The 916,827-nt window shown below is 71.8% G+C and carries 803 protein-coding genes, 11 tRNA genes, 7 pseudogenes and 2 riboswitches (2 of these 823 running past the window's edge); of the genes and pseudogenes, 350 read left to right on the top strand and 471 right to left on the bottom strand.

Annotated elements, in window-relative coordinates:
- The 6 genes from mltG (ACR68M_RS29980) to ACR68M_RS29955 form a co-directional block, all read right to left on the bottom strand.
- Positions 1–1,808, bottom strand: partial view of an endolytic transglycosylase MltG gene (mltG, locus tag ACR68M_RS29980; protein ID WP_441247278.1) — the 5' portion only. 100 nt of this gene lie to the left of the window's left edge; 1,808 of the gene's 1,908 nt are visible here — the first part of the coding sequence; its start codon is at positions 1,806–1,808; its stop codon lies beyond the left edge, outside the window.
- A gap of 112 nt (positions 1,809–1,920) precedes the next feature.
- Complete coding sequence (gene mltG / locus ACR68M_RS29975) at positions 1,921–3,102, bottom strand: endolytic transglycosylase MltG (protein ID WP_441247277.1); 1,182 nt, start codon at positions 3,100–3,102, stop codon at positions 1,921–1,923.
- 87 nt (positions 3,103–3,189) lie between these two features.
- A complete protein-coding gene (gene ruvX, locus ACR68M_RS29970) occupies positions 3,190–3,672 on the bottom strand; it encodes a Holliday junction resolvase RuvX (RefSeq protein ID WP_441247276.1) in 483 nt (160 codons plus the stop codon).
- Positions 3,672–6,341, bottom strand: a complete 2,670-nt coding sequence (alaS, locus tag ACR68M_RS29965; RefSeq protein WP_441247275.1) for an alanine--tRNA ligase — start codon at positions 6,339–6,341, stop codon at positions 3,672–3,674. The genes ruvX and alaS overlap by 1 nt, the downstream gene beginning before the upstream one ends.
- Positions 6,341–6,763 carry a DUF6167 family protein gene (locus tag ACR68M_RS29960; RefSeq protein WP_441247274.1) on the bottom strand — a complete coding sequence of 141 codons (423 nt, stop codon included), beginning with the start codon at positions 6,761–6,763 and terminating at the stop codon, positions 6,341–6,343. Before ACR68M_RS29960 ends, alaS begins: the two co-directional genes overlap by 1 nt.
- 2 nt (positions 6,764–6,765) lie before the next feature.
- Positions 6,766–7,242, bottom strand: coding sequence for a DUF948 domain-containing protein (locus tag ACR68M_RS29955; RefSeq protein WP_441247273.1), 477 nt, complete (start codon positions 7,240–7,242; stop codon positions 6,766–6,768).
- Between the two features lie 204 nt (positions 7,243–7,446).
- Between ACR68M_RS29955 and ACR68M_RS29950 the strand changes: the two genes are divergently transcribed.
- Positions 7,447–9,528, top strand: a complete 2,082-nt coding sequence (locus ACR68M_RS29950; protein WP_441247272.1) for an ATP-binding protein — start codon at positions 7,447–7,449, stop codon at positions 9,526–9,528.
- A 79-nt stretch (positions 9,529–9,607) separates the two neighbouring features.
- Here the strand turns inward: ACR68M_RS29950 and rpsD are convergent, their stop codons facing one another.
- Positions 9,608–10,222, bottom strand: a complete 615-nt coding sequence (gene rpsD / locus ACR68M_RS29945; RefSeq protein WP_441247271.1) for a 30S ribosomal protein S4 — start codon at positions 10,220–10,222, stop codon at positions 9,608–9,610.
- A 328-nt stretch (positions 10,223–10,550) separates the two neighbouring features.
- Positions 10,551–11,897, bottom strand: a complete 1,347-nt coding sequence (locus tag ACR68M_RS29940) for a replication-associated recombination protein A (protein WP_441247270.1) — start codon at positions 11,895–11,897, stop codon at positions 10,551–10,553.
- Between the two features lie 126 nt (positions 11,898–12,023).
- Here ACR68M_RS29940 and ACR68M_RS29935 point away from each other — a divergent pair, with 126 nt between their 5' ends.
- Complete coding sequence (locus tag ACR68M_RS29935) at positions 12,024–12,524, top strand: VOC family protein (RefSeq protein WP_441247269.1); 501 nt, start codon at positions 12,024–12,026, stop codon at positions 12,522–12,524.
- Between the two features lie 11 nt (positions 12,525–12,535).
- Here the strand turns inward: ACR68M_RS29935 and ACR68M_RS29930 are convergent, their stop codons facing one another.
- The 6 genes from ACR68M_RS29930 to ACR68M_RS29905 form a co-directional block, all read right to left on the bottom strand.
- The gene (locus ACR68M_RS29930; RefSeq protein ID WP_441247268.1) at positions 12,536–13,141 is read right to left on the bottom strand and encodes a hypothetical protein; all 606 of its coding nucleotides are present in this window, start codon (positions 13,139–13,141) and stop codon (positions 12,536–12,538) included.
- Between the two features lie 112 nt (positions 13,142–13,253).
- Complete coding sequence (ppk2, locus tag ACR68M_RS29925; protein ID WP_441251752.1) at positions 13,254–14,069, bottom strand: polyphosphate kinase 2; 816 nt, start codon at positions 14,067–14,069, stop codon at positions 13,254–13,256.
- A gap of 65 nt (positions 14,070–14,134) precedes the next feature.
- Complete coding sequence (locus ACR68M_RS29920) at positions 14,135–14,635, bottom strand: GNAT family N-acetyltransferase (RefSeq protein WP_441247267.1); 501 nt, start codon at positions 14,633–14,635, stop codon at positions 14,135–14,137.
- 97 nt (positions 14,636–14,732) lie between these two features.
- Positions 14,733–16,532 (bottom strand): aspartate--tRNA ligase, encoded by a 1,800-nt coding sequence (gene aspS / locus ACR68M_RS29915; protein ID WP_441247266.1) that lies wholly within the window; start codon positions 16,530–16,532, stop codon positions 14,733–14,735.
- A complete protein-coding gene (gene hisS, locus ACR68M_RS29910; RefSeq protein WP_441247265.1) occupies positions 16,529–17,791 on the bottom strand; it encodes a histidine--tRNA ligase in 1,263 nt (420 codons plus the stop codon). The genes aspS and hisS overlap by 4 nt, the downstream gene beginning before the upstream one ends.
- A gap of 11 nt (positions 17,792–17,802) precedes the next feature.
- Positions 17,803–18,510 carry an MBL fold metallo-hydrolase gene (locus ACR68M_RS29905; RefSeq protein ID WP_441247264.1) on the bottom strand — a complete coding sequence of 236 codons (708 nt, stop codon included), beginning with the start codon at positions 18,508–18,510 and terminating at the stop codon, positions 17,803–17,805.
- 245 nt (positions 18,511–18,755) lie between these two features.
- On the opposite strand from ACR68M_RS29905, the gene ACR68M_RS29900 reads away from it, so the two are divergent.
- Together ACR68M_RS29900 and ACR68M_RS29895 are read left to right on the top strand one after the other, a co-directional pair.
- Entirely contained in the window at positions 18,756–19,562 is an 807-nt protein-coding gene (locus ACR68M_RS29900) for a peptidylprolyl isomerase (protein ID WP_441247263.1), read from the top strand.
- A gap of 249 nt (positions 19,563–19,811) precedes the next feature.
- Positions 19,812–21,041, top strand: a complete 1,230-nt coding sequence (locus ACR68M_RS29895) for a DUF349 domain-containing protein (RefSeq protein ID WP_441247262.1) — start codon at positions 19,812–19,814, stop codon at positions 21,039–21,041.
- Between the two features lie 61 nt (positions 21,042–21,102).
- Here the strand turns inward: ACR68M_RS29895 and ACR68M_RS29890 are convergent, their stop codons facing one another.
- The 18 genes from ACR68M_RS29890 to pgsA all read right to left on the bottom strand — a co-directional run bounded on the left by ACR68M_RS29890 (position 21,103) and on the right by pgsA (position 39,986).
- Entirely contained in the window at positions 21,103–21,948 is an 846-nt protein-coding gene (locus tag ACR68M_RS29890; protein WP_441247261.1) for a hypothetical protein, read from the bottom strand.
- Between the two features lie 151 nt (positions 21,949–22,099).
- Complete coding sequence (locus ACR68M_RS29885; protein ID WP_441251751.1) at positions 22,100–24,466, bottom strand: RelA/SpoT family protein; 2,367 nt, start codon at positions 24,464–24,466, stop codon at positions 22,100–22,102.
- 230 nt (positions 24,467–24,696) lie between these two features.
- Positions 24,697–25,236: an adenine phosphoribosyltransferase gene (locus tag ACR68M_RS29880; protein WP_441247260.1), complete on the bottom strand. Its 540-nt coding sequence runs from the start codon at positions 25,234–25,236 to the stop codon at positions 24,697–24,699.
- Between the two features lie 24 nt (positions 25,237–25,260).
- Entirely contained in the window at positions 25,261–26,373 is a 1,113-nt protein-coding gene (secF, locus tag ACR68M_RS29875; protein ID WP_441247259.1) for a protein translocase subunit SecF, read from the bottom strand.
- A 4-nt stretch (positions 26,374–26,377) separates the two neighbouring features.
- Positions 26,378–28,165, bottom strand: coding sequence for a protein translocase subunit SecD (secD, locus tag ACR68M_RS29870; RefSeq protein ID WP_441247258.1), 1,788 nt, complete (start codon positions 28,163–28,165; stop codon positions 26,378–26,380).
- Between the two features lie 147 nt (positions 28,166–28,312).
- Positions 28,313–28,741 (bottom strand): preprotein translocase subunit YajC, encoded by a 429-nt coding sequence (gene yajC / locus ACR68M_RS29865; RefSeq protein WP_441247257.1) that lies wholly within the window; start codon positions 28,739–28,741, stop codon positions 28,313–28,315.
- A 165-nt stretch (positions 28,742–28,906) separates the two neighbouring features.
- Positions 28,907–30,013, bottom strand: coding sequence for a Holliday junction branch migration DNA helicase RuvB (gene ruvB, locus ACR68M_RS29860; RefSeq protein WP_441247256.1), 1,107 nt, complete (start codon positions 30,011–30,013; stop codon positions 28,907–28,909).
- Between the two features lie 41 nt (positions 30,014–30,054).
- A complete protein-coding gene (ruvA, locus tag ACR68M_RS29855) occupies positions 30,055–30,666 on the bottom strand; it encodes a Holliday junction branch migration protein RuvA (protein ID WP_441247255.1) in 612 nt (203 codons plus the stop codon).
- The gene (gene ruvC / locus ACR68M_RS29850) at positions 30,663–31,205 is read right to left on the bottom strand and encodes a crossover junction endodeoxyribonuclease RuvC (RefSeq protein WP_441247254.1); all 543 of its coding nucleotides are present in this window, start codon (positions 31,203–31,205) and stop codon (positions 30,663–30,665) included. Before ruvC ends, ruvA begins: the two co-directional genes overlap by 4 nt.
- Positions 31,206–31,350: 145 nt before the next feature.
- Complete coding sequence (locus ACR68M_RS29845; RefSeq protein ID WP_441247253.1) at positions 31,351–32,106, bottom strand: YebC/PmpR family DNA-binding transcriptional regulator; 756 nt, start codon at positions 32,104–32,106, stop codon at positions 31,351–31,353.
- 78 nt (positions 32,107–32,184) lie between these two features.
- Positions 32,185–32,802 (bottom strand): pyridoxal 5'-phosphate synthase glutaminase subunit PdxT, encoded by a 618-nt coding sequence (gene pdxT / locus ACR68M_RS29840; RefSeq protein WP_441247252.1) that lies wholly within the window; start codon positions 32,800–32,802, stop codon positions 32,185–32,187.
- 99 nt (positions 32,803–32,901) lie between these two features.
- Complete coding sequence (pdxS, locus tag ACR68M_RS29835) at positions 32,902–33,813, bottom strand: pyridoxal 5'-phosphate synthase lyase subunit PdxS (protein ID WP_441247251.1); 912 nt, start codon at positions 33,811–33,813, stop codon at positions 32,902–32,904.
- 122 nt (positions 33,814–33,935) lie between these two features.
- Entirely contained in the window at positions 33,936–34,481 is a 546-nt protein-coding gene (locus tag ACR68M_RS29830; protein ID WP_441247250.1) for a hypothetical protein, read from the bottom strand.
- A gap of 11 nt (positions 34,482–34,492) precedes the next feature.
- Positions 34,493–34,855 carry a 5-carboxymethyl-2-hydroxymuconate Delta-isomerase gene (locus ACR68M_RS29825; RefSeq protein WP_441247249.1) on the bottom strand — a complete coding sequence of 121 codons (363 nt, stop codon included), beginning with the start codon at positions 34,853–34,855 and terminating at the stop codon, positions 34,493–34,495.
- A gap of 79 nt (positions 34,856–34,934) precedes the next feature.
- Complete coding sequence (locus ACR68M_RS29820; protein WP_441247248.1) at positions 34,935–37,130, bottom strand: MMPL family transporter; 2,196 nt, start codon at positions 37,128–37,130, stop codon at positions 34,935–34,937.
- A gap of 83 nt (positions 37,131–37,213) precedes the next feature.
- Complete coding sequence (locus ACR68M_RS29815; protein ID WP_441247247.1) at positions 37,214–38,395, bottom strand: glycosyltransferase family 4 protein; 1,182 nt, start codon at positions 38,393–38,395, stop codon at positions 37,214–37,216.
- Positions 38,392–39,342, bottom strand: coding sequence for a phosphatidylinositol mannoside acyltransferase (locus tag ACR68M_RS29810; protein WP_441247246.1), 951 nt, complete (start codon positions 39,340–39,342; stop codon positions 38,392–38,394). The genes ACR68M_RS29815 and ACR68M_RS29810 overlap by 4 nt, the downstream gene beginning before the upstream one ends.
- On the bottom strand, positions 39,339–39,986 hold the full coding sequence (gene pgsA / locus ACR68M_RS29805; RefSeq protein ID WP_441247245.1) for a phosphatidylinositol phosphate synthase: 648 nt from the start codon (positions 39,984–39,986) through the stop codon (positions 39,339–39,341). The genes ACR68M_RS29810 and pgsA overlap by 4 nt, the downstream gene beginning before the upstream one ends.
- A 238-nt stretch (positions 39,987–40,224) precedes the next feature.
- Between pgsA and ACR68M_RS29800 the strand changes: the two genes are divergently transcribed.
- On the top strand, positions 40,225–42,288 hold the full coding sequence (locus ACR68M_RS29800) for an elongation factor G-like protein EF-G2 (protein WP_441247244.1): 2,064 nt from the start codon (positions 40,225–40,227) through the stop codon (positions 42,286–42,288).
- Positions 42,289–42,391: 103 nt separating this feature from the next.
- Here ACR68M_RS29800 and ACR68M_RS29795 read toward each other — a convergent pair whose 3' ends face one another.
- Entirely contained in the window at positions 42,392–42,811 is a 420-nt protein-coding gene (locus ACR68M_RS29795; protein WP_441247243.1) for a thiol-disulfide oxidoreductase DCC family protein, read from the bottom strand.
- Between the two features lie 195 nt (positions 42,812–43,006).
- Here ACR68M_RS29795 and ACR68M_RS29790 point away from each other — a divergent pair, with 195 nt between their 5' ends.
- The gene (locus ACR68M_RS29790) at positions 43,007–44,653 is read left to right on the top strand and encodes a hypothetical protein (RefSeq protein ID WP_441247242.1); all 1,647 of its coding nucleotides are present in this window, start codon (positions 43,007–43,009) and stop codon (positions 44,651–44,653) included.
- A 66-nt stretch (positions 44,654–44,719) separates the two neighbouring features.
- Here the strand turns inward: ACR68M_RS29790 and ACR68M_RS29785 are convergent, their stop codons facing one another.
- Complete coding sequence (locus tag ACR68M_RS29785; RefSeq protein ID WP_441247241.1) at positions 44,720–45,280, bottom strand: HIT family protein; 561 nt, start codon at positions 45,278–45,280, stop codon at positions 44,720–44,722.
- A gap of 73 nt (positions 45,281–45,353) precedes the next feature.
- Positions 45,354–47,330, bottom strand: a complete 1,977-nt coding sequence (gene thrS / locus ACR68M_RS29780) for a threonine--tRNA ligase (RefSeq protein ID WP_441247240.1) — start codon at positions 47,328–47,330, stop codon at positions 45,354–45,356.
- A 352-nt stretch (positions 47,331–47,682) separates the two neighbouring features.
- On the opposite strand from thrS, the gene ACR68M_RS29775 reads away from it, so the two are divergent.
- Positions 47,683–48,447: a 3'-5' exonuclease gene (locus ACR68M_RS29775; RefSeq protein WP_441251750.1), complete on the top strand. Its 765-nt coding sequence runs from the start codon at positions 47,683–47,685 to the stop codon at positions 48,445–48,447.
- Positions 48,448–48,502: 55 nt separating this feature from the next.
- On the opposite strand, the gene ACR68M_RS29770 is transcribed toward ACR68M_RS29775, so the two are convergent.
- A tRNA-Val gene (locus ACR68M_RS29770) sits at positions 48,503–48,574 on the bottom strand.
- A 235-nt stretch (positions 48,575–48,809) separates the two neighbouring features.
- Positions 48,810–48,881: transfer RNA gene (locus tag ACR68M_RS29765), tRNA-Val, on the bottom strand.
- Between the two features lie 460 nt (positions 48,882–49,341).
- On the opposite strand from ACR68M_RS29765, the gene ACR68M_RS29760 reads away from it, so the two are divergent.
- From ACR68M_RS29760 to ACR68M_RS29750, 3 genes are all read left to right on the top strand, one after another.
- Positions 49,342–49,755, top strand: coding sequence for an SsgA family sporulation/cell division regulator (locus tag ACR68M_RS29760; RefSeq protein ID WP_030056266.1), 414 nt, complete (start codon positions 49,342–49,344; stop codon positions 49,753–49,755).
- 326 nt (positions 49,756–50,081) lie between these two features.
- Positions 50,082–50,678 carry a CGNR zinc finger domain-containing protein gene (locus ACR68M_RS29755; RefSeq protein WP_441247239.1) on the top strand — a complete coding sequence of 199 codons (597 nt, stop codon included), beginning with the start codon at positions 50,082–50,084 and terminating at the stop codon, positions 50,676–50,678.
- 28 nt (positions 50,679–50,706) lie between these two features.
- Positions 50,707–51,198 (top strand): DsbA family protein, encoded by a 492-nt coding sequence (locus ACR68M_RS29750; protein ID WP_441247238.1) that lies wholly within the window; start codon positions 50,707–50,709, stop codon positions 51,196–51,198.
- 61 nt (positions 51,199–51,259) lie between these two features.
- Here ACR68M_RS29750 and ACR68M_RS29745 read toward each other — a convergent pair whose 3' ends face one another.
- The 3 genes from ACR68M_RS29745 to ACR68M_RS29735 all read right to left on the bottom strand — a co-directional run bounded on the left by ACR68M_RS29745 (position 51,260) and on the right by ACR68M_RS29735 (position 54,043).
- The gene (locus ACR68M_RS29745) at positions 51,260–52,099 is read right to left on the bottom strand and encodes a GNAT family N-acetyltransferase (protein WP_441247237.1); all 840 of its coding nucleotides are present in this window, start codon (positions 52,097–52,099) and stop codon (positions 51,260–51,262) included.
- A 72-nt stretch (positions 52,100–52,171) separates the two neighbouring features.
- Positions 52,172–52,987, bottom strand: coding sequence for an aminotransferase class IV (locus ACR68M_RS29740; RefSeq protein ID WP_441247236.1), 816 nt, complete (start codon positions 52,985–52,987; stop codon positions 52,172–52,174).
- Positions 52,988–53,026: 39 nt separating this feature from the next.
- On the bottom strand, positions 53,027–54,043 hold the full coding sequence (locus tag ACR68M_RS29735) for a chorismate-binding protein (RefSeq protein WP_441251749.1): 1,017 nt from the start codon (positions 54,041–54,043) through the stop codon (positions 53,027–53,029).
- Between the two features lie 312 nt (positions 54,044–54,355).
- Between ACR68M_RS29735 and ACR68M_RS29730 the strand changes: the two genes are divergently transcribed.
- The 6 genes from ACR68M_RS29730 to ACR68M_RS29705 all read left to right on the top strand — a co-directional run bounded on the left by ACR68M_RS29730 (position 54,356) and on the right by ACR68M_RS29705 (position 55,003).
- Positions 54,356–54,428 (top strand) — tRNA-Gly (locus tag ACR68M_RS29730).
- 39 nt (positions 54,429–54,467) lie between these two features.
- Positions 54,468–54,541, top strand: a tRNA-Cys gene (locus ACR68M_RS29725).
- Positions 54,542–54,574: 33 nt separating this feature from the next.
- A tRNA-Val gene (locus tag ACR68M_RS29720) sits at positions 54,575–54,646 on the top strand.
- A 54-nt stretch (positions 54,647–54,700) separates the two neighbouring features.
- Positions 54,701–54,772, top strand: a tRNA-Val gene (locus tag ACR68M_RS29715).
- Positions 54,773–54,826: 54 nt separating this feature from the next.
- Positions 54,827–54,898, top strand: a tRNA-Val gene (locus ACR68M_RS29710).
- A gap of 30 nt (positions 54,899–54,928) precedes the next feature.
- Positions 54,929–55,003, top strand: a tRNA-Val gene (locus tag ACR68M_RS29705).
- Positions 55,004–55,229: 226 nt separating this feature from the next.
- Here ACR68M_RS29705 and ACR68M_RS29700 read toward each other — a convergent pair.
- Positions 55,230–55,400 (bottom strand): hypothetical protein, encoded by a 171-nt coding sequence (locus ACR68M_RS29700; RefSeq protein WP_441247235.1) that lies wholly within the window; start codon positions 55,398–55,400, stop codon positions 55,230–55,232.
- A 455-nt stretch (positions 55,401–55,855) separates the two neighbouring features.
- Here ACR68M_RS29700 and ACR68M_RS29695 point away from each other — a divergent pair.
- The 3 genes and pseudogenes from ACR68M_RS29695 to lepB form a co-directional block, all read left to right on the top strand.
- A pseudogene (locus ACR68M_RS29695) lies at positions 55,856–56,974 on the top strand (serine/threonine-protein kinase); the annotation flags it as partial.
- 173 nt (positions 56,975–57,147) lie between these two features.
- Positions 57,148–57,558 (top strand): hypothetical protein, encoded by a 411-nt coding sequence (locus tag ACR68M_RS29690; protein ID WP_441247234.1) that lies wholly within the window; start codon positions 57,148–57,150, stop codon positions 57,556–57,558.
- A gap of 113 nt (positions 57,559–57,671) precedes the next feature.
- Complete coding sequence (lepB, locus tag ACR68M_RS29685; protein ID WP_441247233.1) at positions 57,672–58,358, top strand: signal peptidase I; 687 nt, start codon at positions 57,672–57,674, stop codon at positions 58,356–58,358.
- A gap of 29 nt (positions 58,359–58,387) precedes the next feature.
- Here lepB and ACR68M_RS29680 read toward each other — a convergent pair whose 3' ends face one another.
- Positions 58,388–59,197 carry an NAD(P)-dependent oxidoreductase gene (locus ACR68M_RS29680; RefSeq protein WP_441247232.1) on the bottom strand — a complete coding sequence of 270 codons (810 nt, stop codon included), beginning with the start codon at positions 59,195–59,197 and terminating at the stop codon, positions 58,388–58,390.
- 58 nt (positions 59,198–59,255) lie between these two features.
- Between ACR68M_RS29680 and ACR68M_RS29675 the strand changes: the two genes are divergently transcribed.
- Positions 59,256–60,206: a LysR family transcriptional regulator gene (locus ACR68M_RS29675; RefSeq protein ID WP_441247231.1), complete on the top strand. Its 951-nt coding sequence runs from the start codon at positions 59,256–59,258 to the stop codon at positions 60,204–60,206.
- Here the strand turns inward: ACR68M_RS29675 and ACR68M_RS29670 are convergent.
- From ACR68M_RS29670 to argC, 17 genes are all read right to left on the bottom strand, one after another.
- Positions 60,179–60,991 carry a TrmH family RNA methyltransferase gene (locus ACR68M_RS29670; RefSeq protein ID WP_441247230.1) on the bottom strand — a complete coding sequence of 271 codons (813 nt, stop codon included), beginning with the start codon at positions 60,989–60,991 and terminating at the stop codon, positions 60,179–60,181. The genes ACR68M_RS29675 and ACR68M_RS29670 overlap by 28 nt on opposite strands.
- A gap of 55 nt (positions 60,992–61,046) precedes the next feature.
- Entirely contained in the window at positions 61,047–62,282 is a 1,236-nt protein-coding gene (cobA, locus tag ACR68M_RS29665; protein WP_441247229.1) for a uroporphyrinogen-III C-methyltransferase, read from the bottom strand.
- Positions 62,283–62,447: 165 nt separating this feature from the next.
- Positions 62,448–65,828, bottom strand: coding sequence for a nicotinate-nucleotide--dimethylbenzimidazole phosphoribosyltransferase (cobT, locus tag ACR68M_RS29660; RefSeq protein WP_441247228.1), 3,381 nt, complete (start codon positions 65,826–65,828; stop codon positions 62,448–62,450).
- Between the two features lie 451 nt (positions 65,829–66,279).
- Positions 66,280–67,539, bottom strand: a complete 1,260-nt coding sequence (gene cbiE / locus ACR68M_RS29655) for a precorrin-6y C5,15-methyltransferase (decarboxylating) subunit CbiE (RefSeq protein ID WP_441247227.1) — start codon at positions 67,537–67,539, stop codon at positions 66,280–66,282.
- Positions 67,540–67,654: 115 nt separating this feature from the next.
- Positions 67,655–68,281 (bottom strand): GNAT family N-acetyltransferase, encoded by a 627-nt coding sequence (locus tag ACR68M_RS29650; protein WP_441247226.1) that lies wholly within the window; start codon positions 68,279–68,281, stop codon positions 67,655–67,657.
- A 199-nt stretch (positions 68,282–68,480) separates the two neighbouring features.
- Positions 68,481–69,311: a MetQ/NlpA family ABC transporter substrate-binding protein gene (locus ACR68M_RS29645; protein ID WP_441247225.1), complete on the bottom strand. Its 831-nt coding sequence runs from the start codon at positions 69,309–69,311 to the stop codon at positions 68,481–68,483.
- An 83-nt stretch (positions 69,312–69,394) separates the two neighbouring features.
- Entirely contained in the window at positions 69,395–70,132 is a 738-nt protein-coding gene (locus ACR68M_RS29640; protein WP_441247224.1) for a methionine ABC transporter permease, read from the bottom strand.
- Positions 70,129–71,151, bottom strand: a complete 1,023-nt coding sequence (locus ACR68M_RS29635; protein WP_441247223.1) for a methionine ABC transporter ATP-binding protein — start codon at positions 71,149–71,151, stop codon at positions 70,129–70,131. Before ACR68M_RS29635 ends, ACR68M_RS29640 begins: the two co-directional genes overlap by 4 nt.
- A 474-nt stretch (positions 71,152–71,625) precedes the next feature.
- Complete coding sequence (locus ACR68M_RS29630; protein ID WP_441247222.1) at positions 71,626–72,126, bottom strand: GNAT family N-acetyltransferase; 501 nt, start codon at positions 72,124–72,126, stop codon at positions 71,626–71,628.
- A gap of 273 nt (positions 72,127–72,399) precedes the next feature.
- Positions 72,400–72,660: an RNA polymerase sigma factor gene (locus tag ACR68M_RS29625; RefSeq protein ID WP_441247221.1), complete on the bottom strand. Its 261-nt coding sequence runs from the start codon at positions 72,658–72,660 to the stop codon at positions 72,400–72,402.
- 69 nt (positions 72,661–72,729) lie between these two features.
- Positions 72,730–74,154 (bottom strand): argininosuccinate lyase, encoded by a 1,425-nt coding sequence (gene argH, locus ACR68M_RS29620; RefSeq protein WP_441247220.1) that lies wholly within the window; start codon positions 74,152–74,154, stop codon positions 72,730–72,732.
- A gap of 82 nt (positions 74,155–74,236) precedes the next feature.
- Positions 74,237–75,430, bottom strand: a complete 1,194-nt coding sequence (locus tag ACR68M_RS29615; RefSeq protein ID WP_441247219.1) for an argininosuccinate synthase — start codon at positions 75,428–75,430, stop codon at positions 74,237–74,239.
- 114 nt (positions 75,431–75,544) lie between these two features.
- Positions 75,545–76,093, bottom strand: coding sequence for an arginine repressor (locus ACR68M_RS29610; protein WP_441247218.1), 549 nt, complete (start codon positions 76,091–76,093; stop codon positions 75,545–75,547).
- Positions 76,094–76,111: 18 nt separating this feature from the next.
- The gene (locus tag ACR68M_RS29605) at positions 76,112–77,371 is read right to left on the bottom strand and encodes an acetylornithine transaminase (protein WP_441247217.1); all 1,260 of its coding nucleotides are present in this window, start codon (positions 77,369–77,371) and stop codon (positions 76,112–76,114) included.
- Positions 77,368–78,342: an acetylglutamate kinase gene (gene argB / locus ACR68M_RS29600; RefSeq protein ID WP_441247216.1), complete on the bottom strand. Its 975-nt coding sequence runs from the start codon at positions 78,340–78,342 to the stop codon at positions 77,368–77,370. The genes ACR68M_RS29605 and argB overlap by 4 nt, the downstream gene beginning before the upstream one ends.
- Entirely contained in the window at positions 78,317–79,468 is a 1,152-nt protein-coding gene (gene argJ / locus ACR68M_RS29595) for a bifunctional glutamate N-acetyltransferase/amino-acid acetyltransferase ArgJ (protein WP_441251748.1), read from the bottom strand. Before argJ ends, argB begins: the two co-directional genes overlap by 26 nt.
- Before the next feature lie 41 nt (positions 79,469–79,509).
- On the bottom strand, positions 79,510–80,538 hold the full coding sequence (gene argC / locus ACR68M_RS29590; RefSeq protein ID WP_441247215.1) for an N-acetyl-gamma-glutamyl-phosphate reductase: 1,029 nt from the start codon (positions 80,536–80,538) through the stop codon (positions 79,510–79,512).
- Between the two features lie 84 nt (positions 80,539–80,622).
- Here argC and ACR68M_RS29585 point away from each other — a divergent pair, with 84 nt between their 5' ends.
- Both ACR68M_RS29585 and ACR68M_RS29580 read left to right on the top strand, forming a co-directional pair.
- A complete protein-coding gene (locus ACR68M_RS29585; protein WP_441247214.1) occupies positions 80,623–81,909 on the top strand; it encodes a hypothetical protein in 1,287 nt (428 codons plus the stop codon).
- A 306-nt stretch (positions 81,910–82,215) separates the two neighbouring features.
- Positions 82,216–82,743, top strand: coding sequence for a GNAT family N-acetyltransferase (locus ACR68M_RS29580; RefSeq protein ID WP_441247213.1), 528 nt, complete (start codon positions 82,216–82,218; stop codon positions 82,741–82,743).
- A 258-nt stretch (positions 82,744–83,001) separates the two neighbouring features.
- Here ACR68M_RS29580 and ACR68M_RS29575 read toward each other — a convergent pair whose 3' ends face one another.
- On the bottom strand, positions 83,002–83,790 hold the full coding sequence (locus tag ACR68M_RS29575; protein ID WP_441247212.1) for a hypothetical protein: 789 nt from the start codon (positions 83,788–83,790) through the stop codon (positions 83,002–83,004).
- Positions 83,791–83,932: 142 nt separating this feature from the next.
- Here ACR68M_RS29575 and ACR68M_RS29570 point away from each other — a divergent pair, with 142 nt between their 5' ends.
- The 3 genes from ACR68M_RS29570 (at position 83,933) to ACR68M_RS29560 (ending at position 87,655) form a co-directional block, all read left to right on the top strand.
- Positions 83,933–85,444 (top strand): methyltransferase domain-containing protein, encoded by a 1,512-nt coding sequence (locus ACR68M_RS29570; RefSeq protein WP_441247211.1) that lies wholly within the window; start codon positions 83,933–83,935, stop codon positions 85,442–85,444.
- Positions 85,445–85,480: 36 nt separating this feature from the next.
- Positions 85,481–86,764 carry a cytochrome P450 gene (locus tag ACR68M_RS29565; RefSeq protein WP_441247210.1) on the top strand — a complete coding sequence of 428 codons (1,284 nt, stop codon included), beginning with the start codon at positions 85,481–85,483 and terminating at the stop codon, positions 86,762–86,764.
- A gap of 396 nt (positions 86,765–87,160) precedes the next feature.
- Complete coding sequence (locus ACR68M_RS29560; protein ID WP_441247209.1) at positions 87,161–87,655, top strand: HAD family hydrolase; 495 nt, start codon at positions 87,161–87,163, stop codon at positions 87,653–87,655.
- Between the two features lie 71 nt (positions 87,656–87,726).
- On the opposite strand, the gene ACR68M_RS29555 is transcribed toward ACR68M_RS29560, so the two are convergent.
- The 4 genes from ACR68M_RS29555 to ACR68M_RS29540 form a co-directional block, all read right to left on the bottom strand.
- Positions 87,727–88,443: a G1 family glutamic endopeptidase gene (locus tag ACR68M_RS29555; RefSeq protein WP_441247208.1), complete on the bottom strand. Its 717-nt coding sequence runs from the start codon at positions 88,441–88,443 to the stop codon at positions 87,727–87,729.
- A gap of 168 nt (positions 88,444–88,611) precedes the next feature.
- Entirely contained in the window at positions 88,612–89,205 is a 594-nt protein-coding gene (locus ACR68M_RS29550; RefSeq protein WP_441247207.1) for an AAA family ATPase, read from the bottom strand.
- Complete coding sequence (locus tag ACR68M_RS29545; RefSeq protein ID WP_441247206.1) at positions 89,202–89,726, bottom strand: AAA family ATPase; 525 nt, start codon at positions 89,724–89,726, stop codon at positions 89,202–89,204. The genes ACR68M_RS29550 and ACR68M_RS29545 overlap by 4 nt, the downstream gene beginning before the upstream one ends.
- A 32-nt stretch (positions 89,727–89,758) precedes the next feature.
- A complete protein-coding gene (locus ACR68M_RS29540) occupies positions 89,759–90,700 on the bottom strand; it encodes a LysR family transcriptional regulator (protein ID WP_441247205.1) in 942 nt (313 codons plus the stop codon).
- 134 nt (positions 90,701–90,834) lie between these two features.
- Here ACR68M_RS29540 and ACR68M_RS29535 point away from each other — a divergent pair, with 134 nt between their 5' ends.
- The 3 genes from ACR68M_RS29535 (at position 90,835) to ACR68M_RS29525 (ending at position 93,127) form a co-directional block, all read left to right on the top strand.
- Positions 90,835–92,103 (top strand): MFS transporter, encoded by a 1,269-nt coding sequence (locus tag ACR68M_RS29535; RefSeq protein ID WP_441247204.1) that lies wholly within the window; start codon positions 90,835–90,837, stop codon positions 92,101–92,103.
- A complete protein-coding gene (locus tag ACR68M_RS29530; RefSeq protein WP_441247203.1) occupies positions 92,100–93,017 on the top strand; it encodes an aminoglycoside phosphotransferase family protein in 918 nt (305 codons plus the stop codon). The genes ACR68M_RS29535 and ACR68M_RS29530 overlap by 4 nt, the downstream gene beginning before the upstream one ends.
- 35 nt (positions 93,018–93,052) lie before the next feature.
- Positions 93,053–93,127: transfer RNA gene (locus ACR68M_RS29525), tRNA-OTHER, on the top strand.
- A gap of 23 nt (positions 93,128–93,150) precedes the next feature.
- On the opposite strand, the gene ACR68M_RS29520 is transcribed toward ACR68M_RS29525, so the two are convergent.
- Entirely contained in the window at positions 93,151–93,819 is a 669-nt protein-coding gene (locus ACR68M_RS29520; RefSeq protein WP_441247202.1) for a hypothetical protein, read from the bottom strand.
- Between the two features lie 175 nt (positions 93,820–93,994).
- Between ACR68M_RS29520 and ACR68M_RS29515 the strand changes: the two genes are divergently transcribed.
- Both ACR68M_RS29515 and ACR68M_RS29510 read left to right on the top strand, forming a co-directional pair.
- Positions 93,995–95,206, top strand: coding sequence for a sensor histidine kinase (locus tag ACR68M_RS29515; RefSeq protein WP_441247201.1), 1,212 nt, complete (start codon positions 93,995–93,997; stop codon positions 95,204–95,206).
- A complete protein-coding gene (locus ACR68M_RS29510; RefSeq protein ID WP_441247200.1) occupies positions 95,203–95,844 on the top strand; it encodes a response regulator in 642 nt (213 codons plus the stop codon). Before ACR68M_RS29515 ends, ACR68M_RS29510 begins: the two co-directional genes overlap by 4 nt.
- A 101-nt stretch (positions 95,845–95,945) precedes the next feature.
- Here the strand turns inward: ACR68M_RS29510 and ACR68M_RS29505 are convergent, their stop codons facing one another.
- From ACR68M_RS29505 to ACR68M_RS29485, 5 genes are all read right to left on the bottom strand, one after another.
- Positions 95,946–96,839 (bottom strand): hypothetical protein, encoded by an 894-nt coding sequence (locus ACR68M_RS29505; protein ID WP_441247199.1) that lies wholly within the window; start codon positions 96,837–96,839, stop codon positions 95,946–95,948.
- A gap of 151 nt (positions 96,840–96,990) precedes the next feature.
- Positions 96,991–97,668 carry a response regulator gene (locus ACR68M_RS29500; RefSeq protein WP_441247198.1) on the bottom strand — a complete coding sequence of 226 codons (678 nt, stop codon included), beginning with the start codon at positions 97,666–97,668 and terminating at the stop codon, positions 96,991–96,993.
- On the bottom strand, positions 97,665–98,948 hold the full coding sequence (locus ACR68M_RS29495; RefSeq protein WP_441247197.1) for a sensor histidine kinase: 1,284 nt from the start codon (positions 98,946–98,948) through the stop codon (positions 97,665–97,667). Before ACR68M_RS29495 ends, ACR68M_RS29500 begins: the two co-directional genes overlap by 4 nt.
- 1 nt (position 98,949) lies before the next feature.
- Positions 98,950–100,182, bottom strand: a complete 1,233-nt coding sequence (locus ACR68M_RS29490; RefSeq protein WP_441247196.1) for an acyltransferase family protein — start codon at positions 100,180–100,182, stop codon at positions 98,950–98,952.
- Positions 100,175–101,215 carry an alpha/beta hydrolase gene (locus ACR68M_RS29485; protein WP_441247195.1) on the bottom strand — a complete coding sequence of 347 codons (1,041 nt, stop codon included), beginning with the start codon at positions 101,213–101,215 and terminating at the stop codon, positions 100,175–100,177. Before ACR68M_RS29485 ends, ACR68M_RS29490 begins: the two co-directional genes overlap by 8 nt.
- 228 nt (positions 101,216–101,443) lie before the next feature.
- Here ACR68M_RS29485 and ACR68M_RS29480 point away from each other — a divergent pair, with 228 nt between their 5' ends.
- Complete coding sequence (locus tag ACR68M_RS29480; RefSeq protein ID WP_441247194.1) at positions 101,444–102,142, top strand: VOC family protein; 699 nt, start codon at positions 101,444–101,446, stop codon at positions 102,140–102,142.
- A gap of 11 nt (positions 102,143–102,153) precedes the next feature.
- Here the strand turns inward: ACR68M_RS29480 and ACR68M_RS29475 are convergent, their stop codons facing one another.
- Positions 102,154–102,660, bottom strand: a complete 507-nt coding sequence (locus ACR68M_RS29475) for a MarR family winged helix-turn-helix transcriptional regulator (RefSeq protein ID WP_441247193.1) — start codon at positions 102,658–102,660, stop codon at positions 102,154–102,156.
- 121 nt (positions 102,661–102,781) lie between these two features.
- Between ACR68M_RS29475 and ACR68M_RS29470 the strand changes: the two genes are divergently transcribed.
- The 3 genes from ACR68M_RS29470 to ACR68M_RS29460 all read left to right on the top strand — a co-directional run bounded on the left by ACR68M_RS29470 (position 102,782) and on the right by ACR68M_RS29460 (position 105,466).
- Positions 102,782–103,624, top strand: a complete 843-nt coding sequence (locus ACR68M_RS29470; protein WP_441247192.1) for an NAD(P)H-binding protein — start codon at positions 102,782–102,784, stop codon at positions 103,622–103,624.
- 36 nt (positions 103,625–103,660) lie between these two features.
- A complete protein-coding gene (locus ACR68M_RS29465; RefSeq protein ID WP_441247191.1) occupies positions 103,661–104,140 on the top strand; it encodes a MarR family winged helix-turn-helix transcriptional regulator in 480 nt (159 codons plus the stop codon).
- 102 nt (positions 104,141–104,242) lie between these two features.
- The gene (locus ACR68M_RS29460; protein WP_441247190.1) at positions 104,243–105,466 is read left to right on the top strand and encodes a beta-ketoacyl-[acyl-carrier-protein] synthase family protein; all 1,224 of its coding nucleotides are present in this window, start codon (positions 104,243–104,245) and stop codon (positions 105,464–105,466) included.
- A 30-nt stretch (positions 105,467–105,496) separates the two neighbouring features.
- Here the strand turns inward: ACR68M_RS29460 and ACR68M_RS29455 are convergent, their stop codons facing one another.
- The gene (locus tag ACR68M_RS29455; RefSeq protein WP_441251747.1) at positions 105,497–105,856 is read right to left on the bottom strand and encodes a RidA family protein; all 360 of its coding nucleotides are present in this window, start codon (positions 105,854–105,856) and stop codon (positions 105,497–105,499) included.
- Positions 105,857–106,002: 146 nt separating this feature from the next.
- Here ACR68M_RS29455 and ACR68M_RS29450 point away from each other — a divergent pair, with 146 nt between their 5' ends.
- Both ACR68M_RS29450 and ACR68M_RS29445 read left to right on the top strand, forming a co-directional pair.
- Positions 106,003–106,638 (top strand): HAD-IA family hydrolase, encoded by a 636-nt coding sequence (locus tag ACR68M_RS29450; RefSeq protein WP_441247189.1) that lies wholly within the window; start codon positions 106,003–106,005, stop codon positions 106,636–106,638.
- A gap of 20 nt (positions 106,639–106,658) precedes the next feature.
- Positions 106,659–107,162 carry a GNAT family N-acetyltransferase gene (locus ACR68M_RS29445; protein ID WP_441247188.1) on the top strand — a complete coding sequence of 168 codons (504 nt, stop codon included), beginning with the start codon at positions 106,659–106,661 and terminating at the stop codon, positions 107,160–107,162.
- Between the two features lie 16 nt (positions 107,163–107,178).
- On the opposite strand, the gene ACR68M_RS29440 is transcribed toward ACR68M_RS29445, so the two are convergent.
- The 3 genes from ACR68M_RS29440 to ACR68M_RS29430 form a co-directional block, all read right to left on the bottom strand.
- Positions 107,179–108,321, bottom strand: a complete 1,143-nt coding sequence (locus ACR68M_RS29440; protein WP_441247187.1) for a methyltransferase — start codon at positions 108,319–108,321, stop codon at positions 107,179–107,181.
- A gap of 57 nt (positions 108,322–108,378) precedes the next feature.
- The gene (locus tag ACR68M_RS29435) at positions 108,379–109,641 is read right to left on the bottom strand and encodes an APC family permease (RefSeq protein WP_441247186.1); all 1,263 of its coding nucleotides are present in this window, start codon (positions 109,639–109,641) and stop codon (positions 108,379–108,381) included.
- Positions 109,642–109,726: 85 nt separating this feature from the next.
- Positions 109,727–110,569, bottom strand: coding sequence for a class I SAM-dependent methyltransferase (locus tag ACR68M_RS29430; RefSeq protein ID WP_441247185.1), 843 nt, complete (start codon positions 110,567–110,569; stop codon positions 109,727–109,729).
- A 310-nt stretch (positions 110,570–110,879) separates the two neighbouring features.
- On the opposite strand from ACR68M_RS29430, the gene ACR68M_RS29425 reads away from it, so the two are divergent.
- The 3 genes from ACR68M_RS29425 to ACR68M_RS29415 are packed head-to-tail and all read left to right on the top strand — an operon-like array spanning position 110,880 to position 113,539.
- Entirely contained in the window at positions 110,880–112,073 is a 1,194-nt protein-coding gene (locus ACR68M_RS29425) for an NAD(P)/FAD-dependent oxidoreductase (protein ID WP_441247184.1), read from the top strand.
- Positions 112,070–112,996, top strand: coding sequence for an RNA polymerase sigma-70 factor (locus ACR68M_RS29420; RefSeq protein ID WP_441247183.1), 927 nt, complete (start codon positions 112,070–112,072; stop codon positions 112,994–112,996). Before ACR68M_RS29425 ends, ACR68M_RS29420 begins: the two co-directional genes overlap by 4 nt.
- A gap of 27 nt (positions 112,997–113,023) precedes the next feature.
- Entirely contained in the window at positions 113,024–113,539 is a 516-nt protein-coding gene (locus ACR68M_RS29415) for a GNAT family N-acetyltransferase (RefSeq protein WP_441247182.1), read from the top strand.
- Positions 113,540–113,575: 36 nt separating this feature from the next.
- On the opposite strand, the gene ACR68M_RS29410 is transcribed toward ACR68M_RS29415, so the two are convergent.
- Positions 113,576–114,148 carry an O-methyltransferase gene (locus tag ACR68M_RS29410; protein ID WP_441247181.1) on the bottom strand — a complete coding sequence of 191 codons (573 nt, stop codon included), beginning with the start codon at positions 114,146–114,148 and terminating at the stop codon, positions 113,576–113,578.
- A 29-nt stretch (positions 114,149–114,177) separates the two neighbouring features.
- Positions 114,178–114,759 (bottom strand): chloramphenicol phosphotransferase CPT family protein, encoded by a 582-nt coding sequence (locus ACR68M_RS29405; RefSeq protein ID WP_441247180.1) that lies wholly within the window; start codon positions 114,757–114,759, stop codon positions 114,178–114,180.
- A gap of 98 nt (positions 114,760–114,857) precedes the next feature.
- Here ACR68M_RS29405 and ACR68M_RS29400 point away from each other — a divergent pair, with 98 nt between their 5' ends.
- Positions 114,858–115,724, top strand: a complete 867-nt coding sequence (locus tag ACR68M_RS29400; protein WP_441247179.1) for an arylamine N-acetyltransferase family protein — start codon at positions 114,858–114,860, stop codon at positions 115,722–115,724.
- A 3-nt stretch (positions 115,725–115,727) separates the two neighbouring features.
- Here the strand turns inward: ACR68M_RS29400 and ACR68M_RS29395 are convergent, their stop codons facing one another.
- From ACR68M_RS29395 to ACR68M_RS29385, 3 genes are all read right to left on the bottom strand, one after another.
- Complete coding sequence (locus ACR68M_RS29395) at positions 115,728–116,846, bottom strand: TIGR03364 family FAD-dependent oxidoreductase (RefSeq protein ID WP_441247178.1); 1,119 nt, start codon at positions 116,844–116,846, stop codon at positions 115,728–115,730.
- A gap of 121 nt (positions 116,847–116,967) precedes the next feature.
- The gene (locus ACR68M_RS29390) at positions 116,968–117,684 is read right to left on the bottom strand and encodes a response regulator (protein WP_441247177.1); all 717 of its coding nucleotides are present in this window, start codon (positions 117,682–117,684) and stop codon (positions 116,968–116,970) included.
- Positions 117,681–118,904: a sensor histidine kinase gene (locus ACR68M_RS29385; RefSeq protein ID WP_441247176.1), complete on the bottom strand. Its 1,224-nt coding sequence runs from the start codon at positions 118,902–118,904 to the stop codon at positions 117,681–117,683. The genes ACR68M_RS29390 and ACR68M_RS29385 overlap by 4 nt, the downstream gene beginning before the upstream one ends.
- A gap of 137 nt (positions 118,905–119,041) precedes the next feature.
- Here ACR68M_RS29385 and ACR68M_RS29380 point away from each other — a divergent pair, with 137 nt between their 5' ends.
- A complete protein-coding gene (locus tag ACR68M_RS29380; RefSeq protein WP_441247175.1) occupies positions 119,042–119,440 on the top strand; it encodes a DUF4190 domain-containing protein in 399 nt (132 codons plus the stop codon).
- Positions 119,441–119,471: 31 nt separating this feature from the next.
- Here ACR68M_RS29380 and ACR68M_RS29375 read toward each other — a convergent pair whose 3' ends face one another.
- From ACR68M_RS29375 to ACR68M_RS29365, 3 genes are read right to left on the bottom strand one after another with little or no spacing between them, the layout of a single operon-like run.
- Entirely contained in the window at positions 119,472–119,783 is a 312-nt protein-coding gene (locus tag ACR68M_RS29375) for a TfoX/Sxy family protein (protein WP_441247174.1), read from the bottom strand.
- Positions 119,780–120,127, bottom strand: a complete 348-nt coding sequence (locus ACR68M_RS29370; RefSeq protein ID WP_441247173.1) for a nuclear transport factor 2 family protein — start codon at positions 120,125–120,127, stop codon at positions 119,780–119,782. Before ACR68M_RS29370 ends, ACR68M_RS29375 begins: the two co-directional genes overlap by 4 nt.
- Entirely contained in the window at positions 120,120–120,719 is a 600-nt protein-coding gene (locus ACR68M_RS29365) for a TetR/AcrR family transcriptional regulator (RefSeq protein ID WP_441247172.1), read from the bottom strand. The genes ACR68M_RS29370 and ACR68M_RS29365 overlap by 8 nt, the downstream gene beginning before the upstream one ends.
- Positions 120,720–120,838: 119 nt before the next feature.
- Between ACR68M_RS29365 and ACR68M_RS29360 the strand changes: the two genes are divergently transcribed.
- Both ACR68M_RS29360 and ACR68M_RS29355 read left to right on the top strand, forming a co-directional pair.
- Complete coding sequence (locus ACR68M_RS29360; RefSeq protein ID WP_441247171.1) at positions 120,839–121,735, top strand: polysaccharide deacetylase family protein; 897 nt, start codon at positions 120,839–120,841, stop codon at positions 121,733–121,735.
- Between the two features lie 41 nt (positions 121,736–121,776).
- Positions 121,777–122,772 (top strand): ketopantoate reductase family protein, encoded by a 996-nt coding sequence (locus tag ACR68M_RS29355; RefSeq protein WP_441247170.1) that lies wholly within the window; start codon positions 121,777–121,779, stop codon positions 122,770–122,772.
- A gap of 21 nt (positions 122,773–122,793) precedes the next feature.
- Here ACR68M_RS29355 and ACR68M_RS29350 read toward each other — a convergent pair whose 3' ends face one another.
- Positions 122,794–123,612, bottom strand: a complete 819-nt coding sequence (locus tag ACR68M_RS29350; RefSeq protein ID WP_441247169.1) for an SDR family NAD(P)-dependent oxidoreductase — start codon at positions 123,610–123,612, stop codon at positions 122,794–122,796.
- 237 nt (positions 123,613–123,849) lie between these two features.
- Between ACR68M_RS29350 and ACR68M_RS29345 the strand changes: the two genes are divergently transcribed.
- Both ACR68M_RS29345 and ACR68M_RS29340 read left to right on the top strand, forming a co-directional pair.
- The gene (locus ACR68M_RS29345) at positions 123,850–124,719 is read left to right on the top strand and encodes a 3-hydroxybutyryl-CoA dehydrogenase (protein WP_441247168.1); all 870 of its coding nucleotides are present in this window, start codon (positions 123,850–123,852) and stop codon (positions 124,717–124,719) included.
- 247 nt (positions 124,720–124,966) lie between these two features.
- Positions 124,967–126,358, top strand: a complete 1,392-nt coding sequence (locus ACR68M_RS29340; protein WP_441247167.1) for a condensation domain-containing protein — start codon at positions 124,967–124,969, stop codon at positions 126,356–126,358.
- Between the two features lie 21 nt (positions 126,359–126,379).
- On the opposite strand, the gene ACR68M_RS29335 is transcribed toward ACR68M_RS29340, so the two are convergent.
- A complete protein-coding gene (locus ACR68M_RS29335; RefSeq protein ID WP_441247166.1) occupies positions 126,380–126,685 on the bottom strand; it encodes a cupin domain-containing protein in 306 nt (101 codons plus the stop codon).
- 419 nt (positions 126,686–127,104) lie between these two features.
- On the opposite strand from ACR68M_RS29335, the gene ACR68M_RS29330 reads away from it, so the two are divergent.
- The gene (locus ACR68M_RS29330) at positions 127,105–128,100 is read left to right on the top strand and encodes a phospholipase D-like domain-containing protein (protein WP_441247165.1); all 996 of its coding nucleotides are present in this window, start codon (positions 127,105–127,107) and stop codon (positions 128,098–128,100) included.
- 49 nt (positions 128,101–128,149) lie between these two features.
- Here ACR68M_RS29330 and ACR68M_RS29325 read toward each other — a convergent pair whose 3' ends face one another.
- The 11 genes and pseudogenes from ACR68M_RS29325 to infC form a co-directional block, all read right to left on the bottom strand.
- Complete coding sequence (locus ACR68M_RS29325) at positions 128,150–128,986, bottom strand: chitosanase (protein WP_441247164.1); 837 nt, start codon at positions 128,984–128,986, stop codon at positions 128,150–128,152.
- A 157-nt stretch (positions 128,987–129,143) separates the two neighbouring features.
- Positions 129,144–130,121, bottom strand: a complete 978-nt coding sequence (locus tag ACR68M_RS29320; protein WP_441247163.1) for a hypothetical protein — start codon at positions 130,119–130,121, stop codon at positions 129,144–129,146.
- Positions 130,118–130,954 (bottom strand): annotated as a pseudogene (locus ACR68M_RS29315) (ATP-binding cassette domain-containing protein); the annotation flags it as partial. The pseudogene ACR68M_RS29315 and the gene ACR68M_RS29320, both read right to left, overlap by 4 nt.
- A gap of 92 nt (positions 130,955–131,046) precedes the next feature.
- A complete protein-coding gene (locus tag ACR68M_RS29310; protein WP_441247162.1) occupies positions 131,047–131,478 on the bottom strand; it encodes a GntR family transcriptional regulator in 432 nt (143 codons plus the stop codon).
- 102 nt (positions 131,479–131,580) lie between these two features.
- Positions 131,581–134,076: a phenylalanine--tRNA ligase subunit beta gene (pheT, locus tag ACR68M_RS29305; protein WP_441247161.1), complete on the bottom strand. Its 2,496-nt coding sequence runs from the start codon at positions 134,074–134,076 to the stop codon at positions 131,581–131,583.
- Positions 134,076–135,197 (bottom strand): phenylalanine--tRNA ligase subunit alpha, encoded by a 1,122-nt coding sequence (gene pheS, locus ACR68M_RS29300; RefSeq protein WP_441247160.1) that lies wholly within the window; start codon positions 135,195–135,197, stop codon positions 134,076–134,078. Before pheS ends, pheT begins: the two co-directional genes overlap by 1 nt.
- A 237-nt stretch (positions 135,198–135,434) precedes the next feature.
- Positions 135,435–136,538, bottom strand: coding sequence for an ATP-binding protein (locus ACR68M_RS29295; RefSeq protein WP_441247159.1), 1,104 nt, complete (start codon positions 136,536–136,538; stop codon positions 135,435–135,437).
- Positions 136,539–136,598: 60 nt separating this feature from the next.
- A complete protein-coding gene (locus ACR68M_RS29290) occupies positions 136,599–137,474 on the bottom strand; it encodes a TrmH family RNA methyltransferase (protein WP_441247158.1) in 876 nt (291 codons plus the stop codon).
- 113 nt (positions 137,475–137,587) lie between these two features.
- Entirely contained in the window at positions 137,588–137,980 is a 393-nt protein-coding gene (rplT, locus tag ACR68M_RS29285; RefSeq protein WP_441247157.1) for a 50S ribosomal protein L20, read from the bottom strand.
- Positions 137,981–138,086: 106 nt separating this feature from the next.
- Entirely contained in the window at positions 138,087–138,281 is a 195-nt protein-coding gene (rpmI, locus tag ACR68M_RS29280; RefSeq protein WP_441247156.1) for a 50S ribosomal protein L35, read from the bottom strand.
- Positions 138,282–138,421: 140 nt separating this feature from the next.
- Positions 138,422–139,201 (bottom strand): translation initiation factor IF-3, encoded by a 780-nt coding sequence (gene infC, locus ACR68M_RS29275; protein WP_441251746.1) that lies wholly within the window; start codon positions 139,199–139,201, stop codon positions 138,422–138,424.
- Between the two features lie 439 nt (positions 139,202–139,640).
- Between infC and ACR68M_RS29270 the strand changes: the two genes are divergently transcribed.
- Positions 139,641–140,012 (top strand): DUF1844 domain-containing protein, encoded by a 372-nt coding sequence (locus ACR68M_RS29270; protein WP_441247155.1) that lies wholly within the window; start codon positions 139,641–139,643, stop codon positions 140,010–140,012.
- 116 nt (positions 140,013–140,128) lie between these two features.
- Here ACR68M_RS29270 and ACR68M_RS29265 read toward each other — a convergent pair whose 3' ends face one another.
- A complete protein-coding gene (locus ACR68M_RS29265; protein ID WP_441247154.1) occupies positions 140,129–140,830 on the bottom strand; it encodes an SseB family protein in 702 nt (233 codons plus the stop codon).
- Between the two features lie 83 nt (positions 140,831–140,913).
- On the opposite strand from ACR68M_RS29265, the gene ACR68M_RS29260 reads away from it, so the two are divergent.
- Both ACR68M_RS29260 and ACR68M_RS29255 read left to right on the top strand, forming a co-directional pair.
- Positions 140,914–142,113 carry an amino acid deaminase/aldolase gene (locus ACR68M_RS29260; protein WP_441247153.1) on the top strand — a complete coding sequence of 400 codons (1,200 nt, stop codon included), beginning with the start codon at positions 140,914–140,916 and terminating at the stop codon, positions 142,111–142,113.
- Positions 142,114–142,176: 63 nt separating this feature from the next.
- Positions 142,177–142,551 carry a hypothetical protein gene (locus ACR68M_RS29255; protein WP_441247152.1) on the top strand — a complete coding sequence of 125 codons (375 nt, stop codon included), beginning with the start codon at positions 142,177–142,179 and terminating at the stop codon, positions 142,549–142,551.
- A gap of 63 nt (positions 142,552–142,614) precedes the next feature.
- Here ACR68M_RS29255 and ACR68M_RS29250 read toward each other — a convergent pair whose 3' ends face one another.
- Together ACR68M_RS29250 and ACR68M_RS29245 are read right to left on the bottom strand one after the other, a co-directional pair.
- Entirely contained in the window at positions 142,615–143,685 is a 1,071-nt protein-coding gene (locus ACR68M_RS29250; protein WP_441247151.1) for a DUF2510 domain-containing protein, read from the bottom strand.
- A 100-nt stretch (positions 143,686–143,785) separates the two neighbouring features.
- A complete protein-coding gene (locus tag ACR68M_RS29245) occupies positions 143,786–144,343 on the bottom strand; it encodes an SDR family NAD(P)-dependent oxidoreductase (RefSeq protein ID WP_441247150.1) in 558 nt (185 codons plus the stop codon).
- A 131-nt stretch (positions 144,344–144,474) separates the two neighbouring features.
- Here ACR68M_RS29245 and ACR68M_RS29240 point away from each other — a divergent pair, with 131 nt between their 5' ends.
- The 6 genes from ACR68M_RS29240 to ACR68M_RS29215 all read left to right on the top strand — a co-directional run bounded on the left by ACR68M_RS29240 (position 144,475) and on the right by ACR68M_RS29215 (position 151,539).
- Positions 144,475–145,263: a gamma-glutamyl-gamma-aminobutyrate hydrolase family protein gene (locus ACR68M_RS29240; RefSeq protein ID WP_441247149.1), complete on the top strand. Its 789-nt coding sequence runs from the start codon at positions 144,475–144,477 to the stop codon at positions 145,261–145,263.
- Between the two features lie 19 nt (positions 145,264–145,282).
- Complete coding sequence (locus ACR68M_RS29235; protein ID WP_441247148.1) at positions 145,283–146,341, top strand: cation diffusion facilitator family transporter; 1,059 nt, start codon at positions 145,283–145,285, stop codon at positions 146,339–146,341.
- 44 nt (positions 146,342–146,385) lie between these two features.
- Positions 146,386–147,291, top strand: a complete 906-nt coding sequence (locus ACR68M_RS29230; RefSeq protein ID WP_441251745.1) for a 5'-3' exonuclease — start codon at positions 146,386–146,388, stop codon at positions 147,289–147,291.
- Positions 147,292–147,382: 91 nt separating this feature from the next.
- Positions 147,383–147,682 (top strand): YciI family protein, encoded by a 300-nt coding sequence (locus ACR68M_RS29225; RefSeq protein WP_441247147.1) that lies wholly within the window; start codon positions 147,383–147,385, stop codon positions 147,680–147,682.
- A gap of 117 nt (positions 147,683–147,799) precedes the next feature.
- Positions 147,800–150,295 (top strand): SCO7613 C-terminal domain-containing membrane protein, encoded by a 2,496-nt coding sequence (locus ACR68M_RS29220; RefSeq protein WP_441247146.1) that lies wholly within the window; start codon positions 147,800–147,802, stop codon positions 150,293–150,295.
- Positions 150,296–150,519: 224 nt separating this feature from the next.
- Positions 150,520–151,539, top strand: coding sequence for a sphingomyelin phosphodiesterase (locus tag ACR68M_RS29215; RefSeq protein ID WP_441247145.1), 1,020 nt, complete (start codon positions 150,520–150,522; stop codon positions 151,537–151,539).
- Positions 151,540–151,608: 69 nt separating this feature from the next.
- On the opposite strand, the gene ACR68M_RS29210 is transcribed toward ACR68M_RS29215, so the two are convergent.
- On the bottom strand, positions 151,609–154,473 hold the full coding sequence (locus ACR68M_RS29210) for a DEAD/DEAH box helicase (protein WP_441247144.1): 2,865 nt from the start codon (positions 154,471–154,473) through the stop codon (positions 151,609–151,611).
- A gap of 382 nt (positions 154,474–154,855) precedes the next feature.
- Between ACR68M_RS29210 and ACR68M_RS29205 the strand changes: the two genes are divergently transcribed.
- Together ACR68M_RS29205 and ACR68M_RS29200 are read left to right on the top strand one after the other, a co-directional pair.
- Positions 154,856–155,230: a hypothetical protein gene (locus tag ACR68M_RS29205; RefSeq protein ID WP_441247143.1), complete on the top strand. Its 375-nt coding sequence runs from the start codon at positions 154,856–154,858 to the stop codon at positions 155,228–155,230.
- Positions 155,231–155,274: 44 nt separating this feature from the next.
- Positions 155,275–155,613 carry an ArsR/SmtB family transcription factor gene (locus tag ACR68M_RS29200; RefSeq protein WP_441247142.1) on the top strand — a complete coding sequence of 113 codons (339 nt, stop codon included), beginning with the start codon at positions 155,275–155,277 and terminating at the stop codon, positions 155,611–155,613.
- A 47-nt stretch (positions 155,614–155,660) separates the two neighbouring features.
- Here the strand turns inward: ACR68M_RS29200 and ACR68M_RS29195 are convergent, their stop codons facing one another.
- Positions 155,661–156,887 carry an aminotransferase class V-fold PLP-dependent enzyme gene (locus ACR68M_RS29195; protein ID WP_441247141.1) on the bottom strand — a complete coding sequence of 409 codons (1,227 nt, stop codon included), beginning with the start codon at positions 156,885–156,887 and terminating at the stop codon, positions 155,661–155,663.
- Between the two features lie 85 nt (positions 156,888–156,972).
- Between ACR68M_RS29195 and ACR68M_RS29190 the strand changes: the two genes are divergently transcribed.
- Both ACR68M_RS29190 and ACR68M_RS29185 read left to right on the top strand, forming a co-directional pair.
- Entirely contained in the window at positions 156,973–159,045 is a 2,073-nt protein-coding gene (locus ACR68M_RS29190) for a prolyl oligopeptidase family serine peptidase (RefSeq protein ID WP_441247140.1), read from the top strand.
- 141 nt (positions 159,046–159,186) lie between these two features.
- On the top strand, positions 159,187–161,547 hold the full coding sequence (locus ACR68M_RS29185; protein ID WP_441251744.1) for an immune inhibitor A domain-containing protein: 2,361 nt from the start codon (positions 159,187–159,189) through the stop codon (positions 161,545–161,547).
- Between the two features lie 58 nt (positions 161,548–161,605).
- Here ACR68M_RS29185 and ACR68M_RS29180 read toward each other — a convergent pair whose 3' ends face one another.
- Both ACR68M_RS29180 and ACR68M_RS29175 read right to left on the bottom strand, forming a co-directional pair.
- Positions 161,606–162,088: a hypothetical protein gene (locus ACR68M_RS29180; protein ID WP_441247139.1), complete on the bottom strand. Its 483-nt coding sequence runs from the start codon at positions 162,086–162,088 to the stop codon at positions 161,606–161,608.
- A 2-nt stretch (positions 162,089–162,090) separates the two neighbouring features.
- On the bottom strand, positions 162,091–162,558 hold the full coding sequence (locus ACR68M_RS29175) for a MarR family winged helix-turn-helix transcriptional regulator (protein WP_441247138.1): 468 nt from the start codon (positions 162,556–162,558) through the stop codon (positions 162,091–162,093).
- A 210-nt stretch (positions 162,559–162,768) separates the two neighbouring features.
- Between ACR68M_RS29175 and ACR68M_RS29170 the strand changes: the two genes are divergently transcribed.
- Entirely contained in the window at positions 162,769–164,133 is a 1,365-nt protein-coding gene (locus ACR68M_RS29170) for a serine hydrolase domain-containing protein (protein WP_441247137.1), read from the top strand.
- A gap of 88 nt (positions 164,134–164,221) precedes the next feature.
- Here the strand turns inward: ACR68M_RS29170 and ACR68M_RS29165 are convergent, their stop codons facing one another.
- Positions 164,222–164,824: a hypothetical protein gene (locus ACR68M_RS29165; protein WP_441247136.1), complete on the bottom strand. Its 603-nt coding sequence runs from the start codon at positions 164,822–164,824 to the stop codon at positions 164,222–164,224.
- Positions 164,825–164,851: 27 nt separating this feature from the next.
- Positions 164,852–165,505 carry a TetR/AcrR family transcriptional regulator gene (locus ACR68M_RS29160; RefSeq protein WP_441247135.1) on the bottom strand — a complete coding sequence of 218 codons (654 nt, stop codon included), beginning with the start codon at positions 165,503–165,505 and terminating at the stop codon, positions 164,852–164,854.
- A 114-nt stretch (positions 165,506–165,619) separates the two neighbouring features.
- Here ACR68M_RS29160 and ACR68M_RS29155 point away from each other — a divergent pair, with 114 nt between their 5' ends.
- From ACR68M_RS29155 to ACR68M_RS29140, 4 genes are all read left to right on the top strand, one after another.
- Positions 165,620–167,074: an FAD-dependent monooxygenase gene (locus tag ACR68M_RS29155; RefSeq protein ID WP_441247134.1), complete on the top strand. Its 1,455-nt coding sequence runs from the start codon at positions 165,620–165,622 to the stop codon at positions 167,072–167,074.
- Positions 167,075–167,133: 59 nt separating this feature from the next.
- Positions 167,134–167,496 carry a DUF1304 domain-containing protein gene (locus ACR68M_RS29150; protein ID WP_441247133.1) on the top strand — a complete coding sequence of 121 codons (363 nt, stop codon included), beginning with the start codon at positions 167,134–167,136 and terminating at the stop codon, positions 167,494–167,496.
- Complete coding sequence (locus ACR68M_RS29145) at positions 167,493–168,056, top strand: TetR/AcrR family transcriptional regulator (RefSeq protein WP_441247132.1); 564 nt, start codon at positions 167,493–167,495, stop codon at positions 168,054–168,056. Before ACR68M_RS29150 ends, ACR68M_RS29145 begins: the two co-directional genes overlap by 4 nt.
- Positions 168,057–168,178: 122 nt before the next feature.
- Complete coding sequence (locus ACR68M_RS29140; RefSeq protein ID WP_441247131.1) at positions 168,179–168,871, top strand: ester cyclase; 693 nt, start codon at positions 168,179–168,181, stop codon at positions 168,869–168,871.
- 39 nt (positions 168,872–168,910) lie between these two features.
- On the opposite strand, the gene ACR68M_RS29135 is transcribed toward ACR68M_RS29140, so the two are convergent.
- Entirely contained in the window at positions 168,911–169,333 is a 423-nt protein-coding gene (locus ACR68M_RS29135) for a tautomerase family protein (protein WP_441247130.1), read from the bottom strand.
- Between the two features lie 28 nt (positions 169,334–169,361).
- A complete protein-coding gene (locus tag ACR68M_RS29130; protein WP_441247129.1) occupies positions 169,362–170,063 on the bottom strand; it encodes an SDR family oxidoreductase in 702 nt (233 codons plus the stop codon).
- Positions 170,064–170,180: 117 nt separating this feature from the next.
- Between ACR68M_RS29130 and ACR68M_RS29125 the strand changes: the two genes are divergently transcribed.
- A complete protein-coding gene (locus ACR68M_RS29125) occupies positions 170,181–170,759 on the top strand; it encodes a TetR/AcrR family transcriptional regulator (RefSeq protein ID WP_441247128.1) in 579 nt (192 codons plus the stop codon).
- A gap of 33 nt (positions 170,760–170,792) precedes the next feature.
- Here the strand turns inward: ACR68M_RS29125 and ACR68M_RS29120 are convergent, their stop codons facing one another.
- Entirely contained in the window at positions 170,793–171,236 is a 444-nt protein-coding gene (locus ACR68M_RS29120; protein ID WP_441247127.1) for a MarR family winged helix-turn-helix transcriptional regulator, read from the bottom strand.
- 150 nt (positions 171,237–171,386) lie between these two features.
- Here ACR68M_RS29120 and ACR68M_RS29115 point away from each other — a divergent pair, with 150 nt between their 5' ends.
- From ACR68M_RS29115 to ACR68M_RS29105, 3 genes and pseudogenes are all read left to right on the top strand, one after another.
- On the top strand, positions 171,387–172,868 hold the full coding sequence (locus ACR68M_RS29115) for an MFS transporter (protein WP_441247126.1): 1,482 nt from the start codon (positions 171,387–171,389) through the stop codon (positions 172,866–172,868).
- 29 nt (positions 172,869–172,897) lie between these two features.
- Positions 172,898–173,584: pseudogene (locus ACR68M_RS29110) on the top strand (type 1 glutamine amidotransferase domain-containing protein); the annotation flags it as partial.
- Positions 173,576–174,895, top strand: coding sequence for an aldehyde dehydrogenase family protein (locus ACR68M_RS29105; RefSeq protein ID WP_441251743.1), 1,320 nt, complete (start codon positions 173,576–173,578; stop codon positions 174,893–174,895). The pseudogene ACR68M_RS29110 and the gene ACR68M_RS29105, both read left to right, overlap by 9 nt.
- 65 nt (positions 174,896–174,960) lie before the next feature.
- On the opposite strand, the gene ACR68M_RS29100 is transcribed toward ACR68M_RS29105, so the two are convergent.
- From ACR68M_RS29100 to ACR68M_RS29070, 7 genes are all read right to left on the bottom strand, one after another.
- Positions 174,961–176,775, bottom strand: a complete 1,815-nt coding sequence (locus tag ACR68M_RS29100) for a glycoside hydrolase family 36 protein (protein ID WP_441247125.1) — start codon at positions 176,773–176,775, stop codon at positions 174,961–174,963.
- A gap of 146 nt (positions 176,776–176,921) precedes the next feature.
- Positions 176,922–179,294 carry a collagenase gene (locus tag ACR68M_RS29095; protein WP_441247124.1) on the bottom strand — a complete coding sequence of 791 codons (2,373 nt, stop codon included), beginning with the start codon at positions 179,292–179,294 and terminating at the stop codon, positions 176,922–176,924.
- Positions 179,295–179,421: 127 nt separating this feature from the next.
- On the bottom strand, positions 179,422–180,420 hold the full coding sequence (locus ACR68M_RS29090; protein WP_441247123.1) for an ABC transporter ATP-binding protein: 999 nt from the start codon (positions 180,418–180,420) through the stop codon (positions 179,422–179,424).
- Positions 180,417–181,394, bottom strand: a complete 978-nt coding sequence (locus tag ACR68M_RS29085) for an ABC transporter ATP-binding protein (RefSeq protein WP_441247122.1) — start codon at positions 181,392–181,394, stop codon at positions 180,417–180,419. Before ACR68M_RS29085 ends, ACR68M_RS29090 begins: the two co-directional genes overlap by 4 nt.
- The gene (locus tag ACR68M_RS29080) at positions 181,391–182,380 is read right to left on the bottom strand and encodes an ABC transporter permease (protein ID WP_441247121.1); all 990 of its coding nucleotides are present in this window, start codon (positions 182,378–182,380) and stop codon (positions 181,391–181,393) included. The genes ACR68M_RS29085 and ACR68M_RS29080 overlap by 4 nt, the downstream gene beginning before the upstream one ends.
- Positions 182,377–183,372 (bottom strand): ABC transporter permease, encoded by a 996-nt coding sequence (locus ACR68M_RS29075; protein ID WP_441247120.1) that lies wholly within the window; start codon positions 183,370–183,372, stop codon positions 182,377–182,379. Before ACR68M_RS29075 ends, ACR68M_RS29080 begins: the two co-directional genes overlap by 4 nt.
- A 46-nt stretch (positions 183,373–183,418) precedes the next feature.
- Positions 183,419–185,161, bottom strand: a complete 1,743-nt coding sequence (locus ACR68M_RS29070) for an ABC transporter substrate-binding protein (RefSeq protein WP_441247119.1) — start codon at positions 185,159–185,161, stop codon at positions 183,419–183,421.
- Between the two features lie 325 nt (positions 185,162–185,486).
- Between ACR68M_RS29070 and ACR68M_RS29065 the strand changes: the two genes are divergently transcribed.
- Positions 185,487–186,902, top strand: coding sequence for an aminopeptidase P family protein (locus ACR68M_RS29065; RefSeq protein WP_441251742.1), 1,416 nt, complete (start codon positions 185,487–185,489; stop codon positions 186,900–186,902).
- Between the two features lie 39 nt (positions 186,903–186,941).
- Here the strand turns inward: ACR68M_RS29065 and ACR68M_RS29060 are convergent, their stop codons facing one another.
- On the bottom strand, positions 186,942–188,036 hold the full coding sequence (locus tag ACR68M_RS29060) for a nitronate monooxygenase (RefSeq protein ID WP_441247118.1): 1,095 nt from the start codon (positions 188,034–188,036) through the stop codon (positions 186,942–186,944).
- Positions 188,037–188,113: 77 nt separating this feature from the next.
- The gene (locus ACR68M_RS29055) at positions 188,114–188,686 is read right to left on the bottom strand and encodes a hypothetical protein (protein ID WP_441247117.1); all 573 of its coding nucleotides are present in this window, start codon (positions 188,684–188,686) and stop codon (positions 188,114–188,116) included.
- A 115-nt stretch (positions 188,687–188,801) separates the two neighbouring features.
- Here ACR68M_RS29055 and ACR68M_RS29050 point away from each other — a divergent pair, with 115 nt between their 5' ends.
- Both ACR68M_RS29050 and ACR68M_RS29045 read left to right on the top strand, forming a co-directional pair.
- A complete protein-coding gene (locus ACR68M_RS29050) occupies positions 188,802–189,308 on the top strand; it encodes a GNAT family N-acetyltransferase (protein ID WP_441247116.1) in 507 nt (168 codons plus the stop codon).
- 169 nt (positions 189,309–189,477) lie between these two features.
- Positions 189,478–189,684, top strand: coding sequence for a cold-shock protein (locus ACR68M_RS29045; protein WP_441247115.1), 207 nt, complete (start codon positions 189,478–189,480; stop codon positions 189,682–189,684).
- A gap of 65 nt (positions 189,685–189,749) precedes the next feature.
- Here ACR68M_RS29045 and ACR68M_RS29040 read toward each other — a convergent pair whose 3' ends face one another.
- The 4 genes from ACR68M_RS29040 to ACR68M_RS29025 all read right to left on the bottom strand — a co-directional run bounded on the left by ACR68M_RS29040 (position 189,750) and on the right by ACR68M_RS29025 (position 192,719).
- On the bottom strand, positions 189,750–190,451 hold the full coding sequence (locus ACR68M_RS29040) for an anti-sigma factor family protein (protein WP_441247114.1): 702 nt from the start codon (positions 190,449–190,451) through the stop codon (positions 189,750–189,752).
- Positions 190,448–191,008 carry a sigma-70 family RNA polymerase sigma factor gene (locus ACR68M_RS29035; RefSeq protein WP_441247113.1) on the bottom strand — a complete coding sequence of 187 codons (561 nt, stop codon included), beginning with the start codon at positions 191,006–191,008 and terminating at the stop codon, positions 190,448–190,450. Before ACR68M_RS29035 ends, ACR68M_RS29040 begins: the two co-directional genes overlap by 4 nt.
- 79 nt (positions 191,009–191,087) lie before the next feature.
- Positions 191,088–192,101, bottom strand: coding sequence for a DUF1996 domain-containing protein (locus ACR68M_RS29030; protein ID WP_441247112.1), 1,014 nt, complete (start codon positions 192,099–192,101; stop codon positions 191,088–191,090).
- Positions 192,102–192,173: 72 nt separating this feature from the next.
- Entirely contained in the window at positions 192,174–192,719 is a 546-nt protein-coding gene (locus ACR68M_RS29025) for a hypothetical protein (protein WP_441247111.1), read from the bottom strand.
- A gap of 291 nt (positions 192,720–193,010) precedes the next feature.
- Between ACR68M_RS29025 and ACR68M_RS29020 the strand changes: the two genes are divergently transcribed.
- Complete coding sequence (locus tag ACR68M_RS29020) at positions 193,011–193,937, top strand: hypothetical protein (protein ID WP_441247110.1); 927 nt, start codon at positions 193,011–193,013, stop codon at positions 193,935–193,937.
- A gap of 88 nt (positions 193,938–194,025) precedes the next feature.
- Here ACR68M_RS29020 and ACR68M_RS29015 read toward each other — a convergent pair whose 3' ends face one another.
- The 3 genes from ACR68M_RS29015 to ACR68M_RS29005 all read right to left on the bottom strand — a co-directional run bounded on the left by ACR68M_RS29015 (position 194,026) and on the right by ACR68M_RS29005 (position 197,372).
- On the bottom strand, positions 194,026–195,489 hold the full coding sequence (locus ACR68M_RS29015; RefSeq protein ID WP_441247109.1) for a right-handed parallel beta-helix repeat-containing protein: 1,464 nt from the start codon (positions 195,487–195,489) through the stop codon (positions 194,026–194,028).
- 72 nt (positions 195,490–195,561) lie between these two features.
- Positions 195,562–196,194 carry a response regulator gene (locus ACR68M_RS29010; protein WP_441247108.1) on the bottom strand — a complete coding sequence of 211 codons (633 nt, stop codon included), beginning with the start codon at positions 196,192–196,194 and terminating at the stop codon, positions 195,562–195,564.
- Entirely contained in the window at positions 196,191–197,372 is a 1,182-nt protein-coding gene (locus ACR68M_RS29005; protein ID WP_441247107.1) for a sensor histidine kinase, read from the bottom strand. Before ACR68M_RS29005 ends, ACR68M_RS29010 begins: the two co-directional genes overlap by 4 nt.
- Positions 197,373–197,547: 175 nt before the next feature.
- Between ACR68M_RS29005 and ACR68M_RS29000 the strand changes: the two genes are divergently transcribed.
- Both ACR68M_RS29000 and ACR68M_RS28995 read left to right on the top strand, forming a co-directional pair.
- On the top strand, positions 197,548–198,621 hold the full coding sequence (locus ACR68M_RS29000; RefSeq protein ID WP_441247106.1) for an ABC transporter permease: 1,074 nt from the start codon (positions 197,548–197,550) through the stop codon (positions 198,619–198,621).
- The gene (locus ACR68M_RS28995) at positions 198,618–199,319 is read left to right on the top strand and encodes an ABC transporter ATP-binding protein (protein WP_441247105.1); all 702 of its coding nucleotides are present in this window, start codon (positions 198,618–198,620) and stop codon (positions 199,317–199,319) included. Before ACR68M_RS29000 ends, ACR68M_RS28995 begins: the two co-directional genes overlap by 4 nt.
- A 95-nt stretch (positions 199,320–199,414) precedes the next feature.
- On the opposite strand, the gene ACR68M_RS28990 is transcribed toward ACR68M_RS28995, so the two are convergent.
- Positions 199,415–201,763 carry a trypsin-like serine protease gene (locus tag ACR68M_RS28990; protein ID WP_441247104.1) on the bottom strand — a complete coding sequence of 783 codons (2,349 nt, stop codon included), beginning with the start codon at positions 201,761–201,763 and terminating at the stop codon, positions 199,415–199,417.
- Between the two features lie 454 nt (positions 201,764–202,217).
- On the opposite strand from ACR68M_RS28990, the gene ACR68M_RS28985 reads away from it, so the two are divergent.
- On the top strand, positions 202,218–206,291 hold the full coding sequence (locus tag ACR68M_RS28985) for a polymorphic toxin type 27 domain-containing protein (protein WP_441247103.1): 4,074 nt from the start codon (positions 202,218–202,220) through the stop codon (positions 206,289–206,291).
- A gap of 52 nt (positions 206,292–206,343) precedes the next feature.
- Here the strand turns inward: ACR68M_RS28985 and ACR68M_RS28980 are convergent, their stop codons facing one another.
- The 26 genes from ACR68M_RS28980 to arc form a co-directional block, all read right to left on the bottom strand.
- Entirely contained in the window at positions 206,344–206,706 is a 363-nt protein-coding gene (locus ACR68M_RS28980; protein WP_441247102.1) for a DUF6193 family natural product biosynthesis protein, read from the bottom strand.
- A gap of 21 nt (positions 206,707–206,727) precedes the next feature.
- Complete coding sequence (locus ACR68M_RS28975; protein WP_441247101.1) at positions 206,728–207,192, bottom strand: DUF3761 domain-containing protein; 465 nt, start codon at positions 207,190–207,192, stop codon at positions 206,728–206,730.
- A gap of 154 nt (positions 207,193–207,346) precedes the next feature.
- Complete coding sequence (locus tag ACR68M_RS28970; protein ID WP_441247100.1) at positions 207,347–208,057, bottom strand: GntR family transcriptional regulator; 711 nt, start codon at positions 208,055–208,057, stop codon at positions 207,347–207,349.
- Between the two features lie 54 nt (positions 208,058–208,111).
- Positions 208,112–209,053, bottom strand: a complete 942-nt coding sequence (locus ACR68M_RS28965; RefSeq protein ID WP_441247099.1) for an ornithine cyclodeaminase family protein — start codon at positions 209,051–209,053, stop codon at positions 208,112–208,114.
- Positions 209,053–210,084, bottom strand: coding sequence for a proline racemase family protein (locus ACR68M_RS28960; RefSeq protein WP_441247098.1), 1,032 nt, complete (start codon positions 210,082–210,084; stop codon positions 209,053–209,055). The genes ACR68M_RS28965 and ACR68M_RS28960 overlap by 1 nt, the downstream gene beginning before the upstream one ends.
- Positions 210,081–211,460 (bottom strand): aldehyde dehydrogenase family protein, encoded by a 1,380-nt coding sequence (locus ACR68M_RS28955; RefSeq protein WP_441247097.1) that lies wholly within the window; start codon positions 211,458–211,460, stop codon positions 210,081–210,083. Before ACR68M_RS28955 ends, ACR68M_RS28960 begins: the two co-directional genes overlap by 4 nt.
- 42 nt (positions 211,461–211,502) lie before the next feature.
- Positions 211,503–212,504 carry a proline racemase family protein gene (locus tag ACR68M_RS28950; RefSeq protein ID WP_441247096.1) on the bottom strand — a complete coding sequence of 334 codons (1,002 nt, stop codon included), beginning with the start codon at positions 212,502–212,504 and terminating at the stop codon, positions 211,503–211,505.
- An 81-nt stretch (positions 212,505–212,585) separates the two neighbouring features.
- Positions 212,586–213,449, bottom strand: coding sequence for a dihydrodipicolinate synthase family protein (locus ACR68M_RS28945; protein ID WP_441251741.1), 864 nt, complete (start codon positions 213,447–213,449; stop codon positions 212,586–212,588).
- 130 nt (positions 213,450–213,579) lie between these two features.
- Positions 213,580–214,977 (bottom strand): FAD-dependent oxidoreductase, encoded by a 1,398-nt coding sequence (locus tag ACR68M_RS28940; protein WP_441247095.1) that lies wholly within the window; start codon positions 214,975–214,977, stop codon positions 213,580–213,582.
- On the bottom strand, positions 214,958–215,275 hold the full coding sequence (locus ACR68M_RS28935; protein WP_441247094.1) for a (2Fe-2S)-binding protein: 318 nt from the start codon (positions 215,273–215,275) through the stop codon (positions 214,958–214,960). The genes ACR68M_RS28940 and ACR68M_RS28935 overlap by 20 nt, the downstream gene beginning before the upstream one ends.
- Positions 215,275–216,429, bottom strand: a complete 1,155-nt coding sequence (locus ACR68M_RS28930; RefSeq protein WP_441247093.1) for an NAD(P)/FAD-dependent oxidoreductase — start codon at positions 216,427–216,429, stop codon at positions 215,275–215,277. The genes ACR68M_RS28935 and ACR68M_RS28930 overlap by 1 nt, the downstream gene beginning before the upstream one ends.
- Positions 216,430–216,553: 124 nt before the next feature.
- Positions 216,554–217,486, bottom strand: a complete 933-nt coding sequence (gene tatC, locus ACR68M_RS28925; protein ID WP_441247092.1) for a twin-arginine translocase subunit TatC — start codon at positions 217,484–217,486, stop codon at positions 216,554–216,556.
- Between the two features lie 66 nt (positions 217,487–217,552).
- Entirely contained in the window at positions 217,553–217,819 is a 267-nt protein-coding gene (gene tatA / locus ACR68M_RS28920; RefSeq protein ID WP_441247091.1) for a Sec-independent protein translocase subunit TatA, read from the bottom strand.
- Positions 217,820–217,931: 112 nt separating this feature from the next.
- Complete coding sequence (locus tag ACR68M_RS28915; protein ID WP_441247090.1) at positions 217,932–218,105, bottom strand: hypothetical protein; 174 nt, start codon at positions 218,103–218,105, stop codon at positions 217,932–217,934.
- Positions 218,106–218,109: 4 nt separating this feature from the next.
- Positions 218,110–218,340 (bottom strand): hypothetical protein, encoded by a 231-nt coding sequence (locus ACR68M_RS28910; RefSeq protein ID WP_441247089.1) that lies wholly within the window; start codon positions 218,338–218,340, stop codon positions 218,110–218,112.
- A gap of 3 nt (positions 218,341–218,343) precedes the next feature.
- A complete protein-coding gene (locus ACR68M_RS28905; protein WP_441247088.1) occupies positions 218,344–219,297 on the bottom strand; it encodes a helix-turn-helix transcriptional regulator in 954 nt (317 codons plus the stop codon).
- The gene (locus ACR68M_RS28900) at positions 219,294–220,274 is read right to left on the bottom strand and encodes a helix-turn-helix transcriptional regulator (RefSeq protein ID WP_441247087.1); all 981 of its coding nucleotides are present in this window, start codon (positions 220,272–220,274) and stop codon (positions 219,294–219,296) included. The genes ACR68M_RS28905 and ACR68M_RS28900 overlap by 4 nt, the downstream gene beginning before the upstream one ends.
- 169 nt (positions 220,275–220,443) lie before the next feature.
- A complete protein-coding gene (locus ACR68M_RS28895; RefSeq protein WP_441247086.1) occupies positions 220,444–220,842 on the bottom strand; it encodes an FKBP-type peptidyl-prolyl cis-trans isomerase in 399 nt (132 codons plus the stop codon).
- A gap of 87 nt (positions 220,843–220,929) precedes the next feature.
- A complete protein-coding gene (locus ACR68M_RS28890; protein ID WP_441247085.1) occupies positions 220,930–222,237 on the bottom strand; it encodes an FKBP-type peptidyl-prolyl cis-trans isomerase in 1,308 nt (435 codons plus the stop codon).
- A 117-nt stretch (positions 222,238–222,354) separates the two neighbouring features.
- Complete coding sequence (locus tag ACR68M_RS28885; protein ID WP_441247084.1) at positions 222,355–223,347, bottom strand: FKBP-type peptidyl-prolyl cis-trans isomerase; 993 nt, start codon at positions 223,345–223,347, stop codon at positions 222,355–222,357.
- A gap of 149 nt (positions 223,348–223,496) precedes the next feature.
- Positions 223,497–224,858 (bottom strand): Pup--protein ligase, encoded by a 1,362-nt coding sequence (gene pafA / locus ACR68M_RS28880; RefSeq protein ID WP_441247083.1) that lies wholly within the window; start codon positions 224,856–224,858, stop codon positions 223,497–223,499.
- Between the two features lie 142 nt (positions 224,859–225,000).
- On the bottom strand, positions 225,001–225,783 hold the full coding sequence (gene prcA, locus ACR68M_RS28875) for a proteasome subunit alpha (RefSeq protein ID WP_441247082.1): 783 nt from the start codon (positions 225,781–225,783) through the stop codon (positions 225,001–225,003).
- Positions 225,784–225,820: 37 nt separating this feature from the next.
- A complete protein-coding gene (prcB, locus tag ACR68M_RS28870) occupies positions 225,821–226,663 on the bottom strand; it encodes a proteasome subunit beta (protein ID WP_441247081.1) in 843 nt (280 codons plus the stop codon).
- A gap of 219 nt (positions 226,664–226,882) precedes the next feature.
- Positions 226,883–227,101, bottom strand: a complete 219-nt coding sequence (locus ACR68M_RS28865) for a ubiquitin-like protein Pup (RefSeq protein WP_441247080.1) — start codon at positions 227,099–227,101, stop codon at positions 226,883–226,885.
- A 226-nt stretch (positions 227,102–227,327) separates the two neighbouring features.
- Positions 227,328–228,839 carry a depupylase/deamidase Dop gene (gene dop / locus ACR68M_RS28860; protein WP_441247079.1) on the bottom strand — a complete coding sequence of 504 codons (1,512 nt, stop codon included), beginning with the start codon at positions 228,837–228,839 and terminating at the stop codon, positions 227,328–227,330.
- 159 nt (positions 228,840–228,998) lie between these two features.
- The gene (gene arc / locus ACR68M_RS28855; RefSeq protein ID WP_441247078.1) at positions 228,999–230,765 is read right to left on the bottom strand and encodes a proteasome ATPase; all 1,767 of its coding nucleotides are present in this window, start codon (positions 230,763–230,765) and stop codon (positions 228,999–229,001) included.
- 303 nt (positions 230,766–231,068) lie between these two features.
- Between arc and ACR68M_RS28850 the strand changes: the two genes are divergently transcribed.
- Positions 231,069–231,359, top strand: a complete 291-nt coding sequence (locus ACR68M_RS28850; RefSeq protein ID WP_441247077.1) for a ferredoxin — start codon at positions 231,069–231,071, stop codon at positions 231,357–231,359.
- A 24-nt stretch (positions 231,360–231,383) separates the two neighbouring features.
- Here the strand turns inward: ACR68M_RS28850 and ACR68M_RS28845 are convergent, their stop codons facing one another.
- The 3 genes from ACR68M_RS28845 to ACR68M_RS28835 all read right to left on the bottom strand — a co-directional run bounded on the left by ACR68M_RS28845 (position 231,384) and on the right by ACR68M_RS28835 (position 234,277).
- A complete protein-coding gene (locus tag ACR68M_RS28845; protein WP_441247076.1) occupies positions 231,384–231,947 on the bottom strand; it encodes a hypothetical protein in 564 nt (187 codons plus the stop codon).
- Between the two features lie 149 nt (positions 231,948–232,096).
- Positions 232,097–233,038 (bottom strand): tRNA (adenine-N1)-methyltransferase, encoded by a 942-nt coding sequence (locus tag ACR68M_RS28840; protein ID WP_441247075.1) that lies wholly within the window; start codon positions 233,036–233,038, stop codon positions 232,097–232,099.
- Positions 233,039–233,077: 39 nt separating this feature from the next.
- Complete coding sequence (locus ACR68M_RS28835; RefSeq protein ID WP_441247074.1) at positions 233,078–234,277, bottom strand: site-2 protease family protein; 1,200 nt, start codon at positions 234,275–234,277, stop codon at positions 233,078–233,080.
- 155 nt (positions 234,278–234,432) lie between these two features.
- On the opposite strand from ACR68M_RS28835, the gene ACR68M_RS28830 reads away from it, so the two are divergent.
- Together ACR68M_RS28830 and ACR68M_RS28825 are read left to right on the top strand one after the other, a co-directional pair.
- A complete protein-coding gene (locus tag ACR68M_RS28830; protein WP_441247073.1) occupies positions 234,433–235,302 on the top strand; it encodes a RecB family exonuclease in 870 nt (289 codons plus the stop codon).
- Positions 235,303–235,974, top strand: coding sequence for a response regulator (locus ACR68M_RS28825; RefSeq protein ID WP_441247072.1), 672 nt, complete (start codon positions 235,303–235,305; stop codon positions 235,972–235,974). It abuts the gene before it with no gap.
- A 77-nt stretch (positions 235,975–236,051) separates the two neighbouring features.
- Here ACR68M_RS28825 and ACR68M_RS28820 read toward each other — a convergent pair whose 3' ends face one another.
- From ACR68M_RS28820 to metH, 3 genes are all read right to left on the bottom strand, one after another.
- Positions 236,052–237,662, bottom strand: a complete 1,611-nt coding sequence (locus tag ACR68M_RS28820) for an ABC transporter substrate-binding protein (RefSeq protein WP_441247071.1) — start codon at positions 237,660–237,662, stop codon at positions 236,052–236,054.
- A gap of 307 nt (positions 237,663–237,969) precedes the next feature.
- On the bottom strand, positions 237,970–238,674 hold the full coding sequence (locus tag ACR68M_RS28815) for an HAD family hydrolase (protein WP_441247070.1): 705 nt from the start codon (positions 238,672–238,674) through the stop codon (positions 237,970–237,972).
- A 137-nt stretch (positions 238,675–238,811) separates the two neighbouring features.
- Positions 238,812–242,315 carry a methionine synthase gene (gene metH / locus ACR68M_RS28810; protein ID WP_441247069.1) on the bottom strand — a complete coding sequence of 1,168 codons (3,504 nt, stop codon included), beginning with the start codon at positions 242,313–242,315 and terminating at the stop codon, positions 238,812–238,814.
- A gap of 215 nt (positions 242,316–242,530) precedes the next feature.
- Here metH and ACR68M_RS28805 point away from each other — a divergent pair, with 215 nt between their 5' ends.
- A complete protein-coding gene (locus tag ACR68M_RS28805; protein ID WP_441247068.1) occupies positions 242,531–243,520 on the top strand; it encodes a hypothetical protein in 990 nt (329 codons plus the stop codon).
- A gap of 13 nt (positions 243,521–243,533) precedes the next feature.
- Here the strand turns inward: ACR68M_RS28805 and ACR68M_RS28800 are convergent, their stop codons facing one another.
- Entirely contained in the window at positions 243,534–245,357 is a 1,824-nt protein-coding gene (locus ACR68M_RS28800; RefSeq protein WP_441247067.1) for a carbohydrate-binding module family 20 domain-containing protein, read from the bottom strand.
- Between the two features lie 196 nt (positions 245,358–245,553).
- On the opposite strand from ACR68M_RS28800, the gene ACR68M_RS28795 reads away from it, so the two are divergent.
- Together ACR68M_RS28795 and ACR68M_RS28790 are read left to right on the top strand one after the other, a co-directional pair.
- Positions 245,554–246,357, top strand: a complete 804-nt coding sequence (locus ACR68M_RS28795) for an SGNH/GDSL hydrolase family protein (RefSeq protein ID WP_441247066.1) — start codon at positions 245,554–245,556, stop codon at positions 246,355–246,357.
- Positions 246,358–246,484: 127 nt separating this feature from the next.
- Complete coding sequence (locus ACR68M_RS28790; RefSeq protein ID WP_441247065.1) at positions 246,485–247,465, top strand: PAC2 family protein; 981 nt, start codon at positions 246,485–246,487, stop codon at positions 247,463–247,465.
- Positions 247,466–247,523: 58 nt separating this feature from the next.
- Here the strand turns inward: ACR68M_RS28790 and gap are convergent, their stop codons facing one another.
- Both gap and ACR68M_RS28780 read right to left on the bottom strand, forming a co-directional pair.
- Positions 247,524–248,531 carry a type I glyceraldehyde-3-phosphate dehydrogenase gene (gene gap, locus ACR68M_RS28785; protein WP_441247064.1) on the bottom strand — a complete coding sequence of 336 codons (1,008 nt, stop codon included), beginning with the start codon at positions 248,529–248,531 and terminating at the stop codon, positions 247,524–247,526.
- A 59-nt stretch (positions 248,532–248,590) separates the two neighbouring features.
- Complete coding sequence (locus ACR68M_RS28780) at positions 248,591–249,529, bottom strand: DMT family transporter (RefSeq protein ID WP_441247063.1); 939 nt, start codon at positions 249,527–249,529, stop codon at positions 248,591–248,593.
- Between the two features lie 112 nt (positions 249,530–249,641).
- On the opposite strand from ACR68M_RS28780, the gene ACR68M_RS28775 reads away from it, so the two are divergent.
- Positions 249,642–250,184: a CGNR zinc finger domain-containing protein gene (locus tag ACR68M_RS28775; protein WP_441247062.1), complete on the top strand. Its 543-nt coding sequence runs from the start codon at positions 249,642–249,644 to the stop codon at positions 250,182–250,184.
- Positions 250,185–250,196: 12 nt separating this feature from the next.
- Here the strand turns inward: ACR68M_RS28775 and ACR68M_RS28770 are convergent, their stop codons facing one another.
- The 5 genes from ACR68M_RS28770 to ACR68M_RS28750 form a co-directional block, all read right to left on the bottom strand.
- Positions 250,197–250,598 carry a cupin domain-containing protein gene (locus tag ACR68M_RS28770; RefSeq protein WP_441247061.1) on the bottom strand — a complete coding sequence of 134 codons (402 nt, stop codon included), beginning with the start codon at positions 250,596–250,598 and terminating at the stop codon, positions 250,197–250,199.
- Positions 250,599–250,800: 202 nt separating this feature from the next.
- On the bottom strand, positions 250,801–252,030 hold the full coding sequence (mshC, locus tag ACR68M_RS28765; RefSeq protein WP_441247060.1) for a cysteine--1-D-myo-inosityl 2-amino-2-deoxy-alpha-D-glucopyranoside ligase: 1,230 nt from the start codon (positions 252,028–252,030) through the stop codon (positions 250,801–250,803).
- Positions 252,031–252,174: 144 nt separating this feature from the next.
- A complete protein-coding gene (locus tag ACR68M_RS28760) occupies positions 252,175–253,047 on the bottom strand; it encodes an SCO1664 family protein (RefSeq protein ID WP_441247059.1) in 873 nt (290 codons plus the stop codon).
- Complete coding sequence (locus ACR68M_RS28755; RefSeq protein WP_441247058.1) at positions 253,017–253,595, bottom strand: DUF3090 domain-containing protein; 579 nt, start codon at positions 253,593–253,595, stop codon at positions 253,017–253,019. Before ACR68M_RS28755 ends, ACR68M_RS28760 begins: the two co-directional genes overlap by 31 nt.
- 133 nt (positions 253,596–253,728) lie before the next feature.
- Complete coding sequence (locus ACR68M_RS28750; protein ID WP_441247057.1) at positions 253,729–254,436, bottom strand: histidine phosphatase family protein; 708 nt, start codon at positions 254,434–254,436, stop codon at positions 253,729–253,731.
- Positions 254,437–254,589: 153 nt separating this feature from the next.
- Here ACR68M_RS28750 and corA point away from each other — a divergent pair, with 153 nt between their 5' ends.
- Entirely contained in the window at positions 254,590–255,570 is a 981-nt protein-coding gene (corA, locus tag ACR68M_RS28745; protein ID WP_441247056.1) for a magnesium/cobalt transporter CorA, read from the top strand.
- A gap of 23 nt (positions 255,571–255,593) precedes the next feature.
- Here the strand turns inward: corA and ACR68M_RS28740 are convergent, their stop codons facing one another.
- Together ACR68M_RS28740 and ACR68M_RS28735 are read right to left on the bottom strand one after the other, a co-directional pair.
- Positions 255,594–256,328, bottom strand: coding sequence for a hypothetical protein (locus ACR68M_RS28740; RefSeq protein WP_441247055.1), 735 nt, complete (start codon positions 256,326–256,328; stop codon positions 255,594–255,596).
- A 279-nt stretch (positions 256,329–256,607) separates the two neighbouring features.
- On the bottom strand, positions 256,608–257,186 hold the full coding sequence (locus tag ACR68M_RS28735) for a hypothetical protein (RefSeq protein WP_441247054.1): 579 nt from the start codon (positions 257,184–257,186) through the stop codon (positions 256,608–256,610).
- Between the two features lie 401 nt (positions 257,187–257,587).
- On the opposite strand from ACR68M_RS28735, the gene ACR68M_RS28730 reads away from it, so the two are divergent.
- Entirely contained in the window at positions 257,588–259,522 is a 1,935-nt protein-coding gene (locus ACR68M_RS28730; RefSeq protein ID WP_441247053.1) for a PIG-L family deacetylase, read from the top strand.
- Between the two features lie 141 nt (positions 259,523–259,663).
- On the opposite strand, the gene ACR68M_RS28725 is transcribed toward ACR68M_RS28730, so the two are convergent.
- On the bottom strand, positions 259,664–260,782 hold the full coding sequence (locus tag ACR68M_RS28725; protein ID WP_441247052.1) for a hypothetical protein: 1,119 nt from the start codon (positions 260,780–260,782) through the stop codon (positions 259,664–259,666).
- 487 nt (positions 260,783–261,269) lie between these two features.
- Between ACR68M_RS28725 and ACR68M_RS28720 the strand changes: the two genes are divergently transcribed.
- The 3 genes from ACR68M_RS28720 (at position 261,270) to ACR68M_RS28710 (ending at position 264,756) form a co-directional block, all read left to right on the top strand.
- Positions 261,270–261,938 carry a Crp/Fnr family transcriptional regulator gene (locus ACR68M_RS28720; RefSeq protein ID WP_441247051.1) on the top strand — a complete coding sequence of 223 codons (669 nt, stop codon included), beginning with the start codon at positions 261,270–261,272 and terminating at the stop codon, positions 261,936–261,938.
- 152 nt (positions 261,939–262,090) lie between these two features.
- The gene (locus ACR68M_RS28715; protein ID WP_441247050.1) at positions 262,091–264,490 is read left to right on the top strand and encodes an ATP-binding protein; all 2,400 of its coding nucleotides are present in this window, start codon (positions 262,091–262,093) and stop codon (positions 264,488–264,490) included.
- Positions 264,491–264,513: 23 nt separating this feature from the next.
- A complete protein-coding gene (locus ACR68M_RS28710; RefSeq protein ID WP_441247049.1) occupies positions 264,514–264,756 on the top strand; it encodes a hypothetical protein in 243 nt (80 codons plus the stop codon).
- 13 nt (positions 264,757–264,769) lie between these two features.
- Here ACR68M_RS28710 and ACR68M_RS28705 read toward each other — a convergent pair whose 3' ends face one another.
- Both ACR68M_RS28705 and ACR68M_RS28700 read right to left on the bottom strand, forming a co-directional pair.
- Positions 264,770–265,468 (bottom strand): aminoglycoside phosphotransferase, encoded by a 699-nt coding sequence (locus ACR68M_RS28705; protein ID WP_441247048.1) that lies wholly within the window; start codon positions 265,466–265,468, stop codon positions 264,770–264,772.
- 178 nt (positions 265,469–265,646) lie between these two features.
- Complete coding sequence (locus tag ACR68M_RS28700) at positions 265,647–266,123, bottom strand: hypothetical protein (RefSeq protein ID WP_441247047.1); 477 nt, start codon at positions 266,121–266,123, stop codon at positions 265,647–265,649.
- A 171-nt stretch (positions 266,124–266,294) separates the two neighbouring features.
- Between ACR68M_RS28700 and ACR68M_RS28695 the strand changes: the two genes are divergently transcribed.
- Complete coding sequence (locus tag ACR68M_RS28695) at positions 266,295–267,104, top strand: helix-turn-helix domain-containing protein (RefSeq protein WP_441247046.1); 810 nt, start codon at positions 266,295–266,297, stop codon at positions 267,102–267,104.
- A gap of 607 nt (positions 267,105–267,711) precedes the next feature.
- Here the strand turns inward: ACR68M_RS28695 and ACR68M_RS28690 are convergent.
- The 5 genes from ACR68M_RS28690 to ACR68M_RS28670 all read right to left on the bottom strand — a co-directional run bounded on the left by ACR68M_RS28690 (position 267,712) and on the right by ACR68M_RS28670 (position 271,118).
- Positions 267,712–267,885, bottom strand: a complete 174-nt coding sequence (locus ACR68M_RS28690; RefSeq protein ID WP_441247045.1) for a hypothetical protein — start codon at positions 267,883–267,885, stop codon at positions 267,712–267,714.
- A 529-nt stretch (positions 267,886–268,414) separates the two neighbouring features.
- Positions 268,415–269,263, bottom strand: a complete 849-nt coding sequence (locus tag ACR68M_RS28685) for a helix-turn-helix domain-containing protein (RefSeq protein WP_441247044.1) — start codon at positions 269,261–269,263, stop codon at positions 268,415–268,417.
- Between the two features lie 20 nt (positions 269,264–269,283).
- Complete coding sequence (locus tag ACR68M_RS28680; RefSeq protein ID WP_441247043.1) at positions 269,284–269,808, bottom strand: DUF6879 family protein; 525 nt, start codon at positions 269,806–269,808, stop codon at positions 269,284–269,286.
- A gap of 613 nt (positions 269,809–270,421) precedes the next feature.
- Positions 270,422–270,802 (bottom strand): hypothetical protein, encoded by a 381-nt coding sequence (locus ACR68M_RS28675; protein ID WP_441247042.1) that lies wholly within the window; start codon positions 270,800–270,802, stop codon positions 270,422–270,424.
- Positions 270,803–270,968: 166 nt separating this feature from the next.
- On the bottom strand, positions 270,969–271,118 hold the full coding sequence (locus ACR68M_RS28670) for a hypothetical protein (protein ID WP_441247041.1): 150 nt from the start codon (positions 271,116–271,118) through the stop codon (positions 270,969–270,971).
- 153 nt (positions 271,119–271,271) lie between these two features.
- On the opposite strand from ACR68M_RS28670, the gene ACR68M_RS28665 reads away from it, so the two are divergent.
- On the top strand, positions 271,272–271,562 hold the full coding sequence (locus tag ACR68M_RS28665) for a hypothetical protein (RefSeq protein ID WP_441247040.1): 291 nt from the start codon (positions 271,272–271,274) through the stop codon (positions 271,560–271,562).
- Between the two features lie 30 nt (positions 271,563–271,592).
- Complete coding sequence (locus ACR68M_RS28660) at positions 271,593–271,898, top strand: hypothetical protein (RefSeq protein ID WP_441247039.1); 306 nt, start codon at positions 271,593–271,595, stop codon at positions 271,896–271,898.
- A 158-nt stretch (positions 271,899–272,056) separates the two neighbouring features.
- On the opposite strand, the gene ACR68M_RS28655 is transcribed toward ACR68M_RS28660, so the two are convergent.
- The 7 genes from ACR68M_RS28655 to ACR68M_RS28625 form a co-directional block, all read right to left on the bottom strand.
- Positions 272,057–272,377 carry a hypothetical protein gene (locus tag ACR68M_RS28655; RefSeq protein WP_441247038.1) on the bottom strand — a complete coding sequence of 107 codons (321 nt, stop codon included), beginning with the start codon at positions 272,375–272,377 and terminating at the stop codon, positions 272,057–272,059.
- Positions 272,374–272,838 (bottom strand): hypothetical protein, encoded by a 465-nt coding sequence (locus ACR68M_RS28650; protein ID WP_441247037.1) that lies wholly within the window; start codon positions 272,836–272,838, stop codon positions 272,374–272,376. Before ACR68M_RS28650 ends, ACR68M_RS28655 begins: the two co-directional genes overlap by 4 nt.
- Positions 272,839–272,982: 144 nt before the next feature.
- A complete protein-coding gene (locus tag ACR68M_RS28645) occupies positions 272,983–273,861 on the bottom strand; it encodes a P22 phage major capsid protein family protein (protein ID WP_441247036.1) in 879 nt (292 codons plus the stop codon).
- Between the two features lie 71 nt (positions 273,862–273,932).
- Complete coding sequence (locus ACR68M_RS28640) at positions 273,933–274,265, bottom strand: helix-turn-helix domain-containing protein (protein ID WP_441247035.1); 333 nt, start codon at positions 274,263–274,265, stop codon at positions 273,933–273,935.
- A gap of 11 nt (positions 274,266–274,276) precedes the next feature.
- Complete coding sequence (locus tag ACR68M_RS28635; RefSeq protein WP_441247034.1) at positions 274,277–274,903, bottom strand: HNH endonuclease; 627 nt, start codon at positions 274,901–274,903, stop codon at positions 274,277–274,279.
- A 703-nt stretch (positions 274,904–275,606) separates the two neighbouring features.
- Complete coding sequence (locus ACR68M_RS28630; protein WP_441247033.1) at positions 275,607–277,181, bottom strand: recombinase family protein; 1,575 nt, start codon at positions 277,179–277,181, stop codon at positions 275,607–275,609.
- A gap of 78 nt (positions 277,182–277,259) precedes the next feature.
- Entirely contained in the window at positions 277,260–278,312 is a 1,053-nt protein-coding gene (locus tag ACR68M_RS28625; RefSeq protein ID WP_441247032.1) for an LLM class F420-dependent oxidoreductase, read from the bottom strand.
- 237 nt (positions 278,313–278,549) lie between these two features.
- Here ACR68M_RS28625 and ACR68M_RS28620 point away from each other — a divergent pair, with 237 nt between their 5' ends.
- Positions 278,550–279,530 (top strand): aldo/keto reductase, encoded by a 981-nt coding sequence (locus tag ACR68M_RS28620; RefSeq protein WP_441247031.1) that lies wholly within the window; start codon positions 278,550–278,552, stop codon positions 279,528–279,530.
- A 9-nt stretch (positions 279,531–279,539) separates the two neighbouring features.
- Positions 279,540–281,738 (top strand): ATP-binding domain-containing protein, encoded by a 2,199-nt coding sequence (locus tag ACR68M_RS28615; RefSeq protein WP_441247030.1) that lies wholly within the window; start codon positions 279,540–279,542, stop codon positions 281,736–281,738.
- A 92-nt stretch (positions 281,739–281,830) separates the two neighbouring features.
- Here the strand turns inward: ACR68M_RS28615 and ACR68M_RS28610 are convergent, their stop codons facing one another.
- Complete coding sequence (locus ACR68M_RS28610) at positions 281,831–282,448, bottom strand: hypothetical protein (RefSeq protein ID WP_441247029.1); 618 nt, start codon at positions 282,446–282,448, stop codon at positions 281,831–281,833.
- A gap of 384 nt (positions 282,449–282,832) precedes the next feature.
- Between ACR68M_RS28610 and ACR68M_RS28605 the strand changes: the two genes are divergently transcribed.
- Positions 282,833–282,988, top strand: coding sequence for a DUF5703 family protein (locus ACR68M_RS28605; protein WP_441251740.1), 156 nt, complete (start codon positions 282,833–282,835; stop codon positions 282,986–282,988).
- Between the two features lie 98 nt (positions 282,989–283,086).
- On the opposite strand, the gene ACR68M_RS28600 is transcribed toward ACR68M_RS28605, so the two are convergent.
- The 3 genes from ACR68M_RS28600 to ACR68M_RS28590 all read right to left on the bottom strand — a co-directional run bounded on the left by ACR68M_RS28600 (position 283,087) and on the right by ACR68M_RS28590 (position 286,198).
- Positions 283,087–284,130, bottom strand: a complete 1,044-nt coding sequence (locus ACR68M_RS28600; RefSeq protein ID WP_441247028.1) for a chaplin — start codon at positions 284,128–284,130, stop codon at positions 283,087–283,089.
- 220 nt (positions 284,131–284,350) lie between these two features.
- On the bottom strand, positions 284,351–284,590 hold the full coding sequence (locus ACR68M_RS28595; protein ID WP_441247027.1) for a chaplin: 240 nt from the start codon (positions 284,588–284,590) through the stop codon (positions 284,351–284,353).
- A 270-nt stretch (positions 284,591–284,860) separates the two neighbouring features.
- Entirely contained in the window at positions 284,861–286,198 is a 1,338-nt protein-coding gene (locus tag ACR68M_RS28590) for a M20/M25/M40 family metallo-hydrolase (protein ID WP_441247026.1), read from the bottom strand.
- Between the two features lie 245 nt (positions 286,199–286,443).
- On the opposite strand from ACR68M_RS28590, the gene ACR68M_RS28585 reads away from it, so the two are divergent.
- A tRNA-Leu gene (locus ACR68M_RS28585) sits at positions 286,444–286,531 on the top strand.
- Positions 286,532–286,548: 17 nt separating this feature from the next.
- Here ACR68M_RS28585 and ACR68M_RS28580 read toward each other — a convergent pair.
- Positions 286,549–287,559, bottom strand: coding sequence for a hypothetical protein (locus tag ACR68M_RS28580; RefSeq protein WP_441247025.1), 1,011 nt, complete (start codon positions 287,557–287,559; stop codon positions 286,549–286,551).
- Between the two features lie 5 nt (positions 287,560–287,564).
- Complete coding sequence (locus ACR68M_RS28575) at positions 287,565–288,011, bottom strand: helix-turn-helix domain-containing protein (protein WP_441247024.1); 447 nt, start codon at positions 288,009–288,011, stop codon at positions 287,565–287,567.
- A gap of 119 nt (positions 288,012–288,130) precedes the next feature.
- Between ACR68M_RS28575 and ACR68M_RS28570 the strand changes: the two genes are divergently transcribed.
- The 4 genes from ACR68M_RS28570 (at position 288,131) to ACR68M_RS28555 (ending at position 290,791) form a co-directional block, all read left to right on the top strand.
- Positions 288,131–288,718, top strand: a complete 588-nt coding sequence (locus ACR68M_RS28570; protein ID WP_441247023.1) for a hypothetical protein — start codon at positions 288,131–288,133, stop codon at positions 288,716–288,718.
- Positions 288,715–289,704 carry a hypothetical protein gene (locus tag ACR68M_RS28565; protein WP_441247022.1) on the top strand — a complete coding sequence of 330 codons (990 nt, stop codon included), beginning with the start codon at positions 288,715–288,717 and terminating at the stop codon, positions 289,702–289,704. The genes ACR68M_RS28570 and ACR68M_RS28565 overlap by 4 nt, the downstream gene beginning before the upstream one ends.
- The gene (locus ACR68M_RS28560; protein WP_441247021.1) at positions 289,704–290,051 is read left to right on the top strand and encodes a hypothetical protein; all 348 of its coding nucleotides are present in this window, start codon (positions 289,704–289,706) and stop codon (positions 290,049–290,051) included. Before ACR68M_RS28565 ends, ACR68M_RS28560 begins: the two co-directional genes overlap by 1 nt.
- Positions 290,052–290,149: 98 nt before the next feature.
- Positions 290,150–290,791, top strand: a complete 642-nt coding sequence (locus tag ACR68M_RS28555) for a hypothetical protein (RefSeq protein ID WP_441247020.1) — start codon at positions 290,150–290,152, stop codon at positions 290,789–290,791.
- A gap of 402 nt (positions 290,792–291,193) precedes the next feature.
- On the opposite strand, the gene ACR68M_RS28550 is transcribed toward ACR68M_RS28555, so the two are convergent.
- The 5 genes from ACR68M_RS28550 to ACR68M_RS28530 form a co-directional block, all read right to left on the bottom strand.
- On the bottom strand, positions 291,194–291,613 hold the full coding sequence (locus ACR68M_RS28550) for a hypothetical protein (protein WP_441247019.1): 420 nt from the start codon (positions 291,611–291,613) through the stop codon (positions 291,194–291,196).
- A 71-nt stretch (positions 291,614–291,684) separates the two neighbouring features.
- Complete coding sequence (locus ACR68M_RS28545) at positions 291,685–292,056, bottom strand: hypothetical protein (RefSeq protein WP_441247018.1); 372 nt, start codon at positions 292,054–292,056, stop codon at positions 291,685–291,687.
- Positions 292,057–292,847: 791 nt separating this feature from the next.
- Positions 292,848–293,651 carry an ABC transporter permease gene (locus ACR68M_RS28540; protein WP_441247017.1) on the bottom strand — a complete coding sequence of 268 codons (804 nt, stop codon included), beginning with the start codon at positions 293,649–293,651 and terminating at the stop codon, positions 292,848–292,850.
- On the bottom strand, positions 293,648–295,153 hold the full coding sequence (locus ACR68M_RS28535; protein WP_441247016.1) for an ABC transporter permease subunit: 1,506 nt from the start codon (positions 295,151–295,153) through the stop codon (positions 293,648–293,650). The genes ACR68M_RS28540 and ACR68M_RS28535 overlap by 4 nt, the downstream gene beginning before the upstream one ends.
- Positions 295,150–296,091, bottom strand: coding sequence for an ATP-binding cassette domain-containing protein (locus tag ACR68M_RS28530; RefSeq protein ID WP_441247015.1), 942 nt, complete (start codon positions 296,089–296,091; stop codon positions 295,150–295,152). Before ACR68M_RS28530 ends, ACR68M_RS28535 begins: the two co-directional genes overlap by 4 nt.
- 163 nt (positions 296,092–296,254) lie before the next feature.
- Between ACR68M_RS28530 and ACR68M_RS28525 the strand changes: the two genes are divergently transcribed.
- Together ACR68M_RS28525 and ACR68M_RS28520 are read left to right on the top strand one after the other, a co-directional pair.
- Entirely contained in the window at positions 296,255–297,439 is a 1,185-nt protein-coding gene (locus tag ACR68M_RS28525; protein WP_441247014.1) for a sensor histidine kinase, read from the top strand.
- Positions 297,436–298,104 carry a response regulator transcription factor gene (locus ACR68M_RS28520; protein WP_441247013.1) on the top strand — a complete coding sequence of 223 codons (669 nt, stop codon included), beginning with the start codon at positions 297,436–297,438 and terminating at the stop codon, positions 298,102–298,104. The genes ACR68M_RS28525 and ACR68M_RS28520 overlap by 4 nt, the downstream gene beginning before the upstream one ends.
- 129 nt (positions 298,105–298,233) lie before the next feature.
- On the opposite strand, the gene ACR68M_RS28515 is transcribed toward ACR68M_RS28520, so the two are convergent.
- Together ACR68M_RS28515 and ACR68M_RS28510 are read right to left on the bottom strand one after the other, a co-directional pair.
- Positions 298,234–298,983: a sulfite exporter TauE/SafE family protein gene (locus ACR68M_RS28515; protein ID WP_441247012.1), complete on the bottom strand. Its 750-nt coding sequence runs from the start codon at positions 298,981–298,983 to the stop codon at positions 298,234–298,236.
- Between the two features lie 28 nt (positions 298,984–299,011).
- Positions 299,012–299,242 (bottom strand): hypothetical protein, encoded by a 231-nt coding sequence (locus tag ACR68M_RS28510; RefSeq protein WP_441247011.1) that lies wholly within the window; start codon positions 299,240–299,242, stop codon positions 299,012–299,014.
- Positions 299,243–299,458: 216 nt separating this feature from the next.
- Here ACR68M_RS28510 and ACR68M_RS28505 point away from each other — a divergent pair, with 216 nt between their 5' ends.
- The 3 genes from ACR68M_RS28505 to ACR68M_RS28495 all read left to right on the top strand — a co-directional run bounded on the left by ACR68M_RS28505 (position 299,459) and on the right by ACR68M_RS28495 (position 302,176).
- Complete coding sequence (locus ACR68M_RS28505) at positions 299,459–300,172, top strand: DUF4352 domain-containing protein (RefSeq protein ID WP_441247010.1); 714 nt, start codon at positions 299,459–299,461, stop codon at positions 300,170–300,172.
- Positions 300,169–300,567, top strand: coding sequence for a hypothetical protein (locus tag ACR68M_RS28500; RefSeq protein WP_441247009.1), 399 nt, complete (start codon positions 300,169–300,171; stop codon positions 300,565–300,567). The genes ACR68M_RS28505 and ACR68M_RS28500 overlap by 4 nt, the downstream gene beginning before the upstream one ends.
- 82 nt (positions 300,568–300,649) lie before the next feature.
- On the top strand, positions 300,650–302,176 hold the full coding sequence (locus ACR68M_RS28495) for an FMN-binding glutamate synthase family protein (protein ID WP_441247008.1): 1,527 nt from the start codon (positions 300,650–300,652) through the stop codon (positions 302,174–302,176).
- Positions 302,177–302,178: 2 nt separating this feature from the next.
- Here the strand turns inward: ACR68M_RS28495 and ACR68M_RS28490 are convergent, their stop codons facing one another.
- On the bottom strand, positions 302,179–303,426 hold the full coding sequence (locus ACR68M_RS28490; protein ID WP_441247007.1) for a PucR family transcriptional regulator: 1,248 nt from the start codon (positions 303,424–303,426) through the stop codon (positions 302,179–302,181).
- 159 nt (positions 303,427–303,585) lie between these two features.
- Here ACR68M_RS28490 and ACR68M_RS28485 point away from each other — a divergent pair, with 159 nt between their 5' ends.
- A complete protein-coding gene (locus ACR68M_RS28485; RefSeq protein ID WP_441247006.1) occupies positions 303,586–304,956 on the top strand; it encodes a lipase family protein in 1,371 nt (456 codons plus the stop codon).
- 52 nt (positions 304,957–305,008) lie between these two features.
- Here the strand turns inward: ACR68M_RS28485 and ACR68M_RS28480 are convergent, their stop codons facing one another.
- From ACR68M_RS28480 to ACR68M_RS28470, 3 genes are all read right to left on the bottom strand, one after another.
- Complete coding sequence (locus ACR68M_RS28480) at positions 305,009–305,881, bottom strand: ArsR/SmtB family transcription factor (RefSeq protein ID WP_441247005.1); 873 nt, start codon at positions 305,879–305,881, stop codon at positions 305,009–305,011.
- A gap of 371 nt (positions 305,882–306,252) precedes the next feature.
- Positions 306,253–309,105, bottom strand: coding sequence for an ATP-binding protein (locus ACR68M_RS28475; protein WP_441247004.1), 2,853 nt, complete (start codon positions 309,103–309,105; stop codon positions 306,253–306,255).
- A gap of 115 nt (positions 309,106–309,220) precedes the next feature.
- A complete protein-coding gene (locus ACR68M_RS28470; RefSeq protein WP_441247003.1) occupies positions 309,221–310,192 on the bottom strand; it encodes a helix-turn-helix domain-containing protein in 972 nt (323 codons plus the stop codon).
- A gap of 311 nt (positions 310,193–310,503) precedes the next feature.
- On the opposite strand from ACR68M_RS28470, the gene ACR68M_RS28465 reads away from it, so the two are divergent.
- The 3 genes from ACR68M_RS28465 (at position 310,504) to ACR68M_RS28455 (ending at position 314,232) form a co-directional block, all read left to right on the top strand.
- The gene (locus ACR68M_RS28465) at positions 310,504–311,721 is read left to right on the top strand and encodes a DUF4185 domain-containing protein (RefSeq protein WP_441247002.1); all 1,218 of its coding nucleotides are present in this window, start codon (positions 310,504–310,506) and stop codon (positions 311,719–311,721) included.
- An 86-nt stretch (positions 311,722–311,807) separates the two neighbouring features.
- A complete protein-coding gene (locus ACR68M_RS28460) occupies positions 311,808–312,818 on the top strand; it encodes an LGFP repeat-containing protein (protein WP_441247001.1) in 1,011 nt (336 codons plus the stop codon).
- Positions 312,819–312,969: 151 nt separating this feature from the next.
- A complete protein-coding gene (locus ACR68M_RS28455) occupies positions 312,970–314,232 on the top strand; it encodes an IS256 family transposase (protein ID WP_441247000.1) in 1,263 nt (420 codons plus the stop codon).
- 122 nt (positions 314,233–314,354) lie between these two features.
- On the opposite strand, the gene ACR68M_RS28450 is transcribed toward ACR68M_RS28455, so the two are convergent.
- Positions 314,355–316,820, bottom strand: a complete 2,466-nt coding sequence (locus tag ACR68M_RS28450) for an RICIN domain-containing protein (protein ID WP_441246999.1) — start codon at positions 316,818–316,820, stop codon at positions 314,355–314,357.
- Positions 316,821–317,042: 222 nt separating this feature from the next.
- On the opposite strand from ACR68M_RS28450, the gene ACR68M_RS28445 reads away from it, so the two are divergent.
- Positions 317,043–317,843 carry a DeoR/GlpR family DNA-binding transcription regulator gene (locus ACR68M_RS28445; RefSeq protein WP_441246998.1) on the top strand — a complete coding sequence of 267 codons (801 nt, stop codon included), beginning with the start codon at positions 317,043–317,045 and terminating at the stop codon, positions 317,841–317,843.
- Between the two features lie 40 nt (positions 317,844–317,883).
- Here the strand turns inward: ACR68M_RS28445 and ACR68M_RS28440 are convergent, their stop codons facing one another.
- Both ACR68M_RS28440 and ACR68M_RS28435 read right to left on the bottom strand, forming a co-directional pair.
- Entirely contained in the window at positions 317,884–318,705 is an 822-nt protein-coding gene (locus ACR68M_RS28440; RefSeq protein ID WP_441246997.1) for a helix-turn-helix domain-containing protein, read from the bottom strand.
- Positions 318,706–318,710: 5 nt separating this feature from the next.
- Positions 318,711–320,012 (bottom strand): ROK family protein, encoded by a 1,302-nt coding sequence (locus ACR68M_RS28435; protein WP_441246996.1) that lies wholly within the window; start codon positions 320,010–320,012, stop codon positions 318,711–318,713.
- 216 nt (positions 320,013–320,228) lie between these two features.
- Here ACR68M_RS28435 and ACR68M_RS28430 point away from each other — a divergent pair, with 216 nt between their 5' ends.
- The 11 genes from ACR68M_RS28430 to ACR68M_RS28380 all read left to right on the top strand — a co-directional run bounded on the left by ACR68M_RS28430 (position 320,229) and on the right by ACR68M_RS28380 (position 334,162).
- The gene (locus tag ACR68M_RS28430; protein WP_441246995.1) at positions 320,229–321,539 is read left to right on the top strand and encodes an ABC transporter substrate-binding protein; all 1,311 of its coding nucleotides are present in this window, start codon (positions 320,229–320,231) and stop codon (positions 321,537–321,539) included.
- Between the two features lie 7 nt (positions 321,540–321,546).
- Complete coding sequence (locus ACR68M_RS28425) at positions 321,547–322,509, top strand: carbohydrate ABC transporter permease (RefSeq protein ID WP_441246994.1); 963 nt, start codon at positions 321,547–321,549, stop codon at positions 322,507–322,509.
- Positions 322,510–322,549: 40 nt separating this feature from the next.
- On the top strand, positions 322,550–323,395 hold the full coding sequence (locus ACR68M_RS28420; RefSeq protein ID WP_441246993.1) for a carbohydrate ABC transporter permease: 846 nt from the start codon (positions 322,550–322,552) through the stop codon (positions 323,393–323,395).
- Positions 323,392–325,293, top strand: a complete 1,902-nt coding sequence (locus tag ACR68M_RS28415; RefSeq protein ID WP_441246992.1) for a DUF5107 domain-containing protein — start codon at positions 323,392–323,394, stop codon at positions 325,291–325,293. The genes ACR68M_RS28420 and ACR68M_RS28415 overlap by 4 nt, the downstream gene beginning before the upstream one ends.
- Before the next feature lie 261 nt (positions 325,294–325,554).
- Entirely contained in the window at positions 325,555–327,750 is a 2,196-nt protein-coding gene (locus ACR68M_RS28410) for a glycoside hydrolase domain-containing protein (protein WP_441246991.1), read from the top strand.
- Between the two features lie 14 nt (positions 327,751–327,764).
- Positions 327,765–328,106 (top strand): hypothetical protein, encoded by a 342-nt coding sequence (locus ACR68M_RS28405; protein ID WP_441246990.1) that lies wholly within the window; start codon positions 327,765–327,767, stop codon positions 328,104–328,106.
- Positions 328,107–328,128: 22 nt separating this feature from the next.
- A complete protein-coding gene (locus ACR68M_RS28400; RefSeq protein ID WP_441251739.1) occupies positions 328,129–328,773 on the top strand; it encodes a hypothetical protein in 645 nt (214 codons plus the stop codon).
- A 377-nt stretch (positions 328,774–329,150) separates the two neighbouring features.
- Complete coding sequence (locus ACR68M_RS28395; RefSeq protein WP_441246989.1) at positions 329,151–330,947, top strand: ABC transporter substrate-binding protein; 1,797 nt, start codon at positions 329,151–329,153, stop codon at positions 330,945–330,947.
- A gap of 122 nt (positions 330,948–331,069) precedes the next feature.
- Positions 331,070–332,107 carry a hypothetical protein gene (locus tag ACR68M_RS28390; RefSeq protein WP_441246988.1) on the top strand — a complete coding sequence of 346 codons (1,038 nt, stop codon included), beginning with the start codon at positions 331,070–331,072 and terminating at the stop codon, positions 332,105–332,107.
- Positions 332,108–332,134: 27 nt separating this feature from the next.
- Positions 332,135–333,754 carry an alpha/beta hydrolase gene (locus ACR68M_RS28385; RefSeq protein ID WP_441246987.1) on the top strand — a complete coding sequence of 540 codons (1,620 nt, stop codon included), beginning with the start codon at positions 332,135–332,137 and terminating at the stop codon, positions 333,752–333,754.
- A 51-nt stretch (positions 333,755–333,805) separates the two neighbouring features.
- On the top strand, positions 333,806–334,162 hold the full coding sequence (locus ACR68M_RS28380) for a zinc ribbon domain-containing protein YjdM (protein WP_441246986.1): 357 nt from the start codon (positions 333,806–333,808) through the stop codon (positions 334,160–334,162).
- Here ACR68M_RS28380 and ACR68M_RS28375 read toward each other — a convergent pair.
- From ACR68M_RS28375 to cysK, 7 genes are all read right to left on the bottom strand, one after another.
- Positions 334,134–334,880, bottom strand: a complete 747-nt coding sequence (locus tag ACR68M_RS28375; protein ID WP_441246985.1) for a beta-glucanase — start codon at positions 334,878–334,880, stop codon at positions 334,134–334,136. The two genes, ACR68M_RS28380 and ACR68M_RS28375, sit on opposite strands and share 29 nt — an antisense overlap.
- Before the next feature lie 135 nt (positions 334,881–335,015).
- Positions 335,016–336,278 (bottom strand): ATP-grasp domain-containing protein, encoded by a 1,263-nt coding sequence (locus ACR68M_RS28370; protein ID WP_441246984.1) that lies wholly within the window; start codon positions 336,276–336,278, stop codon positions 335,016–335,018.
- A gap of 1 nt (position 336,279) precedes the next feature.
- On the bottom strand, positions 336,280–337,062 hold the full coding sequence (locus ACR68M_RS28365) for a hypothetical protein (RefSeq protein WP_441246983.1): 783 nt from the start codon (positions 337,060–337,062) through the stop codon (positions 336,280–336,282).
- Positions 337,059–339,548 carry an ATP-grasp domain-containing protein gene (locus ACR68M_RS28360; RefSeq protein ID WP_441246982.1) on the bottom strand — a complete coding sequence of 830 codons (2,490 nt, stop codon included), beginning with the start codon at positions 339,546–339,548 and terminating at the stop codon, positions 337,059–337,061. Before ACR68M_RS28360 ends, ACR68M_RS28365 begins: the two co-directional genes overlap by 4 nt.
- A complete protein-coding gene (locus ACR68M_RS28355; protein ID WP_441246981.1) occupies positions 339,541–340,179 on the bottom strand; it encodes a serine O-acetyltransferase in 639 nt (212 codons plus the stop codon). The genes ACR68M_RS28360 and ACR68M_RS28355 overlap by 8 nt, the downstream gene beginning before the upstream one ends.
- Positions 340,176–341,441 carry an MFS transporter gene (locus ACR68M_RS28350; RefSeq protein WP_441246980.1) on the bottom strand — a complete coding sequence of 422 codons (1,266 nt, stop codon included), beginning with the start codon at positions 341,439–341,441 and terminating at the stop codon, positions 340,176–340,178. The genes ACR68M_RS28355 and ACR68M_RS28350 overlap by 4 nt, the downstream gene beginning before the upstream one ends.
- Positions 341,438–342,382: a cysteine synthase A gene (gene cysK / locus ACR68M_RS28345; protein ID WP_441246979.1), complete on the bottom strand. Its 945-nt coding sequence runs from the start codon at positions 342,380–342,382 to the stop codon at positions 341,438–341,440. Before cysK ends, ACR68M_RS28350 begins: the two co-directional genes overlap by 4 nt.
- A gap of 342 nt (positions 342,383–342,724) precedes the next feature.
- Between cysK and ACR68M_RS28340 the strand changes: the two genes are divergently transcribed.
- The 3 genes from ACR68M_RS28340 (at position 342,725) to ACR68M_RS28330 (ending at position 347,922) form a co-directional block, all read left to right on the top strand.
- Complete coding sequence (locus tag ACR68M_RS28340) at positions 342,725–346,825, top strand: amino acid adenylation domain-containing protein (RefSeq protein ID WP_441246978.1); 4,101 nt, start codon at positions 342,725–342,727, stop codon at positions 346,823–346,825.
- Positions 346,826–346,887: 62 nt separating this feature from the next.
- Positions 346,888–347,559 carry a TRM11 family SAM-dependent methyltransferase gene (locus ACR68M_RS28335; RefSeq protein ID WP_441246977.1) on the top strand — a complete coding sequence of 224 codons (672 nt, stop codon included), beginning with the start codon at positions 346,888–346,890 and terminating at the stop codon, positions 347,557–347,559.
- 30 nt (positions 347,560–347,589) lie between these two features.
- Positions 347,590–347,922 (top strand): hypothetical protein, encoded by a 333-nt coding sequence (locus tag ACR68M_RS28330; RefSeq protein WP_441246976.1) that lies wholly within the window; start codon positions 347,590–347,592, stop codon positions 347,920–347,922.
- Here the strand turns inward: ACR68M_RS28330 and ACR68M_RS28325 are convergent.
- Positions 347,919–348,689, bottom strand: coding sequence for a DeoR/GlpR family DNA-binding transcription regulator (locus tag ACR68M_RS28325; RefSeq protein ID WP_441246975.1), 771 nt, complete (start codon positions 348,687–348,689; stop codon positions 347,919–347,921). The genes ACR68M_RS28330 and ACR68M_RS28325 overlap by 4 nt on opposite strands.
- 20 nt (positions 348,690–348,709) lie before the next feature.
- Positions 348,710–350,374, bottom strand: a complete 1,665-nt coding sequence (locus tag ACR68M_RS28320; protein WP_441251738.1) for a ricin-type beta-trefoil lectin domain protein — start codon at positions 350,372–350,374, stop codon at positions 348,710–348,712.
- On the opposite strand from ACR68M_RS28320, the gene ACR68M_RS28315 reads away from it, so the two are divergent.
- The 3 genes from ACR68M_RS28315 to ACR68M_RS28305 all read left to right on the top strand — a co-directional run bounded on the left by ACR68M_RS28315 (position 350,286) and on the right by ACR68M_RS28305 (position 352,546).
- The gene (locus ACR68M_RS28315) at positions 350,286–350,504 is read left to right on the top strand and encodes a hypothetical protein (RefSeq protein ID WP_441251811.1); all 219 of its coding nucleotides are present in this window, start codon (positions 350,286–350,288) and stop codon (positions 350,502–350,504) included. The genes ACR68M_RS28320 and ACR68M_RS28315 overlap by 89 nt on opposite strands.
- Before the next feature lie 286 nt (positions 350,505–350,790).
- A complete protein-coding gene (locus ACR68M_RS28310) occupies positions 350,791–351,726 on the top strand; it encodes a 1-phosphofructokinase family hexose kinase (RefSeq protein WP_441246974.1) in 936 nt (311 codons plus the stop codon).
- Positions 351,704–352,546, top strand: a complete 843-nt coding sequence (locus tag ACR68M_RS28305) for a class II fructose-bisphosphate aldolase (RefSeq protein WP_441246973.1) — start codon at positions 351,704–351,706, stop codon at positions 352,544–352,546. The genes ACR68M_RS28310 and ACR68M_RS28305 overlap by 23 nt, the downstream gene beginning before the upstream one ends.
- Positions 352,547–352,878: 332 nt before the next feature.
- On the opposite strand, the gene ACR68M_RS28300 is transcribed toward ACR68M_RS28305, so the two are convergent.
- From ACR68M_RS28300 to ACR68M_RS28290, 3 genes are all read right to left on the bottom strand, one after another.
- Positions 352,879–353,484 carry a hypothetical protein gene (locus ACR68M_RS28300; protein ID WP_441246972.1) on the bottom strand — a complete coding sequence of 202 codons (606 nt, stop codon included), beginning with the start codon at positions 353,482–353,484 and terminating at the stop codon, positions 352,879–352,881.
- Positions 353,485–353,630: 146 nt separating this feature from the next.
- Positions 353,631–355,790, bottom strand: coding sequence for a hypothetical protein (locus tag ACR68M_RS28295; RefSeq protein WP_441246971.1), 2,160 nt, complete (start codon positions 355,788–355,790; stop codon positions 353,631–353,633).
- Complete coding sequence (locus tag ACR68M_RS28290) at positions 355,787–356,221, bottom strand: hypothetical protein (protein ID WP_441246970.1); 435 nt, start codon at positions 356,219–356,221, stop codon at positions 355,787–355,789. The genes ACR68M_RS28295 and ACR68M_RS28290 overlap by 4 nt, the downstream gene beginning before the upstream one ends.
- 911 nt (positions 356,222–357,132) lie before the next feature.
- On the opposite strand from ACR68M_RS28290, the gene ACR68M_RS28285 reads away from it, so the two are divergent.
- Both ACR68M_RS28285 and ACR68M_RS28280 read left to right on the top strand, forming a co-directional pair.
- Positions 357,133–357,441 carry a transposase gene (locus tag ACR68M_RS28285; RefSeq protein WP_441246969.1) on the top strand — a complete coding sequence of 103 codons (309 nt, stop codon included), beginning with the start codon at positions 357,133–357,135 and terminating at the stop codon, positions 357,439–357,441.
- Positions 357,438–358,310, top strand: coding sequence for an IS3 family transposase (locus tag ACR68M_RS28280; RefSeq protein ID WP_441246968.1), 873 nt, complete (start codon positions 357,438–357,440; stop codon positions 358,308–358,310). Before ACR68M_RS28285 ends, ACR68M_RS28280 begins: the two co-directional genes overlap by 4 nt.
- A gap of 88 nt (positions 358,311–358,398) precedes the next feature.
- On the opposite strand, the gene ACR68M_RS28275 is transcribed toward ACR68M_RS28280, so the two are convergent.
- The 3 genes from ACR68M_RS28275 to ACR68M_RS28265 form a co-directional block, all read right to left on the bottom strand.
- Positions 358,399–359,643, bottom strand: a complete 1,245-nt coding sequence (locus ACR68M_RS28275; protein ID WP_441246967.1) for a tyrosine-type recombinase/integrase — start codon at positions 359,641–359,643, stop codon at positions 358,399–358,401.
- Positions 359,644–359,653: 10 nt separating this feature from the next.
- The gene (locus ACR68M_RS28270) at positions 359,654–359,959 is read right to left on the bottom strand and encodes a helix-turn-helix domain-containing protein (protein WP_441246966.1); all 306 of its coding nucleotides are present in this window, start codon (positions 359,957–359,959) and stop codon (positions 359,654–359,656) included.
- 334 nt (positions 359,960–360,293) lie between these two features.
- Complete coding sequence (locus ACR68M_RS28265; RefSeq protein ID WP_441246965.1) at positions 360,294–360,866, bottom strand: helix-turn-helix domain-containing protein; 573 nt, start codon at positions 360,864–360,866, stop codon at positions 360,294–360,296.
- 358 nt (positions 360,867–361,224) lie between these two features.
- Between ACR68M_RS28265 and ACR68M_RS28260 the strand changes: the two genes are divergently transcribed.
- Complete coding sequence (locus tag ACR68M_RS28260) at positions 361,225–362,634, top strand: DnaB-like helicase N-terminal domain-containing protein (RefSeq protein ID WP_441251737.1); 1,410 nt, start codon at positions 361,225–361,227, stop codon at positions 362,632–362,634.
- 908 nt (positions 362,635–363,542) lie between these two features.
- Here the strand turns inward: ACR68M_RS28260 and ACR68M_RS28255 are convergent.
- Positions 363,543–364,535 carry a tetratricopeptide repeat protein gene (locus tag ACR68M_RS28255; RefSeq protein WP_441246964.1) on the bottom strand — a complete coding sequence of 331 codons (993 nt, stop codon included), beginning with the start codon at positions 364,533–364,535 and terminating at the stop codon, positions 363,543–363,545.
- 509 nt (positions 364,536–365,044) lie between these two features.
- On the opposite strand from ACR68M_RS28255, the gene ACR68M_RS28250 reads away from it, so the two are divergent.
- The 3 genes from ACR68M_RS28250 to ACR68M_RS28240 all read left to right on the top strand — a co-directional run bounded on the left by ACR68M_RS28250 (position 365,045) and on the right by ACR68M_RS28240 (position 366,562).
- Positions 365,045–365,209, top strand: a complete 165-nt coding sequence (locus ACR68M_RS28250) for a hypothetical protein (RefSeq protein ID WP_441246963.1) — start codon at positions 365,045–365,047, stop codon at positions 365,207–365,209.
- 86 nt (positions 365,210–365,295) lie between these two features.
- Positions 365,296–365,499, top strand: coding sequence for a hypothetical protein (locus ACR68M_RS28245; protein WP_441246962.1), 204 nt, complete (start codon positions 365,296–365,298; stop codon positions 365,497–365,499).
- Positions 365,500–365,524: 25 nt separating this feature from the next.
- A complete protein-coding gene (locus ACR68M_RS28240; protein ID WP_441246961.1) occupies positions 365,525–366,562 on the top strand; it encodes an NAD-dependent epimerase/dehydratase family protein in 1,038 nt (345 codons plus the stop codon).
- On the opposite strand, the gene ACR68M_RS28235 is transcribed toward ACR68M_RS28240, so the two are convergent.
- On the bottom strand, positions 366,559–367,389 hold the full coding sequence (locus ACR68M_RS28235; protein ID WP_441251736.1) for a glycosyltransferase family 2 protein: 831 nt from the start codon (positions 367,387–367,389) through the stop codon (positions 366,559–366,561). The two genes, ACR68M_RS28240 and ACR68M_RS28235, sit on opposite strands and share 4 nt — an antisense overlap.
- Before the next feature lie 226 nt (positions 367,390–367,615).
- Here ACR68M_RS28235 and ACR68M_RS28230 point away from each other — a divergent pair, with 226 nt between their 5' ends.
- From ACR68M_RS28230 to ACR68M_RS28220, 3 genes are all read left to right on the top strand, one after another.
- Complete coding sequence (locus ACR68M_RS28230) at positions 367,616–368,212, top strand: hypothetical protein (protein WP_441246960.1); 597 nt, start codon at positions 367,616–367,618, stop codon at positions 368,210–368,212.
- 10 nt (positions 368,213–368,222) lie between these two features.
- A complete protein-coding gene (locus tag ACR68M_RS28225; RefSeq protein WP_441246959.1) occupies positions 368,223–369,560 on the top strand; it encodes a hypothetical protein in 1,338 nt (445 codons plus the stop codon).
- 149 nt (positions 369,561–369,709) lie between these two features.
- Positions 369,710–374,068 (top strand): hypothetical protein, encoded by a 4,359-nt coding sequence (locus ACR68M_RS28220; RefSeq protein ID WP_441246958.1) that lies wholly within the window; start codon positions 369,710–369,712, stop codon positions 374,066–374,068.
- 681 nt (positions 374,069–374,749) lie between these two features.
- On the opposite strand, the gene ACR68M_RS28215 is transcribed toward ACR68M_RS28220, so the two are convergent.
- From ACR68M_RS28215 to ACR68M_RS28200, 4 genes are all read right to left on the bottom strand, one after another.
- On the bottom strand, positions 374,750–375,028 hold the full coding sequence (locus tag ACR68M_RS28215) for a type II toxin-antitoxin system RelE family toxin (protein ID WP_441246957.1): 279 nt from the start codon (positions 375,026–375,028) through the stop codon (positions 374,750–374,752).
- Between the two features lie 5 nt (positions 375,029–375,033).
- Complete coding sequence (locus ACR68M_RS28210; RefSeq protein WP_441246956.1) at positions 375,034–375,315, bottom strand: type II toxin-antitoxin system Phd/YefM family antitoxin; 282 nt, start codon at positions 375,313–375,315, stop codon at positions 375,034–375,036.
- Positions 375,316–375,784: 469 nt separating this feature from the next.
- Positions 375,785–376,435, bottom strand: a complete 651-nt coding sequence (locus tag ACR68M_RS28205; RefSeq protein ID WP_441246955.1) for a TetR/AcrR family transcriptional regulator — start codon at positions 376,433–376,435, stop codon at positions 375,785–375,787.
- Positions 376,436–376,514: 79 nt separating this feature from the next.
- Positions 376,515–378,005, bottom strand: a complete 1,491-nt coding sequence (locus ACR68M_RS28200; RefSeq protein WP_441246954.1) for an MFS transporter — start codon at positions 378,003–378,005, stop codon at positions 376,515–376,517.
- A gap of 924 nt (positions 378,006–378,929) precedes the next feature.
- On the opposite strand from ACR68M_RS28200, the gene ACR68M_RS28195 reads away from it, so the two are divergent.
- Complete coding sequence (locus tag ACR68M_RS28195) at positions 378,930–379,208, top strand: hypothetical protein (RefSeq protein WP_441246953.1); 279 nt, start codon at positions 378,930–378,932, stop codon at positions 379,206–379,208.
- 2 nt (positions 379,209–379,210) lie between these two features.
- Here the strand turns inward: ACR68M_RS28195 and ACR68M_RS28190 are convergent, their stop codons facing one another.
- Positions 379,211–379,537 carry a hypothetical protein gene (locus ACR68M_RS28190; RefSeq protein WP_441246952.1) on the bottom strand — a complete coding sequence of 109 codons (327 nt, stop codon included), beginning with the start codon at positions 379,535–379,537 and terminating at the stop codon, positions 379,211–379,213.
- 357 nt (positions 379,538–379,894) lie between these two features.
- Between ACR68M_RS28190 and ACR68M_RS28185 the strand changes: the two genes are divergently transcribed.
- The 3 genes from ACR68M_RS28185 (at position 379,895) to ACR68M_RS28175 (ending at position 382,618) form a co-directional block, all read left to right on the top strand.
- Positions 379,895–380,845 carry a hypothetical protein gene (locus ACR68M_RS28185; protein WP_441246951.1) on the top strand — a complete coding sequence of 317 codons (951 nt, stop codon included), beginning with the start codon at positions 379,895–379,897 and terminating at the stop codon, positions 380,843–380,845.
- A 62-nt stretch (positions 380,846–380,907) separates the two neighbouring features.
- Positions 380,908–382,065 (top strand): IS701 family transposase, encoded by a 1,158-nt coding sequence (locus ACR68M_RS28180; protein WP_441246950.1) that lies wholly within the window; start codon positions 380,908–380,910, stop codon positions 382,063–382,065.
- A 214-nt stretch (positions 382,066–382,279) separates the two neighbouring features.
- The gene (locus ACR68M_RS28175) at positions 382,280–382,618 is read left to right on the top strand and encodes a hypothetical protein (RefSeq protein ID WP_441246949.1); all 339 of its coding nucleotides are present in this window, start codon (positions 382,280–382,282) and stop codon (positions 382,616–382,618) included.
- A 91-nt stretch (positions 382,619–382,709) separates the two neighbouring features.
- Here the strand turns inward: ACR68M_RS28175 and ACR68M_RS28170 are convergent, their stop codons facing one another.
- Positions 382,710–383,207: a winged helix-turn-helix transcriptional regulator gene (locus ACR68M_RS28170; protein ID WP_441246948.1), complete on the bottom strand. Its 498-nt coding sequence runs from the start codon at positions 383,205–383,207 to the stop codon at positions 382,710–382,712.
- 101 nt (positions 383,208–383,308) lie between these two features.
- Between ACR68M_RS28170 and ACR68M_RS28165 the strand changes: the two genes are divergently transcribed.
- Positions 383,309–383,953 carry a dihydrofolate reductase family protein gene (locus ACR68M_RS28165; protein WP_441246947.1) on the top strand — a complete coding sequence of 215 codons (645 nt, stop codon included), beginning with the start codon at positions 383,309–383,311 and terminating at the stop codon, positions 383,951–383,953.
- Between the two features lie 33 nt (positions 383,954–383,986).
- Here the strand turns inward: ACR68M_RS28165 and ACR68M_RS28160 are convergent, their stop codons facing one another.
- The 3 genes from ACR68M_RS28160 to ACR68M_RS28150 form a co-directional block, all read right to left on the bottom strand.
- Complete coding sequence (locus ACR68M_RS28160) at positions 383,987–384,649, bottom strand: response regulator (protein WP_441246946.1); 663 nt, start codon at positions 384,647–384,649, stop codon at positions 383,987–383,989.
- Complete coding sequence (locus ACR68M_RS28155) at positions 384,646–385,824, bottom strand: sensor histidine kinase (RefSeq protein WP_441246945.1); 1,179 nt, start codon at positions 385,822–385,824, stop codon at positions 384,646–384,648. Before ACR68M_RS28155 ends, ACR68M_RS28160 begins: the two co-directional genes overlap by 4 nt.
- A 95-nt stretch (positions 385,825–385,919) precedes the next feature.
- Positions 385,920–386,615 (bottom strand): hypothetical protein, encoded by a 696-nt coding sequence (locus ACR68M_RS28150; protein WP_441246944.1) that lies wholly within the window; start codon positions 386,613–386,615, stop codon positions 385,920–385,922.
- A gap of 236 nt (positions 386,616–386,851) precedes the next feature.
- Here ACR68M_RS28150 and ACR68M_RS28145 point away from each other — a divergent pair, with 236 nt between their 5' ends.
- The 4 genes and pseudogenes from ACR68M_RS28145 (at position 386,852) to ACR68M_RS28130 (ending at position 388,947) form a co-directional block, all read left to right on the top strand.
- Positions 386,852–387,403, top strand: coding sequence for a DUF2269 domain-containing protein (locus ACR68M_RS28145; RefSeq protein ID WP_441246943.1), 552 nt, complete (start codon positions 386,852–386,854; stop codon positions 387,401–387,403).
- Positions 387,404–387,478: 75 nt separating this feature from the next.
- Positions 387,479–388,047, top strand: a pseudogene (locus tag ACR68M_RS28140) (glycosyltransferase family 2 protein).
- Positions 388,048–388,249: 202 nt separating this feature from the next.
- A complete protein-coding gene (locus ACR68M_RS28135; RefSeq protein ID WP_441246942.1) occupies positions 388,250–388,528 on the top strand; it encodes a CopG family transcriptional regulator in 279 nt (92 codons plus the stop codon).
- Positions 388,525–388,947: a PIN domain-containing protein gene (locus ACR68M_RS28130; RefSeq protein WP_441246941.1), complete on the top strand. Its 423-nt coding sequence runs from the start codon at positions 388,525–388,527 to the stop codon at positions 388,945–388,947. The genes ACR68M_RS28135 and ACR68M_RS28130 overlap by 4 nt, the downstream gene beginning before the upstream one ends.
- A gap of 75 nt (positions 388,948–389,022) precedes the next feature.
- On the opposite strand, the gene ACR68M_RS28125 is transcribed toward ACR68M_RS28130, so the two are convergent.
- From ACR68M_RS28125 to ACR68M_RS28110, 4 genes are all read right to left on the bottom strand, one after another.
- A complete protein-coding gene (locus ACR68M_RS28125; RefSeq protein ID WP_441246940.1) occupies positions 389,023–389,484 on the bottom strand; it encodes an SRPBCC family protein in 462 nt (153 codons plus the stop codon).
- 714 nt (positions 389,485–390,198) lie between these two features.
- Positions 390,199–390,750 carry a hypothetical protein gene (locus tag ACR68M_RS28120; RefSeq protein WP_441246939.1) on the bottom strand — a complete coding sequence of 184 codons (552 nt, stop codon included), beginning with the start codon at positions 390,748–390,750 and terminating at the stop codon, positions 390,199–390,201.
- A gap of 207 nt (positions 390,751–390,957) precedes the next feature.
- A complete protein-coding gene (locus tag ACR68M_RS28115; protein ID WP_441246938.1) occupies positions 390,958–391,323 on the bottom strand; it encodes a darcynin family protein in 366 nt (121 codons plus the stop codon).
- 28 nt (positions 391,324–391,351) lie between these two features.
- Positions 391,352–392,251 carry an NAD(P)H-binding protein gene (locus ACR68M_RS28110; RefSeq protein WP_441246937.1) on the bottom strand — a complete coding sequence of 300 codons (900 nt, stop codon included), beginning with the start codon at positions 392,249–392,251 and terminating at the stop codon, positions 391,352–391,354.
- Between the two features lie 104 nt (positions 392,252–392,355).
- On the opposite strand from ACR68M_RS28110, the gene ACR68M_RS28105 reads away from it, so the two are divergent.
- Together ACR68M_RS28105 and ACR68M_RS28100 are read left to right on the top strand one after the other, a co-directional pair.
- A complete protein-coding gene (locus ACR68M_RS28105; protein ID WP_441246936.1) occupies positions 392,356–393,342 on the top strand; it encodes a LysR family transcriptional regulator in 987 nt (328 codons plus the stop codon).
- Between the two features lie 59 nt (positions 393,343–393,401).
- Positions 393,402–394,574, top strand: coding sequence for an alpha/beta hydrolase family protein (locus ACR68M_RS28100; protein WP_441246935.1), 1,173 nt, complete (start codon positions 393,402–393,404; stop codon positions 394,572–394,574).
- Between the two features lie 7 nt (positions 394,575–394,581).
- Here ACR68M_RS28100 and ACR68M_RS28095 read toward each other — a convergent pair whose 3' ends face one another.
- The 3 genes from ACR68M_RS28095 to ACR68M_RS28085 all read right to left on the bottom strand — a co-directional run bounded on the left by ACR68M_RS28095 (position 394,582) and on the right by ACR68M_RS28085 (position 396,887).
- A complete protein-coding gene (locus ACR68M_RS28095) occupies positions 394,582–395,238 on the bottom strand; it encodes a response regulator (RefSeq protein ID WP_441246934.1) in 657 nt (218 codons plus the stop codon).
- Positions 395,235–396,326 (bottom strand): sensor histidine kinase, encoded by a 1,092-nt coding sequence (locus tag ACR68M_RS28090; protein ID WP_441246933.1) that lies wholly within the window; start codon positions 396,324–396,326, stop codon positions 395,235–395,237. The genes ACR68M_RS28095 and ACR68M_RS28090 overlap by 4 nt, the downstream gene beginning before the upstream one ends.
- Positions 396,327–396,494: 168 nt before the next feature.
- Complete coding sequence (locus ACR68M_RS28085; RefSeq protein ID WP_441246932.1) at positions 396,495–396,887, bottom strand: DUF4345 domain-containing protein; 393 nt, start codon at positions 396,885–396,887, stop codon at positions 396,495–396,497.
- A gap of 227 nt (positions 396,888–397,114) precedes the next feature.
- Between ACR68M_RS28085 and ACR68M_RS28080 the strand changes: the two genes are divergently transcribed.
- Positions 397,115–398,335, top strand: coding sequence for a serine hydrolase domain-containing protein (locus ACR68M_RS28080; RefSeq protein ID WP_441246931.1), 1,221 nt, complete (start codon positions 397,115–397,117; stop codon positions 398,333–398,335).
- Positions 398,336–398,352: 17 nt separating this feature from the next.
- On the opposite strand, the gene ACR68M_RS28075 is transcribed toward ACR68M_RS28080, so the two are convergent.
- The 3 genes from ACR68M_RS28075 to ACR68M_RS28065 all read right to left on the bottom strand — a co-directional run bounded on the left by ACR68M_RS28075 (position 398,353) and on the right by ACR68M_RS28065 (position 401,440).
- Positions 398,353–399,186, bottom strand: coding sequence for a carbohydrate ABC transporter permease (locus ACR68M_RS28075; RefSeq protein ID WP_441246930.1), 834 nt, complete (start codon positions 399,184–399,186; stop codon positions 398,353–398,355).
- Positions 399,186–400,088: a carbohydrate ABC transporter permease gene (locus tag ACR68M_RS28070; RefSeq protein ID WP_441246929.1), complete on the bottom strand. Its 903-nt coding sequence runs from the start codon at positions 400,086–400,088 to the stop codon at positions 399,186–399,188. The genes ACR68M_RS28075 and ACR68M_RS28070 overlap by 1 nt, the downstream gene beginning before the upstream one ends.
- A gap of 83 nt (positions 400,089–400,171) precedes the next feature.
- The gene (locus tag ACR68M_RS28065) at positions 400,172–401,440 is read right to left on the bottom strand and encodes an extracellular solute-binding protein (RefSeq protein ID WP_441246928.1); all 1,269 of its coding nucleotides are present in this window, start codon (positions 401,438–401,440) and stop codon (positions 400,172–400,174) included.
- A gap of 331 nt (positions 401,441–401,771) precedes the next feature.
- On the opposite strand from ACR68M_RS28065, the gene ACR68M_RS28060 reads away from it, so the two are divergent.
- Together ACR68M_RS28060 and ACR68M_RS28055 are read left to right on the top strand one after the other, a co-directional pair.
- A complete protein-coding gene (locus ACR68M_RS28060; RefSeq protein ID WP_441246927.1) occupies positions 401,772–402,701 on the top strand; it encodes an SIS domain-containing protein in 930 nt (309 codons plus the stop codon).
- 33 nt (positions 402,702–402,734) lie between these two features.
- Positions 402,735–403,736 carry an ROK family protein gene (locus ACR68M_RS28055; protein WP_441246926.1) on the top strand — a complete coding sequence of 334 codons (1,002 nt, stop codon included), beginning with the start codon at positions 402,735–402,737 and terminating at the stop codon, positions 403,734–403,736.
- Here the strand turns inward: ACR68M_RS28055 and ACR68M_RS28050 are convergent.
- Positions 403,724–404,797 carry an inosamine-phosphate amidinotransferase 1 gene (locus tag ACR68M_RS28050; protein ID WP_441246925.1) on the bottom strand — a complete coding sequence of 358 codons (1,074 nt, stop codon included), beginning with the start codon at positions 404,795–404,797 and terminating at the stop codon, positions 403,724–403,726. The two genes, ACR68M_RS28055 and ACR68M_RS28050, sit on opposite strands and share 13 nt — an antisense overlap.
- Positions 404,798–404,987: 190 nt before the next feature.
- The gene (locus ACR68M_RS28045) at positions 404,988–406,679 is read right to left on the bottom strand and encodes an ATP-binding protein (protein ID WP_441246924.1); all 1,692 of its coding nucleotides are present in this window, start codon (positions 406,677–406,679) and stop codon (positions 404,988–404,990) included.
- 206 nt (positions 406,680–406,885) lie between these two features.
- Between ACR68M_RS28045 and ACR68M_RS28040 the strand changes: the two genes are divergently transcribed.
- Both ACR68M_RS28040 and ACR68M_RS28035 read left to right on the top strand, forming a co-directional pair.
- Positions 406,886–407,791, top strand: coding sequence for an HpcH/HpaI aldolase/citrate lyase family protein (locus ACR68M_RS28040; protein ID WP_441246923.1), 906 nt, complete (start codon positions 406,886–406,888; stop codon positions 407,789–407,791).
- Positions 407,788–409,008: an 8-amino-7-oxononanoate synthase family protein gene (locus ACR68M_RS28035; RefSeq protein WP_441246922.1), complete on the top strand. Its 1,221-nt coding sequence runs from the start codon at positions 407,788–407,790 to the stop codon at positions 409,006–409,008. Before ACR68M_RS28040 ends, ACR68M_RS28035 begins: the two co-directional genes overlap by 4 nt.
- Positions 409,009–409,030: 22 nt before the next feature.
- Here the strand turns inward: ACR68M_RS28035 and ACR68M_RS28030 are convergent, their stop codons facing one another.
- From ACR68M_RS28030 to ACR68M_RS28015, 4 genes are all read right to left on the bottom strand, one after another.
- A complete protein-coding gene (locus tag ACR68M_RS28030; protein WP_441246921.1) occupies positions 409,031–409,999 on the bottom strand; it encodes a quinone oxidoreductase family protein in 969 nt (322 codons plus the stop codon).
- Between the two features lie 5 nt (positions 410,000–410,004).
- Positions 410,005–411,330, bottom strand: coding sequence for a peptide ligase PGM1-related protein (locus ACR68M_RS28025; protein WP_441246920.1), 1,326 nt, complete (start codon positions 411,328–411,330; stop codon positions 410,005–410,007).
- Between the two features lie 447 nt (positions 411,331–411,777).
- Positions 411,778–412,674, bottom strand: a complete 897-nt coding sequence (locus ACR68M_RS28020) for a hypothetical protein (RefSeq protein WP_441246919.1) — start codon at positions 412,672–412,674, stop codon at positions 411,778–411,780.
- On the bottom strand, positions 412,671–416,324 hold the full coding sequence (locus tag ACR68M_RS28015) for a colicin E3/pyocin S6 family cytotoxin (RefSeq protein WP_441246918.1): 3,654 nt from the start codon (positions 416,322–416,324) through the stop codon (positions 412,671–412,673). Before ACR68M_RS28015 ends, ACR68M_RS28020 begins: the two co-directional genes overlap by 4 nt.
- 334 nt (positions 416,325–416,658) lie before the next feature.
- Between ACR68M_RS28015 and ACR68M_RS28010 the strand changes: the two genes are divergently transcribed.
- The 6 genes and pseudogenes from ACR68M_RS28010 to ACR68M_RS27985 all read left to right on the top strand — a co-directional run bounded on the left by ACR68M_RS28010 (position 416,659) and on the right by ACR68M_RS27985 (position 421,111).
- On the top strand, positions 416,659–417,153 hold the full coding sequence (locus ACR68M_RS28010; protein WP_441246917.1) for a hypothetical protein: 495 nt from the start codon (positions 416,659–416,661) through the stop codon (positions 417,151–417,153).
- Positions 417,154–417,211: 58 nt separating this feature from the next.
- Positions 417,212–419,101, top strand: coding sequence for a S1 family peptidase (locus tag ACR68M_RS28005; RefSeq protein WP_441246916.1), 1,890 nt, complete (start codon positions 417,212–417,214; stop codon positions 419,099–419,101).
- Between the two features lie 216 nt (positions 419,102–419,317).
- Positions 419,318–419,626: an AfsR/SARP family transcriptional regulator gene (locus ACR68M_RS28000; RefSeq protein WP_441246915.1), complete on the top strand. Its 309-nt coding sequence runs from the start codon at positions 419,318–419,320 to the stop codon at positions 419,624–419,626.
- Positions 419,620–420,171 carry a hypothetical protein gene (locus ACR68M_RS27995; protein WP_441246914.1) on the top strand — a complete coding sequence of 184 codons (552 nt, stop codon included), beginning with the start codon at positions 419,620–419,622 and terminating at the stop codon, positions 420,169–420,171. The genes ACR68M_RS28000 and ACR68M_RS27995 overlap by 7 nt, the downstream gene beginning before the upstream one ends.
- 61 nt (positions 420,172–420,232) lie before the next feature.
- Positions 420,233–420,664: pseudogene (locus ACR68M_RS27990) on the top strand (HD domain-containing protein); the annotation flags it as partial.
- Entirely contained in the window at positions 420,650–421,111 is a 462-nt protein-coding gene (locus ACR68M_RS27985) for a DUF6508 domain-containing protein (protein ID WP_441251735.1), read from the top strand. The pseudogene ACR68M_RS27990 and the gene ACR68M_RS27985, both read left to right, overlap by 15 nt.
- A gap of 35 nt (positions 421,112–421,146) precedes the next feature.
- Here ACR68M_RS27985 and ACR68M_RS27980 read toward each other — a convergent pair whose 3' ends face one another.
- From ACR68M_RS27980 to ACR68M_RS27965, 4 genes are all read right to left on the bottom strand, one after another.
- Positions 421,147–421,653: a mycothiol transferase gene (locus tag ACR68M_RS27980; protein WP_441246913.1), complete on the bottom strand. Its 507-nt coding sequence runs from the start codon at positions 421,651–421,653 to the stop codon at positions 421,147–421,149.
- Between the two features lie 76 nt (positions 421,654–421,729).
- The gene (locus ACR68M_RS27975; protein ID WP_441246912.1) at positions 421,730–422,659 is read right to left on the bottom strand and encodes a M56 family metallopeptidase; all 930 of its coding nucleotides are present in this window, start codon (positions 422,657–422,659) and stop codon (positions 421,730–421,732) included.
- A 3-nt stretch (positions 422,660–422,662) separates the two neighbouring features.
- Positions 422,663–423,088 (bottom strand): BlaI/MecI/CopY family transcriptional regulator, encoded by a 426-nt coding sequence (locus ACR68M_RS27970; protein WP_441246911.1) that lies wholly within the window; start codon positions 423,086–423,088, stop codon positions 422,663–422,665.
- 96 nt (positions 423,089–423,184) lie between these two features.
- On the bottom strand, positions 423,185–424,030 hold the full coding sequence (locus tag ACR68M_RS27965; protein ID WP_441246910.1) for an SDR family NAD(P)-dependent oxidoreductase: 846 nt from the start codon (positions 424,028–424,030) through the stop codon (positions 423,185–423,187).
- Between the two features lie 121 nt (positions 424,031–424,151).
- Between ACR68M_RS27965 and ACR68M_RS27960 the strand changes: the two genes are divergently transcribed.
- From ACR68M_RS27960 to ACR68M_RS27945, 4 genes are all read left to right on the top strand, one after another.
- Entirely contained in the window at positions 424,152–424,619 is a 468-nt protein-coding gene (locus ACR68M_RS27960) for a MarR family winged helix-turn-helix transcriptional regulator (RefSeq protein ID WP_441246909.1), read from the top strand.
- 206 nt (positions 424,620–424,825) lie between these two features.
- Positions 424,826–426,271, top strand: a complete 1,446-nt coding sequence (locus ACR68M_RS27955) for a DUF4331 domain-containing protein (protein WP_441246908.1) — start codon at positions 424,826–424,828, stop codon at positions 426,269–426,271.
- Positions 426,272–426,383: 112 nt separating this feature from the next.
- Positions 426,384–427,688, top strand: coding sequence for a tetratricopeptide repeat protein (locus ACR68M_RS27950; protein WP_441246907.1), 1,305 nt, complete (start codon positions 426,384–426,386; stop codon positions 427,686–427,688).
- Positions 427,685–429,406: a nickel/cobalt transporter gene (locus ACR68M_RS27945; RefSeq protein WP_441246906.1), complete on the top strand. Its 1,722-nt coding sequence runs from the start codon at positions 427,685–427,687 to the stop codon at positions 429,404–429,406. Before ACR68M_RS27950 ends, ACR68M_RS27945 begins: the two co-directional genes overlap by 4 nt.
- A gap of 9 nt (positions 429,407–429,415) precedes the next feature.
- Here the strand turns inward: ACR68M_RS27945 and ACR68M_RS27940 are convergent, their stop codons facing one another.
- The 7 genes from ACR68M_RS27940 to ACR68M_RS27910 all read right to left on the bottom strand — a co-directional run bounded on the left by ACR68M_RS27940 (position 429,416) and on the right by ACR68M_RS27910 (position 441,599).
- Entirely contained in the window at positions 429,416–430,645 is a 1,230-nt protein-coding gene (locus ACR68M_RS27940) for a cytochrome P450 (protein ID WP_441246905.1), read from the bottom strand.
- Entirely contained in the window at positions 430,642–431,466 is an 825-nt protein-coding gene (locus tag ACR68M_RS27935) for an alpha/beta fold hydrolase (protein ID WP_441246904.1), read from the bottom strand. The genes ACR68M_RS27940 and ACR68M_RS27935 overlap by 4 nt, the downstream gene beginning before the upstream one ends.
- On the bottom strand, positions 431,463–432,251 hold the full coding sequence (locus ACR68M_RS27930) for a hypothetical protein (protein WP_441246903.1): 789 nt from the start codon (positions 432,249–432,251) through the stop codon (positions 431,463–431,465). Before ACR68M_RS27930 ends, ACR68M_RS27935 begins: the two co-directional genes overlap by 4 nt.
- Positions 432,248–432,676, bottom strand: coding sequence for a nuclear transport factor 2 family protein (locus ACR68M_RS27925; RefSeq protein ID WP_441246902.1), 429 nt, complete (start codon positions 432,674–432,676; stop codon positions 432,248–432,250). Before ACR68M_RS27925 ends, ACR68M_RS27930 begins: the two co-directional genes overlap by 4 nt.
- Positions 432,673–433,923 carry an FAD-dependent monooxygenase gene (locus tag ACR68M_RS27920; protein WP_441246901.1) on the bottom strand — a complete coding sequence of 417 codons (1,251 nt, stop codon included), beginning with the start codon at positions 433,921–433,923 and terminating at the stop codon, positions 432,673–432,675. The genes ACR68M_RS27925 and ACR68M_RS27920 overlap by 4 nt, the downstream gene beginning before the upstream one ends.
- Positions 433,920–441,104: an amino acid adenylation domain-containing protein gene (locus ACR68M_RS27915; protein WP_441246900.1), complete on the bottom strand. Its 7,185-nt coding sequence runs from the start codon at positions 441,102–441,104 to the stop codon at positions 433,920–433,922. The genes ACR68M_RS27920 and ACR68M_RS27915 overlap by 4 nt, the downstream gene beginning before the upstream one ends.
- Before the next feature lie 144 nt (positions 441,105–441,248).
- The gene (locus ACR68M_RS27910) at positions 441,249–441,599 is read right to left on the bottom strand and encodes a DoxX family protein (protein ID WP_441246899.1); all 351 of its coding nucleotides are present in this window, start codon (positions 441,597–441,599) and stop codon (positions 441,249–441,251) included.
- Between the two features lie 121 nt (positions 441,600–441,720).
- Between ACR68M_RS27910 and ACR68M_RS27905 the strand changes: the two genes are divergently transcribed.
- Positions 441,721–442,104, top strand: coding sequence for a winged helix-turn-helix transcriptional regulator (locus ACR68M_RS27905; protein WP_441246898.1), 384 nt, complete (start codon positions 441,721–441,723; stop codon positions 442,102–442,104).
- Positions 442,105–442,147: 43 nt separating this feature from the next.
- Here ACR68M_RS27905 and ACR68M_RS27900 read toward each other — a convergent pair whose 3' ends face one another.
- A complete protein-coding gene (locus ACR68M_RS27900) occupies positions 442,148–443,122 on the bottom strand; it encodes a LysR family transcriptional regulator (RefSeq protein WP_441246897.1) in 975 nt (324 codons plus the stop codon).
- Between the two features lie 130 nt (positions 443,123–443,252).
- On the opposite strand from ACR68M_RS27900, the gene ACR68M_RS27895 reads away from it, so the two are divergent.
- Together ACR68M_RS27895 and ACR68M_RS27890 are read left to right on the top strand one after the other, a co-directional pair.
- Positions 443,253–444,170, top strand: coding sequence for a zinc-binding dehydrogenase (locus tag ACR68M_RS27895; protein ID WP_441246896.1), 918 nt, complete (start codon positions 443,253–443,255; stop codon positions 444,168–444,170).
- A 35-nt stretch (positions 444,171–444,205) separates the two neighbouring features.
- A complete protein-coding gene (locus ACR68M_RS27890) occupies positions 444,206–444,658 on the top strand; it encodes a nuclear transport factor 2 family protein (protein WP_441246895.1) in 453 nt (150 codons plus the stop codon).
- On the opposite strand, the gene ACR68M_RS27885 is transcribed toward ACR68M_RS27890, so the two are convergent.
- Positions 444,648–445,742 carry an NAD(P)-dependent oxidoreductase gene (locus ACR68M_RS27885; RefSeq protein WP_441246894.1) on the bottom strand — a complete coding sequence of 365 codons (1,095 nt, stop codon included), beginning with the start codon at positions 445,740–445,742 and terminating at the stop codon, positions 444,648–444,650. The genes ACR68M_RS27890 and ACR68M_RS27885 overlap by 11 nt on opposite strands.
- 247 nt (positions 445,743–445,989) lie before the next feature.
- Between ACR68M_RS27885 and ACR68M_RS27880 the strand changes: the two genes are divergently transcribed.
- The 4 genes from ACR68M_RS27880 to ACR68M_RS27865 all read left to right on the top strand — a co-directional run bounded on the left by ACR68M_RS27880 (position 445,990) and on the right by ACR68M_RS27865 (position 449,135).
- Positions 445,990–446,772 carry a VOC family protein gene (locus ACR68M_RS27880; RefSeq protein WP_441246893.1) on the top strand — a complete coding sequence of 261 codons (783 nt, stop codon included), beginning with the start codon at positions 445,990–445,992 and terminating at the stop codon, positions 446,770–446,772.
- A gap of 264 nt (positions 446,773–447,036) precedes the next feature.
- Positions 447,037–447,825 (top strand): putative protein N(5)-glutamine methyltransferase, encoded by a 789-nt coding sequence (locus ACR68M_RS27875; RefSeq protein ID WP_441246892.1) that lies wholly within the window; start codon positions 447,037–447,039, stop codon positions 447,823–447,825.
- Between the two features lie 78 nt (positions 447,826–447,903).
- Positions 447,904–448,536: a hypothetical protein gene (locus ACR68M_RS27870; RefSeq protein WP_441246891.1), complete on the top strand. Its 633-nt coding sequence runs from the start codon at positions 447,904–447,906 to the stop codon at positions 448,534–448,536.
- Positions 448,530–449,135, top strand: a complete 606-nt coding sequence (locus tag ACR68M_RS27865) for an AAA family ATPase (RefSeq protein WP_441246890.1) — start codon at positions 448,530–448,532, stop codon at positions 449,133–449,135. Before ACR68M_RS27870 ends, ACR68M_RS27865 begins: the two co-directional genes overlap by 7 nt.
- A gap of 31 nt (positions 449,136–449,166) precedes the next feature.
- On the opposite strand, the gene qhpG is transcribed toward ACR68M_RS27865, so the two are convergent.
- The 5 genes from qhpG to ACR68M_RS27840 are packed head-to-tail and all read right to left on the bottom strand — an operon-like array spanning position 449,167 to position 455,911.
- On the bottom strand, positions 449,167–450,639 hold the full coding sequence (qhpG, locus tag ACR68M_RS27860; RefSeq protein ID WP_441246889.1) for a flavin-dependent monooxygenase QhpG: 1,473 nt from the start codon (positions 450,637–450,639) through the stop codon (positions 449,167–449,169).
- Complete coding sequence (locus tag ACR68M_RS27855; RefSeq protein WP_441251734.1) at positions 450,636–452,099, bottom strand: radical SAM protein; 1,464 nt, start codon at positions 452,097–452,099, stop codon at positions 450,636–450,638. The genes qhpG and ACR68M_RS27855 overlap by 4 nt, the downstream gene beginning before the upstream one ends.
- A gap of 10 nt (positions 452,100–452,109) precedes the next feature.
- Complete coding sequence (locus ACR68M_RS27850; RefSeq protein ID WP_441246888.1) at positions 452,110–452,973, bottom strand: hypothetical protein; 864 nt, start codon at positions 452,971–452,973, stop codon at positions 452,110–452,112.
- The gene (locus ACR68M_RS27845; RefSeq protein WP_441246887.1) at positions 452,970–454,409 is read right to left on the bottom strand and encodes a hypothetical protein; all 1,440 of its coding nucleotides are present in this window, start codon (positions 454,407–454,409) and stop codon (positions 452,970–452,972) included. The genes ACR68M_RS27850 and ACR68M_RS27845 overlap by 4 nt, the downstream gene beginning before the upstream one ends.
- Positions 454,406–455,911: a ferritin-like domain-containing protein gene (locus ACR68M_RS27840; RefSeq protein ID WP_441246886.1), complete on the bottom strand. Its 1,506-nt coding sequence runs from the start codon at positions 455,909–455,911 to the stop codon at positions 454,406–454,408. Before ACR68M_RS27840 ends, ACR68M_RS27845 begins: the two co-directional genes overlap by 4 nt.
- Before the next feature lie 465 nt (positions 455,912–456,376).
- On the opposite strand from ACR68M_RS27840, the gene ACR68M_RS27835 reads away from it, so the two are divergent.
- Positions 456,377–457,489 carry a glycosyltransferase gene (locus tag ACR68M_RS27835; protein WP_441246885.1) on the top strand — a complete coding sequence of 371 codons (1,113 nt, stop codon included), beginning with the start codon at positions 456,377–456,379 and terminating at the stop codon, positions 457,487–457,489.
- A 64-nt stretch (positions 457,490–457,553) separates the two neighbouring features.
- Here the strand turns inward: ACR68M_RS27835 and ACR68M_RS27830 are convergent, their stop codons facing one another.
- Both ACR68M_RS27830 and ACR68M_RS27825 read right to left on the bottom strand, forming a co-directional pair.
- On the bottom strand, positions 457,554–458,831 hold the full coding sequence (locus tag ACR68M_RS27830; RefSeq protein WP_441246884.1) for an aspartate aminotransferase family protein: 1,278 nt from the start codon (positions 458,829–458,831) through the stop codon (positions 457,554–457,556).
- A gap of 147 nt (positions 458,832–458,978) precedes the next feature.
- Complete coding sequence (locus ACR68M_RS27825; protein ID WP_441246883.1) at positions 458,979–460,121, bottom strand: hypothetical protein; 1,143 nt, start codon at positions 460,119–460,121, stop codon at positions 458,979–458,981.
- Between the two features lie 127 nt (positions 460,122–460,248).
- Between ACR68M_RS27825 and ACR68M_RS27820 the strand changes: the two genes are divergently transcribed.
- The 5 genes from ACR68M_RS27820 (at position 460,249) to ACR68M_RS27800 (ending at position 467,858) form a co-directional block, all read left to right on the top strand.
- A complete protein-coding gene (locus ACR68M_RS27820) occupies positions 460,249–460,755 on the top strand; it encodes an NUDIX hydrolase (RefSeq protein WP_441246882.1) in 507 nt (168 codons plus the stop codon).
- A 237-nt stretch (positions 460,756–460,992) separates the two neighbouring features.
- Complete coding sequence (locus tag ACR68M_RS27815) at positions 460,993–462,156, top strand: glycosyltransferase (RefSeq protein ID WP_441246881.1); 1,164 nt, start codon at positions 460,993–460,995, stop codon at positions 462,154–462,156.
- A gap of 52 nt (positions 462,157–462,208) precedes the next feature.
- Positions 462,209–464,017 carry a DUF4082 domain-containing protein gene (locus ACR68M_RS27810; protein WP_441246880.1) on the top strand — a complete coding sequence of 603 codons (1,809 nt, stop codon included), beginning with the start codon at positions 462,209–462,211 and terminating at the stop codon, positions 464,015–464,017.
- Positions 464,018–464,289: 272 nt separating this feature from the next.
- Positions 464,290–466,263 carry a glycoside hydrolase family 6 protein gene (locus ACR68M_RS27805; RefSeq protein ID WP_441246879.1) on the top strand — a complete coding sequence of 658 codons (1,974 nt, stop codon included), beginning with the start codon at positions 464,290–464,292 and terminating at the stop codon, positions 466,261–466,263.
- A gap of 74 nt (positions 466,264–466,337) precedes the next feature.
- Positions 466,338–467,858 (top strand): cellulase family glycosylhydrolase, encoded by a 1,521-nt coding sequence (locus ACR68M_RS27800; protein ID WP_441246878.1) that lies wholly within the window; start codon positions 466,338–466,340, stop codon positions 467,856–467,858.
- A 77-nt stretch (positions 467,859–467,935) separates the two neighbouring features.
- On the opposite strand, the gene ACR68M_RS27795 is transcribed toward ACR68M_RS27800, so the two are convergent.
- Positions 467,936–469,018, bottom strand: coding sequence for a LacI family DNA-binding transcriptional regulator (locus ACR68M_RS27795; RefSeq protein WP_441246877.1), 1,083 nt, complete (start codon positions 469,016–469,018; stop codon positions 467,936–467,938).
- 231 nt (positions 469,019–469,249) lie between these two features.
- On the opposite strand from ACR68M_RS27795, the gene ACR68M_RS27790 reads away from it, so the two are divergent.
- The 4 genes from ACR68M_RS27790 to ACR68M_RS27775 all read left to right on the top strand — a co-directional run bounded on the left by ACR68M_RS27790 (position 469,250) and on the right by ACR68M_RS27775 (position 474,120).
- Positions 469,250–470,605 (top strand): ABC transporter substrate-binding protein, encoded by a 1,356-nt coding sequence (locus tag ACR68M_RS27790; RefSeq protein WP_441246876.1) that lies wholly within the window; start codon positions 469,250–469,252, stop codon positions 470,603–470,605.
- A 74-nt stretch (positions 470,606–470,679) separates the two neighbouring features.
- A complete protein-coding gene (locus tag ACR68M_RS27785; RefSeq protein ID WP_441246875.1) occupies positions 470,680–471,630 on the top strand; it encodes a carbohydrate ABC transporter permease in 951 nt (316 codons plus the stop codon).
- Between the two features lie 14 nt (positions 471,631–471,644).
- On the top strand, positions 471,645–472,562 hold the full coding sequence (locus ACR68M_RS27780; RefSeq protein ID WP_441246874.1) for a carbohydrate ABC transporter permease: 918 nt from the start codon (positions 471,645–471,647) through the stop codon (positions 472,560–472,562).
- 73 nt (positions 472,563–472,635) lie between these two features.
- The gene (locus tag ACR68M_RS27775; protein ID WP_441246873.1) at positions 472,636–474,120 is read left to right on the top strand and encodes a glycoside hydrolase family 1 protein; all 1,485 of its coding nucleotides are present in this window, start codon (positions 472,636–472,638) and stop codon (positions 474,118–474,120) included.
- Between the two features lie 72 nt (positions 474,121–474,192).
- Here ACR68M_RS27775 and ACR68M_RS27770 read toward each other — a convergent pair whose 3' ends face one another.
- The gene (locus ACR68M_RS27770; protein ID WP_441246872.1) at positions 474,193–474,993 is read right to left on the bottom strand and encodes a WecB/TagA/CpsF family glycosyltransferase; all 801 of its coding nucleotides are present in this window, start codon (positions 474,991–474,993) and stop codon (positions 474,193–474,195) included.
- Positions 474,990–475,658 (bottom strand): hypothetical protein, encoded by a 669-nt coding sequence (locus ACR68M_RS27765; protein ID WP_441246871.1) that lies wholly within the window; start codon positions 475,656–475,658, stop codon positions 474,990–474,992. Before ACR68M_RS27765 ends, ACR68M_RS27770 begins: the two co-directional genes overlap by 4 nt.
- Positions 475,659–475,847: 189 nt before the next feature.
- On the opposite strand from ACR68M_RS27765, the gene ACR68M_RS27760 reads away from it, so the two are divergent.
- The 4 genes from ACR68M_RS27760 to ACR68M_RS27745 are packed head-to-tail and all read left to right on the top strand — an operon-like array spanning position 475,848 to position 480,192.
- Positions 475,848–476,546 (top strand): chain length determinant protein, encoded by a 699-nt coding sequence (locus tag ACR68M_RS27760; protein WP_441246870.1) that lies wholly within the window; start codon positions 475,848–475,850, stop codon positions 476,544–476,546.
- Positions 476,547–476,552: 6 nt separating this feature from the next.
- On the top strand, positions 476,553–477,959 hold the full coding sequence (locus tag ACR68M_RS27755) for an O-antigen ligase family protein (RefSeq protein ID WP_441246869.1): 1,407 nt from the start codon (positions 476,553–476,555) through the stop codon (positions 477,957–477,959).
- Positions 477,956–479,425: an oligosaccharide flippase family protein gene (locus ACR68M_RS27750; protein WP_441246868.1), complete on the top strand. Its 1,470-nt coding sequence runs from the start codon at positions 477,956–477,958 to the stop codon at positions 479,423–479,425. Before ACR68M_RS27755 ends, ACR68M_RS27750 begins: the two co-directional genes overlap by 4 nt.
- A complete protein-coding gene (locus tag ACR68M_RS27745) occupies positions 479,422–480,192 on the top strand; it encodes a glycosyltransferase family 2 protein (RefSeq protein ID WP_441246867.1) in 771 nt (256 codons plus the stop codon). The genes ACR68M_RS27750 and ACR68M_RS27745 overlap by 4 nt, the downstream gene beginning before the upstream one ends.
- Here ACR68M_RS27745 and ACR68M_RS27740 read toward each other — a convergent pair.
- From ACR68M_RS27740 to ACR68M_RS27715, 6 genes are all read right to left on the bottom strand, one after another.
- Positions 480,174–481,184, bottom strand: a complete 1,011-nt coding sequence (locus ACR68M_RS27740) for a class I SAM-dependent methyltransferase (RefSeq protein ID WP_441246866.1) — start codon at positions 481,182–481,184, stop codon at positions 480,174–480,176. The two genes, ACR68M_RS27745 and ACR68M_RS27740, sit on opposite strands and share 19 nt — an antisense overlap.
- A gap of 30 nt (positions 481,185–481,214) precedes the next feature.
- Positions 481,215–482,261 (bottom strand): glycosyltransferase family 2 protein, encoded by a 1,047-nt coding sequence (locus ACR68M_RS27735; protein WP_441246865.1) that lies wholly within the window; start codon positions 482,259–482,261, stop codon positions 481,215–481,217.
- A 96-nt stretch (positions 482,262–482,357) separates the two neighbouring features.
- Positions 482,358–485,720: a DUF4082 domain-containing protein gene (locus tag ACR68M_RS27730; RefSeq protein WP_441246864.1), complete on the bottom strand. Its 3,363-nt coding sequence runs from the start codon at positions 485,718–485,720 to the stop codon at positions 482,358–482,360.
- A gap of 106 nt (positions 485,721–485,826) precedes the next feature.
- Positions 485,827–486,531, bottom strand: coding sequence for an acetyltransferase (locus ACR68M_RS27725; protein WP_441246863.1), 705 nt, complete (start codon positions 486,529–486,531; stop codon positions 485,827–485,829).
- Positions 486,525–487,574: a Gfo/Idh/MocA family protein gene (locus tag ACR68M_RS27720; RefSeq protein ID WP_441246862.1), complete on the bottom strand. Its 1,050-nt coding sequence runs from the start codon at positions 487,572–487,574 to the stop codon at positions 486,525–486,527. Before ACR68M_RS27720 ends, ACR68M_RS27725 begins: the two co-directional genes overlap by 7 nt.
- Before the next feature lie 56 nt (positions 487,575–487,630).
- On the bottom strand, positions 487,631–489,010 hold the full coding sequence (locus tag ACR68M_RS27715; RefSeq protein WP_441246861.1) for a sugar transferase: 1,380 nt from the start codon (positions 489,008–489,010) through the stop codon (positions 487,631–487,633).
- Between the two features lie 403 nt (positions 489,011–489,413).
- On the opposite strand from ACR68M_RS27715, the gene ACR68M_RS27710 reads away from it, so the two are divergent.
- From ACR68M_RS27710 to ACR68M_RS27700, 3 genes are read left to right on the top strand one after another with little or no spacing between them, the layout of a single operon-like run.
- Complete coding sequence (locus tag ACR68M_RS27710) at positions 489,414–490,331, top strand: glycosyltransferase (protein ID WP_441246860.1); 918 nt, start codon at positions 489,414–489,416, stop codon at positions 490,329–490,331.
- Between the two features lie 2 nt (positions 490,332–490,333).
- Complete coding sequence (locus tag ACR68M_RS27705; RefSeq protein ID WP_441246859.1) at positions 490,334–491,566, top strand: MFS transporter; 1,233 nt, start codon at positions 490,334–490,336, stop codon at positions 491,564–491,566.
- Positions 491,563–492,597, top strand: a complete 1,035-nt coding sequence (locus ACR68M_RS27700; RefSeq protein ID WP_441246858.1) for a hypothetical protein — start codon at positions 491,563–491,565, stop codon at positions 492,595–492,597. Before ACR68M_RS27705 ends, ACR68M_RS27700 begins: the two co-directional genes overlap by 4 nt.
- Here ACR68M_RS27700 and ligD read toward each other — a convergent pair.
- Positions 492,594–493,490: a non-homologous end-joining DNA ligase gene (gene ligD, locus ACR68M_RS27695; protein ID WP_441246857.1), complete on the bottom strand. Its 897-nt coding sequence runs from the start codon at positions 493,488–493,490 to the stop codon at positions 492,594–492,596. The genes ACR68M_RS27700 and ligD overlap by 4 nt on opposite strands.
- 4 nt (positions 493,491–493,494) lie before the next feature.
- Positions 493,495–494,502, bottom strand: a complete 1,008-nt coding sequence (locus tag ACR68M_RS27690) for a PHP domain-containing protein (RefSeq protein ID WP_441246856.1) — start codon at positions 494,500–494,502, stop codon at positions 493,495–493,497.
- Between the two features lie 112 nt (positions 494,503–494,614).
- Between ACR68M_RS27690 and ACR68M_RS27685 the strand changes: the two genes are divergently transcribed.
- Positions 494,615–494,896 carry a DUF6158 family protein gene (locus ACR68M_RS27685; RefSeq protein ID WP_441246855.1) on the top strand — a complete coding sequence of 94 codons (282 nt, stop codon included), beginning with the start codon at positions 494,615–494,617 and terminating at the stop codon, positions 494,894–494,896.
- 50 nt (positions 494,897–494,946) lie between these two features.
- Complete coding sequence (locus ACR68M_RS27680) at positions 494,947–496,359, top strand: NADP-dependent succinic semialdehyde dehydrogenase (protein WP_441246854.1); 1,413 nt, start codon at positions 494,947–494,949, stop codon at positions 496,357–496,359.
- Between the two features lie 9 nt (positions 496,360–496,368).
- Here the strand turns inward: ACR68M_RS27680 and ku are convergent, their stop codons facing one another.
- Positions 496,369–497,331: a non-homologous end joining protein Ku gene (gene ku / locus ACR68M_RS27675; protein WP_441246853.1), complete on the bottom strand. Its 963-nt coding sequence runs from the start codon at positions 497,329–497,331 to the stop codon at positions 496,369–496,371.
- Between the two features lie 133 nt (positions 497,332–497,464).
- Between ku and ACR68M_RS27670 the strand changes: the two genes are divergently transcribed.
- From ACR68M_RS27670 to ACR68M_RS27630, 9 genes are all read left to right on the top strand, one after another.
- Positions 497,465–498,511 (top strand): GlxA family transcriptional regulator, encoded by a 1,047-nt coding sequence (locus tag ACR68M_RS27670; protein ID WP_441246852.1) that lies wholly within the window; start codon positions 497,465–497,467, stop codon positions 498,509–498,511.
- 3 nt (positions 498,512–498,514) lie between these two features.
- The gene (locus ACR68M_RS27665) at positions 498,515–498,760 is read left to right on the top strand and encodes a hypothetical protein (protein ID WP_441246851.1); all 246 of its coding nucleotides are present in this window, start codon (positions 498,515–498,517) and stop codon (positions 498,758–498,760) included.
- A 285-nt stretch (positions 498,761–499,045) separates the two neighbouring features.
- Positions 499,046–499,594 (top strand): COG4315 family predicted lipoprotein, encoded by a 549-nt coding sequence (locus ACR68M_RS27660; protein WP_441246850.1) that lies wholly within the window; start codon positions 499,046–499,048, stop codon positions 499,592–499,594.
- 334 nt (positions 499,595–499,928) lie between these two features.
- Positions 499,929–501,587, top strand: coding sequence for an APC family permease (locus ACR68M_RS27655; protein WP_441246849.1), 1,659 nt, complete (start codon positions 499,929–499,931; stop codon positions 501,585–501,587).
- 155 nt (positions 501,588–501,742) lie between these two features.
- Positions 501,743–503,200, top strand: coding sequence for a catalase (locus ACR68M_RS27650; RefSeq protein ID WP_441246848.1), 1,458 nt, complete (start codon positions 501,743–501,745; stop codon positions 503,198–503,200).
- 140 nt (positions 503,201–503,340) lie between these two features.
- Positions 503,341–504,372 carry a phosphotransferase family protein gene (locus ACR68M_RS27645; RefSeq protein WP_441246847.1) on the top strand — a complete coding sequence of 344 codons (1,032 nt, stop codon included), beginning with the start codon at positions 503,341–503,343 and terminating at the stop codon, positions 504,370–504,372.
- Between the two features lie 2 nt (positions 504,373–504,374).
- A complete protein-coding gene (locus ACR68M_RS27640) occupies positions 504,375–505,601 on the top strand; it encodes an acyl-CoA dehydrogenase family protein (RefSeq protein WP_441246846.1) in 1,227 nt (408 codons plus the stop codon).
- Between the two features lies 1 nt (position 505,602).
- Positions 505,603–506,781 carry an acyl-CoA dehydrogenase family protein gene (locus ACR68M_RS27635; protein ID WP_441246845.1) on the top strand — a complete coding sequence of 393 codons (1,179 nt, stop codon included), beginning with the start codon at positions 505,603–505,605 and terminating at the stop codon, positions 506,779–506,781.
- Positions 506,778–507,911 carry an acyl-CoA dehydrogenase family protein gene (locus tag ACR68M_RS27630; RefSeq protein WP_441246844.1) on the top strand — a complete coding sequence of 378 codons (1,134 nt, stop codon included), beginning with the start codon at positions 506,778–506,780 and terminating at the stop codon, positions 507,909–507,911. Before ACR68M_RS27635 ends, ACR68M_RS27630 begins: the two co-directional genes overlap by 4 nt.
- Before the next feature lie 201 nt (positions 507,912–508,112).
- Here ACR68M_RS27630 and ACR68M_RS27625 read toward each other — a convergent pair whose 3' ends face one another.
- From ACR68M_RS27625 to ACR68M_RS27610, 4 genes are all read right to left on the bottom strand, one after another.
- Entirely contained in the window at positions 508,113–509,987 is a 1,875-nt protein-coding gene (locus tag ACR68M_RS27625) for a BTAD domain-containing putative transcriptional regulator (RefSeq protein WP_441246843.1), read from the bottom strand.
- Between the two features lie 193 nt (positions 509,988–510,180).
- On the bottom strand, positions 510,181–511,131 hold the full coding sequence (locus ACR68M_RS27620; RefSeq protein ID WP_441246842.1) for an NADPH:quinone oxidoreductase family protein: 951 nt from the start codon (positions 511,129–511,131) through the stop codon (positions 510,181–510,183).
- Positions 511,128–511,916 carry an SDR family NAD(P)-dependent oxidoreductase gene (locus ACR68M_RS27615; RefSeq protein ID WP_441246841.1) on the bottom strand — a complete coding sequence of 263 codons (789 nt, stop codon included), beginning with the start codon at positions 511,914–511,916 and terminating at the stop codon, positions 511,128–511,130. Before ACR68M_RS27615 ends, ACR68M_RS27620 begins: the two co-directional genes overlap by 4 nt.
- Positions 511,913–512,668 (bottom strand): SDR family oxidoreductase, encoded by a 756-nt coding sequence (locus tag ACR68M_RS27610; protein ID WP_441246840.1) that lies wholly within the window; start codon positions 512,666–512,668, stop codon positions 511,913–511,915. Before ACR68M_RS27610 ends, ACR68M_RS27615 begins: the two co-directional genes overlap by 4 nt.
- Before the next feature lie 171 nt (positions 512,669–512,839).
- Here ACR68M_RS27610 and ACR68M_RS27605 point away from each other — a divergent pair, with 171 nt between their 5' ends.
- Positions 512,840–513,475, top strand: a complete 636-nt coding sequence (locus ACR68M_RS27605) for a TetR/AcrR family transcriptional regulator (protein WP_441246839.1) — start codon at positions 512,840–512,842, stop codon at positions 513,473–513,475.
- An 18-nt stretch (positions 513,476–513,493) separates the two neighbouring features.
- Here ACR68M_RS27605 and ACR68M_RS27600 read toward each other — a convergent pair whose 3' ends face one another.
- Positions 513,494–514,258 (bottom strand): VOC family protein, encoded by a 765-nt coding sequence (locus tag ACR68M_RS27600; RefSeq protein ID WP_441246838.1) that lies wholly within the window; start codon positions 514,256–514,258, stop codon positions 513,494–513,496.
- 300 nt (positions 514,259–514,558) lie between these two features.
- Here ACR68M_RS27600 and ACR68M_RS27595 point away from each other — a divergent pair, with 300 nt between their 5' ends.
- Positions 514,559–515,758 carry an NAD(P)/FAD-dependent oxidoreductase gene (locus tag ACR68M_RS27595; protein WP_441246837.1) on the top strand — a complete coding sequence of 400 codons (1,200 nt, stop codon included), beginning with the start codon at positions 514,559–514,561 and terminating at the stop codon, positions 515,756–515,758.
- Positions 515,759–515,770: 12 nt separating this feature from the next.
- On the opposite strand, the gene ACR68M_RS27590 is transcribed toward ACR68M_RS27595, so the two are convergent.
- Together ACR68M_RS27590 and ACR68M_RS27585 are read right to left on the bottom strand one after the other, a co-directional pair.
- Positions 515,771–516,424: a hypothetical protein gene (locus ACR68M_RS27590; RefSeq protein WP_441246836.1), complete on the bottom strand. Its 654-nt coding sequence runs from the start codon at positions 516,422–516,424 to the stop codon at positions 515,771–515,773.
- Positions 516,425–516,529: 105 nt separating this feature from the next.
- Positions 516,530–517,108 carry an SMI1/KNR4 family protein gene (locus ACR68M_RS27585; protein ID WP_441246835.1) on the bottom strand — a complete coding sequence of 193 codons (579 nt, stop codon included), beginning with the start codon at positions 517,106–517,108 and terminating at the stop codon, positions 516,530–516,532.
- Between the two features lie 127 nt (positions 517,109–517,235).
- Positions 517,236–517,321, top strand: a riboswitch (ZMP/ZTP riboswitch).
- Positions 517,322–517,352: 31 nt separating this feature from the next.
- Between ACR68M_RS27585 and ACR68M_RS27580 the strand changes: the two genes are divergently transcribed.
- Together ACR68M_RS27580 and ACR68M_RS27575 are read left to right on the top strand one after the other, a co-directional pair.
- A complete protein-coding gene (locus ACR68M_RS27580; RefSeq protein WP_441251733.1) occupies positions 517,353–518,204 on the top strand; it encodes a bifunctional 5,10-methylenetetrahydrofolate dehydrogenase/5,10-methenyltetrahydrofolate cyclohydrolase in 852 nt (283 codons plus the stop codon).
- A 44-nt stretch (positions 518,205–518,248) separates the two neighbouring features.
- A complete protein-coding gene (locus tag ACR68M_RS27575) occupies positions 518,249–518,731 on the top strand; it encodes a protein-tyrosine phosphatase family protein (RefSeq protein WP_441246834.1) in 483 nt (160 codons plus the stop codon).
- 430 nt (positions 518,732–519,161) lie between these two features.
- Here ACR68M_RS27575 and ACR68M_RS27570 read toward each other — a convergent pair whose 3' ends face one another.
- Genes ACR68M_RS27570 through ACR68M_RS27560 form a run of 3 tightly spaced genes read right to left on the bottom strand, consistent with a single transcriptional unit; the run spans position 519,162 to position 520,625 of the window.
- A complete protein-coding gene (locus ACR68M_RS27570) occupies positions 519,162–520,094 on the bottom strand; it encodes an aminoglycoside phosphotransferase family protein (RefSeq protein ID WP_441246833.1) in 933 nt (310 codons plus the stop codon).
- A gap of 56 nt (positions 520,095–520,150) precedes the next feature.
- Positions 520,151–520,423 carry a DUF1876 domain-containing protein gene (locus ACR68M_RS27565; RefSeq protein ID WP_441246832.1) on the bottom strand — a complete coding sequence of 91 codons (273 nt, stop codon included), beginning with the start codon at positions 520,421–520,423 and terminating at the stop codon, positions 520,151–520,153.
- A 31-nt stretch (positions 520,424–520,454) separates the two neighbouring features.
- The gene (locus ACR68M_RS27560; protein ID WP_441246831.1) at positions 520,455–520,625 is read right to left on the bottom strand and encodes a hypothetical protein; all 171 of its coding nucleotides are present in this window, start codon (positions 520,623–520,625) and stop codon (positions 520,455–520,457) included.
- A 128-nt stretch (positions 520,626–520,753) separates the two neighbouring features.
- Here ACR68M_RS27560 and ACR68M_RS27555 point away from each other — a divergent pair, with 128 nt between their 5' ends.
- The 3 genes from ACR68M_RS27555 to ACR68M_RS27545 all read left to right on the top strand — a co-directional run bounded on the left by ACR68M_RS27555 (position 520,754) and on the right by ACR68M_RS27545 (position 522,616).
- Positions 520,754–521,617, top strand: coding sequence for a YndJ family protein (locus tag ACR68M_RS27555; RefSeq protein WP_441246830.1), 864 nt, complete (start codon positions 520,754–520,756; stop codon positions 521,615–521,617).
- Positions 521,614–522,129 (top strand): DUF1990 family protein, encoded by a 516-nt coding sequence (locus tag ACR68M_RS27550; RefSeq protein WP_441246829.1) that lies wholly within the window; start codon positions 521,614–521,616, stop codon positions 522,127–522,129. The genes ACR68M_RS27555 and ACR68M_RS27550 overlap by 4 nt, the downstream gene beginning before the upstream one ends.
- Before the next feature lie 118 nt (positions 522,130–522,247).
- Positions 522,248–522,616, top strand: coding sequence for a cupin domain-containing protein (locus tag ACR68M_RS27545; RefSeq protein WP_441246828.1), 369 nt, complete (start codon positions 522,248–522,250; stop codon positions 522,614–522,616).
- A gap of 25 nt (positions 522,617–522,641) precedes the next feature.
- On the opposite strand, the gene ACR68M_RS27540 is transcribed toward ACR68M_RS27545, so the two are convergent.
- Genes ACR68M_RS27540 through ACR68M_RS27530 form a run of 3 tightly spaced genes read right to left on the bottom strand, consistent with a single transcriptional unit; the run spans position 522,642 to position 524,604 of the window.
- Positions 522,642–523,367: an anti-sigma factor family protein gene (locus tag ACR68M_RS27540; protein WP_441246827.1), complete on the bottom strand. Its 726-nt coding sequence runs from the start codon at positions 523,365–523,367 to the stop codon at positions 522,642–522,644.
- On the bottom strand, positions 523,364–523,945 hold the full coding sequence (locus ACR68M_RS27535) for a sigma-70 family RNA polymerase sigma factor (protein ID WP_441246826.1): 582 nt from the start codon (positions 523,943–523,945) through the stop codon (positions 523,364–523,366). The genes ACR68M_RS27540 and ACR68M_RS27535 overlap by 4 nt, the downstream gene beginning before the upstream one ends.
- Before the next feature lie 50 nt (positions 523,946–523,995).
- Positions 523,996–524,604 (bottom strand): COG4315 family predicted lipoprotein, encoded by a 609-nt coding sequence (locus tag ACR68M_RS27530; RefSeq protein ID WP_441246825.1) that lies wholly within the window; start codon positions 524,602–524,604, stop codon positions 523,996–523,998.
- Between the two features lie 200 nt (positions 524,605–524,804).
- Between ACR68M_RS27530 and ACR68M_RS27525 the strand changes: the two genes are divergently transcribed.
- Positions 524,805–525,188 (top strand): thioredoxin family protein, encoded by a 384-nt coding sequence (locus ACR68M_RS27525; protein ID WP_441246824.1) that lies wholly within the window; start codon positions 524,805–524,807, stop codon positions 525,186–525,188.
- Positions 525,189–525,255: 67 nt separating this feature from the next.
- Here the strand turns inward: ACR68M_RS27525 and ACR68M_RS27520 are convergent, their stop codons facing one another.
- Positions 525,256–525,873 carry a TetR/AcrR family transcriptional regulator gene (locus ACR68M_RS27520; RefSeq protein ID WP_441246823.1) on the bottom strand — a complete coding sequence of 206 codons (618 nt, stop codon included), beginning with the start codon at positions 525,871–525,873 and terminating at the stop codon, positions 525,256–525,258.
- Positions 525,874–526,037: 164 nt separating this feature from the next.
- Here ACR68M_RS27520 and ACR68M_RS27515 point away from each other — a divergent pair, with 164 nt between their 5' ends.
- The 5 genes from ACR68M_RS27515 to ACR68M_RS27495 all read left to right on the top strand — a co-directional run bounded on the left by ACR68M_RS27515 (position 526,038) and on the right by ACR68M_RS27495 (position 532,947).
- The gene (locus ACR68M_RS27515) at positions 526,038–527,939 is read left to right on the top strand and encodes an ABC transporter ATP-binding protein (protein WP_441251732.1); all 1,902 of its coding nucleotides are present in this window, start codon (positions 526,038–526,040) and stop codon (positions 527,937–527,939) included.
- Positions 527,940–528,147: 208 nt separating this feature from the next.
- Positions 528,148–529,662, top strand: a complete 1,515-nt coding sequence (locus tag ACR68M_RS27510) for an APC family permease (RefSeq protein ID WP_441246822.1) — start codon at positions 528,148–528,150, stop codon at positions 529,660–529,662.
- Positions 529,663–529,776: 114 nt separating this feature from the next.
- The gene (locus tag ACR68M_RS27505) at positions 529,777–531,192 is read left to right on the top strand and encodes a dihydrolipoyl dehydrogenase family protein (RefSeq protein WP_441246821.1); all 1,416 of its coding nucleotides are present in this window, start codon (positions 529,777–529,779) and stop codon (positions 531,190–531,192) included.
- A 95-nt stretch (positions 531,193–531,287) separates the two neighbouring features.
- Positions 531,288–532,376: a WD40/YVTN/BNR-like repeat-containing protein gene (locus tag ACR68M_RS27500; RefSeq protein WP_441246820.1), complete on the top strand. Its 1,089-nt coding sequence runs from the start codon at positions 531,288–531,290 to the stop codon at positions 532,374–532,376.
- Between the two features lie 151 nt (positions 532,377–532,527).
- Positions 532,528–532,947 carry a TOBE domain-containing protein gene (locus ACR68M_RS27495; RefSeq protein ID WP_441246819.1) on the top strand — a complete coding sequence of 140 codons (420 nt, stop codon included), beginning with the start codon at positions 532,528–532,530 and terminating at the stop codon, positions 532,945–532,947.
- Positions 532,948–533,007: 60 nt separating this feature from the next.
- Here ACR68M_RS27495 and ACR68M_RS27490 read toward each other — a convergent pair whose 3' ends face one another.
- Positions 533,008–533,457 carry a molybdopterin-dependent oxidoreductase gene (locus ACR68M_RS27490; RefSeq protein WP_441246818.1) on the bottom strand — a complete coding sequence of 150 codons (450 nt, stop codon included), beginning with the start codon at positions 533,455–533,457 and terminating at the stop codon, positions 533,008–533,010.
- A gap of 338 nt (positions 533,458–533,795) precedes the next feature.
- Here ACR68M_RS27490 and ACR68M_RS27485 point away from each other — a divergent pair, with 338 nt between their 5' ends.
- Positions 533,796–535,382 (top strand): PucR family transcriptional regulator, encoded by a 1,587-nt coding sequence (locus ACR68M_RS27485; RefSeq protein WP_441246817.1) that lies wholly within the window; start codon positions 533,796–533,798, stop codon positions 535,380–535,382.
- A gap of 26 nt (positions 535,383–535,408) precedes the next feature.
- On the opposite strand, the gene ACR68M_RS27480 is transcribed toward ACR68M_RS27485, so the two are convergent.
- From ACR68M_RS27480 to ACR68M_RS27470, 3 genes are all read right to left on the bottom strand, one after another.
- Positions 535,409–535,840 (bottom strand): GNAT family N-acetyltransferase, encoded by a 432-nt coding sequence (locus ACR68M_RS27480; RefSeq protein WP_441246816.1) that lies wholly within the window; start codon positions 535,838–535,840, stop codon positions 535,409–535,411.
- A 62-nt stretch (positions 535,841–535,902) separates the two neighbouring features.
- On the bottom strand, positions 535,903–536,367 hold the full coding sequence (locus ACR68M_RS27475; RefSeq protein WP_441246815.1) for a MarR family winged helix-turn-helix transcriptional regulator: 465 nt from the start codon (positions 536,365–536,367) through the stop codon (positions 535,903–535,905).
- 91 nt (positions 536,368–536,458) lie between these two features.
- Complete coding sequence (locus tag ACR68M_RS27470) at positions 536,459–536,809, bottom strand: hypothetical protein (RefSeq protein ID WP_441246814.1); 351 nt, start codon at positions 536,807–536,809, stop codon at positions 536,459–536,461.
- 218 nt (positions 536,810–537,027) lie between these two features.
- On the opposite strand from ACR68M_RS27470, the gene ACR68M_RS27465 reads away from it, so the two are divergent.
- Both ACR68M_RS27465 and ACR68M_RS27460 read left to right on the top strand, forming a co-directional pair.
- Entirely contained in the window at positions 537,028–538,560 is a 1,533-nt protein-coding gene (locus tag ACR68M_RS27465) for an AMP-binding protein (RefSeq protein ID WP_441246813.1), read from the top strand.
- 22 nt (positions 538,561–538,582) lie between these two features.
- Positions 538,583–539,353 (top strand): TIGR03084 family metal-binding protein, encoded by a 771-nt coding sequence (locus ACR68M_RS27460; RefSeq protein WP_441246812.1) that lies wholly within the window; start codon positions 538,583–538,585, stop codon positions 539,351–539,353.
- A gap of 46 nt (positions 539,354–539,399) precedes the next feature.
- Here ACR68M_RS27460 and ACR68M_RS27455 read toward each other — a convergent pair whose 3' ends face one another.
- From ACR68M_RS27455 to ACR68M_RS27440, 4 genes are all read right to left on the bottom strand, one after another.
- Positions 539,400–542,594, bottom strand: coding sequence for an error-prone DNA polymerase (locus tag ACR68M_RS27455; RefSeq protein ID WP_441246811.1), 3,195 nt, complete (start codon positions 542,592–542,594; stop codon positions 539,400–539,402).
- Positions 542,595–542,656: 62 nt separating this feature from the next.
- A complete protein-coding gene (locus ACR68M_RS27450; protein ID WP_441246810.1) occupies positions 542,657–544,273 on the bottom strand; it encodes a DNA polymerase Y family protein in 1,617 nt (538 codons plus the stop codon).
- 18 nt (positions 544,274–544,291) lie between these two features.
- Positions 544,292–544,984 (bottom strand): hypothetical protein, encoded by a 693-nt coding sequence (locus ACR68M_RS27445; protein ID WP_441246809.1) that lies wholly within the window; start codon positions 544,982–544,984, stop codon positions 544,292–544,294.
- A gap of 62 nt (positions 544,985–545,046) precedes the next feature.
- A complete protein-coding gene (locus ACR68M_RS27440; protein ID WP_441246808.1) occupies positions 545,047–545,883 on the bottom strand; it encodes an alpha/beta fold hydrolase in 837 nt (278 codons plus the stop codon).
- A gap of 169 nt (positions 545,884–546,052) precedes the next feature.
- On the opposite strand from ACR68M_RS27440, the gene ACR68M_RS27435 reads away from it, so the two are divergent.
- Positions 546,053–547,006 carry an SRPBCC domain-containing protein gene (locus ACR68M_RS27435; protein ID WP_441246807.1) on the top strand — a complete coding sequence of 318 codons (954 nt, stop codon included), beginning with the start codon at positions 546,053–546,055 and terminating at the stop codon, positions 547,004–547,006.
- 75 nt (positions 547,007–547,081) lie between these two features.
- Here ACR68M_RS27435 and ACR68M_RS27430 read toward each other — a convergent pair whose 3' ends face one another.
- Positions 547,082–547,528, bottom strand: a complete 447-nt coding sequence (locus ACR68M_RS27430) for a hypothetical protein (protein WP_441246806.1) — start codon at positions 547,526–547,528, stop codon at positions 547,082–547,084.
- A 60-nt stretch (positions 547,529–547,588) separates the two neighbouring features.
- Positions 547,589–548,413 (bottom strand): DUF1906 domain-containing protein, encoded by an 825-nt coding sequence (locus tag ACR68M_RS27425; RefSeq protein ID WP_441246805.1) that lies wholly within the window; start codon positions 548,411–548,413, stop codon positions 547,589–547,591.
- Between the two features lie 162 nt (positions 548,414–548,575).
- Between ACR68M_RS27425 and ACR68M_RS27420 the strand changes: the two genes are divergently transcribed.
- The 4 genes from ACR68M_RS27420 (at position 548,576) to ACR68M_RS27405 (ending at position 553,512) form a co-directional block, all read left to right on the top strand.
- Positions 548,576–549,769 (top strand): glycoside hydrolase family 3 N-terminal domain-containing protein, encoded by a 1,194-nt coding sequence (locus tag ACR68M_RS27420; RefSeq protein ID WP_441246804.1) that lies wholly within the window; start codon positions 548,576–548,578, stop codon positions 549,767–549,769.
- Between the two features lie 82 nt (positions 549,770–549,851).
- On the top strand, positions 549,852–550,742 hold the full coding sequence (locus ACR68M_RS27415; RefSeq protein WP_441246803.1) for an oxygenase MpaB family protein: 891 nt from the start codon (positions 549,852–549,854) through the stop codon (positions 550,740–550,742).
- A complete protein-coding gene (locus ACR68M_RS27410; RefSeq protein WP_441246802.1) occupies positions 550,739–552,442 on the top strand; it encodes an AMP-binding protein in 1,704 nt (567 codons plus the stop codon). The genes ACR68M_RS27415 and ACR68M_RS27410 overlap by 4 nt, the downstream gene beginning before the upstream one ends.
- Positions 552,443–552,492: 50 nt before the next feature.
- A complete protein-coding gene (locus ACR68M_RS27405; protein ID WP_441246801.1) occupies positions 552,493–553,512 on the top strand; it encodes an isopenicillin N synthase family dioxygenase in 1,020 nt (339 codons plus the stop codon).
- Positions 553,513–553,525: 13 nt separating this feature from the next.
- Here ACR68M_RS27405 and ACR68M_RS27400 read toward each other — a convergent pair whose 3' ends face one another.
- The 3 genes from ACR68M_RS27400 to ACR68M_RS27390 all read right to left on the bottom strand — a co-directional run bounded on the left by ACR68M_RS27400 (position 553,526) and on the right by ACR68M_RS27390 (position 555,605).
- Entirely contained in the window at positions 553,526–553,690 is a 165-nt protein-coding gene (locus tag ACR68M_RS27400) for a DUF6126 family protein (protein WP_441246800.1), read from the bottom strand.
- Between the two features lie 54 nt (positions 553,691–553,744).
- Positions 553,745–554,491 carry an MBL fold metallo-hydrolase gene (locus ACR68M_RS27395; RefSeq protein WP_441246799.1) on the bottom strand — a complete coding sequence of 249 codons (747 nt, stop codon included), beginning with the start codon at positions 554,489–554,491 and terminating at the stop codon, positions 553,745–553,747.
- 103 nt (positions 554,492–554,594) lie between these two features.
- Complete coding sequence (locus ACR68M_RS27390; protein ID WP_441246798.1) at positions 554,595–555,605, bottom strand: GlxA family transcriptional regulator; 1,011 nt, start codon at positions 555,603–555,605, stop codon at positions 554,595–554,597.
- A 145-nt stretch (positions 555,606–555,750) separates the two neighbouring features.
- Between ACR68M_RS27390 and ACR68M_RS27385 the strand changes: the two genes are divergently transcribed.
- Positions 555,751–557,430 carry a translation initiation factor 2 gene (locus tag ACR68M_RS27385; protein WP_441246797.1) on the top strand — a complete coding sequence of 560 codons (1,680 nt, stop codon included), beginning with the start codon at positions 555,751–555,753 and terminating at the stop codon, positions 557,428–557,430.
- Here the strand turns inward: ACR68M_RS27385 and ACR68M_RS27380 are convergent.
- On the bottom strand, positions 557,418–559,547 hold the full coding sequence (locus ACR68M_RS27380; RefSeq protein ID WP_441246796.1) for an NB-ARC domain-containing protein: 2,130 nt from the start codon (positions 559,545–559,547) through the stop codon (positions 557,418–557,420). The two genes, ACR68M_RS27385 and ACR68M_RS27380, sit on opposite strands and share 13 nt — an antisense overlap.
- Before the next feature lie 164 nt (positions 559,548–559,711).
- On the opposite strand from ACR68M_RS27380, the gene ACR68M_RS27375 reads away from it, so the two are divergent.
- A complete protein-coding gene (locus ACR68M_RS27375; protein ID WP_441246795.1) occupies positions 559,712–560,425 on the top strand; it encodes a MerR family transcriptional regulator in 714 nt (237 codons plus the stop codon).
- A gap of 252 nt (positions 560,426–560,677) precedes the next feature.
- On the opposite strand, the gene ACR68M_RS27370 is transcribed toward ACR68M_RS27375, so the two are convergent.
- From ACR68M_RS27370 to ACR68M_RS27350, 5 genes are all read right to left on the bottom strand, one after another.
- Complete coding sequence (locus ACR68M_RS27370; protein WP_441246794.1) at positions 560,678–561,832, bottom strand: N(5)-(carboxyethyl)ornithine synthase; 1,155 nt, start codon at positions 561,830–561,832, stop codon at positions 560,678–560,680.
- Between the two features lie 191 nt (positions 561,833–562,023).
- Entirely contained in the window at positions 562,024–564,198 is a 2,175-nt protein-coding gene (locus ACR68M_RS27365; RefSeq protein ID WP_441246793.1) for a 3-hydroxyacyl-CoA dehydrogenase NAD-binding domain-containing protein, read from the bottom strand.
- Between the two features lie 50 nt (positions 564,199–564,248).
- On the bottom strand, positions 564,249–565,463 hold the full coding sequence (locus ACR68M_RS27360; protein ID WP_441246792.1) for an acetyl-CoA C-acetyltransferase: 1,215 nt from the start codon (positions 565,461–565,463) through the stop codon (positions 564,249–564,251).
- 34 nt (positions 565,464–565,497) lie between these two features.
- Complete coding sequence (locus tag ACR68M_RS27355) at positions 565,498–566,640, bottom strand: acyl-CoA dehydrogenase family protein (protein WP_441246791.1); 1,143 nt, start codon at positions 566,638–566,640, stop codon at positions 565,498–565,500.
- 12 nt (positions 566,641–566,652) lie between these two features.
- Entirely contained in the window at positions 566,653–567,768 is a 1,116-nt protein-coding gene (locus ACR68M_RS27350; RefSeq protein WP_441246790.1) for a CaiB/BaiF CoA transferase family protein, read from the bottom strand.
- A 203-nt stretch (positions 567,769–567,971) separates the two neighbouring features.
- Here ACR68M_RS27350 and ACR68M_RS27345 point away from each other — a divergent pair, with 203 nt between their 5' ends.
- The 4 genes from ACR68M_RS27345 to ACR68M_RS27330 all read left to right on the top strand — a co-directional run bounded on the left by ACR68M_RS27345 (position 567,972) and on the right by ACR68M_RS27330 (position 571,533).
- Positions 567,972–568,952 (top strand): hypothetical protein, encoded by a 981-nt coding sequence (locus tag ACR68M_RS27345; RefSeq protein ID WP_441246789.1) that lies wholly within the window; start codon positions 567,972–567,974, stop codon positions 568,950–568,952.
- The gene (locus ACR68M_RS27340; RefSeq protein ID WP_441246788.1) at positions 568,949–570,169 is read left to right on the top strand and encodes a sensor histidine kinase; all 1,221 of its coding nucleotides are present in this window, start codon (positions 568,949–568,951) and stop codon (positions 570,167–570,169) included. Before ACR68M_RS27345 ends, ACR68M_RS27340 begins: the two co-directional genes overlap by 4 nt.
- The gene (locus ACR68M_RS27335) at positions 570,166–570,813 is read left to right on the top strand and encodes a response regulator (RefSeq protein WP_441246787.1); all 648 of its coding nucleotides are present in this window, start codon (positions 570,166–570,168) and stop codon (positions 570,811–570,813) included. The genes ACR68M_RS27340 and ACR68M_RS27335 overlap by 4 nt, the downstream gene beginning before the upstream one ends.
- A gap of 72 nt (positions 570,814–570,885) precedes the next feature.
- Entirely contained in the window at positions 570,886–571,533 is a 648-nt protein-coding gene (locus ACR68M_RS27330) for a Pr6Pr family membrane protein (protein WP_441246786.1), read from the top strand.
- Positions 571,534–571,576: 43 nt separating this feature from the next.
- Here ACR68M_RS27330 and ACR68M_RS27325 read toward each other — a convergent pair whose 3' ends face one another.
- The 3 genes from ACR68M_RS27325 to ACR68M_RS27315 all read right to left on the bottom strand — a co-directional run bounded on the left by ACR68M_RS27325 (position 571,577) and on the right by ACR68M_RS27315 (position 573,846).
- Complete coding sequence (locus ACR68M_RS27325) at positions 571,577–571,948, bottom strand: toxin Doc (RefSeq protein ID WP_441246785.1); 372 nt, start codon at positions 571,946–571,948, stop codon at positions 571,577–571,579.
- Positions 571,948–572,175 carry a hypothetical protein gene (locus ACR68M_RS27320; RefSeq protein WP_441246784.1) on the bottom strand — a complete coding sequence of 76 codons (228 nt, stop codon included), beginning with the start codon at positions 572,173–572,175 and terminating at the stop codon, positions 571,948–571,950. The genes ACR68M_RS27325 and ACR68M_RS27320 overlap by 1 nt, the downstream gene beginning before the upstream one ends.
- Positions 572,176–572,238: 63 nt before the next feature.
- Positions 572,239–573,846 (bottom strand): ABC-F family ATP-binding cassette domain-containing protein, encoded by a 1,608-nt coding sequence (locus ACR68M_RS27315; RefSeq protein ID WP_441246783.1) that lies wholly within the window; start codon positions 573,844–573,846, stop codon positions 572,239–572,241.
- 306 nt (positions 573,847–574,152) lie between these two features.
- Here ACR68M_RS27315 and ACR68M_RS27310 point away from each other — a divergent pair, with 306 nt between their 5' ends.
- From ACR68M_RS27310 to ACR68M_RS27300, 3 genes are all read left to right on the top strand, one after another.
- The gene (locus tag ACR68M_RS27310) at positions 574,153–575,793 is read left to right on the top strand and encodes an ABC-F family ATP-binding cassette domain-containing protein (protein ID WP_441246782.1); all 1,641 of its coding nucleotides are present in this window, start codon (positions 574,153–574,155) and stop codon (positions 575,791–575,793) included.
- Positions 575,794–575,880: 87 nt separating this feature from the next.
- Positions 575,881–576,555 carry a nitroreductase family protein gene (locus ACR68M_RS27305; protein WP_441246781.1) on the top strand — a complete coding sequence of 225 codons (675 nt, stop codon included), beginning with the start codon at positions 575,881–575,883 and terminating at the stop codon, positions 576,553–576,555.
- Positions 576,556–576,618: 63 nt separating this feature from the next.
- Positions 576,619–577,194, top strand: coding sequence for a GNAT family N-acetyltransferase (locus tag ACR68M_RS27300; protein ID WP_441246780.1), 576 nt, complete (start codon positions 576,619–576,621; stop codon positions 577,192–577,194).
- 46 nt (positions 577,195–577,240) lie between these two features.
- On the opposite strand, the gene ACR68M_RS27295 is transcribed toward ACR68M_RS27300, so the two are convergent.
- Entirely contained in the window at positions 577,241–578,197 is a 957-nt protein-coding gene (locus ACR68M_RS27295) for an aldo/keto reductase (protein ID WP_441246779.1), read from the bottom strand.
- Between the two features lie 309 nt (positions 578,198–578,506).
- Here ACR68M_RS27295 and ACR68M_RS27290 point away from each other — a divergent pair, with 309 nt between their 5' ends.
- Positions 578,507–580,027 carry a carbohydrate binding domain-containing protein gene (locus tag ACR68M_RS27290; RefSeq protein ID WP_441246778.1) on the top strand — a complete coding sequence of 507 codons (1,521 nt, stop codon included), beginning with the start codon at positions 578,507–578,509 and terminating at the stop codon, positions 580,025–580,027.
- Between the two features lie 55 nt (positions 580,028–580,082).
- Here the strand turns inward: ACR68M_RS27290 and ACR68M_RS27285 are convergent, their stop codons facing one another.
- A complete protein-coding gene (locus tag ACR68M_RS27285) occupies positions 580,083–580,706 on the bottom strand; it encodes a LysE family translocator (protein WP_441246777.1) in 624 nt (207 codons plus the stop codon).
- A 48-nt stretch (positions 580,707–580,754) separates the two neighbouring features.
- On the bottom strand, positions 580,755–582,410 hold the full coding sequence (locus ACR68M_RS27280) for a carboxylesterase/lipase family protein (RefSeq protein WP_441246776.1): 1,656 nt from the start codon (positions 582,408–582,410) through the stop codon (positions 580,755–580,757).
- Between the two features lie 130 nt (positions 582,411–582,540).
- Between ACR68M_RS27280 and ACR68M_RS27275 the strand changes: the two genes are divergently transcribed.
- On the top strand, positions 582,541–583,104 hold the full coding sequence (locus tag ACR68M_RS27275; protein ID WP_441246775.1) for an NUDIX hydrolase: 564 nt from the start codon (positions 582,541–582,543) through the stop codon (positions 583,102–583,104).
- A gap of 35 nt (positions 583,105–583,139) precedes the next feature.
- Here ACR68M_RS27275 and ACR68M_RS27270 read toward each other — a convergent pair whose 3' ends face one another.
- Complete coding sequence (locus tag ACR68M_RS27270) at positions 583,140–585,446, bottom strand: Tex family protein (protein WP_441251731.1); 2,307 nt, start codon at positions 585,444–585,446, stop codon at positions 583,140–583,142.
- Positions 585,447–585,635: 189 nt separating this feature from the next.
- Between ACR68M_RS27270 and ACR68M_RS27265 the strand changes: the two genes are divergently transcribed.
- The gene (locus ACR68M_RS27265) at positions 585,636–586,994 is read left to right on the top strand and encodes a glycosyltransferase 87 family protein (protein ID WP_441246774.1); all 1,359 of its coding nucleotides are present in this window, start codon (positions 585,636–585,638) and stop codon (positions 586,992–586,994) included.
- A 10-nt stretch (positions 586,995–587,004) separates the two neighbouring features.
- On the opposite strand, the gene ACR68M_RS27260 is transcribed toward ACR68M_RS27265, so the two are convergent.
- Positions 587,005–588,612 (bottom strand): alkaline phosphatase family protein, encoded by a 1,608-nt coding sequence (locus ACR68M_RS27260; RefSeq protein ID WP_441246773.1) that lies wholly within the window; start codon positions 588,610–588,612, stop codon positions 587,005–587,007.
- Positions 588,613–588,776: 164 nt separating this feature from the next.
- Here ACR68M_RS27260 and ACR68M_RS27255 point away from each other — a divergent pair, with 164 nt between their 5' ends.
- Positions 588,777–589,163 carry a PPOX class F420-dependent oxidoreductase gene (locus tag ACR68M_RS27255; protein WP_441246772.1) on the top strand — a complete coding sequence of 129 codons (387 nt, stop codon included), beginning with the start codon at positions 588,777–588,779 and terminating at the stop codon, positions 589,161–589,163.
- Between the two features lie 16 nt (positions 589,164–589,179).
- Here ACR68M_RS27255 and ACR68M_RS27250 read toward each other — a convergent pair whose 3' ends face one another.
- Positions 589,180–590,022, bottom strand: coding sequence for a MerR family transcriptional regulator (locus tag ACR68M_RS27250; RefSeq protein ID WP_441246771.1), 843 nt, complete (start codon positions 590,020–590,022; stop codon positions 589,180–589,182).
- A 68-nt stretch (positions 590,023–590,090) separates the two neighbouring features.
- Positions 590,091–590,888, bottom strand: coding sequence for an SGNH/GDSL hydrolase family protein (locus ACR68M_RS27245; RefSeq protein ID WP_441246770.1), 798 nt, complete (start codon positions 590,886–590,888; stop codon positions 590,091–590,093).
- Positions 590,889–590,999: 111 nt separating this feature from the next.
- Between ACR68M_RS27245 and ACR68M_RS27240 the strand changes: the two genes are divergently transcribed.
- Positions 591,000–591,662 (top strand): phosphotransferase, encoded by a 663-nt coding sequence (locus ACR68M_RS27240; protein ID WP_441246769.1) that lies wholly within the window; start codon positions 591,000–591,002, stop codon positions 591,660–591,662.
- Between the two features lie 49 nt (positions 591,663–591,711).
- A complete protein-coding gene (locus ACR68M_RS27235; protein WP_441246768.1) occupies positions 591,712–592,542 on the top strand; it encodes a GNAT family N-acetyltransferase in 831 nt (276 codons plus the stop codon).
- A 4-nt stretch (positions 592,543–592,546) separates the two neighbouring features.
- Here the strand turns inward: ACR68M_RS27235 and ACR68M_RS27230 are convergent, their stop codons facing one another.
- Together ACR68M_RS27230 and ACR68M_RS27225 are read right to left on the bottom strand one after the other, a co-directional pair.
- Positions 592,547–593,260 (bottom strand): dienelactone hydrolase family protein, encoded by a 714-nt coding sequence (locus ACR68M_RS27230; RefSeq protein WP_441246767.1) that lies wholly within the window; start codon positions 593,258–593,260, stop codon positions 592,547–592,549.
- Positions 593,261–593,324: 64 nt separating this feature from the next.
- A pseudogene (locus ACR68M_RS27225) lies at positions 593,325–593,723 on the bottom strand (winged helix-turn-helix transcriptional regulator); the annotation flags it as partial.
- A gap of 97 nt (positions 593,724–593,820) precedes the next feature.
- Between ACR68M_RS27225 and ACR68M_RS27220 the strand changes: the two are divergent.
- From ACR68M_RS27220 to ACR68M_RS27210, 3 genes are all read left to right on the top strand, one after another.
- Positions 593,821–595,032, top strand: coding sequence for a pyridoxal phosphate-dependent aminotransferase (locus ACR68M_RS27220; RefSeq protein ID WP_441246766.1), 1,212 nt, complete (start codon positions 593,821–593,823; stop codon positions 595,030–595,032).
- A gap of 45 nt (positions 595,033–595,077) precedes the next feature.
- Positions 595,078–595,689 (top strand): hypothetical protein, encoded by a 612-nt coding sequence (locus ACR68M_RS27215; protein WP_441246765.1) that lies wholly within the window; start codon positions 595,078–595,080, stop codon positions 595,687–595,689.
- 90 nt (positions 595,690–595,779) lie between these two features.
- Positions 595,780–596,913 (top strand): hypothetical protein, encoded by a 1,134-nt coding sequence (locus tag ACR68M_RS27210; protein WP_441246764.1) that lies wholly within the window; start codon positions 595,780–595,782, stop codon positions 596,911–596,913.
- Positions 596,914–596,923: 10 nt separating this feature from the next.
- Here the strand turns inward: ACR68M_RS27210 and ACR68M_RS27205 are convergent, their stop codons facing one another.
- The 3 genes from ACR68M_RS27205 to ACR68M_RS27195 form a co-directional block, all read right to left on the bottom strand.
- Positions 596,924–597,586 carry a maltokinase N-terminal cap-like domain-containing protein gene (locus tag ACR68M_RS27205; RefSeq protein WP_441246763.1) on the bottom strand — a complete coding sequence of 221 codons (663 nt, stop codon included), beginning with the start codon at positions 597,584–597,586 and terminating at the stop codon, positions 596,924–596,926.
- A 61-nt stretch (positions 597,587–597,647) separates the two neighbouring features.
- The gene (locus tag ACR68M_RS27200) at positions 597,648–598,208 is read right to left on the bottom strand and encodes a hypothetical protein (RefSeq protein WP_441246762.1); all 561 of its coding nucleotides are present in this window, start codon (positions 598,206–598,208) and stop codon (positions 597,648–597,650) included.
- An 87-nt stretch (positions 598,209–598,295) separates the two neighbouring features.
- Positions 598,296–599,036, bottom strand: a complete 741-nt coding sequence (locus tag ACR68M_RS27195) for a hypothetical protein (RefSeq protein WP_441246761.1) — start codon at positions 599,034–599,036, stop codon at positions 598,296–598,298.
- Positions 599,037–599,256: 220 nt separating this feature from the next.
- On the opposite strand from ACR68M_RS27195, the gene ACR68M_RS27190 reads away from it, so the two are divergent.
- A complete protein-coding gene (locus ACR68M_RS27190) occupies positions 599,257–600,141 on the top strand; it encodes a S1 family peptidase (RefSeq protein WP_441246760.1) in 885 nt (294 codons plus the stop codon).
- A gap of 62 nt (positions 600,142–600,203) precedes the next feature.
- Here the strand turns inward: ACR68M_RS27190 and ACR68M_RS27185 are convergent, their stop codons facing one another.
- From ACR68M_RS27185 to ACR68M_RS27175, 3 genes are all read right to left on the bottom strand, one after another.
- On the bottom strand, positions 600,204–601,070 hold the full coding sequence (locus tag ACR68M_RS27185; protein ID WP_441246759.1) for a GNAT family N-acetyltransferase: 867 nt from the start codon (positions 601,068–601,070) through the stop codon (positions 600,204–600,206).
- Between the two features lie 94 nt (positions 601,071–601,164).
- Positions 601,165–601,503 carry a YnfA family protein gene (locus ACR68M_RS27180; RefSeq protein ID WP_441246758.1) on the bottom strand — a complete coding sequence of 113 codons (339 nt, stop codon included), beginning with the start codon at positions 601,501–601,503 and terminating at the stop codon, positions 601,165–601,167.
- 76 nt (positions 601,504–601,579) lie between these two features.
- Positions 601,580–603,208, bottom strand: coding sequence for a purple acid phosphatase family protein (locus ACR68M_RS27175; RefSeq protein ID WP_441246757.1), 1,629 nt, complete (start codon positions 603,206–603,208; stop codon positions 601,580–601,582).
- Positions 603,209–603,420: 212 nt separating this feature from the next.
- Here ACR68M_RS27175 and ACR68M_RS27170 point away from each other — a divergent pair, with 212 nt between their 5' ends.
- Positions 603,421–603,894, top strand: coding sequence for a Dps family protein (locus tag ACR68M_RS27170; RefSeq protein ID WP_441246756.1), 474 nt, complete (start codon positions 603,421–603,423; stop codon positions 603,892–603,894).
- On the opposite strand, the gene ACR68M_RS27165 is transcribed toward ACR68M_RS27170, so the two are convergent.
- From ACR68M_RS27165 to ACR68M_RS27155, 3 genes are all read right to left on the bottom strand, one after another.
- On the bottom strand, positions 603,891–604,673 hold the full coding sequence (locus ACR68M_RS27165; RefSeq protein ID WP_441246755.1) for an aminotransferase class IV: 783 nt from the start codon (positions 604,671–604,673) through the stop codon (positions 603,891–603,893). The two genes, ACR68M_RS27170 and ACR68M_RS27165, sit on opposite strands and share 4 nt — an antisense overlap.
- Before the next feature lie 133 nt (positions 604,674–604,806).
- Complete coding sequence (locus tag ACR68M_RS27160; protein WP_441246754.1) at positions 604,807–605,211, bottom strand: (2Fe-2S) ferredoxin domain-containing protein; 405 nt, start codon at positions 605,209–605,211, stop codon at positions 604,807–604,809.
- Positions 605,212–605,289: 78 nt separating this feature from the next.
- On the bottom strand, positions 605,290–606,945 hold the full coding sequence (locus tag ACR68M_RS27155; RefSeq protein ID WP_441246753.1) for an FAD-binding dehydrogenase: 1,656 nt from the start codon (positions 606,943–606,945) through the stop codon (positions 605,290–605,292).
- Positions 606,946–607,191: 246 nt separating this feature from the next.
- On the opposite strand from ACR68M_RS27155, the gene ACR68M_RS27150 reads away from it, so the two are divergent.
- Positions 607,192–608,118 carry an SGNH/GDSL hydrolase family protein gene (locus ACR68M_RS27150; RefSeq protein WP_441246752.1) on the top strand — a complete coding sequence of 309 codons (927 nt, stop codon included), beginning with the start codon at positions 607,192–607,194 and terminating at the stop codon, positions 608,116–608,118.
- A gap of 111 nt (positions 608,119–608,229) precedes the next feature.
- On the opposite strand, the gene ACR68M_RS27145 is transcribed toward ACR68M_RS27150, so the two are convergent.
- Positions 608,230–610,608, bottom strand: coding sequence for an endonuclease/exonuclease/phosphatase family protein (locus ACR68M_RS27145; protein ID WP_441251730.1), 2,379 nt, complete (start codon positions 610,606–610,608; stop codon positions 608,230–608,232).
- Between the two features lie 491 nt (positions 610,609–611,099).
- Here ACR68M_RS27145 and ACR68M_RS27140 point away from each other — a divergent pair, with 491 nt between their 5' ends.
- Positions 611,100–613,166, top strand: a complete 2,067-nt coding sequence (locus ACR68M_RS27140; protein ID WP_441251729.1) for an NPCBM/NEW2 domain-containing protein — start codon at positions 611,100–611,102, stop codon at positions 613,164–613,166.
- Between the two features lie 70 nt (positions 613,167–613,236).
- Here ACR68M_RS27140 and ACR68M_RS27135 read toward each other — a convergent pair whose 3' ends face one another.
- Positions 613,237–613,449 carry a cold-shock protein gene (locus ACR68M_RS27135; protein ID WP_441246751.1) on the bottom strand — a complete coding sequence of 71 codons (213 nt, stop codon included), beginning with the start codon at positions 613,447–613,449 and terminating at the stop codon, positions 613,237–613,239.
- Positions 613,450–613,546: 97 nt separating this feature from the next.
- Positions 613,547–614,671: a HoxN/HupN/NixA family nickel/cobalt transporter gene (locus ACR68M_RS27130; protein WP_441246750.1), complete on the bottom strand. Its 1,125-nt coding sequence runs from the start codon at positions 614,669–614,671 to the stop codon at positions 613,547–613,549.
- 235 nt (positions 614,672–614,906) lie between these two features.
- Here ACR68M_RS27130 and ACR68M_RS27125 point away from each other — a divergent pair, with 235 nt between their 5' ends.
- Genes ACR68M_RS27125 through ACR68M_RS27115 form a run of 3 tightly spaced genes read left to right on the top strand, consistent with a single transcriptional unit; the run spans position 614,907 to position 619,610 of the window.
- A complete protein-coding gene (locus ACR68M_RS27125; RefSeq protein WP_441246749.1) occupies positions 614,907–616,394 on the top strand; it encodes a peptide MFS transporter in 1,488 nt (495 codons plus the stop codon).
- A gap of 52 nt (positions 616,395–616,446) precedes the next feature.
- Complete coding sequence (locus tag ACR68M_RS27120) at positions 616,447–618,477, top strand: CocE/NonD family hydrolase (RefSeq protein WP_441246748.1); 2,031 nt, start codon at positions 616,447–616,449, stop codon at positions 618,475–618,477.
- Positions 618,478–618,500: 23 nt separating this feature from the next.
- Positions 618,501–619,610, top strand: coding sequence for an alpha/beta hydrolase (locus ACR68M_RS27115; RefSeq protein ID WP_441246747.1), 1,110 nt, complete (start codon positions 618,501–618,503; stop codon positions 619,608–619,610).
- A 5-nt stretch (positions 619,611–619,615) separates the two neighbouring features.
- On the opposite strand, the gene ACR68M_RS27110 is transcribed toward ACR68M_RS27115, so the two are convergent.
- Positions 619,616–620,086: an NUDIX domain-containing protein gene (locus tag ACR68M_RS27110; protein WP_441246746.1), complete on the bottom strand. Its 471-nt coding sequence runs from the start codon at positions 620,084–620,086 to the stop codon at positions 619,616–619,618.
- A gap of 214 nt (positions 620,087–620,300) precedes the next feature.
- On the opposite strand from ACR68M_RS27110, the gene ACR68M_RS27105 reads away from it, so the two are divergent.
- The 3 genes from ACR68M_RS27105 (at position 620,301) to ACR68M_RS27095 (ending at position 623,666) form a co-directional block, all read left to right on the top strand.
- Positions 620,301–621,098, top strand: a complete 798-nt coding sequence (locus ACR68M_RS27105; protein WP_441246745.1) for an N-acetyltransferase family protein — start codon at positions 620,301–620,303, stop codon at positions 621,096–621,098.
- Positions 621,099–621,135: 37 nt separating this feature from the next.
- Entirely contained in the window at positions 621,136–621,357 is a 222-nt protein-coding gene (gene infA, locus ACR68M_RS27100) for a translation initiation factor IF-1 (RefSeq protein WP_441246744.1), read from the top strand.
- An 86-nt stretch (positions 621,358–621,443) separates the two neighbouring features.
- Positions 621,444–623,666 carry an ArnT family glycosyltransferase gene (locus tag ACR68M_RS27095; protein WP_441246743.1) on the top strand — a complete coding sequence of 741 codons (2,223 nt, stop codon included), beginning with the start codon at positions 621,444–621,446 and terminating at the stop codon, positions 623,664–623,666.
- 163 nt (positions 623,667–623,829) lie between these two features.
- Here ACR68M_RS27095 and ACR68M_RS27090 read toward each other — a convergent pair whose 3' ends face one another.
- Both ACR68M_RS27090 and moaA read right to left on the bottom strand, forming a co-directional pair.
- Entirely contained in the window at positions 623,830–624,573 is a 744-nt protein-coding gene (locus ACR68M_RS27090) for an HNH endonuclease family protein (protein ID WP_441246742.1), read from the bottom strand.
- Positions 624,574–624,663: 90 nt separating this feature from the next.
- Complete coding sequence (gene moaA, locus ACR68M_RS27085; RefSeq protein ID WP_441246741.1) at positions 624,664–625,674, bottom strand: GTP 3',8-cyclase MoaA; 1,011 nt, start codon at positions 625,672–625,674, stop codon at positions 624,664–624,666.
- Positions 625,675–625,805: 131 nt separating this feature from the next.
- Between moaA and ACR68M_RS27080 the strand changes: the two genes are divergently transcribed.
- From ACR68M_RS27080 to ACR68M_RS27055, 6 genes are all read left to right on the top strand, one after another.
- The gene (locus ACR68M_RS27080; protein ID WP_441246740.1) at positions 625,806–626,444 is read left to right on the top strand and encodes a nucleotidyltransferase family protein; all 639 of its coding nucleotides are present in this window, start codon (positions 625,806–625,808) and stop codon (positions 626,442–626,444) included.
- An 86-nt stretch (positions 626,445–626,530) separates the two neighbouring features.
- Positions 626,531–627,370, top strand: a complete 840-nt coding sequence (locus tag ACR68M_RS27075; protein ID WP_441246739.1) for a hypothetical protein — start codon at positions 626,531–626,533, stop codon at positions 627,368–627,370.
- Positions 627,371–627,546: 176 nt separating this feature from the next.
- Positions 627,547–628,356, top strand: a complete 810-nt coding sequence (locus ACR68M_RS27070) for a hypothetical protein (RefSeq protein WP_441246738.1) — start codon at positions 627,547–627,549, stop codon at positions 628,354–628,356.
- A gap of 108 nt (positions 628,357–628,464) precedes the next feature.
- Positions 628,465–629,295 (top strand): iron-sulfur protein, encoded by an 831-nt coding sequence (locus tag ACR68M_RS27065; protein WP_441246737.1) that lies wholly within the window; start codon positions 628,465–628,467, stop codon positions 629,293–629,295.
- A 23-nt stretch (positions 629,296–629,318) separates the two neighbouring features.
- The gene (locus ACR68M_RS27060; RefSeq protein ID WP_441246736.1) at positions 629,319–629,861 is read left to right on the top strand and encodes a GNAT family N-acetyltransferase; all 543 of its coding nucleotides are present in this window, start codon (positions 629,319–629,321) and stop codon (positions 629,859–629,861) included.
- Between the two features lie 149 nt (positions 629,862–630,010).
- Positions 630,011–631,012 (top strand): DUF2637 domain-containing protein, encoded by a 1,002-nt coding sequence (locus ACR68M_RS27055; RefSeq protein ID WP_441246735.1) that lies wholly within the window; start codon positions 630,011–630,013, stop codon positions 631,010–631,012.
- A gap of 9 nt (positions 631,013–631,021) precedes the next feature.
- Here the strand turns inward: ACR68M_RS27055 and ACR68M_RS27050 are convergent, their stop codons facing one another.
- Together ACR68M_RS27050 and ACR68M_RS27045 are read right to left on the bottom strand one after the other, a co-directional pair.
- Positions 631,022–633,277 (bottom strand): SpoIIE family protein phosphatase, encoded by a 2,256-nt coding sequence (locus tag ACR68M_RS27050; RefSeq protein ID WP_441246734.1) that lies wholly within the window; start codon positions 633,275–633,277, stop codon positions 631,022–631,024.
- Positions 633,278–633,597: 320 nt separating this feature from the next.
- Positions 633,598–634,086: an ATP-binding protein gene (locus ACR68M_RS27045; RefSeq protein ID WP_441251728.1), complete on the bottom strand. Its 489-nt coding sequence runs from the start codon at positions 634,084–634,086 to the stop codon at positions 633,598–633,600.
- A gap of 363 nt (positions 634,087–634,449) precedes the next feature.
- Between ACR68M_RS27045 and ACR68M_RS27040 the strand changes: the two genes are divergently transcribed.
- Complete coding sequence (locus tag ACR68M_RS27040; RefSeq protein WP_441246733.1) at positions 634,450–635,925, top strand: hypothetical protein; 1,476 nt, start codon at positions 634,450–634,452, stop codon at positions 635,923–635,925.
- 86 nt (positions 635,926–636,011) lie between these two features.
- Here the strand turns inward: ACR68M_RS27040 and ACR68M_RS27035 are convergent, their stop codons facing one another.
- From ACR68M_RS27035 to ACR68M_RS27025, 3 genes are all read right to left on the bottom strand, one after another.
- Complete coding sequence (locus ACR68M_RS27035; protein ID WP_441246732.1) at positions 636,012–636,740, bottom strand: carbonic anhydrase; 729 nt, start codon at positions 636,738–636,740, stop codon at positions 636,012–636,014.
- A gap of 83 nt (positions 636,741–636,823) precedes the next feature.
- Positions 636,824–637,282 (bottom strand): MarR family winged helix-turn-helix transcriptional regulator, encoded by a 459-nt coding sequence (locus ACR68M_RS27030; protein WP_441246731.1) that lies wholly within the window; start codon positions 637,280–637,282, stop codon positions 636,824–636,826.
- Positions 637,283–637,337: 55 nt separating this feature from the next.
- A complete protein-coding gene (locus ACR68M_RS27025) occupies positions 637,338–638,315 on the bottom strand; it encodes a quinone oxidoreductase family protein (RefSeq protein ID WP_441246730.1) in 978 nt (325 codons plus the stop codon).
- 231 nt (positions 638,316–638,546) lie between these two features.
- On the opposite strand from ACR68M_RS27025, the gene ACR68M_RS27020 reads away from it, so the two are divergent.
- The 4 genes from ACR68M_RS27020 to ACR68M_RS27005 are packed head-to-tail and all read left to right on the top strand — an operon-like array spanning position 638,547 to position 642,713.
- Entirely contained in the window at positions 638,547–639,257 is a 711-nt protein-coding gene (locus tag ACR68M_RS27020; protein WP_441246729.1) for an urease subunit gamma, read from the top strand.
- Complete coding sequence (locus ACR68M_RS27015; protein WP_441246728.1) at positions 639,254–640,978, top strand: urease subunit alpha; 1,725 nt, start codon at positions 639,254–639,256, stop codon at positions 640,976–640,978. The genes ACR68M_RS27020 and ACR68M_RS27015 overlap by 4 nt, the downstream gene beginning before the upstream one ends.
- A 31-nt stretch (positions 640,979–641,009) precedes the next feature.
- A complete protein-coding gene (locus ACR68M_RS27010) occupies positions 641,010–642,053 on the top strand; it encodes an agmatine deiminase family protein (RefSeq protein WP_441246727.1) in 1,044 nt (347 codons plus the stop codon).
- A 39-nt stretch (positions 642,054–642,092) separates the two neighbouring features.
- The gene (locus tag ACR68M_RS27005; RefSeq protein ID WP_441246726.1) at positions 642,093–642,713 is read left to right on the top strand and encodes a TetR/AcrR family transcriptional regulator; all 621 of its coding nucleotides are present in this window, start codon (positions 642,093–642,095) and stop codon (positions 642,711–642,713) included.
- 8 nt (positions 642,714–642,721) lie between these two features.
- Here the strand turns inward: ACR68M_RS27005 and ACR68M_RS27000 are convergent, their stop codons facing one another.
- A complete protein-coding gene (locus tag ACR68M_RS27000) occupies positions 642,722–644,017 on the bottom strand; it encodes a protein phosphatase 2C domain-containing protein (RefSeq protein WP_441246725.1) in 1,296 nt (431 codons plus the stop codon).
- Between the two features lie 239 nt (positions 644,018–644,256).
- On the opposite strand from ACR68M_RS27000, the gene ACR68M_RS26995 reads away from it, so the two are divergent.
- From ACR68M_RS26995 to ACR68M_RS26985, 3 genes are all read left to right on the top strand, one after another.
- Positions 644,257–644,766, top strand: coding sequence for a hypothetical protein (locus tag ACR68M_RS26995; RefSeq protein WP_441246724.1), 510 nt, complete (start codon positions 644,257–644,259; stop codon positions 644,764–644,766).
- Positions 644,767–644,857: 91 nt separating this feature from the next.
- The gene (locus tag ACR68M_RS26990; protein WP_441246723.1) at positions 644,858–645,520 is read left to right on the top strand and encodes a DUF3105 domain-containing protein; all 663 of its coding nucleotides are present in this window, start codon (positions 644,858–644,860) and stop codon (positions 645,518–645,520) included.
- Positions 645,505–646,182 carry a DUF305 domain-containing protein gene (locus ACR68M_RS26985; protein WP_441246722.1) on the top strand — a complete coding sequence of 226 codons (678 nt, stop codon included), beginning with the start codon at positions 645,505–645,507 and terminating at the stop codon, positions 646,180–646,182. The genes ACR68M_RS26990 and ACR68M_RS26985 overlap by 16 nt, the downstream gene beginning before the upstream one ends.
- Before the next feature lie 50 nt (positions 646,183–646,232).
- Here the strand turns inward: ACR68M_RS26985 and ACR68M_RS26980 are convergent, their stop codons facing one another.
- Entirely contained in the window at positions 646,233–647,642 is a 1,410-nt protein-coding gene (locus ACR68M_RS26980; RefSeq protein ID WP_441246721.1) for an MFS transporter, read from the bottom strand.
- A 135-nt stretch (positions 647,643–647,777) separates the two neighbouring features.
- On the opposite strand from ACR68M_RS26980, the gene ACR68M_RS26975 reads away from it, so the two are divergent.
- A complete protein-coding gene (locus tag ACR68M_RS26975; protein WP_441246720.1) occupies positions 647,778–648,386 on the top strand; it encodes a MarR family winged helix-turn-helix transcriptional regulator in 609 nt (202 codons plus the stop codon).
- Here ACR68M_RS26975 and ACR68M_RS26970 read toward each other — a convergent pair.
- From ACR68M_RS26970 to ACR68M_RS26955, 4 genes are all read right to left on the bottom strand, one after another.
- Positions 648,372–648,899: a methylated-DNA--[protein]-cysteine S-methyltransferase gene (locus ACR68M_RS26970; RefSeq protein ID WP_441246719.1), complete on the bottom strand. Its 528-nt coding sequence runs from the start codon at positions 648,897–648,899 to the stop codon at positions 648,372–648,374. The genes ACR68M_RS26975 and ACR68M_RS26970 overlap by 15 nt on opposite strands.
- Complete coding sequence (locus tag ACR68M_RS26965; protein ID WP_441246718.1) at positions 648,896–650,518, bottom strand: AlkA N-terminal domain-containing protein; 1,623 nt, start codon at positions 650,516–650,518, stop codon at positions 648,896–648,898. Before ACR68M_RS26965 ends, ACR68M_RS26970 begins: the two co-directional genes overlap by 4 nt.
- Before the next feature lie 87 nt (positions 650,519–650,605).
- Positions 650,606–651,697: a ribosome small subunit-dependent GTPase A gene (gene rsgA / locus ACR68M_RS26960; RefSeq protein ID WP_441246717.1), complete on the bottom strand. Its 1,092-nt coding sequence runs from the start codon at positions 651,695–651,697 to the stop codon at positions 650,606–650,608.
- Between the two features lie 297 nt (positions 651,698–651,994).
- Positions 651,995–653,215 carry a YihY/virulence factor BrkB family protein gene (locus tag ACR68M_RS26955; protein WP_441246716.1) on the bottom strand — a complete coding sequence of 407 codons (1,221 nt, stop codon included), beginning with the start codon at positions 653,213–653,215 and terminating at the stop codon, positions 651,995–651,997.
- Between the two features lie 339 nt (positions 653,216–653,554).
- Here ACR68M_RS26955 and ACR68M_RS26950 point away from each other — a divergent pair, with 339 nt between their 5' ends.
- The 11 genes from ACR68M_RS26950 (at position 653,555) to ACR68M_RS26900 (ending at position 663,416) form a co-directional block, all read left to right on the top strand.
- Entirely contained in the window at positions 653,555–653,638 is an 84-nt protein-coding gene (locus tag ACR68M_RS26950; RefSeq protein ID WP_441251727.1) for a putative leader peptide, read from the top strand.
- Between the two features lie 200 nt (positions 653,639–653,838).
- The gene (locus ACR68M_RS26945; RefSeq protein WP_441246715.1) at positions 653,839–655,563 is read left to right on the top strand and encodes a nitrite/sulfite reductase; all 1,725 of its coding nucleotides are present in this window, start codon (positions 653,839–653,841) and stop codon (positions 655,561–655,563) included.
- Positions 655,560–655,754, top strand: coding sequence for a hypothetical protein (locus tag ACR68M_RS26940; protein ID WP_441246714.1), 195 nt, complete (start codon positions 655,560–655,562; stop codon positions 655,752–655,754). The genes ACR68M_RS26945 and ACR68M_RS26940 overlap by 4 nt, the downstream gene beginning before the upstream one ends.
- Complete coding sequence (locus ACR68M_RS26935; RefSeq protein WP_441246713.1) at positions 655,738–656,436, top strand: phosphoadenylyl-sulfate reductase; 699 nt, start codon at positions 655,738–655,740, stop codon at positions 656,434–656,436. Before ACR68M_RS26940 ends, ACR68M_RS26935 begins: the two co-directional genes overlap by 17 nt.
- Positions 656,437–656,495: 59 nt before the next feature.
- Complete coding sequence (gene cysC / locus ACR68M_RS26930) at positions 656,496–657,080, top strand: adenylyl-sulfate kinase (protein ID WP_441246712.1); 585 nt, start codon at positions 656,496–656,498, stop codon at positions 657,078–657,080.
- A complete protein-coding gene (gene cysD, locus ACR68M_RS26925) occupies positions 657,077–658,027 on the top strand; it encodes a sulfate adenylyltransferase subunit CysD (RefSeq protein WP_441246711.1) in 951 nt (316 codons plus the stop codon). The genes cysC and cysD overlap by 4 nt, the downstream gene beginning before the upstream one ends.
- A gap of 1 nt (position 658,028) precedes the next feature.
- On the top strand, positions 658,029–659,375 hold the full coding sequence (locus ACR68M_RS26920) for a sulfate adenylyltransferase subunit 1 (protein WP_441246710.1): 1,347 nt from the start codon (positions 658,029–658,031) through the stop codon (positions 659,373–659,375).
- Between the two features lie 253 nt (positions 659,376–659,628).
- Positions 659,629–660,774 carry an aliphatic sulfonate ABC transporter substrate-binding protein gene (locus ACR68M_RS26915; RefSeq protein WP_441246709.1) on the top strand — a complete coding sequence of 382 codons (1,146 nt, stop codon included), beginning with the start codon at positions 659,629–659,631 and terminating at the stop codon, positions 660,772–660,774.
- A gap of 157 nt (positions 660,775–660,931) precedes the next feature.
- Complete coding sequence (locus tag ACR68M_RS26910) at positions 660,932–661,735, top strand: ABC transporter ATP-binding protein (RefSeq protein WP_441246708.1); 804 nt, start codon at positions 660,932–660,934, stop codon at positions 661,733–661,735.
- Positions 661,722–662,618, top strand: a complete 897-nt coding sequence (locus ACR68M_RS26905; protein ID WP_441246707.1) for an ABC transporter permease — start codon at positions 661,722–661,724, stop codon at positions 662,616–662,618. The genes ACR68M_RS26910 and ACR68M_RS26905 overlap by 14 nt, the downstream gene beginning before the upstream one ends.
- A 9-nt stretch (positions 662,619–662,627) precedes the next feature.
- Entirely contained in the window at positions 662,628–663,416 is a 789-nt protein-coding gene (locus ACR68M_RS26900) for a sirohydrochlorin chelatase (protein WP_441246706.1), read from the top strand.
- A 7-nt stretch (positions 663,417–663,423) separates the two neighbouring features.
- On the opposite strand, the gene ACR68M_RS26895 is transcribed toward ACR68M_RS26900, so the two are convergent.
- The 3 genes from ACR68M_RS26895 to ACR68M_RS26885 form a co-directional block, all read right to left on the bottom strand.
- Complete coding sequence (locus ACR68M_RS26895) at positions 663,424–663,798, bottom strand: hypothetical protein (protein WP_441246705.1); 375 nt, start codon at positions 663,796–663,798, stop codon at positions 663,424–663,426.
- Positions 663,799–663,808: 10 nt separating this feature from the next.
- Positions 663,809–664,417, bottom strand: a complete 609-nt coding sequence (locus tag ACR68M_RS26890) for a response regulator (RefSeq protein WP_441251726.1) — start codon at positions 664,415–664,417, stop codon at positions 663,809–663,811.
- Between the two features lie 77 nt (positions 664,418–664,494).
- The gene (locus ACR68M_RS26885) at positions 664,495–665,307 is read right to left on the bottom strand and encodes a sensor histidine kinase (RefSeq protein WP_441246704.1); all 813 of its coding nucleotides are present in this window, start codon (positions 665,305–665,307) and stop codon (positions 664,495–664,497) included.
- A 151-nt stretch (positions 665,308–665,458) separates the two neighbouring features.
- Here ACR68M_RS26885 and ACR68M_RS26880 point away from each other — a divergent pair, with 151 nt between their 5' ends.
- Together ACR68M_RS26880 and ACR68M_RS26875 are read left to right on the top strand one after the other, a co-directional pair.
- Positions 665,459–666,250, top strand: coding sequence for an ATP-binding cassette domain-containing protein (locus tag ACR68M_RS26880; RefSeq protein WP_441246703.1), 792 nt, complete (start codon positions 665,459–665,461; stop codon positions 666,248–666,250).
- Positions 666,247–668,559 (top strand): FtsX-like permease family protein, encoded by a 2,313-nt coding sequence (locus ACR68M_RS26875; RefSeq protein ID WP_441246702.1) that lies wholly within the window; start codon positions 666,247–666,249, stop codon positions 668,557–668,559. The genes ACR68M_RS26880 and ACR68M_RS26875 overlap by 4 nt, the downstream gene beginning before the upstream one ends.
- 23 nt (positions 668,560–668,582) lie before the next feature.
- On the opposite strand, the gene ACR68M_RS26870 is transcribed toward ACR68M_RS26875, so the two are convergent.
- The 6 genes from ACR68M_RS26870 to ACR68M_RS26845 all read right to left on the bottom strand — a co-directional run bounded on the left by ACR68M_RS26870 (position 668,583) and on the right by ACR68M_RS26845 (position 675,275).
- Complete coding sequence (locus tag ACR68M_RS26870) at positions 668,583–669,188, bottom strand: hypothetical protein (RefSeq protein ID WP_441246701.1); 606 nt, start codon at positions 669,186–669,188, stop codon at positions 668,583–668,585.
- 79 nt (positions 669,189–669,267) lie between these two features.
- Positions 669,268–670,158, bottom strand: coding sequence for a WXG100 family type VII secretion target (locus ACR68M_RS26865; protein ID WP_441246700.1), 891 nt, complete (start codon positions 670,156–670,158; stop codon positions 669,268–669,270).
- On the bottom strand, positions 670,155–670,481 hold the full coding sequence (locus tag ACR68M_RS26860; RefSeq protein ID WP_441246699.1) for a hypothetical protein: 327 nt from the start codon (positions 670,479–670,481) through the stop codon (positions 670,155–670,157). Before ACR68M_RS26860 ends, ACR68M_RS26865 begins: the two co-directional genes overlap by 4 nt.
- A 173-nt stretch (positions 670,482–670,654) precedes the next feature.
- Positions 670,655–672,394 carry a DEAD/DEAH box helicase gene (locus ACR68M_RS26855; RefSeq protein ID WP_441246698.1) on the bottom strand — a complete coding sequence of 580 codons (1,740 nt, stop codon included), beginning with the start codon at positions 672,392–672,394 and terminating at the stop codon, positions 670,655–670,657.
- Positions 672,395–672,598: 204 nt separating this feature from the next.
- On the bottom strand, positions 672,599–672,802 hold the full coding sequence (locus ACR68M_RS26850) for a cold-shock protein (RefSeq protein ID WP_441246697.1): 204 nt from the start codon (positions 672,800–672,802) through the stop codon (positions 672,599–672,601).
- Positions 672,803–673,103: 301 nt separating this feature from the next.
- The gene (locus ACR68M_RS26845; protein ID WP_441246696.1) at positions 673,104–675,275 is read right to left on the bottom strand and encodes an MMPL family transporter; all 2,172 of its coding nucleotides are present in this window, start codon (positions 675,273–675,275) and stop codon (positions 673,104–673,106) included.
- A 379-nt stretch (positions 675,276–675,654) separates the two neighbouring features.
- Between ACR68M_RS26845 and ACR68M_RS26840 the strand changes: the two genes are divergently transcribed.
- From ACR68M_RS26840 to ACR68M_RS26830, 3 genes are all read left to right on the top strand, one after another.
- Positions 675,655–676,995: a serine hydrolase domain-containing protein gene (locus ACR68M_RS26840; protein ID WP_441246695.1), complete on the top strand. Its 1,341-nt coding sequence runs from the start codon at positions 675,655–675,657 to the stop codon at positions 676,993–676,995.
- Positions 676,996–677,051: 56 nt separating this feature from the next.
- Positions 677,052–677,933, top strand: a complete 882-nt coding sequence (locus tag ACR68M_RS26835; protein WP_441251725.1) for a phosphotransferase enzyme family protein — start codon at positions 677,052–677,054, stop codon at positions 677,931–677,933.
- Between the two features lie 163 nt (positions 677,934–678,096).
- Positions 678,097–679,098 carry a polysaccharide deacetylase family protein gene (locus tag ACR68M_RS26830; protein WP_441246694.1) on the top strand — a complete coding sequence of 334 codons (1,002 nt, stop codon included), beginning with the start codon at positions 678,097–678,099 and terminating at the stop codon, positions 679,096–679,098.
- 175 nt (positions 679,099–679,273) lie between these two features.
- Here ACR68M_RS26830 and ACR68M_RS26825 read toward each other — a convergent pair whose 3' ends face one another.
- From ACR68M_RS26825 to ACR68M_RS26810, 4 genes are all read right to left on the bottom strand, one after another.
- Entirely contained in the window at positions 679,274–679,975 is a 702-nt protein-coding gene (locus tag ACR68M_RS26825) for an exonuclease domain-containing protein (protein ID WP_441246693.1), read from the bottom strand.
- Between the two features lie 128 nt (positions 679,976–680,103).
- Positions 680,104–681,432, bottom strand: a complete 1,329-nt coding sequence (gene efeB, locus ACR68M_RS26820; protein ID WP_441246692.1) for an iron uptake transporter deferrochelatase/peroxidase subunit — start codon at positions 681,430–681,432, stop codon at positions 680,104–680,106.
- Entirely contained in the window at positions 681,432–683,501 is a 2,070-nt protein-coding gene (gene efeU, locus ACR68M_RS26815; protein WP_441246691.1) for an iron uptake transporter permease EfeU, read from the bottom strand. Before efeU ends, efeB begins: the two co-directional genes overlap by 1 nt.
- Before the next feature lie 235 nt (positions 683,502–683,736).
- Positions 683,737–684,984, bottom strand: coding sequence for an SAV2148 family HEPN domain-containing protein (locus ACR68M_RS26810; protein WP_441246690.1), 1,248 nt, complete (start codon positions 684,982–684,984; stop codon positions 683,737–683,739).
- Positions 684,985–685,393: 409 nt separating this feature from the next.
- Here ACR68M_RS26810 and glgX point away from each other — a divergent pair, with 409 nt between their 5' ends.
- The 4 genes from glgX (at position 685,394) to treZ (ending at position 692,419) form a co-directional block, all read left to right on the top strand.
- Complete coding sequence (gene glgX, locus ACR68M_RS26805) at positions 685,394–687,502, top strand: glycogen debranching protein GlgX (RefSeq protein WP_441246689.1); 2,109 nt, start codon at positions 685,394–685,396, stop codon at positions 687,500–687,502.
- A gap of 61 nt (positions 687,503–687,563) precedes the next feature.
- On the top strand, positions 687,564–688,142 hold the full coding sequence (locus ACR68M_RS26800) for a Uma2 family endonuclease (RefSeq protein WP_441246688.1): 579 nt from the start codon (positions 687,564–687,566) through the stop codon (positions 688,140–688,142).
- Positions 688,143–688,238: 96 nt separating this feature from the next.
- The gene (gene treY / locus ACR68M_RS26795; RefSeq protein WP_441246687.1) at positions 688,239–690,623 is read left to right on the top strand and encodes a malto-oligosyltrehalose synthase; all 2,385 of its coding nucleotides are present in this window, start codon (positions 688,239–688,241) and stop codon (positions 690,621–690,623) included.
- Positions 690,620–692,419: a malto-oligosyltrehalose trehalohydrolase gene (gene treZ / locus ACR68M_RS26790; RefSeq protein WP_441246686.1), complete on the top strand. Its 1,800-nt coding sequence runs from the start codon at positions 690,620–690,622 to the stop codon at positions 692,417–692,419. Before treY ends, treZ begins: the two co-directional genes overlap by 4 nt.
- Here treZ and ACR68M_RS26785 read toward each other — a convergent pair.
- Both ACR68M_RS26785 and ACR68M_RS26780 read right to left on the bottom strand, forming a co-directional pair.
- Positions 692,400–693,293 carry a transketolase family protein gene (locus ACR68M_RS26785; protein WP_441246685.1) on the bottom strand — a complete coding sequence of 298 codons (894 nt, stop codon included), beginning with the start codon at positions 693,291–693,293 and terminating at the stop codon, positions 692,400–692,402. The genes treZ and ACR68M_RS26785 overlap by 20 nt on opposite strands.
- Before the next feature lie 29 nt (positions 693,294–693,322).
- The gene (locus tag ACR68M_RS26780) at positions 693,323–694,027 is read right to left on the bottom strand and encodes a transketolase (RefSeq protein WP_441246684.1); all 705 of its coding nucleotides are present in this window, start codon (positions 694,025–694,027) and stop codon (positions 693,323–693,325) included.
- Between the two features lie 54 nt (positions 694,028–694,081).
- On the opposite strand from ACR68M_RS26780, the gene soxR reads away from it, so the two are divergent.
- The 4 genes from soxR (at position 694,082) to ACR68M_RS26760 (ending at position 698,254) form a co-directional block, all read left to right on the top strand.
- On the top strand, positions 694,082–694,531 hold the full coding sequence (soxR, locus tag ACR68M_RS26775; protein ID WP_441246683.1) for a redox-sensitive transcriptional activator SoxR: 450 nt from the start codon (positions 694,082–694,084) through the stop codon (positions 694,529–694,531).
- Between the two features lie 82 nt (positions 694,532–694,613).
- The gene (locus ACR68M_RS26770; protein ID WP_441246682.1) at positions 694,614–695,465 is read left to right on the top strand and encodes an SAM-dependent methyltransferase; all 852 of its coding nucleotides are present in this window, start codon (positions 694,614–694,616) and stop codon (positions 695,463–695,465) included.
- Positions 695,466–695,639: 174 nt separating this feature from the next.
- A complete protein-coding gene (locus ACR68M_RS26765; protein WP_441246681.1) occupies positions 695,640–697,832 on the top strand; it encodes a hypothetical protein in 2,193 nt (730 codons plus the stop codon).
- Positions 697,833–697,861: 29 nt separating this feature from the next.
- Complete coding sequence (locus ACR68M_RS26760; RefSeq protein WP_441246680.1) at positions 697,862–698,254, top strand: DUF5955 family protein; 393 nt, start codon at positions 697,862–697,864, stop codon at positions 698,252–698,254.
- 6 nt (positions 698,255–698,260) lie between these two features.
- Here the strand turns inward: ACR68M_RS26760 and coaE are convergent, their stop codons facing one another.
- The gene (coaE, locus tag ACR68M_RS26755) at positions 698,261–698,875 is read right to left on the bottom strand and encodes a dephospho-CoA kinase (protein WP_441246679.1); all 615 of its coding nucleotides are present in this window, start codon (positions 698,873–698,875) and stop codon (positions 698,261–698,263) included.
- A gap of 216 nt (positions 698,876–699,091) precedes the next feature.
- Here coaE and ACR68M_RS26750 point away from each other — a divergent pair, with 216 nt between their 5' ends.
- On the top strand, positions 699,092–699,976 hold the full coding sequence (locus tag ACR68M_RS26750; RefSeq protein WP_441246678.1) for an alkaline phosphatase family protein: 885 nt from the start codon (positions 699,092–699,094) through the stop codon (positions 699,974–699,976).
- Positions 699,977–699,985: 9 nt separating this feature from the next.
- Here the strand turns inward: ACR68M_RS26750 and ACR68M_RS26745 are convergent, their stop codons facing one another.
- Complete coding sequence (locus ACR68M_RS26745; protein ID WP_441246677.1) at positions 699,986–700,624, bottom strand: MBL fold metallo-hydrolase; 639 nt, start codon at positions 700,622–700,624, stop codon at positions 699,986–699,988.
- Between the two features lie 62 nt (positions 700,625–700,686).
- Between ACR68M_RS26745 and ACR68M_RS26740 the strand changes: the two genes are divergently transcribed.
- A complete protein-coding gene (locus ACR68M_RS26740; RefSeq protein WP_441246676.1) occupies positions 700,687–701,103 on the top strand; it encodes a MarR family winged helix-turn-helix transcriptional regulator in 417 nt (138 codons plus the stop codon).
- A 113-nt stretch (positions 701,104–701,216) separates the two neighbouring features.
- A complete protein-coding gene (locus ACR68M_RS26735; RefSeq protein WP_441246675.1) occupies positions 701,217–701,363 on the top strand; it encodes a hypothetical protein in 147 nt (48 codons plus the stop codon).
- 68 nt (positions 701,364–701,431) lie between these two features.
- Here the strand turns inward: ACR68M_RS26735 and ACR68M_RS26730 are convergent, their stop codons facing one another.
- Together ACR68M_RS26730 and rpsA are read right to left on the bottom strand one after the other, a co-directional pair.
- Positions 701,432–703,555: an MMPL family transporter gene (locus ACR68M_RS26730; RefSeq protein ID WP_441246674.1), complete on the bottom strand. Its 2,124-nt coding sequence runs from the start codon at positions 703,553–703,555 to the stop codon at positions 701,432–701,434.
- 317 nt (positions 703,556–703,872) lie between these two features.
- Positions 703,873–705,363, bottom strand: a complete 1,491-nt coding sequence (rpsA, locus tag ACR68M_RS26725; RefSeq protein WP_441246673.1) for a 30S ribosomal protein S1 — start codon at positions 705,361–705,363, stop codon at positions 703,873–703,875.
- Positions 705,364–705,714: 351 nt separating this feature from the next.
- Between rpsA and ACR68M_RS26720 the strand changes: the two genes are divergently transcribed.
- On the top strand, positions 705,715–706,563 hold the full coding sequence (locus ACR68M_RS26720) for a class I SAM-dependent methyltransferase (protein ID WP_441246672.1): 849 nt from the start codon (positions 705,715–705,717) through the stop codon (positions 706,561–706,563).
- 44 nt (positions 706,564–706,607) lie between these two features.
- Complete coding sequence (hrpB, locus tag ACR68M_RS26715; RefSeq protein WP_441246671.1) at positions 706,608–709,124, top strand: ATP-dependent helicase HrpB; 2,517 nt, start codon at positions 706,608–706,610, stop codon at positions 709,122–709,124.
- Between the two features lie 31 nt (positions 709,125–709,155).
- Here the strand turns inward: hrpB and ACR68M_RS26710 are convergent, their stop codons facing one another.
- Positions 709,156–709,689: a hypothetical protein gene (locus tag ACR68M_RS26710; protein WP_441246670.1), complete on the bottom strand. Its 534-nt coding sequence runs from the start codon at positions 709,687–709,689 to the stop codon at positions 709,156–709,158.
- 72 nt (positions 709,690–709,761) lie between these two features.
- Positions 709,762–712,470, bottom strand: coding sequence for a DNA polymerase I (gene polA, locus ACR68M_RS26705; RefSeq protein ID WP_441251724.1), 2,709 nt, complete (start codon positions 712,468–712,470; stop codon positions 709,762–709,764).
- Between the two features lie 190 nt (positions 712,471–712,660).
- Between polA and ACR68M_RS26700 the strand changes: the two genes are divergently transcribed.
- The 7 genes from ACR68M_RS26700 to ACR68M_RS26670 all read left to right on the top strand — a co-directional run bounded on the left by ACR68M_RS26700 (position 712,661) and on the right by ACR68M_RS26670 (position 719,693).
- A complete protein-coding gene (locus ACR68M_RS26700; RefSeq protein WP_441246669.1) occupies positions 712,661–713,113 on the top strand; it encodes a PaaI family thioesterase in 453 nt (150 codons plus the stop codon).
- A 117-nt stretch (positions 713,114–713,230) separates the two neighbouring features.
- Positions 713,231–713,800 (top strand): Tat pathway signal sequence domain protein, encoded by a 570-nt coding sequence (locus tag ACR68M_RS26695; RefSeq protein ID WP_441246668.1) that lies wholly within the window; start codon positions 713,231–713,233, stop codon positions 713,798–713,800.
- Positions 713,801–714,127: 327 nt separating this feature from the next.
- On the top strand, positions 714,128–715,360 hold the full coding sequence (locus tag ACR68M_RS26690; RefSeq protein ID WP_441246667.1) for an ABC transporter substrate-binding protein: 1,233 nt from the start codon (positions 714,128–714,130) through the stop codon (positions 715,358–715,360).
- A 109-nt stretch (positions 715,361–715,469) separates the two neighbouring features.
- Positions 715,470–716,399: a branched-chain amino acid ABC transporter permease gene (locus tag ACR68M_RS26685; protein WP_441246666.1), complete on the top strand. Its 930-nt coding sequence runs from the start codon at positions 715,470–715,472 to the stop codon at positions 716,397–716,399.
- 5 nt (positions 716,400–716,404) lie between these two features.
- The gene (locus tag ACR68M_RS26680) at positions 716,405–718,150 is read left to right on the top strand and encodes a branched-chain amino acid ABC transporter permease (protein WP_441246665.1); all 1,746 of its coding nucleotides are present in this window, start codon (positions 716,405–716,407) and stop codon (positions 718,148–718,150) included.
- An 8-nt stretch (positions 718,151–718,158) separates the two neighbouring features.
- Positions 718,159–718,980 (top strand): ABC transporter ATP-binding protein, encoded by an 822-nt coding sequence (locus ACR68M_RS26675; RefSeq protein WP_441246664.1) that lies wholly within the window; start codon positions 718,159–718,161, stop codon positions 718,978–718,980.
- The gene (locus ACR68M_RS26670; protein ID WP_441246663.1) at positions 718,977–719,693 is read left to right on the top strand and encodes an ABC transporter ATP-binding protein; all 717 of its coding nucleotides are present in this window, start codon (positions 718,977–718,979) and stop codon (positions 719,691–719,693) included. The genes ACR68M_RS26675 and ACR68M_RS26670 overlap by 4 nt, the downstream gene beginning before the upstream one ends.
- Before the next feature lie 62 nt (positions 719,694–719,755).
- Here ACR68M_RS26670 and ACR68M_RS26665 read toward each other — a convergent pair whose 3' ends face one another.
- Entirely contained in the window at positions 719,756–720,424 is a 669-nt protein-coding gene (locus ACR68M_RS26665) for an ANTAR domain-containing response regulator (RefSeq protein ID WP_441246662.1), read from the bottom strand.
- Positions 720,425–720,524: 100 nt separating this feature from the next.
- Here ACR68M_RS26665 and ACR68M_RS26660 point away from each other — a divergent pair.
- Both ACR68M_RS26660 and ACR68M_RS26655 read left to right on the top strand, forming a co-directional pair.
- A tRNA-Leu gene (locus ACR68M_RS26660) sits at positions 720,525–720,598 on the top strand.
- A 53-nt stretch (positions 720,599–720,651) separates the two neighbouring features.
- A complete protein-coding gene (locus ACR68M_RS26655; protein WP_441246661.1) occupies positions 720,652–721,479 on the top strand; it encodes a transcriptional regulator in 828 nt (275 codons plus the stop codon).
- Between the two features lie 52 nt (positions 721,480–721,531).
- Here ACR68M_RS26655 and pyk read toward each other — a convergent pair whose 3' ends face one another.
- Together pyk and ACR68M_RS26645 are read right to left on the bottom strand one after the other, a co-directional pair.
- A complete protein-coding gene (pyk, locus tag ACR68M_RS26650) occupies positions 721,532–722,962 on the bottom strand; it encodes a pyruvate kinase (RefSeq protein WP_441246660.1) in 1,431 nt (476 codons plus the stop codon).
- A gap of 246 nt (positions 722,963–723,208) precedes the next feature.
- Positions 723,209–726,211, bottom strand: coding sequence for an AAA family ATPase (locus ACR68M_RS26645; protein ID WP_441246659.1), 3,003 nt, complete (start codon positions 726,209–726,211; stop codon positions 723,209–723,211).
- 322 nt (positions 726,212–726,533) lie between these two features.
- On the opposite strand from ACR68M_RS26645, the gene ACR68M_RS26640 reads away from it, so the two are divergent.
- From ACR68M_RS26640 to ACR68M_RS26630, 3 genes are all read left to right on the top strand, one after another.
- A complete protein-coding gene (locus ACR68M_RS26640) occupies positions 726,534–727,193 on the top strand; it encodes a helix-turn-helix transcriptional regulator (RefSeq protein WP_441246658.1) in 660 nt (219 codons plus the stop codon).
- Positions 727,194–727,378: 185 nt separating this feature from the next.
- Positions 727,379–729,217, top strand: coding sequence for a bifunctional metallophosphatase/5'-nucleotidase (locus ACR68M_RS26635; protein ID WP_441246657.1), 1,839 nt, complete (start codon positions 727,379–727,381; stop codon positions 729,215–729,217).
- A gap of 79 nt (positions 729,218–729,296) precedes the next feature.
- The gene (locus ACR68M_RS26630; RefSeq protein WP_441246656.1) at positions 729,297–730,205 is read left to right on the top strand and encodes a hypothetical protein; all 909 of its coding nucleotides are present in this window, start codon (positions 729,297–729,299) and stop codon (positions 730,203–730,205) included.
- On the opposite strand, the gene ACR68M_RS26625 is transcribed toward ACR68M_RS26630, so the two are convergent.
- A complete protein-coding gene (locus ACR68M_RS26625) occupies positions 730,186–731,397 on the bottom strand; it encodes an MFS transporter (RefSeq protein WP_441246655.1) in 1,212 nt (403 codons plus the stop codon). The two genes, ACR68M_RS26630 and ACR68M_RS26625, sit on opposite strands and share 20 nt — an antisense overlap.
- 89 nt (positions 731,398–731,486) lie before the next feature.
- Here ACR68M_RS26625 and ACR68M_RS26620 point away from each other — a divergent pair, with 89 nt between their 5' ends.
- Positions 731,487–732,470 carry a helix-turn-helix domain-containing protein gene (locus ACR68M_RS26620; protein WP_441246654.1) on the top strand — a complete coding sequence of 328 codons (984 nt, stop codon included), beginning with the start codon at positions 731,487–731,489 and terminating at the stop codon, positions 732,468–732,470.
- Positions 732,471–732,485: 15 nt separating this feature from the next.
- Here ACR68M_RS26620 and ACR68M_RS26615 read toward each other — a convergent pair whose 3' ends face one another.
- Positions 732,486–732,881, bottom strand: coding sequence for a nuclear transport factor 2 family protein (locus tag ACR68M_RS26615; RefSeq protein WP_441246653.1), 396 nt, complete (start codon positions 732,879–732,881; stop codon positions 732,486–732,488).
- 96 nt (positions 732,882–732,977) lie between these two features.
- On the opposite strand from ACR68M_RS26615, the gene ACR68M_RS26610 reads away from it, so the two are divergent.
- Positions 732,978–733,430: a MarR family winged helix-turn-helix transcriptional regulator gene (locus ACR68M_RS26610; protein WP_441246652.1), complete on the top strand. Its 453-nt coding sequence runs from the start codon at positions 732,978–732,980 to the stop codon at positions 733,428–733,430.
- Between the two features lie 55 nt (positions 733,431–733,485).
- Here the strand turns inward: ACR68M_RS26610 and ACR68M_RS26605 are convergent, their stop codons facing one another.
- From ACR68M_RS26605 to ACR68M_RS26515, 19 genes are all read right to left on the bottom strand, one after another.
- On the bottom strand, positions 733,486–734,943 hold the full coding sequence (locus ACR68M_RS26605; protein WP_441246651.1) for an aldehyde dehydrogenase family protein: 1,458 nt from the start codon (positions 734,941–734,943) through the stop codon (positions 733,486–733,488).
- A 67-nt stretch (positions 734,944–735,010) separates the two neighbouring features.
- Positions 735,011–735,880, bottom strand: a complete 870-nt coding sequence (locus tag ACR68M_RS26600; RefSeq protein WP_441246650.1) for a helix-turn-helix domain-containing protein — start codon at positions 735,878–735,880, stop codon at positions 735,011–735,013.
- Positions 735,881–736,161: 281 nt separating this feature from the next.
- Complete coding sequence (locus tag ACR68M_RS26595) at positions 736,162–737,622, bottom strand: glutamate synthase subunit beta (RefSeq protein WP_441246649.1); 1,461 nt, start codon at positions 737,620–737,622, stop codon at positions 736,162–736,164.
- A complete protein-coding gene (gene gltB, locus ACR68M_RS26590) occupies positions 737,615–742,201 on the bottom strand; it encodes a glutamate synthase large subunit (protein WP_441251723.1) in 4,587 nt (1,528 codons plus the stop codon). Before gltB ends, ACR68M_RS26595 begins: the two co-directional genes overlap by 8 nt.
- A 499-nt stretch (positions 742,202–742,700) precedes the next feature.
- Positions 742,701–743,432, bottom strand: a complete 732-nt coding sequence (locus tag ACR68M_RS26585; RefSeq protein WP_441251722.1) for a VIT1/CCC1 transporter family protein — start codon at positions 743,430–743,432, stop codon at positions 742,701–742,703.
- Positions 743,433–743,649: 217 nt separating this feature from the next.
- The gene (gene lgt, locus ACR68M_RS26580; protein ID WP_441246648.1) at positions 743,650–744,588 is read right to left on the bottom strand and encodes a prolipoprotein diacylglyceryl transferase; all 939 of its coding nucleotides are present in this window, start codon (positions 744,586–744,588) and stop codon (positions 743,650–743,652) included.
- A 72-nt stretch (positions 744,589–744,660) separates the two neighbouring features.
- On the bottom strand, positions 744,661–745,518 hold the full coding sequence (locus ACR68M_RS26575) for a DsbA family protein (RefSeq protein ID WP_441246647.1): 858 nt from the start codon (positions 745,516–745,518) through the stop codon (positions 744,661–744,663).
- Positions 745,519–745,577: 59 nt separating this feature from the next.
- Positions 745,578–746,087 carry a MauE/DoxX family redox-associated membrane protein gene (locus ACR68M_RS26570; RefSeq protein WP_441246646.1) on the bottom strand — a complete coding sequence of 170 codons (510 nt, stop codon included), beginning with the start codon at positions 746,085–746,087 and terminating at the stop codon, positions 745,578–745,580.
- 162 nt (positions 746,088–746,249) lie between these two features.
- Positions 746,250–746,507, bottom strand: coding sequence for a hypothetical protein (locus ACR68M_RS26565; RefSeq protein WP_441246645.1), 258 nt, complete (start codon positions 746,505–746,507; stop codon positions 746,250–746,252).
- Between the two features lie 228 nt (positions 746,508–746,735).
- Complete coding sequence (trpA, locus tag ACR68M_RS26560; protein WP_441246644.1) at positions 746,736–747,545, bottom strand: tryptophan synthase subunit alpha; 810 nt, start codon at positions 747,543–747,545, stop codon at positions 746,736–746,738.
- A gap of 2 nt (positions 747,546–747,547) precedes the next feature.
- On the bottom strand, positions 747,548–748,798 hold the full coding sequence (trpB, locus tag ACR68M_RS26555; RefSeq protein ID WP_441246643.1) for a tryptophan synthase subunit beta: 1,251 nt from the start codon (positions 748,796–748,798) through the stop codon (positions 747,548–747,550).
- Positions 748,799–748,854: 56 nt separating this feature from the next.
- Positions 748,855–749,004, bottom strand: a complete 150-nt coding sequence (gene trpM, locus ACR68M_RS26550) for a tryptophan biosynthesis modulator TrpM (RefSeq protein WP_441246642.1) — start codon at positions 749,002–749,004, stop codon at positions 748,855–748,857.
- Positions 749,005–749,013: 9 nt separating this feature from the next.
- A complete protein-coding gene (gene trpC, locus ACR68M_RS26545) occupies positions 749,014–749,826 on the bottom strand; it encodes an indole-3-glycerol phosphate synthase TrpC (protein WP_441246641.1) in 813 nt (270 codons plus the stop codon).
- Positions 749,827–750,039: 213 nt separating this feature from the next.
- Complete coding sequence (locus ACR68M_RS26540; protein ID WP_441246640.1) at positions 750,040–750,483, bottom strand: DUF2752 domain-containing protein; 444 nt, start codon at positions 750,481–750,483, stop codon at positions 750,040–750,042.
- Between the two features lie 186 nt (positions 750,484–750,669).
- Positions 750,670–750,918: an HGxxPAAW family protein gene (locus ACR68M_RS26535; protein WP_441246639.1), complete on the bottom strand. Its 249-nt coding sequence runs from the start codon at positions 750,916–750,918 to the stop codon at positions 750,670–750,672.
- Positions 750,919–751,032: 114 nt separating this feature from the next.
- A complete protein-coding gene (locus ACR68M_RS26530) occupies positions 751,033–751,635 on the bottom strand; it encodes a TIGR02234 family membrane protein (protein ID WP_441246638.1) in 603 nt (200 codons plus the stop codon).
- A gap of 69 nt (positions 751,636–751,704) precedes the next feature.
- Positions 751,705–753,207, bottom strand: coding sequence for an anthranilate synthase component I (locus ACR68M_RS26525; protein ID WP_441246637.1), 1,503 nt, complete (start codon positions 753,205–753,207; stop codon positions 751,705–751,707).
- Positions 753,208–753,263: 56 nt separating this feature from the next.
- The gene (hisI, locus tag ACR68M_RS26520) at positions 753,264–753,644 is read right to left on the bottom strand and encodes a phosphoribosyl-AMP cyclohydrolase (protein ID WP_441246636.1); all 381 of its coding nucleotides are present in this window, start codon (positions 753,642–753,644) and stop codon (positions 753,264–753,266) included.
- Positions 753,645–753,679: 35 nt separating this feature from the next.
- On the bottom strand, positions 753,680–754,162 hold the full coding sequence (locus ACR68M_RS26515; RefSeq protein ID WP_441246635.1) for a hypothetical protein: 483 nt from the start codon (positions 754,160–754,162) through the stop codon (positions 753,680–753,682).
- A 135-nt stretch (positions 754,163–754,297) separates the two neighbouring features.
- Here ACR68M_RS26515 and ACR68M_RS26510 point away from each other — a divergent pair, with 135 nt between their 5' ends.
- Positions 754,298–754,840: a hypothetical protein gene (locus tag ACR68M_RS26510; protein WP_441246634.1), complete on the top strand. Its 543-nt coding sequence runs from the start codon at positions 754,298–754,300 to the stop codon at positions 754,838–754,840.
- Between the two features lie 28 nt (positions 754,841–754,868).
- The gene (locus ACR68M_RS26505; protein ID WP_441246633.1) at positions 754,869–755,504 is read left to right on the top strand and encodes a TIGR03085 family metal-binding protein; all 636 of its coding nucleotides are present in this window, start codon (positions 754,869–754,871) and stop codon (positions 755,502–755,504) included.
- Positions 755,505–755,524: 20 nt separating this feature from the next.
- Here the strand turns inward: ACR68M_RS26505 and hisF are convergent, their stop codons facing one another.
- The 8 genes from hisF to hisD are packed head-to-tail and all read right to left on the bottom strand — an operon-like array spanning position 755,525 to position 761,392.
- Positions 755,525–756,295 (bottom strand): imidazole glycerol phosphate synthase subunit HisF, encoded by a 771-nt coding sequence (gene hisF / locus ACR68M_RS26500; protein WP_441246632.1) that lies wholly within the window; start codon positions 756,293–756,295, stop codon positions 755,525–755,527.
- On the bottom strand, positions 756,292–756,741 hold the full coding sequence (locus ACR68M_RS26495; RefSeq protein ID WP_441246631.1) for a RidA family protein: 450 nt from the start codon (positions 756,739–756,741) through the stop codon (positions 756,292–756,294). Before ACR68M_RS26495 ends, hisF begins: the two co-directional genes overlap by 4 nt.
- Complete coding sequence (gene priA, locus ACR68M_RS26490; protein ID WP_441246630.1) at positions 756,738–757,460, bottom strand: bifunctional 1-(5-phosphoribosyl)-5-((5-phosphoribosylamino)methylideneamino)imidazole-4-carboxamide isomerase/phosphoribosylanthranilate isomerase PriA; 723 nt, start codon at positions 757,458–757,460, stop codon at positions 756,738–756,740. Before priA ends, ACR68M_RS26495 begins: the two co-directional genes overlap by 4 nt.
- 19 nt (positions 757,461–757,479) lie before the next feature.
- Complete coding sequence (gene hisH / locus ACR68M_RS26485; protein WP_441246629.1) at positions 757,480–758,115, bottom strand: imidazole glycerol phosphate synthase subunit HisH; 636 nt, start codon at positions 758,113–758,115, stop codon at positions 757,480–757,482.
- 42 nt (positions 758,116–758,157) lie between these two features.
- On the bottom strand, positions 758,158–758,310 hold the full coding sequence (locus ACR68M_RS26480; RefSeq protein WP_441246628.1) for a hypothetical protein: 153 nt from the start codon (positions 758,308–758,310) through the stop codon (positions 758,158–758,160).
- The gene (gene hisB, locus ACR68M_RS26475; protein WP_441246627.1) at positions 758,307–758,900 is read right to left on the bottom strand and encodes an imidazoleglycerol-phosphate dehydratase HisB; all 594 of its coding nucleotides are present in this window, start codon (positions 758,898–758,900) and stop codon (positions 758,307–758,309) included. Before hisB ends, ACR68M_RS26480 begins: the two co-directional genes overlap by 4 nt.
- A gap of 6 nt (positions 758,901–758,906) precedes the next feature.
- Positions 758,907–760,058: a histidinol-phosphate transaminase gene (locus ACR68M_RS26470; protein ID WP_441246626.1), complete on the bottom strand. Its 1,152-nt coding sequence runs from the start codon at positions 760,056–760,058 to the stop codon at positions 758,907–758,909.
- On the bottom strand, positions 760,055–761,392 hold the full coding sequence (gene hisD, locus ACR68M_RS26465; RefSeq protein WP_441246625.1) for a histidinol dehydrogenase: 1,338 nt from the start codon (positions 761,390–761,392) through the stop codon (positions 760,055–760,057). The genes ACR68M_RS26470 and hisD overlap by 4 nt, the downstream gene beginning before the upstream one ends.
- Before the next feature lie 152 nt (positions 761,393–761,544).
- Between hisD and ACR68M_RS26460 the strand changes: the two genes are divergently transcribed.
- The 3 genes from ACR68M_RS26460 to ybaK all read left to right on the top strand — a co-directional run bounded on the left by ACR68M_RS26460 (position 761,545) and on the right by ybaK (position 764,456).
- A complete protein-coding gene (locus tag ACR68M_RS26460; RefSeq protein ID WP_441246624.1) occupies positions 761,545–763,119 on the top strand; it encodes an oxidoreductase in 1,575 nt (524 codons plus the stop codon).
- 51 nt (positions 763,120–763,170) lie between these two features.
- Positions 763,171–763,899 carry an LON peptidase substrate-binding domain-containing protein gene (locus ACR68M_RS26455; RefSeq protein WP_441246623.1) on the top strand — a complete coding sequence of 243 codons (729 nt, stop codon included), beginning with the start codon at positions 763,171–763,173 and terminating at the stop codon, positions 763,897–763,899.
- Between the two features lie 65 nt (positions 763,900–763,964).
- Positions 763,965–764,456, top strand: a complete 492-nt coding sequence (ybaK, locus tag ACR68M_RS26450) for a Cys-tRNA(Pro) deacylase (RefSeq protein ID WP_441246622.1) — start codon at positions 763,965–763,967, stop codon at positions 764,454–764,456.
- 27 nt (positions 764,457–764,483) lie between these two features.
- On the opposite strand, the gene ACR68M_RS26445 is transcribed toward ybaK, so the two are convergent.
- Both ACR68M_RS26445 and mycP read right to left on the bottom strand, forming a co-directional pair.
- The gene (locus ACR68M_RS26445) at positions 764,484–764,996 is read right to left on the bottom strand and encodes a hypothetical protein (RefSeq protein WP_441246621.1); all 513 of its coding nucleotides are present in this window, start codon (positions 764,994–764,996) and stop codon (positions 764,484–764,486) included.
- The gene (mycP, locus tag ACR68M_RS26440) at positions 764,993–766,180 is read right to left on the bottom strand and encodes a type VII secretion-associated serine protease mycosin (RefSeq protein ID WP_441246620.1); all 1,188 of its coding nucleotides are present in this window, start codon (positions 766,178–766,180) and stop codon (positions 764,993–764,995) included. Before mycP ends, ACR68M_RS26445 begins: the two co-directional genes overlap by 4 nt.
- 535 nt (positions 766,181–766,715) lie before the next feature.
- Between mycP and ACR68M_RS26435 the strand changes: the two genes are divergently transcribed.
- The 3 genes from ACR68M_RS26435 to ACR68M_RS26425 all read left to right on the top strand — a co-directional run bounded on the left by ACR68M_RS26435 (position 766,716) and on the right by ACR68M_RS26425 (position 779,845).
- Complete coding sequence (locus ACR68M_RS26435) at positions 766,716–778,826, top strand: LamG-like jellyroll fold domain-containing protein (protein ID WP_441246619.1); 12,111 nt, start codon at positions 766,716–766,718, stop codon at positions 778,824–778,826.
- Positions 778,827–778,853: 27 nt separating this feature from the next.
- A complete protein-coding gene (locus ACR68M_RS26430; protein ID WP_441246618.1) occupies positions 778,854–779,246 on the top strand; it encodes a hypothetical protein in 393 nt (130 codons plus the stop codon).
- Positions 779,247–779,377: 131 nt separating this feature from the next.
- On the top strand, positions 779,378–779,845 hold the full coding sequence (locus tag ACR68M_RS26425) for a hypothetical protein (RefSeq protein WP_441246617.1): 468 nt from the start codon (positions 779,378–779,380) through the stop codon (positions 779,843–779,845).
- A 283-nt stretch (positions 779,846–780,128) separates the two neighbouring features.
- On the opposite strand, the gene ACR68M_RS26420 is transcribed toward ACR68M_RS26425, so the two are convergent.
- From ACR68M_RS26420 to ACR68M_RS26405, 4 genes are all read right to left on the bottom strand, one after another.
- Complete coding sequence (locus tag ACR68M_RS26420) at positions 780,129–780,782, bottom strand: hypothetical protein (protein ID WP_441246616.1); 654 nt, start codon at positions 780,780–780,782, stop codon at positions 780,129–780,131.
- Positions 780,783–780,840: 58 nt separating this feature from the next.
- Positions 780,841–781,653: an ABC transporter permease gene (locus ACR68M_RS26415; protein WP_441246615.1), complete on the bottom strand. Its 813-nt coding sequence runs from the start codon at positions 781,651–781,653 to the stop codon at positions 780,841–780,843.
- Positions 781,650–782,663: an ABC transporter ATP-binding protein gene (locus tag ACR68M_RS26410; RefSeq protein ID WP_441246614.1), complete on the bottom strand. Its 1,014-nt coding sequence runs from the start codon at positions 782,661–782,663 to the stop codon at positions 781,650–781,652. The genes ACR68M_RS26415 and ACR68M_RS26410 overlap by 4 nt, the downstream gene beginning before the upstream one ends.
- A 68-nt stretch (positions 782,664–782,731) precedes the next feature.
- Positions 782,732–783,904, bottom strand: coding sequence for an NYN domain-containing protein (locus tag ACR68M_RS26405; RefSeq protein ID WP_441246613.1), 1,173 nt, complete (start codon positions 783,902–783,904; stop codon positions 782,732–782,734).
- Positions 783,905–784,129: 225 nt separating this feature from the next.
- On the opposite strand from ACR68M_RS26405, the gene ACR68M_RS26400 reads away from it, so the two are divergent.
- The gene (locus ACR68M_RS26400) at positions 784,130–784,885 is read left to right on the top strand and encodes a hypothetical protein (protein WP_441246612.1); all 756 of its coding nucleotides are present in this window, start codon (positions 784,130–784,132) and stop codon (positions 784,883–784,885) included.
- Positions 784,886–784,980: 95 nt separating this feature from the next.
- Here the strand turns inward: ACR68M_RS26400 and ACR68M_RS26395 are convergent, their stop codons facing one another.
- Both ACR68M_RS26395 and ACR68M_RS26390 read right to left on the bottom strand, forming a co-directional pair.
- On the bottom strand, positions 784,981–786,009 hold the full coding sequence (locus ACR68M_RS26395; RefSeq protein WP_441246611.1) for an aspartate-semialdehyde dehydrogenase: 1,029 nt from the start codon (positions 786,007–786,009) through the stop codon (positions 784,981–784,983).
- Between the two features lie 105 nt (positions 786,010–786,114).
- Entirely contained in the window at positions 786,115–787,008 is an 894-nt protein-coding gene (locus ACR68M_RS26390) for a dihydrodipicolinate synthase family protein (protein ID WP_441246610.1), read from the bottom strand.
- Positions 787,009–787,080: 72 nt separating this feature from the next.
- Here ACR68M_RS26390 and ACR68M_RS26385 point away from each other — a divergent pair, with 72 nt between their 5' ends.
- The 6 genes from ACR68M_RS26385 to ACR68M_RS26360 all read left to right on the top strand — a co-directional run bounded on the left by ACR68M_RS26385 (position 787,081) and on the right by ACR68M_RS26360 (position 796,480).
- On the top strand, positions 787,081–787,983 hold the full coding sequence (locus ACR68M_RS26385; RefSeq protein WP_441246609.1) for a LysR substrate-binding domain-containing protein: 903 nt from the start codon (positions 787,081–787,083) through the stop codon (positions 787,981–787,983).
- 104 nt (positions 787,984–788,087) lie between these two features.
- Positions 788,088–788,603, top strand: a complete 516-nt coding sequence (locus ACR68M_RS26380; protein ID WP_441246608.1) for a SigE family RNA polymerase sigma factor — start codon at positions 788,088–788,090, stop codon at positions 788,601–788,603.
- 45 nt (positions 788,604–788,648) lie between these two features.
- Positions 788,649–789,200, top strand: coding sequence for a hypothetical protein (locus tag ACR68M_RS26375; RefSeq protein ID WP_441246607.1), 552 nt, complete (start codon positions 788,649–788,651; stop codon positions 789,198–789,200).
- A gap of 119 nt (positions 789,201–789,319) precedes the next feature.
- A complete protein-coding gene (locus ACR68M_RS26370; protein ID WP_441246606.1) occupies positions 789,320–791,686 on the top strand; it encodes a protein kinase domain-containing protein in 2,367 nt (788 codons plus the stop codon).
- Positions 791,687–791,801: 115 nt separating this feature from the next.
- On the top strand, positions 791,802–795,350 hold the full coding sequence (gene dnaE, locus ACR68M_RS26365) for a DNA polymerase III subunit alpha (RefSeq protein ID WP_441246605.1): 3,549 nt from the start codon (positions 791,802–791,804) through the stop codon (positions 795,348–795,350).
- A 44-nt stretch (positions 795,351–795,394) separates the two neighbouring features.
- Positions 795,395–796,480, top strand: coding sequence for a DNA glycosylase AlkZ-like family protein (locus ACR68M_RS26360; protein ID WP_441246604.1), 1,086 nt, complete (start codon positions 795,395–795,397; stop codon positions 796,478–796,480).
- 18 nt (positions 796,481–796,498) lie between these two features.
- Here ACR68M_RS26360 and ACR68M_RS26355 read toward each other — a convergent pair whose 3' ends face one another.
- Both ACR68M_RS26355 and ACR68M_RS26350 read right to left on the bottom strand, forming a co-directional pair.
- Positions 796,499–796,885, bottom strand: coding sequence for a DUF3052 domain-containing protein (locus ACR68M_RS26355; protein ID WP_441246603.1), 387 nt, complete (start codon positions 796,883–796,885; stop codon positions 796,499–796,501).
- 6 nt (positions 796,886–796,891) lie between these two features.
- On the bottom strand, positions 796,892–797,527 hold the full coding sequence (locus ACR68M_RS26350) for a dienelactone hydrolase family protein (RefSeq protein WP_441246602.1): 636 nt from the start codon (positions 797,525–797,527) through the stop codon (positions 796,892–796,894).
- A 129-nt stretch (positions 797,528–797,656) separates the two neighbouring features.
- On the opposite strand from ACR68M_RS26350, the gene ACR68M_RS26345 reads away from it, so the two are divergent.
- The 3 genes from ACR68M_RS26345 to ACR68M_RS26335 all read left to right on the top strand — a co-directional run bounded on the left by ACR68M_RS26345 (position 797,657) and on the right by ACR68M_RS26335 (position 805,125).
- Entirely contained in the window at positions 797,657–799,072 is a 1,416-nt protein-coding gene (locus tag ACR68M_RS26345) for a lipase family alpha/beta hydrolase (RefSeq protein WP_441246601.1), read from the top strand.
- Positions 799,069–804,381 (top strand): hypothetical protein, encoded by a 5,313-nt coding sequence (locus ACR68M_RS26340; protein ID WP_441246600.1) that lies wholly within the window; start codon positions 799,069–799,071, stop codon positions 804,379–804,381. Before ACR68M_RS26345 ends, ACR68M_RS26340 begins: the two co-directional genes overlap by 4 nt.
- A 255-nt stretch (positions 804,382–804,636) precedes the next feature.
- Complete coding sequence (locus ACR68M_RS26335) at positions 804,637–805,125, top strand: hypothetical protein (RefSeq protein WP_441246599.1); 489 nt, start codon at positions 804,637–804,639, stop codon at positions 805,123–805,125.
- Here the strand turns inward: ACR68M_RS26335 and ACR68M_RS26330 are convergent.
- The 3 genes and pseudogenes from ACR68M_RS26330 to ACR68M_RS26320 form a co-directional block, all read right to left on the bottom strand.
- Positions 805,068–805,273 (bottom strand): annotated as a pseudogene (locus ACR68M_RS26330) (IS21 family transposase); the annotation flags it as partial. The gene ACR68M_RS26335 and the pseudogene ACR68M_RS26330 overlap by 58 nt on opposite strands.
- Positions 805,274–805,447: 174 nt before the next feature.
- On the bottom strand, positions 805,448–806,503 hold the full coding sequence (locus tag ACR68M_RS26325) for a pentapeptide repeat-containing protein (protein ID WP_441246598.1): 1,056 nt from the start codon (positions 806,501–806,503) through the stop codon (positions 805,448–805,450).
- Positions 806,504–806,589: 86 nt separating this feature from the next.
- Positions 806,590–807,231 carry a TetR/AcrR family transcriptional regulator gene (locus ACR68M_RS26320; RefSeq protein ID WP_441246597.1) on the bottom strand — a complete coding sequence of 214 codons (642 nt, stop codon included), beginning with the start codon at positions 807,229–807,231 and terminating at the stop codon, positions 806,590–806,592.
- 156 nt (positions 807,232–807,387) lie between these two features.
- Here ACR68M_RS26320 and ACR68M_RS26315 point away from each other — a divergent pair, with 156 nt between their 5' ends.
- The 3 genes from ACR68M_RS26315 to ACR68M_RS26305 are packed head-to-tail and all read left to right on the top strand — an operon-like array spanning position 807,388 to position 808,836.
- On the top strand, positions 807,388–807,939 hold the full coding sequence (locus ACR68M_RS26315) for a dihydrofolate reductase family protein (protein WP_441246596.1): 552 nt from the start codon (positions 807,388–807,390) through the stop codon (positions 807,937–807,939).
- Complete coding sequence (locus ACR68M_RS26310; RefSeq protein ID WP_441246595.1) at positions 807,936–808,631, top strand: DUF998 domain-containing protein; 696 nt, start codon at positions 807,936–807,938, stop codon at positions 808,629–808,631. The genes ACR68M_RS26315 and ACR68M_RS26310 overlap by 4 nt, the downstream gene beginning before the upstream one ends.
- A gap of 1 nt (position 808,632) precedes the next feature.
- Complete coding sequence (locus ACR68M_RS26305; RefSeq protein ID WP_441246594.1) at positions 808,633–808,836, top strand: DUF4287 domain-containing protein; 204 nt, start codon at positions 808,633–808,635, stop codon at positions 808,834–808,836.
- Between the two features lie 6 nt (positions 808,837–808,842).
- Here ACR68M_RS26305 and ACR68M_RS26300 read toward each other — a convergent pair whose 3' ends face one another.
- The 3 genes from ACR68M_RS26300 to ACR68M_RS26290 all read right to left on the bottom strand — a co-directional run bounded on the left by ACR68M_RS26300 (position 808,843) and on the right by ACR68M_RS26290 (position 813,832).
- On the bottom strand, positions 808,843–809,706 hold the full coding sequence (locus ACR68M_RS26300; protein ID WP_441246593.1) for an ABC transporter permease: 864 nt from the start codon (positions 809,704–809,706) through the stop codon (positions 808,843–808,845).
- A complete protein-coding gene (locus ACR68M_RS26295; protein WP_441246592.1) occupies positions 809,703–812,405 on the bottom strand; it encodes an alpha/beta fold hydrolase in 2,703 nt (900 codons plus the stop codon). The genes ACR68M_RS26300 and ACR68M_RS26295 overlap by 4 nt, the downstream gene beginning before the upstream one ends.
- Before the next feature lie 77 nt (positions 812,406–812,482).
- A complete protein-coding gene (locus ACR68M_RS26290) occupies positions 812,483–813,832 on the bottom strand; it encodes a hypothetical protein (protein WP_441246591.1) in 1,350 nt (449 codons plus the stop codon).
- A gap of 261 nt (positions 813,833–814,093) precedes the next feature.
- Here ACR68M_RS26290 and ACR68M_RS26285 point away from each other — a divergent pair, with 261 nt between their 5' ends.
- On the top strand, positions 814,094–814,468 hold the full coding sequence (locus ACR68M_RS26285; RefSeq protein WP_441246590.1) for a VOC family protein: 375 nt from the start codon (positions 814,094–814,096) through the stop codon (positions 814,466–814,468).
- A 44-nt stretch (positions 814,469–814,512) separates the two neighbouring features.
- On the opposite strand, the gene ACR68M_RS26280 is transcribed toward ACR68M_RS26285, so the two are convergent.
- Positions 814,513–814,941 (bottom strand): ester cyclase, encoded by a 429-nt coding sequence (locus ACR68M_RS26280; RefSeq protein ID WP_441246589.1) that lies wholly within the window; start codon positions 814,939–814,941, stop codon positions 814,513–814,515.
- Between the two features lie 111 nt (positions 814,942–815,052).
- Here ACR68M_RS26280 and ACR68M_RS26275 point away from each other — a divergent pair, with 111 nt between their 5' ends.
- From ACR68M_RS26275 to ACR68M_RS26265, 3 genes are read left to right on the top strand one after another with little or no spacing between them, the layout of a single operon-like run.
- Positions 815,053–815,688: a TetR/AcrR family transcriptional regulator C-terminal domain-containing protein gene (locus tag ACR68M_RS26275; RefSeq protein ID WP_441246588.1), complete on the top strand. Its 636-nt coding sequence runs from the start codon at positions 815,053–815,055 to the stop codon at positions 815,686–815,688.
- A 32-nt stretch (positions 815,689–815,720) separates the two neighbouring features.
- Positions 815,721–816,443 (top strand): MBL fold metallo-hydrolase, encoded by a 723-nt coding sequence (locus ACR68M_RS26270; RefSeq protein WP_441246587.1) that lies wholly within the window; start codon positions 815,721–815,723, stop codon positions 816,441–816,443.
- A gap of 51 nt (positions 816,444–816,494) precedes the next feature.
- Positions 816,495–817,556, top strand: a complete 1,062-nt coding sequence (locus ACR68M_RS26265) for a mechanosensitive ion channel family protein (RefSeq protein WP_441246586.1) — start codon at positions 816,495–816,497, stop codon at positions 817,554–817,556.
- A gap of 96 nt (positions 817,557–817,652) precedes the next feature.
- Here ACR68M_RS26265 and ACR68M_RS26260 read toward each other — a convergent pair whose 3' ends face one another.
- The 18 genes from ACR68M_RS26260 to ACR68M_RS26175 form a co-directional block, all read right to left on the bottom strand.
- The gene (locus ACR68M_RS26260) at positions 817,653–817,967 is read right to left on the bottom strand and encodes a hypothetical protein (RefSeq protein WP_441246585.1); all 315 of its coding nucleotides are present in this window, start codon (positions 817,965–817,967) and stop codon (positions 817,653–817,655) included.
- Positions 817,964–818,941, bottom strand: a complete 978-nt coding sequence (locus ACR68M_RS26255) for an SUKH-3 domain-containing protein (protein ID WP_441246584.1) — start codon at positions 818,939–818,941, stop codon at positions 817,964–817,966. The genes ACR68M_RS26260 and ACR68M_RS26255 overlap by 4 nt, the downstream gene beginning before the upstream one ends.
- Entirely contained in the window at positions 818,938–819,843 is a 906-nt protein-coding gene (locus ACR68M_RS26250) for a YwqJ-related putative deaminase (RefSeq protein ID WP_441246583.1), read from the bottom strand. The genes ACR68M_RS26255 and ACR68M_RS26250 overlap by 4 nt, the downstream gene beginning before the upstream one ends.
- 98 nt (positions 819,844–819,941) lie before the next feature.
- On the bottom strand, positions 819,942–828,785 hold the full coding sequence (locus ACR68M_RS26245) for a toxin glutamine deamidase domain-containing protein (protein ID WP_441246582.1): 8,844 nt from the start codon (positions 828,783–828,785) through the stop codon (positions 819,942–819,944).
- A gap of 6 nt (positions 828,786–828,791) precedes the next feature.
- Positions 828,792–830,324 carry a hypothetical protein gene (locus ACR68M_RS26240; RefSeq protein WP_441246581.1) on the bottom strand — a complete coding sequence of 511 codons (1,533 nt, stop codon included), beginning with the start codon at positions 830,322–830,324 and terminating at the stop codon, positions 828,792–828,794.
- A 59-nt stretch (positions 830,325–830,383) separates the two neighbouring features.
- The gene (locus tag ACR68M_RS26235; protein ID WP_441246580.1) at positions 830,384–832,387 is read right to left on the bottom strand and encodes a hypothetical protein; all 2,004 of its coding nucleotides are present in this window, start codon (positions 832,385–832,387) and stop codon (positions 830,384–830,386) included.
- A gap of 124 nt (positions 832,388–832,511) precedes the next feature.
- Positions 832,512–833,060, bottom strand: a complete 549-nt coding sequence (locus tag ACR68M_RS26230) for a hypothetical protein (RefSeq protein ID WP_441246579.1) — start codon at positions 833,058–833,060, stop codon at positions 832,512–832,514.
- Positions 833,061–833,128: 68 nt separating this feature from the next.
- Positions 833,129–835,351: a hypothetical protein gene (locus ACR68M_RS26225; protein WP_441246578.1), complete on the bottom strand. Its 2,223-nt coding sequence runs from the start codon at positions 835,349–835,351 to the stop codon at positions 833,129–833,131.
- A 435-nt stretch (positions 835,352–835,786) separates the two neighbouring features.
- Entirely contained in the window at positions 835,787–845,701 is a 9,915-nt protein-coding gene (locus ACR68M_RS26220; protein WP_441246577.1) for a gamma-glutamyl-gamma-aminobutyrate hydrolase family protein, read from the bottom strand.
- Between the two features lie 6 nt (positions 845,702–845,707).
- Complete coding sequence (locus ACR68M_RS26215; protein WP_441246576.1) at positions 845,708–846,478, bottom strand: hypothetical protein; 771 nt, start codon at positions 846,476–846,478, stop codon at positions 845,708–845,710.
- 56 nt (positions 846,479–846,534) lie between these two features.
- Positions 846,535–848,856 carry a hypothetical protein gene (locus ACR68M_RS26210; protein ID WP_441246575.1) on the bottom strand — a complete coding sequence of 774 codons (2,322 nt, stop codon included), beginning with the start codon at positions 848,854–848,856 and terminating at the stop codon, positions 846,535–846,537.
- A 30-nt stretch (positions 848,857–848,886) separates the two neighbouring features.
- Complete coding sequence (locus ACR68M_RS26205; RefSeq protein ID WP_441246574.1) at positions 848,887–849,444, bottom strand: hypothetical protein; 558 nt, start codon at positions 849,442–849,444, stop codon at positions 848,887–848,889.
- A gap of 158 nt (positions 849,445–849,602) precedes the next feature.
- On the bottom strand, positions 849,603–851,828 hold the full coding sequence (locus ACR68M_RS26200; protein WP_441246573.1) for a WD40 repeat domain-containing protein: 2,226 nt from the start codon (positions 851,826–851,828) through the stop codon (positions 849,603–849,605).
- Between the two features lie 184 nt (positions 851,829–852,012).
- On the bottom strand, positions 852,013–852,582 hold the full coding sequence (locus tag ACR68M_RS26195; protein ID WP_441246572.1) for a GNAT family N-acetyltransferase: 570 nt from the start codon (positions 852,580–852,582) through the stop codon (positions 852,013–852,015).
- A gap of 7 nt (positions 852,583–852,589) precedes the next feature.
- Positions 852,590–853,054, bottom strand: coding sequence for a GNAT family N-acetyltransferase (locus ACR68M_RS26190; RefSeq protein ID WP_441246571.1), 465 nt, complete (start codon positions 853,052–853,054; stop codon positions 852,590–852,592).
- Position 853,055: 1 nt separating this feature from the next.
- Positions 853,056–853,994, bottom strand: coding sequence for an RluA family pseudouridine synthase (locus tag ACR68M_RS26185; protein ID WP_441246570.1), 939 nt, complete (start codon positions 853,992–853,994; stop codon positions 853,056–853,058).
- 34 nt (positions 853,995–854,028) lie between these two features.
- Positions 854,029–854,580, bottom strand: coding sequence for a signal peptidase II (gene lspA, locus ACR68M_RS26180; protein WP_441246569.1), 552 nt, complete (start codon positions 854,578–854,580; stop codon positions 854,029–854,031).
- A gap of 184 nt (positions 854,581–854,764) precedes the next feature.
- Positions 854,765–855,271, bottom strand: a complete 507-nt coding sequence (locus tag ACR68M_RS26175) for a TraR/DksA family transcriptional regulator (protein ID WP_441246568.1) — start codon at positions 855,269–855,271, stop codon at positions 854,765–854,767.
- A 599-nt stretch (positions 855,272–855,870) separates the two neighbouring features.
- Between ACR68M_RS26175 and ileS the strand changes: the two genes are divergently transcribed.
- The 3 genes from ileS (at position 855,871) to ACR68M_RS26160 (ending at position 860,641) form a co-directional block, all read left to right on the top strand.
- Positions 855,871–858,999, top strand: coding sequence for an isoleucine--tRNA ligase (gene ileS, locus ACR68M_RS26170; protein WP_441246567.1), 3,129 nt, complete (start codon positions 855,871–855,873; stop codon positions 858,997–858,999).
- A gap of 75 nt (positions 859,000–859,074) precedes the next feature.
- Positions 859,075–859,497 (top strand): ester cyclase, encoded by a 423-nt coding sequence (locus tag ACR68M_RS26165; protein WP_441246566.1) that lies wholly within the window; start codon positions 859,075–859,077, stop codon positions 859,495–859,497.
- Between the two features lie 19 nt (positions 859,498–859,516).
- Complete coding sequence (locus ACR68M_RS26160) at positions 859,517–860,641, top strand: LuxR C-terminal-related transcriptional regulator (RefSeq protein WP_441246565.1); 1,125 nt, start codon at positions 859,517–859,519, stop codon at positions 860,639–860,641.
- A 75-nt stretch (positions 860,642–860,716) separates the two neighbouring features.
- Here the strand turns inward: ACR68M_RS26160 and ACR68M_RS26155 are convergent, their stop codons facing one another.
- From ACR68M_RS26155 to rsmH, 16 genes are all read right to left on the bottom strand, one after another.
- Positions 860,717–862,138 (bottom strand): DivIVA domain-containing protein, encoded by a 1,422-nt coding sequence (locus ACR68M_RS26155; protein WP_441246564.1) that lies wholly within the window; start codon positions 862,136–862,138, stop codon positions 860,717–860,719.
- Between the two features lie 49 nt (positions 862,139–862,187).
- The gene (locus ACR68M_RS26150) at positions 862,188–862,478 is read right to left on the bottom strand and encodes a YggT family protein (protein WP_441246563.1); all 291 of its coding nucleotides are present in this window, start codon (positions 862,476–862,478) and stop codon (positions 862,188–862,190) included.
- 81 nt (positions 862,479–862,559) lie between these two features.
- A complete protein-coding gene (locus tag ACR68M_RS26145) occupies positions 862,560–863,159 on the bottom strand; it encodes a cell division protein SepF (RefSeq protein WP_441246562.1) in 600 nt (199 codons plus the stop codon).
- Between the two features lie 192 nt (positions 863,160–863,351).
- Positions 863,352–864,140 (bottom strand): YggS family pyridoxal phosphate-dependent enzyme, encoded by a 789-nt coding sequence (locus tag ACR68M_RS26140; RefSeq protein WP_441246561.1) that lies wholly within the window; start codon positions 864,138–864,140, stop codon positions 863,352–863,354.
- Between the two features lie 5 nt (positions 864,141–864,145).
- On the bottom strand, positions 864,146–864,871 hold the full coding sequence (gene pgeF, locus ACR68M_RS26135; RefSeq protein WP_441246560.1) for a peptidoglycan editing factor PgeF: 726 nt from the start codon (positions 864,869–864,871) through the stop codon (positions 864,146–864,148).
- A gap of 11 nt (positions 864,872–864,882) precedes the next feature.
- A complete protein-coding gene (ftsZ, locus tag ACR68M_RS26130; RefSeq protein ID WP_441246559.1) occupies positions 864,883–866,073 on the bottom strand; it encodes a cell division protein FtsZ in 1,191 nt (396 codons plus the stop codon).
- Positions 866,074–866,450: 377 nt separating this feature from the next.
- On the bottom strand, positions 866,451–867,227 hold the full coding sequence (locus ACR68M_RS26125) for a cell division protein FtsQ/DivIB (RefSeq protein ID WP_441246558.1): 777 nt from the start codon (positions 867,225–867,227) through the stop codon (positions 866,451–866,453).
- Positions 867,220–868,326: an undecaprenyldiphospho-muramoylpentapeptide beta-N-acetylglucosaminyltransferase gene (murG, locus tag ACR68M_RS26120; RefSeq protein WP_441246557.1), complete on the bottom strand. Its 1,107-nt coding sequence runs from the start codon at positions 868,324–868,326 to the stop codon at positions 867,220–867,222. The genes ACR68M_RS26125 and murG overlap by 8 nt, the downstream gene beginning before the upstream one ends.
- A 6-nt stretch (positions 868,327–868,332) precedes the next feature.
- On the bottom strand, positions 868,333–869,664 hold the full coding sequence (gene ftsW / locus ACR68M_RS26115) for a putative lipid II flippase FtsW (RefSeq protein WP_441246556.1): 1,332 nt from the start codon (positions 869,662–869,664) through the stop codon (positions 868,333–868,335).
- 155 nt (positions 869,665–869,819) lie between these two features.
- Positions 869,820–871,256 carry a UDP-N-acetylmuramoyl-L-alanine--D-glutamate ligase gene (gene murD, locus ACR68M_RS26110; protein WP_441246555.1) on the bottom strand — a complete coding sequence of 479 codons (1,437 nt, stop codon included), beginning with the start codon at positions 871,254–871,256 and terminating at the stop codon, positions 869,820–869,822.
- Positions 871,253–872,314, bottom strand: coding sequence for a phospho-N-acetylmuramoyl-pentapeptide-transferase (mraY, locus tag ACR68M_RS26105; RefSeq protein ID WP_441246554.1), 1,062 nt, complete (start codon positions 872,312–872,314; stop codon positions 871,253–871,255). Before mraY ends, murD begins: the two co-directional genes overlap by 4 nt.
- On the bottom strand, positions 872,314–873,732 hold the full coding sequence (locus ACR68M_RS26100) for a UDP-N-acetylmuramoyl-tripeptide--D-alanyl-D-alanine ligase (RefSeq protein ID WP_441246553.1): 1,419 nt from the start codon (positions 873,730–873,732) through the stop codon (positions 872,314–872,316). The genes mraY and ACR68M_RS26100 overlap by 1 nt, the downstream gene beginning before the upstream one ends.
- Entirely contained in the window at positions 873,729–875,342 is a 1,614-nt protein-coding gene (locus ACR68M_RS26095; protein ID WP_441246552.1) for a UDP-N-acetylmuramoyl-L-alanyl-D-glutamate--2,6-diaminopimelate ligase, read from the bottom strand. The genes ACR68M_RS26100 and ACR68M_RS26095 overlap by 4 nt, the downstream gene beginning before the upstream one ends.
- 29 nt (positions 875,343–875,371) lie before the next feature.
- Positions 875,372–877,405 carry a peptidoglycan D,D-transpeptidase FtsI family protein gene (locus tag ACR68M_RS26090; protein ID WP_441246551.1) on the bottom strand — a complete coding sequence of 678 codons (2,034 nt, stop codon included), beginning with the start codon at positions 877,403–877,405 and terminating at the stop codon, positions 875,372–875,374.
- Positions 877,402–877,968, bottom strand: coding sequence for a cell division protein FtsL (locus ACR68M_RS26085; RefSeq protein WP_441246550.1), 567 nt, complete (start codon positions 877,966–877,968; stop codon positions 877,402–877,404). Before ACR68M_RS26085 ends, ACR68M_RS26090 begins: the two co-directional genes overlap by 4 nt.
- 72 nt (positions 877,969–878,040) lie before the next feature.
- Positions 878,041–879,015 carry a 16S rRNA (cytosine(1402)-N(4))-methyltransferase RsmH gene (gene rsmH / locus ACR68M_RS26080; protein WP_441246549.1) on the bottom strand — a complete coding sequence of 325 codons (975 nt, stop codon included), beginning with the start codon at positions 879,013–879,015 and terminating at the stop codon, positions 878,041–878,043.
- A 535-nt stretch (positions 879,016–879,550) separates the two neighbouring features.
- On the opposite strand from rsmH, the gene ACR68M_RS26075 reads away from it, so the two are divergent.
- The 5 genes from ACR68M_RS26075 (at position 879,551) to ACR68M_RS26055 (ending at position 886,649) form a co-directional block, all read left to right on the top strand.
- A complete protein-coding gene (locus ACR68M_RS26075) occupies positions 879,551–880,120 on the top strand; it encodes a beta-class carbonic anhydrase (protein WP_441246548.1) in 570 nt (189 codons plus the stop codon).
- Positions 880,121–880,336: 216 nt separating this feature from the next.
- A complete protein-coding gene (locus ACR68M_RS26070; RefSeq protein ID WP_441246547.1) occupies positions 880,337–881,347 on the top strand; it encodes an AAA family ATPase in 1,011 nt (336 codons plus the stop codon).
- 1 nt (position 881,348) lies between these two features.
- Positions 881,349–882,689, top strand: coding sequence for a DUF58 domain-containing protein (locus ACR68M_RS26065; RefSeq protein WP_441246546.1), 1,341 nt, complete (start codon positions 881,349–881,351; stop codon positions 882,687–882,689).
- Entirely contained in the window at positions 882,686–885,085 is a 2,400-nt protein-coding gene (locus ACR68M_RS26060) for a transglutaminase family protein (RefSeq protein WP_441246545.1), read from the top strand. Before ACR68M_RS26065 ends, ACR68M_RS26060 begins: the two co-directional genes overlap by 4 nt.
- Positions 885,086–885,167: 82 nt before the next feature.
- On the top strand, positions 885,168–886,649 hold the full coding sequence (locus tag ACR68M_RS26055) for a glycosyltransferase family 39 protein (RefSeq protein ID WP_441246544.1): 1,482 nt from the start codon (positions 885,168–885,170) through the stop codon (positions 886,647–886,649).
- Positions 886,650–886,760: 111 nt separating this feature from the next.
- Here ACR68M_RS26055 and ACR68M_RS26050 read toward each other — a convergent pair whose 3' ends face one another.
- The 3 genes from ACR68M_RS26050 to ACR68M_RS26040 form a co-directional block, all read right to left on the bottom strand.
- On the bottom strand, positions 886,761–887,144 hold the full coding sequence (locus ACR68M_RS26050; protein ID WP_441246543.1) for a DUF3040 domain-containing protein: 384 nt from the start codon (positions 887,142–887,144) through the stop codon (positions 886,761–886,763).
- 240 nt (positions 887,145–887,384) lie between these two features.
- Complete coding sequence (locus ACR68M_RS26045) at positions 887,385–888,137, bottom strand: methyltransferase domain-containing protein (RefSeq protein WP_441246542.1); 753 nt, start codon at positions 888,135–888,137, stop codon at positions 887,385–887,387.
- Between the two features lie 74 nt (positions 888,138–888,211).
- The gene (locus tag ACR68M_RS26040; RefSeq protein ID WP_441246541.1) at positions 888,212–888,703 is read right to left on the bottom strand and encodes an SAV_6107 family HEPN domain-containing protein; all 492 of its coding nucleotides are present in this window, start codon (positions 888,701–888,703) and stop codon (positions 888,212–888,214) included.
- 244 nt (positions 888,704–888,947) lie between these two features.
- Between ACR68M_RS26040 and ACR68M_RS26035 the strand changes: the two genes are divergently transcribed.
- The gene (locus ACR68M_RS26035) at positions 888,948–890,393 is read left to right on the top strand and encodes a phytoene desaturase family protein (RefSeq protein WP_441246540.1); all 1,446 of its coding nucleotides are present in this window, start codon (positions 888,948–888,950) and stop codon (positions 890,391–890,393) included.
- 30 nt (positions 890,394–890,423) lie between these two features.
- On the opposite strand, the gene ACR68M_RS26030 is transcribed toward ACR68M_RS26035, so the two are convergent.
- On the bottom strand, positions 890,424–890,738 hold the full coding sequence (locus tag ACR68M_RS26030; protein WP_441246539.1) for a tetratricopeptide repeat protein: 315 nt from the start codon (positions 890,736–890,738) through the stop codon (positions 890,424–890,426).
- Between the two features lie 110 nt (positions 890,739–890,848).
- Here ACR68M_RS26030 and ACR68M_RS26025 point away from each other — a divergent pair, with 110 nt between their 5' ends.
- Positions 890,849–891,124, top strand: coding sequence for a DUF2630 family protein (locus ACR68M_RS26025; protein WP_441251721.1), 276 nt, complete (start codon positions 890,849–890,851; stop codon positions 891,122–891,124).
- Positions 891,125–891,143: 19 nt separating this feature from the next.
- Here ACR68M_RS26025 and ACR68M_RS26020 read toward each other — a convergent pair whose 3' ends face one another.
- Positions 891,144–891,869, bottom strand: coding sequence for a hypothetical protein (locus ACR68M_RS26020; protein WP_441246538.1), 726 nt, complete (start codon positions 891,867–891,869; stop codon positions 891,144–891,146).
- Between the two features lie 94 nt (positions 891,870–891,963).
- Positions 891,964–892,878 (bottom strand): methylenetetrahydrofolate reductase [NAD(P)H], encoded by a 915-nt coding sequence (metF, locus tag ACR68M_RS26015; protein WP_441246537.1) that lies wholly within the window; start codon positions 892,876–892,878, stop codon positions 891,964–891,966.
- 152 nt (positions 892,879–893,030) lie between these two features.
- On the opposite strand from metF, the gene ACR68M_RS26010 reads away from it, so the two are divergent.
- A complete protein-coding gene (locus ACR68M_RS26010; RefSeq protein WP_441246536.1) occupies positions 893,031–894,137 on the top strand; it encodes a polyprenyl synthetase family protein in 1,107 nt (368 codons plus the stop codon).
- Between the two features lie 108 nt (positions 894,138–894,245).
- Here the strand turns inward: ACR68M_RS26010 and thiE are convergent, their stop codons facing one another.
- Genes thiE through ACR68M_RS25995 form a run of 3 tightly spaced genes read right to left on the bottom strand, consistent with a single transcriptional unit; the run spans position 894,246 to position 896,428 of the window.
- Positions 894,246–894,908, bottom strand: coding sequence for a thiamine phosphate synthase (thiE, locus tag ACR68M_RS26005; RefSeq protein WP_441246535.1), 663 nt, complete (start codon positions 894,906–894,908; stop codon positions 894,246–894,248).
- Complete coding sequence (locus tag ACR68M_RS26000) at positions 894,908–895,270, bottom strand: Rv2175c family DNA-binding protein (protein ID WP_441246534.1); 363 nt, start codon at positions 895,268–895,270, stop codon at positions 894,908–894,910. Before ACR68M_RS26000 ends, thiE begins: the two co-directional genes overlap by 1 nt.
- 36 nt (positions 895,271–895,306) lie before the next feature.
- A complete protein-coding gene (locus ACR68M_RS25995; RefSeq protein ID WP_441251720.1) occupies positions 895,307–896,428 on the bottom strand; it encodes an NAD(P)/FAD-dependent oxidoreductase in 1,122 nt (373 codons plus the stop codon).
- A gap of 188 nt (positions 896,429–896,616) precedes the next feature.
- Positions 896,617–896,729, top strand: a riboswitch (TPP riboswitch).
- Here ACR68M_RS25995 and thiO point away from each other — a divergent pair.
- From thiO to ACR68M_RS25955, 8 genes are all read left to right on the top strand, one after another.
- The gene (thiO, locus tag ACR68M_RS25990) at positions 896,724–897,881 is read left to right on the top strand and encodes a glycine oxidase ThiO (RefSeq protein WP_441246533.1); all 1,158 of its coding nucleotides are present in this window, start codon (positions 896,724–896,726) and stop codon (positions 897,879–897,881) included. It overlaps the preceding riboswitch by 6 nt.
- 5 nt (positions 897,882–897,886) lie before the next feature.
- The gene (gene thiS / locus ACR68M_RS25985) at positions 897,887–898,087 is read left to right on the top strand and encodes a sulfur carrier protein ThiS (RefSeq protein ID WP_441251719.1); all 201 of its coding nucleotides are present in this window, start codon (positions 897,887–897,889) and stop codon (positions 898,085–898,087) included.
- A gap of 4 nt (positions 898,088–898,091) precedes the next feature.
- On the top strand, positions 898,092–898,889 hold the full coding sequence (locus tag ACR68M_RS25980; protein WP_441246532.1) for a thiazole synthase: 798 nt from the start codon (positions 898,092–898,094) through the stop codon (positions 898,887–898,889).
- 143 nt (positions 898,890–899,032) lie between these two features.
- Entirely contained in the window at positions 899,033–899,674 is a 642-nt protein-coding gene (locus tag ACR68M_RS25975) for an RDD family protein (protein ID WP_441246531.1), read from the top strand.
- 41 nt (positions 899,675–899,715) lie between these two features.
- Positions 899,716–901,440, top strand: coding sequence for a Stk1 family PASTA domain-containing Ser/Thr kinase (gene pknB, locus ACR68M_RS25970; RefSeq protein ID WP_441246530.1), 1,725 nt, complete (start codon positions 899,716–899,718; stop codon positions 901,438–901,440).
- Between the two features lie 135 nt (positions 901,441–901,575).
- Complete coding sequence (locus tag ACR68M_RS25965) at positions 901,576–902,736, top strand: WXG100 family type VII secretion target (RefSeq protein WP_441246529.1); 1,161 nt, start codon at positions 901,576–901,578, stop codon at positions 902,734–902,736.
- Between the two features lie 16 nt (positions 902,737–902,752).
- The gene (locus tag ACR68M_RS25960; protein ID WP_441246528.1) at positions 902,753–903,019 is read left to right on the top strand and encodes a hypothetical protein; all 267 of its coding nucleotides are present in this window, start codon (positions 902,753–902,755) and stop codon (positions 903,017–903,019) included.
- Positions 903,016–903,600, top strand: a complete 585-nt coding sequence (locus ACR68M_RS25955) for a hypothetical protein (RefSeq protein ID WP_441246527.1) — start codon at positions 903,016–903,018, stop codon at positions 903,598–903,600. Before ACR68M_RS25960 ends, ACR68M_RS25955 begins: the two co-directional genes overlap by 4 nt.
- Positions 903,601–903,610: 10 nt before the next feature.
- Here ACR68M_RS25955 and ACR68M_RS25950 read toward each other — a convergent pair whose 3' ends face one another.
- A complete protein-coding gene (locus ACR68M_RS25950) occupies positions 903,611–904,240 on the bottom strand; it encodes a sulfite oxidase-like oxidoreductase (protein WP_441246526.1) in 630 nt (209 codons plus the stop codon).
- A 210-nt stretch (positions 904,241–904,450) separates the two neighbouring features.
- On the opposite strand from ACR68M_RS25950, the gene bfr reads away from it, so the two are divergent.
- On the top strand, positions 904,451–904,930 hold the full coding sequence (gene bfr, locus ACR68M_RS25945; protein WP_441251718.1) for a bacterioferritin: 480 nt from the start codon (positions 904,451–904,453) through the stop codon (positions 904,928–904,930).
- A 15-nt stretch (positions 904,931–904,945) separates the two neighbouring features.
- Here bfr and ACR68M_RS25940 read toward each other — a convergent pair whose 3' ends face one another.
- A complete protein-coding gene (locus ACR68M_RS25940; protein WP_441251717.1) occupies positions 904,946–905,182 on the bottom strand; it encodes a (2Fe-2S)-binding protein in 237 nt (78 codons plus the stop codon).
- 167 nt (positions 905,183–905,349) lie between these two features.
- A complete protein-coding gene (locus ACR68M_RS25935) occupies positions 905,350–906,699 on the bottom strand; it encodes a class II 3-deoxy-7-phosphoheptulonate synthase (RefSeq protein WP_441246525.1) in 1,350 nt (449 codons plus the stop codon).
- A 302-nt stretch (positions 906,700–907,001) separates the two neighbouring features.
- On the opposite strand from ACR68M_RS25935, the gene ACR68M_RS25930 reads away from it, so the two are divergent.
- Positions 907,002–908,933: an anthranilate synthase family protein gene (locus tag ACR68M_RS25930; protein ID WP_441246524.1), complete on the top strand. Its 1,932-nt coding sequence runs from the start codon at positions 907,002–907,004 to the stop codon at positions 908,931–908,933.
- Between the two features lie 17 nt (positions 908,934–908,950).
- Here ACR68M_RS25930 and ACR68M_RS25925 read toward each other — a convergent pair whose 3' ends face one another.
- The 3 genes from ACR68M_RS25925 to ACR68M_RS25915 are packed head-to-tail and all read right to left on the bottom strand — an operon-like array spanning position 908,951 to position 911,569.
- The gene (locus ACR68M_RS25925) at positions 908,951–909,598 is read right to left on the bottom strand and encodes a response regulator (protein WP_441246523.1); all 648 of its coding nucleotides are present in this window, start codon (positions 909,596–909,598) and stop codon (positions 908,951–908,953) included.
- A complete protein-coding gene (gene macS, locus ACR68M_RS25920; protein WP_441246522.1) occupies positions 909,598–910,746 on the bottom strand; it encodes a MacS family sensor histidine kinase in 1,149 nt (382 codons plus the stop codon). Before macS ends, ACR68M_RS25925 begins: the two co-directional genes overlap by 1 nt.
- A gap of 7 nt (positions 910,747–910,753) precedes the next feature.
- The gene (locus ACR68M_RS25915) at positions 910,754–911,569 is read right to left on the bottom strand and encodes a lysophospholipid acyltransferase family protein (protein WP_441251716.1); all 816 of its coding nucleotides are present in this window, start codon (positions 911,567–911,569) and stop codon (positions 910,754–910,756) included.
- A 189-nt stretch (positions 911,570–911,758) separates the two neighbouring features.
- Here ACR68M_RS25915 and ACR68M_RS25910 point away from each other — a divergent pair, with 189 nt between their 5' ends.
- Both ACR68M_RS25910 and ACR68M_RS25905 read left to right on the top strand, forming a co-directional pair.
- A complete protein-coding gene (locus ACR68M_RS25910) occupies positions 911,759–912,544 on the top strand; it encodes an alpha/beta hydrolase (protein ID WP_441246521.1) in 786 nt (261 codons plus the stop codon).
- 30 nt (positions 912,545–912,574) lie between these two features.
- Complete coding sequence (locus ACR68M_RS25905) at positions 912,575–913,150, top strand: hypothetical protein (RefSeq protein ID WP_441246520.1); 576 nt, start codon at positions 912,575–912,577, stop codon at positions 913,148–913,150.
- 26 nt (positions 913,151–913,176) lie between these two features.
- Here ACR68M_RS25905 and ACR68M_RS25900 read toward each other — a convergent pair whose 3' ends face one another.
- The 5 genes from ACR68M_RS25900 to ACR68M_RS25880 form a co-directional block, all read right to left on the bottom strand.
- Positions 913,177–914,316, bottom strand: a complete 1,140-nt coding sequence (locus ACR68M_RS25900) for a low temperature requirement protein A (RefSeq protein WP_441246519.1) — start codon at positions 914,314–914,316, stop codon at positions 913,177–913,179.
- Positions 914,317–914,380: 64 nt separating this feature from the next.
- Positions 914,381–915,073: an endonuclease/exonuclease/phosphatase family protein gene (locus tag ACR68M_RS25895; protein ID WP_441246518.1), complete on the bottom strand. Its 693-nt coding sequence runs from the start codon at positions 915,071–915,073 to the stop codon at positions 914,381–914,383.
- A gap of 128 nt (positions 915,074–915,201) precedes the next feature.
- On the bottom strand, positions 915,202–916,143 hold the full coding sequence (locus tag ACR68M_RS25890) for an ROK family glucokinase (RefSeq protein WP_441246517.1): 942 nt from the start codon (positions 916,141–916,143) through the stop codon (positions 915,202–915,204).
- A 195-nt stretch (positions 916,144–916,338) separates the two neighbouring features.
- Positions 916,339–916,593, bottom strand: coding sequence for a DUF5304 family protein (locus ACR68M_RS25885; protein ID WP_441246516.1), 255 nt, complete (start codon positions 916,591–916,593; stop codon positions 916,339–916,341).
- 106 nt (positions 916,594–916,699) lie between these two features.
- Positions 916,700–916,827 carry the 3' portion of an ArsA-related P-loop ATPase gene (locus ACR68M_RS25880; RefSeq protein ID WP_441246515.1) on the bottom strand. Its footprint extends 1,033 nt past the window's final position, so 128 of the gene's 1,161 nt are visible here — the last part of the coding sequence; its start codon lies off the right edge, out of view; the stop codon is at positions 916,700–916,702.

The raw sequence follows: 916,827 nt of genomic DNA, 5'->3' as shown, positions 1-916,827 counted from the left end.
TCCGTCGGCGAGAGCGCCACGAAGTAGACCCAGTCACCCGCCGTCGGGTTGAGCACCGCGCTGATCGCCTCGTCACCCGGGTTGGAGATCGGGGTCGGCGGCAGGCCCTTGCTGACGTACGTGTTGTACGGGCTCTTGTCACCCTCCTTCTCCGCCTTGGTGAAGTTGGTGCGGCCGAGCTTGTACTGGAGCGTGGTGTCCAGCTGGAGCTTGCCCTGCGTCGCGTTGGTCTTCAGGCGGTTGTAGAGCACCCGGGCGATCTTGCCGAAGTCCTGGTCGTTGTTGCCCTCGGCCTGGAGGATGCTCGCCTCGGTGATCACCTCGTAGCCGTTGGCGAGACCGACCTTCTGGGCGTTCTCGTCGAGCTTGAGGTCCGCGTAGTGCTGAACGGCCGTGGAGACCATCTGCTTGAGCAGCGCCTCGGGCTTCATCCCGTCGGTGATCGAGTACCGGGCGGGGAAGAGGAAACCCTCCAGGTTGTTCTGCGCGTACGCGGGCAGGCCGAGCGTCGCCGCCTGGTCCTTGGCGGCCTGGGCGGTGGTGCCCTTGTTGAGCTTCAGCTTGGCGTCGATGATCGTGTAGATGTCGACGGCCTTCTTGCCCTCGGGGATGACGAGGGCGTTGCCGCCGTTCGACTCGACCAGCTGCGTGACGGCGGCCTCGGCCGACATCTGGTGGTGCATGGTGTAGGCACCGGGCTGGATCGTGTTCGCCTTGGGGTTGTTGTTGAACGCGTTGCGGAAGGCGATCACGCTCTTGACGACGTCCGACTCCTTCAGCGTCGCGCCCATCATGTCGCCCGAGGAGCCGGACTTGATCTGGATCTGCACGGACCCGCTGCCGTCGCCCTTGTAGTCCGGCGGCGGGCCGAAGTGCGCCTGGTAGAAGCCGTAGCCCCAGTAGCCCGCGCCGCCCAGACCACCGAGCAGCACCAGCGCGACCGCCAGACACCCACCGCTCGCCCGGCGGCCCGCGGACTTGCCCTTCTCCTTGCTCTTGCGCTCGGCGTCCCGCGAGGGCTCCTGCTCCTCGCCACCGAAGAACGACTCGCGCTCCGGCTCGACGAAGTCCTCGGCGGGCTCCTCCTCCCAGAGCTCCGGCTCGGGCTCGACGACCCGGGGGTTCTCCAGCGCGGCGGCCTCGGCCTCCCAGTCGATCCCGTCCGGGCCGGGGCCGGGCTGCGGCGCCTGCGGCTGGCCCGGCTGCTGGCTCTGCGGCTGACTCTGCTGCTGGCTCTGCGGCTGACTCTGCTGCTGGCCGGGGACACGCGGCTGCTGCCCGAACCGCTGCCCCTGCGGGGCCTGCGGCATCTGCGGCTGCTGCCCGAACTGCTGCGGCTGGCCCGGCTGCTGGGGCTGCGGCTGGCCCTGCGGCTGGCCCTGCTGCTGCCAGCCGCCCTGCTGCGGCGCTTGCTGCTGGGCGTACGGATTCTGCACGTACTGCTGACCCTGCTGCTGCCCCTGCTGGGGGAAGCCCTGCTGCGGCTGCTGCTGGTGGGACTGCTGCGGCTGAGCCTGCTGCTGCCACATCTGCGCCTGCTGCTGGGCCTGTTGCTGTGCCTGCTGCTGGGCGTACGGGTCCTGCACGTACTGACCCTGCTGCTGCCAGTTCTGCTGCTGGTGCTGCTGGCCGTACGGGTCCTGGACGAACTGACCCTGCTGGTACTGGGCCTGCTGTTGGGCCTGCTGCTGTTGCTGCCAGGCCGCCTGCTGCTGGGCAGCCTCGTCGGGCGTACCGCCGTAGCCGGGGTCGCCTGGGTGCCATGGCCGTGAGCCCTGGGGGCTGTAGCCCCCACCCAGATCAGTCATCGAACCCCTTAAACCGACGGAAGACTGCCGTCTCGAACCGGCGTGCTAGCGCGACGCCCGGAGGGAGACGTTACCGTACCGCAGCGGAGCCCCCGGCCCGGTCGACTGGGCGTTAATGGCCGCTGGCGCTGGGTGATTGTCGATTCTGGGCCTGGTAGGCGTTGAACTCGGCGACGTTCTTCTGCTGCTGGTCGAGGCTGTCGGTGAAGCGGGTGTCACCCGGCCGTACGGTCACGAAGTAGAGCCAGTCACCGTCCGCGGGGTGGGCGGCGGCCCGCAGGGCGTCGCGGCCCGGGTTGGCGATCGGGGTCGGCGGCAGGCCGGGGTGGAGATAGGTGTTGAACGGGGAGTCGAGCTTGGTGTCCGTCACCGTCGTGGTCAGTGACGAGCGGCCGAGCACGTAGTTGATGGAGGAGTCGAACTGGAGCGGCATCTGCCTGCCCAGCCGGTTGTAGATGACACGGGCGACCTTCGCCATGTCCTCCGGGTTGTCGGCCTCGCCCTGGAGCAGGCTGGCGATGGTGACCAGCCCGTACGGCGTCTGCCCGTTGCCGCCCGCCAGCAGGTCCACACCCTCCGCGCCGAAGACCTTGCCGCTCTCCTGCACCATCTGCTGGAGCAGGGTGAGCGCATTGGTCTCCCCGGTCACGGGGTAGGTGGAGGGGAAGAGGTAGCCCTCGGCGTTGCCGCCGGTCGCGTCCGGCAGGCCCAGGTCGGCGATGTGCTGCTGGGCGGCGGCGAGGGCGCTGCCCGCCGGGAGGCCGAGCTTCTGGTCGATCGCCGCGTAGATCTGGGCCGAGCGCCAGCCCTCGGGGATGGTCAGCGCGTTGGCGTTGGTCGGGTCGAGCAGCACGTTCAGCGCCGAGGCGGCGGACATGCCCTTGCGCAGCCCGTACACGCCCGGCTGGATGCGGGTGCCCGCGACGCTCCTGGCCGCCGCCTCGGTGAAGGCCCGGGTGCTGGCCACCACGCCCTCCTTCTGGAGGGCCTGCCCGATCTGGGTCAGGGTGGCGCCCTGCACCACCGAGACCTGGGCGGTGCCTGACCCGGAGCCGGCGAAGTCGGCGGCCTTCTCGGGGCTGCCGGGCCAGAGCAGCAGGACGGCGAGCGCGGCGGCGCCCAGCACCCCCAGCAGCGCGGAGACGCTCAGGCAGCAGGCCAGGCCGGTGCGCAGCCGGCGCGGGTCGGGCGGCCGGATGCCGTGCGGCACCCCGGGGGGCAGGCCTTCCGGTTCGGCGAAGGGCGCGCCGAGGTGCCCGGGGGTCAGACCCGGTGTGCTGTACGGATCGGACAACGGGCCGCCCTCGACGTCAGGAAACAGGTCGGGGCCCGTGCGGACGCGTCCGCACGGGCCCCCACCCGGGAAGCTAACCCGAGCCCGTCACACCACCGGGTCGACACACTCGCCGGGTGCGCGGCCACTCACCCGTTCGGTCTCAAGGGCGCTCTGCAGGATCACCACCGCCGCCGCCTGGTCGATCACCGAGCGGCCCTTCTTGGCGTTCCGTCCGGAGGCCCGCATGCCCTGGGCCGCCGTGACGGTGGTCATCCGCTCGTCGACGAGGCGCACCGTCACCGGTGCGACCAGCGCCGCCAGCCGGCCCGCGTACGCGCGGACCTTGACGGCGGCCGGGCCCTCCTTGCCGCTGAGCGAGCGCGGGAGGCCGACGACGACCTCGATCGCGTCGTACTCCTCGACGATCTCCTTGAGCCTGGCCTGCGAGCGGCCGCCCGCCGGGACGGTCTCCACCGGCGTCGCGATCAGCCCGTCGGGGTCGCAGGACGCGACCCCGATCCGGGCGTCACCGACGTCGACGGCGATCCGGCGCCCCCGGCGGAAGACCTTCTCGGGCTGCTCGTACATCAGGCGGAACGCTCCGCGACCAGCGCGCGGACGGCGGCCACGGCCTCGTCCACGGCACCGGCGTTGGTGCCACCGCCCTGGGCGACGTCGTCCTTGCCGCCACCGCCGCCGCCGAGCGTCTTCGCGGCGACGCGGACGAGCTCACCGGCCTTGATGCCACGGGTGCGGGCGTCCTCGTTGGTGGCGATGACGGTGAGCGGGCGGTCGTTCGCCACAGTGAAGGCGGCGACCACGGCCGGGCGGGAGCCCAGCCGGGCCCGGACGTCGAGGACGAGCTTGCGCAGGTCGTCGGCGCCGGTGCCGTCCGGCACCCGGGCGGCGACCACCGCGATGCCGTTGACGTCCTCGGCGCCGGAGGCCAGACCGGCGGAGGCGGCGAGCACCTTCTCCGCGCGGAAGCGCTCGATCTCCTTCTCGGCGTCCTTGAGCTTGGCGAGCATGCCCGAGATCTTCTCCGGCAGCTCCTCCGGACGGCCCTTGACCAGCTCGGTGAGCTGGGCGACGACCGTGTGCTCCTTGGCGAGGAAGTTGTACGCGTCCACGCCGACCAGGGCCTCGACGCGGCGCACCCCGGCGCCGATCGAGGACTCGCCGAGCAGCTTCACCAGGCCCAGCTGGGCGGTGTTGCCGACGTGCGTACCGCCGCACAGCTCCTTGGAGAAGTCGCCGATGGTGACGACGCGCACGGCGTCGCCGTACTTCTCGCCGAACATCGCGATGGCGCCGGCCTTGCGGGCCTGGTCCATCGTCATCACCTCGGCGGTGACGTCCAGCTCGCGGGCCAGCACCTCGTTGATCTTCTGCTCGACGTCGACCAGCACCGAGCCGGGCACGGCCGTCGGGGAGCCGAAGTCGAAGCGGAAGCGGCCGGGGGCGTTCTCGGACCCGGCCTGGGCGGCGGTGGGGCCGAGCGCGTCGCGCAGCGCCTGGTGGGTCAGGTGGGTGGCCGAGTGCGCGCGGGAGACGGCGCGGCGGCGCTCCAGGTCGAGCTGCGAGTACGCGGCCGAGCCGACGACGACCTCGCCGACCAGCACCGTGCCCTTGTGCACGATGACGCCGGGCACCGGCTGCTGCACGTCCCGGACCTCGACCACGGCGCCCGAGTCGAGCTTGATCCGGCCGTGGTCGGCGAGCTGGCCGCCGCCCTCGGCGTAGAAGGGGGTGCGGTCGAGGACCAGCTCGATGTCGTCGCCCTCGTGCGCGGCCGGGGCCGGGACACCGTCGACGAGCAGGCCGACGACCGTCGCCTCGCCGGAGGTGTCCTGGTAGCCGGTGAAGACGGTGGCACCGGCGGAGTCGGCGACGGCGCGGTAGGCGGAGACGTCGGCGTGGCCGTGCTTCTTGGACTTGGCGTCGGCCTTGGCGCGGTCGCGCTGCTCCTTCATGAGGCGGCGGAAGCCGTCCTCGTCCACCGACAGGCCCTGCTCGGCGGCCATCTCCAGCGTCAGGTCGATCGGGAAGCCGAAGGTGTCGTGCAACTGGAAGGCCTTGTCACCGGCCAGCACGGCCGAGCCGGACTGCTTGGTCTCGGCGACGGCGGTGTCCAGGATCGTGGTGCCGCTGCGCAGCGTCTGGAGGAAGGAGGCCTCCTCGGCGACGATGACCGTCCCGATCCGCCGACGCTCGGTGGCCAGCTCCGGGTACTGCGGGGCCATCGCGTCGATGGTGACGTCGACCAGGGACTGCGCGACCGCCTCGGTGGCGCCGAGCAGGCGCATGTTGCGGATGGCGCGGCGCAGGATGCGGCGCAGCACGTAGCCGCGGCCCTCGTTGCCGGGGGTGACGCCGTCGGCGACCAGCATCACGGAGGTGCGGATGTGGTCGGCGACGACGCGCAGCGAGACGTCCGACTTGGTGTCCGCGCCGTAGGTGTGGCCGGTGAGGGCGGCGGCGCGGTCGAGGATCAGGCGGGTGGTGTCGATCTCGAAGAGGTTGTCGACGCCCTGGAGGATGCAGGCGAGGCGCTCCAGGCCGAGGCCGGTGTCGATGTTCTGGTTCGGCAGGTCGCCCAGGATCGGGAAGTCGTCCTTGCCGGAGCCGGCGCCGCGCTCGTACTGCATGAAGACCAGGTTCCAGATCTCCATGTAGCGCTCGCCGTTGACGGCCGGGCCGCCCTCCTCGCCGTAGGCGGGGCCGCGGTCGTAGTTGATCTCCGAGCACGGGCCGCAGGGGCCGGGGACGCCCATCGACCAGAAGTTGTCGGCCTTGCCCAGGCGCTGGATGCGCTCGGCGGGCACGCCGATCTTCTCGCGCCAGATCGTCTCGGCCTCGTCGTCGTCCTGGTAGACGGTGATCCAGAGCTTCTCGGGCTCCAGGCCGTAGCCGCCGTCGGCGACGGAGGTGGTCAGCAGCTCCCACGCATAGGAGATCGCCCCCTCCTTGAAGTAGTCGCCGAAGGAGAAGTTGCCGCACATCTGGAAGAAGGTGCCGTGCCGGGTGGTCTTGCCGACCTCTTCGATGTCCGGCGTGCGGACGCACTTCTGCACGCTGGTGGCGCGGCTGAAGGTGGGCTTGACCTCGCCCAGGAAGTACGGCTTGAACGGCACCATGCCCGCGTTGACCAGCAGCAGGGTGGGGTCGTCGGCGACCACAGACGCCGACGGGACGACGGTGTGTCCGCGCTCCTCGAAGAAGCGCAGCCAGCGGCGGCGGATCTCAGCCGACTCCATCACAGGTCCTTCCGATTGGGGGTGCCCCCGGGCAGCTCGTCGAGCCGACGGGGCGTGGTTTCGATGCTTCTGGTACCCCTGGGGGTACGGGCTGGAGGCAGGGCGGCGGCGGGTGCTCCCGGCGCCGCCGAGATAGCTCGGTACTCGCCCCCGTCGCGCCGCAGAGCTCGACGCGGCCGGGGCTCGACGACGGCGGTGCCGTCCAGCCCGAGGTCGGCACGGAGCTGCTCCTCGCGCTCGGTCATCCCGGCGCGGACGTCGGCGGCGAAGCGCTTGGCGGCGTCGCCCAGGTGCAGCGCGCCGCGCGCGGCGGTGCCGGAGAGGCTGTCGGGGGTGAGCCGCTGCACGGCGTCGTTGGCCTTGTTCATGGCCCAGACGGTGGCGCCGGCGCCGACCGCCATCCAGAAGATGCGTCGCACCATGGTCAGCCCCTCACAGCTCGGCGGACGCGGCCGAGCAGCCCGCCGCGCGGGGCGGTCGCCGCGCGGACCTCGGCCCGGATCAGCCGCGCCAGCTCCTCGCGCTCGCCCGGCTGCTGCGGGAGCGTCAGCCCGGACTGCTGCTTGCTGACGGCCTTGCGGACGCCGTAGCTGAAGGCGGCGACCTTGACCAGCGGGCCGCCGAGGGTGGCGGCGACGGTGGAGGAGAGCGCGTTGGCGTTCGCGGCGGCGTCCTGGACGTTGGCGGTGATCTCGTCGACCCGCTCCAGCTGCTCGTTGGCGCTGCGGACGGCGGCGCCCGCGTCGGCCAGCAGCGGCACGGCCTGTTCGGTGACGGCGGCGACCAGCACGGTCGCCTCGCGCAGCACCTTCGAGAGCCGGACGAGCACCACGGCGAGCAGCGTGACCAGGACCGCCCAGAACACGGCGACCAACAGGCCGGCCAGCTCTCCCACGGACACCTTGCGCGCTCCCTCGCCTTGCCACGTATCTCTTGCGCCTCAGAGGGGAACCCTACCGCGACGACGTGGTGTTTCCCGACCCGATATCCCCGCCGGGCGCGGTCGGCGCGCGTAACCTACCGGCCGGTCACCTCGTTGGAACGCCTGCTACGCACAGGCCCAGGGGCACGGCGGGCACCGTGCATCGACGAAACCGGGGGGACCTTGAACGGCGAGCAGCAGTGCACCGAGGCGGCGACGGCAGCGGCAGCCGCACCGAGGCTCCCCGCCGAACTGACCAGCTTCGTCGGCCGCACCTCCGAACTCGCCTCACTGGCACGCCTGTTGACAGCCTCCCGGCTGGTCACCGTGACCGGCCCCGGCGGCGTCGGCAAGACCCGGCTGGCGCTGCGGGCGGCCGCCGAGGCCGAGACCGCCGGAGCCTTCCCGGACGGCGTCAGGCTGGTCGAGGTCTCCGCCGTCCAGTACGGCCTGCTGCTCGGCCACGCCGTGCAGGAGGCGCTGCGGCTCACCGACAGCACCGCCCGGCCGCCGCTGGACGTGCTGACCGAGCGTCTGGCCGACCGGCAGCTGCTGATCGTCCTCGACGGCTGCGAGCACCTCGTCGAGGCCTGCGCCGAACTGACGGACGCACTGCTCCGGGCCGCGCCCGGAGTCCGGGTGCTGGCGACCAGCCGGGAGTCGCTGCAGGCCGCCGGGGAACACCTGCTGCCCGTCACCCCGCTGCCCGTCCCGGAGGCCGTCGAGCTCTTCACCGACCGGGCGACGGCCGTCCTGCCCGACTTCGAGCCCGCGCAGCGCGCCCCGGAGATCGAACTGCTCTGCCGCCGCCTGGACGGCATCCCGCTCGCCGTCGAGCTCGCGGCCGGGCGGCTGCGCTCGCTCTCCGTCGAGCAGATCACCCTCCGGCTGGACGACCGCTTCCAGCTGCTCACCGGCGGCGCCCGCACCGTCCCCTTACGGCACCAGACGCTGCGCACGACCATCGGCTGGAGTCACGAACTCTGCACGCCGCAGGAACGATTGCTCTGGGCCCGGCTCTCCGTCTTCGCCGGCGTCTTCGACCTGGAGGCCGTCGAGTACGTCTGCGCCGGCGACGGCCTGGCCGCCGACCAGGTGCTGGAGGTGATCGGCGAGCTGGTCGGCAAGTCCGTGGTGCTGCGCGAGGCCGACGGCCCGGCCGTCCGCTTCCGACTGCTCGACACCCTGCGCGACTATGGCGCCCAGTGGCTGCGCGCCACCGGCGAGGAGTACCGGATGCGCGCCCGGCACCGCGACTGGTACCTCGGCTTCGCCACCTGGGGCGAGGTCGAGTGGTTCGGGCCCCGGCAGGCCGAGACGGCCGAACGCACCCGGCTCGCCCACACCAACCTCCGGGCCGCCCTGGAGTACTGCCTCGCCGAGCCCGGCGAGGAGCAGCTCGCCCTCCAACTCGCAGGCACGCTCTGGTACTTCTGGGTCGGCTCGGGCCACCTCGGCGAAGGCAGGCACTGGCTCGACCGGGCCCTCGCGCTCGCCCCCGAACCCACCCGGGCCAGGGCCAAGGCCCTCTGGGTCACCGGCTACATGGCGACCCTCCAGGGCGATCTCCGCCGGGCCCGCCCCGCCCTCGCCGAGTGCCGCCGCCAGGCCGTGACCACCGGCGACGACCGGGCCCTGGCGTACGCGGTGCACCGGCAGGGCTGCGCCGCCCTGATCGGTGACGACCCGGCCAGGGCCGCCGCGCTCTTCGAGGAGGCCCTGGAGTACTACGACCGGATCGGCGAGCTCAACAGCAACGTCCTGATGGCCATGTTCGAACTCGGCATCGCCTGCCTCTTCCAGGGCGACACCGACAACGGCCTGCGCTGGCTGGAGCGCACCCGGGAGATCTGCGAGGAGCACGGCGAGCAGTGGGCCTACGCCTACGCCCTGTACGCCACCGCCTACTCCAAGTGGCTGGCCGGTGAGCTGCGCCCGGCCCGCGCCTTCGCCCGCGAGTGCGTGAGGCTCAACCATCTCTTCCGCGACCTGCTCGGCATCGTCCTCGCGATGGACGTCCTCGCCCTGCTGCGCACCGAGGGCCCCGACGCCGACCTGGTCGAGGCCCGCGTCCTCCAGGGCGCCGCGCACCGCCTCTGGCAGGCGGTCGGCACCCCGTTCTTCGGCTCCCGCACCTTCAACGGCCCGCACCGCGAGTGCGAGTCCCGCGCCCGAGCCGGCCTCACCGAGGCCGAGTTCACCGCCGCCTTCGAGCTCGGTTCGAGCCTCGAACTCGACGCCGCCGTCGAACGCGCCCTGGGGTGAGCGGGGTTTTCCGGGGGAACGCACGAGCCCCCGCCGCCTTCGAGAAGGCTGCGGGGGCTCGCTGGGTACTGCTCGCGGGTCAGCGCGAGTAGTACTCGACGACCAGCTGCTCGTCGCAGATCACGGGGATCTCACGACGCTGCGGGGCGCGGTCCAGGCGGAAGGCCAGGGCCTTGAGGTTGACCTCGAGGTACTTCGGGGTCTGGCCCTCGCCCGCGTAGCCGCCCTCACGAGCGACCTGGAACGGGACCTTCTCCTTGCTGCGCTCGCGCACAGTGACGACGAAGCCCGGCTTCATCTGGAACGACGGCTTGTTGACCTTGCCGCCGTTGACCTCGATGTGGCCGTGGACGACCATCTGACGGGCCTGGTAGATCGTGCGGGCGATGCCCGAACGCAGGACCATCGCGTCGAGACGCGTCTCGAGCTCGGCGATGAGAGCCTCACCCGTCTTGCCCTCGACCTTCTTGGCGCGGTCGAAGGCGCGAGCCATCTGCTTCTCGCTCAGGTCGTACTGGGCGCGCAGACGCTGCTTCTCGGTCAGACGGACCTTGTAGTCAGAGTTCTGCTTGCGGCCACGGCCGTGCTGGCCGGGCGGGTACGGACGCGCCTCGAAGTACTTGACGGACTTCGGGGTCAGCGGAATGCCCAGGGCACGGGCAATCTTGACCTTGGGGCGCTTCTGGTTCGCCATGAACCAAACCTCTCTTACGTGTGAATACGGCTTCACCAGGTGTTGACGGAGGTCGCTCCTCGCGACCCGGAGAAAAACCACCCCAGGGGGTGATCAGCCGCTCTCCGGGGCCGGGCACTACCGTGCTTGCACACGCGCCGCCCATCGTCACAGCTGTGGGATGGACTGCCCGCGACACCGAAAACGGTGCGCAACGCTCCTGGAGACCCCCACGGAGGGGAGTCTCGGGCCAGTGCCCCGCTGGTGCGGCCGGTCAGTGGGTTCTCACCCGCTGCCGTCCCGGGACTTGGCACTCCGACCGAGTATACCCGCCGTTCACCGGCCCCTCTCACTGCCCTTCGAGCCGGCCCCTCGTCCACTCGACGATGTCGGCGTAGCGGGCCTCGCCGCCGTGCCGGGTCGGCTGGTAGTAGGCCTTGCCGTGCACCTCGTCCGGCGCGTACTGCTGCGCGGCGATGCCCTCCGGCAGGTCGTGCGGGTACTGGTACCCCTTGCCGTGGCCGAGCTTGGCCGCGCCGCCGTAGTGCCCGTCCCGCAGGTGCGGGGGCACGGCGCCGGCCAGGCCCTGCCGTACGTCGGCCAGGGCGGCGTCGATGGCGAGGTACGCGGCGTTGGACTTCGGCGCCAGCGCGAGCGCGATGGCGGCCTGGGAGAGGATGATCCGGGCCTCGGGGAAGCCGATCAGGGCGACCGCCTGGGCCGCAGCGACGGCCGTCGACAGGGCGGTCGGGTCGGCGAGGCCGACGTCCTCGCTGGCGGAGATCATCAGGCGGCGGGCGATGAAGCGCGGGTCCTCCCCCGCCTCGATCATCCGGGCCAGGTAGTGCAGGGTGGCGTCGACGTCACTGCCCCGGATCGACTTGATCAGGGCGCTCGCCACGTCGTAGTGCTGGTCGCCGTCCTTGTCGTAGCGGACGGCGGCCTGGTTGACGGCCGTCTCGGTGGTGGCCAGCGTGATGGCCGCCTCGCCCTTCTCGATCGCCGCCCCGGCCGCCGCCTCCAGCGTGGTCAGCGAACGCCGGGCGTCCCCGCCGGCCAGCCGGACGAGGTGGTCCTCCGCCTCCTGGGTCAGCTCCAGCGCGCCGCCGAGCCCGCGCTCGTCGGCCACGGCGCGGCGCAGCAGGGTGCGGACGTCCTCGTCGGTCAGCGACTCCAGGGTGAGCAGCAGCGAGCGGGAGAGCAGCGGAGAGATCACCGAGAAGTACGGGTTCTCGGTGGTGGCGGCGATCAGGGTGACCCAGCGGTTCTCGACGGCCGGCAGCAACGAGTCCTGCTGGGCCTTGGAGAAGCGGTGGATCTCGTCCAGGAAGAGGACGGTCTCCTTGCCGCTCATGCCGACGGCGCGGCGGGCGCCCTCGATCACGGCGCGCACCTCCTTGACCCCGGCGGTGATCGCGGAGAGCTCGACGAACCGGCCCTCGACGCCCTGGCTGATCACGTGCGCGAGCGTGGTCTTGCCCGTGCCGGGCGGCCCCCAGAGGATCACCGAGCTGGTCGCGGCCCTGCCCTTGGAGCCCGCGACCAGGCGGCGCAGCGGCGAGCCCTCCTTGAGCAGCTGCCGCTGCCCGGCGACCTCGTCCAGTGTGCGGGGGCGCATCCGCACGGCCAGTGGGGCTCGGCCGGGCTCCTGGGCCTGGCGGTCCTCGGCGGCGGCGGTGAAGAGGTCGGGTTCCACGCCTTGAAGGGTATTGCAGTGGGCCGACAGCGCTGCCCGACCCCGGGGACCCGACCCCAGTAGTTCGAATTTGAACCGGATTGGCGTACGCTGGCACCCGTCGTCACAACCAGGGAGCTGAGCACCATGTCCGTCCGCCGTCTCAACCACGCGGTGCTGTGGATCCGCGAGGTCGACCGCTCGGTCGAGTTCTACACCGACGTCTTCGGCTTCCAGGTCGATCACCTGATCCCCGGCCGCGCCGCCTTCCTCAGTGCGCCCGGCAGCGCCAACGACCACGACCTCGGCCTCTTCGCCATCGGCGCCGACGCCCCCGGCCCCCAGCAGGGCCGGGTCGGCCTCTACCACCTGGCCTGGGAGGTCGGCACCCTCGGCGAGCTCGCCGCCGTCGGCAGCAAGCTCGCCGAGCGCGGCGCGCTGGTCGGCTCCACCGACCACCTGGTCTCGAAGTCCTTCTACGCCAAGGACCCGGACGGCAACGAGTTCGAGCTGATGTGGCGCGTCCCCCGCGAGGACTGGCCCGCCGCCGACTCCGACGCCCGCCCCGGGCCGCTCGACCTCCCCGCCTCCCTCGACCGCTGGGGCCCCGACTTGGCCACCGGCGCGGCGGCGGGCTCGGCCACCTGAGGAAGCCCGACCTAGGCAGGCCGGTCGAGCAGGGCGACGTCGAACTCCTCCAGGGCCCGCACCCGGACCCCTGCCGCGGCCGAGGCCTTGGCCCGGAGTTCGGCCTGCGGGCCACGGGAGGCCTCGAGCGCCGCGCGGTCGCGGAAGATCGCGCCGACGCTGCCCTGCCCCCGCTCGCGGTCGATCAGCAGCGCCCCGCCGTCGAACCCGTCGATCGCCTCCAGGCCCGGCATCGCGGTCTGCTCCACGGCGGTCACCAGCCGGTCCGCCGCCGCCGGGTCGAACTCGATCCGGACGAGCCGGAACCCGCCGCCCGCCGGCGCGCCGCCGCGCCGGGCCACCGCGGCCTCCCAGACGTCGACCGTCACGGTGCCGGCGAAGACGTCGAGCAGCGCGTCCCGCCGCCCGGTCAGGCCGGTGAAGCTGTCCCGCTCGGCCTGCCGCGTCTCCCACCAGGAGCCGAGCATGATCTTGCCGAGCTCCCGGTCCGTGAAGATGCTGAACCCCCGGTACCCGGGCTGCGTCGCCAGCAGCCCGACCCCCTCGGCCCTCAGACCGTCGACGGTCCTGTCGACCAGCGCCGGGTCACCCGTCAGGTAAATGGTGCGGACGTACATCAGAAAACCTCCGTCCTGGCCCACCACGGGACGGATCGTCGGCGCCCGCCCCGCCACCTTCCATCCGACGCCCGATCCCACCCCCCGGCAACCCGGCAACCCGGCCGTCGCCCTAGAGCTCCGAGGCGTGGTCCGGCACGTACTTCTGCAGATCCCTCGGCGGGCGCTGGTAGCCGGTGGACGGGGGGCGGGGCGGGAGTTCGACGGCGGGCTTGGTGATGTCGCGGTACGGGAGGGTGGAGAGGAGGTGGGCGATCATGTTGATCCGGGCCCGGCGCTTGTCGTCGCTCTCGACCACGTTCCAGGGGGATTCGGGCAGGTCGGTGTGGACGAACATCTCGTCCTTCGCCCGTGAGTAGTCCTCCCAGCGGCTGATCGACTCGGTGTCCATCGGGGAGAGCTTCCACTGCCGCATCGGGTCCTCCAGCCGGGCCCGGAAGCGCCGTTCCTGCTCCGTGTCGCTGACGGAGAACCAGTACTTGCGCAGCTGGATCCCGGCCTCGATCAGCATCCGCTCGAAGGTCGGGCACTGGTGCAGGAACTGCTGGTACTCGACCGGCGTGCAGAAGCCCATCACCCGCTCGACCCCGGCGCGGTTGTACCAGCTGCGGTCGAAGAGCACGATCTCCCCGGCCGCGGGCAGCTGCTCGACGTACCGCTGGAAGTACCACTGCCCGCGCTGACGCTCCGTCGGCGCGGGCAGCGCCGCGATCCGGGCGATGCGCGGGTTGAGGTACTCGGTGACGCGCTTGATCGCGCCGCCCTTGCCCGCCGCGTCGCGCCCCTCGAAGACCACCACCAGCCGGATGCCCTCGGCCCGCACCCACTCCTGGGTCTTGACCAGCTCGCTCTGCAACCGCAGCAGCTCCCGCTCGTACGCCTTCTTGCGGAGCCGCCCCGCCTCAGCCGCTCTGCCCTCTGCCGCCACTGTGCCCTCCGTCTGCCGGATGGTGATGATCACTCACGCTACGACCGGGAGGAGCTGACCGCAGGTCAGACCGCGCCGAACGGCTCGGGGTAGCGGCAGGCTCCTCGCGGCGCGCCGTCGTAGGCGTTGAGCGGGAGGGCCTGGAGGTACTCCTCCGGGTACGGCGCGGAGATGCCGTGCTCGAAGGCGGGGGCGAAGCCGAAGCGGGCGTAGTAGCGCGGATCGCCGAGCACCACCACCAGCCGCTCCCCCGCCTCGTCGGCGGCAGCCAGCGCGGCCCGGACGACCAGCGCCCCGACGCCCTTGCGCTGGCACTCGGGTGCGACGCCGACGGGCGCGAGAGCCAGCGCCCAGCCGTCGCCGACCTGGAGCCGGGTCAGCAGGGCGTGCCCGACGACCAGACCGCTCTCCTCGACCGCGACGACCGAGAGGCCCGGCAGCCAGGCCGGGTCACGGCGCAGCGCGTCGACGAGATCCGCCTCCTCGGGGCCGGGGAAGGCCGCCATGTGCACCCGTCTGGTGGCGGGGGCGTCCTCGGGGAGTTCGACTCTGGTGATCACGCTCATCGGTGTCCTTCTCAGTCACACGCCGTTGTGGGACGGGCCCCGTCCGGTGCACGTGTGCACCGGACGGGGCCCTGAAGGTGAATCGGCTGACGAACCGTCAGGCCTGCTTGTCGGTCTCCGGCTTCTCCGACTTGCCCTCTTCGCGGACCTTCGGCTTGCTGTCGACACCGGCCTCGCGGCGCTGGGCCGGCGTGATCGGGGTCGGGGCGCCGGTGAGCGGGTCACCGCCGGTGGACGTCTTCGGGAAGGCGATGACGTCGCGGATCGTGTCGTACCCGCCGAGCAGGGTGACGACACGGTCCAGGCCGAGGGCGATGCCGCCGTGCGGCGGGGGGCCGTAGTTGAAGGCGTCGAGCAGGAAGCCGAACTGCGACTGCGCCTCCTCCTCGCTGAGGCCGATCGCGTCGAACGCCCGCTTCTGCACCTCGCGCTGGTGGATACGGATCGAACCGCCGCCCAGCTCGGAGCCGTTGAGCACCAGGTCGTACGCGTTGGAGAGCGCGCTGCCCGGGTCGGTGTCGAAGGTCGCGAGCGACTCGGCGGTCGGGGCGGTGAAGGGGTGGTGCACGGCGTGCCAGCCCTGGAACTCGCCCTTGTCGTCCTCGATCGGCTCGAACATCGGGAAGTCGACGACCCAGAGGAAGGCCCACTGCGACTCGTCGATCAGCTCGCAGCGCTTGCCGATCTCCAGACGCGCGGCGCCGAGCAGCTCCTGCGAGGCGGTCTTCTTGCCCGCCGCGAAGAAGATCGCGTCACCGTTCTTGGCACCGGCGGCGGCGGCGAGGCCGGCCAGGTGCTCCTCGTTCAGGTTCTTGGCGACCGGGCCGCGCAGCTCACCGGTCTCGGCGTCGATGACGACGTAGGCGAGGCCGCGGGCGCCGCGCGCCTTGGCCCAGTCCTGCCAGGCGTCGAGCTGCTTGCGCGGCTGCGAGGCCCCGCCCGGCATCACCACGGCGCCGACGTACGGCGCCTGGAAGACCCGGAACTCGGTGCCCTTGAAGTACTCGGTGAGGTCGGTGAGCTCCTGGCCGAAGCGGACGTCCGGCTTGTCGGAGCCGTAGCGCGACATCGCGTCGGCGTAGGACATCCGCGGCAGCGGGCTGGGCAGCTCGTAGCCGTGCACCTCGCGCCAGACCCGGGAGACGATCTTCTCGCCGAGCGCCAGGATGTCCTCCTGGTCGACGAACGAGGCCTCGACGTCGAGCTGGGTGAACTCCGGCTGGCGGTCGGCGCGGAAGTCCTCGTCGCGGAAGCAGCGGGCGATCTGGTAGTACCGCTCCATGCCGGCCACCATCAGCAGCTGCTTGAAGAGCTGCGGCGACTGCGGCAGGGCGTACCAGTGGCCCGGCTGGAGGCGGACCGGGACGAGGAAGTCGCGGGCGCCCTCGGGGGTGGAGCGGGTGAGGTACGGCGTCTCGATGTCGAGGTAGTCGTTCTCCTCCATCACCGTGCGGATGATGTTGTTGACCTTGGAGCGCAGGCGCAGCGCGCGGGCCGGGCCCTCACGACGCAGGTCCAGGTAACGGTAGCGCAGCCGGACCTCCTCGTTGACGGTGCCAGGCTCGTACTCGGCGACCTGGAAGGGCAGCGCGGCGGCCTCGGAGAGCACCTCCAGCTCGGTGACGACGAGCTCGACGGCGCCGGTGGCGATGTCGGGGTTCTCGTTCCCGGCCGGGCGGACGCGGACGTCGCCGGTGACCTTGACGCAGTACTCGGACCGGAGGTCGCCGATCGCCTCCAGGTCGCGGGCCACGATCTGCACGGTGCCGGAGGCGTCGCGCAGGTCGATGAAGGCCACGCCGCCGTGGTCGCGGCGGCGGGCGACCCAGCCGGCCAGGGTGACGGTCGTACCGGCGTGCTCCGCGCGGAGCGTGCCCGCGTCGTGCGTGCGGATCACAGCTGCTTCTCCTTCAGGGTGGTGACAAGTGCTTCGAGGGCGACGGGGGTCTGCTCGCCGGTGGTCAGGTCCTTGAGCTGGACGACGCCTTCGGCGAGGTCGCGGTCGCCCGCGACGAGGGCGAAGCGGGCACCGGACCGGTCGGCGGACTTCATGGCGTTCTTGATGCCCTTGACCCCGAACGCGAGATCGGTGGCGACACCGGCCCGGCGCAGCTCGACGACCTTGGCGAACAGGACGTTCTTGGCCTCCTCGCCGAGCGCGACGGCGTAGACCGAGGTGGTGGCGGGCAGGTCGAGGACGATGCCCTCGGCCTCCATCGCGAGGTAGGTGCGGTCGACACCGAGGCCCCAGCCGACGGACGGCAGCGCGGGGCCGCCGAGCATCTCGGAGAGGCCGTCGTACCGGCCGCCGCCGCCGATCGCGGACTGCGCGCCGAGGCCGTCGTGCACGAACTCGAAGGTGGTGCGGGTGTAGTAGTCCAGCCCGCGCACCAGCTTGGGGTCGTCGACGAAGACGACACCGGCGTGGTTGAGCAGCTCGCGCACCTGTTCGTCGTACGCCTTGCAGTCCTCGCAGAGGTAGTCGCGCAGCTTGGGAGCGTCGGTCAGCTGGGCCTGCACGGCCTCGCGCTTGTCGTCCAGGACGCGCAGCGGGTTGATCTCGGCGCGGCGGCGGGTTTCGTCGTCCAGGTCGAGCCCGGCCAGGAACTCGACGAGCGCGGCGCGGTAGACCGGGCGGCACTGCTTGTCGCCGAGGCTGTTGAGCAGCAGGCGGTAGTCGCGCAGCCCGAGCGAGCGGAAGGCGTCGTCGGCCAGGATGATCAGCTCGGCGTCGAGCGCCGGGTCCTCCGCGCCGATCGCCTCGGCGCCGATCTGGGCGAACTGGCGGTAGCGGCCCTTCTGGGCCCGCTCGTAGCGGTAGAAGGAGCCCGAGTACCAGAGCTTGACGGGCAGGTTGCCGGTCTTGTGCAGGTTGGCCTGGAGCGCGGCGCGGACGACCGAGGCGGTGCCCTCGGGCCGCAGCGCGAGCTCGTCGCCGCCCTTGGTGGTGAGGTTGTACATCTCCTTCGAGACGATGTCGGTGGACTCACCGACGCCGCGCGAGAAGAGCTTGACGTCCTCGAAGACCGGGGTCTCGATGTAGCCGTAACCGGAGCGGCGCAGCGGGGCGCCGAGGCGCTCGCGGATCGCCAGGAAGGTCGCGGAGCTCGGCGGCAGCAGGTCGTAGGTGCCCTTGGGGGCGGTGAAGGTGCTCAACTTCTCTTCCGTCACATTCCTCGTCGCGGGAAGGCCGGTGCGCCGAACGCACCCGCCGCCTGCTGGAGGTAGGGGTTGGTGGCGCGCTCACGGCCGATGGTGGTCTGGCCGCCGTGTCCGGAGAGGACGACGGTGGCATCGTCGAGGGGCAGGCAGACCCGGGCCAGCGAGGCCATCATCGCCTCGCTGTCGCCGCCCGGGAGGTCCGTGCGCCCGATGGAGCCGGCGAAGAGCAGGTCGCCCGAGAAGAACACCGGAGGGATGTCGTTCCGGGTGGGCGTCCTGAAGGTCACCGACCCCCTGGTATGGCCGGGCGCGTGGTCGACGGTGAACTCCAGGCCGGCCAGCTCCAGGACGCTGCCGTCCTTCAACTCCCGGACGTCGTCGGGCTCGCCGACGGTGATGCTGCCCATCAGCTGCTGGCCGAGCGAGCGGCCGAGCGCCTTCTCCGGGTCGGCCAGCATGTAGCGGTCCTCGGGGTGGATCCAGGCCGGGATGCCCTTGGCACCGCAGACCGGCATCACCGAGGCGACGTGGTCGATGTGCCCGTGGGTGAGGACCACCGCGACGGGCTTGAGCCCGTGCTCGCGGACGAGATCCTCGACACCCTGCGTGGCCTCGTGCCCCGGGTCGACGATCACGCACTCCTCACCGGCGGCCGGTGCGACCAGGTAGCAGTTGGTGCCCCAGGCTCCGGCGGGAAATCCGGCGATGAACACGCGAGTCCTCAATCGGTCCGAGTGGCGGAAATTCTGTTCTCAGCGCAGCCTACCGGCGGTACGCCACCGGTAGCGAACCAGATACGGGTGCGCCGCCGTAGCCCGGTCCGGTGAAATCGTGACCTTCGGTTTCCACGGCTGATCTCGTACTTACACACCAAGTCCCTACACTTGGCGGCCAGCGGGGTGCGATGATCCGCATCAGCATCCACAGACGTCCAGCGCATATGTAGGAGACACAGCCGGTGGTCAACAGCGAACAGCGGCGGCGGCAGCTCGCCCGCGAGAAGTACGAGCGCCAGATGAAGAACCGGGCCGAGAACGCGCGCCGCGCGAAGCGCCGCAACGCGATCATCGGCACGTCGCTGGCGGTCGTGGTGCTCGCTGCGGGCACCGCCTTCGCGACCGGCGCCTTCAGCTCCGACAAGAAGAAGGACTCGGCCGCCGCCGCTCCCACGGCCGCGCCGACGCCGTCCGCCGCCGTGACGCCGGTCAAGGGCTGCAACCCGCCCGCCGCCGGTGCGCCGAACGGCAAGCAGTGGAAGACCGAGCCGGCGATGACGGTGGACACCAAGGCCACCTACACCGCCACGGTCGACACCAGCTGCGGCAAGGTGACGCTCTCGCTGGACGCGGCCAAGGCCCCGCACACCGTGAACTCCTTCGCCTTCCTCTCCGGCGAGCAGTACTTCGACCACGTCAAGTGCCACCGCCTCACCACCGAGGGCATTTACGTCCTGCAGTGCGGTGACCCGACGGGCAACGGCTCGGGCGGCCCCGGCTACCAGTTCCCGGACGAGAACCTGACCGGCGCGACGTACCCGGCCGGCACCGTCGCGATGGCGAACGCGGGCCCGGGGACGAACGGCAGCCAGTTCTTCCTGGTCTACAAGGACACCCAGCTGCCCCCGAACTACACCCCGTTCGGCAAGATCACCGGCGGTCTGGACATCCTCCAGAACATCGCCGCCGGCGGCGTCCAGGGCGGCACCGGCGACGGTGCCCCGAACGCCGCGGTGGTCATGAACTCGGTGACGACCACCAAGAGTTGACCCCGCCAGGCGGTCCCCACCCGGCCGGGTGGGGACCGCCGCGCGAACTCGCCCGGCCCGGATGCGGACAGCACCGGCGCTGGTCGCCTATGTTGCTGTTGTATAGGGTGCCCTGACCGTCGGCCGTCACCCTCGGCACAGAAATCGACGGCTCGGACGGCGGACTCGATCGGTCCGCCGCACATCAACTGTGGACGACGTACCGCGCACCGCCGGTCGGCGGGCGCGACGTCATGTGGAGGAGGCGCTGTGACCAGCGATCCGTGGGGCCGTGTCGACGAGCAGGGGACGGTCTACGTCAGGACGGCCGACGGCGAACGCGTCGTCGGCTCCTGGCAGGCAGGCTCGCCCGAGGAGGCCCTCGCGTACTTCGAGCGGAAGTTCGAGGGGCTGGCGGCCGAGATCGGCCTGTTGGAGCACCGCGTCCGCAAGACGGATCTGGCCGCCAAGGAGGCCCAGACCGCGCTGGAGCACCTGCGCGCCCAGGTCGTCGAGGCGCACGCGGTGGGTGACCTGGCCTCGCTGGCCAAGCGCCTGGACGCCCTGACCTCCGACATCGACTCCCGGCAGGCCGAGCGCAAGGCCGCCCGCGCCAAGGCGCAGGACGAGACCCGGGGTGCCAAGGAGAAGCTGGTCGCCGAGGCCGAGCAGCTGGCCGAGTCGACCCAGTGGCGGGAGGCCGGTGACCGGCTGCGCGCGCTGGTCGACGCCTGGAAGGCGCTGCCCCGGCTCGACCGCAAGAGCGACGACGAGCTGTGGCACCGCTTCTCGCACGCCCGCTCGGTGTTCTCCAAGCACCGCAAGGCGCACTTCGCGACCCTGGACGCCGAGCGCGACCAGGCCCGCGCGGACAAGGAGAAGCTGGTCGCCGAGGCCGAGGCGCTCTCCAGCTCGACCGAGTGGGGCGACACCGCTGCCCGCTACCGCGACCTGATGACGCAGTGGAAGTCCGCCGGGCGCGCCCAGCGGGACGCCGAGGAGGAGCTGTGGGCCCGCTTCCGCGGCGCCCAGGACGTCTTCTTCCAGGCCCGCTCCGCCGTCTTCAGCGAGCGCGACGCCGAGCAGGGCGAGAACCAGAAGCTCAAGGAGGCCCTGCTGATCGAGGCCGAGGCGATCCTCCCGATCACCGACCTCAAGGTCGCCAAGGCCGCCCTGCGGGAGGTCAACGAGCGCTGGGAGGCCATCGGCCACGTCCCGCGCGACGCCCGCCCCCGCCTGGACGCCCGCCTGAACACCGTCGAGCGGGCGATCCGCGAGGCGGAGGACGCCGAGTGGAAGCGCTCCAACCCGGAGGCCAAGGCCCGCGCGACCGGCATGACCGGTCTGCTCCAAGGCGCCGTGGACAAGCTCCAGGGCGAGCTGGACAAGGCCCGCGCGGCCGGCAACACCAGCAAGGCCGCCAAGCTGGAGACCGAGCTCGCGGGCCGTCAGGCCCTGCTCGACCAGGCCATGAAGAGCCTTGAGGAGTTCGGCGGCTGACGCTGCCTCACTCCTGTGCAGAAGGGCCCCCGGCTTCCCGCCGGGGGCCCTTCTGCGTCCGTCACACGCTCGCGGTCGGCGTCGCGCTGACTTCCTTCTGGAGCTGGTCGAGGTCGACGCTCTGGTCCGGCGAGGGCGTGGTGGTCGGCACGGGCGTGCCGAAGTCCTTGAAGTCCAGCTTGCCGGGGCTGTTGCCGGTCTTCTCCAGCCGCAGCGGGTACGGCCGGCCGCGCAGCGCGACGTACAGCGTGCCCTTCTCGTCGTTGTCGGTGCCGTTGACGGCCAGCGCCTGCTGTCCGTCGACGGTGGTCTGCGAGCCGATGCTGACCTGGCTCGGCCCGCTGACGACCTGGTCGGCGATCTGCTTGAGGTCGCAGAGCGAGGCCACGTCGGCGAAGTCCGGATTGTCGCTGGTGGTCCTCAGGTACTTGTCGCCGACCAGCTGGGCCGTCGCCGGCCCGCCGTGGGACTGCCAGAACGCCTGGTCCGGCTTGATCCAGAGCTGCGTGCCCTGCTTGACCAGCTGGAAGGAGCCCTGACCCGCCAGGCCCATGGTGCCGGAGCAGTTGGCCGCAGTGTCCATCCGGAGGTCGAGGGTGGTCTGCTGGCCGCCGTCGGTGACCTGCCCGGTGACCTTCGCCGCGCCCGCGTCCTTGAGCGCCTGCGCGGACTTGCTGACGATCTCCTTCGCCGCGAGGCCCTCCACCCCGTTCGGCGAACCGGCCGCCGACGCGGACGCCGAGCCCGACGCGGATGCTGCCGTGGATGCTGCCGTGGATGCCGAGGTGGATGCCGGACCCGAGGCGGCCGCTCTGCTCGTCCCGCCGCTGCTGCCACCGCACCCGGCGGCGGCCGACGCCACCACGGCCGCGGCCAGCAGGGCCAGGGCTGTCTGCTTGCTCTTCACGGATCTCCTCGACGCGCCAGTGTGACCGGTGGCGACAGTCTGTCTCCGTGCCGAGCGCGCCGCACCCCACGCGGGCCGAACGGGCAGTGCCCCGGTTCTCGACCGAGAACCGGGGCACCGGGGGTGACAGGCGCGGGCCTGCGCCGCTCGGCTACTTGCGGGCCGAGGTCACCCGGTAGACGTCGTACACGCCCTCGACGCCCCGGACGGCCTTGAGCACGTGGCCGAGGTGCTTCGGGTCGCCCATCTCGAAGGTGAAGCGGCTCATCGCCACCCGGTCGCGCGAGGTCTGCACGGCCGCCGAGAGGATGTTGACGTGCTGGTCGGAGAGCACCCGGGTGACGTCCGAGAGGAGGCGCGAGCGGTCCAGTGCCTCGACCTGGATGGCGACCAGGAAGACGGACGACTGCGTCGCCGCCCACTCGACCTCGATCATCCGCTCCGGCTGCTGGGTCAACGACTCGACGTTGACGCAGTCCGAGCGGTGCACCGAGACGCCGTTGCCCCGGGTGATGAAGCCGACGATCGGGTCGCCCGGCACCGGGGTGCAGCAGCGGGAGAGCTTGACCCAGACGTCCTCGACACCCTTGACGATGATGCCCGGGTCGCCCTTGGCCCGGCGGCGGGCCGCCCGGCCATCCTGCGTCGGGGTGGCCGTCTCGGCGAGGTCGTCGGTCGCGCCCTCCTCGCCGCCGAGTGCCTGCACCAGCTTCTGGACGATGTTCTGCGCCGCGACATGGCCCTCGCCGATCGCCGCGTAGAGCGAGGAGATGTCCGGGTAGCGCATCTCGTGCGCCAGCGTCACCAGCGAGTCGCCGGTCAGGATGCGCTGGATCGGCAGGCCCTGCTTGCGCATCGCCCGCGCGATGGCCTCCTTGCCCTGCTCGATCGCCTCCTCGCGGCGCTCCTTGGAGAACCACGCCTTGATCTTGTTGCGGGCCCGGGGCGACTTGACGAAGCCCAGCCAGTCCCGCGAGGGCCCGGCGTTCTCCGCCTTGGAGGTGAAGACCTCGACGGCGTCGCCGTTCTCCAGCGTCGACTCCAGCGGCACCAGCCGCCCGTTGACCCGGGCTCCTATGCAGCGGTACCCGACCTCGGTGTGCACGGCGAACGCGAAGTCGACCGGCGTCGCCCCCGCCGGGAGCGCTATGACGTCGCCCTTCGGCGTGAAGACGAAGACCTCGTTGTTGGAGAGGTCGAAGCGCAGCGACTCCAGGAACTCGCTCGGGTCCTCGGTCTCCTTCTGCCAGTCCAGCAGCTGGCGCAGCCAGGCCATCTCGTTGACGGCCCCGGCCTTGTCGTCCTTGCGGGTCTGCACGGGCGTGTCGGTGCGGACCTTCGAGGCACCGGCGACGGCGCGCTGCTTGTACTTCCAGTGCGCGGCGATGCCGTACTCGGCGCGGCGGTGCATGTCGAAGGTGCGGATCTGCAGCTCGACTGGCTTGCCACCGGGGCCGATCACCGTGGTGTGCAGCGACTGGTACATGTTGAACTTGGGCATCGCGATGTAGTCCTTGAACCGCCCCGGCACCGGGTTCCACCGCGCGTGGATGGTGCCCAGCGCCGCGTAGCAGTCGCGGACGGTGTCGACCAGGACGCGGATGCCCACCAGGTCGTAGATCTCGGCGAAGTCGCGGCCGCGCACGATCATCTTCTGGTAGACCGAGTAGTAGTGCTTCGGTCGGCCGGTGACGGCGGCGGTGATCCGGGCCCCACGCAGGTCGCCCTGGACCTGGTCGATGACGGTCGCGAGGTACTCGTCCCGCTTCGGCGCGCGCTCGGCCACCAGACGCACGATCTCGTCGTACATCTTGGGGTAGAGGATCGCGAAGGCGAGGTCCTCCAGCTCCCACTTGATGGTGTTCATGCCCAGCCGGTGCGCCAGCGGGGCGTAGATCTCCAGCGTCTCGCGGGCCTTCTTCTCCTGCTTCTCCCGCTTGAGGTAGCGCATGGTGCGCATGTTGTGCAGGCGGTCGGCCAGCTTGATCACCAGGACGCGCGGGTCCTTGGCCATCGCGACGACCATCTTGCGGACGGTCTCCGCCTGCGCGGCCTCGCCGAACTTGACCCGGTCCAGCTTGGTCACGCCGTCGACCAGCAGCGCCACGGAGTCGCCGAAGTCCTTGCGGAGCGTCTCCAGGCCGTAGTCGGTGTCCTCGACGGTGTCGTGCAGCAGCCCCGCCATCAGCGTCGCGGCGTCCATGCCCAGCTCCGCCAGGATGGTCGCGACGGCGAGCGGGTGCGTGATGTACGGGTCGCCGCTCTTGCGCTTCTGCCCCCGGTGCCACTTCTCGGCGACGGCGTACGCGCGCTCGATGTCACGCAGCAGGGCCGGGTCGGCCTTCGGGTCCTGGGCCTTGATGCTCCGGAAGAGCGGTTCGAGGACGGGGTTGAGCAGCGAGCTGCGCTGTCCGCCGAGGCGGGCCAGCCGGGCCCGCATGCCGCCGGAGGAGGAGGGGCGCGCCGGCGGCCCCGCCTGAGGCGAACCCGGACGCACCGGGGCGGCCCCCGAGGGCACGGGCCGTCTGTCGGGGCCGGCGGCCTCTGCGGTGGGCACTACCTCGTCGGGCAAGGACACTCCTCGGTACGCGAGAGGGATGAACCTTCATGGTACCTGCGACGATCGTGGCGAACTTCACGCAGGCGGCCAACCAGAAACAGGGGCGCGGGGACCTGCGCGACCGAGGCACGACGCACGTGCACAGTTGATCGCGCAGTTCCCCGCGCCCCTGTTCGGGTTGCTCTCGGCTAAACGGTGATCAGGGCTTCCAGCGGGACGTCCCCGAGGCGCTCACGGCCGGGGAGGAAGCTCAGCTCCATCAGCACAACGACGCCGGCGACCTCGGCCCCGGCCCGCCGGACGAGGTCCAGCGAGGCGGCCAGCGTGCCGCCGGTGGCGAGCACGTCGTCGACGACGAGCACGCGCTCACCCGGGGTGAACGCGTCGCACTGGACCTCGACCGTGGCAGAGCCGTACTCGAGGTCGTACGACTGGCCGTGCACCGCGCCGGGCAGCTTGCCCGCCTTGCGGACCGGCACGAAGCCGATCCCGGCGGCGAACGCCGCCGGGGCGGCGAGCACGAAACCCCGTGCCTCCAACCCGACCACCTTGGTCGCCCCGAGGGCGTTCGCCCGCTCGGCCAGCGCCCGGGTGAGGGCGGCGAACGCCTCGGCGTCGGCGAGCAGCGGGGCGATGTCCTTGAAGAGCACGCCCGGCTTCGGGTAGTCCGGTACGTCCCTGATCCTGCTGTTGAGCAGCTCGGCCAGGGCGGGGTCGGGGGAGGTCACGGGGTTCCTTGTCACATGCCGGGGTCAGTGCTTGCCGGAGGGGCGGCCCTTGCTACGGGACCGGCTGACCGGCTGGTTGCGCTGTCCGACCATACCCGCATCGACGCTGTCGTCCTCGACCGAGTCCGCGTCCTGCGGCGCCTCGGCCGCGGCCTTGGCGTCGGCGGCGCGGCGCGCGGCGACCTTCTTGGTCAGCGCGCGCATCTCCGGGGTGGCCTCCTTGAGCTGCGCGTAGAGCGGGGTCGCGACGCAGATCGAGGAGTACGCACCGGCGGCGAGGCCGATGAAGAGGGCGAGCGAGATGTCGTTCAGGGTGCCGGCGCCGAGCAGGCCGCCACCGATGAACAGCAGAGCGGCGACCGGCAGCAGCGCCACGACGGTGGTGTTGATGGACCGCACCAGCGTCTGGTTGAGGCCCAGGTTCGCGGCCTCGCTGAAGGTGTGCTTGTTCTGCTTGGTGATGTCCTTGGTGTTCTCCCGCACGGTGTCGAAGACGACGACGGTGTCGTAGAGGGAGTAACCGAGGATGGTGAGGAAGCCGATCACCGTGCCCGGGGTGACCTCGAAGCCGACCAGGGCGTAGACGCCGATGGTGATCAGGAGGTCGTGGACGAGGGAGACCAGGGCGGCCACCGCCATCCGCCACTCGAAGGCGATCGCCAGGTAGATCGTGACCAGGACCATGAAGATCAGCAGACCGGTCAGGGCCTTCTGGGAGATCTCATGACCCCAGCTGGGGCCGATCACCTGCGAGGTGATCTGCTCGTTGACCTTGTCGGCCGGGATGTTCAGGTCGGTGGCCAGCTCCTTGATCGCGGCGCTCGCCGAGACCTGCTTGTCCGTGCCGATCTGGATCTTGACGGCGCCCTTGTCCGTGGTCTGGACCCGGGCACTGCTGTCGTGGGTGATCTTGTTCGCCGCGTCCTGCGCCTGGCTGAGCGTGACGCCGGGCTTGGTGACGGTGTAGATCGAACCGCCCTTGAACTCGACGCCCAGGTGCAGGCCCATGGCGAGGCCGATGGCCGCGAGCAGGACGATCACACCGGAGAAGCTGTACCAGAGCTTGCGCCGGCCGACGAAGTCGAAGCTGACCTCGCCCTGGTAGAGGCGGTGGCCGAGATTGCCGAAACGTGACATGGCGTCAGGCCTCCTTGGCGGCGGAAGCGCTGGCGGCGGACCGGCGACGGCTGCTGCGCAGCGGCACCTTCGCGCCCAGGCGCTTGGGGTCGAGACCGGACCACGGGTGACCCTCGGAGAAGAACTTCCGGCGGGCCAGCAGGGTGATCAGCGGCTTGGTGAAGAGGAAGATCACCACGATGTCGAGCAGCGTGGTCAGGCCGAGGGTGAAGGCGAAGCCCCGCACCTTGCCGACCGTGACCAGGTAGAGCACCGCGGCACAGAGGAAGGACACGAAGTCCGAGACCAGGATGGTGCGGCGGGCGCGCGGCCAGGCGCGCTGCACGGCCGGGCGCAGCGGGGCGCCCTCGCGGACCTCGTCGCGGATGCGCTCGAAGTACACGATGAAGGAGTCGGCGGTGATACCGATCGCGACGATCGCACCGCAGACGGCGGGCAGGTTCAGCGCGAAGCCGATCGTGGCGCCGAGCAGGCACATGATGGCGTACGTGAGGGCCGCCGAGACGATCAGACCGGCGATCGAGACCAGGCCGAGGCCGCGGTAGTAGACCAGCGAGTAGAGGACCACCAGCAGCAGGCCGATCGCACCGGCGACCAGGCCGGCGTGCAGCTGGTCGCCACCGAGCTGCGGGGAGACGGTGGTGACGTCGCTCTGCACGAAGGTGAGCGGCAGGGCGCCGTAGCTCAGCACGTTGGCGAGGCTCTTGGCGTCGTCCACGCTGAAGTTGCCGGAGATCATGGCGGAGCCGCCGGTGATCGACTGGCTGACGTACGGGTGCGAGACGACCTTGCCGTCCAGCACGATCGCGAACTGGTTCGCCGGGGACTGCTGGGTGGCGAGCTTGCCCGTGGTGGTGGCGAAGTCCTTGGACCCGGCGTCGTTGAACGACAGGTCGACCTGCCAGCCACCGGCGCGCTGGGTGTCGAACCCGGCCGCCGCCTTGGTGACGTCCTTGCCGTTGACCGCGACGGGGCCGAGCGCGAACTTGTACCAGACCTTGGACTCGGCGTCGTAGCTGCAGGCCACGGCGTTCTTGTCCGGGGTGGTCTGGTGGTCCAGGCGCTGGGTCGCGTCGGAGCAGTCGAGCTTGGTGAAGTCGGCCACCAGCTCCGGCGGGACGGTGCCCTGGGTGAGCGCGGCGGAGATGTCGGCCGGGGTGGTCGGCGTGGTCGGTGCGGCCGCCGGGGCGGTCGGGGTGCCGGCCGGGGCCGAGGGGCTCGCCGTGGCGTCGGCCTTCAGGCCGTCGGTGACGGCGCGGCCCGCCGTGGTCGCACCGGCGCTGGGCGTGCCCGCGCTCGCGCTCGACGACGGGGCGCCGGCGCTCGCCGACGGCTTCGCGCTGGGCGAGCCGGAGGCGGGGGCGCTCGGGCTGGCCGCCGGGGCCTGGGGCTTCACACCGGTGGGCGCGAGCGCCAGCACCGGGCGGAAGAAGAGCTTGGCAGTCGCACCGACCTGGTCGATCGCGGACTGCTTGTCACCGCCGTTGGGGATGTTGACGATGATGGTGTTGTTGCCCTGGGTCTGCACCTCGGCCTCGGAGACGCCCAGGCCGTTGACGCGCTTCTGGATGATCGCGACAGCGGTGTCCATGTTCGTCTTGCTGACCGCGGCGGGGTCGTCAGACTTGGCGGTCAGCGTGATGCTGGTGCCACCGGCGAGGTCGATCCCGAGACGCGGCGTGGTGTGGCCCGTCCCGAACATGAGGGCGACCAAGCCGACGGTCACCGCCAGGATGAGGGCCAGGGCCCTAACCGGGTGACCATCGCGCGGGCGCGACTTGGGTGTTGCCACCTTGCTCGTTTCTCCCTGTCCATGCCGCCGTGGGCCGGGCCCCCACCCGGCTCGTGACTGGATGGGGGACGCCGACTGGGCGGCCGTGAGGTCCTGTGGGGCTTGCTGCGGCTGGGGTGCCGCGCGGCCGGGGTTTGCCCGACCGTACTACTTACCGGTCTGGGCCTCCGCGCCGGTACCGCCGTTGTCCGACTCGTCCTTCTTGTCGGCCGGGGCCTTGTCCAGGCTGAGCGGCTTCTCCTCCGACGCCGACGACTCGGAGAGCTCCGACGACTCATCCTCGGCGAGCTCGTCCTCGGTGGGACGGCCGTTGATGATCGCGTCGTACTCCTGCGGGTCGAGCACCGCGGCGATCGCACCCTTGGTGTAGTGCGCGACCACGCCCGGGGCGACCTCCAGCTCGATGGTCTCCTCGTTGACGGACTTCACCAGGGCGTACATGCCGCCGATGGTGCGCACGCCGGCGCCGGGCTCCAGCGAGGTCTGCATCTGCTGCTGCGAGGCCTGGCGCTTCTTCTGCGACCGGAACATCAGGAGGATCGCGAGAATCGGGAGGAGAAGGATGATGAGGTTCACAGCAGCCAGAGTCCTTTACGGGCCGCCCGGCAGGCGGCCTGAGGTCGTCGGCCCGTCGGGTGAGAGGGGCGGTCCGGCGGAGTCTAGGCGACCCGCACTGAACGGACAACGCCAAGCATGTCATCCTGCCGCCGAAAGTGGCGAGCCTCTGCCTGCACGGATTCGTCAGACGGTGTCCGCACCGGGTTCACGACGGAACAGCTCCGGCTGCTGCGCGGGCACCGCACCGCGGCCGGTCTGGAGCGGCGGGGTCAGCCCGAGATGCTGCCAGGCCGCGGCGGTGGCGATCCGCCCGCGCGGGGTCCGGGCGAGCAGGCCCTCGCGGACGAGGAAGGGCTCGGCGACCTCCTCCACCGTCTCCGACTCCTCCCCCACCGCGACGGCGAGCGTGGACAGCCCGACCGGGCCGCCGCCGAAGAGCTTGAGCAGCGCCGTCAGCACCGCGCGGTCCAGCCGGTCGAGCCCCCGGGCGTCGACCTCGTAGACCTCCAAGGCCTGGCGGGCGATCTGCTGGGTGACCACGCCGTCGTGCCTGACCTGCGCGTAGTCGCGGACCCGACGCAGCAGCCGGTTGGCGATGCGGGGCGTGCCGCGCGAGCGCCCGGCGATCTCGGCCGCGCCGCGCGGGTCGATCTGCACGTCCAGCAGACCGGCCGAGCGGTGCACCACCCGCTCCAGCTCGGCGGGGGCGTAGAACTCCATGTGGCCGGTGAAGCCGAAGCGGTCGCGCAGCGGCGGCGGCAGCAGCCCGGCCCGGGTGGTGGCGCCGACCAGGGTGAAGGGCGGCAGCTCCAGCGGGATGGCGGTGGCGCCGGGGCCCTTGCCGACGATCACGTCGACCCGGAAGTCCTCCATCGCCATGTAGAGCATCTCCTCGGCGGGCCGCGACATCCGGTGGATCTCGTCGAGGAAGAGCACCTCCCCCTCGGTCAGCGAGGAGAGGATCGCCGCGAGGTCACCGGCGTGCTGGATGGCCGGCCCCGAGGTGATCCGGATCGGGGCGTTCAGCTCCGCCGCGATGATCATCGACAGCGTGGTCTTGCCCAGCCCGGGAGGCCCGCTGAGCAGCACGTGGTCGGGTGCGCTCCCGCGCTTGCGGGCGGCCTGGAGCACCAGCGAGAGCTGCTCCCGCACCCGCTCCTGCCCGATGAACTCGTCCAGCAGCTTGGGCCGCAGCGCCGCCTCGACCGCCTGGTCCTCGCCGTCGGCAGACGAAGCCAGTACCTGATCGGCCCGCAGTCGGTCGGTGGGGTCGGAGTCGTACGGGCTCATCGGGACAGGCTCCTGAAACGTCGTGACCGGGTTCGTAATGGCTAGCGGGTGCGGTTCAGCGTACGCAGTGCTGCCTTGAGCAGGGCGCCGACGTCGGTGACCGGCTGGGCCTCGGCGTCCGGGGTGACGGCGGTGACCGCGTCGTCGGCCTCGCGGGGGGCGTAGCCCAGGCCGACCAGGGCGGCGTGCAACTGCTCGCTCCAGGGGGCCGGGCCTGCGGCGATCGGCTTCTGGGCGGGGACGCTGCCGTGCGGGGCGCCGAGCTTGTCCTTGTACTCCAGCAGGAGCTTCTGGGCGAGCTTGGGGCCGATCCGGGGCACGGCGGTGAGGGCCTTGGCGTCGCCCTGGGCGACGGCGCGCCGCAGCTCGTCGGGGGTGAAGACGGCGAGCATGCCGAGCGCCATCGTCGCGGCGACGCCACTGGCGGTCAGCAGGATCTCGAAGGTGGCGCGCTCGTCCTCGTCGGCGAAGCCGTAGAGGGTGAGCGAGTCCTCCTTCACGATCAACGCGGTGGTGAGGCGGGCGGGTTGGCCGATCCTCAGCTCGGCCAGGGTGCGCGGGGTGCACTTGACGAGCATGCCGACACCGCCGACCTCGACCACGGCGCTGCCGGGGGTGACGGCCGCTACGGGGCCCTGGACGAAGGCGATCACGGGCGGTACTCCTGACGGGCTGTGAGGGCTTTCTGCTGGGCGACGGCCGCGGCGAGCCGCCCCGCTGCGGAGCCGCGCCAGATGTGACAGATCGCCAGCGCGAGGGCGTCCGCCGCGTCGGCGGGCTTCGGCGGGGCGTCGAGCCGCAGCAGGCGGGTGACCATGGCGGTGACCTGGGCCTTGTCGGCCCGGCCGGAGCCGGTGACGGCGGCCTTGACCTCGCTGGGGGTGTGCAGGGTGACGGGGATGCCCCGCCGGGTGGCGCAGAGCATCGCGACGGCGCTGGCCTGCGCGGTGCCCATGACGGTGCGTACGTTGTGCTGGGCGAAGACCCGCTCGACGGCGACGAGATCGGGCTTGTGCACGTCCAGCCACTCCTCGAGGCCCTGCTCGATCAGCAGCAGCCGCTGCCCGATCTCCGCCTCGGCGGGGGTGCGGACGACGCCGACCCCGGCCATCGTCAGCGGGCGGCCGGGCGAGCCGTCGACCACGCCGACCCCGCACCTGGTCAGCCCAGGGTCCACACCCAGCACCCGCACCTTGCCGCCCCGCCTTCTCGCCCGGTCGTCCGATTCCTGCGAAGGCTACCCGCCGGGTCGGACAACCGGTGAGACGACACTGGCCCGGCGGTCCGCGGGGGACCACCGGGCCGGTGCAGCAGGCGTGTTACCTGATCAACTCGCGCTACTCGGCGTCGAGCTCGGCGCCGACCTCGTCGGAGATGTCGAAGTTGGCGAAGACGTTCTGCACGTCGTCGCTGTCCTCCAGCGCGTCGATCAGCTTGAAGATCTTGCGGGCGCCGTCCACGTCCAGCGGGATCTGCAGGTCGGCGACGAAGTTGGCGTCGGCCGAGTCGTAGTCGATCCCGGCGGCCACCAGCGCGGTGCGGACGGCCACCAGGTCGGTCGCCTCGCTCATGACCTCGAAGCTGTCGCCGAGGTCGGCGACCTCCAGCGCACCGGCCTCCAGCACCGCCATCAGCACGTCGTCCTCGGACAGTTCGCCCTTGGGGACGATGATGACGCCCTTGCGGTTGAACAGGTACGAGACCGAACCCGGGTCGGCCATGTTGCCGCCGTTGCGGGTCATCGCGACGCGGACGTCGGAGGCCGCACGGTTGCGGTTGTCGGTGAGGCACTCGATGAGCACCGCGACGCCGTTCGGGCCGTAACCCTCGTACATGATCGTCTGGTAGTCCGCGCCACCGGCCTCGGTGCCCGAGCCACGGCTGACCGCGCTGTCGATGTTCTTGTTCGGGACGGAGCTCTTCTTGGCCTTCTGGATGGCGTCGAAGAGCGTCGGGTTGCCCGCCGGGTCCGCCCCGCCGGTGCGCGCCGCCACCTCGATGTTCTTGATCATCTTGGCGAAGAGCTTGCCGCGCTTGGCATCGATCACGGCCTTCTTGTGCTTGGTGGTAGCCCACTTAGAGTGGCCGGACATCACCAGCTCCTTTACGTCGCCAAAGGGAAATGAACAGGAGAGATCTTACCGGTGTCACCGTGCCCACCGGTCACCGCATCAACGCGCGGCGTCAGCGACCATCTGCACGAAGTAGGCGTGCACCCGGTGGTCACCCGTCAGCTCGGGGTGGAAGGACGTCGCCAGCAGGTTGCCCTGGCGGACGGCGACGATCCGGCTGTCCGGGCCGTCGGCCGCGGGCAGCTCGGCCAGCACCTCGACGCCGGCGCCGACCGACTCGACCCAGGGCGCGCGGATGAAGACGCCGTGCACCGGGTCGCCGGCCAGGCCCGCGAAGTCGATCGCCGACTCGAAGGACTCGTTCTGGCGGCCGAAGGCGTTGCGGCGCACCGTCATGTCGATCCCGCCGACGGTCTCCTGGTCGGCGCGGCCGTCCAGGATCTTGTCGGCCAGCATGATCATGCCCGCGCAGGAGCCGTAGACCGGCATCCCGGCCGCGACGCGCTCACGCATCGGCGTCATCATGCCGAAGGCCAGCGAGAGCTTCGACATCGTGGTGGACTCCCCGCCGGGGATCACCAGGGCGTCGACCTCGGCCAGCTCCTCCGCGCGGCGGACGGGACGGGCGAGCGCGTCGGCCTCGGCCAGCGCTATCAGGTGCTCGCGGACGTCGCCCTGGAGGGCGAGGACACCGATGACGGGGGTACTGCTGGACACGGTTCTTACCTCTTCGGTCGTGATGCGGTGTACGCACGAGGGCCCGCCGCACCAGATCAGTGAGCGGCGGGCCGACGAGACGTTACTGCTGCTGTGTGACTACCAGCCGCGGTTGGCGTAGCGCTCGGACTCGGGCAGGGTGTCGCAGTTGATGCCGACCATGGCCTCGCCCAGGTTGCGGGAGGCGTCCGCGATGATCTTCGGGTCGTCGTAGAAGGTGGTGGCCTTCACGATGGCGGCGGCGCGCTTGGCCGGGTCGCCCGACTTGAAGATGCCGGAGCCGACGAAGACGCCCTCGGCACCGAGCTGACGCATCAGCGCGGCGTCGGCCGGGGTGGCGACACCACCGGCGGAGAACAGCACGACCGGCAGCTTGCCGAGCTCGGCGACCTCCTTGACCAGCTCGTACGGAGCGCGCAGCTCCTTGGCGGCCGCGTACAGCTCGTTGTTGTCGAAGCCGCGCAGCTTGGCGATCTCGTTCTTGATCTGGCGCAGGTGGCGGACGGCCTCGACCACGTTGCCGGTGCCGGCCTCGCCCTTGGAGCGGATCATGGCCGCGCCCTCGGCGATCCGGCGCAGCGCCTCACCGAGGTTGGTGGCGCCGCAGACGAACGGGGTGGTGAAGGCGAACTTGTCGGAGTGGTTGACCTCGTCGGCCGGGGTCAGCACCTCGGACTCGTCGATGTAGTCGACGCCGAGCGACTGCAGGATCTGCGCCTCGACGAAGTGGCCGATCCGGGACTTCGCCATGACCGGGATGGAGACCGCGGCGATGATCTCCTCGATCATGTTCGGGTCGGACATCCGGGCCACGCCGCCGTCCTTGCGGATGTCGGCGGGGACGCGCTCCAGAGCCATGACGGCGACCGCACCGGCGTCCTCGGCGATCTTCGCCTGCTCGGCGTTGACCACATCCATGATCACACCGCCCTTGAGCTGCTCGGCCATGCCGCGCTTCACGCGGGCGGTGCCGATCTGCGGCTGGTCTGCGGTGATGGGGCTGGTGGACACGTGAGACCTCACTCGAAGATGAACCAGTGCTATCGCCCTATCGTAGGCCCGAAACGGGCCCGCGCCGTGCGCCACCTAGTCCAGACCGACGTTCGACTTACGACAAACAGGCTGGAACCGGTCTAGGCGGGAGCCCCTTGGGGGGTGAGCGCCGGTGGCGGTTCGTCATCCATCTCGAATGCCAAGGGGAACGGCGCCCGCCCCGCCAGCCGGAAGTACCGCACCAGCCGGTGCTCCCGCACCGCCCGCGCGCCCCGCACCGCGTCGTTGTGGAACCGGCGGGCCATCGGCACCCGCCGGACGGCCGCCGTCAGCTCCTTGACGGCCTCCTCCCCACCGGGCGCGGCGAGCAGCGCGGCGACCTGCTCGGGCTCGGAGAAGACCGCGCGCAGTGCGAGGCTCAGCTCGCTCTCCGCCACCTCCCGGTGCTCGTCCTCCGCTTCCCGGGCCGCGTGCGAGGCCTGGTAGAGCAGGATCGAGGTGGCCGGGTCCAGCGTCGACGAGGTCGCCAGCTCCAACGCCACCGACGCCCGCCGTACGAGCTGCGCGTCCAGCGAGGCCCGCGCCGCGTCGATCCGGGCGTGCAGCCGGTCGAGCCGCCCTGCCGTCCAGCTCAGGTAGACGGCGAACAGTACGACCGCGACCGCGGCCCAGAACCAGGTAGTCACGGGGCGCTACGCTACCGCGCCGCCAGCACGGCCTTGCGGTACGAGCGGCTGTCCAGCTCCGTCACGTCGACGGCCAGGTGGAGCTCGCCGCCGGCCGGCGCGCTCGCGTGCTCCTGGAGGAGCTTCAGTACGGACTCCGTCAGCTCGGCCCGCAGTTCGATGCTCCGGCCGTCCATGATCTTGATCTCCAGGAAGACCATCAGCCGGGTCTCGTCACCGTCGCCGACGAAGCACTCCTCGATCCGCCGGAAGCGGGTCTTGCAATCGGCCACCGGCGAGCCGATCACCCGGGCCACCAGCAGGTGCAGCTCGGCGGCGAAGGCGCGCCGGTCGAGGGCCACCCCCGGGCTGCGGTCGACGGTGATCTGCGGCACGGGAAACCTCCGGCGGGGTGGGGCGGCGGGCGACGCTCAGATCCTACGACCCCCGCCCGGCACCCCCGCTGCGGGCCCGTCAGCCCTCGGGGTCGATGTGCGGGAGGGCCCGGTCGAGCCAGCCCGGGGCCCACCAGGCGTGGCGGCCCAGCAGCGTCATCACCGCCGGGACGAGCAGCAGGCGGACGACCGTCGCGTCGACCAGGACGCTGACCGCGAGCCCCAGCCCGAGCATCTTGACCACGATGTTGTCGCTCAGGACGAACGCGGCGAAGACGCTCACCATGATCAACGCCGCGCAGGTGATCACCCGGGCGGTGATCTCCAGCCCGTGCGCCACGCTGCCCCGGCTGTCCCGGGTCCGCTCCCAGGCCTCGTGCACCCGGGAGAGCAGGAAGATCTCGTAGTCCATGCTCAGGCCGAAGACGATGGCGAACATCATCATCGGCACGTAGCTCTCGATCGGCACCTTCCCCGCGACCCCCAGGGCCGGGCCGCCCCAGCCCCACTGGAAGACCGCGACCACCACGCCGTACGAGGCGGCGATCGAGAGCAGGTTGAGCGCCGCCGCCTTGACCGCGACCAGCAGCCCCCGGAAGACGATCAGGATGATCACGAAGGCCAGGCCGACCACCACCGCGATGATCAGCGGGAGGCGCGCGGAGATCAGCTCCAGGAAGTCCACCTGGGCGGCGGTCGTCCCCGTCAGGTAGGTCTTGGCGGCCGTACCGGCCACCGCCTGCGGCAGCACGTCGTCCTTGAGGTGGTTGAACAGCCGGGTCGTCCCGGCGTCCTGCGGCGCGACGGCGGAGACCGCCGTCGAGACCAGCACGTCGCCGTTGCCGGTCGGCTGCGGCGGGCTGATGCTCGCCGCCCCCGGCACCCCGGTGAGCGCCTGCTGCAGCGAGCCGGCCAGCGCCGCCCTGCTCTGGGCCGGCACCGAGCTCTGGTCGACCACGATGGTCAGCGGGCCGTTGGCGCCCGGCCCGAAACCAGCACTGACCAGGTCGTACGCCCGCCGGTCGGTGAAGCTGGTCGGGTCCGCGCCGTCACCGATGTGCCCGAGCCGGATCGAGAACAGCGGGATCGCCAGGACCCCGATCACCACCAGCCCGCCCGCCAGGAACCACCACGGTCGGCGCTCCACCCGCTGGGCGTACCGGTGCCAGCCGCCCGTGCCGCTCTCGCCCCGGGCGCCCTCCGCCACCGGCTCGCGGAGGTGGAACCGGTCGATCCGCCCGCCGACCAGGCCCAGCAGCGCCGGGACGAGGGTGAGCGCGCCGAGCACCGCCGTCACCACCGTGACGGCCGCCGCAGCGCCGAGCTTGCCGATGAAGCTCACCCGGGAGACGTACAGCCCGGCCAGCGCGACGATGACGGTGCAGCCGGAGACCAGCACCGCCCGGCCGCTGGTGGCGACCGCCCGGCCCGCCGCCACCGGCGGTGGCACGCCGTCCATGACGAGCTGGCGGTGCCGGGTGATCAGGAACAGCGCGTAGTCGATGCCGACGCCCAGCCCGATCATCGTGGCCAGCGTCGGCGACACGCTCGCGAAGGTGAAGGCGATGGCCACCAGGCTCAGGCAGCTCAGCCCGACGATCACGCTGACCAGCGCGGTGACCAGCGGCAGCCCGGCCGCGATCAGGCTGCCGAAGCCGACCAGCAGCACCACGACCGCCACCGCGAAGCCGATCGCCTCACTGCTGAAATCCCGGGTCTCGGGCCGGGCGAGCTCCCCGAGCGGCCCGCCGTACTCGACCTGGACCCCGGCCGCCCGCAGCGGCGCCACCGCGCCGTCGACCCCGGCGATGTAGGAGTGGCCGAGGGTGGCCGGGGTGACGTCGAACTTGACGGTGATGTAGCCCGTCGCGCCGTCCGCCGAGACAGCGCCGGTCGGCGGCTGCCCGGGGGCGGGCAGCGGGTTCGCCGCCGACAGCACGTGCGGCAGCTGCTGGAGCGCGGCGACGGCCTGGCCGACCTGGCTCTGGACGCCGGTCAGCGGCCCCTGCGCGTCGTGCAGGACGACCTGGGCGCCGGTGCCGCCAGCGGCGGGAGCGTTCGCCTGGAGCACCTCCCGGCCGGTGTTCGACTGCGTACCGGGGAGCGAGAAGTCGTCCGAGTAGGTCCCGCCGAACGCGTTCTGCAGCCCGTGCAGGCCGCCCAGCACCACCAGCCACAGCACGACCACCAGCACGCCGTGCCGGGCGCACCACTCCCCCAGCCGCCGCAGTGCTCCGCCAGGTGCAGCGGTGCGGGTGTCTCCTGACGAGGTCATCGGCCCTCCCGGGCTGGGCAGTCACCATCCGTGATCAGATGACGACGTTACGTGCCCGACCCCGAGGCCGCATGCGCTGGCGCTCAGTCGCGTGACAGCCCGAGCCGCTCGCGCCAGCCCACCCGCTCGTCCTCCGCGACCAGTGGGCGGCCGTCCGTGACGGTCTCGTACACCGAGAGGATCTCCGCGCCGACCGTCTCCCAGTCGAAGCGCCGGACGTGCCGCGAGGCGGCCTCCCGCAGCTCCTTCAGCCGCTCCGGGGCCGCCAGCAGCCGCACCGCCGCATCGGCCAGCGCCGCCGCGTCCTCGACCGGGAACAGCTCCCCCGCCGCGCCGCCGTCCAACACCTGGCGGAACGCGTCCAGATCGCTGGCCAGCACCGGCGCACCGGCCGACATCGCCTCGACCAGGATGATGCCGAAGCTCTCACCGCCCGTGTTCGGGGCGACGTACAGGTCGACGCTGCGCAGCAGGCGGGCCTTCTCCGCGTCGCTGACCATGCCGAGGAACTCGATCTGCTGCCGCACCTCGGGCGCCAGCCCGGCCACGGCCTCCACCTCGTCGCCCTTGCCCGCGACCAGCAGCCGCACGCCCGGCCGCTCGGCCAGGATCTTCGGCAGCGCGGCGAGCAGCGTCGGCAGGCCCTTGCGCGGCTCGTTGATCCGGCCGATGAAGCCGATCGTGCCGGGGTTGCCGGCCGCCGCACCGCCCTGCCAGCGCGGATCGGGCTCGGCGTCGGCGAAGAACCGGACGTCGACGCCGTTCGGGATGACCACCGCGTCACCGCCCAGGTGCTCGACCAGGGTGCGCCGGGCGTACTCGCTGACGGCGATCCGGGCGCTCATCTTCTCCAGGCTCGGCTGGAGGATCGGCGAGGCCGCGATCATCGCCCGCGAGCGCGGGTTCGAGGTGTGGAAGGTGCCGACCATCGGGCCGTTGGCCGCCCACGCGGCCAGCATCGACAGGCTCGGCGAGGCCGGCTCGTGCACGTGCAGGATGTCGAAGCGCCCCTCGCCCAGCCAGCGCCGGACGCGGGCCGCCGAGATGATGCCGAAGCTCAGCCGGGCCACCGAGCCGTTGTACGGCACGGCCACGGCCCGCCCGGCGGAGACGACGTACGGCGGCAGCGCCGACTCGTCCTCGGCGGGCGCCAGCACCGAGACCTCGTGCCCGAGCGCGATCAGGTGCTCGGCCAGGTCCCGGATGTGGAACTGCACCCCACCGGGGACGTCCCAGTCGTACGGGCAGACGATGCCGATCTTCACGAGGCTCCCCCTTGGCCCTGCGTCTGGCCCTGCGCCGCAGGATCGCGCGGCGGCAGATCCGCCAGCCAGAACTTCTGCAGCATGTGCCAGTCCTCCGGGTGCTCCCGGATGCCGTCGGCCCAGACGTCGGCCATCGCCTGCGTCATCGCGACGGTCTTCTCCTTCTGGTCGCCCTCCTCGGGCGGCAGCACCTCCGGGTGGATGACCCCGCGCATCACCGGGCCGTCGTACCAGAGCGTCACCGGCATCAGCGCGGCGCCGGTGCGCAGCGCCAGCGCCGCGGGCCCGGCGGGCATCCGGGTCTGCTCACCGAAGAAGTCCACCGGCAGCCCGGCCTCCGAGAGGTCGCGGTCGCCGACCAGGCAGACCAGCTTCCCCTCGCGTAGCCGCCGCGCCAGCGTGCCGATCACCGACACGCCCGAGCCGGTCAGCGGCAGCACCTCCATGCCCAGGCTCTCCCGGTACGCGACGAACCGGTCGAACAGCGACTCGGGCTTGAGCCGCTCGGCGACGGTGGTGAAGCGGTGCCCCTCGCAGGCCGCGACCCAGGCCCCGGCGGAGTCCCAGTTCGCCATGTGCGGCAGCGCTATCACCACGCCCCGGCCGGTCGCCAGCTCCGCGTTGAGGCCCTCGGCGCCCTTGACCTGGACGTTCTCGAGGATCTGCTCGGGGTTCCAGGTCTGCAGCCGGAAGGACTCCATCCAGTACCGCAGGTAGGAGCGCATCCCGGCCCGCGAGAGCTCGCGCAGCCCGGCCTCGTCCAGCTCCGGGCGGACCCGGCGCAGATTGGCCTCCAGCTGGAGCACCCGCTTGCCGCGCTTGCGCCACGCCGAGTCGGCGATCCGCTCGAACAGCCCCCGCGCGGCGGGCTCGGGCAGGTGCCGCAGCGCCGCCCAGCCGAGCGCGTACGCCGAGTCGACCAGCCGCTCCTGCACCGTGCCCGTCATGCCGTCACCTCGGTGTCCTGCGCCTCCAGCGCCTCCCGGCGGACCGTCAGGATGCGCTGCATCATCGTGATCAGGCTGCCCACGGCGACCAGCCAGAGCGCCACCGGCAGCAGCCACTCCACGTACGGCACCCCGAAGGTGTGCAGGCCCGACACCCCGGCCGCGACCAGGCTGACGACCAGCCGCTCGGCCCGCTCGACCAGCCCGTTGACCTTGCACGGCAGGCCCAGGCTCTCGGCCCGCGCCTTGGTGTACGAGACCACCTGACCGCTCGCCAGGCAGCAGATCGCCACCGCGCAGAGCAGCTCGTTGTCGCCCTTCCCGGCGTACCACATGGCCAGCCCTGCGAAGATCGCCGAGTCGGCGACGCGGTCCAGCGTGGAGTCGAGGAAGGCGCCCCACCGGCTGGAGGTGCCCGCCTGGCGGGCCATGTTGCCGTCGACCAGGTCGGAGAAGATGAAGAGGGTGATCGTGATGGTGCCCCAGAAGAACTCCCCACGGGGGAAGAACACCAGCGCACCGGCCACCGACCCGGCCGTACCGATCAGGGTGACCGCATCCGGGCTGACCCCCAGCCGCAGCAGGAACGCTGCGAACGGCGTCAGGACACGTGTGAAGAAGGCACGTGCGTACTTGTTGAGCATGGCCTTCCGGACCGCCCCGATCTTGCCTACGTCGCCCCGCGCCTCGGTGGGCGGCGGGCGGCCGGGCGGATCAGCCCGCCCGGCTGGACAATGGTATCCACGCCGCCGGTGCGCTCCGCCGCCCCACGCCAGCGTGCGGGCGCAGGCCGGTGGACGGACCCGGCCGGGCCACCACCGAACGTACTTTCCCACTCACCGCATGTAACGGCAAGCACCTCGGGGACTTCAGGAGGCAGCCATGGCGGACCGGACCAGCTCACACCCGCCCGCACCAGCCGTCCGGAACAGCTCGGACCTTCGCAACGTCGCCCTGGTCGGCCCCAGCGGCGCCGGGAAGACCACCCTCACCGAGTCCCTGGCCCTGGCCGCCGGCGCCCTCACCAGAGCCGGAACGGTCCCCGACGGCAGCACCGTCTCCGACCACGAGGAGATCGAACACCGCCAACAGCGCTCCGTGCAGCTCGCCGTCGTCCCCGTCGCACACCGCGACACCAAGATCAACCTGCTCGACACCCCTGGCTACGCCGACTTCGCCGGCGAACTCCGGGCCGGGCTGCGCGCCGCCGAGGCCGCCCTGCTGGTCGTCTCCGCCGCCGAACCGATCGGCCTGCCCGCCCTCGCCCTCTGGCGTGAGTGCCGCGCCGCCCTGCTGCCCACCGCCATCGTCCTCACCCACCTCAACGCCGCCCACGTACGCCTCGACGAGGCCTACGCCGCCTGCCAGGACGCCTTCGGCGACGGCCACCCCGACACCGTCATGCCCCTGCACCTGGCCACCCTCCGCGACGGCCACCTGCTCGGCTCGCTCGACCTGCTCACCGGCCGCCGCTACGGCGACCCCGACGAACCCCCCGCCGACGCCGACACCGCCCGCGCCCGCCTGGTCGAAGCCATCGCAGGCGAGGACGACACCCTGCTGGAGCGCTACCTGGCCGGCGAGGAGCTCGACCCCGCCTCGCTCACCGCCGCGCTGCGCCGCGAGTTCCTCCAGGGCGCCCTGCACCCCGTCCTCGCCACCACGCCGCCCGCCTCCCCCACCGGACGGCCCGGCGGCGCCGCCGAACTCCTCGACCTGATCACCAAGATCTTCCCCACACCCGCCGAACGGCAGGACGACCTCCCGCCCTGCGACCCGGAGGCCCCCGTCGCCGCCCAGGTCATCCACACCAGCGAGGACCCGTACGTCGGGCGGCTCAGCCTCGTCCGCGTCTTCTCCGGCACCGTGCGGCCCGACACCGCCCTCCACCTGCCCGGCCGGCCCGACGAACGCGTCACCGCCCTCACCACCCCCTTCGGCCACCAGCAGCGCCCGGCCGCCGCCGCGACCGCCGGCGACCTGGTCTGCCTGGCCCGGCTCGGCGCCGCCCGCACCGGCGACCCGCTCTGCGCCGGCGACCCGCTCTGCGCCGACGACCGCCTCATCGAACCCTGGGCGCAGCCCGAGGCGCTGCTGCCGATCGCCGTCGAGGCCCACAGCAAGGCCGACGAGGACAGGCTCGCCCAGAGCCTCGCCAAGCTCACCGCCCAGGACCCGGCCCTGCGGATCGAGCAGAACCCCGACACCCACCAACTCGTCCTCTGGTGCACCGGCGAGGCCCACCAGGCCGTCGTCCTCGACCGCCTGACCAGCCGGTTCGGCGTCCACGTCGACACCGTGCCCTACCGCGTCGCCCTCCGCGAGACCTTCGCCACGGCGGGCAGCGGGCACGGACGCCACGTCAAACAGTCCGGCGGACACGGCCAGTTCGCGATCTGCGACCTCACCGTCGAACCGCTGCCCGGCGGCGGCTTCGAATTCGTCGACAAGGTCGTCGGCGGCGCCGTCCCGCGCAACTTCGTCCCCTCCGTCGAGAAGGGCGTCCGCGCCCAGCTCGCCCACGGCGTCCTGGCCGGCTACCCGCTGGTCGACGTCCGCGTCACCCTCACCGACGGCAAGGCCCACTCCGTCGACTCCTCGGACGCCGCCTTCCAGACCGCAGGGCAACTCGCCCTCCGCGAAGCCGCCGCCCACGCCTCCGTCCGCCTGCTCGAACCCGTCGACGAAGTCCAGGTGCTGCTGCCCGACGAGTACCAGGGCGCCGTCCTCACCGACCTCTCCGCCCGCCGCGGCCACGTCCTCGGCACCGAACCCGGCGGCCCCGGCCTCAGCCTCGTCCGCGCCGAAGTCCCCGAACTCGAACTGACCCGCTACCCCGTCGAACTCCGCTCCCTCTCCCACGGCACCGGCCACTTCACCCGCAGCTACCTCCGCCACGCCCCCATGCCGCCCGCCCTCGCGGCGCAGTACGAGCACGCCTCCTGAGGTTGCAGCCCCCCAGGGGCGCGGGGAACTGCGCGTAACCGGGAGCAGCGGTCCGGCGCCTTCCGCATCGCGCAGTTCCCCGCGCCCCTGACCTCGTGGACGGCTAACGCATCGCGCAGGCCGGGGTGCCCCCCGGCATGCGGTGGCGGTTGCGTGCGACCAGCCGGTACAGCGCCGCCGCGACCGGCCGGACCGGCGCGAGGGTGAGCACTGCGCCCAGGTACGCCCAGGCTCCGCCCGTCCGCATCAGCAGCCGCGCGGCGGCCTGCGCGCCCGCGTACACCTCACCGCCCGGCGTCAGCCAGAGGATCTGCCGCTCGGCCCGCTCCCAGCTGACCAGCCCCCGGCCGCCCGCACGGGCGTCCAGCTCCGGGAGGTCCGCGAACTGGAACGGCACCGCCTCCCAGCCGCCGGAGGCCAGCGTCGCCCGCAGGTAACGCTCGGCGAACCGGACGGACGTCGCGCAGAAACCGCAGTCGCCGTCGAAGACCAGCACGGGATCGGAACTCTTCACCTCAGCCATACCGCCATCATGCTCCCCACCGAGCGCCCCACCTGCACCGGCACCCCCGCCGGGAGGATCAGAACGGGCCGAAAGTGGGCACCCTCCAGAAAAGGCCCGAGCCCGGCCGGATGTGACCGCTGTTCAGACGATCATCCGCGCGGCAGGGCGCCGTCACGGTAGCCTGCCGCTGACAGGGGAGGAGGGGAGAACACCGTGACCAAGCTGGACATGACCCCGGGTGCGCAGATACCCCGCACGGATGTCGGACCACAGACCGCGGTGACCCAGCTGCTCTCCTCGGTCGCCTACCGCGACCTCCCGGTGGACGAGCTGGAGAAGCTGACCGGTCTGAAGCTCAAGAAGGGCCGGTTCAACGAGCTCTTCAAGCCGAGCATCGGCGAGGCCTTCAGCCGCGCCGTCATCGACCGGACCCTGCGGCCCAAGCGCAACCCGCTGGTGCCCTCCTTCGGCACCGACACCCGGATGGTGGTCGAGCACTGCCTCGCCGCCGAGGAGCTGCGCCGGGGCCGGGACAGGCAGCTGACGCTGGTCACGCTGATCTGCGGCGTGCTCTTCCTGCCGGGCACGCTGATCTGGCTCGCCGCGTTCTACTCCCGGGCGTACTTCAAGCGGACGAGCCCGTCCTCCCGCGAGGGCTTCTTCAACATGCTGGTGATGCTGCTGGCCTTCGGCCTGGCGGCGCTGCTGGCGTGGCGGCCCCCGCTGCACGGGCTGCTCGGGATCTACTGCCGGGTGGTGATGCTGGCCCCCATCGCGGGCTGGTCCATCGCCAGGCAGATCTGCCTGCGCAGCGTGATCGACCTCCGGAACCGCTGGGGCGGCCTGATCGACGGCAGCGCGCTGGCCGCGACCGTGCCGAAGGCCGTCCCCCGGGACGACATGGACAAGCGGGCCAACGAACTCCGGGCCCAGCTGGAGCGGTTGACGGCCGAGCAGGAGACCAACATCCAGCACTACGCCGGCTCGAAGGGCGTGCTCGGGGCGGGGGTCCGCTGGGGCGTCTGGGAGGTCGCGGAGGACCTGCACCCGGCCGAGGGGCACCAGGACTTCCGGGCCTTCCACCCGTGGGACCTCACCCGGCGGATCACCGCCAAGCTCGGCGGGCTCGGCCAGAGCGAGGTCGCGAACGGCGGCATGCCGCACGTCTCGGTGCAGCAGTGGGTCGTGACGGACATCCCGGAGGGCGCGGACGAGATCGGCCGCCCGTCCGGCGCCGACATGGACGGCTACCGGATGCGCGACTTCGGCATCCAGCAGATCGCCAACCGGCAGACCCTCGGCACCGACACCCGGCACCGGCTCGCCGCCCAACTCGTGCTGCACAACGGCCAGTTGGTCTCGACCCTGCTGATCGGCGTCACCGTGCTCAGCAACACCCTGCGGGTCTCCGTCGCCGGGTACGCGCTCGGGCCGCTGCACGGGCTGTTCAGCGCCAAGCCGAAGCCGAAGGAGCAGGAGGTCGCGAAGGCCGGCAAGTTCTGGGAGACCCGGACTGTCCAGCTGCCGCTGGTCGACAACGACGAGGTCGTCCGCCAGGCCGTCCGGGCGCCGTTCATGAAGCTGCCCACCCTGCTCTCCTGGCTCGGCGGTTCGATCGCCCTGCCGGAGCCGTTCTCGCTCAGGGGCGCCTGGGCCGACCGGACGTGGGGCAGCCGCTTCAAGTCCGACGACGTCATCTACGGCGCGACCCCGGTGGTCAACGCGGTGATCGCCGCGACGGTCGAGTTCCTGCAGGAGCACGACGTCAACGTCGACCGCTTCACCCTCCGCAGCGGCATCCTGAAGGCCGAGATGCAGAGCGTCCGCCCCTTCCGCGCCGACAACTACGACGCGGGCTGAGCCCGCCCGCAGACGCCTGGGGCCCGTGCCGTCGCGGCACGGGCCCCAGCTCTGTGTCCGGTCATGTCAGCCCTGCGGCCAGGCCTCGGCGAGCATCTTCCGGGTGTCGGCGAGCAGTTGCGGCAGCACCTTGGTGTGCCCGACCACCGGCATGAAGTTGGTGTCCCCGCCCCAGCGCGGCACCACGTGCTGGTGCAGGTGCGCGGCAATCCCCGCCCCGGCGGCGGCGCCCTGGTTCATCCCGATGTTGAAGCCGTGCGCCCCGGAGGCGGCTCGCAGCGCCGTCATCGCCTTCTTGGTGAACGCGCCGAGCTCCGCCGTCTCGGCCTCGTCCAACTCCGTGTAGTCGGCCACGTGCCGGTACGGGACGACCATCAAGTGCCCGCCGTTGTACGGGTACAGGTTGAGCACCGCGTACACCGCACTCCCCCGGGCCACGACCAGCCCGTCCTCGTCGCTGAGCGACGGGATCGAGCAGAACGGACAACCGTCGTCCGGAGCCGGGCCGGTGGGCTTGTTCTCGCCCTGGATGTACGCCATCCGATGGGGGGTCCACAGGCGCCGGAATCCGTCCGGCTCCCCCACGCCCTGCTGCACTTCCGGCTCACTCGTCATGCTGATCAGCATATTCGCCGTAGGCCGCTTGCAAAGCAGTGTGGGGCAGACTCGTCGAGTCCGCCCCACACCGCACGCATCAGCGTCACACCTGGATGCGGCGCTCCACGGCGTCGATGATCTCCGCGACGGCGTCCGCGACCGGCACGCCGTTCTTCTGCTCACCGCTGCGGTAGCGGAACGACACGGCGTTGGCCGCGATGTCCTCGGCACCCGCGATCAGCATGAACGGCACCTTGGACTTCTGGGCGTTGCGGATCTTCTTCTGCATCCGGTCGTCCGAGGCGTCCACCTCGACGCGGATGCCGCGCTTCTTCAGCTCGGCCGCGACCTCCTGGAGGTACGGCACGTGCTCGTCGGTGATCGGGATGCCGACCACGGTGACGGGAGCCAGCCACGGCGGCATGGCACCGGCGTAGTGCTCCAGCAGCACCGCGAAGAACCGCTCGATCGAGCCGAACAGCGCACGGTGGATCATGACCGGGCGCTGTCGGTTGCCGTCCGCGCCCTGGAACTCCAGCTCGAACCGCTGCGGCAGCTGGAAGTCGACCTGGATGGTCGACATCTGCCAGGTGCGGCCGATCGCGTCCCGCGCCTGGACCGAGATCTTCGGGCCGTAGAAGGCCGCGCCCTCGGGGTCGAGGGTCAGCTCCAGGCCCTGCTTCTCGGCGGCGTCGGCGAGCGCCTGGGTGGCCTCCGCCCAGTCCTCGTCCGAGCCGACCGACTTCTTGGGGTCGCGGGTCGAGAGCTCCAGGTAGAAGTCGTTCAGGCCGTAGTCGCGCAGCAGGTCCAGGACGAAGGTGAGCAGCGAGTCGAGCTCGCCGGCCATCTGGTCCTTGGTGCAGTAGATGTGCGCGTCGTCCTGGGTGAAGCCCCGGGCGCGGGTCAGGCCGTGCACCACGCCGGACTTCTCGTAGCGGTAGACCGTGCCGAACTCGAAGAGCCGCAGCGGGAGTTCGCGGTAGGAGCGCCCCCGGGAGCGGAAGATCAGGTTGTGCATCGGGCAGTTCATCGGCTTGAGGTAGTAGTCGTTCTCGCCGTCGAGCTGCATGGGGGGGTACATGCCGTCGGCGTACCAGTCGAGGTGACCGGAGAGCTCGAAGAGGCTGCCCTTGGTGGCGTGCGGGGTGTAGACGAACTCGTAGCCCGACTCCTCGTGCCGCTTGCGCGAGTAGTCCTCCATGGCCCGGCGCATGACGCCGCCCTTGGGGTGGAAGACCGCGAGGCCGGAGCCGATCTCCTCGGGGATGGAGAAGAGGTCGAGCTCGCTGCCCAGCTTGCGGTGGTCACGCTTGGCGGCCTCGACCAGGAAGTCCAGGTGGGCCTTCAGCTCGTCCTTGGTCGGCCAGGCGGTGCCGTAGATGCGCTGGAGCATCGGGTTCTTCTCGCTGCCGCGCCAGTACGCACCGGCCGACCGCATGATCTTGAAGGCCGGGATCATCCGGGTGCTCGGCAGATGCGGGCCACGGCAGAGGTCGCCCCAGCACAGCTCGCCGCTCTTGGCGTCGAGGTTGTCGTAGACGGTCAGCTCGGCGCCGCCCACCTCGACGCTGGCGCCGTCCTCCGAGGAGGCGTTGCCCTTGAGTCCGATCAGCTCCAGCTTGTACGGCTCAGTGGCCAGCTCGGCGCGCGCGGCCTCGTCGGTGACGACGCGGCGGGCGAACTTCTGGCCCTTCTTGATGATCTCCTGCATCTTCTTCTCGATGGCCTTGAGGTCATCGGGGTGGAAGGGCTTCTCGACGTCGAAGTCGTAGTAGAAGCCGTCCTTGATCGGCGGGCCGATGCCGAGCTTGGCCTCCGGGAAGATCTCCTGCACGGCCTGCGCCATCACGTGCGCGGTGGAGTGCCGCAGGATGTCGAGGCCGTCCTTGCTGCTGATCTCGACCGGCTCGACCTCGTCGCCGTCCTGCACCTCGTACGCGAGGTCCTTGAGCGCACCCGCGACCCGCGCCGCGATGATCGAGCGGTCGTCGGCGAACAGATCGGCGGCCGTAGTGCCCGTGGTCACCACGCGCTCTTCCCGATCGGGTTCGCGGCTGATGATTACCCGGACGTCCGTCACCGGTCTCTCCTGACATGTGGATCAGTGTGGTGCAGCACAGCGCTGCGTTGACGATGGTACCGAGAGCGGCGCCCCGACCGTGCACCTGCTCCGGCCCCGCCGCACCGGGCTCCGGTAACCGTACGGTCACAATGCGCGACATCGCGGCGCGGGGCCCGCCACAGCGGGATTGAGGGGGCGTCAACTGCGGTATCAGACAGGCGGAAGAGCCGCGTGCGCGGCACACCGCTGGTCCTCGGTGGTGCGCCGCGCACCGCACTGCGGCAGCTGAGGGGCGGTCATGGCAGTCACTCCGGAATCCCAGCCGTTCTCCCCGTCGTCCACCGAGCCCGAGCCCCCGCCCCGGCCGCTGCTGCGGCCCTGGCCGCAGGCTCCGCTCGCGTCCTTCGACACCGAGACCACCGGTGTGGACGTCGAGCACGACCGGATCGTCTCGGCCTCGCTCGTCCTCCAGCCCGCGCCCGGCGCCGAGCCGGTGGCGATGACCTGGCTGGCCGACCCGGGCGTGCCGATACCCGACAGCGCCCGCGCGGTGCACGGGATCAGCGACGCGTACGTGCGCGCACACGGCAGGCCGCCGCGCACCGTCGTCGCCGAGATCGCCCGCGCACTGGCCGAGCAGGCTCGCGCGGGGGTGCCCCTGGTGGTGATGAACGCGCCGTACGACCTGACGCTGCTCGACCGCGAGCTGCGTCGGCACCGGGAGCAGGCGCTCGCCGACCTGCTGGACGGCGCTGAGCTGCTGGTGCTGGACCCCCGGGTGCTGGACAAGCACGTGGACCGCTACCGCAAGGGCCGTCGCACCCTCACCGACCTCTGCGCGCACTACGGCGTGGAGCTGACCGGTGCGCACGACGCCACGGCGGACGCGGTGGCCGCGATGGAGCTGACCCGCACCCTGGGCGCCCGGCACCCCGACCGGCTGGGCCGGCTCACCCCCGCCGAGCTCCAGCTGCGACAGGCCGTCTGGCACGCGGCGCAGGCCCGGGGCCTGCAGAACTGGTTCGACCGCTCGGGCACTCCGGAGCAGGTGGACTTCAGCTGGCCGCTGCGCCCGGCCCGTTGCGGCTGCGGCCGACGACTGTCGGCGGCGCACCACTGCGAGGCGGCAGCCTGAGACGCAGCTAGGCCCTGACCGAACTATCGGTCAGGGCCTAGCTGTTGCTCCAGGGTGGGCGATACTGGGATCGAACCAGTGACCCCTTCGGTGTGAACGAAGTGCTCTCCCGCTGAGCTAATCGCCCCGGTGCAACGAGAAGAAGATTAGCACCACTTGGCGGGTGGTCCGCAACTTCGTTCCCGGCGGCGTGGGCCTCCCCGGCGCCAGATCCGTTACGGGGCGCGGCAGGTGATTGCCGGTCAACTATGCCGGGCGCACATCGGGATCGACCTGACGGCCGATACCGAAGGCCGATACGGATGCCGATAAAGACATCGGGCCCCGGCCATAATTGGCCGGGGCCCGACATTGCATTCCGGTGGGCGATACTGGGATCGAACCAGTGACCCCTTCGGTGTGAACGAAGTGCTCTCCCGCTGAGCTAATCGCCCGGGTGCAGGGAAAACATTACCGCATCCCGAAGGGTGCTCCGGACACCCGGTCGGCCGAGCCCCGGGCACCCCCGCCCAGCCTCTCCCCCGACCTGCTGCCCGGCCTTCCGCCCGGCCTCCCGCCCGGTCTCCCACGAGCCCGTCCGGCCCGTCCGGTCACCGGGCGGGTGCTGACAGTGAGCGCTCCGTCCCCTCCCGTCACGACCCTCCCGTCGCGGCCGCCGCCGGGCTCCGGGCGGCCCAGGATTGTCGCTTCGTACAGTCATGCGGGGAAAGCGCCCGAGTTGCCGCGCGGGGTAAGGGCCGTGAGGCCGCCGAACTGATTCCGCAATGCGCCGGAAGGGGTACGACTCGCATCCGAATCGGGACAGACGGGTTTACACCGGGCTTTCAGGTGGGATGGTCCGTTCGCCGACGTGCGATTCCCCGAGCGCACACTGAGCGAAAGGCCCTGGCGCTTATGAACACCACGGTCAGCTGCGAGCTGCACCTGCGCCTCATCGTGTCCAGCGAGTCGTCACTGCCCGTCCCCGCGGGCCTGCGCTACGACACTGCCGACCCCTATGCCGTGCACGCGACGTTCCACACCGGTGCCGACGAGACCGTGGAGTGGGTGTTCGCCCGCGACCTCCTCGCGGAGGGGCTGCACCGACCCACCGGTACCGGCGACGTCCGGGTGTGGCCCTCGCGCAGCCACGGTCAGGGGGTGGTCTGCATCGCCCTGAGTTCTCCGGAAGGAGAAGCCCTGCTGGAGGCCCCGGCACGGGCGCTGGAGTCATTCCTCAAGCGCACCGACGCCGCCGTGCCACCAGGCACCGAACACCGTCACTTCGACCTCGACAGGGAGCTGTCCCACATCCTCGCCGAAAGCTGACCGCGCCGGCGCTGGGGCTTTCCCACTCTCCACCGCGTCCGTCCTACTCGGGGGCACGGTCGCACTCCCAGCCGCCCGCCAAGCGGCCCCGGAGCTGCCCCGGCGGCTTCCTTACGAAGCCCTCGGCCCGACGACTCACGGCAGCTGCGTGAAGGCGCCCGACACGGCGCCCGGCCCACCCTCCCCAGGGCGGCCGGGCACGGTGTCGGGCGCCTTCGTCGTGTCCGGGGGCGCCATCGGGCCGGAGATTCGGCGTCCGGTCCCGGTAGAGTCACCGGTGATGACAGATCCGGGGGCCGCGCCCCCGCCGCGCGAGGAGCCCTCACGTGCTGATCACCCATGACACCGAGTGCGCCCTGAGCATTCTGGTCGAGCTGCTCAACACCTCGCCCGAGGCGTGCGGCAGCGAACAGCTCTCCGACCTGGACGCGCTGGGTGCCTTCGTCGTGCGGCAGGAGATCAGCGAGATCGATTCGCTCACCGCCGCCGACCTCGACGCCGTGCACGCGCTCCGCAGCCAGCTCCGGGCCGTCTTCTCGGCGGACACCACCCGGCGGGCCGCAGAGTTGGTCAACTCGGTGGTGGCCGCCGCGGGCACCACGCCCCGGCTGACCAACCACGACCAGCACGACTGGCACATCCACTACTTCGCCCCGCACGCCGCACTCGGCGACCACCTGGCGGCCGAGCTGGGCATGGCGATGGCCTTCATCGTGATGGCGGGCGAGCGGGAGCGGCTGCGCCGCTGCGAGGCGCCCAGCTGTGACCGGGTCTTCGTCGACCTCTCCCGCAACCGCTCGCGCCGCTACTGCGACAGCCGGACCTGCGGCAACCGGCTGCACGTGGCCGCCTATCGAGCGCGCCGGCGCTCGGCGGTCGAGCCGGTGGCCGGGGCAGCGGTCGAGCCCGTACCGGCGGGCTGACGAGCCCGAGGGTGGAAGACTGGGCCGCATGACCGAGACCCCTCTCCCCCGTGTCGAGTTCTGGTGCGACCTCGAGTGCCCGGACTGCCGTACCGCCCTGGACGACGTACGGGCCCTGCGTGAGCGCTACGGCGACGCGCTCGACATCCAGCTGCGGCACTTCCCGCTGGAGAAGCACAAGCACGCCTACGCCGCCGCCGAGGCCACCGAGGAGGCCTTCGCGCAGGGCCGGGGCTGGGAGTACGCCGAGGCGCTGCTCGACCGGGTCGAGGTGCTCGCGCGGGACGGGCAGAAGGCGCTGATCGCGCTGGCCGCCGAGCTGGGGCTGGACGCCGAAGAGGTCGAGACCGCGCTGATCGACGGGCGGCACATGCTCGTGGTCGACGCCGACCAGGCGGAGGGCCAGGCCATCGGTGTCACCGGCACGCCCACGTACGTCGTCGGCGGGCAGCGGCTGGACGGTGGCAAGAGCCAGGACGGGCTGCGGGAGCGGATCGTCGAGCTGCTCGACCGACGCTGAGCGTCGGCGTTGGGCGTCGGCGTTGGGCGTCGGCGTTGGGCGTCGGCGTTGGGCGTCGGCGTCAGAGGGGCTTGCCGAGGATGCGGTTGGTGACGGCGTACCCGAGCGAGGTGTAGAGCGCGATGGCGACGGTGTTGCCGCTGAAGACGTTCAGGCCGAGTTCGGCGACGCCGGCCGCCAGCGACTCGCGTTCGGCGAGCAGCAGGAGGGCGCGGCCGTGTCCTTCGCCGCGGCGGGTGGGGTCGACCTCGACGGTCATCACCCAGGCGTTCCGGACGGCGATCAGCAGCGGGTCCTCGTGGACGGCCAGCCAGAGGGTGCCGACGGGGGTGCCGTCGGCGTCCAGGAGCGTCCGTAGGGCGTTGCCGGGCGTGTCCGGGCCCTGTTGGAGGACCTGGGCGTGGTCGGCGTCGGACTTGGCGCGGGCCTGCTCGTCGGTGAGGCCGGAGGCGCGCAGGTCGGCCAGGTAGGCCTTGCGGGCGGCGGCCAGCCACGTGTCGTAGTCGTCGTGGCCGATCGGACGGGCCGTCAGACCCGGGGGCAGCGGCGGGGGGCCGGCGAGGTGCTTGCCCATGTTCCGCATCCGCTCGGTGTAGCCGAGCACCTCGGCGAGGCGCAGCGCGGCGACCGACCCGGCGGGGACGTTGACGTCGACGCGGGTGCAGCCCCAGCCGCGCAGCACCTCCTCCGCCGCGAGCACGCCGACGGTGGCCCGGCCCCGGCGGCGGCCCTCGGTGACCTCCAGCTCGGTGATCTCGCCCCACCACTCCCGTCCGCGTGGGAGTGCGGTGGTGCGCAGGCCGCCGACGGGGCGGCCGTTGACGCAGATCTGCCAGCGTCGGGTGCGGGCGCCGCCGGGGGCGGACTCTTCGGGGTGTTCGGGGCGCAGGGTGGTGGTCACTCAGGCTCCTTTCCCACCTGCGGCGGGGTGAATCGGCGCGCTGGGTGAATCAGCGTGCTGGGTGAATCGGCGTCAGGGCTCCAGGGTCATCGCGCTGCGCTCGGCGAACTGGGCCATCGCCTTGAGGGTGACCGGGCCGGGGGCGGGGAGTTCGCGGTCGTCGACCCGGGAGACGGCCTGGACGTCGCGGAGGGTGGAGGTGAGGAAGATCTCGTCGGCGTGCGTCAGGACGTCGAACGGGAGGTCGGCCTCCTCCGCGCCCGTCCAGTCGATGACGAGCTGGCGGGTGATGCCGGCGAGGCAGCCGGAGTGCAGCGGCGGGGTGAGCAGTCGGCCGTCGAGGACGACGAAGACGTTGGAGCCGGTGCCCTCGCAGAGCTGCCCGGCGGTGTTGGCGAGCAGCGCCTCGGAGGCGCCGGCCTGGTGGGCGGCGGCGAGCGCGACGACGTTCTCGGCGTAGGAGGTGGTCTTCAGGCCGGCCACCGCGCTGTGCTCGTTGCGCCGCCAGGGGACGGTGCGGACGGCGGTGGTGTCCGGGCGCGGGTTGGCGGTGCCGAGCGCGACGACCAGGGTGGTGGGGGCACCGCTGCGTTCGGAGCCGAGCGGGGAGACGCCACCGGTGTAGGTGATGCGCAGCCGGCCGAGGGGCATCGGGTTGGCGTGCAGGACCTGGGTGACGGCCGTGCGGACCTGGTCGTGGTCCGGGTCGGCGAGGCCGAGACCGCGGGCGGAGCGGGTGAGGCGGTCGAGGTGGCGGGTGAGGGCGAAGACGCTGCCGTCCACGGCCTTCACCGTCTCGAAGACTCCGTCGCCGGTGGTGAGGCCGTGGTCGAGCACGGAGACGGCGGCTGCCGTGTCGTCGACCAGCGAGCCGTTGACCCAGATCATGGAACGTTCTCCTCGGTGGGGGCGGTCAGGTGGGGGCAGTCAGGTGAGGGTGGTGCCCGACGCTATCGCGACCAGGCGGGAGGCTTTGAGTTCTGTCTCCTGCCACTCCCGCTCAGGGTCGGAGCCCCAGGTGATGCCGGCGCCGGTGCCGAACCGGAGTTCGGGCTGCGGGCCGCTCCGGTCGATCCAGAACGTCCTGATGCCGACGGCGAGTTCGGCCTCGCCCCGGTCGGCGTCGACCCAGCCGACGGCTCCGCAGTAGGGGCCTCGGGGGGCGGTCTCCAGGGCTTCGATGATCCGCAGGGCGCTGGCCTTCGGCGCGCCGGTGACGGAGCCGGGCGGGAAGGTCGCGGTGAGGAGCTCGGGCCAGCCGGCGCCGTCGCGCAGGGTGCCTTCGACGGTGGAGACGAGGTGCACCAGGCCGGGGTGCTTCTCGACCACGCAGAGGTCGGGCACGGTGACGGTGCCGGTGGCGCAGACGCGGCCGAGGTCGTTGCGGACGAGGTCGACGATCATCACGTTCTCGGCGTGGTCCTTCTCCAGCAGGTCGTGCTCGGTGCGGCCGGTGCCCTTGATCGGGCCGGAGGAGACGGTGCGGCCGGAGCGGCGCAGGTAGAGCTCGGGGGAGGCGGTGGCGATCTCGATGCCGTGGTCGGGGAGTCGGATCGTCCCGGCGTAGGGGGCGGGGTTGCCGTGGGCGAGCAGCCCGGTGAGGGCGTCGATGTCGCTGCGGGCCGGGTCGGGCAGCGGTGCGGACAGCACCCGGCAGAGGTTGGCCTGGTAGACCTCGCCGGCCGCGATGTGCTCGCGGATGCGGCGTACGCCCGCGGTGTAGGCGGCCCGGTCGAGGGAGGTGTGCCAGCCGTCGGGGCTCGGGCCGAGCCAGCCCTCGGTGCGCGGCGGGGCCGGGTCGGGGCGGACGTCGTCGAAGCGGGCGCAGGTGAGACGGCCCTCGAAGTCGTGGGCGACGGCCCAGAAGCCGGACGAGTCGAGAGCGGCCGCGTCCGACGTCACCTCGCGGAGCCCCGTCGCCAGGCGGCCGCCGAAGCGGGCCATCGGTGCGGTGGGGGCGAGGGTGGTGCTGCGGCCGGACACGGGACTCCTGCGCGGATTCGGTGCTGCTCCGCGCGGTTGTGGGCGCGCGGGCGGGGGATGACTGCGGTGGCTGAAGTGTAGGTCGGAGGGGGTGCCGGGCGACGAGTGCGAGGCGCGGCGGGGTGCTCCGGCTCCCCTCCCGGGAGGGTCTCGGCGGGTGCTGTGGCGCCACGCTGCGGGAACGGAATTTGAGCTGGTCCCGGAATCCGCTAGAGTTCAACACGTCGCCGGGGAACGGAGCCGCAGGAAAGCGGTGAAGTGACCGGGAGACAGGCGGACGTGGCTCAGTTGGTAGAGCATCACCTTGCCAAGGTGAGGGTCGCGAGTTCGAATCTCGTCGTCCGCTCGACGGAGAACAGGGTAAGATCGTTCTTCGCAGTTGCCTGGTGGAGTGGCCGAGAGGCGAGGCAACGGCCTGCAAAGCCGTGTACACGGGTTCAAATCCCGTCTCCACCTCCAAGAGGTGCCCCTGGTTCGCCAGGGGCCCTCCCCGCGCGATTAGCTCAGCGGGAGAGCACTACCTTGACACGGTAGGGGTCACTGGTTCAATCCCAGTATCGCGCACACCCGGCCCCCTCGGGGGTCTTGGCATGACCGTCACTTCGGTGACGTGTGCAGGCGCGATTAGCTCAGCGGGAGAGCACTACCTTGACACGGTAGGGGTCACTGGTTCAATCCCAGTATCGCGCACACCCGGCCCCGTCAGGGGTCTTGGCATGACCGTCACTTCGGTGACGTGTGCAGGCGCGATTAGCTCAGCGGGAGAGCACTACCTTGACACGGTAGGGGTCACTGGTTCAATCCCAGTATCGCGCACTTGGTTCTCCTCGTGGGGGCCTTGGTGAGGCGCGATTAGCTCAGCGGGAGAGCACTACCTTGACACGGTAGGGGTCACTGGTTCAATCCCAGTATCGCGCACCAGAGTTGGTGGAAGGCCGTGGTCCGATCAGGACTGCGGCCTTCTGCGTTGTGGCCCTCCGCTCCTGCTGCGGGTACGCAGGCACCGGGTGCGGAAGCCCTCACCGGCTTCGCCGCACCCGGCACCTGCTGTCTGCCGAGGCACTGCCGCGCTCACCGCCGACGCCCGTCCGCGTCAGTCCAGCCGGTGTGCGAGGGCCCTCGGCCGACGCCTTCCCTTCCCCAAGGGTCAGCGCCCGATCAGATCGGCGACCGCGCGTATCTGGGCCGCCAGTTGCTCCCAGCCGAACAGCATCACCAGGAGGGCGGCGCAGGGCAGCGCGATCGCGAACGCGACGGCGGGGTGCCTGTGACCCGTCTGCCGACCGCGTCGGACTGCTCCGGTGAGCTGCGTGGCCATGGTCTTCTCCCGCCCGTTCCTGCTACTGCCTTGCTGCCGTCTGGGAGCGGCGAGCACGGACCCGTGGAACGAGCCGGTCTCTCACCGCCGGGATCAACGCTACGGGCCGGGCCGGCAGCGGTCGTCATGCCCGCGTACGGTCCCTCGGCCTCCGCTGGGATGACGCCGGGGCCCCGGGTCTACTACCCCAGGCGGAGAGAGGCTCGCGCAGATCCCCCACTGAACCCTGAGAGCACCCCTGAGGGGCTGCTCCGTGCCTGGTCAGCGGTGTCGTGGAAGTGACGGCGAGGTGTTGTTTCGGTGCATCCGACAATCCGACCGGCTCGGCGGGTGTTGCGTATCAGCACACCGCAGCACGCAGTCCGTAAGCTGTGCCGGAGCAGGATTCTGACGATGCCCCAACCGACGGGGTCTCAACCCCAGGACGACGGGCCACAGAGTGACGGGAAGCGGACATGGCGATGATGCGGCTGAGGCGTGAGGACCCCCGCATCGTCGGCCCGTACCGGCTGCACCGGCGACTCGGCGCCGGTGGGATGGGCGTGGTCTACCTCGGGTCGGACCGCCGGGGGCAGCGCGTCGCGCTCAAGCTGATCCGGGCCGAGCTGGCCGAGGACGCGGAGTTCCGTACCCGCTTCGCCCGGGAGATCGCCGCCGCCTCGAAGATCCGGGGCGGCTGCACCGCGCGCGTCGTCGGCTCCGACATCGAGGCGGACCGGCCCTGGCTCGCCACCGCCTACGTGCCCGGCCCCTCGCTGTACAAGCGGGTCGGGGACGAGGGCCCGCTGCCGTGGGCCGAGGCCGCCCGGATCGGCGCCGCGCTCGCGGACGGCCTGGTCAAGGTGCACGAGGCCGGGGTGGTGCACCGGGATCTGAAGCCCTCCAACATCCTGCTCTCCCCCAAGGGCCCCCGGATCATCGACTTCGGCATCGCCTGGTCGCGCGGCGCCAGCACCCTCACGCACGTCGGCACCGCCGTCGGCTCCCCCGGCTTCCTCGCCCCCGAGCAGGTGCGCGGCGCCGCCGTGCTGCCGGCCACCGACGTCTTCGCCTTCGGCGCCACGCTCTCGTACGCGCTCACCGGCGACTCGCCGTTCGGCTCCGGGGCGTCCTCGGAGGTGATGCTCTACCGGGTGGTGCACGAGGAGCCCGACCTCTCCGCCGTGCCGCCGCCGCTGGCTCCGCTGGTGCGGGCCTGCCTGGCCAAGGAGCCCGGCGAGCGGCCCGGCGCGGCGGCCCTGCACGAGCGGCTCAGCGAGCTGGCCGCCCGGGGCGCGGCGCTGGGCGGCTCGCGCGGGCGCGCCTCGGCCCCCGTCGCGCCCGCGGTGCGGCCGGTGCCGCCGCCGATGCCCGCCCGGCGCCCGCACGGGCAGCCCGTCACGGCCCCGATGCCCCGCCCCGATGGCGCCCAGCCGGGCACCGTGCGGGAGCGTCAGCACACACCCGCGCCCGGCCGCCCGCCGGTCGGGCGGGCGACGGGTGCCCGGCGGCGCCTGCTGCGGCAGCGCGCGGTCGTCTTCGTCACCGTCACCGTCGGGGTCGCGCTGGCCATCGCGGCCGCCCAGGGCTGCGAGAACCGCAGCCGGCAGGGCCTGCCGCCGGCCCCGGCCCGTCCACCTCTCCCTCGGTGGCCGCGCCGCCCGCCGGGCTGTCGGCGGACGGCGCGCAGTCGCCCGCCCCGCCGTTCGCCGCCGTCGCGCACGGCACCGGCGACCCGGCGCTCGGCCCCGCCACCGGCCCCTCGCCGGTGGTCGACTGGCCCAACCGCAGCTACTCCGACCCGGCCGGGGGCCCCGCCATCCGGCTCCGGGACGGCCGCTCCACCGCCGAGGGCGCCCAGATCGCGCTGAGCACCGTGCTGCCCGCCCGCTACCGGGACGCGCCCGCCGCGCTGGTGGTGCTGCGGCGCGCCGAGGGCGCCGTACCGGTGGACCTGGTCGAGCTGTTCGGCTTCAGCGGGGACACGCCCGTGCTGCTCGCCTCCCGGGCCTCGGCGGCTGATGCCGCGGCCACCGCCTCCTGGCGGCTGGAGGGCGGCGCCCTGATCCGCGACGAACGGGCCGCCCAGACCGGCACCGGGGCCTCCACCCGGTACACGGTGCGCGGTGACGGCACCCTGGACGAGTCCTGGCCGGGCGCGGCGCTGCCCAGCGGCTGAGGCGTCCTGAGACCGACCGTCCTTACGCCTCGCGAACCTTCGTCTTCCTACACTCACGGCTGAGGACTGCGCCCGCGTCGGGCCCTGGTCCCGAGAATCACGGGGGGTAGGTCGTGCGTTCCAAGGTGATGGCCTGGGCCGGGGCGAAGCGCCCTTGGTGGGCCGAGCTGCTGGTGCTGGTGAGCATGGCGCTGGTGCTCTCGCTGGGGATCAAGACCTTCGCGGTGCAGGCGTTCTCGATCCCCTCGGCGTCGATGCAGAACACCCTGCAGAAGGGAGACCGCGTCCTGGTCGACAAGTTCACGCCCTGGTTCGGGGCCCAGCCCCAGCGCGGCGAGGTCGTGGTCTTCCGCGACCCGGGCGGCTGGCTGGACGAGCGGCCGCAGAAGCCCAACGCCGTGCAGAGCGTGCTGAGCCTGGTCGGCCTGATGCCTTCGGCGGGCGAGAAGGACCTGATCAAGCGGGTGATCGCGGTCGGCGGCGACACCGTCGAGTGCCGGGTGGGCAGCCCGGTGAAGGTCAACGGCGTGCCGCTGGACGAGCCGTATATCTACCCGGGCGCCACCCCGTGCGACAACCTCCCGGTCGGGACGGTCACCGTGCCCAAGGGGAGCCTGTGGGTGATGGGTGACCACCGCGACGACTCCTGGGACTCCCGCGCCCACGTGAACCAGCCCGGCGGCGGCTTCGTCCCCGTGGGCAACGTGGTCGGCCGCGCCTTCACCGTGGCCTGGCCGATCGGCCGCTGGGCCACCCTGCCGGTGCCCGGTACCTTCGGCCAGGCCGGGCTCAGCCGGTAGGGACGGCCGCGGCGAAGACGTACGACCCGTCAGCTCCGTCCGGCCCGCAGGTGCTTGACGAGCTGCCCGAGGTCCTCGTCCGCGGCCTCGGGGAAGGCCGTCAGCCGCCCGTGCACCACCCGCGCCAGCGGCAGGTCGGCGGCGGCCGTCGCCAGGGCCACGTCCTTGGCCGCCAGCCGCACCGGGAAGTACGCCCCCCGGGCGAAGGCCCGCCCCGCCACCCCGGCGAGCGGGCCCTGGGCCATCGCCCGCGTCACCAACTCCTCGGGCAGGCCGAAGGAGTCGGCGAGCGCCATCGCCTCCCCGACCACCGCGACACCCGCGATCACCGCACCGATCAGCACCACCTTGAGCGCCGACCCGGTGCCCGTCGCGCCGCAGTGCGTCGCCGTGCCGAGCACCGCCAGCACGTCTTGCACCGCACTCGAATCGCCCCCGACCAGCAGCACCAGCTCGCCGGACGCCGCGCGGTCCACGCTGCCCATCACGGGCGAGTCGACCAGGGCCACGCCCTCGGGCAGCATCGCCGCGACCTCGGCGACACCCTGCGGACCGATCGAGGACGCCTCGATCAGCGTCACACCGGGCTGCAGCGCGGGCGCGAAAGCGCCCACCACCTCCCGTACGGCAGCCGGGTCGGCGAGCATCGTGATGACGACGTCCGCCTCCCGGACGGCCTCGGCGGGCGTCGCCGCCACCGTCGCCCCGGCCGCCGCCAGCTGCTCCGCCCGCGCGGCCGTCCTGTTCCACACCGTCAGCGGGTAGCCGGCGGCGAGAAGGCGCGCGGCCATCGGCGCACCCATGGACCCCAACCCGAGAAACGCGATCTTCTTCTCCATGGGCTCCACGGTAGGCATCGGGCCGCCATGCCACCAGCGAATGTCTAGCATGGTCGGCATGCCGGAATCGCATGATTTCTCCACCACTCTGCTGCGCGTCTTCGCCGAGGTCGCCAGGCTCGGGTCCTTCACCGAAGCGGGCCGGGCCCTGGGCTACACGCAGTCGGCGATCTCACGCCAGGTCTCCGCCCTGGAGGCCGAGGCCGGCGCCGCGCTCTTCGACCGCCTCCCGCGCGGTGTCCGCCTCACCGAGCCGGGCCGGTGCCTGTTGGGCCACGCGCAGGCCGTGCTCGAACGCCTCGAAGCAGCCCGCGGCGACCTGGCCGACCTCCGCAACCTGGTCACCGGCCGGCTCCGCGTCGGCACCTTCGCCACCGCGGCAGCCGCGCTCGTGCCCAAGGCCATAGCGGCCTTCCGGGCCACGCACCCCTCGATCGCCGTCACCCTCGAAGAGGGCCTCACCCCGCAGCTCGTCACCAAACTGACGGCCGGTGAGGCCGATGTGGCCGTCATCAGCACGACCTACGACCAGCCGCTGCTCGGGGTCGAACTGCACAAGCTCTGCGACGACTTCATGATGGTCGCCCTTCCACCGGGGCACCCGCTCGCCGGCCGGCGGCAGGTCACGCTCGCGGACTTGGCGCAGGAGGAGTGGATCGCGGGCAGCTCCCGCCCCGAGGACACCCTGATCAGCTCCTGCCTGCGGACCGGCTTCCGCCCGAGGATCGGCTTCGTCGCCCGCGACTGGATCGCCAAGCAGGGCTGCGTCGCCGCCGGGCTCGGCATCACCCTCATCCCCTCCCTCGCCGCCGACGCCGTCCGGTCCGACATCACGCTCGTCTCGCTGCACCCCGACGACATCCCCGTGCGCCGGGTCTACGCCGCCACCCCCTACGGTCCGACCCCCTCGCCCGCAGCGCTGGCCTTCCTCGGACTCCTGGGAGTCGCACCGGACGAGCGGCCCGCTCAGGCAGCCAGGGTTCAGGCAGCCCGTGGGCGGGTCGCGTAGAAGGCCACCGCCGAGGCGGCGGCCACGTTGAGGGAGTCGACGCCGGCGTCCATCGGGATGCGCACGTGGTCGTCGACCGCGGCGAGGGTCTCGGCGGCGAGGCCGTCGCCTTCCGTGCCGAAGACCAGGGCCAGCTTCTCGTCACCCCGGGCCGCGAGTTCGTCGAGGGTGATCGCCCGGTCGCTCAGACAGAGGGCCGCGGTCCTGAAGCCCGCGGAGTGCAGGCTCTCGATGCCCCCCGGCCAGGACTCCAGGCGAGTCCACGGCACCTGGAAGACAGCTCCCATCGAGACCTTCACGGACCGCCGGTAGAGCGGGTCCGCACAGCGCGGGGTGAGGAGGACGGCGCCGACACCGAGGGCGGCGGCGTTCCTGAAGGCGGCCCCCATGTTGGCATGGTCGACGATGTCCTCGAACACCGCGACGCGGCGGACCCCGGCGAGTACCTCGGCGGCCGTGGCGAGCGGCTTGCGCTCCATCGAGGCGAGCGCGCCGCGATGCACGTGGTAGCCGGTGACGGCCTCCGCGAGGCCGGGCTCGACGACGTGCACGGGGGCGTCGGCGCCCTCGATGACGTCCGCCATGACGTCCAGCCACTTCGGGGTGAGCAGCATCGACCGCATCCGGTAGCCCGCGGCGACGGCGCGGCGGATGACCTTCTCGCCCTCTGCGATGAAGAGGCCCTCGGCGGGTTCGCGGCGGCGGCGCAGCTCGACGTCGGTCAGGCCGGTGTAGTCGGCGAGGCGGGGGTCGGCGGGGTCGGTGACGGTACGTGGTTCTGACACCGGGCCACTTTATGACACCAGGCTCCGCCGACCTGGCCGGCGGAGCCTGTGGGCGTCAGTGGGCGAGGACGTTGACCACGTCGCCGATCACGATGACGGCCGGGGGCTTGATCTGTTCGGCCGTGACCACCTCGCCGACGGTGGCGAGGGTGGCGTCGACGCGCCGCTGGGCGGCGGTGGTGCCCTCCTGGACGACCGCGACCGGGGTGGTCGCGGGGCGGCCGTTCGCGATGAGCTCGGCGGCGATCGAGCCGATCTTGTCGACGGCCATCAGCAGGACGAGGGTGCCGGTCATCTGTGCGGCGGCGGCCCAGTTGACCAGCGAGCGGTCGTCGCCGGGGCCGACGTGGCCGGAGATGACGGTGAACTCGTGCGTCATGCCCCGGTGGGTGACGGGGATGCCGACGGCGGCGGGCACGCTGATCGAGCTGGAGATGCCCGGGACGACGGTGACGGGCAGCCCGGCCTCGACGCAGGCGAGCAGCTCCTCGCCGCCCCGGCCGAAGACGTACGGGTCGCCGCCCTTGAGGCGGACGACGAACTTGCCGGCCTTGGCGTGGTCGATCAACGTCTGGTTGATCGCCTCCTGGGCCATGAAGCGGCCGTACGGGATCTTGGAGGCGTCGATCACCTCGACGTGCGGCGGGAGCTCGGCGAGCAGCTCGCGCGGGGCGAGCCGGTCGGCGACGACGACGTCCGCGTCGGCGAGCAGGCGGCGGCCGCGCACGGTGATCAGGTCGGGGTCGCCGGGGCCGCCGCCGACCAGGGCGACGCCCGGGGTCCGCTCGCGGTACTGGCGGGCGGAGAGGCTGCCGTCGCGCAGGCCGTCCACGATGGCGTTGCGCAGGGCGGCGGAGTGCCGGGGGTCGCCGGTGAGGACGGCGACGGTGGCGCCGCCGTCGCGGCCGCTGGCCGGTGTCCAGGCGGTGGCGGCGGAGGCGTCGTCGCTGCGGGAGCAGAACACCCGCAGGCTCTCGGCCTCGGAGCTGACCTGGGTGTTGACGGCCGGGTCGTCGGTGGCGACCAGTACGTACCAGGTGTCCGCGAGGTCGCCGGCAGCGTAGCCGCGGCGGTGCCAGGTGAGCTCGCCCGCGTCGGCCATGGCCTGGACGGCCGGGGTCGTCTCGGGCGATATCAGGTGGAGGTCGGCGCCGGAGGCGATCAGCGCGGGCAGCCTGCGCTGGGCGACCTGGCCACCGCCGACCACCACGACGCGTCGGCCGGCCAGCAGTATCCCGACGGGGTACGGGGTCAGACCCTCGGTGCTGGGGTGGGGGTGGGGCGCGGTCATCGGCAGGGCTCCTGGTTCGGAACGGGGAGTCTTGGAGAGAGCGGGCGCTCCCCCGGCTCCGGTGTGCCCCGGGCCTGTCGGGCCGTTCGCGGCGTGGTGCGCGGACGGCCCGACAGGCCCGGGGCCCCCGATACGGGGATGGAGCCGGGAGACGTGGTCGGCGGGTCAGGCCTTCTCGGTGACCCCGGCGGAGTCGAAGGTGGCTACATCGTGCATCGCGCGGGCGGCACTCTGCACCAGCGGGAGCGCGAGCAGCGCGCCCGTACCCTCGCCGAGCCGCAGGTCGAGGTCGATCAGCGGGCGAAGGCCGATCTTGGCGAGCGCGATCTGGTGGCCGGGCTCGGCCGAGCGGTGCCCGGCGATGCAGGCGGCCAGCACCTCGGGCGCGATCGCCTTGGCGGCCAGGGCTGCCGAGCCGGCGATGACGCCGTCCAGGATGACCGGGGTGCGGAGCGAGGCCGCGCCGAGCAGGAACCCGGCGATCGCGGCGTGCTCCAGGCCGCCCACGGCGGCGAGTACGCCGATCGGGTCGGAGGGGTCGGGCTGGTGCAGGGCGAGCGCGCGGCGGACGACCTCGACCTTGCGGGCGTGCGTCTCGTCGTCGATGCCCGTGCCGCGCCCGGTCACCTCGGCCGGGTCGGCGCCGGCGAAGACGGAGACCAGCGCGGCGGAGGCGGTCGTGTTGGCGATGCCCATGTCGCCGGTGATCAGGATCTTGTTGCCCGCCGCGACCAGGTCACGGGCGGTCTCGATGCCGACCTCGATCGCCTTGAGCGCCTCCTCCCGGCTCATCGCCGGGCCCTGCGTCATGTCGTCGGTGCCCGGCTTGACCTTGCGGGGCAGCAGGCCGGTGGTGCGGCCCTGCTGGATGGCGTCCGGCAGCTCGGAGGCGACACCGACGTCGACCACGCAGACCTCGGCGCCGACCTGGGCGGCGAAGGAGTTGACCACCGCTCCCCCGGCCAGGAAGTTCGCCACCATCTGCGCGGTGACCTCCTGCGGCCACGGGGTGACGCCCTGGGCGTGCACGCCGTGGTCGCCGGCGAAGATCGCCACGCAGCCCGGCTCCGGGATCGGCGGCGGGCACTTGCGGCTGAGGCCGCTGAGCTGCGCCGCGATGATCTCCAGCATGCCGAGCGAACCGGCGGGCTTGGTCATCCGCTTCTGGCGGTCCCAGGCGTCGCCGAGCGCCTTGGCGTCGAGCGGGCGGATGGTGCGCAGCGTCTCGCTGAGCAGGTCGTGCGGCTCCTCGCCGGGCAGCGCGCGGTTGCCGTACTGCTCCTCGTGGACTACCCAGGAGAGCGGGCGCTTCTTCGCCCAGCCCTGCTGCTGGAGCTCGGGCTCGTCCGGGAAGGCGTCGACGTACCCGACGCAGAGGTAGGCGACGACGTCCAGGTGGTCGGGCAGACCGAGCTCGCGGACCATCTCCTCCTCGTCGAAGAAGCTCACCCAGCCGACGCCCAGGCCCTCGGCGCGGGCGGCCAGCCAGAGGTTCTCGACGGCCAGCGCTGCCGAGTACGGAGCCATCTGCGGCTGGGTGTGGCGGCCCAGGGTGTGGCGGCCGCCCCGGGTGCGGTCGGCGGTGACCACGATGTTGACCGGGGTCTCGAGGATCGCCTCGATCTTGATTTCCTTGAACTGCTTCGCCCGGCCCTTGGGCAGCGACTCGGCGTACGCGTCGCGCTGGCGCTCCGCCAGCTCGTGCATCCGGCGGCGGGTCTTGGCGGAGCGGATGACCACGAAGTCCCAGGGCTGGGAGTAGCCGACGCTGGGCGCGGTGTGGGCCGCCTCCAGGACGCGGATCAGCACCTCGTGCGGGATCGCGTCCGGGCGGAAGCCGTTGCGGATGTCGCGGCGCTCGCGGATCACCTGGTGGACGGCGTCGCGGCCGGCCTCGTCGTAGCCGGGGGCGGCGGTGCCGGGGTGGTCCAGGACGGGCGCGTCCTCGGCCTCCGGCGCGGGGGCTGCCTCGGTGGTGGCCTCGACGGCGGGCTGGACCTCGACCACGGTGGCCTCCTCTGCGACGGGGACGGCGACGGGCTCGGCCAGGGCTTCGGGCTGGGCTTCGGGCTGGGCCTCGGGCAGTGCTTCGGGCTGGGCCTCGACCACGGCGACGGGCTCCGGCTCGGTCGCGGGCTCGGGAGCGACGGGGGCCTCGACGACCGGGGTCGCGGGAGCCTCGGCGACCGCGAGGTCGTGCGGGGCCGGGGCGGCAAGGAAGGCCGAGGTGCTGCTGCGGCGGTGCTGGGCCTGTGCGGGGATGGCGACCGGCTCGGCCGTGTCGACGGCCACCGCGACGGCGGCGAGCGCGGGCTCGGCCTCGGCCGGTACGGCGGTGGGCTGCTCGGCCGGCGCCTGCTCGACCGCGACGGGCGCGGCCTCGACGACGACCGGCGCGACCGGGGTGACCGGCTCGGTCTGCGCGATCTGCTCGACCGGTGCGGCGGCAACGGGCTCGGCGATGTGCTCGGCAGGGTGCTCGGCGACCGGCGGGGCGGCCTCGAACGGCGCCGCCACGACGGGGGCGTCGGCCGCCGCCGGTACGGGTACGGGCACCGGCTCCATGACCGGCTGCTCGGTGCTCTGCTGCTGCACGGCCTGCGGCTCCACGATCTGCTGTTCCACGACCTGCTGTCCCACCATCTGCTGTTCGATCTGCGGCTCGGCCACCGGCGTCCGGGGCACCTGGACGACCGGCACGCCGTGCGCGGGGGTGCTGCCCAGCGGGCGCACGGCGACGGGCTCGGCCGCGCCGGACGGGCCACGGTCGGCGAGCGAGCGGACGGGGACCTGACCGGTCATCAGCGACGGGTCCGGGATGGGCGGGCCCGCGTGCAGCGGGCGGCGCTGCTGCTGAGGCGCCGTCACGGCGGCGGCGGCGGGGGCCGGGGCGGCGGCCTGCGGCTCGACCGGCAGGGGCTCCACCGGCAGCGGCTCGACCGGCGGTGCCTGCGCGGCCGGCTCGGCCACCGCGGGCGGGGCCAGCGGCGGCCAGGAAGGCTCGACGGGCGTACCGGGAACGGCATCGGCGGCGGGTGCCACCGGCTCCTCGATCGTACGCAGCGTCATGGTGTCGATCGGCTCGACCGCGAGAGCGGTGTCGAGCGGGGCGAGCGGCTCGCCCCAGGAGCCCTGCGGGCCGGGCATGAGCAGCACGTCGTCCTCGTCCTCCAGCTGGTCGGGCTGGTCGAGGAAGGTGAAGGCCTGGCGCGGCTCGGCGGGCCAGCCCTCGGCCGCCGGGTGCTGAGACGTGACCTGCTGGGAGGTGACCTGCTGGGAAGTGCCGTGCTGGGACGTGCCGTGCTGGGGCATGACCTGCTGGGCAGCCAGGTGCTGGGCGACGGGCACGCCGTGCTCCGCCCCGGGCATCGTCGGAGCGACGAAGACCACCGGGGGCACCGGCGTGACGGGGCTCACCGTGGGCATCGGAGGTACCGGCGCCGTCTGGGCCCCGGGTACGGCAGCGCCGTCCGGCCGGACGGGCATCTCGGTGCCGAGCAGGTGCTCCGGCAGTCCCTCGCTGGGGACGTGGCCGCCATCGGTCATGTCAAAGCTCCTTCCAGGCCGCTTCACGCGCCCTTGGCGACGCGATCACCGACCGCAGCGCCCACTCCGCTCGGGGCGGACCAGCTCCGGCCCGCCCGTCCACCTACCGCTTCCGCCTGCTGGCGTCCGCCGCGCGCTCCCCCGGTCGGTGCACCCACTCGGGGTGGCGCACCATCAGAGACAACGACCGCCCGACGCAACCGGCACGACCGCGCCGGACGCCTGCTGCATTCTTCCGGGCCGACCTGCGCCGCGTCGAATGCGCGCACTCCGTACCGACTGGGGTAGCACCACGTCAAAAAGGTGGTAAACGTACCGGATCGGGCACGTCCCACCGCCCGCCGGGCGTCACCAGGACGTCACACTACCGGCCTGCACCGACGGTCTCTCGAATCGGTGTCCGGATGCGACGGGGATCACCGTGCCGGGCCCGACCTCCCTGCCCCGCCGGTCAGGAAGGCTGCTCGCCCCAGAGGACGAGGCTCTGCTCCCCCGGCCCGATCGAGAGCCCGGCGACGGTGCCCCGGCCTGCGTCGAGCGGCGCGTACTGGAGGAGTGCGCCGTCCACCCGGTACCCCGCGCCGGCGATCGCCTCGCGGACGGCCTCCGCCTCGGCGAGGGTGTGCGCCACGGCGACCAGCCGCTCGGGGCGGCGCGCCAGCACGGCGCGCACCACCTCGGCGCCGCCGGATTCGACCATCACCGCGTCAGGTTCGGGCAGGCCGCCGAGCACCTCGGGCCCGACGCCGTGCACCGGCTCGATCTCGACGCCGTACCGGCGGGCGTTCACCGCGATCTGCGCGCAGGCCGAGCGGTCCGCCTCGACGGCGACGACGGCCGCGCCGAAGCGCGCCGTCTCGACGGCCAGCGCGCCGGTGCCCGCGCCCACCACCCAGACCAGGTCGCCGGGGACGGGCCCGAGCCGGGCCACCGCCAGCGCGCGGACGTGCGGGGGCAGCGCGTGCCCGGCGCCGGCCGCCGTCTGCACGCCGCGCTCCGCGCCCGCGTACGCCTCGGCGGGCAGCGCCCAGCCACGGTCCGGCCCCGGGAAGACCACCGGGCGGCCGGCCAGCCAGCCGGCCGCCTCGTCCACCGCGTGCGGCTGCCCGCCACCGCCGATCACCAGCACGACGGCGGGATCACGCCAGACCTGGTCCGGCACCCGCTCGGAGGTCAGGACGGTGACGTCCTCGTCCGGAGTGCCGAGTGCCTCGCAGACCACGAAGGTCCGGTGCACCCCACGCAGCATCAGGGCCAGCTCGCTGGGGCCCGCGTCCGCACTGGTGAGGACGGCCACCTTCGAGTACGCCCGGCAGACGTTGGCCGCCCGGCGCAGCCTGCCGCCGTGCGTGCTGACCACCTGGGCGTCCTCCCAGGGCATCCCCGCGCGGGCGAAGGCGGCAGCCACCGAGGAGACGGCGGGCAGCACCTCCAGTTCGAGCCCGTACTCGGGCCGCCGCAGCGTCCGGACGACGCCGAAGAACCCCGGGTCGCCCTCGGCGACCACCACGGCCGCCCCTCGGTGCTCGGCGATCCGACGGGCCGCCAGCTGTACGCTGCCCAGCGCGATCCGCTCGGCCCCTGCCGGGACCGGCAGCGCGGCGAGCTGGTACGGCGCGCCCGCCACCAGCGTCGCACCGGCCAGCGCGGAGCTGGCCGCCTCGGTCAGCGGAGTACCGTCCCACCCGATGACCGTGATCCGGTCAGCCATCTACCGCTGCTCTCCTCGGCTCTGCACCCCACGACACGTCAGGTGCAGAGGCTACCTGGTGCAGCCCGGCAGGCGCCGCAGCGCCGCACAGGTGTGCGCTCCCAGGGGCAACGCTTCACCAGGTGTGCGCGGCTTCCCCGCCGTGGGAGAAGGCGTGGGGGGATTCGAGGTCCTCGGGGAGGAGGCTCCAGAGGATGAGGTCGCTGCGGCTCTCCTCGCCGGCCTGGCCCCACTCGCTTCCCCGGACTATCCAGGCGCTGCGCAGCACGCCCTCGCTGATCGAGCCGACCTTCTGGGCGACCTGCTGGCCGGCGGTGTTGCCCGCCGCCGTCCGCATCTCCAGGCGGAGGAAGCCGCGGTCCTCGAAGAGCCACTGGGCGACGCCGAGCACGGCCTCGGGGGCGTAGCCCTCGCCACGGGCCCAGGGGGCGGTGATGAAGACGACCTCGGTGGAGAGCAGGCGCCAGTCGGTGCCGCGGAGCTCGACGACGCCGACCACGCGCTGGGTGAGGTGCTCGGTGACGGCGAAAACGATTCCTCGCCCCTGTATGCGGCGGGCGGGCGCGAGGAGGCGGGCCCATTCGACGGCGTGCGCCTCGGTGAAGGGCTGCGGGATCGCCGTCCAGGTGTGCACCAGCTCGTCGGCCATCATGGCGGTCAGGCTGGAGGCGTCGTCGACCTCAAGGGGGCGCAGCAGCAGCCTCTCGGTGCTGATGGCGGTCTCGGGGAAGCTCGCTGGCATGCCGTCTCTCCTCGCCGGGTCGTGGACACACCGTACGGCCCCACCCGTTCTCGGACGCGTCAGCCTATCCGAAGGGAGCCCGGCAGGTCCGGCGGCGGCACCTCGGAAGCCCCTCCCGCGTGCCGCGCCTCGTGCATACTGCCTGACCGGGCCCTCGCGGTGCTGCGGCGGGGGCCCGGTCGGAGTGCTGTACGGTCCGTCAGAACGCGGCGACGACCGAGCCCTTGAAGGTGGTGTCGATGTAGTTCTTGACCTCGGCGGAGTGCAGCAGCTGGGCGAGCTTCTGCACCCGCGGGTCGTTCTCCTTGCCCTTCTTGACGGCGAGGATGTTGGCGTACGGGTTGCCCGCGGCCTTCTCCAGCAGGATCGCGTCGGTGGCGGGCTTGAGGCCGGAGTCGAGCGCGTAGTTGCCGTTGATGACGGCGGCGTCGAGGTCGGCGAGCGAGCGGGGCAGCTGGGCGGCGTCCAGCTCCTTCCACTTCAGGTTCTTCGGGTTGCCGGTGACGTCCGCCGGGGTGGCGGCGGTGCCGACGCCGGACTTGAGGGTGATGACGTTGTTGTCGGCGAGCAGCTTGAGCGCCCGCCCCTCGTTGGTGGCGTCGTTGGGGATGCCCACGGTGGCGCCGGCGGCGAGCTCGCCGGCGTTCTTGACCTTCTTGGAGTAGAGGCCCAGCGGCTCCAGGTGCACCGTCTCGACGGAGACGATGTCGGTGCCGTGCTTCTTGTTGAAGTCCTCCAGGTACGGGACGTGCTGGAAGTAGTTGGCGTCCGCCGAGCCGTCCTGGACGGCCGTGTTGGGGGTCACGTAGTCGGTGACGACCTTCACGTTGAGCTTGAGGCCCGCCTTGTCGGCCAGGTTCTTCTGGACGTAGTCCAGGATCTGGGCGTGCGGGGTCGGGCTGGCGATGACGGTCAGCGGCGCGTCGGCGGAAGAGCCCGAGGACGAGGAGCCGCTGCTGCCGCAGGCCGTGAGGGTCAGGGCGAGACCGGCGGTGAGGAGGACGCTGGTGGACTTCAGAGCGTTACGCACGAAAAGTGCCTTTCTGCGTGGAACGGGCCTCGGGTTCGGGGCCCCGGTCTCACCGCCCGCCGGGGTGCGGGCGGGCGGCGTGGTCAGTGGGTGGAGGTGAGCTGCTCGTCGGCGGCCGGTGCGGCGCGGCGGGAGCGCAGCAGCCGGGTGGTGCCGCCGGAGTGGCCCCGGTCGGTGAGGCGGCGGACGGCGGTGTCGCCGATCAGCTGGATGACCATCACGATGACGACGAGTTCGGCGACGATGACCCACATGAAGCCGGTCTCGAAGCGCTGGTAGCCGTAGTTGACGGCGAGGGTGCCGAGGCCGCCGCCGCCGACGGTGCCGGCCATCGCGGAGAAGCCGATCAGGGCGATGACGGTGGTGGTGACGGAGGAGACCAGGGCGGGCAGCGACTCGGGGAGCAGCACCTTGCGGACTGCCGTCCAGGTGCCGCCGCCCATCGCGTGGACGGCCTCCAGCAGGCCGCCGTCGACCTCGCGGACGGCGGTCTCGACCAGCCGGGCGAAGAACGGGATGGCGCCGATGGCGAGCGGCACGCTGGCGGCCTGCCAGCCGATGGTGGTGCCGACCAGGCTCCGGGTGAAGGTCTGGAGGGCGACCATCAGGATCACGAACGGCAGCGAGCGGCCGACGTTGACGACGGTGCCGACGACGCGGTTCACCGGGACGTTCTGGAGTGCGCCGCCCTTGTCGGTGAGCACCAGCAGCAGGCCGAGCGGCAGCCCGAGCACGATGGTGGCGAGGGTCGCGACGCCGACCATCTGGAAGGTCTCGACCGTGGCGGGCTGCATCAGCGCCCACATCTCGTCCCAGGTCATGCGAGGGCTCCGTCCGCGTTCAGTACGTCCACCTGGAGGCCCTGCTCGCGCAGGAAGCCGATCGGCACCACGTTGTCCATCTGGGCGCCGGGCAGTTCGACCCGCATCCGGCCGACCATCCGGCCGGAGACGGTCTCGACGGCCGCGCCGAGGATGTTGATGTCGATCTGGTAGGTCCGGGCCAGCTGGGAGACGAACGGCTGGGCCGAGCTGTCGCCCTGGAAGGTGATCTCCAGGACGGTGTTGCCGGGGTGGCCCTGGCCGAACTCGCCGAGCGGGAAGAGCTCGCGGGCGAGCAGCGAGCCCTCGGTGGCGAGCAGGTCGGTCAGCCGGCCCGCCTCGACGACCTTGCCGCCGCGCATCAGGGCGGCGGAGTCGCAGACGGTCTTGATGACGTCCATCTCATGGGTGATCAGCAGCACGGTGAGGCCGAGCTGCTGGTTGAGGCGGCGCAGCAGGGCGAGGATCGACCGGGTGGTCTCGGGGTCGAGGGCGGAGGTCGCCTCGTCGGAGAGCAGCACCTTGGGGTCGCCGGAGAGGGCGCGGGCGATGCCGACGCGCTGCTTCTGGCCGCCGGAGAGCTGGCTCGGGTAGCTGCGGGCCTTGTCGGCGAGGCCGACCAGCTCCAGCAGTTCGGCGGCCTTGCGGCGGCGCTGGGTGCGGTCGAGGCCGGTGATCTCCAGCGGCAGTTCGACGTTCTCCTGGACGGTGCGGGAGGAGAGCAGGTTGAAGTGCTGGAAGACCATGCCGATCCGGCGGCGGGCCTCGCGCAGTTCGCGTCCGGCGCGGTGCTCGCGGCCCGGGAGTGCGCTGAGTTCGACCCCGTCCACGGTGACGGTGCCGGAGCTGGGGCGCTCCAGCATGTTCACGCAGCGGATGAGGGTGCTCTTGCCGGCGCCGCTGGTGCCGACGACGCCGTAGACCTCGCCCTCGCGGACGTGCAGGTCGACGCCGGCGAGGGCGGTGACCTCACGGCCCCGGGAGCGGTAGACCTTCGTCAGGTCCTTGGTGGTGATCACAGCTGCTTCCGATGGTCGGGGGCGGACGGCGCGGTGCCGCCGCACCGGTAGGCGGTCAGCGGCATGCCGGGCATGCCTGTGAAGGGGGGTCGGGCTCCTGCCACCACTTGATCGTCGCCGCTGGGCGGCGGGGATGCGCGTGGGCATGGCCCTTACGTGTCGTCAGGGACGACGCGGGGTGGGGGATGGCGCCGGAGTGGGCGCGAGTGCTCGCTTCGGGGCGCGAGGAGGGGAGCCTGGCTCTGCCTGGTGGGCCCTCAGCAGTGACACATTCGACAACGGCACATGCAGAGCCCGGCTGCCGGCGTGGTGCCGGTGGGGGTGCATCTCGTCGTCGCAGTCATGAGTGCAAGTTAAGCAGACGTCCGTACACGGTCCCAATCAGCAGGACCGAGTGTCCGGAATGCGGACACCATGCAGGCGCCGCAAGGGTTCTTACCTGCCCAGGGGCGCGGCACGCCCCTGGGCGGCGGATCAGGCGGTGGCTGCGAGCGGCACGTGGACGGGCTTGGCCAGGGTGACGATGCTCAGGCGGCGGCTCACCTCGCGGACGGCGGACTGCTGGTAGCCGTGGCGGGCGTAGAGGCGGAGGTTGCCGAGGCTGCGGTGGCCGGTGAAGAGCTCGAACGACGCCACGTCGGCCTCGGAGAGCAGCTGCCGCTCGACGGCGTCCAGCAGGCGGCCGCCGAGGCCGTGGCGCTGCATCCGGGGGTGGACCACCAGGCGGCCGATCCGCGCGGTGCCGTCCTCCTCGACGTGGCCCCGGACGGTGCCGACCACTTCGTCGCCGAGCCGGGCGACCAGCACGTGCCGGGCCGCCAACTCGTCCCGGAGGCTCTCCAGGGTCTGGGTCAGCGGCTCGATCGCCCAGTCCCCGTACAGCTCGGCCTCGCTCTGGTAGCCGAGGTACTGGAGCTTGAGGATCTGCTCCGCGTCCTCCTCGTTCGCCACCGAGATGATCACGCTCATGCCCATGTGCGGGGCCTCCCCATCGCTTAGTCACCGGTGCGCGTCTGAGGGTCCGCACCGGTTGCCCTGCCGAAGGTGTGCCCGGCCGGGGATCGGCCCTGACCGGGAGCAACGCAGCAACGTACCCTCGGCGGTCACCGGGGCCGGAGCTGCGCTTACGCTCAGTATCCGGCCGCCCAGGCCATCGTCAAGGGGACGTTAGCCAGCGCTCTACCCCCGCGCTGCCTGCTCTCAACCTCTTCGTGGTGAGCGTCACTCCGGCTCCGCCAGGTCGGCCGATCAGGGCTGGTGGCTGCGCAGCAGGGCCCGCAGGCAGGCGAGACAGCGCGAGCGGGTCGGGCCGATGCTGCCCCGGGGGATGCCGAGCCGGGCGGCCAGTTGGTGGTAGGTCAGTTCGGGTGACTCGGCCAGGGCGGTGAGCAGCTCCGGACAGCGTCCGGGCAGCCGGGCGAGGGCGGTCCTGACGGCGTGTCGGCGCTCGGCGGCGAGGGCTTCGTCCTCGGCGGAGGGGGCGGCGGCCGTACGGGTGACGGGGTACACACGTCTACGAACGAGCGAGGGCGCGGCAGGTGACCCTGCCGCGCCCCTGCCGCGCCCCTGATGCGGCTCTCAGCCCTGGAGCCACTCCTGCTGGGTGGCGAGGTCGGTCTTCAGCTCGGCGAGCTGGACGGCGACGGCGGAGGGGGCGGTGCCGCCCCGGCCGTTGCGGGAGGCGATGGCGCCGTGGACGCTGAGCACGGAGCGGACCTCGGGGGTGAGGTGCGTCGAGATCCCGGCGAACTGCTCGTCCGTCAGGTCGGAGAGCTCGATGCCCTGACCCTCGCAGACCTTGACGCAGGCACCCGCGACCTCGTGGGCGACGCGGAACGGCACGCCCTGCTTGACCAGCCACTCGGCGATGTCGGTGGCGAGCGAGAAGCCCGCCGGGGCCAGCTCCTCCAGCCGCTCGCGGTGGACGGTGAGGGTGGCCATCATGCCGGTGAAGGCGGGCAGCAGGACTTCGAGGGTGTCGCAGGAGTCGAAGACCGGCTCCTTGTCCTCCTGGAGGTCGCGGTTGTACGCGAGCGGGAGGGCCTTCAGGGTGGCGAGCAGGCCGGTCAGGTTGCCGATCAGGCGGCCGGACTTGCCCCGGGCCAGCTCGGCGATGTCCGGGTTCTTCTTCTGCGGCATGATCGAGGAGCCGGTGGAGAAGGCGTCGTGCAGCGTGATGAAGCCGAACTCCTTGGTGTTCCAGATGATCACCTCCTCGGCGATCCGGGAGAGGTTGATCCCGATCATCGCCGTCACGAAGGCGAACTCGGCGACGAAGTCGCGCGAGGCCGTGCCGTCGATGGAGTTGCCGACCGAGCCCCGCTCGAAGCCGAGCTCGGCGGCCACGGCCTCCGGGTCGAGCCCGAGCGAGGAGCCGGCCAGCGCGCCGGAGCCGTACGGGCTGACGGCGGTGCGGGTGTCCCACTGGCGCAGCCGCTCGGCGTCCCGGCCGATGGCCTGCACGTGGGCGAGGACGTGGTGGGCGAAGAGCACCGGCTGGGCGTGCTGGAGGTGCGTGCGGCCCGGCATGGCGGTGTCGGGGTGGGCCTCGGCGAGGCCGACCAGGGCGTGCTGGAGGTCCAGCAGCAGGCCGCCGATGATCTTCGCGTGGTCCCGCAGGTACATCCGGAACAGCGTGGCGATCTGGTCGTTGCGCGAGCGCCCGGCCCGGAGCTTGCCACCGAGGTCGGCGCCGAGCCGCTCCAGCAGGCCGCGCTCCAGGGCGGTGTGCACGTCCTCGTCCGCGACGGTGCCGGTGAAGGTGCCGGCCTCGACGTCCGCGAGCAGCTGGTCGAGCCCGCCGAGCATGCCGGTCAGCTCGTCCACGCTCAGCAGCCCGGCCTTGTGCAGCACGCGGGCGTGCGCCTTGGAGCCGGCGATGTCGTACGGCGCGAGCCGCCAGTCGAAGTGCACGGAGGCGGAGAGCTTGGCCAGCGCCTCGGAGGGGCCGTCGGCGAAGCGCGCGCCCCAGAGGCGGACGTCTGCATTCTGGTCGTTCGGCATCGCGTGGGCTCCTTTACGAGGTGGGTGGGGGTGAGCCCCGGCCGTCGGGGGGTACGGCCGGGGCTCGGTGAGAGGGTGCGGCTCAGGCGAGGTCGCGGCGGGCGGCGATCTTCGAGGACATGCCGAAGATCTCGATGAAGCCCTTGGACATCGACTGGTCGAAGGTGTCGCCGGTGTCGTACGTCGCCAGGTTGAAGTCGTACAGCGACTGGTCGGACTTGCGGCCGTTGACGACGGCGCGGCCGCCGTGCAGGACCATCCGGATGTCGCCGGTGACGCTCTGGTTGGCCTCGGCGATGAAGCCGTCGAGGGCGCGCTTGAGCGGGGAGAACCAGAGGCCGTCGTAGACCAGCTCGGCCCAACGCTGCTCGACCTGCCGCTTGTAGCGGGCCAGCTCGCGCTCGACGGTGACGTTCTCCAGGGCCTGGTGGGCGGTGATCAGGGCGATCGCGCCGGGGGCCTCGTAGATCTCGCGGGACTTGATGCCGACGAGCCGGTCCTCGACCATGTCGAGGCGGCCGATGCCCTGGGCGCCGGCCCGCTTGTTCAGCTCCTCGATGGCCTGGAGCATGGTGACCTTGCGGCCGTCGATCGCGACCGGCACGCCGGCCTCGAAGGTGATGACGACCTCGTCGGCCTCACGCGGGGTGGCCGGGTTCTGGGTGTACTCGTAGACGTCCTCGATCGGGGCGTTCCAGATGTCCTCCAGGAAGCCCGTCTCGACGGCGCGACCGAAGACGTTCTGGTCGATCGAGTACGGGTTCTTCTTGGTGGTCACGATCGGGAGGTTCTTCGCCTCGGCGAAGGCGATCGCCTTGTCCCGGGTCATCGCGTAGTCGCGGACGGGGGCGATGCACTTCAGCTCGGGGGCCAGCGACTGGATGCCGACCTCGAAGCGGACCTGGTCGTTGCCCTTGCCGGTGCAGCCGTGGGCGACGGTGGTCGCGCCGTGCTTCTTCGCGGCGGCGACCAGGTGCTTGACGATCGCCGGGCGGGACAGCGCCGAGACCAGCGGGTACTGGCCCTGGTAGAGGGCGTTCGCCTTGAGCGCCGGGAGGCAGTACTCGTCGGCGAACTCGTCACGGGCGTCCGCGACCTCGGCCTCGACGGCGCCGCAGTCGAGTGCGCGCTGACGGATGGCGTCCAGGTCCTCGCCGCCCTGGCCGACGTCGACGGCGACGGCGATGACCTCGGCGCCCGTCTCCTCGGCGATCCAGCCGATGCAGACGGACGTGTCCAGACCGCCCGAATAGGCGAGTACGACGCGCTCGGTCACGGCTTTCTCCTTCGCAAAAGTATGAACAGGATTACGGCGACAGGCATAAGTATGCACCACACCGTATGAAAATCAAAACCCCCTCAACCTGCGGGGCCTACTGCCCTACTGCTCCTATTGCGCCTTGGCCTGGGCCAGTTGCATCAGGTGGTCGGCCAGCGCCTGGCCGCCCGAGGGGTCGCGGCTGATCAGCAGGACGGTGTCGTCCCCCGCGATGGTGCCGATGATCTCGAAGACCTCGGCCTGGTCGATCGCCGAGGCCAGGAACTGGGCCGCGCCCGGCGGGGTGCGCAGCACCACGAGATTGCCGGAGGCCGTCGCCGAGACCATCAACTCCCCCGCCAGCCGGGCCATCCGGCCCTCGCTGGCGGACTCGCCCATCGGCGCGCGGGGCGTGCGGTCGCCGCCCTCGGCCGGGACGGCGTAGATCAGCGCGCCGTCCCGGTTGCGGATCTTCACCGCACCCAGCTCGTCCAGATCCCGGGAGAGGGTGGCCTGGGTGACCACGAGGCCGTCGTCGGCGAGCAGCTTGGCCAGCTGGCTCTGCGAGCGGACGGGTTGACGGGTCAACAGGTCCACGATCCGCCGGTGGCGCGCGGTGCGGGTCTGCGGCACCTGCGAGGTCGGCCCGGCGGCGGGCTGGTCGGGATGGGTTGCGGTCATATTGATAATTCTCCCGGACTACGCTCGGGGCTTCGCGTCGGGGGCACCCTGACGGGCACCCTCCCGGGCGGCATCCTGTGCGGCGTCCTGTGCGGCATCGCGGGCGCTGCGCAGGATCGCGGGCAGCGCGGCGAGGAAGCTCTCCGCCTCGGCCTCGGTCAGCACCAGCGGCGGCACCAGCCGCACCGCGTCCGGCACGGCGGCGTTCACCAGGAAGCCCGCCTGCTGCGCCGCCGCCTGCACCAGCGCCGAGACGGGCTGGGTGAGCACGATCCCGAGCAGCAGCCCGGCACCCCGGACGTGGTCGACCAGCGGGTCGCCGATCGCCTCGATGCCGCGCCGCAGCAGCTCGCCCGTCCGGCGGGTCTGCTCCAGCAGGCCCTCCTTCTCGATGGTGTCGATCACCGCGAGGGCCGCCGCCGCGACCACCGGGTTCCCGCCGAAGGTGGTGCCGTGCTGGCCCGGCTGCAGCAGCTTCGCCGCCTCGCCGTACGCGATCACGGCGCCGATCGGCAGCCCGCCGCCCAGGCCCTTGGCGAGCGTGACGACATCCGGCTCGACGCCCTCGTACGCCTGGTGGGCGAACCAGTGGCCGGTGCGGCCGATGCCGGTCTGCACCTCGTCCAGGACGAGCAGGGTGCCCGTCGCCCGGGTGATCTCGCGGGCCGCGAGCAGGTAGCCCTCGGGCAGCGGGATGGCGCCGTTCTCACCCTGGATCGGCTCCAGGAAGACGGCGGCGGTCTCGGTGGTGACGGCCGCCCGCAGAGCCTCGACGTCACCGAAGGGCACGTGGGTGACCTCGCCGGGCAGCGGGAGGAAGGGCGTCTGCTTGGCGGGCTGGGCGGTGAGCGAGAGGGCGCCCATCGTCCGGCCGTGGAAGGAGCCCTGCAGCGAGACCAGGTGGGTGCGGCCGGTCAGCCGGCTGATCTTGAAGGCGGCCTCGTTGGCCTCGGCGCCGGAGTTGCAGAAGAAGACCTGGCCGCCGCGCGGGTCGGCGGAGATCTCCAGCAGCCGCTCGGCGAGGCGGATCGTCGGCTCGGCCATGAACAGGTTGGAGATGTGGCCCAGCTCGCCGATCTGCCGTGACACGGCCTCGACCACCGCCGGGTGGGCGGTGCCGAGCGCGTTCACGGCGATGCCGCCGACCAGGTCGAGGTACTCCTTGCCGTCCGCGTCCCAGAGCCTGGCGCCCGCGCCGCGCGCCAGCGGGACGCGCGGGGTGCCGTAGTTGTTCATCAGCGTGTGCTGCCACCGCTGTGCGAGGTCGTCGTTGCTCATGCCAGCCCCCCGGTCAGGAAAGATTCGTCGTCGGGCACGACCATGGTGCCGATGCCCTCGTCGGTGAAGATCTCCAGCAGCAGCGAGTGCTGCACCCGCCCGTCCAGCACGCGGGCCGTGCCGACGCCGGAGCGGACGGCGTTCAGGCAGGCCTCCATCTTCGGCAGCATGCCGCTGGCCAGCGTCGGCAGCAGCTCCTCCAGCTCGCTCGCGCCGAGCTGGCTGATCACGTCGTCGGAGTTCGGCCAGTCGGCGAAGAGGCCCTCGACGTCGGTCAGCACGACCAGCATCTCGGCGCCCAGCGAGACCGCCAGCGCCGAGGCGGCGGTGTCGGCGTTGATGTTGTAGACATGGCCGTCGCCGCCGCGCGCGATGCTGGAGATGACGGGGATGCGGCCGTCGGCGATCAGCGCCTTCACCGCGCCCGCCTCGACGTTGACGATGTCGCCGACCAGCCCGATGTCGACCTGCTCGCCGTCCACCACGGCGTACCGCTTCACGGCCGTCATGGTGTGCGCGTCCTCGCCCGTCATGCCGACGGCGAACGGGCCGTGCTCGTTGAGCAGCCCGACCAGCTCACGCTGCACCTGGCCGGCCAGCACCATCCGGACGACGTCCATCGTCTCGGGGGTGGTCACCCGCAGGCCGTTGGTGAAGGAGGACTCCAGGCCCAACTTCGCCAGCTGCGCGCTGATCTGCGGGCCGCCGCCGTGCACCACGACGGGGTGCAGACCGGCGTAGCGCAGGAAGACCACGTCCTGGGCGAAGGCCGCCTTCAGCGACTCGTCGACCATGGCGTTGCCGCCGAACTTGATCACGATGGTCTTGCCGTGGAAGCGCTCCAGCCAGGGCAGCGCCTCGATGAGGGTGAGCGCCTTGGGCAACGCGGTGTTGTTGCGGGCCTGTTCGCCCTTGGGTGCGATCTGCACGGTCTTGGCCCCCGGATCAGGAAGAGTAGGCGCTGTTCTCATGGACGTAGTCTGCGGTGAGGTCGTTGGTCCACACCGTGGCGGCCGCCGTACCCGCGTTCAGATCGGCCGAGATCACCACCTCACGGCCCGTCATGTCGACCAGGTCGCGGTCCTCGCCGACGCTGCCGCCCTTGCAGACCCAGATGCCGTTGATCGCGACGTCCAGCTCGTCCGGGTCGAACGCGGCCTTGGTGGTGCCGATCGCGGCCAGCACCCGGCCCCAGTTCGGGTCCTCGCCGTGCAGGGCGCACTTGAGCAGGTTGTTCCGGGCGATCGTCCGGGCGACGTCGACGGCCTCCTCCTCGGTGGCGGCGCCGGTCACGTCGATCCGGATGTCCTTGCTCGCGCCCTCCGCGTCGCCGACCAGCTGACGGGCGAGATCCGCGCAGACCGTACGGACGGCCTCGGCGAACTCGGCCTGCTCCGGCACGATCCCGGAGGCGGCGGAGGAGAGCAGCAGCACGGTGTCGTTGGTCGACATGCAGCCGTCGGAGTCGACCCGGTCGAAGGTGGTGCGGGTCGCCTCGCGCAGCGCCGCGTCCAGGCCCTCGGCCTTCAGCGCGGCGTCGGTGGTGAGCACCACGAGCATGGTGGCCAGGCCCGGGGCGAGCATGCCCGCGCCCTTGGCCATGCCGCCGACCGTCCAGCCGCCGACCGTGACCTGGGCGGTCTTGTGCACGGTGTCGGTGGTCTTGATCGCGATCGCGGCGGCCGCGCCACCGGTCTCGGTGAGCGCCTGCGCGGCCTGCTCGACGCCCGGCAGCAGCAGGTCCATCGGCAGCCGCACCCCGATCAGGCCGGTGGACGCGACGGCGACCTCACCCGCACCGACCTTCAGCTCCTCGGCCACCTTCTCCGCCGTTGCGTGGGTGTCCTGGAAGCCCCCCGGGCCCGTACAGGCGTTGGCCCCACCGGAGTTGAGCACGACGGCGGCGATCTGACCGCCCTTCACCACCTGCTCGGACCAGAGCACGGGGGCAGCCTTCACCCGGTTCGCGGTGAACACGCCGGCGGCGGCCAGCGACGGACCGTCGTTGACCACCAGCGCCAGGTCGGGCAGGCCGGAGGCCTTCAGCCCGGCGGTGACGCCGGCGGCGCGGAAGCCCTTGGCCGCCGTGACGCCGATGTTCTGGTCCTGCTGCTGCTCTTGCTGCTCGGTCGGCGCAGTCATGGTGCGACTCCAGTCATGGGGAGGCCCAGCTCTTCCGGCAGGCCGAGGGCGATGTTCATGCTCTGCACCGCGCCGCCCGCGGTGCCCTTCACCAGGTTGTCGATCGCGCTGACCACGACGACCCGCCCGGCGTGCTCGTCCAGCGCGACCTGGACGAGAGCGGCGTTGGAGCCGTAGACACTGCTGGTCTGCGGCCACTGCCCCTCGGGCAGCAGACGGACGAACGGCTCGCCCGCGAAAGCCTTCTCGTACGCGGCACGGACGGCCTCGTACGTCACCCCCGGGCGCGCCTTGGCACTGCACGTCGCGAGAATGCCGCGCGGCATCGGCGCGAGCGTCGGGGTGAACGACACGATCACCCGTTCCCCGGCGACGGGGCCGAGGTTCTGCGACATCTCCGGCGTGTGGCGGTGCCCGCCACCGACGCCGTACGGGCTCATCGAGCCCATCACCTCACTGCCGAGCAGATGCGGCTTCACCGCCTTGCCCGCACCCGAGGTGCCCGAGGCCGCGACGATCACCGCCTCCGGCTCCACCAGCCGCGCGGCGTACGCCGGGAACAGCGCGAGCGTCACGGCCGTCGGGTAGCAGCCCGGTACGGCGATCCGCTTCGTCCCCGCCAACGCAGCGCGGTGGCCCGGCAGTTCGGGCATCCCGTACGGCCAGGTGCCGGCGTGCGGCGAGCCGTAGAACGCCTCCCACTCCCCCGCGTCCTTCAGCCGGAAGTCGGCCCCGCAGTCCACCACCAGCACATCCGCACCGAGCGCCTCGGCGACGGCGGCCGACTGCCCGTGCGGCAGCCCCAGGAACACCACGTCATGCCCCGCCAGCACCTCCGGCGTGGTCGCCTCCAGCACCCGGTCGGCGAGCGGCAGCAGATGCGGCTGCAACTCCCCGAACCGCACCCCGGCATTCGACCCCCCGGTCAGCGCCCCGATCTCCACCCCGGGATGCCCGAGCAGCAGGCGCAACACCTCACCACCCGCATACCCACTGGCGCCGGCGACGGCGACTCGCAATGCCATGGCGTTTCCCTCCTTCGACTTGGCATGAATATACGCACTACGGAACATTCATGCAAGGATGGCAGGAGGTCGTGGACGGTTGTCGTGACGAGGATCGCCAGTTGGCCCGACGCGATCCTTCCCGATGCGGCAGGATTCGGATCCATGATCGTCCCTACGCGTGTAGCCATGCCCGGCCAGGTGCGGAGCCTGGTAGCCCACCACCCTGCGGGCCCGCTTTACGTGACGAGTCACGGGGCCGGCATCCTCGAAACGGTTCTGAGCGCGGTGGACCTCTCGGGTGCCGTGCTGTGGCAGCGGACCTTTCCAGGCACCGGGCGTCCGCGGTCTCGTGGCTCCCGGCAGGGAGTGATGTGGCTGGCCCGGCCTGGGGACGGCGGGCCGGTGCTGGAGGAAATCGGCCCGGACGGTGAGACCGGGAGCGTCATTGCCCCTGCTTGCGACGCCGGCGAAGAGATCAGCGCCTTCGTGGTGCTGGACGACGGGTTCTGCATCTCCTGGGCCGCCGCTCCCCCTTACCAGCGCGGCAATGCCCCGTACCGCGAGCCCCGTGTAGCCAGGTACGCCCGCGACGGTCGGTGCCTGTGGTCGTCACCGATCAGTCTCGGCGCGCTCTCTCACGCAGGTGTGGTTGAGGCGGGAGTCCAGACCGACTGGGAGGTGCGCCCCAAGCGGCCGTGGACTCCGCAGGAAGTCGACGTCGATCACTGGGAACCGCTGCTGGTGTCCGGGGACAGAGTGGCCGCCAGCTTCGTGGAGGAACGCAGTGGGATCGGAGCCACCTTCTTCCTGGACCTGGCGGGCGGCGGAATCGTCGCGTCGACAAAGCCCTTGCCGACGGGCCGGAAAGCCATTGCCGGGCCGGCGGAGTTCCTGATCGGCTCGCAGGGCTACGGGGAGTTCAGCACCACACGCTACGACCGGGACGGCGCTCAGGTCGCGCGCTGGAACAGCCACGGAGCCATGCTGGTCAATGCATCCGGAGCGATTCGGGGCCCAGAGCTGGAAAACCGCCTCCCCTCTCACTCCAGGTTCCGGGAACTGACCGGCACAGGGGCGCTGGTGGACGGGCCTGCGCTGACCGGCTACTACACCTCGTACCCCGCCCTGGACTGTGCCGGCACCGCGGTGTTCTGGCGAGACGGCAGGCTCCTGGCAATCGACTCGAGCCTCGGGCAGCAGGAGTACTTCGCCACCGACGACTCCCGGAACGTCATGAGCCGGACACTGCTGCTCGACAGCGGGCAGATCGCCTTTGCGTTGGACAGTGAACTGCTGCTCTTTCAGACCCCGCTCGGCCCGCTCGCCTCCAGCGCTTGGCCCTGCGGAGACGGAAATCTTCACGGCAACCCAGTCAGGTGGACCGACTGACTTGCTCCGCAAATTGCCGCGCAGAGCGTGCCCGGCCAGCCGGAGGACTTGGCGCTTAGCCTCGCCGTTTCGGTCGAGATGAGGCCGGAAGCGGGGAGGAAATACGAAAGCGCCTTCTGAGCTGGGACGATGAACCTTGTCGAGGGGTTCTGTCGGTCCAAGTGGAAGGCACCTTCTGCGTGCACGGTATCGAGAACACGAGTTGCGCGATCGACTCGTTCCTCTGGTGGGCGTAGGGTGCGGCGGCGCGAGCACCCCTGCATAGGCTGGCCGTCTCATCCGACGCACCGCGACGAGGATCAGCCCATGCGCAGCAGCACCAGGATCCGCCTGATCGAGCCCACCGACGCCGCCCCGATAGCGGCGCATCGGGTGCGGGACTTCGAGGCTTTCCGGCCGTGGGAACCGGCCCAGCCGGCCGGCTTCTTCACCCCGGAGGGCCAGGCGGAGCGGATCGACAGGCTGTTGGCCGGATACCGGGCCGGCTCGGTCTGGCCGGGCGTGGTGCTCGCCGACGACCAGGTGATCGGGCAGGTCACCGTCGGAGGCATCCTGCCGCAGCCGCATCTGCGCCGCGGCTCCGTCGGATACTGGATCGCCAGCGTCGCCCAGAATCAGGGGCACGCCGGGCACGCCGTCGGGCTTGTACTCCGGGTGATGACGGACGAACTCGGGTTGCACCGCGCCGAGGCGTCCACCAATCTGGAGAATCTGCCGTCACAGCGGGTGCTGCGCCGCAACGGGTTCAGCCCGTACGGCGTCGCGCACTCCTCGATCTTTCTCGACGGAAGCTGGCGGGACGGGCTGCTGTGGGAGCGGGTCCTCGGCGACTAACTAACCTGCGCGTTTCGTCTGGGGGCGCGTCCGGATCATGATCGGAAACGCGAAAGTGCCTTCCCGCTGGAACGACTGGGACCCTAGACAAGCCTCATCGTCCCAGTCCAGAAGGCACTTTTCGCCAACGGCCACTGATTCCCGTCGAATACGTGTCCGGCAGTCCCGCTCATCCGGCCGGCCGCACCTCTTGCGGCGCCGTGCGCCTCTCGATGGGGTCGAACGAGGCGGGATGTGTCACCGGCCCGGTGTGCAGCGTCAGGCGTGGAGTTCGTAGAGGTGGAAGTCCATGTTGGCGCCGTGGGGCAGGCAGGGCTCGGGGGTGATGCGGCGCAGGTACCGGACGCCGGCGAAGGAGCGGGTCAGGGAGTCGTGGGCGATCTGGTCGTTGGTTTTGATGGCGATGTGGCAGGACAGGCCATCGCGGGAGCGGCGGATGTCGTCGAGGATCTCGGGCACCGGGGGTGAGGTGCGGGTGAGGTCGAGGCCGTCGGCGGTGAAGGCGGGGCCCCAGGGCGGTTCGACGACGTACGTGTCGTGGGTGCTGCGGGCGGGGAGTTGGCCGAGCAGGTGCCGGTAGTCGGTCAGCTGCAGGGTGATCGCCGAGCCGATGCGGTCGAGGTTGTTGCGGGTGGTGCCGTAGACGGCGGGATCGAGTTCGGAGGCGTGGACGGGGCGAGTGAGGCGCTGTCCGAGGTGGTAGCCGAAGTTCCCGGAGCCGCAGAACAGGTCCACGATCAGCGGGTTGTCCGGGTCGGGACCCTCGGGTTCGGTGCCGGCCTGGAGTTGGGCGAGGGCGTCGGCGACCGGTGCGGTGTAGGCGTCGATGGAGCATTCGATGACGGTGCGGCCCAGCAGGGTGATCCGCTTGGCCGCCATGTCGGGGGCGGCGATGCCGTACAAGGACAACCCGTTCGGGTCGCCGTAGATGAGTCGTCCGGCCTCGCACAGTTGCTCGTCGGTCAGGATCGTGGTGCGCAGGTCGCCAAGGAGCCGGTCGCGGAAGGCGAAGTACGCGGCATGGCCGACGTCGATGGTGCTTGTCATATGAGGTGCAACTTCCGGAATAGAAGAAAGGTTTGCCCTACGGGCCGTAACGCTTGGTACTTGATCGACTCCGCAGTGTAGTGTCTCGCCGGTGTTGTTGATCACCATCCCGAAACCCCAAGTCATGAGGAGCGCCCACACGATGACCACCGATTCCGCCACCGCCGCCACCGCCGTCACCGCCGTCACCGCCCGGCACGATGGGACGGCCGAGACGGCCGCCCGCCCCTTCGACGTGCTCGGCAAGGTGTACGAGGACACCTACGCCCACCTGCCCGAGCAACTGGCGGCGATCGACTGGCTGCTGGCCCGGCTGCCCGCACGGGCGAAGGTGCTGGACATCGGCTCCGGTACCGGGCGGCCCACCGCCGAGCGGATCGCCGCCGCCGGGCACGAGGTGACCGGCTACGACGTGTCCGCCACCATGGTCGACCTCGCCCGCGCCCAGGTACCCGCCGCGCTGTTCGAACTGGCCGACGTGCGCGCCCTGCCCGACACCCCGGGCCGGTGGGACGCGATCACGGCGTTCTTCCCGCTGCTTCAGATGCCCCGCGCGGACCTGGACACCACCCTCGTCCGGATCGCCGACTGGCTCACGCCCGGCGGGATCTTCGTGTTCTCCACGGTCCCCTTCGACGCCGAGGACGAGGAGATCCAGTGGATGGGCCAGATCATCCGCGCCACCAGCTACCCCGCCGAAACCTACGGACGACTGCTGCGCGAGGCCGGCCTCCACATCGTCCACGAGCAGCTCAGCGTCTTCCACCCCGACTTCCCCGGCATGGGCGCCGAGGAGCACCTGTTCCTCTACGCGATCAAGCCCGGCGGTCCGGCCGTGCCAGCGCACGCGCTCGTCGGCCCGTACCCGCTGCCCGAGACCTACCGAGGGCCCCACGAGCTGAACCAGCACGGCTGGCTGGGCATGGAAGCCCGCTTCGAACGCCACGACATCACCCCGGTCCTCGCCGCGCTCACCGGCAACGACAGGGTCCTCGACGTCGGCGGTGGCACCGGCGCGGTCGTCCGCGAGATCGCCGCACAGCTCGGGAAGATCACCACTATCGAGCCACACGCGGCACGCGAGGAGAGCATGCGCCCGCTGACCGCCCGAGGCGTCACCGTGCTGCCCGGATGTGCCGAACAACTGCCGGTGGGAGACGCCGAGTTCGACGCAACTCTGGCCACCTGGGTGCTGCACTACACCGACGACCCCGACCAGGCCGTCGCCGAGCTGGCCCGCGCGGTCGACCGCACCCACCCCGCAGCCAGGGTGATCATCGTCCAGGGCGCTCCCGACAACGAGCTCATCGCCCTGTGGAACCGCACCTGCGCCCCACTCATCGGCGAAGCCCAGGACCACCAGGGCCACCTCCTCGCCCAGGCCGCCCGGGTACTCGCCGAACGCGGTTTCGGCGACATCGCCTTCACCCGCGCCCGCGTCGACGTGGTCTTCCCCGAACCCGGCCCCGAGGCCAAGGCCCAGGCCGCCGCCACCGTACTGGCCGACTTCTGGAACACCGGCCACCCCCGCCTCGCGGAACTGCGGGAGGCCCTGCTGCCCACCCTGCGCGCCCACTTCGCCGACGGCGCCGACCGCTTCAACGACGACGCCGTGCTGCTCATCGCCCGCCCCACCCCCTTCGCCGACCACTGAACCCGGTTCACCCGAAAGACGGAAAGACCTGACGCCGTGACGGCCACCGAGCTGACAACCTCCCGCACCTGCGAAGCCCTGCCCGACTGTCCGGCCGTGACGCCCGGCGCCATCACCACCCACGGGGCCGGCGAACCCGGCCCCCTCTACGCCCACCTACGCGCCGACCACCCCGTCTACCACGACCCACTGCTCGACGTATGGGTCATCTCCCGACACAGCGACATCGACGCCGTCCTGCGGGACGCCGACGGCACCTTCTCCACCGCCCTCGGCTACGTCCCCCTGCACCCGCTCTGCCCCCGGGCGCAGACGATCCTCGAACACAGCGACGCCGTACCGGTCCTGTCCTCCCTGGACCCGCCGCACCACGCCCGGTTCCGCCGCCAGATGACCGCCGCCTTTCCCGCCACCGAACGCCGAGTGCAGCAACTGGACGCCCTCATGCGGGAGGAGACCCGCCGCGCAGCCCGGCAGTTCGCCGCCCGCACCACCCACACGGGGGACCTCGTCAACCACTGGGCACGCCCCCTCGCCACCGCCGCCCTCGGCCGCCTGGCCGCCATCCCGCCCCGGGACCAGCCGGCTATCACCTACCAGGCAGCCGCACTGTCAGAACTCGTCTGGGGCCGCGTCGACAACGCCAGGCAGACCGCCGCCGCCCACGCCCTGAACACCCTGTTCACCTACTGCCACACCCTCACCGAACAACGCGCCCACGCACCGGGCGAGGACCTCGTCTCCGGATGGCTCACCCACCAGGACACCGACGGCCACCGCTTCACCACCCACGAGGTCGCCTCCACCCTGATGGAAGTCCTCATCACCAACGCCGAGATCGTCCCCCGCCTCCTCACCAACACCCTCTACCGCCTCCTCGCCACCGACACCCTTCACCACCTCCACCAGGCAGACCGCCTCCACCAGGCCCTCGACGAAACCCTCCGCCACGACCCGCCCCTGGCCGGCTGGCTGCGCAACACCACCCGCGACACCCGACTGTCCGGCACACCCATCCCCGCAGGAGCCCGCCTCCTGCTCCTGCTCGCCTCAGCCGGGCGCGACGAACGCCACGACCTCACCGACGCCGACACCTACGATCCCCAGCGTCCGGATCAGCCACCCACCGTCGCCTTCGGTGCCGGTATCCACTACTGCCCCGGGGCCCCCTACACCCGCCATCTCGCCCAGCACGCCCTTGCCGCCCTCGCCGACGCCTGCCCCAGTCTCACCCTCACCGACCCGGACACCGCACACCCCGGAACCTGGCCCCGCAACACCGCACTGCGGGCCCCCCTGCATCTCAACGCCGGCTGGTAGCCCCAGCACCACAGCCCTCAAACCCTCGGACCCCGCTGACCCGGACGGCGAGAGAACCAGCCCTGTCCCGCAGTCGCTTCGTCACTCCGGTCGCGCAGCACGACGAGGTCCCGGATCGCCTCGCCGCCATTGACGCAAACTTGGGCGGGAGCAACTGGTGTACACGCAGAAAGTGCCTTCCTGCTGGAACGACGGAGACCTCAGGCAGGTCTCATCGTCCCAGCTCAGAAGACACTTTCGCGTTCCCGGCCATGATTCGGTCCCAACCCCAAGTGAAACGCGCAGGCTAATGGGGATGCCTGCCCCCGGTGCGACGGCCGGCGTGGTGCTGGCAACGCGCTGGACGCAAATTCCCCGATTCGACACGGCACCCTGGTCGATCATCGAAGCGCGGTCATGGAGACGATCGGCCAGATCGTCCAGGCCGCGCCGAACGCGACGGATCCGCCGGAGGGGCTGGTGACCTTGTGGTGGACGCTGGAGGCGCGCCACATGCGGGAGTACCTGGCCGGTGAGTGCTCCTTCGCCGAGCACCACCGTCGCAGGGTCACCAACGGGGACCCCGGGCAGCAGCGCGCCAAGCTCGCCCGCTTCAGCCTCCTCGAGTACTTCGAAGCCGTCCTGACCCCGACCGAGCTCGGTGCGGCCAAGCCCGCCGCCTACGCCGCCGCGTGCCGGTGGATGCGGACGGACCCCGCGCAGGCGGTCAACGTGGGAGACATGCTGGAGAGCGATGTGAACGCAGCCGCCCGCGCCGGGCTCACCGGCGTCTGGCTGGACCGCGGCATCGACTTCGTCACCGGTGGACCATCGCCGACGGCGGACGAGTCGGTGCTCCGGATCGAACGGCTCACCGACCTCCCCGACCAGCTACTACGCAGGAGTGCCTGACCGGCTCTCACCCCCGAACGCTCAGCCCGCCAACCGAGTTGACGGGCTGAGCGAGTGGCGCGGGGGTGCGGTTACTCCCGCAGGAACGTGTCGCTGAAGCTGGTGCCGCCGGAACCGAGCGCGCTGGTGCGGGCCTCGTAGGCGCCGTTGGACGGGTCGAGCGCGACCGGGCCGAAGGATCCGAGGGACTTGCCGTTGACGGTGGCCGAGCTGAAGTTCAGGGTGCCGAAGTTGGGGTAGGCCCCGGTCGGCGACTCGATGATGACCTCGGCGCTGGCGCGGCTCGCGGAGAGCGTCTTGCTGGTGGTGTAGGTCCAGCCCCGCGAGGAGTTGGTCAGCTTCAGGGTGTACTTGTTGCTCCCGGCGTAGGTCACCGAGGCGGTGATGACGTTGCCGGCCGCCACCGGGTACGAGCTGGTGCTCAGGTAGACGGGGGCCGCCGGGTACATCTCGTACCAGGCCTGGTGCACGGGGCTGCCGCTGGAGCAGTCGGTCGCGACCCCGGTCTGCTCCACGCTGGACGAGCCGTACCCGTCGATGCCGACCCAGGGGGCGTAGAGGTCGTTGCTGGAGTTGCAGGTCGCCTTCGCCTCGGTCCAGGTCGCCGAGACGGAGGTGAATCCGCTGCCCGTGGCGGCGTAGCCGCCCCAGTTGTAGCCGTTGGTGTTGTAGTGCAGGGGGCGGAACGACAGTCCCTGTGCGGCGGCCGCCGTGGTCGGCGCGGCGGGGACGGCGAGGGCGGTCGCCGTTGCCGCGAGGGTGACGACGCGTATCAGGAATCTGCGCATGGTGGCTCCTATGTGGGGGACGATCAGGATGCTCACGCGCCAGCCCGAGCCGTGTGGGCGGCTTCGAAGGTGGCAGTACAGGATTACCGACTGCCATGGGCATGGCAAGGGCTGTGACAGCATCAGTCGATAAGTGAACTGCCTTACCGGACAGCAGTCTTGACGACTTCACCCACGAGCGGGGCAGGACGACTGGGGGTCGAGGTCGCGCGTGGCGAACTCGACGATCCGGTCCAGGGACGGTTTCCAGCCCTGTGTGGTGTCCACCACCAGGCAGGGGACGTCGAGCGCGATCGGGGCCCATGACTCGATCGGCTGCTCGCCCTCCGCGATGCGGCGCAGGAGATCGGCGTCCGCATGAACGGCACGGGAGGGCACTTCGGCCGCCCGGCGGCTGATGCGTACGCGGGCGAGTTCAGGATCGACGACGCAGCGCACGACGCGGATGCCGGCCAGGCCTGCCAGCGGCTCCAGGCCCGGACGCCACAGGCGGTCCTGGAACGCCGTCTCCGCCACCAGGCTCGTTCCCGACTTCAGGAGCTCGCCGATGGTGCGGAAGAACTCCTCCAGCGTCTCCAGGTCCAGGTGTTCGGCGGGATCGGCACCGGCGGCGGCCATCCGCTCCTTGATCTCGTCGCGACAGACCGCCGGCCAACCGAGCGCGTCGGCCAGGGCGTGCGCCAGGGTCGTCTTGCCCGCCCCGGGCGGGCCGCTGACGGCGACCAGCGTGGGGCGTCGTGTCCCGCCGCCGGTGGAGGTCAACTCTTCACGGCCTCGGCGATCTGCTGGGCGGCCTGGGCAGGCGTGAGGTGCGTGGTGTCGACGACCTCGGCCTCGGCGTGCAGCCAGGTGCGGGCCGCCTCGGCATAGGGCTCGAGGTACTTGAGGCGGAACCAGGAGTTGGGGCCGACGACGGTGTCCCCCGCGATGCGCGCGCGCAGGGTGTCCTCGTCGGCGTGGAGCACGAAGTGCCTTACCGGGATGCCGTGTTCGGCGAGGCCCGTGCTGATCTCGCGCCAGTACTGCTCGACCAGTACGGTCATGGGCATCACCAGGGTGCCGCCGGTGTAGTCGAGCACGCGGCGGGCGGTCTCGACCACGAGCGGCCGCCACGGCGTCCAGTGCTGGAAGTTGTCCGTCTCGGGCAGCCCCGGTGTGATGTCCATGAGCGTCTCGCCGACCTTCTCGGCGTCGAACACCCGTGAATCCGGGATCAGTTGCTGGACGAGTGCGCCGGTCGTCGTCTTGCCTGCGCCGTGGGTGCCGTTGAGCCATACGATCATGGGATCGACTCTAACCCGGTGGCGGGCGGCCATCACGGGATCACCCAACTCGGCATCCAGGAACCGGCAGTGTCGTGGCCGACCGCCGTGCTGGTGGTGGCGGTGAGGTGGGCGCGGAGGGTGGCCAGCGCCGGGTGGGGGTTGTCGCGGTGCCAGAGGAGCGAGTGCGGGTAGACGGGTGTCGGGTCGGTCACCGGGATGCGGCGCAGGCCGTGGTCGGCGGGCCAGATGAGCCGGGTGTGCTCGCCCATGAAGGTGGCCAGGGCGGGGGTGTCGGCGATGGTGTCGAGGAGGGCGTCGGAGCCGAAGTTGGGGCCGGTCGCCTCGATGGTGAGGCCGAACTCGGCGACGAGCTCGTCGTAGTAGGCGGTCCACTCGGTGCCGGGCACGACACCGGGCATCCAGATCCGGTGCCCGGCGAGCTGGGCGACGGTCACCGACCGGGCGCCCGCCAGCAGATGGCCGGGGCCGGTGAGGAGTTGGAGCGGCTCGTCGAGCACCCGGACGGACTCGATGTCCTCGGGGAGGGGCCGGCCGGGCATCGCGACGGCGCGGAAGGACGCGTCGATCGCACCGGACCGGATGGCGGCGACGGCCGCCTCGATGTCGAACAGCATCACCACGTCGAGCTCGACATCGGGATGCACGCGGTGGAAGCCGCGCATCAGGCCCGACTGCGCACTGCGCGAGGTGAGTACGTCGACGCGCAGCGGACGACGGCCGGCGCGCACCGAGTCGGCCGCGCGCTCGGCGACGCGCAGGAGTTCGCGCGCGTGGGGCAGGAACGCCTGCCCGTCGATGGTGAGTTCGGCGCCGCGCGGGGTGCGGGTGAACAGCCGAACGCCGAGGTTGCGCTCCAGGGCGGCGATGCGCTTGGAGACGGCCTGCTGGGTGACCGCCAGCTCGGCGGCGGCCTCCTGGAACTGCCTCGCGTCGGCGGCGGCGACGAAGGTCCGGACGGCATCGAGATCCATACCGACACCCTATGTCTACAACTGTTGGTTGTGGCGTGGCGGCCCTGTGGTTGTTTGACCCCCGGGTGCGGCGCCGGATTTGATGCTGCTGATCGCGAATCGGTTGTGCAGGTGAGTGGCGAGGGGCGTCGGAGATGCGGAACGGGCACCGGCTGGGGCGGCGGTTCGGGTGGCTCTGGGGAGCGTACGGGACCAGCGCGCTCGGCACCTGGCTCGCCTTCGGTGCGTTCCCGCTGATCGCCATCCAGGTGCTGCACTCCGGACCGGCCGAGGTCGCCGCGCTCTCCTCCGTCGGGGCTGCGGTGGGCGCGGCCGTCGCGGTGCCGCTCGGGCCGTGGGTGGAGTTCCGCCGAAAGCGGCCGGTGCTGGTCGCGATGGACCTGGTGCGGTTCGGGGCGCTGCTGACGATCCCCGCCGCGTTCGCGCTCGGTGTGCTCACCTTCCTCCAGCTCCTGCTGGTCTCGGTCGTCGTCGCGGCGGCCGACATCACCTTCCGCGCCGCCTCCGGCGCGTACCTGAAGACACTGCTGCCGGCCCAGGACCTGCTCGTCGCCAACGCCCGGTTCGAGTCCACCGCCTGGACGACCACGATCATCGGGCCACCGCTGGGCGGCGCGGCGATCGGCCTCCTCGGCCCGGTGGCGACGGTGGTGGCCGACGCGGTCAGCTACCTGCTCTCGGCCCTGGGCATCCACGCCATGGGCGGGCCCGAGCCGCAGCCCGCGCGCCGGGAGGACGGGCGCATGCAGGCCGGGCGCATGCGGCCCGGGGGTCTGCTCGACGGCTGGCGGTACATCCTCGCCGACCGGGCGCTGCGCCCGCTGCTCGTCAACACCGCCCTGTTCAACGGCCTGGTGATGGCCGCCTCGCCACTGCTGGCCGTCCTGATGCTCGGCCGGCTCGGGTTCGCACCGTGGCAGTACGGCCTCGCCTTCGCCGTTCCCTCGGTCGGCGGGCTGCTCGGTTCGCGGCTAGCCCGGCCGCTCGTCACCCGGTTCGGGCAGCACCGCGTCCTGGTCGTGGCCGGGGCCCTGCGCGCGGTCTGGCCCGTCGGCCTGGCGTTCGTCGGGCCGGGCACCGGGGGGCTGCTGCTGGTGATGGGCGTCGAGCTCGGGCTCATCCTCTGCTGCGGGGTCTTCAACCCCGTCCACGCCACCTACCGCCTCGACCGCACTGCGACCGACCGGGCCGCCCGCACCCTGTCCGCCTGGGCGGTGACGACCAAGGCCTCGGCCGCGCTCCTGACAGCCGTCTGGGGCGTGCTGGGCAGCCTGCTCGGCCCGCGTACGGCCATCGGGCTGGCCGGCCTGCTCCTGCTCGCGACCCCGTTGCTGCTCCCCCGCCGCGCGGCGGCGCAAATCGCTGGCGGCACCGCGGCTTTGGCGGAATGCTCACAACCGTGACGATTCACGAGAACGAGATCCGGGTGGACGAGGCAGTCGTCCGGTCGCTGTTGCGGGAGCAGCGACCGGAGTGGGCCACTCTGCCCGTCTCACCCGCCGGCGCGGGCACGGACAACACGATGTACCGGCTCGGCACCGGGCTGGTCGTGCGGTTGCCGCGCACCCAGGACAACGCGCAGGCCGTACGGAAGGAACAGGCCTGGCTGCCACGGCTGGCGCCGCATCTTCCCTGTCGCATCCCGGAGCCGGTGCACGTCGGCACGCCGAGCGCCGTGTTCCCGTTCGCCTGGTCGGTGTACCGGTGGATCGACGGCGATGAGGTCGCTTTTGGGTCGGTCACCGACTGGGCTGCCTTCGGGGCCGACCTGGCAGCGGTCGTGCGGAGCCTGCACTCCGTCCCCCTGATGGGGGCCGCCCGGCGGGGCGAGCTCAGCTGGTACCGCGGCGGCGGCCTGCGGGCCTGTGACCGGTCGATCACCACGTACTTCGACGAGTGCCGGACGCTCCAGGGCCTGGACCTCGACATCAGGCGCCTTCAGCGGCTGTGGCGGAGTGCACTCGAACTGCCCGAGCCGTCGGGCCGGCAGGTGTGGCTCCACGGAGATCTCAAACCCAGCAACCTCCTGGTGCAGCAGGGGAAGCTGCACGCGGTCCTCGACTTCGGCTGCCTCTCGGTCGGCTTCCCCGACGCCGAGCACTCGACCCTGTGGGACCTGCCGCCGGAGGCGCGACAGGCGTACTGGGACGCCACCGACCTCGACGAGGTGACGTGGCTGCGCGCCCGCGCGTGGGCCGTCGCCGTCGGAGTCGCCGGGGTGTCGTACTACTGGACGACCTACCCTGCGTTCGTCAGCGAGTGCCTGTCGCGTCTTCGCGCGATCCTGGAGGCTTCCGACGAGCTGCGAGGCCGATGAGAGACCGCTGGGCGTATGATCGCGCCGGTATCGCCGCCGTGGGGTAGCTCAGTTGGAAGAGCAGCCACTGCTTGTGGCAGGCCGAGGGTTCGATGCCCCTCCCTGCGGCGGCGGTATCGCGACCGCAACTCCGTCATCGGACCGGCACGGGCGCGAGGTCTGCGGGGCGGACGGTGAACCCGCCCTCCCGCACCGGGGCGAACGGCGCCGGTGCCATGCAGGTGCCGACCTTGGCCTCCACCGGCTGGCCGTGGCTGTCCTGGTCGAAGTTGACGATGTCCCAGGAGAAGCCCAGGCGGTCCTGGCCGTGGCTGTCGAGCACGCTGATGCCGACCCGCTTGCCGATCCAGTCCTGCACCTGCGGGGAGGCGGAGGTGATCACGGCCGTCAGCGTGGCCGTCTTGTCTCCCGTCACGAGGCAGTCCACCGTCCCCTCGGCCGTCGCCGTCTCGTTCTTGGCGGCCACCCAGTGCGAGATCTTGATCGTGCCGCGAGCGTCGGTGGGCAGGCTGGGCATCTGCGGCAGCGGCTGGCTGAACGGAACGGCGTGGGCGTCGACGGTGAAGTGGATGTCGTCGTTCGGCGAGTAGGCGTAGAAGATCCGGGCCGACCCGACCACGCTCGCCACCTTCTGGGCAGCCGAAGCGGGGGTCGGTGCGGCAGCCGGAGCGGCAGCTGGTGCGGGGGTCGAGGCCGAGGCGGCGGTGTCGACCCCGGTCAGGGCTGCGGCGGTGAGAGCGGCTGCGGCGACGACCGCCCAGCGGCGAGGGGTCGAGACGGCGGTGCGGGTGGTGATGGGCATGGTGTGCTCCTCTGTCCGCCTGCATCGGCAGGCCTCGGGGTGATGAGACATAGCCTCGCCCGTGCGGCTCCGCCGCGGCCATCTGCCGATCGGCAGACTGTGGCGGCCCGACCGGACCCGCCTCTGCCGAATGGCAGAGGCGGCCGTCGGCTCGGGCTCCGTAGACTCGGCGCCTGTGGGGATCTTCAGAAGGACCGGACTGACGCGACGTCAAGAAGCGGTCGGCGTCGCCGTCGCCGCTGCGGCAGCAGCGGCTGTGACCGCCGCGCACGCCACGAGCCCGTTCGCGACCGTGCCACTGGCCGCGACGGCCGCGGTGGTGCTGTGGGGGCTCGGCTGTCTGCCGGGCTCGCGCAGCCGGATCGGGGTGCCGGCGGCGCTGGCCGGAGGTCTGTCGCTGGCGGCGACGCTGGCAGCCGCCCTGGGGGGCACGCGGCCCGCGCCGGCGGCCGGGGCCTGGAAGTTCCTGGAGGTGGCCCTGCTGCTCCTGCTGCTCTGCGCCACGGCCCGCTGGGCTCCGCGACGTCAGGCGGTGGCCGCCGGGACGACCATCGCCGGAGCGGTCGCGCTCTGGACACTGCCGTTCATCGACGACTCCCCGTTGGTCAGCATCGCCGCCTGCCTCTCCTGGGCACTACCGGTGCTGGCCGCAGCGGTCGTCGGCTGGTTCCCACGCTGGACGCAGCACCAGCGCCGCCAGGCGGTCGCCGACGCACGCCGTGAGCAACGGCTCGCCCTCGCCCGCGATCTGCACGACTACGTCGCCCATGACATCAGCGGCATGGTCGTCCAGGCGCAGGCGGCCCGGTTCGTCGCCGCGACCGACCCCGGGCAGGCCGTCGCCGCACTGATGCGGATCGAGAAGGCCGGGCTGAACGCACTGGCGTCGATGGACCGGACGGTCCAGATGCTGCACGACGCAGAGGAACCCCGTACGGCCGCACCGCTCACGCCCCTGCCGGGGCCGGAGGACCTGGCCGACCTCGTCGAGCGGTTCGCCGGTGCCGACGTCCGGCTCGACGTCGACCCGCAGGCTGCGGCGGCGCTGTCCCGCGAGGCGGGCGCGACGGCATACCGCGTGGTGGTGGAGGCGCTGACCAACGTCCGCAGACATGCCCCGGACGCCGAGCGGATAGACGTGACCGTGGAGCAGCACGACGCCGGCAGCGCCGACGGCGTTCGGGTCCGGGTGGTGAACAGCCCGGCGGGCACTGCGGCAGGGGTGCTCGGGCCTCGGAAGGGCCGGGGCGGGAGCGGACTGACGGGCCTCGGCGAGCGCGTCCGGGCACTCGGCGGGGTGTTCACCGCCGGTCCGTACGAGCGCGGGTGGCTGGTGGTCGCCGTCCTGCCCGGCCGCAACGCCGATGAGGCATCATGGGCGAAATGACGACCCGAATCCTGATCGCCGACGACCAGGACGACATCCGTAGCGGCTTCCGGCTGATCCTCGACTCGCAGCCCGACATGACCGTGATCGCCGAGGCCGCCGACGGCGTCACGGCGCTGGAGAAGGCCCGGCTGCTCAAACCGGACGTGGTGCTGGCGGACATCCGGATGCCCGGTCTCGACGGCCTGGAACTCACCCGGCAGCTCAGTGGTTCGTCGAGCCGGGTGGTCGTGGTCACCACCTTCGACCAGGACGACTACGTGCACGCGGCGTTGCAGGGCGGCGCCTGCGGGTTCCTGTTGAAGCGCTCAGGGCCGAACCTGCTGATCGAGGCCGTGCGCGCGGCGATGGCCGGGGACACCCTGATCAGCCCTCAGATCACCGTACGGCTGCTGCGGCAGCTGGCGACTCCCGCCCCGCGAGCTCCTGCCCCGAACCCACTGACCGAGCGGGAGTCGGAGATCGTCCGGCTGGTGGCCCAGGGACGGACCAACCCCGAGATCGGCACCGAACTGTTCATCTCCGCCGGGACGGTGAAGACCCACCTCGCCAACATCCAGGTGAAGCTGGCCGCACGCAACCGGGTCGGCATCGCTGCCTGGGCCTGGGAGACCGGCCAGGTCGCAGCCGTGTCGTAGGCACGCAGCTGCGGGCGGGTTCCGTCAGCCCCGGGCAGCGGAGTTGCGGGCCGCGTACCAGCCGTCCGTCATACGAGCGACTCTAGACACCCGCACCGACATCAGGCCGAGGGGGTGGTTGCCCGGGGGTGGTCGTTGCTGCGGCGGAGGAGTCCGTAGGCCCAGCGTTCGTTGAGGCCGGCCAGGAAGCCGACGCTGCCCCAGAAGAACCAGGCCTTGATCAGGGACTGATGGGCGGCCAGGGGCAGGGGGGCTGGGCCGCAGAGGCCGTCCGGGGCGGCGGGCGGGGTGAGCAGGGTGAGGATGCCGCCGTTGATGAGCAGGAAGAGGGAGGTGGCGAGGAACCAGCCGACGACGACCCGGTACCAGCCCTCCTGGCGCATGGTCTGCGCCAGGTGCACGGGGTCGGTCGGGATGTCGGGGGTCGGGCTGCCGCCGGGGCCGCGTTGGAGGAGCTGGTAGGAGTCGCGGAGCCGGATGACGACGCTGAGGACCGCGCCCATCGCACCGCCGGAGAAGCACACCAGGGCGTACAGCAGGCTCAGTTGTTCGGGGCAACCGATCGGGCTGCCGAAGAGCCGCGGCAGCGTGCGGCCCAGCGCGAGGACCACGACCAGGACGACCGGGCTGAGCAGCACGCCGAAGGCGAGGCCGGTGTTCAGCCCGCGTCCGCCGGCCAGGGCCGCGTCCGTGGCGAGCCGGTGGGCGGCTGCGTCGGCTTCGACGGTGAGGCGGTCGTCCGCCGCCGGGGCCTGGGGTTCGCGCAGGGCGCTGCGTACGGCCAGCTCCAGGGAGCGGCACACGTCCTCGCGGGTGCGTTGCTCGAAGGCCCGCTGGGCGGCGGCGTGAAGGCGTTCGGTGCGGGCGAGTTGCTGGGGTGCGGCCTGGCGCAGGCGGTCCAGCTCAGGGGCGTCCTCGGCCAGGCCGAGGGCCTCCGCCAGGGTGCTCGGCACGCTCGGGGCGGCTCCGACGAACCACTCCACGGCCCGACGCATCCGGCGCTTCAGACGCGTCTGACGTGTCTGATGTGTCTGGTGCATCCGAGCTGTCCGGTCTGCCTGCTGCTCACTCATCCGTGCCCCGCCCCCTTGGTTTCCAGGGCAGTTGTACCGCCCCTCGCCCCTCGGGGGAAATCCGGCTCCCGGCTCAGTACCCCGCCGGACGCACCAGGCCCGTCTCGTAGGCGAAGACCGCCGCCTGAGTCCGGTCGCGCAGGCCCAACTTGAGCAGGATGCGGCCGACGTGCGACTTCACGGTCTGCTCGGCGACCACCAGCTGCCCGGCGATCTCGGCGTTCGACAGCCCTTGGGCGATCAGCGAGAGGACTTCGGTCTCGCGCTCCGTCAGATCGCCGACCCGGTCCTTCAGCGGTGTCCGGACGCTGCTGGTCATCCGGGAGAACTCGGCGATCAGCCGCTTGGTGATGTTCGGTGCGAGCAGGGCCGCGCCCTCGGCCACCACCCTTACGGCCTGGGCCAGTTCGGCGGCGGAGGCGTCCTTGAGCAGGAAGCCGGAGGCACCCGCGCGCAGTGCCTCGTAGACGTACTCGTCCAGGTCGAAGGTGGTGAGGACGAGCACCTTGACGGTGGCGTCCCGGGGTTCGGTGATCCGGCGGGTCGCCTCGATGCCGCCGAGCTCGGGCATCCGGATGTCCATCAGGACGACGTCGGGGGCGAGTTCGGCGACCTTGGCGACGGCGTCGAGGCCGTCGACCGCCTGGCCGACGACCTCGATGTCCGGCTCGGCGTTGAGCAGCACCGAGAGGCCCTGGCGGACCATCATCTGGTCGTCGGCGATCAGCACGCGGATGGGCGGCGGTGTCATGAGCTGTCCTTGACTGTGGTGGCGGCCGGCTGCGTCGGCAGGATCGCGACGACTTCCCAGCCGCCTTCGGGCGTTGCCCCGGTGGCCAGTTGGCCGCCCAGCGTGCTGGCGCGCTCGCGCATGCCGAGCAAGCCGTGTCCGGCGCCGGTCGAGGGCGGGGCGGGGTGGTCCGGCGCGGAGTTTGTGACCCGGATGGTGACGCCCGTGGGGCGGTAGCCGAGTTCGACCCGGACCTCGGTGCCGGGCGCATGCCGCATCGCGTTGCTCAGCGCCTCCTGGACGATCCGAAAGGCCGACAGTTCGACGCCCGGCGGCAGACCGCCCGGCTCGCCGGTGGTGCCGACCGTGACCGCCACTCCGGCCCCGCGTACGTTGGCGATCAGCTCGCCGAGCCGTTCGAGGGTGGGTTGCGGGGCATGTCGGGCGGCGTCGGGCAGGGCGTCCTCGGAGCGCAGCACGCCGAGCACCCGGCGTAGTTCGGCGAGCGCCTCGACCGCGTTCTGGCGGATGCTCACGAGGTTCTCGGTGAGCTCCTCGGACGGGTTCTCCGCCAGGTGCCGGGCCACCTGCGCCTGGATGGAGATGACCGACATGTGGTGGGCGACGACGTCGTGCAGCTCGCGGGCGATCCGGGTGCGCTCCTCCAGCACGGTGCGGCGGGCCCGCTCCTCGGCGGTCAGCTCCTCCTGCACGACGAGCTGGCTCCGGGCCACCCGGCGGCCGCGCAACGAGGTGCCGACCACCGTGACGATGCTGAGCAGCACGATCGCCATCGGCGTGTCCTGGCGGCCCTCGTGGGTGAACTCGCAGGCCGTCCCGACCAGGATGCTGATCACCAGCACTTCCACCGCGATCCGTGGGCGGAGGTACAGCGCGACCAGGAACAGCACGGCCACCTGTACGAGCCCCCCTACACCGACCCAGGGGAGCAGGACGAAGTCACCGGTGTAGTGCGCGGACTGCGCGCCCAGGATCGTGACGCCGATGGAGACCCACCACGCGAGGACCGGCCGGGAGAACGCGAGCACGAATGCAGCCGACTGGAGGAGGGCGAGCATGGTCGCGAGCTCCGTGCTCAGCCCGAAACCACCGGTGAAGCGGCCCAGGTTGACGGCGCAGAGCACGGCCGCGCCGAGCATCTGGGCCACGACGGCCCACTGCCGCCGACCGGGCCCCCGGCGGCGCCCTTCGAGCGGCAGCGGATCGGCGGCCCCCGTCAGCAGGTCCTCGCGCAGCGTACGAGGCAACGCCCGCAGGGCCTCGCCGAGGCTGTCCGCCATGTCACTCCCCCTTCAGAAGATCTACTGTATGAGAAACCGTCAGCCGCATGCCCACAGGGGTGGGCGCCGGCCGGGCGGTCCGCTGCCCGGCCACGACCAGGCTGCGACCCCGGGAGCGGCTACGGGAGCGACTGCGGGGACGGCCCTGCTCGTAGGAGCGGAACGCGGCCCAGCAGATCAGCAGCGCCACCGCGAACACCGGCAGCCAGGCCAGCCGGGCGAGGATCCAGGCCGGGCCGTCGGGCACCGTGTGCAGGCCGGGGAGGGCGCGGCCGGTGAGCAGGCCGGTCGCGGTCGTCGCCATCATCGCGGTCTGGTGCCAGAGGAAGATCGTCATCGCGGAGAGGTTGACCAGGGCCACCACCGCCCAGGCGGTGGGCCGGGCGAGCACCCGGCGCAACGGGCCGAGCAGCAGCAGGGCACCCCCGCACTGGGCCAGACCGAAGGTGACGACGGCCAGCGTCGGCGGGTCGAGGTTGGAGATCGCCACCCCGGGCACCCCGACCATGGCGGCGGGGTAACCGGCCCACAGCACCAGCCCGGTGGTGGCGGCGGCGCCGCCGAGCAGCAGTGCCCATCCGGTCGCCCGCCCGGTCAGCCGGCCCCGGGCCCAGGCGGCGCCCAGGCAGTACGGGACCAGCCAGCCGGCCGCGACGTTCACCGAGTGGAGCCAGGCCGGGCCGCCGTACCCGAAGCAGGCCAGGTCGACGGACGCGACGACCGCGAGCGGGTAGACCGGGTGCAGCCGTGCGACCAGTGGGGTGGCCGCCGTCAGAGCTGAGAAGACCAGCAGGAACCAGAGCGGCGAGACGGCCAGCTTCACGAGCGTGTGCACGGTCTCCAGGCCGACGCCGGAGGCGACCATCGCGCCCGCCGTGACGGCCCACACGGTGAGCACGGCCGCGACCGGCCTGCTCAGCCGGGCCAGGCGCGCGCCGAGCCACTGCCCGTACGTCGTGCCCCGGGCCCGCGCTGAGGTGTAGCTCCCGACCGCTACCTGGCCGCCGACCAGGAAGAACACGGCGAGGGTCTGGAACAGCCAGGAGATCGGGGCGAGTTGGGGCATGTAGCGGAGCGGGCTGGCGCCGCGCACCGTGCCGCTCTCGACGACCAGGGCCGAGACCAGCCAGTGCCCGAGCACCACGCCGAGGATGGCCAGTGCGCGTAGCGCGTCGACGGCGCGGTCGCGGCCGGGCGGGGTGGCGGAGTCGATCCGCCGGACGAGGTCACGCATCACGGTCCTCCGAAGCGGGTGCCTGCAAGGCTGACGGGGTCTGGGAGTTCTGCGAGCTCTGCGAGTTCCGGGAAGGCGGGGAAGCCTTGGAAGGTGGGGAGACGATCCGGGCGATGGCGGCGAGGGCGACCGAGCCGGGCTTCAGGTAGTCGCTGTGACCGCCGTCGCCCGCCGCGAAGACCTGCGCGCCGAACGCCGCCGATACCGGGTCAGCCCCGAACCCGAGGGTGGCGAAGGGGAGTTGGAGCCTCAGGTGCGGCACGTCGCCGATCCAGTCGCCGGTCGCCCGACCGGCCCAGACGGTGGCTCGGGTGTGCAGGGCGGCGACACTGTCCACGCCGACCCCCGGGCTGCCGAAGAGCACGATGTCCGCGACATCGAGACCAGGGCCCCGGGCGGCGGCCTGTCCGCAGACGACCGACCCGTACGAGTGACAGAGGACGGAGAGCCGGGCCGTGGGGCGGGCTGCCCTCAACTCACCGACAAAGCCCTGGAGTTCAGGGGCCGCCTGGATGGCCCGGTCGGGCGTCACGACATCCGGGCCGACGGTGCTCGGCGTCCGGTAGCCGAGCCAGGCGACGACTGCCGCCCCACGGCCCAGCTCCTTCGACAGGGCGGCCGCACCTGCCCGGAGGCGCTCGTAGCTGTCGAGACTGGTGTCCGATCCGGGGACGAGGACGGCTATCCGCTCGGCACCGGCGAGATCGCCGAAGACCTCCACGCTGCGGCCGCCGTCCCGCCCGTCGAAGGTAAGGAACTGGCGCCCCATACCGGCCATGGCATGCAGCGCGACGGCCCGCCCCCGGTCGCCGTGGTCGGCGGCGGCCTGCTCGGCGGCTCGGATGCCGGCCCGGTTGGCGGCGTAGCGCTCCACCAGAGCCGCCGAGGTGGCGGCGGACGGGGAGTCGAAGGCCGCGACAGCCACCGGGGCGGGCGCCGGGACTGCCCCGGGGCGGGCGGCGGCGGACACCGGCAGCGCCACCGAGAGCACGACAAGGGCAGCGAGCAGAGTGCGTCGCAGGCGGGACGCCATAGGAGTGGTCCTTCCGTACCGGAGGTCTTTCGTACTTCCGGTACCGAAGTTATGGATCACACCCTGTAGTTGGCGCCCCGCCGGAGAGGGCACCTGGCGGCTAGCTCTCAGGTACTACGGGTCTTACGGGCCGGCTCGGGCCATGATGGTGCTCGCGCTCGACGCGGCGCGGCGGCATCAGCATCAGCAGTGGCAGTGGCAGTGGCAGTACGAGCAGGGGGAGTCACCATGTCGACAGAGCTGGCCGCGATTGCCGTCGAGGCTCTGGACGTGCCCGCGCTGGCGCGGTTCTGGGCGGCGGCACTGGAGCGGCGGCCGGTCGAGCACGAGGGGGCGGTCGCACTGCCGCCGCAGGACCCCTCCGGGGTCGGGCTGCTCCTCGTGCCCTCGGCCCGGCCGAAGCGCGGCAAGAACCGCGTGCACCTGGACCTCGCGGGCGACGCGGACGAGGTACGACGGCTGCTCGGCCTGGGCGCCACCCGGGCGGACATCGGGCAGGGGGCGGTGCCGTGGGAGGTGCTCACCGACCCCGAGGGCAACGAGTTCTGCGTCCTGCCGGGCGTCGACACCGGCGACCACCTTGCTGCGATCAGCCTGGACTCCGCCGACCCGCAGATCCAGGGCCCCTTCTGGGCCACCGTCACCGGCTGGACCGTCGTGGCAGAGGGCAGCTGGGGAGTCCGCCTGCGCTCACCCGCCGGGACCGGCCCGACGCTGGTGATGGGGCCGCCCGTAGCGCCGAAGCGCGGCCGCAACCGGCTTCAGCCGGTGGTCGAGGCCGCACCCGGCAGCTCCCTCGCCGCCACGGTCGCCCGCCTGACCTCCGCAGGCGCCACAGAGGTCCCAGAACTCGGAGGCACACGCCGGGAAGCCCTGTTCACCGACCCAGAGGGCAACGAGTTCCGCCTACGCGGCCCGGAGCGATAACCGGGCCCGGCTCAGCGGCGGCGGAGCGCCGCCAGCGAGTCGGAGTACTTCAGCATCAGCCGGGCGAACTCCAGGCGTTCGTCGTCGGCCCAGTCGGCGGTGATGTACTCGAAGGCCGAGCGCTGGTGACGGCGGAAGCGGGCCATCAACTCCCGGCCCTCGGGGCTGAGGTGCAGCACCGTCCGGCGGCCGTCCTGCTGGGAGGCGGCGCGGATCAGGTGACCGGCCGAGATGCAGTCGGAGACCATCCGGCTGGCCACCGAGGGGTCGACGCTCAGGTAGTCGGCCACCGCGCCGACGGTGACCTCGCCGGCATCGCCCTGCTCCGCCTCCAGCACGATGTTGAGCACCAGCGTACGGCTCAGGTCCTTCTGCGAGATCGGGTTCTCGACGTCGAGGAGCGAGGCGCGGCGCAGCTTCCCGAAGGCCGGGCCCACGGCGTCCAGCAGCTCGTCGGCCGTCCTGGGCTCGCGCTTCTCGCCGGGCCCACGCTTCGCGTCCGGTTCGTGCTTCGTCATGGGCGCCATCGTACCTAGATGACTTCCCGAAGACATGTGTTGACGTGAAAACGTGTGCATGCAAGCATGCATATGCCTGCCAATACAGAACGACGAACACAGAACCGACTGGAGTCTCCCCATGACCACTCTCATCACCGGCGCCCGTGGCAAGGTCGGCCGAGCCGTCGTCAGCCGCCTGCACAGCGCCGGAGTCGCCGTCCGGGCCGCCAGTGCCGAGCCCGCTGGGGCGGCCGTCCCGGCCGGCGTCGAGGTCGCCGAGCTGGTGCTCGACCGGCCCGAGACCTTCGAGCCGGCCCTGCGCGGCGTCCGGCAGGTCTTCCTCTACCCGCAGCCCGCCGGCATCCACGAGCTGGTGAAGGCCGCCGAGGCGGCAGGCGTCGAGCACGTCGTCCTGCTCTCCTCGTCCTCCGTGCTCGGCGCGGACGCCGAGCACGACCCGCTGGCGATCCACAGCCTCACGGTCGAGCGCGCGCTCGCCGGCTCCGGGCTCGTCCACACCTTCCTCCGCCCGGACGCCTTCGCCAGCAACGCGCTCGGCTGGGCTCATCCGATCAGCCGCTCACTGCCGGTCCAACTCGCCTACCCGGACGCCGAGATCGCGCCGATCCACCCCGAGGACATCGCCGACATCGCCGTCGAGGCCCTGACCGGCGACAGCCTCACCGGCCGCTCGGTCACCCTGACCGGCCCCGAGTCGCTCGCCTTCCGCGCGCAGCTCGCCGTGCTCGCAGGCGTGCTCGGCCGGGAGATCCCGGTCGAGCGGATCAGCCGGGCCGAGGCGGAGCGCCAGCTGGGTGCCCACCTGCCCGCACCGATGGTGACCTCGCTGCTCGACCTGTGGGAGGCCGCCGACCACGGCCCGGCCACCGTCGCGGACACCACCGAGACCCTCCTCGGGCGCCCCGCCCGCACCTTCCACCGGTGGGCCACCGAGAACGCCACCGCCTTCGCCCGCTCCTGAGCCCTTCCCGACCGCCTCGACACTCTGGAGTACGCCATGAAGCCCATCGGCTACTGGCTCAACCGCACCGACCAGGCCCTCACCGCCGCCATGGACACCGAACTCGCCGGGTCCGGCCTCACCCGGCTCGGCTGGCAGGTCCTCAACGCCGCCGGGGGCGCCCACCCCGCGACCGAGGCCGACGTCCTGACCGTGCTCGCCGCCAATGCCGACCCGGCCACCCTCGCCGCCACTGTCCGGACGCTCGCCGCCGCCGGCTGGGTGCACCGCCCGCAGCCGGACCAGCTCGCCCTGACCGAGGACGGCCGGGCCCGGCTCGCCGAGGTCTTCGTCCGGGTCGCCGCCTTCCGCGAGCTGTCGGCGGTCGGCATCTCACCCGAGGAGTACCGCACGGCCGTCTCCGTCCTGGAGCGCATGACCGGGAACCTGGAGTCCGCATACGCCGGGGACCGCCACCAGCCACTGTCGAGTCTCCACAACCAACGGACACCAGACTCAGTGGATCTTCGCAGCTGATTGCACGTCACCAGCTTGGCATAGTAGCCACCAAGACACTCGCACCCGGACGACCATCCGGGTCAGGGGTTGTTGATATACAACAAGTTAGGGGTCGACCCGGTGTATACAGACGACAGGCACGCGGTGGTGACGGGCCTCGGGGCGACGACGCCGCTGGGCGGGGACGTGCGCTCGACCTGGGACGGGATGCTGACCGGGCGGTCGGGGATCGGGCCGATCGAGGAGGAGTGGGCCGCCGCGCTGCCGGTGCGGATCGCGGGGCGGCTGGCGGTCGAGCCGACCGAGCTGCTCGACCGGGTGAAGGCCCGGCGGATGGACCGGTGCGAGCAGATCGCGCTGGTCGCCGCCCGCGAGGCGTGGGCGGACGCGGGGGCGCCCGAGGTCGATCCCGAGCGGCTGGCGGTGGTGATCGGTACGGCGACCGGCGGCGCGCTGACCATGCTGGGGCAGGACGACGTGCTGGAGACCTCCGGCGTCCGGCGGGTGTCGCCGCACACCGTGCCGATGATGATGGCGAACGGTCCGGCGGCCTGGGTCAGCATCGAACTCGGTGCCAAGGGCGGCGCCCACACCCCGGTCAGCGCCTGCGCGTCCGGGGCGGAGGCGATCGCGCTCGGCCTCGACCTGATCCGGCTCGGGCGGGCCGACGTCGTGGTGGCCGGGGGGACGGAGGCCTGCATCGGCGCGCTCCCGCTGGCCGGATTTGCCCAGGCGAAGGCCCACTCGACGCGTAACGACGCCCCGCAGCAGGCCTCCCGCCCGTTCGACGTCGACCGCGACGGCTTCGTCATCGGCGAGGGCGCCGTCGTGGTGGTGCTGGAGCGGGCCGGATTCGCCGCCGCCCGCGCGGCGCGGGCGCACGCCACGCTGGCCGGAGCCGCAGTCACCTCCGACGCCTACCACATCACCGCCGCCCAACCCGAGGGCCAGGTACGGGCGATGCGCCTCGCGCTGGCCGCCGCCGGGCTCTCACCCCGGGACATCGCGCACGTCCACGCCCACGCCACCTCCACCCAGCTGGGCGATCTGGCCGAGGCCCGGTCCGTGACCGAGGCCGTCGGCACCCACCCCTGCGTGACGGCGACCAAGTCGATGACGGGGCACCTCTTCGGCGCCGCCGGGGCCATCGGCGCACTCGCGGCGATCCTCGCCGTCCGCGACGGTGTCGTCCCCGCGACCCTGAACCTGGACACCCTCGACCCCGAGGTGCAGCTCGACGTCGTCACCGGCAAGCCCCGCTACGGCGAGCTGACGGCGGCCCTGACCAACTCCTTCGGCTTCGGCGGCCACAACGCCTCGCTGGTCTTCACCCCGGCGCCCTGAGCCGCCGCCCGGCGCCCTCCCGGCGCCGGGCTACCGAAGCACGGCCAGCGCGTCCACCTCGATCCGGCAGCCGGGGATCACCAGACCGGCCACCTGGACGGCGGAACTGGCGGGCGGCAGCTGGACATCGATGAACTCGTCGCGCACCCGGCGGAAGGCCGGGAGGTCGGCCAGGTCGGTGAGGTAGATCGACAGCTTCACCACATCGGCGAAGCCGGCGCCGGCCGCCGCCAGGGCCCGCTCCAGGTTCTGGAAGACCTGCCGGGTCTGCGCCTCGGCGTCACCCTCCCCCACCACCTTGCCGTCCGCGTCCAGCGGGAGCTGCCCGGAGACCGCGACCGTGGCGCCGGTGAACGCGACGGCGTGGCTGTACCCGTTGGCGGGGGGCATGCCGTCGGGGCGTACGAAGTGCTGCACTGGTCCTCCCAGGTGATCTGTCTGTCAGCCGGCCGTTCGAAGATCCTCCGAAGATCCTCTCAGAGGGCGCAGAGCCGTCCAACTGGCAGAGCCACCCGCATACCTGATAGTCAGACCACGTGACTCTCACCGAGAACCCCCGCGACCTGCCCTTCGACGCCGTGCTGTGCGATCTGGACGGGGTGATCCGGTTCTTCGACCACCGCGAGGTCGTCCGGCTGGAACAGGCTGCGGGGCTCGCCCCGGGCAGCACCGCCGGGGCGGCGTTCGCTCCGGGGGTCGGGATGCCGCTGGTGCTCGGGGAGTTGACCAAGCCGCAGTGGCGGTCGGCGATCGCCGACGGGCTGGCCGGGCGAGTGCCGACGCCGGAGGCGGGCCGGGCCCTGGCCGAGGCGTTTGCCGACAGCCCGAGTTGGGCCGACGGGACGGCGGTGGAGCTGCTGCGCCGGGCGCGGGCCCACGTCCCCGTCCTGCTGGTCACCAACGCCACCCGCTGGCTGGAGGACGACCTCGCCGCGCTCGGCCTGGACGACTTCGCCGCCGACGCGGTCAACAGCGCCCGCGTCGGCGCCGCCAAGCCGGACAAGCGGATCTACCAACTCGCCGCCGAGCGTGCCGGAGCGGCCCCCGACCGCTGCCTGTTCGTCGACGACCGCGCCGAGAACGTCGCCGCCGCCGTCGCCCTCGGCATGACCGGTGTCCTGCACCGCACCCCCGCCGACCTGGCCGGAGCGCTGGCGGGGCACTGGAGCTGACCCCGCGTACGCTGCCGGTCGTGGAGTACGAGATCGAGGGACTGGCCGCCGAGGACATCGACCGGGCGGAGCCGCTCTGGGCGCAGCTGCTCGCCCACCACGTCCGGGCGGCGCCGCAGTTGGCCGCTCTGGGGGCCGTCCGGACGGCCGAGGAGTCGTGGCGGATCAGGCGGGCGCAGTACGTGGAGTGGCTGGCCGACCCGCTGACGCTGGCGCTGCTGGCCCGTGGCCCGGCCGGGCCGCTCGGCTACGCCGTGGTGCGGGTGGTGGAGGCGCCCGGGTCGTGGGAGTGGGGGGACAGGGCGGGGGTGCTGGAGACGCTGACCGTCGACGAGACGGCCCGTGGCGGCGGTGTCGGCCAGGCCCTGCTGGACGCCGCACGGGCGCACGTCGCCGGGCAGGGCCTGACGGCGATGCGGGTCTCGGTGGTGGCGGGCAACGTGGGCGCCCTGCGGTTCTACCGCCGGGCGGGCGCAGTCGACTTCGTCCGGGTGCTGGTGCTCCCCGTCGGGCCGCGTCCCTGACCCCGCCCGCGCAGGGTCAGCGCCGGACGGACCGCAGGACGACGAACTTCGGGTCGCTCGCCACGAGTTCGCAGTTGCCGAAGAGGCGGCGCAGCTTGACGTGGTACCCGAGGTGGCGGTTGCCGACGACCCAGAGCTCGCCGCCGGGGCGCAGCGCGTCACGGGCACCGGTGAACATCCGCCAGGCGGTGGCGTCGGTGGTCGCCTGGTGGCTGTGGAAGGGCGGGTTGTTGAGCACCAGGTCGAGCGAGCGGGCGGGGGTGCCCGTGAGGCCGTCGCCCGCCCGGAAGGTGGCCTTCGCGGTGGCGGGGAGGTTGGCCCGGAAGGTGGCCTCGGCGGAGGCGACGGCCTGGTGGGACTCGTCGACGAAGAGCAGCTCCGCCTCGGGGTTGGCGAGCGCGGCGGCCGTACCGACGACGCCGTTGCCGCAGCCGAGGTCGGCGACCAGCTCGGGGCCGCTGCGGCGGGGCAGGTGGCGGAGCAGGAAGCGGGTGCCGATGTCGAGGCGTTCGGCGCAGAAGATCCCGGCGTGGTTGGTGACGGTCCGTCCGGAGACGACGCCGATGTCGGTGGGCAGGGCGTAGCTGCGCGGCCAGGGGCTGGGGGTGCGGGCGAGGGCCGGGTCGGGCGTGCAGAAGATCAGCCGGGCCTTCTTCGCGGCCAGCGAGGTGCGGGTCGGCCCGATCAGCCGCTCGAAGAGCTGGAGCGTCGAGGTGTGGATCTCGGTGACCATGCCGGTGCCGATCACCACGGTGCCCGGGTGGATGGCCGGGGCCAGCCGGTGCAGCTGGTCCTCCAGCAGCGCGAGGCTCTTGGGCACCCGGACGAGCAGGGTGTCGATCCGCTCGGGCGGCGGGTCCTGAGTGGTGAGCAGTTGTACGGCGTCCGGCTCGGCGGTGTTGCGGCGGAGGTTGGCGGTGGTCGCCTGCCGTCCGAGGTAGGAGTCGCTGATCTGCACCGGGCGGTGCGCGGCGAGCGCCGTGACGAGCGCTCCCCAGCGGTCGCCCAGCACGACGACGGTGCCGCTCGGTTCGGGCCCCTCGGCGAGGTGGCGCAGCAGGTACTCGTCGGCGGCGTCCCAGGCGCGGAGCTGGTCACGCGGGTCCGCAGGGTAGCGGGTGAGGTCGAATGCGCCGGTGGACGTCGTCAAACTGTTCATCGTGCCCTCAGGCTAGCCGAGAGCGCAGGAGCCGACGGACACGCCCGGCGGACGCGTTCAGCGGCGGCGGAGCCCGTACACGGCGGCGCCGGCGGCGAGCACGGCCGCGCCGGAGAGGGCGGAGGCGGCGGGGAGGGCGCAGGCGAGGGCGAGGCAGCCGGCCAGGCCGACGACCGGGACGGCGCGGGGCGGGCGGCGTTCGGCGCGGGTGAGGGTGAGGGCGGCGGCGTTGGCGATCGCGTAGTAGGCCAGCACGCCGAAGGAGGAGAAGCCGATCACGCCGCGCAGGTCGGTGGTGGCGGCGAGCAGCGCGACGACGGTGCCGACGGCGAGCTCGGCCCGGTGCGGCACCTGGAAGCGCGGGTGGACGGCGGCGAGGGCGTGGGGCAGGTGGCGGTCCCGGGCCATCGCGAGGGTGGTGCGGGAGACTCCGAGGATGAGCGCGAGCAGCGACCCGAGGGCCGCGACGGCGGCGCCGGCGTTCACCACCGGGGCGAGCCCGGGGGCGCCCGCCGCGCGGACGGCCTCGGTGAGCGGCGCGGCGGCGTGGGCGAGCCGGTCCGGGCCGAGTACGGCGAGCACCGCGACGGCGACGGCCGCGTACACGGCGAGCGTCAGACCGAGGGCGATCGGCACCGCGCGCGGGATGGTGCGCTCGGGGTCGCGGACCTCCTCGCCGAGCGTGGCGATCCGGGCGTACCCGGCGAAGGCGAAGAACAGCAGCCCGGCCGCCCGCAGGACGCCGCCGGGCCCGGTGTCGCCGCCGATCGCGAGCCGCGCGGTGTCGGCGGCTCCCCCGGCCAGACACGAGACGACGACGGCTGCGAGCACCGCGAGCACCGCGGCGACGATCGACCGGGCCAGCCAGGCGGCCTTCTGGACGCCCGCGTAGTTGACGGCTGTCAGCGCCACGACGGCCGCGACGGCGACCGCGCGGGCATGGCCGGGCCAGACGTACAGGCCGACAGTCAGGGCCATCGCCGCGCAGGAGGCGGTCTTGCCGACCACGAACCCCCACCCGGCGAGATACCCCCAGAACGCGCCGAGCCGCTCGCGGCCGTAGACGTACGTGCCGCCGGAGGCCGGGTAGCGGGCGGCCAGCCGCGCGGAGGAGGTCGCGTTGCAGTACGCGACCACGGCGGCCAGCGCCAGCCCGAGCAGCAGCCCGGATCCGGCCGCCGCAGCGGCGGGGGCCAGCGCGGAGAAGACACCCGCGCCGATCATCGCCCCGAGGCCGACCACGACGGCGTCGAACACCCCGAGCCGCCGCCGCAGGGCCGGAGCTGGTACCGGTATCTGGGTACCGCCGTGGGGGTTCATCGTCCGCCCGCTCCTCCTGCCGCGCCAATGCCGGGCGGCACCCTACCTGGCGCAGGTGTCCGCCCGGCGACGGAGGTGGTGCGCCTCAGCGGCTCCCCGCCAGGGTGAGGTGACCGCCCGCTCCGCTGACCCGGCCGGGCGGGAGGCCCAGGTAGCGGGTGGCGACACCGTCGGGGCCGAGATCATTCAGGACCGTCAGGCCGAGGGCGGCGAGCTCTGCCGCGAGCTCCTCGGGGGCGAAGTAGGTGAGCCAGGGCTCCCCGAGGGCCGCGACCCGCAGCGCCCGCGCCTCGTGGTCCGCGCGGCGCTCCGGCGGGAGGTTCTCGGGCGGGTCGCCGTAGTCGAGGACTATCCGGGCCCCGCCGGGGAGTGCGCCGACGAAGCGCAGCGTGGCGAGCACCGCGTCGCGGGACAGGTAGGGCACCACGCCGAGCCAGCTGAAGAACGACGGCCGGTCGCGGTCGAACCCGGCGGCGGCCAGCTCTTCGGCAAGCGTGGCGGTCTCGAAGTCCACCGGCACGTAGGTGAGCGAGCCCGGCGCCACGATCCCGGCCTCGGCCAGCCGTCGGCGCTTCCACTCCTGGCTCGCGGGGTGGTCGACCTCGAAGACCCGCAACCCGCCCTCGGCGTGGGGGTTGCGGTAGGCGAAGGTGTCCAGCCCGGCCCCCAGCACCACCAACTGCCGGGTGCCGTCGGCGTACGCCGCCGCGAGGCAGTCCTCGGCGAACCGGCTGCGGGCCGCCAGGAAGAGCCGCATCGGCCGTCGCTCGGGCTGCTGCCCCGCCTCCTCGGCCAGCTCCGCCGGGTCCACACCCAGCAGGCGGACGGCCAGCGGGTCGGTGAAGACCCGTCCGGCTTCGACCAGTTGGTGGACGGCTCGGTGGCGCGCGACGGCCCAGGCCGTCCGGCTCGGCTGACCGGTCTGCACGGCCGGCTCCCCTCCGCTGCTCCGCCGGGCGGGCAGCACTGCAACGCCCGGCACCGGTCCGACTTTTCGCACGCAGTCTACGGCGGCGCGGCAGGGAGGTACCAGCCCCTGCCACCGGGCCTGCGGCTTCTGCCGCCCCGTCAGTCTCCGCGCACAGCCGGTCGATCATGGTTGAATGCCGCGCGCGACCGCGCTCCCCTCGCGATGTGACGCAGGCCACATCGCACGCATGTCACGAACGGAAGGGCAGCTTGCGTCTGGTGGTCGTCCGCACAGCGGGAACGACCGGCACGAGGGAGACAGCAGAGCGATGAACACGACAGCAGCACAGCAGCACGAGGTCCTGGTCCTGGGCGCGGGCTACGCCGGGCTCTCCGCCGCGATCCAGCTCGCGGCCCGCACCAGGAAGCGCGGGAACCTGCGGGTGACGCTGGTCAACCCGTACAGCAGCTTCACCGAGCGGCTCCGCCTGCACATGACCGCCACGGGCCAGGAGACGGCCGAGATGAACATCCCGGAGCTGCTGGACGGCACCGGCGCCGACTTCGTCCGTGGCTGGGTCACCGCCGTGGACGCCGAGGCGAAGACCGTCCGGATCGACGACGACCGGGTCCTGCGGTACGACACCCTGGTCTACGGCCTGGGCAGCGTCGCGGACACCGTCGCCGTCCCCGGCGTGGACGACCACGCCTACACCCTCAACGGCCCGGAGGACGCCGCCCTCCTCTCCGACCACCTGACCCGGCTCGGCAACGGGACGGTCGTGGTCGGCGGCAGCGGCCTGACCGGCGTCGAGGCCGCCGCCGAGATCGCCGAGCGGCACCCGGAGCTCCAGGTGGTGCTGCTGGGCCGGCAGGAGCCGGGCGCGAGCATGCACCCGAAGGCCAAGGCCTACCTGGACGCGGCGCTCGCCCGGCTGGGTGTGCAGGTGCGCAGCGGCGTGGACGTGGTCAAGGTGCTGCCGGACAGCGTCGAGCTCGCGGACGGCTCCAGCGTCCCGGTCGCCGCGGTGCTGTGGACCAGCGGCACCCGCGTCTCTCCGCTGGCCGCCGCCGCGGGCCTGACCGCGGACGAGCGCGGCCGGGTGGTCACCGACGGCGCGCTGCGCTCGGTCTCCCACTCGGACGTCTACGCCGTGGGCGACGCGGCGGCGGTCCGTCAGGGCTACGGCGTGATGCACGGGACCTGCCAGAGCGGCATGCCCACCGGCGTGCACGCGGCCCTGTCGATCCTGCGGGTGCTGGCCGGCAAGGAGCCCAGGGCCTTCCGCTTCGGCTACTACCACACACCCGTCAGCCTGGGCCGGAGCGACGCCGTCGTGCAGTTCACCCACCCCGACGACAGCCCGCGCCGGATCGTGCTGACCGGCAAGCGGGCCGCGAAGTACAAGGAGACCGTCTCCGCCGCGCCGTGGGCGACCTTCGCCCGCATGAAGAGGATGCCCGCCTCGGGCGCCCTCTGGCCGCACGGCGGCCGCTACACCCGGATCAGGAGCGCCAAGTGACCCAGCCGCAGCAGCCCGGCCCCGACCAGCTCGCCTTCCAGCAGTACCGCACCCTGCTCTTCTCCGTCGCCTACCGCATCCTCGGCACCGCCGCCGACGCCGAGGACCTCGTCCAGGACGCCTGGTTCAAGTGGTCGTCGGCCGACCGCTCCCAGGTCGCCGACCCCAAGGCCTACCTGACCCGGATCATCTCCAACCTGGCGATGGAGCGGCTCCGCTCGACCCGCCACCAGCGCGAGACCTACGTCGGGCCGTGGCTGCCCGAGCCGATCCTCACCGGCCCGGACACCGCCGACGGCGTCGCCACGGCGGACTCGGTCTCCATGGCGCTGCTGGTCGTCCTGGAGACGCTGAGCCCCCTGGAGCGGGCGGTCTTCGTGCTGAAGGAGGTCTTCGCCTTCAGCCATGCGGAGATCGCGGAGGCGGTGGAACGGTCGGAGTCGGCCGTCCGGCAGGCCGCACACCGCGCCCGCGAGCACGTCCAGGCCCGTCGGCCCCGCTTCACCGCGGACCGCGCCCGCCAACGCGACGTCACCGAGCGGTTCTTCGCGGCGACGACGGGCGGCGACATCAACACCCTGATGGAGCTGCTCTCCCCGGACGTGACGCTGTGGACCGACGGCGGCGGCAAGGTCCGCCAGGCCCTCAAGCCGGTCATCGGCCTGAAGACCGTGGCCGGTTGGCTCGCCGCGCTCGGCACCGTGACCTACCAGGGCATCGAACCCGGTCAGATGCGGGCGGAGCTCACCTGGATCAACGGCGGCCCGGGGGTGGTCTTCCGTGGCCCGGACCGCGTGATCGCCACGCTGACCTTCGACTTCGATCCGGAAGGCCGCATCTCGACCATCCACAACGTGGCCAACCCGGACAAGCTCCACGCCGTCGCCGACGGCATTCGACGCGAGCTCTCCCATCCGGCCTGAGCGCGGCATTCCTGCGAAGATCAAGGAATGGAGACGACGCTGCACGGCTCGGCCGTCACGCTGCGCCCGGCGACGGCCGCCGACATCCCGGTGCTGGCCGCGATCCGGGCGACGCCGGAGGTGCTGGCCCGGTGGCGTGGCGGGCCGGATCTGGCGGCCGAGGTCGCGGAGGACCTGGCCGACACCGACACCCCGGTGCTGGCGGTCGAGTACGGCGGCCGGGTGGTCGGCGCGATCCAGTGGTACGCCGAGCCGACGCCGGACTACCGCCACGCGGGCATGGACATCTTCCTCGACCCCGCCGTGCACGGACGCGGCCTCGGCACGGACGCCGTCCGCACCCTGGCCCGGCACCTGGTCACCGACCACGGCTTCCACCGGCTGGTGATCGACCCGGCCGCCGACAACGCCGCCGCCATCCACTGCTACCGCAAGGTCGGCTTCCGCCCGGTCGGCATCATGCGCCGGTACGAGCGTGCCGCCGACGGCAGTTGGCACGACGGCCTGCTGATGGATCTACTGGCGGACGAACTGACCGGCTGAACTGACCGCCTGAGCCGACCACCTGAGCCGACTGCTTCACCGCCGTGCCGCGACGACCGCCGAACTGGTGGGCGTCGTGAGCACCTCGCTCGCCTCCAGCGCCGGGTGGGTGAGGTAGAACAGCCGGAGTTCGTCCACCTCGCCCTCGAAGCGCGGCGGCCAGTGCGGCGAGGGGGTGAAGTCGTCCAGGATCAACAGGCCACCGGGGGCGAGCAGTTCGATCACCCGCTCCGGGTCGTCGCGCTTGCCGCCGCCGTCGCAGAAGAAGACGTCGAAGGGGGCGAGCGGCTCCAACAGCCTCCAGTCGCCGGTGAGTACGCGTACCCGCTCGTCGTCCTCGAAGAGCTCGGCGGCCCGGCGGGCCAGCCCCTGGTCACGCTCGACCGTGAGCAGCCGGGCGCCCGCACCGGCGAGCCCGCTGTGCAGCCAGGCGGTGCCCACCCCCGAGCCCGTGCCACTCTCCGCGACGACTCCGGCCGGCTTCGCGGCGGCGGCCAGGGCGAGCAGCCTGCCGACCTGAGGGGTGCAGCTCTTGGTGAACCCCACCTCGGCGGCGGCGAGTTCGGCGGCCGCCACCCTGTCCGGTACGGCACGCGCTGTGCTCTCCATCGCCGCTCTCCCCCTGAGGTGCTGCTTCGCTACGCGGCCCGGCCGGCCCGCAGCCGGTCGAAGGCGGTGGGCGCGCCGGGCACCCTCGTGGCGAGGAAGTCCCTGACGGCGCGAGCGCATTCGGCGGTGCTCGCCGCTGCGGTGTCGACCTCGACATCGTAGTCGCGGTGCACGTGCACCCGGTCGTACTGGAACGCGGCGATGCCGGCCGACCGGTCACCCCGGGCGGTCTCGCGACGCTGCAACTCCTCCAGCGGGCAGTGCACACCGACCAGGACGACGTCGTGCCCGGCGAGGACGTCCAGGCAGTCGGCCAACCGCCACGGCTCGCTGAGCACGTGGTCGACCACGACGTTGTTCCCGGCCGCCGCCATGCCCGCGATGGAGCGGTGGAAGCCGCGCCGCATCCGGCCCAGGGCGAGGTCGAGCCGCTCAGGGGTGTCGAGGAGGTCCTCGCGGCGGGAGCCCATCGCGTTGAAGGCGTCCACCGAGAGGTGGAACCAGACCGAGTCGAGCGTGGCCAGCAGTTCGGCGGCGAGGCTCGACTTCCCCGAACTCGACGTGCCGTTGAGGAAGATGACCTGCCCTTGTACCTGCTCCTGTGCATCCATGCGGTAACCCCTCCGTCGTTCCGGCCTTCCATGATCGCACTGCCTGCCCTCGTTGAAAAGATCATGCTTTCGGCGGCCGCGAACGCTACTGTGCCGACGTGCAGACACCGACACTCCCCGCCGACCTGACCGACCGTTACCTCCAGCACCTCGGAGTCCCCGCTCCCGGCTCCCCCACCCTGACGGCCCTGTTCGCCCTCCACCGGGCGCACGTCACGCGGGTGCCGTTCGAGAACCTGGAGATCCAGCTCGGCGGCCCGACGACGATCGACCCGCAGGAGTCCGCCGAGCGGATCGTGCGCGGGCGCGGCGGCTACTGCTTCCACCTCAACGGCGCCTTCGCCGCCCTGCTCGAAACCCTCGGGTACGAGGTCGAACGGCACACCGGCGGCATCCAGCGCACCGCCGAGCAGCCCGCCGGGGCGAGCGGCGACCACCTCACCCTGACCGTCCGCTGCGAGGGCGAGGTCTGGCTGGTCGACGTCGGCCTCGGCCAGGGTCTGTACGAGCCCGTACCGCTGCGCGAAGGCACCTACCAGCAGGGCCTGTTCACCCTCTCGCTCGCCCCCTCGGCAGCCGAGCCCGACGGCTGGCGGCTCACGCCGGACCCGCAGTACGGCTACGTCGGCATGGACTTCCTCCCGAAGCCGGCAGCGATCGCCGACTTCACCGAGCGTCACGACTGGCTCTCCACCTCCCCCGAGTCCCCCTTCACGCCCTTCCCCTGCGCCTTCCGCCAGGACGCCACCGGCATCGACGTCCTGCGCGGCTGCGTCCTCGTCCGGGTCGACGCCGACGGCCGCCACGTCCGCGAACTCGCCAGCGCCACCGAGTGGTTCGACACCCTTCGCGACACCTACGGCCTGGACCTGCCCGCCGTCGGAGCCGCCGCACGCGAGGCGTACTGGGAGCGGATCAGCGCCGCCCACCAGGCCTGGAAGGCCATGATGGCCCGGAAGGCGTAGCACTCAGCCGACGAGTCCGTCGAAGACCTCAGGGGCGATGCCGAGTGCGGTGGTCATCCCGACCCCGGCCGTCACGGCGACCACCCGCACGCCGTCCGCCGGGGCCTCGATCAGGAAGGACTGCGCGCCGGAGCCGTAGACCCCGCGCCAGCGCTCGAGGACCGTCAGCCTCTCGACGCCCAGCAGGGCGGCGGTCTCCCGCAGTACGGCGTCGTCGAGCGCCTCGTCCTCGAAGGGGGCGGGGGTGGTGTCGTAGCTGTGGGTGTCGCCGATGGTCAGCGATCCGTCGGGGCGCTGGGTGAACATCAGGTTGAGTCCGATGCCCACCAGCTCGGGCCGCTCCCGGCCCAGCCGTTCGCGAAGCGCCGGGAGGCTCGGGCAGGCGGTGAAGCCGCCGTAGCGGGCCATCGAGAAGCCGGTCTGCACGGCCGGGTCGATGGTCACGCCGTACGGGTTCTCCACCCGCAGCATCCGCAGCACGCAGCGCTTCACCTCCGCCTTCGCCGCCAGCTCGGGGAAGTGCCGGTCGATGTCGTGCCCGGTGGCGAGGATGACCGTGCCCGCGCGCAGCTCGCCCCGGCTGGTGCGGACCAGGCCCGGTTCGACGCCGTGCGCGGTGGTCGCCCAGTGGAACCGGGCCCCGCGCGCCGCCAGGTGGCGGGCGATGGCGGGCACGCACTCGCGCGGGTCGACCCGCATGTCCTCGGGCAGCCAGGCCCCGCCGAGCACGCCCTCCCCCAGCGGCACCCGCTCCCGCGTCTCGGCCGCGCTGAGCAGCCGCACCTGACGCTCGCCGCGCACTTCGCCGAACTCGCGCAGCACCGCCAGCTCGTCCTCGGCCCTGGCCACCATCACGGTGCCCGTCCGGCGCAGCCAGAACCCGGCCTCCGCCGCCAGCTTCGCCCACCGCGAGCGCGCCGCCGTCCCGTACCGCAGCCCGTCCCCGTCCAGCCCGGTCGCGCACGCGTGGCCGAAGTTCCGTACCGACGCCCCGGTGGCCCGGTCGCCCTGCTCCACCACCGCCACCGACAGGCCGCGCTCCAGCGCCTCGTAGGCGTGCGCGAGGCCGACGATCCCCGCCCCGATGACCACCACATCGGCCGAGCCCAGCGTGTCGATCACGACTCTCCCCTTGCCTAGTTGTATGTACAACTTGCCTCAGGAGAACCTACGACCCGTCACCGGAACCTGCCGACACACTCCGAGTGAATTTGCCGTGAACTCACGGTGGGTGGCAGGCGCTTCAGCACGCCACTCCCGGGACCACCAGGCCGGATTCGTAGGCGATCACCACCGCGTGGGTCCGGTTCTGGGCGCCGAGCTTGGTCAGCACGTTGCCGACATGGGTCTTGACCGTCTCCAGGCTCACCGTGAGCGACTCCGCGATCTCCGGGTTGGAGAGGCCGGTGGCCACCAGGCGCAGCACCTCCTCCTCGCGTCCCGTCAGCGCCGCGCTCGGCAGCGCCTCGGCGGAGCCCAGCGGGCGGGCGGAGACCATCCGGCGCAGGGCCGCCGGGAAGAGGATCGCCTCGCCCGCCGCCACCACCCGCACCGCCTCCGCGATCTCGCGGACCGGCCGCCGCTTCAGGACGAACCCGCTCGCACCGGCGCTGAGCGCGGCGGTGACGTAGCCGTCGTTCTCGAAGGTGGTGATCACCACGACCTTGGGCGGTCCGGCCTGCTCGGCGAGCAGCTGCCGGGTGGCCTCGATCCCGTTGCAGCGCGGCATCCGCACGTCCATCAGGACCACGTCCGGCCGCAGCAGCCGCGCCTGCTCGACCGCCTCGACCCCGTCGGCGGCCTCCCCGACCACCGCGATGCCCGGCTGCGCCGCGAGCAACGTCCGCAGACCGCTGCGGGTCACCTCGTCGTCGTCCGCGATCAGGAGCGTCACGGGGGTGTCGGCGGGGCTGGTGGCGGGGCTGGTGGCGGCCGGTTCGCCCGTACCGGAACTGATCATGCCGGCAACCGTACCGGCAGGCGGACCGTCAACCTCCACTGCTGCGGCCCGTCCGGGCCGGCCTCGATCTCGCCGTGCAGCAGCCGCACCCGCTCGGTCAGGCCGGGCAGGCCGTGCCCGGACGTCGGGAAGGCCCCCGCCGCCCCCGCACCCGTCCCCGCCCCGGTCCGGTTGACCACACTGAGCTCCAGCACGTCCGGGGCTGCCGCCACCCGGACCTCGATCGGCCCGCCCGCCCCGTGCCGCAGCGCGTTCGTCAGGCCCTCCTGCAAGATCCGGTACGCCGCCCGGGAGAGCGTCCCCTGCACCTTCGCCAGGTCACCCGACAGCTCCGGCTCCACCACCGCCCCCGCGTGCCGCAACCGGGCCAGCAGCTCCGGCAGTTCGGCCAGCGTCCGGCTCGGCGCCGTCGCCGCCTCCTCCTCCCTCAGCACGCCCAGTACGTAGTCCAGGTCCTCCAGTGCGGCCCGGGTCGACTCCTCGATGCTGCGCAGGGCGGCCCGCGCCGCCGCCGGGTCGGCGGAGAGCACCTCGCCGGCCACCGCTGCCTGGATGGTGGCCGCCGTCAGCGTGTGCCCGATCGAGTCGTGCAACTCGTGGGCCAGCCGGTTGCGTTCGGCCAGCTGCAGCTCCCGTTCGGCGGCCAGTGCGAGCCGCTCGGCCGAGGACGGCCCCAGGAGTAGTGGCGCCGACCAGCGCAGAGCGCTCGTCACCAGCACGCACGCGGCCAGCGCCAGCAGCAGGCAGCCGAGCCCCACCACCCAGGCCCAGCCACCGGTCGGCTGGGCCGACCAGCCGAACAGGCTCACCCGCGCCTCGCCGTCGAGCCGACCCACCGGCAGGGTCAGGCCCGCGAGGAGCAGCAGCCCGATCACCAGCGCCGCCGTCCACCCCAGTGCGACGTGCAGCAGCAGCCAGAGCGAGGTCCGCCAACGGCGCGCGCCGGACGGCGCGGCCGGCGGCAGCGGCACCCTCAACGCCCGGCGGGCGCACGCGATCAGCACCCGCCGCGTGGTGCGGGCCAGGCCCACCGCGCCGACCAGCACCGCCCAGACCAGCAGGACCAGCGCGATCTGCACGCCCTCCGGGGCGGATCGCGCCGCCGCTGTCGGCAGCAGGGCGAACGGCAACAGCGGCAGGCTCGCCAGCGCGCCGGACCAGGCGAACAGCACACCCATGTACGTGGAGCCGCGTAGCAGCGGCCGGATTCCCCAGATCATGATCGTCAGTATGGCCGGGCAGCCCACCTGCGACCTCCCCCGATCGGGGGAGCACTTCTTCCCGCCGTCCGGCGATGCGCACCCGGCACCCCGGAGGCCAGGATCGTGCCGTTGACCGGTCGACGGGAGGACTCCGGATGAACACGCAAGGGACAGCGGCGCCTTGGGCAGCTGTGTACGACAACGCCGCCACCACCGGCAACGGCAGGCGACCGCCGGTCGGCCGGAACGGCCTGGCCGTGCCCGCCATGGTGCTGGGCATCACCGGCCTGAGCACGTCGATCGTCTTCATCGGCGGCCTGCTCGGCGCTGTCGGCCTGCCGCTGGGGATCGCCGCCCTGATCGGCGCCAGGCGGGGCGGCACCGGCCTGGGCAAGGCCATCATCGCCGTGGTGACGTCGTTCCTCGCGATCGTGCTGGCCGTACTGCTGGCGATCGGCCTGGTCTGGTACGCCGACCGGACGCAGAAGTGCTACCAGCCCGACAGCCTTCGGCAGTACCAGCAGTGTGTCCGCCAGCAACTCTCCGGAGCCTGACCCGAGCCGGTCGGCCGGGGGCCGCCACCGGTCAGCCGAGAGCCGCGCGGGCCAGGGCGCCGAGCGCGGCCCGGTCGTCGAGCGCCTCCACCGGGACGCTCCAGTACCGTCGCACCACCACCTCGCGCCCTGCGGCCCGGTAGCTGAACGGCACCGACCCGGCGTCCTCGTACGAGGCGCGGGCCGCGTCGTCGACGCGCAGGTAGAGGGTGTCCATCACCATCGCGAACTGGATGCCGTGGCTGCGCAGCGCCCAGCCGCCGAAGTAGCGGTGGACGGTGACCTCGCCGAGCGACGCCAGCTGGTCGGCGACGTGTTCGGCGAGGCCACGCGATCCGCTCACGCGGGGAGGAAGAACCCGGTGATGTCGGCGAGCCGGCCGTCGCGGTGGAGCGCGGTGCTCACGCCCGCCATCGCGGGCTCACCCTGCTCGCTGAGCTGGGTCCACCGTGCGAGCGACCGGTCGTGGTGCTCGTGCACCTCGTCGATGCGGAACCGGTGGCCGGGGAAGGCTCCGGCGAATCCGCCCATGTAGGCCGCCAGTTCGGTCAGCCCGCCGACCTCCGTGCCCGGGTCGCGGTAGGCGACGTCGTCGACCGCGACGGCGCCGAGCGCGGCGAGCCGCTCGCCAGGCTCGGCCGACCAGCATGCGGCGTAGTTCTCCCAGAGTTGCTGTGAGTCACTCATCACTGTCCTTCTTTCTCGGGCCGATCGACGCCAGCGCGCCGTCGGTGATCGTGTGCAGTTTCGTACGGGGCGTGCCGGCCCTGACCAGCACCAACAGGCCCTGGTAGAGCGCCAGTAGGTGGGCCGCCGACACCTCGACGTCGAGATCCGCAGAGAGCAGGCCCAGGGCGCGGGCGCGCGTCAGGGCCTCGGCGAAGCCGGACTCGATGGTCTCCAGCCCCCGGCGGACGGCGTCGGTGGTCTGCGGGAGGGTGAAGGACTCCACCGCGGTGTTGGTGAGCAGACAGCCCGGATCGGGATCGGGTCCGGTCTCGAACGCCGAGGTGAAGAACGACCGGATGCCCGCCACCGGGTCCGCCGGCTCCAGGAGATGGACCCGGACCCGGCCTTCGACCACCTGGTCGTTGTAGGCGTCCAGGGCGGCGCGGAACAGGCCGTCCTTGCTCTCGAAGACGCGGTAGAGACTGCCCGGATGCAGCCCGGTCGCCTCCTCGATGTCCCGCACGGAGGCGCCGAGATAGCCCCGGCGACGGAACAGCCGCATGGCGGAGGCCAGCACCTCCGCCTGGTCCCAGAGCTGTCTGCGGCCCATCGCCACCTCCGTAGTTGAACGATTGCTCACAAAAATAGCACGCCGGCCGCAGCAGCGACGCCGGTGACGGGCCGACCCCGAATCGCACAGGCTTTCCGCACTGTCTAGGCTGTCGGACGATGACTGTCGACCGACGCAGTGTGCTGCGCTCCACAGCCCGACTGGCCGCTCTCACTGCCGCCGGGGGGCTCGTCGCCGCCTGTGGCGACGACACCACCGGCCCGGCGCCGGGCCAGGCGTCGTTCGCCGCCAGAGCGCAGCCCTCTCACCTCAACACCGTCGGCCCCGCCGCCACCGGTGCGCCCGCCGTGGCCTCCGGGTCGCCGACCGCAGCGCCGGGCGCCGGGGCGGGCGCCTCGGCGAGCACGCAGCCGACGCCCGGTGCGCCGCCCGCCTCGCCGCCGCTCGCGGTGAACACGCCGGACGAGGTGGTGAACGGGCCCCGGGACCGCAAGCAGGTCGCGCTCACCTTCCACGGGCAGGGCGACCCGGCCCTGGCCACCGCGATACTCGCCGCCGCCGAGCAGCACGGCGCCCGGCTGACCGTCATGGTCGTCGGCAGCTGGCTGGACCAGCAGCCGGCCATGGCCCGGCGCATCCTGGACGGGGGCCACGAACTCGGCAACCACACCCAGAACCACCTCGACATCTCGACGATGACGCCCCAGCAGGCCCACGACGAGATCGCCCAGTGCGCCGAGCGCCTGCAGAAGCTCACCGGCTCGATCGGCCGCTGGTTCCGCCCGTCCGCCGCCCAGTACGCCAACGCGATGGTGCGCGAGCAGGCCAAGCTGGTCGGCTACCAGCACTGCCTCTCCTTCGACGTCGACCCGCGCGACTACACCGACCCGGGGGCGGACGTCGTGCAGCGCCGCCTGCTCAAGGCCGTCAGCGGCGGCTCGGTGGTCGCCCTGCACATGGGCCACAAGGGCACCGCCGACGCCCTCCCCGGCATCCTCGCCGGGCTGGCCGGCATGGGCCTCAGCGCGGTGACGGCCAGTCAGCTCTGCGCCTGACCCACTGTCGGCCGCCGCCGATCACGTGGAATGCTCGACCCATGCGATACATCATCATCGGTGCGGGGGCGGTCGGCGGGACGATCGGGGGCCGGCTCCTCGAGAGCGGGCACGAGGTCGTCCTCGTCGCGCGCGGCGCCCACCTGGCGGCGCTCCGGGCGGACGGTCTGACGTTCACCACGCCCGAGGGCACCCGCGCCCTCGCCGTCCCGGCCGTCGAGGGGCCGACCGCGCTGGAGCTGCGGCCGGACGACGTCCTGCTGCTCACCGTGAAGACCCAGCACGCCGAGGCGGTGCTCGCCGAGTGGGCGGCCCAGCCGGTCGCGGGCGGCGGCACCGCCGGTGAGCTGCTGCCGGTGATCTGCGCGCAGAACGGGGTGGAGAGCGAGCGCCTCGCCCTGCGGCGCTTCCGGCGGGTCTACGGGATGTGCGTCTGGCTGCCGTCCACGCACGTCGAACCGGGCCGGATCAGCGCGGCGGGCGCACCCATGACCGGCGTCCTGCACGTCGGCCGGTACCCGTCGGGGGCCGACGGGACGGCCCGGCAGATCTGCGCCGACCTGGAGAAGTCGGTCTTCCGGGCACCGCTCTCCGACGATGTGATGGCCTGGAAGTACGGAAAGCTGCTCGGCAATGTCGGCAACTCGCTGGAGGCGATCGGCGGCCCGCTGGACGGCGACCTCCGCCAGGAGCTGTACCGCAGGGTGGTCGCCGAGTACCGGGCCACCCTGGCGGCAGCGGGCATCTCCTACGTGAGCGCGGACGAGCAGCGCGCCGTCCGCGGCGATCTCGTCACCCTCCAGCCCCTCCCCGGCGTCGAACGCGGTGGCGGCTCGTCCTGGCAGAGCCTCAGCCGTGGCACGGGCACCATCGAGGCCGACTACCTCAGCGGCGAAGCCGTCCTGCTGGGCCGCCTGCACGGAATCCCGACACCCCTCAACGAAGCCCTGCAACGCCTCGCCAACACCTTCGCCCGCACCGGCCGCCCCGCAGGCAGCGTCACCGACGCCGAACTGACGGCCCTGCTCGACCTGTAGACGTGTGGACCTCCGGCGGCGCTACGCCATCGGGTCGTCCGGCCCGTACGGGCGCAGGCGGAGGGTGCGGGCGTCCGCCTCACGGATGGTGTCGGCCTCGGCGACCAGGCGTTCGAGGTTGTCCCGGCCGGCGTGGATGAACCGGCCGTGCAGACTGTCGAAGCGGCCCCGGGCGGCGTCCACCGCGACGGCCACCATGTACGGGATGCTGCCCCACTCCTTCATGTCGGCGAACATCGGCATCCCGGCCGTCATGTCGGTGGCCACGGCGCCGGGGCTGACGTCGAGGACCACGACCTGGTGGGCGGCGAGCGAGTCGGCCAGGTTGTCGGAGAGCTTGAGCAGCGCGCCCTTGGACGTCGCGTACGCGGTGTAGTCCCCGTCGGGGCGCAGCGCGAAGCCGGAGTTCAGGTTGAGCACCCGGCCGCTGCGGCGGGCGGTCATGCCCGGCAGGACGTACCGCAGCAGGTTGAACGGGCCGCGAAGGTTGGTCTCGACGACCTGCCACCACTGGTTCGGGTCGGCCTCCCAGAGCGGGCCCTCGGTGCGGTCGACCTGGCCCGCGTTGTTGACCAGCAGGTCGATCGGCCCGAGATCGCGCTCGACGGTCCGGACGGCCTCCCGGACGGCGCCCGGCCTGGTGACGTCGGCCGTCACGGCGATACCCCTGGCGCCGTGCCGGACGCACTCCCGGAGCGTCCCGATCAGCGTGCTGTGCGTACGTCCGAGCAGGCCCAGGGTCATGCCCTCGGCCGCGAGCCCGATGGCGATCTCCCGCCCGATCCCCCGACCCGCTCCGGTGACCAGCCCGACCTGCCCTGTGAGCGAACCCGTCGGCATCCGCTTCCCCTCCTCGGTTTGCTCGGCATTCTCGCCCCGGCAGCGCGCCGGACGGCGGAAACCCCCGGACGCACGTGACGCATCTCATCCGATCGGCCTATCCCCCACCGAGGTGAACCATCGTTCGCTTCGGAGTAGTACGGTCGTGCAGGCGACACTCGCGGGTACCACCCGTGCCGTGCCGTCGGCTGAGCATCTGCTGGGTCAACCCCCAGCATCACTGTGAAGGGCATCTGAGTGAGTGACATCGCGCGCGTCGGAGTGGTCGGCTGCGGACTCATGGGTTCGGGCATCGCCGAGGTCTTCGCCCGCTCCGGGCTGGACGTCCTGGTCTCCGAGGCCAGTGGCGAGGCCCTGGAGTTCGGCCGGACCCGGCTGACCAACTCCCTGGAGACGGCCGTCAGGCGCGGCAAGCTGACGGAGGAGCAGCGCGACGAGGCACTCGGCCGGATCGGCTTCACCACCGACCTCGCCGACTTCGCCGACCGCGACCTGGTGGTCGAGGCGGTCGCCGAGCGCGAGGACATCAAGGTCAAGATCTTCCAGACCCTGGACCAGGTCGTCGAGCGCCGCGACGCCATCCTGGCCTCCAATACCTCCTCCATCCCGATCGTGAAGCTGGCCTCCGCCACCTCCCGCCCGGAGCAGGTCATCGGCCTGCACTTCTTCAACCCGGCCCCGGTGCAGAAGCTGGTCGAGGTCGTCCCGACCCTCACCACCTCCGCCGACACGACCGCCCGGGTCGAGGCCTTCGCCGTCCAGGTGCTGGAGAAGGAGCCGATCCGCGCCCGCGACCGCGCCGGCTTCGTGGTCAACGCCCTGCTGGTGCCCTACCTGCTCTCCGCCGTCCGGATGTTCGAGTCGGGCGTGGCCACCGCCTCCGACATCGACAAGGGCATGGAGGCCGGCTGCGCCCACCCGATGGGCCCGCTCCGCCTCTGCGACCTGATCGGCCTGGACACCATCGTCTCCATCGCCGAGTCGATGTACGACGAATACAAGGAGCCGCTCTTCGCCGCTCCCCCGCTGCTCTCCCGCATGGTCGACGCCGGCCTGCTCGGCCGCAAGTCCGGCCGCGGCTTCTACGACTACACCGCGACCGCCTGACGCACCGCCAGACGGCCACAGCCCGGCCCGGACCTCTCGGTCCGGGCCGGGCTGCTTGTTTTCGCCACTACGGAGCCCGCCGGCCGGCCGAGCCCTGGACCGGACCGTATCCGTCGGACTGTCGGCTCGTTGGACTACATCAGTGTTGGTGTGGTGACGGGAGGAGGCCGGATCGCCGGAGGGCTCACAGCCACGTGCAACCCCTCCACCACCCTCTCTCTGCCCCGTGTGCGAATGGAGACATCCCGTGCGAATCACCGACATCCAGCGGTGCGAGGTCCGGCCCGGACTGCTAGTCGAGTGGACGCTCGATCCGGCAGCCGTCGAGGCAGCGACGGCCCTGCCGGAGGACTCCCGGCCGCCGGCCTACGTCCAGGAGTCCCACATCAGGACGGCCCGATCCGTGCGCGAGGACGGCCTGTTCGTACCGACCTGGCTCGGCACGGCATTCGACATCCCCGGCGCGGTCGATCTCGACGTACTTCAGGGCGCACTACGGAGTTGGATGCTCCGGCACGAGACGCTGCGCAGCGGCTTCCGTTGGGTCGGCGACGAGATGAGCCGGTTCACCCTCGCCGCCGAGGCCGTGTCACTGCAACGCGAAGTGGTCGGCGACTTCCCGGACGCGAACAGGCTGGTCCAGTACCTCCAGGACCGCTTCGACGTCGCGGCGGACGCGCTCAGCTGGCCGAACTTCATCTACACGGCGGTCGTCCGGGAGGACTGCACGAGCGTGTACATGGTCTTCGACCACAGCAACGTCGACTCGTACTCCATCCAACGCATCCCCGCCGAGATCCACGAGCTCTACACGGCGGGCGTCGAGGGCCGCGCGGTGGAGCAGACACCGGTCAGCAGTTACGTCGACTTCTGCGAGATCGAGCGGGCGAACGCCGACCAGATCGACGACACCCACGCGCTCGTCTCCCGCTGGCGGGAGTTCATCAACCGGTGCGACGGGAAGCTGCCGAACTTCCCGCTCGATCTCGGCCTGGAGCCCGACGGCGAACTACCCACCCAGAAGCTCATGCACGAGATGCTCGTGGACGCCGAGGCCGCCGCCGCGTTCGAGTCGTACTGCCGGCCCTTCGGCGGGAGTCTGGCCGGCATCCTGGCCGCCACGAGCCTCATCGTCCACGAGATCGGCGGGCAGTCCGTCTACCGCACGGTCGTGCCGTTCCACACCAGGGTGAAGTCCCGATGGCGCAACTCCGTGGGTTGGTACGTCGGCGGCGCCCCGGTCGAGATCCCCACCGCGCAGTCACCCGACTTCGACAGCGCCCTGGAGCTGGTGCGCACCGCGATGCGGACCAACAGGCCACTGGCCAGCATGCCCATCGCCCGGGTACTCCGCCTGCTCGGCTCGGACTTCCGTCCGACATCGCCCGACCTGTACTCGATCGTCTCGTTCGTCGATGCCCGGGGCCTCCCCGGCTCCGAACGTTGGGCCGAGCTGAAGGCGTACGGACTGGTCAGGGTCTCGTACGGCGACCAGGTATGCGTCTGGATCAACAGGCTCCACGAGGGCCTGCAGTTCGCGAGCCGCTACCCGGACACCGACATCGCGTACAAGAACATGCGGCTCTACGTCGAGCAACTGCGGGAAATCATCATCTCGGTGGCCCGGAAGGGGTCCTGAGACCAAGGCGTTGTGGTGCCGCTACTCCTCCGGAAGTTCCACGATCACCAGCGTGCCCCGGCTGCCCGGACCAACCGTGTGCACGGTTCCCGCCGCGACCATGAACAGCTCGCCCGCCCGCACCGACACCGGAGTGCCGTCCGCCACCAACTCCAGTCGGCCGTCGAGTACGAGGAGCGCCTCAGCGGCACTGTGACTCTCCTCCGCCACTGGCATCTCGTCCATGCGCAGGACCTTCACGCAGGCCGCCCCCACTCGGCCCAGTTGGAGCGAACTCCATGCCTCCGGAAGTCCGGACGCAGTCTCCATCAGGTTGATCACACTCATGGCGCACGCCTCCTGACGAACCCGGTCGTTCAAGCCGAACGGGCCCGCGCATCAAGATCAATGGATGCCTTGGAAGCTACCCGACCAGGAGCAACAAGTGGTCGACCGTTTGGCAAAGACTGCCGACGGGTGGGCCCGAGCATCTGCGCCGTGAGGACCGGTGCGACCAAGAATGCGCTCCTGGCGGCCGTGCCGGCCGGGCAGTGGCCGGTCCTGAAGCCGCAGTTGGTCCATCGTGACTACCTGTGCTCGCGAGCTCTTCATCGCCGCTCTCGCGTCCCGGAGTTGACGGGGACCGGCCGTCAAGAATTTACCTACCGGGTCTACCCGCGTAAACGGGGGCGGGGGCATCCTGGTCGGGCCTTTCGGGCGCCCGAGCGTTCGGGTCTCAACTGCCCGCCATCCTGGTGGAGTTACGCATGCCCAGAATCAATGCTGCCCGCCGTACGGCGATCGCCGCCGGTGCCCTGCTCGCCTCGGCCGGGCTGCTGGCCGGCGGGGTCGCCGCGCAGGCCGCGACCGGTACGTACTCGCTGCTCACCTTCCCGGACCAGAGCCACAGCGCCGTCGTCAGCTTCGTCAACACCGCGACCAGGTCGGTGGACGTGACGATGTACGAACTGCGTGACACCAGCGTGGTGAACGCCCTGGTGGCCCGGCAGAAGGCGGGCGTCAAGGTGCGGGTGATCCTCGACGGCCAGCACACCTCGGTCAACGGCTCGGCCTACTCGGCGCTGCGGGCCGGCGGCGCGGGCGTGACGTACTCCTCCTCGGCGTACGTCTACACGCACCAGAAGACCGTCACCGTGGACGGCGCCAAGTCGCTGATCCTGACGGGCAATCTGGACTCGGTCTACTACGCGAACGACCGTGACTTCGGCGTCTTCAACAGCGACACCAACGACGTCGCGGCGATCGAGCGGGTCTTCAACGCCGACTACGCGAAGACCGCCGTCACGCCGACCGACGGCGACGACCTGGTCTGGTCGCCGACCGACTCGCAGAGCCGCCTGCTCGCACTGATCAACGGCGCCCAGCACTCGCTGGACCTGGAGCAGTTGGAGTTCGGCGACAGCGCGCTGGTGAACGCCATCGTGGCGGCCGAGCAGCGCGGTGTGGCCGTCCGGGTGGTGGGCATGGACCCGGGCAGCTACGCGAGCTACTTCGACCAGGTGGTCGCGGCGGGCGGCTCGGTGGCGACGTACTCCTCCTCCGGCGGCCTGTACGTGCACGCGAAGGTGATCGTCGCCGACTACGGCACCGCCACCGCCAAGGTGTTCGCGGGCTCGGAGAACTTCTCCGACAACTCCCTCAACCACAACCGCGAACTCGGCCTGATCATCAGCGACTCGGGCGTCCTGACCGGCATCGAGGCGACCGTCTCGGCGGACTTCGCAGGCGGCACGGTCTACTAGCGCCGCACGCCGGAGGGGGCAGCCCAACAGCCGCCCCCTCCACTGGCGTTCAGCTGTTGATGGAGTAAGGGTCGCCGTAGACCTTCCACTTCAGCGGGGGGTTGAGGTCGAAGTTCTTGGCGTTGAGGAAGACCAGCTGCTCGGTGTCGACGCGGCTGGTGTCGCTGTGGGCCTCCTCCTTCTTCATGACGACCTTGCGGGCGTCCAGGAAGGCCTTGAGGTAGGTGGCCTCGTCGCCGCCCTGGGCGGGGGTCTTGGCCTTCTTCATCGCCGCGCTGCGGATGCCGCCGAAGCTGTCGCTGTCGGCGCCCGGCCCGTGCATGACGATGGCGTCGTAGTAGGCGAACTGGCCCAGCGCGCGCAGGCCGTCGGCCTTGGCCTGCTTGACGGCGGGGTCGAAGTACACCCGGTCGCGCTCGTCGTTCTGGGCCTGCTGGAAGACGGTGTCCTTGGCGGCGGTGGCCCAGTCCTTGGTGAAGGCGGTGCCGAGGCCGGAGTGCGAGGCGCTGCCGTTGACCTTCTTCAGGGCGGGCAGGTACTTGGCGAGGACGTTGCCGGACTTGAGGTCGGTGTAGTGCTGGACGAGGTCGAGCATGTCACCGGTGCCGGAACAGAAGCCGATGATCCCGGCGGTGTAGCCACGGCCGTCGCCGATGTCCTCGATGTACTTGTACTGGGCCTTCCAGTCGAGCGAGGAGTTCTCCGCGCTGGAGACGAGCTCCATCGCGATCTCCTTCTTGTGCGCGTCGTCGAGGCCGATGCTCGCCTTGGCGACCACACCGGCGGAGGTGGCGGCGTTGCCGACGCCCGCGGCGGCGAGGGACACGGGTATCACGGTGAGGGCAACGGCCAGGGCGAGTCGTGCCGTCCGGTGCTGCGCGTACATGGGCGCTCCGTCTTCCGTCGGGGGGCATGGAGGTGCCCTCGAAGGTGAGTTAGGAAAGTTTCCTAACTTGGCTTGGACAGATTGAAGCGCCCAACACCGCCACCCCGCAAGAGCCCTGGCCAATGTTGTCCCGTCCATGCAAAATCCGAGTGCACACTCAGGCAGCACGGCGGTTCACGAACCACACCGCCGCCGCGCAGGCCGCCACCCCGAGCACCGCCATCCAGCCGAACTCGATCAACTGGAAGGGCCAGTACCGGGATTCGGGCTGGTACAACTCGTGCAGGGCGTAGCCGTGGCTGAGCAGCCGCTCGACGTCGGAGTTCTTGTCGACGAGGTCGAAGAACGCCGAGTCGGTCATCCGGGCCCCACCCGGGTCGGTGAACCAGCTCGTCGTCACCCAGCGGATGTCCGTCCCGCTGGTCACGGCGGTGTGCACGGTGTCCGTCAGCGGCGCCCGGTAGTGGAAGCGCAGCGCCTCTGCCACGAAGACGGCCACCACCGAGCCACCGACCCCGGCCCCGACGGCGGCGACGGTGCGGCGCAGCAGCGTCCCCGCCAGCACGCCGATCCCGAAGCCGAGAAGCGTCCGCCCGGCCATGGCCGGCGCCCCCTGGGCGAAGGTCTGCGGGCTGAGGCCGCCGAACAGGCCGATCAGCGGCGCGTTCCACCAGCGCAGCACCAGGCCGAGCAGCGCCCCGAGCCCCGGCAGAGCGGTGCCGGCGAGCAGCAGCCCGCCAGCCGTCCAGCGCGTCCGGCCCGCGCCCTGAGTCCAGGCGAAGCGGTACGTCCCCGCCTCGAACTCCCTTGCCACCAGCGGCCCTCCGACAAACGCTCCGATCGCCCCGGGGAGGAAGTACAGCACCATGCCGACCGTCCGGTTCGCATTCCCGTAGTCCCGGATGAAGGGCTTCCACAGGCGTACACACGCGGGTGTGGTGTTGTTGCACCGGGCCAGCCCGGCCCTGTCGTACGCCGCGTGCTGGATCAGCCCGCTCATCAGGAAGCCGACGGCGATCAGGGCGAACACCACCGTGACGGTGAGCAGCACCGAGCGGTGGCGCCGCCAGAGCGCCCAGGCGTACCCGGGCAGGGGCAGCGGGCCCGAGACGGCGGAGGTGATAGCGAGGCTCATGACTGGAGTGCCCGTTCGTTGTCGTTCGCGGTGACGAGCGAGTGCGGCCCCGATAGCGCGCAGGCGCCGGGCTCGCGCAGGTAGGAGAGCACCAACTCCTCCAACCCGATGGGCTGTTGCTGCCATCCCGGCGGGAGCGGAAGACCGCCGGCGGCGCGGACCAGCAGCCGGGTCTGGGCCCTGGCCGCGCGCGAGCGGACCACGGGGAGCCCGGCCGCGACGGCGGCGGCCTGCGCCGTCGGGCCGGTGAGCAGGCGGTGGCCGTCGAGCAGGTCGTCCACGTCGCCCGCGACCTGCACCCTGCCCCCGGCCAGCACGATCAGGTGGTCGCAGGTCTGCTCCAGCTCGGCGACCAGGTGGGAGGAGAAGAGCACCGAGATGCCGTCCTCCGCGACGGCGGTCATCAGCACGGCCATGAACTCGTGCCGGGCGAGCGGGTCGAGTGCGGCCAGCGGCTCGTCCAGGATGAGGAGTTCGGGCCGCTTGGCGAGAGCCAGCGCGAGCGCGACCTGGGACTGCTGGCCACCGGAGAGCCTGCCGAACTTCCGCTCCAGCGGGATGCCCAGCCCGGCGAGCCGGGCGCGTGCCCCGATGTCGTCCCAGACGCGGTTGAGGCCGCGCCCCATCCTGAGCAGGTCGCCGACCGGGATGCCGGGGTAGAGCGCGGTGTGCTGGGCGACGAAGCCGATCCGCTCCAACGCGGGGGCGGAGCCGGGCCGCAGGCCGCCGAGGACGGCGATCGCCCCCTCCGTCGGCGCGGCGAGCCCGGCCGCCAGGTGCAGCAGGGTGGTCTTGCCCGCGCCGTTCGGCCCGACCAGCGCGGTCACCCGGCCCGCCGGGATGCCGAGCCGGCAGTCCCGCAGGGCCCAGGTGCGGCGGTAGCGCTTGCCCAGCCCGCCGCACTCGATCACGTGCCCGGCCCCTGTCATGCCACGTCCCCCGTGTTCCGGAGCTCGTGCAGCGCGTTCTCGAACAGCGCCGCCATCGCCCCCTCGTCCAGCCCGGCCGCCCTGGCCGCGCGCATCCACTCCACCAAGCCCTTGTGCAGGGCCAGTTGCTCCCGCAGTGGCACCACCGAAGCGGGCAGCCCCGCGACGAAAGTGCCCTGCCCGCGCTTGCCGACGGCCAGCCCCCGGTGCTCCAGCTCGCGGTACGCCTTGAGCACCGTGTTGGGGTTGATCGCCAGCCCCGCGACCACGTCCTTGACCCGGGGCAGCTGGTCGCCCTGCTTCAGGTACCCGATCCGCAGGGCCTGTTCGACCTGTTGCACGAGTTGCAGGTAGGTCGGCACCCCGGAGGCCGGGTCGAGCCGGAACTCGATCGGCGAGGGCAGCTCATCACCTTTATCTACTTCCATAGGTAAAGAGTTAAGCCGACTACTGATCACCAGTCAAACCGGGCCCGGAAACGCCGAAGGACCCCACTCCCGGCCGGGGAGTGGGGCCCTTCAAGCTAGGCGTCAGGCGCCGCGCAGCACCGCACCCGTCGCGGCAGCGGCCGCAGCCACCGCCGACTCGCGGGCCGCCGACGCCTCGTCGGCCGTCAGCGTGCGGTCGGTGGCACGGAAGCGCAGCGTGTACGCCAGCGACTTCTTGCCCTCGCCCGCCTGCTCACCGGTGAAGACGTCGAACAGCCTGATGGCCTCCAGCAGTTCACCCGCCCCGGCGCGCAGCGCGGTCTCGACCTCGGCGGCCGGCACGGCGGAGTCGACGATCAGCGCGACGTCCTGGGTGGCCACCGGGTAGGAGGACACCGCCGGGCCGCTGACCCGCTGCTCGCCGGCGGCGAAGAGCAGGTCGAGGTCGATCTCCATCGCGCTGGTGCGCTCCGGCAGGTTCAGCGACTTGATGACGCGCGGGTGCAGCTCACCGGCGTGGCCGACGACGACCTCGCCGACCAGCAGCTCGGCGCAGCGGCCCGGGTGCCACGGCTGACGCTGGGCCTGACGGATCGTCAGCTCCACGCCCGCGGAGGCGGCGACGGTGCGGGCCGCCTCGACGGCGTCCGCCCAGACCGCGCCCGCGCCCTTGCCCCACCAGCCGGACGGCAGCCGCTCGCCCGCGAGGGCGACGGCTACCCGGCGCGGCTGGTCCGGCAGCGCGGCGTCCAGCGAGGCCAGCTGCTCCTCGGTCGGACGGCGGTCGACGGGCAGGCGCGGAGCAACCTTCGACTCCGCCTTGGGGAGGAAGACGGTGCCCGACTCGAAGATCGCCAGGTCGGTGTTGCCCCGGCCGATGTTGCGCCGCAGTGCGCCGAGCAGGCCCGGCAGCAGCGTGGTGCGCAGCGCCGGCTCCTCGTCGTTCAGCGGGTTGACGAGCTTCACCGTGCGGCGGCGCTCGTCGCCCTTCTCCAGGCCGAGCGCGTCGAGCGCGGCCTCGCCGACGAAGGGGTAGTTGTTGACCTCGACGTAGCCCGCACCGGCCAGCGCGACGCCCGTGCGGCGGTGGAAGCGCTGCGCCTCGGTCAGGCCACGGCCCGGCGGCACGGTGGGCATCCGCGCGGGCACGTTGTCGTAGCCCTCCAGGCGGATGACCTCCTCCGCGAGGTCGTACGGGTCGGTGAGGTCGGGGCGCCAGGTCGGCGGGGTGACCTCCAGGATGTCGGTGCCCGCGACGGTGCAGCCGATCTCCTGGAGCCGCCGGGTGACGGTCTCCCGGCCGTAGCCAGTGCCCGCGACGCGGTCGGGGAGGTCCGCGTCGATGGCGATGGTGCGCAGCGGGTGCGGGGCCGCGATGTCGGTGACCCCGGCCTCGGCGGTGCCGCCCGCGATCAGGACCAGCAGGTCGACGGCGCGCTGCGCGGCGGCACGGGCGGCCTCCGGGTCGACGCCGCGCTCGAAGCGCTTGGACGCCTCGGAGGGCAGCTTGTGCCGCTTGGCGGCACGCGCGACGGTGACCGGGTCGAAGTGCGCGGCCTCGATGATCACCTCGGTGGTGCCGGGCCCGGCGGCCGGGTCGAGGATCTCGGTGGACGCGCCGCCCATGACACCCGCCAGGCCGATCGGCCCGGAGTTGTCGCAGATCAGCAGGTCCTCGGCGGAGAGCTTGCGCTCGACGCCGTCGAGGGTGGTGATCAGCTCGCCGTCCTGCGCGCGGCGGACCTGGATCGCGCCGTCCACGCGGCTGCGGTCGTACGCGTGCAGCGGCTGCCCGACCTCCAGCATCACGTAGTTGGTGATGTCGACGGTCAGCGAGATCGGGCGGATGCCCGACTTCTGCAGCCGGCGCTGGAGCCAGATCGGCGACTGCGCGGCCGGGTCGATGCCGGTGACCGTGCGGGCCACGAAGCGGTCGCAGCCCGCCGGGTCGGCGACCTTGACGAGGTAGCCGTAGGAGTTGGCCGGGGGCACGTCGAGCAGCGCCGGGTCGGCCAGCGGCAGCCCGTACGCGGCGGCGGCCTCGCGGGCGACGCCGCGCATCGAGAGGCAGTAGCCCCGGTCGGGGGTGACGGCGATGTCGAGCACCTCGTCGACGAGCTGCAGCAGCTCGACGGCGTCGGTGCCGGGCTCGTACTCCGGCGGGAGCACGATGATGCCGTTGTGGTCGTCACCCATGCCGAGCTCGCGGGCGGAGCAGATCATGCCGGCCGAGGTGTGGCCGTAGGTCTGCCGCGCGGCGATCGGGAACGGGCCGGGCAGGACGGCGCCGGGGAGCACCACGACGACCTTGTCGCCGACGGCGAAGTTGGTCGCGCCGCAGACGATCTCCTGCGGTTCGCCGGTGCCGTTGGCGTCGCCGACGTTGACGAAGCAGTGCCGGATCGGCTTCTTGAAGCCGGGGAGCTCCTCGATCGACAGCACCTGGCCGACGACCAGCGGGCCCTTGAGGTCGGCGTTCAGCTGCTCGACGGTCTCGACCTCGAGCCCGGCGCGGACCAGCCGGGCGGCGACGTCGCGGCCGGTCTCACCCGCCGGAAGGTCGACGTACTCGCGCAGCCAGGAGAGCGGGACGCGCATCAGATCTCCATCCCGAACGGGAGGGTGAAGCGGACGTCACCCTCGACCATGTCGCGCATGTCGGCGACGTTGTGGCGGTTCATCAGGATTCGCTCCAGGCCGAGGCCGAAGGCGAACCCGCTGTAGCGGCTCGGGTCGACGCCGCAGGCGACCAGCACCCGGGGGTTGACGACGCCGCAGCCGCCGAGCTCGATCCAGCCCTCGGAGGAGCAGGTGCGGCAGGGCTTGTCCGGGTTGCCTACGCTCTCGCCGCGGCAGACGAAGCACTGCAGGTCGATCTCGGCGCTCGGCTCGGTGAACGGGAAGTACGAGGGCCGCCAGCGCAGCTCCAGGCCGTCGCCGATCAGCTTCGAGACCAGCAGCTCGATGGTGCCCTTGAGGTCGGCGAAGGTGATGCCCTCGTCCACCGCCAGGCCCTCGACCTGCCGGAAGACGGGGGTGTGCGTCGCGTCCAGCTCGTCGGTGCGGTAGACCCGGCCGGGGCAGACGACGTAGACCGGCGGCTCGCGGTCGAGCAGCGTCCGGGCCTGCACCGGGGAGGTCTGGGTGCGCAGCACGACACCGGAGTCGGCCGAGCCGTCGGGGGCCTGCACGAAGAAGGTGTCCTGCATCGAGCGGGCCGGGTGGTCCTCGCCGAGGTTGAGGGCGTCGAAGTTGAGCCACTCCGCCTCGACCTCGGGGCCCTCCGCGACCTCGTAGCCCATGGCCACGAAGGTGTCCTCGATGCGCTCGGCGAGCGTCGTCAGCGGGTGCCGGGCACCGCGCGGCGCGCGGTCGTACGGCAGCGTGACGTCCACCGCCTCCTCGACCAGCACGCGGGCGTCCCGCTCCGCCTCCAGCTCGACCTGGCGCTTGGCGAGCGCCTGGTTGACGGCGCCACGGGCCTGGCCGATCAGCTTGCCGGCCGCCGCCTTGGCGTGCGGGGGCAGTGCGCCGATCTCACGGTTGGCGAGGGACAGGGCCGAGCGGTCGCCGGTGTGCGCGACCTTGGCCTGCTTGAGCTCGTCCAGCGTGGCGGCGGCGGCGAAGGCCGCGACGGCCTCGTCCCGGGCGCGCTCGACCTCTTCGGGCTTCAGTGCCTCGACCTCTACCGGGTCGTACGACTTGTTGGGTGCCGACATCTCTATCTTCCCGTGCTCCTGCTCGTGTGTGCTCAGGTCTTGGGCCTCGTCACTGCGGTACGCCCTGCGTGGCCGAGGGCACGGGCAGCCGATCTCCGTACCTGGAGGAAGAGCATGTCCGCGGCACCGCCGCGCAGGGCGTCGCGCAACGCCAAAGGCCGAGTGTAGTCGCAGCGCGTACACAGCCCGCCGGGCCAGGACTCCTTACAGCATGCCCCGCATGTCGTTCATGCTGTTTCACAGCATGAAGTCGGGCACTCCGGCGGGCAGGATAAATCGGAACTGGGCGCCGCCACCGGGCGCGCGCGTGATCCGGATGGTGCCGCAGTGGGCCTCGACGATGCCCTTGACGATGTAGAGGCCGAGGCCGGTGCCGCCGCGCTTGGAACCGCGCCAGAAGCGGGTGAAGACGCGCGGCATCGACTCCTCGGGGATGCCGGTGCCTTCGTCGCTCACGGTGACCGCCGTTCCTTCCATGACCTTGGGGGGAGTGCCGGGGCGCTCCCAGTCGGCGGCCTCGACCAGCTCCTTGGCGGGCGCCACCTCGATGGTGACAGTTCCCTCGCCGTGCCGCACCGCGTTTTCCAGCAGGTTGGCGAGCACCTGGTCGACCTTGTCCGGGTCGGCCCAGAGCTGGGTGAGCGGCTCGGTGATCCGGATGTCGAAGCGCTCGGCGGGGATGCCCGCGGCGACCTTGCCGTCCACGTGCCGGCGGACGGCGGCGGCGAGGTCGACGACCTGCTTGCGCAGCTCCAGCCGCCCGGCGTCGATCCGGGAGATGTCCAGCAGCTCGGCGATCAGCCGGGTCACCCGGTCGGCGTCGGCGTCGACGCTCTCCAGCATCCAGCGCTTCTGCTCGTCGGTGAAGCGCTCCCACTTGACCAGCAGGGTCTTGGTGAAGCCCTTGACGCTGGTGAGCGGCGAACGCAGCTCGTGCGCGACGGTGGCGATCAGCTCGGCGTGCCCGCGCTCGGTGCGCCGCCGGGCCTCGGTGCCGCGCAGCGCGACCACCACCCGCTCGACCGGCCCGCGCGGGGCGCTGCGGACGTACCGGGCGGAGACCAGCACCTCACGGCCGCCGGGCAGCAGCAGGTTGCGTTCGGGCTGCCCGGTGCGCACGGCGAGCCCGCCGTACGGGTCGGTCAGCTGCCACCAGCGGTGCCCGTCCAGGTCCTCCAGCGGGAGGGCCTCCTCCAGCCGGGTGCCGAGCGCCGTGGCGGCCCGGATGCCGGTGAGCCGGGCGGCGGCCGTGTTGAAGCAGACCACCTCACCTGTGCGGTCGGCGATCACCAAGCCGTCCGGCAGGTCGTCCGGGTGCCACTCGGGCCCGTTGCCGACCATGGGCGTCCTCCCCAATTACCCACCGATTACCCACCGTAAAGGTGCCCCCACTGTCCGACCCTAGCGCCCCGACCCCGGTACGCGACACCCTCCGGGCGAGCGCTGGGCACGCGCGGAGGCATAGAGGCAGACGGCGGCGGCGGTCGCCAGGTTGAGGCTCTCGGCGTGGCCGTGGATCGGGACGCGCACGACCTCGTCGGCGAGCGCCCGGGTCTCCTCCGGCAGGCCCCAGGCCTCGTTGCCGAAGACCCAGGCCCCGGGCGCGCCGAGGGTGCCCTCGTCCAGCTCCTGGTCGAGGTCGCGCTCCCCCGCGCCGTCGGCCGCGAGCACCCGCACCCCGGCCTCGCGCAGCCTGGCGACGGCCTCCTCGACCGGCACCCCGACGGCGAACGGCAGGTGGAACAGGCTCCCGACGGAGGCCCGGACGGCCTTCGGGTTGTACGGGTCCACGGAGGCGTCGGTGAGGATCACCGCGTCCGCCCCGGCCGCGTCGGCGGTCCGCAGCACGGTGCCCGCGTTCCCGGGGTCGCGGACGTGCGCGAGCACGGCGACCAGCTGCGGGCGGGCCTTGAGGATGTCCTCGAAGGGGGTGTCCAGGAAGCGGCAGAGCGCGACGATGCCCTGCGGGGTGACGGTGTCGCAGATCTCGGCGATCACCTCGTCGGTGGCCGTGAGCACCGGCAGCCCCTCGGTGAGCGCAGCCTGCACGATGTCCGGGTGCCGCTCGGCGGCCTCCACGGTGAGGTAGACCTCCACCACCACGTGCTCGTCCGACCCCGCCGGGCGCCCGTACGCGACGGCCTCCCGGACGGCCTGCGGCCCCTCGGCCAGGAAGCGGCGCTCCTTGCTGCGGTTGCTGCGCCGGGCCAGCTTGCGGGCGGCGACGACGCGGGGCGAGCGCAGGGAGGTGAGCAGGGGGGTGTCGGTGCTCTGCATGCTCTCGTTCTCTGGGGAGGTCGATCAGGTGTGCGGGCCGGGAAACACTCGGACCCGCAGACGTGAGTGCCTGCGGGTCCGAGGAAAGCTCAACTACTACTGATCCCGGAGGATCAGGCGGCGACGGCGGCCCGGGGGGCGTTGACGTCGGCCGGGAGGGCCTTCTGAGCGACCTCGACGAGCGACGCGAAGACGCCCGGGTCGTTGACGGCGAGGTCGGCCAGCATCTTGCGGTCGATCTCGACGTTCGCGATCTTCAGACCCTGCACGAAGCGGTTGTACGTGATGCCGTTGGCGCGGGCCGCAGCGTTGATGCGCTGGATCCAGAGCTGACGGAAGTCGCCCTTGCGCTTCTTGCGGTCGTTGTAGTTGTAAACGAGCGAGTGGGTGACCTGCTCCTTGGCCTTGCGGTACAGGCGCGACCGCTGGCCGCGGTAACCGCTGGCCCGCTCGAGGATGACCCGGCGCTTCTTGTGGGCGTTCACTGCCCGCTTGACGCGTGCCACTTTGTTACTCCTTGGGTTGGACCACGGACTACTTCACGTGGTCCGTCATTCGAATGGGTCGGGAAGGATCAACTGATCCCGCTGCCCGGAGGCGGCGGGAGGGGGATCACTTGCCGAGAAGCTTCTTGATCTTCTTCGCGTCGGCCGGGGCCACCACGACGGTGCCGGCCAGCTTGCGGGTCAGCGTCGAGGGCTTGTGCTCAAGGTAGTGGCGGCGACCGGCACGCTCACGCAGCACCTTGCCCGAGCCCGTGATCTTGAAGCGCTTGCTCGCGCCGCTGTGAGTCTTCTGCTTCGGCATATCGCCGTATCTCCTCGTCGGTCCGCCCTCACCCGCACGCTGCCGTGCGGGTAAGGACTGGATGGATCTCCGGTGTCCGGGGCGGGACGCCCCGGCACCGTGGTGACCGATCCACTCGGACGGCGCAAGCCTTTGCAGGCTCAGGCGTCCTGAGTGGCCTCGGCCGGCTTCTCGCCCTCGGCGTCGGCCTCGGCCGCTGCCTCGTCGGTGACCTCGGCCTCGGTGACCTCGTCGACCTCGTCGGTCTCGTCGATGTCCTCGGCGTCGGCCTCCGCCTCGGCGGCGGCGTTCTCGGCCTCGAGCGCAGCGTCGTCATCCGCAGCCTGGTCGTCCGGGCCGGCGTTACGGCCCTGACGCTCGGCCTTACGGGCGTCCGCGATCGCACGGGCCTCGGCCATGGCCTCGGTCTTCTTCTTGTGCGGGCCAAGCACCATGATCATGTTTCGGCCGTCCTGCTTGGCCGAGGACTCCACGAAGCCCAGCTCCTGGACGTCGTTCGCCAGCCGCTGCAGCAGTCGGAAGCCCAGCTCGGGGCGGGACTGCTCACGACCGCGGAACATGATCGTGATCTTGACCTTGTCACCCTGCTTGAGGAACCGGACGACGTGACCCTTCTTGGTGTCATAGTCGTGCGGGTCGATCTTCGGCCGGAGCTTCATCTCCTTGATGACCGTGTGCGCCTGGTTCTTGCGCGCCTCACGGGCCTTCATGGCCGACTCGTACTTGAACTTGCCGTAGTCCATGAGCTTGCACACCGGCGGCCGGGCGGTCGCCGCGACCTCGACCAGGTCGAGGTCGTACTCCTGCGCGAGCTCCAGCGCCTTGGCAAGCGGCACGATGCCGACCTGCTCGCCGCTGGGACCGACGAGTCGCACCTCGGGGACGCGAATCCGGTCGTTGATGCGGGGCTCGGTGCTGATGGGGCCTCCTAGGTTGCACCTTCTGCGCCACGGCCGTCGGACGACCGTGGGTAGTGGACTCGACCACTGGGCGGGGCTTCATTCGTGCTGCGCTGCCGCGTTTGGCGCCTTGCACCGCGACACGAAAAAAGCCCCGCTCATTTGCAAGCGGGGCTCCACACAACCGGGGGCGGCGCCCGGTGAGGGGCGCTGCTGGCGATCGGCAGCCTGGGCTGCTCTCGCGGACCGGAGACCCGTCGACCCTGGGGACGATCGGGTGGGAGACTTTCGCGGTTGCCCTCTCGGGCCTCCATGAGTGGAGCCTCCACTTGCTGGCCGGGCGCTCTTGTCGAGCCCCTGGCCGGTCAGTCTTGGAGCTTACGCTACCGATGCCGGTATGGAAAATGCGGGCTTGTACGCTCAACGGTGTACGTACGCCGGCACGACGGAGTGAGCCATCTTGAGCACCCAGCCCACCGACCACAACGACGACGCCGAGCTCGGCTTCGACGACTTCACCCGTGACATCGCGGAGGTCCCGGCCGTCGAGGTGATCACCACCGTCGCCGTGCACCTGATGAGCGCCGCGGCCGTCAAGTGCGGTCTCGCCGAGGGCGGCGAGGCCGACAAGGACCTCGACGAGGCCCGCAAGCTGATCACCGCCCTCGCCGGGCTGGTCACCGCCGGGGCCCCCGAGATCAGCAACTTCCACGCCGCCCCGCTGCGGGACGGCCTGAAGTCGCTGCAGCTGGCCTTCCGCGAGGCCTCGCTCGTGCCGGACGCGGTCGGCGCCGGGCCGGGCGAGAAGTTCACCGGGCCCGTCTACAGCTGAGGCCCGCCACGCGCGGACCCGCCACACACGGACACAGGGGTGCGGGGAACGGCACGAAGCGGGAGGCTGCGACTTGTCGCCTTCCGGATTCGCGCAGTTCCCCGCGCCCCTGTGCGTCAGCTCGCCAGTAGCGCGAGGTCGAGACCCCTGGTCAGCCTGACGCGGAGGATCGGGTCGGTCGCGAGGGCGGCGGCCAGGCGGCCGGCGAGTTCGCGGACGGCGGCCTCGGGGAGGTCGGTCGCGATGGCCAGGACGGCGTCGGTCTCCGTCCCCGGGCGCAGCTCGGCGCGGAGCACGGCGGGCTCGGCGGCCACCAGTGCCTGCACGGCGGCCTGCACCTCCGGGTCCTCCAGCGGCGGGAGGTAGGGGCGGTTCTCCGCCACGGCCCGCATCCGGGCGCCGGTCAGCTCGTACGTGACCGGGCCCGCCGGGTCGACCAGCAGGGAGCCGGCCTGCTCGGCGTAGGCGGCGAGTACGGCCTGCGGGGCAGCGACCGGGGCCGGGCGGGCGTCCGCTCGCCAGCGGGTCATGGTCTCCAGCGAGGTGAAGGCCGGGAGGGCGCGGCGGCCGTCGGGGGCCTCGATCACCGGGACGGCCATGTCGCTGGTCTTCTCGTGCTTCAGCCCGTTGCTGTCGATCTCGACCTCGCCGAGCAGGGCCACGATCGGGACCATCAGCCGACTGGGCGTCAGCGCCGCGAGCAGCTCGGGCTCGGCGGAGCGGTCGGCCGCCCAGGCCGCGAGGGCCCGGGTGAGCCGGGGGTCGGCGGTGCCGTCGTCGTCGGCGAAACCTGGGTTCGGGATGTTCTTGCGGTCCACCCGGCGAGCCTATGCCACCGGCCGGAGAGCGGAACGCCGTCGACCCCTACCCACGGGTAGCGGCCGTGTGGCAGTCTGCGCGCATGGCGAACCCGACAGCCTCCGACCGGGCCCGGTACGACCGGGCCACCGCGCACCTCGACGCGCCGCTGGCGATCGTCGACCTGGCGGCCTTCGACGCCAACGCGGCCGATCTCGTCCGCCGGGCGGCGGGCAAGCCCGTCCGGGTCGCGAGCAAGTCGGTGCGCTGCCGGGCCCTGCTGGAGCGGGCGTTGGCGATGGACGGCTTCGCCGGGATCATGAGTTTCACCCTCGCCGAGTCGATCTGGCTGGCCCGCGAGGGCTTCACCGACGTCCTGCTCGCCTACCCCTCCGCCGACCGGGCCGGCTTCGCCGAGCTGACGGCCGATCCGAAGCTGGCCGCGAGCGTCACCGTGCTGGTCGACGACCCGGAGCAGCTCCGGCTGATCGACGCGGCCCGCGAGGGCAGCGAGGAGATCCGGGTCTGCCTGGAGCTGGACACCGCGCTTCACCTCTTCGGGGGGCGGGTGCGCGTCGGTGCGCGCCGCTCCCCGCTGCGCACGCCCGAGGCGCTCGGCGCCCTCGCGGAGCTCGTCCAGCGCCGTCCGGGCTTCCGGGTGGTCGGGTTGATGGCGTACGAGGGGCATGTCGCCGGGGTCGGGGACAGCCTGGCCGGGCGGCCGGTGCGGTCGCGGATGATCCAGCTGATGCAGGCCAAGGCCCGGACGGAGCTGGCCGAGCGGCGGGCCGCCGTGGTGCGGCGGCTGAGGCAGGTCGCGGAGCTGGAGTTCGTCAACGGCGGCGGCACCGGCAGCGTGGAGAGCACCGTCGCGGAGCGGGCGGTGACGGAGGTCGCGGCCGGGTCCGGGCTGTACGTGCCCCGGCTGTTCGACAACTACCGCTCGTTCCAGGGGCGTCCGGCGGCGCTGTTCGCCCAGCCCGTGGTGCGGCGGCCCGGCGTCGGCGTGGTGACGGTGCTCGGCGGCGGCTACCCGGCCTCCGGCGCCGCCGGGGCGGACCGCTCCCCCGTCCCGTACCTGCCGGAGGGCCTGCGCTACGACCCGCAGGAGGGGGCCGGCGAGGTGCAGACCCCGCTGCTCGGCTCCGCCGCCGACGACCTGCTGATCGGTGACCGGGTCTGGTTCCGGCACGCCAAGGCGGGCGAGCTGTGCGAGCGCTTCGCCGAGCTGCACCTGATCGACGGCGACCAGGTGGTGGAGACCGTCCCGACCTACCGGGGCGAGGGGAAGACGTTCCTCTGACAACTGACAACGCCGTCGGCGCTGGCCTAGTCTGACGGGACGTCGAGACAGGTGGGGGTACGGATGGACGCGGAGCTGGTGACACTGGCGACGTCGGGAGCCACGACGATGGTCGGGCTGATGGCGACGGAGGTGTGGACACAGGCGCGGGGGCGGTTCGCCGCGCTCTTCGGGCGGAGCCGCGCGGCGGACGTCGAGGCGGAGCTGGAGGAGGTCCGGCTCGCCGGCGACGCCCCGGACGAGCTGGTCGCGGAGTGGGCGCCCCGGCTGCGGCGGGCCCTGGCGGCCGATGACGCCATGGTCCCGGTGCTGCGGGAGCTGCTGGCGGAGTTCGAGCCGACTGCGCGCGCCGAGGCCGGCGTGCACAACATCATCAACGGCGGGACGTTCCACGGCCCGGCGATCCAGGCCGGGAGCATCGGCAACCTGCGGCTCTGAGAGCCGACGCGGTACGCCACAGGGGGCGCGGGGCTGCTGCCCCGCGCCCCCTGTGGTCGGCCGTCAGGTCTTGGTGGTGCCGTCCGGCGAGGCGCCGGTGAAGTCGGTGATGCTCTTGACGATGCTGTCCATCTGGTCGACGGAAGGCGCCTTGGGGGCGATGTCGAAGCCGAGGTGAACGGTGATCAGCGCGGTGCTGCCCGCGTTCGGGAAGACCACGGTCTGGACGTAGCCGTCGTTGCCCTGCGGGGCGGCGACCTTCCAGCGGACCAGGTAGCCGTCGCGGCCGTCGACCTTCACGGCCTCCGACTTGAGCTCGTCGTGCGACTTGATCGCGCCGTACGAGTCCTTGGCAGCGGCCTCGATGTCCGCCAGGGCCGCCTGCTTGGCGTCGGTGCCCTTGAGCGCGCCGGTGGTCACGCCACCGAGGGAGCACTCGCCGGAGCCGACACCCGGGCAGGTGTAGCTGCCGACGCTCAGCGCGGCGAGGCCGGTGGCCGTGGTGCCGCCCGTCCAGCCCGAGGGGATCGGGATGCTGATGCCGTTGATCGCGTCGACGGCGTCCCCGGTGGTGGCACCGCCACCACCACCCTTGCCGGTGCCGCCACCACCGCCCTTGCCGCTTCCGCTGCCGCCGCCGAAGCCGTTGGAACCGCCGGAGCCGCCGGAGCCACCGGAGCCACCGCCCGAGCCGCCAGAGCTGCCCGAACCGCCACCGCCGAAGCCGGGGAAGCTGTCGTTGCCGTTGCCGTTGCCGTTGCCGCCGAGGTGCTGCTTGGCCGACCGGGGTGCGGCCTGGGCCGTCGACCGGCCGTCCATCGCCAGGTAGGTGATGCCGGAGCCGACGACCAGACCGGCCAGCGCCGCGATGGTCGCGGCGACGATCACCGGGCGGGAGACCTTGCGCCGCTTGGGCTCGGGCACGGCGTCGGCGGGGAAGGCCGAGAGCTCGGGCGGCTCGGGGTAGCGGACGGTCTGGCCGCCGCTGTCGATCACCTCGCCCTCCAGAGCGGCGCTCGGGCCGGGCCTGGTGGTGGCCGTCCAGCCGTGTCCGTCCCACCAGCGCTCGGGGCGGGGGGTGCTGACGGTGTCCTGGGGGTCCGGGTACCACCCGGCGGGAATCTGCTCGCTCACGCCAGAGAATCTAAACGCATTTGGATAAGCGCGATATCAGTACACCCGCCTATTCGCGCTTTTTCGGATGAGATTCCGGTGAGAACCCTCCATCCGCAGGTCAGAGCGCTGCGGCGGTGATCTTCCCGAGCTCCTCGTCGGCCACGAACTCACTCGCCGTGAGCAGTGCCGAGTCGTCGCCCGCCAGCAGGGCGACGGCCGCCGCAGCGAGCTCGTCCGGCCCACCGGCCCGGAGCGTGTTCACCCGGATGCCCTCCCGCGCGTACTGCCGCGCGAGTGAAACGGAGAGGGCGCCGGTCCCAGGCTCCGCGCCGGAGAGATTGATGATCGAGCCGCGACCGTGGCGACGCATGTACGCCAGCGCGAAGCGGCAGCAGACCTCGGCCGCCGAGACGTGGAAGGCGATGTCGACGCCGCCGCAGGTCTCGTACGCTTCGTCGTAGAGCGCCTCGACCATGTCGGCGTCGGCCAGGTCGGCGTGCACGAACAGACCTTTCACCGCACGGGCGATAGCCCGACCGGCGGGCTCGTCCGGGTCGGCGCAGACCACCTTCGCACCCTCGGCCGCGAGCCGCTTCGCCACCGCCGCACCGAGGCCGCTGCCCGCACCGGTGACCACCGCCACCCGGCCGGTGAGGCGCCGCGCGGTCTCGGTCATGAGCTCTCCCTCGGGTCTCGTCTGCGGCCGACCGTACGCGAGCGGCCGCCGACCTGGTGGAGAGACGCGCGGACATTCGCAATCGGCTGACATTGACGGCGACCGGCTCGGCGGCGGTGGAGAATCCGGGCATGACGACCAGGCCCGTGATCGGCATCAGCACCCACCTCACCCAAGCGGTGTGGGACCACCGGTCGGCGCAGCGCGCCGTCCTGCTGCACGAGCGCTACCCCCGGCAGGTGCAGGACGCAGGCGGAGTCGCCTTCATGCTGCCGCCGGACGCACCCGCGTACGCGCCCGAGGCGGTGGCCCGGCTCGACGGGCTGGTGATCGCGGGCGGCCCCGACGTGAACCCCGCCCTGTACGGCGCCCGGCCGCACCCGAAGACGGTGGCGAACGCGCCCGAGCGGGACCTCTGGGAGGCCGCCCTGCTGCGCTCCGCGCTGGCCGCCGGGCTGCCGCTGCTCGGGATCTGCCGGGGCATGCAGCTGCTGAACGTGGTCTGCGGCGGCTCGCTGGTGCAGCACCTGCCCGAGGCCGGGCCGCACCTGGGCAGCTCCGACGGCTACGGTCGGCACCCCGTCCGGCCGCTGCCGGGCACCCTGCTGGCCGAGCTGCTGCCGGAGGAGTCGGTGACGGTGCCGACCTACCACCACCAGGCGGTCGAGCGGCTCGGCGCCGGGCTGACCGTCTGCGCGCTGGCCGAGGACGACACGATCGAGGCGGTCAGCGGCTCCGGGTTCACCCTCGGCGTGCAGTGGCACCCCGAGCAGGGCACCGACCTGCGAGTGATGCGGGCCCTCGTACGGGCCGCCCGGGAGAGGCTTTCGGGAACGACAACGGTCACCAGTGCAGCCTTTGGATCTTCCTCCGATCTGGGGTTCACTTCCGGTGCGGGGCTGCTGAGCCCCAGCCCCTGACGTTCGGGAAAGGACGGCGATGTCCGACCACCAGCACGGCCGTCAGCACGGCCATGACCACGATCACGCGCACTCCCACGGCGGTGGGCACGGCGGCGGGCACGGCGGGCACTCGCACGGCGTGGCCGCCGACGCGGACCGCCGCTGGCTGCTCAGCGCGCTGACCCTGATCGTCGTCTTCATGGCCGGCGAGGTCGTGGTCGGCTTCGCCGCGCAGTCGCTGGCGCTGATCTCGGACGCGGCGCACATGCTCACCGACGCCGCGTCGATCGTGCTCGCGCTGATCGCCATGCGGCTCTCCGCCCGCCCGGCCCGGGGCGGTTACACGTACGGGCTGAAGCGGGCCGAGATCCTCTCCGCGCAGGCCAACGGCGTCACGCTGCTGGTGCTCTCCGCCTGGCTCGGGTACGAGGCGGTCACCCGGCTGCTGGAGCCGCCGGACGTCCAGGGCTCGCTGGTGCTGGTGACCGCACTGGTCGGGATCGTGGTCAACCTCGGGGCGACCTGGTGCATGTCGAAGGCCAACCGCACCTCGCTCAACGTCGAGGGCGCCTTCCAGCACGTGCTGACCGACCTCTACGCCTTCGTCGCGACGGCCGTCGCCGGCCTGGTCATGCTGACCACCGGATTCGCGCGGGCGGACGCCATCGCCTCGCTGATCGTGGTCGCGCTGATGCTGCGGGCCGGCATCGGTCTCGTCCGGGACTCCGGGCGGATCTTCCTGGAGGCGGCGCCCGCCGGGATCGACCCGGACGCGGTGGCCGACCGGATGGTCGCCGAGCCCGAGGTGGTCGAGATCCACGACCTGCACATCTGGGAGATCACCTCCGGCCAGCCCGCGCTCTCCGCGCACATCCTGGTCGCCCCCGGCGGCGACTGCCATGCCGTCCGTCGCGGCCTCCAGCGGCAGCTGCGCGACGACTACCGGATCACCCACGCCACCCTCCAGGTCGACCACGTCGGCGAGGACGAGGACCAGAGCCTGCTCCAGATCACCCCGGCGGCAGCGGCACTCGCCGGCGAGCACTGCGCCGACTCGCACGGCCCGGTGCACCGCAGCGGGCCGCACGAGCACTGACAGTGCGGTGCGGCATGATCTGAGACGTGACCGCACCGCGACTGATGCTTCTCGACTCCGCAAGCCTCTACTTCCGGGCGTACTTCGGTGTGCCGGACTCCCTGAAGTCACCCGACGGGCAGCCGGTGAACGCCGTGCGCGGGCTGCTCGACTTCATCACCCGGCTGGTCCATGACCACCGCCCCGACCAGCTCGTCGCCTGCATGGACGCCGACTGGCGCCCGCAGTGGCGGGTCGACCTCATCCCCACCTACAAGACGCACCGCGTCGCCGAGGCGGCCACCGAGGGCGAGGAGGAGATCCCGGACACCCTGGCCCCCCAGGTCCCGGTGATCGAGCAGGTGCTCGACGCCCTCGGCATCGCCCGGGTCGGCGTGCCCGGCTACGAGGCCGACGACGTGATCGGCACCCTGGCCACCCGGGCAGCCGGTCCGGTGCAGATCATCACCGGCGACCGTGACCTCTTCCAGCTGGTCGACGACGCGCGCGGCGTGCAGGTGCTGTACCCCCTCAAGGGTGTCGGCATGGCGCAGCTCATCGACGAGGCCGCCCTGCGCGAGAAGTACGGCGTCACCGGCACCGAGTACGCGGACATGGCCGCCCTGCGCGGCGACCCGAGCGACGGCCTGCCCGGCGTCAAGGGCATCGGCGAGAAGACCGCCACCCAACTCATCCGCGAATACGGCGACCTCCCCGGCATCCGCGCCGCCGCCGCCGACCCCCTCTCCAAGCTCACCCCGGCCCGCCGCAAGAACATCCTCGAAGCCGCCCCCTACCTCGACGTGGCCCCCACCGTCGTCCGCGTCGCCACTGACATCCCCCTCCCCGACTTCGACCCCACCCTCCCCCACGAACCCCTCGACCCCATGACCCTCGAAGACCTCGCCACCCGCTGGGGCCTCGGCACCTCCCTCACCCGCCTCCTCGACACCCTCGCAACCACCCGCTGAGAACGGAGCCGGCGGCCGTGCTCCCCGGCACGGCCCAAGGTGTCCGACGAAGCGTCAAGTTGTGGGCCAGCAGGGGCCTACCCTGGTGATCATGTTCATTCTGGAGCTCACCTACATCGCGTCCCTCGAGCGCGTCGACGCCGCCATCCCCGAGCACAACGCCTGGCTGGATGCCCACTACGCCTCGGGCGTCTTCCTCGCCTCCGGCAGGAAGGTGCCGCGCGACGGCGGCGTCATCATCGCCGTCGGCGAGGACCGGGCGAAGATCGAGGAGATCGTGCAGGGCGACCCGTTCAGCGTGGCCGGTGTCGCCGAGTACGCGATCACGGAATTCCTTGCCACCAAGACCGCTCCGGCGCTGGAGCAGTACCGCCAGGAACTCCCCGCCTGAGCCTGTCTCAGCAGCCGGCAGGCTCGGCCCAGGCGGGGCTTGTCGGCGCCGGTGCAGGACAGATCTGAGTAGCCGTACTCATGTACGGCGGGCCGCGCAGGGCTGACACTCTGAGGCATGACCACCCCAGCTCCTGCCTGCCCCGACTGCGGTGCAGCGCTCACACCCGGGCTCAACGCCCGGTGCCCGCAGTGCCGGCTGCCTCTCGCCGGGCCGGATGCCGCCGCGCTCTGGCAGGTGACGCTGGCTATGCGGTCGGCCGAGGAGTACGTCCAGGTGTTGGTCCGTGAGCGGGACGGCCTGCTCGGGCGGCTGCGGGCCGGGCGGGATCTGCCCGACCTGCCGGACCTGCCGGTGACCGAGCCATGGGCCGCGTCGGCCGTGCGCGAGGTCTCCGGCCGGTCGGCCCAGACCGTCCTGCTGGTGCTCGGCGGGCTGCTGGTCAGTGTCGCCGCGCTGGTCTTCACCGTGGTCAGCTGGGGCAGCCTCGGGCTCACCGGCCGCACGGTCGTGCTGCTCGCCCTGACCGGCTGCGCGCTCGCGCTGCCGCCCCTGCTGCGCCGTCGCGGGCTGGACGCCACCGCCGAGGCGGCGGGCGCCGTCGGCCTCGGGCTGGTGCTGCTGGACTGCCTGGCGGCCCGCGCCGCCGGACTGTTCGGGTCGGGGGTGAGCGCCCCCGGATACTGGGCGGGCGTGACGGCCGCTGTCAGCGCTGGGGCGCTGGCCTACGGCTGGGCCCTGCGGCTGCGCTTCCCGCTCGCGGCGGGCTTCCTGCTGACCGCGCTGCCAGTGCCGCTGCTGCTGGTGGCCGGTGAGGCGCGGCAGCTCCAGGCGTACGCGGCCGCCTTCGTGGGAGCGGCAGCCGTGCAGGCCCTGCTGCTGTGGGGTGCCCGGCGGACCGACTCGGTACCGGCCGGGCTGCGGCAGGCCGGCGCCGTCCTCGCCTGCGGGTGCGCCCTGCTCGGCAGCATGGTCTCGGTGACCGGCCTCGCGCTGGCCGACGGCCCGGCCGAGGCAGCCTGGGCCTGGGCGCCGCTGGGCCTGCTGGCGGTGCTCGGACTGGCCTTCGCCACCCGGTACCAGGCTGCCTCCTACGTCACGGGTGCGGCGCTGGTCCTCGCGGCGGGCGGCACGCTCAGGCCGCTGTTCGCCCCCGCCTGGGTGGCCGTCGCCTTCGAGGTGTCCGGCCTGCTGGTGCTCACCGTCGGCTGGGCGCTCCAGCGCCTCGGCCGGTCCCGGCCCGGCACCCTGAGCGGCGTCCTGCACGTCGGCGCGTGCACCCTGCCCGCTGCCGCCGTGGCCGCCTTCCCCGTCCTCGTCCGGACCGTCCTGGAGCCGCTCGGCCAGGCCCCGGGCGTCTGGGCCCGGACGGCCCAACCCGCCTGGCACTGGCAGCTCGACCCGGCCGCGTTCACCGCTCTGGCCCTGCTGGCTGGAGCTCTCGTGGTGACCGCCGCCCTGTGGGCACCCGGCGGAGCCGCGACGGCGACGAAGGCTGTGGCAGTAGCTGCCGGCGCACTCGGCGCGCTGACGCTGAGTCTGGTGCCGGTGGCCTCGGGGCTCCCGTACCGGGTGGCGGTCGCGACCGCCTTGGCGGCGGCCGCCGTCGCCGGGGTGGCCGTCCTGCGCAGGCCGGCCCAGGCAGCGCCGTGGGCCGGGGTGGGGACGGCCCTCCTGGTCGCCGTGCTGTGGGCCTCGGCCGACCGGGCCGCGGCCATCACCGTGCTCGGACTCTGCGCCGCTCTCGGCGCGGCACTGGCCCGGCGGCTCGCCGTCACCGCGCCGGGCCGGGCGGCCTTCGCAGCCGCCACCACCGTCCTCGCCCTCGGGGCGGAGGCCGCCGCCGTTACCGACACGGCAGGGCTCGGCGGGCCCGGCCCGCTGTTCGCCGTCCTCGGGGTCGCCGTCGCGACTGTCCCGGTGGCCACCCGCACCGCCGCCAACGCCGCCAACGCCACCGTCTCCCGCGCCGTCGAGGGCACCGGCTACGCACTGGCCGCCCTCGCCCTGCTGCTCACCGCGCCGTACCACGGCAGCTTCGCGCTCGCCCTGGCCGTCTGCGGCGTCGCCGCGCTCGCGGTGGCGCTGCGCGCGGACCGCCGCCCGGCCGCCCAGGCCACCGGCGCCGGTCTGCTGATCGCCTCCTCCTGGACGCGGCTGGCGCTCTGGGAGGTGCACACTCCCGAGGCGTACACCCTGACGGTGGCCGCCGCCGCGCTGACGGTGGGTCACCTGCGGCACCGGCGCGAGCCCGCCGTCTCGTCCTGGCGGACCTACGGCCCCGGCCTGGGCGCTGCCCTGCTCCCGAGCACGCTGGCGCTCTGGTCGGACGGGCACTGGCTGCGCCCGCTGCTGCTCGGCTGCGGCGCGCTGGCCGTCACCGTGGGAGGCGTGGTGCGACGTCGGCAGGCGCCCGTGGTGCTGGGCGGCGGCGCGCTCCTGCTCACCGCCCTGCACGAGCTGACCCCCACCGTCGTCCAGGTGCTCGGGCTGCTCCCCCGCTGGGCCCCGCTCGCCACCGCCGGGCTGCTGCTGCTCGCCCTCGGTGCCCGCTACGAGCGCCGCGTCCAGGACACCCGCCGTCTGCACCAGGCATTCCGCCGACTCGGCTGAACCGGGGCCGTACCGCCCGTGGACGGCGGCTGTCCGGCACAGTGACGCGGCGCTCCGTGCACCAACACCTGTCTGGCCAACCTCGGCCGGCACGGGCCGGTGCTGTATAGCCATCTTTCCGACATGAATCGTTCTCCCCCAGGTACTGCCCAGTAGACCGGTGAGTAGCTAGCCTCTCCGCTGTCATGTCCAGGGACAGTGACCCACCCTCAGGAGACCGCACCGTGCTTGCCCGTCGTACCGCCACCGCCTTCGCCGCCGCCCTGCTGCTCGGCGGCACCCTGCACACCGCCGCGGCCCAGGCCGCCACGCCCACCACCCTCTCGGTCTTCGCGTTCAACGTCGACCTCGGCACCTCCGTGGTGGACTGGTCGCAGAACGAGCAGGCCTCGCGCCGGACGCCGATCGTCGAGTCGATCATCCGTCAGCACAGCGCCGACGTCGTCGTGCTGGACGAGCTCTTCAACAACTCCTCGGTCAGCGACATCAACAGCAAGCTGGCCGACCTCTACCCGTACCGCACGCCGGTCGTCGGCGGCACCTGCTCGGGCGGCGGCTGGACCGGCATCAGCGGCAACTGCTCCAGCTCGATGTTCGTCATCAACGGCGGCACGATGATCCTCTCCAAGTACCCGATCACCGCCCAGTACGCGCACATCTTCAGCAACTCGACCTACGGCACCTGGGACTACCACGCCGACAAGGGCGCCGCGCTGGTGCAGGTCAACAAGGGCGGCGTGAAGACCTGGGTCGTCGGCACCCACCTCCAGGCCGACGAGTCCGACAAGTCCACCGACACCACCCAGGCCACCCGCCTCGGCCAGCTCGGCGAGATCAAGGACTGGACGAACGGCATCGTCGGCGCCACCGCGCCGGTGCTGATCGCGGGCGACCTCAACGTCGAGTACTTCCACGGCCAGTACCGCAACGACTACGCCAACTCGCAGGCCGCGGTGAACGGTGTGCTCGGCACCCCGGCCACCAACCCGGGCGAGGCCCGGACCACCATGGACTGCGCCGTCGCCTCCTGGTGCCAGTACATGGCGGGCGTGGAGACCTTCCCGGTCGACTACCGCGACGACCTCGACTACGTCGGCTACCTGAACGCCCCCGGCCGCCCGGTGCCGGTCGCCCTCCCGACCGTGCAGATCGACTTCGACCCGCAGGCCGGCTGGACGCAGGGTCAGCTCGACACCAAGGCCCCGAGCGACCACTACCCGGTCGAGGCGACCTTCCAGTTCTAGCCGCTCGCACCACGGCAGGGGGCGTCGGACCGACCGGTCCGACGCCCCCTGCCGTCTCCTCAGCCGGGCTCAGCCCACCGAGGAGTACGCGATGATGCCGCGCCGCAGCGCGTCCACCGCCTTGCGGGCGTTGGTCCGCAGGGCGGCGTCGTCGCCCGCAGCGTCCTGGATCTGCCCGAGCACGTCGATCAGCTGCTTCGTCCAGCGGACGAAGTCGCCGGCGGGCATGTCGGCGTCGCGCAGGACGGAGTCCAGGTTGTGGCCGAGGGCCCAGCGGTAGGCCGTCCAGGCGAAGCCGAGGTCGGGCTCGCGCTGGCCGACGCCCTCGGCGGTGGAGATCTTGTGCTGCTCCTCCAGGGCGTCGAGGTGGCCCCAGATCCGGACCATCCGGCCGAGTGCCTCCTTGGCGCCGCCCTCCGGCACCCGGGGGGCGGCCGCGTCGTCGGCCTGCCGGGCCTCGTACACCAACGCCGAGGCGCAGGCGGCGAGTTCGGCGGCGCCCAGGCCGTTCCAGACGCCCTCGCGGATGCACTCCGAGGCGAGCAGGTCGAGCTCGCCGTACAGGCGGCCGAGGCGCTTGCCGTCGGGGGTGACGGTGTCGCCCTGGAGGTAGCCGAGGTCGGTGAGCAGGCCGCAGACGCGGTCGAAGGTGCGGGAGATGGTGTTGGTGCGGGAGCGGACCTTGCGCTCCAGCAGCTCGGTGTCACGGGTGAGCCGGTGGTAGCGCTCGGCCCAGCGGGCGTGGTCCTCGCGCTCGTCGCAGCCGTGGCAGGGGTGCTGGCGCAGGGTCGCGCGCAGCCGGGAGATCTCCGGGTCGTCGGCGGCGGCCGCGCGGCCCTTGCGGAAGCGCTCGGGCTCCAGGTGGCCGGCCTTGGTGCGCAGCGCGGAGGCGAGGTCGCGGCGGGACTGCGGGCTGCGCGGGTTGAAGGACTTGGGGATCTTGACCCGGTCGACCGCCGTGACGGGGTACGGGAAGTCGATCATCGCGAGCCGCTTGACCTGCCGCTCGGCGGTGAGCACGACCGGGCGCGGCCCGTCCTGGTAGTCCGGGTGGCGGTGGGTGCGCGGTGAGCGGCTGACCGGCGGCAGGCCCGGGTCGAGGACGAGGGCGAGCCCGGCGAACTTGCCGGTGGGGACGTGGATGACGTCGCCCGGCTTGAGCTGCTCGATCGCCTCGACGGCGGCGGCCCGGCGCTGGCCGGTGCCCTCGCGGGCGAGGGCGTTCTCACGGTCCCCCAGCTCGCGGCGCAGCCGCATGTACTCCTCGAAGTCGCCGAGATGGCAGGTCATCGACTCGCGGTAGCCCTCCAGGCCCTCCTCGTTGCGCTGGACCTGCCGGGCGATGCCGACGACCGAGCGGTCGGCCTGGAACTGCGCGAAGGAGGTCTCGAGCAGCTCGCGCGAGCGGCGCCGCCCGAACTGGGAGACGAGGTTGACCGCCATGTTGTAGGACGGGCGGAAGGAGGACTTCAGCGGGTACGTGCGGGTGCCCGCGAGCCCGGCGAGCGCCTCGGGGTCGATGGCGCGCTGCCAGAGCACGACGGCGTGGCCCTCGATGTCGATGCCGCGCCGCCCGGCCCGGCCGGTGAGCTGGGTGTACTCGCCGGGGGTGATGTCGGCGTGGGTCTCGCCGTTCCACTTGACGAGCTTCTCCATGACCACCGAGCGGGCGGGCATGTTGATGCCGAGCGCCAGCGTCTCGGTCGCGAAGACCGCCTTGACCAGGCCCTTGACGAAGAGCTCCTCGACGACCTCCTTGAACCTCGGCAGCATCCCGGCGTGGTGGGCGGCGATGCCGCGCTCCAGGCCGTCCAGCCACTCGAAGTAGCCGAGGACGTGCAGGTCCTCGTCGGGGATGTCTGCGCAGCGCTCCTCGACGATCGAGCGCACCAGCGCGCGGTCGCTGTCGCGGTTGAGGCGCAGCCCGGAGCCGAGGCACTGCTGGACGGCGGCCTCGCAGCCGGCCCGGCTGAAGATGAAGGTGATGGCGGGCAGCAGGCCCTCGGCGTCGAGGCGCTCGATGACGTCGACCCGGCCGGGTGTCCAGACCCGGCTGGGGCGGCCGGTGGGCATGGAGCGGCCGCGGCCCTTGGCGTAGCGGTCGTTGCCCGCGCGCGGGTTGCCGGCCTGCTCGGAGCGGGCGAGGCGGACGAGCTCGGGGTTGACGGCCTTCGCGGGGTTGCGCGGGGCGTCCTTGGGGCGGCCGTCGCGGTCGGGGTTGGCGAAGAGGTCGTACATCCGGTTGCCGGCCATCACGTGCTGCCAGAGCGGCACCGGGCGGTGCTCGGAGACGATGACCTTGGTGCCGCCGCGGACGGTGTCGAGCCAGTCGCCGAACTCCTCGGCGTTGGAGACGGTCGCGGAGAGGGAGGCCAGCACGACGGACTCGGGGAGGTGGATGATGACCTCCTCCCAGACGGCGCCGCGGAAGCGGTCGGCGAGGTAGTGCACCTCGTCCATCACCACGTACCCGAGGCCGTCGAGGGCGCGGGAGCCCGCGTAGAGCATGTTGCGGAGCACCTCGGTGGTCATCACGACCACGGGGGCGTCGCCGTTGACGCTGTTGTCACCGGTGAGCAGGCCGACCTTGTCGGCGCCGTAGCGCTTGACGAGGTCGCCGAACTTCTGGTTCGACAGGGCCTTGATCGGCGTGGTGTAGAAGCACTTGCGGCCGCTCTGCAGGGCCAGGTGCACGGCGAACTCGCCGACGATGGTCTTGCCGGAGCCGGTGGGCGCGGCGACGAGCACGCCGCTGCCCTCCTCCAGGGCCTGGCAGGCCTCGATCTGGAAGGGGTCGAGCGGGAAGTCGTACAGCTCGCGGAAGCCGTAGAGGTGGGTGGCCTGCTCCTTGGCGCGGCGGCGGAAGGCCGCGTACGCCTCGGCCGGGCCGAGCTCCTCGGTGCCCCTGGCTTCGGTGCCCCTGTCTTCGGGCATGGCGCTGTTCATCGGCGTCACCTCTTCTTCCCGTGGGGCTGGAGCCCGTCGGGACGGGCTGCGGGTGCAGACGGCGACGCCTGCTGCTGCGGGGCCGGGCCGGAGGCCGGGGCGCAGCGGTGGTGTTTGGTGTGGTGATCGTGCATCTCAGCCAGAGGTTACCCGGCAGGACCGACATCGAATGCACCGTTTTTTCGGGGAAGGGATCAGACCTGCAGTTGCAAATGTCTTCAAATCGCGGCGGGGTGGTCGGAGTGCGCACCGAAAGGCGACTGTTGCGGTCGGTTCTGGTCATCCGTCACGCCTCGCGCGGGCCGCTCCCTACAGTCGGACCACCGAGCCCGCCCACCGGAGCAGCGGGCCCAGCGACTGGAGGATCGCGATGGCGAATCTGGAGACCACGCTCAAGGAAGCCATGACCATCGAGGGCGCGATCGGCGTCGCACTGGTCGACTACGGGAGCGGCATGGCGCTCGGCACCCTCGGCGACAGCAACGAGATCGATCTGAACATGGCAGCAGCGGGCAACACCGATCTCGTCCGGGCGAAGATGCGCACGATGGAGATGCTGGGCCAGCACGACAACGAGATCGAGGACATCCTCGTCACCCTCACCACGCAGTACCACCTGATCCGGCCGCTCACCACGCAGGGCGGGCGCGGGCTCTTCCTCTACCTCGCGCTCAACCGCACCCGGGCCAACCTGGCGATGGCCCGGCACCAGCTGAAGCGCGTCGAGGCGACGCTGGAGGTCTGACCACCGCCCGACCACCGGCCGCCGATCGGAGAGGGGCAGGACAGGTGCCGGTACCGCTGTACCAGGCGAAGGCCGAGTTCTTCCGGATGCTGGGGCACCCCGTCCGCATCCGGGTGCTGGAGTTGCTGCAGGCCGGGCCCACACCGGTCCGCGAGCTGGTCGCCGCGCTCGGGGTGGAGCCGTCCAGCCTGTCGCAGCAGCTCGCGCAGCTGCGGCGGTACGGGCTGGTGACGGCCACCCGGGAGGGTTCGACGGTGGTGTACGCCCTCGCCGGAGGGGATGTGGCCGATCTCCTGCGGACCGCCCGGCGCATCCTCACCGAGCTGCTCACCGACCAGGGGCTGCTCCTCGCCGAACTGCAGGATCACTCGACGGCCCAGTGACCCCGGGACGGCCCGGTGGCCCCGGGACAGGCCGGTGACCCCGGCCGTCAGCGCCCCAGCAGCTCGCCGATCCCGGCGGCCAGCTTCTGGTACTCCTCGGGCCGGTTGTAGACCTGCGCGCTGATCCGCAGCACCCCGCCGCCGCTCCACGGCCGGACGGCGATCCGGGTGCCGAGCCTGCGGTGCGCGGCGACCATCAGCGCCTTCGCGGTGTGCTCGCTCTCGGCGCACCCCGGGGGCAGCCGGACGGCCCGCATCGCGAGCCCCGCCATCGCCGGCAGCGGGCGCAGCCCGGCCCGCTCGACCAGCAGCCGCTGCCCGTACGCGGCGAGCGCCGCGTTGTGCGCGCGCACCCGCTCGGCACCGAGCTGCTCCAGCAGCGCGAAGCCGCTCGGGGCGGCCAGCCAGGGGGTGTAGTCCGCCGTGCCGCGCCACTCGACCCGGGCGGGGAAGCCGCGCTCGTGCTCCCAGGAGTACATCAGCGGCCGGATCAGCGGCCGCCAGGCGCCGCTGACGGCGAGCACGGCGGTGGCGCGCGGCGCGAAGGCCCACTTGTGCAGGTTGCCGACCCAGAAGTCGGCGCCGCCGGCCCGCTCGCCGAGATTGACCGGCAGCATGCCGGGCGCGTGAGCGGCGTCGACGATGGTCACCACCCCGCGTTCGGCGAGCTCGGCGAGCAGCTGCTCGCCGGCGATCTCGCGCGCGCTGGGCGAGGTGACCAGGTCGAGCACCGCGACCTTCGTCCGGGGGCCGACGGCGGCGAGCACCTGCTGGCGCACGGCCGCCTGGTCGGGGGTGTGCAGCGAGAGGCGCAGGCTGCGGACGGTGGCGCCGGTCTCGGCCGCCCGGCGCTCGGCGGCGCGGTTGACCACGCCGTAGCCGTGGTCGGTCACCAGGATCTCGTCGCCCTCGGCGAGCGGGACGGACTCCAGCACGATGGCGATGCCCTCGGTCACGTTGGTGACGAGCGCCAGCCGGTCGGGGCGGCCGCCGAGGGCGGCGGCGAGCCGGGCGCGGGCGTGCGCGACGCGGTCCGGGAGGTCGAGGAAGAAGCCGTCCGGGTCCTGCTCCTGCTCGGCGCGCAGCCGGGCCTGGACGCGCTGGACGGGCAGCGGCACGGCGCCGTACGAGCCGTGGTTGAGGTGGGCGACGGCGGAGTCCAGGGCGAAGAGCCCGTGGGTGCCGGGCAGCGGGCGCGGTGGATCCGCGCTCTGGGCGTTGCCGGGGCCGGAACTCGGGCCGGAACTCGAGGCGGAACTCGGAGCGAAATTCATGGCGAAGTCCCTACTGCGATGATGTGTGACATTTCACACTGCATACTTCTAGCCGAGATCCCCTGCTCAGGGCAACCATCGGGCCGTGACCTCTACCGACTCCTTCCTCGCCCTCAGCGCCCGCACCGGCCGCTTCGGCTACGGCGCCCCCCGCGCCGTCACCGTCTCCGACGACGGCTCCCGGCTGCTCTTCCTCCGCTCCACCGGCTCCGAGGACCCGGTCGAGCGGCTCTGGCTGCTCGACCTGGCCACCCGTCAGGAGCACCTCGTCGCCGACCCCGTCACCCTGGCACCGCACCGGACGGGCGCGCTCTCCGACCTGCCCGCCCTGGAGCGGCGGCTGCGCGAGCGGGTGCGGATCTGGGCCCTCGGCATCGGCTCGTACGCGGCCACCGCCGACTGCTCGGTCGCGGTCTTCGCCCTGGACGGCCGGGTCTTCCGCACCGACACCGTCGGCGCCGCCACCACCGAACTCCCCGTCACCGGACCCGCCTTCGACCCGCGCCCGGCACCGGACGGCTCCAGCGTCGCGTACGTCACGGGCAGCGCCCTCCACCTGACGGACCGCCAGGAGCCGCTCAGCCCGGCGGACGGCGGCGTCTGGGGCGTCGCCGAATTCGCCGCCGCCGAGGAGCTCGGCCGCTCGCGCGGCCACTGGTGGTCGCCCGACGGCGCCGCCTTGCTCGCCACCCGGATCGACGAATCCGCCCTCCCGTTGCGGCACTTCGCCGACCCGGCGCACCCCGAGCTGGCCCCCGAGAGCTTCGCCTACCCACAGGCCGGCGGCCCCAACGTGGACCTCCAGCTCTGGGTGCTCGCCCTGGACGGCCGCCGCCGCCAACTGCACTGGAACACCGCCGCCTTCCCGTACCTGTGCGCCGCCGGGTGGGAGAGCAACGGCGAGATCCTGCTCACCGTCGCCGACCGCCTCCAGCAGACCGTACTGCTGCTCACCGCCGACCCGGCCACCGGCGAGACCCGCGAACTCTCCCGCACCGTCGACGAGTACTGGATCGAGGACCTCCCCGGCACCCCGGCCCGGCTCGCCGACGGGCGGCTGCTCACCGCCGCCGACACCCCCGACGGCTCGGCGCGCGGCGTCGCGCTGGACGGCAAGATCCTCAGCGACGAGCGCCTCCAGGTCCGCCGGGTGGTCGGCCTGCTGCGCGGCCGCCTGCTGATCGAGGCGGGCGAGGGCGACCCGGCCGACCAGCACGTCTACCTGCTCGACCCGGACAGCGGCGCGGCGGAGCGGCTCAGCGAGGGCCCCGGCGTGCACTCCGCCCTGGCCGGCGGCGAGACGCTGCTGCTCACCTCCGCCGGGCCGGACGGCATCCGCCGCCGACTCCACCACGGCGGCGCGGAGTTCGCCTTCGCCGACCACGCCGCACCGCTCCCCTACCGCGTCACGCCCAAGCTCGCCCGCGTCACCGAGCTCGGCCTGCCCACCGCCGTGGTCTACCCGCGCGGCCACCGGCCCGGCCGCCGCCTGCCCGTCCTGGTCGACGTCTACGGCGGGCCCGGCTACCAGGCCGTCGCCAACGAGCCGCGCCGCTGGCAGCTCCGCCAGTGGTGGGCCGACCAGGGCTTCGCCGTCGTCACCACCGACAACCGCGGCACGCCGTTCGTCTCGCCCGACTTCACCCGGGCGATCTTCCGCCGGTTCTCCCAGGTCGCGATCGACGACCAGGTCGCCGCCCTGCGCGCACTGGCCGAGACCGAGCCTGATCTCGACCTGGGTCGGGTCGGCGTCCGGGGCTGGTCGTACGGCGGGTACTTCGCGGCGCTCGCCGTGCTGCGCCGCCCGGACGTCTTCCACGCCGCCTGCGCGGGCGCGCCGCCCACCGACTTCCGGCTCTACGACACCGCCTACACCGAGCGCTACCTCGGCCTGCCGCAGGACAACCCCGAGGGCTACGAGGCCGACTGCCTGGTCTCCGACGCCGCGAAGCTGACCCGCCCGCTGCTGCTGATCCACGGGCTGGCCGACGACAACGTGCACCCCTCGCACACCCTGCTGCTCTCCGAGGCACTCACCCGCGCCGGGCGGCCGCACAGCGTGCTGCCGCTGCCCGGCGTCAGCCACATGACCCCGGGCGGCCTGAACGAGCGGCTCGTCGAGGCGGAACTCGCCTTCCTGCGCGGCGCACTGGGCTGACCACTCTCGGCTGTCGGACTGAGCCGACCCGTCGTCGGGCCGTTTTCGGAACAGGCCCTTCCATGTGACCGATGACATGTGAAATATTACCCCCGCTCACTCGACCACCCCCGTCCCGAAAGGACCGGTCAGTTGCGCAGAATGTCCGCAGCCCTCGCGGCTGCGCTGACCACCAGTGCGATAGCGGCCAGCATGCTGGGCGCCCACGCCCAGGCCGCCACCGCAAAGCCCGGCCTCCCCGCCGCGGCCGCCCAGGACTCCACCGAGGGCCACGAGGCCCCGGAGCAGACCCAGATCCCCACCCAGGAACGACTGCGCCGGTCACTTCAGACCAAGGCCCTGGAACAGGTCAACAAGGGCGCCGTCGCCAAGACCGCCGAGGGCACCACGCCCCCCGTCGTCAAGGTCGGCAACGACTACGTCCAGCTCGCCAAGAAGCGCACGGACAAGGTCTTCGTCATCCTCGCCCAGTTCGGCAACGAGGTCGACAACTCCACGCTCTACAACGGCGTGCCCCGCTACGGCGGCACCCCCGGCCCGGCGCACAACGCGATACCCCAGCCCGACAAGAGCGACACGCACACCTTCTGGAAGAGCGACTTCAGTCGCGACTACTACCAGCAGATGTTCTTCGACGCGACGCCCGGCGCCAACTCGCTGCGCAACTTCTACCGCACCCAGTCCTCGGGCCGGTACGACGTCGACGGCACCGTCAGCGACTGGGTGACCGTCCCGTACAACGAGGCCCGTTACGGCAGCAACAAGGGCCCGCAGGGCAGCGGCGCCTGGACGCAGACCCAGGAGTTCGTCCGGGACGCCCTGAAGGCCTGGTACGACGGCGAGATCGCCAAGGGCCGCACCGTCGCCGACATCAAGGCGCAGCTGGCCCAGTACGACGTCGAGGACCGGTACGACCACCTCAAGGACGGCAACTTCAACCAGCCCGACGGCTACCTCGACAACGTGATCGTGGTGCACGCCGGCGTGGACGAGACCTGGGGCGGCGGCGCCCAGAGCTCGGACGCCCTCTGGGCGCACCGCAGCTGGGACTTCCCGGACCCGACCGGCCAGACCGGCCCGGTCGGCAACAAGATCGGTGGCGCGCCGGTCGGCGACACCGGCCTCTACGTCTACGACTACGTCCAGGCGGGCGAGAACAGCGGCGTCGGCCTCTTCTCGCACGAGTTCGGCCACAACCTGGGCCTGCCGGACCTCTACCCGCTGACGGGTGGTGACAACGGCGTCAGCTTCTGGTCGCTGATGTCCTCGGCCTCCTACCTCGGCCGGGGCCGCAACTCCACCGGCGAGTACCCGGGCGACCTGGACGCGTGGAGCAAGCTGCAGCTCGGCTGGCTCGAGTACGACGAGGCGCAGGCCGCCACCAAGTCGTCGCACACCCTCGGCGTGAGCGGCTACAACACCGACCAGGCGCAGGCCGTCCTGGTCCACCTGCCCCCGGGCAAGACCACCACCGAGCTGGCCACCCCGTACGAGGGCCAGTCGCAGTGGTGGAGCGACACCGGCGACAGCATGGACAACTCGCTGACCCGCCCGGTCGACCTGACCGGCAAGACCGGCTCGGCCGCGCTGGACACCGCCGCCTGGTGGGACGTCGAGCAGGACTACGACTTCCTGACCTTCGAGGCCTCGGCCGACAACGGCAAGACCTGGACGGCCCTCCAGGGCACCGTCGACGGCGTGCCGTACGGCAAGACCTCGTCCAACATCCCCGGCCTGACCGGTACTTCGGCTGCCTACAAGCAGATCCACGTGCCGCTCGACGCCTACCTCGGCAAGCAGATCCAGCTGCGCGTGCACGTCACCTCCGACAACAACACGCACGGCAAGGGCGTGCTCATCGACGCCCTCAAGATCACCGCCGATGGCACCCAGGTGTTCGCCGACGGCGCCGAGAACGGCAACCAGGGCTGGGCCACCAACGGCTTCCTGGTCGTCAACGGCAAGAACGCCGTCAAGGAGCACCCGCGCGCCTACCTGGTGGAGAACCGCCGCTACGTCGGCTACGGCAGCTTCCTGAAGACCGGGCCATACAACTTCGGCTACTCGGGCGTCAAGAACAAGTCGAACGTCATCGACACCTACCCGTACCAGGAGGGTGTGCTCGTCTGGCTCTGGGACACCGACTACCTGGACAACAACACCAAGGACCACCTCGGCGGCGGCCTGATCCTGCCGGTCGACGCGCACACCTCGGCGGTCCGCTTCGGTGACGGCAGCCTGGTCAACGGGCGGGCGCAGACCTACGACGCGCCGTTCTCGCTCAAGCCGACCACCGGCTTCACCCTGCACAAGGGCGGCGTGGCCACCACCATCGGCACCGAGTTCGCCGTGCCGGCCTTCAACGACCACACCGGCGTCTACCTCGACCCGGCCGACCCGCAGGTCGGGGTGAACGTCCCCGACACCAACACCAAGATCGAGGTCGTTCGCGAGACCCAGAACGGCAAGCTGACCACCATCAAGGTCGGCCCGGCGTCCTGACGTCTCTCCCGTGAGCCCTGGTCCCGCCGCATCCGGCGGGGCCGGGGCTTCCGTCTTTTCAGATCTCGACCAGTTCGGCGTCGGCCAGCTCGGCGTCGGCGCGGGCCGTGACGGTCGCCAACACCATTCCGGCGACAGCCAGTTCCTCGGCCGAGAAATCGCCGTACAGCCGCGCGGTGAGCTCGGCGACCTCGGCGCGGAGCTCGCGAGTCAGCGCACGGCCGGCCTCGGTCGCACGGAGGCGGGGCAGGTCGCCGGGGAGGGTCTCCAGCAGCCCGGCGGCCGTCAGCTCGGCGACGGTCGCCAGGGCGGCCGAGACATCGACCTTCAGCGCGCCGGTCATCCGGGCCGTGATCCGGTCACGGTCGACCGAGTCGCCGGCGCCCACGGCGGCGTCCACAGTGGCGTTCAGGGCCACCGACTGCTGGAAGGTGATGCCGACGGGGAGCAGCAGACGCTCCATCAGCGCGCGGGTGGCGTAGTGGGCCTGGCCGATGACCTGGCCGTTGACGGTGGGCGGGGGTGTGGGCGTGGTGGACATGGCTACTCCTTGACAGGGGGTTCGAGGGTGACGTCGAGCAGGGTCGCGAGTTCGCGGGAGAACGCCTCGGTGCGCTGCCCCGCCAGGCCGCCCAGTGGTGCGAGAAGCTGGTCGAGCAGGGCGTGGACGACCTCGATCGCGCGCTCGGCGGTGCTACGCCCGGCCTCGGTGAGCGCGAGCCGGACGGCCCGGGTGTCGACCGGGTCCGGCGTCCGCTCGACCAGGCCGGCGGCCTCCAGGGCGCGGGCCAGCTTCGAGACGTAGAGCGGCTCCAGGCCGGTGTGGTCGGCCAGTTGGCGCTGGCTGGGCAGAGCGCCGGACCGCTGCACCGCCAGCAGGGAGGAGAGCAGCGAGTACTGCGCGTGGGTCAGGCCGTGCGGGGCCAGCGCCCGGTCGACCGCCACCCGCCACTTCATCGACAGCCGCCAGACCTGGAAGCCCGGTGTCGGCCCGGGGGATGCTTCGCTCATGCCAGATAGAGTACATGGCTACTATCTCCATGGACAGCATTTTCGGGTCGGCCGCCGCCATGCGGTAATTCAGCGGAAGCCTGACCTGTGGCGGAGTAGGGTCGGGCGGTCCACCGAGAGCCGTCAGAGCTCAGAGCTCAGAGCTCAGAGCTCAGAGCTCAGAGCTCAGAGCTCAGAGCTCAGAATTCAGAACTCAGAACGAGGAGACAGATGGCCTTCCAGGCTGAGGAGTTGCTCCCCGAGACGCGCCGCGCCCTGCTGCACCGGCTCGCCGTCGGCCAGGCCGAGGGGCGCACCCCCTCCCTGGTGGGGGCCGTCGTCCGGGGCGGGCACACCGTCTGGGCCGAAGGCCGCAGCATGATCGAGGACCACGCACCGGACGCGGACGTGCAGTACCGGATCGGCTCGATCACCAAGACCTTCGTCGCCGTACTGGTGCTGCGCCTGCGTGACGAGGGCCTGCTGGAGCTCACCGACCGGCTGGAGCAGCACCTGCCCGGCAGCCCGGCCGGTCAGCTGACGATCGCCCAACTCCTCTCCCACACCTCGGGTCTGCCCGCCGAGACACCGGGGCCCTGGTGGGAGCGGACCCCGGGCACGCTGCGGCCCTCGCTCGCCGACGCGCTCGGCCCCGCCAAGCACCCGGCGGGCAGCCGGTTCCACTACTCCAACCCGGGCTACGCCGCGCTCGGCGCACTGGTCGCGCACCTGCGCAAGGAGCCCTGGGGCGACGCCCTGCGGCGGGAGATCCTGGAGCCGCTCGGCATGGCCCGCACGACGCTGCTGCCACAGGCCCCGCACGCCGGCGGCTTCGCGGTGCACCCCTGGGCCGACGTGATGATGCCCGAACCCCTGGAGGACACCGGGGTGATGGCACCGGCGGGCCAGCTCTGGTCCACCGCAGCCGATCTCGGCCGCTGGGCCGCCTTCCTCGCCGCCGGTGACCCGGCGGTGCTCAGCCGCGACACCCTCGCCGAGATGCGACGGCCGGCCGCCCCGCCGGAGGACGAGCAGTGGGCCTCCAGCTACGGCCTCGGCCTGCAACTCCGCTGGCAGGACGGCCGGTTGTACTACGGCCACGGCGGCTCGATGCCCGGCTTCCTGGCCTCCGTGTGGGTGAGCGAGGCGGACGGCCTGGCCGCCGTCGTCCTGACAAACACCACCTCCGGCACCCCGACCTCGACCATCGCCGCCGACCTGATCCGGATCGTCGCCGAGCGCGAACCCAACTTCCCCGAGCCCTGGCGCCCGCTGCCCGAGGCCGACCCGGAGCTGCTGGCCCTCACCGGGCCCTGGTACTGGGGCCCTTCGGCCTTCGTCCTGCACCTGCGTGGCGACCGGGACCTGGAGCTCGTCCCGCTGAACACCGGCCGGGGCGACCACTTCCGGGCCGAGCCGGACGGCACCTGGACGGGCCTGGACGGCTACTACGCCGGCGAGACCCTCCGGGTCGTCCGGCATCCGGACGGCGCGGTGAGCCACCTCGACATCGGCAGCTTCGTCCTCACCCGGACCCCGTACGACCCCACCGCGCCCGTCCCCGGCGGCGTGGACCCACGCGGGTGGCAGTTCTGACCGTCCAGTCCCGCCCTGCATCTCGGCCGGGTGCGGCGCGCCCACTCCGACGTCGACGTCCGGGTACTCAGCGCACCACACCCTGACGTCACGACGACGAGGCGTCCGCCGGACCGTCCCGTAGCTGGTCGAGTAGCAGCTCGACGGCCGCCCGCGCCTCGCCCAGCGGCGCTCCGGTGGCCTGCCGCCAGACCTTCAGCGCCTTGGTCCGCTCACCCGCCAGCGCGTGGGCGACGGCCAGCCGGGCGTACAGGGGCTGGCCCGGGATCCGGGCGGGGATCGGGCGGCCGCGCGGCTCGCCGCCACGGCCGCTGGGGTCGTGCTCGTCGAGCAGGGGGTGCAGGTGCCGGCCGGGCTCCCCGCCAGGCGCCAGGTCCAGATCCAGGCCCAACAGGCCCGGGTCGTCGATCAGTTGGCAGACGTTGTAGAGCAGCTCGTGCTGCATCCGGCGCACCACGTCGGTCAGATCGTCCGGGTCGACGCCGCACGCCAGTATCCGGTGCAGGGCGGCCGCCGTCGGATGGTCGGGCACGGCCCCGTCCGCCTGGCCCCTGAGCCAGGCCTCGATCCACGAGGGGCGGCCGTCGGTGCACCCGTCCTCGTCCACGACGAGCCCCCACAGGGCCCCGACGAACGGCTCGGGCGCACCCGGTGCGGTCTTCCGGTCGGCGTCGAGCTCGGCATCGGTCACCGGCACAGTCGACCACATCCGGCGGTCTCAGTACCCCTGCGGGGCCGCTCCCGAGGCGAGGAGGGCGAAGGCGCGTTCGGTGTCGGCGACGGCCTGGCGGTAGGCGTCGGCGAGCGGGAGGCCGGCCGAGAGACGCTGCCAGTTGTCGTGGGCGAGGGCGTTGCGGACGGCGACGTACTGGGCGGCGACCAGGCGGTCCGTCAGGTCGGGGGTGTCGTCGTGGGGGTTGTCGTCGTGGAGGGTGCCGAGGGCCTGGGCCAGGGCTTCGGTGTCGGCGGCGACGTAGGAGGCGAGGTGGGCGGAGAGACTCGGGGTCTCGTAGATCAGGCGTAGGAAGGCGAGCACCTCGGGGTGGCTGTTCAGGCCGACCGACGGGTCGTGGGCGGCCAGGCGGTCGAGGTGGTGGAGCCGGAGTGCGGCGAGCGGGGTGAGCCCGGCCGGGCGGCCTCGGACGACGCGGGCGGCCTCGCCCTGGTGGTCGGCGAACCGGTGCAGCACCAGGTCTTCCTTGCTGGCGAAGTACCGGAAGAGCGTCGGCTTGGAGACCTCGGCGCGGGCGGCGACCTCCGCGACCGAGACCCGGTCGAAGCCCTCGGCGAGGAACAGCGAGATGGCCGCGTCGGCGATCGCCTGCCGGGTGCGCTCCTTCTTCAGGGTCCGCAGACCTCCTGGCTCGTTCATGGGCCCATGCTAACCCGGACATTTTTGTTACCAAGTTGCATTTATTACCGGGTTGCTGTTTTCTGGAGGCTCCAGCCCTGGAGATCCCAGCCCGGCCGACAGAAGGAGCCAGCCATGACAGCCACGACCCAGGTACTCATCGTGGGGGCGGGCCCGACCGGGCTCACCCTGGCGTGCAGCCTCGCCCGCCAGGGCGTGCAGGTCAGGATCATCGACAAGTCGCCCGCCTTCCCGACCAGTTCACGCGGCAAGGCCCTGAACGCCCGCAGCCTGGAGGTGCTGGCCGATCTCGGGCTGGGCGAGCGGCTGCTCGCCTCCGGCACCACGCACCTGCCCTTCCGCAAGTACTTCGACGGCGCGTTCGCCGGCGACACCGAGCCGTCCGGCGGGGGGCTCGGCATCCCTCAGTGGCAGGTCGAGGGGCTGCTCCGGGAGCAGCTCGGCACGTACGGGGTGAAGGTCGAACTCGGCGTCGAGCTGGTGGAGTTCAGTCAGGACGAGAGCGGGGTGCAGGCCACCCTCGCGGACGGCGGGCGGATCGACGCCGGGTATCTGGTCGGGTGCGACGGCGGGCGCAGCCCCGTCCGCAAGGCGCTCGGGATCGGCTTCGAGGGGCGGAGCGAGCCGGAGGTGGCGATGTACTGCGGCGACGTCGAGGTGGACGGGCTGGACCGGTCGGTCTGGCACCAGTGGTTCGGGTCGGACGGGGGCGCGGTGCTGCTCTGCCCCTTCCGGGACAGCGAGAAGTGGCAGTTCCAGGCGCCGCCCGAGCGGGATGCCGACGGCGCCGAGCTGCCGCCCTCACTGGAGGGCTTCCAGCGGCTCTTCGACCGGTACGCCCAGGTGCCCGGAGTCCGGCTGCGGAACGCGACCTGGCTCTCCACCTGGCGGGTCAACGTCAGGATGGCCGACCGCTACCGGGTGGGCCGGATGCTGCTCGCCGGGGACGCCGCGCACGTCCACCCGATCGCGGGCGGGCTGGGCATGAACACCGGCATCCAGGACGCCTGGAACCTCGGCTGGAAGCTCGGGTACGTCGCCACCGGCCAGGCGGCGCCCGCCCTGCTGGACACCTACCAGGAGGAGCGCCTCCCGATCGCCGCCTGGACGCTGGATCTGACCAGCTCGGCCCTCACCGCCGTCCTCGAAGGCGCCCGCACGCCGGGCACCGGCCTGGAGGCGGCCAGGGCGCCCGGCCTGGACGGCCTGGGCGTGACGTACCGGCACGGCTCGCTCGCGGACGACCGCCTCGGCGGCCCGGCGGTACGGGCCGGGGACCGGGCGCCGGACGTGGAGCTGCCGCTCGCGGGCGCGCCCGTACGACTGTCCTCGCTGCTCGCGGGCGACCACTTCACGCTGCTCTCCTTCGGCGCTCCCGCCCCGGCGGTCGGCGGGCCGGTGCGCGCCGTCACGGTGGACACCGAGACGGCCCGCGCGGCGTACGGCGTCACCGGGGACGCCGTGGTGCTGATCCGCCCGGACCATCACGTGGCCCTGACCACCGGGGCGGCGGACGCTGCGGCGGAGGTGCGCGGGTACCTGGCGGGCCTCGGGATCGCCACGGCGTGACTTCTTGGACAGATGTCCAGCTATGATGGACACCTGTCCAAGACAAGGGAGTGGTGACGGTGGGAACGATCGCAGCCGTACTGGTCGGCCTGGTGGCCGCGCTGCACGCGTACATCCTGGTGCTGGAGATGTTCCTCTGGGAGAAGCGGCCGGGCCGCGAGCTCTCGGGCTTCGACGCCGCGATGGCGCGGGCGACGGCGCCGCTCGCGGCCAACCAGGGGCTGTACAACGGGTTCCTGGCCGCCGGGCTGGTGTGGGGCCTGGTCGCGGGTGACCCGACCGGCTTCCGGGTGCAGGTGTTCTTCCTGAGCTGCGTGGTGGTCGCGGGTCTCTACGGGGGCGCCACCGCGAACCGGCGGATCCTGGTCGCGCAGGCGCTGCCCGGGGCGCTCGCGCTGGCCGCCGTACTGGTGGCCCGATGACCAACCCCCCGGACCCTCGGGCGGCGCGGACGCGGGAGAGACTGCGGCAGGCACTGCTGGCGGAGTGCGCCGAACGGCCGCTGGCGGAGGTCGGTGTCGCCGCGCTGGTGCGGCGGGCCGGGGTGGGCCGGGCGACCTTCTACGTGCACTACGCGGACCTGGAGGCGCTGGCGGTCGACGCCTGCGCGGGCGTGGTCCGCGACGCGGTGGACGCGCTGCACGCCTGGCGCGGCGTGCCCGACCCGGAGCAGCCGCCACCGGCGCTGGTCGACTTCTTCACCGGCCTCACCCCGCACGCCACCCTCTACCGGGCCCTGCTGCGCCCCGGCGGCGGGGGCCCGCTCGGGCTCGTGCTCCACACCGACCTGCGCGAGCGCAGCCGCACCGAACGGGCGCTGGCCGGTGCGGCGGAGCCGGACGTGGTCGCCTCCGCCGTCGCCGCCGCCTTCGCCGGAGTCCTCGCCGACTGGCTGCACGGGCTGATCGACGCCTCCCCCGAGCGGACGGCCCACCTGGCCTGGCGCCTGCTCATCGCACTCCACCGCACGCCGGGCCTCTGACCTGCCGAGGGAGCACCGTTCGGGTGGGCGCCGTTGTGGTGCCGGGCGGGCGGAGGGAGGAGAGTAGAGGGTGGCACGGTCTGCGGGCGGAGCAAGCCAGGGGGTCTCATCGGGAGGTAGCGATGACCTTCGTGCAGATCGTCGAGTGCCGGACGGAGCAGCCGGACGAGCTCAACCGGCTGATGGACAGCTGGATCGAGCAGACCCAGGGCCGGCGCACGGCCACCCACGCGATGGTGGGCGCGGACCGGGCGGATGCCCGGCACATCGTGGAGATCGTCGAGTTCCCGTCCTACGAGGCGGCGATGCGCAACTCTGGTCTCCCGGAGACCGACCGGATCTTCCAGGAGCTGGTGGCGCTCTGCCAGGAGCCGCCCACCTTCACCGACCTCGATCTCGTCCGCGACGAGCAGTTCCAGAAGGAGGCGGTCCGCCGGCTGCTGATGGAGCCGCCGACGGGCGACATGTCCGCGCTGGACGAGCTGCTCGCCCCCGACTACCGGGACCACGACCCATCGATGGACGGCGACATGGTCGGCCCGGCAGCCGTCCGGCAGATGATCGAGGGCTACCGCTCGGCCTTCGACTTCACCTTCGACATCCAGAGCCAGATCGCCGAGGGCGACCAGGTCGCCACCCGGTGGATCTGGCGCGGCACGCACATCGGCGAGTTCCAGGGCGTGGCGGCCACCCACAAGCGCGTCGAGTCCGCCGGGGTGACGATCTTCCGCTTCGAGGACGGCAAGGTCAAGGACGGCTGGTGGAGTTGGGACGCCATCGCCATGATGCGCCAACTGGGGATGATGCCCGGCTGACCCGGACCCCTGCCCGTGCGCGGCTCGCCATCGAGGCGGTCAGTACGGGCTCGGGCGGTTCTCCGACGCCCAGCGCTGCTCGGCCTCGCTCTGCGGCGGGGGCGGGGCCATGCCTTCGATCATCCAGAGGTCCTGCGGCGTCTCGTCGATGTGGAACTCGCAGTACAGGCCCCGGTCCGTCGTGTGGGGCGCGAGCAGCGCGGCGAGCGCCTCCCGGGTGCGCCGACGCATGTCCGGGTCGCCGGCGTGCCGGGCGATGTGCTCGACGACGATGCGCACGGCGTCCGGTGTGGGCTCGCCGCCCACGTAGAACGAGTCGGCGCCGATCTCGTGGAAGAGCACCACGACGTAGAACTTCGGCAGCCCGAAGCGGGTGTAGAGCCCGGTGATGTCGTCGGCGAGCTGCTTCTTCTGCGGCGGGGTGTAGCTGCCGGGGGGATGGTAGACGTGCCAGAGCGGCATGGTTCTCCTCTGCGGACGGGGGGTGGATTCAGCGACGGATGGAGATGCCGAGGCCTTCGACCGGCCCGGAGAGCGCGGCCTTGACGGCGCGCGTGACGTCGTCGACGAGGATCTCGCTGTCGCCGCGCTCGACGCCGTCCAGGACGATGCGGGCGACGTCGGCGACCGCGACCTTCTCGACCGGGAGGGCCGCGACCATGTCGGTGTCCGCGAAGCCCAGGTGCACGCCGACGACCTGGGTGCCCTGGGCGGCGAGTTCGAGGCGCAGCGAGTTCGTCAGCGACCACAGGGCGGCCTTGGACGCGCCGTACGCGCCGGCCCCCGCGCCCCAGGACAGCAGCGAGTGCATGTCGACGAGGGCACCGCCGCCGCGGGCGGCGAGCACCGGCGCGAACGCCTGGGCGACCCGGAGCGGGCCGAAGACATTGGTCTCGAACGTCTCCCGGACCAGGAGCAGGTCCGCGGTGAGCAGCGGCGCCGGGTGCAGGACGCCGGCGTTGTTGAAGACGAGGTCGACGTCCTGCGCGCGCTCGGCCAGGGCGGCGACGGAGCCGTCGTCGGTGACGTCCAGGGTGAGGACCTCGACCCGCTGGTCCGGGCTCGGGGCGGGCTTGCGGGTGGTGGCGTAGACCTTCTCGGCGCCGCGCCGCAGCAGTTCCTCGACGAGTGCCCCGCCGATGCCGCGTCGGCCCCCGGTGACCAGTGCGACAGAGCCTTCGATCACGGTCATGTGCGTTCTCCTCCGCTGTAGGATGACTTTTAGATTACTATCATCATCTAAACGGGTTGCGGAAGTAGGATCCTCGAGAACGTCAGAAGGCTCAGCACGGAGAAGGGACCGCCGACCATGCCCCGAGTGTCACGAGCCGAGGCCCAGCAGCACCGGCAGGAGGTGATCGACCACACCGCCCGGCTGATCCGCGAGAAGGGCGCCGACCAGGTCAGCGTCCCCCGGGCGATGGCCGCCGCCGGGCTCACCCACGGCGGGTTCTACCGTCACTTCTCCTCGAAGGACGACCTGATCGTCCAGGCCCTCCAGGCCGCCTTCACCGAGCGCCGCGAAGCCATGGACCGGCTCGCCGAGGCCGCCCCCGCCGACCGGTCCGGCCGGGCCGAGTTCCTGACGCGCTACCTCTCCGAGCTCCACCGCGACAACCCCGCCGGCGGCTGCGCGGCCGCCGCCCTGGCCGCCGACGCCATCCGCGCCGAGCCCGGCGCCCCGATCCGCAGAGCCTTCACGGAGGGCCTGAGCGACCTCGTCGACGGCTTCCGGCAGCTCGACGGCGACGCGGCCGACCGCAGCACCGCCATCGCCGAACTGTCCACTCTCGTCGGCGCCATCCTCCTCGCCCGCGCGAGCGACGACCCGGACCTCTCCCGCGAGATCCTCACCGCGGCCCGGCAGCACCTCGACGCCGCGTCCTGACGCCGGCTCAGGCGGTCGGCTCAGGCGGTCGGCTCAGGCGGTCGGCTCAGGGAAGACCCGGGTCAGCAGGGCCTGGAAGGCGTGACGGTCCTCGTCGCTCAGCCGGTCCAGCCCGGTGAGGCCCGACAGCATGTCGGCGCGGATCCGGCGGACGGTCTCCTCGCCCTCCTCGGTCAGCAGTACGTTCTTGATCCGCCGGTCGGCCGGGGCGACCTCGCGGCGGACCAGGCCGCGTGCCTCCAGGCGGTCGACGATGCCGGTGACGTTGGAGGCGTCGCAGGCGAGCAGGTCGGCGAGGGTGCGCATGGGCCTCGGCTCGCGGAGCAGGCTGAGCGTCTTGCCCTGCATGAGGGTGAGCCCGTGCTCGGCCGCCATCGCGGCGAAGTTCCGGTAGTAGGCCGCCGCGGCCCGAGCCAGCTGGTCCATGAGCTGGACGGGGGTGGGGGCGGCCGTGGGCGGGGTGGCGGGCTGGGGCATGGGACAAGTGTAAGCCGGATTGCTTGACATCTTCAATCATCCAGGTCTACCTTCAACCTATTGCTTGATGACATCAACTATCTAAGTCTTCAAGCCTCAGGCCCGGTCCGCACCTCCGCGCGGCAGGCCATCCCCGGAAGGACCTCCCTGATGAGCCACACCCCTGCCTCCAGCCCGCCGAAACGCGGCAGCACCCCCCTGATCATGGCGCTCGGCCTGGCCGCGATGGTGGTGGCGATGGCGCAGACCCAGGTCGTCCCGATCCTCGCGCTGCTGCAGAAGCAGCTGCACACGGGCGCCGCCGGCGTCAGCTGGGTGACGACCGCCGCGCTGCTCTCGGCGGCCGTCTTCACCCCGCTGCTCGGCCGGGTCGGCGACCAGTACGGCAAGAAGCGCACGCTGCTCGCGGTGCTCGGCGTGATGGTGGTCGGCTCGGTGATCGCCGCCACCACCACCTCGCTGGCCCTCCTGATCGTCGGCCGGGTGCTCCAGGGCTCCGCGACCGCGATCTTCCCACTCGCCCTCTCGGTGATCCGTGACGAAGTGCCGCACGAGAAGCTGCACGGGGCGATGGCGCTGGTCAGCGGCACGCTGGCGTTCGGCAGCGGCCTCTCACTGGTGGCCACCGGGCTGCTCACCCAGGGCGCCCACCCCAACTACCACCTGGTCTTCTGGTTCTCCACTGCGCTGACCGTCCTCGCCCTGGCCGCCGTCGCGTTCGTCGTCCCGCACGGCGGCTCCCCCACCGGGGGCCGGATCGACATCCTGGGCGCCCTCACCCTGGCCGTCTTCCTCGTCCTGCTGCTGCTCGGCATCTCCCAGGGCCACGAGTGGGGCTGGTCCTCCGCCCGCACACTGGGCGCACTGGGCGGTTCCGTCGTGGTCGCCGCGCTCTGGGTGCTGGTCGAGCGGCGGGTGGCCAACCCGCTGGTGGACATGCGGATGTTCGTCCACCGCCAGGTGCTCTTCACCAACCTGGCCGGGCTCTTCGTCGGCTTCGCCTCCTTCGCCCAGTTCATCGGCATCTCGTACCTGGTCCAGATGCCCGGACGGCTCACCGGCTACGGCTTCACCGCCTCGGTGCTGCGGGCCTCCGTCGAGTACCTGCTGCCCAGCGCCCTGGTCGCACTGGCGGCGGCCCCGGTCGGCGGCCGGCTGGTCCGCCGGATCGGCGCCCGGTCCACCCTCGGGGTGGGCGCGCTGATCGGCGTCGCTGGCTTCGCCTGGCTCGCCTTCGGCCACGGCGCCGAGGGCTCGGTGATCGCGGCCGGCATGCTCACCGGCATCGCGATCTCCTTCGGCTACGCCGCGATGCCCGCGCTGATCGCGGCCAGCGTGCCGCTGCAGCAGACCGGCATCGCCAACGGCATCAACTCCATCTCCCGGTCGGTCGGCAGTTCGATCGCCAGCGCCGTGGTGACCTCGCTGCTCGCCTCCAAGGTGATCGACTACCCGGCGATCGGCGCGGCGCTCCCCGCCGAGAGCCAGTTCACGCTCAGCTTCGTGATAGCCGCCGTGGCGCTGCTGCTGGCCGCCGCGGTCGCCTGGGCCGGGCTCAGCAAGCACCACCGGCCGCTCGCCGCCGCCCCCGCGCCGACCAAGGCCCGCGAAGCGGCCCTGACCCACTCCTGACCGACCGTCACCCCCTCCCGGAGCACCCCATGACTTCCGTCCTCTTCGTCGTCACCGGCGCCACCCACTGGACCCTGGCCGACGGCACCGAGCACCCCACCGGCTTCTGGGCCGAGGAGCTCGCCGAGCCCCACCGGATCTTCCGTGAGGCGGGCTACGAGATCACCATCGCCACCCCCGGTGGCGCCCCCGCCACCGTCGACCGGGGCAGCCTGGCCGCCGAGGTCAACGGCGGCCAGGAGCAGGCCGACCGCCTCGCCGGCCACCTCGCCTCGATCGACGACGCACTCCGGAGCCCGGTCGAGCTGTCCAAGATCGACCCCGACGCGTACGACCTGGTCTTCTACCCGGGCGGGCACGGCCCGATGGAGGACCTCGCGGTGGACGAGGCCTCCGGCCGGATCCTCACCCGCACCCTGGATTCGGGCAAGCCGCTGGGTGTCGTCTGCCACGCTCCCGCCGCTCTGCTCGCCGCCCGCCGCGAGGACGGCAGCTGGCCGTTCGCCGGCTACCGGATGACCGGCTTCACCAACGCCGAGGAGAACGCCGTCGGGCTCGCCGCCAAGGCCAAGTGGCTGCTCCAGGACCGGCTGGTCGAGCTGGGCGCCGACTTCGCCGAGACCGCGCCGTTCACACCGCACACCGTCATCGACCGCAACCTCTACACCGGCCAGAACCCGGGCTCATCCGCCGCCCTGGCCCGTACGCTGGTCGACGCCGTCTCCACCGACCCGGCCACCGTGGTGGCGCGGCTGCGGAGCACCTTCGCCAGCGGCCGGACGCGGCCGCTCGCCTGGCGGCTCGCCCAGTTGGGCGCCCTGCGTGCGCTGCTCACCGAGCAGTCCGAGGAGTTCCTGGCGGCGCTGCGGGCCGACCTGGGCAAGAGCGCGGCCGAGGCGTACCGGGGCGAGATCGGCTTCACCGTCAACGAGCTCGACCACACGGTGGCGCACCTGGAGGAGTGGCTGGCCCCGGCGCCCGCCGCCGTGCCGGCCGCCTTCCTGCCCGCCGACGCCCACGTGGTCCGCGACCCGCTCGGCGTCGTGCTGGTCATCGCCCCGTGGAACTACCCGCTGCAGCTCGCCCTCGCCCCGCTGGTGGGCGCGCTGGCGGCGGGCAACACCGCCGTGGTCAAGCCCAGCGAGCTGACCCCGGCGACCTCCGCGGCGATGGCCCGGCTGCTGCCGCGCTACCTCGACCGGGAGGCCGTGGCCGTCGTCGAGGGCGCCGTGGCGGAGACCACCGCCCTGCTGGAGCAGCGCTTCGACCACATCTTCTACACCGGCAACGGCACGGTCGGACGGATCGTCATGGCCGCCGCCGCCAGGCACCTCACCCCGGTCACCCTGGAGCTCGGCGGCAAGAGCCCCGCGGTGGTCGAGCCCGGCGCCGACCTGGCGGTCACCGCACAGCGGATCGCCCGAGGCAAGTTCCAGAACGCCGGGCAGACCTGCGTCGCCCCCGACTACGTCCTCGCCATCGGCGACACCGCCACCGCGCTCGAAGCCGAACTGGCCACGGCGGTGGGCGCGCTGTACGGCGAGGACCCGGCGAGCAGCCCCGAGTACGGACGGATCGTCAACGAGCGCCACCACGACCGGCTCACCGCGCTGCTGGGCGACGGCCGGGTCGTCACCGGCGGCGGCCACGACCGCGCCGCCCGCTACCTCGCCCCGACCGTCCTCGCCGACGTCTCCCCCGAGGCGCCCGTGATGCAGGCGGAGATCTTCGGCCCGATCCTGCCGATCCTCACCGTGCCCGACCTCGACGCGGCGATCGCCTTCATCAACGAGCGGGACAAGCCGCTCGCCCTGTACGCCTTCACCGACTCCGAGCGGACCAAGCAGCGCCTGGCCGAGGAGACCTCCTCCGGGGGCCTCGTCTTCGGCCTGACCGTCTCCCACCTGGCCGTACCCGAGCTGCCCTTCGGCGGGGTCGGCGAGAGCGGCATGGGCCGCTACCACGGGAAGTACTCGATCGACACGTTCAGCCACACCAAGGCGGTCCTCGACAAGCCCCTGGGCTGACCCGCTGACCGGCCGGTGACCACTACGAAGGCCGCGGGCTCCGGCTCGCGGCCTTCGGCGTCGGGTCACCCTCGGCGGAGGGTCAGCAGGCCGCCCTGCGGTACGTGCAGGGCGAGTTCGCGCCCGGAGACGGTCGAGGTGGCCTCGGCGACGGTGCCGCCCTGGCAGTCCTGGACGTGCAGGGCCAGGGTGCCGGGGGGCTGGTCGAAGGTGAGGCGGACGAGGGTGTCGGGGTCGGCGTTGGCGAGCAGGAGGAGGGCCCAGTCGCCGGTGACGGGGACCGGGACGGGGGCGTAGCGGCCGTACGCGCGGCTGGTGCCGTGGCTGGACTCGACCAGGGGGTAGGCGAGTTCGGGGCGGTGCGGGCGGAAGTCGCCGCGCTGGAGCAGGGCGGTGTGCTCGCGCATGACGGAGAGCCAGAAGCGCACGGCGGCGAGCTGGGCGGGGCTCTGCCGGCCGAGGTCGACGGAGACCTGGGGGGTGGCGAAGAGCACCGACAGCAGCAGGACGGCGATCTGCTCGGGGCTCTCGCTCGGGTGCCAGGTGACGGGGTCGGCGTGCACGGCGAGCGGCCCGGCGGTGAGCCGGAGGTCGGCGGTGCGGGTGCGGTTCTCGGCGGTGTTGTGCGGGCAGTCGGTGGCCCGGACCATGGTCGCGTACGGCCAGAGGCCGGGGCCCATGTAGTCCTGGCGGTGCTCGATCAGCACCTCGGGGCGGGCCGCGCGCAGCCGGGTGTCCAGCTCGGCGAGGAGCTTCTGCACGCCCTCCGCGACGGTCTCGCAGTCGGCCTCGGGCGAGGCGGTGGTGGCCCCGGCGCGGGCGAAGGTGTCGATGAAGTCGACCTTCAGGCCGTCGGCGCCGTACTTCTCGACGGCCGAGGCGAGCCGCTCGACCTGGTGGGCGCGGACGGTCGCGCTGCGCGGGTCGAGGACGTACGTCTCCAGCTGCGGCAGGTGGGCCAGCGAGTGTTCGGCGAGGCCGAGTTCGGCGACGGCGGCGCTGCGGTCGCCGGCGAAGGGCAGCGAGTGCCAGACCAGGTATTTCAGGCCCAGCGCCCGCACCCGGGCGATGTGGTCGGCGAAGTCGGGGAAGCCGACTGGGGCGGGCTGCCAGTCGCCGGTGGTGGCGTAGGAGCGGTTGACCTCGTCGGTCTGCCAGCCGTCGTCGACGATCAGGGCGCCGAAGCCGAGCGGGGCGGCGAGCGCGGCGAGCCGCTCGACGTCGGCTGAGGTCATCGCCAGGTGCAGGGCGTACCAGGTGCAGAAGACCGGTTCGAAGGCGGCGGCCGGGACGGTCGCGGGAGTGAGCAGGGTGGCCCACCAGCTCGCCGCTCCGCGTACGGTGTCGGCGAAGTGACGACCGCTCAGATCGAGCAGCAGGCTGAGCCGGTCACCCTCGTGCTCGACCCACCAGCTGAACTCGCCGGTCTCCTCGACGGCGCCCTCGCCGATGCTGACGGGGAGCACCAGCTCGCCGACGGCGAAGGTGCACAGGGCCGCGTCGCCGGTGCCGACCAGGCTGCCGACGGGGGCGCCCTTGGGCAGCGAGGCGATTCGAGGGGCGAGCCAGGAGGGCGGCAGCCAGCGGGTGTTGGTGTTCGGCGTCCAGTGTGCGGTGGCGCCGGTGCAGGGCATCCGCCACTCCACCCGGGCCCGCACGGGCTGCCCGTCGAGGGACGGGCCGGTGGTCAACTCCAGCAGGACGACACCGGGTTCGGCCTGCGGGGTGACGGTGACCGAACTCAGCGAGGCTCCGACCGCCGTGGCCCGGACTCTCAGGCCGGGGGTGGCGAGGCCGGTCTCCACGCTACGGGCGTCCTCCGTCCGGCCGGAGGGGTGGGCGCTGCCGTCCCAGCTGAGGGGAGGCGGGGTCTGAGTCACGGGAGTGCGGCCTTTCGGTACGGGAGACGGACCCGTACGGGGCAGCTGCGGAAGCGGTAAGGACAGCTGCCCCGTACGGGGGTTGGGAGCCCGGTCGGGCGTGGCCCGCTACTGACGGTTCCCCGCCGCGCCCGACCGGGGGCTTGTCACCGGCGGAGGGGGCCCTCGCAGGTGTAGGTGGAAGTCCCGGCCGCGCCGCTGGTCCAGACGTCGACCGGGCCGAAGTAGCAGTTCATGTCGTCGAGGTTGTTGGCGACGCCCTTCGTCCGCTGGAGGACGAAGTAGTCGACGGTGCTCGACATGTCCTTGAACACCTGGTCCGGGTTACCGGAGTTGGAGAGGTTCGCGGTGATCTTTCCGGTGCAGACGAAGCGCATCGGCTTGTTGTCCCAGTCCCCGTTGTCCACGCAGTTCGGGGTGTTGTAGGTCGCCTTGGCGAAGGCGGCCTGCACCTCGGACGGGTACGCGTACTGCAGGCTCCCGTTGGCGGTGAAGGAGGTGCTGGGCACGTAGAGGGTGTCGACGGCCTTGATCTGTGCGTCCAGGAAGGCGCTGTACTGGGCCTGGAGACCGGCGTCGCGACCGACCCGGGTGCGCCAGGCGTCGAAGCCGGCCGGGTCGTCGGCCCGCTGGTAGCCGTACATCTCGCGGAGCAGCGAGGGGTGGCTCTGCCAGAGGAACTCGAAGAACGTACCGGCGTAGTTGTAGAAGTGGAAGGCCGGGGTGTCGGTGTACCTGGCGTGGATGAGCTCGTTGACCGTCATCCGGGGGATGCCTGCCGCCTCGTCCCGGGCGAGCCCGGCGATCAGCGACTTGCGGACCAGGATGCCCTGGTCGCGGGTCGCGCCGTCGAAGAACTCGGCGGTGCCCTCGTCCATCGCGGTGGTCAGGTCGTCCGCGTACCAGCGCGGGTCGCCGAAGTAACCCGGCACCGCCCAGCGGCCGTTGAGGTAGTGGGTGTACTCGTGCCGGAACAGCTCCTCCAGCGTGAGGGTGGAGTCCTGCGGCACCCGGCGCTGGTAGGTGTAGAAAGTGGAGCCGCGCTCGATGTAGATGCCACCGTTGTTGGTGTCCATGCCGGTGAGCAGCGGGTGGTAGACCTCGTAGTCGGAGCGCGAGGCGTAGAGGTGGATGTGCAGCGTGGAGTTGACGTCGCCCGCGAGCGGGACGTCGGTGCCGAGGACCCGGAAGTACTGGGTCTTGACCTCCTTGCTGGCGTAGTACATCTGGTCGACGGTGGCCCGGTCGAGGGCGGTGTGCACCTCGACGGCGCCGTTGTCGTACTTGTAGGTGTTCGGGAAGAGCTGCGCCTCGATCTTGTCGGCGCAGACGCCGTACCGGTCGCAGACGCCGTAGGTGTTGGCCCAGCCGACGAGCTTGACCCACGGGTCGGAGAAGGCGCCGAAGGTGGCCTTGGTGGTGTCGAGCAGGGTGCCGAGCTCGGCGACCACGCCGCCCTGGAGGGCGGGGATCTGGCCGAAGCGGCCGTACTCGCCCATCGCGTCGCGGGCCAGCCAGGCGTTGGCGGTGCCCTTGAGGTGACCGTAGGAGGCGAAGGCGCGGAAGGCGGCGCGGTAGTCGGCGTCGGCCGCGACGGCGTTCATGAACGCCTGGTCGCCGTTGCGGATGCCGAGGAAGTTGATGTTGAGGGCGGCCAGCCCGGCGGTGCCCCAGGCCCAGCTGCCGGAGACGGTCGTGCCGGGAGTGAACTTCGCCAGGATCTTCTTGACCAGCCCGAGGTTGTGGCTGCCCAGCCCGGTGCTGCCCGCGACGATCGCCATCTCGCGCAGGGTGGCGGCGGCGGTGTCGGTGCTGTCGAAGGCGTGCGCGCTGCCCTGGTAGGCGTTGATCGCCCGCTGGAGGGCGGCAGCGGTGGCGGCGTCCGTGACGTCGATCTCGCTGTGGTTGAAGTCGTAGTAGACGGTGGTGTGCAGGAAGGTCCACAGCTCGTAGAGGTGGCTCGCGCCGGTGCCGTCGTCGGTGGCGGCGAGCTGGGTGATCCGGTCGGCGACGGCCTGGACGTGGGCGTCGTCCATGGTGGTGGCGTACCGGGCGTCCCAGGTCCAGAGGAAGGTCTTCAGGCAGCCGTCGGCGCTGACGGCCGGGTCGGTCAGGAAGTCGGCGAGCTGGGCCGGGCCGAGGCCGGTCATCCCGTCGAGGGTGCAGGGCACTCCGGCGGCCGTGGTGCCGGTGGCGGTGGCCGGAGCCGCGAGCGCGCCGGCGGTCGGGGCCGGGGCGCCGACGCGGCCGGGCAGCAGGCCGGGGATGTGCGTGTCGCCGAGCGAGCCGCCGCCGGGGGCGGGCGCGGCACTGCCGGGCTTCGCGGTGGCGGCGCCGAGGTGGTCGACCTCGTCGTAGGCGGTGCGGTCCGGCTGGGGAGCGGTGGCAGCAGCTGGGGCGGCGGCCGTAGCCGTCACGGGTGCGGCGAAGGCCTGGGCGGTCTGGAGGGCGGGCAGCGTGAGGGAGGCTGCCAGAGCGGTGGCGATGATGACCCTGCGCGCAGTGCGGGGACGTGACACGTGTGTGCTCCGGTACGTGGGGGTGTGTGGGGGGAGTGGTTCGTCTTTCGGGCACACCCTGGACGCCGCACCGCCGCCGGTTTGGGGAGGCGGCGGCGGTACGGCGGCGGGCGCGGCCGCTGAGCGGTCACGCCTCGGGGAAGTGGCAGGCGGCCTGCCTGCTCCCTCCCACGCTGGTGATCTGCAGCAGCGGGGCTTCGGTGCGGCAGATGTCCTGGGCCTTGGCACACCTGGGGTGGAAGGTGCAGCCGCTCGGCGGGTTGGCCGGGCTCGGCGGGTCGCCGAGCAGGACGATCCGCTCACGGACGCGTTCGGCCGCCGGGTCGGGCAGCGGCACGGCCGAGAGCAGGGCCTTGGTGTAGGGATGCGCAGGCTTCCCGTACACCTCGTGCTTGTCGCCGATCTCGACGATCCGGCCGAGGTACATCACGGCGACGCGGTGGCTGATGTGCTTCACCACGGCCAGGTCGTGGGCGATGAAGACGTACGCGACGCCGAGTTCGCGTTGCAGCCGCTCCATCAGGCCGACGATCTGGGCCTGGATGGAGACGTCGAGGGCGGAGACCGGCTCGTCGGCGACGACCAGCTCGGGTCGGGTGGCGAGCGCGCGGGCGATGCCAATGCGCTGGGCCTGGCCGCCGGAGAACTGGTGCGGGTAGCGGTCCAGGTGCTCGGGGGCGAGGCCGACCAGGCCGACCAGGTCGCGGACCTCGCGGCGGATCGCCTCGGGGGCGGTGCCCTGGGCGCGCAGCGGGGCGGCGATGATCTGCTGGACGGTCTGCCTCGGGTTGAGCGAGGCGAACGGGTCCTGAAAGATCATCTGGAGCTTGCTGCGCAGCGGGCGCAGCTCGCGCTGACCGGTGCGGGTGATGTCCTTGCCCTGGAAGTCGACCTGACCGGCCGTCGGGTCGAGCAGGCGCACCAGCATCCGGCCGGTGGTGGACTTCCCGCAACCGGATTCGCCGACCAGGCCGAGGGTCTCCCCCGGCCGGACCTCGAAGCTGACGCCGTCCACGGCCTTGATGCCGGGGTGGCGGCGGAGCGTGCCGCGCGGGCCCGGGAAGGTCATCCCGAGGTCCTTGACGGTCAGCAGGGCTGTCGGCAGCGCTGTCGTCACGGCTGTCATGCGGTCACCCCATCGAGCTGGCAGGCGTTCTTGTGTCCGTCGGCGACCAGCTTCAGGAGCGGGCGCTCCCCGGTGCAGAGCGGATTCGGGTCGGCCGCGTAGACCGGGCAGCGCGGGTGGAAGGCGCAGCCGGGCGGCGGGTTGAGCAGGGAGGGGGGGCTGCCGGGGATGGAGCGCAGCGCCTCGCCGTCCTCGGCGTCGAGCCGGGGCAGCGAGTCGAGCAGGCCCCGGGTGTAGGGGTGCCGGGGGGTGCTGAAGAGGGTGTCGGCGGGGGCCTGTTCGGCGGCCGAGCCGCCGTACATCACCAGCACCTCGTCGGCGACCCGGGCGATCACCCCGAGGTCGTGGGTGATCATGATGATGCCGAGCCCGCGGTCCTGCTGGAGCTTCTTCAGCAGCTCCAGCACCTGGGCTTGGACGGTGACGTCCAGGGCCGTGGTCGGCTCGTCGGCGATGATCAGATCCGGCTCGCAGGAGAGCGCCAGGGCGATCATCGCCCGCTGGCGCATGCCGCCGGAGAACTGGTGCGGGTGCTCGTGCACCCGGCGGGCCGGCTCGGGGATGCCGACGTCGCCGAGCACCTCGACGGCGCGGGCGAGCGCGGCCTTGCGGCTCCCGCCGTGGTGCTCCCGGTACGCCTCGGCGATCTGGTCGCCGATGGTGAAGTACGGGTGCAGCGAGGTCAGCGCGTCCTGGAAGACCATCGCGATCCGCCGCCCGCGCAGCTTGCGCACGGTCTCGGCGGGGGCGCCGATCAGCTCGGTGCCGTCGAAGCGGACCGAACCGGTGACCTTGGCGGAGCGGTGCAGGCCCATGACGGCCAGTGAGGTGACGGACTTTCCGGAGCCGGACTCGCCGACGATCCCGAGCGTCTGCCCGCGCTCGACGGTGAAGTCGATGCCCTTGACGGCCTTGACGACGCCCTCGGCGGTCTTGAACTCGACCTCGAGGCCGGTGACTTCCAGAAGGCTCATGACAGCCTCGCCCTCGGGTCGATCCAGGCGTAGACGAGGTCCACGACCAGGTTGGAGCTGACGATGAAGAAGGAGGCGAGCACCGTGATGCCCATAATCACCGGCTGGTCGGCTTTGGCCAGCGAGTCGGCGAAGAGCTTGCCGACCCCGGGGAGGCTGAACAGCGACTCGGTGATCAGCGCTCCGGCCAGCAGCCCGCCGAGGTCCATGCCGAGCATGGTTGCGACGGGGGTGAGCGCCGGGCGCAGCCCGTGCTTGCCGACCACCCGGCGCTCGCGCATGCCCTTGGCGCGGGCGGTGCGGACGTACGGCTCCTCCATCGTCTCGATGACGGAGTTGCGGGTCATCCGGGCGTAGATGGCGGCGAAGGTCAGCGCCAGGGTGATCCAGGGCAGGATCAGGTTGCGCACCCAGCCGACCGGGTCCTCGGAGAAGGCGATGTACCGGGGGTAGGGCATCAGGCCGAGCACCGAGACCACCACGTACAGCAGGATCATCGCGGTGAAGTAGACCGGCAGGGCGGCGACGCCGATGGTGCCGATCATCACCGTCCGGTCGATCCAGGTGTTGCGGCGCAGTGCGGAGACCACGCCGGCCGAGAGGCCGAGGGCCAGCCAGAGCACGGCCGCGCCGACGGCGAGCGAGGCGCTGGCGGGCAGCCGGTCCATCATCAGCGACCAGACCGGCTGGGCGCTCTGGAAGGAGTACCCGAAGCAGGGGAAGCCGCAGTGCACGGCGTACTGGCCGCTGCCCATGGTCTGCCCGGCGAAGATGCCGGTGACGTAGCGGGCGAACTGGACGACCATCGGGTCGCCGAGGCCCATCTGCTGCCGGACGAGCTCGATGTGCTCGCTCGAGCAGTCCTTGCCGCAGAACTGCGCGGCCGGGTCGTTGGGCAGCAGGTAGAAGATGCTGAAGGTGAGCGCGCAGATCACCAGCAGGGTGATGGCGATGCCGAGCATCCGCCGGACGAGGAAGCCGATCACGCTGCGCCGCCCTTCGGGTCCAGGGCGTCGCGCAGGGCGTCCCCGAGCAGGGTGAAGGCCAGCACGACCAGGAAGAGGCAGGCGCTGGGGAGGATGAAGAACATCGGGTCGACCTTGTAGTAGAGCACCGAGTCGGAGATCATCTGGCCCCAGGAGGGCGTCGGCGGCCGGACTCCGACGCCGAGGAAGGTCAGCGCGGCCTCGGTCCCGATCAGGCCGGGGATCGCCAGCGTGACGTACACGATGATCGTGCCGGTGAGGTTGGGCAGGATCTCGGTGAAGAGGATCCGGCTGCTGGAGGTGCCGCAGGCGCGGGCCGCCTCGACGTACTCGCGGTGCTTGAGCGACATCGTCTGACCCCTGATCACGCGGGCGATGTAGGGCCAGCTGAAGACCCCCATGACGACGATCAGCAGCAGGATGCGGTTGACGTTCTGGGCGACGGAGAGCAGCGCGATGATGAAGATCAGGCTCGGGAAGGACATCATGACGTCCATGAAGCGGCTGATCACGGCGTCGATCCGGCCCCCGAAGTACCCGGCGGTGATGCCGAGCAGCACGCCGATCAGGGTGATCATGATGGCGGCGCTGAAGGCCACCAGCAGGCTGATCTGGGCGCCGTAGAGCAGCCGGGCGAAGATGTCGCGGCCGAGCATCGGCTCGACGCCGAGCCAGTGCTGCGGACTCATCCCGCCGAGGGTGCCCCTGGGCAGGCCGCCCAGGTACGGGTCGATGGCCTTCTTGTCGATGTCGGCCGGGCCCTTGCCGCTGATCGCGGTGAGGACCGGCGCGAGGGCGGCGGCCAGGACGAAGAAGATGATGATGCCGAGGCCCACCAGGGCCGCCTTCTGGCGGCGGAGGCGGTGCCAGGCGAGCCGCCAGGGGGAGGCGGGCGGCTGGAGCGCGGGGTCCGGCTCGGCGTGGGCGGGGGCGACGGTGCTGGCCGCCGCCCCCGCTCCCCCGGGCTCGGCCGGGAGGAGCGGGGCGGTCATGGCGTCGGTTCCTTCACACTCGACGGTGGTTCAGGCAGCCGGACGGCTACTTGACCGACTTCAGGCCGATGACGGCGTAGTCGATCTGACCGGCCCACACGGGGTGGGCGTAGGCACCGGCGATGTTGGAGCCGACCAGCAGCGGCTTCTTCTGCCAGAGCAGCGGCACGGCGGGCGACGCGTCCATGATCTTGGCGTCCAGCGCGAGCCAGGCGGTGTTGGCGGCCGCCAGGTCGGTGATCCCGGCGATCCGGTCCAGCTCGGCGTTGACGGCCGGGTCGTTGTACCGGTCGAGGTTGCCGTAGTTGTTCTTGTCGACGATCGAGCGGCCGTCGAAGATCATCGGCAGGAAGGTCCCGGCCGACGGGTAGTCGGGGCACCAGCCGCCGACGGACAGGCCGGGCTGCTTGCCCTTGTCGCCGACCACGCCGGACAGCGCCGTCGGGTCGACGGTGTTGATCTGGACGGTGACGCCGACCTTCTTCAGCGCCGCCTGGATGGCCTCGGCCTCCTGCTTGCCACCGGTGGAGGTGGCCAGCTCGGTGGAGAAGCCGTTCGGGAAGCCCGCCTCGGCGAGCAGCGTCTTGGCCTTGTCCGGGTCACCGGCCGGCTTGATCAGGAAGTGGTCGACCGGAGCGCCGTTGGTGAGCACCGGCGGCAGGTAGGTGGTGGCGATGTCGTTCAGCGCCGGGCCGCCGAGCGAGGACTGCACGGCCTCCTTGTCCACCGCGTACTGCATCGCCAGGCGCACCTTGGCGTTGTCGAACGGCGCCTTGGTGTTGTTCATGTCGAGCTTGCTGGTGCAGCCGGCGTTCTCGCTGATCAGCCGGGCCTTGACCTCGGGGTTCGTCAGCACGTCGCTCAGCTTGGCGGGCAGCAGGTCGACGTAGGAGATCGCGTTCTTGTCGTCGCCCTGGTCGGCGATCAGGCGGTCGGCGATGCCGGTGCCCTTGAGCGTCTGGTCGACGACGATCTTGTCCGGGTACGCCTTGCGGACCGGGTCGCTGGCCTGGTCCCAGAAGGTGTTGCGGACGAGCACCAGGCGCTTGCCGCGGTCGTAGGTGTCGATCTTGTACGGGCCGGAGGAGACCGGGTGGTTGCTGTAGTTGGCGCCCGTCTCCTTCGCCTTCGGCACCGGCGCGAAGGTCGGCAGCGTGACGGTGTAGCCGAACTCGGCCACCGGGCGCTTCAGGTGGAAGACGATCGTCTTGTCGTCCGGGACCTCGATCGCCTCCTTGCCCAGGCGCTCGCCCTTCAGCGGGCCCGCGTACTTCTCGGGGGCGTTGAGGTAGCGACGGGCGTAGTCCGGGCCGCCGGGCAGCTCGGGCGAGAAGGAGCGCTCGACGTTGTACTTGATGTCGTCGGCGACGATCGGCGTGCCGTCCTCGTACTTCAGACCGTCCTTCAGGTGGAAGGTCCAGGTCTTGGCGCCGTCGCTCGGGGTGCCGAGGTCGGTGGCGAGGTCCGGCTCGATCTTCAGGCCCTCGGCGCCCGGGGCCGCCTTGAAGGTCGTCAGGGTGCGGTAGAGCATCCGGACGCCGACGTCCATGACGGGCATGGTCCAGTTACGGGTCGGGTCGAGCTGGTCGAAGTCCTGGTTGGAGAGGATGGTGAGGGTGCCGCCCTTGACCGGCGTACCGCCGATGATGCCGTTGCCCTCGGTGGTGACGCCCTTGCCACCGTTCGTGTCGTCACTCGTGCTGCCGCCGGTGCTGGAGCACGCCCCGAGGCCGAGGGTCAGTGCTGCCGCGATCGCCGCCGCGAGGGCGGCGTGGGTACGCCTGGTCATGTGCAACTCCGCGGTGTGGGGCCAAGCTTCGACCCTGGTTCGCCCCGGGGCTGATCCGGGGCCGCCCAGGAGCGGCGACTGAGGTCTAGCCGCTCCAGGGGTGTGACCCGTAACATAGTAATGTGAAATTGCACTGGCAAGGGGTGAAGCAGGACGTTATCGAGCTGTGTCCGGACAGCCCCTCAACTCCCTTCCACCCCAGGGACATCAACGCAGATCAGCGGGGATGGCCAGGACAAATCGCCCACACCGCAGTCCAGGTAGAGGAGCACTCGCAGTGACCACCCCACCCAAGGCCACCGTCTACAACACCGGCAGCCACGACATGCCCGTCTCCCCCGCACTCGACGCCTTCATGGGCACCGCCTGGGCCGCCACCCCCCTCCCGGCCTCCGAGCGCGTCGACGGCTACGACGTGATGCCCGCCCGGCGCACCCGGCTCGCCGAACACTTCCCCGGCGAGCGCCTGATCGTCCCCGCCGGGCAGCTGAAGGTCCGCAGCAACGACAGCGACTTCCGCTTCCGCCCGCACAGCGCCTACGCCTGGCTCACCGGCCTCACCGGCGAGGAGCAGGTCGGCCACGTGCTCGTCGTCGAGCCGAGCGGCGAGCCCGTCCTCTACCTGCGCCCGCGCTCACCGCGCGGCGGCGGCTCGTACGGCTCCGAGTTCTACCGCGACCGCCGCTACGGCGAGTTCTGGGTCGGCCGCCGCCCCGACCTCGCCGAGGCCGCCCAGCTCACCGGGCTGCGCACCGAGCACCTGGACGACCTGGAGAAGCTGCTGACGGGCCACCAGCCCGTCACCCGGGTGCTGGTCGGCGTCGACTCCGTCGTGGACGCCGCCACCGGGCGGCCCAGCGCACAGGACTCCGAGCGCGACGCCCGGCTCGCCGCCGTGCTCTCCGAGCTGCGCCTGATCAAGGACTCCTGGGAGATCGAGCAGCTCCAGCTCTCCGTCGACCTCACCGCCGCCGGCTTCGAGGACGTCGTCCGCGCCATCCCCGCCGCCCTGCGGCACGCCCGCGGCGAGCGCTGGCTCGAGGGCGCCTTCAACCAGCGCGCCCGCGCCGAGGGCAACGGCGTCGGCTACGAGACCATCGTCGCCTCCGGCGCGCACGCCTGCGTGCTGCACTGGATCCGCAACAACGGCGCCCTCGACCCGAGCACCCTGCTGCTGCTCGACGCCGGCGTCGAGGTCGACTCCCTCTACACCGCCGACATCACCCGCACCCTGCCGCTCAGCGGCACCTTCTCCCCCGTCCAGCGCCAGGCGTACGAGCTGGTGCTCGCCGCCCAGGACGCCGGTATCGCGACCCTGCGGCCCGGCGCCAGCTTCCGCGACTTCCACCGCGCCGCGATGCGGGTGATCGCCGAGGGCCTGGCCGACTGGGGCGTCCTGCGGGTCTCCGCCGAGGAGGCGCTCCGCGAGGACAGCGGCATCTTCCGCCGCTACACCCTCTGCAGCACCGGCCACATGCTCGGCCTCGACGTCCACGACTGCGCGAAGGCCCGCGCCGAGACGTACCTCGACGGCGTCCTGGAGGAGGGCATGGTGCTCACTGTCGAGCCCGGCCTCTACCTCCAGCCCGACGACGAGACTCTCCCGGTCGAGCTGCGCGGCCTCGGCCTGCGCGTCGAGGACGACCTCGTCATCACCTCCGACGGCGCCCGGCTGATGTCCGGCGCGCTGCCGCGCGGCGTCGACGCGATCGAGGCCTGGATGGGCAACCTTCTCGGCTGACAGCGGGTCTGTACCACCGGGAGGGGCGAGTCGGCGGACTCACCCCTCCCGCTGCGCCTGCTCCCACAGCTCCCGGGTGAGCTCGGCGGCCGGCCCGGTCCGGGCCAGGCGGTGCGCGGTGCCCGCCCAGAGGTGCATCGCGGTGGCGTCCGCGCGCTTGGCGGCGGCGGCGCGCAGCGGCTGGGTGAGGTGGTGCACCTCCGGGTACGCGGCGGGGGCGTACGGGGAGTGGCGATCGGTGAAGGCGTTGCGCAGCGCGCGGGCCGGGCGGCCGGTGAAGGCTCGCGTCACCACAGTGCGGTCACCGCTGCGCGAAGCGGTAGGTGCGGCGGCGTCACTCCCGATTTCGCGCAGTTCCCCGCGCCCCTGGGGGCCGGCCGCTCGCGTAAGAGCAGCTCGGTGGGTGGCGGAGGCGCCGGATTCGTCGGTACGTAGGTAGGCCGTGCCCAGCTGGACGGCCGCTGCGCCCGCGCGCAGGGCTGCGGCGAGCGTGCGGCCGTCGCCGATGCCGCCGGCGGCGATCAGCGGGAGGTCGGTGACGCGGCGGATCTCGGCGAGCAGGTCGAGGAGCGGCGTCGTGCCGGGCTCGTCCTCGGTGCGGTGGGTGCCCCGGTGGCCGCCCGCCTCCGGGCCCTGGACGCAGAGGGCGTCCATCCCGGCCGCCAGCGCCGCGAGCGCCTCGGCGGGGGTGGTGACGGTGCCGATCTGGAAGCTCCCGGCGGCGCGCAGCGCGGCGGCCTCGTCCGGCGTCGGCAGGCCGAAGGTGTACGAGACGACGGGCACGGGGTCGGCCGTCAGCAGCGCGATCTTCGCCTCCCAGTCGTCCCGGTCCGGCCCGCTGCGCTCCGGCAGGGCGACCCCCCACTGCTCGGCCTCGGGCCGCAGCCGCTCCCGGTAGGCGTCGACGGCGGCCGCGTCCCCCGGCTCCCCGGGGACGAACAGGTTCACCCCGAACGGACGGTCCGTCAGCTTCCGTACGGCGGCGATCTGCTCCGCCGTCGCGGTGGCCGAGCGGTATCCGGCGGCCAGGAATCCGAGACCACCCGCACCGTTCACCGCCGCCACCAGCTCCGGTGTCGTGGGCCCGCCCGCCATCGGCGCGGCGACCACGGGTACGGCGAGATCGACGATCATGCTGACTCCCCTCACACGGACTGCTTCGCCTCACACCCTACGAGCAGTCACCGCACGAGCAGCCACCGGACGGTCCGTCACCAACCGGCCTGCGCCGGGCCGACCACCGCGAGGCCGACCTTCCCGGCCAACCAGTCGGCCCGCTCGATCCTGCCGCCGAAGAGGTGGACGTGGACGGTGTGGTCGGCGGAGGGCTCGTCGAGGAAGACGCCCCGGCAGTGGACGGAGATCTGGACGTCCGCGTACTTCCCCTCGCGCGGCAGGCCGAGCTCCGGGACCTCCGGCCACGGCGTGTCCCACCACTCCAGGCTGCCCGGCAAGCCGGTGTCCAGTGCGGCCAGGACGGCGGCCTCGTCGAACGCCCCGAGCTGCAGCTCCTCGACCCTGGCCTCCACCGGGTACGCGGCGCTGGGGATGTCCGCGACCGCCTCGTACCACTCGATCGGCCCGCTCGTGTCGGCCGACCTGATGCTCGCCGCCCCAGGCAGCGCCGCGAGCAGCCGGCGCAGCTGCCGTTCGTCGGCCGCCTGGCCGGACACGTTGACGGTGGCGCGGCTCAGGTCGGCGAGCGCGAGCAGCGCGCGGGCGGCCGCGAGTGCCTCGGTCAGGTCGGTGGTCCGCAGGACCGGAACGGCGCAGGAGCTTCCCATGGGGGCGAAGCCTCGCAGAACCGGGCGGCCGGTGCACCGGCATTACCGGCCCGGCCTCGGCCCGGGGCAGGATGAGCCCTCGAAGACCCGCTAAGACCCGTACCCAGGAGGCTGTGTGCCCGCCGTCGAGGCCCTGACCGTCAGCACCGAGCGGCTGGAGCTGCTGCCGCTGCGCGTCGAGCACGCCGAGGAGATGGCCGGGGTGCTCGCCGACCCTGGCCTGCACGCGTTCGTCGGCGGTGAGCCGTCGACCCCGCAGGAGCTGCGGGCCCGGTACGAACGGCAGGTCGCCGGATCGGCGGAGCCGGGCGTCTCGTGGTGCAACTGGGTCGTGCGGCTGCGCGACCGGGGGTGTCTGGTCGGGTACGTCCAGGCGACGGTGACCGGGGGGACGGCCGAGATCGCCTGGGTGGTGGGGACGCCCTGGCAGGGGTCGGGCATCGCCTCCGAGGCCGCGCGGGGGCTCGTCGGGTGGCTCGGCGGGCAAGGCGTGCGGACGGTGATCGCCCACATCCACCCCGAGCACCACGCCTCCGCCGCCGTCGCGACGGCGGCCGGGCTGGCCGCCACCGGCCTCCTGCACGACGGCGAGATCAGGTGGCGGCTCGGCACCGAAGGCTGACGGGCCAGGGGTGCCTGCCCCGCCGTTCGGGGCACACGTCCCGCCGTTCGGCGGTTCGCCGAGGGAGATCCGTCGGGCGGGTGACAAGCTGCGGAGGCCGCCGTCGAGCGATGGCGCGGCCGGTGCCGTCGAAGCGGCGCCGTGGCATGGAGTCAAAGGGATCGAACTGATGGCAACTGGTGTCGTGAAGTGGTTCAACGCGGACAAGGGCTTCGGCTTCATCACGAATGACGAGGGCGGCCCCGACTTGTTCGTCCACTTCAGCGCGATCGACTCCCCGGGCTTCAAGTCCCTCGAAGAGGGCGACCGGGTCGAGTTCGACGTCGCCCAGGGCCCCAAGGGCCCGCAGGCCGAACGCGTCCTCCGCGTCTCCTGACAGACACCCCTCGGCGCCCCCGTTCGGCAGACAACCGCCTGCCGGACGGGGGCGCCGAGGCGTGCTCACACCGGCGCCGTCACGAACGTCCGCCCCGCCTCGTTCACCACCGACACCGACGCGACGTCGGCGGGCGCGACCAACGCCGAACCATCCAGCGTCGTACCGGACTTGGCCCCCGCCGGGGAGACCAGCCAGCTGCCCGCGTCCGTCCGCGCGCCGCTCCGGCCGGTGACCACCAGATGGCACCGCTCACCCGCCGGGATGCCGGTGACCGCCGCACTCACCCGCACCCAACCGGCCGCCGGGGTCACCGTCAGTGTCAGCCGCGCACCCGTCCCCGGGTCCGAGACGGACGCCACCCGGGTGCCGGGCGGGGGTGGCGCGACCGCCGCCACCTGCGGCGCTGGCTCCGTACCGCGCCCCAGCAGGACGCCCCCGCCGAGCAGCGCCGCCGCTGCCACCGCCGCCGCCACACCCGCCACCGCCCAGCGCCGCCGCCGCCCGGCACCGCGCTCCGCGCGGACCTGCCGCAGGGTGCGCCGGAGCAGCAGGTCACCGCCCTGCGGCGGCCCGTCCACGAACAGCTCGGGCGGCACCTCGCCCAGCACCCGTTCCAACTCCTGCATCTCGGCCACCTCCTGCCGGCAGGCCGGGCAGTCGAGCAGGTGCTGCCCGACCGACGCCGCCTCCTCCGGCTCCAGCGCACCGAGGGCGTAGGCGCCGAGGAGCTCCGCGCTCTGCTCGTGCCGCTGCTCCGTGCTCATGCCACCGCCTCCTTCAGCGCCTTGGGCCTGCCCGTGTACGACTGTTTCAGCGCCCGCAGCGCGTAGTGCGCGCGGGACTTGACCGTCCCCGCGGGCACGCCGAGCTGCGCGGCGGCCTCAGCGACGGAGCTGCCCTGGAAGTAGATCGAGTGCAGCACCGCCCGATGGTCCGGGGAGAGCTGCTCCAGCGCCTCCATCATCACCATCGACTCCACGACCGTGTCGGCGTGGTCGTGCGCCACCGGCACCGTCGCCAGCGCCTCGTTCACCTCGGCGACCTCCGCCGGGCGGGCGGCCCTGGCGCGGAACCGGTCGGTGATCAGGTTCCGCTCCACCGTCAGCAGCCAACCCCGCACCGAGCCGAGGCCGTTGGTGAGCACCTCCGGGTTGCGCCAGGCGCGGATCAGCGTCTCCTGCACCACGTCCTCCGCCGCCGCCCGGTCACCGGTGAGCCGGATCGCGTACGCGAGCAGCGCGGCGCCGTGTTCCTCGTAGAGCGTCCGGATCAGTGCCTCGTCGGCTGCGCCCTGCCGGGCTCCGGATCGCGTGCCTGCCATCCGCCCTCCCTCCGTCGGGATTCCTCCGGATTTCGTCCGGGTTTCGTCATGGCAGGCACGTACGGGACGGCCCGGCGGTTCAACGGCCGTCGCCGCAGGTGCGGCCCTGGTTCAGGCAGGCCACCACCGCCTCCATCTGGCGGTCGGTCATGACGTCGACGAACAGCGCGTGGTCGGTGGCCGGGCTGTGCTGCTGCTCGGGGAAAGCGTCGAGCGCGAACTCCTCTCCCGGCGGCGGCCGGTAGCCCGCCGTCACCCGCAGCCGGGGGATCGGGAAGGTGTCGTGCGGGCAGGCGCCCGAGGCGGCCGGGAAGACCGCCTGGGCGCGGTGGCCCGGGGCATCCGTGCTTCGGCCGTCCCAGCAGCTGGGGAAGTCGAAGCTGCGGGTGAGCAGGCTCCCGGGCGGGCAGAGCGGGTAGCGGTCCGTCGTCCGGCCGGGGTGGCCGCTGCACCCCCACTCGGCGTGGCCGTCCGCCCCGCCGTCGGTGGCCGCCGTCGGGTCGCCCTCCAGCAGCCGGAGGAAGCGCGGCATCGGCACGACCTGGCTCCAGGCGTTCCCGACATACTCGACCGTCACCGACTCGGCGGTGAGGATCTCCCCGGTGTTGCCGTGCTCCCCTTCGTTCGTGTCCGGCGCAGGGCTGCGGTCGGTGCGGCGCAACACCGGCCAGAAGTAGGTGGAGCGGTCGCCGCCGACGCAGGTCGTCCCGGCGGCGACCAGGCTCGCGTCGGTGGACAGCGCGTCGGTGGAGAGGTTGCCGACGTAGTCGTGCACGTGGTGGGCGCCACCGACGTTCCCCGGCGAGATCACCATGTTGTCGGCGTTACGGTGCCCCTGCTCATTGCGCCCGCAGTCCTCACCGTACGAGCCGTACGAGCCGGTCGCGGCGTCCGGTCCGGATCGGATGGGCGGCACGGCCGGGACGGGCGGCCGCCCGACCGGAACCGCGCCGATCCGGACGTACCGGGACGGGCCGGTGGCCGTGGGCCACAGGCGTACCGAGAGGAGCGTCGCCCCCAGGACGAGGCAGAGCAGCACGCCGAGGGGGAGGACGGCGCGTCCGATGGTCCACTGATCACGGCCCGGGTTCACCCGCACCAGTCTTGTGATGTGCGGGTGCGGGGGCAAGACGGACCATCATGCGGACAGCCCGCCGGCGGCCGGTCAGTAGCCGGTCGAGTACCCACCGCTCTGCGAGGCGGCGGGAGCCTGGGCCTTCTTGCCCTCCGGCGTGCTGGCGAACCAAGTGCCGCCCACGCCCTGGCCGTTGACCTGCCCGGCGGCGCTGTCCCCGGCGAAGCGGTAGAGCGGCCAGCCGTTCAGCGTCAGCTGCCGGGTGCCGTCGGGCCGGGTCACGCTGCCGACCAGGGCCGAGCCGACGCCATCCAGGCTGACCTTGTCCTGGACGGTCGCGGGCGGCCACTTCACGGCGCAGGCGTCCGCGCAGTTGCTGGCGGACGGCTTGGCGGTGTCCTTGTCGAACCGGTAGAGCGTGCGCCCGCTGGAGTCGGTCACGATCGGGCCCAGGGTGGCGGAGTCGACGGCGACCAGCTTGAACCCGGCTGGGGCAGCCGAGGAGGACGCGGCGACCGGGGCGGCCGGGGCGGCTGCACCCGACGAGCCCGCGCTGGAGCCGCAGGCGGTGGCGGCGAGGGCGAGGGCGGCGAGACCGGAGGCGATGGCGAGGCGGCGGCCGGTGTACTTGGACATGGCGAATTCCCCCAGTGGAGAGGTGGTTTGAGGCGAGTTATGCGTCTTCGTGACGCTCGCACCATCAACACGGAGCCCGGCTCGGATGGGTTCAACAGCCCGGCGAACACCGTAGATCCTGCGTCATCAAGGCATCATGGCGGCGGAAATTACGCCCACTTGGCATAGGCACAGCAAAATCTACGTCTCGCGGACGCCACACCTATGGACGCCGACCGCCCCGGGCTGGTTGGGTAACTCGCGTTTCACCGCTCACAGTTCACCCCCCACACCCTCATCCGGGAGGAATCCGTGCGCATTCGCCCCCTCGCCGCGCTGGCCACCGCCGTGCTCGCCGCCGCCGCACTCACGGCCGGCACCCAGGCCCAGGCCGCATCCCCCGCCGCACCGGCCCACCACGGCGTCAAGCCGCTGTCCCACGCCGGAAGTTCGCAGCCGTCTGCCCGCTCCACCAACACCCTCAAGGTGGGTTCCAGCGCCACTCAGGGCGTGGTCTCCCCCACTCCGAAGGTGTACCTGGTCTTCTGGGGATCGCAGTGGTCCTCGGACCCGGCCGGGGTCGCCACCGACATGCAGAACATGTTCAAGGGCCTCTACGGCTCACAGGACACCTGGGGCACCATCCTCAGCCAGTACTGCGAGGGCGTCGCCAAGGGCACCACCACCTGCGGCACCAACGGCATCCACGTCAACCACCCGACCAGCACCCCGTTCGCGGGCGCCTGGTTCGACAACTCCGCCGCCGCGCCGGGCAGCGCGACGGCTGCCCAGATCGGGGCCGAGGCCGCCAAGGCCGCCGCACACTTCGGCAACACCACCCAGGCGCCGAACCTCAACGCCCAGTACGTGGTGCTCTCCCCGACCGGCACCCACCCGGACGGCTTCCCGAACTCCGGCTTCTGCGCCTGGCACGACAAGACCAGCTCCTCGTACGGCACCCTCGCGTACACCAACATGCCCTACATCCCGGACAACGGCGCTGGCGCCTGCACCACCTTCACCGACGGGCGGCTGCTCTCCGGCATCGAGTCGACCGAGACCCACGAGTACGCCGAGACCGTCACCGACTTCTGGCCCAGCATCGGCTGGAACGGCGGCGGCGGCGAGATCGGCGACGCCTGCGTCCAGCTCGACGCGTACGTCCCGCTCAGCACCGGCACCTTCGACCTCCAGGGCCTCTGGTCGAACAGCGCCAACAAGTGCGTGACCAAGGGCTGACACCCCGCAGGCCCGGGTGGACGGTCGCCCGTCCACCCGGGCCCTTCGCTCCAGCGTCCACCGTGGGAGCGCCGGAGAGATGCACTGGTCAGAAGATCTGATTGACCTGGTTCATCACATTGGTGGAGGCCGAATCGATCCGGATCGGTCCCAGTTTTGCCCCCGAGATGCTGTTGGAAGTGATCATTCCGTTGGGGGAGGCGCCGTAGAAGACCACGCCGTAGCCCGAGCAGTTCCTGACGGTATTGCCGGTGACGTTGGCCCCCGGCGACTCCTGGACGGATATCCCGCTGCCGACGATGACCTCACCATTCGGGTCGCCGGCCGGCGTGATGTCGGAGACCAAATTGCCGGAGATCAGGGCATCGGGGGCGAATGCCACGTGGATGCCCTCCCGCTTGGCCGCGCGCACCAGGTTGCCACTGACCACCGAGCGCCGGGCTTCCGCGAGGACAGGCGCTGTCGGATCGTCGAACTTCGCCCCCCAGACCTCGATCCCACGGTCCGAGGTGGTGTCCGTGACGATGTTGTCCGACACGATGAAGTCCCAGGCAGGCAGGGGATTGTTCTTCAGCGAGTAGTCGCGGCCGACCCGGATGCCGCCGAAGCTGTCGTGGATCCGGTTGTTGCTGACGATCACCTGGTTGATGTTGCCGACCCAGATCCCGAACTGGGTCGCGTTCCCGATCGAATTGCCGGAGATCTCCACCCGCTCGTGCGAGTGACCGGGCTCGGCGCTGTGGCAGCCGGCGAACACCGGATAGTTCTTGCCGTCCTTGCCCGCGTCGCAGTAGTTGCCGATGATGCGGATGTCGGCGCAGGTGGTGTGGTCCTCCTGCCCGACCAGGGTGTTGCCCGGCCAGCAGCTGTCTATGCAGACGGCTTCCGACACCTTGCGCCGGTTGGTACCGGTCTGGTAGCCGATGAACCGGCAGTTCTCCACCGTCGCGTTGCTGACTCCCTGCAACTTGATGGCGTGCCAGTTGGTGACGTTCCTGATCTCCAGGTCGCGCACCGTGATGTTCTTGGCATGGACGAACTGAAGGCCGTTGTAGCCTGCGGTGAGGTCCGCTTCCTCTGCGAGCGGCCCGTTGACGTCCCAGATGCCACCCTCGACGATGATGCCCCCGCGACCGTTGTATCCGGTGATGGCATCGTCGTTGCCGCCGTCGAAGTTCTTGTCACCCCGCTTCAGGCCGTTCACCAGCATGAACCGCACGTCGCCGACCCGCTGGAAGCAGGTCCACGGGCTCAGCGTCAGTCTGGTGTTGGAATAGATGCTGAGGTACTTCCCGATGGTCCAGAGGCCGGGGCCGACGATGACGTGACCGCCGCCCGCCATCCCGACAGCGTTCAGGGCGTTCTGGATCGTCGCTTCGGTCGTCCCCAGGGAGATGTCGACGTGGACGACGCTCCAAGTGGAGGCGGGGCTCGCCCCGACAGGGTAGGCGGCAGCCGACGGCGCGGTGGCGACCCCCGCCGCGATCAGGCTCGCCGTACCCGCCCCAAGACCCCCCAGGAACCCTCGCCGTCCCCAAGTTCCGTTCTGCATACTGCCCCTCCCGATGGCATGCCGCCCCGCGCGCGGGGCTGCTTGATCATGAGGACTGATCATAATGGGCCGTCAGTTCGGGCGGATCAGCCCACTGGTCAGGCCGGAGGCGATGGCGGCCGTGCGGCTGTCGACGCCGAGCTTGTCGTAGATGTGCACCAGGTGGGTCTTGACGGTGGCCTCGCTGATGAAGAGGCGCTTGGAGATCTGACGGTTGGCCAGGCCCTCGGCGAGGAGCCCGAGGATTTCGGTCTCGCGCGGCGAGAGGGTCGGGCGCCCCGCCCGGACGCGGCCGAGCAGGCGGGCCGCGACCGGCGGGGCGAGCACCGTCTCGCCGCGTGCGGCGGCCCGCACGGCGGCGGCGACCTCCTCCGGCGGGGCGTCCTTGAGCAGGTAGCCGGTCGCGCCCGCCTCCACGGCCGCCAGGATGTCGGCGTCGGTCGAGTAGGTGGTGAGGATCAGGACGGCGGGCGGGTCGGGCAGGGCGGTGATCCGCCGGGTGGCCTCGACGCCGTGCATGCCGGTGCCCATCTGGAGGTCCATCAGGACGACATCGGGCCGAGCGGGGAGAGCTTCCAGCACCCGCAGGGCCTCCGCGCCGTCGGCAGCTTCGCCGACGGCCTCCAGCTCCGGCAGGTCGTCGACCATCGCCCGCAGCCCCCGCCGGACGACCGGGTGGTCGTCCACCAGCAGCACCCGGATCACAGGGCCACCACCGCACGGGTACGCAGCGAGACCGCCACCGCCGTGCCCTCCCCCGGGGCCGACTCCACCGTCAGGCTGCCGCCGAGCGCCGCGATCCGCTCGCGCATCCCGTGCAGGCCGAAGGAGTCCGGGGAGACGGCGGCCTGCTGGTCGAAGCCCACGCCGTCGTCGTAGACGTCCAGGGTGACCTCGTCGTCCAGGTAGGTCAGCGTCACGGCGATCCGCCCGGCCCGTGCGTGCTTCACGGCGTTGGCCAGCGCCTCCTGGGTGAGCCGCAGCAGCGCGACCTCGGCCTCGACCGGCAGCGGGTAGGGGTCGCCGTCCAGGTGGAAGCCGGCCCCGGCGCCGGTGGCCAGGCGGCGCAGCGCCTCGGTCAGCGTCGCGTCGTCCAGCGCGGGCGGGGTGAGTGCCTGGACGAAGCGGCGGGCCTCGGCGAGGTTGGCGGCGGCCGTCTGCCCGACCTCCTGGAGCCGCTCCCCCGCCGTCGCCGGGTCGGTGGAGCGGGCGAGCAGCACGATGCTGGAGAGGCCCTGCGCGAGGGTGTCGTGGATCTCCCGGGCGAGCCGCTGGCGCTCTGCGAGCACCCCGGCCTCGCGCTGGGTGGCGGCGAGCTCGTCGCGGGTGCGGACGAGGTCGTCGATCAGCTGCTGGCGGGCCCGGCTCTCGCGGTAGAGCGCGGCGTAGCCGTAGGCGGTGAGCAGCGCGACGGCCGCGCCGGCCAGCGGGCCGAGCACCTTCGGGCCGGTCAGCCCGCCGTCGGTGCCCGCCTGCGCGGCGACCACGACGCCGGTGAGCGCCAGCACGGCGGGGACGGCCCAGCGGACGGGCATCAGGTGCAGGCAGACGAAGTAGAGCGGGAAGGCCAGGTAGCAGAATTCGGGGTGCTGGAGCGTCAGCCCGATCCAGAGCAGCACCACGGCGGCGAACCATGCCCCGGCCCAGAGCCGGCTGGTGCGGATCCGCTCCAGCGCGCCGCCCGCCGCGTACACGGCCCCGAGGGCGCCCGCGGTGACCAGCCCGGCCGCGCCCAGCCCGCCGTCGACCGACCCGCCGTCGACCAGGCCGCGCACGACCAGCACCACCAACAGGGTGAAGAACAGCCCGTGCAGGGCGAGGTTCATCAGCCGGAGGGCGGGGGTTTCGGCAGCATGCGCTGGTGGAGCAGCGGTACGGGTCACGCTTTCCGAGGGTACGGGGTCGCCCCGGGGCATCCGTGCGCCGCGGCATCAACCGTTCGATGGATTCTCGGGTGCATCTCCCGCAGGGGTTGACTCCCGTTCCTCTCCCTGATGGCAGCGGCGGCCCGCGCCGACAGGGTTGAGGAGTACCAACCACCGCTGGGGAAGGACCCTCGTGTTCGTCGCGCTGCGTGACATCCGGTTCGCCAAGGGGCGGTTCGCCCTGATGGGCGCGGTCGTCACCCTGATAACCACCTTGGTCGTGTTCCTCTACGGCCTGACCGGCGGGCTGGCCTCCGCCGCCTCCTCCACCGTCGCCGATCTCCCGGCCGACCGGATCGTCTTCGGCGGCCTGGCGGGCTCCGCCCCGACGGTCAACTTCTCCAACTCGGCGATCTCCCCCGCCCAGGCCGCCGCCTTCGGCTCGGCGCCGGGGGTGGAGTCGGCGCAGCCGCTGGGCATCTCGATGACCAGGCTCACGGCGAGCGACGCCGCCGCCTCGGTCAGCGTGGTCGGGGCCGACAGCTCGCTGCTGCCGCCGGTGGAGTCCGGCACCGCCCCGGCGGACGGGCAGGTCGCGGTGGGGAGCGACACCGCCGCGACGTACCACCTGAGCGTCGGCGGGCAGGTCAAGGTCGGGCCGAGCACGCTGACCGTGTCCGGGATCACCGCCGAGCGCTCGTACTCGCACGCGCCGACGGTCTGGACGACCCTGTCGACCTGGGAGCAGCTCAGCGGGCAGAGCCGGCCGACGGCGCTGGCGCTGACCACCACCTCCGGGGCGGGCCTCGGTGCGGTGGACGCCGCCCAGGGCACCGAGACGGTCTCGCTCGGCGACTCGCTGGCCGGGATCAACGGCTACTCGGCCGAGCAGGGCAGCCTGCAGATGATCCAGGGCTTCCTGTTCGCCGTCAGCGCGCTCGTCGTCGGGGCCTTCTTCACCGTCTGGACGGTGCAGCGCGGGCCGGACATCGCCGTCCTCAAGGCGGTCGGCGCGAGCAGCGCCTACCTGGTGCGGGACGCGCTGGCGCAGGCCGCCGCCGTGCTGGTCGGCGGAGCCGTGCTGGGTGGTGCGATCGGCGCGGTGGGCGGGCTGCTCGCGGCCTCCTCGGTGCCGTTCGACGTCAGCCTGCCGAGTGTCGCCGTGCCGGTCTCGGTGATGGTGCTGCTCGGTCTCCTCGGCGCGGCGCTGGCCGTCCGCCGGATCACCTCTGTCGACCCGCTGGCCGCGCTTGGAGCGAACCGTTGAACACCGCCGTACGGACCCGGACCGGCCTCGCCCTGCGTGGCGTCACCCTCACCTACCCCGACGGCGAGAGCCGCCTGACCGCGCTGGACGACGTGACCCTGGAGGTCGCGCCCGGTGAGTTCACCGCCGTCGCCGGGCCCTCGGGCTCGGGCAAGTCGAGCCTGCTGGCCGTCGCCGCGACGCTGCTGCGGCCCGACCGCGGCGAGGTGCTGATAGACGGCCAGGACGCGGGCGCGCTCAGCGCGGCGGCCCGGACAGCGCTGCGGCGGGAGCGGCTCGGGATCGTCTTCCAGCAGTCCAACCTGCTGGCCTCGCTGACGGCCGTCGAACAGCTGCTGGTGCTGGAGTCGGTCCGGGGCGGCAAGCCCCGGGAGGCCCGGGAGCGGGCCGAGCAGCTGCTCGGCTCGGTCGGGCTGGACGCCGCGAAGCAGCGCCGCCGCCCGCACCAGCTCTCCGGCGGCGAGCGCCAGCGGGTCAACATCGCCCGCGCGCTCTTCGGCAGCCCCTCCGTCCTGCTGGTGGACGAGCCGACCTCCGCCCTCGACCACGAGCGCGGCGCCCAGATCGTCGAGCTGCTGGCCGAGGTGACCCGCACCCACGGCACCGCGACGGTGATGGTCACCCACGACCGCGACCTGCTGGGCCGGGTCGACCGGGTGCTGGAGATGTCCGACGGACGGCTCAACTCCCCTGCTTGAGACGCCTGTTCCACTCGTGCGCCGTAGGAGGGACCGGCCGGACATGCCTGTGGTGCGGCACGCGAGTGCCGCACCACAGGGTCGTACGGGGTGGGTCAGCTCTTCACGAAGTAGCCGAACAGGTCGACGATCGCGTGGCTGTGGCCGAAGTGGTTGTAGAGGTCGATCCGGCTGTTGCCGACGGGGACCGTGGCGTGGTTGGAGAGGGTCTGGCCGGTCGCGAAGTTGAGGTTGCTGACGACCGGTCGGGTGATGCCGTCCGGGTAGAGGGTGAAGAAACCGCCCGCGTCGGACTGCGTGGTGGTGACGTTCAGCACAGCGGTCCCGGTGCCCCAGGGGAAGCCGGTGACGGCGACGGTCTGGTCGGGGCCGATCACGGTGTTCGGGCTCTGCCGGGTGTCCAGCAAGCGGCTGGGGCTTTGCGGGCGGTAGAGGTCGGTGCCGCTCGGGCCGTAGTAGCCGGCCAGGTCGACGACCGCGTGGGCGGTGCCGGCGAAGTTGAAGACGGTGATCTTGCCGTCCTTGCCGATCGGCACGATCGCCTGGTCGGACAGGACGGCACCGGCGCCGAAGTTGATGCTGGAGGTCGCCGGGCGGGCGGCACCGGCCGGGTACGCGGTGAAGTAGCCGCCGTTGGTGGAGCCGACGGTGGTGAGGTTCACGACGGCGGCGGTGGCGTCGGCGGGCACGCCGTTCTGGCCGGTGATCTGGACGTCGACCGTCCCGTTCGGGCCGATGGCGCCACCGCTGCTACGGGTGTCGAGCACGCGCACGGGCCCGCTCGCGGCGAACTTGCCGGGCGAGGCCGGGCTGTAGTAGCCCGCGACGTCGACGAGGGCATCGAAGTCGTTGGCGTTGGTCCACAGGTAGACCTTGCCGTCCGCGCTGACCGGTGCGGTCACCAGGTTGGCGATGACCTGCCCGGTGGTGAAGTTGATCGCCGAGGCGGTCGGCCGGGCGGCGTCGTTCGGCTCGACGGCCAGAAATCCGGCTCGTGAAGGGTTGACCACCGTGACGTTCAGGACGACGGCGGTGGCACCCTGCGGCAGCTTGAACGCGCTGGTGCCGCTCTGGCCGAGGTCGAGCACCTTCTCGCCGCCGCCCTGGTTCGGAGCCCAGGTGCGGCCACCGCTGATCCGGGTGTCCAGCACGCGGGTGGCGGTGACGGGGGTGTAGCCGGAGCGCGCGTAGATGCCGTACTGCTGGAACCAGGGCCCGAGGTCGTCCACCCGGGTGTCGTACGCCCCGACCGGCGCGCTGTCCTCCGTGCCCAGGCAGCCGTGCTGCCAGGAGCGGCTGTTGACGGCCGCCAGCTCCCAGCGGTTCGAGCCGATGCCGCGCAGGGCCGGGCCCCCGGTGGCGCCCTTGCAGACCGGGCCGCCGATGATGCCGATGCCGGAGTTCGGGAGGCCCGGCGGGGGGCTGCTGGGGAGGTCGTGCGACGGAGCGATGTCCAGACCGGTGGGGCCGACGACCCCGACGGTGGAGAAGCTCTGCTGCCGCTTGTCGTGCGCCCACGAGGTGTCGGTACGGCCGAAGCCGCCGACGTCGAGCCGCTCCCCTGCCATAGGGGCGGTGCCGGAGATCGGGATCGGCGACACGGACGGGACGGGGGCGGCGAGGCGGGCCAGCACGAGGTCACGGTCGGTGCGGGGCACCAGCTCGACGACGGCGAAGTTGGTGGGATCCGGCGGGATGCTCATCATGTTGGAGACGATGGTCGCCGTCGTCTTGTCCAGCGGAGCACCGGCCGGGACGGCGAGGCTCTGCTCGGGGGTGTCGGTGAAGCAGCTTGCGGCGGTGAGGACCCATGACGGGTCGACCAGGGTGCCGGAGCAGACCCGCTTGCCGCCGATGTCGAGCCGCGCGGTGGCCTCGAACGGGTCGGTCAGGCCTGGGAGCGTGCCGACGGGGCCCGGACCGGCGGGGCCGCCACCCGCGGAGCTGTTCGAGGTGACGTTCATTTCGAGCAGGACGGTGTCGGGCTTGCTCGCGTCGCCCTCGCCGACGCCCTTGAGCTCACCCTTGGCGACGTCGACGGTCTGCGGCACACCGTTGGACGTCAGGTTCGCCTTGATGGTGACGTCGGTCGACTCGATGCCGAAGACCTGGGGGATCGACACGGCGATGTAGCCGGTCGGCGTGACAGCGGTGAAGCAGACGGTGTTGTCCTTGGCCCCGGCCAGCCGGGTCCACACCGTGATCTGGTGCGGGTTGGCGCAGTCGGTCAGGTTGATGTGGCCGTCGCCTCGCATGACGGCGACGCCGGTCGCCTGGAGGATGTCGGCGGCATAGGGGTAGGCGCCGTCCTCGACTGCGAAAGGCGCGGTCGAATTGACCGGTGCGGTGTCGGCCACGGCAGAACTGCCATTGCCCAGAACGGTCATGGCGGCAGCTGCGGCCATGACCGCGCCTGCCAGCGACTTCCGCTTACGGGAAACCATGTGACTCTCTTCGGGTACAGGGGTGGGGGCGCGACAGGTCAACGAAAGCGCCGTAAAACGGATATAAGGCGGACATAAGGGGGAGAGCTGAGGCGTCCAACTCCGACCCCTGGCACGCCGCCTGACTGCGGGTAATATACGATGCCCATAGACCTTTAAGGAAACTCTCAGAGTACGAGAACGGCAGAACGGCCTGACGGCGGCCATCCTTTCGCCGTATCCGAAATCATTTCGGGACCGCATTTCTACAATCAGTGCCAAACGTAATTCTCCAGCCTGATCCGAGCCGCTATGATCGCCGCGCCGATAAACGGCGATAGCGACAGCGGAGAGGTGATCGGTGAGCCCGAAAGCAAGAGCAGGGCGGGGCGCTGGAGGAATTCCCGGCATTGGTGCCCTGTGTCGGGGGCTTGTTCCGCTGGCACTGATAGCGGGTCTGGTCACGGCAAGCCCGGTGGCCGCCGACCAGGCTCCCGCCCCGGCCACGCCGGTGAGCGTGCTCCCCGACACCCCCCGTGCACAGGTCATCGGCCGATGGAAATCCGGTGGCCCGGCCGTCAAGGCCGCCGCCGAATCCGCCCTCGTCGGGGGGGATACGGAAGTCCGGCATTTCCTCGATGTCGACCAGGCCGCCGGGCAGGTGCTGGACGACCGGCAGCTGGCGCTCCAGGTCATCAGCGTCGGCGGGCGCGCAGTCCGGGAGGCCGCGAAGACGGCACTCGCGGACTCGCTCGCGGGTAATCCTGCCAACCTCCGCACCTTCCTCGACAGCGGCTGGAAGCCGTTGCAGGAGCAGGACGAGCGGGTCCAGGTGGTCCAGCTCGTCACCGCGGGTGGCCGTGGGCTGAAGGAGGCGGGCCGGAAGGCTCTCGACGGCACCGAGGACGACGTCCGGGCCTTCCTCGACCGGGGCAGGTACGCGGCCCAGGAGAGCGACGACCGGGTCGCGCTGGTGCAGCTCGTCTCGGCCGGCGGCCCCACCGTGAAGTCGGCCGGCAAGGCCGCCCTGGACGGCTCGACCGAGGACATCAGCGAGTTCCTCAAGGTCGGCCAGTACGTCGCCCGCTCCCGCGACCAGGAGCATGCCACCGTCGCCGACCTGGCCGAGCAGGTCACCGAGGCCGGGGCCGAGGCCCAGCGCGAGAGCGACCAGGCCACCGAGGACGCCGCCCGAGCCACCGACGCCGCCGGGCTGGCCCGGCAGGCCGCCGAACAGGCCGCCACCGAGACGCAGGCCGCCCAGGGCGACGCGACCAGGGCGGCGGCCGCCGCCGCGCGCGCCGCCGAGGCGGGCCGCCGCGCCGCGCAGGCCGCACAGGCCGCGGTGGGCGCCGCCCAGGCCGCGACCCGATCGGCCCGGCTGGCCGCCAGCGCCGCCTCGGAGGCCTCCGCCGCCGCCGACGGCGCCCTGCAGGCCGCCTCCAGGGCGCTGAACGCCGCAGCCGCCGCCACCACGGACCGGGACAAGGCCGCGTACGCCGCCCAGGTGGTGAAGGACAACGAGCTGATCATCACCAGCGCGATGGCCGTCGCCGCCGCTGCCCGACACGCCGCCGTGGCCGCCCAGGCCGCCGACTACGCGGCCAAGGCCGCTGCCGACGCGAGCACGCAGACCACTGCCACCGCCGACGCCACCGACCAGGCCGCGACCTACGCCGACGCGGCCGGTGTCTCCTCCGACGAGGCCCGCGCGGCCGCCGCCACCACCCGGCGGCACGCTGCCGAGGCCTCGCGCGCGGCCAAGGCCGCCTCCTCGCTGGCGCACGAATCCGCCGACGCTGCCAACGAGTCGGCCGACGCGGCCGACTCCGCCGTCAAGCACGCCCAGGACGCCTCGGCCCTGGCGACGCAGGCCGTCCAGCACGCGGGCGAGGCGGCGATCGCCGCCGACCAGTCGAAGCTCCACGCGGCCGCCGCCACGGAGGCTGCCAATGCGGCGAGCGCCCGGGTCGAGAAGGCCAAGACCGTCGAGCAGTTGGCCCGCAAGACCGAGGACGAGGACCTCACCAGCCGCACCAACGCCGGCATCGAGGAGGCCAAGGACCTCAAGGCTGCTCTGGACCTGCGGCAGAGCGCCGCCGCGAAGGCGATCGACGACGCGAAGAAGCTCGACACCGACGCCGCGGCAGCGGCCGCCGAGGCCGCCCAGCCCGGTGCGGACCAGGCCACCGTCGCGGCCAAGGGCCGCCGGATGGCCCTCGCTGCCATGAAGACCCGTGGCCCGTGGAGCCAATCGGCCGCCGCGTTCGCCCTCGCCGGTGACGACCTGGCCGTCGACGCCTACGTCCGCAACCTCTGGCGTACCTCCGCCCAGCAGGACGAGCGCACCCGGCTCCTGCACCCCGTCGACGACAAGCAGTCGGCCGCCGTGGCCGCCGCCACCACAGCGGCGCTGAAGGGCGGGCCGGATCAGGTCCACGCCTTCCTCACGACCGGGCGTGACCAGGTCGCCGCCCCCGACTACCGGGTGCAGATCGTCCAGTTGGTCACCGCGGGCGGGCGCGGCGTCCAGGAGGCCGGCCGGGCCGCACTCGCCACGAACACCGTCGACGCGCTCGTCACCTTCCTGAACTCCGGCCAGTACACCGCCCGGGACGCCGACGAGCGGGTCCGAGCCGTCCAACTGCTCGGCAGCGGCGGCAAGGAGGTGCAGGCCGCCGCCCGGATCGCGCTCGAAGGGCCGCAGCAACTCCTGCACGCCTTCATCGAGTCGGGCCAGTACAAGGCGCAGCACAAGGATGCGGTCACCGCCCAGCACGTGGCGGCCGTCGAGCAGATGATCGCCGACAGCGCCGCCGTCGCGGCCACCGCCCAGCAGAACGCGGCCGAGGCCGCCCGTCAGGCGGCGCTCGCCCGCAAGGCGTCGGAGGAGGCAGACTCCTGGGCGCTGAAGGCCCAGGACTCCGCGCAGCAGGCCGCCGGTTTCGCCGCCCAGGCCGTGCAGTCCGCCACCGAGGCAAAGGCCGACGCCGACAAGGCGGCCGACGCCGCCAGGACGGCTGCCTCGGCGGAGCAGACCGCACAGCGCGCCGCCAGTTCTGCCGACCACTCGGCGGACTGGGCCACAGCCGCCGCCCAGGCAGCCCGGGGCTTCGCCGACCTGGCCGCCAAGGCCCACGACGACGCTCTGGCCGCCGCAAAGACGGCGCACAAGACCTCGGTCGACGCCGAACTCGACGCCGCCATGGCCTACGAGTCCTACATGATGAACCAGGAGGAGCAGAAGGCCTGGGAGCAGCAGTTCGACCAGCTGCTCTACGACCAGACGAAGGAGCGGCTCGACAGCTACAAGAGCTCCTTCGACACGCTGGGGGCGATCCACCTCCTGCTCGACGTCGTCGGCCTGATCCCGGTCGCGGGCGAGTTCTCCGACCTCGCCAGTTGCGGTCTGTACGCGCTGGAGAAGAACTGGGTCGACGCGGGCCTCTCGTGCGCCAGCGCCATCCCGATCGAGGGCTACGTCGCCTCGGCGGTCAAGTTCGAGAAGTGGGGCGAGAAGGGGGCCGAGCTTCTCAAGAAACTGACCCGCGACAAGCTCGGGGACGCCCCGAGCGAGCTGCCCCCGCTGGTCTGCCTGACCAGGGCCGCAGCCGCCGCAGGCAACAGCTTCCCCGCCGGGACGCGCGTCCTGATGGCCGACGGCACCACCGCACCGATCGAGCGGATCCGGATCGGCCAGCAGGTGCTGGCCGGAGACCCCGGGACGGCGAGGACCAGCGCCCGCCGGGTGGACGACACCATCGTCACCCCGGACGACCGCGACTTCACCGACCTCACCGTCACGGCGGCCGACGGCACCTCCGCCAAGGTCACCTCGACCGACCACCACCCGTACTGGTCGGCCAACCTGCACACCTGGCGCGACGCCGCCGACCTCGTACCGGGCGACTCCGTCCTGACGGCGGCGGGCCGACCGGCGCAGATCGCCGCGGTGCGGCACTGGAAGACCCTCCAGCCCGCCTACAACCTCACCGTCAACGCGCTCCACACGTACTACGTCCTCGCGGGCAGCACGCCGGTCCTGGTGCACAACAGCTCGGAGTTGGGGAAGCTGTGCGAGGACGGTGATCACATCGTGCTCGGGATCAACCCGGCGTCGGACGATCTGGCCACTGCCCTCAGCGGCGGGGCGCGCACGTTCAACGACATCAAGTACGGGAAGCCGTACGACAACACCGGTAAGCCGAAGTGGATGGTCGGCGTCGAGCAGGCGATCGAGAACGAGAACGTGACCCTCTCGGTGACCCTCGACGGAGTCAAGGACGAGGAGCTCAGCAAGGCGCTGAACACGTACACCGAGGCCCAGACGCCCGAGCGGGCCCTGGAGCTTCTCCTCGAGCGAGGGCGGCCGCTGATCGGCCCCAACTGGACGCTCGGGGCCCAGGGGGGCAACGGGACGGCCTGGGAGGTCGCGCTGCTTCGGCTGAAGGTGATCCTGGGCAAGCGCAAGTGGGAGAAGATCAACTGGTACTGGAAGGGTAAGAACTACACCACCCAGTTGACCAAGCCCGGCTGGGCCGAGGACTGACCCTCCCTGCGAGACAAGGTGCCCCGCCGGATCATCCGGCGGGGCACACTCGTCAGCCTTCCAGGGGCGACAGCAGCTCGGGGCCCCCGACGATCGCGGCGCCGCACCCCCGGGGGATGTTGCGCACCAGAAGCTCCACCGCCCCCGCCGCTGTGTCGGCCCGGCCGATCTCCGGGTCTCCCGGCGTGTTCAGCCGCAGCACCCGGAACCTGTCTCCGTCGTCCGGGAAGACCGACGGAAGGTCTTGGGACCAGGGGAAGTCCGTGCAGCGGCTGAACTGCAGCGAGCCGTGGCTCACCAGGGGGTACAAGGTCCGCAGCAACGGGTCGGCGTGCGCCGCCTCGACGAGCGCGTGGTCGACCCGGCTCTCAGGCATCGCCCTGACGGTCTGCCACTGCACCTCGACATCATTCATGCCTGAACCCTACTGACCGACCTACTTGAACCAGTACTCGACGCCGCCGTGCTTGGAGCAGGTGCCGGAGGGGGTGGCCGAGAACGACGGGGTGCCGTCCTTGCACTGGGCCATCTCCGAGTCACTGACCGGCGTCAGGCCCGCGTCCCAGCCGCAGGAGCCGACGGTGTGGTGACCGCAGGAGCCCGCCGCCTTCTGCGGTGCCTCGGAGGTCGGCGGGGCCTTGGTCGGCGCCGGGGGCTCGTGGGTGGTCGGAGCCGCAGTCCGCGAGGGCTTCGGGGCCGGAGTACTGGGGGCGGTGCTCGGCGCGGGCGGCGGGGCCGGAGTGCTAGGGGTCGTGCTCGGTACGGCGGGCGGGGGCGTCGTGACGGGCGCCTGGCTGACGGGCGGGGCCTCGGCGGGGGTGGCGGTCACCGACGGGGCGGGCGGGGCGACGGGCGGGGTCTCGGGCTGACAGGCGGTGGTCAGGAACGCCAACACGGACACTGCGGCTATCGCGAGTGTCCGTGGGCCTCTCGTCATTCGGGTCATGACCGAGCAAAATACAGATCAGCCGATCCTCATACTGACGAACGGTGAAATATCCCGAACTGTCCGTCAGATTCGCCCGTCAGATCCGGGCGTCAGATCCGTGCAGCTGTCAGCGCGTGCCGAGCCGCAGGGCCGGGCGCTCCTCGACCACCGTGTCACTGCCGTCGGCCCAGAGCGAGCGGATGTGGCCGAGGTGGCGGGCGAGGAACGCCTCGGCGGCCGCGTCGTCGCCCGTCAGCATGATGTCGAGCAGCTCCAGGTGCTCCTCCGCCGAGGAGACCAGCTCGCCGCGCTGGTCGAGGCGGTTCAGCCCGTAGAGGCGCGAGCGCTTGCGCAGGTCGCCGACGGTCTCGACCAGGCGGGCGTTGCCGGCCAGGGCAAGCAGGTCGAGGTGGAACTGCCGGTCCGACTCCAGGTACGCGATCAGGTCGTGCTTGCGGGCCGCCGCGACGATCGCCTGGGCCTGCGGGCGCAGCGCCTCCAGCTGCTCGGCGGTGGCGGTGCGGGTGACCCGGCCGACGGTCGGGACCTCGATCAGGGCGCGGATCTCGGTGTAGTCGTCGAGGTCGCGCTCGGTCAGCTCGGTGACCCGGAAGCCCTTGTTGCGGACGGCCTCGACCAGGCCCTCGCGGGCCAGGTCGAGCATCGCCTCGCGGACGGGTGTCGCGGAGACGCCGAAGTCGGCGGCCAGCGCGGGGGCCGAGTAGACGACCCCCGGGCGCAGCTCACCGGAGATGAGCGCGGCGCGCAGGGCATGGGCGACCTGGTCGCGCAGCCGCTCCTGCACGGAGATGAGGGCGCGGGGCTTGAGGTCGGCCATGGTGTTCCTCCGGGGGTCTACAGGACACCATTGTACAATGTCACGTTTCGCTAATTATGAAACATTTCCATGCATTGTGTAAAGCTCGTACTGGGCCGCCGCCACCGCGAGATCCTGCCAGGCCATCCCCACGCTCTTGAAGAACCTGGGCCGGTCGGCCGGTACAACTGCCTTGTCATTGACGATTTCTGACAGATTAGCAAGCTCGTCCGATTCGGCAATGGCCGCCTCCCCCAGCGGGATCAGCAGATCCCCGGCTTCGCGCAGCGCCGCCGAGCGGGCCTCGACGTACCGGGCGGATCGGGCCACCAGCGCACTGTCGACCTCCCGGGCCACCGGCTCGTGCGAGCCGACCGCCGCGACGGCCGCGTGGTCGGGCACCAGGCGCCCGTCGAAGAGCGGGGTCCGGGCGGTGGTGCAGCAGACCACCACGTCCGCCTGGGCGACGGCGTCCGCCGTGCCGGTGGCGGCGGTGAGACCGAGGGTACGGGCATGCGCGACGAACTCGGCGGCGGGCTCGGCCCGGCGGCCGACCACCGTCAGCCGGGTGAGCGGCAGCACGGCGCGCAGCGCGTCCAGGTGCCCGTACGCCTGCGGGCCCGCGCCGAAGATCACCAGGTGCGAGGCGCCCGGGGCGGCCAGGCGGCGCAGCGCGACGGCGGTGACCGCCGGGGTGCGCAGGGCGGTGAGCGCGGCACCGTCGTAGAGGGCGATCGGCTGGAGGGTCGGGCCGTCGAGCAGCAGGTAGCTGCCGGTGATCCGAGGCAGGCCGCGCCCGGGGTTGGCCGGAGCCACTCCGGCGATCTTGATGCCGGTGTACTCCGCCGTGGCGGCGGGCATCAGCAGCAGCTCGCCGGCGGGCACCGGCAGGTTGGTCCGGGCCGGGCAGGTCTCCGGGTCGAGCCCGTCGAGCAGGACGCGTTCGAGCGCCTCGACGGCCTGGGCCGGGTCGAGCGTCAGCTGGGCGGGGTGGAGTGCAGCGGGGTGGAGTGACATCAGAGCAGGAATCCCGTCCCCAGCATGTCGTGCGGGTCGAGCACGAAGCGGTGCTCGCCCGTGCGGTGGGCGGTGCCGGTGACCTCGGTGATCACGCCGTCCCGGTGCTCCCCGGCCAGCCGGCCCGTGAACACCGTACCGATCACCGACTCGTGGCGGAGCACGTCCCCGGCGGCGAGCCGCCCCTCGGCGGCGAGCAGGGCGAGCCGGGCGGAGGTGCCCGAGCCGCACGGCGAGCGGTCGATCTGGCCGTCGGCGAAGACGGTGACGTTGCGCTGCGACGGGCCCTCCGGGGTGTCCGGCAGGTCCTCGTGCAGGATGACGCCGTAGACGCCGGACAGGCGCGGGTCGGTGGCGTGGCGGGTCGCCGGCTCCGCCGCCAGGGCGGCCCGGATCTCCCGCGCGACGGCGGTCAGCTCGGGCAGGTCGGCCAGGCCGACGGTCAGGCCGAGGGCGGTGGCGGAGACCGAGGCGTAGCAGGCACCGGAGTGCGCGAGGTCGACGGACACCGTCCCGCGCGAGGTGGCGACGGCCAGCCCCCGGGCGCTGACGGCGGTCGGTACGTTCCGGAAGGTCACGGCGGTGGTGCGGCCCGCCTCGCGGTGCACGGCGGCGCTGACCCGGCCGGACGGGACGTCGATCCGCACCCGGGCGGTGCCGTCCTCGGGGGCGGCGACCAGGCCGGAGTCGACGGCCCACGCGCCGAGCGCGATGGTGCCGTGCCCGCACGCGGTGGAGTAGCCGTCCTTGTGCCAGAACAGCACCCCGAGGTGCGCCTCGGAGTCGTCCGGCGGCACCACGAACCCGCCGTACATCCCGGCGTGCCCGCGCGGCTCGCGGGTGAGCAGCTGCCGCACCTCGTCCAGCGGGCCGGGGCGCGGTGCGGTGGCCGTGCCGCCCGCGCCGAGCGCGATCGCACGGCGCTCGGCGACCGTGTCGCCCGCGACCGGCGGCAGCCCGGCGGTGACGATCCGGAAGGGCTCACCGGCCGCGTGGTAGTCGACCGTCTCGATCACCCGGAGACCGGTCACCGCGGGCTCCCGGCGGGGAGGATGGTGACGGTGCGGCTCGCGGTGTAGAAGTCCAGCACGGCTTGGCCCTGCTCGCGGGCGCCGTAGCTGGCCGACTTGGCGCCGCCGAAGGGCAGGTGGAAGTCGACGCCGCTGGACGGCGCGTTGACGCGGACCATGCCCGCGTCGAGGCGGTCGGCGGCGGCCAGCGCGGTGTCCAGGTCGCGGGTGTGCACCGAGGTCGCCAGGCTGTGCCGGGTGCTGTTGGCGATCGCGATCGCCTCGTCCAGGTCAGCTGCTCGCAGCAGCACCGCGACCGGGCCGAAGTACTCCTCGACGAGCAGCGGGTGCCCGGCCGGTACGTCCTCCAGCAGCGCGGGCTCGAAGTACCACCCCGGGCGCTCCGGGCGGGTGCCGCCCGTCAGGACGACCGCCCCGGCGGCGCGGGCGGAGTCGACGGCCCCGGTCAGCCGGGTCAGCGCGGCCTCGTTGATGACCGGGCCGCATGCCGTGCCGGGCTCGGCCGGGTCGCTCGCGGGGCTGCCGGCCAGTGCCTTGGCGAGCGCCTCGGCCAGCGGCTCGTACGCGTCACCGACGGCGATCACCCTGCTGGTGGCGGTGCACTTCTGCCCCGCGTACCCAGCGATGGCGGCGGCCAGGTGGGCGGCGGCCTGCGCGATGTCGGCGTCCGGCAGCACGATGGCGGCGTTCAGGCCGCCCATCTCGGCCTGCACCGGGATGCCGCGGGCCGTGGTGGTCGCGATCACGGCCTGCCCGACGGCCGTCGAACCGGTGAAGGAGACCACGTCGGCGGCCGAGACCAGCGCGTTGCCCTCCTCGGCGCCGCCCGGCAGCACGGTGAGGACGCCCTCGGGCAGGCCCGCAAGCTCGGCGATCCGCAGCGCACAGGCCGTCCCCTCGGGGGCCGGCTTGAGCACCACGGTGTTGCCGACGGCGAGCGCCGGGGCGGCCTTCCAGACCGGGATGGCGAGCGGGAAGTTCCACGGCGTGATCAGACCCGCGACGCCGTACGGGCGGCGGCGGGTGAGCAGCAGGCCCTCCCCGGCGGCGGGCTCGTGCACGGCGCCGGAGGGCGCGTACGGGGCCTGCGCGTAGTACCGCCAGATCGCGGCCGTCCGGGCGACCTCGCCCCGCGCCTCGGCGAGCGGCTTGCCGACCTCGCGGACGGTCAGCTGCGCGAGCTCCTCGGCATGCGCCTCGACCGCGTCGGCGGCCCGGCCCAACGCGGCGGCGCGGCCGGCCGCGCCCAGCTTGACCCACCCCGCCTGCGCGGCGCGGGCCCGCTCCACGGCGGCGGCCGTGCCGAACGCCCCCGGCGTCTCGACGGAGACCACCAGGTCGGACGGGTCGGCGGGGTTGTACGAGCTGATGGTCACAGCGGGACCTCCATGAGAATTGGTGAACCTTGGGGGCGGCCCTCAGAGCAGGAAACCGGCCGGGAAGGGGTCCGACGGGTCGAGGAAGTACTGGGCGGTGCCGGTGAGCCAGGCGCGGCCGGTGACGGTGGGGATCACGGCGGGGATTCCCGCGACCGTCGTCTCCTCGACCAGGCGGCCGGTGAAGGTGGTGCCGATGAAGGAGTCGTTGCGGAAGTCCTGGCCTATCGGCAGCTCGCCCCGGGCGTGCAGCTGGGCCATCCGGGCGGAGGTGCCGGTGCCGCAGGGGCTGCGGTCGAACCAGCCGGGGTGGATCGCCATCGCGTGGCGGGAGTGCTGGGCGGTCGAGCCCGGCGCCAGCAGCTGGACGTGGTGGCAGCTGTGGATGGACGGGTCCTCGGGGTGCACGGGGCGGTCGGCCGCGTTGATCGCGTCCATCAGGGCCAGCCCGGCGTCCAGGATGTCCTGCTTGCGCTCGCGCTCGAAGGGGAGCCCGAACTCGGCGAGCGGCAGGATCGCGTAGAAGTTGCCGCCGTACGCGAGGTCGTAGCCGACGGTGCCGTAGCCGGGCACCTCGATCTTGCGGTCGAGGGCGACGGAGTACGAGGGGACGTTGCGGATCGTGACGGCCTTCGCGGCCCCGTCCTCGACCTGTACGTCGGCGATGACCAGCCCGGCCGGGGTGTCCAGCCGGACGGTGGTGACGGGCTCGACGACGTCGACCATGCCGGTCTCGACCAGCACGGTGGCGACCCCGATGGTGCCGTGCCCGCACATCGGCAGCAGGCCGGAGACCTCGATGTAGAGCACGCCGAAGTCGGCGTCCGGCCGGGTCGGCGGCTGGAGGATCGCGCCGCTCATCGCGGCGTGGCCCCGGGGCTCGTACATCAGCAGGGTGCGGAAGTGGTCCAGGTGCTCCTGGAAGTGCACCCGGCGCTCGGCCATCGTCGCGCCGGGGATGACCCCGAACCCGCCGGTGACGACCCGGGTCGGCATGCCCTCGGTGTGCGAGTCGACGGCGTGGAAGACGTGACGGCTGCGCATGACTTTTCTCCCCAGGTCGGAAGGAAGGGTACGGGAGGGCCGGCTGCCCCCGCAGCCGGCCTCTGGCGGTGCACCGGGGTGTTAGACGAGACCCTCGGCGATGGCCTTCTCCGTGGCGGCGCGGACGGCCGCCTCGATCTCCGGGGAGAGCGGGAAGCGCGGCGGGCGGACGGGGCCGCCGGGGCGCCCGGCGATGTCCATCGAGAGCTTGATGGCCTGGACGAACTCCGTCTTGGAGTCCCAGCGCAGCAGGGAGTGCAGCGCCTTGTAGAGCGGCAGCGCCGTCTCCAGGTCGCCGGAGACGGCGGCGTGGAAGAGCTTGGCGGAGGCCTGGGGCAGCGCGTTCGGGTACCCGGCGATCCAGCCGACGGCGCCGGCCAGGGCCAGCTCCAGCAGGACGTCGTCGGCGCCGATCAGCAGGTCGAGGCCGGGGGCCAGCTCGGCGATCTCGTACGCCCGGCGGACGTCGCCGCTGAACTCCTTGACCGCGACGATCGAGCCGTCGCCGTGCAGCTGGGCGAGCAGCTCGGGGACGAGGTCGACCTTGGTGTCGATCGGGTTGTTGTACGCGACGATCGGCACGCCGGCCTTGGCGACCTCGCCGTAGTGGGCGCGGACGGCGGCGTGGTCGGCGCGGTAGGCGTTCGGCGGGAGCAGCAGGACGGACCCGGCACCGGCCTCGGCGGCCTGCTCGGTCCAGCGGCGGCTCTCGGCGCTGCCGTAGGCGGCGACGCCGGGCATGACGCGCGAGCCGTCACCGGCGGCCTCGACGGCCGTGGTGACCACGCGGGCGCGCTCCTCGGCGGTGAGCGTCTGGTACTCCCCGAGTGAGCCGTTGGGCACCACGCCGTCGCAGCCGGAGTCGATCAGCCAGCGGACGTGCTCGGCGTAGGCGTCGTAGTCCACCGACAGGTCCGCACGCAGCGGCAGTGTGGTGGCGACCATGATGCCGCGCCAGGGGCGGGCGGGCTCGTGGGTGGCGAGAGACACGGGGACAACTCCCTAGTAGTGAGGTGTGACATTTTATTGTAGCGAACAGGGAAGCCACAAGAGGCTCGCCCGTCCGAAGGTTCGGTCAGTCGGTCAGGTCGGCCAGCTGCCCCAGCGGCACGGGGCAGGCCAGCGGTCGGCTGTCGGCACGCGGGGTGGTCTCCCCGGCCAGGCAGGCGACGGCGGCGCCGCACATCCGGCCCTGGCACCAGCCCATCCCGGCCCGGGTGAGCAGCTTGACGGTACGGGCGTCGCTCGCGCCGAGCTCCTCCACCGCCTCACGGATCTTCCCGGCCGGGACTTCCTCGCAGCGGCAGACGTCCGTCTCCGGCCGCAGCCACTCCGTCCAGCCGGGGCCCGGCCGGTGCGCGGCGGCCATCAGCTCGGCGAACGCCCGGCGGCGGCCCTGCCGGGCCCGCAGGGCTGCGGGTACGGGGCTCCCGGCGACCGAGCGGGCCGCCAGCTCGCCCTCGGCGATCGCCAGGTCGGCGCCGCCCACCCCGCAGGTCTCGCCCGCCGCCCAGAGGCCCGGCAGGCTGGTCCGCAGCTCGGCGTCGACCTTCAGGGCGACGGTGCCGTCGGGGGTGACGCGGGTCTCGGCGCCCAGCTCGGTGGCCAGCTCGATCTGCGGCACCAGGCCGTGGCCGACCGCCACCGCGTCGCACTCGACCCGGCGCTCGGTGCCGGGCACCGGGCGCCAGTCACGGTCCAGCCGGGCGATCGTCACGGCCGTCACCCGGTCGGTGCCGTGCGCCTCGACCACCGCGCTGGAGCGCCGCAGCCGGACGCCGTGCCGCAGCAGCTTCGCCCCGTGCTCGGCGCCCTCGACCAGCTTGGCCGGGTTGGCCGCGAGGGTGGTCAGGCCCCGGGCGTAGCCGAGGTAGTCCGTCGCCTCGACCACGGCCGGGACGGCAGCCCCTGCGGTGACCAGCGAGGCGGCGGCGGCCAGCAGCAGCGGGCCGCTGCCCGCGACCACGACCCTGCGGCCCGGCAGCACCAGGCCCGCCTTGAGCATGGCCTGCGCACCGCCCGCCGTGACCACCCCGGGCAGCGTCCAGCCGGGGAAGGGCAGCTGACGCTCGTACGCGCCGGTGGCCAGCAGCACCGCGCGGGCCTGCACGACGGCCTGGCCCTCGGAGTGCAGGCGCCACAGCTCGGAGCGCTCGGCCGTCCAGACGTGGTGGCCGGTCAGGTAGTCGAGGCGGCCGACCGCCGTGTGCCGCCGGAGCCGGGCGGAGAGGCCGGCGAAGGCGGACCAGCCGTGGTGCAGCTTCTCCGGGTGCGCGGCCTTCAGGCCGGGCGCCGGGTGGCGGTAGTACTGGCCGCCGGGGCGGGGGCCCGCGTCCAGCAGGGCGCAGCGCAGGCCGAGGTCGGCGGCGGTCACGGCGGCGGCGAGCCCGGCCGGGCCCGCGCCGATCACCGCGAGGTCGTACGGCTCCGCGGCCCGGTCGAGCCCGGACGGCTCAGATGGCGAGGTCGGCACGGCCGTGGCCCTCCTGGGTGGTGACGGTGTCGCCGGGCTGCGCGGGCAGCAGGCAGGTGCGCTGGTTGGGGCGGCCGTTGACGGTGGCGAGGCAGTCGAAGCAGACGCCGATGCCGCAGAAGGCGCCGCGCGGCTTGCCGCCGACCCGGGTGGTGCGCCAGGCCATGATGTCCTGCGCCCAGAGGGCGGCGGCGATGCTCTGGCCGGGCAGGGCGGGGATCGTGCGGCCGTCGAAGTCGAAGGTGTGCGCCGTCTCGGGCTGCGCGCCGACCAGCGAGGCGGGGGTGCGAGTACTCATCAGGCGGTCCCGAAGCGGTCGGCACGGAAGGGGGTCAGGTCGAGCGCGGGCTGTGCGCCCGAGAGCTGGGCCGCGATCAGCTCGCCGGTGGCCGGGGCGAGCCCGATGCCGGCGCCCTCGTGGCCGCAGGCGTGGTAGAGGCCGGGCACCCGGGCGTCGGCGCCGATGGCGGGCAGGTGGTCCGGCAGGTAGGGGCGGAAGCCCCGGTAGGCGCGCTGCACGGCGACCTCGGCGAGGACCGGGAAGAGCGCGGCGGCCTGGGCGGCGAGCCGGTGCAGCACCTCCACGGAGAGCGTGCGGTCGAAGCCGACCCGCTCCCGGCTGGCGCCGATCAGCACCGGCCCGGCGGGGGTGCCCTCGACCACGGGGGAGGTCTGGAGGGCGGCCGAGCCACTGGCCACGTCCGCGACGTAGTCGGCGGCGTAGACCTTGTGCCTGACGATCCTCGGTAGCGGCTCGGTGACGAGGACGAAGCCGCGCCTGGGCAGCACCGGCAGTGCCACACCGGCCAGCTCGGCGACGGCGCCGCCCCACGTCCCGGCGGCGTTGACCACGGCCGGGGCGTCGAGGGTGCGCCGCTCGGTGGTGACGCCGGTGACGGCGCCGCCGGGGCCCGTGCGGACGGCGGTGACGGCCTCGCCGAGGAAGAGCTCGGCGCCGGCCCGGCGGGCGGCGCGCAGCAGGTGGGCGGCGGCCAGCGCGGGCTGCACCTGGGCGTCCTGCGGGTAGTGGAAGCCGCCGACCAGGCTGGGGGCCAGGTGCGGCTCCAGCTCGTGCAGGCGCTCCCCCGGGATCTCGGCGGCCTCGACCCCGGCCTTGCCCTGGTGGGCGGCGAAGGCGCGCAGCGCGTCCATCCCGGCTTCGCCGGAGGCGACCACCAGGCCGCCCTTGGGCTCGTACTCGGTCTGCTCGCCGATCTCCTCCGCCAGCTCGCGCCAGAGCTGGGTCGAGTACAGCGCGAGGTCCAGCTCCGGGCCGGGCTCCTTGTCGGAGACCAGCAGGTTGCCTTCACCTGCGCCGGTGGTGCCGCCCGCGACCGGACCGCGGTCGACGACGGCGACGGCCAGGCCGGCCCGGGTCGCGTAGTACGCGCAGGCGGCGCCGACGACTCCGGCGCCGATCACCACGACGTCGTGGGGGGATCTCTTGGACACGGCAGTAATATGTCACACTGCAGTCACTGTTGCCAAGAGCACGTAAAAAACGAGATCCACCACTTACGAACAAAGGGGCGCGGGGAAAATCCCCGCGCCCCTAGGACCGTGTGTGACGGGCCTGTCAGGTGATGTCGTCCATCTGCTCACGACGGGCACCCGGCACCGGCGCCGGAGCGGCCGGAGCGTCGGACGCGGTGACCGACTCGGCGGAGTCGACCTGCTCGACGCTGAGGTCCAGGTGCGAGGCCTCCTCGTCGTCGAGGTCCGCGTCCGGGTTGCGGCGGGCCCGGCGGCGGTCGTTGACCATCGCGATGGCGACGGCGATGAAGTAGAGCAGCCAGATCGGCGCGGCCAGCGCCAGCATGCTGAGCGGGTCGGTGCTCGGGGTCGCGAACGCCGCGAAGACCGTGATGCCCATGATCATGGCGCGCCACCAGCCGAGCAGCCGCTTGCCGCTGAGCACGTTGGCGAAGTTCAGCATCACCAGCAGCAGCGGGAACTCGAAGGCGCAGCCGAAGACGAGCAGCAGCCGCGTCGCGATGTCGAAGTAGTCCTCGGGCGGCAGGATCGGCGTCGTGCCGTTCGGGCTGAACGAGATCAGCACCTGCACGGTCGTCGGCAGCAGCAGGTAGGCGGTGGTCACACCGCCCAGGAAGAGCGGCACGCCGCCGGCCAGGAAGCCGAGCGCGTAGCGGCGCTCGTGGCGGTGCAGGCCCGGCGAGACGAACGCCCACAGCTGGTACAGCCAGATCGGCACGGTGGCGACCACCGCCGCCGTGAGGGCGACCTTCAGCGTCCAGGTGAACGGGGTCGTCAGACCGATGTTCGAGACCTGCGCGCACTTGCCCTTGAAGGTCTGCGCCGTGCCCGGGGTGCACTGCGGAAGCGGCTTCAGCAGGAACTTCTCGATCTCGGTGTGGAAGTACAGCGCGACGATCGTGAGCAGCACGATGGCCAGGACGGACTTCACCAACCGGCTCCGCAGCTCACGGAGATGGTCGGCGAGGGCCATCCGGCCCTCGGGGTCCTTGGACGGCTTGGACGACTTGCTCAACCCCGGTCCTCAACTCGTGCGGGGAGCTCGCCGGGTGGCGGGCTCCGGTGACGGACTGCCGTGCGCTCAGTCGCGCGGTGGCGCGTCCTGCGGCTCGGCGACGGGGCGGGCGGCCGTGCCCGGGTCACCCGGAGCGGCCTTCACCGCCTTCGGGGCCTCGGCCTGCGGCTGCGGTGCGGGCTCGGTGCCGTCCTCGTGCAGGGCCTTGACCTCGGTCTTGAGGATGCGGGCCGACTTGCCGAGGTTGCGCATCAGCTCGGGCAGCTTCTTCGCGCCGAAGAGCAGCACGGCAAAGACCACGAGCACCAGGATCGCGGTGGGCGAGATCCTCATGTGCGACCACCTTCCTCGTAGGGGAAGCACTCCCCCACTGCGGGCGATGGTAGCCCGTGCCGGTGACCACGAGGCAACCCCGGCCCACCCACTTCGTCGGCTGTGCCTCCCATCATGCTCCGGTGACGCCCTGACCGGAGCCGCGCCCGGCCTCCAGGGCCCGCACCGCCGACTCGACCTCGCGGGCGAGCCCGCGGACGTCGAGCCAGAGGCGGCAGGCCAGGGCGCCGAGCACCAGCAGGCCCGCCGTGGAGAGCAGCACCGCCGCGACGATCGTCCAGTTCACCGGTTCACCCCTCGGCCGGTACGAGCCGCATGGTGCTGACCCCGGCCCCGGTCAGCGCCGCGACGATCTTCTCACCGGCCGGCTTGCGGACGGCGGCGCCGCACTCCGGGCAGCCGAAGCTGTAGAAGGTCCGCTCCGGGGTGGCGCCGAGGGCGAGCCGGAAGGCCGGGACCGGCAGTTCGACCTTGGCCCGGCAGTCGGAGCAGTAGACCTGGAATCTGGTGCCCTCGGTCACCGCTCAGGCCCCGTCCCGGTAGCCGTCGAGCGCGGCGAGCGCGGCCGCACGGGCCTGCTCGGCCAGCTCGGCGGGTGCGACGATCCGGCCCTCGCGGCCGAGCCGCAGGGCCAGCGGGCGCAGACCGGCCGGATCGGCGCTGCGCAGCGTGATCCGCAGGCCGCCGTCCGGCAGCTCCTCGGCGCTGTCGTGGGTGTAGTACTCGGCGACCCAGCGGCCGCCGGGGCCGACCTCGACGACGACCTCGGGGTCGTCGGCGGCCGGGCTGACCAGCCCGGCGGAGAGGTCGCGGGGCTCCAGCCGGGGCGGGTCGGCGGGCTCGTCCAGGATCTTGATCTCGGCGACCCGGTCGAGCCGGAAGAGGCGGCGGTCCTCGGAGACCCGGCACCACCCCTCCAGGTAGGTGTGGCCCTCGGTGACCAGGCGGATCGGGTCGACCTCGCGCTCGGTCATGCCGCCGCGCCCGTGCGAGTAGTAGCGGAGCCAGATCAGCCGGCCCTCGCTCAGCGCGCGGTCGATGTCGGCGAAGACCTGGCCCTCGGCCTCGAAGGTCACGCCGATCCGGGCGCTGGACTCGGCGCTCTCGCCGGCCGCGTTCTCGATCTTGGTGACGGCGCGGGTGAGCGCCTGCCGGTCCCGCTCGCGCAGGCCCGGCAGCCCGGCGACGGCGCGGGCGGCGACGAGCAGGGCGGTCGCCTCGTCGGCGGCGAGGCGCAGTGGCTGCGCGACGTCGTCGACGTTGTGCCACCAGATCCGCTCGCCGTCGGTGTCGATGTCGAGCAGGTCACCGCCCCGGAAGCTTGTGCCGCACATCGGCAGCACGTTCAGGTCGTCGATCAGCTCGCGCTCGGTGATGCCGAAGGCGCGGGCGACCTCGGCGACCTCGGCGCCGGGGCGCTCGCGCAGGTAGGTGACCAGCGAGAGCATCCGCCTGGTCTGGTCGATGGCGTTGCTCATGCCCGTGCTCCCTCGATCCCCAGCCCGGCCACCGCACGCAGCCGGTCGATGACATCCGCCCGCAGGTCGTCCGGCCCGAGCACGACCAGGTCGGGCCCGAACTCGGCGAGATCGGCGCCCAGGCCGTTGCCGTACGGGATCTCCAGCTCGTCCCACTGCTCGTCGACCGAGCCGACGGCCAGCGCCTTCGTCCGCAGCGGGAAGCCGGCGCCCTTGCGCAGCCGGATCTTCGCGGTCGCGGTGGCGCCCTCACCCGCGAAGGCGGCGACGACGGCGCGTACGTCGACGTGGCCGGGCACCTCGCCGGTGAAGCGGCCCGCCCGGGAGCGGACCTTGCCGGTGATCCGGCTGAGCCGGAAGACCCGGGCGGCGGCGCGGTCGCGGTCCCAGCCGGCCAGATACCAGTGGCCGCGCCAGCACTCCAGCGCCCAGGGCTCGACGGCCCGCAGCTCGGGCGCGGCAGCCCCGGCCTTGCGGTACTCGAAGCTGACGGGGCGGCGGTCCCGGGCGGCGACGAGCAGCGGCTCGAAGGCGGCCTCCCGGGCCGGGATGCGGGGCTGGAGCGCGCTGTGCTCGGTGTCCTCGGTGAACGGCACCCCGGCGGCGCGCAGTTTCTGCAGGGCGCCGCTGGCGGCGCCGGACATCTTGGCCTGCTGCCAGACGCGGGCGGCCAGCGTCAGGGCGGCGGCCTCCTCGGCGTCCAGGGCGATCTCGGGCAGCCGGTTGCGGTCGCGGCGGGCGAGGTAGCCGACCTCGCCGTCGAGGGCGTTCTCGTCGACGTCGATGACCAGGCCGAGTTCGCGCAGGTCGTCCTTGTCCCGCTCGAACATCCGGTTGAAGGCGTCCTCGCTGCCCTGCTGCCAGGCCTCGCGGTACGCCTCGACGGACTCCCGCAGCTCCCTCTTCGAGAGCGGCCGTCTGGTGTTCATCAGGCACAGGGCGAGATTCATCAGCCGCTCCGCCTTGGCGATCGCCATCGCTGACCTTTCCGTACGACGCGTGCGCCGGACGGTCTTGATCCGGCGGACCCGACCGTACCGTTACCGGCCGTACGGGGGAAAGCTGGGGAAAGTCGAGGGCCGCACCCCGCGCTCGGCGGGGTACGGCCCTCGGGTGACGCTCAGGTGGTCGTCAGCTAGGACGGCGTCAGACGCCGAGCAGGTCCACGACGAAGACCAGGGTCGAGCCGGCCGGGATGAGCGGGCTCGGGGACTGGTTCCCGTACGCCAGGTGGGCGGGGATGACCAGCTCGCGACGGCCGCCGACCTTCATGCCCTGGACGCCCTGGTCCCAGCCCTTGATGACCCGGCCGCCGCCCAGCGGGAAGCGGAAGCTCTGGCCGCGGTTCCAGGAGGCGTCGAACTCCTCGCCGGTCTCGAAGGTGACACCGACGTAGTGGACCTCGACCATGGCACCGGACTTGGCCTCGGCGCCCTCACCCACGACGATGTCGCGGATCTGCAGCTCCTTCGGAGCCTCGCCACCCGGGAAGTCGATCTCGGGCTTCGTCTTGTCGGTCACGACAACTCTCTTCTCACTCGGCATTGTGTGCATGACTGAGCGGCAGACACCCGCACCGCCGCCCCGTCTCGGGGACCACGCTACGGGTGTCTGCCGCCCGACCTGCCTAGGCTAGCTGTCGGCCGCGCCGACACCCGCATCCAGGATGTCGATCACGAACACCAGTGTCGAATTCGCCGGGATCGGGCCCGAGGCCTGGTCCTTGTAACCGAGGGACGGCGGGATCACGAGTTCGATCCGGCTACCGATGGTCTGGCCGACGACGCCCTTGTCCCAGCCCTCGATGACGCTGCCGCCACCGGTGACGAAGCTGAAGGCCTGACCCCGGTCGAGCGAGGAGTCGAACTTCTTGCCGTCCTTGTAGAGCGCGCCGGTGTACTGGACGACGACCTTCTCGCCCGACTCGACCTTGCGGCCCTTACCGGGGATCAGCACCGCCGACTTGAGCTCGGTCGGCTCGGCCGCGCCCGGCTCCGGGGTGATGTCGGCGGCCTTCTTGCCGTTGTCCTTCACCTTGGGGAAGCCGGCCGGCGGGTCGGTCATGTCGCCGCTGACCGTCGCGTCGGGGGCGGTCGCCTGCTTGATGTCGACCACGAAGACCAGGTTGTCGGTCGCGCCGACACCCATGCCGCTGTTGCCCTGGGTACCGAAGGCGGCCGCCGGGGGCGCCACCACGAGCAGGCGGCTGCCCGCCTTGTGGCCCGTCACGACGCTGTCCAGCGCCGGGATGAGCTTGCCCGAGCCGGCCTGGTAGAGCTGCGGCTTGCCGTTGTCGTACGACCCGGCGATGTCCTTGCCGGTGGCCCAGTCCTTGGCCGCGAAGTCGACCGTCACCCAGGCGCCCTTGTCGACCTTCGGGCCGTCGCCCTCACTGATCTGCTTGACCACGAAGGAGCCGTCGGCCGCCTCCTTGGGCACCTCGATCGTCGGCTTCTTGCCGAAGTCGCCGGTGATCGTCGGCAGCACCTTGGCGCTGTCCTTGATCGGCGGCACCGGGTCGGGCGTGGGCGCGGCCGGGGTGCTCGGCGCCGCGTCCGCGGCCTTGGCCTTGGTCGAGGAGCTCGGCTTGTTCACCATGTACAGCGTGACGCCGCTGCCGACCAGCAGCAGGGCGAGCACCGTGCCGAGGATCACGCCCAGCTTCCCGGCCCCGGGCGGGTTCTCGTCGTACCCCGCCTCGGAGAAGTCCTTCTTCCGCACGGTCGACGCGAACACCTGCGGCTCGTCGTCCTTGGCGGCGTCACGCGGCTCGGCCGGGGCACCGCCCCAGCCCGCCTGCTGCTTCAGGATCGACGGTGGTACGACGATCGACTCACCATCGCCCGGCAGCGGGCCGCCGGGCCGCGAGGCGGCCGGGTCACCGGCAGCGGTGCCGTTCGCGGTGCCGGCCTCTCCCGGGCTCGACGTTTTATCAGACATGACTCCCCATCCATCCGGCCGTGCTGCGCCCTCATCCGGGGGCCCGCCGACACATAGCACAGTGCTGAGGGGCAGCAGTATGTCAGGTGAAGATGAGGGCCCGCGGCGGGCAGCATCTCAGACGGCCTCCAGGATGTCGATCACGAACACCAGCGTCGAGTTCGCGGGCACCGAGGACTGCGCCTTGTCGCCGTAGCCGAGGCCCGGCGGCACCACCAGCTCGACCCGGCTGCCGACGGTCTGGCCGACCAGTCCCTCGTCCCAGCCCTTGATCAGGCTGCCGGTGCCGACCTGGAGCGCCTGCGCGCCGCCGTGGCTCCAGGAGGAGTCGAACGGCTGGCCGTTGCTCCACAGCACTCCGGTGTACTGGACGACCAGGGTCTGGCCGGACTGCACCGGCTTGCCGTCGCCCTTCACCAGCACGAACTTCTGCAGGTCGGTGGGCGGCGCCGGCGGCCCGGCCGGGACGGTGATCGTCGGGGCTGCCTTGCCGTTGTCCTTGACCTGCGGCGAGGTCGCCGGCGGCTGGGTGATCGCCCCCGCGATGGTCGAGTCCTGCGGCACGTCCTCCATGATGTCCAGCACGAAGACCACCGTGTCCCCCGCACCGACCCCGAGGTTGCTGCTGCCCTGGCCGCCGAAGCCCGCCGCCGGGGGTGCCACCACCAGCAGCCGGCTGCCGACCTTCTTGCCCAGCACGCTCGTGTCGAAGGCGGGCACCAACTGTCCGCTGGCCGCCTGGTAGAGCTGCGGCTTCTGGCCGGAGTCGTACGAGCTGGTCAGGTCCTTGCCGGTGGTCCAGTCCTTCGCCGTGTAGTTGATCGTCACCCAGTCGTTCTTGGCGACCGCCGCGCCGTCGCCCTCGCTCACCGTGTTCACCACGAACTGCCCGCTCGGCTGCCCCGACGGGATCGTGATCGTCGCCTTGGTGCCGAAGTCGCCCGTCACGGTGGGCATCGGCGCGGCCGAGGCGACAGGCGTCGGCACCGCGACGGCCGAGGCCGAGGCCGTGCCGGAGGGCGAGGCCCCGGCCGAGGAGGACGAGCCGCTGCTGCACGCGGCCAGCAGGAGTACGGGCAGCACTGCGAGCAACCCGGCGAGACGTCGCACGGTCGGGGTTCCTAACTGTCGGTCGGTGGTGACCGTCAGCCTATGGCCCGATTCGTCCCGAGATGGGGAGGCGCAGCCGCACGGGAAGGGGGCGGTGACCGGGCATCAGCACCCGGTCACCGCCCCCGCACCGCACGGTCACACCCCGATCACATACCGGCGATCAGCTTCTCCACCCGCTCGTCCACCGAGCGGAACGGGTCCTTGCAGAGCACCGTGCGCTGCGCCTGGTCGTTCAGCTTCAGGTGCACCCAGTCGACGGTGAAGTCCCGCCGCTGCTCCTGCGCCCGGCGGATGAAGTCGCCGCGCAGCCGGGCCCGGGTGGTCTGCGGGGGCACCGACTTGGCCTCGAAGGTCTTGAGGTCGGTGGTGACCCGCTCGGCCTGGCCCTTGTTCTGGAGCAGGTAGAACAGGCCGCGGCGGCGGTGGATGTCGTGGTACGCGAGGTCGATCTGGGCCACCCTCGGGTTCGACATCGTCATGTCGTGCTTGGCCCGGTACCGCTCGATCAGCCGGTACTTCATGATCCAGTCGATCTCGGTGTCGACCTTGGAGAGGTCCTCCGTGCGGACCGCCTCCAGAGTGCGGCCCCAGAGTTCGAGCACCCGGCCGATGGTGCCCTCGTTGATTCCCTTGCGGTCGGCGAACTCCAGTGCCTTGGAGTAGTACTCCTCCTGGATGTCCAGGGCGCTGGCCTCGCGGCCGTTGGCGAGCCGCACCTGGTGGGTGCCGGTGAGGTCGTGGCTGACCTCCCGGATGGCCCGGATCGGGTTCTCCAGTGTCAGGTCACGCATCACCACCCCGGCCTCGATCAGGCGCAGCACCAGGTCGGTGGCGCCGACCTTGAGCAGGGTGGTGGTCTCCGACATGTTGGAGTCACCGACGATGACGTGCAGCCGCCGGTAGCGCTCGGCGTCGGCGTGCGGTTCGTCGCGGGTGTTGATGATCGGCCGGGAGCGGGTGGTGGCGGAGCTGACGCCCTCCCAGATGTGCTCGGCCCGCTGGCTGACGCAGAAGACCGCACCGCGCGGCGTCTGCAGCACCTTGCCGGCCCCGCAGATCAGCTGGCGCGTCACGAGGAAGGGGATCAGCACGTCGGCGAGCCGGGAGAACTCGCCGTGCCGGGCCACCAGGTAGTTCTCGTGGCAGCCGTAGGAGTTCCCGGCTGAGTCGGTGTTGTTCTTGAAGAGGTAGACGTCCCCGGCGATGCCCTCCTCGTGCAGGCGCCGTTCGGCGTCCACCAGGAGGCCTTCGAGGATGCGTTCGCCCGCCTTGTCGTGCGTCACCAGCTCCGTGACGTCATCGCACTCGGGCGTGGCGTACTCGGGGTGCGAGCCGACGTCGAGGTACAGGCGGGCACCGTTGCGCAGGAAGACATTGCTGCTGCGGCCCCAGGAAACTACTCGGCGGAAGAGGTACCTGGCCACCTCGTCAGGAGACAGACGTCGTTGTCCCCGGAACGTACACGTGACACCGTACTCGTTCTCCAGCCCGAAAATTCGGCGGTCCATGAGGCATCTTTTCTCTTTTCGGGGCCTTGCGAAACCCCATTACGAGATGTCGATCCCATCACGGCGCTCGGTCAACTCGCCGCAGACGCACGGGAATCCCGCACGGCGGCTGTTGCCTCCGTACGGGATTCACGCGACCGGGCTACTCGGCGGCGTCCGGCAGCTCGCCGACGTCCGGGTCATCGGCGGCAGCAGCCACCTCGGGGGCGTCCTCGGGGGTGTCGTCGCCTTCGAGCAGGCGGGTGAGCTGGCCGCCGAGGATGCGCTTGAACTTGCGCTTCTGGGGCCGCTGGCGGTCCAGGACGGCGACCTCGAGCTGCTCGGTGGTCAGGGTCCGCGCGGTGCCGCCGTTGGGGTCCCTGGCGAGGGCGTCGACGGCGACCTTGAGGGCCTCGGGGAGGGTCATCCCGACCCGGTGGGTCTGGCTGAGGTAGGTGCCGATGGAGTCGGCGTTGCCGCCGACCACGACGGTGTTCTGCTCGTCGACGACCGAGCCGTCCGGGGTGAGCCGGTAGATCTGGTCGTCCTCGACGCCCTTGCCGACCTCGGCCACCACGAGCTCGACCTCGTACGGCTTCTCGCCGACCGAGGAGAAGATGGTGCCGAGCGTCTGGGCGTAGACGTTGGCCAGACCGCGGGCCGTCACGTCGGCGCGGTCGTAGGAGTAGCCCCGAAGGTCGGCGTAGCGGACGCCGCCGATCCGGAGGTTCTCGAACTCGTTGTAGCGGCCGACCGCGGCGAAGGCGATCTTGTCGTAGATCTCGGAGACCTTGTGCAGCGCGCGGGAGGTGTTCTCCGCGACGAAGAGGATGCCGTCGGCGTAGGTGAGCACGACCACGCTGCGACCGCGCGCGATGCCCTTGCGGGCGTACTCCGCGCGGTCCGCCATGGCCTGCTGAGGCGAGACGTAGAACGGTGTGGACACCGGCGGTCGTCCCTTTCTCGTAGTGGAGGTGGCGGAGTCAGATGAGCGGGGCCTGCGGGCCGTTGGGCTGCTCGCGGCGCTTGTCCGTGACGGCGACGGCGATCGCGCCGACCTCGTCGTCGGACAGCCGGCGGAAGCCGCTGTCGGTGATCACCGACACGATCGGGAAGATCCTCCGGGCGAGGTCCGGGCCGCCGGTCGCCGAGTCGTCGTCGGCGGCGTCGTAGAGCGCCTGGACGACGAGCATGGCGGCCTGGTCGGCCGTCAGGCCGTCGCGGTAGAGCTTCTTCATCGAGCCCCGGGCGAAGACCGAACCGGAGCCGGTGGCGGCGAAGCCGCGCTCCTCGGAGCGCCCGCCGGTGACGTCGTAGGTGAAGATCCGGCCCCGGTCGAGGTCGAGGTCGTAGCCGGCGAACATCGGCACGACCGCCAGGCCCTGCATGGCCATCCCGAGGTTGCCCCGGATCATCGTGGTCAGGCGGTTGGCCTTGCCCTCCAGGGAGAGGACGGTGCCCTCGATCTTCTCGTAGTGCTCCAACTCCAGTTGGAAGAGCCGGACCATCTCGACGGCGAGGCCGGCGGTGCCGGCGATGCCGACGGCGCTGTACTCGTCGGCCGGGAAGACCTTCTCGATGTCCCGCTGGGCGATGACGTTGCCCATCGTCGCCCGGCGGTCGCCGGCCAGCACCACGCCGCCGTCGAAGACCGCCGAGACGATGGTGGTGCCGTGCGGCGCCTCGATCGTCATCCCTTCGGGGAGGGAGCGGCCGCCGGGCAGCAGCCCCGGCGAGTGCTGGGCCAGGAAGTCGATGAACGACGAGGACCCTGGGGTCAGGAAGGCAGCCGGTAGACGCCCGGTGCCACCAGTGTTGGCTTCCACTCGATTCCTTCCAGGTAGATCAACAGAGGATGCCCCGGACCATACCCGGTCGGCGTGGGGCCAACCTCCAGGACCGTCCGATTCTGCTCATCCAGCAGTGCTCATCCAGTAGCAGTGCTCGGCCGTAATACGATGCGTTCGCGCGCGACAACCCGTGAGGAATTGCCGCGCGCGAACGGAGCCCGTGTCAGGCCCGATTATCGGAATCGGGCATACAGGCTACTGGCCGCCCTTCTGGACAAACTGCCGCACGAAGTCCTCGGCATTCGTCTCCAGCACGTCGTCGATTTCGTCCAGCACCGCGTCGACGTCGTCACTCAGCTTTTCCTGGCGCTCCTTGAGGTCGTCGGAGTTCTGCGTCTCCGCAGCCTGCTCCTCGACCTCCTCGGAGGAGCGGTTCGCCCGCTGCTGGCCGCCACCGGTGTCCTTGCTCGCCATTTTCCTCACCCCGCTCGACTCGTCTGGCACGGTTAGGTCTGCGCTGCCGTCTGCGCCACTTCCTCAGACCCTATACAGCAGGGGCGCGAATCGCCCCCCAGTTCCAGTAGAACGCTCCGCACTCCCCTGAATGATTCCCACCCGGGGCGCATTCACCCCTGGTGATCGAAAGGTCACGGCTCGGCATCAGTCACACGGCATCAGTCACACGGCGCCGGTCACGGCATCAGCCGCCGGAGAGCACCCGCAGCAGGTCCTCCGCCGTGCGGCACCGGTCGAGCAGTTCCTTGACGTGGTTGCGGGTGCCGCGCAGCGGCTCCAAGGTCGGCACCCGCTGGAGCGAGTCCCGGCCGGGCAGATCGAAGATGACCGAGTCCCAGGAGGCCGCGGCGACGTGCTCGGCGTACTGCTCCAGGCAGCGGCCGCGGAAGTAGGCGCGGGTGTCCTCCGGGGGCTTGCCGACGGCCCTGAGGACTTCCTCCTCCGTCACCAGGCGCTCGAACCGGCCCCTGGCCACCAGGCGGTTGTAGAGGCCCTTGTCGGCCCGTACGTCGCTGTACTGGAGGTCGACCAGGTGGAGCCGGGAGTTGTCCCAGTCCAGGCCGTCGCGCTGCCGGTAGCCCTCCAGGAGCTCCTTCTTGGCGACCCAGTCGAGCTGCTTGGACAGGCTCATCGGGTCGCGCTCCAGCCGGCCCAGCACGTCCTCCCAGCGGGCCAGCACGTCGAGGGTCTGCTCGTCGGCGTCCTGGCCCCAGCGGTCCTCGACGTACTTGCGGGCCAGCTCGCAGTACTCCATCTGCAACTGCACGGCGGTGAGCTTGCGGCCGCTGCGCAGCGTGATCAGGTGCTGCAGCGACGGGTCGTGGGAGACCCGGTGCAGGGTGCGGACGGGCTGGTCGACGGCGAGGTCGACGGCGATGAAGGCGTCCTCGATCATCGCCAGCACCAGCGAGGTGGTGCCGAGCTTGAGGTAGGTGGAGATCTCCGAGAGGTTCGCGTCGCCGATGATCACGTGCAGGCGGCGGTACTTGTCCGCGTCTGCGTGCGGCTCGTCCCGGGTGTTGATGATCGGGCGCTTGAGCGTCGTCTCCAGCCCGACCTCGACCTCGAAGAAGTCGGCGCGCTGGGTGAGCTGGAAGCCGTCGGCGGAGCCGTCCTGGCCGAGCCCGACCCGGCCGGCGCCGGTGACGACCTGGCGGGAGACGAAGAACGGGGTGAGGTGGCGGACGATGTCGGCGAACGGCGTGGCCCGCTGCATCAGGTAGTTCTCGTGGGTGCCGTAGGAGGCGCCCTTGTTGTCCGTGTTGTTCTTGTACAGGTTGATCTTCTGGCCGTTCGGCAGCTCCAGCGCTCGGGCCGCCGCCTCGGCCATCACCCGCTCGCCCGCCTTGTCCCAGAGCACCGCGTCGCGCGGGTTGGTGACCTCGGGCGAGCTGTACTCGGGGTGCGCGTGGTCGACGTAGAACCGGGCGCCGTTGGTGAGGATGATGTTCGCCAGGCCGATGTCCTCGTCGGTGAGCTGGCTGGAGTCCGCCACGTCCCGCGCGAGGTCGAAGCCGCGCGCGTCGCGCAGCGGGTTCTCCTCCTCGAAGTCCCAGCGAGCCCGCCGCGCCCGGTGCATCGCCGCCGCGTACGCGTTGACGATCTGGGACGAGGTGAGCATGGCGTTGGCGTTCGGGTGTCCGGGTACGGAGATCCCGTACTCGGTCTCGATCCCCATCACGCGCCGTACGGTCATGCGGCCCTCCTTGCCCTGCGCCCGGCCCCCACCGGGCAGGGTGCTGACGTACCTATGGTGCTCCGAAGCGCGACGACCGTCCCCAGACGCGCCGTCCGGCTGCGGGGCTCGTGGCGCCGCAGCCGGACGGTGGGTGAGGACAGCTCGTACCGGTCCCTCTTACAGGTACTGCCCCGTGTTGGCGACAGTGTCGATGGAGCGGCCGGACTCGGCGCCCTGCTTCCCGGTGACGAGCGTGCGGATGAAGACGATCCGCTCGCCCTTCTTGCCGGAGATCCGGGCCCAGTCGTCCGGGTTGGTGGTGTTGGGCAGGTCCTCGTTCTCCTTGAACTCGTCCACACAGGCGGCGAGCAGGTGGGAGACCCGGAGGCCGCGCTGACCGTGGTCGAGGAAGTCCTTGATGGCCATCTTCTTCGCACGGTCGACGATGTTCTGGATCATCGCGCCGGAGTTGAAGTCCTTGAAGTACAGGACCTCCTTGTCACCGTTGGCGTAGGTGACCTCCAGGAAGCGGTTCTCCTCGGTCTCGGTGTACATCCGCTCGACGACCGCCTGGATCATCGCGTCCACCGTCGCCCCGACGGAGCTGCCGTGCTCCTTGAGGTCGTCCGGGTGGAAGGGCAGCGAGTCCTTGAGGTACTTGGAGAAGATGTCCTTCGCGGCCTCGGCGTCCGGCCGCTCGATCTTGATCTTCACGTCGAGCCGGCCGGGGCGCAGGATGGCCGGGTCGATCATGTCCTCGCGGTTCGAGGCGCCGATCACGATGACGTTCTCCAGGCCCTCCACACCGTCGATCTCGGCGAGCAGCTGCGGCACGATGGTGTTCTCCACGTCCGAGCTCACCCCCGAGCCACGGGTGCGGAAGAGCGACTCCATCTCGTCGAAGAAGACGATGACGGGGGTGCCCTCGCTCGCCTTCTCCCGGGCCCGCTGGAAGACCAGGCGGATCTGCCGCTCGGTCTCCCCGACGTACTTGTTGAGCAGCTCGGGGCCCTTGATGTTCAGGAAGTAGCTCTTGCCCTGGGGCTGGCCGGTCACCTCGGCGACCTTCTTGGCCAGCGAGTTCGCGACCGCCTTGGCGATGAGCGTCTTGCCGCAGCCGGGCGGGCCGTAGAGCAGCACACCCTTCGGCGGGCGCAGCTCGTACTCCTTGAAGAGGTCGGCGTGCAGGTACGGGAGCTCGACCGCGTCACGGATCTGCTCGATCTGGTTGGCCAGACCGCCGATCTGCCGGTAGTCGATGTCCGGCACCTCTTCGAGGACCAGGTCCTCGACCTCCGACTTGGGCACGACCTCGTAGACGTACCCCGAGCGGGGTTCGAGCAGGAGGGCGTCGCCGGAGCGCAGGGTGAGGTCGCGCAGCGGCTCGGCGAGCCGGACCACCCGCTCCTCGTCGGTGTGGCCGGTGACCAGGGCGCGTTCGCCGTCCTCCAGCACTTCCTTGAGGGTGACGATGTCACCGATGCTCTCGAAGGCCATTGCGTCCACGATGTTGAGGGCCTCGTTGAGCATCACCTCCTGCCCACGGCAGAGGTCGTCAAGATCGACGCTGGGGCTGACGTTGACGCGGAGTTTGCGGCCTCCGGTGAAGATGTCGGCGGTGCCGTCCTCGTTCTGGCTGAGGAAGGTGCCGAACCCCGCCGGGGGCTGGGCCAGCCTGTCCACCTCCTCCTTGAGGGCCACGATCTGGTCGCGGGCCTCGCGCAGGGTGGAGACGAGCCGTTCGTTCTGGGCCGTCACGCCGGCCAGGTTGGTCTGCAGCTCGGCGATGCGCTCCTCAAGAACCCTTGAGCTGCGCGGCGAGTCGGCGAGCTTGCGGCGCAGGACGGCGATCTCCTGCTCGAGGTACGAGAGCTGAGCTGCCTCGTCGGAACCACGAGCGGGCTTACCGGTGCTGCGGGTGTAGTCGTCATCGTGGGCTGCCACGGTCCTCACCTCCTCCGGGGGGAGCTGGACGCTTCCAGACCCTACCTGGGACCAGGGGTTCGTAAACCCCTAGATCAGAAAGATGGAACGGGCGTGTCCGATCTTCGCCCTTGCATGCTTCCCCTGAGTGCAGTCATACCCACCGCTCAACGCTCAAAGCGGACCAGATGTATGGTCGGTCGAGTCAATACCCGATCGTGACCGTGGAATCCGGTCGGATCGTTGTACGAATGGCAGGAATGCCCCAATCAGGGGCGTCCTGGGACAGAAACGGCAGGGGACATGTCGGCGACCGGCGGAACTGTGGCAGGCGTATCGGGCGAGGAGCTCGAGGTCTGGATCGACCAGGACCTCTGCACAGGGGACGGGATCTGCGTCCAGTACGCCCCCGAGGTCTTCGAACTCGACATCGACGGGCTCGCCTACGTGAAGGGCACCGACGACGAGCTGCGCCAACTGCCCGGCGAGACCGCGCCGGTGCCGCTGACCCTGCTTCAGGACGTGGTCGACTCGGCGAAGGACTGCCCGGGTGACTGCATCCACGTCCGGCGGGTGCGGGACTCGGTCGAGGTCTTCGGACCTGACGCCGAGTAGCCCGCGGCCCGCCGGCGCGCGGGCCTAGACGCCGGTGACGGCTGGGGCCTTGGACTTCGTCAGGTCCCAGCCGGTGCCGTTGTGGCTCCAGGTGAGGTCGAGCAGCAGGTCGGGGGCGAAACGCGGCACGTCGTCGCTGGAGTAGCCCTTGGCGCGGCCGGTGACGGTGCCGTCCGAGCGCAGCTTCAGGGCCGTGACGGTGAGTCCGTCGGCCTCGCCGAGCAGCGTCGCGCGGACGGTCGGGCCCGGCGTGAGCAGGAAGACGGCATCGCTCGGGGTGCCGTTGGGGGCCGCGCAGTGGGCGGCCACGACGGTGCTCGGCAGGCCGTCCAGCAGGGCGCTGAAGCTGAGCGCGACGGTGACCGGGAACGGGCCGCAGTCAAGGGGAAGTTGAGCCTTTGCCGGGTCCGGCGCGGCAGCCGTCGGCAGGGCTCTCGGCGTGGTGCCGGTCGGGGTCGTACGGCCTGCGGCGGGGCTCGCCGCCAGCGCGGCGGCTATGACGGCGGCACAGGCGGCGGCCACCAGGGCCCAGTGCCGGAAGCCGGGCCGGGCGTGTGCTTGGAGTTCGGGCTGGCTCGGGTCTTCCACCAGGCGGTCCTCTTCACGTCGGCGGTGTGAGCGAGCATCGTCCCACACGACGTTCGATCAGACGCACCCGGGCCACCCGAACCTGAAAGGGCGCGGGGAACTGCGCGAGGGTGTCCCCCACAGTTCTCCGCGCCCCTGGGCAGTGCAGGTTACGCAAGTTCCTCACGGGCGGCGGCACGCTCCGCGGCGCGCTCGGCGAGGCTGCGCTCGGGGGAGGCGCCCTCGTAGTCCTCGCCGTAGGAGCCCTTGGACGGGCGGCGGCGGCGCAGCGGCGGCTCGACGCCGTCCGCGAGCCGACGGGAGGTCAGCAGGAAGCCGGTGTGGCCGATCATGCGGTGGTCCGGGCGGACGGCGAGACCCTCGACGTGCCAGGTGCGGACCATCGACTCCCAGGACTGCGGCTCGGTGAACGTGCCGTGCTCCCGCAGCGCCTCGACGGTGCGCGAGAGCTGCGTGGTGGTGGCCACGTAGCAGCAGATCAGGCCGCCGGGGACGAGCGCCTTGGAGGCGACGTCCAGGCACTCCCAGGGGGCGAGCATGTCGAGGATGATGCGGTCGACCTCGGTCTCCACCAGGTTGTCCTGGAGGTCGCCGACGGTGAGCTTCCAGGCCGGGTGCGGGCTGCCGAAGTAGCGCTCGACGTTCGCCTTGGCGATGTCGGCGAAGTCCTGGCGGCGCTCGTACGAGGCGAGCAGGCCGGTGTCGCCGACGGCGCGCAGCAGGTAGGTCGAGAGGGCGCCGGAGCCGACGCCCGCCTCGATCACGCGGGCGCCCGCGAAGATGTCGGCCATCGCCAGGATCTGCCCCGCGTCCTTGGGGTAGATCACGGCTGCGCCGCGCGGCATGGAGAGGACGTAGTCGGGGAGCAAGGGGCGCAGCGCGAGATACGGGACGTTGCCCGTGGTGCGCACGACCGTGCCCTCGGGAGCGCCGATCAGCTCGTCGTGCGGGAACGCACCCTTGTGGGTGTGGAACTGCTTCCCGGTTTCGAGCGTGAACGTGTAGTGGCGGCCCTTGGGGTCGGTCAGCTGGACCTGGTCCCCGACCTTGAAGGGCCCGCGTCGGCGGGTGGCACCGGTCGGTTCGGACATGCGGACAATCCTAAGGGAAGCCGAGCACTCCACCGACCATCAGGCAGGACGCCCCGCGACGGCCGCGCTGAGGCGCTTCTCCAGGTCCACGAGGGCGAGCACCCCGTACGCCGTGCCGTCCGGGCGGAGCACCAGGTACTCGGAGGCCGGGGTGCGGCGCAGGGCGGTGAGGAGGTCCTCGCCGTCGAGGCCGAGGTCGAGCCGCAGGCCCGGTTCGAGCTGGCGGGCGAGCGCGCCGACGGCGACCCACGGGCGGCGGTGCTCGGGGACGGCGTTGACCGAGGCCTCCTTGACCAGCCCGGTGGGCTCCCCCGAGCTGTCGACGATCACCATCGCGCCGGCCTGCGCCTCGCGGGCCCGCCGCAGGGCCTCCCCGAGCGGCGTGTCGGCGGGGACCTCGACCGCCCGGCGGGCCAGCTCGCTCAGCCGCAGGGCGGGCAGGGCCTCGCGCAGCCGGGCGTTGCGCAGGCTGCCGGAGGCGCCGTTCCAGATGATCACCGCGAGCACGGCGGAGAGCACCGCGTCGATCAGGCTGTCCGTGCCGCTGCGGTCGGGGCCACTGCGGGCCGCCGAGACCATCGGCAGGCCGAACAGCACCACCAGGGCCAGCGCCCGACCCGCCCATGCTGCCGCGACGGTGCCCGCCATCGGACGGCCCGTCAGCCCCCAGACGACGGCCCGCAGCATCCGGCCGCCGTCCAGCGGCATGCCGGGCAGCAGGTTGAAGGCGGCGACCACCAGGTTGGAGACCATCAGCCCGGCCAGCAGCACCCCGGGCACCGTGGCCGGCTCGACGGCGAGCAGCGCGAGGTAGAAGAGGCCGCCGAGCACGAGCGAGAGCAGCGGCCCGACGAAGGCCAGCCAGAACTCGCGGGCCGGGGTCTCGGCCTCCTTCTCGATCTCCGAGACACCCCCGAAGAACTGGAGCTGGATGCGCCGCACCCCGAGCTTGTAGCGCAGCGCGACCAGGGTGTGGGCCAGCTCGTGGACGAGCACCGAGGCGTAGAAGGCGACGGCGAAGGAGAGCGAGACGAGGTAGCGGGTGCCGCCCAGCTCGGGCAGCACGTCGGCGAGCTGGCCGCCGAACAGCCAGGTGATCAGTGCCGCGATGACGAACCACGAGGGCGTCACGTACACCGGCACACCGAAGGGGCGGCCCATCAGGATCCCGCCGGGCCGCTCCTCGGGCTTCTTCCCGCCGGGCCCAGCCGTGGTCTGCTGCCCCCTGGTGTCGCTCACCGTGGCCCCTTTGCTCGGTTGTCCCCCGCCGTGCGCCCAAACCTACGTGATCTCACGCCCGGATCTGCGTTCCGCTCCACCCATGTCTTACCCCGCAGGAGGGCCGCGCATCAGCGGTGGGACGGCGGGCCGCAGCCGCACAGTAGGGTCGGAGCATGCAGCAGCAGAAGACCGGCCCCGCCGTGGCCACCCCGCCGACGGGGCTGTCGCCCTCCCGCGCGGGCGACTTCATGACGTGTCCCCTGCTCTACCGGCTGCGGGTGATCGACAAGCTCCCCGAGCCGCCGAGCGCGGCGGCCACCCGGGGCACCCTGGTGCACGCGGTGCTGGAGCGGCTGTTCGACAGCCCGGCCGCCGAGCGGACTCCCGAGCGCGCCCTCGGGCTGCTCCGGCCGCAGTGGGAGCGGCTGCTCGGCGAGCGGCCGCAGCTCAGCGGTCTGTTCCTGGAAGAGGGGGACGGGGACGGCGCCGCGCTGACCCGCTGGCTGCGGGACGCGGAGAAGCTGCTCGGCCAGTGGTTCAAGCTGGAGGACCCGACCCGGCTGCACCCGGTGGAGCGCGAGCTCTACGTGGAGACGGTGCTGGAGACCGGCCTGCTGCTGCGCGGCTACATCGACCGGGTCGACGTCGCGCCCTCGGGCGACGTCCGGCTGGTCGACTACAAGACCGGGCGGGCACCCTCGCGGGACTTCGAGGGCAAGGCGATGTTCCAGATGAAGTTCTACGCCCTGGTGGTGTGGCGCTGGAAGGGCGTGATCCCCAAGCGCCTCCAGCTCGTCTACCTCGGCGGTGGCGGCGACGTCGTCACGTACGACCCGGACGAGGCCGACCTGCTCGCGACCGAACGCAAGCTCCAGGCCCTCTGGGAGACGATCACCCGGGCGGTCGCCAGCGGCGACTTCCCCGCGACGAAGAACCGGCTCTGCGACTGGTGCGACCACCAGGCCAGCTGTCCCGAGTTCGGCGGCACTCCCCCGCCGTACCCGCTGCCGGTGCAGGCCACGACACTGACGAAGGAGCCGTAGGTGACGATCCGAGTGCTGCTGGTCGACGACCAGCCACTGCTGCGCACGGGTTTCAGAATGATCCTGGAGGCCGAGCACGACCTGGTGGTGGTCGGCGAGGCCGGGGACGGCCAGCAGGCGCTCGAGCAGGTCCGGGCGCTCCAGCCGGACGTGGTGCTGATGGACATCCGGATGCCCCGGATGGACGGCGTCGAGGCCACCCGCCGGATCGCCGGGCCCGGCCGGGACGGCCCGGCCAAGGTGCTCGTGCTGACCACCTTCGACCTGGACGAGTACGTCGTCGAGGCGCTGCGCGCGGGGGCCAGCGGCTTCCTGCTCAAGGACGTCCCGGCGGACGAGCTGGTGCAGGCGATCCGGGTGGTCGCCGACGGCGCCGCGATGCTCGCGCCGAGCATCACCCGCCGCCTGCTCGACATGTACGCCACCAAGCTGCCCTCCGGCGACGAGACGCCGCCGCAGGCCCTCACCGCGCTGACCGAACGCGAGCTGGAGGTGCTCAAGCTCGTCGCCCGCGGTCTGTCGAACGCCGAGGTCGCCGCCGAGCTCTTCGTCAGCGAGACGACGGTCAAGACGCACGTGGGCCACGTGCTGACCAAGCTCCAGCTCCGCGACCGGGTGCAGGCGGCCGTGTACGCCTACGAGAGCGGCCTGGTACGCCCCGGCGCGCTCTGACCTCTGACGTTGTACGGCTGAGGCCCCCATCCACCGGGATGGGGGCCTCAGCCGTACAACGTCACTTCTCGGCGCGGTTACTTCTTGGCGCGGCCGATCTCCCAGAAGCGGAGGATGCCCGAGGTGTCGACGGTGTTGCCGACCCCGGTGATGTCCTCCTTGGAGGCGTAGAACGCCTTGTTCTGGAACAGCGGCAGCAGCGGCACGGCGTCGGCCACGATGTTCTGCATCTGGCCGTAGGCGCCACCGGCGGTGCGGTCGGTCTGCTTGATGCTCTCCGGCACCAGCTGCTGACTGATCCGCGGGTCGTCCCAGCTGTTGTGGTAAACGCCGCCACCGACCACGAGCGGGGTGATGTAGTCGTCCGCGTCGACGTAGTCGGGCACCCAACGGGTCGCGTACATCTGGTACTTGTCGGCCTTCCAGCCGGCCTTGAAGGCCTCCCAGTCGGCTTCCTTCTCGACCGTGACCTGGAAGAGGCCGCCGGCCTCCAGCTCCTTCTTGATCTCGGCCATCTGCGCGTCACCGGCCCGCGCGCGGGACCAGGTCAGCGTGAGCTTGACCGGCGTCTGCACCTTGGCGCCGCTGAGGATCTTCTTGGCCTTGTTGACGTCCGGCTCGCTGTACCTGTCGAAGAAGGCGGTGTTGTGCCCGGCGATCCCGGCGGGGACGACGGAGTACAGCGGCTGGACGGAGTGCTCGAAGACGTTGCGCACCAGCGCCTGGCGGTCGAGCAGCTGGGCCGCCGCCTGGCGGACGGCCTGGTTGCCGGCGGTCTGGTCCTTGGTGTTGAACACCAGGAAGCTGACCTCGGCGCTGTCACCCTCGGTGACCTTGACGGTGCCCTTGCCCGAGACCTGGTCGTCGCTCAGCTTGGTGGCGACGGCCGGGTCGAGGCTGTTGTTGTCCGTCATGTCGATGTCGCCCTTGTCCAGGGCGGCCTTCAGTTCGTCGGCGGTGTTGAAGTAGCGCACAGCGAACTTGGTGTTCTGCATCTTCTCGTCGCCCTGGTACTGCGAGTTGGCCGAGAGCGAGATCTTGCCGGGCACGCCGCCCTTGGAGCCGGCCAGCTCGTCGATCGAGTCGATCTTGTACGGGCCGGAGCCGACCAGCTTGCTGTTGTCCAGCAGCTTGTCCGCCGGGAAGACCGTGTGGTCGACGATCGAGCCGGCCGCCGAGGCCAGCTTGGCCGGGATGACCGCGTCGGGCGTCGTCAGGTGGATGACCACCGTGTCGTCGCCCTTGGACTCGACCGACTTGATGGTCGAGAGCAGCTCGGCCGGGCCGTTCGGGTCCTTGATCTTCAGCATCCGCTGGATCGAGAAGACCACGTCGGTGGCGGTCAGCGGGTGCCCGTTGGAGAACTTCAGCCCGCTCTTGAGCGTGCAGGTGTACGTCATGGTGTCGGCGCCGGTGAAGGCGCAGTTCTGCGCGGCGTCCGGCTGCGGCACCGTCGCGCCGGCCGGGAACTTCAGCAGCGACTGGAAGGTGTTGTTCAGGACCAGCCAGGACCCGGAGTCATAGGTGCCGGCCGGGTCGAGCACCTTGGTCACGCTGGTGGTGCCCAGGGTGATCGCGCTGCCGGAGTCTCCACCGGTGACGACCTTGGTCGCCGAGGCGCAGCCCGCTGCCGTGGTGGCCACCAGTGCGGCGCAGCTGAGCACGGCCAGTCGGTTGGCTGAAGTCATGCGGAATACGTTCCTTCTCCATGCGGACCGGGGGTGCCGGTGGCTGCCGCCGGGTCTCCGCCGGGGGTGGGGCGGCGTCGGCGGGTGCGAACGGCCAGCCTTTGGGGGGACTGATCGGATGTAGCGTGCCACATCGAACACGCACGAATATCACTGCTTCGTACGCTCCGTTATGACCCGACGATCGTTCCGTCAGATCGGGCCGACGAGTTGTCTGCGAATGCCCGTTTTCTCCCCTGTCGCATGCACAGCCCGTTGCCGTCGGGCCGCAGCGCGACAGCAACCGACCGGTACAACGAGACCAATATCACACTCGGGCCGTTACCATCGCCCGCAGCAACTCAAGATCCACCTGCTCCAGCGAGCTCAGCACCGTCCGCCCCGGCCCCGGTTCGATCACCGCCACCGACGGCACGGCGATCACCGGGCAGCCCGCCGCCTCGGCCGCCAGCACGCCCGTCGGGGCGTCCTCGACCACCACGCAGCGGGCCGGCTCGGCACCCAGCCGGGCCGCCGCCACCAGGTACGGGTCCGGGTGCGGCTTCGTCCGGGCGACCTCGTCACCGGCCACCGTGAAGGCGAAGTGCTCGGCGCCCAGGCTCTGCAGCACGATGTCGATGATGTGCCGGTGCGAGGCCGAGACCAGCGCGGCCGGGATGCCGTGCGCGTTCAGGGTGTTGAGCAGCCGCTCGGCGCCCGGCATCAACGGCACGCCGTCCGCCAGCAGGTCGACGAACCGCTGGTTGATCAGCACCGTCAGCTCGGCCGGGCTGAGCGCGACCTGCGTGGTGGCGATCAGGTAGTCGATCACCCGGCTCATCGGGCCGCCGACGACATGGGCCCGGTCCTTCTCGTCCAGCCGGTGGCCCAGCTCGGCGAAGAGCGAGGCCTCCGCCTGCCACCAGAAGTCCTCGGTGTCGACCAGCGTGCCGTCCATGTCGAGCAGCACCGCCTGGAGGCCGCCGTCACCCGTCCGGTCGAGGCTGTCGGAGGGGGTCCAAATGGTCGTCATACTGCTGGGTCCTTCCCGTACGGGCTCACCCCGGGGATGACACAGGCCGGTCCGCTGGTCAGCGGACCGGCCCGTTAGGGATCATCCAGGATACGCGCATACCGCCCGAAAGAGACGAACGGAGCGCGGCCCGACGGTTACCTCGCGTTGAAGTACTTGGCTTCGGGGTGGTGGATGACGATGGCGTCGGTGGACTGCTCGGGGTGGAGCTGGAACTCCTCGGAGAGGACGACGCCGATCCGTTCGGGCTTCAGCAGGGCGGCGATCTTGGCGCGGTCCTCGAGTCCGGGGCAGGCCCCGTAGCCCAGGGAGAACCGTGCGCCCCGGTACTTGAGCGCGAACATGTCCTTCACGTCCTGCGGGTCCTCGTTGCCGAACCCGAGCTCGAAGCGGACCCGGGCGTGCCAGAACTCCGCGAGGGCTTCGGCGAGTTGCACGGACAGGCCGTGCAGCTCCAGGTAGTCGCGGTAGGCGTCGGCCGCGAACAGCTCGTTCGCGGCCTCCGAGATCCGGTTGCCCATCGTGACGACCTGAAGACCCAGCACGTCCTTCTCGCCGCTCTCCTCCGGACGGAAGAAGTCCGCCAGGCACAGCCTGCGGCCCCGGCGCTGACGCGGGAACGTGAACCTGGTCCGCTCACTGCCGTCCTCCGCATACACGATCAGGTCGTCGCCCTTGGACGCCGCCGGGTAGTACCCGTAGACCACGGCCGCCTCAAGCCAGCCCTCGGTCTGCAACCGGTCCAGCCACATCCGCAACCGCGGACGCCCCTCCGTCTCCACCAACTCCTCGTAGCTGGGGCCGCCGCTGCGGGCCGCCTTCAGACCCCACTGCCCCTTGAACAGCGCATCCTCGTCCAGCCAGGAGGAGTAGTCCGCGAACGGAATCCCCTTGACGATCCGGTCCCCCCAGAACGGCGGCTCCGGCACCCGGTTACCCACCGACACATCGGAGCGGATCTGCCCGAGGTTCTCCTCCTCCACCTCCTCGACCTCCACCTTCGCGTGCCGCCGCTGCCGCAACTCCGGCAGCACCGCACCCGGCACACCACGCTTGACCGCGATCAACGCGTCCATCAGGCGCAGTCCTTCGAAGGCGTCGCGGGCGTAGCGGACTTCGCCTTCGTAGATTTCGTGGAGGTCCTGTTCGACGTAGGCGCGGGTCAGCGCCGCGCCGCCGAGGATGACGGGGTAGTCGGCGGCGAGGTTGCGCTGGTTGAGCTCCTGGAGGTTCTCCTTCATGATCACCGTCGACTTGACGAGCAGCCCGGACATGCCGATCACGTCCGCGCGGTGCTCGACCGCCGCGTCCAGGATCGCCGAAACGGGCTGCTTGATGCCGAGGTTGACGACGGTGTAGCCGTTGTTGGAGAGAATGATGTCGACGAGGTTCTTGCCGATGTCGTGGACGTCACCCTTGACGGTGGCCAGCACGATGGTGCCCTTGCCCTCGTCGTCGGACTTCTCCATGTGCGGCTCCAGGTGCGCCACCGCCGTCTTCATCACCTCCGCCGACTGCAGGACGAACGGCAGCTGCATCTGCCCCGACCCGAACAGCTCACCCACCACCTTCATCCCCGCCAACAGGGTGGTGTTGACGATGTCCAACGCCGTACGGGTCGTGAGGGCCTCGTCCAGGTCCGCCTCCAGGCCCTTGCGCTCCCCGTCCACGATCCGGCGCTGCAGACGCTCCTCCAACGGCAGCGCCGCCAGCTCCTCCGCCTTCGACGCCGCACTGGACGCGGTGCTCACACCCTCGAACAACTGCAACAGCCTCTGCAGCGGGTCGTAACCCTCCGCCCGGCGGTCATACACCAGGTCCAGCGCCACCTCCCGCTGCTCCTGCGGGATCCGCGCGATCGGCAGGATCTTCGACGCATGCACGATCGCCGAATCCAACCCCGCCTGCACACACTCGTGCAGGAACACCGAGTTGATCACCTGACGCGCCGCCGGCGACAGCCCGAACGAAATGTTCGACAGCCCCAGCGTCGTCTGCACCTTCGGGTGGCGGGCCTTCAACTCACGGATCGCCTCGATCGTCTCGATCCCGTCGCGCCGCGACTCCTCCTGCCCCGTCCCGAGCGTGAACGCCAGACAGTCCACCAGAATCGACCCCTCGTCGATCCCGTAACCGTCGGTCAGCTCCGCGATCAGCCGCTCCGCGATCTCCACCTTCTTCGCCGCGGTACGGGCCTGCCCCTCCTCGTCGATCGTCAACGCGATCAGACCCGCACCATGCTCCCGCGCCAACGACGCGATCCGCGCGAACCGCGAATCCTCGGCGTTGCCGTCCTCGTAGTTCACCGAGTTCAGCACCGCCCGCCCACCCAGCTTCTCCAACCCCGCGCGCAGCACGTCCACCTCGGTGGAGTCCAGCACGATCGGCAAGGTGGAGGCGGTCGCCAGGCGTCCGGCGACCTCGCGCATGTCCGCGACGCCGTCCCGGCCGACATAATCGACGCACAGGTCCAGCAGGTGCGAGCCGTCCCGGATCTGGTCCCGGGCGATCTCCACACACGCCTGCCAGTCCCCCGCCAGCATCGAGTCCCGGAACTTCTTCGACCCGTTGGCGTTCGTCCGCTCACCGATCGCCAGGTAGGAGGTGTCCTGCCGGAACGGCACCGCCTGGTACAGCGACGCCGCCGACGGCTCCGGCTGCGGGGTCCGTGCGACGACCGGACGCCCCTGGACCCGCTCCACCACCGCCCGCAGGTGCTCCGGCGTCGTGCCGCAGCAACCACCGACCAGCGACAGGCCGTACTCGCGGGTGAACGTGTCATGCGCGTCCGCCAGCTCCGCCGGCGACAACGGATAATGCGCGCCGTTCTTGCCCAGCAGCGGCAGCCCCGCGTTCGGCATGCACGAGAGCCCGATCCGGGCGTTCTTGGCGAGGTAGCGCAGGTGCTCGCTCATCTCCGCCGGACCCGTCGCGCAGTTCAGCCCGATGAAGTCCACCCCGAGCGGCTCCAACGCGGTGAGGGCGGCGCCGATCTCCGAGCCGAGCAGCATCGTGCCGGTCGTCTCCACCGTCACCTGCACGAACACCGGCAGATCAAGCCCCGCCGCGGCGATCGCCCGCTTCGACCCCAGGATCGCCGCCTTCGTCTGCAACAGGTCCTGCGAGGTCTCCACGAGCAGCGCATCCGCGCCACCCGCGATCAGACCCGCCGCGTTCTCCTCGAACCCGTCCCGCAGCACCGCGTACTCCGCGTGCCCGAGCGTCGGCAGCTTCGTCCCCGGCCCGATCGACCCCAGCACCCACCGCCCACGCCCATCCACCGCGGTGAACGCATCCGCCGCCTCCCGCGCGATCCGCGCCCCCGCCTCCGACAACTCGAAGATCCGCCCCGGGATGTCGTACTCCCCCAGCGCCGCGAAGTTCGCCCCGAACGTGTTCGTCTCCACACAGTCCACGCCCACCGCGAAATACGCGTCATGCACCGACCGCACAATGTCCGGCCGCGTCACATTCAACACCTCGTTACAGCCCTCGAGCTGCTCGAAGTCCTCCATACTCGGATCCTGCGCCTGCAACATGGTGCCCATCGCACCATCAGCAACCACCACACGCGTGGCAAGCGCTTCACGCAAGGCATTCGCGCGGTCTTGAGGGGTGGACGAGGGGACGGCTGTGGCCATGGGGCGCTCCCTGAGTGCGACGGCTGTCGGCTATGCGGCCCCCGCCTTTGCGGGGCGCACCAGGTCAGGGTATCTGTACATGCCGTCACTCTCCGAGCCCGTTTCGTATCCTGGGCTATTCGGTTCACCAGGGGGGACGGTCCAGCATGCGGATGATCACTGCACGGGCGCGGGCCGCGAGGGCTCGATGGCGGGGTTGGCCCAGGTCGCGGCGGGTGACGGTGGCGGCGCTGTGCGGGCTGGTACTGCTCCTGCTGCCCGTCGCATCGGCGGCTGCCGCGCTGCGGCTCCAGTACGCGGGCGAACCCTCGGCCCAGGCCCGGACGCGCGGCCGGGACGCCGTCTGGCTCGGGCACGCCTGGGTCGACGGACGCAAGGGGGAGGCAGACTTCGCCGCGTTGACGCGACTGCTCGCCGGGACGGGCGTCCGGGACCTGTACGTGCACACCGGCCCGCTGGAGCACGACGGGTCGCTGCGCGCCTCCCGCTACCCGCAGGCGCCCGCCTTCCTGGCCCAGGCCCGGCAGGCCCTGCCGGGGGTCAGGGTGCAGGCCTGGCTGGGGGACCTGGTGGCGCCCGAGGAGGAGGGGCTGCACCTGGAGGAGCCCGCCGTCCGTGACCAGATCGCCGGCTCGGCGGCGCAGGTGCTGGCGGTCGGCTTCTCGGGAGTGCACTTCGATCTGGAGCCCGTCCGCTCGGGCTCGGCCGGCTTCCTCGCGCTGCTGGACCGGACCCACGCCGTCACCGCCCGCGCCGGGGCGCCGCTCTCCGTCGCCGCGCCGCAGATCGACCCGCTGCCCGGCCTGCACCGGGCCGGGATCGCGCTGGCCGGCCACGGGAAGTGGTGGTCACAGGCGTACTTCGCGGAGGCGGCCCGCCGGGTGGAGCAGATCGCGGTCATGTCGTACGACACCGGCATGCCGCTGGAGTCCCTCTACGGCGGGTACGTCGCGCAGCAGACCACGCTCGCGCTCGAGGCGACGCCGCCCGCCGTGGACCTGCTGATGGGCCTGCCCGCCTACTGGGAGGACACCTTCTCGCACCGGGGCTCGGCCGAGACCGTCCCGGCCGCCGTGCGTGGCGCCCGGCTCTCGCTGGGTCGCCACGCCCCCGGGCGCCACACCTTCGGGCTGGCGCTGTACGCGGACTTCTCGGCCGCGCCCGGGGACTGGACGGCGTTCCGGGACGGCTGGGCGGCGCGGTGAGGCGCCGCCGGGCCTACTTCCAGGTGTCGGTGAGGGCGAGCGGGCCGGAGGCGCCGGTGGTGAAGGTGCGGTTGGCGCCGCTCTCCCAGGTGACGGTGCCGGAGCCGTCCTTGATGAGGTACTTGTACTCGACGGTGGTGTTGGCGGGGATCGTCACCGAGCCGGTCCAGTTCGGGTAGCTCGCCGAGGAGAGCGGGACGGCGGCCGCCGGGCTCCAGCTGCCGAGCGCGGGGATCGAGCCGACCAGGTAGACGTTCTGGCCCCAGACGGTGGTCCTGTGCTCGCTGACGCTGACCTGCACCTGTCCCACGTGAGTCGGGGTCGGCGTCGGGGTCGGCGTCGGCGTCGGGCCCGCTGTGCCGGTGGCGTGGAGGGCGACCGCGTCACCGGGGTTGACGGTGACGGTGGCGTGGCCGGTGGCGTCGACCGTCACGGCCGGGCCGGTGCAGGTGCCTGCGGGGGTGGCGTCGCCGTGGATGACGTCGCAGTAACTCCCGGCGGCCAGGCCGGTGGTGAACGTCGTGGTGACGGCGCTCGCACCATTGTTGAGGGCGACCCAGGCCGCGTTGCCCCGGCTGAAGGCGATCGCGTTGCTGCCGTTGTCCCACCAGTTGGCGACCGGTTGGCCCTTGGCCGCGTTGTGCCAGCCGACCATGTTGGCGACGCCCTGGTCGCGGTCGGTGCAGACCCAGCCGCTGCCGCAGGTGGTGTTGGTGACGTACCCGGCGGAGTCGGCGGGCGGGGAGTCGTCGGGGGTGTTGAAGGTGAAGCCGGAGTACACCTGCGGAGTGCCGTAGCCCCAGGCGAGTTGGAAGATCGTGGCCAGGGTGTACTTGCTGCCGCTCTTGTAGTTCAGCGTGGAGCCGTTCCGCTCCAGGTCGTGGTTGGTCACCATGACGGCCGACTTGTCGCTCGGCTCCAGGCCCCAACTCTGGCCGAAGGTCCTGAGGTTGGCGATGCTGCCGGTGAACTGGTCCTTGAGCTTGTAGGCGTACGTGAACTCCAGCACGCTGCCGTTGCCTTCGAAGGCGCTCAGGGCCAACTGCCCGCTGCTGCCCGGGTAGACCTCCTGGTAGACGTACGGCCGCGAGCCCCAGGCGGTGTCGGTCAGCCGGGCCAGGATGTCGGCCATGTCGGCCTGGGCGATGTGCTTGGCGGCGTCGACCCGGAAGCCGTCGACGCCGTACCCGATCAGCTTGTTGAGGTAGCCCGCGATCTTCGCCCGGACGTCGTCCTTCTCGGTGTAGAGGTCGGAGAGCGAGAGCAGTTGGCACTCCTGGACCTGCTGGACGCTGTTCCAGTCGTTGATGACGTTGCCGGAGTTCGGGCAGTTGGCCGGGGTGTCGTGGAAGCTGGAGCGGTCGTACGGCACGTTGCCGTAGGTGTAGGTGGCCGGGTTGAAGCTCGCGCCGCCGTAGGAGTCGGTGCTGGTCTGGTTGGCCCCGGCGGCGTGGTTGATGACGGCGTCCGCGTAGACCTTCACGCCGGCGTTGTGACAGGCCGTCACCATCGCGGCGAACTGCGCCTCGGTGCCCATCCGGCTGTTCAGGTCGTAGGCGACGGGCTGGTAGACGTCCCACCAGGGGTGGGTGCCGTTGGTCAGGCGGATGGAGTCCTCCGGCGGGGCGACCTGGACGGCGCCGTAGCCCTTGGGGCCGAGCACGCTGGTGCACTCGGCGGCCACCGAACTCCAGTTCCACTCGAAGAGGTTGGCGATCACGTCGCCGCCGTTCGGGCTGGCAGCGGCGTGTGCGGCGGACTGCGCACCGAGCGGCAGCAGGGTGCCCGTGACCAGGGCGGCGGCGGCGAGCAGCGCGGCTCTGCGGGAAAAGGTCATGCGTCGGTCTCCCAGGGTGGTGGGGGCGTGGGGGTGGGGGTGGGGACGCCGTAGACGATCGCGCCACGGCTGGTCACCGTCAAGGGATCGCGCAACAGTTTTCAGAAATTTGCTGCAACCAATTACTGCCATCATGGCGTGTCCGTGCGACTACGATGCGTAATCACCCGACGCCACCCAGCCCCCGGAGCAGCACATGCACCACCGCCTCCTCACCGCCGCCGCAGCGACCGCCCTCGCCCTCGGCCTGACCCTGGGCGGCACCCCCGCCTCTGCCGCCACCGGCGGCTACACCGCCCTCGGCGACTCGTACGCAGCCGGGGTCGGCGGCGGCGCGTACGACCCGGCGAGCGGGGACTGCCACCGGGGCGCCCGCTCCTACCCCGCGCTGTGGGACACCGCGAACCAGCCCGGCGGCGCCTTCGACTTCGCCGCGTGCGGCGGCGCGACCACCCAGGACGTGCTGCGCGACCAGCTGCCGGGCGTGCCCGGCGGCAGCACCGCCGTCACCCTCACCGTCGGCGGCAACGACCTCGGCTTCGCCGACGTGGTCACCGGCTGCCTGCAGCCCTTCACCACCGACGCCCGCTGCGACGGCGCGCTGGACGAGGCCGACCGGCGGCTGCGCGAGGAGCTGCCCGACCGGCTGGACACGACCTACCAGGCCGTCACGGATGCCGCGCCCGGCGCCCGGATCGCCGTGACGGGCTACCCGCACCTGCTGGAGAACCCCGCCCTCTGCCCCGTCGGCACCGAGCCGAGGCGAGCCAGGATCAACGCGCTCACGGACAGGCTGGACGAGTTGATCGAGCGTCAGGCGGGCAAGCACGGCTTCCGGTTCGCCGACGCCCGCCCCGCCTTCGCCGGACACGGCGTCTGCGCGGGCGGCGGCGAGTGGATCAACCGGATCGTCCTCCTGACGCTCTGGGAGTCCTTCCACCCGACGGCGGACGGCTACCGCCTCGGTTACCTGCCGGTGGTGTCGGCCGCCCTCGCGTGACAGCCACCCTCCCGGACCGACCGGCCTTACCTGCCCAGGCATCAAAGCCCGTAGGCTGGGCAGGTAGGGACCATGGAACAAGGCGTTCCGACGAGTCAACGTCTGAGGTTCGGCAGGGAGACGCTGGGTGATCGAGCTGGAAGATGTTCCCGAGTTGATCGACCCGGTGATGGTCTGCGCCTTCGAGGGGTGGAACGACGCGGGGGACGCCGCTTCGGCGGCGGTGAGCCACCTGGACGACACCTGGGGCGGCAAGGTGTTCGCCGCCCTGGACGCCGAGGACTACTACGACTTCCAGGTCAACCGCCCGACGGTCTGGCTGGACGGCGGCGTGCGGCGGATCACCTGGCCGACGACCCGGCTCTCGGTCGTCCGGGTGACGGACCCCAAGCCCCGGGATCTGATCATCGTCCGGGGCATCGAGCCCAGCATGCGCTGGCGCTCGTTCTGCAACGAACTGCTCGGCTTCGCCCACGAGCTGGGCGCCGAGCTGGTGGTGATCCTCGGCGCGCTGCTGGGCGACACCCCGCACACCCGCCCCGTCCCGGTCAGCGGGGTGACCTCGGACGCCGCGCTGGCCCGGACGCTGGATCTGGAGGAGAGCCGGTACGAGGGCCCGACCGGCATCGTCGGCGTGCTCCAGGAGGCGTGCGCGCACGCCGGAGTCCCGGCCGTGACGCTCTGGGCGGCCGTGCCCCACTACGTCGCCCAGCCGCCGAACCCGAAGGCGACGCTGGCGCTGCTCAACAAGCTGGAGGACCTGCTCGACCTGCGCATCCCGCCGGGCGACCTGGCGGAGGACTCCCGCGCCTGGCAGATCGGCGTCGACCAGCTCGCCGCAGAGGACAGCGAGGTGGCCGAGTACGTCCAGCAGTTGGAGGAGGCCCAGGACACGGCCGAGCTGCCGGAGGCCTCCGGTGACGCCATCGCCCGGGAGTTCGAGCGCTACCTCCGCCGCCGCGACAACCTCGGCCCGACCGGCGAGAAGCCCTTCGCCGGCCACGCCACGGCAGAGCGGCCGCCGGAGCCCAAGGACGCCCCTGAGGACTCCTCCGAGGAGTCCCCTGAGGAGTCCCCTGAGGACGAAGACGGCGAGGACGAGGGATAGCCGAGGGGCGCGGGGCTCTGAGCCCCGCGCCCCTCGGCGTTCACCAGGTGCGTCGGCCTTACTTGGCGCCGACCAGCAGGGCCACGTCCACGACGCGGTGCGAGAAGCCCGACTCGTTGTCGTACCAGCCGAAGACCTTGACGTGGCGGCCGTTGCTGCTGACGGTGGTCAGCTGGGCGTCGAAGACGCAGGAGGCCGGGTCGCCGACGATGTCGCTGGAGACCAGCGGCGCCTCGACGTACTTGAGCACGCCCGCCAGCGGGCCCTTGGCCGCGTCGGCGAACAGCGCGTTGACCTCGGCGACGGTGGTCTCCCGGCCGACGTTGACGGTGAGGTCGGTGATCGAGCCGACCGGCACCGGGACGCGCAGGGCGAGGCCGGCCAGCTTGCCGTTGAGCTCGGGCAGGACGAGGCCGATGGCCTTGGCCGCACCGGTCGAGGTCGGCACCACGTTGGTGGCCGCCGCGCGGGCCCGGCGGAGGTCCTTGTGCGGGCCGTCCTGGAGGTTCTGGTCCTGGGTGTAGGCGTGCACGGTCGTCATCAGACCGTCCTCGATGCCGAGGCCGTCGTGCAGCACCTTCGCCAGCGGGGCAAGACAGTTGGTGGTGCAGGAGGCGTTGGACACGATGTGGTGCACGTCCGCGTCGTAGCGCTCGTGGTTGACGCCGTAGGCGAGGGTGATGTCCTCGTTGCTGGCGGGCGCCGAGATGAGCACCTTGCGGGCGCCGGCCTCCAGGTGGGCCTTGGCCCGGTGGGCGTCGGTGAAGATGCCGGTGGACTCGACCACCACGTCGATGCCGAGCTCGCCCCAGGGCAGCTTGGCGGGGTCGCGCTCGGCGAGCACGGCTATCCGGCGGTCGCCCACGAAGATGGCGTCACCCTCGGCGTGCACCTCGGCGTCCAGCTTGCCCATGGTGCTGTCGTAGGCGAGCAGGTGCGCCAGGGTGGCCGCGTCCGTGAGGTCGTTGACCGCCACGATCTCCAGGTCGGCACCGGTCTGGAGCACAGCGCGCAGGAAACCCCGGCCGATCCGGCCGAAACCGTTGACGGCTACCTTGATTGTCACGTCTGTTCCTCTTCGTTCGTCGTTCACACGTACGGGGAAAGGCGGCCTGGTCGTGCAGCTCAGCGGCGGACGGCGAGCACCACGCCGCAACCGCCGAGCGCCAGGCCGATGATGGCAAGAGGGTTGAGGGTCTGACCGATGACCAGCCAGCCGAGCAGCGCCGTGACGGAGGGCGTCAGGAAGAACAGCGTGCCCACCCGGCTGGCGTCCTGCTTGCGGAGCATCATGTTCAGCAGCAGGAACGTCCCGACGGAGTTGATCAGCACGATCCAGCCGAGCGCCGCGCCGAACGAGCCCCAGTCGCTGACCCGCTGATCCTCCAGCAGCAGCGAGAGCAGCCCGATCACCGGTGCACTGGCCAGGAAGTGGACGGCTGTACTGCTGCGGACGTCGGTGCCCTGGGTGAACTTCTTCTGGTACACCGTGCCGACGCTCAGCCCCAGCAGCCCGACGAAGCAGAGCAGCACGGCTGACACCGAGACGCTCAACTCCCCCGCCACCGCGAGCCCGACGCCGACCGCGCCGACGCCGAACCCCATCCACTGCCGCCGGGTGATCCGCTCGCCGAGCACCGCGCCGGCCATCAGCGCGATCAGCACCGGGTTGAAGCCCTGGACGAGCGCCACCACGCCACCGGGCAGCCCGGCCCCGATCGCGGTGTAGAAGGCGCCGAACTGCACCGCCTGCATCAGCAGGCCGACCACGACCACGTGCAGCAGCATCCGGCCACGCGGCCACGGCGAGCGCGACACCAGCGCGATCGCCGCCAGCAGCACACCCGCCAGCGCGAACCGGGCGAAGGTCAGCAGCAGCGGCGGAGCCGCGCCGGTGCCGAACACCGCCGCGACGAAGGCGCTGCTCCACAGCACCACGAACACTGCCGGTACGGCGGCCGAGGCCCATCGGGGAGCCCCGCTCGAACCGTCACCCGGAGCGGCGGCGGCAACAGCCACCGCCTCTGGCCGGTCGGCCAGTCTCACGTCGTCGCGCTCTGACACGGAAGTGATCCTCACGCTTCGGGTAACCCTCCAACGGGGTTACGTAGAGCCTAGGGACTTCGGGACGCTCACGCAACCGGTCAATATGGTTAGTGAGCGTTATGCTGATCCGATGGAATTCGTCTTCGTCAGCGGTGACCCGGCGCTGGACTTCGCCGGTACCGTCCAGCACCGGCGCAGCGAGCCCGTCGACCTGGTGACCACCCCGGACGGCCTGTCCGCCTGGGTCGCCGCCTCCGGCCTGGTCGACAACCCCGCCGCCGCCACCGCGGCCGACCTCGCCGCCGCCCTCCGGCTGCGCGAGGCCGTCTACCGGATGGCCCTCGCCGCCGCCACCGGCGCCCCGTACGACGACGCCGACCGCGAGCTGCTGAACGGCGCCGCCGCCGGGGCCCCGATCACGACCGAGCTGCTGGCCGACCGCTCCCTGCGGCACACCGGCAGCGTCCGGGCGGTGCTGGCCACGCTGGCCCGCACCGCCGTGGAGCTGCTGGCCGGCCCGTCGGCCGAGGCCGTCAAGGAGTGCGCCGGGCAGCGCTGCACCCGGCTGTACGTCGACCGGTCCCGCCGGGGCTCCCGCCGCTGGTGCGACATGTCCGTCTGCGGCAACCGGGCCAAGGCCGCGGCCTTCCGCGAGCGCCACCCCGTCCCGTAGCCGCCGCACGGGCTACGCCAGCCGGACGGGCTGCTCCCAGACCACCAGGACGAGGCAGCCCGCCGGGCTGTGCGGGGCGTGCACGCTGTCGGGCGGCATCACCAGCAGGCTGTTCTCCGGGTAGACGCCGTCCTCCGTCTCCAGCACCCCGCTGAGCACGTAGATCAGCTCGTAGCCGGGGTGGCGGTGCGAGGCCGTGGTGGCACCCGGAAGGTAGCGCACGAGGGCTGCCGAGGGGCCGTCCTGCTCCGTGGCACGGGCGGAGTAGAGCTGGTGCATCTCGATGCCCACCCGGCCGTCGGCGACGACGGGGTGGAAGTCCAGATCCAGCCGGGCGAGCACCTCGCCGGGAATCCCGGAGAACAGTACGGGCGGCAGTACGGGCGGCAGTTCGGCGAGCAGTTGCGCGGTCATGCGTTCCCTCCTCTGGCCTCGGTACGTCGGATTGGGCACGCCAAGTCTCCGACGTACCCGACCTGACGGCCCGACCCCCGCCCCGAGGCCGGGCCGACCCTGTCAGGTCGTCGACTCACCGGCCCCACACGCACCGGAGGGCACGAGCCCCTGCCTGTGGATCAGGCAGGGGCTCGCGCCCTCCGGGTGGTGCACGGTCAGGCTAGAGCGCGACCCCCAGCAGGGCGTCGACCGTACGGGAGGCCAGGCCGGGGGCGCTGATGTCCGCGCCACCGGTGGACTCCGCGAGGGCGGCCCAGCGGTCGACCGCGGCGAGCGCGGCGGGGGTGTCGAGGTCCTCGGCGAGCGCGGTGCGGACCTCGGCGAGCAGCGCCTCGGCCGACGGGCCGTCAGGGCGGGAGACGGCCGCGCGCCAGCGGGCGAGCCGCTCGACGGCGCCGTCCAGGTCGGCCTGCTGCCACCCCCAGTCACTGCGGTAGTGGTGGGCCAGCAGCGCGAGCCGGATCGCGGCCGGGTCGACGCCCTCGCGGCGCAGCGCGGAGACGAAGACCAGGTTGCCGCGCGACTTGGACATCTTGTGCCCGTCCAGCCCGACCATCCCGGCGTGCACGTAGCTGCGGGCGTAGGGGTGGACGCCGGTGGCGCTGTGGGCGTGCGCGGCGCCCATCTCGTGGTGCGGGAAGACGAGGTCGTTGCCGCCGCCCTGGATGTCGAAGGACATCCCGAGGTACTCGAGGGCGATCGCCACGCACTCGATGTGCCAGCCGGGACGGCCGTGGCCGAGCTCGGTGTCCCAGGCGGGCTCGCCGGGCCGGGCCGCCAGCCAGAGCAGGGCGTCCAGCGGGTGCTTCTTGCCCGGCCGCTCCGGGTCACCGCCGCGCTCGGCGAAGATCGACGCCATCGCCTCGCGGGTCAGCCCGGAGACCTCGCCGAAGTGCGGGTCGGCGTCGACCGAGTAGTAGATGTCGCCGTCCAGCTCGTACGCGGCGCCGCTCGCCAGCAGCTTCTTCACCAGCGGGACGATCCACGGGATGGACTCGACGGCGCCGATGTAGTGCGCGGGCGGCAGCATCCGCAGGGCGGTCATGTCCTCGCGGAAGAGCGCGGTCTCGCGCTCGGCGAGCACCGTCCAGTCCTGGCCGGTGGCGACGGCGCGCTCCAGCAGCGGGTCGTCGACGTCGGTGACGTTCTGGACGTACAGGACGTCGTGACCGGCGTCCTTCCAGACGCGCTGGACGAGGTCGAACGCATTGTAGGTGGCGGCGTGGCCCAGGTGGGTCGCGTCGTAGGGGGTGATGCCGCAGACGTAGAGCCGGGCAGTGCCGTCCTGCGGCACGACCTCCCGGATAGCGCCGGTGGCGCTGTCGTGGATTCGGAGGGGGAACCCCTGACCAGGCAGGGCGGGAACCTCGGAGGCGGGCCAGGAATGCATGAAAGTGACTCTAACCTTGGGTTGTTTTGGATGGCCAACCACCGCTTGGGATCGGCTGGAAATCGGTTTTCGACTGTGTCAGATCAGGTTCTGTGTCACACCCGTCGTACCGGTCCGTCAGACCGTTCGGACCGTTCAGACCGTTCAGACCGGTGGCCACGGGATGGACGGCCAGTCGGCCGAGGGCAGCGGGTGCCGTCGACTGTCCAGCAGTTCGGCCACCCGGGCCTGGGCGGCGCGGAGTTCGGCCTCGGTGAGGTGCGGGGCGAGCCGCCCGGCGAGCGGGCCGCCGAGCCCGGCGGCGAGCCGGCCGAGCACCTCGGCGGCCTCCTCGGTGAGCGGCTGCCCGGCCCAACCCCACAGCAGGGTGCGGAGTTTGCCGGGCACCGCGAAAGTGACGCCGTGGTCGATCCCGTACAGCCGCCCGTCGGCGGCGGCGATCCAGTGGCCGCCCTTGCGGTCGGCGTTGTTGAGCACCGCGTCCAGCACGGCCAGCCGGCGCAGCCGCTCGTCGTCCCGGTGCACCAGCAGGGCGGTGCGGCCCTCGCCGACGTCGGCGCGGACGATCGGCAGCCAGCCGGGCTCCGCGCCCTCGGGCCTCTGCAGGTCGAGCAGCTCGGGCGCCTCCTCGGCGGGCTCGACCCAGAGCTGCACCATGCCGGGCCCGTGCGGGCCCTCGCGCAGCAGCGTCGGCGGCACCAGCGCCCAGCCGGTCGCCGCCGACACCTCGTACGCGGCGACCTCGCGCCCGGCCAGCGTCCCGTCGGGGAAGTCCCAGAGCGGGCGCTCCCCCGCGACGGGCTTGTAGACGCAGGGGGCGGTGAGCCCGTCGAGCGTCACGGTGCAGTAGAGCACCGCGTTGGACGCGTCGGTGACCCGGCCGTGGACGGCCAGCTCCCCCGCGCCCAGCAGGTCGAGCGCGGCGTCCGGGTCGGCGGCGAGGGCCGCGCTGGCCGCCGGGTCCGCCAGCGGGACGGCTTCGGCGTTCAGCGCCGGTAGCCGTTCGCGCGCGGGCACAGGTGGCCCTCCGGGTCGAGCGGGAGGTTGCAGAACGGGCAGGGCTTGCGACCGGCGGCGACGAGGTCGAGCGCGCGCTTGGCGAAGACCCGGGCCATCGCGCCGGAGAGCCGCACCCGGAGCATGTCCGGGCCGTTCTCCTCGTCGGCGAAGACGTCCTCCGGCTCCTCCTCCTCGGTCTCGTCCTCCTCGGCCTCGACCACGGCCTGCGCCTCGACCACCAGGCACTCGTCCACGCTGTCCCAGGCCAGCGCCATCGTGCCGACCCGGAACTCCTGCTCCAGCGGCAGGTCGAGCGGGGCGGTGTCGACCAGCTCCGGCGGGGCGGCGACCGGGATCGTCGCGGAGCCGCCGCTGCGGCGCAGCGCCTCGTCGAGCACCTCCTCGACCCGCTCGGCGAGGGCGGCGACCTGCGCCTTCTCCAGCAGCACGCTGGTGATCCGGCCCCGGGCGCTGGCTTGCAGGAAGAACGCCCGCGCGCCGGGCTGGCCGACGGTGCCGGCCACGAACCGCTCGGGCTGGTCGTAGAAATGGACCTGACGGGGCACGCTCTCGCTCCGGGTTCTGATCGATCGTGGGCTCACTTGCCACCCTACGGCCTGGGCCACGGCCCGGGGCCGCCAGGTGTCGGCTCGCCCGTCGGGTGTCAACTCGACAGGTCAGGTTTCGATTCCCGCTGCTTCACGCGGTGCCGGTGTCGCCGCCGACGACCGCGTCGCCGCTGCTCGGCTTCTCCGGCCGCGGGGCCAGCGAGGCGAGGCTGCCGGTGTCGCCGACCCGCAGGACGAACGGGCGGTGGGGGGTGTAGCGGATCGCGGTGACGGAGCAGGGCTCGACGGAGATCCGCTGGAAGTGGTCCAGGTGGAGACCGAGGGCGTCGGCGATGATGGCCTTGATCACGTCACCGTGCGAGCAGGCGACCCAGACGGCGTCCGGCCCGTGCTCGGCGGCGATCTTCGCGTCCCACTCGCGCACCGCCTCGACCGCCCGGTGGCTCAGCTCGCGCAGCGACTCACCGCCGGGGAAGGCCGCGGCGGAGGCGTGGTCCTGGACGGTCCGCCAGAGCGGCTCCTTGGCCAGCTCACCCAGCGGGCGCCCGGTCCAGTCGCCGTAGTGGCACTCGCCGAGCCGTTCGTCCAGCGCGGGGCCGCCCAGCACGGAGCCGTCCAGCTCCGGGCGGGCGGCGAGCAGCGGGGCGAGGGTCTGGCGGCAGCGCTCCAGCGGGCTGCTCACGGCCTGCACGATCGGCACCTCCGCCAGCCGCCCGACGAGCCCGTCGGCCTGCCCGCGTCCGGTGTCGTCGAGGTCGACCCCCGGTGTCCAGCCGGCGAGGACTCCGGCCGTGTTGGCGGTGGAACGGCCGTGGCGTACGAGCAGCAGAGTCGGCATGGGGCCCAGCGTATCCGCTCATGATCGCGCTTCCCAGGGTGCTGATCGCGGCGGCGGATCGCAGTGGCCGCCCGTCGTCCGTAACCGAATCTCCCCAACACCCGCCCGCCCCGGAGTGCGGAGCCGGGCCGCGCTTCGGGAAGAATGCACGGCATGATCGTCGACAGTGCCAGCTACCAGGGCGGCCGCCGCGTACCCGGACCCGAGGACTTCTCGGACGCCCTGGCCGCTGCCCGGAAGGCCGGGGACACCTTCGTCTGGATCGGCCTCTTCGAGCCCACCACCGAGGAGCTGGACCTCGTCAGCGAGGAGTTCGGCCTCCACCCGCTCGCGGTCGAGGATGCCGTCACCGCGCACCAGCGGCCCAAGCTGGAGGAGTACCGTGACTCGCTCTTCATGGTCCTGAAGACCATCGGCCACCACCCCGACGGGCACAGCGTGAGCACCGGCGAGGTGATGCTCGTCGTCGGCGACGCGTACGTGATGACCATCCGCCACGGCGCCGACGGCGCGCTCGGCAGACTCCGCGCCGACCTGGAGCAGCAGCCCGAGCTGCTGGCGGCCGGCCCGATGGCCGTGCTGCACGCCGTCGCGGACCTGGTGGTCGACAGCTACCTCGACGTGGCGACGGCGCTGCAGAGCGACCTGGACGAGCTGGAGGCCGAGGTCTTCGCACCCGGCCGCCTGCGCGGCGGCATCGCCGAGCGGATCTACGAGTTCAAACGCCGCCTGCTCACCTTCCGCCGGGCCGCCGGGCCGCTCCAGGAGCCGCTGCTCCGGCTCACCCGCGCGACGGCCACGGACGTGCCCGAGCAGCTCAGGCCCTACCTGCGCGACGTCGGCGACCACCTCACCAAGGTGAACGAACTGGTCGACGGCCTCGACCGGCTGCTCTCCGACATCCTGAACGCCAACCTCGCCCAGGTCAGCGTCCAGCAGAACAACGACATGCGGAAGATCTCCGCCTGGGCCGCCCTCGCAGCCGTACCGACGATGATCGCCGGGATCTACGGCATGAACTTCACCGACATGCCGGAGCTCCGCCAGCCCTGGGGCTACCCCGCGGCCCTCGCCCTGATGGCCGGCGCCTGCGTCGTCCTGCACCGGGTCTTCAAGCGAAGCGGCTGGCTCTGAGAGCCCGACCTCCGTCCCTCTCGCTACTCCTCACTCTTCTGGCTTTCGGGGCGATGCGTCACGTGGACGGTCCCCACGTCCTGCATCGCGTAGATCACCGCCTGGTCCGAGGCCCGGTTGACCATGGTCGACGGGCCGGACGGCGGGCGCTGGCGCCCGGCCCTCGGCTCCACCGCCCCGGAGCCGACCAGCCAGGCCCAGGCCCGGGTGGTGAACTCCTTGTTGGTCACGGTGACTTCGCGGAAGAGCTCGGGTTCGATACCCGGGTAGCCGTGCGGCACCGTCTCCTCGTGGAAGTGCGGCGAGAGGATCACCACCGCGCAGGTGCTCTCCGGCGCCTCGGCGAGCAGCGTCCGGGCCGCAGCCGCGTCCAGCAGCCGGGCGAGCACCTCCAGCGGACGGCCCGCCGCCCGGCCTGCGCCGGCCAGCCAGAGCTCACCCGCGTGCAGGGCGATCCGGACCCGGATCCGCGTGCTCGGCCCGGCCGTCCGGTTGTGGGCACGCAGGCGGGCGGTGAGCTCGTGCACCAGCGGGTGGAGCAGGGCAGCCTTCCGCACCCCCGCCGGCGCGACGACCCGGAAGCCGTCCCCCAGGTCGTCGATCAGGCAGGCCCCCCAGTCGATCCCGCTCTGTGCGGCCGACTCGCGCAGCGCGGCGGCCAGCACGTCACGGATCCTCAGCAGGGCGGTGTTGCCGCGCCCCGCCGAGCTCTCGATGTCCACGGCCAGCACCGCGCGATAGGTCAACTCGCCGTCCATTGGTCCCCTTCGGGCCGGGCCTCGCTCCTCCCACCACTGTGCCCCGAGCGTACGCGGAGCACACCGTCCAATGACGGGATTCCCATTGAGTTGGTTCATCCTGAAGTTGCAGGTCCGGGGATGGCGTGGGTCGCTTCTGGAATGCTCGGGCTGGTCGGAGGCGTGATCCCTGGTGGGTGATCGTCTGTCAGCGGCTGACCCCGGCCGGAGCCGCGGGAGGTGTCCGGGGATCTGATCCCTGCTCGCCGCCACCGGACTCGCCACCCACTACTGCGACGCCTACCTGAGCGAACGATCTGAGCTGACCGGGGAACCGGTCGCCCTGGGCGCGGTCTGCCGCTTCGTCTGGTCAGCGTCAGCGTCGAGCACCGTGAACACACCCTGGGCCGCTGCCCGCTCCTGGGGGAGAGTGCCGGGGGTGCCGCGGAGAAGGAGGTCGTAGGCGCCCGGCTCGGCGTCGAGGGCGACGGTGGAACGGAACAGCAACTGGAGCACGCCCGACTCCTTGATACCGCCGCCGAACCAGTTCGCGACCTGCGCGGCGTAGCCGGTGCTGCATCCGGTCGGCGCGGGGCCGCTCAGCACCACGCAGCCGTCCGTGAAATCCCACAGACCCGAGTCGGCCTTCAATGACAGGACGCCGGCAGTCCTGATGTCGTCGGACTGTGGCAGGCCCTCCGGGGGAACGGTCATCGTCAGGGTGATGTCGACCGACTCACCCGGCGCCGCTGACAGCGTGGACAACATCGCGGACACGTGGTCGGTCACCAGGACAGGCTGCGCGGCACGAGCCGGCGCACTCGTTGACACGGCAACGGTCGGTACGGACGTGGCGGCAGCGGGCAGCGCGGCGAACACGAGCAGGACCGGTACTACCACGGCAGCAGCCCGCCATGGCAGGCACGCACGCCGGCGCCGAAAACCAGCGGGGGGCAGTGAGGTCATACGGGGCCTCCGGGCGAGCGGGCGGCGCACACGCGCCACGACCCCCCTCGGATATCTCACACAGTAACCAAGGCGTGACGAGAATCGGGCGACCGGCGGTGCCAGGTCCCGGCCCGTCCACCCGCACGGCTCCCAACTGCGGACCGGCACCCTGCCCCGAGAACCCCGTGGCGAAGGATGGATTTGATTGCCCGTCAATTCAATTTTCGTATGACCAAATATGCAGGAGTCGGTCCAAATGATCCGTCCAGCAGTGCGTTAGCCTCCTCTCTCCTGGCCTGGTCACGGTCGAGCTCATTCGGAGGAGACGCCCCATGGCAGTCAGTCGACGACGGTTCCTCGCTTCCTTCGCGGCCACCGCCCTCGCATTGCCCGTCCTCGCCGAGACGGCCGCGACGCGCTCGGCTGCTGCCGTGGGCGCAGCCGGACTCCTGGGCTCCGGGCCGTTGTTCATGCAGGTCGTCGCGCACGAGGACGACGACCTCCTGTTCATGAACCCGGACCTGTCCACCGCGATCGCCGGCGGCACGCCGTCCGTCACGGTCTTCGTCACTGCGGGGAACGGCACCGGTGACCCCTGCGCCTCGTACTGCTGGGACACCGAAGGCGAGCCGCTGCGCACCTGGAATCGGCAGATGGGTGCCGTCAACGCCTACTCCCGGATGGCCGGTGCGGGAGACACCGACCCGACGACCGACGAGGCCGGGCGCTGGACGGCCGAGGCATGGACGGTTGCGGGCAAGCAGGTCGAACGGTACGTCCTCAAGGGGCGGCCGGTGCACCTGATCTTCCTCAATCTGCATGACGGCCAGCTCGCCGAAGTCCAGGCAGGCGGCACCGACACCACGATCGTCCCGGTCGGCAGCCCGCTGTCCGGGCCGTCGACCTACGCGGCCGACGACGTCATCGAGGTACTGCGGCAGTTGATGGTGGCGTACCAGCCGACCGTGCTCCGGGCCCAGGACGAGAACCCCGACAGCCGCTACTCGGGCGAACACCCGGACCACCTCGCCGCCGCGGCCTTCGTCGGCGAGGCGGCCCGCCAGTACGGCGGCTCGTTGATCCAGATCAATTACCGGAATTACAACATCGGAGACTGCCCGGTGAATCTGGACCCGGCGACGGCTGGGGACAAGAACGTGTTCTTCTCCGAGTACGCCAGCCACGACCACTCGGGGCTCTTCAACGCCTCCTGGTTCTCCCGGATGTACTACCGCTGGTCGCGGGGCACCTCCTGGGTCGGGCTGAACCAGGACGGCAGGCCGCAGGTCTTCGTCGTCCGGGCCGGCTTCCTGTGGACGCAATGGCGTTGGGGGGACGGCAACTGGAGCGGCGCGCTGCGGCTGGCCGACCCTGGTGGGCGGCTGGCTCCGGGCATCGCGGTCGGCAACAACGCCGACGGCCGGCTGGAGGTCTTCGCCCGGCGTCTGACCGACCACCGCATCATCTCCCTGGCGCAGGACACCCCCAACGGCGGGTGGCGGAACACCTGGACCGACCACGGCAACCCCAACACCCAGCTCGGCGGCCAGGACCAGGTCGGTGTACCCGTGGTGGCCAACGACCAGGACGGGCGGCTGGAGATCTTCGTCAAGAACGGCGGCGGCGGCGTCAGCAGTACCTGGCAGACGGCCCCGAGTGGCGGATGGGTGGGAGCCTGGGCGGATCTGGGCGGCTCCGATGTCCAGGACCCGGTCACCGCGATCCGCAACGGTGTCGGCGCGATCGAGGTGTTCGCCAGCACCCGCACCGGGATCCTCGGCTGGTGGCAGGGAGCTCCGAACAGCACCATCTACGGCCCGGGGCTGATTCCGGGTGCCCGGCCCGCGAGCCCGCCCACGGCCGCGCTCGACCAGGACGGCCGGATCGAACTCGCCTTCCGCGAGGTCGGCACCGGCGCGATGCTGGTCAGCTACCAGACCCGGGCCGGCGGCTCCTGGGTCCAGGCCCCGGTCTCGCTAGGCGGGCACGGGGGCGTGGGCGAGCCGGCCGCTACCACCTTCCGGGGGCGGGTCGTCCTGTTCGAACGCAACCGTGGCAACGGTGTGAGCAGCACGGCCCAGAACGCCCCGAACTCCGACTACGCCGATTGGCAGGACCTCGGCGGCACCGTCCTCGACTTCCCGGCCACGATCACCGACGGCGACGGGGTCCTCCACGTGTTCGCCATCGGTACGGACGGCAGCGTCTACTACCGGACGAGCACGACAGCCACCAGCTTCGACGACTGGCAGGTCCTGCCGCTGTGACCGTCGGCGGCACGGCCACCCGGAGAAGGACTCCCACCCCGTGCGTAGTGCCCGCCACCGCGCGCCCTCAGCTCGGCCCGAGCCGCTCGCCGGGAAGGGGCGCGTCCTGACAACGCTCACCTCCCCGGCGGGGGAGTCGGCTCACCGAACGGCGCCCCGTCTGCCGCTCTGGCCGGTGCCGCTCCGGTCGGTGCAGCGGAAGTCCGCGAACGGCGGGTGCCAGAGTCCGCCGTCGCCTGCCGTGCCGCGTGGCGGCTGGTAGCTGAGCGGTTCGAAGTGCAGCCCGGCCTTCGTCTCGTTGGCCTGCCCGGTCCACAGGTCGATCCCCTGCCAGGCCTGGCCGTCCAGCACAGAGACGGTCCGGGGCTGCCCGCCGCAGGAGGTGGCCGAGATGTCGCGCCGCCCGCGCTCGGGCGGCCCGCCCGCCGCCAGGCTCACCGGAGCCGACCACGGCCCGAGTGGGCTCTCCGCCGTCATGTAACCGGTCGCAGTGCCCGTGCAGTAGCCGCAGAACGGATCGCTGTAGGTGCCGAACCAGCTGCCGGTGGCCGGTTCGTACCAGATGCCTGGCCCCTCCACCCCGTCCAGCCCGGCCAGGTACGCGGCGCCGTGCCTGGCGCTGCTGGTTCCCCAAAGGTCGATCTGCTCGACCGACAGCGTGGAGTCCGGCATGGTGCACACCACCACCAGCGAGCGGCTGGCGGTGTCGACGGCCAGCCCGAAGTCCCCGTTGCCGTAACAGGTGTACAGCGGGGGCTTGCGGTAGGAGCCGTACGGTGCTCCGGCGGTCGGCCCGCACGGCCCGGCAGGTGAATTGCACCCCATGACGTTGTACGCATTGGCCCCGATCCAGTTGTAGTCGGACGGCGAGTTGAACCAGAGCACCCACGCGCCATCGTCCGCTCCCCAGCCCGAGCGCTTGACCATACGCGGGTTGAAGCAACCCGCATTCACGCACTCGTTCTGCCAGCTCAGGCCCGAGTACGGGTCCGTCGCACCCGGGGGAAACAGCAGCTGCGGCAGCGACCACGGCCCGCCGAGGCTGGTTGCGGTGGACACCCCGAAACCGCACCAGGGCGCCCGGTCGTCCTGCCAACGGAAGCCGCAGCCGTACTCGGTGCCGTAGAGGTAGTAGGTGGAGCCGTCCTTGAGCACCATCCCGTCGTGCAGGTCGAGCGACTGGATCGTGACCGTTCCCGGTACCGCCGCCTGGGCGTCGGTGATGGGCACCACGGCCGAAAGCACGGCGAAGAATGCCATCAGCCCGACCCGGAGCCGCCGGAACAAAAATCGTTTCATCATGGAACTCGTGGACATCTGTCCATTGAACGGGGGCACCCGGAGGGGAAACCCGATTAACCCACTGGCGGGCGTGTCCGCTCAGGCGGAGACGGACTCGACGTTGTCGGCGGCCGTAGCAAAGCGGCCGGTCAGCCGTGAGCGCGCAGCCAACGAGCACGGCCCCGACCAGCCCGAGCACCGCAAACGCGACCCACGCCATCCCCGTGACCTGCAACTTCAGGATGAAATCAACTCATTCGCCCTGCCGACAGGAGGAGTTGTCGATCCGGGCAGTCAACCGGGCTTCCGGAGAGCATACTTGTCGAGCCGATGACAAAATCCGGACGGGTGACGTGACGGCCCGCAGGACACGGGAAGCGGGGCACACCAGGCTATGACTGGCAGGAGACCGAGCCAGGAGACCGGTAGACCGGAGACCGGCGGGCGGGAGCCGTACGAGGACACGGTGTGGCCTCGACCGACCCTGCTCGCGGGCCTGCCCCAGGAGGGCCGGCAGCGCCTCCTCTCGCTGGGCACCCAGGTGCACTACCCGGCCGACCGGGTACTCATCCGGGAGTCGGAGCAGACCGACTTCGTCCTGGTGCTGCTCGAAGGCGTGGTCAAGGTGACCGGCCGGACCCACGACGACCGGGACGCCCTGCTGGCCGTCCGGATGGGCGGTGACCTGGTCGGCGAACTCGCCGCCCTGGACGGCCGCCCGCGCTCCGCGACGGTCACCACCTGCGGCCCGGTGACCGCCCGCTCGGTCACCCGCGGCGAGTTCCTGGACTGCACCCGGCGCGACCCCCGGGTCGCGCAGGCCGTCAACGAGTCCGTCGTCACCAAGCTGCGCGCGGCGACCACCCACCGGCTCAACTTCACCGGCTGCGACGCCGCGACCCGCCTGGCCCGGGTGCTGCACGAGATCGCCGTGACGTACGGGGAGCCGGTCGGTGCGGGCGCCGAGATCCGCTGGCCGCTGACCCAGCCCGAGCTGGCCACCCTCTCCGGCACGGCCGAACCCACCGTGCACAAGGCCCTGCGCAGACTCCGTGAGACCGGCGTGATCTCCACCGGCTACCGCACCATCAGGGTCGAGGATCTCGCCCGGTTGAGCGTCATCGCCTTCGCGTAGCGTCACCGCCTCGCCAATTGCTGGGCCGAAGCTGTCATTTGACGGTTTGTTTACCGAACTGCGGCGCTAGCGTGGACACCTGGGGCGCCGCTCAGGCAGGCGACGCACCGAGCAGACGGGCGCGATTCTCGCGACCAGGAGAGGGACGGGCGATGCAGGAAGCGGACGGGACTCCCCCGACGGGCCGGGACACCGCCGGCCGACAGGTCGAGATCGGCGGCAACGCCATGGGCCCGGTGGTGGCCGGCGACCACAACCTGGTGGTCGACGCACAGCACGGGTCGACCGTCACCGTCCTGATGGAACGGGAGCGGCCGCACCCGGTACGCCGCCCCCGGGTCGAACTGCTGCCTCGGCCGCAGCGTGAACCGATCGGCCGGGCCGCCGAGTTGGCGGCGCTGGCGGCGGGCGTACGGGCGGGCGGCCTGGTGCAGTTGTACGGGCCGCCGGGGATCGGCACCAGCATGCTGCTCCGGCACGCGGCCCGGCACCTGCCGCCCGGCCCCGACGGGGTGCTGTACCTGAACGCCGCCGCCCGCGAGACCGGCGACCTGGCCCAGGAGGTCTTCGAGGCCTGCTACGACGCCGCCGGGTTCGCCCCTTCGGAGACCGAGCTGCGGCGCCTGATGGCCGGTGTCCGGGTGACGGTCTACCTCGACAACTCCCGTCTCGGCCGCGAGGAGTTGCTGTCTCTCGCCGACAGCGCCCGGGACGCGACCTTCGTGCTCGCAGGCAGCGAACGGTCCCTGCTCGGCACGGACGGCACGACGGTCGAGGTGAAGGGCCTGGACCGGCACGGGGGGATCGACCTGCTCGCCCAGGGCCTCGGCCGCCCGCTGCTCGACAGCGACCTCGCCGCAGCCGAAGCCCTGTGGGAGGCGGGCGAGGGCCGCCCACTGCCGCTGCTCCGCGCGGCCGGGCTGGCCGGGCTGGCCGACTTCGACCCCGACGGCCCGGCGCAGCTCCCCCAGCCCGGCCAGGTCGCCGCGCTCGTCCCGCTGCTGCTCGGCCGACTCGACCCACCGGCGGTCAAGATCCTGCACCTCCTGGCGACCCTCGGAGACGCCGAGCTCGCCCCTGCACAGATCGCGGCGGTCACCGAGGTGACCGACGCCGCCGAGATCTGCACCCGACTCGCCGGGCTCGGGCTGGTGCTGGCCGAGGGGCACGGCTACCGCTGCGCCTCGGGCACCGCCACTGCGGTCTACCAGAGCCACCCCGAGCCGTTCTCGGTCGACCAGATCTGCCGCTACTTCGCCCGCTGGGCTGGCCTGCCCGGCACGTCCCCGGCCCAGGTCGCCGACCACGGCACCGCCCTGGAGCGGGCCGCCGCGCTGGCCGAGGCGGTCGGCCGCCCGGATCTCGCCGTCCTCGTCACCCGGGCCGCCTCCCCGGTCATGGCCCGCGCACTGCGGTTCGGCTCCTGGGCCCGCCTGTTGGGCCTGGGCTGGGTCTCCGCCCGCTCGGCGGGCGACAAGCAGGCGGAGGCCTACTTCACCCACGAGGAAGGCGTTCGCAGCCTGCTGACGGGCCGTCGGGTGATGGCCGCTGTCCTGCTCGGCGAGGCCGTGACACTCTGGCACCAGCTGGGCAACACTCACGGCGCCAGCGCCGCACTCCACGCCCAGAGCTACGTACCGCCGCTCACGCCCCCTGCTGCCGCCCCTGTGCCTGCCCCTGCCCCTGCGTCTCCCGCGCCCACCGTGCACGACGGCGGCAGCAGCCTGCACACCCACGCGGCAACCACCCACGGCACGCACGCCTCGGCGGCCCACGCCACAACCACACCCGCCGCCCACGCCTCGGCGGCCCACGCCGGCACTGCCACCCCTGCCGCCCACACGGCCCACGCATCCGCAGCAACCCACACGACCGCGCACACCACCGCATACACCGCCGCACACACTTCTGCGGCCGCCCACGCCACGACCGGCCACACCGCGGCCGCTCACATGTCGAGCCTGGCCCACGGCTCGGCGGGGCACGCCGCCTCGGCCGTCCTCCCCCACGCGGCCGGGCATGCGGCTGCCCACGCCGCCGGACACGCTGCTGCCGCCGGAGCAGCCGCGGCGGGGACTGCGGGAGCCGGCGGAGCCGCCGGTGCGACCGGCGTCGCCGCCGCCGTGTCCGCCAAGGCCGCTCTGACGGCGGTGCTCGTCCTGGTCGCCGCCGCCATGGCCGTCGCGATCGGCGTCGTCCCCAAGATCCTGGACGACAGCTCCTCGGCCGACACCAAACCCACCAGCCTGGCCGGCGTCTGGGAGACCCCGGCCGGCGCGCTCCAGATCACGGCGTCGGGCAACGACACGTTCACCATGACCGACTGCGGTACGAGCATCGCCCTCACCGGCAGCGGAGGCCACAGCTACACCGGGACGTTCCCCGTGCACGACAAGGCCGCCGGCGAATGCGGCCCCTCGATCGGGCAGAGCTCCGTCACGATCGCCCTCACCCCGGACCTGTCGACGGCCAACGTGACCATGGGCCACAGCTCGGACCCGGAAATGACCTGCTACGCCTGCGGCACCTGGACCCGCCTCTCCCCGTCCTGACCCCGAAGGAGTCCCGCCACCTCATGCCGTCAACCTCAGGAGACCGCTTCACCGTACGGATCGGCGGCAACGTGGCCGGCCCCGTCGTCGTCGGCCACGACAACCAGGTCGAGGTCAACCACCCGAACCCCGAGGCCGCCCCTGCCCCTGCCCCCGAGTCTTCGACCCTCAACACCACAGCCGAAGGCCACGCCACCGCCTACTCCGTGATGAACGGCGACCTGCACGTCCACCACGACTCCCCGGAGCCCCCTCCGACCGATTAGCCCAGCGCGCCCCCTAGCCGCGCAGCCCGGCCATCCGTGCCCACCGCTCAGCTGCGTCGGTGAGCTTCACCCGCTGTGGCAACGGGTCCTCTGCGGTACGGCTCGCCCAGAACGCGTGAATGGTGGTGGCGAAGACCCCCAACCGCTCCGGGTCCGCCTCACGGTAGGCCGGGACGTGCCGGGCCACGTAGTCCGCCTGCTCCGGCGAATGCCCTGCAGCGATCAGCCGGGGCACCAGCAGAGCCGCATCAGTCCACTCCGGCCCCGGACAGGACAGCGCCCAGTCGAGAATCCGGACACCGGAACCCGTCACCAGGAGATTGAACTCACCGACATCGGTGTGGGCCATGGAACGGCCGTCCAGCACCCCCTCCCCGCCGGGAGGTACGAACCGGGCCAGCCGGTCACCGAGGGGCTTCTTTCTGACCTCCACAGGCCACGGATGACCGGACACGACGGTCAGGGCGTGGACCAATGGACGCAGGTCCGGCGAGCCGGGAGCGAAGCTTGGATACCGGCCCGCCAGCGCGCCGTACCCGTAGAGCAGCCACCCCCCACCCTCGGCCTGCCAGAGCAGCGGTGGGGCCAACGGCGCGGCAGCGGTCACCCGCGCCTCGTGCCGGTAGACCCACGCCGTAGGGCTGTCCGCCGGAGTGGCCTTGACGAACACGGAGCCGGACCGGGTGTCCAGCATGCTGGCGAAGGCGGACATGACTCCGGCCTCCGCACTCCGGGCCCTGAGAACCTGACCCGTGTGGCTCAGAACCGCCTCCCTTGCCCCGACGGGAAGTTGAGCCCATTCGGTCCGCTGCGATGACACTTGCTATTCCTTTGCCTGAACTGGGGAGCCGGTGCCCAACGACGGGGCACCGACCGAGCTTGCTTCGCGGTCAGCCCTGGTGGCCCGCGAATGGGCTGTCAGAGCAGTTGGCGTGGCACTGCGAGCAGTTCGCCAACTCGATCTCCGGCCAGAAGTCCGGTTCGAGCAGGAATCCCAACTCCGCGATCGCGTCGATGGCACGGGCCCGGAGGGCCTTGCCGCCGCCGTGCTCCTCCGGGTCCAGATAGCCCGGCTTGTGGTGCACCATCTTGCCGAGACTGGCCATGCACCAGTTCAGGTACGCCTCGGTGTTGAGCACGAAGGCGTGCCAGTAGTCGTCCACCTCCGGCGACGGACTCAGCGGTCGGTCGCTCAGGGCGCAGGCGGTCAGGAACGCCGCCATCTGACCGACGCCCAGTTCGGCGCGCTCCTCGGTCACCTCCGGGCGCTGCGCCCGAATCGTGGTGATGATCAGCGCGCGCACCTCCGGGAGGATGAGGCCACGCGGGTCCGTTCCCGCCAATGCAGGCGTGATCGTTTCGCTCATGGTGCGTACCTCCGCGCGTAGAAATGATTGACCTTGCCGCCCACGTCGGCGCCGATCGGTGATGGCTGTCCCGTCGAGAGCGCTCTGTCGCAACCGATACTGGTCCTGAGCGGCAAGCCCGCGCGACGCCGGACAGACGTCACTTCGATGACCTGACAAGGCGTCATTTCGGTGTCATTCACGGAGGATCACACCTATCGTGGGGCTCTGACGACGCCGAACGAGACCCTTCGGGCCGTGCGCCTCGGTCTGCGCTTGAGCCAGGAAGAGCTGGCCAAACGCCTACGACAGGTAGGCGACGAACAGGGCGAACCCAACGACGCCAGCAAGCGGCTGGTGCAGCGTTGGGAGAGCGGCGAAGTACGGTTCCCCCGGCCCATCTACGTCCGAGCGCTGGAAGCTGCCACAGGACGACTGGTGAACGACCTGGGGTTCGACTCCCCGGACCTACCAGCAAGGGTCACCGCAGACAGTGAGGGAGGCCACGACATGACACCCAGCAGCCCGGCGGGGCAGCCCCTACCCGCACCTACGGGGGACGATCACGGCGGCGTGTGGCTCAGTCGGTACGAGTTCTACAGCAGCAGCCGGGACCGAGCATTCACCGGGCTGCACCATGTCGTGCTCACCCAGCACGGGAACCGCATCAGCGGCCAGTCGCTCCCCGACGGCTCGTCCAACTCCGGCTCGCCCCTGACTTTCGATCTGACCATCGACCGGAACATCGACCGGAACATCGACCGGAACATCGTGGCCGGGACATGGGTCGAACAGACCGCACCGGACGGCTACTACCAAGGGGCCCGCTACCACGGGGCGGTTCAGCTCCTGGTTGATCCGACGGGCCGCCGGATGGCCGGAAAGTGGGTCGGCTTCGGGAAGGAGTTCGACGTGAACACCGGCCCGTGGGAACTTCACCTACTCGAAAAGCCCACCACTGCGGAGGCTGAGGCCGGGTACAGCACGCCGCCCGTCGAGTGATCGGCGTGCACGACGAAAGGCCCCGGCCCGTCCCGAAGTTGGGACAGGGACAGGGCCTCGGTTCGCCGTCGCGGCCATGGTGTCCAGGCTCCGGCCGTGCTGCCGAGCGGCTGAACTCCGCCCTCAGGAGTGCCTGTTGCTACGCCAGGCCGGCGAGCTCCAGGGCTTCGACGCCCGTGCGGAGGGCGGTGATCCGCTCGTCGAGGGTGAAGCCGGCCGGGGCCAGATTCGGTTATCCCCTAGAGACTACCGGGACGGCGAAAGGCCCCGTCCGTGCGCCACGGGGGACGACGCACGGACGGGGCTGGGGCCCGTACCGGCCGAACCCTTTCCACGGCGGCCGGTACGGGGGTCTAGTCGGGCGCGGGGTCCGGGTACTTCCTGTGTGCCATGGAGGGCCGGGGCTCCTGCGCCCACAGGGAGGCTGACATACCGCTGATGCGGGCAGCAGCGCCTATCTCGTTCCACGTCCAACCCTGCTCACGGGCCTTGAGCAAGGCAGCCCGCGTACGGGCCCGGAGCGCGGTCCTGCTCCGCCGTTCGGCCTTCGCCGCCCTGGCCACGGCAGCCAGCTCGGCGGGCAGGGGGTGAGGGAGTCGGGGCCCCATCACAGCACGCCCCAGCGCGACCGGCGGTTCAGGTCCGCCACCGCCGCCCGCAGACGCGCAGTGGTGCCGGACTCGGCAGGCTCCAGCGCGAGCCCGTCGGGCTCGGCCTGGTCGTCCTGGCCCGCCTCGGCCTCCGGCGACGGGGGAAGGGCTGGGCAGTCGTCATGCGGCACGCTCGCCCCCGTCCTCGGGGTCACGGAAGGTCCCCCCGCGCGTCATGTCGGTGCACTCGCCCCACTCGCGGTGCCGGTTGCGCTGACGGCCGACCCACGGGAGATCACTGCCCGCCACGGCCCAGGCGTCGAACAGCTGACAGCCGAGACACGCGCTTGTCCTGCACCCCAGGGGGTTGACGTCTGCGTGCTCGGGGACCTCCCGAACAGCGGCGGCGGGCATCGTGTCAGGCAGCATCGGACGCCCCCGCCAGCGGGCACGTACCGGAGTCAGCGTGACGCTTGCGCATCACCCGCATGTCACCCATACCCGAGGGGTTGTGCCCCGGGCCCGGCGCGGCGTACTCCGCCCGTCTGGCGTCCAGCCGGGAGCACACGGCGCACTCGACCGTACTCGGTGGGGGCTCGTTCCTAACCGCTGCACTCGCCATGTCCGCCGCTCCCGCCTGCTCGTGTGTGGCCTCCTGCACCCCGAAGGTAGGGAGCGCCGAGAGCCAACGGCTATGCGATTGCACGTCATTGCAGAATGTCACTCCAGAGCGGCAATGGCCTCGGTGATCAGCGCCCGCGCCTGCGCCCCATAGACAGCCATCCGGGACAGCTCTTGGAACGCCCGTGCGTATGTGCCGATCTCGCCGGGCGTGGTGATGACCACCCGCGCAGACAGAAGCTCCACCTGCACGCGCGCGTCGTCGAAGATAGAGAACGTCTCCATCGGCCACAGCTTCCGGCGGCCCTTGAACGGAACCACGCCAAGAGAGACGTTCGGCAGTGACATCACGGCCAGCAGGTAACCGAGTTGCCCGGCCATGCCGTCATCGTTGGCAAGCTGGTGTTGCAACACGTTCTCTTCGACCAGCAGCGCGAACCGGTGGTTGCCTTCCCGGATCACGTGAGAGCGCGCCATGCGGGCCGCTACGGCCTCCGGCACGTCGTTGGGGATGCCCCGGAACTCTGTGATGGCTTCGAGTAGGCCCGTGGCGTACGCGGGCGTCTGGAGCAGACCAGGGACCACGGTGGAGCAGTAGACACGCATGTGGCGCGTCCGCTCGTACAGCGGGGCGATTGCTTCCTGAGTCTGGCGCATCCCGGTGCGATGGATGCGCTTCCACTCGGTGTACATCGAGTCTGCCGACCGAGTAGCAGCGATCAGGTCGGCTGCCCGATCAGGCACGCCGCACGCCTCACACCATGCCCGGATATCGGCATCCGATGGCACAGTGCGGGCGTTCTCTATCCGAGAGGACTTCGACGGGTGCCAGCCGCAGAGCTGAGCAAGGTCAAGGCCGGTCAGCTCAGCATCCTTGCGGATGCCTCCCAGGCGGTCAGCAACGGCCTTCCGCGCCTCTTGGGCGCTGGAGAGCGGTGAAGCGGGCATGGTGAGGCTGTCCGGGCCTCTCAGACCGTGTAACCGGCGTGTGGGGTGGCACGCTCCCAGACAGCTTCGAAGGCAGCGGTGCACAGCGCTGCAACCGCCGGATCTTCGGTGTACTCAGGCTCAGCCGACGCACCCTCACCCGTGAAGTGGTTGAAGCGCACCAACTGGCCGTCGAACAGCCAGAAGTCATTACCCGGCAGAGCCAGGGAGGAAGTCAGACGCCGTGACAACCAACGGACCTGCTCACCCGCCTCGACAATCACGGAGGTACCGGCGTGCTCGTACTGGATGTACTCAGAGACCGGCTCGGACACGACCCGAGCACGGCGGACGGCTACGCCCCGACTGGTGCTCTCCTGGATCAGCTCAACCCATGACCGCCAGTGGTCCGACTCCGGGTCCACGTTGCGGGTACCGGTCTCACGCCATGCCCTGAGCGCTTCCGACTCTCGGGTGATCCCGTAGCTGTCCCGCAGCTCAAGATGTACCGCTGACGTCTCCGCCGCCCTCATCAAGTCGGCGACGGTGGGCACGCTCTGCGACATCACAAGCCTCTCGGATCATCGGCACCATGCGGAACGGGACACGGAAGATGCCCTCACCCTCGGGGCACCCGGACGAGTGGCCAGGGATGTGCGTCTGAGCGCAGGTGGCAACGGTCTCCCCGTCGGCCAAGTACGACTGAAACACAAGGTCTTCGGCTTCCTCGTCCACCCACACGGTAGGGCTCTCGTCGGTGTCCGTGTTGGGATCAATACCGATGAACGTTAGCTCCATAGTCTCCGCCCCTGTCGAGTCACTTGCAGTGGTGTGCATGACCATCACCCGTCGGAGTGATGGGCGTCAAGGGGTGCCGCTGGAGCCCCAGCCTCCGCATAGTCCAAGCAGCCTGACCACCCGCCAGAGTCACAGAGCGTCCACCGCCGGCCGAACAGAGAGTCACGGCGGGTGGGTACGACGAACGGCCCCGGAGCCCTCCCCAACTCGTGAGGGCTCCGGGGCCGTTGTGTCAGTCAGCGGGGTGCTCCGGCGGCGAGCCGTCGCAGTCGCACACGCCGCGCGCGTGGTCCAGCTCGGCCAGCCACCACAGGAGGTCATCGACCAGCGCGGGGGCTTCCCGCCGAGCCACGAATTCCGGGTCGGTGCGGCGGCGAGCCATCAGCGGGGCCCCCAATGCCGAGTGAGAGCAGCAGAGCGAGCGTTGTGGCCCCGCCCCTTCTCCTCGCCTTCCCGGGCAGTACGGATCGGCGAAAGAATGCGCGTCACATTGGCCCAGAGTTTCATTTCCGTCTCAATGAGAGGATGAGCTACCTTCACCCCCTGTCGCATTCCCCCGTCGATCATCTCGCCGTCACGGGCGACGATCGACCGGATCTGTCGGGCGCGGGATATAAGCGGGGCCGCCGAATTGATCGCCACCAGGTCGGCGGGGTCGAGAACTAGGCCCGGATGGTGGGCGTCGTCGTCCGGCTTGCCGGTCGGGTCCTCGTAGGCGGACCTCAGCTCCCGGATGATGGCCGGTATGTCGGTGCTGGCCACGTTGTGGCTCCTCTCTTTGTGATCTTGAAGTGGGCCACAGGGGCCCTGAGCTGGTGCTTTGCTGCCGGAAGGTGGTTTCGCTGCTGTTCGCATCGGACCTCGAATGCCATGACGCCCCGGCCGGAGAAGACGCGCGCACGGGAGTACCCCCCCACCCCTTGCGTCGTCAAGCAAGCCGATTTGAGACGTGCGCCACGTCGTTGAGTCGGCGTGCGACGCGCTCAACAAAGCGCGAACGATCAACGCCAACAGCAACTGGAAACAACGAGCCGAACGACCAGCGGTTGAAGCGCGATAAATCCGCGAGCACGCTCACGTGATCTGCGTCATGTGCGAGTCGCTGTGAATGCAGCAGCGCCAACGAATTCCGCGAACAGTCACACGAGAAGCCGCAGTGATGCATTTGCATTCCGGCCTATCGCCCCGCACGGTGGAAACACATCCCGCCGACCGCCCGAAAGGCACCGCCGTGCGTACCGCCCTCCTCGTCCTGATCGCCCCCGCCCTCCTGTTCGCCGCTGCCCACCCGTGGACCACCGGCAACTACCTCGGCGCGGGCATCCTGGCCGCCCTGGCGGGCCTGGCAGGGGTCGGCGCGGTCAAGGTGTGGCGCAAGCTCCGGCAGGCCCGCAGTGGGCAGGCTGAGCCCGTGGCCGTCAGCGGCTACGACCGCGACCGGGCCGAGCAGGCCGGGCAGCCCCCGGCCGTCGTGGTCGGCCAGTCGGCGTACGACCGCGACCGCGCCGAAGCGGCGGAGTGACCCACCCAACCCCCGGACAGGAGAGCCCCCGTGAACGTCCCCACCCCGCCCAAGCCCGAGCCCGGCCGCCGGACCCTGGCCTACCACCTGTACGACGCCCAGCCCGGGTACCTGGGGCTGACGTGGTTCACCACGGAAGGACGCCACAGCGTGACCGTGCGGTACACCGGCCCCGCCCGCGACCTGGCCGAAGACGGCGCGGTCGTCGTGGACCGCCACCCGGCGGCGGGAGGCTGGCACCTCGGCCCGTATCCGGACGTCGCCAGGGAGCGCTACGACGCCGTGCGGGCCGAGCTGTCAGCGGCGTACGCCGAGCACCGAACCACCGCAGGCTGACCCACCACCGAGAGGCCCCGTCATCCCGAGAGGGACGGCGGGGCCTCTCGCATGTCCGGGGCAGGAGGGGCCATGCAGCCGTCTCCCGGCTCCCCGGGGGCCCGACGGTGGTCTAGGCCACTGAAGGGCCAGCAGGCCGGAGGGAGGTGCACAGGGCTTCACAGCGTCCCGTCCGTGGTAGACCGCTCCGGCACCTCCGGGATCAGCTCTCGCTCGGACCAGGCGAACGGGTGCCGACGCTCGGCCAGGATGGCCGCCGCGAACTCCAGCTCCTCCGCCACCTCACGGCGGACCGGGGTCGGCGGGTAGTCGGCCAGGCGGCGGAGAGAGCGGGTCCATGCCTGGCAGGCGATCGAGCAGAACCGAACTGTGGTCGGCGACTTGGAGAGCGCCCGACGCGGGAACGCGCACCCCGGGCGGCGGCAGGACGTGCCTGGCTTGTGCGTCTCGGCCAGCGGTCGGCGCGGGCGGGTGATCACCAGGCCCCCCGCATGGCGCGGGCCGCGATGGTCGCAGCGTCCGGCCGTGGCGGCGCGTCCGGCGTCAGGCCCCCTTTGCCGAGCACGGGCCGGGGAGTGCACGCCTCGGCCAGGTTCTCGCACAGGGCGCGCAGTTCCTCACCGCTCCCCAGGTAGCGGGCAGCGGTGCGAGCAGCCTCGACAGCGAACGCGGGGAGGTCACTGTATCCAGCGATGACCATCTCACTGGCGGCCGCATTCGCGTCGTCAACTGCCTTCCACCGAAGCTCGTCGGCCTCGGTCGCGGCCTCGTGGTGCCGCCCCTCCATTGTCTCCAGGTCCGCGCGCAGATAGGCGAGTTCGGCGTCCCGGGGGTCCCCCTCGGGGGTCTCCGCCTCGGCGACGGGGTCCGGCGCGGGCGGGGTCTCCGGGTGGACGACCCCTCCGGGGATCGCCTCGGCCGGGGTGGGGGTGTCGGACATGGACGCGCCTCTCTGGCGGGGATTGGGAAGTTGGGGTGCCGGGACGTCAGAAGAGGGACCTTCGTCCCCCGGCCGGCGGGGACCAAGGTCCCTATGGGAAGGGCCCGCCCTCCGGAGTGGAGAGCGGGCCCACATCGGCGGCGGTCAGGCGGCCTTGAGCTTGAACGGGATGTACCGCTCGGCGTCCACGGTGGCGACGCCACAGAGGGTGTCCACGATCGACACGTCCGACTTCACCGAGGCGTCGAAGGAGTTCACGACCCGCACGGCGTAACCGTTGTCGGTGGCGGTGCGGCCGGTAGCTCCACCGATCGGGACCTGGGGCGAGCGCACCGCGAGGGCGAAGGCGGTCTTGTGGTAGGCCACCGCGCCGGTCAGGTACGGCGAGACGACCACGCGGAAGCCGAACAGGTCGCCCATGGTGGCGTTGCGCAGCGCTGCCGGGTCGCCAGCGGTGTTCACCTGCTGGAGGAGTTCCACGTCCAGGAGGACGTTCTGAATGTCCGGGCCGACCGCCAGGAACCGACCCTCGGCCGGGATCTCTCGGCGGGTGAAGTCGGCGGCAGCGGCGGTCAGCAGCTTGATGACATGGCCCTTGTCGCCGGGCTTCGCGGTGGGGTCGATCTCGCGGGCGTCCTTGGTGGCAGCCTTGTTGAGCGCGTCCGCGATGACGGTCTTCTCGACGTACTTCGACACGGCGTCCATCTGCGGAGCGAGTACCTGGCGGGAGTACGACTCCACGTCCAGGGTCATGTCCCGGGTGTCCAGCTTCACGGCGTCGGTGGGCTCACCGGTCAGCTTCACCTGAACCGCGCCCTCCTCGACCTTGGTGTAGACGGTCGTGCCGGAGTAGTCGGTGGCGGTCCGGCGCTTCGGGGCACGGACCCGCACGGTGTCGCCACGGCCGCCGGTGAACCCGTTCTCAGCGTCGCGCATCACGGTCTCGCCCAGCACGGACTTTGCGCGCATCATCTCCAGGGAGACGGCGACGACGGAATCAATCTCAAACTTGTTGTCAGACACGGGATGTTGCCTTTCTAGGCATGAGGAAACCCCGGACCGGCGGTCACGGGGCAGTGGGGTTGGGGTGTGGATCAGGCGGCGGGAAGCACGCCCGGCCGGTCCATGAAGAACTGACCATCGGCGAGCGACCGGCGCAGCCAGAGCAGCGGGGCCAGGTACTCGTACTCGGCGTCCGGGTTGCCCGCGCCGGAGGGGCCGCCGAAGCTCTCTTCCAGGCGGACCACATCGCGGTACGACAGGCGGAGGGCGTCGGCCCAGCGGAGCAGGTTCTCCGGGGTCGGCGACTTGTCGCCCGCCTCCCATGAGTACACGGCCGATTCGCCCACGCCAGCGTGAGCGGCCACGTGCCGGACAGACAGGTCAAGTGCCTTGCGACGGGCGGTGAGAATCGGGCTGGGGATCATGGTGATTCCTTTCAGAGGTGGAGAGTTGGCCGCTCGGCGGAAGTGCCGGGCGGTCCGGTGTCGTGGGCGGCGCGGGTGCGCGCAGCGGTGAGGCGGTCGTTCGGAGAGGTCCACTCGGAGGGGAGCGCGTGGCCCTTATCGGAGTTGCAATCACGGCACGACCAACGGCAGTTGGTGACCTCGGAGAGCCCGCCGCGCGCGATGGGCTTCAAGTGCTCGAACACCCGAGAGGCGGCGTCCAACGGGGTCGAGCAGTGCCAGCACTCGGCGTCGCCGTACTTCGCGGTCACCCCCCGTTTGACGGAGACCCGGCGGGCCCGGGTGCGCTGCACGTCCTGGCATGCCTTGCACACCCCGTCGGGGAACTCCATCAACTCCCGTCGGTAGCAACGGCGACAGGCCCGGACCGTGTCCGTACGGCCACCGTTCTGCCGAGCTTTGCGGCGTTGGTAGTCGGCGGCGTCCTTGCAACGGTCAGAGCAGTAGGCGCGGCGGGGGTCATCGTCCGCCGCGATGGTCTCGGCGCAGTCCGGGCCAGCGCATGGCCGGTCGCCCGCCTTCTCGCGGGCGAACTGGCGGGCCCGCTTGCGGTCCTCCTGGCGGCGGTGCTCCTCGTCGGCGACGCACGGCGCGCACAAGGTGGCGTTACTGCGCTTGCCAGTCGGCTTTCCGCAGATCCGGCACGGCCGTCCCCTGGCGGAGTCGGCCGCCGCACCCCGGAGACGCATCACCAGCCCGTACGCCTCCCGGCAGGCAGACCGGGCGCACGTCTCGCCACCGGCAGACGGGTGCGCCAGGCACACCACACACGGGGACCTTGATCGTTCCCCGGGAGAGGTCGGCGGTGCATTTTCGGGCATCAGCGACCCCCTTTCCGGCGTCTACGGGATGATCTTGAGCGCATGGTCGGGGTGCCCCGATCCCTTGCCAGCAACGGCAAAGGGCCCGGTCGGCGGGCCCTGACGGCCACCCCTCTTCTTGACGGAGTTGGCCCCGGGAACCACGGTCAACATCCGCCGTAAAAACTGCGACCGCCGACGGGCTGCCGGTCGCGTATCGCGTCGTCTCTACCCCGGTGTAAGCCCAGGCCAAATGTGACAGACCCCGGCGGCGGGGCCAGGGCGTCGGGGGCTCTCACACCTATAGACCGGGGTGCGTTAGGTGGTCCCGCGCCCCCATTAACGGGGGTGCGTGACACCTGTGGAGAACCCACAAGGACCAAAGCCACAGTCCCGCTCAACCCCGGGCTCCCGGCCAGGTCGCCGGCTCGGAGGGTTCCCACAAACGCCAACGGGCCGCCCGCCGGACCGAGGTCCAGGGACGGCCCGCAGGGTGGAGCGGTCAGGCAGCGTGCGCCGGAGCAGCCGCCAACACGTCGGCCAGTTCCTCCGCCGCCGGGTCTGTCGTCGTGAGCACGATGCGGGGATCTCGCTTGAGCGGGCCCCGGGCAGGAAACAACAGGACCCGGACTCCGAACTCCGCCAGGAGCTCCCGCCGTGTCACGTTGTCGCCCGCCTGCCACTCGGCGGCCACGGTTCGGCCGGTCGGCACGGTGTACCACCCGGCAGGCTTCTCCGGCGTCGCCTCCGCCGCTTTCAGCTCCTCCCCCATCCGCGCATACTCCCGTCGGAACCACTCGGCGTCGTCGGTCTCGTCGTACAGCCCCGCCGCCCGGTCGTCCCGCAGCCGCTTCCGGTCCGCCTTCAAGTCGGCGATGCGCTGGGCCACGCCGTTGCCCTGCTCCCAGACCCGCGTCATGAACTCGACCCCGCCGAACTCGGCGAGGAACCGCCGCTCCGTTAGCTCGTCCATCTCGGCAAGCGGCGCGACCGGCTGCGGGCACTCCTCCGAGCCCTTCACCCCGTCCGTACGCGCCTTGCACGCCCACGCCGGAAGGATGCCGCCCTTGTGGCTGGTCGTGCTCCTGTACAGCCTCACAGCGCAGATCCCGCAGAAGCCCCCGCCGGACAGCAACAGCTCACCCTTAGCGGCACGGGGCCCGGCTGGGGCCTTCGTGAGCTTCTTCGTCAGTGCGGCCTGAGTCGGCCGGTCCCACAGGCCCGGAGCGATCCGCACGGGGTGCCCGTCCGGGCCCAGCACAGCCTTGCCCTTGTGTGTCAGGTAGCCCAGGGAGGCATCCGAGAGACAGATGCGCTTGATCACGTTCCCCGACCAGCGACCGCCGGTCGGCTCCTTGCCGTACATAACGCGGGACCAGTCGGACGGGGACAGCACCTCGGCGCGGGTCAGCCGCGCGGCCTCGGAGTCCACAGTTACCCGGCCGGTCTCGTCGGCCAGCAGGCGGCGCGCAAACTCCCGGGCCGTGGCCGCCGAATCCGGCTCGTTCTCGGTGTGGTCCACCTTGCCGCCATGGGCAAGACGCACGTGCATGAACCCGTACGCAGGCCGACCAGCGACCTCCCCCGCTGTACGGGCCTGAACCGCACGCTCCCGGTTCCGGGTCCGGATGTTCCTGTGCTCGATCTGCGCACCGAACAGCTTCGCGTTGAACTCGATCTCTTGGCTCGGGTCGTCCAAATCCCAGAAGCCGGGGTGGTCGGCGGTGAGCAGCAGGCGACCCGCGTTGGTCTCCTTAGCGAGCCGCAGGCCCTCCAGTACGTCACGGCCAAGGCGGTCCACGGCGGACGCCGCGAGCCCGTCGTACGGTCCCCGCTGACCCTTGAGCCACGGCCCCAGCTTCGGCCGTGTGAGGGGGTCAGACGCGCCGGACACCTCCCAGTCGTCCGCCCACCCGATGATGTGCCCTCCGGCACGCTCGGCAGCGTCAAGGATCGCGTCCCGCTGCCGCGCGGGTGAGCTTGTGGCGGCCTGGACGCGGGAGAGGCGGCGGACGCCAAGCAGACAACGCCCGCAGCCGTCGTACGGCGTCACGGGCGCGTCATTGGTGCTGGTCATACTGGGCATGTCTTCCCCAGGGGGCGGGGCGGCTCGCGCCGCTGAACGGGCGAACCCGTCCCCCAGGGATGCCCGCCCTTAGGCGAGCCCGGCCAGTTCCAGCGCCTCCACACCCACGCGGAGAGCGTTGATCCTGCCTTCCAGCGAATAGTCGATTCCGCCGGGGGCGAGGGTGAGGGTGGTGACGCCTGCGTCGGCGTAGGCGTGCATGCGGTCGGCGATGCGTTCCTTGGTGCCGAGCAGGGCCGTGGAGTCGATCAGCTCGTGCGGGACGGCGGCGGCGGCACCGGCGTAGTCCTTGGCGAGGTACTTCTCCTGGATCTCGTCGGCGGCCTGCTCGTAGCCCATCCGGCGGGTGAGCTGGTTGTAGAAGTTCTTGTCCTTGCTGCCCATGCCACCGATGTAGAGGGCCGCGTAGGAGCGCTGGGTATCGGCGGCGGCCTTGACGTCCTCGCCGACGGAGATGTTGACGGTCGGGCAGAGGTCGAAGCCGTCCAGTGTCAGCCCGGCCTTGGCGCGTCCGGCGATCAGCGGGTCGATGGAGAGGGCGGCGTGCTCGGGCGCGAAGAAGATGCCGAGCCAGCCGTCGGCGATCTCGCCGGTCTGCTCGAGGTTCTTCGGGCCGATCGCGGCGATGTAGAGCGGGATGTGCTCGCGCACCGGGTGCACCGTCAGCTTGAGCGGCTTGCCCGGCCCCCCGGGCAGCGGCAGCGTCCAGTTGGCGCCGTCGTGGGTGAGCCGCTCGCGGGACATCGCCTTGCGGATGATCTCGACGTACTCCCGGGTGCGGGCCAGCGGCTTGTCGAACTTGACCCCGTACCAGCCCTCCGAGACCTGCGGCCCCGAGACGCCCAGGCCGAGCCGGAACCGGCCGCCGGAGAGCGCGTCGAGCGTCGCGGCGGTCATCGCCGTCATCGCGGGCGTACGGGCCGGGATCTGGAAGATCGCCGAGCCGACGTCGATCCGCTCGGTCTTCGCCGCGACGTAGCTGAGGACGGTCGCGGCGTCCGAACCGTACGCCTCCGCCGCCCAGCACACCGAGTAGCCGAGCCGGTCGGCCTCCTGGGCGACGGCGATGTTGTCGGCGTCCATGCCGAGTCCCCAGTAGCCGAGGTTGATACCGAGTCGCATGTGAGTGCCGAGCCTTCCGGGTCAGTCCAACAGGGGTAGTCAGCAGGCCAGCCGAGCGTAGCCGGGCCGTCGACCGTCACGCTACCGGCCGGTAAGTGTGGGCTGTGTCACGCCCCGCGGGCAGGAGAGCGGCAGGTCTGCGGGGTGGTTCGGGCGCAGGCCGCTACGCTCGGCCGACATGGGGGAGCAGTGCCTCCTGCACATCGTGCGTGATCAGCTGACGGAGGGTCTGCCCCGGTGGAAAAACGCCATCTCGGCCGGACGGGGCTACGGGTCTCCCGCCTCGGCCTCGGCACCATGACCTGGGGCCGCGACACCGACGAGCACGAGGCCGCCGAACAGCTCAAGACCTTCGTCGACGCGGGCGGCACCCTGGTGGACACCGCCGACGTCTACGCCGACGGCGGCGCCGAGTACCTGCTCTCCCGGCTGACCGACACCCTCATCCCGCGCGCCGAACTCGTCATCGCCACCAAGGCGGGCAGCGTCCCCGACGCCGACCGGCGGTTCGACACCTCCCGGGGCCGGATGCTCGCCGCCCTCGACGCCTCCCTGCACCGCCTCGGCACCGACTACGTCGACCTCTGGCAGGTCCACGCGTACGACCCCGACACCCCCACCGAGGAGACCCTGCACGCCCTCGACCTCGCCGTCGGCTCGGGCCGCGCCCGCTATGCCGGGCTGTCCAACCACAGCGGCTGGCAGCTCGCCAAGGCGGCCACCTGGCAGCGCGCCCACCACGGCCGGGTGCCGCTGGCCAGTACGCAGATGGAGTACTCGCTGCTCCAACGCGGCATCGAGCGCGAGGTGTTGCCCGCCGCCCAGGACGCCGGGCTCGGCCTGATCGCCTCCTCCCCGCTCGGCCGGGGCGTGCTCACCGGCAAGTACCGGCACGGCGTCCCGCCCGAGTCGCGCGGCGCCTCCGCCTATCTCTCCGGCTTCGTGCAGCCCTACCTCGGCGAGCGCTCCCGGCACATCGTCGACGCCCTCGCGACCGCCGCCGACGGGCTCGCCAGCAGCCCGCTCGCCGTCGCCCTGGCGTGGGTCCGCGACCGCCCCGGCGTGGCGAGCGCCCTGGTCGGCGCCCGCACCGCCGCCCAGCTGCAGTCGGCCCTGTCGGTGGAGGCGCTTACGCTTCCGGAGGAGATCCGCGGTGCGCTGGACGATGTCTCGGCACCGGCACACCGCTACCCGGACCAGGACTGGACGGAGCTGTAGGAGCAAGTGATGGGCAACGAAGCCTCGGCCGACGGGTCGGCGGACGGAACGACGGCTGACCGCACGACCGCTGACCGGGCGGCAGCCGTGGCGGCGCTGACCGCTGCCGTACGGAAGATCGAGGGGGCGGGCCGCCCGGCGGGCGAGATCCGCGTCCAGCGCAAGGCCGACCGGATCGCCGAGCAGGCCAAGGCCGAAGCGGAGGCCGAGGCGGCGGCAGAGGCAGCGGCCGCCGCAGCCCTGACCGCCGCACCCGTACAGGAGGGCGAGGAGGAGAGCGCCGTCCCCGAGGCCGCGAGCGAACCCGAGCGTGAGGTGGAGCGCGCGGTCGTGGTCGAGCAGCTCGCCCCTGCGCCCTCACGCAGGTCGCCCAAGGTCGCCGCACCCGCCCGCGCCGCCGTCCCCGTGCCCGTCCTGCTCGACGAGCAGCGGGTCGCCGCGATCCGCGCGACCACCGAGGTGCTGCACGCGGGCGGGGCACGGACGGACATCGCCGACGCCGTGGTCGCCGCGCTCGGCGAGGGCGCGGCGGAGCAGCTGCGGGCCGACCCCTGGGCACTGCTCGCGGTGCCCGGCCTGCCCGGCCTGCGGCCGGACCACGTGGACAGCTTCGCGCGCGGTCTGCTCGGCCCGGCTGCCGGGCCCGGTGACCCGCGCCGGGCCGGCGCCCTGGTGTCCTGGCTGCTGGAGCAGGCCGCGCTGCGCGGCCACACCGCGCAGGAGACCTCCGAGATCGCCGCCGGGCTGGAGAACTTCGCTGTCCCGGACGCCGCGTCCGCCCTCCAGGAGGTGGTCACGGACGGCGGGGTGATGGCCTTCCAGGAGGAGATCACCGGCCCCGGCGCCGCCACCACCACCGCCGCGGAGGACGAGGACGGGGACGACGAGCCCCCGACCCGTACGCTGCTCGCGCTGGAGCGGATCGCCCTCGCCGAGGAGAGCCTCGCGGACGGGCTCGTCCGGGTGATGTCCACCTTCGAGGTGCCGGAGACCCCCGGCCCGGCCGAGTGGGAGGCGGCAGCGGCCGCAGCCCCGTCCGCGTCGGCCGCCGCGCTGCTCCGGGCCGCCGCCGGGAACGGCCTGACCACCCACACCGGCGGCGAGGCGGCCAAGACCGAGCTCGCGGCGCTGCTGGACGCGGCCCGGGGCCTCGGGCTGCGCGCCTGGGCCGCGACCTGGACGGACCAGGGGCGTGACAGCTTCGCGGCGCTGCTCCCCGGCTCGGCCGACGCTCCGCCCACCGAGGCCACCGAGGCAGTCGGCGAGAAGCCCGTCGCCGTGCTGGCCGAGCTGCTCGCGGGCACGGCGGGCCCCGGCCACGCCGAGGACGGCTCGCTCGCGCTGGACGTCCTGGTGGTGCTGGATGCGCCGCTGCTCGACATCGAGCTGGCCGCGACCCTGCTGGAGGCACTCGCCGACGGCACCCGGCTGGTGCTCAGCGGCGACCTCGGGCAGCTCTGGTCGGCCGGGCCGGGCCGGGTCTTCGCGGATCTGGTCGCGGCGAAGGCCTGCCCGGCCGTCGCCTCCCGGACGCCCGACTTCGGCCCGATCGGCGAGCTGGTCTCCGGCATCGGCGTGGGTGAGCTCCAGCCCGTCGACGCACCGGGCAAGGAGGTGGTGATCCTCACCGCGAAGGACGGCGGCGAGGCCGTGCACCGGGCGATCCAGCTGCTGACGGACTCCATCCCGCGCGCCCTGGGCATCCCGGTCGAGCAGGTCACCCTGCTGACCCCGGGCCACGGCGGCAGCGCGGGCACCCGGGTGCTGAACGCGGCCGCCAAGGCGCGGCTCAACCCCGGTCCGGGCCGGTTCGGCGGCTTCGACCCGGGCGACCGGGTGGTGCACTCCCCCGTCCCCGGTGTCTCGCACCCCGGCCGGGTGCTGGACGGCGACGCGGCCGGCCTGCACGTCGAGCTCACCGACGGCACCCGCCTGACGCTCACGCCCGCCGAGGCCACCAAGCTGCGGCACGGCTGGGCGATGACCGTCCACCAGGCGGTCGGCCGCCGCTGGCCCGGTGTGATCGCCGTCCTCCCGGACGACGCCGCTGCGGGGCTCACCCGGCAGCTCGTCTACACGGCCTTCGGCCGGGCCGAGCGCCACCTCTCCGTGGTGCACGCGGCCGGGCAGGCGCTGCCGCAGGCCGTCGTCGGGCGTGAGGCGCAGCCCCGCACCACCCGCCTGCGCGGCATCCTCACGGAGGCGTAGCGGCCTCCGCACCGGGTCGCAGCAGCCCCGGTACAGCCTTGGGGGCGCAGATGCTCGGCATCTGCGCCCCCAAGGTCGACATTCGGCGGGGCTCAGCCCTCCGGGTCGAGGGCCTCCAGCTCGTCGTCGTAGACCTCGCTGACGTCGAAGCGGCAGATCAGCAGCTGCGGGTCGGCGCCGTCGAAGGGCTCCGGCAGCCACTCGCCGGGGTCGCTCGGCTCGGTCGCGGCCACCCAGAGCGTCGAGTCGCCCTCCTCCAACCCGAACTCCTCGCAGCGGGCCGCGATCTCGTCAGGTTCGTACTCCCCGAAGAGCACGCCGATGGCCGCGTTGACACCCCCGTCCGAACCGCCACCGGGGGTGAGCGAGCTCTCCACCCGCTCGGCCTGCGCCCGCAGGCGCTTGGGGTCGGCGACCAGGTAGTCGCGGCGGATCAGCACGCTGATCGCCTCGGGCTGGTCGGGGCCGGTGTAGCCACCGGAGCCCTCGTCCCCTGGCACTTCGAACGGAGTGACCTCGTCGTAGACCTCGTACAGGATCTGGTCGTACGCGATGGCCGCCGCGGCGAGCTCCTCGTAGGCGTTGACGACAGCGGGATCGTCGGCTTCGGCGGGTGCGGATACGGCTGCCAGGTGGCGGTCGATGGCGGCCTTGACCGCCTCGGCGGCGGCGCGTACCTCGGCGATGGTGAGCTGCGCGGCATCAGACATGGTGCTGACGCTATCTCCCCGGGGCCGCGACACGCACAGGGGTTGTCCCCTACGCCCGTGATTTCCCCGCAACTTACGCCCGGATGTCCGGTCCGCGTGGTTCTGTGCCCAGCCCCAAGGGCGCCCTGGGAGCATCACGGGCATCTCCGCCGACCCTCCGGGGTATCTCTCGGGGTGACAACAAAATTGATTGACTGTCAGCCCTGGCGGCGGCACCCTCGCTGCCGTGAGCGAAGAATCCGGCCGTCGGAGCTGCTCAGATCTGCACTGGCCCAGTTGTCGCAGGCAAGTCGTACCCTTGCCTGCACGGCGTCCCGCAGGAGGAGAATCTTGATCCCACCGAAGGTGGTCCGGCAACCGGAGTACGAGTACCAGTCGCTGCGCATGCCCCGTGGCACGTCGAGGAACGACGCCCGGCAGTTGCTCACCGACCACGCCGAGTACGGGCACTGGGAGCTGGACAGACTGCGGCTCTTCCCCGACGGCAGCCGTACGGTGCTGCTGCGGCGCCGGATCATCCGGCAGATCCGCAGCTGGTAGCTCAGCACCCGCGCCGCCGCAACGGTACGAGAGCCCGCCGGGCACGGGCCGGGTGCGGTGTGCGCCCGGCCCGCGCCCGGTCTACCGGGGTCGGCGCGTCAGCGGGCTCCGGCCCGCGAGCGGCGGTAGAGGATGCCGCCGCCGAGCATCAGCGCCATGCCTGCCGTGCCCGCGAGGCCGAGCCCTGCCGCCGAGGTGCCCGTCGAGGCCAGCTGGCCCCGGACCGCCGGGGCGGTGTCGAACGCGCGAGTGCCCTGACGGGCCTCGGAGATGCCGCCGGCCGGGCTGCCGATGGTGGTCGGAGCCGAGCCGTTGCCGGTGGTGATGCTGACCGGGGTGGTCTGGCCGGGGCCGCCGTTCCGGTCGCTGCCGGGCACTCCGGTCGTCGTCCCACCCGTCGTGTCGGTGGGCGGCGTGCTCACCGGAGGAGTACTGACCGGCGGGGTGCTGGCCGGCGGGGTGCTGGCCGGAGGCGGCGGGTTGTGCGTGCCGGGGCCGCCGGGCGTGCAGTCGTCGCCGGGGGCGGGCGCCGGGGGCGGCGGCGGGGTCTCCGAGTGCGGCGGGGAGTGCGGCGGTGCGTGCGGCGGGGTGTGAGCGGCCGCGTTGCCGCAGTTGTTGCCGAAGGCCGGGTTGCCGAGGCCGATCACGTCGACGGTGTTGCCGCAGGCGTTCACCGGGGCCGTGACGGGGGCCTGCACCTGGTTGCCGGCCGCGACTCCGGGCGAGCCGTGCGTGACTCCGGCCGCCGAGGAGCCGTAGGAGGCCGCGTCGGGATGCAGGTGCCCGGCGCCCGGGTGCCACTGCCCGGCGTCGCCGGGCAGGCCCGACGGCGGCGGGGGCTGCTGGCCCGGGTGGTGGTGACCCGGCTGGACCGGGCCGGGGGTCACGGGCATGCTCCGGACGGAGTTCCCGCAGCTGTTCCCCATCGCGGGGTTGAGCAGACCGACCACGTCGACGGTGTTGCCGCACGCGTTCACGGGGATGTCCACCGGGACCTGCACGGCGTTGCCGGAGCCGACCCCGGGCGAGTTGACGGCGCCGCCCTGGGCCTCGGCGCTCGCGTACGCGTAGCCCGCGGTGGAGGCCAGCACGCTGCCGGTGGCAACGGCGGTGAGGATGCCCCTCTTTGCGACCTGTCGCATTACTCCCCTAACTCTGATTGTCGGAAGGTGTCGGAACTCCTGACGAGGCATGTCCCGGTACACCGGCACAACGAGGCGCGCCGGGAAAGGTTGGAGCCACCGCCATTCGTTCATCCGATCGGGTGAGCAGACCGGAAATGCGCGCGCCCCCGGGCGCGGCGAACCGCCCCCGGGGGCACAGCAGTCAATCAGTGAGCCGGCAGCACGGGCCGGACAGAGATCAGACGTTCTCGCAGTGGTCCCCGAAGGCCGGGTTCAGCAGGCCGATCACGCTGATCGTGTTGCCGCAGACGTTGACCGGCACGTGCACCGGGACCTGGATCAGGTTGCCGGAGGCCACACCGGGAGAGTTGACCGCAGCACCCTCGGCCTGCGAACCGTGCGCGGCGGCGACACCGGCACCGGCGAGGGCCAGACCACCGGTGGCGGCGACAACGGCAGCAATCTTCTTGATCTTCACGGGTTCCTCCTGAGAACTTGGACTGAGAACTTGGACGATTCCGCAGCCCGTGTTCCGGACTGCAAATGGGTGAACGACGGTGTGGCAAACGGGGTACGCCGCGCTCTGCCCATTCACCCGTAACGGTGATCACCCGCACGCACAATCGACCATGTAAATCCGTGAAGTACCGTTTCTTCACGCCCTCCTGACCGGCCATCAAGTCATTCGCTCCGATCAATCGTCGGGCGTGTCCGCCGCTGCCGTGTCGGCCGGCCCGTGTCGGCCGACTCAGCTGGCGTCGATGAACCGGTCCAGCACTCGCACGCCGAACTTCAGCCCGTCCACCGGCACCCGCTCGTCCACGCCGTGGAACATCCCGGCGAAGTCCAGCTCCGGCGGCAGCTGGAGCGGCGCGAAGCCGAAGCAGCGGATGCCGAGGTCCTGGAAGGACTTGGCGTCCGTGCCGCCCGACAGGCAGTACGGCACCGCGCGGGCGATCGGGTCCTCGGCGCGCAGCGCGGACTGCATGGCCTCCACCAGGGCGCCGTCGAAGCTGGTCTCGATCGCCTTGTCCGAGTGCAGGCTCTCGCGCTTCACGCGCGGGCCGAGGATGCGATCGAGGTCGGCGAGGAACTCCTCCTCGTAGCCGGGCAGGAAGCGGCCGTCCACGTGCGCGGTGGCCTGGCCGGGGATGACGTTCACCTTGTAGCCGGCGCCGAGCATGGTCGGGGCGGCGGTGTTGCTCAGGGTGGTGCCGATCATCTTGGCGATGCCGCCGAGCACCCGGAGCGTCTCGTCCATGTTCTCCGGGTCGAGCTCGACGCCGAGCGCGTCCGACAGCTCGTCCAGGAAGGCCCGGACGGTCTTGGTGATCCGCAGCGGGAACTTGTGCCGCCCGAGCCGGGCCACCGCCTCGCACAGCTCGGTGATGGCGTTGTCGTTGTTCTCCATCGACCCGTGCCCGGCCCGGCCCTCGACCGTGAGCCGCATCCAGTGCATGCCCTTCTCGGCCGTCTCGATCAGGTAGAGCCGCACCTTGTCGTTGACCGTGAAGGAGAAGCCCCCGACCTCGCCGATCCCCTCCGAGACGCCCTCGAACAGGTCGCGGTGCTTGTCGACGAGGTACCGCGCACCGAAGGTGCCGCCGGCCTCCTCGTCCGCCAGGAAGGCCAGCACGATGTCACGCGGGGGCTTGCGCCCGGTGCGGAGCCGGTCCCGGATGACCGCCAGCGTCATCGCGTCCATGTCCTTCATGTCCACCGCGCCCCGGCCCCAGACGCAGCCGTCGGCAACCTCGCCCCCGAACGGGTCGTACGTCCAGTCGGCGGCGTTGGCCGGCACCACGTCGGTGTGCCCGTGGATCAGCAGCCCGGGGCGCGAACGGTCCTCGCCCTCGATCCGGACCACCGTCGAGGCGCGGCCCTTGGCCGACTCGATGATCTGTGGTTCGAGCCCGAACTCGGCCAGCTGCTCCGCGACGTACTCGGCGGCCTTCCGCTCCCCCGGCCCGGAACCGTCACCGTAGTTGCTGGTGTCGATCCGGATCAGGTCACGGCAGATGTCGACGACCTCCGACTCCGCCGTCACCTTCGGGGCACCCTGTCGCTCAGCCTGCGATTCGCTCACGGTCACTCCTCGTCCTGGCATCTCTGACCCGCTCGGCGCACCTCCGCGCCACCCCGGCCGGCTCGCCGGAGCCCAGCGGGCACGGTCGCGCCAATCCTCCCGCAGCCACCGCGCCGCCCCAAGGCCATTCCCGCAGATCGAAGCCCCCAGGCCCCCGTCAGGGACGGTTTTGGGACTCCAAGCCGATCTTTGCTACAGTTACTCATGTCAGCGCGGCACGGAAACGCCGCAAAGACAGACACCTAGTCCGGGTGGCGGAATGGCAGACGCGCTAGCTTGAGGTGCTAGTGCCCTTTATCGGGCGTGGGGGTTCAAGTCCCCCCTCGGACACCAGCTAAGACCCCTGTTGATCAGGGGTTTTTTGCTTTCCTGGGCAGTAGCGTGACCAACCACGTGACCAACGGCCCAGCGATTCCCCTGGTCAGACCAGGGATGAGAGCCCAATCCGGCTGGCGCTCGATGCCGCCAGCTTCTTGGCCCCCTCGGCACGACGACGGCCGTAGCGAGTCATCGTGTAACCCGGCGAGTGGTGCCGGGCATTGGCGGAGACCTCCTTCCTCGACCACCACCCAGGCGAGTTCGATGGAGCACTCGTCCCAGTTGATGAGGTCCCACATCCAGCCCAGCACCTCACTGCGACGGCACGAGGTAGCGGCGTAGGAGGTCCAGAGCGGTGCATCCCGCAGGCAGTGATGACTCAGCCCTTCGTCACAGGCCCGGTTCCCGCAGGGCTTACATATCTCCCCCAGGAAGCGAGCCGTCTCCTGGCCGTTGAGGGTCGGGAAGTCCGGCTCCGCCGCTTTGATCTGCCGCTCGGTCAGAGGGCTCGCGGTGTGCGCCGGGTTGACCTTCAGCAACCTCCGGGGCCCGGTCACCGTCTCCAGCGCCGCCGAAATGGCGTTGTGAATGTGGCGGACCGACTTCGGCCCCAATGGCTTCACCCGGTTGGTCGGGCACGGCTCGGTCTCCAGCTTCCGGTACAGGTCGTCCAACGTCTCGTCGGTCACCTCCACCACCTTCACCGAGCCGATGTGCGGCTTGATGTGCAGCCGCACCTTCGGTTCGTAGCCCCTGGTCGTCGTCTCCTCTCCCCGGTGCTTCGGCAGCCACCGGTCCATGAGCTGCGCCACGGTCATGTCCGAGCGCGCGGTCAGTTCCCCTTCGTCGTGCTCGCTGTGCCACTTGCTGAGGGCCCTATCCGCCGCCGTCTTGGTGTCGTACTCCCGGCCTATCCAGTACCGCTCTTTCTTGCCGGTCGCGGGGTTGAGATGGAGTGGGGTGCGCACGCCCCAGGTGTTGGGCCTTCCCTTGCGCGGGATCTCCACCGGAGTCCCCCCGAGCCCGTTTCCGCGCTTGGTCACCGCTGCTACTGCTCCTCTCGCCGGTTCTGCCACTCGGCGAGCAACGCGCTTGCCTTGTCGGTGAGTTGCTTTCCGTCCCACAGACCGAGCGCCTTGGCGCGCTTCACCCGCTCGGACATGGTTGCCTTGCCGATCCCGAGGCGGTCGGCAAGCTCCTGCTGCGGGGCCGTGGTCCCCGTGGCCCGCATGCGGACCAGTTCGGCGGCCAGCAGGGCATAGTCAAGATCCGTGCGGCAGCGGGTCGGCACAGGCCAGGGCGCATGGGGGCCCGGGGAAGATTCCTGAGCGAGGATTGCGCGGGCCTGAGCCTTGATCTCCGCGAACGGAATCTGCCGCAGGAGGCTGGCCGGGATGCCGTCGGTTTCCAGCGCCTCGGCCATCGTGCGCTCGATCTCTTCCTCGCTGCCTCCAATGGCCGCGCGGACGCGCCGACCACGGTCCGCATCGGCCATCCCACCGGTCGGTGCAGCCCCACCCGGGGGATCTACGATCATTGGAACGAATGGGTGTCCGAGTCGCGCTCAGATGTTCTGATTGGATGAGGCGGGGAGTCGAGGGGGAGGTACGGGGGTTGTCGATCGAGCTGCCGGGCGAACTCGTCTGGGTGATGAATCTGCTCGGGCTGAACTGGCCGGACGTGGACGAGGACGAGCTGCGGGAGTGGGCCTCTCATGTCCGGGAGTTCGCGGCGGGGCTTCAGGACGCCCATGACGGCACCCACGGCGTGATCCAGGAGCTTGCGAACAGCTACGAGGGGGCGTCCTACGAGGCGCTGGTCGAACGCTGGGGGCGGGCCTCCACGGAGCACATGACGGTGCTCATCGACTGCTGCGGAGTTCTCGCCACGGGCCTGGAGATCGCCGCGGACGGGGTGGTCGTCGCCAAGGGCGCAGTGATCGCCGAACTGGTGGCGATGGCGGCTGAGATCGCCGCCGACCAGGCAGCCGCCGTCGCCACCCTGGGCCTGGCCGAGGCTGCCAACGTGGCCATTGTCGAGGCCGGCAAGCGGATCGTGAACGCGATCCTCGACCAGATCGAGCAGGAGATCATCGGCCAGCTGGTCTCGATGGCGATCGAGCCCTTCCAAGCCGCCATCGAGCGCGCGGTCTCGGGCCTGGTCTTCGAGGGCGTCGAGTCGGCGCTGGGGGGTGGGGCATGAGTCGGCGCGGCTTCAAGGCCCACCCAGAACACCTCGGCGCGGCGAGCAAGAAGGCGCACGAGCACGCCGACCGCGTCGAACACCACTCCAAGAACCTGGACGAGAAGACACGCGGGCGGCTGCTGGGCAAGGGCAAATACGGCCAGCTCGTGGAGAAGTCCGTCCGTCCGGTGATCGAGGCGATGGTCAACGACATGGGGAAGGCGATGGCCAAGGGCCATCGCTCGATCGGCCATGGACTGGAGGTCACCAGGAAGAACCTGAACGAAGCGGAGGAGAACATCCGCCGGGGCCTCCGCGCGGATCACGGGGCGGCGAAGGACGGAATTCATCTCAAGCCGGGGCAGAACGTCCTGAAGAAAGAGGATCTGGAGGACGGATACCGCCATGCCGTCTCCACCCGCGTCGACGGGCTGCGCCAGGAGGGCCACGGCCCGCAGCGCCACCTGGATCCGACCGACCAGATGCTGAAGGACCGGCTGGGTGTCCCCACGCCGCCGCGCATGGTGGACAACCAGCTCGAATACCACCGCATGGAACACGGGTACGTGCAGACCGAGCGGAAAATCGATCCTGCGCACGGCCCCCATGGGAAGCAACTTCCGGAGCCGGATCGGTACATGGATGCCGAGGATCCGACCAGGCGACACAAGTGCGGCGCCTTCTCCACAGCCTTCAAACCGGGCGAGGACGAGGCGTTCATGCATGCCGAGCGGTACGCCAGGCAGCAGCTCGACCTGAGTGAGGATCCCCCGAGGCCGGTACGGTTCCCGCCTGGAGAGGCATGGGGGCCGGGTGACCACAGCGAGAGGTTCCGGGGCTTCTACATCGACCCGGAACGTCCGGTGACTCATGGGAACATCAACTACAAGCCGGTTGACTTCCAGGGTGCGGACCTCATTGCCGTTTACCGTCGTGACGAGCGCACAGGTGGCGTCAGGTTGGTCACCATGTACCCGGAGCCGGTCAAGGAGAGGAACAAGTGATGGAGTTCCCCCAGAGCATTCCGCACTTCTCCGACGACCGCGAGGTCGAGACGTTCTTCCGCACGATGCTCGGCCTCGAGTACATCGACGATGTTCATCTGCACCGGGAGTGGGCTAGGGGGAAGAAGCCTTCTGCGCGGCACGTCAGGGAGGCACTGGAGTACCTCCTGCGTGAGCGTCCGGCCACCTCGACCCAGTGGGCTCGGCTGACCGAGGTCAGCTTCTGGGAGGACGATCGCCTCTACGGCTACCTGCAGGGGCTCTACGACTATTTCTACGGTGATCGGGAGGATCCTCCCGTGCCGCCGGATCCGGAGGAGATCCCCCCGGAGAAGTACTGGCAGTGACAGCCTGCCCGACCCAAAGAGGAACCCCTGTGCCCACGCGCGATGAACTGCCCCCACGTACTGGCCCCTGGGCCAGCCGATTCGATTCCGAGGAGGCGTTGGTCCGGGGCGACGACGCCCTCCGGGCGGCGGCGCTGAAGAACCACGACCTGTCGCCGATCCTCCGGTTTGAGGAGGTCTACGGTCCGGACATGGTGACCCGTGCCGTGCAGGCCACCGCCATCGGGATCGACCAGGTGAACCCGTACGGGCCGGACGGGGAGATCAACTACGTCTACGGGGACTTCTACACCGGGGCACTCGTGTACGGCGTGTACCGCCCAGCCGAGGGTGTCGGTGACGCGGGTCCGGCCCGGGAGGACGAGCTGTGGAACACCACGCTCTATCCGTACCCGGGTGGTGCGGTGGACCCGACCTCGGTGCCGCTCGCGGAGCTGGGGCTCGAGGTGCCCGGAGTGGACCGGCGGTTCGTCAACTTCTGCGCGGGCATGCTCGGCGTCGAGGCCGTGGACGACCTGGGAATGCTCAAGGCGGCGTTCGACGCGGCCTGGCCGGACTACCGGGAGACGGTCCGAGCCGGCCTGCTGCACATGGCGGAGCACCGTCCCATGACGGTGCGTCAGTGGTACGAGCTGACGTACGTTCTCTTCCCCGATGAGAAGGCACTGACGGTGTATCTGGCGCAGGTGTACGCCTATCTCTTCGACGACTACCCGGCGATGCCGCTAGCGCCAAACTGAGCTCGGGCATGGCGGCCGACTGGGCCATCCCCGGCTGGCAGACGAGCAGCAGGCTCGGCAATTCTGCACGTATGCCTTCCGCGTGACCGGGGTCGACGACATCTGAAGGTCGTCCCGCAGGGAACCGATCCTGCCGTCAGGTCGATGACCTGGCCTTTCACGGGAATCCGGTCAGAGCCCTGAAAACGGCCACCTGGTGCTCGGATGTGGACCAGAGCTGCTCACCCTAGTTCCCCACCCACGATCATTCGGCGTGGAAGCGCGCACGCCGGCTACCGCTACCTCGGCGAGCTCCAGGCGGCCTGACCGCCACGTCGGCTTGGTCTGTGGAGCGTGGGGTGTGTCAAGTGCGGGCCGCGCGGTGTGGCTTGCGGCCCGCACCGACTGGTGCAGCTGTACGGGTCAGGCGATGGTGAAGTAGAAGTTGAGGTCTGCCGGGCCGCCGTTGACGGTACCGGTGAAAACGGTCACGGTGTCGGTGGCCTCGCCACAGCTGGACGACGGCTCGGTGCGCACATGCACTTCCGAACCCCACTGGGTTCCATCAGACGCGACGATGGTGGCCTGGGGAACGATCTTCTGCGGATCGACCAGCGGACTGGTGAAGGTGAGGCAGAAGACGCCAGTCCCGGCCTTGGTGACGTTCTTGATGCCCTTCGACTGAAATGTCTTGGTGTCGTTGCCGATGAGGGCTGCCACCTGGGCGTAGGGGGCGCGGGCCGGGCCGATGGTCGCCGCGTAGGCAGTGCCCACTCCGGCGGTGACGGTGACGGCGATGGCGGCTGCCAGGATCTTGGCTCGGGTGGTGGAGAACGGGTTCATCGTCGGTTGGCCTTCCGTGGGAGTCGAGGGATGCCCCGGGGCGGGCGGGCGTGGTTGTGGCGGCGAGGGGCTTACATGACGGCCAGCGTGAAGCCGCTGTCCGCCGGGGCGCTGTTCAGGTTCCAGACCCACACGGCGATGGTGTCCGCCCCGCCGCCGCAGTTGGCGTGCGCGTTGCGGGAGGCGGCGGAGCCGGCCCAGCCGGGCGTGACCTGGACGAGCGAGGTGGCGATGTCGACCAGCGGGTCGACCTGGACGCAGTACTGGCCGGTGTTGACCCGCCAGGTCTTAATGATCATCTTGCCGTCCGTGAGGTTGCCAGCGCCGTCGACGTTGGCGGCCGCCTGGGTGTACGGAGCGTCAAGCTCGACGGCGTGCGCGGCGGGGATGGCGGTGGCGCCGAGCGTGAGGGCGGCGAGCAGCGGAGCGAGGAAGCGTCGCATGTCAGTCCTTTGCGTGGGAACAGCGCGCCACCCGCAGGGGCGGGCGGGCGGCCTGCAACTGACGGGGAGCCTGCCATGAGAGTCAGTGCACGAAAGAAACGGCGGTTCACTCCAATGAGGCCGCGCCGGACCGGCACCGCCTCCTGCGCCAACGACCCCTGCGGCAGCACGGGCCAGGTCTGACAGCGCCTCAAGCGCACTCGGCCGGCCACAAGCCCACCCGCACGGATGCGGACACTCGGAGCAACGGAAGATCACTCAGTCAGCCGCCTGTCCGCGAGCGAGCAGACGCCGCGGGATAACGGCCTTGTGTACGAATAGGGTCCGGGCGTGTTGGCCTGGCGGGTTGTCTGATTGGTGCTCACCTCTCGGCGGAGCGGTCGGAGACCAGGGCGGCGACTGCCGCGTAGGTCTCGTCGAAGTACTCGCGGCGTCCGAGGTAACGCTGGAGGGTTCGCCACTGCTTGTGTTCAGCGTTGGCGTGCTCGACGCAGATGCGCTCCGATGACTGCTGATGGCGGGCCGCGTCCCAGGCGGCGATGTCTTCGGGCGGGGCGTCCTTTTTCGCGGCTCACGGTCTGTGTCCCCCTCGGACACAACGCAGGAAATGCCTGGTCAGCGCGCTGACCAGGCATTTTACTTTCAGGTACCCCGAGTTCGACGCGAGCTGAACCCCCAGCTATCGCACCTCTCTTGAGCCGCAACGCGCTGACTTGCGATTTCCGACCGCATGAAAGCCCCGTTCCAGGTCGGCCGGCGCCACCAGCAGCGCGCCCGCCTCGTCCCCGGGTTCAGGCGTCGCGCAGCCGCAGGACCGTGCCGCCGACAAGCAGCATCGTCACCGCCCAGAGGGACAGCACGCCCATGCCTGCCCAGGGGCTGATGGGAAGGTGGCGCAGGTTCGTCGTGGCCTGGATCGCCAGGCCTGCGGGCATGGGGCCGATCCGGGCCAGCAGCCGCTGCAGATGCGGGTCGGTGACGATATGGCTGAGCAACGGGAACAGGTGGAGCAGCGCCAGCACGACGCCGACCGCGACCGCCGCGTCTCGTACCGCCACGGCGACGCCCAGGGCGAGCAGGGCCACCAGCACCAGGTAGAGCACCGAGCCCGCTGCCGCGCGCAGGGTCGGGCCGTCAGCGAGGGAGAGCGGGGCGTAGCCGTGTACGGACGTGTGGCCGCTGCCCGGCAGCACCAGACGCCCGACGAGGACGGCGGCGAGCACGGCGACGCCACCGACCACGAGAACCGTCCCGCTCAGCACGGTGGCTTTCGCGGCGAGCACCGTGCCGCGCCGCGGCACCGACGCGAGCGTGGTGCGGATCAGACCGCTGCCGTACTCGTTGCCGACGAGCAGGACGGCCGTGATCGCGACCAGGGTCTGACTCACCATCACCCCGGCGAGGCTGAGCCGCACCTGGTCCTGGCCGCAGCCCACCGCGGGGCACCGGACGCTCGCGGACACCGCCGCGCCGATGGCGACCGTCACCAGCACCAGGCCGAGCAGCAGCCAGCCGTGCCCCGCCTCGGTGCGCAGCTTGGTCCACTCGGCGCGGCAGGCCCGGCGCAGCGTCGTGAGGTCGCTTCGCCCCCTCATGCGTCCCTCCGGTGCAGCAGTACGGTCGCCGCCGCAAGGGCGAGCGCGGTCCAGACGCCGAGGACGGCAAGGCCCGCCCAGGGGTGGAGCGGGAAGTAGCCCGAGGACGGCGCATAGACGGTGAGCACCTGGTCGTAGCGCGGCAGGGTCTGCTGGATGGCGAAGCCCGCCGCGGGTGTGAACCGGAGCAGCCACTCGGCCGGGCCGGGCGGCAGCATCCCGCCGAAGGCGAGCAGGTAGGGCAGCACCGTCGTCACCACCACCGCGGTGATCGCCGTGGCACTGCGCCGGAGCACGACACCGAGGGCCAGCGCGAGGACCGCCGTCGCGGCCAGCAACAGCCCTGTGCCGAGGACCGCGCGCACCTGTACCGCCGCAGGCACGGTGAGCACCGTGAAGTGCGCGGCGTGCGCGCGGAGTTCACCGAGTGGGATGCTCGCTGCGGCTGCCACCGCACCGACCGCGAACGCGACGCCCGCGACCACGGCGGACTTCCCCGCCAGCACCCGGCCACGCTGCGGCACCGCCGCGAGGGCTGTTCCGAGCAGTCCGCGACGGTACTCGGCGGTGACGAACTGCACGGCCACCACCGTCAGCACGATCAGCCCTACGAAAGTGCCGACCAGAAAGGTCTCCACCGTGAACGCCGGGCCGAGCGCGGGCCCGCCCACGACGGGGGCGATGTCACCCGCGCCGGTGACGGTGAAGCCGTCGCCGGCCGCGGTCCAGCCGCCGCCGGTGCCGGGCGTGTAACTGCCCGACGTACCGGCATCGCCACCCACCTGCATGCCCTGCCAGTTGCCGCCCGCCTGGCTCCAGGCGCCGCTGAGCGTCACCTGACCGAAGCTTCCCGTGGCCGTGGCCGGGGTGCTGCCCCCGCCACCGCTCGTCTGTACCGCTGCCGGGGCAGCGACGAACAGCCCCACCTGCACGGTTGCCGCCGCCCCGGGCAGACGGGCGGTGCCGACCTCGGTCCACCGCACGCCGTCGGTCGAGTCGTAGCCGATGACGGTCGTCCCCGAGCGAACCAACCGCAACCAGCGCGGCTCGGCGGCGGAGGGACTGCCGGGCAGTCCCTCCCGGTCGTGCGTGAAGTCGCCCTGCATCCGCACCCCGTGCGCCCCGGTGACCATCATCGCCGCGTAGGAGGAGCCACGGTCGAGGCTCTGCTTGACCAGGATCCCGGCCTTGGACCACGGGGTGACACCCGGCGTGGTCCGGCCCGGCCCGCCGCTCATGTCGGCCAGTACACCGCTCAGCGCGGTCACCGGGACGGTGATGCCGCCATCCCCGGTCAGCGTCCGGTGCACGAAGTAGCAGCTGTCGTTGACCGCCTCGCCGCCGGGGCTGACGGGGAGCGCTGCCGTGTCCCGCTGGTGCTGGTTCGAAGAGGTCGTGCCGACCAGCACGAAGAGTACGGACGCGAGCGCTGCTCCGACGGCGCCGCACCACCAGCCGCGCACAGTGCGGAACTTGGTCCATTCGGCATGCAGGGCCCTCATCGCTCGAACCCCGCTTCCGCGTCGGTGCCCCGGTACTGCACGGAGTCCTGAGTGATCGCCAGATAGGCCTCCTCCAGCGTCGCGCGGTGAGCTGCCAGTTCGGCGAAGGGCACGTTCACCGCAGTGAGCCGGGCGACAATCGCCTCGCCCGGCAACCCGGTGACCTCCAGAGCCTCCGTCCCAGCCGTCCGCACGGCGCCGCCCACGTGCGAGAGCGCCTCGGCGGCGGCGCGTGGCTCGGAGGTGCGCAGGGTCACCCGGCCCGCCGAGACCGTGGCAAGCAGCTCACGCACGCCGGTGTCGGCCACCACCCGGCCGCGCCCAACCACCACCAGGTGGTCCGCCACGTCCTCCAGCTCGCTCATCAGATGGCTGGACACCAGCACCGCCCGCCCCTCCGCGGCCAGTGACGTCAACAGCCTGCGGATCCACCGGATGCCCTCCGGGTCCAGGCCGTTGAACGGCTCATCCAGCATCAGGGCGGGCGGGTCGCCGAGCAGCGCCGCCGCGATGCCCAACCGCTGCCGCATGCCCAGTGAGAACCCGCCTGCACGGCGGCGCGCCGCACCCGCCAGTCCCACTTGCTCCAACACGTGGTCCACCCGGCGCACCGGCAACCCCTGCGAGTGCGCGAGCCACAGCAGGTGATTGCGCGCCGTCCGGCTCGGCTGCAGCGCGCTGGCATCCAGCAGTGATCCCAGCCACCGCAGCGGGCTGCGCAGGCTCCGGTACGACCGGCCGCTGACCAGCGCGCGTCCCTCGTCGGGCGCGTCCAGACCGAGTACAACCCTCATGGTCGTGGACTTGCCTGCGCCGTTCGGCCCCACGAAGCCGGTCACCCGACCGGACCGGACCGCGAACGACATCCCGTCCAGCGCCTGCGTCGCGCCGAAGCGCTTTCGCAGACCCGCCACCTCGATTCCGACATCGTCTCTCATCACTGCCGCCCGTCCTCCCGACTCGGTGTTCTGTCCCGGTCCACGGTGGGCGAACGGGCGTGGCAGGAGCGGAACGGGCGCTGTCATGTCGTTGTTAGGTCGCCTCGCCTAGCCTGATCGGGCAACCAGGCAACCAGGCGGTCGAGGAGGAGGACAGCGAGTGATGGCCGAGGATCTTCCTGCGCGGTCGCAGCGCCGTCGCAGCGTTCGCTGGCGGTTCACGGCCCTGTACGCCGGCCTCTTCACCGCTTCGGGTGCCGCCATGCTGGCAGTGGTCGGCCTGGTTGCGGGCGGATCGGTGGACGCCGTGCCCGCCCCGGGCAGCTGGAGCGGCTCCGCCCCGTCGGATGCCGGGGCGCGGATCGCGAGCCTGGAGCACCAGCTCGCCCAGGCCCGCAGTGCGCAGACACACCAACTGCTGCTGGGCTCGACCGCCGGCCTCGCCGTCATGGGCCTGCTCTCGGTTCTGCTCGGCTGGTACGCCGCCGGACGCGTACTGCGACCGCTGCGTGCGATGACCGCCGCCACCCGCCGGATCTCCGCCGACAACCTGCACGAGCGGCTCGCCATCGCGGGCCCCCACGACGAGCTCCGCAACCTCGGCGACACCATCGACGGGCTACTGGCACGCCTGGAGGGCGCGTTCACGGCCCAGCGGCGCTTCGTCGCCGACGCCTCCCACGAACTGCGCACCCCGCTCGCCACCATGCGAGCGGCGGTGGACGTGACGCTCGCCAAGCCGGGCCCCCTCCCCGAGCAGGTGCTGACGCTGGGGGGCCGGGTCCGCGCCGAACTCGACCAGGTCGACCAGCTGTTGGAGGGCCTGCTGACCCTGGCCCGCGCTCAGCACGGCGTGCTGCCCGGCGCCGAGCCAGTCCGCCTGGACGAGCTCGCCGCCACGGCCCTCGACGAACAGGCCGGCAACCTCGCAGGCCGGGGTCTGACCGCGACCAGCGCGGCCGACTCGGACGTCCGTGTGCGCGGAAGTCGGACGCTGCTGTGCCGACTGGCGGAGAACCTGGTCGCCAACGCGGTTCGGCACAATGAGCCCGGCGGCTGGCTGGACATCACCGTCCGCGCAGAGGGCGGAAGCGTCCACCTCGTCACGGAGAACGGCGGACCGGTGCTGACGGCGAATCAGGTGACCGACCTCGTGCGTCCGTTCCGCCGAATCGGTACGGAGCGGACTGGCGGCGGCGAGGGATCGGGCCTCGGGCTCGCCATCGTCGCGGCGGTCGCCGAGGCGCACGGCGGCACGCTCGATCTGCACGCCCGCGCCGAGGGCGGCCTACGGGTGACGGTCACCCTCCCGCGCGTGGCCGGCGCCGATGAGGAGGCCGCGGCATGAGGGTGCTCGTGGTGGAGGACGCTCGACCGCTCGCCGACCTCGTGGCCGAGGGCCTGCGCGATCAGGGCATGGCCGTGGACATCGCCTACGACGGCCTGGAGGCTGCCACCAAGCTGGACGCCACCCCGTACGAGGCCGTGGTGCTGGACCGAGACCTGCCGGGCATCCACGGCGACGCGCTCTGCCAGATGATCACGAGCCAGGACGAGCGCCCCATGGTCCTGATGCTGACCGCTGCGGACTCCCCGGGCGACCGCGTCGGTGGCCTGAGCCTGGGCGCCGACGACTACCTGGTCAAGCCCTTCCACTTCCCCGAACTCGTCCTCCGGCTGCGGGCCCTGGCCCGCAGGCGGCCCTACGCCCGAGCCCGGGTACTCCGCGCGGCCGGCCTCGAACTCGACCCCGTCCACCGCACCGCCACCCGGGACGGCCGCCTGCTCGACCTCTCGGTCAAGGAGTTCGAGGTACTCGCCGCCCTGCTGCGGGCCAGCCCGGCGTTCCTCAGTGCTGAGGCCCTGTTGGAGCAGGTGTGGGACGAGCACGCCGACCCGTTCACCAACACCGTCGCGGTAACCGTCAGCAGGCTCCGGCGCAAGCTCGGCAACCCGCCGGTGGTCGTCACCACGCCGACGGTCGGCTACCGGATCACCGATCCGAGCGAGTGACAGCCCGCCGGCGTGAGCCGGTTGCCGGACAGGTACAGCAACCGGACCTGAAACCGGCCCGGTAGACTCCCTGCACCGATGGCCGCACTTTGGCCGTTACGGGCCATGAGTCAACACTGACGGCCGCTTTCAGTGGTGCCTGACCCACAAGCTCACGGCGAGCCCGAGCCCGATGAGCGCGGTGGTGACCCGGGCGACGGAGGCGGGCACGCGTCTGGCCACAGCGGGTCCGACCGTGCTGCCCGTCAGGAAGCCCACGCCCATCGGGACGGCTGCCGCCCAGTCCACCGGCCAGGACAGGATGAACACGGTGCAGCAGGCCGCATCGGCGATGCCGAGCAGCATGTTCTTGAGCGCGTTGGCCTGGGAGAACCGCTGTTCGGACGCGATCATCAGCACGGTGAGGGTCACGATGCCCGCCCCCGCCCCCCAGTAGCCGTTGTATATCGCGCTGAGGCCCAGGCCGACCGGTAGCAGTCGCTTCAGGTCACCCCCGTTGCCGCGGCGGGCCAGCCACGCCGAGATCCTCGGCTGTGCGAGCAGCGCCAACGCGGCTACGGCCAGCAGGAACGGCACCAGTTGGTCGAAGGCCGCTGCCGGGGTGAGCAGCAGCAGGCCGGCGCCGAGCGCGCTGGCGAGAGCGGTCAGCGGGGCCCATCGCCACAGCCACCGCCCCTGGCCGATCAGTTCCGGCCGTCCGCCGAGCGCGGAGCCGGGCCAGTTCGCCAGGAAGGCCACCGAGTTGGTGACGTTGGCCGCCAACGGCGGGATGCCGACCGCCAGCAGTGCCGGATACGTGATCAGCGAGGCCGTGCCGCCCGCCGACCCGATCATGCCGCCGACCGCCCCCGCGACCAGAAGGAGGATCGCCCGCAGCATGTCTGACTCCTCAACTATCGTCGACACCCTACGGGTACCTCAGTTCTCCCTCGATATCCGCCCACTCCACGGTCAGGCGTCCGAGTGCCTCGTCCGCGGCGGCGTGCGCGAGGTCCGCGTCGTCCGCCACCGCGATCACGTGCACCACGCGGTCCCGGTTCGACCCGTTGGCGAAGTAGTCGCCGTCCACCTCCGGCTCCATCGCCACCTCCTCGATGCCGACGACCTCCGTAACTGCCTCGATCCCGTCCAGGCGCACCAGGCGCCCCTTGGCCGGGGTCGCCAGGAACCGGATGACGGCAGTGCGCCGTCGGGTCGGGGCCAGGTTCGAGCGGCCTGATCCGGTACCGCCTCACTCTGTGAGACGCCACGTCAGCCACCCTCCATCCCGCCGATACCATCCGGTGGCTTCAACAAACTGTAGACGGATGAGCGCATCCAGCTGCGCCACCCTCGTACCGGGAGAGAACCGCCCATGAGTGACGCCGACCAGATACCGCCGATGCCCACCAACCCACCGAAGCGGACCCAGAACCCGTGGAAGACAGCGACGCTCGCTCTGTCCGCCGCACTCCTGGCCACATCAGCCGGTCTGGTCGGCGTGCTCAGCAACGGCGACGGCAGCCTGACGGCCACCCCGGCCCCGTCGCCTTCGATCTGGGAAGACGCCCGACCCCCGGTCATCGCCCAGACCGCACAGCCGTCTTCGCCGACTCCGTCCCCGTCCCAGAGCACGGCCGCCCAGTTCAAGATCGGCGAGGAGGCTCGCAACGGCGGCGCCGTCGTCACGGTCACCAAGGTCCGTGAGGCCGACTCCCTCACCGTGGTCGATCGCGGTGAGCACCAGGATCAGAAGGCGGGCGACGGGGCGAAATACGTCATCCTGGAGACCACAGTGCTCAATGACACCAAGCAGAGCATGGACCTCACCTGCGGCCTACCCATCGCCAACGCGCTCCTGGATGACCAGGGACGCCGCTACGACACTATTCCTGACCTGTACAAGATCCAGGGCAACCCGGAGTGCAACGCCCAACTCCAGCCCGGATTCAAGGCCACGATGCAGTTCGTGTATCGAGTGCCCCGTGCCTCGAGGACGACCGCTTGGGAGTTCACCGAGTTCGACCTGAGCACCCGTCGGCAGCCGTCTCTCATCCAGCTCGACAACACCACCACGAACAACGCTTGAAGCCCCGGCCGGGCCCCCGCAGCGGTAGCAGCGGCTGGTTGAAGGTCGCGTTCTGGCTGTTCCTGTGGCCCTTTGCGATCCCGTACTACCTGTGCCGGCACCTGTACCGTTCCGCGAAGACCCGCCACCTGGCCGTGCCCGCCGCCATCGCCTGGGCCGGACTCATGGTCATCATCGCCTCCATCGGCAGTGCGACCCCGAGCCGGAGCACCGTGGACGTCTACACCGCCTGCGTCTCCTCCTCCTACCGCACCGCTTTCTCATATCGCGTCCTGACCCCGGCGGGGCCGACCTTCCCGAAGGCACCGAGACCAGTGCCGGCACCCTGGCCACGGGCTGGTCCGGGTGGCCTCCTACTATCGTTCCGCACTCTTCGGGGGACGCTGAACGCCTGATCGGCCGTGGCCGTCGCCCAACGCCACGCCCGATGCGGCTCCTCCCCACGACGGTGGAGTCGTGCATACAGGAGGAACGTTCATGCACGCCCGCAAGATCGGCGCCGTCGCCGCAACAGCACTGGCCGTAGTGGCTGCCCGTGACGTCATGCAGAAGAGGCACGCACTGCTCCGGAACTTCCCGGTGATCGGGCACGCCCGGTACCTGCTGGAGACGATCGGGCCGGAGCTGCGGCAGTACATCGTGACCTCCAACGAGGAGGAGCGCCCCTTCAGCCGTGACCAGCGCACCTGGATCTACGCGTCGGCGAAGGAGGAGAACAACTACTTCGGCTTCGGCACCGAGGTCGACGTCGAGCACGTGCAGGGGCACGCCTACCTGAAGCAGCGCACGTTCGCCGGCGCGCTGCCCGACGCGCACGACCCGCAGGCCCCGCTGCCCTCGGCCAAGGTGCTGGGCGGGCCGCGCGGGCGGGCCAAGGCGTTCCGGCCGGCGAGCGTGGTGAACATCTCCGCGATGAGCTTCGGATCGCTCTCCGGCCCGGCCATCACGGCGCTCAACAAGGGCGCGGCGCTGGCGGGCACGATGCACAACACGGGTGAGGGCGGCCTCTCGCCGTACCACCGCAACGGCGGCGACATCGTCCTGCAGATCGGCACCGGGTACTTCGGCTGCCGCAACGCGGACGGCAGCTTCAACCTCGACAAGCTCAAGGAGGTGGTCGCCGGCGCGCCGGTCAAGGCGATAGAGATCAAGCTCTCCCAGGGCGCCAAGCCTGGGCTGGGCGGCCTGCTGCCGGGCGCCAAGGTGACCCCGGAGATCGCCGAGATCCGCGGCATCCCGGCCGGCCAGGACTGCGCCTCCCCGTCGCGGCACAGCGCGTTCGACGACGTCGACTCGATGCTGGACTTCGTCGAGCTGCTGGCCGCCGAGACCGGTCTGCCGGTCGGGGTCAAGAGCGCGGTGGGAGAGATGGGCTTCTGGCAGGAGCTGGCCACGCTGATGGCGCGTGGCGACCGTGGCGTCGACTTCGTGACCGTCGACGGCGGCGAGGGCGGCACCGGCGCGGCACCACGGATCTTCGCCGACTCAGTGTCGCTGCCGTTCCGGATGGGCTTCTCCCGGGTCTACGGGACGTTCGCCGAGCTGGGGCTAACCGACGACCTGACCTTCATCGGCTCCGGCAAGCTCGGTCTGCCCGAGAACGCCGCGGTCGCCTTCGCCCTGGGCGTCGACATGATCAACGTGGGCCGTGAGGCGATGCTGTCGATCGGCTGCATCCAGGCGCAGAAGTGCCACACCGACAAGTGCCCCACCGGCATCGCCACCCAGAACCCGTGGCTGGCCCGTGGCCTCGACCCGGCCTCGAAGTCCACCCGGGCCGCCGTCTACCTGCGCACCCTGCGCAGGGAGTTGCTGAAGGTCTCGGGGGCCCTCGGGGTCGCCCACCCGGCACTCATCACGGCCGACGACGTCGAGATCATGAACGGCGACTACGAGGCCCGCACCCTGGCCGGCGTCTACGGCTACAAGGAAGGCTGGGGCGAACTCGGCCCGCACCTCGCCGACGAGATCACCGCTCTGCTCACCACCGGGCCGACCGTCTGACCTCAGGGCCGGAGGGCGGCCAGGGCGGCGTGCAGGGTCAGCAGGTCGGCTCCTCGGGCCGCGTCCAGGCCGGTGAGTTCGGTGGCCCTGCGGAGGCGGTAGTCCACGGTGTTGGGGTGGACCTGGAGCCGGGCGGCGGCGCGGCGGCGGTCGAGCGAGCAGCTGAGGAACGTGCGCAGCGTGTCGAGGAGTTCGGGCCGGGCGGCGAGCGGGGCGAGGAGCGCCGCGAGGCCGTCCCGGGCCGGGCCGGGGCGGCTCAGCTGGTACTCCACCAGCAGGTCGTCCAGCGTGTAGAGGCCCGGTCCGCGCCCGGACGCCTCGGCCACCTCGCGCACCTCGCCCGCCAGCCGGGCGGCGTCCGCGACACCGTCCGGTGCGGCGGTGGCGGCGGCGACCAGCAGCTCGGCCCCGCAGAGCCGGCCGAGCTGCTCGACCACCCGGGCCAGCCGTTCCCGGTCCGTGCTGCCCGACTCGGCAGTCGGGCGCTCGTACGGGACCAGCACGAGCCCGCCGTCCCCGGACAGCACCGAGAGCGGCTCCCCCGGCATCTGGCGCTCCAACTCGCTGCGCAGCCGCCGGAGTTTGCGGCGGGCGGCGACGGCCCTGTCCACCCCGGGCAGCAGTTCGTCCGGGTGCGGCCCGACGGCGATGCTCAGCACCAGGTAGCGGGCCGGCAGCCGGATGCCGGCCCGGTCGGCCGCGGCCTGGGGGTTGCCGCCCTCCAGCAGCCGGGAGAGCAGCGACTGCCGGGCGACCTGGTCGTCACCGAGCGCGGCCTGCCGCTCCTGGACGTACCCGCCGGCGACCGCACAGCTCACCAGTCGGAGGTAGCCGAGCAGTCGGCGCTGGACCGTCAGCACATCCGGCAGGTCGCCCGGTTCGGCGGCGGCGAGCACCTGCGCGGCGCACTCCTCGGCGCCGATGTGGAAGGCCCCGACCACGGCTTCCAGCGGCACGCCCTCGTCCGCGCGCCGCGCCGAGGACTCGCGGATGGCCGCCAGTTCGGCCTCCCCGGGGAGCTCGCCGGTGCGCAGCACCCCGATGAAGTTCCGGATGCTGCGGTCCACGGCCTTGGCGATCTCGCCGCGCAGCTGTTCGGAGGGGAGCGTGCCGTAGACCGGCAGCTGTTCGACGAGCCGGGCCCGTACGGCAGCGGCCAGAGTCGGCGTCTGCGCCAGCAGTCGGCTGTGCACCGGGACGCCGCCGAGGGTCGGCACCAGCTCGCCTTCCGCCACGTTGGGTACGGTCACAATCCACCTCCCGAATCTCTGTAACCTCACCCAAGGACGCACTCCGGTGTCGCGTCCATGATGGTTTCCAGGATGTTACCTACCAGTTGGTAACACGTCAGCCCCCACCTGCACCCACCTGCACCCCCACGCCCACCCCACTCCTGAATCGGGGGACTCATGTCCAGAACCGCCACCCGACGGGTCGCCCTCGCCATCGCCACCGCTGCGGCCCTCACCGCCGCTCCGCTGGCCGAAGCCGCCACCGGCGCGACACCGTCAACCGCCAAGGCGTCAGCTGTCGCACCGTCGGCGGCCAGGGCGAGCGATTCGTTCTACTCCTACACCGGCAGCGAGCCCCTGGCCTCGTTCGCCCCGGGCACCGTGCTGAAGACGCGCACCCTGCCGTACCACCTCGTCGGCCTGCCCACGCCGGTGACGGCGATCCAGCTGCTCTACCGCACCACCGATGCCCAGGGCCGACCGGCCGCCAACGTGACCACGGTGGTGCGCAGCCTGACCGGCGACGGCAGCAAGGCAGTGTCCTACCAGTCGTTCTACGACTCCCTCAGCCCCGAGGACGGGCCGTCCCGGGCGATCGCCGGCAACCTCTCGCTGGGCGGCGTCATCCCCAACGTCGAGGCTCTGTTCATCGTCCCGGCGCTGCTGCAGGGCTACAACGTCGTCATCCCGGACACCGAGGGGCAGCAGGCCGACTTCGCGTCCGGCCCGGAGTACGCGACGAACACGCTGGACTCGATCCGCGCGGCGACCAGGTCGGCCGAGACCGGGATGAACGCCGACACCAGGTTCGGCCTGATGGGCTACTCCGGCGGCGCCGTCGCCACCAACTGGGCGGCCGCGCTCGCACCGAGCTACGCACCCGAGGTCAACAGCAAGCTGGTCGGCTTCGCCGAGGGCGGACTGCTCGTGGACCCGGCGCACAACCTCAAGTACGTCGACGGTTCGCTCGTCTGGAACGGCGTCATCCCGATGTCGATCATCGGGGTCTCCCGCTCGTACGGCATCGACCTCAAGACCTACCTGAACAGCTACGGCCTGCAGGTGTACCAGGAGTTGGAGCACGGGTCGATCGCCAACGCGCTCGGCCACTACCCCGGGCTGAGCTGGAAGAAGATGGCGAAGCCGGAGTACGCCAACCCCGACTCGGCACCCGCCTTCCTCCAGGCGGTGAACCGGCTCAACCTCGGTTCGGCACCCAGCCCGACCGTCCCCGGATACATCGCCCAGGGCAACGGCGGCATCTTCGAGGGCACCTTCAGCAACCCCTCGGGCATCGGGACCGGTGACGGCGTCATGGTCGCCGGAGACGTCCGGGCCCTCGCCCGGCAGTACTGCGCCGTCGGCCACGACCCGATCAAGTACCAGCAGTTCGACCTGCTCAGCCACGTCGGAGTGCCCGTCGTCTGGGCGCCCCTCGCGTACGGCTGGCTGAACGACCGCTTCGCGGGCCGGACCGCCCCCTCGGACTGCGGCCACATCGCGGCGGGCAACTCGCTGGCTCCGGAGCAGCCGGCACCGACGTCCTGACGACCCGTACGCCGCGCCGAGCCGCTCCGAGCCGCACTGGGCGCTCCCGTCCTCACCGGCTCGGGGCGGCCTGCTGGCCCAGCAGCAGGACCTGGCCGAGCGGCGTCACGACGTGCTGGACCTGGCGCCCCTGCCGCTGCGTGGTGATCGCACCGGCCGTACGCAGGGCAGTGGCATGGGCGCTCGCCGAGGGTGAGGTGATGCCGAGGCGGCGGGCCAGTTCGGTGGTTGTGCACGGCGCCTGACCCACGGCTCGGAGGGCGCGGGCGCGGGCCGGGCGGATCAGGCCGGCGAGCCTGTCGGCCGTGGTGCCGGTCGTGGTGCCCGTCGTGGTGCCGGTCCGGTTGGCCGGCTGGGCGACGGTCGGGTGCCACAGCACCGACGGCCGGTGCCGGGCGAGCACGGCGCCGAGGCCGTCCTGGACGAAGAAGTTCGGGTGCAGCTCCAGGCCGTGCCCGCCCAGGTCGAAGACCCGGCGCCGGACGCCCACCTCGCACTCGAGCGCGCCCTCCTCCCGCCAGACGGCGTGCGGATGCAGCCCTGCCAGCACGGCACCGAAGCCCGCCTCGCCCGCGGTCTGAGCGCGGTGGGCGATGTCGGCCCGCAGGTGACCCCTGATGTCGGGCCAGTCCGGGGCGAGACAGGTCTCGAACAGCGCCCGAGCACCGTCGGCAACCTGCCGCAGCCGGCGCGTGTCGCCGGCGCGGAGCTCGACGACGATGCGGGGCAGGTCCGGTACTGCCTCGTAGGCGGCAAGTGCCTGCCGCAGGTCGGCCGCCGAGGTGACGAGAATCGAGTCCAGCTCGTCCGCCAGGTCTCGGTCGGTACCGGGGACTCTGGGCACCAGGAAACCCGGGATGTTGCGACAGTCGGCGTTGACCAGATCGAGCAGCGGCGCGACCGTCTGCGGCACCTGGCATCGCATCCGACGCCACCAGCGTGCACGGCGTGAACCCACACAGTCGTGGGCACCGGCCAGAGCCGTGAGCACATGTCCCATCGGAGAGATGGCGAACCGGGTCCGTGCGAGATCCGGAACGCCGAAGTTGATCGTCAGCACAGTTCCCCCATGGCCCGGACAGGCCTGCCTCCGCCTGCGGCACGAGCGGCGGGCGGACGGGCGAGCTGGCTGTCCCGGGCGAATTCACGACGAATGCGGGCCGGCGCCCCGCGCCTGGCTGCTCTCCCCGAGCAGACAGGTTGGGGCGTCACGACCATCCTGGGCGGCTGCTGCCGGTCGGCCCATGACGTGAACTTGGCGTTGGCATGGCGTTCCCGCCGTGCCGACCGGCAGGGTCAGCTGTGGCTGTCGTCGCTCTCGAGAGCGACCAACCGGGCGGCGGCCGCCTCGGTCTCGGCAGCTCCCAGGCGGCGGTAGAGGGCCACGGCTCGCCGGAGATCGGTCAGGGCCGTGTCGCGTTCGCCGGCGTGTGCGGTGCAGCGGGCGGCACCTTCGAGGGCCTTCGCCTCGTCCAGCGGACTGTTGACCTGGCAGGCGAGTTGCCGGGCCTCCCGGTACAGGGGCAGCGCCTCGCGGTACCGGGCCAGCGCCTCGCACGGCCCGGTGGTGTCGGCGGCGAGCGCGGCCATGCTGGCGAGTACCTCGGCCTCGCCCTGGCGGTCGCCGTTCTCGCGGTTGAAGCTCCGGGCCTGCTCGAACAGGTCGGCCGCGGCGGTGTAGTCACCGGTCGCGTGCCGTGCCCGGCCCAGGTCGTGCAGGGTGTTGAGCTCGCCGTAGCGCAGACCGTGCTTCCGGAAGGCCGCCAGCGCCCGCTCCAGGAGTCCGGCCGCACCCACGGTGTCCCCGGTCGCGAACCGCACCCGGCCCAGGTCCTTCAGGCAGTGCGCCTCACCGTCGCGCTTGCCGAGATCGAGATAGATCGCCAGCGCCCGCTCCAGCGCGTCGGACGCGGCCGGGTAGTGCCCGGTCGTGGCCCGCACACCGCCCAGGCTCCACAGCAGGTTGGCCTCGCCCTGACGGTTGCCGAGGTCCTGCATGATGGCCAGGGCCCGCTCCAACAGGCTCCCGGAGACCGCGTAGTCGCCGGTCGCGTGCCGCACCCGGCTCAGGTCCCACAGCACGTTGGCCTCGCCCTGGCGCTTCCCCACCGACACGAAGCCGCGCAGCGCCCGCTCCAGCGCGTCGGCCGCCGACGGGTACTCGCCACCGGCGTTCCGCGCGCGGCCCAGCCCCCACAGCGCGTTGGCCTCCCCCAGGCGGTCGCCCAGCTCCTGGTAGAGCGCCAACGACCGCTCGTGCAGACCGTGCGCGGTCCGGAACTCCCCGAGCATGTACCGGATACGGCCCACGTCCTCGAGCGCACCCGCCTCGCCGTGCCGGTGGCCGAGCTCCTGGTAGATCGCCAGCGCCCGTTCGTGCAGCTCGCACGAGGCATCGAACTCCGCGAGGGCGTGCCGCACCCGGCCCAGGTCGCCCAGGGCACCCGCCTCGGCGGCGTGGTCGCCCGACTCCCGTGCGGCCGCGGCTGCGGAGTGGTGCAGGTTGGCGGCCTGCTGCCAGGGGCCCTCCTGGAGGAGGAAGGCGGCCATCGACGCGGTGAGGGCGATCCCGCCGCCGGGCGGGGAGGCGGTGGTGGCGGCCAGCAGATTGCCCCGCTCGGCGCGCATCCAGGCCAGCGCCCTGGCCCGGTCGGACAGCCGGGGAGCAGCGGCCGGCACCGGGCCGGTCCGCGCCGGGCCGGGGTGGCTGTACTGCTCCAGGTGGTGATCCGCGTCCTGGGCACAGTGGCGGTAGTAGCCGAGCAACCGCGCCAGCGCGGCCTCGCGGTCGCGATCCTGTTCTTGGCTGGAGCCACCGAGGGCGCTGCCGGTGCCGCGCGTGCGGGCGTAGACGCCGACGAGGTCGTGGAAGCGGTAGCGGCCGGGCGTGTGCTGGGTGAGCAGGTTGTGGTCGAGCAGGGACTCCAGGAGGCGTTCGGCCGTGCGCTGGTCGGCTTCGATCAGGTTGGCGGCGGCGTACGCGTCGAAGTCCGGTCCGGGCACGAGGCCGAGCCGGCGGAACAGGTGCTGCTCGGCCTCCGGCAGGGCGGTGTAGGAGGTGTCGAAGACAGCGGTCAGGCTACGGTCCTCGTCGCTGAGTTCGTCGAGGCGGCCGCGTTCGTCGCGCAGTTGCTCGACGAGGTCCTCCACGCGCAGGGCGCGGCGGTGGCGCAACCGGGCTGCGGCGATCCGGACGGCCAGCGGCAGGTGACCGCAGAGCGCGAGAAGTTCACCGATCGCCGGGTGGTCCGCCGGGATCCGGCCGGGGCCTGCGACCTTGTGCAGCAGCGCGGCCGCCTCGACCGGGGTGAGGGTCTCCAGGGCCAGCGTGTGGGCGTCGTCCAGGCCGGTGAGGCGCCTGCGGCTGGTGACGATGACCAGGCAGCCGGGCGTCGCGGGCAGCAGCGGTCGGACTTGCGCGACGCTGACCGCGTTGTCCAGCACGATCAGAGTGCGGGTGTCCGCGAGCTGGTCGCGGTAGAACGCGGCACGCGCGCCGAGGTCCTGGGGGATCAACTGCGGTGCCACGCCGAGCGAGCTCAGGAGCCACTCCAGCGCGTCCTCGGCAGTTGCGGGTGCCAGGCCGGTGGTGTGGCCGTGCAGGTCGATGAACAGCTGCCCGTCCGGGAAGTTCCCGCGCATCCGGTGGGCAGCGTGGACGGCCAGCGCGGACTTGCCGACGCCGCCCGTCCCGTCGATCGCCGAGATCACCACCATCCCGGCGTCGCTGCCGGTGGGTGCCGCCTCGGCCAGCGCGAGCAGCCGGTCGAGCTCCGCGGAGCGACCGGTGAACAGCCTCGTGTCGGACGGAAGCTGGCAACGGAACCCGCCACGGTGCGGACTCGTCGACTCGCTCGCGGCGGACTCGGCGTTTCCGGAGCGGGCCGGGGTCCGGGAGTTCCGTGAGGCGGCGGTGGCGGCCGTGGAAGCCGTGGCGGCCGCCGTCAGCTGCTCGCGGCCGGTCGCGTCCAGCCCGAGGGCCGTGGCCAGCCAGGTCACCGAGGACAGGCGCGGTCGCCGACGCCCGGTCTCCAGCACGCTGATCGCATGCGGCGAGACCCCGGACCGCTCCGCCAGTTCCTCCTGGGTCCAGCCGGCTCGCAGCCGGTGCTCCCGCAGGAGCGCCCCGAAATCGCCAACCACGCTCATCCCCCGACTGCGGTCACGTCCTCGACGGACCGCGGCGCCATGTCCCCGCCAAGTCGTCATGACCCTAGGTGATTCCTGCTGCTCAGCGCCAGACCCCGCGAGGCCGAGCGCTCCTCTACACGGAGGGCTGACCTTGCGGCGGACGGTACCGCTCCAGGTTTCCGCGGACTTCGTCCAGGTAGGGCTGGATGGCTCGGAGTCTGGCGTCCTGCTGTTGCTGCACCACCCAGGTCGCGGTGCGGTAGGCGGCGGCGAGGTTGAGCGCCGGGTCGCCCGGGACGCCCTGGAGAGCAGGAGCGATGGCGCAGAGCATCCGGCCGAGGGCGAGGATGGAGTCCTCCGGGCTGAACGGCGGTGTCGGGACGGTGTTCTGGCGGTCGGGCGGCAGGTAGTACCTGAGCACTCGGGGCGTCCAGCGGGCGATGCCGTACTCGTCCTTGGCCGGGGCGCTCAGCAGCGGGTCGAAGCCGCTCTCCGCCTTGAGCATCGCGGCGACCAGCGCCGGGGTGATGTCGGGCTCGGGGCACATGGTGCCCGCCTCGATGATCAGCTCGCGGTAGCGGGCCGGGATGTCGGTGTCGCCGCGCAGCCACCGTGCTTCGCCCTGGAGCGGGACGCGGGCTGCGGAGTCCCCTGGCACGCAGGCGCTGAAGGCCAGGGCGAGGACGGCTGCCGCGAGCAGGCTGACGCAGCGGAGCAGGGCCGCCGACACCCGCGGACGGTCGGGCGGCCGCGACTCCGGAGCAGCCGACGCGACGTCAGGGGCTGCGGCGGCGGGGGCTGCGGTGTCAGCGGCTGCGGCTGCAGCGGTCGGCGGGGCGGTGACGAGTTGGTGTACGCGGACCCGGCGCTGCTCCCACTCCGCCGGATCGCCGCCGCACGCGGTCACGAAGGCGGCGAGCACCGCGTCGCTCGGCAGCCGGTGGCCCGCTGCGGCGGCGGCCAGGGTGGAGGCGGAGTAGTTGGTGTCTGCGGCGAGCCGGCGGTAGGGCGGGCTGCCGGCCCGGCGGCGCAGCTCGCGTAACTCGCAGGCGAAGTGCGCCAGCGGGCCTTCTCGGGAGTCGAGTTCCTGTTCCTGCCGTCCCACCTGCTGGTCCTCCCTTGTCCCTCAGGGCTGCGCGGTGGCTGCGCAGAGGGTTGTCCGGTCTTTGTCCGGCGTCTGTCCGACCAGGTCGGATGCCCGTGACGGCTCGGCGCAGGATCTGTTTGATGGAGGGCGGGCCCTCGCCCAGGACCACATCCAACCCCCTTACGAGCGTGGCGACGCCGCCTTCCGCCCGATCCGTCGTGTGCGATGGTTCACACTCCCTCGGGGCATGGGCGGCTCCCATCGTGCCCGGCCTGCCGCAGGCGGTGTCGCCAAGTTGACGTACCACCACCCTTCTGGAGGATCGATCGATGTCCACCCCTTCACAGCCCAACCGCGCTGAGCTCACCCGGCGCTCGGTGCTCCGGGCAGGCGCCGGCCTGGCGCTGGGCGCGGGCGCGCTCGGCGCCGCCACCGGCTCCGCCGTCGCCGACACCCGTACTCCCGGGGCCGGTCTCGCGCCCAGGGCGCAGACCGGTGCCGCACTGTGCGACACGCCTGGCGACTCGGCGAGCGCGCAGGGCCTGGGCTCCGGGGATCTCGGCATCCCGTACTTCCGTGAGCACGACGGCTCCTGGGGCTACGTCTTCGGCGACTCCTGGGCCAACCAGGCCCAGCGTGACCCGTACCTCGGCTCGCCGGTGATGCTCAACCAGGCGAACTTCGACAACACCGGCGGCTCGCCGATCTCGTTCACCTGGGCGATGCCGACCGGCGGCCAGGCCAACCAGATGTTCGACTACCGGCACCAGACCGACAACGGGCACGGCTGGGAGTTCAGCCGGATCCCGAACGACTGCATCGAGTTCGGCGGTCGCACCTACATCCAGTACACCTCGGTCGCGACCTGGGGCCCGCCGGCCGGCTACGACGGCTCGCTGATGTCCGGCGTCGCCTACTCCGACAACGGCGGCGTCACCTGGACGGACTACCCGTACCACTGGCCCGGCGACACCCAGGGCACCAACCAGTCGATGTACGGCATGTGGTCGTTCGCGGGCATCGACCCGGACGGCTGGCTCTACATCTTCTCCAAGCGCTGGAACGGCACGCACAACAACACGGCCGACGGCGGCGCCATCCAGCTGTTCCGGATCTGGCCGGACGACTTCCGGGCCGGCAACTTCGGTGCCCAGCAGAACTGGGCGTTCTTCAACGGCTCCTGGCAGTGGACCACCGAGGCCGCGCCGTCGATCATCCTCTCCGGCAACAACATCGGGGAGTTCTCGGTCAAGCGGATCAACGGCACCTACTGCATGAGCTACTTCGACGTGACCGACTACTCGATCTGCACCCGGACGGCGCCCCGGCCCGACGCGGTGTGGACGGCGCCCAAGCCGCAGGTCGTCGGCAACAACGCCCTCCCGCCGAGCCACTGGGGCAAGCCCCAACTCCCCTTCCTGTACGGCGGCTACATCCACCCGGGCAGCCGGAGCGCGACCTCGCTGACGCTGATCGTGTCCCAGTGGAACGGGCAGCAGGGGCAGTCGCCGTACCGGGTCCTGCAGTACGACGGCATCAACCCGTAGCCGCGCGGCCTGCCCGGCTCCGGGGGCTTGGCGCTCCCGGAGCCGGGCGGACCGTGTCCGGAAAGCCCGAGACGAGGAGATGGCGCGTGATCCGCACCGCCGTACGACGCACCACCCTGGCGGCCGTGGCCGCCGCCCTGCTGGCCGCCGGCACCGTGCCGGCCCAGGCGCAGGGCATCCCCGGCCCGTTGCAGCACCGCCTGGCGGCCGACGCCGGCTGCTTCGTCCCCCCGGACCGCGACATCGCGGTGACCCGCAAGGTCTACGAGGTGGGGCAGCGGATGAACGTGGACGACAAGGTCATGCTCGCCGGCTTCGAGACCGGCTGGGTCGAGTCCCACATGAACGACCTGAACTGCGGCGACCAGGACTCGCTCGGAGTCTTCCAGCAGCGGCCCTCACAGGGCTGGGGCTCGCCCGACCAGCTCCTGGACGTCGACTACGCGGCGGCGAAGTTCTTCCAGGTCGCCCTGCAGATGGAGCCCGGCCTGCCGGACAGCACCGCCGGGCAACTCGCCCAGGCCGTCCAGCGCTCCGCCTACCCGCTGCGCTACGACCAGGCGGAGGACACCGCCCGGGGTCAGCGCGACGAAGCGTTCCAGCCGTACGGGACGATCGGCGGCAAGTACGCCGCGATCGGCGGGGAAAGCAGCGTGCTCGGCCCGCCGGTACGCGCCGAGGAGGACTCGTCGCTGGGTGGGCGGTTCCAGCAGTTCCGGAACGGGATCATCCTCTGGCACCCCGACGAGGCCCACCCCGTCTACGGCGACATCCTCACCACCTTCTGGGCCACCGACGCCGAACGCCACTGGGGCTTCCCCACCACCGACGAAGCCGACGCCGCCCAAGCCCCCAACGGCACCCACGGCCGCTACCAGTTCTTCGAACACGGCCTCTTCCTCTGGTCACCCCCCACCGGCACCCACGAACTCCACGACGCCATCTACAACGCCTTCGCCACCGGCGGCCGCGAAGCCACCCTCGGCTACCCCACCACCGACGAAACCAACGAAGGCACCAACGGCAGAGCCCAACACTTCCAGAACGCCACCATCCACTGGACCCCCACCCAAGGCACCTGGATCACCACCAACTGACCCCGACCGGGGAGTCGGCGCGGGAGTGTCATGAATCAGGTGGACACCCTGATCAAGGGAGACACTGATGAGCTCGCTGACGGATCACCAAATCGGGTCGGTTCCTGACGGGTCGGTTTCGTCGGAGTCGGAACCTGCCGATGACTTGGGCATGGGGCCGAGGAAGAGTACGGGTGCGTCGGATGTGGTGGCTTCGGTCGCCGAGCTGGCGGCCGAGCAGGCCAGGGCCGGCGGGATGCAGTTGCTCGGTGAGGGCGGGCTGCTGCAGCAGCTGACCCGGCACCTGCTCCAGGAAGCCCTGGAAGCCGAGATGGACGAGCATCTGGCGGCCACCGTGGAGCCGGGCCGCTCGGTGCGCAAGGGCGGCAACGCGCGCAACGGCTACCGGATGAAGACCGTGATGACCGAGGCGGGCCCGGTCACACTTGAGGTCCCGCGGGACCGGGCCGGCACGTTCGAGCCGAAGGTCGTGCCCCGGCACGCGCGCCGCACCGAGGGCCTGGACAACCTCGTGGTCTCGTTGACCGCGAAGGGCCTGACCAGCGGTGAGATCGTCGCGCACCTGGCCGAGGTCTACGGAATGGCAACCAGTAAGGAGACCGTCTCCACGATCACCGACCGGGTGCTGGAGGGCATGGCCGAGTGGCGCACGCGTCCGCTCGATGCGGTCTACCCGGTGCTGTTCGTGGACGCGGTGAACATCAAGGTCCGCGACGGGCAGGTCGCCAACCGGCCCGTCTACGTGGTCCTGGGCGTGACTGCCGACGGCTACCGCGACATCCTGGGCCTGTGGACCTCCAGCGGCGGTGAGGGCGCCAAGTACTGGCAGTCCGTGCTGACCGAGATCAAGAACCGCGGCGTGAAGGACTGCCTGATCCTCATCTGCGACGGCCTGGCCGGCCTGCCCGACGCCGTCGCCCAGGTCTGGCCACAGACCGTGGTCCAGACATGCATCGTCCACCTGCTGCGGAACTCCTTCCGCTACACGTCCAAGCGGGACTGGGCGGCGGTGGCCCGCGACCTCAAGCCCGTCTACACCGCCCCGAACGAGGCCGCGGCCCTGGAGCGGTTCGCCGACTTCGCCGCCGCCTGGGAGGCGACCTACCCGGCCGTGGTGAAACTCTGGGAGAAGGCCTGGCCCGAGATGGTCCCCTTCCTCGCCTTCGACGCCGAGATCCGGAAGATCATCTGCACCACCAACGCCATCGAGAGCCTCAACTCCCGCTACCGCAGGGCCGCCGGAGCCTGCGGCCACTTCCCCAACGAGCAGGCCGCCCTCAAACGCCTCTACCTGGCCACTCTCGCCCTCGACCCCACCGGACGCGGCCGCCAACGCTGGAGCAACCGCTGGATGGCCGCCCTCAACGCCTTCGACATCGCCTTCGACGGGCGCCTGTCAGCCGGACGGGCGTAGGCCACCCGGCCCACACCCACCAGGAAGATCAACACCTAGGCCAACCGGGTGCCGTACACCTAGATCGTGATAGTCCCGTCGGCGCCCGAGGCGAGAGCTGGTCTCGCCTCGGGCGCCGGCCGTCAGTTGATCGTCCAGTGCTGGAGTGCCGATCCGGTGTCGCTCTGCTGGGCGACCAGGGCGCCGTCGGAGGTGGAGGCGGTGGTGAGCAGCAGGCCGCTCTTCCGGGAGGTGACGGTGTAGCCGCCGGTGACGGGTGTGATCAGCCAGTGTTGGTTGGCTCCGCCGGTGCAGGTCCACTGGATCACCTGGGCACCGGTGGTGGTGGAGCCGCCGCTGACATCCATGCAGAGCTTCGACTCGCCGTTGGTGATCTGGTAGCTGCCGTCGGGCTGTTGGGTGAAGACCCAGCTCTGGTTGGTGCCGCCGTTGGGCGTCCAGGTGACGAGCTGGGTGCCTGTGGCGGTGGAGTGGCCGGGGTCGTCGAGTGCCTTCCCGGCGGCGATCAGGGTGTGGGTGCCGCCCAGCGCCGGGGCCACGACCCAGGTGAAGCTGGTCGTGCCGGTGGCGGTGCCGGAGGCGGCGGTCACCGTGACGGTGCTGGTGCCCGCGACGGTGGGCGTGCCGGAGACCAGGCCCGTGGGGCTGATCGAAAGGCCGGGCGGCAGGCCGGTGGCCGAGTAGGTCAGGGGCTTGCCGGCGGAGTCGTTCGCGCTGAGCTGGAGCGAAGTGGCCGTCTGGACCTTGCCGGACTGGCTCCCGGGGTTGGCGACGGTGACGGTCTCGGGCGCGGAGCCGGTCCGGGTGAAGGTCAGGGTCTGTTCGTCGGCGGTGCGCGAGGCGCCGACGGGGTTGCCGGTGGTGTCGATCCAGTTGCGGGCGGGGGTGGTCTCGGCGAGCCGCCCGGCGGCGGCGGAGAGGCCGATCACCAGGCCGCTGTAGCGGTTGACCAGCCGGAAGCTGCCGGAGGACGTCGTGCTGGGGAGGACGAACCACTGCTGGCCGACGGTGGCGCCGCCCGGCCCGGCGGTGGTGACGGTGGGCTTGGTGCCCCAGGCGCGGTTGCCGGTGGACGAGGAGTCGACGCCCAGCAGTTGGCCGGTGGCGGAGTTGGTGATCCGGTAGGAGCCGTCGCCGTTGGCGGCGAACGTCCAGGACTCCAGGGCCGAGCCGGTGGCGGCGGCCACCGAGGTGGTGGCGGAGCCTCCGGCGGTCTGGGCGAGGACGCGGCCCGCGCCGGTGCCTATCCGGTACGCCTTGGTCAGGTCGACCGGCGGCGCGGCGGGTGCGGAGGTGCCGACGGTGACGTCGACGTACTCGCCGGAGGCGTTGTTGGCGCAGCCGAACGCGCAGTAGGAGCGGAAGCTCTTGCCGACGACGGTGGAGTTGGTCCGGTTGGCGCCGTCCAGGAACCAGCGGTACCAGGACGCGGTGTGGTAGCTGCCGGTGTCGCCGATCGGGTACCACTTCTGGGTCGCCAGGTTGTCGGTGGCGTAGAACTGCTGCGGCGCGTTGCCGCTCTGGTCGACCGCCTGCGGCTCGCCGATGTAGAGGCCCAGGTAGGCGTCGTAGCTGATGTTCATGACGAACAGCGGCGAGGTCGGCGGCACCGTGCCGGCCGCGATCTGCTGGCTCACCGTGCCGGTGTTCGCCGGGTTGTACTCGGCGGAGACGGGGGTGTAGCCGGTGGTGCTGCCCGAGTCGACCGGCACCATGTTGCTCTCCTGGCCGCCCACGCCGGGCTGGGCCCAGGCGCCGTCGTACCACTTCTGCCAGGAGCCGGGCGCCATCTTGGCGGAGATCGGGGCGCGGGCGACGTGCTCGTAGAAGGCCTTCCAACTGCCGCCCTTGTCGATCAGACGCGAGCCGTAGTAGACGTAGAAGTAGCCCGAGGCGGTGTCGACGAACAGCCGCTGGTCACCGTCGCCGTAGGAGAAGGTCTGGTTCGGGAAGGCGGCCGTGTCACCCCGGGTGGTGCTGTAGGGGGACGTGATCACGTGGCTCTTGACGGCCCATGTCCTGCCCTGGTCCGTCGACACCGTGTAGTCGATCGCGTCGAAGTGCAGCCCGTCGCCGAAGGGTTGCGGGGTGAACTCGTTGTGCACCAGCCCGTACCAGTCGCCGGTGTCCGGGTCGACCCACACCCCGGCGAGGTCGCAGTAGTTCTTCTGGGAGTAGCTCGACCCCTTCGGTGCGTTGCTCGCCTGGAGACCGGTCGGGCTGTTGTTGCACCGCCAAGTGGTGTCGTTGTTGCGGTCGTTGGCGTTGGCGGGGTTCACCGCGTCGCTGATCGCGCTCGACCGCGCGGCGCTGTCGAAGTCCGTGCCGGTGTAGAACTCCCACTCGCGCGGGTCGTTCGCGCCGTACAGCGCGGCGGACTGCTGGAAGTAGAAGGTGCCGTTCTTGTCGGTGTAGCCACTGGCGGGGGTGTCGGTCGGGTGTGCGTACGGCACCGGGGAGCCGACGCTGATCGCGTAGGTGGCGGCGCTGGGCGATGCAGCTGTCGCCGACGTGGCCGTGAGGCCGTTGAGGGCCAGCGCGGCAGCGGTGAGTATGACGGCGAAAGCCCTGCGGGGAGGGGAGGACATGGGGGACTCTCCGGTTCATCAGCTGCTGGGGGATGCGCCGGCCGGGCACTTGTCGGGCAAGTTTGGGCAGCGGGGCAGATGAAGTCAACGGACGTACCCGGGGCCGAAGATGGACTTTTGTGCGCACCTGATGCGCGATGGTGATCGAACGTGCTTGGATCAGCCCAATTAGAAGCAAGATCGGTCATAGATCCGCAGGCCACGAACTCGGAGGGCTGGAGCGTGCTCAGACAGGAACGCAGGACCCTGATCCGCCAGGCGGCGCTGCACTCCGGAGCGGTCGACGTCCGGACGCTCGTCGACCGGTTCCAGGTGTCGGCCACGACGATCCGCCGGGACCTCAGCACTCTGGCAGACGGCGGCTCGATGAGGAGGGTGCACGGCGGCGCGATCGCCCTGGCCACGCCGAGCCGATCCGGACCGGGAGACCCCCGTACGGCTCACGCCGACACCGCCGCCGCCAAGGAGGCCGTCGCCCGCTCGGCGGCCGCCCTGGTGGAGCCGGGCATGGTGGTCGGCGTGACAGCCGGCACCACCGCGCTCGCGGTGGCCCGCCACCTGATGGCGGTGCCGGAGCTCACCCTGGTGACCAACTCGCTGCCGGTGGCGGAGCTGGCGCTCGCCCGCAGCCGCGAGGGCGGCGCACGGCCGCCGGCGCTGCTGATGCTGGGCGGCTCCCCGACGCCGACCGCCGGCCTGGTCGGCCCGCTGGCCGACCAGGCGCTGCGTTCGCTCCATGTCGACGTGCTGATCACGGGCGCGTACGGGGTGACGGCCCGGGTCGGCCTGACCACGCCGGACCTGACCGAGGCACTGACCAACCAGGCCTTCATCCGCGCGGCACGCACCGTGGTCGCGGTCGCGGACCACACCAAGTGGGGTGTCGCGGGCCCCGCCAGATTCGCCGATCTCGGCGACGTGCACTGCTTCGTGACGGATGATCAGCTCGCCGTCGACGCGCAGCGAACCCTCCGGGCGCGGGTCGGGGCGCTGTGGGTGGCTCCGGTCGCCACCGGCGGGTGAACCCCGGAGACACTGGTCGGAAGGCCAGAAGGCCAGTAGGTCAGACGGCCAGGTCCGTCCGACCGGCCTCGCGGAAGGCCGCCGGTGACTGCCCCACCCGGCGCCCGAACAGGCGGCTGAAGTACGCCGGATCGTCGAAGCCGACGTCCCTGGCGACCTCCCGCACCGAGCGGTCGGTGGTCAGCAGCAGGTCCTTCGCCCGGGACAGCCGGGCCTGCACGATGTACCCCTTCGGCGTGCCACCGGTCGCCCGGCGGACCTCGCGGCGCAGCGCCTCCTCGTCCAGCCCCAGCCTGCGCGCGTGCTCGCGGATGGCGACCGGCTCGGCGGCGTGCTCGTCCAGGTACCGGACCACGCGCGACAGATCGGTGCTGACCTTGGCCGCGAGCAGCTGGGCCAGCAGCTGGTGGACGAGTGCCGAGGCCGTCACGTGCCGGTGCGGGGAGTTGGTCGAGACGACCGAGTTGAGGGTGTCGAAGGTCTGCAGCAGGGGGCGTACGTCGGGGCCGAGCCGGATCACCGGGTGGTCCCGGTCCAGAGTGCCCAGTGACTCGTGCGCGCTCGCCGCCGGGCCGTCGAAGAGGACCCAGCGCTCGGACCAGCCCTCGGGGTCGGGCTGGTACCGGTGGTAGAGGCCGGGGAAGACCACGAAGGCGGCGGGCGCCTCGACGGGGAGCCGGTCGGTGGCGTGCCGGCCCCAGGAGAACCAGCCCGCGCCACGGGTGACCATCATGAGGCCGTAGCAGTTGAGCACCCGCCCGTCGAAGTTCATCCGGTGGACGCGCTGCCAGCCCGCCCCCAGGCACACCAGCCCCAGCCGTCGGTGCTCCTCGGAGGGGGTCAGGTAGCACGAGAAGCCCATGGCCGTCAGCGGCTCTGCCGGTCGCCCGTGACCTCCGGGCGCAGCTGGGCGGTGGTGGGGTCGTGGAAGATGCCTTCGAGGGCCAGGCAGGCTCCGCCCCGGGCGGCGTTCGACAGGCCGAGGGTGGAGACGGCGACGACCACGCGTTGGGCGACTGGCCCTATCCGGCGCTGGTCGAGCAGCTGCTGCGCGGTGTCGACCAGGTAGCGGCCGAACACCGCGAAGTAGCCGCCGAGCACGATCCGGGACGGGTTCAACACGTCCACCAGGATGCCGAGTCCACGCGCCAGGTCGTCCGCGATCCCGGCCAGCGCGGCGAGGGTGCGCGGGTCGCCGCCGTCGGCGCGGGCCAGCAGTTCGCCGAGGCGTTGGGCGAGGTCGGCCGTGCGGTCGTGGACGGGGTCGGTGCGGTCGGCGGCCGCGTCCAGCAGGGCCTGCAGCCCGACGGCCATCTCCCAGCAGCCCGTCCGGCCGCAGGCGCAGGGGCGTTCGAGGCGATCCAGGTGCATGTGGCCGATCTCGGAGCCGCGCAGCAGCCGGCCGTCGGAGAGTTTGGCGCCGCCGACGCCGATGCCGCCGGTGACGTAGAGCAGTTCGCGGGTGTCGGCGTCGTCGTCGCTGTCGACATCTGCGGAGATGTACTCGGCGAGGGCGCCGGACTCGGCGTCGTTCTCGACCTGGACGGGCGGGGCGCCGGGGCCGAGCAGCGCGCGGAGTTCGGCGGCGGCCGGCACGTCCCGCCAGCCGAAGTTGGTCGCCAGCCTGACCGTGCCGGTCTCGGTGTCGACTGCGCCCTGGGTGACGAGGACGACCCCGGCGACGCCCAGGCCGCGGGCGCCGACGACGCGCAGGGCCGCTCGCACCATCACCGCGACCTCGCGCAGTGCCTCCTGCGGGCTCAGTTCGGGGATGCTGATGCCGCGTCTCTGCTCGTGGACGACGGCTCCGCTCAGGTCCAGTGCCATCACGGTGACGTGGTCCACGCCGACCTCGGCGCCAATGCCGCAGACCCTGCTGCCGTCGAGCTCCACCATCCGGTGCGGGCGGCCGACGGCGCCTGCCCGGTCGAGTTCGCCCTCGCGGACCAGGCCGCGCTGGATCAGCTCGGTGACCAGGACGGAGACGGTGGCCTTCGGCAGGCCGGCTGCGGCGGCGATCCGGGTGCGGGACTGCGCGCCGTTCTCGCGCAGCAGGCGCAGCACCACGCCGAGGTTGTTGCGGCGCGTGGAGCCCTTGTCCGCCGCGTCCGGGTAGCCCGCCATGATGCTGGCGGCGCTGGTGAGGCCGCCGCCGGGACCTTGCTGCACTGTGCCTCCTGATCGCGGGGTACTGGTGGGACATTAATTCACACACCAGTCGAACTAACAAGCCGCAGTACAGAGAGTTGGTCCGGAGTATTGACAACCCTCTCTTTAATTCACACACTAGCCGAACTAAAGCCAGGTCGAGCTGAAGCCCAGCGTGAGCTGAAGCCCGGAGTGAGCAACGGCCAGCCAGTCGCCCCCGTTGAGAGGACACCCACGATGCCCAGAACCTCGATCACCACCAGGCGAGTACTCGCCACCGCCGCCGTGACGGCACTCGCCCTCGGCGCGACCGCCTGCGGCAGCGATGCGGGCACCGGCACCGCCAAGGACGCGAAGTCCGGCGGGAGCTTCGCCTACTGGTCGATGTGGCGGGCGGACGAGCCGCAGGCCAAGGTCCTCAAGGCCGCGCTCGACCAGTTCCAGACCGACACCGGCATCAAGGTGGACGTGACCTGGACGGGCCGCGACGTCACGAAGAAGATCGGTCCGGCGATAGCCGCCGGCAAGGCCCCCGACCTGTGGGACCAGGGCGCCGACGCCGTCTACGGCGCGACCGCCCAGGCCGGCCAGGCCCTGGACCTCTCCGACGTCCTCGCCCTGGACGTGCCGGGCGAGGGCAAGAAGGTCTCCGACGTCCTGCCCGCCAAGTACCTGGACGCGCTGGCGAAGGACCCGGAGGGCAAGAACCACTACGTGATCCCGTACGAGGTCGCCTCGGCCGCCCTCTTCTACAACGCGGCCGACCCGGATCTCGCCGCCGCCATGCCCACCGCGCCGACCGGCTGGGACGGCTTCCTCAAGGTCTGCGACGCGCTGAAGGCCAAGGGCAAGGCGTGTCTGACCTCCGACGGCGAACTCGCCTGGGAGAACGGCCTCACCCTCGACTACCTGCTGTCCGCCGGCGGCGTCCACTTCGGCGCCCTGAGCGCCGACCGGACCGGCGCGAGCTGGGACGCCCCGGCCGTGCTCACCGCCGCCCGGCAGATCGAGCAGCTGGTCAAGGGCGGCTACCTGAACAGCGGCTACGACGCCACCAAGTACCCGGCGCAGGAGACCAACTGGGCCGCCGGCAAGGGCGCGTTCTACGCCGACGGCAGCTGGGTCACCGACGAGGTGGCCAAGGAGGTCCCGGCGAGCTGGAAGATGGGCGCGATGCTGCCGCCGGGCGCCACCGAGGCGGACTCGATGGTCTTCGGCTTCGCGATGCCGAAGAAGGCCAAGAACGTCGCCCAGGCGCAGAGGTTCATCGCCTACTTCCTCCAGAAGAAGACCCTCTCCGGCATCTCGACCGTCGCCGGGAACATCACCCCGCGCTCGGACATCCCGGCCCCGGCCGTGCTCGCCGACATCCAGAAGGCCCTCGACTCCGCGCCGGTCCGCCTCACCTACGACGGCGTCGCGGGCGACTACCCGACCAAGGTGTTCAACCAGAACTTCCTCGACCTGTGGCACGGCAAGACCACCGCCGACCAGTTCGTCGCGAAGATGAAGTCCGGGCAGGTCGCGTTCTGGAAGACCCAGGGCTGACCCGCCCATGAGCACCGCACTCCACGACCCACCCGCCGTGCGCCGGAGCCAGGCCCGGCCCGTGCGCCGGCCCACCGGCCTCGCCCCGCTGGAACGCCAACACCGCCGGATGTTCTGGCCGTTCGCCGCCCCCGCCCTGATCGTCTACACGGCGCTCTTCCTGGTCCCGATCGGCTACGCCGCCTGGACCAGCCTGTACCGGTGGAACGGGATGGGCGCCAAGCAGTGGCGCGGGCTGCACAACTACCAGATCCTCTTCCAGGACCCGGCCTTCCGCACCTCGCTGCTCAACACCCTGAAGATCCTCTTCGTCGGTGGGGCGATCACCTTCGCGATCAGCCTGGCGCTGACGCTGGTGCTCCGGGAGATGAAGGCCCGACTGTTCGCCAGGTCGGTGCTCTTCTTCCCCTGCCTGGTCAACGCGATGGTCTTCGGCATCGCGGCGGGCTTTCTGTTCTCCCCGGACGGCCCGGTCAACACCGTGCTGCACTGGCTGGGCATGACGACGCCACCGAAGTGGCTCTCCACCGACAACCTCTTCCCGATGATCGTCGCCACCCTGGTCTGGACGGCCACCGGCTACTACACCGCCATCATCATGGCCGCCGTCGACCAGATCCCCGACTACCTGTACGAGGCCGCCGAGTTGGACGGCGCGAACGCCTTCCAGCGCTTCCGCCACGTCACCCTGCCGCTGGCCTGGGACGTCATCTCGGTCTGCGCGGTGCTCTGGACGGTCAGCTCGGTGAAGATCTTCGAGCTGATCCTGATGTACGGCGGGAGCAACTCCAGCCAGCCGCCGGTCAGCACCTGGAACACCGCGATGTACGTGTACTCCGAGGCGTTCCCGCAGGCCTCGACCCCGCAGTTGGGCATGGCCACCGCCGCGGCCCTGGTCAGCCTGCTGATGGTCGGCCTGTTCACGCTGGCGCTGCGACGGCTGATGCGCCGCGCCGCCGTCGAGTACTGAACCAGCCCGAGAAGGGCCACCCCGAGAAAGGCACCACCCTGTGCACACCACGCGTAGATCCGCAGGGCCGGCGACGCGGATCGCCAGGGGCGTCGTCTGGGTCGTCGTCGCCGCGGACCTGCTGCTCGTCCTGTGGGTCTTCCTGACCTCGCTGCGCGGCAGCCACGACATCTTCGCCCACCCCTTCGGCCTGCCCACCCACCCCCGGCCCGGCAACTACGGCGGGGCCCTGAGCGACGGCGGCTTCGGCCGCGCCGCACTCAACAGCGTGCTGGTCGCCGGCGTCTCCTCCGTGCTGGCCGTCGCCCTGGCAGCACCGGCCGCCTACGTGCTGGCCCGGCGCCGCAGCCGCACCTCCGACGCGCTGACCATGGCGTTCGCCATGGGCCTCGGCGTCCCCGGCCAGGTGCTGATCGTGCCGCTCTTCATCGGCCTGGCCCAACTCGACCTGACGGACAGCCTGTTCGGCCTGATCCTGGTCTACGTGGGCCTGGCCATGCCGTTCACGGTCTACCTGCTGACCGGCTTCTTCAGCGGCGTACCGGCCGTACTCGAGGAGGCCGCCACCCTCGACGGGGCCGGCCCGGTGCGGACCTTCCTCCAGGTGATCGTGCCGGTCGCCCGGGGCGGGCTGATCACCGCCTTCCTGCTCCAGGTCATCGGAGCCTGGAACGAGACTCTCTTCGCCCTCGTCCTCAACCACAGCGAGGACAAGATCACCCTGCCGGTGGCGCTGGCCAACTTCGTCGCCACCGAGCAACTCAACGGAATGGACTGGGGGACCATGTTCGCCGGTGTCTGCATCATCCTCGCGCCGATGCTCGCGCTCTTCTCCTGGCTGGGCTCGCGGATCATCCAGGGCATGACGGTGGGGATCGGAAAATGAGCTCATCGCTACGCACCGGCCTCCTGAAGGTGCCGGGCGCCGCCGACCCGGCCGAAGGCATGCTCCCGATCCTGCACGGGCTCGCGGCGCGCACCGCCGACGACACCGGCGTCACCGACCCCGAGATGCGGCGCAACCTCGGCCACGGGCGCCCGCCCACCCTGCTGCCGTACACCCGGCAGGACGACTACGACCGCACCCGCACCCCGCGCGAACTGCCCACCGTCGTCCTGGAGAACGACGTCCTCACCGCGACCTTCCTGCCCGGGTACGGCGGGCGGCTCTGGTCGCTGCTGCACCGCCCGTCGGGCCGCGAACTGCTGCACCGCAACGAGATCCTGCAACCGGCGAACCTGGCGCTGCGCGACGCCTGGCTGGCCGGCGGCGTCGAGTGGAACCTCGGCACCACCGGCCACTGGCCGCTGACCTGCTCGCCGCTGCACGCCGTGCTGCTGCACGCGGCGGACGGCACGCCGGTGCTGCGGATGTACGAGTTCGAACGCATGCGGCGGCTGGTGCTCCAGATCGACGCGTGGCTGCCCGCCGGATCGCCCGTCCTGTACGTCCACGTCTCGGTCCACAACCCGGCCGAGCAGGAGACCCCGTGCTACTGGTGGTCGAACATCGCCGTGCCCGAGACCGAGAAGGTGCGGGTGGTCGGCCCGGCCGACCGTGCCTTCCACTTCGACTACACCGCCGATCTGCGGCACGTGGCCTTTCCGCACTTCGAGGGCTCCGACCGCAGCTACCCCGGCCGACTGCCGCGCGCCGCCGACTACTTCCTCGACATCCCGGACGGCGAGCGGCGGTGGATCGCCGCCCTGGACGAGACCGGCTCGGGCCTGGTCCAGACCTCCACCGACCGGCTGCGCGGCCGCAAGCTGTTCCACTGGGGGACGGCCACCGGCGGGCGGCAGTGGCAGGAGTGGCTCTCCGGCCCCGGGGCCGCCTACCTGGAGATCCAGGCCGGGCTGGCCAGGACCCAGCTGGAACACCTGCCGATGCCCGGTGGCGCGACCTGGTCGTGGGTCGAGGCGTACGGGCTGGTCGAGGCCGACCCCGAGGCGGTGCACGGGAGTTGGGACGAGGCGCGGGCTGCGGTGCGCGGGGCCCTCGACGCGCTGGTCCCCCCGGAGCAGCTGGCGGCGGCGCTGGCGTCCGTGGGCGGGTTCGGCGCGCCCGAGCAGACCCTCGTACGCGCCTCGGGCTGGGGGGCGCTGGAGGTCGAGGCAGGGGCGCTCCTCCCCTCCCCCGGCCTGCCCTTCGGGGCCTGCGGCGCCGAACAGGCGCCCTGGCTGGCCCTGTTGGCGACCGGCCGGCTCCCGGTCTGCGACCCACCGGCCGCGCCCGTCGTCGGCCCGCAGTGGCGCGCACTGCTGGAGCGGCAGGTGGCCGCCGACCCGGCGGACTGGCACGCCCTCTACCACCTGGGCCTGCTGCGGCTCGCGGACGGAGAGCCGCAGGGTGCGCAGGACGCCTGGACGCGCTCGGCCGCCGCGCACGCCACCCCGTGGGCGCTGCGCGGCCTGGCCTCCCTGTGTCCGTCGACCCGGGAGGCCGCCGAGCTGATGGCCGAAGCCCACCGACTGCTGCCCGGCCTGCGCGAGTTGACCGTCGAGACGCTGCGCGCCCTGCTGGCCGCCGGCCGCGCCGAGCAGGCGCTCGCCGTCATCGAGGCCCTGCCGGACGCCGACCGCGCGCACGGCCGGATCCGGCTGGCCCAGGCCGAGGCGGCGCTCGCCGTCGGCGACCGGGAGCTCGTCCGGCGGCTGCTCGCCGAGGGCATCCAGGTCGACGGCCTGCGGGAGGGCGAGGACTCGCTGGACGCCCTGTGGCTGGCGGTGCACCCCGACCAACCGGTGCCGCCCGCCTACGACTTCCGGATGTCCGGAAGCTGAGCCGACGGGAGGCGGCTCGGACCGGGGCCGGGGCGAGCGCCTGTGAGGGTGCGCTCGCCCCGGCTCTGCGTTCGCCCTCCGCACTCCGGTCAGGAGCGTTGACTCCGAAGATGCCGAAACGTTACCGGCCACCTGGTCGCCATGTCCGTTTTGCGCATTTGCGTGATGATCTACTCGCATTGCCAGCCCTTGACCATTCCTTTGCCAATCGGGCCGGTGATCGAATCATCCGTACATCCATTCACCTCCGGGGGACGCCTGATGGCCGACGAGATGGTGCGTCTCGCCCAGAACTTCGTCAACACGACCTACAACAACGGCGCGACGCTCGGCATCTCCAAGCTGCCCGAGGACGGCGCCACGGGTTGGACCACGATGTACGCGCTGACCCGGGCGCTCCAGTACGAGTTGGGCATCACCGCCCTGTCGAACTCGTTCGGGCCGACGACGCTCTCCACGCTCCAGGCGAAGTACCCCCGGCTGGACGACGCCGCCGCGCCGTCGAAGACGCTCTGCCGGATCGTCCAGGCCGCCCTGTACTGCAAGGGCTACGACGGCGGCGAGATCGACGGCAGCTACAACGCCCGCGTCAAGGCCGCCGTCACGAAGCTGAAGCTGCACATGGGCCTGGACGCCGCCTACCCGGGCAGCTCGCTGGAGCCGAAGGTGGTCAAGGCACTGCTCACCATGGACGCCTACGTCACCATCGGCGGCGGCACGGACTCCGTCCGGGCCATCCAGCGGTGGCTGAACAGCCGGTACGTCAACCGTCGGGACTTCTTCGTCATCCCCTGCGACGGCCACCACTCGCGGGACGTCGCCAAGTCGATGCTGTTCGCGATCCAGTACGAGATCGGCATGGCCGACGGCACCGCGAACGGCGCGTTCGGGCCCGGCACGCAGGCCGGGCTCAAGGCCCGTACGCTCTCCGTCGGCTCCGGCGGGCCGTGGGCGCAGCTGTTCACGGCGGCGATGATCCTGAACCGGCGGGCCGTCCCGTTCGGGGACTTCACCGGTGAGGTGAAGAGCGGGGTGGAGAGCTTCCAGTCGTTCGTCAAGCTCCCGGTCACCGGGCTCGGCGACTTCCAGACCTGGGCCTCGCTGCTCGTCTCCTACGGCGACCAGTCGCGGCCGGGCACGGCGTGCGACGGCGTCACGGCGGTCACCCCGGCGCGGGCGCAGGCGCTGAAGGACGCCGGGTACCAGTACGTCGGCCGATACCTCTTCAACCCCTCCAGCACCAGCCTGCCGGAGAAGCAGATCCAGCCCGGCGAGCTCGACACCATCAAGCGGTACGGGCTGCGCTGCTTCCCGATCTTCCAGACCTGGAGCAGGTCGGCCGACTACTTCAGCTACAACCAGGGCACCGCCGACGCGTTCAAGGCGATCGAGTGGGCGCAGTACCACGGCTTCAAGCCCGGGACGATCATCTACTTCGCGGTCGACTACGACGCGATGGACGGCGAGGTCACGGACTACGTCGTCCCGCACTTCCGCGGGGTGATGCGCACGGTGGGTGAGAACTCCAGCTACGGCGTGGGCGTCTACGGGCCGCGCAACGTGTGCCAGCGGGTCGCGGACGCGGGCTTCGCGGCGACGAGCTTCGTCTCGGACATGTCGAGCGGGTTCTCCGGCAACCTCGGCTACCCGATGCCGACGAACTGGGCGTTCGACCAGATCGCCACCGTCGCGGTCGGCTCGGGCACCGGCGCGATCGAGATCGACCGGAACGTCGCCTCCGGCCGCGACCTCGGCCAGGGCGACTTCGACCCGGTCTCGTACACCGACGGCGTGGACGTCGACCTCGACAAGACCGCGTACCGCGACACCATGCTCAAGGACGTCCAGAACTACCTGACCTCGATCGGTGTGCCGGAGACCGGCGGCGACGGCTGGACGGACAAGGACTGGGTCACCCTGGGCGGCATCTCCACCACCAAGGCCTACGACCTGGTGCTGAGCGCCGACTGGCTGTTCACCTCGCTGGCCCGGCAGTTGAAGCTCCGCAAGGCGCTGATCCAGGCGCCCGTGCTGTGGGAGCTGCGCAAGCTCAACGTCGGGGACGTCCTGGCGGACGACGCCGTCAAGGCCGGGCTGAAGGGCGACTCCAGCACCGGCTGGGGCCAGATCTTCGCCTGGGTGACCATCCAGGCCCGCAACCACTGCCTCCAGCAGGGCATCATCAACGGCCTGCCGCTGACCGACGCCGACGTGCGGGCGGTCTGGGACAACCTCCAGGACCCGACCTACAACATCCGGTCGGTCGCCTACCTGACGCTCTTCAACGCGCACCAGCTCGGCATCGCGCGGCCGTCCCTGACGACCGGCCCGGCCGACACGCAGGCCCTGCTGGCGCGTTACAACGGGACGGGTGAGGCGGCGCAGCAGTACGGCCGCGAACTGAACGGCCTGTACAACGTACTGGAGAACTACAACCGGCTGTCGCGTACCAAGTGAGGCGGGCCCAGGGCGTGCGAGCAGTGACAGGCAGGCGGGTGCGGGCGTGGTGGCCGGCGGTGGTGGCGAACCTGCTGCTGGGGGTTCCCGGCGTGGCGCCGGTGTGGCTGGTCTGGTACCTCGCGGTGAACTGGCCGCTGGCGGCGCTCGGCTGGACGCGGCGGGAGCCGACGGAGAACGACGGCGTGCTGCCGTGGCTCCTGCTCGGCACCCCGGTGGTCGCGCTGTACGGCCTGGCCTGGTGGCTCGCCAACCGCCCGTTGCGGCGCAGGGTCGCGGCGGCCGGGCGGCTGTACTGGCCGGTCAGCGCACTGGTGGCACTGGTGCCGACCTTCACACTCATGATCGTTCTCTGAGAAAGCATTGAAAGGCGTGCAGATGGAAGGCCTGCGGTACGAGACGACGAGGCGGGCCGTGCTGGCGGGTGCCGCCGTGGCGGGCGCCGCGGTCGCCGCGAGCGCCCTGCTGCCGGGCACGGCCTCGGCGGTGACGGCGGCGTCGGAGAGCGAGGGGCGCAAGGCCCCGGTGTCGGCGAACGGGTGGCCGGTCGAGGCGGCGGCGAACCACGTCTCGACGGTCTGGACGCGCCCGGTCGCCGGTACGGGGCTCACCGTCGAGCTCCGGATCGGCGACGTGGAGGCGATCCTGGTCTACCTGGCCCGGCGCTTCCACTACGAGGTCGAGCAGCTCCAGGTGGGTGACCTGGCCGGCTGGCGCGAGCTCGGCGCGCTCCGCGCGGACCTGCCGGAGTCGAACCTCGCGTCGGGCACCGCCGTGCGCATCCGGCCGGGGGCCGCCGCGAAGGGCGGGCTCTTCGCCTCGCAGGAGCTGGCACTGCGGGAGATCCTCGCCGCCTGCGAGGGCGTGGTGCGCTGGGGCGGCGACGACAGCCGGGTGGACGAGTCGCTCTTCTACGTCGACGCCGGCCCGGACGACGAGCGAGTACGCCGGCTCGCCGACCGGCTCCGCGCCTGGGACGCGACCCCCGGCGCGGGCGCGGGGGCCGGCCCGGACCGGAACTGACCGGTTCGCACCCCCTCGGTAGCAGCAGAGACCCCGGCGAGTCCGGGGTCTCTGCTTTATGTCCTGGGGTCTCTGCTTTTACTGGGGACATGTCAGAAGAATGGCCGAAAGTGACGTGCAGTCATGCCGTATGCACCCTCGGTTTTTTGCATATTTACGAGCCATCGGCAGGCCGCAGCGAGGGCCTCACACGCTTGACCAGTGCCGGTGGCGATTGGGAGAGTCGTGATCAGTCAACGGCGCAGGTGCATTTCGAGCCACTTCCGGGCCAACACGCGTCGTCGACAGCGGAGTTCCGCGCCTGTCCGGACCGACCGGGCATCAGCGTCGCGGGCTTGCCGCCCCCATCCTCACTCCCTCACATCAGAGGACCATCGATGACTCGCATGACCGACATGTACGGCATGTCCAGAACCAGACCGACCCTGGTGGCCGTCGCCGTGGGCTCGCTGCTCCTCGCCGGCACCGCCGCGACCGCGCAGGCCGCGACGGGCGGGCAGAGCACCGCCACCCCGTCCACGCAGGTCACCTTCGCCGACGCCACCGGTTCGACCGGCCCCGCGCAGCCGATACCCGGCGCCACCGGCGGCGGCACCCTGAACGTGCTCCAGCAGGACACCTTCGGCCACCTCGACCCCGCCCAGGTGTACGTCAACAACCAGGCGCAGCTGGCCACTCTGATCGACCGGGGCCTGACCACCTACCGCCTCGACAACTCCGGCGCCTACTCGGTCGTCGGCGACCTCGCCACCGACAGCGGCCGGATGAGCGACGGCGGCCGGACGTGGACGTACACCCTGAAGACCGGGATCAGGTGGGAGGACGGCACGCCGATCACCGCGGCCGACATCCGCCAGTCCGTCGAGCGCCTCTTCGCACCGTTCGTCACCAGCGGCCCGACCTACCTCCAGCAGTGGCTGGCCGGCACCAACGGCGCGGACTACCGCAACCTGCTGCCGGAGGGCCCGTACACCGGCAAGCACCTGCCGGATTCGGTGCTGTCGACGCCGGACGCCAGGACGATCGTGTTCCACTTCAAGAAGGCCGAGCCCGACCTGCCGTACGCGCTGGCCCTGGCCGGCTACAGCGCGGTGCCGCAGGCCAAGGACACCCAGCAGGCGTACGACACGGCGCCGGTGGCCTCCGGCCCGTACAGGATCCAGGAGTTCAAGCCGGGCGTCTCGATGACGCTCGTCCGCAACACCCAGTGGGACCCGGCCACGGACTCGGCGCGGCACCAGTACCCGGACAGGTTCCAGATCTCGTTCGGCGTCTCCAGCGTGGACTCCACCCACCGCATGATCGCCGACAGCGGCGACGACCGGACGGCCGTCTCGTTCACCAACTCGGTGGACCCGGACAGCATCGCCGGGGTCGTCGCCGACCCGCAGCAGGCCGGGCGGACGCTCGCCGGGTACCAGTCGTACGTCGCACAGGTGAACTTCAACATGAAGCGGGTCACCGACCTGCGGCTGCGCCGGGCGCTGGCCTACGCCATCCCGACCAAGGCCGTGTACGACGCCCAGGGCGGCTCCTACGGCGCCGAGTTGGCCGGGAGCTTCATCAGCCCCACCATGCCCGGCTACCGCAAGAGCGACCCGCTGGGCAAGGTCGCGCACCCCGAGGGCCAGCCGGACAAGGCCCGCCGCATCCTCAAGGACCTGCACAAGCTGGGCACGAAGATCCGCTACGCCTTCGTCGACAGCCCCGCCGGCCAGCAGTACTCGGCGGCCATCGAGGCCGCCCTCGACAAGGCCGGCTTCGACGTGGAGCGGGTCGCCATCCCCGGCCGCAACTACTACGACACCGTCGGCAGCACCACCAACACCTTCGACATGTACGGCTCGGCCTGGGGCGCGGACTGGCCCAGCGGACTGACCGTCATCCCCCCGGTCTTCGACGGCCGCACCATCGCCGACGACTCCTCCAACCACTCGATGGTGAACGACCCGCGCGTCAACCGCCGGATCGACCGGATCGAGGCCATCACCGACGAGCAGAAGGCCGCGACGGCCTGGATGTCGCTGAGCGACTACATCGCCAAGGACGTCGTCCCGGCCGTCCCGACGGTCTACTACAAGCAGATGCAGATGTTCGGCTCCCACGTGGGCGGGGCGACGTACCACCGCTTCTTCTGCAACATCGACGCGACGCGGCTCTTCGTGAAGCCGTAGCGGTACCGCACACCGCAAGGCCCGGCCGGTCTCCCCGGCCGGGCCACTTCACTGCGGCGGGGGGAGACCGGACACTTGACGGGCCCGGTCCGACGGACGGACCGCGCACGGACGGAGGCCCGGTGACCGGCGGACCGAAGCACGACGCAGCGCTCGACGAGGCCCGGCGCCTCCTCGGCACCCCGTGGCGCACCGACGCCGACGCGATCCTGGAGGGCGCCCGCCGGTTGATCGCGCTGGGGCCGCAGTACGTGGAGGAGGCCCTGCACGCGATCGGCCTGCACGTCTCGGGCAACCACCACCTCTCGTCCGGGCAGCGCATCGAGGCGGCCCGCATCCGGGCCGCCCTGGGCGGGGAGCAGGTGCGGTACGCCGCCGCCGGGCTGCGCGGCCTGGTCAACGAGTACCGGGGTTACGTCGAGGCGTGGGACAACATCGACGGCGCCTTCGCGCTCGCCGGGCTGGCACCCGAGTACGTCCCCGAGGGCGCCTGGGAGCTGCGCAGCATGATCCTCTCCAGGCATCCGGACGAGTGGGACCGCAGCTACGCGATGCGCCGCCTGGTGGACCTGACGAAGCCTCGGCTGATGCCCGAATTCCCGTACGCGCGACAGGACTTCCCCGCGTACACGCTGCTGGGGTGGGCGGCGGAGCGCTGGATCGAGGGCTGGGGGAACGTCGGCGGCAGGGCCGACCAGCCGATGTGGTTCGTCAGCACGGGCCACCGGACGGCGGGCGGGGGCACTGTCGTCGTCTCCACCTGGCGGGGGCTGGGGACGCTGCGGAACGGGACGAACGGCCCGGAGGAGGCCCGTCAGCACGCGCTCGTCGACAGCCTGGCGGGTGCGCTGGGGCTGGCTTTCCCGCGCGACGGTGTGGGCGGCCGGGCAGAGGAGGACTTCGACGAGGCGACGGCCGCCCTCCTGCCGGTGGGCCGGCACCTGCCGACCCACACGCTGACGGTGGACAACGGCCGGATCGAGTTCGAGGTCGTGCCGGTCGGCGACGCCTGGGCGGCCGTCGCGGAGCTCGGCGTGCTGGCGATCGGTGCCTACGGGCGCGGCGCCGCGCCCGACGGCCTCCAGTTGGTGACCGGCAACCCGCCGTGGCCGCAGCACCCGTCACAGCTCGATAACGTCCCGCCGGTAACGCCACAGTGACATTGCACATGTCACATCATGCAACTCATGAGAAAACTCGTCGCCCTGCTCTCCACGGCGGCCGCCGTCGCCGCCCTCGGCGGAGCCTCCGCCGCACCCGACGCCCCCACCCCCGAGGACACCGGGCAGGGGAGGCTGGTCTGGAGCTCCTGCCACGACACCACCACGCCCGCACTCCAGTGCGCACTGCTCGACGTGCCGGTGGACTACGCCGCCCCGCACGGCCGCACGATCAAGATCAAGGTCAACCGACTGCCCGCCACCGCGCCCAAGAAGCAGCAGCAGGGCCCGATCCTGCTCAACCCCGGCGGCCCCGGCGACTCCGGGCTCTGGATGCCCGGCTACATCTCCGGGCAGCTGCCGCAGGACGTCGCCTCGACCTACGACTGGATCGGCTTCGACCCGCGCGGCACCAACGGCAGTGAGCCCCATGTCGTCTGCGACGCCCACTACTTCGACGCCGAGCGGCCCGACTACCAGGTGAGCCAGGGCAGTTCGAAGGCCTGGCTGGCGAAGGCCGCCGGGTACGCCGCCAACTGCACCGCCGACTGGTCCTGGCTGCTGCCGCACATGACCACCGTCGACAACGCCCGCGACATGGACAGCATCCGGCGGGCCCTCGGCGCACCGAAGATCAACTTCTACGGCGGCTCCTGGGGCACCTCGCTGGGCTCCACGTACGGCCAGCTCTTCCCCTCGCACGTGCGGCGGATGGTGCTGGACAGCATCGTCGGCCCGAGCATCAGCTGGTACGACCACAACATCCTCCAGGACAAGGAGCACCAGCGCCGCTTCGACGCCTTCGCGGCCTGGACGGCCAAGGCCGACGCGGTCTACCACCTGGGCACCGACGCCGCCGTGGTCGAGAAGGCCTACGGCAAGGTCGAGGCCGCGCTGCGGACCAGCCCGGTGGACGCCGCCCCGGCCCCCGGGAAGATCGGGCCCGCCGAGTTCGAGGACACCTTCTACAGCGGCGGCTACAACTTCCTGCGCTGGCCCCGGATGGCGACCGTGCTCTCCGCCTATCTCACCCAGCACGACACCCGGCCGCTGAACATCGCCTACAACCGCTACGCGGCGCCGGGCGCCGACGACGGCGCCTTCCCGGCGTACAACGCGGCGCAGTGCACCGAGAACGCCTGGCCCCGGGACTGGGAGTTCTGGAAGAAGGACCAGGCCCGGGTGAACGCCGCCGCGCCCTTCTACACCTACAACAACATGTGGTACAATGCCGCCTGCATGTTCTGGCCCTACCAGGGCAACCCGGCCGGCCGCACGAAGATCACCGGCAAGGGCCTGCCGCCCGTCCTGCTCTTCCAGGCGACGGAGGACGCGGCCACCCCGTACGAGGGCGGGCTCGCCATGCACGACGCGCTGCCCGGCTCGAAGCTGGTCGTGCAGACCGGCGGCAGCTTCCACGAGATCCTCTTCCACGGCGACGCCTGCCTGGACGACACCTTCACCGCCTACCTCCGCGACGGCAGCCTCCCCAAGGGCACCGGCCGGATCGCCAGGACCTGCGCCCCCGAGGCCGAGCCCGCCCCCGTCTACGTGACCCCGCCGCCGGCCCTCACCGCGAAGGCCGCCACCCCCGCCGCTCCCCTGCCGCCCACCGACCCCGAGGCCGTCCGCGGCGTCCTGCGCTGACCGATCGACGGCCGACCGACCGGATGGCTGACCTGCCGATATTCTGGACGGATGAGCGAGAACCTGCCCCCGTGCCCGACCTGTTCCAGTGAGTACACGTACGAGATGGACGCCGTGATGGTCTGCCCGGAGTGCGGCCACGAGTGGTCCCCCGCCGAGGCCGGCGAGGCGGCGGGCGGCTCCGGCGAGCGGGTGGTCAAGGACGCGGTCGGGAACGTGCTGAGCGACGGCGACACGGTGACGGTCGTGAAGGCGCTGAAGGTCAAGGGCAGCCCGTCCGGGATCAAGGCCGGGACGAAGGTGCGCAACATCCGGCTGGTCGACGGCGTCGACGGGCACGACATCGATTGCAAGGTCGACGGGTTCGGGGCGATGCAGCTCAAGTCGAGCGTGGTGAAGAAGGCCTGAGCCGGGGGCGCCGCCGCAGCCGGGCCGGGCGTTCGACGGTGAGGCTGTGGCACGTCCAGGAGAGTTCGCCGCCGCCTGGGTCCGGCGCCGGGTGGTAGGTGCCGTCGCTGACCGAGAGGTTGACGATCAGGAAGGCGTGCCAGCCCCGGCCGACGCCCCGGCGGTCCGTGAAGACCAGCCTGCCGTCCGCGTACCAGTCGACCGAGCGGGCGCCGAGGACGGCACGGAGGGTGACGGTGCCGCCGGGGGCCACCCCGCCGGTCGGGTCGGTCCAGTAGCGGTGGCCGCCCCGGACGTGGTTCGAGAGCTCCAGCAGCGCGGGGTGGTCCGGGTGGTACTCGAAGAGGTCGATCTCGTTGCCGCCGTCGCGCCACGTCCAGACGGCCGGCCAGGCGCCCGCGCCGGCGGGCAGCGTGACACGGGCGGCCAGGATGTCGCCGGTGCGGACCTCGAACGCGTCGGGGCTGCCCTCGGTGGTGAGCAGGTCGCAGTCCCACAGCCCGCCGTCGGCGCTCGGGGTGGCGGTGAACTCGCCGTCGGGGCAGAGCCGGGTGGTCAGCCGGTCGAGCTTGTGGTCGCCCGGGTTGGTCCGCCCCGGGTAGGCGCTGGTGCGGCCCGCCGTCCACTGCCGGGCCGAGCCGAAGTCGGCGGTGAACACCACGGCGCCGCCGGGCGGCGTGGCGGAGGGCTTGCGGGCGAAGAGAGCGGGCAGTCGCATGCGGGCCTCCGGGGTGACGGCATGCTCATTGGCTACCCAGCGTGATCAGATCCATGCGAAGGACCCCCCGACCGGGTGACGGCCGAGGGGTCCTTCGCGGGGTGGTTCGAGCGGTCCTTCGTAGGTGAGCGGCCGTCAGTCGGCCACCGGCTCCAGGACCAGCCCGGCCAGGAACCACTCCTCCAGCTTGCGGAGCCGGGCCTCGCACTCGGCGCGGTCTCGGCCGGAGACCAGGGCCATCAGCAGGAAGTCCGCCGAGAACTTGGCCGCCTTCATGGTGTGGCCGGGCTGGACGAAGACCTGGTACTTCTCGATCCAGGGGAACGGCGGCGGCTCCTGCGGGATCGAGACGACCCGGCCGGGCCGCTTCATCAGCACGAGCTGACCGGACATCTGACGCGGCAGCACCTTCTCGGCGCCGATCCACTCCGGCAGCGGCAGGCCCAGCTGGGCGCGCACCCAGCTCTCGCTGGGGTCGATGCCGAACATCGTCCGGACGATGTCGCGGATGGCCGCGCCGCCGGTGCGGCAGGCGATCTCGCAGAGCACGATCTCGTCGTCGGGGGTGTGGAACGCCTCCAGGTGGAAGGCGAAGTCCGCCGGGCCGGAGAGCGCCTCGATGGTGCGCTCGGTGAACTCCAGCAGCCGGTGCGCGAGCGGGTCGTCCAGGTCCAGGGTGAGGTCGATCCGGGGGCCGGTGTCGGTGGCGAAGGAGGCCAGCGTGTACTGGTACTGGGAGGGCCAGGCCAGCGCCACCCGCCCGTCCACCACCAGGCCGTCGACGTGGCACATCGAGCCGTGCACGAAGGCCTCGACGATCAGGTTGGGCTGGTCCGGGCCGTAGAGGTCGAACTCGTCGGCCAGGTAGGCGTCGAGCTCGGCGCGCGAGTCGAGGATGCGCAGCCCGACCGAGCCGGCGCTGTCCCGTGGCTTGAGGACCACCGGGAAGCCGTGCTGCTCGGCGAAGCCGATCAGCTCCGTCGCGCACTCGACGTCCCGGTACGGGGCCACGGCCAGCCCGGCGGCGGTCACCAGGCGCTTCATCTCCGACTTGTCGCGGTACGGCAGGACGGTGTCCATCCGCTGGCCGGGCAGGCCGAGCACCTCGCGCAGCCCGGCGGCCCGTTCGAGGTCCAGCTCCTGGCAGGCGATGATGTGGCTGACGCCGTGCTCGCGGGCGAACTCCAGGACGCGGGCCTCGAGTTCGCCGCTGGTCTCGTAGCCGTCGACGGCCGCGGTGCGGCGGAAGGCACCGCCCTCCTCGGGCAGCTCCTCGGAGACCAGCGCGAGGTGCTCGCGGGAGGCGACGAGCAGCACGTCGCCGTCGTAGTCGGCGAGCCAGTCCAGGTACGGGGTGCCGGTGAGCGTCCCCCGGTGGTGCATCACAAGGACGGTCATCTCATGCCACCTCGGTCGGGTCCGGAGCCAGGCCGGCCTGGGCCCGCACCAGGGCGCGGGCGGGCCGGGCGGCCGGCTGGTAGTGGGCGCTGTGGACGGCCCACGCGCCGCTGCCGTCGCGGACGGCCGCCACCGCGCACGGGTGGCCCGGGTCGGCGGGCAGGGCCGCCAGCGCGGCGTCGGTGACGGGCAGGCCGGGGCCGTGGTGGAGTTCGCCGTCGGCGCGCGGCTCGACGGTCAGGCTGGGCACCGCCGACGGGTCGGCGGGCATCCCGCCGTCGGCGAAGGCGCGCAGCGCCGCCTCGTCCGCGAGTTCGGCGACCACCGGGCGGTCGGCGCCCCGGCGGCGGCGGACCACCAGCGGGTAGCCCCAGGCGTGCGCCCAGCGGTAGAGGTCGGTGACCCGGCGGACCCGCTCCCGGCGGACGGTCGGGACACCGGCCCGGGTGAGCAGCTCGGCCGCCTCGACCGAGTCTGCCAGCGCCACGGCCGCGTCGCGGGACTGCCCGGCCAGGCCGAGGTGGTCGCGCAGGCCGCCGGCCCGGATCTGGTCGGCCGGGTCGAGGGCGACGACGGCCGACACCCCGACGCTGCGGGCGAGTTCGAGCACGGCCGTCTCGACGGCGGCCGAGCGGGCGTACCGCTCGACGACGCGCACCTCGGCGTACCCGGGGTGGGTGACGGGGGCGCCGGTCAGCAGGGTCAGCGACCGGCCGGAGTCGGCCAGCCAGCCGGGGTACTCGGCCGCGTACCGGCCGTCCGGGTCGAGGATCGCGACGGTCATCGGGTCTCACCCTCCATCCGCACCTTCAGCACGGTGTCGATCAGCTCCTCGCAGAGCCGCACGGCGGCGTCGGTGTCGGGCGCGGTGACGGCGAGCAGGCCGAGCCGGTCCCAGTTGTCCTGCATCGGCCGGATCACCGAGCCGGGCCGGGCCGCCAGGTCGAAGGCCAGCACGCCGGGGTGGGCGCGCAGTTCGTCCACGCCGCCGATCTCGGCGATCTGGCCGGGCCGGGAGACGACGCCCCGGACGCAGCCGGCCGCGAGCGGCTTCGGGCGCTCCGCGAGCGGCTCGACCAGGCGGAACGGCCAGCCGAGCGAGTAGCGCGTCATGTCGACGCCGTAGGCGGCCAGGGTGAGCTCGGGGATGTGGTCGCCGCCGAGGCGGTTGTGGCCCTCGATGATCAGCGGGCCCCGGCTGCTGACCCGCAGTTCGGTGTGGCCGGGGCCGTCCTTGACGCCGACGGCGTCCAGGAAGGCCGCGACGGCGTCGACGATCGCCTGCTCGCCGTCCGGGGTCAGCCGGGCGGGCTGGGCGTGGCCGAGCTCGGCGAAACTCTCCTCGTGGACGAGCTTCTCGGTGATGCCGACGACGACGTGGCGGCCCTCGAAGCTGAACGACTCGATGCTGTACTCGGGCCCGTCGATGTACTGCTCCATCAGGAACTCGGCGACGGTGTAGAGCGTGCTGCCCCGGTCCATGCCGCCCCGGCGGACGGCGTCGATCCGCTGCCAGACCGCCTCGACCTGGTCCGGGCCGGAGACCTTGAAGATGCCGAAGCCGGCCGTGAGGTCGGTCGGCTTCACCACGATCGGCCAGCCGTGCGCCGTGCCGAAGGCGGTGATGCTCTCCCGGTCGGTCAGCGGCTCGGCGGCGACGGTGGGCGCGCCGACGGCGGCGAGGTGGCGGCGCATGGCGAGCTTGTCGCGCAGCAGGCGGGCGGGCTCGTAGCCGGTGCCGCCGAGGCCGAACAGGTCGTTGATCCGGCCTGCGGGCTCCAGGCCGGGCTCGGTCAGCGAGAGCGCGGCGGTGAAGTTCCAGATGGTGTACGCGGCGCGGGCCAGCGGCTCCAGCACCGCCCAGTCGGTGTAGTCGGCGACGAAGGTGACGTCGGCCAGCTCGGCCTGCTCGGCCTCGAACTTGTCCTTGTGCTGGATCAGGATCACGTTCAGCCCGAGCTGCTTGGCGATCCGGACCGGCTCGGTCTGGTGGCCGATCAGCAGCAGCGTCCGCTCCGGGACCATCGGCTGCCGGGCGGGCGTGGTGACGGCGTTGAGCAGCTCGGAGCCGGTCTCCACCCGCAGCAGCGCCTTCGCCTCGGTGGCGAGGCGCTCGGCCTCCGCCGCGTCCCTCCCCTCGACGATGACGCTGCCGTGCCGGCTGGCGGAGTGCCGGGTGTGCGGGAGCACGCCGCCGACGGCGAACGGGAACTTCACCTCGTGCACGTGCGGAAGGGCGCTGAGCTGCTCCAGGCCGTCGACCCGGGTGACCGGGCCGGGGGGGAACTGGAAGAACGAGATGGCGCCGACCCGCTCGGCGGGGGCGGCGGTGACGGTGCGTCCGGCGAGCTGCTCGAAGATCGCGCCCTCGATGTCGAAGCCGGTGGCTATCCGGATCAGCGCAGGGATGCGGTCGCCGCCGAGGCGGGCCTGCGACTCGACGATCCGGGGGCCGTCCTGGGTGAGGATCAGCTCGGTGTGCGCGGGGCCGAAGCGGTAGCCGGCCGCGTCGAGCACGGCGGCGACCAGCTCGCCGACGGCGGCGGCGTCCCCGGCGGGCAGCGGCGCGGGGAAGACGTGGCCGGTCTCCACGAAGGCCGGGGCGGGCGTCTTCTGCTTGGCGGTGATGCCGACGATCTGGTGGCGGCCGCCGTCGCTGAGCGTCTCGACGCTGTACTCGGGGCCGTCGAGGTACTCCTCGACCAGCACCTGGCCGGTGTACCCGAAGCGCTCGGTCTCGGCCTGCCAGTCGGCGAGCTCGGCCGCGTCCTGGACCAGCCGGACGGCGGTGCTGCCCTGGAGCCGGGTCGGCTTGACCACGGCGGGGTAGCCGAAGCCGGCCAGCACGGCGGTGGTCTCCTGCGGGGTGGCCGCCAGCGCGGTGCGCACCGGGGAGAGCCCGCGCTCGGCCAGCAGTGCGCGCAGCGCGGCCTTGTCGTTGAGCCGGTGGATCGCCTCCGGCGGGTTGACGGCCAGCCCGAGGGCCTGCGCCTCCTCGGCGACCGGCACCATCGTCGCCTCCTCGCCGAGGTGCAGCACGTACGCGACGTCCCTGGCGAGGGCGGTCTCCCGGACGAGGCTGCGCAGCGCCTGCTCGTCGGAGAAGTCGACGTACAGCATCTCCTCGGAGTGCTTCTCGACCTGCTCCAGGTAGGAGGCGGGTTGCAGCGTCCGGTCCCAGATGGACCAGACCCGGAAGCCGAGGGCCACGGCCTTCTCCACGAACTGGCTGTACGGCTGGACCATCAGCAGCCGGTTGTTCTCAGTCACTGCTCGGCATCCCTTCGGGGGCGGGCGTTCGTGCGGGTGTCGGGGTGGTCGTACCGGTGTCGACCTGGGCTTGCGGCGCCAGCGCCCGTGCGCCCTTGGGCACGTCGGTCATGACCAGGGCCATCGCGCCGATCAGGGCGTCGTCGCCGACGGTGATCGGCCCGAGCAGGGTGGCGGCGGCTCCGACCGTGACGCCGTTGCCCAGCCGGGGGTGGCGGCGCTCGCCGTCGACCCGGGTGCGGTCGTGCCACCAGCCGAGCGAGCCCAGGGTGACCTGGTGGAAGACGGAGACGTCGTCCCCGATGACGGCGGTCTCGCCGATCACCGTCCCGGCGCCGTGGTCGATGAAGAACCGGCGGCCGATCCGGGCCCCGGGGTGGATCTCTATCCCGCCGGTGACGACCTTGGCGAGGGTGGAGACGGCACGGGCCGAACGGTGGTGCCCGGAGCGGTACATGGCGTTGCCCACCCGGTGGGCGGCCAGCGCCAGCGCGGTCGGGTGCAGCAACGCCTCGCTGCGCCGCCGGACGGAGGGGTCGCGGGCGACGATGACGTCCAGCGTCTCCTGCACCCCGCGCAGGGTGCCGCGCAGCGTCCCGTGCAGGCGGAGCAGCGGCCCCTGCGGCGTCATACGCCGACCCCGGCCGGCTCGGCGGTGACGGCCCTGGCCTCCTGCACCTTGAACAGGTGGCGGTAGAGGTGGATCGCCCCGGCGCCGAAGAGCGCGTAGAGCAGGGCCATCGCCCAGGCGGGCGCGACCGAGCCGAGGATGACGGACAGTGACCCGACCATGTAGCCGAGCCGGACGTGCAGCCCGTACGCGGCCATGTACTTGGTGCGGGCCTCGGCGGGGACGAGGTTGGCGAGCAGCGCCTGGTTGACGGGCAGCGCGGTGATCTCGCCGAGCGTGACGACGACGGCGGCCGCGATCAGCACCCAGGCGTTGCTGCTGAGCGCCCAGACGGCGTACCCGAGGGTGAAGAGCGCGATGCCGACGACCATCCGGGCCTGCTCGCTCCAGCGGCTGAGCAGCTTGCCGACCCAGAGCGCGAAGAGCACGATCAGCAGGGTGTTGACGGCGCGCAGGATGCCCAACACCTTGACGCCGTCGACGGTCATGCTCCAGGAGCCGAAGGACAGCAGCTGCTGGACGGGGAAGTCGGAGCTGAGCCGCACGGCGAGGTACGAGGAGATCTGCACCTCGATGGACCAGACCAGCAGGGCCGCCAGCACCAGCCGCAGGAAGAGCAGGTCGCGGGCGACGGAGACGTAGCCGAGCAGGGCCGACCTGACGCCGCGCGGGTTCTCGGCGGCCTCGGCGGGGCGGGTCTCGGAGAGGGCCGTCCAGGTGACCAGGAAGATGCCGAGGGTGGAGACGGCGGCCCCGGCGAGCAGTTGGAAGAAGTACCCGCCGTAGAAGAAGCCGCCGACCAGCGAGCCGAGCATGAACGCGAGGTTCACCACCCAGTAGTTGATGGTGTAGACCGTCGCCCGGGACTCGGGGGTGGAGACGTCGATGATCATCGCCTCGTTGGCGGGCATCGCGATCCCGGCGCTGCAGGTGGCGGTCAGGTAGAGCAGGTACGTCGCCGGGCCGGAGTGCAGCAGCGGGGAGTTGACGAGGGCGAGCCCGGCGAAGGACAGGCATGCGCCGACCTCGCCGCACATCAGCACCCGGCGGCGGCCGTACACGTCGGAGAGGTGCCCGCCGACGAGGTTGCAGGAGACCGTGGCCAGGGCCACCACCAGCGTCATCAGGCCGGCGGTCGCCGCTCCGTACAGGTGGGAGAAGTGGATGACCATCAGCGGGACGAGCATGATGTCGAAGAACCGCTGGAAGAAGCCGACGGCTATCCGCAGCTTGAGGTTGCGGTGCAGCTCGCGGAAGCTCACGAGCCCTCCTCCTCCGTCGGCCACCAGCTGAGGTAGCGCTCGCCGCTGTCGGGGAAGACGGTGACGACGGTGGCACCGGTGAGGTCGCGGCGGCGGGCCAGCTCGATGCAGCCGTACGCGGCGGCGCCGGCCGAGACGCCGACCAGCAGGCCGGTGCCGGCCGCGAGGGCGCGGGTGGTCGCGGCGGCGTCCTTGTCGGAGACGGCGATCACCTCGTCGATGCAGTCGCGGTCGGTGACGGGGCTGATGAAGCCACCGTTGAGGCCGGGGATGCGGTGCGGGCCGGGGAGGCCGCCGGAGAGCAGCGCCGAGCCCTCGGGCTCGACCGCGACGACGTGCAGCGCCGGGTTCTGCTCCTTGAGGTAGTGCGCGATGCCGGTGATGGTGCCGCCGGTGCCGACCCCGGCGACCAGGACGTCGACTTTGCCGCCGGTGGCCTGCCAGATCTCGGGGCCGGTGGTCTCGTAGTGGGCGCGGACGTTGGCGGGGTTCTCGTGCTGCCGGGCGTACCAGGAGCCGGGGGTGGCCGCGTGCAGCTCCTCGGCCCGCTCGACGCAGCCGGTGAAGCCGAGCGCCGGGTCGGTGAACTCGATCTCGGCGCCGAGCATCCGCATCGTCAGGATGCGCTCGGTGGAGGCGTTCGAGGGCAGCACGATCACGCAGGGGTGGCGGCGGGCCGCCGCCAGCGCCGCGAGGGCGATGCCGGTGTTGCCGGAGGTGGCCTCGATGATCGTCGCCCCGGGCGTGAGCGCACCGGACTCCTCGGCCGCCCTGATCATCGAGAGGGCGGCCCGGTCCTTGATGCTGGAGAGCGGGTTGGCCGCCTCCAGCTTCGCCAGGACGGTGGCTGCCGACGGTACGCCGTCCAGCTGGAGCCGGAGCAGCGGGGTGTTTCCGATCAGCTCCTCGAAAGAGGTGGCCACGGCCGGTTCGTTGTTCATCGCTCTTCCCTAGGGCTGAATTCCGCTCGGCGTTCTGCTCGGCGTTCCGCTCGGCATTCCGGGCGTTCGTGAATGCATTCCAATACTCTGCCGGGCGGGGGGTGCATTCGCCACAGGCGTGATGGTTCGGGTCTGTGCACTGCGCGAAATTTCGGGGTTCATATCGGACGGATCAGGTCATTCGACCACTCTCCGAGCTGCTAAGTGATCGACCGTGCGCCGAAAGTGACGGCACTTTACCGACCCATTCGCACCTGCCAATCCCCCTTGCCAAACTCGCGGCCGAAACCCATAGTTTCCAGCGTTGTGACTATTCGAGTTCCATTTGGAAAGGAGGGTGGAGTGGAAAGTCTGGGGACACGCCTGACGGATCTGCTCGCGGAGCAGGTGCGCAGCCGCCCCGACGACGTCGCGGTGGAGTGCGGGAAGGAGATCCTGACCTACCGCGAACTCGCGGACGGCGCGGACGGTCTCGCCGTCTGTCTGCGCGGCCTCGGGGTGCGGCCGGACGACTGCGTCGGCGTCTTCCTGTACCCGTCGGTCTCGCTGCCGCTGAGCACCTGGGGGGTGCTGTCGGCCGGCGGCGCCTACCTCCCGCTCTCGCCGGACTACCCCGACGAGCGCCTGCGGTACATGGTCGAGGACTCCCGCACCTCGGTGATCCTGACCGAGGAGCCGCTCCGCGAGCGGCTGGCCGGGATCGTCCCGCCCGGCACCCGGATCGTCACCCCGGCGGACGCCGCCCGGTACGCCGGGGAGGCACCTGAGGCCGCCACCGGCCCGGGGGACCTCGCGTACGTGATCTACACCTCCGGCTCCACCGGCCGCCCCAAGGGCGTGATGATCGAGCACCGCAGCGTCGTCCACCAACTGCGCTGGCTGGCCGGGGAGTACGGCCTCGGGCCGGACACCACGGTGCTGCAGAAGACCCCGATGAGCTTCGACGCGGCGCAGTGGGAGCTGCTGGCCAACGCCTGCGGGAGTCGGATCGTGATGGGCGAGCCCGGGGTCTACCGCGACCCGGAGGGCCTGATCGACACCATCGTGCGGCACCGGGTGACGGCCCTCCAGTGCGTGCCGACGCTGCTCCAGGCCATCGTGGAGACCGACCGGCTGCACGAGTGCAGCTCGCTGACGCAGGTGTTCTGCGGCGGCGAGGCGCTGCCCCGGGTGCTGTCGGCGAAGTTCCTGGAGATCCTGCCGGGCTGCCAACTGGTCAACCTCTACGGCCCGACCGAGTGCACGATCAACTCCTCCACCCACACCGTCGACCCGGCCGAGCTGGCCCTGCTCCCCGACGGGCCGAAGGCCGTCGCGATCGGTACCCCCGTCGACGGCCTGGCCTTCCACGTGCTGGACGCCGATCGCGCGCCCGTGCCGCCCGGCGGGACGGGCGAGCTGTACATCAGCGGCGTCCAGGTCTCCCGGGGCTACCTGCACCGGCCCGATCTCACCACCGAGCGGTTCACCCCCAACCCGTACTCCGCCGACCCCGGCCACGCCGACCCCGACCATGCCGTGCTCTACCGCACCGGCGACCTCGCCTTCCAGGACGCCGACGGCCGCTACCACTTCGCCGGCCGGGTCGACCGGCAGGTCAAACTGCGCGGGTACCGGGTCGAGTTGGACGAGATCCGGCTGGCCATCGAGAGCCACGACTGGGTGAAGAACGCAGCCGTCCTGGTCAAGGACGACCCGGCGACGGGCTACCAGAACCTCATCGCCTGCATCGAACTGAGCCCGCGCGAGGCCGCGTTGATGGATCAGGGCGCGCACGGCTCGCACCACGTCTCGAAGGCCAGCCGCCTCCAGGTGCGGGCCCAGCTCTCGGCCGACGGCTGCCGCGACGCCGACGATCTGGCCGGGCGCCCGACCGTCGAACTGCCCGGCCAGGCCCCGACCACCGAGCAGCGCCGCCGGGTCTTCGAGCGCAAGACGTACCGCTTCTACGAGGGCGGCGAAGTCCGGCACGCCGACCTCGCCGAGCTGCTGGAGCGGCGCACCGAGGGCGCGGGATACCGCTGCCCGGACACCCTGAGCCTCGACGAGCTGGGCGAGACGCTGCGCTGGTTCGGCCAGTTCCCGAGCGAGGAGCGGCTGCTGCCCAAGTACGGCTACGCGTCCCCGGGTTCGCTGTACGCGACGCAGCTGTACGTGGAGACGGGCGGCACCGTCGGCCTGGCGGCCGGCTACTACTACTACCACCCGCTGCACCACCAGCTGGTGCTGATCTCGGAGCGGGCCGAGCCGCACGAGGGCGGCACCCGCTTCCACTTCGTGGGCCGTCGGCGGGCGATCGCCTCGGTCTACCGCAACAACCTCCAGGAGGTTCTGGAGATCGAGGCCGGCCACATGGTCGGCATGCTGGAGTCGGTGCTCCCCGGCCACGGGCTGGACGTCGTCCAGGGCCCGTACGACCCGACGGCGATAAAGCAGCTGGACTGCGCCGAGGAGGACTACTACCTGGGCGTCTTCGACCTGGTGCCGTACCGCTACCGGGGCGAGAAGCCGGACGTCCCGGTGGACGTCTACGTGCAGGTCCACGCCGGTGGGGTGGACGACCTGGCGGAGGGCCAGTACCGGTACCTGGACGGCGCGTTGGAGCGGATCTCGGACGATCTGGTGCTCAAGCGGCACGTCATAGCCATCAACCAGCAGGTCTACGAGCGCGCGGCGCTCGGCATCACCCTGGTGAGTACGACGGACGAGGAGTGGCGGTCCTACCTGGATCTCGGGCGCAAGCTCCAGCACCTCCAGATGAACGACTCCCGCTTCGGCTTCATGGCCTCCGGCTACAGCTCCAAGACCGGCCACGACCTGCCCGCCGCCAAGCGGATGGCGGAGGTGCTGGCCGCCACCGGCCACTGGACCGGCCCGTCGTACTTCTTCGTCGGGGGCAGGGTCAGCGAGGAGCAGCTCGCCCACGAGGGCATGTACGAGGACACCGTCCACATGCAGGGCCCGGCCGAGATGATCAAGGCCGACCTGGTCTCGCTGCTGCCCGACTACATGGTGCCCAACCGGGTAGTGGTGATGGACCGGCTGCCGCTGACCGCCAACGGGAAGATCGACATCAAGGCCCTGGAGGCCTCCCCCGAGACCGACGTCTCCCCCGCCGACCGGCCCTTCGTGAACCCCCGGACGACCACCGAGCGGCGCATCCGCGAGCTGTGGAAGGCCGCGATGAAGCAGCAGACCGTCTCCGTCGACGACGACTTCTTCGAGTCGGGCGGCAACTCGCTGATCGCGGTCGGCCTGGTCAACCGGCTGAACCGGGAGTTCGGCTGGTCACTGCCGCTCCAGGTGATCTTCGAGACCCCGACCATCGAGGGCCTGGCCCGCCGGATCGACGGCGAGCGGGCCGGCACCCCGTCCTCCCGGCTGGTGCCGCTGGGCGCCGCGACCGCCGGGCGGCCGGTGCACTGCTGGCCAGGTCTCGGCGGCTACCCGATGAACCTGCGGCTGCTGGCCCGGCGGCTGGACAACGGCCGCCCCTTCTACGGCGTCCAGGCGCACGGGATCAACGAGGGCGAGACGCCGTACGCCACCATCGAGGAGATGGCCGAGGCCGACGTGCGGGCGATCCGGGAGATCCAGCCCGAGGGCCCGTACACGCTCTGGGGCTACTCCTTCGGCGCCCGGGTGGCGTTCACCACCGCCGCACTGCTGGAGCAGGCCGGCCAGACGGTCGACCAACTGCTGCTGATCGCCCCCGGCATGCCGACCCTGCGGGCATCCGCCGCCGGTGCCAGCGGCCGGGCCTCGTTCGCGGACCCGGCGTACGTGACGATCCTGTTCTCGGTCTTCGCCGGCACCGTGACCGGCCCGGGGCTGGACGAGTGCCTGAGCGTCGCCGTCGACGAGGAGAGCTTCGTCGCGCACCTCGTCGAGCGCTACGACGGCCTGGACGAGGCGCTCGTCACCCGGGTCATCGCCATCGTCCGGCAGACGTACGAACTCACGTACAACTTCCATGAGTTGAGAACACGTCGGGTCTTGGCACCGGTGACGGTGGTCAAGGCCGCGCACGACGACTACTCGTTCATCGAGAACAGCACCGGCTACTCCGCCGAACCGCCGCTGCTGGTCGGCCTCGACGCCGACCACTACGGCATGCTCCGCGACCCCGACGTCGACGCCCTGGTCGGCGCGATCCGGCAGTCCCTCGGCGAAGGCCGCCGCCTCAATACCCCCGTCTCTGGAGAGCAGGTCACCGCCGTGCCGCACGTCAACATCAAGTACTTCCCCACCGTGATCAGCGACGAGCAGGGCGCCCGGCTGGTCGAGGCGCTCACCAAGGCGCTCCAGGAGAACCTCGGCTGCGAGGAGGGCGCCGTCTCCATCGCCCTGGAGCCGGTCGACCCGGCCGACTGGCAGGAGAAGGTCTACACCCCGGAGATCGTCGACCGCCGCGAGCTGCTCCGCAAACTCCCCAACTACTGACGCCGAAACCGCCGTTGCGCTGCACCACCCGTCCGTCTTCGATCGAAGGAACAGTGATCCACATGGCAGTTTCCAGCTGGCTGGTACTCGGCGGCGAGGACCCGGAGTACGCCCGCACCGACGCCGCCGGACAGTCCGGCCTGGTCAGTCAGTTACGGCCGCTGATCGCCGAGTTGAGCAAGCCCGGCGACCTGGTGTTCGACCCGTTCGCCGGCTGGGGCACCACGCTGGTGGCGGCCGCCGCCGAGGGCCGCCGCGGCATCGGCATCGAGGTCAACCCGGAGCGCGCCGAGCAGGCCCGGCAGTGGCTGAAGGCCTACCCCGGCCAGGAGATGCACACCGGCGACGCCCGCAAGCCCCCACTGGAGCCCGGCTCGGTGGACCTGGTGCTCTGCGACCTCCCGTACTTCGGCACCAACCTGGACACCGACGCCGTCGCCGACGGCCAGTTCTACGCCCTGCGCGAGTACGACGACTACCTGGGCGCCCTGGACGAGGCCTTCGCCGCCATCGCGGCCGTCATGCGGCCCGGCGCCCACGCCGTGATCGCTGTCCAGAACCGCCGCATCGCCGACCGCTTCGTCCCGCTCGCCTGGGACGCCGCCCGCGTCCTCGGCCGCCACCTCACCCTCGGCGACGAGCGCGTCCACCTCTACGAGCGCCCGCCGACCGGCGGCGACGACCCGATGCGGACCAACCGCTCGCACGAGTACCTGCTGATGGCCACCCGCTGAGCCGTCACTGCCGGACGACGGCCCCCGCATGTGACCACATCACATGCGGGGGCCGAAATTCGTTGCCGTTCGGGCACTCCCCCGGGACTCCCCGTACGGCCTCCCTGGAGCCCGAGCCACGCGCTGTCGGTCCGGCAGGACGGCAGCCTCGGCATCGACCGGGAAGCCACCGGGAAGCCCGGGGCCGTACTCGCCGGGCTCACCCCGGCCGAGCACTCCGTCGCGATGGCCTGGGCGCACCCCTCGACCGGCACCTGGGCGGAGGCCGCCAGCCTCGCCGGACAGCGCTCCCCGGAGGCGAACGGCGTACTGGTCCGAGTGCTCGGCGCTCCGGCCTGCACCGCCGTACTCGGGCGCGGCTAGGCCGGGATCACCCGGACGCCGGCGTCGGCGAAGGCTGCGGCCAGACCCGGGTCGACGGCGCTGTCCGTGACGAGGGTGCCGACCAGCTCCAGGCCGCAGATCCGAGCGAAGGCCCTACGGCCGAGCTTGGAGGAGTCGGCCGCGACCACGACCCGGCGGGCCCGCTCGGCGAGCAGCCGGTTGACGCCCGCCTCGCCCTCGTGGTGGCCGGTCGCGCCGTGCACGACGTCGAGCGCGTCGACGCCGAGCACGGTGACGTCCAGCGAGAGGCCGGCGAGTGACCGGTCGGCGAGCGGGCCGATCAGCTCGTACGACTGCGGGCGGGCCACCCCGGCGGGCACCACCACCCTCACCTGCGGCCGGACGGTCAGCTCGTTGGCGATGTTCAGCGCGTTGGTGACGATGGTGAGCACCCGCCCCGGCGTGGGGCGGGCGCTCAGCGCACGGGCGACCTCGGTGGTGGTGGTCCCGCCGTTCAGGCCGACCACCTCACCGGGGGCGACCAGTGCGGCGACGGCTGCGCCGATCCGCTGCTTGGCCCCGGTGTGACGGGCGGCCTTGTAGCGGAGCGGCAGGTCGTAGGAGACCCGGTGAGCGACGGCACCGCCGCGTGTCCTGGTGACCACCTGCTGGGCGGCGAGCTGGTCGAGGTCGCGGCGGATGGTGGCCACCGAGACCTCGAGCAGCTCGGCGGCCTGCTCGACCGCCAGGCGGCCGTGCGCTGCCAGCAGCTCCAACAGTGCGTTCCACCGCTCGTACTTGGACACGCGGGGTGCTCACCTTCTTGTCAGGACGTGGGCGGGGTGTCGAAGGGTGCGGTCCAGGTCTGGTTGGGCTGGTGGGTGCCGCAGGCGTAGGTGTCGACGACGGCGTTGGGGTCGGCGAAGTTGCTGCCGGTGATGTCGATGCAGGCGCCGCTGTCCTGGCGGAGCTGGCCCTGCCGGTTGTAGGTCCACCTCTGCTTGCCGTCGGCGGTGTTGCAGGTCGCCAGGGCCAGGCCGGTGGAGCTGCCGGAGATGCACAGCGCCGGGTTCTGCCGGGAGGAGATCAGGCCGTTGCTCTGGCGCTGCCACTGCTGGTTGCTGTTGCCGGTGCAGCCGTAGAGCGCGACCTTCGCACCCGGCGTGGCGCCGTAGTAGGCGTCCAGGCACAGCGCGGTCGCCTGGAAGCCGGACTGCGCAGCCTGGATCTGCCCGGTCGGGGTCGCCGTGCCGCAGCTGCCCGGGTCGACGGTGTACATCGCGGTGTCGTGGGCGGCGATGGTCGTGCTGAACGACGCCTGCACCTGCTGGTCGGTGTGCGCCCACAGGTCACGCACGGTCCGGCTGCAGGAGGTGTTGCCGAACCCGAGGTCCGCCAGGTTGACGGTGTAGGGCGTCGCGGTGGCGTTCTTGTTCAGCACCGCCACCGCACGCCTGCCGCCGGCCAGCGGCTTCACGACGACATCGATCCCCGCCGTCGCGGAGGCGTCGTTCCGGGAGGCGAGGTAGCCGCCCGCCCCCAGCGCGTCCTGGTCGACCGCGATGATGTCACTGTTCTTCAGAATGCCCAGCTGAGCCGCGTAGGCGGCCGGGTCGGCGGCCATCTTGCGCACGTCCGAGCTGATCATCAACGGCGAGCCCATCGCCGACCACAGCGCGAACTGGCTGCGCTGCTCCGCCAGGGTGAGCTGGTTGTTGTCGCCGATCAGCAGCATGTCCGCGTCGTTGCTGTTGCCGGGGCCGTTGTAGCGGGCCAGCGCCACCGCGTCGGTGAAGTTCTGGTACACCCCACCCTCGTAGTAGTCCCCGCCGTGCGGCCAGTCCCACGCCGACGCCCCGTCACCGTGCCACACCGCGATGTCCGGACTCACCCGCCACATCTGCCCCAGCGACCGCACCCAGTCCAACGAGTTGTACTTCTCCGCCACCGTCGGGCCGTACCCGGCCGGCGCCGACTCGTTGAAGAGAATCTTGCGGCCGCTGCCCGCCGTCGCCGTGCCCAACGCGTTCGCCGTCGCCGTGAACTCCGACTGCCGGTTGGTGATGCTCGTCCCGCAGTTGTCCAGCTTCAGGGAGTCGATACCCCAGTACGCCAACGAGTTCGCGTCCACCTGCTCATGACCCTGCACCCCGCCCGGCACACCCTGACAGGTGTTCACCCCCGACGTGCTGTACAGCCCCGCCTGCATCCCCAACCCGTGCAGATACGACGCGTAACCCGTCAGCTCCCAGTCGAACCCCGGCTGCGAACTCCCACCCCAACTCGCCGCACCATGCAGATACCCCGCCGACGTCCGCTGCATCCAACAGTCGTCCACCGTCAGATTGGTGTACCCCGCAGCCACCAGACCCGTGTCCGACATCGCCTTCGCCTGATCCTGCATGAACTGCTGGAACGAATACCCCGCACGCGACCCGTCCAGCCGCGCCTGCGCCGAACACGTGAACCGCGCCCAGTTGTTGAAACCCATCAACGGCTTCACACCAACCGGCGCACTGGTGTTCGCAGCAACCGGATCGGCCTGGGCCGGGGTCTGGCCGGATGACACGAGCAGGGCCGCGGACACGGCGGTCGCGGCACTGACGCCGAGCAACTTCTGACGCCACCTCATGGGGGACTCCTGGGGGGTCGAGGCGAATACTAGTGAGGGTGATCGATCCTGCTCAGAGCTGGGTAGCTTCGAGCAGCTTTGCGCAAGGTTCCATCCCGCCGGACCGCTGTCAAGGCCCCGCGCAGCCCCGACCGGCATCGGTTGGGTCACAGTCGGACGCCCAGACCTTGCGCATTAGTGCTCGAAGAGGCTATTAATCAAGCAGAAATAGTCACTCATTGCCCAATCTCGGCACCTGGAGCCCTCATGGCGCCCTGCGCGAAGGACCCGGCACGGTGATCCTCACCGTCACGCTCAACGCGGCCGTCGACGTCACCTACGAGGTGGACCGGCTGGTGCCGAACTCCTCGCACCCGGTCGGTGCCTTGCACGCCCGCGCCGGCGGGAAGGGCATCAACGTCGCCCGGGTGCTGCACACCCTCGGCACCCCCGTCACCGTCACCGGGCTCGTGGGCGGCCCCACCGGGCGGCAGCTCCGCGTCGACCTCGCAGAGAGCGGCCTGCGCGACGAACTCGTCTCCGTCGACGGCGACACCCGGCGCACGGTCACCGTGGTCTCCCGCGAGGCGGGCGACGCCACGGTGTTCAACGAGCGCGGCCCACTGATCCGCCCCGACGAGTGGGCCGACTTCACCGTCCGCTACCGCAGGCTGCTCCGGACGGCGGAGGTCGTCGTCCTCTCCGGCAGCCTCCCGCCGGGCCTGCCCCCCGACGCGTACGGCCAGCTCGTCCGGGCTGCGGCCGAGGCCGGCTGCCGTACGATCCTCGACGCCTCCGGGCCCGCGCTCCTGCACGCCCTCGACGCGGGCCCCGACATCGTCAAACCCAACGCCGCCGAGCTGCACGCCGTGACCGGCGAGCCCCGGCCGCTGCTCGCCGCCCGGAAGCTGCTCGCCCGGGGCACCCACGCGGTGGCCGCCTCACTCGGGCCCGACGGACTCTGCGCCGTCACCCCCGAGGGCACCTGGCGCGCCCGGCCACCCGAGCAGCTGACCGGCAACCCGACGGGCGCGGGCGACGCCTGCGTGGCCGCCCTCGCCCGTGGCCTCACCACCGCCGACGACTGGCCCACGCTGCTGCGCGAGGCCGTCGCCCTCTCCGCCGCCGCAGTGCTCGCCCCGCTCGCCGGCGCCTTCGACCCGCAGGCCCACCGGCGGTTCCGCACCGCCGTACTCGTGGAGGAAGTCCATGCCCCTCGTCACCAGCCGTGAGATCGTCGACCGCGCCGCACAGGAGGGCACCGGCGTCGGCGCGTTCAACGCCATCCAGCTCGAACACGTCCAGGCCGTGATCGCCGGGGCCGAGGCTGCCGACCGGCCGGTGATCCTGCAGATCAGCGAGAACGCCGTGCGCTACCACGGCGCCCTGGAGCCGATAGCCCTGGCCGCCCTCGCCGCCGCCCGCTGCGCGGCCGTCCCGGTCGCCGTCCACCTTGACCACGCCGAGTCGGCCACCCTGGTGCACGAGGCGGTGGCGCTCGGCCTCACCTCGGTCATGTTCGACGCCGCCCGCCTCCCGTACGCGGAGAACGTCACCGCCACCGCCGAGGCCGCCGCCCACTGCCACCGCCGGGGCGTCTCGGTCGAGGCCGAGCTGGGCGAGGTCGGCGGCAAGGACGGCGCCCACGCCCCCGGCGTACGCACCGACCCGGCCGAGGCCCGCGACTTCGCCGAAGCCACCGGCGTCGACGCCCTGGCCGTCGCCGTCGGCAGCTCGCACGCCATGCTCACTCGCGACGCCGCACTCGACTTCGAGCTCATCGCCCGACTCCGCGCAGCCGTCCCCGTACCGCTCGTCCTGCACGGCTCCTCCGGCGTCGGCGACGACGGCCTCGTCCAGGCGGTCCGCGCCGGCATCACCAAGGTCAATATCGGCACCCACCTCAACAAGGTCTTCACCCACGAGATCCGCACCGCCCTCACCACCCACCCCGACCTCGTCGACCCCCGCAAATACCTCACCCCGGCCCGCCAAGCCGTCACCACCGAGGTCACCCGCCTCCTCGACCTCCTGGCCACCGCCGCCGCCTGACGGGAGCACACGCTTGGAAAGCGTGTTGGGGGCAACCCCTCACGAGTTCGAATCTCGTATCCTCCGCCATGGCTGACCAGCCATAACGAAGGCCCCGACCGCTCAGCGGTTGGGGCCTTCGTCGTGCCGTGGTCTCAGTTTTGGTCTCAGTTCGGTTTTGGGGCCTCACCGGCCCCTCTTACCGGAGTCTTCGGACTCATCGCCCAGACGTGCCCCAGCGCCATCGGCCTGCAAGACAGTGCCCAGAGCCGACTGGATCCCTACACCGGTAACGCTGAGTACTGCCGAGTGGTCCCTGCCACGCTGGCTGAGCAGCAGTGTGGCACTGTGCATCATGGCCGAGCTGGGCGTTGCGCGTCACTGTGGAGAATGTGCACCAGTTGTTCCAGAAGCCCCGCAGCCCGAGCGCCGGTGTCCGGATCTTCCAAGGCGCTCAAGAGTTCGTCGACCCTGGCTGACACCAAGTCCCTCTCCTTCGGCATGAGATCTATCTCTTCACGCCGCAGTGCGGCGCGTACGCCAGCAAACGCCTTGATCACCGCAGTGGCCTTCACCTCCGGATCGCCTGTCGCGAACTGAAGGTCTGCGTACTTGTCGATCCACCAGGTCAGACCGAGAGCATCGTCAGCAAGGCGTTCACGCAGCGCGGCAAGCCGAGCGGTCTCGCGTTGCTCATCCAGCCGGATTCGGCGTTCGGTGAGTGCCTGTTGGCGGGCGTACTCCGCGGTCTCCGCGTCGAGGCTGAGCACGACCCCACCAGTGATCGTGATGCGTGGATCCACCCCGATCGGGTCCGCCAGCGCACCATTGACAGCGTCCTCCGCCTCCTCGGTCTGTAGAGGTAGAAACCTCTGGCTGACTCGCTCAGCCTCGGCACGAAGCAGTGATCGAGTGAGCGCGTGCGGGTGCAGAGGAGGAGCCCCGACGTCAGCGGGCACCGCGAATTCGTATGACACCACGGCTGTGAACCGAAGGCCACCACGCGCACTGTTCAGTACGGTCGTAAACGAGTTCGGGAAGCGGTCAACCGCAGAGGTCGCCTCGGGCCTGGGCCCTGGGCGACCTCCCCAGAGTCGGAAGCGACTCACTCGGCCGACGCACTGATGCGGGCGCGAGCGGCCATGGCGTCACGGATAGCTTGGGCATACTGGTGCCGCAGACCGCGGCGCAATTCGCTGTCACCGCCGAGGAGGTGGTTGAGGTCGTCGCCGAGGCTGTCAGCCTCTTCCTCGAAGACAACCGAAATCACCTCCTGCAGAAGGCCACCCGGGATCTTGCTCGCCTCTGCAGCGCGACACCAACTATCCAGGGCTAGCGCCGCGACCGACCGCGTTCCGCTGTTGCGCCATGCGGCGCGCCATCCGTCCATCAGGAGCTTCCGGACTGCTTCGCCCTCCGCTCCCTCATGGCTGAGCAGATCGAGCACCAAGGCGGCAACGGAGCCGACCCCGTCATCATCCGCCGTCCCTGCGGTACCAAGGTCCAGGAGACCAATGAAGGTCGTCGCGCTCGTACTCGGCGGCCTGGCGTCGCCGTCCTGCTCCGGCATCCAGTCGACAAGCGCCTTGAGCACCTGGGCGGCAAGCGTCGGCTCACCAAGCATGCCAGCCAAGGTGTCGAGGGCCGCTCGTGCCGTGGCCTCGTCAGCAGGTTGATCAAGGACGTAGCGCAGGCGGGTCAGCGCGATGTGCGGGAAGTCGCGGCCAAGCTGCCGGCCGCAGACTGCGACCACTGCGCGTTGCCGCTCACCCTTGCTCGTCCCCTTCGCCCAGTTGCGGAGCTTGTCGCGAACAGCTGCACCGATCACCGGGTGGACGGCCAGGTCGTCGAGGACATTGACCGCCAGACTCTTGCGTCCCTCCTGGGCGAGCCATTGCTCGACTAGGTCGAGGATCGTTCCCGGCCCTTCGGATTCGGCGAGCGTGGTCAAGGCGGACGCCAGGCGCTCGCGGTACGGCTCTGCGATCTCCTTGGCAGCACTGATCTGACCCAACCAGTCCTTCAGCACGGGGACAAGCTGCGGCCTTGTGTGCCACACGTGACGAAGCACTGCCCGGTCGATCCCCGGACGGTCCTGGCTGATCGAGGCTGTGCCGTTCGCCCGGAAGGCAATGTCCGCGTCGGCGCACCGGCTTTTGGCATCGGGGCCGGCCAGTGGACCGCCAGGTAAGGTCGGCCAGTTCACCTGTGACATGGCGAGGAGCCGGTCGGCGGCATCCAGCACCACCCGTGCAGGGCAGCAGTCCAGAAATGCGCCGGCGATCCGGAGCGCTCGTGGTCGGGGTGCGCCGTCCTCATCACCGCTGAACCACTGCTCGAGCACGCCTTCCCAGTTCTTGTACTCGGCTCGGGCGTTGGCGTCGTCGTGGGCAGTGGCCCGCGCGATGATGCCGGCGAGGCGTTCCGCCTCTCCCGGAGCGGTGTCCGGAGTGAGCAGATTGACGAACACGCTGTCGCTCATGCTCAGCCACTTGACCCGGTCTGCGGTGTCAGACTTTGCGAGCAGCCTGCGCTCCACGACACCGGCGGCGCTTGGCCGAATCGCAGGCACGGCAGGAACTGCTGTCCCGCTGGCGGCGTCAGCGACGGATCCCCAGGCGTCACGACTCGCGAGCACTACCAGCCAAGTGCCATCAGTCCGGGCACGGACTGCGTACTGCGCCAGCTGCTCGCGAAAGCGGTCGGACAGGAAGCCACCCTCAGTCGCGAGGTTGAGCAGGTAGCCGGTGTTGGGTTCCTCCGGGATGAGCGCAGCGTCGGGCTTCTCCCAGTCGGGAAGCAACTCGAAGAGGCGGGCATCTAGCGGCAGGCAGTCGTCCAGCAGTCGCAGTGCCTCGGTACGCCCGCCCGTTCCCCGCTCTGTCACAAGCACCAACACGTGCTGAGCGTCTCCCTGACCGTGCTCGGGCTTGAGCAGGCGCGACGCATCCGTGAACCCGCCCGGTGGCTCGAACAGATCACGTCGCAGGATGTGTTCGCGGGAGAGGGGGCGCGGGCGGAGGTACGCGAGAGCCTGGACATACTTCGTGATGTAGAGGTCCCGGCGGGCGATGTTGACGTCACCACCGATCTGATTAGCCGTCATCGCGACGCCGTTGGGATCGCCAGACTCCTGAGGCGAAGCCGCAGCGGCGGGCTCGGGCGCCTGGGCGCCTGTCGGCGGAATTGTTCCAACCTGAGTCAGGAACTGGCGGGGAGGAGCCGTCGGCTCGGCATCCGGCCCAAGCGACTCGTAGGGGTTCACGCCTTCCTCCCCCTGATCTGGTCACGTCCGACGACAGTGAAGTCCCCACCGCCAGTCTTGATGTTCTTGAACGTCTGACCACTGTTGATCACCACGCCAGCCTCTGCGGACCGCGGATCGTTCCGCAGTTCCTCGATCAGCTGCCACAGTTCAGCCTCTGCATCAGGGCTGCGCTCGGCCAAGGGCAGCAACACCTTCGCCAAACGTCCGGCGTAGAACCGTTCAGCGCCCTCCCGCTCGTCCTCAGGAAGCTCGGCAAGCTCTTGCTGAAACTCGTCGAGCCGAACCAGGATGGCCTGCTCCTCCTCGGGCGTTCCGTGCCGCTGGAACCACTGCGCACACCGTTGTCTGACGAGCCCCCACACGTCAGTACCCATCGCACCTGCAAAAGCACCAGCAGCTGTCGCGGCCAGTTCCACCGATGTCGACAACAGACCCCCCCTGAACCGAATTTCCGTTCATGCCCACCTCGCCGCCATGCCTAGACGGGCAGGCGAAGCGGGAAACAGTGAACGGGTTCCTGGACATCCCTGCCCCAGAAGTTAACGATCCCCAGTGGCAACATGCCCGCCAATCGACAGATATGGCACGCCAGTTCTACTCCAATCAAGCCATTGTCGCTCCCGGCGATCGCTGACACGGGAGCCCCGCATGGCGATGCGGCCAAGATGCGAATTCGTCCTGGCCAGGCCGACGGTCCTTCCACCGCAGCACCCATTGCGATCAATTGTTCAAAAACTGGCAGAGCATCAGGAGTCCGCGATAGTAAATCTAGGCACCCTGCTCACAGTAGCCCCGCCTGCCGCATGACACACCAAGCCTGTCATGTGACCAGCGCATTTGCCAGATCCAAGATCGCGAACAGGCCGATTCCAGAAAATGGCAGGCATCATGGAAATGGCTTCTTACTGTTCACTGACACGAGATGGAATGCCACACTGCCGATGTGAAGGTCACCACCGTGCGCTGGCTCTTGGCCCCGATCAGCAGCTGGCGCGTGCGTCGCCTCCAGCGACTACTCGCTGGAGGCTTGCCGGACGAGGCTGCATGGCAACTGGTCAGGCTCCGGTATCACTTGGATGAGATGCCCTATATCCAAGATGCCGTGAAGCGGCACACAGAGAGCGATAGCGGCTCCAAAGGATCCGACAACGAACTTGACGCATAGGCCCACGACGGGTGGACCCGGCATCGCCACAGCCAACAGCCAGGGGCACGCACTACTCGGACAGTTCCATACAGGCTGAGGTCCCCGACCACCTTGTGGCGGGGACCTGGCCCTGCCCCGCTTTGACGGACACCTGAGCTCAGGGGATTTGTGTCCCCCGGGAGGATGTCCATCATGGAGAGCATGGGGAAGAAGAAGCCTCGGCCTCGCCGGTCGTTCACGCCGGAGTTCAAGGCCGAGATCGTCGCGCTGTGCCGCCAGGGCGACCGCTCGGTCGGCCGGGTGGCCAAGGACTTCGACCTGACGGTGACGGCGGTGCGGGACTGGGTCAGGCAGGCCGAGGTCGACGCGGGCGAGCGCGACGGCCTGACCAGCGTCGAGCGCGAGGAACTGGCGGCGTTGCGCCGCGAGAACCGGCGCCTGCGCGAGGACGTCGAGATCCTCAAGCGCGCGACAATTTTCTTCGCGAAGGAGACCCGGTGAACGTGCACCCGTTCATCGAGGCGGAGAAAGAAGGCGGACACAGCGTCAAACGCGCGTGCGAGCTGCTGCAGGTCTCCAGAGCCGCCTTCTACACCCGCCGCACTGGCGCCGTTGGAGCCCGACGGGCCCGCGACCTGGAGCTCACCGGCAAGATCGCCCAGGTGCACCAGGACTCGCGCGGTACCTACGGCGCCCCGCGCGTGCACGCCGCCCTTCAGCGCGGAGGCACCGCCTGCGGACGCAAGCGCATAGCCCGGCTCATGCGCGCCGCCGGACTTGCGGGACGGTGCCCCAAACGTCGGCACATCACGACGGTCCCCGACCCGGCCGCGCCCTCGCGGCCGGACCTCATCCGGCGCGACTTCACGCCCAACCCTGCTGCCACCGACCGCCGTTGGTGCGGCGACATCACCTACATCCCCACCGATGAGGGCTGGCTCTACCTGGCCACCGTCATCGACATCGCCTCCCGCCGCGTCGTCGGCTGGGCCACCGCCGACCACCTGCGCACCGACCTGGTCGCCGACGCTCTGCGTCAGGCCTGCCACCGGCGGCGCCCGGCACGCGGGGTGGTGTTCCACTCGGATCGCGGCTGCCAGTACACCAGTCGCCAATTCGCCGACCTGGCAAGCGAGTTCGGTATTCGACTGTCGGTCGGTCGCACCGGTCAGTGCTGGGACAATGCCCTCGCGGAATCGTTCTTCGCCACCCTCAAGGGCGAGCTCATCGACCGCCGGACCTGGCCCACCCGGGCTGCCGCCCACGCCGCGATCTTCGAGTTCATCGAGTCCTGGTTCAACCTCCGCCGGCTCCACAGCAGCCTCGACTACCGCAGCCCCGCCGAATACGAAGCCCTTCAAGTAGCCTGACCACCGCACCGAACCTGTCCGTCAAAGCGGGGCAACCTCAGACCTCAGCCTGTATGGAACTGCATTGCTCCCAACTCGGACTTCGGACTCAGGCGGCGTCTTCGCCAGAGGCTTCGGGGCCGTCGGCCACGTTGCCCCAGAGCAGGCCATCGATCTTCTGGCCGACGTCATGCAGCATCGGGTCGGTGACATGCTGGTAGCGCTTGGCCATCGATGCCGAGGACCAGCCCATGATCGCCATCACGATCCGTTCCGGCACTCCGAGGAGAAGAAGGACTGTCGACGCGGTGTGGCGAGCGTCGTGCAGGCGGCCGTCGCGAATGCCGGCCTCGCGCAGGAGCCGCTTCCAGTGGTGGGAGTCGGTGCTGGGGTTGGTCGGCTCGCCGACCGGAGAGGCGAAGACGTACCCCTTGTCCACCCACAGGTCCCTGGCGTTGTCTCGCTCGCGATCCTGCTCCTCCTTGTGCTGGCGAAGGATCTTGGCGAGCTGGTTGGGCAGCGGGACCGGGCGCTTGCCCGCCCTGGACTTCGTGTCTTTGGTCTCGCGCCGGATATTGACCTTCTGGGGGCAGTAGCCAGGCGTACGTCCGCAGTGCACGCGGCACCCGTGCTCGTACTTGGGCCGCAGCCGGCCTCGCCGGACCCAGGCGATGCCCTTGTCGAAGTCGATGTCCGTCCACTGGAGGCCGAGCGCCTCTCCCTGCCGCAGGCCGAGCGAGAGGGCGAAGACCCAGCGCGCGGAGTTGCGCCGCTTGCGCGCCGTGTCGAGCAGGGTCTGGACCTGCTCGACCTCGTACGGCTCGACCTCCTCCTCGTTCAGCTTCGGCGCCTTGGCGATCGAGGCGACGTTGACCGTGAGGTGGCCTCGGCGCACAGCCTCGCCGAGGGCGACGCGGATAGTGCGGTGCGCCTGGTGAGCGGTGCCGGCAGCCTTGCCGTTGGCCCGCATCTTCTTGTACAGGCGCTCCAGGTGCTCGGGCTCCAGCTTCAGGAGCTGGTGCGCGCCCAAGCCGGGGATGAGGTGAACGCGGACCGCCACCTCGTAGCCGGAGAAGGTGTTCTCGCCGACAGTCTCCGGCACGATGTTGGTGATCCAGTGGGTGAGCCAGGTCTTGACCGTCCACTTCTGGCCGGCCTTACGGACGGTCCCGGCATCACGGTCCTTCTCCAGCTGCCGGACCTTCTTGGTGGCCTCGGCGCGGGTCTTGGCCGTGACGTGGCGACGATCCGGGGTGCCGTCGTCCTTGACGCCGACGGTGACGCGGCCGTGCCAGCGGCCGTCCTTGCCCTCGTAGATCGAGGAGGCGCCATTGGGCTGTCGAGACTTCGTCATGGATGCCCCCTCAGGCCGCGAGCGCGACAGCGGAGTTGGCAGCGCTCAGACGGTCGGCGACGTAACCGCTCAGGGCATCGGCGGGCACTCGACGCAAGCGGCCGATCGTTACGGAGGGGATCTCGCCTGAGGAAACGAGGGAGTACATCGTCGTACGGCCGATGCCCAGTCGGCGGGCAGCCTCCTCAACCGTGAGCGCGACCAGAGTGGGGTCGGCTGCAAGACCGCCCTGATCAGCAATCAGGCGGAGGAGCACACGCTCGGTGGTGCCGAGGGCGTGAGCCACTCGGGAGAGCTCCAACGGTGTTTCGGACATGGGTGTCCTATCCCGACGGCGCTTTCGGCTATGCGCCGCCGTTGTCGATGTTCCAGGGATGGGCGATTGGGTTGTTCGGGTCCGCATGGCGACCCCCGGCGTTCGTAGCGCCAAGGGGCTGCGGTGGGCATGGCTGGTCGAGGGTTCACGGGCTGGCGAAGCCCGTGTTCGGACCGGCGGGACGGGACGTTAGCCGCAGATTCCGGCCGCACCAAACCGTCGGACGCCCGGCATGATGCCGGTCATCATCGAATCGACGACGGGACTGACGTGCGGGACCAGCGGCGTGCAGCTGCTTCTTCAGGTGACCAGGGCGCACCTTCGCGCGCTCTGGCTACTTCTCGGCTCCCGGGGTGCCGAGATCCTCAGCTTCGGAGGAGCCTGGCGGGAAGTTCGGCGACCGGTAGTCGTCACCAGCCGCGTCGGCCACGACTCGGGTGATCATCACTCTGATGAGCTCTTCGAGATTCGGGTGGGCACGGCCATAGGCGTCGAGAGCGTCGCGGGCCCGGTCCATGTCCTTGCGGGCGGCAACGGACTTCTGCCAGCTCTCGGCGAACTCGGCCAGCAGCAACTTCACGTGGACGTTCGCGGCGATCTCGGGTGGTCCGACCAGGTTGTCCAGGGAGATGTCGAAGACCTTGGCGAAGCCGATGGCCTCGTCCAGGTTGACCCTGCGACGTGGTTCGCCGCTCTCGATGCGCCACACCGCCGACTGGTTCAGCGGGTAGCCGGCCTCGGTCAGACGCTCGGCGAGCGTGGCCGTACTCCACCCGCGCGCCTCGCGCTCCATCTTGATGCGCCGCGCGACGTTCTCCTCCCCCTCCAGCCGTTGTTGGCGGTCCTCATCAGCCACGGTCAACCCTCCATGCATCGTCACTAAGCCCATTTGCAATGCGTCGAGCACGACGTTAACGTGATGCAAGATGAAACGCAACTGAGCCGAACCGCATCGGCGAGCCGGGTCAGCCACCCGGCATCGCGACGAAAAAGGCCCCCAGTGCTACGAACACCGGGGGCCACAGCAGAAACCTCGAAACCGCCCATCCCTGGAACAGTCGACAACGGAGGAACCGGGTAGCCGCCCGAATCCTCCGAGTGAGGACACCGCTGTGGACAAGCCTACGGCCCCGCCGCCCGGCCAGTCAGCCCACAACCGCCGACGGGACCACCGCGCGTCGGAGCCCTACCCCGCGCCCGTCGACACCAACTCCGGGGAGCCGCCGCACAACATCGAAGCCGAACAAGCGGTCCTCGGTGCGTGCATGCTGAAGCACCAGGCGGTGGATCAAGTCCGGGGGACTCTGGACGCGGGCGACTTCTACCGGCCCGCCCACGAGACCATCTGGCGCGTGATCCTCACCCTGCGCGCCGAGGACGCCCCGACCGACCCCATCGCCCTCACCGACCACCTGCGGGGTACGGGAGATCTCTCCCGCGTCGGAGGTGCGGCCTACCTCCACACGCTGGTCGCCGTCGCTCTGCCCTCGTCAGACAGCGCCGACTACTACGCGCAGATCGTGCGCCGAGATGCCCAGCTGCGGACCCTGCATGCGACGGGCATCCGCACCGTCCACCACGCGCTGACCCCCGGCGCCGACCCGGACGAGATCCGCACGGCCGTCGAGACCGAGATCCGTGCCGAACGCGAGCGTGCCCTGGCCTCCGGCGGCAGCCGCCTGGCCCGCTACATCGTCAACGGCTGGGACTTCGTCACCAAGACCGGCGCGGACAAGGAGCCCCTGTGGGGCACCCGCGAACAGACCGCCTGGGCCTCCGGCGAAAGCCTGATGATCGTCGGCGCACCCGGCGTTGGCAAGACCACCCTCGCCCACCAGGTCGTCCTCGCCCGCCTCGGCCTGCAAGCCTCCGTGCTCGACCTGCCCGTCGCCGAGGGAGAGCGCGTGCTCTACCTGGCCATGGACCGCCCCCAGCAGATCGCCCGTGCCATGGCCCGCCGCATCACCCCCGCCGACGAGGCCCACCTGCGCGACCGGCTCGCCGTGTGGCAGGGACCGCTCCCCGCCACCCTCGACAAGGAACCCGACCTCCTCGCCGAACTCGCCGCCGCCCACCGCGCCGACACCATCGTCATCGACAGCCTCAAGGACGCGGTCAGCACCCTCGTGGACGACTCCCTGGCCGTTGCCTTCAACAACGCCCGCATGCGCGCCCTGCGCGCAGGCGTCCAGATCATGGAGCTCCACCACCAGCGCAAGGCCGCCGCCGACGCCCCACGCGGGATGCGACCCACCCTGGACCGGGTGTACGGCTCGACGTGGCTGACCGCCGGAGCGGGCAGCGTCCTGTTCATCGCCGGCGAGGCCGGCGACCCGGCGGTCACCATCCACCACCTCAATACCGTGACGGGCGAGATCGGCCCGCTGCCGGTCGTCCACGACCACCAGCGCGGAACGACCTACGTCGAGCCCACCCTCGACCCGGTCACGCTCCTGCGCGCCGCCCCGGACGGCCTGACCACCCGTGAAATGGCGACCGCCCTGACCGGCGAGGCCAACCCCGACCGCGCCGACATCGAGAAGGCCCGCCGCCACCTCGACCGCCTGGTCAAGTCCGGGCTCGCGGTCAAGACCGACGGCGCCGCCGGAGGCACTGGAGGCGGCCAGCAGGCCCGCTACCGCCCCTCCGCCCGGCACATCACCGCCGTCTCGTGACCGCCACCGCAGTGACCGGAGTGACCGGGGGCGGCGCACTGACCGCGCCCCCCCGGTCAGTCCGTCGTTCTGACCGGCTGGAGTGACCGAGGTTCCGGTCAGCCGGTCATTCCGACCGACCGAACTGACTGCTGTGACCGCACCGGCCCGCATCCCGCTGACCGTGCTGACCGGGCCTTCGGGCAGTCAGCGGACAGCACCGACCGGGCCCGCGGGGCATCCGGGTCGGCGAGCGGATCACCAGCCCCGCCAGGCACCAACGGCCGGGCGTGGACCGTTCACGGGACCGTACACGCGCCCCTGCCGCGAAGGACCCGGCGCCAACCGCTCACACTGTCCACGCGGAACGAAGAAACCGCAGGTAGAGCGATCACGGAGGCGTACACGCCGTCCACGCGACCCAGCGTTCACGCGCGAGCCCCCCTTTAGAAGGGGGCTCGCGTGTACGCCCCATCGTGAACGCCCTGTCTTTGGGCAGATTGCCGGGCTTCCACCACCTGCCGAAGCGTCCATGTCTGGCCTCCGCGAGCCCGAACTAGGAGCACTGACAGCGCACCCAGCAGACCTCGGCGAAAACAGATCACCCACAAGCCCCAGTCAGACCACCGGAAGCCGGAGCAAGTTGTGGGGTAAGCACTGCTTACCCGGACACCGCCCAGGGCGGAGCAAGTTGTGGGGTAAGGACTCCTTACCCGGCCCCGCTCCTGGCGGAGCAAGTTGTCGCATTGGACGGTCCTACGGCCCGCCCCACGCACTTGCCCTCGCCCAGGGGTGCGAGGGCAAACCTGGCGCCAAGCGCCAGTGTGTCGTGGAGGACGGCTGACGTCGACCGTGACGTGGCTGCTGACGACAGCCCCGGTCGCGGGTACCCGCGCCGGACTCACGAGCCGGGTACCCGGGACGATGCCCTATTCGAGTGCCGCAGCCCGTTCGTCCAGTTCTTCGACGCCGGGTACGTCTCGCAGGCGGTACAGGCGGGCGCGCATGTCGTGTACGGCGTCCTGGACCTTGATGGAGCGGATTCCGTCGGCGCATTCGAGGAAGTCGGTCCAGGAGGCGACTGCTCCGTCTACGTCGTCCTGGCGCAGACGCACGGTTCCCAGGTCGGCGAGGACGATCGCGCGGGTACGGCGACGGTCGAGGCCGTGGATCTCCAGCGAGTGGTGCAGGTGCTCCAACGCGCTGGTGAAGTCGCCGAGCTGGGCGAGGATCATCCCGGCTTCGTGGGCCCATCGGCCGATGCTGTAGTGCGAGGCCCAGGAATCGCCGGGGGTCCCGTTGGCACGTTCGATCGCGCTCTGGGAGGACGCGAGCGAGCTGGTGGCGGTTCGACGGTCGCCGTCGAGGGCGGCTGCGTTGGCCAGGGTGGCCTGGTAGTAGGCCAGGGCCCTGGGATCGTCGAGGTTCTTGGCCTGGTTGACGCAGTCCTCGGCTATCCGGACAGCGGTCGCCCGGAATCCGAGGTCGATGGCCTGGACTGCGAGGCCACGCAGGGCGGTCGCGGCGAGTTCGGCGTCGCCGGCCTCGGAGGCGAGGCGGTAGGAGTGCGCGTAGTACTGCTGGGCGGCGTCCTGATTGCCCTCGTCCTGAGCCATCCATCCGGCCAGGTGGACAAGTTGGGCGGTGGCAGCGAACAGCTCCCGGCCGACCTCCTCGGTCCACGTTCCGTCCAGCCAGCCGGAGACGTCCTCGTGGAGGTAGCGGACGGCCAGGTGCCGGGCGTGTCCACCGCCGAGTTCTGCTGCTGCGTCGCCGAGGGACTTGGTCATCTGCCGCACTGCGGCGACCTCGCCCCGGCCCACGTGCACCTTGCCGCCGGACCTCACTCGGACACGGCGGAGAAGGCTCTCCGGATCGGGCAGGCCCAGTGCCACGAGCGCGTACGCGCTTGAGGCAGTCACGAATCCCCGGCGATCCACCACGTCCCTCCGCCCCAGCTCGATGACTGAATCCACGGTATCGCCAGACAGCGGGTCGTCAGGATCAGTTGGCGAACCGCCATGGGTTTCTGGCAGGCGAAGGTCCAGGGCATCGATCAGGAACGGCAGCCAGTACTTCGGGACGCGCCCACCGACCTCCCAGCGGGAAACCTGGTCGCGTTTGGGCCCCTCGCCGCCCTTGCCCTCGGCAATACCCAGCTCCCGGCCCAGCCGGGGTTGTGACCAGCCCTTCTTCGCCCTCGCGACCCTGATCAGTGCTCCGATGGCCACGGCCTCCGCTGACACGGCACCCCTCCCCTGGCCGACGCTGGCCGACGAATGGCCGACAACTGGCCTACACACTGGCAGCTTCTGCTCCTGCGTGCACAGGCGTTGACTGAGAGTCAGCCGCTGGAAGGCCCAAGGCCCTCGCCCTGGGATCGTTCCCGAGCCGTGTCGCGGCCATGCCCACACACCCAGGAGGCCCTGCCATGCCCCGACACGCCGCAGCGGACCGCGACCGCGTCGGAACCGTCCTCACCGCCTCCTGGGCTGCCCTCCACATCGCCACCGCCATCCTGGAGCAGGCGGAGGCCGGCCCCGCCGTCACGGCCCCGGCCGCCACCAGCCCGGACACCGAGCCCGCCACCGCGTGACCCCAGGAATCCCGTCCTCGCCATCGATAGGAGTCCGCAATGGTCGAACCACCCCAGAAACCGACAGCGAGCGCCGAGCCGGCGACGTGAGAACCGAGAACTCCCCGGATTTCAAGCTCCCCGAGGACCGCCACCCGGGCCTGCACCTCCGGACCTTCAAGGTCGCGGCCGACGGCACCCGCTACGACGTCTCCGGAGTCGTCACCGTCGACTCGGACCCCGATGCGGCGGCCTACCACCCGTCCGCGACGTGGCCCATCTGCCAGTGCCCGAAGCACCGCAAGAACTGATCAACCACCGAGTAGAGGAGCACCCTTGTCCCTCGAACAGCTTTCAGGAAAGACCGTGCTGGTCACCGGAGCGGGCGGCCTCATCGGCAGCCGCATCACCTCCCAGCTCCGCCAGCTCGGCGCCCGCCCCGTCTCGGTGTGCAGGCTGGACGCCTACCCGCCCGAGGTCTACCGCGACCGGTTCGGCATCAACACCACCGAACCGGACTTCTTCGTCGGCGACATCGCTGACCCGGAGCTGATGAGCGAGGTGATCGCCAGCTGCGACTACGTGATCCACGCCGCCGCCCTGGCCGACGTCGCGGCCTGCACGCGCCGCCCGCTGGACGCCATCGACACCAACATCATCGGCACCCAGCGCGTGCTCGACGCCGTAGCCGCCTCGGACCAGGTGCAGAGGATGGTGTTCGTCTCCTCCGCCAGCGTCTACGGCAACGGCGTCTCGCCCCAACCCGTGCACGACCACGTGCCCGCGCAGTTCGCCGAAGGCGCGGCCGTCTCCCCGGTCTCGGTGTACGGGAACAGCAAGGTCTGGGGCGAGTACCAGACCGCCGCCGTGCTCGCCGACGCCGGCACCTCGTTCGCCATCGTGCGGTACTTCTCGGTCTACGGCGAGCCACAGGTCGTCAAGGCGAACAGCCACTCATGGGTGGTCGCCTGGTTCGCCATGCGGGCCGCGCTCGGGCTGCCGCTGCACCTCAACGGCGGCGGCCACCAGACCCGCGACCTGGTCCACGTGGACGACATCGCCACCGGCACGCTCCACGCGCTGATCGCGCCCCGCGCGCACAACGAGACCGTCAACGTCGGCACCGGAACCGGCACCTCGATCCGCCAGGTCGCCGAGCTGGTCCGCGGCCACTACCCGGGCATCCGGCTCGTCGAGACACCCATGCCGCCCGGCGATCCCGAAGGCGGATACGCCTCCGTCCAGCGGATGGAGGACGTACTGGGCTGGAGGCCGAGCATCACCGTCGATGAGGGCCTCACACGATACGTGGCCTGGCTCAGGGCCACCCCTGACGCCGTCCCCGAGTGGATGCACCAAGCCGCGGCAGCCTAGATAATCGGCGGCCGACCGAGGCGAGTCATGGTCCACACCGTGCGCCAGCGCATCGGCTTGCGACGGCCGCACGGTGTGCGCCAGCCCTCGGCGAAGCCCGCGAACCACGCCTTCAGCCCGGCCGCGTCCCGGGTGCGGGCGACGGTGAGCGCCACCCAGACCCCGAGGTAGACCGGCACCAGCAGGGCCGGCAGGTGGCGGCGGGCCAGGTAGACCCGGTTGCGGGCGTTCACCCGGTAGAAGAAGGAGTGCCGGGTCGGGCTGGTGCGCGGGTGCTGGAGCAGCAGCTCCGGGACGTACAGCACCCGCCAGTCGGCATCCAGCGCTCGCCAGGCCATGTCGGTCTCCTCGTGCGCGAAGAAGAACGCGTCCGGCCAGTCACCGACCTGCTCCAGCATCTTCGAGGACAACGCGTGGCCGCCGCCGAGGAACCCGGTCACTTCACCACCGCGCATCGGGTCGCCGGCCCGCAGCCGGGGGACGTGGCGCCGCTGGGTAAGGCCGGTCTCGTCGGCGATCCGGAAGCCGACGATGCCCAGCCGGGGGTCGGACTCGTACAGGGCGGTGATCTGAGCCAGGACGTCGTCCGCGACCAGCAGGCCGTCGTCGTCCAGGTCGATCACCACGTCCATGTCCCGCAGGTGCTCCAGTGCGACGTTCCGGCCGCCGGTCACCCCGAGGTTCTCCGCCAGCTCGACGCTCTCCACCCACGCCGGAAGCTCCGGCAGCGCGCACCCGTTGCCGACGACCACCACCTTGGCGGCCTGAACGGTCTGCATCTCCACCGAAGCCAGAAGCGCGGCCAGCTCCTTCGGCCGCGTGCCCATGGTCAGCACCGCCACGCCCAGCTTGACGCCCACCGCGCCACTTCCCTTCGAGGAACCAGAGATGACCTCACGAACGCCGAAGCTGGGTGCCGCGTCGCTCCGCGAACTCGCCGAGAATCGGAGCCTTCCCGCCCATCAGGTCATGGACCAGGACACACTCACCTGGATCGCCAGGAACCGACCCGAAGCCTCAGCCGCGGCGCCCACCCTGCCACATCCGCCCCTCATGCTGGTACCGGACATCACCTGGTTCGCGAAGCCCCAGCTCGTCGACTCCATCCACGGCATCCGGCACAACGCCCGCGTCTCACTGCTGGCCTCGCTGCTCGCCCAGGAGTACGGACTCGACCGCGATCACACCGCGGCCCTGTGCGCCGCAGCAGCAGTCCACGACTGCCGACGGCGTGACGACCGCGACGATCCTGGGCACGGCCGACGGGCAGCGGCCTGGTTCGCCGGGAACCAGGCCGCCGTAAGCAGCATGCTCGGCCGGCAACTGCCGCCGGACGTCTCGACGCAGGCCGCCCGCGCCATCAGCCTCCACGACATCCCGTACACAGCCTTCACCACCGAGCAGAACCTCGCCTACCGCCGGGCACCCCATCTGATCGACCTGCTCAAGGCGGCCGACTGCCTGGACCGCTACCGGCTCCCTCTCGCCCGCTGGTGGCCCGACCCCTCCCACCTTCGCATCGTCATCTCCGCATGGCTCCACCCCGTCGCCTTCGACCTCGTCGTCCGAAGCGAACAGGCCCGGCTCGACGGCGCCACCAACCACGGGGCACTCATCCACGCCCGCCAGATCCTCAACCCCAGGCAGTAGGAGGTCCTCCATGCACAGCGAGTGGGACAACGCCCACACCGACCACACCAGCAGCACCACTCGGCCCGGCCCCTCAGGGCTCGCCGAGACCGAAGCCGACTGGCGCCGCCAGCTCGAGCACGAGACACCCAACGGCTGGCTGCTGCGGGGCAACGCGATGACGGAGACCCTGGCCGCCGGACGTCCCATCCACCTGATGCACACCACCGTGGCCCTGGACGCGATCCGCTCCAGCGGCCACCTGTACGCCTCCACCGGTTGCCTGGTCGCGGCGCTCTACTGCGCACCCCTCGCCCCCGAACCCGCTGGCCTGCGACCCCACAACCTCGGTACCTACCTGCTGGAGACAAAGAAGCACACCCGCACCCTGGTCTTCGAGATCACCCCCGACGCCCCCGTCCCGCCCAAAGGCATCGACTACCTCCGACTGGGCGCCATCCACCTGCGGACGTACCTCGCCCACCGCAGCTTCCTCACCGACCGCGAGGACACCCAACTCCGTCGGGCAGTGCTGGACCGGCTGCAGGCGGCGGCCCCGTTCCTCGGCACCCTCCTCGCCAACGCCGCCGGAACGCCGACGCCGGAGGCCGAGTTCATCGACCGACTCGCCGCCACCGTGCCAGCCTTTCCGTTCCTGGGCTACCTCTACTTCGAGGTGCTGTCCGAGTACCTGATGCTCCGCTCCACCTCCCCTGAGACCAAGGCGTCCGCAGAGCTCGGAGAGATGAACAACCGCCTCTACAAGCGCCTGGCGTTCGGCGCTGTGCAGGGCATGGACAAGCTCTTCGACCTGTCCCGTTTCAACCCGGGACACGACCGCCTTCTCCAGCTCGTCGAGCGGATCGAGGCTGGCCTGGCGCTGGGTGCGGCCCGCTACACAAGGCGCCGCCTGTCGCACCTGTTTGCCTGCGTGGCACTCGACCCCCGTCAGGATGCGGCGTCTTTCACGTTCCGAGACGCGGACTTCGACGTCCTCACCGCGACGGCGCCGGGTCTGCTGGGGCAGCTCATCTTCCGCGAGATGCGGATCATCGACCGCTACCCGCAGCTCTACCTCGCCCTCGAACAGGCCAAAGCGCTCGAGGCGTGGGACTACTGGAACGCCGAGGGCATCCCGACGCCCTTCAACGGCACGATCCCGAAAGGCGAGATCGGGATCAACCCGGCCTACCCGCGATCCCGCTGCACCGTCTGGACCGCCGAGACCTGCGAGCGCGGCCTGCTGCATCCGGTTGAACAGCTCGATCTCACCTTCCTCCCTCGCCTCGCCGAGCTGTCCATGACCGCCATGCGAAGGGACGGGACGGGGAGGGCTGCAGGGCACCTTCAGCGGACCGCTTCGTACTGACGCCTGCGAGGGGTTGCTCTGTACAGCCGAGCTGGCGACTGTCTCGATCACAGTCTGAATCTTCCTGGCGGCGTCAGTCGGTAGTGGCAGGTAGCGTTTAGCTTCCGGGTGGTTGGGCCCGGATGTCACGGTGCTGTGCGGGGTGCTGAATGGCGATGGCAGGCGGGGCCGCGGACAAGCTCCCTAACAGGTATGAGCACTGGTGGACAGCCCTCCAGATCGGCCAGCTGTTGCGGGGCGAAGCGTCGAGCATGCGATTGGAGCCGCCGGGCGATGCGGGGGAGGGCATCGAGTTCGAGATCCAGTTCCCTGATGGGCCGTGCTGTGACCAGGTCAAGGACAGCGGCACGCGCTGGACGCTGCTGCGGCTGGCCCCGGTGCTGGAAAAGGTGGCGACGCATCTCGCTGGGGGCAAGACCGTCCGCCTGATCCTGTCCTCTGATGCTGGGGAACTGGAATCACTCTGCGAACGAGCGGTCGCTGCCCAAACGTTCGCCGAGTTCGAAGAGATCCGAACGAAGGACCAGGCCACCGAGTTCGCAGCGGTGCGTTCGAACTGGCCAAAAGCGACTGAAGAGAACGCATGGCGGTACCTGCAGCGGATCAAGGTTTGGCACCAGCCAGGTGAGAGCCTGCGCCGCGAGGTGGCACTGAGCTACTCGTTCCTTGTGCGGGACGACGCGGAGACCGTGGTCTCCCTCCTGCGGGCCTTCTGCGACGATCACCTCCACCAAGTGGTGACTGCACCTCAGATCTGGTCATACCTGGCAGAGAAGAAGGTCAAGCGCCGCTACCTCATCGGCGACGAGACCACCACGCTCGCGCTTTCCGACTCGGTCCGCCGCTTCACCCGGCATGCAGGCGAGAATCGTCCCGCGCTCGGGCTAGCGGTTCGGCCCTATACAGAGGAGCTGATGGAGCGGCTCCTGCAGCCAGACGGTCCTCAGATCGTGCTGTGCGAAGGCCGCGCCGGAATGGGCAAGTCGACGGTTGTCAGCGATGTGGTGCAGCAGCTGCATGACCGCGGCTGGTACGCGGCTGCGGTCAGAATGAGCGCAGCCAGCCCTAACGTGCAGAGCGCTGCTGCCCTTGGCCGTGTAATGGAACTCTCCGACTCCCCAGCCGTCGTACTGGCAAACGCCGCTGGTGCCCAGCCCTCGCTGCTGGTGATCGACCAGTTGGACGCAGTTAGCACCTACAGCGGTCGAATGTCCGAGGTGTACGGCGCCGTGGCCGAGATGATCGAGCAACTGCGGTACGAGCCCTCAGTCAAAGTGGTGCTGGTTGCCCGGAAGGTCGATGTCGAGGAGGACTCCCGACTGCGGGCACTGGCCGCCAGCGACCGTGTCGCGAGGCTGGTTTTGGACGAACTCACCGACGAATCGCTTCGGGCAGCCTTGGCGGAGTACGGCGCCGACCCGTCTGCCCTCAGCCCTGAGACGCTGCGCTTGCTGAAGGTCCCTCTACACCTGTCGGTTTTCAGCCGCCTCTCCGTCGACGCCCGCACAGGCACCTATCGCACCCTCCAGCAGCTGTACACGCAGTTCACGAAGGAACGCCGCAGTGCGGTGGAGCACAAACTCACCCCTGAGGCATGGCATCGGATCACCACGGCCCTCGTTCAACACCTGAGCGACCACGAGACCCTGAGCGCACCCCGCCCGCTCCTCGACCGCTTCAACCAGGCCGATGTCCAGGTCCTCGAATCCGAGGGCATCCTCGCGATGGAGACCGACGACCGCATCGGATTCTTCCACGAGTCTTATTTCGACTACCTCTTCGCCCGCGCTTTCACCGCCAGCACCACAACGCTCCACGACTTCCTCGCCGGTTCCGGGCAGGCCCTATTCCGCCGCGCCCAGACCCGGCAGATCCTGGAATACACGGAGGCGATCGACCCCAGCCGTTTCCGCGCCGATGTCCGTGATCTACTCGAATCGCATGCCATCCGCCCGCACATCAACGACGTAGTCATCACCGTACTGCGCCAACTCCAGGCCAGCTCTGCTGACTGGCAGCTGCTGGAGGATCTGGCCTGGAGCTCCTCGCCCCTGGCACCCAAGATCCGGTCCCTGCTGGGGCACCCCGTGTGGTTCGACGCCGCCGACCACGATGGTTTCTGGGAAGGCCTGCTGGCGGATCCTGCCACGGCGGCAGAGGCATTCAACTCTCTTGTCAGTGTTGTCAGCTATCGACCACAGCGGGTTTCCGCCTTGGTGCACCCCTATGCCGGTGTATCAGATGTCTGGCGTGAACGGCTGCAGCGCCTGGTCTTCTGGGCAATGAGCGCTGGCCTCGAGTCGCTCGTGACGGAACTCATCGACCGCGGGGAACTCGATGACCCCCACGGGCGTGAGGCTGGTGGCATCGCTCTTCTCAGCAACCTGCAATCCCTTACAAGCCGAGATCCGGAGAGCGCTGCTCGCATTCTGGGCGCATACCTACGTCGGACAGCGGTGCGCGCTACTCAAGACGGGCACGAGGACCCGTTCAAAGCCGGCCTCCTCACCGACTACACGCCCTCTGCCCGCGATGTGATCGCTCCATGCGCCGCAGGGGCACCGGCAGCGTTCGTCAGCGAGGTGCTCCCCTTCGTCCTCAAGATCGCCGCCGCCAAGGAAGCTCGCGGAAAAGACACTGGCCAGAGCCCCTGGGCTCACATGTATCTGGGCGCATACGACGTAGGATCCCTCCTCATCCGAGGCCTCGAACAGGCGCTCGGTGCACTTGCTGTAAGCCAACCCGGCATCGTTGATGACGCCCTGCAACAGCTCATGGCGATCAATGGGCCCGAGACCAACTACATCGTGGCCCGGGTGCACACAGCCGTCGACCGGACGGATGAGGCCGTGAGATGGCTGCTTGCTGACGACGCCCTCCGACAGGGAATCTGGGATGCCGTCCTGTGGGCCACCCGGGACATGATCAAATTCGTATCCCACCGGTGCTCAAACGACACCTTCAATTCCCTTCTCACCGCGCTCCTGCAGCTCTACCCCTCCTGGGAGCGGCGTCGCCCCGATCACCGAGGCTTTGGCTTGGGCTTGCTCGGGATTACCCAGTACCGGCTCCTGTCAGCGGTAGACCCGACCCGTCTCACGGATCTGGCGCGTCGGCGACTTGGAGAATGGGAGAGGAAGTTCGAGACCCCGGGTGTTCTGGCTCCCGCGCCGGCTTCGGAGGTGCGCGCTGTCGCACCGCCGATCAGCGATGAGGCTGCTTCGCGAATGAAGGACAGCCACTGGCTAAACGCCTTGGCTATCTACGCCAAGCCTGAGCACAACGAGCAATGGAGCACGCAAGGAGGGGCGTTCGAACTCTCGCAGACGCTGGGCCGCCGAGCAGAGCGCGAGCCTCAGCGCTTCGCTCGCATGGCCCTGACGCTCGACAGCGCCTCGCCCCTAGTCTATTTCGCTGCCATCCTCCGCGCTGTCGCGCCATCCCTGGACACAGATCACTTCACCGACCTATGCGTGCACGTCTACCAACGCGTTGGTCCTTCCAGCATCCCGGACATCTGCCGCACCATTGATTCGAACCGCACCAACACCAACCAGGCCCTTGTTGAACTCCTCGACAGGTTCTCCCAAGACCAGACGGCCGCCCACGGCTACAGCGTGACTGACGACCTGGTCACTGCAGGAATTAACACCAGTCGAGGGCAGGTCGTCTGGACGGCCGGAGCACTACTGTCACAGAGCGACCAGCACCTGTCAGCGCTCACCCAGATTCTGCGGCGCCTTGCTAGTGACCCGTCACCTGCCGTACGGGCCTGCGCGGCATTGGCGGTGCATGTCCTCCACAAGCACGACCCCAACGCGGCCCTGGACCTCGCTGACGAAGTGCTGGCCGACCCCACTGCGAACCTCTACAGCGCCCACACTGTGCGCGACCTTCTGGTCTTGGCCCTGCAACAGGACGTGGCACGCTTCAGCCACTATCTCTACGAAGCCCTGCAGCTCCCAGCGGATTCCGGCAGCAACGCCGGCCAGATCTGGGCCATCCTTGCGATCTGGGAAGTCCTCACACCAGAACTCCCCCAGACTGTCCAAGAATTGAGCGAGCCCGCACGAAGCGGCGCCGCACAGCTCTTCGCACAGTACCCGGGGCGCTCTCTCCCATGGCTTCCCCGTCTCTTCGATGACGCCGACGCTACCGTCCGCGAAAGCGCGTCAAGGGCTACAGCCAACATCGACCAACTGGACGGAACCGCTCTAAACGACTTCGTCAAGGCATTCACCCACAGCACGGCCTTCTCGAAGAACAGCAGGAACCTCCTCATCACCCTCAACCGGCAGACCGCTCGACTGCCCCAGAGCGCTCTCGAAGCATGTGAGCGAGCGGCGACACTAGACACTGACCGAGAGCTAGCCGGCCACTACGTCATCCCGCTCGTGCTGCGCCTATACCGGCAAACCAGTCGAGGCGACCGCGAACGCTGCCTGGACATCATCGACCGCTTGGCACTCACCGCAGACCTCTCGATTGTGGACGCGGCCGGCCGGTAGGCCCCCAATCCGATCAAGCTCCTCCGTACAAAGCAAGAGACTGCGCTTCACGCCTCCGCGCGCTCACCGCGGGAGCATCCCTGGTCTCAGTTTTGGTCTCATTCATTGCCGTACGTGCGGGTTCAACCTCCGCTCCAACAACCAGAGACCAGCAGGTCAGAACCTGTGCGGACCCCATCGAACACCCCCGCGCAGAATTGGAAAGCGTGTTGGGGGCAACCCCTCACGAGTTCGAATCTCGTATCCTCCGCCAGCCGATGGCCCGGACCGCACAGCGGTCCGGGCCATCGTCGTATCCATCGGCATTGCCAGGCGCACATGGATCCGCGGGAGAGGAGCCTGGGCGCCCGGCCTACTCGCGAGCTCTGCTGCCACTGGCGCCGGGAGGGCGCAGGATCCGCCGGAGTTCACGCCAGGCATGCACCACCTCGGCAGCCCTGGCCAGCACCTCGCGCGCCTGGCCCAGCAGAACGCCCAGCAGACCCAACAGCGCCGGGGCGCAGAGAACTACGTTCGCGACAAGCCTCCACATGGTCACCGCGCCAGGACTGTGCAGTGCCACTTCTCAGGTACCTGCATCCTGGTCCCCGGCAGAACCGAAGTCTTTACCACGATGGGTAAATCTGGTCGCGTGAGTAACGCACTGGCAGCACCGCTTGCCTCACAGCCGGCACGGCCGAGCTAGAGACGGCGATAGACGTCACGCCGGTTGCCGACGGCGATGACCCACACGATCAGTTGACCGTCTTCGAGCGTGTACACGATGCGGTAGTCCCCGACCCTGAGGTGCCACCGCGCGGTGTGCCCCTGGAGAGCTTTGATGTCGAACGCCGCCGTGTCCCCGTCGTCCATCCCCTTCTGAAGTTCAGTGAGGCGATGGAGGATCCGCAGAGCGTCAGGCCGGGGGATCTTGAGCATGTCGCGCTGGGCATGCGGGGTGAACCGCGTGACGTACCCCACCGGGATCAGGCGTGGTGGGCGCGGAGAAGGGCAGCCATCTCCTCGAGCGAGACGGATCCGACAGTCCCTTCGGATTCGGCCTCGTCGGCCAGCTGATTGAGCCAGGACTCCTCGGCCTGCTCCGCCAGCCGACTCAGGCGCTGGTACTCGTTGATGTCGATGACGACGGCTTCCTGCTTGCCGCGCCGGGTGATGATCGTCGGAATGTCGTCCCGGCGGGCCCGGTCGAGCACGTCCGCCAGGTGGCTGCGGACCTCAGCCATGGATGCAATCACAGGCTCACTCATGCAATCAATGTAGCAGATGTACATCTGAATGCCGTGGCAAGCCGGTCCAGACTCACAAGACAGGACCCGGCGATGCGCAACCCGCTTCCGCCGTGGTTGCAGTTCTGGTTGCATTCACCCCCGTCCAGCGCCGTCCGATACCCGAAAGACGAACCACTCCGCCGCAGGTCAGGACCTCTGCGACCACCGCCGAACGCCCGGACGGACAGTTGGAAAGCGTGTTGCGGGCAACCCCTCAGTCCCAACCGACGCTAGAACTGGATCAACGGTCGGCATTGGAGGAGCCGCGAAGGCTGGCGGGGCGGGGTCCGGAGGAGCCCCCGTCGGGCACCCGCGCGGCTGGAAGCCAAGCCCCGGAGCAGCGGGTAGTCAGCCCCGCTCCACGAGACGGAGCGCAGCGGGCGTGGCACTGCCGGATCGGCTGCAGGCCGCTGGCGAGTGTTCCAATGGAGTTGAGGGTGAGTGCGGGTCACGGGGTGTTCCACAGGCCGGTCAGCTCGGTCCAGTCGGGGGCGCGGTCGGGTTGTCGGTCCGGCGTCGAGGGGTTCTGAAGGCCGAGCAGGACGAGATCGAGGTAGCGCAGGTGGAGTTCGGTTGCGCGCTCGGCGGCCGTGGGCAGGCGGGGGCTGAGGTGGCTGAGCAGCAGGGGGAGGTCCGCCGAGCTGACGTCCGCGCGCAGGGCGCCGGAGCGGTGGGCGGCGTCGACCAGGCCGTCGAGGGCCGCCTTGAGGCGGCCGGACGCGGCGTCGATCTCCTCGGTCGCGGGGAGGCGACCGCCGATGAGGGGGAGCAGCGAGCCGGCGTCCGGGGCGGACAGCGCCGCGCGCAGGAAGGACGCCAGCGCGGTCCAGGGGTCGGCGTGCTCGGAGGCGGCGCGGCGGGCCAGGGCGGTCAGTTCGTCCATTCCCTGCATGCGCAGGGCCTGGGCGAGGTCCTCCTTGGCGGGGTAGCGCCGGTAGAGGCTGCCCATGCCCACACCGGCGCGGCGGGCGATCTCCGAGACCGGAGCGTTCCAGCCGAGTTCGGCGAAGACCTCGCGCGCCGCGCGCAGGACCCGCTCGTCGTTGCGGTCGGCTTCCTTCTGGCGTCCGCTGGGCGGTCCGGTGCGGGCGGCGCGCATGCTATTGCTCCTTCGCTTCGGCGGGCGGGCGGCGGGCGGGCGGGCGACGCCGACCCGCCGCGCGGTGCGGGGGGGCCGCTCAGTGCTGGTTGGCGGCGACCCGGTTCATGGCCAGGACGGTGGCCTCGGGCGCGGAGTCCTGGCGGTACGGGCGGATGCGCAGGGCGCCGACGAGCAGGATACCGAGGAGCCCGAGCGCGGCGGCGACCCAGAAGCTGACCGTGAAGGCCTTCTCGGCGGGGATCGGCGTGTCGTGCACGGTGAAGGTCTGGAGGAAGCCGACGGCGAGCTGGCTGCCCACGGCGCTGCCGACGGTCCGGATGACGGTGTTCAGGCCGTTGCCCGAGGCGATCTCGCGGCGCGGCACGAGGGCCGCGACCAGGTCGGCGAGCGCCGCGTACCCGTAGCCGGCGCCGAGGCCGACCAGGCAGAACCAGATGGCGATCTCCGCCGGGGAGCTGTGGAAGAGCGCGGTGAGGACGGCTCCGGCCGTCATCAGCGTCATGCAGGCGGCCAGCGGCGCCCGGGTGCCGAGGCGCCCGCGCAGCGCGTGTGCAGTGCGCCCGCCCACGACGACCAAGAGCGAGCTGGGCAGCATCAGCAGCGCTGCCTGGACGATGGTCAGGCCGCCTCCGTAGGAGGCCAGCGGGCGCAGCGCCGGCGGGAGACCGCTGGGCAGCTGCAGCAGTTCGGGGACCAGGACGTAGAAGAAGAACGGCACGACGCCGATCAGCAGGGCGGCGAGGTTGGTGACGAGCATCGGCAGGTGGGTGACGTGCCGCAGGTCGAGGATCGGGTCCGTCCGGCGTGCCGAGACCATGCCGAGCACGGCGAAGAGCGCAACGGCTGCACCGAAGAGCGACAGCACGCCGACGGAGGCCCAGCCCCACTTCGTGCCCTCGGTGATCGCCAGCAGCAGGGCGATGAGTCCGCCGGCCAGGAGCAGCGCCCCGGGCACGTCGATGCGCTTGCGGTGGCGCTCGGGGCTCTCCGGCACCCAGGCGACGACCATGAGCGTCGCGAAGGCGATGAACACGGCTTCGGCGCCGAACATCCAGCGCCAGGAGGTGTGCTGGATGATCAGCGCGCCAACGACCATCCCGACGCCCGCGCCGCCGCCGAGCATCGCGGCGGTGATGCCGAAGCTGGAGGCGATCCGCTCCTTGGGCATCGCCTCGCGGACCAGCGCCAGAGCCAGCGGGAGCGAGGCCATGGAGGCCCCTTGCAGCGCGCGCATCGCGATCAGGAAGCCGATGTTCGGGGAGGCGGCGGCGGCCAGGGTGGTCGCGAGGAAGGCCAGCAGGACGATCACGAGGAGTCGTCGGTGGCCGCACTTGTCGCCGAGCAGGCTGAGCACTGGGGTGAGGACGGCGCCTCCGAGCAGGAAGGCGGTGATCAGCCATCCGGCTGTGGCGGTGTCGGCGTGCAGGCGGTCGGCGAGCACGGACATCGCGGGGATGACCATGGTCTGCATCAGCGCGTAGGCGCCCACGGTGGCGAGCAGTGCGGCCAGCACCGCGTTGGGCCTGGCTGCGGCCTTGGCGTGGTGCCGAGTTCTGGTGTCGTCCACTGACGACGCCTCCGTTCATCTGCGGGGAGCGGCGTCGCAGCCGCACGAAGCGGGGGCGAACGCCTGGGTGTTGCCTCCACTCTATCGGAGCGGAGCGCTCCGATCCGATAATGAGACGCGCCACCACAGCCCGAGGAAGGCGTGCCAGGTCATCGATTGCCCTGGCGGAGGCGGTGGCAGCTCGGCGGTGATGCCGCGGGTGTCGCAGGTCAGACGCCATGAGCGGGGCACCTGGTCAGTTGCAGTTCCAGTTGCATTCGCCTCCGTTCAGCCGGGTCCGGAAGGCGGTCTACGAGCGGTTCCGTCGCAGGTCAGGACGGTGGCGAATTCGACCGGGCACCCGGACGGACAGTTGGAAAGCGTATTGGGGGCTACCCCTCACGAGTTCGAATCTCGTATCCTCCGCCTCTGCCCGCCAGGGCAGCTCGAAGACCTCGACCGGGAATCGGCTGGGGCCTTCGTCATCTCGTGGGTGCAGCTGTCCCGACCGCCGCCGAATTCACCCGGCCCAGTGGCCCGGGGTGGTTCAGCGCGCTGTCAGTCTGCGGTTCCACCTGGACGACCCGCGCATCGACCACGTAAACCAGTTCTATCCCGGCACGAAGATCGGCGACACCGACGTCGGAGAAACGGCCGGCGCCGAGGGAAGGACTGCGCGGGAGATCGTGGCTGATCCGCCTGGGTTGTGAAACCTGGCGCGGCCAAATGGGACAGGCTGATCGACACGACAACAACCGAGGAGGTCGGCTCCTTTCATTACCTCGGCCAGACTGAACTGCACCGACTGCTGCTCGATGACCATCAGAAGCTCGGATCGACCTGGCCAACTCGGGGCAGTTCTAGGGCGAGCCCAACGCCTACTACGGCCAGATAGCCAACTGGCACCACCGCTACGGCACCGACCTGTTCGGCAAGAACGTCCGCGTGGCCCTACGCGGCTCAGAGGTAGATGAGTCCCTGGCGACAACCCTTGAGGAGGAGCTCGAGGCTTTCTGGTACTTCAACAACGGCGTCACCGCCCCATGCCAGAGCATTGTCCAATCTGCTGCCTACGGTACCCACCACCGTGGGCGGGAAGGTCCGCCCCATGCGATCCGCAGATGGCTTGAGCGGCGGACCTCCCCGCCACTCAAGGGCCGGCCCGTGTCGGTGATGTGCTTGCGCCGGACCGCCTCGTTCAGCTCCGTGTGGACGATGCGGTAGGTCTAGTGCGCAGTACCAGGCGCGCCGTCGGCATCCTGCATCTTCGTACAGGGACGTGCGAGGTGCTCGGGTTCGAGCTTCTCAAGTCGGCGCGCGCCGAGGCTGAGTATGAGGTGATGATGCACGGCCACGCGGTAGCCGTCGATCGGGTTCCCGCCACACTGAGGTCCGCGATGTTCTCGGCCCGGTGGGGCGAGCCAGGTCGCGACGCTCCAGCGCTGACCAGCGTTGGCGGCCCCGCCCTTCTTGCGCTTGTCCTCAAGGTCACGCACAGCCTTGGTGACATCCGTGCGGGTCTTGCGGTCGACGCACCAACGTGAGGCTGCCATGAGGGAGCACATCGTGGTGCGGCCGATTCCAAGGCTTCCAGGGCCAGCCGCCATGGATTCGGCCTCGACCCCATCGATGCCGGTCGCCCGCCCGAGGACGCCAGCCGCGGGCGTCGGGCCGCCATAACTCCCACTCCACCCGGAATGATCATCCATCCGTGATCACAGTCGATCATAGTTCGACAGTTGTGACGGCATGTCACATGAAAGCAGTCACATTTTCGCAATAGTTGACTTCAAGTACTACCGGGCAGCATCGGCCTCTAACCTCGCCTCGAGGGAAGCGATACGAACGGCCGACGAACGCCTTCGATTCGCGTAGATCTCTTAGCCACGCCCTGAGAAGGAAATAGCCGCATGGCCGATGAAGTCCGCACCAGCCCGCCCGTCTACACCGAGATCACCGAAGTGACTCCCGACAAGTGCAACAGCTGGATGAGCAAGAGGACATGCAACCGCGTCCCCCTGAAGCGATCCAATGTGGACAAATTCAAGGACATTCTGCGCAATGGTCAGTACCGCACCACTCACCAGGGATTCGCGCTCGACTGGCACGGCTGCCTGATCGACGGGCAGCACCGTGCCGCCGCGATCATCGAGACCGGCGCCACGGTGACCGCCCAGGTGACATACAACCTCAACCCGGACACGTTCGCCGCGATCGACGGCGGCCGCATCCGTACCGCGGGAGACTTCGTCGCGCAGATCACCGAGATGAAGCAGGCCAACTCCAACGTGTACGCAGCTGCCCTGAAAGTCCTTGCCAACCGCAGCGCGCAGCTCCACTGGACCCGGTGGACCACCGGCCGGATGACGGCGGAGAAGCTGCAAGAACTGGTGGCCAGGTGGCCGATCGAGGAAGAGCTGATCATCCGCATGGTAGGGCGGGGAAAACAGTGTCACGCCAGCGCGACCGGGCTGACCGTCGCCTACAAGATCATCACTGAGGAGTGGCCGGAGCACGTGGCGAACTCATTCTTCGACGGCATCGGTGAAGCCAGTCAGGAGCTCGTCGGGAAGGACCCCCGGGCCCTCTATACGAACACCATGATCAACGTGAACCGCGGGGTCGTCAGCCGGGACAGCGTGCAGCAGTCGGCCCAAGCCATCAAGGCCTTCAACGCCCTCGTCACGGGCGAGTCTATCGGCACCCTGAAGAAGATGAAGTTGGGTGGCGTAAAGACCGTCATGGACCGGCGAACCGGCGAGGAGATCGAGCAGGAGTACCTCGCAGACCGGTACCCGGAGGTCGTTCCGCAGACGCTCGACATCAGTGACACATGGCTCAAGGGCGGCGGCACCGGCTGACTAGACTAGTACTGCAACGGTGCTTGCCGTGACGGTTGTCGGGTTCGCTCGTTGGGCTGTTCATGGGTGGGGACATATCCGAGGTCGATGCTCGCCGCTGGTCGGATGGGCTTGCCGGGTTGCATGAGCGGTTTGCGCACCGGTTCGCGCGGAGCGAGTCGCGGGAGTCGGCGTTGGCCTACATGCGGGGCCTGTTGGCTCCGCTGGAGCGCAAGAACGGCTGGACGGTGGCAGAGGAGGCCGGGCATGGCGGCCCGGATCGGATCCAGCGGCTGCTGAACCGTATCGACTGGGACCCGGACGCGGTGCTCGACGACGTGCGTGAGTACGTGGTCGAGCACCTGGCCGACCCGGGCGGTGTGCTGATCGTGGACGACACCGGGTTCCTGAAGAAGGGCGTGCGGTCCGCCGGGGTCCAAAGGCAGTACTCCGGCACCGCGGGCCGCACCGAGAACTGCCAGGTCGGAGTGTTCCTCGCGTACTCGAGCGGGCGGGGCCGGACCCTGATCGACCGGGCGCTCTACCTACCGAAGTCCTGGACCGACGACCGCGAGCGCTGCCGAACCGCCGGGATCGACGACGGCGTCGAGTTCGCTACCAAAGTCCAGCTTGCGAGGGCGATGGTCCGCCGAGCGATCGACGACCGGATCCCGTTCCGCTGGGTGACCGCGGACGCGGGATACGGCTACAGCAAGGGCTGGCGCTACGAGCTCGAGCAGGCCGACGTCTTCCACGTCGTGGCCACCACCCGGCACGACACCGTCGTCACCCGGCAGGCCATGGACCACCGCCTCCACGACCTGGTCGCCGATCTACCCCGGCAGAAGTGGAAGCGCCGGTCCTGCGGCGAGGGCGCCCATGGTCTGCGGATCTACGACTGGGCCCGCGTCGAGGTCCGACCGTGGCACCGGCCCGACCGCAGGCACTGGGTTCTGGCCCGCCGGAGCGCCGCCGACCCGACGAAGGTCGCCTACTACATCGCCTACGCGCCCGCCGACGCCACGCTCAACGAGCTGATCGCCGTCGCCGGCGCCCGCTGGGCGGTCGAGGAGTGCTTCCAGAGTGCGAAGGGTCAGTGCGGCCTGGACGACTACCAGGTCCGCCGTCATTCGGGCTGGTACCGGCACATCACTCTCGCCATGGCCGCCCATGCCTACCTCACCGTCATGCGGGCCCAGCACCTTGAAAAGGGGCCGGACCTGCTCGAACGTCAGACCTGATCCCACTGACCGTCCCCGAGATCCGCCGACTGATCACCGGCCTCACGCGGCCTGTCCGCCGAAGCATCGACCACGTCCTGCACTGGTCCCGATGGCGCCGCAGACGCCAGCACCAGGCCCGGACCAGCCACTACAAGCGACGAGGCCACAGCCCAAGAGCTGAAGCCTCGTCAGGACAAGCACCGTTGCAGTACTAGCCGGCGGCGGGGGGACGGTGGGCCGCTACCTGATTGCAGAGCAGGGAGGCAAGCACTTCAGCGAGACTGCGTTCGCGGGCACGGCCAGCGTCCGTGACGCTGAAGCGTCCTTCGCGGGCGAGCGGTATGTCGGTACCGACCAGGTCTTCCGCATCAACGGCCGTCGCGTCGAAGCCTTCTCCGGTATGGCCACGGATCTGTACGACCTCCTTGCGGACGGCAAGGTCGAGGAGTATCGCCGACAGGTATACGAACGCCGCATGGACTGGCCCACGTCGGAGGACATCGACCAGTGGGGTGCGGCCTCCTTCCGGCCGGACGGCACTGCCCTCGCGATACGCGTGGTGCAGGAATAGATCAGCGCTGAATCGAGACCAGCCAGAGGCTAAGGAGTCCGCCTGGCTGGAATCCCATGCGGAGCGGAGCACAGTCGGTCTCCGCCGCAGGTCAGGACACCTCCGCGAGGGCGTGCTCATAGGCCGCCCGGAGGAGTTCGGAGGGGAGCGGGCGGTCGGGGTGCGGGCGGGGGGTGCCCAGGTGCAGCTCGCGGAGTTCGTCCATCAGGTCTGCCCAGAGTGGCGGCCCGCCCTCCTCCAGTAGCCGTGCGCGGACGGTCAGTTCGGGTGTCGTCGGGCGGTGCCGCATCCCCCAGGAGCCGAGCGCGACCATGACGGGGACGGTCTGGATGCCCGCCTCGGTGAGGCTGTAGATCGCGCGCCGTCCTCGTCCGACCTCCTCCTGCGTGAGGAGACCGCCGGCGACGAGAGCCTTGAGGCGGCTGCTGAGGATGTTCGACGCGATTCCCTCCTCGGAGTGAGTGAGCAGTTCGCGGAAGTGGCGGCGCCCACCGAAGATCACGTCACGCAGGACAATGAGGCTCCACTGGTCCCCGAGTGCCTCCACCGCCGCGTTGATCGCACACCCGGACCGTGGTTCGTCCCGCACTCCTACCTCCAGTGATTGCATTCCGCTATCACCGAGTCTACGCTCGCTCTCGACAGGTGATTGCAGTTCGCAATCACTCTCTTCCAGGCTAGGAGCGCGACATGTCCCGTGTGAGAGTCCACAACTTGTCCATCTCCATCGACGGCTACGCCACTGGTGAAGGGCAGTCTCTCGACGCCCCGTTCGGCCACGCGGGCACCCGGCTCCACAAGTGGTTCTTCTCCACCCGGACGTTCCAGCAGATGCACGGCAGCCCGGACGGAAGCACCGGGGTCGAGGACGTCCTCGCCGGCGCCTGGGCGCCCGGCATCGGGGCGGAGATCATGGGCCGCAACAAGTTCGGCCCCCAGCGCGGGCCGTGGGAGGACCACGAGTGGAACGGCTGGTGGGGGCCCAACCCACCGTTCCACACCCCGGTGTTCGTCCTGACCCACCACCCCCGCCCCTCCGTGGAGATGGAGGGCGGCACCACATTCCACTTCATCGACGCCACCCCGCAAGAGGCGCTCCGCCAGGCGCGCGAGGCCGCAGGCGGCCTGGACGTGCGGATCGGCGGCGGGCCGACCACGGTCCGCGAGTTCCTCGCCGAAGACCTCGTCGACCACCTGCACGTGGTCGTCGTCCCGATCGTGCTGGGCCGCGGCGAGCGCCTGTGGGACGGGCTCGAAGGGCTCGAGGAGCGGTTCCACGTCGAGTCCGTGACGACCCCCAGTGGCGTCACCCACCTGACTTTCACCCGGCCGTAGCGCACCGCCGAACGGCGTCCCCGCCGGGTGCAGTCAGCCGAGCCAGCCTGGGCGGACCAAGCCGGATTCGTAGGCGAGGACGACCAGTTGGGCCCGGTCGCGCACGCCGAGCTTGACCATCGCGCGGCTGACGTGGGTCTTGGCGGTGAGCGGGCTGACCACCAGGCGGCGGGCGATGTCCTCGTTGGAGAGGCCGAGCCCGACCAGGGCGAGCACCTCGCGTTCGCGTTCGGTGAGTGCGTCGAGGTTGACCACGCGCGGCTCCTTCGAGCGGGCGGCGAACTCGCCGATCAGGCGGCGGGTGACCCCGGGCGAGAGCAGCGCGTCGCCGGCGGCGGCGACCCGGACCGCGCGGAGGAGCTCGCCCGGCTCGGCGTCCTTGACCAGGAAGCCGACCGCGCCGGACCGCAGTGCCTCGAAGACGTACTCGTCGAGTTCGAAGGTGGTCAGGACGACCACCCGGACGGCGTCGAGTTCCCGGTCGGTCGCGATCCGCCGGGTGGCCTCCAGCCCGTCGAGGCGGGGCATCCGGATGTCCATCAGCACCACGTCGGGGCGCAGTTCGGCGGCGAGGCGCAGGGCCTGCTCGCCGTCGTCGGCCTCGCCGACCACCTCGATGTCGGGCTGGGCGTCGAGCAGCGCCCGGAACCCCGCCCGGACGAGCATCTGGTCGTCGGCCAGCAGGACCCTGATCATCCGTCACCTCTCGTCAGGCGTGCGCGGACCCGGAAGCCCGCCTCGTGCGGTCCTGCCTCCAGGGTGCCCCCGAAGGCGGTGACCCGTTCGCGCATGCCGATCAGTCCGGCTCCCGAGCCCCCGGCGTCACCGCCACCCGCCGGGCCGGGGTCGTCGATCCGAACGGTGAGGCCGTCCGCCTCCCGGGAGAGCCGGACGGTGGCCGTCCGGGCCGCGGAGTGGCGGATCACGTTGGTCAGGGCCTCCTGGATGATCCGGAAGGCGGCCCGCTGGACGGCGGCCGGGGCCGCTTCGGGACTGCCCTCGGGGAGGACGGTGACGGTCAGGCCAGCCCGGCCGGCCTGGTCGACCAGCTCGTCCAGCCGGTCCAGGCCGGGGGCGGGAGTGCGCGGGGCGGAGGACTCCGGTCCGCGCAGCGTGCCGAGGACCTGCCGGACCTCGCCCAGGGCCTCCTTGCTGGCGGCCTTGATCGTCACCAGGGCGCTCCTGACCTGCTCCGGGCGGGTGTCGATGAGTTCGAGGGCCACCCCGGCCTGGACGTGGATCAGCGAGATGCTGTGCGCCAGGATGTCGTGCAGCTCGCGGGCCATCCGCAGCCGCTCCTCGTCGGCGCGGCGGCGCTGGGCCTCCTCCGCGGCGGCCCTGGTGGCGGCGGACCGCTCGCGGCTGACCCGGGCCAGTTCGGCGCCGGTCGCGATGAACAGCAGCACCCCCGCGACCCCCGCCTCCTGCCAGCCGTTCGGTCGCCAGCCCGCCGCCTGCTGCCAGCCGTGCGGGACTGCGTAGGCGAGCAGCAGCTGAGCGGCGTAGAAGGCTCCGCCGCACGCCCAGGCCACCCACCGCTGCCCGTGCTGGACGGCGACGAAGAACGCGACGCCCATGCTGAGGAAGGCCGGGCCGTACGGGTACCCGGCGAACAGGTAGCCGGTGGTGACCGCCGTGGTGCCGGCCATGACCGCCACCGGGTGGCGGCGGCGCAGCAGCAGGAGGGCCGGGCCGAGGAGGAGCAGCGCGTAGCCGAGGGCGTCGAGTTGGACGCGGTCGGGCTGCCGGTGTCCCGCGCCGACCGTGCCGGCCACCTGGGCGACGGCCACGGCCAGCGAGGAGAGCACGGGCGGGCCCGTCCGCTCGGAACGCTTCCACGGCGGCTGCCGGGGCGGGCGTGGATGACTCATGACGGAAGGCTAGTGCCGGGCTCCCTGGTCGGGCATCGGCCGGCGGGCGCGGGGGCGCGTACTACGAGGGGAGTACAGGCGGCGGGAGGGAGTACTCATCGGACCGTCTCGGGGGTGCGGCCGTCCCGGCGCCACAGCGTGAGGCTCACGGCGAGGAACCAGACGAAGCCGACGTAGCGCCCGACCGGGATCAGCAGGGTGGCCGGCTCGGCGACGAGCGAGAGCAGGGACAGCAGGCTCGCGACGGCCAGGACCAGCCCGGACCAGGCCACCCAGGCCGGCAGGGCCCGGCTCTCCAGCGCGGTGCGCGACACCTGCCACAGGACCAGGCCGAGGGTGCCGATGGCGGGGGCGGCGCCGGTGATGAAGGTGAGGTCCATGAGGGCGCGGGAGGTCGGGAGGTCGCCGGAGGAGTTCAGCATCGACAGGACCCAGTTCGCGCTCGCGGACAGGACCAGGAGGATCCCGGACGCCGTCCCCGCCGCCCGGACGACGCCCGCGCGGGTCGAACTGCCGAAGCGGCTCGTGAAGTCGGCGAGCCGGGGGACGAAGGCCAACAGGGCGAGGGCCGAGAGCAGTTGGAACAGGGCCGTGAGCTGGAGGGAACGGTGCAACGCGGCGGGGTCGGCGGCCAGGTACTTCCGCGCCACGTCGTCGCCCGAGTAAGGGGTGGCGAACACTCCGGACGACGGCGCGGTGACGGCTCCGGCGACGAGGCTCGCGATGAAGAGGACGACGTACAGGACGCCGCTGAGGGCTCCGGCGGAGCGTCGGGCGGGCGAGGGCGGCATGGTCAACAGCCTCCGGTGGGTGGGTGGGGTGGTACCGGGCGGAGGGCTCACGTCCGGCACCGCCCAGTCCACCGGAGCGGGTCGGCTGCGGGCGTCCTCCGGAGGGCGGCTCCGGCCGTACTCCCGGGGAGGCAGCGGACGGCTCCGGGAAGCCGCCGCCCGGGGGACGACGGCAGGGCGGCGAGGCGGCGAACATCCCAAGGGCAAGCACCCCGTCGTCTCCCGAAGGGCCTCTCATGCGCACCCCCGCCGCGGGCTTCCGCCTCTCGCCGACTGCCCGCAAGACCGCGGTCATCGTGCACATCGTCAGCTCGGTCGCCTGGCTGGGCCTGATGCTCTGCCTGCTCACGCTCGGCGCGGCGGGTCTGCTGACGTCCAGCGCGGAGACCGTCCGCAGCGCCTACCGGACGATGCCCCTCCTCGGTGACGCGCTGATCCTTCCGCTGAGCCTGCTCACCCTGCTCACCGGGCTGCTCCTCGCGCTCGGCACCCCTTGGGGCCTGTTCAAGTACCGCTGGGTCGCGGTCAAGTTCTGGCTCACCATGGCCGCCGCCGGCGCCTCGATCTTCGCCCTCCCCGCCCGCCTGCACGAGGCGGCCCAGGTGGCGGCCCGGCACCCCACCGGCACCGTTGCGGACATGCACCTCGGATTGATCCGCTACAACCTGGTGATCATCCCGGCCATCGCCCTCTCGGTGTACACCGCCGCCGTCGCGCTCTCCGTCCTCAAGCCCTCCGGCCGCCCCCGCCGCGCCACGAGCAGGCCCCGGGGCCTGCCAGTGGCCTAGGGTTGGATCGCCCGTGTGCCGAGTCCTGGAGTAGGCGTGTCCGGTAGGCCAAGTGTCGACGCGGTGCTGTTGACGATGAACGACCGTGCCGCTGAACTGCGCTTGGCCATCGAGTCGTTGCTGTCCCAGCGCGATGTCGACCTCCGGATCGTGATCGTCGGCAACGGCTGCGAGCCGGACTACGTACCGCCGGGTGTTACAGCAGTCTCCTTGCCGGAGAACCTGGGCATCCCTGGCGGCCGCAATGTCGGTGCCGAAGCGCTGGCCGGCGAGGACGCGGCCGAGTTCATCCTGTTCTTCGACAACGACGCCGTCCTGCCGGACCCTGACACCGTCGCCCGGCTCGCTGCCGAGTTCGATCGCCATCCTGATGCCGCCTATGTCCAGCCGCGGATCGTCGGCCCTGCCAGCGGCACCACACTCGGCCGCTGGGTCCCACGCCTGAGGCCGAAGGATGCAGCCACGCCTGGGGCTGTCACGGTGATGCCCGAAGGAATCGTGCTCGATTCCGGTCCTCAGGGAACCTCGATGTCTGGTTCAGGGGCCTGGCCGAGGGCCTGCGCGGCGGCCATGGCGAGCGGCGGCCGATGAGCTGGCGGACGGTGTGGCGTCTGACCCGGGCCAGCCGCCCTCCGATCATCTGAGGCCGTTGTTCCCCACTGCCTCGCGCGGGGTCGGATCGGGCCGACAGTGGCAGCCCGGCCCCGCGCGAGTTGCCGGCGGAGGGCTTCGTTGCCGAGATGGAGAGCGGCAACGGAACATCCGGCGTGGTGCGCGCAGGCGCGCACGCGTCGGCGCTGAGACAGCAGATTGCGGGCTGGATATACGGCGAGTATGGTCGCTTGTATGGCATCCAAGAAGGTGACCGTGACCATCCCTGAGGATCTCCTCGAAGAGATCCGCACCGAGGCGGACGAGCGCGGTATCTCCGCCTACGTCACCGAGGCGCTGCGCGCGAAGCGGGACCGCGACCGACTCCTGGAACTCGTACAGTGGCTCGAAGAGGAACACGGGCCGGTCACCGAGCCCGAACGCTCTGCGGCATACGACGCACTGGACGACCTTGACGCCGAGCACGAGCGTCGCCGGGCCACTGCTTCCGGGCGCGCCGACGAGGCCGCATGACGCCGAAGCGCGATCACGAGGCGAAGCCGCTCCGTGTCTTCGTGCTGGACTGCGAGGCGCTCTCACTAGCTGTCCGCGGAGATCGCACGATGATCGGCTGGCTCGACCTCGCAGCACGCGGAGAGGCCGACATCATCACCTCCCCCATGACGCTGGTCGAGGCATACGAGGGCAGGACCACGGAACAGCGCTGGGACTGGGTTCTCTCCCGCGTCAAGGTGGCCGACCTGGGCAAGGAGGAGGCCCGGCGGGCTCGCAAGATCCTGGCCGACAGCAACCTGCACGGTCACAAGTACGCGATCGACGCCATGCTTGCCGTCGTCGCGCTCTCGCAACGAGGCCAGGTCACCGTCTTCACGTCCGACGTGGACGACCTGGAGAGACTGCTTCCGGACCGCATCGTCGTCAGGAAGGTCTGAGCGCAACCGACCTGCCGGTAACGGACACGGCTGACCACCCGGACGAACAGTGGTGCTTCCGTGGGCTCGCCAGCCTCAGTTTCCGCCGCTCAGCCGCAGCGCCAGCACCCGGCCGCGCTCGGCCTGCACTGCTCCAGCCTTCCCGGCCGCATAGCGGAGCAGGCCGAACGGCGCGTGCAGCCGCAGTTGATCGACCACCAGGGAGCCGCCGTCGCCGCTCGCGGCGACGGCGAAGCAGTAGTCCATCCGCACACCGCCAGGACTGACCACCTCACCGCTGACCGTCGCCTCGTCCGGCAGGAGAGCGTCCTCGGTCCGCAGGCTGACCCGGATGACGTTGTCGTGCCGGATCAGCCCGAGGAACCGGAAGCGTTCGACGGCCACATAGTGCGTGACCCCGCCCTCGCGGCGGACGTCCCGCACGTCCACGAGCAGCGGGGAGAGCCCGATGTAGTTCTCGGGGACCGCCAGATGAGCCAGCACAGCGGCGGGCGCCGCCGCGATGTCGTAGCTGCAGCTCAGTTCAGTGCTGGGCACGTCCAACTCCCCCGTCCGGTCCGGCTCCGGCCGTCATCGCGGACCGGGAACGTCGGTGGATGATCGCATCATCCTGTCGGCTCCGCCAAGCTGTCGCTCGGAGCTCCTCGGCACCGGACGGATCGCGTGCAGGCGAAGGCAGCCGTCGGGCAGGTGACCGACGGGACTCTGCTCCAGGGTCAGGACCCAGGTGAGGTGGCGTGAGCCGGCGGCCAGGTGTGGGTGGTGGCGCGAGTCGAGGCCGGCGCAGGCGGCCCGAACCCGAACGTACCCGCCGAGATCGGCGGCCGGCTCGACCCGTGGCCGAGCCCGTTCCCGTCGCGGCAGGCAGCCATCCGCTTCCTCGGCGGCGGCCCGGTTGGCGAGGGCTGGGCGGCGGGGCCGGAGGAGCGCGACGGCGGCTGGTGGTCGCGCTTCGACCGCGACGTGATGGTCGGATCGCCGGCCGAGACCGCCCGGCGCTCCTTCTGGGACGAGTGGGCGGAGGTCACGCGGCCGACCCTGGTCGTCCTCGGCCAGCACGGCATCATCCCCGTCCCCGCTCAGGAGACCCAGGACATGCTCCGCCACCGGCGGACACAGTGGCCGCAAGCATCCTTGGCGCGCGTGCACCTGGAGCAGCCCGAGGCCCTGCAGCGGCTGCTCCACGAGTTCCTCGACGCAGTCGCCGAGCGCCCCCGCAGGGACGATCCAGGCTCTGACGACACCCGGAGGTCACGGATGTCCTCCAGCCCGCACATCGCGGCCGAAGAACACGGCAAACAGGTAGACGGGCAGGAACAAGAGGGCAAGGAAGATGGCGGACGCTGCCACCGTCACGTACTCCCACCTGGCGTAGCCGCTTGTCCTGCCCTGTCCGGCGATCCAGAGACCGACGGCAGCGATCACCACAGCGTTCAGCATCGCTGGCCACACCGAACCGCACTGCACCACTACTGCCATGGCCAGAACCACGGTCGAGGGCCCTCGCCACTCCAACGACTCCCCAAAGTCCCAACCGAGTTGCCGCGGCCTCGGCAGCAGGAGCAGTCCGATCACGACCACGAACTCGGCTACTGTCGCCACAACTTCGGCCCGCCCGGAAATCCACTCCGCAGCTGCCACTGTCCAGCCACCCGGAATGGCCAGCGCCTTGCACCAGGAGGCTACTTGGACGAGCGGGGTGCAGCCGTTGCTCAATCCGAACACGGCAGCACCCCCAGCGATCGAGGCCAGGCTCCGAAAGAGGACACCGACCATCTTGAACGACCGGATCTCGTTGCTCACTCTGTTGATCACGCGGACAGGAGCCGTGACGGACACGTCGCCATGGACAATCCCCGCCTGGACGACGGACCCATCGATGCGTCCCCCCGCCTCGTTGCTGAATACTCCTCGCTCACCCATGCACCAGAAGTTACGGCGGGTCGCTGACAGGCCGGACTGCCACGTCAAGCCGCGCGAGCATCCGGAGGTACCTACCGCCACGGTGCGTCAGGTGGCGACGGTGGCGACGGGTTCGAGGCCGTAGGTGCGGGCGTAGCCGTTCTCGGTGCCGACGAGGAGGTCGATGACCTCGAAGTAGCGGTCCCAGAACGGGGTTTCGCGTAGTGCGTCGATGAGGAGCTGGTAGGAGTGGTGGTTCTCCGCCTCCCACACCCAGATGTCGGTGACGCGTGCGGAGTAGAACTCCGTGTCGTAGAAGCGTGACCGGACCCCGGAGGTCTTGGCCTTGATCGCGGGGATGACCTGGGTGGTGAAGGCGTGCACTCGTTCCGGGACGGTCAGGGCGAGCCACTCGGGTGTGGTCTTGACCAGCATGAACGCCGTGACCGGCGGTTCGGTTGGCTCAGCGGACATCGATGGTCCTCCGATCTCTGGTGGGTGGTCAGGAGAGCACGGCGGGCTTGAGGGTCTGGGCGCACCAGCGCTCGAAGCTCGTGGCGGACGTGGTGTCCGGGGTGCGGTGAACGCCGGAGTCGAGGCCCTCGTCCTTGGCGCGCTTCATGTCGACGATGCCTTGGACGAACGCCTTGTCGAGGCCGTAGCCGACGAGGGTGGCGTGCAGTTCATCGAGCGACTGGCGTTCGTAGCGGACGTCGTGGCCGAGCTGTTCGGTCATGACGCGAGCCAGGTCGTTGGGGGACAGGTCCTGCGGCCCGAGGACGGGGACGCTGTCGGAGCCGGACCACGAACGGTCCAGCAGCAGGCCGGCGGCGACGGCGGCGATGTCGGCCACGGCAACGAGGGGGGCCTTGCGGTCGGCGTCCACGACGTCGGTGAAGACGCCCCGCTCACGGATCGAGTCCGACTCCTCCAGGAGGTTCTCGAAGAAGGACGGGCAGGCCAGGGCCCGGTACGCGACGCCGTTGCCAGTGCCGGCGATGAGGTCGTCCATGGCGAGGGAGGCGGTGACGAGGCCCGCGCGGTCGGCGAGTGGGGTGCCGCGGCCGAGCGCGGAGACGCCGACGACGTGGCCGACCCCGTGGGTGGCGAGCGCCTTCACGGCGGGGCGGGTGAAGCCGGTGTAGGCGTCCTGCGGCGTCAGGGAGGCGTCCGGTGGGACGAGCCAGAAGACGGCGTCCGCACCCTCGAAGGCCCGGTCGACGACGTCGGCGTCTCCGTGCGAGCCGGTGATCACCTCGACGCGTCCGCGTGCCTCATCCGGAAGCCGGGTGGGATCGCGCACGATCACGCGCAGTTCCTCGCCTGCGGCGGGGGCGGACTCCAGGAGCCGGGAGAGCAGGTGACGGCCGATGTTCCCGGTGGGAGCAGTGATAACGATCATGAAATCCTCGCAGGTCGTGCCGGATCGGTACGGCTCTCATCCTGCGGAGGGCAACCGTGCTGCCACAATGGGAACTTCAGCACGGAATCATTGACTGAAACGGAATGATGCTGGTGAACAGCCCAGATCCGGTCATCGACGCCAATCTCGCCGTCGCGCTGGACGCCCTCCTGGCCGAGAACAGCGTCACCCGAGCCGCCGCCCGCCTGCACACCTCGCCCGCCGCCATGAGCCGCACTCTCGCCCGCCTCCGCCGCATCCTCCAGGACCCCCTCCTGGTCCGGGCCGGACAGACCATGGTCCCCACCCCGCGCGCCCAGGCACTGCGCGACGAAGCTGCCGCGGTGGTGCTCCGCGTCGGAGCACTGCTCAGCCCCGGCACCGGCCTCGACCCCGCCACCCTGCGCAACACCTTCACCCTCCAGGCCGCCGACCTGGTCGGCGCGGCACTGGCCCCCGGTCTGCTGCAGCTGGCGCGGCAGGAGGCACCGGAGGTCTCGTTCCGGCTCCAGGCCGAGGAGTTGGAGGCCGGACCCGCCCTCCGCGACGGCCGGATCGACCTGGAGATCGGCTCCATCGACCACGTGGACCCCGAGACCCAGGTCGAAGCACTGGTCAGCCTCCGCATGGTGGCGGCCGTCCGGCCCGGCCACCCGCTCACCGGGGAGCCCCTGACCCCGGCCCGGCTCGCTGCCGCCGAACACGTCGCGGTCAGCCGACGCGGCCGCTTCACCGGCCCCCTCGACGCCGCCCTGGCCGAGCAGGATCTCCGCCGCCGGGTCAGCGTCGTCCTCCCCAACCACCTGGCCGCGATGACCCTCGCCGCCCGCAGCGACGTCGTCTGCCTCGTACCGGCCGCACTCCCCGGCGCCGCTCCTTCGATCCTCACCGAGGACGCCACCGCGCTCGGGCTGCACCTCCTCGACATCCCGCTGGTACTGCCACCACTGACCATCGGCATGGCCTGGCACCCCCGGAACGCAGCCGACAGTGCCCACCACTGGCTCCGCCATGCCGTCCGCCGGACTCTTCGCGGACCCCGGGAGGCCCCTGTCCCCCTCGGGGTGATGTCCGGTCCGCCTCCGGGGTGACGCCCTGTCCGCCCCTGAGCGGACGTCGGATGAGGTGAGCGAGATCTAGCGTCACTGCCATGACCAGCATCCGTCGCACTGCCGTGGCCGCCGCACTCGCGCTCGCCCTGCCGCTGCCGATCGCCGCCGCGGGCACGGCGTTCGCCGCCCCTCCACCCACTGCCGCCACCGCGGCCTCGAACGCCGCTGTCCAAGGGGAACTCCCCCGCCCGACCGGCCCGCACGCCGTCGGCCGCAACACGCTGCAACTCGTCGACGAGCGCCGCCAGGACCCCTGGGTGCCGGCCTCGGGCCCGCGTCGGCTGATGGTGTCGGTGTACTACCCGGCCCGGCCCGGGACCGGCGGGCCGGCCGCCTACATGAGCACCGAGGAGGCCAGGCTGCTGCTTCAGGACAAGGCCCCGGGCTCCGGCCTCCCGCCCGAGGCGCTCAGCACCACCCGCGTCTGGGCTCTCGCCGACGCGCGCCCGGAGCACGGGAAGTTCCCGCTGGTCGTGCTCTCCCCCGGCTTCACTTTCCCGCGCGCCCTGTTCACCAGCATCGCGGAGGATCTGGCCAGCCGCGGGTACGTCGTCGCGCTGGTCGACCACACCTACGAAGCCCCCGGGGTCACCTTCCCCGACGGACGGACGCTCACCTGCACCATCTGCGACCAGCCCCCGGCGGGCGGGTACGAGGCCATCGCCCGCAGCCGGGCCGAGGACCTCTCGTTCGTGATCGACGAGCTGACCGGGCCGCGCCCTGCCTGGCGGTACGCCCGCATGATCGACAAGGACCGGATCGGGATGGCCGGGCACTCCCTCAGCGGCGACGCCACCGCCATGGCGATGGCCGCCGACGACCGGGTACGGGCCGGGGTGGACCTGGACGGCAGCTTCCAGGAGGCGGACCCGGCCACCGGCCTCCACGGCCGCCCGTTCCTGCTGTTCGGCGCCGAGCACGAGAGCCCGGGTATGGACCCGTCGTGGACGAAGGCCTGGGCGGACCTGGACGGCTGGAAGCGCTGGCTGACGATCGCCGGTTCCGAACACGGCAGCTTCAGCGACCTGAACCTCCTCGCCGCGCAGGCGGGCAGGCCCGCGCCCAGCGGGGCGATCCCCCCGCTGCGCGCGCTGGAGCTCACCCGCAGCTACCTCGGAGCCTTCTTCGACCAGCAGCTGAAGGGCCGCCCGCAGGCCCTGCTCGACTGCCCGTCACCGGCCAACCCGGAGATCACCTTCCAGCGTCCCTGAACAGCCTTCAGGTCGGCGACACCAGCCCTGCTTCGTAAGCGGCGATGACCAGTTGGACGCGGTCGCGGGCGTCCAACTTGGTCAGCAGGCGAGCCACATGGGTCTTGGCGGTGGCGGGGCCGATGAAGAGAGCAGCGGCGATCTCACCGTTGGAGAGGCCGCGCCCGACCAGCGTCAGCACCTCCCGCTCCCGTCCGGTGATGCCGTCGAGCCGCCGTTTCGGCAAGGCCCGTCGGGGTCGTTCGGCGAACTCCTCGATGAGGCGGCGGGTGACGCTCGGCGCGATCAGGGCGTCACCGGCGGCCACCACCCGGATCGCCGCGATGATGTCCACCACCGCCATGTCCTTGACCAGGAAGCCGCTCGCACCGGCCCGCAGCGACTCGTACACGCTGTCGTCGTCGTCGAACGTGGTGAGCATCAGCACCCGAGGCGGCGCGGCGGTCGCCGTGATCACCCGGGTGGCCTCGATGCCGTCCATGCCGGGCATCCGGATGTCCATCAGTACGATGTCGGGCCGGGCCTCGCCGACCAGCCGGACGGCCTCGGCACCCGTGCCGGCCTCGCCCACGATCTCGAGGTCGGGGAGGTCCGCGACGACCATCTTCAGCCCGGTGCGCACCAGCTCCTGGTCGTCGGCGAGCACGACACGGATCGTCGTCATCCCGGCAGCCTCGCCGCGACCCGGAAGCCGCCCTCAGGTCTGGACCCGGCGCTGAACCGGCCGTTGAGCAGGGCGACCCGTTCGCGCATCCCGGGGATCCCGTAACCGGCCCCCGCCGCCGCCCCGGTACGTACCGGGCCGCTATGCACCGAGCCGGGCCCGTCGTCGACGACCTCGATGGCCAACTCCTCGTCCCCGTACTCCACGGACACCCGGCAGTGGTCGGCGCCGGAGTGGCGCACCGCGTTGGCGACCGACTCCTGGATGATCCGGAAGGCGGCCACGTCGATCTCGGGAGGCAGCGGACGCCGCTGCCCCCGCCAGTGCACCTCGACCCGGACTCCGGCGTCCGCCGTCGTCTCGGCCAACCGGTCGAGCGCCTCCATGCCTGCGCGGCCGGGACCGGGGCCCTGACCGGGTGACGCCTCGTCGGCCCGGCGCAGCGAGACGAGCATGCGCCGCAGCCCGGCCAGCGTCTCCCGGCTGGTGCTCTCGATGGCGCCCAGCGCCTTGCGTACGTTCTCGGGTTGGGTGTCGATCACCAGGCTCGCCGAGCCGGCCTGGATCGCGATGACGCCGATGCTGTGGGCGACCATGTCGTGCAGTTCACGGGCGATCCGCAGCCGTTCGGACGTCACCGCGTGGGCGCGCAGAGCCTCGCCGTACTGGCGTTGCTGGCGGATCGAGTTGCCGATCAGCCAGCAGACGAGGACGGACACGGCGAGTCCCGACAGCATGCTCGCGAAGTCACTGAGCTTCTCCTTGCCGTGATCCACCGCCACCCACTGGAGGGCCCAGCCGGCCAGCTCGACGACGGCGGCCACGACGGCGGTACGACGGGGACGGCTCGCCGCGAGGTAGCCGACGAGACCACCCATCGCCAGGAAGAACGGCCAGGTCTTCCCCCAGAGCAGGCCGGCTGCTGTCGATTCGGCCAGGAGCACCCCGAAGACCGCCAGCGGCCACCGGCGGGCCCAACCGATTGCCAGCGCCAGGGCGACCGCCACGGCCGCCCGGAGCACGAGCAGCAGGAAGACGGGCTGGTGATCAGCCGTCAGCCGACAGGCCGTCGTAGCGAACAGCAACATCGCGAACAGCCCGGCAACACACCATGTCAGGCCCGTCCACACGCCCGACGGCAGCCGTCTCAGCCACGGAGGACGCGGCATCCCTTGATCCACCCGCCGATCGTAGCCTCGGCTCCACCGCCGGGCGTCCCCCTGCGGGCGTACGCCCACGGGGCTACCCACCCACGGTCAGGCGGGTGCCACCGCCAACCGCTCCTCCGCGTCCGCGAGCCAGAAGAACACCGGCGGCAGCACCAGCTCGATCACCGACAGCACCACCTGGAACCCCTGCGGCCACCCGTGCACGGCGAGCGACAGCAGGCGCCCCGCTGCGCCGAGAAGGAACACCCCGGCCAGCCACCTGACCGCGTTCGCGGGGATCGGCGTCTGCCGGACCACCCACAACCAGGCCAGCCCGTAGCCCGCGAAGATCGCCCCGAAGAACCGGCCCAGACTGTCGATCGTCGCGTCGGCCGACCCCTCTCCCGGGATCGACGCGTTGCCGAGCAGGACATGGACGAGCCCGATCACCACGCACGCGATACCCATCGCCCACACGAGCCCTCTGAGAACCCTGGCCATGATCCTCCGCCCTCACCTCTGGTTGACACGTGCCCACCAGGCTAAGCCCAACGGCGGGGCGGCCCGGCGCAATCCGGTGGCGGCGGCTCTCAGGGCCGGGGCCAGGGATGCGCCAGGGGTGGCTCAGGGGCTGGTCAGGGTGGTTCCCGGATGACTGGGCGGGCTGGGCGCAGCAGACTTCTGGGTGTGGCCGAGGGTGCCACGAACTACTGCTGAGGAGTACCGAGATGACTGTTACCGCCGTGAACCGCCGTTCCACCCGGCGTGGTTGGGCAAGCGCCGGGGCGGTCGGTGCGCTGGTGGTGGCGCTCACGGCCGGGGTGGCGACGGGGGCCCAGGCGGCCGGCCCGCCGGCGCCGCCGGACGCCCAGGCGCTGCGCGCCTCGATCGCCGGGCTGCCGAATGCTCAACTGACCAGTGCGGTGGTCCTGGTGGACGGCAAGGACGGCCGCTGGTCGGGGACTTCCGGCAGCGGCGACCTGGCCACCGGGCGGCCGGTGGCGGCGGACGGGCGGTTCCGGATCGGCAGCATCTCGAAGGTCTTCACCGCCACCGTGGTGCTCCAGCTCGCTGCCGAGCACCGGGTGGATCTGGACGGCACCGTCCAGCAGTACCTGCCCGGTGTCCTGCCGTCCTCCTACCCGGCCATCACCGTACGGCAGTTGCTCAACCACACCAGCGGGCTGCCGGCCGGGGGTGACCTGGGCGGGGACGACGGCAGTGCGCAGTGGTTCGTCGGCCACCAGGACGAGAGTTGGACGCCGCAGCAGGTGGTGGCCGAGGCCGGTAACCGTCCGATGCAGTTCCAGCCGGGCACCGCGCAGCAGTACAACGGCCTCAACTACTTCCTGGCCGGGCTGCTGGTCGAGCAGGTCACCGGCCACCCGTACGCGCACGAGCTGAACGCGCGGTTGCTGCGCCCGCTCGGGCTGCACAGCACCTCTGTCCCGGCTGCCGACGACACCCGGCTGTCGCACCCGACCGCGCACGCCTACCTGACCGTCACCCGGCCGGACGGGTCGACCGAGCAGGCCGATGTCACCAAGCAGAGCCCCTGGCCGTGGGCCGAGGGCGGCATGATCTCCAGCGCACCCGACCTGGACCGCTTCCTGACCGCGCTGCTGCGCGGCCGGCTGCTGCCGCCCGCCCAGCAGGCCGAGCTGTTCTCGGTGCCGGACGTGCCGAACGTCCACAACCGGAACTGCGACATCGGGCCGACCGCCGGGCACGCCTGCTTCAGCACCGGCCTGATGCGGTTCAGCCCGTCCGACGGCGTGGTGCTCTGGGGCAAGACCGGCAGCCGCCCCGGCTACACCAACGGCATCTTCGCCACTCAGGACGCGAGCCGCGACCTCGTCTACTCGCTCACCCCGACCAGCCGCGACGGCGCGCCCTTCGCCGCCCAGTACGGGATCGCCGCCGCCGCCTTCGGTCTGGCCGGCCACTGACGTCCCGTCCCCGTGGGCTACTTGACGGAGCCTGCGGTGAGGCCGGAGACGACCTGGCGTTCGATGAAGGCGAAGAGGATGACGACGGGGAGGATGGCGACGACGGATCCGGCGAAGAGGTAGTTCCACTGGACGGTGTAGTTGCCGATGAAGTTGTTGATGCCGACGGTGAGGGGTTGGCTGTCGGGGATGGTGGTGAGGCGTAGGCCCATGACGAATTCGTTCCAGGCCGAGATGAAGGTGAAGATGACGGCGGTGACGATGCCGGGCATGGCGAGGGGGATGGTGACGCGGCGTAGGGCGCCGAGTCGGCCGAGGCCGTCGATCTGGGCGGCTTCCTCGAGTTCGACGGGGATGGAGGAGATGTAGGCGGTGAGGATCCAGATTGCGAACGCGAGGTTGAAGGCGGCGTTGCAGATGATCAGGGTCCAGACGGAGTTGAGCATGTGGAACTGGTAGAACTCGCGGTAGAGGCCGACGAGGAGTGAGGTCGGCTGGAACATCTGGGTGACGAGGACGAGCAGCAGGAAGGCGCGGCGTCCGCGGAAGCGCATCCGGGCCGTGTAGTACGCGGCGGGCAACGCCACCAGCAGGACCAGCAGCGTCGAGCCGCCGGCGACCAGGAGGGTGACCTGGAGGTTGGTGCCGAGGGTGGAGTCGCGCCAGACGTTGACGAGGTTGGACCAGGCGAAGTGCTTGGGGAGGTAGGTCGCGTCGCGGAGTTCATCTGCGGGGCGCAGCGCGGTGACGACCATCTCCAGGTAGGGGAGCAGGAAGAGCGCGGCGAGCAGCCAGGCGACGGCGGTGATGACCAACGTGCGGGGCTTCAACGAACCGGTCTTGAAGGTCATCAGCTCTCCTCGTTCCAGCGGCTGACCTTCAGGAACGCCAGCACCATCACCACGACCAGGCCGAAGTTGACGACCGACATCGCGGCGGATTCGCCGATGTCGGTGTTCATCAGCTGGAACGCGAAGACCGTGGTCGTGGCCGTCTGGCTGTCCGGGCCGCCCTGGGTCATGCCCCAGATGATCGGGAAGGAGTTGAAGACGTTGATCAGGTTGATCACCAGGCCGACCATCAGCGCGGGCCGCAGCAGCGGCAGGGTGATCAGCCGGTACGTCTGCCAGCCGCTGGTGCCGTCGACCTTCGCCGCCTCGTACACCTCGCCGGGGACGGTCTGGAGACCGGCCAGCAGCGTGTAGGTGGTGAACGGCAGCGAGACGAACACCGCGACCAGGGCCATCCAGGGCCTGGCGGTGCTGGGGTCACCGAGCCAGTCCTGCGGTCCGCTGATCAGGCCGAGGTCGGTCATCACGGTGTTGAGGACACCGGCGGTGCGGTCGAGCATCCACTTGAAGCCGATGGAGGTCATCAGCACCGAGGCCGCCCAGGGCGCGATCAACGCCCAGCGGGTCAGCCGGCGGCCGGGGAACTGCTGGTTGAACAGCTGTGCCAGCCCCAGTGAGAGCACCACGGTCAGGCCGACGACGGCGACCGTCCAGACGACCGTCCAGAGCAGGACGTGCGGGAGGTCGGTCTCGCCGAAGAGTTTGCGGTACTTGTCGAGGCCGGCCGAGCCACGGACGAAACCACTGGTGCTGATCCGCAGGAACGAGGTGTGCACCATCTCGTAGACGGGCCACAGCACCACGAGTGCGATGAGCAGCACCGCGGGCCCGATCCACGGGGCCGGGCCGAGCCTCGCGAGGAGGGTGCGCCCCGCTCCTCGTACACCGGTTCTGTGCGACAACGGTCGTGCCTTTCGTTCTGGGATACGGGAGGTGAGGGGGCCTCGGCTTCGAGGCGGCTCACCTCCCGTACGGGGAACTGGTGTTACTTGTTGGCGGCTGCGGCCTGGGCCTTCTTCTGGAGGTCGCCGAGGACCTTGGCGGGGTCGTCCTTGACGGCGCTGCCGCCGCTCTTCTTGATCTCGGCGGAGACGGCGTCCCAGCTGGTGTCGCCGAGGGGGTAGAAGGAGGCGCTGGGCAGGAGGGCGAAGAACGGGGCGAGGTCCTTGTGGGCGGGGTTGCCGGTCATGTCGCGGAGGGTGTCCTGGGTGACGGGCATCAGGTTGTAGAGCTCGTCGAACTTGAGGGTGTTCTCCTTGGAGTACGCGAAGTCGAGGAACTTCTTGACCTGCTCGCGGTGGCCGTTCTTCTTGAACGCCATGACCCAGTCGGCGACGCCGAGGGTGTTCTTGAGGGCGCCGGCCTTGCCGGGGATGGCGGTGACGCCGTAGTCGACCTTGCCGTCCTTGGACATCTGGATCAGTGAGGGGTGGCCGTTGAGCATGGCGGCCTTGCCGGCGGCGAAGTCCGCGAAGGCGGTCTTGCGGTCGGTGGTGGCGGGGTTGGGGTAGGTGAGGCCGGGGTCGACGAGGTTGGTCTTGAGCCAGTTGAAGGTGTCGGTGTTGGCCTGGCTGTCGAGGCTGTACTTGCCGTTGGCGTCGGTGAAGCCGCCGCCGTTGCCGAGCTCCCACATCATCGACTCGCCCTGGGCTTCCTCGGGGCCGAGCGGCAGTGCGTAGGGGGTGACGCCGGGGACCTTGGCCTTGATGAGTGCGGCGTCGGTCTTGACGTCGTCCCAGGTCTTGGGGGCGTCGGTGATGCCGGCCTGCGCGAAGATCGCCTTGTTGTAGAAGAACGCGCGGGCGGAGGAGACGAACGGGATGCCGTACTGGGTGCCGTCGACCTGGCCGGCCTTGGCGAAGGTGTCGATGAAGTTGGCCTGCACGCCGATCGACAGCACGTCACCGGCCTTGTAGAGGAGGTCGTCGGCGACCTTGTCGGCGTAGCCGCCGGTCTGCAGGATGTCCGGCTGGTTGCCGCTCTGGATCATCGTCTTGACCTGCTTGTCGATGTCGTTCCAGTTCACGACCTGGACATCGACCTTGATGTTCGGGTTCGCCGCCTGGAAGGCCTGGGCGACACCGTCCCAGTACGCCTTCGAGCTGTTGGCCGCCTTGTCACCGTAATCGGCCGCGACCAGCTTGAGGGTGGTGACACTGTCCGACGCCGATCCGCCGGAGCTGGACGAACACGCCGTCAGGGCGAGGGCACCGGTGAGACCGATGGCCGAGAGAGTCAGCAGACCCCTGTGCATCACAACTACCGCCTTTGCGTGGGGAGGGCGCGCAGACACCGCAGCTCGGTCGGGTGGAGATCGGGCGTGGTGTCAAGGGCGCAAACGGTGCGCGCCTGCTCGGTTCGGAAGGCCTGCCGCCTCCGCTGAGCGCAAGTCCTATCCCCTCCACGGCAAGCAGACCAGACCGGTTACCGAATTGTTGCGGCGAAGGCTTCGCAGAATCGGTACATATCGCCTCATATCAGGGCCATCCTTTGATGATTCAAGCAGATCTTCGCCAATTGTTTGCGCACTGATGCTTGCAACTGCTATCAATCGAGCAATTGCAGTCAACTTGAGGGGCTACCCGATGGCGTCCACCACCCGCCCGTCCGCGAGCCGTACCGCGACGGAGATCGCCACCCAGCCGTCCTGCTGGCGCAAGGCCGCCGAACTCGCCCCCGGACACCCGGCGTTGCCGCAGCGGGGCGAGCGGGTCGCCGTCATCGGCTGCGGCACTTCGTGGTTCATCGCCCAGGCGTACGCCACGCTGCGGGAGGCGGGCGGCCACGGCGAGACCGACGCGTTCGCCGCCTCCGAGTTCCCCTTCGACCGGGCCTACGACCGGGTGCTGGCCCTGACCCGTTCCGGCACCACCACCGAGGTGCTGGAGCTGCTGGGCCGGGTGCGCGGCACCACCCGCACCAGCGCCGTCACCGCCGACCCCGTGACGCCGGTGATGACGGCGGCGGACTCCGTCGCCGTCCTGGACTTCGCCGACGAGACGTCCGTCGTGCAGACCCGGTTCGCCACCAGCGCGCTGGCGCTGTTCCGCGCCCACCTGGAGAGCGAGGGCGCGCTGCCCGAGGGCGTCCGCACCGTCGCCGAGGCGGCCGAGGACGCCGAGCTCGCGCTCGCCACCCCGCTGCCAGAAGGCCTGACGGGCGCCGAGCAGTTCACCTTCCTCGGCGCCGGCTGGACGTGCGGCCTCGCCCAGGAGGCGGGCCTCAAGATGCGCGAGGCGGCCGGGGCCTGGACGGAGGCCTACCCCGCGATGGAGTACCGGCACGGCCCGATCAGCATCACCGCCCCCGGCCGGGTGGCCTGGATGTTCGGCCGCCTCCCGGAGGGACTCGACCTCGACATCAGCCGGACGGGCGGCCTCCTCGTCGAGTCCCCGCTCGACCCGATGGCCGACCTCGTCCGCGTGCACCGGCTGGCCGTCGAGCTGGCCGAGGCCCGCGGCCTCGACCCGGACCAACCGCGCAACCTGACCCGCTCGGTGGTCCTGCACCCCTGACGGCCTCCTCCGTAGAAGGGCACGGTCACCCCCGTGGAACACGTCATCGCCCTCGACGTCGGCGGCACCGGAATGAAGGGCGCACTCGTCGCCCACGACGGCACCGTGCCGTACGAGCTGCGCCGGCCCACCGGCCGCGAGGCGGGGCCGCGCACCGTCGTCGCCTCGATCCTCGACCTGGTCACCCGACTCGGCCGGGAGAGCCAGGAGCGCTTCGGCGCGCCCCCGGCCGCCGCCGGGGTGGCCGTGCCGGGGACGGTCGACGAGGAGCACGGCATCGCCGTCTACTCCGCCAACCTCGGCTGGCGTGACCTCCCGCTCCGCGACCTCATCGCCGAACGGCTGGCCGAGACCGGCCGCCCGCTGCCCGTGGCACTCGGCCACGACGTCCGGACCGGCGCGCTCGCCGAGGGCCGGGCCGGTGCCGGACGCGGCATCGACCGCTTCCTCTTCGTCGCACTCGGCACCGGCATCGCCGGAGGGATCGCGATCGACGGACGGATCGAGGCCGGGGCGCACGGCAACGGCGGCGAGATCGGCCACGTCGTGATCCGGCCCGGCGGCGCGGCGTGCGGCTGCGGACAGCACGGCTGCCTGGAGACCCTGGCCTCCGCCTCCGCCGTCTCCCGCGCGTGGGCCGAGGCCAGCGGCGACCCCGCCGCCGACAGCGCCGACTGCGCGCGGGCCGTCGAGGCGGGCGACCGGCGGGCCGTCGCGGTCTGGTCCGAGGCCGTGGCCGCACTCGCCGACGGCCTGCTCGTCGCGCACAGCCTGCTCGACCCGGCCGCGATCATCGTCGGCGGCGGGCTGGCGGAGGCGGGCGACACCCTCTTCGGGCCGCTGCGCGCCGCCCTGGAGCAGCGGCTCGTCGGGTTCCACATCGCGCCCGCCCTGCTGCCGGCGGCGCTCGGCGACACCGCCGCCCGCGTCGGCGCCGGTCTGCTCGCCCACGACCTGCTCACACCGGACCAGCCCACGCCAGGCCCGCCCTCCCGGGGCTTCCCGCACCAGGCTCGGCCGGATCACGACAGGTAGTCCTCCGGGCCGCCGTCACGCCGGGTGTCCAGGGTGACGCAGTGGAAGCCTCCACCGAGCACCCGGGAGTGCCGCAGCCGGTGCGGCAGGACGGTGATCCCGGCGTGCTCCAACAGCTTGATCAGGCCGCGCTGCCCCTGCTCCACGATCGCCGTGGCCGGGTCGACCATCAGCAGGTTCATCCCGATCCAGCTCTCGCTGAGCATGGGCTCGGGCTCAGCGGCCCTGGTTTCCGCCGGAGGGCACCACAGGACGTCCCAGCCGCGCAGCTGGTCCGGCACCGTCTCGGGTCTGATCCGCTCGGGGTTGAGCAGCACCAAGCCGGGCCGCAGCAGCGCGATGGTGCTGTCGATGTGGGTGTAGCCGTAGATGCCGCGCAGCGGGTGCAGGCGCAGGTCGCCGAGCAGGCCGAGCGTCGACTCCAGCCAGCGCAGGCCGAGTTCGTTGCCGCTGCGGGAGACCTGGTAGAACACGTCCCGGCCGAGGCGGAGCACGTTGGCGGCGTCGAAGACGGGCTCGCTCTCCCCCAACAGCGGCAGACCCTCCGCGTCCGACTCGAAGAGTTCGTCGCGCAGCTGCGGGCGTGGTGCGCAGAGCCAGCGGGAGCCGGCCCGCAGGTAGTCGTTGAACAGCGCCCGCAGGCCGAACACCTCGAAGTAGCGGGCCCGCATCGGGCTCGCCACCTCGATCACCGTCTCGCCGACGACCAGGGTGAGGTCACGCGGGCAGTAGGAGTGGAACCCGCCGTCCGCCCGCCACTGCGGCGCCGCGAACCCGGCAGCGTGGTCGACCGGTTCGGGCCGGTGGACGGTGACACCGAGGCTGCGCAGGGTGGTGGCCAGTGCGTCCAGGTCCTCGTCGGTCTCCTCGACGACCTGCTGCGGGTAGGGCCCGGTCCGGATGGCGGCCAGCTCGGCGGCCCGGCTCTTCGGGAAGCACGAGAGCCAGGCGGACGGGTCCGACAGCGCGGGCAGCCGGGCCCCGGCGGCGGAGCCGACCACCACCTCCCGCAGCGTGCTGAACTCGTCCCAGCTGTGGACCGGACGCACCGGATCGGACATGGCTCCCCCTGGAATGCGGATGCGGATGCGGTCTCGGTCGCGGGTCTCGGGTCTCGGGTCTCGGGGCTCTGGAACTGTGCCAGCCGCCCGACCAACTCACTCCAGGATCAAGCAAGTTCAGGAGGTTCCGGCCGGATCGACGGCCAAGCTACCCGGCCCGCCGACGGCCCGTCCAGCCGCGCCGCTCTGTTCAACTCCCCTGCGCCCGGGGCCGATCAATCCACCGGCCGAGCCTGCCGCCCGCTCCCCCGGCGAGGGTGAGCAGCGCCCCGCCCGCCGCGGCGAGGGTCGCGACGGCAAGGCCCTGGCGGCGGAGTCGGCGCCGGTCGGCGGCAGCAGCGCGGGCCGCCGCCGCCAGGAAGGCCCGCTCGACCCCGGCCGGGGTCAGCTCCCCGGCTGCCACCCGTCGCCGTACGAGATCCAGTCTGGCCCCCCGGTAGAGCAGTTCCGGGTCCCGGTCGGCGGCGGCCCAGCCCCGGGCCGCCACGGTGAGCCTGCGGTGGTCGCCGAGCGCCTCCGGCTCCTCGGCCAGCCACTCGCGCAGCCGGGGCCAGGCGTACGGGAGGGCGTGGTGGGCCAGTTCGACGCTCTGCCTGTCCAGCACCACCAGCCGGGCCCGGACGAGGCGTTCCAGCACCGCCGGTACGCCCGGCCCCTCGAACTCCTCCCGCCCGACCGGCCTGCGCAGCCGCTCCGCGCCGTCCACCGGCGGCGCCTCGCCGCCGAGCCGCCGGAGGACCGCCCGCGCACGCTCCCGGTCCGGCGCGTCCAGGCCCTCGTACAGGGCCTCGGCGGTCCGGGCGAGCGCACCCTCGAAGCCGCCGGTGGCCTGGAACCCGGCCAGGGTCAGCGCGTTTCCGCTGCGCCGCCGCCAGGTCTCCAGGAGGGCCGCCGACAGCAGTGGCAGCGCGCCGGGCTGCTGGGCGGCGGCGGCGATCAGTACGGCGAGCAGCGCACCCTCGACGGTGCAACCGGCCCGGACCGCCGGTTCGGTGATCGCCCGGCGGAGCTCCTCCGGCTCCGGGCGGCCGACCGGCAGGCGGGCTCCGTGCGTGCCTGCGGCGGCAGCGAGCCCGGGGTGCCGGGCGAGCAGCTCCTCGTGGTCGGAGCGCAGCACCAGGACGACCCGACATCGCTGCTGCCCGGCTCCGGTGGCCAGCTCCGCCAGGGCGTCCAGGAACCGCCTGCGCTCGGCCGGGTCCTGGCAGCGGGTGTACAGCTCCTCCCCCTGGTCCACCACCAGCAGCGGGCCGCCGCCCGCCGAGCCGCCATCAGCCGGGCCGGCCGTTCCCTCGCCCGGCCGGCTGCCGAGCTGGGCGAGCGCGGCTGCGTACGCCGCCATCGGCTGCTCGCCCGGGGTGAGCAGCGCGGTCGGCACGGCACTCGGGCCCGCGCCCAGCCGGGCCAGCAGACCGGCCCGGACCAGTGAGGACTTCCCCACCCCGGACGGGCCGGTGACGGCGATCAGGCGCCGCCTGGCGAGCTGCTCGACCAGCTGGTCGAGCAGTGCCTCACGGCCGAAGTAGCGCGCGGAGTCGGCGGCTTCGAAGGGGGCTGCGCCGGGGTAGGGCGCCCGGCCGGTGTCCTGGGCGCGGCGCCGGGCGGCGGTGTCGGCGGCCTGCTCGGCGGCGAGCAGCTGCCAGCGGAGCTGCCACTCCCGGACGTCCCCGCCACAGGCCTGCACGTAGGCGCGGGTGACGGCGAGGCTCGGCAGCCGCCGACCACCCGCCGCGACCGACAGGCTGGCGGCCGAGCAGTGCGCCCGGAGTGCGAGCTGCCGGTACGGCGGGCTGCCCGCGCGCGCTCTGAGCGCGCGCAGATCGGCTGCGAAGCGCAGCAGCGCTCCGTCCCCCTGGTCCAGTGGACTCTCCCGACGCGGCACGGTTGCTCCCCTTCTCCGTCGAAGCGGTGCCCGATGCGGTGCTCTTCAGCTCCCAAGGATCATCATGCACAGGGCAGTTGTCATGAACAATGGCGCCTCCGCGGCCGTTGTTCCGAGTTGATGTTCAATGTCCAGGCGCTCGGCGCCGAACAATGCGGGTGGGATAGAACCGGGAGTCGCAGCCGTTGCTGACTTCGGAGACCTCGATGAAGTTCACGCGCTACTGCCGCTCCCTGCTGTCCACACCCGCGATGGCGGTGGAGCGGTACGCCAGGAGTCACCAGTCCGGGGCCGACATCGCCATGGTCGACCTGGAGGACTCCGTCCCGCCCGCCTGCAAGGAGGAGGCCCGGCAGCTGGCCGGGGAGTTCTTCGCCCTGCCGTCCGCCAAGCTCGCGCGCAGCGCGGTCAGGATCAACACCATCTCGGGGCCGGACGGGCTGCGCGACCTCATCGCCATCGCCCGCTACCCCGTCAAGCCCGATCTGGTGCTGATCCCGATGACGGAGTCCCCCAGGGACGTCGAGATCGTCGCCGGGGCGCTCGGCGCGGCCTGCCCCGACACCGAGTACCTCGCCGTCGTCGAGACCCCGCGCGGGATCGAACGGGCCCCCGCCATCGCGGCGGCCGGTCACCGGCTGCGCGGGCTGGTCTTCGGCTCGGCCGACTACGCCTTCTCGGTCGGCGCCCGGCTGTCCTGGGAGGCACTGACCCATGCCCGCTGGCGGGTGGTCAACAGCGCCCGCGACGCCGGGGTCGAGGCACTGGACTCACCGCACTTCGAGGTCTCCGACCTGGACGGGCTGCGCCGCGAGGCCGCCCTCGCCCGGGAGCTGGGCTTCAGCGGCAAGATCGCCATCCACCCCGGCCAACTCCCCCTGATCAACGAGGCCTTCACCCCGGACGCGGCCCTGCTGGAGCGAGCCAGACGGGTGGTCGAGGCCGGGCGCCGGAACGGGCGCTCGGTCACCGTCGTGGACGGCGTGATGGTCGGGATGCCCTTCTTCGAGGCCTCGCAACGCCTGCTCGAACAGTTCGACACCGACCGCGCCGACCACACCAACCATGCCGGCCATTCCGACCATGCCGACAGGAACGAGGACCGTACATGAGCCAGCAGGAGACCCGGCCGGTCATCGGCCCCCGCCTGTACCGCAACGCGGAGACCATGCTCGCCACCGCAGACCCGGTCTGGCAGTCCGCCGGTGAGCGCGGGCTGATCGGCATCAAGGTCGACTCGGAGTCGAACAACCGGCTGATCGTCCGGGAGACCGGCCACGAGTTCGCCAACATGGTGTCCTGCGCCTACCTCGGGCTGAACAACCACCCGCAGGTCGCGGCCGGTGCGATCGACGCCCTCACCGAATCCCGGAGCACCTGGCTGGTCACCTCCACCACCCGCATCCGGCACAACCTGCTGGTGCAGCTGGAGGAGGAGTTGGGCGAGCTGTTCGGCGCGCACATCCTCCCCGGCGCCTCCTGCACCGCGCTGACCAGCGGGATCCTGCCCCTCGTCGCCTCGGGCCACCTGGGCGGCGGCGGACCCCGGGTGATGGTGTTCGACCGGTTCTGCCACTTCTGCATGGCGTACGTGAAGCCGATCTGCGCCGACGAGGCGCTGGTGCTCAACTGCCCGCACAACGACCTCAACTACCTGGAGGACATCTGCCGGCGCTACCCCCGCGTCGCGTACGTCGCCGACGGCGCGTACTCGATGGGCGGCACGGCCGCGCTCGACGGGTTGCTCGAACTCCAGGACCGCTACGGGCTGTTCCTCTACATCGACGACTCCCACTCGCTCTCCATCATGGGCGAGCGCGGCGAGGGCTTCGTCCGCTCCCGGCTGGAGATGAACCCGCTGACCGTCATCGTCGCCAGCCTCGGCAAGGGCTTCGGCACCGGCGGCGGCGTGGCCATGCTCGGCGACCGCGCACAGTTCGAGTTCCTGCACCGGCACGCCGGGCCGGTCGGCTGGTCGCAGAACATGGCCCTGCCACTGGTCGGCGCCTCGCTCGGCAGCGCCGCCATCCACCGCTCCCCCGAACTCGGTCGGCTCCAGGACAAGTTGCAGCGCAACATCACGCTCTTCGACAAGCTGCTGCCGACCTCCTTCGCGGGCAACGGCCTCCCGGTGCGGCGGGTCGACGTCGGCGACGCCGAACGGGCCGTCGAGCTCTCCGCCCAGCTCTTCGAGCGCGGCTACTACAGCTCGGCGGTGTTCTTCCCGATCGTCCCCAAGGGCGAGGCCGGACTCCGGCTGATGCTGCGCGCCGACATGGACGAGCCCCTCATCACCGACTTCGCCGCCCACGTCAGGGAACTGACCTGAGCCCGGTCGGGCCTGACGATCACTAGCGGTGGACGTCGAGCAGGACTTTGCCCATCGTCTCGCGGGCGGCCAGGGCGCGGTGGGCCTCGCCGACGGCGGAGAGGGGGAGGACGCGGTCGATGCGGGCGGTGAGGCGGCCGCGCTCGGCGAGGTGGAGGAGATGGCCGGCCGTCATGGTGAACAGGGCCCGGTCGTCGAGGACGTGTTGGAGCCAGAAGGCGAGCAAGCCCGCCGAGCGGTCGGCCAGCTCGTCGACGGCGAAGGTGTCCTCCGCGCCGCCCCGGGCTCCGACGCTGAGGAGGCGGCCGAACGGGGCGAGGGCTGCCAGCCCGGCCCGCAGGAGCGGGCCGCCGACGGTGTCCATGAACAGGTCGACTCCCGACTCCGCCAGCAGGGCGGGGAGACCGGGGTCGGCCGGGTCGAGTGCGGCGTCCGCCCCCAGCGAGCGGACGAAGTCCCGCTTCGCGGGCGTGGAGGCGAGCCCCACCACCCGACCCGCGCCCAACTCCCGGGCCAGCTGCACCGCCAGGTGGCCGACACCGCCCGCCGCCGCCGTCACCACCACCCGCTCACCGGGCCGCACCCGTCCGAGCAGGGCCAGCGCGCCGTACGCCGTCGCGCCCTGCTCCAAGAGGGCCAGGGCCTGTTCGTCCCCCACGCCGTCCGGGAGCTCCACCGTGTACGCGGCCTCGGCGCACGCCACTTCGGCGTAACCACCACCGGCGCGCAGCAGCGCAGCGACCCGGCGGCCGTCGGACCGCCGCCGCCCGACCACGTCCGCCCCGAGTACGGCGGGCAGCGGCTGTGTGCCGTACTCGCCCCGACGGCAGTGCAGATCAGCGTAGTTGAGCCCGGCGAGGGTGACGTCGATCAGGCACTGGCCGGGCCCGGCGACGGGCTCGGGCAGCAGCTCCGTCCGGAACTCCTCCGGGCTGCCGTGCCGGTGGATCACGGCCGCGCGCATCGGCTTCACCGGGCTCACCTGGCTCACCGGGCTCACCGCGCGAAGAGGGTGGTCAGCCGACGCTCCAGGGCGCGGGCCCGGTCGGCGTCCTCGGCGATCACGCAGTACATCACCGTGCCGTCGGCCGGGGCGAAGTCGCAGCTGAACACCACACCCGTCCGGGTCTGCGGGTCGAAACCCAGCCCGGCCCGGCGGACCGCGTCGACGGCCGCCGGGAAGGACGGCACAGCGAGCCCGGAGAGCTCCAGGATCACCCGGTGGGCCCGCTGCCCGGCGCCCACCAGGCGGGCGAACAGGGCGTCGTGCAGGTGGCTCGACCCGGTCAGCCGCCCGTTGGTCTCGCTGAAGTACAGCTCGCCGTCGGGGGTCAGGAAGGCGTCCGCACTGACCGTCCCCCGGTAGCCGAGCACCCGCAGGGACTCGCACAACCGGGCGGCCTGATCGACGAGTTCGGCCCTCACCCCGGCGTCCGGAGTCACCGGCGGGGTGATCTCGCCGACCACCACCGGGTCCATCAGCATCTCGCCGCAGCCCGACAGCACCGAGCCCTGCGCGGTGACGCTGTACTCCGCGTACAGCGCGACGGAGTCCGTGAAGTACCGCTCCACGACCACGCGTTGGCTCCGTCCGCCGGTCAGCCACGCCCACCGCTCGGCCACGTACCCGGCCACCGCCGCACGGTCGGCGAGCCGGACGGCCCGGTGGGCACCGGCCGGGGTGACCTTCTCGTCGCGGGTCACGATCTCGTTGCCGTAACCCCCGGCCTGGTACTCGACCTTGAGCATCACACTGCGGCCGCGCTCCAGCAGCTGCTCGACGGCCTCCTCGACCTGCCGGGGCGAGGAGGCCACCGTGCCGGGCGGTATCGGTACCCCCGCCCCGGCTGCTACCGCCCGGAACACCGCCTTGCTGTTGACCAGCGCATTGCCGCCCTGCGCGGCGAAGTCATGGCCGGGCAGGGCCTGTTCGGCGCCGAGCGCGGAGGCCAGCGCCGCCACCGACGCGTTCGGCGAGATCGCCAGGATCCGCTCCAGCGGCCGCCCCGCCAACACCCCGCGCAGCTCCGCCAGGAAGCCCGGCTCGGCGAGCCGGTCCGGGGTGAGGATGTCCGCGCCCTCCGCACCGGGCGGCGGGACGACCACCGTCAGGCTCCCGGCGGCCACCCCGGTGAGCGCCGTGACGTACGCCAGGTAGTCCGGGTCGGGCGCCCAGGGCAGCACCAGGACGTCGCCCTCCTCGGCGAACCAGAGCATCCGCTGCGCCCCGCACCCGGCGAACACCCGCTCCGGCGGCGTCATGCCGGCGAGATCACCGACCATCTCCTCGGTGCGGTTGTTGCCGATGCACAGCGTCGTCATCTGCTGAACTCCCCGGAGGCCGGCCCGACTGCGGGACATCTGAAGCGTGCGGCACAGCCGTACAGATGTATCGCACCGGGATTGTTCGGGTCCGGCCCTCGGTCATTGAACATAAACGCCGAACAACCCGACGCCGAACAACCCGGCGGAGCTACTTCGCCGCCGCCTTGGCCAACGGGCCCGCCAGCTGCATCAGCTCGGGCAGCGAACCGCCGGCGTCGTCCGCGTGGTAGGCCGCGACGGCGGCGTTGACGTCGTTGTGCTCCGTGTCCTTGACCGTCTCGGAGCTGTACGAGGCCTGGTAGTCGATCGAGAATCCCCATGGAGGATGATCAGTCAGGCGAACAGGGCGGCCCGCTCTTTAGCAGGCCGCCCTGTCACGGCGGTGGCGTCTTCGGGCCCAGCCGGACCGTAGCCGGGGTCGAGATCACCGGAGGCGTCGAGTGTCTACTCGTCCCAGGGGAGCGCAACCGGGCGGCGGTGCCACCACCAGTCACGTTCGGCCAAGGATGATGCCGGTTCTCCGATGGCTGACGCCAGAGCGGCTCCACTGTCGTCCACGGTAAGGCGGCGGTACACCTCGTCGATATCGGCAATGAACGAGTCCGCCAGCTCGGCAGCCTTCGAATCCCGCCCTTCGGATTCTTCTTTCAGGCGGTCGCGAATACGGAGGTTCTCGCTGTAGAAATCAGCCGGATACCAGGAATAGGGAGGCCAGTTCTGGGACATCCGAACGGCGAGGCGCTCCCAGCTTTCGACATCCCCTGCGAGCCCGCGATACCCGCCCCCCAGGTCTGAAGTTCCCTCAGGATCCGGCATGATATTCCCAGCCTGCCCGAGGAGAGCACGAAACTCGTCGGACCGGGGCGTTTCAATCGAAAGCAGGCGAATCGCCTCAGGGATTCTCGCGACGGGCGTATCAGGCAGACCGAGGATCGGCGCGTCAACAACGTCGATGCGATATGTAAAATCCTGCTCGTCGGATGAATACAGGCGAGCTCGCGCCACATTTCCCAGCGAATCAGCAACCCAGTACGCACTGGGCAGGACACTCGGATCCGGAAACAGGATTGGCTGCTTGAGTCGCCCGGCGAGGCACGCCGCCAGCACACTCTCAGTCGGTCGCTCCACGACATTGTCGGTGGCGTAGATATTGATCATCCAGGAAACGTCGCCAAGCGTGCGCTGGAGCTCGCAGCTCACCCGTGCATCCCAATTGCGGGCTTCAAGCTCGTCGGAAGCCGCCACCTCAACATCTTCCAGCGCCACCGAGAACTGATCAGCCACCGCCGCTTTCAGCTCATCCCAATCCATTGGCTGCGCAGCGAAGATATTGTACATCATCGGAAAGTCCCGTCGTAGATAGCCTTGGCCCTTGCGGTATTCGTGGGATTGAATCGAGGATTCCTGCCGAACGATGCGGCGAATTTCTCCATGTCGCCACCGACCTTGGCAATCCCCTTGAGGGCGGCATACTCATTACGGTCCAGCTCGACAATCCCCGGACCGCGAACCGGAACAACGGTTCCATTGGCCTCCACGGTGTACCTGCGGCCGCTGGGAAGGTCATACACACCACCCTCCTCGTCGATGAACTTTCCACGACCTTCGGCCAGCTGCATGATATCATCCCTGACGCCGGCTTCATTACCCCTCAGGATTACACTGTTCTTTTCCTTGATTTCCCCCGTCTTGGATCCGAGCACAGTGTGCCGCCCGTGTGGAAGATTCAGAGATTTCCCCCGAGCCGGCCCATCAGTGACACCGTCGGTGACCTTCCAGGGGGGCCCGGAGGACGGGCGCGGGCTGTCACCTGCGAACTTCGAGCCATCGTTGTCGCTGGCGTCCCGTATGGCCGTGTTGAGGCTCTTGCCCAGCCCGTTGGCGCCGTCGACGCCAAGGTACGCTCCCGAGGCGATCAGCGCGGTGCTGCCGGCGATGGCCGGGGCGCCGACCACGCATCCGATTCCCGTGATGCACAGAGCACCGCCGGCGAAGTCGCCCAGACCGCCTACACCGATCATCGCGAGGCCGGCACCGGTCTCGAAGGCGTTGGCCCAGACATCGCCGCTGGTGATGATGGCGAGCCCGTAGCCGGCGGCAGTGTCGGCAGTGTTCATCAGCCAGTTGGCAGAGTCCTTCATCCAGTCAGGGACCCAGCCCGCTTCCTGCTTCTTCTTCTCAGCGGCGACCTGTGCCTGCTCGATCGCCTCCTGTCGGTCCCGAGCAGCCTGCTGCTCCTCCTCGACCTTGGCCGCGGCGGTGTAGTAGGCACGCAGGTATGCCGCCTGAGCGGTCTCCCTGTCCTGCCCTGCGGCGACGGCGGAAGCACGAGCCTGCTCACCGGCATCGCGGGCCTCGTCGGCGTCAACCTGAGCCGAAGCCGCCGAGTTCCGGGCCTGGGCTGCCGAGTTGACGGCACGGGCAGAGGCGCTTTCGGCGTCGGCCTGGGCCTGGCGCGCGGTCTTGGCGGACTGCGCCGCGGCTGCGGCGGAGGCCTCCGCGTCCTTGGCGTGCGTTGCGGCCTGGTCGGCATAGGTCTGGGCGTCGGCTGCCGACTTCTGCGCCTGCCGGGCGTACTCGGCAGCGTCGGCTGCGGCCTGCCGAGCGGTTGCGGCTGTTTTGCCGGCTTGCGCGGCGTCGCGTTGGGCAGTGGCAGCGATGCCGGATGCCTCGGCGATCAGTTCCTGGACCTGCGCCTGGTGGGTTGCCGCGAGGAGGTCCTTGCGCTTGGCCTGGTACTGGCCTGCCTGAATGAACGCGTGCAGCAGATCGCTCGGGCCTTCGATGGCGATTCGGGCAGCGGCCTTGACTTCGTCCGTACCGCTGTCGATCAGCTGGGCTGCGAGAACGCGTTCATCATCTGTTCGGGCAGCGAACTGCCCCGAGAGGATGAACGTCCGGTACTTCTCGACCGACCCCGAGTCCAGCGCTGTTTTACCGGCCGTTCGGACGCCAGGGCCACCTGTGGAGATGACCTGCGCGACGCTGACACGCAGGTCATCCGCAACAGCCTCGTACTGGCCGGTGGTGAGGAAGGCGGCCGCCTTCGTGGTATCGCCCTTAAGGACCTGCAAAGCCGCAAGGCGGATCTTGCTGGATGGGGATCCCTGGGCCAGCACCTCGACCCGGCTGCGTTCATCTTGGTCGGCAGCACGAGTCCAACCGGCGTGCACGTACTCGATCACGGCTGAATCGGGGCCGGCGAGAGCCGCCTCGGCGGCGGTGCGGCTCCAGGAACCACGGGCCTTCATGGCCAGTACTGCAACCTTGCGTCCCTTGGCCGCAACGTCCTTCGGGTCTGCGCCGGGCTGCCCGGCTTCCTGGGTCAGTCGCTGAGCCTCGGCCTCGAGGTCCTTGGCCTGCTGGGCTGCCTTGGCCTCCGTTGCTATGTGCAGGTCCTGCTGGGCCTTGAGGTCCTTGGCCCGCTCGATTCCCTCGTTCGTCCGGGCGACCAGGCCTGCGGCCTCGACCTCTCTGGCGAGTTGATGGGTCGCTGTCGCGCTGACGACCGCGGCGCTCGCCGCGTCTGCGGCAGCCTTGGCCCTTTCTGCGTGGCTGGTGGACTGGGCAGCCGCAGTTGCTGCGTCACCGGCATGGACGGCAGCCTCTCTGGCCGCTGCTGCCGCCGAACGTGCGTGACCGGCCGCTGACGTGGCAGCGTCGCGGGCCTGAGTCGCCGCCGTGGCTGCCTTGTAGGCGAGCTTCTTGGCTTCGCCCGCCGCGCTCATGGCCTCCTTGGCGTGGCGGCGTGCGGTAGCGGCCGCTGCGGCGGCTTCAGCGGAGTTTGCACCGGCCTGGTCGGCATAGGTGCCCGCCTCGTCCGCTGCGCTGGCGGCCGCGTCGGCGTTGGCCCCGGCGTCGACCGCTGCCTGAGCTGCGTCGCCTGCAGCGGTCGCAGCCTTACCGGCCTGATCGGCGGCCTTCGCAGCCGTGTCTGCCCCGTCCGCAGCCGCATCTGCTTCCAGAGCTGCGTCCGATGCCGCATGTGCCTTGGTCGCATCGGTGGCGGCGTCAGCTGCGGCGTTGCGGGCACGGGAGGCTGCCTGGGCTGCTCCGGCGGCGGCGGAAGCCGCTTGTGCTGCGGCGCTGGCAGCGACTCCGGCTGCGTTGTTGGCGCTCCTGGCCGCCCCGATGGCCTGCTGCGCGGCCAGAGCGGCCTGGTTCGCCGCTTCTGCTGCCCGCGCGGCTGCGGAAGCAGCATGCTGCACGTCGTTCTTAGCTGCCGCTGTCTCGTCTGCTGCCCTGCGCGCCGCGTCCTTGGCCATCTGGGCGGCTGCGACCGCGCGGTCGGAAGCCTCCTTTGCGGCATCCGACTCTGCGGTGGCCTGACGGCCTGCATCGCGGGCCTGCTCGGCGAGTTGGGCAACTGTCTCGCGCTCCTGGTCCCGCGCGCGTGCCACCTGCTGGCCGACCCGCAGGAACTCTCGGATGTCGTCGGCCGAACCGTTCAGCGCGATCCGTCCGGCCTTCTGGACAGCAGGCCCACCGGCGCTGATGATCCGGGCCAGCTGGACCCGTTCGTCCTCGTCCCGCTGAACGTACTGACCGTCACTCAAGAAGCGCTTCAGGTCGTTGGGGACTCCTCCGAGTGCGGCGCGCCCTGCCTCCTGGACCCCGCGCCCTCCCGTGCTGATGATCTGGGCGATCCGGACCCGCTGATCCTCCTCCAACGGGGCTTGCCAGCCGGTCGCCAGAAAGGTTTCCAGCTCATCTGCGCTCCCCGCGAGCGCCTTACGGACAGCTTCCTGCAGTCCGCGGCCTCCTACGCTGGCGATCTGGGCGGCGGCAACCCGGTTGTCCTCGAAAGCGGCGCCCTTGGCCACCTGCTGCACGAAGTACTTCACATCGTCGTCGGATCCGACGAGGGCAACCTCCGCCGCTGACCTGAGCGCCGGTCCACCCGCTTTCCAAGCCTCGACCGCCAGGCCCCGGTATCCCAGTGGGCCCGAATCAGCGTTCTCCGCGGCCCGAGCGGGTGCCACAGTCGTCATAAGCCCGACAAGAAGCGTGAACGGCAGAACGATCAGGCAAAGCACATGTATACGCCGCAGCGCCCCCCTCAGGGGGTCAAACGGTTGCAAACGGTGTATCAAGGAAAAATCCACCCCGATGTATGGCAGCTCACGCCGCACAAACAGTAGTAACGGCAGCCAGCATAACCACTGGCGTTGTCATCCACTCATGTCAGTCAGGGATGACCGCGACGACTGTTGGGGTGAGTAGCGTGCGACGTCAGGTACCAGGTAGATTCTTCGCGATCTTGCCAACGGACCTATCCGGGGGGGCACGAACGCGATGCCGTCCCGCCCTATAGACGGACATTCCATGACATCTCGCACGCGCAAGCTGCTCTTCGCTTCGCTCGGTAGCGCACTTCTGACCCTGGTCGGCGTGCCGGCGCTGGCATCTGCCGACTCCACCACTCCCCCGGATCCCGGGACAACGCCGCCATATGCGGTCGAGTCCTTCGAGTATCCCGGTGCCGCGGGGATTCTCCAGGAGAAGGGAATCACCCTGATCAAGGGCGATGGAAATATCACGCTGACCGAATGCGGCGGCGCATCGCAGCAGATCAAGATCTGGCGTCGAAGTGGCGATGTCTGCTTCCAGGTCAGCGGCAAGACCGGATACCTGACCATGGAAATCAGCAACGTCTGGGGCCTGGAAAGCGCAGACCACCCGTTCAGTGCTGATGTGAAGCCGACGGGTGCGGCGACCCCGACGAACTACAACATCACTCCGGGCGAGTACAAGAGCATCGGAGAAGGGACCGTGAATGGCGTCCCATCTGCCGTGGTCGGCATCCGCGTCACCGGCTGACGTGCCGACCGCCCCCTCACCCCGTCCCCAGATCAACTGCTCCCAGAGACACAGGTACATGCTCACCAAGACATCCCGTTCCGCATGGACGGCCGGCCTTCTCGCGACTGCAGTCGCAGCAGGCGTCCTGACCATCGGCTCCGGCAGCCCCGCGAGCGCCGTCAGCGGTGACACGCCGACCAGCTACGCGTTCACCGCCAAGCTGGAGATAGACACCGGGGGCACCAAGAACGACGCCGACAAGCGCGCCTGCACCGGTGCCCTCGTCGACCCCAACTGGGTCATCACCGCAGCCAGTTGCTTCGTCGCCGACCCCTCCAAGGGCATAGCCGTACCGGCCGGCGCGCCCAAGGGCGCCGTCACCGTCACCGTCGGCCGCGCCGACCTCACCACTGGGGCCGGGCAGGTCACCACCGTGACCGAACTGGTGCCGCGTCCCGACCGCGACCTCGTGCTTGCCAAGCTCGCCAAGCCCGTCACCGGCATCGCTCCCATCACTATCGCCGCCACCGCACCCACTGCGGGCGAGACTCTGAAGGTCACCGGCTACGGCCGCACCAAGGACCAGTGGGTGCCCAACAAGCTGCACGCAGACGACTTCACAGTCGGCACGGAAACCGATACGACACTCAATCTCAGCCCCACAGCCGGCACCAGCTCGGCCATCTGCCAGGGCGACGCCGGCGGCCCGGCCTTCCGGACGACGAACGGCCAGGTCGAGCTGGCCGCGATCAACAGCCGATCCTGGCAGGGCGGTTGCTACGCCAGCCCCGAGACCCGAACCGGCGCCGTCGAGAGCCGGGTGGACGATCTCGGCCCGTGGCTCCACCAGCTCGGTGTCCAGTACGCGGCCTCGGGCTACACCCCGGTCCCGCCCGTACGGGTCCTCGACTCCCGCACCGCCGGCAGCAGCGGCCGGACGTGGGCGGTCAACCAGGGCGGTGGGGAGAAGGTGCTCAAGCTTGGCGCCGGAAACCCCGGCCCGATCCAACTGCCTCAGGGCAGCACCGCCGTGGTCCTGAACGTCACCGTGGTCAACCCCACGAACGCGGGCTTCCTGGCCGTCGAACCGAGCGACACCAGCCGTCCGACCAGCTCGGCGATCAACTTCACCACCGGTCAGACCGCCGCCAACCTGGTGACCGCCCCGGTCGGCCCGGACGGGACCGTCTACCTGTGGACCAACACCAACAATCTTGACGTCCTGGTCGATGTCTTCGGCTACTACAACCCGAAGTCCGCCAACCGGTTCACTCCGCGCAGCCCGATCAGACTCCTCGACACCCGCACCAACAGCACCACGCTCAGCGGCGGTTCATCCATCGACGTCCAGGTAGCCGGGCAGAACGGCGTCCCCGCCGACGCCACCGCCGCGGTCCTGAACCTCACCTCGACCCGCTCCACCACCGGCGGCGTGTTCGTCGTCTACCCCTCAGGCACCACCCGGCCGAGCACGTCGAACCTCAACTTCACTGCTGGGCAGACCATTTCGAACCAGATCATCGTGCCGATCGGCAAGGACGGCAAGATCTCGGTCTACAACCACGTCGGCAACGCCGACGCCATCGTCGACCTGTCCGGCTGGTACAGCCCCACAGGCAGTGACCTCTTCCACCCCCTCACGCCGCTGCGCCTGGTGGACACCCGTCAGACCCCCGGAACCCCGATCAACGCGGGCCAGTTCATCGGCATCACGGGCGCCCCGCTGGGCGCCGACGCCACCGTGATGAACGTCGCCACCGTCCAGCCGACTGCCGCCGGTTACTTCACCCTCTACCCCCACGGCATCGACCGTCCGACCACAAGCAACCTCAACTTCGCTCCCGGCGTGATTCTCGCGAACCACGTCACCGTCCCTGTCGGCCAGAACAACCAGGTCGACCTTTTCAACTTCAGCGGCCAGAGCCACGCCGTCGCCGATCTGTATGGCTACTTCACCAAGGCCTGACCCGATAGCGCCAGGCTCTGCACACCCTGGAGTCACGTCCCCCGGGGACGAGCCGGCCTTGGGGAGCTGAAGCAGAGCGAGTCCAGCTCCATCACAGAAGGACAGCACGGCTGGTGGTCGACCTCGCCGTTCGGCGGGCCGGCCACGAGCCGTGCGCCGGTCTCGTCGTCCGCTAGCCTGATGGGCCCTTCAGGTGCCGAAGGGGGGAGATGGCAGATGGAGTTCGGCTTGCTCGGGCCAGTACTGGTCGACGCCGGTGACGGGCCGCTCGTGGTCAACGTGCCGAAGCAACGGGTGGTGCTGGTCGCACTGCTCCTACAGGCCAACAAGGTCGTCACGGCGGAGCAGCTCACCGAGCTGATCTGGCACGGCACTCCCCCGGCCACCGCCCGGACGGCGCTGCAGAACCACGTCATGCGGCTGCGCAGCACCCCGGGCAGCCCGGCGGCCGGGTCAGGTACGTCGCCCGCACCAGCAGCGACGGCGCCGACGTCGGCAGCACCGGCGCCGAGCTGCCCGTGCTGACGGACGTGACGGCCGGTGACGCGCTGCTGGTGAGCCTGAAGCTCACCAGCACCACTCCCGGCACCGTCACGGTGACCGACACGGCCGGCGACAGCTACGCCCCGGTGGGTGACGTGACGGACGCCTACGGCCACCGGACCATGGTCTTCGCCGCCGTCCACGCGAAGCCGCTGACCACGGTCGACCGGATCACCGCCGCATACCCGCACGCCAGGAAGTACCACGTCGCCGTCGACGAGTTCCGTGGCGTCGGTGCCGCCGGGCGCCCGGTCACGGCGTCCGGCCTGTTCCAGCCGGGTTCCACCGCGTTCAGCACCAGCCGCACCCCACTGGCCTGCACGCCGGGCGACCTGCTGCTCAGCGCGGTCGGCACGAACACCGGCCCGGCGCCCGAGTTCGCGGCCGGGTGGCGGACCCTCCCCGTGATCAAGCTGTCCTCCTACCGCCTGAGCACCTGGTGCCGCTTCGTCAGCACGCCCGGTGAGTGCGCGGCAACCGGCACCACGACCGCCCGGTGGGAGGCCGTCCCGGTGGCTCTGCACTGAGCCCGTCTCCCCGCCGCTGACGGGCCTACGACCCGTCAGCGGCGGGTCGTAGAGTGCGGGGATGAAGTGGCTGAGCACGGCAGAGGTCGAGGCGGTGGCCCGGCAGGCGCACGCGGGCCAGGTGGACAAGGCGGGGCGGCCGTACGCCGAGCACCTGGCGGCGGTCGCGAGCGGTGTGGCGGCCGCCGGGGGCAGCGAGGAGCAGATCGCGGCGGCCTGGCTGCACGACGCGGTCGAGGACGGCGCCGTCTCCGCCGAGTGGCTGGCCTCGGCGCCGCTCTCCGAGCACACCAAGGCGCTCGTGCTGGCGCTGACGAAGCGTCCGGGCGAGGAGCTGCCCGACTACGCGGCCCGGATCAGGGCCACTCCGGGCGCACTGGCGATCAAGCGCGCCGACCTGGCGCACAACGCTGGTCGCGAGCGCCTCGCCGTACTGGACGCCGCGACCCGGCACCGGCTGACCGTGAAGTACGCCCGGATGCGACGGCTGCTGCGTCAGCCCGCCCCCGAGGAGGCCGGGCCGCGCGACCCCGGGGCCGACCCGGGGGACGCGGTGCTCCTCGCCCAGCTGGACCGGAGCCGGACGGCGGAGTGGCTCCGGCTCGGCGAGCTGGTGCGTGGCTGGGCGGTCGAGGAGGAGGACGTCGTCTGGTCGCTGAAGCCGGGGGTCATGCCGTACCCGGTCTACGGGGAGCGCGTGACCACGGTCTGCGAGCTGCTGGCGAGCCTGGGCGCCGTGACTCCGCGCTACCACTGGATGGCCTTCCCGCTCCCGCCGCTGAGCCGGGAGGAGACCTACCGGCCCGGGGACGCGGTGCGGGCGGCCACGGCGGTGGTCCGTGGTGAGCGGTTCGGCGACGGCACGATCGGCGCCGCCCACTTCGACGGGACGCTCCAGGCGATCGCCGCCGCCCTGGTCGCCTGGTACCAGGAGCAGTAGGCCCAGCGGTCGGGCTCCGTCACCGCCGCGTTCCGTCACCGCCGGTGCAGGGCGCCCCGGACGAACGCGGCCTGCCCGGCGTGCTGGAGATCGTCCGCGATCACGCTCACCAGGCGCACCCCGAGGGTCACCGGCGGGGTCCAGCCCTCGTCCACGACCCGGTCGAGGTCGGCGGCGCGCAGCCCGCGCAGGTAGCTCAGGGTGTGCGTGTGGACGGCGTCGTGGTAGCCGGTGAGCAGCTCTGCCGTCACCTGGACGGCGGCCACCTCGGCGGGGCCGTGGCCGTAGCCGGTCGCCTCGGCGGGGAAGGGGAGGTCGAAGCGGTCGGCCCAGCCCTGCACCGTCCAGATCTGTTCGCTGCCCGAGGCGTCGGCGAGGTGGTCGTCCTGGACACGGGTCAGGTGCCAGACCAGCCAGCCGATGCTGTTGGCCTGCGGGTCGAGGCGTACGCCCAGGTCTGCGCGGCTGAGACCGGCCACCGCCTGGTGGACGGTCTCCTGGATGCGGCCGAAGGCGTCGGCCAGCAGATCGGCACTCTTCACGCGGGGGCTCCTCCGTCGGGCGGCAGCTGAGACCGACCCTAGGCCTGGCGGCGGCGGACAGCGACCAGGGAGCGACCTACCAGGGAGTGACCTTGAGGACGATGAGTAGGGCGACGGCCGCGTTCAGGGCGGAGACCGCGGAGGCGGCGGTGCCTGCGGCGGCGACCATCGCGGCGAGGCCGGCCCGGCTGCGGGCCGGGGGCCAGGTCGCGGGCAGGACGTCCGGGTTGAGGAGGGCGGCGACCCGGCGCGGGACGGGGCCGGGGGCGGCGAAGGCCGCGAAGCCCGGGGCGGGGGTGCGGCGGGAGATCAGGGCGGCCCGCGCGACGGCGCGGGCGGTGAGACGGCGGTCTCCGACGGTGCGGGCGGCCTCCTCGTCGGCCCAGCGCTCGGTGCTGTAGACGACGGCCTTCCGGAGCGGGTGCAGGAAGGGGTTGACGCAGCTGGCCAGCTGGGCCGCCATCAAGTACCGGTGGTGGTGGTTGGCGAGGTGGGAGCGCTCGTGGGCGAGCAGGGCGCTGCGTTCGTCCTCGGCGAGGCTCTCGATCATGCCGGTGGAGACCACGATCCGGCCCGGCGCCCCGGGCACCGCGTAGGCGTACGGATCGCCGTCGGGCAGGATCGCCAGATCGGTGTCGCGCGGCAGGAACTCCAGGGCGTGCTGGGCGCGCGCCCGGACTCGCAGGTGGCGCTCGATGGTGACGAGGAAGTTGGTGAGGACGGTGATCAGCACGATCACCGCCGCTGTGCCGACGGCTTCGTGGCAGGGCACGGCGGCCCGCACCACCGGGTCCGACCAGGTGTCGGGCAGCGGGTTGCCCGGGATCTGCGCGGTGCCGACCACGAAGAGCAGCCCCAGGCAGAGGCTGCTGCACACCGCCAGGGCCACCCCGAACCAGGTCAGCAGACGGACGGCGTTGCGCGGGTGGAGGTGGTGCTCGGCCAGCCGCGCGATCGGCAGCGCGCTGAGCGGCAGGATCAGCGGGAGGAAGACGAAGACGCCCACGGCTCAGCGCTCGCGCTCGTCCGGCGCGGCAGCATCCGGATCGCCCGTGGAGGCGTCGAGCAGCGCGCGCAGCACCTGCTCGTCCTCCTGGCTCAGCGCGCTGACGAAGCTGACCAGGGCCGAGGCGCGGTCGGTCTCGGTGTCGAGCAGGCGGCGCATCCGCCGCGCGGTCAGCCCGGCGGCGTCCGAGGCGGCGGACCACACGTACGAGCGGCCGTCGCGGCCGCGCGAGACGGCCTGCTTGGCCAGCAGTCGGGAGAGGATGGTCATCACCGTGGTGTAGGCGAGGTCTCCGCCGTGCCGTTCCTGCACCCAGCTCGCGGTGACCGGCCCGGGGGCCTCGCCGAGCACGGCGAGCACCTGGTTCTCGAGCTCGCCCTGGCCGCGCTTGCGGGGCCGGTCGGCCGGCCCACCACTGTCGTGCTGCATGGCCGTTCCTCCCGGGCGTCTCGCCCCGGGCTCGCGGGACACGCCCTCATCCTACGGCCGGTGTTTCCCCGCCCCGGCTGGCGCCGATGGCGCAGGTCAGCTGACCCACTGGCCGGTGCTCGCCTGGACGGCGGAGCCGTCGAGGTCGGCGAGCTTGGCGGCGACGAAGGCGCGGGCGACGTCGGAGGTCTGGACGCGGAACGCGGGCTGCTTCTCGGTGAGGGTGGAGACGATCACGGCGGCGGCGTCGACGGCGCTCTGGGCACCGGCGAACGCACCTCGGGTGCGGTCGACGTAGGCCTGGAGGGCGGGGGCGTACGGGCCTGCGGCGGCCAGCGTCGCGGCGAGGTCGACCGTCACGCCTGCGACGAACTCGCTTGCCACCGCGCCGGGTTCGACCACGCTGACCCGGACGCCGACGGTGGCGGCGACGGGCGCGAGGGACTCCATGAAGCCCTCGACGGCGAACTTGGCCGCGCAGTAGGCCTCGTTGAACGGCTGGCCGACGACGCCGCCGACGCTGGTGACGGTGACGACCCGGCCACCGGAGGCGCGCAGGTGCGGCATCGCGGCGCGGGTGGTCTCGACGACGCCGAAGAAGTTGACCTCCATGGTGGCGCGGACGTCCGCTACGGTGCCCTGCTCGACGGTGCCGAGGCGCCCGGCCCCGGCGTTGTTGACCAGCGCGTCCAGGCGGCCGTGCTCGGCGATCACCTCGGCGATGCAGGCGGCGACGGACGCCGGCTCGGTCACGTCCAGGTGCTTGACCTCGACGAGCTCGGCGACGCCGGCCTCGGCGGCGGCCTTGCGCAGCTGGTCGGCCTTGCCCAGGTCGCGCATGGTGGCGACCACCCGCAGGCCCGCCTGAGCTGCGGCCACGGCCGTGGCCAGGCCGATGCCGGAGGAGGTACCGGTGATCAGGACGGTGCTGGTGGTGTCCATGGTGGCTTCCCTCTGTCTGCCGACGGCCGCCTGCTCGCGCCTGCCCGTCGATCCGAAGTGCGTGCGTGCACACACACCATACTGTTGTGTGTGCGCACACGCAAACGGCTAGACTGCCGCCATGGCACGCACCGACCTCACCCTGGGACAGCTCAGCACCCGTGACCACGCCTTCTACGGCCTGGTCTGGGCGGGCACCACGCTGACCGGCCTGGTCGACCGGGCCCTGGTCCGCGCCCACGACCTCCCGCTGTCCTGGTTCGAGGTCATGCTCTGGCTGAACGCCCAGAGCGAGCCCGTCGCCGCCTCCGAGCTCGGCGCCCGGACGCTGCTCAGCCGCAGTCAGGTCTCCCGCGTCGCCGACGCCCTCCAGGCCCGGGGCTACCTCGCCCGGATACCCTCCCCGACCGACGCCCGCTCGATCCGGATCGCCCTCACCTCCGAGGGCCGCCAGGCCTTCGCCGAGGCCGACGCCACCCGCCGGGCCGCCCTCGCCGAGGCCTTCGACGACCGTCTGGACGATGCCGACATAGCAGCCCTGGAGCGCGTCTGGGCCAAGCTCAAGCAGCCCCGCGCCGACCAGGCCTGACAGCACGACAGGGATGCGGCACGGGCTGCCTGGCCCGACCGGGTGATGCGGATGGTCCGTGCGGGTGAGTCGGCCCGTCCGTCGGGCGTGCGTGGACGAACGTTTCGCGGAGGGCGGTCACTGTCCTCCTGTGGCCGCCCGCACCTGCGGGGCCACGCACCCGACAGGACCCCGGGCGCGGACCGCGCCCCACCGGAAGCGAGACCATGAACCCCGTACCCAGTCGCGCCCGATCCACCTCCCTCCGCACCGCCGCAGCTCTCGGCGTGATGAGCCTGGCCCTGGCCGGCAGCCTCCTCGCCGGGCCCGGCGCGGGCGTCAGCACGGCGTCCAGCCACCGCGAGGCCCCGCTCGTCGCCGCCGACCCGCAGGTCGACAACACCGACGTGTACGCGTTCACCAGCCCGGACAAGCCCGACACGGTGACGCTCACCGCCAACTGGCTGCCCTTCCAGGAGCCCAACGGCGGCCCGAACTTCTACCCCTGGGCCGACGGCGCGCACTACGACATCAACATCGACTCCCAGGGCACCGGCCGGCCCGACATCACGTACCGCTGGACCTTCCACACCGAGGACCAGCGCGGCACCGACACCTTCCTCTACAACAACGGCGTGGTGAACAACCTCACCGACCCGACCCTGCTCTTCCACCAGTACTACACGCTGCAGGAGCTGCGCCCCGACTGCGCACCCCGGACGCTCGTCGAGCACGGCACCGCCGCGCCCTCCGACACCGGCGTGGCCTCGATGCCCGACTACGGGCGGCTCCGCGACCAGGCGACCGTGCAACTCCCCGGCGGCGGACAGACGGTGGCCACCCAGGCGGCCGACCCGTTCTTCCTCGACCTGCGCGTCTTCGACCTGCTCTACGGCGGCACCCTCAAGGAGACCGGCCAGAACACCCTGGCCGGGTACAACGTCAACACCCTCTCCATCCAGGTCCCCAAGAGCGAGCTGGCCTACCGGGGCGACGCCACCCGCAACCCCGTCATCGGGGTGTGGAGCAGCACCGAGAAGCGGACCATGAAGCTCTCCCCCGGCGAGCAGCACCCGGCCGGCCCGTACGTGCAGGTCTCGCGGCTCGGCAACCCGCTGGTGAACGAGGTGGTGGTACCGGCCGGGCTGAAGGACGCGTTCAACGCCCTGCCGCCGTCGGAGGACCACAACCAGCCGGCCGTCGTCGCCAAGGTGTTGGACCCGGAGGTCCCCAAGCTGGTCCAGGGCATCTACCACCTCCCCGCGCCCGCCACCCCGCGCACCGACCTGCAGGAGATCTTCCTGACCGGCATCGCCAAGGCCGCAAACGGACCGCTGGCGGTCGACCTCAACTCGCAGCTGATGAACCAGGACATCGACGTGGCCTCCTTCGTGCCCGCCGAGGAGCTGCGCCTCAACATGTCCACGCCCGTCACCGCCCAGCCCGACCGGCTCGGTGTGCTGAACGGTGACTTCCAGGGCTTCCCGAACGGGCGCCGCCTGACCGACGACGTCGTCGACATCGCGCTCCAGGTGATGGAGGGCGCCACCCCCGGTCACCTGATCGCCGCACTGGCCGCCGGTGACGGCGTCAACCAGGCCGACAAGCCGTTCGGCGCGACGTTCCCGTACCTCGCGCTGCCGTACGCCAAGGCCGTCAACCAGGCGCACTGAGCCGCCGGGCGCGGTGGGCCCGGGGCGTCCGAGACAGCCCCGCGCCCACCGCGTCGCCACCCGCTCCGCCCGCCTCACCCCGCTCCACCCCGCTCCACCGGAGGACCCGGACATGCGTCGACTGCCCCTCGTGCTCACCACCGCCGCGCTCTGCGGCTGCCTGGCCGCCTTCGGAGCGCTGAGCGGGGGCGACCCGGCCGCGCCCCCGGCCGGCCCCGTCCGGCGGGCCGACACCCCCGCCCCGGGCAGCGGCTCGCTGGCCCGGCTGATCGCCACCGACCAGCAGCGGCTGCGCGACGCCCCGGCCGACGCCCCGGCCTGGGCCCGGCTCGGCGCGGAGTACGTGGAGCAGGCCCGGCTGACGGCCGACTCCTCCTACTACCCGAAGGCCGAGGAGGCCCTGCACACCGCCCTCACCCTCCACCCCGACGAGAACGCCGACGCCCTCACCGCGCTGGGCGCGCTCGCCAACGCCCGGCACCGCTTCGCCGAGGCCCGCGATCTCGCCGGGCAGGCCATCGCCTCGGCGCCGTTCCACTGGCAGGCGTACGCCGTGCTCGCCGACGCGCGCACCCAGCTCGGGGACGACCTCGGCGCCACCGAAGCCGTGCAGCAGCTGCTCGACCGGCGCCCCGGCACCGCCTCCTTCACCCGCGCCGCGTACGACCTGGAGCAGCACGGCCGCACCGACGACGCCCGCAACGCCCTGCAACAGGCCCTGGACGGCGCCTTCGACCCCGCCGACAAGGCCTTCTGCCACCACCAGATCGCCGAACTCGACCGCAACTCCGGCCACCCCGACCAGGCCCTGACCGGCTACCGGGCCGCTCTGCGGGACGACCCCGGCTACACCCCCGCGCTCGCCGGACAGGCCCGCGTCGAGGCCTCGCTCGGCGACCCGGCCGCCGCCGTCCGCGACTACACCACCGCCGTCGGCCGGGTGCCGCTGCCCCAGTATCTGCTGGAACTCGGCGAACTCCAGGAGTCCCTGGGGCACGCCGCACAGGCGCAGGAGCAGTACCGGCTGCTCGCCGTCGAGCAGCAACTCGCCGCCGCCAACGGCGTGCTGGACGATCTGACGCTCGGGCAGTACCTCGCCGACCACGGCGACCCGGCCCAGGCCGTCTCCCTGCTGCGCGCCGAGTGGCAGCGGCGGCAGAACGTGCTGGTCGCCGACGCCCTCGCCTGGGCCCTGCACCGGCAGGGCAACGACGAGGAGGCCCTCCCGCTCGCCGAGCAGGCCCAGCACCTCGGCTGGCAGAACGCCCAACTGCTCTACCACCGAGGCGAGATCGAGCGCTCCCTCGGCCGCACCGGCGACGCCCGGGAGCACCTCACCCAGGCCCTGCGGATCGACCCGCACTTCTCACCGCTGCTCGCCCCGCAGGCCCGCAGCGCCCTCGGAGGCACCCTGTGAACCACCGTCAGCACACCCGGCGGGCGATGGCCGTCGCGGGCGGCGCGCTCTGCCTGCTCGGCCTCGCCGCACCCGGCGCCCATGCGCACCCGCTCGGCAACTTCTCGGTCAACCACTACACCGGCCTCACCCTGCACCCGGACCGCGTCGACGCCCTCGCCGTCACCGACACCGCCGAGATCCCGACCGCCCAGGCGGCGGCCGGTGTCGAGACCGACGCCGAACGTGCCGCCTGGGCCACCACCCGCTGCGCCGAGACCGCCGGACGGCTCACGGTCACCGCACCGCAGCGGCTCGAATGGACGGTCGACGCGGCCACCTTCGACTACTTGGCCGGACAGGCCGGGCTGCGGACCAGCCGCCTCGAATGCCGCCTGACGGCTCCGCTCCGGCTCACCGACGGCCCGCTCACCCTGCACGTGGACACCGGCGTGGACGCCACCCGGGTCGGTTGGAACGAGATCACCGCACGCGGCGAGGGCGTGCACCTGTCGCACTCCACCGTCCCCGAGACCTCGCCCTCCGACGAGCTGCGCAGCTACCCCCGCGACCTGCTCGACGCCCCGCGCGGGGACACCCGAGCCGAGCTGACGGCGCTCCCCGGCGCCGCCGCCGCACGCCCGGCCACCGAGGCGCCCGCCGTCGGCGGCGGCCTGACCGCCCGGTTCGAGGTGCTCTCCCGGCGCCTCTCCGCGCTCACGGCATCCGAGCAACTCACCGTACCTGTCGGGCTGCTGGCCGTCCTGCTGTCCATCGCCCTCGGCGCCGGGCATGCACTGCTGCCCGGCCACGGCAAGACCGTCATGGCCGCCTACCTCGCCGGGCGCCGGGGCCGCACCCGCGACGCCCTCACCGTCGGGGCGACGGTGACCCTCACCCACACCGCCGGAGTCCTCGTCGTCGGCCTCTGCCTGACCACCTTCACCTCACTGGCCGGTGACACCCTGCTCGGCTGGCTCGGCGTCGTCAGCGGCGCCCTGGTCGCCCTGGTCGGCGCCGGGCTGCTGATCGAGGCCGTCCGCCACCGCCGGGCGCAGCCCGCGCACCACCCCCACGACGCCCCGGCACAGCCGAGCCGACAGCCCGCCCTGGTCGGCGCGGGCGGGCCGTCGGCCTCGCAGGGCCATGAGCACGGGCACGGGCACGGGCACGACCACAGTCGCGAGCACGGGCACAGTCACGATCACGGGCACAGTCACGAGCACGAGCTCCCGCACCCGCGCCCGCACCCGCGCCCGCACCCGCACCCGCACCCGCACCCGCACCCGCGCCCGCACCCGCGCCCGCACCCGCACCCGCACCCGCACCCGCACCCGCACCCGCACGGCCTGTTCGGCCACCACCACACCCACCACACCCACGACGCGCAGCCGTTCTCCCGCCGCGGCCTGGTCGGCCTCGGTATCGCGGGCGGTCTGGTCCCCAGCCCGTCTGCGCTGGTCGTCCTGCTCGGCGCCGTCGCCCTCGGGCGGACGGCCTTCGGGGCGGCCCTGGTGGTCGCGTACGGACTCGGGATGGCCGCCACCCTTACGGCGACCGGCCTGCTGCTGGTCCGCCTGGGGGGTCGGATCTCGCGGCTGGCCGACCGGCCGGCCTTCGCGCTCGCCCGGAGGATCGCCCCGCACACGGCCGCGCTGACCGCCGTCCTGGTGCTGGTCGTCGGCCTCGGCCTGCTGGCCCGCAGCCTGCCGTCCCTGTTGCCAATGCTGCCGCTGTGAGCCGGGGTTTCAGGACAGCGTGACCGGGATCGACTCGTACCGGTTCAGCGCCAACCCCGGTGCGCGGACGGGGGTTCCGGCCAGTCTGAGGTCGGGGAAGCGGCGGTGGAGACGGCCGAGGACCTCCTCCAGCTCCATCCGGGCGAGGGCCCCTCCGAGACAGTAGTGGACGCCCAGGCCGTAGCTCAGCGGACGGGCGTCCGCGCGCAGCAGGTCGAGGCGGTCGGGGTCGGCGAAGCGCAGCGGGTCACGGTTGGCCGCCGCCAGGAAGACCACGACGTTGACCCCGGCCGGGATGCGGACGCCGCCCAGCTCGACGTCGGTGAGGGCGAGGCGCCGGGTGACCTGGACGGAGCCGCCGAGGCGGGCCAGCTCGTCGGTGGCCGGGCCGATGCGCTGCGGGTCGGTGGTCGGCAGGCGGCGCAGCAGGGCGAGTTGGTCCGGGTTGTCGGCCAGGGCGACGACCGAGTTGCCGACCAGCCCGGCGGTGGTCTCGAAACCGGCCGCGAAGACGAAGGCCAGCAGGTCGACGAGCTCCTGTTCGGTCAGCCGGTCGCCGTCGCCGTCCCGGGTGGCGATCAGGGCCGAGACCAGGTCGTCCGCCGGTTCCTTGCGCCGGGCGGCGACCAGGCCGGTGAAGTAGTCGAGGATCGCCGTGTAGGCGGTGTCGGCCTCGGCGAGCGCCTCCGGGGCGACGGCGGCCTCGAAGACGACGCCGCACTTGCGGACCCAGCCGTCGAACGGGCCGGTGTCCTCCGCCGGGACGCCGAGCAGCCTGGCGACCGTCCCGATCGCCACCGGCATCGCGAGCTGGGCGGGCAGGTCGACGGGCTGCCCGGCGGCGGCCCGCTCCGCCATGGCGTCGAGCGCCCGCTCGGTCAGCTCAGCGACGTGCGGACGGAGCAGCTCGACCCGGCGGACGTTGAACGCCTTCGACACCAGGCCGCGCAGCCGGGTGTGGTCGGGCGGGTTGGCGCCGACCAGGGAGGAGAAGATGTGCAGCAGCAGCGGGTGTTCGCGCCAGCCGGGTTGGTTGCGGTCGAACCACTCGGGGTCGGCGGTGCCGAACTTCTCGCCGAACAGCACCTCGGAGGCCGCGTCGTAGCCGGAGACGAAGCAGCCACCCTCGTTGAGGTGGACGGGCGCGGCCTCGCGCAGCGCGGCGTACGCGGCGACGGGGTCGCGCTGGCCCTCGGGGGACATCAGCGCGTACAGCGCGGCGTCTGCGGGGTGGGTCATCGCGCTCCTCCGTACGTGACGTCCTGGCAGACCTCGGCGAGGAACGGCAGCATCAACTCGGCGGTCTGCTGAGGGAACTCGGCCATCGGGTAGTGCCCGGCGCCCTCGATCATGGCGACCCGGCCGCCGGTGTGCGCGGCGATCCACTCGGCCTCGATCCGGGGGTCGGGCGGGAAGACCGGATCCTTGGTGCCCATCACCACCTGGACGGGCACGGCGAGCCGGGGCAGCCGCTCCTCGCAGGGCCGCTGCCCGGCCGCGAGCATCCCCTTGATCGCGGCCATCCGGCCGGGCTCGCGCAGCCGGTCCTTGAGGGCGGCCCGGACGGCGGCGTGGTCGGCGGGCTTGCGGGTGGGGTAGAGCGAGTCCCAGTAGTACAGCCAGGCGGCGACGGACCGGCCGATCAGGTACTCCCCCGCCTTGATCTTCGCGGTCTTGGGGAAGGTGCGCACGAAGGAGTCGTTGAGCACGACGGCCCGCACCAGCGCGGGTTCGTCCACTGCCGTCACGACCGCAGCGCCGCCGGTGAAGGAGTTCGCCACCAGCACTGCCGGGCCTGCGGCCAACTCGCGTACGAGTGCCCGCAAATCACCGGCGATCGCCTCTGTGCCGTAGTCGTCCCAGACCGCCGTGGACTCGCCCTGGCCGCGCAGGTCGACGCCGACCACCCGGTACCCGGCGGCGGTGAGCAGCGGGGTCACGTGCCGGTACATCGAGCGGTCGTCGCCGAGCCCGGGGGTGCAGACGACCAGCGGGCCGGGGCCGCCGGTGTCCGCGTAGGCGATGCGGCCGCCGGGGACGGTGAGGAAGTGGGTGGTCATGGGGTGGTCTCCCGTCGGTGCTGACTGTCCTGGTCGGCGGGCACGGTGACGTCCGCGTGCACGGTGTCGTCGGCGTGCACGGTGAGACAGCGGCCGAGCCGGTTGGAGGTCTCGGCCGCGATCCGCAGGCCGCACTGCTTCAGCAGCCGGTCGAGGCCCGCCCTGTTGAAGGACTCGGAGCGGAAGCCCTGGGAGCTACGGAAGAGCACCCCGCCGAAGCGGCCCTCCGTCTGCTCGAGGGCGGTGCCGCAGCGGGTGTAGTAGGCGTGCCGCAGGGCCGTGGTCGAGGGCTCCGCGTTGAAGACGGAGATCAGCGCGGCGCCGGGCAGCGTACGCAGCCTGGCGAGCACCCGCTCCGGCTCGGTGAAGTTGCCCAGCAGGTTGAACGGGAGGACGACCAGGGGCCGTTGGCCGGGTATCGCCGCGAGCCAGTCCTCGCTGTCCTGCACGTCGGCGGTCAGGGCGGTGGCCGATCCGTCGAGGCCCTCGGCGGCGATCCGGGCCCGCAGGGCGGTGATCGCATCCTGGTTGACGTCGATGCCGAGGTAGCGGATGCCCGCCGCGCGGGCGACCTCCAGGGCCCGGCCGTCGAAGCACCCGAGCTCGGCGATCGCGTCGCAGCGGCGCCGCCGGGTCGCGCGGAAGGCCGTCAGGCACTCCATCTGCAGGAAGGTCAGCACCTCGTCGGGGAAGTGCGCCACGCTCATGATCGCGGCCGCGCCCTCGGCACGGTAGTAGCCGTCCCTCGTCTCCTCCCGCCGGGCCGCCGGTGCCGTGCGGATCATTCGCTCGCCGCGTCACTGCGCGGAGCCGTCGCCTCGGCGAAGTGCTGGGTGTCGAAGTACTCGCGCATGCCCGCGATCTGCTGGTCGCGGACGGTGTAGACGGAGACGATGTGGTTCTCGTAGGGGCGCCCGGCCCGGGTGACGGAGCGGGAGACGCACTCGACGGCGACCTTGTCCCCGTCGGCGATCAGGCTGCTGACGTCGATGGTGTAGTCGGCCTCCGGGTCGAACAACTCGCCCATGGGGAGAAGGAATCCGCCGAGCACCGCGTCGCGGCCCCGGAAGGAGCCGGAGACGGCGTGCTCGCCGGAGATCCAGAACTCGGCGTCCTCGGCGAGGAGTTCGATGACGGCTGGGGCGTCGCGCTCGGCGATCGCCCGCAGGTAGCGCTGGACGGTTTCCTTGGCGTCGGCGGGGTGGGTCACAGGGAACTCCGGGTGACGGGGAGGGGGTTGGTTGGGAGCCGGACCGGGTGGTCGGCGCCCGGGTAGACCAGCGTCCGGCGCAGCAGGCCGGCCAGTGCGCGGCGGGGCACCAGCCGGGCGGCGGTGTCGCGGAGCAGGCGCGGCACCGCGCCCTGCACCTGCTCCAGGCGGGCCATCGACCGGGAGACCTCGACCATGCTGCGGGTGCGTTCGCGTTGGGTGTCCTCGTAGATCCGCAGCGCGGCGAGGGTGCCGCCGAGGCGGTCGGCGTCGGCGAGGCGCCCGGCCAGCACGACGGCGTCCTCGATGGCGGAGCTGCCGCCCTGGGCGAGGCTCGGCAGCATGGGGTGCGCCGCGTCGCCGAGCAGCGTCACCGGCCCGTCGCCCCAACTCTCCAGGAAGGGCCGGTCCTGGCAGGGGACGGCCATGATGTCCTCCTGCGGGGTGGCCTCGACCAGCGCGGCGATCTCCTCGGCCCAGCCGGGGAAGGTCCGCAGGATCTCGCGCTTGTCGGTGGTGCAGCTCCGGGCCGCCGCCTCGGGCAGGTTCAGGCTGCCCCACCAGTAGATCCGGCCGTGCCCGACGTCGTGGATGCCGAACCGGCGGCCGTCTCCCCAGTAGTGCCCGCTGAACCCGGGGGTGAGGCGCGGGTGGCCGATCCGGGCGACGGCCATCCAGCAGATGAACCCGCCGTACCGGGTGGGCGTCGGCCCGGCGCCGGTGACCTGGGCCCGGATCACCGAGTTGATGCCGTCGGCGCCGACCAGCAGGTCGCCGTGCGCCTCGCTGCCGTCGGCGAACCGGACGCGGACGCCGTCGGCTTCGCCGTCCCGCGCGTAGCGCTGGTAGCTCTCGGCCGTCGCCCCGAGCACGATCGGGCAGTCGTCGGCGGCCTCGCGCAGCGCCGCCTGAAGATCGCCCCGATAGAGGCAGATGCTGGGCGCACCGGCCTCCCGGTCGACCTCGGCGTGCGGCAGCTCGAACAGCCGGCGGCCGTCCGGGGTCATGAACTCCATGTGCTCGACGATCCGGCCCCGGCGCTCCAGCCCGAGGTCGAGACCGAGCGTGCCGAGCGCCCGGACCGCGTTGGAGCCGACCGAGATGCCGAACCCGGCCGGCTTCAACTCAGCAGCGCGCTCGTACACTTCGACCTCGAGGCCGACGCGTCGCAGCGCGACCGCGGTGGCCAGACCACCGATGCCCGCGCCGATCACGAGGGCCTTCCTGCTGCGGCCGTCGGTGGTCATCTCACTGCCTTCCGAGAGGTTGGACCGGCCGGGCGGCCGGGCAGCTCGCCGAGGATCTGGGCGACGTGCTTCACGTACGGGTCCTGGACGAGCTGCATGTGGTCGCCGGGGACGTCGACCACCCGCACCTGCCCGGTGGTCAGCCGCCCCCAGCCGTTGTCACTCGCCTGGTAGAGGCTCCCGGCGATCCGGTGCACCGGCTTGAGTACCTCCGGCAGCGAGCCCTCGGCGCGGATCAGCAGCAGGTCCTGCGCGGCCGGTTGCGGCCGCCAGCCGATCAGGGCCTCCCAGTTGGCGCGGAACATCTCGAAGACGCCCCGCAGGACGGCGTCGGAGTCGTCCGCCCCGAGCAGCCCGGTGCTGACGGCCAGCTCCCTGATCCGCTCGAACGCCTCGCCCTCATCGTGCAGTTCACCGAACGCCTGCTCGGGCACCGCTCCACCGCCGTCCAGCCAGAGCAGCTCCCAGAAGAACCAGGTCATCAGCGAGAGCCCGTCCACCGACTCCGGGGCGGCGGCCGGGTCCAGCGCGTCCGAGTCGATCAGCACCACCTCCGCCACCTCCTCACCCACGGCCCGCAGTTGGGCCGCCATCTCGAACGCGATGTGCCCGCCGAACGACCACCCGCCGACGGTGTACGGGCCGTGCGGCCGGACGCGTCGCATCGCCGCGACGTAACTGCGGGCGATCTCCGGGACGCTGCGCAGCGGCACCGTGCCCGGGGTCGCGCCGGCCGCCTGGAACCCGTACAGCGGCTGGTCCGGCGGCAGGGCGCGGGCCAGCGGCAGGTAGCACAGCACGTTGCCGCCGGTCGGGTGGGCGAGGAAGATCGGCGGGCGGGAGCCGGTGGTGCGCAGCGGTACGAGCGGGTCGAAGCCGGGCCCGGCCGAGCCCACCAGGGTGGCGAGCCGGGCGACGGTCGGCGCGGCCGTGAGTGCGGAGACCGGGACGGCCACGCCCGTCCGCTGCTCGATCCGCACGACCAGGCGCATCGCCGTGAGCGAGGTGGCGCCGAGGTCGAAGAGGTCGTCGTCCCGGCCGACGTCGGGGAGGCCGAGGATCTCGGCTGCCAGCTCGGCGAGTTGACGCTCCAGCGGGCTGAGCTGCTCCGGCCGTCCGGCCGGGCGGCGGGTCAGCGGGCGGGCCCGGAGCACCGCGTCGGCCCGCTTGCCGCTGGGGGTGCGGGGCAGGGCGGGCAGGCACTCCAGATGGGTGGGGACCATGTGTCCGGGCAGGCCGGCCCGCAGGTCGCGGCGGACGGCGTCGAGGTCCACCGCACCCTCGGGGGCCACCAGATAGGCGACCAGCGCCGCCGCCGGTCCGTCGCCGACGGCGACCACGGCCGCCTCGGTCACACCCGCCGCGCGGGCTGCGGGGGTGGCGGTGAGGGCGAGTTCGACCTCGGCGGGTTCGATCCGGAAGCCCCGGATCTTGACCTGGGCGTCGGTGCGCCCGAGGCAGACCACGGCGCCGCCGGGGAGGGTGTGGCCGAGATCGCCGGTGCGGTAGGCCCGGACGCCGTCCGGCAGGGTGACGAAACGCTCGGCGGTCAGCTCCGGGCGGTTCTCGTAGCCGTCCGCGAGGCAGTCGCCGGAGAGGTGGATCTCACCGGTCGCCCCCGGCGGGAGCGGGCGCAGCTGCCCGTCCAGTACGTGCACGGAGCTGCCGTCCACCGCCGTGCCGATCGGCGGCAGGGCGGGGAAGTCGGCCGGGGGGCCGGGTAGTTGGTAGCCGGTGGCGATGTGGGTCTCGGTCGGCCCGTACTGGTTCTCCAGGATCACGCCTGGCGCGGGGAGCGCCGCGCAGAACCGCCGGATCTCCGGCGTGACGCGCAGCTGCTCACCGGCGGAGACGATCACCCGCAGCGCGCGGGGCAGCAGGCCGAGTGCGGCAGAGGTCTCGGCGAGCTGCTGGAGCGCCACATAGGGGAGGAAGACCCGCTCGACGCCCTCCCGGTCGAGCAGCCGGAGCAGCTCCGGGAAGTCCAGCCGCCGCTCCTCGCTGACGAGTTGGAGCGTGCTGCCGCGACAGAGGGTGGCGAAGATCTCCTGGAGGTGCACGTCGAAGCCCAGTGCGGAGAACTGGAGCGTCGAGCCGTCGACATCGCCGCTCGGGATGCGGTTCTGCCAGCGCACCAGGGCGGCCAAGGCGCGGTGCGGCATCGCCACGGCCTTCGGCTCGCCGGTGGAGCCGGAGGTGAAGAGCACGTAGCAGGTGCTGTCGGGGCTGATCACGGGCGTCTCGAAGCCCTCGGGGACACCCCCGGCAGCGTCGGCGAGGCCCTCGGCCGGGAGCACCGGTACGCCGTCGAGCAGGCCGGTGTGCCGGTGGTGGGCGATCACAGTGAGCGGGCGGGCGATCCGCAGCATGGCCGCCAGCCGGGCGGGCGGGTAGCCGGTGTCGAGCGGCATGCTCGCGCAGCCCGCCCGCGCCACCCCGAGGACGGTGGCGACGTACTCCGGCGAGCGGTCCATCGCGATGCCGATCCGCGCGCCCGGGGTGGCTCCGGCCTCCAGCAGCCGGTGGGCGACCAGGTCGGCGGCCCGGTCGAGCTGCCGGTACGTCCAGCGGCAGCCCTCGAAGGCGACGGCGATCGCCTCGGGCCGCTCCTGGGCGCGGGCACGCACCATGCGGGCCAGGTCCGGCCGGGGCTCCTCGGTCGGATTCGGGTTCGGGTTCGGGTTCGGGTTCGGCCTGGCGGACTCGACCGGCGCGAGGAAGGCGAGGTCGGCCGGCTCGTCGGGGTGGGTGACGAGCCGCTCGAGGATGCGGAGGAAGGTCTCCGCGACGAGGGCCGCCTGCTCGGGCGTGTGGACGCGGCCGTCGCAGTCCAACCGCAGCCGGAGGCGGCCGTCGACCGGGCTGACGATGGCGTTGACCAGCAGCCGGAGGTCGCTCTCCTCCCAGGTCCGGACGGCGAGCAGCTCGACCTCCGGGAGGCTCAACACCCGGTCGAGCACGTGCAGATGGACGTAGTTGAAGGCGGTGTCGACCAGTGCTCCGCCGCCCTGGTCCTCCTGGATGCGGCTCAGCGGGTAGTGGCGGTGGGGGTGCCCCAGCTGCTCGGCGCGGAACAGCTCGCGCGCCATCTCGATCATGCTCCGGCCGGTGGAACTCACCTGGACGGGCAGGGTGTTGAGGAACAACCCGGCGCTCCGGTCGGCGCCGGGCAGCTCCGGACGTCCGTGCACCACGAGCCCGGTGAGCTCCCCCTGTCGGCCGGAGAGCAGCCGCAGGGTCAGGCAGTGGGCGGCGAAGAGCAGCGACTTGACGGGCAGCCCGGCGGAGCGCGCGAAGGCGTGCACCTGCTCGTCCAACTCGGCGGGCAGCAGGGCCAGTCGGCTGAACCGCCCGCCCCCGCCCGGCCCCACGGCCGTTGCGAAGCCCGGCACCTGGAGCGGCCCGGCCTCGCCGAGACTGTGGCGCCAGTAGTCGCGCGAGCGGGTCGACGCCACCGCGCGCAGCTCCTCGGTCGCGTACAGCGCGGGGCTGGGCGGCGGCTCGACCGGGACTGCCGGGGTGTCGGCCCCCAGGCCGTGCAGGTAGTCCTGGAGCAGCTCGCCCAGCAGACCGGCGACGCTGCCACCGTCGAGTACGGCGTGGTGGAAGCTGAGCACCAGGTCGACCGCGTTCGACCCTGGGCGGACGTACAGGTGGTGGAGCGGTCCGACCTCGAAGTCGTAGCGATGGCAGCGCCGTTGCTCGATGTGGCCCGCGAGGTCGGCCTCCACCGGCGCGATCTCGGGCTCCCCCGGCCCGGCGGGGTGCACCACCTGGAGCGGCTCGGAGCGGCCCGACAGGGCGATCGTGGAGCGCAGCGCCGGGTGGCGGCCGGTCAGCTTCCGGTACGCGGCGCGCAGGTGCTCCTCGTCCCAGGGCAGCCGGAGCCGGTAGTGGAACACGTCCCGGTACGCGGTGCCCCCGCGCAGGCTGTGGTAGATCATGCCCAGTTGGAGGCTGGTGAGCGGGAAGGCATCCTCGGCTCCGGCCGGGCCGGGGCGGTCTGCCGCCGCCAGCAGCGCGAAGGGCTCGGGCATCGGCGCGGACCCGCCCACGGGGGTGGCGAGTTCGGCGAGCGCGGCGACCGTCCGGTAGGCCATCAGGTCACCGGTCTCGATCCGCAGCCCGGCCCGTTCAGCCTCGGCCCGGACACGCAGGGCGAGGAGGGAGTCGCCGCCGAGGGCGTAGAAGTCGTCGTGCACACCGACGGCGGTGCCGAGGACGGCCGACCAGACCGCGACCAGGACGGCTTCGGCGCCCTTGCGCGGCGGACGGCTCGGCGCCCGGCCGGCGCCTGGTGCGGGATCGCCGCCTGGATCGGCGTCGGGATCGGGGAGCGCGGCGCGGTCGAGTTTGCCGTTCGGTGTGAGCGGCAGCGCCTCGATCCGCAGGCAGTGGGCGGGCAGGAGGTGTGCGGGCAGGGTGCGGGCGAGGCTGCGGTGCAGCTCAACCGGGTCGAGGTCACTGTCGGCGGTGAAGTAGGCGGCGAGCTGGGTGCCACGGTCGGCGGTGGCGCGGGCGACGACGACGGCGGCCCGCACGCCCGGCACGGCGGCGAGCGCTGCCCGGACTTCGCCCGGCTCCACCCGGTGGCCCCTGATCTTGACCTGGTCGTCCGCCCTGCCGAGGTACTCCAACTCGCCGCCACCGGTACGCCGTACGAGATCCCCCGTCCGGTAGAGGCGCTCGCCGGGCACGAACGGGTCGGGGCCGAACCGCTCGCCGGTGAGGCCCGGCCGGCCGAGGTAGCCGCGTGCCACGGCGACCCCGCCGACGCACAACTCTCCGGGCACCCCGTCGGGTTGCGGCTCGTCGCCGGGGCCCAGCACGTACAGCCGGGTGTTGTCGACGGGCCGCCCGATCGGCACCCGGCTCGCCGGGCCGGGTGGACAGTCGTGGTACGAGACGTCGATGCTCGCCTCGGTCGGCCCGTAGAGGTTCACCAGCAGCGGCGGCCTGCCCAGCGCGGCGAACCGGGCGGTGAAGCGGTTCGCCAGCTCGGGCCCGAGCGCCTCGCCGCTGGAGAACACGTACCGGAGAGAGGCGGCGGAGGGCAGCAGGCCCGGCTCCTCGTCCAGCAGGTCGAGGAACGGCCCGAGCATGGACGGGACGAAGTGCACGACGGTGACGCGCTGTTCGGCGACCGCCGCGAGGATCGCGCGCGGGTCGCGGTGAGCGCCGGGCGGCAGCAGGTGTACGGCCGCCCCGGCGGCGGCCCACCAGAACAGCTCCCAGACGGAGACGTCGAAGGAGGCCGGGGTCTTCTGCAGTACGACGTCCCCGGGGCCGAGCGGGTAGCGGCGCTGCATCCACAGCAGCCGGTTGACCACCGAACGGTGCTCGACCATCACGCCCTTGGGGCGGCCCGTCGACCCGGAGGTGTAGATCACGTACGCCAGGTGGTCCGCCGGGACCGGCGCCGCGTACTCACCACCCGGCAGCGGGCCGTCCACCCTGAGCACCAGCGCTGACGTGCCGTCCGCCGACGTGCCGGCCGGCACCAGGCGTTCGGTCGCGGCGTCGACCAGTACTGCCTTCGCTCCGCTGTCCCGCAGCAGGTAGGCGATGCGCTCGGCCGGGTACTCGGGATCGACGGGGACGTAGGCGGCACCGGCCCGTAGCACCCCCAGCAGGGCGGCGGGCAGCGCGGGCCCGCGCTCGACCAGGACGGCGACGCGGTCCTCCGCCGCCACCCCGGCGTCCCGCAGCGCGGCGGCCACCCGCCCGGCGCGGGCAGCGAGTTCGGCGTAGCCGAGGTCGGCGGCCAGGACTCCACCGCGCACGGCGGTGCGGTCGGGAGTGCGCTCCGCCTGCCGGTCGAAGAGGCCGTGCAGGGTGAGATCCGCAGGCAGCGGGGCGGCCGGGCCGTGCGCGGCGCGGATGGCGGCGGCCCGGCCCTCGGCGTCGAGCAGGGCGAGTCGCGCGGCCGGGCGGCCGGGGTCGGCGAGCCCGTGCCGGATCAGCGCGAGCAGCTGCCCGGCCACCCGGGCCGGGGGCAGCTCCTCGTCGAACACGTCGGGCTCGCAGTCGAGTTCGATCCTGACGGTGTCCGAGCCACGGTGGTGGACGACGAGGATGGCCAGCGCATCGCCGTCGTGGCGGTTCTGCTGACCGGTGCGCTCACGCGTCACCCCGCCGCGCTCGGGCAGCTCCGGCAGGTTGAGGTACGAGAGGGTGGTGTCGAAGAGCCGCCGACCGGCCGAGCGGCCGGGGCGCGGGACGTCGCCGAGGGCGAGCCGCTCGTGGCTTCGCAGCTCCCTGACCCCGGCCCCGACCCCCTCCGCGACCGAGGTCAGGGTGTCGCCCTCCCCCACCCGGATACGCAGCGGGAGCGTGTTGGCGAACTGGCCGACCGTACGGCTCTGTTGTTCGGTCCGGCGGTTCAGGAAGGGCACGCCGATCACGGTCTCGTCGGTGCCGTGCAGGCGCGCGAGGTAGCAGCCCACGGCGGCAGCGACGTACTCGAAGACCGACCGGCCGGTGGCCCGGATGCGGGCGGTCAGCTCCGGTTCGAGGACGAGGACGTGCCGGGTGTCGGCCCGCGCGGCGGAGCCGGAAGCGGCGGGGTTGATCTGCGGGCGGCGGGTGAAGAGCGTGGGCTCGGCACCGCCCAGCGCGGCGCGGAAGTACTCCTGGTCGGTGCGGTGCTCCGGCGAGGCGCGGTAGGCGAGATCCTGCTCGACCGTGGTGCGGTAGCTCTCGCTCGGGGCCTGGCGCTGCTCGTAGTGGGCCAGCACCTGGTTGAGGAAGAGGTCGAGCGCGAAGCCGTCGGCGACAATGTGGTGCGCACGCAGCAGGAGGTGGGCGGTCTCGGGGCCCTCCCGCAGCACGGAGGCGTGGAACAGCGGGCCCGTGGCCAGATCCATCGGCAGGGCGAGGACGGCCTCGATGCGGCGCCGACAGCCCTCGGCCGACAGCTCCGCGACCTCCACCGCGACCTCGGCGGCCGCAGCCACCGGGTCGGTCCACTGGTACGGCCCGTCGTCGCCCTCGCCGAACCTGGCCCGCAGCCCGTCGCTCCCGAGCACCGCCCGGCGCACGGCCGCGACGAGCGCGTCCAGGTCGACCGGGCCGCTGAGGCGCTCATGGGCGGTGATGGTGTAGTCGGCCGAGACCGGCCCGGCCGTGCACGCCGTCCAGACATCCCGCTGGTAGGCGGTGAGCGGGAAGTACTCGGTCACGGACTCCTCCTCGGGCCGGGCCGGGAGCCGTCGGACGGCCAGCAGCTCGCTGGCCCGCCGACGACTCCCGGTCTCGCTCCGAGACGGTACGAACTCCGGCTTGGGCTCGGCTAGAGCGGCCCGCCGACCGCTCTCCGGGCGAGGTCAGACAGTGGCTGCCCCGAGCACGAGCGGGGCGACGGCGAGCAGCAGCAGGACGGCGGGTGTCGGCACGCCCTTGAGGTCCTTGGCCCGGAGGTGGGCGATCACCGCTCCGGCGAAGTAGAGCACCACGCCGACGGCCGCCGCGACGCCGAGCGGACGGTAGCCCGTGCCGGCCAGCAGCCCGAGGGCACCGGCCAGTTCGAGCGCGGCGAGGCGGGGGAGCCAGCCGAGCGGCACGCCGATCGCCGTGAGGCCGGTGGTGATCTTCTCGTCCTTGACGAGCTTGCCCCGGCCGGATGCGATCAGGACCAGCGAGAGCAGGACCGCGAGCACTACGTAGGCGACGAACACCGTTTCTCCCAGAAGGTACGGCCGAACTGTCTCGGCCAATCGGGCACTTTTCGAGTGCTGGTTACTTCTTGTTCCCGGGAGGATTGTGGGCGATGCTGCTCGGGTGACAGAAGACCGCACTTTGGACATCCCTACGCACACCGCTGTTACCACCCCGGCCCGCCACGACCCGGAGGCCTGCCACCTCCGGCACGTCCTGGACCGGGTCGGCGACAAGTGGAGCGTGCTGATCATGGCCATGCTCGGCGGCGGGCCGCGCCGCTACTCGGAGCTGCGGCGCTCCGTCGAGGGCATCTCCGCCCGCATGCTCACCCTCACCCTGCGCAGCCTGGAGCGCGACGGCCTGGTCACCCGCACGGTCACCCCCACCACTCCGCCCCGGGTCGACTACGCCCTCACCTCCGTCGGCGAGACCCTCTCCGTGGAGGTCAGCGGCCTGATCCGCTGGGCCGAGCAGCACCGCGAGTACATCGCCGAATCCCGCCGCGCCTTCGACTCCCCCTGAGCCCACACGGCCAGGGCCGTGTCCGGGCGGGTCCGGGTTCGGGTCAGCAGGACACCGACCCTTCCGGCAGCCAGTCCCGGCCGGGGCGGTACTCGAGCCAGCGGCGGCGACGGCCTGCGGCGGCGAACCCGTCCAGCAGCAGCGGAAGTCGGGGGTCCGGGTCGTCCCGTCGCCAGACCAGGGACCAGGCGTAGAGGGGGGTCGGGTCGACCAGCGGCAGGGTCCGCAGGCCGGGGGTGGCGGTCGGCGGGAGGTCGGCCGGCAGCAGGGTGCAGCCGTCGGGCGTGGTGCGGACTCGTTCGAGGAGGTGGTCGAGCCCGAGGTTGGCCTCGCCCGGCAGGACCGGGACCGCGAATCGGTCGGCGAAGTGCCGGAGGAAGTCCAGGCGTCCGGGCGCAGCCGGGAGCACCAGCCGGAGGGCCGAGAGGTCGGCGGGCCGCAGGGCGTCGCGGGCGGCCAACGGGTGGTCGGCGGGGAGCACGGCATCGACCGGCTCCAGCCGGACCAGCCGGTGCGCGAGCGAGGCACCCGCATCGTCCGAGGTGGCCGCGGCGTCCGAGGCGTCAGAGGTGGCCGCGGCGTGGTAGCGGCCGAAGCCGGCGTCCGTCTCGCCACGGGTCAGCGCTGCCACGACACTTGGCAGATCCCGGCCCGGCCCGACCTCGGCCTGGACTCCCCCGGCCTCCGCCAGCGCCTCCCGGACCGTCCGCAGCGGTGCGAACAGGTGCCCCCAGACGTCCAGCCGCAGCGGCCGCCCACCGGCCCGTACGGCAGCCACGGCCTGTGCCCCGGCCGTCAGCGCCGCCCGCGCCGGGCCGATAAACCTCGCACCGGCGTCGGTGAGTTCGACGGTGCCCCCGCCGCGCTCCAGCAGTCGCACGCCGAGCGTCTCCTCCAGCCGGGCGATCCGCTTCGACAGCCCCTGCTGGGTGAGCGAAAGCTGCTCGGCCGCCCGGCGGAAGTGCAGGTGTTCGGCCGTCGCGACGAAGGCGCGCACCTGCGCGAGGTCGAGATCCATGCCCGCCATCCTGGCCGACAACCAACGGTTGTCAAGGCCGCTGTCCGGTTGTTGGACCGCCTCCGGGCGCAGCCGGTTAGCTGGTCAGCAGCCGGGGACGACCGGCCGGGATCTCCGAAAGGCGCTGACGGTGAAGGCATTTGTGGCAACGGGCGACACAGCGAGCACGGTGCGGCAGGCCGAGGTGGCCCCACCGGAGCCGGGCCCCGGCGAGGCCCTGGTGAAGGTGGACGCGTACTCCGTGAACCGGGGTGAGACCTTCCAGCTGGAGGCCCCCGAGCAGGGTTGGCGGCCGGGCAAGGACATCGCCGGCCTGGTGGTGCAGGCTGCGGCGGACGGCTCGGGCCCCGCCGTCGGCAGCCGGGTGGTCGGCCACCCCGCCTCGGCCGGGTGGGCCGAGTACGCAGCCGTGCCGACCGGTGCGCTCGCGGTGCTGCCCGAGGAGGTCCCGACCGTCGTGGCCGCCGCTCTGCCGCTGGCCGGGCTGACGGCGCTCCGGCTGCTCCGTACGGCGGGTGCGGTGGCCGGGAGGCGGATACTGCTCACCGGCGCGTCCGGCGGTGTCGGCCACTACCTCACCGAACTCGCCACCCGCGCAGGGGCCTTGGTCACCGCCGTCAGCGCCTCGGCCGAACGCGGCGGCCGACTGGCCGAGTTGGGCGCACAGGTGGTCTCCCGGGTGGCGGAGGCCGACGGGGTGTTCGACCTCATCCTGGAGTCGACCGGCGGCCCGAACCTCCCGCAGGCCCTCGCGAAGCTCGCACCGCGCGGGCAGCTGATCTGGTTCGGCCAGGCCTCGCGGGAGCCGGCCCTGCTGGACTTCTTCGGGTTCTTCGCCGGCCCGCTCTCCGCCACCGTGCGGCACTTCAGCTACGCCGACACCGACGGCCCCGACGCACCCGACCTGCGGACCCTCGTCCGACTGGTCGCCGAGCAGCGGCTGCACCCCGAGATCGGCGCGGTCGCGGACTGGAGCCGGACGCCCGAGCTGCTGGCCGACCTGCGGGAGCGCCGCATCCGTGGCAACGCCGTCCTGACCATCTCCTGACCTCTCACCAACTCACCCATCTCCTGGAGCCCTTGATGACCAGCATGCCCAGCACCGACCCCCGTACCGTCGTCGTCCGGTACGTCACCGCCGTCGCCGAGGGCGACCTCGCCACCGTCGTCGCAAGCTTCGCCGAGGACGCCACCTGGACCTACCCCGGCGACCTGCCGCTGAGCCGGGTGTGGCGCGGCCGCTCCGCCATCATCGACGACTTCCTCGGCGGCGTCGGGAGCCTCTTCGCCCCCGACGGCGCACCGCAGGTCACCCTCACCAACTGCCTGGCGGACGGCGACCAGGTCGTCGCCGAGTGGACCGCCGTCGGCACCGCCGCGAACGGGCGGCGCTACGACAACCTGTGCCTCGGCATCTTCACCGTCCGGGACGGCCTGATCACCGCCGTCCGGGAGTACACCGACACCCAGCACGTCGAGCGCTCCCTCTTCGGCGGGGCGGAGAGCCCCGAACCGGCGGCCCCCGTCAGCTGGTGACCACCGGCACACCCTCCGGGCGACCGGCCAGCAGGTACGCGATGTGGTCGGCGCACCGGAGGGCGGCCGTGGCCATGGCACTCCCGGTCATCCCGGCGACGTGCGGCGTGAGCAGGGCGTTCGGCAGCCCGAACAGCGGTGAGGCGAAGGCCGCGTGCTCGTGCTCGAAGGTGTCGACGGCCGCCGCCGCGAGCGGATGCCCGGGGTCACGGAGGGCGTCGGCGAGCGCCGACTCGTCGACGATCCCACCCCGCGCGGTGTTGAGCAGGATCGCCCCCGGTCGCATTCGCGCCAACTCCGGCCGCCCGATCAGCCCCCGGGTCTCGCGGGTGAGCGGGAGGTGCAGGGACACCACGTCGCTGGTCGCCAACAGCTCGTCCAGGCTCCCGACCGGACGCACCTCCGGCGCTGTGCCTGGCGCTATAGCCGGTCCGTTGGGCGCGCGGCGGGAGAAGGACTGGACGGCCATGCCCAGCGCACCCGCCCGCTCGGCCAGCGCCGACCCGATCCGGCCCAGCCCGACGACGCCAAGCGTGAGATCGGCGAGGCCCGCCGCCGGTGTGCTCGGGCTGCTCCAACGCCCGTGGTGCGAAGCCTCGTTGTAGGAGGGGAGGTGGCGGGTGAGGGCGAGCAGCTGGGCCAGCGCGAACTCCGCGACCGCGACGGCGTTGGAGCCGGGCGTGTGGGTGACGGCGACGCCGCACCGGGCAGCGGCAGCGAGGTCGACGTGGTCCGTGCCGGCACCCGCCCGGCCGACCACCTCCAGCCGGGCGGCCGGCCCGGGGTCGGTCGCGGCGGGGTCGGTCGCGGCGGCGAGGAAGGCGGCGCCCATCGGCACCCCCGCCCGGGACTTGACCGCATGGTGGCCGACCCCGTCCCCGACCGTCCCGGCGATCAGCTCGGCTTCGTCGAAGGGGTCGAAGTCCACGAACCGCACCCGCCCCGCCCACTCCGCCCGCACGCGTGCCGTGTCCGCCACCCGCCGCAGGTTCAAGGTGACAGCCAGCCCGTGCCCGAGCAGCCGCCCCACCTCCCGGTCCAGCAGCCCACCGGGCGCAGCATCCAACAACAGGACCCGCTTCATCGGCCCCCCTCTCCCCGGACGCGCCCGCCTAACGCCGCCCACCGTCGGTCGTGCACGACAGTCTTCCACCTCCGGCCACCGCCGTCCGTCCGGCCGGTGGGTGGGTGGGTGGGTGGGTGGTCGACCGGGCGGGGCCGGGTCCGACGGATTGTCGGTGGGGTGTGCCAGCCTGGGAGCTGCGAGAGGGCCTGCGTGGGCTTCGTCCCGCGCGCGGGCCCGGCCACTGGTCCGTCAAAGGAGAAAGATCATGGTCACCACCGACTTCAAGAGCGGCGCACCCAGCTGGATCGACCTCGGCAGCCCGGACACCGACGCTGCCGCCGCCTTCTACGGTGCCGTCTTCGGGTGGACCTTCGTCTCGGCCGGTCCGGAGGCCGGCGGGTACGGCTTCTTCCAGGAGGGCGGCAAGACCGTCGCCGCGCTCGGGCCGCTCACCGACGAGGGCGCCATCTCGGCATGGACGGTGTACTTCCAGACCCCGGACGCCGACGCCGTCGCCAAGGGCGTCGAGCAGGCGGGCGGCACCGTGCGGGTCGCCCCGTTCGATGTGATGGACGCCGGGCGGATGGCCCAGCTGACGGACCCGACCGGCGGCGATTTCGCGATCTGGCAGCCCGCCCGGACGAAGGGCCTCGACCTGGTCGGCGAGCCGAACAGCTTCTGCTGGGCCGAGCTGCACACGCCCGACACGGCAACGGCGCTCACCTTCTTCCAGTCCGTCTTCGGCTGGCGCGCGGAGGACTCCGGCGTGCCCGGTGTCGAGTACACGGTGCTCTCCACCGCCGAGGGCGAGCAGCCGGATGCGGGCTTCGGTGGGCTCGCGGGGATGTTCCCGCCGCTGCGGCTCGGCTGGCTCCCGCACTTCGCCGTCAACGACCCCGACGCGGTCGCCGCCGCGACCACCGGCAACGGCGGCTCGGTGATCATGCCGCCGGAGGACGTCCCCACCGTCGGCCGGATCGCGGTCTTCGCCGACCCGTCCGGCGCCCAGTACGCGGTGATCAAGCCGCTCCCGCGGCAGATGGCCTGACCGAGGCGGCGCCGGTCACCGACGTGCGCCGAGCCCCGTATCCGCCGCTCCTGGATACGGGGCTCGCGGCGTCCACGCCTGCTGTAGTGTGACGGCCTGTACGGCGCCGGCGCCCGCTCGTGGACGCCTGGATCGAGCCCGTACCGAGCCTTGGAGGTGAGACCCATCAACGCAGGTGTGCTCCGGGTGCTCCCCTCCGACTTCGCGGTCGTACCGGCCTAGGTGACCGCGGGAGCCCCGTTCAAGGCTTCCCGAAAGGCTCTCGTGTCGGTCTTCTCCTCCGCCCGTCTCCGTTCCGTCCTCGTCGCCAGGCTGCGCGCCGCAGGCTGCGTGTTCGCCGAGGACGAGGCGAGGCTGCTCCTCTCCACCGCCGGCTCCCCCGTCGAGCTCGCCGCCATGGTCGACCGCCGGGTCGGCGGCCAACCCCTCGAACACGTCCTCGGCTGGGCCGAGTTCTGCGGCCTGCGGATCCTCGTCGGCCCGGGTGTCTTCGTCCCCCGCCGCCGCACCGAGTTCCTCGCCGAGCAGGCCGCCGCCCTCGGCCACCCCGGCGCGGTCGTACTCGACCTCTGCTGCGGCGCGGGCGCCCTCGGCGCGGCCCTCGCCGCCCAACTCGACGGCATCGAACTCCACTCGGCCGACATCGAGCCCGTCGCCGTCCGCTACGCCCGCCGCAACGTCGGCCCGTTCGACGGCCGGGTGTACGAGGGCGACCTCTACGGCCCCCTGCCCGCCGACCTGCGCGGACGGGTCGACCTGCTCGTCGCCAATGCCCCCTACGTCCCGACCGACGAGATCCGGCTGCTCCCGCCGGAAGCCCGCGACCACGAACCCCCCGTCACCCTTGACGGCGGCGCCGACGGGCTGGCCATCCAACGCCGCGTCATCTCTGCCGCCACCGAGTGGCTCTCCCCCGGCGGCCACCTGCTGATCGAGACCAGCGAACGCCAGTCCCCGGGCACCGCCGAAGCCTTCGCCGAACGCGGCCTCGCCCCTCGCGTCGTCTCCTGCGAGGGCCGCGACGCCACCGTCGTCATCGGCACCCGGAACTGAGGCCCGCCTTCCGGACGTCTCCGGACACGCGCACCGTGCACCTGCCCGATCTCACACCTCTCCAGGGAGACCGCTCCATTGACCAGCGCTGCCCAACTCTCCGACGACCGGCCGGACCCGGACGGCCCGGACGGCCCCGACGGCCCGGAGGTACTCACCACGGAAGCACCGACGGCATGGGAGCCCTGGGCCCGCCTCGGCCTCACCACTGCGGCCTGCTATCTGGCCGCCGCCGTGGGCCAGCTGGCGTTCACCGTGTACCAGACCGCTCAGCTGCTGGACCTACTGGCGACGATCGAGCCAGGTGATTCGGTCGACACCGCGCTCTCGCTCCTCCACACCGCCACCTGGATCGGCTACTTGCAGGTGGTCACGGTCCTCGCCGCCGTGGCCGGGCACATGTTCTTCCGCCACAAGGTGCGCGCGGCCGCCACCGCCGCCGGGCTGGAGACCCGCTCCCTGGCCCGACACTGGAGCCGCTACGCCGGGCTCGCCTGCCTGGCCGTCTACCTGCTGGTCACGCTGGCCGTCCGGCACGCACCGACATACGACGTCGACGTCATGGCCTTGGTGCAACAGGACGCCATCCACGCCGAGATCTCCATCGGCGTACGGATCGTCACGGCGCTGGTGCTCGTCGCCGCCACTCTCTCACTGCGCAGCCGGGCGCGTGCAGTGCTCACGGCACCGGTGGGTGAGCCGACGTGCTGACGGTCCTGGTGAACGGGCTTCCAGGGTCGGGGAAGACCACGCTGGCCGGGGAGTTGGCACGGGAGCTGGGGCTGCCGCTGTTCAGCAAGGACGCGATCAAGGAGACACTGGCCGACACCCTGCCGAGCCCCGACCCCGGTGGCGAGCGGGCCTGGAGCAACCAGCTCGGGCAGGCCGCGCTGGAGACCCTCTGGACCGTGCTCGGCCAGGCTCACGGAGGCGCCGTCCTGGAGAGCCCCTGGCTGGCCCACGTCCGGGAGTTCGCGGCGGCCGGGCTCACCCGAGCCGGGATCGACATCGGGGCAGGGGTCGGGGCAGGGGTCGGGGCAGGGGTCGGGGCAGGGGTCGGGGCAGGGGTCGGGGCTCGGTCGCTCCAGGAGGTGTGGTGCGAGGTGCCCTTGACGCTCGCGCGCCGGCGCTACGCCGATCGGGCGCCGCACCGCCACCCCGTGCACCTCGACCTGTTGCCCGGGACCGAGGAGGAACGCTGGGAGCTGTGGAGCCGGACGGCCGAACCGCTCGGCTTCGGCCCCGTCCACCGGGTCGACACCAGCCGGGCGGTGGACGTACCGCTGCTGGCCAAGCGTCTCCGGCCGTAGCCGTAGCCGTGCGCGGCAGCCTGGCGGTGGGTCACCCGGGCTGGAGGATGCCGTGCCGGTGCAGCCAGCGGACGACGGCCGTCGCCTGGCCGGGCGGCAGTCGGTCACTCCAGGCCCGGAGCAGGTCAGCGAGATCCGGGAACGGCGGATGCTGTATCGGGGTCAGCAGCGGCGCCAGCTCGACGCCCGCGACGTAGGCGACGGGCCTGGGCAGCGCGGGGTGGGCGAGCGCTCGGCGCAGCTCGATCCGGTCGTCGACCACGCAGGGGGTGTCGACCAGGCGGGCGGCGGGCGAGAGCCGTACCTGAGCCGGGAGGGGGGCGAGTGGTGCGGCATCGGCGGGCAGCTCGGCCCCGGGACGGGCGCGGAGCTGCCAGAACGGGCAGGCCCGGTGGGTGCGTTGCTCGTCGTAGTGGGCGGCAGCCCAGGCCGTGTGCTGGTCGACCGAACGGCGTTGGTTCTCCCGGTAGTACGCGAGGGCGAGCGGCGCCGACCGGTCCTGCTCGGGTGTCAGGAGGGTGTGGACGGTGACGGCAGCGGCCATCGCGCTCTGCATGGCCTTGTCCACGCCCGAGGAGGAGAGCGGGTCGAGCGCGAAGGCCGCCTCGCCGATCCGGATGCTGTACTCGGTGACCGGATCGGGGTCGGCGTAGCCGGTGGCATCACAGGCGGCAACCCGGCTGACCAGCATCGGGGCCGTGAGACCCGCCAGCAGGTCGGAGTCGCGCAGCAGGTGCTGGTAGCAGGCAGCCAGGGCGGCCTGGCCGGTGCCGTACCTGCGGAGCGTCTGCGGATCGGTGAACGCCATGGCCCGGAAGGACCCATCGGGCAGGACCGTGCCCCAGCACCAGCCCTCCGGACCGGCCGAGACCCGGGTGGCCGGTCCGGCCACCGGGCCCCCTGCGGCGGACGAGCTGACCGACGACCCGCGCCAAGTGGCGTGCAGGGCGAGCGTCCGGGGCCCGGTCGGTCGGCGACTACCGCTGCCCAGGGCGAGGCTGCGCCCGCTCGCGTCCACCAGGAAGCGGCAGTCGACGCGGTCGACGGCGCCCGCCGTACGGAGCGGGACCGACCAGCCGGACGTGGTACGCCTCGGGCAACCTGCCGTGGCGGGCTGGAGCACCTGGGCACCCGCCGTCCGGACGGCGTCCAGGAGCAGGTGGTCGAAGCGGGCGCGGTCCACCGTCAGGCCGGGGGCTCCCGGGGAGAGCCGGACGATCCGGGCCTGGTCGTCGGACCAGCGCAGCCAGGTCTCGGTGGCGGCCCGGAAGCCGCCCTCCCCCAGGACGCCGAGCACGGCCGGGCGCAGCCCGAGCGCGTCCAGCAGTGGCCAGACCGCCGGGGTGAGCGCCTCGCCGATGTGGGGACGGGGGAAGCGGTGGCGTTCGACGACGAGCACCTGGTGGCCGAGCTCGGCCAGGCGCTTGGCACAGACCGCCCCGGCCGGGCCCGCGCCGATGACGCAGACCTCGGTCTCGACCGGGGCGCTGGGCTCCCCCGTCACGGCTCGGCGCGGGCGGCCGGCAGCCCAGCGGAAGGCGGTCCGGCGGCCGGGTGTCCCGCAACAGGCGGTCCGGCAACAGGTGGTCCGGCAGAGGTGAAGTAGTCGGGACGGCTCGCGAGCAGGCGGTTGTAGGCGCCGAGGCTGTAGTGCAGCCAGCCACGGATGTAGTCGCAGGCGGGTCGGCCGCGCTGGATGACCTCGTGGTGGCAGCCGCCGCCGCACAGGTAGCGGGCCCAGCAGCTCCGGCACGGGTCCTGGCGGTGGACATGCCGATCAGCCAGCCAACTCAGCCGGCGGCGGGGGTCGATGCCTTCGGAGAGGTCGCCCATCGCTCCGGCCTTGTCGCCGACGAAGCGGTGGCAGGCGGCGAGTTCACCGTCGGCGGAGACGCCGAGGTACCCGGCCCCGGCGCCGCACGGGTAGGGGCGATGGGTGCCCTGGTGGAGCTCTCGCAGGGAGTTGACCAGATTGGCGAAGGGGTAGCGCCGCCCGGCCACCACCTGACGCTCGAACTCCTCGCCGCAGGAGACCATCTGGTCGAGCATCGCCTCCAGATCGGCCGGAGCCAGCTCCTCCTTCCCGGTCGGCGAGTTGAGCAGCGGCGAGAAGCCGACGCTGTGGAAGCCGAGGCCGACGAAGGAGTCGAGGGTGTCGCGCAGGGCGAGATTCCTCGGGGTGACCGTCACCCGGGCGGAGACCTGCATCCGGCGCTGCTGGGCGAGCAGGGGCTTCACCTTGGCCAGGACGGTGTCGAAGCTGCCCCGGCCTCCCCGGTACGGGCGGAGCAGGTCGTGCTCCGCCCGGTCTCCGTCGAGGCTGACGGTCACGGCGAAGCCGTGGGCCTCGAAGAAGTCGGCATCGTCCGGGGTCAGCAGGGTGCCGTTGGTGGTGATGGAGAAGGTGACGGGCACCCCCGAGCGGACGGAGAGACGGACGGCCCGCTCGGTCGCGGCCCGGACCACCGGCCGGTTGATCAGCGGCTCTCCGCCGAGGAAGGAGAGATTGACCCGCTCCCCGGGGCCCGCCTCGCTGAAGAGCAGGTCGACGGCGGCCTTGGCGGTCTCCGGGGGCATGTTCTTGTCCGGGCCGCCGAAGCTGCCCTGCTGGGCGTAGCAGTAGGTGCAGCCGAGATTGCACTTCTGCGCCACCGAGAGGGAGAGAGCGCGGACGGGTGGTGCCGGGAGCGGGGTGTCATCGATCGCCGGGGGCCCGTGCAGGCCGAGGCCGGCCAGCAGCCGTCCTGCGGCGGCCTGGTCCGGGCCGTGCCGGGCTTCGTCGAGGGCCTGATAGGTCTGCTCGTCGACGTCGAAGACCCGGCTGCCGTCGACCGTGAGCAGGTGGTGACCGGCATCGGTCCTGATCAGGTGGATGTCCGGGCTGAGCGGCGCGGACTGCCGGAAGAGCTCGCGAGCCCGTCCGGGGGCGCGGTCGGGGGCGCGGTCCGAGGCATCGAGGTGCATGGTCACCCGGTCACCCACCCTGTCCGTCGACGGCCCCGGGGACGGGCCTCTCGTCGTGGTCGCGGCCGTCCACGATGAACCGCAGGCTCCCCTGCCAGTCCTGGAAGAGGTCGTCGTACGAGAGCAGTCGCGAGTCGGACCGGTCGTCCAGGACGTACTGCCGGGGCTCGCGGTCGATGGCGAGCCAACTGTTGCCGACGGTGGTGCCCTGCTCGTCCACGTCGAGATTGACGTAGTCCGGGCGGCTGGCGGCCCAGTAGTAGCAGGCGCACTCACGGTAGTCGTTCTGCCACGGCGAGCAGAGACCCCACGTCAGCTCGCCGGGCCGGACCAGGGCCTCGTCGATGACGGCGAGGCGCTCGTCCACGACGGGACTCCGGGGGAACAGCGGCTCGACCAGGAGGTCGACCGCTTCGAGTTGACTGCTGTCGTCCGGGATGCCGACCGGGTTGGGAGCCTCGACCTTGGTGAACTCGCAGGTCACCTCGCTGCCCGCGTGGTCCTTCAGCGCCTGGGCCAGCGAGTTGGACCACTCCAGCATCGTCACGCCGTCCGGGTTGGTGGCGGAGGTGAGCGGGACGGAGTCGGCACCGGGGCGCTGCGGGCCGGTCAGCGCCACCACCACCGGGACTCCGCCGACCCGCAGCAGCCGGCGGCCCTTGAGCCGGGCGAGATCGCCGTGGGCGGCCACGACGTAGTTGTCCGCCTCGTGGAGTTCGATGCCACGGAAGACCCGGCGCCAGATGTTGCGGAAGTCGAACTCCAGGCCGGGGAAGGCGTTGGAGATCGCCGAGCTGGTGAGCGAGCTCGGCGGGTTCCCACTGGCCCGGTAGGTCAGCTGGGCGGTGAGGTTCTTCGGGTCGATCGAGGTCATCCCTGCTCCTCCTGCTCCGGGGGCGTGCCGTGGGCGGCCGGGCGCTGTGCGGACGGGCCGTCGGCCTCGAAGATCTCCCGACGGGCGACCTTCCGGACGAGGTCCACCTGGCGGCGGGTCAGGGCCAGGGCACGGCCGTCCGCGCCGCGCATCAGGGCCGGCATCTTGCGGCGGCCCTTCGCCGAGAGATCACCGATCTCGTTGTGGTTGCGGAGAACGTCGGCGAACCAGGGTGCGGTGCCACTGCGCAACCCGGTCAGCACGGCCTGGTGGAGATTGAGCAGCGCGGTGGTGTCCACCAACGAGGGGGCCATGATCGGCGCGAAGAGTCGGCCGGTGTCGGCGGTGTCCTGACGGACCATGGTGCTGCCGATGTCGATCCGGCCGTCGACCGTGTTGCCGTTCATCACAGCCGTGTTCATCAGCCGCACGGACTCCACCGCCCGGCGGACGATCTCCTCGGCCACCGCGAGGCCCTGCCCGCCCGCATCCGCGTCGGCCGGGCTCACCTCGGGGCCGTGCATGGCCTGGTCGAGCTCGTCGGCGACGGTGCGGACGGGAAGGCTGTCGGGCGCGTACGCGGGCGGCCCGGCGCCGATCCGGCTGTAGGCGGTCAGTACGCTGCCACCGACCGCGAGCCGGACGTGGACGAGGCCGTCGCACTCGTCGTCGAGGTAGCCCCGGCTGACCCAGTCCGCCCCGGCGGGGTCTCCGGCGTAGATGCTGTTGGGGATGGTCAGCCTGGGGTCACCGCCCTGGTCGACGTGGCCGAGCCAGCTGCCCCGGTTCCCGTCGTAGAGCACGGCGTGCACGTTCCGGTCCGCGGGCTGCCGGGCTGCGTCCGCCTCCGGCTGCTCCTTGCTTGAGCCGTAGACGTAGCCCCGGGCCGGGGTGAAGCGCAGGCGGATGCCGGGGAAGCGGTCGGTCGGTCTGATGTACCGGACGTGACCGAGCGGGAGGGTACGGCCCGGCCAGAAGTTGGGGCAGCTGCCTTCGAGGGGGTGCACCTCGTGGTCCTGGAAGGGGGCGACTCGGGCGTCGATCCGGTCGTCCTCGTCCCAGGTGCGGCGGTAGAGCTTGTGGTTGGCCACGTGCGCCCACCACGTCACGTCACCCGGCGTCAGGCCGTGCTCGGCGAGCAGCGCGACCGTCAGGGGCTCCAGCCTGCCGGGGGCGGTGAGGGCCCAGACCTCAAGGAAGGGCGCGACGGGGCGCACCCACCCGTCGGCCGTGAAGCGGAGGTGCTGCGGCGGGGCGTCGGAGGTGATCTCGCCCGTCGTCCCGTCCACCGTGAAGGTCGGCGCCGGGCGCAGCTTGCGCCGGGCGAGCGGCTGCGCGGGGTCGACCTCCAGCTCGTAGTTGTCCATCGGCTGGTCGGCTGCGCCGAGCCGACCGACCGCCAGCGGTGGGAGGATGCGGAGTTCGAGGATGCTCATGCTCGCTCCAGATCGGTGAGGGGCGGGGAGAGGTCGGTAACCGCTCGGGCGGCCCGGCCGTCGACATGCCCGCTCAGTTGCCCGTGCGCGCGGCCGTTGGGGCTGCCGTTCGGGCTGCCGAGGCCGTGGGCGTCGAGGATTCGCTCGACGTGCTGGAGCGAGATCCGGTCCGACTCGGCCAGGGCCACCAGGTACGGGACGGCCCCGCTGACGGCGCCCGGGGCTCGTCGCACTGCCGCGACCGCGAGTTGGGACGCCTGCAGCAGATCCCGTTGGAGCAGCCAGCGGTTGCGGTCCTGATCGGGCAGCTCCAACGTGTACGGCATCTCGAACGGTGGACCGGCCCGGTCGCCGTCGGGTTCGCTCGCGGAGAGCGGGAGCTGCACGAGCATGCCGGAGATGGCCCGCAGGTTGTACATCTCGGCGAAGGCCCGGTGGATGAGCGAGCCTCGGGCGGTGAGCACGGTGCCGTCGTCCAGCGGCCCGGAGAGCCGGAAGGCGTGTGCGATGTCGACCAGCAGCATCCGGTAGCGCAGGTTGAAGAGGTGGCCCCACCCGGCGGTCACCGGGTCGGTGATCTCTCGGGTGGTCTGGCGGCCGACGCCCGCCGCGAGTGCAGCGGTCTCCTCGTTCAACCGGTGTGCGGTGCGGGGGTTGTCGGCGACCGGGCGGGAGATCAGCTCCCGGTCGCCCTCGGGCAGTGCGGTGATCTCCTGGAAGATGCTCAGGAACCTCCGGAAGTGCGAGGTCTCCCCGGCGTCACCGTCGCCGTCCGGGCTCACCTCCTCGAACGCCTCGCCCTGCTCGCCGATGTCGTGCAGGGCCTTGACCGCCGAATCCCGCGAGTGGACGCCGCGGATGAGCAGCTCGGCCGACTTCGTGTCGGGGACGTTGCCGGACTCCTGGCCGCGCTCGCCCCGGGTGTAGCCGCGCCCCCACTCGTCCCAGGAGGCTTGGTACGGCAGCGTCGCGGCCTGGAAGGCGACGTCCGGTGTCCGTTCCTTGTCGGCCAGGACGGCCGTCAGCCGCCGGTAGAGCGCTCCGACCTGGTTGACGGGCTGCCCGGCGGCGCAGCCGGCCAGCTCCTTGATCGCGTCGGCCTCCGCCCCGGCCCACCCGGGTGGGCTCTCGGCGCAGACGTAGGTGGCGAGCGAGGCGAGGGTGAGCCGCCGCAGGGTGAACGGGAAGGGGTAGAACTCGGTGCCCCAGGGGTAGTCCTCGCGGTCCAGGTTGACGGGCGCGCCGAGGGCGGTGAGCAGGTTCTGCACCGTCAGCAGGTGGCCCATCTCCTCCTTTGCGATGCCGAGGATCGTCTCCTGCCAGCGCCGGACGCTCTCCCGGTGCGCCTCCGGCACCTGCGGGCCGCCGAGCGAGTAGGCCGCGTAGAGGTACTGCACCATCAGTGAGTGTTCGATCTCGGCCGCGACGTGCAGCAGCATCACGGTGTAGTCGCGCCAGTTGAACTCGGGTGGCAGGACGGGCGCCCCGGGCAGCTCGCCCAACCGGGAAAGCTGAGCCGACTCAGGCGAGCCGGATAGCTCGGGCAGGAGGAGCTCCGGTAGGACGGACCCCAGGTGGCGGGTGATCCTCGACCGCATGGCCACTCCCTCGTTCGTACCGGAAGAGCGTCACGGAAAGTGACTTCGAGGCCTCAGCCTGCCGCGCGGCGAGCGCCGCTGTCGAGCCCTTACACCCGTCCGGCCGCGAGCGCATTTCCCCTGCTCGCGCTGGGGGCGCACGCCTTGGATGCGCCCCCGACGGGAAGGCCGCCGGAGTGCGCTCACATTCGGGCGAATCGGCCGAGTGTTCGCAGCCGGACTTCCTTGGCATTCCCGCGTATTCCCATTCTCGACACACAATCCGTCCTAAATTCGTTCCCTGTTCGGGAACTTGACGACCCATCGACAGCGTTCGACGGTTCGTCAGACGCTCTCAAGGGCTTCAGCTTCACGGCTAGGAGTGGCACCGTGCGTTTCCTGTTCACCGGCCCGGCTTCCGCAGGCCATGTCTTCCCGATGGTCCCGACCGCCCAGGCCCTGCGAGCCGCCGGGCACCAGGTGCTGTTCGCCGGGTCGACCCCGCTCGACATGCTGCGGCACAGCGGCCTGCCGACGGCTGAGATCGGCGACGGCTCGACCCTGTTCGATGCCTTCCGCCGGGCCGACCCGAATCCCGAGTACGTCACCCGCGACCGCAGCCAGGAGGAGACCATCCGGCTCGCCGGCCTCGGCTTCGCCGAGCACGGCCGGGCCTCGCTCGACGGCCTGCTCGCGGTCGCGACCGCCTGGCGGCCGGACGTGATCGTGCACGCCGCCTTCCAGGCCGCCGCGCCGCTGGTGGCGGCCAAGCTCGGCATACCCGCCGTGGTGCACAACTTCGGGGTGATGTCGGGCTTCGGCATGGTCGGCACGCTCGCCGGGCTGCTGTCCGCCGAGTACGAGGCGCACGGCGTCGAGGGCCCGGCCACCCACACCGTCCTCGACGTCGTGCCGGCCACCCTCGGCGGGGACGGCACCGGTTGGCGGGTCCGATACGTCCCGTACAACGGCGGCGGCACGGTGCCCCGGGATCTCCTCGGCCGGGGCGACCGGCCGAGGATCGCCGTCACGCTCGGGACGGTGCTGACGGAGTGGACGGGCGTCAACCCGCTCGTCCGGATGATCTCCGAGGCCGCTTCGGTCGACGCCGACTTCCTGCTGGCCGTCGGCGACGCCGACCTCGGCCCGCTCGGCGAGCTGCCCGCGAACGTCCGGCCGCTGCCCTGGGTGCCGCTCGCCCAACTGCTCGACTCGGCCGACGCGATCGTGCACCACGGCGGCTCCGGCACCCTGCTCACGGCCGCCGCCCTGGCCGTTCCGCAGCTCATCCTCCCGCAGGGCGCCGACCACTTCATCAACGTCGACGCCGCGCAGGGCCTCGGCTTCGCCCTGCGCGCGACCAGCGACGACGTCGACGCCACCCTGCTGACCCGGCTCATCACCGACGAGGGCCTGCGCAAGGCCGCCACCACCACGCAGGCCGAGATAGCCTCCCTGCCCTCCCCGGCGGAGCTGGTGCCCTACTTCGAGGCGCTCGCCTGACCCAGGGCCCCGATCCGAGCGCTCAGCACACCGCGGTCAGCACACCCCAGTCAGCACACCACGCTCAGCACACCGCGGTCAGCGAGTCGACGAGGAGGCCGATGCCCTCCCGGGCCTCCTCGTCACTCAGGGTCAGCGGCGGGGCCATCCGCAGCGTGTGGCCGTGCAGCCCGCCCTTCCCGATCAGCAGGCCGCGCCGCCGCGCCTCCTCCAGCACCCGCGCAGCCAGCGCGGGGCTGGGCGCGCCGGTGCCAGGGTCGACCAGGTCGACGGCGAACATCAGCCCCCTGCCCCGGACTTCGCCGCCCACCGCCAGCTGCTCCACGGCCTTCCGCAGATCCTCGATCATCATCCGGCCGAGGCGCTGCGCACTGGCCTGGAGGTCGTGCTCCAGCAGGTAGTCGAGGGTGGCCTTGGCCGCCGCCGTCGCGATCGGGTTGCCGCCGAAGGTCGAGATGCCGTAGGCGGGCAGCGCGTCCATCAGCTCACCCCGGGCGACGACCCCGCCGATCGCGAAGCCGTTGCCGAGCCCCTTGGCGAAGGTCATCGCGTCCGGCGTGACGCCGTGCGCCTGGATGCCCCAGAAGTGGTCACCCGTCCGGCCCCACCCGGTCTGCACCTCGTCCGAGATCAGCAGGATGCCGTACTCGTCCAGGATCCGCTTGTACGTCCCGAGCAGCCCGTCCGGCGCGGCGGTGAAGCCGCCCACGCCCTGCACCGGCTCGGCGATCAGACAGGCGACGTCCGTGGCCGTCGCCGTGGCGAGCACCTGCCGCAGGTCGTCCGCGCAGAAGTCCAGGTACTCCTGGTCGGAGAGCTGCGCGAAGCGGGCCCGGTCGGCGCCGTGCAGATAGTGCACATTGACCGGGGAGAGCGAGGAGTTCTTCCAACTCCGGTTGCCCGTCACCGCCGTGGCCGCGTAGGACCTGCCGTGGTAGCTGTTGCGCAGAGCGAGCACCTGGTCGGAGCGGCGGGCGTTGGTGGCCAGCAGCAGCGCGGTCTCGTTCGCCTCGGTGCCGGAGTTGGTGAAGAAGACCTTGGCGTCCTCGATGCCCGAGAGCCCGGCGATCTGCTCCGCCAGCTCGACCTGGGAACGGATCAGATAGAGCGTCGAGGTGTGGACGACACCCGTCCGCAGCTGGCGTTCGACGGCCTCCCGCACCTCGGGCACGTCGTAGCCGAGCATGTTGGTGAGGATGCCCGCGAAGAAGTCCAGGTAGCTGCGCCCGTCCGCGTCGGTGACCCGGCACCCCCGGCCGCTCACGATCTCGATCGGCTGGTCGTAGTAGAGCGAGACCCAGGACGGCATGACGGCGCGGTGGCGGCTGAGGAGATTCGGCATGGCGCGGCTCTCGCTTCCTTTGCGGCGGTTCCCTGGCCGGGCGCTGCCTCACGGGCGACCTGGGCCGGACGTGTCCGGCCGGTCACCGTGCGTGCCCGGCGATGCGTCCAGGCAACCTACCGCAACACCCCGCCGCAGGTCCCTGGTTCAGCGGCCCAACGCGCCGAGCGGGAGGTCGAGACCGAGCCGGGAGCAGTGCCGCTCCCACCGCTGTTCGACCCTCGGCAGCGAGAGCGGCTCACCCTCCGCCGTCAGCAGTCGGCCACCGGTGCTCTCCGCCGCCCGGCGGAGCAGCCGCGCCGTGCCGCGGTCGGCGATAGGCACCGGACGGGTGGCGCCGGCCGCCCCGGGGAAGCCCACCGCCACCGGGCCCCGGCCGAGCCGCACGTCGGCGCCCTGGACGGCCAGCACCTCCCGCACCGGGCGGCCGGTCTCGTGCAGCAACCCGAACAGCAGCCGGTCGCCCTGCTCGGCGCGCGGGATGGCGGCCAGCACGCGTTCCACGTCCGTCCGCCGTCGGCGACCGCGCACCCAGCGCCAGGCCGTACCGGCGGTGCCCGCCGCCACCCCACCCGAGAACAGGCCGATCCCCGGGCCGGTGCCGAGCAGCCAGCCTGCCGCACGGGAGGCGGTGTACGACCAGGTGCGGCGCACCGAGATGTCGACGTCGACGGGCACCGCACCCACCAGCACCTCGTCACTGCTGCCCCGGTACACCTGCGTCACGATGTGCAGGTGCGCCTGGCCGGTCTCGTGCGCGGTCAGACCGAAGGTCCAGACCCCGGTCGACCCCTTGCCGACCACCGGCTTGCGCGCGGAGTCGTACGCCGAGCAGATGATGTGCTCGCACTCCAGGGTCACGCTCAGATCGCCGCCGGTCGGCACGTTGTCCGGGGCGGCGACGACACCGGGCGGCAGCACCGGCACGACCGGCCCGGACGTCTCCGCCGCCCTGCCCAGATCGAAGACCTTGACGCTGAACTCGGCGTCGTCGCCGACGTCCAGTGCGTCGACCACCGTATGGACCAACAGCCCTCGGTCCAGCGCCTGTTGGTCCTGGCGCACCCGTAACGCGTAGTCGACCTGGGTGAGCGTGTCACCGGACAGCGCCTCGGCCCCGGCACTGGGGAACGCGCCGGACCCCGGGGAGGCGCCGTCCAGCCGCGCCATCCACACCGTCGTCACCACCAGCACCAGGCCCATCAGTACTGCGCCCAGCGACAGCGGCAGCAGCACGGACGGCCCGCGCTCCCGCCCTGCCGGGTAATCGGGCTCTTCCGTTTCCATCATCCGCCCCCACCTCGCGCCCCCGACCGGCCGGCCGGAAGACACCCCACGGCCGGTCGACACCCTACGGGCTGAAGGGACATCCCTGAAGTGACATCACGTCAGACCAGGCTGCCGATACCATGTCACAGTGGACGACGAAGCCGATCAGGCACGCATCACCTCCCGGGTCCTCCTCCTGGACGGCGAGGGGCGGCTGCTGCTCCTGAAGTCGCATCTCGACCCCGCCGACCACGGCGCCGGCCACTGCTGGATGCCCCCGGGGGGCGGCGTCGAGCCGGGCGAGTCCCTCGCCCAGGCGGCGGCAAGGGAGTTGGCGGAGGAGACCGGACTCCGGGTGACACCCGAGCAGCTCGGCGGCCCGGTCGCTCTGACCAGCGGGTACGCTGACCTCGGCTGGGCCGCCGGGGTGTTCACCGACCACTACTTCCAGCATCGCGTGATCTCCCACCAGGTCGACATCAGTGGCCAGTTGACCGCCGAGATGAGCTACTACGCCGGACACCGCTGGTGGACACGGGCCGAGCTCGCCACCGGCGACGAGACGGTCCACCCGTACGGCCTGACCGAGCTGCTGCGCCTGCTGGACACCGACGGCCCGCCGGACATTCCCGTCCAACTACCCTGGCACCACTGAAATCTGCCGAACGCAGCCCGAACCGCCCACCCCGACGGATAGCCTGACCCGGGGTTCGAACCGGAGGGAGACCGGATCGTGGGGGGTTCAGTGGGCAGCTCAACAGGCAGCTCGACAGGCGGTTCAGCAGACAGCTCAGCAAGGGGTTCAGGGCGGCGCACCGGAAAGCCGGGGTACGTCTGCTTCGCCGCACAGGACTGGTGGTACCACAACCGGGCGCATTCGGACGTCCAGTTGATGCTCAATCTCGCCGAGCACCGCCAGGTGCTCTTCGTCAACAGCATCGCCATGCGGATGCCGCTGCCGGGCCGCAGCACCCAACCGCTGCGGCGCATCCTGCGCAAGGCCCGCAGCATGGCCCGGAAGGTCCAGCGCCCGGTCCCCGGCCTGCCCGGATTCGCCGTCATGACACCGGTGTTGCTGCCCTTCTACGGCAGCGCGAAGGCTCGGGCGCTGAACGCCCGACTGATCGCGCTCCAGGTCCGGCGGGCGGCCCGCAGCCTGGGCATGACCACCGACGTGTGTGTGGCGACCATCCCGACCGCCGCCGACGTCGTCGGCCACCTGCGGCTCGGCACCCTGGTCTACAACCGCTCCGACCGGCACTCGGCCTTCCCCGAGGCGGACACCGCCTCGGTCGAGCGGCTGGAGCGGTCACTCATGCAGATCGCCGACCATGTGCTGTACGTCAGCAGCGAGTTGATGGCAGCCGAGCACGAACTCACCGGCGACCGCGCCGTCTTCCTCGACCACGGCGTCGATCTCGACCACTTCGGCACACCGGCCGCAGACGCCCGCGAACCGGCCGACCTGGCGGCCGTGCCGCACCCCCGGATCGGCTTCTTCGGTGCGCTGGACGACTTCGTGGTCGACTTCGACCTGCTCGGCCGCGTCGCCAAGGAGTACCCGGACGCCCAACTCGTCCTGGTCGGCGACACCACGGCCGATCTGAGCGCCCTCACCACCCTGCCGAACGTGCACCACCTGGGCTTCAGGCCGTACGCCGACATCCCCGCCTACGGGCGCGGGTTCGACGTCGCACTGATGCCGTGGTTGGACAACGACTGGGTGCGGCACTGCAATCCGATCAAGCTCAAGGAGTACCTCGCCCTCGGGCTGCCGGTGGTGAGCATCGACTTCCCCGAGGTGCGCCGCTACGCCGAGCAGATCGCCGTGGCAGCCTCCCCGGACGAGTTCGTCGCCGCCGTCGGCACCGAACTCGCCGCACTCGCGACACGAGCCGCACCCGACACCTCCGACACGCCCGACGCGCCCGCCACCTCCGCCACGCCCGACAGCACCGGCGCGGCGCAGGCCCGTCGGGCCGCCGTGGCGGGAGACTCCTGGCAGGCGCGGGCAGCCGACCTGCTTGCACTGGTCGAGGGGCACCCCAAAACCTGACGAACCAGCTCGACGCCGGAGGGCATCCTCCGGCGTCACCGAGGAGAACCACGTGCGCCACCGCACCATCGCGGCGCTGAGTCTGGCGCTGCTGCTGGGTACGACCTCCTGCACCTCCGTGGCCCCCCGGCCGCACCCGAACCCACCGCCGCCCGGCGCCGCCTCGGCCGGGGCGCCGACCACGATCTTCGGCTCGGCCGTACCGGCCACGGCCGCCTTCGCCGACCCGGCGGCCACCACGGTGGGAGTCCGGTTCACCAGCACCCTCGCGGGTACGGTGAGCGGCGTCCGGTTCTTCAAGGGCGCGGCCAACACGGGCACCCACGTCGGCGCCCTCTGGGACGCCCAGGGCCGACAGCTCGCCAAGGTGACCTTCCCGCACGAGACGGCCACCGGGTGGCAGCAGGCAGACTTCGACCAGCCGGTGCCCATCCAGCCCGGAGTCACCTACGTCGCTTCGTACTTGGCGCCGGCCGGGCACTACGCCGCCGCGCCGTACGCCTTCGACGGTGGCCCGGTGGTGTACGAGTCCGGCCCGCTGACGGCGGTGGGCGGCAGCTTCGCCTCGGGGTCGGCCCTCGCCTTCCCCGCGCAGTCGCACGAGAACACCGACTACTACGTCGACGTGGTCTTCTCCGCCACCAAGGCCGAGACCCACGTGCCCGCCGCCTTCACCCCGGACTACTGGGCCAAGTGGCCCGGCACGGCGGCCTGGAGGGACGCCGACCGGGTGCCCGTCGGGGTCTGGATGCAGGACCCGACGACACCGTTCCAGGGCTCCGACGAGGCCCACGCCTTCCGGGCGCTCGGCATCGACACCCTCGTCGGGCTGTGGGGCTGGCCCACCGACGACCACGGGCAGGTCAAGTCGGCTGCGGCGGCAGGTCTTTCGGTGATCGCTGGCGGCCAGGCCTGCGACCCCGTACCGGGGAGCGGCTGGCCGTGCGCCACCGCCGACCTGCCGCTCGCCGCCCAGGCCGCCCGGCTCGGCACGGGCAGCCTCACCGGCTACCAGCTCACCGACGAACCGGACATGAACGTGCCGGACGGCACCGCCAAGGGGGCCGGCTGCCTGCCGCCCGAGAAGCTGCGGGCCTACTCCGACAGCCTGCACCGGCAGGACGGCACCCGACCGGTCCTGGTCAACTTCGGCCGGGGCGTGGCCGGTGGGGCGATCAGCCCCGGCTGCCCGACGGAGTTCTCGCAGTACACGGCCTCGGCGGACATCGTCTCGGTCGACTTCTACGGCGTCAGCGACCCGTCCTCCCCCGCAACCACGAAGGGCGTCCGCACGTACGCCCGGACGGCGGCCCGCACCCGGCTGCTCTCCCCCGGCAAACCGGTGTGGGTGTTCCTGGAGACGCCGGTGCAGATGCTCGCCGACTCCGCGACCGCGAGCGGCGCGAAGGCCGCCTCACCGGCTCAGGTACGGGCGGCAGCCTGGGCTGCCCTGGTCAACGGCGCCACCGGGCTGAGCTGGTTCTGCCACTCCTTCGCCGCACCGGCCGCCGACGACGCCTGCCTGCGCGACGGCACCTCGACCGCCACCATCAAGCAGGTGGACGCCGACGCGCAGCAGTACGCGGCGTACTGGAACGCCCCACCGGTCGTCGTAGGAGTCAGCACCGACGGCGCCCCCGTCACCGCCACCCTCCGCCGGGCCCACGGCCACACCACCGTCCTGGCCGTCGCCACCGACTCCCCCAGCCTCCCGGCGGGCGGCCCGGCCACCGCGTCCTTCACCCTCCCCGGCCGCTACACCGGCCCGGTGCACACCGAGGACGGCCGCGAACTCCAGGCCGTCGACGGCCACTTCACCGATCGCTTCACGGCCTACCAGCCGCACACGTACTCCCTCTGAGCCCTACGCCGTTCAGTCGACGGGGGCCATTACCCGACGCCGGGGCGTCGGCCGACTGCCCACCGTGTTGACCGCGCTGACCATGCCAAATACGGGAGCGCTCCCAAATGGCCACTAGCACGCCAGAGTTCGGCACTGTCCGATGCCTTGACGCCCCCCGAGACCCATGGCTTCATAGCCCGTGGGACAGCATGCGTGGGAGCGCTCCCATTCACGCCGGTCTCCCGCCACGTCCATCCAGGATCCCTCCCCCACCCGAAAGGATCCCGAACGTGCCATCCCCCCTTGCCCGTCGCCTGCACACCGCAGCGGCCGCAGCGGCTCTCGCCATCACCGGCCTGCTGCCGATCACGGCCGCCCAGTCGGCCCATGCCGCCACCGCCCGCGTCGACAACCCCTACGTCGGCGCCGGCGTCTACGTGAACCCCGAGTGGTCCGCCAAGGCCGCCGCCGAGCCGGGCGGCAGCGCCGTCGCCAACCAGCCCACCTCCCTCTGGCTCGACCACATCGCTGCGATCAGCGGCAGCACCGGCCACCTCGGCCTGCGCGACCACCTCAACAACGCCGTCAAGCAGGCGGCCGGCCGGCCCTTCGTCTTCCAGGTGGTGGTCTACGACCTGCCCGGCCGCGACTGCTCCGCGCTGTCCTCCAACGGCGAGCTCGGCCCCACCGAACTCCCCCGTTACGAGAGCCAGTTCATCGACCCGATCGCCGCCATCCTGGCCGACCCGGCCTACGCGAACCTGCGGATCGTGACCACGATCGAGCTCGACTCGCTGCCCAACCTGGTCACCAACACCGGCGGTACCGCCACCGCCACGCCGGCCTGCGACACCATGAAGGCCAACGGGAACTACGTCAACGGCGTCGGCTACGCGCTCGCCAAGCTGGGTGCGATCCCCAACGTCTACAACTACCTCGACGCCGGCCACCACGGCTGGCTCGGCTGGGACTCCAACCTCGGCCCGGCCGTCGACATCCTGCACCAGGCCGCCATGGCCAACGGTGCGACCGTCGCCGACGTGCAGGGCTTCGTGGTCAACACGGCCAACTACTCGGCCCTCAAGGAGCCCAACTTCAGCATCGGCGACACGGTGAACGGCACCTCCGTCCGCCAGAGCAAGTGGGTCGACTGGAACCAGTACGTCGACGAGCAGTCCTACGCGCAGGCGTTCCGCACGAAGGCGGTCGCGGCCGGCTTCGACGCGGGCGTCGGCATGCTGATCGACACCTCCCGCAACGGCTGGGGCGGCCCCAACCGGCCCGCCGGCCCGGGGCCGAAGACCTCGGTCGACGCCTACGTGGACGGCGGCCGGCTCGACCGTCGCTTCCAGACCGGCAACTGGTGCAACCAGGCGGGTGCCGGCCTCGGCGAGCGCCCGACCGCCGCCCCGGCGACCGGGATCGACGCGTACGTCTGGGTGAAGCCGCCGGGTGAGTCCGACGGCGCCAGCCAGGCCATCCCGAACGACCAGGGCAAGGGCTTCGACAGGATGTGCGACCCGACGTACACCGGCAACGCCCGGAACAACTTCAAGATGTCCGGCGCGCTGCCGAACGCACCGCTGGCGGGTGACTGGTTCTCCGCGCAGTTCCAGCAGCTGCTGGCGAACGCCTACCCGCCCCTGGGCAGCAGTGGCGGCGGCTCCGACACGGTGGCACCGACCGCCCCGACCGGCGTGACCGTCACCGGCACCACCGCGAGCGGCGCCTCGCTCGCCTGGACGGCGTCCACCGACAACGTCGGCGTCACCGGCTACGACGTGTACCGGGGCGCCACCAAGGTGGGCACGGTCACCGGGACCACCTTCACCGACACGGGCCTGACCGCGTCCACCGCCTACTCCTACACGGTCACCGCCCACGACGCGGCCGGCAACGTCTCCGCCGCCTCCGCCGCCGTGACGGCCACCACCGGGAGCAGCGGCGGCGGCACCGGCAACGCCGGCTGCTCGGCCGCCTACGCGGTGACGAACGACTGGGGCAGCGGCTTCACCGCCAACGTCACCGTGACCAACACCGGGACCTCACCCACCAAGTCCTGGGTCGTCAGCTGGAAGTGGGGTGGCAACCAGCAGCTCGCCGGCAGCTGGAACACCACCGCCAGCCAGAGCGGCACCACGGTGACCGCCACCAACCTGAGCTACAACGGCGCCCTCGCGGCCGGTGCGAGCACCGCCTTCGGCTTCCAGGGCAGCTACTCCGGCAGCAACTCCGCCGCCACCCTGACCTGCACCGCAAGCTGACGTTCCGTCAAGGCCAGCCGGGTCCGCGATCGCGGGCCCGGCCCGGCCCGGCTCTCACGACCAGGAGTGATCCCATGTCATCCCGTTCCCTCCTCGCGGTCGCCGGCACCGGGGCGGTCGTGCTCGGCGCCGCGCTGCTGGCGCCGCCGAGCGGCCTCGGGACGCCTGCGGCGGCCGCGGTCCCGGCCGCCACCGGCCTCTCGTGCAACGTCAGTTACAGCACCAACGACTGGGGCAGCGGCTTCACCGCCAACCTCACCATCACCGACACCGGCAACGCTCCCCTCGACGGCTGGACCCTCGCCTACGGTTACACCGGCAACCAGACGCTGCAGAGCGGCTGGAACGGCACCTGGACGCAGAGCGGCAAGAACATCACGGTCACCAGCCCCACCTGGGCCGGCCCGATCAGTCCGGGCGCCAGCTACACCACCAGCGCCAACTTCAACTACAGCGGCGCCAATTCCGCTCCCACCGCCTTCACCGTCAACGCCGTCCCGTGCGGTCCGCAATCGTCGCCGTCCCCCACGCCCACGCCCACGCCGTCGCCGACGCCGACGGGCACCCCCACCCCGCCCCCCGGCGGCGCGCCCGCACTGCACGTCTCGGGCAACCACCTGGTGAACGCGGCCGGCCAGGCGGTCACCCTGCACGGCGCCAACCGCTCGGGGGCGGAGTTCGCCTGCGTCCAGGGCAACGGCCTCTTCGACGGCCCGGTCGACCAGGCCTCGGTCACCGCGATGAAGAGCTGGCACCTGGCCGCCGTCCGCGTGCCGCTGAACGAGGACTGCTGGCTCGGCCTCCCCAACGTCCCTGCCGCGTACGGCGGTCACAACTACATCAACGCCGTCCGGAGTTACGTCTCGCTCGTCCACCAGAACGGCCTGGCCGTCGTGCTGGACCTGCACTGGACCGACGGCGTCTACACCGGCCCGGCCTCGGCCTGCGCGAGCGCCACCGCCACCTGCCAGAAGCCGATGCCGGACGCCGCAAACGCGGTGCCGTTCTGGCAGTCGGTGGCCACCACCTTCAAGGGTGACGACGCCACCGTCTTCGACCTCTTCAACGAGCCCTACCCGGAGCGCGCCACCGGCAACGAGACCACCGGCTGGGCCTGCTGGCGCGACGGCGGGACGTGCCCGGGTATCGGATACCAGGTGGCCGGCATGCAGTCCCTGGTCAACGCGGTGCGCGGGACGGGCGCCGACAACGTGCTGATGCTCGGCGGCCTCACCTGGGCCAACGACCTCACCGGGTGGTCGGCACACCAGCCCACCGACCCACTGCACAACCTGGCGGCGTCCTGGCACTCGTACAACTTCAACAGCTGTGTCTCGTCGTCCTGCTGGGACAGTCAGCTGGCCCCCGTGGCGGCCGCCGTCCCGCTGGTCACCGGCGAACTGGGCGAGAACGACTGCGCGCACGGCTACCTGGACTCGCTGCTCCCCTGGCTCGACCAGCACGGAGTCTCGTACCTGGCGTGGACCTGGAACACCTGGGACTGCTCCTCCGGCCCGGCCCTGATCAGCGGGTACGACGGCACGCCGACGGCGTTCGGCGCCGGGTACCGGGCGCACCTGGCGGCACTGGGCTAGAACGCTCACCTAGCGCCCCGCCCCGCCGACCTGGCCAGGTCGGCGGGGCACCGCACGGCGGCCGTCCACCGCGCCGGCTACGCCGACTCCCGCACCACCAGCTCCGTCGCCAGCACCACCTGCCGCCGGGCGCGGCCAGGGTCGGCGATCTCCTCAAGGAGCAGTCGGGCCATCGTGCGGCCCATCACGTCGATCGGCTGGCGGACGCTGGTCAGTGCGGGGTCGGTGTGCCGGGCCACGATGGAGTCGTCGAAGCCGATCAGCGCGACGTCGTCCGGCACCCGGCGCCCGGCGGCCCGGAGCACCTGGAGGGCGCCTGCGGCCATCACGTCCGAGGCGCAGAAGACCGCGTCGAGATCCGGTACGCGGTCCAGCAGCGCGCGCATCGCGGAGCGGCCGCTCTCCTCGGTGAAGTCGGCGAGGCCCACCAGCTCCTCGCGGTACTGGCGACCGGCCTCCTCCAGCGCCGCCCGGTAGCCGCCCAGCCGGGCCTGGGCCACCTCCATGTCGAGCGGGCCGGTGATGGTGGCGATCCGCTCGCAGCCGCGCCGCAGCAGGTGGCGCACGGCCATCCGGGCGCCGCCCGCGTTGTCGGCGGCCACGTAGCTGAGGGGCTCCTGGTCACCGCGCCGGCCGACCAGCACTGAGGGGATGCGCAGCTCCTCCAGGACGGTGGGCAGCGGATCGTCGCGGTGCACGGCGACCAGCAGGACACCGTCCACCCGCTGGGCCTTCAGGTAGGCCGAGAGGCGGTCGCGCTCACGCTGGTTTCGCACCAGGACCAGGAGCAACTGCATGTCGGTGTCGGCTAGTTCGGCGGAGACACCGCTGATGATGTCGGAGAAGTAGGGCTCCGAGAAGAGCCGGGTCTCGGCCTCCGGGACGACCAGCGCGATCGCGTCCGTCCGCGAGGTGACCAGGGTGCGCGCGGCCCGGTTGGGCACGTAGCCGAGTTCGGCCACCGCCTGCTCGACGGCGGCCCGTGCCTTCTCGCTCACCCGGGGCGAGCCGTTGATCACCCGCGACACCGTCCCCCGGCCGACACCGGCCAGCGCCGCGACCTCCTCCAGTGTGGGGCGGCCCGTGCCGCCTCCGCCCGGCACACCGGCGGCGGGCAGCGGGGTCTGCTGCCCGGCGGGGCGCTGTGCGGTGGGACTCATGACTCACCTCGTGAACGGTTTCGGCCTGGGCTGCTGCCCATCATGTCAGGGGCCCCGGCACCCGGACCCGTTGCGGTGACGTGTTGGGCCAACCCCCTTGACACGCACCCCCGGCAGGAAGGAACCTTCCGGCAAGCCCATGGGAGCGCTCCCACATCACGCTCCCATGATGCCCTACGCACCGCCCCACGCACCGCCCCGAACGCCGTGTCCCGGAACAAGGAGCTGGAATTGCACCCCGCCACCGCACCCCGCACCCCCCACCCCCGCAGACGCCTCCGCAGCCGCGCGCCCCTGTCGGCCGCCGCCACGGCGCTCGTCACCACGGCGCTCCTGCTCACCGGCTGCTCCTCCGGCGGCGGCAGCAGTTCGGACGGCGCCGGTGCGGACGCGAACGAGAAGATCACCCTGACCGTCGGTGACTTCGGCACCTTCGGCTACAAGGAGGCCGGCCTCTTCGACGCCTACACGGCTGCTCACCCGAACATCACCGTCAAGGAGAACACCACCACCCAGGAGGCCGACTACTGGACGGCGTTGCAGACCCACCTCGCGGCCGGCGGCGGGCTCGACGACGTGCAGGCCCTGGAGGTCGGCCGGATAGCGCTCGCCACCTCCGACGCGCTGAGCAGTGCCTTCGAGGACCTCGCCAAGGCGCCCGGCGTCAGCCAGGGCGACTACCTGCCGTGGAAGTGGCAGCAGGCCACCACCGCGAACGGCCGGACCATCGGCCTCGGTACCGATGTCGGCCCGATGGCCGTCTGCTACCGCCAGGACCTCTTCCAGGCGGCCGGGCTCCCGTCGGACCCGGCGGCCGTCGGCGCGCTCTGGGCCGGTGACTGGTCCAAGTACGTGCAGGCGGGCAAGGCCTTCCAGGCGAAGGCACCCAAGGGCACCTTCTTCATGGACTCCGCCACCGGCCTCTTCAACGCCGTGGTCTCCAGCAGCACCCAGCAGTACTACAGCGGGGGCAAGCTCGACTACCAGAACTCCCCCAGCGTCAAGAGCGCCTGGGGTCTGGCCATGGAGGCCGACGCGGCCGGCACCTCCGAGGGCCTCAAGGAGTTCGACACCCCCTGGCAGACGGCGTTCTCGCACTCCACCTTCGCCACCACCATCTGCCCGTCCTGGCAGCAGGCCAACATCGAGAAGTACTCCGGGCCCGGCAACGCGGGCAAGTGGAACGTCGCGCAGGCGCCCGCCGCAGGCAACTGGGGCGGCTCCTTCCTCTCCGTACCGGCGTCCGGCAAGCACAGGGCCGCGGCCGAGGCGCTGGTGGCCTGGCTCACCGCGCCGGAGCAGCAGGCCAAGGTCTTCCAGAAGGTCGGCAACATCCCCTCCAACCAGGGCGCCTACTCGCTCCCCGGGGTCGCCGACTTCAAGAACCCGTACATCGGGCCGAACGCGGCCACCGGGCAGATCTTCTCCACTGCGGCCAAGGCGATCCGGCCCGCCGAGACCGGACCGCACGCCGGTGACCTGCAGAACGACTTCAGCAACGGCATCCTGCTCGTCGAGCAGAACCACAAGAGCGCGGGCGACGCCTGGAACACCACCGTCCAGCAGATCGCCGGCACCGTCCAGTAGCCCTGCCCGGTCGGCGGGGCCCCGCCACCCCTGCCGGCCGTGCCCGACCTCGCCCCCACGGAAGGAAGCCACCCGTGGCCACCCCCGCCATCGCGCCGCGCCGTCAAGCCTGGCGCAGCCGCCTGTACCGCTGGGACAGCAAGGGCTCGCCGTACGCCTTCGTCGCGCCGTTCTTCCTCGTCTTCGCCGTCTTCGGCCTCTTCCCGCTGCTCTGGACCGGCTGGCTCTCGCTCCACCAGGTGAGCCTCTACAACGTCGACCAGGCCCATTGGATCGGCCTGAAGAACTACACCGACCTCTTCACCGGGCCGCCCAGCCGCTTCTTCTGGAACGCGCTGGGCAACACCGTCACGCTGGGCGTGCTGTCGACGGTGCCGCAGCTGATGATTGCCCTCGGGCTGGCCCACCTGCTCCACTACAAGCTGCGCGCGCAGTCCTTCTTCCGGACGGCGCTGCTCGCCCCCTACGCCACCTCGGTGGCAGCCGCCACGCTGGTCTTCGCGCTGATCTTCAGCCCCGAGAGCGGGATGGCCAACTGGTTCCTCGGCGCCGTCGGGGTCGGTCCGGTGCACTGGGAGGCCGGGCGCTGGACGTCGCAGCTGGCCATCGCCGTCATCGTCACCTGGCGCTGGACCGGCTACAACGCGCTGATCTACCTGGCCGCGATGCAGGCCGTGCCCGGCGAGCTCTACGAGGCGGCGGCGATCGACGGGGCGTCCCGCTGGCGGCAGTTCCGCCACGTCACTGTGCCGGCGCTGCGGCCGACCATCCTCTTCACCGCCGTGGTCTCCACCATCGGCGCCACCCAACTCTTCGGCGAGCCCTTCCTGTTCGGCGGCCAGAGCGGCCACCAGGGCGGCGCCGCCAACCAGTACGAGACCCTCGGGGTGCTGATGTACGACCAGGGGTTCCGCAACAGCATGCTCGGCCGGGCCAGCGCCGTCGCCTGGACGATGTTCGCTCTGCTCCTGCTCATCGGACTGGTCAACGCCCTGATCGCCCGCCGCCTGCGTACCTCGCAGTGACGGGGAGGAGACCCGTGACCACCACCGCCCCCGCCCCCGCCCCCGCCGCCACCACCGCCGCCACGTCGCCCCGGAGGCACCGGCCGAGAAGCCGAGCCGGACGCCAGCAGCACGCCGGTCCGCTGGCCCACCTGGTCCTGGTGCTGGTGGCGCTCGCCTCGCTCTTCCCGCTCTACTGGACGCTGGTGGCCGCCTCCACCGACGCGCACCGGGTGGTCTCCACGCCGCCGCCGCTGCTGCCCGGCGGCAACCTGTTCAAGAACCTCTCCTACGTCTGGCAGAACGCCGGCGGCCGCGGCATGGGCGTCGCCCTGCTGAACTCCACCCTGGTCGCCGGGTCGGTCACCCTCGGCACGGTCGCCTTCTCGGTGCTGGCCGGCTTCGCCTTCGCCAAGCTCCGCTTCCGTGGCCGGGGCGTCCTGCTCGGCCTGGTGGTCGCCACCCTGGCGGTGCCCGCCCAGCTGAGCGTGGTGCCGCTCTTCATCCTGATGAGGAGCCTCGGCCTGGGCAACCATCTGGGCGCGTTGATCCTGCCCACCCTGGTGACCGCCTTCGGCGTCTTCTTCATGCGGCAGTTCCTCCTCCAGGCGCTGCCCACCGAGCTGTTGGAGGCCGCCCGGATGGACGGCGCCAACTCGCTGCGGGTGGTTCTGCACGTGGTGCTGCCGATCGCGCGGCCGGCCATGGCCGTGCTGGGCATGCTCACCTTCGTGCAGTCCTGGAACGACTTCCTCTGGCCGATCATCGTGATGAACGGCTCGACCGACCCGACGGTCCAGGTGGCGCTGGCCGGCCTGGGCACCGGCTGGTCGACCGACTGGTCGGTCATCATGGCCGGCGCACTGATCGGCACGCTCCCGCTCCTGCTGGTCTTCGTCCTCTTCGGCAAGCACATCGTCGGCGGCATCACCCAGGGCGCCGTCAAGGGGTAGGACTCGCTCAAAGTCCCCCGTCGCACCACCGCACCACCATCATTCGCGACTCACCCACCGGGAGCGCTCCGCCGTGACTGTCGTACCCCCTGCCGCCGAACGCGCCACCACGCCCGGCTCCCTCGACCCGCTGGTCTTCCCACCGGGCTTCCGCTGGGGCGCGGCCACCGCCGCCTACCAGGTCGAGGGCGCCACCGGCGAGCACGGCCGGACTCCCTCGATCTGGGACACCTTCAGCCACACACCGGGAAAGGTGCACGCCGGTGACACCGGCGACCTGGCCACCGACCACTTCCACCGCTACCGCGAGGACGTCGCCCTGATGGGCCGCCTCGGGCTCGGCTCCTACCGGTTCTCGATCTCCTGGTCACGGGTGCAGCCCACCGGCCGCGGTCCGGCGGTCGAGCGCGGTCTCGACTTCTACCGGCGGCTCACCGACGAGCTGCTCAACGCCGGCATCGAGCCCGTCGCCACCCTCTACCACTGGGACCTGCCGCAGGAGTTGGAGGACAGGGGCGGCTGGCCGATCCGGGACACCGCCGAGCGGTTCGGCGAGTACGCGGCGCTGGCCGCCGAGGCGCTGGGCGACCGGATCGCGATCTGGACCACCCTCAACGAGCCGTGGTGCTCGGCCTTCCTGGGCTACGGGTCGGGCGTGCACGCCCCCGGCCGCACCGACCCGGGCGACGCGCTGCGCGCCGCCCACCACCTCAACCTCGGCCACGGCCGGGCGCTGGCCGCCCTGCGGGCCGGGCTGCCTGCCGGTGTGCCGACCGCGATCAGCCTGAACCTGCACCAGGTCCGCCCGCTCAGCACCGCTGCGGCGGATCTGGACGCCGCCCGGCGGATCGACGCCGTCGGCAACCGCATCTTCACCGGCCCGATCCTGCACGGGAGTTACCCGGCCGACCTGCGCGCCGACACCGCCCACCTGGTGGACTGGGACGAGCTGGTCCGCCCCGGCGACGAGCAGGCCATCGCCGCCCCGATCGACCTGCTCGGCCTGAACTACTACACCCCCACCCTGGTCTCCGGTCCGGGCGACGGTGCGCAGCTGTCCCCGGCCGAGGCCGCCCTGGGCGACGGACACGGCGTCAGCGACCACTCCCCGTGGCCCGGCTCAGAGCAGGTGGTCTTCCACCGGCCGCCGGGCGGGGTCACCGCGATGAACTGGGCGATCGACCCGACCGGCCTCTACGACCTGATCACCGACGTGGCGCGGGCCCACCCGGGCCTGCCGCTGATGATCACCGAGAACGGCGCCGCCTTCGAGGACGAGCTGACGCCCGACGGCCACGTCCACGACCCCGAGCGGATCGCCTACCTGCACGCCCACCTGGCCGCCGTGCACAGCGCCATCGCCGACGGCGCCGACGTCCGCGGCTACTTCCTCTGGTCGCTGCTGGACAACTTCGAATGGTCCTACGGCTACGCCAAGCGGTTCGGCGCGGTCTACGTGGACTACCCCACCCAGCGCCGCATCCCCAAGGACAGCGCCCACTGGTACGCGCAGACGGCCGGCCGCAACTCCATCGACCCGCCGGCCGACCCGGCCTGACCCAGATCCGACCCAGCCTGACTCAGAGCCGACCTGGCCTGACGCGGAGCCGACCAGCCGCCGTACGCCGCGTCAGCCCGCCGAGTGCCGCAGCAGGCGCCAGACCGCCCTGGGCCCCTGGAGGAGGTAGCGGCGGGCCAGCCGGCGCGGCTCGCGCAGGAAGCGGTAGAACCACTCCAGGCCGTGGTCGCGCCACCAGTCGGGGGCCCGGTCGACCACTCCGGCCAGGAAGTCGGCTGCGGCGCCGACCGCGAGGCCGACCCTGATCCCGCTCCCGGCGGTGTGCTCGGCGAGCCAGGCCTCCTGCCGCGGCTTGCCGAGGCCGACGACCAGCAGGTCGACGCGGGCCTCGCGGACGGTGGCGGCGAGCGCCGACGCCCCTGCGGGCGAGTCGAGTTCGGCCCGGGAGGGCGCCCAGTAGCCGACCACGTCCAGCGAGGGCCAGCGGACGGCGATCTCGGCGGCCAGCAGCCGGTGGGTCTGCTCCTGGCCGCCGAGGAAGGCCACCCGCGAGCCCGTGGAGGCCGCGACGGCGAGTAGGTCCGGCAGTAGGTCGGCGCCGGTCAGGCGCTCCCAGGGGCGGCCGGTCAGGCGGCGGGCCTGGAGCACCAGTGGCATCCCGTCGAGCAGCACGAGCCAGTCCGCGGCGGACTCGGCGCGCTCGATCAGCCCGGCGTGCGCGCCGCCCCGGCCGAAGTGGTGCAGGTGGTCGACATTGCTGGAGGCGACCACCAGCGGACGGCCGGGCGGGCCGGCCAGTCGCTCCTTGACCCGCAGGGTAGTACCGGCAAGGTCCCAGCCGTCGGCGGGAGTTCCGCCGAGCTGGAGCCGGTGCGGCTCGCCGACCCGTGCGGTCCCGTTCTCTGCCGTCATGTCCCCACTCCTCTGCGGGCTGCGCGGTGCCGCACAGCCCGGTCCGGCCGCACCAGTCTCCGACGGCGGGCGTACTCCTCGACCCAGAGCGCCACGGCCACCCCGCCGACGGTGGCGAGCGCCGCCACCCCGAACAGCCCCCGGCTCTTGACCCCCTGCACGGGCAGGGCGGTGGCGGGCACGAGCTCGTCGCTGGTGATGTAGCGCTGCCGGGGCACGTTCAGGTGGTCCTGCAACTCCCGTAGGTGGTCGGCGAAGTGCTGGATCACCACGCCGACCTCGCGGTCGGTCTCCTTCGGGTCGGTGCCCCGGACGCTGACCTCGACGGTCGGCACGACGTACGCCTCCGTCTTCGTCGTCCCGGTGTTGCGCGGCGCCAGGTCGTACAGCCCGGTGACCCCGGCCCGGCGCAGTTCGACGGCCCCCGAGTCGCTCTTCAGGACGGTGACCACGGCGGCGCCGATGATGGCCAGCGAGGGCCTGAAGTCCGTGAGCCCGGTCGGGTCCTGAGGCGTCTCGGGCGGCTTGACCCGGACGACGGCCGTCGAGCGGTAGACCACGCCGGGCTTCACCACCACCAGGGCCCCGGCCAGGGCGAGCACGGCCGCGATCGCCAGGACCAGCCAGCGGCGCATCAGCGCACGCACCACGTTTCGGAACGACACGTCCACCCCCACCCGCCGGACATGCTCTCACCCCGCCGAACCGGATGACGGCAGTTCGGTGATTGTTCTCCCCCGCTCCCCGCTTCCAACTAGTCTCTGTTCGGGGTCGCTTGACTGAGCGCCCGTCCCTGCTCGGGACGGCTGCGACACTGGGGTCAGCAACGGCCCCAGGGGGAGAATATGTTGGACATGCGCGAGCTTCTGCGGGTCATCCGCAGGCGCTGGTACGTCACCATGCCGATCGTCCTGATCACGATCTGTCTGTCCGCCGTTGCCAATGCCGTACTACCGACGACCTACCAGTCGGAGTGCTCGATCTCGCTGCTCAATGCACCGAGCGTTGCAGCGCTGCCGCCGAACAACGGCAATCCGTTCCTGAGCTTCAGTCAGGCCCTGACCGTCGCGGCCGACTTCCTCGGACGGCGGCTGACCTCAGACGAGTCGGCCGAGGCGCTGAAGAAGCGCGGCCTGACCGGCACCTACTCGGTGAAGCTCGCCGACAACGCGATGGGTCCCTTCCTCACCTTGACGGTGACGGGCCCCGACAAGGCGCAGGTGCAGAAGTCGATCGGGCTGCTGAACACCTTCACCGCCGAACAGTTGAAGGCGATGCAGAGCGAGCAGCAGGCGCCGGCCGGCTCGCAGATCGCCTCGACCGTGATCATCCCGCCGCAGCCGCCGCAGCCGCAGACCAAGAGCAAGCTGCAGTACGTGGCGATGATCGGGCTGGCCGGGCTGGCCGTCGCCTTCCTGGCCGCCTTCGTCACGGAGAACGTCTTCGGCGTCCGGCGCCGGGCCCGTGCCGAGCAGCGACACCTGGAGAGTGCCGAGCCGGAGAGTGCCGAGGGCGATCCGGTCACCCCACCGTCCGTCACCGCCGGGAGGTAGCGGCGGATGCCCGGCCGCGACGCGACCACCCTCGACGGCGGCCTCCACACCGCCCGCGCCACCGCCCACGGCACGGCCCACGCCACTACCGCTGCGCCGCCCGGCAAGGGCGCCGGGGCGCGCCGCACCCGGGCCGGCTTCGACGCGACGACGGTGCTCACCGGCTACGTGCTGCTGGCCATGTTCATCCCGTCCAACCTCACGCTGCCCGGCATGGGCGGCGTCGGCACCCCGGCCAACGTCGTCGCCCTGCTCGCGCTGATGTGGTACCTCGCCGCCTGGCTGACCGAGCGGCTGACTCCCGCTCCGGGCACCCGAGCGCCCCGGATCGCCATGGTGGTGTTCGCCTCCGCCGTGCTGCTCGGCTACATCGCCTGCGCCGGGCGGCCCGCCGTGACGAAGGAGATGCAGGGCGCCGACCGGGGGTTGATCGCCCTGCTGGCCTGGACGAGCCTGGTCGCCGTCTCCTCGGCGGGCATCCGGGACCGGGCCAGGCTGGAGGTACTGCTCCGCCGGATGGTGATCCTCGCGAGCATCGTCGCGGCGCTCGGCTGGTACGACTTCCTCACCCACACCAACATCGCGTCCTCCCTGCACATCCCGGGCCTCCAGTCGGCCTCGGCCGGGGTGGAGGCGATGAGCCGTGGCGCGTTCACCAGGCCCCGGGGCACCACCGCCCATCCGCTGGAGTTCAGCGGCATGCTGGCGATGATGCTCCCGTTCGCCGTCCAACAGGCCTTCGACCCGGCCAGGTCGGCGCGCAGCCGGGTGCGGCGCTGGCTCCCGGTGCTGCTGATCGGCGGCGCGCTCCCGCTCTCCGTCTCCCGTACCGGGATCATCGGCATCGCGGTGGCCCTGCTCACCATGCTGCCCGCCTGGCGGCCGCAGCGCCGAGGGTACGTGCTGGGTGCGGTCGGTGTCGGCGTGGTCGGGATGGGCGTCGCGGTGCCGGGGCTGCTCTCCACCCTGACCGGCCTGTTCAGCTCGTTCTTCGCGAACTCCGACAGCAGCACCCAGGCCCGCGCCGGTGACTACGCCAAGATCTGGGAGTACATGCAGAGTTCACCGTGGTTCGGCCACGGGATGGGCACCTTCCTGCCAGAGCTCTACTTCTTCACCGACAACATGTACCTGAACACCGCCGCCGAGCTCGGCGTCTACGGCATCCTCGCGCTGCTCGTCGTCTTCGTCGCCGGCATCCACTGCGGCGGCGCCGCCCGGCGCCTCAGCCAGGACCAGCCCACCCGCGAGCTGGCCCAGTGCTTCGTCTCGGCGGCCACCGTCGCACTGATCACCAGTGCCACCTTCGACTCCCTGGGGTTCCCGATGTTCGCCGGTATCTACTTCCTGCTGCTGGGTGCGGGAGGGAGCCTGCTCGGCTTCGTCCGCCACCCCGCCGGGGCAGCGCAGTGACGCTCGGCGCGAAGGTCCGGTCCGGTGCCAGGCTCAGCCTGCTCAACACCGTGGTGATCCGGATCGGCAACTTCGCGGCGGGCGTGGTGCTGGCCCGTGGCGTGCTCGGCCCGCGCGAGTGGGGCCTGTACGCGACCGGCATGGTCGCGCTCGGCGTGCTGCTCTCCGCCAACGAGATGGGCGTGAGCCTGGCGATCGTCCGATGGGACAGGGACGTACGGGAGTTCGCGCCGACGGTGCTCACCCTCTCGGTACTCTCCAGCAGCGCGCTCTACGCCGCACTGTACGTCGCCGCGCCGACCACGGCCCGGCTGCTCGGCTCGCCCGACGCCACCTCGGTGCTACGGGTGCTCTGCCTCTCCGTCGTCATCGACGGCATCGCCTGCGTGCCCAACCAGATCATCGCCCGGGAGTTCCGGCAGGGCGCCCGGATGGCCCTCGACCTGCTCAACTTCCTGGTCACCACCGGCACCACGCTGGTGCTCGCCTACTCGGGCCACGGCGCGATGAGCTTCGCCTGGGGCGCCCTGGCCGGCAACCTCTGCGCCCTGGCGGGCTGCGCGATCCTCGTGCCCGGCTCGCTCCGGCCCGGCTGGCGGGCGGCCGAGGCCCGCGCGCTGGTCGCCTTCGGGCTGCCGCTGGCCGGCGCCAGCCTGCTGGTGCTCGCGATGCTCAACGTCGACTCCATGGTGACGGGCGCGCTGCTCGGCCCGGTCGCCCTCGGCTTCTACCAACTCGCCTTCAACGTCTCGAGTTGGCCCGTCCGCAGCATCTCCGAGGCCGCCCGGCGGATCTCCTTCGCCGGCTTCTCCCGGGTCGCCGCCTCACCCGAGGCCCTGGCGGACGCTTTCGGCCGGGGCCTCGGCCTGCTGATGGCCGCCGCCGTGCCGCCGTGCGTCCTGCTCGCGACCCTTGCCGTGCCCGCCCTGGACACCATCTACGGCCCGCGCTGGGCACCGGCCGCCGGGGTGCTGCGCTACCTCGCCCTGCTCGGACTGCTGCGCATCGCCTACGAGTTGGCGTACGACTGCCTCGCGGCGGCCGGGCGCCGCAGCTCGCTGATCAGCACCCAGGGGCTCTGGCTGGCGGCGCTCGTCCCGGTGCTGCTGCTCGGGGCCGACCGCTGGGGCATCGCCGGGGTAGGCGCCGGGCACCTGGTGGTGGCGGCCGCCGTCGCGGCCCCCGCCTTCCTCTGGGCGCTGCGCCGCTCCGGCATCGGGGCGGCGGTCGTGGTCCGGGCCTGCACCCGGCCGTTCATCGGCGGGGCGGTGATGGCCACCCTGTCGTACGCGGTCTTCCGGTGGACGGGCGAGACGCGCTGGGGCATGTTCGTGGCCGCTGCGGTGGCGCTGGCGGCGTACGTACCGATGGTGCTGCCGATGCGGCACCTGCTCAGGACTCCCCCGGTCGTCCCCGCGCCGCGCGCGGAGGAGGAGCCGGTACTGGTGAAGGATGGCGAACGATGAACCCCAAGCAGCAACTGCGGGACACCTTCGGCTTCCTGCGGCTGATGGAGACCCGCAACAAGGCGGTGCTCGGCTGGACGGCGGTCGGCCTGCGCCGGCAGGAGGACGCCGAGGTGCGGCGGCTCGCCGCCGGGCTCGGGCCGCGCCCGGCCACGCTGGTGGCGACGGTCATCCCGACCTACCGCCGCCCCGAGGGGCTGCGCCGCGCGGTCGCCTCGGCGCTCGCCCAGACCGTCCGCGACCAGTTGGTCGTGGTGGTCGACGACGGCGCCGGGCTGCCCGAACTGCCCGCCGACCCGCGGCTGGTGGCCGTCAGCCTGGCCCGGAACTGCGCGGTGGCCGGGGTGGTGCGCAACGTCGGGATACGCCTGACCTCGTCCCGGTACGTCGCCTTCCTGGACGACGACAACGAGTGGGAGCCGGACCACCTGGCCCAGGCCCTCGCCCGCCTGGAGGCCCCGGGCGGGCCGGACGCGGTCTACACGGCGCTGCGGCGCGTCCACCCCGACGGCACCGACATGGACGTGCTCTCCGTCCCCTTCGACCGCCGCCACGCGGCCGAGGAGGGCTTCCTCGACACCAACGCCGTGGTGGCCCGCCGCACCCGGGCCCTGCACTTCAGCAGGCTGCGCCGGACGGCCGAGGTGATCCCGCGCGAGGACTGGGAGTTGGTCTTCCGCTACAGCCGCACCCACACGGTCGAGCACCTCCCGGCGCCGACCGTCCGCTACCTGGTCAACCCCGAGAGCTACTGGACCGCCTGGTGACCCTGTGACTCCTGGAGGGGCTTCGGCTCGCACACCATGAACACGAAGTCGTGCCCGAGCGAGCCGAGCACCGCGTCCTCCGCTGCGAAGCAGCGCCGCACCAGCTCGTCCGTCCGCACCGAGCCGTCCCGGAAGTGCTGGGCGATGCCCGAGAAGGCCACGTGCAGCACGGTGCCACCGTACGGCCGTTCCTCCAGCACCTGGTAGCGCTCACGGATCGCGGGCAGCAGCCGGGCGGCGTCCACCGCCTCCGACGGGTCGTCCAGGCGCATCGAGAGCAGGCTCGGCCGGATCGCCCGGTGCTTGATCCGCCCGTCCACCAACCTGCGCCGCTCCTCGGGGAGTTCGGCGAGCAGAGCGTTCACGGCCCGCAGCTGCCCGGCCGTCCACTGGAACTTGGTCGGGCCGACGAACTCGTCCACCACCAGCAGCCCGCCGGGGTTCAGCAGGCCGGCGATCCGGCCCATCGTCTCGTCCAACCGGTCGAAGTGGTGCAGCGACTGCAGGCCGAGCACGACGTCGTACGTCTCCCCCGCCTCCAGCAGCTCGGCGACGTCGGCGGTGCGGAATTCCAGCACCTCGTCCAGGCTCAACTCGCGTGCCTGGCCGGTGGCGTAGTCGATCCGGTCCGGGGAGATGTCGATGCCGGTGATCTTCTCGAAGGCCCCGGTACGGGCCCAGATCACCTCGTTGCCGCCGGTGCCGCAGCCCAGCGAGAGGGCCCGCAGGCCCGTCCGCCCGGCCAACCACTTGTCGGCCACGTGCTGCGGGAAGCCGACCGAAGGGTCACCGCTGGCGAAGGTGTTCCAGCGCTCGATCACCTGCGGCACGGCCCACCACTCCTGCAGCGAGGGGTCGACGGCGGACCAGTGCTCCACCACCCGCTCGGTGCCGCGCACCCGGACCTTGGAGACCAGCTTGTCGAGCTGCCCGCGCCGCAGCTTCCGGCCGACCCGGGCCGCATCGTGACGGTTGATCAGATTGTTGAACACGCCCAACTCCTCATCGCACCAGGAAGAAGATCAGATGCCGCGCAGCCGCCAGGACCGCCACCACAGCCGCTCGCGCACCTTGCCGACCACGGCGGTGAGCACCAGCGGCTGGAGGTAGGGCATCAGCCGGGCACCGATCCGGCGGCGCAGCAGCAGCCCCTGGTACTCGGGCAGCGCCCGGTAGCCGGGCCAGCACTCGGCCGCGAAGGCGATCAGCTCCGCCTCGGGCACCACGCCGGTGCGGCCACGGTCGTAGGCGCGCACGGCGCGGCGCAGCGCGATCCGGGCCAGCTTGCGGTTGACGGTGTCGGCGAGCTTCGCCCGGTCGTCCAGGTGCTCGGCGCAGCCGCTCAGCACGGCGTCGTAGGCGGCCTTGTTCTGCCGCAGGTCGTCCATCTGGCCGCCGAACTCGGTGGCGGACATGTTGTTGCCGTGCTTGCGGTAGTAGGCCTGGTCGACCCCCTGGACGTAGCCGACGTCGGCCCGGGAGGCGAGCCGCATCCACATCTCCACGTCGCCCGCGTGCGGGAGTTCGGGGTCGTAACCGCCGACCTCCTGCTGCAACGCCGTGCGCACCACCACCTCCGGGGAGGTGATGCAGCCGTGTGCCTCCTTGAAGCGGCGTTCCAGCCACCACTTGCCGGGGAAGACGGTGGTGCCGCGCAGGGCGGTGCGCGCAGGCGGCAGCGGGCTGCCGTGCTGGAAGTGGATCGGGTGGCCGTAGACGAAGCCGACCTCGGGGTGCTCGTCGAGCAGGCCCACCGCCCGGGTCAGCGCGCCCGGGGTGAGCCGGTCGTCGGCCGAGAGCAGCACGGTGTAGTCGCCGTCGGCCCACTCCAGCAGGCCTTCGTTGTAGGTGGCGATGTGGCCCTTGTTGACCTCGTGGACGCGGACCTCGATCCGGGGGTCCGCGGCGGCCAGCCGGTGCGCGGCATCGGCCGAGTCGTCGGGCGAGCAGTCGTCGATGATCAACACCCGGACGTCGACGCCGGGTTGCTCGTCCAGCACGCTGCTCACGCAGTCGGCGAGATAGTGACCGTACTTGTAGCACGGGATCACCACACTGACGGTGCTCACTACGGGGATTCCTCTCGATCTGCGGCGGGTCGATCTGCGGTGGTCGATCTGCGGTGCAAGGGCCCGGGAGCACGTGGCTCCCGGGCCCTGAGCCGGTCAGCTGGTCGGTTCGCTACCGGGCTGCGCCGTGGTCGGGCCGGTCTCCAGGCCCAGGAGGCCTCCGAGCAGGCCGCCCAGCAGTCGCTCCAACGGAGTGAGCAGACTGTCGAGCAGCGGGAGCTGTAACGAGGTGACGGGCGCGTTGGGCGGCCGGACGTTGGTGAAGACCGGGTCCACCCAGTAGTTGGTCGACTGGAAGGTACTGGTCGGGAAGCCCGTCCCGCCGTACTTGTAGATCCCGTTGGCGCTGCTCGGTCCGTCGGAGCTGCCCCGCAGCGGGTAGTTGGAGTAACCGCCGAAGAAGTAGCCGTTGGTGCCGGAGTAGTGGCCCTTGGGTGCGAAGTACGAGACCACGTAGCTGGTACCCGCGGTCACCGCGACCGGGGTCTTGAAGACCAACTGCTGCCAGCCGGAGGCCGTCTCGCCGGCGAAGGTGCCGGTGGCGAGCTGGGTGCCGGTGTTGGACCACAGCGTGCCGGTGTGGGTGCCGGTGTTGGCCACCGACTTGTAGAACCGCACCCCCGTGATCCAACCGCTCACCGAGGAGCTGAACCTGGTGCCGAGCTCGACGGCGGTGGGGTCACCGGAGTCGAGCGAGGCCGGCGCGGTGGCGGAGTTCCACAGCGAGCAGGGGCAGTTGATGGTCGGCGGGGTGGTGCTGGTGGTGAAGCTCCAGTTCGTGTTCCCCGACACCGGGTTGCCCCAGGGGTCACTGGCCGAGATCGACGCGGTGTACGTGGTGCCGAGTGCCAGCTGCCCGTTGGGGCGCAGGGTGGCGGTGGCCGTCGCGGCGTCGTAGGTCACCGTGGCGGGCAGGACGCTCTCGCCCTGGCCGAGCGTGAACTTCAGGGTCTTGCTGTCGATGGTGTGGCTGAAGGTCGCGGTGGGAGCCACCGTGATCGGCACCCCGGTGGTGCCCTGCACCGGAGTCGTCGCGGTGACGACCGGCGGGGTGGTGGTGTCGGCGGAGGTGTCGAGCACCGCGTCGACCCAGTAGTTGGAGCTGTGGTAGCTGCTGTTGGGGAAGCCGCCGCCGGTGTTGTACCGATAGAGGGCGTTGTCCCCGTCGGCCCCCGCCATCAGCGCCTTGATCGGGTCGATCCCGGCGCCCTGCCCGGTGAAGTAGCCGTCGTCGTAGGAGTAGTGGCCGTTCGGGGCGTAGTAGGAGGCGATGTAGGTGGTGTTGGCCCTGACCGGTACGGGCTGCGCGAAGGTGAGCTGCTGCCAGCCGGAGGCCGTCTCGCCGGTGAAGGTGCCGGTGCCGAGCAGGGTGCCGTCGCTCGCCCACAGGCTGCCGGTGTGGGTGCCGGTGTTCAGCGCCGACTTGTAGAACCGCACGCCGGTGACCGAACCGTTCGCCGTGGTCCGGAGCTTGACCCCGAGTTCGATCGCCCCGGCGTCGCCGGAGTCCAGGTGCGCGGGCACCGCCGAGGTCGGCCAGATGGTGCAGGGGCACTGCTGCGGGCCGACGGTGATCGGCACGGTGACCGTACTGCCGGTCAGCACCGAGTCGTTGACGCCCCGGACCATGATCTGCGCGGCGCCCTGGGTGAGCGGCGTCCAGGTGTAGCTCCAGCTGGTGGAGCCGGTGGCGCCCTTCCAGGTCGCCCCGCCGTCCACCGAGACCTCGACCCGGGCGACCACGCCGGGCACGCCCACCGCGGAGAAGCCGAGGTCGGCGGCGGTTCCGGAGACGGTGACCGGCTTCTGCACCGGCACGGTCGCCCCGGACGTCGGCGCGGTGACCGTCACGTTCGGGCCGGTGGCCTCCTGGGTCGCGGCGGCCTTCACCAGACCGGTCTCCAGGGTGGTGGGCTGGGCGCCCATGTCGGCGAGCAGGTTCACCGTCGCCTGCTGCATCCGGGAGTCCTCGGTGGTGGTGTTGCCCACGTGGAGGGTGTCCAGGCCCCAGGACCACTGCACCGTGCCCGCACCGAAGACGAGGGCCTTGGAGGCCGGGTCCCGGTAGATGGTCGGGCTGTGGGTGGCGACGCCGTTGGCGTAGGTGTTGCCGTTGTCCTGCAGCAGGTTGCCGTCGTTGATGGCGACGGTGGTGGAGGAGAGGTCGATCGCGCCCGGTGGCCGCGATCCGTTGTCCTCGTCGACGTCCCATTCGTAGCCGAGGGTACCCAGCGGGAAGGTCGCGACCTGCCCGGCCGGCAGGGTGGCGATCGAAGTGCCGCGCCACATCCGGAGTCTGCCGAAGGCCGCGGGCACCGTCATGGTGTCGTTCCGGTAGCCGTTGACCCGGAAGAGCTGGCCGGTGAGCGCGTTCTGCGGCTTGCCGCCGCCGCGCCCGGCACCGACCGGGTCCATCCAGGTGCCCGTCCACTGCCCGCTCGGGTCGGGCACGCCGTCGACGCCGGGGATCTGCAGCTTGGTCTCCTTGTAGGAGACCATCGTGCGGTAGGCGGTGCCGGAGGTGTCGATGGACGACTCGAACCGCGTCCGCCAGAACATTTCGTTGGCCGAGAAGAAGGCCAGGTCGACCCCGGCGTTCTTGGCCGCCGTCACGTTGTCCCGCTGCGCCTGGTTCCAGTACTCGTCATGCCCGTTGGACATGAAGACCTTGTGGTTCTGCAGCAGGACGCCCTTGGTGGAGACGTCGATCCCGGAGAGGTAGCTGACGTCGTAGCCGTTGCGCTCCAGCCAGCTGATCATCGCGTACTCGGAGCCGTAGATGCCGTTGTCGGCTCCGATGTCCAGCGGCCGGTTGTAACTCACCTTGTACGCACGGCCGTCCGGGGCCGGCCCGGAGCCGTTGTAGAGGTTCTGGCCGCCCCAGTTGTTGTACGCCTGCCAGGTCTGGTCGGAGGTCTGCACCACGACGTCGGAGTGGCTGGACTCGTCCCGGATGATGATCGGGTACGGCATCAGGCCGCTGCCGTCCGCCTGCTCGATGTTGGCGATGTACAGGCCGGAGACCGCGTCCGCCGGCACCTGCCAGCTCACCGTGGTGGTCCAGTTGCCGCAGTCGACCAGGCCGGTGGAGGCGTCCGAGAGACAGTTCGGCTGAGTCCGGGACGGGTAGGTCGCGGTGGGCGAACTCGGCATCTTGCGCGCCCGGTTGCCCTGGTACCAGCCGAGCCGGTAGATGTCGATCTGGTAGGGCGTCGGTGACTGCACCTTGAACTCGACGGTGTCACCGGGCTTGTAGCTCTCGTGGCTGGTGAAGCCCTGGATGGCGCCCCAGGCGTTCGGGGAGTACCAGTCCGTCACCGGGTTGCCGGGCTTGCTGTTCTCGCAGGCGACCTTGTTCACCACGGGCGTGGCGCACGGGTCACCGGCGGCGTGCGCGGGCAGTGCCGTCAGGGTGCTCGCGCCCAGCAGCAGGACGCCTGCCAACAGCGTCCGGAGCACGGATATTCTCGAGGGGGGTTTGTTCACCGCAGTGCCGATCTTCGCAGTGCCGGTCCTTGCAGGGCCGATCTTCATTGGTTCCACTTCCCTTGCAGTCCCCGTAACTTCAGGGCACCGGTACGGGCTCCGCGGCCCGCCCCGCAGCCCCGGCCGCCGCCCGCAGGTATCGCGCCGGACTCCCGGCCCAGACCTCCTGCGGGGGCACGTCGTGCAGCACCACCGACCCCATGCCGACGAGTGACCCCCGTCCGACGGTGGTGCCCTCCCGCAGCAACGCGCCCGCCCCGATGTAGCAGCCACGCTCCAGGCGGCAGCTGCCGCCGAGCCGCACCCCGCTTGCCAGGGTGACGAGTTCGGCGACCTCGGTGTCGTGGGTCAGCACGGTCTGCGGCATGACCGCGACGTGCGCGCCGATGCTCGCGCGCGCGGTGACGACGGTCTGGGCGAGCAGCACGCTGCCGGGGCCGATCTCGGCCCTGGCGGCGATGTCGGCGCTCGGGTGCAGCACGGTGGCGTACCGCGACTCGGGCAGCGCCAGCCGCTCGGCCAGGGCCGAACGGCTGCTGTAGACCCGGGGGTTGACGGCGCAGAGCAGCACCTTTGCGCGCGGCAGCTCGTGCACCAGCTCGGCGGGGCCGAGCACCGGCACGCCGTCCACCCGCTCGCCGTGCAGCGCCGGGTTGTCGTCGAGGAAGCCGCGCAGCCGCCAGCCGGCCGAGACCGCGGCCTCGGCCGCCTCCCGGCCGAAGCCGCCCGCCCCGACGATCACCAGCTCGGGCCCGGCCCGGCGGCCCGCAACGCGCCTCAGCACGGCCCGCCCGTCAGCGGCACCAGAGCGCCGCCCTGGGCCAGGCTGCGGGTGGCCGCCTCCAGGATCTCCAGCACCCGCAGACCCGCGCGCCCATCGGTGAGCGGCGCCCGCTGCTCGTGGATCGAGGCGGCGAACTCCTCGACCACGCCGCGCAGCGCCTCCTTCTCGCCGAGCGCCGGGGCGACCATCTCGCCGGAGCGGTAGCTGACCAGCAGCTCCCGCCGCTCGCCCGGGTCGAGCTCGTCCGGCCGGGCCAGGTCGACGCCCCGGTCGAAGAGCGCGAGCCGCTGCTGCGGGTTGAGGTCGTCCCAGATCACCGTGCGCTTGGAGCCGCCGACCATGGTGGTGCGCACCTTGGTCGGGGAGAGCCAGTTGACGTGCACGTGCGCGATGGCACCCGAGGCCAGCTGGAGCGTCAGGTACGCGACGCAGGAGCGGCCGACGCCGATCGGGTCGGCGCCCTGCGCGGCGACGGCGACCGGCCGGTCGTCCTCGGGCAGGACAAAGTCGAGGATGGAGAGGTCGTGCGGGGCGAGGTCCCAGAGCACGTCCACGTCCTTCTGGACGAGCCCGAGGTTGATCCGCACCGAGTCGACGTACTGGATGTCGCCGATCTCGCCGGAGCGGACGAGCTCGCGGATGCGGCTGACGGCAGGGGTGTAGCAGTAGGTGTGGTCGCACATCAGCACCAGGCCCCGGCGTTCGGCCTCCTCGACCAGGGCCCGGCCCTCGGCGCCGGTCGCGGCGAGCGGCTTCTCGACCAGCACGTGCTTGCCCGCCTCCAACGCGGCCATCGCGACGGCCAGATGGGTGCCCGCCGGGGTGGCGACCGCGACGGCGGCGACCTCCGGGTCGGCGAGCACGGCCGCGTAATCGTCGGTCGCGGTGACGGTGGAGTACCCGCCGAGCACCCGCTCGGCACGGGCCCGGTCCAGGTCGCAGACCCAGCGCAACCGGAACTCGGGGGACGCCTGGAAGTTGCGGATCAGGTTCGGGCCCCAGTACCCGGCCCCGATCACGGCGAGCCCCAGCGGAGGTGTCACGGCGAGCGGCCTTTCTGATGGTCCGTCAGATATGTCGAAGGTGTTCACTGTCATGGTCAGTACGCCCCCTTGCCACGGGCGACCGCACCGGTGGTGCGCAGCAGGATCAGCGCGTCCAGCGTGTGCGACCAGTTGTCGACGTAGCTGAGGTCGAGCCGGACGGCCTCGTGCCAGGGCAGGTCGGAGCGTCCGCTGACCTGCCAGAGGCCGGTCAGGCCGGGCTTGACGAGGAGTCTGCGGCGGGTCACCTCGTCGTAGTCGAGGGTCTCCTCCGGCAGCGGCGGCCGGGGGCCGACCAGCGACATGTGGCCGGCCAGCACGTTGAAGAGCTGCGGCAGTTCGTCCAGCGAGTAGCGCCGCAGGAAGCGCCCGACGGCGGTGGTGCGCGGGTCCTGGCGCATCTTGAAGAGGGGCCCGTCGCCGTTCAGGTTGAGCTCGGCCAGCTCGCTGCGCAGGGTCTCCGCGTTGTGCAGCATGGTGCGGAACTTGAGCATCGTGAACGGTTCGCCGTCCAGGCCGACCCGGCGCTGCTGGAAGAAGGCGGGCCCGGGGCTGCTGGCGCGGACCAGCATGGCGAGCACCAGCAGCAGCGGCGTGAGGAGCATCAGCCCGAGCGCGGCGAGCAGCCGGTCGAGCACCTCCTTGGGCAGCCGGGCCGGTCCGGAGCGGATCGGCGCACGGACGTGCAGCAGCGGCAGCCCGCCCACCGCGTGCACACTGAGCCGCTCGACCGCGACGTCGGCGAGCATCGGGCTGACCATGAGCTGGACGCCCTCGCTGTCGAGCTGCCAGCCGAGGCTGCGCAGGGCGGTCTGGTCGAGCTGCTGGTCGGGCAGGGCGACGACCGTCTCGCAGTTGGTGCGGCGCACCACGGAGAGCATGTCCTCACTGCGGCCGAGCACCGGCAGCCCGGCCTCGCCCGGTGCGGTGAGGCAGGCACCGACCAGGTGCATGCCGTGCGGGCCCTGCCGGGCCAGGGCGTCGACGAACGCCGCGACGGAGTCGGGGTGTCCGATCACCACCACCCGGCGCAGGTTGCGCCCGGCGGCCCAGTGGGCGAGCGTCCGCACCCGGAGCAGGCTGCGTTGCAACGCGCTGAGTGCGGCGGCCCCGGCGAGGCCGAGGACCGCGTCGTGGACCAGCCGGTCCTGCCCGAGCACGAGCTCGGAGCTGAAGACGACTGCCACACCGAGCGCCACGGCGGCCCGGGTGATCCGCCCGTAGTCCGGTGTCGACCGGCCTAACTGGCGGTGCCCGTAGGCCCGTACCGCGATCAGGGCGGCCGGCCAGAGCACCGGCAGCAGGGTGTAGACCTCCGACCGACCATGGCAGAAGTACACCACCAGCGCGGCGGCGGCTCCCGCCAGCAGGTCCACCGCGACGAGTTTGAGTATCTGGTCGCGATGCCATCTCCTGCGCAGATCGCGCGGTGTCATGACATCACGGTAATTGTCCGAACGTGCGGCCGATTCAACGGCCATGCTGTGCCCCCCAGCCGGTGCGCCCGACGAATGTTGTCCAACTAGAACGGCGAGCAACGGGCCACAGATATCCCCCACCAGGGCCCGGACTTGCTCGCGTCGCACCACGCGATCCCCAAGGAGCAAGGTAGCCGCACCGACCGCCCCAGGACGGACAAACCGCTAACAATCTCTCCAACTATGTGGTTGTCCGGTGGAGAGGCGGACTCCCTCCCTCAACATGCGCCCCCTGTGCGCCCCTTCGGCGGGCCATCGGGCCGTTCCACGGATTCGCTGACCAGCGTGCCTGCGACCACGCATACTTGGCCCCGCACCATCACCGACGATCGAGCGGACCGACCCGCGGCGAGGGGTTTCGATGGAAGCTGCGACTGTCGCAGTGATTGTGGTCACATGGAACAGCGCCCAGGTACTGCCCGACCTGCTGGCTTCGCTGGAGGACGGACTCGAAGGTGTGGATTGGGAGTTGACAATCGCTGACAATGCGTCAGCCGATGCGACACTCTCCGTCGTACGCAGTGCCGTGCCGTCCGCCCGGATCGTCCAGACCGGCTACAACGCCGGGTACGCCGCCGCGATCAACGCCGCACTGGCCCAGGTCGGGCCCTGCACCGCCGTCCTCGTGCTCAACCCCGACATCCGGCTCGCACCGGGCTGCGTCGCCACCATGATCGACCGGCTGGACGACCCGGGCACCGGCATCGTGGTACCCCGTCTCACCAGCGAGTCGGGCGAGTTGGCGCACTCGCTGCGCCGCGAACCGGCCGTGCTGCGCGCCTGGGGCGAGGCCCTGCTCGGCAACCGCCGGGCCGGCCGCTACCCGAGGCTCGGCGAGATCGTCACCGCCGAGGCCGCCTACCGCACCGGCACCACCGCCGACTGGGCCACCGGCGCGGCGCTGCTGATCTCCTGGGCCTGCATACGGGCCTGCGGGCCCTGGGACGAGTCGTTCTTCCTCTACTCGGAGGAGACCGAGTACGCCCTGCGCGCCCGCGATCTCGGCCACCGCACCCGGCTCGCCCCCGAGGCGCACGCCGTCCACCTGGAGGGCGACTCCGAGGTCTCGCCCCGACTCTGGACGCTGCTCACCCTCAACAAGGTGCGGCTGTTCCGGCAGCGCCACACCGCCCCGGCCACCGCGCTGTTCTGGCTCGCCACCCTGCTCCGCGAGGGCTCCCGCGCGCTGCTCGGCCACCGGCGGAGCCGCCGGGCCGCCGCCGCCCTGCTCAGCCCGGCCCGGCTGCGGACCAGGCCCACCGCCGAGAACCTGGTCTGACGGTGTATCTCTCCTCCTCCCGCTCCGCCGACCACCACCGCCCGGCCGCCTCCGCCGCCCGCCGGGTCAGCGCCAACGTGCTGGCCCTCGGGCTGGTCAGCCTGCTCACCGACATCTCCTCCGAGATGGTCTCCTCGGTGCTCCCGCTCTACTACACCTCGGTGCTGGGGCTCACCATGCTCCAGACCGGCTTCCTGGACGGGCTGTTCAACGGCGCCTCGGTCTTCCTCCGGCTGGTCGGCGCCCACCTGGCCGACCGCTTCCAGGCCCGCAAGCTGGTCGCCGCCGCCGGGTACGGGCTCTCCGCCCTCTGCAAGCTGGCCCTCCCGGCGGCCGGTGCCTCGCTCCCCGGCCTCAGCACCGTGCTCGCCGTCGACCGCAGCGGCAAGGGCCTGCGGACGGCCCCGCGCGACGCGCTCATCTCGCTCTCCAGCACCCCCGAGACGCAGGGCCGCGCCTTCGGCGTGCACCGCATGATGGACACCGCCGGGGCGTTCTGCGGCCCGCTGGTCGCCTTCGCGCTGCTCTCGGCCGTCGCCACCGCCTACGACGCCGTCTTCGTCGCCAGCTTCTGCGTCGCGGCCGTGGGCGTGGTGATGCTGCTGCTCTTCGTCCGCGACCAGCGCGAACCGCTCAGCCGGGCCCGCCCCGCCCTGCGGGCCGGCCTCGACCTGCTGCGCGACCGCGCCTTCCGCCGCACCTGCCTGTGCGTGGTGCTGCTGGAGACCGCGACCATCAGCGACGCCTTCGTCTACCTGACGCTGCAACGCCAGGACGACCTGGCGGCCCGCTGGTTCCCGCTGCTCGCCCTCGGCACCGCCGCGCCGTACCTGCTGCTCTCGCTGCCGCTCGGCGCGCTCGCCGACCGCTTCGGCCCGTGGCGGCTCTACCTCGGCGGCCACCTCTGCTTCCTGGCCCTGCTGGTGCTGCTAGCCACCTCCTGGAGCGGCCCGGGTGTCCTCGCCGTCGCCCTGCTGCTGCACGGCACCTTCTACGCCGCCACCGACGCGCCGCTGATGGCCCACACCGCCCGGCTGCTGCCCGGCCCGGCGCGGACCTCCGGCTTCGCGGTGCTGCAGAGCCTCCAGGCGCTCGCCATGTTCGCCTCCTCGCTGCTCTTCGGCGTGCTCTACCGCCTGACCGGCCCCCGTACCACCCTCGAACTCTTCGGCGCGGCGCTGCTGCTCTGCCTGCCCGCGACCGCCCTCGTGCTCAGGAAGGCCCCAGCGGCATGACCACCTTCACCCGGGGCCGCATCCTCGTCTTCGCCCTGGCCGTCGCCCTGCTCGCCGCCGTCGGCATCGCCTACGGCCTGCACGCCGCCCACCGCGAGGAGGTGACACGCCATCACGGCCCGGGTGCCGCACCGGCCGCCCAGGAGCTCGATCTCACCGCTGCGCACGGCAAGTTGCTCTTCCGCGACACCGAACAGGGCCCCGGTTACGGCTTCCTGGCGACGGTCGACGTCACCGACCCGGCCGGCCCGCGCGCCGTCGGGCACACCTCCTGCGAGCGGGTGTACGCCGCCGCCGGGACGGTGGTCTGCCTCAGCACCACGTACGGCGCCGTCCCCAGCCATCAGGTCAGGATCCTCGACGACCGGCTCCAGGTGCGGCGCGAGATCGACCTCGGGGCGGGCGCCCCCAACCGGGCCCGGATCTCCGCCGACGGCCGGATGGCCTCCTGGACGGTCTTCACCTCCGGCGACTCCTACGCCTCCAACACCTTCTCCACCCGCACCTCCATCCTCGACGTCCGGACGGGCGCCCTGACCGCGACCCTGGAGGACTTCGACGTCCGCAAGGACGGCGCCTCCTACCTGCCCGTGGACCGCAACTTCTGGGGTGTGACCTTCAGTTCGGACGACAACACCTTCTACGCCACCATGTCGCCGATCAGCACCGGCAAGACCTACCTCGTCCGCGGCGACCTCGCCGAGCGGGTGCTCACGGTGCTCCGGGAGAACCTCGAGTGCCCCTCGCTCTCCCCCGACGGCACCCGGCTGGTCTTCAAGAAGCGCGTCACCACCTCCACCACCAACCCCTGGCACCTCGCCGTCCTCGACCTCGCCACCCTGCACGAGACCCTGCTCGCCGAGCCGCACAGCGTCGACGACCAGGCCGCCTGGCTCGACGACCACACCGTCACCTACGCCCTCCCCGTCCCCGGCCGGAGCAGCTCCGACCTCTGGCAGGTCCCCGCCGACGGCACCGGCACCCCCACCCTCCTGCTGCACGGCGGCTTCTCCCCCACACCGCTCAACTAGCCTGGCAGAACACCCCAGTTCGCCACGTCCAGCACTCCCGCCCACGGGTCCGTGCCACGCTCCGCCACCTGCTCGGGGGTGAACACCAGTTGCTCCGCCCGCCGGACGGCCGCCAGCTCGGCCCACTCCAGCGGGGTGGAGACCCCCGGTGCCTGCCCGGCCCGCAGGGAGTACGGTGCGGCGGTCGTCTTGGCGCTGCTGTTCTGCGACCAGTCGACGAAGACCCGCCCGGCCCGCAGCCGTTTCTCCATCCGGTCGACCACCAGCCCGGGGTGTTCCGCCCGCAGCCGACCGGCGAGGCGCCGGGCGTAGTCGGAGGCGGCCCGCGCGGGCGTCGGCCGCAGCGGCACCAGCAGGTGCATCCCCTTGGCGCCGGAGGTCTTGGGCCAGGCGGTCAGCCCGTCCGCGTGCAGCAGCTCCCGGGCGAGCAGGGCGACGGCGCAGCACTCGACCGCCGTGACGCCCGGCCCGGGGTCGAGGTCGATCACCAGCCGGTCGTGCTCCTCGGGCGTCTGCCGCCACTGCGGTACGTGCAGTTCGAGCGCGCCGAGGTTGGTGGCCCACAGCAGGGTGGCCAGGTCGGCGACCACGACCTGCTCCAACTCGCCGTCGCTGTGGGTGACGTGCAGGGTGGTCAGCCAGTCCGGCGAGCCGCCCGGCAGGTGCTTGGCCCAGAACCGCTGCCCGTCGACCCCGGCGGGGAAGCGCAGGAAGGAGGCCGGGCGGCCCGCGAGGTGCGGCAGCAGCCGGGGCGCGACGAGCGCGTAGTAGCGGAGCGCGGCGGCCTTCGTCCAGCCGGTCTCGGGGTAGAGGACGCGGTCGAGGTGGGTCAGCCGCAGGCGGTGGCCGTCGATCTCGGTGACGGCCGCGGTCGGGTCCGCTGCGGTGGGCACGGCGTCACCGGGTGGTCCAGGCGAGCAGCTGCTCGGCCGGCCAGGTGGTGACGATCCGCTCGGGGCCGAGCCCCGCCTTCGCGGCGCGGGCGCAGCCGTACGCCTGCCAGGTGAGCTGGCCGGGTGCGTGGGCGTCGGTGTCGACGGCGAAGAGGCAGCCCGACTCGGCGGCCAGGTCGAGCAGCAGGGCGGGCGGATCGCGGCGCTCGGGGCGGCAGTTGATCTCGACGGCGGTGCCGGATTCGGCGCAGGCGGCGAAGACCCTGGCGGCGTCGAAGCGCGACTCCGGGCGCGGCTTGTCGCCGATCAGGCGGCCGGTGCAGTGGCCGAGGATGTCGGTGTGCGGGTTGCGGACGGCGGCGAGCAGCCGACGGGTCATCAGCATCGGCTCCATCCTGAGTTTGGAGTGCACGGAGGCCACCACCACGTCGAGCTGCCCGAGCAGGTCGTCCTCCTGGTCGAGGCTCCCGTCGTCCAGGATGTCGCATTCGATGCCGGTGAGCAGCCGGAATGGCGCGAGCGCGGGCCGCAGCGCCTCGATCACCTCCAGCTGCTCGCGCAACCGGTCGGGGCTGAGCCCCCGGGCGATGGTGAGCCTGGGCGAGTGGTCGGTGAGCACCGCCCACTCGTGCCCGAGTTCGCGGGCGGTGCGGGCCATCGCCTCGATCGGGCTACCGCCGTCCGACCAGTCGGAGTGCAGGTGGCAGTCGCCGCGCAGGGCCGCCGCCAACTCCTCCCCGCCGGTGGCCAGCGGGGTGCGGGCCCGCTGCTCCAGCTCGGCGAGGTAGGCCGGGGTGCGCCCGGCGACGGCCTCGGTGACGACCTTGGCGGTGGTCGGCCCCACGCCGGGCAGGTCGGTGGCCCGTGCGGCGAGCGCCTGCTGGTCCGGGTCCTGGGCGAGCCGGGCGCGGACGGCGTCGGCCGCGTGCCGGAAGGCCTGCACCCGGTACGGCGAGGCCTGCTCGCGTTCCAGCAGGAAGGCGATCCGTTCCAGTACCTGAACGGGGTCCATGTGGCCTCCGTGCCCGGCGGGGCCCGTGGGGAAACCACCCGGCTGAGCGGTTTCCGCCGCCGCCACCCGGGCACTCGACAGGGAGGGGGCGCCCACGTGAGGAGGCACGTCCATGTCGTACCCCGCCACCGCTGCCGACCGCACCGAGGGTGTCCCGCCGGATGCCCTGCACAACGACGTCCTGGTACGGGAGCTGGCCCAGCTGCACCGCACCAGGCACGAGACCTTCCTCTACGGCTCGGAGGACGCCCTGCGCCGCCACACGCTGCGCACCGGGCAGCTGGAGGCCGAGTTCGTCCGCCGCTTCCCCACCCGCCAGGTCACGGCCGGGCGGACCAGGTCGGGCGCCCGCGCCCGCGAGGCCGCGGCCGAGACCGAGGCCCATCCGCAGTAGTCCCCAGACCCGTCAGTCCGTGGGCCCATCCCCAGCCGAGGGGGCGCAGCATGCCCATCGCCACCGTCAACCCCGCCACCGGCGAGACCCTGGAGACCTTCGAGCCGCTGGGCCCGGACGGCCTGGAGGCGAGGCTGGCCCGCGCCGAGGCCGCCTTCCGGGAGTACCGCGGCGTCGGCTTCGAGTTCCGCGCCGAGCTGCTCCGCCGGGCCGCCGGGGTGTTCGACACCGAGCAGGAGCACCTGGCCCGGACGGTGACCACCGAGATGGGCAAGCCGATCGCGCAGGCCCGCGCGGAGGCCGCCAAGTGCGCCCGAGCCCTGCGCTGGTACGCCGACCACGGCGCCGCACTGATCGCGGACGAGCACCCGGCGGACGAGGACACGGCGGACTCCGGCGCGGCGGCCGCGCTCGTCCGGTACCGGCCGCTCGGCCCGGTGCTGGCGGTCATGCCGTGGAACTTCCCGCTCTGGCAGGTGGTCCGGTTCGCCGCTCCCGCGCTGATGGCCGGCAACGTCGGGCTGCTCAAGCACGCCTCCAACGTGCCCCGCACGGCGCTCGCCCTGGAGGAGATCTTCCGACGGGCCGGGGCTCCGGAGGGCTGCTTCCAGACGCTGCTGATCGGTTCGGCGGCGGTCGAGGGCGTGATCCGGGACGACCGGGTGGCGGCCGTGACGCTGACCGGCAGCGAGGGCGCGGGCCGGTCGGTCGGCGCGGTCGCCGGTGACGCGCTGAAGAAGAGCGTGCTGGAGCTGGGCGGCAGTGACCCCTTCGTCGTCCTGCCGAGCGCCGACCTGCCCGAAGCCGTCCGGACGGCCGTCCGGGCCCGGGTGCAGAACAACGGCCAGTCCTGCATCGCGGCCAAGCGCTTCATCGTCCACACCGACGTGTACGACGCCTTCGCCGCCGCCTTCACCGCGCAGCTGCGCGCCCTGCGGGTCGGCGACCCGGCGGACGAACGCGCCGAGCTGGGCCCGCTGGCCACCCGCCAGGGCCGGGACGACCTGGCCGCCCTGGTGAGCGATGCCGTCACCCACGGCGCGACGGTCGAGACCGGCGGCGTCCGCCTGGACGGCACCCCCGGCCAGCCGGGCGGCGACGGCTGGTACTACCCGCCGACGGTCGTCACCGGCGTCACCCCCGAGATGCGGCTGCACCACGAGGAGGCGTTCGGACCGGTCGCCTCCCTCTACCGGGTCGGCAGCCTGGCGGAGGCGGTCGCCACCGCCAACGACTCACCGTTCGGGCTGAGTTCCAGCGTCTGGACGACCGACCCGGCGGAGCGCGAGGTGTGCGTACGGGACATCGAGGCGGGCGGCGTGTTCTTCAACGGCATGACCGCCTCGCACCCGGCGCTGCCCTTCGGCGGGGTGAAGCGCTCCGGCTACGGCCGCGAGCTGGCCGGGCACGGCATCCGGGAGTTCTGCAACGTCACCACCGTCTGGCTGGGGCACACCAACTAGCCGGAAGCCTCAGGAGACCGCCCGCAGCCGCCGCCCCGGCTTCCCGGCCGCCTCCAGCGCCTGCTGCAACTCGTCCCGGCTCATCGTCGAACGCCCGTGCACGCCCTGCTCGGTGGCCATCCGGTACAGCTCCGCCTTGGTGAGCCCGGCGAGGTCCGCCGGCTCCGCCTCGGGCTCAGCCGCAACACCGGCTGCGCCCGCCTGGCTCAGGCTGCGCTGGAGCATGTCCATCAGGTCGACCACGTTGGTCGACTCGGGGGTCGGCCCGGCGGTGACGGTCTCCTCGCCGTTGAGCTTCGCCTCGACGAGCGCCCGCACCTGGTCGGCGTAGGTGTCGTGGTAGGCGTCCGGATCCCAGTCGACGCTGAGCGCCTCGATCAACTGCCGGGCGGCGGCCAGCTCCTGTGCACGCGGCTCGGCCTGCTCGGGCAGGTTGTCGACCTCCCGGCGCGGGTCACGGACCTCGTCGGCGTAGTGCATGGTCTGGAGCACCAGCAGGTCGCCCTCGGCCCGCACCGCCGCCAGGTACTGCTTGCCGCGCATCGCGAAGTTCGCGACCCCGGCCCGGCCGGTCTCGGCCAGCGCCCGTTGCAGCAGCGCGTAGACCTTGGCGTACTCCTTGCCCCGGGGGCCCAGGTAGTAGGTCTTGTCGAAGAAGATCGGGTCGACCTTCTCCAGCTCGACGAACCCGTTGATCTCGATCGTCTTCGAGCGGCCGGGCGAGATCCCGTCCAGCTCGGCCGGTTCGATGACGACGTACTCGCCCTCTGCGACCTCGTACCCCTTGACGATGTCGCCGTACTCGACCTCCTTGCCGGTCCGCTCGTTCACCCGCAGGTTGCGGACCCGGTCGGAGGTGCCGCGTTGGAGCTGCCGGAAGTGCAGCGAGTGGTCCTCCGTCGCCGCATAGACCCCCACGGGCACGGTGACCAGCCCGAAGCTCACGGTGCCGGTCCAGATCGGTCTGGCCATCGCCGACCTCCTCAGATCGCTCCCCTCCATGCTGCTCCTCCCTCCCCGGACGTGCCCTCCCCACCGGCGGCATGGCAGAAAAGGTGGGATGCAGGTCATTGCTGCCATCCGCCTCCGCTGCCAGGCTGGGCCCGTGACCGGCAGAAGCGTGCTCTTCGTCCTCTACGACACCGTGCAGAGCCTCGATGTGACCGGCCCGTGGGAGGTCTTCTCCGGCGCGGCCCCCGCGAGCGGGCAGCGCCCGTACGAGCTGCGCACCGCCTCGCTCGGCGGGCGGCCGGTGCGGACGGGCAGCGGGTTGACGCTGCTGCCGGACGCGGACCTCGACGCCTGCGGCACCCCGCACACGCTGCTGGTGCCGGGCGGCCGGGGCAGTCGGCAGCCGCCGCCGGAGCTGGTCCGCCGGGTGGCGGAGCTGGCGGCGGGCGCCGAGCGGGTGGTGTCGGTGTGCACGGGGGCCTTCCTGCTGGCGGAGGCCGGTCTGCTGGCCGGGCGGCGGGTCACCACGCACTGGGCGCACTGCGCCTCGCTGGCCCGGCGCTTCCCCGACGTCGAGGTCGACCCGGATCCGATCTTCGTCCGGGACGGGCGGATCTCCAGCTCGGCCGGGGTGACGGCGGGCATCGACCTGGCGCTCGCGCTGGTCGAGGAGGACCACGGCCGGGAGGCCGCGCTGCTGATCGCCCGGCACCTGGTGATGTTCCTCCGACGGCCGGGCGGCCAGGCCCAGTTCAGCACCCAGCTGGCGGCGCAGCTCGCGGACCGCAAGCCGCTGCGCGAGGTGCAGCAGTGGATCGCCGACCACCCGGACGCCGACCTGGCCGTCCCGGCACTGGCCCGGCGGGCGGCACTCTCGCCGCGCCAGTTCGCCCGTTCGTTCACCGCCGAGGTCGGCGTGACCCCGGGGCGTTACGTCGACGCGGTGCGGCTGGAGACCGCCCGCCGCCTGCTGGAGCACTCCGACGACGGCATCGAGCAGGTCGCCCGCGCCGCCGGCTACCGCACCACCGAGGCGATGCGGCGGGCCTTCACCCAGGCGCTCGGCTCGCCGCCGTCCGAGTACCGCCGACGCTTCGCCGCCCCGCCGCACCACCCGCCGCACCACCCGCCGCACCACGCCGCTGCACCCGCCCGGCGCAGCGCCGGTCTGCCAGGACGGGCTTCGGCGAGCAACACTTGAGACATGAACGGATCACTGGGGCCCTCCGACGGGGACATCTTCACCCCGCCGGTGGTCGTGCGTCCGCCCACCGGCGGGGCCAGACCGTACCGGCGGGTGGAGATCTACGGGCGGGCGGTCGGCAAGGCGTTCACGGCGGCCGACGTGGCGGAGTTCATCCGCCGGGCGGGAGTCGACGACCCCGATCTCGCCGACCCCGAGCTGGTCGGCTGGCGGGGCGGCGACGAGACGGTCTGGACGGCGGACTAGGGCCTGTCCGGCCGATCTTGGCGGATCAGCGCGCGGCGTTGGGCGCCCGGCTGGGCGTGCCGCCGGGGCGGCCTCGTACTGGGCCGTACTTGGCCGCTCCGGCGGTGCGTCCAGCCGGGATGCCCGGCGTCGCGCGCCCGGCAAGATCGGCCGGACAGGGCCTAGGGCCTCGGGCCCATCCGGGCCAACCGCGTCCCCCCATCCGCTGACGGCGCCCCCGGCGGGGTGGACGGCGGACCGGGCGGCTGCGGTAGTGGGATAAACCCACCGCTACCAGGAGCCCCGATGCGCCTCGCCCCCGTGGCCGCCCTCGCCCTGCTCACCGCCGTCGGGACGGGCTGCGCCGCCCCGACCCTGCCCCCGCTCAGCGCCCCGAGCTCCGCCGAGCCGAGCCCGGCCTCCCCGACACCCGCCGCGGTCGCCGCGCCGATGCCGAAGCCGGGCACGACGGTCGCGGTGGCGGCCGTCGGCGAACTCGGGCCGATCCTGGTCGACGGCACCGGCCGCACGCTCTACCTCTTCGACGCCGACACCTCCGTCCAGTCGACCTGCGCGGACGCCTGCGCAGCCGCCTGGCCGGCCGTGACCACCACCGGCCCGCCCGTGGCGGGTGCGGGCGCCGACGCCGGGCTGATCGGCACCACCCCGCGCCCGGACGGCAGCGTCGCCGTGCTCTACAAGGGCCGCCCGCTGTACCGGTTCGCTGGTGACAGTGCGGTGGGCGACGCCAACGGACAGTTGCAGGAGCAGTTCGACTCGATCTGGTACGTGGCGAACGCGGTGGGTGACAAGGTCGGCAAGGCGGCCCGGGTGGACGCCGCGATGGGCGGCTGACCGGGCGGCGTCCCACCCAGCGGTCAGGTCCTGCACCGCATGAAAGATCGACTCCTGCCCGCATAATCCGCCGGAGCGGCCCCGAATTCACCGCTGATTTGCCACATTCTTATGCGTGACCCTGATGAACAATCCCATTCAGAGAAACCTCAAGAAATGCTCAAGTGGCATCTGACCTGCGGATATGACGGAGCACGTACACGCTGTGCGGCGATCGTGAAAATGACCCGCTGAATGTAACTATTCGGAATCGGCGGCTGTTGCGAGGCCAGAACCTCCGCCTAGCCTTGGGCAACTCTCACCACCCCTGCCGTCTTCCGAGAGGTCATCCCCCATGGCATCTGCCGACCAGCTCGCCGTCCTGACGGACACCAAATCCACCGGTTCGCCAGGAGGCGGCAGCAAGCTGCGCCGCGAAGTTGGCCTGATCGGCCTGCTCTGGGCCTCCGTAGGCTCGATCATCGGCTCCGGCTGGCTGTTCGGCGCCAAGAACGCCGTCGTCGTCGCGGGCCCCGCCGCCGTCATCTCCTGGGGCATCGGCGCGGTCGCGATCGCGCTGCTCGCCTTCGTGCACGCCGAGCTCGGCGGCCTGTTCGCCGTCGCCGGCGGCACCGCCCGCTACCCGCACTACGCGTTCGGCGGCCTGGCCGGCATGTCCTTCGGCTGGTTCTCCTGGCTCCAGGCCGCGACCGTCGCCCCGATCGAGGTCGAGGCGATGATCGGTTACGCCGGTCACTGGGAGTTCGCGAAGAGCTTCCTGGCCGCCGACGGCACCCTCACCACCAGCGGATTCATCGTCGCGGTGCTGCTGATGGGCGTCTTCGTCGCGGTGAACTTCCTCGGCGTACGGGTACTGGCCGCGACCAACAGCGTCGCGACCTGGCTGAAGATCTTCGTCCCGCTGCTGACGATCTTCCTGCTGGCCCTGACCAACTTCCACGGCTCCAACTTCACCTCGCACGGCTTCGCGCCGTTCGGCGTGAAGGGCATCCTGGGTGCGATCAGCAGCAGCGGCATCATCTTCGCCCTGCTCGGCTTCGAGCAGGCCATCCAGCTCTCCGGTGAGAGCAAGAACCCCAAGCGCGACATCCCCCGCGCCGTGCTGGGCTCCGTCACCATCGGCACCCTGATCTACACCCTGCTCCAGGTCGTCTTCATCGCCGCCCTGCCCACCGCCGCCTTCGCGGGCGGCTGGGACAAGCTCGACTTCGCCGGCATCAGCGGCCCCTTCGCCGGCCTGGCGACGGTCGTCGGCCTCGGCTGGCTGGCCTGGGTGCTGTACTTCGACGCCATCGTCTCCCCCGGCGGCACCGGCCTGATCTACACCACCTCCACCTCCCGGATCTCCTACGGCCTCAGCAAGAACGGCTACGCGCCGCAGGTCTTCGAACGCGTCGACCGCCGGGGCGTGCCGTGGTTCGGCCTGGTGATGTCCTTCATCACCGGCGTGGTCTGCTTCCTGCCCTTCCCCAGCTGGCAGGAGCTGGTCGGCTTCATCACCTCCGCCAGCGTGCTGATGTACGCGGGCGCCCCGCTCGCCTTCGGCGCCCTGCGGGCCCGGCTGCCCGAGCGTGAGCGCTCGTACCGGCTGCCCGGCGGTGGCGTGATCGCCCCGCTCTCGTTCGCCGTGGCGAGCCTGATCATGTACTGGTCCGGCTGGCACACCCTCTCCCGCCTGGGCTTCGCGATCCTGCTCGGCTACCTGCTGCTCGGCGGTTACGCGGCGTACGCGATCCGCAAGGGTCTGCCGAACGCGCCCCGGCTGGACTGGAAGGCGGCCCAGTGGCTGCCGGTCTACCTGATCGGCATGGGCCTGATCTCGTGGCAGGGCGGCTTCGGCGGCACCGGCAACCTGCCGCTCTGGTGGGACATGGCACTGATCGCCGCCTTCTCCGTCGGCATCTACTACTGGGCGATCAAGGTCGCGCTGCCCGCCGAGGAGATCGAGCGCAACGTCGCCGGTATCGAGGTGGTCGACGCGGGCGGTCACTGACCCCGTGAGACCGCAGGAGGCCCGGCCGGTGCTCACCGGCCGGGCCTCCTGCGGTTGTGGGAGTGGTCGGTCGGTGATTCAGTCGGAAGCGGCCGCAGCGGAGCGCCCGCTGCCCCCGGCTGGTACCTCACGTACCGCAAGGAGGCCCTCCCACCATGTCCGATGCACACGTCCCGTACACCACCAACAACGCCGGTGTCCCGGTCGAGAGCGACTCGGATTCGCTGACCGCCGGAGCCGTCGGCCCGATCCTGCTCCACGACCACTACCTGATCGAGAAGATGGCGCAGTTCAACCGGGAACGCGTCCCCGAGCGGGTGGTGCACGCCAAGGGGGGCGGCGCGTACGGCATCTTCGAAACCACCCAGGACGTCAGCGAGTTCACCAAGGCGGATCTCTTCCAGCCCGGCAAGCGGACCGAGATGCTGGCCCGGTTCTCCACCGTGGCGGGCGAGTTGGGCACCCCGGACAGCTGGCGTGACCCGCGCGGCTTCGCGCTGAAGTTCTACACCGAGCAGGGCAACTACGACCTGGTCGGCAACAACACGCCGGTCTTCTTCGTCCGCGACCCGATCAAGTTCCAGGACTTCATCCGCTCGCAGAAGCGCCGCCCGGACACCCACCTGCGCGACAACGACATGCAGTGGGACTTCTGGACGCTCAGCCCCGAATCCGCCCACCAGGTCACCTGGTTGATGGGCGACCGGGGCATCCCGAAGACCTGGCGCCACATGAACGGCTACGGCTCGCACACCTACCAGTGGGTCAGCGCGAGCGGCAAGCGCTCCTGGGTGAAGTACCACTTCAAGACCGACCAGGGCATCGACTTCCTCACCCAGGCCGAGGCCGACACGCTGGCCGGCGTCGACCCGGACGCCCACCTGCGGGACCTCTACACCGCGATCGAGCGCGGCGAGCACCCGTCCTGGACGCTCAAGGTGCAGATCATGCCCTTCGAGGCGGCCTGGGAGTACCGCTTCAACCCCTTCGACCTGACCAAGGTGTGGCCGCACAGCGACTTCCCCGAGATCGAGGTCGGCCGGATGACGCTGAACCGCAATCCGGACAACTACCACGTGCACATCGAGCAGGCCGCGTTCGAGCCCTCCAACCTGGTGCCCGGCATCGGTGTCTCGCCGGACAAGATGCTGCTCGGGCGGATCTTCTCCTACCCCGACACCCACCGGTACCGGATCGGCCCCAACTACGCCCAGCTGCCGCCGAACCGGGCGCACGTGCCGGTGCACTCGTACGCCAAGGACGGGCCGATGCGCTTCGACGCCTCCCGGGCCACCACGCCGTACGCGCCGAACTCGCACGACGGCCCGGCGGCCCGGCCCGACCTCTGGGGCGGCCCGCTCGGCTGGGACGTGCAGGGGCAGATGGTGCGCGCCGCCTACCCGCTGCACGCCGAGGACGACGACTGGGGGCAGGCCGGGACGCTCGTCCGGCAGGTGATGGACGACGCGGCCCGCGAGCGGCTGATCTCCAACGTCGCCGGGCATCTGCAGAACGGGGTGTCGGCCCCGGTGCTGGAGCGGGCCTTCCAGTACTGGCGCAACATCGACAAGGCGCTCGGTGACCGGATCGCCGCGAAGGTCAACGGCGGGTGAGACACCCGCAGTGAAGGGGCGCGGGTCTCCCGCGCCCCTTCGTGCTGCCCGGGGAAGGTCTGCGGGTGGGAGCGTTGACAAGGTGGTGAGGGCCGGGGAAGCTAAGCAAGCGCTTAGTCACACCGACCTCCGAGGACGCCATGAGTGACGACCACCCCGACAGCCCGCCCGGCCTCGACCTCACCCGGGTCCGCGCGCACCTCGACACCCGGCTGCCCGGCGCCGTGCGCGGGCCGCTGCGGGCCAGACTCTTCGAGGGCGGCCGGTCGAACCTCACGTACCTGCTGGAGGACGGCCACAGCGCCTGGGTGCTGCGGCGCCCGCCGCTCGGGCACGTGCTGGCCACCGCGCACGACATGACCCGCGAGTACCGGGTGCTGGACGCCCTGCACCCCACGCCCGTGCCGGTGCCCAGGCCGCTGCTGCTGACCGAGGACCCGGAGGTCCTCGGCGCGCCGTTCTACCTGATGGAGTACGTCGAGGGCACCCCGCACCGGGACGCCGCCGCCCTCGGCGCCCTCGGCGAAGAGCGGGTGCACGCGCTGGGCCTGCACCTCACCGACACCCTGGTCGACCTGCACGCGATCGACCCGGCCGCCGTCGGCCTCGCCGCCGTCGGCCGCCCGGAGGGCTTCCTGGAGCGGCAGCTCAGGCGCTGGGCCAAGCAGTTGGATGCCTCCCGGAGCCGCGAGGTGCCGGGCATCGACGAGCTGCACAGCCGCCTGGCCGAGACGCTGCCCGACTCCCCCGCCCCCGCCCTGGTGCACGGCGACTACCGCCTCGACAACGTGCTGGTCGGCCCGGACGACCGCATCAAGGCCGTACTCGACTGGGAGATGTCCACCCTCGGCGACCCGCTCACCGACCTCGGGCTGCTCGTGATGTACACCGAACTCGCCCGGCAGTACGACGGCATCCTGCCCGGCGCGGCACTCGCCCCCGGCTTCCCCGACACCGCCGAACTGGTCGGCCGCTACGCCGCCGGCTCCGGACGGGACGTCTCCGCGCTCGGCTGGTACGTCGGCTTCGCCTCGTTCAAGCTCGCCGTGGTGCTGGAGGGCATCCACTACCGGTACGGCCAGGGCCGCACGGTCGGCGCCGGCTTCGACCGGGTCGGCGAACTCGTACCCCTCTTCGTCCGGTTCGGCCTCACCTCGCTGAAGGAGCGGTGACCATGGAGTTCGCCTACGACGCCCGGACGGAGGAGCTGCGCGGCCGGCTGCTCGCCTTCATGGCCGAGCACGTGCACCCCGCCGAGCCGCTGCTCGCCGCCCAACTCGCCGACCCGGCACGGGAGGCGTGGACGATCCCGCCCGTCGTCGCCGAGCTCCAGGCCGAGGCCAAGGCCCGCAGGCTGTGGAACCTCTTCCTCCCCGGCGAGGCGGGCGCGGGGCTGACCAACCTCCAGTACGCGCCGCTGGCCGAGATCACCGGCCGCTCGATCCTGCTCGCGCCCGCCGCCCTCAACTGCGCGGCCCCGGACACCGGCAACATGGAGCTGCTCAACGAATTCGGCGACGAGGCACAGCGCGAGCAGTGGCTGAAGCCGCTGCTCGCCGGGGAGATCCGCTCGGCCTTCGCGATGACCGAGCCCGAGGTCGCCTCCTCCGACGCCACCAACATCACCACCCGGATCGAGCGGGACGGCGACAGCTACGTCGTCAACGGCCGCAAGTGGTACATCACCGGGGCGATGAACCCGAACTGCCGGATCTTCATCGTGATGGGCAAGACCGACCCGGCCGCCGAGCCGCACCGCCGGCAGTCCATGATCCTGGTGCCGCGCGACACCCCCGGCGTGACGGTGCGCCGGGGCATGACGGTCTTCGGGTACGAGGACGCCGACCACGGCGGGCACGCCGAGATCCTCTTCGAGGACGCCCGGGTGCCCGCCGCGAACCTGATCGGCGGCGAGGGCGACGGCTTCGCGATCGCCCAGGCCCGGCTCGGCCCCGGCCGCATCCACCACTGCATGCGGGCGATCGGGATCGCCGAGCGGGCCCTGGAGTTGATGTGCCGCCGGGTCTCCGAGCGGATCGCCTTCGGAAAGCCGCTGGCCGAACAGGGCGTGGTGCAGGACTGGATCGCCGAAGCCCGGGTACGGATCGAGCAGGCCCGGCTGCTGGTCCTGAAGACGGCCTGGCTGATGGACACCGTCGGCAACCGGGGCGCGCACACCGAGATCCAGGCCATCAAGATCGCCGTGCCCGCGGCGGTCGAGTGGATCCTCGACAAGGCCGTACAGGCGCACGGCGCGGCCGGTGTAAGCCAGGACACCCCGCTCGCCCAACTCTGGGCGGGAAACCGGACGTTGCGGCTGGCCGACGGCCCCGACGAGGTGCACAGGCGATCGCTCGCCCGGCGCGAGCTCAAGCGGCAGCTGCTGGAGAAGGAGAGCTGAGTTGGACCACCAGGAGCTGCGGGGGCGCGTCCGCGCCCTGCTCGACGCTCACGACCCCGCCACCACCGACCGCCTCGACTTCCTCCGGGCCCGCTTCGACGCCGGGCTGGCCTGGGTGCACTTCCCGGCCGGGCTCGGCGGCCTCGGCGCACCGCGCGCCCAGCAGGCCGTGGTCGACGCCGAGTTGACCGCCGCCGGGGCACCCGACAACGAACCGAGCCGGATCGGCATCGGTCTCGGCATGGCCGCCCCCACCATCCTGCGCTACGGCACCGCCGAGCAGCAGGCCCGCTTCCTGCGCCCGCTCTGGACGGGCGAGGAGGTCTGGTGCCAGCTCTTCAGCGAGCCCGGCGCCGGCTCCGACCTCGCCGCGCTCGGCACCCGCGCGGTGCTGGACGGCGACAGCTGGACGGTCGACGGCCAGAAGGTGTGGACCTCCAGTGCCCACACCGCCCGCTGGGCCATCCTGATCGCCCGCACCGACCCGGCGGTGCCCAAGCACAAGGGCATCACCTACTTCGTCTGCGACATGACCGACCCCGGGGTCGACGTCCGCCCGCTGCGGCAGATCACCGGCGAGGCCGAGTTCAACGAGGTGTTCCTGACCGGCGTCCGCATCCCCGACGCGCACCGGCTCGGCGCCGTCGGCGAGGGCTGGCAGGTCGCCCAGACCACGCTCAACAACGAACGGGTGGCGATCGGCGGCCAGGCCACCCCGCGCGAGGGCGGCATGGTCGGCATCGTCGCCGACACCTGGCGCCGACGGCCGGAGCTGCGCACCCACGAGCTCCACCAGCGCCTGCTGAAGAGCTGGACGGACGCCGAAGTCGCCCGGCTCACCGGCGAACGGCTGCGCCAGCAGCTCGCCCAGGGCCAGCCCGGCCCCGAGGGCGCCGCGATGAAGCTCGCCTTCGCCCGGCTCGCCCAGGAGTTGAGCGGCCTGGAGGTCGAACTCCTCGGCGAGGAGGGGCTGGCGTACGACGACTGGACGATGACCCGGCCGGAGACGGTCGACTTCACCGGCCGCGAGGCCGGGTACCGCTACCTGCGCGCCAAGGGCAACTCGATCGAGGGCGGCACCTCCGAGATCCTGCGCAACATCATCGCCGAACGGGTGCTGGGCCTGCCCGGCGAGCCGCGCACCGACAAGGACCTGCCCTGGAAGGACCTCCCCCGATGAGCTCACCCGATCTGCTGTACTCCGAGATCGAAGAGGAACTCCGCTCCAGCGTCCGGGCGTTGCTCACCCACCACTGCCCGCCGAGCGCGGTGCTGGCCCGCTGCGAGAGCGCCCAGCCGCACGATCCGGGCCTCTGGCACAGCCTGGCGGGCCGGCTGGGTGTGGCCGGTCTCCAGGTGCCGGAGGAGTACGGCGGGGCGGGGGCGAGCCTGCGGGAGACGGCGGTGGTGCTCGAAGAGCTCGGGCGCAGCGTCGCCCCGGTGCCCTTCCTCGGCAGCGCGGTGCTCGCGACCACGGCGCTGCTCGGCTGCGGCGCGGTCGAGTTGCTGCCCGCGCTGGCCGACGGCAGCCGGACGGCGGTGCTGGCCGTACCGTTCTCCACACCACCGGGCGCGGCCCCCTTCGACACCAACCAGGTCAACGCCGACGGCACGTTGACCGGCCGGGTCACCTCGGTGGCCGACGCCTCGGCGGCGGACCTGCTGGTGGTGCCGGCCGTCGGTCCGGACGGGCCGGGTCTCTACGCGGTGGAGGCGGCGGCCACCGGGGTCGGCGTGGCCCGCCGCACCTCGCTGGACCTGACCCGGCCGGTCTCCGACGTGACGCTGCAGGCCGCCCCCGCACGGAAGTTGGCCGGCTCGGAGACCGCCCCGGCCGCGCTGGAGCAGGCCCTGCTGACCGGCGCCGGGCTGCTCGCCTCCGAACAGCTGGGGGTGGCGGAGTGGTGTCTCGCCACCACCGTCGCCTACCTGAAGGACCGTCGGCAGTTCGCCCGCCAGCTCGGCTCCTTCCAGGCCCTGAAGCACCGCCTGGCCGATCTCTGGCTGGAGACGGTCGGCGCCAGGGCCGCCGCCCGGTACGCGGCGGACGCCCTGGCCACCGGGAGCGCCGACGCGGCGGTCGCGGTGGCGGTGGCCCAGGCCCACTGCGGCGCGCTGGCCGTACGGGCGGCGGAGGAGTGCGTCCAGCTGCACGGTGGCATCGGCATGACCTGGGAGCACCCCGCGCACCTCTACCTCAAGCGCGCCAAGGCCGATCAGATCGCCCTCGGCACCCCGGGCCACCACCGCGCCGCGCTGGCCCTGTTGGCAGACCTCCCAGGGCCGGTGAGTGCCGACCGCAGGGGGTGAAAGCCCGCTGAAAGCCGACGGTTGGCGGGCGCTGCCAGAGTGGCCGCGGCCGAACCGATCGGCTGCCTCCCCGGAGGCGTCACGGTGGCTCCGATCACCTCCAACGCCAGCTGACCGACGCCCTCCCGACCCGGCCTGACCCTGGCGCCCCACCGCCGGGGTCAGGCCGGAGCCGCCGCAGAGGGTGGCACCGGCAGCCGGTCATGGCGCGGCGTCCCAGCTCCGCAGGGTCCAGTCGAGCAGCCGGGTCAGCGCCGTCTGCCGAGCCTCGGCGGTCTCCTCGATCGCTACCCGTTCGGCGGCGTACGCCCGGAAGTGGCCCTGCGGGCCGTACCGGCCAGGGGTGGCCGACTGGAGGAGGTGCCGGGCGCGCAGCTCCCGCAGTGAGCGTTCGGCAGCCGTCGGCGTGCAGCCGAGCAGCGCGGCGACCGCCTCGGGGCCGAGATCGGGCCCGTCCCAGAGCCCGAGCATCCGCAGGGTGCGGGCCTCGGTGGCGGCGAGTCGCACGTAGTCGGCCTCGCAGGCGGTGCGTACGGCCCGGTCTTCGTGACACAGCTCGTCCAGCAGGCGGCCGTCCTCCGCCAGCCGCCGGGCCAGGGTCGCGATCGTCCAGCCCGGTTCGGCGGCCAGCCGGGACGCCGCGATCCGGATCGCCAGCGGGAGCCCGGCGCAGGCCCGCAACAGCCCGTCGGTCGCCACCGGGTCGGCGGCGACCGCCCGGGAGCCGACGAGGCGCTCCAACAGTGCTCGGGCCTCGGGCCGTTCGAGCAGGTCGAGGTCGATCCGGTCGGCGCCGTCGAGCCCGCACAGGCGGTTCCGGCTGGTGACGACCACCGCGCAGCCTGCTGCGCCGGGCAGCAGCGGCCGGATCTGCGCGGAGTCGGCAGCGTCGTCGAGCAGGACGAGCACCCGCCGGTCGGCGAGCAGGCTGCGGTACGCCACCGCGCGGGCCTCCTCGCCCGTCGGCACCGCCGCCGGGTCGGTGCCGAGGTCGACGAGGAACCGGGCGAGCAGCTCGGCCGGTGCGACGGCGGCGGGGCCGGGACCGGAGCCGCGCAGGTCGGCGTACAGCTGCCCGTCGGGGTAGCGGGCCCGGACGGCGTGCCCGAGGTGCACGGCCAGGCTGGTCTTGCCGACACCGCCGGTGCCGGTCACCGTCGCCAGTGCGGTCGCGCCGGGCGGTGCGGTGGCCGGCACGCACCGCGCGGCCAGCGCCGCCAGCTGCGCGACCCGGCCCGTGAAGTCGGCCAGGTCGAACGGGAGTTGGGACGGCACCCAGACCGGTGGCGGCACCAGTACGGGGCCGTCCGGCTCGGCGGCGCGGTGCAGGGTCGGGTCGCCCTCGAGCATCCGCTGGTGCAGCCGCCGGAGCGGCTCGCCGGGCTCGATGCCGAGCTCCTCCCGGAACCGGGCCTGGCCGGCCCGGTAGGCGGCGAGCGCCTCGGCGACCCGGCCGCACCGGTGCAGCGCCAGCATCGCCTGCGCCAACGGCCCCTCGCGCAGCGGGTGTTCTGCGGTCAGGGCGGCCGCCGCGTCGACGACCTCGTGGTGGCGGCCGAGTTCGAGGCCGGCCTCGATCCAGCCCTCCAGGGCCCGCAGCCGGGACTCCTCCAGCCGCTGCACCTCGTCCCGGTGCAGCGGGCCGTACGGCAGGTCGGTCAGCGGGCTGTCCCGCCAGAGCGCCAGCCCGGCGGCCAGCCGTGCCTCGGCCACCGCCCAGTCCCGCCGGGCCGCAGCCCGGCGCCCGGCGCAGAGCAGCGTGTCGAACCGGTGCAGATCCAGCTCCTCCGGGTCGAGTTGGAGCAGGTACCCGCCGGGCTGGGTCAGCAGTCGCGCCGTCCGGACCGGCTCCAGGCGCCGCCGCAGCCGGCTGACGTGCACCTGGAGCGCCGAACGGCAGTCCCGGGGCACCCGGCCGCCCTCCCAGACCCGGTCGGCGAGTTCACCGACCGGGACGGCCCGCCCGGCCCGGAACAGCAGCGCGGCGAGCACCGTCCCCATGGTGCCGCCGGGCGCGGCGACCGGCAGGCCGTCCGCTCGGATCACCAGCGGCCCGAGCACCCCGAACGAGATCACGATTCCCCCGAATCCTGGCCGACCGGGCGACTCGGGTGGGCGGTGAGCGTCAGCTCGTCCGCAGGTCGCCTGTGCCGTGCCGGGGGTGATCTTGCCCCGGCACGTGGTGTCCGGCCAGGGGTTCCCGCCGACCCGGACGACTCCGGACAGCCTCGGACGCTGCGGTCAGGAGCCGACGGTCAGGAGCTGGCGGTCAGGAGATGACGATGCGTCCGGTGGAGCGGCCGTCGGCGACGCGCTGGACGGCTCCGGCGGCTTCGGCGAACGGCAGTCGCTCGCTGACCAGCGGGCGGACGACGCCCTTGGCGGCGAGGGCGGTCAGTTCGGCGTGGGCCGCGTGGACGGCGGCCGGGTCCTTGGTGGCGTAGAGGCCCCAGTGCAGGCCCTGGATCGAGTAGTTCTTCACCAGGGCGTGGTTGAGTGCGGGTGCGGGGATCGCCCCGCCCGCGAAGCCGACCACCACGATCCGGCCCTCGAAGGCGATGCACTTGGTGGAGCCGGTGTAGGCGTCGCCGCCGACCGGGTCGAAGACGACGTCCGCGCCGCGCCCGCCGGTGGCCTCCTTGACGGCGGCCACGAAATCCCCGGCCCGCCGGTCGATCACCAGGTCGGCGCCCAGCTCCCGTGCCACGGCGGCCTTGTCCGCGCCACCGACGACACCGATCACCGTCGCCCCGGCCGCCTTGCCGAGCTGGACGGCGGCGCTGCCGACACCACCGGCCGCCGCGTGCACGAGCAGGGTCTCCCCCGGCCGCAGCGCCGCCCGCCGGTGCAGGGCGAACCACGCGGTCTGGTAGCCGATGTGCAGCGCCGCCGCCTCCGCGTCGTCCAGCGCCGGGGGTGCGGGGAAGACGCCTGCGGCGTCCATCAGCGCGTACTCGGCGAAGGCCCCGGCGGGCAGCAGCGCGTTGCCGATGACCCGCTGCCCGTCGACCTCGCCGCACAGCTCCAGCCCCGGCGTGAACGGCAGCGGCGGCCGGTTCTGGTACTGGCCCCGGCAGATCAGCGCGTCGGGGAAGTTGACGGCTGCGGCGCGGACCTTCACCAGCACCTGCCCTTCGGCGGGCTCGGGCCGTGGCGCGTCGGGGTTCAGGGCCATCACCTCGCGCGGCTCACCGAGCGCCGAGACCTGCCATGCCTTCATCGCTTTCCGTCCTTCTGCTCGATGGCCTGCTGGAGGCGGTTCATGCCGTCCAGCCAGCGGTCGGGGGTGGAGGCGCGGGCGACGTAGTAGGCGGCCACCTCGGCGTGCGGGAGGATCAGGAACTCCTCGGCGGCGACGGCCCGGAGAGCCTCCCGGGCGACCTCCTCGGGCTCCAGCGCGGTCGGCGCGAGCAGGACGTCCCCCGCCGTTCCGGTGCCGGCCAGCATCCGGGTGCGGACACCCTGCGGGCAGAGCGCGTGCACCCGGACGCCCCGGTGGCGGTAGGTCGCGGAGAGCCACTCGGCGAAGGCGAGCGCGCCGTGCTTGGTGACGGCGTACGGCGCGGCGCCGAGCATGGTGAGCAGTCCGGCGGCGGAGACGGTGGCGAGGAAGCGGCCCTCGCCGCGCTCCAGCCAGTCGGGGAGCAGGAGTTCGGCGGCGCGGACGTGCGACATCACGTTGACGTCCCAGGCGGTGGCCCAGGCCGCCGGGCCGGCGTCGGCGCCGCCGCCGGTGGCGACCCCGGCGTTGGCGCAGTAGGTGTCGATCGCGCCGAGTTCGGTGCGGGCGAAGGCGATCAGCTCGGTGACGCCTTCGGTGGAGGCCGCGTCGCCGGGGGCGGCGAGGCCGCCGATCCGGGCGGCGACCCGGTGAGCGGCGTCGGCGTCGAGGTCGTTGACCACGACGCGCGCGCCCTCGGCCGCGTACGCCTCGGCGAGGGCGGCGCCGATGCCGTGCCCGGCGCCGGTCACCACCACGCGCTGACCGGCGAAGGTGCCGGTCACAGGCCACCGCCGAGCGTCACGCCGCCGTCGACGACCAGCGTCTGGCCGGTGATCCAGGAGGCGTCCTCGGAGAGCAGGAAGGCGACGGCGCCCGCGATGTCCTCCGGCAGGCCGAGCCGCTTCAGCGGGTACGCGCGGACGACCTTCTCCTCGCGGCCCTCGTAGAGCGCCTCGGCGAACTTGGTCTTGACGACGGCGGGCGCGACGGCGTTGACCCGGATGCCGGGGCCGAGATCGGCGGCGAGCTCCATGGTCAGCCGGATCAGGGCGGCCTTGCTCACCCCGTACAGACCGATGCCGGTCGAGGAGCGGATGCCCGCGACGGAGGCGACGTTGACCACCGAGCCGCCGTGCTCGCCCATCCAGGCGGCGTGGGCGCGGCGCGTCCAGGCCAGCGGAGCAAGGACGTTGACGGCGAGGATCTTGGCGGCGACGGCCGGGTCGGTCTCCAGCACGGGCCCGTACGCGGGGTTGATGCCGGTGTTGTTGACCAGCAGGTCGAGGCGGCCGAACGCCTCCATGGTGCGGGTGACGGCCTCCTCCTGGTGGGCGTCGTCGTCGGCCTTTCCCGCCACGGCGATCGCGTGGTCGGGGCCGCCGAGGTCGCGTACGGCATCGGCCAGGGCGTCGGCGCCCCGGGCGGTGATGCAGACCTTGGCACCGCGCTCGACCAGCTCGCGCGCGATGCCGAGGCCGATGCCCCGGCTAGCTCCGGTGACCACGGCCACCTTGCCCTTGAACGAAGGCGTCATCGCCCGATCCTCTCGACAGCCCGACAGCCCGACAGCTCGGGCTCGACAACGTACTGACTAAGCGCTTGCTTAGCATGTTGCCGCCGAGCCACACTGTCAACAGTCCGGGGTCGACAGTCCGGGCCGGCCGCTCCAACCGGGCCGCCGCCCCCCATCTGCGAGGATTACCGCATGAGTGACCAAGCAGCAGCCGCCCTCTGGCCCGAACGCACCACCGAGCCACCGGCCGAGCGCACCGAGGCCGCCCGACGCCTGCTGCTGGCCGCCGTCGACTCCTTCGCCCGGCGCGGCTACCACGCCACCACCACCCGGGACATCGCCACGGCCGCCGGGATGAGCCCCGCCGCGCTCTACATCCACTACCCCTCGAAGGCCGCCCTGCTCTCCGAGATCAGCCGCACCGGCCACCAGGCGACGCTTGAGCTGGTCGAGGCCGCCGCAGCACTCAGCCCGGCCGGACCGGCCGAGCGGATGCGGCGCCTGGTCGAGGACTTCACCTGCTGGCACGCCCGGGGCCACACCGTCGGCCGGATCGTCAACCACGAGCTGCACGCCCTCCCCGAGGAGGACTTCGCCGTCGTGGCCGAGCTGCGGCGGCGGATCGAGGACACCGTCCGCCGCCTGATCGAGGACGGCGTGGCCGCCGGCACCTTCGACGTCCCCGACGTCCGCACCGCTTCGCGGGCCGTGACCTCGCTCGGCATCGACGTCTCCCGCTGGTACAGCCCGCGCAGCAGCGAGAGCCCCGAGGAGCTCGGCCGCCGGTACGGAGTCCTCGTCCTGCGGATGCTCGGCGCCGCGCAGTAGCGCTACCGGTTGCAGGGACTACCGGCTGATCACCGAGAAGAAGCCGCCCTCGGCATCCCGCAGCCGGGCCACCCGCCCGTACGGGTTGTCGACTGGCGGCTCGGCCACCCCGCCGCCGAGGGAAAGGGCCCGCTTGACCGCGAGGTCGGTGTCGGCGACGGAGAAGAACACCTCCCAGTGCGGCGCGACCTCGGACGCCCGGCGCAGGGCCGCGACACTGCGGCCCTCCGAGCGCAGCACCACCCGCTCGTTCTCGTACCGCACCTCGAAGCGCCGTGGGTCCTGCCCGTCCCAGAGGAACACCTCGCCGTAGAACATCGCCGCCGCGAACGGGTCGGCGGTGCGCAACTCGATCCAGACCGGCGCCCCGGGTGAATCCACCCAGGTCGCGCTCCCGAGATCGCCCTCCCAGATGCCGAACGCCGCGCCGGCCGGGTCGGCGGCCAGGGCTAGCCGCCCGGCATCGAAGGCGAGCGGGCCGACCGCGAGGGTGCCGCCGCGCTCACGCACACGGTCGGCCGTCCCGTCCGCCGCGTCCGTCCCGAAGTAGGTCGTCCAGGCGACGGGCTGCTGCCAGCCCCCGGTCACCGCACCGATCCCCGCGACCTCGACCCCGTCGACCACCGCCCGCGCGTACGGCCCCCAGCGGTCCGGCCCCGCCTCGAAGTCCCACCCCAGCAGCGGCCCGTAGAAGCCCTTCGCGGCCTCCAGCTCCTGCGCCATCAGACTGACCCAGCACGGGGCCGCCGGCACGCAGCGCACCCTGACGCTCTGCTCACTCAACGGAGGCACTCCTTCCGGTCATGACTGCCCTCAGCCTAGGGCCTGTCTGCCAATTCGCGTCGGACCAGGCCGGGTCGTTCGGTGCGTGCGATCGGCGTGCGGCCGGGGCGCCCTTGTAGCGGAGCTACCAGGGTGTTCCGGCCGTGCGGCGAGCGTGCGCACCGGGCGGGCCGGACCCGGCGGGAATTGGCAGACAGGCCCTGAGCACAAACCGGTGCCCCTGGGGGCTCCGCCTCGCGCGCATGGTGGGTAGGAGCTGTGATGGGACGGCAAGCACGAGCGAGAGACGAGGAGCGGACGATGGACAGCGCGTACGTCGTCGTGGGTGCGGGCCTGGCCGGAGCGAAGGCCGTCGAGACGCTGCGGGAGGAGGGGTTCGACGGGCCGCTGATCCTGCTCGGCACGGAGCCGGAGCGGCCGTACGAGCGACCGCCGCTCTCCAAGGGCTACCTGCAGGGCAAGGCCGCCCGGGAGACGATATTCGTCCATCCGGCCGACTGGTACGCCGAGCACGCGGTGGACCTGCGGCCCGGCAGCACCGTCACCGCCGTCGACCCGGTCGAGCACACCGTGCGGATCGGCGACAGCGGCACCCTCGGCTTCGCGAAACTGCTGCTGGCCACCGGCGCCGAGCCGCGCCGCCTGCCGGTGCCCGGCGCCGAGCACGGCCTCTACCTGCGGACGGTCGGCGACAGCGAACGGATCAAGGCCGCCTTCCGGCCCGGCGCCCTGATCGCCGTGATCGGCGCGGGCTGGATCGGGCTGGAGACCGCCGCCGCCGCCCAGGCCGCCGGGGCGGACGTGACGGTGCTGGAGGCGGCCGAACTACCGCTGCTGCGGGTGCTCGGCCGCGAGGTGGCGCAGGTCTTCGCCGAGCTGCACCGGGCCCACGGGGTGAAACTGCGCTTCGGGGTGAAGGTCACCGAGCTGACCGAGCAGGGCGTGCGGCTCGGCGACGGCGAGCTGGTCGAGGCGGACGCCGTGATCGTCGGCGTCGGCATCACCCCCGCCACCGCACTCGCCGAGGCCGCCGGACTGTCGGTGCACGACGGCGTCCGCACCGACCGCCACCTGCGGACCTCCCACCCCGACATCTTCGCCGCAGGCGACGTCGCCAACGCCGACCACCCGCTCTTCGGCCGCCCCATCCGCGTCGAACACTGGGCCAACGCCCTGCACCAGCCCCGCACGGCGGCCCGCTCGATGCTCGGCCAGGAGGCGGTCTACGACCGCATCCCGTACTTCTTCACCGACCAGTTCGACCTCGGCATGGAGTACACCGGCTACGTCGAGCCCGGCGGCTACGACCAGGTCGTCCTGCGCGGCGACCCGGACGCCCGGGAGTTCATCGCCTTCTGGCTCGCCGACGGCCGGGTGCTGGCAGGCATGAACGTCAACATCTGGGACGTCACCGACCCGATCCGCGATCTCGTACGCTCCAGGCGCACCGTCGACCCCGCCAGGCTCAGCGACCCGGACGTGCCGCTCAGCGAGGTCTGACGGCACAGGGGGTCAGTCGCCCGGTGCGTCGTACTCCACGGTCCAGCCGGAGCCGAGCTCATCGGTCAGTTCCCGGGCCAGCCGACGGCCCTGCCCGGCCAGCCGGCGCTCCTCCTCCGGTGCCAGCCAGTACCGATTGTCGAACAGCTCATCAAACTCCGTGGACCAGGCGTACAACCGGTCGACCAGCTCGTCCGTCAGACCGAGCGCGACCACCGGGTCGTCCGGGGCGAAGTCCACCCCGTCCTGCTCACCACCCACGAACCGCACCGGGTAGCAACGGAATTCGAGCTTCAGCCGAACGGCACGCGAGCCGACCAACGGCTCGTGCGCGTACCGCCGCCAGTGAAAGCCACCGCAGTCCCAGCAGACAGAGTTCTCGACACCACGTACCTCGTCGCGGCAGAGCACCACCCAGGACGGCCCGAGTTCGGCCGCCACCCGGGAGGCCAGCTCGTACCCCCGCCGCGTGAACCTCCGGGCATCGTCAGGCGGATGCCCGGCTGCCCAGGCACGCAGGTCGTCGGCCAGCTCGGCGGACAGGAGCTGCGCGAGGTCCACCCCCGAGAGCTCGTCCCGGCCGTCCGGCTCAGGGTGGAGCGGGAGTTCCGCACCGTCAGCCCGGACCCGGAGAGCGCGCGGGGCACGGAAATCGGCAGCTGTCATACGAGGTTCGCTCCCAAGTGGGGCAGAGCCGTCAAAGGATGAGTGGGACATCCGCTGACATGACTTGTGAGAAGGCATCAGCGTTGGCGGCTGCTGTCCGTCACCTCATTGCTTGACCCATGTGATCTCAGGGCGGACCGTCGGAAGTCCCCAGGGCTCCAGGATGCCACTCACCAGGTCGGCCAGAAACTGAATCACCCCGCCGGTGTAGTGCCACCACCCTCCATTGCGTGAGGCAACGGTAACGATCCACTCCTGTGCCCCGGCAGGGTTGGTGGTCCACAGGAAGTAGTCACCCTGGTTGGAGGTGCCCCAGGGAAGCAGGCCGCCCGGTGCTGGATACAGGTACATCGGGACGTCCAAGTCGGCGTTCTCGCACCACTCGGCGATGATCTCCAGGTTTTCGTGGGCAGCCTGCACCCAGGCCACCTCGGCACCCGGCTCCGGAGCGCCGAGGTACATGAAGTCGCTCAGCGCGAACACCGGATAGAGCTCGCACAGTAGCCTGAAGTCAGCGGGAAGGACCACCCCCAGCTCGCTCTCCACCCGCGCCCAGTCGACATTTTTGGGCGTCGGCAGACGATGAGCCACAAGGCCAGGGAGCACTCGTTCGAGTTCCCTGACCGACTCGGCAGGGTCGGTCAGACGGCGGCGCGGTGCCTGGGTGCCAACGAAATCAGTCACGCGAGCAGGGTGCCACAGCAATCCGACATCACCACGTCCGCTCTGAATCCTTCGGCATAGCTGTCCAGAAGGCCGCTCCAGGCGATCTGTGGATCGGGCCAACCGGCAGGCACTCGCCGGTAGTGTGGGCTCGGGCCGTGACTGGCGCTGAGGTGGGGTACCACCGGGGAGCGGCCTGACGCATCGTCGATGCCGTGCGCCTGGGCACCTTCGTTGTGGAGCTCAGGAGTGGCACGTGGTGGAGATGCAGCAGGCGCGGCTGATGGACGGTACGGACCTTGCCCGCCGAATCACCGAGAACAGTGCGGCAGTTGCGGAGGACATCCATCGGCGCACCGGAGTCTCTCCGTGTCTGGCGACCGTACTCGTGGGAGAGGACCCGGCCTCGGTCACGTACGTCCGGATGAAGCAGGCCCGGTGCGCGAAGGCAGGCATCCGCTCGCGGCACGTAACCCTGCCCGCCTCGGTGAGCACCGACGGCCTGTTCGAGGCCGTCACCGCACTGTCCGAGGATCCGGCCGTGCACGGCATCCTGCTGCAGCACCCGGTGGGGGCGCACATCGACGAGCGTGCCGCCTTCGAGGCGATCTCCCCGGGCAAGGACGTCGACGGGGTCACCATGCACTCCTTCGCGGCGATGGGGTTCGGCCTTCCCGGCTTCGTCTCCTGCACGCCCGGAGGGATCATGCGCCTGTTGGACGAGTACGACGTCGACCTCACCGGCAAGCACGCCGTCGTGGTCGGACGCAGCCCCATCCTGGGCAAGCCCGTCGGCATGCTCCTGCTCGGGCGGGACGCCACGGTGACCTACTGCCACTCCCGTACCGTCGATCTGCCCTCGATCGTGCGCGAGGCCGACATCCTGATCGCCGCGGTCGGGCGGCCGCGCTTCATCAAGGGCGCAGACATCAAGCCCGGTGCCGTGGTGATCGACGCGGGCTACAACCCGGGGAACGTCGGCGATGTCGACTTCGACACCGCCCGGCACCGGGCAAGCCTGATCACTCCCGTCCCGGGCGGTGTCGGCCCCATGACCATCGCCGTCCTCCTCGCGCAGACGGTCGACGCGGCGGCACGTCAGCTCGTCCGCCCCTGACCCAGGAGCTCCACCTGACCCCACTGACCGAAAGTGCTGCTGACATGCGACCCGCCCTCTTCACCGTCGACCTCCCCGGCCCGGGACGGCTGAGCACGATGGCCAGACCCCGTGGCAACGACTGGCTCGAAGGCGAAATGGCCGCGCTGAGGAACTGCGGAGTCGACGTCCTGGTCTGTGCGCTCACCGAGGCCGAGCTCGCTGAGCTCGGCCTCGCAGACGAACCCCGGACAGCCGCAGCAGCCGGGTTGCAGTTCGTCGCGATACCCATCCCCGACTTCACCGTCCCCGACCTCACCACGATCCTGCCCACCCTGCGCCGGCTCGCCGAGCAATTGCGCGGAGGCGCACACGTCGTCACCCACTGCCGCGCCGGCATCGGACGCTCGTCCCTCCTGGCGGCCGCACTCCTCATCCTCAACGGTGCCGATCCCGACACCGCCTGGAAGCAGATCGAACGAGCTCGCGGACTCGCCGTCCCGGACACCGCCGAGCAGCGGGAGTGGACGATGGAACTGCTCGGATAGGCATGCCGTTGGCAAGGCCCGTCGAAGGCTACGTGCCCTCTCGGGCTCGGCGGTCCAGGAGTTCGATCAGTCCGGTCTCCGAGCGTAGGAGCCGCTCCCGATGCTCACGGGGAAAGGACGCGAGGGCGTCGACAAGAACTCGCCTCCGTGGGACGTGGACCATGCCGCCGGAGTAGATCCTGCATCCGGAGCACCAGACCAGCCCGACGCAGCGCTCGTAACTGGAGGACTCGGGCGGATGAAAGCGGTACTGGTACGACTGGACCGGCGTCCCGCAGACGGCGCAGATCCGGTGCTCACCACCGGGCACGGACCACCCGGTCCCGATCTTGCGCCAGTGCTGCCGCCCGGCCGGTGCTCTTCAAGTCGTCATGCAGCGCATTCTTTCTCACTACGCGTCGCTCGGCGTCAACAGTGCTGCATGCATCAGCTACGAGCGCTCCGTGAGCAACCCCGCCAGGTGGTCCACGAATTCGGTGAGCCAGTGCAGTCGTGGCCCGCTGCGGGCGACCCGGAATCCGTGACGGCGGGCGTGGAACGCGGCTTGGACGGCATGGAACTGAGCCCATCGCTGGACGCGTTCGCGATCGAGTTCCGCAGCCTCGGCGAAGGTGTCCAGCGTGCGGTGGACAGCCCTGTGCAGGTCGTCAGCTTCGAGGAGTGCCGGCGCGCGGGACTTCAGCAGCGTGCCGCCGTCGTAAGCGGGGTCCCCCGCGTACCCCTTGGGGTCGACAGCCAGCCAGGGCTCACGCTCGGCGCGCAGGATGTTTCTGGCGTGGAGGTCACCGTGGACGAGGAAGTCCGGCTGGACGCTGCCCAACTCGCGCACAGTGGCCATCGCGGCGTCCACCGCGAACTTCGGCAGTGCGTGTGTCAGCTCCTCAGCGTCCCTCTGCAGCTCCTCCTCCCACGCGCCAACCTGCTCCCGCAACCGGGGCAGACCCGGCGGAGCGGGGATGGCCAGCCGGCGATTGATCCGCCCTGCGATCGTCGCGACCTCATCGCCGTCCTCGACATCCGCCAAGGTCGACGACCGGACCCGCTCGAGCAGCATCGCGAAGCGTTCGTCGTCGCGCTCGTGCAGCAGTACAGCGCCGCGCCCGCCCCAGGCCGCGAAGGCGTCCGGCTCGTGGACGTTGCCGGGATGCGGGAACGACACCTTCAGCACGCCGGCCCCCTCGGTCCGCCGTCGAACCGGGACGACAACCCCGACGCCCCCGTGCATCGTCTCGCCGTCCGGCACACATCCCCAGCGCACCAGCAGCTCGTCCACGATCCCGGGCAGCTCGTCGAGCCACGCCGATCCGGACTCTCCTTCACGCTCGACGGTGCTCCGCGCGAACTCGTCCGGTATCCCGACCATTCCAGCAACGTACGCGCCGATCCGACGCGACCACCAGTGGCGGAGTCCCGGCCGGGCTAGCGGGATCGATAGTCGTTGGCGGCGGGGGCGTTCTTCAGTTCGCCGTGGGCCTTGGTGAGCAGCTGCATCGCGAGTTCGTTGAGGGCGCGGGCGCCTGCCACCTCCTCGCCGACCCGGGGTTGCGGGTAGTCGGCGTGGTGCCGGGTGCTGAAGCCGTGGGCCCGCATCTCGGACCCGTCGGGAAGTCGGACCATGGCGGCCGCCTTCGTGCGGTCGCCCTCCTCCATGAACTCCAGCTCGACGTGCCACCCGACAAGCGTGTGCATCATGGCTGCCACCTCCATGGATTCTCCGAGGGACTCAGTCTCCAGCGTGCGCCGGGGGCGCGGGCTTTTCCACCGTGGCGTCGGCGGGTGTGCAGGCTTCACGGCCGGTGTCGTCGTGCACGACCCGGGCCGGGCGCTCCGGGCCGCCGGGGACGACGCGCTGGAGCCGGCCGCAGCGGGGGCAGATCAACGGGATGCGTGACATGGCGGCTCCTCCTCACTCTCAGTGTGCTCCTCGCCCGACATCCGACGGCAAATATGAACGCGTTCAGTTTTGCCGTAGAGTCCACCCGTGAAGCTTTTGAACGCGTTCAATAGGGGAGCTCGGCAGCCATGACCACGCTCGTCAACCTCATCGTGATGCTCGGTATGTGGGCCGCCCTCCCACTCGGCCTCCCGCTGCTCGGCGACCCCGGCGCGGACCGGCTCGCCCGGGTCTGGCCGCTCGCAGCCGTCCCCGGCTCGGTCGCGCTCTGGCTGCCCCGCGGCCCGGCCGCCACCGCCCTCGCCGCGGTATACGCCCTCGCCACGGTGGCCCTGGCGGCCCAGGCCCCCGTACGCCTGGCCCGGCGGCGCTCGCTCGCACCTGCCGAACTCGCCGTGCTCACCGCCCTGGCCGCGCCCTCCGTCGCCGGGCTCGCGCTCCTCGCCGAACGGTCCGGGCACCGGCTGTTCGGCTTCGACCTGGACATCCTGGCGCTCACCGTGCCGCACTTCCACTTCGCGGGCTTCACCGCCGCCCTGGTCGCCGGGCTGGTCTGCCGCGCCGAAGCCGGCCGCCACGCCGCACGCACCGCACGCACCGCACGCACCGCACGCGCCGCCGCGCTCAGCGTTCCGCTCGGCACCGGGCTGGTGCTGGCCGGGTACTTCGTCGACGACTGGGCGGAGCTGCTCGGCGCCGTCGTCCTCACCGCCGGCATGTGGCTGGTCGGGCTGCTCACCTGGCGCGAGCTGCGCCACCGGGCGCCGGACCGGCTGACTGGCGTCCTCCTGGCCGTCTCCTCCGCCGTGCTGCTGGTGACCATGCTGCTCGCCCTCTGGTGGGCGCTCGGCGAGGCCTCCGGCCTGACCCACCCGACCCTGACCTGGATGGCCGCCACCCACGGGCTCGGCAACGCGCTCGGCTTCGCCCTCTGCGGCTTGCTCGCCTGGCGGCGCCTCGGCGCCGCCCTCCCCAAGGAGATCCACGCATGACCACCCTCAGCTACCCCGAGCGCGGCGCCAGCACCGACCCCGCCGCCGCGCTCCCCGCCGGGTACAACCATCTCCGGCACCGCGTCCTGATCGGCCACGGCCGGGACGTCCTGGAGCGGGCCGGCGCCGCCGTCACCACCTTCCGGATGCACCGCGCCGCCGGGGTGGCCGTCCGCACCGAGGCCGACCGGGCCGAGCCCGGCGTCGCCGTGGAGTGCTCCATCGGCTTCGGCCCGTTCCGGCTCGCCGCCCCCTGCGAGGTCGTCTGGAGCACCTACGAGCCCGACCGGATCGGCTTCGCGTACGGCACCCGGACCGGGCACCCCGAGCACGGCGAGGAGTCCTTCATCGTGGAGCTCGACCCCCGCGACCTGGCCGTCTCGTTCACCGTCACCGCCTTCAGCCGCCCGGCCCGCTGGTACACCCGCCTCGCCGGGCCCGTCGTCCCCCTCTGCCAGCGCCTCTACGCCCACCACTGCGGCCGCACTCTCCGTCGGCTGGCGGCAAGCTGACCGCGTCCTACCCCGCCAGGCAGGGACCTCGAAAAGGACACGTTGGGCGTACGGGCTCCGGCCTGACGACTGCCCATCCGTACGCTCAGAGCCCTTCCGGTCCTGTGAGGAGTTCATCTTGGAGATCTTCCGCTTCAACCGCGCGGAGAGGGTCATCGACCGCTTCGACAGCGTGGGTGCCACCGCAGCCCCCGTCGCCACCGGCGGCGGGACGGTGCACGTGACCTGTCTGGTGATCGAGCCAGGCGGCACCCTCGGCACCCACCCTGCCCCGGTGGACCAGCTCTTTCTGGTGATCGCGGGTGAAGGGTGGGTAGCCGGCCCCGACGGTCGGCAGATGGCGATCTCAGCCGGTGACGGTGTCCGGTGGGAAGCTGACGAGGAGCACACCTGCGGCTCTGCTGTCGGCCTCACCGCCCTTGCTCTGGAGGGTTCGTCGCTGGACCTGTTCATCCCTCACGAGCACGAGCGCCACCGCCCGTCCTGACTGTGTCACCGGCCGGCTCGTGCCGTCAGGAGGTGGCGGGGACGGTGAGGAGGAGGCGATCGAGGGAGTCGAGGGTGCGGATCTCGAAGTGGTCGATGTCGCCAGGGTGGAGGGCGGCGCCGCCGGTGGTGGTGAGGGTGGCGTAGGTGGTGGCGGGGACGGACCAGGTGGTGACGGTCTGGCGGGTGCCCTGGGGGGAGACGGCCACCAGGTCGCAGGTGAGGGGGCCCTGGACGGTGCCGAGGGAGAGGGAGAGGGAGATCTGGCTGCCCCACGGCTTCGGGGAGACGCCAACGGTGGCCGAGGTGCCGCTGGCGGGGTTGGTGGCGGTGAACTGCTGGGCCACGGCGACCACGGCGGGGGTCGTGGCGGAGGTGAGGGCGAGGGTCGCCGCCGGGCCGCCGATGATCAGGGCGGCGGCGGCCGCGACCAGGGTGAGGCGGCGGCGGTGGGTGCGGCGGCGGGTGGCCGTCACCTCGGTGACCAGGCGGTCGAGCAGGTGCGGGTCGGGCTGAGGGGCCAGGGCGGGCGGGCCGGCGGCCAGCAGCTCGCCCAAGATGGCCTCCACCGGGGCGAGTTCGCCGAGCTCGGTGGTGCAGTCGGGGCAGTCGGCGAGGTGGGCCTCGAAGGCGGCGCGGTCGGCGGGTTCGAGCACGCCGAGGACGTACCCGCCGAGGTCGGCGTGCGGGCCGTACGGGCCGTACGGGGGCCGGGGGTCGTCGGGGGGGCCGGGAGCCTGGGGCGAGGTCACGATGTCACTCCTCGTTCCTCCAGTGCGATCTTCAGGGCGCGCAGTGCGTAGAAGGTCCGCGATCTGACCGTGCCCGCCGGGATGCCCAGCCGGGCGGCCGCCTCGTTGACCGTACACCCCTTGAAATAGGTCTCGACCAGCACCTCGCGGTGCGCGTCGGTCAGGTCGTCCAGCGCCTCGGAGATGGTCATCAGGCGCAGTGCGCGGTCGATTTCGTCGGCGGCGGGCAGCAACTCCAGTGGGGTGTCGGGGACTTCGTGCGGCCGGGCGAGACTGCTGCGGTGGCCGTCGATCACGATCCGGCGCGCGACGGTGACCAGCCAGGGGCGCAGGGACGGGGCAGTGGTGTCGAGTTGGTGGATGTGGCGCCAGGCCCGGAGCAGTGTCTCCTGCACGACGTCCTCGGCCCGCTGCCGGTCACCGGCGACGAGCCGGAGCACGAAGCCGAGCAGCGGGCCCGCGTGGTCGCGGTAGAGGGCACGCATCAGCTCCTCGTCCGGCGCCGCGCCGGACTGCCGCCCGGCACCACCGCCGGGGCCGGTGAAGCGATGCTCGGTCACGGCGCCATCCTTGCGCACGCGCACCTCCAGGTCGAGACGGGCAGCTCAGGGCAGTAATGGGCTACGGGTCAGTAGCCGTAACCGCCCGTGGTCGACGGAGTGGCGGGAGCGGCAGTGGCAGCGGCCTTCTGGCCGGTCGGCGTCACGGCGAACCAGATGCCGCCGAAGCCCTGGCCCTTGGTGTCGCCGGGCTTGGTGTCCGGGGTGTAGCGGTAGAGCGGCCACCCGGCGAGGGTCAGCTGCTTGCTGCCGTCGGCCCTGGTCACGGAGCCGACCTGCGACTGGTCGACGCCCTGGACCTGCTGGTTCGCCGCCACCAGGGCGGGCGGCCAGAGCGCGGCGCAGGAGCCGTTGCAGTTCGAGGCGGAGGGGCTCGCCGTGTCGTGGTCGAAGCGGTAGAGGGTCATGCCGTTCCCGTCGGTGACGATCGTCCCGAGCTGGGCCGAGGCGGCCGTCTTCAGGACGGTCTGGCCCACCGGAGCCGCCGGCGTGGACGGGGAAGCCGGTGTGGCCGGCGCGGTCGACGTGGACGACGTGGACGGGGCGGACGGGGCCGCAGGGCTGACGGGTGTGGCTGCGGTGCCGGACGACGAGCCGCTGGAGCCGCAGCCCGTCACGAGTGCGGCGACGGCGGCCCCGGCGGCGACGAGCAACCCGGCGCGGTGGAAGGTGGGCATGGTCGATCCCCCAACTGGCCTGGTCGGCCGAAGCGGTGGGCGCGCTCGCCGCGCCCTCTCCCACCGGTACGGACGGGAGCTGCGAAGTGCTCAACGGCCCGGCCGGCCGACTTGCGGAATAGCGCGGCGGGCTCGGGGGTTGACGCGGATCGTACGAGGACGTCCGGGGTTTCCGGTTTCGAGAGGACAGGTATTCCGCTATGAGCACCGTCGAGCTGACCACGGCGAACTTCGACGAGGTCGTGCCGGGCCCGGAGGGCAAGCAGTTCGTCTTCCTCGACTTCTGGGCGGGCTGGTGCGGGCCGTGCATGCGCTTCGCCCCGGTCTACGAGAAGGCCGCCGAACGGCACCCCGACCTGGTCTTCGGCAAGGTCGACACGGAGGCGCAGCAGGAGCTCGCAGCGGCATTCGGTATCCAGTCGATCCCGACCCTGGCGATCATCCGTGAGGGCGTGATGATCTTCTCGCAGGCCGGTGCGCTGCCGGAGGCCGCGCTGGAGGACCTGATCGGCCAGGCCCGCAAGCTCGACATGGCCGAGGTGCACGCGAAGGTGAAGGCCGAGGCTGAGGCCGGGGCCAAGTAGGCCAAGTAGCCCGACCACGTACGGCCCCAGGGGCGCGGGGGTCGCCCCGCGCCCCTGTTGGTTGCCGTCAGCCGAGCCCGTTGAGGAGGAGGCGGAGGGCCAGTTCGAAGCCGCGTTCGTCGAGTGAGCCGCCTCGGGCGGCGGAGGCTTCGAGGGCGCCGGCGAGGGCGGGGTAGCCGGGGCGGTACTCGGGGGTGGGGCGGGTGAAGCCGGCGGTGAAGGTCTCCAGGGCGGAGCCGAGGACGAGGTAGTCGAGGGCGGCGGCGGCCTCCGCCGCGTCGGCGGGGTCGAGCCCGGCCCGGCCGAGGGCGCCGAGCAGGGCGTCGTACCCGAGGAGTTGGCGTTCGGCGCCGACGCGGCGGCGGGCCAGCAGGGCGATGGTGTTGGGGTGCCGCAGGAAGGCGGCTCGGTAGCCGCGTGCGTACGCGGCCAGGCTCTCGCGCCAGGCCAGAGCGGAGTCGGGGGCGAGCGGGGCGAGGTCGATCTCGGCGTTGACGAGTTCGGCGAGCCCGTCGAGGAGTTCGTCCTTGCCGCTGACGTGGTTGTAGAGCGAGGCGGCCTTGACTCCGAGGCGGTCGGCGAGGGCCCGCATGGTGAGGCCGTCGGAGCCGAGTTCGTCGACCACGTCGAGGGCGGCCCTGGCGATGAGCTCCCTGCTCAGCAGTGCCCTGCTCGGTCGCCCCACGGCCCTGCCCCTTCGCCCTGCGCCGTCGCCCCGCGCCGTTGCCCCGCGCCTCTTCGCCGCCTCCGCGACCCACGTCACGTTACGGCATGTGCTGTGCGACGAACGCCCACCCGTGCTCCCCTGTGCTCGGGTGGGCGGGGAGGTTCTACCGTTCACCCATGAGCATGGAAACCACAGCCTGGATGCAACTGCACAGCGTCATGAACGCGCAGCAGGACAGCCGCCCCTTCACCCGCGCGACTCTGCGCCGGATCGGCGCCTTCGCGCGCCCGCACCGCCGCCGTATCGCCCAGTTCGTACTGCTCAGCGTGGCGGGCGCGCTGCTCGCGGTGGCCACGCCGGTACTCGCCGGACGTGTCGTGGACGCCATCGTGTCGGGGAAGGACTCCGGCCTCGTCGTACGGCTCGCGCTGCTGATCGCGGTGATCGCGGTCGGCGAGGCCGCGCTCGGGCTGCTGAACCGCTTGCTGTCCGCGACGCTCGGCGAAGGACTCATCCTCGATCTGCGGACGGCGGTCTTCGACCACGTCCAGCGGATGCCCGTCGCCTTCTTCACCCGCACCCGCACCGGCGCGCTCGTCAGCCGCCTCAACAACGATGTGATCGGCGCGCAGCGGGCGTTCAGCAACACGCTCTCCGGGGTGGTCGGCAACATCGTGACGGTGCTGCTCACGCTCGCGGTCATGCTCACGCTGTCCTGGCAGATCACGCTGCTCGCGCTCGTCCTGCTGCCGGTGTTCGTCATCCCGGCCCGCCGCATGGGCACCCGGATGGCGGGGCTCCAGCGCGAGGCCGCGAACCTCAACGCCGCGATGGGTACCCGGATGACCGAACGGTTCTCCGCGCCCGGAGCGACCCTGGTGAAGCTGTTCGGGCGCCCCGACGACGAGTCGGTCGAGTTCGCGGCGCGAGCGCGCCGAGTGCGCGACATCGGCGTCCGCACGGCCATGGCGCAGTCGGCGTTCATCACCGCGCTCACCCTCGTCTCGGCGCTGGCGCTCGCACTCGTCTACGGCCTCGGCGGCTGGTTCGCGCTGGACGGAAGCCTGCAGGCCGGCGCCGTCGTCTCGCTCGCCCTGCTCCTCACCCGGCTGTACGCGCCGCTGACTTCGCTCGCCGGGGCCCGCGTGGAGGTCATGACCGCCCTGGTCTCCTTCGAGCGGGTCTTCGAAGTACTCGATCTGAAGCCGCTGATCGAGGAGAAGCCGGACGCCCGGCAGGTCCCCGACGGGCCCGTGTCCGTGGAGTTCGAGAACGTCCGCTTCGGCTACCCGTCCGCCGACAAGGTCTCCCTCGCCTCCCTCGAAGAGGTCGCGACGCTCGACACCCGGGGCGGCGCAGAAGTCCTGCACGGCATCTCCTTCCGTGCCGAACCCGGCCAGACCATCGCGCTCGTCGGCTCGTCCGGGGCGGGCAAGTCGACCATCGCGCAGCTGCTGCCGCGCCTGTACGACACCGACGAGGGCGCCGTCCGCATCGGCGGCACAGACGTACGCGACGTGACGCACGCGTCCCTGACCGGGGCGCTGGGCATGGTCACCCAGGACGGGCACCTCTTCCACGACTCCGTCCGCGCCAACCTGCTGCTCGCCCGGCCCGAGGCCGGCGAGGACGAACTGTGGGACGTGCTGCGCCGGGCCAGACTCGAAGACCTCGTGCGTTCGCTGCCCGACGGGCTCGACACCGTGGTCGGCGAGCGCGGCTACCGGCTCTCCGGCGGCGAGCGCCAGCGCATGACCATCGCCCGGCTCCTCCTCGCCCGCCAGCGCGTCGTCATCCTCGACGAGGCCACCGCCCATCTGGACAGCACCTCCGAGGCGGCCGTCCAGGAGGCCCTCGCGGAGGCACTGGACGGCCGCACCGCCATCGTCATCGCCCACCGGCTCTCCACCATCCACGCCGCCGACCAGATCCTCGTCGTCGAGGGCGGGCACATCGTCGAACGCGGCACCCACGACGAGCTGCTCGCCGAAGCCGGGCGGTACGCGGAGCTGTACCGCACCCAGTTCAGCAAGCCGGGCCACCCGGTGACCCGGACCGCGGAGGGCGCCGAGGCGGTGGCATAACCGGGCGGGGTGCCGGATCCGGATCCGGCACCCTGCACTGATCGCCACCGGCTCGGCCCTGCGATCTCCGAGGCTCGTCTCCCCCCAAAAGCAACAGTCGCATCTCGACCCCTTCCGCTACCGGCCGGGCACCGCTACGGTCCCTGACTAACAAAGTTAGTTTTAGTCGACGGCCAGGCCGGGGGGCCGGCAAGAAGGTGGACGTGCCATGACGACTGCTCCCGACCGACCGCAGAACGCGGCGGGCGACGCCGACCGCCTCGCCGCCCTCGGCTACCGCCAGGAGCTGCGCCGCAGCCTCGGCGTGCTCGGCAACATCTCGATGGGCTTCGCCGTCGTCTCCCCCGTCGTCGGCCTCTACGCCGTCGCCCAGCTCGGCATGAGCATCTACGGCGGCGCCTGGGTCTGGGCCCTGCCGGTCTGCCTGCTCGGGCAGATGCTGGTGGTCTGCGTCTACTCCGAGCTGGCCTCGCAGTGGCCGCTGGCGGGCGGCGCGTACCAGTGGAGCCGCCGGCTCGCCGGGCCGGTGTTCGCCTGGCTGAGCGGCTGGATGTGGCAGTTCGCGGTGATGTTCGCCAACACCACCGTCGCGTACCTGGCCTCGCCCTGGTTCTTCGCGCTCTTCGGCCTGACCCCGACGCCCACCCAGCTGGTGCTCGTCTCCGCCGCGTTCATGGTCTTCTGCACCCTGGTCAACGCGTACGGGATCAACCTGCTGCGCTGGTTCGTCTCGCTCGGCATCGCGGCCGAGGCGGTCGCCTCGGTCGGCGTCGGGCTCGCGCTGCTGCTGTTCTTCCGGGTGCACGGGCTCTCGCTGCTCACCGACACCCTGGACGCGCCCGCCACCACCGGCACCGGCGGCCTGATGTCCTTCCTCGCCGTCGTCGCCGTCGGCGGCTGGGCGTTCATCGGCTTCGACGCCTGCGTGTCCACCGCCGAGGAGACCAAGGACGCCGCCCGCCAGGTGCCCAGGGCGATGCGCTGGGCCCTGCTCAGCGTCGGCGCCGTGGTCGTCCTGAACGCCGTCTCCGTCGCGCTGGCCCACCCGGACCCGGCCGCCGTCGTCGCGGGCACCGATCTCGACCCCGTCACCACCGCCGTCACCACCGGCCTCGGCGGCTGGGCCGACAAGCCCTTCGTGATCGTCGTGCTGATCAGCTTCACCGCCTGCCTGATGGCCTCCCAGGGCGGCGCCGCGCGCGGCCTCTACTCGCTCGCCCGGGACGGCGTCTTCCCGTTCTCCCGCCAGGTCCGCAAGGTCAACCGGCACAAGGCCCCGATCGGCGGCCTCGTCGCCGCGACACTGGTCAGCTGCGCCGCCCTGCCGCTCGGCCTGAAGGCCACCGCGATCGGCAGCCTGATCACCTTCGGCACCGCCGCGACCTTCCTCCCGTTCTTCCTGCTCACCCTGGCCGCCCTGATCGCCCGCCTGCGCGGCACCTGGCGGCCCGCCGGGGAGGTCTCGTACGGGCACTGGGGCACGCCGCTGAACGCGCTGGCGGTGCTCTGGACCGGCCTGGAGGTCGTCAACATCTGCTGGCCGCGCACCATCCTCGCCCCGCCCGGCGCCCCCTGGTACCAGGTCTGGGCCGCGCTGCTGGGCGTCGGCCTGGTCACCCTCGCCGGGGTCGGCTACCTGCTGGTGCGCCGCCCGCAGCGGCTGATGCAGGGTGCCGGGCCGGAGCGGCCGGACCTGGACGAGCTGGCGCCGGCGGTGATCTGACGGCGCCCCGGGGGCTGCGCGCGCTGAAGTTCGTGCGTGGCGGGTCTTGGTGGAGCCTGCGGGCCGTCGGAGGATGGTGCCGGTCGTAGGCGTCGTCGAGCGAGAGCGAGAGTCATGAGCCCCCAGCCCGAGAGTTACGACGTGGTGGTGCTCGGCGCCGGCCCGACCGGTGAGAACCTCGCCGACCGGGCGAAGGCGGCCGGGCTGAGCACGGTGGTGGTGGAGAGCCAGCTCGTCGGCGGCGAGTGCTCGTACTGGGCCTGCATGCCGAGCAAGGCGCTGCTGCGGCCCGCTGCCGCGCTCGCCCACGCCCGCGCGCTGCCGGGCGCCAAGCAGGCCGTCACGGGCGGGCTGGACACCGCCGCCGTGCTGGCCCGGCGGGACGAGTTCACCTCGCACTGGCACGACGACGGCCAGGTCGAGTGGCTCCGCTCCACCGGAATCGACCTGGTCCGGGGCCACGGCCGGCTGGCCGGTGAGCGGGCCGTGCTGGTGGACGGCGAGCGGCTGCTCACCGCGCGGCACGCCGTCGCCGTCTGCACCGGCAGCCGCCCGGCCCTGCCGCACGTCCCCGGGCTGGCCGAGGCGCACCCCTGGACCAGCCGCGACGCGACCAGCTCCGCCGTCGTGCCGCGCCGGCTGGCCGTCGTCGGCGGCGGGGTGGTCGCGGTCGAGATGGCCGCCGCCTGGCGGGCCCTGGGCTCCGAGGTCACCCTGCTGGTCCGGGGCAAGGGCCTGCTCCCCCGGATGGAACCCTTCGCGGGCGAGCTCGTCGCCGCCGGGCTGGCCGAGGCCGGGGTGACGGTGCGGCTCGGCACCGGCGTCACCGCCCTGCACCGCGACGGGCCCGTCACGCTCACCCTGGACGGCGGTGAGCTGCTGGAGGCCGACGAGGTGCTGTACGCGACCGGCCGGGCGCCGCGCACCGACGACATCGGCCTGGAGAGCCTGGGCCTGGCCCCCGGCTCCTGGCTGGAGACCGACGACAGCTGCCTGGTGAACGGCGTCCCGGGCGGCTGGCTGTATGCCGCCGGGGACGTCAACCACCGGGCGCTGATGACCCATCAGGGCAAGTACCAGGCCCGGATCGCCGGTGCGGCGATCGGTGCGCGCGCCCTCGGCACCCCGCTGGACACCGCCCGCTGGGGTGCGCACTCCGCCTCGGCCGATGTCGCGGGCCCGCCTCAGGTGGTCTTCACCGAGCCGGAGGCCGCCTCGGTCGGGCTGACCGCCGCCGGGGCGGAGGCGGCGGGCCTGCGGGTCCGTACCGTCGACCACGATCTCGGGCAGGTCGCCGGGGCCTCGCTCTACGGCGACGACTACCGGGGCCGGGCCCGGCTGGTGGTGGACCTCGACCGCGAGGTGGTGGTCGGCGCGACCTTCGTCGGCCCGGCGGTCGCGGAGCTGCTGCACTCCGCGACGGTGGCGGTGGTCGGCGAGGTGCCGCTGGCGCGGCTGTGGCACGCCGTCCCCGCGTACCCGACCATCAGCGAGGTCTGGCTCCGGCTGCTGGAGGCCCTCCGGGGGTGACCGGCAGGCGCGCCGCTCACGTACGCGCCGGTTGGGCCCCGGGTGCGTAGGCTGGCGGCGGGGGTCGTTGCTTGCCGAGCAGGTGGTGATGGACCATGACTGAGGTGCTGTTGGCGGTCGGGACGCAGAAGGGTCTGTTCCTGGGGCGCAGCCCGGACCGGGCCCGCTGGGAGTTCACCGGGCCGCACTTCCAGATGAACGCGGTGTACTCGGTGGCCGTCGACCGCCGTGGCCCGGTGCCCAGGCTGCTGGTCGGGGCCGACAGCAGCCACTGGGGGCCGTCGGTCTGGCACTCGGACGACCTCGGCGAGACCTGGCAGGAGCCCGCCCAGCCGGCCGTGAAGTTCCCCGAGCACACCGGCACCTCGCTGGAGCGGGTCTGGCAGCTGCACCCGGCGGGCCCCGAGGCGCCCGGGGTGGTGTACGCGGGGACGCAGCCCGCCGCGCTGTTCCGCTCGACCGACGGGGGCCGGAGCTTCACCCTGGACGAGGCGCTCTGGTCGCACCCGCAACGGGCCGACTGGGCGGCCGGGTTCGGCGGCCAGGGCCTGCACACCATCCTCACCGACGCGCGGGACGCCTCGGCGGTGACGGTCGCCGTCTCGACCGGCGGGGTCTACCGGACGGCGGACGGCGGCGACAGCTGGCAGCCCGCCAACGCGGGCATCCGGGCGAGCTTCCTGCCCGACGAGTACCCGGAGTTCGGGCAGTGCGTGCACAAGGTCGCGGCCGACCCGACCGACCGGGACCGCCTCTACCTGCAGAACCACGGCGGGGTCTACCGCAGCGACGACGGCGGCGCGCACTGGCAGGACATCGGCTCCGACCTGCCCGCGACCTTCGGCTTCAGCATCGCCACCCACCCCCGCAGGAGCGGCACCGCCTACCTCTTCCCGCTCGACGCCGACTACGCCCGGCTCCCGGTCGGCCGCCGCTGCCGGGTCTACCGGACGCAGGACGCGGGCGCCAGCTGGCACCCGCTCTCGGCCGGGCTGCCGGACGAGGACCACTACGGGGTCGTGCTGCGGGACGCGCTCTGCACCGACGACGGCGACCCGGCCGGGGTGTACTTCGGCAACCGCAACGGCGAGGTGTACGGCAGTGCGGACGACGGGGACAGCTGGACGCTGCTCAGCTCGCACCTGCCGGACGTGCTCTGCGTCCGGGCGGCGGTGCTGGACTGACGCCTCCCCGCATTCGCCAGGGAGGTACGGCGCGTCGGCCCGCAGCTGCCACAGGGCTTCTGAACTGCGGAGATTCCGTGGCTAGAGTGAGCGTGAGGACAGTTTCGGAAAATTGTTTCCGCAATGTGAAAATTATACAGGGAGGCCCATCATGAGCCTGAGCATCCGCAACCAGCTCCCCGGCACCGTCGCCGCCGTCACCACCGGCGAAGTCATGGCCACCGTCAAGGTCCGGCTGGCGAGCGGCGTCGAGCTCACCGCCGCCGTGACGCTGGACGCCGTCAAGGAGCTCGGTCTGCACGAGGGCGGCGCCGTCCGCGCCCTGGTGAAGTCGACCGAGGTCGCGCTCGCCACCGGCCCCGTCGCCGGCCTGAGCATCCGCAACCAGATCCCCGGCACGGTCAGCGAGGTCGCCACCGGCGGCGCGATGGCCGGGGTGAAGGTCTCCGTCGACGGCGGCGAGCTGACGGCGGCCATCACCGCCGACGCCGCCACCGACCTCAACCTGGCAGCGGGCACCCCGGTGGTCGCCCTGATCAAGTCGACCGAGATCTCGCTCGCCACCGCCTAGGCGCTCCGCGCAGGCTCGCCAGGGGCGCGCGCCGGCCCGTGCGCCCCGGCCCGTGCGCCCCTACTCCAGCACCGTCAGGCGGACGGCCGTGATGCCGCTGACGTAGCGGGCGCCGCAGGCGTCGGCGGGGATGACGAGCTGGGGCCCGTCGGCGTCGAGGGGGCGGCCGTCGATCGCGGTGGCGAGCAGGATCTGCTGGCCGCCGAAATCCGGGTCGACCTCCGCCCAGGAGACCACCGCGAGATGGCCGTCGGCGCCGGTCACCGCGAGCAGGTGGCGCAGGCGCTGCTTACGGGTCGCCAGGTCGACCAGGGGGTGGCTGGCACGCAGCACGTCCCAGAGCAACGGGCCGTCGAAGGTGTGCCGCTGCATCCCGCTGCCGAGGCAGTCGAAGCTCACCTCGACCCGGCGGGCGGGCAGGGCGCGGAGCTGTTCTACCGTCAGCTCGACCGGGTGGTCGAACCGGCCGTGGAACAGTACGGCCGACGCTCCGACGGCTGTTCCGGTCATCTGGCTGCCCCTTCCCGGGCCGCTGGGCTGCGGCGCCGGATTGGTGGTACCCGAGAGCGACCCACGCCACTCGCACTTGCTGGCTGAACATCTAATTTCAGCAGTACTTGCGATGGATCAACCACTACACACCTTGCATCTGCCGCCCGTGAAGGCACCGGGCGGATCACGGCGCAACTGGGCGTACGACTGGCGCAGAACACCAGGTGGGGCGGCCTTGACTGGGCGATCAAACAAGAGGGATCGAGGCACTCTGCTCTTGCATTTACGATGCCAGAGCGCACCTTGCCCTCGCTTCAGCGAGAGGTAGGACCGGCGCGGAGCACAAGGAGCGAGACATGATCGTCGGTGATCTGCTGGGGCTGGACGGCCTCCACATCGGACTGGCCTGGGGTACATCCGACCTGCTGGGCCGCCAGGTCACCGGAGTAACCTCCACCGACCTCCAGGACCCGGCCCGCTACCTCCAGCCCGGCGAACTCGTACTGAGCGGCCTGGTCTGGTGGCAGCCCGACGAGAACTCGGCGGCGCTGCGCTTCGCCACCTCACTGCGCAGCGCCGGGGTCGCCGCCCTGCTCGCGGGCGAGGGCACCCACGGCACCGTGCCGGAGAGCCTGGTCGACGCCTGCCGCACCCACGGCATCCCGCTGCTCTCCGTGCCGCCCGGCACCAGCTTCCGCGCGGTCACCGACCGGGTCTACCTCCGGCTCTGGGGCGGCCTCCAGAGCAGCTCGGAGGGCGTCGCGGCGCTCCCGGAGGCGGCCCGCCGGGAGCTTCTGGCGCTGCTGCACGCCGAGACCCCGCTCGACCAGGTGCTGGCCCACGCGGTGGCCCGGCTCGGGGTGCCGGACTGCTCGGTCGTCACCGTGAGCGGGCGGGTGCTGGGCTGCTCGACCGGCGCCGAGGCCGGTACGGGAGGGCGCGCGCCCCGGGGGGCGGTGCCGGTCGGGCCGCAGGGGGACACACCGTTCGACGGCTGGCTGCTCCAGCCGCACACCGAGCCCGGCCCGGCGGCCTCCGCCGTGCTGCACGGGCTGGCCGAGCTGCTCGGCCCGCTGGCCACCCGGATCCGGGCGGGGGCGGCCGCGCAGCGGCAGAGCACGGCGCGACTGGTCGAGCTGCTGGCGCAGGACGGGCCGGGCCTGGCGGACGCGCTCACCGCCTGCGGGCTGCCCTCGGACCAGCCACTGGTACCCGTCACGGCGCGGATCGACGGCGCCGGAGGGCTGGACGGCTCGGGGGGCTCCGGATGGGCGGCGGCGGCACTCGCCGAGGCACTGCACCGGGTCGGCGCGCCGTTCGCGGCCGGGCCGGACGGCACGGGGGGCGCGACCGCCCTGGTCGCCGCCCCGGCGGCGGCCGTGACGGCGGCGCTGCGGCCGGCCTGGCCGGGCCTCCAGCGGAAGCTGACCGGACGGCGGCGGCTGCGGGCCGGGGTCGGCCCGGCCGTGGCGCCGGTGGCCGAGGCGCTGCGGGGCGCCCTGGTGCAGGCCTCGTACGCGCTGGAGGCGGGGTCGGGGGTCGGCACTGGGGCCGGGTCCGGGTCCGGGTCCGGGTCCGGCACCGGGGCTCGGGAGGGGGACGGCGCGGTCGGGAGCAGCGGCGAGCTCAGCTCGCTGGCGGCGCTGCTGCGGGGGCTGCCCGCCGAGGTGACGGGCGCCTTCCACACCCGCCTGCTGGCGCCGCTGGCCGACCACGACCGGGAGAACGCCGTCTCGCTGCTCGGCACCCTCGGCGCCTTCCTGGACCACGACGGCTCATGGGCGCGGACGGCCGAGGCGCTGCACATCCACGTCAACACCGTGCACTACCGGATCCGCCGGATCGAGGAGCTCACCGGCCGCAGCCTGGCCCACCTGGAACACCGGGTGGACCTGCGGGCGGCACTGCTCTGCTCCCCCGGGGCTCACCCCGTCCGGGCGTAGCGTCCGGGCGTAGGCTCCGGGCGGTCTCACTGCTCGCCCAGCAGCATCCACTTCTCCGGCTTCGCCATCGGCTCGAACCCGACCTTGGCGTAGACCTCGTGGGCGTCGGCGGTGGCCAGCAGGACGCGGCGCAGGCCGTAGGTGGTGAGGTGGTCCCGGACGGCGGCGGCCAGGGCCGTGCCCAGGCCCTTGCCGCGCGCGGCGGGGGCGATGTAGACGTCACAGAGCCAGGCGAAGGTGGACCGGTCGGTGACCAGCCGGGCGTAGCCGACCTGGGCGCCGGAGGCGCCGTCGTAGACGCCGTAGTTCAGGGAGCTCTCGATGGCCACGTCCTGCTTCTCGCGGGTGCGGCCCATCGCCCAGTAGGCGTCCTGCGAGAGCCACTGGTGTATCAGGGCGGCGTCGAGGCGCGCGGGGTCGGTGGAGATCTCGTAGCCGTCCGGCAGGTCACTGTTCATGCCAGGATCCAACCAGCCCGGCCCGCCGTCGGACCAGTGGATATCCACGGGCCGGACGGAGCTCAGCTCTCGGCCGCGCGGAGGCGGGCGCTGACCTCGCCGAGCCCTTCGGCGAGGACGGCGAGCTGCTCGCGGCTCAGGACGTCGATGAGCACCTCGCGGACGGTGGCCACATGGCCGGGTGCGGCGGCCCGCAGGACGCGCCAGCCCTCGGCCGTCAGCTCGGCGAACACGCCCCGGTCGTCGCTGGCGCAGGAGCGGCGGGCGACCAGCCCGGCCTTCTCCAGCTGGGTGATCTGGTAGGTCAGCCCGCTCTTGGAGGTGACCAGCCGGGCGGCGAGGTCGGTCATCCGCAGCGAGCCGTCGGGGGCGGCGGAGAGCTGCACGAGGATCTCGTACTGGGTGTGCGAGAGCCCGGCGTCCTCCTTGAACTGCTGTTCCAGGCGCCGGTTGATGAGGTTGCTGGCCGCCACGAAGCCGCGCCAAGCGGCCATCTCCAGCTCGTCCAGCCAACGCGGTTCATCCATGGGTACATCGTACCCATTTGTTCAAATTCGAACTGAGGCGGACGGCGGTGGGGCCGGCCGGAGTGCCCGGCCGGCCCCGTCAGCGGGCGGGTCAGCCGTTGAAGTCGCCACCGACTGCGGCACCGTCGCCGCTGCCGGACATCGCATCGCCGCCGACCGCGAAGGCCGCGCCGCACATCGACTCGGCGTCGCCGCCGACGGCCGCCGCCACGCCCTCGCCGTACGCGGTGGCGTCACCGCCGACCGCACCGGCGTTGCCGGTCATGGACGAGGCGTCGCCGCCGACGGCGCCCGCGTCGCCGGTCTGGGACGAGGCGTCACCGCCGACGGTGAAACCCCCGTGCGGGTGGCAGACGTGGGCCGAGGCCACACCGGCGCCGGCGAACACGGCGAAACCGGTGAGGGCAGCGGCGGCAGTGAACTTGGCGATGGTCGTACGCATGAGTCCTCCTCGTTGGTACACGACGGAGGGAGCTTCGGCACGACCCGGCCCGAGCATGAGCCCAGGAGCCGCGAATCACCCGCCCGGCGCAGCAGATCCGCCGCCACGGAGCACAGCCGACGCCCCGTCGATTCGCACTGGTGAATCGCTCACCGACGCACTTCGGCCGACAGCGATCGGGGGTGGTGGCCGCGCGCCGGACACGGCACAGTAACGGCATGCAGACTCCCCTCACCGTCATGGACTTCCTCGACCGGGCGGAAGCGGTCTACGGAGACCGCGTCGGCCTGGTCGACGAACCGCAGCAACCCGCCGCCTCCTGGGGCGAGGTGACGTACCGGCGGATGGCCGAGCTGGCCCGCGCCCAAGCCGCCGGGCTCGACCGGCTCGGGGTCGGGGCGGGCGAACGCGTCGCCGTCGTCTCGCAGAACTCGGCCCGGCTGATGACCTCGCTGTACGGCGTCAGCGGCCACGGCCGGGTGCTGGTGCCGGTCAACTTCCGCCTCAAGGCGGAGGAGGTCGCCTACATCGTCGAGCAGTCCGGCGCCTCCGTCCTACTGGTCGACCCGGAGTTGGACGAGGCGCTGGCCGGGGTGCCCGTCCGGCACCGCTTCGTGCTCGGCGCCGAGAGCGACGCCGAGCTGTACGACTTCACCCGCGCGCCCGTCCGGTACGAGATCGCCGAGTCGGACACCGCCACGATCAACTACACCAGTGGGACGACCGCGCGCCCCAAGGGGGTTCAGCTCACCCACCGCAACCTCTGGCTGAACGCGGTGCTGATGGGGCTGCACTTCGGGGCGAGCGACCGGGACGTCTACCTGCACACTCTGCCGATGTTCCACGCCAACGGCTGGGGCATGCCGTTCGCACTGACCGGGCTCGGCGCGCAGCACGTGGTGCTGCGCAAGGTCGACGGCGCCGAGATCCTGCGCCGGGTCGAGCGGCACGGCGTGACCTTCCTGTGCGGGGCGCCGGCCGTCGTCGCGAGCATCCTCGACGCCGCCGCCGACTGGGACGGGCCCGTCCCCGGGCGGGACAAGGTCCGCATGATCGTCGCCGGGGCGCCGCCGCCGACCTCGCTCGTCCAGCGCGTCGAGGCCGAACTCGGCTGGGAGTTCATGCAGATCTACGGCCTGACCGAGACCTCCCCCATCGTGACGGTCAACCGCTCCCGCGCCGAGTGGGACGCCCTGCCGCCGGCCGAGCGCGCCGAACGCCTGGTGCAGGCGGGCGCCCCCGCGCTCGGCAGCCAGGTGCGGGTCGACGAGCAGGGGGAGGTACTCGTCCGCTCCAACACTGTGCTGGAGGGGTACTGGCAGCAACCCGCCGAGACCGCCGCCGCACTCAAGGACGACTGGTTCCACACCGGCGACGGCGGCACCCTCACCGAGGGCCAACTCAGCATCTCCGACCGGAAGAAGGACGTCATCATCACCGGCGGGGAGAACGTCTCCTCGATCGAGGTCGAGGACTGCCTCTACGACCACCCGGCCGTCGCCGAGGTCGCCGTGATCGGCGTGCCGGACACCAAGTGGGGCGAGACGATCAAGGCACTGGTCGTCCTCAAGGAGGGCCACTCCACCGACGAGGCCGCGCTGATCGCCCACTGCAAGCAGCGCCTGGCCGGCTACAAGGCCCCCACCTCGGTGGAGTTCCGCGACGCACTGGCCCGCACCACCACCGGCAAGCTGCAGAAGTTCCGCCTGCGCGAGCCGTACTGGGCCGGTCACACCCGCGCCGTCAACTAACTTGCCCTGAAAGGAAGTTCACATGATCGACCTGACCGCGCTGCTGGCCGACCTGACGGCCGAGAGCGCCGAACTGGACGCCCTCGTCGCGGGCCTGAGCCTCGACGGCCTGGCCACCGAGACGCCCGCCCCCGGCTGGACCATCGCCCACCAGCTCTCGCACCTGGCCTGGACGGACCGGTGGGCCCTGCTCGCCGCCCGGGACGCGGACGGCTTCGCCAAGACCGCCGCCGAGGTGTTCACCGACGGCTCGGACCCGATCGAGGCCGGGGCCGCCGAGGGGGTCGGCGAGAGCCCCGAGGCCCTGCTCGGCCGCTGGCGGGCCGGACGGGCCGAGCTGGCCACCGCCCTGGCCGAGGCCGACGGCCGCCAACTCCCCTGGTTCGGGCCGCCGATGAAGCCCGGCACGATGGCGACCGCCCGCCTGATGGAGACCTGGGCCCACGGCCAGGACGTCGCCGACGCCCTCGGCGTCACCCGCACCCCCACCGCCCGCCTGCGGCAGGTCGCCCACCTGGGCGTCCGCACCATGGGCTTCGCCTTCGCCCTGCACGGCCTCCCCACCCCCGAGGCCCCCGTCCGGGTCGAACTGACCGGCCCCGCAGGAGAGTCCTGGGTCTGGGGCCCCGAGGACGCCGCCGACCGCATCACCGGCCCGGCCCTCGACTTCTGCCTCCTCGTCACCCAACGCCGCAGCCTGGGCAGCCTCGCCCTACGCAGCCAGGGCCCGACCGCCCAGGCCTGGCTCCCCATCGCCCAGGCCTTCGCAGGCCCGCCCGGCGCTGGTCGCTGACAGATACCCCAGGGGCGCGGCCAGTTGTGTGAGGCCACTCATGGCTTCACACGGCTATCCGGAGGGCGGTGAGTCTGGTCGCGACCAGGTTGACTGCGCCGTCGTTGCGTTCGATGCGGCCGTGGACGAGGAGGCCGGCCCGGTCGAGGGCGGTGCGGCGTTCGGGCTCCCAGACGGCGCGGTTGCAGACGACGTTGATCAGGCCGGTCTCGTCCTCCAGGCTGAGGAAGAGCACGCCGCCTGCCGTGGGCGGGCGCTGGCGGTGGGTGACCAGGCCGCCGACCACGACGGGGGTGCCGTGCTCGACGGCGGGGAGCGCGGAGGCGGGGAGCGCGCCGCCCCGGTCGAGGAAGGCCCGCAGGTGCTGCATGGGGTGGCTGGTGGCGGAGGTGCCGGTGGCCCACAGGTCGGCGATGGTCTCCTCGACCGGGGTCATCACCGGCAGGGCGGGGGCGGTGGCCCCGGGTGCGGTGCCGGGCAGGGCGTCGGCCGAGGCGGCGTGCACACCGGCCTCCCAGAGCGCCTGACGCCGCGACAGGCCGAAGCAGCCGAAGGCCCCGGCCGTGGCCAGCACCTCCAGGACGGGGGCCGGCAGGCCGCTGCGGCGGGCGAAGTCCTCCAGCCCCGCGTACGGCTGCCCGGCCGCGACCGCCTCGGCCTGCGCGGTGCCCAACCCCCGTACGGTGGTGAGCCCGAGGCGGATCGCGGGCTGCGGGTGCGGGGGCAGCCCGGACGGCGCCGGGTCGGGCTCCAGCGTGGGGCCGGGGCTGCTGGCGTTGACGTCGACGCCACGGACCCGGACGCCGTGCCGCCGGGCGTCGGAGACCAAGCTGAGCGGTGAGTAGAAGCCCATCGGCTGGTTGGCCAGCAGGGCGCAGGTGAAGGCCGCCGGGTAGTGGTGCTTGAGCCAGGCGCTCGCGTACACCAGGTAGGCGAAGCTGATCGCGTGCGACTCCGGGAAGCCGTAGTTGGAGAAGGCCTCGATCTTGGTGTAGACGTCCTCGGCGGTGTCGGCCGGGATGCCCCGCTCGGCCATGCCCGTCAGCAGCCGCTCCCGCAGCTCGGCGACCCGCTGGTGGGAGCGCTTGGCGCCCATCGCCTGCCGCAGCCGGTCGGCTTCGGCTGGGCTGAACCCCGCGCAGTCGATGGCCAGTTGCATCATCTGTTCCTGGAAGAGCGGCACTCCGAGCGTCTTGCCGAGGGCGTTCTCCATCGACGGGTGCGGGCAGCCGGCCGCCTCGACCCCGGCGCGCCGCCGCAGGTACGGGTGCACGGAGCCGCCCTGGATCGGGCCCGGCCGGATCAGGGCGACCTCGACCACCAGGTCGTAGAACCTCTCCGGCTTCAGCCTGGGCAGGGTGGCCATCTGGGCGCGTGACTCGACCTGGAAGACGCCGACGGTGTCGGCCCGGCAGAGCATCTCGTAGACGGCCGCCTCCTCCTTCGGGATGGTCGCCAGGTCGTAGCGCAGGCCGTGGTGTTCGGCGACCAGATCGCAGGCGTCGTGCAGCGCGGAGAGCATCCCGAGGCCGAGCAGGTCGATCTTGACCAGTTCGGCCCCGGCGACGGACTCCTTGTCCCACTGGAGGACGGAGCGGCCCGGCATCCGGGCCCACTCGGTCGGGCAGATCTCGCCGATCGGCGCCTTGGTCAGCACCATGCCGCCCGAGTGGATGCCCAAGTGCCTCGGCAGGCCGTGGAGTTCCTGGGCGAGGGCGAGGACGTCGGCGGGGATCAGCGCGTCCGCCACCGGCTGACTGCGGAAGTCGCTCTGCCGGGCGAACGCCTCGACCTGCCCGGCCGGGTAGCCGAGCACCCGGGCTGCGTCCCGCAGCGCCAGCCGGGGTCGGTAGGTGATCACATTGGCGACCTGGGCCGCGTGTTCGCGCCCGTACCGGCGGTAGACGTACTGGATCACCTCCTCGCGGCGGCGGTGCTCGATGTCGAGGTCGATGTCGGGCGGCCCGTCCCGGGCGGTGCTGAGGAAGCGTTCGAAGAGCAGCCGGTAGCGGACGGGGTCGACGGCGGTGATCCCGAGGGCGTAGCAGACGGCGGAGTTGGCGGCGGAGCCCCGGCCCTGGCACCAGATGTCCTGCGCCCGGCAGAAGTCGACGATGTCGTGGACGATGAGGAAGTACCCGGCCAGCTCCAGCTCTTCGATGACGTTGAGCTCAACGCCCAGCTGGCGCAGGGCGGGTGCGTTGTCGGCGCCGAACCTGACCGGCCCGGCCTCGGCGACCAGGGAGCGGAGCAGCCCGATCTCGCTGTCGCCCTCGGGCACCGGGAAGCCGGGCAACTGCGGTGCCAGGCTGCGGAATTCGAAGGCGCAGGCCCGGCCGAGCTCGACCGTCGCCTGCTGGACGCCCGGGTGGCGGCCGAGCCGGGCGGCCATCTCGGCGCCGGAGCGCAGGTGGGCCGTGCCTGCGGCGTTCGTCCAGCCTGCGGCGTCCTGGAGGGTGCGGCGCCCGTGCAGCGCGGCCAGGCTCTGGGCCAGCCTGGACTGGGCGGGCGAGGCCTGGTGGACGTTGTTGGAGGCGACCACCGCCAGGCCCGTCCGCGCGGCGAGGGCGGCGAGCCGGTCGTTGCGTACGTCGTCGCCGGGCAGGCGCTGGTCGATGAGCTCGACGAAGACGTTCTCCGCCCCGAACGCCTCGGCCAGCGTACGGAGTTCACGCTCGGCCCGAGCGGGCCCGCCCTCGGCGAGGGCGGTCGGCACCCGGCCCAGCCGACAGCCGGTGAGCACCGCCCACCGGCCGCCGTGGGCGGCGGCCAGCGCTTCGAAGTCGTACGCCGGACGGCCCTTGACCCCGCCCGCGAGCTGGGCGGCGCTGATCGCGGCGGAGAGTCTGCGGTAGCCCTCCGGCCCTCGGGCGAGCACCAGCAGGTGGTCGGTCGGGCCGAGGGTCAGTTCGGCGCCGAAGACCGTGGCCACCCCGGCCTCCCGGGCGGCGGCGGCGAGCCGGACGGCCCCGTACAGCCCGTCGTGGTCGGTGAGCCCGAGCGTCTCGACCCCGAGCCGGGCGGCCTCCGCCACCAGCGCCTCGGGTTCGGCGGCGCCGTCGAGGAAGCTGAAGGCGGAGTGGACGTGCAGCTCCGCCCAGGGCTCGGCGGCCGGCTCCCGCACGGGCGGGAGTGGTCGGCGGCGCAGCGGCACGACCTTGGCGCCGCCCGAAGCCGGGGCGCCGTCCAGGCGGCGGCGCAGCTCGTGCCAGGAGAGCGAAGGATGGCTGGTGAATCCCATCGCGGTCTTGCTCCGTCTCGGGGTGGTTCGGTCCGTTCGGTCAGCCCCCCGGCGGTTGTGCGTCAGTCGTAGGCGGCCTCCACCGACCAGTGGCCGTCCTCGACGGTGAGCAGCAGGGCGCGCCCGTCGGCGACGGCGATCTGCAGCCTGGCCCGGCGGCGGCGCCGGGCCGCGTCCCACCAGTACTCGACGGCGGGCCACGGGCCCGTCCAGCCGGTGACCGCGAGGGTGCCGTCAGCCAGGTCGAGGCGGGCGGGCGGTGCCGAGAGGTCGGCCCGGCCGCTGACGATCACGGGCCGGCCCGCCGCGTCCAGCACGGTGACGGGGACGGGCACCCGGGGCACCACGTGCGGCGAGGGCTCCGGCAGCTGCCCCGGCCAGGGGGCGGGCACCGGCTCCTCGTACGGCTTGCCCCAGGGCACCCGGACGAGCTGTTCGGCCGGGCCCCGGCCGCCGGCGGGTTCGGCCTGGCGCAGCCCGGCGTGGCCGAGCACCGCCTGCACCCGGGCCACGGCCCGCTCGACCCTGTCCTCCGCCACCGCCTGGCCCCAGAGCGCCAGCTGCCGCCCCTGGTCGGGCGCCAGCCCGTCCGGGACGAGCCGCAGCGCGGTGAAGCCCCGGTCGCCGTCCGGGGAGGAGCTGCCCGGGGAGGACTCGTCCGGGGAGGAGCTGCCCGCGAAGGTGCCCGCGCTCTGCCAGGCGTGCAGCTGCCAGCGGACGCGTTCGGCGAGGGCGGCAGCGCCGAGGCCTCGTTCGTGGCGCCAGAGGCGGGTGGCGATGGTGCCGTCCGCGCAGGTCACCTCGACGGCGACCCGGCGGCAGGCCAGGCCCGCCCCGGCCAGCCGGGCGTGCAGCTGCTCGGCGAGGGTGCGGGCGACGAAAACCAGCGGCTCGGCCAGCTGCTCGGGCGGGTCGAAGCGCTGCTCCACCGCCAGGTCGGGCCCTTCGGGGCGCGGCACCAGCGGGCGGGAGAGCAGCCCCCGGGCGCGCCGGTGTGCGGCCACGCCGACCGGCCCGAACCTGTCCACCACGGCCCGGCCGGGCAGCTGGGCGAAGGCGCCCACGGTGTGGATGCCAAGCCGTCCGAGCAGCTCGGCCAACGGCTCGTCGCCGAGCGCGGCCACGGGGTAGGGCGCCAGGAACTCGGCCGTCCGCCCGACCGGCACCAGCGCCCCGGCCCGCGCCGCGAGCACGGCGGCGAACAGCCCGTCCGCGACACCGACCTGCCCGTGCGGGGCCTGCGCCGCGCTGTTCGAACCGCCCGCACCGGGCAGACCGCCCAGGGCGAGCGCCACCGCGCTGTGGACCTGCGCCGCCAGCGCCTCCTCACCGCCGAAGTAGCGACTGGGGCCCTTGACCGGGATCGCGCACATCCCCGGGCGCAGCACCTCCACCCGGGGGGTGAAGGCCGTGACGGCGGCGGCCACCGGTTCGAACAGCCGGGTCTCGGCCTCCTCGTCGCGCTCGCGCAGCTCCAGCTCCGGGCAGAGCCGCTGCGCCAGCCGCAACCGCTGGCCGCGCCGCACCCCGGCGGCGCGGGCCGCGTCGGAGCAGGCCAGCACCCGGCCGCCCTCCAGCACCGCCACCGCCGCCACGCCCCCGGTCTCGGCTGTGACTGTGGCTGTGGCGGCCACCGGCCAGTCCGGACACCACACCACCAGCACCCTGGGCGCGCTCATCCTGTATCACCGCCCATGTCAGACCGCCGCCAGCCGGCCGGGCACAGCAACCACGCCGGGCGCGGCAGCCACGGACTCGCCCGCCTCGACGGCCCGCGCGACGCCGTGCTCGTCCGGCAGCCAGAGCTGCGCCGTCCGGGGGCGGGCTGCCGCGCCGCGACCCTCCGCCGTGGCCTCGACCTGCCGCCCGAGCAGCTGTCCGTGCCCGGCTCCGAGGCCGTACCAGCGCGCGGAGCTGACCCGCAGCCGCAGGGCGGCACCGGGCCAGGGGCCTGCGACCAGCAGGGCGCAGCCGCCGCGCCGCAGGACGGCGGCGAGGCGCGCCGCGAGCTGTGGCGGCACCGGGCCGTCCGGGCGGAGCATGATCAGCCCGACCGCTCCGGCCAGGATCGACACCACCTCGGCCCAGTGCTGCCCGGGGTCGTCGACGAGCAGCAGCCGCCGCAGGTCCAGCCCGTACCCGGCGGCGGCCGCCAGCCCGAGGTCGGGCAGCCCGACGGCCGCCGCCCACTCCCCCTCCGGCCCGGCGGCCCCCGCCGCCAGGGCGAGCAGCAGCCCGGTGTCCCCGTGCACCGACACGGCCGCCCCCCGGCGCAGCCCGCCCTCGGGCAGCAGCGGGGCGAGCGCGGGCAGGACGGGCAGCAGCTCACGCCCGGCGGGCGTGGCAGGCGTCCCGGCTGACCGGAGGGGGGCGGGTTCGAAAGTGGGCACACTCCAGGATCGAACATTAGTTCGGGAATATTCAAGTCCGCTTTTCCCGGGCGGCGGATTGCTCAGCCCAGGAAGGCCGCCGTGGCCGCCACGAACCGGTCGGCGTCGTCGAGCCACGGGAAGTGCCCGGCACCGGGCTGGACGGCGAGCTCGGCGTTCGGGAAGAACGTGGCGTACTCCGCCACCACCTGCGGCGGGGCGGACAGGTCGACCTCCCCGGCGAGCAGGAACACCGGCGGCTCGAACCGGGCGAGCGCCGCGCGGGTGGCGTCCGGTTCGAAGGCGCCCTCCGCGCCGAAGGCGGCCACGACCGCGCTGTCGGTCTGCGCCTGCCCGGTGGCGTGGTGGGCCTGCGCGGTCTCGTCCCACCGGCCGTACGAGAACGGCGCGATCGCCTGCCAGCTGTCGCCGGTGGCCCGGCCCGCCACGATCGCCTCCAGCGCCGCGGACGCCGCCGGGTACCACGGCTCGTCCCGGCGCAGCTCCGCCGTCTCCTGCCGCAGGTCACCGGTGATCACGAGGCCGACGGCCCGCACGCTGGGCGTGATCAGCGCGAGCCTGCCGACCCGCTCCGGGTGGCGGGCCACGTACTGCACGGCCAGGTTCACCCCGGCGCAGTGCGCGAGCAGATCCACCCGGTCGAGGCCGAGATGCTCGCGCAACGCCTCGACGTCGTCGACGAGTTGGTCGCAGCGCAGGTGCGCGGTGCCCGGCGGGACGGCCGACCCGCCGGTGCCCCGGAGATCCAGCACGACCAGCCGCCGGTGGGCGGAGAGGCCGCCGAGCTCGCCCAGATAGGCGGAGGGCTGCGGCCCTCCGGGCAGGCAGATCACCGGCGGGCCGTCGCCGAACTCGTGGTAGGTGAGAGTCGTTCCGTCATGGGCGGAGAAAGTAGGCATGACCGGGAACCCTGACAGCGGCACCCCGGCGAAGCAACCGAATTCCCAGGTGAGCGCCGGTGCCCCGGCCAGTCGGCTCGGCACTGCCCCGGCTGCCCCTTCGGGTGATCGGGGGATCCCGGCGGCGCGGGGCCGACCGTGCGCCGGTGGCAGAGGCCATCCTGGCGGCATGACCGACACCAGTGACAACAGCCTCGGTACGCTCGAACAGGCCGACGGCCGATGGCGGCTGCGCTTCGTCCGCGAGCTGCCGCACCCACCCGAGCAGGTCTGGCTGGCCGTCACCGGGCAGGAGGGGCTGCGGGCGTGGTTCCCGCACCTGGTCACGGGTGCGTGGCAGCCCGGTGGGGAGCTGGGGTTCGTCGATCCGGAGGGGCGCGGGCCCAGGTTCGGAGGCGAGGTGTCTCTCCACCGGCCGCCCGCACTGCTGGAGTTCTCCTGGGGCGAGGACGTGCTGCGACTGGAGATCGCCCCGCGCGGGGACGGCTGCACACTCACCTTCCTCGACACCTTCGAGGAGCTCGGCAAGGCCGCCCGGGACGCTGCAGGCTGGCACGAGTGCCTCGACCTGCTCGCCGAGCACCTCGACGGCCGCCCCGCCTCCGGCCGCCCCGGGCAGCGTTGGGCCGAGCTGAACGCCCGTTACACCGCCGCCCTCGGCGCCGAGGCCGCCGTACTCGGCCCGCCGCCCGGCTGGGAGCCCGGCGCACCGCAGCCGCCCGCGCCCCAGGTGTGGCCGAGCCTGCGGGCGCGCGACGCCCGCGCGCTGATCCGCTTCCTGGTCGACGCTTTCGGCTTCGAGGAGACGGTCGTCCACGGCGACGAGACCCACGTGCACCACGCGCAGCTCAGCTGGCCGCCCGGCGGCGGCATCATGCTCGGCTTGGCCCGGCCGGAGGACGACCCGGAGGACAACTGGCCGCTCCGGCCGGGCACTTTCGGCGCGTACGTGGTGACGGACGACCCGGACGCGCTGCACGCCCGCGCCGTCGCCGCCGGGGCGGAGATCACCTCGGGGCTGCACAACACCGACTACGGCTCCCGGGACTTCGCGGCCCGCGATCCGGAGGGCAACCGCTGGTCCTTCGGCACCTACCGGGGCGAGCCCCGGACCGCCGGCTGACCGGCGCTCCACCAACAGGTCGGCCGTGCACGGCCCGGCGGTACGGGGACGTGCACGGCCGAGCTCCACCCGCGACTACCAGGTGTTCTTGGTCTCGAGGATCGACACGTTGGTGACCGTACCGGCGGAGTCCGTGTTGAAGAGCCTGGCCAGTCCGAATCCTCCGCCGGGTGTGGCGAAGTCCAGATCACCGTCGTTCTTGACGCTGAGGGTGACGGTCCGGTCGGTGCCGTCGCAGGTGATGTTCTTGGTCCGGTTGACGCCGCCTGCCTCGTACGTGGAGGGCGGCGGTACGGGCGCCGTCTGGTCGATGGTGACGATCAGTTCGTCGGCGGCGCCGGCAGCGCAGTTGTAGGTGGTTGTCGCATCGAGATGCCGGGCGTCGACGAATGTCACCGTGGTGACCGTGGCGGTGGGGCCAGCCGGTGCGGGGTCGGCGTGCGCGGCTCCGGCCGGGCTCATCAGGGCCATGACCAGGGCGGGGGCGGTGAGCAGGAGAACGGTGAGGTGCCTGCGAGGCATGTGGGCTCCAATGATCGTGATCGGACTACGTGGGCTGAATCTGTTCGGCTGTTGAGGTGATCAGGTAGCGACCGGGCCGTCGAGCCGGTTCCGGTCGATGCTGAGGGTGGCGCCGCCCCAGGTCTCCTGGACGTTGCCCTCGTACTGGTGGATCCGCTGCTGGTCCACCCACAGGTCGTCGGGCACCTCGCCGCTGCCCGCAGTGTCGGCCTTGTGGTCCCAGCGGGCGTACCAGAGGACGTCCGGCAGCGGGGCCCGGCCCGCCCGGACGGCGTTGGTCAGGTCGCGGACACCGGAGGCGAGGCTGGAGTAGAAGCCGGGCACGTAGCCCGCCCGGTGCAGTTCCGCCGTCCAGCCGGCGGCGGCGTCCACGACGGCCGGGCTACAGGTCGGGTCGTCCCTGGGCCCGTACGCCTCGATGTCCAGGTAGACCGGGCTGCCCTTGCCCAGGCCCAGCGCGGCGAGGGCGGCCACCGCCTCGACGGCCTGCTCGCGGCCCTGTTCGGCGGCGCGGGCCGGGTCGAGCCGCTCGGTCTTGTACGCGTACGTGTTGCAGGGCGCCTGCGGGCCGACGTGGATGGGGATCACCCGCCAGCCCATCGCCCGCACCTCACGCACCCAGTCGGCGGTCAACTCGGTTTGCGGGCAGGCACGTTGCGTCCCGCTGGCGTAGACACCGACCGCCCGGTAGGGGGACGCGTCGTACCAGGCCCGCATGGTCGCCAGCGGCGGCGTGCTGCACGCGTCGAACCCGAGGCCGTGGAAGACCTCCGGGGCCCGCCGGCCGGGCTGTACGGGCGCGGCGTTCGCGGCGGTGGCGGCGCCGGGGAGCAGCAGGGCGAGGGCGGCCGCGACGACTGCGGCCTGTCTGACGAGGTGTCGCACACCACCGGACTCTGCCGGGTCGCAGCGCCGACGCGGCGGAGCACGCCGCGCGAGGCCCGAAGTCAACCCGTACGGGTGTCCGACGCAGCAGCGCCCCGGCGGCGGCAGGGCCTAGCCTGACGGCGGAGCCCGCTCGCGTGGCGCAGGCGAAGGAGAAGGCCGATGTCCGTGACCGTCCGGTGGACCGCCACCGTCCTGGTGCTGCTGCTCACCGCTGCCGCTGCGGCCCCGAACAGCTCCGCCCGGCCGAGCCGTCCGGCGCCCCCGCCCCGGGCCGCCGAGTCGAGCCCCCCGGCGACACCGGTGGCCCCGACGACCCCGGCAGCCTCGACGCCGCCGACGACCCCGGCTCTGAGCGCGCTGCAGCTCGCCGGGCAGCGGGTCGTCTACTCCTACTCCGGCCCGATCCCGCCCGAGAGCCTGCTCGCCGACATCCGCGCGGGCCGGGCCGCCGGGGTCGTCTTCTTCAGCGAGAACTTCACCGACGCCCGGCAGTTCGGCGCGGCCGTCGAGCAGCTGCGCGAGGCGCGGCGGCAGAGCGGGGTGCCGGCACCGCTGCTGCTGATGACCGATCAGGAGGGCGGGCTGGTCCGGCGCCTGCCGGGGGCGCCGGAGCTGTCGGCCAAGGAGACCGGGCAGGCCACCGACCCGACGGCGGCGGCCGCTTCGGCGGGTACGGCCGCCGGGCGGAACCTCTCGGGCTACGGACTGAACGTCAACCTCGCCCCGGTCCTCGACGTGTACGAGACGCCGGGCAACTTCATCGACCGGCACGGGCGTTCCTTCAGCAGCGACCCGAGCGCGGTCGACGCCCTGGGCAGCGCCTTCGTCACCGCCCAGCAGCGCGCGGGGGTCGCCGCCACCGCCAAGCACTTCCCGGGCCTCGGCACGGCGGCGACCCGCGAGAACACCGACCTCGCCCCCGTGACCCTGCCGGTCGACGCGGCCACCCTGCGGAGCGTCCACGAGGCGCCGTACCGGGACGCGGTGGCCGCCGGGGTCGCGCTCGTCATGCTCTCCTGGGCGGTCTACCCGGCGCTCGACGCGAACCGCCCGGCCGGCCTCTCACCGATCGTGCTCGACCAGGAGCTGCGCGGACGCCTCGGCTACCGGGGCGTCACCGTCACCGACGCCCTGGAGGCCGGTGCGCTGCGGGACTTCGGCAGCATCGGCGACCGCGCGGTCGACGCGGCGGCGGCGGGCGTGGACCTGATGCTCTGCGCCTCGACGAACCCGACCGAGGGCGAGGACGCGACCGCCGCCCTCGCCGCCGCCCTGGACTCCGGCCGTCTCGACCGCACCACCTTCACGGCCGCCACCGACCGCGTCACCGCACTCCGCGCGAGCCTGCACTGACGGCGGACCAGCTGTCTTGGGCGGGCCGGATTCGGGCAGACTGTACATCGTCAACAACCGGGCCCGTCGAAGGACTCACACCATGAAGCGCCATGTCTGGCTGGACCGCATCCAGGAACTCGACCCGGAGACCGAGTACACCGAGATCTACCGGATCAGCAGCCAGTACGAGTTCCCGTGGGACACCAACCAGGCGCTCGGCTTCGCCCTCTACCGCACCTACGCCGTACCGAGCATCGGCCGACTCCTCGCCGAGACGGGCGAGTTCACCCGGCGCACGCAGAAACGCTACGACGACACGGTGCTGATCCTGGAGGCGGTGGTCGAGCACGGCTTCGACTCCCCTCAGGGCCGCGAGGCGATCCGCCGGATGAACCAGATGCACCGGCGGTACGACATCTCCGCCGAGGACTTCGGCTACGTGCTCTCCACCTTCGTCGTGGTGCCCAAGCGCTGGCTGGACGACTACGGGTGGCGCCCCTACTCGCCGCACGAGCTGCGCGCCACCGTCAACTACTACCGCGAACTCGGCCGCCACATGGGCCTGCGGGACATACCGGAGACGTACGAGGAGTTCGAGCAGCTGCTGGAGTCGTACGAGCAGGCCAACTTCGCCTACGACCAGGGCGGCAGGGACGTCTCGGACGCCACCCTCGCCCTGATGGCCTCCTGGTACCCGGCGCTGACCAGGCCCGCGATGCGGCTCTCCTCCGTCTGCCTGCTGGACGACCCGCTGCGCGAGGCGTTCGCCTACCCGCAGCCGCCGTCCGCGCTGAAGTGGGCCGTCCGCGCCGGGATGCGGCTGCGCGGGCGCTTCGTCCGGCTGCTGCCGCCGCGCCACGCGCCGCACTTCGCCCGGGACGGCCGTGGGGTCCGGGGCTATCCGGACGGGTACGAGATCGGCAAGTTGGGCACGTTCGAGAAGAGCGGCTGCCCCTTCCCGCACCCCGAGGGCAGCATCTCGCAGTCATGACGGCCCGGCCGCGCCCGCCCCGGGCCCGGCGGGCCGACGGATCGGTGGAGGTTCCGACGGTGACCGAGCAGGCGTCCTACACCCCCGGCAGCACGGCGGAGCCGCTGCTGACGGACACCATCGGCGGGCGCCTGAGCCGGACGGCCGCCGCCTTCCCCGGCCACCCCGCGCTGGTCGACGCACCGACCGGACGCCGCTGGACGTACGCCGAACTCGACCACGACGTCGACCGGTTGGCCCGCGACCTGCGGGCGCGCGGGGTCGGCAAGGGCGACCGGGTCGGCATCTGGGCACCCAACTGCCCGGAGTGGGTGCTCGTCCAGTACGCCACCGCGCGGCTCGGCGCGATCCTGGTGAACATCAACCCGGCCTACCGCGCCCACGAGTTGGCGTACGTGCTGAACCAGGCCGGGGTCAGCCTGCTGGTCTCGGCGACCAGCCACCGGGAGAGCGACTACCGGGCACTGGTGGTGGAGGTGCGCAGCTCCTGCCCGGCGCTGCGCGAGACCCTCTTCATCGGCGACCCGGAGTGGCAACTCCTGGACAGTCCGGGTGAGTTCGCCGAGCTGAGCTGCTACCAGCCGATCAACATCCAGTACACCTCGGGCACCACCGGCTTCCCCAAGGGCGCGACCCTCTCGCACCACAACATCCTCAACAACGCCCACAGCGTCGGCGCCCTGCTGGGCTACACCGAGCAGGACCGGATCTGCGTGCCGGTGCCGTTCTACCACTGCTTCGGCATGGTGCTCGGCAACCTCGCGGCGCTCAGCCACGGCTCCTGCATCATCATCCCCTCCCCCGGCTTCGACCCGGCCGCCACCCTGCGCACCGTCGCCGCCGAGCGGGCCACCTCGCTCTACGGCGTGCCGACCATGTTCATCGCCGAGCTGGCCCTGCCCGACTTCGCCGACCACGACCTCTCCTCGCTCCGCACCGGTCTGATGGGCGGCTCGCCCTGCCCGGTCGAGGTGATGAAGCGCGTCACCGCCGACATGCACATGGCCGAGGTCGCCATCGCGTACGGGATGACCGAGACCTCCCCCGTCTCCACCCTGACCCGGCACGACGACGACCTGGCCCACCGCACCGGTACCGTCGGCCTCGTCCTGCCGCACGTCGAGGTCAAGATCGCCGACCCGGCGGGCGGACGGACGGTCCCGCGCGGCACCCCGGGCGAGCTGTGCACCCGGGGCTACTCGGTGATGCTCGGCTACTGGGACGCCCCCGAGCGGACGGCCGAGGCCGTCGACCCGGACGGCTGGATGCGCACCGGCGACCTCGCCGTGATGCACGAGGACGGGTACGTCGGCATCGTCGGCCGGATCAAGGACATGATCATCCGTGGCGGTGAGAACATCTACCCCCGCGAGATCGAGGAGTTCCTGCACAGCCACCCCGAGATCGTCGACGTCCAGGTCGTCGGCGTCCCGGACGAGCGCTACGGCGAGGAGATCTACGCCTTCGTGATCCTCCGCGACCCGGCGGCCACCCTCGGTCAGGCCGCCCTCGCCGAGCACTGCCGGGGCCGGCTCGCCCACTACAAGATCCCCCGCCACGTCCAGGCGGTGACGGCCTTCCCCATGACGGTGAGCGGCAAGGTCCGCAAGACCGAACTCCGCGAGCTGGCCGTCCAGCGCCTCACCTGGGGCTCCGAACCGACTGCGCCGACGCCTGCGGACCAGGACCGACCGGCCTAACCTGGTGACGTGCGCAGTTTCCCGCGCACCGGACCCAGCGGATGCCAGCCATGACCAAGCAGGCGCTCAGCCAGACCACCGGTCTCCCCGTCGTCGACCTCTCGCTCGCCGCCGGCAGCCCGGCCGACCGGGCCGGGCTGCACGACGCCCTGCGGCACGCCGCGACCGAGGTCGGCTTCTTCCAGCTGACCGGCCACGGCGTGACCCAGGCCGAGACCACCGCCCTGACCGACGCGATGCGGGCCTTCTTCGACCTCCCGGAGGCCGACCGGCTCGCCGTGAGCAACCTCAACTCCCCCCACTACCGCGGCTACACCCGCACCGGCGACGAACGCACCGGCGGCAGCCAGGACTGGCGCGACCAGCTCGACATCGGCGCCGAACTGCCCCCGCACGTCCCCGCGCCGGGCGAGCCGCCGTACTGGTGGCTGGAGGGGCCGAACCAGTGGCCCGACGCGCTCCCCGAGCTCCGCCCCGCCGCACTCGGCTGGATCGGCCGGCTCGGCAGCGTCGCCGAACGGCTGCTGCACGAGCTGCTGACCGCGATCGGTGCCGCGCCCGACTTCTACGACTACGCCTTCGCGGGCCACCCGCACCTGCGCCTCAAGCTCGTCCGCTACCCCGGCACCGCCCCGGACGGCGCGGGCCAGGGCGTCGGCGCGCACAAGGACTACGGCTTCATCACGCTGCTGCTGCAGGACACCGTCGGCGGCCTCCAGGTCGAACGCCCCGACGGCAGCTTCCTGGAGGTGCCCCCACTGCCCGGCGCCTTCGTGGTCAACCTCGGCGAGCTCCTCGAGGTCGCCACCGACGGCTACCTCAAGGCCACCCGCCACCGCGTGATCAGCCCGCCCGGAGCCCGCGAACGCTACTCCGTACCGTTCTTCTACAACCCCCGGCTGGACGCCCACATCGAACCGCTGGACTTCCCGCACGCCCACCACGCCCCCGGCGCCACCGACGACCCGGCCAACCCGCTCTTCGCCGAGTTTGGCCGCAACGAGCTCAAGGGCTATCTCCGCGCCCACCCCGAGGTCACCCGCCGCCACCACCCCGCCCTGCTGCTCTGACCCCCCGCAGCGCTCAGTGGCCCCGGCCGCCGAGGAAGAACAGCAGCATCACGAAGCCGGCGAAGAGGTGCGTGCCCGCGATGTAGATGGAGGCGCGGACCAGCATCGCCCTGCGCCTGCTCCTCTCGTCGCGAGTGGCCTCGCCGCTGGCCCCGCTGGTCGCGTCGCCGCTGCTCATCGTGCCTCTCCCGTCGTGGACCCCGAACGAGTGTAGGCCGTCCCGCGATGGCCGTCAGCCGAGGTCTTCCGGGGTGCCCGGGGTCAGCCAGTGGAGGCGGTCGGCGAGCCCGGCGGCGGCGAAGCGTGCGGTGACGTCCTCGCGGTCCTCGGTGAAGTGCTGCCAGGAGGTGTAGTGGATCGGCACCACGGTGTGGGCGCCGAGGGAGCGGGTGAGCGCGGCGGCCTGGTCGCCGTCCATGCTGATCAGCTGGCTGTCCCGGTACTCCTTGAAGCGGGCGGCGCCGAGGTGCAGCAGGGCCGTCCCGATGGTGAACCGGCGGCCGACCTCGTCGAGTTCGTCGATGTGCACGGTGTCGCCGGAGATGTAGACGGCCTCCTGCTCGCCGGGCACCTCCACGACGAAGCCGATGACGTCGCCGATGTGCTCCGCCGGAGTCGCGGTGATGCGCAAGGTCCGTCCTGCCACGGTGAGTTCGTGGGTGGCCCACGGTGCGAGCCCGACCGCTTCGCCGCCGAGGCGCTCGGCGCCGCTGACGGTGGTGACGACCGGCCGCCCGGCGAGCAGCGTGCGGCCGGTGACGTCGAGGTTGTCGGCGTGCTCGTCGTGGCTGAGCAGGACGGCGTCGATCGGCGGCAGGTCGGCGGCGGCGATCGCGGGGCCCGCCGTGCTGCGCAGGGTGACGGGCCCGTACGGGTACTCGGACTGCGCCGGGTCGAATACGGGGTCGGTGAGCAGCCGGAGCCCGCCGATCTCCAGCAGGACGGTCGCGGTGCCGATGTGCGTGACGGTGATCTTCATGGTGGTCGTTCTCCTTGTCGGTGCGTGCCCGGGTCGTCCCGGGGCACGCCGAGGGTCGGCACGGCGCGCGGTCGCGCCGTGCCGGGAACAGTGGGACCGGCCGTCAGGCCGGGGTGGAGATCCGGAAGCGGTCCCGGTACTCGCCGGGGGTCGTGCCCAGGCGGTCACGGACGACCCGGTAGAGCGTCTCGACCGAGCCGAACCCGCAGGCCCTCGCGATGTCGGGGGCCAGCCGGTCGGTGCGTTCGAGCAGCCGGCGGGCCGCCTCCAGGCGCATCTGCTCGACGAAGACACCCGGTGTGCTGCCGGTCTCGGCGAGGAACACCCGGGCGAAGTGCCGTTCGCTCATCGCCAGCCGACCGGCCAGCGCCTGCACCGACAGGTCGTCGTCGAGGTGCTCGCCGATCCAGCGGCGCAGGCTCTGGACGTCCTCCCGGGTGCCGGGCAGTTGGGCCAGCGGGACGCTGAACTGGCTCTGCCCGCCAGGCCGTTGCATGTACATCACCATCGCGCGGGCGACGTCGAGGGCGATCTGGTCGCCGTGGTCCTCGGCAACCAGCGCCATCGCGAGGTCGATCGAGGCGGTGATCCCGGCGCTGGTCCACATCCGCCCGGACCGCACGAAGATCGGGTCGGCGTCGACCTCGACCTCCGGGTGATCGGCGGCGAGCCGCCCGGCCGTGGCCCAGTGGGTGGTGGCACGGTGGCCGTCGAGCAGCCCGGCGGCGGCGGTGACGTGCGCCCCCGCGCACACCGACGCCACCCGCCCGGCGGACGGCCCCACCTCGCGCAGCCACCGCACCACCCCGGGCTCGACCCGTGGCACCGCACCGCCCGCACCGAGGTCCACCCGGCCCGGCACCACCAGCGTCCCGATCGGCTCCCGCTGCTCGGCGAACTCCTGCTCGACGTACAGCTGGACGCCGGAGAAGGTCGGCACCGGGCCGCGCCGCTCCGCGACCAGCCGCACCTCGTAGTCCGTACGCCGCCCGCTCAGGCGCAGCATCTGGTTCGCGATGGCGAAGGTCTCGGCCGGGCCGGCCACATCCAGCGCGTCGATACCGGGGAACACCGCGATCACCACGAGGTGGGGATCACGCAGAGGAGCGTTCATGTCCGCTACTCTCGCCTGCCGGAGATCCGTCTGCAATGACGCACCTCTGCAGGATTCGGCCACGGCTCCGGGCGTACGGCTGCCGCCGGTAAGATCGCACCCATGCCACCGGAACGACACTCTCCCCTCACCGCCGTTGGATAGAATGAAGGTTTCACACAGCGGGCAGCGGGCAGCGGGCAGCGGGCAGCGGGCAGTTCTGTTCGCGGTGCGCTCGGCGGGGGCGCTGCATCGGCTCCTGGACGTGCTGCCGGTCTTCGAGGGTGACGAGCGCATCGTCAGCCGGTTCACGCTGGTTCCGGGGTCGGACTTCGACCTGGGGGCGTTGACCGCGCTGGAGCGGTCCGGCATCCGTTCGCTCAGCTGGGACGAGGCCTGTCAGCGCTCGCACGACCTGGTGCTGGCCGCGAGCCCGAAAGGCGCACTGCGGGCGCTCACCGGGCCACGTGTGCTGCTGCCGCACGGCGCAGGGTTCAACAAGACGATCCCCCAGGAGGGTTCACCGCACCTCCCGTCCGGGCTCGATCCCAGCTACCTGCTCGCCGACGGCAGGCCCTGGGCCGCCCTCCACGCCCTGGCGCACGAGAGTCAGCTCAAGCGTCTCGCCGAGCACTCCCGCCCGGCCGCAGCCAGGGCCAAGGTGGTGGGAGACCCGACGCTGGATCGGGTCCTCGCCTCGCTCCCCCACCGGGAGCGCTACCGGGCCGCCCTGGGCATCGGCGCACGCAGGCTCGTCGCCGTCACCTCCACCTGGGGCCCGGAGTCGCTGCTGTCCCGGCGCCCGGACTTCCCCGCCCGCCTCGTCGGCGGACTTCCCAGCGATGCCTACCAGTTCGCACTGCTGCTCCACCCCAACGAGCACAGCAGGCTGGGCAGCTTCGACCTCGCCCGGCAGCTCGGGCCCGCGTTGAAGGCGGGTCTGGTCCCGGCCGGGCCGCACGAGGAGTGGGCGGCGCTCCTGGTCGCCTGCGACGCGGTGATCACCGACCACGGCTCCACCGCGCTCTACGCTGCGGCGCTCGGCCGCCCCGTCATCGGCGCGTACGACGGCGGACGGGAGCTGATACCGGGCAGCCCGATGGATGAACTTCTCACATGGGCACCGAAGTTGACCGATCCGGGGGAGCTGGCCGGAGCCCTGCGGGCGGCCGGGGCGCAGGACACCCGTAGCTTCGCCGCAGCGGCCTTCGCCGAGCAGGGCGATGCGCTGCCGCGTCTGCAGCGCGAGCTGTACCGGCTGCTGGGCCTGCCGCCTCGGGCCGCACCGGCACAGCCGGTCCCGTTCCCCGCCCCGGGCCGACCAGCCGGTGGCCCGAGGGCTTACGCCGTGCGGGCCGAGGTGTCCGGGCAGCGCGTCCGGGTCGAGCGGTTCCCCGCCTGGACCTCGGAGCCGACGCACCACCTCGCCGCAGAGTTCCCGGGAGCCGGGCAGCGGGAGCAGCGGACGGCGGCGGTGCTCTGGCGCCGTGCCCTTCCGGGCGGCCCGCGCACGCCGCACAGCAGCAGCTGGACGGCCGGCGGCTGGACCGCTCGAATCCTGGACGAGACGCCAACCTGCCGGACGGCAGCCGCAGTTCTGACGCCGGATCGGTGCCTGGTCAGACGCCGCTCCGGCGAGCTGCTCAGCGTCCAGGTCGTGCCGTGCACGGCGGACGGGCGGGTGCTGCGGATCGACCCGGCGGCGGCGGTCTCCGCCGTGCACGCCTGGCTCGGCGGCCGGGACGAAGAGGCCGTGCCGACCACGCTCACCTGCGAGATCGGCCCGCTCACCGTCCAGGTCCGGCTGGCACCGGCCACCGAAGCGGACCTCGACTACGAGCTCTGACCCGCCTCGGGGAGCCCTCCGGCCCGGTCGGCCAGCAGCCGCGCGGCCGTCCGGTGCTCCTCGGCTTCGGCACTCCGGCCCGCCTCCTCCGCGAGCCCGGCCAACTCCCGCAGGATGCGCACCTCGTCGGTGGTCGAGCCCCGCTTGCGGGCGTTCGCCAACGCCGCCCGGTAGAGCCCGTCCGCCTCCGCCGCTCGGGCCGTCTGCCGTAGGGCGCGGCCGAGTTCGAAGCCCGTCCGCGCGGTCATCCGCTCCCGGCTCTGCTCCTGGGCCATCCGGTGCGCCTCGCCCAGCAGTTCGACAGCGCGCTCGGGTTCGCCCGTCCCGAGTGCGGCGCGGCCGAGCAGATAGGTCTGGAGCAGCACGCCGTACGCGTTCCCGATCGCCGCGTGCTCCTGCCGCGCGGCCTCGAAGTCCGGTGCGGCGGCGGCCCAGTCGCCCTGGACCGATTTCAGCTTGCCCCGGAACTCGACGGCCGACGCCTTCAGCTTTCGCTCCTGCGTCGAGTCGCCCAGGGCCTGGGCCGCGTTCAGCGCCTGCCCCAGTTGCTCGGCCGCCTCCTCGTGGCGGGCCTGCTCCCACAGCACCCGGGCCAGTTGGCAGCGCATCCGGACCATGGCCGACAGGTGCTCCGCCCGGTCGGCGGCCTCGACGCCGGCACGGAAAGCATCCTCGACGTCCGCGTAGTGCTGGTGGTCGAGGAAGTGCGTCCAGAGCGGTTCGCACAGGGCCCAGGCGTCCTCGTGCCGTTCGTCCGCCAGCGCGATCCGGACGCAGCCGTACAGGGCGAGCCGCTGGGCCTCCAGCCAGCGCAGCGCAGCTGCCTTGTCGGTGAACTCGGCGGACCCGGTGAACTCGGTGTCGGGGATGCCCTCCAGGGGTGGTTCGAGTGCCGCGAGGGTCAGCCGTGGCCCGGCTGCCAGCAGGTCGGCCAGGGTCGCCTGGCGGCGGTACCAGCGGACCAGCCGGCGGCGTGCCTCGGCGCGCTGCGCACCGTCGAGGTCCGCCTCGTGGGAGCGTCGCTCGGCGTGCCCGCGCAGCAGCTCGTGCATCCGGTACCCGCCGGTGGCGAGCTGCAGCAGGCCCGCCGCCTCCAGCTCCTCCAACGCGTCCTCGGCCGGGAGGAGCGAGCCACCCAGCACCGAGCCGCCCAGCAGCGCGGCGGCCGCCGGGGCCGTGACCACGGGCGCCGGGAACTGCGGCAGCAGGCGGTACAGCCGCGCCGCCTCGGGCCCCAGCCCGCCGTACGCGCCGTCCCACACGGCCTCGACCATCGGGATGCCCTTCCTGTACAGCTCGGCGGTGAGCTCGGCCACCAGGCGGGTCAGGCTGCGGCGGCGGTACTTGCGGACCCACTGCCCGGCGACGTGGAGTGCGGCGGGCAGCCCGCCGCAGCCCTGGACCAGCTCCAGCAGCGCCGCAGGCTCCGCCGCGAGGCGCGGGTCGTCGACGATGTGCCGCAGCAGCCGTGCCGCGTCGTCCGGCGCCAGCGGGCTCATCGGCACCTCGACGGTGGCGACGCCGTCGAGGTCGTGCAGCGGCCCCTGGCTGGTGACGATCACCATGCTCTCCGAGGAGGCGGGGAGCAGCGGGAGCACCTCGGTGCCGTAGCGGGCGTTGTCGATCACCACGAGCAGCCGCCTGCCCCGGGTGCAGGTCCAGTACTGCTTCGAGCGGCCGGCGGCGGAGCGCTCCAGCCAACCCGGCGCCACGTGCAGGTCGGCGAGCAGCTGCCCGACGGCGTCCGCGACCTCCACCGTGCCCTCGCGTCGCAGGTCGTCGAGGTCGACGTGCAGCACGCCGTCCGGGAATCCCTCACTCAGCCGGCGGGCGATGTGGAAGCCCAGCGCGGTCTTGCCGATCCCGCCGATCCCGGTCAGCGCGGCCACCAACGGCCGGTCCGGTCCGTCATGGCTCTCGGCCGCCCGCAGGATGCGCTCCTGCTCGGCCTGCCGCTCCTCGAAGTACACCGGCGCGGGCGGCAGTTGGTAGGGAGCGGGCGGGGGCGGAGCGGAGGCTGCGTGCACGTGCTGGTGCACCTCACCGATCTGCCCGGCCTGGATGAGCGACCCCACCTGTGCCTGACCACCCACACTGTTGTACGTCTCCTCGGTCACGGCTCAACCCTACGTACCTGGTCGTCGTCTGACGGGAGAACAGGCAGGCTCCCGGCACTCGACACTTGCTGCGCGCCTGGTGTGCCCCTGGGGGCACTGTCACACTGGTGCTGTCACAGTGAAGATGTGACACCAGCACACGGCGGAAGAAGCAGAGGCGGCACATGACGGCGACACCCGGGGAGCCCCTGCGGCTCACCGTCGACGAGCTGGCCGCCAGAGCCGGGGTGACGGTGCGGACACTGCGGTTCTACAGCACCAAGGGGCTGCTCCCGCCGCCGGAGCTGGGGCCGCGCCGGGTGGGTCTGTACGGGGCGCAGCACCTGGACCGCCTGGAGCTGATCGAGGAGTTGCAGCGCCAGGGCCTGACGCTGGCGGCGATCGAACGCTACCTGGCGCAGCTGCCGGCCGACATCAGCTCGCTGGACCTCGCGATCCACCGGGCGCTGGTCGCCTCCTGGACGCCGGAGAGCGCGGAGGAGGCGACCAGGGCACAGCTGGAGCGGCGGGCCGGCCGGGAGCTGTCCGACGCCGACGTGGACCGGCTGGTCGCGATGGGGGCCCTGCACCGCACCGAGGCCCCGGAGGTCTTCAAGATCGACCCGGGCCTGCTGCCGCTCGGCGTACGGGTGCTGGACGTGCCGATCCCGCTGGAGACCCTGGTCGCCGCCCGCGCCGTGGTGCGGCTGCACAGCCAGGCAACCGCCCACGACCTGCACCGCCTCTTCCGCGAGACGGTCTGGAAGCCGTACCGCGAGAGCGACCCGGCCCCGGCGGAGCTGGAGCGGATGAAGGCACTCACCGACCAGATCCAGCCGATGGTGGTGCAGGCCCTGGTGACCGCCTTCCAACGCTCCCTCGCCGACGAACTCCGCTGAGCCGCCTTGGTGATGTGTTGTGCGCTTTGGGTAGTGGCCTGACGGACGCGCCGCGCTCGGGCCGGTCGCCGTGCTGGGCACGGGAGGACTGCCCCGACCGCGCCCACGCCAGCATCGCCGCCATCGAAACCGCCGTCGACCAGGCCCCGACCCGCCAACAGTCCCGCACCCGAGGATCAGCAGCGAACTTCACCCAAGTCGCGTAGCGCGAGGCATAGGGCCTGTAACGACAACCGCGACCCGGGCGCAGGCCTACCGGCGCGGGTGGGGGTAGTCCGCGGCGCGGTGCTGGAACGCCAGTACGGCCGGGTTGCGGACGGTGCCGTCCTGGATCTCGATGGCGCGGCGGACGGTCTCGTTGGCCTCCCACGCTTCGGGGCCGCCCAGCACCGACCGCAGGTAGGGGATCAGCGCCTCGCTGTTCTCCCAGGTCGCGGAGTTCCACAGGTAGGAGGGGCTGTGGTCGACGCCGTAGTAGTGGATGTTGTCGCCGACGGTGAACATCGGCTCGGTGAACGTGGTGGGCCGGGCCCAGCTGAAGCCCATGCCCTCGTCGCAGGAGACGTCGACGACCAGGGTGCCCGGGGCCAGTGTGGCCAGGTCCTCCTCAATCAGGAAGGTCAGCGGCGCGGCGGTGTCCTGGAGCACGCAGTTGACGATGACGTCGTGCCCGGCGAGGAACTCCGCCAGCGGCTGTCGGCCGTCCTCGGTGTGGGCGTGGCTGCGGCGCGGGTCGGCGGTGTCGTCCGCCAGGTCGTGGTCGAACTGGACCATCCGGGCGGAGTGGATCGGCGAGCCGACCGCGGTGACGCCGCGCGCGGTGAGCACGTCCACGTCGTGCACACCGAGGGCGTTGAGTGCGGTCACCGCGCCGCGCGCGGTCGCTCCGAAGCCGATCACCACGGCACGCAGCCGGCGGCCGTAGTCACCGGTCGAACCGATGAGCTGCATGGCGTGCAGCACCGAGGAGTATCCGGCCAGTTCGTTGTTCTTGTGGAATACGTGCAGGTTGAACGCGCCGTCGGCGGTCCAGTGGTTCATCGCCTCGAAGGCGATCAGGGTCAGCCGCCGGTCGATGGCGGCCTGGGTGACCTTCTCGTCCTGGACGCAGTGCGGCCAGCCCCACAGGACCTGGCCCTCGCGCAGTTCCGCGACGTCCTCGATCATCGGCTTGCCGAGCAGGATGACGTCGCACTCGGCGATCAGCTCCGCCCGTGGACGCAGCCCCGCGACCAACGGGGCCAGCTGTTCGTCGGAGACGCCGAAACGCTCGCCGTACCCCTGTTCGAGGTGGATCAGCGCGCGGAGGTCGGGATCGATCCGCTCGAAGTGCGCGGGGTGGACCGGCAGCCTCTGCTCGTTTTCCTTGTTCGATTTCGCGATGACACCGAGCTTGAGCTGATGCAAAATTCCCCTTTGATTACTTCCTTTCTAGCACGTAGCCCCTAGGCTTGCTGCCACTCCTGCTGCGGCCCGGTGGTATGGCGAGGCCCATCGCCTCCAGTGCGTCCAGGTCCTCCCGTGCCCAGCACGGCGGCCGGCCCACACGCGGCGCGTCCCCCAGGGGCGCGGGGAACTGCGCCCCTGGGGTCAACGCATCACTGGTCCTTGAATGTGCCGCCCTCTGCGGCGAGGCGCTCCAGGAGGGCCGGCGGCGTGAAGCGGTCGCCGTAGGCGGCTGCCAGCTCGTGGGCGCGGGCGGTGAAGCCGGGGAGGCCGCCGTCGTAGCCGTTGATGTACTGGAGGACGCCGCCCGTCCAGGCGGGGAAGCCGATGCCGAGGATGGAGCCGACGTTGGCGTCGGCGACGGAGGTGAGGACGCCCTCCTCCAGGCAGCGGACGGAGTCCAGGGCCTCGGCGAAGAGCATCCGCTCCTTCATGTCCTCGAACGGGATCCGGGCGGCCTCCCCCTTCGTGAAGTGCTCGCGCAGGCCGGGCCAGAGGCGGGTGCGGCGGCCGTCCTGGTAGTCGTAGAAGCCGGCGCCGCCACTGCGGCCCTCGCGGCCGAACTCGTCGAGCATCCGGTCCATCACCACGTCGGCCGGGTGCTCGGCCCAGCTGCCGCCTGCCTCCTCGATCGCGCGGCGGGACTCGTTGCGGATCTTGCGCGGCAGGGTGAGCGTCAGCTCGTCCAGCAGCGAGAGCACCTTGGCCGGGTAGCCCGCCTGGGCGGCGGCCTGCTCGACGGAGACCGGGTCGACGCCCTCGCCGACCATCGCGACGCCCTCGTTGATGAACTGGCCGATCACCCGGGAGGTGAAGAACCCCCGGGAGTCGTTCACCACGATCGGGGTCTTGTTGATCTGGCGGCAGAGGTCGAAGGCGCGGGCGAGTGCCTCGTCGCCGGTCTCCGGGCCACGGATGATCTCGACCAGCGGCATCTTGTCGACGGGCGAGAAGAAGTGCAGGCCGATGAAGTCGGCGGTGCGCTCGACCCCTTCGGCGAGCAGGCCGATCGGCAGGGTGGAGGTGTTGGAGCAGAGCAGCGCGTCGGGCGCCACCACGTGCTGGATCTCCTGGAAGACCTTGTGCTTGAGCTCGGGGTTCTCGAAGACGGCCTCGATCACCGCGTCGCAGCCCGCGAGTTCGGCCGGGTCGGCGGTGGGGGTGATCCGGGCGAGCAGTTCGTCGCGCTGCGCCCCGGTGCTGCGGCCCCGGGCCACCGCCTTGTCCAACAGGGCGGCGGAGTAGGCCTTTCCGCGTTCGGCGGCCTCGGCGGTGACGTCCTTGAGCAGCACCTCGATCCCGGCCTTGGCGCAGGAGTACGCGATGCCCGCGCCCATCATCCCGGCGCCGAGCACGGCGACCTTGCGGACCTGCCGGGCCGGTACGTCCTTCGGCCTGCCCGCACCGGAGTTGACGGCGTTCATCTCGAAGAACAGCGCCTGGATCATGTTCTTGGACGTCTGCCCGCAGACCAGCTCGGTGAAGTACCGGGCCTCGATGCCCATCGCGGTGTCGATGTCGACCTGGGAGCTCTCGACCGCGACGGCCAGGATGTTGCGCGGCGCCGGGTAGGGCGCGCCCGCGAGCTGCTTGCGCAGGCCGGCGGGGAAGGCAGGGAGGTTGGCCGCGAAGGCGGGGTGGGCCGGGGTGCCGCCGGGGATCTTGTAGCCCTTGACGTCCCAGGGCTGCCGGGCGGCCGGGTTGGCGTCGATGAAGGCGCGCGCCTTGGCGAGCAACTCGTCGCGGTCGGCGGCGAGTTCGTGCACGAGCCCGACCTCCAGGGCCTGCGCCGGGCGGTACTGGCGGCCCTGGAGGAGCACCTTGAGCAGCGCGTCGGTGATGCCGAGCAGCCGGACGGTGCGGACCACGCCGCCGCCGCCGGGGAGCAGGCCGAGGGTGACCTCGGGCAGGCCGATCTTGCTGCCGGGCACGTCGAGGGCGATCCGGTGGTGGCAGGCGAGGGCGATCTCCAGGCCGCCGCCGAGCGCACTGCCGTTGACGGCGGCGACGACGGGCTTGCCGAGCGTCTCCAGCGTGCGCAGCGTCCGCTTGAGCGCCATCGACGCCTCGAAGAACTCGGCCGCCTGCTCTGCGCGGACGGCGGAGAGCAGCTTCAGGTCGCCCCCCGCGAAGAAGGTCTTCTTCGCGGAGGTGATGATGACGCCGCGCAGGCCCTCGAAGGCGGTGATCCTGGCGACGACGGCCTCGAAGGCGTCGCGGAAGGCGGCGTTCATGGTGTTGACGGACTGCGCCGGGTCGTCGAGGACGAGGGTGACGACGCCGTCCTCGTCCTGCTCCCAGCGGATGGCGGGGGTGTTGTCAGACATGTGTGAGGTCTCTCCAGAAGTCTGCGGGAGGCGGGCTGGTCCGGCGGTCGTCAGATGCGCTCGATGACGGTGGCGACGCCCATGCCGCCGCCGACGCAGAGGGTGGCCAGGCCGTAGCGCAGGTCGCGCCGCTCCAGCTCGTCGATCAGGGTGCCGATGAGCATCGCGCCGGTCGCGCCGAGCGGGTGGCCGAGCGCGATGGCGCCGCCGTTGACGTTCACCTGCTCGTGCTTGAAGCCGAGTTCGCGCATGAAGCGGAGCGCGACGGCGGCGAAGGCCTCGTTGATCTCGACCAGGTCGATGTCGGCGGCGTTCAGCCCGGCCTTGGCGAGGGCCTTGCGGGTGGCGGGGGCGGGCCCGGTGAGCATGATGGTCGGCTCGGAGCCGGAGACGGCGGCCGAGACGATCCGGGCGCGCGGGCGCAGCCCGTACCGCTCGCCGATCTCGCGGCTGCCGATCGCGACCAGGGCCGCGCCGTCGACGATGCCGGAGGAGTTGCCGGCGTGGTGCACGTGGTCGATGGACTCGACCCAGTGGTACTTCTGGAGTGCGACGGCGTCGAAGCCGCCCGCCTCGCCGATGCCGGCGAAGGAGGGCTTCAGGCCGGCCAGGGTCTCCACGGTGGTGCCGGGGCGGATGAACTCGTCGTGGTCGAGGACGACGAGTCCGTTGCGGTCCTTGACCGGTACGACGGAGCGGTCGAACCTGCCCTCGGCCCAGGCCTTGGCGGCGCGGGCCTGGGATTCGGCGGCGAAGGCGTCCACATCGGTGCGGCTGAGGCCCTCGATGGTGGCGATCAGGTCGGCGCCGACGCCCTGCGGGACGAAGCCGGTCTCGAAGCTGGTCATCGGGTCCATCGCCCAGGCGCCGCCGTCGGAGCCCATCGCGACCCGGGACATCGACTCCACGCCGCCCGCGAGGATGAGGTCCTCCCAGCCCGAACGGACCTTGGCGGCGGCGAGGTTGACGGCCTCCAGGCCGGAGGCACAGAAGCGGTTCTCCTGCACCCCGGCGACGGTGTCGGGCAGCCCGGCGGCGATCGCGGCGATCCGGGCGATGTCCGAGCCCTGGTCGCCGATCGGGCTGACCACGCCGAGCACGATGTCGTCGATCGCGGCCGGGTCCAGGGTCGGGAAGCGGCGCTGGAGTTCGTGGATGAGGCCGACCACGAGGTCGATCGGCTTGGTGCCGTGCAGCGAGCCGTTGGCCTTGCCCCGGCCGCGCGGGGTGCGGATAGCGTCGTAGACGTACGCTTCGGTGGTCACGGTGGGTGCCTTTCGAATCCTGGTGTGAGGTAGGTCAGTTGAGGATGGAGCGGCCGATGATCTCCTTCATGATCTCGGTCGTCCCGCCGTAGATGGTCTGGATGCGCCCGTCGGTGAACGCCTTGGCGACTGCATACTCCGCCATGTAGCCGTAGCCGCCGTGGAGTTGGAGGCAGCGGTCGGCGGTGCGCTTGTGCAGCTCGGTGGCCCACCACTTGGCCATCGAGGCGTCCGAGGGGGTGAGTGCGTAGCGGCCCAGCTCGGTGATGCAGCGGTCGACGAAGGTGCGGGTGACGGCGCACTCGGTGGCGATCTCGGCGATCTCGAAGCGGACGTGCTGGAGCTTGGCGAGCGGGCGGCCGAAGGCCTCGCGCTGCTTGACGTACTCGGTGGTGATCTCCAGCAGGTGTTCGGCCCCGGCGATGGCGGAGACGGCGATGGCCAGGCGCTCCTGGGCGAGGTTCTGCATCAGGTGCAGGAAGGCGCCGTTCTCGACGCCGAGCAGGTTGGCCTTCGGCACGCGTACGTCGTTGAAGAACAACTCGGCGGTGTCCTGGGCCTTCTGGCCGATCTTGTCGAGGTTGCGCCCGCGCTCGAAGCCGGGCATGCCGCGCTCGACGACCAGCAGGCTGAGGCCCTTGGCGCCGCCCTCGGGCGTGGTCTTGGCGACCACCACGACGAGGTCGGCGAGGATGCCGTTGGAGATGAAGGTCTTGGAGCCGTTGAGCAGGTAGTGGTCGCCCTGGTCGACGGCGCTGGTGCGGATGCCCTGGAGGTCGGAGCCCGCGCCCGGCTCGGTCATCGCGATCGCGCTGATCAGTTCGCCGCTGCAGAAGCCGGGCAGCCAGCGCTGCTTCTGCTCCTCGGTGCCGAAGGCGGTGAAGTACGGCCCGATGACGTCGTTGTGCAGGCCGATCGCCAGCCCGCTGGCCCCGGCCCTGGTGAACTCCTCGGCGAGCACGGCCGCGTGGCGGAAGTCGGGCACTCCCCCGCCGCCGTACTCCTCGGGCACGGCGAGGCCGAGCAGCCCCTGCTTCCCGGCGGCGAGCCAGGCGCTGCGGTCGACGATGCCCTCCCGCTCCCAGCGGTCGTGGTGCGGCAGCACCTCGCGGGCGAGGAAGGCCCGGACGGTCTCCCGGAAGTCCTCGTGCTCCTGGGTGTAGAGCTCGCGTTCCACCAGTGTCTCCTTCTACTGCTTCAGCAGACCGGGGACGCCCCAGTCGTCGGCGATCTCGGCGGTGTGGGCGCCCGGCAGGGCGGGCGGGCGGCGCAGCGTGCCCGGCGTGCCGGAGAAGCGCGGCGCGGGGGCGGGCTGGGTCAGCCCGTCGTGGGTGGTGTAGGTGGCGCGGGCCGCGAGGTGCGGGTGCTCGGCGGCCTCGCCGAGGGTGAGGACGGGTGAGGTGCAGGCGTCGGTGCCCTCGAACACCGCCGTCCACTCGGCCCGGGTGCGGGTCGCGAATCGGGCCGCGATCTGCTCGCGCAGTTCGGGCCAGCGCGGGATGTCGAACTGCCCGGGGGCCTCGGGGTCGAGGCCGAGGAGCCGGGTGAACTCGGCGTAGAACTGCGGCTCCAGCGCCCCGACGGCCATGTGGCCGCCGTCGGAGGTGCGGTAGACCGAGTAGCAGGGGGCGCCGCCGTCCAGCAGGTTGGTGCCGCGCCGGTCCTGCCAGAGGCCGGTGGCGCGCAGGCCCCAGAGCATCGAGGTGAGGTGGGCGGTGCCGTCCACGATCGCGGCGTCGACGACCTGGCCGGTGCCGGTGGCGCGGGCGTGGTGCAGCGCGGCCAGCAGGCCGACCACCAGGTAGAGGGAGCCGCCCGCGTAGTCGCCGAGCAGGTTGGCCGGGATGGCGGGCGGCCCGTCGGGCTCGCCGATCAGGCCGAGCACTCCGGCGGTGGCGGCGTACCCGATGTCGTGTCCGGCGGCGGTGGCGAGCGGGCCGTCCTGACCCCAGCCGGTCATCCGGCCGTAGACCAGGGCCGGGTTGCGGGCGAGGCACGGCTCGGGGCCGACGCCGAGGCGTTCGGCGACGCCGGGGCGGTACCCCTCGATCAGCAGGTCGGCCCTGGCGACCAGGTCGAGCACCAGGCCCGGCCCGTCGGGGGACCGCAGGTCGACCACGGCGGAGCGCTTGTTGCGGTTGGTGACGTCGTGCGCCGGATCGGCCCCCAGCGCCGGGGGTGTCGGCCGGTCGACCCGTACGACGTCGGCGCCGAGGTCGGCGAGCAGCATGGCGGCGAACGGCCCTGGGCCGATGCCCGCCAGTTCGACCACGCGTACTCCGGCCAGCGGCCCGGTTCCGGTCATCTGTTGCCCCCGTCAGAGGTTTGACAGTAGAGCTGTAACACTGGCGATGATAGAGAAGCGACCGGCCGGTAACAAGAAGGTGGGACCGCCGACGATCAGCGAGCTGCTCCTCAGGGAGGAGGCGCTACTTCCCCCGCCCGAGGGAGGCGGATCGTAGGTCAGGCCGATGCCCTGGCGGAGCCCGCCGCAGCAGAGTTACGGCCATGAATCCCACCCCGCCCGGTGCGCTGCGCAGGGGCCTCAGCGGCGTCGCCGTCGCCGCCGCCGTCCCGTACCTGACCCTCAAGCTGCTCTGGCTGTGCGGCTCGACCGTGGGTTTCGTCGACCCGGCCGATGCGCAGGCCCGCACCCTCTGGGCCCTCAACCTGGCGAGCTTCGGCATGGACGCCGTGGCCGTGGTGCTCGCGCTCGCCCTGGTCCGGCCGTGGGGCCGCCGGCTCCCCGCCGCGCTGCCGGCCTTCCCGATGTGGGTCGCCACCGGGCTGCTCGGCACCCTGCTGGCGGCACTCCCGGTCGACCTGCTCGCCAACCTGCTGCTCGGCCCCGAGCAGGTGCCCCCCACGCAGCAGGCGGACGGACTGCGGCCCTGGGTGTACGTCCTCGTCTACGGCGGGTTCTCCGTCCAGGGCCTGGCGCTGCTCGCCGCGTTCGCCCTCTACGCCCGGGAGCGCTGGCCCGGCCTGCTGCGCAGCACGGTCTCCGACCTGCCGCGCACCGACACCCTCACCCTGCAGCGCGTGCTGACCTGCGCCGCCGTGCTGCTGGCCGCCCCCGCCACCTTCGCCCACCTCTACTGGGCGTTCGGCGGGCAGAGCGGTCTGCCGCGCGATCAGGCGGGCCAGGCGCAGCGCTCCTTCGAGGTCATGCACGGCGTCTGGGCCGCGCTGACAGTGGTGGCGTGCACGGCGATGCTGGCGCTGGTGTTCCGCTGGTCGGCCCAGCGTCGGCTGCTGCTGCCGCTGGTGGCGGCCTGGTACGCGTCCGGTTCGGTGTTCGCCTGGGGTGCCTGGACGTGGGTGGCGAACTCGCTCAGCGTGCACGCCCCCGACCCGGACCGCGGCCTCCCGCCCGCCTCCCTGCTGTCGATGGCGGCCCAGACCGGCGCCGGGCTGCTGATGCTGGTGGTCGGCTCGATCATGCTGATCGAACGGGCGTGCCGGGCTGACGTAGAGTCAGGGCGATGAGTGCACTGATCGGGCGGCGGGCGCTGCTGCGCTGGGTCCACCTGATCCTCGGCGGTGCGCTGCTGATGCCGCCGTGGCTGCTGGCGCAGACCGCGCTCGGCATGCTCCACCCGGGCGGGAGCGCCGCGCAGGGAGCAGTGCTGCAACTGCTCGCCTTCGCCGTGGCGCTGCCGATCGCAGCCGTGATCGCGCTGGTGCCGGTGGTCCGCGTACTGGCGGCAACCGCTGCCCGTGCGCTCTGCGCGGGGGCGGCCGTGGAGGACCTGGCCACGACGCCGTCCGAGTCCTGGTCGGCGCGGCGGCGCACGGCCGCCTGGTACGTGCTGCACCTCTTCCTCGGCGGGATCGTCAGCGGGCTGTCGCTCGCCGTGCCGCCGTTCGCGGCGGTGCTGCTGCTCTCCGGTGTCGACGTGATCGGCAACCCCGGGCGCGGCCTGGTACGGCACGCTCTCGGCGGACACACCGATCTCGGCCTGGTGCTCGGCCCGGCCCTGCTGCTCCTCCTACTGGCGGTCAACGCCGGCGCGGGCGCCTGGCTGGCCCGCAGCGCACCCGCCCTGCTCGGGCCGACACCTGCGGAGCGCCTGGCGGCGGCCGAGCAGCGGGCCGTCGAGCTGGCCCGACGCAACCGGCTGGCACGCGAGCTGCACGACTCGGTGGGGCACGCGCTCAGCGCGGTGAGCATCCAGGCGGCCGCGGCGAGCCGGGTGCTCGGCTCCGACCCGGCGTTCGCGGCCGAGGCGTTGCGGGCGATCGAGGACACCGCCCGCAACGCGGTGGCCGAACTCGACACCGTGCTCGGCCTGCTGCGCGAGGAACCCACCACCGCGGGCGACGCCGGGCCGACGCTGGCCGAACTCGGCGGCCTGCTGGAGCAGATGCGGCTCGCGGGCGTGACGGTCGAGTCCTCCGACGCCCCCGAGCTGGCGCCGGAGCTGGCGCGCGAGGTGTACCGGATCATCCAGGAGGGGCTGACCAACGTGCTGCGGCACGCCGGGCCGGTGCCCGCCCGGCTGCGGCTGGAGCTGCGGGAAGGCTGGCTCGATGTGGAGCTGACCAACCCGCTGGGCGCCGGGCGCCCGAGCCGCCCCGGCGGCAGGCGGGGGCTGCGCGGGGTGGCCGAACGAGCCGCGGCGCTGCGGGGCAGTTACGAGGCCGGACCACAGGACGGGAGCTGGCGGCTCGCCGTCCGGCTGCCCACAGGAGGGGAAGCATGATCAGGGTGGTGATCGCGGACGACGAGCGGCTCGTCCGCACGGGCCTGCGGGTGGTGCTGGACGCCGAACCCGACCTGGAGGTGGTCGGCGAGGCCGCGAACGGCGCCGAGGTGGTGGCGCTGGTCCACCGGCTGCGGCCGGACGTCGTCCTGATGGACGTCCGGATGCCCGGCGTCGACGGCATCCAGGCCACCGAGCAGTTGGTCACCACGGTCGACCCGGCGCCGAGGATCCTCGTCGTCACCACCTTCGAGAACGACGACTACGTCTACGGCGCGCTGCGCGCCGGAGCAGCCGGCTTCCTGCTGAAGCGGGCCCGAGCGGAGGAGATGGTGCAGGCCGTCCGGCTGGTCGCCCACGGCGACTCCCTGCTCTTCCCCGCCGCCGTACGGGAGCTGGCGCTGACCCGCCGCGACCCCCGCAGCCCGCAGGCCGGGCAGCTCGCCCGGCTGACCGAGCGGGAGGGCGAGGTCCTGCGGCTGATGGCGGCGGGCCTGGCCAACAGCGAGATCGCCGAACGGCTGGTGGTCAGCCTGGAGACGGTGAAGTCGCACGTCGGGAGCGTGCTGGCCAAGCTCTGCGTACGGGACCGTACCCAGGCGGTGATCGCGGCCTACGAGTCCGGATTCGTCCGGCCCGGCTAGCTTCCGTCGGGCTGCTACCGGTGGGTAGAGTGCGGCGGACCGACCGACCCGTACGAAGAACTGGTGCACCGCATGTCAGTCTGGACCCGCCCCGCCTTCTGGTGGCGCCTCGCCATCGCCCTCTCGGCCGGGCTCGGTCTGATCCTCGGGCAGGGCTCGCTGGTGTACTTCACCATCGAGAGCAACGTGATCGTGCTCGGCTACTTCGCCGGGGCCGTCTACTGGATGGCCAAGCGCGGCACCGTCGACGCCCCCGCGCCCCGGCTGCGCGGCGCCGCCACCCTCTACATCACCATCACGGGCATCGTCGCCCACGTCCTGCTCAACCACGGCGCGAACCCGCTGCCCGGCCTGACCTCCGGCCCGGAGCAGCTGCAGAACTGGTCGAGCTTCTTCCTGCACTACGTCACGCCGGTCATGGTGATGATCGACTGGCTCTGCCTCAAGCCCCGCAACGCCTCGCACTGGCGGGACATGCCGCTCTGGCTCACCTTCCCGCTCGGCTACGCCGGGCTGACGCTGCTGCGCGGGGCGCTCTTCCCGCACTTCACCAACGCCTACCCCTACTTCTTCCTCGACCCCACCACCAACGGCTACGGCTGGGTGGCCGGCCAGATCGCCCAGCTGACGGTCGAGTTCATCGTCCTCGCCGCCGCCGTGGTCGGCCTCGACCGCCTCGGCACCAAGCTCCGCCGCAAGCTGCGGCCCGCGGCAGCTTAGGCAGCGGGCCGGCCCCCAGGAGCGCGGGGAACTGCGTAAGGGCTCAGATCCGCCAGGTGCGGATGCGGTCGGCCGCCGCGAAGACGTCGGCGCGGGATTCGGCCACGTCGCGGGCGAGTTCGACCAGGGCGCCGTAGGGCGGGTCTATGCCCTCCTCGGCGGCGTGCATGTAGGCGGCGGTGGCCATGCAGGCGTAGAGGTTGTTGCGGACGGGCAGCGGGCGCAGTTGGACGATGGTGTGCATCAGGGCCGCCGCGCACCAGGACGGGTCGGCGTCGTGGCCGAGCTGGGCGGTGTTGACGCGGTGCCGCGCGACGGCGGCCTGGAGGGCCGAGTAGTCGCGGACGGTGAGGTCCTCGGGCGAGGCCTGCTCCTGGACGTCGAGGAGCCAGCGGATGTCCACGTGCAGCAGCATCAGGCGGCGGTGCGCTTGGCGGCCGGGGTGTCCTCGGGGAACGCTGCGTCGAACTCTTCCAGGTGCTCGTTCCAGAACGCCACGGCGTGACTGACGAACGTCCGCCGCTTCTGCTCCCGCACGCTGAGGTCGTGGACGTACGCCTTCACACTCTTGCCGTCCGCAGCGGCGGCCTCGCGGATGGCGGCGAGTTCGAGCTCGGTGTACTCAATGTTGAGTGCTGGCATGGCCCGATGGTACCGGGCGGGCAGGCGGCACGGTACCCGCCCGGTACCTGGGCATTCACCCCGTCACATCGGGTCGACCTCCCGCAGTGTGCCGTCGAGTTCCAGCCATCGGGTGATCCCGAGGCCGCGCAGGAACGGCAGGTCGTGGCTGGCGACGATCAGCGCACCCTGGTAACCGGCCAGGGCCTGGGTGAGCTGGCGGACGCTGGCGAGGTCGAGGTTGTTGGTCGGCTCGTCCAGCATCAACAGCTGCGGCGGCGGGTCCGCGAGCAGCAGGGCGGCCAGCGCCGCGCGGAAGCGCTCGCCACCGGAGAGCGTGCCCGCGAGCTGGTCGGCCCGGCCGCCCCGGAACTGGAACCGGGCCAGCCGGGCCCGGACGGCGTTGTCGCCGACCGCCGGGGCGTACCGCTTCACGTTCCCCACCACCGACAGCGTGTCGTCCAGCAGGTCGAGCCGCTGGGGCAGGTACCGCAGCGGGACGGGGGTGCTGATCTCGCCCTCGACGGGTGTCAGCTCCCCCGCGACGGCGCGCAGCAGGGTGGTCTTGCCCGAGCCGTTGCGGCCCACCAGCGCGACCCGCTCGGCGCCGCGCAGCTCCAGGTCGGCCCGCGGCCCGTACGGGAGGCGGACGTGGTCGAGATGCAGCACGGTGCGGCCCGCCGGGACGGCGGTGCGCGGGAGGTCGATGCGGATCTCCGCGTCGTCCCGGACGGCGTCCTCGGCCGCTGTCAGGCGCTCCTTGGCCTCGGTGAGGCGCTCGGTGTGCATGCCGCGCACCCGCCCGGCGGTCTCCTGGGCCTGGCGCTTGAGCTTGCCCGAGAAGACCTTCGGGTCGTTCCGGGTCACCGCGCGCTTCTTGCCGTAGCTCGCGCTGCGGTCGAGCTTCACCCGGGCCTCGGCCAAGTCCCGCTTCTGGCGCTGGACGTCGCCCTCGGCGGCCCGCACCAGCCGCTCGGCGGTCTCCTGCTGGGCGGCAACCGTGCGCTCGTACTCGGCGAAGTTGCCGCCGTACCAGGTGACGGCGCCGTCCCGAAGGTCGGCGATCTGGTCGACGTGCTGGAGCAGCTCGCGGTCGTGGCTGACCACGACCAGCACGCCCGGCCAGCTCGCCACCGCCTCGTAGAGGAGTGAACGGGCCCGCCGGTCCAGGTTGTTGGTCGGCTCGTCGAGCAGCAGCACGTCCGGGCGGCGGAGCAGCAGGGCGGCCAGGTGCAGCAGCACGGCCTCGCCGCCGGAGAGCTCCCCGGTGGTGCGGTCGAGGCCGAGCCGCTCCAGGCCGAGGCGGTCGAGCACGGCGCGGGCCCGCTCCTCGACGTCCCAGTCGTCGCCGACGGCGGTGAAGTGCCGCTCGTCGGTGTCGCCCGCCTCGATGGCGTGCAGCGCCTCGCGGGCGGCCCGGATGCCGAGCGCCTCGTCGACCTGGCGGGCCGTGTCGAAGGTGACGCCCTGCGGCAGGTAGCCGAGCTCGCCGCCGATCCGGACGGTGCCGGAGGTCGGGGTGAGCTCGCCCGCCATCAGCCGCAGCAGCGTCGACTTGCCCGAGCCGTTGAGGCCGATCAGGCCGGTCCGGCCGGGGCCGACGGCGAGATGGAAGCCGTCGAGCACGGTCGTGCCGTCAGGCCACTCGAAGCCGAGCTCGGTGCAGAGTACGGAGGTGGTCGGATGTGCCATGGAGGCCTCCCGGGTGGTTGCTGTGGGTGGTGGAGGTAGCAACACGGGAGACACCGCGCAGGCGGCGACGATGAGGACAGGCCCCGGCGGAGTACACGGGAAGCCTGCTCGAGCCTGAGGTCGCACGCTCACACGCGCCGCACGCTCGATGAGCGGGTGCGGCGGGGGCGGTGTCTCAAAACCTCAGTAGAGCAACGGCCTTCTCCAGTCTTCGGTGCCTGTTGGGATCAACCGTAGGACGGGAGCCGGGCGGCCCGCAAAGGATTATTCTCGGCGCCCGACGGCGCCGACTAGGATCGGGGCATCATGAGCGCCACTCTCGTTGTCAAGGATTTCAGCGCCGGTCACGGCGAACGCACCCTCTTCTCCGGCCTGGACCTGGTCGTCGCCCCGGGCGACGTCATCGGCCTGGTCGGCGTGAACGGGGCCGGCAAGTCGACCCTGCTGCGGCTGCTGGCCGGGCTGGACACCCCCGAGGGCGGCTCACTGAAGCTGAGCCCGCCGACGGCCAACGTCGGCCACCTGCCGCAGGAGCCGGAGCGCCGCCCCGGCGAGACCGTCCGCGACTTCCTGAGCCGTCGCACCGGCGTCGCCGACGCCCAGGCCGCCCTGGACGCGGCGACCGAGGGCCTGGTCGAGGGCCGGGCGGGCTCGGACGACGCGTACGCCGAGAGCCTGGACCGCTGGCTGGAGCTCGGCGGCGCCGACCTGGACGAGCGCGCCGAGGAGGTCGCGAGCACCCTCGGGCTGACCGTCGGCCTCGACCTGCCGATGACGGCGCTCTCCGGCGGCCAGGCCGCGCGGGCCGGCCTCGCCTCGCTGCTGCTCTCCCGCTACGACGTCTTCCTGCTCGACGAGCCGACCAACGACCTCGACCTGGACGGCCTGGACCGCCTGGAGGGCTTCGTCAAGGGCCTGCGCGCCGGCACGGTGGTGATCAGCCACGACCGCGAGTTCCTGGCCCGCACCGTCACCAAGGTGCTGGAGCTCGACCTCGCCCAGCAGCAGGTCAAGCTCTTCGGCGGCGGCTACGAGGCGTACCTGGAGGAGCGCGCGGTGGCCCGCCGGCACGCCCGCGAGGAGTACGACGAGTACGCCGACACCAAGGCCGGGCTGGAGGCACGGGCCCGGATGCAGCGCGGCTGGATGGACAACGGCGTCCGCAACGCGCGCCGCAAGTCCAGCGACAACGACAAGCAGGCCCGCGCGACGCGTGCGGAGTCGACCGAGAAGCAGGCCTCGAAGGCCCGGCAGACCCAGCGCATGATCGAGCGCCTCGACGTCGTCGAGGAGCCGCGCAAGGAGTGGGAGCTGCGGATGGAGATCGCCGCCGCGCCGCGCTCCGGCTCGGTGGTCGCCACCCTGCGCGCCGCCACCGCCAAGCGCGGCGACTTCGCCTTCGGCCCGGTGGACCTCCAGATCGACTGGGCGGACCGCGTCGCCATCACCGGAGCGAACGGCGCGGGCAAGTCGACGCTGCTCGCCGCGCTGCTCGGGCGGCTCGAACTCGACGGCGGCAGCGCGGTGCTGGGCTCGGGCGTGGTGGTCGGCGAGGTCGACCAGGCACGCGGGTTGTTCCTGGGCGAGGAGGCGCTGTTCGCGGCCTTCGCGGCGGCCGTGCCGGAGCAGACCGACGAGGAGGTCCGCACGCTGCTGGCGAAGTTCGGGCTGAAGGCGGCGCACGTGATGCGCCCGGCCGGCACCCTCTCCCCCGGCGAGCGGACGCGGGCGGCGCTCGCCCTGCTCCAGGCGCGCGGGGTCAACCTGCTGGTGCTGGACGAGCCGACCAACCACCTCGACCTGCCCGCGATCGAGCAGCTGGAGTCGGCACTCGCCTCGTACACGGGCACGCTGCTGCTGGTCACCCACGACCGGCGGATGCTCGACGCGGTGACGGTCAACCGGCGGATCGACGTGGCGGGCGGGCGGGTCACCGAGAACCGGTAGCAGACTGACAGTAGGCGCGCAGGCCCCAGTGGTCTGGTCCAATCGGGCCATTCCACCGGGGCCTCTGCATGTGCTCTGCTGTCGCCCATGAGTGACAGTGCATCGGCAGCGGCGTCCTACCCGACCGTGCCGCTCCTCCCCATGACGGTGCCCGCCCACGAGGCCGAGGCCCGCAGCAGGTCCTTCCACGACGTGATGGCGCAGCGCCGGACCGTCCGCGACTACTCGACCCGGCCGCTGCCCGAGGGCGTGATCGAGTGGGCCGTCCGCACCGCCGCGACGGCGCCCAGCGGCGCCCACGTCCAGCCCTGGCGGTTCGTGGTGATCACCGACCCGGAGCGCAAGCGGCGGCTGCGGGTGGCCGCCGAGGCGGAGGAGCGCGAGTTCTACGCGCACCGGGCCTCCCCGGAGTGGCTGGCCGCGCTGGCCCCGATCGGGACGGACTGGCAGAAGCCCTTCCTGGAGGACGCCCCGGCCGTGATCGTGGTCTTCGAGGTCCACAAGGGGCCGGGTTCGCCGCGCCCGTACTACACCAAGGAGTCGGTCGGCATCTCCGTCGGCCTGCTGCTCGCCACCCTCCACCAGGCCGGCCTGGCGACGCTGACGCACACCCCGAGCCCGATGAAGTTCCTCAACGAGGTGTGCGGCCGGCCCCCCGAGGAGCGGGCCGCGTACGTCATCCCGGTCGGCTACCCGGCCGACGACGCCCGCGTGCCCGACCTGCAGCGCAAGGAGCTGGACGAGGTGCTGATCCGGCTCTGACAACACGTCATGAGCAGGTAAAACTGACTGGCTCCGGCAATGATCAAAGACGATAATCCAGTCATGAGCCACACCGCCGAAGAACCTGTCGCCACCGTCCGTCCCCCCGAGTCGATCTCCCTGCCCGGCGGGATCTCCCTCCGCCGCAGGGCCGAGGGAGACGCCCCGGCGCTCAACGCCTCCGTCGTCGCCAATCTCGAACACCTCCGCCCGTGGATGCCCTGGGCCGGGTCGAAGCCGAGTCTGGAGCGCACCGAGGCGATGGTCACGGCGGGCATCGCCATCTGGGACGAGGGCAGCGACTTCATGTACCTGGTCTGGCTCGACGGCGCCCCCGACAGCGTGATCGGCGCCTTCGGCCTGCACAGCCGCGTCGGCGCGGGCGCCCTGGAGATCGGCTACTGGGTGGCCGCCGACCACACCGGCAAGGGCATCGCCACCGAGTGCGCCCGCGCCCTCACCGAGGCCGCCCTCACCCTCCCGGGCATCGAGCGGGTCGAGATCCACTGCGACGTGGCCAACAAGGCCAGCTCGGCCGTCCCCCGCAAGCTCGGCTACCGTCTCGACCACATCCGCGACGCCCCGGTCACCGCCCCCTCCGAGAGCGGCCGCCTGGAAATCTGGATCACCGAGCACTGAGGCCCCGGCCCCCAGGGGCGCGCGGCCCCGCGCCCCTGGGCCGTGCCTAGTACCGGTCGCCGACAGGTGCCGGGAGGGCGTCGAGCTCCGCCAGATCCGCCGCAGAGAGGGTGAGGTCAGCCGCAGCTGCGTTGTCCGCCAGGTACTTGGGCGTCTTGGTGCCGGGGATCGGCACCACGTACCGGCCCTGGGCCAGCACCCAGGCGAGCGCCACCTGCGCGGTGGTCGCGCCGATCCGGGCGGCGATCTCCTGCACCTTGGCGACCAGCGCCAGGTTGGCCTCCAGCGCCTCGGCCTGGAACCGCGGCAGCGTGGAGCGCCAGTCGTCGGCGGGCAGATCGGCGGCGGAGGTGAAGCGGCCGGTCAGGAAGCCGCGCCCGAGCGGCGAGAACGGCAGGAAGGCGATGCCCTGCTGCTCGGTGTACGGGAGCACCTCGGCCAGCGCGTCCCGCGTCCAGAGCGAGAGCTCGGACTGCACGGAGGCCACCGGGTGGACGGCCTGGGCCCGCTTGATCTGCTCCACCGTCACCTCCGAGAGCCCGATCGCCTTCGCCTTGCCCGCCGCGACGGTCTCGGCGAGTGCGCCCCAGGTCTCCTCGATCGGCACCTCGGGGTCGACCCGGTGCAGCTGGTAGAGGTCCACGTGGTCGGTGCCGAGCCGCCGCAGGCTGGCGTCGATCGCGCTGCGGACGTGCTCCGGCCGCCCGTTGTTGCCCACCCGAAGGTCCCCGGTGCCCGGCACCAGGCCGACCTTGGTGGCCAGCACCGCCCGCTCCCGGTACTCCGGGGTCAGGCCACGGCCGACCAACTCTTCGTTGTCGTACGGGCCGTAGATGTCCGCCGTGTCGATCAGCCGCACCCCGAGGTCCAGCGCCGAGCGCAGCACCTCGACGGAGGCCGTGTCGTCGCGGCCGTTCGGGTCGTAGGCCCAGGTCATCCCCATGCAGCCGAGCCCGACGACGCCGACCTCGGGGCCGTCCGCGCCAAGTGTGGTGGTACGCATGTCCGCTGTTCTCCTTCAGCTCGGGTCCGTGCCGGGACCGACTCTGCCCCTTGGAGTGCACTCCAAGTCAAGGCGACACAGCGGCTCGCCGAGCGGCCCCGCAACCTTAAGCGTGACGTAAACCGAGCCCGGATGCTTGACGTGCACAGTTGGTCTAGTCCATTTTGAACTCAGGGCGGCGCGGCCCGGCCTGACGGACAGGCAGCGCTCAGCCCTGGCCCCGTTCAGGACCACCCCCACAGCCCACCCCCCGGCGCACCCCCGAGTGACCAGCGCCGGCGGCCCGGCACGTCCCGAAAGGCACCCCACATGCCACGCGCGCTCCAACGCCAAGCCGTCTCCCACGCCGCACCCCGCCGGGCGAAGCTCCTCCCGCTGGTCTGCGCCGCCACCCTCGCGGCGGGCGGCCTGGCCACCCTGGCCGTCAACGCCGAGGCCGACACGGTCAGCGGCAACCTGCTCGCCAACCCCGGCTTCGAGAGCGGCGCCCTCGGCGCCTGGAGCTGCACCACCGGCACCGGCTCGGTCGTCAACTCGCCCGCGCACTCAGGCTCGTACGCGCTCAAGGGCGCCGTCGGCAACAGCGACACCGCGCAGTGCGGCCAGACCGTCGCCGTGCAGCCGAACACCAAGTACTCGCTGAGCGCCTGGGTCCAGGGCCAGTACGTCTACCTGGGCGCGACCGGCAGCGGCGTGACCGACCCGGCGACGTGGACGCCCGGCGGCAGCAGCTGGCAGCAGCTCAGCACCACGTTCACCACCGGCGCGAGCACCACCAGCGTCAACGTCTACCTGCACGGCTGGTACGGCCAGGGCGCCTACCTCGCCGACGACGTCGCGCTCGTCCCCGGCAGCACTCCCCCGCCGCCCAGCTCGCCGCCGCCGAGCTCCACCTCGGCCTCGGCCTCGCCCTCCCCCAGCTCCTCGCAGACCTCGACCCCGCCGCCCAACGTCGCGGTGCCCGTCGCCCCGTACGTCGACATGGGCGCCTGGCCGGTGCCGGTGCTGGGGGACATGGCGGCGGGCGGCAACCTCAAGTCGTTCACCCTGGCGTTCGTGACCTCCGTCGGCTGCAAGGCCAGCTGGTTCAACGCGTGGGACCCGCGCGCCGGTTGGGCCAAGGACCAGATCGACGCGATCCGGGCGGCCGGCGGTGACGTGAAGATCTCCTTCGGCGGCGCCTCCGGCACCGAACTCGCCGCCGCCTGCACCACGGTGGACTCGCTCTTCGCCGAGTACGACGCCGTCGTCAACGCCTACAACCTCAAGTACGTCGACTTCGACATCGAGGGCTCGGCCGTCGCCGACAAGGCCTCCAACGACCGCCGCTCGGCCGCCCTCGCCAAGCTCCAGAAGGCCCACCCGGGCCTGAAGGTCTCGCTGACCCTGCCGGTGCTGCCGGAGGGCCTGACGGCCGACGGTGTCAGCATCGTCCAGTCGGCCCGCGACACCGGGGTCGACGTCGACCTCGTCAACGTGATGGCGATGGACTACGGGCGCCCGAACACCAACTACGGTGACGCAGCCGTCCAGGCGGCGCAGAGCACCCACGACCAGATCAAGGCCCTCTACCCGGCCAAGACCGACGCCCAGCTCTGGGCGATGACCGGCGTCACCCCGATGCTCGGCGAGAACGACGACCACCAGATCTACAACCAGGCCTCCGCCCAGCAGTTGGTGGCCTTCGCCAAGCAGCACCACCTCGGCGTGCTGGGCTTCTGGGAGATGACCCGGGACGCCAACGCCTGCACCGGCGCACTCTTCAAGTGCACCAACATCCCGCAGACGCCGTACGAGTTCTCGAAGATCTTCTCCCAGTACACCGGCTGACCCGGGCAGAGGCTGCGCCCCTCCGGGCGCAGCCTCGACTCCCCTGCCCAGGTGCCTAGTCGACGGCGATCCGGACGGCGAAGCCGGCCAGGGCGGTGCCCATCGCGTAGCGGTGCAGGCGCTGCCAGAGCGGGTGGCGGGTGAAGAAGCCGGAGACCGATCCGGCGGTCAGGATGAAGAAGCTGTTGCCCGCCACCCCGACGGCGATCTGCGTCAGGCCCAACGCCAGCCCCTGGAGGCCGACATGGCCCCGAGCGGGGTCCACGAACTGCGGGATCAGCGAGATGTAGAGGATCGCGACCTTCGGGTTGAGCAGGCAGGTGAGCAGGCCCATCAGGAAGAGCTTGCGCGGACCGTCCTGGTCCAACTCGGTGGGGGTGAAGGCGGACCGGCCCCCCGGGCGGACGGCCTTCCAGGCCAGCCAGAGCAGGTAGGCCGCTCCGGCCAGCTTGATCCCCACGTAGATCTCGGGCACCAGGGCGAAGACGGTGGCGATCCCGGCCAGCACCGCGGAGAGGTAGACCAGGAAGCCGACGAACACCCCGGAGAGCGAGATCAGCCCGGCTCTGCGGCCCTGGGAGATCGAGCGGGAGACCAGGTAGATCATGTTCGGGCCGGGCGTCATCACCATCCCGAGTGCCACCACCGCGATGCCCGCTATCGCTCCCCAGCTGGTCATACCGTCCCCCGTTCGCGCGTTCGTCCGTCCGTTCGATCTCCGGCGATCCTACGTGGGCTCCGGCACCCACCCGGCCTCGTCCCAGGCCCGCAGCTGAGCGGCCTTGGGGGTCGCCGACAGCACGGCGACGCTCTCGCCGCCGAGCACCAGCGTGCTGCTGGTCGCGGGCGAGAAGACCGGCAGGGCGGGCGCGTTCGGGCTGCTGGGCACGCCGCCCAGGGCGAACGCGGCCACCAGGTCGCCGAAGGTGTCGGAGACCAGCCGCTCCAGCGGGCCGTCGCCGAACTCCGCCGCGTTGGCCGGGATCGCGTTGGTGCCGAAGAGGAACGGCGAGGTCGACTCGTGCGGCGTGCCGAACCAGGGTGCCCGCACCGGGTGGGCAAACTCCATCCGGTACTGCCGGGCCGGGCAGGCCGCCGCCCGGCGCTCGGCCAGCCGGACGATCTGGTAGCGGAACAGCCCGTCGCCGTAGATCTCGGTGAGCAGCGACACCGGGTCCGCCGGGCGGCCCTCCGCGACGGCCGCCGCGCGGTAGGCGTCGATCAGCCGGCCGGGCAGCCCGTCCGGCACCTGGTCGGCGCCCTTGAGCAGGAACTGCGCAACCACGTCGTGCAGTTGGGCGTCGTCGGCGGGGGTGGGCAGTGGCGAGGGGGAGCCCGGCCCGGTGAAGAACGAGCCCTCGGTACGGGCGTTGACGGAGAACACCGGCAGCCCGGGGTCGGCGAGCTGCCAGTCGTAGCCGCGCATCCAGGTGCCGTCGACGACCGGACCCCGGTACTCGCGTCCGCTGCCCAGCGCGCGGCTCTGCGGCGGGCCGGTGAAGAGGCCGTCGTACGCGTCGCGCAGGGCGGTGGCGGGCACCGCGCGCAGGCCGGCGACGGTGGTGCCGAGCTTCCCGGCGGTCAGTTCGAGGGCTGTCCGGGCGTCCTCGGGGGTGAGGCCGACGGCCGGGCTCCACACGTGGGCGGCGCTGATCGGCACGATCCGGCGGATCAGCGGCCGGGTCTCGGGGTTCAGCGCGAGCTGCCACGTGCTGGAGCCGCCCGCCGAGGTACCGCAGAGGGTGATGTTGTCCGGGTCGCCGCCGAACGCCTCGGCGTTGCGGTGCACCCAGCGCAGCAGCGCGGCCTGGTCCTGGAGCCCCCAGTTGGCGGCCGAACCCGTCCGCCAATCAGCCAAGTCCTCGTGCAGCCCGAACCCGAACGCCCCCAGCCGGTAGTTGAACGTCACGACCACCAGCCCGCCACGCGCGGCCAGCCTCGCCCCGTCGTACGTGGGCATGCTCGACGCACCCAACTTCCAGCCACCGCCGTGGATGTAGACCAGCACCGGGCGGCTGCCCCGGGTGCCGGGCGTCCAGACGTTGGCGTACAGCGAGTCCTCGCTGCTGCCCGGCAGCGCCGACTGCAGCGAGGGCGGGCCGTACGCGGTCGCGTCGCGGACACCGTCCCAGGCAGCGGGCGGTCGGGGCGGGGCGAAGCGCAGCGAGCCGGTGGGCGGCGCGGCGTACGGGACGCCCTTGAAGACCGCCAGCCCGTCCACGCTGCTGCCCCGGACCCAGCCCGCCGAGGTACGGGCCTGCGGCACCCCGGCCGGGTCTGCGGCGGCCGCCGCGTGGGCGGCCGCCGGGCGGACGGTCAGTGCCGTGGCGGCGGCGGCCGAAGCCGCGAGGAACATCCGTCGGCGTATCCCCGCAGGTGACATGCGCTGGCTCCTTGGTCTCGGCTGCTACGGACCGAGTCTGTGCGCTGCCCCGACCGGTGCTCACCGTCCTGGCTGCTACTTCGTCAGCTGAAGAGCCCCCGGCGGATTCGGCGAGGACTACGATCACCTGATGACGGACACCACTGAGAGAGCAGGGGAACTCGCGGACCTGGCGGCCCGGTTCCCGGAGTTGCACGCACCGCAGCGTTGGGCCTGGGGCGGGATCGACGCACAGTTCTCGGCGGAGCTGCCGCCGGACGAGCTGATCACCAACATCCACCTGGTGGGGTTCGAGCGGGACAAGGTGGTGCTCTGCCGCGACGCGCGCGGCCACTGGTTCCTGCCGGGCGGCACCCGCGAGGCGGCCGAGAGCATCGAGGCGTGCCTCGTCCGGGAGCTGCGGGAGGAGGCCGGTGCCCGGCTGGCCGGGGAGCCGGTCTGGATCGGCGCCCACCGCTGCGTGACGGACAACCCCGTCCCGTACCGCCCGTGGCAACCGCACCCCGAGAAGGCCTGGCTCTGGGGCTGGGCCGACCTCACCGTCGACTCCACGCCCACCAACCCCGCCGACGGCGAACAGGTCGTCGAAGTCCGCGCCGTGCAGCCCGAGGAGGCCTGCCGCCTCCTCGTCCGCGGCCGCGACCCCTGGTGGGGCGAACTCATCACCCTCGCGGTCGAATCCCGAACTGGGTGACCCCAGGGGCGCGGGGCGCCCCTGGGGTCAACGTTTCACTTGGTGAGGCCCGCGCGGCGCAGGGCGTCGGCCATGGCGCTGTTGGCGGAGGACGGGGCCGCCGGCTGGGGCCGACGTTCCTGGCGCGGCGGGCGGGAGCTGCGGTCACCCCGGGGGGCCGATGCTGCCGGGGTCTCGTCGTCGAGGCGCAGCGTCAGGCCGATCCGCTTGCGCGGGACGTCGACGGTGGTGACGCGGACGCGGACGATGTCGCCGGGCTTGACCACCTCGCGCGGGTCCTTGACGAAGTTCTTCGACAGGGCGGAGACGTGCACCAGGCCGTCCTGGTGGACGCCCACGTCGACGAAGGCGCCGAACGCGGCGACGTTGGTGACGACGCCCTCCAGGACCATGCCGACCTCCAGGTCGCCGATCTTGTCGACGCCCTCCTTGAAGGTGGCGGTCTTGAAGGCGGGGCGCGGGTCGCGGCCGGGCTTGTCGAGCTCGCCGAGGATGTCGGTGACGGTCGGCACGCCGAAGGTGTCGTCGGCGAAGTCGGCGGGCCGCAGGGCGCGCAGCGCGGTGCTGTTGCCGATCAGCGAGCGCAGGTCGGTGCCGGTGGCGGTGAGGATGCGGCGGACGACGGGGTAGGCCTCGGGGTGGACGCTGGAGCCGTCCAGCGGGTCGTCGCCGCCGGGGATGCGCAGGAAGCCGGCGCACTGCTCGAAGGCCTTCGGCCCGAGCCGGGCGACGTCCTTGAGGGCGCGGCGGGTCCGGAACGGCCCGTTCGCGTCGCGGTGGGCGACGATGTTGTCGGCGAGCCCGGCGGTGATGCCGGAGACCCGGGTGAGCAGCGGTGCGGAGGCGGTGTTGACGTCGACGCCGACGGCGTTCACGCAGTCCTCGACGACGGCGTCGAGCGAGCGGGAGAGCTTCACCTCGCTCAGGTCGTGCTGGTACTGGCCGACACCGATCGACTTGGGGTCGATCTTCACCAACTCGGCCAGCGGGTCCTGCAGCCTGCGCGCGATGGAGACCGCGCCCCGGATGGAGACGTTGAGGTCGGGCAGCTCCTGCGAGGCGAAGGCCGAGGCGGAGTACACGGACGCGCCGGCCTCGGAGACCATCGCCTTGGTGAGCTTCAGCTCGGGGTGACGCTTGATCAGGTCCTCGGCGAGCTTGTCGGTCTCGCGGGAGGCGGTGCCGTTGCCGATCGCGATCAGGTCGACGGAGTGCTTGGCGGCGAGCACCGCGAGGGTGGCGATCGAGGCGTCCCACTTGTTGGCGGGCTGGTGCGGGTAGATCGTCTCGTACGCGAGGACCTTGCCGGTGGCGTCGACCACGGCGACCTTGACGCCGGTGCGGAAGCCCGGGTCGAGGCCCATGGTGGCGCGGGTGCCGGCGGGGGCGGCGAGCAGCAGGTCGCGCAGGTTGGCGGCGAAGACCCGGACGGCCTCGTCCTCGGCCTCCTGGCGGAGCCGGGTCCGCAGGTCGATGCCGAGCCGGACGAGGATGCGGGTGCGCCAGGCCCAGCGGACGGTGTCGCCGAGCCACTTGTCGGCCGGGCGGCCCCGATCGGCGATGCCGAAGCGGGCGGCGATCCGCTGCTCGTACGCGCTCTCGCCGGGCAGGTCGGAGTCCTCGGCACCGTCGAGGGGGGAGAGTTCGAGGTCGAGCACCTCCTCCTTCTCGCCGCGCAGCATGGCGAGGATGCGGTGCGAGGGGAGCTTGGTGTACGGCTCGGAGAAGTCGAAGTAGTCGGCGAACTTGGCGCCGTCCTGCTCCTTGCCGTCGCGGACGCGGGCGACCAGGCGGCCGCGCGTCCACATCCGCTCGCGCAGGCTGCCGACCAGGTCGGCGTCCTCGCCGAAGCGTTCGACCAGGATGGCGCGGGCGCCCTCCAGTGCGGCGGGCGCGTCGGCGACGGCCTCGCCGAGGTAGCCGGCGGCGGTGGCGGCGGGGTCGAGCCCGGCGTCGGCGAGCAGCGCGTCGGCGAGGGGTTCGAGCCCGGCCTCGCGGGCGATCTGGGCCTTGGTGCGCCGCTTCGGCTTGTACGGGAGGTAGATGTCCTCCAGGCGGGCCTTGGAGTCGGCGGCGAGGATCTGCGCGCGCAGGGTGTCGTCCAGCTTGCCCTGGGCCTCGACGGACTCCAGGACGGCCGTCCGGCGCTCCTCCAGCTCGCGCAGGTAGCGCAGCCGCTCCTCCAGGGTGCGCAGCTGGGCGTCGTCGAGCTCGCCGGTGACCTCCTTGCGGTACCGGGCGATGAAGGGGACGGTCGCGCCGCCGTCGAGCAGCTCGACGGCGGACCTCACCTGCCCCTCGCGGACGCCCAGCTCTTCGGCGATCTTGCGTTCGACTGGCATGGTCACGAAGCCGGCACCTTTTCCTGGGGTTCTGTTACCGCCCTGCATTCTGGCAGGTGCCCGGCCTCGGAGCGGTTCGGTCGTGCCCTCGGGGCGGCGTGGCGCGTTGTACAGGGGCGACCGGTGCGAGTGTCACAGCACCAAGCCGCAGTCTTTTACCCGCATATGATCCTGATTGTCTGATATGGGATGACCGGACAGGCCTCCCAGCTCGGACACCTTCTCGTGGAGGCGATGGTGGCTCAGGCCCCGACGCCGGTCACCCAGTGGGGCATCCCACAGGCCGGCCCGTTCCGCTGGACCAACCCCGCCACCTGGCCACGCGAGGCGCTCGCCCTGACCGGCTACTGGCTGGCCAGCCGGCTGGTGATGATCGGCATGATCCGCTCCGGCAAGGCCGAGCAGGCCATCGAGGTGCACCGCACCTACTTCCACTGGTACGAGATCCTCGTCCAGGGCACCTACCCCGTCGGCGACGTGACGTGGCAGTACCCGCCCGGCGCCGCGCTGGCGATGCTCGCCCCCGGCCTGCTGCCCTTCCTGACGTACCTGCAGGCGTTCGCGGTGCTGATGCTGCTCACCGACGGCGTCACCCAGGCGGTGCTCGTCCGGGTCTCGCTACGGCGCAGCGGCGGCGTGCACCGGGGCCGCTCCACCGCCGGGGCGTGGATGTGGGCGCTGGCCCTGCCCCTGCTGCTCGGGCTCCCCTACGGCCGCTACGACCTGCCCGTCACGGCGCTCGCGATGGCCTCCGCCCTGCTGCTGCCCAGCCGCCCCAGGATGGGCGGGGCACTCGCCGGGATCGGCGCGATGATCAAGGTCTGGCCCGCCCTGGTGGTGCTCGGCACCCCGCGCGGCCGCAGCACCCGGCAGGCCTGGACGGTCATGTGCGCCTCCGCCGCCGCCCTGCTACTGGTGCTCTGCACCGTCTTCGACGGCGCCTTCGACTTCCTGACGGCCCAGCAGGGCCGGGGCGTCGAGATCGAGTCGCTCGGCGGCAGCGCGCTCCAGATCGCCCGTCAGCTCGGCTGGCCCGGCGAGGTCGACCAGCACTACGGCTCGCTGGAGTTCCTCGGCCCGCACGTGCACGCCGTCGCCAGTGCCTCGCTACTGCTCACCGCCTTCGCCTTCGGCTGGCTGCTGCTCTGGCGCTTCCGGGCCCGCCGCTGGAACGCCGCCACACCCTACGACGCCGCGCTCACGGCGGTGCTGCTCTTCACCGTCACCAGCCGGGTGATCAGCCCGCAGTACCTGATCTGGCTGATCGGCCTGTGTGCCGTCTGCCTGACCGTCCGGGGCTCCTGCCAGCGGCCGACCGCCCTGCTGATCCTGCTCGCGGTCGGCGTCACCACCGTCGACTACCCGCTCTTCTTCGACTCGCTGATCCGTGGCGGCTGGTCGGCCACGGCGGTGATCGTGCTGCGCAACGGCCTCCTGCTGGCGGCCTCCGTCGGCTCGGCGACCCGGCTCTGGCGGGCCAGCGTCTCGCCCGTCCCCGCTCTGCAGAGCGCGACCCAGGTCCGCCGCGGCCCGATCCGGGTCGCCTAGCCGGCTGGTATCAGGAGACGTTCAGCGCCGTGTCGTCGATCACGAAGCTGGTCTGGAGCGAGGAGTCCTCGACACCGTTGAACTTCACGGTGACGCTCTGGCCGGCGTAGGCCGAGAGGTCGAAGGACTTCTGGACGAAGCCGGTGGCCGCGTTCACGTTGGAGTACGTGGCGAGCGCGGTGCCGTTGGCCGTGACGGTGAGCTTGTCGTAGGCCGTGGTGCCGGTCTCGGCGGTGTCGATGTGCAGCCAGAAGCTCAGGCTCGCCTTGCAGCCGGCCGGGATGGTGACGGTCTGCGAGATGGAGTCGGTGTGCGCGGAGCCGTAGCCGTTCATCCACGCCTTCCAGGAGCCCGAGTGGGCGGCCTGCGAGGCGCTGTTGTCGACGACACCGGAGGTGGTGGTCCACGGGGCGGCGGAGCCGGTCTCGAAGCCCGCGTTGCCGAGCACCTGCGCCGGGGTGCAGCCACCACCGCTCGCGGGGCTGACCGTCCAGCTGAAGGTGGCGCTGCCGCTCGGGCCGGTGCTGTCCGTCGCCGTCACCGTCACCGAGGACGTCCCGGCGGTGGTCGGCGTACCCGAGACCAGGCCCGTCGAGGCGTTGATCGACAGCCCCGCCGGAAGGCCGGTGGCCGCGTAGCTCAACGTACCCGCCGCCGTGTCCGACGCCGTGATCTGCAACGAAGCGGCCGTGCCGACCTTGCCCGTCTGGCTGCCCGGGTTGGTCACCGTGACGCTGCCGGTGGTGGTGCCGGCCCAGGCGTCGGTGATCGAGGTGGCGTTGGCGGCGGCGCCCGCGTAGGGGAGGCCGTACATGTCCTCGACGGTGCGCAGCACGCCGAAGTGGTCGACGTGCTCGTTGTAGTTGCCGGTCTTCACGGGCTGGCCGTCGAAGATGGTGGCGATCTGGTTGTTGCCCGCGCTGTCGTCCTCGTCGAAGGTGGTGATCAGGAGGCTGTTGTGCGCCTTTGCCCACTGGACGTAGCTGTCGAGGTGGGCCTTGAGCCAGGTGTCGCCGGTCGCCGTCGAGCAGTCGTGCATGTCGTTGCAGAGGTTCGGGACGACCCAGGAGACGGTGGGCAGCTGGGTGAAGTCGGTCGGGAAGGCCGAGAACGGCTTGTTCGCGGAGGCCGGTACGTTGCTGAAGTTGACCCAGGGGTTGTGCTTGCGGGCGTACTTGCCGGAGGTGCAGGCGGTCGAGCCGGCCGACGGCAGGTCCTCGGAGTACCCGGCGAAGGTCAGGCCCTTGGCGATCAGCTGGGCGCCCTCGTTGTCGGTGGAGAAGGTGTGCGGGCAGGAGTCGTCGGTGACGCCCTGGTTCGAGCCGGAGAACAGGTCCAGGTAGTTCGGCTCGCTCGGGTGCTCGATCGCGAACGCGTTGGTGAAGCTGGCCCCGGTGTTGGCGAGCTGGTTGAAGTACGGGGCCTGCGAGTTGCCGATGATCGATCCTTCGGCGGTGTTCTCGAACACCACGATCACCACGTGGTCCGGGCGGGGCACCGCGGCGGTGGCCGCCGCAACAGTGGGGGCGGTGGTGGCACCGGCAGCCGGGGCCAGGCCGCCGAGACCGGCCAGCAGGCCGAGGGTGGCCACGGCCGAGGTCAGGAGTTTCGCACGCACGGGTCGTTCTCCTTGTCGGGGAGGGAGCGCTCGGAGCGGGGCGAGCGATCGCCATCCTTCTGCCATTGAGCATGTCCCGACAAGGAGCGGGGAGCAACTTTGCCGTGAATTTCCTCGCCGCCACCCGCAGTTGGCCACTGCCAGGGGGCCTCTAGACTCCGGCCATGGATCAGACGCTGCTGGAGCAGCTCAGCACCGGGAAGTACCTGCTCGTCACCACCTTCAAGAAGGACGGCACCGGCGTCCCCACCCCCGTCTGGGTGGTCCGCGACGGCTCGGCCCTCGGCATCTGGACGGTCGCCGACTCCTGGAAGGTCAAGCGCATCCGCAACCGCCCCGACGTGCTGGTCGGCCCCTGCGACGTCCGGGGCAACCCGACCGGGCCGCAGACCCCGGCCACCGCCGAGCTCTGCGCCCCCGCCGCCACCGTCGAGTACCGCAAGCTGCTCCAGCGCAAGTACGGCCTGGTCGGCCGACTGACCCTGCTCGGCAGCCGCCTGCGCCGGGGCCCGGCCGGCACCGTCGCGATCCGGATCACCCTCACCGGCTGACTCCGATACCCCCGCCTCAGCCCCCGTCGACGGGCCAGCCGATCTCCAGCCGGTTGTCGGGGTGGCCCTGCTCGCCGCACCAACGGTGGTAGATCTCGTACGCCGGGCCCGCGAAGCCGAAGCCGTGCGCTGCGATCCAGTCGGCCACCGCGTCGTAGGCGGTGAACAGCTGCGGGTACGCCGACTCGGCCCCCTCCGTGACGATCCCGGCGAAGGTCGTCTCCGCGACGTCGAGCACGTACATCTGCTCCGGCAGATCGGCGGGCTGCGCGGCGTCGGCCCGGAACGGCAGACAGGCCTCGACCCTGGTCGGGCCCTCGTCACTCACCCGCCCGTGGTAGCGGACGAAGGCCGGGGCGTTGAGGGTGAGCGGGGCGGCGCCCGCCACGGTGTAGAGGCTCTGGAAGCCCGTCCGCATGAACTCGTCGGCACCGGCGGTGTCGATCTCTGCGCGGTAGGCCAGGGCATGGATCGGCCTGGCCTGACGGACGGTGACACGGTGGGACATCTCGGCTCCCTCGGTCGGGCTGCTCAACAGGTGACGCAGGACGGTCCGCTGGCCGTCGACCCGCCGCTGCGCGGCGTCGACGTGCGCCCACAGCTCACCGGCGAGGTCCAGACCGGCGGCGCGGCGCTCCAGCAGCTCCCGGACGTGCTCGATCGGCAGCCCCAACTCCCGCAGCCCCCGGATCAGTCGGGCCACCGCCACCTGGTCGTGCCGGTAGTAGCGGTAGCCGCTGACCGGGTCGGTACGGGCCGGGGTGAGCACCCCGCTGGCGTCGTAGTGCCGCAATGCCGTGATCGTCAGCCCGCTCGCCTGAGCGAACTGGCCTATCGGCAGCAGGTCCGTTCTGCGCATGCCCTTCACCCTGCCGTCTCGGGTAACCGGAGAGTCAAGCACCGTGCCCCACCTCCCGGGTCAGCCCGTCACCCCTCGTACGGGAGCAGCTCCGCCCGCTTGGGCGCCCGGCCGTCGCCGGAGGAGCGGCCGGTGAGGCGGCGGCCGATCCACGGGCCGAGGTGGAGGCGCAGCCAGTGCAGGTCCGCGCGCACGCGCGCAGCGCGGCTGCGCGGTGCGACCGGGGGCAGCGGCGCCCGCCAGTCGAACCCGGCCGGCCGGCCGAGGGCCTCCAGCACGGCGGCGGCGACCCGGCGGTGGCCCTCCGGCGACAGGTGCAGGCGGTCCTCGTCCCAGAGCCGGCGGTCGTCGAAGCAGGGTGCGGAGAAGAGGTCGACCACCAGGAGCCGGGGGTGTGCCTTCGCCAGGCCCTCGACGTACGCCTTCATCCGCAGGATCGCCGGCAGCAGCCGGGCACTCCCCCCGAGCCGCCGGGTCGGGTCGGTGCTGGTGAACATCACCACCGTGCCCCCGCCCGCGAGCAGCGCCTCGGCCGCCGAGCCGAGCAGCTGCTCCACCTGGACGATGTCGCAGCCCGGCCGCAGCACGTCGTTCAGCCCACCCGCCAACGTGACCAGCTCACCCCGCATCAACGCCGCCCGATCGATCTGCTCCCCGTGGATCTGCCCGATCAACTTCCCCCGCACCGCGAGGTTCGCGTACCGGAACTCCTCCCCCGGCAGCTCGGCGGCCAACGCGGCGGCGACGCGGTCGGCCCACCCCCGGTAGTCCCCGCCGGGCAGCAGCTCGTCGCACATCCCCTCGGTGAACGAGTCCCCGACGGCGACGTAGCTGCGGATGGCGGTGGGAGCGATCGTGTTGTCCATCCCGCGATTTTCGCATCACCGGCGAGTCGGCCATGGCCCCGCCCGCGAACGAGGACACCGCGCGCCGTACGGGGGTCGCCCGGTTCCACTCCGCCGGTTAGATTCCCCGGCATGATGATCGGGGAGTTGATCGGGACGGGCCGCACGGCGGACGTGTTCGCGCTGGACGACGGGCGGGTACTGCGGCGCTACCGGAACGGCCTGGACGCCACCGGCGAGGCCGCCGTGATGGCCCACCTGGCGGCGCACGGGTACCCCGTACCCGCCGTCTGGCCGGGGGAGGCTGCCGGTGACCTGGTGATGCAGCGGCTGTCGGGGGTGACGATGCTGGAGGCCCTGACCGGCGGCACGATGACCGCCGAGCGGGCGGGTGAGCTGATGGCGGAGCTGCTGCGGCAACTGCACGCCGTCCCAGCGCGGTTCGCCGCCGACCCGGGGCATCGCATCCTGCACCTGGACTTCCACCCCGACAACATCGTGCTGACGCCGGACGGCCCGGTGGTGATCGACTGGGCGACCGCACAGGAGGGCCCGCCCGGCCTGGACACGGCGATGTCCGCGCTGATCCTGGCGCAGGCCGTCCTCACCATGCCCGCCGTCGCGGCGGGAGCGCTGCCGGTGCTCGTCTCGCTGGTGCGGCACCTCGGCGGCGCCGGGGGCATGCACCTCGCGGAGGCCATGGCGCGGCGGGCCGCCAACCCGACACTCAGCCGGGAGGAGACCGGCCGCCTCGACGAGGCCGTGGCCCTGGTGGTCGAGGCGGGCGCCCGGTAGGCGGTAAAACCTGTGGTCAGGAGCCGGTCGGCCTGTTTGGATGCTCCCCGTGACACAGCCGAATGATCAACTTCCAGCATCCGACCTCCTCGACCGGATCGAGTCGTACTACGACGCCGTCCCGAGGAATGCCGCCCGGGTCGAGGACTTCGGCCCGCTCCTGCTCTTCGTCAAGCAGGGGCCGGGCTACCCGTACTACGCCCGGCCGACGCCGGGCTGGACCGGGCCGCCGGTCCAGCGCGCCGACGTCGACCGCGTCCGGGCCCGGCAGCGCGAGCTGGGTGTGCCGGAGAGCTTCGAGTGGGTGGCGGAGACGGCCCCGGGCCTGCGGGCGGCCATCGAGGCCTCCGGGCTGGCGGTGCACGAGCACCCACTGCTGGTGCACGACGGCTCGGCCGCACCGGAGCAGGACGTGGCCCAGGTGCTGGGGGCGGACGCCGCCGAGCTGGCGAGCGCGCTCGCCGTCCCCCGGACGGCCTTCGCCGAGCTCGGGACGGCGATCGGCGCCGCAGGCCCGGCAGAGCTGGCCGAGCACACCCGCGCCTGCCTCGCGGACGGCACGGCGGCCCGGCTGGCGGAGCGGATCGAGGCGGGCCTCACCGTCGTCGCGGCCGCCCTCGTCGACGGCGCGGCCCACTGCTCGGGCCAGCACCAACCGGTCGGCGAGGTCAGCGAGATCGTCGCCGTCGGCACCCTCCCGAGCGCCCGCCGCCAGGGCCTCGCCGCAGCCGTCACCACCGCCCTGCTCGCCGACGCCCACGCCCGGGGCGTCCGTACGGTCTTCCTCTCGGCGACCGACGAGGCCGTCGCCCGCCTGTACGGCAGCCTCGGCTTCCGCACCACCGCCACCGCGCTGATCGCCGAGTCGACTGTTAGTTAGGCGCTCAGAGGAACTGCCCGAGGGCCTCGTGCACCCGCCGCCAGACGTCCGCCGTCGCCTTCGGGTCGTAGTCCGCCGGGCGGGCGTCGCAGGCGAAGCCGTGCTTCGCGCCCGGGTAGGTGACGAGCTCGTGGGAGACCCCGGCGGCGGTCAGGTGTTCGCCGACGGCCTGCCACTCCTCCTGCGGGGTGACGTGGTCGAGCTCGCCGATGAGGCCGAGGAGGTGGACGCCGTTGGCGGCGATCGCCTCGCTCTGCGCGATCGGCGGCACCGGGCCGACCATGGGGAGGGCGCTGTTGAGCGTCCAGCCGGGGTAGAGGACGGCGGCCAGCTCGAAGCGGAGCGCCGTGGCGGCGCGCAGCGCGATGTGCCCGCCCATGCTGAGGCCGAGGAACGCCGCGCCCCGGTCGGGCGCCAGGGCGCGGGCGGCGGCGAGCGCGAGGGTGGAGTCGGCGATCAGCTCGTCCCGGTCCAGCCCCCGCATCAGGACGAGCCCGGCCTCGCGCCCTTCGGCCGAGTAGTCGGGCTCGGGGCGGCGGGCCTGCCGCCAGTAGAAGTCCGGGGCGACCACGGCGTATCCGGCCTCGGCCAGCTGCCCGCAGACCCCGCGTGCGTAGTCGTTGATCCCGTACATCTCGGGGCAGAGCACGACCGACCCGATCGGCGGCGCCACCGGCCGCACGACGTACGCCTCGGGGCCGGCTTCACCCAGCTGCACCCAGCTACCTGTCAGAACAGACATCCGTACCCCCGTCACATGACTATCAGGACACCAATTCTGCCCCGCCAGCACCGTCGACAGCGCCAACGTCCGCCATTCGGCCGGTGATCCAGTGCCCCCGGACGGCGTCGGTGGGCCGCTGCTCGCCGAGGGCGTCGAGGCCCCAGCTGCCGAGGGCGTCGACGACCTGGCGGAGCGCCGTGCCACGGTCGGTCAGCTGGTAGACGGTGGCGTTGGCCGGGCGTTCCAGCTTGCGGCGGACGACCAGGCCCTCGCTCTCCAGCTGCTTGAGCCGGGTGGCCAGGATGTCGGTGCTGACGCCGGGCAGGTCGGCGTGCAGGTCGGTGTAGCGGCGTGGGCCGGCCAGGAGTTCACGGACGATCAGGAGACTCCAGCGCTCGCCCACGGCGTCCAGGGCACGCGCGACGGCGCAGTACTGGTCGTAGCTTCGACGTGACATGTGGATCAGCATAGCCAAAAGGTTGGACTTTCCAAGTGGTTACTTGGTAGAACAAAGCAACCAGACGATGGTGCGTGGTGACGGTCGGGAGGCCGCTGTGGAGTTTCGGCAGTCCAGCAAGCTGGCGGGCGTGTGTTACGAGATCCGTGGGCCGGTGGTAGACCAGGCCAACGCACTGGAGGAGGCCGGGCACAGCGTGCTCCGGCTGAACACCGGCAACCCGGCGCCGTTCGGCTTCGAGGCGCCGGAGGAGATCCTCCAGGACATCATCCGCAACCTCCCGAACGCCCACGGCTACAGCGACTCGCGCGGCATCCTGCCCGCCCGCCGGGCCGTGGTGCAGTACTACCAGCAGCGCGGCGTCGAGGGCGTGACCGTCAACGACGTGTACCTCGGCAACGGCGCCTCCGAGCTGATCCAGATGGCCGTGCAGGCACTGGTCGACGACGGCGACGAAGTGCTCGTCCCCGCACCGGACTTCCCGCTCTGGACGGCGGTGGTCCGGCTCGCCGGGGGCAAGGCGGTGCACTACCTCTGCGACGAGGAGGCCGAGTGGTACCCGGACCTCGACGACATCGCCTCGAAGATCAGCCACCGTACCAAGGCCATCGTCGTCATCAACCCCAACAACCCGACCGGCGCGGTCTACCCGAAGGAGCTGCTGGAGGGCATCCTCGAACTCGCCCGCCGGCACGGCCTGATGGTCCTCGCCGACGAGATCTACGACAAGATCCTCTACGACGACGTCGAGCACCACTGCATGGCCGCGCTCGCCGACGACGTCGTCACCCTGACCTTCAACGGCCTCTCCAAGGCGTACCGCGTCGCGGGCTTCCGCAGCGGCTGGCTGGTGGTCTCCGGGCCCAAGCAGCACGCCAAGGACTACCTGGAGGGCCTCACCATGCTCGCGGGCATGCGGCTCTGCCCCAACGTCCCCGCGCAGTACGCCGTGCAGGCGGCCCTCGGCGGCCACCAGTCGATCAACGACCTCACCCTGCCGAACGGCCGCCTCACCGAGCAGCGGGACGTCACCTGGCGGGCGCTGAACGAGCTGCCCGGCGTCAGCTGCGTCAAGCCCAAGGGCGCCCTGTACGCCTTCGCCAAGCTCGACCCGGCGGTGCACCGGATCGTCGACGACGAGCGATTCGTGCTGGACCTGCTGCTCCGCGAGAAGATCCACATCGTCCAGGGCACCGGCTTCAACTGGCCCCGCCCGGACCACTTCCGCTTCGTCACGCTCCCCCGCGCGGACGACCTGGAGACCGCGATCAGCCGGATCGGCCGCTTCCTGACCACCTACCGGCAGTAGCATCACGGGTCCTGGTACTCGGCCGCCGCGAAGGAGCCCCGCCGCATGACGCAAGAGCCCGGCGGCGGACGGCCCCCGCACCGCAGCTGGGACCAGCGCCTGCCACGGTTCCTGCACCCGCCCGCACTGCTGGAGGACCGCGCGCGGCTGCACAGCGAACGGGTCGTCACGCCCCGGCTGGCCCTGCTGTTCCTGGGCGCGGCGGCCGTTCTGCTGCCCTGGACGGTGCTGCTCTTCCTCACCCTGCCCGCCCACCAGCAGGCCCAGCGCTGGAACATCGCCTGGGGTGGCTTCGACGCGCTGCTGATCGTGGTCTTCACCGGGGCCGCCGTCCGCATCCTGCGGCTCTCCCCCAGGGGCGTGCTGGTCAACTCCGCCGCCGCCACCCTGTTGGTGGTCGACGCCTGGTTCGACGTGATGACCGCGCCGACCACCGGCGAGCTGGTGCAGGCGCTGCTGATGGCCGGTCTGGTGGAGCTGCCGATGGCCGTGGTCTGCGCGCGGACGGCCCTGCGGGTGGTCTCGTTGCTGGAGCAGGCCCGGCCGTACCTGGTCGAGGCCGGGTTCACCATCCAGGGCGGCCGCCTGACACCGCCACCGTCCGCGCCACCGGCACCGCCCGAAGCGCCCGACGGAGGCGCTGTTGCAGGGCCGTGACAGCCGCCGCACCGGGAGCGGACCTCGCGCTGTCAGTCTTCAGTTGTCGCGCCGCACAGTGCGCCGCACGACACCTGGGGGGAACCACTCATGCACGCTCGCACCCGTCTCCGCTCGGCCGCCGCCGTCACCGTCATCGTCGCCGTCACCACGAGCACCGGCCTGCTGCTCACCGGCTGCGGGCCGACGGACACCGGCAGGGCCGCCGCCGCCGCGCCCGCCGCCCCGGCCGGTGCGGGCACCGCCCCGACGGGCACCGCCTCGACCGGCACCGCCCCGGCAGGCACCGCGAGCGCGACACCGGGCACGACCGCGCCGGGCACCACCACCCCCAGCACGACCGCGCCCGGCACGGCCGTCCCCGGCGCGCCGCTGACCGTGAAGGCGCCCGCCACGGCCCAGGCCCGGCCGGTGCTGAACGGGACGGCCAACAGCCGGCTGACCATCAGCAACGGCACCACGCACGTGCTGATGAACGGCACCTCGGTCGACTTCGGCACCGTCGTCCGGGATCTCGCCTGGTCGCCGGACGGCACGAAGGCCGCGTTCGTCGACGGCTCGGGCAGCCTCGTGGTGAGCAACCCCGACGGCGGCGGGCGCCGCGTCGTCGCCCGGAACCCCGGCGGGCAGGTCTGGTCCCACCCCACCTGGCAGGTGTCGGCCGCCGACCCGGGGTACAGCCTCCCGGCGCGGAGCAACCTCCTCTTCGCCGTCTCCCAGGGCGGCGTCAGCCGTCTGGAGCGCGTCCCCTCGGCCGGTGGCACGCCGACGCTGCTGGCGCTCGACGCCGAGGGCGGCGAGGAGCCGAACCCGATCCCGCAGACCGGCAACACCTGGCCGAACGGCGGTGGCGTCTACGGCAACGCCGTCTACGCGAACACCACCAACGGCAACGTCTACATCCGCGACGAGTACCTGCGCGAGCAGGTCTCCCCGGTCGGTCCCGGCTCGCAGCCCGTGCTCTCCCCCGACGCCCACACGATCGCCTTCGTCCGCTCCTCCGGCGGCCACGACCACATCTTCGAGAAGCACATGGACGACAACTCCCCCGCCCGTGACCTCACCCCGAACGCCACCACGGACTACACCGAGCCCAGCTGGTCGCCCGACGGCCGCACCCTCGCCGTCCGCACCCCGAGCGGCGTCGCCACCCTCCCGGCGGACGGCTCGGCCGCACCGACCGTGGTCTCCACCACCCCGGGCCTGCCCGCCTACCGGGGCTGACGGTCCGTCGTCACGCGGCGCCCGGGTGCAGGACGGCGAACAGCCCGCGCACCCGGGTGCCGTCCGGCTGCTGCCAGGCACCCGCGACGTGGCCGGTCGCCCCCGGCGGCAGGACGGGCGCGTCGCCCGGCGCGGGGGCCGGCACCCGGTGCAGACGCAGGGCCGTACCGTCCGACAGCGGCAGCTCGGTGCCCTCCCGGTCGTCGACGGCCGGGGCGGTGAACTCCCTGGGTGCGGCGCTGCCGCCGGGGCAGGAGCAGGTGATCTCCCGGTCGGGGACGTCACTGGTGTCCTGGTCCTGGGCCTGCGCCCGGCCCTCGACCAGCGCCAGCAACTGGGCGACCAGCACCGGGTCGTGACACCCGTCGTAGGCCCAGCGCCGCCCCAGTATCCCGTGCTCCATGGTGCCGACGAGGGCGTGCTCCGCCCCCTCCAGCGGGGCACCGCGATAGGTCAGCGGCACCAGGTAGGTGGTCGGCTCGGCGCCCGAGCTGTCGGTGACCACGATGAACTCGATCCCGACCTCCCCCTCGGGGTCGTCCAGCCGGAAGCCGCCTGCCCTGGCCAGCTCCGGCCCGCCCGCACCGCCCGAGTACCACGGCTGCGAGGGCAGCCAGGACGCGAGCAGTTCGAGCTTGCCCGGCTTGAGAGTGGTGTCGAAGATGACGGCCATGCCGGGGGCTCTCTTCCGTTGAGTGGGTACGACCGTCAGATCCTCCCACCTGCCCCAACGGTCAACGCACCCGGCCGAGCTCCGCGCGGAGTTCGGCCAGGTGTGTGTCGGCGGTGTCGTGCGGGAGGTACTCGACCAGGTCGAGGAAGCGGAACAGCACCTGGGTCTCGGTCACGGCGTACTCGAAGTCGCCGAAGCCCACCACCGCCCCCAACTCGCCCCGGACGGCGCCCCGGACGACGTGCGCCGTCAGCTCGTCCGGCCGCTCCGCCGAGGAGCCGCGGCGGGCGTTCGGGCGGGCCAGGTACGGGCACACCATCGACGCGTACAGCATGCAGGCCCGGTGGCCGGGGCCTTCCGTCGTCGGCGCCAGGTTCCGGTACGGCTCGCCGCTCGCCAGTGCGGCGGCGATCGCCGCGCTCTCCGTCGCGCCCACCACCCGCCAGACCGGGCCGGGCGGCATCGGCACGTCACAGACCGAACAGCGGCGCTGCCGCGCACAGTCGGCGCTCCGCCCGTGGTCGGTGAGCGCGAAGCGCGGCTCGCCGCCCTCCCAGGGGGTGATGGCGGGGACGGGGTACCCACGGACGTCGCGCGGCCTGGCCTCGACGGCGGGCGGCATCGGTACAGCATCGAATCGCACCGCCCATGCCTACCAGCACCCGGCGGAATCCACCACCACCGGGCCGCGCGACTGCCGTTCGGGGGTCTAGCGGGCGCCGGGCTTCTGGAGCTGCGCCTGGGCCTCGGCCAGGGTGGCGCGGGGGATGCCGATCATCACCTGCGGGGAGCCGATGTCCTTGACGGGGCAGAAGCGGGCGTCCGTCACCGGGACGGTGACGAAGAGGCTCTCCTCGTTGCGGGCCAGCACCAGCAGCTTGCCGGTGGTGCAGCTCGCGTTCGGGGCGGTGGGCGGGGAGGAGACCCAGCTGACGGGCTGGAAGACCGTCTCGCCCGCCTGGAGCACCGTGCCGTGCGCCTTGTCCGTGGCGAACGATCCGCTGCCCAGGACGCCGGTGGCCAGCTTGGTGAACACGCTGGCCCCGGAGTCGGTCCGCACGTCGGCGGGACCGTACATCACGCAGGCGTGCCCGGACACGTTGCTGAGCTTCACGACGCCGTTCCACCGGGGGTCGGCGCTCTTGTCCAGGCCGACCAGCTGGCCGGTGACCTCGTCGTGGCCCTCCGAGCCGGCACAGGCCGGGACGTCCGCGCCGGCGGGCTTCGCCGCCGTCCCGCTGGCGGCACCGGTCGGCTTCGCGCTGGACTGCGGCGCATCCGGCTTGGCCGAACCGGTGGACGCCCCGGCGGAGCTACCGGCGGACGAACCGGCGGACGCGGCCGTGCTGCCCTGCGGGGCAGCCGAGGGGGTCGAGTTCGAACCGCAGGCGGTCAGCGTGAGAAGAGCGCAGGCCAGCGTGGTGGCAGCGGTCAGGTGACGAGTCTTCAAGAGGTTCTCCCGTGGTGATCGGCCCCCGCCGGCGGCGGGCCAATGATGTACACGCCAACAGCTACCGGCTGGTTGCCTGTTGCCCGAAAGATCCGCAGAGCGTTGCCCTGCCGGAGCGTTGCCGCCGGTCTTGTGCCCGGCCCGGCGGTGCCCAATACTCCCAGACAGCCCTGTCAGGGTCAGATCATCTCTTGCTCACTCCACACCTAGGAGCAGATCAGTGAGGATCAAGCGCACCACCTCCACCAGAGGTATCGCGACGCACATCCGGCTTCTCGCCGCCACCGTCGGCCTGCTCTCGGCCACCGCCGTCGCCGCGCCGAGCGCCGTCGCGGCTCCCGTCCAGCCCTTCGGCCCGGCCCAGTTGGCCTCGGTCAGCGATGCCGTGCTCGGCGCGGACGTCGGCGGCACCGCCTGGTACGTGGACCAGAACTCCGGCCGGGTCGTCGTGACGGCGGACAGCACCGTCTCGCCCGCCGCGCTCGCCAAGATCAGGAAGGCGGCGGGGGCCAACGCGGCCGCCCTCAGGATCGAGCGCACAGCCGGTGTCCTCACCCCGCTGCTCGCCGCCGGAAACGCCATCTACGGCGGCAGCTACCGCTGTTCGCTCGGCTTCAACGTGGTGAGCGGCAGCACCTACTACTTCCTGACCGCCGGGCACTGCGGCAACGTGGCCGGCACCTGGTACACCAACTCCGGCCACACCACCCTGATCGGCGCCACCGTCAGCTCCAGCTTCCCGGGCACCGACTACGCCCTGGTCCGGTACGACAACACCTCACTGAGCCACACCGGCGGCTTCTCGTCCGCACCGAACGCCTTCGTCGGCGAGGCGGTCAAGCGCACCGGCTCGACCAGCGGCACCCACGGCGGCACCGTCACGGCGCTCAACGCCACCGTGCACTACTCCGACGGCAGCACCGTCAAGGGCATGATCCAGACCAACGTCTGTGCCGAGCCCGGCGACTCCGGCGGCCCGCTCTACGACGGCGCCAAGGCCATCGGCATCACCTCCGGCGGCAGCGGCGACTGCAAGACCGGCGGCACCACCTTCTTCCAGCCCGTCAACGCGGCGCTCAGCAAGTACAACGTGCACGTCTTCTGATCCACCCCGGTGCCCCCGCCCGCCCCCGGCTCCCCCCGGGGCGGGCGGGGGTACGGGTCCGGCTACAGGTCGAGCTGGTACATGGCCGTGCGGTGCGTGGGCAGGTAGCCGAGCGCCTCGTTGACCCGCCGCATCGGGCCGTTGCTGTCAGCGGTGTCCGCCAGCAGGGCGGCGAGCTGCGGGTACCGACGGCGCGCGTCGCGGATCGTCTCGGCCTTCATCCAGCGGGCCAGGCCGTGGCCCCGGTGCTCGGGGAGCACGCCGGTGCCGTAGTGCTGGCCCTCGCCGGTGCCGGAGCCGGGGACGACCAGCTCGGTGAAGCCGACGACGGCACCACCGGCCTCCTCGACGGCGGCCACCGTGTGCAGCAGGTCGCCGCGCCGGGCGACCACCTCGGCGACGTGCCGGACCTTCTCGACGTCCCAGGTCTGGACGGTGTGGTCGGTGTCGTCCATCGGCATGTCGTCCATCGCCCGGCGGGAGGCGGCGAAGCTCGCGGCCAGCTCGTCGGGCACCGTGCCCGCCCAGCTGACCAGCCGGTACCCGGGCGATGCGGGCACCGGCGGCACGTCGGCGGCGGCGAGCTCCAGCCTGGTCCAGGTCATCCCCAGCACCTTGCGCAGGCCCCGGGCCGCGAGGAAGTGCTCTCCCGGCGTACCGGCCCCGGTCTGGGTGGTGACGGAGCGGCGGCCGTCGGCGCGGGCGGCCTCGACGGCGGCGGCCAGCAGCAGCGAACCGACGCCGCGCCGGCGTTCGGCGGGGTGCACGGTGAGCTCCAGCTCCCCGAGGTGGCGCTCACCCTCCCCCCTGAACAGCCGCAGGTACGCCGAGCCGAGGGGCATGCCGTCCCCGTCGGCGGCCAGCCAGGCGAGCCGGTGGCTCCCGGCGCTCTGCTCGGGGTCGGCCAGCGGGGTGATGCGGACGGTCAAGAGGGCTCCCGGGTACGGCGGTTCGGGCAGGGCGACCCCGTACGCAACCACGCCGGACCGCCCGCCGCAACGGGGTTTCGCAACAGTGGCGGCCTCAGCGGCCGCTTCGCGGTGCGTACATGATCAGGCCGACCCCGGCCAGGCAGACCAGCGCGCCCAACACGTCGTAGCGGTCCGGGCGGTAGCCGTCCAGCGCCATGCCCCAGGCGAGCGAACCCGCGACGAAGACCCCGCCGTACGCGGCCAGGATGCGCCCGAAGTGCGCATCCGCCTGGAGCGTCGCGACGAAGCCGTACGCCCCCAGGGCCAGCACGCCCGCGCCCGCCCAGGCCCAGCCCCGGTGCTCCCGGACGCCCTGCCAGACCAGCCAGGCCCCGCCGATCTCCAGGACGGCGGCCAGCAGGAAGAGCAGGGTGGAGCGCAGCACGGTCATGACCGCCGAGCTTACCGAGAGTCGACGGCAGAGGGCCCGCGCCCAGGAGGGTGCGGGCCCGATGCGCGGCGGGGTGTCAGTGCTGGTGCTGCGTCTCGCCGGCCGTGCGCACGATCGTGTAGTTGTCGACCTGCGTGCCGTCCTCGGCCAGTGCGGTGACCTTCATGGTGGACTTGCCGCCCTTGTGCGCGGGGGCGACGTCGACCTTGATGAAGGAGTAGCCGGTGTAGCGGACGCGGGACCACTCGACGGTCTCGGTGACCTTCACGCCGCCCTTGGCGAAGTGGAAGGTGTCGACCGAGTCGACGCGCTTCTCGTGGCCCTCGTAGGTGTCGGGGGCGTCGAAGCTGTAGAGGCTGCGGCCGGCCGCACCCGCCGTGACGTACACGACGCCGTCCTTGGCGGGCTCGACGGTCTCGCCGCTCGGCACGGCCTTGGAGACCTTGTTGCCGAGGATCGCGTCGGTGCGCTCGTAGACGTGGTTGTGGCCGTTGACCACCAGGTCGACGCGGTACTTCTCGAACAGCGGCACCCAGGCCTCGCGGACACCGCCCTCGGAGGCGTGCTGGTGGGTGGTGGAGAAGGCACAGTGGTGGAAGAAGATGACGATGAAGTCGACCGTCTCGTCACCACGGAAGTCGCGGAGCTTGCGGTCCAGCCACTTGGTCTGCTTGCCGGCCGTGATGCCCAGGTTCGCCGGGATCTCGTACGAGACGTCGTTCGCGTCCAGCGAGATGACGCCGACGTTGCCGTACTTGAAGGAGTAGACACCGGGGGCGACACGCGGGTCCGGGCCGTTGGTCGGCAGGAAGAAGCGGGCGTCCTCGCCGCCGTACCCGTTGTGCGAGTACCAGGCCTCCATGTCGTGGTTGCCGTAGGAGACCATCCACGGGATCTTCGAGGCGACCGTCTCGGTCTGGACCAGGAAGGCGTCCCAGGTCTTGGCGTTGAAGGCGGCGCGGTCCGCGTCCTGGCCCTGGCCCATCGGGTCCGCGTAGCAGATGTCGCCCGCGTGCAGGTGGAAGCTGGGGTTCTGCGCCAGGATGACGTGGTCGTTGCCGGCCGCGTGCGCGCTGACACCCTGGTCGCCGAAGGCGGTGAAGGTGAAGGGCTCGTACGCCTTGCCGCCGCGCCAGCCGCGCGCCGGGGCGGTGCGGAAGGTGCTCAGGGTCGAGATGGCCTGCTGCGAGGCCGGGTCGAAGCCGTCGTGGCCGACACCGTAGTAGTACGTGGTGTCGGGCTCGAGGTCGTGCAGCGAGACATGGATGTAGTACTGGTCGAACGCGCCGCCGGTCTGGACCATCGCGGGGGTGTGCAGCACCCGCTGGTCGGCGACGACCTTGTGGCTGAGGTCCCACGGGGTCTTGCCGAAGCGCAGGAAGGCGCGCTTGACCGGGGCCGGGGTCTGCCAGGAGATGCGCATCTGGGTGTCGGCCTCGCCACCGAAGGCGAGGTGACGGCCCGTCGGGGCGACGAGCGCGCCGTCGATGCCGCCGGTGGTGCTGCTCAGCAGGGCCGGGGTGCTCGGGGCAGCCGACGCGGTGCCCGTGCCGAGCGCACTGCCGACCGCCAGCGCGCCGACGGTGATCGCACCGGTGCGGAGTGCCTTGCGGCGGGAGAACTTGCTGCGCAGGTACTCGTGCTGCTCAGCCATGCTCATACGGTCGGCGAGCTTCTCGGGCACGCCCATGCGTGGGATATCCATGACCTGGAGGTTTCCAGCGGTGGATGGCGCGCACACGGACTTCCGGTGAACAACCGTCGTCGCGTCGGCCTACCACCCGGTAAGACTCGGCCACGTGTTCGTAACGGGCCGTCAGTCGGGGCCCGCGATCCGGCCTTCTGTACCGCTATACCCGATTTGATGCACTGTGTGACATGCTGGCGGCCAGACCCGAACCGAGGAGGCAGACCCGCATGACCGCTTTCAAGAGCCCCCTGCCGGACGCCGAGCGCAAGATCGTCGGCGAGGCCCTCCAGGGCGCCCTGGTCGACCTCGTCGACCTCTCCCTGGTCGCGAAGCAGCTGCACTGGAACGTGGTGGGCCCGCGCTTCCGCTCCGTCCACCTCCAGCTGGACGAGGTCGTCGCGCTCGCCCGCCTGCACGCCGACACCGTCGCCGAACGCGCCGCCGCGATCGGCGTCTCCCCCGACGGCCGGGCCAAGACCGTCGCCGACACCAGCGGCATCAGCACCGCCCCCGAGGGCCCCTGCCCCGACACCGAGACCGTCGGCGCCCTGGTCGACGCCCTCGGTGCCGTCATCACCCGGATGCGGGGCCGGATCGACGCCACCGCCGAAGCCGACCCCGTCAGCCAGGACATCCTGATCGGCCTCACCGCCGACCTGGAGAAGTACTCCTGGATGGCCCAGGCCGAGACCGGCTCCTAGACCAGGTCACCCGGCAGGTCGCGGTACGCCTCCAGCAGCTGCCCGACCACCGGGTGGTCGGCCCGCAGCTCGACGCCGTCGACGGCCGCGACCGGCCGGACGCCGATCACCGCGTTGGTCGCGAAGGCGGCCTCGAACTCGCCCTCGCCGAGCCGGCCGAGCGTCACCTCCTCGGTGACGTGCGGGTGCAGGCCCTTGAGCAGTGCCATCGCCGTCCCCGGCAGGCAGTCCGCCGCCGGCCAGACGACCTCGCCGCCCCGGACGAAGCCGATGTTCCAGGTGCCGCCCTCGGAGATCGCCCCGGCCCCGTCGACGAAGAGCGCGTCGCCGTAGCCCGCGAGCATCGCCACCCGGCGCTGGTGCAGCGCACCGAACAGGCCGACGCTCTTCACCTCGGGCAGGTCACGCGCGAACCGGCGGGACTTCGCCCGCAGCGGCGGCCCCGAGAGCCCGCCGGAGGGGCGCGCCGTCACCAGTACCTTGGGCTCGGCCGCCAGGCCCATCTTCCCGATCTCCACCGCCGGGTCGAAGACCGTCACCCGGACGGCCATCGCCTCCTCGCCCTCCGGCAGTGCCGCCCGGACGAGCTCCCGCACCCGCTCCGGGTCGAGCTTCGCGTCGAACACCACCCGGCAGTCCCGGACGAGCCGCTCCAGGTGGAGCTCCAGCCCCCGGGCCCGCCCGGCCTCGACACGCATCGTCGTGAAGTGCCCGTAGTTGGTGAGGGCCAGTGTCTGCAGCTCCGCCGGGGTCACTGCCCGGCCGTCCAGGTACGCCATGAACCACAACATATCGGGCCGCCGACGCGCCGGGGTAGGGACGATCACCCGTACCGCCCGCCCCCGGCCCGACTCCGTCAGATCATCCGGGCCGATCACCCAGGCAGATCAGCCAGGCTGCTCATCCGGGCAGCTACTTGGCGGCGAGACCCTCGCCGACCCGGCGCGAGACGCTGAACACCTGGAGGTCCAGCGTCCCCGGCGGCTCGACCACGCCCGGCCCGCCGGCCTGCACCCAGTCGCATATCTCGTCGATCATGTCGTCCGCCATCACCCAGCCGAGCCAGACCGGCCGTCCGCCGGCCCGGCGCCCCTCCGCCGAGGGGCTGACCACGACGACGTTCGCGTGGTCGCACGCGTCCAGACAGGTCACCGCGCGGACCTTGCCGGCCGTGCCGACGCCCGCCTGGAGCCGCTCCAGCTGCCCGGCGTGGTCGACGCCCGGGTACTTGTCGGCGACCCCGCAACAGCAGCCCCGGCACACCGTCACCGTGACCGGTGCGGCCCCCTCCGCGACGACCTTCGTCCGACGCCCCATCAACTTCCCTCCGCCCGGGTGCGGCGACCCGCACCTCGTACGCGAAGCTACCAGGCGGCCGGGGCGCCGGAGCCTGTCTCAGCCTGTGGCCTGCGCCGCAGCCCGCCCGGCCGCCCGGCCGGAGAAGAGGCAGCCGCCGAGGAAGGTGCCCTCCAGCGAGCGGTAGCCGTGCACACCGCCACCGCCGAACCCGGCCGCCTCACCGGCCGCGTAGACGCCGTCCAGCACCGAGCCGTCGGCCCGCAGCACCCGGGAGGAGAGGTCAGTCTCCAGCCCGCCGAGCGACTTGCGGGTGAGGATGTTGAGGCGCACCGCGATCAGCGGGCCCGCCTTGGGGTCAAGCAGCCGGTGCGGTGCGGCGGTGCGGATCAGGCGGTCGCCGAGGTAGCTCCGGGCGCCGCGGACGGCCGTCGTCTGGAGGTCCTTGCCGAAGGGGTTGGCCAGCTCCCGGTCGCGGGCCTCGATCTCCCGCCGCAGGTCGGCCTCGTCGATCGGCGCGTCCGGCGTCCTCGCGTTCATGCCCCGAACCAGCTCCGCCAGGGTGTCGGCGACCACGAAGTCGGCGCCGTGCCGCTTGAACGCCTCGACCGGTTCGGGTGCGCCCGGCAGGGCCCGCCGCAGCACATCCCGGATGCTCCGGCCCGTCAGGTCGGGGTTCTGTTCGGAGCCGGAGAGGGCGAACTCCTTCTCGATGATCTTCTGGGTGAGCACGAACCAGGTGTGGTCGTGGCCGGTGGTCATGATGTGTTCGAGGGTGCCGAGGGTGTCGAAGCCGGGGAAGAGCGGCACGGGCAGCCGCCGCCCGCGCGCGTCCAGCCAGAGCGAGGACGGGCCGGGGAGGATGCGGATGCCGTGCCGGGCCCAGATCGGGTCCCAGTTCTCGATGCCCTCGGTGTAGTGCCACATCCGGTCGCCGTTGATCAGGTGGCCCCCGGCGGCTCCGGCGATGCCGAGCATCAGGCCGTCGACGTGCGCGGGCACCCCGGAGAGCATCCGCTCGGGCGGCGTGCCGAGCCGGGCGGGCCAGGCCTTCCGGACGAGTTCGTGGTTGCCGCCGATGCCGCCGGAGGTGACGATCACGGCCTGCGCGCGCAGCTCGAACGCCCCGGCCACCTCGCGCGAGCTGGCCTCGCCCCGGGCGACCTGACTGGGCACCAGCACCTCGCCGCTGACGGTGTCGGTGACCCCGCCGGTCGCGGCCAGCCCGGTGACGCGGTGCCGGAAGCGCAGCTCGACCAGCCCGCACGCGACGGCGGCCCGCACCCGCCGGGCGAACGGCTCGACGAGGCCGGGGCCGGTGCCCCAGGTGATGTGGAAGCGCGGCACGGAGTTGCCGGGCCCGGTGGCGAGCAGCCCGCCACGCTCGGCCCAGCCGACCACGGGGAAGAACCTGACCCCCTGGGCGCGCAGCCAGGCGCGCTTCTCCCCGGCCGCGAAGTCCACGTACGCCTCGGCCCAGCGGCGCGGCCAGTCGTCCTCGGCGCGGTCGAAGCCCGCCGTGCCGAGCCAGTCCTGCCAGGCGAGCTCGCGGGAGTCGCGGATGCGCATCCGGCGCTGCTCGGGCGAGTCGACCAGGAAGAGCCCGCCGAAGGACCAGTGTGCCTGGCCACCCAGGGAGGCGGCGGGCTCCTGGTCGAGCAGGATCACCCGGCGTCCGGCGTCGGCCAGTTCGGCGGTGGCGACCAGGCCGGCCAGGCCCGCTCCGATGACGATGACGTCGGCGTCCAGTGGCACGGGGGGCTCCTCCGAGGGGGTCGGGCGTGTGACGGATTCTCGGGGTCGGTGTCCGCCGTGGTCAACAGCGCCCACCGAAAGGGAATTACGCTCCACCTCGTATCCGAATTACCAATTCGTCATTCTGTAATTGTTTCTCCAATTACCTGGACAGGCTTGTAACCTGACAGTAACTTACTTGTCAGTAACGCCCCACGCAGGAAACATCCCCCCACCCGCGAAAGTTTCTCTCCCCCAGGAGGAACAGTGCTCACCCCTGCCCTGAAGCGCACGTCGGCCGTGCTCGGCACCGCGCTGGTCGCCGCCGCCCTCAGCAGCATGACCCCCACCGCCGCCCACGCCGCCGGCCCCTCGGGCGCGTACGTCGCACTCGGTGATTCGTACGCCGCCGGTGCCGGTGTGCCCGGTCAGTCCGCCGGGCTCTGCCTGCGCTCGGACCACAACTACGGCCATCTGGTCGCCGCCGCCCTGGGCAGCAGCAGCTACACCGACGTCACCTGCTCGGCCGCGAAGATCAAGGCGATGACCTCGGCCCAGTACGACGCCTTCATCCGGGTCAACGACCCGCAGCTGGACTCCGTGGGCTCCAACACCTCACTGGTCACGCTGGGCATCGGCGGCAACGACCTCGGCACCTCGGACCTGGGCATCGGCGAGGTGATCGCCACCTGCATCGCGGGCGCCGTGGTCAACCCGCTCGGCACGCCCTGCCACGACACCTACGGCCACGGCTACTGGAACTGGAGCGACTGGGCCTGGGAGTACGGCGACGACACCCTCGCCGACCGGGTCGCCGCCGCCGCGCCGCAGCTCGCCGACACCCTCCACCGCATCCACGCCAAGGCGCCCGGGGCGAAGGTCGTGGTGGTCGGCTACCCGCAGGTGCTGCCCGAGGACGAGTGGAGCTGCCTGGGCGAGCAGCCCGTCACCGTCGGGGACGTCGCCTACCTGCGCGGCGTGCTGGTGAAGCTCAACTCGATGCTGGCCGCCACCTCGGCCGCCAACGGCGCCACCTTCGTGGACACCACGGCCGCCACCAAGGGCCATGACGTCTGCTCCGACGACCGCTGGATCGAGGGCGCCCTGCCCGGCTCCCCCGCCGTCCCGTTCCACCCCAACGCCAAGGGCGAGCAGGCCATGGCCGGCGCCGTCCTCGCCGCCCTCGGACACTGATTCCGGCACTGGGCCAACCCCGAGGGGCGCGAGGAACTGCGCGAAACCGGAAGACACATCGCTGCGCCTTCCGATCTCCCGACAGCCCCCTCGCGCCCCCCGGGAAGTCCGCTACGGGCGAATCCGCACGATCTGCGGGTCGTGGTCGCTCGCCTGCACCGCGAACTCGCTGTTCACGTGCACCACGTCGTACTGCACGTTGGTCAGCGCGGGGCTGACCAACGTGTGGTCGAGCACCTGCGAGTTGCCCTGGTAGACGTAGGTGTAACGCTGGCTCGGGTAGAGCTCGTTGACCAGGTCACGCAGCACGCCGCCGCCGGTCAGCGTCGTCAGCGCGGGCGAGAACTGGTAGTCGTTGAAGTCGCCCAGCGAGACGATCTTCGCGTCCGGGTCGGCGGCCTCCAGCTTCGCGACGAAGGCCTGCTCGACCGTCGCCTGCTTGACTCGCTGCACCTCGGAGCTGCGGGTCGGCGCCTGGAAGCGGCTGTCTATGCCCTGGTCGCCACCCTTGCTGTTGAAGTGGTTGGCGATCAGGAAGAGCTTCTTGCCCCGGAAGCTGAACTGGCCGATCAGCGGCTTGCGGCTGGTCGTCCAGGCCTCGTTGTTCGGGTCGATCCGGCCCGGGGAGGCCGTCAGCGTGGTCGCCGCACCGCTGCCGGCGACGTCCACGGCCGTGGTCGAGTCACCGCCGGGGATGTCGGTGAAGGAGATCCGCTGCGGGTTGAAGAGGAAGACCTGACGGATGTTGCCGCCGGGCTCGCCGCCGTCCTTGCCGTCGACCGGGTTGATGCTGCGCCACTCGTACGCCGGGCCGCCCGCCGCCTTCACCGCGTCCACGAACTTGGTGATGGTCGCGGTCGCGTCCACCGTGCCGTCGTCGGTCGGGCCGTTGCCGTCCTGGATCTCCTCCAGCGCGACGACGTCGGGCGAGCGGAGGTTGGTGACGATGCCCTGGGCGAGCTGGGCGAACTTCTCGGCCGGGTCGCCCGGGTCGAGGTTCTGGACGTTGTACGTGGCGATCGTCGCCGTGCCGTCCGGGGCGGGCGCGGTGATCTCGCGCTGGAGCCCGTTGTCCTTGTAGGCGCCGATCGCGTTGGCGACGACGGTGTAGCCGCCGAACTGGTTGTAGTCCAGCGGGCCCGCGGTGACGCCCGTCAGCTGGTCACCGACGTTGGCCGAGGGCACCACCGGCCCGAGCGACTGCACCATCAGGCGCCCGGCGTTGGGGGTCTCGTAGCCCAGGTAGAGGGCGCCGCCACGGGTGCTGCGGACGTCGGCCTTGCGGGCCTCGACCCACAGCTCGTTGTACTTGTCGGTGGCCTGCACCACGCGGACGTCCTTGACCTGGACGTTCATGCCCTCCAGCGACTCGTACAGGTCGAGGGCGTAGTCGGCCGGACGCAGCGTCAGGCCGTCGATGCTGCCACCGGCGGCGTCGGGGGCGAGGATCGGCGGGATGCTGCTGTCGTTCAGCACCACGGCCGCCGGGACGGCGTTGCCGGAGGAGAGCACCGTGACGGCCGGGTTGCCGAGCTCGGTCACCGACTGGCTGCCCGAGCTGTAGGCCGGGTAGTACTCGGAGACCTTGCCGGTGACGAGCACCGAGTCGCCGACCTTGACGGCCGGGGTGGCGCTGCCGGTGTAGACGAAGATGCCCTCGCTGGTCGCCGGGTCGGCGTCCGGGTGCGGGTCCTGCATCCAGAAGCCTCTGGTGCCGGAGGTGCGGATGCCGGTGACGACGCCGGGCACGCCCGCGACGGTCTTGCCGGTCTCCGGCGAGATCCGGGTGGCGCCCTGGATGTCGTGGATGCGCAGCGTGCCGGGCTCGGTCGGGCCGGTGGGGGTGCCGCCACCGGCGTCGACGGTCTCGCCACGGCTGTTGGTCGGCGTGGGGCCGCCCGCCTTGAGGTCGGCGGCGTTGTCGTCGGTGTCCGGCAGGCCGCCGCCACGGGCGACGGAGGCGGTGTTGCCCGCTCCGGCGGCCGAGCCGCTGCCCTCGTGCACGAGGGCGGTGCCGTAGCCGACGAGGTCGCGCACGCGCGGGTCGGCGGCGCAGTCCGCGGCGGTCCTGCAGGTCAGCGGGTCGGTGCCCTGGACGAGCGCGACGGTGCCGTTGGTGCCGGAGAGCGCCAGGGCGCCGGTGGCGTCGGCGGTCGGCAGGTCGACGGTGCCGCCGGTGCCGGCCGACTCGGCGACGAGGTAGCGGCCGCCGACCGGGATGGAGCCCGTCAGCGGGGTGACCGACCACTGGGTGGTGGGGCCGGGGGTGGCGGAGATGTACTGCACGCTGTAGCCGGTCAGCCCGAAGGCCGCGCCGCCCTTGTTGGCCAGCTCGATGAAGTCGTTCTTCAGCGTGGCACCGGAGTTGCCACCGCCGCCGTACACCTCGGAGACGACCGCGTCGGCGGAGGGCGCTGCCATCGCACCGGGCAGCGGCACGAGCACCAGCGAGGCGGCGACGCCGACGGGCAGGATCACGGCGCGCAGCATCGATCTGCGCGAAGGGGTGCGGGGTGCAGGGGGGTTGGTCACCTGGACGGGGCTCCTCGGAAGAGTTCTGACAGCACGTCACCGCGTGGGGCGGGGTCGGGCGTCACTCGGACGGGCCAAAGATACGCGCGTAGAAAATGACGCGACAAGACGTAGCGCGTTAACTCTTGGCGATCTACGCCTTCCCATGTCCGCCGGGTCGAACATTTTCAAACATCAAATCTCCCCGGACTGGTTCGGGCCAACATGCCATCAGTTTCGGCCAGCTGGCGCTCTACGGAGCTGATCTAGCCCCCGCAGAGCCTCTTGACGTGAGCCTGAAACGCCGCTGTCATATGTTGCATTCCGTTGGAACGCGTCGCTTTGGTTGCCTTCCTGGTCGCCTCTGTGCTCCTTCCACCCACCCTCACCCCTGCAGGAGCCCCACGGTGCTGTCCCGCAGAACCACCTGGCGCCGCCGATCAGGCGCCGCCCTCACCTCACTCGCCCTGATGACGGGCGGCGGCGCTCTCGCCGCAGCCGTCCAGCTGGCCGCCGCGCCGGCCGCGTACGCCCTGGACAACGGCCTCGCCGTGACCCCCCAGATGGGGTTCAACAACTGGAACTCCACCCACTGCCGGGCCGAGTTCAACGAGTCCATGGTCGAGGGCATCGCCGACATCTTCGTCGCGAAGGGCCTCAAGGACGCCGGGTACCAGTACGTCAACATCGACGACTGCTGGGCCCTGCCGAGCCGCGACGCCTCGGGCAATCTCGTCCCGGATCCGGTGCGCTTCCCCCACGGCATCAAGGCCGTCGCGGACTACGTCCACAGCAAGGGCCTCAAGTTCGGCCTCTACTCCAGCGCCGGCAGCATGACCTGTGACGTGCAGGGCTTCCCCGGCGGGCTCGGCCACGAGCAGCAGGACGCCAACCTCTGGGCCTCCTGGGGCGTCGACTACCTGAAGTACGACAACTGCAACAACCAGGGCCAGGACGCGCAGACCCGTTACAAGACCATGCGGGACGCGCTCAACGCGACCGGCCGCCCGATCCTCTTCAGCATCTGCGAGTGGGGCGCCAACGCCCCCTGGCAGTGGGCGCAGCCGGTCGGCAACTCCTGGCGCACCACGGGCGACATCAGCGACAACTGGCAGAGCATGATCAACATCGCGCACCAGAACGAGGGGCTCGCCCCGTACTCGCGCAGCGGCGCCTGGAACGACCCGGACATGCTGGAGGTCGGCAACGGCGGCATGACCGGCGTCGAGTACCGCACCCACTTCAGCCTCTGGGCCGAGATGTCCGCACCGCTGCTGATCGGCAGCGACCTGCGCACGGCGAGCCCCGAGACGCTGTCGATCCTCACCAACAAGGACATCATCGCCGTCGACCAGGACGCGCTCGGCCGCCAGGGCACCGTCGTCCCGTCCGCCTCCGGCACCACGGTGATGACCAAGCCGCTGGCCGACGGCAGCCGCGCCGTCACCCTCACCAACGAGTCCTCGTACGCGACGACCGTCTCCACCACCGTCGCCGCGCTCGGCATCGGCGGCGCCAAGTCGTACGCGACCAAGGACCTGTGGTCGAAGAAGACCGGCTCGGTGACCGACAAGGTCAGCGCGACCGTGCCCGGCCACGGCACGGTGATGCTCCGCGTCACCCCCGACAGCCCGGTGCCGCCGCCGACCGGCTTGACGCAGCTCAGCGACATGTCCTGGCTCTCGGCGATCAACGGCTGGGGCCCGGCTGAGCGTGACCGCAGCAACGGCGACATCAACCTCGGCGACGGCCGCACGCTGGCCATCCGGGGCACCCAGTACGGCAAGGGCCTCGGCGTGCACGCCAACAGCGACGTCACGTACAACCTGGGCGGCGCCTGCAAGGACCTCACCACCGACGTCGGCGTCGACGACGAGACCGGCGGCAACGGCTCGGTGCAGTTCAAGATCTACCGGGACGACAAGCTCGTCGCCGACAGCGGCGTGGTGACCGGCAAGGACGCGGCCAAGCACCTCACCGCCGACCTGACCGGCGGCGCCAAGCTGCGGCTGGTCGTCACCGACGGCGGCGACGGCATGAGTTGGGACCACGCCGACTGGGCCAACCCCCGGGTGGCCTGCGGCAACGGCCCGGCGGCCGGCGCCCACGCGCTGAGCGACCTCAACTGGTCCGGTGCCTCCAACGGCTGGGGCCCGGTCGAGAAGAACACCAGCAACGGCGAGGCCGCGCTCGGCGACGGCGGCCCGATCAGCATCAAGGGCGCCACCTACGCCAAGGGCCTCGGCACCAACGCGTACAGCGAGGTCACCTACTACCTGGCCGGCACCTGCACCAGCGTCAGCACCGACGTGGGCGTCGACGACGAGGCCGGGCCCAAGGGCTCGGTCAGCTTCCAGATCTTCCGGGATTCGACCAAGGTCGCCGACAGCGGCCTGATGGTCACCGGCGACGCGGCCAAGCACCTGACCGCCGACGTCACCGGCGGCGACGAACTGCGGCTCGTCGTCACCGACGGCGGCAACGGCACCAACTCCGACCACGCCGACTGGGCGGCCCCGCAGCTCACCTGCAGCTGATCCCCCCGGAGCCACCCCGAGCGGGCCGTGACCACACCCCCTGTGGTCACGGCCCGCTCCCCCGCTGCCGCTACGCCGCGACCTGCACCTCGTCCGCCTGCATGCCCTTCTGGCCCTGCACGGGGACGAAGGTGACCAGCTGACCTTCCTTCAGGCTCTTGAAGCCGGTGCCCTGGATGGCCCGGAAGTGGACGAACAGGTCCGGGCCCGACTCCGGGGTGATGAAGCCGTAGCCCTTCTCGTCGTTGAACCACTTGACGGTGCCGTTCTGCCTCTCGGCCATGTCAGCTCCTTGCTCGCGCCCGGCGCGGCGGTCGAAGTACGGCCGCGTGAAGCCGATCATGCCCAGCCGGCCGCGACCTACACGGCCGTCGCCGTTCCTACTCCTGCTCGGCCGCCGGCACGACCGCTGCGGGCACGGCCTCGCGGATGCCCGCCGACCACTTCTGCTCGACCTTGCCGAACTTCCAGAAGGCCAGGGCACCCGCCCAGGTCAGCACGAACAGGCCGACGATCGCGTAGCCGACGAGGTTGAGGTCGAGCCGGGCGATCCAGCCGACCGGGCCGGTGGTGATGTCGAGCTTCTCGCCGAGCAGGCCGACCAGCTCGATCACGCCGATCACCAGGGCGACCAGCACCGACAGGCCGGTGACCGTCAGGTTGTAGTAGATCTTGCGGACGGGCTTGGAGAACGCCCACTCGTACGCGAAGTTCATGAACGAGCCGTCGATGGTGTCGAGCAGGCTCATCCCGGCGGCGAACAGCACCGGCAGCACCAGCAGCGCGTACCAGGGCAGCGAGAAAGCCGCGGCGCCGCCGGCCAGCACCAGCAGCGAGACCTCCGTCGCGGTGTCGAAGCCGAGCCCGAAGAGCAGGCCGACGGGGTACATGTGCCACGGCTTGGTGACGGCCCTGGTGACGCGGCCGAGGATGCGGTTCATGAAGCCGCGCTTGTCGAGCTGCCGCTCCAGCTCGGCCTCGTCGAACTCGCCGTCGCGCATCTTGCGGAAGACCTTGAGGATGCCGTTGAAGGCGCCCAGGTTGATCAGACCGATCAGCACCAGGAAGGTGCCGGAGACGCTGACGCCGATCAGGCCGGTGGTCCGGTGCAACGAGGAGTCGTCCGACTCGACCTGCCCGGCCAGCGAGCGGATGCCGAAGGCGAGCAGCGCGCAGAGTGCGAAGACCACCGACGAGTGGCCGAGCGAGAACCAGAAACCGACCGAGAGCGGCCGCTTGCCCTGGCCCATCAGCTTGCGGGTGGTGTTGTCGATGGCGGCGATGTGGTCGGCGTCGAAGGCGTGCCGCATCCCGAGGGTGTAGGCCGTGAGGCCCATGCCGGCGCCGAAGACCTGCCCGCCCACGTCGTAGTGCTGCGGCGCGATGACCGCGAGCAGCGTGAACCAGCCGATGACGTGCAGCGCGAGGATGAACCCGCCCATCCCGGCGAGGCGGAGCCACTCGTCCCGGGTGAGCCGGTCGCGCAGCCTGGCAGGCGCTGACATGGGGGTCCTTTCGTACGGGTGGGCAGCTGAGGTGTGGGTAGCCGAGCTGGGCCATCCTTCCCCGCCGCTGCTTGTAGTTGCAACTTCAGTGCAACTACAAGCCCCTCTCTGACTCGTTCACCACCCCCGTACTGCCCCGAATAGTCAGGAAATAGGAGTTGACGTCCACTATTGTCTGATTCTGAAGATCGCCGGACGGCCGGTCAGCACCGCTCAGACATCGAGAGGCAGCACCTTGCTCAACAGCGCCGACACCAAGAGGTCGGAGGCGCCCGGTCTCGACCGCTCGTTCTTCGGCCATCCCCGAGGGCTGATGACCCTCTTCGGCACCGAGACCTGGGAACGCTTCTCCTTCCTCGGCATGCAGGCGATCCTCGCGCTGTACTTCGCCGCCGCCGTCGCCGACGGCGGCCTCGGGATGGCGAAGAACACCGCCTCCTCCGTCGTCGCGGCCTACGGCACCCTGGTCTACCTGCTCTCGGTGGTCGGCGGCTGGGTCGCCGACCGGGTGCTGGGCTCGTACCACGCGGTGCTGCACGGCGGCATCCTGATCGCCTGCGGCCACTACGCGATGGCGGTGCCCGCCCCGGCGATGACCTGGGTCGGGCTGGGCCTGATCATCATCGGCACCGGCTTCCTCAAGCCGAACGTCTCCACCATGGTCGGCCAGCTCTACGCCACCGACGACGAGCGCCGCGACGCCGGCTTCGCGCTCTACTACATGGGCATCAACATCGGCGCCTTCCTCGGCCCGCTGGTCAGCGGCTGGCTCGGCCAGAACTGGGGCTGGCACTGGGGCTTCTCCGCCGCCGCGATCGGCATGACCTTCGGCGTCGTGCAGTACGTGCTCGGCCGCGGCGGCCTGGCCCGCGACCACGGCCCGGTCAACCCGCTCCGGCCCGCCGAACGCAGCCGCTACCTCCGCCGGACGCTCACGGCGGCGGCGGCCGTGGCGGCGCTCGGCGTGCTGATGTGGGCCGTCGGCCGGCTCACCCTCCAGCGCGGCGTCGACGCGATCACCCTGGTCTCGGTGCTGGCGCCGGTCGCCTACTTCGCCGTGATGTTCCGCAGCCCCGAGGTCACCGCCGAGGAGCGCGGGCGGCTGCGGCCGTACCTGGTGCTGTTCTGCGCCTCGGTGGTCTTCAACCTGGTGCTCTTCTCCTCCTACACCACGCTCGCCTTCCTCGCCCTCGACCACGTCGACAACTCCGTCCTCGGCTGGAGCTTCCCCTCCAGCTGGTGGCAGTCGGTGCTGGGCGTGATCGAGGTGCTGGCCGCGCCCGTGGTCGCCGCGCTCTGGGTGCGCCTCGGCCGGCGCCAGCCGCACGCCTCCCGCAAGATCGCGTACTCGCTCTTCGCGGGCGGCGCCGCCTTCCTGCTGCTGGTCCTCCCGACCGCCGGGAAGAGCGGCGAGTACCGCGTCGCCGCGCTCTGGCTGGTCGGCTGCTACCTCTTCATGGGCATCGGCGACATCCTGCTGGAGACCACCGGCATGTCCGCCACCACCAAGCTGGCGCCCCGGCACTTCGCCAGCCAGACGATGGCCCTCTGGTTCCTCTCGCTCGCCCTCGCCCAGGGCATCTCCGCGCAGCTCGTCCGCCTCTACGGCGAGATCCCGGACGCCGCCTACTACGGCTCGATCGGCCTCTTCGCCGTCCTCTGCGGCATCGTGCTCTGCACGCTGCTCCCCTGGATGCGCCGCACCATGCACCCCGTCCACTGACGCACCGTCCACTGACGCACCGTCCACGACCCCCGTCCCGGGAGTGACCGCCATGCAGCACCCCGCCGCGTACCCGTACCGCACCGTCCGCGAGGACCTGCGCATCCCGCTGCCGGACGGCACCGAGCTGTACGCACGGATCTGGCGGCCCGTCACCGACGAGCCCGTGCCCGCCCTGCTGGAGTACCTCCCGTACCGGCTCAGCGACTGGACGGCGCCGCGCGACGCCCAGCGCCACCCCTGGTACGCCGGGCACGGCTACGCCTCCGTCCGGGTGGACATCCGCGGGCACGGGAACTCCGGCGGGCTGCCCGGCGACGAGTACTCCGAGCAGGAGCTCGCGGACGGCGTCGCGGTGGTCGAGTGGCTGGCCCGGCAGCCGTGGTGCAGCGGGCGGGTCGGGATGTTCGGCATCTCCTGGGGCGGCTTCAACAGCCTCCAGATCGCCGCGCTCGCCCCGGAGGCGCTCCAGGCCGTCGTCACCGTCTGCTCCACCGACGACCGCTACGACAACGACGTGCACTACTTCGGCGGCTCGCTGCTCGCCGTCGACATGCACGCCTGGTCCGCGACCATGCTCGCCTTCACCGCCCGCCCGCCGGACCCGAAGTACGTCGGCGACGGCTGGCGCCGGATGTGGCTGGAGCGGCTCGACGCGATCGAGCCCTTCGTCCACCCCTGGCTCACCCACCAGACCCGCGACGACTACTGGCGCCACGGCAGCGTCTGCGAGGACTACGGCGCGGTCAGGGCCGCCGTGCTCGCCGTCGGCGGCTGGGCCGACCCCTACCGGGACACCGTACTGCGGCTCGCCCAGCACCTGGACGCCCCCGTCCGGGGACTGATCGGCCCCTGGTCGCACCAGTACCCGGACCGGGGGCTGCCGCCGGGCCCGGCGATCGGCTTCCTCCAGGAGACCCTGCGCTGGTGGGACCACTGGCTGAAGGACATCGACACCGGCGTGATGGCCGAGCCGGTGCTGCGCAGCTGGATGAACGAGTCCGTCCCGCCCGCGACGGTCTACGCCAACCGCCCCGGCCGCTGGGTCGGCGACGACTCCTGGCCCTCGCCGGACGTCCGCGAGGTGCACTACGGCCTGGACGACGCCCTGCGGACGGCGGGCACCCCCTCGGGCGACCGCTTCGTACGGGTCCGCTCCCCGCAGCACACCGGCGTGGACGCCGGGCGGTTCTTCCCCTTCGGCAACGACGCCGACCTGCCGCCCGACCAGCGCGAGGAGGACGGCCGCTCGGTCTGCTTCGACTCCGCCCCGCTGCCCGAGCAGGTCGAGATCCTCGGGCGGGCGGCGGTGCGGCTGAGGCTGCGCTGCGACGAGCGGCGCGGCCAGATCGCCGCCCGGCTCTGCGACGTCGCGCCCGACGGCTCGTCCACCCTCGTCACCCGGGGCGTGCTCAACCTCTCCGCCCGGCGCGGGCGCGACAAGGCCGTCGAGTGGCAGCCCGGCGCCGTCGAGGACGTCGACCTCGAGCTCGTCGGCATCGCCCACGCCTTCCCGCCCGGCCACCGCCTGCGCCTCGCGCTCTCCTCCGCGTACTGGCCCTGGGTCTGGCCGCAGCCCGGCACCGGCGGCTTCGAACTCGACCCCGGCCACAGCGCGCTCACCCTGCCCGTCCGCCACCTGGCCGCCGACGCCGGGAACCCGCCGATCACCTTCGGGCCCCCCGAGCAGTCCGTCGGCCTCGACGTCCGGGTCACCGAACCGCTCACCGCCCGGCCCGAGCGGCTGCTCCGCCGCGACGTCGCCGCCGGCGAGTGGCGGCTGGAGGTCGACCCCCGGTACGGCGGCTCGCGCACCTACCCCGACGGCCTGGTCTTCGACGAGGAGGCCCTCGACTCGTACGAGATCCACTCCGACGACCCGCTCAGCGCCCGCACCCGCTCCGACTGGACGATCCGGCTCCAGCGCCCCGACCTCGGCTGGGACACCACCGTCCGCACCCGCTCCGAGATCACCGCCGACGCCACCCACTTCACCACCCGCAACCACCTCACCGCCCTGGAGGGCGGCGACGTCGTCTTCGACCGCAGCTGGGAACGCCGCATCCCGCGCGTGGCCTCCTGAGAATCTCCGGTTACCATCGCCCAATGCCCAGCCTGACCGGAGTCCCCCTGCAGATCATCGCCGCCGTGCTGGCGGTGGCCGTCTTCGCCGCCACCATGTGGCTCTGGCCCCGGCTCGCCGGGCGGGGGTGGAAGAGCTGGCTGGGCCGGATCGGCGCCTTCCTGGCCGCGCAGGTCGCGGTGCTGCTCGCGATGGGCCTGGTGGCGAACTCGTACTTCGGCTTCTACACCACCTGGAGCGACCTGCTCGGCACCGACGGCGCGCCCGGCACGGTCGTCGACCACCAGCCGGGCAAGGCCGTCTCGCTGACCGGCGAGCAGAAGATGTACTCCGCGCAGGGCTCGGCCAAGGACCGCTCCGGGGTGATCCAGAACGTCACCATCAAAGGAGCGGGCTCGGGCCTGAGCAGCGAGGCGTACGTCTACCTGCCGCCGCAGTACTTCCAGCCCGGCTTCGCCACCCGGCAGTTCCCGATGGCGCTGGTGCTGGCCGGGTACCCCGGCTCGGCCGAGAAGCTGATCTCGCTGATGGCCTACCCCGCCTCCACCCTCCAGGCGATCGACTCCGGGCAGCTGCCGCCGACCGTGCTGGTGATGATGCGGACCACCGCCTCGGGCGGCAACCGCGACACCGAGTGCATGGACATCCCCAACGGCCCGCAGGTCGAGACCTTCTTCACCGAGGACCTCCCGAAGGCGATGTCCGGCGCCTACCGCATCAGCGACCGCCCGCAGGCCCGCGCCGTGATCGGCAACTCCACCGGCGGCTACTGCGCGCTGAAGTTCGCCCTCCGCAAGCCCGGCGCCTACAGCGCCGCCATCTCACTCTCCGGCTACTACACCGCCCCGATCGACCCCACCACCGGCGACCTCTTCGCCGGCAACGCCAACCTCAAGCACGAGAACGACCTGCTCTGGCGCCTCCACAACAAGCCCGCCGCCCCCGTCTCCCTGCTCCTCGCCACCAGCCCCAACGAGGACAACTACGAGGGCACCCAGAAGATGATCGCCGCCTTCAAGGCCCCCACCCAGCTCTCCACCATCACCCTCGACAGCGGCGGCCACAACTTCCACACCTGGACCCGCGAGATCCCCCCCGCCCTCGCCTGGCTCGGCAAGCGCCTCGCCGCCTGACCCCGTCACCCCAGGTACGGGGCCGGCCGATCACCGAGGAAGTGCCGAAGCCGCAGGCGCTGGGTGTGGTGGATCGGCAGGCCGTCGAGTTCCCCGGGTGCGACGAACCTGAGGTCGGTGGACTCGTCCGAGATGCGCAGCGTCCCACCGGTGACGCGCGCGGTGAAGCAGACATTGAACTGCTGGCGCACTTCCCCGTCCGAGTAGGCGATGACGTGGCGCGGGTCGGTGTAGGTACCGACGAGCCCGGTGATCTCCACATCCAGCCCGGTCTCCTCCCGTACCTCCCGGATCGCCGCACCGGGCAGGGACTCGCCGAGGTCCATGGCGCCCCCGGGGAGCGCGTACAGGCCGCTGTCGGTCCTGCGTTGCAGCAGGATGCGTCCGAGGGCGTCGGTCACGACCGCCGAGGCCGCCACCACCAGGCGGTTGGGGATCGGGGCTTCGGGGTCGTCGTAGTACTCGGTCCTGGCCATGCGTCAGTCTCCTCCGGCGGCGGGCGGAAAACCCGTTGGTCGGGGTGGCCGGCCGCTGATAGCGTGCGGTCAGCCGTGAAGCCGTAGCCAGGAGGTGAGACCCATGAACGCTGTACGCAGTGGGTGCTCCCCCTTGTCCTTCACGGGTCGGCGGCTGACGTAGGTGTCGCCGGGAGCGCCTGAGACTCAGGGCACTCCCGAAGGGCAGACACTTATGAACACTGTGCATTCCAGCTCCGGCACGGCCGGACACCCGATGGTGATCACGCAGATCGCGGACGGGCAGTGGCAGGCCGTGCAGGACGACCAGGTCGTCGGCCACGGCGACGCATCGCACCGGCCCGACGGGCGGGTCTTCCTCAGCATCGACGCGTGGGACGCCGCGGTCTTCGACCGACTCGCCCAGGTGATGCGGGCGGGCCTGCCGACGCCGCTGTACACGCTCGTCGACGAGGCCGACGCCGACCAGGCGGCCGGGTGGGAGCGGGCCGGCTTCACCATGCTGCGCCGCGAGTGGGAGTACGCCGTACCCACCGATCCGCGCGTCACCGGGCTCGACTCCGTACGACCGCCGTCAGGCGTGACGATCGTGCCCGTCGGCGAGGCGGAGGACGGCCCGCTGCGGGTGTTGGACCGCCTGGTCCGCGCCGAGGTCGAGGCCACCGTCGGGTGGCGGTCGATGCCGGCCGAGGTGCTGCACCTCCCGCAGGGCGTCACCGTGCTCGACCCGTCCAAGTACGCGGTGGCCGCCCAGGACGGCCGGTACGTCGGGCTGCTCAGGCTGGCGCCGGTGCCCCGCTACCCCCGGATCGGGCTGATCGCCGTCCGGGCCGGGCAGCACCGCCGGGGCATCGCCCGCGCGCTGCTGGCCCAGGTGCTGGGCGCGCTGCACCGCTCCGGCGTCGCCACGGCAGCGGCCGAGGTGAGCGAGTCCAACCTGGCCGCCAAGGCACTGTTCGAGGGCGTCGGCGCCCAATGCGTGCGCAGCAACCTGGAGTTGGTACTCCGCTGACGCCCAGTCACATACCTTCCAGACCCCAGGAGAGACCATGGCCAAAACAGCAGGCGCGATAGAGACCGAAGGCACCGTCGTCGAGTGTCTCCGCAACGCCACCTTCACGGTGGAGCTCCAGAACGGGCACAAGGTGCTCGCCCACATCAGCGGGAAGATCCGGAAGAACCACATCAAGATCCTCCCGTTCGACCGGGTGCTCGTGGAGCTCAGCCCGTACGACCTGACCCGGGGTCGGATTCTCTTCCGCTACCGGTAACAGCCGACAACCTCCGGGCTGGACTTAGAGCGCGCTCATAGCCCCGGTTCACGGAAATCTCAGCGGCGCGACCGAGCGTATTCCCCATGACCACGACCAGTTCCATCCCTCCGACCAGTGAACCGTGGCCCGAGGCTGCGAACTACCCGCCGCCGGTGCCCCCGGCGCGGGCCACGGTCACCCCGATCTACCCACCCGCCGAACCGCCCGCGCGGGGGCCGGGCGGGCTGCGGGCACTGCCCGGCCGGGTCTGGCGCGGGCGGCAGGACGACCCCCGGTGGGTGCGGCCCGCGCTGCTCGGGCTGCTGGCCGCCACCACCGTGTTCTACCTGTGGGGGCTGTCGGCCTCCGGCTGGGCCAACTCCTTCTACTCGGCGGCCGTCCAGGCGGGCACCGAGAGCTGGAAGGCCTTCTTCTACGGCTCCTCGGACGCCGCCAACTTCATCACCGTCGACAAGCCCCCCATGTCGCTCTGGCCGATGGAGCTGGCGGCTCGGGTCTTCGGCCTCAACTCCTGGAGCGTGCTCGCCCCCGAGGCCCTGATGGGCGTCGCCACCGTCGGCACGGTGTACGCGACGGTGCGCCGCCGGTTCTCCCCGCTGGCCGGGCTCGTCGCGGGCGCCGCGCTGGCCCTGACGCCGGTCGCGGCGCTGATGTTCCGCTTCAACAACCCCGACGCGCTGCTGGTGCTGCTCATGACGCTGGCCGCGTACGGGCTGGTGCGGGCGAGCGAGACCGCGTCCACCCGCTGGCTGGTGTTCGTCGGCGTGATGTTCGGCTGCGGATTCCTCACCAAGACCCTCCAGGCCGTGCTGATCCTGCCGGCCTTCGCGCTGATCTACCTGGTGGTCGCACCGACCGGCCTCTGGCGCCGGGTGCGCCAACTGCTGCTCGCCGGTCTGGCGGCGCTGGTCGCGGGCGGCTGGTGGGTCGCGATCGTCGAGCTCGTCCCCGCCTCCGCCCGGCCGTACATCGGCGGCTCGCAGGACAACAGCTTCCTCTCCGTCACCTTCGGCTACAACGGCTTCGGCCGCCTGACCGGCAACGAGACCGGCAGCGTCGGCGGCGGCGGCGCGGGCGGCCAGGGCGGCGGCATGTGGGGCTCCACCGGCATCACCCGCCTGTTCGACGGCGACATCGGCGGGCAGATCGCCTGGCTGCTGCCCGCCGCGCTCCTCCTGCTGCTGTTCGGCCTCTGGGCCACCCGCCGCCACCCACGGACGGACACCGCCCGGACGGCCTTCCTGGTCTGGGGCAGCTGGCTGCTCTGCACCGCGCTGACCTTCAGCTTCATGGGCGGCATCTTCCACCAGTACTACACCGTGGCCCTCGCCCCGGCCATCGCCGCCCTGGTCGGCATGGGCGTCGACGGCCTGTGGCGGGCCCGGCGCAGGCTGCCGTACGCGGCGCTGCTCGCCGTCACCGTCGGCGGCACGGCGGTCTGGGCGTACGTGTTGCTCGGGCGCAGCTCCTCGTTCGTACCGTGGCTGCGGGGCGTGGTGCTGCTCGGCGGGCTGGCGGCGGCAGGTGTGCTGCTGCTCGCCTCCCGGCTGCCCGAGCGGCCTGCCGCGCGGATCACGGCGGTGGCCGGGCTGGCCGCGCTGGTGGCCTCCTTCGGCGGGCCCGCGGCGTACGCGGTCGACACCGTCGCCACCGCGCACACCGGCTCGATCCCGACGGCCGGGCCCCGGGTGGCCGGTGACCGGGGCTTCGGTGGGCCGGGCATGGCAGGCGGCGCCAAGCAGCGGGCGGGCCGGAACTTCCCGGCCGGGGGCTTCCCCGGCGGACAGCGCGGCGGGGCGGCGGGCAGCCGGAACGGCATGCCGGCCCTTCCCCCCGGCTTCGCCGAGGGCGGCCGGTTCGGCGGCGCAGGCGGTGCAGCAGGTGGCGGCGCGGGCGGTGCAGCGGGCGGCGGGATGGGCGGTCTGATCGACGGCGCCCGGGTGAGCAGCGAGCTCGCGGCCCAGCTCGAGCAGGACTCCGACTCCTACACCTGGGTCGCGGCGGCGATCGGCTCGCAGAACCAGGCAAGCTACCAACTCGCCACCGGGAAGCCGGTGATGGCGCTCGGCGGCTTCAACGGCTCCGACCCCTCGCTGAGCCTCAGCGCCTTCCAGTCCTACGTGCAGGACCACCGCATCCACTACTTCATCGGCGGCGGTGGCGGGATGGGCGGTGGCGGGATCGGCGGCAGCCGCTCCGGCGGCTCCTCCGACTCCGAGGAGATCGCGACCTGGGTCGCCGCCCACTTCACCGCGAAGACGGTCGGCGGCACCACGATCTACGACCTGACCACCCCGACCAGCTGAGACCCCCTGGCCTGCCCCGCCCCGCGTCGGTCGCGTCGCGGGGCGGGCCTTCTCGGCTGCGGCGCCAGCGGAGCTACTCGTCCTCGAACTCCCGGGGGTCGAGCCGGAGTCCGGAGCCGTGGCGGTGGTGCCGGTGCCCGGCCCGGTCGTGGTCAGCGGCTCTTCAACCGCCGCACAGCTGGATCATGGTCTTCTTGTCGGCCGGCGTGACGGGCAGCTGGTACTTCAGCGAGACCTGGGCGAACCGCACCGCGTACGAGCAGCGCACCGCCTCGTTTGCGGGCAGCCAGCTCGCCGGGCCGGAGTCGCCCTTGGAGGCGTTCTGCGAGCCGTCGGCCGGGATGAGGTTGAGGGGGTCGTTGGCGATCTGGGTCCGCTTGGCCTTGTCCCACTTCGCGGCGCCCATCTGCCAGTCGTAGGAGAGCGGCATCACGTGGTCGATCTGGATCTTCGTGGCCTGCTGCTTCGTCCACTGGACGTTCTTGCCGGTGTACGGGTCGTAGATCGACATGCCGGTCACCACGCAGGCCGAACCGTCCTTGTGCTCCAGCGACTTGCCGTCGCGGGCGAGCAGGTCGTCCCGGGTGTCGCAGTTGTTGTGGGCGAGCGGCACCCCGTCCACGTTGTCCGTCCAGGCCGGGCCGAACTGGTCCCGGTCGTAGCCGGTCTTCGGGCCTGCGTCGGCCGTCTTCACCTTGGCGATCAGGTCGCGGCCCGCCTTGCGGTCGCTGTCGGAGGTGAGCGGCGCCAGGCCGGGCCTGGTGCCGTCGGGGTTGTCGAGCGGGCTCGTCCCGAGCGCGGCGGAGGGGGCGGCGGTGTCGTGCGAGGGCTTGGCCCCGGCGCACCCCGCGATCAGCAGCAGGGCAGCGACGGGCAGTACGGTTGAACGGGCGCGCACGGAAATCAATCCCCCGAAGGTGTGACATCTGACAGCGCCCCAGCAGACCAGCCCCCTTACACCGGGTCAAGTCGCCACACCCGGCCCCTCCGGCGGGAGTCAGCCGCCGATGGCGGACATCGGGCGGTCCGGCTGGACAAAGCCCGCCGAGTTGATGTCGTGCCCCGGGCCCTTGCGGGCGATTGTGGCCCGCCAGGCGCGCTCGATCTCGGCGTCGGCCGCGCCGCCGCGCAGCAGGGCCCGCAGGTCGGACTCGGTCGTCGCGAAGAGGCAGTTGCGCAACTGCCCGTCGGCGGTGAGGCGGACGCGGTCGCAGCCGCCGCAGAACGGCCGGGTGACGGAGGCGATCACGCCGACCACGGTGTCGGTGCCGGAGATCCGCCACTCCTCCGCCGGGGCGTTGCCGTGGCGGCCGACGGGGACGAGCTGCCAGGGTCGCCCGAGGATCTCCAGGATCTCGTCGGCGGTGATCATCTTGGTGCGGTCCCAGGCGCCCTGCGCGTCCAGCGGCATGGACTCGATGAACCGCATCCGGTAGCCGTGCTCGGCCGCGAACTCGACCAGCTCGACGATCTCGTCGTCGTTGACGCCCCGCACCGGCACGGCGTTGACCTTGACGGGGGCGAGCCCGGCGGCCTGGGCGGCGGCCATGCCGGCGAAGACGTCGGCGATCCGGTCGCGCCGGGTGATCTCGGCGTAGCGGTCGGCCCGGAGAGTGTCGAGGCTGACGTTGACGCGGTGCAGGCCGGCCGCCTTGAGCTCGGCCGCCGTCCGGGCCAGGCCGATGCCGTTGGTGGTGAGGGAGAGCTCGGGGCCGAGCTCGGTGAGCCGGGCGACCAGGCCGGGCAGGCCGCGCCGGAGCAGCGGTTCGCCGCCGGTGAGCCGGATCGAGGTGATCCCGAGCTGCCGGACGGCGACCCGGACGAGCCGGACGATCTCGTCGTCGGTGAGCACCTCGGCCTTGGGCAGCCAGTTGAGGCCCTCGGCCGGCATGCAGTAGGTGCACCGCAGGTTGCAGCGGTCGGTGAGGGATACCCGCAGGTCGGTGTGGACCCGGCCGAACCGGTCGACCAGCGGTGCGGGTGCGGTGTCCATCTGCCTGGTGTCCATCAGCCCAGTGAAGAGCGCGGCCCGCCGAAGATCCAGCGGCGGAAGAGCCTGTCCACGCCGCCGACCTGCGGGTTTGCCTTGGAGAATCATCCAACTATCTCCGCCCGGCCGGGCGTACCAAACTGAGCCCCATGGACAACCAGCAGATCCCCCCGCTGAGCCCTGCGCCGATCCCCGCGCTGATTCTCGCGGCGGGCGGCGGGCGGCGGCTCGGCGGGCGGCCCAAGGCGCTGATCCCGTACCGGGGGCGGCCGCTGGTCGAGCACGCCCTCGCGGTGGTCCGGGCGGGCGGCTGCCCGACGGCGGTGGTCGTGCTGGGCGCGGCCGCCGGGGAGGTCCGGGCCACAGCCGAGCTGGATGGGTGCCGACTTGTCGACAATCCCGACTGGGAGAGCGGCATGGGCTCCTCGCTGCGCGTCGGCCTGGCCGCCCTGCCGCCGGGCGCGGCAGCCGTCCTGGTGATGCTGGTGGACACCCCCGGCGTCACCCCGGCCGCCGTCGCCCGGCTGCTCGCCGCCCACCGCGCGGGCGCCGAGCTGGCGGCGGCGGCGTACGGCGGGGAGCGCGGACACCCGGTGCTGATCGGCGCCCGCCACCTCGCCGAGGCCGCCGAGGGCGCGCGCGGCGACGCCGGGGCGCGGGCGCTGCTGAAGGCACACGCGGCGGAGATCGTGCTGGTCGAGTGCGGTGACGTCGCCGTGCCGGACGATCTCGACACCCCGGCGGATCTTGCCCGCTGGACGGACCGGGCACCCCTGAACTCTCCCTGAGGTTGTCACTTTCCGTCCCGGCCCGGACACCGATCGGGGACGATGGAAGAGAATCTGCCACCCGACCCGAACGGACGGTACGAGCCATGCCCGGACTGCCGCTGCCCGACGACTTCAGCGACCCGGCCCGGTTCGGCGCCGACGGCAGCCGGCCCGCCGGGGTGAGCGCGATCCGGTGTCCGGCCTGCCGCCGTGAGCACCTGTACGAGCCACCCAGCCTGCCCTGCCCGTGCGGGGCGCAGCTACGGGTGCCCCTGCTGCGCGGGGGCGTCCCGGTGCAGGTGCGCTTCCGCTCCTGGGAGGATTCCTGGGTGAGCATGCGCTGCCCGCACTGCGGCCGCAACGACCAGTGGCCGCAGCCCGAGTTCACCTGCAACTGCGGTGCCACGGTGCGGCTCCCGGTCGACCGGGCCACCCGCCTGCAGAGCAGCGCGGCCCTCACCGACCTCACCTACGGCTCCGGCCGCGCGCCGCTCCCGTACGGCTCGCGCCCGGCCGCCGAGGTGGCACCGAGGGTGCCCGCGCAGGGGCAGCAGCGTGCGCCGTTCCGGCCGCACCCGGTGCGCACGGCGGAGGACGCGGTGCTCACGGCGGCCCGCTACCTGCGCTGGCTCGGTTTCGAGGACCTGGAGTTGACGGATGACCAGGCGGACCGGCCGGTGACGCTGCTGGGCAGCCGGATGGTCGCGCAGGTCGACGCGGCGGAGGGGCAGGCGGACGTCAAGGCCGTCGAGTGCCTCTGGCTGCAGACGCTGCACGCGGAGGAGATCGCCGCGGCGATGTTCACCGTCGGCGGCTTCTCGCACCAGGCGGCGGTGCGCGGCGAACAGCTGCTCGTGGCGCTCTTCCGGCTGGACTCGGCGGGGCTGCCGCAGCCCGCGAACGGCGCGGCCGAGGCGTTGACGGAGACCGGCTGGACGTCCTGACCTGCCGAACTCCGCAGCCGGGCAGGGAGGTTCGCGCCCTGCCCGGAAAGAAACTGACGCTCGTGATCTGGTGCACAAGCTCGCCCCCGTGTTGAATTGCGGCACCACGGCTCGGCCCTGGCGCGGTTCGCCGCGCGGGCCGGTGCCGGCTGGACACCGCACACAAGGAGGTGGCGTTGTCGGAGCACGGTACGGCCCCGGGGGGCAGTGCGGACACGGTCTGGCGGCTCAGGTCGCGGGGCTGTTGGCAGGAGGCCGCCGAGTTACTCCGCCCGAGCGCCGCCAGAGACCCGGTCGCGGCTCTCGGTCGCGCCGAACTACTGATCGAGCAGTGCCTGTTCACCGCCCGCCACTGGAAGGAGGCGGAGGAGGCCCTACGACTGGCCGAGGCCGAGGTCGCGACCACCGGCCAGCGCGCAGCGGCGTCCTGTGCCCGGGGGTTCCTCGCCTACGTGGCCAGCGTGCTCGGCCCGCGCGACCGGCTGGACGAGGCTCAGGCGGCGCTCGGCCGCACCTCGGCCCTGCTGCCACCGGACGCACCGGGGCGGCCGCTGCTGGACTTCCGGCGCGGGCTGGTCGCCGAGAACCTGCTGCACGACCCGACGGCCGCCGGCATGGCGTACCGCCGGGCGCACGAGGGGGCGGCCGAGACCGGCGACGGGCTGCTCAGCTCCTACACCTGGCGGCACCTCGCCACCCTGGCCCTGGCGGCGGGCGACGTGGAGCGCGCCCGCGAGGGCTTCCACGCCTCGCTGCGCCTGCGCGAGGAGCTCGGCTTCACGGTGGGGGTCGCGCCGGCGCTCGCGGCGCTCGCGGACGTGTCGGAGCCTCAGGAGGCGGCGCGACTGCGGGCCGAGGCGGCGCGGCTGGTACATGCTCTGGGTGGCGTGCCGGTGTGGCTGGCGCGCGGGCTCAGCGCCGTGCCCGCCCCGGATGCTCCCCCGGACGGCCGCATCGCGCACGACGTGGGGGAGAGCATCAGCTAAGGTGAGGCTAACCTGCCCGGGGTGAGCAGTACTTCGGGCAGGTCCCCTGCCACCCCCCGCGCTCCCCCGGCCCCGCCCGGAGCCCGGCCGACCCGACGGGCCGACGCCATGACCGTGAGCAGCATCGCGCCGCACGTCCCCCCGCCGCTGCTCGCCGGCTACGCCAGGCTCCACCAGGTCTTCCCCGAGCTGCGCATCCACCACCGCCCGCCGCAGTCCGGCCACGGCTGGGTCCGCACCGCCGACATCCTCCGGAGCCCGTCCGCCCTGCGGGAGTTGATCGCCTTCGACGCCCGGCAGGGCCTGGCCCGCTACGGCACTCCCCTGCGGCCCGACGTCGCCGCCGGCTTCTGCCTGCACCGCTACTGCTGGCCCACCGCACTGCTCTTCACCCTCCCCTGGTTCCTGGAGCGACGGGTGCCCCGGATCCCCGCCGAACAGGTCTCGATCCGCCGCGCCACCGGCGAACTCACCTTCCACTACGAGGAGTTCCACTGCCTCCCCGGTGACCCGGCCGCAGCCTTCCCCGGTGCCAGGACCGTCCCGGACGAGGCCGCCCTGCGCGCCGCCCTGCTGGCCGCCCTGACCGAACACCTCACGCCCGTCCTCGCCGCCTTCCGCCCCGAGGTGCGACGCGGCCCGCACACCCTCCGGAGCATGGCGACGGACGACGTGATCGAGGGCCTCTGGTACATCGGCAGCCTGCTCGGCGAGGAGCAGCGCGCCGCCGCCGAGCTCACCGAGCTGCTCCCCCAGGACAGTTCGGACTTCTTCACGCCCGGCCCGGACGGCCCCGGCTTCCGCCTGCTGGAGTACCCCGACGCGGCTCCGATGCGCACCCGCACCAGGCTGAGCTGCTGCCTCTTCTACACCGTCCGCCCCGCCGAGTCCTGCTTCAGCTGCCCCCGCGCCTGCGCCGCGAAGGCCCATCGGGCGTAACCCCCGTCTGGCACGATCGCCGCATGGCCCTCCCACCCGTGACCCTGCGCCCGCTCACCCTCGACGACTGGCCGGCCGTGCACTCCTGGGCCCGCCTCGAAGCGGCCTGCCGCTACCAGCCCTGGGGCCCCAACACCGAGGACCAGACCCGCGCCTACGTCCGGTCCGCCGTCGAGAGGTCCGCCCAGGACCAGCCGACCCGGCTCGTCCACCTCGCCCACGCCGAGGGTGTTCCCGTCGGCATCGGCGACTTCCACATCCGCCACCGCGCTCACCGCCAGGGCGAGATCGCCTACACCGTCCACCCGGACGCCTGGGGTCGCGGCTTCGGCACGGCGATCGCGCAGCACCTGCTGGCCCACGGCTTCGAGCAGGCCGGGCTCCACCGGATCTACGCCACCTGCGACCCGCGCAACCTCGCCTCGGCCCGGGTGCTGGCCAAGCTCGGCATGACGTACGAGGGGCGCCAGCGGCACTCCATGCTGATCCGCGACGGCTGGCGGGACTCGGACGTGTTCAGCATCCTCGAGGAGGAGTGGCGGGGTGATGCCGGGAAAGGCTTCTGACTTCGCCTCAATCATCCTATTTTCATAACCAGTTGCCCCAAATTCCCTCTCCCTGGTGCATTGACACCAAATCGGCCATACCAATGTCACGCATCCGCAATGATGGGCTCCGCCCTCAAGTTCGCAGGAAAGCGAGGCTGGTCAAAGCCATGAAACTGTCCGACATACCACTTGGCTGGGCCATCACCGGCGTGGCCGTGCTGGTGGTGACCGCCGTGCTGGTGGCAGTCGCCCGTACCCGGGCCACCGCCCCTGCCGGTGCATCGGACTCCTGGGAGCGCAGCGAGGATCGCCGCCGCCGCAAGGAGTCCCTGTACGGGGGAGCCTCGTACACCCTGCTGTTCTGCTGCGCGGCCGTCGCGGCGGCGCTCTCCTTCCACGGCCTGGTCGGGTTCGGCATCCAGAATCTCGACCTGTCCGGCGGGTGGGAGTACCTCGTCCCGTTCGGCCTCGACGGTGCGGCGATGTTCTGCTCCGTCCTCGCCGTCCGGGAGGCCAGCCACGGCGACGCGGCGCTCGGCTCGCGCCTGCTGGTCTGGCTCTTCGCCGGTGCCTCCGCCTGGTTCAACTGGGTGCACGCCCCCAGGGGGTTCGGGCACGCCGGGGCGCCGCAGTTCTTCGCCGGGATGTCACTCTCGGCCGCCGTGCTCTTCGACCGGGCGCTGAAGCAGACCCGCCGGGCCGCGCTGCGGGAGCAGGGGCTGGTGCCCCGGCCGCTGCCGCAGATCCGGATCGTGCGGTGGCTGCGGGCTCCGCTGGAGACGTACGCGGCCTGGTCGTTGATGCTGCTGGAGAATGTCCGCACGCTGGACGAGGCGGTCGAGGAAGTCCGGGACGACAAGCGGGAGGCCGCGGCCAACCGGGAACGCCAGCGGCTGGCCAGCCGGCGCGAGCGTGCCGAGATCCGCGCGATCGGCCGCCAGCACGGCGGTGTCTGGCGCCAACGCACCTCCCCGCGGCCTCAGTTGGAGCCCAGCCCGACGGAGCCCGCGATAACCGCGGAGGAGCCCACCGCCGTCACCCAGCCCGGCCTCCCGGCCCGGCAACCCCGCCCGACCGTCGACCTGACGCCCGACGAGGAGACCATGACCCTCCCCCGCCTCGACTCCCTCGAACAGAAACTCAAGGACCTGGAGCAGCAGTTCGGCTGACGCCTCGGCTCAGCCTGCGGCGGCCAGCTCGAACCACATCCGTTTGCCCGTGCCGCGAGGCTCCACACCCCAGGCTTCGGCGAGGGCCTCGACGAGCATCAGGCCACGGCCCGAGGAGGCCTGCTCGCCGGGGGTGCGGCGGGTCGGCCAGAGGTCCGACTCGTCCTCGACCTCGATCCGGAGGCGGGCGCCGGGGGTGGCGGGCTCCCGGTAGAGGCGGGCGGTGAACATCGCGTCCCGGTCGGTGTGCCGGATCGCGTTGGTGACCAGCTCGGAGGCGAGCAGCTCGGCGGTGTCGACCAGGTCGGGCACGCCCCAGCGCCGGAGGGCGTCCCGCAGCTCGCCGCGCAGCTCGGAGATCCGGGCCAGGTCGGCCTGCCCGATCCGGCGGCGGAGCTGCTGGGCGGCCAGCCCGCCCGCCGGTCCGTCCCAGCGGAGCAGCAGCAGCGCTATGTCGTCCTCGCGCTCGGTGGAGTCGGCCGCCTGGGAGGCGATCCGGTCGGCGAGCACGTCGATCGGGTCCTGAGCGGACTCACCGCGTGCGGGGAGCTCGCGGGCGACGGCTTCGCAGAGCCGGGCGAAGCCGGTGTCGAGGTCCATGCCCCGGGCCTCGACCAGACCGTCGGTGCAGAGCACCACGGTCTCGCCGGGGTCGAGGCTGAAGCGGGTGACGCGGTACTCCTCGTCGGGGGCGATCCCGAGCGGCAGCCCGCCGGCGACCTGCACGATCGCGCTGGTGCCGTCCGAGCGCCGGACGACCGGGTCGAGGTGCCCGGCCCGGACGGCGTAGACCACGCCGTAGTCGACGTTGACCTCGGCGTAGGTGCAGGTCGCGAAGTGGTCGGTGTCGAGATCGGCGAGGAAGCGGGAGGCGCGGGCCATCACGGCGGCGGGCGGGTGCCCCTCGGCTGCGTACGCGCGCAGGGCGATCCGGAGCTGGCCCATGATCCCGGCGGCGTGCACGTCGTGGCCCTGGACGTCGCCGATGACCAGGCCGACGTGCCCACCGGGCAGCGGTACGACGTCGTACCAGTCGCCGCCGATCTGGAGGCCGGAGCCTGCGGCGAGGTAGCGGACAGCGGTAGTGACGCCGGGGACGGACGGCACGGTGCGCGGCAGCATGACGCGCTGGAGGCCTGCCGCGAGCTCGTGCTCGGCGTCGTGCAGCCGGGCTCGGGCGAGGGACTGCGCGACCAGGCCGCCGAGGGTGGAGAGCAGGGTGCGCTCGTCGGTGTCAAGGTCGCGTTCGTCATCGAAGCTGACCACGCAGACGCCGATCACCCGGCCGCTGGCGACCAGCGGCAGGAAGGCCCAGGCGCTGCGCGGGCCGCTCGCGGCCAGCTGCGGCCAGGCCTCCGGGTAGCGGTCGCGGTACTCCTCGCGGCTGCCGATGAAGACCGGCACCCGGGCCCGGACGGCCTCGGCGGCGGGGTGGCTGGGCGGTAGCGGCGCGCGGTGGAAGGGGTGCATGTGCTCGGAGGTGTAGCCGCTGGCGCCCAGCACGTGCAGCCGCCCGGCCTCCAGTGAGGTGAGCACCAGGCCGTCCGGGGGCAGGCCGGGCAGGGGCAGCTCGGTGAAGACCCGGGCCACGTCCCGGACGGTCACGGCCTCGGAGAGCGCGCGGGCAGCCTCCTTGATGAAACGCGAGCGCTCCTCTCGCAGCATCGCGAGCTCGCCGGCCCGCTCGCGCTTGTGCAGTTCGACGGTGGCGTCCCAGACGAAGCCGACCATCCGGGAGGCCCGCCCGAAGGCGTCGGCGAGCACCCGGCCACGGAACCGTACGGCGTGCATCTCCCCGCCGGGGAAGATCGTCCGGTAGTAGGCGCCGCACTGGCCCAGCTCGGCGACGGCGCGCTCGACCCGGCGGCGGACGACCGGGGCGTCGTCGGGGTGGAGCATCGCGAGGAAGGCGGCGGCGCTGCGGTCGAAGCGCCCGGCGTCGAGGCCGAGGATGGCACAGGCGCGAGGGTCGCCCTCCAGGACGTCCCGGCGGATGTCCCAGTCGAAGGAGCCGATGCCGTTGGCCGCCATCGCCGGTTCGAGCCAGTCGGGGGTGGAGTCGCCGCTGCGGGTCGGCAGCCCTCTCGAGACCACCGGCGTGATTCTCCCGGCGGCCAGGCCGGGCGCACCGCGGTGTGGCTCGGCGCCGCCGTGGTCGACCCGGTCGACGGGCCCGCGCAGGCTGCGCGCGGCGGCCGCGCTTCGGGTCGTCTGGGCCGGTGGGGTGCGGCGTGCGGGCCCCTGCGACTCGGGCTCTGTCGCCATGCTTCTCCTGCCGCTGCCGTGCCATGCCGCCCGAGGGCAGGCCTGGCCGTGTGGTGGTGGGGCGATGCGTCGAACGATCCCGAACGATCCCGAACGGCCTCGAACGATCTTGAACTGTCTCGGACGGTGAGACGTGGTGCGCGCCGGGTCAGGTGGCCGGTCGGTCGAGGCTCGCTTCTCCCCGCCGCCAACCCCGGGCACACATTCTTAACGTCCAATCGAAAGATTACTAGTATCGCCTCACCTGGACGGATGACGTCCGTCCCACTTCAGGTCAGCACAGCCCGCCGCCGGAGGCAACGGACGCGGCCGCACCTCGCTCAGTCGAGTCCCAGCTCGAACCAGGTGACCTTGCCCTCGCCCCGCAGCTGCACACCCCAGTCGTCGGCCAGCGCCTCGACCAGCACCAGCCCCCGGCCGGAGGTCGCGACGTCCGACTGCGGCTGCCTCCCGGGCAGCTGGGAGGTGCCGTCCTGGACCTCGACGCGCAGGCGCGACTCGGGGCTCAGCACGGCGTCGAAGAGCGCCCCCCGGCCGGTGTGCAGCAGCGCGTTGGTCACCAGCTCGGACGCCAACAGCTCAGCAGTGTCGGCGAGTTGCGGCACCCCCCAGAGCGTCAGTGCCGCCCGGAGCCGGTGCCGGACGGCGCCCACGGCCGGGAGATCGGCTGCGTCGAGCGCGGCGTGGAGTCTGCGGTGCAGCGCGCACCCGGTCTCGCGGACCGGGCCGGCCTCCGCCCGCCCCGCAGACGCGACCCCGTCACTGCCGGAAGCCGTCCGCTGACGCGGAAACCTGGCCTGACCATCCATCACGTACGCCCCCGCCCTCATCGGGGCGGCCGCCGATCGAGCCCCCACCGATCGGGCCGCCCTTTCTTGCCGACGACCATCCTCATGCCCAGCTGCCGCGATTCGCAACAGTGTGTACGCGGTCACCTGGGGTGAACTGGTGGCCCGGAGGCGCAGAAGTGATCCAATTGACAGCCCGCCCGAGGTTTGATCCTTCGCGGACGGTGAATTCAGCGAGCCGCCGCCCCGGGAAGGGGCCGGGCCGGCCCACACGTCCCAGGACCGAACCAGGACCAGCGCCCCATGCGTCCGATCATGGCGAACTCCTAATCTGAGAAAGCGGGTTGACCACCCAGCAGGCAGCGAACACCCGAAGGAGCCCAGATGAGTTGGAACCAATTCACCCTGTCATCGGCCGACAGCACCGCACCGTCGAGCCGGTTCGCTGCGGTCTCCCGGATCGACGGGAGCATGGAAGTCTGGTGGATCGCCTCGAACGGCTCGGTCCAGGGCGCGTACTGGTACGAAGGAACGCCGTGGGGCCGCTACGAGCTGGCCCCCGCCGGAAGCGCCTCGACCAGCGGCGGAATCGCCGCTGTCTCGCGCATCCCGGGCAGCATGGAGGTCTGGTTCGTCGGTGCCAACGGCTCCGTCCAGGACCACTTCTGGTACGAAGGTGCCAACTGGCAGAACTTCGAACTCGCCCCCGCCGGATCCGCCTCGACCAGCAGCGGAATCGCCGCCGTCAGCCGCATCCCGGGCAGCATGGAGATGTGGTTCATCGGCGCCAACGGCTCCGTCCAGGACCACTTCTGGTACGAAGGCGCCAACTGGCAGAACTTCGAACTCGCCCCCGCCGGAAGCGCCTCGACCAGCAGCGGAATCGCCGCTGTCTCGCGCATCCCGGGCAGCATGGAGATGTGGTTCATCGGGCCCAACGGCTCCGTCCAGGACCACTTCTGGTACGAAGGCGCCAACTGGCAGAACTTCGAACTCGCCCCCGCCGGATCCGCCTCCACCAGCAGCGGAATCGCCGCCGTCTCCCGCATCCCGGGCAGCATGGAGATGTGGTTCATCGGCGCCAACGGCTCCGTCCAGGACCACTTCTGGTACGAAGGTGCCAACTGGCAGAACTTCGAACTCGCCCCCGCCGGAAGCGCCTCGACCAGCAGCGGAATCGCCGCCGTCTCCCGCATCCCGGGCAGCATGGAGATGTGGTTCATCGGGCCCAACGGCTCCGTCCAGGACCACTTCTGGTACGAAGGCGCCAACTGGCAGAACTTCGAACTCGCCCCCGCCGGATCCGCCTCCACCAGCAGCGGAATCGCCGCCGTCAGCCGCATCCCCACCAGCATGGAACTCTGGTTCGCCGGAGGGGACTCCTCCGTCCAGGACCACTTCTGGTACGACTCGTCGACCAGAAGCTTCGACCAGGACGTGACGACCGACATCGCCGTCGGCGGCACGGCGCGCGTGGTGATGCGGCAGGACGGCGGCTTCACCTTCACCATGCACGCGCACGACAGCGGCTTCGACAACATCGACTACACGATCTCTGCGGCGGTGATGACGCCGGACGGGACCGTCTTCACCTTCCAGCACTCCGGCCACACCGAGGGGACCGTCGCCGGACTGCCCTTCGGCACCCCCGACCGCAACGACGACTTCACCTTCACCGGCCACAACCCGCAGATCACGGCGGAGTGGGACGGCATCCTCAACGGCACCTTCAAGGCCGGCATCGATGGGACGGACACCCTCGCCGCGGGTGTCACGGGAGCCCTCGGCGACCTGGTGAAGGAGATCCTCTCGGCGGCGGAGAAGGCCGCCGCCACCGCGCTCATCGCGCTCGTCAGCTGACCGCAGCCACCCTCGGCGCCGGCCCGGCCCCCTCCTCGGGAGTCGGGTCGGCGCCACGCGGGCGCGCGCTGGTGCCGGGCGCGGCACTAGCGGGAGAAGGTGACCGTCCCGGTGTCCAACGAGTAGTACCCGCCGACGACGTCGAGCCTTCCGGCCGCGATCAGGGGCTTCAGCAGGCGGTCGGTGCGGAGCTGGGCGACGGTGCGGCGGGTCTGGGCGCGGATGGTGGCGTCGACCAGGTCGGCGGGGGCCGTGGCGCGCGCCTCCTGGTAGGGGCCGCGCAGGTCGCGGGCGATGTCGGCGAGGTGCCCGGGGAGGCGCTCGCCGCCGGTGAAGGACTTCACGGCGGCCGTGACGGCGCCGCAGCGCTGGTGGCCGAGGACGACCAGCAGCTGGGCGCCCAGCTCGGCGGGCCCGTACTCCAGGCTGCCGGTGACCAGGCCGTCGGCGGTGTGGGCGGCGGTGCGGACGACCATCAGATCGCCGAGGCCCTGGTCGAAGACCAGCTCCGGGGGGACGCGGGAGTCGATGCAGGAGAAGACCACCGCGAAGGGCTCCTGATGGGTCGACAGATCGCGACGGCGGGCGGCCGAGGCGTCGGGGTGGACGGATCGGCCGGCGGCCCAGTTCGCGTTGCCGGCCCGGAGCCGGTCGAGCGCCAGCTGCGGCGTGCCGACCGGCCCGGTCGTGGTGGAGGGCGCGGCGGCGGCCACCGGCGCCGCCGCACCGAGGGCAGCCAGAGCAGCCACCGCCATGGTGCCCGCCCTGAGAACGCTCCGCCGGTCCTGCAGCTGGACCTGCAACTGGTCCTTCATCGGAATTCTCCCCGCCTACGAAAAAATGATCTGCCGAATGGGTGACGGCGGGTCACTTTACCTGCGGCGTGGAGATCCTTTACTCACTTGTGCAGCACGGAAGTTGCACGTTGGAGGAACCCACGGAACAGCTCCCGCTCGGCGTCGTCGAATGCTGTCCAGAGCACCGACTCGATTCCGACCGCGCGCGCGTCGGCCTCTGCTACGAGCCGCCCCCCGGCCTCGCTGAGCCGGGTCACCAGCACCTTGCTGTGCACCTCGGAGGGCTCCCGCTCGACCAGCCCCTTGGCCTCCAGATTGGCCAGCACTCCGGCCATCGTCTGCGGGGTGACGGCGGCCCCGCGCGCGAGCTGGGCCCCGGACATCCCGGGCCGCTCGGTGAGCTGGAGCAGCACGGCGTACTGCGGCACCGTCAGCTCCAACTCCCGCAGCGCGTCGGTCTTGGCGGCCATCATGGCCTGCTCGGCCTGTTTGATCGCGAGCCCCAGGCGCAGCTGGGCCCCCTGCGGGCCGGCGAGCAGCGCGGCGGGATCGGTGGTCATGAGGGGGCTGCCTCTCCTGGACGGGTCTGGGCAGGGCCCAGTATCCCAGCGCTGGTCAGGCGACCCGCAGGACGTACTTCGCGGTCGCGGTGCGCCCCTCCAGGCGCTGGTGGGCGGCCACCACTCCGTCCCAGCCGATCTCCTCGACGTCGGCCCGCAGGGTGCCGTCGGCGACCAGCCGCAGGCCCTCCTCCAGGTGGGCACGGAAGAGGTCGGGGCGGCGGCCGAGCACGCCGCCCATGTTGTACCCGGCGAGCGAGAAGCTCTCGTACCAGACCTGGTTGGCCTCCAGGGTGATGTCGCGGTCGGCGGCGTTGCCGATCACGACGTGCCGGCCGAGGACGGCGAGCAGCGGGCGGACCTGCTCGCGCAGTTCGCCGCCGACCGAGTCGACGATGACGTCGAAGCCCTGGCCGTCGGTCAACTTGTCGACGCTGCTGGCGAGTTCGTCGTAGCTCAGGGTCTCGTCGTAGCCGTTGGCAGCTGCTCGGGCCGCGCGCTCGGGGGTGCTTGCGGCGCCGGCCACCAGGGCGGCGCCGTAGTGGCGGGCGAGGCTGCCGAGCAGCGTGCCGAGGCTGCCGGAGGCACCGAGGACGAGCACCCGGTCGCCGGGGGCGACCCGGGCGGCGCCGCGCAGGGTGCCCACGGCGGTGGCGGCGTTGCAGGCGGTGGCGGCGGCGAGCTGCGGGCCGAGCCCGGCGAGTTCACCCTCCAGGGGGACGGTGGCGAGGGCGCTCGTGATGACGCGCTCGGCGTAGCCGCCGAAGCCGGTGGGCACTGCGGCCACCGGCTGGCCGACCCGCAGGCCGGTGACGCCCTCACCGAGGGCGGCGACGGTGCCCGCGACCTCCAGGCCGGGGACGGCGGGGAGCGGGAGCGGGAACTGACCCCGGCGGAACATCACATCGGCGAAGTGGATGCCCGCATGGCTGACATCGATGGCGACCTCGCCGGGGCCGGGCTGCGGGAGGGGGAGCTCGGCGAGTTCGAGGACCTCGGGGCCGCCGGTGCGGGTGTAGCGGACTGCGCGCATGGGTGCGCTCCTCAGGGTTCATTGGTTGATTCGTTGGCTGCTTCAGATTCGTCTCCTTATTTATATCAGGGCCCTGATAGATCGCGCATCCCCCCCAGGCGACCTCCGGCGCGCCGAACCGTTCGCGGGGGGCAAGGCTGGACAGAGCGGCGTGACCCGGGTTCAATGGCCAGAGATGTTTGAACGCCGTTCTAACTACTCCGACCCCCTGGCATCCGCGAGCGAGGAACCGTGCGACTGACCCCCACCGAGCGGGACCGGCTGCTGATCTTCACAGCGGCCGAGCTGGCCCGCGCCCGCCGCGCACGCGGCGTCAAGCTGAACGTCCCCGAGGCGACCGCCCTGATCGCCGACACCGTCTGCGAGGCCGCCCGCGACGGCCGCCGCCTCGCCGAGGCGATCGAGGCCGGACGTACGGTGCTCAGCGCCGACGACGTCCTGCCCGGCGTACCCGACGTCGTGACCGTCATCCAGGTGGAGGCCGTCTTCGACGACGGCACCCGCCTCGCCGTCATCAACGACCCCTTCCAGGGAGCGGGCTCGCTCGGCGACGACGCCCCCGGCGGCGCCCTGATCGGCAGCGGCACCGGCTACGACCCGATCGAGGAGACGGTGGTGCTGCTCGTGCACAACACCTCCGCCGTGCCGATCTCGGTGACCTCGCACTTCCACTTCTTCGAGGCCAACCCCCGGTTGGCCTTCGACCGCGCCGACGCCTACGGCACCCACCTCGCCGTCCCCGCCGGGTCCTCCGTCCGCTTCGACCCCGGCGCCACCGTCGAGGTCGGCCTCGTACCCATCGGCGGCACCCGCGTCGCCATCGGCTTCGCTGGACTGGTCGACGGCCCGCTGGACGCCCCCGGTGCCCGGGAGAACGCCCTCGCCAAGGCCCGCGCGACCGGCTACCTGACCACCTTCGACGATGCGGAGATCGACTCGTGAGCGCGATCACCCCCCACGACTACATCGCCGTGCACGGCCCCCGGGCGGGTGACCGGATCCGCCTCGGTGACTCCGGGCTGATCGTCCGGGTCGAGTCCGACTCCCAGGCCCCCGGCGAGGAGTTCCTCGCCGGCTTCGGCAAGACCGCCCGCGACGGCCTCCACCTCAAAGCCGCCGCCGTCCGCGACACCTGCGACGTCGTCATCAGCAACGTCCTGGTCATCGACGCCGTCCAGGGCATCCGCAAAACCTCCATCGGCCTCATCGACGGCCGCATCGCCTCCATCGGCCGCGCCGGCAACCCCGACACCCTCGACAACATCGACGTCGTCGTCGGCACCGGGACGACGATCGTCTCGGGTGAGGGCATGATCGCCACCGCCGGAGCCATCGACACCCACGTCCACCTGCTGTCGCCGCGCATCATGGAGGCCTCCCTCGCCTCCGGCGTCACCACGATCATCGGCCAGGAGTTCGGCCCCGTCTGGGGCGTCGGCGTCAACTCCCCGTGGGCGCTGCGGCACGCCTTCAACGCCTTCGACGCCTGGCCCGTCAACATCGGCTTCCTCGGCCGCGGCTCCTCCTCCGACCCCGCCCCCCTCATCGAGGCCCTCGCCGAGGGCGGCGCCTCCGGCTTCAAGGTCCACGAGGACATGGGCGCCCACACCCGCGCCCTCGACACCGCCCTGCGCGTCGCCGAGGAGTACGACGTCCAGGTCGCCCTGCACACCGACGGGTTGAACGAGTGCCTGTCCGTCGAGGACACCCTCGCCGTGCTGGAAGGCCGCACCATCCACGCCTTCCACATCGAAGGCTGCGGCGGCGGACACGTCCCCAACGTGCTGAAGATGGCGGGCGTCGAGAACGTCATCGGCTCCTCCACCAACCCCACCCTCCCCTTCGGCCGCGACGCCCTCGGCGAGCACTTCGGCATGATCGTCTCCGCCCACGACCTCAAGGTCGACCTCCCCGGCGACGCCGCCATGGCCCGCGACCGCATCCGCGCCGGCACCATGGGCGCCGAAGACGTCCTCCACGACCTCGGCGTCATCGGCATCACCTCCTCCGACGCCCAAGGCATGGGCCGCGCCGGCGAAACCGTGCGCCGCACCTTCGCCATGGCCGGCAAAATGAAGACCGAACTCGGCCCCCTCGACGGCGAAGGCTCCTACGGCACCAACGACAGCGGCGACGACAACGAACGCGTCCTGCGCTACATCGCCAAACTCACCATCAACCCCGCCATCGCCCACGGCCTCGCCCACGAAGTCGGCTCCATCGAAATCGGCAAACTCGCCGACATCGTCCTCTGGTGGCCGCAGTACTTCGGAGCCAAACCCCAGCTGGTGCTCAAGGCCGGATTCCCCGCCTACGGCGTCACCGGCGACCCCAACGCCTCCACCGACCGCTGCGAACCCCTCGTCCTCGGCCCCCAGTTCGGCGCCCACGGCACCACCGCAGCCGACATCTCCGTCGCCTTCGTCGCCCAAGCCGCCGCCGACGGCTCGTACCTGGACCGCGCGGCCGACCAACTCCCCACCCGCCGCCGCCGGGTGGGCGTCCGCAACACCCGAGGCATCGGGCCGCGCGACATGGTCCGCAACGCCCGCGTCGGCAACGTCCAGGTCGAGGCCACCACCGGCCTGGTCTCGCTGGACGGCTCACCGCTGCGCTCCGAGCCTGCCGACAGCGTCTCGCTCAGCCGTCTCTACTTCCTCTGAACCCTCCCCCACTGCTTAGGACTTCACCCTCATGACCACTCCCGCCTCCCTCGGTTTCCGGATGCCCGCCGAATGGCACCCGCACGAGCGCACCTGGATGGCCTTCCCCACCGACAACCCGACCTTCGACGAGCCGGCGCACCTGCACGCCGCCCGCGAGGCCTGGGCCCGCGTCGCCAACACCATCGTCCGGTACGAGCCGGTGACGCTGATCGTCAACACCGGTGAGCTGGAGGACGCCCGTCGGTACGTCTCCGCCGAGGTCGAGCTGGTCGAGCGCCCGCTGGACGACGCCTGGATGCGCGACATCGGCCCGACCTTCCTGCTCGGCCGGGACGGCGAACTCGCCGCCACCGACTGGGTGTTCAACGGCTGGGGTGCTCAGTCCTGGGCCCGCTGGGAGCACGACCAGCACATCGCGGAGGCCATCACCGGGCTGACCGACGTGCAGCGCTTCGCCTCGAAGCTGATCAACGAGGGCGGTGGCATCCACGTCGACGGCGAGGGCACCGTGCTCGTCACCGAGACCGTCCAGCTCGGCGAGGGCCGCAACTCCGACTGGACGAAGGAGGCCGTCGAGGCCGAGCTGCACGCCTTCCTCGGCACCACGAAGGCGATCTGGCTGCCGCGCGGACTCACCCGTGACTACGACGAGTTCGGCACCCGGGGCCACATCGACATCGTCGCCTCCTTCGTCCGCCCCGGCGTCGTCCTCGCCCACGTGCAGCCCGACCCCGCACACCCCGACCACGAGGTGTGCAAGGAGCTCGTCGCCATCCTCCGCGCCTCGACCGACGCCGCCGGGCGCCCGCTGGAGGTCATCGAACTGCCCGCCCCCACCGTCCTCACCGACGAGGAGGGCGAGCCGGTCGACTACTCCTACATCAACCACTACGTCGCGAACGGCGCCGTCATCCTCTGCGCCTTCGACGACCCCCGCGACCAGCACGCGGCCACCGTCCTCGGCGAGGCCTACCCCGGCCGCAAGGTCGAACTCGTCGATGCCCGCGAGATCTTCGCCAACGGCGGCGGCATCCACTGCATCACCCAGCAGCAGCCCCGGGCGACCCGCTAGTCGCATCACCGGGGGCAGGTCCGAGAGAGAGGAGGCGGAATGGCGGAGCCGAGGCCCCGGCGGGCTGCACGGCCGCGCGAGGAGGTGTTCGCCACCGCGCGGGCGGCGATCGCCGAGCACGGGCTCGCCAAGCTGACCATGGCCGGGCTCGGGAAGCAGCTCCAGATGAGCGCCGGGCACCTGCTCTACTACTTCGGCAGCAAGGACCAACTGCTCCTGGAGACGCTGCGCTGGAGCGAGGAGCAGCTCGGCGAACGCCGCCGGGCCGCCCTGCGGGGGGCCGACGGCGGTTTCTGGGGGCGGCTCGCGGCGTACGCGGAGCTCTATCTGCCCGAGAGCCCGGGTGACCCTCGGTGGATCCTCTGGCTGGAGGTGTGGGGGCGTTCGCCGGCGAGTGCGGAGATCCGGCAGGGGCAGTTGGAGATCGAGGCACCCTGGCAGGCCGATCTGGTCGCCCTGATCGAGGAGGGCGTCGCGGCCGGTGAGTTCTCGGCGGCCGCCGCGCCGCCGCAGGACCGGGCCGTACAGATCCGGGCCCTGCTGGACGGCTTCGCGGTGCCGATCGCGATCGGACTGCCCGGAGCCGAGGTCGCGCAGGCGACGGCGCAGGTGGCATCCGTGACGGCGGCCCTGCTGGGGCGCCGGACCGGACCGGCCTGACGGGCGCGCTACTCGGTCCAGACGGCCACGGCCGTCCGGTCCTCCGCGTAGTCCTTGGCGCGGACCTGCACCTGGCGGAGGAAGTCGACGGTGCCCGGCGGGTGCGGATGGGCCCAGTGGTCGGCGAGGAAGTGCGCGACGGACGCCTCCTCGGCGACCGGCTCGGCCAGCCCCGGGGTGCAGAGCAGCAGGATGTCGCCGGGCGTCGCCGGAACGAGCCGGAACCTGAACGGGCGCGGCACCGGCCCGACCCCGCCGACGGCGGACACCGGCGGCTCCCCGTCCGGGTGGTGCAGCAGCCGCGCGGCGTACGCGTCGATCCAGTGACCCGAACGCAGCAGGTAGAGCCCGCCGGGCCCGATCCCGAAGGCCGCGCGGTGGGTGGCGGCCGGGTCGAGCGAGATCAGCAGGCAGTGCAGTGACCCGCCGGTGCCGTCCTCGACCGGGCCTGGGGCGGCAGCGGTACGCAGCGGGGCGGCGGCCTGGGTGGCCAGCCGCTGGAGGCCGTAGCGGAGGCGGTCGCGGGCGCCTTCGCGCAGGTCGGCGGCGAGCTCGGCGCGGCTGCGGCCGATCGCGGCGGCGAGTTGGCGGCAGGCGTCGGCGACGGCCGTCGGCGCCCGCAGGTCGAGCCCGGGAGATCCCAGTACGGCGAGCAGCAGCCCGTCGTCGCCCTCGCCGAAACGGGTGACCAGCAGGCCGTCGCGGCGCACCTCGCCCCGGTGGCGGGCCGAGTCGCCGCGTACGGAGGCCGCGCGGAGCGTGCAGCGACCGTACTGCGCCCCGTCGAGCACGGTGTCGGGCACCAGCTCGGCGAGCGCGTCCGGGTCGAGCTCCGGGAGGGCGGTCGGTTCCGGGCCGTAACTGGACGGACGGGCACCAGCCCGTGGCTGCACAGGCGTGGGCGTGGGCGTGGGCTCAGGCGTGAGCGTGGGCGTGGGCTCAGGCGTGAGCGTGGGCGTGGGCGTGGGCTCAGCCGGGGTCGGTGGCACGACAGGATCCGCCGGGGGTGCGGCGGGCTCGGGAGCCGGGTCCGGGGTGCGCTGGGAGCCGATCATGCCTGCGGCCGAGTCGAACCACTCGTCGACGGTGGGCTCCGGCCCCGGGTCGGCGACCGGGTCGGTCGGCGTGCGCTGCGGGCCGATCATGCCTGCCGCCGAGTCGAACCACTCGTCGACGGTGGCCGCCTCCGCCAGGGCGTCGGCGAGGCCCGGGGTGTCCGGCAGGGTGTCGGCTGGGCCGGTGTAGACCGCCTGCCACCAGCCGTCCTCGGGACGGTGCTGCGGGGGTGCGCCCTGGTTGGTCATCTCGCCGCTCCTCGTCCTCCACGTCATTGTCTCCAAGGAGAACGACGCTGTCCGGGATTCGGGGACAACCGATCACCCGGCGGGTGCAGTGTTCCGGCCGTCACACCGCAACGGGCGTCCGACCTGCCCGGAAGTGCACCGAACAGCGCCGATTCCACCGGCCCGAGCAGGTGGAACGGCGGAAAATGAAGGCCGGTAAGGGGCATCGCTTCACTCGTTCGGCTGATTAATATGTGCGCATGACCGTGCCAGGAGCGACCGCACCGCAGCCGGGGAGGGCCCTGCACACGGCCCGCCCGGCCGGGCGGCTGTGGGCACTGGTGCTGGTCGGCCTGTTGGCGCTGCTGCCGTGCGCCGGGCGGGCCCAGGCCGTGACGGCCGCGCCGCAGCCCCAGAAGGCGGCCACGGCCTACGGGCCGCAGGCCGTCACGCCCGACCGGTCGGCGGCTCCCGCTGCGGCCCACCACCAGCTCAAGGGCGGTCCGCTCGCGGACGCCCTGGCCGACGCGGGCCTCCCGCTCACCTGGTGCACCGCCGACGGCGACCACCCCCGGCCCGGCGACGGCTGCTCGGACCACCCCTTCTGCGGCTCCGAGTCGCAGCTCCCCAACGCACCGCCGCACCCGGCCGCCATCGCGCCGGCGCAGCTCGTCCTGGAGACGGCCCTGCCGCGACCGGTGCCCTGTACGCCACTGATCGGCACCGACCTGGCGCCCGATCTGCACGCCCTACAGGTCCACCGGACCTAGCGGAACCCACCGTCGGCCCGCGCCGCCCCGCGGCCGGTCCCGGCGGCTCCGCACCCCCCGGCACTCCCCTTAGACACCAAGGACATCTCCCATGGGTTCCGCTTCCAAGCAGACCAACAAGACCGGCCGCGAAGGCCAGGCCGACCGCCGCGCCAGAATCGCCGAGCTGCGGGCGGAGGAGGCGCGGCGTGACCGCCGCAACAAGTTCGTCGCGTTCGGCATAGCCGGTGTGCTGGTCGCGGGCATGGTCGGCGGCGGCATCTACCTCGCCCTGGACGCGAAGTCGAAGCGGGACGCCAAGACGGCCGCCGCGAAGGCCCCCATCCCGGGCGTCCAGACGTACCCGTTCGACAAGCTCACCCGTAACCACGTGCAGACCAAGGTCAGCTACCCGCAGACCCCGCCGGTCGGCGGCGACCACAACCCGGTCTGGGCGAACTGCATGGGCACCGTCTACGACAAGCCCCTCGAGAACGAGAACGCCGTCCACTCGCTGGAGCACGGCGCCGTCTGGGTCACCTACAACGCCAAGGCCAGCGCCGCCGACATCAAGACCCTCTCGGACCGCGTGAAGGTCACCCAGTACTCCCTGATGAGCCCCTACCCGGACGAGAAGGGCACCATCACGCTGACCGCCTGGGGCACCCAGCTGGTGCTCGACAGCGCGAACGACCCCCGGGTCGCCCAGTTCTTCACCAAGTACGTGCAGGGCCCGCAGACCCAGGAGCCGGGGGCGACATGCAGCACGCAGTGACGGACGGCGCCGAGCCGCAGCCGAAGGCGCACCGCCGGCGGGTCTGGTGGCCCGCCGCGCTGGCGGCGGCCGTGGCGCTCGGTCTCGGCGTGCCCGCGCTGGTGGCGAGCGGCTCGTCCGCCTCCGGCACGACGGCGTCGGCCCCGGCGAACGGTTCGCCGGAGGCCGGATTCGCCCGGGACATGGCGGCGCACCACCAGCAGGCGATCGACATGTCGTTCATCGTCCGCGACCGGACGCAGAACGACGAGGTGCGCAGGCTCGCGTTCGACATCATCAACACCCAGGCCAACCAGCGCGGCATGATGATGGGCTGGCTCGACCAGTGGGGCCTGCCGCAGAGCTCCGGCGACCAGCCGATGGCCTGGATGAACATGGGCCACGCCTACGAGGCCCACGACGGCTCGCTGATGCCCGGCATGGCGACCAACGCGGACCTGACCAAGCTGCGCGGCCTGAGCGGGCACGACGCCGAGGTCTTCTACCTCCAGCTGATGGTCCGTCACCACACCGGCGGCGTCGAGATGGCCCAGGGCTACGTCGACATCAGCGCCAACCCGGTGGAGAAGCGGCTCGCCCAGACGATGGTCAACGGGCAGCGCTCGGAGATCGACCTGATCACGCAGATGCTGCACGATCGGGGCGCTCAGCCGCTGTCGTAACCACGGTGGGGGGCGCGGAGCACCGCGCCCCCCACTGCGTCGGCCGGTCGTCAGCCGAGGGCGTGGGCGAGGGCCGCGACGGCGGCCAGCAGGACGAGGACGGTACGGCCGCCCACGGCGGGCCCCGCGAGGTGGACCGCCAGGACCGGGAGGGCCGTGCCCAGGGCGGTGCCGAGGCTGCGGACCATGTTGACCAGGCCACCGCCGACGGCGGAGCTCTCGGCGGGTATCGACCGCATCATCAGGGTGTTGTTGGCGGGCAGCAGCAGACCCAGCCCGTAGCCGGCCACGGCGAGCGGTGCGGCCGAGGTCGGCGGGCCGACGGGGAGCAGCGCCAGCAGCACCAGCCCGGCGCCCGCGACCGCTGCGCCGAGGCGGCACCGGCCGGCATCCGACAGGCTGCGGGGCAGCAGGCTGCCGCCGACGGTCGCGGCGACCGCGAAGGCGGCGGGGAGCGCGGCGATCACCAGCCCGGCGGTGGTGGCGGGGGTGCCGGTGGCGACCAGCATCACCGGGCCGAGGACGAGCGGGCAGAACAGCAACAGGTAGCCGATCAGGGCGACCACCAGCCCGGCCCGGATGCCGGGGGTGTTGACCAGGCCCGGCGGGATGATCGGGCGGTCGGCGCGCTGCTCCTGCCGGGCCAGCGCGACCGCGAGGACGGCGGAGAGCAGCAGCAGCCCGACCACCGCCCACCAGGGCAGCGGGAGGCCGGAGGCGCTGGAGAGGCCGAGCAGCAGGGCGGTGGACGCCCCGGCCAGCAGGACCAGGCCGAGCAGGTCGAACCGGCGCTCACCACTTCCAGGTGCGGGCGCAGGCGCCGGACGGTCGCAGGGGCGCTGGGTGCGGGGCAGCAGGTACCAGCCGGCCAGCAGGCCGAGCAGCCCGATCGGGACGTTGATCCAGAAGACCCAGCGCCAGGACGCGTGCGCGACCAGCAGGCTGCCGAGGGTCGGGCCGAGTGCCAGGCCGAGCGCCTGGGCGGCGGCCTGGATACCGAGCGCCGTGCGCATGTGCCGCTCGGGGACGCCCCTGGCGACGAGTGCGACACTGTTCGCCTGCATCATCGCCCCGCCGACGGCCTGCACGGCGCGGCAGACGACGAGCTGGAGGAGGGAGTCGGCCAGACCGGCGCCTGCGGAGGCGAGGGCGAAGAGGGCGAAACCGCCGAGGTACATGGTCTTGCGGCCCACCACGTCGGAGAGCCGCCCGATCGGGGCCAGCAGCGCGACCAGCACCAGCAGGTACGCGAGGGCCACCCACTCGACCGCCGCGAAGTTGACCTGGAAGCTGTGCTCCAGGGCCGGGAAGACCAGCGAGGTGATGCTCGCCGTGAGCTGGCCCAGGAAGGCGCCGAGGCAGACCGTGCCGACCGCCAGCCAGTGGGCGTGCCGCCAGTCGGCGACGATGCGGGGGCGGGGCCGCTCGGTGAGCAGCCCGGTGAGGAGGGTGGCGCGCATGAGTCAAATATATCTGCTATCGAGATACTCTCGAACAGATCATCTCCCCTGCCGATCAGATCGTTGCCAGATGTACTCCCTGGCAGATCTGGTCAGTTGACGACCCTTGTGCTACCAGGCGCTACGCTGTCCGCCATGCCGTCGCTGCCCACCCCTGGCCTGCCACCCCACTCCGACCTCGAGCGGGCCCTCCACCACGCCCTCTCCGAGCCCGGGGAGTCGGCGACGACGATCGAGCGTGCCCAGCGGCTGACGGACGTGATCACCCGGCTGCGCCGGGCCCTGCGCAGCAGCATCCGCACCGACTACCCGTGGGAGTCGCTGCCGATGGCGCAGGTCGAGCTGCTCCAGACACTGGCGGCCGCGCCGCTGCGGGTCGGCGAGCTCGCGGCCCGGCAGCGACTGGCCCCGAACACCGTCAGCGGCCTGGTCGGCAAGCTCCTGGAGGCCGGTTTCGTCGACCGGCAGGCCGACCCGGGCGACCGCCGGACGGCCCGGATCGCCCTCACCGAGGCCGGACACCAGCAGCTCCGCGACTGGCAGCGTGCGCACGAACGCCGGCTGGCCGACGCGCTGGAGAGCCTCTCCCCCGCCAACCGGGAGGCCGTGATGAACGCCCTCCCCGGCCTGGAGCAGTTGGCGAAGGCGCTGGCCGGGGCGGGCGGCACCCCCGTCTCGCCGCCGCCCCACCTGCCGCCTGCGGCTCAGCGGTCTACGCAGCAGCCGCCGTCAGAACAGCGCTGACGGGCCGCCGCTCCCGCTCACCCCGCGCTCCAGGTCGAGCAGCCAGCGCTTGCTGTCGACCCCGGCCGCGAAGCCGGTGAGCGCACCGTTCGCACCCATCACCCGGTGGCACGGCCGGATCACCAGCAGCGGGTTGGCGCCCACCGCGCCGCCGACCGCCCGCACCGCGCGCGGCGACTGCCCGGCCATCGCGGCCAGCTCGCCGTAGGTGACGGTCGCGCCGTACGGGATGTCGTCCAGGGCCGTCCAGATCCGCTGCCGGAAGTCGGTGCCGACCGGTGCCAGCGGCAGGTCGAAGCTGGTCAGCTCACCGGCGAAGTACGCCGTCAGCTGCTCGACGGCCGGGGCGAGCGCGGCGGCGTCCGGCTCCCAGTCGGCGGCGGGCTCGGCGAGCGCGCCCTTCTGCCCGGGAGCCGTCACGGTGGCCAGCGCCGCCGGGCCTTCGCCGTCGGTGACGCCGCTGAGCAGAATCCGCCCGAGCGGGCTCTCCATGGTCGTGAACACGGTTGTCATGCGTTGTCACTCTCCGAACCGGAAACGCTGGGGACGCTGGTAACAGGGGAAGCAGCAGGAGCAATGGGGGCAGCGGGCGCCGTCGAGGCGGCGACCCAGAGCCGGTGGACGGCGTAGGAGCGCCAGGGCGCCCAGGCCAGGGCGGCCGCTGCGGCGGCCTTCGGGTCGCCGGGCTGCCCGAGCCGGATCAGCCCGTGCCGGACTCCGGCGTCGCCGGGCAGGAAGACGTCGGGGGCGGCGAGGGCCCGCATCTGGAGGTAGCCGACCGTCCACGGGCCGATGCCCGGCAGGGCGAGCAGCTCGGCGGTGGCCTTCTCCCGGTCCACCCCGGCGTCCAGCCGGAGGCTGCCGTCGGCCAGCGCCGCGCACAGCCCGCGCAGCGCCCGGCGGCGGGCCTCGGGCATGGCGAGGTCGGCCGGGTCGGCCTCGGCGAGCACGGCGGCGGACGGGAAGAGCAGCCGCAGGCCGCCGCTCGGCTCAAGGAGTGGGACGCCGTATCGCTCCGCGAGCCGGGCCGCCAGGGTCCGGGCGGCCGAGACGGTGATCTGCTGGCCGAGCACGGCCCGGACGGCGAGTTCGTGCGGGTCGACGTGCCCCGGCGAGCGGATGCCGGGCCGGGCCCGGACGAGCGCGCCGAGCACCGGGTCGGCCCCGAGGCTGCCGTCGACGGCGGCCGGGTCGGCGTCCAGGTCGAAGAGGGCGCGCAGCCGGTGCACGGCGGTGGTCAGATCCCGCAGGTCGGTGAGCCGCAGGCGGCAGTCGAGCCAACCTCGGTCCGCCGGGTCGGTGGGCCCGAGACCGTCCACCTCGGCGATGCCGTGCCCGTACGGGAGCGACAGGGTGCGCCGGTAGGTGCGGACGCCGGGGCTCCGGCCGCCCTCGACCACCTCCTCGACGCCGGGAACGGCACGCAGGGCGAGGAAGTCGATCAGGTGGTCGCTGTCCAGGGCGCCCCGGTAGGCGAGCCGGAGGCTGAGCTGCCCCGGCTGGGCGGCCGCGCGCCGCCCGGCCGCCGTCTCGGCGCGCAGGCCGCTGGGGGTGCGGTCGTAGACCTGGCGGACGGTGTCGTTGAACTGGCGGACGGAGGCGAAGCCCGCCGCGAAGGCGATGTCGGTGACCGGCAGCTCGGTGGTCTGGAGCAGCAGCCGGGCGGTCTGCGCACGCTGCGCGCGGGCCAGCGCGATCGGCCCCGCGCCGAGTTCTGCGGTGAGCTGGCGCTGGAGCTGCCGGGAGCTGTAGCCGAGGCGGTCGGCCAGCCCCGCGACGCCCTCGCGGTCGACCACGCCGTCGCCGATCAGCCGCATCGCGCGGCCGACCAGGTCGGCGCGGTGGTTCCACTCGGGCGAGCCGGGCACGGAGTCCGGGCGGCAGCGTCGGCAGGCCCGGTAGCCCGCGCCCTGGGCGGCTGCGGCAGTGGGGTAGAAGGTGCAGTTCACCCGCTTCGGGGTGACCGCCGGGCAGCTGGGACGGCAGTAGATGCCCGTGGTGCGGACGGCCGTGAAGAACATCCCGTCGAAGCGGGAGTCCCGGCTGTCCACGGCTCGGTATCTGGTCTCGTCGTCGATCACGTAGTCCAGTCTGCGGCACCGGCAGGGCCTCGACTGGCGGGATTCGGACATCGGCGTCCCTGCCCGGCTGACCACGGGCTGGGCACGTCGCCCCGGGGGTTGCGCCTCCCGGGGCGACGGCCGATCGCGGGCCACCGATCAGGGGCGGGGCTTGTTCGCCGTCTTGATGATGGACTTCCACTTCTTCACTCGCTCGGCGGCCAGCCGGGCGTCGCTGCGGGAGGCGATCCACTCGTTCTCCCGCTGGAGCTTGAGGTAGCTCTCCATCCGGCGCTCCGGGAGGCTGCCGTCGGCGAGGGCCGCGGAGACGGCGCAGCCCGGCTCGGAGGTGTGGCTGCAGTCGTGGAAGCGGCAGTTCTCGGCCAGCTCCTCGATGTCCGAGAAGGCCTGCGCCACGCCCTCGCCGCCGTAGAGGCCGACGCCTCGCAGGCCGGGGGTGTCGATCACGACGCCACCGCCGGGCAGCGGGATCAGCTCCCGGGTGGTGGTGGTGTGGCGGCCCTTCTCGTCGCTGGCGCGCGTCTGCTGGACGCTCATCACGTCGGTGCCGGCGAGCGCGTTCGTCAGGGTGGACTTGCCCGCGCCGGACTGGCCGATCAGGGCGGAGGAGCCGGGCGCGCAGGCGCGCAGCACGTCGATGCCCTCGCCGGTCTCGGCGCTGACCACCAGGACGGTGACGCCGGGGGCGATGGTCTCGACGTCGGCGCGGACGAACTCGGCGTCGCCGACCAGGTCGGCCTTGGTGAGGACGACCAACGGCTCGGCGCCGCTCTCCCAGGCCAGGGCGAGGAAGCGCTCGATCCGGCCCAGATCGGGGTCGGCGGCCAGCGAGACGGCGATCATGACGGTGTCGATGTTCGCCGCCAGCACCTGGCCGTCGGACCGTGTACCGGCGGTCTTGCGGATGATCGCCGTGCCACGGGGCAGCAGGGCGGAGACGGTCGGCATCGGGGTGGCCGTGAGATCGACGGCCGCCCAGTCGCCGGTGCAGGGGCAGTTGACCGGGTCCGGGTCCCCGACGGGTCGGGAGTCGGCACGCACGGTGCGCAGCTCCCCCGTCTCGGGGTCGGCCAGCACGACGTCGCACTGGCCGCGGTCGACGCGGGCGATCCGCGCAGGGGTTAGCCCGGCCTCGGCGAGGGGGGCGAAGAGCTCGTCGAGCTCGGTGTTCCAGCCGTAGCCGGAGAAGGTGAAAGCAGAGTTGGTGGAGCTCAGAGTCGCGTACGACAACGCAGTGGGGCCCTTCGGGAGGAATGCGATCCCGGCGGGTCTACGGCTGCGCGAGAACTGGTCTCGTCCGTCAGCAGGAGGCCGGGAGGGTGAGGTGGGTGCGCTTGCTGCCCTGGGCAGCCGTGACGACGGTGACAGCCACGAGGCTCACCTCCTGCTTCCGTACTCGGCCCTGGCTCCCGCGTGGCGGGATCGGGCCTCCCGATCTGATGTCGCCTCAGAGCATACGGGCCGCAGCGGAGTCGGCGCATCCCATTTTTGACCTGCGCTTTTGCACGCCGACAGGCCCGACCCGGCTCAGGCTTCGCGGTCGGGGGGCGGGGGCTGGCTGCGGCGGCGGTGGGTGCCCCGGGGGCGGAGGCGGCTGCGGACGTTGGCGGGGGGCAGGAAGTCGGCCCAGCGCTCGGGGTACTCGGAGGGAGCGTGGCCCTCGTCGTCGTCCTCGTCCTCGTCCTCGATGCCCTCGGCGAGGCCGAGCTCGCGGGCCAGCCGGGCGCGTTCGACGGCGCGGCGGGCGGTGACCTCGCGGACGACCGCCGCCGCGGCCTCCTCGCTGGCGCGCTCGATGGTGGCGCGGGCGTCGGCCGTCTCGACGGTCGGCCAGCGGCGGTCTATGGCGGCGTTCATGGCAGCGCCGATGAGGACGGCGAGCGCGACGACGCCGATCCAGAGCAGCACCGCGACGGGCGCCGCCAGCGAGCCGTACACCGAGGGCCCCTCGACCGAGCTGACCAGGTAGAGCCGGAGCAGGACGCTGCAGACGACGAGCACCCCGAGGGCGACGAGGGCGCCGGGGATGTCCTCCCGCCAGGGCGTGCTGACGGGGACGGCCAGGTGGTAGAGGGTGGTGAGGAAGACCACCAGCAGCACGATCGCGGTGGGCCAGTAGAGCGCGCTGACGACGCCTGCGGAGTAGGGGAGGGCGTGCACCACCAGGCCCGGCCCGGCGACCAGCAGCGGGAGCACCAGCGAGCCGATCACCAGGGCGCCGAGATAGAGGCCGAGCGACATCAGGCGGGTCTTGACGATGCCGCGCCTGCCGTCGAGGCCGTACATGACGGTGATGGTGTCGATGAAGATGTAGAGCGCGCGCGAGCCGGACCAGAGCGAGAGGACGAAGCCGATCGAGATCAGGTCCGGCCGGCCGTTGTCGAAGACGCTGTGCAGCAGCGGTTGGACGATCTGGTCGACGGAGGTGGGCGAGAGCACCGTCCCGGCCGCCGAGAGGATGTCGTCCTGGAGTTGGGCGATGGTGCCCGCGCCGAGGATGTCGTCGAGGTAGCCGAGGGTGCCGGCCAGGCAGAGCAGCAGCGGCGGGATGGAGAGCAGCGTGAAGAACGCCGCCTCCGCCGCGAGGCCGGTGACGCGGTACTCGACGCAGGTGTTGGTGGTGTCCTTCAGCAGGCCCCAGAGAGTGGTCCGCCAGGTGGCGCGCCTGGCTGCGCGGCGGGAGCCCTTGCCCTTTCGGCGCGACGGCCGCTCGGCGGATCTCCTGGTCGTTTCCCCTGCTGGTTGCACCCCCCTACGGTAGCGGCCCGGCAGCGGCCTCCCGCCCCGTGGAGAGCTCCCCTTCCTTTATCACCTCTCCGGGGACTTGCCGTGGTACCGCTCGGCGATGTGTCATATCCCCTGGGGTCCGGACCCCGGCCAGTCTCCGCTTCGAAGAGGACAGCCCTTCGCGGAGTTCGACAGGAACTACCACCGAGCCTTCCGGAGCCGGTCCTTCCGCACCGCCGCCCGACGCCGTCCACGCCTCTGTACTGCGACAGTCCGCTCGTGTCTCAGAAGGTGATACCGCAACGTCCGCCATTCGGACGTTAGTGGACCGTGAGTCGCCCGCCGTGCGAATCTCTTGCCATGCCAAGCGCCGGAACCACCCTAGTGAATCGACTCCACGTCGATCTGCTCCGCGTGGCCAGCGCCATCTGTCCGGTGATCTGAGCCCTACCCCGCTGCCACCACCGCACCCGGCCGCTCCACCCTGCGCCACCCCGCCGACGCGGACGCAACGCGCGCACCCCGGGCAAGGTCACTGCATCCCAGCCCTGCACGGCAACACCGTGAAACTCCAGGTCAAGGCAGGTCCACGCGCTGGACCAGCCTGCACCCGCCATCCACAGACCGCTGATGAAGGACGACACATGGCACCCAGCCCCGAACCGGTCGAGCCCCAGGCCGACAGCGCAGCCGTGCGCCGTCCGGCCGCCGCCCGCAAGGTGACCCGCCACCGCGGCGAGGGTCAGTGGGGCATGGGTCACTTCACCCCGCTCAACGCCAACGAGCAGTTCAAGAAGGACGACGACGGTCTCAACGTGCGGACACGCATTGAGACGATCTACTCCAAGAACGGCTTCGCCTCGATCGATCCGTCCGACCTGCGGGGCCGGATGCGCTGGTGGGGTCTGTACACCCAGCGCAAGGAGGGCATCGACGGCGGCAAGACCGCGATCCTGGACCCGAACGAGCTGGACGCCGAGTTCTTCATGCTGCGCGTCCGGATCGACGGCGGCCGGCTGACCGTCGCCCAGCTGAAGGCGGTCGCCGAGGTCTCCGAGCAGTACGGCCGGGGCACCGCCGACCTGACGGACCGGCAGAACGTGCAGTACCACTGGATCCGGGTCGAGGACGTCCCCGCGATCTGGGAGAAGCTGGAGGCCGTCGGCCTCTCCACCACCGAGGCCTGCGGTGACACCCCGCGCGTCATCCTCGGCTCCCCCGTCGCCGGGGTCGCCAAGGAAGAGATCATCGACGGCACGCCCGCCATCGACGAGATCATGCGCCGCTTCATCGGCAACCCCGAGTTCTCGAACCTGCCGCGCAAGTTCAAGTCGGCGATCTCCGGCTCGCCGCTGCTCGACATCGCGCACGAGATCAACGACATCGCCTTCGTCGGCGTCGAGCACCCCGAGCACGGCCCCGGCTTCGACCTGTGGGTCGGCGGCGGCCTCTCGACCAACCCCAAGCTGGGGGTCCGGCTCGGCGCCTGGGTGCCGCTGGACGAGGTCGCGGACGTCTACGGCGGCGTGATCGGCATCTTCCGGGACTACGGCTACCGCCGCCTGCGCAACCGCGCGCGGTTGAAGTTCCTGGTCGCCGACTGGGGCCCGGCGAAGTTCCGCCAGGTGCTCCAGGACGAGTACCTCAAGTACGACCTGATCGACGGCCCGGCCCCGAAGGAGCCCGCCGGCATCTGGCGCGACCACGTCGGTGTGCACCAGCAGAAGGACGGCAACTACTACGTCGGCTTCGCGCCGCGCGTCGGCCGGATGGATGGCAAGCTGCTCGGCCAGGTCGCCGACCTCGCCGCCGCGCACGGCTCGGACCGCCTGCGGACCACCGCCGAGCAGAAGATGATCATCCTCGACATCGCCGAGGACCGGGTCGACTCGCTCGTCGCCGGCCTGGAGGAGCTGGACCTGCGGGTCAACCCCTCCCCCTTCCGCCGCGGCACGATGGCCTGCACCGGCATCGAGTACTGCAAGCTCGCCATCGTCGAGACCAAGGAGCGCGGCCGCACCCTGATCGACGACCTCGAGGCGCGGATGCCCGCCTTCGACGAGCCGATCACCATCAACATCAACGGCTGCCCGAACGCCTGCGCCCGCATCCAGGTCGCCGACATCGGCCTCAAGGGCCAGCTGGTGACGGACGAGAACGGCGAGCAGGTCGAGGGCTACCAGGTGCACCTGGGCGGCGCGTTGGGCCTGGAGGCCGGCTTCGGTCGCAAGGTCCGCGGCCTGAAGGTCACCAAGGACGGCCTGCCGGACTACGTCGAGCGCGTGCTGACCCGCTTCCAGGCCGAGCGCCAGGAGGGCGAGCGCTTCGCCCAGTGGACGGCGCGGGCCAGCGAGGAGGAGCTGTCATGAGCGAGCGCGCAGCCCCCTTCCACTGCCCGTACTGCGGGGACGAGGACCTGCGGCCCTCCGCCGAGGGCGGCCACGGAGCCTGGGAGTGCGCCTCCTGCCGACGCGCCTTCCAGCTGAAGTTCCTCGGCCTGCTGTCGCCCACAGCAGCGTCAACGACCAACGGGGGTACGGGACATGAGCACCACGCTTGACATGGAGGCGGTGGCCGCCAAGGCCGCCGTCGAGCTGGAGGAGGCCTCGGCGCAGGAGATCCTGCGCTGGGCCGCCGACACCTTCGGCAAGCGCTTCTGCGTCACCTCCTCGATGGAGGACGCCGTCGTCGCGCACCTCGCCTCCTCCGTGCTCCCCGGCGTGGACGTGGTCTTCCTGGACACCGGCTACCACTTCGCCGAGACCATCGGCACCCGGGACGCGGTGGCCGCGGTGATGCCGGTCAACGTCATCACCCTCAAGCCGCTGCAGACCGTGGCCGAGCAGGACGCCCAGTACGGACCGCAGCTGCACGACCGCGACCCGGACCTGTGCTGCTCGCTGCGCAAGGTCGAGCCGCTGAACCGCGGCCTCGGCGCCTACGACGCCTGGGCCACCGGCCTGCGCCGCGACGAGTCGCCGAGCCGGGCCAACACCCCGGTGGTGGCCTGGGACGCCAAGCGCCGCAAGGTGAAGCTCGCCCCGATCGCCCGCTGGACGCAGGAGGACGTGGACGCCTACGTCGCCGCCAACGGCGTGCTGCTCAACCCGCTGCTGTGGGAGGGGTACACCTCGATCGGGTGCTCGCCGCTCTCCTGCACCGCCAAGCCCGGCGAGGGCGAGGAGGGCCGCTCCGGCCGCTGGGCCGGCTCGGGCAAGACCGAGTGCGGCATCCACCTCTGACCGCCGTTCCACATCTCTGACCCCATCCGCAGCACCCCCTCGGACCAGGAGAGTTAACCGTGACCACAGCCGACACTCTGGACGCCGCCGGAGCCCCGGCGGCTCCGTGCGAGCGCGGCGCCACCGTGTGGCTGACCGGGCTGCCCAGCGCCGGGAAGACCACGCTGGCCTTCGCACTGGCCGAGCAGCTGCGCGCCGAGGGGCACCGGGTCGAGGTGCTCGACGGCGACGAGATCCGGGAGTTCCTCTCCAAGGGCCTCGGCTTCAGTCGCGAGGACCGGCACACCAACGTGACCCGGATCGGCTTCGTCGCCGAGAAGCTCGCCTCGCACGGCGTCAAGGTCATCGCACCGGTGATCGCCCCGTACGCGGCCTCGCGCGCGGCCGTCCGTGAGCAGCACGGCAGGAGCGGCACCGACTTCCTGGAGATCCACGTCGCCACCTCGGTCGAGGTCTGCTCGGAGCGTGACGTCAAGGGTCTGTACGCCAAGCAGGCGGCCGGCGAGATCGCCCACCTGACCGGCGTCGACGACCCGTACGAGGCGCCCGTCTCCCCCGAGCTGCGGGTCGAGACCCACAACCGGACGGTGGCCGAATCCGCCACCGAGCTCCACACCTTCCTGACGACAAGGGGCCTGGCATGACGACCGTGACCCACGCACTGCCGGGGGCACCGGCCGACAACCCCGGTGGGCCGTACGCGCTTTCGCACCTGGACGCCCTGGAGGCGGAGTCGGTGCACATCTTCCGCGAGGTGGCGGGGGAGTTCGAGCGTCCGGTGATCCTCTTCTCCGGTGGCAAGGACTCCATCGTCATGCTGCACCTGGCGCTGAAGGCCTTCCACCCGGCGCCGGTGCCGTTCTCGCTGCTGCACGTGGACACCGGCCACAACTTCCCCGAGGTCCTCGCCTACCGCGACCGCGCCGTCGCCCAGCACTCCCTGCGCCTGCACGTCGCCCACGTCCAGGACTTCATCGACGACGGCCGGCTGCGCGAGCGCCCGGACGGCCTGCGCAACCCGCTGCAGACCGTGCCGCTGCTGGACGGCATCGAGAAGAACCGCTTCGACGCGGTCTTCGGCGGCGGCCGCCGGGACGAGGAGAAGGCCCGCGCCAAGGAGCGCGTCTTCTCGCTGCGCGACGAGTTCGGCGCCTGGGACCCGCGCCGCCAGCGGCCCGAGCTGTGGTCGCTCTACAACGGCAAGCACGCCGTCGGCGAGCACGTCCGGGTCTTCCCGCTCTCCAACTGGACCGAGCTGGACGTCTGGCAGTACATCGAGCGGGAGAAGATCGAGCTCCCCGAGATCTACTACGCGCACGAGCGCGACGTCTTCGCCCGCAGCGGCATGTGGCTCACCGCCGGCGAGTGGGGCGGCCCGAAGGAGCACGAGACGGTCGAGCGCCGCCTGGTGCGCTACCGCACCGTCGGCGACATGTCCTGCACCGGCGCCGTCGACTCGGACGCCGTCGCCATCGCCGACGTGATCGCCGAGATCGCCGCCAGCCGCCTCACCGAGCGCGGCGCCACCCGGGCGGACGACAAGGTGTCCGAGGCCGCCATGGAAGACCGCAAGCGCGAGGGGTACTTCTAAAATGACGACCGAACTCCACACCACCGACGCCGTGTTCGGCGAGGCCTCGGCGACCGCGCTGCTGCGCTTCGCGACCGCGGGCTCCGTCGACGACGGCAAGTCGACCCTGGTCGGGCGGCTGCTGCACGACTCCAAGTCGGTGCTCGCCGACCAGCTGGAGGCCGTCGAGCACGCCTCCCGCAACCGCGGCCAGGAGGCCCCGGACCTGGCACTGCTCACCGACGGCCTGCGCGCCGAGCGCGAGCAGGGCATCACCATCGACGTGGCGTACCGCTACTTCGCGACCCCGCGCCGCCGGTTCATCCTGGCGGACACCCCGGGGCACGTGCAGTACACCCGCAACATGGTCACCGGCGCCTCCACCGCCGAGCTGGCCGTGGTGCTGGTCGACGCCCGCAACGGCGTCGTCGAGCAGACCCGCCGGCACGCCGCCGTCACCGCGCTGCTGCGCGTCCCGCACGTGGTGCTCGCGGTCAACAAGATGGACCTGGTCGGCTACGAGGAGTCCGTCTTCGCGGCCATCGCCGAGGAGTTCACCGCGTACGCGGCCTCGCTGGGCATCACCGACATCGTCGCGGTGCCGATCTCGGCGCTGGCCGGCGACAACGTGGTCGAGCCCTCCGCGCACATGGACTGGTACGGCGGCCCGACGCTGCTGGAGCACCTGGAGACCGTCCCGGTCGGCAGCGACCCGAGCCTCGAGCCGGTGCGCTTCCCCGTCCAGTACGTGATCCGCCCCCAGAGCGAGGAGTACCGCGACTACCGCGGCTACGCCGGGCAGTTGGCCTCCGGTGTGCTGCGCACCGGCGATGCGGTGACGGTGCTGCCCTCGGGCCACACCACCACCGTCGCGGGCATCGACGTGCTCGGCACCGAGACGGACATCGCCTGGGCCCCCCAGTCGATCACCGTCCGCCTCGCCGAGGACATCGACGTCTCGCGCGGCGACCTGATCGCCTCCGGCACCGCGCCGGAGCCGACCAAGGACGTCGTCGCCACCGTCAGCCACCTGCACGAGCGCCCGCTCCAGGTCGGGGACAAGGTGCTGCTCAAGCACACCACCCGCACCGTGCGCGCGCTGGTCAAGGAGATCTCGTACCGGATCGACATCGACACCCTCGAACAGCGCTCCGGCGCCGAGGGGTTGAGCGTCAACGACATCGGCCGGGTGGTGCTGCGCACCTCCGAGCCGCTGGCGCTGGACGGCTACACCGAGAACCGCCGGACGGGCTCCTTCCTGCTGATCGACCCGGCGGACGGCACCACGCTCACCGCCGGCATGGCGGGCGAGTCCTTCGACACCGTCGCCCCGGCGAAGGCCGAGACGGTCGAGGAGGACTGGGTCTGATGGCGCGCGAGGCGTTCTCCGGCATGGACAAGGAAGGCGGCCGCATCGGCAGCGGCGCCCTCGGCAGCGGCCAGGGCGGACTGATGCGATGTGCGGGTGGGCAGGGGCGCTGACCTCTGCCCCCGGGTCGCCGCCTTCCCACAGCAGGCGGCGACCCGGCCCGGCCGGCATCCCGATGCCACCGCACCACTCCTGAACTTCCCTGACCGGCCCGCCAGTCGACGACGTGGGCCTCCATGAAGAGGACGACTCCATGGCTCCGAACCCTGCCCTGCATACCGCCGCCCGACTGCGCTCGGCGCGCTTCAGACGCTCCGCTGCCGCGCTCGTCGCGGGCCTGACGACCGTCAGCCTGCTGAGCGCCTGCGGCTACGGCTCCAAGTCGACCGACAAGGCCGAGGCCGCCCAGGGCGCCCCGGCGGGCACCGCCAAGCTCTCGGCCGACACCGTGAAGATCGGGTACTTCGCCAACCTGACCCACGGCACCGCCCTGGTCGGTCTCAAGGAGGGCCTGCTCCAGAAGGAGCTCGGCGCGACCCAGATCAAGTCCCAGGTCTTCAACGCCGGCCCGTCCGAGGTCGAGGCGCTCAACTCGGGCTCCATAGACATCGGTTGGATCGGCCCCTCGCCCGCCGTCAACGGCTACGTGAAGTCGGCCGGCAAGGACCTGAAGATCATCGCGGGTTCGGCCTCCGGCGGCGTCAAGCTGGTGGTCAACCCCGCGAAGATCACCAGCGTGGACGACCTCAAGGGCAAGAAGATCGCCACCCCGCAGCTGGGCAACACCCAGGACGTGGCGCTCCTCAACTACCTCTCCACCAAGGGCCTCAAGGTCGACGCGCAGTCCGGCAAGGGCGACGTCTCGGTGCTGCGCACCGACAACAAGGTCACCCCGGACGCGTACAAGTCCAACTCGATCGACGGCGCCTGGGTGCCCGAGCCGACCGCCTCCAAGCTGGTCTCGCTCGGCGCCAAGGTGCTGCTGAACGAGAAGGAGCTCTGGCCGGACAAGAAGTTCGTGATCACCAACCTGGTCGTCTCGCAGAAGTTCCTCAAGGAGCACCCGGACGTCGTCGAGGCCGTGCTGCGCGGCTCGGTGAACACCAACGCCTTCATCAAGGCCAACCCCGACAAGGCCAAGGCCGACGCCAACGCCGCGCTCAAGGACGCCGGAAGCTCCTCGCTCGACGCGGCCGTCCTCGACCCGGCCTGGCAGGACATCGACTTCCTCGACGACCCGCTGGCCAACACCCTGCAGTCCGAAGCGGACCACGCGGTGACGGCCGGGCTCCTCAAGAAGCCCGACCTGGCCGGGATCTACGACCTGAGCCTGCTCAACAAGGTACTGAAGGAGAAGAGCCTGCCCACCGTCGCGGACGCCGGCCTCGCCTCCAAGTAACGCCTGGCGGTACCCAGCAAGCCTCTGGCCGTACCCCGTCAAGCTCCGCGGTCCGGACCCCCGCCCCACCTTCGTCGATGCCCAATCACAAGGTGCGGCGGGGCCGGGCCCCGGCTCCCAGCCAATCCGCAGGACCCCTCACGCAGGAGGTGCCCAGATGTCCCAGGTGCTGACCCTCTCGGAAGACGCCCCCAGCGTCGTGACCGCGGACGGCCCGTCCGCCGTCAAGATCTCGCACGTGCACAAGTCCTTCGGCCGCGCCGGCGCGGTCAACCACGTGATCGACGACATCTGCCTCGACGTCAAGCCCGGCGAGTTCGTCACCCTGCTCGGTGCGTCGGGCTGTGGCAAGTCCACCCTGCTCAACATGGTCGCCGGGCTGGACAAGCCCAGCGCCGGGACGATCGAGGTGCCCGGCGCCCGCCCGGCGCTGATGTTCCAGGAGCACGCGCTCTTCCCCTGGCTCACGGCCGGCAAGAACGTCGAGCTCGCCCTCCGGCTGGCCGGCGTGCCGCGCGCCGAGCGGGCCGCCGAGGCCAAGCGCCTGCTGGAGCTCGTCCGGCTCGGCGGTGCCTGCGGCAAGCGGGTGCACGAGCTCTCCGGCGGCATGCGCCAGCGCGTCGCGCTGGCCCGCTCGCTCGCCCAGGGCAGCAACGTCCTGCTGATGGACGAGCCGTTCGCCGCGCTCGACGCCATCACCCGCGACGTGCTGCACGACGAGATCACCCGGATCTGGCAGGAGCGCCAGCTCACCATCCTGTTCGTCACGCACAACGTCCGCGAGGCCGTCCGGCTCGCCCAGCGGGTCGTGCTGCTCTCCTCCCGGCCCGGCCGGGTCCGCAAGGAGTGGCGGATCGACCTGCCGCAGCCGCGCCGGATCGAGTCCTCCGGCGTCGCCGACCTGTCCATCGAGATCACCGAAGAACTGCGTGGGGAGATCCGTCGCCATGTCCAGCACTGACACCGCTCCCCGGCCCGTCAAGGCGGCGCCCGGCGACGACCTGGGCGCGGGCCTCGACGCCCTCGACGCCGTCGTCGTCCAGCGGGTGCCGCTCACCCAGACCCTCCGGCAGAAGGTGCTGCCGCCCGCGCTCGCCGTCGTGCTGGTGCTGGTCGCCTGGCAGGTCGCCTTCTCGCTCAAGCTCGCCGACAGCTACAAGCTGCCCAGCCCCGGCATGGTCTGGGCCTCGCTGTCCGACCTCTGGCAGCAGGGCACGCTCTTCAGCATCATCTGGACGAGCCTGTGGCGCGGCGTCTCCGGCTTCCTCGCCTCGGTCGTCATCGGCACCCCGATCGGCCTGGTCGTCGCCCGGGTCAAGCCCGTCCGCGCCGCCGTCGGCCCGATCCTCTCCGGCCTCCAGTCGCTGCCCTCCGTCGCCTGGGTGCCCGCCGCCGTCATCTGGCTCGGCATCAACGACCAGGCGATGTACGCCGTCATCCTGCTCGGCGCCGTCCCCTCGATCGCCAACGGCCTGATCTCCGGCATCGACCAGGTGCCGCCGATCTTCCTCCGGGCCGGCCGCACCATGGGCGCCACCGGCCTGGCCGGCGCCCGGCACGTGCTGCTGCCCGCCGCCCTGCCCGGCTACCTCTCCGGTCTCAAGCAGGGCTGGGCCTTCTCCTGGCGCTCGCTGATGGCCGCCGAGCTGATCGCCTCCTCCCCCGACCTCGGCATCGGCCTCGGCCGGTACCTGGACAACCAGCGCGAGCTCTCCGACATGTCCGGGGTCTTCCTCGGCATCGTCCTGATCCTCTTCGTCGGTGTCGCCATCGACCTGCTGGTCTTCTCCCCGATCGAGCGTCACGTGCTGCGCAGCCGCGGCCTGCTCGCCACCAGCCGCTGAGAGCCTGAGATGGACACCGCTCGCCTGCCCGTACGCCTGGCACCCGCCGGGGGTACGGGCGGCGCTGCCCCCACCCTCGTCCTGATCGCCCACGGCAGCCGGGACGCCCGGCACGCCGCCACCGTCGAGGCCCTGGCCGCGCAGCTGCGGGCCCTCCGGCCCTCGGTCGAGACCGCCACCGCCTACCTCGACCACTGCGCCCCGCGCATCCCGCAGGTCGTCGGCCGACTCGACGGCGCGCCCGCCGTCGCCGTCCCGCTGCTGCTCGGCCGGGCCTTCCACGCCAAGAGCGACATCCCCGCCGCCCTGCGGGCCGCCGGTGCCGCCGCGCTCCCGCTCGCCGACGTGCTCGGCCCGTCCCCGCTGCTGCTGGACGCGCTCGACCGCCGCCTCGCCGAAGCCGGCCTGGACGTCTCCTCCCCCGCCGTCCGCGCCCGCACCGGCGTGGTGCTGGCCGCCGCCGGCTCCTCCGACCGGGCCGCCAACGCCACCACCCGCCGCACCGCCGCCGCCTGGCAGCGCAGCCGAGGCTGGGGCGCCGTCGAGGTCGCGTACGCCTCCGCCGCACCCCCGCAGGTCCCGGACGCGATCGCCCTCCTCCGCAGCGCCGACATCGACCAGGTCGCCGTCGCCCCCTACCTGCTGGCCCCCGGCCTGCTCCCCGACCGCATCGCGGCCGCCGCCACCGCAGCCGAGGCCGACGTGATCGCCGAACCCCTGGGCGCAACCCCGGAGATCGCCCGTCTCGTCCTCGCCCGCTACGACCGGGCGCGCCAGGCCACCGCGGTCGCCGCGTAGCCCCGGTTCACAGCCAGTGCAGGGCGCGCGCCGCGTTCGGTGAATCCGAGGCTTCGAGGGCGGCCCGGAGGCGGCGGGTGCCGACCGTGCGGGCCAGGGCCTCGACCAGGTGGCGGGGGGAGTTCGGGTCGTCGTCGTGGAGCAGCGCCCGGAGGGCCTGGTCGTAGCAGCGGTCGGCGAGGGCGCGGTCGTCGGTGAGGGCCTGGGCTGCGGCCTGCCGCTTGTGGCCGATGCGGTGGTACAGCGGGTAGAGGGGGTGCTGGGCCGCCAGCCGGGCCACCCGGGGGTCGTGCTCCTCGGTCCAGGTGAGGCCGACGGCCCGGAGGAGTGCGTCGAGGCACTCCTCCTGCCGGGCCAGCCGCGCTTCGAGATCCAGGTCCATGCGGCCAAGCCTAGGCGCCGGGTGCGACCAGGCCGGTCTCGTAGGCGAGGACGACGGCCTGGGCGCGGTCCCGGAGGGTGAGCTTGGCGAAGATCCGGGCGACGTGCGTCTTGACGGTGGCCTCGCTGAGCGTCAGGTGGGTGGCGATCTCGGTGTTGGAGAGGCCGCGTGCCATCAGGGTCAGCACCTCGAGTTCACGGGGCGTCAGCGGGGCGAGGTCGCGGTGCGGCACCGCCTTGCGCTCCTCCGTGGGCGGCTCGGCGGCGAAGCGTTCGACCAGGCGCCGGGTGATGGAGGGGGCGAGCAGGGCGTCACCGGTGTCGACCAGGCGGACGGCGGCGACCAGGTGCTCAGGGGTGACGTCCTTGAGCAGGAAGCCGCTGGCCCCGGCGGCGAGCGCGGCGTAGACGTACCGGTCGAGGTCGAAGGTGGTGAGCATCAGCACCCGGCAGGCCGGGAGTTCGGCGAGGATCTGCCGGGTGGCCTCCAGGCCGTCGACCTCGGGCATCCGGATGTCCATCAGCACCACGTCCGGCCGCAGTCGCCGCGCCGCCGCGACGGCCTCCGCGCCGTCCCCGGCCTCGCCGACGACATCGATCCCGGCGGCGCCGAGGATCATGCGGAAGCCCGTCCGCACCAGCACCTGGTCGTCCGCGATGAGGACGCGCGGCCCGGCGGCCGCCGGGTGGCCGGTGCTCACGGCCGGTCCAGCGGGATCCGGGCGCGGACCCGGTACCCGCCGCCGAGCCGACGCCGGGCGTCGAGTTCGCCGCCGTACAGGGCGACCCGCTCGCCCAGCCCGAGCAGGCCGCGCCCGGCACCGGGGTTCGGCGGCGGCGGGGTGCCGCCCCGCAGCACGCTCGGCCCGCTGTTCAGCACCTCCACCCGCAGGTAGTGGTCCGCGTACCGCACCGTCACTTCGGCCTTCTCCCCGTCGCCGTGCTTGAGCGCATTGGTCAGCGCCTCCTGGATGATCCGGTACGCCGTCACGTCGACCCCGGCGGGCAGCGGGCGCGGTTCGCCGGAGATCCGCACCTCGACGGGCAGCCCGGCAAAGGCGATCCGGTCGACCAGCGGGCCGAGCCGGCCGAGGCCGGGCTGCGGCGACAGGGCCGTCTCGTCCTCGCCGTTCTGCGCGGGGGCGAGCACACCGAGCAGGTGCCGGAGCTCCGTCATGGTGTCGCGCCCGGCGCCCTCGACGGCGAGCAGCGCGGCGGCGGCCGCCTCGGGCTGGGTGGCGAGCACCTGCCGGGCGGCCCCGGCCTGGATCACCATCACGCTGACGTTGTGGCTGACGATGTCGTGCAACTCCCTGGCGATCCGGGCGTGTTCGGCGGCGACGGCCTCCCCGGCCGCGCTCTCCCGCTCGTGCTCCAGCAGTCGGCCGCGCTCCTCCAGCGCCCTGCTGTGCTGCCGCCGCGCCCGGCCGAGGGCGACCGCCAGCCCGGCCGCGACCAGGCACACGCCTGCCAGCGCGGCCACCAACCAGCTCGCCCCGGTGCTCCCCACCCGCACACTCTCCCAGCTCCGCACGACCGGCCGCATCCACCCCCATGTCCATCCCCGGTGGCAGCCCCGTACATCTCCGGGATGACCTGGGCAGGAGGTTACCCCCAGGGGGCGATGCCCGGCCCACGGCCCCACCTCTAACGTCCTCACCATGACGAGTGCAGCAGGCAGTGAGCAGGGCGGCGGGCAGGCGGTCGTGGAACTCTCCGACGTACGGAAGGAGTTCGGCGACTCGACCGCCCTCGACGGGGTGTCCCTGCAAATCAGGGCCGGTGAGGCGGTGGCGGTGATGGGGCCGTCGGGGAGCGGTAAGTCCACGCTGCTGAACATGGTGGCCGGGCTGGACCGGCCGACCTCGGGCGAGGTGTACGTGCACGGCGAGGAGTTGGGGCGGCTGAACGAGAAGGGGCTGGCGCTGTTCCGCCGCCGCCGGATCGGCATGATCTTCCAGTTCTTCAACCTGCTGGACGACCTGCCCGCGCTGGACAACGTCGCGCTCGCCGCGCAGCTGACCGGCACCTCGGCCGCGCAGGCCCGCAAGCGCGCGCTGGAGCTGCTCGACGAGCTGGGCATCGCCGGCCGGCGGAACATCTACCCGGCTGCGCTCAGCGGCGGCGAACGTCAACGCGTGGCGGTGGCACGGGCGTTGATGAACCGTCCGGCCCTGCTGCTGGCGGACGAGCCGACCGGGGCCCTGGACAGCCGGGCCGGCGAACAGGTGATGGACCTGCTGCTCGACCTCAACCAGATCGGCCAGACGCTGCTGCTGGTGACCCACGACGAGCGGCTCGCGGAGCGCTGCGCCAGCCGGGTCGTCGAGTTCGCGGACGGCCGGATCGCCCACGAGCGCACCCTGCTGCCCGTGCCGGCTACGCAGCCCGCCACGCTGCCCACCGCGCAGCCCACCGCGCAGCCCGCTTCGCACCCGGGGAGCCTCGGATGAGCGCCGTCTGGTCCGCCTCCCGCGCGGCCGTGCGACGGCGCAGGCTCCAGACCGTCGTCATCGGCTTCGTCGTGCTGGTCTCGACGGCGACGCTGGTCGTCGCCCTCGGCCTGATGACCGCCGCCTCGGCGCCCTTCGACCAGGCCCTGGCCCGGCAGAGCGGCGCCCATCTCGCCGCGAGCTTCGACCCGGCCAGGGCCACCGACGCCGCGCTGGCGGGGACGGCGACCGGGCCGGGTGTGGAGGCGGCGGCGGGCCCGTTCGGCGCGACCGTGCTGGAGGTGCCCGACGACCACCCGGACTACCCGCCCAGGTCGTTCGCGACGGTCGGCCGGGCCGACCCGGGCGGGCCGGTCGACCGGCTCGACGTCTGGGCGGGCCGCTGGGCCACCGCCCCCGGCGAGATCGTGCTCCAGCAGCTCCGGGGCGAGACGCCCTACCCCGTCGGCAGCAGGCTCACCCCGGCGGGCGGCCCCACCCTCACGGTGGTCGGCCTCGCCTCCTCGGTGACCCGCTCCGCCGACGCCTGGGTCACCCCCGCGCAGCTCACCGCGCTGCACCCCAGGTCGACCCAGATGCTCTACCGCCTCACCGCCCACGCCACCGACGCCGATCTCAAGGCGGCCACCGCCACGCTCACCGCCGCCCTCCCGGCGGGCTCCCTGCTCGGCTCCGAGCCGTACTTCGTGGTCAAGAACTACGCCGAGGGCTCCTCGGGCATGTTCGTCCCCTTCCTGACGCTCTTCGGCGTGCTGGGCCTGGTGGTGGCGGTGCTGATCGTCGGCAACGTCGTCAGCGGCGCGGTGGTCGCGGGCCTGCGGCAGATCGGGGTGATGAAGGCGATCGGCTTCGCCCCCGGGCAGGTGGTCGCGGTGTTCCTGGTGATGAGCTGCGTCCCCGGGGTCGTCGGGTGCGTGCTGGGCACGGTGCTCGGCCACCTGGTCGCGCTGCCGATCCTGGCCGAAGCCTTCTCCGGCTTCGGCGGGTCAGGCCCCGGGATCAGCCCTTGGGTCGACGTGGCCGCGCTGCTGGGCATGCCCGCCGTGGTCACGCTGGCGGCGCTGCTGCCCGCGCTGCGGGCGCGCAGCCTCTCCGCCACCGAGGCGATCAGTGCGGGCAGCGCACCGCGCACCGGGCGGGCTTTGCGGGTGCAGCGCTGGCTCAGCGGTACGCGACTGCCCCGAGCCGCCAGCCTCGGGGTGGGGATGGCCTTCGCCCGGCCCGGCCGCAGTGCGATGACGCTCGGGGCGGTCGTCCTGGGCGTGCTGAGCGTGACCGTCGCCGTCGGCTTCACCCTGACGCTCACGGACTACTCGCACGCCGCCACCCGCCGGGGCGCGTACCAGGTCGGCGTCATCGTCAACCACGGCTCCGGCCCGCCCGGAGAGGCCGTCAGCACGCTGACGGACCGGGAGGCGGAGGCCCTGATCCGCCGTCAGCCGGGGGTGACGCAGCTGACGGCCATGGCGGCCGACGAGTACCGCATCGCCGGGCAGTCGGAGCCCGTCATGGTCGACTTCCGCCGCAGTGACAGCCCGGACGCGCCCTGGCTCGTCCTCAAGGGCAAGTGGCTGGACGGGCCGGGGCAGATCGAGGCCAACGAGGACTTCCTCCACAAGCGGGGCCTGCGCGTCGGCGACAGCTTCGTCCTCAGCAAGGGCGAGCGCTCGACCCGGGTGGTCATCGCCGGGGAGATCCTGGCCACCGGCATGGACCGGATCTACGCCGGCTGGGACACCCTGCAACTGCTCGCCGCCGCCCAGCCGGTGGACACCTACGAGGTCCGGCTCGCCGCCGGCACGGACACCGACCAGGTGATCACCGGCATCCGGGCGGGCGACCCGGGGCTGCACGTCTTCGCCGAGACCGGCACCTCGCAGTCGTCCGTGGTGGTCATGACCGGCACCACCTCGCTGCTCTCACTCCTGCTGGGCCTGGTCGCGGCGCTGGGCATCTTCAACACCGTCGTCCTCAACACCCGTGAACGGCGCCGCGACCTGGGCATGCTCAAGTCGATCGGCATGACACCCCGACAGGTCGTCGGTATGACCGTCACCTCGATGGCGACCCTCGGCGCCCTGGGCAGCCTGGTCGGCGTGCCGCTCGGCGTGATCTCCTGCCGCCTCCTCGGCAGCATGACCGCCGAGGCCGCGCACGCGATCATCCCGCCCGCGATGCTGGACGTCTTCAGCGCCCCGCTGCTGCTCGGCCTCGCCCTGTCGGGCGTCGCCATCGCCGTCCTCGGCGCCCTCGTCCCGGCCGGCTCCGCCGCCCGGCTCACCATCGCGGAGGTGCTCCACAACGAGTGACCGGAGCCGCCCGCCCGGCGAGGTCAGTAGCCGCGCCGGGCGAAGGCGGTCGCGAGCGGATCGGCGTTGCCCGGGACGGAGGTGACGATGCCCGCCCAGGAGCCGTCGGTGAAGACCAGGTCGAGCCTGCCGCGCTGGATCAACCCTTTGGGGTGGCGGCGGAGTTCGGCGAGCGCGGCGTGCGGCTCCTCCCAGTGCACGACGTGGTCGGTGCCGGGCTGCCAGAGCTTGGAGCGGTCGACCACCATCATCGCCCGCCGCTCGGTGACGGCGAACAGGCCTGCGGCGTTGGCACCCTGGTCCTGCATCCGGACGACGAACTGCCCCGCCACACTTCTCCAGCCGCCGCCCATGCCCTTGCCGTGCACCACCGAGGCCGGCACGGCGTCGGCGAGCCGGTCCTCGACCGCGACGACGGCCGCCTGCACGGGGTTCAGCACCGCGTACGCCTTGCGCAGCACCCCGAACGGCCCGGCGATCCGCTGCTCCAGCGCGCTGGGCCGACGCGGCGTCAGCAGCTCCTGCGGCGGGTAGGGCGTGCCGGGGGCGAGGCTGACCTCGGCGGCCGCGACCAGCGTCTCGCCCGGCTGGAGCAGCGGCTCGACGATCTGGCGGTCCCGGTTCAGCACTTCAGCTCTCCTTGGTTGCACGGCAGTTGTGCGCACGGCGTCGGCGCGTACGGCGTCGGCGCGTACGGCAGTTCGCAGGTCACCCGAAGGCCGCCTCGAAGCGGCGGCGCCGCTCCTCCGGGTCGAGCGCGGGCTCGTGCCGACCGGCCCCCTGGAGCTGCCGGTCGGCGGCGTCGGCGGCGAGGCCCAGGCCGCCCTGCACGGCCTGCTGGGCGGTCTGGCCGACCGGGTCGCCGGTCAGGCCGATACCGTGCAGGGCGGCCTTGCCGATGACTTTGGTGCCCTTCTTGGCCGCGTACGCCCCGATGTCGATCGGGCGGTTCCACGTCCACGGCTTCGTCGGGTTGAGGTGCGGGCGCTTGGAGGCCGCCTTGAGCGCCTTCAGCGCCTCCTCGATCTTCTTCAGCGCGCTGGCCAACTTCCGTACCAGCGAGGCGATCCGGGTCGCGGCGACGGTACTCTCGGCGGCGGCTGCGGCGGCCTCGGCGGCGAGCGAGATCCCGGCCGTGACGACGCTGAAGGCGAGCGAGGCGGCGAGGGTGACGAGCGCCCACTCGATCAGCTCGCGGATCACCGTCTCGACCAGGTCCTGGGCGACCCGGCACTGGGCGGCGGCCTCGTCGAGCAGGTCGGCGGTGGCGTCCAGGTCGTCCGCCTCGGCCTCCAACGCCTCCTCGTACTCGGCGAGTTCCTGCTGGAAGTGGTCGGCGGCGGCGCCCTGCCAGTCGTGCGACAGCCCGGACCTGTCCCGGCGCTGGTCGGCGACGGTCTCACGCAGCTGCTGCGCCTGCCGCCGCCAGAGCACCGCCACCTCGGCCAGGCCCTCCGGGTCGCCGGTGACGAACTCCAGGGGTTCGGCGAGCGGCTCGACGAGCGGGCGCATGATCTCGTCGATCAGGCTGCCCATCGGGCTCATCCACTCGTTGACCTTCGCGTAGGCATCGACGGCGCTCGCCGCCGGGCCGCTCATGCGCCCAGCCCTGCGGTGACGGCGGACAGCGCCTCGGCGGTGTCCTGCTCGGCCTGCCGGTAGGTCCGGGCCAGGCCGTCGGCGTGGGTGCCGATCCGCTCCATGGTGTCGGCAGCGGCGGTCAGCTGGTCGAGCGCACCCTCGGCGCGCTCACGGTAGTCCCGGCCGACGCCGACGGACTCCGGCAGCCTGCCGAAGGCGTCGGCCGGCAGCTGGTGCGAGCCGAGCTCCGACCTGATGGCGCGTATCCGCTCCGCGCGGTCGGCCGAGGTCCGGGCGAAACGCCTTAGCGCCTCGGGATCAACGCAGTACTCCCCCGACATGACTCTTCCTCTCCCCAAGGCGGCCGTTCATTCAGGCCAAGGTCATATAAAACCCAAGAGTTGATAAAGAAGTCAATATGAACCGTCTTCTGTTACCGGAGGCGGAGGCAGCAAACGCCGCAGGGGCGCCGGATCACGAAGATCCGACGCCCCTGCGGCGTTTGCTGACGTACTCAGTCGGACTTGCGGCGCTGACGTCCGGTGCCGTAGTTCGAGCCGCTGCGCGTGCCGGAGCCCGGCTTGGAGCCCGCCGAGGACTTGCCGAGGAAGCCGGCCGCCGTGCGGCCGTTGCCGCCGCCGCCATTGGCACCGGCGCCACCGCTGCCGGCCATCCGCTGCTTCGGGCGCGGACGGCGGGCGTTGCCGTTGATGTCGACGTCCGCCGGGAGGCCGGAGCGCTTCACCGGGCGGCGGCGCGGGGCGCCGTTCGCGGCCGGGGCGGGCGCGGCGGCGACCGGCGGGGTGATGGCGACGGCCACGCCGGAGGGCGTGCGCGCACCTGTGATCCGGGCCAGGTCGGCGTCGCCGGGGCGGACCTTGGTGGTGGTCGGACGGATGCCCGCCGTGCTCATCAGCTTGGTGACGTCGCGGCGCTGCTCGGGCAGCACCAGCGTGACGACCGTGCCGGACTCACCGGCGCGGGCGGTGCGGCCGCCACGGTGCAGGTAGTCCTTGTGGTCGATCGGCGGGTCGACGTTCACGACCAGGTCGAGGCCGTCGATGTGGATGCCACGGGCCGCGACGTTGGTCGCGATCAGCGCGGTGACCAGGCCCTCGCGGAACTGGTCCAGCGTCCGGTTGCGCTGCGGCTGCGACTTGCCGCCGTGCAGGGCCGCAGCCCGGACACCGGTGGCGAGCAGCTGCTTGGCGAGCCGGTCCGCGCCGTGCTTGGTGTGCACGAACATGATCACGCCACCCTCGCGGGAGGCGATGTGCGCGGCCACCGAGGCCTTGTCGGCCGCGTCCAGCTGGAGCACGTGGTGGTCCATCGTGGTCACGGCACCGGCCGACGGGTCGACGGAGTGCGTCACCGGGTCGGTCAGGAAGCGCCGCACCAGGCGGTCGACGTTGCGGTCCAGCGTCGCGGAGAAGAGCATCCGCTGCCCGCCCTCGGCGACCTGCTCCAGCAGCTTGGTGACCTGCGGCAGGAAGCCCATGTCGGCCATCTGGTCGGCCTCGTCGAGCACGGTGATCTGCACCTCTTCGAGGTACACGTCGCCACGGTTGATCAGGTCGTCGAGCCGCCCGGGGGTGGCGACGAGCACCTCGGCGCCCCGGCGCACGGCGTTGGCCTGGCGGGTGATCGACATGCCGCCGACGACGGTCGCGATCCGCAGGTTCACGGCGGTCGCGTACGGGGTCAGGGCGTCGGTGACCTGCTGGGCCAGCTCGCGGGTCGGCACCAGCACGAGCGCCAGCGGGCGGCGGGCGTCCGCGCGCTTGCCGGCGGTGCGGGCCAGCAGCGAGAGGCCGAAGGCCAGCGTCTTGCCGGAGCCGGTACGGCCACGGCCGAGCACGTCACGCCCGGCGATCGCGTCGGGCAGGGTGGCCGACTGGATCGGGAAGGGCTCGGTGACGCCCTCGCGGGTCAGCGCGGAGAGCAGCCCCTTGGGCATCTCCAGCTCGGCGAAGGTCGCGGCCGGCGGGCGGGCCGGAGTGCCCTCGACGACGGCGAAGTCGGCGGGCGCCTCGACGGCGCGCTCACGGGTGGCGCCACCACGGCCCCGGCCCGGGCCGGCCTGGCCGCCACCGGCGCTGCGCAGGCCACCGCTGCTGCTGCCGCCGCGCCGCTCGCTGAAGCCACCGTTGCTGCTACCGGAGCCACCCCGGCCGCGGCCGCGGCCGGCCTGGCCGCCACCGCCCTGGCCACGGTTGGCGGAGCGGTCGTGCTGAGGGCGTGCCTGATCTGCCATGCAAGGTCTCATTTCCTGTGTATCGGCCGACAGCCACGGCAGGGCCGTGGCGATGGAGCTAGGAGGTACCCCCGGGCGGAAGCCGGGAGGTCGGCCGAACAGGAGGAAGGCGCCGCCTCGGCCGTTCGGCGGCATGGACGAAGGCCCGCACCGTGCGGTACGGGCCTTCGCTTCGCGACTTCTCAGTCAGCTCAGAGGCTGGACTCAGATGGGGCGAATGTTCTCGGCCTGCGGGCCCTTCTGGCCCTGGGTCACGTCGAACTCGACGTGCTGACCCTCCTGGAGCTCACGGAACCCCTGGGCGTTGATGTTCGAGTAGTGGGCGAAGACGTCCGGGCCGCCACCCTCCTGCTCGATGAAGCCGAAGCCCTTTTCGCTGTTGAACCACTTCACGACGCCGGTAGCCATAACGGTCTCCTTCTCTGGGGCATCGGAGCCCACACCTCGTGGACCCCAAGTAGCCGCGATCCCCATCCGGAGACAACTCACCGGACAAAACAAATGCGCCTGTTGGTTGGAACCAGCAGGCGCACACGTACGTTCATGGGAACCAAAACTGCAACTGCTCCGACTGTAGCACGGGCGCACGGTAGTTGATCGGAGAAGTATCCCTCACCACATCCGGCCCACTGCGGTTTACCGGGACGCCGAAGAGGGCACACGGCGCATTCACCGTGTGCCCCCGTCCGGGCTCCTGAGCCGACCGCGATCAGCGGCGTCCGGCGGGCTCCCGGTCGTCCTCGACGAGCTTCAGCTCCGGCTCCGCGCCGTGGCCGGCGAGCTCCCCGTGGCCGGGCCACCAGGCGGCGCGGCCGAGCAGCGCGGTCAGTGCCGGGGTGAAGAAGAGCGACATCACGAAGGCCGAGACGGCGATGCCGAAGGCCACCGAGAAACCGATCTCGCTGAAGAGCGAGTTGCCGGCCAGCAGCATGGTGCCGAAGGTCGCGGCGAGGATGCTGCCCGCCGCCGCGACGGTCGGGCCGCCGTGCCGGATGGCCAGCCCGGCCGCCACCCGGGGGCTGTGGCCCTCGGCGGCCTCCTCGCGGAGGCGGGCGATCATCAGGATGTTGTAGTCGGTGCCGATCGCCACCACGAAGAGGTAGATGAACATCGGCAGCATGAACATCAGACCGGGCTCGTGCTGCACGTGCTGGAACAGCAGGCTGGTCGCTCCGACGGTGGCGCCGAAGCCGAGGCCGACCGCCGCCATCAGGTACCAGGGGGCGACGACGCTGCGCAGCAGCAGGCCGAGGATCAGCATGATCAGCAGCGCCGCGATCGGGAAGACCAGCGAGTAGTCGCGGGCCATCGCGGTGTTGATGTCCTTGTAGATCGCGGTGATGCCGCCGACGTACGCCTGGGTGCCCTGCGGCGCCGAGTCGTGGGCGACGCTGCGCAGGCCGCCGATGGTGTCGATGGCCGCGTTGCTCGCCGGGGCGTCCTTGAGCATGACGGTGATGTCGGCCGTCGTGCCGTCGGCGCTCATGGTCGCCTTGGGGACGACCTGGGCGACGCCGGGCACCTTGCCGAGCGCGGTGATGTAGCCGTCCAGCGAGGCCGGGTCGAGCTTGGCGCCGTCCTGGGTGGTCGCCACGTAGATGTGGCTCGGGTCGGCGGCGCCCGCCGAGAAGGCGTGCATCAGGGTGTCCTGGACGACCATCGACTCCTTGGTCTTCGGCATCGAGCCGGAGGCCAGGTCGAAGGTGCCCTTGTACCCCAGGGCGGCGAAGGAGAGCGCGACCATCAGCGCACCGGAGACGATCGCGACCAGCGCGGGCTTGCGCTCGACGGTGCGGCCGAGGGCGGCGAACTTGGCGTTCTTCGGCTCACGCTGCCACGCCTTCGAGGGCCAGAACAGCACCTTCTCGGGGATCAGCGACAGGATCGCGGGCACCAGCGTGACCGAGGCGACGGCGGTGACGCCGACCGCGATGGCCAGCGAGGGGCCGAGCGCCTTGAACATGCCCAGGCTGGAGAGGATCAGCACGCTGAACGCGACGATGACGGCACCGGCGGCGGAGGCGATCGCCTCGCCGACCCGGCCGACCGCGTTGACCACGGCCGTCTTCCGGTCGTCCCCGGCCCGCAGGCGTTCGCGGAAGCGGAACATGAGGAAGAGGAAGTAGTCGGTGCCGACGCCGAACAGCACGATGATCAGGATCGCCGAGACCGAGTTGTCGGCCTTCAGCCCGAAGGCCTTGCTGGCGTCCGCGATCAGCCCGTTGGCGACCATCGAGTAGACGAAGATCGAGATGACCGGCAGCAGCGCGATGATCGGGCTGCGGAAGATGATGCCGAGCGTCAGCAGGATGATGACGATCGTGCCGACGCCGATCAGCATGTTGGCGAGCTTGGACGAGTCCTGCTGGTCCAGGTTCTGCGCGGCCTGGCCGCCCAGCTGGGCCTTCAGGCTGGTGCCGCTCGCGAGCTGCTTGGCGTCGTCGCGCAGTGCCTTGGCGGAGTCTGCCGCCTCGGGCTTCTGCAGGGAGCCCTTCTCCATGCCGATCATGGAGAGCGCGTACTTGCCGTCCTTGGACGTCGCCTGCGGGCCGACCGGCAGGATCTTCTCGACGAGCGCGATGTGCTTGTCGGTGAGACCCGTGACGATCTTGTTCATGTCCGCCTTGTCGGCGTCCGTGAGCCGGCCACCGTCGGTGCGCTCGAACTCGAGGATCGCGGCGGGCGTGAAGCTGGCCGGGAAGGCCTTCTCCTGAACCATCGAGGCCTGGATGGACTCGTAGTGGCGCGGCAGGAAGCTGCTCTCGTCGGTCTGCGCGGTGAGCGCGGGAGCACTGGCGACGATGGCGACGGCGGCGACGACCCAGGCGACGATCACCCACCAGGCACGCCTGACGACGAATTGTCCGATTCGGTGGAACATGCTCGTTGTGCCTCCTGGGCATGGTTCACCGCAGCCCTGGGGGACGGGAAGCCGGGCGACGGCTGGATCGGCGCGGAGCAGGACAGCTCTTAGCCGGTCGGCAGGTAAGTAGTAAGTGTGAGCATCCTACGGGAACTTGCTTGCCGCCCGGCAAGCAGGCCCCTCGCTCCTCGAACGCACACCCCCGTCGAGACCGCCCCCGTACGAACCAGGCAGCGGACCGTGCTCCATCCTCACCCGCGAGGCCCCCTCGGCACCTCGTACTCCGGGTGGAGACGTCTCCCCCTCAGGGTGGACCTCGACCCGTACGGAAGAAGGACACTCCGGCCCTGAGAAGATCGTTCGACCGAGCAAGGAATCCGATCGGGAGGGCGGCCACATGCTGGACAAGCTGGACGGACTGGACGGGCTGGACGAGTTCTGCGCGGAGGTGCTGGCCGAGCACGGCTGCGCGTCGGTCTCCCTGGCGGTGGCCGAACGCGACGAACTCGTGCTCACCCGGGCCTACGGCCTGGCGGACGTGGCCGAACAGCGCCCGGCCACTCCGCAGACCGTCTACGGGCTGGCCTCCATCACCAAGGCCTTCACCGCCGTGGCCGTCTGCCTGGCCTCCGACGAGGGCCTGCTCGACCTCGACGCCCCGATCCCCGGCAGCTACCGCTGGACGGCGCCGACACCACGGCAGCTGCTCCAACACCGGGGCGGGTTCCCGGCGTTCTACAACTTCCACTACGGCGCCGGGCCCGTGCCGATCGACATCGGCCGGTACCGCACGCTGCTCCGCGAGCCGGGCACCGCCTTCGAGTACTCCAACATCGGGTACCAGGAGCTGGGCAATCTGCTGGAGGCTGCCACCGGGCAGGGCCTGGGTGAGTACCTGCGCGAGCGGGTCGCCGAGCCGTTGGGCCTGACCAGCTTCGGGTACGGGTCGACCTACCCCGGGACGGCGCCGGTCGCCCGGCGCTACTCCACCGGCGGGCGCGCGTACGACGTCTGCCACAGCAGCCACCCCGCCCCCGGGGCCGGCTGGGCGACCGCCGGCGACATCGCGCTCTTCGCCCGAGCCGCCGTCCGCCTGCTCAAGCCCGGCACGGCTGCGGCCGCGTACGACGCCGTACCGTTCGACGAGCGGCTCGGCTACGGGTTCGGCCGGATCGTCTCGCGCGGCGCAGGGCCGCTGCTCCGCAGCCACGGCGGCGGGATGGGCGGCGTCTCCGCGATGATGATCGAGATCCCCGAGCGCGAACTCTCCGTCGCCGTGCTGGCGAACTCCACCGACAAGGCCACCCGGGACGCCGTCGTCGGCCGCCTGATGGGCACCCTCGCACCCGGCTTCCACACCCACCAGGTCTACCCGGCCCCGGAGCAGCCCCACCCGCTGGAGCTGGCTCCGGGCGCCTGGGCCGGGGAAGTCAGCACCGCCGAAGGCGACATCCCGCTGTGGATCGAGATCCTGACGGACGGGCAGGTGACGATCCGGCTGGGTGGCGGACCGGCGGTCACCGTGCCGGCCACCGCCTCTCCGCGCTGCGACCTGCGCGCCGGCGCGGCGCTGCAACTGCCCACCGCCGACGCCCGGGTGAACAGCCCCGACTTCGCGCTCGAACTGCGGGCCGAGCAAGGCCAGTTGGTGGGCCGCGCCATCGCGTTCAAGAACGGCGACCGGGAGGGCCTGCTGGGCGCGTACCTCGTCCACGCCTGCGCGCTGCGGCCGCGCTGACCGCTGCAGTGCGTGGGGGCCGGGTGCCTCGTGCCATGATGCGGATCGTGGACACCATCGACTTCGACGAGGCGCGGGCCCGGGTGCTGCTGGCGGCCGGGTGTGCGGCGGCCGGGCTGGGCGAGCCGGGGGCGGCAGAGCTGATCGCGCTCGGGGAGAACGCGGTGTTCGACCTGGGCGGCCCGGCCGTGGTGGTGAAGATCGGGCGCGGTCCGGAGCTCGCCGAGCGGGCCCGCCGGGAGCTGGCCGTCGCCGGTTGGCTGGACGGCCAGGGGCTGCCGGTCACCCGGCCCTACCTGCCGGAGCCGTACGCGGCCCACGGCCACCCCGTCACGTTCTGGCACCGGCTGCCGCCCGCCGTCGGCCCGGCCCGGCCCGCCGACCTCGCGCCGCTGCTGCGCGCACTCCATCGCCTGCCCGCGCCGCCCTTCCCGCTCGGCCGCCGGGATCTGCTCGCCCCCGTCGACCGCTGGCTGGCGAGCGCCGACGGCCACCTCGACCCGGCGGACGCCACGTACCTGCGCCACCGCCGGGACGAGTACGCCGACGCCCTCACCGGGCTGACCCCCGCCCTGCCGCCCGGTGTGATCCACGGCGACGCCCTGCCCCGCAACGTGCACCTCGGCCCCGACGGCCCCGTCCTGCTCGATCTGGAGACCGTCGCCGACGACCTGCGCGAGCACGACCTCGTGGTGCTCGCCCTCAGCCAGGACCGTTACGGTGTGCCCGCCGACGACTACCGGGCGTTCACGGCCGGGTACGGCTGGGACGTGCGCGAGTGGCCCGGTTTCGCCGTCCTGCGCGGCGCCCGGGAGACCGCCAGTGCCTGCTGGGTCGCCCAGCAGGTGCCCGGCAACCAGGCGGCCGCGGTCGAGTTCCGCCGCCGGGTCGACTCCCTGCGGGACGGCGCGACGGCGGTGCGCTGGTACCCGTTCTGACTGCGTCGTGCGCCACATCCCCTTTGCCAGGGGCTATTTCGGGTGCACGCTTGCTCGTATTGCCTGCTCGCACAGGCTTGCGGAACCGGCCCAGGGCCTGCCGCGTCTCTCCGTCCGTACACCCCGCGCGTGGGGCCGCCGCACGCCTACAGGAGCCGTCGCGATGTCGATACCCAGCAACCGCCCGTCGCTGAACCGCAGCCTCCGGTACGGGCTCGCCGCGCTGCTCGCCCCCGCGCTGGTGGTCGGGTGCGGCGCGGCGCAGGGCGCGGTCCGGACGTCGTCCGACGGCGTCTCCTCCAGCTCCCCGGCGCCCTCGACCGACGGCTCGCCCTCCCCCACCTTCTCGGGCTCGGACCCGGAGTCGCCCTCGCCGTCCGGGTCGCCGTCCTCGGGCTCCGCGCGGCCCAGCACGACCCCCTCGCACTCCGCCTCCCGCTCGGCCTCGCCGTCCGGTGCGCCGTCCGGTGCGCCGTCCAGCTCGGCGAGCACGCCGGGGGTGCCCTCGCCCTCCCCCTCCGCCGACCACTCGGCGACGCCCTCCCCGCAGCCGCCGCCCGGTGTGCCGGTCTCGATCGTGCACGGCACCGCCTCCGGCGGCCGCAGCGTCGCGCTCACCTTCGACGACGGCCCCGGCCCGGCGACCGGCCAGGTCCTCGACCTGCTCGCCCAGTACGGCGCGCACGCGACCTTCTGCCAGATCGGCCCGCAGGCCACCGCCAACCCGGCCATCGTCCACCGGATACTCGCGGAGGGGCACCGGCTCTGCGACCACACCGTGCACCACCCGCAGCCGCTGCACACCCTCCCGCACCAGCAGCAGGTGTACGAGATCGACGCCGCGAAGGACATGATCGTCCAGGCGGGCGGCGCCGGCACCAAGGTCGCCTGGTTCCGCGCCCCGGGCGGCGACTTCACCGCCGAGAACCGGCTGATCGCCGCCCAGGACAACCTCCGCCCGCTCGGCTGGACGGTCGACCCCCGCGACTGGGCCCGCCCCGGCGTCCCCGCCATCGTCACGGCGGTCCAGCAGCAGCTGAAGCCCGGCGGCATCGTCCTGATGCACGACGGCGGCGGCGACCGCAGCCAGTCGGTGGCCGCCCTGAAGCAGCTCCTCCCCTGGCTGATCGCCCAGGGCTACACCTTCGACTTCCCGGCAGCCTGAACCAGCGGGCCGGCATCAGCCGACGCCGACCAGGGGCGCGAGGCTGTACTCATCAACTGCATGCGCGAAACGGAAGAATCGTCGCCGTCACAGCTGTGCACATAGCAAGTGGCACCCCGCTGCGCAGGGCGCTTCAGGGTGCCACTTGTCGAGGCGGCTCCAGTGACGGACCGAGTCAGTGCAACGGCCAGCGCGGGTCTATGACCGCCTCCGGGTCCTTGGCCTTGCGCAGCCACTCCTGGAGCCCTTCGGCCCAGTCCTGGTACCAGGCGGCCTGACGGTCGTGCAGCTCACCCGGGGTCAGCCCGCCGACCTGGGCGGGGTAGCGCTCGCCGAGGGCGACGGCGACCCGGACGGCGGCCAGGGCGTCGCTGCCCGCCTCGTGGGCGTCGGCGAGCTCGACCCCGTACACGGTGCAGACGTGCTGGAGGGTGCGGGAGCCCTTGCGGTACTTGTCGACCGAGCGGTCGATGACCAGGGCGTCGACCACGGGGCCGACCGGGCCGCCGAGGCGTTCGGCCAGGCCGGGGCGGCCGTGGCGGTGCAGCTCGGCGTCGAGCAGCGAGAGATCGAAGGGCGCGTTGAACGCGACCACCGGACAGCCGTCCGCCAGGCGGCTGCAGAGTGCCTGGGCTATCTCCTCGACGGCCTCGGCCGCCGGGCGGCCGCCGGCTCTGACCTCGGCGTCGGTGATGCCGTGGATCGCGGTGGCGCCCGGCGGGATCGGCACCCCCGGGTCGACCAGCCAGCCCGTCACCCGCTCGGGGTGCCCGCCCAGGGTGTCGACGAGCGCGGCCGTGACGATCCGGGACTCGGCCGGGTCGGTGCCCGTGGTCTCCAGATCGAAGCCGACCAGTGGCTCCTTCCACCAGCTCATGTACGTGCCCTTCCGTCCGTCAGCCGTTCTGTCTTCGGACCATCATCGCCGCTGCCTCTGACAGCGAATGACCGCGAACGCCGACGGCCGACCGAACACGCTGTTCGGTCGGCCGTGGACAGCACAGGTCAGGCGGCGGCGAAGAGCCCCCGGCCGAGCCAGTCGGCATCGTCCTTGACGCCCGGGAGGACGAAGAAGTAGCCACCGCCGGTCGGCGAGATGTAGTCCACCAGGGGCTCGTCGATCAGCCGGGTCTGGGTCGCCTCGAACTGGCGGACGACGTCCTGCTGGTAGCAGCAGAAGGCCAGGCCCATGTCGAGGTTGCCGACCTTGTCGATGCCCCGGTCGTAGTTGTAGCCACGGCGCAGGATGCGGGTGTCGTCGGTCTTGTCGGTGCGCGGGTTGGCGAGCCGGATGTGGGCGTCCAGCGGGATGGCCTTGCCGTCCGGGTCCTTGGCGTAGTCCGGGGCGTCGTTCTCGTCCGCGCCGTCCAGCGGGGCGCCGGTGTCCTTGCGGCGGCCGAACATCTTCTCCTGCTCGGCGAGCGAGACGCGGTCCCAGAACTCGACCAGCATCCGGATGATCCTGATCACCTGGTAGCTGCCACCGACCGCCCAGGCGGGCTCGCCCAGACCGTCGGTGACCCAGACCCGCTTGTCCATCTCGCGGGAGGACTTGATGTCGGGGTTGACTATGCCGTCCTTGAAGCCGAGCAGGTTGCGCTGGGCGCCGTCGGGGCGGGACTGGCTCTGGAAGCCGTCGATCCGCCACTTGACCTGCATCGCGCCGCGGGTGTGCCGGGCGATGTCGCGCAGCGCGTGCAGCACGGTGTCCTGGCTGTCGGCGCAGATCTGCAGCGAGAGGTCGCCGTGCAGCTCGGCGGCCTGCAGGTTGTCGTTCGGGAAGGTCTTCATCGGGGCGAGCTTGACGGGCTTGGCCTTGGTGAGGCCGTAGCGGGCGTCGAAGAGCGCGGCGCCGACGCCGACCGTCACGGTGAGGTTGTCGGTGGGGACGACCGGCCCGAGGATGCCGTTGTCGGCGGGCGGCGCACCGACGCCGAGGTCCGGCGGGGTGCCGCCGGCGGTCAGGAAGCGGATGCGGTCGGTCAGGGTGTGGAAGAGCTCCTCCAGGGCCTTGCGGTCCTGGGCGATCACCTCGAAGGAGACGAAGATCGCGTAGCCGGGGGTCGGGGTGGTGACACCGGCCTGGTGGGCGCCGTGGAAGGGGACGGCGCCGCGCTTCGGGGTCGAGCTGCTGTCGGCGCTGGCGGGCCCGGCCGAGAGGGCGAAGGCGCCGCCGGCTATCGCGGCTGCTCCGGCGCCCGCGCCGAGCGCGGCCTTGACGAAGCTCCGGCGGGCGGGCCCGGCGGGGCAGGCGCTCTCCGTCGGGACGGGAACGGCTGCGGCTGCGGCTGCGTGCGGAAAGGGGCAGGAGCCGGTTGCGGTCTGGTTGGTCATCAGGCGGACTTCCGGATCTCAAGCAGGTCGGGGACGGGGGCGAGGTCTTCGAGCAGCTGCCCGGTGGCACCGTTCAGCTGGTGGCGGGCACCGGCGGCAAGCTTGTCGACCGGGGTCCAGCTGCCGTCCTGCTGGTGTGCGGCGGCGAGCAGCCCGTTGACCCGCACCATACCGGCGTCGATCTTGGCCAGCAGCTCGGGCGAGCGGGGCTTGATCAGCGGTTCCAGCACCGTCAGCAGTTCCTGAGTGCCCACCATGTTGGCGCGGGCGGTGGCGAGGTTGGTGCCGCTGCCCTGGTCGGTGTCGCCGGTGAGCTCGAACTGGAGGGTGTTCTCCAGGATCTCGTGGCTGCGCAGCGGCAGGTCCGCCGGGTCGAACTCCTGGGTCGGGAAGGCCTTGCCGAGGCCGTCGACGTCGGTGGCGAGCTGGTCGACGACGGGAGTGAGATCGGCGGCCGACCGGTTGTGCCAGAGGCCGTACTCCAACCGGAGGAAGCCGCTGAAGTCCTTGTCCTCGGCCTTGTCGGCGAGGCCGTCGGGGCGGCCGTTGATCTTCTTGTCGAAGTCCGCGAAGGTGCCGTACGCGGCGCCCAGCGAGGCGTACTGGGTGTGTGCGGTGAGCCAGTCGGCGCGGGCGGCGCCCAGGTCACCGGCGTGGATGTCGGCCTGGAGCTTCTGGGTCTGGGCCAGCAGAGTGGTCAGGCCCTTGCCGACGTACTCCTTGTAGGCGTCGAGCGGGGCCTTGAGGTCGTCCTCGGCGACGGGGACGACGGACTTGACGTCGGCTCCGCCGGTGACGTGGACGGCGGCCGAGGTGACGCTCTTGCCGCCGGTCGGGACGCAGCGCCAGGCGTAGTCGCCGGTGCCGATGGTGGCGGTGAGCGCGCGGGTGGTGGCGGGGGCCAGGCCCTCGATCTCGCCGTACACCGAGCCGGTGGTGGGGTTGACCAGGTAGACCTCGGAGGTCTTGTCGCCGGTGTTGTGCATCTGGAAGACCTGCTGGCCGGGCAGCGGGGTGGTGAAGCCCTTGCCGCACTCGGTCTCCGAGACGGAGACGGTCGCCGTGCCGGCGGGCTTGCCGTCGCTGACGGCGATCACTACGCCTGCGACGACGGCGGGCAGGGCGACCAGCACGGCCGGGACGACCCAGCGCGGGCGGGTCCGCCCGGCGGGCTCGGCCTCGACCTCGGGCTCTGCGGCGGTGGGCTGCTCCGTGGCGGCCTGCTCCGCAGCGGCAGCAGCGGCCGGCTGCGGCGCGGTGGCCCGGACGCCCCGGACGAAGAGCGTCATCACGACGGTCAGGTAGGCCAGGTAGGCGACGACCTGAAGCCAGGTCATGGTGACGGTGAGGTTGAGGACGCCCTGCACCAGCGTGGCGTACCAGGAGGAGCCGTCGATGCTGCTGCTGAGGTCGAAGGCGTACGCGTGGCCGCCCGGCAGCACGCCGGACTCCTGGAGGTCGCGCAGGCCGTAGCTGAGGACGCCTGCGGCGATCACGATCAGGACGGCGCCGGTGACGGTGAAGAACCTGGTCAGGTTGATCTTCAGGACGCGGCGGTAGAGGCCGAAGCAGAGCAGTGCGGCGAGCAGCAGGCCGACGGCGCCGCCGATCAGTGGGCCGGTCGAGCTCTTGGCGGTCTGGATGGTGCTCCAGAGGAAGAGCGAGGTCTCCAGCCCTTCCCGGCCGACGGCCAGGAAGCTGGTGAGCACCAGGGTGCCCGCGCCCATGGCGAGGGCGGCGGTGACCTTCTCGCGGATCTCGGAGGAGAGGTTGCGGGCCGAGCGGCGCATCCAGAAGACCATCGCGGTGACGAAGGCGACGGCTATCAGGCTGAGCGTGCCGCCGAAGGCCTCCTGCGCGGGGCCGGAGAGCTTGGCCGCGGTGAAGGTGAGCACCGAGCCGAAGCTGAGGGCCAGAGCGAGGGCGGCGAGCACGCCCGTCCAGACCTGCGGGAGGCGTGCCTTCTGGTCGGAGCGGACGAGGGTCGCCACCAGGATGGAGACGATCAGTCCGGCCTCAAGACCCTCTCGTAGACCGATCAGAAAGCTAGGAAACGCGTCGTCCCACATGTAAGGGGGCTCCTCCCCGGGTCGAGCCCGGCCTTGCCTGTCCTGTGTGCCAGTGCCTGTGCCTGTGCCCCGTGCTCCGATCCGGAACGCGGCCGCGCAGCCGTACGCCCTGGGCAGGGGTCTGACCAGGGCGCCTCGGCTTAGCTTAGGCATACCTTAGATGTATCGAGGTCAAGCGTCCACGCCGGGTGTCGAACAACCTGACGGAGAGCAGGGCAGAACGGCGCACAGGGGCTCAGGAGACGGCGCGCGAATCAGCCCACACGCCCTCGAACTCCTCCCGATAGGTCTCCAGCAGCCCGGCCCCCTGACTCCCCGGCAGCTGGCCGGCGCCGCCGCGCAGCACCAGCGCGGGCGACTCGATGCCCCGGGCCCGCCGCAGGTACGGCTGCACCACGCCGAGGTCGGCGCCGCGCCGCCTGGCACCCGAGCGCGGGCCCTCCACCAGGTAGGCGGTGAAGCGCGGCGTCTCGTCGAAGACCCGGATCTCGAAACCGCCCTGGTCGCGCAGCCGGGCCCGGACGCGGCGGACGTGCATGATGTTCATCTCGATCGAGCGGGCCAGCTCACCCCGCCCGAGCCCCAACTCGCGCTCGCGCCGCCGCACCGCGCTGCTCGCGGGGTTGAGGAAGAGCAGCCGCACCCGGCAGCCCTCGCTCGCGAGCTGCACCAGCCGCTTGCCGGTGTAGTTCTGGCAGAGCATGCCGAGCCCGATGCCGACGGCGTCGAGGCGGCGGGCACCGTCGAGCAGGTCCTCCACCGGCAGTTCGCGCTGGAGCCGGACGCGGTCCGGGTGCACCGCGACGACGTCCGCGTACCGGCCGGCCACCAGCTCCTCGACCACGTCGGCGGGCACGCCGCCCGCGCCGCCGTCCAGCAGGGTGAGCAGCCTGGCGGCGGCCCGCTCGGCCTGGGCGAGCACGGTCTGCGAGAGGCTGCGGTTGCGGGAGACGACGTGCCGGGCGACCTCCAGCTCGTCCAGCGCGAGCTCGACCTCGCGGCGGTCCAGCACGTACGGCTCGAAGCAGGGCCAGTGCTGCACCATCAGTTCGCGCAGCTGGGGCAGGGTGAGGAAGACCAGCGGGTCGTCGTCGGCCGGGTCGAGCAGGTAGCCCTTGCGGCGGCTGACCTCGCGGACGGCCCCGGCCCGGTGCACCCACTCCTCCCCGGCGGGCCCGGCGGCGGCGGTGACCCAGTCCTCCCCGTGGGCGGGGGCGTAGACCGGGCGCAGCACCTCGTCGACGAGGGCGCGCAGCCGCTGCTCGACGAGGTTGAGCCAGACGTACGCCCTGCCGGTGAGCCGGACGCGCTGGTGCGCCAGCTGCCACTGCTCGGGCGACCACGCCAGCGGCAGCCCCTCGGGCGGGCCGGGCTGGGTGGGGAGGCCGGTGCGGCCGCTCGGGGCCGAGCGCATCACCACCGTCTGCGCCTCGCTCCGCCCTGGGCCGTCGGGCCCGCTCCGGCCGTCGGAGGGGACCACCATGCGCTACCTCACCTCTCGGCCCGCCGTCGGGTGTGACGGGCCGTCCGCTGACACAGTCTCAACCTTGGCGGCCTTGGCAGAGCCTGTCTGCGGAGCCGGAACACTCCGGAACGCGCCGGAAGATCAAGGGTACTGCGCGCGCCGTACGGCACACAGCCCTCTTGACAGCCAGTCTCGACCGCTTCCCGGTGAAAAGCGGCCGACAACCGACGGCGGGGTGACAGCGGGCCGACGGACACCCGTTCGGGCGAACAACAGACGAATGAACTCCGTCCGCGCGCCCGCGTCGGTGAGTATGCCCCTTGTGCCGTGCGTCACGGTACGAGCAGGCTCGGCCTACCGGGGCGACCGGGCGGGCAGAGCCCAGGGAGCGTCAATTCCCATGACGGCAACGGAAGTTGAGGACTAAATGCAGGTCTGGCCAGGTCAGCCGTACCCACTCGGTGCCACGTACGACGGGGCCGGCACCAACTTCGCGGTGTTCTCCGAGGGTGCCGACCGGATCGAGCTGTGCCTCCTCGCCGAGGACGGGTCCGAGACGACCGTGGAGCTCCGCGAGACGGACGCCTTCGTCCGGCACGCCTACCTGCCCGGCATCCAGCCCGGCCAGCGGTACGGCTTCCGGGTGCACGGCCCGCACAACCCGGGCCTGGGCCAGCGGCACAACAGCTCCAAGCTGCTGCTCGATCCGTACGCGAAGGCGATGAGCGGCGACATCGACTGGGACGAGTCGGTCTACGGCTACCACTTCGGGGCCCCCGAGCGCCGCAACGACCTCGACTCCGCGCCGCACACCATGCACTCCGTCGTCATCAACCCCTACTTCGACTGGGGCAACGACCGGCCGCCGCGCACCGACTACCACCGCACCGTGCTCTACGAGTCCCACGTCAAGGGCCTCACCCAGCTGCACCCCGGCATCCCCGACGAGATCCGGGGCACGTACGCGGGCCTGGCGCACCCGGCGGTGATCGAGCACCTGGCCAAACTCGGCGTCACCGCCATCGAGTTGATGCCCGTGCACCAGTTCGTCCGGGATCACCGGCTGCGCGACCTCGGGCTCTCCAACTACTGGGGCTACAACACGATCGGCTTCTTCGCCCCGCACTCCTCCTACTCCTCCGGCGGCGACCGGGGCCAGCAGGTGCAGGAGTTCAAGTCGATGGTCAAGGCCCTGCACGCGGCCGGGATCGAGGTGATCCTCGACGTCGTCTACAACCACACCGCCGAGGGCAACCACCTCGGCCCCACGCTCTCCTTCCGGGGCCTGGACAACGCCTCCTACTACCGCCTCGCCAAGGACCAGCGCTTCTACGAGGACACCACCGGCACCGGCAACAGCCTGCTGATGCGCAGCCCGCACGTGCTCCAGATGATCATGGACTCGCTGCGCTACTGGGTCACCGAGATGCACGTCGACGGCTTCCGCTTCGACCTCGCCGCCACCCTCGCCCGGCAGTTCCACGAGGTCGACCGGCTCTCCTCCTTCTTCGACCTCGTCCAGCAGGACCCGGTCGTCTCGCAGGCCAAGCTGATCGCCGAGCCCTGGGACCTCGGCGAGGGCGGCTACCAGGTCGGCAACTTCCCGCCGCTCTGGACGGAGTGGAACGGCATGTACCGGGACACCGTCCGCGACCTCTGGCGCGGCGAGGACGCCAGCCTCGCCGAGTTCGGCTCCCGGCTCACCGGCTCCTCCGACCTCTACCAGGACGACGGTCGCCGCCCGATCGCCTCCATCAACTTCGTCACCTGCCACGACGGCTTCACCCTGCGCGACCTCGTCTCGTACAACGAGAAGCACAACGCCGCCAACGGCGAGGACAACCGGGACGGCGAGAGCTTCAACCGCTCCTGGAACTGCGGCACCGAGGGCGACACCGACGACCCCGCCGTCCTCGAACTGAGAGCCCGCCAGCAGCGCAACCTGATCGCCACCCTGCTGCTCTCCCAGGGCGTCCCGATGCTCTCGCACGGCGACGAACTCGGCCGCACCCAGCACGGCAACAACAACGCCTACTGCCAGGACAACGAGCTCTCCTGGGTCCGCTGGGAGGACGCCGACACCCGGCTGCTCGAATTCACCCAGGGCATGATCTGGCTGCGCCGCGACCACCCCGTCTTCCGCCGCCGCCGCTTCTTCCACGGCCGCCCCGTCTCCGGCACCCACGACGACCTCACCGACATCGCCTGGTTCACCCCCACCGGCGAGGAGATGGCCGCCCGCGACTGGAGCACCCGCTACGCCAAGTCCCTCACCGTCTTCCTCAACGGCCACGCCATCTCCGAACCCGACCGGCGCGGCGGCAAGATCGTCGACGACTCGTTCCTGCTGCTGTTCAACGCCCACTTCGAACCGCTCGAGTTCACCGTCCCCGCCGACCACGGCCAGGAGTGGCAGGTCGTCGTCGACACCACCCTCCCCACCCTCCCCGGCCCAGGCACCGGCACCCGCGTCAAGGCCGGCGACTCCCTCTGGCTCACCGACCGCTCCCTGCTGGTCCTGCAACGGCCTGCTTAGAGCGGCCTCGGACGGGGGCCTCGGTAGTACGGTGGCACGGTAACGGCTGAAGGAGTTCAGGATGACCGCGATGGCCACCGACCGGCCGCAGATGCGGGTCGAGGATTTCGAGCAGATCGCCGCTGCGGCCCCCGAGACCGTGACGCTGGAGTTCATCAACGGACGGCTGGGAGTCAAAGCGGTGCCTGACGGCGACCACGGCGCGATCATCATGTGGCTTCTCCGGCAGTGCATGCAGTACCGGCCGGAGCTGGATCTGCACATCGAGCAGGGGTTGCGGGTCGAGCAGTACCGCAGTGGGTGCGCCCGCCCCGACGGGGTGCTGGCGCCGGTGGCCCACTTCGCCGGGCAGGGGGAGTGGGCGGCGCCCGAGGGAGTCCTGATGGCCGTGGAGATCACGTCCTACGACCGCGACACCGACCGGCGTGACCGGGTCGAGAAGCCTGCAGCCTACGCCCAGGCCGGAATCCCGGTGTACCTGCTGATCGACCGTGAACGATGCGAGGTCACCGTCCACAGTGACCCGCACGGTGGGAAGTACCGCACCGGGGTGACCCGGGCGTACGGCGGCTCCGTCGATCTTCCGTCCCCGGTCGGGTTCACTCTGGAGACGGAGATCTTCAAGACGTACGTGCGCTGAGCCGCACCCTCGGGGCCGCCCCCTACGGTTGCTCTAAGCGGTCGTCGTTCCCTCGGTAGCGGCTAGGAGAGCGGCCCGCCGGGTAGGCATACCCCCATGACCGACGCGCCACCGACGGCCACCTACCGCCTCCAGCTGCAGCCCGCCTTCACGCTGCGGGACGCCACCCGTGCCGTGCCGTACCTGGCCGCGCTGGGCGTCTCGCACCTGCACCTCTCCCCGCTGCTCGCCGCCGTGCCCGGCTCCACCCACGGGTACGACACCGTCGACCACAGCCGGGTCAGCGAGCAGCTCGGCGGGGAGGGCGCCCTGCGCGAGCTGGCCGCCGAGGCCAAGCGGCACGGGCTGCGCCTGATCGCGGACGTGGTGCCGAACCACATGGCGCTGCCGGTGCCGGAGCAGCTCAACCAGCCACTCTGGCACGTGCTGCGGGAGGGCCCGGACTCGCCGTACGCGGCGTGGTTCGACATCGACTGGACGTCCCAGCCCGGCCCGCCCGACGCGCCGGGGCGCGGCCGCCTGCTGCTGCCGCTGCTCGGCGGCCGGCTCGGCGAGGTGCTGGACGAGCTGACGGTCGAGGGCACGGCGGACGGCGGGGTGCTGCGCTACCACGAGCACGCCTTCCCGCTGCGGCCCGGCACCGCCCAGCTGCCGCTGCCGGAGCTGCTGGCCCGTCAGTGGTACCGACTCGCCTGGTGGCAGCTCGCGGGGACGGAGCTGAACTACCGCCGGTTCTTCACCGTCAACGAGCTGATCGCCGTCCGGGTCGAGGTGCCCGAGGTCTTCGAGGCGACCCACCGCACGCTGCTGCGGCTGCACGCGGAAGGCGTCCTGGACGGCTTCCGGATCGACCATCCGGACGGCCTGGCCGACCCGCGCGGCTACCTGCGCCGGCTGGCCGCGGCGACCGGCGGCGCGTACACCGTGGTCGAGAAGATCCTCACCGGCCCGGAGCAGCTGCCCGCCGACTGGCCGTGCGCGGGCACCACCGGCTACGACGCGCTGCGCCGGATCGACGGGGTGCTCACCGACCACGCGGGCGCCGAGCGGCTGATCGCGGCGTACCGGCACGACACCGGCGCGCCGACCGCCGCCGAGGCAGCCCGGCAGGGCCGGGCCGAGCTGACCGGCCCGCACGGCGAGCTGGCCGCCGAGCTGGAGCGGCTCGCCCGCCTCGCCCAGCGGATCTGCGCCACCGAACCGGCCCTCGCCGACCACCCGCCGCTGGCGCTGCGCGAGGCCCTGCACCAGCTGCTGACGGCCTACCCGGTCTACCGCCCGTACGTCCGCCCCGGCGAGCCCGCCCCGCCGGAGGCCGTCGCCGACGTCGAGGCGGCGCTGGCCGGCGGCGGGGCGACGCACGACCTCGTCCGGGACCTGGCGCTCGGGCGGCTCGGCCGGGGTGCCGACCGGGACGAGTTCTGCGTCCGGCTCGCCCAGACCGCCTCGGCCGTCGCCGCCAAGGGCGTCGAGGACACCGCCTTCTACCGCTGGAACGCGCTGCTCAGCCTGAACGAGGTCGGCGGCGACCCCACCCACCCGGGGCTGCGGCCCGCCGCCTTCCACCGCTGGTGCACCCACCAGGAGCAGCACTGGCCGCACTCGATGACGGCGCTCTCCACCCACGACACCAAGCGCAGCGCGGACGCCCGCGCCCGGCTCGCCGTGCTGGCGGAGCTGCCCGCCGGCTGGCTCGCCGAGCGCGCCGCGTGGGCGGCCGCCGCCGGGCCAGGACCGGACCCGGACGCCGGCTGGCTGCTCTGGCAGACGCTGGTCGCGGCCTGGCCGATCGGCGCCGAGCGGCTCACCGCGACGCTGCTCAAGTCCGCTCGGGAGGCCAAGCGGCAGACTTCCTGGACGGCCCCCGACGCCCGCTTCGAGCGTGCGCTCACCGACTACGCCCGGCGGGTGCTGACCGATCCGAGCCTCTGCCCGAGGATCGACGGCTTCGTCCGGATGCTCGCCCCGCACGCCCGCAGCAACAGCCTCGCGGCGGCCCTGCTGCACCTGACCGTGCCGGGCGTCCCGGATCTCTACCAGGGCAGTGAGGAGCCGCTGCACACGCTCGTCGACCCGGACAACCGGGCGCCGGTCGACCTCTCCGCGCTGGCTGTCCGGCTCACCGACTCCCCCACCGGGCGCCCGGGTGACCTGGCCCGGGAGAAGCTGCACCTCACCACCACCGCCCTGCACCTGCGCCGCACCCACCCGTTGGGCCCGTACCAGCCGCTGCCCGCCGAGGGCCCGGCCGCCGACCACCTGCTGGCCTTCGCGCGCGGGCCCCGGCTGGTCAGCGCCGTCACCCGGCTCCCGTACGGGCTCGAACACTCCGGCGGCTGGCGGGAGACCAGCCTCGACCTGCCCGCCGGGCGGTGGACGGACCAGCTGACGGACCGTACGTTCCCCGCCGGGCCGGTGCCGGCCGCCGAGCTGTTCGGGACGTACCCGGTGGCGCTGCTGACCGGGGAGGCCGCCCGGTGAGCGACTACCGGGCCAGCGACTACCAAGTCAGCGACTACCGGGTCTGGGCCCCCGCGGCCGCCCGGGTCGAGGTCGAGGTCGACGGCACCCCGTACCTGCTGACTCCGGACGGCCGCACCGGCTGGTGGCACGGCCGGGCCCCCGCCGGGGACTACGCCTTCCGGCTGGACGGCGGCCCGGCGCTGCCCGATCCGCGCTCGCCGCGCCAGCCGTTCGGCCCGGACGGGCCGAGCCGGGCGGTCGACCACGCGACCTTCGCCTGGTCCGACACCCCGTGGCGGGGCCGCCCGCTGCCCGGCGCGGTGGTCTACGAGCTGCACATCGGCACCTTCACCCCGGCGGGCACCTTCGCCGCCGCCGCCGAGCGGCTCGACCACCTGGTGCGGCTCGGCGTCGACTTCGTCGAGTTGATGCCCGTCTGCCCCTTCCCCGGCCGGCACGGCTGGGGTTACGACGGCGTGTCGCTGTGGGCGGTGCACGAGCCGTACGGCGGCCCGGACGGGCTGAAGCGCTTCGTGGACGCGGCCCACCGCCGGGGCCTCGGCGTCATCCTCGACGTGGTGCACAACCACCTCGGGCCCTCCGGCAACTACCTCCCCGCGTACGGCCCGTACTTCACCGACCGGCACCACACCCCGTGGGGCGCGGCCGTCAACCTCGACGCCCCCGGCTCCGACGAGGTGCGGGCGTACCTGCTCGGCAGTGCGCTGGCCTGGCTGCGCGACTACCGCGTCGACGGGCTGCGGCTGGACGCCGTACACGCCCTCGCGGACGACCGGGCCTGCACCTTCCTCGAGGAACTCTCGCTGGAGGTCGACAAGTTGGCGGCCGCCACCGGCCGGTCGCTGTGCCTGGTCGCCGAATCCGACCTCAACGACCCCCGCACCACCGACCCCCGCCAGGCCGGGGGCCTGGGCCTCACCGCGCAGTGGAGCGACGACTTCCACCATGCGCTGCACGCCACCCTCACCGGCGAATCGCAGGGCTACTACGGCGACTTCGCCGAGCGCCCGTTCGTCGCGCTGGCCCGGACGCTGACCCGGGGCTTCTTCCACGACGGCACCTGGTCGTCCTTCCGGGGCCGCACCCACGGCCGCCCCTTCCCCGCCGGGTACGGACACCGGCTGCTCGGGTATGCCCAGACCCATGACCAGATCGGCAACCGGGCCACCGGGGACCGGCTCTCGGCGACTCTCCCGCCCGGCCGGCTCGCCGCCGGGGCCGCCCTGGTGCTCACCTCGCCGTTCACCCCGATGCTCTTCATGGGCGAGGAGTGGGGCGCCTCGACGCCCTGGCAGTACTTCACCAGCCACACCGACCCCGGGCTGGCCGAGGCCGTCCGGCAGGGCAGGCGGCGGGAGTTCACCGATCACGGCTGGTCGGCCGAGCAGATCCCCGACCCGCAGGCCCCCGCCACGGTGCTCGCCTCCACCCTCGACTGGGCCGAGCCGGCCCTCCCCGAGCACGCCGAACTCCTCGACTGGTACCGCACGTTGATCAGCCTGCGGCGCAGCCACCCCGAGCTGACCGACCCGGATCTCGGCGCCGTCAAGGTCGCCTACGACGAGGAGCAGCGCTGGCTGCTGGTGCACCGGGGCCCGTACCGGGTGGCCGTCGCCCTGGCCGCCTGCACCGTCCCGCTCGACCTGCCGTACGCCGGGACGCTCGCGGCCTTCGGCGACTGCGACCCGGCCGGGCGCGGGGCGCTGCGGATGGGGGCCGACTCGGCGGCCGTCGTACGGGTCGGTCCGGCTGGACGGGCCTCAGCCGGGCGGTTCACCACAGCTGGGCGGTGATGCGCTCGCGCAGCGAGGCGGCGTCCAGCCCGTACGCGGTGAGGTGCTCGTCGATGGTGCCGTAGTGGCGGTGCTCCTCACGCGGGACACCGAGGCCGAGCACCCGGTGCGGGCGGTCGGCGAGCGCCTCGTGGACGTACGGCGCCGAGGTGCCGGCCAGGTAGGGCTCGACCAGCACGACCTCAGCGCGGTCACTGAGGGCCGCGCGCAGCCCGGCCGCGTCGAAGGGGCGGACGGTGGCGGCGTACAGCACGGTGACGTCCAGGCCCTCGGTCGCGGCGAGCACCGCGTCCAGCATCGGCCCGACGGCGAGCACCACACCGCGCGAGCCCTGGCGCAGCATCAGGATCCTGCCCGGAGCGACCGGCTGGGCGTGGGTGTTGCGGTGGGCGGAGAGCCGCACGTACACCTTCTCGTCACCGTCGGCGACGGCGTGCCGCAGCAGCGTCTCGGCCTCGTCGGGGTGGCCGGGCACGTGCACCGTCCAGCCGGGCAGGGTGTCGAGCAGCGCGACGTCGCCGGGCGCCATGTGGGTGCGGCCACCGGCGGGCCAGTCGTACGAACCGGCGGCACTGACCAGCACCGCGCCGACACCCTGGTGCCCGAGGTCGAGCTTGACCTGCTCGAAGGGGCGCTCGACCAGGAAGCTGGCGAAGGTGTGGGCGATCGGCCGCAGCCCGGTCAGCGCCAGGCCCCCGGCCGCGCCGATCATCAGCTGCTCCCGGATGCCGACGTTGATCACCCGGTCCGGGTGGCGCTCGGCGGCCGGGGCGAAGGCGGCTGCGCTGATGTCGGCGAGGACGACGGCCAGCCGGGGGTCCTCGTCCAGCAGGCGGGTGGTGACGTCGAGGAAGCGGTCGCGCATGGTGTCCATCGGAAGTTCTCCTGGTCCAGTTCTGGGGTTCAGTTCTTGGGTTCGACGCGGGCGACGACGGCGTGCGGGCGGCCCGGGTGCGGGGTGGTGTACGCGGCGTACAGCGCCTCGTGGTCGCGGCCGTCGACGGTCGCCGTGGACCAGCCCTCGGCCTCGAAGCGGGCCGCGATGCCGCCCCGCCAGCCGTGCGTGGCCGAGGAGTTGTCGATCGCGACGACATGCAGCCGCTCCAGCCCGGCGGCCCCGGCGAAGGCCACCGCCTCGTGGTTGCTGCCCTCGTCGAACTCGGCGTCGCCGATCAGCACCCACACCGCCGGGTCGGTCAGCCGCTGGGCGCGCAGGCCGAGGGCGGTGCCGACGGCCAGCGGCAGGCCGTGCCCGAGCGAGCCGGAGCCGATCTCGACGCCGGGTACGAGCAGCCGGTCGGGGTGGTGGCCGAGCGGGGAGTCGTAGGCGCCGAAGGTGTCCAGCGTCTCGACCGGGAGGAAGCCCTTGGCGGCCAGCACCGCGTAGTAGGACATCGGGCCGTGGCCCTTGGAGAGCAGGAAGCGGTCGCGCTCCGGGTCGGCGGCGGTGGCCGGGGTGACGGCCAGCACGCGGTCGTAGAGGACCCAGAGAGCGTCCAGGGTCGAGTTGGCGGCCGGCACGTGCTTCTCGGCGCCGGTCATCCGGGCGATCAGCGACGGGAGGTCCGCGAAGGTGTACTGCTGCTGGGTGCTCGCTGCGGAGGTCATGGGAAGATCGTGCAACTTCAAGTCGACTTGAAGTCAAGCGGCTATCCTGCGGTGGTGTCCCTCTCCCGCCACGACCTGCTGACCATCGGCCAACTCGCCGAGCGCAGCGGCCTCGCCACCTCCGCCCTGCGCTACTACGAGAGCCTCGGGCTGATCCACGCCGAGCGCACGGCCGGCGGCCAGCGCCGGTACGCCCGCGCGACCCTGCGGCGGGTCGCCTTCGTCCGGGCCGCCCAGCGCGTCGGCCTCTCCCTCGACGAGGCCCGCACTGCCATCGACCGCCTCCCCACCGAGCGCGCCCCCAGCACCGCCGAGTGGAGCGGTGTCGCCGCCTCCTGGCAGACCCGCATCGACCAGCAGATCGCCGAACTCGAACTCCTCAAACGGAAGTTGACCGGCTGCATCGGCTGCGGCTGCCTCTCCCTCACCCGCTGCGCCCTCTACAACGCCGAGGACCGCGCCGCGGCCACCGGCCCGGGGGCTCGCTACCTCTCCCCCGGCTGAGGCTCCGGGGGGCTCGCCGCCCGCCCGCGCACCGCTCTATGCTGCCTCCGTTGCCATCGAACAGCACGGGGGGAAACACGACATGACCACACCTCAGCAGGTATCGCTGGACTGGCTGACCGACCCGGCGGACGAGGGCCACGTGCCCGCCGACCTCCACCCCGAGATCCCGCACCCCGCCCGGATGTACGACTACTACCTCGGCGGCAAGGACAACTTCCCCGCCGACCGCGAGGCCGCCGAGCGCGTCATGGCGATCAGCCCGATGGTGCGGATCAGTGCGATGGCCAACCGGGCCTTCCTCCAGCGGGCCGTCCGGCACCTCGCGGGCCAGGGCATCAAGCAGTTCCTCGACATCGGCACCGGCATCCCGACCGCCGGGAACACCCACGAGATCGCCCAGCAGGTGCACCCCGACGCACGGGTCGCGTACCTCGACAACGACCCGATCGTGCTCGTGCACAGCCGCGCCCTGCTGGCCGGCGCCAGCCAGGGAACCGCGACCGTCGTCCAGGCCGACCTGCGCGACCCGGACGCCATCCTGGGCGACCCGCACGTCCGCCAGGTGCTCGACCTCGGGCAGCCCGTCGCGCTGCTGCTCTTCGCCGTCCTGCACTTCATCGACGAGTCGGACGACCCGTACGGCCTCGTCCGCCGGCTCGTCGACGCCCTGCCCTCCGGCAGCTACCTCGCCCTGTCGCACGGCACCGGCGACTTCGTCCCGGCCGCCGACGCCACCAAGGGCCCGGCGATCTACCGCAACGCCAGCGCCCAGCTCACCATGCGCACCCGCGAGCAGGTGCTCAGCTTCTTCGAGGGCCTCGAACTGGAGGAGCCCGGCATCGTCACGGCCCCGCTCTGGCGCCCCGACCAGCCCATCCTGCCCACCGACGCCGAGACCGGCATCTGGGCCGCCGTCGGCCGCAAGCCCTGAGCCCTGAGTTCTGAGTCCTGAGCCCGCAGGCGGCCTTTCTCGGACGAACCACCTGACACACCCCCCACAGCCCTCGTAGAGTGCGGGCAACGGACTCTGTGGGGGGTGCGGCACCAAGTGGCGGACGCAACAGCCAAGTTAGCGCGCAGACGGGCACTGTGGCTGTGCGCCGTCGTGCTCGCCGTCGGGTTCCCCTGGGTCCAGCTGCTGCTGGACGAGGCCGATCCCCGCAACGCCATCCTCCGGTGGCTGCGCTCCGTGCTCCTCGTACCCGGCTGGCAGCCCTCGCTGGCCCGGGACCACTTCTCCGCCGTGGCCGACTGGCGGTCCGCCATCGCCTGCGCCGGCCTGCTGCTCGGCTGCTACCTGCTGCCACCTCGGGTCCTCCCCAGAGTGGCCCCGGGCCTGATGCGCTGGACGGCCGCGCTCGGCACCGGTGTCCTGATCGGCCTGCTCGCCGTCCTGCCCAGCTGGTTCGCCACCATGGCCCTCCTCGACCTCGGACAGCGCGGCGACAGCGTGCTGATCGACCTGCTCGTCCGGACGGTGGCCTTCGGCGCCCTGCTCGGCCTCGCCGCCGGAGCTCTCTACCCCCCGGACACCGCCAACCGCAGTGCCGACGCCCCCCGGGCCGCCCGCCCCTTTCGACTCCCCGGACGGAGTGCACAGATGCCCACTCCCGCCCCACCCGCCGTCGGCAGCACACCGGGGGACGTCACCCGCTACCTCTGCGCCGCCGCCTACCGAGACCCGCTCTTCACCCGCGGAGTCATCGAGGACCTGCTCGGCGACGAACTCGGCGCCGTCGCCACCTCCCCGGGCCTCGATCTGGTGCCCGTCGCCCGGCACTGCCTGACCGCCCGCGAGCTGCACCACCGCCGCGACCGCCGCCTGGCCGCAGTGCTCGCAGTCCTGCTGCTGGTCGCACCGGCCTGGCTGTTCATCTCCGTCCTCGCCCTGATCACCCTGAACGGCGCCGCGGCCGCCCGTGGCATCAGGCGCGTCCCCGCCCCGCGAGGCAGAGCCCGGACGGGCACCACCACCCTCGTCGTGCGCATCTGCGCGCTCACCGTCGTCGTGCTCGCCGAAGCCCTCCTCGCCGCCATCGGCCTCGGCGCAGCGGGCCCGAACGGCCCCTGGCAGTGGGTCCTCGGCACCTACCTGTACGGCATCCCCGCAGTGCTGGCCATGCTCGGCGGGCTCGGCTACGCCTACCTCACCGTCCTGCGGCACGAGAGCGACGTCGACGCACGGCTGCGCTCCACCCTGCGCCGCCCGGTATTCGACCCGGCCGCGAAGCCGAAGCCCGCCCCCGCCGCCCCCTGGGCCGAAGACCGGCTGACCACCGTCGCCGAGGCCCAGAGCGGCAACGTGACGGTCTACAGCGGCTACACCCCGTTCATCGGCTTCTCCGCTGCCCAGACCACGTGGTCACTGACCATCCCGCTGCTCCCGGCCCGGCCCGAGGACACCGTCACCGAATTCGACACCTGGGAGATCCTGGGCGCGATCCGCAGCCGGCTGGCGTCACTCACCGACGCCGCCACCGAGGGCGGTATCGGCGGTCTCCTGCTGGAGGACCGCGTCTTCGTCGACGGCAGCACCCTGCACGGCGACCAGCGCTTCCTGGACGGCACGCCGTTCGCGCCACTCACCCAGCTCGGGCCGGAGGAGCTGCGGGAGGCGGCCAACCACCCGACGGGCGCCGTCCGGCACTACCTCGCCGCCCATCTCCCGCTCTGGGGCGACGACGTGGTGCCCAGCATGTTCCTGCACCTCTCCACCGCCGGGCGGACGCTGCACCTCCAGTGCGAGACGCATGTCCTCGGCCCGGTACTGCCCGACTACCACGCCGTCGACAACCTCCCCGCCGGGCTCAGCGACGAACACCGCCGGGGCCTGCTGCTCGCGGCCCTGGGCGCCGTCGGCGGAGCGGTCCGGGGTGCCCTGCCCGGCGAGTGGCGGTACCTGACCGCCCGGCAGCGCCGCAACAAGCGGCTCCTGCGCGACCATGCCGCCCTCCGGCACGACCCCGCCTTCGACTACGGCGCCCGGCTGAGCATCCGCGAGTCGGTGGTCGCCCCGACCTACCAGAACTACTTCCAGGTCGTGGACGCCGTCCGCACCCTCGCCAGCCTCAACCGCCACACCCTGGCCGCCGTACGGGAGTTCCTCGACGCGCACCAGGCGGACACCACCGACTTCCGCAGCCAGCAGCAGACCATCCTCAACCACGGCATCCTCCAGCAGGGCGGTGTCAGCATCGTCGGCAACCAGGCCGTCGGCACGGCCGCCCAGGCCGTCACCACCGGCGCCGGGGAAACCCCGCCGACCGTCGACATCGCGAAGAGCCCGACCAAGAGCTGACCGATCGTCAATCACCCGGAGGGAACGCCTTGTCCACCGAACCAGGCCCCGTGACCAACGCGGGCATCCAGCAGTACGGCGGCCACAGCCAGGTCGGCAACCAGGCCGTCGGCACCGGCGCCCGAGCCGTCGCGGGCCAGATCGGCTTCCAGACCGCACTGCCCGACCAGCGCGCCGACGTGGGCGAACTCATCGCCCTGATCCGCCAGTTGCTCGCCGACCACCAGGCGGTCCTGCCCGACCAGGGCGCCACCCAGGTGGAACTGCGCCGCATCCAGGAGGAGTTGGAGGAGGCGGAACCCCAACCCGGCTTGCTCCGCCGCTCGCTGGACCGGATCTCCTCCTTCGTCCAGCCGGTCGCCCCGCTGGTCACCGCCGTCGCCCAGCTCACCCAGGCCCTCCAGGGCACGCTGGGCAGCTGAGCCACCTCAGGGCCTGTCCGCCCCGGCAGCCTGCCGGGCCTTCAGCTGCTCCCAGAGGCCCGCGACCTGCGCGTCCAGCTCCGCCGGGGTGCCACTGTTGTCGATCACCAGATCGGCGATGTCCAGGCGGGCCGCGCGGGTCGCCTGGGCTGCCATCCGGGCCCGAGCCTCCGCCTCGGCCATGCCGCGCAGGCGTACCAGCCGGTCGATCCGCACCTCGTCCGGGGCGTCCACCACGACCACCAGGTCGTACAGCGGAGCCAGTCCGTTCTCGGTGAGCAGCGGCACGTCGTGCACCACCAGGTCGTCCGGCCCGGCGGCGGACTCCAACTCGGCGGAGCGGGCCCGGACGAGCGGGTGGACGATGGCGTTCAGCGCCGCGAGCCTGGCCTGGTCGGCGAAGACCAGCGCGCCGAGCGCGGGGCGGTCGAGCGCGCCGTCCGGGGCGAGCACGCCCTCCCCGAACTCCGCCACCACGGCCCGCAGCCCGGCCGTCCCGGGGGCGACCACCTCACGGGCGATCAGGTCGGAGTCCACGATCACCGCGCCGCGCGCGGCCAGCCTGCCGGACACCGCACTCTTGCCCGCGCCGATCCCGCCCGTAAGTCCGATCCTCAGCATGCCGCCAGGCTACCGGCCCGTACGCTGCCCCCCGCAGCCCGGCCCCGGCACGCCAACGCCCCGCGTCCTCCCGGCGAACATCGGACACCGCCCGGACGAACACTGCGCGACACTGGCCAAGGGCCGACGGCGAAGCGTCGTTCCGCGTGCCCGGCCACTCGATCTTGCCCGTTAGGGTGCCGTCGAGCCCCAAACCGCCGCAGATCGGAGCCCTCCGTGTCGACCGTGTCCACCGCCCTCTGGCCCGCCGGGCGCCGCCGCGTGCTGGTCGTCGGCATCGACGGCGTCCGCCTCGACCTACTGCCCGAGCTGCACACCCCGCACCTGGACTCGATAGCCGCCGAGGGCTTCCTCGCGCCCGTCCAGGTCGACGACGCGACGCCGACGATGTCCGGCCCCTGCTGGGCGACGATCGTGACCGGGGTCGGCGTCGCCAAGCACGGCGTACTCGGCAACCACCTCGGGGGCAACCGGCTGGACGTCTTCCCGGACTTCACCACCCGCCTGGCCACCGCCCACCGCCGCCGCACCTTCGCCGCCGGCGGGTGGGAGCCGCTCTTCCTGGCCCGCAGCGGCGGCCCGCTCTTCGCCGCCCCCGGCCGCCTCTCCTACATCGCGCCGCTGGAGGACACCCCGGCCGCCTGGGAGGTCTGCGACGCCCGCGTCGCCGCCGAGGCGGAGTACGTGCTCGGCCGCAGCGACGACGACCCGCAGGCGTCCTTCGTCTACCTGGGCGCGGTCGACGAGACCGCCCACTTCCTGGGCTGCGGCGAGGAGTACCGGCGCTCGATCGAGACCGCCGACCAGCACCTGGGCCGGCTGGTCGCCGCCGTCCGCAACCGCCCGACCTACGCCGACGAGGACTGGACGATCATCGTCGTCACCGACCACGGCCACCTCGACCAGGGCGGCCACGGCGGCCGCAGCACCCTCGAACGCACCGCCTGGATCGCCGCCACCGGCCTCGGCATCACCCCCGGCGCCCCGGTCGAACCCCCGCACCACACCGACGTCGCGGCCCACGTCTACGCGGCCCTCGACATCACCCCGGACCCGCACTGGACCCTCGACGGCCGCCCCTTCACTCCGCTCGGGCGTTGACCACCGGCGTCAGAGCTCGACCGACTCCCCCGCAGCCAGTTGGCGGAACTCCGCGCCCGTCCCGGGCCCGCCCTCGCCCAGCAGCCGCCCGTGCACCAGCTGCCCGGCCTCGCTGAGCACCGCCTCGTGGATGGCCAGCGCCCGTGCGGGCCCGGCCTCGCGGACGTAGTCGATCAGCTCGGAGACCTTGGACCACGGTGCGGCGATCGGCAGCAGCAGGGTGTCGACCGGCTGTGGCGGCAGGGTGAGCGCGTCGCCGGGGTGGAAGACCCGGCCGTCCAGCAGAAAGCCGATGTTGTGGACCTGCGGGATGTCGGGGTGGATGACGGCGTGCCACTCGCCGTGCACGCTGACGCCGAGCCCGTCGATCTCGAACGCATCGCCCTCGCCGACCACGGTGACGCGGGTGCCGAGACCGTCCAGCTGGTCGGCGACGGCCCGGTTGGTCCAGATCCGCAGCTGCGGGTGGGCCTCGGCGGCGGCTCGCAGCCGGTCCTCGACGAAGTGGTCGAAGTGCTCGTGGGTGATCAGGACGGCGTCTGCGCCCTGCATGGCCTCCTCGGCGGTGAACACCCCGGGGTCGATGACGATCGTCGTGCCCTCGTGCTCGACACGTACGCAGGCATGTCCGAACTTGGTGAGTCGCATGTCAAAAACCATACAGCAAGACTGCACAGCATTGCTGTGCATATCCGAGGTAGGCTGACCCCATGAACGAAGTCGACCCACTGGAACTCGCCGCCGAGCTGCGCACCGCCATCGGCACCCTGGTCCGCCGCCTCCGGGTCGACGACGAGCTGCCGCAGAACCAGGCGGCCGTCCTCGGCTGGCTGGTCCGCGAAGGCCCGCGAACGACCAGCGAGCTGGCCGGGCTCCAGCGCGTACGGCACCAGTCGATGGCCCGTACCGTCGCCCTGCTGACCGACTCCGGCCTGGTCGAGCAGCGGCCGCACAGCACCGACGGCCGAAAACTCCTGGTCACCGCGACCGAGAGCGGCGTCCGCGCCCTGCACGAGCAGCGCGCCCGCCGCGAGGGCAGCATCGCCACGGCCATCACCGAGCGCCTCACCCCGGCCGAGCAGCAGCAGCTCCGGCAGGCCGTCAGCCTGCTCGCCCGCCTCAGCTGACCCAAACCTCATCCGACCCGCGTTGGGCCACTCGGGTGAGCGCCCCATTCCTTCCCGGCGGCCCCCGCGTTGTGCAGGGCGCTCAACCGCACCCGCCCTCGAAGGGAACCCTCGTGACCACCGTACGCAACACCCTGCTGATCGCCGCCGCCCTCGCCGGCCTGATGTTCGGCACGGCGAGCAGCGCCTCCGCGTGCAGCGCACTCGACGCCGTCGGCGCCCTCGCGCCGGGCTTCGGCAACACCTGCACCAGCCGCTGACACACCCAGGCCGGCCGTCACAGGGGCGCGGGGCCCTGTCAATCAACTGCGTGCGCGAAACCGGAAGGCTACGACGCCGCGCCCACCTCTTCGCGCAGTCCCTCGCGGCGCGCCCCCCGCGGGCCGGGCACAACGGCGCCGACCGCGAGCGGCGGCAGCGCCACGTGCTCCGTCAGCCCGATCCGCCGGTGCAGCCGCCGCAGCGGCGCGGGCGCCCACCAGTTGAGCTCGCCGAACAGCGTCATCGCCGCCGGCACCAGCAGACACCGCACCAGCGTCGCGTCGACCGCCACGGCCACGGCCAGCGCGATGCCCATCTCCTTGACCATCAGCATCTGCCCGGCCGCGAACCCGGCGAAGACGATCACCATCAGCAGCGCGGCCGAGGTGATGATCCGACCGCTGCGTTGGAGCCCCAGCTCCACCGAGCGCGAGCAGCTGTACCCCTCGTCCCGGAGTTCCTTGATCCGGGACAGCAGGAAGACCTCGTAGTCCATCGACAGCCCGAAGGCGAAGGCGAAGACCAGCACCGGGATGAACGTCTCCAGCCCGCCCGTCGGGCTGAAGCCGAGCAGCCCGCTGAAGTAGCCGTGCTGGAAGACCAGCGTCAGCGCACCGAGCGAGGCCCCCAACGAGAGCACGTTCATCAGCAGCGCCTTGACCGGCATCACCACCGAGCCGGTCATCAGGAAGAGCAGGATCAGCGTCCCGATCGCGACCAGCCCGAGTGCCCACGGGCCCCGGCTGCCGATCTCGTGCTGGAAGTCGACCACCGACGCGGCGTCCCCGGTCACGTGCGTCTCCAGCCCGCCCCGGTCGGCCCGCAGCTCCCCGACCACCGCCTTGGCCCCGGCACCCTGCGGGTCGCCGTGCACCAGGACGTCGATCGTGCTGACCCCGCCCGAGACCGGCGTCACGGCCCGGACCCCGCTGACGCCGGGCAGCTTGGCGACGACGGAGTCCGCGTACGCCTGCGCCTGCGCGGCGCTGCCCTCGACCACCACCGTGACGGGAGCCGCCGCCTGGTAGGGGAATCGTTCCTGCACCGTCTCGGCGACCTGCCGCCCGGCGGAGGACGCGGGCAGTACGGAGGCGCCGGAGCTGCGCCAGTCCGAGCCGAGGAAGGGCGCCCCGGCGGCCAGCAGCAGACCGGTGCAGAGCAGCACCACGGGCACCGCCCGGCGCTGCACCCGGCGGACCGTCCGGGCGAAGAAACCCTGGTCGGAGACGGGCGCGGTGGGCGTCTTGACGCGGTGGCCGACGAAGCCGAGCAGCGCGGGGATGAGCGTCAGCGCGGCCGCCCCGGCGATCACCACCACGCTCACCCCGGCGGCGGCCACCGCCCGGAAGACCGGGCTGGTGAAGACGAACAGACCGGCCAGCGCCACGGCGACGGTCAGCCCGGAGAACATCACCGTCCGCCCGGCGGTCGCGAGGGTGCGCTCGACGGCCTGGGCGACGGTCGCGCCGTGGCCGCGTTCCTCGCGGAAGCGGTTGACGATCAGCAGCGCGTAGTCGATGGAGAGCCCGAGGCCGAGCACGGTGGCGATCGGCAGCACGCTGGTGTCGATGTCCATGATCCGGCTGAAGCCGAACATCGCCAGCAGTGCCCCGCCCACCGAGCCGACCGCCCCGAGCACCGGCAGGCTGGCCGCCGCGAAGCCGCCGAAGACGAGCACCATCACCAGCAGCGTGATCGGCAGCGTCACGATCTCGCCGAACTGGGTGTCCTTGGCCGTCTGGTCCTTGACCTCCTGCTGGAGCACCAGGTCGCCGCCGACGGTGGTCTTCGTGCCCTCGGCGTGGATCGCGTCGAGCCGCTGCGTCACGGCCTTCAGCTGGGCGGCGGTGCTGGTGTCGGCCATCCGGACGGAGACCAGGCCCGCCTTCCCGTCGGCGGAGGTGAGCGCCGGCCCGGCAGCGCCGTACGCGTCGGACACCGACACGACGCCCGGCAGCCTCGCCAGGTCGGCGCTCGCGGCCGTCACGGCGCCGCGTACGGCGGGGTCGCCCGCCGGTCGGCCGTCGACCACCGCGGTCACGGTGCCCTTGGCCGGGTCGGCGGCGGCCACCACCGAGGTGCCCCGGGCGGACTCCGAGCCACCGGCCGAGGTCGAGGCGACGGTGCCCTCGAAGACCCGGCCGCCGATCAGCACCCCGAGTGCGAGCACCAGCACCCAGAGGCCGACCACCCAGCGACGGTGCCGGTGACAGAACCTGCCGAGAGCCGCGAGCCGTCCGCCGACCTCGGGCGATGCCGGGGACGCGACGGACGGGCGGGGTACCGCTGCGTGCGTGTGGCGCATGAGTCCCTTAAGCCGTTCGGGCAGATCCCTTCCAAGTTAGGTGGAATCGGACCAATCCCCTAGAGGCTTCCGGTGCGCTTCATATCACAGCAAAACCCCGGAACTCGGACAAAAAACGAGCCCAAAAAAACGAACCCCCCACCCGGTCACCCGGGCGGGGGGTTCATTCAGCTACCAACCCTCAGCCGAAGCTGAGGACGAGATCAGCTCTGGCCACCGGCCAGCTTCTCGCGCAGAGCGGCGAGCGCCTCGTCCGAAGCGAGAGCGCCGGAGCCCTCGTCGCTGCTGGAGGAGTACGAGCCACCGGCAGCGGCGACAACGGCCTCGCCACTCTCGGCAGCGGCCTCGGCATCGGCCTCACGGCTCTTGATGACCTGGGCCTGGTGCTGCTCGAAGCGGGTCTGCGCCTCGGCGTACTGGGCCTCCCACAGCTCGCGCTGCTTCTCGAAGCCCTCGAGCCAGTCGTTCGCCTCGGGGTCGAAGCCCTCCGGGTAGATGTAGTTGCCCGCATCGTCGTACGAGGCAGCCATGCCGTACAGGGTCGGGTCGAACTCGACCGTCGCCGGGTCGGCACCGAGGGACTCGTTGGCCTGCTTCAGCGAGAGGCTGATGCGACGACGCTCGAGGTCGATGTCGATGACCTTGACGAAGATCTCGTCGCCGACCTGGACGACCTGCTCCGGGATCTCCACGTGGCGCTCGGCCAGCTCGGAGATGTGGACCAGGCCCTCGATGCCCTCGTCGACGCGCACGAACGCACCGAACGGAACGAGCTTGGTGACCTTACCGGGGACGACCTGACCGATCTGGTGCGTCCGGGCGAACTGCTGCCACGGGTCCTCCTGGGTCGCCTTCAGCGACAGGGAGACGCGCTCGCGGTCCATGTCAACGTCGAGAACCTCGACGGTGACCTCCTGGCCGACCTCGACAACCTCGGACGGGTGGTCGATGTGCTTCCAGGACAGCTCGGAGACGTGAACGAGACCGTCGACGCCACCCAGGTCCACGAAGGCACCGAAGTTGACGATCGAGGAGACGACGCCGGAGCGCACCTGGCCCTTCTGCAGGGTGGTGAGGAAGGTCTGACGGACCTCGCTCTGCGTCTGCTCCAGCCAGGCACGGCGGGACAGGACCACGTTGTTGCGGTTCTTGTCCAGCTCGATGATCTTGGCCTCGAGCTCCTTGCCCACGTAGGGCTGGAGGTCGCGGACGCGGCGCATCTCGACCAGCGAGGCCGGGAGGAAGCCACGGAGGCCGATGTCGAGGATGAGACCACCCTTGACGACCTCGATGACGGTACCGGTGACGATCCCGTCCTCTTCCTTGATCTTCTCGATCGTGCCCCAGGCGCGCTCGTACTGCGCACGCTTCTTGGACAGGATCAGACGACCCTCCTTGTCCTCCTTCTGGAGGACGAGGGCCTCGATCTCGTCGCCGACCTTGACGACCTCGTGCGGGTCAACGTCGTGCTTGATCGAGAGCTCGCGCGACGGGATGACACCCTCGGTCTTGTAACCGATGTCGAGGAGAACCTCGTCACGGTCGACCTTCACGATGATGCCCTCAACGATGTCGCCATCGTTGAAGTACTTGATGGTCTCGTCGATCGCCGCGAGGAATGCTGCCGCGTCGCCGATGTCGTTGATCGCGACCTGCGGGGTGGTGCTGACAGAGGTGTCGGTGGGGCTCGTCATTAGGAAAAGGGCTCCGGTACGGACATGAAGTCGTAGGTAATGCCACGCGGGGGCCCGTATCGCTCCTACCGAAAGCCGGACAGGCAAGAACACGGCCCACCGATTTGGTTACCCAAGAGGTGTCCGTCTTGCGACCGTGGGGTCTTCGACAGATGCGAGCGCGACCTGCTCCGTCCGAGGCGCGCAGGCCCGCAGCGCAACTTGTAGCATACGGGGACAGCCAGGCACGGTCAACGCCAGCGAGGCGAGGCCGGTACCCTTCCCCGGATGCCACCGCCCGGCGCACCCCCGTTTCCAGGGGCGATCCGCGCAGCAGCGCTTCCGCAGCCCCTACCCTACTTGACAGGTTTCATGATCTTGGCCACCACCCCTGACCTCCCGCCGCTCGCAGACCCGGACGAGGACGAGGGCGACGCCGTCCGCCGCGACGCCGCCCCGGCGGAGAGCAGCCGGGCCAGCCGCCACTGGTGGGACAGGAACGCGGACGAGTACCAGGACGAGCACGGCGAGTTCCTCGGCGACGACCGTTTCACCTGGTGCCCCGAGGGGCTGGACGAGGCCGAGGCCGGCCTGCTCGGCGAGGTCAAGGGCCTGCGCGTCCTGGAGATCGGCGCGGGCGCGGCCCAGTGCTCGCGTTGGCTGGCCGCCCAGGGGGCCCGCCCGGTGGCCCTCGACATCTCCTTCCGCCAGCTCCAGCACTCCCGCCGGATCGACCTCGGCCGGGGCAGCGAGCCGGTCGCGGTGGTGCAGGCCGACGCGGCGGTGCTCCCGTTCGCCGACGGCGCCTTCGACCTGGCCTGCTCGGCGTACGGCGCGGTGCCGTTCAGCGCCGACACCGCGGCGCTGATGCGGGAGGTGCACCGCGTCCTGCGGCCCGGCGCCCGCTGGGTCTTCTCCGTCACCCACCCGATCCGCTGGGCCTTCCCCGACGAGCCCGGCGTCGAGGGCCTCACCGCGACCTCCTCCTACTTCGACCGCACCCCCTACGTCGAACAGGACGCCGAGGGCCACGCCACCTACGTCGAGCACCACCGCACCCTCGGCGACCGCATCCGCGAACTGACCGCCGCCGGCTTCCACCTCCTCGACCTCGTCGAACCCGAGTGGCCCGAAGCCCTCGACCAGGAGTGGGGCGGCTGGAGCCCCCTGCGCGGCCACCACATCCCCGGCACCGCGATCTTCGTCGCCACGAGGGACTGAAGCGCCGGCCCCAGGGGCGCTTGATCTCCTGGGAGAATGCGCCGGTGAACCCCGCCTGGCAGCAGCTCCCCGTCCGTACCGCGCTGAGCGCCCTGCACGGCGCCCTCGACACCCGCGGCGTCGCCGTGCTCGCCGCACCGCCCGGGACGGGCAAGACCACGCTCGTGCCGCTGGCGCTCGCGGGGCTGACCGAGGACGGTCGGCCGCTGCGGCGGGTGCTGGTGGCGGAGCCGCGCAGGCTCGCGGTGCGGGCGGCGGCGCGGCGGATGGCCTGGCTGCTGGGCGAGACGGTCGCCGGCCGGGTCGGCTACAGCGTCCGGGGCGAGCGGCGGGTCGGGCCCGGGACGGTGGTCGAGGTCGTCACCACCGGTGTGCTGCTCCAGCGGCTCCAGCGGGACCAGGAGCTGGCCGGGGTGGACGTCGTGGTGCTGGACGAGTGCCACGAACGGCACCTGGACGCCGACACCGCTCTGGCCTTCCTGCTGGACGTCCGTGCGGCGCTGCGGCCCGAGCTGCGACTGCTCTGCGCCTCGGCGACCTCCGACACCGACGCCTGGGCCCGGCTGCTGGGCGCCGAGGACGGCAGCCCGGCTCCGGTGGTCGAAGCGCACGGCATCTCGCACGCCGTCGACGTGATCTGGGCGCCCCCGCCGCGCCCCGTGCGCCCGGCGCAGGGCACACGTACGGACCCCGCCCTGCTCGAACACGTGGCCGCGACGATCCGGCGGGCGCTCGGCGAACAGACCGGCGACCTGCTCTGCTTCCTCCCCGGCGTCGGCGAGATCGCCCGCGTCGCCGGGCAGCTGGGCGGTGTCGACGCCGACCTGCTGCAACTGCACGGCCAGGCGCCGCAGGCCGTCCAGGACGCGGCGCTCAGCACCGGGGCGACCCGGCGGGTGATCCTCTCCACCTCCGTCGCCGAGTCCTCGCTGACCGTGCCGGGCGTGCGGACGGTCGTCGACGCCGGGCTCGCCCGGGAGCCCCGGACGGACCACGCGCGCGGGCTGGCCGGGCTGGTCACCGTACGGGCTTCGCTGGCGGCCGCCCGCCAGCGCGCCGGGCGGGCCGGCCGGGAGGCGCCCGGGGTGGTCTACCGCTGTTGGACGGAGGCGGAGGACGCGCTCACCGCCCGCTACCCCACCCCCGAGATCGCCCTCGCCGACCTCACCGCCTTCGCTCTCCAGGCCGCCTGCTGGGGCGCCCCCGACGCCCGTGGCCTCGCCCTGCCCGACCAGCCGCCGGCCGGGGCGATGGCCGCCGCCCGGCAGACCCTGCTCGCGCTCGGCGCCGTCGGCGAGGACGGGCGGGCCACCGACCGTGGACGCCGGATCGCACGGGCGGGCCTGCACCCGCGGCTCGGGCGGGCGTTGCTGGACGGCGCGGCCCTGGTCGGCTCCCGGCGGGCCGCCGAACTCGTCGCGCTGCTCTCCGAGGAGCCGCCGCGAGCACTCGGCGACGACCTGCTCGCCGTCCTGCGGGCCGTCCGCCCTGGGCGCGACGCCTATGCCGGGCGCTGGCGCGAGGAGGTCCGACGGCTGCGGGCGGGCGACACCCCCGAGACCGCGCTGCCGGACTCGGCCGCCGCCGGGCTGGTCGTCGCTCTCGCCTACCCGGAGCGGATCGCCCGTGCCCGAGGGGCCGACGGCCCGTACCTGATGGCCTCCGGCACCGCCGCCGAGGCGGCGCCCGGTGCCGCGCTCGCGGGGGCGCCCTGGCTGGCCGTCGCCGTCGCGGACCGGCCCGCCGGTTCGCCCTCGGCGCGGATCAGACGGGCCGCCGCGCTGGACGAGGAGACCGCCCGGCTCGCCGGGGCGGCGCTGCTCAGCACCCGCGAGGAGGTCAGCTGGGTCGTCCCGCCGGGCGGGCGCCGGGGTGAGCTGACGGCCCGTCGGGTCGAGGCGCTCGGCGCGATCGAGCTGGCCGCCACCCCGCTGCCGTCACCCGACCGGGAGCTGGTGCGGGCCGCGCTGGTCGACGGCCTGGCCCGTGAGGGAGCCGACAGCCTGCTGAACTGGAGTCAGGCCGCGCTCGCCCTGCGCGAACGCCTGGCCTTCCTGCACCGCACCCTCGGCGCCCCCTGGCCCGATGTCGGCCCGGCCGCACTCACCGCGCCCGACTGGCTGGAGCCCGAACTCTCCCGCGCCCGCCGCCGGGCCGATCTCGAGCGGATCGACGTCAGCTCGGCCCTGCAGCGCCTGCTCCCCTGGGCCACCGGCGAGGCCGGACGGCTGGACGAGCTGGCCCCCGAGCGGATCACCGTGCCCAGCGGCTCCCGCATCCGCGTCGACTACTCCGGGGACCGGCCCGTACTGGCCGTCAAGCTCCAGGAGCTCTTCGGCTGGCAGACCACCCCGGCCCTGGCCGGCGGCCGGGCCCCGCTCACCATCCACCTGCTCTCCCCCGCCGGCCGCCCCGCCGCCGTCACCGGCGACCTCGCCACCTTCTGGCGCGAGGGCTACCGCGCCGTCCGAGCCGACCTCCGCGGCCGCTACCCCCGCCACCCCTGGCCGGAGGACCCGACCGCAGCCGAACCGACCCGCCGCCTCAACCCCCGCAAGTAGCCGGGCCCGCCCGCCTCGGAATGTCGACCCCTCAGAGCTGCGGATAGACCGGCTGGACGGTCTCCGGCGTGAAGGTGGGGCGCGGCACACTGGGGTTCGGCATCGGGATGCCGGACTGCACCGGGCCGCAGACGAGGCCGCCGTCCGGCACGCGGATGCAGTCGCTCTTGGGTGTCCCCGGGTCGCACGCGGTGCAGGGAACCGGGGAGATCTCGGTCCGCCGCTTCGTCCGGGTGGGGCTCGGAGCGTGGCCGACGGTGTGCTGGGGGGTCGGCTCCGCCGTGCTGGGCTCCTCGCTCGGGGAGAGCGACGGTGACGGCGAGGCGGACGGCGTCACCGAAGGCGACGGCGAGGGCGAAGGGGAGGGCGACAGCGAAGGGGAGGCCGAAGCCGCCGCACCGGGCGCCGTCGAGACGGCCGGCGGCAGCGGCTTCGCGACGGTCGCGGGCCCCTGCAGAGCGAGGACCGCCCCGAGGCCGCCAACCACGACGAGCGCCGGGCCGGCCACCCGTGTCCAACGGCGGGACCGCCACGGGCGCCGCCGCTCCACTGCTTCCTCCGACATGCCGCCCTGTCCCGTCACCGCCCGCCGGGCCCGCTGCCCGGCGAAGATCGCGGGGCAGCGTAACCGAGCCGGTCAGTGCGCGGCGACCTCCCAGTTGGGGCCGACTCCGACGGAGACGTCGAGGGGTGCGCGCAGGGGGTAGGCGCCGGCCATCTTCTCCCGGACGATCGCCTCGACCTGGTCGCGCTCGCCGGGTGCCAGCTCCAGGACGATTTCGTCGTGGACCTGGAGCAGCATGCGGGTCTTCAGGCCCGCACCCCGCAGGGCCTCGTCGACGTGCAGCATGGCGATCTTGACGATGTCGGCGGCGGAGCCCTGGATGGGGGCGTTGAGGGCCATCCGCTCGGCCATCTCGCGGCGCTGGCGGTTGTCGCTGGTCAGGTCGGGCAGGTAGCGGCGACGGCCGAGCAGGGTCTCGGTGTACCCGACGGCGCGGGCCTCCTCGACGACGCGGTGCAGGTAGTCGCGGACGCCGCCGAACCGCTCGAAGTAGGTGTCCATCAGGCCCTGCGCCTCGCCGGGCTTGATGCCGAGCTGCTGCGAGAGCCCGTACGCGGAGAGCCCGTACGCCAGCCCGTAGGACATCGCCTTGATCTTGCGTCGCATCTCGGCGTCGACCGCGTCGGGAGCGACGGAGAAGACCTGGGAGGCGACGGTGGTGTGCAGGTCCTCGCCACCCGCGAAGGCTTCGAGCAGGGCCTCGTCCTCGGAGAGGTGGGCCATGATGCGCAGCTCGATCTGCGAGTAGTCGGCGGTGAGCAGCGATTCGTAGCCCTCGCCGACGACGAAGGCGCGGCGGATCATCCGGCCCTCCTCGGTGCGGACGGGGATGTTCTGGAGGTTCGGGTCCTGGGAGGAGAGACGGCCGGTGGCGGCGACCATCTGGTTGAAGGTGGTGTGGATGCGGTCGTGCGGGGAGACCGTCTTGAGCAGGCCCTCGACGGTGGTGCGCAGCTTGGCCTGGTCGCGGTGGCGGAGCAGGATGACGGGGAGTTCGTTGGTGGTCTGGCCGGCCAGCCAGGTCAGTGCGTCCGCGTCGGTGGTGAAACCGGTCTTGATCTTCTTGGTCTTGGGCAGGTTGAGCTCGCCGAAGAGGATCTCCTGGAGCTGCTTGGGCGAGCCGAGGTTGAACGGGCGCCCGGCGGCGGCGTGCGCCTCCTCGACGACGCGCTGGATCTCGGTGGCGAACTGCGCCTCGATGGTGGTGAGCCAGGCGCGGTCGGCGGCGATGCCGGTGCGCTCGATCCGGGCGAGCAGCTCGGCGATCGGCAGCTCCATCTCGTGCAGCAGCTCGGTCGCGCCGACCTCGGCGAGCCGGGTCTCGAAGAAGGCCGCGAGGTCGAGCACGGCGCGGGCCTGGGTCATCAGGGCCTGGGCACCGGCGGCCGGGTCGTGCTCGGGCTCGTCGAAGGAGAGCTGGCCGCTCTCGGCGACGGCGGCGGGCGCGAGCGAGCGGGCGAGGTACTCCTCGGCGAGCACGTCGAGGGTGAAGGTGCGGCGGCCGGGCTTGTCGAGGTAGGCGGCGAGGGCGGTGTCGGCGGTGACCCCGGCGATCTGCCAGCCGTGCTCGGCGAACGCCCGCATGACCTGCTTGGCGATGTGCAGGGCCTTGGGCCGGGCCGGGTCGGCGAGCCAGCCGGCGAGCGCGCGCTCGTCCTGCTCGGTGAGCGAGGCCGGGTCGAACCAGGCGGCGGTCTCCCCGGTGGAGAGGGCGATCTCCTGGACCTGCCCACTGCCGAGCGCCCACTCGTACCGGGCGGCGACGGCGATGCGGCCCTCGGCGTGCTCGCCCTCGGCGTGCTCGCCCTCGGTGTGCTCGACGAGCCAGCCGGCCAGTGCGCCGGGCTCGGTGAGCAGGGTGCCCTCGACGGCGAGGCCGGGGGCGGCGGCGCTCTCCTCGGCCTGCTCGGCGCCGGCCGGGTCGATGCCGTGGACGCGGTCGCGGAAGTTGGGGTTGCGGAACTCCAGGCTCTCCAGCAGCTGGCCGACCGCCTCGCGGTCGAACGGCGTGCGGGCCAACTCGTCGACACCGAGGGGGAGTTCGACGTTACGGACGAGCTCGGTGAGCACCCGGTTGCGCTTGACGGAGTCGAGGTGCTCGCGGAGCTTCTCGCCGATCTTGCCCTTGACCTCGTCGGCGCGGGAGACCAGCTCGTCGAAGGAGCCGAACTGGTTGACCCACTTCGCCGCCGTCTTCTCGCCGACGCCGGGGATGCCGGGCAGGTTGTCCGACGGGTCACCCCGCAGGGCCGCCAGATCCGGGTACTGGGTGGGCGTGACGCCGTACTTCTCGGCGACCTTCTCGGGGGTGTAGCGGGTGAGTTCGGAGACGCCCTTGGTCGGGTAGAGCACGGTGACGCGGTCGCTGACCAGCTGGAGCGCATCGCGGTCGCCGGTGACGATGAGCACGTCGAAGCCCTGGGCGGCGGCGGCCGTGGCGAGGGTGGCGATGATGTCGTCCGCCTCGAAGCCCTCCACGGACATCCGGGGGATCTTCATCGCGTCGAGCAGCTCGCCGATCAGGCCGATCTGGCTCTTGAACTCGTCCGGCGTCTTGGCGCGGTTCGCCTTGTAGTCGGGGAACTCCTCGGACCGGAAGGTCTTGCGGGAGAGGTCGAAGGCGACCGCGAGGTGGGTGGGCTGCTCGTCCCGCACGGTGTTGGCGAGCATCGAGGCGAAGCCGTACACCGCGTTGGTGGGCTGGCCCGTGACGGTGTTGAAGTTCTCCACCGGCAGGGCGAACCACGCCCGGTACGCCATCGAGTGCCCGTCGAGCAGCATCAGCCTGCCACTCGCCGCACTCTTCCCTGCACTCTGGGTAGCCACGTCAACGTCCGTTCCTGCCGATTCCACTGCCGGTCACTGATCCTATGGCCCGCCGCCGACAAGTCGGCCGACCGGACACCGGCGGCGCGGGGGCCGGTCGTACGATCAGGCGGTCGGATGCCCACCCTCGTACGACAGGAGCACCATGAGCGACTCCGAGCCGGTACTGAAAGTGCCGCAGGACGTCATCGACCACTTCGCCAAGCTCGGCGTGGACGCCACCACCTTCAGCGGCGGCCACCTCGGCGACCGGCTCGGCATCCGGATCGTCGAGGCCTCCGGCGACCGCGTGGTCGGCACCATGCCGGTGGACGGCAACCAGCAGCCGTACGGGCTGCTGCACGGCGGGGCCTCGGCCGCGCTGGCGGAGACGCTCGGCTCGATCGGCGCGATGCTGCACGCCGGCCCCGGCCGGTACGCGGTCGGCGTCGATCTGAACGCCACCCACCACCGCAGCGCGACCTCCGGCCTGGTCACGGGCGTCGCGACGGCCGTCTTCAAGGGCCGCACCGCCGCCACGTACGAGATCGCCATCACCGACGACACCGGCAAGCGGATCACCAGCTGCCGGCTCACCTGCATGCTGCGGGATCTCTGAGCCCAACTCCGCACCGCCCAGGGGCGCGAGGCTCCCATCGCCAACGGAGTCCCGCGCCCCTTTCGATTCACCGGCCGCGCGAGTTTGGCCGCCGCCCCACCGGGGCAGGCCCCAGCCATGTCCGTCGAGCTGGACCCAGGGGGCGTCGAGCCGGCCGCCGCGCCGCCGCGCCGCCTGACCCGGCGTCAGCGGTACGCCGTCGCTGCGCTGTTGCTGGCCGGCGGGGCGCTGCTGATCGCCCGGAACGTCGTGGACCGGCCGCCGCACGCGGCCAACTCGCCGCCGCCGTACCCGTCCTCGGTCGCGGCCTTCAGCTACCTCGGTGCGCTGACCGACGCCGTGCCGGGCGGCCACCAGTTCGCCCTGCGGGTGCGGGCCACGGCCACCGGGCAGCCGCCGTACGATCTGGTCTCGGTGCGGCAGGACTACCCGGGGGTCAGCATCGCCGTCAGCAGCCTCCCGCTGCCCACGTCCGTCCGGCCGGGGTCTCCCGTCGACTTCACCGTCCTGTACGTGGTGACCGACTGTGCCGCCGCGCCGCGGGACGCGGGCATGCCCTTCCTTGATGTAACGCTACGTAACGCGCAGGCAATCCAGACTCTCAGTCAGATCCTGGGCCCCGACTACGCCAGGGACCTCTCCAGAAACCTGCACATCACCTGCCCGAATTCCGGTATCCGGACGTAGCTGCCCGTTTCGGCCACCCCGGACGGCTGTGTCCGATATTCGGACATCCCCGGTATTACCAGCGTTTCTGAGCCCGCTCACATCCCAGGACCCGGGATGTCCTCTATCACCCGGCGTCCGCTCAGGCGAGAACGACCAGGATATGAGATCACTTCGGCATGTCCGGATAACAAGAGAATCACAGCATGACCACACCCCTGCCCGAGTCGCCGAAGCCGGTTTAGAGTCACGGCCAGTCACCGCGCCAACGGATTGGGCCTGACCCCAGCGCGCGACCCGGCACCCCCGCCACGTCCGGCCGGTGTCTTCCTCAGAAAGGGAACCCTCGTGCGTAATCGTTCCATGCTTGTCGTGAGCATCGCAGTCGTCGGCGCACTCTCCGTCTCCGCCTGCGGCTCGCGCGGCGGCAGCAAGACGACCGGCGGCGACACCGCGGGCGCCACCACCACCGTCACCATCGGTGTCGACGCCCCGCTCACCGGCGACCTCTCCGCCCTCGGCCTCGGCATCAAGAACTCGGTCGACCTCGCGATCAAGCAGGCCAACGACAAGAACGAGGTCCCCGGGGTCAAGTTCAAGATCTCCGCCCTGGACGACACCGCCAAGCCCGCCCCCGGCCAGCAGAACGCCACCCAGTTCGTCGCCGACAAGACCGTCCTCGGCGTCGTCGGCCCGCTCAACTCCAGCGTCGCGCAGTCGATGCAGCAGATCTTCGACGACGCCAAGCTCGTCGAGGTCTCCCCCGCCAACACCGGCGTCGCCCTCAGCCAGGGCGAGGGCTGGGCCAGCGGCAAGAAGGTCCGCCCCTTCAAGTCCTACTTCCGCACCGCCACCACCGACGCCGTGCAGGGCCCCTTCGCCGCCCAGTACCTCGTCAACACCGCCAAGAAGTCCAAGGTCTTCCTCATCGACGACCAGAAGACCTACGGCGCCGGCCTCGCCGCCACCTTCAAGGGCGAGTTCACCAAGCTCGGCGGCACCATCGTCGGCGAGGAGCACGTCAACCCCGACGACCGCGACTTCAGCGCCATCGTCACCAAGGTCAAGAGCGCCGGCGCCGACGCCGTCTACTACGGCGGCGAGTACCCCGCAGCCGGCCCGCTCTCCCAGCAGCTCAAGGACGCCGGCGTCAGCATCCCGCTGATGGGCGGCGACGGCATCCAGAGCGGCGACTTCATCAAGCTCAACACCAAGAGCCAGGGTGACCTCGCCACCGCCGTCGGCCTCCCCGTCGAGGCACTGCCCTCGGCCGCCAAGTTCATCGCCGACTACAAGGCCGCCGCCTACAAGGACGCCTACGAGACCTACGGCGGCTACTCCTACGACAGCGCCTGGGCCATCATCGAGGGCGTCAAGGCCGTCGCCGCCGCCAACGGCGGCAAGATCCCGGCCGACGCCCGCGCCCAGGTCGTCGACGCCGTCCAGAAGGTCTCCTTCGACGGCGTGACCGGCAAGGTCTCCTTCGACGAGTTCGGCGACACCACCAACAAGCAGCTCACCGTGTACGCCGTCAAGGACGGCAAGTGGGCGGTGGAGAAGTCCGGCACCTTCGCCGGCTGACCACCCCGAAACACCTGAACCACCCGCGCGGGGGTGCCACGAGCGCCCCCGCGCACCCCTATCCACGCCCACCCCACGCGTACAACGCAAGCACAACGGAGGCCGAGCGGTGAACGAACTACCGCAGCAGCTGGCCAACGGCCTGATCCTGGGAGCCCTCTACGGGCTCGTCGCGATCGGCTACACGATGGTCTACGGCATCGTCCAGCTCATCAACTTCGCCCACGGCGAGATCTTCATGGTCGGCGGCTTCGGAGCCCTCACCGCCTTCCTCGCCCTCCCCACCGGCACCACCCTCTGGCTGGCCATCCCGCTGATGCTCATCGCGGGCATCCTGGTCTCCGTCCTGGTCGCCGTCGGCGCCGAACGCTTCGCCTACCGGCCACTGCGCACCGCCCCCCGACTCGCACCGCTGATCACCGCCATCGGCCTGTCGATCGTGCTCCAGCAGCTGGTCTTCTCGTTCTACCCGGACGCCAAGAAGGCCCGGGTCTTCCCGAAGATCCCCGGCGACCCCTTCAACTTCCTCCACATGACCATCCAGCGCAGTGACATCTTCCTGCTGATAGCCGCACCGGTCTGCATGCTGGCCCTCGGCTGGTTCGTCACCCGCACCCGCTCCGGACGCGCCATGCAGGCCACCAGCCAGGACCCGGACACCGCCAAGCTGATGGGCATCGACACCGACCGGATCATCGTGATGGCCTTCGCCATCGGCGCCGCGTTCGCCGCCGTCGCCGCCGTCGCGTACGGGCTGCGCACCGGCCAGGTCGACTTCCGGATGGGCTTCATCCTCGGCCTCAAGGCGTTCACCGCCGCCGTCCTCGGCGGCATCGGCAACATCTACGGCGCCATGCTCGGCGGCCTCGTCCTCGGCCTCGCCGAAGGACTCGCCACCGCCTACATCCAGCACATCCCCGGCATGCACCTCTTCGGCGGCGGTGCCTGGAAGGACGTCTGGGCCTTCGTACTCCTCATCGTCGTCCTCCTCGTGCGGCCCCAGGGCCTGCTCGGCGAGCGCGTCGCGGACAGGGCGTGACCACCATGAGCACCGAAACCACTCCGGTCATCCCCCTCCCGGCCGGCGCCGCACGCATCCTCACCCTCGCCGGAGCCGTCGCCACCACCGCCTCGGCCTTCCTCGCCTGGACCTGGACCGCCGACTTCCCCGGCGACCTCACCGTCACCGGCTACCCCGGCGGCCTCCAGTGGCTCACCCTCACGGCAGGCCTGCTCACCCTCGCCCTTGCCCTCGCCACCGCCGGCACCCCCGGCCTGCGCTGGGCCGCGCCGAGCCGCAGCAACAACGCCGTACTCTTCGCCGCCTTCGGCGCCACCGCCATCACCTGGTACACCCTCATCGCAATCGCCGCCGAACTCGGCGGCCTGGCCAACCTCGAACCCGGCGGCTGGGTCGCAGGCGCCGCCTCCCTCCTCACCCTCGTCGGCGCCCTCGGGCAGCCGCTGGAGCGGCACACCACCGGCACCTTCCCCCGGCTCGCCAAGCACGACCGGCCGCTGCCGACCGCCCGCGAACTCCCCTCCTGGGCTGAGGTCCTGCTCATCGTCGCGGCCTTCGCCATCGGCCTCTACGTCATCACCTTCGGCATCGACGCCGAAGGCGGCGAGCTCTTCACCGGCTACCTCGTCCTGGTCGGCTTCAGCGTCGCCGGACTCAGCAAGGCCGGCCTCATCGCCCGGCTGCGCGCCCTGAGCATCAAGCACCGCCCGGTCACCACCGGCGCCGCCTTCGCGGCCGCCGCCGCCTTCCCCTTCACCCAGACCAGCGACCAGTACACCTCCGTCGCCGCGAACATCCTGATCTTCGCGACCGTCGCCCTGGGCCTCAACATCGTCGTCGGCCTGGCCGGCCTGCTCGACCTCGGGTACGTCGCCTTCCTCGGCGTCGGCGCCTACGCCGCTGCCCTGGTCTCCGGCTCCCCCGCCTCCCCGATCCACGTCCAGTTCCCGTTCTGGGCCGCCGTGCTGACCGGCGCGGTCGCCTCCATGGTCTTCGGCGTACTGATCGGCGCCCCCACCCTGCGGCTGCGCGGCGACTACCTCGCCATCGTCACCCTCGGCTTCGGCGAGATCTTCCGCATAACCATGAACAACCTCAACGGGACCACCGGACCGAAGATCACCAACGGCTCCAACGGCATCCCGCGCATCCCCGACCTCGAGATCCTCGGCTTCAACCTCGGCAAGACCCACAACGTCTTCGGCATCGACCTCGGCCGGTTCTCCAACTACTACCTGCTGATGCTCATCGTCACCGCCTTCGTCGTGCTGGTCTTCGCCCGCGTCGGCAACTCCCGGATCGGCCGCGCCTGGGTCGCCATCCGCGAGGACGAGACCGCCGCCGAAGCCATGGGCATCAACGGCTTCCGCCTCAAGCTCCTCGCCTTCGCCCTCGGCGCCTGCCTCGCCGGCGTCGCCGGCACCGTCCAGGCCCACGTCAGCTACACCGTCACCCCCGACCAGTACACGTTCGCCGAGGCCCTCCCGCCGAACTCCGCCTTCCTGCTCGCCGCCGTCATCCTCGGCGGCATGGGCACCATCAGCGGCCCGCTGCTCGGCGCCTCACTGCTCTTCCTCATCCCGAAGAAGCTCCAGTTCCTCTCCGACTACCAGCTGCTCGCCTTCGGCATCGCGCTCATCATCCTGATGCGCGTCCGCCCCGAGGGCCTGATCCCCAACCGGCGCCAGCAGTTGGAGTACCACGAGGCGGACATCCCCGCCCAGGCCCCCGCAAGCGACGACACGGCACTTACCAAGGCAGGGGCGTGAACAGCCAGATGACCACCAGCACCGCCGCCCCGGTTCTCGAAGCCACCGGCGTCATCATGCGGTTCGGCGGCCTCACCGCCGTCAACAACGTCGACCTCACCGTCAACAGCGGCGAGATCGTCGGTCTGATCGGCCCCAACGGCGCCGGCAAGACCACCTTCTTCAACTGCCTCACCGGCCTGTACGTGCCCACCGAAGGCACCGTCAAGTACCAGGGCACCGTGCTGCCGCCCAAGCCGCACCTCGTCACCCAAGCCGGCATCGCCCGCACCTTCCAGAACATCCGGCTCTTCGCCAACATGACCGTCCTGGAGAACGTCCTGGTCGGCCGACACAGCCGCACCAAGGAAGGGCTCTTCTCCGCCATCCTGCGCGGCCCCGGCTACCGCCGCGCCGAGGCCGAGAGCCGCGAGAAGGCCATGGAACTCCTCGAGTTCGCCGGACTCGCCAACAAGGCCGACCACCTCGCCCGCAACCTCCCCTACGGCGAGCAGCGCAAGCTCGAGATCGCCCGCGCCCTCGCCAGCGAACCCGGCCTCCTCCTGCTCGACGAACCCACCGCCGGCATGAACCCCCAGGAGACCCGCGCCGCCGAAGAGTTGGTCTTCGCGATCCGCGACAAGGGCATCGCCATCCTGGTCATCGAGCACGACATGCGGTTCATCTTCAATCTCTGCGACCGCACCGCCGTCCTCGTCCAGGGCCAGAAGATCGTCGAAGGCGACCGCGAAACCGTCCAGGGCGACGAACGCGTCATCACCGCCTACCTCGGCGCGCCCCTCGAAGGCACCGCCCTCGAAGGCACCAGCACTACGGAGGACCCCAAGTGACCGCGCTCCTCGAGGTCGAGGACCTCCGCGTCAGCTACGGCAAGATCGAAGCCGTCAAGGGCATCAGCTTCACCGTCAACCAGGGCGAGGTCACCACCCTCATCGGCACCAACGGCGCCGGCAAGACGACCACGCTGCGCACCCTCTCCGGTCTGCTCAAGCCGACCAGCGGGAAGATCACCTTCGACGGGCAGCCGCTGAACACCGTCCCCGCGCACAAGATCGTCGCGCTGGGCCTGGCCCACTCCCCCGAGGGCCGCCACATCTTCCCCCGGATGTCGATCGAGGAGAACCTCCTCCTCGGCGCCTTCCTCCGCCGCGACCCCGCCGGTGTCACCGAGGACGTGGAGCGCGCCTACACGCTCTTCCCGATCCTCGGCGAGCGCCGGAAGCAGGCGGCGGGCACCCTCTCCGGCGGCGAGCAGCAGATGCTCGCGATGGGGCGGGCCCTGATGTCCCGGCCCAAGCTGCTGATGCTCGACGAGCCCTCGATGGGCCTCTCGCCGCTGATGATGCAGAAGATCATGGCGACCATCATCGAGCTCAAGACCACCGGCACCACCATCCTGCTGGTCGAGCAGAACGCCCAGGCCGCCCTCTCGCTCTCCGACCAAGGCTACGTCCTGGAGGTCGGCAAGGTCGTCCTGACCGGCACCGGCCAGGACCTCCTGCACGACGAGTCGGTCCGCAAGGCCTACCTCGGCGAGGACTGACCCCCTCCCCCGCACGACGAAGGCCCGGCCGCGTCCACGGCCGGGCCTTCGTCACATCCCGATCAGCCCTCGGCCGGCTCGGCCTTCGCAGAGTCGGCCTTCTTCTTGTCCTGGGCGACGCCCTCCTCGATCACGGCCTCGGCCACGGCCGCCATCGTCATCCGGCGGTCCATCGAGGTCTTCTGGATCCAGCGGAAGGCAGCGGGCTCGTTCAGACCGAACTTCGTCTGCAGCACGCTCTTCGCCCGGTCGACCAGCTTGCGGGTCTCCAGACGCTGCGTGAGATCCGCGATCTCCTCCTCCAGCGTCCGCATCTCCGTGTACCGGGACACGGCCATCTCGATCGCGGGCACCAGATCGCTCTTGCTGAACGGCTTCACGATGTACGCCATCGCACCCGCGTCCCGCGCCCGGTCGACCAGCTCGCGCTGCGAGAACGCCGTCAGCATCAGCACCGGCGCCAGGTGCGCGGCATGGATCTGCTCAGCCGCCGAAAGCCCGTCCAGGACAGGCATCTTCACATCGAGGATCGCCAGGTCAGGGCGCAGCTCCTCGACCAGCTTCACCGCCGTCGCGCCGTCTCCGGCCTCGCCGACAACGGTGTAACCCTCCTCTTCCAACATCTCCTTGAGATCGAGACGGATCAACGTCTCGTCCTCGGCGATGACAATTCGGGTGATCTGGGGCGGGTCGGTCTCAAGCGGCTGGGGCTGCTCGTCGGCGGTGCTCACGGGGCTCCTCGTTCGGGCGGGGGTACTGCATGCAAGAGCCTACCTAGACGCGGTATGTTTGGATCTCGCAGAGTCGAGGAAAACCTTCGATTCGACGGATGCCCCGGTAGCCCAGCGGTTAGAGGCAATGGTCTCAAACACCATCCAGCGTGGGTTCGAATCCCACTCGGGGTACAGTTCCTTGGATTCGAAGGCCCAAGGGGCCATGTGGATCTTCATCAGCCCGGGTGAAGATCTCGGCGTTCTCGCACTTCGAGACGGCCGCGACTTCCAGGATCGCAGGCATGTACGACACGGCCACGCGCCATGACGCGCTCACCCTGTACCAATCCGGGCTCACCTTCAGCGAAACAAGCCGTGTAACCGGTGTCTCCGCGCCAACGATCCGCTCATGGGCTCGGACTGTCGGGCTTCCCTCCCGCAAGACACATGTCTGCCCCGTCGCAGGAGGTGTACTGCGCTCAGGAATCCCGGCGTTCGAGTACACGTACCTGCTCGGCCTCTACCTCGGCGATGGCTACATAAACAAGGCCGGCCGTATACCTCAGCTCCTGATCTACTGCGGAGATGCCTGGCCTGGGCTCGTCGATCGCTGCGCTCAGGCCATGGCGGCCGTCAACCCCTCGAAGGAAGTTGCCCACTACCAGGCTCCGGGCTGCACGAACGTGACAAGCAGGAACAGGCACTGGCCCTGTCTGTTTCCTCAACACGGTGCGGGCAGAAAGCACACGCGGACCATTGCCCTGACGCCTTGGCAGCAAGCCCTCGTTCGGGATCACCCCTGGGACTTGATCCGAGGACTGATCCACTCCGACGGATGCCGATACACAAACTGGACCACCAGAGAAGTCGCCGGGCGGAAGAAGCGCTACACATACGCGCGCTACCAGTTCACCAACATGTCCACTGACATTATTCGCATCCTCACCGACACCCTCGACGCAGTCGGCGTCGCATACACAGTCTCCGTCCGCACGACCGGTGCACGTGACGTCTCCGTCGCCCGGCGCGCATCCGTCGCGCTGATGGACGAGCACGTCGGGGCCAAGTACTGAACAAACGGCGGCGCAGCCCTCCTCCGAGAGGGCTACGCCGCCGGAGTGGCTGTCAGTTGTCGAGTTCGCCGACGTGGTGGACTCGGACGAGGTTGGTGGAGCCGGCCAGGCCGGGGGGTGAGCCGGCGGTGATGACGACGATGTCGCCCTTCTGGCAGCGGCCGAGGGAGAGGAGGGCGGAGTCGACCTGGGCGACCATCTCGTCGGTGGTGGGGGCGAAGGGGCCGAGGAAGGTCTCGACGCCCCAGGTGACGGCGAGTTGGCTGCGGACGGCGGGCTCGTAGGTGAAGGCGAGGACGGGGATGGGTGAGCGGTAGCGGGTGAGGCGGCGGGCGGTGTCGCCGCTCTGGGTGAAGGCGATGAGGTACTTGGCGCCGAGGAAGTCGCCGATCTCGGCGGCGGCGCGGGCGACGGCGCCGCCCTGGGTGCGGGGCTTGTTGCGTTCGGTGAGCGGTGGGAGCCCGGCGGCGAGGATGTCCTCCTCGACGGCTTCGATGATGCGGCCCATGGTTTTGACGGTCTCGACGGGGTATTTGCCGACGGAGGTCTCGCCGGAGAGCATCAGGGCGTCGGTGCCGTCGAGTACGGCGTTGGCGACGTCGGAGGCCTCGGCGCGGGTGGGGCGGGAGGCGTTGATCATCGAGTCGAGCATCTGGGTGGCGACGATGACCGGCTTGGCGTTGCGCTTGGCGAGCTTGATGGCTCGCTTCTGCACCAGCGGTACCTGTTCCAGGGGCATTTCGACGCCGAGGTCGCCGCGGGCGACCATGATGCCGTCGAAGGCTTCGACGATGGATTCGAGGTTGTCAACGGCCTGCGGCTTCTCGATCTTGGCGATGACGGGGAGGCGGCGGTTCTCCTCGGCCATGATGCGGTGGACTTCGTCGACGTCCTTGCCGGTGCGGACGAAGGAGAGGGCGATGATGTCGGCGCCCGTGCGGAGTGCCCAGCGCAGGTCGGCGACGTCCTTGTCGCTGAGCGCGGGCACCGAGACGGCGACGCCGGGGAGGTTGAGCCCCTTGTGGTCGGAGACCAGGCCGCCTTCGATGACGATGCAGTGCACCCGGGGGCCGTCGACGTGGGTGACTTCGAGGCAGACCCTGCCGTCGTCGACGAGGATGCGTTCGCCGCGTGAGACGTCGGCGGCGAGGCCCTTGTAGGTGGTGCCGCAGCGGTCGCGGTCACCGATCACGCCGTCCTCGACGGAGATGGTGAACTCGTCGCCGCGTTCGAGGAGTACGGGCCCGTCGGCGAAGGTGTCGAGGCGGATCTTGGGGCCTTGCAGGTCGACCAGGATGCCGACGCTGCGGCCGGCCTCGTCGGAGGCCTTGCGGACCCGGCGGTAGCGTTCCTCGTGCTCCAGTTGGGAGCCGTGGCTGAGGTTGAATCGGGCGATGTCCATGCCTGCGTCGACCAGTGCCTTGATCTGGTCGTACGAGTCGGCGGCCGGCCCGAGAGTACAGACGATTTTTGCTCGGCGCATAGGCATGAGCGTAGGCATTACCGGCGCGTAACAACGACGTTCCGACCTACCGCCCGGTGGCAGTTGGTGAACGATTCGGTGAACAGTCTGACACAGCGTGACTTCCCTTGATCCAAAAGCGAGTTGTGTTGCGCACAGCAGCGCGCGCGGGCGCCCCGCGCGACTGGAACCGTCCGCGTCTGAACGCATCCTGACCGCCTCCGCCAGCTTCGGCGGCGCCCTGCGTCACCCGTAGGGGCGCTCCCGTCAGGCGTTCGACTCGCCCAGGGCGGAGGCGAGTTCGCCCCGGCGGCGGATGCCGAGCTTGCGGAAGCTGTTGGTGAGGTGGGTCTCCACCGTGCGGACGGCCAGGTGCAGGAGGGCGGCGATCCGGGCGTTGGAGTGGCCGTCGGCGGCGAGCCGGCAGATCCGGCGTTCACTGTCGGTGAGTGCGGTCGAGCCGGTGTGCCGGTCCTTGGTGGGGCGGGCGCCGGATTCCAGGAGGAGGTCTCCGGCGATCGCGCGCAGCCGCAACGCGCCCGTGAGCTCGGCCCGTTCGGCGGCCTCGCGCAGGCTCTGCCGGGCGGCGGCGCGGCGGCCGTTCTCGCCGAGCATGCGGCCCTGGGTGAGCAGGGCGGGGACGAGTTCGGTCTCGATCCCGGCGGCGCGGAGCAGCTCGACGGCGTCGGCGGTCATGGCGAGGCCGTGCCGCCCGCCGGTGGCGGCGCCGAGGGTGCGCATGGCGCGGCCGACGACTCGGGGGGTGCCCCAGGTCCGGGCGAGTTCGAGTTCGGCGGTGGCGAGTGCGGCGGCGGGGCCGGGGTTGCCGAGGGCGAGGTGGCAGTCGGCGGCGGCGGTGCGCCAGGGGGTCACGATCGGGCTCTCGACCCGCCGTTCGCCCTGTCGGCGCCCGCATTCGAGCAGGTCGGTGAGGGCGGTGGTGGGGTCGCCGGAGGCGAGCCGGAGCATGCCCCGGGCGTAGAGGTACTCGCTCCACTCCCAGGAGTCCGAGGCGTTTGAGGAGTGGTGGGCGAGCCGCTCGGCCTGGGCGAGGCGGCCGGTCTCGACCAGGGCGAGGATGCCCTGGGCGAGCAGGTGGCTGTTGTCGAAGGCGGGCAGGTCCTCGCGGTCGAGGCCGAGTTCCTCCAGCAGGAGCCCGTACCGGCCGCGCATGATGAGACTCTCGGCTCGCACGCTGAGCAGGCTCTGCCGGGCGGGGTGGAGCAGCTGGCCCTGGTGTTCGAGGAGGCCTTGGGCGACGATCCGGTCGGCGTGGTGGAACTGTTCGGTCCACTGGGCGAGGGTCGCGGTGGAGGCGAGCACGTAGGCGCGGGAGAAGGGGTCGAGTCGGAGTGCGGCCAACTCGTCGACGCGGGTGGAGACTTCGGCGGCGGAGAGGACTCCGCTGGTGGAGTCGTACTCGGTGATGAGGGCCCAGGCTGCGGGGGCGAGGCGGCGGGGGGTGCGGGCGGCGATGCGGCGCAGGCCGGCGACGACCTGGATCCAGCTGTCGCCGTCGTGGGAGGCGATCAGGGCGGCGGCGGCCTGGACGGCGGCGGCTTGTTCGGGGCGGTCGGCGAAGCGCTCGGCGAGCTGTTCGAGGATGGCGAGGGCGGCGGGGGTCTCGCCCTGGGCGGCGAGGGCGAGCCCGAGGGCGTTGGCGGCCTCGAAGATGCGTTCGTCGGACTGGTGCAGGTGGACGGCCTCGGTGAGGTGGCGGACGCCTGCGGCGTGGTCGGCGGGGCCGAGGGAGATCTCCAGGCAGCCGAGTTCGGTGAGGGTGCTGCTGCGGGAGAGGGCGGGGAGGTCTTCGTCGAGCAGTCGGCGCAGGTAGCCGGTGGCGGTGGCGGCGTGGCCGTCGCGTTGGGCGGTCCGGGCGGCGCGGAGCAGGGTGTCGGCGGCCCAGGGTTCGGCGGCCCGGGGCCCGGCGGGGCCGGGGGTGCGCAGCAGGTGGTCGGCGATGAGGTCGTCGGGTGCGCCTCGGTGGTGCAGTGCGGTGGCGGCGGCTCGGTGGACCTGGGCGCGGCGGTCGGGGCCCCAGCCGTCGAGGACGGCTTGGCGCAGCAGGGGGTGGGCGAATCGGGGCCAGGTGCCGGGTTCGGGTGGGAGGAGCAGGCCTTGGCGGTGGAGTTCGGCGAGGAGGTCGGCGAGCCGGGTGGGGTCTTCGCCGGTGAGGGCGGCGAGGGTGGCGGCGGGTTCGGGGGCGGCGTCGCGGGGGGTGTCGGGGTTGTTGTCGGGGGTGGTGTCGTGGTGGAGGCGGTGGCCTTGGAGGGTGGCGAGGGTGCGCAGGGCGGTGGCGTGGCAGTCGCCTGCGCTGTGCAGCCAGAGGTCGACGGCGTCGACGAAGGTGCCGGCCGGGAGCCCTGCGCAGTCGGCGGGCAGGGTGGGGCCGTGGTCTCCGGTGGCGGTCTCCCAGAGGTCGGTGAGCAGGGCTTCGAGCAGCATGGGGTTGCCGCCGGTGGCGCGGGTGCAGTCGTCGGCGAGGGCGTGTGGTCCGGTGACGCCGAGGCGTCGGCGGACGACTTCGCCGACGGCGCTGGGGCCGAGCGGGCCGATCCGGCAGTGCCGGGCGATGGAGGAGGGCAGGGTGCGGCCGAAGCGGGGGGCCTGGGTGCGGAGTTCGCGTTGGCGTTGTTCGGCGACGACGAGCAGGACGGGGAGCCGGTCGATCCGGCGGCTGACCTGGAGCAGCCAGCGGCGTGAGGGGGCGTCGGCGAGTTGGATGTCGTCGACGGCGAGCAGCAGGGGGCCGTGGGCGGCGTTGAGGTGGAGCAGGTCCCAGAGTGCGGCTTCGGTCTGGTCGGGGTCGGGCCGCCCGGCCGGGTGCGGGGCGTTGTGGGCGCTGCTGCGGGTGGGTTGGGTCCAGCCGGCGGGGTTGGGGGTGCTGGCGTACGGGTTGGGGGCCCAGGTGGCGGGGTCGAGTTCTGGCCCGCAGGTGGGGGGTGTGGGTGCGGCTGCTGCGCTGTGGAGGGGTGCTCCGCCGAAGAGCTGGCGGGCGGCGGCGTGGGCGTCCTCGGCCTCGTCGGCGGAGCAGCGGGCCCAGAGGGTGCGCATGCCGTAGGGCTGCTGGCTGCGGGCGATGGCGGCGAGCAGGGCGCTGCGGCCGGTGCCGGCGGGGCCGGTGAGCAGGAGGACGCCGCCGGTGCCGCGGCGGGCGCGTTCGGCCATGCCGGCTGCGAGGGCGAGTGGCCAGCGGCGTTCGGGCAGGCCTGACGGCGCGTCGGCCGGGTGGCTGCCGGCGCGGTGGGCCGGGCCGGTGGTGACGGTCATGGCACTCCCCCTCCGCGACGGGCCTCGGCCGGTCGGCCGACTGTGGTGACGCGTCGCTTCTCTCCTCTTGACGCGTGTGGGACGGGTCCGCGCTGCATCGAGCGGGGCCGTCGAGACTGTGAGCTTGGTCGCACCGTCTTGTGGTCGGGCGGCCGATTTCGTGGTCTGCCCACGATTGCCGTGGTCCTCGGTCTACGGAAAGTATGACGGCCTTGGCCCTGGCGGTCCGGAGGGGGATGCCCCTCCGGGCAGTTCCTGCACGGATGTCGTGCGATCGGCCGGATCAGCAGAGCCCCACGAAGGCCCAGGAGGAGGGAAACCCGTGACCGTACCGAACTCCCAGAGCAGTGCACGGCCGGGCCCGCGGGTGCCGGTCGTGGTGCATGCACCCGATCCCATTTCGCGGGCCGGTGCCGAGAGTCAGCTGCGGCGGTGCCTCGGGGTCGAGGTGGTGCCGGAGCGGGAGGGGCGCCGGGGTGCGGTCGCGTTGCTGCTGGCCGATGTGGTGGACGCCACGGTGACGGGGGCGCTGCGGCGGCTGGTGCGCAGTGGTGAGACCCGGGTCGTGCTGGTGGTCGATCAGATGCGGGAGAGCGAGCTGCTGGATGCGGTGGAGTGCGGGGTCGGGGCGATCCTGTGGCGTCGGGAGGCGACGGCGGAGCGGCTGGGCCGGGCGGTGCTGGCGGCCGCGCGTGGTGAGGGCGATCTGCCGGCTGATCTGTTGGGGCGGCTGATCACCCAGATGGGGCGGCTGCAGCGGAGTGTCCAGGGCATTCCGGGTCTGGCGTCGCCGGGGGTTTCGGAGCGGGAGGCGGACGTCCTGCGGCTGGTGGCGGAGGGCTGGGACACGGCGGAGATCGCCGGGAAGCTGTCGTACTCGGAGCGCACGGTGAAGAACGTGCTGCACGGTCTGACGACCCGCCTGAATCTGCGCAACCGGGCGCATGCGGTGGCGCACGCCCTGCGTGAGGGCTACATCTAGGCCGACCCGGCTGGGCCGACCCGGCGCACCATTTGCGCAGTTTCTTGCTGCGTAAACGTGCCGATCCAATCATTCACCTGCTGGAAACCGTCAAGGGTCTATCCGGGACGGGCACCCTCGGGGCAGACTTCTACGCGCGTCACTGTGCTGACGGTCCGTCTTCTCTGCCCCACGCTGGAGTGTCCATGTCCTTGAACCGTCGTGACTTCGTCACCCGCTCGGCCGCGACCGCGGCCGGTGCCGCCATGGTCGGTGGCCTGCCCCTGGTCACCGCCGCCCCGGCCTCCGCCGTGGAGCCCGACGCGCAGGGCGACCTCCAGGCTGCGTCGCGCAGGCCGGTGAAGGCCGAGTTCACCGTGATGGGCACCACCGACCTGCACGGTCACGGCCTGAACTGGGACTACTTCACCGACGCGGTCTACACCGACAAGGCGAGCAACGCGGTCGGCCTCTCCAAGATCTCGACCCTGGTCAACCAGATCCGCGAGCAGAAGGGGCGTCACCGCACCCTGCTGATCGACGCCGGTGACATCATCCAGGGCACCCAGCTCTCGTACTACTTCGCCCGGGTCGAGCCGATCACGGCCAAGCACCACGCGCCCAAGCACCCGATGGCCGAGGCGATGAACGCCATCGGCTACGACGCGGCGGCGCTGGGCAACCACGAGTTCAACTACGGCATCCCGACGGTCAAGGCCTTCGAGAAGCAGCTGCACTTCCCGCTGCTGGGCGCCAACGCGCTGCACGCCAAGGACGAGAAGCCGGCCTTCAAGCCGTACGTGATCAAGGAGATGCACCTCGGCGGCGGCGGTCGCCCGCTGCGGGTCGGCATCCTGGGTCTGACCAACCCCGGCATCGCGATCTGGGACAAGGCCAACGTCGCCGGCCAGATGATCTTCCCCGGCATCGTCGAGATGGCCGCGAAGTACGTGCCGCGGATGAAGGCCGCCGGCGCCGACGTCGTGATCGTCTCCGCCCACTCCGGCATCGACGAGCCGACCAGCTACGGCGACCAGCTGCCCTACCCCGAGGACGCCTCCGGCGAGATGGCCGAGACCGTGCCGGGCATCGACGCGGTGCTCGTCGGCCACACCCACAAGGAGGTGGCGCAGCGCCTGATCGTCAACAAGCAGACGGGCAAGAACGTCGTGCTCTCCGAGCCGCTCTGCTGGGGCCAGCGCCTGACCTGCTTCGACTTCGAGGTCGAGCACGACAAGGACGGCTGGAAGGTCACCGGCGTCACCTCCCGGGTGCTCAACTCGAACACCGTGGCCGAGGACCCGAAGATCGTGAAGCTCCTCACCGACCAGCACAACAAGGTCGTCGCCTACGTCAACCAGGTCATCGGCACCTGCAAGGTCGACCTCTCGATCGCCGAGGCGCCGTTCAAGGACGTGCCGATCATCGACCTGATCGGCCGGGTCCAGGTCGACGCCGTGAAGGCCGCGCTCGCCTCCACCCAGTACGGCAAGCTGCCGGTGCTGGCCCAGGCCGCGCCGTTCAACCGCACCGCCGACATCCCGGCGGGCAGCGTCAAGCTGCGCGATGCCGCCGGGCTCTACATCTACGAGAACACCCTGGAGGCCCGCATTCTGACGGGTGCCCAGATCAAGGACTACCTGGAGTACTCCGCCAAGTACTTCGCCCAGCTGGCCGTCGGCGCCCCCGTCGACCTCACCAAGCTGACCAACCAGGCGAACACGCCGGACTACAACTACGACTCCGTCTACGGCGTCTCGTACGACATCGACATCTCGCAGCCGGTCGGCTCGCGGATCGTCAACCTCGGCTACGCGGGCAAGCCGATCGACCCGGCGGCGCAGTTCGTGCTGGCCGTCAACAACTACCGGGCCAACGGCGGCGGCAACTTCCCGCACGTCGCGCAGGCCACCAAGGTCTGGTCCAACTCGGACGAGATCCGCAACACCATGATCGCCTGGGTGAAGGCCAAGGGCGTCATCGACCCGGCCGACTTCGCGTCGGTCGACTGGCGTCTGGTGCGGGCGGGCGTGCCGCTCTTCTAGACCCTGCCGGTGTGGAACCGGTCGGCGGCACTGTGCGTCACAGTGCCGCCGATTCGGCTTTCACACACGGGGGTTGACCATGTCACGACGGATCACAGCGGCGCTCGTCCTGCTGCTCGGCGCAGCGCTGGCGGGCTGCGGCAGCCGCACCGGGCCCGCACCTCAGGCGGCTCCGCCGCCGGGGGCGGCCCTTGACCGCGCCGCCGAGGTGGCCCACGCCTGGGACGGCTCGGCGGCGCAGCGGAGCTGGCTCACGGGGTACTACCCGACCGGCCTGCAGGAGTGGCTGCCCTCCGACGTCTTCCACAGTGGCAGCGACAAGGCCGCCTTCTTCAACGGGCTGTTGGACCTGCGCGCGCCCCTCCCGCCCTGGGGCCCGGCCCCCACCGGTCAGGTGGTCTGGCCGGACGGCTCCACGCTCAACCTGCCGCTGCTCACCTCCGACGCCGTCTTCCGCTCGCTGACCGAGGGCAAGCCGCCCTGCCAGGATCGCTGCGGCGACCGCCTCACCGTCACGGCCGTCCGGCCGGGCGTCCGGCAGACGGCCACCAGCCGGGGCGAAGCGACCATCCCGGTCTGGGAGTTCACCATCGCCGGGTACAGCCAGCCCTTCGCCTACCCGGCGGTGGCCCCGCAGGCCACCCTCCCCCAGCCGCCGCAGCCGCACCCCCTGCCGCCCGGCGTGCTCGCGGCCGGCTGGACGGGCGCGGACGGCCTGACCGTCCACGGCATGGTGACGCACGGCGACTGCGACGAGCTGCTGCCCGGTGAGGTGTACGAGACCGACGCCGCCGTGGTGCTCATCGCGCACTCGCGCTCGACCCTCAAGGCCGGGCAGGCGTGCGACGCCGCGGCCAGGTCCGGCCCTGCCGACTTCCACCTCGGCAGGCCGCTCGGCACGCGCACCGTCCTGGACCTGGCGACCGGGCTGCCGCAGACACCGGTGCAGGAGCGCCGCCCCCTGGGGTCTACGCCTCAGCAAGGGTGACTCGGGCCGGCGCGACGCTCTCTCGTTCGAGGGCGAGCAGGAGTGGGACGGCCGTCAGGCTGGCGGCGGCGAGGAAGAGCCAGGGGCACGCCGCGCCCCAGCCGAGGAGGAGGGTGAGGAGGGCGGGGCCGACAGTCTGGCCGAGGGTCCAGGAGAGTTGGTAGACGGCCAGGTAGCGGCCCCGGAGGCCGGGGTGGGCGAGGCTGACGCTGAGCTCCTCGCGGAAGGGGGTCGCGACCGTCTCGGCGAGGTTGTAGACGAGCATCGCGGCGTACAGCCCGGCCATGACGGCCCAGCCGGGGGCGGCTGAGAGCAGGGCGAACAGGCCGAAGGCGAGCGCGTTGAGCAGCGCCCCGGCGACGACCACCCGGATCGGGCGGTGGCGGGAGAGGCGGCGGGCGACGGCGGTCTGGGTGAGCACGACCTGGGCGCTGTTGAGCACCAGCAGCGAGCCCGCCACCCACGCCTGCCGGTGCAGCCCTTCGGTGAGGTAGACGGCGAGCAGCAGGCTGAGCACCAGGGAGGCGAGGACGAAGCTGAGGTTGACGGCGACGAGCAGCAGGTAGCGGCGGTCGCGCAGCACCGTGCGGTAGCTGCCTTCGACGGCGCTGGTGGTGGGTGCGGCGGCCCGGACCGGGGGCTGCCAGGTGGCGAGCAGTGCGGCGGCGACGGCGAAGCTGACGGCGTTGGCGACGACGGTGGCGCGGAGGCCGGTGGTGCCGCCGGTGGCGAGCAGCAGGGCGCCGATCGCGCCGCCGACGGCGAGGCCGCCGTTGCGCAGGGAGCCGACGAGGGCGAACCAGCGTGGCCGGTCGGGGGCTTCGGCGGCGAGGACGACCAGGCCGGTGCTGGCGGTCCAGTAGGCGGCGGTGCCGATCTGGGCGAGGCAGACGACGCCGACGATCTGCCAGGCCTGGCCTGCGGTGAGGAAGGCGGTGTAGGCGAGGGCGGAGAGCAGGTTGGCTGCGGCGGCGACCTGGCGGGCGCCGAGGCGGTCGATGACCGGGCCGGTGAGCAGGGCAGTGGGGAGGGCGAGCAGGCGGCCGAGGCTGATGGCGGCGCCGATCTCGGTGAGGCCGAGGGGGGTGGTGCGGGCGAAGTAGACGACGGTGAAGGCGAGCAGCAGGCCGCTGCCGGTGCTGTCGATGAGGTGGGCGCCCAGCAGGTGACGGCCCCCGGTTCTGGTGATCATGTGTTGATCCTCCGAGCGGGGGCGGCTGCCGCCCAGAGATTTCGTCCTGATGGAATGCTCCCGACTGCCATCAGCGGATTGGGGAGCCGGTGCTGACTCTGGAGTTCTCGGCGCACGACCTGGCGGTGACGCGTTTCGCCTGCTCGCCGCTGTCGGAGGTGACGCACAGCGTCCAGGTGCTGAAGGAGCCGGGCGAGCACGCGGTGCACCTGCCGTGGGTCCGGGAGGTGCGGCCCCGGCTGGCGGGGGTCGGCTTCGAGCTGCTCGCCGCGCTGGTGCCGGTGCCGACGGTCTACACCCCGGATTTCCTCACCCCCGTGCCGGCGGGCTTCGCCCCGGACATCGACCAGGAGCTGGCCCGGCTGGCGGCCACCGACCCGGATCGCGTCCGTACCGAGCTCGACCGGTACGAGGGCGAACTCCCGCCGCTGGTGGCCGAGTTCCGGGACGATCCGGTGGCGGGCCTGGCACGGCTGACGGGCGAGGTGCGGGCGTACTGGGATGCGGCGATCGCGCCGTACTGGCCGCGCATCCTGCGGTTGACGGAGGGCGAGATCCTGCGGCGGGCCCGGCAGATGTCGACGGGCGGGCCGGCCGCGCTCTTCGCCGACCTGCACCCGAGGGTGAGTTGGGAGCGCGGGACGCTGCGGCTGGCGCACCGCTGGTTCCGTGGCGAGCGCAGCCTCGACGGGGAGCGGGGCATCGTGCTCGTCCCGGCGGTCTTCGCCTGGCCCGGCCTGTACTCGCAGACCGCCCCGCCGCACCAGCCGAGCCTGACGTACCCGCCGCGCGGTGTGGCGACGCTCTGGGAGCGGGCGACGCCCGTCCCCGGGGGTCTGGCGGCCGTGCTCGGCGGGGGCCGGGCGCTGCTGCTCACCGAGCTCGGCGCCCCGGCCTCCACCACCGAACTCGCCCAGCGGACGGGCCTGTCCGCCCCGAACGTCTCGCACCACCTGACGGCCCTGACCGGCGCGGGCCTGCTGACCCGCCACCGCGCGGGCCGGACGGTGCTGTACGTGCGCACGGCGGTGGCGGAGGCCCTGCTGGCGGCGGCCTCCGAGGGGTCGTCGTGACGGCTCCGCTGCCGGTCAGCGGGCGCTGCCGAGCTCCCGGTCGGCCTCGGCCCCGGAGAGCAGGAGGGTGGTCTCCTCGATCCGGCGGAACCGGCCGTCGGGGGCGAACTCGCCGAACAGGTAGACCTCCATCCGGACTTGGGCGCCGTCCAGCTTGGTGACCTCGACGGTGTGCCGGTCGGCGTAGCGGGTGCCGTCGGTGAGCTCCTCGTGGACCTCGATGCTGCCCGAGGCCACGAGCTGGCGCAGGTGGGCGATGTGCTCGGTGAACTCGGCCCGGTCGGCCCAGCTGCCGTCGGTGCGCTGGCGGTAGTCGGGGGCGAAGTGCCGGTCGACGGCCTCGGCGAGGTCCGAGCCCGGCGTGAGGAGCAGGTCGGTGAGCGCGGCGGCAATGGTGGTGGTGGCAGGCATGGTCGTCTCCAGACTCCAGGGCAATAAGCGTGCGCGGCGCACGCTTATTGGCACAGTACACCCAGATACGTGCGCGGCGCACGCTACTCTGGGGGCATGGAGAACGAAGTGGGCACGGCCGTCGCCGAGGCACTCGGTGAGCTGCTCAAGCGCAGCCTGCGGGCGGAGCTCTACCGGGGCCTGACCGAGGGGCTCGGCGAGGCCGTCGACGAGGTGACCTACCCCGTGCTCAGCGGCCTGGCCCGGACGGGGCCGTGCAGCGCCGCCGAGCTGGCCACCGAGGTCGACCTGGACCGCTCCGGGGTCAGCCGGCGCGCCTCACGGTTGGAGGCCGCCGGGCTCGTCCGGCGCGAGCCGGACCCGGCGGACGGGCGGTCCGTCCTGCTGACGCTGACCGACGAGGGCACCCGGACGGTCGCGGTGATGCGGCAGCGCCTGGCGCAGCGCATCGAGGAGGCGCTCGGCTCGTGGCCCCGGGACGAGGCGCTGGCCTTCGCGCGCGGCCTGCACCGGTTCGTCAGCGACGGGCCGTTCGGGAACAGTGCCTGACAGCGCGCCGGTGGGGGCCGGGTCCCCCCGGCCCCCACCGAGGCACGACGGATCGTCAGAACGGGAAGCGGCTGCGCTCGTGCTGGATGGAGATCCACTTCTGCGTGGTGAACGCGTCCACCGTGGCATCGCCGTTGAGGCGGCCGACACCCGAGCTCTTCTCGCCGCCGAACGGGACGATCGGCTCGTCGTGGATGGTGCCGTCGTTGATGTGGATCATGCCGGTCTCGATCCGCTGCGCCAGCCGGACGCCGCGCTCGACGTCCCCGGTGTGGACGGCGCCGCTGAGGCCGAACGGGGTGTCGTTGGCGATCCGCACCGCGTCCTCCTCGCCGTCGAACGGCACCAGCAGGACGACCGGGCCGAAGATCTCCCGCCGCAGGATGGCCGCGTCGTCGGGCACGCCGCCGAGCACCACCGGGTCCATCAGGGCACCGACGGTCTGCCCGCGCAGCAGCACCTGGGCGCCCTCCTCGACGGCCTTGTCGACCTGGGAGGTGATCGCGTCGGCCTGGGCCGAGTTGATCAGCGGTCCGATCACGGTGGCCGGGTCGTGCGGGTCGCCGACCTTCAGCGTGGCGACCTTCGCGACGAACTTCTCGGTGAACTCGGCGAGCACGCTGCGGTCGACCAGCACCCGGTTGGCCGCCATGCAGACCTGGCCCTGGTGCGCGAAGCGGCTGAAGACGGCCGCGTCCACCGCGTAGTCGAGGTCGGCGTCGTCCAGCACGATCAGCGCGCTGTTGCCGCCGAGTTCGAGCACCGTCCGCTTGAAGAGCCCGGCGGCGACCTGGGCGACGTGGCGGCCCACCGAGTCCGAGCCGGTGAAGGCGATGACCTTGGGGACGGGGTGCTCGATGAAGGCGTCGCCGATCTCGGCGATGTCGGTGAGCACCACGTTGAGCAGGCCCGCCGGCAGCCCGGCGTCCTCGAAGAGCTTGGCGATCAGCGTGCCGCCGGTGATCGGGGCGTCCTGGTGCGGCTTGAGGACGACGCCGTTGCCGAGCGCCAGCGCGGGCGCGACGGCCTTGAGCGAGAGGAAGAACGGGAAGTTGAACGGGCTGATCACGCCGACCACGCCGACCGGCAGCCGGTAGACCCTGTTCTCCTTGCCGTCCACCGGCGAGGGCAGGATGCGGCCCTCGGCGCGCAGCGAGAGCTGCATCGCCTCGCGCAGCATGTCCTTGCAGAGCGAGATCTCGAACCCGGCCTTGAGGTAGGTGCCGCCGAGCTCGGTGATGATCGTCTCGGTGATCTCGGCCTCGCGCTCCTCGATCAGCCGGAGCACCCGCTCGAAGACCAGCCGCCGGGAGTACGGGTTCTGCCGCCCCCAGGCCTTCTGCATCCGGGCGGCCGCCCGGTACGCCCTGTCCAGCTCGCCGACGGTCGCGACGGTGATCGAGGCCAGCTTCTCGCCGTTGTACGGGTTCAGGTCGACGATGTCCCAGGAGCCGCTGCCGGTGCACCACTGACCGTCGATGTACTGCCGCGACAGTTCCGAGAAGTAGGACATCTGATCCCTTTCACCGAGGGGCGGCACCGCCCCCGAGCAGCTGACGGATCATCATCGTACTGATGTCTCAGAGATCCCGGAGTGCTTCGCGCAGAAGTCCCAGCGTCGCCTCCGGCGACAGGCTGCCGGCCCGCAGGCGGCGCAGCACGGAGTCGTACTCGGCGACCTCGGCGGGCTTGTCGAGGTAGATCGCGGTGGTGAACTGCTCCAGGTAGACCTGGTCGGGCAGGTCGGCGGAGCCGCCGAAGCCCAGCACGGTGAAGGCCCCGCTCTCGGCGGCCAGGCCGCCGACGCCGAGCGGCATCACCAGCAGCGTGAGCCGGGGCAGCGCGGCGAGCTCGATCAGGCGCAGCAGCTGGCGCCGCATCACCTCGGGGCCGCCGCAGGGGCGGCGCAGCGCGGCCTCGTCCATCACGGCGAGCACCTGCGGGCCGGTGGGGGCGTGCAGGATGTGCTGGCGCCGCATCCGGACGGCGACCCGGCGGTCGATCTCCTCGGCGGGGGCGGTGGGGTTGCCGAGCAGGCAGACGGCGCGAGCGTAGTCCTCGGTCTGGAGCAGGCCGTGGATGAACTGCACCTCGTAGCTGCTGATCTCCTTGGCGGCCTCCTCCAGCCCCAGGTAGGTCTGGAACCAGGGCGGTACGACCTCGCCGTACGTCTGCCACCAGGCGGGGGTGTTGGTCTCGCCGACGAGCGACAGCAGGGCGGAGCGCTCGGCCTCCTGGACGACGCCGTAGAGGGTGAGCAGATCGGCGACGTCCCGCTGCTTGAAGCCCACCCGGCCGAGTTCCATCCGGCTGATCTTGGACTCGGAGGCGCGTATCTCGTACCCGGCGTCCTCCCGGGTCACGCCGCTGGCCTCGCGGAGTCTGCGCAGCTGGGTGCCGAGCTGGAGCCGTCGGGCGACCGCGCCGGTGCCGTTCTGTACGCCGCTCATCCGATCAGCCTCCGCCTGCCTGCCTGATACCGCCGCGCGCAGTCTGTCACTTCCCGCCTGCGTCCGGCTAGCAAGAAGTGAGATGTAGCTGACCGTCCGTCACCTGACGGTGCTCAGCCAGGCGCGCCCGGGGCCCGGGTACGGGTACGCGAAGCGGCGCCTGCCCCCAACTTGGTCGGGGAGGGGGCAGACGCCGGAAACCGCATCGGCCCGGCGGCTCTGACGGGTCAGCGGGTGGAGCAGCCGGACGGGGAGCGTCCGGCGGTACCGGTGAGGGTTGGTCAGACCACCAGGGGGCGGTCGGTGGGGCGGATCGGGGCGGGCAGCGCGGTCTTGCCACCGAGGTACCTGTCCACCGCGGCAGCGGCCGAGCGGCCCTCCGCGATGGCCCAGACGATCAGCGACTGGCCACGGCCGGCGTCACCGCACACGTAGACGCCGTCCACGTTGGTGGCGAAGCTGCCGTCCCGGGCGACGTTGCCGCGGGCGTCCAGCTCGACCCCGAGCTGCTCGACGAGGCCGTTCTTCACGTCCGTACCCGTGAAGCCCATGGCCAGCGTGACGAGCTGCGCGGGGATGGCGCGCTCGGTGCCCGGAACGGGCTCGAACCTGCCGTCCCTGAAGACTACCTCGACCAGGTGCAGCTCCTGGACGTTGCCGTCCTCGTCGCCGGTGAAGTGCGTGGTGTTGACGGCATAAACACGCTCGCCGCCCTCCTCGTGCGCGGAGGTCACCTTGTACGTCATCGGCATGGTCGGCCACGGCTGGTTGCCGGGGCGCTCGTCGCTCGGACGCGGCATGATCTCCAGCTGGGTGACGGAGGCCGCCCCCTGCCGCAGGGCCGTGCCGAGGCAGTCGGCGCCGGTGTCGCCGCCGCCGATGACGACGACGTGCTTGCCCTTGGCGCTGATCGGCGGCTCGACGAAGTCGCCCTCCTGCACCTTGTTGGCCAGCGGCAGGTACTCCATCGCCTGGTGGATGCCGCTCAGCCCCCGGCCGGGGACGGGCAGGTCACGGGCGGTCGTCGCACCGGCCGCCACCACCACCGCGTCGAAGCGCTCGCGCAGCTGCTGCCCGGTGATGTCCTCGCCGACGCTGACGCCGGTACGGAAGCGGGTGCCCTCCGCGCGCATCTGCTCGATGCGGCGGTTGATGTGCCGCTTCTCCATCTTGAACTCGGGGATGCCGTACCGCAGCAGGCCGCCGACGCGGTCCGCCCGCTCGTACACCACGACGGTGTGCCCGGCCCGGGTGAGCTGCTGGGCGACGGCGAGGCCGGCCGGGCCGGAGCCGACCACGGCGACGGTCTTGCCGGAGAGGCGCTCGGGGATCTGGGCGGCGACGCCGCCGCGGTCCCACGCCTTGTCGATGATGGTGACCTCGACGTTCTTGATGGTCACCGCGTCCTGGTTGATCCCGAGCACGCACGCCGACTCGCAGGGAGCCGGGCAGAGCCTGCCGGTGAACTCCGGGAAGTTGTTGGTCGCGTGCAGCCGCTCGATCGCGCCGGCCCAGTCGTCCCGGAAGGCGAGGTCGTTCCACTCGGGGATGAGGTTCCCGAGCGGGCAGCCGTTGTGGCAGAACGGGATGCCGCAGTCCATGCACCGGCCGGCCTGCTCGGTGATGATCGGCAGCAGGCTGCGCTCGACGTACACCTCGTTCCAGTCACGGAGCCGGACGTCGACCGGTCGCCGCTCGGCGAGCTGCTTGGGCGTGTTCAGGAAGCCCTTGGGGTCAGCCACGTGCCGCCTCCATCATCTTGCGAGTGATCGCGGTCTCGGTGAGACCGGCGCGCTCAGCGGCGTCCTTGGCGGCGAGCACTGCCTTGTAGTCGGTCGGCATGATCTTGGAGAAGCGGCTGACGCCACCACCCCAGTCCGCCAGGAGCTCGGCGGCGACGGTGGAGCCGGTCTCCTCGTAGTGCTGCTGCACGGTGTCGCGCAGCCACTCGCGGTCGTCGGCGGTCGGGGCCTCGATGCCCACCATGCCGTCGTTCACGTTCGCGGGGCGCAGGTCCAGGACGTACCCGATGCCGCCGGACATGCCCGCTGCCAGGTTGCGGCCGGTCTCGCCGAGGACGACGACCTTGCCGCCGGTCATGTACTCCAGGCCGTGGTCGCCCACGCCCTCGACGACCAGGGTGGCGCCGGAGTTACGGACGGCGAAGCGCTCGCCGGCCTTGCCCCGCAGGTGGATGCGGCCGCCGGTGGCGCCGTAGCCGATGGTGTTGCCCGCGATCACGTGCGCCTGTGCGTCGGCGCCGATGGCCGCCGCCTCACGCGCCGGGCGGACGATCACCACGCCGCCGGAGAGGCCCTTGCCGACGTAGTCGTTGGCGTCGCCCTCCAGGCGCAGCGTGATGCCGCGCGGCAGGAAGGCGCCGAAGGACTGCCCGGCGGAGCCGGTGAAGGTGACGTCGATCGTCCCCTCCGGCAGGCCCTCACCCCGGTAACGCTTGGTCACCTCGTGGCCGAGCATGGTGCCGACGGTGCGGTTGACGTTGCGGATCGGCAGCTGGATGCGGACGGTCTCGCCGCGCTCCAGGGCGTCCTCGGCCAGCGTGATGAGCTGGTTGTCGAGCGCCTTGTCGAGCCCGTGGTCCTGGGTGGTGGTGTTGTGCAGAGCGGCGCCCTCAGGCAGCTCGGGCACGTGGAAGAGCGGTGCCAGGTCGAGCCCGGCGGCCTTCCAGTGGGTGATCGCCTCGGCCGCGTCGATGTGCTCGGCGTGGCCGACGGCCTCCTCGATCGAGCGGAAGCCCAGCTCGGCGAGGATCTCGCGGACCTCCTCGGCGATGAACTCGAAGAAGTTGACGACGAACTCGGGCTTGCCGGAGAAGCGCTCGCGCAGCACCGGGTTCTGGGTGGCCACGCCGACCGGGCAGGTGTCCAGGTGGCAGACGCGCATCATGATGCAGCCGGAGACGACCAGCGGCGCGGTGGCGAAGCCGAACTCCTCGGCGCCGAGCAGCGCGGCGATGACGACGTCGCGGCCGGTCTTGAGCTGACCGTCCGTCTGGACGACGATCCGGTCGCGCAGCCCGTTGAGCAGCAGGGTCTGCTGGGTCTCGGCGAGGCCGAGCTCCCAGGGGCCGCCCGCGTGCTTGAGCGAGGTGAGCGGCGAGGCGCCCGTGCCGCCGTCGTGGCCGGAGACCAGCACGACGTCGGCGTGCGCCTTGCTCACACCCGCCGCGACGGTTCCGACACCGACCTCCGACACCAGCTTCACGTGGATGCGGGCCGCCGGGTTGGCGTTCTTGAGGTCGTGGATCAGCTGAGCCAGGTCCTCGATGGAGTAGATGTCGTGGTGCGGCGGCGGGGAGATCAGGCCGACGCCCGGGGTGGAGTGCCGGGTCTTGGCGACCCACGGGTAGACCTTGTGGCCGGGCAGCTGGCCGCCCTCGCCGGGCTTGGCGCCCTGGGCCATCTTGATCTGGATGTCGTCGGCGTTGACGAGGTACTCGCTGGTGACGCCGAACCGGCCGGAGGCGACCTGCTTGATCGCCGAGCGGCGCTCGGGGTCGTGCAGCCGCTCCGGGTCCTCGCCGCCCTCGCCGGTGTTGGACTTCGCGCCGAGGCGGTTCATCGCGATGGCCAGCGTCTCGTGCGCCTCCATCGAGATGGAGCCGTACGACATGGCGCCGGTGGAGAACCGCTTGACGATCTCGGAGACCGGCTCGACCTCGTCGATCGAGATCGACTCCCGGCCGAGCGCGTCGAAGCGGAACAGGCCGCGCAGCGTCATCAGCCGCTCGGACTGCGAGTTCACCCGCTCGGTGTACTGCTTGAAGATGTCGTAGCGGCGCGAGCGGGTCGAGTGCTGGAGCCGGAAGACGGTGTCCGGGTCGAACAGGTGCGGCTCGCCCTCGCGGCGCCACTGGTACTCGCCGCCGATGTCCAGCGCGCGGTGCGCGGCGGAGATGCCGGAGGCCGGGTACGCCTTGGCGTGGCGGGCGGCCACCTCCTTGGCGATCTCGTCGACGCCGATGCCGCCGAGCTTGGTGGTGGTGCCGGCGAAGTAGGTGTCGACGGTCAGCCGGTCGAGGCCGATGACCTCGAAGACCTGGGCGCCACGGTAGGAGGCGACGGTCGAGATGCCCATCTTGGACATGACCTTGAGCACGCCCTTGCCGAGCGCCTTGATCAGGTTCTTGATGGCCTTCTCGGGCTCGATCCCGGTGAGGAAGGTGCCCTGCGCGACGAGGTCCTCGACGGACTCCATCGCCAGGTACGGGTTGACCGCACCGGCGCCGTAGCCGACCAGCAGCGCGACGTGGTGCACCTCGCGGACGTCACCGGCCTCGACCAGCAGCGACACCTGGGTGCGCTGCTTGGTGCGGATCAGGTGGTGGTGCACGGCGGAGGTGAGCAGCAGCGAGGGGATCGGCGCGTGCTCGGCGTCCGAGTGGCGGTCGGAGAGGACGAGGATGCGGGCGCCGTCGGCGATCGCCGCGTCGGCCTCGGCCGCGATGGCCGTCAGGCGGGCGGCGAGGGCCTCGCCACCGCCGGAGACCTTGTAGAGGCCGGAGAGCGTGACGGCCTTGAGGCCGGACTGGTCGCCGTCGGCGTTGATGTGGATGAGCTTGGCCAGCTCGTCGTTGTCGATCACCGGGAAGGTGATGCTGACGGAGCGGCAGTGCGCGGCGTCGGCGGCCAGCAGGTTGCCCTCGGGGCCGAGGTTGCTCATCAGCGAGGTGACGAGCTCCTCGCGGATGGCGTCCAGCGGCGGGTTGGTGACCTGCGCGAAGAGCTGGATGAAGTAGTCGAAGAGCAGCCGGGGCTTCTCGCTCAAGGCGGCGATCGGCGAGTCGGTGCCCATCGAGCCGAGCGCCTCACCGCCGGACTTCGCCATCGGCGCGAGGATGACCCGCAGCTCCTCCTCGGTGTAGCCGAAGGTCTGCTGACGGCGCGTCACCGAGGCGTGGGTGTGGTGGATGTGCTCGCGCTCGGGCAGCTTGGTGAGCTGGATCTGACCGGCGGCGACCCACTCCTCGTACGGGTGCTCGGCGGCGAGTGCCGACTTGAGCTCCTCGTCCTCGACGATCCGCCCCAGGGCGGTGTCGATCAGGAACATCTTGCCGGGCTGGAGCCGGCCCTTCTTGACGATCTTCTCCTGGTCGATGTCGAGCACGCCGACCTCGGAGGAGAGCACGACGAGCCCGTCCTCGGTGACCCAGTAGCGGGCCGGGCGCAGGCCGTTGCGGTCGAGCACGGCGCCGATCTGGGTGCCGTCGGTGAAGGTCACGCAGGCCGGGCCGTCCCAGGGCTCCATCAGGTTGGAGTGGTACTGGTAGAAGGCGCGGCGGGCGGGCTCCATGGTGGCGTGGTTCTCCCACGCCTCCGGGATCATCATCAGCACCGCGTGCGGCAGCGAGCGGCCGCCGAGGTGGAGCAGCTCCAGCACCTCGTCGAAGGACGCCGAGTCGGAGTGGTCCGGGGTGCAGATCGGGAAGATCCGGCTCAGATCCCCGGGGATGAGGTCGGTGGCGAGCTGGGACTCGCGGGCCGTCATCCAGTTCCGGTTGCCCTTGACGGTGTTGATCTCACCGTTGTGGGCGACGAACCGGTACGGGTGGGCGAGCGGCCAGCTCGGGAAGGTGTTGGTGGAGAAGCGCGAGTGCACCAGCCCGATGGCGGAGGCGTAGAGCCGGTCCGACAGGTCGGGGAAGAAGGGCTCCAGCTGGCCGGTGGTCAGCATGCCCTTGTAGACGATCGTCCGGGCGGAGAGCGAGGGGAAGTACACCCCGGCCTCACGCTCGGCGCGCTTGCGGACGACGAAGGCGACCCGGTCCAGCGCGATGCCGCTGCGGTCGGCGGCGCCGACGAAGAACTGGGTGAAGCGCGGCATCACCGAGCGGGCGGTGGCCCCGAGCAGGTCCGGGGCGACGGGCACCTCGCGCCAGCCGAGGACGGTGAGGCCCTCCTCGGCGGCGATGGCCTCGATCTGCGCGGTCGCGGCCTCGGCGGCGGCGTCCTCGGTCGGGAGGAAGGCGATGCCGACGGCGTACGAGCCCTGGGCGGGCAGCTCGAAGCCGACCTTGGCGCGCAGGAACGCGTCGGGGATCTGCGTCAGGATGCCGGCGCCGTCACCGGAGTCGGCCTCGGCGCCGGTGGCGCCGCGGTGCTCCAGGTTGCGCAGCACGGTCAGCGCCTGCTCGACGATCTTGTGGTCGGCGACGCCGTCCAGTGTGGCGACGAAACCGACACCACAGGCGTCGTGCTCGTTGCGCGGGTCATACAGACCCTGGGCGGCAGGTCGGGCATCCGGCACGAGCGAGTACGGCGGGCGGGCTGCGCCGGCCTGGGGCTCGTTGGCGGAGTGCATGGATGCAGACAGCATCGGCTCTCCCGTCGTCGTCATTGGCATGGTGCTTGTGCAATAGGGACGACGTTGGCCCTCTGCGATTTCGTGCAGGTTACATGATGCCGGAAATCCCGGGAAGTGGAATATGGCGTCCACATCGCGGACGCAATCCCCAGGTCAGCGGGCCTTACCGGCCAGTAACCGCAGCGATGGGAGGCGGACCCTGGCCCGCACACTGCCACCAGTGTGCCCCGGCCCGACAGGGGCGAAACGGGGACGTAATGCCCCGTCCACATATCGAGAACGACCTCACCTGCGAATCGTCTCCGACGACTGACCGGCAGGCACGATTCTGCGGGCCCGTTCCACCTATCGGCGAGGTTAGGCCAGGTCCGCACCCCAGCCCCATGTGCGGAACGTCACGCACCCGAGCGCATAAACATGCGACGTTCTGGGGCATCCCACAAGCCCGTCCGAGTGAACAGCACGCGACCGGCAAGCCCCCGGGGGCGCCACCGCATCAGCCGACGTGCCCGCCGATCAGCAGGCCGAGCAGGTACGTCACACCGGCCGCCGCGCCACCGAGCACCAGCTGCCGCAGCCCGCTGAACCACCAGGCACGGGCCGTCACCCGGGCGACGACCGCGCCGCAGAGGAAGAGGCCGACCAGCGACAGCGCCAGCGCGGGCAGCAGCGAGGTCGCACCCAGCAGGTACGGAAGCAGCGGCAGCAGGGCGCCGAGCGCGAAGCAGAGGAAGGAGGAGCCCGCGGCGACCAGCGGGGAGGGGAGGTCGTGCGGGTCGATGCCGAGCTCCTCGCGGGCGTGGATCGCCAGCGTCTGCTCGGGGTCGGAGGAGAGCTGGCGGGCGACCTCGTGGGCCAGCTCCGGTTCGACACCGCGCGAGACGTACAGCTCGGCCAGCTCGGCCAGCTCGCCGTGCGGGTTGCGCCGCAGCTCCAGCCGCTCGGCCTCGATCTCGGCCTCGACCAGCTCGCGCTGCGAGGCGACGGAGGTGTACTCGCCGGCCGCCATCGAGAACGCACCGGCGGCCAGGCCCGCGAGGCCGGTCAGGATCACGGCGCTGTTGCCGACGTTGCCGCCGACCACGCCCGTCATCAGCGCGAAGTTGGAGACCAGCCCGTCCATCGCACCGAACACGGCGGGCCGCAGCCAGCCGCCGTTCACGTCGCGGTGGTGACCCTCCGCGGGTATGCGGGGCTTGGGCTGCTCGTCGGCAGCGGGCTCGGCGATGGTGGTGCTCACGGTCTTTCGGCCTCCGTCCGGACGTCCCCCTGACCGCAGCCGGGCACGGCGAAAGGCCGTGAGCCGGGCTGCCCGCAGGGCTCTCACACTGTTGAAAATAGCCCGATGAGGTGACACATTCCAGCAAAGTAAGGCTGTCCGAACATTCCTCCGGCCGCCTCCCTTGACACTCGGGAAGGCGGCCGGGGGGCGGAGTATCCGCAGGTCAGGAGGGGTTGGTCGAATCCTGGTCGGTATTCTTCGGAGTCGCCTCGGCGGCCCCGGCGGCAGAACTCCCGATTTTCTCCTCATCGGACTGAATCAGTTCACCGACGTGCACGGCCGGGTCGATCGAGTCCGGCGCCTCCCGCCCCGGGCGCTTCTTCCCGACGATCACCAGGTACGCGACTGCGCCGACGAAGACGAAGATCGCCACCCAGTCGTTGATCCGCAGACCGAACAGGTGGTGCGCCTCGTCGATCCGCAGGTACTCGATCCAGGCCCGGCCCACCGTGTAGGCCGCGACATACAGCGCGAAGACCCGGCCGTGGCCGAGGGTGAACCGGCGGTCGGCCCAGATCACCAGCAGCGCGACGCCGACGCACCAGAGCGACTCGTAGAGGAAGGTCGGCTGGAAGACGCCGTCCACCACGGTGCCGTCCGGCTCGACCTTGTGGATCTTCAGGCCCCAGGGCAGCGTGGTGGCCCTGCCGTACAGCTCCTGGTTGAACCAGTTGCCCCACCGGCCGCAGGCCTGGGCGAGGGCGATCCCGGGGGCGATGGCGTCGGCGTACGCGGGCAGCGGCACACCCCGGCGGCGGGCGCCGATCCAGGCACCGACCGCGCCGAGCGCGATCGCGCCCCAGATGCCGAGGCCGCCCTCCCAGATCTTGAAGGCGTTCCAGGGGTTACGGCCGTCGCCGAAGTACAGCTGGTGGTCGGTGATCACGTGGTAGAGGCGGCCGCCGACCAGGCCGAACGGAACGGCCCAGACGGCGATGTCACCGACGGTGTGCTTGGCGCCGCCACGGGCGACCCAGCGCTTGCTGCCGAGCCAGACGGCCACGACGACACCGATGATGATGCAGAAGGCGTACGCGCGCAGCGGGATCGGCCCCAGGTGAAGGACGCCTCGCGACGGGCTCGGAATGTAAGCGATATCCATGACGGGGTCGACGCTACCCTGCGTGGTCCGGACTCCGGAAGCCGCACCACGCAAGGTCTCCGGTCGCCGGGCTTACGGGGACGGCGGCTTGTTGCTCTCCTCGGCGGTGCTGGTGGGCGCCGGACTGGCCGAGCCGGCGCCCGTGGTGCCGAGCGGCTTGCCCTGGTTCGCCTCGTTGACCCACTTCACGAGGTTCTCCGGGCTGATCTCCTCGTCACCCTTCTTCGGGTAGATCGGGGTGCCGTTCAGCAGGATCGTCGGCGTCGACTTGTAGCTGGACTTGTCGAAGTCCTGCTGCACGGCCGAGACCCAGCCGCTGTACTTGCTGTCGTTGACGCAGGACTCGAAGGTCGGCGAGTCGAGACCGGGCACCTGCTTCGCCAGCCCGATCAGCGTCGCCTTGTTGCTGAAGGCGTCCGAGGTCTCGTCGGGCTGGTTCTTGTAGAGCACGTCGTGGTAGTCGCGGAACTTGCCCGCGTCCTGCGCGCAGGCGAGCGCGTTGGCGCCCACCTTGGAGCCCTTGCCGCCGAGCGAGCGGTCGATGAACGAGACCACGTGGTAGTTGCCGTAGAGCTTGCCCTGGTCCTGCAACTGGTCGATGGTGGGGGCGAACTGGCGCTCGAAGGCACCGCAGGCCGGGCAGCGCGGGTCCTCGTACACGACCAGGGTGGAGGGCGCGTTCGCCGGGCCGTCGGGGATGACGAGGTTCTTCGGGCCGATCGCCCCGGCCGGGGCGGCGACGGGCGTGTCCGGCTTGGAGCGCTGGTTCTGCACCAGGATGCCGGCCGTGACGCCGGCCACGATCACCACGCCCACGATGCCGAAGATCGCCAGCTTCTTGTTCCGCCTGCCGCGCGCCTCCTCGGCCGCCCGGTCCTCCAGCATCCGCTCGCGGGCGGTGCGCTTGCCTTCTCGGTTCTTCTCACTCATTGCTCGGTACGTCCAAGGTGGGGGGCGGGGAGAGGTCGGGGCAGCCGCTCGGGGCCTGGTCAGGCCGCCAGCCAGGCATCGGCCGAGAGCTTCGTCCGGGGCCGGTAGACCAGCCAGGCCGCGAGCAGCAGGAAGCCGGTGTCGCGCAGGATCTCCTGGAGGTACTCGGTCTGCGAGGCGTCGACCGTGCCGCCGCCGCCGAAGCAGCCGCAGTCGATCGAGATGCCGCGTGCCCAGGCCGAGCTGATGCCACCGATAAAGGCGAGCAGCAGCAGGCCGGAGATGACGGCGACGATCCGCGTCCCGAGGCCGACGAGCAGCAGCAGCGCGAGCGCGAGCTCCAGGAAGGGCAGCCCGTACCCGATGGGTTTGACCAGGGCCTCGGGCAGGATCTCGTACGCCCGGACGGCCTGGGCGGCCTCGGCCGGGTCGGAGACCTTCGCCAGCCCGGCCCAGGCCCAGACGACGGCGAGGGCGAGCCGGACGGCCAGCCCGAACCACTCCCCCGCCGGCCCGTCCACCGCACGACGCAGCGACGAGCGCGGCACGGCAGTCTGACCACCGGTCATCGGGACACCCCCACAGTTCACTCAGGCAGTTCACTCAGGTCGCAGCACGAGTCAGCTCACGCTTCTGATGAACCGTAGGGGATGAGTGATGGTTCCTCCACATTCGCGTGTTAAGCCGAATGAGTGAAGGATCTGCTGCCTTGTCCGGTCTGTCCCGCTCGCTCAGTGCCTGGCGGCCGCACACCGGCCGGCCGTGCGGAGCGTGATCAGCGCGGGCCGCCCGTCCACCTGCGACCGGTCCGCCCGCACCGCCGAAGCCATCCGGGACGCCTCGCTGCACACGTGCGCGTCCCGCTCCGCGCGCTCCACACCCCGCCTGGCCAGAGCGTGCCCCACCGTCGCCTCCGCGCCGAGCGCCGCACTGAGCGCCAGGGCGGCGGCCGCCGCACGCAGGACGACGGATCGTTGGAGGCCGGGCACCGGCGGCTCCTTCGGTAGGGATGGTTGGAACAGCACACGAACCATGCCGAGGCAGTGGCCCACCTCAACTCGTCCCTCCACTCAACGCCGGTCAACCCCCACCGATGCGTCAGGCCCCAACTCTTCACCCGAACGGGTGCAGCAGGCATGACGGGCTGACAGAAACACAACAGGGGCGCGCGACCCGGATCGGGCCGCACGCCCCTGGAGGCTCAACGGTTGCGTGGGCTACTTCCGGCGGACGCCTTCCGCGAGCTCGGCGGCGAGCGAGCGGACCGCGGCGAGCCCGGCGGCTTCGTCGCCCGCCGCGTCCAGGATGCGCTGGACGAACGCCGAGCCGACGATCACGCCGTCGGCGAAGCCCGCCACCTGGGCGGCCTGGGCGGCGGAGGAGACCCCGAGGCCGACGCAGACCGGCAGGTCGGTGGTGGCGCGGGTGCGGGCGACCAGGTCCTCGGCCATCGTGCCGACGGCCGCGCGGGTGCCCGTCACGCCCATCACGGCGGCCGCGTAGACGAAGCCGCTACCCGCTGCCGTGACCTCGGCGAGGCGCTTGTCCTGGCTGCTCGGGGCGACCACGAAGACGGTGTCGAGGCCGTGCTCGCCCGCCGCCTTGCGCCACTCCTCGGACTCCTCCACCGGCAGGTCCGGCAGGATGCAGCCGACGCCCCCGGCGGCCGCCAGGTCGGCGGCGAAGCGGGCGACGCCGTAGCGGTCGACCGGGTTCCAGTACGTCATCACCAGCACGGCGGCGGCCGGGTGTGCCTCGGCCACCTCCTGCACGGTGCGCAGCACGTCCTTGATCCGGACGCCGCCGCGCAGCGCGATGTCGTCGGCGGTCTGGATGGTCGGGCCGTCCAGCACCGGGTCGGAGTGCGGCAGGCCGATCTCGACGACGTCGCAGCCGCCCTCGATCAGCGCCTTGGCGGCCGCGATGCCGCCGTCCACCGACGGGAAGCCGGCCGGGAGGTAACCGACCAGGGCCGCCCGGCCCTCCGCCTTCGCGGCGGCGAGGATCTCGCTGAGCTTGGAAGCCATGGTCACTTCCCTCCGTCGGTGTCGGTGTTGTTGTCGGCGTCGTACAGGTTGAAGTACTCGGCGGCGGTGTGCATGTCCTTGTCGCCACGGCCGGAGAGCGAGACCAGGATGACCGCCTCCGGGCCCAGCTCGCGGCCCAGCTCCAGGGCCCCGGCCAGCGCGTGGGCGCTCTCGATCGCCGGGATGATGCCCTCGGTGCGCGAGAGCAGGCGCAGCGCCTGCATCGCCTGGTCATCGGTGACCGGGCGGTACTCCGCCCGGCCGGTGTCCTTCAGCCAGGCGTGCTCGGGGCCGACCCCGGGGTAGTCCAGACCGGCGGAGATCGAGTGCGACTCGATGGTCTGGCCGTCCTCGTCCTGGAGCACGTACGTCCGGGAGCCGTGCAGCACGCCCGGGTCGCCCTTGGTGAGGGTGGCCGCGTGCTTCGGGGTCTCCGCGCCCTCGCCGGCCGCCTCGCAGCCGATCAGGCGCACGCCCGCGTCCGGGATGAACTCGTGGAAGATGCCCATCGCGTTGGAGCCGCCGCCGACGCAGGCGACGACCGCGTCCGGCAGCTTGCCGGTGCGCTCGAGGACCTGCTCGCGGGCCTCGATGCCGATCACGCGGTGGAAGTCGCGGACCATCATCGGGAAGGGGTGCGGGCCGGCGACCGTGCCGAACAGGTAGTGGGTGGAGTCGACGTTGGCGACCCAGTCGCGGAACGCCTCGTTGATGGCGTCCTTGAGGGTGCGGCTGCCGGACTTCACGGCGATGACCTCGGCGCCGAGCATCCGCATCCGGGCGACGTTGAGCGCCTGGCGCTCGGTGTCGACCTCACCCATGTAGATGGTGCAGTCGAAGCCGAAGAGCGCGCAGGCGGTGGCGGTGGCCACGCCGTGCTGCCCGGCGCCGGTCTCGGCGATGATCCGGGTCTTGCCCATCCGGCGGGTCAGCAGGGCCTGGCCCAGCACGTTGTTGATCTTGTGCGAGCCGGTGTGGTTGAGGTCCTCGCGCTTGAGCAGCACGCGCGCGCCGCCCGCCTGGGCGGAGAACCGGTGCACGTCGGTCAGCGGGCTCGGGCGCCCGGTGTAGTCCTTGAGCAGGGCGTCCAGCTCGGCGGCGAACGCCGGGTCGGCCTTGGCCTTCTCGTACTCCTCGGCGACCTGCTCGACGGCGGCGACCAGCGCCTCCGGGATGAAGCGGCCGCCGTACGCGCCGAAGTAGCCCCGGGCGTCGGGGACTTGGGTGCCGGGCTGGTAATCGTTCTCGGACATGGCAGTAGTCCTCGGGGTGTCGTCAAAAATGGCTCAGGTTACTCGGAACGGCTCTCTCAGCCGTGAGTCCTGCGCCATCGACTCCCCTGCACCTGACCGGGCTCGCACCCGATCACGTAACGCACCCGCCGCCCCAGCACCCGGCGTGCGGGTGCACGGCAGCCGCGCGGGCGGCAGCCTGGAGCGAGTCGGGTGGTCAGTGACATGGCGGTGGGTCAGCCCCGCCCGTTGTTGCGCAGCGCCGGGTGGGCACCGGCGGCCACCAGGTCGGCCACGGCCGCCTTCGGGTCCTTGCCGGTCACCAGCGACTCGCCGACCAGCACCGCGTCGGCGCCGAGGTTGGCGTACGCGATCAGGTCGTGCGGGCCGCGCACACCGGATTCGGCGACCTTCACGACGTGGGCCGGGATGGCGTCCACGACGTTGCCGAAGGTGTTGCGGTCCACCTCGAGGGTCTTGAGGTTACGGGCGTTGACGCCGATGATCCGCGCCCCCGCGTCCACCGCGCGGGCGATCTCCTCCTCGTCGTGCACCTCGACCAGCGGGGTCAGCCCGATCGACTCGGCCCGCTCGATCAGCGAGACGAGGGCCGGCTGGTCCAGCGCGGCGACGATCAGCAGCGCCAGGTCGGCGCCGTGGGCACGGGCCTCCCAGAGCTGGTAGGCGGTGACGATGAAGTCCTTGCGCAGCAGCGGGGTGTCCACTGCCGCCCGGACGGCGTCGAAGTCGGCGAGCGAACCGCCGAAGCGGCGCTGCTCGGTCAGCACGCTGATCGCGGCGGCACCACCGGCCGCGTAGTCCAGCGCCAGGGCTGCCGGGTCTGCGATCGCTGCCAGCGCACCCTTCGAGGGGCTGGAGCGCTTGACCTCGCAGATCACCCGGACACTGTCGCCGCGCAGCGCGGCCACACCGTCCTTGGCATCGGGTGCCTTGGCCGCCAGCTCCTTGAGCTCGTCCAGGGAGATCCGGGCCTGCCGCTCGGCGAGGTCCGCACGGACCCCGTCGATGATCTCGTCGAGCACACTCACGCGGGCGCCCCCATCATTCTGCTAGGCATTCGGCCAGCCAAAGGGTGCGGTTCGCACAGGATCCGTGAGGATGCCATGCACCCACGCCCCCGTCGGCACTTCGATGGTATCGGGCGCGGGGGGCGCACAGCGCATCCGGTAGGCGCGCGTCTCGCGGAGCGGACCCCTTGGGGGCGTACGGATGCGCCCGGCGCGCGGCCCGGCTCGGTGCGCTCACACCACCGGTGGCGCCAGTCCGGCGCCCGCCGGGAGGTTCCGGAAGATCATGAAGAGGGCCAGGACGAGCACCAGCAACGCGGCCTGGCGGGCCCCGAACCGCGGCCTGGGGAGCTCCCCGTTGGTCAGCGCGGCCCAGAACCAGCGCACCCAGAACATCGCCGTCACCCCCGCCAGCAGCAGCACCAGCACGTTGTCGTGCCCCGCCGCGCCGAGCTGCCCGTGCGTCAGCGCGTGCACCGCCCGGAGCCCCCCGCACCCCGGGCACCACCAACCGGTCGCCTGGAGCACCGGGCAGGTCGGGTAGTGGCCGGGCGCGTTCGGGTCCACCGCCGCGACGTACAGCGTCGGGACACCGACCGCCACCAGCGCGGCCAGCGGACGGCCGATCCGTCGCAGGGTGGACACGGGAGCCGGTGCGGCCGGCGCGGGAACGTTCACCCTGCCGATTCTGCCCGGCGGCGCAGCCGTCACACCGCCGCCACGGACGGCGGCGTGGCGCGTACGCACACGGAGAAAGCAGCAGGGGCGCGAGGAACGGCGCAACCGGCCCGGTACAACTCGGGCGGTTGCGCGCGCGGTTCCTCGCGCCCCTGCTGCGGACTGCCTACAGACCCTGTGCGCGGGTCACACCGAGACGGCGGTCTGCTTCTCCACGGAGACGACGGCGTGATGGTGGGTGGCGGGCTGCTTGCCCATGCCGGCCATCGACATCGCCTTGCCGACGACACCGCCGAGCAGGATGACGGCCATGCCCACCCAGAAGAGCCAGACCATGGGGAGGATCATGGCGACGCCGCCCACACAGAAACCGATGAACGTGATGGTCACGCCCGTCCACGCGGCGGGGTTGTGACCGTGCGATGCTGCCGCCATTTGACGATGCTCCTTGGTTCTACGGGGACCGGCCGAGCCTGCGGGAGGCGCTCGGCGGGTTGACGTATCCCATTGTGCCCGCCTCGGGTCGAGGACCCCAAGCGGGGTCGGACCTCAACCGGTGGGATCTTCGCCACGGTCGAGGGCCTGCCACAGCTCGGCGGGGGTGCCCCGGTCCGCCACGGCCCGCTGCCGCGCCGTGGCCTTCCGGGTCGGCGCGTCGTACCTGGCGCCCATCGCCGGCCAGCCCCGGCCCGACAGAACCGTCAGCAGACCGGCCAGCGCGAACAGCAGCCCGCCCAGCACCGCCACCCAGGGCCAGGCCGTCCGGCTGACCTGCTCCGCCTGCGCACTGACCAGCGCGAGCTTGCGGCCCGCCTCCGCGTCCAGCGCAGCGGTGTCGAACGCCCCGGCGGCGGCCGCCGCAGCCGTCCCGAGCCCGGCCAGCAGGGTCAGCGCCCCCACCGCGAGGCGGCCCGCACCACGGACCGCGAACACCGCGACCGCCGCCGCGAGGGCGACCAGCGCCAGCCCGCCCGGCAGCCCCGACACCGCGCTCCCCGACACGCTCAGCTCCAGCTGCCCGCCGACCCGCCCCTCGGCCCACGTACGCCCCACCGCCGTCAGCACCAGCAGCGCGCCCAGCGCCGTCAGCAGCAGCATCAGCCCCAGACTGCGGCGGGCACCGGACTGGTCACTGCGGGGCGAAGAAGGCATCTCAGTCACCCCAGAACCATACGCAGGCTGACGGAACCGACCGGCCCCAGGGGCCGCAGGTGGCGACCGTCAGCGCAGCGTGTTGGCCGCCGCGACCGCCCGGAGGACCGCTGCGGCCTTGTTGCGGCACTCCGTGTCCTCGCTGTGCGGATCGGAGTCGGCCACGACGCCTGCGCCGGCCTGCACGTAGGCGGTGCCGTCGCGGAGGACCGCCGTGCGGATCGCGATCGCGGTGTCGGAGTCCCCCGCGAAGTCGAGGTAGCCGACGCAGCCGCCGTAGAGGCCTCGGCGGGTCGGCTCCAGCTCCTCGATGATCTGCATCGCCCGCGGCTTCGGGGCGCCCGAGAGCGTCCCGGCGGGGAAGCAGGCGGTGAGCACGTCGAAGGCCGTCCGGCCCTCGGCGACCCGGCCGGTCACCGTGGAGACGATGTGCATGACGTGGCTGTAGCGCTCGATCGACATGAAGTCGACGACCTCCACCGAGCCCGGCTCGCAGACCCGGCCGAGGTCGTTGCGGCCGAGGTCGACGAGCATCAGGTGCTCGGCCCGCTCCTTCGGGTCGGCGAGCAGCTCGGCGGCCAGGTCGGCGTCCTCCTGCGGGGTGGTGCCCCGGTGCCGGGTGCCCGCGATGGGGTGCACCATGGCCTGCCCCTCGGAGACCTTCACCAGCGCCTCGGGGCTGGAGCCGACCACGTCGAAGCCGCCGTGCTCGGTGCCGTCCGGGCCGGGGAAGCGGAAGAGGTACATGTACGGGCTGGGGTTGGTGGTGCGCAGCACCCGGTACACGTCGAGGGCGCTGGCAGGGCACGGCGCCTCGAAGCGCTGCGAGGGGACGACCTGGAAGGCCTCGCCCGCACGGATCCGCTCCTTGATCTCCTCGACCACGGCCCGGTACGGCGCGCCGCCGAACGGCGAGTGGGCGTCGACGTCGGTGGGCGTGAAGGTGGCGAGGCCCGGGTCGACCGGGCGGCGCAGGTCCGCCTCCATCGCGTCGAGGCGGGTGACGGCGTCCGCGTACGCCTCGTCGACGCCGCTCACCAGGTCGTTGTGGTTGACCGCGTTGGCGATCAGCACGACCGAGCCGTCGGCGTGGTCGAGCACGGCGAGGTCGGTGGCCAGCAGCATCGTCAGCTCGGGCAGCTTCAGGTCGTCCGGCGTGAGGTTCGGCAGCTTCTCCAGGCGGCGGACGATGTCGTAGCCGAGGTAGCCGACCAGGCCGCCGGTGAGCGGCGGCAGGCCGTCGTCGGTGTGGCGCGGGGTGTGCAGGGCGGCGAGGGTCGCCCGCAGCACCTCCAGCGGGTCGCCGCCGGTGGGGATGCCGACCGGCGGGGCGCCGTGCCAGCGGGCGTTGCCCTCGGGGTCGACGGTGAGGGTGGCGCCGCTGCGGACTCCGACGAAGGAGTACCGCGACCAGCTGCCCTGCTCGGCCGACTCCAGCAGGAAGGTGCCGGGGCGTTCGGCGGCCAGGCTGCGGTAGAGGCCGATGGGGGTGAGGCCGTCCGCGAGGAGCCGGCGGGTGACCGGGATGACCCGGGTGTCTACGGCGAGCTTGCGGAAGGCCTCAAGATCCATGGGGTTCGGCACCGTTCGTGAGTTCTGGTCGGGAGAGAGGTGTCAGAAGTCAGAGGTCAGCGGTCCGCGACGGGGAGCAGCACGTCCTCGTCGAAGCAGGTGCGGGCGCCGGTGTGGCAGGCCGCCCCGGTCTGGTCCACCTTCACCAGCAGGGTGTCGCCGTCGCAGTCCAGGGCCACGGACTTGACGTGCTGGACGTGCCCGGAGGTGTCGCCCTTCACCCAGTACTCGCTGCGGCTACGGCTCCAGTAGGTGCAGCGGCCGGTGGTCAGGGTGCGGTGCAGCGCCTCGTCGTCCATCCAGCCGAGCATCAGCACCTCGCCGGTGTCGTACTGCTGCGCGACAGCCGGGAGCAGGCCGTCCTCGGTGCGCTTGAGGCGCGCGGCGACGGCGGGGTCGAGGGCGGTGCTGCCGGGGGCGGCGGGTGTGGTGGACATGCGGCCATTGTCGCAGCCCCCACCCGCTGTTCGGATCATCCGGGGGGCTGTTCCGGGCTCGCGCAGCCGTCCGGCCAGACCACCTGGACGTAGAGGCCCTCGCGGCGGGCCGCCTCGACCACCCGGGCGACCTCGCCTCCTGGGCTGCCGTCCCAGACGGCGATCAGTTCGTCGACCATGCCGACCAGGGCGCGGCAGGTGTCGTCGCCGAGGCCGCCGACCTCCGTCGGGGCGAGCCGGTGCACGGCGTTGGCCTCGTTGAGCAGGCGTTGCCGGGTGCCGCTGCCCTGGCGCGCGAAGGCTCCCGCGCGGCCCGCGCTGGCCGAGACGATGACCTCCAGCTTGCCGCCGTGGTCGAGCACCGCCCGCGCGAACCAGCTCTCCGGGCCCTCCCGCAGACAGCTCACGCCGACCAGCTCGTAACTTCCGAACTCCGTGACCAGGGGCCACATTTCGCCGCGCACGAGCATCTCGGTGATCTCCGAGAGCCCCTCGTGCCCGATGATTCCGACTCGCATCAGATACCTCGTGATCCGGGCCGTGCCGCCGCCAGGCTATACCGTGCGGCCGGGCAATCCCTGGCCCGGTCCGGTCAATCCCCTGCCGCCGCCACCTCACCACCGCCACAATGGCCGGTGAGGCAAGGGGGTCGGATGGAACAGAACGGAAAGCAGCAGGCCGGGCGTTCGCGCGGGCGGTGGCTGCTGGCAGCGGTGACGGCGGTGGCACTCGTGGTCGGGGTCGCGCTGCTGCTCTGGCCGGAGCCGAAGAAGAAGCTGCTGCTCCCGCCGCCGCCCTCTCCCAGCCCGTCCCCCAGTTCACCCGCGCCGAGCCCCTCGAAGGTGCTGCCGTACCCGTGGTTCCCGGCGGGCAGCTGCTTCGACCACCCGCAGCTGAGCACGGTGATCACCAGCCCCGAGGCGCGGCCCTGCGCCCAGGGCCACGACGCGGAGTCGATCTCCAACCCGCTGCTGCCCGAGGGGCTGACCAGCGACTTCGCGATCGGCAAGGCGCTGCGGGAGCTGTGCAAGGCCCCGGCCGCGACCACCGAGCAGCGGCAGGGCGGCGGCACGTACTACGGCTACCCGATCTCTCCCGACCTGACCTTCTACAAGCAGGGCTACCGGGACGCGACCTGCGGCCTGGCCGCCTCCAACCACCAGGGCGGTGCCAAGCTCCAGGCCCCGCTGCGCTGACGGAGGGGACGGGCGTACGGTGGGCGCCATGTCGAACTTCGCCCGTACCGAACGCCACCGGCTGGCCGATCTGCTGACCGCCGGAGGACCTGACGCACCCACCCTCTGCGGCAGTTGGACGGCCCGTGACCTGGCCGCGCACCTGGTGCTGCGCGAGCGGCGGCCGGACGCGGCGGCGGGCATCCAGCTGAAGCCGCTGGCCGGCTGGACGGAGACGGTCCAACGCCGTTACGCGGCAGGGGACTTCACCGAGCTCGTCCGGCAGTTCCGCTCCGGGCCGGCCCGGCTCTCACTCTTCGCCCTGCCGGGGGCGGACGAGGCCGCCAACACGGTCGAGTACTTCGTCCACGCGGAGGATGTCCGCCGGGCGGTCGTCTGGGAGCCGCAGCCGCTCTCCGCCGAGCTGGACGAGGCCCTGTGGCGCCGCCTGCCGATGCTCACCCGCTTCGAGACCGCCCGCAAGACGCCGGTCCGGCTGCTCCTCAAGCACCCCGACGGCCGCCGCGTCACGGTCGCCGACAAGCACCCTCAGACGGTCGAACTCACCGGCACGCCCGGCGAGTTGACGCTCTTCGCGTTCGGCCGGGGAGCCCAGACCACGCTCACGGCGGAGGGCACCCCGGAGGCCCTGGCGGCCCTGCGGAAGGCGCTCCCGCTGCCGTAGGGCCCGCTGGGAAGGCCCCCCTAGCGGACGGGGTGACCCGTCTCCCGGAGGGCGTCCTTGACCTGGCCGATCGTCAGGTCACCGAAGTGGAAGACGCTGGCGGCGAGGACGGCGTCCGCGCCCGCGTCGACGGCCGGGGCGAAGTCGGCGAGCTTGCCGGCGCCACCGGAGGCGATGACCGGGACGGCGACGGACTTGCGGACGGCGCGGATCATCTCCAGGTCGTAGCCGTCCTTGGTGCCGTCGGCGTCCATCGAGTTGAGGAGGATCTCCCCGGCGCCCAACTCAGCGGCCTGGACGGCCCATTCGACCGCGTCGAGACCGGTGCCGCGACGGCCGCCGTGGGTGGTGACCTCGTAGCCGGAGGGGGTCTCGGTGCCGGGCGGGCAGCGGCGGGCGTCGACGGAGAGCACCAGCACCTGACGGCCGAAGCGGGCGGCGATCTCGCCGATCAGCTCGGGCCGGGCGATCGCGGCGGTGTTGACGCCGACCTTGTCGGCCCCGGCGCGCAGCAGCTTGTCGACGTCCTCGACGGCGCGGATGCCGCCGCCGACGGTGAGCGGGATGAAGACCTGCTCGGCGGTGCGGCGCACCACGTCGTACGTCGTCTCGCGGTCGCCGGACGAGGCGGTGATGTCGAGGAAGGTCAACTCGTCGGCGCCCTGGGCGTCGTAGAGCTTGGCGAGCTCGACCGGGTCACCGGCGTCGCGCAGGTTCTGGAAGTTGACGCCCTTGACCACGCGGCCTGCGTCGACGTCCAGGCACGGGATGACTCGTACTGCGAGGGTCATGCGGGTCTGCCTTCCAGAGCGTCCGGTGAGTTCAGCGAGTGCGCGAGCCCGGCGCGGTAGGCGTCGAGCTCGATCTCGACCATCATCCGGGAGTCGATCAGGCCCTCGACCACGACCATGGTCGCGACGGGCCGGGTGGCGCCGAAGAGGGCGCTGTGGGCCCGGCCCACCTCCTCCGCGTCACGGACGTGGGTGATGTACATGCGGGTGCGGATCACGTCGTCCGCCGTCAGACCGTACGCGGCCAGGGCATCCAGGCCGACGCCGAAGGCGGCGAGGGTCTGGTGGTACGGGTCGCCCTCGTGCTCGACCCGGCCGTCGACCCAGGCCGTGGTGCCCGCCACGTGGACGTAGTCCCCGGCGGCCGCCGCGCGGGAGTAGCCGAACTCGTCCTCCCAGGGGGAGAATCCGGCGACCCGGCCGCGTACGATCTGACGATCTGTCATGACACGGCCTCCAGGGCCTCTTCGAGGGAGAACTTCTGCTCGTAGAGGGCCTTGCCCACAATCGCCCCCTCGACACCTTCGGGCACCAGGGTGGCGATGGCCCGCAGGTCGTCCAGGGAGGAGACGCCGCCGGAGGCGACGACCGGGCGGTCGGTGGCGGCACAGACGTTGCGCAGCAGCTGGAGGTTGGGGCCGGTGAGGGTGCCGTCGCGGTCGACGTCGGTGACGACGTACCGGGCGCAGCCCTCGGAGTCGAGGCGGGCCAGCACCTCGTAGAGGTCGCCGCCCTCGCTGGTCCAGCCCCGGCCGCGCAGCGTGGTGCCGACGACGTCCAGGCCGACGGCGATCTTGTCACCGTGGGTGGCGATGACCTTGGCGACCCACTCGGGGTTCTCCAGGGCGGCGGTGCCGAGGTTGACGCGGGTGCAGCCGGTGGCGAGGGCCGCGGCGAGCGAGGCGTCGTCGCGGATGCCGCCGGAGAGCTCGATCTTGATGTCGAGGGCGCCGGTCACCTCGCGGATCAGCTCGCGGTTGTCGCCGGTGCCGAAGGCGGCGTCCAGGTCGACCAGGTGCAGCCACTCGGCGCCGGCGTGCTGCCAGGCGAGGGCGGCCGCGAGGGGTGCGCCGAAGGAGGTCTCGGAGCCCGAGGCACCCTTGACCAGGCGGACGGCCTGGCCGTCGCGGACGTCGACGGCGGGCAGCAGTTCGAGGCGGCTCATGGAGTGGACTCTCCAGGTCTCAGAGGGTGTTGACCCAGTTGGTCAGCAGGGCGGCACCGGCGTCGCCGGACTTCTCGGGGTGGAACTGGGTGGCCCAGAGCGGGCCGTTCTCGACGGCCGCGACGAACGGCTGCCCGTGGGTCGTCCAACTGACCAGCGGCGCGGCGATGTTGTCGTTGGTGACCTGGAGCTCCCAGCTCCGCACCCCGTAGGAGTGCACGAAGTAGAAGCGGGCGTCCTCGTCGAGTCCGGCGAAGAGCCGGCTGCCCTCCGGGCGGTCGACGGTGTTCCAGCCCATGTGCGGGACGATCGGCGCGTCCAGCGGCTCGACCGTGCCGGGCCACTCGTCGCAGCCGGGCGTCTCGACGCCGTGCTCGACACCGCGCTCGAAGAGGATCTGCATGCCGACGCAGATGCCGAGCACCGGGCGGCCCCCGGCGAGGCGGCGGCCGATGATGACATCGCCCCGGACGGCCTTGAGCCCGCGCATGCAGGCCTCGAAGGCGCCCACGCCGGGCACGAGCAGCCCGTCCGCGTCCAGCGCGGTCTGGAAGTCGGAGGTGACGGTGACGTTCGCACCGGTGCGCTCGACGGCGCGCTGGGCGGAGCGGAGGTTGCCGGAGCCGTAGTCGAGGACGACGACGTTCTTGGCCATGAGGGGTTTTCTTCCAGTCCTAATCAGGCGTACGACGGACGGCTACAGGCGCATGATCCCGGCGGACAGGCAGAACGCGGCACCGATCGCGAGGACCGCGATCAGGCTCTTCGACTGCTTCTGCTTCCAGAACGAGTAGACGCCACCGGCCAGGAACAGCCCGGCGATGATCAGCAGTGTTGCGGCTTTGCTCACAGCGCACCCTTGGTCGAGGGGAGGATGCCCGCCGCGCGCGGGTCGCGCTCGGAGGCGTAGCGCAGAGCACGCGCGAGGGCCTTGAACTGGCACTCGACGATGTGGTGCGCGTTGCGACCGTACGGGACGTGCACGTGCAGCGCGACGGCGGCCTGCGCGACGAACGACTCGAGTATGTGCCTGGTCATGGTCGTGTCGTAGCTGCCGATCATCGGCGCCATGCCCTCGGGCTCGGTGTGCACGAGGTACGGGCGGCCGGAGAGGTCGACGGTGACCTGGGCGAGGGATTCGTCCAGCGGCACGGTGCAGTTGCCGAAGCGGTAGATGCCGACCTTGTCGCCGAGCGCCTGCCGGAAGGCGGCGCCGAGCGCGAGGGCGGTGTCCTCGATGGTGTGGTGGCTGTCGATGTGCAGGTCGCCGTCGGTCTTCACGGTGAGGTCGAAGAGGCCGTGGCGGCCGAGCTGGTCGAGCATGTGGTCGTAGAACCCGACGCCCGTGGAGATGTCGGTCTTGCCGGTGCCGTCGAGGTCGATCTCGACGAGGACCGAGGTCTCCTTGGTGGTGCGCTCAACGCGTCCGATGCGGGACATTCGGTTCTACAGCTCCTCGGAAGCAGTGCGCGCGGAGCGCGCTCCGGTAAGGGTGGTGGTGGGCGACGGGAGGGCGGTGGCGACGGCTTCGAGGAAGGCGTCGTTCTCGGCGGGGGTGCCGGCGGTGACGCGCAGCCACCCGGGTACGCCGTTGTCGCGTACCAGGACGCCCTGGTCGAGGATGGCCTGCCAGACGGCGTGGGTGTCGGCGAAGCGGCCGAACTGGATGAAGTTGGCGTCGGAGTCGGTGACTTCGAGCCCGAGCCCGCGCAGCGCGAGCACCAGCCTGTCCCGCTCGGCCTTGAGCTTCTCGACGTACCCGAGCAGGGTGTCGGTGTGCTCCAGGCAGGCCAGCGCGGTCGCCTGGGTGACGGCGGAGAGGTGGTACGGCAGCCGGACGAGCTGGACGGCGTCGACCACGGCCGCGTCCGCCGCGAGGTAGCCGAGCCGCAGCCCGGCGGCGCCGAAGGCCTTGGACATGGTGCGGCTGACCACCAGGTTCGGGCGGCCCTCCAGCATCGGCAGCAGCGAGCCGTGGTGCGAGAACTCGACGTACGCCTCGTCGACGATCACCAGCGTCGGCTTGACGGCCTGGGCGGCGTCGTAGAGCGCGAGCACGGTGTCGGCCGCGACGGCGGTGCCGGTCGGGTTGTTCGGCGAGCAGACGAAGACCACGTCCGGGCGGTGCTCGACCAGCGCGGCGAGCGCGGCATCGAGGTCGACGGTGAAGTCCTCGTTACGCGGCCCCGAGATCCAATTCGTGCCGGTACCACGGGAGATGAGCGCGTGCATCGAGTACGAGGGCTCGAAGCCGAGGGCCGTGCGGCCGGGCCCGCCGAAGGTCTGCAGCAGCTGCTGGAGCACCTCGTTGGAGCCGTTCGCCGCCCAGACCTGCTCGCGGGTGCGAGCGTAGCCCGTCGTCCGGGTCAGGTACGCGGCCAGGCCCTCGCGCAACTCCACCGCGTCCCGGTCCGGGTAGCGGTTGAGGTTGCGGGCCGCCTCGGCGACCCGCTCGGCGATCCGGGCGACCAGCGGCTCGGGCAGCGGGTACGGGTTCTCGTTGGTGTTGAGCTGGACGGGCACGTCCAACTGCGGTGCACCGTACGGGGACTGGCCGCGCAGCTCGTCACGGATGGGGAGGTCGTCGATCTTCGTCACTGGCCAGGCACCGTCCACTCGCTGTGCTGTTCGAGTTCGCCTTCGGCAAAACGTGCACGGATCGCGTCGCCGTGACCGGGCAGGTCCTCGGCGTTCGCGAGGTTGACGACGTGCGCGGCGACGTCGGCCAGGGCCTCGCGGGAGTAGTCCACGACGTGGATGCCGCGCAGGAAGGACTGCACCGACAGCCCGGACGAGTGGCAGGCGCAACCCCCCGTCGGCAGCACGTGGTTGGAGCCGGCGGCGTAGTCGCCGAGCGAGACCGGCGCGAAGGCGCCGACGAAGATCGCGCCCGCGTTGCGGACCCGGGCGGCGACGGCGCGGGCGTCCCTGGTCTGGATCTCCAGGTGCTCGGCGGCGTACGCGTTGACGACCGCGAGGCCCTGCTCCAGGTCGTCGACCAGCACGATGCCGGACTGCCGCCCGGCCAGCGCGGTGGTGACGCGCTCGCGGTGCTTCGTCCGGGAGACCTGCTCCTTCAGCTCCAGCTCGACGGCCTCGGCCAGCGCGAGCGAGTCGGTGACGAGCACCGAGGCGGCCATCGGGTCGTGCTCGGCCTGGCTGATCAGGTCGGCGGCGACCTCGCGCGGCACGGCGGTGTCGTCCGCGAGCACGGCGATCTCCGTCGGCCCGGCCTCGGCGTCGATGCCGATCCGGCCCTTGAGCAGCCGCTTGGCGGCGGCGACGTAGATGTTGCCCGGCCCGGTGACGAGATTGACCGGCGCACACTCCTCGGTGCCGTACGCGAACATCGCGATCGCCTGGGCGCCGCCCGCCGCGTACACCTCGGTGACGCCGAGCAGCGCGCAGGCCGCCAGGATCGTCGGGTGCACCGAGCCGCCGCAGTCCTTCTGCGGCGGAGAGGTGACGGCGATGCCCTCGACCCCGGCCTCCTGCGCCGGGACGACGTTCATCACGACCGAGGACGGGTAGACGGCCAGCCCGCCCGGCACGTACAGCCCGACCCGGTCGACCGGCACCCAGCGCTCGGTGACCGTGCCGCCCGGCACCACCTGGGTGGTGTGGTCGGTGCGGCGCTGCTCGCGGTGGACCAGCCGGGCGCGGCGGATCGACTCCTCCAGCGCGGCCCGCACCTTCGGGTCCAGCGTCTCCAGCGCGGCAGTGATCGCCTCCTCGGGGACGCGGGTGGTGGTCAGCGTCACGCCGTCGAAGCGCTCGGTGAGCTCGATCAGCGCCGCGACACCACGATGGCGCACGTCCTCGCAGATCGGCCGCACCTTCTCCAGGGCGGCTTCCACGTCGAACTCGGCACGGGGCAGCACGGTGCGCAGGTCGTCCGAGGAGGAGCCGCGCAGATCGATTCGAGAGATCACACCGCCCAGTGTAAGGAGTGGCCGGAACGCGAGGCCCCGCATTTCAGTCCGTGATACGAAAGGCGAGACAGCCGGGGGGACGACCGGCGCAGCACGGGGATCACAGCACCACAGGGATCACGGCATCACAGGGATCACGGGGGACACCAGGCATGACCGAGGCGCCGCACGACCTCACACCGACCGAGCAGGCGCTCTGGCGCGCCTTCTGCCACGGCGAGGTCTTCGACCTGCGCACCCGCGACGACGCCAAGGACGACGTGACCGGCTCCGGCGACTGGCCGGCCGAGCGGACCGTCCGCGCCAAGGTGCTGGCCCTGCTGCTGCTCGGCAGCCCGGAGGCGGCCCCCGGGCGGGTCAGCTCGCTACGGCTCAGCGGTGCGTACGTCTCCGGGCACCTCAATCTGGCCGGCGGTGTCATCCCCCACTACGTCGAGCTCCAGGACTGCCGCTTCGAGCGCAAGATCCTGATCTCCGAGGCGCGGGCCGGGACGATCCGGCTGATCAACTGCCTGATACCCCGGCTCGAGGCCTCCCGGCTCAGCACCGAGGGCGATCTGCACCTGGCCCGCTGCGTCGTCCCGCAGGGCATCCGGCTCACCGACGCCCGGATCGGCACCGACCTGCTGATCAACCAGGCCGTGCTCGGCGGCGACCGCTTCGGCCGGGCCCTCGCGGGCGACGGCATCACCATCCACCAGGACTTCGAGGCCGAGCGCATCCACAGCCACGGCGAGGTCATCCTGCGCTCCGGCCGGGTCGGCGGCCGGCTCTCCCTGCGCGGCTCCCAGCTGCACGCCCCCGGGCCCGACCGCAACTGCCTCAACCTGGCCCGGATCACCGTCGGCAACACCATGTACCTCGGCGGCTCGGTCGACGGCGGCTGGACGAACTCGCGCACCATCTACGGCTACGGCTACGGCGCGTACCTGCCGCCCGGCACCCCCACCACCCCGATGCGCGCCCACGGCGGCGTCCGGATGGTCGACGCCCGCTTCGACGCCGCCTGCGTCATCAACAACGCCGAGTTCCACCTCGGGCCCGACCAGGAGCTCTCGCTGCGCCGCATCCGCACCCCGGAGCTGCGCCTCACCTGCCCCGCCCCACCGCAGGGCCGGATCTCCGTCTCCCGCGCCCAGGTCGGCAACCTGGTCGACTCCCCCGCCAGCTGGCCCGGCGGCGGCCGCACCGAGCTGACCGGCTTCAGCTACGAGTCGCTCCGCTCCGAGGTGCCGTTCAGCATCGAGCAGCGGATCGCCTGGCTCGACAGCCTCGCCGACTACCAGCCCGAGCCGTACGAGCAGCTGGCCGGCACCCTGCGCCGGGCCGGGCGGGACGAGGACGCCCGCGAGGTGCTCTACGCCAAGCAGCGCCGCCGCCGCGCGACCCTGCCGCTGCCCGGCCGCCTCTGGGGCCGCGTCCAGGACGCCGCCGTCGGGTACGGCTACCGCCCGGGGCGGGCCGCGCTCTGGCTGGTCGCCGCGTGGGCGCTGGGCGCCGCGTACTTCAGCGGCCACCAGCCGCCGCCGCTCAAGGCCGACGAGGTACCGACCTGGGACCCGATGCTCTACTCCCTCGGCAAGGTCATCCCGGTCATCAACCTCGGCCAGGACGGCTGGAACCCCACCGACACCGGCCAGTGGGTCGCCACCGGGCTGGTCATCTCGGGGTGGGTGCTGGCCACCACCGTGGTCGCGGGGGCGACCCGGATGCTCCAGCGCGGCTGAGGCCCTTTTTCTCTTTACCCGTTTGGCGGTCGGACAACTACGCTGTGCGCCGTGACTGAACGGCTTCCGCTCTTCCCGCTCAACATGGTCCTCTACCCGGGGCTCGTGCTGCCCCTGCACGTCTTCGAGGACCGGTACCGGCGGCTGGTCGCCGATCTCCTCGCCCTGCCCGAGGACCAGCCACGGCGCTTCGGCGTGCTCGCGATCAAGGACGGCCGCGAGGTCGCCCCCGTCCGCGAGCACCTCGGCCCCGCCGGGCCGCTCGACGGCCTCGGCACCGTCACCGGCGACCCGCTGGAAGCCCTCCACCACATCGGCTGCGTCGCCGACGTCACCGACGTCCAGGAACTCCCCGACGGCCAGTACAAGATCGTCGTCACCGGCACCACCCGCTTCTGGCTCAGCACCGTCGACACCAGCGGCCCCTACCTCGTCGGCGACACCGAACCCATCGAGGAACAGCAGGGCGAAGGCGCCGGAGCCCTCGCCGCCGGCGTCGAACGCGCCTTCCGCCTCTACCAGAAGCGCCTCGCCGGAGCCCGCGAAGCCAGCCTGGCCGGCGAACAGGACCTCCCCGTCGAACCCCAGGTCCTCTCCTACCTCGTCGCCGCCGCCGCCCTCCTCCCCACCCCCGTCAAACAACAACTCCTCGCCTGCCCCGACACCGCCCAACGCCTCACCACCGAGCTGGAGCTGCTGCGCCGCGAGACCGCCCTCCTCGCCTGGCTCCCCTCCATCCCGGCCTTCGACCTGACCCGCCAGGCCTTCAGCCCGAACTGACGGGGGTACCTTGCTCACGGCGCTCACCTCCGCCGGCGAGCTGACTGAACCGAGGAGTACCGCGCATGGCGAAGAAGAGCGGCGGCGGCCAGGGCACCCCCGCGACGGTCGCACTGGAGGCGGCCGGGGTGCCGTTCACCGTGCACGCGTACGAGCACGACCCGGCGGCCGCGTCGTACGGGGGCGAAGCGGCGGAGGCGCTCGGCGTCGGGGCCGGGCGGGTCTTCAAGACACTGGTCGCCGAGGTGGACGGGCGGCTCACGGTCGGGGTGGTGCCGGTCTCCGGGCAACTGGACCTGAAGGCCCTGGCGGCAGCCGTCGGCGGCAAGCGGGCCGTCATGGCCGACCCGGCGGCAGCGGAACGCAGCAGCGGGTACGTCCTCGGCGGCATCTCCCCCCTCGGCCAGCGCCGACCCCTGCCGACCGTCGTGGACACGAGCGCCCTTGCGCACTCGACGGTCTACGTCTCGGCCGGACGCCGGGGCCTGGAGGTCGAGCTCACGCCGGGCGACCTGGTGGCGCTCACCAAGGCGCGGACAGCACCGATCGGGCGGTGAGACCGCCCACCGGGCCGATGCCGTCGGTCAGGCCAGCGCGCCGACCTGCCGACCGATCTCCGTTGCTTGATCGTCAGCACTGCCGGTGACGGCGTTGACCCCCTTGGGAGCGGGGTGGCCGGCATCGACCACTGCCACGAGCCGAGTGTTCGGGCTGGCCTTGGCGATTTCCGGCAGGGCGGAGGTGAAGGAGGGGCTGACGGAGATGATCAGCGTGCAGTGTTGCGCCACCAGACCTTCGAGGTAGGACATCGCCTGGTCGTGTGTAGCGGCCGCCACGACCAGCTGCTGAACGTTGATCGGCCGTCCGGACGATACCTTCTGCATCGCACCCCAGACCGCGGAGACGCTGGCCGGCATCGGCTGGGAGGTGCTGTCCGCAGCCAGGCAGGCAGTGGGCCTTCCCGAGTAGTTCGCTGCGGCGACAAGAGGCGGCACCTTCTCGCTCTGGGGCCACAGCAGCACTGCCGCTGCGGCTGCCGCACCGGCGAGAACGACGGCCGAGACACCCCACCGGACTCGGCGACTGATCAGCTTCATGAGCGGCTACGTCCTTTCGACGGCTTCTGGCGAGACTTGGGGGCTGGAGCGGAGGTTCGCTGTCGCTGAGGCCGTGCTGCGCCCCCGCCCGTTGGCTGGGTCACCCGGCCGCTGCTCCTACGGCGGCTCCGCCCGGCGAGAAGGAGCAAGACGCAGACGACCGCTGCTCCGCTCACGCCGCCGATGGTCCACCGGAGCCATCCGGCCGACCCCCCGTCAGTTGCGGCCCGCTCCGGGCGAAGGAGCGGATTGGCCCGGTCCGTGCCAGGCGCAACGGGACTGCTGAGCGCGGCAAGCGGGTTGACAATGCCGTACCCCAGGTGAGCATCCCGCTGCTGGTGGTGGTTCGAGGCGGTCTCGGTGAGTCGCCGTATCACCTGCCCCGCGCTGAGTTGGGGAAAGTGCGCGCGTACGAGGGCAGCGGCCGCCGAGACGTAGGCAGCCGCATAGCTGGTGCCGTCCGCGTTGACGTATGCGTCCTGGTCGTTGGTGGAATAGATCTCCGAGGCCGGTGCAGCCAGGGTGACACCAGCGCCCGATTCACTCGGACCCCAGAATTTCCCGTTCCGGTCAATCCCGGAGACCGAGATCACTCCCGGGAATGCTGCCGGATACTGCGGCGGATTCCCCTGCTCTCCCTGGTTGCCCGCCGAAGCGACTACGATGACGTCCTTCCGTATCGCATAGGCGACGGCCTGACGAAGCATCGGATCCGGCTGAGCTGCCCCGATGGAGACATTGACCACCTGGGCACCGTGATCGACAGCCCAGGTGATGCCTTGTGCGACAGCGGAGGGGGCGACCTTGGCATCTTCGGCGACTCGCACCGGAAGAATCCTGGCCTCGGGTGCCAGGCCCGTCATTCCGGCAGCCGCCCCGGCTGCGCCGGAGCCGGCGATGATCCCGGCAATGGCCGTACCGTGCGAGTCGCCTGAGGTGTCGGCGCGTCCGTCGGCACCGTCGCCCAGCAGGCTGGTCCCCGGCAGGACCCGACCTGCGAGGTCGGGGTGCGAGGCAGCCACCCCGCTGTCGACCACAGCAACGGTGACGCCGGCACCGCGAGAGATCGCCCAGATGTCATCTGCTCGGAAGTGCTGCTGGTCGAGCGGCCATTCGCCGCTGTTCGCACTGCCGTAGGAAGGAGCCGCACCAGTCCACAGGGCAGCGGCGGCCAGCGCTACCACCGCCCACCGGGCTGTCCTCCCGTGCCTTCTGAACACCAGACTCCTCAAGTAGATGGATCTCTGCCGGAACGAACCACCAGTCCGCTGTCGAACCGTCATTTGCGGCGCGACGGCGATGGTATCCACTGCTGCGGCGAACCCCCGAGACTGGGTTCAGTCAATGGCGTGCAAGGGATCAGTTCAGCCACAGCTTCCCCACGCAATTGCAAAAAATCCGCATGGTCATTTGTGGATGAACGCTCCCTGGAAGGCAGAAAGCCGGGCATCTGCCCCCGGCCTATCGGTGGACGTCGAACGAGTCCAGGCGGTAGATCTTCGGCCTGTCCGTCCAGACCTAGGCGGGCCGTTCGTGCTGCATTGGGGGTCGGCCGTGGGCCGCTCGTGGTTCTTCTCGCCTGCTGTTCGTGCCAGGAAGGCCGTCATGTCCTTCCTGACCGCTGCAGCACGAACTTCCTTCCGGGTACCGGTAGGGAGAAGTGGACGAACGGTCGGGCGTTGGTTCTCCGCGCTGGTCGGCCTGCTGATGATCCCGCTCGTGGCGGTCCAACCTGCGAGCGCATTCGTGGAGTTGCACGCTCCACTGCCGACTCCCGGCACGGCGGACTCTCCCCAGCAGCGGAGTGGCAGTGCGGCCGGGCGGAACGGACGGGCCGACGCCTCTGCGACCTCGCTGCACACCGGAAAGGACGCGGGCCACCTTCCGGGGCAGGGCGAACTGCCCGAGCTTCCCGGGCCGCTGGGCGCCGGTAAGCCACGGAAGTCGGACGCGCCTCCGGCGGCTGTGACAGGTCAGCAGACCGACCCGCCGGCTTGGCTGAGCAAGCATCCGGCCGGCCCGGCCAAACCAACTGCCATCGCCAACGGCGCCACGCCGAACGGCGGCGGCGCGGCGCAGCGATCTGCACCGGGGGCCACCGAGGTCCAAGGCAGCCGCACCGCCACGAGCTCCGTGTTCCAGAGCCCCGACGGCACGAAGACCATGCGGGTCTACAGCCGCCCGGTGCACTACAAGAAGCCCGACGGGTCTTGGGCCGACATCGACACCAGCCTCACCCAGCGGCGGGACAACCGCTGGACGGAGCTCGCCAACAGCCAGACCTTCAGCTTCGCCCCCAAGGCCGACAGCACGAGCATGCTGGACTGGTCGATGGACGCCGACCACCGCCTCGCGTACAGCCTGCAAGGTGCCAAGCCGACCAAGGCTGTGGTCAAGGCAGACTCCCTCACCTACCCCGGCGCGGCCCAGGCCACCGACATCGTCTACAACGCTCTGACGACCGGGGTCAAGGAATCCCTGATCCTGCACGACGGCACGGCTCCGACAAGCTGGAACTTCCCGCTCGATCTCACCGGGCTGTCCGCCTCGCTCGACAGCGCCGGAAACGTGCAGTTCACGGATGCGGCCGGCCAGGTCCGTACGACGATCCCGCACGGATTCATGGAGGACTCCGCACGCAACGACCGCTCCGGCGACGGCGCGATGTCCGACGGGGTCACCTACCGACTCATCACCTCGGGCGGCACCACCACCCTCCGGATGGATCTGGACGCGGCGTGGCTGCACGACCCGCACCGGGTCTTCCCGATCAAGGTGGACCCGTCCACCACTCAGAAGAGCGGCACCCGGTCGACCTACACCTCGACCCAGTACTCCTCGAACCACGCCAGCTCCCAGGATCTGAAGACGGGGAGCTACAACTACGGCGCTGACTCCGACTCCAGTTTCATCGTCTTCGACTCCGTGTCCTCCGACCTGCGGAACATGTACGTCGAGAAGGCCGAACTCGACCTCACCGCCTATCAGAGCGGCGCCTGCGACCAGCGGGAGGTGGACGTCCATGCGATCACCGGCGGTTGGGATCCTTCCGGTGTCACCGCTGCCTGGCAGGTGCCGACAGCGGGCACGACGATCTCCAGCGCAACCTTCCAGGCACCAAACGTGGATCACTGTCCGGGCAATCCGGTGGCCGTGCCGTTCGATCTCGGACAGGACCCCACCACCGCCGGTGTTCAGCTGGTCAACAACTGGACCCACCACCCCGAGACCAACTTCGGGCTCGCACTGACCTCGGACACCAGCCAGGTCGAGGCGTGGAAGAAGTTCGACAGCGTCAACACCGGCTACCCGCCGTCCCTGAACCTGACATACGCGGACTGGGCCGCCGGTTACTCCATACCGGCCAACTACAACCCTCCGACGATCAACACGACCGGCTCCCAGCAGGTGACCCTGACGAACCTCGGGGCCAACACCTGGAACTCGTCGAACATGCAGGTGAAGGCTCGCTTCTACGACGCCGACTGGCATGAGCAATCGGTCGGCAACGCCCCGCTGATCGGCATACCCGGCACTGTCGCCCCTGGCCAGTCGGTGACACTCACCGGCGTGATCCCGGCCATGGCGCCCGGCAAGTCGTACCAGCTTTGCTGGGACGGGTTCGTCAACGGCACCGCGTCCCTCCGCGACGCGTACAACGTCCCCGTGCACCAGTGCACGTGGGTGTCGGCCGGTAACACGCCGCCTCAGCTCGACCGGGTGGAACCGCTGTCCAACAGCGTCGTCGGCCTACTGTCGCCGCAGCTCTACGCGGCCGGCCACGACCCGGACAACTTCCCGGGCAGTGGGCTGCAGTACCAGTTCCTGCTGTACTCGAACCCGCAGACCGGCGCCCCCTCCCAGCTCGCCGACTCCGGTTGGCAGTCCAGCACCAGCTGGCCAGCTCCGTACGGCACGCTGGCATGGAACTCCAGTTACTCCTGGGTGGCCAGGACATTCGACGGGCAGGCCAGCTCCGCGTGGTCGCCGCCGAGCTACTTCTCGACCCAGGTCCAGCAGCCGGTGATCACCTCGCACCTGGGTGGTGCGGCCGGTGACGGCAGCGGGCGGACGTTCGACCCACAGGTGGGCAACTACACGACAGATGTGACGGACGCTTCGGTCAAGGCGGTTGGTCCTGCCCTGAACGTGACGCGCTCGTACAACTCGCTGGACCCGCGGACATCAACGCTGTTCGGCTCCGGGTGGACAACGGCGTTCGACATGAGCGTGGTGTCGGACGCGGACAACTCGGGGTCGGTGGTGCTGACGGCGGCGAACGGGCGGGCGGAGCGGTTCGGCCGCAATGACTTCCAGCTCACGCAGTTGACGGGTGTGGGTGACGAGACCGGTGACGGCGTGGATGACGTCGTCACGGTGGATTCGACGACGGATCAGCTGTGGCTGTACCCGGGGCCGGACTTCTCGGCGACCAAGCGGAGGCTGGTGGGCGGGTCCGGCTGGACCGGCATGTCGAAGATGACCGGTGGCGATGTCACCGGTGACGGTGTCGGTGACCTGATCGCGTTGCAGAACTCCGACAAGACGCTGTGGCTCTACCCGGGATACCGGGGCGGCGGCTTCGGTGCTCGGGTGCAGATCGGGTCGGGCTGGGACAACATGACCAACCTGGCCGTCACCCCGCCGCTGGGCGCGGACGGCCGCAAGGACCTGGTCGCGATCAACAGCACCACCGGCAATCTGATGGCCTACCCCCTCACCTCCGCCGGACAGACGAGCGTCCCGAGCGTGATCGGGACTGGCTGGAACGGGATGACCGAGCTGGTCGGCGGTGACTTCAACCACGACACCCAAGGCGACATCGTCGCGATCGACACCAGCAACGGGCAGCTCAAGCTCTACACCAGCACTGGCAGCGCGACGCTCGGCTCGGGCACCCTCGGTGCGCCGACGCAGATCGGCACCACGGGCGGTTGGCAGTACCGGCGTGACCTGGCAGCGGTGAACAACATCAACGCCGCTGACGTGGGTACGGACATCGTGGCGGTGGACAAGCCGACTGGCGTTCAGTACCTGTACCACAGCGCCTCGCAGTGGCAGGGCGGGGCATACAACTCCCCCACGGGCATGGCCCTTTACACCTCCGCGGCAGGGCAGGGTCAGACACTCTCGCCGGACACTGCCCACCCGGGATGGATCCTGCTGGACAAGTCCGGCACCCGGTACAACTTCAACCAGCCGGCCGGGAACGGCTATGTGATCTCGCAGATCACGGACGTGGCCGGGCACGCCCAGGTCATGCACTACAACAGCGCCGGCCAGCTCGACACCGTCACCGACCTGGCCAGCCACCGTGCCCTGCATCTGGGGTGGAGCGGGCGTCACGTGGCGGTGGTCGTGACCGACGCGGTCACCAGTGACCCGGCCTCGGCCCTGACCTGGACCTACACGTACAGCCCCAGCAACGCGGACGAGCTGGACCAGGTGCTCGCCCCGCCGACCGGTGGTAACTCCACCTCCGCACCCACCATCTACTCGTACTCGGCGGGCTCGCACCTGCGCTCGGCGCTCCTGGACTCCGCGCCGACGTCGTACTGGCGCCTGGCAGGCGGTGGAGGTCCGGTCGCGCTGGACGAGGTGGCATCCAACCAGGGCACCGCGAACGGCACGTACTCGGACCATGGAGCGAATGCCGACAGCGGCCCCGTCGCCCCGGGCTCAACCGCGCCGTCCTCGTCCTTCGACGGAGTGAACGGCAAGATCACCCTGCCCGCAGCCGCGCTGAAGAACAGCTACCTGGCGTTCGGCCTCTGGTTCAGGACCACCAGCCCGGGTGTGCTGGCGGAGTACCAAAACGCGGCCACCAGCCCCTCGCACGCCTCCCCGATGCTGTATGTCGACATCGACGGCAAGCTGCGCGGTGAGTTCTACGGGCCGTCGCTGGGGCAGAACCCCATCACCACCACCACGAGCGTCAAGGACGGTGGCTGGCACTACGCGCTGCTGACGGGCTCGGGCACCACCCAGACCCTGTACCTGGACGGCAAGTCGATCGGCAGTCTGAGCGGCGCGATCGACCACCTCGACGAGGACATCACGTACGTCGGCGCCGGGTTCACCAAGTACGGCGCCGTGACGTGGCCGAAGATCCCCGCTCCTGGTGCGGACACCTACAACCACTTCAACGGGCAGATCGGCGAGGTGGCGATCTACAACCACGCGCTCGGCGACCCGGCCGTGGCATCCCTGTGGCATGCCGGTCACGACCCGGCCACCGAGCTCACCTCGTTGAACCTGCCGTCGACGAAGGCCAAGCTGAAGGTGACCTACGACGCCTTCCAGGATCGGGCGCAGGTCGTCACCGACGCGGTCGGCGGGCAGTGGAGGGTGAACGGCACGTCCGTCAACGGCTCCGCGCAGGAGTACCAGGGCCAGGTGCTGGGCTCCAACCCGGCCGGGTACTGGCGCCTCGGCGACACCGCCGGCACACAGGCCGCCAACCAGATCTACGCCTCCCGGCCGACCCCCAACAACGGCACCTACTCCAACGTCACCCTCGGAAACGGCTCCGCCACCTTCGACGGCTCCACCTCCTGGGCGGAACTGCCCGCCTCCTACGCACCGCAGGCAGGACCAGGCGCACTCGGCCTGTGGTTCAACACCAAGAACCCCGGTGTGCTGATCGGCTACCAGACCTTCCCGATCGGCGCGGCCCCCACCAGCGGCGACTGGAACCCGGCGCTCTACGTCGGCACCGACCACCGCCTGCGCGGCCAGTTCTGGACCGGCAGCGCGAGCAAGACCCTCGCCTCCCCGTCCACCCTGGCCGTGGACGACGGGAAGTGGCACTTCGCGCTGCTCTCCGCCGACACCGCCACCTCCCAGACCCTGTACCTGGACGGCAACGCGGTCGGCAGCCTGTCCGGCGCGAAGATCGTCTCGAATGCCGCTTCGCACGTGTACGTCGGAGCCGGCACCGTCAGCGACGGCTGGCCCGCGACCTCCACCACCGACCCCTCCGGCCACTTCAACGGCCAGATATCCCGGGTCTCCGCGTTCGCCCACGGCCTGACGGCCAGCCAGGTCTACGACCTCTACAACCAGGTCGCGGACGACATTCCCGGCACGCCCTACCAGTACTGCGTGCTGGACAACTTCCCGACCGGGTACTGGCCGTTCGACGACACCACCGGCAACCAGGCCCGCGAGGTCCTCACCTCCACCGCCGTCGCCCAGAACCAGGGCACCTACCGCCAGGGCTCCGGAACGCAGAACAGCTCGGGCGCGGCCGTCAGCGTCACCGGTCCATGGGCTTCGGGCACCAGGACGGCGGCGAGCTTCGACGGTTCCCAGTCCTACGTGCAGCTGCCGGGCACGGCCGTACCCGTCAAGGGCGCGACCGCAGCCAGTGTCGAGCTGTGGTTCCGGACCACCAAGCCCGGTGTCCTCTACGGCTACCAGGACTTCCCCCTCGGCACCGCCCACACCTCCTCGGCCGACTGGAACCCGGCCCTCTACGTCGACACCACCGGCCACCTGCGCGGCGCCTTCTACACCGGCACCGCCACCCAGGCCGTCTCCGCCGGCCTGGTCAACGACGGTGCCTGGCACCACGCGGTCCTGACCGCGAGCGGCAGCAGCCAGCAGCTCTACGTCGACGGTGCAGCCAGCGGCGCCGCCATGCCCGGCGCCCCCAAGTACAACGGTGAGGGCTACGTCTACCTCGGCGCGGGCAACGCCGACGGCTGGGCCTCAGCCCCGAGCGACACCAGCGGCCACTTCAACGGCGCGATCGCCGACTTCGCGTACTACCCGTACGCGCTCACCCCGGACCGGATCGCCACCCACCACACCGCCGGCGTCACCGGCAGCCCCGTCGGCAGCCCGGACGCCGCCAGTGCCTACCGCACCGCCGTCGTCCACGACCAGCCCACCGGCTACTGGCGCCTGGACGACCCGTCAGGCGCCTACAGCGCCGCCGACGAACTCGGCACCGCCCTCCCCGACCTCACCTCCGGCACCTACACGGCCGCAACCCTGGGCAACGCAGGGCCGACCAACGACCCCAACCAGCACTCCGTCGCCTTCGACGGCAGCACCGCCGTGCTCCAACTCCCCAACAGCGCTGCACCCACCCATGGCCCGGCCTCCATGGAGCTCTGGTTCAAGACCACCAGCGCGGGCGTCCTCTACAGCTACCAGTCCAACAGCCTCGGCACCTCCGCCCAGGCCGGTACGGCCATGATGTGGAACCCGGCCCTGTACGTCGGCACCGACAAGAAGCTCCACGGCCTCTTCGCCGACCTGCCCGGCGGTGACACCAGCGACCAGATGACCAGCAGCGGCACCGTCACCGACGGCAAGTGGCACCAGGCCGTCCTCGCCGCCACCGCCAACTCCCAGACGCTCTACCTCGACGGCGCGAAGGCTGCTACCGAGAACAAGGGGACGCTGGCGTACGACGGCACCACCTACGCCTACCTCGGCGCCGGCACCGACACCAACTGGCCCGCTGCCCCCACTGACCCCAGTGGCCACTTCAACGGCTCCATCGCCGAGGCCTCGTACTACAACAGCACCCTGGACGACACCACCGTCGCCGCCCACTTCAAGGCCATGGGCAACGGCGGCACGGCGATCCCGATGACGACCGCCACCGTCACCGACCCCACCGGCAAAACCCTCACCTACCGCTACGACACCCGCACCGCGCTCCTCAGCTCCTACGCGGACGCGTACGGCAACACCACCAACTACACCTACGACACCTCCGGCTTCCTGCACACCGTCACGGACCCCGACGGACACACCGTCACCACCGGCCACGACGCACGCGGCAACACCGTCTCCACCACCACCTGCCAGGACCCGGCGCACTGCAACACCAGCTACGCCACCTACCTCCTGGACCCGGCCAACCCGCTCAACGCGACCAACGACAAGCGCGCCACCGCCAGCGACGCCCGCTCCAGCGACAGCAGTGACACGACGTACACCACCAAGTACGCCTACAACTCCTTCGGTGCCCTGACCAGCGTCACCACCCCCGGTACCAGCGACTTCCCCGCCGGGCGCACCACCCCCATCGACCACACCGGCGGCGCCGAGCAGGCCGTCGACAGCAACGGCAACCCGACCGGCGGCACCCAGCCCGGCGGCCTCGTCGACTGGACCTCCACTCCCGTCGACGCCCGCACCTCCACCCCCGACGCGGGCAAGACGTTCTACGCGTACGACGCCGTCGGCAACCTGACCAGGACCATCACCCCGCTCGGCCTGATCACCACCTACACGTACGACAACCTCGGGCGCACGCTCTCCCAGACCGAGCACTGCACCAACTGCGGCCCCGGCCAGACACCCACCAACACCACCACCAGCTACACCTGGGACGGCCAGGGCAACGCCGTCACCCGCACCGACCCCGCCACCACCGATGCCGTCACCGGCACCACCCACACGCGCCGGACCACCACCGGCTACGACAGCGACGGCAACACCCTCACCCAGACCGTCGCCGATACCACCGGCGGCGACCAGCCACGCACCACCAGCTGGATCTACAACACCGGCAACAACCTGCTCGCCCGCACCACCGACGCCGCAGGCCGCTCCACCAGCTACGACCACGACGCCTACGGCAACACCGCCGCCACCACCGACGCCGCAGGCACCACGTACGGCTACAGCTACTCCGCGACCGGCCACCTGCTCGAAACCGTCATCACCAATTTCACGGGCAGCCCCACCAACCCCATCCCCGCCCGCACCCAGGTCATCGACTCCCGCGCATACGACCCGGCCGGCCGCCTGGCCACCGACACCGACGCGATGGGCCGCACCACCCACACCTACTACAACGACGACAACACCGTCGCCGAGACCGACCTCGACGGCTTCCACAACCCCGACGGCACCACCCGCAACGTCGTCCTCCAGCAGAACACCTACGACCGCGCGGGCCAGCTCACCCAACGCGTCACCGGCGGCGGCAAGACCACCGTCACCAACACCTACGATGCCGCCAGGCGGGCCACCAGCACCACCGTCGACCCCGCAGGCCTCAACCGCACCAGCCGCAACACCCAATTCGATGCCGCCGGCAACATCCTGACCGCCACCCTCACCAACGGCACCGACACCCGCGAGACCGACACCACCTACGACGCGGTCGGCCACCCGCTCTCACAGACCGTCAAGAACCCGCCGCAGGACTCCGTCTCCACCACTGCGTACGACCAGCGCGGCCTGCCGATCAGCACGGTCAGCCCGGACGGCAACGTCAGCGGTGCCATCGCCGCCAACTACACGACCACCTTCACCCACGACGCGACCGGCCGCCTCACCGTCGTCACGAGCCCGCCGGTGTCCACCACGGCGTTCGACACGACCGCGGGCCAGCCCGTCACCCTTGCTCAGAGCCGGGCCATCTCCCGCACGGGCTACGGCATCCACGACGCCGCGACGTCCACCCAGGACCCCGACGGCAACGTCACCACGTTCACCCACACCTACGACCCCAACAGCGGCCACCACGAGTCCGTCGTCGGCAGCACCTACACCGCGCCGGGCTCCACCACCGCCCTGTCTCCGGTGACCCAGCTCGACTACGACGCTCTCGACCGTCCCGTGACGGCGCACGATGCCAAGGGCCAGATCACCACCAAGCGCTACGACCAGTCCGGCAACGTGGTCGAGACCGACATGCCCGCCCTCGGCGGCGTGACCCCGAAGGTGCTGGCCACCTTCGACCTGAACGGCGAGCAGCAGTCCGTCACCGATCCCGTCGGCGCCCAGAGTCTCGCCACCTACGACGACCTCGGCCGGGTCATCACCCGCTCCGACCTCGTCCGCCGGGCCGGCCAGACGACCGCCGTCTACACCACCAGCAGTGGCTACGACGACGCGGGCAACCGCACCAGCGTCACCTCACCGGGCGGCAGCACCACCACCGCCGTCTACGACGCGGCAGGCGAACGGACCAGCTCCACCGACCCGCTCGGTATCAGCATCCAGACCGCCTACAACCTCGTCGGCCAACCGACCAAGGTCACCCTGCCCGCCGCAGCCCCCGGCACCACCGGGCCGTCCACGACGATCGCCTACGACAACGCCGGTCAGGCCATCAGCACCGCCCAGCTGTCCGCCGCCGGAGCGGTACTCGCCAGCACCAGCGCCCACTTCGACGCCGCAGGCCTCCAGGACTCCGCCACCGACGCCGACCACAACACCACGACCGTCTCGTACGACGTGCTCGGGCGGCCCGTCCAGCAGAGCCAGCCCGTCTCAGGCGGGCAGAGCATCACCACCAACTTCGCCTACGACAGCGCAGGCCACCGCACCGCCTACACCGACGGCAACCGCAACACCACCTACTACACCTTCAACACCCTCGGCCTGCCCGAGTCCACGATCGAGCCGGCGACCTCGGCCTACCCCAACCTCGTCGACCGCACCTACACCACCGGCTACGACATCCTCGCCAGGCCGGTCCAGGTCACCGAGCCCGGCGGCGTCACCCTCGCCAGCACCTACGACGCAGCCGGGCGCCTCACCGGCCAGTCGGGCGCCGGCGGCGAGGCTGCCACCCCGACCCGCACCCTCGGTTACGACCTCGACGGCCGCCTCACCTCACTGTCCGCGCCGAGCGGCACGCAGTCCTACACCTACGAGGACCGAGGCGCCGTCGCCTCCTCCACCGGCCCGCAGGGCAACGCCACCTACACGTACACGAGTGACGGTCAGCTCGCGTCCCGCACCAACACCGCGGGCACCTCGACTTTCACCTACGACCCGGCCGGACAGCTCAAGACCCTCGCCGACCCGCTGACCGGAAACACCCTCAGCTACACCTACACCGCCCTCGGCCAGGTCAGCACCATCCACTACGGCACGGGCGACACCCGCACCTACGGCTACGACGACCAGGGCAACCTCCTCAACGACAGCCTCACCACCAGCTCCAACACCACGGTCGCCGCCCTCAGTTACACCTACCTCCCCTCGGGCAAGCTGAAGACCAAGACCACCGCCGGCCTCGCCGGGGCCGCCACCCACACCTACACCTACGACTCCGCAGGCCGCCTCAGTACCTGGAACAACGGCGCCGTCACCACCAACTACGGCTACGACAACAACGGCAACCTGACCGCCAACGGCATCACCACCACCGCCTACAACCAGCGCAACCAGCCCACCACCCAGGGCAGCACCAACTACAGCTACACCGCCCGAGGCACCCGCTCCGTCACCGTCACCGGCAGTACCACCACCCCGTCCACCTACGACGCCTTCGACGAGCTGACCTCCCAGTCCGGCGCCACCTACAGCTACGACGCCCTCGGCCGCCTCGCCCAGAGCGCCGGACACACCTTCAGCTACGACGCCACCACCAGCAACCTCGTCACCGACGGCACCGAGACCTACACCCGCACCCCCGACGGCGCCCTCACGGCCATCGGCAACGGCACCACCGCTGCCCTCGCCTACAACGACCGCCACGGCGACCTCATCGGCACCTTCACCGCCAACGCCACCACCCCCACCGGCTCCAACGCCTACGACCCCTGGGGCAAGCCCACCGCCACCACCGGCACCCCCCCCAACCTCGGCTACCAGGGCGGCTGGACCGACACCACCACCGGCCAGACCAGCACAGCCAGCCGCTGGTACGACCCCACCACCCCCGGCTTCACCAGCCGAGACACCGCCAACCTCGCCCCCACCACCTCCGCCATCGCCAACCGCTACACCTACGGCGCCGGCGACCCCCTCAACAGCGTCGACCCGAGTGGTCACAGCCCCTCCTGCGACGAGGACCCCTCGCCCACGGGTCCTGACACCCGCCCGCGGCACAACCGCTGGGCAGACCTGAATGACGACGAGAGCGACCTCAACGCAGTCTGGAACAGCCAGTCCTATATGGAATCCTCAACCAGCAGGGAGGGTTTCTATTGGCAAAACCTGGGAGACAAGCTAGAAAAAATATATAGGGACGGCCAAACTCTGAAATCAACGGTCGAGGGCGGCTCTTCTGGCCTAAATTTCTTTGGCCTATTCTGGGGAGAGGATATCCCCGTTGAAGATGAAGCCCCCGGGATGCCGATGCCCGTCAGCATCCCAGGCCAGGGTAGATTTGGCCTGGCAGCTGGATACAACAGCTGCGATGACACTCTCCATCACCCTCGCCCTCACCCTCGCCCTCGCCCCGCCAAAAACACTCCGCCAAAAATCGACCCGCACAAGCTCCCTCCTGCCCCCTGTTCTCCCTGTTCCACAGCCGCGGCCGCCGGCTCACTGAACGGCAAAGAGGACGGCGCTACACAATCCGGAATAGCTGGCGCAACCCAGGCCCCCCAGGGAGCAAACCTCCAGATCGGCCAAGCCGCCAATACACAGGGTCTACCCGTTGGCAGTGGCGCCGCCGGATCAGGCGGCGGTAAGCTTCCTCCCGCCGGACCAAGCTCTGGATCATGCGAGCCTGATCCAGATAATGGCGACAACTGCGACGGCCGACCAGACTTCAACTCAGATCAGTCAGCTGGTGCTCACTATGCAAAGCACGTCAAGGGTGTTGATTTCAGGATCAAGAAGGGAGTACCGCGCGAACCGCGTGCGGTGGATCCTGACATGCCTGAATTCAATGGTCCTGGCGGTCGCAAGGCATATCGTGAGACCGCAAGAGATTTCATGGCCAGCGATGGCCCATATGGATCCATCAGTGTTCAAACTACTACTGGGGGAATGCATCGCTTTGACCCAGCTACCGGCTACTACGGATATCTCAATAGCGGCGGAACTATTTCTACGTTTTTCCGCCCCGAAGATGGCCTCCTGTACTTCTATCGCTCGGTGATGAGCTATCGCTAGCTGGGCCACCTTCCATCGGAGGTTGAATTGTCGTTCGTTGATCTATTCAGAGAAGTCATCAGGAGTTCAGGGCGACGCCATCCGGAAACTCCGGCACGTGCACTCGAAGCTTGGTCAGATTTTGTGGAAGACTGCCGGGAAGGCTACTCAGCGAGCCTCTTTGAATACTGGGACGACCTATCAGTAAGAGGTTTTCTGCAGGCCGTAATCGACGCTCCAGGCATCAAAGACTCACCCGACACCGCATGGTTCATCGCAGAGGTAACCAAAATTGACCTGCTTTTCAAGCGAATCACTGAAGGTGGCTTCGACATTCCCGGCCGCTGGGGCTGGTGGGAGCAAACGATCCCGAATTTTTCTGGCGAGAATATGGCGAGCGATGTGAGGGATCAATACGGACTCGAGATGGAAGTGATCTAGTGCTCCGACCACACGTTCACCAAACAAGGGCTGTTTCGTGCCATGAGCTACGGTGATCGAGGACAGTAGCGGCGGCATTGTGCGGGGAGGTCGGCATCACGGAGATCGAGGTTCCAGGGATCGAACCTGTCATGACCGTGGCCCATGAAGATGTGTCCTTCAGTGAGCTGCTCCACCATCCCGCCGCGACGGCGCGAAGGCTAGATTCTGTCCGGGCGCTGCGGCGGCGCGACGCCGGGGACCTGGCCCTGATGCGGGTCGACCAGTTGGAGCAGGACACCACGGTCGTCGACTTCACCGCCCGCCTCCTCGCCGGACTGGTGCGGACCGAGAACCTCACCGCTCTGCGTCAGGCGCTGCCCGAAGCCCTGCCCTGGGCCACGTTCCTCCCCCAGGACGACGTGGACACGCTGCTCGCCGAGCTCGTCCACACCACACGCGGCGCGGCATCCCTTGAGAACCTTGCTCCGCTCGCGATCCTGCTCGCCCAGTGGCGGCACAGCGCCGAGCTCTACGCGGACCCGGCCCTGCTCGCCATCCTCACCCGCGAGCCGGATGGTGACCTCGGGCCCCTCCCCATGCCCCAGGTCACCGAGTGAGCCCGAAGCGAGGCGATCGGGCCGCACCGCCTCCGGTCGACGGCGAGTATGACATCCGGTTCGCCAACACCGAGGCCGCCGACGGCTGGGAGCACCTGTCCCGCCACGCCGCGGCCAACCCGCATCGGGCCTTCAAGCAGGGTCCGCTCCGCTCCGAACGCGGCGGACAGCCCCGAGCGCCAGCACCTGGATCACCTACGCGGGAACCGGCCACCCCAAGGCCACGGACTGATGCCCACCGAGGGAGACAGGACTCGGGTACCGGACGCGACCCGGTGACGTGTCAGGAAGCGTCCGCCGGGGGCTGTTGCTGCCATTGGGGGCCGGCCCAGTAGGGCGGGGGGTCTTCTTCGCGTTTGCCGAAGGCGGCGGAGAGGATGAGGAGGGTGACCATGGCGGTCATCGGCCAGGCGAGGAGGGCGCCCTTGGCACCGAGTTCGAGGGCGGCGCTGAAGGGTGTGCCGATGCCTGCGTGCTTGGCGTTGGCGAAGACGTTGGTGCCGGGGCCGAGCCAGAGGCCGAGGCGCCAGGCGATCAGGGAGCCGCCCGCGCCGCCGAGGGCCAGGCCGGTGGCGACTGCGATGCCGCCGCCGCGTCGGCGGGTGAGGAGGAAGGCGACCAGGGCGGTGAGGAGGCCCGCGCCGACGCCGAGCAGGGTGAAGACGCTGTCGGCGCCCGCCCGCTGCTCGCCCTCGGGGTCGACGTACCGGATCGCGGTGGAGCTGACGGCGACGTACATCACCCGGGGTGCCAGCCAGAGCCAGAGGGCGCCGACCAGGAGCCCGAGCAGGGCGCCGACGGCCGTGATCAGCGCGCCGATCGCCAGCTCCGGAAGGAGGGGCCGCAGCCCCCGGGGGGGCTGTTCGAGGGCGTCGTCGTTGACCGCGAAGGGGTCGGGTGCGGCGTCAGGGCTCGCAGGGGTGTTCGGTACGGTCACCCGACCATCGTTTCATGACTTCGCGCAGCAGGTGGGAGGGCCCCGGGGTGGGACGCCGTTACGGGCGGACCGCGACGCGTCGGTAGGCCCAGGTCGCGAGGGAGAGCGAGAGCAGGCCGGCCACGCCGCAGACGGCGAGGTCGCCGCCGACGGCCGCCCAGTCGGGTGCGGCCGTGAAGGTGCGGGCGAACGCCTCGACCCCGTACGTGGAGGGCAGCAGGTCGCGCAGCCACTGGACCGGGCCCGGGAGGTGGGCGACCGGGAGGACGCCGAGCAGCAGGGCGGCCGACATGCCCAGCTGGCCCAGCAGGGTGGCGATCTCCTGCCGGGGGGCGAGCAGGCCGCAGGTGGCGCCGAGCCCGGCGAGGGCCGCCCCTGCCAGCGGGACGACGGCGAGCAGCACCCACAGGTGCGCCAGCGGCAGCTGGAACAGCACGGCCCCCACGCCCGCCGTGACGAGCGCGCCGGGCAGCGTGAACGACGCGTACGCCGCCGCCGCGCCGAGGACGACGGAGGCGGGCGGCACCGGCAGCGTGGCGTAGTGGTCGAGCCCGCCGTCGGCGCGGAGCCGGCCGAAGTACTGGGAGAGCAGGTTGAGCGCGACGAAGGCGACCACCAGGACGCTGGAGCCCGCGACGACGGCGTGGGCGGACGGGTTGTCGCCCGGGTCGACCACGCCGCGCATCATCACCAGGATGCCGAGCGACTGGAAGGTCGCGACGAAGAGCAGCGGGATGCGGGCGACCTTGGCGCGGGCCAGCTGCGCACGGTAGACGGCGGCCAGCGAGGGCAGCAGGCGCGCGGCGGGGGCCAGCGGCGCGACCGTGGCCGCCCGGGGAGCGGCGTCGGGGGCGGCGTCGAGCAGGGTCACTTGGCGAGCCCTTCGTGGCGGCCACCGAGCTTGAGGTAGGCGTCCTCCAGGCTCGGGGTGGCCAGGGTGAAGTCGTCCAGGGCGGCGAAGGCCGGGCCGGTGGTGACGGCCGCGACGAGCTCGCGGGCCTGTTCCGGGGTGGTGCGTACGGTCCAGCGGCGGCCGGTGCGCTCGGCCCGTTCGGCGAGCCGGGCGACGGCGGGCACCTCGACGGGTGCCTCGGTGCGCCAGACCAGATCGAGCCGGACGTCGCCGTCGACCAGTGCCTTGAGCCCGCCGGGCGTGTCGCAGGCGATCACCCGGCCGTCGTCGACGACCGCGACGCGGTCCAGGACGGTCTCCGCCTCGATCACGTTGTGGGTGACCAGCAGGACGGTGGTGCCGCGCTCGGCCCGGCGGCGGTCCACGGCCGACCAGACGGCGCGGCGGGCGACCGGGTCCATGCCGGTGGTCGGCTCGTCCAGGACGAGCAGCGGGCGCTCGCCGACGAGGGTGGCGGCGAAGCAGGCGAGGCGGCGCTGGCCGCCGGAGAGCTTGGCGAGCGGGCGGGCCGCGATCGGCTCCAGGCCCAGCTCGGTGAGGATCTCGGCGGTCTCGGCGCGGGCGGCGGCGCGGCTGAGGCCGCGCAGGCGGCCGGTGGTCTCGGCGGCCAGCGTGACGGTCAGCTCGTCCAGTGCCGTGGACTCCTGGCCGAGGTAGCCGAGCAGCCGGGCGGCCCGGTCCGGGTGGCGGACGATGTCGTGGCCGAGGATGTCGATGCTGCCCCGGTCGGGCCGGAGCAGGCCGGTGAGCTGGCGGACGAGGGTCGACTTGCCCGCGCCGTTGGGCCCGAGCAGCCCGAAGACCTCGCCGCACCGGATGTCCAGGTCGATACCGTCGTTGGCCCGGATCTCGGGGGTCGTGCCTCGGCTGCGGTAGGTCTTGGCAAGGTCTCGTACGGTGCAGCACGCGGGGCCGCCGAGGTCCCCTTGCGGCCTGGCCTGTGGTGCCGGCCGGTGGGTGTCGCTCACGGTCGAAGACTCTACGCGCTGGCCGGACGGATCAGGACAAGGGGTGAACCTCGGGCACGCGCCAGACGCTAGTCGTCGGCGGTGAGGAGTTCGGCTCCGGGGATGTGGGTGACCAGTTCCTTCCAGAAGCCGGCCCGGATCGCGTAGCGGTCGTGTTCGTCGATCTGGTCGTCCTTGTGGGCGAGCAGGCCGAAGCGGGCGGCGTAGCGGAGCAACTCGCCGTCGAGGCGGTGCGGGATGCGGGGGTAGTCGTCCCAGAGCTGGGCGAGGCGGTCGGGGGCGGCGAGGCGGTCCGTCCAGCGGCGGGCGAAGACCTGGCCGACCTCGTGGGGGTCGCCGCCGATGGTGGTGATGTCCTCCTCGCGGTCGGCCCAGCGCTGTTCGGAGCTGGTGAGGTGGGCGAGGGTGGGGTACTGCTCCACGGACAGTGCGGGGTCGGCGTGGCGGTCGGCGTGCCGGTCGGTGTGGCGGTCGGAGGACCAGCGCAGGACGAGCGAGACCGGGCCGACGGCGGGGGTGCTGCGGGCGGCGAGGTCCTTCGGCGTGGGGACGACCCGCAGCGCGGCGGCGGCCGGGACGGCGACGGGCTCCTCGACGGGCTCGGGTTCGGCGGCGAGCAGCTCGGCGAGGCCGAGGCGTGGGCCGAGACCGGCACCGAGGCCCTTGACGGGGGCGGGGCACTGGGCGGGCACCTCGCGGACCCTGACCGCCTGCTCGATCCACTCGCGGTCGAGCACCCGGCGTTCGTCGGCCTCGCCGACCAGGTCCTCGGACTGGTTGAAGTCGCCGTCGGCGGCCTGGAGGGCCCAGAGGTGGACGACGACGCCGTGCTCCTTGGCGGACATCATGCCGGGCAGCAGGTCGCCGTCGCCGGTGATCAGCACCACGTCGGCGCAGGCGCGGTTGCGGGCCAGCTCGGAGAGTTCGGCGTGCATCGCGGCATCCACGCCCTTCTGCACCCGGCGGCCCTCGGCTCTGGTGAGCGCGCCGAGCCGTACTGTCACCCGGGGCAGCACCCGCAGGCGGCGGTGCTCGGGCAGCGGGCGGCGGTCGGGGGCGGCGTCGAACCAGTAGATCCGCAACAGCGGCAGGCCCGTCTCGGCCTCGGCGCGCTCGCGCAGGGCGGCGATCAGCGCGGTGTGGTCGACCGTCACCCGCGATCGCGACGGCTCCCCCGCCAGCAGACTGGCCGAGGCCCCCAGCAGGTATCCGGCATCCACCAGGACGACGCAGCGGTCCACGAGCGCACCTCTTCCTCCGGGTCGGCCCCGTCACCGGAGGTCCGTGGCACACCCCCACGCACTCACCGGGGCGCCGGGACACCGGCCGCACGACCATTGGGCCTTCCTTTACCCCGGCGTTCGGGCAGCGAACCTAAGCCCCGGGATCTTGCCTGGTACCGTGCGTGGGCGGGCGACCTGGGGGCCGAGCGGTCGCACAAGGACGACCGGAGACCCGAAGAACCGATGCGGAAGAGTGCAGTGGCGCTGGGCGCGGCCGCCGTGGTGGCGGCGGGTGGGGTGCTGCTGGTACCGACGATCACCTCGGACGCCTCCCGTGGTGACACCACCGTCGAATCCGTCTCCGTCAACGACGGGCGGTCGGTGCTGGTCGGGCCGGTCGACAAGGTGACCTTCCCGCTGGTGGTGACGGCGAGCGACGCGTCGGGGATCAAGGGGATCGACCCGATCGGGGTGTGGGGGCCCTCGTACGGGGTGCTGAAGGTGAGCCCGATGAAGTGCACGGCCGGGTCGGCGACGACCTCGGTCTGCCGGGGCACGGTGACGGTGGACCCGGTGAAGAAGGACATCTTCAACGACGAGGTCGGCACCTGGTTCGTCGATCTCAAGGTGCAGGCGAACGACGGGGACCGGTACGTCAGCCAGACGGCGGGCGGCTTCTCGATCAAGCGGGCGGCCCGGATGACGGGCTCCGGAGTGCCGAAGGGCGCCACCGCCGGGCAGGAGATCGCGGTGGAGGGCTGGCTGGCCCGTGCCTTCTACAGCGACAACCGCTACCACGGGTACCCCGACGGGACGGCCTACCTGCAGTTCCGTCCGCGCGGCAGCAACCTCTGGACGACAGTGGCGACGGCGACCTCGGACATCTCGGGCATCGTCCGGGCGAAGACCCGCGTCACCGGGCCCGGCGAGTACCAGTGGTACTCGCCGGGGGACAAGTGGACGGGCGACGCAGTCTCGCCGGAGCTGCCCGTCTCCTGAAGGGGCGCGGGGAAGTGCGCGAGGCGGTAAGCGCGGCCCCGCACCTTCCGTTTCGCGCAGTTCCCCGCGCCCCTGACTCCGCAGGTGGCTTAGCGTCAGCCCTTGAGTTCGGCGGCGACGAGTTCGGCGATCTGGACGGCGTTGAGGGCCGCGCCCTTGCGGAGGTTGTCGTTGGAGAGGAAGAGCGCGAGGCCGTGCTCGACCGTCTCGTCGGCGCGGATGCGGCCGACGTACGAGGCGTCCTTGCCCGCTGCCTGGAGGGGGGTGGGGATCTCGGAGAGCTCGACGCCGGGGGCGGTGGCGAGCAGCTCGGCGGCGCGCTGGGGGGTGATCGGGCGCTCGAAGCGGGCGTTGATCTGGAGCGAGTGGCCGCTGAAGACCGGGACGCGGACGCAGGTGCCGGAGACCTTGAGGTCCGCGATGCCGAGGATCTTGCGGCTCTCGTGGCGGAGCTTCTGCTCCTCGTCGGTCTCGGCCGAGCCGTCGTCGACGATGGAGCCGGCCAGCGGCACCACGTTGAAGGCGATCGGGCGCCGGTAGACGGCGGGCTCGGGGAACTCGACGGCCTCGCCGTCGAAGGTCAGCTGGTCGGCGGCCTCGGCGACCTTGCAGGCCTGGGTGTGCAGCTCGGCGACACCGGCGAGGCCGGAGCCGGAGACGGCCTGGTAGGTGGTGGCGACCATCGCGGTCAGCCCGGCCTCCTCGTGGAGGGGGCGCAGCACCGGCATGGCGGCCATCGTGGTGCAGTTCGGGTTGGCGATGATGCCCTTGGGGCGGTTGGCGATCGCGTCCGGGTTGACCTCGGAAACGACGAGCGGCACCTCGGGGTCGCGGCGCCAGGCGGAGGAGTTGTCGATCACGACGGCACCGGCCGCGGCGACCTTCGGCGCGAGGGCCTTGGAGGTGGAGCCACCGGCCGAGAAGATCACGATGTCGAGGCCGCTGTAGTCGGCCGTGGTCGCGTCCTCGACGGTGACCTCACCGTCCTGCCAGGGCAGCGTGCGCCCGGCCGAGCGGGCCGAGGCGAAGAGGCGCAGCTCCGTGACGGGGAACTCGCGCTCCGCCAGAATGCTGCGCACTACGCCGCCGACCTGTCCGGTCGCTCCTACGATGCCGATCCTCATCAGGCTTCTCCTCCAGTGTTGAACTCGTCCAGCGGTGTACTCGATCGAGGGTGTTGGCGGTGCCGGCCGGGCCGATCAGGGCCCGCACCCTGCCATCATGCCTGCTCAGCCGCCCAGCTCGGCGAGGCGGTCCAAGGTGTGGGCGACGGCTGCCCGGCTCGCGGGCAGCAGCGGCAGCCGGACGGCCGCGCTCGGGATGCGGCCCTGGGCGTGCAGGACGCCCTTGATCACGCCCGGGTTGGGCTCGGTGAAGCAGGAGGCGCCGAGCGCGGCGAGGCGGTGGCCCAGCTCCCTGGCCTGCGCGAGCTCGCCGCCGTGCCAGGCCTCGACCAGCTCGGCAAACCGCCCGGTGGCCAGGTGCGCGGAGGCCAGGATGCCGCCGGGGGCGCCGAGCGCGAGCATCGCGGAGAAGTACGGGTCGTCGCCCGCCAGCACGGCGAAGCCCTCGGGGGTGTCGCCGAGCAGGTCGACGGTGTCCTGGTCGATGCCGCCGACGGCGTGCTTGACGCCGACCACGCCGGGCAGCGAGCCGATCGTGCGCAGCGTCGCCGCGCCGATGCTCTGGCCGGTGCGGTAGGGGATGTTGTAGACGACCAGCGGGAGGTCGCACTCCGCCGTCAGGTACTCGAAGTGGGCGATCACCCCGGCCTCGCCGGGCCGGCTGAACGCGGGGACGGTCACCAGCGCGGCGGCCGCCCCCGCCTGCGCGACGGCGTCGACCGCGCGGGCGGTGGAGCGGGAGTCGCCACCGGCCGCGCCGACGATCAGGGGCACGCCGTGCTCCCGGCAGACCCGGCCGCAGACCTCGATCACGGTGGCCCGCTCGGCCTCGTCCAAGGCGGCGGCCTCGGCGGTGGTGCCGAGCGCGGCGAGCCCGGCGGCGCCCTCCTCCAGCAGGGAGTGCGCCAGTGCCTCCAGTGCCTTGACCTCCTCGGCGGCGAAGGCACCGTCGGCGGCGAAGGGGGTGACCAGCGGGACGTACACGCCGTGAAGTTCCATGCGTACGAGCCTGCGGCCTGCCGACCGTGCAGGTCCAGTTCATATTTCCGACGGTTCTCGTAAGCTGAGCCGATGCTCACCCAGGAGGGGCCGATGCTCGACGTACGCCGCCTGCGCCTGCTGCGCGAACTCGCCCACCGGGGCACCATCGCCGCCGTGGCGGAGGCGCTCTCCTTCAGCCCGTCCGCCGTCTCCCAGCAGCTCTCCGTGCTGGAGCGGGAGGCCGGGGTGCCGCTGCTGGAGCGCACCGGGCGCCGGGTCGCGCTCACCCCCGCCGGGCAGAATCTCGTCCGGCACGCCGAGGCGGTGCTGGAGCTGCTGGAGCAGGCCGGGGCCGAGCTCGCCGATGCCCGCGAGGGGCTCGCCGGGCCGCTGCGGATCGGCACCTACCCGTCGGCGGCCCGCGCGATCATCCCCGGCACCCTCGCCGTGCTGGCCCGCGAACACCCCGGGCTGGAGCCGATGGTGACGGAGGTCGACCCGGCCCTGGTGTCGGCCGCGCTGCGGGCCGGGGAGCTGGACGTCGCCCTGGTGCACGAGTACGACTTCGTCCCCCGGGAGGCCGAGGCCGGGCTCGGCGGGGAGGCGGTCTTCACCGAGCCGATGTACCTGGCGACGCTCGGGGACGGCCCGCAGACCGTCGCCGGGCACCGGCAGTCGCCGTGGATCACCGCCCCGCCGGGCACGCTCTGCCACACCATGACCGTCCGGGCCTGCCAGGCCGCCGGGTTCAGCCCCCGGGTGCGGCACCAGATCGACGACTTCGCGACCGTGCTCGCGCTGGTTGCCGCCGGGCAGGGCGTGGCGCTGGTGCCACAGCTCGGGGCCTCGGCCCCGCCCGCCGGTGTGGTGCTGACCCGGCTGGCCACGGCGCGGCGGACGAGGACGGCGTACCGCAGCGGGGCGGGGGTGCACCCGGCGATCTCAGCCTTCACGAGTGCGCTGAAGGCCGCCCTGCCGACGGAGCTGCGCTGAGCGGACGGGGTGAGTCACCACCTCGAACATCCGCGTGACACCAAAGCCGTGCTCGCCGCGTGCTTTATCCAGAACGGCAGGGATCACAGACGGGGGCTCAGGGGATGGACGAGGCACGGGACTTCGAGGAGTTCGCGGGCGACGCGGCACGCCGGCTCTTCCACGTCGCGTACCTGATGTGCGGGGACTGGCACCGGGCCCAGGATCTCGTGCAGACCACCCTCGCCAAGATGTACGCCGTCTGGGGGCGGCTGCGCCAGGGCGGGGACGAACCGACCCTCGACGCGTACGCCCGCAAGGTGCTGCTGCGCACCTACCTCTCGCAGCGCAGGCTGCGCCGCGAGAGCGAGATCGTCGTCGCCGAACCGGGCGACTACGCGCCGGCGGCGGGCCGCTCCGGCTCGCCCGAGCTGCGGCTGACCCTGATCGCCGCGCTGCGCCAACTCCCGCCCAGGAACCGGGCGGTGGTCGTGCTCCGCTACCTGGACGACCACAGCCTGGAGGACACGGCGGAGATCCTCGGCTGCAGCCTCGGCGCGGTCAAGAGCCTCAGCAGCCGCTCGCTGGGCAAGCTCCGCGAGATCCTCGGCGAGGACCGCGAAGTGCTCTTCCGGGACTGAGACCGGCCGTGCCCGAGACCACAACCGACACAAGGAACACCGGCTATGGAACTTGAAGACCGACTCGGCGAGATGTTCGAGGAGACCGTACGCGTCCTTCCCGTCCCGGTCGCCGTCATGGTCGCCGAGGCCACCCGGCGGGGGCGGCGGCGCAGGGTGGTGCGGCGGGCCGGGCAGCTGGCCGGCGCCGCGCTGGCGACGGCCGGGCTGGTCTGGGGCAGCGCCGCGCTCGACCTGCGCACCGGCCCGGCCGCCCCCGCGAGCCGGCCGGCCGACGTGACGGAGGAGCACCTCGTCGGCACCCTCGCCGCGCTGCTCCCCGCCGGGGCGACGCTCCGCCAGGTCGCCGCCCCGCACGACCCGGCCGCCCGCGCCGCGGTCACCCTCACGTACGACGACGGCAGCGGGCCCGTCCCACTCACCGTCACCCTCCGCTGGACCGAACCGTCCGACCCCACCGGGCAGCAGCAGACCGGCTACCTCGTCCAGGCCCGGCAGCCTACCGGGACCGACCTCGTCCTCGCCGTCGGCCCCGGCACCGCGCTCTCCCTGACCGATTGGCAGACCATCGCCCGCAGCCCCCTCTGGGACGAGTGACGCCACTGGCGAAGCCGCTGGCCGCCCGACGCCCGCCACCGCCGCTGGGATACCCTCTGCCGTCAACCACGCGCCCTGCCGCTCGGGCCGCGGCGCCGCACTACGGGGGAGCAACCAGCATGCCAGTCCAGCCTTTGGAGCCCACCGACCCCATCGAGGTCGGTCCGTACCGGCTGCTCGCGAGACTCGGAGCCGGTGGGATGGGCCGCGTGTACCTGGCCCGCTCGGGCGGCGGCCGCACGGTGGCGGTGAAGGTCGTCCGGGCCGAGCTGGCGGAGGATCAGGAGTTCCGCGAGCGGTTCCGCCGCGAGGTCGCCGCCGCACAGGCCGTCAGCGGGCAGTACACCGCGCCGGTGGTCGACGCCGAGCGGGACGGGTCACAGCCCTGGCTGGCGACGGCGTACGTGCTCGGCCCCTCGCTCACCGAGGCCGTGGCCGAGCACGGGCCGCTGCCCGCCGACTCGGTCCGGGCGCTGGGCACCGGGCTGGCCGAGGCGCTGACGGCCATTCACGCCGCCGGGATCGTGCACCGTGACCTGAAGCCCTCGAACGTCCTGCTGGCCACCGACGGCCCCCGGGTGATCGACTTCGGGATCGCCCGCGCCCTCGAGGGCTCCCGGCTGACCAGTACCGGGCTGGTCGTCGGCTCCCCCGGCTTCATGAGCCCCGAGCAGGTCAGCGGCACCCCGATGGGCCCGCCCGGGGACGTCTTCGCCCTCGGTGCGGTGCTGGTGTACGCGGCGACCGGGCAGGGCCCGTTCAGCCAGGAGTCGGACTCCACCGCCGCACTGCTCTACCGGGTGATCCACGACGAGCCCAACCTCACCGGGCTGCCGGACGGGCTGCGCCCGGCGATCGCCGCCTGCCTGGCGAAGAACCCGGCCGACCGGCCGACCCCCGGCGAGCTGGCCGGGCTGCTCGGGGCCGGGCAGCAGCTGGCCCGCGCGGCCTGGCTCCCGGCGGCCGTCGCCTCGGACATCGCCGCGCACGCCGCCGAGGTGATGGACATGGAGACCCCGGCGCGCGGCAGCCTGGCGGCCCCCGCCGACCCCCGGGCGGCGACCGCGCACCCGGCGACCGAGACCGGCATCCCGTCCGGCATCCCCGCCGGCGGCACCATGCGCCTGGGCGCGAAGCCGCCCGCCGCCCCCGCAGCCGCTCCGGCTGCCGCCGAGGCCCCGCCCGCCCAGGAGACCGGTGCCCTGTCCCGCCGCCTACTGCTGGCCGGCGGCGGCGCGGTCGTGCTCGCCGGCCTCGGCGGCGCCGCGTTCTGGGCCCTCAACGGCGACCGCAAGCCGACCCCCGGCCCGGTGCCGCCGAAGCCGACGGGCAGCGCGAGCAGCGGCAGCCCCGCTCCCGCCACCGCCAAGTCGCACGCCCCCGGCGTCGCACCCGAGCCGCTGTGGACGTACAAGCTCGCCACCAACTCCCTCGGCCAGGGCGTGCCGCTGGTCGCCGGTGAGCTGGTGTACCTCGGCGGCGACGGCCTGTACGCGCTCCAGCTGTCCGACGGCACCGTGAAGTACAGCAAGCCGGAGGCCGCTGCCGGTCACCTGGCGGCGGCCGGGGGCACGGTCACCTACGGCTCGGTGCTGGACCTCGTCACGCTCGACGGGCCGACCGGCTCGGTGCTGTGGAAGTTCGACCCCAAGACCAAGCCGGGCGCCACCGAGGAGGTCACCTCGGACATGGTGTTCGCGGCCGACGACAAGTTCGTCTACGCGATGTGCTCGTTCCTGCCGCTGGACTCCTCCGGCCTGCCGAAGATGGACGAGAAGTCCACCCCGGGCATGATGGCGGTCTCCCGCAAGGACGGCTCGGTGGTGTGGACGCAGCGGCGCAAGGCCACCGCCGACAGCTACGTGAACTCGCTGCTCGCGAAGAACACCCTGCTCTACGCCGACTCGCAGAAGAACCTCGTCGCCCGCAGCACCACCGACGGCGCGCAGCTCTGGTTCGCCGAGACGGACTCGCAGAGCGCCTACTACCCGCTGGTCTCGGACGGCGACCGGGTGTTCACCTCCTCCGCCGCGAACGGCATCCAGGCGGTCGACATCACCAAGGGCACCCAGAGCTGGGTGAAGACCCCGACCCCGGGCAGCCACGTCTGGTACAGCCCGGCGGCCGTCGCGGACGGCGTGGTGTACGTGGTGCTGGGCGGGCAGACGGTGTCGTTCGGCGGCACCGTCGTCACCCCGAAGACCGACGCGGTGCTGATCGCCTACAAGTCCGCCGACGGCACCGAGCTCTGGCGGATGCCGATGCCGGGCGAGTGCTCGATGTCCGTGTCCCCGGTCGTGGTCAAGGACACACTCTTCGTCGCGACCCCGAACAAGGGCATCAACGCCGTCGACACCAAGACCCACAAGATCATCTGGACCTACCAGAACGGCCTGACGGACACCCTGGACTGGAAGCTCGCCACCGACGGTGAGCGCCTGATCGCCGCCCAGGGCGAGCGGATCTACGCCCTCCCGCCTGTGTGACCAACGGTGTGACCAAGGGACCCCCGGACACCTCCCGCCACGGAGCCGTCCGGGGGTCCCACCGCGCTAGGGTGGTACGTCTCGCAGACCCACCACCCCCGAGGAGCCCTGCCCCGTGGCCGACAGCTTCGTTCACCTGCATGTCCACACCGAGTACTCGATGCTGGACGGGGCCGCGAAGAACGGGAAGCTCTTCGCCGAGGCCGAGCGGCAGGGAATGCCGGCCATCGCGATGAGCGACCACGGCAACATGTTCGGCGCGTACGAGTTCTTCCACTCCGCCGCCAAGACCGGCGTCAAGCCGATCATCGGCATCGAGGCGTACGTCGCGCCCAACTCGCGCTTCGAGAAGAAGCCGGTCTTCTGGTCGCCCGGCGGCCAGCGTCCGAACAACGCGGACGGTGAGGGCGGCAAGGACGTCTCCGGCGGTGGCCGCTACACCCACATGACCATGTGGGCGGAGAACGCGGACGGCCTGCGCAACCTCTTCAAGCTCTCCTCGCTCGCGTCGATGGAGGGCTACTACATGAAGCCCCGGATGGACCGCGAGCTGATCGCCGCCAACGCGACCGGCATCATCGCGACCACCGGCTGCCCCTCCGGCGAGGTGCAGACCCGCCTGCGACTGGGCCAGTACGAGGAGGCGGTCAAGGCCGCCGGGGCGTACCAGGACATCTTCGGCAAGGAGAACTACTTCCTGGAGCTGATGGACCACGACCTGTCCATCGAGAAGGACGTCCGGGACGACCTGCTGCGCCTGGCCAAGCAGCTGAACATCCCGCTGCTGGCCACCAACGACTCGCACTACGTCACCGCCGACCAGGCGGACGCCCACGACAGCCTGCTCTGCGTCGGCGTGGGCAAGAACAAGGACGACCCGAACCGCTTCAAGTTCAACGGCAGCGGCTACTACATCAAGACGCCGGAGGAGATGCGGGCCCTCTTCAGCGAGCTGCCGGAGGCCTGCGCCAACACGCTGGCGATCGGCGAGCGGATCGGCTCGTACGACGAGGTCTTCAAGTACGTCGACCGGATGCCGCAGTTCGACGTGCCCGAGGGCGAGACGCAGGCCTCGTTCCTGCGCCAGAAGATCAGCGCCGGCCTGAAGATCCGCTACGGCGACAACCCGAGCCAGGAGGTGCTGGACCGGATCGAGCTGGAGATGGGCGTCATCTCCCCGATGGGCTTCGACGCGTACTTCCTCGTCGTCGCCGACATCTGCCAGTACGCCCGCGACAACGGCATCCCGGTCGGCCCCGGCCGTGGTTCGGCGGCCGGCTCGATGGTCTCCTACCTGACCCGGATCACCGAGCTGGACCCGCTGGAGCACGATCTCCTCTTCGAGCGCTTCCTCAACCCCGAGCGCATCAACCCCCCGGACGTCGACATCGACTTCGACGACCGCCAGCGCGACCAGATGGTGCGCTACGTCACCGACAAGTACGGCGAGGCGTACACCGCCCAGGTGAACACCTTCGGCACGATCAAGGCGAAGGCCGCTGTCAAGGACGCCAACCGCATCCTCGGCTACCCCTTCGCGATGGGCGACCGGATCACCAAGGCGATGCCGCCGGACGTGATGGGCAAGGGCGTGCCGCTGGCGGATCTCTTCAACGAGAAGCACCCCCGCTACAACGAGGGCACCGAGATCCGCTCGCTGTACAACAACGAGCCGGACGTCAAGAAGATCATCGACACCGGCCTCGGCATCGAGGGCCTGATCCGCGGCACCGGCGTGCACGCGGCCGCCGTCATCCTCTCCTCGACCCCGCTGCTCGAACTGATCCCGCTGCACAAGCGGGACAAGGACGGCGTGATCATCACCGGCTTCGACTACCCGTCGTGCGAAGCCATGGGCCTGATCAAGATGGACTTCCTGGGTCTGCGGAACCTGGGCATCATCGACCACTGCATCAAGATCGTGAAGGCCAACCGGGCGATCGACGTCGACATCGAGAAGATCGCCCTCGACGACCCGACCACCTACCAGCTGCTGGCGCGCGGCGACACCCTCGGCGTCTTCCAGCTCGACGGCGGGCCCATGCGGGCGCTGCTCAAGCTGATGAAGCCGACCGAGTTCGCCGACATCTCCGCCGTCTCCGCGCTCTACCGGCCCGGCCCGATGGGCATGAACTCGCACACCAACTACGCACTCCGCAAGAACGCCCAGCAGGAGATCATCCCGATCCACCCCGAGCTGGAAGCCCCGCTCAGCGAGGTCCTCGGCCCCACCTACGGCCTGATCGTCTACCAGGAGCAGGTGCAGCGAGCCGCCCAGGTGCTGGCCGGCTACTCGCTCGGACAGGCAGACCTGCTCCGCCGCGCGATGGGCAAGAAGAAGAAGGAGGTGCTGGAGAAGGAGTTCGTCCCCTTCCACGCGGGCTGCAAGGAGCGCGGCTACTCCGACGAGGCGATCCAGGCGGTGTGGGACGTCCTCGTCCCGTTCGCGGGCTACGCGTTCAACAAATCGCACTCCGCCGCGTACGGGCTCGTCTCGTACCAGACGGCCTACCTCAAGGCGAACTACCCCGCCGAGTACATGGCCGCGCTGCTCACCTCCGTCGCCGACGACAAGGACAAGATGGCCGTCTACCTGGCGGAGTGCCGCCAGATGGGCATCAAGATCCTCTCCCCGGACGTCAACGAGTCCGTGGTCGACTTCACCGCCGTCGGCTCCGACGTCCGGTTCGGCCTCAAGGCCGTCCGCAACGTCGGTGTCAACGTCATCGACTCGCTGGTGAAGACGCGAAAGGAGAAGGGCAAGTACACCTCCTTCGCGGACTTCCTCGACAAGGTCGAGCTGGTCGTCTGCAACAAGCGCACCATCGACTCGCTGATCAAGGCCGGCGCCTTCGACTCCCTCGGCCACACCCGGCAGTCGCTCGTCGCCGTCCACGAACAGGCCGTCGACGCCGTCACCGGCCTGAAGAAGCAGCAGGCCATCGGGCAGGACGACCTCTTCGGCGCCCTCGACACCGGGGCCGACGCCCCCGCGATCGGGCTCGACTTCGAGCTCTCCGAGCGCGAGTGGCCGCGCAAGCAACTCCTCAGCCTGGAGCGGGAGATGCTCGGCCTGTACGTCTCCAGCCACCCGCTGGACGGCGCCGAGCACATCCTCGCCCGCAACCGCGACATCTCCATCGCCGAACTGCTCGGCTCCGGCCGGACGGAGGGCGAGGTCCGGCTCTCCGGCCTGATCACCAACGTCGACCGCCGGATCAACAAGGCGGGCAACGCCTGGGCGATCATCACGCTGGCCGACCGCGACGGCTCGGTCGAGGTGCTCTTCTTCCCCGCCACCTACAACCTGATGGCCGACCAGATGGTCGAGGACAACGTCATCTCCGCCCGGGGCCGCCTCAACGAGCGCGACGGGTCCTTGAGCATCTTCGGCCAGGAGATCACCACCCTCGACATCTCCTCCGCCGAACACGGCGGCAAGCCGCCCATCCAGATCACCATGCAGGCGGCCAAGGTCGAGGCCAAGATCATCCGCGAACTCAAGCGCTCGCTCAAGGCCCACCCCGGCGACGTCCCCGTCCGGCTGCTCACCACCAGCCGCCAGAAGGACGTGCTCTACGAGCTCGGCTTCCTGGTCGACAACAACACGGGTTTCGCCAGCGAGATCAAGACCCTGCTCGGCCCGTCCGCCTGGACGGTCTGACGGTCGGTCCGGCGGCTGTCAGTGCAGGCCAGTAACCTCCGGGCATGGCGACTCTTCGGCTCGATCGTGAGGAGGCCCGGCGCATCGCCGTCCGGGCCCAGCTGCTGGACGCACAGCGGCCGGACGGCCTGCTGGAGACCGTCCGGCACCTGACCCTGCTCCAGATCGACCCGACGGCCGCCGTCGCGCCGAGCGCGGACCTGATCGCCTGGAGCAGGCTGGGCCCGGCGTACCGGCCCGAGCAGCTCCGGCAGGGCCTCGAACAGGACCGGACGCTCTGGGAGTGCAACGCGATGGTCCGTCCGATGGACGACCTGCGGCTCTACCGCGCCGACATGTCGGCCGTGCCCAGGAGCGACAAGGCACGGGAGTGGCTGCGGGCCAACGAGACCTTCCGGCGTGACGTGCTCGACCGGCTCGGCTCGTCAGGGCCCCTGCTGTCCCGGGACATCCCGGACACCAGCGTGGTGGCCTGGCCGTCGACGGGCTGGACGAACAACCGCAACGTCACGAAGCTGCTGGAGATCCTGCTGCTGCGCGGCGAGGTCGCCGTCACCGGGCGCCGGGGCAAGCAGCGCGTGTGGGACCTGGCCGAGCGGGTCTACCCCGCCGACCAGGCCGAGGCCCCGCCGGAGGCGGAGGCCCGGTGGCTCCGGGCGGAGCGGCGCCTGCGGTCGCTGGGCATCCAGCGCGCCAATGCGCCCGGGAGCCCCGCCGAGCCGGGCGAGGTCGGCGAGGCCGGGCAGGAGGCGGTCGTCGAGGGCATCCCGGGCACCTGGCGGGTCGACCCGGCCGCCGTCGGGCAGCCCTTCGGCGGGCGGACGGTGCTGCTGTCCCCCTTCGACCGGCTGGTGCACGACCGGGTGCGGCTCCAGGAGCTGTTCGGCTTCGAGTACGTGCTGGAGATGTACAAACCGAAGGGCCAACGGCGCTGGGGCTACTTCGCACTACCGATCCTGCACGGGGACGCCCTCGTCGGGAAGCTGGACGCGGTGGCCGACCGCAAGGCCGGGACGTTCACGGTGCACGCCGTCCACGAGGACGTCCCCTTCACCCCGGCCGTGGCCGAGGCCGTGCACCAGGAGATCCAGGAGCTCGCCGCCTGGCAGCAGCTGCGCGTCGTCCGCTGACGGCGCGGGCCCGTGCCGTCAGCGGCCGCGCAGTTCCTTCCGGATCACCAGGCGCAGCCCGCTGTACGTCTCGTCGATCGCGCACACCTTGTTGTCGACCAGGCCCGTCGGCAGGGCGACCTCGCGGATCACGTCCTCCCCCAGGTCGGTCGGGATCTTCGCGGCCTTCTTCGGCCAGGCCACCCAGAGCCCGGCGGCGGGCCGCATCACCGCCCGGAAGTCGGCGAGGCGGGCCTCGAACTCCGCGCGGTCGGCCGGGTACCAGACGGCGACGTCGAAGGGGCCCAGCCGCCGACGGGCCCGGACACCCTCCCCCAGGTCGGGCGAGCCGCCGACGACCACCAGGTCACAGCCCGGCCGGACGCCGAGCTTCTGCACCAGCGGGGTGCCCGAGTACCCGGCCACGGGCCGTCAGCCGTCCAGCTCCGCGAGGAAGTCGAGCGCCCCGGCCCAGGCCGCCTCGGCGGCCTCGGCGTCGTAGTCCGGCAGCTCGGGGTCGGTGAAGATGTGCCCGGCACCCCGGTAGCGGTGCACCTCGACGTCCGCGCCGATCTTGAGCATCCGCAGGTACCAGGTGTTCAGCCAGTCCTCGGGCTCGAACGGGTCCGGCTCGGCGACGTGCAGCTGGACGGGGACGGAGGTCGAGGCGTCGTCCCGGATGTCCGAGGTGCCGTGCAGGAGCAGCAGCCCCCGTGCCTTCTCGTCCGCGAGCGCGAGGTTCTGAGCGACGGCGCCGCCGAGCGAGAACCCGGCGTACACCACGCCCTCCGAGCCCGGCGCGAGCAGCGGCGCGACGGCCGTGATCGCCCGCCGCAGCAGCTCGTCCAGCGTGACCTGCTCGTGGTAGGCCATCCCGTCCTCGACGGTGTCGAAGACCCGCCCGTCGTACAGATCCGGCACCAGCACCTGGTGCCCGGCGGCGCGCAGGCGCTCGGCGGCGTCGTGCACGGCGGGCCGCAGGCCGTACGCGGAGTGGAAGAGGACGATCTGAGCCACGGGTGGGTTCCTTACAGGGCTACGAACAGCTGAACCTCCATCATCACGCATCGCACCGGCACCACCCGTCCGAGACCCGGGTTGTCTCGATTTGGCTACCGGGCGTACACCGCCCGCGCCGCTGTGGTGCGATCGGCTGGCGCCGGCTGGCACCGGCTGCCAGGGATCGAGGGGAACGACATGGGGCGCAGGCACCTGCTGTACGTACTGCCGGGGATCGGTGGCAGTGTGCTGGAGCGGCCCGGATCGGGCGGGAAACCCGCGAAGACGCTGTGGGACGCAGGCTTCGGCGACATCGCCGGGCTGCTGGCCCGGCCGGGCCGGCTGGGCGTGGACGAGCCGCTACGGCCGACCGGGCTGATCCGCTCGAAGCGGCTGCTGCCCGGGTGGACCGTCGTCCCGGGCTACGAACAGCTGGTGCAGCGGCTCCGGGCGCTGCCGGGGGTGACGGTGGACGAGGGGCGCCCGGACGGGCGCAACCCGGCGGCGGACGTGGTGCTCTTCCCGTACGACTTCCGCCTCGGCGTCGCGCACGCCGCCGAACTGCTGGCCGCCGACGTCCACGACCGGCTGAAGGACGTCAGCCCCGCCGAACGAGCAGGCCGGGTGGTCGTGCTGGCCCACTCGATGGGTGGGCTGGTCGCCCGCTACTGGCTCGGCCCCTTGCAGGGCGCGCCGCTGTGCCGGGCCCTGATCACCCTCGGCACCCCGCACCGCGGCGCCCCCAAGGCCCTGCACCTGCTGGTCAACGGAGTCAGGCTGGCCGGGGCGCGGCTCAACGGGGTGAGCGACCTGCTGCGCGAGTGGCCCTCGGTGGCCGAACTGCTGCCCCGCTACCCGGCCGTCTGGGACAGCACCACGAACACCGCCCGCTACCCCCACGAACTGCCGCTCGGCGGGCTGGGCCCGGCCTCGAAGGCCGCCTTCGCCATGCACGAGGAGATCGAACGGGCCTGGCAGGAGCTGCCCCGCACCGGCACGGAACCACAGGTGGTGCCCCGGCTGGGCTGGAGCCACGACACGGCGGGGTCGGCGCTGTGGGACGGACGCAAGCTGACCGTCGGCAAGGCCCTCCCGGCCTGGCTGGACCTGGCCGGCTGGGAGCAGGACCACGGCGACGGCACCGTCCCCGCGATCTCCGCGGTGCCGCTGGAGCTGAGCGGACACGACACCTCCGGCTGGCGGGTCCGCGACCGGCACGGGCCGATCGTCTCGGCCCCCTGGATCCCCGGCCTGGCCCAGGCCTACGAGGAGCGGCAGACCCTGGCAGCGGTGCGGGGCGACGAACGGGAGGCCGCCCTCGGCCTCGACCTGGAGGAACTCCACCAGCCGGGGCAGCCGATCCCGCTGCGGGTCCGGCTTCGCGGCGACTCGGTCCCGGGGCTCCCCGACACGGTCTGGGCGGCCGTGAGGTCGACCGAGGGTACGGGGACTCGACTGGACGTTCGACTGGACTGGGACGAGCGCGCAGGCTGCTTCACCGCCGAACTGCCCGCCCAGCCACCGGGCCTGTACGACGTACGGGTCAGCGCGCGGGCGGTGCCCGGTGTCGGTGATCTCAGCGCCTCCGACACCGTCGCGGTGGTGGCCCCGTGAGCACCTGGCCCCGCTGGTCCCTGCACGGCGAGCCCGCCTCACTCGCCAAGTACGTCCTGCCCGACGAGGTCGCCGCCCTGGTGCAGCTTCCCGGCCCGTCGGCGGGCAGCAGGATCGCCCAGGCACAGGCCGTGTACGAGGCCCTGGCGCGCGCAGGCGTCACGTACTCCCACGAGGCGCCCTCCGACGAGCCGGGGCGTCAGGTCATCCGCGAACCGGCCGAGGTGCTGTGGTCCCCCCGGCACGCCACCTGCCTGGACCTGGCCCTGATCCTGGCCGCCGGCTACCTGCACTCCGGCCTGCACGCGCTCGTCCTCGTCCTCGACGCACCCGACCAGGGCCGGGCCGGCCACGCCCTCGTCGGCGTCTGGATCGACGACACCGACGGGTACCGGCTTCCGGACGAGGACGTGTGGCTCACCCGGCCGGAGGGGTGGGACGAGCTCGCCCAGGGTGAGATCGACGGGCCGTCACGACCGCTGCTGCTCCTGGACCCCGTCGGCCTCGCGCACGCCCTGCCCGCCTCCCCCATCCTCGGCACGGGCGCCGCCTTCCCCGAGGCCGCCCGCACCGGAGCCCACTACGCGGCCACCTGGACGTGGCGCCTCGCCGTCGACATCGGCCGGGCCTGGCGCGGGCCGGACACGCACACTCCCGCCCGGCGCCCCGACGACCAACCGCTGCGCTCCCCCTACCTTCCGTGGGACGCCCAGACGTACCGACCGTTGCAGATGCTGCGGGCCGAACACGCGGTGGTGCCCTTCCAGGCCCGCGACGAACTCACCGTGCTCACCGACTGGTGCCACAGCATCGCGACCGGACCGCACACCGGGATCGTGGTCGTCCACGGAGTCGGCGGCGCAGGCAAGACCCGCCTCGCCCTCGAACTCGCCCACCGCCTGGCCACCCGCGACGGCTGGTACACCGGCTACCTGCGCGAGAAGCCGGACGGCCGCGACTGGCTCGGCACCGTCACCTCCCCCATCCTGGTCGTCCTCGACTACGCCGACGCCCGCACCGCCGACGCCGCAAACCTGCTGGCCACCCTCAAACGCCGCACCGAGCGCGGCGCCGTACCCGCCGTCCTGGTCATGACCGCCCGCTCCACCGACGGCCAGTGGCTCGCCACCCTGCGCAAGACCTGGGAACGCGACGGCCACCCCTGCCGCGAGCACCCACCCCTGCACCTGCCCCCCGAGCACCCCGACGGCACCGCACTCTTCCGCCGAGCCGTCCAGGCCTTCCACCCCGGCCCCGCCGCTCCCCCGACCATCGACACGACCCCCCAGGACTGGACCACCCTCGACCACATCCTGCTCGCCATGCTCGCCGCCCGTGCGTCCGACCAACTCCCCACCAGCCGCGACGAGTTGTACGAGGAGATCCTCGCCCACGAACGCGACTACTGGGCCCAGACCTACCGGAAGACCGCCGGCACCGTCGCCGACGCACCCCTGGACGTCCTCAACCGCGCCGTCGCCTGCCTGACCCTGCGCAGCCCCACCACCCGCGCGCAGACTCTCGCCGCGCTGCGCACCGTGGCAGAACTCTCCGACGACGCCCAGTGGCGGGAGACCGTCCGCACCACCCTGACCACCTGCCTGCAACCGGGCCCAGGTGAGGCGCTGACCCTCCGACCGGACCCCATCGCCGACCACCTCACCCTGTACGAACTCCGCGAGGACCCCGAGCTGCTGGGCAGCGCCTTGGACGGCCTGGAGCCCGAGGCTCTGGTGGGCGCGCTACGTCAGCTGAACCGCGCCGCTGCTGCCGACCCTGCGGGGACGGTCCGGATGCTCACGGACTGGGTCGTGACCGGACCCGACCGCTGGCACCCCGTACTGGAGGTCGCCGCCGAACTGGGCGGCATCGCGCTGGCTGCCCTCCACACGCTCGTTGACGCCGCGCCAGCACACCCTTGGCTCGACGAACTCTCCCGGGCCATCCCATTCAATGCCGTCGGACTTCCCCACCTCGGACTCCAAGTCGACACCCGGCGCCTGGAGATCCTGCGCGCCGGTGACAACCCGACATCTGTCGAGATCGCCGAACTCCTACAGCGGCTCAGCCACCGGCAGGGGAATGTCGGTGACCGGACGGGTGCACTCGCCTCCATTGCCGAAGCCGCCGACCTCTACGGCAATCTCGCCAAAATCAGCCCCACCGCCCTCCTCCCCAGCCTCGCCAGCGCCCTCAACAACCTCTCCAACTACCAGAGCGATACCGGGGACCGGGCGGCAGCGCTCGCCTCCGGCACCGAAGCCGTCAACCTCTACCGCGACCTCGCCAAAACCAGCCCCACCGCATTCCTCCCAGACCTCGCCAGCGCACTCAGCAACCTCTCCAACCATCAGAGCGACTCTGGGGACCGGGCGGCAGCGCTCGCCTCCGGCACCGAAGCCGTCAACCTCTACCGCAACCTCGCCAAAACCAGCCCCACCGCATTCCTCCCCAACTTCGCCATGTCACTGAACAACCTCTCCAACCACCAGAGCAACACCGGGGACCGGGCGGCAGCGCTCGCCTCCGGCACCGAAGCCGCCGAGCTCTACCGCAACCTCGCCAAAACCAGCCCCACCGCATTCCTCCCCAACTTCGCCGGCACCCTCAACAACCTCGCCAACCGGCAGAGCGATACCGGGGACCGGGCGGCAGCGCTCGCCTCCATCACCGAAGCAGTGAAGATCCGCCGCGACCTTGCCAAAACCAGCCCCACCGCATTCCTCCCCAGCCTCGCCATGTCGCTGAACAACCTCGCCAACCATCAGAGCGACTCTGGGGACCGGGCGGCAGCGCTCGCCTCCATCACCGAAGCCGTCAACCTCTACCGCGACCTCGCCAAAACCAGCCCCACCGCATTCCTCCCAGACCTCGCCAGCGCCGTCAACAACCTCTCTATCCGGCAGGGCGAAGCTGGCGACCGAGTGGCAGCGCTCGCCTCCATCACCGAAGCCGCCGACCTCTACCGCAACCTCGCCAAAACCAGCCCCACCGCATTCCTCCCAGACCTCGCCGGTGCCCTCAACAACCTCGCCAACCACCAGAGCAACGCCGGAGCCCGAGCGGCAGCGCTCGCCTCCATCACCGAAGCCGCCGACCTCTACCGCAACCTCACCCAAACCAACCCCGCCGCATTCCTCCCCAACCTCGCCGGCACCCTCAACAACCTCTCCGTCCAGCAGAGCGATACTGGGGACCGGGCGGCAGCACTCGCCTCCATCACCGAAGCCGCCGACCTCTACCGCGACCTCGCCAAAACCAGCCCCACCGCGTTCCTCCCCAACCTCGCCAGTGCCCTCAACAACCTCTCCGTCCAGCAGAGCGATACTGGGGACCGGGCGGCAGCGCTCGCCTCCAGCACCGAAGCAGTGAAGATCCGCCGCGACCTCGCCCGAACCAGCCCCGCCGCATTCCTCCCCAACCTCGCCAGTGCCCTCAACAACCTCGCCGTCCAGCAGAGCGAAGCCGGCGACCGGGCGGCAGCACTCGCCTCCATCACCGAAGCCGTCAACCTCTACCGCGACCTCGCCAAAACCAGCCCCACCGCATTCCTCCCAGACCTCGCCGGCGCCCTCAACAACCTCTCCAACCGGCAAAGCGGCACTGGGGACCGAGTGGCAGCGCTCGCCTCCATCACCGAAGCAGTGAAGATCCGCCGCGACCTCGCCCGAACCAGCCCCGCCGCCTTCCTACCCAGCCTCGCCATGTCGCTGAACAACCTCTCCAACCGGCAAAGCGGCACCGGGGACCGGGCGGCAGCGCTCGCCTCCATCACCGAAGCCGCCGACCTCTACCGCGACCTCGCCAAAACCAGCCCCACCGCATTCCTCCCAGACCTCGCTGGCGCCCTCAACAACCTCGCCAACCACCAGAGCAACGCCGGAGACCGGGCGGCAGCGCTCGCCTCCGGCACCGAAGCCGCCGACCTCTATCGCAGCCTCGCCAAAACCAGCCCCACCGCATTCCTCCCCAACCTCGCCGGCACCCTCAACAACCTCGCCAACCACCAAAGCAACACTGGGGACCGAGCGGCAGCGCTCGCCTCCATCGCCGAAGCCGCCGACCTCTTCCGCGACCTCGCCAAAACCAGCCCCGCCGCCTTCCTCCCCAACCTCGCCATGTCGCTGAACAACCTCTCCAACCACCAAAGCAACACTGGGGACCGAGCGGCAGCGCTCGCCTCCATCACCGAAGCCGTCAACCTCTTCCGCGACCTCGCCAAAACCAACCCCGCCGCCTTCCTCCCCAACCTCGCCAGTGCCCTCAACAACCTCTCCAACCGGCAGAGCAACGCACACAGTTCATCTGCCGCCTGGCAGGATGCCCTTACCGTCCTTGAAGCGCACTCTCTAGCACAGGCTGAACTCCGAGCCCATTACGCCAGCTACCTCACCGGGCACGCTGACACAAGTCTCGCCACCAACCAACTGGTCATCGCAGCCTTGGCAGCCACCAGCGGCGACCTCCAGGCGCTGAGCCGCGCCCGACACCAGATCCGCGACACCGCAATCAGCCTCGGCATCTTCACCGCCGACCTCCCTGACTGGGCCACCGACCCATTGCCGGAGGAGAGCCTGCTACTCCTGGACGAATGGGCCCAAGCAACCGACTGGCCCGGCATCGAGGCATTCCTCCGCACTCACCACGACCAGCTCCTGTCACCGGAGTTCCGCCACCACCTGCACCTGGCCACAGCCCTCTTCCCCGGTGACCAAGCCATCGACAGCCTCACCGCCGTCCTGGCCGAAGCCGACACCGACACGCTCGATGCCGTCCTGGAACGCGGACGACGCGACCACGACGTACAACTCCTGCTCCACACCTGGGTCGACACCCCTACCTGGGCCGCCTCCAGAGACTTCCTCGACCAGCACGGCAGCGCCCTGCGCACACCCGAGATGCATGCCGCCCTCTCGGCCCTGGACGCTCCGGCCGCCCGCCAACATCTCGCTCTCCTCCAACTGGCCGACCACCTGGCCCTCGACGAGGTCTACGCAATCGCCGCCGACCCGGCCACCGCCACCGACCACGCCTTCGACGCCATCGACCAGGCGGACATCCCACGCCTCCGCCAAGTCCTCGACGCCCGCCCGGACCTACTCACAGGCGTCGTCGGCGCGTTCCTCGCCTCCGTCGTGACCATCGCCGACGGCGACACCGAACAGGCCCGCGAACTCGCGCAGACTATCGCCGAGCACGGAACCGACATCCAGCGCCGCGCCTACGCCATCCGCCTCCGCAGGCTCGCCCGACTCGCCCCCGAGGCAGCCGGCGCCACCGAGCTCGCCGACCTGATCCACCCCGGATAGTGCGCTGCCGCATAGGTTCGCCGGGTTGTGGCTAGCGATGTTGCGCCTCGGGGCGGCTGGATATCGGGAGACGTTCGGTGCCGAGCTGGGTGGCGCGGTGGCAGAGCCGCTCTGCGGCGCGTCCACACGTGATCCGCATCGGCCGTGCGGCCCTGCGCTGGCTCCTGACACGACGCAGCGCCACCTTTCAGCGCAACAAGACGGGGAAGGTACAACTGAAGTGACGCGGGACCGTCATCGTGAAAGTCTTCGGGCATGCCTGAGTTGCGTGAACATCCCGACCGTCCGGTCAGGCTGCTCGGTTTCTGGCGGTCCTCGGAGAACCAGGAGCTGCCGAACCCCGCTGATCTTGTTGATCCTGCGTGGGACGAGGCCGAACGGCTGTCGGTCGCGGACTATCTGGAGCACGGGCAGGTCGCCGGATACTGGATGGGGTCATCGAGGTGTCGGCTGTGTTCACGCTCCAACGGGTCCCGCGACTTCACCGATGGCTACTACCTCTGGCCGGAAGGGCTCGCCCACTACGTCCTCGACCACGGAGTCAGGCTGCCAGCCGAATTCATCGACCACATCGAACTGCGACGCGAAGTCCTGGACGAGTTGGAGAGGGATGTCGCGTGGTGGCGCGAGAATGCCGCCCGTGTCGAGCAGGACCGAGTAGCCGACGTGTGCGGCTTTGACACCGAGCCCGCCTGCCTCGGCACCACCGACACACTCGCTTCGGGGAAGCACAGGTCGCACTGAGCTATCTCGCCCGGTTCGTAGTCACCCGGTCGACCGGGGCGATGCTCACGTACTCGAGCCCGGATCAGGGCCAGCTCCCTCTTCAGCGGCGACAGCGAGTACGACCAACCAATCCGCAGACCGGGGTCGGCACCCTCGGCCATTCGGATCAGCCGGTGAGCGAGGCGCAACAACGTCGAGCTGAGCTTCACGCCGACCAACGCCCGTTCTGGTTGGGGGCGGTTCGAGTTGGCGAGCTTGATCTTCGGCAGCGGTCCGAAGTGGCCCAGAGGCGCGAAACGAAGCCTGCCGCACCAATCCGGCGAACCTCCGGGTCGGAGCATTAGGCGGTGTCCAGGTGGTGCGTGATCAGGACGCCTGTAGGTGGCTGGTCAGCATCGAACTCCGGCGGCTTGGACCAGTCCATGATGTCAAGGAAGTTGACCTCGCCACCGGCGAACTCCGCAGCGCGGAAGTGGACCCGCCCGCCGACGAACTTGGCGTGGTCGAAGCAGACCAGACCAGCGAAAAATTTGGCCTCCTCGAAGGAGACGGTGCCACCGCTGAACGTGGCATCGGGAAAGTAGACCTGACCGCCTTGGAACTCTGCGGCCCAGAAACCCACGACGCCACCGGCGAAGTTGGCGCCATGGAAGGCGACCTCCCCACTGGAGAACTTGGCGCGCTCAAAGATGACCGTGCCACCAGTGAACCTTGCGCGAGTGAAGTCGCCGCCGTCAAAGACGGTTCCGGTGAAGTCGAAATCGTGTCCGCACCACGAAACGGCTGCGTCGTCCCGAAGGTGGGCGGTTATGACACGTATGACGGTGTGGCGGACCTCCCGGGTGTGAAGCCACCCGACGTACCCAGGGGAGGGCTCGGCTGGCGCCAGCGGGTACGGCATGCGCAGGTAGGCGCACAGCACGTCGATGCAGGTCTGTCGATGGGCTTGCCAGTCATCTGCGAGGCCGGCCATTGCGTACACTCCAGCCAGGCGTACCGCGGCATGTTCGTGCCCGAGTTGACCCGCAGCTGAGCTGAACCGCTCATTGAACATCCTGCTACGTTCACGATCTTCTTTGGACTGGTCGAGTTCGTGAGCGTACTCGGCGAGCCGCTGTCGCCGATAGGCCATGACAAGCGCCACGAGGCCGCCCGCCCCCGCCACCAGAGCGAAGCTGACCTTCAGAAGATCGAACAAGGTGCCCGCCGACACCTGAGGTTCCCTTTTGATCTCGCGAAACCCGAGCAGGACGACTCCGATGAGCGTTGCCCCGATCAGCACGAGCAGCGCCACAACGATGGCCAACGCGAGAGCCCAGCCGATCGGAAGTAGCCTCAGGCGTCCACGGCCCGAAGTTGCCCGCCTGCCTGGTGGATCCGCCTGGCTGCCGCTCATCCCCCGAGCGTAATAGCGCGGCGGGCAGTAGCGACCAGAACTTGTCGGATCCGATGGGAAGGACGCCCCCACACCAACAACGGTCGTCAGATGCCGCGTTCGATCATGTCGATGAGCAGCTGGCCCGCCTCGTGGGCCTGGGTGGCGTGCAGGCCGCGCAGGGGGCCGTCGATGATGAGGGCGGCGAGGCCGTGGACGGCGGACCAGGCGAGGAACTCGGCGCCGGGGCGGCGGTCCTCGGGCATCAGGCCGACTGCCGTGAGGTCGTCGAGGGCGGCGCCGAGGAGTTCGAAGGGGGTCTTGCCGCTGTCTCCGGCGGAGGTGTCGGCGGCGGCATAGGCCATGTCGGCGGGGACGTGGAAGGCCGCGCGGAAGAGGCCGGGCTCCTCCTGGGCGAACCGGAGGTAGCCGGTGCCGACGGCGCGGAAGCGGGCTCGGGCGGCGGCTGTGGGGTCGGCGGTCGGGGGCAGGGCGGCCTGGTCGGCCTCCATGGCGCGGGCGACCTGGGCCATCGCGGCCTGGGAGACGGCGTGCAGTAGTGCGCCCCGGTCGGCGAAGTGGCGGTAGGCCGCGTTGGGCACGACGCCCGCCTGCCGGGTGACGGCCCGTAGGACGACGGCCTCCGGCCCGCCGGTGCGGGCGAGTTCGAGGCCGGCCTCGATCAGCGCGTTGCGGAGGTCGCCGTGGCGGTAGGTGTCCCGCTTCGGGTTCTCGGCGTCTGAGGCCATCTCAACTCCAATGTGGACAGCAATGTGGACAGCATCCACTTTGCTCGTCTAGGCTTCTGGAAGATCGACCGGGGGGCGCGGATCACCGCACCTTCCGAATGTGGACATCGTACACAAGGGCACTTCTGCGCCCGCCACCCGAAGGACGCCTCTCCCATGCGCAAGGTCATCGCCTCCCTCTACATCACGCTCGACGGCATCGTGGAGCACCCGGCCTGGACTGCCCCCTACTTCAACGAGGAGGGCGCCGCGTACGCCCGCACCCAGCTGTTCGCCGCCGACGCCCTCCTGCTCGGCCGCGCCACCTACCAGGGCTTCACCCAGGCCTGGCCGTCGATGACGGACGAGGACGGCTTCGCCGACCGGATGAACGCCATGCCCAAGTACGTCGCCACCACCACCCTGGACACCCCCGAGTGGAACGCGACCTTCCTCACCGACGACGTGCCGACGGCCGTGGCCGAGCTCAAGCAGCAGGACGGCGGCGACCTGCTCGTCTACGGCAGCGGCGACTTCGTCAACACCCTGCTGGAGCACGACCTGATCGACGAGCTGCGGCTGTGGACCTGCCCCGTCGTCGAAGGAACCGGCAAGCGCCTCTTCACCGAGACCTCCCCGAAGAAGACCCTCCGCCCGATCGGCGTCACCACCTTCAGCTCCGGCCTCCAGGTCCTCGCCTACGCCCCGGCCAAGGAGGGCTCCGCATGACCCAGACGCTCGACGCACCCCTGATCGCCACCACCGCCCCGGCCCGACCGGGGGCGCGGACCCTGCTGCTCGGCGGCATCGCGGCAGGCCCGCTGTTCCTGGGCGCGGGCCTGATCCAGGGCCTGACCCGGGACGGCTTCGACTTCACCCGTAACGCGCTCAGCCAGCTCAGCCTCGGCGACCTCGGCTGGGTCCAGATCGCCTCGTTCCTGCTCACCGGCCCGCTGGTGATCCTCGGCGCGGTCGGGGCGCACCGGGCGCTGCGCGGCACGCCCGGCGGCACCTGGGCACCCCGGCTGCTCGGCGTGTTCGGTGCCTCCTTCCTGCTTGCCGGAGTCTTCCGCGCCGACCCGGGCGCCGGATTCCCGGTCGGCGCCCCCGAAGGCCGGGTCGCCTCACTGAGCGCGCACGGCACTGTCCACATGATCAGCGGCACGGTCGGATATCTCGCGCTGTGCGCCGCGTTCCTGGTGCTGGCCCGGCACTTCGCGGCCCAGCGGCGGCGCGGCTGGGCCCTCGCCAACCGTCTCGTACCGGTGGCGGTCCTCGCCGGCTTCGCCGGTTCCGCCGCCACCGTGCTGGCCTTCACCGCCGGTGCCGCGCTCGGCCTCCTCTGGCTGACCGCAGTCAGCACCAAGCTGACCACCTCAACTGACACAGACACAGACACAGACACCGAGACAGGACACTGACATGACCGAACCCGTGAAGGGCCCCGCCAGCTACTTCCCCTCGATCGAGCAGAAGTACGGCCGACCGGTCGCCGAGTGGCAGGAGCTCATCCGGTCCTCGCCGCTCACCAAGCACATGGAACTCGTCGCCTGGCTCAAGACCGAACACGGCCTCGGCCACGGCCACGCCAACGCACTCGTGAAGCACACCCTCACCGAGGGCTGAGCTGCTCTAGGACACGATGTCCTTGCGGGCGAAGCCCCGGAAGGCCAGCGCCAGCAGCACCACCGCGTACGAGAACGACAGCGACGCGCCCTGCACCATGCCGCCCCACTCCAGCTGGGGTTGCAGGGCATCGGCCCAGGCGTACTGCCAGTGGGCGGGCAGCCACTCGCGCAGGCTGCCGAGCGCCGTGATTGCGTCCAGGACGCCGGTGATGATGGAGAGGAAGACCGCCCCGCCGACCGCGCCGAGCGGGGCGTCCGTCGCCGTGGAGAGCCAGAACGCCAGGGCCGCGATGACCAGCTCGCTGAGGAAGACGAAGAGCACGGCGAGCGCGAGCCGCGGCAGCGCGACGGAGGCGGGCAGGCTGGCGCCGGTGGGCAGCTTCAGGTCGCCCCAGCCGTACGCGGCCGTGCCGACGGCGAGCCCGATGAGCGGGAGCAGCAGGACCGCCCCGGCGGAGAAGGCCAGGCCGACGGTGAACTTGCGGGCCAGCAGCCGGGCCCGGGGTACGGGTGCGGCGAGCAGGTAGCGCAGCGAGGACCAGCTGGCCTCGGAGGCGACGGTGTCGCCGCAGAAGAGCGCGACGGGGATGACGAGCAGGAAGCCGGTGCCCATGAAGAGCAGGGTGGCGGCGAAGTTGGGGCCGGAGGCGGTGGCCAGCTCGATGAAGGTGGTGCGGTCGGCACGGCCGGGCGGCCCGCCGATCTGGAAGGCCACCAGCACGATGAACGGCAGTGCCGCGAGCACCCCGCCGATCACCATGGTGCGGCGGCGCCGCAGCTGGCGGAGGGCCTCGACCCGCAGCGGCAGCGTCCGCGCGGCGCGATAGCCGGGTGCATGGTCGACAGGGGTGTGGTCGACAGCGCTCACGCGGAGCCTCCGATCAGGGAGAGGAAGGCGTCCTCCAGGCGGCGGTGCGGCCCGGCGGATTCGACGGGGATGCCGAGCCGGACGAGTTCGGCGATCAGCTCTCCGGCCGTCAGGCCGTCCAGCTGGACGAGCAGGCCCTGCTCGGCCGGCACCACCGCGCCGACGCCGGACAGCTGCGCGACCTGCTCGGCGGCCTTGGCGAGTTGCTCGGGGCCGTAGCCGGGCCCGGTGCCGATCAGCAGTTGCTCGCCGTGGCCGATGATCTCGGCGACGGCCCCGGCACTGACCAGGCGGCCCCGGTCCATCACCACCAGGTGGGTGCAGCTCTGTTCGACCTCGGAGAGCAGGTGGCTGGAGACGATGACGGTGCGTCCGGCGGCGGCGTAACGGATCATCACCTCGCGCATCTCGCGGATCTGCGGCGGGTCGAGCCCGTTGGTGGGCTCGTCCAGGATAAGCAGGTCCGGCAGGCCGAGCATGGCCTGCGCGATGGCCAGGCGCTGGCGCATGCCCTGGGAGTAGGTGCGGACGGCGCGGTCGAGGGCCTCGCCGAGGTCGGCGATGGCGAGTGCCTCGTCGAAGTGGGCGTCCTCGGTGGGGCGGCCGGTCGCCTTCCAGTACAGGTGCAGGTTGGCCCGGCCGGTGAGGTGCGGCAGGAACCCGGCGCCCTCGACGAAGGCCCCGACCCGGGAGAGCACCGGCGCACCCGGGCGGACGGCGTGGCCGAACAGCCGCACCTCCCCCGCGTCCGGCCGGATCAGGCCCATCAGCATCCGCAGTGTCGTGGTCTTGCCGGCGCCGTTGGGCCCGAGCAGGCCGAGCACCTGGCCCTGCTCGACCTGGAAGGACAGCTCGCGGACGGCATACCGGTCGGCGGCGCCCTTGTAACGCTTGCTCAGGCCGGTGATCCGCAGCGGCACGTCGAGCAACGACGGGTCCGGCGCCGGGGTCCGGCGGCGACGACCCACCAGCAGCAACGCCGCCACCGCCAGGGCGATCAGCGGCAGCACCCAGGTGCGGGCGGGCAGCGGTGCGGCCTCGGTCTTCAGCTGCTCCACCGTCGGCGCGGCGAGCGGCCCGGCCACGGCGATCCGGTACGTGGCGGGCTGCGCGGGCGAGGCGTACGCGAGGTCGGTGGCCGCGAGGACGAGCCGCAGGCGGTGCCCGGCGGGGAAGGTGTGGTCGACGGCGGGCAGGGTGACGGTCGCGGTCTGGCCGTCCGTCATCCGCAGCGGGGCGACGAGCTGCTGCGGCAGCGTCTGCTTGCCGTCCGGGCCGAGGTCGTAGAGCTTGGCGAAGAGCACCGCGTCCGGGCGGTCGGTCTTGACGCTCACCCGGACGGTGGGCGCGCCGGTCAGGTGCAGCGCGGAGTCGAGCGGCGTGGAGTCGAAGCTCGCGTACTGGCCGGGGAAGTCGAGCGAGAGGCCGACGCCGAGGGTGGCGGCCTGCGAGAGCGCGCCGATGCCGGGCAGGCCGGAGATGTTCGGCGGTGCGCCGCCGGGCGGGTTGGCGACGGTCTGCTCGGCCCCGACCAGGGGGAAGCTGCGGGTGGCGGTGCCGCCGAGGCCCGGGTACGCGTCGGCGTCGGCGCCGCGCAGCACGGCCTGGAAGCCGGTCGAGTCGACGCCGCCGGTGCGGGTGACGCGGAAGGCCGGGCCGGTGTCGACATCCTCCCGCTTGAGGTAGTGGTCGAACCAGGCGGTGACGCGGGCGTCGGTGCGGGTGCTGCCCTCGGTGCCGCCGTCGTGCCCGCCCGCGAACCAGTCGACCGCGACGGGCGCGCCGTTCGCGGCGACGGCCTTCGCGATGGCGTCGCCCTGGTCGAGCGGGAAGAGCGAGTCCTGCTGGCCCTGCACCACCAGCGTCGGCACCTTGAGCCTGTCCGCGACGGAGGAGGGGCTGGAGCGCTTCAGCAGCTCGACGGCGGCCTGGTCCGGCCGCCCGGCGGTCGCGACGCGGTCGTACATCGCGCACAGCTCGTCCAGGAACCGCCCGCAGCCGGGCGGGCCGGCGGCCTTCTGCGGCTTGCCCGGCTGCGCGGTCAGATCGCCCGCCGAGCCGGTGGTGAAGAAGATCCCGGCCCAGAGCTTCTTGAACACCCCGTCGCCGTCCTTGGCGATGCTCTGCGGGAAGAGCGAGTCCGCCAGGTCCCACCAGGTGATCTCGCTGGCGACGGCGTCGATCCGGGGGTCGTAGGCGGCGCCGAGCAGCGCGGCGCCGCCACCGTACGAGGCGCCCGTGATGCCGACGCGCGGGTCGCCCGGGGCGTCGAGCTGCACCTCGGGGCGCTGGGCCAGCCAGTCGACCAGGTGCTTGACGTCGGCGATCTCGCGGTCCGGCGCGTCCAGCCCGATCTTGCCGGTGGAGTGCCCGAAGCCGCGCGCCGACCAGGTCAGCACCGCGTACCCGGCCCGCGCCAGCTCGCGGGCGCGGTCGCGCTCGCCGTCCTTGCTGCCGCCGAAGCCGTGGGCCAGCAGGACTGCCGGGCGCGGGGTGCTGCCGGTGGTGAAGAAGGAGGTGTCCAGGCTGATCGTCGCGGCGCTGCCGGGGGTCTCCGGCAGGTCGAGGAAACGATCCTCCTCGCGGACCGCAGCCGGCTGCCCCTTGGCGGCCACCGCGATCGTCGTACCCACCACGGCCACCAGCAGCACCAGCAGGCCGACCAGTACCCGCTTGCGCCACACCCCGCCCAGTCTCATGGTCACCGACCCTATCGGGCCGCCGGGTAGGAGACCGGTAAGCAGCTCGTTGGTACTGCGGCTGCTTGCCTCGGTGACTACTTGGCTCGGTGACTCTTCACCAGCAGCGCGCGGGAGAAGCGGTCCACGGCCGTCGTCGTCCCGCCCGGGATGTCCACGGCCACCCACGGGTGGTAGACGTCGGGGCGGAACTCGGAGGTCAGCAGCCAGCCGCTGCGCACGTACGTGGTGGGCGCGCTGTTGCCCGAGCCGTCGGTGCCGTCGACGCGTCCCGCGTAGTGGCCGGAGCCCTTGGTCATCACGTCGGCGAGGGTGTTCGCGAGCGGGGCGAGCATGGCCGGGGTGATGCCGTACCGGCCGCTCAGGTACGCGCGGTAGAGGCCCGCGCTGTCCAGGCTGCCGTGGTCGTTGTCCTCCTTGCCGCCCTCCAGCGGCGCGTACGCCCAGTCGTAGGCGGGCTTGCCCTTCGGGTCGGTGTACTTGCGCACCGTCCCGAAGAACCAGTCCACGCTGGCCTGCACCAGCTGGTCGTAGCGCTTGACCTTCGCCGGGTTGTCGCCGAGCAGCTCGTGCGCGACCGCCAGGTTCTGGAAGGCGTAGTCGAACATCATCTGCTGGTTCCACGGCACCGGCTGGCCGCCCTTGTACGGCGAACCGGCCGCGAAGTACTGACGGTTGCTCCGGGAGACGTCGAGCAGCCGGGCCAGGATGTGCTTGTCGACGGCGGTGTCGGCCTCGGCGACGTACCGCTTGGCCCGGTCGAGGTAGGTCGCGCCGTACCGGTGCGGGTCGCCGCCGGTGACGGCTGTCTTCCACAGCGCCGGGGTCTGGAGGATCAGCCGGGCGCAGTTCGCCAGGTGGCCGACCGGGTCGCCCTGTTCGCCGCCGGTGCCGATCGGCTTGGTGGTGACGTCGTTCGGCCAGGCCGGGTCGATCTTGCCGGTCCAGAGCACGTGCTGCCCGACGGGGGCCGGTGCGAGGTCGTTGCGCTCGGAGAGCACGGTGTCGCAGTAGCCGATCATCCGGTCCAGCACCGGGCGGTCGTGGGAGATCTCGTAGACCAGGCCCATCGCCTTGGTCTCCTCGCCGCTGTGGCCCTGGGCCCAGTCGTTGCCGATGTTGTCGGCGGCCGGGGTGAGGGTCTGGACGTAACTGCGGAAGGAGGCGATCTCGTCGGCCGTGACCGGGCCGTCGGGGCTGCTGAGCCGCATCGGGCCGGCGGCGGCCGGCTTGGTGGGGCTGGCGGTGGGAGTAGGCGCCGTGACGGGCGGGACGACCGCAGTGCCTCCGGGGTCGATGCCCCGGGCCAGGGTGCCGGAGGTCACCGTGCCGGACGCCTCGGTGCCGATCGCGACCGCGCAGACACTCAGGCAGACGAGCGCCGCGCCTCCGATCCACAGCTTTCCGAGCTTCTTCTTCCTGTGCATCTGTCAGGTCCCCTCACCTGGTGGGCCCACCGCGACCTGACGGCCCGGCACGGAACCACCACGAGTACCACGGGCGCACCACCCACGGCAGACAGCGCAGCGGAGCCGCCCCGGCCACTCCCCGTACCGCACCTGGTCACCGGCCCGGCCCGCTCGCCGGCGGCCCCGCCGACTGTGCCCACCCGGGCACGGCATCCGGCCCACCCGGGCAGCCTCGCAAACCCCTGGCCGACGACCCGGCCCACCAGCGATAGTGGCGCCATGGCATCTCTCGTACGACACGTCACCATCGACTGCACCGACGCTTACACGCTCGGCACCTTCTGGGCCCAGGTGCTCGAAGGCTCCCTTGCCGACGACGACTTCCCCGGCGATCCGATGGCACTGCTGAGCACCGCCAACGGCGTCCAGCTGCTCTTCATCACCGGCCCCGACGCGAAGACCGTCAAGAACCGCGTCCACTTCGACCTCCAGCCCCAGGACCGCACCCGCGACGAGGAGGTCGACCGCCTGCTCGCCCTCGGCGCGACCCAGGTCGACGACCAGCGGCGGCCCGACGGCAGCGGTTGGGTCGTGATGGCCGACATCGACGGCAACGAGTTCTGCGTGGAGCGCAGCGCCGCCGAGCGCGGCTGACCCTCCCCCACCGACCGCCTCGGCCACTCCCGCCGGGTCAGGTGTCAGTCCTCGGTCGGCCAGTCCCAGCCGAGCTGGAGGAACATGCCGAGGCGGTCGGCGACCGCGCGGATCTCGGCGACCTTGCCGTCCCGGACGGTGAAGACCCAGATCTGCTCCACGCTGAACGCCCGCCGGGTCGGCTCGGCGCTGCGGGGGTGGGGGGCGGTCTGCGACCCGCTGACGGTGAGCCTGGCGACGACCTCGTCGTCCTCGGCGACCAGCCCGTCGATGACGACCTCGAACTCGCCGAAGGCCGCCAGCTGCTGACGGAAGCCCTCGAACGCCGCGCCCGGGGCGTCCTCCTCGCCAAAGATGATCTTGTTGTGGTCGATCACGTCCAGGTGGAGGTACGCCGGGAAGTCCTCGATCCTGCGCTCGTTGATCGCCGTGACGAATCCACCGATGGCCCGCTTGTTGACCTCGATGCCCATGACCCCACCCCTTGTCCGTCTCGTCTTCTTGTCTTACGCCGTAAGAATCTCTTGGGTCCAAGGTAGACTTACGACGTAAGAAAATCAACCCGCCGCCAGAAGGGCCCTCCGATGGCCGAGAAGCGCACCCGGGGCGAACGCGCCGGACTCTCCCGCAGCCAAGTGCTCGACGCCGCCCTCGCCCTGACCGACCGCGAGGGCCTGCGCGCTCTGTCGATGCGGCGGCTCGGCGCCGAGCTGGGCGTCGAGGCCATGACGCTGTACCACTACGTGCCCAACAAGGACGCCCTCCTCGACGGGCTGGTCGAACGCGCCCTCACCCCCGCCGCCGCACCCTCCCCCGGGCCCTGGCACGACGGGCTCCGCGCGTACGCGCACTCCCTGCGGGCCGCGCTGCTGCGCCACCCCGGCATCCTCCCGCTGGTGCTAAGCCGCCCGGCCGCGACCCCGGCCACCCTGGACGCCGTCGAGCACCACCTCGGCATCCTCACCGCGGCCGGCTTCCCCCTCGGCCGCGCCCTGGACGCCCTCAACACCCTCACCCTGCTGGTCATCGGCCACACCACGGCCGAGGTCGGCATCGAGCCGGGCCACTCCCCCGCCCCCTTCGACCCCGACCGCCACCCGCTGCTCGCCGAAGCCGTCCGCACCGGCGCCGGCACCGACGACACCACCCGCTTCCACTTCGCCGTCGACGCCCTGATCGCGGGGTTCGCGGCCGATTCGCCTGCGGTGGAAAACAGCTGACTGATCATCAGGTTCCGGCTACTGTCGGCATCATGGACCTCATCCAGGTGACCGCCACCGTCTGGCAGCTGCCCCTCCCGGTCGGACACGTGCACTTCGTCCGGCTGCTGGACGGCTTCGCCGTGATCGACACCAGCGTGCCCGGGTCCGCCCCCGCCGTCCTCGCGGCGCTGGCCCAGCTCGGCGGGCGGCCGGAGGACGTACGGCAGATCGTGCTGACGCACTCCCACTTCGACCACATGGGCTCGGCGGCCGATCTCGTCGAGGCGACGGGCGCCCGCGTGCTGGCCGGGGCCGTGGATGCGGCGGTGATCCGGGGGGAGGTGCCACAGATCCCACCGACGACGTACACCCCCGCGGAGTACGCCCTCCACCAGCAGGTCCTGGCGGACCTCGGCGCGACGAGCCTGCCGCCCCTGCGGCACCTGCCGGTGGACGTCGAGCTGTACGACGGCGACACCCTGGACGGCTGGGGCGAGCCCGTCCACGTCCTCTACGTGCCCGGCCACACCTCCGGCGACATCGCCCTCCACCTGCCGGAGAGCGGCGTGCTCTTCCCCGGCGACGTCATCGCGACAGCGGGCGGGCGGGCCCTGCTCGGCCCGTTCAACATGGACCGGGTGGAGGCGCTGGCCTCCTTCCGGCGGCTGGCCGCGCTGGAGCCCGAGGTGCTGTGCGTGGCGCACGGCGAGCCGGTGCTCTCCGGCGCGGGCGCCGTGCTGCGGGCCGCCACCCCGGACGCCGACTGGCTGTAGGGCCCTGGCCGGTCGCCTCGGGGCTCCCCGGATCCGGCGTTTCGTCACGGTATGGTGCGAAACACCCCGGAGTCGATCCCGTCGAGGTGCCCCGTGCTCTGGCCGCTCGTCACCCTGCTCGCCATCGTCGCGGCGACCCTCGCCCTCGGCTGGGCCGTCGACCAGACCCTGCAACGGGTGGCGGCCCGTCAGCCCGGCGCGCTGGTCTGGCCGCTGCTGCGGCGTTGCCGCGTCCCGCTCCAACTGGTGATCGCCGCGCTGCTGCTGCTCGGCTCGCGCCCGCTGGAGAAGCTCCTCGACATCCAGGGCGACGACCTGCGGCACGTCCTGCTGCTGGTCCTGATCGCCGGCCTCGGCTGGCTGACCGTCCGGGTGGTCGCGGCCGGCCTGGAGGCCTTCCTCAGCCGGTACGAGACGCTCTCCGACGACCCCGCGCGGCTGCAGCGCGTACACACCCAGACCAGCATGCTCCGACGCGTCGTCAGCGCGGTGATCGTCGTCGTCACGGGCGCCGTCATGCTGCTGACCTTCGCGGCCATGCGGACGATCGGCGCGAGCCTGCTCGCCTCCGCCGGCATCCTCGGCATCGTCGCGGGCATCGCCGCGCAGTCAGCCCTGGGCAACTTCTTCGCCGGGCTCCAGATCGCCTTCGGCGACACCGTCCGGATCGGCGACACCGTCGTGGTCGACGGCCAGCAGGGCACCGTCGAGGAGATCACCCTCTCCTACCTCGTCGTCCGCCTCTGGGACTACCGCCGCCTGATCGTCCCCGTCTCCTACTTCGTCAACAAACCCTTCGAGAACTGGACCCGCAAGGACCCGGGCCTCCTCGCCTGGGTCCTCCTCCACCTCGACCACACCACCCCGGTCGAAGCCCTCCGGGCGGCCCTCCTCACCTACCTGCGCGAGAACCCCCACTGGGACGGCGCAGAGTGGTCCCTCCAGGTCACCGACACCACCCCCACCACCCTGCTGGTCCGGGCCGCCATGACGGCCCGGACCCCGGACGACGCAGCAGCCCTACGCTTCGACGTCCGCGAACACCTCGTCGCCTACCTCCGCGACACCCACCCGTCCGCCCTCCCCCGCATCCGCACGGGAGAGAGTGACTGACGGGTCAAACCCCCGGAACCGCGCCCCCAGGAGGCCTACCGTGCCTGCCCACAGGTCTGGTCGGGCTCGTACAGTGCCTCGATCCCGGTGTTCGCGCTACCCGGCTTGGGGCGCGTCGGGGCTGGCGGCGGCGCGACGCTGGCGGTAGCTGGCGATGACGGTATCCACCGGGACGGACGGCCATGCGCTGAGTTCGCCGGTCTCCCGGTCCACCACCCCGCATGCCTGTCCGACGGTGGCCGGGGGCCGCCGCATGCCGGTCACCGGATCACGCTCCAGCGGGGCAGGGGCTGCCCAGACCACCCAGCCGAGCTCGAACTCCCGGAACCTGACCTCGCTTTCGGCCCCGTCCGCAGCACCGGCGTTCAGCCATGTCCGAGCCTTGGCGACCGCCTCTTCCTGGGTGATCATGCAGGCTCCTTCTGCGGTGCGGTGTGAGTTGCGATGAGTGCGGTCAGTGCGGCGACGGTCGCCGTGGCGGCGGTCGGGTCGGGCGACTGTTGTCCGGCGGGGGTGCGGTGGCGCAGCGCCAGTTCCCTGCTGCGGTCCGTGCGGGCGATGACCAGGCCATCCCAGCCGTGGTTCACCTCAGGCGCGGGGCCCAGGCGGACGGTGACCCGGCTCGGCTGTGCGCCGGGCCGCAGGAAGGTCCGGTCGACGATCTCGGCAATCCGCGCTTCCGGGTCGTTGTCCAGTTCGAACTCCTGGTACAGCAAGGGAAGACCGCCGGATTCCCCTTCAACGGTGAGATACAGCCGACCGAGTGCCGGCAGCCCGTGCCGGCGCAGCGGGCGGGTCGCCTCAGCGGCCACCGCCATCGCGGCAGCCAGCAGCTCGCTGGCCGGGCCGGTGTCGATCCACGTCCCTCGGTGAATCTCGCGCGGCAGCGGAGCGGGCTCCGTCCACTGTCCGTCGGCATCTACCCGGGCCGGTGCGAAGCCCTCGACCAACCGGGCCAGACCGTCTTCGGCGGTGGCGCCCAGGTACCACCAACCACTCTGCCCCTGCCGGAACAGCTGCCCCCGGTCGTCGATCGCCAGCACGTCACTACCAACTCGGCCCACCGGGAACACCGGACTGTCCAGCAGCTCGGCGAGCGCAACCAGCGCGGTCCGGCCGGACCGGGCCACCGCGGTGTCGATCACGCACCCGTTCGACGCGACCTCCACTCCCGGTCCTACCGGCGGGATGGCCAGGCCACCGTACTGGTCCAGGATCCGGCGAGCCGCCGGGAATGGTTCCAGCAACCCGTCCTGGACGTTCGCCGCCACGACTGCCATCAGCAGCCGCAGATCGGTGTCCTGCGCGGCGGGCCGGTTCTCTGGCGACCAGCCGGCTGAGGTCAGCGCCTCACGCAGTCCCTCGGTGAGGTGGGTCTCGCTCACTCTCCGATCACCTCGACTCCGACCGCCGTCAGCAGAGCCTCGCACGAGCGGCACGGAGCCACCGGCTTGCCGTGCTCCGCCTCGTCGTCCAGCCGAATCGCGATGCTGGTGATCTGGCTGCCGGCGAAGTGCGCACGTGCGTCCTCCAGCGTCGTCACCCGCCCGTCCGCTCGGCGCTCGTCCAAGCGGTGCAGCTCGTCGGAGACCAGACTCGCCTCCGCACACCACAGTGCGAACGGCTCGCGCTGGTACGGCGGCAACGCTGCCAGGAACTCCCGCACCGCCGGATGCAGGTCCGGCTCCCCCACACCGAGCGCATTGGTCTGGGTATAGATCGTCTGGTCGACCATCAGGGAGGACGCGGTGTGCGGGACCTCTCCGCCCGGGGTGTCGAGGTCGCCCGCATCCGAATCCGTCACCGGAGCCAACAGCTCTGTCACGCTGGGAAGTTCACCTCCCTCGCGGACCCAGCCCAACGCCGCGACCGGATTCTCGCCCAGGAACCGGGCACCATCGGCGTCGAGTCGAAAGAACCAGCCCTCGGCCGTCACCAGCAGGCGTCCCGGGCCTTCGACCTCCGCTCCGACCGGGAACAGCGGCCTACCCAACTGCGTCTGGAGGTGGGCCAGCTCAGCCTCCGATTCGGCATTCGCCGGGGCGGCGGGGACCAGCCGCAGGTGGCTGCCCGACGCTGTCGGGAGAGTGAGGCCGCCGAACTGCGCAAGGAAGAGCAGCGCCGTCCCAGCGGCACTGGATCCCTCCGTCTGTTCTTCCTCAGCCGCCGAGCGGCCGACTTGCTCGGCAATCATCTGGCGGGCGCGCTCGCCGATGTCACGCGAATGCGACCATCCATGGCTTTCCAGCCACGAAACCGTCTCGACGGGGTCGGGTGCTTCAGGCATGAGCGTTTCTGGACTCTCTGTTGCAGACGGCCGGTCGGCCGCGTCTCGGAAGTGGATTCTACCCGGCGCGCAGGCCGGGTAGATGGGGAGAAATTGACTCAGGAGCCGCCCGAAAGGAGGTTGACTCCGAACTCCGCCAACACCGGGCCGCAATTTGCACAGGGAGGGAGGTAAGGAGCTCCCTGTGCTCCCGAGCTAGAGTCAACCGTGTAGACCGAAGTATCCAAAAGGATCGCCCTGGCCCGCGTCAGCGCAGCGGCCTTCCTGCTCCCCCCAGCGGAGTAATCTCCACGAATGCTCGGATCTATCTTGTCGAGCATCTCCGAAAGCATGGCAACTTCGGCGCATTTCCCATCCGTGTTCTCATTTCCGTTGGCATTTCTATCGTAGGAGTCAATGAGGATCGGATGCGCATTCGGGGCGGATCCCCTGCCCTCTATCCCCTTGGTACTGCTTGTGGTGGTCAGGGAATATTCAGGCACCGTCCGACGTTCTTCCACCATCGTCCGCATCGGCTGCCCCCAGCCAGTAGGCTTCGGCACCGCAGGATCCTCGGGCACCTTGAAGACCTTTACAGTATTTCCCTTGTAAAGTGCGGCACCCACACATCCGGGGCCCGTGGCCGTACTATTCGCCCACTTCTTCTTGACGTCCTGCGCCAATTTGCTGGCGGCGTCGACCGCCATCTGCTTGGCGGCCTCCGGGGTGGCTCCTGTCACGTCGACCGGCTCGAACCGGCAGTAGTACCCGCCTGGGCCCTTCCCCCCGCGTTGCGTCATCTGAAGCCTCTTCAGCTTGGCGTCGATTTCTCGACCAGCTGTCCCCTGCGAATCAAGCAGCGCTTGCCTCACCTCCTCGTCCCGCAGCGCCTTTTTCCGATCTTCCTCAAGGCCGGCCGGTTCGTCCGGGGCCTGGCGGCCCTCGGTGGGATGAGCGGCGTTCGGGTCGGTGGGGTGCACCGGGTTGCGGTCGGGGGTGAGGGGGATGGCGAAGACGCCGTGGTCGCCGTTGTGGAGCGGCTCGTGGCTTTTCAGTCCGCTCTGAGCGTCGAGGTAGACGACCTTGCCGTTGTGATTGACGGCGTTCCAGGCGTGCGAACGGCCGTCCCTGTCGGTGCTGATGATGACGGCCTGGGAGCCGTGGCCTTCGTCGAGCAACGTCTTGGACAGCTTGTCGTAGGCAGACCTGCCGTCCCCCAGGTCCTCGAACTTACCTCCGAGGGCCTGCTCGATCCGAACCCGGCCGCCGTGTTCGCCGTCCGGCGAGGAGTTACCGTGCGCGTCCAGATCCTGGGTGCGCGCGGCGGCGGGCGTGGGACGCCCACCGTAGGTGTCCACCAGTGCGAGTGCGGCGTCGGTGCAGTTGTTGTTGCGGCCGGGGGCGTCAGGCCCGTCGCCGTTGAGATTCTTGATCCAGTCACCGGCATTGGGGTCCGGATGCCGTTGCGGACTGCCGTCCGCGTTGTGGGGGACGGCGCCCTCGATCCGCTCGTGGTCCGAGTGCGAGGGCTCCTCAAGTCCGCCGGGGCCGCCGATCGGACGCTTCTCGGTGGCCATCGGGAGCGGCGTGCCGGCGTGCTCCGGTGTCTGCTGATGCGGCTGCGCTTCGTGCGGCTGCCCTTCGTGCGGCTGCCCTTCGTGCGGCTGCGGCGAGGTGTCGTGCTGGTGACCCACCGTCGGCACGTCGCGCTTCGGCTCGACCGGGATCTCGGGAGTGGCGTGCTCGCGAGTGTTGGACTCGTGCTGACGCTGCTCCGGGGTGCGGAAGTTGCTGCCCGAAGGCTCGGTGACGTGGTCACCAGCGCCCCGGCCACCGCCCGGCGTCGCCGGACGGGGTGCGGTCGGCTCCGGACGTGGTGCCGAGGGCGCCCCGGTATGGCCACCGCCGGTCGAGCCGTGGGACGCGGGGCCCGTCGAGGTCACTGGGCCGAACTGCGGCGGGATCTGTGCACCGCTGTTCGTCCGCGGGTCCGCACCCGCCGGAGGGGTATGAATGTCATCCGGGGCGCCGGTGAGGATGTCACCGGGGGTGCCGGCCGGGCGCGGCGCGGCGCTGGAGGCCGTGCGGGTGCCGTCGAGGTGGGTCTCCTCGGGCCCGGTGGACGGCAGATCCTCGTGAACGGGCTGGGGCGAGGCCTGCTGCTCGTGCGAGGGCTGCACCGAATCGGAGCCGCGCGGGGCATCACCACTGGGTCGGGCCGTGGCCGGACGGGCGACCGACGGGGCCAGCGACATGTCGCCGAGGCCCAGGTCCATGTCCTGCGAACCGAGCTGCTGCCTCTTGCGGTCCGGCTGTGAGCCCATCTGCGTGTCGCCGTCGCGGTCGGTGACGCCGTCGCTGACGTCCGCCATGGTGACGTCACGCTTCAGTCCGCCGACGCCTGTGCCGGCCTGGGGGTCCCGGATGGGCTTGGGCAGCGCCCCGTGCCCATCCGGGAGCGACCCCGGCATCCGGGCGGGGCGATTGCTGAACTCACCCGAGGAGGAGACCGGCAGCGCCGACGACTTGTCCTCCTGGATGTGCAGCTCGTCGCCGATGCTGGTGGCGCTGGGGCTCGCCTTCTTGTCCGTCGACGAGAGCACGTTCTCCATGTCACCCTGCGTCTTGGGAGCCATGATGTCGCGCAGCCCCTTCGGCGCCAGGCCGTGCTGCTCCAGGCTGTGCACGGCCTGGAGCAGGTCAGCGGTGTGCGAGGAGTACAGCGCCTCGCCCGGCAGCTGCCCGTGGGCGACCGCCGTCACCACCTCCGGATCGCGGACGAGGTGCGGGTCCAGGAAGTTCTGGATCCACTTGTTGACCGTCTCGTCGCCGAACCGCAGGTTCGAGGCGCTGTTGGACAGCTTGGCGGTGATGTCCTCGATCAGGCCGGGGACCTCCTCTACCTTGGCGGTCAGCGCGTGCTCGAACATCCCGGCCGGGTGGTTCTCTCCCGCCTTGGCGCGGGGGAAGGCGCCACCGTACTCCTTGCCGACCAGCTCGTGGTCGGCCACGGACCAGGCCACCCGGGCAGCTTCCTTCGGGTCCTTCGTGCCAGTCTGGCTGTTCAATGCCTCGTGATAAACGTCGTTCACCCGGTTTTTCGCCTCGGTGGCGATGGCAACGTCCCGCTGGGCGTCGGCGAGCTTCCCAGGCGCCTCCGCCAGCTTCTTCCGGGCGCTGACCAGTACGTCTGCCGCCTTCTTCTTGGCCTCCACGTCGGCGGCGGCCTTGGTGGATTCCGCCTTCTTCTCGGCGAGACCGAGGGCGGCTTCGGCGTCCGCGACCGCCTTGGGGGCGTCCGCCAATTCCTTCTGGCGCTTTGCCTCGTTCTTCGTCGCCTTGTTGAGGTCGTTGGTGGCTGCCTCGAGCTTCCGTTCGGGTCCCGCCGAATTGGCCACCTCGTGCAGCCGCTGGTTGACCTCCGCGTCTCGCAGCGCGGCACGGTCGCCCGGCAGCTTCGCCGCGAGCTGCTTGAGGTGGTCCGGGGTGACCGTGGGGTGGTCACTCCGCAGATCGTTGGCGTAGGCCTTCAGCTCGTTCGGGTTGGCGCCCGCCTTCTCGTAGCGGGCAGCCAGGTCATCCAGCTGGCCGGCCAGCCGCTTCCGGCTCGCGGGCGTGCTCTGCTGGCTGTTGTTGCCCTCCCTGGCCAGCGACGCCGCCGTGTCGTCCAACAGCCTCGGGCCGGTGACGCCGTTGACCAGGGCGAGGTCCTCGACCGCCTGCTTCTTGACCTTCTGCTCGACGTTGCCAATGGCGTCGTGCACTGCCTTGATCTGCGCCGGGTGGGCAGGGGCAGCGTGCATGTCGCCCACCGCCTTGGCCAGCGCGTCCAGCTCGGGCCTGGCCACCATGTCCAGGCCCGACCGGCCCAGTTGGTGCTCCAGCTCGGCATGGGCGTTGGCAGCGCTCTGGTGGTCGGCGACGCCTGCCTTGTCGAACGCCTTGCCCAGGTCGCGACCGTACGTGGTGCCCAGGTCCACCGTCGTCTCGTTGAAGTTGAGATCGCGGCGGACGGACGCCGCCTCCTCGTGCCCGCCCATCGCGAGCCGCTTGTCAGCCTCAGCACCGAACTTGCCGTAGATCCGGTGCCGGTCGGGCGCCATGTCGGTGACGAAGTCGCCGAACGCCTCGGACGCCGCCCCGTGGGCCTCCGGATCCATCGCGCGTGCCTTGAACACGGCCGCCGTCACGTACTTGTGCACCATGTAGTCGGCGATCACGTGGTTGCGGTTGATCTTCGCCTTGGCCAGCTCGCTCTTGTCGCCGCTCCGGACCACGAGCTTCTCGGCGTGCGGCTCCTGCGCCATCACACCGTGGTCGGAGTAGCCGAACGCCTTTCGGTAGCTGTCGTCCAGCTTCTTCCACGCCTCCCGCTCCAGCTTGGCCGTCTTCCCCGTCGGCTCGGACACCCCGCCCCTCCGCGGGCCACCCGCCGGGGCGGGCGGGGCGGGCGACCGCGGTGCCTTCTCGGCAGCCGCCAGGTCGTCCTCCCGCTGCTTGCGGTCGGCAGCCAACTCCTCACGGCGGAGCTTGAGGTCCGCGAGCCGGTCGTTGTAGACGCCGACCTTCTCCTTGTTCTTGAGGGCGGCGTCCTTGTGCGCCTCGGCCTGCTTCTGGAGCTCCGCGACCTCGGCCTCCTTGACCTTGATGCGCCTGATGGCCTCCGGCAGGATGCGGCGCTCCGCGTCCTGTCGTGCCCGTTCCCGGGCCGGCAGCTCCGGGCTGTTCGGCTGCGTCTTCTTCAGGTACTCGTGGTCGAAGATCGCCATCCGGTCCTGCTGCCCCTGGATGCGGCTCAGCGCGGCATCCGCGTGCACCTTTTCGGCTCCGAGCTGGGCCCTGTCCTTGGGGGAAAGGTCGGACCCGCGGAGGTCGGACTCCAGCTGGGCAGACTTGTCTTGGAGGCGCGTGGCCTCAGTGGTGAACTCCCTCTCGTTGCGGGAGAGCAGGTCCACGTGCATGCGCTTCTGCTGACGGTAGCTGCCCAGCATCGCGGCGGTGTCGGCGTCCTCCAGGTCGGCCCGGTCGTACTTCTCGATCTCGGTGCGGACCTTCTCGAACTCGTTCTTGGACTTGTCCGAGTCGCCGAGGAAGTCCTTGATCGTGTCGATGGTCTTCTTGCCGTCGATCTTGTGCGAGTAATCGCCGGCGTCCGCGTCCGGGTCCGCAGCCTTGGCGGGGTCCGCAGCCTTGACCGACGGCGCGAGTGAGAGATCGTCGTGGACCGGATCGGTCTCCGGTGACCGCTTCTCGTCGTGCGGCTGTGCCTGGTGCGGCTGCTCCTCGTGCGGGGCCGGGGTCTCGTGCGAGGCCGGGGTCTCGTGCGGCGCCCCTTCGGCCATCCGGAAGAAGTCGCCGACACCGGACACGGCCTCGATGTGGTCCACCGGGTTGGCGCGGCCGCCCGTGTGCGCGGCGAGCGGGTCCTTCCCGTACAGCTGCTCCATCAGCGGATGGAGGGCCTGCTCGTGCCCACCCGCCCAGTGGGCGCCGTTGTTGCGGTTCTCACCGGTCAGGAAGTCCCTGCCGTGGTTGGTCGACAGGTAGGAGTTGGTGGCCTGGGCGAAGTACTCCTCCCTGTCGGTGGAGCTGTAGTTGTCCTGCCGCACGCCGTCCACGGTCGGACGCGAACCGTCCGGCCACTGGACCGGGTTCTCGGGGTCGGTGTCCGGCCGCGCCTTCTTCTCGTTGAAAGCGTCGATGATGCCTTGCTTCTGGCCCTCCGAGAGCCCGTACTTCTGGATGGCGTGGGCGATTTCGTGCGTGGTGGTCGAGTACCCGTCCGGGTGGTTGGGGTCGCTGCCGATGCTGGTCTTCTCACCGAGCAGGTTCTCCTCGGTGATCATCACCTTCTTGTTGCCGGTCACGCCCCGGGCCTCGTCCAAGCCCCGGCCCTGGCCGGCATCGCCGTCCACGCCGCTGCCCTTGTACCGCTCGAAGCCCGGCATGTCGGTCATCCGGACGTCCTTCGGGACGACCACCACCTCGACGCCCTCGTTGAGCAGCCGCTCGGCCACATCGGGGTCGCGCAGCATCCGGGTCAGCTGCTGGTGCGCCTCGTGCCGCGCCGCACCGCCCTGCTCGGTCCGGGGGTCGACGTGCACCAGCAGGTGCGCGGCCGACTCGGCGAACTGGTCCGGCGTGGAGTTCCGGCGCAGATCGGCGACGAAGTCCTTGTCCGTCGCGAGCGAGCGCCGGTCCTCCGGCGTGAGGTTGCCGAGGGCGTGCAGACGCTCCTCCTGACCCATCGTCGGCACATCGCGCTTCGGCTCGACCGGCGTCTCGGGCGTGGTGTGCTCGCGGGTCGCGAACTCGTGCTGACGCTGCTCGCGCTCCTGCTGGCGCTGACGCTGCTCCTGCGTACGGAAGCGGCTGCCACCGGCCTCGGGCCGTGCCTCGGTGCGGGCCTCGGGTCGCGGCTGCGGCACCGAACTCTCGGGCCGGGGCGCTGCCCCCTCCGGACGTGGCGCGGGGCGGCTGCCCCCACCCGCACCGGCGGGGCCGGACCCGTGCACCGGGCCGAACTGCGGCGGGATGGGGGCCGGGCCGGTGTTGTTCGCCGGTGCGTCGCCGGCCGGGTGCACGGAGCCGTCCGGGGTGGCGGTGAAGTTGTCGCCAGGGGTGCCCGCCGGGCGCGGCGCGGCCGTCGTGGCCATACGGGTGCCGTCGAGGTGGGTGTTGCCGGCGCTCGGGGTGCCGCCGCCGGTGCTCAGGTGGGCGCCGCCAGGGATGTTCAGGTTGGGCACTGCAGAGTGGGCCGCCGGGGCAGGGCCGCCGCTGCCGCCACCGGCGGGGGCGTACGACGGCTCGTGCGGCGAGGGCTCGTGCGAGGACGACTGCGACGGGACCGACTCGTGGGGCTGGGGCTCGACCGAAGGGACACGGGGCGAGGGAGCCTCGCCTGTCATCGGCTCAAGCGGGGTCTCGCGGGCGGGCTCGCTCGGGACACGCGGGGACGGCTCTTCACCGACCCGCCCAGACGGCTCCTCATGCGGCAACGGCTCAACCGACGGCGAATGCGGACGCGGCGTCTCGCCCGTCATCGGCTCAAGCGGGGTCTCGCGGGCGGGCTCACTCGGGACACGCGGGGACGGCTCTTCACCGACCCGCCCAGACGGCTCCTCATGCGGCAACGGCTCAACCGACGGCGAATGCGGACGCGGCGTCTCGCCCGTCATCGGCTCAAGCGGGGTCTCGCGGGCGGGCTCACTCGGGACACGCGGGGACGGCTCTTCACCGACCCGCCCAGACGGCTCCTCATGCGGCAACGGCTCAACCGACGGCGAATGCGGACGCGGCGTCTCGCCCGTCATCGGCTCAAGCGGGGTCTCGCGGGCGGGCTCGCTCGGCACACGCGGAGACGGCTCCTCACCGACCCGCCCAGACGGCTCCTCATGCGGCAACGGCTCAACCGACGGCGAATGCGGACGCGGCGTCTCGCCCGTCATCGGCTCAAGCGGGGTCTCCCGCGCAGGCTCACTCGGCGTCTGATGCGCTGGCGCCTCATGGAACTGCGGCTTGGCCGCTGCGTTCTCGTGCGGCTGGCTGCTGCTGCCCTCGGTCGGGCGCGGGGTGTCGGCGGAGGTCCGGGACTCGTGGGTGACCGGCGCCGGGGCCTCGTCGAGGTGGGAGGAAGAGGACTCGTGGGCCGACGGGCGGCCTGAGCCTGAGCCCGAACCCGACCCGGAGTCCGCATGGGAGCTGGAGCCGGAGCCGGACGGGCGGTCGGAACCGAACGGGGCCAGGCTGGGTCGGCCAGAGCCCTCGCCCGAGGAGGAGGACGAGCTCTCCGGGCCGTGGTATGTGCTGTTGTCGCTGCTCCCGGAGCGCGAGGAGGACGGCGGGCCGTCCTGGCGGCCGCCGGAGCCGGAGGGGACCGGGTCACCGATGCCGCTGCCCGAGCCCGAGGAGGAGGACGGCGGGCCGTCCTGACGGCCACCGGAGCCGGACGGGACCGGGTCACCGATGCCCCCCTCCGAAGAGGAGGACGACGGCGGACCGTCCTGACGGCCACCCGAACCGTGCTCCGTCGGAGCGCCGATGCCACCCTCCGGGGCGAACTTCGGCGGGCCGTTGAAGTGTTCGCGGGCCGCGGCTGCGCCTGCGTGCAGGCCAGGGCCAGCGCCGCCGCTCAGGCCGGAGCCGAGCAGGGTGCTGGTGTCCACCTTGCCGGTCAGGGCGAACTGGGTGAAGGCGTCCGTACCGACGCCGGTCGCCGCGCCGTGCGCCATCTTGCCGGGGAGCGACTCCATCGCGCCCTTGGGCAGGAGCTTTCCGCCCGCCGCGCCGAGCCCCTTGCCCAGGACGTGGCCTGCGGCGCCGCTGATGGCACCGCCCTTGACGGCGTCGCCGAGCTCCTTCGTGTCGATGCTCTTGCGGTGCCCCTCGGCGAGCTCGATGCTCTGAGCCAGCAGGTTGATGGCGCCCATCTGGATGCCCATCTTGAGGGCATGCATCACGGCTTCCTGCGCGAGCTTCTTCAAGGCAGCCATGACCGCCGTACGCCCGGTGGTGATGGCAACCGGGATCTCCAGCAACGAGGCACCGGCCGTGGGGATGGACGCCGCCTCGGCTGTGGCGATCTCGAAAGCCAGGATGCCGAGTTGGGCGATGATCGTGATCTTGGCCGTCTCGGCCGAGTTGGCCATGCTCTCCAGCATGTCGCCCATGCCACGGCAAGCCTGGATGGTGCCGGGGAAGTAGCCAGGGTCCTGCTCGGTGCCCTTACCGGTGGTGAACTGCGCCCAGTGGGTGGCCAGCGCCTCGGCGGCGCCGCCCTTCTGACCGTCCAGCGCGTTCTTCATCGCACTGTCGGCGGCCTGGGCGGCGTGCTCGACGCCGTCCGCGGTCTTGCGCCAGTGGTCGGCCATTTCGCGCAGCTGGCCTTCGTCCTGCTCAGGCCAACGGCAACCGGCAAGCAGGAGCAGGACCCACTGAAGGGGCTCGGGGAGTTCGGTAGCCATCGTGGATCAGTGCTTTCCGGTAGTGGGGCGCGGGTTGGAGGGCACGTGGATGGAGGGTGCCGTGTAGGCCGGGGGCGGGGTCGCGCCGATCTGACCGCCGCCGCCGGCTCCACCGCCGGCAGCTCCGCCGCCTTCCCCGGAGCCGAAGCCCCCGGTCGCGAAGCCCTCGGAGTTGTCGTAGCCGTCGGCCATGCTCTTGAGGCCGCTGGCCACGTTCTCCAGCGCGCCGGCGAGGCTCTTCACACCCGCCTGGCTGTCCTTGCTGTACTTCAGGTAGCCCTTCTCGCCCTCGGCGAACTTCTTACCGCCCTCGTCCTTCCCCCACGGAGCGTTCGACTCCATGCTGGTGAGGAACGACGTGAGGCTGGTGGCCAGTTCGGAGATCTGCTCCATCGCGGACATGATCGGGTTGACCGCAGCCCGGTACTGACCGGCGTCGACCTGGAAGCCCTGCCCTGCGCCACCGCCGCTCCCGCCCTGGGGCTGGGAGTTCAGGGCGGCTCCCTGCTGCTTCGGCACCGCCGACTCCGCCGCAGGAGTCGTCCCCGTGGGGTTCAACGGCGTTGCGGGGGTGGCTTTGCCCTCCTCCAGCGGCGTGCCGTGTTCCTTCGGCACTCCCGCCTCCGACTGGGGAGTCAGCGGCATCGCCGGCATCGCCTCGCTCGCCTGAAGCGGCGTTCCCTGCTCCTTCGGCACCGCCGCCACCGACTGGGGAGTCAGCGGCATCGCCTGCATCGCCTCGCTCGCCTGAAGCGGCGTGCCGTGCTCCTTCGGCACCGCCGCCACGAACTGCGGCGAGACCGTCTGAGCAGGGATCACGTCACCGTCGAGCGGCACACCCTGGACCGTCCCGATCCGCGGCGCCACATGCGCCGGGGTCACGTCGTCGCCGAGCAGACCCCCCATCCGTGGCTCGAACCTGGCCGACTGCGCAGGCGTGTACTCGGGCGAGTCCGTAAAGCTCCGCGGCGTGAATGCCTCCTGCGCAGGCATGGACCGAGGCGACTCCTCCTTCAGCTGCATCTGCGGCGAGTACGCCTCCTGCGCAGGCATGTAGTCCGACCGCGGCGCGGACACCTGCTGCGCGGGCGTGTACTCGGACGAGTCCGTAAAGCTCCGCGGCGTGAATGCCTCCTGCGCCGGCATGGACCGAGGCGACTCCTCCTTCAGCTGCATCTGCGGCGAGTACGCCTCCTGCGCAGGCATGTAGTCCGACCGCGGCATGGACACCTGCTGCGCGGGCGTGTACTCGGACGAGTCCGGGAAACTCCGCGGCGTCGACACCTCGTGCGCAGGCGTGAACTCCGGCTCCGATCGCGCCGCAAACACCTCGTGCGCAGGCGTGAACTCCGGCTCCGACCGCGCCACATACGCCTCGTGCACCGGCGTGTACTCCGACGACTCCGGGAAACTCCGCGGCGTCGAAACCTCGTGCACGGCGGTGTACTCGGGCGACTCCACCGGCTCGCGCTCGATCAGGCGCTCGTGGGCTGGTGTCTCGAATGCGGCGAACTCGTCGCCTGGGCGGTTGGCGGCCATGGGAAGTCCTCGTTCAGTGCGAAAGGGGGCGTGCGGGTCTCAGGAGGAGCGAGCGGCCGTCAGGCGCCGCCCCCGGTGGCGAGCCGCGCGAGGGCGGCCCGCAGGAACGGGCTGGGCACCTGGTACCCGCCCTCCTCGAGGATCGGGGCCGGGGCGGCCGGTGCGGCCGGGGCCGTGCCGCCGGAGGCGGCCGAGGAGGTGGTGCCGGAAGCGGCCTCGTCGGGCCGCCCGCGCCGCGCGGACACCGACCGTGCCCGGTCGAGGTACGCCTCGTCGTCCCCACCCGAGCCCGAACCAGAACCCGAACCCGAACCCGAGCCCGAGCCCGAGCCCGAGTCGGACGACACCGTGCCGCCCGCCGAGCCCGAAGCCGACGTCGTGGTGGCCCCGGAGTCGGCGCCGTCGGCCGTCCCCTCGGCTGCCTCGTCGGGCGTGCCGAGCATTGCCCCGGCGAGCTGCGCGACGAGCGGGTTCTCGGCGCCGGTCGCGGGTGCGGCCTCCTCCTCGACGGGGGCGGCCGAGGCTTCGGTCGTGCGGGCCTCGTCCATCCAGCGCTGCCGCATCCGGTGCCACTGCTGGTCGCGGGGCTGGGCCTCGGTGGCCTGGCCGATCACGCCGCGGTCGGTGGCCAGCGGGTCGAGGTCCTCCTCGCCGTCCGTGCCGAAGCGAGTCGGGCGGACGAACTTGTTGCCACCCTTACCGCCGCTCTTTCCGCCGCCGCCGCGCCCGCCCATGCCGCTGGGGGCGTGCATGCCCGCCGCGCCGGGCCGCCCGGCCGCCGAACCGGCTGCGCCGCCGCCGACGGCAGTGCCCGAGCGGGCGCCGAGCCGTGCGGCGGCCGAACTGGCGCCGGCCAGGCTGCCGGCCCCACCGGCCGCGCCCGAGAGCGAGCCTCCGAGCGCGCCGCCGAGGCCACCGGCCCCGAGACCGCCCAGACCCATGCCACCACCGGCGCCACCACCACCACCGCCCAGGCCGCCGCCGAGGCCGCCCATCCCGCCACCGGCACCGCCGCCGCCGAACGGGCTCAGCCCGCCGCCCGCGCCACCCATGCTCGGGTCGAAGCCGTCCAGACCGGCCAGGTTGAGGCTCGGGGGCTTGGTCCCGACGCTGCCGAAGAACGGCTTGCCGTCGGGGCCCATCCCGGTGCCGAAGTCCGGCATGCCCACCTTGGGCGGGGTGTACGGCGTCAGCTTCGGCTGGTTGAACTTGGGCATGTGCGCGCCCGCGCCGCCGCCGATGTCGGGCGCCTTGGCCGAGGGCATGTGCGGCATCTTGGGCGCGCCGTGACCGCCCGCGCCACCGCCCGCGCCACCACCGGCACCGCCACCAGCGCCACCACCGGCACCGCCACCAGCGCCACCGCCGGCACCGCCGGCACCATCACCACCGGCACCGGCCCCGGCCCCGTCACCACCCGCGCCGGAGCCGGGCGGCGGAGCACTGTCCAGACCCAGGCCGTTGGGGCCGGTGCCGCCGGGGCCGCTGCCACCACCCGCGCCGGTCAGCGCGCAGGACTTCCCGGAGCCCGTCATCGCCTCGACGTGCCCGGCGCTCGTACGCAGCATCGTGTCGACGCCGGAGCCGACCTGGCCGACATACGTGTGGTACGTCTGGGCGGCCTCCTTGATACCCGCGGACTGGGCGATGTCGTCCTTCTTGCCCGCCGGGTTCTGCTCCATGTACGTCTTCGCGTACGTGAGTTCGCGCACCATCTCGGTCTTGGTGGCGGCCACGGCCTGGGCGGAGCCGTGCATGTTGACGGCCATCGCCTGGCCTGCGATCAGGGTGGTGGCGGCGTGCGAGTCGTCCCGGCCCGCGTACTTCTGGAGGTACTGCTCGAACTGGTCGGCGGCGGGGCCCGACATGTGCTCCATCGCCTGCTTGGCCGCGCCGATGATGGCCTGGATGCGGCTCTCCGCCACAGAGTTCCAGGCGTCCCAGGCCCTGGCGAGGTCGGCCAGCACGTCCTCGTTGCCGTTGGGGAAGACGATGTCCGTGCCGTTCTCGTTCTTCTGAACGGTTTTGAGCACCTCGGCGAGGTCGGACGGCAGCTCGATCATGATGACGAGTCACTTTCTCGGACGGACTGCCGGGTGTCTGCGGGGACGGCTCGGCAGTCGACGGCGACGCGGGATCACCAGGCGACAGGGGGGTACGGGGGCAGGCCGGACGGCCAGGGATCGGTCAGGTTTCGAGCGGGTGGCGTCCGCCACCCACCGGGGGCCGGTCGACCGGCGGCGGCTTCGGCGGGTTGTAGTCCAGCTTCGGCGGGGGCGGCGGGGTGAAGTCCGGCGTCTGCGGCGGAGTTGCCGGGGTCGCCGGAACGCCGACGGTCACGGCGGGGGTGATGGTCCCCGTCCTCGTGGCGCCGGGCGTCTGCGGGGTGCCGTTGTCCTTGAGGATGCCGTGCAGCTCGGTGGCCTGCTCGTCGTCGTTGCTGCGGTGCGTGTCGACGATGTGCTGCAGGTTCTGCGCCATCACCGTCGTGTTGGCGATGTAGGCGCGGATACCGGCGAGCACCTGGTCCTGGTGCTCGCCCACGCCGCCGACGGAGGAGGTGCCGCCGGTCAGCGACTTGCCGAGCAGGTCGGTGCCGTAGACCGACTTCTGCACCTGCTTGACCACCGCTTCGAGGCGGTTGGCAGGCTCCTCCAGGTCGGCGAGCATGTTGTGGATCAACTTGGAGGCCGCCTCGACCTCTGCGAAGTCGATACGGAACGACGAACTGGCCACGCGCACTTCCCCCTTGGACGATTGACAGACAGAAAGTCAGACTGACGGGCGCTACCGGACGGGCAGCGTCAGAGCAGGGTCGACCCGTTGGCGCCGACCACGTGCAGCCCGGCCTCGCCGAAGGCGATGGCCAGCGGGGTGCGGTCCAGCGCGGCCTCGTTGAGCAGCGAGCCGCTCGCCAGGTGCCAGAGCCGCAGCGTCGAGGCCTCGTCACCGGCGGCGAGCAGCACCTCACCGTCGAGGTCCTGGACGGCCAGTGCCCGCACGGCGCTTCCGCCGCCGGCGAGGGTGGCTGTCCGGCTGCCGTCGACGACGCTGAAGACCAGCACGGTGCCGTCGGCGGTTCCGGCGATCACGACGGGCTTTCCGGTCAGCATGCCGAAGCTGAGCGTCTCGGCCGGCGCCGGGAGGCCGTCGAGCACGGGCCCGGCGACACCGCTGGTGGCGTCCCAGAGGCGTACGGTGCGCTCGGCCCCGGCGGTGGCGAGCAGGCGGTGGCCCTCGATCACGCCGAGGGTCATGGCCGTCACGCCCTGCGGGTGGGCGGAGATCTGGAGCAGCGGCGTGCCGTCGAGGGCCTGCCGGATGCGGACGGTGCCGTCGAGCCCGGCGGAGGCGAGCACCGCCGGTGCGCCGGTGGGGAGTTGGGCGGCGAAGTCGAGGGCGCTGACCGGGCCGGTGTGCGGGGTGGGCACCGAGAGCTGGGTGCCGTCGGCGAGGGCGTGGCAGCGGACGGCGCCGGCGGCGGTGCCGCAGACCAGCACCGAGCCCGCGATCGCGAGCGAGGTGACGGGGCCGCCGTCGGCGCCGAGGCGGTAGACGTCGGCGCGGGTGGCGGCGTCCAGCACCGTGACGGTGCCGTCGGCGTGGCCGGTGACGAGCGCCGGGCGGCCGCCGATCTCGGTGACGAGCAGTGCGTTGACGGCGGAGCCGAGCTCGTGGGTGCCGAGCGGGCTGCCGGTGGCGGGCTGCCAGAGGGCGATCCGGCCCTGCTCGTCGCCGGTCACCACGACGGCGGTGCCGTTGAGCTCCAGGGCGGCGACGGCGGTGAGCCAGGCGGTGCCGGCGGGCCAGCCGTGCAGGGCGGCGCCGTCGTAGACGTCCCAGGTGCGACAGGTGCCGTCGAGCGCGGTGGAGGCCAGCACCGGGCGGCCGTCGAGTTCGAGGAAGGCCAGGCCGGTGATGGTGGCGGAGTGTCCGGTGAGGGTGGCGACCGGCTGGCCGGTGGCGAGGTCCCAGAGCCGGATGTCGCCGTCGAGCCCGGCGGAGGCGAGCAGCGCCTGGTCGCCGAGGCTGAGCACGGCGAGGGTGGTGACGCGCTCGCGGTGGCCGACCAGCAGGTGCAGGCGCTCGCCGGAGGAGACGTCCCAGACCCGGACGATGGCGTCGTCCCCGGCGGCGGCCAGCAGGTGCAGCTCGGCACAGTGCGCGTAGCAGAGTGCCGCCGCGCCCTTCCCGGCGACGTCGAGCAGGCCGAGCGGGCGGCCGTCGTCGGCACGCCAGGCGCGGACCTCGCCCTGGACGCCGCCGGAGAAGGCCAGCTCCACGCCCTGGACGACCCCGGCCGCGACGACCTGGCTGCCCTCGCCGCCCGTGGTGCCGTGCAGCTGGACGCCGCTGACGGCGTCCCAGACCTGGACGGAGCCGTCCTCGGCGCCGACGGCGAACAGCTCCTTCTCGCCGGCCACGCCGAGCGCGACGGCGGTGGGCAGCAGCCCGGCTGCGGGGCCGGAGCTGCCCAGCGACTCCTGGGTGCCGAGGTCGGCGATCCCGTAGCCCTGGCCGGTCTCGGCGATGGCGTAGACCGGGCGGCCCTCGAGGGCGCCGATGACGGCCTTGGCCTGCGGGGTGTCGGGGGTCAGCTCGGGGCTGCCGAACCTGGCTGCCACACCGGCCAACTGCCCGACCCTGGCCGGGTCGAGGGCGAGCTCGGCGAGCTCGTCCAGCAGCCGGGCGGCCTCGGGCAGCGGCGCTGACGTGCCGTCCGCCCAGACCGTGTCGCCGCCGGGCAGCAGGCCGGTGACGTACAGGCGGCGGGTGGCCTCCGCGGGCGCGGCGGTCAGGCCGGGCCCGGCCGCGCGGACGGCGGCGAGCACCCGCACCACGAGTGCGGCATCGGCGCGGCCCTGACGCTGAGTGTGTCCGGCGGCGTCGAGCCGCTCGACCCGCAGGGCGCCGTCGGCGCCGAGCAGCAGCTCCGTACGACTGCCCGGCAGCGCCTCACCACCGAGGCTCAGCCGGATCCCCGGGGCCTTGGCCCCCCCTGACTGCTGCTCGTCCGTGCCCGACATGCCGGCCCCCTCCTTCGCTCGGTGCCCGAGCGGCTACCTGCTCTGCCCTTTCGGGCAGAGGAATTGTCCATGCGGGAAGACGCGGAGTCAGGTCGGGTACGAATACCATTCCCCGCGCATTGCCGAATACGTTCTGCCGAGCGGGTGCGGCCTTCCGCCTCCCCGTCGGCAAACCTGGCATCAGTGCAGTTCATCGGCCATGAGCTTGCCGTGCACCGCACCGTGCAGCGTATACGTGCGCGAGGTGCGGAACAGACCCGGGTGAGAACCCGGACGCCGGAATCCGATGAGAGCTCCGACAACCTGGGACGGGCATATTAGCCGTTGTCGGTTACGCGTCGGTACACGGCGGTCGCGGTTGAGCGAATCGGCCCAGGGCGGGAAAACAGACCGGGCCGCCGGTGTGTGCACCGACGGCCCGGAGGTGAGCGGAGGTCAGAGACCCTGCTCCCGCAGGAAGGTGTCCAGCCACTCCATCTCCTGGTGCCGGGTGATCAGCTCCGTGATCGTGCGGCCGTTCCGCTCGACGTCGCCCGCGATCTTCTTGGCCGCCGCCTGGTCCGCGCCGACGGCGAGGGCCGCGTCCATCGCCGCGCCGAAGGCCACGTCGTCCTTGAGCCCGTTCAGCCGGCCCAGGAAGTCGGCGTCCGACCGGCGGGCCCGGACGGCCTCGGCGGCGTCGAGCAGCTCCTGCCGGCTGCTCGCCGCGCGGAGCTGCGCCATGTCCTGGTCCACGCCGTCCCGCATGGTCCGGGCCAGCGCCTCCAGGGCCGTCCGGCGCTCGCCCTGCGGCAGCCTGCCGACCAGGTCGACGATGTCGCGGTGCGAGGTCTTCTCCCAGTCGAACTTGGCCTTCAGACTCAGCACCAGACCGGTCTTCTGCTCCTCCGTCAGCGGGGCGAAGTCGATCGGACGGCTCTGGGTCCGCTCCACGACCGTGCTGCCGTCCGGCCCGTCGGCGGGTCCGCTCATCTCCTGGCTGACGACGTGCCACGGCTGGCCCGGCCCGCTGCGCCACAGGAAGTTGGTGACGTCGAAGCTCCGGCCCTGCTCCAGGTGCGTCTGCCGGGCGTACTCCTGGTCGCCGAACCAGTCCGAGACCGCGTTGTCGCGGATGAACCGCTCCATGGCGGGCTGGAAGGACTTGGGCGACTGGAAGTGCGTGGCGGTGAAGGGCTGGTGGACGTCGCTCCCGCCGCTGATGACGAACGCGCAGCCGTTCATCGCGGGCGTGACGACCAGGTCCGGGGCGTCCGGGCCGCCGACCAGCGCGCTGCCGACGCCCTCGGCATTCGGCTGCCCCGCGTGGTAGGGCACCAGCGAGGGCCGCAGGTAGGCGCCGTCGGGCATCCCGAGCCCCTGGATCGCCGCCAGCTGCTCCGGGCCGAGCCGCAGGTACTCGGCCAGGTGCGGGGAGTCCTGGAGGTACTTCTCCACGGCAGGCGTCATCTGGAAGGCGGTCCGGTCCGGGGTCTCCCGGCCCTGGTCCGGGGTCAGGACGTACCAGTGCGTGGTCGGCCGGGGCTCGGGCCCCTCCCGGCCCTCGATCCACTTCAGCAGCATCGGGATCTGGTTCTCGTCCAACTGCCCCTCGTGCCGGGCCCGCAGGCCCCGCACCGGGTCGGAGGAGATCATCCGGTCCTGGAGCGTCGCCACCGGGTCCTGGTGCAGGTCATGCACCAGCGCGGCGTGCTCAGCGGGCGGGAGCGGCGGCAGCGCACCGAACTCGGGGGCGTCCGCACCGAACATGTCGGGGTCGTGCTCGCCGCCCGGGACGTGCTCCTCCGCCGGGCCCGCGGTCGCGGCCCAGACGTGGTCACCGTTGCCGAAGCGCGGCGGGATGGGCTGCTCCTCCAGTGTCCGGACCGAACCGGTGGAGGGGTCGGCCCAGCGCAGGACGCCGTCCTCACCGTGGATCAGGGCCAGCGCGTGGCCCTCGCTCCCGCGCCTGCCGAGCAGCACGGTCGAGAAGGTGCCCGGACCGCCTTCGCGGACCTGGCGGACCAGGGCCTCGATGCCCGTCCGGCCGTCGCCGAAGGAGCGCGGGGCCTCGGCGCGCTTCAGCAGCGTCCAGGCGGCATCGGTCTCGGGACGCCCCGTCAGCGGGACGTCCGACGGGCGCGGACGCCCGTAGTGGGTGTCGCGCAGCGCGTCGGTGGCCTCCAGGCAGCTGTGCAGACTGCTGCCGTCGAGGCTGCGCCCGTGCGGGTTGACGGCCTGGAGCAGCTCGGGGGTGGGCTTCGGGAACCGCTCCCCGCCGGTGGCCTGCCGGACGGCGTCCTGCTGCTCCGCCGTCGGCGGCCGCAGCCCCCGGCTCTCGCGGACCGCCGGGGAGTCCTCGTACGCGCGGGTGCGCGGGCGCTTGACCTCCGGCCGGGGCTCGGCCACGGCGTGCTCGTCGCCGTCCGTGGGCGGCTCCTCGTCGCGCCCGCGCTTGCGGCCGCCCGTGGGCGGTACGTGTCCGATGTCCTCCGGAGCGTGGTCGGCGGGCCGCACCGGGCCGGGCTGGAAGTCCGGGCCCGGCGGCGGGGGTGAGGGCTCGTCCTCGTACGGGTCGGCCCGGTCGAGGATCTCCTTGATGGCGGCCGGGTCCGGCCGCTGGTTGCCGGCCTTCTCGAACCAGTCGGCGAGCTTTCCGGCGACGGCGCCGGTGTGCCGCTGGTTCTCCGGCAGGCTGGTGAGCACGTAGTCCGCGACGGACTGCACGACCTCCTCGTGGAAGGCCCCGACGCTCATGCCCTCGACCGCGGGGTAGCCCTTGAGCACCATGTTGGCCTTGTCCCAGGTCTCCAGCACCCCCTGGTCGTCGCCGGGTTGCCGGGGCGCGCCCTGGTCCTCCACCCGCTGACGGACGTTCAGCCGCTCCTGGCCGCCCCAGTGAGCCGGGCCGTCCGGCGTGAACTCCTCGGTGCGGTCCTGGAAGAGCCGGTCCGTGCCGGCGCTCAGCCCCGGTTCGAAGCCGCCGATCCAGTGGCCGCCGTCCTTCAGCGCGCCGCCGATCGAGCCGACCACCTCGGCGTGGGTCGGCTTCCAGTCACCGAACCAGGAGTCCTTCTCCATCAGGAAGTCGAACTTCTTGTCCGCGCCGCTGCCGTGCAGGAACTCGTCGTACGTCTGGGCGTGGTAGCGCACGTCCATGACCGAGTTGCCCTCGGCGTCCCTGACCGAGAAGTGGGTGCCGTCGGTGCCGATCGGCTCGGCGGTGACGGTGTGGCCCGGGGCGTACTTCTCCAGCTTCTCCCGGACGACACTGCCGGTGGACTCCAGGAACTGCGTCCGGTCCGACACGTTCGGGTCGGTCGAGACGATGGTCAGATCCTTGGTGCCGGTGGTGAAGAGCGCGTGCTCGATGTCGGCGTCCCCACCTAGGTAGAGCAGCGAACCACCGCCGTGCTCACCCTGCGCCAGGCCCTCGTTCAGCCGGACCAGCGGCTCGTTACGGCCCTGCATGCTCGCGCCCATGGCCCAGCGTCCCAGCTCACGCGGCTCCACCCAGGACGGGTGCGAGCCGAGCTGACGGTCCACCTCGGGCGTGCGCTCACCGCTGCCGAACAGGTACTTGACCGTGTCCGCCGACGCACCGTTCTGCATCGCGTTCACCAGATCGCCGGTGCCGTCCGAGTGCAGCTCATGGCCAAGGTGCGCGCTCAGCACCTCGTCGAAGCCACCACCGTTCGCCAACGCCTCGCGCACCCGGTCGGGCGCACCCGCGTCGGGGGCGGGGAACTTCTGCTCCAGCCGCTCCTGCAGCGCGTCCGGCGCGTTGTGCAGGTCGAGCCCGGCCTTCTCCAACGCCTTCTGGTCACCCGCCCGCGAGATGTCCCCCTCGGTGGGCGGCGGCGGGGACGGCAGGTCCTCGTCGTGCGGGGTGGGCGGCGGTGGCGAGGGCTCGTCGTCGTGCCCGCCGGTGTCCGACCGGAGCCCGGGATGCTCCACGGCGCCGTAGTCCTGGGGCTCGAACGTCGACTTGAAGTCCTCCACCATGTTCTGGCGGCGGCGGTAGCTCTGACCGGCCTGGGTCATCGCCTCGAAGATGGCGTCCGCCTGGCGGCCCTGCTCCCTCTCCTGTTGGTACAAGGGGTCCTCCGGGTGCCGCGCCTCGATGCCGTTGCGGCCCTGCATACCCGGCAGATTGCCCTCGGGGTGCCACTGGATGCCCACGACCGGGGCACCGTGCCGCCCCTCGAACGCCTCGACCGAGGCGGACTCGGTGCCGCTGGCGCGGGCCGAGATCACCAGCGGGGAATTCCCCTCCCCACTGGTCAGGAGGCCCTGCTCCTCCAGCACGGCGGCCCAGTGGGTGCTGTTCACCTGGGACACGACCGGGGCACCCGAGGGGTCCTTGGGCCCGCCGTGGTTGATCACACCGTGCAGGAGCGTCCCCGGCTCGGTGGTCATGCCGTGCCGCAGGTTCCAGCCATCGGCCTGGTGCTGATCCATCTCCGACTTCGGGAAGGTGCCCATGGTGGCGCCGTAACTCTCGCCGAGCCGCCAGGACCCGCCGCAGACGGCCAGGATCGGCATGCCGGTCTTGCGTGCGTGGTCGATCAGCTTCAGCTCGTACGAGGCACGCTGCTGGTGCTCGTCGTACACCCGACGGGCCTTCTCCGCCTCCTTGGCGACCTTCGTGCTCTCGGCTTCGTTCTTCTTCAGCTCGCCAGGGATGGCCGCGAGGCGGTTGCGCTCCTTCTTGTTGAAGGTCTCCCGAGGCTCACCCTCGCCCTGCTGCTCGACCCGCGCCTTCTTCGCCGTCAGGTCGGACTGCAGCTGCTCCAGGCGCTCCTTGTCGCTCCGCAGCTCCGTCAGCCTGTCCTCCAGCGGGACGGGATTGACGACCCGCTTGTGGTCCTTCAGCTTCGGCTCGTCCTTCGGCTCCAGCTGGCGGTCGTTCGCGTTCGCCGCACCGGGGATGTAGAGCAGGTCCTTGTCCTGGAGGTGCGCGGCCGGGTCATCGAGCCGGGCGGGCGGCGAGGCGGCGCTGCCCTCCGAGTTCGGCGGCAGACTGTCCTGCTCGATGCGGGGCAGGCCCGGCTTGTCGGGCTGCCCGGCAGCGGGCTCCCGGCCCTCTGCCACCAACTGTTCCGACGGCTTGGCACCCTCCCAGGACGCCTTGTCGTGGGAGACGTAGGCACCGCCGGGGTTACCCCGCGAGAAGCCGTCGGTCCGGTACGAGATGCCGACCTGTACGGGGTCACCCTGGGGGCGGTTGTTGAGGAAGTCCGTGACCTTCCTGACCTTCTCCTCGTCCGGGAGGATCCGGCCGGTATCGGGGTCGGTCCGGCGCTCCCCCGCCGAGGGCGGCGGCGGGGCGGGCTGCTCCTCGGGCACGCGGACGGGGTTGTCCCGGCCGAGGGAGTCCTTGCGGGTGGGCGGCGGCGGGGCGGGCTCGTTGAAGTCGTCGGCGCCGTCCAGCACGCGTCGGACGGCGTCCGGGTCGGGGGTGAACCCGTCGGTGCGGCCGCCGGCCCACTCCATGATCTTGTCGCGGAGTGCCGCCGAGTCCGGCGGGCCGTCGGGCAGGTACTCGGCCATGTCGCGGAACTCCTGGACCACCTCCAGGAAGCGGTCCTGGCCGACCCGGTCGCCCTCGTGGAAGTCCCCCACGATGTACGAGAGTTTGTCCCAGCCGTGGTTGGGCTCCTGCTGGCCGCCGTGCACGAACTCGTCCGCCGGCGCATCGGTGCGCTGACGCAGGTGCAGCGGCTCGCCACCGCTCCAGTTGCCGCCCTGGAGCTCGGTGGGGTGGTTGCCGAAGGGCGCGTCGGGGTGGCCGGGGCGCGGCGGGCCGTCCAGCTCGGGCAGGCTCGTCCCGCTGATCCAGTAGCCGTTCTCGTCCACGTGCGGGGCGAGGTCCTGGATCAGGGCGCCGTTGTCGTGGTCCTTCCAGTCCTTGAGCCAGGAGTCCTTGTCCATCAGGAAGCCGAACTTCTCGTCCGGGTGCGCGCCGAGGTACTCGCTGTAGTCCTGGTTGTGCACGCGCACGTCCAGCACGGACTTCCCGTCCGGCCCGGTCACCGAGTAGTGGTCGACCCCGGACTCGTCCGTCCGCAGGGTCACCTCGTGACCGGGGGCCGCGTACTTCTCCAGGCTGGCCTTGAGTGCGTCCTGAGAACCCTTCAGCTCCTCCGCCGGGGTCTTCGAGACGAAGGTGAAGTCCTTGGCGCCGGTGGTCATCAGCGGGTGCTCGACGTCTGCACCCGCCCCGAGGTAGAGCAGCCTGTTCCCGGCTTCGAGGTTCAGCTCGTTGAGGCCCAGGATGGTCTGGTACTTGTCCTTCACCGGCAGCGTCACCAACCACTTGCCGAACTCGCGGCGGTCCGTCCACTCCGGCGGGTTGCCGAGGTCCTTGATGACCTCCGGGCCGTGCTCGCCGCTGCCGAACAGGTACTTGAGCGTCTCGGGGGACGCCTCGTTGTTCACCGCCCAGACCAGCTCACCGGTGCCCTCCGAGTGCACCTCGTGATCGAGGTACGCACTGAGCACCTCGTCGAAGCCGTGCTCACGGCCGTCGCCCAGCAGCTCCTCGGCCCGCTGGTGACCGGCAGGGTCGTTGCCGAGCCGCTGGTCGAGCCGGGCGACCAGCCGCTCCGGGGTGTCCATGCCGTTCTTCGCCAGCGCCTCGTGCTCCATGCTGACCGCCTGCGGCGGGGGCGAAGGCTGCTCCTCCGCACCCGGCTCGCGCTGCGACTGCCCGTGCTCGGGCTGCCCGTGCTCAGGCTGCTCGTGCGGCGGGACGGGCGTCTCGTGAGCCGGGGTGTCGTGGGCCTGGCCCTCGGCCATGCGGAAGAAGTCGCCGACGCCGGAGACGGCTTCGGTGTGGTCCACCGGGTTGGCGCGGCCGCCGGTGTGCACGGCGAGCGGGTCCGAGCCGTACAGGTGATCCAGCAGGGGCTTGAGGGTCTGCTCGTGCTGACCTGCCCAGTGGGAGCCGTTGTTCCGGTCCTGACCGGTCAGCGGGTCGCTGCCGTGGTTGGTCGACAGGTGCGCGTTGGTGGCCTGCGCGAAGTACTCGAACTCGTCGGTGGAGCTGTAGTTCTCCCTGTCCCGGCCGCTCGTGTCGCGGCGCGTACCGTCCGCCCACTCGGCGGTACGGTCCGCGTCACCCGCGCGCTTCTGCTCGAACGACTGGTGGACCTGCTGCTTCTGCTCCGGCGAGAGCCCGAACTTGTGGACCGCGTGGGCGAATTCGTGCGTGGTGGTCGAGTACCCGTCCGCATAGTTGCCACCCTTGCCGATCGTGGTCTTCTCGCCGAGCAGGTTCTCCTCGGTGATCGCGACCTTGCGCCCGCCCGAACCCCGGACGTCGTCCCAGGTCCGGCCATGACCGGAGTCGCCGCCCAGGCCACGGCCCTTGAGGTTCCCGAAGGCCGGCACGTCGGTCATCCGGACGTCCTTGGGGACGACCACGACCTCGACCCCGTTGGTGAGCAGCCGCTCCGCGACCTCCGGGTTGCGCAGCAGCCGGGCCAGCTGCTGCTGGGCCTCGTGCCGCGCGGCACCGCCCTGCTCGGTCCGGGGGTCGACCTGCACCAGCAGGTGCGCGGCCGACTCGGCGAACTCGTCCGGCGTGGAGTTCCGGCGCAGCTCGGCGACGAACTCCTTGTCGGTCGCGAGACTCCGCCGGCCCTCGGGCGTGAGGTTGCCGATGGTGTGCAGACGCTCCTCCTGACCCATCGTCGGCACATCGCGCTTCGGCTCGACCGGCGTCTCGGGCGTGCTGGGTTCGCGGGTGACGAACTCGTGCTGACGCTGCTCGCGCTCCTGCTGGCGCTGGCGCTGCTCCTGCGTACGGAAGCGACTGCCGCCTGGCTCAGTGCGCGGCTCGGTGTGGGCCTCCGGGCGTGGTTGCGGGACCGAACTCTCAGGGCGCGGCGCTGCCTCCGGCCGGGGAGCCGTCCGGCTGCCGCCGCCGCCCGTACCGACCGGGCCGGTCGAGTGCACCGGGCCGAACTGCGGTGGAACCGACACCTGACCGGCCGAACCTGCGGGGGTGGCCGGGGCGTCGGCGGCCGGCGGCACCACGTTGTCGGGGACGGGGTTCTGGTGGTCGGCGGGCGCGGCGGCCTGACGCGGCGGGGCGGCGACCGGGCGAGCGGCGTCGATGTGCGTCGTACCGAGGCTCGGCATGGCGCCGCCGTTGCCCAGATGGGCACCACCGGGCAGGTTCAGGTTCGGCGTCGAACCGGTGTGCCCGCCACCGGCGGTGGCACCGGACGGCTCGTAACCCGGTGACCCGGTCTCATGTCCGGCCGTCGGCTGGAACTGCGCAACGGTCTCACCACTCACCGGGCGCTCGGCCACCGGCTCCCGCATCGGCGGGACGTCATGCGAGGCAACCGGCTCAGGCGCACGCTCCTGCGGAACCACCGTCTCACCACGGACCGGCTGCTCAACCGCCGGCTCCGGAGTCGACAGACCGTCACGAGCAGCAACCGGCTCGGGCGCACGCTCCTGCGGCACCACCGTCTCACCACGGACCGGCTGTTCAACCGCCGGCTCCCCCATCGGCGGAACATCATGCGAGCCGGCCGGCTCAGGCGCAGCCTCCCGTACGAACTGCGGCGAGTCACCCGACGGCCGCTCAGCCACCGGCTCCGGGGTCGACAGGCCGTCACGAACGGCAACCGGCTCCGACACAGGAGCCTCATGCGGCACGACCGTCTCACCACGGACCGGCTGTTCAACCGCCGGCTCCCCCATCGGCGGAACATCATGCGAGCCGGCCGGCTCAGGCGCAGCCTCCCGTACGAACTGCGGCGAGTCACCCGACGGCCGCTCAGCCACCGGCTCCGGGGTCGACAGGCCGTCACGAACGGCAACCGGCTCCGACACAGGAGCCTCATGCGGCACGACCGTCTCACCACGAACCGGCTGCTCGATCACCGGCTCCCGCGCCGGCGGGACGTCATGCGAGGCAACCGGCTCAGGCGCAGCCTCCCGTACGAACTGCGGCGAGTCACCCGACGGCCGCTCAGCCACCGGCTCCGGGGTCGACAGGCCGTCACGAACGGCAACCGGCTCCGACACAGGAGCCTCGTGCGGCAGCGCGCCGCCACCCAGCGGCCGGTCACCCACCGGCCCCGGCGCGGGAGCCTCGTGCGGCAGCGGGGCTGCGCTGCCGGTGTTCTCGGACGGCCGGTTCGCGCCCAGGCCCGAACCGCCGCCGCCTGCGCCGGGCTCGGCGCCGGACGGGCGGTCGGAGCCGAACGGTGTCAGGCCGCCGGAGCTGCCCTTCTCGGACGACGACCCGTCAGGCCCGTGGTAGGTGCTGCGGTCCGAGGCAGACGAGCCGGACGAGCCGACCGCGCCGGACGCCGAGCCCTCGTCCGGGCGGCTGCCCGACCCGGCCCCGGCGAGGTCGGGGCCCGCACCGTGTTGGGTGGACGACGCCGGGCCGCCCTCGCCCGCCGTCGCCGAGCCACCGATCTCGGTGTGCGGCGGGGCGAACTTCGGCGGGCCGTTGAAGTGGTCGCGAAGGCCCTTGGCCCCCGCGTGCAGGCCGACACCCGCGCCACCGGAGAGACCGGACCCGAGCAGGCTGTGGGGATCCACCTTGCCGGTCATCGCCAGTTGGGTCAGCACGTCGGTGCCGACACCGGTCGCCGCGCCGTGGACCACCTTGCCGCCGAGCGACTCCATCGCGCCCTTCGGCAGCACCTTGCCACCGACCGCGCCGAGCTCCTTGCCGAGCTGGTTGCCGATCGCACCGGAGATCGCACCGCCCTCGACCGCCTGGCCGAGCTCCTTGACGTCGATGCTCTTGCGGTGGCCCTCCGCGAGCTCGATGGTCTGCGCCATCAGGTTGATGGCGCCCATCTGGACGCCCATCTTGATCGCGTGCTTGAGGGCCTCCTGGAGCAGCTTCTTCAGGATCACCGTGACGGCCTCGCGCCCGATGGCGATCGCGGCCGGGATCTCCAGCAGCGAGGCACCCGCCGTGAACGGGGCCTCAGCCTCTGCGGTCGCGATCTCGAAGGCCAGGATGCCCAGCTGCGCGATGATCTGGATCTTCGCGGTCTCGGCCGAGTTGGCCATGCCCTCCAGCATGTCGCCCATGCCACGGCAGGCCTGGATGGTGCCGGGGAAGTAGCCAGGGTCCTGCTCGGTGCCCTTGCCGGTGGTGAACTGCGCCCAGTGCTTGCCCAGCGCCTCGGCGGCGTTGCCCTGCTGGCCGTCCAGGGCCCGCTGGACGGCACTGTCGGAGGACCTGGCGGCGTGCTCCAGGTCGTCGGCGGCCTTGCGCCACTCTGCCGCCATGTCCCGCAGCTCGCCCTCGTCGGCTTCGGGCCAACGGGTACCGGCGAGCAGCAGCAGGATCCACTGAAGGGGCTCGGGAAGTTCGACAGCCATGGCGGGTCAGTGCTTTCCGGTCGTGGGCCGCAGGTTGTACGGCATGGTCGGCAGCGGCGCGGAGTACGCGGGCGGCGCGGTCGCACCGACCTGACCGCCACCGCCGCCCTGGGCGTCGAACCCACCTGTCAGGGACTGCTCGGAGTTCTCGTAGCCGTCGGCCATCGCCTTCAGGCCGTCGGAGACTCCCTTGAGCCCTTCGCCGAGGGTCTTGAGGCCGCTCTGGGTGTCCTTGCTGTACTTGAGGTAGCCCTTCTCCCCTTCGGAGAACTGCTTCCCGGATTCGTCGTCGCCCCAGGGGGAGCTCCCCTCGGCACTGGAGAGGTAGGCCGAGAGGCGGGTGGCGAGCTGGGTCACCTGGTCTGCGGCCTCGAGTACGGGGCTGACGGCGGACCGGTACTGGTCCACGTCGACCTGGAAACCCTGCCCGGCGCCGCCGCCCCCGCCCCCGGACTGCTGCCCCTGCGCGTTGATCGACGCGGGTCGTGGCGACACCACCGTGCCCACACGCGGCGTCAGCCGAGCGGGCGTCACACCGTCCTGCTCGAAGGGCTGCAGCGGAGCCCGGCCCTGCTCCACCGGCTGCAACTGCTCGACCCGCGCCTCCTCGAACGGCTGCACCCGCGCCCGACCCTGCTCCACCGGCTGCAACTGCTCGACCCGCTCGAACGGGACCTCCTGCACGGGCTCCGCCCGGACGCCGAAGGTCTCCTGAAGGCGCGGGGCCTCCTGCGCCGTGAACCCTTCGCTGAACTCTTCGCTCTGCTGGTCGCTCATCGGGGGTCCTCGTTCGGTGGGAGCGGGGGTCGGACGGGTGGTGTGTCGGGAGGCCGTCAGGCCCCGCCGCCACCGGCGGCGGCGAGCCGTTCGAGGGCTGCCCGCAGGAAGGGGCTGGGCACCTGGAAGCCCTCCTCCTCCCGCAGCGGCGCGGGCCTGGTTGCGGTCGGCGCGGGCGTGGCCGCAGTGCCGCCACTCGCAGGGGCCGACTCCTCGGGCCGCCCGCGACGGGCGGCCACCGAACGGGACCGGTCCAGGTACGCGTCGTCCGCGTCACCGCCACCGGCGGCACCTGTCGGCTCGGCCGTCGCAGCCGGCTCCGAGGACCCCGAGGACCCCGAGGACCCCGAGCGGCCGATCGCCGACCCACCAGCCGACTCACCGGCCGACTCCTTCGGGTCCGCCGCGGAAGCGCCCTCGGCCGAACCCTCCGTAGGCGTGCCGAGGATCGCGCTCGCGAGCTGCGCCACCAGCGGGCTTTCCGCACCTGTGGGCCCGGCCACCTCGGCCTCGTGCGCCGCCGGGTGCTCCGACGTGCGGGCCTCGTCCACCCAGCGCTGCCGCATCTTGTGCCAGCTCTTGTCCCGGGGCTCCAGCTCGGTCGCCTGGCCGATCACACCGGAGTCGGTGCGCAGCGCCTCCTCCTCTTCCTCGCCCTCGCAGCCGAAGCGGGTCGGCCGCACGAAGCGGTTGCCGTTCTTCCCGCCGTTCTTGCCACCGCCGCGCGCTCCGCCGAATCCGCCGGGGGCGTGCATCCCGGCGGCACCAGGGCGGCCCGCCGTGGCTGCGGCGGTCCCGGAGCCGACTCCGCCGACCCCGGCCTTCCCGGCCGCGCTGCCGACGCCCGTACCGGTGCCGGCGCCGAGCCGCGAGGCGGCCGCACCGGCCCCGGCCAGCGAGGACGCACCGGCTCCCGTCGCAGAGCCCGCGCCGCCCAGCGCGCCGGAGAGCGAACTGCCGAGCGCGCTCCCGAGGCCACCGGCCCCGAGCCCGGCGGCCAGACCGCCACCACCGCCGCCACCACCGGGACCGCCACCGAGGCTGCCGGGGCCGAAGCCGAGGCTCGGGCCCGGACCGCCGCCGAACGGTGTCAGCCCGCCGGTGCTCGGGCCCGTGTTCACGCCGATGTCACCGAGTCCGGCCAGGTCCAGCTTGGGCTTGCCGATGTCGGAGCCGAAGACCGGCTTTCCGTCCGGACCGAGGCAGCCCTCGCCGCCGTGGGTCGAGGTGCCGTCCGGGAGAGTGCCGCTGAAGTCCGGCATGGTCGGCTGCGGCGGGACGAAGGGCTGGATCCGCGGCGAGGTCATCTGCGGACCGTGCCCACCCATACCGAAGTCGATACCGGAAGCGCCACCGTGGGCGCCGTCGAAGTCGGGCATCGTCGGCGGCTGCCCGTGCGGGATGGTGGGCATGGTGCGAGCACCGACACCGGAACTTCCCGATCCCCCGGTCCCGCCGCCGCCAGCACCACCCCCACCGGATCCACCACTGCCGGATCCACCGCTACCGGACCCACCGCTGCCGAATCCACCACTACCGGATCCACCGCCGAAGGGTCCACCACCGCCCGGCCCGCCCAGGCCGATCGGCCCCGGCCCGCCGAGACCCGCCGGCCCCAGGCCGCTGGGCAGGCCGTTGGGGCCCAGAGCGCCCGGCAGGCCGTTGGCACCCGTGCCGTCCGGCGCGGTGAGACCCACCGGCAGACCGTTGGGCCCAAGGGCACCGGGCAGGCTGTTCGGCGACAGGCCGTCGAGCCCCACCCGGGCGCTGCCCGGCCCGCCGGCCCCGCCGCCGGAACCACCCGCGCCACCTCCGCCGCCGAGCGCGCAGCTCTTGCCCGCGCCGGTCATCGACTCGATGTGTCCCGCGCTCTGCCGCAGCATGCCGTCCACGCCGGAGCCGACCTGGCCGATGTACGTGTGGTACGTCTGCGCGGCGGTCTTGATGCCCTCGGACTTGGCGATGTCGTCGTGCTTGCCCTCCGGGTGCTGCTGGATGTACTCCTTCGCGTACGCCAGCTCCCGCACCATCTCCTGCTTGGTCCCGGCGACGGCCCGCGCGGCGCCGTGCAGGTTGCTCGCCATCGCCTGCCCGGCCAACAGCGTGGTGGCGGCGTGCGAGTCGTCCCGGCCCGCGTACTTCTGCAGGTACTGCTCGTACTGCTCGGCCGCCGGGCCGGACATGTGCTCCATCGCGCGCTTGGCGGCGTCGATGATCGCCTGGATGCGGCTCTCGGCCACCTTGTTCCAGTTGTCCCAGGCGGACGCGAGGTCGGCGAGCAGGTCCTCGTTCCCGTTGGGGAAGACGATGTCCGCGCCGTTCTCGTTCTTCTGGACGGTCTTGAGTACCTCAGCGAGGTCGGACGGCAGCTCGATCATGATGACGAGTCACTTTCTGGACGGGCTGGGTCAGATTTCCGAGTGGTGGGAACCTCCGCCACCCACGGGGGGCCGCCCCGGGAACAGCGGGTTCGGGTGGTTGTAGTCGAGCGTCGGCGCCGCAGGCGGCACGTAGCCCGGGTCCTTGTCCTTGATGGGCGTGGGCGCGGACACCGGAGCCGGCGGGGGTGAGGACGGGGGCGGGGGCGACGCAGGGCTCGAACCCGAGCCGGAACCCGAGCCGCCGTCCTTGAGGATCTTGTCCAGGTCCTGCGAGTTCTGACCGTCCGTCAGTCGGTGGCTCTCCACCATCTGCAGCAGGTTCGCCGCCATCGCACCCGAGTTGGTGAGGTAGGAGCGGATGCCCTCCAGCACCTGCTGCTGGTGCACATCCACCCCGCCCACCGACGACGACCCGCCGGTCAGCGATTTGCCCAACAGGTCGCTGCCGTAGACCGACTTCTGCACCTGCTTGACCACCGCCTCGAGGTGGTTGGCGGGCTCCGCCAGATCGTCGAGCATGCTGCGGATCAGCTTGGCGGCTGACTCGACCTCTTCGAGGTCGATCTGGAACGACGCTCCGGCCACAGCCTCTTCCCTTCACGCGGTCGTACGGTCACAGAACAGTGAGCCGGCGGTGAGTCAGTCACTCTGGCCGCCAGCGCTAAACAGCCGATGGACAGGCGGTCGACCCGCGTAGACAGCAGGGCCGACCGCCCCCTCCAAATGCCCCTCCGAGCAACGTCTCAGAGCAGCGTCGGTCCGTCCACACCCACCACGTGCAGACCGGCCTCGCCGAAGGAGATGGCGAGCGGAGCCCGGTCGAGCGCCGCCTCGTTGAGCAGCGTGCCGCTGGCCAGGTGCCAGAGCCGGACGGTCGAGGCGGTGTCCCCGGCGGCGAGCAGAACTTCACCGTCAAGACTCTGGACTGCCAACGACCGCACGGCAGTTCCGCCGCCGTCGAAAGTTCCGAGCCGGGCTCCGTCCCGCACGCCCCAGACCAGCACCGTGCCGTCGGCCGTCCCGGCGACGACCACGGGGTGGTCGCCGCTGGTGCCGAAGGTCAGCGTCTCGGCGGGGGCTGACAGGCCGTCGAGGACCGGTCCGGCCCCGCCGCTCGCCGCGTCCCACAGCCGGACGGTGCCCTCGGCCCCGCCGGTGGCCAGCAGCCGGTGACCGTCGGAGAGACCGATCGCCATCGCGGTCACGCCCTGCGGGTGCGCGGTGAACTGGAGCAGCGGGCTGCCGTCGAGCGCCTGCCGGACTCGCACGGTGCCGTCCGCACCTGCGGAAGCGAGCAGCGCGGGCGCCCCGACGGAGCTCTCGGCGGCGAACCCGAGGGCGGTGACCGGGCCGGTGTGCGGGGTGGGCACCGAGAGTCGGGCGCCGGTCCGCAGCGCGTGGCAGCGGACCGCCCCGGCCGCCGTACCGCAGACCAGCGTCTCCTCGGCGACGGCCAGGGAGGTGATCGGCCCGCCGTCGGCGGCCAGTGCCCAGACCTCGCTGCGGCTCCCGGCGTCGGTCAGCCGCAGGCTGCCGTCCGCGTGGCCGGTGGCGATGACCGGACGGCCGTCCAGCTCGACGACGGTCAGCGTGTTGATGGCGGTGCCGAGTTCGTGGGCGCCGAGCGCGGCGCCGGTGACGGGGTGCCAGAGGGCGATCCGCCCGTGCTCGTCACCGGTGACCACGGTGGGGTTGCCGCCGAGGTCGAGCGCGGCGACGGCGGTCAGCCAGCCGGCCCCGGCGGGCCAGCCGTGCCTCGCCTCGCCCTGGTACACGTCCCAGGTGCGCACGGTGCCGTCCAGCGAGGCGGAGGCGAGCAGCGGGGCGCCGTCGGCCTCCAGGAAGGCCAGGCCGGTGACGGTGGCGGAGTGGCCGGTGAGCAGTGCGTGCGGCTGGCCGGTCGCCAGGTCCCAGAGCCGGATCTCGCCGTCCTGCCCCGCCGAGGCGAGCAGTGCCTGGTCACCGAGGGTCAGGACCGCCAGCGACGTCACCCGGCCCCGGTGGCCCACCAGCAGGTGCAGCCGCTGACCCGAGGTCACGTCCCAGACCCGGACGACCCCGTCCTCACCGGCGGCGGCCAGCAGGTGGACGCCTGCGCAGTGCGCGTGGACGAGCGCGGCCGCGCCCTGGCCGGCGACGTCGAGCAGGCCGAGCGGACGGCCGTCCTCCGCGCGCCAGGCCCGGACCTCGCCGAGGGCGCCCGCCGAGAACGCCAGCGGCACCCCCTGCACCAGCCCGGCCGCCACCGTCTGTGCTCCCTCGCCACCCGAAGTGCCGTGCAGCAGGGCGCCGCTGACGGCGTCCCAGACCTGTACCGCGCCGTCCTCGGCGCCGATCGCGAACACCTCCCGGCCGCCCACCGTCGCCAGCGCCACCGCGCTCGGCAGCAGCCCGGCGTCGGGCCCCGAACTGCCCAGCGACTCCCGGGTGTCCAGATCGGCCAGCCCGTAGCCCTGGCCCGCCTCCGCGATCGCGTACGCGGGGCGGCCCTCCACCGCGCCGATCACGGCCCTGGCCTGCGAGGCCACCGGGGCGTGCAGGGAGGCGCCCAGTGAGACGGCCGGAGCGGCCAGGGTGCTGGGAGCGGCGGGGTCGAGTGCCTGGGCCGCGAGCACCTCCAGCAGCCGGGCGCCCTCGGGCAGCGGCGCGGACGTGCCGTCGGCCCACAGCGCGTCACCTCCCGGCAGTACTCCGGCGACCCGCAGCACCGTCGCTCCGGCCGGCGGCTCGCCGCCCTGGAGACCGGCGCCGGCGGCCCGCAGTGCCGCGAGCAGACGCACCGTCAACGCGGCGTCCACCCGGCCGAGCCGGGTGGTGTGCCCCTGTGCCGTCAGCCGCTCGACCCGCAGCGCGCCATCGACCTCGAGCAGCAACTCCGTACGGCCGCCCGGCAGTTCCTCCCCGCCGAAGCTCAGCCGGATACCGGGCCGCTGGCCCTCCTCCGCGCGCTGTCCGTCCGTGTCCACCATTCCAGGCCCCCTCCTCCGCTCGGCGATCGAGCGGTGCCCCTGACCTGCCCGTTCGGGCAGAGGAATCGTTCGTACGGGTAACCCCAGGGCAAGATCGGCTTCTGCGTGCCGTTCCCTGCGTAGTATCGATCACCTGGGCCGGGAGAGTGCGAACCTTCACGCCACCCCCATGGCTACCCCGAGGTCAGCACAAATCGTCAGGGACCAGCGTGGCGTGTACCGCGTCGTGCAACTGGTGTGTGCGCGAGCTACGGAACAGGCCTGGGCAAAAACCCGCACGCCGGAATCCGATGAAAGCTCCGACCACCTGAACCGGCATGTTATCCGCTGCCGCGTACGCGTCGATACGGCGCAGGTCCAGCTGCTCGAATCCGTAGCGGCAGACGAGGCGCAGCGCAGCCGTGGCAGTTCGCATCCGACGCGCCTCGGGCAGCAGCCAGACGGCCGCCTCGGCCGTCCCCTCGGCGAGCTTCAGATTCACCAACTCGCCCCAGCCGACGGGGATTCCGCCCGATTCGACGGTGAAGTAGGCGGCCTTCTCCTGCTCCCAGAGCAGCGGTGGTACGGACTCGATCCACCGGGCGGCCGCCGCCTCGTCTGCGTGGCCAAAAACACCTTGCATGAACTCGCGCACCAAAGGGTCCTGACTACCCCTCAGCACCATTGCCGCGTCCCCCGGCACCGGCCGCCGGAGCACGACCTCCCGGTCCACCAGCGGCGTGAACTCCCCCAGACCAGCCACTATCTCCCCCATTCCAGACTCAGAAACTCCTGACCATCGTCCGGTGCGGAATCCCGGCGTCGTCGTAGACCGGGCCCTCGGCGACGTACCCGAGCCGCTCGTAGAAGCCGAGCGCCTGGGTCTGCGCGTGCAGCTCGCACTCGACGGCCCCCCGGGCCTGCGCCGCGGTCTCGACCGCGCGGACGAGCTCCGCGCCGAGGCCGGTGCCCCGGGCGGCCTTGACCACGGCGAGGCGGCCGAGCAGCACCCGGCCCTCGACGCCGCCGGTCAGGCCGAGCGCCTGGGGGCCGTGGATCAGTCGGGCCGTGCCGAGCGGGCTGCCGTCGGCGGCGACGGCGAGCAGGTGCTCGGAGGTCGCGTCCAGCTCGTCCCACTCCAGCTCTTCGGGGATCTCCTGCTCGACGATGAAGACCTCGCGGCGGACGGCGTGCACCAGCGCCAGGTCGTCCGCCCCCTCGGCGACGCGGATCGGCACGGCCGCCATGTCAGCTCTCCGAGGAGATGATGTCGAGGGCGCGGCGCAGGTCCTCCGGGTACTCGCTGTCGTACTGCACCCACTGCCCGTCGGAGGGGTGCTCGAAGCCCAGCGAGACGGCGTGCAGCCACTGCCGGGTCAGACCGAGCCGCTTGGCGAGCGTCGGGTCGGCGCCGTAGGTGATGTCACCGACGCAGGGGTGCCGCAGGGCGGACATGTGCACCCGGATCTGGTGGGTGCGGCCGGTCTCCAGCTTGATGTCGAGCAGCGAGGCCGCCCGGAACGCCTCGATGAGGTCGTAGTGCGTGATGGAGGGCTTGCCGTCCTTGGTGACGGCCCACTTCCAGTCCGAGCTGGGGTGGCGGCCGATCGGCGCGTCGACGGTGCCGCTCATCGGGTCCGGGTGGCCCTGGACGAGGGTGTTGTACTTCTTCTCGACCACGCGGTCGTGGAACTGCCGCTTGAGGTCGGTGTACGCGCGCTCGGACTTGGCGACGACCATCAGGCCGGAGGTGCCGACGTCGAGGCGGTGCACGACGCCCTGGCGCTCGGCCGCGCCCGAGGTGGAGATCCGGTACCCGGCGGCGGCCAGGCCGCCGATCACGGTGGTGCCGGTCCAGCCGGGGCTGGGGTGGGCCGCGACGCCGACCGGCTTGTTGACCACGACGATGTCGTCGTCGTCGTGGACGATCACCATGCCCTCGACGGGCTCGGCGATCAGCCGCACGGGTGCGGCGGGGGCGGGGATCTCGACCTCCAGCCAGGACCCGGCCACCACGCGGTCGGACTTGCCCGCGGTGGCGCCGTCGATGGTCACCTTGCCGTCGGAGGCCAGCTCGGCCGCCTTCGTCCGGGAGAAACCGAACATCCGGGCCAGGGCGGCGTCGAGTCGCTCACCCTCCAGGCCATCGGGGACGGGGAGGCTGCGGGTCTGCGCTGCGGTACTCACCCGTACGAGTATGCCGGACGGGAGAGCCCGGCCTTCACTCCGCCGGTCCGGCCTTGGTGGTCTGGTGGGTCGAGCCGTCCGGGTTGCTGCCCCGGAAGGAGAGCAGGACGACCAGGATTCCGCCGCAGACGATGGCCGAGTCGGCGAGGTTGAAGACCGCGAAGTGCTGGACGGAGATGAAGTCCACCACGTGCCCCCGGAAGACCCCGGGCGAGCGGAAGATCCTGTCGGTGAGGTTGCCGAAGGCGCCGCCGAGCAGCAGGCCCAGCGCGATCGCCCAGGGGAGGCTGTAGAGGCGGCGGGCGATCCGCCAGATCACCACGATCACGGCGGCGGCGATCATCGTGAAGACGATGGTCATCGCCTGGCCCATCCCGAAGGCGGCTCCGGCGTTGCGGATCACCTGGAGGGTGACGACGTCGCCGAGCACCCCGATCGGTTGGTGGCCCTCCAGCCGGGCGACGACCAGCAGCTTGCTGCCCAGGTCGATCACGTAGGCGAGCAGCGCCACCACCAGGAGCACACCGACGCGGCGGCGCCGCACGGTCTCCGCGGCGGCGGCTTCGTCGACCGACGACTGCTCCACGACACCCTCCGGGAGCGCGGTCGGGACGGACTCGTCCTGGGTCTGGGGGGAACCTGGCGTACTGATGATCAGCTCCGCTGCCTGTGGGCCGACGTTACCGGGTCGAGCGTACGGCAACGCCCCGCCCGCCCGTCCAGGGGCGCACGCAACCGGTGCGCCCCTGGTGCCGGCCCCGGCGGCCTGCCTACCTGCGTTCCTGCTTGGACTTGCACTGCACGCACAGGGTGGCCCGGGGGAAGGCCTGGAGGCGCGCCTTGCCGACGGCCTGGCCGCAGGACTCGCAGACGCCGAAGCCGACGCCCTCCAGGCGGGCCAGGGCGCGCTCGGTCTGGGCGAGGCTGTCGCGGGCGTTGTTGGCGAGCGCGACCTCACTCTCGCGGTTGATGTTCTTCGTGCCGGCGTCGACCTGGTCGTCACCTGCGCCGTCGTTGGAGTCCCGCATCAGGCCGGTGATCGCCGCCTCGGAGGCGTCGATCTCGGCGGTGAGCCGCTCGAGCTCGGAGTTGAGCTCGGCGTGCAGCTCGACCACCTCCGCCGCCGTCCAGGGCTCCTCCCCGGGGCGTACGGGCAGCTCGGCCGGGTCGACCGACTCGGCGCCGCCGCCCCTCGCACCGGTCCCCGCGTTGACGTGGGTGCGGCTGGTGGCCGCGACCCGTCCGGTGGTGCCGGTCTTACGCCGTGTAGTGCTCACGGTCCCCTCCCCTGAGTCGCCCGCCACGACCTTGCGTGCCGGCTTGGTGGCTGTGCCAGCGCCGGTTGCCTTCTCAGTCATGGCTTTCGACCTCATTCACGAACGAATCGAACCGCCGGTTCCCGGCGGTCTCCGGTGCCGGAACGATAATCCCCATCGAATCCGGTCACAACGGGACATACCGATGCCTCATATCGATCCCACCCGAGCAGCCGCCACCGAATGATCCCGTCGGGGTGCCGCCCTGGTGCTGACCAAGTTGTGCCCAGATCGACATCTGCTAACCACCGGCGCGGGGGCACAAACCCACTTGTCGGGCCCGATACACTGGGCCTGCAAGGCGCAGATGGGACGAGTACCGACGTACGCAGCCAGGAGCGACCCGGGGGTGGTGAGAGCCCGGGGGTGTGCGCGGCGGGAAGATCACCCCGGAGCCGCCGGAAGAACGGCCCGCAGGGCCCGGTAGACCCGGCAGCAAGCCCAAACAAGTGGGTCGCGAGCACCATCTGCGGCCAAGGAGGGTGGTACCGCGGGGCGGCATGCCGTCTCGTCCCTCCGTCGGAAGCCAGTCCACGCATCCGCCGGAGGAAGACACCGCGATGAGTAGCTACAACTCCGTACCCGCCCAGGTGGACCTGCCCGTCCTCGAACACCAGATCCTCAGCTTCTGGCAGGACAACAAGGTCTTCCAGCGCAGCCTGGAGCAGTCCGAGGGCCGCCCCGAGTGGGTGTTCTACGAGGGCCCGCCGACCGCCAACGGCATGCCCGGCGCCCACCACATCGAGGCCCGCGTCTTCAAGGACGTCTTCCCCCGCTACCGGACGATGAAGGGCTACCACGTCGCCCGCAAGGCCGGCTGGGACTGCCACGGCCTGCCCGTCGAGCTGGCCGTCGAGAAGGAACTCGGCTTCTCCGGCAAGCAGGACATCGAGAAGTACGGCATCGCCGAGTTCAACGCCAAGTGCCGCGAGTCCGTCACCCGGCACACCGACGCCTTCACCGAGCTGACCACCCGCATGGGGTACTGGGTCGACCTCGACGAGGCGTACCGCACGATGGACCCGTCCTACGTGCAGTCGGTCTGGTGGTCGCTCAAGCAGATCTTCGACAAGGGCCTGCTGGTGCAGGACCACCGCGTCGCCCCCTGGTGTCCGCGCTGCGGCACCGGCCTCTCCGACCACGAGCTGGCGCAGGGCTACGAGACCGTCGTCGACCCGTCGGTCTTCGTCCGCTTCCCGCTGACCTCCGGCCCGCTCGCGGGCGAGGCGGCGCTGCTGGTCTGGACGACCACCCCCTGGACGCTGGTCTCCAACACCGCCGCCGCCGTCCACCCGGACGTCACCTACGTGGTCGCGACCGACGGCAACGAGAAGCTCGTCGTCGCCGAGCCGCTGCTCGCCAAGTCCCTCGGCGAGGGCTGGGAGGCGACCGGGCAGTCCTTCACCGGCGCCGAGATGGAGCGCTGGGCCTACCGGCGCCCGTTCGACCTGGTCGAGATCGAGAACGCGCACTACGTCCTGAACGCCGACTACGTGACGACGGAGGACGGCACCGGCATCGTCCACCAGTCCCCCGCCTTCGGCGCGGACGACCTCGCGACCTGCCGCAAGTACGGCCTCCCGGTGGTCAACCCGGTGCTCGGCGACGGCACCTTCGCCCCCGAGGTCCCGCTGGTCGGCGGGGTGTTCTTCAAGAAGGCCGACGAGGCGCTGGTCGCTGACCTGAAGGCCCGTGACCTGCTGTTCCGTCACCTCCCGTACGAGCACAGCTACCCGCACTGCTGGCGCTGCCACACCGCGCTGCTCTACTACGCGCAGCCGTCCTGGTACATCCGGACCACCGCCGTCAAGGACGCGATGATCCGGGAGAACGAGGCCACCAACTGGTTCCCCGAGAACGTCAAGCACGGCCGCTTCGGTGACTGGCTGAACAACAACATCGACTGGGCGCTCTCCCGCAACCGCTACTGGGGCACCCCGCTGCCGATCTGGCGCTGCGAGGAGGGCCACCTCACCTGCGTCGGCTCGCTGGCCGAGCTGAGCGAGCTCACCGGCACCGACCAGAGCGGCCTCGACCCGCACCGCCCGTACATCGACGACGTGACCTTCGACTGCCGCGAGTGCTCGGGGGTTTCGACCCGCGTGCCCGAGGTCATCGACGCCTGGTACGACTCGGGGTCGATGCCGTTCGCGCAGTACGGCTACCCGTACCAGAACAAGGAGCTGTTCGAGAAGCGCTACCCGGCGCAGTTCATCTCCGAGGCGATCGACCAGACGCGCGGGTGGTTCTACACGCTGATGGCCGTCGGCACGCTGGTGTTCGACAAGAACTCGTACGAGAACGTCGTCTGCCTGGGCCACATCCTGGCCGAGGACGGCCGCAAGATGTCCAAGCACCTGGGCAACATCCTGCAGCCCATCCCGCTGATGGACCAGCACGGCGCCGACGCCGTCCGCTGGTTCATGGCCGCAGGCGGCTCGCCCTGGTCGGCCCGGCGGGTCGGTCACGGCACCATCCAGGAGGTCGTCCGCAAGACGCTGCTGACCTACTGGAACACCGTCGCCTTCCAGGCCCTCTACGCCCGCACCACCGGCTGGGCGCCCTCCGCGAGCGACCCGGCCCCGGCCGAGCGCCCGCAGCTGGACCGCTGGGTGCTCTCCGAGCTGAACACCCTGGTCCGCGAGGTCGACGCCGCACTGGAGGCGTACGACACCCAGCGGGCCGGCAAGCTGCTCTCCGGCTTCGTCGACGACCTCTCCAACTGGTACGTCCGCCGCGGCCGCCGCCGCTTCTGGCAGGGGGACGCCGCCGCGCTCGCCACCCTGCACGAGGCGCTGGAGACCGTCACCCGGCTGATGGCCCCGCTGACGCCATTCATCACCGAGCGCGTCTGGCAGGACCTGGTCGTGCCCGTCACGCCCGAGGCCCCCGCCTCCGTGCACCTCGCCTCCTGGCCGGTCGCGGACGAGACGCTGGTCGACACCGACCTCTCCCGGCACATGGCGCTGGTGCGCCGCCTGGTCGAGCTCGGCCGCGCGACCCGCGCCGAGTCCGGGGTGAAGACCCGTCAGCCGCTCTCCCGCGCGCTGATCGCCGCCCAGGGCTGGGAGGAGCTGCCCGCCGACCTGCGCGCGCAGATCGCCGAGGAGCTGAACGTCACCACCCTGGAGTCCCTCGCTGAGGTGGGCGGTTCGCTGGTCGACACCACTGCCAAGGCCAACTTCCGGGCGCTCGGCAAGCGCTTCGGCAAGGGCGTCCAGGACGTCGCGAAGGTGGTCGCGGCCGCCGACGCCGCCGTGCTCGCCGCCGACCTGCGGGCCACCGGCTCAGCCACCGTGCTGCTCGACGGCGCCGAGATCGCCCTCTCCCCCGACGAGGTCGTCATCACCGAGACCCCGCGCGAGGGCTGGGCCGTGGCCAACGAATCCGGTGCCACCGTCGCGCTCGACCTGCACATCACCCCGGAGCTCAAGCGGCTCGGCGTCGCCCGCGACGCCATCCGCCAGATCCAGGAGGCCCGCAAGAACTCCGGCCTCGACGTCGCCGACCGGATCGTGCTGCGCTGGCGCGCCGCCGACGAGGACACCGCCTCGGCCGTCGCCGAGCACGCCCAGCTGGTCGCCGACGAGGTGCTCGCCGTCGACTTCGCCGCCGGCGCGGCCGACTGGGAGTCGGAGAGCTTCACGGACGAGGGCCTCGGCCTGACCTTCCAGCTCCGCAAGGCCTAGCAGCTGTCGGCAGGGCCGTCGAAACCCCAGATTGTTGGGGTTCCGGCGGCCCTGCCGTCGTCCAAGACTGAGGTCATGGACACCATCGGACAGAACAAGAAGACCGTGACCGCTTTCATCCAGGCGCTGTTCACCGAGGGAGACCTCGGTGCCGTCGACGACTACCTCGCCGAGGAGTTCGTCAACCACGACCCGCCGTTCGGCTCGCCCGCCGACCGTGAGGGGATGCGGGCCGCCGCGGCGATGTTCCGGGCCGCCTGCCCCGACTGGCACAGCGACCAGCACCTGCTCGTCGGCGAGGGCGAGCTCGTGACCGAGCACTTCACCGCGAGCGGCGTGCAGAACGGCAGCCTGCTCGGCGTCCCCGGGACCGGCCGGACGGTCTCGCTGCCCGGCATCAACATCTTCCGCGTCCGCGACGGCCGGATCACCGAACGCTGGGGCCGGCTGGACGAACTCGGCCTACTGCGACAGCTCGGGCTGCTCCACCTGCCCTGACCGGAGTAACGTCGTGACCATGGCAGAAGCCGTCGCGCACCACAGGGTCGCCGCCCTGGTGGAGCGCTGCTACGCCGGGCTGGACGCCACCGCACTGGGCACCGAGGCGCTCCGCAGGCTCCGTACGGTCATGCCGGTCGACGCCGCGTTCTTCGCCACCGTCGACCCGGCGACCGTGCTCTTCACCTCAGCCCTCAGCGACGACCCGCTGCGCGAGGCCACCCCGCTCTTCCTCGCCAACGAGTACGAGCGCGCGGACGTCAACAAGTTCGCCGCCCTGGCGGGGGCCGCCGACCCGGTCACCACGCTCGACCACGCGACCCACGGCGACCGGCAGGCCAGCCCCCGGTACCGGGAGATCATGGCCTCGCTCGGGCTCGGCGACGAACTGCGGGCCGCCCTCACCACCGGGCCGGACTGCTGGGGCGTGCTCTGCCTGCACCGGGCCGACTCCCCGCACGGCTTCACCGAGCAGGAGCTCGCGCTCGTCCGGCAGCTCGCCCCGCACCTGGCCGAGGGGCTGCGGCGGGCCGTCGTCCTCGGGTCCGGCCCGGCCGGCCCGGACGCTCAGGGCGAGCCCGGCATCATCGTGCTCGACGACCGGCTGGCCGTCCTGTCCGTGAGCCCCGAGGCCGGGCAGTGGATCGCCGAGCTCACCGGGCATCCCGAAGCCGCCGCACCCGCCGCACCCGCCGGACTCGCCGAATCCACCGGACTCGCCGGGCTCACCGACGGTGAACTCCCGATCGCCGTCCGCGCGGTCGCCGCCCGGCTGACCAGGCTCGGTCGCGCCGACCCCGCCGGGCTGCCACCACCGACGCTGCGCCTCCGGGGCAGGTCCGGCCGGTGGCTGGCCCTGCACGCCACCCACCTCCGGGGCCCCGGCGGTCACCAGATCGGCGTGGTGATCGGCCCGGCCCCCGCCGCCCAGGTCAGCGCGCTGCTGCTCAGCGCCCACGGCCTCACCGACGCCCAGACCCGGGTCGCCGCCCTCGTCGTCCGGGGCAGCTCGACCCGGCAGATCGTCGACGAGCTGCACATCTCCGCCAACACCGTGCAGGAGCACCTGACGGCGGTCTTCGACAAGTTCGCCGTCCACAGCCGCCGCGAACTCGTCACCGCCGTACTCAGCAGCTCGCACTAGGCCCTGGACGGCCGCACGCGGAAGCGCCCCCATCGCTCAGGGCGGTGGGGGCGCTTCCGTGGTGACTGCTGACGACTAGTTGTCGCCGTCCTCGTCGATGAGGAAGCCGCGCATCGGGGCCGGAGCCTGCTGCATCGGCTGCGGCGGCTGCGGACGGACCGCGGCCATCGGCTGGGTCATCCCGACCGGCGCCATCTGCGCTGCGGAGCCGGCACCGTTCGGCTGGCTGCCGAAGGACGACTGGCCACCGAAGGAGGGCTGGCTGCTGCCGCCGCCGAACGACGGGGAGTTGCCGCCGAAGGACTGCTGACCGCCGAAGGACGGCTGGCTGCCCATCGCGGACGACCCGGCGGGCGCCATCGACGACGCGGCCGGCGGCAGCGAGGCGGTGGCGGGGATCCGCGGCGGGGCGAGCGAGTCGTCGGCCTGCGACTCCAGCTGACGCAGCTGGGTCTCCAGGTACGACTTCAGGCGGGTGCGGTACTCGCGCTCGAAGGCACGCAGGTCCTCGACCTTGCGCTCCAGCGTCGCGCGGGCGGACTCCAGGGAGCCCATCGCCACGCGGTGCTTCTCCTGCGCGTCCCGCTCCAGGGCGTCGGCCTTGGCGCGGGCGTCCCGCTCCAGGCCCTCGGCGCGGCTGCGGGCCTCGCCGACGATCTTGTTGGCCTCGGACCGGGCCTCGGAGATCGCCTGGTCGGCGGTCTGCTGGGCGAGCGCGAGGACACGGGCCGCGCTGTCGCCGCCGGGGCCCTGCTGCTGCATCGGGGCACCCATCGGGCCGCCGAGCTGCTGGCCCATCGGGCCGCCCATCGGCGCCAGTTGCTGCTGACCACCCATGGTCTGGCCAATCGACTGCTGGCCGTGCTGCTGCTGGCCCATCTGCTGCATCTGCTGCTGCTGCATGGGCTGCTGGCCCATCTGGCCACCCATCGGCTGCAGCATCTGACCGCCCATCGGCTGCACCAGCTGCTGCTGGCCGCCCATGGTCTGGCCGTGCTGCTGCTGGCCCATCTGCTGCTGCCCCATCTGCTGCATGGGCTGCTGGCCCATCTGCTGCATCTGCTGCTGCGGCATGGGCTGCTGGCCCATCGGGCCACCCTGGCCGGAGGGGAGCTGGGGCGCACCGGAGGGCAGGCCGAGGGGCTGGTTGCCCATCTGCTGCTGGCCCATCTGCTGCGGGCCGCCGAGCTGCTGGCCCATCTGCTGGCCGGGGCCCTGCTGGCCCGGCACCGGCGGCCCGGATATGGCGGCCGGCACGGGGGCACCCGGACGGGCGTCCTGCGGCTGCTGGTCCTTGCGCATGTTGGCCTGGTTCTGCGCAGCGGCACGCGTCGCAGCGGCCAGCTTGGCGCGCAGGTCCTCGTTTTCGCGCAGGAGGCGCGTCAGCTCGGCCTCGACCTCGTCGAGGAAGGCGTCGACCTCATCCTCGTCGTAGCCTTCACGCAGCCGGACGGTCGTGAACTGCTTGTTCCGAACGTCCTCGGGGGACAATGGCATCTCTTCACCTCAACGTGATCGTCGGCATACCGGCATCCTGTCGCAGCGCTCAAGACGGCAGAGTCAGCACGAGCGATCTCAGGACAAACACAATGATCATCAGTACGAAGAAGGACAGGTCGAGCGCCACGCCCCCGAGACGCAACGGCGGGATGAATCGCCGAAGAAGCTTGAGTGGCGGATCCGTGGCAGTGTACGTGACCTCCAGGACCATGACCATGGCCCTTCCCGGCTGCCACGATCGGGCGAACTGGAAGACCCAGTCCATGACGAGCCGGAAGAGCAGGATCAACAGGAAGACCGTCAGCGCCCAATAGAGCACCAGCCACACGATCCCCATCCCGATCTTCCCTCTCCCCGACCGACGAACCGTCAGTCACTACACACTGTCGTTGGCTCCACACATGTAGTCGTGGCTGGGTCAGCTCTGGTTGAAGAACCCACCCTCGGCGATCCGTGCCTTGTCCTCCGCCGTTACGTCGACGTTAGCAGGAGACAGCAGGAACACCTTCTGCGTCACTCGCTCGATACTGCCGTGCAGACCGAAGACGAGTCCAGCGGCGAAGTCTACGAGTCGCTTCGCGTCGGTGTCGTCCATCTCGGTCAGATTCATGATCACCGGGGTGCCGCCACGGAACTGTTCCCCGATGGTACGGGCCTCGTTGTAGGTCCGAGGGTGCAGCGTGGTGATGCGGTAGGGCTCACGTTCGTTCACGACCTTGGGCATGATCACCGGGGAGCTCTTCTCCAGGTTGTGGCGGCGTTCGGGTGTGATGGACGACACTGGTGCCATCCGCGGGGTCTCCTGCCGGATCGGCACGGCAGCCGGTACGGGCTGCGGCGCGATGTGGGCGACGGGGGCCGGCGCGGCGGCGGGCCGCTGGAGGTCCTCGTTACGTCCGTTGCGGATCGGCTCGGGGTCCGTGTCGTAGTCGTCGTCGGGGTCGTACCCCTGGCCGTCGTACGTCTCGTCCTCCACGAGGCCGAGGTAGACCGCCATTTTGCGCATTGCGCCGGCCATGCTCCTGTCTCCTCCGCTCTGTGGTGGGATCGGCTCCGTCACCGGCGGCCTTCGCCCACGGGCTCCGCCGCCACCGACCGGTTCGGTCCGTCCACGACCCGTCAGGACGACTGTCCGTCAGGCGTGCGAGTGGCTGCGACTGCTAGGTTCTGTCCTGTTTTGTCCTGCAGTGTGATCTACTACCCGGTGACGTTACCCGAGCGGTGACCGCACTCCGAGCACCGCCGTACCGACGCGTACGTGTGTCGCTCCCGCGGCCACGGCCTGCTCCAGGTCACCACTCATGCCTGCGGAAACCATCGTGGCAGCAGGATGGGCCGCCCGTACGGCGGTTGCGATTTCCGCCAGCCGATCGAAGGCCCTGGCAGGGTCGCCGGCCAGCGGCCCGACGAGCGGAGCGACGGTCATCACACCGGCCAGTTGCAGGCCGGGCGTGTCGGCGATCCGGTCGGCCAGCGCGAGCACGTCCTCCGGTGCCACTCCGGCCCGGCCCTCGCCCTCCCCCGCCTCCTTGTCCAGCGCGACCTGCACCAGGCAACCCAGCGGCGCGCGCTCCGACTTCAGCACCGCCGCCGAGAGCGACTCGACCAGCCGCGCGCGGTCCACCGAGTGCACCAGGTCGGCGTACGAGACCACCGAACGCACCTTGTTGGTCTGCAACTGCCCGACGAAGTGCCAGGTCAGCGGCAGGCGGCTGCACTGCTCCGCCTTGGGCGCGGCGTCCTGGTCGCGGTTCTCCGCCACGTCGGTGACGCCGAGGGCGGCCAGCAGGGCGGTGTCCTCGGCCGGGTAGGTCTTGGTGACCACGACCAGCTGCACCGCGTCGCGCGGGCGCCCGGCGGCGGCGCAGGCGTCGGCGATCCGGCGCTCCACCACCTCCAGGTTGGTGCCGAGCTGCTCGTACCGGGCCAGCTGCCCGTCCGTCAGGGCGGCGGAGAAATCCGGCCGCCCGGGGAACGCGTCGTAGATGTCGTTCGTCATGAGTGTCAGCTGTCCAACCAGACGTAGCTCGCGAGCCGGCCCGTGCGCTGCTCGCGGCGATAGGAGAAGTGATCGGTCGACTCGAGGGTGCAGACGGGTGAGCACTCCAGTTCGGTGACACCCGCTGCGGCGAGCTGCGCGCGGACTCCGGCGGCCACGTCCAGCGCGGGCGTCCCCCAGGAGGTCTCGGCCCAGGCGGCGGGCACCCGCTCCGCCACCTCCGCGCGGAGCTCCGCCGGGACTTCGTAGCACCGGCCGCAGACGGCGGGGCCGGTGGCCGCGACGATCCGGGCGGGTACGGCCCCCAGCTCGGTCATCGCCCGGACGACCGCCGGGACGACTCCGGCGGCGAGGCCCGGCCGGCCGGCGTGCGCCGCGCCGATCACCCGGGCGACGGGGTCGGCCAGCAGGACGGGCGTGCAGTCGGCGGTCAGCACCGCCAGCACCAGCGGCCGGTCGGTGACGACGGCGTCCACGGTCGGCGCCTCGCCCACCGGCTGGCGCTCCGTCACCACGGCGACGTCCGCGCCGTGCACCTGGTGCATCCAGACCACGTCCGCCGGGTCGAGCCCCAGGCCCCGGGCCGCGATCGCCCGGTTCTCCCGGACGGCCACCGGGTCGTCCCCCACGGCACCGCCGAGGTTGAGCTCCCCGTACGGCAGAGTGCTCACCCCGCCCCACCGGTCGGTGAAGGCGAAGTGAGCACCCTGTCTTGCGTCGTGCGAGGTCACTTCAGGCCGCTCTACTTCAAGAAATCGGGGACGTCGAGCTCCTCGGCCGGGCTCTCGACGAACGGCTGCCGGGCGGGCTGCACCTGCGGCGGCACCGGCGGGGCGGTGGTGACGGGCGACTCCGAGCGGGACTCCTCCGAGCGGGAGGTGACCGAGCCGATGCTCCCGTACGACGGCCGGGTGGCCGGGCGCTCGGGGGCGGCGGCCGGGGCCGGGGTCGACTTGACCACCGGGTCGCGGACGATCGCCGGGGGCTGGCCGCCGTCGAAGCCGGCCGCGATGACCGTCACCCGGACCTCGTCGCCGAGGGCGTCGTCGATGACGGCACCGAAGATGATGTTCGCCTCGGGGTGGGCGGCCTCGCTGACCAGCTGCGCCGACTCGTTGATCTCGAAGAGACCGAGGTCGGAGCCGCCGGAGATGGAGAGCAGCACGCCGCGGGCGCCGTCGATCGAGGCCTCCAGCAGCGGCGAGGAGATCGCCATGATGGCGGCCGCCTTGGCGCGGTCCTCGCCCCGGGCGGAGCCGATGCCCATCAGGGCGGAGCCGGCGTCCGACATGACCGACTTGACGTCGGCGAAGTCGAGGTTGATCAGGCCGGGGGTGGTGATCAGGTCCGTGATGCCCTGGACACCGGAGAGCAGCACCTGGTCGGCGGAGCGGAAGGCGTCCAGCACCGAGACCTGGCGGTCCGAGATCGAGAGCAGGCGGTCGTTCGGGATGACGATGAGGGTGTCGACCTCTTCGCGCAGCCCGGCGATGCCGTCCTCGGCCTGGTTGGCGCGGCGGCGGCCCTCGAAGGTGAAGGGGCGGGTGACCACGCCGATGGTGAGCGCGCCGAGCGAGCGGGCGATGTTCGCCACGACGGGCGCGCCGCCGGTGCCGGTGCCGCCGCCCTCGCCGGCGGTGACGAAGACCATGTCGGCCCCCTTGAGGACCTCCTCGATCTCCTCGCGGTGGTCCTCGGCGGCCTTGCGGCCGACCTCGGGGTTGGCGCCGGCGCCGAGGCCCCGGGTGAGTTCACGGCCCACGTCGAGCTTGACGTCGGCGTCGCTCATCAGGAGGGCCTGCGCATCGGTGTTGATCGCGATGAACTCGACGCCCTTGAGACCGACCTCGATCATCCGGTTGATGGCGTTGACACCACCGCCGCCGATACCGACGACCTTGATGACTGCGAGGTAGTTCTGCGGTGCTGCCACGTCGAAGGCCTCTCGCCTCGAATTTCCGGGTCGGCCCCCACGGAGCGGAAAACCGACGGATGTCGATGGGTGGGAGCGCGGTTTCTGACTGTATGTCCGAAATTCCGACCACCGACCCGAACCCTAAACTTGAGCTTTAGGGTTACTGGTGTGCCTGCGTCAGGTCACGGCTCCGGCAGGCGTGCTGCCAGGAACTGCCTGGTGACACAGGACACTAGGTCGGCGAAGGCCAGGTGTTCAACGAACACGCCGAGCGTCCCTTTTTTCTTTTGAGCCTATGTGATCATCGACCACCCGGTGAAACCGGGGTGACCACCAAGGGTCGGTGCGGAGCCGTAGCTCCGTCAACACCACCCTCAGGGCAAGAACTTACCCGATCAACCCGACACCGCAGGCGCCTCCGGCGCACTCACGTCGTAATTAACGGCCTTCTGCCCGAGCAGCGCCGTCAGCACCTTGGCCTTGCGCTCCGTCCGCTCCGCACTCCCCCAGTGCACCACCGCACCCCCGCTGAGCTGGAGTTGGATGTCGTCGTACGAGTACACCCGAACCGCTCCGGCACGCTTCGCGACGTCCTCCGGCAGCCCCGCCGCGACCGTCACGGCGGCCCGCACCAACTCCGGACGGGAGATCACCCCCAGGGAGTCGTTCGCCTGCTGACCGAGTGCCAGCTCGACCACCGGGACTCCGGCGGGCGGCGCCGACTCGGTGGCGAAGCTCACCCCCGAGGCATCGACCTGGGTGAATTTGCCATCTTCGGTCTTGACAGCGGCCACCGGCTTGCGCTCCACCAGCTTCACCCGCAGGGTGTGCGGCCAGCCCCGCCAGATCTCGGCCCTGGCCACCCGGGGGACGGCCTGCACCCGCGCGACCGCCGCGTCGAGGTCGACCCGGGCCAGCGGCCCGGCACCCGCCGGGCCGAGCGCCGCCTCCACCTGCTCCGACGTCAGCTTCCCGCTGTCCAGGCCCTGGACGGCGACGGAGCGCACGTCCAGGGCGGAGGAGAAGAAGACCAGCCAGCCGAGCGCACCGGCGACGAGCAGCCCGAGGGCGCTCAGCACCACGACCCCGCGCCGGGAGAGGCGGAGCCGGGGGGCACCCGGCTCCGCCTCCTCCTCGTCGCCGAGCTCCGGGGAGGCCGAGGCGTCAGCCACGACGGCGGCCGCCCCGGGCGGCGGCGACCGCCTCGTAGACCATCTGCACCAGCAGGTCGTCGGCGTCCCGGCGGCCGAATTCGGAGGCCGCCCGGCTCATGTCCCAGAGCTTCTGCGGGCTGGTCAGCACCGGCAGCACGTTCTGGAGCACCCAGTCCGGCGTCAGCTCGGCGTCGTCCACCAGCAGACCGCCGCCGGCCTTGACCATCGGCTGGGCGTTCAGCCGCTGCTCGCCGTTGCCGATCGGCAGCGGCACGAAGGCGGCGGGCAGCCCGACGGCGGCCAGCTCGGCCACCGTCATCGCCCCGGCCCGGCAGAGCATCAGGTCGGCGGCGGCGTACGCGAGATCCATCCGGTCCACGTACGGCACCGCGCGGTACGGCGGCATCCCGGGGATGTCGTCGATCACCGGCAGCTCGTTCTTCGGGCCGACGGCGTGCAGGATCTGCACGCCGTACTGCTGGAGCCGGGGGGCGATCGCCTGGACGGTCTCGTTCAGGCGGCGGGCGCCCTGCGAGCCGCCGGAGACCAGCAGCGTGGGCAGCCGCTGGTCGAGGCCGAAGTAGTGCCGGGCCTCCGGGCGCACCGCGTTCCGGTCCAGCGTGGCGATGGTGCGGCGCAGCGGGATGCCGATGTACCGGGAGTCGCGCAGCTTGCTGTCCGGGGTGGAGACGGCGACGAAGTCGGAGTAGCGGGCACCGATCTTGTTGGCCAGCCCGGGGCGCGCGTTGGCCTCGTGCACCACGATCGGCACCCCGGCGCGCTTGGCGGCCAGGTAGGCGGGCATCGCGACGTAGCCGCCGAAGCCGACCACGCAGTCGGCCTTGACCCGCTCGATGATCTCCTGGGCGGCCCGGACGGTGCCGCGCAGGCGGCCCGGGACGGTGATCAGCTCGGGGGTGGGCTTACGAGGCAGCGGTACGGCCGGGATCAGCTCCAGCTGGTAGCCGCGCTCGGGCACCAGTCTGGTCTCCAGGCCGCGTTCGGTGCCCAGGGCGGTGATCCCGACGGAGGGGTCGTGCCTGCGGAGGGCGTCCGCGAGGGCGAGGGCCGGCTCGATGTGACCGGCGGTCCCGCCGCCGGCGAGTACGACATGCACCGAAATTCACCGCTCCCTGCGCGCCGGCCGGGGAGCAGGGCGCGCTGTGGTTCGTCGTCGTGGCAGCACCCGGGCCAGGCGTGTCCTGATCCGGGAGTTGTTGCTCCGGGCGGCCAGTGCCGCCCTGGCCCCCGGTGAGCTGCGCGCGAAGCAGAGCAGCACACCGATGGCGCACAGGGCCGACAGCATGGCGGACCCTCCGTAGGAGAACAGCGGGAGCGGGACGCCCGCGATGGGCAGCAGTCCCAGTGCCGACCCCAGGTTGATCATGGCCTGCGCCATGATCCACGTGGTGGCGGCTCCCGCGGCGTACCTGACGAAGGGGTCCTTCGTGCCGATGGCCACTCGGATACCCGCGTAGCCTAGTGCCGCGAAGAGACCGAGAACCGACAGCGTCCCCACCAGGCCGAGTTCCTCGCCCGTCGCGGCGAAGATGAAGTCGGTGTGCGCCTCCGGCAGCTGCCCCCACTTCTCGACGCCCGCGCCGAGGCCGGAGCCGAACAGGCCGCCCGCAGCGAGGGCGTAGAGGCCGTGCAGGGCCTGGAAGCAGTTCAGCGCCGGGTCCGGCTTGGTGACGCCGATGCAGGCCAGCCGGTCGAGCCGGTGCGGCACGGTGATGATCAGCGCGGTGCAGGAGACCACGGCGATGCCGAGGGTCGCGCCGAACAGCCTGAGCGGCGCGCCGACCATCCAGAGCAGCCCGAAGAGCATCGCGATCAGGATCATCGTGGTGCCCATGTCGCCGCCGATCATGATCAGCATGAGCAGCAGCAGGGTGCCCGGCACCAGCGGCACCAGCAGGTGCTTCCACTGGTCCAGCAGCCTGCCCCGCTGCTTGCGCGCGAGCAGGTCGGCGCCCCACAGCACCAGCGCCAGCTTGGCGAACTCGGAGGGCTGCACCTGGAAGAACCCGAGGTTGATCCAGTTCCGGTTGCCGTTCACCTCCATGCCGATGCCCGGTATGGCGACCAGCAGCAGCGCCCCGACCACCGCACAGAGCAGCGGGTAGACGAGCGCCCGCATCAGCTTCAGCGGCATCCGGGCCAGCACCATCAGCAGCGCCCCGCCCAGCAGCACCGCGATCAGCTGCTTGCGGAAGAAGAACGTGATCGGCAGGTGACGCTGCATCACCAGGATCTGCGAGGACGAGAAGACCATCACCAGCCCCAGCACCACCAACAGCATGGCCGACCCGAGGATCAGGTAGTACGGCGTCAACGGCCGCGCCAGCAGGTACCGCGCCCGGCCCCGCAGCGCCTTGAGCCGCCCCAGCGGGCCCTCCGACTTGAACACCGTCGTGGTCGCCGAGATCACCTGCAGCTTGCCTTGCGGCGGCATGCGGTCCCCCCAAAATTTCTCAAAGCGTCAACCCAGGGGCGCACGCAACCGGCCAGCCCCAGGGGCGCGGGGAACTGCGCGAAATCGGGAGTGACGGCGCCGCACCTACCGCCTCGCGCACGTAGTCAATCCTGCAGAGCCCCGCGCCCCTGGGGTTAACGCCCGAGTTGCAGCACTGCCGCCGCGAAGAGGTCGCCGCGTTCGCCGTAGTTGGTGAACATGTCCATCGAGGCACAGGCCGGCGCCAGCAGGACGGTGTCACCCGATCGGGCGAGCCCGGCGGCAGCGCTGACCACCGAGGCCATCGCCACCGCGCCAGTCTCACCCGCCGCCGCTTCGATCACCGGGACATCCGGCGCGTGTCGCGCCAGTGCGTCGCGGATCAGCGCCCGGTCGGCGCCCATCAGCACCACGCCCCGCAGCCGCGCCGCCGCACCGGTGACCAGCTCGTCGAAGGTCGCGCCCTTGGCGAGGCCTCCGGCGATCCAGACGACCGGCTGGTACGAGGCCAGCGAGGCGGCGGCGGCGTGGGTGTTGGTGGCCTTGGAGTCGTCCACGTAGGTGACGCCGTCGACGACGGCGACCTGGGCGATCCGGTGGGCGTCCGGGCGGAAGGCCCGCAGGCCCTCGCGGACGGCCTTGGCGTCCACGCCGTAGGCGCGGGCCAGGGCGGCGGCGGCCAGGGCGTTGGTGATGTTGTGCGGTGCCGGGGGGTTGACGTCCTCGACGGAGCCGAGTTCGGCGGCGTTCTTGTGGCGGTCCGGCACGAAGGCGCGGTCCACCAGCAGTCCGTCCACGACCCCGAACTGCGACAGCCCGGGGGCGCCGAGGCCGAAGCCGACGGCCCGGCAGCCCTCCTCGACGTCGGCCTCGCGGACCAGCGCCTCGGTGGCCGGGTCGGCGAGGTTGTAGACGCAGGCGATCCGGTTGCCCTGGTAGATCCGGCCCTTGTCGGCGGCGTACGCCTCCATCGAGCCGTGCCAGTCCAGGTGGTCGGGCGCCAGGTTGAGCACGGCGGCCGAGTGCGGGCGCAGCGAGGGCGCCCAGTGCAGTTGGTAGCTGGAGAGCTCGACGGCCAGCACGTCGTACGGCACGTCGTCGTCGCCGAAGCCGGTCAGCACCGCGTCGAGCACGGAGACGCCGACGTTGCCGACGGCGGCGGTGCGGCGCCCTGCGGCGGTGAGGATCGAGGCGAGCATCTGCACGGTGGTGGTCTTGCCGTTGGTGCCGGTGACGGCCAGCCAGGGGGCCGGTTCGCCGGTCTGCGGCAGCGGGCGCCGCAGGTGCCAGGCCAGCTCGACGTCGCCCCAGACCGGGACGCCGGCTTCGGCGGCGGCCAGGAAGAGCGGGCTGTTCGGCGGCCAGCCGGGCGAGGTGACGATCAGTTCGGTGCCCTCGGGCAGCGTCCCGCCGTCACCGAGTTGGGCGGCGACGCCCAGTTCGGCGACCTTGGCCCGCAGGGCGGGGCTGTCGCCGCCGTCCACCACGGTGACCTCGGCGCCGAGCGAGCGCAGCACCCGGGCCGCGCTCACGCCGGAGAGTCCGAGGCCGGCGACCACGACGGACAGACCGCTCCAGGAGGGGACGGTCATCCCGTCACCCAGCCCGCGTAGAAGAGGCCGAGGCCGACGGCGACGCAGAGGCCCTGGATGATCCAGAAGCGGACCACGATCAGCACCTCGCTCCAGCCCTTGAGCTCGAAGTGGTGCTGGAGCGGGGCCATCTTGAAGACGCGCTTGCCGGTCATCCGGAACGAGCCGACCTGGATGATCACCGAGAGGGTGATGATCACGAAGAGGCCGCCCAGCAGCGCGAGCAGCAGCTCGGTCTGCGAGCAGATCGCGAGCCCGGCGAGCGCGCCGCCGAGGGCGAGCGAGCCGGTGTCACCCATGAAGATCTTGGCGGGCGAGGTGTTCCACCAGAGGAAGCCGAAGCAGGAGCCCATCAGCGCGGCGGCGACCACGGCGAGGTCCAGCGGGTCGCGGACGTCGTAGCAGTCGGCGGTGGCGCGGACCATGTAGGCGCAGCTCTGGCCGTACTGCCAGACGCCGATGAAGACGTACGCGCCGAAGACCATCACCGAGGCGCCGGTCGCCAGGCCGTCCAGACCGTCCGTCAGGTTCACGCCGTTCGACATCGCGGCGATCATGAAATAGGCCCAGATGACGAACAGGACGGGCCCGATCGACCAGCTGAAGTCCCGGACGAAGGACAGGTGCGTCGAGGCCGGGGTGATGCCCCGGGCGTCGTGGAACTGCAGGGCCAGCACGGCGAAGGCGAGGCCGACGAAGGACTGGCCGAACAGCTTCGCCTTGGCCCGCAGGCCGAGCGAGCGCTGCTTGACGACCTTGATGTAGTCGTCGAGGAAGCCGACCAGGCCCAGACCCACCGTCAGGAAGAGCACCAGCAGCCCGGAGGCGGTGGGCATCTCCCCGGAGATCGCCTTGGTCACGCCGTAGGCGATGAGGGCGGCCAGGATGAAGGCGATGCCGCCCATGGTCGGCGTACCGCGCTTGCTGTGGTGCGCCTTGGGGCCGTCGTCACGGATCATCTGGCCGTAGCCGTGCTTGGCCAGCAGCTTGATCAGCATCGGTGTCCCGAGCAGGGAGAGCACCAGGCCGATCATGCCCGCGATAAGTACCTGCTTCATCATTGGGCGGCTCCATCGGCCAGTGGCACATCGGCCAGTAGTGCGGCGGCCACCCGCTCGAGACCCACCGAACGGGACGCCTTCACCAAGACCACGTCCCCAGGCCGCAGCTGACCGCGCAGCAGCTCGACCGCCGCGTCCGCGTCGGACACCAGCACCGACTCCTCACCCCACGAACCTTCGTTCCTCGCGCCCAGTTCCATACAGGCCGCGTCCCGGCCGCCGACCGCCACCAGTTTGGTGACGTCGAGCCGGACCGCGAGGCGCCCGATGGCGTCGTGCTCGGAGAGGCTGTCCTCGCCGAGCTCCCGCATCTCGCCGAGCACCGCCCAGGTGCGGCGGCGCTCCGGGCCCCGGCCCCCCATCGACACCAGCGCCCGGAGCGCGGCCCGCATGGACTCGGGGTTCGCGTTGTAGGCGTCGTTGACGACGGTGACACCGTCCGCCCGGTCGACGACCTCCATGCGCCAGCGGGACAGCGCACCCGCCTCGCCCAGGGCAGCGGCGGTGTCGTCGACGGACATGCCGAGCGCCACCGCCACCGCGGCGGCGGCGAGGGCGTTCGAGACGTGGTGCTCACCGTACAGGCGCAGCTGTACGGCTGCGGAACCGGCTGGGGTGACGAGCGTGAACGATGGCCGCCCGGCGTCGTCGAGGCGAACTCCGGTGGCCCGGATGTCGGCGTCGGGGCTCTCGCCGAAGTACAGCACCTTGGCCTTGGTGCGCTCGGCCATCGCCCGCACCAGCGGGTCGTCGGCGTTGAGCACGGCGGTGCCGTCACCGGTCAGCGCCTCGACCAGCTCGCCCTTGGCCTCGGCGATGGCGGCCTTGGAACCGAACTCCCCGACGTGCGCGGTGCCGATGTTGAGCACCAGGCCGATGCTGGGGGGCGCGATGTCGGTCAGGTACGCGATGTCGCCCTTGTGCCGGGCGCCCATCTCCAGCACCAGGTGCCGGGTGGTGCCGGTGACCTTGGTGGCCGTCAGCGGGGCGCCGATCTCGTTGTTGAGCGAGCCCTCGGTGAAGACGGTCTCGCCGTGGCGCTGGAGCAGCTGGGCGATCAGGTCCTTGGTGCTGGTCTTGCCCGCCGAGCCGGTGAGGCCGACGACCGAGAGCTGCGGGGCGCGGTCGACCACGGCCCGACCCAGCCTGGCCAGCGCGGCGACGACGTCCTCGACCAGCACGGCGGGCACGCCCACCGGACGGCTGGCCAGCACGGCGACGGCGCCGGCGGCGACCGCCCGCTCGGCGAAGTCGTGCCCGTCCACGTGCTCGCCGACCACGGCGGCGAACAGGCCGCCGGGGCCCATCAGCCGCGAGTCGCGGTCGACCGGCCCGGTGACCAGGGCCGCCGGGTCGGCGGAGTCCAGGGTGCCGCCGACGGCCTCGGCGATCTCGGCGAGCGAGAGTGCGATCACGGCTGCTTGTCTCCTCGGGTCGTCTGCGTGATGGCCTCGCGCAGCACCTGGCGGTCGTCGAAGGGGCGGTTCTCGCCCTTCACGTACTGGCCCACCTCGTGGCCCTTGCCCGCGACGAGGACGGTGTCCCCGGCGTGCGCGCGGGCGACGGCGTCGCGGATGGCCTCGGCCCGGTCCGGTACGACGAGCACGTCGCCGCGCTCGGCCTCGGGCACCTCGACGGCGCCGCCGAGCATGCTGGCGAGGATCGCCAGCGCGTCCTCGGAGCGCGGGTTGTCGCTGGTCAGCACGGCGGTGTCGGCAAGCCGGGCGGCGATGGCGCCCATCGGGGCCCGCTTGAAGGGGTCGCGGTCGCCGCCGCAGCCGACGACGACGTGCAGGCGGCCCTTGGTGACCTCGCGCAGCGACTCCAGCACGGCCTGGAGGGCGTCCGGCTTGTGCGCGTAGTCGACCACGGCGACGTACGGCTGCCCGGCGTCGACCCGCTCCAGCCGCCCGGGGACGCCGGGCACGGCGGCGATGCCGGTGACGGCGGCCTCCAGCGGCAGCCCGGCGGTGACCAGGGCGGTGATCGCGCCGAGCGCGTTGGCGACGTTGAACGGGCCGGGCAGCGGCACCGAGGCGTCGGCGGCCGCGCCGCCGGGCCCGAGCACCCGGAAGGTCGAGCCGGTCGGGCCGAGCTGCACGTCGACGGCCCGCCAGTCGGCCTCGGGGGCGCCCTTGGCGGAGAAGGTGGTGACGGGGATCGGCGCCTCGGCAGCGATCCGGCGGCCGTACGCGTCGTCCAGGTTGGCGACGCCGCGCGCGGCCCTGTCCGGCTGGAAGAGCCGGGCCTTGGCCCGGTAGTAGTCCTCCATGTCGGGGTGGAAGTCGAGGTGCTCGGGCGTCAGGTTGTTGAACAGCGCGACGTCGTAGCGCATCCCGTCGACCCGGCCGAAGACCAGGGCGTGGCTGGAGACCTCCATCACCACCGCGTCCGCACCGCGCTCGCGCATCACCGCGAGGACGGCGTGCAGGTCGGTGGACTCGGGGGTGGTGCGCTCGCTCTTGATCCGGTGCTCGCCGACCCGCATCTCGACGGTGCCGATCACCCCGGGCAGCTTGCCGGCGCCGCGCAGGCCGCCCTCGACCAGGTACGCGGTGGTGGTCTTGCCGTTGGTGCCGGTCAGCCCGATGCTCAGCAGCTGCTCGCCGGGGTGCCCGTAGAGCGCGGCGGCCAGCTCGCCCATCGCGGCGCGCGGGCTCTCCACCACCAGCAGCGGCGCCCCGCAGTCGGCGGCGGTGCCGGCGCCCTCGGCGTCGGTCAGCACGGCGACGGCGCCGGCCTCGACGGCCTGGGCGGCGAACCGCGCACCGTGCACGTTGGCACCGCCGAAGGCGACGTACACGTCGCCCGGCCGGACGGCCCGCGAGTCGTGCGTGATGCCGCTGACCTGGCCGCCCTGGACGGGCTCCAGGCCCAGCAGCCGGGCCACCTCGGCCAGCGGTGTCACCGCCGGGTTGCTCGGTCGGGGCGGGCTTGCGGAGATTTGATCGGGTTTCGGCACGGCGGGCAGGCTATCGGCCGAAGGGGCCCCAGGGCCAAACCGGTCGGCGGCTGTCGCGTTCATATCATCACCTCGGCCTGTGGCGGGACTCATCAGGGCTTCCAGTCGACGGGCAGGTTGGGCGCCTCGCTGCCGCTGGGCGCGACCTGGAGGGTCTTCAGCGTGAACTCCATCACCTGCTTGAACACCGGCCCGCAGAGCTGGCCGCCGAAGTGGCCGTTCACCGGGTCCTGGATCACGCAGGAGACCGTCACCCGGGGTGCCTCGGCCGGGGCGAAGCCGATGAAGGACGCGGTGTAGCCGGAGTACTTGCCGGTCTTCGGGTCCACCCGGTTGGCCGTTCCGGTCTTGCCGGCGACCCGGTAGCCCGGAATCTGGGCCTTGCCGCCGGTGCCCTGCTCGTCGGTGACGACGGACTCCAGCATCTCCGTGAGGGTCTTGGCGGTCTCCGGCTTCACCACCCGGGTCTGCGCCCCGGCCGGGCTCGGCACGTACCGGCCGTCCGGCCCGGTGGTGCCCGCCAGCAGGCTCGGCGCCACCCGCACCCCGCCGTTGGCGATGGTGGAGAACACCGAGGTCGCCTGCAGCGCGTTCACCGACAGGCCCTGCCCGAACGGGATGGTGAACTGCTGCGAGCCCTTCCAGTCCTCCGGCTTGGCCAGGATGCCCCGGGTCTCCCCGGGGAAGCCGACGCCGGTCGGCTGGCCGATGCCGAACTTGTGCAGGTAGTCGCCCAGCACCTGGTTCGACTCCGGCTGGGTCTTGCCCAGGTGCTCGGCCGCCTCGATGGTGCCGATGTTGGAGGACTTGGCCAGCACCCCGGCCAGCGTCAGGTACCAGGTCTCGTGCTCGACGTCGTCGTGGAAGACCCGGTCCGAGCGCTGGAGGGTGTTCGGCACGGTGACGTGGGTGTCCCAGGAGGCCGTGCCGGTGTCCAGCACGGCGGCCATCGTCATCAGCTTCGCCGTCGACCCCGGCTCGTACGCGTCCGAGAGGGCGGCGTTGCCCAGCTGCGGCGGCTTGGCGTTCGCCAGGTCGTTCGGGTTGAAGCCCGGCGAGGTGGCCATCGCGAGGACCTGACCGGTCTTCACGTCCTGGACGACGACGTAGCCCTTCTCCGCCCCGGCGTTGGCGACCTGGTCGGTGATCGCCCGCTGGGCGGCCCACTGGATGTCCTGGTCGATCGTCAGCCGCAGGTCGGTGCCGGGCACCGGCGACTGCTGGCCGCTGCCGGTCGCCACCGCCCGGCCGCCCGCCGAGGCGCCGGTGGTCTTGCCCGCCCGGCCCGCCAACTCGTGCTCGTACTGGAGCTCCAGGCCGCCGGTGCCGGTGCCGTCCACGTTGACGTAGCCGATCAGGTTCGCGGCCAGGCCGTCCGCCGGGTAGCTGCGGCGCTTGGTGTCGGTGGGGATGATCCCGAGCAGCGGGTTGACGCACCCGGCGTCCAGGTACTGCCGCCCGCCCTGGTCGACGGGCTTGGTCAGCAGCGCCCGCTGGGCCCGGCAGGCCTTGCTGTCGATCTGCTTGTTGAGGGCCGTCCGCAGGTCGGCGATCTGCTTCTTGGTCTCGGGGCTCTGCCGGGGGGCGAGCATCGCCCACTTCGTCCTCGGGGTGTGCAGGGCGGCGGCGAGCTGCTCCTTGGTCCGGCCGAGGATCGGGGCGAGCAGCGCGGCGGCCTGCTCGGGCGCGTCCGGCAGGTGCGACACGGCCGGGGTGTAGAGCGACGGGTCACCCGTGATGTCGTACGCGTCGACGGTCGTCGCCAGCACGACGCCGTCGGCGGACGTTATCGAGCCGCGCTCGGCGGGCAGCTTGATGTCGACGTACTTGTTCGCGACGGCGCCCGCCGCCAGCTCGTCGGAGTCGAACATCTGGAGCTGGACGAGCCGCCCGGCGAAGACCGAGAGCACCAGCGCCAGCGAGAGGGTGACGAACCGCAGGCGGCGGCGCGGGTCGGCCAGCTTGATCGCGCGCGGCTGCGGCCGGGGGGCCGCCGGGCGCGGCCGCCCGGCGGGCGCCCGGCGCGGCTCGGGGGCGCGCTGGCGCGGTGCACGGGCCCGCTCGCCGGGGCGCGGGGCCGGACGGCGCGGGCCGCTGCCCCTGGGGGGCTGACGGGGGGTGCTCATCGCGGCGTACCTCCGGCCGGGGCGGACGGCGGTGCGGCGGGCGGCGCGGTGTCGATCTGGACCCCGCCGTCGGACGCACCGGGCGAGGGGCTGCTCGGCGCGGGGCTGGACGCTGCCGAGCTGGGCACTGCTGAACTGGGCGCAGCACTGGGCGCGGCGCTCTGCTGGGAGCCCCAGAGCTCGTTGCCCGAGCGCGGCACCGGCGGCTTGTCCTCCGCCTGGCCGGCCTTGCCGAGCACCTTGCCGTCGTCCTGGAGGAAGGCCGGGTCGCCGCCGGGCACCATGCCCAGCTCGCGGGCCCGGCGCTCCAGCGCGTCGGGGGCCGCGCCCTGGTCGATCTGCTTCTGGAGGGTCTGCTGCTGGTCCGTCAGCTCGGTGGTCTGCTTCTGCAGCCGGGAGAGCTCGAAGGTGCCCTCGTTCAGCGCCGTGTTGAGCATCAGCAGGCCGAGCAGGCCGCCCGAGAGCAGCGCGACCACCAGCACCACGAACGGCGCCCGGCCCCGGACCGGCCGCCTCCCGGGGCGGACGGTGATCCGCGCTCTGCCCCCCTGCCCGGGGAGCATCCTGCTCTCCCGGACCCTTCCGCCGGCCACCGGCACCGCTCTTCTCCTCGCCGTCGTTCCCCCGCTGCCCGATCAGCGCCGGGGAGTGCTTCGGTCCCTGATCCTCTCCGCCACGCGCAGCCGTACGGATGCGGCGCGCCGGTTCTCCTCGATCTCCTCCTCCGTGGGCAGCTCGGCACCCCGGGTGAGCAGCTTCAGCCAGGGCTGGTGCTCCTCCGGGACGACCGGCAGCCCCGGCGGCGCGGTGTTGGTGGCCGCGGCCGCGAAGTGCTGCTTGACCAGGCGGTCCTCCAGCGACTGGAAGGACATCACGACGATCCGGCCACCGACGACGAGCGAGTCGAGCGCGCCGGGGATGGCCCGGTCGAGCACCTCCAGCTCGCCGTTGACCTCGATCCGCAGCGCCTGGAAGGTCCGCTTGGCCGGGTTGCCGCCGGTGCGCCGGGTGGCGGCCGGGATGGCGTTCCGTACCAGTTCGACCAGACGCGCGCTGGTGCTGAACGGTTCCTTCTCGCGCTCGCGCAGGATCACCGAGGCGATCTTCCCGGCGAACCGCTCCTCGCCGTAGAACTTGAGGATGTGGGCCAGCTCGCCGTGGCCGTAGGTGTTCAGCACGTCGGCGGCGGTCAGCCCCCGGGTCTGGTCCATCCGCATGTCGAGCGGCGCGTCCTGCGAGTAGGAGAAGCCTCGCTCGGTCTCGTCCAGCTGCATCGAGGAGACGCCGAGGTCGAAGAGGATGCCCTGCACCTTGGGCACGCCGAGGTCGGCCAGCACCTGCGGGATCTCGTCGTAGACGGCGTGCACCAGCGTCGCCCGGTCGCCGAACCGGGCCAGCCGCTGCCCGGCCTGCTCCAGCGCGGACGGGTCACGGTCGGTGGCGATCAGCCGGACCTCGGGGAACTGCGTGAGCAGCGCCTCGCTGTGTCCGCCCAGGCCCAGCGTCGCGTCGACCACCACCGCGCCGGGCGCGGAGATCGCGGGGGCCAGCGCGTCGACACAGCGCTGGAGCATCACCGAGACGTGCTTGGATGCCGGGTCGGTGCTCATGCGCGGTGGCGCCCTTCTTCGGTCTGTTGCGAGGCTCCCTGATCAGGGGCCTGGGCACCATTTTGGACCACCGCGGGCCGGGCTCCGCACGCCGCCCGTGGTCCCCGCCCGCTCGCCTGGGGAAGGAGAGGCCGCCCGGCACCGGGGAAGGTGCGCCAGGAGGCACGGAGCGGGTGGAGGCCGCGGGCTGCGTACGGGCCCGGAGATCGACCGGCAGAGCGCGGTTGACGGCGCGGGTCGGGTGTGCTCCACTGCGGCGCCACTCTATCGCGGCGGGGGCCTCAGTCAATCGTCCGCGACGGCGCACCACCCGGCCGGAGGTATCCGTCCGCGCAGGTGGGAGGCGTCGGCCCGGCGCCGGTGGCACTCCCGGCGAGGCCGCGTGCCGACCGCCGCGCGCGCCGGGACAGAATGGGGCAGACCGGGATTCGAGGGCCGTGCGCCCCCCGCGCCCCGCTATGTGCTCCATCACACCGGTGGATTGGGCACCCCCCGCCATCACCACGGAAGGCGAAATCCTATTAGCGTCATCGGTATGACAGTGACCCCCGACCGGCCCACGCCGTCCGCCGCTGCCGACACCACCGCCGCCGCCGTGCCCGATGGTGCGCCGAAGCCCGCGATCATCGACCGCTTCCTCGCGTCCAACCGCGCATACGCGGTCGGCTTCGAGGACGGCGGCATGGACGCCCGGCCCGTCCAGAAGGTCACCGTGGTGGCCTGCATGGACGCCCGGCTCGACCTCTTCGCCGCACTCGGCCTGGAGCTCGGCGACGCCCACGTGATCCGCAACGCCGGCGGCGTGGTGACGGACGACACCATCCGCTCCCTCACCATCAGCCAGCGCGCCCTGGGCACCCGCTCGATCGCCCTGATCCACCACACCGGCTGCGGCCTCCTGGGCCTCACCGAGGACTTCCGCCGCGAGCTGGAGCTCGAGGTCGGCCAGCGCCCCCAGTGGGCCGTCGAGTCCTTCGTCGACCTGGACGGCGACGTCCGCCAGTCCATGCAGCGGGTCCGGACCTCGCCCTTCCTGCTGCACACCGACGACGTCCGCGGCTTCGTCTTCGACGTCCACACCGGGCTGCTCCGGGAAATCGTGTAGGTCCCCCTCCCCCGATGGCTCCCGCAGACCCTTGTGGGTGACTTCTGGTCACTCCGCGGGGGACAATGCGCCTGCCGGCGCGCCCCGCACCACCTGGGGCGGCCTGGCCGCGCGCCACCGCCGCCGACGAAACCGTCCGGCGGCGGGCCGCGTCATCGGGGTGGGGCCGGGCCCGGAACGGGGGAACCGGCGGAAGATCGGGCTGGGAGCATACGGGTGACGACCTACAACGGACAGACCGCCACGGCCGGAGCGGGCGCCGCGCGCCCGGCCGGGCTGCACGAGCTCAACGCAGTGGTCGAGCGCGTCCGCGCCTCGGTCGAGAGCGTCATCGAGGGCAAGCCGGAGGCGGTCAGAATCGCCCTCACCGTGATGCTCGCCGAGGGCCACCTGCTGCTGGAGGACGTCCCCGGCGTCGGCAAGACCATGCTGGCCAAGGCCCTCGCCAAGTCCGTGGACTGCACCGTCCGCCGGATCCAGTTCACCCCGGACCTGCTGCCCTCGGACGTCACCGGCACCAGTGTCTTCGACCAGAACCGCCGCGACTTCGAATTCCGGCCGGGCGCGATCTTCGCCCAGATCGTGGTCGGCGACGAGATCAACCGCGCCTCGCCGAAGACCCAGTCCGCACTGCTGGAGTCGATGGAGGAGCGCCAGGTCACCATCGACGGCACCAGCTACGAGCTGCCCTCGCCGTTCATGGTCATCGCGACCCAGAACCCGGTCGAGATGGAGGGCACCTACCCCCTCCCCGAGGCCCAGCGCGACCGCTTCATGGCCCGGATCTCGATCGGCTACCCGAGCCCCGAGGCCGAGTTCCAGATGCTCGACCTGCACGGCGGCGCCAACCCGCTCGACGACCTCCAGCCCGTCGCGCACGCCCACGACATCCTCAAGCTGATCGAGGTCGTCCGCACCGTGCACGTCGCCGAGCCGGTCCGCCGGTACGCCGTCGAGCTGGTCGGCGCCACCCGCAACTCCCCCGAGCTGCGCCTCGGCGCCTCCCCGCGCGCGACGCTGCACCTCGTCCGCGCCGCCCGCGCCGCCGCCGCCCTGGACGGGCGCGAGTACGTGACGCCGGACGACATCCAGGAGCTCGCCGTACCGGTGCTGGCCCACCGCCTGCTGCCCACCGCCGAGACCCTGCTGAGCCGCCGCACCAGCGAGCAGGTCGTCACCGACCTGATCGCCCGGCTGCCCATCCCCCGCCCGCAGGGCCGGGCCTGAGGTGTCGGCGGTCGACAAGCCCTCCGGACTCCGGCAGGGCCTGCGCGGGCTGACCACCCGCGGCCGGTCCTTCCTGGCCGCCGGGATCACCTCCGCCCTCTGCTCCTACGCCTTCGGGCAGGACGCCCTGTTCCAGGTCGGTGTGCTGCTCGCCGCCCTGCCGCTGGCCTCCGCCGTCCTGCTGCTGCGCACCCGCTACCGGGTGGCCGGCGGGCGGCGGCTCACCCCGCACCGGGCCGCCGCCGGGCAGGAGGCCCGCGTCCACCTGCGGCTGGACAACGTCTCCCGGGTGCCCACCGGCCTGCTGCTGCTGGAGGACCGGGTGCCGTACGTGCTCGGGCCGCGCCCGCGCTTCGTGCTCGACCGGGTCGAGCCGCGCGGCTTCCGCGAGGTCTCCTACCGCGTCCGCTCCGACCTGCGCGGGCGCTACCTGCTCGGGCCGCTCCAGCTGCGGGTCGCCGACCCGTTCGGGATGTGCGAGCTGACCCGGGCCTTCAACGCCTCGGACGTGCTCACCGTCGTCCCCCAGGTGCAGCCGCTGCCCGCCGTCCGGCTGGTCGGCGAGTGGACGGGGCACGGCGACAGCAACACCCGCACGCTGGCCCTCGCGGGGGACGACGACGTCATCCCGCGCGAGTACCGGCACGGCGACGACCTGCGCCGGGTGCACTGGAAGTCCACCGCCCGGTACGGCGAGCTGATGGTCCGCCGGGAGGAGCAGCCGCTCAAGGCCCGTGCCACGGTGCTGCTCGACACCCGGGAGACCGCCCACCGGGGCAACGGCCCCGCCTCCTCCTTCGAGTGGGCGGTCAGCTGCGCCGCGTCGGTGGGCGTCCACCTGATGGAGCGCGGCTACCGGACGCGCCTGCTCACCGACACCGGCCTCGCCGTGCCCGGCCCCGAAGGCGGCGGTGTCACCGGCATCGCCGAGTCCTCCGGGATGCTGCTCGACGCCCTCGCGGTGGTCGAGCACTCCGACGGCAGCAGCCTCGGCCGCGCCGAGGAGGTGCTGCGGCTCGGCGGCGAAGGCCTGCTGGTCGCCGTCCTCGGCTCGGTCGACGACGAGCAGCTCGAGCGGCTCGGACGGCTGCGCCGCACGGCAGGAACCGCCGTGGCCGTCCTGCTCGACACCGCGACCTGGGCGGGCCTGCGCCTGCTCATGCCGGAGGTCGCGGACCCGCAGGCCGCCCGCCAGGCGCAGCGCCTGCGCGAGGCCGGCTGGACGGTCCTGCCCGCCCAGGCCGGGGATTCGGTGCCCGCGCTCTGGCGGCTCGCCGACCACTCCACCCGGACCGGGCCCTACCGGAACGCTGCGCCCCACCGAAACGAGGTCGGCGAGTGACCACCCGCGCGAAGTTGACGCTCTACTCGGCGCTGGCGACAACGCTGACGACGCTCTGCCTGATACCGCTCGTCCACCCGAGCCGCTGGATCGGCCAGGCGTTCCTCCTGATCGCCGTCGCCGCCGCGGCGGGCGCCGGGCTGCGCCGGCTGGCGCTGCACCGGCGGCTCGTCCCGCTGGGCCAGCTGGTGATCGTGGCGTACGCGGTGCTGCTGGCCAACGTCGGCTCCTCGCTCGCCTTCGGCTTCCTGCCGGGCACCAACGCCACCCGGGCGCTGGACGCCCTGCTGACCTCCGGGCGCACCGACATCCAGGAGTACTCCATCCCGGCCCCCGCCAGCCCGGGTATCAGCCTGATCCTGGCCGGGTCGGTCGGGCTGATCGCCGTGCTGGTCGACACCCTGGCGGTGACCTACCGCCGGGCGGCGGCGGCCGGGCTGCCGCTGCTCGCGCTGTACTCGGTGGGCACCGGGCTGGCCGGGGGCGACGGCAGCTGGTTCTGGTTCCCGGCCGCGGCCACGGGCTACCTGCTGCTGCTCTTCGCCGAGGGCCAGGACCGGCTCTCCCGCTGGGGGCGGATCTTCCACGGCAGCGGCACCCAGGGCACACCCGGCCCGCTCTCGCACAGCGGCCACCGGATCGGCCTGCTCGCGCTGGTCTGCGCGCTCGTCCTGCCGGTCTTCGTCCCGCAGGGCGGCCTCGGCCTGCTCGCGGGCGACGGGGACGGCAGCGGGCCCGGCAACGGCCGGGGCACCGGCCTCACCTCGCTCAACCCGGTGGTCGCGCTGACGGCGAACCTCAACCGGCAGAGCGACGTCCAGCTGTTCAGCTACATCACGGACGCGCGCACCGCCGACCAGATGTACCTGCGGGTCGCCTCGCTGGACAGTTTCGACGGCATCCAGTGGAACTTCTCGAAGACGCAGAACCTGCGGGCCGTCACCAACCCGCTGCCCCGGCCGCAGGGCCTCGACAGCTCGGTCGCCGCCACCCCGGTCAGCACCGACGTGCAGATCTCCGACCAGCTGGTCACCGAATGGCTGCCGGTGCCCTACCCCGCCGAGTCGGTGCAGGTGCCCGGCCACTGGCGCTTCGAACCGGGCAGCCGGGCCCTGGTCGGCGAAAACGGGCAGAAGACCACCGGCCTGCGGTACCACGTGACCAGCCAGGATCTCCAGCCCACCGGCGAACAGCTCAGGCTCGCCGCGCAGCCCGAGGCCGACATCGTGAGCCAGTACACCGCGATGCCCGCCAATCTGCCCTCGGTCGTCGCCGAGACGGCCCACCAGGTCACCGACGGCATGGTCACCCCGTACGACAAGGCCGTCGCACTGCAGAACTGGTTCGCCCACGGGCCGTTCCAGTACAAGCTCCAGGTCGATGCCAGCACGGGCAGCGACGGAATCGTCCGCTTCCTCCAGGACAAGACCGGCTTCTGCGTGCACTTCGCGGGCACCATGGCCGCGATGGCCCGCACCCTGGGCATCCCGGCCCGGGTCGCGATCGGCTTCGTGCCGGGCAAGGTCCTCGGCACCGGCAAGTACATCGAGCGCAGCGAGGACTACCACGCGTGGCCCGAGCTGTACTTCAAGGGTGCGGGCTGGCTGCGCTTCGAGCCGACGCCGAGCCGTGGCACACCTCCCTCGTACACCGAGGTGAAGAACGTCCCGGCCCCGGCCGCCAGCTCCGCCGAGCCGAGCTCCGGGCCCAGCCTCCAGCCCTCGGCCGGGCCGAGCTCCAGCAGCAGCTGCGCCGCGATGCCGCACCGGATCAGCGACTGCGGCGACGACCGCGCCGTCGCCGTCACCCAGCGGCACGACTCGTGGTGGCTCGGCTGGCCGGCCCTGACCGGCTTCGCCGTCGTCCTGCTGCTGCTCTGCCTGCTGGCCGCGCCGATGCTCTGGCGGTCGCGGCTGCGAAGGCGCCGGCTCGGCGCCGGGCGCCACCTCCCCGGGGCGCCCGAGCTCTCCGAGGCCCAGGTGCTCGCCGCCTGGGAGGAGCTGATCGACAGCGCCTGGGATCTGGGCATCCCGCCGGACGACGCCGCCACCCCGCGCCGCACCGTCGCGCAGCTGACGGAGGCCGGGCGGCTCGACGCCACCGCCGAGGCGGCGGCCGGGCGGGTGGCACTGGCCACCGAACGGGTGCTGTACGGCCGTGAGAGCGGCCCGCAGGCGCCGCTCGGCGGCGACGTCCGGGTGGTCACCGAGGGCCTGCGGTCCGCCGCCGGGCGGCGGGAGCGGGCCCGCGCGACGCTGCTCCCGGCCTCCTCGGCCCGCGTCCGCCGCCGGGCGGCCGACCGGATCATGTCGGCCCGCGAGCGCGGGCACGACCGCGCCGACGTCCTCCGGGCCCGCCTGCGCCGGCTCGTCCCGGCCCGCTTCCGGCGGGACTGACCGACCGCCGGCCCCCCCTGCCGCCGACGGCAGGGGGGCCGCGCGTCGGCCGCACCCGGTGCGGTCCGCATACTGAGTGACCGTGACACCCGAAGCCCCTTCGCCCACCGCCGACTCCCGCCTGCGCCCCTGGCAGGTCGTGCTCGCCCCGGCCGCGCTGATGCTGGCGCTCGGGCTCTGGGGCATCACCCGCGACGGCAGCATCTGGCGGGACGAGGTGGTGACGTACCAGGTCGCCCACCGCAGCCTGCCCGAGCTGTGGCGGCTGCTCGGGGAGATCGACGCGGTGCACGGGCTCTACTACCTGCTCCTGCACGGCACCTTCGCACTCTGGGACGGCGGTCTGACGGCCCTGCGGCTGCCCTCGGTGCTCGCGATGGCGGCAGCCGCCGCCGGGGTCGCCGAGATCGCCCGCCGCCTGGCCGGCCCCCGCGCGGGGCTGCTGGCCGGCCTGGCCTTCGTACCGTTGCCCGCCGTCCAGCAGTACGCCCAGGAGGGCCGCTCGTACGCGCTGGTCTGCGCGGCCGTCGTGGCCGCGACCCTGCTGCTGGTGCGCGCCTGGCAGCGGCCGGGCCGGGCGGCCTGGGCCGGGTACGGCACGGCCGTGCTGGTCGCCGCCCTGCTGCACGAGTTCGCGGTGCTCGCCGTGGCCGCCCACGGGGTGACGCTCTGCTGGGGGCGGGCCCCGCGCGCCGTCCGCCGGGGCTGGGCGGTCGCGACGGCGGGCGCGCTGCTCGGGCTGGTCCCGCTGGCCCTGGTCAGCCGGCAGCAGGCCGACCAGGTGAGCTGGATCACCGCACCGGGCTGGTCCGACGTCTGGGCCCCCTCCCTCACCGCCGCCGTCGGCGCGCTCTGCGCCTGCCTGCCCCCGACGGCGGGCGAGGCGGGCACTGCCCTCCGGCTGCGCACCGTCGCGCTCCCGCTGCTGGTGCTACCCCCGGCCGTGCTGATCCTGGTCTCCTACCTCGACCCGCTCTACGTCGACCGGTACGTGGTCTACAGCTACGCGGGGCTGTCGCTGCTGCTCGGCCCGGCGCTGGATCGGGCACTGGATCGGGCGCTGCTCCGGGCCGGGGTGAGGCCGGTGCTGGCGGCGCTCGCGCTGCCGGGCCTGCTGCTCGCCCTGCTGCCGGTGGAGCGCGGCCTGCGCTCGCCGGAGGCCCGGCCCAACGACGTCGCGGCCGCCGCCCGCGCCGTGCAGCAGTTGGGCCGACCGGGTGACGCCGTCCTGTTCATCCCCTCGGCCCGTCGGGAGGCCGCCCTCTACTCCCCCAGGGCCTTCGCCGGGCTGCGCGATCTCGCGCTCGCCGAGAGCGGCACCGACTCCGGGACGATCAACGGGGTCGAGGCCGACCCGGGCCGGATCACGGCGGCGCTGCGGGCTCCGCAGACCCGCCAGGTGGTCGTGGTGACCGATCCGAAGCCCCGCCCCGGCCCGTCGGCCCGCGACCGCGCGAAGCTGGCCGCGCTGGCCGCCCGCTTCCGGCTCTGCCGCACCGAGTCGGTCCACGGCATCAAGGTCTCCCGTTACGCCGTCCCGGGGGCCTGCGACCAGCCGGGCTGACCCAGGGCTGACCCAGGGCTGACCCGGGGCAAGCAGAAAGGTGGGGCGGACAGTCTTCCGACTGTCCGCCCCACCTTCTCCAGGTCTCCGTGGTTCAGCGAAGCTGCCTGTTCAGATGCCGTCGTGTTCGTCGCGACGGCGTTGCCAGCGCTGCTCCATCCGGTCCATCACACCGGCCTTTCGTCGCGGCGGCGAGGTCGGCTTAGGACCTGCCCCCTGCCCGACCGGGCCACGCCTCCAGCCGGTGACGGCGAGGACCGCGCAGCCCAGCATCACCAGGAACCCGACGACACTCACCCAGATGAGCTGAGCGACCATGCCCCCCATCAGGAGGGCAATGCCCACCACGAACCCTGCGGCGGCCTGGTAGACCCTCCGACGGGTGTAGGTGCGCAGCCCGGTTCCCTCAAGCGCTGACGCGAACTTGGGATCTTCGGCGTACAGCGCTCGCTCCATCTGCTCGAGCAGTCGCTGCTCGTGCTCCGAGAGCGGCACGGAGTCCTCCTACTCGTCGGTCGCGGGGCAACCGGTCCGCCACCCCTGGCCCGGCCTTGTGTGGTCCATATGCCCCATGCGTCTGGCTGTCATGCTTTCCGGCTTTACCCAGATCATACGGTCCCCCGGCGCGGTTCGGGGTGGTCGAACCGACGTGGCCCGAGCCACGTCCGCGCGGTGTCCCGCACGGTGCCCAACGCCGAAGCACGGGCACAAGTGCCCGAGTGGCCCCGACGAATGTCAGGTCAGCGACGCGAGCAGGTGCAGCTGGGTCGCCACGGCGTGGAACGCGGGCTGCTCGGCAGCGGCCAGCTCCAGCTTCAGCAGGGCGTCCATCGCGCCCGGCTCGGTGTCGACCAGCACCCCGGGGACGAGGTCGGCGAAGACCCGGACACCGTGCACCGACTCGACCCGCAGCCCCGCGGCGCGGGCCAGCCCGTCGAGCTCCTCACTGCTGAACCGGCGCGGCATCGGGTCGTGCGAGCCCCAGCGCCCGTCCGGCGCGTCGAGCACCGCGCGGGCCTCGTTGAAGTGCCCGGCCAGCGCACGGGCCAGCACGGCGCCGTTCCGGTTGGCCGCCAGCAGGCTGACCAGACCGCCCTTGCGGAGCGTCCCGGTCAGGTTCCCCAGCGCCTCCGCCGGGTCGTCGACCATCTCCAGCACGCCGTGGCAGAGCACCGCGTCGACCGTCGCCGGGCTGATCACCTCGGGCAGCGTCTGGGTGTCCCCCTGGACGGCCCGCACCAGCTCGGTGACCCCGGCCTCGGCGGCCCGCCGCTCCAGCGCGAACAGCGCGTCCGGGCTCGGGTCCACCACCGTCACCCGGTGCCCGAGCCGGGCGACCGGGACGGCGAAGTTCCCCGTGCCGCCGCCGGTGTCCAGCACGTCGAGCACCGGCTGGTCCAACTCGGCGGCGCGCTTCTCCAGCGCCGTACGGACCACCTCCCACACCACGGCGGTACGCAGGGCACTGCGGGGACGCGTCGGGTACAAGGCGGAGACTCCTCAGCACAGACAGAACAGACGGATGCCCCAACCTTAGAGGGTCCGTCAGCAGCAGCGGCCGTCTACTGCGGGTGCAGCCCAAGCAGGCGTTGGACGATCCGCAGGTACAGCGCCGCGTTGCGCAGCAGGTCGTCCGCGTCCCGGGCGCTGGCCGCGCCTCGGATGCCCGCCTCGGAGGCGGCCCGGCGGCGCGCCCCGGCGGCGAAGTAGAGCGCCCACTCGGCGAGCTCGGGGGCGATCTCGGGCAGCACGTCCCAGGCGCTGCGGATGGCCCGGCGGCGCCGGGGGTTGCGCTCGGGCCGCCCGCGCACCGCCAGCACCGCCGCGGTCGTCCGCAGCGCGGCCAGGTGCGCGGTCGCGTACCGCTGCAGTGGGTCGTCCATCCGGCGGGCCCGTTCCAGCGTGCCGTGGGCGTGCCGGAGCAGGTCGAGGGCGGCGGGCGGCGCGGAGGCCCTGAGCAGCACGGGGTGCACGTCGGCGCCACGGCCCTGGGCGGGCACGACGGGGCCGTGGTCGGTGGGCTCGGAGACGGTCTCAGGGTGGCTGATGGTCATGAACTCCCCCGGTCCGATGCGGGCGCCGCGAGTCTGCTTGACCCGCGTAACCCCATCGTGACCGGCGCCACTGACAAACCCCCGGGCTGTGCTCCGCCGCCCCCGTGTCGGCGGTGCACAGCCGCTGCCCGCCACTCTGCCGTTCCCGCAGGTCGGAGGCCATCCGTACGAATACTCAGTTCTGGTCTGAGTACCCGTACCCAGACCCGCCCCCCAATTGCCGGTCGGTCTAAAATCTCCTCCCATGGCACGGATCGTGATCATCGGCGCAGGAATGAGCGGGCTGGCCGCCGCCTCCCGGCTGGCCACCCTCGGGCACCGGGTGACGGTCTGCGAGGCGAGCGGCACCTACGGCGGCCGGCTCGGCCGGTACGAGCGGGACGGCTTCGCCTTCGACACCGGGCCGACGCTGCTCACGCTGCCCGCCGTGTACCGGGACCTGGCGCTGAAGACCGGGCGGGAGCCGCTGGAGCAGCTGGTCACGCTGACTCCGGTCGAGCCGGAGAGCCGGCACCTCTTCCCCGACGGCACGGATCTGCTGCTGCCCAACGCCTCGCGCGGCGGGGTCGGACAGGCCCTGGACGCCGCCTTCGGGCCCGGCTCGGGCGAGCGCTGGGGGGCAGTGTCCAACCGGGCCCGCGCGGTCTGGGAGGCGACCCGCCGCCCGCTGCTGGAGGAGCCGCTGCCCACCGACCCGCGGCCGCTGCACACCGACCCCTACCCGGCGGCGCCCCGCCGCGGCCTCGCCCGGCTGGCCCGCCCGACCCGGACACTGGCCGATGTCGCGGCCCGCGAACTCGGCGGCCACCCCGGCCTCACCGCGCTGCTCCAGGAGCACGCGCTGCGCTTCGGCCTCGACCCGCGCACCGCCCCGGCGGGGGCCGCCGTGCTCTCGTACATGGAGCAGTCGTTCGGCGTCTGGTACGTCGGCGGCGGGCTGCGGGCGCTCGCCGACGCGGTGCACCGGCGGTGCGAGCAGCGCGGCGTGGAGTTCCGCTTCGACGCACCCGTCGCCGAGGTGCTGGTCGAGCAGGGGCGGGCCTGCGGGGTCGTCGCCGGGGGGCAACGGCTGGCCGCCGACCTGGTGCTCTCCGCGATCGACCAGCGTGAGCTGTACGGCCGGAGCATCGCCCCCGGCCCGGCGCCCGCCGCACCTGCCGCGCCTGGCGTCGGCTGGAGCCGCTTCAGCTGCCTGCTCGCGCTGCGCGGCGCCCGCCCACCCGGGACGCCCTTCCGCACCGTGGTGCACGCACACGACAACGACCGGGAGCTGGCGGCGCTCACCACCGCCCCGGCGCTGCCCGAGCACCCCACCGTCCAGGTGCACCGCCCGGACGACCCCACGCTCGTACCGGACAGCGGCCACGAGGCCGTCACCCTCACCGTCACCGTGCCGCAGCTCGCCACGGCCGACTTCGAGGCGTACGCCGACCACCTGCTGGCCCACCTCGCGGGGGCCGGCCTGGACCTGCGCGAGCGCGTCCTGTGGCGCAGGCTGCTGACCCCGGCCGAGCTCGGCCCGCACACCCCGCCCTCGCTCGCCGGGGCCGACGGCGCCTTCCTGGCCCCGGCCGGGGCCACCGCGCTCCCGGGCCTGCGGCTGATCGGCGCCACCGCCCACCCGGGCGGCGGTCTCGCCCGCGCGGGCATGTCCGCCTCCATCCTGGCGACGGAACTCGGCCCGGCCTGACACCCCCGGCCTGAGGCCCGGGTCAGGTGCCTACGCCGCCTCGACCCCCATCGCGGCCGCGAGCTTGCGGTACCGGGCCCCGCTCGTGGCCTCGCCGCGCCGCTCCAGCGTCCGCCCGAGCACCTCGTAGGCCCAGCCGTTGCCCGGGTCCAGCTCGATCAGGCGGCGGAAGACCCGCTCGGCGCGGCCCAGCTGAGCACTGTGGAAGTACGACCGCCCGAGCAGCTCGACGGCAGCGCGGTTGTCCGGCTGCTGTTCGACGATCGGGGTCAGGATGGCGGCCGCCCCGATGAAGTCCTTCGAGTCGAAGAACAGGTTCGCGCGCTGGTACTCCTCGTAGCTCATGGGCCCTGCAACCAACGCGGCGACGCGCCTGTTCCCCGGCATGCGGGCGGCCGCCCACGGGCCCAGGATGAGCGGTGATCGCCCAGCCCACCACGCACCGGAGAGCCGAGATGTCCGACTTCCAGCAGCGCAGCCAGCAGCACACCGACGCCGACATCCTGTCGGCGATCAGCGCCAAGGTCGACGCCGAGAAGCAGCTCCGCGAGCGGATCGCCTCCGGCCAGGCCGACGCCGAACAGGCCCAGCGCGACCTGGCCGCCCTGGAGGTCGAGCTCGACCAGTGCTGGGACCTGCTGCGGCAGCGCCGCGCCCGCACCGAGTACGGCGACAACCCCGACGCGGCGCACGTCCGCCCGGCCGCCCAGGTCGAGGGATACGAGTCCTGATCAGCCCCCTGCGCGCGGGTCAGCCGTGCTGCTGCTGGTCCCACTGCGGCTGGTAGTCCCACTGCTGCTGCTGCTGCTGCTGCGGTTGCTGCGGCTGGTACTCGTACTGGGGCTGGACCTGCTGCTGCGGCTGCTGCTGCGCGTACGGGTCCTGGTACTGGCCCTCGTACTGGTACTGCTGCTGCTCGTAGCCGTACCCGACCGGCTGCTCCTGCCACTGCTGCTGCTGTTGCTGCTGGCCGTAGTCGGGCTGGTAGTACTGCTGGCTGTAGTCGTAGCCGCCGGGGGCCGGAGCCTCGGAGTAGATGCCGTCGTCCGGGGTGAGTTCCTGCATCTGGGCGAAGGGCTCGGCGGGCTGCTCCACCTCGACCGGGCCGACCTCGCCGACCGGCTCGACGACGACGGCGGCAGCGGCCACTGCGGCGCCGCCGGTCGCGGCCGCGAGCAGCGGCACCCGGGCCAGCGGGCCGGGGAGGCTGCCGTCGGGGCGCCGGAGCGACCAGCCGACCGGGCGGCCCTGCTTGACCGCGAGGGTGACGAAGACCTGGCCGACCGCGAAGGCCGCCGCACCGGCGCCGATCACCGGCACCGAGCCGAGCGCCATCCCGGCGACCACGCAGAGGAAGCCCGCCAGTGCCAGGGCCCGCCAGTGCACGGGGGCGCGGTGCTGGAGGAGCAGCTCGGCGACCAGCCAGACGGCGACCACCACGAGCGCGGCGTACAGCAGCAGGTGTCCGATGCTCATCCTGGTGCCTCCGGTGACGTACCGCCCTCGCCCGCGCAGGGGCCCGCGCGTGCGGCGACTGTACAGGCTGGAGCCCGCCCGGCCCACATCTGCGTCAGCGCTGGTGCAGGCCGAGGTTCTGGTAGATCTCCAGCGTCGCGGTGGAGTGGTTGAGGGTGATGAAGTGCAGGCCGGGGGCGCCCTCGGCGAGCAGCCGCTCGCCCATCGCGGTGGCGTGCTCGATGCCGACGGCCCGCAGCGCGGCGGGGTCGTCCGCGACGGCGCGCAGGCGGCGCTCCAGCTCGGGCGGGAACGGCGAGCCGCTCAGCTCGGGGAAGCGCTCCAGCTGGCGGGCGTTGGTGACGGGCATGATCTCCGGGATGATCGGCACCTCGCAGCCCGCTGCCGCGACGCGGTCGCGCAGCCGCAGGTAGTCCTCGGGCTCGAAGAACATCTGGGTGATCGCGTAGTCGGCGCCCGCCCGGCACTTGGCGACGAAGTGCCTGATGTCGTCGTCCCAGTTGTCCGAGCGCGGGTGCATCAGCGGGAAGGCGGCCACGCCGACGCAGAAGTCCCCGATGCCACGGATGAGCTCGACCAGCTCGTAGGCGTACGTGACGCCCTCGGGGTGGCGCACCCACTCGCCGCTCGGGTCACCGGGCGGGTCTCCCCGGACGGCCAGCACGTTGCGGACACCCTGGTCGGCGTACTGGCCGATGATGTTGCGCAGCTCGGCGATCGAGTGGTCGACGGCGGTGAGGTGGGCGACCGGCGTCAGGGTGGTCTCGGTGGCGATCCGGCCGACGAGGTCGACGGTGCGGCCGCGCGAGGAGCCGCCGGCGCCGTACGTCATGCAGACGAAATTCGGGTCCAGGGCCTCGACCCGGCGGATCGCGTCCCAGAGTTTGGACTCGCCGACCTCGGTGCGCGGAGGCATGAATTCGAACGAGAACGAGCGGTGCCCCGCCGCCAGCAGTTCGCGCACGGTGAGAGCGTGGTCTGTCCTGGTGGTGGGGATGCCGAGTGCCATGCTGGCAGATTAGCGGTGCCGACGAACGCGTCGGCAATCCGTGTCCATCTTGTGAGACTCCGTGTCACGCCCGGGGGGATCGGCTCGGTACGGCGGTTGACGCGCGCCCCGTTACGCTGACTTGTCACCCCAGCGATCCGGAGCCTTCTCTCGTGCCCTCGTCCACCAGCCGCCCGGCCAGCCCCATCGACGTGGAGGCCGTGCGCGAGCGCGTCAACGCGGCGCTCGCGGAGTTCATGGACGGCCAGACCGTCCTGCTCTCCAAGGTCTCCCCCCAACTGGCGCCCGCCACCGACGCGCTGCGGGAGTTCCTGCTCGACGGCGGCAAGCGGCTGCGGCCCGCGTTCTGCTACTGGGGCTGGCGCGGCGCGGGCGGCGACGCCCGCACCGAGGGCATCGCCCAGGCGGCGGCCGCCCTTGAACTGCTCCAGGCCAGCGCCCTGGTGCACGACGACCTGATGGACCGAAGCGACACCCGGCGCGGCCTGCCCTCCGTGCACCGCCGCTTCGAGGCCCTGCACCGGGAGAGCGGCTGGCGCGGCGACCGGGAGCAGTACGGCGCCTCGGCGGCGCTGCTGCTCGGTGACCTGCTGCTGATCTGGTGCGACGAGCTCTTCAACCGCTGCGGGCTGCCCGCCGAGCGGGTGCTCGCGGCGAAGCCCGCCTTCGACCTGATGCGGACGGAGGTCATGGTCGGCCAGTACCTCGACGTCCTGGAGCCCGTCGCCGGGGATTCGGCCGACGCGGGTGCGCTGGAGCGGGCGCAGACCGTGCTGCACTACAAGTCCGCGAAGTACACCATCGAGCGCCCGCTCCAGGTCGGCGCCCTGCTGGCCGGCGCCGGGCCCGAACTCGTCGACGCCTACTCGGCGTTCGGCCTGCCGCTCGGCGAGGCCTTCCAGCTCCGCGACGACCTGCTCGGCGTCTTCGGCGACCCCGCCGTCACCGGCAAGCCCGCCGGGGACGACCTCCGGGAGGGCAAGCGCACCCTGCTGGTCGCCCACGCGATGCTGGGCCTCGCCCCCACCGACGCCCGCCACCTCGACTCCCGCCTCGGCGCCGCAGACCTCACGTCCGAGGAGATCCCGGTACTGCGGTCCCTGATCGAGCGCAGCGGCGCCGCCGACGCGGTGGAGCAGCGGATAGACGTCCTGATGCAGCAGTCGATGGCCGCCCTCGACGCCGCCCCCCTCGCCGACGGCCCCGCCCGCTCGGTCCTGCTGGCCCTCGCCGAGGCAGCAACCGTACGGAAGTACTAGGCAACGCACCAGCCATGCACCCTCAGGGGCGCGGGGAACTGCGCGCGCAACCGTGCAGCGCCGTCACTCCCGTTTCGCGCAGTTCCCCGCGCCCCTGAGGTGGCTTCCCTAGGCTGCTGCGCGCACCCTGCGGGCGAGCTCGGCCGCCGCTGCGCCCGGGTCGGATGCCGCCGTGATGGCGCGGACGACGACGACTCGGCGGGCGCCGGCTGCGAGGACCTCGTCCAGGTTGGTGAGGTCGATGCCGCCGATGGCGAACCAGGGGCGGTCGGTGACGGCCGCCGCCGCGTAGGAGACCAGGCCGAGCCCGGGGGCGTAGCGGCCGGGCTTGGTGGGGGTGGGCCAGACCGGGCCGGTGCAGAAGTAGTCGACGCCGGGTTCGGCGATCGCCGCGTCGACCTCGGCCTCGGCGTGGCAGGAGCGGCCGATGACGACGGAGTCGCCGAGGATGGCGCGGGCTGCGGGCACCGGGATGTCGTCCTGGCCCAGGTGCAGCACCTGGGGGCGGGCGGCGTGGGCGACGTCGGCGCGGTCGTTGACCGAGAAGAGCTTGCCGTGCCGACGGGCGGCGTCGGCGAGGATCTCCAGGTACTCCAGCTCCTGCTTGGCCTCCAGGCCCTTGTCCCGGAGCTGGACGATGTCGACGCCACCGGCGTAGACGGCGTCCAGGAACTCGGGCAGGTCGCCCTGCTCACGGCGGGCGTCGGTGCACAGGTAGAGCCTGGCGTCGGCCAGCTGCCCGCGGCCGTCGACCGTCTGACCCGTGGCCATCAGATCAGCTCCGCCTGGGCGCGGCGCTTCACCTCGGTGCCACGGTTCTCGACCAGTGCCTGGATCGGGCTGCCGGGCAGCGACGGCTGCTCGGTGAAGAGCCACTCCAGGATCTCCAGGTCGGTGAACTTGCAGTCGCGCAGCAGCGTCAGGGTGGCCACCAGGTGCTTCACCAGGCCGGTGTCCTCGATGAACGCGGCCGGCACCTGGAGGGAATTGTTCGGGCCACGCCGGACGGCGATCAGCTGGCCGGACCGCACCATGTCCCGGACGTCGGTGACGGGGACACCCCAGCGCTCACAGATGTCGGGCAGGTAGGTCCACGCCGGGACAAGGGATTCAATCTTCTCGATCTCGCTCACAGGCACCAGCCTGCCACAGGCGCCGCCCCTCGACGCTCACGCGGCCGCGGCCTTGAGCTGGACACCGGGGTCGGCGGCGAGCGCGCGGTCGAGGACGGCGCCGCGTTCGATCAGCTTCCGGCCCTGGTTGAGGTCACGCGGCCGGTCGACGGTGAGCAGCCCGACGAGCCGCCCCTCGGTGAGCCAGAGCACCGTCCAGGCCGCGTCCTCGTCCCCGCCCCGGTGGACGACCTCGTCGGCCCCGGCGTGCCGGCCCGCGTACTGGACCATCCGCCCGAACTGCTCGGACCAGAAGTACGGCACCGGGTCGTACGGGTCCGGGGCGCCGAGCAGCGAGGCCGCCGCGACCCGGCCGGACTGGAGGGCGTGGTCCCAGTGCTGGACGGTGAGCCGCAGCCCGGCCCGCGCGGAGGGGTAGGAGACGCAGTCACCGGCGGCCCAGACGCCGGGTGCGGAGGTCCGCAGCCGCTCGTCCACCACCACCGCGCCCCGGGCGTCGAGTTCGACGCCGCTGCCCGCGAGCCAGCCGGTCGCGGGCCGGGCGCCGATGCCGACCACCACCTCGTCCGCAGGCACCCGGGAGCCGTCGGAGAGCAGCAGCGCACCCGTCTCGACGGCGGCGACGGCCGCGCCGCAGCGCAGTTCGGCCCCGGCCTCGGCGTACCAACCGGCCATCCGCAGGCCGATCTCGCTGGGCAGCGCCCCGGCGAGCGGCACCGGCCCGGCCTCGACGACCGTCACCTCGCAGCCGAGCTGTCGGGCGACGGTCGCCGTCTCGGCGCCGATCCAGCCCGCGCCGACCAGCGCGATCCGCGCGCCGGGCACCAGCCGGGCCCGCAGCGCGAGCGCGTCGTCGACCGTCCGCAGCACGTGGCCGCCGTCGGCCCCCGGCAGCGGCACCGCCTCGGCGCCGGTGGCGATCACCAGGGAGTCGTACGGAAGTTCACCGGCATCGGTGTGCAGCACCCCGGGCTCCAGCCCCGTCGCCCGGCGGCCGGGGAGCAGCTCGACGCCCAGCTGCGCCCAGTCCACGTCCAGGGTGGTCGCGTCGCGCTTGCCGAGCAGCACGTCCTTGGAGAGCGGCGGCCGGTCGTACGGCGCATGCGGCTCCTCCCCGACCAGCGTGATCCGACCCCGCCAGCCCCCCTGTCGCAGCATCAGCGCACACTGCGCCCCCGCCAGCCCCGCCCCGGCAACGACCACCCGCTCCGCTTCAGTCACGGCGACACCTTAGGGGGTTGGGCATCCAGGCTCGCCATGCACCGCCTAAAGGGGCGCGGGTTGCGTTCGCTGTCCACGCCTCGTACGCCGCTTCGGGGCGGAACGGCTCGGCGTTAAGGTGGGTACACCTTCATCACGGGAGCCCGGCGGACCGGGCTGAGAGGCGGGCTGAGACGGCCTGCGACCGTCCGAACCTGATCCGGGTCATACCGGCGAAGGGAGAATCCTGACTGTGGCACGCACTTCGACAGCGGCCGACGTCCTCGTGATCGGGGGCGGCATCATCGGCCTGGGCGTCGCCTGGCGGGCGGCGCAGCGCGGCCTCGGCGTCACCGTGGTCGACCCGGCGCCCGGCGGCGGGGCCGCTCAGGTCGCGGCGGGGATGCTGGCCCCGGTGACCGAGCTCCAGTACGGCGAGGAGCCGTTGCTGCGCCTGGGCGTGGCCTCCAACGAGCGGTACGCGGCCTTCGCCGCCGAGCTCACCGAGCTGACGGGCCTGGACACCGGCTACCGGCAGACCGGCACACTCGCCGTGGCGCTGGACTCCGACGACCGGGAGGAGCTGCGCGAGCTGCACGCCTTCCACCAGCGGCTCGGGCTGGCCTCGCACTGGCTGACCGGCCGGGAGGCCCGGAAGCTGGAGCCGATGCTCGCGCCGGGTGTCCGCGGCGGGCTGCACGTGACGGACGACCACCAGGTGGACGGGCGCCGGCTGGCCACCGCGCTGCTCGCCGCCTGCACGGCCGCCGGGGTGGAGCTGCGCCGCACCGAGGCCGTCGAGCTGCTGGTCACCGACGGCCGGGCGAGCGGTGTACGGCTCGCGGACGGCGACGAACTGGGCGCCGGGCAGCTGGTGCTCGCCGGAGGCTGCCGCAGCCACCTGCTGCCGGGCCTGCCGGAGGGGGTGCTGCCGCCGATCCGCCCGGTGAAGGGGCAGGTGCTGCGGCTGCGCATCCCGCCCGCGTACGGCCCGTTCCTCTCCCGCAACGTCCGCGCGGTGGTGCGCGGGCAGCACATCTACCTGGTGCCGCGTGCCGACGGCGAGCTGGTGATCGGCGCGACCAGCGAGGAGCAGGGCTTCGACACCACCGTCACGGCCGGGGGTGTGTACGAGCTGCTGCGCGACGCCCACGAGCTCGTCCCGGGCCTGACGGAGCTGCCGTTGGTGGAGACCGGCGCGGGCCTGCGGCCCGGCTCGCCGGACAACGCCCCGGTGCTCGGCCCGACCACGCTGCCGGGCCTGCTGGCGGCGACCGGCCACTACCGCAACGGGGTGCTGCTGACCCCGGTGACGGCCGATCTGATCGCCGAGCAGCTCGCCACCGGCCGTACGCCCGATCTCGCTCTCCCCTTCTCCCCCGACCGCTTCAGCCCGAAGGCCGCCGCATGAACGCCATCACCCTCACCGTCAACGGCGAGCCCCGCGAGGTGGCATCCGCCACCACGCTCGCGGAGGTGGTCGCCGCCCTGAGCAAGGCCAACACCGGTGTCGCGGCCGCCCTCAACGAGACCGTGGTGCCGCGCAGTTCGTGGCCGCTCACGCAGCTCAGCGCGGGCGACCGGGTCGAGATCCTCACCGCCGTCCAGGGAGGCTGACACCATGGCCGACGACCTTCTCACCATCGCCGGTACGACCTTCGGATCCCGGCTGATCATGGGCACCGGCGGCGCGCCGAGCCTGGAGATCCTGGAGCAGGCGCTGCGGGTCTCCGGCACCGAGCTGACCACCGTCGCGATGCGGCGGGTGAACACCGCGACCCAGGGCTCCGTGCTGGAGGTGCTCGCCCGCAACGGCATCCGGGTGCTCCCCAACACCGCCGGGTGCTTCACCGCCGGGGAGGCCGTGCTCACCGCGCGGCTGGCCCGCGAGGCGCTCGGCACCGACTGGGTGAAGCTGGAGGTCATCGCGGACGAGCGGACGCTGCTGCCCGATCCGATCGAGCTGCTGGACGCCGCCGAGACGCTGGTGGACGACGGCTTCACCGTGCTCCCCTACACCAACGACGACCCGGTGCTGGCCCGGAAGCTGGAGGACGTCGGCTGTGCGGCGATCATGCCGCTGGGCTCGCCGATCGGCTCCGGCCTGGGCATCCGCAACCCGCACAACTTCCAGCTGATCGTGGAGGGCGCGGGCGTCCCGGTGATCCTGGACGCGGGCGCGGGCACCGCCTCCGACGTCGCGCTGGCGATGGAGCTCGGCTGCTCCGCCGTGATGCTGGCCTCCGCGGTGACGCGGGCCCAGGACCCGGTGCTGATGGCCGACGCCATGCGGCACGCGGCCGAGGCCGGCCGGCTGGCCTTCCGGGCCGGGCGCATCCCCCGCCGCTTCCACGCCGAGGCCTCCTCCGCGATGGCCGGCCGGGCCGACCTCGACCACCGGGAGCGGCCCGCGTTCTGACGACCCGAGGTGAGTGGCGGTCAGCGGCGCGGATACCCTGAGCCGGTCCGCACCGCCGTCACCGCACCGCCGTCACCGCACCGCCGTCACCGCACCGCCGTCACCTCCTGGGGGAGAGCGTGTATCCCGAACAAGCAGCCGTCGTGCCTGTGCCCGTGCCGGTGGCCGCGGTCGGCCGCCGCAGCCTGGCGTGGCTGGTCGACTTCGCGCTGGTGGTCGGGATCGCCTCGCTGCTGGCGATCGTCACCTTCCACCGGATAGGCGCGCTCGTCACCGACGTCCCGGGCCTGGCGGCGAAGGGCGGCTGGGGCCTGCTCACCTCACGCGGCGACTACCTGCACACCGGTGAGGGCATCGGCATCGCGCTCTGGCACTCGAGCGTGCTGGACGTCCAGGAGGCCTTCGGCGCACTGGTGGTCTGCACCTTCGCGTACCAGTACTTCTCGATCGCGTTCGGGGGCCGCACTCTCGGCAAGCTGCTCCTCGGGCTGCGGGTGTCCGGCCCCGGCACCTCCCTGCCCGGCAGGGGCCGGGTGGCGCTGCGGGCGGCCGTCACGACCCTCGCCGACGTCGCACTCTTCTCGGTGGCCTGCTGCGCGCTGGTCGGCGGCTCCTTCGTCGCCGCCATGCTCGTCTGGGTCCTCGCGGTGGTGGTCTTCTGGGCCAACGCCCTGCCCGCCGTCATCGGCGGCCGCCGCTCCCTCGCCGACCGGGCGGGCGCCACCACCGTCGCCCGGATCGCCCTCGCCCTCCCCGACTGGAACAAGGCCCGCCAACTCGTGTAGGGACCGGCGCCGCGCGCCACCGCCCCTCGTACACTCTCCGGGTGGACACGACGCTGGACGACCCCCTGATCGGTACCCTGCTGGACGGCCGGTACCGGATCGAGCAGCGCATCGCCGCGGGCGGCATGGCGACCGTCTACCGGGGCACCGACACCCGGCTCGACCGGGTGCTCGCGCTGAAGGTGATGCACCCCTCGCTCGCGGGCGACCGCGACTTCACCGACCGTTTCATCCGCGAGGCGAAAGCCGTCGCCCGCCTCGCGCACCCGAACGTGGTGAACGTCTTCGACCAGGGCGCCGACAACGGGCACGTCTTCCTGGCGATGGAGTACGTCCCCGGCCGCACCCTGCGCGACCTGCTCCGGGACAGGGGCGCGCTGAGCATCCGCGCGGCGCTGGACATCCTGGAGCCCGTCCTCGCGGCGCTCGGCGCCGCCCACCGCGCGGGGCTGGTGCACCGCGACGTCAAGCCCGAGAACGTGCTGATCACCGACGGCGGCCTGGTGAAGGTCGCCGACTTCGGGCTGGTCCGGCTGCTCACCGGCTCGGACGGCACCGCGACCTCCACCAGCACGGCGGGCACCGTGCTCGGCACCGTCTCGTACCTGGCGCCGGAGCAGATCCGGCAGGACGCGCCGACCGACCAGCGGGTGGACGTCTACGCGGCGGGCATCCTGCTGTACGAGCTGCTCACCGGCGCCAAGCCGCACACCGGCGACAACCCGATGCAGGTGATCTACCGGCACCTGAACGAGGACGTGCCGCCGCCCTCGGCGGCCACCCCGACGGTCGGGCCCGAGCTGGATGCGATAGTCGCCGCGGCCACCGCCCGTGACCCGCAGGCCCGCCCGTACGACGCGGTCGAGCTGCTCGCCGCCCTCCAGCGGGCCCGCCGCGAGCTGACGCCCGCCCAGCTGGACGCCGAGCCCCCCGCCTCCTCCCGCACCACCCCGCAGTACCCGACCGGCGAGGCGACCTCGGTGCTGCACCTGGAGCGGACGAGCGTCCAGCAGGTGCCGGAGGGACTGCTCGCCCGCCCCCGCCCGTTCGACGAGCCGCTGCCCGTCCGGAAGCCCCGGCGGCCGCGCTCGCGGCGGCCGCTGGTCTGGGGCGCGGTGCTGGCCGTCCTGCTGGGCCTGTTCGGCGGGACGACGTACTTCCTCTCGGGGGCGCTCTACACGACGATGCCGAGCGTGCTCGGGCAGTCCCAGGCGCAGGCCGTCACGACGCTGGACGGCGCCGGGCTGCAGGGCGTGTTCGGGCAGCAGTTCAGCGAGACGGTGCCGGACGGCCAGGTGCTGGCGACCGACCCCGAGGTGGGCGCGCAGGTGCGCAAGAGCGACCCCGTGAAGGTGACGCTCTCCAAGGGCCCCGAGCGCATCGCCGTGCCCGAGCTCGACGGGCTCCCGCTCGACCAGGCCCGGCAGACCCTGTCGGACCACCGGCTGACGGCCGGCGCGGTCACCGGGGAGTACGACGACGAGGTCGCCGCGGGCTCGGTGGTCTCGGCCTCCCCGGCCGCCGGAAAGCCCCTGCCGGTCGGCTCGCCGGTCGCACTCGTCGTCAGCAAGGGCATGACGCCGGTGCCGAGCGTGCTCGGGATGAGCAAGGACGACGCGGAGAAGACCCTCACCGACGCCGGATTCCAGCTCCAGACCAGCGGCATCAATCTCTTCGGCACCGGAAAGGCGACCGGGCAGAACCCGACGGCTGGTCAGCCCCGGCCGCAGGGCTCGACGGTGACCGTCAACTTCAGCCTTTTCTAGCCACACCGACTGTCCGCTAATGTGATCGGCGCACCTGCCCAGCAGGTCAGTCGTATTCGGTCACAGAAACGGGGAGAACGGGTGTCCGGATTTCGCACGCCGCCACAGGAAGATTTCCACTCCTACGCAAATCTGGTGAGCCAGCAGGGCAGCCACCTCTCGCAGCTCGCCCAGTGGAGCGGAAACCAGTGCGCCAACACCGACGGCTTTGACGGGCTGCTGCTGCTCCCCCTGAAGGCCATCGCGCCCTCCGTCGCCCACTTCTTCGCCGACAAGATCAACCAGTGCCAGCGCGGCATGGTCCTGGTCAACGAGAAGATCCAGCGCACCAGCGCCGACTACACCCAGGTCGACCAGCAGCACGCCGTCGACCTGATCAGCATCTACCCGGCCGGCTCGCTGCCGCTCCCCGACATCAGCTCGATCCCGGGCGGCTCCGCCGTCGGCAACTTCACCGACGAGCCGGTCGAGCTCAAGGAGCCGACCAGCGCCGAGGACGACACGACGAAGGCGATCAAGCACGCGCTCTGGGCCACCAGCGGCAAGGGCGAAATCAAGGCCGCCGAGAAGATGTTCAAGTTCTGCACCGGCCAGAGCCTGATAGGCCTGATGTTCGACCCGCTGATCGGCGAGTTCGGGCGGCTGCGCTATCTCAGCGACGCCTACGAGGAATTGGGCGACGGAATCTACACCGTCGCGGGCACCCTCCGGAAGGGCTCCTGGAAGCTCGGCAGCGAATGGCAGGGCCAGACGGCGCAGGCCTTCGACGAGTACCTGTTCCGTTGGAGCATGGGCCTCGGCGGGGTCGGCGACGCCGCCAAGTCGGCCGCCAAGATCTACAAGGACGCGTACACCGCCATCACCGTCCTGGTGGCCGCCGCGCTCCGCGAGATCGACAAGCTGATCCGGGAGGAGATCGAGCAGCTCGCCAAGCAGGCCGCCGAGATGCTCGCCGGGGACGCCGCGATCGAGGCCGTCGGCCTCGGCCCGGAGGACCCGCTGGCGGACGTGGGCGCGGGTATCTACACCGCCTACAAGATGTACAAGATCTACAAGATCGTTCAGAAGATCGTCAACGGGATCGCCACCATCGTGAAGATCTACGAGGAGATCCAGAAGGCGGTCGACGGCATCCACAAGGGCATCCAGGCGATCATGGATGCGATCAACTCGCCGATGCCGACGCTCGGCAGCCTCGTCAACGACGTCGAGCAGCGCGGCTTCGAGTTCGAGAAGAGCGGCGGTTGGTCCTCGACCATGGGCGCGGCCCGCATCGGTATGATCCCGGCAGCCTGAGAACTCGGAGCGAGACATGTCCTACTACAGCTACGACGGCCTCCAGACCGACGAGCGCCCCGACGAGGAGTCGGAGGAGCGCGCGGCCAAGCTGGACCAGCTCGGCGAGGAGTACCTCAGCGGCCAGACCGACCGGCAGAAGGAGATCGCCGGTCGGATCTACGAGCAGCTCAAGGCCGGGTCCGACATCGACGACCTCAAGCCGCTGATCGCGGACCTGAGCCGGACGGCGACCGACGACGCCCGGCGCCGCAAGGCCGACCGCGAGGGTGGCCACCGGTGATCCAGTCGCTGACGGAGTTCGCCGTCTCCATCGACTACGGCCGCAACCACACCACCTACCTGATCGGCGTCGACGGCACGCAGGTCGCGAAGCTGCACAAGGACGTGGCCCACAACGGGCGTTCGCCGTACCAGGCGTTCAGCGGGCCGCAGCTCGACCGGTTCGAGGGCTGGGTCAACCACTTCCAGGCCATGACGCCGGACCGCCGGATCATCGGGACGATCGACCACAGGAACCGGTCGTTCCGGCCCGCCGAGTGGCGCTTCGAGCAGGCGGGCCTGGCCCCGTTGTCCGGCGAGCCGGCCGGTCTCGCCAACAAGGCGCGACGCACCCTGCCGGTCCTCGACTGGGGCGTGGTGGACGCCGCCCTGACCTTCAAGATGCGCTACCGCTCGGCGGAGTCGGAGGGCTTCGAGTTCACCCGCCACGCGGGGATCCGGGCCACCTACACAGTGAAGATCCACGACCCCCGGCTGGACCGGCTGCTGGTGCTGGCGGCGTTGGTGTACTTCAACTCCAACGACACCTCCGACCCGCGCGCGGACATCGCCGGCCTGACCGCCAACCCCTTCAAGGACTGACGCTCGGCGGCTACCGCAACGGCCCGTCGCCGGGCTCCTCCTGGTAGGAGTACCGCTGCTCCGTCCAGGGGTCGGCCCGGTTGTGGTAGCCGCGCTCCTCCCAGAAGCCGCGCCGGTCGGCGCGCATGTACTCGACCGCGCGGACCCACTTCGGGCCCTTCCAGGCGTAGCGCCCGGGGACGACCAGCCGGACGGGGAAGCCGTGCTCGACGGTGAGCGGCTCGCCGTTGTGGTGGGTGGCGAAGACCGTCCCGGCGGCGGCGAAGTCGGCGAGGCTGAGGTTCGAGCTGTAGCCGTACTCGGCCCAGACCATCACGTGCGAGACCTGCTCGGCGGGCGGCACCAGCTCCAGCAGCGTCGCGGCGGCGACCCCACTCCACTCGTTGTCGAGCATCGAGAAGCGCGTCACACAGTGGAAGTCGGACCGGACGGTGACGGTCGGCAGCTCGTGGAAGCCCTCGAAGTCCCAGCTGTGCTTCTCGGCCGAGGCGGTGGCCCCGAACACCTGGAGGTCCCAGGTCAGCGGCTTGAAGCGGGGCACCGGACCGTAGTGCAGCACCGGCCAGCCGCGCTGCAGGCGCTGGCCCGGGGGGAGTCTCGGGTCAGACTGCTGGAGCTGTGCTTGTTCGGACTGACCCATGGCTCCATGGTGACAGACGGCGGACGAACCGCCGCGCGCGCCCCTTGCTCGCGCCCCCTGCTCAAGTAGGCGACTCAAGTAGGCGACAAATCGGATATTCCGACACATGTTCCACTAAGTGTGAACTTACTGGAATTTCCACCATCGGAAGTGCCACCATGCGCTCAGCCGTGGTCCCGCGTGTGACGCATGAAGCAGGAAGGCACCGCCATGAAGGGCGACTCCGAGGTCATCGAATTCCTCAACGAACAGCTCACCGCCGAGCTGACCGCGATCAACCAGTACTTCCTGCACGCCAAGATGCAGGAGAACTTCGGCTGGACGAAGCTCGCGAAGTACACCCGGCACGAGTCCTTCGACGAGATGAAGCACGCCGAGCTGCTCACCGACCGGATCCTCTTCCTGGACGGCCTGCCGAACTACCAGCGGCTGTTCCACGTCCGGATCGGCCAGACCGTCAAGGAGATGTTCGAGGCGGACCGCCAGGTCGAGGTCGAGGCCATCGACCGGCTGCGGCGCGGCATCGTGGTGATGCGGGCGAAGGACGACGTGACCTCGGCCAACATCTTCGAGTCGATCCTGGCCGACGAGGAGCACCACATCGACTACCTCGACACCCAGCTGGAGCTGCTGGAGAAGCTCGGCGAGGCGCTCTACATCGCCCAGCTGATCGAGCAGCCTGAGTCCTGACCCGGCCTCACCGGCTCAGGCGGCGATCACGTTGGTCTCCGGCTCGGCCAGGCCGAGCCTGGCCGCGAGCCTCGCTGTCGGGCACGGGCGGGCACCGTGCTCCCCCAGCAGCGCCTGGATGCGTCGCACGCACGAGCCGCAGTCCGTGCCGGCCTTGCAGCCCTTGGCTATCCCGCGCGGGGTGTCGGCACCCGCGTCGATCTGCTGCTTGACCTGGGCCTCGGTGACCGCATGGCACATGCACACGTACATCGCGGAGTCTCCCAGGGTCGTGGTCACCGTCGTGGTCACCGAGCCAAGGCTTGCCTTAGCTCGCTAAGCCTTACCTTACCCAACCCGCCGGGCACGAAGAAGCCCCTCCGGCCTCGGGAATCCCGAGATCGGAGGGGCCTTCGTCACACTGGGCGGACGCCCGGGGGTCAGTGACCCCGGTACATCTCCGCCACCAGGAACGCCAGGTCGAGCGACTGGCTGCGGTTGAGCCGCGGGTCGCAGGCGGTCTCGTAGCGCTGGTGCAGGTCGTCGACCAGCACCTCGTCGCCGCCGCCGACGCACTCGGTGACGTCGTCGCCGGTGAGCTCCACGTGGATGCCGCCCGGGTGGGTGCCGAGCGAGCGGTGCACCTCGAAGAAGCCCTTGACCTCGTCGAGCACGTCGTCGAAGCGGCGGGTCTTGTGGCCGCTGGAGGCCTCGAAGGTGTTGCCGTGCATCGGGTCGCAGATCCACACCGGCTGCGCGCCCGAGGCGGTGACCTTCTCCACCAGGGTGGGCAGGTGGTCGCGGACCTTGCCCGCACCCATCCGGGTGATGAAGGTGAGCCGACCGGGCTCGCGCTCCGGGTCGAGCCGCTCGATCAGGGTGAGCGCCTCCTCGACCGTGGTGGTCGGGCCGAGCTTCACACCGATCGGGTTGCGGATCTTCGACGCGAACTCGATGTGCGCGCCGTCCAGCTGACGGGTGCGCTCGCCGATCCAGACCATGTGGCCGGAGACGTCGTAGAGGTCGCCCGTCCGCGAGTCGACGCGGGTCAGCGCCGTCTCGTAGTCGAGTACCAGCGCCTCGTGCGAGGAGAAGAACTCGACCGTCCGGAACTCCTCGGGGGTGACCCCGCAGGCGTTCATGAAGGCCAGCGCCTGGTCGATCTCCCGGGCCAGCTGCTCGTACCGCTGGCCGGACGGCGAGTTGCGCACGAAGTCCTGGTTCCAGGCGTGCACCTGGCGCAGGTCGGCGTAGCCGCCGGTGGTGAAGGCCCGGACGAGGTTGAGCGTCGCGGCGGAGGCGTTGTACATCCGCTTCAGGCGCTCCGGGTCCGGGATGCGGGACTCGGGGGTGAAGTCGAAGCCGTTCACCGAATCGCCCCGGTACACGGGGAGAGTGACGCCGTCACGCGTCTCGGTGGACTTCGAACGGGGCTTGGAGTACTGCCCGGCGATCCGGCCGACCTTGACCACCGGCACGGAGGCGGCGTACGTGAGCACGGCCGCCATCTGCAGCAGGGTCTTCAGCTTGTTGCGGATCTGCTCGGCGGAGACGCCGTCGAAGGCCTCGGCGCAGTCACCGCCCTGCAGCAGGAATGCCTCACCGCGTGCGACGGCACCGAGCCGGGCACGCAGCTGGTCACACTCGCCGGCGAAGACGAGCGGCGGATAGGAGGCGAGGTCCGCAAGGGACTTGCGCAGCGCCTCTTGATCCGGCCATTCAGGCTGCTGCGCCGCGGGCAGGGACTGCCAGGAGTGGGCAGTCCTCGTTGTCTCTGGTGTCACGGTCACAGGCCCAAGGCTACGGGGTGTGACAGCCGAATCGTGCCCACTGCCCGATGGGTGAGACATCCTACGGACAAACGGGTGACGAGCCCCACACCACCCATCGATCGGTTAGTCTCTTGCCCATGAACGCGCCATACACCTCATCCTGGTGGTGGACCATCCCCGGGGTGGCCCACTGATCGCGCGTTCCTGAAACTCTCGCGACGGCCGCCCTACGGGGCGGCCGTCGGCGTTTCCACAGCAGACGGCCCTCCCGGACGAGCGGTGCAAGACTCCCGCCCAGTCAGCCCGGAAGGAAGTCCACCGTGACCAACCCCGCCGCTCTGCTCGCCCGCCTCACCGCCCCCGGCGCCCCGGCGTTCGCCCTGCTGCACCGCCGCACCCCACGCCTGGCCCCGGGCACCGTCGAGGTGCTGATCGGCACCGTCGGCAGCTACGAGACACTGGCCGAACTGCCCGTCCGGCCCGGAGTCCCAGCCGAGGGGCCCCGGCACGACCTGCTCGCCCTCGTCCCGTACCGGCAGATCCGCGAACGCGGCTTCGAGGCCCATGACGACGGCACCCCGCTCCAGGCCCTGGCCGTCGAGGAGCAGCACGCCCTCCCGATCGTCGAGCTGCTGGCCGCCCTGCCCGAGCTGCCGGTCTCGCTCACCGGCGGCGCCTTCGATATCGACGACGTGCAGTACGCCGACATCGTGCGCCGCGTCATCCGGGACGAGATCGGGCGCGGGGAGGGCGCGAACTTCGTCATCCGCCGCGACTTCCGGGCCCGGCTGGACGACTACAGCCCCGAGTTGGCCCTCACCCTGTTCCGTCGGCTGCTGGAGCAGGAGCGCGGCGCGTACTGGACTTTCCTGGTGTCCACCGGCGAGCGCATCCTGGTCGGCGCCTCGCCGGAGGTGCACGTGCGGCAGTCCGGCGGCACCGTCGTGATGAACCCGATCTCCGGCACCTACCGCTACCCGGCTGCCGGGGCGGGCATCGACTCCCTCCTCGACTTCCTGCGCGACCCCAAGGAGCTGGAGGAGCTCACCATGGTGGTCGACGAGGAACTGAAGATGATGTGCACCGTCGGCGACCTCGGCGGCCAGGTCCTCGGCCCGCGCCTGAAGGAGATGTCCCACCTCGCCCACACCGAGTACGAGTTGCGCGGCCGCACCTCGCTCGACGTCCGCGACGTCCTGCGGGAGACGATGTTCGCCGCGACCGTCACCGGCAGCCCGGTGCAGAACGCCACCCGGGTGATCAAGCGGTACGAACCCACCGGTCGCGGCTACTACTCCGGCGCCCTCGCGCTGATCGGCCGCTCCGCCAGCGGCGGGCAGCTGCTCGACTCCCCCATCTGCATCCGCACCGTCGACATCGACCCCGCCGACGGCACGCTCGTCGTCCGGGCCGGCGCCACCCTCGTCCGCCACTCCGACCCCGACTCCGAGGTCGCCGAGACGCACGCCAAGGCCGCCGGGGTGCTCACCGCGATCGGCGCGCTGCCCGCCCGCCCCACGCCCGGCGGCCGCCGCCAGGGCCCCAAGCTCGGCGAGGACCACCGCGTGCAGGCCGCCCTCGACTCACGTCGGGCCGACCTCGCGCCGTTCTGGCTCCGGATGCAGCAGCCCGCCCCCGCCGCCACCCAGGAGACGCTGGTCGTCGACGGCGAGGACACCTTCACCTCGATGCTCGCCCACCTGCTCACCTCGATCGGCCACCGCGTCCGCGTGCTGCGCTTCGACACCCCGGGGCTGCGCGAACTCGCCGCCGCCCACCAGGGCCAGCTGGTGCTCGGCCCCGGCCCCGGCGACCCGGCCGACCTCACCGACCCGAAGATGGCGCTGCTGCGGCCGATCGTCTCCGACGCCCTCACCGCCGCGCGGACCGGCACCCGCAAGGCCCCGCTGCTCGCCGTCTGCCTCAGCCACCAGCTGCTCTCGGCCGAGTTGGGCCTGCCGCTGGCCCGCAAGGCCGTCCCCTATCAGGGCGCACAGGAGTCCGTCGACCTGTTCGGCACCCGCCGCACGGTCGGCTTCTACAACACCTTCACCGCCCGCACCACCCCCGCCGACACCACCCGCCTCGGCCTCCAGCGCGTCGAGATCGCCGCCGACCCCGCCACCGGGGACGTCCACGCCCTGCGCGGCCCCGGCTTCGCCTCGCTCCAGTTCCACCCGGAGTCCGTGCTGACCCGCGAGGGTGTCGACATCGTCGCCGACCTGCTGAAGCTGCCCGTGCCGGTGCGGTAGGCCCGGGACCCCGGGAGCTACTCGAGGCCCTGCTCGATCGCGTAGCGGACCAGCTCGACCCGGTTGTGGAGCTGGAGCTTGCCGAGGGTGTTCTGCACGTGGTTCTGCACCGTCCGGTGCGAGAGCACCAGGCGCTCGGCGATCTGACGGTAGGACAGGCCCTTGGCCACCAGCCGCAGGACCTCCGTCTCACGGGCCGTCAGCTGCGGAGCGGCGGTGGCCGCGGGCGGCTCGGCGGCGAGGCGGCGGAACTCGCCGAGGACGAGCCCGGCCAGGCCGGGGGTGAAGACCGGATCACCCTCGGCCGTCCGCCGGACGGCGTCCAGCAGCTCCTCCCGCCCGGCGGACTTCACCAGGTAGCCGGTCGCGCCGGACTTCACGGCCTCCAGCACGTCCGCGTGCTCGCCGCTGGCGGAGAGCACCAGGACCCGTACGGCGGGGTCCTGCGCCACCACCTGGCGGCACACCTCGACGCCGGGCAGCCTGGGCAGGTTGAGGTCCAGCACCAGCACCTCCGGGCGCACCGCCCGTGCCCGCCGGACGGCCTCCTCGCCGTCGCCCGCGGTGGCGACCACGTCGAGGCCCGCCTCGGTGAGGTCACGGGTGACGGCCTCCCGCCACATCGGGTGGTCGTCGACCACCATCACCCTGATCTGCCGGTCCATCAGTCCCCCTCACCGGGTGCCGGTCTCGGCACCCGCAGTTCCACCTCGACGCCCTCGCCGGGCACGCAGTGCAGCTCGGCGGTGCCGCCCAAGTCCCGCAGCCGCCCCCGGATCGACTGCGCGACCCCGAGCCGCCCGGCCTGCTCGGCCTCGCCGAGGCGCCCGGCGGCGAAGCCGGGGCCGTCGTCGCGGATGCCGACGGTGACGGCCTCCGGCTCGTCCTCGACCAGTATCCAGGCCTGCGCCTGCTCGCCCGCGTGCTGCCGCACGTTGTCCAGCGCGGCTCCGACGGCCGCTGCCAGCTCGGCGGCGGCCAGGGCCGGGAGCAGCACCGGCGTGCCGGGGGCGGAGAGCGTGACGCGTTCGGCGGCGTACGGGGCGAGCAGCTCGCGGACGTCCCGGGTCTCCCCCTGCGCCGGGAGGGGGCGGCCGTGCATCAGCTCGCGCAGGGCGCGCTCGTGCTCACCGGCGAGAGCGGCCAGGCCGGGGCCCTGCTCGCCCCGGTGGACGAGGGCGAGCAGTTGGAGCACGCCGTCGTGGATGTCCCGGGAGAGGCGTTCGCGTTCGCGGGTGGCGGCCTCGACCTGGAGGGCCCGGGTGAGCGCGGTCTCGCTCGCGCGGGCGAGCTCGATCACGTACCCGATGGCGCAGCCCGCGACGGCGAGCAGCACGATGTTGTGGACGTTGTCGGGCGAGATGCCGCCGTGCCCGCCGAAGTTGGCGGCGCCGAGGACGACGGCGGCGAAGGCGGCGGGCCGCCAGCCGCCCTTGGCCGCGAAGCCGAGCACGCTGCCGGCCGCCCAGATGGTGGGCAGGGTGAGCGCTCCGGCGTGCACCCGGGCGGGCGTGTCGATGATGCCGCTCATCACCACGCCGGTGACGCTGAGCGCCAGATCGGTGGCGAGGACGTACCAGGTGCAGCGCCGGGGCCCGGCGAAGGCGCGGGTGCTGGCGAGCGTCCAGACGGTGAGGGCGCCGAGGTAGATCCAGCCGGAGACCGGGTGGCGGTACTCCAGGTAGGCGTTGAAGTAGCGGGCCAGGGCGTAGGCGAGGGCCAGCACCCGGAAGGAGGAGATGGCGCGCCAGAGCGGCATCTCGACGGACAGGCCGCCGGCCATGAGTGAGCCGCCGGCTCTCGGTCCTTCCATCGCCCGGCTACTGGTCCTTCTGGTCCGCCTGCTCGGCGGCCGCCCGCTCGGCCGCTGCCTTCTCGGCCTCCTGCTGGGCGGCCTTCTCGGCCTTGAGCGCCTTCTGCTCGGCCTGCTTCTCGGCCTTGCGCTCGGCGTCGGTGCGCTTCTTGTCGTCGGCGATCTGCCGCTTGGCGGCGGTCGCGTAGATGTCGACGTACTCCTGGCCGGAGAGCCGCATGATCTCGTACATCACCTCGTCGGTGACGGACCGGAGGATGAAGCGGTCGTTCTCCATGCCCTGGTAGCGGGAGAAGTCGAGCGGTCGGCCGATCCGGATGCCGGGGCGGACGCCGAAGTTCGGCATGACCTGGCCGGGCGGCTGGACCTTCTCGGTGTCGATCATCGCGACGGGGATGACGGGCGCGCCGGTCTGCAGCGCGACGCGGGCCAGACCGCCGACCTTGCCCCGGTAGAGCTTGCCGTCGGGCGAGCGGGTGCCCTCGGGGTAGACCCCGAACAGCTCGCCCCGGTCGATCACCGCGACGGCGCTGCGGATCGCCGCCTCGCCCGCGCCCCGGGCGCCGGAGCGGTCCACCGGCAGCTGGCCGACGCCCTTGAAGAAGGCGGCAGTGAGCTTGCCCTTCAGGCCGGGCGTGTTGAAGTACTCGGCCTTCGCGATGAACGTGACCCGGCGCTTCATCAGCGCGGGCAGGAAGAAGGAGTCCGAGAAGGAGAGATGGTTGCTGGCGAGGATGGCCGGCCCCTCGTCGGGGATGTTCTCCTCACCCTCCATCCACGGCCGGAAGAAGATCCGCAGCAGCGGTGCGACGATCATCTTCATCAGTCGGTAGAACAACCGTGGCCTCCTGTTGTGCGGACCGGTCGATCCTAATGCTTGCCGAGGGTGCGGCGTGCACCGGCGGGGCGGTCAGGGCCTTACGGGAGCGCGGTCAGGGCTGTACGACAGGAGCGGCCCGTGGGACGATTCGGCTCCGACGACCCCCGTCACCTTTCGTGAAGGAGCCCGCAGATGCCGCTGCTGCCCGGTGCCGAACCGTTCCACCACAGCGGCGGTCCGGTCGGCGTGCTGCTCGTGCACGGCTTCACCGGCTCGCCGCAGTCGATGCGCCCCTGGGCGGACGAGCTGGCCGCTGCCGGGTACACCGTCTCCCTACCCCTTCTGCCGGGCCACGGCACCCGCTGGCAGGACATGCAGGCGACGCGTTGGGAGGACTGGTACGCCGAGGCGGACCGCGCCTTCGCCGAGCTGGCCGAGAAGTGCGAGCAGGTCTTCGTCTGCGCGCTCTCGATGGGCGGCTCGCTGGCGCTGCGGCTCGCGGCGCAGCACGGCGAGGCGATCTCCGGCGTGGTGCTCGTCAACCCGTCCGTCCGCTCGGACAACCCCGCAAGTGTGCTGTTGCCGGTGCTGCGGCACCTGGTGCCGAGCCTGCCGGGGGTGGCCAACGACATCGCCCTGGAGGGGTCGACCGAGGTCGGCTACGACCGGGTGCCGCTGCACGCCGCCTGGTCACTGGGGCAGCTGTGGCGCACCGTCCAGGCCGAGCTGCCCGCCGTGCGCCAGCCGGTGCTGCTGCTGCACAGCCCGCAGGACCACGTGGTCTCCCCGGCCAACTCGGAACTGGTGCTGGCCCGGATATCCTCGACCGATGTGACCGAGCTGCTCCTTGAGCGCAGCTACCACGTGGCAACGCTGGACCACGACGCCGAGCTGATCTTCGGGGCGAGCCTCGACTTCATCCGGCGGCTTGTTCCGACGGCCGCCGAAGATGCGAGTGCCGAGAACCACCAGGGCTGAAGGGCCGGGCGTGCGCGAGAGGCAGTACCCATGAGCGGGGCGACAAGCGGCGACGAGGACCTGCCCTCGGACGGCGGTGCGAAGAACGGCAGCAGCGCGAAGGACGAGCCCGAGGCTCCCGTCCACCGCCCGTCGCCGGGCAGCCAGGCCGAGCAGGACGCGATCTTCGCGGCCCTGGTCGCCCAGTTCGACGACCCGGTGGACCTCAACAACCCCGAGTGGCCGGAGATCGAGAACCTCAGGGCCCGGACGGAGCGCCCGGAGCCCGGCGACCACGCCGACCTCGCACCCCAGCCCCGGCCGCGCCCTGCCACCCCCGGCCCGCGCGACTACGAGCCCGCCGAGGACGCGGACGAGGGCCACTTCGTGCCGCCCGAGCCGCCCCCGCTGCCGCCCGCCGACACCACCGCCAAGTTCGCCTGGCTCGCCGTGCTCGGCGGCCCGGCCCTACTGCTCTTCGACGCCCTCTTCTGGCGCGAGGTCTCGGGCTGGCCCGCCTGGGTCGGCGTCTCCGCCTTCCTCGGCGGCTTCGTCACCCTGGTCGTCCGGATGAAGGACCACGACGAGGACGAGCCCCCGGACCCGCACGGCGGCGCCGTCGTCTGACCCCGGGGGCGCGGCCCGGCCCGGGGCTACCTGTGCAGCTTCGAGAGCTTGGCGAGCAGGAACACCAGCCCGGCCGCCACCGCGACGGCGCCCCACGCGGGCAGCCCGAGGCAGGCCGGCAGCAGCGCCGCGGGCACGAGCACCAGGCACGGCCCGTACCACCGCGCCACCACCCGGGCCCCGTCGCCGTACCGCAGCGAGATCGCCGCGTTGGCGGTGTAGAACGCCAGGACCCCGCCGCAGAGCGCCCAGCAGGCACCGGGCGGCAGGTGATGGTCGGGTTCGGCGACGGCGGTGCCGAGGGCGGCGGCGATCACCGTGATGCCGGAGACCAGCACGAACGGCAGGTACATCACGGTGTCCCGGATGGCGCCCGTCGCACCGGCGCCGATCGACCGCTCCAGCCCGCGAGCCGCATTGGCGGTGCCCCAGGTGAAGAAGATCATGGCCAGCTCGGCGACCACCACGAAGCCGAGCACGGCCGCCGCGCCGGAGGCCCCGGTGAAGTGGTCCGCCAGCGTCACCACGATGGTGAAGACGCTCTCCCCGAGCACGATCACCACGAACAGGCCGATCCGCTCCACCAGGTGTTCGACGATCAGCTCGTCGTAGAAGCCCCTGGTCAGGCCGGTACGGATGGCGAGCAGCACGATCTCCAGCGCGATCGCCAGCCCCCACAGCACGAACCGGGCGGGGCTCGGCACCGCCGCCGAGAGCGTCCAGAGCGCGGCGGGCACCAGGCAGTAGAGCACCGGCCGCCAGAGCGGCAGCGGGTGGTCGGCCCGCCGGGCCCGGCCCCACCAGATCAGGAAGAAGACCAGCCGCACCCAGGCGGCGCCGAGCGCGTACGCCCAGGCCCTGCTGCCCAGCCCCTCGGGCGCGGCGGCGGCCATCAGCCCGAGGGCGGGCATCGCGCCGAACAGCATCGCCTGCGTCCGGGGGTTGGCCGAGCCGAAGACGTTGACGGTGACCATCAGGTTCGCCCAGGCCCACCAGGCGGGGAAGAACAGCACCAGGAAGGTGCCGAACGCACCGGGGCCCGGGTCGCCGTGCAGGCCCTGCGCCAACACGCTGACGGTGACCACGAAGACCAGGTCGAGGAAGAGCTCGAACCAGCCCGCCCGGTGGTCCTCGGCTGCCTCGGTCCCCTCTGCGGTGTCACTCACCCCGCCACTGTGCGGCCCACCGGCCCACCGCCGCCGGGCGGCACGCCGGACGGGCCGTCAGCTGTCAGGCGCCCGGCACCCGCAGGTCGGCCAGGACGGGCAGGTGGTCGGTCGCCGCCAGCAGATCGGCCGGTGCGAGACCGGGCAGGTCCTGCGGCACCCCGCAGGCCAGCACCTCGACGCCCTCGGTGACGAACACCGCGTCGATCCGCTGGTACGGCCGCTCGGGTACGGAGGTGAAGGTGCCGCCCCAGGGCGCGGCGAGGTGGGCGTCCCGGTACCGCGCGGCCAGGCCCTGCCAACCGGGCCCGTCCGGATGCTCGTTGAAGTCCCCGGCGATCACACCGTGCTCACCCGGGGCGAACTGCTCGGGGAGCAGCGCGAACTGCCGCAGCCGCTCCTCCGGGTCGAGGCTGAGGTGACAGCTCGTCACCACGACCGGCTCCCCGGCGTCGACCCGCAGCAGCGCGGTCGCGAAGCCCCGCGCGTGCAGCCCCCTGGTCTTCGGCAGCAGCCTGTCCCTGGTCTCCAGCACCTCGACCTCGGGCCGCCCGAGCAGCAGTGGCCCGGCCGCGATCCGCCCCCCACCCGAGAGCACCTTCGTCCCGGTCTCCCGCGCCAGCCAGGCGACCTGCCCACCCGGCCGCCAGTACCGCGGCGACTCCTGCACACACACCACATCCGGCCGACAGGCCCGGATCACCCGCACCAACGCCCGCCGGTCGTCCCGCAGCGACCGCACGTTGTAACTGAGCACCCGCACAACCACTCCCGTTGGGTCACCCCAGGGGCGCGGGGAACTGCGCGAGGCGGAAGGTACGGCGCCGTCTCTCCCGTTTCGCGCAGTTCCTCGCGCCCCTGGGGGCTGGCCAATTGCGTGCAGCCTCAGTAACGGGCCAGGTCCCCTGCGCCGACGATCCCCGCTGCTGAGCCCATCGACGCGAGGACGACCTCGGCCCGGGGCCGGTGCACGCCGCCCGTCAGGTAGGTGCCGAACGCCTTGGCGACGGGGTCGAGCAGTAGGCGGCCCGAGTCGGAGACGCCGCCGCCGAGGACGAAGACGCCCGGGTCGAAGAGTGCCGCGAGGTCGGCCATGCCCCGGCCGAGCCAGTCGGCGAGCTCGGCGTAGCACTCCAGCGCGAGCGGGTCACCGTCTTCCGCGGCCTCGGTGATGTGGATGCCCCGGATGGTCTCGGCGACGCCGTCGTTGAGTTCGAGCATCCGCTTGCCGGCGATCGGGTCGGCCGCCGCCTTCTCGCGGCCGTACCGCCGCAGGGCCCGGCCGGAGCCGTACTGCTCCCAGCAGCCCTTGCCGCCGCAGCCGCAGAGCAGGCCGTCCGGCACCATGTTGAGGTGGCCGATCTCGCCGGCGACGCCGAAGCGGCCGCGGTGCAGACGGCCGTCGAGGACGAGCCCGCCGCCGATGCCGGTGCCGACGGTGATCAGCACCATGTCGGTGTGCTCGGCCGCCGCGCCGAAGCGGAACTCCGCCCAGGCGGCGCAGTTGGCGTCGTTCTCGATGACGGCGTCGAGGCCGGTGAGCTCCTCGATCCGGGTCTTGAGCGGCTCGGCCTCCCACGCGATGTTCGGCGCGAAGATCACGGTGGAACGGCTGGAGTCCACGAAGCCGGGGGCGCCGACGCCGACGCCCGCCACCTCCGGGTACTGCTCCCGGAGCTCACGGACGGCCTGGGCGATGGCATCGACCGCCCACTGGGGGTCGGCGGGGGTGGGTACCCGGGTCCTCGCCAGGATCTCGCCGTTCTCGTCGACCACGCCTGCCGCGATCTTCGTCCCGCCGACATCGACGCCGATGGTCAGAGCCATGTGTCCCTCAGCTATTCACTCGTTCCCGCTGAGCGGAACGGTACCGCCTGAGCGGCCTCCCGTACACACCTCTGCCTACATGAATCGAAGACAATTCGTGAGGAAGCGAGCTTCTCGACTTCAAGGGTCGTACATTCAGGCCCGCTGGGTGACAGAGCAAAGTCACTCCGCCACAACAAGCGGAATACGCCTTCACTACTTGTCGGACGGCTCGTCAAGGTCGATCGGCTCACCATCGGCGCGTCCGGGCGAAGCCCAGCGGCGCTCGTGACCCGAGACGGCGGCCCGGTACGCGGCCAGCAGTTCGCCCCCGGCGGCGGCCAGATGCCCGTAGACCTCGGGGTTCTGCTCCCGCAGCTTCCCGCCCAGCTGCTGCGCCTTGTCCCCCACGGCGACCGCGAACCGGCGGATCTCCTCCGCCAGCGGGTTCTCCTGCTGTTCCTCTGCCATCGGGCGCCTCCCTCGGGGCGGCCAACCGGCAGGCCGCTGCACGCTCGACGCTACCTCAGCCGGGCATCCCCCCAGGGGCGGTGCAACGCGACCTGCTGCCGCGGCACTAGCGCGGCCAGAGCGCCGGGTCGGGCGCGAAGCGCACGGAGAGCACACCGTCCGCCAGCCCGGCCCCCGCCACCGTGCAGCGGCGCAGCGCGGCAGGCAGCGGCAGGGTCCGCCGGTACGCGCCGA

This window comes from Kitasatospora sp. McL0602 (assembly GCF_052076145.1).
GTDB lineage: Bacteria > Actinomycetota > Actinomycetes > Streptomycetales > Streptomycetaceae > Kitasatospora.
The sequence above is the reverse complement of the archived record's forward strand: the minus strand, read 5'-3'. Positions and strand labels throughout refer to the sequence as shown.

Coding starts and splice junctions, on each gene's coding strand:
- ruvX (WP_441247276.1), bottom strand. CDS start 3,672: ATGTACGAGCAGCCCGAGAAGGTCTTCCGCCGGGGGCGCCGGATCGCC.
- alaS (WP_441247275.1), bottom strand. CDS start 6,341: ATGGAGTCGGCTGAGATCCGCCGCCGCTGGCTGCGCTTCTTCGAGGAG.
- ACR68M_RS29960 (WP_441247274.1), bottom strand. CDS start 6,763: ATGGTGCGACGCATCTTCTGGATGGCGGTCGGCGCCGGCGCCACCGTC.
- rpsD (WP_441247271.1), bottom strand. CDS start 10,222: ATGGCGAACCAGAAGCGCCCCAAGGTCAAGATTGCCCGTGCCCTGGGC.
- ACR68M_RS29935 (WP_441247269.1), top strand. CDS start 12,024: ATGTCCGTCCGCCGTCTCAACCACGCGGTGCTGTGGATCCGCGAGGTC.
- ACR68M_RS29930 (WP_441247268.1), bottom strand. CDS start 13,141: ATGTACGTCCGCACCATTTACCTGACGGGTGACCCGGCGCTGGTCGAC.
- ACR68M_RS29920 (WP_441247267.1), bottom strand. CDS start 14,635: ATGAGCGTGATCACCAGAGTCGAACTCCCCGAGGACGCCCCCGCCACC.
- secF (WP_441247259.1), bottom strand. CDS start 26,373: ATGTCACGTTTCGGCAATCTCGGCCACCGCCTCTACCAGGGCGAGGTC.
- ruvB (WP_441247256.1), bottom strand. CDS start 30,013: ATGAGCCCGTACGACTCCGACCCCACCGACCGACTGCGGGCCGATCAG.
- ACR68M_RS29845 (WP_441247253.1), bottom strand. CDS start 32,106: ATGTCCGGCCACTCTAAGTGGGCTACCACCAAGCACAAGAAGGCCGTG.
- ACR68M_RS29820 (WP_441247248.1), bottom strand. CDS start 37,130: ATGACCTCGTCAGGAGACACCCGCACCGCTGCACCTGGCGGAGCACTG.
- ACR68M_RS29810 (WP_441247246.1), bottom strand. CDS start 39,342: ATGACGGGCACGGTGCAGGAGCGGCTGGTCGACTCGGCGTACGCGCTC.
- pgsA (WP_441247245.1), bottom strand. CDS start 39,986: ATGCTCAACAAGTACGCACGTGCCTTCTTCACACGTGTCCTGACGCCG.
- ACR68M_RS29800 (WP_441247244.1), top strand. CDS start 40,225: ATGGCGGACCGGACCAGCTCACACCCGCCCGCACCAGCCGTCCGGAAC.
- ACR68M_RS29795 (WP_441247243.1), bottom strand. CDS start 42,811: ATGGCTGAGGTGAAGAGTTCCGATCCCGTGCTGGTCTTCGACGGCGAC.
- ACR68M_RS29785 (WP_441247241.1), bottom strand. CDS start 45,280: ATGCTGATCAGCATGACGAGTGAGCCGGAAGTGCAGCAGGGCGTGGGG.
- ACR68M_RS29760 (WP_030056266.1), top strand. CDS start 49,342: ATGAACACCACGGTCAGCTGCGAGCTGCACCTGCGCCTCATCGTGTCC.
- ACR68M_RS29750 (WP_441247238.1), top strand. CDS start 50,707: ATGACCGAGACCCCTCTCCCCCGTGTCGAGTTCTGGTGCGACCTCGAG.
- ACR68M_RS29740 (WP_441247236.1), bottom strand. CDS start 52,987: ATGATCTGGGTCAACGGCTCGCTGGTCGACGACACGGCAGCCGCCGTC.
- ACR68M_RS29735 (WP_441251749.1), bottom strand. CDS start 54,043: ATGGCCCGCTTCGGCGGCCGCCTGGCGACGGGGCTCCGCGAGGTGACG.
- ACR68M_RS29700 (WP_441247235.1), bottom strand. CDS start 55,400: ATGGCCACGCAGCTCACCGGAGCAGTCCGACGCGGTCGGCAGACGGGT.
- ACR68M_RS29680 (WP_441247232.1), bottom strand. CDS start 59,197: ATGGAGAAGAAGATCGCGTTTCTCGGGTTGGGGTCCATGGGTGCGCCG.
- ACR68M_RS29675 (WP_441247231.1), top strand. CDS start 59,256: ATGCCGGAATCGCATGATTTCTCCACCACTCTGCTGCGCGTCTTCGCC.
- cobA (WP_441247229.1), bottom strand. CDS start 62,282: ATGACCGCGCCCCACCCCCACCCCAGCACCGAGGGTCTGACCCCGTAC.
- cobT (WP_441247228.1), bottom strand. CDS start 65,828: ATGACCGATGGCGGCCACGTCCCCAGCGAGGGACTGCCGGAGCACCTG.
- cbiE (WP_441247227.1), bottom strand. CDS start 67,539: ATGGCTGACCGGATCACGGTCATCGGGTGGGACGGTACTCCGCTGACC.
- ACR68M_RS29650 (WP_441247226.1), bottom strand. CDS start 68,281: ATGCCAGCGAGCTTCCCCGAGACCGCCATCAGCACCGAGAGGCTGCTG.
- ACR68M_RS29640 (WP_441247224.1), bottom strand. CDS start 70,132: ATGACCTGGGACGAGATGTGGGCGCTGATGCAGCCCGCCACGGTCGAG.
- ACR68M_RS29630 (WP_441247222.1), bottom strand. CDS start 72,126: ATGGGCATGAGCGTGATCATCTCGGTGGCGAACGAGGAGGACGCGGAG.
- argH (WP_441247220.1), bottom strand. CDS start 74,154: ATGCCGAACGACCAGAATGCAGACGTCCGCCTCTGGGGCGCGCGCTTC.
- ACR68M_RS29610 (WP_441247218.1), bottom strand. CDS start 76,093: ATGACCGCAACCCATCCCGACCAGCCCGCCGCCGGGCCGACCTCGCAG.
- ACR68M_RS29605 (WP_441247217.1), bottom strand. CDS start 77,371: ATGAGCAACGACGACCTCGCACAGCGGTGGCAGCACACGCTGATGAAC.
- argB (WP_441247216.1), bottom strand. CDS start 78,342: ATGAGAACAGCGCCTACTCTTCCTGATCCGGGGGCCAAGACCGTGCAG.
- argC (WP_441247215.1), bottom strand. CDS start 80,538: ATGGCATTGCGAGTCGCCGTCGCCGGCGCCAGTGGGTATGCGGGTGGT.
- ACR68M_RS29580 (WP_441247213.1), top strand. CDS start 82,216: ATGCGCAGCAGCACCAGGATCCGCCTGATCGAGCCCACCGACGCCGCC.
- ACR68M_RS29575 (WP_441247212.1), bottom strand. CDS start 83,790: ATGACAAGCACCATCGACGTCGGCCATGCCGCGTACTTCGCCTTCCGC.
- ACR68M_RS29570 (WP_441247211.1), top strand. CDS start 83,933: ATGACCACCGATTCCGCCACCGCCGCCACCGCCGTCACCGCCGTCACC.
- ACR68M_RS29560 (WP_441247209.1), top strand. CDS start 87,161: ATGGAGACGATCGGCCAGATCGTCCAGGCCGCGCCGAACGCGACGGAT.
- ACR68M_RS29555 (WP_441247208.1), bottom strand. CDS start 88,443: ATGCGCAGATTCCTGATACGCGTCGTCACCCTCGCGGCAACGGCGACC.
- ACR68M_RS29545 (WP_441247206.1), bottom strand. CDS start 89,726: ATGATCGTATGGCTCAACGGCACCCACGGCGCAGGCAAGACGACGACC.
- ACR68M_RS29540 (WP_441247205.1), bottom strand. CDS start 90,700: ATGGATCTCGATGCCGTCCGGACCTTCGTCGCCGCCGCCGACGCGAGG.
- ACR68M_RS29535 (WP_441247204.1), top strand. CDS start 90,835: ATGCGGAACGGGCACCGGCTGGGGCGGCGGTTCGGGTGGCTCTGGGGA.
- ACR68M_RS29520 (WP_441247202.1), bottom strand. CDS start 93,819: ATGCCCATCACCACCCGCACCGCCGTCTCGACCCCTCGCCGCTGGGCG.
- ACR68M_RS29510 (WP_441247200.1), top strand. CDS start 95,203: ATGACGACCCGAATCCTGATCGCCGACGACCAGGACGACATCCGTAGC.
- ACR68M_RS29505 (WP_441247199.1), bottom strand. CDS start 96,839: ATGCGTCGGGCCGTGGAGTGGTTCGTCGGAGCCGCCCCGAGCGTGCCG.
- ACR68M_RS29500 (WP_441247198.1), bottom strand. CDS start 97,668: ATGACACCGCCGCCCATCCGCGTGCTGATCGCCGACGACCAGATGATG.
- ACR68M_RS29495 (WP_441247197.1), bottom strand. CDS start 98,948: ATGGCGGACAGCCTCGGCGAGGCCCTGCGGGCGTTGCCTCGTACGCTG.
- ACR68M_RS29490 (WP_441247196.1), bottom strand. CDS start 100,182: ATGCGTGACCTCGTCCGGCGGATCGACTCCGCCACCCCGCCCGGCCGC.
- ACR68M_RS29485 (WP_441247195.1), bottom strand. CDS start 101,215: ATGGCGTCCCGCCTGCGACGCACTCTGCTCGCTGCCCTTGTCGTGCTC.
- ACR68M_RS29480 (WP_441247194.1), top strand. CDS start 101,444: ATGTCGACAGAGCTGGCCGCGATTGCCGTCGAGGCTCTGGACGTGCCC.
- ACR68M_RS29475 (WP_441247193.1), bottom strand. CDS start 102,660: ATGACGAAGCACGAACCGGACGCGAAGCGTGGGCCCGGCGAGAAGCGC.
- ACR68M_RS29470 (WP_441247192.1), top strand. CDS start 102,782: ATGACCACTCTCATCACCGGCGCCCGTGGCAAGGTCGGCCGAGCCGTC.
- ACR68M_RS29465 (WP_441247191.1), top strand. CDS start 103,661: ATGAAGCCCATCGGCTACTGGCTCAACCGCACCGACCAGGCCCTCACC.
- ACR68M_RS29455 (WP_441251747.1), bottom strand. CDS start 105,856: ATGCCCCCCGCCAACGGGTACAGCCACGCCGTCGCGTTCACCGGCGCC.
- ACR68M_RS29440 (WP_441247187.1), bottom strand. CDS start 108,321: ATGAACAGTTTGACGACGTCCACCGGCGCATTCGACCTCACCCGCTAC.
- ACR68M_RS29435 (WP_441247186.1), bottom strand. CDS start 109,641: ATGAACCCCCACGGCGGTACCCAGATACCGGTACCAGCTCCGGCCCTG.
- ACR68M_RS29425 (WP_441247184.1), top strand. CDS start 110,880: ATGAACACGACAGCAGCACAGCAGCACGAGGTCCTGGTCCTGGGCGCG.
- ACR68M_RS29415 (WP_441247182.1), top strand. CDS start 113,024: ATGGAGACGACGCTGCACGGCTCGGCCGTCACGCTGCGCCCGGCGACG.
- ACR68M_RS29410 (WP_441247181.1), bottom strand. CDS start 114,148: ATGGAGAGCACAGCGCGTGCCGTACCGGACAGGGTGGCGGCCGCCGAA.
- ACR68M_RS29405 (WP_441247180.1), bottom strand. CDS start 114,759: ATGGATGCACAGGAGCAGGTACAAGGGCAGGTCATCTTCCTCAACGGC.
- ACR68M_RS29390 (WP_441247177.1), bottom strand. CDS start 117,684: ATGATCAGTTCCGGTACGGGCGAACCGGCCGCCACCAGCCCCGCCACC.
- ACR68M_RS29385 (WP_441247176.1), bottom strand. CDS start 118,904: ATGATCTGGGGAATCCGGCCGCTGCTACGCGGCTCCACGTACATGGGT.
- ACR68M_RS29380 (WP_441247175.1), top strand. CDS start 119,042: ATGAACACGCAAGGGACAGCGGCGCCTTGGGCAGCTGTGTACGACAAC.
- ACR68M_RS29370 (WP_441247173.1), bottom strand. CDS start 120,127: ATGAGTGACTCACAGCAACTCTGGGAGAACTACGCCGCATGCTGGTCG.
- ACR68M_RS29365 (WP_441247172.1), bottom strand. CDS start 120,719: ATGGGCCGCAGACAGCTCTGGGACCAGGCGGAGGTGCTGGCCTCCGCC.
- ACR68M_RS29360 (WP_441247171.1), top strand. CDS start 120,839: ATGACTGTCGACCGACGCAGTGTGCTGCGCTCCACAGCCCGACTGGCC.
- ACR68M_RS29355 (WP_441247170.1), top strand. CDS start 121,777: ATGCGATACATCATCATCGGTGCGGGGGCGGTCGGCGGGACGATCGGG.
- ACR68M_RS29350 (WP_441247169.1), bottom strand. CDS start 123,612: ATGCCGACGGGTTCGCTCACAGGGCAGGTCGGGCTGGTCACCGGAGCG.
- ACR68M_RS29335 (WP_441247166.1), bottom strand. CDS start 126,685: ATGAGTGTGATCAACCTGATGGAGACTGCGTCCGGACTTCCGGAGGCA.
- ACR68M_RS29330 (WP_441247165.1), top strand. CDS start 127,105: ATGCCCAGAATCAATGCTGCCCGCCGTACGGCGATCGCCGCCGGTGCC.
- ACR68M_RS29325 (WP_441247164.1), bottom strand. CDS start 128,986: ATGTACGCGCAGCACCGGACGGCACGACTCGCCCTGGCCGTTGCCCTC.
- ACR68M_RS29320 (WP_441247163.1), bottom strand. CDS start 130,121: ATGAGCCTCGCTATCACCTCCGCCGTCTCGGGCCCGCTGCCCCTGCCC.
- ACR68M_RS29310 (WP_441247162.1), bottom strand. CDS start 131,478: ATGGAAGTAGATAAAGGTGATGAGCTGCCCTCGCCGATCGAGTTCCGG.
- pheT (WP_441247161.1), bottom strand. CDS start 134,076: ATGCGCGTCCCGCTCTCCTGGCTGCGCGAGTACGTCGACCTTCCGGCG.
- pheS (WP_441247160.1), bottom strand. CDS start 135,197: ATGTCGGCACCCAACAAGTCGTACGACCCGGTAGAGGTCGAGGCACTG.
- ACR68M_RS29295 (WP_441247159.1), bottom strand. CDS start 136,538: ATGGTCGGCAACGGGCCCGAGTGGCACCCGGACGACCTGCCGGACGGC.
- ACR68M_RS29290 (WP_441247158.1), bottom strand. CDS start 137,474: ATGCAGAGCACCGACACCCCCCTGCTCACCTCCCTGCGCTCGCCCCGC.
- rpmI (WP_441247156.1), bottom strand. CDS start 138,281: ATGCCGAAGCAGAAGACTCACAGCGGCGCGAGCAAGCGCTTCAAGATC.
- ACR68M_RS29260 (WP_441247153.1), top strand. CDS start 140,914: ATGGCGAACCCGACAGCCTCCGACCGGGCCCGGTACGACCGGGCCACC.
- ACR68M_RS29255 (WP_441247152.1), top strand. CDS start 142,177: ATGGACGCGGAGCTGGTGACACTGGCGACGTCGGGAGCCACGACGATG.
- ACR68M_RS29245 (WP_441247150.1), bottom strand. CDS start 144,343: ATGACCGAGACCGCGCGGCGCCTCACCGGCCGGGTGGCGGTGGTCACC.
- ACR68M_RS29240 (WP_441247149.1), top strand. CDS start 144,475: ATGACGACCAGGCCCGTGATCGGCATCAGCACCCACCTCACCCAAGCG.
- ACR68M_RS29235 (WP_441247148.1), top strand. CDS start 145,283: ATGTCCGACCACCAGCACGGCCGTCAGCACGGCCATGACCACGATCAC.
- ACR68M_RS29230 (WP_441251745.1), top strand. CDS start 146,386: ATGCTTCTCGACTCCGCAAGCCTCTACTTCCGGGCGTACTTCGGTGTG.
- ACR68M_RS29225 (WP_441247147.1), top strand. CDS start 147,383: ATGTTCATTCTGGAGCTCACCTACATCGCGTCCCTCGAGCGCGTCGAC.
- ACR68M_RS29220 (WP_441247146.1), top strand. CDS start 147,800: ATGACCACCCCAGCTCCTGCCTGCCCCGACTGCGGTGCAGCGCTCACA.
- ACR68M_RS29210 (WP_441247144.1), bottom strand. CDS start 154,473: ATGCCCGAAGACAGGGGCACCGAAGCCAGGGGCACCGAGGAGCTCGGC.
- ACR68M_RS29205 (WP_441247143.1), top strand. CDS start 154,856: ATGGCGAATCTGGAGACCACGCTCAAGGAAGCCATGACCATCGAGGGC.
- ACR68M_RS29195 (WP_441247141.1), bottom strand. CDS start 156,887: ATGAATTTCGCTCCGAGTTCCGCCTCGAGTTCCGGCCCGAGTTCCGGC.
- ACR68M_RS29185 (WP_441251744.1), top strand. CDS start 159,187: ATGTCCGCAGCCCTCGCGGCTGCGCTGACCACCAGTGCGATAGCGGCC.
- ACR68M_RS29180 (WP_441247139.1), bottom strand. CDS start 162,088: ATGTCCACCACGCCCACACCCCCGCCCACCGTCAACGGCCAGGTCATC.
- ACR68M_RS29175 (WP_441247138.1), bottom strand. CDS start 162,558: ATGAGCGAAGCATCCCCCGGGCCGACACCGGGCTTCCAGGTCTGGCGG.
- ACR68M_RS29170 (WP_441247137.1), top strand. CDS start 162,769: ATGGCCTTCCAGGCTGAGGAGTTGCTCCCCGAGACGCGCCGCGCCCTG.
- ACR68M_RS29160 (WP_441247135.1), bottom strand. CDS start 165,505: ATGAACGAGCCAGGAGGTCTGCGGACCCTGAAGAAGGAGCGCACCCGG.
- ACR68M_RS29155 (WP_441247134.1), top strand. CDS start 165,620: ATGACAGCCACGACCCAGGTACTCATCGTGGGGGCGGGCCCGACCGGG.
- ACR68M_RS29145 (WP_441247132.1), top strand. CDS start 167,493: ATGACCAACCCCCCGGACCCTCGGGCGGCGCGGACGCGGGAGAGACTG.
- ACR68M_RS29140 (WP_441247131.1), top strand. CDS start 168,179: ATGACCTTCGTGCAGATCGTCGAGTGCCGGACGGAGCAGCCGGACGAG.
- ACR68M_RS29135 (WP_441247130.1), bottom strand. CDS start 169,333: ATGCCGCTCTGGCACGTCTACCATCCCCCCGGCAGCTACACCCCGCCG.
- ACR68M_RS29130 (WP_441247129.1), bottom strand. CDS start 170,063: ATGACCGTGATCGAAGGCTCTGTCGCACTGGTCACCGGGGGCCGACGC.
- ACR68M_RS29125 (WP_441247128.1), top strand. CDS start 170,181: ATGCCCCGAGTGTCACGAGCCGAGGCCCAGCAGCACCGGCAGGAGGTG.
- ACR68M_RS29120 (WP_441247127.1), bottom strand. CDS start 171,236: ATGCCCCAGCCCGCCACCCCGCCCACGGCCGCCCCCACCCCCGTCCAG.
- ACR68M_RS29115 (WP_441247126.1), top strand. CDS start 171,387: ATGAGCCACACCCCTGCCTCCAGCCCGCCGAAACGCGGCAGCACCCCC.
- ACR68M_RS29090 (WP_441247123.1), bottom strand. CDS start 180,420: ATGACAGCCGTGACGACAGCGCTGCCGACAGCCCTGCTGACCGTCAAG.
- ACR68M_RS29085 (WP_441247122.1), bottom strand. CDS start 181,394: ATGAGCCTTCTGGAAGTCACCGGCCTCGAGGTCGAGTTCAAGACCGCC.
- ACR68M_RS29075 (WP_441247120.1), bottom strand. CDS start 183,372: ATGACCGCCCCGCTCCTCCCGGCCGAGCCCGGGGGAGCGGGGGCGGCG.
- ACR68M_RS29070 (WP_441247119.1), bottom strand. CDS start 185,161: ATGACCAGGCGTACCCACGCCGCCCTCGCGGCGGCGATCGCGGCAGCA.
- ACR68M_RS29065 (WP_441251742.1), top strand. CDS start 185,487: ATGCCCGTCTCCCCCGCACTCGACGCCTTCATGGGCACCGCCTGGGCC.
- ACR68M_RS29060 (WP_441247118.1), bottom strand. CDS start 188,036: ATGATCGTCGATCTCGCCGTACCCGTGGTCGCCGCGCCGATGGCGGGC.
- ACR68M_RS29055 (WP_441247117.1), bottom strand. CDS start 188,686: ATGGGAAGCTCCTGCGCCGTTCCGGTCCTGCGGACCACCGACCTGACC.
- ACR68M_RS29045 (WP_441247115.1), top strand. CDS start 189,478: ATGGCAACTGGTGTCGTGAAGTGGTTCAACGCGGACAAGGGCTTCGGC.
- ACR68M_RS29040 (WP_441247114.1), bottom strand. CDS start 190,451: ATGAGCACGGAGCAGCGGCACGAGCAGAGCGCGGAGCTCCTCGGCGCC.
- ACR68M_RS29035 (WP_441247113.1), bottom strand. CDS start 191,008: ATGGCAGGCACGCGATCCGGAGCCCGGCAGGGCGCAGCCGACGAGGCA.
- ACR68M_RS29025 (WP_441247111.1), bottom strand. CDS start 192,719: ATGTCCAAGTACACCGGCCGCCGCCTCGCCATCGCCTCCGGTCTCGCC.
- ACR68M_RS29015 (WP_441247109.1), bottom strand. CDS start 195,489: ATGCAGAACGGAACTTGGGGACGGCGAGGGTTCCTGGGGGGTCTTGGG.
- ACR68M_RS28990 (WP_441247104.1), bottom strand. CDS start 201,763: ATGGTTTCCCGTAAGCGGAAGTCGCTGGCAGGCGCGGTCATGGCCGCA.
- ACR68M_RS28980 (WP_441247102.1), bottom strand. CDS start 206,706: ATGAATGATGTCGAGGTGCAGTGGCAGACCGTCAGGGCGATGCCTGAG.
- ACR68M_RS28970 (WP_441247100.1), bottom strand. CDS start 208,057: ATGGCCGACCTCAAGCCCCGCGCCCTCATCTCCGTGCAGGAGCGGCTG.
- ACR68M_RS28965 (WP_441247099.1), bottom strand. CDS start 209,053: ATGTCACTCCACCCCGCTGCACTCCACCCCGCCCAGCTGACGCTCGAC.
- ACR68M_RS28950 (WP_441247096.1), bottom strand. CDS start 212,504: ATGCGCAGCCGTCACGTCTTCCACGCCGTCGACTCGCACACCGAGGGC.
- ACR68M_RS28945 (WP_441251741.1), bottom strand. CDS start 213,449: ATGGTCGCCACCACACTGCCGCTGCGTGCGGACCTGTCGGTGGACTAC.
- ACR68M_RS28935 (WP_441247094.1), bottom strand. CDS start 215,275: ATGAGTACTCGCACCCCCGCCTCGCTGGTCGGCGCGCAGCCCGAGACG.
- tatA (WP_441247091.1), bottom strand. CDS start 217,819: ATGAGGATCTCGCCCACCGCGATCCTGGTGCTCGTGGTCTTTGCCGTG.
- ACR68M_RS28905 (WP_441247088.1), bottom strand. CDS start 219,297: ATGAGCAACGCCATCGACCAGACCAGGCGGATGCTCTCGCTGGTCACC.
- ACR68M_RS28900 (WP_441247087.1), bottom strand. CDS start 220,274: ATGGCGATCGCCAAGGCGGAGCGGCTGATGAATCTCGCCCTGTGCCTG.
- ACR68M_RS28895 (WP_441247086.1), bottom strand. CDS start 220,842: ATGCCGAGTGAGAAGAGAGTTGTCGTGACCGACAAGACGAAGCCCGAG.
- ACR68M_RS28890 (WP_441247085.1), bottom strand. CDS start 222,237: ATGTCTGATAAAACGTCGAGCCCGGGAGAGGCCGGCACCGCGAACGGC.
- pafA (WP_441247083.1), bottom strand. CDS start 224,858: ATGGACCGCCGAATTTTCGGGCTGGAGAACGAGTACGGTGTCACGTGT.
- ACR68M_RS28865 (WP_441247080.1), bottom strand. CDS start 227,101: ATGGCGAGCAAGGACACCGGTGGCGGCCAGCAGCGGGCGAACCGCTCC.
- dop (WP_441247079.1), bottom strand. CDS start 228,839: ATGACCGTACGGCGCGTGATGGGGATCGAGACCGAGTACGGGATCTCC.
- ACR68M_RS28840 (WP_441247075.1), bottom strand. CDS start 233,038: ATGTCCGAACCGACCGGTGCCACCCGCCGACGCGGGCCCTTCAAGGTC.
- ACR68M_RS28830 (WP_441247073.1), top strand. CDS start 234,433: ATGCAGCAGCAGAAGACCGGCCCCGCCGTGGCCACCCCGCCGACGGGG.
- ACR68M_RS28820 (WP_441247071.1), bottom strand. CDS start 237,662: ATGACTTCAGCCAACCGACTGGCCGTGCTCAGCTGCGCCGCACTGGTG.
- ACR68M_RS28815 (WP_441247070.1), bottom strand. CDS start 238,674: ATGACGACCATTTGGACCCCCTCCGACAGCCTCGACCGGACGGGTGAC.
- metH (WP_441247069.1), bottom strand. CDS start 242,315: ATGGCCACAGCCGTCCCCTCGTCCACCCCTCAAGACCGCGCGAATGCC.
- ACR68M_RS28800 (WP_441247067.1), bottom strand. CDS start 245,357: ATGACCTTTTCCCGCAGAGCCGCGCTGCTCGCCGCCGCCGCCCTGGTC.
- ACR68M_RS28795 (WP_441247066.1), top strand. CDS start 245,554: ATGCACCACCGCCTCCTCACCGCCGCCGCAGCGACCGCCCTCGCCCTC.
- ACR68M_RS28775 (WP_441247062.1), top strand. CDS start 249,642: ATGGAATTCGTCTTCGTCAGCGGTGACCCGGCGCTGGACTTCGCCGGT.
- ACR68M_RS28770 (WP_441247061.1), bottom strand. CDS start 250,598: ATGACCGCGCAACTGCTCGCCGAACTGCCGCCCGTACTGCCGCCCGTA.
- mshC (WP_441247060.1), bottom strand. CDS start 252,030: ATGCATTCCTGGCCCGCCTCCGAGGTTCCCGCCCTGCCTGGTCAGGGG.
- ACR68M_RS28750 (WP_441247057.1), bottom strand. CDS start 254,436: ATGCCGACTCTGCTGCTCGTACGCCACGGCCGTTCCACCGCCAACACG.
- corA (WP_441247056.1), top strand. CDS start 254,590: ATGATCGTCGACAGTGCCAGCTACCAGGGCGGCCGCCGCGTACCCGGA.
- ACR68M_RS28740 (WP_441247055.1), bottom strand. CDS start 256,328: ATGGACGGCGAGTTGACCTATCGCGCGGTGCTGGCCGTGGACATCGAG.
- ACR68M_RS28730 (WP_441247053.1), top strand. CDS start 257,588: ATGGCAGTCAGTCGACGACGGTTCCTCGCTTCCTTCGCGGCCACCGCC.
- ACR68M_RS28725 (WP_441247052.1), bottom strand. CDS start 260,782: ATGGCATTCTTCGCCGTGCTTTCGGCCGTGGTGCCCATCACCGACGCC.
- ACR68M_RS28715 (WP_441247050.1), top strand. CDS start 262,091: ATGCAGGAAGCGGACGGGACTCCCCCGACGGGCCGGGACACCGCCGGC.
- ACR68M_RS28710 (WP_441247049.1), top strand. CDS start 264,514: ATGCCGTCAACCTCAGGAGACCGCTTCACCGTACGGATCGGCGGCAAC.
- ACR68M_RS28705 (WP_441247048.1), bottom strand. CDS start 265,468: ATGTCCGCCTTCGCCAGCATGCTGGACACCCGGTCCGGCTCCGTGTTC.
- ACR68M_RS28700 (WP_441247047.1), bottom strand. CDS start 266,123: ATGAGCGAAACGATCACGCCTGCATTGGCGGGAACGGACCCGCGTGGC.
- ACR68M_RS28685 (WP_441247044.1), bottom strand. CDS start 269,263: ATGCCCGCTTCACCGCTCTCCAGCGCCCAAGAGGCGCGGAAGGCCGTT.
- ACR68M_RS28680 (WP_441247043.1), bottom strand. CDS start 269,808: ATGTCGCAGAGCGTGCCCACCGTCGCCGACTTGATGAGGGCGGCGGAG.
- ACR68M_RS28650 (WP_441247037.1), bottom strand. CDS start 272,838: ATGTCCGACACCCCCACCCCGGCCGAGGCGATCCCCGGAGGGGTCGTC.
- ACR68M_RS28640 (WP_441247035.1), bottom strand. CDS start 274,265: ATGATCCCCAGCCCGATTCTCACCGCCCGTCGCAAGGCACTTGACCTG.
- ACR68M_RS28630 (WP_441247033.1), bottom strand. CDS start 277,181: ATGACCAGCACCAATGACGCGCCCGTGACGCCGTACGACGGCTGCGGG.
- ACR68M_RS28625 (WP_441247032.1), bottom strand. CDS start 278,312: ATGCGACTCGGTATCAACCTCGGCTACTGGGGACTCGGCATGGACGCC.
- ACR68M_RS28615 (WP_441247030.1), top strand. CDS start 279,540: ATGGGCAACGAAGCCTCGGCCGACGGGTCGGCGGACGGAACGACGGCT.
- ACR68M_RS28610 (WP_441247029.1), bottom strand. CDS start 282,448: ATGTCTGATGCCGCGCAGCTCACCATCGCCGAGGTACGCGCCGCCGCC.
- ACR68M_RS28605 (WP_441251740.1), top strand. CDS start 282,833: ATGCCCCGTGGCACGTCGAGGAACGACGCCCGGCAGTTGCTCACCGAC.
- ACR68M_RS28600 (WP_441247028.1), bottom strand. CDS start 284,130: ATGCGACAGGTCGCAAAGAGGGGCATCCTCACCGCCGTTGCCACCGGC.
- ACR68M_RS28575 (WP_441247024.1), bottom strand. CDS start 288,011: ATGGCCGATGCGGACCGTGGTCGGCGCGTCCGCGCGGCCATTGGAGGC.
- ACR68M_RS28565 (WP_441247022.1), top strand. CDS start 288,715: ATGAGTCGGCGCGGCTTCAAGGCCCACCCAGAACACCTCGGCGCGGCG.
- ACR68M_RS28560 (WP_441247021.1), top strand. CDS start 289,704: ATGGAGTTCCCCCAGAGCATTCCGCACTTCTCCGACGACCGCGAGGTC.
- ACR68M_RS28550 (WP_441247019.1), bottom strand. CDS start 291,613: ATGAACCCGTTCTCCACCACCCGAGCCAAGATCCTGGCAGCCGCCATC.
- ACR68M_RS28545 (WP_441247018.1), bottom strand. CDS start 292,056: ATGCGACGCTTCCTCGCTCCGCTGCTCGCCGCCCTCACGCTCGGCGCC.
- ACR68M_RS28540 (WP_441247017.1), bottom strand. CDS start 293,651: ATGAGGGGGCGAAGCGACCTCACGACGCTGCGCCGGGCCTGCCGCGCC.
- ACR68M_RS28535 (WP_441247016.1), bottom strand. CDS start 295,153: ATGAGGGCCCTGCATGCCGAATGGACCAAGTTCCGCACTGTGCGCGGC.
- ACR68M_RS28530 (WP_441247015.1), bottom strand. CDS start 296,091: ATGAGAGACGATGTCGGAATCGAGGTGGCGGGTCTGCGAAAGCGCTTC.
- ACR68M_RS28525 (WP_441247014.1), top strand. CDS start 296,255: ATGGCCGAGGATCTTCCTGCGCGGTCGCAGCGCCGTCGCAGCGTTCGC.
- ACR68M_RS28520 (WP_441247013.1), top strand. CDS start 297,436: ATGAGGGTGCTCGTGGTGGAGGACGCTCGACCGCTCGCCGACCTCGTG.
- ACR68M_RS28515 (WP_441247012.1), bottom strand. CDS start 298,983: ATGCTGCGGGCGATCCTCCTTCTGGTCGCGGGGGCGGTCGGCGGCATG.
- ACR68M_RS28505 (WP_441247010.1), top strand. CDS start 299,459: ATGAGTGACGCCGACCAGATACCGCCGATGCCCACCAACCCACCGAAG.
- ACR68M_RS28495 (WP_441247008.1), top strand. CDS start 300,650: ATGCACGCCCGCAAGATCGGCGCCGTCGCCGCAACAGCACTGGCCGTA.
- ACR68M_RS28485 (WP_441247006.1), top strand. CDS start 303,586: ATGTCCAGAACCGCCACCCGACGGGTCGCCCTCGCCATCGCCACCGCT.
- ACR68M_RS28480 (WP_441247005.1), bottom strand. CDS start 305,881: ATGCGATGCCAGGTGCCGCAGACGGTCGCGCCGCTGCTCGATCTGGTC.
- ACR68M_RS28475 (WP_441247004.1), bottom strand. CDS start 309,105: ATGAGCGTGGTTGGCGATTTCGGGGCGCTCCTGCGGGAGCACCGGCTG.
- ACR68M_RS28465 (WP_441247002.1), top strand. CDS start 310,504: ATGTCCACCCCTTCACAGCCCAACCGCGCTGAGCTCACCCGGCGCTCG.
- ACR68M_RS28455 (WP_441247000.1), top strand. CDS start 312,970: ATGGGGCCGAGGAAGAGTACGGGTGCGTCGGATGTGGTGGCTTCGGTC.
- ACR68M_RS28450 (WP_441246999.1), bottom strand. CDS start 316,820: ATGTCCTCCCCTCCCCGCAGGGCTTTCGCCGTCATACTCACCGCTGCC.
- ACR68M_RS28440 (WP_441246997.1), bottom strand. CDS start 318,705: ATGGGCTTCTCGTGCTACCTGACCCCCTCCGAGGAGCACCGACGGCTG.
- ACR68M_RS28430 (WP_441246995.1), top strand. CDS start 320,229: ATGCCCAGAACCTCGATCACCACCAGGCGAGTACTCGCCACCGCCGCC.
- ACR68M_RS28425 (WP_441246994.1), top strand. CDS start 321,547: ATGAGCACCGCACTCCACGACCCACCCGCCGTGCGCCGGAGCCAGGCC.
- ACR68M_RS28415 (WP_441246992.1), top strand. CDS start 323,392: ATGAGCTCATCGCTACGCACCGGCCTCCTGAAGGTGCCGGGCGCCGCC.
- ACR68M_RS28410 (WP_441246991.1), top strand. CDS start 325,555: ATGGCCGACGAGATGGTGCGTCTCGCCCAGAACTTCGTCAACACGACC.
- ACR68M_RS28400 (WP_441251739.1), top strand. CDS start 328,129: ATGGAAGGCCTGCGGTACGAGACGACGAGGCGGGCCGTGCTGGCGGGT.
- ACR68M_RS28395 (WP_441246989.1), top strand. CDS start 329,151: ATGACTCGCATGACCGACATGTACGGCATGTCCAGAACCAGACCGACC.
- ACR68M_RS28385 (WP_441246987.1), top strand. CDS start 332,135: ATGAGAAAACTCGTCGCCCTGCTCTCCACGGCGGCCGCCGTCGCCGCC.
- ACR68M_RS28380 (WP_441246986.1), top strand. CDS start 333,806: ATGAGCGAGAACCTGCCCCCGTGCCCGACCTGTTCCAGTGAGTACACG.
- ACR68M_RS28375 (WP_441246985.1), bottom strand. CDS start 334,880: ATGCGACTGCCCGCTCTCTTCGCCCGCAAGCCCTCCGCCACGCCGCCC.
- ACR68M_RS28370 (WP_441246984.1), bottom strand. CDS start 336,278: ATGACCGTCCTTGTGATGCACCACCGGGGGACGCTCACCGGCACCCCG.
- ACR68M_RS28365 (WP_441246983.1), bottom strand. CDS start 337,062: ATGACCGTCGCGATCCTCGACCCGGACGGCCGGTACGCGGCCGAGTAC.
- ACR68M_RS28355 (WP_441246981.1), bottom strand. CDS start 340,179: ATGACGCCGCAGGGGCCGCTGCTCCGCCTGCACGGGACGCTGCGCGGC.
- cysK (WP_441246979.1), bottom strand. CDS start 342,382: ATGAACAACGAACCGGCCGTGGCCACCTCTTTCGAGGAGCTGATCGGA.
- ACR68M_RS28335 (WP_441246977.1), top strand. CDS start 346,888: ATGGCAGTTTCCAGCTGGCTGGTACTCGGCGGCGAGGACCCGGAGTAC.
- ACR68M_RS28315 (WP_441251811.1), top strand. CDS start 350,286: ATGAACTGCTGGAACGAATACCCCGCACGCGACCCGTCCAGCCGCGCC.
- ACR68M_RS28320 (WP_441251738.1), bottom strand. CDS start 350,374: ATGGGTTTCAACAACTGGGCGCGGTTCACGTGTTCGGCGCAGGCGCGG.
- ACR68M_RS28305 (WP_441246973.1), top strand. CDS start 351,704: ATGCCCCTCGTCACCAGCCGTGAGATCGTCGACCGCGCCGCACAGGAG.
- ACR68M_RS28285 (WP_441246969.1), top strand. CDS start 357,133: ATGGAGAGCATGGGGAAGAAGAAGCCTCGGCCTCGCCGGTCGTTCACG.
- ACR68M_RS28275 (WP_441246967.1), bottom strand. CDS start 359,643: ATGACGAAGTCTCGACAGCCCAATGGCGCCTCCTCGATCTACGAGGGC.
- ACR68M_RS28270 (WP_441246966.1), bottom strand. CDS start 359,959: ATGTCCGAAACACCGTTGGAGCTCTCCCGAGTGGCTCACGCCCTCGGC.
- ACR68M_RS28260 (WP_441251737.1), top strand. CDS start 361,225: ATGCTGAAGCACCAGGCGGTGGATCAAGTCCGGGGGACTCTGGACGCG.
- ACR68M_RS28250 (WP_441246963.1), top strand. CDS start 365,045: ATGCCCCGACACGCCGCAGCGGACCGCGACCGCGTCGGAACCGTCCTC.
- ACR68M_RS28235 (WP_441251736.1), bottom strand. CDS start 367,389: ATGGGCACGCGGCCGAAGGAGCTGGCCGCGCTTCTGGCTTCGGTGGAG.
- ACR68M_RS28230 (WP_441246960.1), top strand. CDS start 367,616: ATGCTGGTACCGGACATCACCTGGTTCGCGAAGCCCCAGCTCGTCGAC.
- ACR68M_RS28225 (WP_441246959.1), top strand. CDS start 368,223: ATGCACAGCGAGTGGGACAACGCCCACACCGACCACACCAGCAGCACC.
- ACR68M_RS28220 (WP_441246958.1), top strand. CDS start 369,710: ATGGCGATGGCAGGCGGGGCCGCGGACAAGCTCCCTAACAGGTATGAG.
- ACR68M_RS28210 (WP_441246956.1), bottom strand. CDS start 375,315: ATGAGTGAGCCTGTGATTGCATCCATGGCTGAGGTCCGCAGCCACCTG.
- ACR68M_RS28205 (WP_441246955.1), bottom strand. CDS start 376,435: ATGCGCGCCGCCCGCACCGGACCGCCCAGCGGACGCCAGAAGGAAGCC.
- ACR68M_RS28190 (WP_441246952.1), bottom strand. CDS start 379,537: ATGGCAGCCTCACGTTGGTGCGTCGACCGCAAGACCCGCACGGATGTC.
- ACR68M_RS28185 (WP_441246951.1), top strand. CDS start 379,895: ATGGCCGATGAAGTCCGCACCAGCCCGCCCGTCTACACCGAGATCACC.
- ACR68M_RS28180 (WP_441246950.1), top strand. CDS start 380,908: ATGGGTGGGGACATATCCGAGGTCGATGCTCGCCGCTGGTCGGATGGG.
- ACR68M_RS28165 (WP_441246947.1), top strand. CDS start 383,309: ATGTCCCGTGTGAGAGTCCACAACTTGTCCATCTCCATCGACGGCTAC.
- ACR68M_RS28160 (WP_441246946.1), bottom strand. CDS start 384,649: ATGATCAGGGTCCTGCTGGCCGACGACCAGATGCTCGTCCGGGCGGGG.
- ACR68M_RS28155 (WP_441246945.1), bottom strand. CDS start 385,824: ATGAGTCATCCACGCCCGCCCCGGCAGCCGCCGTGGAAGCGTTCCGAG.
- ACR68M_RS28150 (WP_441246944.1), bottom strand. CDS start 386,615: ATGCCGCCCTCGCCCGCCCGACGCTCCGCCGGAGCCCTCAGCGGCGTC.
- ACR68M_RS28145 (WP_441246943.1), top strand. CDS start 386,852: ATGCGCACCCCCGCCGCGGGCTTCCGCCTCTCGCCGACTGCCCGCAAG.
- ACR68M_RS28135 (WP_441246942.1), top strand. CDS start 388,250: ATGGCATCCAAGAAGGTGACCGTGACCATCCCTGAGGATCTCCTCGAA.
- ACR68M_RS28130 (WP_441246941.1), top strand. CDS start 388,525: ATGACGCCGAAGCGCGATCACGAGGCGAAGCCGCTCCGTGTCTTCGTG.
- ACR68M_RS28115 (WP_441246938.1), bottom strand. CDS start 391,323: ATGTCCGCTGAGCCAACCGAACCGCCGGTCACGGCGTTCATGCTGGTC.
- ACR68M_RS28110 (WP_441246937.1), bottom strand. CDS start 392,251: ATGATCGTTATCACTGCTCCCACCGGGAACATCGGCCGTCACCTGCTC.
- ACR68M_RS28105 (WP_441246936.1), top strand. CDS start 392,356: ATGATGCTGGTGAACAGCCCAGATCCGGTCATCGACGCCAATCTCGCC.
- ACR68M_RS28100 (WP_441246935.1), top strand. CDS start 393,402: ATGACCAGCATCCGTCGCACTGCCGTGGCCGCCGCACTCGCGCTCGCC.
- ACR68M_RS28095 (WP_441246934.1), bottom strand. CDS start 395,238: ATGACGACGATCCGTGTCGTGCTCGCCGACGACCAGGAGCTGGTGCGC.
- ACR68M_RS28090 (WP_441246933.1), bottom strand. CDS start 396,326: ATGTTGCTGTTCGCTACGACGGCCTGTCGGCTGACGGCTGATCACCAG.
- ACR68M_RS28085 (WP_441246932.1), bottom strand. CDS start 396,887: ATGGCCAGGGTTCTCAGAGGGCTCGTGTGGGCGATGGGTATCGCGTGC.
- ACR68M_RS28080 (WP_441246931.1), top strand. CDS start 397,115: ATGACTGTTACCGCCGTGAACCGCCGTTCCACCCGGCGTGGTTGGGCA.
- ACR68M_RS28075 (WP_441246930.1), bottom strand. CDS start 399,186: ATGACCTTCAAGACCGGTTCGTTGAAGCCCCGCACGTTGGTCATCACC.
- ACR68M_RS28065 (WP_441246928.1), bottom strand. CDS start 401,440: ATGCACAGGGGTCTGCTGACTCTCTCGGCCATCGGTCTCACCGGTGCC.
- ACR68M_RS28060 (WP_441246927.1), top strand. CDS start 401,772: ATGGCGTCCACCACCCGCCCGTCCGCGAGCCGTACCGCGACGGAGATC.
- ACR68M_RS28050 (WP_441246925.1), bottom strand. CDS start 404,797: ATGTCCGATCCGGTGCGTCCGGTCCACAGCTGGGACGAGTTCAGCACG.
- ACR68M_RS28040 (WP_441246923.1), top strand. CDS start 406,886: ATGAAGTTCACGCGCTACTGCCGCTCCCTGCTGTCCACACCCGCGATG.
- ACR68M_RS28035 (WP_441246922.1), top strand. CDS start 407,788: ATGAGCCAGCAGGAGACCCGGCCGGTCATCGGCCCCCGCCTGTACCGC.
- ACR68M_RS28025 (WP_441246920.1), bottom strand. CDS start 411,330: ATGACGACGCTGTGCATCGGCAACAACCGCACCGAGGAGATGGTCGGT.
- ACR68M_RS28020 (WP_441246919.1), bottom strand. CDS start 412,674: ATGATGTACAATATCTTCGCTGCGCAGCCAATGGATTGGGATGAGCTG.
- ACR68M_RS28015 (WP_441246918.1), bottom strand. CDS start 416,324: ATGACGACTGTGGCACCCGCTCGGGCCGCGGAGAACGCTGATTCGGGC.
- ACR68M_RS28010 (WP_441246917.1), top strand. CDS start 416,659: ATGACATCTCGCACGCGCAAGCTGCTCTTCGCTTCGCTCGGTAGCGCA.
- ACR68M_RS28005 (WP_441246916.1), top strand. CDS start 417,212: ATGCTCACCAAGACATCCCGTTCCGCATGGACGGCCGGCCTTCTCGCG.
- ACR68M_RS28000 (WP_441246915.1), top strand. CDS start 419,318: ATGGAGTTCGGCTTGCTCGGGCCAGTACTGGTCGACGCCGGTGACGGG.
- ACR68M_RS27985 (WP_441251735.1), top strand. CDS start 420,650: ATGCGACGGCTGCTGCGTCAGCCCGCCCCCGAGGAGGCCGGGCCGCGC.
- ACR68M_RS27970 (WP_441246911.1), bottom strand. CDS start 423,088: ATGCAGCACGACAGTGGTGGGCCGGCCGACCGGCCCCGCAAGCGCGGC.
- ACR68M_RS27965 (WP_441246910.1), bottom strand. CDS start 424,030: ATGGACACCACCAGCACCGTCCTGATCACCGGTACCTCCTCCGGCATC.
- ACR68M_RS27960 (WP_441246909.1), top strand. CDS start 424,152: ATGGCACGCACCGACCTCACCCTGGGACAGCTCAGCACCCGTGACCAC.
- ACR68M_RS27955 (WP_441246908.1), top strand. CDS start 424,826: ATGAACCCCGTACCCAGTCGCGCCCGATCCACCTCCCTCCGCACCGCC.
- ACR68M_RS27950 (WP_441246907.1), top strand. CDS start 426,384: ATGCGTCGACTGCCCCTCGTGCTCACCACCGCCGCGCTCTGCGGCTGC.
- ACR68M_RS27940 (WP_441246905.1), bottom strand. CDS start 430,645: ATGACCCACCCCGCAGACGCCGCGCTGTACGCGCTGATGTCCCCCGAG.
- ACR68M_RS27935 (WP_441246904.1), bottom strand. CDS start 431,466: ATGACCACCCACTTCCTCACCGTCCCCGGCGGCCGCATCGCCTACGCG.
- ACR68M_RS27930 (WP_441246903.1), bottom strand. CDS start 432,251: ATGATCCGCACGGCACCGGCGGCCCGGCGGGAGGAGACGAGGGACGGC.
- ACR68M_RS27920 (WP_441246901.1), bottom strand. CDS start 433,923: ATGACCACCGACGGCCGCAGCAGGAAGGCCCTCGTGATCGGCGCGGGC.
- ACR68M_RS27900 (WP_441246897.1), bottom strand. CDS start 443,122: ATGGATCTCGACCTCGCGCAGGTGCGCGCCTTCGTCGCGACGGCCGAA.
- ACR68M_RS27890 (WP_441246895.1), top strand. CDS start 444,206: ATGACCAGCATGCCCAGCACCGACCCCCGTACCGTCGTCGTCCGGTAC.
- ACR68M_RS27885 (WP_441246894.1), bottom strand. CDS start 445,742: ATGAAGCGGGTCCTGTTGTTGGATGCTGCGCCCGGTGGGCTGCTGGAC.
- ACR68M_RS27880 (WP_441246893.1), top strand. CDS start 445,990: ATGGTCACCACCGACTTCAAGAGCGGCGCACCCAGCTGGATCGACCTC.
- ACR68M_RS27855 (WP_441251734.1), bottom strand. CDS start 452,099: ATGCACCTCGATGCCTCGGACCGCGCCCCCGACCGCGCCCCCGGACGG.
- ACR68M_RS27850 (WP_441246888.1), bottom strand. CDS start 452,973: ATGACCTCGATCGACCCGAAGAACCTCACCGCCCAGCTGACCTACCGG.
- ACR68M_RS27845 (WP_441246887.1), bottom strand. CDS start 454,409: ATGAGCATCCTCGAACTCCGCATCCTCCCACCGCTGGCGGTCGGTCGG.
- ACR68M_RS27830 (WP_441246884.1), bottom strand. CDS start 458,831: ATGCCGAATCTCCTCAGCCGCCACCGCGCCGTCATGCCGTCCTGGGTC.
- ACR68M_RS27825 (WP_441246883.1), bottom strand. CDS start 460,121: ATGATGGAAACGGAAGAGCCCGATTACCCGGCAGGGCGGGAGCGCGGG.
- ACR68M_RS27815 (WP_441246881.1), top strand. CDS start 460,993: ATGCTCAATCTCGCCGAGCACCGCCAGGTGCTCTTCGTCAACAGCATC.
- ACR68M_RS27800 (WP_441246878.1), top strand. CDS start 466,338: ATGTCATCCCGTTCCCTCCTCGCGGTCGCCGGCACCGGGGCGGTCGTG.
- ACR68M_RS27795 (WP_441246877.1), bottom strand. CDS start 469,018: ATGAGTCCCACCGCACAGCGCCCCGCCGGGCAGCAGACCCCGCTGCCC.
- ACR68M_RS27770 (WP_441246872.1), bottom strand. CDS start 474,993: ATGACGGCAGAGAACGGGACCGCACGGGTCGGCGAGCCGCACCGGCTC.
- ACR68M_RS27760 (WP_441246870.1), top strand. CDS start 475,848: ATGCGCGAGCTTCTGCGGGTCATCCGCAGGCGCTGGTACGTCACCATG.
- ACR68M_RS27755 (WP_441246869.1), top strand. CDS start 476,553: ATGCCCGGCCGCGACGCGACCACCCTCGACGGCGGCCTCCACACCGCC.
- ACR68M_RS27745 (WP_441246867.1), top strand. CDS start 479,422: ATGAACCCCAAGCAGCAACTGCGGGACACCTTCGGCTTCCTGCGGCTG.
- ACR68M_RS27715 (WP_441246861.1), bottom strand. CDS start 489,010: ATGACACCGCGCGATCTGCGCAGGAGATGGCATCGCGACCAGATACTC.
- ACR68M_RS27710 (WP_441246860.1), top strand. CDS start 489,414: ATGGAAGCTGCGACTGTCGCAGTGATTGTGGTCACATGGAACAGCGCC.
- ACR68M_RS27700 (WP_441246858.1), top strand. CDS start 491,563: ATGACCACCTTCACCCGGGGCCGCATCCTCGTCTTCGCCCTGGCCGTC.
- ACR68M_RS27690 (WP_441246856.1), bottom strand. CDS start 494,502: ATGGACCCCGTTCAGGTACTGGAACGGATCGCCTTCCTGCTGGAACGC.
- ACR68M_RS27685 (WP_441246855.1), top strand. CDS start 494,615: ATGTCGTACCCCGCCACCGCTGCCGACCGCACCGAGGGTGTCCCGCCG.
- ACR68M_RS27680 (WP_441246854.1), top strand. CDS start 494,947: ATGCCCATCGCCACCGTCAACCCCGCCACCGGCGAGACCCTGGAGACC.
- ku (WP_441246853.1), bottom strand. CDS start 497,331: ATGGCCAGACCGATCTGGACCGGCACCGTGAGCTTCGGGCTGGTCACC.
- ACR68M_RS27665 (WP_441246851.1), top strand. CDS start 498,515: ATGAACGGATCACTGGGGCCCTCCGACGGGGACATCTTCACCCCGCCG.
- ACR68M_RS27660 (WP_441246850.1), top strand. CDS start 499,046: ATGCGCCTCGCCCCCGTGGCCGCCCTCGCCCTGCTCACCGCCGTCGGG.
- ACR68M_RS27655 (WP_441246849.1), top strand. CDS start 499,929: ATGGCATCTGCCGACCAGCTCGCCGTCCTGACGGACACCAAATCCACC.
- ACR68M_RS27650 (WP_441246848.1), top strand. CDS start 501,743: ATGTCCGATGCACACGTCCCGTACACCACCAACAACGCCGGTGTCCCG.
- ACR68M_RS27645 (WP_441246847.1), top strand. CDS start 503,341: ATGAGTGACGACCACCCCGACAGCCCGCCCGGCCTCGACCTCACCCGG.
- ACR68M_RS27640 (WP_441246846.1), top strand. CDS start 504,375: ATGGAGTTCGCCTACGACGCCCGGACGGAGGAGCTGCGCGGCCGGCTG.
- ACR68M_RS27630 (WP_441246844.1), top strand. CDS start 506,778: ATGAGCTCACCCGATCTGCTGTACTCCGAGATCGAAGAGGAACTCCGC.
- ACR68M_RS27620 (WP_441246842.1), bottom strand. CDS start 511,131: ATGAAGGCATGGCAGGTCTCGGCGCTCGGTGAGCCGCGCGAGGTGATG.
- ACR68M_RS27610 (WP_441246840.1), bottom strand. CDS start 512,668: ATGACGCCTTCGTTCAAGGGCAAGGTGGCCGTGGTCACCGGAGCTAGC.
- ACR68M_RS27605 (WP_441246839.1), top strand. CDS start 512,840: ATGAGTGACCAAGCAGCAGCCGCCCTCTGGCCCGAACGCACCACCGAG.
- ACR68M_RS27595 (WP_441246837.1), top strand. CDS start 514,559: ATGGACAGCGCGTACGTCGTCGTGGGTGCGGGCCTGGCCGGAGCGAAG.
- ACR68M_RS27590 (WP_441246836.1), bottom strand. CDS start 516,424: ATGACAGCTGCCGATTTCCGTGCCCCGCGCGCTCTCCGGGTCCGGGCT.
- ACR68M_RS27580 (WP_441251733.1), top strand. CDS start 517,353: ATGCAGCAGGCGCGGCTGATGGACGGTACGGACCTTGCCCGCCGAATC.
- ACR68M_RS27575 (WP_441246834.1), top strand. CDS start 518,249: ATGCGACCCGCCCTCTTCACCGTCGACCTCCCCGGCCCGGGACGGCTG.
- ACR68M_RS27570 (WP_441246833.1), bottom strand. CDS start 520,094: ATGGTCGGGATACCGGACGAGTTCGCGCGGAGCACCGTCGAGCGTGAA.
- ACR68M_RS27565 (WP_441246832.1), bottom strand. CDS start 520,423: ATGATGCACACGCTTGTCGGGTGGCACGTCGAGCTGGAGTTCATGGAG.
- ACR68M_RS27560 (WP_441246831.1), bottom strand. CDS start 520,625: ATGTCACGCATCCCGTTGATCTGCCCCCGCTGCGGCCGGCTCCAGCGC.
- ACR68M_RS27555 (WP_441246830.1), top strand. CDS start 520,754: ATGACCACGCTCGTCAACCTCATCGTGATGCTCGGTATGTGGGCCGCC.
- ACR68M_RS27550 (WP_441246829.1), top strand. CDS start 521,614: ATGACCACCCTCAGCTACCCCGAGCGCGGCGCCAGCACCGACCCCGCC.
- ACR68M_RS27530 (WP_441246825.1), bottom strand. CDS start 524,604: ATGCCCACCTTCCACCGCGCCGGGTTGCTCGTCGCCGCCGGGGCCGCC.
- ACR68M_RS27525 (WP_441246824.1), top strand. CDS start 524,805: ATGAGCACCGTCGAGCTGACCACGGCGAACTTCGACGAGGTCGTGCCG.
- ACR68M_RS27515 (WP_441251732.1), top strand. CDS start 526,038: ATGGAAACCACAGCCTGGATGCAACTGCACAGCGTCATGAACGCGCAG.
- ACR68M_RS27510 (WP_441246822.1), top strand. CDS start 528,148: ATGACGACTGCTCCCGACCGACCGCAGAACGCGGCGGGCGACGCCGAC.
- ACR68M_RS27505 (WP_441246821.1), top strand. CDS start 529,777: ATGAGCCCCCAGCCCGAGAGTTACGACGTGGTGGTGCTCGGCGCCGGC.
- ACR68M_RS27500 (WP_441246820.1), top strand. CDS start 531,288: ATGACTGAGGTGCTGTTGGCGGTCGGGACGCAGAAGGGTCTGTTCCTG.
- ACR68M_RS27495 (WP_441246819.1), top strand. CDS start 532,528: ATGAGCCTGAGCATCCGCAACCAGCTCCCCGGCACCGTCGCCGCCGTC.
- ACR68M_RS27490 (WP_441246818.1), bottom strand. CDS start 533,457: ATGACCGGAACAGCCGTCGGAGCGTCGGCCGTACTGTTCCACGGCCGG.
- ACR68M_RS27485 (WP_441246817.1), top strand. CDS start 533,796: ATGATCGTCGGTGATCTGCTGGGGCTGGACGGCCTCCACATCGGACTG.
- ACR68M_RS27480 (WP_441246816.1), bottom strand. CDS start 535,840: ATGAACAGTGACCTGCCGGACGGCTACGAGATCTCCACCGACCCCGCG.
- ACR68M_RS27475 (WP_441246815.1), bottom strand. CDS start 536,367: ATGGATGAACCGCGTTGGCTGGACGAGCTGGAGATGGCCGCTTGGCGC.
- ACR68M_RS27470 (WP_441246814.1), bottom strand. CDS start 536,809: ATGCGTACGACCATCGCCAAGTTCACTGCCGCCGCTGCCCTCACCGGT.
- ACR68M_RS27465 (WP_441246813.1), top strand. CDS start 537,028: ATGCAGACTCCCCTCACCGTCATGGACTTCCTCGACCGGGCGGAAGCG.
- ACR68M_RS27460 (WP_441246812.1), top strand. CDS start 538,583: ATGATCGACCTGACCGCGCTGCTGGCCGACCTGACGGCCGAGAGCGCC.
- ACR68M_RS27455 (WP_441246811.1), bottom strand. CDS start 542,594: ATGGGATTCACCAGCCATCCTTCGCTCTCCTGGCACGAGCTGCGCCGC.
- ACR68M_RS27450 (WP_441246810.1), bottom strand. CDS start 544,273: ATGAGCGCGCCCAGGGTGCTGGTGGTGTGGTGTCCGGACTGGCCGGTG.
- ACR68M_RS27440 (WP_441246808.1), bottom strand. CDS start 545,883: ATGCCTACTTTCTCCGCCCATGACGGAACGACTCTCACCTACCACGAG.
- ACR68M_RS27435 (WP_441246807.1), top strand. CDS start 546,053: ATGACCGACACCAGTGACAACAGCCTCGGTACGCTCGAACAGGCCGAC.
- ACR68M_RS27430 (WP_441246806.1), bottom strand. CDS start 547,528: ATGCCTCGCAGGCACCTCACCGTTCTCCTGCTCACCGCCCCCGCCCTG.
- ACR68M_RS27420 (WP_441246804.1), top strand. CDS start 548,576: ATGTCCGTGACCGTCCGGTGGACCGCCACCGTCCTGGTGCTGCTGCTC.
- ACR68M_RS27415 (WP_441246803.1), top strand. CDS start 549,852: ATGAAGCGCCATGTCTGGCTGGACCGCATCCAGGAACTCGACCCGGAG.
- ACR68M_RS27410 (WP_441246802.1), top strand. CDS start 550,739: ATGACGGCCCGGCCGCGCCCGCCCCGGGCCCGGCGGGCCGACGGATCG.
- ACR68M_RS27405 (WP_441246801.1), top strand. CDS start 552,493: ATGACCAAGCAGGCGCTCAGCCAGACCACCGGTCTCCCCGTCGTCGAC.
- ACR68M_RS27400 (WP_441246800.1), bottom strand. CDS start 553,690: ATGAGCAGCGGCGACGCGACCAGCGGGGCCAGCGGCGAGGCCACTCGC.
- ACR68M_RS27395 (WP_441246799.1), bottom strand. CDS start 554,491: ATGAAGATCACCGTCACGCACATCGGCACCGCGACCGTCCTGCTGGAG.
- ACR68M_RS27390 (WP_441246798.1), bottom strand. CDS start 555,605: ATGAACGCTCCTCTGCGTGATCCCCACCTCGTGGTGATCGCGGTGTTC.
- ACR68M_RS27385 (WP_441246797.1), top strand. CDS start 555,751: ATGAAGGTTTCACACAGCGGGCAGCGGGCAGCGGGCAGCGGGCAGCGG.
- ACR68M_RS27375 (WP_441246795.1), top strand. CDS start 559,712: ATGACGGCGACACCCGGGGAGCCCCTGCGGCTCACCGTCGACGAGCTG.
- ACR68M_RS27365 (WP_441246793.1), bottom strand. CDS start 564,198: ATGTCTGACAACACCCCCGCCATCCGCTGGGAGCAGGACGAGGACGGC.
- ACR68M_RS27350 (WP_441246790.1), bottom strand. CDS start 567,768: ATGACCGGAACCGGGCCGCTGGCCGGAGTACGCGTGGTCGAACTGGCG.
- ACR68M_RS27345 (WP_441246789.1), top strand. CDS start 567,972: ATGAATCCCACCCCGCCCGGTGCGCTGCGCAGGGGCCTCAGCGGCGTC.
- ACR68M_RS27340 (WP_441246788.1), top strand. CDS start 568,949: ATGAGTGCACTGATCGGGCGGCGGGCGCTGCTGCGCTGGGTCCACCTG.
- ACR68M_RS27335 (WP_441246787.1), top strand. CDS start 570,166: ATGATCAGGGTGGTGATCGCGGACGACGAGCGGCTCGTCCGCACGGGC.
- ACR68M_RS27330 (WP_441246786.1), top strand. CDS start 570,886: ATGTCAGTCTGGACCCGCCCCGCCTTCTGGTGGCGCCTCGCCATCGCC.
- ACR68M_RS27325 (WP_441246785.1), bottom strand. CDS start 571,948: ATGCTGCTGCACGTGGACATCCGCTGGCTCCTCGACGTCCAGGAGCAG.
- ACR68M_RS27320 (WP_441246784.1), bottom strand. CDS start 572,175: ATGCCAGCACTCAACATTGAGTACACCGAGCTCGAACTCGCCGCCATC.
- ACR68M_RS27315 (WP_441246783.1), bottom strand. CDS start 573,846: ATGGCACATCCGACCACCTCCGTACTCTGCACCGAGCTCGGCTTCGAG.
- ACR68M_RS27310 (WP_441246782.1), top strand. CDS start 574,153: ATGAGCGCCACTCTCGTTGTCAAGGATTTCAGCGCCGGTCACGGCGAA.
- ACR68M_RS27305 (WP_441246781.1), top strand. CDS start 575,881: ATGAGTGACAGTGCATCGGCAGCGGCGTCCTACCCGACCGTGCCGCTC.
- ACR68M_RS27300 (WP_441246780.1), top strand. CDS start 576,619: ATGAGCCACACCGCCGAAGAACCTGTCGCCACCGTCCGTCCCCCCGAG.
- ACR68M_RS27295 (WP_441246779.1), bottom strand. CDS start 578,197: ATGCGTACCACCACACTTGGCGCGGACGGCCCCGAGGTCGGCGTCGTC.
- ACR68M_RS27290 (WP_441246778.1), top strand. CDS start 578,507: ATGCCACGCGCGCTCCAACGCCAAGCCGTCTCCCACGCCGCACCCCGC.
- ACR68M_RS27285 (WP_441246777.1), bottom strand. CDS start 580,706: ATGACCAGCTGGGGAGCGATAGCGGGCATCGCGGTGGTGGCACTCGGG.
- ACR68M_RS27280 (WP_441246776.1), bottom strand. CDS start 582,410: ATGTCACCTGCGGGGATACGCCGACGGATGTTCCTCGCGGCTTCGGCC.
- ACR68M_RS27275 (WP_441246775.1), top strand. CDS start 582,541: ATGACGGACACCACTGAGAGAGCAGGGGAACTCGCGGACCTGGCGGCC.
- ACR68M_RS27270 (WP_441251731.1), bottom strand. CDS start 585,446: ATGCCAGTCGAACGCAAGATCGCCGAAGAGCTGGGCGTCCGCGAGGGG.
- ACR68M_RS27265 (WP_441246774.1), top strand. CDS start 585,636: ATGACCGGACAGGCCTCCCAGCTCGGACACCTTCTCGTGGAGGCGATG.
- ACR68M_RS27255 (WP_441246772.1), top strand. CDS start 588,777: ATGGATCAGACGCTGCTGGAGCAGCTCAGCACCGGGAAGTACCTGCTC.
- ACR68M_RS27250 (WP_441246771.1), bottom strand. CDS start 590,022: ATGCGCAGAACGGACCTGCTGCCGATAGGCCAGTTCGCTCAGGCGAGC.
- ACR68M_RS27245 (WP_441246770.1), bottom strand. CDS start 590,888: ATGGACAACACGATCGCTCCCACCGCCATCCGCAGCTACGTCGCCGTC.
- ACR68M_RS27240 (WP_441246769.1), top strand. CDS start 591,000: ATGATGATCGGGGAGTTGATCGGGACGGGCCGCACGGCGGACGTGTTC.
- ACR68M_RS27215 (WP_441246765.1), top strand. CDS start 595,078: ATGACGCAAGAGCCCGGCGGCGGACGGCCCCCGCACCGCAGCTGGGAC.
- ACR68M_RS27210 (WP_441246764.1), top strand. CDS start 595,780: ATGCACGCTCGCACCCGTCTCCGCTCGGCCGCCGCCGTCACCGTCATC.
- ACR68M_RS27205 (WP_441246763.1), bottom strand. CDS start 597,586: ATGGCCGTCATCTTCGACACCACTCTCAAGCCGGGCAAGCTCGAACTG.
- ACR68M_RS27200 (WP_441246762.1), bottom strand. CDS start 598,208: ATGCCGCCCGCCGTCGAGGCCAGGCCGCGCGACGTCCGTGGGTACCCC.
- ACR68M_RS27180 (WP_441246758.1), bottom strand. CDS start 601,503: ATGACCGTGCTGCGCTCCACCCTGCTCTTCCTGCTGGCCGCCGTCCTG.
- ACR68M_RS27175 (WP_441246757.1), bottom strand. CDS start 603,208: ATGGATATCCCACGCATGGGCGTGCCCGAGAAGCTCGCCGACCGTATG.
- ACR68M_RS27170 (WP_441246756.1), top strand. CDS start 603,421: ATGACCGCTTTCAAGAGCCCCCTGCCGGACGCCGAGCGCAAGATCGTC.
- ACR68M_RS27165 (WP_441246755.1), bottom strand. CDS start 604,673: ATGGCGTACCTGGACGGCCGGGCAGTGACCCCGGCGGAGCTGCAGACA.
- ACR68M_RS27160 (WP_441246754.1), bottom strand. CDS start 605,211: ATGGGGCGTCGGACGAAGGTCGTCGCGGAGGGGGCCGCACCGGTCACG.
- ACR68M_RS27145 (WP_441251730.1), bottom strand. CDS start 610,608: ATGCTGCGCGCCGTGATCCTGCCCGTCGGCGTCGCCGCCTCGCTGGTG.
- ACR68M_RS27140 (WP_441251729.1), top strand. CDS start 611,100: ATGACGGGCGGCGGCGCTCTCGCCGCAGCCGTCCAGCTGGCCGCCGCG.
- ACR68M_RS27135 (WP_441246751.1), bottom strand. CDS start 613,449: ATGGCCGAGAGGCAGAACGGCACCGTCAAGTGGTTCAACGACGAGAAG.
- ACR68M_RS27130 (WP_441246750.1), bottom strand. CDS start 614,671: ATGTCAGCGCCTGCCAGGCTGCGCGACCGGCTCACCCGGGACGAGTGG.
- ACR68M_RS27120 (WP_441246748.1), top strand. CDS start 616,447: ATGCAGCACCCCGCCGCGTACCCGTACCGCACCGTCCGCGAGGACCTG.
- ACR68M_RS27115 (WP_441246747.1), top strand. CDS start 618,501: ATGCCCAGCCTGACCGGAGTCCCCCTGCAGATCATCGCCGCCGTGCTG.
- ACR68M_RS27110 (WP_441246746.1), bottom strand. CDS start 620,086: ATGGCCAGGACCGAGTACTACGACGACCCCGAAGCCCCGATCCCCAAC.
- ACR68M_RS27105 (WP_441246745.1), top strand. CDS start 620,301: ATGAACACTGTGCATTCCAGCTCCGGCACGGCCGGACACCCGATGGTG.
- infA (WP_441246744.1), top strand. CDS start 621,136: ATGGCCAAAACAGCAGGCGCGATAGAGACCGAAGGCACCGTCGTCGAG.
- ACR68M_RS27095 (WP_441246743.1), top strand. CDS start 621,444: ATGACCACGACCAGTTCCATCCCTCCGACCAGTGAACCGTGGCCCGAG.
- moaA (WP_441246741.1), bottom strand. CDS start 625,674: ATGGACACCAGGCAGATGGACACCGCACCCGCACCGCTGGTCGACCGG.
- ACR68M_RS27080 (WP_441246740.1), top strand. CDS start 625,806: ATGGACAACCAGCAGATCCCCCCGCTGAGCCCTGCGCCGATCCCCGCG.
- ACR68M_RS27075 (WP_441246739.1), top strand. CDS start 626,531: ATGCCCGGACTGCCGCTGCCCGACGACTTCAGCGACCCGGCCCGGTTC.
- ACR68M_RS27065 (WP_441246737.1), top strand. CDS start 628,465: ATGACCGTGAGCAGCATCGCGCCGCACGTCCCCCCGCCGCTGCTCGCC.
- ACR68M_RS27060 (WP_441246736.1), top strand. CDS start 629,319: ATGGCCCTCCCACCCGTGACCCTGCGCCCGCTCACCCTCGACGACTGG.
- ACR68M_RS27055 (WP_441246735.1), top strand. CDS start 630,011: ATGAAACTGTCCGACATACCACTTGGCTGGGCCATCACCGGCGTGGCC.
- ACR68M_RS27050 (WP_441246734.1), bottom strand. CDS start 633,277: ATGGCGACAGAGCCCGAGTCGCAGGGGCCCGCACGCCGCACCCCACCG.
- ACR68M_RS27045 (WP_441251728.1), bottom strand. CDS start 634,086: ATGGATGGTCAGGCCAGGTTTCCGCGTCAGCGGACGGCTTCCGGCAGT.
- ACR68M_RS27040 (WP_441246733.1), top strand. CDS start 634,450: ATGAGTTGGAACCAATTCACCCTGTCATCGGCCGACAGCACCGCACCG.
- ACR68M_RS27035 (WP_441246732.1), bottom strand. CDS start 636,740: ATGAAGGACCAGTTGCAGGTCCAGCTGCAGGACCGGCGGAGCGTTCTC.
- ACR68M_RS27030 (WP_441246731.1), bottom strand. CDS start 637,282: ATGACCACCGATCCCGCCGCGCTGCTCGCCGGCCCGCAGGGGGCCCAG.
- ACR68M_RS27025 (WP_441246730.1), bottom strand. CDS start 638,315: ATGCGCGCAGTCCGCTACACCCGCACCGGCGGCCCCGAGGTCCTCGAA.
- ACR68M_RS27010 (WP_441246727.1), top strand. CDS start 641,010: ATGACCACTCCCGCCTCCCTCGGTTTCCGGATGCCCGCCGAATGGCAC.
- ACR68M_RS27005 (WP_441246726.1), top strand. CDS start 642,093: ATGGCGGAGCCGAGGCCCCGGCGGGCTGCACGGCCGCGCGAGGAGGTG.
- ACR68M_RS27000 (WP_441246725.1), bottom strand. CDS start 644,017: ATGACCAACCAGGGCGCACCCCCGCAGCACCGTCCCGAGGACGGCTGG.
- ACR68M_RS26995 (WP_441246724.1), top strand. CDS start 644,257: ATGACCGTGCCAGGAGCGACCGCACCGCAGCCGGGGAGGGCCCTGCAC.
- ACR68M_RS26990 (WP_441246723.1), top strand. CDS start 644,858: ATGGGTTCCGCTTCCAAGCAGACCAACAAGACCGGCCGCGAAGGCCAG.
- ACR68M_RS26985 (WP_441246722.1), top strand. CDS start 645,505: ATGCAGCACGCAGTGACGGACGGCGCCGAGCCGCAGCCGAAGGCGCAC.
- ACR68M_RS26980 (WP_441246721.1), bottom strand. CDS start 647,642: ATGCGCGCCACCCTCCTCACCGGGCTGCTCACCGAGCGGCCCCGCCCC.
- ACR68M_RS26975 (WP_441246720.1), top strand. CDS start 647,778: ATGCCGTCGCTGCCCACCCCTGGCCTGCCACCCCACTCCGACCTCGAG.
- ACR68M_RS26970 (WP_441246719.1), bottom strand. CDS start 648,899: ATGACAACCGTGTTCACGACCATGGAGAGCCCGCTCGGGCGGATTCTG.
- ACR68M_RS26965 (WP_441246718.1), bottom strand. CDS start 650,518: ATGTCCGAATCCCGCCAGTCGAGGCCCTGCCGGTGCCGCAGACTGGAC.
- ACR68M_RS26950 (WP_441251727.1), top strand. CDS start 653,555: ATGCCAAGCGCCGGAACCACCCTAGTGAATCGACTCCACGTCGATCTG.
- ACR68M_RS26945 (WP_441246715.1), top strand. CDS start 653,839: ATGGCACCCAGCCCCGAACCGGTCGAGCCCCAGGCCGACAGCGCAGCC.
- ACR68M_RS26940 (WP_441246714.1), top strand. CDS start 655,560: ATGAGCGAGCGCGCAGCCCCCTTCCACTGCCCGTACTGCGGGGACGAG.
- ACR68M_RS26935 (WP_441246713.1), top strand. CDS start 655,738: ATGAGCACCACGCTTGACATGGAGGCGGTGGCCGCCAAGGCCGCCGTC.
- cysD (WP_441246711.1), top strand. CDS start 657,077: ATGACGACCGTGACCCACGCACTGCCGGGGGCACCGGCCGACAACCCC.
- ACR68M_RS26920 (WP_441246710.1), top strand. CDS start 658,029: ATGACGACCGAACTCCACACCACCGACGCCGTGTTCGGCGAGGCCTCG.
- ACR68M_RS26915 (WP_441246709.1), top strand. CDS start 659,629: ATGGCTCCGAACCCTGCCCTGCATACCGCCGCCCGACTGCGCTCGGCG.
- ACR68M_RS26910 (WP_441246708.1), top strand. CDS start 660,932: ATGTCCCAGGTGCTGACCCTCTCGGAAGACGCCCCCAGCGTCGTGACC.
- ACR68M_RS26905 (WP_441246707.1), top strand. CDS start 661,722: ATGTCCAGCACTGACACCGCTCCCCGGCCCGTCAAGGCGGCGCCCGGC.
- ACR68M_RS26900 (WP_441246706.1), top strand. CDS start 662,628: ATGGACACCGCTCGCCTGCCCGTACGCCTGGCACCCGCCGGGGGTACG.
- ACR68M_RS26895 (WP_441246705.1), bottom strand. CDS start 663,798: ATGGACCTGGATCTCGAAGCGCGGCTGGCCCGGCAGGAGGAGTGCCTC.
- ACR68M_RS26890 (WP_441251726.1), bottom strand. CDS start 664,417: ATGATCCTCGGCGCCGCCGGGATCGATGTCGTCGGCGAGGCCGGGGAC.
- ACR68M_RS26880 (WP_441246703.1), top strand. CDS start 665,459: ATGACGAGTGCAGCAGGCAGTGAGCAGGGCGGCGGGCAGGCGGTCGTG.
- ACR68M_RS26875 (WP_441246702.1), top strand. CDS start 666,247: ATGAGCGCCGTCTGGTCCGCCTCCCGCGCGGCCGTGCGACGGCGCAGG.
- ACR68M_RS26865 (WP_441246700.1), bottom strand. CDS start 670,158: ATGAGCGGCCCGGCGGCGAGCGCCGTCGATGCCTACGCGAAGGTCAAC.
- ACR68M_RS26860 (WP_441246699.1), bottom strand. CDS start 670,481: ATGTCGGGGGAGTACTGCGTTGATCCCGAGGCGCTAAGGCGTTTCGCC.
- ACR68M_RS26855 (WP_441246698.1), bottom strand. CDS start 672,394: ATGGCAGATCAGGCACGCCCTCAGCACGACCGCTCCGCCAACCGTGGC.
- ACR68M_RS26850 (WP_441246697.1), bottom strand. CDS start 672,802: ATGGCTACCGGCGTCGTGAAGTGGTTCAACAGCGAAAAGGGCTTCGGC.
- ACR68M_RS26845 (WP_441246696.1), bottom strand. CDS start 675,275: ATGTTCCACCGAATCGGACAATTCGTCGTCAGGCGTGCCTGGTGGGTG.
- ACR68M_RS26840 (WP_441246695.1), top strand. CDS start 675,655: ATGCTGGACAAGCTGGACGGACTGGACGGGCTGGACGAGTTCTGCGCG.
- ACR68M_RS26830 (WP_441246694.1), top strand. CDS start 678,097: ATGTCGATACCCAGCAACCGCCCGTCGCTGAACCGCAGCCTCCGGTAC.
- ACR68M_RS26825 (WP_441246693.1), bottom strand. CDS start 679,975: ATGAGCTGGTGGAAGGAGCCACTGGTCGGCTTCGATCTGGAGACCACG.
- efeB (WP_441246692.1), bottom strand. CDS start 681,432: ATGACCAACCAGACCGCAACCGGCTCCTGCCCCTTTCCGCACGCAGCC.
- efeU (WP_441246691.1), bottom strand. CDS start 683,501: ATGTGGGACGACGCGTTTCCTAGCTTTCTGATCGGTCTACGAGAGGGT.
- ACR68M_RS26810 (WP_441246690.1), bottom strand. CDS start 684,984: ATGGTGGTCCCCTCCGACGGCCGGAGCGGGCCCGACGGCCCAGGGCGG.
- glgX (WP_441246689.1), top strand. CDS start 685,394: ATGCAGGTCTGGCCAGGTCAGCCGTACCCACTCGGTGCCACGTACGAC.
- ACR68M_RS26800 (WP_441246688.1), top strand. CDS start 687,564: ATGACCGCGATGGCCACCGACCGGCCGCAGATGCGGGTCGAGGATTTC.
- treY (WP_441246687.1), top strand. CDS start 688,239: ATGACCGACGCGCCACCGACGGCCACCTACCGCCTCCAGCTGCAGCCC.
- ACR68M_RS26785 (WP_441246685.1), bottom strand. CDS start 693,293: ATGGACACCATGCGCGACCGCTTCCTCGACGTCACCACCCGCCTGCTG.
- ACR68M_RS26780 (WP_441246684.1), bottom strand. CDS start 694,027: ATGACCTCCGCAGCGAGCACCCAGCAGCAGTACACCTTCGCGGACCTC.
- ACR68M_RS26770 (WP_441246682.1), top strand. CDS start 694,614: ATGACCACACCTCAGCAGGTATCGCTGGACTGGCTGACCGACCCGGCG.
- coaE (WP_441246679.1), bottom strand. CDS start 698,875: ATGCTGAGGATCGGACTTACGGGCGGGATCGGCGCGGGCAAGAGTGCG.
- ACR68M_RS26745 (WP_441246677.1), bottom strand. CDS start 700,624: ATGCGACTCACCAAGTTCGGACATGCCTGCGTACGTGTCGAGCACGAG.
- ACR68M_RS26740 (WP_441246676.1), top strand. CDS start 700,687: ATGAACGAAGTCGACCCACTGGAACTCGCCGCCGAGCTGCGCACCGCC.
- rpsA (WP_441246673.1), bottom strand. CDS start 705,363: ATGACGAGCCCCACCGACACCTCTGTCAGCACCACCCCGCAGGTCGCG.
- ACR68M_RS26720 (WP_441246672.1), top strand. CDS start 705,715: ATGATCTTGGCCACCACCCCTGACCTCCCGCCGCTCGCAGACCCGGAC.
- ACR68M_RS26710 (WP_441246670.1), bottom strand. CDS start 709,689: ATGTCGGAGGAAGCAGTGGAGCGGCGGCGCCCGTGGCGGTCCCGCCGT.
- polA (WP_441251724.1), bottom strand. CDS start 712,470: ATGCTGCTCGACGGGCACTCGATGGCGTACCGGGCGTGGTTCGCCCTG.
- ACR68M_RS26700 (WP_441246669.1), top strand. CDS start 712,661: ATGAGCGACTCCGAGCCGGTACTGAAAGTGCCGCAGGACGTCATCGAC.
- ACR68M_RS26695 (WP_441246668.1), top strand. CDS start 713,231: ATGTCCGTCGAGCTGGACCCAGGGGGCGTCGAGCCGGCCGCCGCGCCG.
- ACR68M_RS26680 (WP_441246665.1), top strand. CDS start 716,405: ATGAGCACCGAAACCACTCCGGTCATCCCCCTCCCGGCCGGCGCCGCA.
- ACR68M_RS26675 (WP_441246664.1), top strand. CDS start 718,159: ATGACCACCAGCACCGCCGCCCCGGTTCTCGAAGCCACCGGCGTCATC.
- pyk (WP_441246660.1), bottom strand. CDS start 722,962: ATGCGCCGAGCAAAAATCGTCTGTACTCTCGGGCCGGCCGCCGACTCG.
- ACR68M_RS26645 (WP_441246659.1), bottom strand. CDS start 726,211: ATGACCGTCACCACCGGCCCGGCCCACCGCGCCGGCAGCCACCCGGCC.
- ACR68M_RS26635 (WP_441246657.1), top strand. CDS start 727,379: ATGTCCTTGAACCGTCGTGACTTCGTCACCCGCTCGGCCGCGACCGCG.
- ACR68M_RS26630 (WP_441246656.1), top strand. CDS start 729,297: ATGTCACGACGGATCACAGCGGCGCTCGTCCTGCTGCTCGGCGCAGCG.
- ACR68M_RS26625 (WP_441246655.1), bottom strand. CDS start 731,397: ATGATCACCAGAACCGGGGGCCGTCACCTGCTGGGCGCCCACCTCATC.
- ACR68M_RS26615 (WP_441246653.1), bottom strand. CDS start 732,881: ATGCCTGCCACCACCACCATTGCCGCCGCGCTCACCGACCTGCTCCTC.
- ACR68M_RS26610 (WP_441246652.1), top strand. CDS start 732,978: ATGGAGAACGAAGTGGGCACGGCCGTCGCCGAGGCACTCGGTGAGCTG.
- ACR68M_RS26605 (WP_441246651.1), bottom strand. CDS start 734,943: ATGTCCTACTTCTCGGAACTGTCGCGGCAGTACATCGACGGTCAGTGG.
- ACR68M_RS26600 (WP_441246650.1), bottom strand. CDS start 735,880: ATGAGCGGCGTACAGAACGGCACCGGCGCGGTCGCCCGACGGCTCCAG.
- gltB (WP_441251723.1), bottom strand. CDS start 742,201: ATGCACTCCGCCAACGAGCCCCAGGCCGGCGCAGCCCGCCCGCCGTAC.
- lgt (WP_441246648.1), bottom strand. CDS start 744,588: ATGGATATCGCTTACATTCCGAGCCCGTCGCGAGGCGTCCTTCACCTG.
- ACR68M_RS26575 (WP_441246647.1), bottom strand. CDS start 745,518: ATGAGTGAGAAGAACCGAGAAGGCAAGCGCACCGCCCGCGAGCGGATG.
- ACR68M_RS26570 (WP_441246646.1), bottom strand. CDS start 746,087: ATGACCGGTGGTCAGACTGCCGTGCCGCGCTCGTCGCTGCGTCGTGCG.
- trpA (WP_441246644.1), bottom strand. CDS start 747,545: ATGGCTTCCAAGCTCAGCGAGATCCTCGCCGCCGCGAAGGCGGAGGGC.
- trpB (WP_441246643.1), bottom strand. CDS start 748,798: ATGTCCGAGAACGATTACCAGCCCGGCACCCAAGTCCCCGACGCCCGG.
- trpM (WP_441246642.1), bottom strand. CDS start 749,004: ATGTCACTGACCACCCGACTCGCTCCAGGCTGCCGCCCGCGCGGCTGC.
- ACR68M_RS26535 (WP_441246639.1), bottom strand. CDS start 750,918: ATGGCGGCAGCATCGCACGGTCACAACCCCGCCGCGTGGACGGGCGTG.
- ACR68M_RS26530 (WP_441246638.1), bottom strand. CDS start 751,635: ATGCCTTCTTCGCCCCGCAGTGACCAGTCCGGTGCCCGCCGCAGTCTG.
- ACR68M_RS26525 (WP_441246637.1), bottom strand. CDS start 753,207: ATGGATCTTGAGGCCTTCCGCAAGCTCGCCGTAGACACCCGGGTCATC.
- hisI (WP_441246636.1), bottom strand. CDS start 753,644: ATGTCCACCACACCCGCCGCCCCCGGCAGCACCGCCCTCGACCCCGCC.
- ACR68M_RS26515 (WP_441246635.1), bottom strand. CDS start 754,162: ATGCGAGTCGGAATCATCGGGCACGAGGGGCTCTCGGAGATCACCGAG.
- ACR68M_RS26510 (WP_441246634.1), top strand. CDS start 754,298: ATGGAACAGAACGGAAAGCAGCAGGCCGGGCGTTCGCGCGGGCGGTGG.
- ACR68M_RS26505 (WP_441246633.1), top strand. CDS start 754,869: ATGTCGAACTTCGCCCGTACCGAACGCCACCGGCTGGCCGATCTGCTG.
- hisF (WP_441246632.1), bottom strand. CDS start 756,295: ATGACCCTCGCAGTACGAGTCATCCCGTGCCTGGACGTCGACGCAGGC.
- ACR68M_RS26495 (WP_441246631.1), bottom strand. CDS start 756,741: ATGACAGATCGTCAGATCGTACGCGGCCGGGTCGCCGGATTCTCCCCC.
- priA (WP_441246630.1), bottom strand. CDS start 757,460: ATGAGCCGCCTCGAACTGCTGCCCGCCGTCGACGTCCGCGACGGCCAG.
- hisH (WP_441246629.1), bottom strand. CDS start 758,115: ATGGCCAAGAACGTCGTCGTCCTCGACTACGGCTCCGGCAACCTCCGC.
- hisB (WP_441246627.1), bottom strand. CDS start 758,900: ATGTCCCGCATCGGACGCGTTGAGCGCACCACCAAGGAGACCTCGGTC.
- ACR68M_RS26460 (WP_441246624.1), top strand. CDS start 761,545: ATGACCGAGGCGCCGCACGACCTCACACCGACCGAGCAGGCGCTCTGG.
- ybaK (WP_441246622.1), top strand. CDS start 763,965: ATGGCGAAGAAGAGCGGCGGCGGCCAGGGCACCCCCGCGACGGTCGCA.
- ACR68M_RS26445 (WP_441246621.1), bottom strand. CDS start 764,996: ATGAAGCTGATCAGTCGCCGAGTCCGGTGGGGTGTCTCGGCCGTCGTT.
- ACR68M_RS26425 (WP_441246617.1), top strand. CDS start 779,378: ATGACCGTGGCCCATGAAGATGTGTCCTTCAGTGAGCTGCTCCACCAT.
- ACR68M_RS26400 (WP_441246612.1), top strand. CDS start 784,130: ATGCGGAAGAGTGCAGTGGCGCTGGGCGCGGCCGCCGTGGTGGCGGCG.
- ACR68M_RS26395 (WP_441246611.1), bottom strand. CDS start 786,009: ATGAGGATCGGCATCGTAGGAGCGACCGGACAGGTCGGCGGCGTAGTG.
- ACR68M_RS26390 (WP_441246610.1), bottom strand. CDS start 787,008: ATGGAACTTCACGGCGTGTACGTCCCGCTGGTCACCCCCTTCGCCGCC.
- ACR68M_RS26385 (WP_441246609.1), top strand. CDS start 787,081: ATGCTCACCCAGGAGGGGCCGATGCTCGACGTACGCCGCCTGCGCCTG.
- ACR68M_RS26380 (WP_441246608.1), top strand. CDS start 788,088: ATGGACGAGGCACGGGACTTCGAGGAGTTCGCGGGCGACGCGGCACGC.
- ACR68M_RS26375 (WP_441246607.1), top strand. CDS start 788,649: ATGGAACTTGAAGACCGACTCGGCGAGATGTTCGAGGAGACCGTACGC.
- ACR68M_RS26370 (WP_441246606.1), top strand. CDS start 789,320: ATGCCAGTCCAGCCTTTGGAGCCCACCGACCCCATCGAGGTCGGTCCG.
- ACR68M_RS26360 (WP_441246604.1), top strand. CDS start 795,395: ATGGCGACTCTTCGGCTCGATCGTGAGGAGGCCCGGCGCATCGCCGTC.
- ACR68M_RS26350 (WP_441246602.1), bottom strand. CDS start 797,527: ATGCGTGATGATGGAGGTTCAGCTGTTCGTAGCCCTGTAAGGAACCCA.
- ACR68M_RS26345 (WP_441246601.1), top strand. CDS start 797,657: ATGGGGCGCAGGCACCTGCTGTACGTACTGCCGGGGATCGGTGGCAGT.
- ACR68M_RS26335 (WP_441246599.1), top strand. CDS start 804,637: ATGCCTGAGTTGCGTGAACATCCCGACCGTCCGGTCAGGCTGCTCGGT.
- ACR68M_RS26325 (WP_441246598.1), bottom strand. CDS start 806,503: ATGAGCGGCAGCCAGGCGGATCCACCAGGCAGGCGGGCAACTTCGGGC.
- ACR68M_RS26320 (WP_441246597.1), bottom strand. CDS start 807,231: ATGGCCTCAGACGCCGAGAACCCGAAGCGGGACACCTACCGCCACGGC.
- ACR68M_RS26315 (WP_441246596.1), top strand. CDS start 807,388: ATGCGCAAGGTCATCGCCTCCCTCTACATCACGCTCGACGGCATCGTG.
- ACR68M_RS26310 (WP_441246595.1), top strand. CDS start 807,936: ATGACCCAGACGCTCGACGCACCCCTGATCGCCACCACCGCCCCGGCC.
- ACR68M_RS26305 (WP_441246594.1), top strand. CDS start 808,633: ATGACCGAACCCGTGAAGGGCCCCGCCAGCTACTTCCCCTCGATCGAG.
- ACR68M_RS26295 (WP_441246592.1), bottom strand. CDS start 812,405: ATGAGACTGGGCGGGGTGTGGCGCAAGCGGGTACTGGTCGGCCTGCTG.
- ACR68M_RS26290 (WP_441246591.1), bottom strand. CDS start 813,832: ATGCACAGGAAGAAGAAGCTCGGAAAGCTGTGGATCGGAGGCGCGGCG.
- ACR68M_RS26285 (WP_441246590.1), top strand. CDS start 814,094: ATGGCATCTCTCGTACGACACGTCACCATCGACTGCACCGACGCTTAC.
- ACR68M_RS26280 (WP_441246589.1), bottom strand. CDS start 814,941: ATGGGCATCGAGGTCAACAAGCGGGCCATCGGTGGATTCGTCACGGCG.
- ACR68M_RS26275 (WP_441246588.1), top strand. CDS start 815,053: ATGGCCGAGAAGCGCACCCGGGGCGAACGCGCCGGACTCTCCCGCAGC.
- ACR68M_RS26270 (WP_441246587.1), top strand. CDS start 815,721: ATGGACCTCATCCAGGTGACCGCCACCGTCTGGCAGCTGCCCCTCCCG.
- ACR68M_RS26265 (WP_441246586.1), top strand. CDS start 816,495: ATGGTGCGAAACACCCCGGAGTCGATCCCGTCGAGGTGCCCCGTGCTC.
- ACR68M_RS26260 (WP_441246585.1), bottom strand. CDS start 817,967: ATGATCACCCAGGAAGAGGCGGTCGCCAAGGCTCGGACATGGCTGAAC.
- ACR68M_RS26250 (WP_441246583.1), bottom strand. CDS start 819,843: ATGCCTGAAGCACCCGACCCCGTCGAGACGGTTTCGTGGCTGGAAAGC.
- ACR68M_RS26245 (WP_441246582.1), bottom strand. CDS start 828,785: ATGGCTACCGAACTCCCCGAGCCCCTTCAGTGGGTCCTGCTCCTGCTT.
- ACR68M_RS26240 (WP_441246581.1), bottom strand. CDS start 830,324: ATGGCCGCCAACCGCCCAGGCGACGAGTTCGCCGCATTCGAGACACCA.
- ACR68M_RS26235 (WP_441246580.1), bottom strand. CDS start 832,387: ATGATCGAGCTGCCGTCCGACCTCGCCGAGGTGCTCAAAACCGTTCAG.
- ACR68M_RS26225 (WP_441246578.1), bottom strand. CDS start 835,351: ATGTCGGGCACGGACGAGCAGCAGTCAGGGGGGGCCAAGGCCCCGGGG.
- ACR68M_RS26220 (WP_441246577.1), bottom strand. CDS start 845,701: ATGGCTGTCGAACTTCCCGAGCCCCTTCAGTGGATCCTGCTGCTGCTC.
- ACR68M_RS26215 (WP_441246576.1), bottom strand. CDS start 846,478: ATGAGCGACCAGCAGAGCGAAGAGTTCAGCGAAGGGTTCACGGCGCAG.
- ACR68M_RS26210 (WP_441246575.1), bottom strand. CDS start 848,856: ATGATCGAGCTGCCGTCCGACCTCGCTGAGGTACTCAAGACCGTCCAG.
- ACR68M_RS26200 (WP_441246573.1), bottom strand. CDS start 851,828: ATGGTGGACACGGACGGACAGCGCGCGGAGGAGGGCCAGCGGCCCGGT.
- ACR68M_RS26195 (WP_441246572.1), bottom strand. CDS start 852,582: ATGGGGGAGATAGTGGCTGGTCTGGGGGAGTTCACGCCGCTGGTGGAC.
- ACR68M_RS26190 (WP_441246571.1), bottom strand. CDS start 853,054: ATGGCGGCCGTGCCGATCCGCGTCGCCGAGGGGGCGGACGACCTGGCG.
- ileS (WP_441246567.1), top strand. CDS start 855,871: ATGAGTAGCTACAACTCCGTACCCGCCCAGGTGGACCTGCCCGTCCTC.
- ACR68M_RS26165 (WP_441246566.1), top strand. CDS start 859,075: ATGGACACCATCGGACAGAACAAGAAGACCGTGACCGCTTTCATCCAG.
- ACR68M_RS26160 (WP_441246565.1), top strand. CDS start 859,517: ATGGCAGAAGCCGTCGCGCACCACAGGGTCGCCGCCCTGGTGGAGCGC.
- ACR68M_RS26155 (WP_441246564.1), bottom strand. CDS start 862,138: ATGCCATTGTCCCCCGAGGACGTTCGGAACAAGCAGTTCACGACCGTC.
- ACR68M_RS26150 (WP_441246563.1), bottom strand. CDS start 862,478: ATGGGGATCGTGTGGCTGGTGCTCTATTGGGCGCTGACGGTCTTCCTG.
- ACR68M_RS26145 (WP_441246562.1), bottom strand. CDS start 863,159: ATGGCCGGCGCAATGCGCAAAATGGCGGTCTACCTCGGCCTCGTGGAG.
- ACR68M_RS26140 (WP_441246561.1), bottom strand. CDS start 864,140: ATGACGAACGACATCTACGACGCGTTCCCCGGGCGGCCGGATTTCTCC.
- ftsW (WP_441246556.1), bottom strand. CDS start 869,664: ATGCCGCCGCAAGGCAAGCTGCAGGTGATCTCGGCGACCACGACGGTG.
- murD (WP_441246555.1), bottom strand. CDS start 871,256: ATGACCGTCCCCTCCTGGAGCGGTCTGTCCGTCGTGGTCGCCGGCCTC.
- mraY (WP_441246554.1), bottom strand. CDS start 872,314: ATGAAGCAGGTACTTATCGCGGGCATGATCGGCCTGGTGCTCTCCCTG.
- ACR68M_RS26095 (WP_441246552.1), bottom strand. CDS start 875,342: ATGAACGCGACAGCCGCCGACCGGTTTGGCCCTGGGGCCCCTTCGGCC.
- ACR68M_RS26090 (WP_441246551.1), bottom strand. CDS start 877,405: ATGAGCACCCCCCGTCAGCCCCCCAGGGGCAGCGGCCCGCGCCGTCCG.
- ACR68M_RS26085 (WP_441246550.1), bottom strand. CDS start 877,968: ATGCTCCCCGGGCAGGGGGGCAGAGCGCGGATCACCGTCCGCCCCGGG.
- rsmH (WP_441246549.1), bottom strand. CDS start 879,015: ATGAGCACCGACCCGGCATCCAAGCACGTCTCGGTGATGCTCCAGCGC.
- ACR68M_RS26075 (WP_441246548.1), top strand. CDS start 879,551: ATGACAGTGACCCCCGACCGGCCCACGCCGTCCGCCGCTGCCGACACC.
- ACR68M_RS26040 (WP_441246541.1), bottom strand. CDS start 888,703: ATGACCATCAGCCACCCTGAGACCGTCTCCGAGCCCACCGACCACGGC.
- ACR68M_RS26035 (WP_441246540.1), top strand. CDS start 888,948: ATGGCACGGATCGTGATCATCGGCGCAGGAATGAGCGGGCTGGCCGCC.
- ACR68M_RS26030 (WP_441246539.1), bottom strand. CDS start 890,738: ATGAGCTACGAGGAGTACCAGCGCGCGAACCTGTTCTTCGACTCGAAG.
- ACR68M_RS26025 (WP_441251721.1), top strand. CDS start 890,849: ATGTCCGACTTCCAGCAGCGCAGCCAGCAGCACACCGACGCCGACATC.
- ACR68M_RS26020 (WP_441246538.1), bottom strand. CDS start 891,869: ATGAGCATCGGACACCTGCTGCTGTACGCCGCGCTCGTGGTGGTCGCC.
- metF (WP_441246537.1), bottom strand. CDS start 892,878: ATGGCACTCGGCATCCCCACCACCAGGACAGACCACGCTCTCACCGTG.
- thiE (WP_441246535.1), bottom strand. CDS start 894,908: ATGGCCACGGGTCAGACGGTCGACGGCCGCGGGCAGCTGGCCGACGCC.
- ACR68M_RS25995 (WP_441251720.1), bottom strand. CDS start 896,428: ATGCTGCGACAGGGGGGCTGGCGGGGTCGGATCACGCTGGTCGGGGAG.
- ACR68M_RS25980 (WP_441246532.1), top strand. CDS start 898,092: ATGGCCGACGACCTTCTCACCATCGCCGGTACGACCTTCGGATCCCGG.
- ACR68M_RS25960 (WP_441246528.1), top strand. CDS start 902,753: ATGTCCTACTACAGCTACGACGGCCTCCAGACCGACGAGCGCCCCGAC.
- ACR68M_RS25950 (WP_441246526.1), bottom strand. CDS start 904,240: ATGGGTCAGTCCGAACAAGCACAGCTCCAGCAGTCTGACCCGAGACTC.
- bfr (WP_441251718.1), top strand. CDS start 904,451: ATGAAGGGCGACTCCGAGGTCATCGAATTCCTCAACGAACAGCTCACC.
- ACR68M_RS25940 (WP_441251717.1), bottom strand. CDS start 905,182: ATGTACGTGTGCATGTGCCATGCGGTCACCGAGGCCCAGGTCAAGCAG.
- ACR68M_RS25925 (WP_441246523.1), bottom strand. CDS start 909,598: ATGGACCGGCAGATCAGGGTGATGGTGGTCGACGACCACCCGATGTGG.
- macS (WP_441246522.1), bottom strand. CDS start 910,746: ATGGAAGGACCGAGAGCCGGCGGCTCACTCATGGCCGGCGGCCTGTCC.
- ACR68M_RS25915 (WP_441251716.1), bottom strand. CDS start 911,569: ATGAAGATGATCGTCGCACCGCTGCTGCGGATCTTCTTCCGGCCGTGG.
- ACR68M_RS25910 (WP_441246521.1), top strand. CDS start 911,759: ATGCCGCTGCTGCCCGGTGCCGAACCGTTCCACCACAGCGGCGGTCCG.
- ACR68M_RS25905 (WP_441246520.1), top strand. CDS start 912,575: ATGAGCGGGGCGACAAGCGGCGACGAGGACCTGCCCTCGGACGGCGGT.
- ACR68M_RS25890 (WP_441246517.1), bottom strand. CDS start 916,143: ATGGCTCTGACCATCGGCGTCGATGTCGGCGGGACGAAGATCGCGGCA.
- ACR68M_RS25885 (WP_441246516.1), bottom strand. CDS start 916,593: ATGGCAGAGGAACAGCAGGAGAACCCGCTGGCGGAGGAGATCCGCCGG.